The following is a 668,645-nucleotide window of genomic DNA, read 5'->3' as shown; positions in this document are numbered from 1 at the left end:
GTAGTAGCTACTGCGGTTGACTTCGAAAACACGACAACAATCTGTAATGCCGTACTGTTCGCCTAGCTCGCTGATCAGAGGGAATGATCTTTGGAGTCCAAAAGCAGGAGAACACTGGCCTTTTTTAAGATTTCGATATCCCGATCTTTCTGCCTGAGCAGGGCCTGGAGTTCCTGGATTTTCTTTTGGTCGGCAGTAATCGCCTTTGTACCAGCCATCGTTGATCCGGCGCGCTCTTTGCGCACCTGCTCGACCCAGCGACGCAAAGCCGTAGGGCCAATGTCCAAACTGGCGCAAATTTCGGGAACAGGCATATTTTGATCAAGCACCATGCTTGCGGCATTGAGCTTGAACTCGCTGGAATAGGACTTTCGCATCATCTGCACACCTCAGGTTTGGGCGCCATCATAGCGCCCTATTGATGTGTCCAAATTCATTAGGCCAGTTCAGCTTGCCTGCGATAGCGGTATACCAGCCAGCATTTTCGGTGACTGACACACCGCTATCGCGGGCAAGCCAGCTCCCACATTTAGACTGGGGGCCACCATTGGTCCGGGGGTGCTGCCGAGCAAAAACCCGCAGAAATTTCTGACAGCGTTTTAGGGTTGTCCCTCGGAAGATGGCTGCCTAATCTTCGGCGGTCGCTGCAAATTCAGCGACCGGGTTTCGCAGCCCGGTTAAACTCTAGACGCACAGCGTCCACCTCAGATAGCGGGCGCTTTTTTATGCCTGATGTTATGGCGGCTGTGCGCGGGATACCTTCGGGTATGCCGGGTGCCTAGAGTCCCGGTCTGCGAACCTGCGTACAGCTGCCACCCGATTGTCGTTTCGCAGCGATGGGTGGTGGCTCCAATACTCTAGGAGCTAAGTCATGATCAAAGACAGTCCGAATCCGCCGTTAGACTCAACCGCGTTTCACGCCTCTGCTCATCGAGCAATTTGCCATTATCTGAATCCATCTGAGAAACCAGAGCCATCTGCTGAGAACCATGACCTGTTTACCCTACGCGAGGGACTAGATATCGAGACGCTGCTGGTAAACGCGTCGGAGGATCTAGCGTCGGTTCATGCACTGGCAAGCCATTTGGCGTTTGAGATCGACGGCAATCCCCGCAGCGTGGCCCTCGGAATTTGTCGGATGCTAGAGGGGATTCAGTTGATGGTGGGCGGAGCATCAGCCCTAAATTGAACGGTATTCAAAAGTAGAAGTGATGAGGGGTGCCGCTATGTTGGTACAAGTAGACCCGCCCCTTTTACCGTCCGCTATTGAACACCCGCCAGCACGAACAACGTAAAGCACCGTGACAAATTTTCCAAAGAAACATCCTACTTCTTCGCCAGAAACCCTCGCTTCTTTGTAGTCAACGATTGACCCATAGTCTTCTCTTTGGTGCCCGACACTCTATTGAGCGTTTCTAGCGGGCACACCTTCCACTCAAACGCAAATCAAAGTCACGCACAGCCGCCACCCAAAGTTTTACCCTCTCCATATAAGTCAACTAATGGGCAATCAGGATGCAATTCGAATATAGGAAATTCTTAGCGACACTAGCACTCATCTCGAGTGCAACATGCGCTCAAGCCGAACAGACTCACCTATCGACAATCCTAAATATAAAAATGAATGCAACCTATCTCGACATAGATCCAGAAGCCACGGACTCCTTCAGCGTAAAGCTCATGGCGGCAGTTCGCCTGACGCTTTCGACAGAACACAGTTGTGGCACTTCACAACTGCATATCACACCAAACTCCATCGGGGTTCCTGTCGAAAGTTTCCTAGCAGAAGTTAATAAAATCAAAAAATACGCCGATGATGGAACCGCACTATTTATCACCCATCAGGATTGTGAACAAAAAATACCAATGGCGAACAAATTCGCTACCTGCACGGGTGAAATATGCAGGTCACTCACAGATGTGCTAATTCATGGAAAACTGTACTTAGACAAAAACTACCGACCCGCTCCAGCTGCGCGCAGTCTTTTTTTCATAGAGCAACCCCAAACTTATGACCAAAAACTAAAAGCTTGGAAAGTAAATATCTACGATAAAAAAAACAAGAAGATTGCGGCCGATGGATTCGTCGACAATGAAGACTATGCTGCGAGCAAATTCGTCCATAAATTCCGCACCTTCCATAGTAACGGCATGGTTTCGAGTTCTATTGAAATGAGCACGCAGGGCCAACGTGAAGGAAAAAGCATTATTCGCCACAAAAACGGAAAAATTGAAAAAACCATAAACTACAGTAACGGAATGATCACTGACGGCGAGTACATAACTTACGACCCGACAGGAAAAGTCAAGATCCGCGAGCATTATGTAAATGGAGTGCTAAATGGCCCAAGAGTCAAACTGTACGCTAACGGAAATCCTGAATCGATGGAAAAATACTTAGATGGCAGCCGCTCAGGAATATCAAACTATTACTATGAAGACGGCACACTAAAAACCACGCAAGATTATGATCGCGGGCAGCTGGATGGCTGGGATGTCAAATACTTTGCAAACGGCGAGATCGAATCACAAACATTATATGCAAAGCAGCGCATTAGAATGAGCCACGAATGGAACATTGACGGTATAAAAGTCAGCCAATGGGAACAAGACGAAAATCATAACCGCCAAGGCGACGACATAGAATGGTATGACAACGGGCAAAAAAGAAAGCACTCGATCTATAAAGATGGAAAGCTACATGGAAAGATGCAAGGTTGGTCAGAGGATGGAACTCAACTTTATTCTACCGAATACGCACACGGCGAGAGAAACGGACAATCACGGCAGTGGGGCCGAGACGGGACGTTGATACAAGACTGCCAATACCAAGCAGGAAAAATTTCAGAGCCGTGTTCGGTGAGACCTCCGATTTGACTATGCAGAAAATCTTGGACACGGATAGAGATTTGATTCGAAAAACTTAGCAATATGCAAAAAAACGCCCCGAACCCGTCGGGGCGTTTTTTATTCAGCGTTTACCGATCAAGCCTGATCAGCCAACCGCCACGTCGTCCCACCCTTGCCGTCTTCCAACACCACGCCCATGGCGGTGAGTTGGTCGCGGATGCGGTCGGATTCCGCCCAGTCCTTGTTGGCCCGTGCCGTCAGGCGCGCCTGGATCAGCGCGTCCACTTCAGCCGCGTCCACACGCCCTTCGGCGCCGGCTTGCAGGAAGTCATCGGCTTCCATCTGCAACACGCCCAGCACGCTGGCCAGTTCTTTCAAGCGGGCCGCCAGGCCAGCCGCTGCGTCGAGATCGCTCTCGCGCAGGCGGTTGATCTCGCGCACCATTTCGAACAGTACGGCGCAGGCTTCGGGGGTGCCGAAGTCGTCGTTCATCACTTGGGTGAAACGCTCGACGAACGCTTCGCCGCCGGCCGGGGCAACCACCGGCAAGCCTTTCAACGCGTGGTAGAAACGCTCCAGGGCGCCCTTGGCGTCCTTGAGGTTGTCTTCCGAGTAGTTGATGGCGCTGCGGTAGTGGCTGGACACCAGCAGGTAACGCACAACTTCAGGATGGTACTTTTCCAGCACGTCGCGAATGGTGAAGAAGTTGTTCAAGGACTTGGACATCTTCTCGCCATTGATGCGGATCATGCCGCAGTGCATCCAGGCGTTGGCGTAGGTCTTGCCGGTGGCGGCTTCGCTTTGGGCGATTTCGTTTTCGTGGTGCGGGAACTCCAGGTCGCTGCCGCCGCCATGAATGTCGAAGGTCTCGCCCAGGCAGCAGGTGGACATCACCGAGCATTCGATATGCCAGCCCGGACGCCCGGCGCCCCAAGGCGACTCCCAGCTCGGCTCGCCGGGCTTGGTGCCTTTCCACAGCACGAAGTCCAGCGGGTCTTGCTTGGCTTCGTCCACTTCGATGCGTGCGCCGATGCGCAGGTCTTCGATTTTCTTGCGCGACAGCTTGCCGTAGCCCATGAACTTGGCGACGCGGTAGTACACGTCGCCATTGCCCGGGGCGTAGGCGTAACCCTTGTCGATCAGGGTCTGGATCATCGCGTGCATGCCCGGGATGTGGTCCGTGGCGCGCGGTTCCATGTCCGGCTTGAGGATGTTGAGGCGCGCCTCGTCCTCGTGCATGGCGGCGATCATGCGCTCGGTCAGCGCGTCGAACGACTCGCCGTTCTCGTTGGCACGGTTGATGATCTTGTCGTCGATGTCGGTGATGTTGCGCACGTACGTCAAGTCATAGCCGCTGAAACGCAACCAGCGGGTCACCAGGTCGAAGGCCACCATGCTGCGGCCGTGGCCGATGTGGCAGTAGTCGTACACGGTCATGCCGCACACGTACATGCGCACCTTGTTGCCATCCAGCGGCTTGAAGACTTCTTTGGTCTTACTGAGTGTGTTGTAGATCGTTAGCACGACAATTCCCTTAAATCACTGGCCCCACGAATCACGCAAGGTCACGGTACGGTTGAATACCGGAGCACCAGGTTTCGAGTCCTTGATATCCGCGCAGAAGTAACCTTCGCGCTCGAACTGGAAACGGTCTTCCGGCTGTGCTTCGCCCAACGACGGCTCGGCACGACAACCAGTGAGCACTTGCAGGGAGTCAGGGTTGATGTTGTCGAGGAAACTGGCGCTGTCTTCGGCCTTCTCAGGATTCGGCGAGCGGAACAGGCGATCGTACAAACGCACTTCGCATTCGATGCTGGCGGCGGCCGGCACCCAGTGGATCACACCCTTGACCTTGCGACCTTCCGGGTTCTTGCCCAGGGTTTCCGGATCGTACGAGCAACGCAGTTCGACGATGTTGCCATCGGCGTCCTTGATCGCTTCGTCGGCACGGATCACGTAGCTGCCACGCAGGCGCACTTCGCCAGCAGGTTCCAGGCGCTTGTAGCCCTTTGGCGGCTCTTCCATGAAGTCATCGCGGTCGATGTAGATTTCACGGCTGAACGGCAGCTTGCGCACGCCCAGTTCTTCTTTCTGCGGATGACGCGGCAACTCGAGGTTGTCGACCTTGTCTTCCGGGTAGTTGGTGATCACGACTTTCAACGGACGCAGTACGCACATGGCGCGCGGGGCGCTGTGGTCGAGGTCGTTGCGGATGCTGAATTCGAGCATGCCGAAGTCCACCACGCCGTCGGAACGGTTGGTGCCGACCATGTCGCAGAAGTTGCGGATCGAGGCAGGCGTGTAGCCACGGCGACGGAAGCCCGACAGCGTGGACATACGCGGGTCGTCCCAGCCATGCACGTGCTTTTCATCTACCAGTTGCTTGAGTTTGCGCTTGCTGGTGATGGTGTAGTTCAGGTTCAGGCGGCTGAACTCGTACTGACGTGGGTGCGCCGGCACCGGCAGGTGTTCCAGGAACCACTCGTACAGCGGGCGATGGCTTTCGAACTCCAGGGTGCAGATCGAGTGGGTGATGCCTTCGATGGCGTCCGACTGACCGTGGGTGAAGTCGTAGTTCGGGTAGATGCACCACTTGTCACCGGTCTGGTGGTGGTGGGCATGGCGAATGCGGTACATGATCGGGTCGCGCAGGTTCATGTTCGGCGAGGCCATGTCGATCTTGGCACGCAGCACGCGGGCGCCGTCGGCGAACTCACCGGCGCGCATGCGGGCGAACCAGTCGAGGTTCTCTTCCACCGAACGGTCGCGGAACGGGCTGTTCTTGCCCGGCTCGGTCAGGGAACCACGGTATTCCTTGGCTTGCTCCGGGCTGAGGTCGTCGACGTAGGCCTTGCCGGCCTTGATCAGCTCGACGGCCCAGTCGTGCAACTGGTCGAAGTATTGCGAGGCATAGCGCACCTCACCGGACCATTCGAAGCCCAGCCACTTCACGTCGCTTTCGATGGCGTCGATGTATTCCTGGTCTTCCTTGGCCGGGTTGGTGTCGTCGAAACGCAGGTGCGTGACGCCACCGAACTCCTGGGCCAGGCCGAAGTTCACACAGATCGACTTGGCGTGACCGATGTGCAGGTAGCCGTTGGGCTCTGGCGGGAAGCGGGTGACGATCTGCGTGTGCTTGCCCGAATCCAGGTCCGCCTGGATGATCGGGCGCAGGAAATTGACCGGGACGGCAGGTCCGGCCTTGGAATTCGAGGTAGGGTCGACAGTGGGCTTGCTCATAGGATCCTTGAACAGACAGGTTCGTGGCCGGGTAAGGCCAGATAAAACAAAGCGCTCATAATAGCCGAAGCCGTCAAGACACTGACAGAGCGTGGTCAAAAACTGCTGCATTAATTGCATGGGCGGTAAAAAACCACCTCGAAATTCCTACAGGTCACGCTAAACTGCGCCCCTTGGCCGCTGCTTTGCCAAAAAGTGTCGCCAAATCGGTAAGGCGCTCAGGCGTCCACACCCACGAATTCCTTGAAAGAGAAACGACCATGACTCAAGTCAAACTGACCACCAACCACGGTGACATCGTCATCGAGCTGAACGCCGAGAAAGCGCCGATCACCGTCGCCAACTTCATCGAATACGTGAACGCCGGCCACTACGAAAACACCGTTTTCCACCGTGTCATCGGCAACTTCATGGTCCAGGGCGGCGGTTTCGAGCCAGGCATGAAAGAAAAGAAAGACAAGCGCCCAAGCATCCAGAACGAAGCGGACAACGGCCTTTCCAACGACAAGTACACCGTCGCCATGGCCCGTACCATGGAGCCGCATTCGGCCTCCGCGCAGTTCTTCATCAACGTGGCCGACAACGCCTTCCTGAACCACAGCGGCAAGAACGTGCAGGGTTGGGGTTACGCGGTATTCGGTAAAGTCACCGAAGGCCAGGACGTCGTGGACAAGATCAAAGGCGTGCAGACCACTGGCAAAGCCGGTCACCAGGACGTTCCGGTAGAAGACGTTATCGTCGAGAAAGCCGAGATCATCTAAGGGTGATCCTGCTTATTTCAGACTTGCATCTGGAAGAGGAGCGCCCGGACATTACCCGGGCGTTTCTGGATCTGCTCCACGGCCGCGCCCGTGGCGCCCAGGCGTTGTACATTCTGGGGGACTTCTTTGAAGCCTGGATTGGCGACGATGGCATGACCCCCTTCCAACGTTCGATTTGCGCAGCCCTGCGCGAACTGAGCGACAGCGGCACCCCGATTTTCATCATGCATGGCAACCGCGATTTCCTGATCGGCAAGGCGTTCTGCAAAGCAGCAGGCGCGACCTTGCTCAAGGACCCGAGCGTCGTGCAGCTATTTGGCGAGCCGGTGCTATTGATGCACGGCGACAGCCTGTGCACCCGCGACGTCGGCTATATGAAGCTGCGCCGCATCCTGCGCAACCCCATCGTGCTGTTCATCCTGCGCCACCTGCCGTTGCGCACCCGCCACAAACTGGCGCGCAAACTGCGCAGCGAAAGCCGTGCACAGACGCGCATGAAAGCCAACGACATTGTCGATGTGACCCCCGAGGAAGTGCCCCGGGTGATGCAGCAGTTTGGCGTGCGCACCCTGGTCCATGGCCATACCCACCGCCCCGCCATTCACAAGTTGCAGATTGGCGAGCAAGCGGCCAAGCGCATAGTGCTGGGGGATTGGGATAAGCAGGGCTGGGCGTTGCAGGTGGATGAGCAGGGGTTTCAGTTGGCGGCGTTTGATTTCGTCAATCCGCAACTGGCGCTGCCTGGCGCCTGAACATCAAACACCACTGATCCAATGTGAACACAGATCCAAATGTGGGAGCGGGCTTGCCCGCGAAGGCGGTGTATCAGTCAACTCATGTATCGACTGCACCACCGCTATCGCAGCGATGCGGCGACCCGACAAGCCAGCTCCCACAGGGGATTGCATTCCACACTCGCGTTTTGTGCATACGACTCGTCAGCCAGAAATATCTGTGACGGCAGCGTGAAACCGCGCAACTTGAGCAACGCCAACGGCCCGGCATCCAGTTCAGTGCGCAAACGCCAAGTCAGATCGATACCATCAGGCGCCTTGAGCACCATGCGATAGAGGCTGTCGCCATCGTCCAATGGCGTGACGCGGGCTTTTTCCAGCAGACGAATCAGACCCCAGGTGCCCTGGTAATCACCCAACAGGCGTTCGCCGGCATGCACACTGGTCCAGCTCAGGCTCACCCCGGGGTAATCGCTACGGCCTGGCCAGCTGAAGCGCTGCCAACGTTCTTTTTGGTTGAAGTAGTGGTGTTTTTCACCATTGAGAACAAAGGTGGTTTGCACCACGTCTCTGACCGCTTTGCCCTGGAGTTCGAAGCTCAGCCCCATGCCACCGTCGGTGTAGAGCACGTCCGCCAAGTTGCTGAGCTGGTTGATGGCTGACAGAAACTGCGGGTTGAAACGCAGGCCCTGGCTATGCAATGGATCGACCACCCAGCGATTGCCCTCCTTGCGCAACACGCCGCTTAGTTGATGCTGCAAAAACTGCTCGATCCGCCCCGAGTCGGCACGGATCATTTGTCCCAACATCGGCAACGAGGCGTCACTGCCTGTGGCGGCAAACGGGTAGCGGCTGGCAAACGCGCTGTGCCAGGGTGTCACGATGGCGCGTTGCCACTGGCGATTAAGACTCACCGCTGAAGGTTGCAGCACCCGCTGCCAGGCCTGGTCCATTGGACGCACGAACAGCGCCTCACCGAACCCGGCCCACTGCGCACCAAGGCTCGCAGCGATCAGCCTGCCGTAGGACTGGGTGTCGGTCAGATCGACGTTTTTACCCTGGAAGACTGTTTGCGCCAGGACCTGGCTCAAGGCCTGTGGGTCAGGGGCGTGACTGACTTGCTGCAGTTGCAGGCGAGCGCGGGTGGCTTGGATGAGAAAGTCCTGCAGGGTGAGCTTATTACCGCTGCCGTCGATGCTCATCAGTGAAAGCAGCGGGCCGAAAGTGGCATCCATCGGGCCGCTCGGTTCACGCGTCAATCTGTCGATCACTGGCGTCTCGTCCTGGCCGATCAACTTTTGTGCCGACTGGATCAGCGAGTCCCCCAGTGCCCGACCACGCTGACCTGCATGCGCGTGGTAGGCCACGGTATTCATCAGTGCAATCAATGGCGACTGGCGTACATCGCTTATCAACGTCAATTGGTCGATGACATCGGCCATCCGTTCGGATTGCTGCCAGCGCAGGCTGTTGAGGAAGTCCTGCCACGCTCGGGCATAATCCTGGAAGTAGCGTTCGGTAAGACGCTCGCGCAGCTTTTCTGGCGTCAGATGGGGATCAACATCGATGGGCTTGTCGCTGAGCACCCAGTCGATTTCCTCGCGGCGGGCGCTGGCAATATCGTCGATGGCCTGGCGCACATGGCCCTCCCAGGCTTGGCGGGTGAACACCCCCGCTACACTGGCGTCGGTGGAAAACAGTGCCAATGCATCGGTATCGGCGACCATCTGGTGCAGGCTCAAGTCCGGCGAATGGTTGGCGGCGGCATCGAGCACCTGTTGGTACAGGCTGGCCTCGGCATTGCGTCGACCCAACTGGCCGAGCAAGACCCGCCGGGTTTGAGCGACCCGCTTCCAGTCAGCCGCGATGCGCCACTCGGGATGTGCAGCCAACTGTACGCTGTAGAACTGCCAGAGCGTCGGCGACAGGCTCTGCCACATGCCGGGGGACAAACCGGCACGCAGCGGCTCAGCCTCGCCCAAGGCCTTGGCCAGGAAGACAGAATCGGTTTTCTCCGGGCGAGCCATCATCAGGTAAGCCTTGAGTTGATCGTAGGCAACATGGGTGTGACGGGCGCGGTCCGGGCTGTCCGGTGCAAGGTTGATCAGCGTGTCGAGTTGGCGTTGCAAATTCGCGACCGCCGGGTCGCGCATCAATCGGTTATTGGCTTCGACATAGCGCGGCCAAAGGGCTTCAAGCAAGGCGTGGTTCTGGTTCAAGCCGAAGCGTTGATACCACGGCGTGCCGTGCTTGGCGCGGTAGTCCAGCCGGGCGAGTGCGCGAGTTAGCTCGTTGAGGGCCTGAATTTGCTGGTCGCCTTGCGCAGATTGCTGCAGCACAGCGAGCGAAACGTGTGCCTGCGCAACCTGCGCGCGGTTACTGGGGAAGGACAGCAACAAGCCAACTCCCCACGCCAGCATCAGCATCATCGTCACGGCGTAACCCACGCGAGGGGCGTTCCAGCCCACTCGACGCCTTACAGGCTTGTCCTCCAGTACGCCGTTCCAGGCGGGGTCCGTCGGCCAAAAATGGCCCGCCTGCTCACGCTGCACCGGCAGGCTGAACCACACACCACGCAGAGGTACTCCACGGGCGGACTGGCCTAGCAACGGCGCGAGCGCCTGGCGCCAACGGGTAATGCCTTCGGCCTGCAAATCGCGAGACAGCCGGAGCAGGAAATCATGGGTAGTCTGATCATGCATCTGTGCCAGACCTGCGTGACGCAGGGGCTCGATCAAGCCTTGCAAGCACGCTTGCAGGGCGACGACGGTCAGCTTCGGCGGCAACACACTGCCAACCGGCTCGACCGTGCGCTGGGCCTGCGGCCATTGGCTGGCGCAGACTTGCCACAGGTGCAGTGGGATCTGCCAGCGCAGCTCACGGGACAGTTCGCAAAAATGCCGAACACCCTCACCCATCGCGACATCATCGCGGCTTTGCTCACTGCTCAGCGCCCAGACCACAGCATCCAGCGCACGCCAGCGGCTCAACTCGCGCCACGGTGCAAGGGCTGCCTCGTCCAGCCCGGAATGGACACTGCCACCCCATAACAAGACCGTGCCTTGCCCTTCCAGCCAGTTCTGTGGCGTCAAGCCAGGGGCGATAGCGCTGATGTGATCCGGTTCGCCAAACACTAAAAACAAGCGGACTTTGCGGCGCCAGAAGCACCCATGCTGCGTGCGAAGAGACTTGCGTAACGCCTCCAGCCAGGGGGTTTCTTCAGGTTCGACGGGGCTCGAAAAAGCCCCCCAGGGTTCGGCCACCGTCGCCACCAACCCCGTTGCCCAGCCAACCGCAACACGGTCCCAAGCCAATAAAATCAGCGGACAAAGCCAGCAAAGCGCGAGCCCAATGAACAGGCCCCGTAGCGCCAGATCCTTGAGCGACAGCGCCGGCCAAGCGAAATAGTTGCTGCACACTGCATAGAACAAGCAGCCGAGCGCGACCAGCAACCACGCGACCACCAGATAGCCCAACCCCATGCCGACCAAAGAGGCTTGAGGTCCCCCTTTAGTGATTGCCATGAGGTACCACCACTCCAATGGCCAGTCGTTCCTCGGCATCCTGACTCAACCAGCCGCAGGGCTGAGCTGCCACCTTCGCCTGCAACAGCGCCAGCGACATACCGATGAAAGGCGCCAGGTTCCCCAGCAGGCCCCATTGCGTACTCAGTTGGTGCTCTGCTGCGCACCAGCCTCCCTGCGCAAACGCTACCTGGCTGGTTTCATCCAATGCCAAACAGCTGGGTGGAGGCCCATCAAGGCCGGCATAACATTGCACCTGCGCGCACAGTTCAGCGGGCGACTCATGCGCCTCGCTCAATAGATACTCACCCCGATGCAACAGCTGCCTGGCTTGCCGATCCACTACCCACATAAAGCCTGCTTCGCCTGGCAGGTCGCCGTCTCCGGCGCGCTCCAAAGACACTACGCCGGCACACAAGAACCAATCAGCCGCTTCCTGGCAGAGCGGGTAAAAGCCTTCAATCAGCGCGTCGAGGTCAGCCAGATCGCCCAATGGCACGCGGGTATCGGGCAGCCTCACACCGGCCTTGGCCAACTGTTGAGTGAACGCAGTCTCGCTGCCCGTATCACCCGCCCAGGCAACGCCGCACAGCGTTGGCCAACGCGCAGATAATTCAGGAAGTGCAAGGGTCAACCGGGCAAGGTGGCGGGCCAAGGCAGGGCCGCGTTCGGTGACATTGCTCAGTGACAATCGACACCGTAGCGCAGGCTGCGTCGCCCCCGGTATCAGCGACGGTTTCGGGACTGGCGTGGCAGCCATCAGCCCGCGGTACTGCGCCTGCTCGTCGCCCGCCGGCCCGAGCAACAGCACCTGTTGCACCGGCAAACCCAAACCACGCCGCCGCCACCAGCGCTGCAGGTCTCCATCACGGATGCCTCGGTACACATCCGTCTGGAACTGAGCGATCTGCCAAACCAATACACGCAGCGCCAATACCATCGCCCAACTCAATGGCAGTACTGCACTCCATAACCACAGTTCAAGCTGAGGCTGCCCTGTGGGCCATAGCGCCAGCAGGACCACAGCCTGCACGCTACAGAGCATCAGCAACGCCAGCCACCAGCGTCGCCAATGGGGTGCTCGCGGCGCGCTGACCTGCGGATACAGCGGTGGCCGAGTCATGGCGACACCCCCATCGACGAGGTCGCAAGGGTGCTCACCAAACGGCAGCCGCACTCACACCGGTGCCCGTGCAGCACCACAGGTTTGCCGTCCATAGTGGAACCCGCAGTGCCTTCACTGATTTTGTTCAAGCCATGCTTTTTACAGCGGACTGGGTCGCCCATGCAGGCCACCGCTTTGCCGAAGGCCAGGAAATGGCCTTGCAAAACCTCGCCGCCAAAGGGCTGCAAACGATCACCGACACGCACTAAAGGCAACATCAGGCCACCTCCCCGTCGATCTCAAACAAGCTGCCCGCCGCGCGTAACATGGCAGTAGTGCGATCCAGGCGCTCGACCAGGTCCTCCTGGGCGATTTGAGTTTTCAGCTCGGCGGCCACCAAGCCGATATGCGCGGTTGGCTTGAGGATTTGCTCGGCCCCCGGCAAGAACGGCACCACCAAGCCTGTGGCCTTGTCGATGACCTGATAACCGATGGTCGCGCCGCCGATGCCGGCGGCGAGGCCACCCAGGGCGTTTTTTCGCTTGATGCCATACACCGTGGCCCCAACCACCATCGCCACACCCAGCATCCGCCCCGCCACCACCACCGGGGAAAGCTCGCGGCTGTTTTCATTGCCGAAATAGGTCATGCGGTAGAAAAAGTAACCGGCCCACAGCTCACGGGTTTTCAATGCGTCATGCATAAACCAGGCGCGGGAATCGTGGACTTGGTCGTCGAACAGCGCGACCAACAGGGCCATATCAGTTTGCGTACTGGGTGTACCTCGGTCATCCCGGAATAGCTGTTTGCAACGTCGCTCGCCCGCTGCCTTGAGTGCGGCATGGTCCCTGGCTTCGTCATCTTCATTGAGCAGGTAGATCGCGTCGCGCAGCACCACGTCCAGCATGTAACCCTTCAAGCTGGTTTGTTCACGTTTGCTGCCGGTGTAGTCGGCCTTGAACTCGGCAGCGGCCTGGCTGAGTTGGGTCTGGTCGATCTTCGGTTCGTAGATGGGCGGGCCGGGATAATTTTTGGCGGCCTCGGGGGCTTGTTGGCGGTCTTTTTTTAGACCGCGTTTCAGCGTTTCATAGTGTTCGCGTTGCTGGCCCTCATCGTAGGCCGTGGTCTCGTGGGCTTGAGTGAAAAAGGGTTGGTGTTTGTAGCTGTCGTTGGCAAAACGGCCGATGCGCCAGCCGGTGATCCAGCCCAGTTGGTCGGCCAGGGTGTCTTCGACGGCAGTGGTGAGCTGGATGGGTTGGTAGGACCAGGGGGGAGTGGCGGTGGGTGGGTCGGAAGGGATGCCTGGGAGGGTTTGGCGCCAGGCGTTGAAGCGTTCGATAACGAGGGGGCTGATATCGAACTCCTCTTTTGTGGCCGGCCCCAACCTCCGCCAAGACTCGTTGCGCTGCAAGCTTTCAGGCAATGCCTGTTCCGGAACCTGCAACGGTGCGCCCGCAGCGAAGGCTTCGGCATATAGGTCGTGCAGGACGATCTGTGAAACTAGTTCATTGGTACTACCGCGTGCCTTGCCCTGATCATTTTTTGGGTAGCCGCCCCCCACATCGGAATGAACACCGGGATAGACCACTTCGATGGTGTTGGCTGGGTACTTGCCATCCTCATTGCGTATCGAATCCAGCGGGAAACATGAGCGCTGTTCGAAGCCTGCGACAAAGTGTCGACAGCACTTGACCAGATCAGGGAACCGCTGGGCGTCGGGCAATAACTGAGTGTTATCAGCCCAATCCATGTGCCCTGCAAAAAACGGCGCGGCGTGAGCGATGCCGACCGACGCCACGGTATCCAGCAGGCCGAGAAATTCGACGCTGATGGGCAGGCCAATCAGGCTTTGTTCAGGGCGTTCGGCGCCTTCTGGGGTGTCGAATAGCTGGCTTAGCCAAGTGACAAAAGTACGGGCCTCTGCGGCGCCTCGGGAGAAGCCGTATACGAAGAGTTTGATTCCAAGGACTTTGGGCTGCGCTACCGGCACGCGGGCTTTCAAAGGGGCAAGCAGGTTGGTCATTACGGAGCGACGGTTGCTTGGGCCAAAGTTACTCATCAAGGGCGTAGGCCACGTGCTCATTTTGGTGACGGCTTTCGCACGATCATCCTGCGACAAAGGAACACCGGCCAACGCCGAATACATGGCGTCAGCGACAGATACTAAAGCCCAATTGATGCGATCCTCGCCTCCGGTGGCGTACTTCAACCCGGCCTCGCTGTAATCCAGCTCTCCCACCTCCGGAAACGGAGTACCGACACCGGGCATATAGTAAGAGTAATAGCCACTGCCTTTAGCTTCATCAGCTTGGATCGACGCATGATAGAGCTTGGCAATATTACTGGGATGATTCTTCGTAGTGTCGTTATTATCGTTGTTATTGGTCCCATCGAAAAACAGACTTATATGCATACTGTGGCAACATACAAAGCGCTGACTCTTCCCAGCAAAATCACGCTGCCGACAAAATAGGTTCTCTTCAGCAGCTTGCCTACGATAGTTAGCACCCACCACCGAGACCTCTGTAGGCAAGCGCCCGCCAAGAGGAAAAACAGGCGGCCCGAAAGCTTTTTCTTTGAGTTGGTTTTTTATTTTAGGCATACAGCTGGCTCCTTCGCGCGCCTAGGCTCTCTGATCGGATAATCTGGTCGACCATACATCGCACAAGCAGTAGTAACTGCAACGCGATTGCAAGTTAAAAAATGTACCTTTAGGTCGCAGGATTTTTTTTCAGGCCATTCCGGAACGTCAACCGTAGCACTGTAACGTCGATAGTTGGATTTATGCTTAACCATAAAGGCTTTGAACTCATCCGTCCCTAACGGAGGCGTAGCAGCATCGCTATTCGGATCAACCTCCCATTCAATATCCACTTCCAACCCCGGCCGCCACTTAACCGGCATAATAATGCAACACGAACTCCCCCCTCCGCCGTGCGCTCTATAGCCATTCACCGAAAACCAATTAATCGCAGTACCTTCAACATGATTAATCGCTGCTATATTCCCGGCCACCATCTTATTTTCAGCGAACGTACACCCCAACAATGTAAACCCCAACAACCCACACAAGCATTTCAACACCGCTCTAGCCTTTCCAATGAAACGCACCACCGGTCCCCGTAACGAAAAAAGCAAACTCGGCCCCCCAAACGAATCAGTCATGAAACGCGTCACTTCGCACATACAGCTGGCTCCTTTGCATGCCTAGGCTCTTTGACAGGATAATCAGGCTGGCCATATGTCGAGCACGAGGTCGTCACCTCCACTCGCTTACAAGTCAAGAAATGAACATTCAGGCTGCAAGATTTCGTTTCCGGCCATTCCGGAACGTCTACCGTAGCACTGTAATGCCGATATTTGGCTTTATGCTTAACTTGCTCAGCCATATAGCCATCACTCCCCAACGGCGGCCACTTTGAATACGCATAAGGATCCAAGTCGACTTCCCACTCAACATCCACCTTTAACCCCGGCCGCCACTTAACCGGCATAATAATGCAACACGAACTCCCCCCTCCCCCGTGCGCTCTATATCCATTCACCGAAAACCAATTAACCGCAGTACCTTCAACATGATTAATCGCTGCTATATTCCCGGCCACCATTTTATTTTCGTTAAACGCACACCCCAACAACATTAAAGTCGCCAGGCCGCACCCCACAAAACCAAAGCAAAGCAAGCAACTCTTCAACCTCATAACCTGCTCCTTACATACTCATTAAAATCACCAAAATAATTTTCCCGACTGGCCTTCAAGGCTAATGAGTAGAACAAAGAAAAGCGCTGCTCCAGGCCTCCAAGTATTTGATGAAACTCTCCGCTGCTCATTAATTCCTGCGCATCGCTGATACACCCCATCAACTCGAACTGTTCGTCGCTCAATTCCAGAAAAGGTGAAACGTCAACGCCGCTCTTTCCATCCAACGCATGTCCCTTGAGCCACTGCACTTGCTCATCTCGATCAAACCAGCCCCAAAAAAAGGTCAGTTGCCGAAACTCAGCGCGTTGTTCGTCGGTAAAAATCGAAGACATCAATAAGGGAAAGCTGCGCGGGTCGTAGTAACGCAACAGGCCGGCCTTACCACCCCAGCGGATTTGCGAAAGTGCTCGCAGCGCGTGGCTCAGGGTTTCAAAGGCCAGCGGCGAGATCACCACCAACACGCGCGCGTCGGCTGCGCCGTGAGTCAGCAGCTCCTCCAGCCAGGCTTTATGCTGCCAATGGGTCAAGTCCAGGCGCATCAATAGGGGCGCCTGGTCCAGCATGTGTTCCTCGGGGGTTCCCGTGAACAGTGAAAACCAAGGGATCGCTGGCTTTATTTGCTCCAGCGCCCCGATAAGGTCGGTGTGCCAGGCGGCCTGATCAAACAACAGATCTACGTAGTGCACACCGGCGGTCGCACATACGTGTTCGATCTGGTCTTGCCATGGAATAGGTGCTGCCATTTCACTCTCTCCTGATCAACCTTCACGCATCAAAAGGGTGATGGCCTTTGCGCGTGCTCTCTTAAGGCAGTCCTCACACACCGACTGCGGCAACTCCCGCAACGCAAACTCCTGGCCCGCAGGCCCCTCCCACACATGCTGCCCCTTGAGGAGCAACTTGCCGGGGCTGTGGATGTCGATTGCGCCACTCGGGTGGATGCGCAGGTAACCGCCGCCACATCCCAGGGTGATGCCGTTCCTGGCGGTCAGGTGCACTTGCCCCTGTACCGACTGCACGCTGATGTCCTGCTGTGCGATCAGGTTGAGCAAGTCGGCGTGGGACTCGATTTCCAGCGGCCCCTTGCCCGAGACCAGGCGCATGCCGTGCTGCTGAGCGAGCAGGGAAATGCCTTGGTTGGCATGGACCGAGAGTTGCTGGGCGGCGGCTAAATGGATGTCGTCGTGGCTTTGCAGGTACAGCGCTTCGCCGCTTTTGAGCAGCAGGCTGGACGGCGTAACCGCGCCAATTCCTTGGGGGGCGCTGAGCAGGATGACGGGGGCTGCCAGGTCTTTTGCGTCGGCCTGCAACTGCTGCAAACCGTTGAGGGACGGTTGAGGGCTTCGGTGGGCCTGGGCGATTGCCTGCCAGTCGGCAATTTGCTGCGCAGCACCCTGAATCAGCTGCGTGGCCGGGTCCATCACCAAGACCGCACCGGAGGCTTTGCTCTGTTGATCCGCACTGATCAGCAGGCCTTTTGCGGCCCGCACCGCGCCCCAGCCGTCGGTGCGCAGCTCAAACCCCTCGCCGCGTTTTTTCTTTGCGGCATCCACGATATGACCGAGGTTTAGCTGGCTTTTGCCGCTGTATTCGGTGCTGAGCTTGATGTGTTCCTCACCCCGGGTGTCATCCATGCGCAATTTGTTGTTGGCCGGCGAGCGCAGCACATTGCGCTTGTAGTTGCGCAAGGTGACGTGATCAGGGTGTTCGCTGTCGTGCAGGGCGTGGGCGATGTAGGGGCGGTCCGGGTCACCCTGTTCGAACGCCACGGCCACTTCGGTGCCCGCGATCAGTGGCAGGTGCAAACCGTGCGTATCCCCCGCGTAAGGCCGGGCCAGACGCAGCCACAGGCTTTCCTCGCCGCGCTTCCAAGTGTCGCGATCAAACAGGAAATTGACCTTGTAGCGCCCCTCCAGATCGATGTGCGCGTAAGGGTCGCTCACCCCCGGGTTGGAGACACGGGCCGGGACGGTACCGGCGATGCTTGGCTTGGGTAGCAACGGTGGTCGGAAACACACGGTCTCCGAATAGGGGATGGCGCCGAAGCTGACCTCGAGGCTGCGATCACGGGCAGCGCGGGCGCTCAGCTCGATGATCACCACCCTCGGCATAAACGCCTGGGGCGCACCGTCGGTAATGGTCAGTACCTGGCCTGGCGCGAGCGTTGCGCTGGTGCTAAGCCCGCTGAGCCGGGTCTGGTTATTGAGGTAGCGTTCATGGCGCAGGCGCGCGTAGCTGTAGCCGCTTTCGGTGGGCAGGTCCTCGTCAGTGTCCAGCCTGTTCCCGAGCACGCTGTAGGGTTCGGCGTAGTGGTAAGCCTCGCCATAAGTGGTGGTGGCACCACGGGTCTGGTCGATGTCGCCGTCGAGCCAGGCATTGGCATCCCGGTATTGATAGGCGCGAACGTTGACATGTTGCTCTACAACCTGATGGTGGGTTTGCAGTTCCCACACGCAGTCCTGATCGCGGCTTAGCCCGGAGGGCGGGCGATAGGGCAACTCGACGTCGAACTGGTAGTAACGCTGGTGATCGTGAAACTCCACGACATCAAAATTCAATCGCTCATCGCGAACGAAGCGATACCAGATGCCAACGTCGGCCAGCAGCCGCGAAATGAAGGCCAGGTCACTTTCGTCGTACTGCATGACCTGCTCGCGCCTGGGATAGTCGCGCAGTAGCTGGAAGTAAAAATCATGCCCCTCAAAACCGTGACGATTACGCAGGATGTGTTCGACGATCTGCGGCACGGATTGCTGCTGGTAAATGCGAAATTGCTTGCCCTGCGCCAGCAGCGCCAAGCGCGGTTCCAGGGTGATTTCGTAGCGGCCTTCATCACTGGAGCCAGACAGGCGCTTGAAGCCGGTGACAACCCCGGCCAGGGTGCGAAGTGGTTGGTTTTTTGGCGGTGGCTGCCAAACCAGCACAGGCTTGGGCGGCACGTGAAACAGACTGAATGTCGCGGGTTTGCCCAAGATTTGGTCGACGGCAAGGTCACGATCGGTGCAAGTGAATTCGATGTGGTACTTGAAAGGCTGACTCAGCCGCTCCCCGCCGTGAAAGGCCAGCACGTCGAGCACGGGGTCGACACCGTAGACCCTCAGTCTGTGGCGGCTGTGATCAAAGAAAGCGCTCGGCAATACGCTGCTAGTCATACCTTGTCATCCCTGGACGGTGCGAAAGTCCAGAGAGTAAAGATTTGCTATCGGTGAATAATGTCGGAAAGGTCCTCTTTAAAAGCAGGGTACTTCCCAACCTACAGCGTCAGTTGCTGATGTGAATACAGATCCAACTGTGGGAGGGGGCTTGCCAGCTCCCACAGGGGATTGCATTCCAATCTTGGTTGATCAGTGCCCTGAAGCCGCTGGCCCCGCCTTCGCTGTAAACGGCGGCTTCGCCAACCACACCAGCAACATCAAGCCCATGAACATCCACCCCAGCAACGTGAAGTAATCCACGGTGGACATCATGTACGCCTGGCTGGTGAGAATCTGGTCCAGCTGCGTGTAGGCCTTCTGCCCTGCCCCACCCAGCGCGTCCAGCGCATTGCGCGTGGCCGAGTCGTAGGTGGTCATGTTTTCGCTCATGTACGCATGGTGCTGGTCCGCCCGGCGAATCCAGATCCAGGTGGTCAGCGATGCCGCAAAGCTGCCGCCCAAGGTGCGCAGGAACGTCGCCAGGCCGGCGCCGTCGGCGATCTGGTGCGGTGGCAAATCGGACATCAGGATGGTCAAGGTCGGCATAAAGAACAACGCCACGCCGATACCCATGAACAGCTGCACCAGGGCGATGTGCTGGAAGTCCACCTGGTTGGTGAAGCCTGCGCGCATAAAGCAGCTCAAGCCAATCGCCAGGAATGCCAGGCCCGCCAGCAAGCGCAGATCGAACTTGTGCGCGTACTTGCCCACGAACGGTGACATCAGCACCGGCAGAATGCCAATCGGCGCCACGGCCAGGCCGGCCCAGGTCGCGGTGTAGCCCATCTGGGTTTGCAGCCATTGCGGCAGGATCAGGTTGATGCCAAAGAAGCCCGCGTAACCCAGGATCAACACGATGGTGCCGATGCGGAAGTTGCGGTAGGCAAACAGCCGCAGGTTGACCACCGGGTGTTTGTCGGTGAGTTCCCAGATGATGAACACCGCCAGGGCAATCACCGAAATCGCCGCACCGATGATGATGAAGTTGGATTCGAACCAGTCCAGGTCATTGCCCTTGTCGAGGATGATCTGCAAGGCACCCACGCCGACGATCAAGCTCAGCAGCCCGACGTAATCCATCGGCTGGTGGCTGGTGACCACCGGGCGTTTCTTCAGCTGCGAACGCACCACCATCACCGCAAAGATGCCGATGGGCACGTTGATAAAGAAGATCCACGGCCAGCTGTAGCTGTCGGTGATCCAACCGCCGAGGATCGGCCCGGCAATCGGCGCCACCACCGTGACCATCGCCAGCAACGCCAAGGCCATGCCGCGCCTCGCCGGTGGATAGACCGCGATCAGCAACGTCTGGGTCATCGGGTACAACGGCCCGGCGACCAAGCCTTGCAGCACCCGGAAGCCGATCAGCTCGGGCATCGAGGTGGAAATACCGCAGAGGAACGAGGCCAGCACAAACAGGATGGTCGCCCACAGGAACAGCTTCACCTCGCCAAACCGGCGGCTGAGCCAACCGGTGAGCGGCAAGGCGATGGCGTTGCTCACCGCAAACGAGGTGATGACCCAGGTGCCCTGCTCCGAACTCACGCCGAGGTTGCCGGAAATCGTCGGCAGCGCCACGTTGGCAATGGTGGTGTCGAGCACCTGCATAAAGGTCGCCAGCGACAGGCCAATAGTGGCCATCAACAGGCTGGGTGGCGTGAAGGAGGCGTTATTGCTCATTAGCGTTGCACAGCCTTGGGCGCGGCGAGGCTGTTGTCATGGATCAACTGGGTGATCATGGCATCGGCTTCGGCGAGTTGGCGGTCATACACGTTGGTGCTGAACGAGGCTTTTTGCGGCGCCTGTTGCGCCAGCACCGGGCCGCTCTGGTCGTGCAGGTCCACATTGACCACGGTGGACAGGCCCACGCGCAGCGGATGCTTGGCCAGTTCCTCGGCATTGATGTGGATGCGCACCGGCACCCGCTGCACGATCTTGATCCAGTTACCGGTGGCGTTCTGCGCCGGCAGCAGGGCAAACGCACTGCCGGTGCCCGCGCCGAGGCTGTCGATGGTGCCGCTGAACTTCACGTCGCTGCCGTAGATATCCGACTCGATGTCCACCGGCTGGCCGATACGCATATCGCGCAGTTGGGTTTCCTTGAAGTTGGCGTCGATCCACAGCTGGTTCAGCGGGATCACCGCCATCAACGCCGTGCCCGGCTGCACGCGCTGACCCAGTTGCACGGTGCGCTTGGCCACGTAGCCCGTCACCGGTGCGATCAGGGTGCTGCGCGCATCCGTGAGATACGCCTGACGCAGCTGGGCGGCGGCGGCTTGCACGTCCGGGTGGGACGAAATCACCGTGTCATCCACCAGCGCGCTGCTGGTCTTGAACTGTTGCTGCACGTTGGCCAGGGCGTTTTGCGCCGAGGTCAGGTCATCGCGGGCATGGGACAGTTCCTCCTGGGAAATCGCCCCGCCGGCGGCCAGGTTCTTACGCCGGCTGTAGTTGTCCTGGGCCTTCTGCACGTTGGCTTGTTGCGCCAACACTTGGGCCTTCATCCCATCGACGTTGCTGTACAAGCCGCGCACCTGGCGCACCGTGCGGGCGAGGTTGGCCTCGGCACTTTGCAGGCCGACGGCAGCGTCGTTCGGGTCGAAGTTGACCAGCACCTGGCCTTCGTGGACCAGGTCGCCATCGTCGGCGCCGATGCTGACCACGGTGCCGGTGACCAGCGGGGTGATTTCCACCACGTTGCCGTTCACGTAGGCGTCGTCGGTGCTTTCGCTGAAGCGCCCGTAAAGCTCATGCCAGGCCCATACGCCGGCGACGCTGAGGATGACGATCAGCGCCAGTCCGATCAGCATGACCTTGCGTTTGCGTGGGTTGTTGTCTTGCGCTGTTGCGGTGTTGCTGTCGGCAGTGGCCATGACGATTACCTCAAATTATTCCGTACGCGTTGCTGGGGTGGCCGCTGCCACGTTTGCGGCGTTGAACCCGCCACCCAGGGCCTGCATCAATTGAATCGACAGATCGATCTGCGCCGCGTTGAGTGTTGCCAGTTGGCGCTGGGCCTGCAGCAATTGCTGCTCGATGCTCAGCACATCCAGGTAGTTGCCGATGCCGGAGCTGTAACGCTGCACGCCGGTGTCGTAGGACTGCTGGGCGATGTCGGCGGCGTGTTGCTGGGCCTGGATCTGCCGGCCGGTGTCGCGCAGTTGGGCGATGTTGTTGCCAATATCACCGAGGGCTTGCACCAGGGTTTTGTTGTACTGGGCCACGGCCAGGTCGTAGTCGGCGTCGCGGGCATCGAGGTCCGCACGCAGGCGGCCACCGTCGAAGATCGGCAAGGAGATGGTCGGCGCAATGCTGAAGAAACGGCTGGCCGAACCAAACATCGCATCCCCCAGCAACGACTCGGCCCCGGCGCTCGCGCTCAGGTTGAGGTTGGGGTAGAAGCGGGTTTTGCTCGCGGCGATGTTCTTGCCCGCGGCCTCGACACGCCAGCGCGCAGCGATCAGGTCGGGGCGACGGCCGAGCAGCTCGGCGGGCAGTACCGACGGTACGGCGACGGCGCTGGGCTTCAACACGTTGGGCCGGCTCAACTCGGCGCCACGGTCCGGGCCTTTGCCGAGCAACACCGCCAGGGCAATCTTGGCGCTGGCCAGTTGTTTTTCCGCGTCGATCAATTGCGACTGTGAGCTGGCTTCCAGGCTTTCGGTCTGCTGGTACTGGTACTGGCTGTCGATGCCTGAACTCAGGCGACGCTTGCCCAGGTCAAGCATCTGCCGGGTGCGCTTGAGGTCGTCGTTGGCCAGGTCACGCACGATATGCGCCTGGCCCAGATCGCTGTAGGCCTTGGCCACGTTGGCGGCCAGGGTCAGGCGTGCGGCCTGCTGATCGACTTCGGCGGCGCGGGCCTGGCCCAGCGCGGCTTCCCAGGCGGCGCGCTGGCCACCCCACAGGTCGAAGTTGTAACTGAAGCTGGCGCCGATATTACGCACGGTGGCGTAGGCATCGCCCTGCCCCAGCGGGTCTTTGTCCTTGGCCAGGCGCGAGCGGCTCACGCCGGCGCTGGCGTCCAGGGTCGGCATGCGTTCGGCGTCGGCGGCAAACGCCGCGGCTTCGGCCTGATGGGCGCGGGCGCTGGCGACTTGCATGTCGGGACTGTTTTGCAGGGCTTCCTGGATCAGGCCGTCGAGTTGTGGGTCGCCAAGGCTTTTCCACCAATCGGCAGTCGGCCAAGCGGCGGGCGACAGCGTCACGCCGCTCAGGGATTTACCGGTTTGCAGGGTGTTGGCGTCGAGGCGCTGGCCCTGGGTGTCGAGGCCGCTGAAGTTGGCGCAACCGGCCATGCTCATGGCCACCAGCACCAGGCAAAGGGCACGTGTGTTCATTCTTTACCTACCCGCAGCAGGGTGATGGAGTCACCTGCGGCTATCAGAATTTTCTTGAGGATGCGTTCCAGGTCTGCCAGTTCGCCGGGCTCCAGAGAGCCGGCCAACTGGTTCAGGGCTTCGGTGCCAACGTGGGGCAAGGTGTCCGCAAGTTTCTGGCCTTCGGCCGTCAGCACCAGCTGCACCTGGCGGCGGTCCTGGGCCGAGCGTTGGCGTTCGAGCAAGCCCTTCTGCTCCAGGCGGTCGAGCATGCGGGTCATCGAGCCGCTGTCCAGCGACAGGTGCCGACACAGCTCGGCCGGGGTATCGATGCCATAGAGCGCCATGATCACCAACACCTTGAACTGCGCGGCGGTGATGCCGTACGGCTCCATATGGGTGTCGATAATCCGGTCTTTGAGCAGTGCGGCGCGGCCCAGCAACAGGCCGAGGTGGCAGTTGTGGAAGTTGTCGGGGGTGAAGTGTTTCATTGGGAAGTCACCTTATTACTGCCTAAGCAGTGAATGTGTGACTAGATGTTACTGCTTAGGCAGCGAATGTCAAATGGAATAATTAGCTTGCTTGGTAATTCGGCGGAACGGTTCTAAGGATCGTCTGATTTCTCCTACACTCCCCCGTCCCTACAGTGCCGGGATGCGATTAAAGAACGTCCTCCATCAAATCAGCCCGGTCCTTTCCACGCCCTATGCAGCACGCCGCCTCTTGCGCGTGTTTGCCCTGGTGTTGCTGGTGGGCATTCTCGGCGGCGTGTACAGCTTTTTGCTGTTCACCTTCAACAATGAAGTCTCCCAGCGGCGCAGCTACATGAGCAGCGCCATCGCCGAGGCGCATACGTTTTTCACCACCCGCGAGGCGTTGCTGGAGAGCCTCAGCCTGTCGGCCACACGCAAGGCCGAATTGAGCCTGCCGGTCTCCGATGAAGAAATTCGCCTGCTGCTGGGGCAAACGCCGGGCCGGCAATGGAGCATCTGGCTGACCCAGCGCATGCGCGATTATTTGCGGGCCAAGCAGCTCAACCTGCTCTATGTCAGCAGCGCCGCCCAGGTGTCGCGGCTGTACGACACCACCCCGGCGGCCGCCGACTTTCCCCCGGCGATGCTCGGTCAACTGCAAGCCCTCAAGCATCAGGACGCCTTGCGCGAACTGTGGCTGACCCACGCCAGCGACGGGCACTCACAGTTGTACATCTTCATTCGCCTGGACGAGCGCGACCCGGAGTCCGGCTGGCTCGGCCTGGAAATGGACGACCGCGAAGTTTCCAATGCCCTGAACGACCACAGCGCCGGTGAGTTCACCATGTTCAACGCCCAGGGCATGCCGCTGTTCACCAACAGCCACAAGCCCCCACCCGGGCAAAACCTGCCGCTGCTGCGTCAACAGGACTTCTTTGGCTTTGTCGGCAACGGCTGGCTGCCCGAGCAATTGGTGTTGCGCAAACAGCTGAAATCCTCGGACTGGCAGCTCACCTACTCCATCGACCTGCGCGCAGTGCTGTGGGCCTTGTGGCCGCAAATCAGCGGTGCGCTACTGTTCTGCCTGCTGAGCATCAGCCTGGTGTGCCTGCTGACCCGGCGCCTGGAGCACCGCTTTATCAAACCCGCGATCCACCGCATCCAGGCGCTGGTGGAAAGCGAGCTGTTCAGCCGCGACGTGATCCAGACTGCCCCCGTGGCCCTTTGCGTGCTGCGCCGCACCGACGGCCAGATCGTGCTGGAAAACACCCTGGCCCAACACTGGCTCGGCCACAGCAGCGAGCAACTGGGCGCCGGCTGGATCAATGGCGCCTTCGACCCCACCGCGCCGCGCCTCACGGACTACTTCGAGACCGCCGATGGCCGCCATCTGTACCTGAGTTGCGCGCCCACGCGCTACAAAGGGGAAGACGTGTTGCTCTGCGCCTTCAGCGACATCAGCGCGCGCACCCAGATCGAAGCCGCGCTGGAACAGGCGCGCCAGGCCGCCGATACCGCCAACGAAGCCAAGACCCTGTTCCTCGCAACCATGAGCCATGAAATCCGCACACCGCTCTACGGTGTGCTCGGCACCCTGGAACTGCTGGCCCGCACGCGCCTCGATGCGCAACAAAAGAGCTACCTACGCGCCATCGAAGGGTCCTCCGCGACCTTGCTGCAATTGATTTGCGATGTGCTGGACGTGTCCAAGATCGAAGCCGGGCAACTGGCCCTGGAATTGAGCGAATTCTCCGTACCTGCGTTGGTACTGGAAGCGGTGCAAGGCTACGCCGCCGCCGCGCACAGCAAGGATTTGCAACTGTACGCCTGCCTCGACCCGCACTTGCCGGAACGGCTGATCGGCGACGTCAGCCGCGTGCGGCAGATCCTCAACAACCTGCTGAGCAACGCGGTCAAGTTCACCGACTCCGGGCGCGTGGTGCTGCGGGTCAAGCTGCTCAGCCGCGAAGGCGAGCGGGTGTGCCTGCAATGGCAAGTCTCGGACACCGGCAAAGGCATTGCGCCGGCCGACCAGGCGCTGATTTTCGAGCCGTTCTACCAGACCGAGGGCAACACCAACGTGGTCGCGGGCACCGGCCTCGGCCTGCCGATCTGCCTGCGCCTGACCCACTTGATGAACGGCACCCTGCGCACGGTCAGCGAGCCCGGCCTGGGCAGCAGTTTTTCCCTGACCCTGCCGTTGGAGCAACCCTGCGCCAGCGCAACACCGGCGCACCTGGCCGCGTTGGCGACAGAAATCGTCTACGTGATCTCGCCGGTGCGCGAACTGGCCGAGAGCGCCTGTGGCTGGTTGCGCCGCTGGGGCGCACGCCCGCAGATCGGCGTGCCGTCCTGCCTGGCGTTGGCCGACAACGGCGTGCTCCTGGAACTGCATCCCGGCCCCATCGACGCATCCTTCAGCGCGCCCTGGCACGGGCCCCGCGTGATCGCCAGCGGCGAGGGTGCGTTTGCACCGCAGTTCACGGGCGGCGGCTGGAAGGTCAACCTCAATGACCTGCAAGCCATCCAACAAGCGGTTCACCAAGCCCAGGGTGGCCAGGTGGCCCTGCCGTCGGCGCCAGGCGATCTGCGCGACCTGCGTCCGTTACATCTGCACATCCTGGTGGCCGAAGACAACGTGATCAACCAACTGATCCTGCGTGACCAACTCGAAGAGCTGGGCTGCACCGTGGTCTTGACCAGCGATGGCGAAGAAGCCCTGGCGCGCTGGCACGACGGCGCCTTCGATATCGTGCTCACCGACGTCAACATGCCCAGGCTCAACGGCTACGAACTGGCCGAAGCCCTGCGCAACCTGGGCTGCACCACCCCAATTATCGGCGCCACTGCCAATGCCCTGCGCGGAGAAGACGCCCTGTGCCTGGCGGCAGGCATGAACCACTGCCTGGTCAAACCTTTTACGCTGCGAGCCCTGTTCAGTGCCTTGGCTCCCTACGAACGAGTCGTTTATGAAGCCCTGTAGCATCCTGATTGTTGAAGACCACCCCTTCCAACACCTGTATTTGCAGAACCTGTTCAACGAGCTGGGGGATTTTCACCTGGAGTGCGCCAAGGATGGCGAAGAAGCCTTGGCCTGCCTGAAAAAGCGCGACTATGACCTGGTGCTCACCGACCTGCTGATGCCGGGCATGGACGGCGTGCAATTTATCCAGGGCCTGGCCGCGCAACCCTCGCGACCGGCACTGGCTATCATGAGCGCCGCCTCCCGGCGCATGCTCATGGGCGCCAGCCTGGTGGCAAGCAACCTGCAAGTGAAGGTCATCGGGCTGATTTCAAAACCGGTGAATGCCGCCGCCCTGCGCTGCCTGATCGACCAATTGCAAGCGCTGCGCCAGACCACGCCGGCCGAAACCCAGCCCGGTATTGATCGCCAAAGCCTGCTGAATGCGCTGGAAAATGGTGAGCTGCAAGCCTGGTTCCAACCGAAGAAAGCCCTGAACAATGGCCGCATCGTCGCCGCCGAAGCGCTGGTGCGCTGGATTCACCCCGAGCATGGCACGCTGCTGCCCGGGGTGTTCTTGCCCGCGCTGATCGCCTTTAACCTCGAAGAACGCTTGCTCTGGCGGATACTGGAACAAGCCATCGCCGCCCAAGCCCTGTGGCGCCAAGAGGGCTATGACATCCCGGTCTCGGTCAACCTGCCCACCCACCTGCTCAACAGCCATGACCTGCCGGACCGCATCCTCGCCTTCGTCCACGCGCATCAAGGCCTGCCCGCACGGATCTGCTTCGAACTGATGGAATGCTCGGTGCCCGATGACATCAGTAACTTCTACGCCGGCGCCTGCCGGTTGCGCATCAAGGGTTTTGGCCTGTCCCAGGACGATTTTGGCAAGGGCTACAGTTCGTACATGAACCTGGTGTCGGCGCCGTTTACCGAATTGAAGATCGACCGCGCGCTGGTGCAGGGCTGTAATACCAACGAAGAACTGGCCCAGGCCCTGACCAGTATTGTCAGCCTGGGGCGCCAGCTAGGCCTGACCGTGGTGGCCGAAGGTGTGGAAACTGCGCAAGAACTTGCGCTGTTGCGTAAGATCGACTGCACTCAGGTCCAGGGTTTCCTGATCTCCCACGCCGTGTCTTCGGATCAGTTCCAGCAATTGCTGACCCATGACGGGCCGGCGAACGCGTATTGACCCGCAGCAGGCTGTTGACGTACGTCGCTTGCCACCGAGGTCATTGTGTCCAAAGGCTGTCCCTTCTAATGCCGCATCCCAACGCCTTCCTGGAAAAACTGGCGCGCAGTTCGTTGCGCCTGAACAAAGGCCTGATGGTGCTCGGCGCCATGGTGCTGCTGTTGCTGGGCATCAGTTACCTGGGGGTGCAGCGCGTGATCGAGGAACAGCGCGACACCTTCCAGTTTCACTTCGCGCGGCTGATGGAAAATATCCAGGAACAGGAAGTCTTCCTGCAAGACATCTCGCGGGAGAGCGTCAAGGACACACTCAACCCCTCGGCCATGCTGCCGCCCTATACCCAGAAGCCGCTGCCCGAGGCAGGGCCGAATATCTTTGAAGGACGCGGGCTGCCGTTCTCCCTGCCCTACAGCCTGAAGATCAACCCAGACAAGATCGCCGCCGACCAATACCCCAAGGTCTTCGCCCTCGGCACCTACCTTTCCGCCTACTACAGCGCGTTCTGGGCGGCGTCACACTACCAGTCACCCCAGGTGATCGTGCTCAATGGCCCGGACAACTACGACGTGACCGTGCCCGCCACCGGGCGCTTGCGCGGCGCGGCGCAGATCGCGATCGGCGCGCTGGTGGAGGCGATGGCTCCGCTGCACACGCGCCCGGACGGGCAAACCACGCCAGCGCACCAGGTCCGGTGGCAACCCTACGCGGATGACAGCGGCGCGCCGACCCTGCTGGCCTACGTCGATATCAACCTGGCTGCGACCGCGCTGGACATCGAGGGTGCCAATTCGCGGGTGGTCGTGGCTTCGCTGCTGAAACTGGCGCACGTCAACAATATCGAGCGGTTGATGCAGTGGACGACCTACGATGAGCTCACCTTGGTCACGCCCTCCGGCGCGGTCCTGACGGGCAGCCTCAAGCCTGGCCAGGTGCTGCATGATGGCGTCAATTTCACCCGTGACGGCCTGGTGTTCAAACTGATCGGCGCCGGCGCGCAGCACTGGACGGCGATCTATGTCATCAGTATGGCAAGCCTCCTCGACTACGCGCTGTGGCCCTTGCTGTGCCTGGTGGCCCTGGTGCTGGCGGCGCTGGGTTGCAGTCGCGTGCTCAATCGCTGGTACACCACCGAAGTGGTGCTACCCGCCCAGCACGCACACGCCAGCATCGCCGAGAGCGAAGCGTTCAGCCGCGCGGTCATCGACACCGCGCCCACCGGCCTATGCGTGATCCGCCGCGACGATCACCGCGTACTCCTGGCGAACCAACGCGCCCAACAGTGGCATGACACCCGCCAACTGATCGACTTGCTCCAGCAACAGCCGACCACCCAACCCGGCCAGGCGCACCTGGAGCTCGACGGCCGCCACCTGCACGTGGCCTTCGTGCCCACCCGTTACCAGGGCCAGGATGCCTGGCTGTGCGCGTTGCACGATGTGACCCGACATGTCGAAGACGCCGCCGCCCTGGAAGACGCACGCCACGCCGCCGACTCGGCGAACCAGGCCAAGAGCCGCTTCCTGGCGACCATGAGCCACGAAATCCGCACCCCGTTGTACGGCGTGCTGGGCACCCTGGAATTGCTCGGCCTCACCCCGCTCGCCCCGCGCCAGCAGGATTACCTGCACACCATCCAGCGCTCCTCGGCCACCCTGTTTCAACTGATCAGCGATGTGTTGGATGTGTCGAAAATCGAGGCCGGGCAGATGACCCTTGAACACCAAGACTTCTGCCCGCTGGCGCTGATCGAAGACAGCGTGCATACCTACAGCGCCTTTGCCCAAGCCAAGGGCCTGCAACTGTATGCCTGCATCGACCCGACGCTGCCCAACCGCCTGCGCGGCGATCCGCTGCGCATTCGCCAGATCCTCAACAACCTGCTGAGCAATGCGATCAAGTTCACCGATTACGGCCGCGTGGTGCTGCGCGTACGGGTGGTGGAACAGGTGGACGGCCAGGTGAACCTGCAGTGGCAAGTGAGTGACTCGGGCGTCGGTATTTCCCAGGAACAACAGCAACAACTGTTCGACCCGTTCTATCAGGTCCACGATGCCACCAGCCAGGCCGGCGCCGGGTTGGGCCTGGCGATCTGCAAATGGTTGTGCGACATGATGCACGGCCAGTTGAACCTGGTCAGCGAACCCGGGCTGGGCAGCAGCTTCACCCTGCAACTGGCGTTGGCAGTGGTCCCGGGCGATTTGGCTGACTGTCCCGTGTTCAGCGCGGGAGCACCTGCCGTCTACGTACGCGCCCCGATCGCCGAACTGGCGCAGCACGTCACGGGCTGGCTCAACCGCCTCGGCCTCGACAGCCGCCTCGTGACGGCGGAACCCGCGCCCGACGCGGCGTTGCTGGTGGACCTGCTGCCCGCCGCCAACAGCCCCGCCTGGCCCGGACCACGGCTCATCGCCGAACCCGGCGGGCCGAACCCCGCGCAACGCACGGGGGCAGATTGGGCCGTCGACGCCCATGACATCCGTGCAATGGCCTGGGCGATTGACCTGGCGCAGCAAGGCGCCAACCCCAGCCGCCCCGCGCCGTCGGCCAAGCGCCACGACCTGAACCTGCACGTGCTGGTGGCCGAAGACAACGCGATCAACGCGGCGATCATCCAGGAGCAACTGGAAGCCCTGGGCTGCGCGGTGACGCTGACCGCCAACGGTGAAGAGGCCCTGGCCCAATGGCTGCCGGAGCGGTTCGACCTGGTCCTCACCGACGTCAACATGCCCGTGATGAACGGCTACCAATTGACCGAAGCCCTGCGCCAGCAAGACACCACGCTGCCGATTATCGGCATCACCGCCAACGCCCTGCGCGAAGAAGGCGAGCGCTGCGCGGCCGTCGGCATGAACGCTTGGCTGGTCAAGCCACTGAACCTGGCCACCTTGCGTGCGCAGCTGGAGCAACATTGCCAGATCGAACTACCGGCGCCCGTCGAACTGCCGCAGCTGTCGCCAAATATGCGTGCGTTGTTTGTCAGCACGCTGCGCCAGGACGTCCACGCGACCCTGGCGGCAATGAACCTGAACGATGCCAACGCCGTGGCCCAGCACCTGCACAGCATGGCCGGCGCCCTCGGTGCGGTGCAAATGGGCGCCATGGCCACGGCGTTTGTCGCGTTGGAGTGCCGCTTGACCGGCATGGCCATCACCCCTGCCCTGGCCTTGGAAGTGCGGCAGAACCTCGCTCAGCTGAATGCTTTGCTGGATGCCCTCGAATAATTTCACTCTGGATAAACACCCATGGAAATCCTCAACGTTGTCATCGCAGACGATCACCCCATCGTGCTGGTCGGGGTCAGGGAGCTGGTCGAGCGCAACGAGCGCTTTCGCGTGGTCGGCGAGGCCGTGTGCTCCAGCGCCTTGATCAGCCTGCTGGAATCCACCCGCGTGGACCTGGTGATCACCGACTTCAATATGCCCGGCGACTCGCCCTACGGTGACGGCCTGAAACTGGTGGAGTACCTGACGCGGCACTTCCCCGACGTGCGGGTGCTGGTGCTGACCATGATCTCGAACCCGTTGATCCTCACGCGCCTGCAAGAACTCGGGGTGTTGGCAGTGATCCAGAAGCACCAGTTGCACGACGAGATCCAGGCGGCGCTCAAGGCGATTGCCCGGGGCAACCCGATTCGCAACAGCGGGCCGGCGCCCACGTCAGTGATCGAGTCTGGCGCGGACTTGAATGAACGCTTTACCCGCTTGTCGCCCAAGGAACATGAAATCCTGCGGTTATTCGTGGCCGGGCAAAGTGTCAACGAGATCGCCCGTAACTTGAACCGAAGTGCCAAGACCATCAGCACCCAGAAAGTGGCGGCGATGCGCAAGTTGGAAGTTAGCAGTGACCGGGATTTATTGGCTTATTGTATCGAGCGCAACTTGTTCAACTAGTTACTGTTTGGACCTTTTGACTTCTAAGGATCGTCTTATGTCCAACTAAGCAGTCGCGCTATATCGTGTTGTTTCAACTCCCTGTATGGAAAAACAACATGAAACAGCTCTCCCGGACCCTTATCGCCTTGTCGATCTTTGCCGCTGGCCACGCGTTCGCCGTCGAAGGTACACCGACCAAAGCCGGTAGCGGCACCATCAACTTCACCGGTTCCATCAACAACGATGCCTGCTCCGTGGAAGGCGTCGGCTTGAACAAAACCATCTCGGTCAACATGGGCGAAGTGTCGATCAAGAACATGGGCACCGCCACCGCACCGCAAGGCAGCGGCACCCTGAGCGCTGAGAACTTCGACATGAAGATCAGCTGCAACGCCGGCACCAAAGTGGCCATGCTCTTCGAACCGACCAAAGGCGCAGGCTCGGGCGTCGTTACTGGCACCAAGGTCTTGAAACTGATCGACGGCCTGGGCGCCGCCAAGAACGTCGGTATTGCCCTGCTCGACGCCAATGGCGTACTCATCGACCTGAGCACACCTGCCACCGCGAAGATCGAAAACACCCTGCAAGACAGCAACACCACGCTGAAATTCTCGGCTGCCTACGTCACCACCGCCGAAGCCAGCACCGCTGTCGCCGGCCGTGGCGACGCGACCCTGCCGTTCACCCTGCAATACGAATAAACCGCGCGAACCCCAGGCGCAGTGCAGGGCCTTGCGGCCCTGCACTTTCATCAAACAGCGCGGTAGTCATCATGTTTAAACGTCACTCACTGTCCCTTTGCATGGGCCTGTTGGGCTTGCTCGCGGCCAGCCAGGCCACGGCTGGCATTTCATTGAGCAGCACACGCCTCATCTTTGACGGCAGCCACAAGGAAGCCGGTATCACCGTGCGCAACAACGGCGAAGCGGTGCTGATCCAGTCATGGGTCGATACCGACAACACCCCGAACGCACCGTTTGCCGTCACCCCGCCCCTGGCGCGGGTCAATGGCCTGGAGCAACAACTGTTGCGGGTCATCTACGAAGGCGCTGGCATGCCCGCCGACCGCGAATCGGTGGTGTGGCTCAACGTGCAGGAAATCCCCCAGGCGTCGAAACTGCAGAACACCTTGCAGCTTGCCGTGCGCCAGCGCATCAAAGTGTTCTTCCGCCCTGCGGGCATGAAGAACGAGGCCTACCTGGCGCCGACCGAGCTGACGTGGAGCTTGGCCGAACGGGCTGGCAAGCCGGTGCTGGTGGTGACCAACCCGGGCCTGTATCACGTATCGATTGCTGAAATCACCCTGCAAGCCGGCGGCGTCAAAGAACATCCTTTTGATTCGCTGATGATCGCCCCCGGCGAACAAAAAGAGTTCAACCTCAAACAACTTAGTCGAGACACTGCGCCACACTTAGTGTTCAGCAGTATCAATGACTACGGCGCACAAGACCGTTATGCCGCACAACTTTCAAACAGCACCGATATCCGCGCCAGTTTGAGTAAAGAATCACCATAATACGTTTGCCGTTCTGGCAAACGCACTTTCACTGTATTTCTCTTCGCTCCGTTAGTTCGTATCGGAGGTGATATAGGGTTCCTGCATGTTTTTAATCAAGCGCAATGGATGGTCGCCGCTGCTGGTTGCCCTGGGTTTCAGTACAGCGTGCCAGGCCGAAGGCGATGAACAGTTCAATACTTCCTTTCTGCAAGGCGCGGCCTCCTCGGTCGATCTGCAATCCTTGCTCGCCACCAGCAACGTACTACCCGGTAATTACCGGGTGGACTTGTATGGCAACGAAACCCTGGTGGGCCGCCGCGACATCGACTTCCGCCGCAACCCCGGCAACGGCAGGATCGAGGCCTGCCTGACCCTGGACATGGTGCAACAGCTAGGCGTCGATATCGCCAAGCTACAGGCCAGCGGCAAACCCGTCGGTGATGACCCAAACGCCTGTCTCGACCTGCCCACGCTGATCCCTGGCGCCAGCGTGCGCTACGACGTGCCGCGCCTGCGCCTGTTGGTGAGTGTGCCGCAGAGCGCCATGGAGCGCGGCCGCCGTGGTTACGTGGACCCGGCGCTGTGGGATGAGGGCGTGTCGGCGGCGTTCATCAACTACCAGTTGAGCAGCAACCGCAACAGCACCGAGGGGCAAAACACCCTGTCCAACAACCTCGGCCTGCGCAACGGCATCAACCTGGGCGGCTGGCGCTTGCGCAACGAGTCGAACTTCAACAGCAGCACCGACCGCCCGAGCACGTTCAAGAGCAACCGCAGCTACGTGCAACACGACGTGACCGCGTTGAAGGGCCAGTTCAGCGCCGGGGATATTTTCTCCGATGCCGACCTGTTCGACAGCGTGCGTTATCGCGGCGTCAAGCTGGGCTCCGACGATGGCATGCGCGCCGACAGCGAACGCGGCTATGCGCCGATCATCCGCGGGATCGCGCAAACCAGCGCCACCGTGGAGATCCGCCAGAACCACTACATCCTCTACACCGCCAACGTGCCGCCCGGCCCGTTCGAGATCAGCGACATCTACCCCAGCGGTTCCAACGGCGACCTGGAAATCACCGTGATCGAAGCCGATGGCAGCCGCCGGGTCACGGTGCAGGCGTTTTCCAGCCTGCCGATCATGGTGCGCGAAGGCCAACTCAACTACAGCCTGTCGGCGGGCCAATACAACAGCAACAGCGACGGGCAACAGTCGCCGCAGTTTGTCAGCGGCACCCTGGGCTATGGCATCAGCAGCAACTTGTCCGGCATCGTCGGCGTGCAAGCCAGCGAGGACTTCCAGGCGATGTCCGTGGGTGTCGGGCGCAACACGCCGATCGGCGCCGTGTCGCTGGACATGACCCACTCCGCCAGCCGCACCTTCGGCCAGGCGGTCACGGGCAACAGCCTGCGCGCGTTGTATGCGAAGACCTTTACCGGTACCGATACCAGCTTCACCCTCGCGGCTTATCGTTACTCCACCGAGGGCTATCGCACCCTCACCGAGCACGTCGAGGAACTGAGCAGCGACGGCCAACGGCGCACCGGCAACTCGAAAACCCGCACCGACCTCACCGTCAACCAGAGCCTTGGCCGCAACCAGCAATTGGGCAGCGTCTATGTGAATGCCAGCGACCAGCGCTACTGGAGCCGTGGCGGTTCGCAAAGCCTGTCGGCGGGCTACAGCAACTATTGGGGCCAGGTGAGCTACAACGTTGGCGCCACCTACACCAAGGATGTGGGCAACGCCGGGCCGTCGAACAATGACACCCTGGTCAACCTGTCGCTGTCGTTCCCGCTCGGCTCGACCCCGCGCGCACCGAGGGCGTTTGTCTCCTCCAGCACACAGAAAAACAATGACACCACCCAAGTGGGCGTCAACGGCTACATGACCGATGACAGCGACACCTATTACTCGCTGCAAGGCGGCAACAGCAGCACCGGTGGCAGCAACGGCTCGGCCAACCTCAGCACGCGCACTTCGGTGATGGATGTCAGTGCCAGTTACAGCCAGGGCCGTGGCTACAACTCGCAGAGCCTGAATGTCGCCGGCTCGGTAGTCGGCCACGCTGGTGGGATCAACCTCGGGCAAACCGTGGGCGAGACCTTTGCGCTGGCGCAAGTCGAAGGCGTGAGCGGGGTGAAGATCGGCAGTTTTTCCGGGGCCGAGACCGGCAGCAATGGCTATGCCGTGGTGGCCAATGCGCAACCCTATCGGGTCAACTGGATCAGCCTCGACACCCGCGACCTGGGCGCCGACATCGAGATCGACAACGCCACCCAACAAGTGGTGCCGCGACGCGGTGCCGTGGTGTTGGCGCGTTATGTCAGCAAAACCGGGCGCCGTGTGCAGTTCGCACTGTTTGATGCGCAGCACAAGCCGATTCCGTTTGGCGCTTCGCTGGAAGACAGTGCCGGCAAGCAGCTGGCGATTTCCGATCCCAATGGCAAGGCGCTGGCCTTGGTTGAGCAGGATGCAGGTACGTTGGTGATCAAGTGGGGTGAGCAGCAGTGCCAGGCATCGTATGCGTTGGGGGAACGCAACAAGAAGTTGAACTATGAGCGGGTGGACTTGCGGTGCGCCCCGCAACCCTGAACACACCACTGAACAAACTGTGGGAGCTGGCAAGCCAGCTCCCACATTTTTTCTTACTGCATAAGGCTTAGAAGTCGCGTTTGTAGAAGATATCCAGGGAGCTGGCCACGCCACTCGCCACTTCCAGATACACCTTCTTGCTCAACAAATACCGCAGCGCAATCGTGCTCGCCGGTTCAAACACCCCCACCCCGTAACGCAGGCTGAGCTTCTCGGTGATCTTGCCGCTGGCCACTACCGCTGTGGTCGTGCCGCTGCCTTGGGTGTCGAGCTCAAAGTCCTGGATACCCAGGTTCTTCGCCAGGTCCGAGGTGACCCCGGCGCTGCCCATCAAGCCCAGGCCCAGTGCGGCTTGGGCGAGCATATTGTTGTCTTCGCCGGTGGTAGTCAGCGGACGCCCCAGCACCAGGTAGGACAGCGCCTGCTCCTGGCTCATGGCCGGTTCGGAGAAGATTTGCGTGGTGGGTTGCTCGGCGCTGCCGCTCAGTCGGATACCGGCGATGATGTCGTCGGTCTTGCGGATCGCTTCGATGTCCAGGTACGGCTGGTCCAGGGGCCCGGCGAACAACAGGCGCGCGCGGCGCACGTCGAGCTTCTGGCCGTAGGCACGGTAGCGGCCGTCGTTGAGCCATAGCTCGCCACGGGTGTCGAGGTTGTCGCCGATATGCACATGGCCCTGCACCTTGGCGGTGAGGCCAAAGCCCGAGAAGTTGAGCTTGTCCTCGCCCACCACCACATCGATGTCCATCGCCATGGCCATCGCCGGTTTGCCTTCTTCGGTCTGGCTGCCGACGATCACCGTGTCATCGGAAACCTTCACGGTGGACGGCGGCAGCTCACGCACGGTGATGTCGCCACGCGGGATCTGCACCTTGCCGGCGATGGCCAGTTTGTCGTCCTTGAGGCTGATCTTCAGATCGGGCGCCACTTCCAGCACCGCATAGGGTTCCACCGTGACCGGCAGTTGCGCGCCTTGCAGGCTGAGGTCCACCGCCAGGGCGCGGCCCCAGTCGATCTGGCCCTTGAGGCTGCCCTGCCCGGCCTTGCCGCTGCGCCAACCACCATTGAGCTGCACGCTCTCGCCGGCAATCAGCGCCTGCACATTGAGGCCTTCCAGGCTGATGGGCAGTTCAGGCCCGGAGACCTCGCCGCCCACCAGGTTGATGTTGCCGTTGACCTGAGGCGCCAGCAGGCCACCGGTGATACGCCCGTTGCCGTTGAGCTTGCCGCTGAGGGTTTCCACCATCGGCACAAACGGCCGCGCCACGGCGAGGTCAAGGCCGACCAGGCTGAAATTGCCAGTCATCGGTTTGTTCTTCGGCAGCGGATTGATCTGCGCCTGCACCATCAGCTCGCCGAGTTTGCCGCCACGGAAGTTCAACTGGGTATCGATGCGCTTGGGGTTGAGGGTGGTTTCCAGCTTCAAGGTGTCGTAGGGGAAGTCCAGCCACTGGTCCTTGTCCTTGACGCGCAAGGTGCCACCGCTGGCGTCCACCGCGACCACGCCTTTGGGGCCGCTGTTGGGCAGGTCCAGTTGCAGGTCGGCGTTGAGCTTGCCTTGCCACGCGAAGTCCTTGGGCAGAAACGCCGCCAGGCTGTCGATGGGGAATTGCTTGAGGTGATAACGCAGCTTCGGCTCAGGCATCAGGCGCTGGTCTTCACCGCATAGGCTGGCAGGGCCGGACACCCAGCAGTGCGCGGAGAAGGTCAGCTTGCCGTCGGCCATGTAGTCGATTTTCGCCGGGGCTTGCAGCTTCCAGTCCTGGCCACCGGCTTGCACATCACCGCTGGCGAGGCGCCCGCGCCAGTTGCCTTTGTCGAGGTTGCCGTCCAATGCCAAGGCCAGCTTGACCAGCGGGCCGGCCAGGTCCAGTTGCACCTTCTGGTTCTTGATGTCGCCCTGGGCGCTGGCGGTCAGGGTGCCGACCTGGGTGTCACCGGCTTGAATGCCGCTGCCCTTGAGGTCGATCTTTGCGCGCTGGGCGCTGTCCAGCGTGGCATCGAGGTTCAGGCTTTGCAGGCGATTGTCGGCAAACGCCAGTTGCTGGCCCTTGAGGCCGAGCTTGCCTTGCGGCGCCTTGAGGCTGCCGGCGACGTCGAGGCGGCCGTTGATTTGCCCGCGCAGCTGCGGCCACAACTGGGCCAGGCGCGCTAGCTTGATGTCGATCTGCCCGGCCAGGCGTTGCTGCAGGCTGCCACTACCGTTGATGCGGTTGTCGCCGAGGCGGATGTCGAGGTTGGCCAGGGTCCATTGTTCGCCGGCACCTTCGGCCTTGGCCGCGAGCACGGCGGGTTGCCCACGCAGGCGGCCCTTGAGGTCGAGGTCGGCGTTCAGCTTGAGTTGCTCGTTCTTGAATTCGCCCTTGCTGCGCAGCGGCCCGGCGAGGGTGCCGGGCAGTTCCGCGACCCAGTACGCCGGGTTCAGCGCCGACAGGTCCAGCGCGGTGTCCCAGGCGATACCATCGGCGAACTGCACGTTCAGGTGACCTTCGGCCTTGCCTTGGCCGGCGGTGAGCTTCAGCTCGGGCAGGAAGATTTGCTTGAGGTCGCCACTGAACGGCGTGACCACATTGAACTTGCCGGCCGGGCCGTCAAGGTCGGCCTTGAGGTTGCCCAGGTAGTTGCCGTCTTTGTATGAAATCTCACCATTGAAGGTACGCAGCGTGACTTGCGGCTCGTCGATCAGCGGGTACAGACGGTGCCAGGGAAAGTCCAGCCAATCGATCTTGGCGTCGGCACTGAAACCTTGCTGCCAATCCAGTTGGGCGCTGAGCTTGAGGCTTTGCTTATCGCCGGCCGTGAGGTCCAGGCCAGCGATCTGCGCGCCCTTGGCGTCGACCCGGCCTTGCAGCAGCAGGTCCACCGGGCCTTTTTCCGCAGGCAGCACGGCCTTGCCCAGCAGTTGGTAGCCGCTTTTCAGGTCGCCTTTGGCCGTGAGGTCCAGTTGATTGAGTTGCAGGGTGTCGGGCAGGTCGGCGCTGGCTTTGAAGCCATCGGCGGTGATGTGCACCTGGGCCGGAAGGTTGTCCGCCAAGGGTTGCAGCTCGCCGCTGAGCTTGGCCGGCAGGTAGCCGCTGCTGTCGGCGTCGAGCTTGAGGGTCTTGAGCAGGTCGCCATCGATCTTCAACGCGACCGTCCACGGCGCGCCGCCTGGCGCGTAAGGCAGGCTCAGGTTACCGGTGGCGCTCAGTGGCCAGTCGCCAGTGGGTTGCAGCAGGCCCGCCAGGTCCAGGACCAGATCGTCGCGTTGCAGGTGCACTGAGTCGATCTGCATGCCGGCGGCTGTCCAGTGCGCGGCGAGTTGCAGGCCCTTGAGTTCTTCGCTGCCGTTGAACAAGAGGCTACCGACGCGAACGTCGCCCAGCTGGATCGCCACGGGCAGTTTCAACTCGGGCAATTGGATCGGCCCGCTGCTTTCCTCGGTGCTGGGTGGAAATTGCAGGCTGACTTGCTCTACATCCAGTTGATTGACGCACAAGGTCATGCGCAACAGGCACGCGGGCGACCAATCCAATGTCGGCGCCTTGAGCTCGACGCGGCTGCTGTCCTGTTGCCACAGAAGGTGATCGGCACTCCAGCGTCCACCCAAATGCCCCTGGAAATTCTCCACGCTCAAGCTCGGCACACGGCCCAAGGCCCAGCGGCTGCCCGCCTGGGTGCCGAGTACTGCCCACAGTGCCAGCAACAGCACGGCGAGGATCGCCACCACGGCCAGCCCCGCTATTTTCACACCACGCATCACAACTCAGGCCCCATGGAAAAGTGCAATCGAACGCCGCCCGGATCTTCGAGGGCATGCGCCAGGTCGAGGCGGATCGGCCCCACCGGCGAAACCCAGCGGATACCGACACCCACGCCGGTCTTCAAGCTGGGCATTTCCAGGGTGTTGAACGAGTTGCCCTGGTCGATAAACGTTGCGATCCGCCATTTCTCGGCGATGGAATATTGATACTCGGCACTGACGGCCACCATGTAGCGGCCACCAATGCGGTCGCCCCGGTCGTTCTCCGGCGACAGGGTCTGGTACTCGTAGCCACGCACGCTCTGGTCGCCACCGGCAAAGAAGCGCAGCGACGGCGGCACCGATTTGTAGCCATTGGTGGCGCTGCCGCCCACTTGGGCGCGGGCGAGGAAGCGATGGTTGTCCCACAAAGTGGTCAGGCCTTTGACCATGGCCGTGCCGTAAAGCAGGTTGGTGTCGGAGCCCAGGCCCTCTTTGGCCACCTTGGAATCAAATTGCAGGCGGTAGCCGTTATGCGGGTCGATGCGGTTGTCGCTGCGCAGGTAGGAATAACTGATCCCCGGCATCACCAGGTTACTCAAGCCGGAGTCATTGCCCAGGCGATATTCTTCGCGCTGGTATTTGAGCGAGATCACCCGGGTCCAGCCGCTGGGCAACTTGCTGTGCCATTCGGGGCCGAGGGTGAGCAATTTACTCAGGGTGTCGGTGTTGGCCAGTTCTTCGTTCTGGTAACCGCCGGCGAAGCGCAATTTGTCGGTGAGCGGTGGGTCCAGTGGTACGTCGTACCACAGGCCGACGTTCTGGCGCGGCGCCGACAGTTCGGCTTCCCAGCCATAACTGTGGCCCTGGGGGTTGACCCAGTGCCGGGTCCAGTTGGCCTTGCCGCGCGGGCCGACGTCGGTCGAGTACCCCAGGCCCAGGCCCATGGTGCGCGGCTTGCGGGTTTGCAGTTGCACGGCGACCGGGATCACATCGTTGGTGGAGGCAGCGGGCGCGGCGTCCACGCGCACGCCTTCGAAAAAGCCGCTGGCTTGCAGGTTCTGGTTGAGTTCGGCGATCAGTTCGGAGTCGTAGGGCGCGCCACTTTTGAACGGCACCATGCGTTGCAGCAGTTCGTCATCAAATGGCGTATCGCCCTTGAAGTTGACTTGGCCCAAGGTGTAGCGCGGGCCGCTGTCGTAGATCAGTTCGATATCGGCCACGCCCGCCTGCGGGTCCACCGCGAGTTTCTGGCTGGTAAAGCGCCCGCTGAAAAAGCCGTAGCGCGAGGCCTGGTTCTGGATCAGACGCTTGGCGTCTTCGTAATGGCCGTGGTTGAGCACGGCGCCGGATTTGAGGTCGTCGCTGGTGGGCACGCGAAACGCCTTGAGGTTGGCGGCCTGGCCGTCCACCCGAATGGTCACGTTGCGCAAATGCACCGGCTCGCCGGGGTCGATGGTGAGGATCAGGCGCGGGTTCTTGCCGCCCTTTACGTCACTGTCGATCTGTGGCTGATAGAAGCCCAGAGCCTGGGCCGCTTTACGCGCCTGCTCCTCGGCGCCACGGCTGAACCGCAGCAACGCTTCTTCATCACGATCGCCCACCCCGCCGATATAGCCTTCGATGTTGGCTTTCAACGCGTCGTTTGAGGGTTTGATCCGCACGTCCAATTCGCTTTGCGCCAAGGCGCCGCAGCTTGTGAACAGCAGAATCAAGCCGCTGGTAAATCTTCCTGGATACTTCATAGGCGGGGATGCTACACGAGCCGGGGAGCTTCTTTGAACTCGGATTTATCTGAATAATTCTGGATTAAGGCGTTGCAGCATGTAACCGCTGCGGATTGGCGTGGAAAAACACATGCTCCAGGATCGGTCCTACGGCGACTTCACCGATCTCCTCGTAGCCCTGGCGTTTATAGAATTCCAGATAGCGAGAATTCCCCGTGTCCAACACCACGCCGGACGAATGCGGGTCTTCGGCACACCAGTTGTGCACCGCCTCCAACAGTTGCTCGCCGTAGTGCTTGCCCTGGAACTGCGGGTGAATACCCAGCAGCGGCAGCATGTGCACCGCCTCACCGGGCAGGCACGCCAGCACCGCGTGATGGTAGTCCAGATAACGCCGGGTACCGCGTACGCCGGTGCTCAGCCACATGCGCAGTTGCCAGGCCCAGCTCTCGGTAATCCCCAGGCGGCGTTGCGGCGGCGCAATCAGGGCGATGCCGATCAAGCGGTCGTTGACGAACAGGCCGATGGCGGGAAGCTTCTGGAAGAAATGCTGCTTGACCAGTTCACGCACAGTGGCGCGCACACGCTGTTCATAACCTGAGCGTTCGGCCTCGAAGATGTAGGCGAACGTCGGCTCATGCCGATAGGCCTGGTACAACAGGGAGCGGGCCTCGCGGGAATAGCCGCTGTTGAGCAGGCGGATTTCGGCGGGGGCAGTGGACGTGTCCGGCATACAGTTGATCTCCCTGGGCGCCACTGAAAAGGATGGCGTTCTTATGGGTACGAACCTACGCGACTCCAGTCGTTCCCAGACATTAGCAGTGCAAGTGCCCTACCGCCACGCTGGCCCCCGTCCGACTTGTCGGCTAGCATCGCCCTTTTGCCAAGACTGGACTGCCGACCATGAAAATCGTCTCCTTCAATATCAACGGGCTGCGCGCCCGCCCTCATCAGCTGGCGGCACTGATCGAGAAGCACCAACCGGACGTGATCGGCCTGCAAGAAACCAAGGTCCACGACGACCAGTTCCCCCTGGCCGAAGTGCAGGCCCTTGGCTATCACGTTTATTACCACGGCCAAAAAGGCCACTACGGTGTCGCCCTGCTCTCGCGCCAACCGGCGTTGAGCCTGCACAAAGGCTTCGCCAGCGATGAAGAAGACGCCCAGCGTCGCTTTATCTGGGGCACGTTCGCCGACGAAAACGGCAACCCGATCACCATCATGAACGGCTATTTCCCACAAGGTGAAAGCCGCGACCATCCGACCAAGTTCCCGGCGAAGAAGCGCTTCTACGAAGACCTGCAGCACTTGCTGGAAAGCCAGTTCAGCAATGACCAGCCGTTGGTGGTGATGGGCGACATCAACATCTCCCCGGAAGACATCGACATCGGCATCGGCCCCGATAACGCCAAGCGCTGGTTGAAAACCGGCAAGTGCAGCTTCCTGCCGGAAGAGCGCGAGTGGATGGCACGCCTGAAGAACTGGGGCCTGGTGGACAGCTTCCGCCATCTGAACCCGGACGTGGCCGACCGTTTCAGCTGGTTTGATTACCGCAGCCGGGGTTTTGAAGATGAGCCCAAGCGTGGGCTGCGGATTGACGTGATCCTGGCGTCCAATGGCTTGCTGCCACGGGTCAAGGATGCGGGGGTGGACTACGAGTTGCGTGGGTTGGAAAAACCTTCGGACCATGCGCCGATCTGGCTTGAGCTGAGCTGATCTCAGGTTGTACTCAATCAAAAATGTGGGAGCGGGCTTGCCCGCGATTGCGGTGGGCCAGTCACTGGATACTTGGCTGACACACCGCTATCGCAGGCAAGCCAGCTCCCACATTTTGCTCTGTTGTGTGCCAGTCATATTGTTGAAACCTTACTGACTTATTCTCGCGGCACTCCCTTTGGCTTAAGAAGGTGCCGGCATGAGGCTGCGCGTTCTGTTCCTGCTGGTCCTGTTTCCACTGTCCGCCTTTGCTGCCTCCCTGCCCGTTCCCGATCAAGGCCCCGCCCTGCGCATCCAGGGTTCCAACACCATTGGCGCGGCGCTCGGGCCTGCGCTGGTCAAGGGGCTGCTGGAGCATCAAGGTTTGCAGGCGGTGCACAGCGAACCGGCGCAAGGCGCCAACGAACAGCGCGTGGTCGGCAAGACGCGCCAGGGCAAGATCGTCACCGTCGAAGTCGCCGCCCATGGCTCCAGCACCGGCTTTACCGCGCTGAAAAAGTCCTCTGCCGATCTGGCAGCGTCCTCCCGCCCGATCAAAGACAGCGAACTGGTAGACCTCGAACCCCTCGGTGACTTGAAAAGCCCCGAGGCCGAGCAAGTGATCGCCATCGACGGCTTGGCCATCATCCTCAACCCGCAAAACCCGTTGACCACCCTGAATACCGAGCAACTGGCGCAGATCTTCAATGGCGAGATCAGCACCTGGGAAGCCTTGGGCGGTATCGGCGGGGACATTCATTTATATGCGCGCGATGACCAGTCCGGCACCTACGACACCTTCAAGGAACTGGTGCTGCGCCTGCGCGGCAAACCGCTTGCGGCCACGGCCAAGCGCTTTGAATCCAGTGAGCAATTGTCGGACGCGGTCAGCCAGGACCCGCAAGGCATTGGTTTTATCGGCCTGCCCTATGTGCGCCAAGCCAAGGCGGTGGGGATTGTCGACGGTGATTCGCAGCCGATGTTGCCGTTGAACAGCTTGATTGCCACCGAGGACTATCCGCTGTCGCGGCGTTTGTTTTTCTACCTGCCGCCGTCCGCCCACAATCCGTGGGCCAAGGCGCTGGTGGACTTTACCCAGAGCAGCAAGGGCCAGGCGATTGTCGCGGCCAGCGGGTTTATCGCGCAGCAGGTGCAGGCGATCGCCGTGGAGCCACGTTCGTCGATGCCCGAGGACTATCAAGCCATCGCTCGTGAGGCTCAGCGCTTGACCGTAAATTTTCGCTTCGAAGAAGGCAGCGCCAGCCTCGACAACAAGGCTCGTCAGGATCTGCAACGGGTGGTGGCGTATCTGAAAGGCCACGACAAGCTCGACCGGCAGGTCACGCTGGTGGGATTTGGCGATGCCAAGGATGACCCGCAGCGGGCGGCGTTGTTGTCGAAGTTGCGTGGGATGGCGGTGCGGCGCGAGTTGGTCAAAAGCGGTGTGGTGCTGAGGGATATTCGCGGGTTTGGCGCGCAGATGCCGGTGGCGGCGAATACGGCGGATGAGGGTAGGATCAAGAATCGGCGGGTGGAGGTTTGGGTGTACTGAACCCTGGTTTTGTGTTGTTAACACTGGCCTCATCGCGGGCAAGCCCGCTCCCACATTTTGACCGCATTCTCATGTTGAAAATCGGTCAAGTGTGGGAGCGGGCTTGCTCGCGAATGCAGGCGACTCGGTCCTACTACTTACTGCCCGCTACGCATCAACTCCCGCGGCACATACTTGCCAATCTCAAACTTGCCAATCGCCGCCCGGTGCACTTCATCCGGGCCATCGGCCAGGCGCAGGGTGCGTTGCATGGCGTACATGTAGGCCAGCGGGAAGTCGTTGGACACCCCGGCGCCGCCGTGGATCTGGATCGCACGGTCGATCACCTTCAACGCCACGTTCGGCGCCACGACCTTGATCTGGGCGATTTCGCTTTTCGCCACTTTGTTGCCCACGGTGTCCATCATGTACGCCGCTTTCAGGGTCAGCAGGCGCGCCATGTCGATCTCCATGCGCGAGTCGGCGATCTTGTCGATATTGCCGCCCAGGCGCGCCAGCGGCTTGCCGAACGCGGTACGGCTGACAGACCGTTTGCACATCAGCTCCAGCGCACGCTCGGCCATGCCGATGGAGCGCATGCAGTGGTGGATGCGGCCTGGGCCAAGGCGGCCTTGGGCGATTTCGAAGCCGCGGCCTTCGCCGAGCAGGACGTTTTCGTACGGCACACGTACGTTGTCGAAGAACACTTCGGCGTGGCCGTGGGGCGCGTCGTCGTAGCCGAATACCGGTAGCGGACGCACGATTTTCACACCCGGGGTATCCACCGGCACCAGGATCATCGAGTGCTGCTGGTGGCGCGGTGCGTCAGGATTACTCAGGCCCATGAAGATCAGGATCTTGCAGCGCGGGTCGCAGGCGCCGGAGGTCCACCATTTTTTACCGTTGATCACCCATTCGTCGCCCTGACGCTCGGCGCGGGCGGCCATGTTGGTGGCGTCGGAGGACGCAACGTCCGGTTCGGTCATGGCGAACGCGGAGCGGATCTCACCGCGCAGCAGCGGCTCAAGCCAGCGCTGTTTTTGCTCTTCGTTGGCGTAGCGCACCAGCACTTCCATATTGCCGGTGTCGGGGGCGGAGCAGTTGAACGGCTCCGGGCCGAGCAACGAGCGGCCCATGATTTCGGCCAATGGCGCGTATTCGAGGTTGGTCAGGCCGGCACCCAGCTCGGATTCCGGCAGGAACAGGTTCCACAGGCCTTCGGCTTTAGCCTTGGCCTTCAGCTCTTCCATGATCGCGGTGGGCTGCCAGCGGTCACCTTCGTTGACCTGGCGTTCGAACACCGGCTCGGCCGGGTAGACGTATGTGTCCATAAACGCGGTGACGCGTTCACGCAGTTCCTGAACCTTGGGCGAATAGGCGAAATCCATGAGCAGCTCCCTTCTCTGAGAGGTTGTTTAGGTCATGCAATCGATGCTAGAACAGCGTTGATAATTTACCTAGCCTATTCTCGGCGTGTATTAACATTCATCACCGATATATGATCGGCCTATCGGCATCTAACAATAAGAGCGCAATGCACATGAATCTGAGCAAGGTCGACCTCAACCTGTTTATCGTCTTCGACGCCATCTACACCGAAGCCAACCTGACCCGCGCCGGGCAGATTGTCGGCATCACCCAGCCGGCGGTGTCCAACGCACTGGCGCGGCTGCGCGAAACCTTCAACGACCCGCTGTTCGTGCGCACCGCCCAAGGCATGGTGCCCACGCCGATGGCGCAGAACATCATCGGCCCGGTGCGCAATGCGCTGTCGTTGCTGCGGGTGTCGGTGCAGGAAAGCCGCATCTTCAACCCACAGCAGGCGGCGAAGACCTACCGCATCAGCATGACCGACCTCACTGAAGCGGTGATATTGCCGGCGTTGTTCCAGCGCCTGCGCCGCCTGGCGCCGACGGTGGTGATCGAGAGTTTCCTGTCCAAGCGCCGTGAAACCACCAAGGAACTCGCCGCCGGGCGCCTGGACTTTGCCGTGGATGCGCCGCTCAACACCGACCCGCAGGTGCGCCACGTCAAGCTGATGGAAGACCGCTACGTGTGCGCCATGCGCAAGGGCCATCCGCTGGCGGGCAAGGACAAACTGACGCTGGACGATTACCTCGGGCTGACCCACATTCATATCTCCAGCCGCCGCAACGGCTTGGGCCATGTGGACCTGGCCCTGGGCAAGATGGGCCTGCAACGCAAGATCGCCCTGCGCTCGCAGCACTACCTGATGGCCTCGCAAGTGTTGCAGCAGACCGACATGGTGATGACCGTGCCCGAACGCTTTGCCCGCCGCCATGAACTGCACTGGTTCAACCTGCCGGTCAACGACGTGCCGCCGGTGGAAACCCACTTGTACTGGCACGAAAGCACCGACCAGGACCCGGCGAATCGGTGGATGCGTGAGCAGATGATCGAGTTGTGCCAGCAGGTCACGGCGCATGAGAAGAAACTGGATGGCAAGCAAGCTTGACGTTAACGTCAACCAGCCATTAGCTTAGCGCCCAAGACATCTTCTCGGGCACTAGCATGAGCACCACCTACAGCATCTCCGACCTCGCCCGCGAGCTCGACATCACCACCCGCGCCATTCGCTTCTACGAAGAACAAGGCCTGCTGGCCCCGGAACGCCGGGGCCAGGAGCGCATCTATTCGGCGCGGGACAAGGTCAGCCTCAAGCTGATCCTGCGGGGCAAGCGCATCGGTTTTTCCCTGGCCGAATGCCGCGAGCTGATCGAACTCTACGACCCCACCAGCGGCAACCACATCCAGCTCAACAGCATGCTCAGCAAAATCGCCGAGCGCCGTGAGCAGCTGGAACAGCAACTGCTGGACATCGAACAGATGAAACTCGAACTGGACACCGCCGAAGAGCGCTGCACCCAGGCCCTGGCCCACACCATGAGCCAGGTTGGCCATTGATCAGAAGGTAGCTGCCATGTCCCTCCCCTCCCATGTGCGCCTGGTGGAAGTCGGCCCGCGCGACGGTTTGCAGAATGAAGCCCAGCCCATCAGCGTGGCCGACAAAGTCCAGTTGGTGGACGCCCTCAGTGCGGCCGGCTTGAGCTACATCGAAGTCGGCAGTTTTGTCTCGCCCAAATGGGTGCCGCAGATGGCCGGGTCGGCCGAGGTGTTCGCGCAGATCCAGCGCAAGCCGGGAGTGACCTATGGCGCACTGGCGCCGAACCTGCGCGGTTTCGAGGATGCGTTGGCCGCCGGGGTCAAGGAGGTGGCGGTGTTTGCCGCTGCGTCCGAGGCGTTTTCCCAGCGCAATATCAACTGCTCCATCAGCGAAAGCCTGGAACGCTTTGCGCCGATCATGGCGGCGGCCAAGCAACAGGGGATCAGTGTGCGCGGGTATGTGTCCTGTGTGCTGGGTTGCCCGTACGAAGGCCCGGTCGCCCCGGAGCAGGTGGCGGCAGTGGCGCGGGAGCTGTATGCCATGGGCTGCTATGAGGTGTCCCTGGGTGACACCATCGGCACTGGCACGGCGGGCGCTACACGGCGGCTGTTCGAGGTGGTCGGTGCACAGGTGCCACGGGATAAGCTCGCGGGGCACTTCCACGACACCTACGGCCAGGCCGTGGCGAATATCTACGCCAGCCTGCTGGAGGGCATCAACGTGTTCGACAGCTCTATCGCGGGCCTCGGCGGCTGCCCTTACGCCAAAGGCGCCAGCGGTAACGTGGCGACCGAGGATGTTCTGTACCTGCTCAATGGCCTGGGTATCGAGACCGGTATCGACTTGGAGGCCTTGATCCGCGCGGGCGAACAAATCAGCCGCGTGCTCGGTCGGCCGACAGGCTCGCGTGTGGCCAAGGCGCGTAACGCCGGTTGAGTAGCGTAGCCGTGACAATGTGTTACCGCTTGCCTACACATCGAGTAACACGGGAACATATTTTGTCTCATTTGCCGTAGGCAATGACCTACACAAAAATCAAACCATTGATTTTAAAGGACTTTTAAAAGTTGGCACGGCTTCTGCTATCTCTATGGCATAACAAGAATAAAAAGCGCCAAACCTAATAAAAATAAGACGAAACGACTCTGACATAACAAAAACAACACGGCAGAGACGCAGCTAACAGATTTTTTTGGAGAAGATGTGCTTCGCAGGGAACGGCAATGCCGAAACCCGCGACCAGTAGAGAAAAATAAAACTACCTCAGGTAGCTACCCACTGGTTGGATCGCGTGCGAAGAAGCAGATCAGCGTTCAAAAAAATACGTTTGCTCTTGACCCCGGATGGGGGTCGCCAAAAACAGCGGTAAAGGGTAACGGTTGCCAAAAACAACAATAGACCGCCCCTCAATAATAAAAAAAGAGCACGCAACGACAAATTAAAGGGGACCCTCGGGTCCCCTTTGTGCTTTCTGTGATTCAGCAACTCATCTGACACAGCACTATTCAAAATGTGGGAGCTGCTTGTGTGGGAGCTGGCTTGCCTGCGATAGCAGTGTGTCAGTCACTGCATGTGTGGCGGATGTACCGCTATCGCAGGCAAGCCAGCTCCCACATAAACCTGAGGTGTTATTGAGAGTGGGTTTGCAACTCCTCCATCGAAATCTCGCGCATGCGGAATTTCTGGATCTTGCCCGTCACCGTCATCGGGAACTCCTCCACAAATTTGAAATGCCTGGGCGTCTTGAAGTGTGCAATGCGCCCCTTGCACCAGGTTTGCAGCTCCAGGGCATTGGCCACATGCCCCGGGTGAAACTTGATCCAGGCCACGATCTCTTCGCCATAACGCTCATCGGGAATGCCGATGACCTGCACATCCGCCACCGCCGGGTGGGTGAAGAAAAACTCTTCCAACTCACGCGGATAAACGTTCTCGCCGCCGCGAATGATCATGTCCTTGTTACGCCCGGCAATGCACACGTAGCCGTGCGCGTCCATGCTCGCCAGGTCGCCGGTGTGCATCCAGCCGGCGTCGTCGATGGCTTCGCGGGTGCCCTCGGGGTTGTTCCAGTAGCCGAGCATCACGCTGTAGCCACGGGTACACAGCTCGCCGATCTCGCCGCGCGCGACCGTGTTGCCGTCGACGTCGATGATCTTGTTTTCCAGCTGTGGCTGGGTGCGCCCGACCGTGGTAACGCGGCGCTCCAAGTCGTCATTGGCGCCGGTCTGCAACGACACCGGGCTGGTTTCGGTCATGCCGTAGGCAATCTGCACTTCGCCCATGTGCAACTCGCTGATCACCCGGCGCATCACTTCGATGGGGCACGTGGCGCCGGCCATGATGCCGGTGCGCAGGCTGGCCAGGTCGAACTCGCCGCGACGCGGGTGATCGAGCACGGCGATGAACATGGTGGGCACGCCGTAGAGGCCGGTGGCGCGCTCTTCAGCGACGGTGGTGAGGGTCAGCAGCGGGTCGAAGCCATCGTTGGGATAGATCATTGTGGTGCCGTGGGTGATGCAACCGAGGTTGCCCATCACCATGCCGAAGCAGTGATACAGCGGCACCGGGATCACCAGGCGATCCTGCGCAGTCAGGCCAAGGCTTTCGCCGACCATGTAACCGTTATTAAGAATATTGTGGTGACTGAGGGTGGCACCCTTGGGGAATCCGGTGGTGCCGGAGGTGTACTGGATGTTGACGGGCTGATCGAAATGCAGGCTGGCTTGGCGGCTGTGCAGTTGCTCGGGCGGGACACCCGCGCCAAGGGTCGCCAGTTGCGACCAGGGCATGAAACCTTGCGGTGGACTGGGGTCGATGCTGATGAGCCCGCGCAGGTCGGGCTTCAGCTCCTGCACCATCGCGTGATAATCGGACGTCTTGAACGCCCCGGCGCACACCAGCCACTGGCAACCGGACTGCTTGAGCACGTAGTCCAATTCGCTGCTGCGATAGGCCGGATTGATGTTGACCAGAATCACGCCCAGCTTGGCGCTGGCGATCTGGCTGATGCACCACTCGGCACAGTTGGGGGCCCAGATGCCCAGGCGATCACCGGTCTGCATGCCCAGCGCAAGGAAGGCGCGGGCGTGCAGGTCAACGGTCTCGGCCAGTTGCCGCCAGGTGTAGCGGCGCTGTTGATGGCGCACCACCAAGGCTTCGCCCTCCGGGTATTGCGCAGCGGTGTGATCGAACGCCTGGCCAATCGTCATGGCCAGCAAGGTCTTGTCCTGAGCGCCACGGCTGTAGCTCTGATTCGGTTGTTCCATAACGACCCCTATTGTCTTTTTTGTAGGTTGACGTAAACGTAAACTACGATTGACAGCGCCGTAACGCAAGCTTACGTTAACGTAAAGGTGAGCGCCCTCCCCCGACGTTCAGCCCACACAAAAACAAAGCTCACATTAAGGTGCCTGTCCATGAGTTACCCGTCCCTGAACTTCGCCCTCGGCGAAACCATCGACATGCTGCGCGATCAGGTGCAGTCCTTTGTAGCCAAGGAAATCGCACCCCGCGCCGCGCAAATCGACAGCGACAACCTGTTCCCCGCCGACCTGTGGCGCAAGTTCGGCGACATGGGCCTGCTCGGCATTACCGTGCCGGAAGAATACGGCGGCGCGGGCCTGGGTTACCTGGCGCACGTGGTGGCGATGGAAGAGATCAGCCGAGGCTCAGCGTCGGTGGCGTTGTCCTACGGCGCCCATTCCAACCTGTGTGTGAACCAGATCAACCGCAACGGCAACCACGCGCAAAAACTCAAGTACCTGCCCCAACTTCTCAGCGGCGAACACGTCGGCGCCCTCGCCATGAGCGAGCCGAATGCCGGCTCCGACGTGGTCTCGATGAAACTGCGCGCGGATAAACGCGGCGACCACTACGTGCTCAACGGCAGCAAGACCTGGATCACCAACGGCCCCGACGCCAACACCTACGTGATCTACGCCAAGACCGACCTGGAAAAGGGCGCCCACGGCATCACCGCATTTATCGTCGAACGGGACTGGAAAGGTTTCAGCCGCAGCAGCAAATTCGACAAGCTGGGCATGCGCGGCTCGAACACCTGCGAGCTGTTTTTCGATGACGTGGAAGTGCCGGAAGAAAACATCCTCGGCGTGCTCAACGGCGGCGTGAAAGTGCTGATGAGCGGCCTGGACTACGAACGCGTGGTCCTTTCCGGCGGCCCCACCGGGATCATGCAAGCCTGCATGGACCTGATCGTGCCCTACATCCACGACCGCAAGCAGTTCGGCCAAAGCATCGGCGAGTTCCAGCTGATCCAGGGCAAGGTCGCCGATATGTACACCCAACTCAACGCCAGCCGCGCCTACCTCTACGCGGTGGCCCAGGCGTGCGAGCGCGGCGAGACCACGCGCAAGGACGCCGCCGGCGTGATCCTCTACAGCGCCGAGCGTGCCACGCAAATGGCCCTCGACGCGATCCAGATCCTCGGCGGCAACGGCTACATCAATGAATTCCCCGCCGGCCGCCTGCTGCGCGACGCCAAGCTGTATGAAATCGGCGCCGGCACCAGTGAGATTCGCCGGATGCTGATCGGTCGCGAACTCTTCAACGAAACTCGCTGAGGGAGCGCACCATGGCCACCTTGCATACCCAACTCAACCCGCGCTCGGCGGAGTTTGCCGCCAACAGCGCGGCAATGCGCCAACAGGTCGATGCCCTACACACCTTACTCGCCCACGTGAGCCAAGGCGGCGGCGCGAAAGCCCAGGAGCGGCACACCTCACGCGGCAAACTGCTGCCCCGCGAGCGCATCAACCGCCTGCTCGACCCGGGCTCGCCGTTCCTTGAACTGAGCCAGCTCGCCGCCCATCAGGTGTATGGCGAAGACGTGCCCGCCGCCGGGGTGATTGCCGGGATCGGCTGCGTGGAAGGTGTCGAGTGCATGATCGTCGCCAACGACGCGACGGTGAAAGGCGGCTCCTACTACCCGCTCACGGTGAAAAAACACCTGCGCGCCCAGACCATCGCCGAGCAGAACCGCCTGCCGTGCATCTACCTGGTGGATTCCGGTGGTGCCAACCTGCCGCGCCAGGACGAGGTGTTCCCCGACCGCGAGCACTTCGGGCGGATCTTCTTCAACCAGGCCAACATGAGCGCCCAGGGCATCCCGCAAATCGCCGTGGTAATGGGCTCGTGCACTGCCGGCGGTGCGTATGTACCGGCCATGGCGGACGAAGCGATCATGGTGCGCCAGCAAGCCACGATCTTTCTCGCCGGTCCGCCGCTGGTGAAGGCCGCCACCGGCGAAGTGGTCAGCGCCGAAGACCTCGGCGGCGCCGACGTGCACTGCAAGATCTCCGGCGTGGCCGACCACTATGCCGACAGCGATGAACACGCCTTGGCCTTGGCGCGGCGCAGCGTGGCCAACCTCAACTGGCGCAAGCAGGGCCAGTTGCTGCAACGCACGCCCGTGGCACCGTTGTACAGTGGCGAAGAGTTGTACGGCGTGATCCCGGCCGATGCCAAGCAGCCGTTCGATGTGCGCGAAGTGATCGCGCGGCTGGTGGATGGCTCGGTGTTCGATGAGTTCAAGGCGCTGTTCGGCACCACGCTGGTGTGCGGTTTTGCGCACCTGCACGGCTACCCGATTGCGATCCTCGCCAACAACGGCATCCTGTTCGCCGAAGCCGCGCAAAAAGGCGCGCACTTTATCGAGCTGGCGTGTCAGCGCGGCATTCCCCTGCTGTTTTTGCAGAACATCACCGGCTTTATGGTCGGCCAGAAATACGAAGCCGGCGGCATCGCCAAGCACGGCGCCAAACTGGTCACAGCCGTGGCGTGCGCCAAGGTGCCGAAGTTCACGGTGATCATCGGCGGCAGCTTTGGTGCCGGTAACTATGGCATGTGCGGCCGCGCCTATGACCCAAGGTTCTTGTGGATGTGGCCGAATGCGCGCATCGGCGTGATGGGGGCCGAACAGGCCGCTGGCGTGCTGGTGCAGGTCAAGCGCGAGCAGGCCGAACGCGCAGGCGTGGGCTTCAGTGCCGAGGAAGAAGCCGCGATCAAGCAGCCGATCCTTGACCAATACGAAACCCAGGGCCACCCCTACTACTCCAGCGCGCGGCTGTGGGACGACGGTGTCATCGACCCGTTGCAAACCCGCGACGTACTGGCCCTGGCCCTCTCTGCCGCGTTGAATGCCCCCATCGAGCCGAGCCGCTTCGGCGTGTTCCGCATGTAAATGGAGCTGTACCCCATGAGCGATTTCAACACCCTCGAACTGATCACCGACAGCCGTGGCTTTGCCACGCTGTGGCTCAGTCGTGAAGCCAAGAACAACGCGTTCAATGCCGAAATGATCCGCGAACTGATCATCGCCCTCGACCATGTGCAAGGCGATCCCTCCCTGCGCTTTTTGCTGTTGCGTGGGCGCGGCAAGCATTTCAGCGCCGGCGCCGACCTGGCCTGGATGCAGCAATCGGCCGAGCTGGATTACCACACCAACCTGGACGACGCCCGCGAACTGGCGGAGCTGATGTACAACCTGGCCAAGCTGAAAATCCCCACCCTGGCAGTAGTGCAAGGCGCGGCCTACGGTGGCGCGCTGGGCTTGATCAGTTGCTGCGACATGGCGATCGGCGCCGATGATGCGCAGTTCTGCCTGTCGGAAGTGCGCATTGGTCTGGCCCCGGCGGTGATCAGCCCGTTCGTGGTGCAGGCCATCGGCGAACGCGCCGCGCGCCGCTATACCTTGACCGCCGAGCGTTTCGGCGGCCAGCGGGCGCGGGAGATCGGCTTGCTGGCAGAGAGTTATCCAATCAGCGAGTTGGATCTGCACGTTGAGTTGTGGGTCGCCAACCTGTTGCAGAACAGCCCGGCAGCGATGCGTTCCAGCAAGGACCTGCTACGTGAAGTCGGTAACGGCGCCCTCACGCCAGCGTTGCGCCGCTATTGCGAAAATGCCATCGCCCGGATTCGCGTCAGCGCCGAAGGCCAGGAAGGCTTGCGCGCGTTCCTGCAAAAACGTGCGCCGAGCTGGCAGTCCCAGGAGCCGCGTTCATGAGCACACTGACCACCGTACTGGTGGCCAATCGCGGTGAAATTGCCTGCCGCGTGATGCGCACCGCCAAGGCCATGGGCCTGACCACCGTGGCCGTGCACAGCGCCACCGACCGCGACGCGCGCCATAGCCGCGAAGCCGATATCCGCGTTGACCTGGGCGGCAGCAAGGCCACCGAGAGTTACCTGAAAATCGACAAATTGATCGCCGCCGCTCACGCCAGCGGCGCCCAGGCGATTCATCCAGGCTACGGTTTTCTGTCGGAAAACGCCGGGTTCGCCCGTGCGATTGAAGCGGCCGGCTTGATCTTCCTCGGCCCGCCCGCCTCGGCCATCGACGCGATGGGCAGCAAATCGGCGGCCAAGGCGCTGATGGAAACCGCCGGCGTGCCGTTGGTACCGGGTTATCACGGTGAAGCCCAGGACCTGGAGACGTTCCGCGACGCCTGCGAGCGCATCGGTTATCCGGTGTTGCTCAAGGCCACGGCGGGCGGCGGCGGCAAGGGCATGAAGGTGGTCGAGGAGGTCAGCCAGCTTGCCGAAGCCCTAGCCTCGGCCCAGCGTGAGGCGCTGTCCTCATTCGGCAATGGGCAGATGCTGGTGGAGAAGTACCTGCTCAAGCCGCGCCATGTGGAAATCCAGGTGTTCGCCGACAGACACGGCCACTGCCTGTACCTCAATGAGCGCGACTGCTCGATTCAGCGTCGCCATCAAAAGGTCGTGGAAGAAGCACCGGCGCCGGGCTTGAGCGTTGAACAACGCAAGGCCATGGGCGAAGCCGCCGTGCGCGCGGCCCAGGCCATCGGTTATGTCGGCGCTGGCACCGTGGAATTCTTGCTGGACGCGCGCGGTGAATTCTTCTTTATGGAGATGAACACCCGCCTGCAAGTGGAGCATCCGGTGACCGAGGCGATTACCGGCCTCGACCTGGTGGCGTGGCAAATTCGCGTGGCCCAGGGCGAAGCGTTGCCCATCACGCAAGCGCAGGTGCCGCTGATCGGTCATGCGATTGAAGTGCGGTTGTATGCCGAAGACCCGGCCAATGATTTCTTGCCGGCGACCGGGCATCTGGCGCTGTACCGCGAATCGGCAGAGGGGCCTGGGCGTCGGGTGGACAGCGGCGTCGCCCAAGGCGATAGCGTGTCGCCCTTCTACGACCCGATGCTCGGCAAGCTGATTGCCTGGGGTGAAGACCGCGAACAGGCCCGCCTGCGTTTGCTGAGCATGCTTGATGAGTTCGCCGTTGGCGGGCTCAAGACCAACCTGGGCTTTTTACGGCGCATCATCGGCCATCCGGCGTTTGCGGCGGCTGAATTGGATACGGGGTTTATCCCGCGTTATCAGGATGAACTGCTGCCAAAGCCGGGCGCGTTGAGCGATGGGTTCTGGCAGGCGGCCGCTGCGGCCTTCATGCAGAGCTTGCCGGTGGGCGATGGGCCTTGGGCTGACACCCGTGGCTTTCGCGCCGGGCTGCCTGCCGAGGTGTCCCTGCATTTGAGCTGCAATGGCCAGGACCGGCTCGTGACGCTGGCGGCAGACACGGCGACGTTGCGCGACGAACAATTGTGGATCGAGCGCGAAGGCGTGCGTCGCGCGCATCTGGCGGTGCGCAGCGGCGATACCCTGTACCTGCGCTGGGACGGCGAAATGCACGCGGTCAGCCTGTTCGACCCGATTGCGGCGGTCGAGGCCAACCAGTCGCATCAGGGCGGCCTCACGGCGCCGATGAACGGCAGCATCGTGCGGGTGCTGGTGGAGGTCGGCCAAACCGTGGAAGCCGGCACCCAACTGGTGGTGCTGGAGGCCATGAAGATGGAGCACAGCATTCGTGCGCCCCAGGCTGGCGTGGTCAAGGCCCTGTTCTGCCAGGAAGGCGAAATGGTTGCCGAAGGTTGCGCGCTGGTGGAACTCGACACGGCGGGCTAGAACTTCGCCGTGGCCTGCACCACCACGCCGAGGATGCGGCAATCGTCGGTGAGCAGCAGCTTCGGGTACGTCGGATTGAGCGGTACCAGGTACAGCTGGCCGCTTTCTTTCAGCAACTGGCGGAAGGTTGCCTGTGGGCTGTCAGCCCATTGGGCAACCACCAATTTGCCCGGTTCGGCGGTGATGGCCGGGTCCACCAGGATCAGCATGCCCGCGCTGATGCTCAGGCCGCTGGGTGCGGTCATGGCATCGCCCGTGACCGGCAGCCAGAAGGCGTCGCCCCGGGCGTGGTAATCCGTCAGCTCGAAGCGTGGTGCGCCATAGGTGGCACGTTCTTCACGGGCTTCGCACAGGCCGTTCCAATCGCTGACCGGGTAGCGGAAATACGGGTTGTAGTGGCTTGTCGCGCCGGGTTCCTCGGCGGACCGTTCGCGAATCTGCAACGAGACCTCCAGATAGCCCAGGCCCAGCTCCGCCAGCACCCTGTTCATGTCTGCCACGCTCGGCACACGACGTTTTGCCAGCCAGTGGCCGACGCCGCCCTGGGTCATGCCCAAGCGCTCGGCCAACTCGGCTTGCGTGACCTTGGGGTGTTTCATGTTGGCTTTGACCAACGCTATCCATTTATCCATGGGGCCTGACAATACGTGAGGTATTTTCCCGGGCAATAAACAGTTTGTAGTAATCCATAAAACGACATAAATACGATACGTACTATGATCGGACATAAGGTTTTCGACACCCAACCGGAGTACCGCCCCTTATGACCACAAGCCTACATCCCCTGCCCGACGACCCCGAAACCGCAGATATCCTCGACATGCGCAGCAGTGGCGCCGCCCAGCGCGCGCTGGACTATTACTTGAAAGAAGAGGTGTCGATACCCGGCGCGGACGACAGCTTCTTCAGCATCAAACCCGGCATCAGCCACGAGGAAGCGCTGATCCACGCCTCGGACCTGTTGCGTAGCGCCGCAGCCACCGCCTATGAATCGGCGAGCAGCCACCAAGGCAACAACCGCGACCTGGCGTTTTCAGTGGTGTATTTGATTGATATGGCGAAGGCGATGGTGGAGCGATCGTTGTGTGCGCCACCGGCTCAGGCAAACGCTTAACAGACGCATAGGAAAAATATTTCTATCTCGTTGATAAAAACATTTGACTTGCAAATGATAATGATTATTATTGGACCCAGCTGATCGCGAGATCAGTCGATAGACCAAGGGACCTTAGGTCGGACTCTTGGAATATCTCCTCATCAGGCTAATCACGGTTTTTGACCCGGCTCTTTGGCCGGGTCTTTTTTTTGCCAGTTTCCCTGGCATGGCTTCAGGCTAATGAAGACTGTGTGTTGCTTGATGGCGCGCATGGTAGCAAAAGACCATCGCCAAAAGAAAGCCGAACGAACGCTCTACGTCGGATCTTTGCGAATTAGCGCTTGAGAATCAATCTCATAGATTCTAAGCTGCTGCGGCGTCAAGGACGACGCCCCCCTCCCCTCTGCAACAATTTTGCATCAAGATCTTGCCTGGCTCCTGTGTAAGATAACCGCCACAACACTCATATTCAGGCAACCAGACTATGACCGTGGCCTTGACCTCCATCAGGATCAGTACCGACTTCGACAGTGGCAATATCCAGGTGCTTGACGCCAGTGATGCCTATCAGTTGCTGCTCGCCATCAAACCCGACACCCGCAGCGCACACTTCCAGTGGTTCCACTTCAAAGCCGAAGGCATGCATGTGGGCCACACCCACACCTTCCGCCTGAGCAACGCGAGCCAGTCGTCCTACAAACACGCCTGGAGTGGTTACAACGCCGTCGCCTCCTACGACCATATCAACTGGTTCCGCGTCCCCACGCGTTTTGACGGCGAGTTCCTGCACATCAGCCTTGAAACCCGCGAAAAGCACGCGTGGATTGCCTATTTCGAGCCCTATAGCCGAGAGCGCCACGACTGGCTGATCGGCCAGGCCCTAAATCGCGCGGGCACCCAATTGCTGGCCACCGGTAAAAGCGTCGAGGGCCGCGACATTCAGTTGTTGCGCCGTGGCAAAGGCGGCGAAGGCCGACGCAAAGTCTGGATCATCGCCCAGCAGCATCCCGGCGAGCACATGGCCGAATGGTTTATGGAAGGCATCATCGAACGCCTGCAACAGGACGGTGACAGCGAACTGAAAAAACTGCTGAAAGTCGCCGACCTGTACCTGGTACCCAACATGAACCCCGATGGGGCCTTCCACGGCCACCTGCGCACCAACGCCATGGGCCAGGACCTCAACCGTGCCTGGCAGAGCGCCAGCCAGGAGATCAGCCCGGAAGTGCTGTTCGTCCAGCAACAGATGGAGAAGTACGGCGTCGACCTGTTCCTCGACATCCATGGCGACGAAGAAATCCCCTACGTCTTCACCGCCGGCTGCGAAGGCAACCCAGGCTATACGCCACGTATCGAAGCGTTGGAAAAACACTTCCGCCGCCACCTGAGTGCCCTCACCCGCGATTTCCAGACCACCCACGGCTACACCCGCGACCTGCCGGGCGAGGCCAACATGACCCTGGCCTGCAATGCCGTTGGTGAAAAATACGACTGCCTGTCGCTGACCCTGGAAATGCCCTTCAAGGACAACGACGACGCGCCCAACCCCCGCACCGGCTGGTCGGGCAAACGCTCGATGCAATTGGGCAAGGACGTGTTGAGCACCGTCGCCGATATCGTCGGCGTGTTGCGCTGACCTCGCTGTACCTGTGGCGAGGGAGCTTGCTCCCTCGCCACAGGTGACTGTTTGCTCTTTCTGGTTTTTGACTGGCTGCTCACCCCAGGTCAGTCCTCTGTACCCGTCATGCTTTGCAACACACCATCACGGCGAATCAACCCATGGAACAACGCCGCCGCCAGGTGCAACAGCACCGTCAGGAACAACAGGTAGGCAAGAAACCCATGGGCCTTGCGCAACACTGCGAACAACGGCGCATTCGCCGCCACCAGCGCGGGCAGCTGCACTGAACGGCTGAGCATCACCGGATCGCCCGCAGCTGAAATCATCGCCCAGCCCAACAGCGGCAACACCAGCATCAACGCGTACAACACCAGGTGGGAGGCCTTGGCCGCCAGCACTTGCCACAGCGGCAGGTCCACCGGCAACGGTGGCTGGCGCGTAGCAAAGCGCACCACCAAGCGCACAATCACTAACGCCAGAATCGCAATCCCCAGCGGCTTGTGCAGATGGATCAACCACTCATGCCGCTCCGACACCGAAGCCGCCATCCCAGCCCCGATAAACAGCATGGCGATGATCATCAACGCCATCAGCCAGTGCAGCAGACGCGCCAAGGGTGCAAAAAAGCGAGGTTGGGCATTCATGGCTTCGACTCCTGAGGGGCGCTGTGCAGCGCGCTGACTTCACCGGCACGGCGCAGGTACGAACTGGCGTACGCCGCTGAACGTGCTGCCAGCAACGGGTCATTGGACGCTTCGATGCCGCTGGGCAGAATCAGCGGATCAAAGTTGATATCGCGGCAATCGCCCTCCGCCTGCGGCTGGCTGCTCTGCAACACCAACGTCCCGGCATTCAGCACCTTATGCTCGCCAGACCAGGTCTTGCTCGCGTCGTCCAGCGGGTCGCCGGGGTTCGCCAGGGTCATGTTCAACTGCCAACGCAGCGGCCCTGCAGCCAGGCGTTGCACCAGGTCTTTTTCGAGAAAATCGGCACCGGCCGGCGCCGTGTCACCCACGGCATCCTGACTCTGCGGCACCACCCCCCATCGCACAGCCTGGCGCTTGCCATCGGCGCCCACCAGGTAGAACGCGTTGATCCCGTTATAGGTTTCGGTGGCATAACTGGCCGACGGCTTGGCGGTCTTGATCCATGCCAGGAACGCCGCCGTCTCCGGGTGCGCAGCAAAAAACGCCGGCATGCCCGCAGGGTTCGGCTTGCCGGTGGCCGGGTCCGGCGCGCCCGCCTTGAGCATCGCGTAAAACGCCTCAGGCGTACCCACCGGGAACACCGGCATGCTGTTCATCCCGGTGCGCCATTGCTGGCCGTTGGCCTGGCTGAACTGCACGGCAAAGCTGCGGATCGGCACGCTGCTGTCCGGCGCATAGGGGTTGCCGCTGGGCAAGGCAAAACGGCCGATCACTGGGGTCTTGGCCGCGCTGAACACCTGGGCGCTGGAGTACGCACGGGCTTGCGCACTGCTCTCGAAATACCCGGCGACACACACGCCCTTGGCATGGTTACGGCGGAAACCCGGGTGCACGCCGTTATTGGTTTCCAAGGCATTCACCAAGGTTTTCGGGCGCAAGCGCTGTGGGTCGAGCGTGCCGTTGACGTAGGCAAATGCCCCGGCCACCAGCGCAACCACGGCACCGATACCTGCCAAGCGTGCGATCAGGCTCGCGGTGCTCAGCGGAGGACGGGGCGGTGAAGAGTGATCTACCATGAAGGAACTCCAGGGCCAGAGGCCTTAGGGGGGAAACATAAGGTCGGAGCATTAAGACGAACGCCGACCCGCTCTATTCCCCCGCCAATGATTTATTTCCCCGGACCTGGAATAACCCCCAACGCCAGACGTCTCTCTAGTCCCAGCGCAGTGACCAGCCCGATTGCCATGCATGAACTCGACGAAGCGTTACGTGAACTCATCCCCAGGCTGCGGCGCTTTGCCGTGTCCCTGACCCGTAACGCCAGCAGCGCCGACGACCTGGTGCAATCGACCCTGGAACGGGCCATCACCCGCTGGGCCGACAAGCGCAGCGAAGGCGATTTGCGGGCCTGGCTGTTTTCGATCCTCTACCGCCAGTTCCTCGACGCCCACCGCCGCAGCCGCCGCTACGCGCGCATGCTTGAGTTTTTCAGCGGTCGCGACGACGCACAGCCGTCGGTGGAGCGCACGGTCATCGCCCAATCGACCCTGCAAGCCTTCGACCGCCTCAACACCGAACAGCGCGCCCTGTTGCTGTGGGTGTCGGTCGAAGGCTTGAGCTACAAGGAAGTCGCCGACATCCTTGAGGTGCCCATCGGCACCGTGATGTCGCGCCTGTCCCGCGCGCGCCAAGCCTTGCGTCAACTCAGTGACGGCGAAATTGCCAGCCCTTCCCTGCGGATACTCAAATGATCAGCCTGCCCCCCAGCGAACGCGATTTGCATGCCTACGTCGATCACCAGCTTCTGGACAGCGATCGCCGTATACTCGACACCTATCTGGCCGCCCACCCCGACGTTGCCGCCCAGGTCCATGCCTGGCAGCAGGATGCGCAGTTGCTGCGCGCCGCACTCGGCGGTGCCCTGCAACAGCCGGCCAACCCAGCGTTGGACCCGGCGCAGATTCGCCAACGCCTCAAGCACCAATCGCGCCGCCACCTCGCCTCGGCGGCGGTGCTGTTGATCGCCGTCAGCCTCGGCGGCATCGGCGGCTGGCAGGCGCGCGAAGCCACGCAACCGGCCCTGGTGCCGATGGCCGACGCCATGCAGGCTTTTCGCCTGTTTGCCCAGGACGGCGTGCTGCCTGCCGACTATCACGTGCAAGACGGCGGCAGCATGCAAGCCTGGCTGGATCGCTATTTCAGCCAGGCCAGCCGCCTGCCGGACTTGAGTTCAGCGGGCTACGCGCCGGTCAGCGGGCGCTTGCTGAGCACCGACCAGGGCGCGGCGGCAATGGTGTTGTATGAGGATCAACAAGGGCGTCGGGTCAGTTTCTACATTCGCCCACCGGGCCCGGACAACGGTTTCCTGCCCCGTGGCAGCCGCAGTGCCGATGGCTTGCAGGCCGATTACTGGTCCGGCGGCGGCTACAACTATGCGATGGTCAGCCCGGTGGATCAGCCGACGCCCGCGCTGCAAAAGCTCTAGAAGCCGACATCCAGCACCACGTTATCCAGGTAGGTGCCCCCGGGCGGCGTGGCCTGGTCGGTGTAGATCCTGGCGTTGTAGTTGAACACCTGGCTGCCGGTGCCCAGGCCGTTGCCGGGGTTGATATCCGCCGTGGCACTGGCCCGCCGCGCCGCGCCGACGCTGCCCCAACGGGTGGTGCCGGCGCTGACAAAAATGTCGTAGGCCAAATAGTTGCTGCCGGAAATCATCTGGCGGCGCCCGCCCACGCTGACCGGGTGCTGCCCGTCGCTCATACCGACGGTGTAGGCGCTGCCCTTGGTGCAATTGACGCTGGCCTGGCCGTTGACGGTGGCAAACCCACTGACCACCGGGGCACTGCCGAAGGCGATAGCCGGCGTGGTGATCAGGCAGTCGTTGGTCACCAGCATGCTGACGGTCAGCGCCTGCGTGCCGGTGCCACTGTCGCGGCCCAGGCACACGCCGAGCAGGTTGATGCTTGAGCAGTAGTTCCAGGTCCAGAGAATGCTCAGGGTTTCGCTGTACAGGCCCGCGGCCACGTTGCTTCCGGCGACACTGCGCAGATACAGCGGCAAGGTCTTGGTGCCTGGGCCGAACACCAACCCGTAGCTCTGGGCGATACCGCTGCTGCCGCCAAAGTCGAACGTGGTGCCGCGCGTAATGGGATACGTCGTGGAGTTGTTGCCATAGATCGTATAGGGGATCACATCACCGGTCGGCCCCAGCAGGCCGCCCTGGGTCGACCCCGTGATCTTTGCGGTGAATTGGTCGCCACTGCCGAGTATCGACAGCAACAGCGGGGTGCAGCTCAGGCCAGCGTTGGTGGTGGAACTGGGCTGCGCCGTGGCGAGCACCGACATCGAACTCACCGGGCCAAAGCTGGCCGGCGAGGTAGCGACCGCGCTGCACGCCGCGTGCACCTGCGTCGACACACCCAGGCTTGCCACCACCCACAGACTCCACAGCCATTCCTTGACCCGCACACGCACGCTCCTTAATTCATTGACACACCAGCGGCCCGATCAGGGGCACCTGCACCTGGGTAATGTCCAGGTCGAAGGTGGCCTGGCAGCTCTGCCCGCCGCTGAGGGTGACTTGCAACGTGTTATGCGCCGCGAGGTTCTCCAGATAGACCAGACCGTCCCAGCCAACCACCGCCAACCCCGCGCTTTGCTCATGCCGCACCTGGCTGCCGAGGGGCAAGTCCTGATGCTGGCCATCCACTAACGTAATGCTCGCCGCCACCACCCGGCGCACCGGAAACTCCAGCAGGTAACCACTGCCCCGGCGCACCGCCACCCGCTGTTCAACGTTGGCCACTTGCACGTTGGTGGGGAAGTTCAGCGGGTCGATCTCATATTTGGCGCGGTAGTAAGCGCTGCTCCACGGCACCAGCAAGTGCCCGTTGCGATCGGTCTCGCCGACCACCTGGTTCTCGTAGCGCACGGGCACCCCGGCAAATCCGCCGGTGCTCACCACCACAAAGGCATCGTTGACCTGGTTGGCGACAAAGAACTCCTTATCCATCCACACCAGCGAACCGGCCGCGTCGGCCCAGCGCGTTTGTGCGTCACGCGTGCCATACACGCCGGCCTGCAACTGCACGGACTGCAAGCGCCAGGTCAGGTCCGCCTGGCGATAGGTCGGCGCATCACCGCTGGCATAGCCGAGGTTGAACCCCACCCCGCCACCGGCCGGCACGGCGCGGCTGTAATTCACGCGCTGTTGCACCTGCCCGCTGTTACTGCGCTCGCTGCCCAGGCTGAGGCTGCCGTAGACGTCGAACGGAATGATCAGTTGCCCTTGCACGGCCCAGTTGCTGTCACCGATCTCGCGGTTGGCCGACAGGTAAAAGCTGGTGTTGCGCCACAGCGATTTGCTCCACGTCAGGTTCAGCAGGCGGGTGCGCGAATCGTCCGCCGCCTGCACGTCGAAATAGCCCACGCCGAGGCTGCCAAAATCATTCAGGTTCAGGCTCAGCGTGACCTGCTCGCTGCGCTTGCTGAGGCTGGCGTAAGGAGTGTCGATCAAGGTCAGGTCGGCGTATTGATCACGGCGCTCGACCCGCTGGTAGGAGAGGCTGTAATGCTGGCTGCTGTATTGATAGCCCAGGCTCAGTTGCTGGCCCGAACCGCCGTCGAACTGGCTTTGGCTAATGGCGGTGTTGAGCACGCCAAAGTTGCCCAGGCGCAGGTTGCCACCCACGCCGCCAAGTGTCAGGTCATTGGACGCTTCGGCATGGCTTTCCACGGTCAACGCATCCGACAGCCCGTAGCGGAACGTGCCGCTGGCCACGCCGGGGCCGTAGCCGAAGTCGCGCACGGTGTAGTCGCGGCGCAGATTACCGGCCGACAGAGAAAAATCCGCCAGGCCTTTTTGCAGCAACGAGCTGGTGACGTAGAACGGCACCGTCGTGGAAACCTGCCGCCCGAGGGCATCGGTGGTGACCACCACGGCTTCGCCGGCACCGTTGATAAACGGCACGTTGGTCAAGGTGTAAGGCCCGGGCTGCAAATCGGCGCTGCTGGATTTGTAGCCGTTGATAAACAGGTCGACCGACGACGGCACCGCCGCTTCCCCGGCGAACTGCGGCAACGGGTAGGTCACCAGGTCCGGGCGCACGCCGAAGTCGCGGGACACTTGCACCCCGCCCAGGCGCACCGAGCTGCTCCAGGGCAAGGCCCCGCTGATCACGTCGCCCGCCTCGTAGGTCAGCAGGCGCTCATCGTCGGAGAAACGCCAGGTGGTGTCATAGCGCCGATAGCCGTTGTTGAACGTGCTGTCTTGAGTCTCGCGGCCGATGGTCGTGCGGTACTGGCCGGTGTTGGACAGCGTGCCCCAGGTATCGAACAGGCGCACTTCGTTGAAAATGCCCAGGTACGTGCTGCTGTCGTCAGTGTCATTGAGGTAGGCATCGTAATTGAGCAACGCGCCAAAGCTGGTCAGTGCCTGGGTGCGCGGGTAGTTGTTGCGATTGCCGATGAACTGCGCCGGCAACCAGCTCGCCGGCACGTTGAGCAGCAGACGCTGAGCCTGGCTGTCGTAGTCGCTGTGCAGGCCTGGCACCTTATCCAGGTCGACCTCCACCGGCACGTCGCCCGGCAGTTTCATGCCGATTTCCTGCAACACGCTCGCCGGTAGAAACAGCCCACCCGCACGCTGGCTGACGGCAACCACACGGCCGGTGTCCTGCTGGTTGACCACCAGTTCCAGGAACAACTGTGCATCGGCGACAGCCTCCATACTGCTCGGCGGCGGCGGCAACGGCGCAGCCAGGCCCAGCGGTGCAAACACCAGGCCAGACACGCTGCCCACCACCCACACCGACCGCCATAGACAACGAGCCCAAACCTGGCTCACCAAGGCTTTGTGTCCATCAATGGACATCTCCATCCGTTAAAACCCGGGGCTATTCCCTGCCCTGTCGCGCCTGTTCTACCGACCCGGCGCCAGGCTCTCCACTTGGGTGGCGCCGTTGACCCGCAGCTGTAATGGCTGGTCGGCCGGTAGGCCGTCCGGCACCTGCCAGCGCATGGTCGCCCCCGGCAACACGTAGCCCATCAGGCCCTCCACCAGAGGGCGCGACTGGCCACCCTGCTTGAAGCTGGCATCCGTCAGGCGCGCATGCACCGCGCCCTGGTTATGCATCTCTACGTAGTTACGCCCGCCAGCCGAGACTTTCTTCCAGCTCAGATCCGGTTTGCCGGCCGTCTTGGGGTCGCGGTCGCGGGTGCCGTCAACCTTGCTCCAAAGGCCCGCGCCGTAAGCGAACAACGGCACCGAATAGCGCATCTGGAAACGCACAGCCGCCGCGGTCTTGCCGTCCGCTGCGGTAACGACAGGTTCGGCAGAGGGGATCTCATCGATAATGATGCGATACGCCAGCTCCTGGCCTGGCGGCACTTCCTTGGTGCGGGTCAAGCGCACCAACTGCTTTTGCCCCGGCGCGATCTTCGCCACCGGCGGGCTGCCGATCACATCGCGCTGGTTCTGGTATTGCTCGTCGAACCCGCTCTGCGTCCAGGCAAATACGCGAATCTGCAGGTTGGCCGTCTCCGTACCGCGATTTTCCAACCACAACGCACTGGCCTGTTGATCAGCCTCCAGCACCGGGTCAATCGGCCAGATCAGCACCGAACTGGCCGCCTGCACCTGCCCCGCCACCCCTAACACACCGAACAAACCCGCTACCCACCACCGCCGGGAAGCTGCATACATAGATCCCACTCCTTATGCCATTCGCCTTACCACGTCAGCTGCACCTGCAGCGTGTCGCTGTACGTCCCCCCAGGCGTATTGCCCGGTAGCTGCACCCGGCCGTAAATCGGCAAGGTGATGTTATTCGCGTTGGCGTAGGCCACGCTGACGCTCTGGCTGATGCCCAGGCTCTGGCTCAGCGCCGCATCGCGAAACAGCTGATACGCCACCTTCGCCGTGCCGCTGTTGAGCTGCATGCGCCGCCCGCCGCTGTTATACAAACCGCCATCGACCGTCATGCTCAACGCCACCCCTGGCGTGCATTGCAAGACGACCGAGTTGGCCAGCGCTACCGACGCGGTGCTGGTCGCCAGCGCCGAATAGCTGCCGAACGCCAGGCTGCCGTAATTGCTGCCACCGCTGGCCACCAGGCATCCCGGCGTGATCGTCGCACTGACCTGGAACGATTGGCTGGTCACGGCCAACAACGACACCGGCATCCCCCAGCCGATGCACAGCGCCACCCATCCCACCCATTTCATGGCCGTTAAAACGTCAGGGTCACATTGATCGTGTCGGTATACGTGCCCGCCGGCAGCCCCGCCTTGCCGGTGGCTTTACCGTAGATATTCACGGCTTGGGCCACACCCGTACTGGCAGCAAGAGGGATGACGCCGCCGATGGCCACCAAGTTCGAGTGGCCGCTGTCGGTATAGAGGTCGTAGGGCACGTAGTTGGCGACGCCGTCGAACAACGCGCGAGTGCCGCCGGGGGATTTGCCGTCATTGGCGCCACCGGCCACGGTCAGCGTCGGCGAGGTGCCGGCCGAACACAGAATCGACAACGCGCCACCGCCGCCGCCCAGGACCTGGCCCGAGGACTCGGTAAACAAGCTGTTGGAAGCGCCGAAGGTCAATGCGCCGAAGCTCATCCCCCCGGTGGCCGCCGCGCCGTTGACCTGGCAGCTACTGGTCAGCACCAGTGTCGCGCCAATCGTCCCGGCCACCGTGGCCGCCTGTGACCCCGACACCCACGCCAGTGCCAGTAATGGAAAAACTGCCTTGGATACAAGTGCATGCATGATGTTCATCCTCATGGTTTACCAATCCAGAGTCACCGTCAGGGTGTCTGTATAAATGCCGGCCGGTAGGGCCCTGGTATTCGCCACCACTGAGCCGAATACCGGAATCGGTACTTGTGTGCCCCGGGTCACGACGAAATTGCGTTGCTGACCGATGCTGTAGGCGCTACGCCCCAGGGCATCCGCCGACAAACGATAGGGAATGGTCTGGCGTCCGTTGCTCAGGCGCCTTGTGGTGCCATCACCGTTGACACCGCCGTCGATGGTCACCGTGAAGCTGCTGACCAGCGAAGGGTTGCAGGACACGGCGAGCGGCGCCTTCTCGCCGTCGGTGACACCGCTGGTCAAGCGGTTGTCCCAGGTCGGCCCATGGCTGCCGAAGTCGAGCACGGCCGAGCCACTGTCCGGGGTCACCGGGGTGGTGTCGGCGCCTTTGCTCACTTCGCAACTGGCGGTAATCACCAGGCGCGCGTGGATCTGCCCGGTGACCGCCGCCTGCGCGTCATCCGCCAGCAGCAACAAGCCGCCCATTGCCACAAGGGCCAAGCCGCGGCTCACCATGTGACCGTGACCTTGAGCAGGTCGGAATAACGTCCAACGACGGGAATCGCCTTGAGCGGTTCAATGCGACCGTAGAGGGGCAGATCGACGCTGCCGGAATCCGGCACCCGACCGCTGAGCGGCACGTCCACCGGCAACGGAATGCGCCGCGCGGCGTCGGCATAAATGCGATAGGGAATGGGTTGGCTCGAAGGGGCGACGGCGCTTAGGTAGCGCACTTCGCCGGTACCGCCATGCAGGCCGCCGTCAACGCGCATCTGGTAGGGCGTGTCGGGGTTGCACTCCAGGCGCGGCTGGCGTTGGCTGATCAAGGCCGCACTCAAGGGCCCGGCCGGGTCATCCAGACGCGGGCCGCTGCCAAAATCCAAAATGCCAAGCTGCTCGATGCCAGCCTCGCGGGTGATGCCCACCAGTTGGCAACCCCGCTGCACGTCGATGCGCACTTCAACTTGAAGCTGTGCACCGTGAAGCGTGTTGCAGAGCATCGCGCTCATGACTGCCAATACTACTCGTCCCTTCACTGCCCCAAATCCTTGTACAGGGGTGACTGCTGTGTATGAGCCTAGTCAGTCAGGGGGAAACTGCCAGCTCACAGGGCAACGCAGGCGTGTCATGCTTTTTCGAGATAGCGCGAGGGGCCCTTCTGTATTGGTCAAAACGCGGTGGCCGCCCTAAAGTAGGCGACCACCGGTAGACAGAGTGACTCCCATTGGCCGCGCTTTCACTGATCCGTCGCCTGCTCGGTAAAAAAACCGTGCCCCACGACGCCTCGCCTATCACCATGTTTTTTGCGCAAAAAGCCGCACAACAGGGCTATACCCTCAGCGCCGGGCAAACCCGCGCCATCAGCGCCCTGGCCCGCGAATCGCGGCACCTGCTGGCACGCCAGCCGACCCGCAGCCTGTACCTGCACGGGCCGGTGGGGCGCGGTAAAAGCTGGCTGCTGGATGGGTTTTTCCAGGCGCTGCCGATTGCCGAAAAGCAGCGTGTGCACTTCCACGATTTCTTTGCCCGTTTGCACCGGGGCATGTTCAAGCACCGCGCACAGGACGATGCCCTGGCGGTGACCCTGGATGAGCTACTGGCCGGTTGCCAGGTGCTGTGTTTCGACGAGTTTCACGTGCATGACATCGGCGATGCCATGCTGATCAGCCGGCTGTTCAAGGCGCTGTTTCAACGCGGTGTGTGGGTGCTGGTCACGTCCAACTACCCGCCCGCCGGCTTGTTACCCAATCCGCTGTACCACCAACGCTTCAAGCCGGTGATCGACCTGATCGCCGCGCGCATGGACGTGTTGGAAGTCAGCTCGTCCAAGGACTTTCGCAGCCTGCCCCAAGCCCACAGCACGCAGCGTTTCACCACCGGCCACTACCTGTGGCCAGGCACTGCAAGCCAACGTGAAGCGCTCGACCTGCCTGCCGCGGATTGCCCTGCGCAGCCCCTGGCCGTCGGCAACCGCCAATTACGCTGCCGCTACCATCAAGGGCGCACCATCGCCTTCACCTTCAACGACCTGTGCGAACAGCTCACGGCGGTGATGGACTACCTGCTGCTGTGCCATGACTTCGACCACTGGATCATCGACGGCCTGCCCGTGCTGGCGGATTGCCCGATTGCCGTGCAACAGCGCTTTATCAACCTAGTGGACGTGCTCTACGACAGGGACAAGCACCTGACTCTCATCGGCGAGCAGCCCCTTGAACAGGCGTTGCACGGCCAGGCCATCGACCTTGCGCGCACCGCAAGTCGCCTCGGGCAATTGCAACAGAGCGGCGCACAACCGCTATCATGAGCGCCATTTATGCCCCTTTGCCCAGAGATCGCGCCGTTCATGCATACCCTCGCCCAACTCAAGGCCGGCCAACTGGCCGGTATCACGCGCCTGGACCTGTCCTGCGGGCTGACCGAATTCCCCCGGGAAATCTTCGAGCTGGCCGACTCCCTGGAAATCCTCAACCTCAGCGGCAATGCCCTGAGCCAACTGCCCGACGACCTGCACCGCCTGCCGCACCTGCGCGTGCTGTTCTGCTCCGACAACGCCTTCACCGAACTGCCCGAGTGCCTGGGCCAGTGCGCCACGCTGAGCATGGTTGGCTTCAAGGCCAACCAGATCACCCACGTACCCGCCGCTGCGCTGCCGCCCCTGTTGCGCTGGCTGATCCTCACCGACAACCAGATCAGCCAGTTGCCCGATGAGCTGGGCGAGCGGCCATTGCTGCAAAAACTGATGCTCGCCGGCAATCATCTGGCGCAACTGCCGGAAAGCCTGGCCAACTGCCATAACCTCGAACTGCTGCGCATCGCTTCCAACCGCTTTGCCCGCCTGCCCGAGTGGCTGCTGGCACTGCCGAGCCTGACCTGGCTGGCGTATGCGGGGAACCCGGTGGAAATGGCGGTGCAGGCGGCTGACGATGACAGCACGCCGGACATTCCCTGGTCCGAGCTGGAATTGGCTGAAGTCCTCGGAGAAGGTGCCTCGGGTGTGATTCACAAGGCACTGTGGAAACCCTCCGGGCAATCCGTCGCGGTAAAACTCTACAAAGGCACCATCACCAGCGACGGCTCGCCGCTGCACGAAATGCAAGCCTGCATCGCCGCCGGGCTGCACCCCAACCTGATCAAGGTGGAAGGCCGCGTCGTCGGCCACCCCGATGATCAGGCCGCGCTGGTGATGGACCTGATCGCCCCCAGCTACCGCAACCTCGCCGCCCTGCCGAGCCTGGCGTCGTGTACCCGCGACGTCTACGCGCCGGGCACGGTGTTCAGCCTGGACGTGGCCTTGCGCATGGCGCGGGGCATTGCCTCGGTGGCCGCGCACCTGCACCGGCACGGCATCACCCACGGTGACCTGTACGGCCACAACATCCTGTGGAATGAAGCCGGCGATTGCCTGCTCGGGGACTTTGGCGCGGCGTCGTTCCATGCCACGGCGGACACCTTGGAAACCAAAGCGTTGCAGCGGATTGAAGTGCGTGCGTTTGGGGTGTTGCTGGGGGAATTGCTGGAGCGGGTTGACGCGGGGGTGAGTGAGGAACTGATGGCACTGCGCGAGCGTTGCTGCCAGCCGGATGTGCTGGCGCGTCCGGATTTCGAGGAAATCGAAGCACTGCTCAAATCGGCCTGACGAAACTCAATACAACTGTGGGAGCTGGCTTGCCTGCGATAGCGGTCTACCAGTTGCTGATGTGCAAACTGACCCACCGCTATCGCAGGCAAGCCAGCTCCCACATTTTGAACTGCATTTAGCCTGCTGGAAATCAGCCAGCCAGGCCGACGAACATGTCCTGCACGTCATCGTGGTTGTCCAGGCCTTCCAGGAACGCCTCGACTTCAGCCATCTGCTCATCGGTCAAACCGCTCACCGGGTTCTTCGCGATGTAGCCCAGCTTGGCCGACAGCACGGTGAAGCCCTGCTCCGGCAGTGCTTTCTGCACGGCATCCAGGTCGGTGGTCTCGGTGATGAACAGGGTGGTGCCTTCTTCTTCGCCGTCTTCGAAATCCTGGGCGCCGGCTTCAATGGCGGCCATCTCGGGATCCGCGTCCGGGGTGTCCGGCGAGGCTTCGATCAGGCCGACGTGGTTGAAGTCCCAGGCCACGGAACCGGAAGCTCCCAGTTGGCCCTTGCGGAACGCGACGCGGATTTCCGCCACGGTGCGGTTGATGTTGTCGGTGACGCACTCGACGATCAACGGCACCTGGTGCGGCGCGAAACCTTCGTAGGTCACGCGGTGGTACTGCACGGTTTCACCCAACAGGCCGGCGCCTTTCTTGATGGCGCGGTCCAGGGTTTCCTTGGGCATCGAGGCCTTTTTGGCCTGTTCCACCACCAGTCGCAGGTGGGCGTTGGTGGCGGTGTCGGCGCCGTTGCGGGCGGCGATGGTGATTTCTTTCACCAGCTTGCCAAAGATCTTGCCCTTGGCATTGGATGCCGCTTCTTTATGTTTGACTTTCCACTGTGCGCCCATGACTCACTCTCTAATATCCATGGCGCCGAGACGTCTACTGGCCGGCGCTTTGGGGGCAGAGTTTATAGGGCAAAAACGCAACGTTCCACCAAAAAACCGTCAGGGCGCCAACTCGAAAAACGCCTGGATCAGGCGCAACGAGCGCCGCCGTTCCATGCAGCCGAGCATGTGCCGGTTGACCAACCCAGCGCCTTGCAAGGCAATCGCCTTGACGCGCGGGTCCGGGCTGACCTCCATGGACGACACCACGCCCACCCCCAATTCAGCGGCGACGGCTTCGCTCACCGCCTCGCGGCTGTCCAGTTCCAGCAACACCTTGGGCGCCACCGCCGCCGCCTGGCAGGCGTCGTCAAAGGTGCGCCGGGTGATGGAGCTGGGCTCGCGCAGCACCATGATCTGCTCGTGCAGTTGCTCCAGGCGAATGCCCGCCGCCTGCGTGGCCCAGGCATGGTTGGCGGGCACCAGCGCGCAAATGCGTGACTCGCCCAGCGCTTGCAGATGCAGGCCGTTGCGCGGCTCCACCTCGGTCAGCACCGCCACATCCGCATGCTCCGACAGCAACGCCGCCAACGTTTCCTGGGCATTGCCCAGGCGCAGGTTGACGGTGATGCCAGGGTAACGCGCACGCAGGCTGGCGATCATCGGCATCACCAGGTGCGGGCCGTCGGCCGCGACCTCCAGGCGCCCGGTGAGCAATTGGCGGTTGGCTTCCAGCATCGTTTGCGCTTCATCCACCAAGCCGAAGATCGCCCGGGTGATGGCCGCCAGCCGCGCGCCTTCCTCGGTCAACTCCACCCGTCGCGCGGTGCGCCGCAGCAAGGGGATCTGGTAGTGCTCCTCCAGCGCCTTGATATGCCCGGTCACCGCCGGCTGGCTGATAAACAGCCGCGCCGCCGCCCGGGTAAAACTGCCCTCGCGGGCCACGGCATCGAATGCTCGCAGTTGGAATAGATTCATAGCTATCGGCCTCACTGATAGCTCGCATAACAACAAACAATTTGATTGATAACAAGCCAAACTGCAATTTAGGCGCCGTAGCTTGAACCGAACGCTTGACGAGGACCTGCAATGACCGCGCCTATCCTGCTCACCCCAGGCCCCCTGACCACCTCCGCCCGCACCCGCCAGGCGATGATGGTGGATTGGGGCTCGTGGGATGAACGCTTCAATCAACTGACCGCCAGCGTCTGCGAGCAACTCCTGGCGATCATCGACGGCGCCGCCAGCCATCATTGCGTGCCGTTGCAAGGCAGCGGCACCTTCGCCGTCGAAGCCGCCATCGGCACCTTGGTGCCGCGCCATGGCAAGGTGCTGGTGCTGATCAACGGCGCCTACGGCCAGCGCCTGGCGAAGATCTGCGAAGTGCTCGGCCGCGATTTCAGCACCTTTGAAACCGCCGAAGACCACCCCACCACCGCCGCCGATGTAGACCGCCTACTGCGCGCCGACCCGGCGATCACCCATGTCGCGTTGATCCACTGCGAAACCAGCACCGGCATCCTCAACCCGCTGGCCGCGATCGCTCAGGTCGTTAAAACACACGGCAAGCGCCTGATCATCGACGCCATGAGTTCTTTCGGCGCCCTGCCGATCGATGCCCGCGCAGTGCCCTTCGACGCACTGATCGCCGCGTCCGGCAAATGCCTGGAAGGCGTGCCCGGCATGGGCTTTGTCTTCGCCGACAAACAGGCATTGGCCGCCGCCCAAGGCAACTGCCATTCCCTGGCGATGGACCTGTTCGACCAGCACGCCTATATGGCCAAGACCGGCCAATGGCGCTTCACCCCGCCGACCCATGTGGTCGCCGCCCTGCACGAAGCGCTGCTGCAATATGCAGAAGAAGGCGGCCTGCCCGCGCGGCAGCAACGCTACGCACGCAACTGCCAGGTGCTGCTGGAAGGCATGGCTGAACTGGGCTTGCGCAGTTTCCTGCCGGCGGCGATCCAGGCCCCGATCATCGTCACCTTCCACGCGCCGCAGGACCCGCGCTACCAGTTCAAGGACTTCTATGAGCGGGTCAAGGCCAAGGGCTTCATCCTCTACCCGGGCAAATTGACCCAGGTGGACACCTTCCGCGTCGGCTGCATCGGCCACGTTGACGCCGCCGAAATGCACGCCGCCGTCGCTGCCATCGGCGAAGCGCTGCACGCCATGGGCATCACTCTTTCTTCTATCGGATCGCCAGCATGAACTATCAAAACCCCAACACCCTGCAAGCCGTGATCCTCGATTGGGCCGGCACCGTGGTCGATTTCGGCTCGTTCGCGCCCACGCAGATTTTTGTCGAGGCGTTTGCCGAGTTCGACGTGCAAGTGTCCATCGAAGAAGCCCGTGGCCCGATGGGCATGGGCAAGTGGGACCACATCCGCACCCTGTGCAACCAGCCGCAGGTCGCCGAACGCTATCGCCAGGTGTTTGGCCGTACGCCGACGGACGACGACGTGACCGCGATCTACCTGCGCTTCATGCCGTTGCAGATCGAGAAGATCGCCGAGCACTCGGCGCTGATCCCCGGCGCCCTCGACACCATCGCCGCCCTGCGTGGCCTGGGCCTGAAGATCGGTTCCTGCTCCGGCTACCCCAAGCAAGTGATGGACAAGGTCGTCGCCCTGGCCGCGACCAACGGCTACGTCGCCGACCACGTGGTCGCCACCGACGAGGTGCCCAACGGCCGTCCTTGGCCCGCCCAAGCCTTGGCCAACGTGATCGCCCTGGGCATTGACGATGTAGCCGCGTGCGTGAAGGTGGACGACACCGTGCCGGGCATCCTCGAAGGCCGCCGCGCGGGCATGTGGACCGTGGCGCTGACCTGCTCCGGCAACGCGCTGGGCCTGACCTACGCGCAATTTCGTGCCCTTGACGGCGCCACCTTGGCCACCGAGCGCGCGCGCATCGAAAGGATGTTCAAAGGCTCGCGCCCGCACTACCTGATCGACACGATCAACGACCTGCCGGGGGTGATCGCTGATATCAACGCGCGGTTGGCCCGTGGGGAAATGCCACAAAGCGACTGATGGAGGTCAACACAAAGGCATTTGTGCCAGGCGCGCCGCTCAAAACCGGCATACAGTTAAGTCACTGCGTCACTCAAGAACGCACTGCTATTCCGTGATGAAACTGTTTGCCCTGATGAGTGAGGAAACCAGCAATGCCGTGGAAAAACTCCGATACGCGTTACAGCACCATGTCGATTGCGTTGCATTGGTTGATGGTGGTGCTGCTGGCGGTGGTCTACGCCTGCATTGAATTGCGCGGCCAGTTTCCCAAAGGCAGCGGCGCACGCACATTGATTGTCGAGATGCACTTCATGCTCGGCCTCACCGTGTTTGTGCTGGTGTGGCTACGCCTGTTTGCCCGCAGCCTGGGCGTGGCGCCAAAGATCGTCCCGGCGCCGCCGCAATGGCAAAGCCTGTTGGCGACGCTGATGCACTTCGCGCTATATGCGTTGATGATCGGCATGCCGATTGCCGGCTGGCTGATCGTCAGTGCCGAGGGCCATTCGGTGATGTTCTATGGCATGGAATTGCCGCCGCTGATCGCCGAGAACAAGGCGCTGGCCAAGGAGATTGAAGGCTGGCACGTGTGGTTCGGCAAGGTCGGGTATTGGTTGATTGGCCTGCATGCGTTGGCAGGAATTGGCCATCACTACATCCTGCGCGACAACACCGCGTTGCGCATGATGCCGGGCAAGCGCGCTAACCCTTGAAACCTCGACGGCCTTGCAGGCCGCCGGTGTGGATGAAGATCAGGCGAGTGCCGGGAGCGAAACGCCCGGCCTCGATCTGTTGCTTCAGGGCCAACAGCGCTTTGCCGGTGTAAAGCGGTTCCAGTGGCAGGCCGCAGGTTTTTTCGGTGTGCTCGATAAACGCCAAGAGCTCTGGATCGACTTTGGCGAAACCGTCCAGGCTGGCGTCCAGCAGCTCATAACCGCCCTGCACGAGCGCCTCAACGTTCTGCGCCACACCGTGGTCGTCCGGCACCGCCATGGCGCCGTGCACCGTGTGGGCGCCCGCCTCCGCCAGCACCAGCCCGGCCAGGGTGGTGCCGGTGCCCGCCGCCAACCACCAGCCGTCGTAATCGGCCCAGCCCAGCGTAGGCAGTTGGGCCCTCGCCTGTTCGACCAGCACACCGCAACCCGATGCGCCGGCGAGCCCACCGCCGCCTTCGGGCACAGGATGCAAATCGGGATACTGCTCAAGCCACGGCAACCAGAAACCCGGCTCATGCCGCGCACGATAACCGCCATAACCCAACCAATGCAGTTGCATGCCGAGCGCTTTCAGGTCGAGAACCGTGGGTGTGTCTTGGGGATGACCACGCAACAGGCCGACGGTGGCGAAACCAAAGCGTTTCCCCGCCGCCGCCAACGCGTGCAGATGGTTGGACCAGGCACCGCCGAGGCTGATGAGGCCCTTGGCGTCCTGCGCTTGCGCCAGGTGCCCACTGAGCTTGAACCACTTGTTGCCGCTGATCAGCGGGTCGATGCGATCCAGGCGCAGCACGGCCAACTCGACGCCTTGCAGCCAGTCCGGGTGCAAGGGTTCGAGGGGGGCGTGGGGAAGCCAGTCGTACGGGCCCATCGGAATGCATCTGCATGAAAAAAGGGGCGGCTAGTCTAACACCGCCCACTCGGCGCCAATGCAGTGGAGTCATGGACCTGTGGCGAGGGAGCTTGCTCCCGCTGGGCTGCGTAGCGGCCCCAAAAGCGTGGGAGCGCTGCGCACTCCTGCGGGAGCAAGCTCCCTCGCCACAAAAGCTCCCTCGCCACAGGGTGTGTTGCTCCGCCTGGCGGCCTTACAGCTCGGCGGCCAGTCGCGAACCCTGGTTGATGGCGCGCTTGGCGTCCAGCTCGGCCGCCACGTCGGCGCCGCCGATCAGGTGCACGTTCTGGCCGGCGGCGACCAAGCCGTCGTGCAACTCACGCAACGGGTCCTGGCCGGCGCAGATGACGATGTTGTCCACCGCCAGCAGCTGAGGCTCACCCTCGGCGCCGATGCGGATATGCAGGCCTTCGTCGTCGATTTTCAGGTACTCGACACTGTTGAGCATCTGCACCTGTTTGTTCTTCAAGCCGGTGCGATGAATCCAGCCGGTGGTCTTGCCCAGGCCGTCGCCGACCTTGGAAGCCTTGCGTTGCAGCAGGAACACTTCACGCGCCGGCGCATGCACCTGCGGCTTGATCCCGGCCACACCGCCACGGGCTTGCAGTTGGGTGTCGATGCCCCACTCCTCCCAGAACGCTTCGCGGTCGAGGCTGGTGGACACGCCTTGATGGACGAGGAACTCCGAAACGTCAAAGCCGATACCACCGGCACCGATCACCGCCACGCGTTTGCCCACCGGTTTGCGCTCCAGGATCACGTCCAGATAGCTCAGCACCTTGGCGTTTTCAACGCCCGGGATCGCCGGGGTGCGCGGCGCAATGCCGGTGGCGAGGATGATCTCGTCGTAACTGCCCGCCTTGAGTTGCTCGACATCCACGCGGGTGTTGAGGCACAGCTCGACATGGGTGGTCTGCAATTTGCGTTTGAAGTAGCGCAGGGTTTCGAAAAACTCTTCCTTGCCCGGCACACGCTTGGCGATATTGAACTGCCCGCCGATTTCGCTGGCGGAATCGAACAGCGTCACTTGATGGCCGCGTTCGGCGGCCACCGTCGCCGCCGCCAGCCCGGCGGGGCCGGCGCCGACCACGGCGATTTTCTTGATCTGCTTGACCGGCAGGTAGTTCAGCTCGGTCTCGTAGCACGCCCGTGGGTTGACCAAACAGGTGGTCAGCTTGCCGCCAAAGGTGTGATCCAGGCAGGCCTGGTTGCAGCCGATGCAGGTGTTGATCTCATCGGCACGCCCGGCTGCGGCCTTGTTGACAAACTCCGGGTCAGCGAGGAACGGCCGCGCCATGGAAACCATATCCGCATCGCCTTCGGCGAGGATCTGCTCGGCGATTTCCGGGGTGTTGATGCGGTTAGTGGTGATCAGCGGGATCTGCACCGCACCGCGCAACTTGGCCGTGACCTTGCTGAACGCGCCACGCGGCACCTTGGTGGCGATGGTCGGGATGCGCGCTTCGTGCCAGCCGATACCGGTGTTGATAATCGTCGCGCCGGCCTGCTCGATGGCCTTGGCCAACTGCACGATTTCTTCCCAGGTGCTGCCGCCTTCCACCAGGTCGAGCATCGACAGGCGGAAAATGATGATGAAATTCGGGCCGACGGCCTCACGCACACGGCGCACGATTTCCACCGCGAGGCGCATGCGGTTTTCGTAGCTGCCACCCCAACGGTCGGTACGGTGGTTGGTGTGGGCGGCGAGGAACTGGTTAATGAAGTAGCCTTCGGAACCCATGATTTCCACGCCGTCGTACTCGGCGACCTGGGCCAGCAGCGAGCAGGTGACGAAATCCTGGATCTGCTTCTCGATGCCCTCTTCGTCCAGCTCCTTGGGCTTGAACGGGTTGATTGGTGCCTGGATCGCACTTGGCGCGACTTGCTTGGGGCTGTAGGCATACCGGCCGGCGTGGAGGATCTGCATGCAGATCTTGCCGCCCGCGTCGTGCACGGCCTGGGTCACGATCTTGTGCTTTTGTGCTTCTTCGTCGGTGGTCAGCTTGGCCGCGCCGGCATACACGCCGCCTTCATCGTTGGGGCCAATCCCGCCGGTGACCATCAGGCCCACGCCGCCATGGGCGCGCTCGGCAAAGTAGGCCGCCATGCGCTCAAAACCGCCGGGCTTTTCTTCCAGGCCGGTGTGCATCGAGCCCATCAGGGTGCGGTTGCGCAAGGTGGTAAAACCCAGGTCCAACGGGGCCAGCAAGTGCGGGTAGGCAGCAGCGGTCATGGTACAGCTCCACAACGGATCATCACGGGACGTGGCAGGGCTCGAATGGCCCGCCATCGGTTTATGTCCCACAGACTAAAAGTCGATGGACGACGGCTCAATGACCGAAACTGACAAGTTATTGATCCAAATGCGCAGCGCCCCTTGGCAAGCCGTGCCATGGGCCCTAACCTAGTCGGCGAACCCTGCACACGGTCTGTTGTCTGTTGCCCCATGCGTAAACTTCTAGCGTTCACCGTCACCCTGGCCCTGGTTGCCGCCGTCGCCGCGTATCTGGTCTGGACCCAGGAGCGCCCTGTGGCGCATTACCTGTCAGACCTGCGCATCACTTTGGCTGTCAACGAGGGCGAGCCAGCTGATCGAGGCAACTTGCTGGGCATCCAGCCGGAGCTGTTCCCCGCCGACTATCAAAGCCTGGAACGCCTGCACCTGAAACTCGCGGCGTACCTGCAAAAGGCCCGGGAACAGGGGCTTATCAACCAGAAAACCATCGTCGTGCTGCCGGAACATATCGGCACCTGGCTGATGCTCACCGGCGAAAAAAACGAGGTGTACCAGGCCCTGCACGCCAAGGACGCGATGAACTGGCTGTCGGCCAGCAACCCGTTTCTGTTTGCCCGTGCGTGGCTCAGCGCCACCGGCGACAACCGCATGGACGATGCTTACCTGCGCATGAAAGCCACCGGCATGGCGCGTGACTATCAGCTGCTGTTCGGCGGCCTGGCCAAAGAATTTGGCGTCACCCTGGTGGCCGGCTCCATCGCCCTGCCCAACCCCAGCGTGAGCCAGGGGCAATTGCAGGTCGGCCATGGCGCGCTGTACAACGCCAGCCTGGTGTTCAACGCCGACGGTTTGCCGCTGGGCCAGCCGCAACGCCAGCTCTACCCGATCTACGATGAACGCGGCTTTATCACGCCCGGCGATGAGAATGTCGTCAGCGTGGTCGATACCCCGGCCGGGCGCCTCGGCGTGCTGGTGGGCAGTGACAGCTGGTACCCAGACAACTACCGCAAACTCAACGAACACGGCGCGCAACTGATCGCGGTGCCGGCCTTTGTGCTCGGTCGCGATACCTGGGACCGCCCGTGGCGCGGCTTTAAAAGCGTGTCCACCCCGCCGGAGATCAGCCTCAAGCCCGAAGAGCTCAGTGAAGGCGAGGCCTGGCGCCGCCTCACGCTGATCAGTCAGCAGCCCATCAGCCAAGCGACCGCTGGCATGAGCGTGTTCCTGCGCGGGCAGTTCTGGGACTTGGGCACTGCCGGCCACAGTTTTCTCAGCAACAACGGGCAGATCAGCGCCGACGGTGAAGCCCGTGGCGCACGTTTGTTGAATGTCTGGCTGTGAAGCCGGTACGCCTGGGGGATCTGTCGGTGGGCTTTGTGCACACCTTGGCCGATGCCATTCAAAGCCACGGCCTGGACCCACAACCGCTGCTGCTGCAATACGGCCTGGACCCGGCGCGCCTCGCCGAAGCCGGCGCACGCTTATCCATCCCGCGTTATATGCGCCTGGGCCATGCAGCCATCCAGCTCACGGGCGAGCCGGGCCTGGGCCTGCGCATGGGCCAGCTCAGCCGCCTGAGCCAGGCCGGGCTCGCCGGGGTCACCGCCGCCCAGGCGCCCAATGTGCGGGAAGCCGCGCGCACGCTGACGCGCTTCGAAGCGCTGTACGGCTCCAACTACCGTGGGCAATCGAGCTTTCATGAGGATGCCGAGGGCGCCTGGCTGCGGTTCTATTCCATCAGCCCCTACAACGCCTACAACCGCTTTGTGGTGGATTCGATCATCGCCGGTTGGCTGCACCAATTGTCAGGCCTGGCCCAGCAGCCCGTACAGGCACAACGCATCGAAATCGAGTTTGCCGCACCGGACTACGCCGACGCCTACAGCGTGCTGGGCGAGGGTCCGATCCAGTTTGGCGCCGAATCCAACCAACTGCGTCTGAACCAACAGACCCTGGCCCTGCGCAATCCACAGCATTGCCCCAGTACCTGGCACTTGCTGTTGCAACTGTGTGAACGGGAATTGGAGCAGTTGACCCGCACCCGCAGCCTGCGCGAGCGCATTACCCGGTTGCTCGGGCCGATGCTCAATGGCGGCCGGGAACCCGACCTGGAAGAAGTGGCGGCACGCTTGAAGCTACCGACCTGGACGCTGCGCCGCAAACTGGCCGAAGAAGGCACTCAGTTCCGCGCGATTCTCAATGACACCCGCCGCGACCTGGCCATGACCTACATTCGCGACACGGAGTTGGCGTTTGGCGAAATCGCCTACTTGCTCGGTTTTGCCTCGGCCCAGGCGTTTCAACGGGCGTTCAGGCGGTGGAACAACCAGACCCCAGGGGAATTTCGCCGCAGTCAGCGGCATTCCGCCTGAAGTCGGGGTTACAGCTCGGTGGCATCGTCTGCGGGTTCCAGCGGGTCCAACTCGATCGCGCTGAACTCAAGCAGTTCTTCCTGGTAGTCGTCCATAGTGGGCTCCTTGTCTGATTGAAAGCGGTTGCAGGTAAATGACCTGCATCACCAGCCTAAAGTGCCGTTGTGACGGAAAAAAGTCGGCGTCATGACGTTCCTGCACTTCAGGATTAAACGTAGCAGCGTTATGTCGATTTAGCACTTGGGTTTTTAGTTGCAATTGCAATCAAATGCAAAACTCCATTAGGGTACGGGTATCCGTCTTCAGGAAACCCACCCATGCCCGCCTCTACTGCCCACGCCGCACAACTTTGCATCGCTGCGCTGAATAGCGCCGCGCATTCGCACAATTCGCCGCTCTACACGGTGATGACCATGGCGAACACCCTGGAATCAAGCAGGCAGGCCTGGGTGATTCGCGCTCAGTCCCGCTCGCGGCGGGTAGGCAGCTGGCCCAGCTGGTTCGCGCGCAATACCGCAGAAAAACCGCTGCTGTACCTGCACAGCGCCGCGTCGTCGGCGCAATTGTGTGCGCTGTCCGGGGAGACGGCGCAGCGCGGCATTCTGTGCAATGACATCGAGAACCATCCTTCCGTCTGGCCCAAGGGCGCACAACCGTCCTTGCCGTTGTGGCTCGCCACCAACCCGCACTGCCTGCCATACGATCCGGCTTCGGGCGCCGAAACTCGGGCGATTGTGCTGGCGGGGCTGCACGCGCTGTATGTAGACGGCAAACCTGGGTTCTATTACCTGGCGTTACATGATCGAGACAGTGCGCGGACCTTGAGCGAGCAAGACCGTGAGGACGCGCTCAAGGGCATGTATCCGCTACAGCGCGGCCATACCGGGGATGTGCGCTTGCTCGGTGCCGGTCGGGCGCTTGAAGAAGTCGTCCATGCCGCGCGCGTGCTCAAGCAAGATTGGAATATCCGCGCACAACTGTGGAGTTGCCCCAGCTACACGCGCCTGGCCCGTGAAGCGGCGGCCGCTGAGCGCTGGAACCGCCTGCATCCGACAGTGCCCCGGCGCAGTAGTCACTTGCGCAGTTGCCTGCCGGGGAGTGAAGCGCCGGTGATCGCTGTCACCGGTTATCCGCAGCCGATCGTTGATCAGTTGGCGGGGTATGTGGATGCCAGGTTTATACCGCTGGGGGCGGGAACGGTGCAGGCTTCGGCGCCGAGCCGCTATTGGATTGTGGTGGCGGCGCTCAGGGCGTTGGCCGATGAGGGGCGTATCGATTCACAGCAGGTAAAAACGGCGATGGCCCGGTATCCACTGGCATGAAGTGGACTTCAAGGTTCTTCAGATCTTGCTGCGGCCGCGAACTGCCAACGTGGCTGTGCGCTCCAGGGTATCGGCAAACATCTGGCGCTGCTCCGGTTCTATTTGCGACAGGAACAACTCATCCACCGTGCTTTCGTAAATCTTCCACATTTTCTTGCGCAACACCTTGCCCGCCTCCGTGATGGTGGCGAATGACCCACGGCCATCGCCGTCAGAGCGCGAACGCACCACCAGCCCATCTTTTTCCAGACGGTCCACCAGCCGCGTGAGGTTGTAGCGCTCGATGGCCAGCACATCCGCCAGCTCGTGCATGCGGCGGGTGCCCTCGGGGCCGCTTTCCAGGCCCCACAAGGCGTCGTACCAGGCATAGGCCGGCAATCCGGCAACGGCCAGGCGCCGTTCGATTTCACGGATGACGGTCCTGTGGGCCCTGACAAAACGGAACCATACATCCGGCTCTTTCGACGACATGCAACACCATCCGGGGAATTTCAAGAAGGTTGCAATAGTAGCTCATCCCGCGCTAGATTCGGCCATGTAGTTGCAATTGCAATCACATTGGCGACACTCCCACAAGGAGCCCGCCACCTGAAATCCGCCCACCTTGGAGCCTCACATGTCCCCGAACAACGCAGTCAGACACGACGACGACCCACAGGAAACCCGTGAGTGGCTGGAGTCCATCGAATCGGTGTTGTCCACCGAAGGCCGCCCGCGCGCCCATTACCTGATCGATCAGATGCTGGACTTCGACGTTGCGCGCCATGGTGATTTCTACGGGCGAGTCACCACCCCCTACGTCAACACCATTGCGGTGGACCGCCAACTGCCCTACCCCGGCAACCTGACGATCGAGCGTCGCACCAATGCCTACATCCGTTGGAACGCCATGGCCATGGTTTTGCGGGCGGGCAAACACTCCGGTGTCGGTGGGCATATCGCTACCTATGCGTCAGCCGCCGTGCTGTATGACGTAGGTTTCGACCACTTCTTCCGTGGCCGAACCGACACTTTTGACGGCGACCTGGTGTACATCCAGGGCCACTCCTCACCAGGCATCTATGGCCGTGCCTATCTCGAAGGCCGCATCAGCGAGGCGCAACTGGACAACTTCCGTCGCGAGGCCGGTGGCGAGGGTATTTCCTCCTATCCGCATCCACGACTGATGCCGGATTTCTGGCAATTTCCTACGGTGTCCATGGGCCTCGGGCCGATCACCGCAGCGTACCAGGCGCGCTTCATGCGTTACCTGGAGTTGCGCGGCCTCAAGCAGCACCAGGGCCGTAAAGTCTGGGCGTTCCTAGGCGATGGCGAGATGGACCAACCGGAATCCCTGGCGGCCATTTCCATGGCCGGGCGAGAGAAACTCGACAACCTGATCTTTGTCGTCAACTGCAACCTGCAACGCCTGGACGGCCCGGTACGCGGCAACGCCAAAGTGATCCAGGAATTCGAAAGCCTGTACCGCGCCGCCGGCTGGAACGTGATCAAAGTCATCTGGGGTGGCGGCTGGGATGCCCTGCTGGAGCAAGACCAGAGCGGCCTGCTGCGCCAACGTATGATGGAATGCGTGGACGGCGACTATCAAAACTATAAGTCCCAGAACGGCGCCTATGTGCGCGAGCATTTCTTCGGCAAATACCCCGAGCTGCTGGCACTGGTTGCAGATATGTCCGACGACGACATCTGGAAACTCTCACGAGGCGGGCATGACCCGGACAAGGTCTACAACGCCTACGCCGCCGCCATGCGTCACAGCGGCCAGCCCACGGTGATCCTGGCGAAAACCGTCAAGGGCTTTGGCATGGGTGAGGCCGGTGAAGGGCAGAACATCAATCATCAATTGAAGAAGATGGGCGCGGATGCGGTAAGAGCCTTCCGCGATCGCTTTGGCTTGGAAGTCGCTGACGAGCAACTCGCCGATATTCCCTACCTCAAGCCCGCCGCCGACAGCGAAGAAGCCCGCTACTTTGCGGCGCGCCGCCAGGCGCTGGGAGGCTACGTGCCGGCGCGTCACAGCGCCGTCGCCCCCCTGCAGATTCCCGAACTGGCCGCCTTCGCCACCCAACTCCAGGACACGGGCGCGCGCGCGATCTCCACCACCATGGCCTTCGTGCGTATCCTCGGCACCCTGCTCAAGGACCCGCACCTGGGCAAACTGATCGTGCCCATCGTGCCGGATGAGTCACGTACCTTCGGCATGGAAAGCCTGTTTCGTCAGATCGGCATCCATTCCGCCGTAGGCCAGCTCTATACCCCACAGGACGCAGGGCAACTGAGCTACTACAAGGAGAGCAAGGACGGACAGATCATGCAGGAAGGCCTGAACGAATCCGGTGCCATTTCCTCCTGGATTGCCGCCAGTACGTCCTACAGCAACCACGGTTTGATGACGGTTCCGTTCTATATCTTCTATTCGATGTTCGGCTTCCAGCGGGTCGGCGACCTGGCCTGGGCAGCCGGCGATGCGCGGGCGCGGGGTTTCCTGCTGGGGGCCACCGCCGGGCGCACTACGCTGATGGGCGAAGGCTTGCAGCATGACGATGGCCATAGCCATATCCTGTCGTCGGTGATTCCGTGCTGCGTGTCCTACGACCCAACCTTTGCCTACGAGCTCGCGGTAATTATTCGCGAGGGTATGCGGCGCATGTATGTCGAGCAGGAGGACGTTTACTACTACATCACCCTACTCAATGAAAACTACCCGCACCCGGCGATGCCGGACGGTGTGGAGGAAGGCATTCTCAAGGGCATTTACCCGCTCACCCAACACGCGCAGGCACAAGTACAACTGATGGGCAGCGGCTCGATCCTGCGGGAAGTGATTGCAGCGGCTGAGTTACTCGAGAAGGACTTCTGCGTGCACAGCACTGTGTGGAGCGCGCCAAGCCTCACCGAACTGCGCCGCAACGGGCATGAAGTGGAACGCTGGAACCTGTTACACCCGCAAAGCGCGCCCCGGGTGAGCTATGTCGAACAATGCCTGGCCGGCCAAACCGGGCCGGTGGTGGTGGCGACCGACTACATGAAGTTGTTTGCCGATCAGATTCGCCCGTTCGTCCCCAGCCGCCGCTTTGTTGCCTTGGGCACCGATGGCTTTGGGCAATCGGATACGCGGGAAACCTTGCGTGCGTTCTTCGAGGTGGACCGCCACTTCATCGCACTGGCGGCGCTCAAGGCGCTGGCGGATGACGGCGTGATCGGTCGCGATAACGTCAGTGAGGCGATCAGGCGCTACGGGATCAACGTCGACAAGGCCAACCCCGTAACGGTCTGATTTACTGCGCCGGCGTCGGCAGGGGCGAAATCGCTTCTGTCGGTGCCGGTAGCGTCGGATTGCTGGTCGCCGGTGCGGCGGCAGGCTCTTGCTGCGGCGCAAGCGGCGCAGGTTCGACAGGCGGCGCAAGCGGCTCTGATACCGCAGGCTCTTCCTTCGGCGCCTCGACCTTCTCGGCAGTCGGTGCGGCCTTCGGCTCAGGCACACCCAGGTCAGCTTTTGGCTGCTCGGGAATATGCTCGGCCTTTTTCACTTCTTGCGGCAGGAACACGTCCACCAGCGCAAAGTAACGCTCGTAGAACTTCGGTGCCGAAACGGTCTCGCTTGCGACTTTGACCATCGAGTCATCGGTAGAGCCAATCGGCATCGACACCGAACCCAGCACGCCCACCCCCAGACTCGCAGAGTTGTTGACCTTCTTCAGGGCGTAGCGGTCCTGCAACGCGTTGGCAAACATCGTCGAGTGGTTGGTGCCCTTGCCATCATCGGCACACACCACGTTGAAGCTGATCTGCAGATGGGTCTCGCCGGTCTGCTGGAAACTCTTGTTACCCACCACCAGCTTCGGGTCGCTGCTGGTGATGATGTAGCCCTGGCTCAGCAACGCACGTCGCGCGGCTTCGCACGCGGCCACATCCGTCACTGGGTAATCACGGGAAAACGTACCGGAGTCGTCGAAATTCTCATGTTCATAGATAGCGGTCTTGGGTGACGAGCAGCCCGCGGCGCCCGCCAGCACCAGCGCCAGCCCAAGGCTGCGCAAGTGAAATGATGTCAACATTGAAAATCCTGAGAAAAACGGTCCGGGCGGTATTGTGCAACAGAAAGAGGCCTTGGCGCGCGGATTCCTGTCGGTAAAACGTCACAGGCCTACACGCCGGGGGCTGCAGGAAAAAGCCCTGCGCACATATGATCAATAAACACGCGCAATTTGGCCGAGGCATGGCGGCTGGAGGGCCACAGCATCCAGAAACTGCCACGGTGCTCCAGGTAGTCATCCAGCACCCGCTGCAAGCGCCCTGCCCCCACGGCCTGGTTGACCATGTAATCCGGCAGGCAGGCAATGCCCAGCCCTTCGTGCACCACGTGGTTGAGTGATTCGATGGTGGTGCTGACCAATGGCGTGCGCAAGGCTGGCTCTGACTCGCCGGGTTCGAGGCGCAGCGGCCAAGCCTCCAGTTTGCCGGTGGCGCAGAATTTGTGCCGCAGGCAGGCGTGGCCACTCAAGTCCTGGGGCCGCTGCGGGGTGCCCTGTTGCTGGAAATACGTCGGCGTACCTACCAACACCAACTGATAATGCCCCAGATGTCGCGCCATCAAGCGCGAATCTTCCGGCTTGCCGGTGCGAATCACCGCATCGAACCCTTCTTCGATCACGTCCACCATGCGGTCGGAAAAATCCACATCCAACTCGATCTCCGGGTAAGCGCGCATAAAGTCGCTGAGCACCGGCATCAACAGGCCGCGCACTTGCGGCACGCTGATGCGCAGTTTGCCTCGAGGTGTGGCACTGGCCTCGGTGAGCTCGCGCTCGGCGGCCTCGACCTCGGCCAGGATGCGCCGCGAACGCTCAAGGAACAGCGCGCCCTCGGCGGTCAAGGTGATGCTGCGTGTGCTGCGGTGGAACAGGCGCACGCCAAGACGCTCCTCCATGCGTGCGATGCTTTTGCCTACCGCCGAGGAGGAAATGCCCAGCACGCGCCCGGCAACGGTGAAGCTGCGGGCCTCCGCCACCTGCACGAATACCGAAAGACTGCCCAGACTGTCCATGATGTGCCCCTTCATTGCGGACACCGCTGTCCGATAAGTTCGGAACCTTAGCCTGTTTTTCCACCGCCCACAGCCCCCTACTCTGCCTCCTTGGCCTATTGCAGGGATACAGCGTTATGACAGCTCTTACCGAGTCCGCAACAACCGCCCAGGGCGATACGCTACCGCTGGGTGGCTTATTGGCACTGGCGTTCGCCGGGTTTATCACCATCCTCACCGAAGCCATGCCCGCCGGGCTTCTGCCACAAATGGGCGAAGGCCTGGGTGTGTCACCCGCCCTCGTCGGCCAATTGGTCACGCTGTACGCCCTGGGCTCATTGCTCGCTGCCATCCCGCTGACGTTATGGACCCGCGGCTGGCGCCGGCGCCCGTTGCTGCTGGTGGCGATCGGTGGCTTTGCCTTGGTCAACAGCGTCACCGCGTTCTCCAGCCATTACGGGCTGACCCTGGTAGCGCGCTTTTTCGCCGGGGTCTTCGCCGGACTGCTCTGGGCGCTGCTGGCGGGTTATGCGAGTCGGATGGTCGCACCCCACCTGCAAGGCCGAGCGATTGCTGTGGCGATGCTGGGGGCACCGCTGGCGTTATCCCTCGGCGTCCCGGCGGGCACCCTGCTCGGCACCGTCGTCGGCTGGCGCTTGAGCTTTGCGATCATGACCGGACTGACGCTGGTGCTGCTGATCTGGGCACGCTGGCAGCTGCCGGATTTTGCCGGGCAAGCCACCGGCAAGCGCCTGGGGTTGCGTCAGGTACTGACCTTGCCCGGGATTCGTCCGGTGCTGTGGGTGACATTTACCTACGTGCTGGCCCACAACATTCTCTATACCTATATCGCCCCACTGTTGGTTCCCGCCGGACTTGCGGGCGATATTGACCGCGTGCTGCTGGTCTTTGGTCTAGCCGCGCTGTTGAGCATCTGGCTGACGGGCGTGTTGATCGATCGCTGGTTACGCAAGCTGGTGCTGATCAGTTGCGCGCTGTTTGGCCTGATCGCCCTGGCGCTGGCGTTCTGGATCACCTCCCCAAGCGTGATCTACCTCGCCGTGGCCTTATGGGGACTGGCCTTCGGTGGCCTGCCGGCCTTGCTGCAAACGGCACTGGCCAAGGCCGCTGGCGACTCGGCGGATGCCGCGCAGTCGATGCTGGTCACCGTCTGGAACCTGGGCATCGCGGGCGGTGGACTGGTCGGTGGCGTGCTGCTGCAGGGTTGGGGGGTGATTGCATTTCCGTGGGCGGTGGTGGCATTGATGGTCCTGGCCCTTTTTAAACGCCCATGAAAAAGCCCCCGGTCTTTTCAGGCCGGGGGCTTTTTGTTCAAGCGACTATCAGAACCTCTTGATATCCGCCTGGCTTTCCAACTGCTTGCGGTACGCAGCAAAGTCTTGCTGGCCCACACGGGAAGCGAGGAAGCGGCGGATCTGCGCCTTTTCTTCGTCCGTTGGGGCAACCGCTTCATTGACACCGTTCAAGCGCACGATCACCAGGCTACCGTCAGCCAGGGTCACGGTGGTGAAGGTCGGCTTGTCCTTGGCCGCAGGCTTAGGCATGCGGAACAGGGCTTGCAGCACGGCAGGGTCGATCGCTTCCTGATTGCGGCTGGCCGCTTCAGTCACTTTCCACGCCTGGCCATCGACCGGTTGGGTCAATGGCGTCTTGCCTTCACGCAGGCTGGCGATCAACTCGTCAGCGTGAGCCTTGGCCGCTGCGCTGGCACGTTCCTTGGTCATCTGTGCGCGAATCGCGGCTGCTACGCTTTCCAGCGGCAGTTGCGTAGGCTTCAGGTGCTCTTTGGCACGCAGCACGATGATGGTTTCCGGGTCCAGTTCGATGGCGGTGCTGTTGGCACCCTCATCCAACACTTCCGGGCTGAACGCTGCGGTGAGCACGGCACGGTTGGCCGCAACACCTTCGCCACCTTCACGGCCAAACGGCGCGGAGGTGTGCACGGTCAGCTTCAGGTCGGACGCCGGCTGAGCCAGGTCGGAGGCCTCGAACGCCGCATCTTCCAATTGCTTGGTCGCTTCGACAAAACGCTGCTCGACCTGTTGAGTCTTGAGCTCGCGGGTCAGCTTGTCTTTCAGGCTGGCAAACGATGGCACTTGAGGTGCTTCAACGCCCAACAGCTTGATCAAGTGCCAACCGAAGGACGAGCGAACCGGTGCCGAGACCTGATCCTGGTTCAACGCGTACAGGGCGGTTTCGAAGTCCGGGTCGTAGACGCCAGGGCCGGCAAAGCCGAGGTCGCCGCCGTTGTTGGCAGAACCTGGATCCTGGGAGAACTCCTTGGCCAGGGCTTCGAATTTCTCACCCTTGGCCAGGCGCGCCTGGATCTCTTCGATCTTGGCCTTGGCTTGCGCCTCGGTGACCTTGTCGTTGACTTCAATCAGAATGTGCGCGGCACGACGCTGTTCAGCGAGGTTGGCGGTTTCTTTCTGATAGGCAGCCTGCAGTTCTTCGTCCTTGACGGTGACCTGGTCGAAGAAGGACGACTTCTTCAATTCCAGATAGTCGATGACCACCTGGTCCGGGGTCATGAACTCTTTGGCGTGCTGGTCGTAATAAGCCTTGACCTCGTCGTCGGTGAGCTTCACCGCAGCCGGGTTGGCCTTGATGTTGACGGTGGCGAAATCACGGGTCTGCTTTTCCAGGCGGGCGAATGCCAGCACTTCAGCATCGGTGACAAAACCGCTGCCGGCGATACCTGCGCGCACCTGGCCGATGAGCATTTCCTGAGTCAGCATCTGACGGAATTGCATACGGCTGTAGCCCAGCTGACGGATCACCTGATCAAAGCGCTCAGGACTGAACTTGCCGTCCACCTGGAACTCAGGCGTCAGCAAGATCGTCTGGTCCAGTGCTGCTTCGGAGAAGCCGAACTTGGAATCCGCAGCACCTTGCAGCAACAGCTTACGATCGATCAAACCCTTGAGGGCCGCTTCGCGCAGCAGTTTTTCGTCCAGCAGCGAAGCGTCGAAATCCTTGCCCAGCTGTTGCATCAGCTGACGGCGTTGCATGTCGACGGCCTGGCTCAATTCGGTTTGAGTGATCTCTTCACCGTTGACCTTGGCCACGTCCTGCTTGTTGTTACCGGAAGCCTGGAAAATGGCTTCGATACCGGTGAACGCCATCAACGCGACGATGATCCCGATAATGGTCTTGGCAATCCAGCCTTGTGAATTGTCCCTGATATTTTGCAGCATGCGTCCCCCAGAAACGGTTGAACTTCAAAAATTGGCAACCGTGGAGCGTGGGTAGAGTACGGATATAAGAAAGGCGCATCCAAGGATGCGCCTTCTCGCAACTGGCGGAGCGGACGGGGGTTTGAATCTACCCCCCGGCTTGGCGACCCGATGGATACGTGGGTCTGCTGCCGCTCCGCTGCCAGGTCGAACCTGCGTTCGACCCGGGTAGGTAAAGGCTGGATCGAAGCTTAGTTAACAGCTTCTTTCAGGGCTTTACCGGCTTTGAAACCTGGTTTCTTGGCAGCAGCGATTTGCAGTGCTTTGCCAGTCTGTGGGTTACGGCCAGTGCGAGCTGGGCGGTCAGTCACAGAGAAAGTACCGAAGCCTACCAGTACTACGGAGTCGCCGGCCTTCAGAGCGCCAGTGACGGATTCGATTACTGCATCCAGCGCACGGCCAGCAGCAGCTTTCGGGATATCAGCGGATGCAGCGATAGCATCAATCAGTTCCGACTTGTTCACTCTAAGTCCCCTTATATATCTATTGAGTATGATTCTAAGTTTTTTGGTGAAAGCAAAAACCAGTGCTGAATGGCCTACAGACACTTATAAGAGCCGCTTTATAACAAGGGCTCTAAAAAGCTGTCAAGGAAGCCCCCAGGCTTATTCGCATTAATGCGTGCTAATTCTTTCCTTGGAATCAGACTCGCGTTTTTCGTCCTTTGCGACTATCTCGGGAGCCACATCCGGCAAGGGCTCCGGCGCGTATTGCAGCGCAATTTGCAGGACCTCGTCAATCCATTTAACCGGTTTAATCTGTAGATCCTGCTTGATGTTGTCAGGAATTTCCTTCAAGTCGCGAACATTCTCTTCGGGAATGATCACGGTCTTGATACCGCCACGGTGAGCCGCGAGCAGTTTCTCTTTCAGGCCACCGATCGCCAATACCTGGCCGCGCAGGGTAATTTCGCCGGTCATGGCGACATCCGCACGCACAGGAATACCCGTCAATGCCGACACCAAGGCCGTGCACATGCCTACACCCGCGCTAGGGCCATCCTTCGGGGTAGCCCCTTCCGGCATGTGGATGTGGGTGTCGTGCTTCTCGTGGAAGTCCAGGGGAATCCCCAGGCTCTTGGCGCGGCTGCGCACCACGGTCTGCGCGGCAGTGATGGATTCGACCATCACATCACCCAACGAACCGGTCTTGATCAGTTGGCCCTTGCCTGGGATCACCGCAGCTTCGATGGTCAGCAACTCGCCGCCCACCTGGGTCCACGCCAGGCCAGTGACCTGACCGACTTGATCCTGCTGCTCGGCCAGGCCGTAGCTGAATTTACGCACGCCGAGGAAGTGCTCCAGGGAGTCGGCCGTGACCTTCACCGAGAAGCGTTTTTCCAGCGCATGCTCCTTGACCGCCTTGCGGCAGATCTTCGCGATCTGGCGCTCCAGGCCACGCACACCGGCTTCGCGGGTGTAGTAACGGACGATGTCGCGGATCGTGCCGACTTCAAATTCGATCTCGCCCTTCTTCAGGCCGTTGGCCGAAATCTGCTTGGGCGCGAGGTACTTGACGGCGATGTTGATCTTTTCGTCTTCGGTGTAACCCGGCAGACGAATCACTTCCATCCGGTCCAGCAGGGCTGGCGGAATGTTCATGGAGTTGGAGGTGCACAGGAACATTACGTCGGACAGGTCGTAGTCGACTTCCAGGTAATGGTCGTTGAAATTGTGGTTCTGCTCGGGGTCGAGCACTTCCAGCAACGCCGACGCTGGGTCGCCACGCATGTCGCTGCCCATTTTGTCGATTTCATCGAGCAGGAACAGCGGGTTGCGTACACCCACCTTTGTCATCTTTTGAATCAATCTTCCTGGCATCGAACCGATGTAAGTACGGCGATGGCCACGGATTTCCGCTTCATCACGCACGCCGCCGAGGGCCATGCGTACGAATTTGCGGTTAGTGGCGTTGGCGATGGACTCGGCCAGGGAGGTTTTACCCACACCCGGTGGACCGACCAGGCACAATACCGGACCACGAATTTTCTTCACGCGCTTTTGCACGGCAAGGTATTCGAGGATGCGTTCTTTGACTTCTTCGAGGCCATAGTGGTCGGCATCGAGAATGTCTTCGGCGCGGGCCAGGTCCAGGCGCACTTTGGTCTGCGCCTTCCACGGCACTTGCACCAGCCAGTCGATGTAGGAGCGCACCACAGTGGCCTCAGCCGACATCGGCGACATCTGCTTGAGCTTGTTCAGCTCGGCAGTGGCTTTGGTCAGTGCGTCCTTGGGCAGGCCTGCGGCATCGATGCGCTTTTTCAGCTCTTCGATTTCGTTGTGGCCGTCCTCGCTGTCGCCGAGTTCTTTCTGAATGGCCTTCATCTGCTCATTCAGGTAGTACTCGCGCTGGCTGCGCTCCATTTGTTTCTTCACACGACCACGAATGCGCTTTTCAACCTGCAACAGGTCGATTTCGGCATCCAGCAACGCCAACACGTGTTCGACACGGGTGGACAGGTCGATGATTTCGAGGATGTCCTGCTTCTGCTCGATTTTCAGCGCCATGTGCGCAGCCATGGTGTCGACCAGGCGGCTTGGCTCATCAATGCTGTTGAGGGAGGACAGGACTTCAGCCGGGACTTTCTTGCCCAACTGCACATACTGCTCGAACTGCGAGAGCAGGCTGCGTACAAAGACTTCGGACTCGCGCTCCGGGGCTTCGACTTCGTCGATCAGCGCGACTTCGGCACGCAGGTGGCCGTCCACTTCCATGAAGCGCTCGACCGCACCGCGCTGCTCGCCTTCTACCAGCACCTTGACGGTGCCATCAGGCAGCTTGAGCAATTGCAGGACAGTGGCAATGGTGCCGACACGATACAGGGCGTCTTCGCCTGGATCATCATCAGCAGGATTCTTCTGGGCCAACAGCAGGATTTGCTTGTCGCCCGTCATCGCTGCCTCAAGGGCTTCGATAGACTTCTCGCGCCCCACGAACAGCGGGATAACCATGTGCGGATAGACGACGACATCACGCAACGGCAGGAGAGGCAATTCAATGGTGGTCTTCATGATTTCGCCTCTATGACAGATGAAAAATAAGCTTGAAGCCAAGATGGGGGCTGCTTGCGAAAAAAACAAGCTCAATGCCAGCAGTTAAACGCAGGAAAAGTCCTACAGCTAAAACCGATACAAAAAACAAAGGAGCCCCTAGAGGCCCCTTGTTTGTAAAGCAACCGCCAAACGCTTACGCGTCAGGCGCAGCCTTGGCAGCCGGCTCACTGTTTTCGTAGATATACAGTGGCTTGGACTTACCTTCTATGACGCTTTCGTCGATCACCACTTTACTCACCTCGGATTGCGAGGGGATTTCGTACATGGTGTCGAGCAATACGCCTTCGAGGATCGAACGCAGGCCACGTGCACCGGTCTTGCGCTCCAGTGCCCGCTTGGCCACCGATTTGAGCGCGTCGGTACGGAACTCGAGGTCCACGCCTTCCATTTCGAACAGCTTCGCGTATTGCTTGGTCAGGGCGTTCTTCGGCTCGGTGAGGATCTGAATCAGCGCAGCCTCATCCAGCTCGTCCAGCGTTGCCAAGACCGGCAGACGGCCAACGAATTCCGGGATCAGACCGAACTTGACCAGATCGTCAGGCTCGACTTCACGCAGGGACTCGCCCACCTTCTTGCCTTCTTCCTTGCTGCGTACTTCCGCGCCGAAACCAATGCCGCCACGGGTAGAACGCTGCTGGATAACCTTTTCGAGGCCAGAGAACGCGCCACCACAGATAAACAGGATGTTACGCGTATCAACCTGCAGGAATTCCTGCTGCGGGTGCTTGCGGCCGCCTTGTGGCGGTACGGAAGCGACCGTGCCTTCGATCAGTTTCAACAGGGCTTGCTGCACGCCTTCACCGGAAACGTCCCGGGTGATCGACGGGTTGTCGGACTTGCGCGAGATCTTGTCGATTTCGTCGATGTAGACAATACCCATCTGGGCTTTCTCTACGTCGTAGTCGCACTTCTGCAGCAGTTTCTGAATGATGTTCTCGACGTCTTCACCCACGTAGCCAGCCTCGGTGAGGGTGGTGGCGTCGGCGATGGTGAACGGAACGTTCAGCAGGCGAGCGAGGGTTTCTGCAAGCAGGGTTTTACCCGAACCTGTAGGACCGATCAGCAAGATGTTGCTCTTGCCGAGTTCAACTTCGTCGCCTTTCTTGTCACGCTGGTTCAAGCGCTTGTAGTGGTTGTACACCGCTACGGCCAGAACCTTCTTTGCACGCTCTTGACCAATCACATACTGATCAAGGATGCCGCTGATTTCTTTAGGCGAAGGCAATTTATGCGCACTGCTCTCGGCCTGGGCTTCCTGCACCTCCTCGCGGATGATGTCGTTGCACAGGTCGACGCACTCGTCGCAAATAAACACCGAGGGGCCGGCAATCAACTTGCGCACTTCATGCTGGCTTTTGCCGCAGAAGGAGCAATAGAGCAGCTTGCCGTTGTCCTCGCCGTTGCGGGTGTCAGTCATTCGTTCGATCCAAATCCGATAGGCTTGCAACACAAGATGAAGGCTTATGCGGGCTTTTTCAAGCCCGCAAGTGGTCGGACATGCCGACCAGCCCTATTTTGAGCGGCTTATATTAAGCGGGGCGCTTGTCGATCACAGCGTCGATCAACCCGTAATCACGTGCGGCTGGGGCGCTCATGAAGTTGTCGCGATTGGTGTCGCGCTCGATTTCTTCCAAGGTGCGACCGCTGTGCTTGGCCATCAGCGTGTTGAGACGCTCACGAATAAAGAGGATTTCCTTGGCGTGAATCTCGATGTCCGATGCCTGGCCCTGGAAACCGCCCAGTGGCTGGTGAATCATCACACGCGAGTTAGGCAGGCAGAAACGCTTGCCTTCGGCACCTGCGGTCAGCAGGAATGCGCCCATGCTGCAGGCTTGGCCGATACAGGTGGTCGACACATTTGGCTTGATGAACTGCATGGTGTCGTAGATCGACATGCCCGCCGTTACCGAACCGCCTGGGGAGTTGATGTAGAGATGGATGTCCTTGTCCGGGTTTTCCGCTTCAAGGAACAGCAGTTGCGCACAGATCAGGTTGGCCATGTAGTCCTCTACAGGGCCGACCAGGAAAATCACTCGCTCCTTGAGAAGACGCGAGTAGATGTCATAGGCGCGCTCGCCACGAGCAGACTGCTCGACAACCATCGGGACCAGGCCGCCAGCGGCCTGGATATCAGAGTTCTGCTGAATATAGGAATTACGGAACATGCTCTGCAGTTACTCCCAAATAGTCATGTCTTGAAAACGCATAAGCCAGCGCGAGGCTGGCTTATGGTTGTATTTCCAACGAGTTGGACAATCAGTCGGCTTGTGCTGCTTCCGCCGGTTTGACTGCTTCTTCGTAAGAGACCGCTTTATCGGTCACCTTAGCCTTCTGCAGAACAGTATCCACAACTTGTTCTTCAAGCACAACCGAACGTACTTCGTTCAGCTGCTGGTCGTTCTTGTAGTACCAAGCCACGACCTGCTCAGGCTCCTGGTAGGCCGAAGCCATTTCCTGGATCATTTCGCGAACGCGGTCTTCGTCAGGCTTGAGGTCGAACTGCTCGACCACTTTGGCCACTACCAGGCCCAGCACAACGCGGCGCTTGGCTTGTTCTTCGAACAGCTCGGCCGGCAGTTGGTCAGGCTTGATGTTGCCACCGAACTGCTGAACGGCTTGAACGCGCAGGCGATCCACTTCGTTGGACAGCAGGGCCTTAGGCACCTCGATCGGGTTGGCAGCCAACAGGCCGTCCATCACCTGGTTCTTCACCTTGGATTTGATCGCCTGACGCAGCTCGCGCTCCATGTTCTTGCGAACTTCGGTGCGGAAACCTTCCAGGGTCGCTTCCTTGATACCGAATTGAGCGAAGAACTCTTCGTTCAGCTCTGGCAGCTTAGGCTCGGAAACGCTGTTGACGGTCACGGTGAACTCGGCAGCTTTGCCAGCCAGGTCCAGGTTCTGGTAGTCAGCAGGGAAAGTCAGGTTCAGAACACGTTCTTCGCCGGCTTTGGCGCCAACCAGGCCGTCTTCGAAGCCAGGGATCATGCGGTTGGAACCCAGCACCAGCTGAGTACCCTTGGCGGAGCCGCCAGCGAATACTTCGCCGTCAACCTTGCCTACGAAATCGATGTTCAGTTGGTCTTCGTTCTGAGCGGCGCGATCGGTCACTTCAAAACGGGTGTTCTGCTTGCGCAGGATTTCCAGCATGTTGTCCAGGTCGGCATCAGCCACGTCAGCGCTCAGGCGCTCTACGGCGATACCTTCGAAACCGGCAACTTCGAACTCTGGGAAGACTTCGAATACGGCTACGTATTCCAGGTCCTTGCCAGCTTCCAGGGACTTAGGCTCGATGGAAGGCGAGCCAGCTGGCTTCAGGTTCTGCGCTTCTACGGCTTCGTAGAAGGAAGCCTGGATCACATCACCCACAGCGTCCTGGCGCGCATCGGCACCAAAACGACGCTTGATTTCGCTCATCGGCACTTTGCCTGGACGGAAACCAGCGATCTTGGCCTTCTGGGCAGTCTGCTGCAGACGCTTGTTGACCGCAGTCTCAACACGCTCTGCCGGCACGGAAATGCTCAGGCGGCGCTCGATAGCAGTAGTATTTTCAACAGAAACTTGCATGGATATTCCTCGTTGCACAGACGTTAGCCGGCCATTTCCGACCCCAATCAAGGGCATGCATTCTAGAGGGTCAAACTCAAGAAGTCACCCTGCTGGAAATATGCCCGAAAACAGCCGGCAATTTATCGGTACGAAGGCACGGATGCACCTCGCCCCGGTGACAAATACATCCCATCACGCCAGGGCTCTGCGCCGCCCCTTCTATATATAGAAGAGATCGTCATTCGCACCCTGACGACCCACCCTGCAAGCAGGGCTGGCAGGCAGTGCAGCATCATCGAGACACATAAATACGATGAAGCGCCCTAGCCGTGCGACCCAGAACCTGCAGCCGCCGAAAATCTGCACCGCTAAAACCAAAAAAGGCGCCAGACTGTTAAATCTGGCGCCTTTCGAATATGGGGTGGACGAAGGGGATCGAACCCTCGACAACGGGAGTCACAATCCCGTGCTCTACCAACTGAGCTACGCCCACCATATTGCATTAACAAAGAACTCAAACATCTTCTTTGTTGAACCTCACCTCACCTTGCGGCAGGGCGACGCCTTGAAATTGGTGCGGATGAAGAGACTCGAACTCTTACGCCTCGCGGCGCTGGAACCTAAATCCAGTGTGTCTACCAATTCCACCACATCCGCGCTTGAAGCTCTTAAAGCAAAGGCGCCAGACGTTTAATCTGGCGCCTTTTCAAAATATGGGGTGGACGAAGGGGATCGAACCCTCGACAACGGGAGTCACAATCCCGTGCTCTACCAACTGAGCTACGCCCACCATCTAACGCTACTTGTGCCAAAGCTGCCTAATGGCGCACCCGGCAGGACTCGAACCTGCGACCATCCGCTTAGAAGGCGGATGCTCTATCCAGCTGAGCTACGGGCGCCTGATTAATCTGTACTCTATTAGGACTACAAACTAAGTGCTTCCAGCCTTACAGAATAACCATCTATTCTGCTTGACCTTCTTAACCAGTGCTAGGCTGTGCCCGACAAGTGCGACGAATAGTATAGAGGGCCTTGAAACCCGTCAAATCTTTTTTGAAAAAAATTCATTTTATTTAAGGGGTTAGGGCAATTTGCAGACCAAGCGCCTTTGCCCTCACGCCGTGGCATGCGAGAATGCGCGCACATTTCTTCCCCCTCTCGATGGTTAATCACGCGTAATGACTGCACAACTTATCGACGGCAAATCAATCGCCGCCAGCCTGCGCCAGCAGATCGCCAAACGAGTCACCGAGCGTAGCCAGCAAGGCCTGCGCACGCCTGGCCTCGCGGTGATCCTGGTCGGCAGCGATCCTGCCTCTCAGGTTTATGTCTCGCACAAGCGTAAAGACTGTGAAGAGGTCGGCTTTATTTCCAAGGCCTACGACTTGCCTTCCGACACCACCCAACAGGCCCTGACCGACCTGATCGACAGCCTGAATGACGACCCGGCCATCGACGGCATCCTGTTGCAATTGCCGCTGCCCGAGCACCTGGATGCGTCCAAGCTGCTGGAGCGTATCCGCCCGGACAAGGACGTTGACGGTTTCCACCCTTATAACGTCGGCCGCCTCGCCCAGCGCATCCCGCTGCTGCGCCCGTGCACACCTAAAGGCATCATGACCTTGCTGGAAAGCACCGGTGTGGACCTGTACGGCCTCGACGCCGTGGTGGTTGGCGCATCCAACATCGTCGGGCGCCCGATGGCCATGGAACTGCTGCTGGCCGGTTGCACTGTCACCGTGACCCACCGCTTTACCAAAGACCTCGCCGGCCACGTCGGCCGCGCCGACCTGGTGGTGGTTGCCGCCGGCAAGCCGGGCCTGGTGAAGGGTGAGTGGATCAAGGAAGGGGCCATCGTCATCGACGTCGGCATCAACCGCCAGGAAGACGGCAAGCTGGTTGGCGACGTGGTGTACGACACCGCCCTGCCCCGTGCCGGCTGGATCACACCGGTCCCAGGCGGCGTAGGCCCGATGACCCGTGCCTGCCTGCTGGAAAACACGCTGTATGCGGCAGAAACGCTGCACGGCTGATAACCAGCGGTGCTAAAAAAGCCCTGCCTTAGCGCGGGGCTTTTTATTGCCCGCAATAAATCCGGTTTTTTCTTAGTTTTTAAGCACTTTCGTCTGGTTCTCGAAGAACATTCGACAGTTTCTGATCCATACTCCTAAAATGTAACGGCATTTGTCACAAAACCCGTTTGCCAACGGTATTTCCTTACTTTTAGCGAGTTCATCCGCGTGAAAATTCGTCTCTCTATCGCCAGCCTATTTTTTGCACTTACAGGCACCTTCGCCCACGCCGCCGAAACCACCCAGGCCCCGCGTGACACGTCCAAACTGCAAATCGCCTCCGGCAGCGCCATGCTCGTGGATTTGCAGACCAACAAGGTCATCTACTCCAGCAACCCCGACGTAGTGGTGCCCATCGCGTCGGTGAGCAAACTGATGACCGGTCTGATTGTTCTCGAAGCCAAGCAGAACATGGACGAATACATCGACATCAACATCAAGGACACGCCAGAAATGAAAGGCGTGTTCTCCCGCGTGAAGATCGGCAGCGAAATGCCGCGTAAAGAAATGCTGCTGATCGCCCTGATGTCCTCGGAAAACCGCGCCGCCGCCAGCCTGGCCCACCACTATCCGGGTGGCTACCCGGCGTTTATCGCGGCGATGAACGCCAAGGCCAAGGCGCTGGGCATGACCAGCACCCACTACGTAGAGCCCACCGGCTTGTCGATCCACAACGTGTCCACCGCTCGCGACCTCAGCAAGCTGCTGGCTGCCGCGCGTCATTACCCGCTGCTCAGCCAACTGAGCACCACCAAAGAAAAGACCGTTTCATTCCGCAAACCCAACTACACCTTGGGTTTCTCCAACACCGACCACCTGATCAACCGCGCCAACTGGGACATCAAGCTGACCAAGACCGGTTTCACCAACCAGGCCGGCCACTGCCTGGTGCTGGTGACCAGCATGGGTAATCGTCCGGTGTCGCTGGTGATCCTCGATGCTTTCGGCAAATTCACCCACTTCGCCGATGCCGGGCGGATTCGCAATTGGGTCGAGACGGGCAAGAGTGGTTCGGTGCCGGATGTGGCGTTGCGCTACAAGGCTGACAAGAACCTGAAGAATCGTCCGAATGCGGCAGAAGTGCGCCGCTAAAAGATTCTGAGAGCTGCTTTGTGTGGGAGCGGGCTTGCCCGCTCCCACATTGGATCTCAGTTGTTGTCTCTTACTTGGTTTCCGCCAACACCTTCAGCGCCTGCGCCGCCGCCCGCTCCTGCCCGGCCTGGGCCGTGGCGTTCGCCGCCTCACGCCAGCGCTGCGCATCGACCTTGGCCGGTAACTGGCTTGGCCGCTGGGTGAGGATCGCCCAACTCCCGGCGCTCTCCCACTTCGATTCAAACTCGCTGAAGCTCATCAACAGGCGTCGGTCCATCCCGGAGCGCAGCAACACTGTGCTTTTCTGCTGATTGAAGCCCACCACGACCACATACCGCGCGTCCGACCACAGGCTTCCGCCAATCCGCGCCATCACCGGATAACCGGCCGCCACCTGGGCCAGCACCGCCGTCAGTTGGCTATCCAGCGGATACACCATCAGCCCGTACTCACGCGCCAGCACCTGCATGTTGCGCTCAAGGTCCGCCTCACCACCGGGCAAGCGCAGCGGCTTATCCAACAAGCCCGGTGTCATGACAATGCCTTGTTGCGACAGCATGCTGGCCAATGCCGCAGGGCCGCTTTGATAAGCCTCGCTGCGAAAGGTCGGCACGCCATTGAGCTCGACCCGCTCCGGCAGGCCCGGCAGTTTCGAGGGGCTGCCGGAACAGGCCGCAAGCCCGAGGGCGCAGGCCAGCAACACGGATGTTTTCACGTTCGACCGTAACCGCAATTTTTTACTCTCTTGATCAACTGCCGGTAAGGGTCCTGATCATAGGGCGCTGCGCCACGCGGGTATAGCCTCAAGCGTCAGTAAAGGGCCCGGGATAGAGCAAAGAAGTTGGACAGACTCGACCATTGGTCAATAGCAGGCAACCGTCAGGTAGCTAGACTGTCCATTGAGAAGACTGTGTATGCCCCATCGGGGCGAAAGGAGGCCCGTATGAGCCTTGCAACAACGATTTTCCTGTTGGTCTGCGGTTGGCTGGCAGTAGCCGGCGCCATGTTGTGGGGGGTGTTGCGCATCACGCGCCGCCACCATCACCCCCACGTCGTCAAACCGGCCAAGCCCCTCAAGGCCGCCGTGCATCACGCCTAGCCAGGCATGCAGTTGAAGTCCTGGGTCGCCGCGACTTCCTTGCCGTGCGCATCCATCAGGGATGCCCGCACGGTGGTGCCCAGGCTAGACTCCACCAGGGTGTAATGCTCACCCGCCTTGAAATCCTTGTACTCGACCCGGCCCTGGCAGTCCTGCTGGTTGTCGTCGCCGGGTTCCTCTTCGTACAGCGTCACATCCAACCGATGGGCACCCGGCGGCACTTCGAAAAAGCGCCCGTCATCCACGCGCTTGCCATCCAGGCGCTCGGCCATCAGGTCATTCGGCGCTTCCTCCTTCAAACCAATCCACGCCTCGCTCGGGTCCGCCTTCGGGATCGGGCCGGCGCACGCCGACAACAACAGCACGGCGCCGAGGGCGGGAATCAACAACAAGGGTTTAAGTGACATGGCAGGGCTCCAAAAAAAGGACGATGCGTCCGATGGGGCACAAGCTTGGAGAGCGACCCTTTGTAGAACAAATGAATACAGATGAAACGATCTTCAGGCCCTACCTAAATGTTCCTTCACCTGGCTGAAAGGTGCGTGTTAGGTGGGTCGGGCAAGACTGCCGGGGTTTGCAATCCTGCTCCAATGGAGGTTCACGCATGCTCGGGCTGGTAAAGACCGCACTGCACAAGCCGTACACGTTTATCGTGTTGGCTATATTCATCTGCATCATCGGGCCGATGGCGGCCCTGCGAACCCCCACGGATGTCTTCCCCGATATCGGCATCCCCGTGGTTGCCGTGGTCTGGCAGTACAACGGCTTGTCGCCGGATGCCATGGCCGGTCGGGTGATCTACACCTACGAACGCTCCCTGAGCACCACCGTCAACGACATCGAACATATCGAATCGCAATCGCTGCCCGGCATGGGCATCGTCAAGATCTTCTTCCAGCCCGGCGTCGACATCCGCACCGCCAACGCCCAAGTGACGGCCGTGTCACAAACCGTGCTCAAGCAAATGCCGCCGGGCATCACGCCGCCGCTGATCCTCAACTACAGCGCATCCACGGTGCCGATCCTGCAACTGGCGTTCTCCAGCCCGAGCCTGTCGGAAGCGAAGATCCGCGACCTGGTGCAGAACAATATCCGCCTGCCGTTAAGCGCCCTGCCCGGCCTGGCCATGCCCACGCCCATGGGCGGCAAGCAACGCCAGATCACCCTCGACCTCGACCCACAGGCGCTCGCCGCCAAAGGCTTGTCGGCCCAGGACGTGGGCAACGCCCTGGCCTTGCAAAACCAGATCATCCCGGTGGGCACCGCCAAGCTCGGCCCCAACGAATACACGATCCTGCTCAACAACAGCCCCAAGGCGATCGACGAGCTCAACGACCTGCCGATCAAGACCGTGGACGGCGCGCTGATCACCATCGGCCAAGTGGCCCACGTGCGCGACGGCTCGCCGCCGCAAACCAACATCGTGCGCGTCGACGGCCACCGCGCCGTGCTGATGCCGGCGCTGAAAAACGGCAGCATTTCCACCCTGTCGATCATCGACGGTATCCGCCAGATGCTGCCGCGCATCGACGAAACCCTGCCGCCGTCACTGAAGACCTCGCTGCTGGGCGATGCCTCGGTGTTCGTCAAGCAATCGGTGGGCAGCGTGGCCCAGGAAGGCATCATCGCCGCCCTGCTGACCAGTGCGATGATCCTGCTGTTCCTGGGCAGCTGGCGCTCGACGCTGATCATCGCCGCGTCGATTCCCCTGGCTGTACTGTCGGCCATCGCACTGCTCGCCGTCAGCGGGCAAACCCTCAACGTCATGACCCTCGGCGGGCTGGCGTTGGCGGTGGGAATTCTGGTGGACGACGCCACCGTGACCATCGAGAACATCAACTGGCACCTGGAACAAGGCAAGTCGGTAAAAACCGCGATCCTCGACGGCGCCGCGCAAATTGTCGGCCCCGCGTTCGTCTCGCTGCTGTGCATCTGCATCGTGTTCGTGCCGATGTTCATGCTGCAAGGCATCGCCGGTTACCTGTTCCGCCCCATGGCGCTGGCGGTGATCTTTGCCATGGCCAGTTCGTTCATCCTCTCGCGTACGCTGGTACCGACGCTGGCGATGTTCCTGCTCAAGCCGCACACGCCGGAGCAAGGCGCGGGGCATCACCCGGAAGATGAATTCATCAACCATCACGAGGGTGAGCAACACGCCAAACCACGGCATGCCGCGCTGCAAGCGGTGCTGAACTTCCAGCAGGGTTTCGAGCGTCACTTCTCGAATATCCGCGACACCTACCACGGCCTGCTGCTGTTGGCGCTGGGCAACCGCAAGCGCTTTATCGTCGGTTTCCTCGCCTGCGTGCTCGCGTCGTTCCTGCTGCTGCCGAGCCTGGGCCAGGACTTCTTCCCCACCACCGACGCCGGCGCCCTGGCCCTTCACGTGCGCTTGCCCTTGGGCACGCGGATCGAAGAAAGCGCCGCCGCCTTCGACCGCATCGAAGCGCGTATCCGTGAGGTGATCCCCAGCGCTGAACTCGACACCATCGTCGATAACATCGGCATTCCCCTCAGCGGCATCGACATGGCCTATAGCAGCAGCGGCACCATCGGCCCGCAGGACGGCGACATCCAGGTCACCCTGAAGCAGGACCACGCGCCCACCGCCGACTACGTGAAAAAACTGCGTGAAGCGCTGCCGCAAAGCTTCCCCGGCAGCCACTTCGCGTTCCTGCCCGCCGACATCAGCAGCCAGATCCTCAACTTCGGCGCCCCGGCCCCGCTGGACGTGAAAATTTCCGGGCGCAACGATGCCGAAAACCGCGCCTATGCAGTGGAACTGGAACGCCGCCTGCAACACGTCCCTGGCATCGCCGACCTGCGTATCCAGCAGTCCACCGGCTACCCGTCGCTGCAAGTCAATGTCGACCGCCTGCGGGCCAACGGCCTGGGCATCACCGAGCGCGACGTGACCAACAGCATGGTCGCGTCCCTGGCCGGCAGCTCGCAGACCGCGCCGACCTTCTGGCTCAACCCGGCCAACGGCGTGTCGTACTCCATCGTCGCGGCGACGCCGCAATACCGCCTCGACAGCCTGCCGTCGCTGGAAGCCTTGCCGGTGACCGGCGCCGACGGCCAGTCGCAGATCCTCGGTGGCGTGGCGAGTATTTCCCGCGTGCAAAGCCCGGCGGTGGTGACCCACTACAACATCGAGCCGACCCTGGACCTGTACGCCAACGTGCAAGGCCGCGACCTCGGCGGCGTAGCGCGCGACGTGCAAAAAGTGCTGGATGACACCGCCTCCATGCGCCCCAAAGGCGCGACCATCAGCCTGCATGGGCAGATCGACGCCTTGCATGAAGCCTTCAGTGGTTTGAGTCTGGGCCTGCTCGGCGCCGTGGTGCTGATCTACCTGCTGATCGTGGTCAACTTCCAGTCGTGGGCCGACCCGTTCGTGATCATCACCGCACTGCCGGCCGCACTCGCGGGCATTGTGTGGATGCTGTTCCTCAGCGGCACCTCACTGTCGGTGCCCGCCCTTACCGGCGCCATCCTCTGCATGGGCGTGGCCACCGCCAACTCGATCCTGGTAGTGAGCTTCTGCCGTGAACGCCTGGCCGAACATGGCGATGCACTCAAGGCGGCGATGGAGGCCGGTTACACACGCTTCCGCCCGGTGTGCATGACCGCCCTGGCGATGATCATCGGTATGTTGCCACTGGCCCTTTCCGAAGAACAAAACGCCCCCCTCGGCCGGGCGGTGATCGGTGGCTTGATCTTCGCCACCATCGCCACCCTGTTGTTTGTCCCCGTGGTGTTCAGCCTGGTCCACGGCCGTCACCCTACTCGCGCAGTTGCCGGAGAAACTCCCCATGTCGTCTGATCACAAACCCTCGCGCAAGCGTCTGATGCTCCTGGGTGTCGGCGGCCTGACCCTGGCCGCCCTGCTGGTCGCCAACGGCCTGCATGCCCGCACCTTGCATGAACAATCCGTTACCGCCTGGACAGAGACCGCCGCCATCCCACAAGTGCTGGTGTTCCAACCGCAACAGAACGCCGCCGGCGATACCCTGCGCTTGCCCGCTCACCTGGAAGCCTGGAGCAAGGCGCCGATCCATGCGCGGGTCAGTGGCTACTTGAAAGACTGGAAAGCCGACATCGGCACCCAGGTCAAGGCCGGGCAAATCCTCGCGGAAATCGACAGCCCGGACCTCGACCAGCAACTGGCGCAAACCCACGCCCGGCTGAGTCAGGAACAGGCCAATGCACGCCTGGCCGAGACCACCGCCACGCGTTGGCAAAACCTGCTGGCCAGCCACTCGGTGTCACGCCAGGAGGCCGATGAAAAAACCTCCAACGCCGCCGCCGCGAAGGCCAACGCCGAAGCCGCCGCTGCCGACTATGCGCGGTTGTCGGCGCTGGCCGGCTACAAGACCATCCGCGCACCGTTCGCCGGCACCATCACCGCACGCAACACCGATATCGGCCAGTTGATCAAAGCAGACACCGACAGCGACCCAGAGCTGTTCAACCTCGCCGATACCCACCAGTTGCGCCTGTACGTGCCGGTGCCGCAAAACTACGCGGCGGTCATCCACCCCGGCCTGGAAGCCGAACTGACCGTGCCCGAACATCCTGGCGAACACTTCAAGGCCCGCCTGATCGGCGACTCCACCGCCATCGACCGGCGCTCCGGCACCCTGCTCGCGCAGTTCGTCGCCGACAACCCCAACGGCGAGTTGCTGCCCGGTGACTACGCCGAAGCGACCTTGCCGATCCCCGCCGACACCCATGGCGTGAGCATCCCCGCCAGCGCCTTGATCTTCCGCGCCGAGGGCACGCAAGTCGCCGTGCTCGACGGGCACAATCACGTGCACCTGCAAACTATCCATATCGGCCTCGACCTCGGCGAACGCCTGGTGATCGACCAGGGCCTCAAGCCCGCCGACCGCGTGATCGACAACCCGCCCGACGCCCTGCGCGAAGGTGACCCGGTGCAATTGGCCGATGCCTCGGGAGGTGCCCATGCGCCCAAGGCTTAAACCCCTCGCGGCCCTGCTGTTGCTGGCGCTGCACGGCTGCTCCATGGCGCCCACCTACAAGGTGCCAAGCGTTGACCTGCCCGCCGGCTATCGCGAACAGACCAGCGACGGCCCGTGGCACAGCGCGCAGCCGGCCGATCAATTGGCCCCCGAATGGTGGACGCTCTACCACGACCCGCGCTTGAGCGCACTGCAACAGCAACTGCTCAAGGCCAATCCGGATCTGGCGGCGGCGCTGGCGCACTTCGATGCCTCCCAGGCCTACGCCAGCCAACTGCATGCCGGGTTGTTCCCGCAAATCAACGCCAGTGCGCAGCCGCTGCGCCAACGCCAATCGGACTCGCGCCCCCTACGTGGCACCACCCAGCCATCGGTCTACAACAGCAACACCGCAGGGTTTTCCCTGAGCTACGACCTGGACCTGTGGGGCAAAATCCGCAACCAGGTCGCGGCCGGTGATGCCCAGGCGCAAGCGGCCGGCGACGACTTGGCAGTGGCGCGCTTGAGCCTGCAACAGCAGTTGGCGAGCTTGTATGTGCAGCTCAACGGGCTGGATGCACAAGCGCGGATTCTCGACCATTCACTGGAGGATTTTCGCCAGGCGCTGCAACTGACGCGCAGTCGCTACGAGGGCCAGATCGCCTCGGAACTGGACCTGACCCGTGCGCAAAACCAACTGGCCGAAGCCAAGGCGCAATGGGATGACGTGCGCGGGCAACGCAACCTGACCGAACATGCGATTGGCGAACTGGTGGGCGTGGCGGCCAGCACCTTCAGCCTCGCGCCGAGTGCGCAGCTGCTCGCGCTACCGGGCATTCCGGCACAGCTGCCGAGCCACCTGTTGCAACGTCGCCCGGACATTGCGGCGGCGGAGCGGCGCGTGTTTGCCGCCAACGCCAACATCGGCGTAGCCAAGGCGGCGTGGTACCCGGACTTCAGCTTGACCGGGGTGCTTGGCGGGCAGACACAAGGCGTCGGCAACCTGCTGTCGGCAAGTAATCGCTATTGGGCGCTGGGGCCGCTGGTCAACCTGCCGATCTTCGATGGCGGGCGCTTGAGCGCCAATGAACGCCAGGCCAAGGCCGAATTCGAAGAAGCCTCGGCGCAGTACCGCAGCCATGTACTGAAAGCCGTGCGCGAAGTAGAAGACAACCTCGCCCAACTGCGCGACCTGCAGCAGCAAGCCGACGACGAACAAGCGGCGGCGGATGCGGCGCAGCACACCCAGTCCTTGGCGATGAACAGCTATCAGGCGGGCGCCGTGAGCTACCTGGACGTGGTGACGGCGCAGACCGCCGCCTTGCAGGCGCAACGGACCTTGCGGGCGGTACAGACGCGACAGTTGCAGGCGAGTGTGGGGTTGCTGACTGCGCTGGGCGGCGGTTGGCAGCCTGGCGCCTGATCCCCGACTACCTGTGGCGGGCTTGCTTGCAATCGCCGTGGTTCAGCCGGATATCTGGCGACAGACCACCGCGCACAAGCAAGCTTGCGCCGCACTCTTTACATCTTGACGCCGTATAAAGCAGGGGTATCCACGGGGTCCACTTGGTTGCCCGCTAATACAATTCTCTTGAGGTGCGGCTGAAGGGCAAGATGAAAAAATGAACCACGTCCCAAGTGCCCGCGCCCCTCATGGGCAAATTTTTGGTCAAACTGCCCATTCTGCAGAAGACGCGCATAAATTTGCTCGCCACGCGGCGACAGCACACTGCCTGCTACTACCACGCTCCGATCTTGTTGCACTTTGATTGCAAACCAGGAAGTAAACGGGTTTTCGTCAACATGAGGACGCCCGTCATTGAAGGACTGCAACGGCTGGCCCGCTGAATCGTATACAGCGACCATTGCTCGGCTGCTGTCGCCCTTACCGGCTAGATATACAATCTCGTCGAAAACATCCAGGTCATAAAGGCCGGAATTGAGTACCTCCACAACGGCGTACCCGTTGTGCCCGAAGGCTGTCACAAGCGAACCACTCGCTGTATAACGGGCCAACGCAGCATGCGACTCAACCTGCTGTCCGTGGGACACTGACTGCGTACCGCCTACCACGCACCCCCCATCATTCAGGGCAACGACTCGAGACAACGTCGTATCCTTGCCTTCAAAGTGCACAGGGACAATCCCAGTGCCTCCACCAAACTGCAGATTCAACTCACCCGTTGCCAACAAGTTAATCAGCAACCCAAATTCACGAGCCGGGTTCACACCATCAGATATTGAATAACCGGCAGAAATCAAGATGTTGCCATTTGGCTGCAAACAACCAAATGGTTGCTGACTGTGAGTCGCCTGCGCAGGAATCGCCTGAATAATGCGAGTCCCGAATTCACTGTCCGGTTTTCCATCCGACTTGAAGCTGATGACCGCTATTTCACCCTTCTGAGGGTCGTTCATCACTTCCCCTATGAGCAAAATATCTCCGTTGCTCTTCACCAACACATCACAAGGGCGCGAGGCCACACCTTCAACAAAACTGCCCTTGACCACGCCACCTTCTCCGAATCCGACGTCCGGCGTTCCATCTTTACGGTGGCGATACAACCAAAACTGACCCTGCACCCAAAGGACAAATACCTGCCGCTCCTGCGAGTCCACGACGAGTGCCCGAACAAACCCGGAGGTACTCGGGTCGGGTGTCACCACACCCGCGTTGCCGTAGGAGGGGTCAGGTTGGCCAGGTGCGACAGGCCGCTTTTTGCCGATTTGTCCCATGTCATTTCTCCATTGTGCTGAAGATCAACCCACCGCAACTCGGGCTCCGTTAAGGAGAAACCAATCGGCGTATGCCCACAACTGTGAGAAATGACAGTTCTTCCATCCGTTGGTCGGCGTTCCTGTGTGCAATGCCAATCAAACGCCCTCACCGCCGCCGCCCTTGCCACCCACCGGGGCGGTGGAGGACTATGCCACTACGCACAGGACAGGTTAGCGGTGAGGGATCAGTGGCAAAGTATTCAGAGTTGGCCCGTTTACTGCGCAGCAGAATTGAAATGGGCATGTACCAGGCGGGGCAACGCCTTCCCTCTGTTCGCGTGTTGAGCGCAGAACACGGCGTCAGCCTGGGCACCGTCCAGCAGGCCTATCGCCTGCTGGAGGAAGAAGGCCTGGCATCACCCGCGCCCAAGTCCGGCCACTTCGTCACCCGCCGGCAAAACCTGCACCTCTTGCCCACCATGCGCGCCATCGAAAAAAACCCCCTCGATATCCTGGAGTGGGATGAAATCTACAAGGTGACCACCAGCACCCCGGACGAACGCGTGCTGCAACTGGGCAGAGGCATGCCCCACGTTGACACGCCGACCTTGAAGCCCTTGATGAAAAGCCTGAGCCACGAAGCCAAACGCTGGCAAAAGGATGGGCTCAACTATGAAAACATCAAGGGCAACCTGGAACTAAGGACGCAAGTCAGTCGCTTGATTATCGATTCCGGCTGCCTGGTCGACCCGGAAGAAATCATCATCACTACCGGCTGCCAAGAGGCCCTGATGTGCTCCATACGGGCCATTTGCAGCCAGGGCGATATCGTGGTCGTCGAGTCGCCGAGCTTTCACGGGGCGATACAAACCCTCAAGGTCTGCGGCATAAAAGTCATTGAAGTGCCTACCCATCCGCTGACGGGCATCTGCCTGGAATCACTGGAGCTTATTGCTGAGCGCTGGCCGATCCGCGCGGTGCTGGTCAACCCGAACTGCAACAACCCGCTGGGTTATGTCATGCCGGATGAGCGCAAGGAAACCCTGGTGGAACTGTCCAGGACCTTCGGCTTTTTTATCATCGAAGATGACACCTATGGCGACCTCACGTACCCGTACCCGCGCCCCAAAACCATCAAGTCCCTCGACGCCGAGGGCAAGATCATCCTCTGCGGCTCTTTCTCAAAAACACTCGCGCCGGGGCTGCGGGTGGGCTGGGTCGTGCCCGGGAAAATCTACGACAAAGTGCTGCATATCAAATACACCAGCTCCGGCGCCACGGCCACCGCCAACCAACGCGCGATTGCCGAGTTCATGGGCAAGGGCTTGTACCAGATCCATCTGCGGCGCATGCGCGCCAACTACAAGGCCAACCGCGAGTTGATGACCAGTTGGATCTCCAAATACTTCAACCCGAGCATTCGGATCAGCCGGCCCCAAGGCGGGTATTTCTTGTGGATGGAGCTGCCGGACGGCGTGTCGGCCTACGAGCTCAGCGACTACTTGATGCTGCACAACATCCAAATTGCCACCGGGAAAATATTCTCCTCTTCCGGCAAGTATGAAAACTGCATCCGCATCAACTATGGCGGTGTGCTCGATGACCGGGTGGAGGAAGCGATCAAGATGATCGGCAAACGCGTAATGGACCTCAGCGTATCCAACATGCTGCGCTAGTGCCTCAATAACAAACAGGCCGGTGACGGCCTGCCTGCCTCAGCGCATAGATCTCGGTGTTAAGAAAACCGTATGGAGTAGACCCGTTCCGGGCCAGGGCCTGGCTGGTCCGCGCCCCTCACCCAACCGGTTGACTCGTACAATTGGACGGCCTCTTTGTAGCGTGCCCGGGTTTTCAGGAAAATCTCCTTGAAGCCCAACTGCTGTGCCGTCGACACCGCCGTCTGGAGCATCGCCACCCCGGCACCAAAACCGCGATAGTCCTTGTCCAGGTAGTACTTGGTGAGTTTCACCCGGCCATCGTCGCCGCCCGTGAGAATCGCAGAGCCCACCGGCACATCGCCAAACACCGTGACCAACTCCACGACATTCGTCTTGGGTACACCAAAGCACATGATGTCGCGATCATCATCGTCGGGGTCAGCGGCGATGCCGTACTCCACAAAGGTCTTGAACACCATTTTGCGGATGGCGATCGCGTCGTCGAGCCTGGCGCTGCGAATCCGAAAGTGTTCGTTTTCTACGTAAATCGTCTCGCTCATGGGTACCAAGCCTCAACTTCAATGTCCGAGAGCGGAACCAGCACACAGGGCAAGATTGCGTTGTGCCCTCTTTCCTTTTCCGTGAGCGCAAGCATGGGTGCCCACTCGCTGTACTCACCGGAGACGAACCTCACCTGGCAGGCGCCGCACCGCCCCTGCCGGCAACGGGTGCGGACCAGGCCGAGTTTTTCACAGGCATTGACCAGCGAGAACACATCGCCGGCCATGGGCTCACGCTGCCCTGCGCAGGCGAGGGTAAAATTATTGGCGGTCATCGTTGGTCCATTCCCATTCCAGGCTGTCATAGAGCTTCATCAAGCCGCGATTGTTATTCGTAAACTCGACGCCGCGTTGCAGCTCTACTGCGTTGTCGACCACTGCCGCGCGCACGCCATCGAGTGAGGGCCGCGCGAGCTGATCAATCACGGTGATCCAGGCATTGAGATCAGCGCGGAAGAAATTCTTCGCGACCAGCTCGACGGTTTCCTTGAACACCTGTTTTCCGTCTTTGGAGAGCTGCCAATAGACATCGCGCGCCAACACCGCAAACTGCGAGCCGTGGCTCCACTCGTCCTTGGCATGGGCATTGACCGCCGCGAGAAACATCGGCTGGATCGACGTCGCATTCGCCAGCAGGTCCAGGTAATCGGTGATGTGGTTCTCTGTGCAGCAGGCCGTGGCGATACGCGCAATGCGCCGCTTCCATTCGCTGTCCAGCCCATGGATATAGGCATTCATGACGTTTACGAGGTGGAAGTCCGCAGGAAACAACGCCAGTTGCCGGTTGGCCCGCACTTCATCACAGGTGAGCACTGCCAGCAGCGTGTGATAACCCTCGTCCGTCATCGCCTCCGCCATTGAGCGCGCCATCTCGGGGCCGACACTGTTGTCTTGCCGCGAACGAATGACTTCGATACAGGCCGGCGTGACCAAGTCGGTTTCAATAAAGATGGTGTTGCTCTGATAGATAATCCACCCGGCCGAGAGCAAGTCGTTTTTATCTTGAGGCTCCAGGGTGCGCCACGCGTCGAACGACGAGAAAGGTACCATCGCCTCCAGAAAGTCTGGCGCATGCATATCAAACGCAAGGCTGGTAATCCCTTTAAAGCGCATGACCTCGGCGTCAAACGACCAACTTTGGCTGATACGTTCAATCACTTCCCGTGAATAATCGCGGGTTTCAATATCCATTCCACTATGACGCGACATGCTCAGCCCCTTGCGCCGTGAATTCCAGAAACAACATATCCCGCGACGCGACGCCATCGTCTGACGTGTTCATTTGACTGACGCTGTGATACACCTTGGAATCATCAAAAATCACCAGATCGCCATAACGTTTGAGGGTAAAACTTTCGAGCAAAGCCTTGTCGTTGTCATAGATTGAATTTTCTGCGCCGGTGCAATTGTCCGTGCGGTTGACGCAAAACAAACTGGAAAACGTAACACCGTCCTTATGTATGCCTTCCGGCGTCGGGAAACCGGCAACACCGCGCGACGATGTAATTCGCACTTGGTGCAAATACACCTGCCAAACCGCCACATCTTTATAACGGGTAAAGATCGCCACATAATCGCGAATCATGCGTTTTATAAAAGGGTGCGTCGCAATATAGGGTGTAATCGGCTCAAAGTATCGATCCACGCCGCCATTCAAGGTGTTCGTGTACTTATCCTGGAAGAACGGACGATGCGGAAGAATGCCGATTTCATCGTTGAGCACACTGTAGCGAAGTTCGGTAAACCGCCGCCGACGGTATTTGCCGCCGTCCGCCATAAACTCATCCGGTGGCAAGCTATCCCAAGTCTGGAGGAATGCTCTCCAGTCTTCGGAACGATGGGCCAACGTCACAAAATAGTTGAAATAGTTACCCACCCAATAACCACTGCGCCTGAGTTGCTGCTCAATCAGATCAGAGGTGCTTTGCACAGTTGACAATGAACGGGCTGCAGAGCCTTCATACTTCATAGATAGATATCCTTCAATGGATGGTAGAGAACCCTAATGCCGCACCAAAAAATACGAAGAATACAGCGACTACTTTGGAACCGATTCTACTGGCGGAGGGCGACGTCAACTTCGAGGCAATCCTGGTTGCCACCACGGCATAACAGGAAAGAATCGAAAACTTTATCAGCGCACTGATAATCACAAGAAACGCAAAGAACTTAAGATCGGGGGTGCCACTTTTTTCGAACTGCGGCAACAGCGCGGTAAAGTACACCAGCGCCTTTGGATTACTGATACCGATCAAGAAGGACTGGGCCCACTGGCGCGTTAAAGCAGGCGCCCTGACAACAGCTGCATCAGGACTTGCAGCACTCATCATCGAGCGGCTTTTCTTGAACGCACCAATACCGAGGTAAACAAGATAGGCCGCACCGGCCAGTTTCAATGCATTGAACATCGACGGATGTTCTGCAAAAAAAGTGGCAATACCCAATGATGAGATCAAGCCCATGATCAAGATGGCAAATACATCGCCGGTCAATACGCCAATCGCTTTGAACGGCCCATACTTGATGGAGTTATTTACCAGGAACACGGTTGATGGCCCTGGCGAACCGGCTTGCACCATCGTAATCAGAATGAACGACAGCCACGCATAGATAGTCATGATTAAACCCCGGACAAAGACAACTGGACGAATAGACTTCCGGCACTTGCATTAAGACTGGCCCAACGCAACTCAACGAATAAGCTATTGTTATCGCTACTCGGCACTTAATTAAGATCCAGAAAAACCACTTCTTTGATGCACAGTTGAACGCCCGGCCATCTGTATGGTGGTTTTTTCCAAAATCTGTACCAGAGCAGGCACGCGGTATTTTTCAGAAGGGGAAAGACGCAAAAACCGGCGCTAGGCGCCGGTCTATGTGTGTGCGGACGCGCCGGGTGGCGCATCCGTGAGTGATGAAAAACCGCGTCAGGCGGCCATCTGGCGCCCCGCTATCGCGGCGGAGGCGGCGACCATCGCCCGCAACAACACCGCACAGCCCGCCGCCAGATCATCCGGTGCGGCGTTTTCGATTTCGTTATGGCTGATGCCCCCTTCACAGGGCACAAAGATCATGCCTGCCGGACCCAACTCGGCGACGAAGATCGCGTCATGCCCTGCCCCGCTGACAATGTCCATGTTCGACAGGCCCAAGCCATTGGCCGCATCGCGTACGGCGTCCACACAACCCTTGTCGAAATACAACGGCGGGAAGTCCGCCGTCGGCGCCATTTCAAAGCTCAAGTCATGTTTGGCGCAGGTCTCATCGATCACCGTGCGCACCTGGGCAATCATCGAATTCAACCGCGCCGGCTCCAGGTGACGGAAATCCAGGGTCATGCGCACCTCGCCGGGAATCACATTGCGCGAGCCCGGATAGGCTTGCAGGCAGCCCACCGTGCCACACGCGTGGGGCTGATGCCCGAGCGCCGCCGCATTCACCGCTGCCACCACCGCCGCTGCACCCACCAGGGCATCCTTGCGCAGGTGCATCGGCGTCGGCCCCGCGTGGGCTTCGACGCCACGCAGTTTCAGGTCGAACCACTTCTGCCCCAGCGCGCCCAAGACCACGCCGATGGTTTTTTTCTCATCCTCAAGAATCGGCCCCTGTTCGATATGCGCTTCGAAATACGCGCCGACCTTGTGCCCGCTCTCCGGCCGTGTACCGGCGTAGCCAATGGCGTTCAACGCATCGCCCACCGAGACGCCATCGGCATCGACCTTCGCCAGGGTGTCCGCCAGGCTGAATTTCTCGGCAAACACCCCCGAACCCATCATGCACGGCGGGAAGCGCGAGCCTTCTTCGTTGGTCCACACCACCACTTCCAGCGGTGCCTCGGTTTCCACGTTGAGGTCATTGAGGGTACGCAGCACTTCCACACCGGCGAGCACACCGAAGCAGCCGTCGAACTTGCCGCCTGTGGGTTGGGTGTCGATATGGCTGCCGGTCATCACCGGTGGCAGGTCGGGGTTGCGCCCGGGGCGGCGGGCGAAGATGTTGCCGATGCCGTCGATGGTCACGGTGCAACCGGCGGCTTCGCACCACTGCACGAAGAGGTCGCGGGCCTGGCGGTCGAGGTCGGTGAGGGCCAGGCGGCACACGCCACCCTTGGCGGTGGCGCCGAGCTGGGCGAGGTCCATCAGGGACTGCCACAAACGGTCGCGATTGATGTGCTGATGGGTGGATTGCAGAACGTCGAGGGCAGCGTTCATGGGGATCTCCTCAGGCTACATTTCTTATGGATTGAACCCGGTGCAACAGGTGAAAACTGGCTTGTGTGGGAGCTGGCTTTTTGTGGGAGCTGGCTTGCCTGCGATGCAGGCACCTCGGTACATCAGTTGCACTGAGGAGATGCTATCGCAGGCAAGCCAGCTCCCACACAAGCCAGCTCCCACATTTGGATTGCATTTCAACTTTTGACGGCGACCGGGCTAGCGCCGCGTTTGGCATTCAGGGCGTAATACAACACCCCACCCAACGCCGAACCGGTAAACCAGCCATAGCTGTAGAACCAACTGAACGCATCACTGCCCAGCGACAGCAACGTCAGCACCACCGGCACGCCAAAGGCAATGAACCCGCTCCAGTTCCACGCCGGGTACACGTCATCGCGGTACAAACCGGCCAAGTCCAGTTGTTGTTTGCGGGTGATGAAATAGTCCACCACCATGATCCCGGCAATCGGCCCCAGCAGGCTGGAATAGCCGAGCAGCCAGTTGGAATAGACGGTCTCCAGGCTCACATCGGAAACGATCAAGCCGAGCTTTTTCAGCAACTCATGCCCCATCAACACCAGCCCCACCAACCCGGTGAGGATCACCGCCGTAGTGCGGTTGATCAGCTTCGGCGCGATGTTCTGGAAGTCATTGGTCGGCGAAACAATGTTCGCCGCCGTGTTGGTGGACAAAGTGGCGATGATGATCAACAGCATCGCAATGGCCACCCACACCGGGCTCTGGATATGGCCGATCAAGGTCACCGGGTCGGACACGCTCACCCCCACCAGTTTCACCGACGCAGCCGTCATGATCACGCCCAGTGCAGCGAACAGGAACATGGTCAGCGGCAGGCCGAAGATCTGCCCGAGGATCTGGTCCTTCTGGCTTTTCGCGTAGCGGCTGAAGTCAGGAATATTCAGCGACAAGGTGGCCCAGAACCCCACCATCGCGGTCAGGCCGGCCATGAAGTAGCCGGTGAGGCTCGCGCCTTCCGGGCGCTTTGGCGGGATCGCCATCAACTCGCTGAGGGACACGTTCGGCATCGCCCACACCAACAGGCCGATCCCCACCGCCACCAGCAGCGGCGCCGAGAGGGTTTCCAGGCGCTTGATCGACTCGGCGCCACGCAGCACCACCCACAAGTTCAGGCACCAGAAAATCATGAAGCCAATCACTTCACCGGTGCCGCCGAGGGACTTCCAGCCCTCGAAAATCGAACCAAGAAATAAGTGAATCGCCAGCCCGCCAAACATCGTCTGGATACCAAACCAGCCGCACGCCACCAACGCACGAATCAGACACGGCACGTTGGAGCCGAGAATGCCGAACGACGAACGCAACAGCACCGGAAACGGAATGCCGTACTTGGTCCCGGGAAACGCGTTGAGGGTCAGCGGGATCAACACCACGATATTGGCCAGCAAGATCGCCATCAGCGCCTCGCCCACCGACAAGCCGAAGTACGCGGTGAGCACCCCGCCCAGCGTATAGGTGGGCACGCAGATCGACATGCCGACCCACAGCGCGGTGATGTGCCACTTGTTCCAGGTTCGTTCATGCACCTTGGTCGGTGCCATGTCGTGGTTGTAGCGCGGGCTGTCGAGGACGTCGGGGCCGGCGTCGAGTTCGTACAGGCCGTTGCGCTCAATGACTTGCGATCTGTTCTGTTGCATGGCCGCTCCACGGTTTTTTCGAATTATTGTTGCTCACCCAACGCTGGGCACTGGGTGGCCGGAGTACCTCGTAAACAACATGACATCACGGGTCCGGCCAGCCGCCACTGCACTCAATAATCGTGCCGACAACCGTTGCCATACCCCTACCGCTTATATAACTGGCTGATGTTAATCAGCTTTCCGATTGATCCATCGGTACTTGCCACGTTACTCAGGCTAAATAACGTGGAAGTTGCCCGAACTGTCAGGACTCAATCTGGTGCAACACAATTATTTTTATTTCCCATCGCCGTCAAGCGGCATATCTCAAGCGTCTGATTTGCAATAAGAAATGTTGCTCAATTTAAGAACCTGTCAAGTGCGTCAAAACGGTGAACGTGCGCTTCATTTTGGTGATTTGTATTTTTAATCATTAAAAATCAATATGTTAATAACAATATAAGCTTATAAAAAATCTTCTTGCCCAATCGAAAAACTCGGGCTAGTTTCTATTCCTGTCACCGATGACAGGAATTAACCGACCCATCGGCAAGCAGCATTACAACACTTAGAACTGGCACAAGCCGGTCAAGCCTGTGAGGAACTCGACATGTCACTGTTGATCCGTGGCGCCACCGTTATTACCCATGATGAAAGTTACCGCGCCGATGTTTTATGCGCAGGCGGTCTAATCCGCGCCATTGGCACGGACCTGGATATTCCCGCCGGCACTGAAATACTCGACGGCAGCGGCCAATATTTGATGCCCGGCGGCATCGATCCCCACACCCATATGCAACTGCCCTTCATGGGCACCGTGGCCAGTGAAGACTTTTTCAGTGGTACGGCGGCGGGTCTGGCGGGCGGTACCACGTCGATCATCGACTTCGTGATTCCCAACCCGCAGCAGTCCTTGCTGGAAGCTTTTCACCAGTGGCGCGGTTGGGCGGAAAAGTCGGCATCCGACTACGGCTTCCACGTCGCGATCACCTGGTGGAGCGAGCAGGTGCGCGAGGAAATGGCCGAGCTGGTCAGCCATCACGGCATCAACAGCTTCAAGCATTTCATGGCCTACAAGAACGCGATCATGGCAGCCGACGACACCCTGGTCGCCAGCTTCGAGCGCTGCCTGGAACTGGGCGCAGTGCCTACCGTGCACGCGGAAAACGGCGAGCTGGTGTACCACCTGCAACGCAAGCTCATGGCCCAAGGCATCACCGGGCCGGAAGCGCATCCGCTGTCGCGGCCATCCCAGGTGGAAGGCGAAGCGGCGAGCCGCGCGATTCGCATCGCCGAAACCATCGGCACCCCGCTGTACCTGGTGCACGTCTCCACCAAGGAAGCGCTGGATGAAATCACCTACGCCCGCAGCAAGGGCCAGCCGGTGTATGGCGAAGTCCTCGCCGGCCACCTGCTGCTGGACGACAGCGTCTACCGCCACCCCGACTGGCAGACCGCCGCCGGCTACGTGATGAGCCCGCCGTTCCGCCCACGCGGGCATCAAGAGGCGCTGTGGCATGGCCTGCAATCGGGCAACCTGCACACCACCGCCACCGACCACTGCTGCTTCTGCGCCGAGCAAAAAGCCGCCGGCCGTGACGACTTCAGCAAGATCCCCAACGGCACCGCCGGCATCGAAGACCGCATGGCCGTGTTGTGGGATGAAGGCGTCAACACCGGGCGCTTGTCGATGCAGGAATTCGTCGCGCTGACCTCCACCAACACCGCGAAGATCTTCAACCTCTACCCACGCAAAGGCGCGATCCGCGTGGGCGCCGATGCCGACCTGGTGCTGTGGGACCCCGAGGGTACGCGGACGATTTCCGCCAAGACCCACCATCAGAATGTCGACTTCAACATCTTCGAAGGCAAGACCGTACGCGGCGTGCCAAGCCACACCGTGAGCCAGGGCAAGTTGGTCTGGGCCGATGGCGACCTGCGCGCCGAACGCGGTGCCGGGCGCTATGTGGAGCGGCCGGCGTATCCGCCGGTGTTTGAGCAGTTGAGCAAGCGGGCTGAGCATTCCAGGCCCACGGCTGTGAAACGCTGAGACCGCCAATCGCGGGCAAGCCCGCTCCCACTTTTTGATTTGTGAACACATTCAAATGTGGGAGCGGGCTTGCCTGCGATGAGGCCAGTGCAGACAACAAAAATGCCCGCCAGAGGCAATCCAGAAAAGTGAGGCCAAACCCGTGATCCAGACCCTGACCCACCTCCCCCATCCCTTCGAGGATGGACCCACCCTCGCCAGCCACTTCACCGACCTGGCCCCGCCCCTCAACGCCCGCCAGGCGCAACTGGAGGCCTCACGCTGCCTGTATTGCTACGACGCGCCGTGCGTGAACGCATGCCCCAGCGAGATCGACATCCCGTCCTTCATCCGCAATATCCACACCGACAACGTGCAAGGTGCCGCGCAGAAGATCCTATCGGCCAACATCCTCGGCGGCAGCTGCGCCCGCGTCTGCCCCACCGAGATCCTCTGCCAGCAAGCCTGCGTGCGCAACAACGCCGAAGAATGCGCGCCGGTGCTGATCGGCCTGCTGCAACGTTATGCCGTGGATAACGCGCACTTCAGCGAACACCCGTTCCACCGCGCCGCCGCCACCGGCAAACGCATCGCGGTCGTGGGCGCCGGGCCGGCAGGTTTGGCCTGCGCCCATCGCAGTGCCCTGCACGGCCATGACGTGGTGATCTTCGAAGCGCGGGAAAAAGCCGGGGGCCTGAATGAATACGGAATCGCCAAGTACAAGCTGGTGGATGATTTTGCGCAGAAGGAACTGGATTTCCTCCTGCAGATCGGCGGCATCGAGATCCGCCACGGCCAGCGCCTGGGCGACAACCTCACGTTGAGCGAACTGCACCAGCAATTCGACGCGGTGTTCCTTGGCCTCGGCCTGGCCGCGAGCAAGCAGCTCGGCCTGCCCCATGAAGACGCCCCCGGCCTGCTCGCCGCCACCGACTACATCCGCGAACTGCGCCAAACCGACGACCTCACCCAACTGCCCCTGGCCGACCGCTGCATCGTGCTCGGCGCCGGCAACACTGCCATCGACATGGCCGTGCAGATGGCCCGCCTCGGCGCCCGCGATGTCAACCTCGTGTACCGCCGTGGCGTGGCGGACATGGGCGCCACCCACCATGAGCAGGACATCGCCAAGGCCAACCAGGTCCGCCTGCTGACCTGGGCCCAACCCGAAGAAATCCTGCTGGATGACCAGGGCCACGTACGCGGCATGCGTTTCCTGCGCACACGCATGGAAAACGGCCGCCTGCACCCCACCGGCGAGACCTTCGAGCTGGCCGCCGATGCGATCTTCAAGGCCATCGGCCAAGGTTTTGACAGCGAGGCATTGCATGACCCGCTGGCCCAGCAACTGCAGCGCGTCGGCGAGCGAATTTTTGTCGATGAGCACCTGCGCACCAGCATTCCCGGGGTGTATGCCGGTGGCGATTGCGTCAGCCTCGGCCAGGACCTCACCGTGCAGGCGGTGCAACACGGCAAGCTGGCCGCCGAGGCCATGCACGCCCAACTCATGCTGACTGTGGAGGCTGCGTAATGGCCGATCTCTCGATTGTATTTGCCGGTATCAAAGCCCCCAACCCGTTCTGGCTGGCCTCCGCGCCACCCACCGACAAGGCCTACAACGTGGTCCGCGCCTTCGAAGCCGGCTGGGGCGGCGTGGTGTGGAAAACCCTCGGCGAAGACCCGGCAGCGGTCAACGTGTCCTCGCGCTACTCGGCGCACTACGGTGCCAACCGTGAAGTGCTGGGCATCAACAATATCGAGTTGATTACCGACCGCTCGCTGGAGATCAATCTGCGGGAAATCACCCAGGTGAAAAAGGACTGGCCCGACCGCGCGCTGATCGTCTCGCTGATGGTGCCGTGCGTGGAAGAATCCTGGAAAAACATCCTGCCGCTGGTGGAAGCCACTGGCTGCGACGGCATCGAGCTGAACTTCGGCTGCCCCCACGGCATGCCCGAACGCGGCATGGGCGCGGCGGTGGGCCAGGTGCCCGAATATGTGGAACAGGTGACACGCTGGTGCAAGACGTATTGCTCGCTGCCGGTGATCGTCAAGCTCACGCCGAACATCACCGACATCCGCGTCGCCGCGCGGGCGGCGTATCGTGGTGGTGCGGATGCGGTGTCGCTGATCAACACCATCAATTCCATCACCAGCGTCGACCTGGAACGCATGGTCGCCCTGCCGATGGTCGGCACCCAGAGCACCCACGGCGGCTACTGCGGGTCGGCGGTCAAGCCCATCGCGTTGAACATGGTCGCCGAGATTGCCCGCGACCCGCAGACCCAAGGCCTGCCGATCTGCGGCATCGGCGGCATCGGAAACTGGCGCGACGCAGCGGAGTTCATTGCCCTCGGCTGCGGCGCGGTGCAGGTGTGCACGGCGGCGATGCTGCATGGGTTTCGTATTGTCGACGAGATGAAGGACGGGTTGTCGCGCTGGATGGACAGTCAAGGCTACAAGAGCTTGCAGGAATTCTCCGGGCGAGCGGTGGGCAATACCACGGACTGGAAGTACCTGGATATCAACTATCAGGTGATTGCGAAGATCGACCAGGCGGCGTGCATTGGGTGTGGGCGTTGCCATATTGCCTGTGAGGACACGTCGCACCAGGCCATTGCCAGTTTGAAACAGGCGGATGGGACCCATGTCTACGAGGTGATTGATGAGGAGTGCGTGGGTTGCAACCTGTGCCAGATCACCTGCCCGGTGGCGGATTGTATCGAGATGGTGGCGGTGGATACGGGCAAGCCGTTTCTGAATTGGACGCAGGACCCGCGTAATCCGTATCGGGAGGCTGTGTAGCCTTTTAGATTGCTATCGCAGGCAAGCCAGCTCCCACATTCGACTGCATTCCTTCAGACGAAACGCGGTCAACTGTGGGAGCTGGCTTGCCTGCGATGAGGCCATCAGCATCACCACAAGACTCAGGGCTCCAACCCAATCCCCCGCAAAATCACCCCCGTCACCGTCTGGATCGCCTTCTCAAACTGCCTGTCCGACAACGGCTGGTGATCATTCAAAATCTTCACTTGGTGATCAAAGTCGGCATAGTGCTGGGTCGACGCCCAGATCATATACAGCAGGCTCGACGGCTCCACCGGCAGGATGCGTTTGTCTTCCACCCACTGGCGAATCTTCGCCTCCTTCATCTTGGCCCAGTCGTACAGGCTCGCATCCAACGCCTCACCGAGGGTCGGCGCACCGTGGATGATTTCATTGGCCCAGACCTTGGAGCCATACGGCCGCGTGCGCGAGCGCTGCATCTTGGCGCGGATGTAGCTGCTGAGGACCACGCGCGGATCATCGAAGGTTTCAAAGCTCAAGGCGTCCTGCTTCCACAGGTCCAGCAGGTCGAACAGCACCGCGCTGTACAGCTCGCTCTTGGTGGTGAAGTAGTAATGCAGGTTGGAGCGCGGCAGTTGCACTTCTTCGGCGATGTCGGCCATGGCGGTGCTGCCATAGCCCTTCTCGGCGAAGACCTTCTCCGCCGCCAGCAGGATTTTTTCGACGTTGACCCGACGAATGCCACTCTTGTGATTGCCCATAAGGGCTCCCCGACAACAACATGGGTTAGAGACTACCACCGGCTCTAGATCGCGGCGACAGGCCATACTGAAACTTCGTACACTGCGCCCTTCTCCCCATTGATTGGTATTGCACAATGTTGATCAAAAAGACCCTGACCACCGTCGCCCTGCTCGCCTCGCTGCTGGGCGCTTCGACGGCCTTTGCCCACGCCCATTTGAAAAGCACCACGCCGGCCGCCGACAGCACCGTCGCCGCACCGGCCGATCTGCGCCTGACCTTCAGCGAAGGCGTAGAAGCCACCTTCACCAAAGTCTCCCTGAGCAAGGACGGCACCGAAATCGCCATCAAAGGCCTGGAAACCCCAGACGCCGACAAGAAAACCCTGGTGGTCACGCCGGCCGCGCCGCTGGCCGCCGGCAACTACAAGGTGGTGTGGAACGCGGTGTCGGTCGACACCCACAAGAGCAACGGCGAATACAGCTTCAAGGTCGGCCAATAACCCATGGCAACCCTGTTGGTGCTGTGCCGCTTTGTGCATTTCATCGTCGTGCTGCTGATGTTCGGGGCTTGCGTGTTCAGGCCCCTGCTACTCGGTGCCGGGCCGCAACCGGCGCTGGACCGGCAGCTGCTGCGCATCACCCGGGGGCTGGCCTGGATCGGTTTGTTATCGGGGGTGACGTGGTTGCTGCTGATTACCGCCAGCATGGCCGGCAGTTGGGACGCGGCGCTGCAACCGGCCACCGTGCAGCTGGTGCTGGGCAAGACCTTTTTTGGCCAGGTGTGGACCTGGCACCTGCTGTTCAACCTGATGCTGGTGATTGCACTGGCCAAGCCCTGGCCGGCGTTGCGCCTGCCGTTGCTTGCGCTGCTGCTGGTGACCCTGGCGCCCGTGGGCCACGGCGCCATGCTCGATGGGCTCAGCGGGCGCTTGCTGATCCTCAACCAGGTGGTTCATCTGGCGTGCGTCGGCGCATGGCTCGGTGGGTTGTTGGTGCTGGTGTTGATCCTGCGCCAACCTGAGGGCCATGCGCTGGAGCCAATCCTGCGGAGGTTCAGCGGGGTAGGTTATGGCCTGGTTGCGGGCTTGTTGGTGACCGGGTTGATCAACGTGCGCGTGCTGACCGGGCAACTGTGGCCGACGCCCTTGTTCAGCGGCTTTGCCTTGATTCTGCTGATCAAGGTCATGCTGGTGCTGGGCATGCTGGCCCTGGCGCTGTTGAACCGGTTGCGGATCGAACGCTGTGACGAACGCCTCGCGAGCTTGAAGGCCAGTGTGTTGCTGGAGTGGCTGTTGGGGATTGCGGCGGTTGCCGCCGTCTCCCTATTGGGAACCTTGCCGCCGATGGTCATGGCGAACTAAAGATCACCCACTCTTACATTGGAGCCCGCATTTGTGGGGGCTGGCTTGCCTGCGATGGCATCAACTGGGTGTGCCCGATGTACCGAGGTGCCTGCATCGCAGGCAAGCCAGCTCCCACAGTGATCGCGTTCACTTTTGAGTAGTGGCAACCTAGTCATCGTATAACTTATTGTTGACAAGCCCCGTAAACCCCGCAAATATCGCCCCTAATGTTGTACGACGACGTACGACAAATAATAAAAACAACAAAAGAAAGGGAGCTCCACTGTGAGTCAATTCGCCCGCCATTCCTGCGCACGCCTGGGCCTTATCGGTCTTGGCAGCCTAAGCGCCGCCCTACCCCTCTGCGCCCAGGCCGACGGTTTTCTTGACGATGCCAAGGCCACGCTTAACCTGCGCAACGCCTACTTCAACCGCAACTTCACCAACCCGAGCAATCCGCAAGCCAAGGCCGAGGAGTGGACGCAGAACTTCATTCTCGACGCCAAGTCCGGCTTCACCCAAGGCACCGTGGGCTTCGGCATCGATGTGCTGGGCCTGTACTCGCAAAAGCTCGACGGCGGCAAAGGCACCGGCGGCACCCAGTTGCTGCCGATCCATAGCGACGGCCGCCCGGCCGACAACTTCGGGCGCCTGGGGGTGGCGCTGAAGACCCGGCTGTCGAAGACGGAATTGAAGGTGGGCGAATGGATGCCCGTGTTGCCGATCCTGCGCTCCGACGACGGCCGCTCCCTGCCGCAGACCTTCCGTGGCGGCCAGGTCACCTCCAACGAAATCGCCGGCCTGACCCTCTACGGCGGCCAGTTCCGTGGCAACAGCCCACGCAACGACGCGAGCATGGAAGACATGTTCATGAACGGCAAAGCCGCCTTCACCTCGGACCGTTTCAACTTCGGCGGCGGCGAATACACCTTCAACGACAAACGCACCCAGGTCGGCCTGTGGTACGCCGAACTCACCGACATCTACCAGCAGCAATACCTCAACCTCACCCACAGCCAACCCGTGGGCGACTGGACCCTGGGCGCCAACCTCGGCTTCTTCAACGGCAAGGAAGACGGCAGCGCCCTGGCCGGCGACCTCGACAACAAGACCACCTTCGCCCTGCTCTCGGCGCGCTACGGCGGCAACACCTTCTACGTGGGCCTGCAGAAACTCACCGGCAACAGCGTGTGGATGAAGGTCAACGGCACCAGCGGCGGCACCCTGGCCAACGACAGCTACAACGCCAGCTATGACAACGCCAGGGAAAAATCCTGGCAGTTGCGGCATGACTTCAACTTCGTCGTGCTGGGCGTGCCGGGGCTGACGATGATGAATCGCTATATCAGCGGCAGTAATGTGCACACCGGGGCGATCACCGACGGCAAGGAATGGGGCCGTGAATCGGAACTGGCTTACACCGTGCAAAGTGGCGCGCTGAAAAACCTGAATGTGAAGTGGCGCAACTCGACCATGCGCCGGGATTTCAGCAACAATGAGTTCGATGAGAACCGGATTTTCATCAGTTACCCGATTTCATTGTTGTAAGGCCTCAAGTCTACCGCCCCCTGCCAAACACCACTGTGCCCCTGTGGGAGCGGGCTTGCCCGCGATAGCGGTGGGTCAGCCACATAGCGGGTTCTGATCCACCGCTATCGCAGGCAAGCCAGCTCCCACAGAGGACCTCGTTCATCCAAGGGGACATTGACAACCCCGGGAATCAATACCGATACTCCATCACAGTCATACGACAACCTACAACAACAATGGACCCGCCCATGACCACCACCCCTGCCGTTCCCTTCAACCGCCTGTTGCTCACCGGTGCCGCTGGCGGCCTCGGCAAAGTCCTGCGTGAACGCCTGCGCCCTTACGCCCACGTACTGCGCCTGTCGGACATCGCCGAGATGGCCCCAGCCACCGATGACAGCGAAGAAGTGCAACCCTGCGACCTCGCCGACAAACAGGCCGTGCACCACCTGGTGGAAGGCGTGGACGCGATCCTGCACTTCGGCGGCGTCTCGGTTGAGCGCTCCTTCGAAGAAGTGCTCGGCGCCAATATCAGCGGCATATTCCACATCTACGAAGCCGCGCGCCGGCATGGTGTGAAGCGCGTGATCTTCGCCAGTTCCAACCATGTGATCGGCTTCCACAAACAGGGCGAAATCCTTGACGCCCACTCGCCGCGTCGCCCGGACAGTTACTACGGCCTGTCCAAGTCCTACGGCGAAGACATGGCCAGCTTCTACTTCGATCGCTACGGCATCCAGACCGTGAGCATCCGCATCGGCTCCTCGTTCCCCGAGCCGCAGAACCGCCGGATGATGCACACCTGGCTGAGCTTCGACGACCTGACCCAATTGCTGGAACGCTCCCTGTACACGCCAGACGTCGGCCATACCGTGGTCTACGGCATGTCCGACAACCTCGACACCTGGTGGGACAACCGCTACGCCGCGCACCTGGGCTACGCGCCCAAGGACAATTCCGAAGTGTTCCGCGCCCAGGTCGAGACGCAGCCCCCGGTGGCCGCCGATGATCCGGCCAAGGTCTACCAGGGCGGCGCGTTCTGCGCAGCCGGGCCTTTTGGGGACTGACCGATGACGGCTGAATTGATTGTCGATGCACGCAACGCCGTGGGCGAATGCCCGGTGTGGGTGCCGGAAGAAAACGCGCTGTACTGGGTGGACATCCCCAACGGCGGCCTGCAACGCTGGAGCGCCGCCAGCGGCCACGTCGCCGCCTGGAAAGCCCCTGAGATGCTCGCCTGCATTGCCCGCACCACCACGGGCAACTGGATCGCGGGAATGGAGAGCGGCTTCTTCCAACTGACTGCGCACAACGATGGCAGCCTCGACGCCACGCGCCTGGCCAAGGTCGAACACCCTCGCGCCGACATGCGCCTGAACGATGGTCGCTGTGATCGCCAGGGTCGCTTCTGGGCCGGCAGCATGGTGCTGAACATGGGCTTGAATGCCGCCGAGGGCGTCCTCTATCGCTACGCGGCGGGCCAGGCGCCCCATGCCGCGCTGGATGGTTTCATCACCCTCAACGGCCTGGCCTTCAGCCCCGATGGGCGCACGATGTACGCCTCCGACTCGCACCCGCTGGTGCAGCACATCTGGGCGTTCGACTACGACATCGACAGCGGCACGCCGTCCAACCGCCGCGTGTTCGTGGACATGCACCCACACCCCGGCCGCCCCGACGGCGCTGCGGTGGACGCCGACGGTTGCTACTGGATCTGCGCCAACGACGCCGGGCTGATCCATCGCTTCACCCCCGACGGGCGCCTCGACCGCTCCCTCAGCGTGCCGGTGAAAAAACCCACCATGTGCGCGTTTGGTGGCAGCCGGCTGGACACCTTGTTCGTCACCTCGATCCGTGATGATCAGAGCGAACAGTCGCTGTCCGGCGGCGTGTTTGCCCTCAATCCTGGCGTGCAGGGCTTGGCCGAGCCGACTTTCACTCTCTGATGGGATAGCCCTGATGATCGAACTCCAAGACGCCCTCACCCGCCTCACCCTGGCCCCGACCACTGGCGGCAGCATCGTCAACTGGCACGTCATCGCCAGCGGCCAACCGTTGCTGCGCCATAGCGACGAACAGGCGGTGAGCACGGGCCTTCCGGGCAAGCTGGGGTGTTATCCGTTGGCGCCCTGGTCCAACCGGATTGCCGAGGGCGGTTTCGACAACCCCGACGGCTGGCTGGCCCTGTCGGCCAACAGCCTGACTGACCCGTTGCCGATCCATGGCTCGGCGTGGCAACAGGCGTGGCAAGTGGTCAGCCAGTCGGTGGATGAAGTGATGCTGGAGGTGATGTGCGATACGCCGTTTGCCTATCGTGCCGAGCAACGGTTTCGACTGGTGAACGGTGAGCTGAGCATTGCGTTGACGGTCACGCACCTCGCCGAAAAACCCGCATGGCATGGCTTGGGGTTGCACCCGTATCTGCCGCGCCAACCGGGCACGCGGTTACAGGCCAAGGCTTCGCAGGTGTGGCTGAGCGATGCGTCCAAACTGCCTACCGGGCTGGCGCCGGTCCCGGCGGAGTGGGATTTCCAGCAGCTCAAGGCCTTGCCTGAAGGTCTGGTGGATAACGGTTTTTGCCAGTGGGATGGGCATTGCCAGATCGAGCAACCGGAGCTGGGTTATGCCTTGGAATGCCAGGCCAGCGGTGCGGATTATTTCCTGCTGTATTGCCCGCCGGGGTTGGGGTTCTTTTGCATCGAGCCGGTGAGTCATCCGGTGAATGCGCATCACCTGCCCGGAAAACCGGGGTTGAAGCTGCTGGAGCATGGCCAGTCGGCACACCTACAGTTCAACCTGAAATACATTCCGACTGTGGGAGCTGGCTTGCCTGCGATAGCGGTACATCAGTAAAAGGTGCATCAACTGACAGATAGCTATCGCAGCGATGCGGCGACCCGACAAGCCAGCTCCCACAGTTTTTGATCGCTGTTGTGTCAGTGTCAGGGTGGGCTGTTCTTGAGGCGCCCTGCGGTGTCGATACTGACCACCACCGACAACCCCGGCCTTAGCCGCTCGCTCTGCTCCTGATCAGGATCCACCGTAATCCGCACCGGCACGCGCTGGGCGATCTTCACAAAGTTGCCGGTGGCATTGTCCGCCTGCAACAGGCTGAACTCGGACCCCGTGGCCGGCGAAATATGCTGCACCGTGCCGTGAAACTTGCGGTGGTTCAACGCATCCACGGTGAACGTCACCGGCTGGCCGACCTGCACATTGTCCATCTGGGTTTCTTTCATATTGGCGATCACCCACAACTGCGGCGGCACCAGCGCCATCAGCTGCGCGCCAGAGTTGACGTAGGCGCCGAGGCGCACGCCAATCTGCCCCAACTGGCCGTCACGCGGCGCGGTGATGCGCGTGTTGGACAGATCGATGCGCGCCAGTTCCACCGCCGCATCGGCACTGGCCACCGCCGCTTCCAGGGAGCCGCGATTGACGATCACCGTCTGCAAATCCTGCCGCGCGATTTCCAGGCTGGCCTGGGCTTGCGCGACGGCCGCGATGGTCTGCGCATTCGCCGCACGGGTCACGTCTAGCTCGCGCCGGGACACCGAACCATCGCTGATCAGCTCTTCGTTGCGGCGCAAGTCGGCGGTGCTTTTACGCGCCTGCGCCTCGCTGTCCGCCAACGCTGCCTGGCGCAGCTTGATGGTGGCCTCGGCGCTGTTGCGCTGTTGCACCACATTGGCCAGCGCGGCCTTCTGCACCGCCAGTTGGGCCAGCGCCTGGTCCAGGCGCTGCTTGTAGATCCGATCATCCAGGCGCACCAGCAGGTCGCCGGCCTTCACGTACTGGAAATCCTGCACCGGCACTTCAAACACATAACCAGCGAGCTGCGGCCCGATGATCGTCACTTGCCCGCGCACCAGGGCATTTTCGGTGGTTTCCACCGCGCTGCTGAACGGCGGCAATTGCCAGGCATAGAGCACGATCAGCACGCCGACCACGGCGATGGCGGCAAAGCCCAGGGACGAGAGGATGCGCACCCGCAACGGTCGCAATTCGGTGGGCACCGCACCAGGCGGTGTGCTGCCTTCCGGCGTCGCCGCGATGGCGGTGGTGGTGGTCGTTGAAGGTTCGGTCATTGAGGTGCGCCGCTGGGTTGAACGGGAGTGGCTGCTTTCGTGGTGCTCATCAGCCACAGACTGCGGATAAAAATCCAGATCATGGTCAGTATCGCGATGATCGCGATCAGCATGAAGACATCGTTGTAGGCCATTACGTTCGCTTCACGGGTGGCTGCGGTTGCCAGGCTGCGGATGCCCATGAGGTTGCGCAATTCCGGGTCGGCAATCACCCCGCCATAGGCCGAGCCGCCGCTCGACACCCGCGCGGCCACACGCGGGTCGAGCAGGCTCAGGTGTTCGACGATCATGCTCGAATGAAACTTCTCGCGCACGATCTGGAACGTGCCCAACAGCGCCGCGCCCATCAGGCCGCCAAGGTTCTGGCAAATGCCGAACATCACCGAAAAACTCACCAGGTTGCGCGGGTTGGTCAGCACGTTCTTGGTGCCCAGCACCATGGTCGGCCCGAGGAAGAACGTCCCGCCGAAGCCTAGCAGGAACTGGCTGATATACAGGTTCTGCGGGCGAGTCAGGTTGCTGGAGAAGCTGTCCATCACCGACCCCGTCGCCATCAACGCCAGGGAGATCACCAGCGGCATCAACAAGTGCGCCGGGTTGATCGTCAACGCGCTGACCGCAAGCCCCGCGATCGCCCCGGCCAGCATCACCACGTACAGCGTGTGCATCTGCTGGTAGCTCATGTTGAGCATTTGCATGAACCCCACCGCGCCGGTGGACTGCTCGGACAGCACCATGCGGATCAGGATCACCGCCAACGCCAGGCGGATCATCACCCCACTGCCCAGCCAACGGGTCATCAGCATCGGGTTGGCGCGGTTATGCTCGATGGCCAGGCCGGCCATGATCAGCACCAGGGAACAGGCCGAGGCCACGCCGATCCACGGGGCTTCCAGCCACCAGTCGATCCGCCCCAGGGACAACACCGCACACAGCAAGGCGACGCCGGTGGCGAGGATCGCGAAGGTGAGGAAGTCGAGTTTCTCAAAGGTCTTGAAGCGGTCGCCGGGCGGCAACTTGAGCAGGAACACACAGCCCAGGCAGATCAGCGCCATGCCCAGCTCAAACAGGTACAAGCCGCGCCACTCGGCGATTTGCAGCAAATCCTCGGAGAACAACCGCGCCAGCGGCAAGGCCAGCTGCGCCGTGCCCAAGCCCAGTACCAGCGCCTTCAAGCGCCACTTGGCCGGGAATGCCTGGATCATGTAGTACAAGCCCAGCGAACTCAGCGCCGCGCCGACCATGCCGTGGGCCGCGCGCACCGCAATGGCCGAGCTGAGGTCGTTGACGAACAAATGGCCGAAGGTCACCAGTGCGTACAACACCAGGAACACTTCGGTAAACGCGCGCAGGCCGAACTGTTGGCGGAACTTCACCAGCAGCAGGTTCATGCATACGTTGGTCATGACATAGGCGGCGGGCAGCCAGGCCATTTCGGCGGTGGTCGCACCGAGGGCGCCTTGCAGGTATTGCAGGTTGGCGATGACCAGCGCGTTGCCCAGGCCGCCGGTGATTGCCACCAGCACGCCGACCAGCGCGAACAGCCATCGCTTGTGCGTGGGGTGCAACGGCGTCGACGGCGAACCGGGCAGGCTCGGGCGCTCGTGGGGCTGCCAGGTGCGGGGGGTGTAGTTGTTCATTCGATGGCCTAGATGACCCGACGTGGGATGTCGGTAAAACCCTACTCAGAGCGTAGTAAACCTGAGGGGCGGTTATCTTGCCATCTTGGGTGTGCTTTTCTGTGGGGGCTTACCTGGGATAGTGGTTTTTCAGGGTACATATCCTTTTCTTCGGTAACGGCGGCTTATGGTTCCGCCCTTACGGCGGGTCACTTTTGGAAAAGAGCCCCAAAAGTAACCAAAAGGGCTCTTGCCCCAACACTCGGCACCTCGCCTAGGCTCGGTGTGCCCGTAATCCGACATGGATTTGGGGGGCGCCTAAGATCAAAATCAAAAACAAAGCGAGGCGGCCTGACAGCCGGCCTGATCTATGAAGCATGCGCGCTCCCCTGTGGGAGCTGGCTTGCCTGCGATGGCATCGACTGGGTGTGCCTGATGTACCGAGTTGTCTGCATCGCAGGCAAGCCAGCTCCCACAGTTACCGGTTCCCACAGTTGAATGGTGAACGCCAGGACAAATACCGGTCGGCTACTAGGCCGCCGCGCTCTTGCTTTTGATCTTACTTGCCCCGTCAAACACGCTGGCCGAACGCAGGCTTGAATCCGTGGGCAACCCGGCAGGACGCCGGGTTAGCCGCCCCGCGCCATGGATGGCCCATGACGGCGGCCCACGGATTCAAGCCTTCGTTCGGGCACACCGAGCCTAGGCGAGGTGCCGAGTGTTGGGGCAAGAGCCCTTTGCTTACTTTGGGGCTTTTCCAAAGTGACCCGCCGTAAGGGCGGAACCATAAGCCGCCGTTACCGAAGAAACGGATATGTACACCAGCGATCTCAAATCCACCCCAACCAACTCCAATAAGTCGCCGCAAACACCAACATCAACCCATACCCAATCAGCGTCACCAAAATCCCCACCTTGGCAAACTGCCGCGCCGTAAACGTCCCAGTCCCCAAACACACCATATTCTGCGGCGCATTGATCGGCAGGATAAACCCATAGCTCATCACAAACCCCAGCAACATCGTCATGCCCAACCGACTGAAATCCCCCGGCAAGGTCTGCAACACCGCAATCAGAATCGGCAGCAACGCCGAGGTCAACGCCGTAGCACTGGCAAACCCCAAGTGGATCAGAATCAAGAACGCCCCCAGGATCGCAAACACCCCCAACGGCCCCACCTGATCCAACCCGGTGTGCGCCACCACCGTAGCGCCCAGCCACTGCCCGGCCTGGGTCGTCAGCAGCGCCGTGCCAAGGCTGATGCCCACGCCAAACACAATCACCGTGCCCCACGGAATCCGCGACTGCACATCCTTCCAAGTCATGACGCCAAGCCCCGGCAACAGCAGGAACACCAACCCGGCATAGGTGGTCGAGGTGGTGTCGAAGTTATGCAGGCGCCCTTCCGTGGCCCACGCCAGCAACAACAATACCGACACACTCAGCAGGCGCTTCTGCGGCCCGGTCATAGGGCCGATGTCCACCAGCGACTGGGCCACGGCCTCCTTGCCACCGGGAATGCTGTCGGTCTCCGGCGGCAGCAGCTTGAGCACCAGAAACAGCAACACCGCCGACATAATCAACGCCCACGGCGCGCCCGCGATCAGCCAGTCGATCCACGACACGCGCTGGCCGAGCATCTTGTCCATAAAGCCGACGGTCAGCAGGTTCTGCGCGGCGGCAGTCTGGATGCCGACGTTCCAGATGCTGGTGCCCTGGGCCACCACGATCATGATGCCGGCGGCGATGTTCGAGCGCCTGTCGACGCCAAACGCCGCGATCACGCCCATCATGATCGGCACCACACAGGCACTGCGCGCCGTGGCGCTGGGCACGACAAGGCTGAGCAGGATGGTGACGGCAATCGCCCCCAGCAGGATGCGCCGCGTGCTGGTGCCGACCCGGCTCAAGGTCACCAGCGCAATGCGCCGGTCCAGGCCCGTATGGGTCATGGCCGCCGCGATAAACAACGCACCCGCCACCAGCGCCAGCGCCGGGTTGGAAAACCCGGTCAACGCCATGCTGATAGCCGGGCTGGTGCCGATCAGATGCGTGGGGTCTTGCAGCGACGGCGCCGTGCCCAGCAGGAACGCCATCAGCGAGGTGATCATGATCGCGCTGGCTTCATAGGACACTGCCTCGGTGATCCACACCACCACGGCAAACGCGAGGATCGCCAGCATGCGATGCCCCGCCACCGGCAAATCGGCGGGCAGCGGCAACAGCAGCACCCCGGCCATCACCAGTACGGCGACGACCAGGCCCAGGGGCAGTTTGAAGGATGCAGCGGTTGTGGCGAGGGCGTTCATGGCGGGCTCCGTCAGCCTTTAAATCAGGCGGCAAGCATGGCTCAAATTGCCGCACTCCGTGTTGACAGGTATCAATCGCTGCCATTCTGAACCTGACACACATCCAACTGTGGGAGCTGGCTTGCCCGCGATGGCGGCGGTTCAGTCAATGAAAGGGTGACTGATACACCGCCATCGCAGGCAAGCCAGCTCCCACAGGGATTGGGTTTGCACAGCAAGATCTGCGGGTTCAGTTGAGCAATTGGCTCAGTACAGCCCGCAGCTTCCCGGGCTTGACCGGTTTGTTCAGCAACGGCGCTTCCAGCCGGCGCAAGGCCCGTCGGCATTGGTCAGTACGGTCGGCAGTGATGATCACAGCGGGGATTTTGCAGGCGAAGTGCTCGCGCAGATGCTTGACCACCTCACAGCCCACTACCCCATGGTCGAGGTGATAGTCGGCGAGGATCAGCTCCGGCGCCCTGCCCTGCAACGCCGCCAGCGCGCCCGCCTGGTCGGTGGCGGTGAGCACCTCGCAGCCCCACTGTCCGAGCAGCGCGCTCATGCTTTCGAGGATGCTGACTTCGTTGTCGATCACCAGCAAACGCCGGCCCGGCAGCGGGTTGCCGGTGCTCGGTTGCACCGGCAGTTGGCTGATCGCCACGGGCATTTCGGCGCTCAGCGGCACTTCGATGCTGAACATCGAGCCACGCCCCGGCCAGGAGCGCACGGCAATCGGATAACCGAGGATCTCGGCGATCCGCTCGACAATCGCCAAACCCAGCCCCACGCCCTTGCGATCCGCCGCGCGGCCGACGTCGAGCTGGTTGAATTCGAGGAAGATCGCCTCCAGCCGGTCTGCCGCAATCCCGCGCCCGGTGTCCCACACTTCCAGGCGCAGGCAATCATCGCGACGCCGCGCCCCCAGCAGGATGCAGCCCTCATCGGTGTAGCGGCAGGCATTGCTGAGAAAGTTGCGCAGGATGCGCGTCAACAGCCGCAGGTCCGTGCGCACCGCGTAATGCCCGGTGTGCACCCGCAGATTCAGCCCGGCCGCCTGGGCCACCGATTGGAACTCCGAGACCAGCGGCGCAAACACTTCATCCAGGCGGTACAGGGCCACATCCGGTTTGACCGCTGCCTGGTCCAGCCGCGAGATATCCAGCAAATCGGTGAGCAAGTCCTCGGCGCCTTCCAGCGCCTGGTGCGTGCGCTCCACCAGCACCTGTTCGACGCTGGGCAATTGGCGTTCACGCAAAGTGGCGATCAACAAGCGTGCGGCGTTCAGCGGTTGCAAAAGGTCGTGACTGGCAGCGGCGAGGTATTTGTCCTTGCTGCGGTTGGCGGCCTGGGCGGCGTCACGGGCGTCGCGCAGGTCCTGTTCGATCTGCTCACGCTGGGCGATCTGCTGTTGCAGGTTGTGGTTGGCCTCCAACAGCTCATCGGTGCGCGCGGCGACGCGCTGCTCCAGTTCGTCGTTGAGGCGGATATAACGCTTGCGCTCGGCCTCCAGCTCATCCAACCGTGCGGTCAGCTCCGGGTAGTGGCTCTTGCGCGCCGACTGGTCGCCCAGCCCCAGCAGCGCCGACAGTGCGCGCTGCGGGTCGTCAGAGTGCTTCGCCATAGACGACCTCGACGTCACGCTGGCTCGACGCGCGCGGGTTGGTGAGGATGCACGGGTCATCCATCGCATGCTCGGACAGGAACGGAATATCCGCCACGCGCACCCCATGCAGGCCAAGGGTTTCGTGAAAGCCAATCGCATGCTTCAACGCGATCAGATGGTCCACCAAACGCCCGCAGATCTGCCGGTGATTGAGGCCACGACAGTCGATGCCAAACGTCTCGGCAATCACCTGGAACCGCTCCGGCGCCGAACTGTAGTTGAACGCCACCACATGCTCCACCAACACCGCGTTGCACAGCCCGTGGGGCAAGTCGAGGAACCCGCCAAGGCTGTGGGACATCGCATGCACCGCCCCCAGGATCGCATTGGAAAACGCCAGGCCCGCTTGCATGCTGCCGAGCATGATCTTCTCGCGCAGGGCAATGTCCGTGGGGTTGGCGATCATCTGCACCAGGTTGCCGTTGATCAGGCGCATCGCTTCCAGCGCATGGGGATCGGTCAGCGGACCATGGCCAGTGGAAACAAACGCCTCGATGGCATGCACCAGCGCGTCGATGCCGGTGCAGGCGGACAGGAACGGGTCCATGCTCGCCGTGGTTTCCGGGTCGATCAGCGACACATCCGGCACCACCGCCTTGCTGACGATGGAGAACTTCATGCGCTCCTGCTGGTTGGAAATGATCACGAACTGCGAGACATCCGCCGAAGTACCGGCCGTGGTGGGGATCAAGATCAGCGGCGGGCTGGGCACACGAATGGTGTCCACGCCCTCGAACTCAAGAATGCTGCGCCCGTGGGCAACCACAATACCGATGGCCTTGCCGCAGTCCATCGGGCTGCCGCCGCCGATGGCGACGATCACATCACAGTGGTTTTCACGGTAGACCTCGGCGCCGGTCATCACTTCCTCAACCCGGGGGTTGGGTGATACAGCGCTGTACAGGCAGTAGTCGATGCCGATGGCTTGCAGGCTGGCTTCCACATCGGCGACCCAACCGGCGGCGATCACCCCGGGGTCGCTGACCACCAGCACCTTGCGCGCGCCGAAGGTCTTCGCGTAATTGCCGACGTTGTGCCGGCAGCCGGCGCCAAAGATGATTTCAGGAGAGACGAATTTACGCAGGAGGCTCAGGTTTGGGCTCATTGGAAAGCCTGTTCTTATTATTTTGGAAGAATGCGCTCCACACTAACTGATCCTTGGGCGATTGCAATCAGACCAAAGAGTCATCTTCCAAGCAGCACCGGCCAGCACGAGGCTGGCCGGAGGGTCGATCAACGGCTGGCGAAGTACATGGTCACTTCAAAGCCGATACGCAGGTCGGTAAACGCGGGTTTTTTCCACATGGAGCGTTCCTCTTGTTGTGCCGGAAGATTCCGGTTGGGTCATTAATGCATGAGGGGTGTGGGAGGCGAATGCTACTTTCGAAGGAGTTGCCTGCATGCCTTGGTATCGAGTGTACAGAGATCAAAATGTGGGAGCTGGCTTGCCTGCGATGGCGGTCTTCCTGTGTACATATCCATTCCTGCGGTAACGGCGGCTATTGGTTCCGCCCTTACGGCGGGTCACTTTGGAAAAGCCCCAAAGTAACCAAAGGGCTCTTGCCCCAACACTCGGTGCCTCGCCTAGGCTCGGCATGCCCGTAATCCGACATGGATTTGGGGGGGCGCCTAAGATCAAAAACAAAGCGCGGCGGCCTAGTAGCCGACCGAGTCTCTGGAGCTGGCGCGGTCCCCTGTGGGAGCTGGCTTGCCTGCGATGGCATCAACTGGGTTTGCCTGATGTACCGAGGTGTCTGCATCGCAGGCAAGCCAGCTCCCACATTTTGAACCGAGATCGACAGGACAAATACCGGTCGGCTCTAAGGCCGCCGCGCTCTGGCTTTTGATCTTAGGCGCCCCGTCAAACACGCTGGCCGAACGCAGGCTTGAATCCGTGGACAACCCGGCAGGACGCCGGGTTACCCGCCGTAAGGGCGGAACCCTAAGCCGCCGTGACCTAACCAACGGATATGTACACCACCCGACTAAAAGAACCCCAACGGATTAACGTCATAACTCACCAACAAATTCTTCGTCTGCTGATAATGATCCAACATCATCTTGTGATTCTCACGCCCCACCCCCGACTTCTTATACCCCCCAAACGCCGCATGCGCCGGATACAAGTGATAGCAGTTGGTCCAAACACGCCCCGCCTTGATCGCCCGCCCCATGCGATAAGCACGGTTGATATCACGGGTCCACAACCCAGCACCCAGGCCAAACTCGCTGTCGTTGGCAATCGCCAACGCTTCAGCCTCGTCCTTGAACGTAGTCACCCCCACCACCGGCCCGAAGATCTCCTCCTGGAACACACGCATCTTGTTGTGCCCCTTGAGCAACGTCGGCTGGATGTAATAACCACTGGAAAGGTCACCCTCCAGACGCTCAGCCGCGCCGCCGGTGAGCAACACAGCGCCTTCCTCCTGGGCGATTTTCAGATACGAGAGAATCTTGTCGAACTGCTGCTCGGACGCCTGCGCCCCAACCATGGTTTCCGTGTCCAGCGGATTGCCGCGCTTGATCTTGACGATCTTCTTCATCACCTCGGCCATGAACGCGTCGTAGATCGACTCCTGCACCAGCGCCCGCGACGGGCAGGTGCACACTTCGCCCTGGTTGAAGAACGCCAATACCAAACCTTCGGCAGCCTTTTCGATAAACGCAGGCTCGGCCTGCATGATGTCTTCGAAGAAGATGTTCGGCGACTTGCCGCCCAGTTCCACGGTGGACGGAATGATGTTCTCAGCCGCCGCATGCATGATGTGCGCGCCCACCGGGGTGGAGCCGGTGAAGGCGATCTTGGCGATGCGCTTGCTGGTGGCCAACGCCTCCCCCGCTTCGCGGCCAAAGCCTTGCACGATGTTCAGCACGCCCGGTGGCAGCAGGTCATTGATCAGCTCGGCAAACACCATGATCGACAGCGGCGTCTGCTCGGCCGGCTTGAGCACGATGCAGTTACCGGCGGCCAGCGCCGGGGCGAGTTTCCACGCGGCCATCAGCAGCGGGAAGTTCCACGGGATGATCTGCCCGACCACACCCAGCGGTTCGTGGAAGTGATAAGCGGCAGTCAGTTCGTTGATCTCGGCCGCACCGCCTTCCTGGGCGCGGATGCAGCCGGCGAAGTAGCGGAAGTGGTCAGCGGCCAGGGGCACGTCGGCGTTGAGGGTTTCGCGCACGGCCTTGCCGTTGTCCCAGGTTTCGGCGACGGCCAGCACTTCCAGGTTTTGTTCGATGCGGTCGGCGATTTTCAGCAGCACCAGGGAGCGATCCTGGGCGCTGGTCTTGCCCCAGGCATCGGCGGCGGCGTGGGCGGCGTCGAGGGCTTTTTCGATGTCGGCGGCGCTGGAGCGCGGGAACTCGGCGATGACTTCGCCGGTGACCGGCGAGGTGTTGGTGAAATAGTTGCCATCGATCGGTGCGACAAATTCACCGCCGATGTAGTTGCCGTAGCGCGCCTTGAAGCTGACGATGGCGCCAGGGGTGCCGGGTTGTGCGTAGATCATGGTGAGGCCTCTGTCGGGGTCCGGGCCTGTCGGTCAACAGGCGATGAGCCGATAGTAAAGAGCCCCCGCTGCCGGGCGTATGCGCCGTTGGCAGGGGGGCTATGGTCATTTGGTCGTAGAACTAGTGCTTGGCCACCAGCTCCTTGGGCAACTTGAAGGTCCAGAGCATGCCGCCCTGGTTGAAGTCCTTCACGCGCTTGGCCACTTCACCGCCCCACAGCGGCACCGCGCCGCCCCAGCCGGAGACCACCGAGACGTACTGCTCGCCGTCCATGTCCCAGGTCACGGGCGAACCGAGCACGCCGGAGCCGGTCTGGAATTCCCAGACTTTCTCGCCGGTCTTGGCGTTGAACGCCTGCAGGAAGCCTTCCGGCGTGCCGGTAAACACCAGGTTGCCCTTGGTGGTCAGCACCCCGCCCCACAGCGGCGCGAAGTTCTTGTGGCGCCATACTTCCTTGCCGGTCTTCGGGTCGATGGCGCGCAGCACGCCGATGTAGTCCTCGTTCAACGGCTTGATGGTGAAGCCCGCACCGAGGAACGCCGCACCTTTCTTGTAGGCGATGCCTTCGTTCCAGATGTCCATGCCCCACTCGTTGGACGGCACGTAAAACAGCCCGGTGTCGCGGTTGTAGGCCATCGGCATCCAGTTTTTTGCGCCGAGGAACGCCGGCGCGACGAACACCGAAGTGCCCTTGGTTTCACTGCCCGGCGCGCCAGGACGGCTGGCGTCGTTGTAGATCGGCCGACCGTTCTTATCCAGGCCGGTGGCCCAGGTGATCTTGTCCACGAACGGGAAGCCACGGATGAACTTGCCGTTGGTGCGGTCCAGCACGTAGAAGAAACCGTTGCGATCGGCAGTGGCGGCGGCTTTGATTTCCTTGCCGCCCTCGGTGTAGTTGAACGAGATCAGTTCGTTCACGCCGTCAAAGTCCCAGCCGTCGTGGGGCGTGCTCTGGAAGTGCCACTTGATGGTGCCGTCGTCCGGGTTCAGCGCCAGGCGCGAGGACGAATAGAGGTTGTCGCCCGGGCGCAGGTGCGAGTTCCACGGCGCCGGGTTGCCGGTGCCGAACAGCAGCAGGTTGGTTTCCGGGTCGTAGTAGCCGCCCAGCCACGGCGCGGCGCCGCCGGTCTTCCACAGGTCGCCGGGCCAGGTCTTGCCCGCCTCGCCGCCGGAGATACCGTTCTCCACCGCCTTGCCGTCCTTGTACACGTAGCCCATATGGCCTTCGACGGTCGGGCGGCTCCACAGCAAGTCGCCGTTTTTCGGGTCGTAGGCTTCGATCTTGCCGACCACGCCGAACTCGCCACCGGCCACGCCGGTAATCAGCTTGCCGTTGATCACCAGGGGCGCGGCGCTGATGGAGTAGCCTTCCTTGTGGTCGGCGACTTTCTTGCTCCACACCACTTTGCCGGTGTCCTTATTCAGGGCCACCAGCTTGGCGTCGAGTGTGCCGAAGAACACCAGGTCGCCGTACAGCGCCACGCCCCGGTTGATCACGTCGCAGCACGGGCGGATGTCATCGGGCAGGCGCGCGTCGTATTGCCAGAGCTTCTTGCCGGTGCGCGCATCCACCGCAAACACCCGCGAATAGGAACCGGTGAGGTACATCACCCCGTCCTTGACCATCGGCTGCGCCTGCTGGCCGCGCTGTTTCTCGCCGCCAAAGGAAAACGCCCAGACCGGGCGCAGTTCCTTGACGTTGTCGACGTTCAGCGTGTCCAGCGGGCTGTAGCGCTGGCCCTGCACGCCGAGGCCGTTGGTGACGATCTGCTCGGGGTTTTTCGGGTCCTGGAGAATGTCTTGGTCGGTGACAGCGGCCAGGGCCTGGCCGGATAACAGGATGGCACCGAGCAACACACTCAAGGCGAAGGGTTGGCGACGTGCGGGTTGGGTCATGACGGCTACCTCTGCGGTTTTTTGTTATACCCGGGAAATTTTCCCGGTCTGGTGCAGATTCTTGGGCGCAGGGGCAGTTGTCACAATTGACCGCAGTATCGAGTTTGCTAGTTCCTTAGTAGCGGGTGCATCTGCTCGCGCTCGTAGCGCGGGTACAAGTGGCTGACGCTGCGGATCAGTTCGTAGCGGCTCAGGCTGATCGCGGCAAAGCGCTCGGGGATGGGGCTGCGGATCATCTCGGTCATGTCGCTGCCGTTGGCGGCGCCGTCGCGCAGCAGTTGATCGAGCCACGTCAGGTAGTCGCGCATCTGTTCGAAGGGCTGCGCATCCGTGGCAATCGGGCCGTGACCGGGCACCACCAGGGTCCAGGGCAACCCTTGCAGGGTGGTGATGTCGGCCAGCCACGCGGCGAGGCCGGGGCTATTGGGCGTGGTCAGGGCGCGCTGGTAAAACACCAGGTCGCCGGCGAACAGCACGCCGGTGCTCTGGTCGAGAATCGCCAGGTCAGCGCCGGTGTGGCCGGTCAGCGCCAGCAGGCGCAAATCGTGGTTGCCGAAGCTGCGCACGCCGGGTTCGAGCACCTCGGTGGGCAACACCACTTCGGTGCCGCGCATCCAGTCGCCGACCATGCGGTAGAGGTTTTCCGCCATGCTGTCGCCCTGCTCGTGCAGCAGCTTCGTGGTGTCGGCCAGGGCGCCGATGGGCACGTCCTTGAATGCTTGATTACCCAAGGCATGGTCGGGGTGATGATGGGTGAGCAACACCTGGATCACCGGCTTGCTGGTAACGCTGGCGATGGCCTGGCGCAGGGCTTCGCCGTAACGTCTGGACGGCCCGGTGTCGATCACCACCACGCCCGCGTCGGTGACGATAAACGCCACATTGACGATATTGCCGCCATTGGCCTTGGCGAAATTGTCGGTGCTGCCTTCCAGCAGCCAGGTGCCTTCGGCGATCTGCCGGGGCTTGAGTGCGTAGTCCATGTCGGCCATGGCAGGCAGGCTCAGGGCCAGGCAGAACAACAGTATCCAGCGCATGCCGCGCTCCTTCTGGTCAGGGGATGGCCGCGTCGAACTCGTTGCCGCTGTTGTCACGCAAGACCAGGCGCGTCTGCCCGGCGCCTTCGATGTCGAAGGCCAGGTTGGGGTTCTCGCTGACCGCCGGGAACAGCTCCAGCTCGGCCATGACCTGGCCTTTGTCGCCGAGCAATTGCGCGTGGTTGAGGTAGAACTCGGGGATGCCGCTGACCATGCCGTTGTCCATCGGGTGCGCCACCTGCACGCGCACACGGCTGTACTCGCCACGGGGATAGCGCCCGCCGAGCACCTCGCCGATATGCTCTTCCCAACCCGGCTGGGTGCGCACCACGCTTGGCGCGGTGCAGCCACCGCCGGCGGCGTCGATCAACGTCGAGCCGACATGCCACACGCCGTCATCGGTGAGCACGGCGGCACGCAACGGCGTGGCCTGCTCGATGCGAATGCGCAGCGCCAGCCAGGGCAACACCCCGGCCTTGGGCTGGAAGTCGACGATCTTCGGCAACGGGTTCAGTTCGGCCCAGGCGAAGATGCGCACCACCCTCCCCTTGAACGCCCGTGCATCAATCTCCAGCGGCACCTGGCGCGCATCCTCGGCGAACGGCGGCGCCAGCAGCTTGACCCGCTCGTCGAACACAAACGGCGCGTTGTCGAGAAATTGCTTGTGATAGAACGCCCACATCACCGACGGCACCGGGTCCACCTCGGTGGCTTGCGCCGCCCATGGCAACAGGCACGCCAGCAGGCAGATCAGGCGCCGGTTCATTGGTACATCTCGGGCACTTCGTAGCGCAGGCCGTAATGGCTGTAGATGGCTTGCAGGCTGCCGTCGCGGATCAGGCCTTCCAGCGCCTCTTCCACGGCATACGCCAGTTGCCGGTTGCTTTCATGCACCGCCATGCCGATCTCCCAACGTTGTCGGCCCATGTTTGGGTAAGCGTTTTCCGCCAGGGCCAGTTGCGGATCGTTGGCCTGGTGTACCTGCCAGTCGATCTCGCCACGCATCGCCATCACCGCATCGACCTCCCCGGCTTTCATCGCCGCAAAGGCCTGGGGCACGTTGGCATAGTGGCGGGTCTTGCCTGCCAGCATGCCGTTGAACACCGAGGTGAGATAAAACGAGGGCACGCTGTCCACTTCCACGCCAATGGGGTGTTCCTGGAACACTGCCACACTGGCCACGCTGTCCAGGCGGCGGCGGTCATAGGCCACCTGCCATTGTTCGTTCTGGTACGGCCCGAACATCACCACATGGCCGTTTTCCAGCTCGCCCTGGTCGTTGCGCTTTTGCGTGTACTCATGGTCGTAGGGCGCGCGCATCATCAGGTCGGCCAGTTGCTGGTTATGCAACTGGCTGCCGCGCCAGATGTAGTCGCGCAGGTCGTCGTCGAGTTTCTCGCCGGCCGGCGCCCAGATCAGGCTCAGCTGCACGCCCAAGGCCTTGGCCAGGGCCTGGGCGAGTTCCACGTCGACGCCGCGCGGGGTGCCGCCGTCATCGAAGCTGTAGGGCGCGAAATCCTTGTACACCGCCACCTTCAACTCGCCGGCGGCGATCATCTGGTCATAGCTGCGCACCTGCGCCTGTGCCGCCTGGCAGCACAGCAAGGCCAGGCTCAACACCAGGCTGATCAGGCGCATGGCTTACTCCTCGACGCGCACGGAATCCAGGTAAGTACGCACCGCCCACAAGGCTTCCTGGCTCAGGTAGTCGGCCATTTTCGGCATGTACACGCGGCCGTCACGCACGGCGCCGTGGCGCACCCGTTCGACAAACCACTCATCCCCGGCGTCGCCTTCGTCAAGCATGCGCAAGTCCGGCGCGATACCGCCGGACTTGGCTTCCAGCCCGTGGCATGCCGCGCAGTTCTGGTTGTAGGCGGAGGAGCCGATTTCGACCGCCTTGTCGTGCTCCGGGGACTTGCGATACGGGTTGTTGGCCGCCCAGCCATCGCCGTCGAGCGGCACGCCGGCGTCCTTGATTGGCGTCAGGCCTTTGGTTTCCACCGCCTGCGGCACCACGTTGCCATGGGCCCACACGGCGCCCACGTTGATTACACCCACCAGCAGGCCGGCCACGAGCAAGGCGTTGCGTTTTGTTGTCATTATTTTTGTCCTCTCAGATTGCACGCAAACCCCATTGCAGAGGCTATGGCAACCATCTTAGGAACCCGCCGTCCTGCACCGTATGCTGCTTTGGTGGCCGCGCTCTAATCCCTTGGTAGTAGGGCTTGTGGGGCACACCCAAATCAGCGGCGGTTCGGGAAGTCTTCCCGGCAACAGCGGGAATTTTTCCGTATCCAGCCACCGCCCCGGCGCACCACCCTGTGCAGGCCAAAACCTCCACTGGGAACTGCAACCATGACAATAAGATCGCTACCCGCCCGTTCACCTTTGAGCCTTGCCGTGCAAGCCTTTTTGCTGGTGGGCAGCCTGTCCTTCAGTGCGGCAAGTTTTGCCGCCGCCGAACCTGCCAAGACGACGCGCAACGTCACCTGGGAAGACATCGCCAACGACCACCTGACCACCAAGGACGTGCTGCAATACGGCATGGGCACCAACGCCCAGCGCTGGAGCCCGCTGGCCCAGGTCAATGACAAGAACGTGTTCAAGCTCACGCCCGCCTGGTCGTATTCCTTTGGCGATGAGAAACAACGCGGCCAGGAATCCCAGGCCATCGTCAGCGACGGCGTGGTCTACGTCACCGGCTCCTATTCGCGCGTGTTCGCCCTCGACGCGAAGACCGGCAAACGCCTGTGGACCTACAACCATCGCCTGCCCGACAACATTCGCCCGTGCTGTGACGTGGTCAACCGTGGCGCGGCGATCTTCGGCGACAAGATCTACTTCGGCACCCTCGATGCGCGCCTGATCGCCCTCGACAAAAACACCGGCAAAGTGGTGTGGAACAAAAAATTCGGCGACCACGCCGCCGGCTACACCATGACCGGCGCACCGGTGCTGATCAAAGACAAGGTCACCGGCAAAGTGCTGCTGATCCACGGCAGCTCCGGCGATGAATTCGGCGTGGTCGGCCAGCTGTATGCCCGCGACCCGGACACCGGCGAAGAAGTGTGGATGCGCCCCTTCGTCGAAGGCCACATGGGCCGCCTCAATGGCAAGGACAGCACCACCACTGGCGACGTCAAGGCGCCGTCGTGGCCAGATGATCCGACCACCGAAACCGGCAAGGTCGAGGCCTGGAGCCACGGCGGCGGCGCCCCTTGGCAGAGCGCGAGCTTCGATGCCGAGACCAACACCATCATCGTCGGCGCCGGCAACCCCGGCCCGTGGAACACCTGGGCGCGCACCTCCAAGGACGGCAACCCCCACGACTTCGACAGCCTCTACACCTCGGGCCAGGTCGGCGTCGACCCAAGCACCGGCGAAGTGAAGTGGTTCTACCAGCACACGCCCAACGATGCCTGGGACTTCTCCGGCAACAACGAACTGGTGCTGTTCGACTACAAGGACAAGGACGGCAAGGTCACCAAGGCCACCGGTCACGCCGACCGCAACGGCTTCTTCTATGTGGTGGACCGCAACAACGGCAAGCTGCAAAACGCCTTCCCGTTCGTCGACAACATCACCTGGGCCAGCCACATCGACCTGAAGACCGGCCGTCCCGTGGAAAACGAAGGCCAGCGTCCGGCCAAACCGCTGCCGGGTGAAACCAAGGGCAAGCCGGTGGAAGTGTCGCCGCCGTTCCTCGGTGGCAAGAACTGGAACCCCATGGCCTACAGCCAGGACACGGGCCTGTTCTACATCCCCGGCAACCAATGGAAAGAGGAATACTGGACCGAAGAGGTCAACTACAAGAAAGGCTCGGCGTACCTGGGCATGGGCTTCCGCATCAAGCGCATGTACGACGACCACGTCGGCACCCTGCGCGCGATGAACCCGACCACCGGCAAGGTGGTGTGGGAACACAAGGAACACCTCCCATTGTGGGCCGGCGTACTGGCGACCAAGGGCAACCTGGTGTTCACCGGCACCGGCGATGGCTTCTTCAAGGCGTTCGATGCAAAAACCGGCAAGGAGCTGTGGAAGTTCCAGACCGGCAGCGGCATCGTCTCCCCGCCGATCACCTGGGAACAGGATGGCGAGCAGTACATCGGCGTCACCGTCGGCTACGGCGGCGCGGTACCGCTGTGGGGTGGCGACATGGCTGAGCTGACCAAGCCGGTGGCACAGGGTGGCTCATTCTGGGTGTTCAAGATCCCGAGCTGGGATCAGAAGACCGCGCAAAAATAACCTTTAGCTAATGCGGGGCCCGCTTTTGTGGCGAGGGAGCTTGCTCCCGCTGGGCTGCGAAGCGGCCCCGCTTTTCCTCCAGCAACACTGTGCAGTCAGGCTTTGCGACTGCTGCGCAGTCGAGCGGGAGCAAGCTCCCTCGCCACAGAGGTATTGCGATGAGATATCTACCGTTACTCGTGCTGCTGTCCCTGCCCTTGGCCCACGCCCACGCGGACGACGGCGACGACGCCCCCCTGATCATCAACGGCTGCACCCTCACCGAACACAGCCAATGCCCCGGCGCCAACCTCAAAGGCGCCAACCTGCGCAACCAGAATCTCAGCGGCATGAACCTGGCCGGCGCCGACCTGCGCGATGCAGACCTGCGCCACGCCAACCTCGACCTGGCCAACCTGGAGAAAGCCCAACTGCAAGGCGCCAACCTCACCCGCGCCAGCCTGCAACAAGCCAACCTGCGCCTGGCCGACTTTACCGGCGCCACGCTGATGGCCGTACAAGGCTGGGGAATGTTTGCCCAGGGCGCGCAATTTGAAAACGCCAACCTCAGCGGCGCCTACCTGCAATTCGCACGACTGTCGGGGGCGAAGATGCACAAGGCCAACCTGCGCGCGGCGGACCTGGAAATGACCTGGTTGAGCAAGGCCGACCTGCAAGGGGCGGACCTCAGCGATGCGAATCTGCAAGAAGCCAAGTTTGGCGAAAGTAACCTGGAGAAGGCCACCTTGAGTGGCAGCCGCCAGCACTACGCGAATTTCCAGGACGCCAATATGGAAGGCTGCAAGGACTGCCCGACCACCTGGGACCGCTAGAGCAGCCCATTTTAATCTGTGAACCCGGTCCACTGTGGGAGCTGGCTTGCCTGCGATGCAGGCAACTCGGTCTGTCAGTCAGACCGCAGTGATGCCATCGCAGGCAAGCCAGCTCCCACAGGGTTCGGTGTACATCAGGCAAAATTAGCCGGCGACTCTCACTACCCCCATATCAATCCCCACATGCACCAACTCCGCATGGGAACTCACCTGCAACTTGCTCTTGAGCAGGGTCAAGTGATTCGACACGGTCTTGCTGCTGATACTCAACTGCTCGGCAATCTGCCTTGCCGGGGTGCCTTTGGCGAGCATCAGGAAGATCTCCATTTCACGCGGGGTCATGCTGTGCAAACGCGGATCGGCGGGTTGGCAGGCCAGTTGGGTCGCCAGGGGCTGTTCGATGTAGGCGTGGCCGTCGAGGATGCGCCGCACCGCTTCGATCAGCACTTGGGGCGCCGAGCTTTTGGTCAGGTAACCCGCCGCGCCGGCGTCCAGCGCCTGACGCACCAAGGGCAGTTCATCGTGCATGCTGAAAAACAGCACACGCAGTTGCGGCAAGCGCTGGCGCAAGCGCCGGGTGGTTTCCAGGCCGCTGATGCCGGGCAGGCCGAAGTCCATGATCACCAGGTTCGGCACCGCCTCGTGCACCCGTGCCAGGGCTTCTTCGCCACTGGCCGCCTCGCGCACTTCAATCGCCGGCAGCAACGCGCGTAGCAGGCTGGCGTAGCCCTGGCGGACCACGGCGTGGTCATCCACCAACAGAATATTCATAGCGCCTCCGCAGGCATGTCCAGCGCCAGCGCCCAGCCTTTGCCGGGGTGGCTGACGATCTTCAATTCACCGCCCAGGCAACGGGCGCGTTCGTACATCGAGTGCAGGCCAACGCCGGGGCGCTGGGGTTGCTGCGCGCCCTGGCCGTTGTCGCGCACCCACAGGCGCAGGCGCGTGCCGCGATGTTGCAGGCGCACGCGCACCTGGCTGGCGTCGGCGTGGCGCACGATGTTGGTCAAGGCTTCCTGGAGCAAACGGTAGAGGTGGGTCTTGTTGGCCGGGGACAACGGCGGCAGCGCGTCACTGACTTGCAACTGGCACTCGATGCCATGGCTGGCGCGCCATTGCGTGACCAGCATGGCGAACGCCTCAGCCATCGGCAGGTGTTGCAGGGCCACCGGATAGAGGTCGTGGACCAGTTCGCGAAAGCCCTGCTGCAAGTGTTCGCAGTGTTCTTCCAGCAGGTGAACGGTGCGCGCCAGCGTTTCTGGCTGATGGGCGATCAGCGGCAACAGGCACACTTGGGCGCGAATCCCCGCCAGGTACTGGCCGAGGTCATCGTGCAGGGTCTGGGCCAGGCGCGTGCGCTCCTGTTCCTGCACCGCCAGCAGGGTTTGGGTGAGGCGCGTGTTGTCGGTGCGCGCCTGTTCGAGGGCGTCGGTCATGCGGTTGAAGTGCTGCGCCAGTTGTTGCGCTTCGGGCACTCCGGTGCTGCGCAGGCGCACATTGAGACGGCCACTGCACACGTGTTGCAGGGCCAGCAGCAGTTCATCCAGCACGCGCATGCCACGGCGCACGGCCCAGCGGATGGTCAGCAGGCTCAGGGCCAATGCCAGCGCACACAGGCCCAGCAGTTGCTGCAAGGAGTCCCAGACTTCGTCGATTTCATCACGCGGGTCGACGGCGATGGCCACGCGCCGGCCATCGGCCAAATCCAGCACCTGGGCGCTGTGGCGCGCCTGGGCGAACAGCAGGCGGCCGAGCCAGGCGTCCAACCCGTCTTGCTCCGGCGCGGGCAGGGTTTCGTCGGGGCCCAGCCAGTGCACGCGCACATGGCGTAGGCTGGCGGTAAGTCGCGGTTGCAGGCTGGCGGGGTCGCGCGCGGCGGTTTCGCTCAGGTAATGCACCACGGCTTCAGCCGATTGCAGTTCGCGCTCCACATCCGCCAAGGCCTGATGCATCAGCAGCGCGGTGCAGGCGCAGGTGACCAGGGCGAAGAAGCCGCACACCCACAGGTTGATCCGCCAGAGCGCCGACATGCCTAGCGCGCCAGCGCCGTCGGCACAGGCGTGGCCGAACGGGGGGCGTGGGGGCGATCGACGCCGATCAGGCTGACGATCAGCAGGAACGGCAGGAGCAACGCCTTGAAAATTCGCATGATCGTTCAACCCCCGCAGCGCACACTGGAGCCCCATGCTAAGACTCCACCGCGCGCGGCGAGCTACTACCTTGGTACTGCCCCAGCGCTACTTTCTGCATATTTGCAGGGGTAACGGGGCTTTATATGCTGGCGCTACCTGTCATGGAGTGCCTTATGCGCCAGCTCGCCCCTTTCGCCGTGATCTGCCTGCTGGCGCTCACCTGGGCCACCGCCGGCCGGGCCGCCGAGGCGCCGTTGCAGGTGCAGATTGGCTACCTGGGCTATCGACCGGACCCGGGGCCGCTGCTGTCCAACGTAATTCCCGAACCGGCCGATGCCGGCTTGCGCGGCGCTGCACTGGCGATCATCGACAGCAACAGCACCGGCGCCTTTCTCAACCAGCGCTACAGCTTGACCGACGCCACGGTGGACAGCCCCGAGGCGCTGCTCGCCGCCGCGCAACACCAACACGAGCAGGGCCTGCGCCTGTTCGTGGTCAACGCCCCCGCCGCCAGCCTGCGCCAACTCAGCGCCGCCCTGCCGGACAGCCTGCTGTTCAACGCCGGCAGCCCCGACGACAGCCTGCGCAGCACCGCCTGCCTGGGCAACGTGCTGCACACCCTGCCCAGCCGCGCCATGCTCGCCGACGCGCTGGCGCAGTTTTTGGTAGTGCGCAAATGGCAGAAGGCGCTGCTGATCATCGGCCCCACCGAGGACGATCAAGCCTACGCCGCCGCCCTGCGCCGCGCCGCCAAGCGCTTCGGCGTGCAGCTGGTGGCGGAGAAGGAATGGCAATTCGACAATGACCAACGCCGCAGCGCCCAGGCCGATATGCCCCTCTTCACCCAGACCGCCGAATACGACGTGGTGCTGGTGGCCGACGAGCGCGGCGACTTTGGCGAGTACGTGCCCTACCAGACCTGGTACCCACGCCCCGTCGCCGGCACCCAGGGCCTGACGCCCACTGGCTGGCACAAGACCGTGGAAACCTACGGCGCCGCCCAACTGCAAAAACGCTTCGAAGCCCTCGCCGGGCGCTGGATGAACGACCGCGACTTCGCCGCCTGGATGGCCGTGCGCAGCGTGGCCAGCGCGGTGAGCAAGCTGCGCCAGGTTGACCCGATGAGCATCCGCCAGCTGCAAATCAGCGAGCAACTGCCGCTGGATGGTTTCAAGGGCCGCAAGCTCAGCTACCGCCCGTGGAATGGCCAGCTGCGCCAGCCGATCCCCATCGTGCAACCGCGCGCGCTGGTCAGCACTTCGCCCCAGGACGGTTTCCTGCACCCCTTCAACGAAATGGACAGCCTGGGCTACGACAAACCCGAGGTGACCTGCCGCTTTCCCTGATCGCTCACCACAACAATAAGGAATACGCCATGCGCCGCACCCTGCTCTCCTGCGCCCTGCTGCTTGCCGCCGGACACGCCGTGGCCGCCACGGCCTGGGTCTCCAACGAGAAAGACAACAGCCTGAGCCTGATCGACATGCAGACCCTGCAAGTCACCGACACGATCAAGGTGGGCCAGCGCCCGCGCGGCCTGCTGCTGTCCCATGACAACAAGCTGTTGTACATCTGCGCCAGCGACTCGGACCGCGTGCAGGTGATGGACGTGGCCACGCGCAAGATCATCAAGGAACTGCCCTCCGGCAAAGACCCCGAGCAATTTGCCCTGCACCCCAATAACCGCTGGCTGTACGTCTCCAACGAAGACGATGCGCTGGTCACGGTGATCGACACCGAAACCTCCAAGGTGCTCGCCCAGGTCAACGTCGGCGTGGAACCCGAAGGCATGGCCGTAAGCCCGGACGGCAAGTGGGCGGTGAACACCAGCGAAACCACGAACATGCTGCACTGGATCGACACCAGCACCCAGACCCTGGCCGACAGCACCCTGGTGGACCAGCGCCCGCGTTTTGTCGAGTTCAACCACGACGGCTCGCAACTGTGGGCCTCGGCGGAAATCGGCGGCACCGTGACCATCCTCGATGTCGCCAGCCGCGCGATCCTCAAGACCCTGACCTTCAAGATCAAGGGCGTGCACCCGGACAAGGTGCAGCCGGTGGGCATCAAGCTGAGCGCCGATGGCAAGTACGGCTTTGTCGCCCTCGGCCCGGCCAACCATGTGGCGGTGATCGACGCCAAGACCTACGAGATCCTCGACTACCTGCTGGTGGGTCGCCGCGTGTGGCAGCTGGCGTTCACCCCGGATGAGAAACAGTTGCTGGCCACCAATGGCGTGAGCGGCGACGTGTCGGTGATCGACGTGGACAGCCGCAAGGTGCTCAAGTCGGTCAAGGTCGGGCGTTACCCGTGGGGCGTGGTGGTCACGCCTTGAACGCGCTGGACGCCCGCGCCATCAGCTTTGCCTATGGCGCACGGCAGGCCCTGCGTGACGTGAGTTTCAGCCTGGCGCCCGGACGGTTTGCCGCGTTGCTGGGGCCCAATGGCGCGGGCAAATCGACGTTGATTGCGTTGCTCACGCGGTTGTATGACTTGCAGGGCGGCGACATCCACGTCGGCGGCCACTCCTTGCGCGAGGCGCCCCGCGCAGCACTGCGCCAACTCGGCGTGGTGTTCCAGCAAAGCACCCTGGACCTGGACCTCAGCGTCGAGCAGAACCTGCGTTATCACGCCGCGCTGCATGGGCTGTCACGCCGTGAAACCGGGCTGCGGGTCGAGGCCGAACTGGAGCGCCAGACGCTGGGCGAGCGGCGCCGGGAAAAGGTCCGCGAACTCAATGGCGGCCACCGTCGCCGCGTGGAAATCGCCCGCGCCCTGCTGCATCAACCGCGCCTGCTGTTGCTTGATGAAGCCAGCGTCGGCCTCGACCCGGCCAGTCGCCTGGCGCTGAACCAACACGTGCGCACGCTGTGTCGGGAACAGGGCCTCAGCGTGCTGTGGACCACTCACCTGCTTGATGAAGTGCAGGCCGACGATGCCTTGATGATCCTGCACCAAGGCCGTTTGGTAGCCAGTGGGCAACTCGACACACTGCTGCACGAACACGACGGCGACCTGGGCGGTTTGTTTGCGCGATTGACCCGTGCAGAGGTGGCGACATGAACGCCTACTGGCAGTGTTTCAGCGGCATCGTCCTGCGCGAATGGCTGCGCTTTGTGTTGCAGCGCACGCGGTTTCTCAGTGCCCTGGTGCGGCCGCTGCTGTGGCTGCTGGTGTTCGCTGCCGGTTTTCGCGCAGCACTGGGCATCTCGGTGATCGAACCCTACGACACCTACATCCCCTACGAGGTCTACATCATCCCGGGGCTGGCCTGCATGATCCTGCTGTTCAACGGCATGCAAGGCTCGTTGTCGATAGTCTACGACCGCGAGATGGGCAGCATGCGCGTGCTGCTCACCAGCCCGCTGCCGCGCACGTTCCTGCTGTGCAGCAAGCTGCTGGCCACCGCGTTGATTTCGCTGTTGCAGGTGTATGGGTTCCTGGCGATTGCCTGGGTGTATGGCGTGCAACCGCCGGCCATGGGGTTACTGGTCGCGTTGCCGGCGCTGTTGCTGGTGGCGTTGATGCTCAGCGCGCTGGGCTTGCTGCTGTCGAATGCGATCCGCCAACTGGAGAACTTTGCCGGGGTGATGAATTTCGTGATCTTCCCGCTGTTCTTCCTGTCGTCGGCGCTCTACCCGCTGTGGAAGATGCGCGATTCGAGTGAGTGGCTGTACTGGCTGTGCGCGGTCAACCCCTTCACCCACGCGGTGGAGCTGGTGCGCTTTGCCCTGTACGAACGCTTCGCCGGCCTGGCCCTGCTGGTGTGCCTGGGGCTGACCGGGGTGTTCACGCTGTTGGCGGTGCTGACCTTCAATCCACAGCACGCGGCCCTGCGCAAAAAAGGCTGATCTACTACTTTGGTACTGGTTTTCCTGTCTATCGTCGCATTCCCAAGGCAGTGGGACTGGCGTGTAATGGCGGCATAACGATAAGGATTGACCCGCCATGCTGCCCGCTCGACTGCCCCTGTTGGCGTTGCTCTGCTTGCTCGTGACCAACGCCCAGGCCGACACCCCACTGTTTTCCGCCGATGGCTACCGTACCAGCCTGTACCGCAGCCCCACGCCCGACCAGGCGCCCGGTGCGACCATCGTCGACACCCCGGCCCTGCAAACCCTGCTCAACCAGACGCCCGCGCCGGTGCTGATCGACGTGTATCGCCGCCAATGGCTGCAAGGCCGTTTCATCGAAGACCAACCCCACGCCAACCTGCCCGGCAGCCACTGGCTGGCGAATACCGGCGACGGCGACCTCACGCCGGAATGGCAAGGCTACTTCGTGCGCCACCTGTACAAGTTCACCGGTGGCAACCTCGCACGCCCGTTGGTCTTCTACTGCCGCTCCGATTGCTGGTTGAGTTGGAACGCGGTAAAACGAGCCGCCAATCTGGGCTATACCTCGGTGTATTGGTACCGTGATGGCCTGGATGCATGGGAAGCGGCAAAACTGCCAGTGATGGCTGCGACACCCGAGCCCTTTCAATAAAAAACCACAACAAGAAGGTGAACGGCCATGTACAAAATCCTGATCGCCGACGATCACCCGCTGTTTCGCGAAGCGATCCACAACGTGATCAGCGACGGTTTCCCCGGCAGTGACGTGATGGAAACCGCCGACCTCGACAGCGCCCTCGCCCTGACCCAGGAACACGACGACCTCGACCTGATCCTGCTGGACTTGAACATGCCCGGCATGCACGGCCTCAATGGCCTGATCAACCTGCGCAACGAGTCGCCGACCATCCCGGTGGTGATCGTCTCGGCCGAGCAGGACAAGCAGATCGTGCTGCAAGCCATCACCTACGGTGCCGTGGGTTTTATCACCAAGTCGTCGCCGCGCCTGCAAATGACCGAAGCGATCCAGCAGATCCTCAACGGCAACGTGTACCTGCCGCCCGACATTATCCGCACGCAGAAAAACCCCAACCAACGGCGCATGAACGACGCACCAGGCTTTGCCCCGGAACTGTTGCAGGCCCTGACGCGCAAGCAGTTGCTGGTGCTGGAGCGGATGACCAAGGGCGAGTCGAACAAGCAAATTGCCTACACGCTGGAGATTGCCGAGACCACGGTGAAGGCCCATGTGTCGGCGATATTGCGCAAGTTGAATGTGCATAACCGGGTGCAGGCGATCCTGAGTGCTGGCGACATCGACTTCGGCTCGTACCTGCGCCGCTGACCTCCCGGCCCTATGGAGATCAAACTGTGGGAGCTGGCTTGCCTGCGATAGCGGTGTATCAGTGACAGATGTGCAAGCTGACCCACCGCTATCGCAGGCAAGCCAGCTCCCACAGTGGGTCTCTGTTGGATGATGGTTTGGGGTTCACTTTCCGAGCAGGTGGCTCATGGCGGTCTTGAGTTTCATTGGCCGCACCGGCTTGTGCATTAACGTATGCCCCAACTCGCGAATCTGCGCCTTCAACTCATTGCTGTAGTTGGCGGTAATCATCAACGCCGGGATCGCACTGCCGCGTCGGGCGTTGATGCGGGCCACGGCGTCGACGCCGTTCTGGTCGTCATCGAGGTGGTAGTCGGCAATCAACAGGTCTGCCTCGGCATGATAGTTGTCCACCTGCCGCGCCAGGTCCTGTTCCGACAATGCCGTCGTGACCCGGCAACCCCAGCCTTCCAGCAACGTGCGCATGCCCGCGCAGATCGCCGCGTCGTTATCCAGCACCCACACCCGTGCGCCCTGCAAACGCTCCAGCAGCGCCTCGCTCATGGATGGCAGCGGCAGGGACTTCGGCGCGGTAGCGCTCAGAGGTACTTCCACGGAAAACATCGAGCCCCTGCCCGGCCAGGATTTGACGCTGATGCGATGACCGAGAATCCCGGCGATTTTCTCGACGATGGCCAGGCCCAACCCCAGCCCGCGATCCTGGTCCGGGCGTTGCACGTCGCCGCGCTTGAACTCCTGGAAAATCTCCTCCAGGCGCTCCTCGGCAATGCCCATGCCGCTGTCCCATACCTGGATCAGCAGGCGCTGCTGCTGGCGCCGGCAGCCCAGTACCACGCGGCCCTTGTAGGTGTAGCGCAACGCGTTGCTCAGCAGGTTGCGCAGAATGCGCGCCAATAGCTGGATGTCACTGCGCACCAGCGCCGAGCAGGCGACGAAATGCAATTCCAGGCCTTCGGCGCGGGCGAGTTCGGTGTATTCGGCGGCGAGGTTTTCCAGCAGTTCGCTGAGGGCGAACGGGGCGATATCGGCCTTGATCACGCCAGCGTCGAGCTTGGAAATATCCACCAGGGTGCCCAGCAGGTTTTCCACGTCGTCGAGGGAATTGCTCACGTTGCGCACCAGGGTTTCGTTGGGGCGTTCCAACAGGGCACTGGTGAACAAACGCGCGGCGTTCAGCGGTTGCAGCAGGTCGTGGCTGACGGCGGCGAGGAATTTGGTTTTCGACAGGTTGGCTTTTTCCGCCTCCTGCTTGGCTTCGCGCAAGCGGGTTTCCATGCGTCGGCGTTCGTCGATTTCCTGCAACAGCTGATCGTTGAGCGAGGTCAGTTCCGAGGTGCGCTGGGCCACGCGCTGCTCCAGGTGCTGGTAGGCCTGGTGCAGGGCTTCGGCGGTGCGGCGGCGTTCGGTGATGTCGCGGATCAGCACAAAGATGCCCACCACTTCGCCGCTGGCGAGCATGTTCGGCACATAGGAACGCAGCATGTAGCGCTCCTGGTTGTTGATATTGGTTTCGGCGAATTCGAAGGTCACGCTCTCCCCGGCCAGGGCGCGGGCGACGTAGGCGTCGAGGCGCTGGCAGTGCTGCTCGCTGTGCACTTCGCGCAGGCTCTGGCCGAGCATCATGCCGCGCGGCCAGCAGTACCATTCTTCGTAGACTTTATTGGTGAATTCGTAGACCAGTTCGGCATTCAGGTAGCCGATCAGCGCCGGCACGTTGTCGGTGATCAGGCGGATCCAGCGTTCGCTTTCCTGAGCTTTTTGCGCGGCCGCCTGTTCGCCGCGCAGGGTTTCGGCGCGCAGGCGCGCGTTGATCAACAGGTGGTTGCTGGCCTTGAGTTCGGCCATCGCCTGGTTTAGCGCGTCGGTGCGTTCGCGCACTTGCTCGGCCAGCACCACCGAATGCTGGAAGGTGGTGTACGGGTTGTTGCCCTGGGTCATGCCGGACTCGATGCGCTCGATCAGCGCCGCATTGATCCGTGCCAGCTTGTGGTTGGCCTGTTGCAACTGGGCAACCTGGGCACGCAGTTCAGCGTCGGCCACGGGCAATGGCGACCCCGGTGAAGGTCTGGTTGATGTGCATGCCATTGAACTGTTCTCCGTAGGTGTTGAAGCCCAGCACCCGTTGGCCTTGCAGGTAGTTGCCGATCTGTTCCAGGTTGCCGTTGTCTTCTAGCTCCATGCGCCGCAGGAAGCAGTCGCAGCCGATGGTCAGCAACAGGTCGCCGAGGCGCGATTGCAGGCCGTCGAACAAGTCTTGCAGGTTCGGCAGGATCGGACCCGGTTGCATCAGGGTCAGCACAATGCCGTTCTCCACCGCGCAGTAGAAACTCAAGCTGAGATCGTCATGCACCTGCTGGATTGCGCGCACGTAGTACTGGTCGTGGATGCGCACCGCCAGCGGGTGGGCGGCGAAGGTGCGATGGTCAAGGTCGGCCACGGCCACGCCGATGTGCCGCGCGTACTCTTCGGCGGCGGGTTCGGCGTTGAGTTCAAAGACCCGGCGGGACGGGCTGTCGGCGCCGGTCACCACCAGTTTTTCCGTGCGCGGCAGGATGTGGTGGGTGGTGAACACCTCGAAGTCCAGCCAGGTATTGACCAGCACCACCACCGCCGCGCCGCTGTGGAACACACCGTTGAAGTACACGTGGGTGTGGGTGAGGAAGTTGTCATCGCCGGCTGAGCCGCCAAAGTGCGGGATATCGCCGAGGGCGGCGCTGAGGGCGGCGAGCACCATTTCTTCACGGCTGGACAGGCCGTCAAGCAGGGTCAGGGCAAAGGTGTTGCCCTTGATCGGCGCCAGGGTGTTGCTGCGACAGCCGCCGACCAGGCGCTCGACCATGTCCTGGGCGCCGATCAGGCTGAAGTGCTCGACCTCGTCGATCAGCTCGGTGGCGATGGAAAAGTGCGCGTGGTTGAAGCCCATCGCGGTGATGCAATTGCGTCCGTAGCCTTGGGGCGTGATCTCGCCGGCGCTGGTGCAGCCGACCACGCGCACGTTGCCGAAGCACTGTTGCAAGGCCTGGCCGAGGGCCTGCAAGTCGTAGCCGGCGGAACAGAAAAACAGCACAAAGCCCAGGTACGGATGCAGCAGTTGGCGGGCCAACTCTTCAGCGGCCTGCCCTGGATCGGTGGCCTGGGACATGGCACTGACTACGCCTTCACTGTTGTGCATCGTTGGTTCCCCCTCTAAGGCGTCAGTGTACGAAGGCCGGGGGGTGGGCCCTATGCTACTTGGGTACTGGGTGGGGGGATGCGTTGGGAGGAGGCTCTCAAGACTGATGGAGACCAAATTGTGGGAGCTGGCTTGCCTGCGATAGCGGTGTGTCAGGTAGACCGCTATCGCAGGCAAGCCAGCTCCCACAGGGGTAAGCATTCCAAGTCTTACCAAGTGAGGACGGCACCTACGGCGAAGGTATCGGTGTCTTCATTCTGGGCGTTGGTGTCATGCCCCTTGATCTGGAACTGGTTGTACTCCGCCACCAGCTTCAGGTTGTCGTTCACGTCATGGAACAGCGCAATCCCACGGGTTTCATAATCCGCGCCGCTGCCGACCACGCCGTTGCCGTCGTCCTTGGTCTTGCCGTAGGACAGCGCCAGGCGGTTCTTGCCGAGTTTGTACGAGCCTTGCACCAGGTAGCCGTTGCTGTCGACATTGCGCAGGGTGGCTTCGCCGGCGTTGTTGGTGAAAAACGGGTTGATGCCCTTGGCCTGGAAACCCGAACCGGTCAGCGACAGGCCGCCCATCTTCGCCTGCACGCCATAGCCCAGGCCCTTGGAGGTGACGCTGGCGACGTTGGAATCGGTGTTGTCCGAGGTCTGGTAGCTGCCGTTGAGCCAGCTGTAGATCTTCGCCCCGCCCACCTCGAACTGGTAGGTGATCTCGCTCTCGGTGCGCGGGTTCTTCTGGTAAGCCTTGCCCAGGGGGCTGCTGTCGTTGGTGTCCACCGGGTCCATGATGCCGACGGCCACGCGCAGGCCGTCCATCACCGGGGTGCGGTAGGTGATCTGCGAGGTGGGGAACGGGTACGGGTAGCCGCTGCCGATATTGCCGAACGACACCCCGCCGCCGTCCACCAGGCCGAGGCTGTCGCTGACCTGGCCGTAGCCGGCGAGCAGTTCGTCGAGCAGGATGTTGGAGCGGGCGAACAGGCCGAAGTCCTTGCCGATCAGCACTTCGCCCCATTCCTTGTTGGCCACGGTGCCGTAGAACTGGCGCACGTCGATGGCGGTGTCGGTGCCGTTGGTTTCGCTGTCGTTGATGGTCACCCAGAACGAGGCGCGGGCGCCGAGCTTGAGGTCGTCGACCTGCTTGGTCATGTTGAAGCCCAGGTAGTTGGGCAAAAAGCCCATCTTTACGCGGGATTGGCGGCGGTCGTATTGCTCGCCGGCGCGGTCTACGTCGCTGTTGACGTAGAAGGCGTTGATGTAGCCGTCGGTGGAAAAGGTGGTTTCGTCCTTGTCGTACAGCATGATTTCGGCGTCGGCGAATGGGCTCAGGCCGAGGCCGACGATAAAGGCAGGCAACAGACGCAGGGGGACATTCTTATTCTTATGCATGGCGCGCTCCGCAACGGGGACTTGATGTCGGAGGCGATTATCAAAAGGCGCCAGGCCACGGCATACGCTGCCTTGGCCGTGGTTTCGAGGTGCTTTGGGCGGGCCGCGGGTGCCCGCCAAGTTCGGTGTAAGCCAGGCCCGGCACTTAGTGCGTAAGACCGGCCTTGGCCAACATGCCGACAGCCACCAGTACACACAGGCTGGCAAAACCGACCTGCAAGTACCGGGCGGGGATCACTGAACTCAAGCGCCGGCCGGCGAGCATGCCGACGATGCTTGCGCCGACAAACACCCAACCCACCGGTTCGATGGTGACCCCGGCGTGGAACGCACCGGCCACGCCGATCAACGAGAGCAAACTGACCACCATCAGCGAGGTGGCGACGATGCCGCGCATCTGCACGTCGGTGAGTTGCTTGAACGCCGGCACGATGAGGAAGCCGCCGCCCACGCCGAGCAGGCCGGACACGGCGCCGGTGACCGCGCCGAGGGCGGCCAGGGTGGCGCTGCATTTGGCGGTCCAGGTCAGGCGCCCGGTCTGCTGGTCGAGCATGCAGTTCTTCTGGCCCCAGGACGCGGTGCCATGGTCACTCGGCCCGGCCTGGAGTTTTTCGCGCTGCAACATGCGCCAGGCCACCAGCACCATCAGCGCGCTGAACAGGCCCATCAGCACGGTCTCTGGCAATTGGTGGGCGAAGAACACCCCCACCGGCGAAAACAACGCGCCCAACAAGGCGATCAACAGCGCGGCGCGGTAACGCACCAGGCCGTGGCGCAAGCCGTCGAGCGCACCCACCGCGGCCGCCGCACCGACGGCCAGCAGCGAGACCGGCGCGGCCTGGGTCATGCTCAGGCCCAACCCCAATACCAGCGCGGGCACCCCAAGGATGCCGCCGCCCGCGCCGGTCAGGCCCATGACCAACCCCATCAATAACCCCAAGCAACTTGCCAACAACATTCAATCCACCTTAGGCCGGATGCTGCCGTGTGGCGTCACATCCCGCATTGCGATCCTTTGCCTCGGACCGTTTTTTTCACTTAAGCTCGCAAGCCTATGTGGAAATCACGTCTATACCAAGGACCACCGTCATGTCAGCGTTGATCAAAGCCTTTCTGGACGAGGCGTCGTCGACCTACACCTATGTGCTGCACGAGGCCGATGATGGCCCCTGCGCCATCGTCGATTCGGTGCTCAACTACGACCCGGCCTCCGGGCGCACCGACACACGCCAGGCCGACCAGGTGATCGCCTACGTGCGCGAACACCGCCTGCAGGTGCAATGGCTGCTGGAAACCCATGCCCACGCCGACCACTTGTCCGCCGCGCCGTATCTGCGGCGGACCCTGGGCGGCAAGATCGCGATTGGCCAGTCCATCAGCACCGTGCAGGACGTGTTCAAGAACCTGTTCAACCTGGAGCCGGAATTTCGTGTGGATGGCTCGCAGTTCGATCATCTGTTTGCGCCGGATGAAGTGTTCTACATCGGCAACATCAAGGCCCAGGCCCTGCATGTGCCGGGGCATACGCCGGCGGACATGGCCTATCTGGTGGATGACCGGCTGATCCTGGTGGGTGACACCCTGTTCATGCCGGATGTGGGCACGGCGCGCTGTGATTTTCCCGGTGGGGATGCGCGACAGTTGTATGCGTCGATGCGCAAGTTGCTGAATTTTCCGCCGGAGACGGAGTTGTATGTATGCCATGACTACCCGCCCGAGGGGCGTGAGGCGAAATGCCTGACGACTGTGGCCGAGCAGCGGGCGGGGAATATTCATGTGCATGACGGGATTGACGAAGCGGCGTTTGTCGAGATGCGCACCACCCGGGATGCGGGGCTCGGAATGCCGACATTGTTGCTACCGGCGATCCAGGTGAATGTACGGGCAGGGAATCTGCCGCCGCCGGAAGACAACGGCGTGGTGTACCTGAAGATCCCCCTCAACCAACTTTGAAATGCCGACCCTGTGGGAGCTGGCTTGCCTGCGATAGCGGTCTATCAGTCACTGATGTGCAAGCTGACCCACAGCCATCGCAGGCAAGCCAGCTCCCACAGGGGCCAGCATTTCACAGTGGAGGGTGTGTTGGGTCAGGCACCCAGGTTTATGCCGTTGGCGGGTAACGGCAACGCGGTTTTATAGCGCACCTGCTTCAAAGCAAAACTCGACCGAATATTCGCCACCCCCGGCACTTTGGTCAAAAAGTCCATCATGAAGCGCTCCAGCGACTGGATCGTCGGCACCAGCACCCGGATCAGGTAGTCCGGGTCGCCGGCCATCAGGTAGCACTCCATCACTTCCGGGCGGTCGGAAATCGCGCTTTCGAACTGCTGCAACGCCAGCTCATTCTGCTTCTCCAGGCTGACGTGAATGAATACGTTGACGTGCAGCCCCAGTAAATCCGCATCCAGCAGGGTGACTTGCTCGCGAATCAAGCCCAACTCTTCCATCGCCTTCACCCGGTTGAAACACGGCGTGGGCGACAGGTTCACCGAACGCGCCAGGTCGGCGTTGGTGATGCGGGCGTTCTCCTGCAAGGCGTTGAGAATGCCGATATCGGTACGGTCCAGTTTGCGCATGAGACAAAATCACCTGTTTATTATGTTTATGCAGTTTTTTTATCCGCAAATGGTCGTGAGTGCAACGAAACACAGATAAATATTCTTCTACGCCCCGCCTATGATTGTTGTAGGACAAGATTTCCCCTACCCGGGGACTGACTGTCAGCTAGCGCGCCCACTACAAGAAATTCACAAGATAGAGCGTAGAAAGCCATGACCCAGCAGTATGAACCACTGCGCCTGCACGTCCCTGAACCCTCGGGACGCCCAGGCTGCAAGACCGACTTTACCTACCTGCGCCTGACCGACGCCGGCCTGGTGCGCAAACCCGCCATCGATGTAGAACCCGCCGACACCGCCGACCTGGCCAAGGGCCTGATCCGCGTGCTCGACGACCAGGGCCAGGCCCTCGGCCCATGGGCCGAAGGCGTGCCAGTGGAGATCCTGCGCAAAGGCATGCGCGCGATGCTCAAGACGCGCATCTTCGACAACCGCATGGTGGTCGCCCAGCGTCAGAAAAAAATGTCGTTCTACATGCAAAGCCTCGGCGAAGAAGCCATCGGCAGCGCCCAGGCCCTGGCCTTGAACATCGACGACATGTGCTTCCCCACCTACCGCCAGCAAAGCATCCTGATGGCCCGCGAAGTGCCGCTGGTGGACCTGATCTGCCAGTTGCTGTCCAACGAGCGTGATCCGCTCAAGGGCCGCCAGCTGCCGATTATGTATTCGGTCAAGGAATCCGGTTTCTTCACCATTTCCGGCAACCTTGCCACCCAGTTCGTACAGGGCGTGGGCTGGGGCATGGCCTCGGCGATCAAGGGCGACACCAAGATCGCGTCCGCCTGGATCGGCGACGGCGCCACCGCCGAATCGGACTTCCACACCGCCCTGACCTTCGCCCACGTGTACCGCGCACCGGTGATCCTCAACGTGGTCAACAATCAGTGGGCCATCTCCACCTTCCAGGCCATCGCTGGCGGTGAAGCCACGACCTTCGCCGGACGCGGCGTGGGTTGCGGCATCGCCTCCCTGCGCGTGGACGGCAACGACTTTATCGCCGTGTACGCCGCCTCCGCCTGGGCCGCCGAACGGGCGCGCCGCAACCTGGGGCCAACGCTGATCGAGTGGGTTACCTACCGCGCCGGCCCGCACTCCACCTCCGATGACCCTTCGAAATACCGCCCCGCCGACGACTGGAGCCACTTCCCCCTCGGCGACCCGATCACCCGTCTCAAGCAGCACCTGATCAAGATTGGCCAGTGGTCCGAAGAGGAACACGCGGCGGTCAGCGCCGAACTTGAAGCCGAAGTGATTGCGGCGCAAAAAGAAGCCGAACAGTACGGCACCCTTGCCGGCGGCCAGATTCCAAGCGCCGCGACCATGTTCGAAGACGTCTACAAAGAGATGCCGGAGCACTTGAAGCGCCAGCGTCAAGAGTTGGGGATCTGACATGAACGATCACAACAACAGCATTGAAGTGGAAACCGCCATGACCACCACCACCATGACCATGATCCAGGCCCTGCGCTCGGCCATGGATGTGATGCTCGAACGTGACGACAACGTGGTGGTGTTCGGCCAGGACGTCGGTTATTTCGGCGGCGTGTTCCGTTGCACCGAAGGCTTGCAGACCAAGTACGGCAGCTCGCGGGTGTTTGACGCACCGATTTCCGAAAGCGGCATTATCGGCGTCGCCGTGGGCATGGGTGCCTATGGCCTGCGCCCGGTGGCCGAGATCCAGTTCGCCGACTACGTCTACCCCGCCACCGACCAGATCATCTCCGAAGCCGCGCGCCTGCGTTATCGCTCGGCCGGCCAGTTCACCGCGCCACTGACCATGCGCATGCCTTGCGGCGGCGGCATTTACGGCGGCCAGACCCACAGCCAGAGCATCGAAGCGGTGTTCACCCAGGTCTGCGGCCTGCGCACGGTGATGCCGTCCAACCCGTATGACGCCAAAGGTTTGCTGATCGCCTCCATTGAAAACGATGACCCGGTGATCTTCCTGGAGCCCAAGCGCCTGTACAACGGCCCGTTCGACGGCCACCACGACCGCCCGGTAACCCCGTGGTCGAAGCACCCGCAAGCGCAAGTGCCGGACGGTTACTACACCGTGCCGCTGGACGTGGCCGCCATCGTGCGTCCGGGCTCGGCCGTCACCGTGCTGACCTACGGCACCACCGTGTATGTGTCGCAAGTCGCCGCGGAAGAAACCGGCATCGACGCCGAAGTCATCGACCTGCGCAGCCTGTGGCCGCTGGACCTGGAAACCATCGTCAAGTCAGTGAAAAAGACCGGCCGTTGCGTGGTGGTGCACGAAGCCACGCGCACCTGCGGCTTTGGCGCCGAGCTGGTGGCGCTGGTGCAAGAGCATTGCTTCCACCACCTGGAAGCGCCGATCGAACGCGTCACCGGTTGGGACACCCCCTACCCGCACGCGCAAGAGTGGGCGTATTTCCCAGGGCCGTCCCGTGTGGGCGCGGCGTTGAAACGGGTCATGGAGGTCTGAATGGGCACGCACGTTATCAAGATGCCGGACATTGGCGAAGGCATCGCAGAAGTTGAACTGTCGGTCTGGCATGTCAAGGTCGGCGACCTGGTGGTTGAAGACCAGGTGCTGGCGGATGTGATGACCGACAAGGCGATGGTGGACATTCCCTCGCCGGTGCACGGCAAGGTGATTTCCCTCGGCGGCGCGCCGGGTGAAGTCATGGCCGTGGGTAGTATTTTGATCAGCATCGAAGTGGAAGGCGCCGGCAACGCGAAGGAAGCGCCGGTGGTGAAGGAAGCGACCAAGGCAGCACCGGTCGTGGAAGCCAAGCCTGCACCGGTGGTTGAAAGCAAACCGGTGGTTGTAAAAGCCGCAGCGGCACCCGTTGCCCGCGAAGCCGACGAGCGCCCGCTGGCCTCCCCTGCCGTGCGCAAGCATGCGCTGGATGCCGGGATTCAGCTGCGTCTGGTCCAGGGCACAGGCCCGGCGGGCCGAATCCTCCACGAAGACCTCGACGCCTACCTGCAACAAGGCACGGCCAAGGCTTCATCCACCGTCAACCCGTACGCCGAGCGCAACAGCGAAGAACAGATCCCGGTGATCGGCATGCGCCGCAAAATCGCCCAGCGCATGCAGGACGCCACCCGCCGCGCCGCGCATTTCAGCTATGTGGAAGAGATCGACGTGACCGCCCTCGACGAGCTGCGCGTGCACCTCAACGAGAAACACGGCGCCACACGCGGCAAGCTGACCCTGCTGCCGTTCATCGTGCGTGCCATGGTGGTGGCGCTGAAGGACTTCCCGCAGATCAACGCCCGTTACGACGACGAAGCCCAGGTCATCACCCGCCTCGGCGCCGTGCATGTAGGCGTCGCCACCCAAAGCGACGTCGGCCTGATGGTGCCGGTGGTGCGTCACGCCGAAGCCCGCAGCCTGTGGGGCAATGCCGAGGAAATCGCGCGCTTGGCCACGGCCGCACGCAATGGCAAGGCCAGCCGCGACGAGCTGTCGGGCTCGACCATTACCCTGACCAGCCTGGGCGCCTTGGGCGGTATCGTCAGCACGCCGGTGCTGAACCTGCCGGAAGTGGCCATCGTCGGCGTCAACCGCATCGTCGAACGGCCGATGGTGATCAAGGGCCAGATCGTAGTGCGCAAGATGATGAACCTCTCCAGCTCCTTCGATCACCGCGTGGTCGATGGCATGGACGCGGCGCAATTCATCCAGGCCATTCGCGGCCTGCTCGAACAACCCGCCAGCCTGTTCCTGGAGTAAGGCATGTCACAGACTTTGAATACCACGCTGCTGATCATCGGCGGCGGCCCTGGCGGTTATGTGGCGGCGATCCGTGCCGGCCAACTGGGCATCCCGACCATGCTGGTTGAAGGCCAGGCGCTGGGCGGCACCTGCCTGAATATCGGCTGCATCCCGTCCAAGGCCTTGATCCATGTGGCCGAGCAGTTCCAGCAAACCATCCACCACAGCCAGGGCTCGCAACTGGGCATCGAGGTGGATGTGCCAACCCTGGACATCCGCAAAAGCGTGGAATGGAAAGACGGCATTGTTGACCGCCTGACCACCGGCGTCGCCGCGCTGCTGAAAAAGCACAAGGTGCAGGTAATCCACGGTTGGGCCAAGGTCGTAGACGGCAAGACCGTCGATGTCGGCGACCAGCGCATCCACTGCGAACACCTGCTGCTGGCCACCGGTTCGAAAAGCGTCAACCTGCCGATGCTGCCGATTGGCGGGCCGATCATCTCGTCCACCGAAGCCCTGGCGCCGACCCGCGTGCCAAAACGGCTGATCGTGGTGGGCGGCGGTTATATCGGCCTGGAGCTGGGCATCGCCTACCGCAAGCTCGGCGCCGAAGTCAGTGTGGTCGAGGCGCAGGACCGTATCCTGCCCGCCTACGACGCCGAGCTGACGCAACCGGTGAACGAATCCCTCAAGCAACTGGGCGTGAAGCTGTACCTCAAGCACAGCGTCACCGGCTTTGCCGATGGCAAGTTGCAAGTACGCGATCCGAATGGCGACACCTTGTCACTGGCCACCGACCAAGTGCTGGTAGCCGTGGGCCGCAAGCCCAACACCCAGGGCTGGAACCTTGAAGCCCTGAACCTGGACATGAACGGCGCGGCGATCAAGATCGACAACCGCTGCCAGACCAGCATGCGCAACGTCTGGGCCATCGGCGACCTGAGCGGCGAGCCGATGTTGGCGCACCGGGCCATGGCCCAGGGTGAAATGGTTGCCGAACTGATCAGCGGTCAACACCGCGAATTCAACCCGGCGGCGATCCCGGCGGTGTGCTTTACCGACCCGGAACTGGTGGTGGTGGGCAAGACGCCGGATGAAGCCAAGGCCGCTGGTCTGGACTGCATCGTGTCGAGTTTCCCGTTTGCGGCCAATGGCCGGGCGATGACGCTGGAGTCGAAAACCGGCTTCGTGCGGGTGGTGGCGCGGCGCGACAATCACCTGATCGTCGGCTGGCAGGCCGTGGGTGTGGGGGTTTCCGAGCTGTCCACTGCCTTTGGTGTGAGCCTGGAAATGGGTGCGCGCCTGGAGGATGTGGCGGGGACGATCCATGCCCATCCGACTCTGGGCGAGGCCGTGCAGGAAGCGGCGTTAAGAGCCTTGGGCCACGCGTTGCACCTGTAAGACCAAGGTGGGGCCATCGCAGGCAAGCCAGCTCCCACAGGGGAATGCATTCCAAAATGTGGGAGCTGGCTTGCCTGCGATAGCGGTGGATCAGCCAATACACAGGCTGAAGGTGTCCACCCAGTGGCTCCCACACAAGCCAAGAATGAAGTATTGTTGCGCCCATTCAGAAAAAAACCGACTTGACCAAAGATAGAGGGTGTCATGGGTAACGAAAGCATCAATTGGGACAAGCTGGGTTTTGACTACATCAAGACCGACAAACGGTTTCTCCAGGTCTGGAAAAACGGCGAGTGGCAAGACGGCACCCTGACCGACGACAACGTGCTGCACATCAGCGAGGGCTCCACCGCCCTGCACTATGGCCAGCAGTGCTTCGAAGGCCTCAAGGCCTACCGTTGCAAGGACGGTTCGATCAACCTGTTCCGCCCGGACCAGAACGCCGCCCGCATGCAACGCAGCTGCGCGCGCCTGCTGATGCCCCATGTACCGACCGACGTGTTCATCGACGCCTGCAAGCAAGTGGTCAAGGCCAACGAGCGGTTCATCCCGCCGTACGGCAGCGGCGGCGCGCTGTACCTGCGCCCGTTCGTGATCGGCACCGGTGACAACATCGGCGTACGCACCGCACCGGAGTTCATCTTCTCGGTGTTCGCGATCCCGGTTGGCGCCTACTTCAAGGGCGGCCTGGTGCCGCACAACTTCCAGATCTCCACCTTCGACCGCGCCGCGCCACAAGGCACCGGTGCGGCCAAGGTCGGTGGCAACTACGCCGCCAGCCTGATGCCCGGTTCGGAAGCGAAGAAAGCCGGTTTTGCCGATGCGATCTACCTGGACCCGATGACCCACTCGAAAATCGAAGAAGTCGGTTCGGCCAACTTCTTCGGTATCACCCACAACAACCAGTTCATCACGCCGAAGTCGCCTTCGGTACTGCCAGGCATCACCCGCCTGTCGCTGATCGAACTGGCCAAGTCCCGCCTGGGCCTGGACGTGGTTGAAGGCGAAGTGTTCATCGACAAGCTTGACCAATTCAAGGAAGCCGGCGCCTGCGGTACCGCAGCGGTGATCTCGCCGATTGGCGGCATCCAGTACAACGGCAAGCTGCATGTGTTCCACAGCGAAACCGAAGTGGGTCCGATCACCCAGCAGCTGTACAAAGAGCTGACCGGCGTGCAGACCGGTGATGTTGAAGCGCCAGAGGGTTGGATCGTCAAGGTCTAAGCCCAAAAGCCAGCAACACCACAAAACCCTGTGGGAGCTGGCTTGCCTGCGATGGCGGTGGGTCAGTCAACATTTACTGTGACTGATACACCGCCATCGCAGGCAAGCCAGCTCCCACATTTGTTTTTCGGTGTGCTTAAGATTGGGTGGGGATGTTCTCGACAATCTTCTTGCCCATGCTGATCCGTGGCTCCACGCCATACCCCAGCGCCTCGTAAAACCCCGTCACGGCATCATTGCCACTGGTGATCTGCAGGTTGATCTTCATGCAACCCAGCGCAGTCAACGCCTGTTCCGCATGGCGCACCAGCGAAGAACCCAAGCCATGCCGCCGATAGTCCGCATGCACCGCCACCGAATACAACCAGCCACGATGGCCGTCATAGCCCGCGAGAATCGTCCCGATCACCGTCTTTTTATCCGTCGCGACAAAAAACAGCCCGTCGTTGACCGCCAGCTTTTTATCAATCGCCAGGGCCGGCGAGTTATGCGCCGTGTCATAACCAAAGGCCTGTTGCCACAACCCCACCACTTGCGCCCGGTGCTGACGGTCACGGTACGGCCCGATGGGATGGCGGGACAGCAGCGTCTTTTCCATGACTAGCGTGCGTTCATTACCGTGGTAGACGTCGCGCACCGTGTGAAACCCCAGCGCGGTATAGAACGGCTCCGCCGTCAGTGAAGACGGCACGCTCAACACCGTCACGCCGGCCTGGCGGGCACGCAGTTCAACCTCGCTCATCAGCAACCGGCCAATGCCCTGCCCTTGCAGCGCCGGGTTGACGAACACCGAGCGCACCACGTTGGCCTCCAGCGCGGCCGTGGCGACGATGACGTCGTCCTGCACCGCCACAAGCACAACCCGTCGCGTGAGCAAGGCGATTACCGCGTCGGGGGTGAAGTTGCTCGCGACCCGGGCGATCACGTCTGCTGGGTAATCCTTCGCGTTGCTGCTGTGCAGGGCCGCCAGGATGACCTGGCTGATGCCCTCGGCATCGGCGGGTTGGGCGAGACGAACGGCGATAGGCATGCAGGGCTCCTTGCTGAGAACAGAAATCAAAAACCACCCCCATACTAATGTGGGAGCTGGCTTGCCTGCGATAGCGGTCTGTCAGTCAACACCGCTATCGCAGCGATGCGGCGACCCGACAAGCCAGCTCCCACAGTTTGACCGCATTTCAAAGCCGGCAGCGGATTCGGCTGGCTCACTGCCCTTTTCAGCTTTCCCGGCTGAGCCGCCCGCTTGTTTCAGCCGGGATTCACCCAGCACAAGCCACAAAATAGCCGCACTGCTCAACCTCATGGATTCGTGCACCCATGCAAACCACCAACACCGTCTTGATGATTCGCCCGGCGCGCTTTGCCTTCAACCCGGACACTGCCATCAACAACCGCTTCCAACGCCAGCCCCTCGACCCACTCAGCGCACAGCAGAAAGCGCTGGAAGAGTTCGACGGCTATGTCGACACCCTGCGCCAGCACGGCGTGGAAGTGCTGGTGGTGCAGGACACCCCGGCGCCTCACACTCCCGATTCGATCTTCCCCAACAACTGGTGGAGCAGCCACGCCGACGGCAGCCTGGTGCTCTACCCGATGGAAGGCCAGAACCGCCGCCTGGAGCGCAACAAAGGCGTGCTGCAAGTGCTGGAGCAACGCTTCGCGATCCACAGCACCATCGACCTCAGCCACCTGGAACAACAGAACATCTTCCTCGAAGGCACCGGCAGCATGGTGCTCGACCGCCAGCACCGCATCAGCTACGCCTGCCACTCCGGGCGCACCCACCACGACGCCTTGCGCCAGTTCGCCGAACGCCTCGACTACCAGCTCTGCGTGTTCCACGCCGTGGACCGCCATCACGCGCCGATCTACCACAGCAACGTGATGATGAGCGTTGGCCGCGACCTCTCGGTGGTGTGCCTGCAAGCCCTGCCCGACGAGGGCGAGCGCCTGACCCTGGAACGCTCCTTGCGCGACACCGGCAAAGACATCCTCGCCCTCGATTTCGATCAGTTGGAAGCCTTCGCCGGCAACATGCTCGAAGTCCACGACCGCGACGGCCAGCCGCTGCTGGTGATGTCGGCCAGCGCCTGGGGCGCCTTGCAACCGGCACAACGCGCCCATGTGGAGCGCCACACGCGGCCGGTGGTGGTGAACATCGACAACATCGAACGCATCGGCGGCGGCAGTGCCCGCTGCATGCTGGCAGAAGTGCATCTGCCAACCCGCCCCTCATTTCAATAAGGAGTCTTGCCATGACCCGTTACATCGACGTCAACGACCTCAGCTACCTGGTCTCGCAAAAAGGCCTGCAAACCTGCATCAGCGAGATGGCCGAGTACATCCGCGCCGACTACCTGCGCTGGCAGGACTTCGAGAAATGCGCGCGCCTGGCCAACCACTCGCCGGACGGTGTGATCGAACTGATGCCGGTGTCCGACGCCGCGCTGTACGCCTTCAAGTACGTCAACGGCCACCCGAAAAACACCCAGGCCGGCATGCTCACCGTGATGGCCTTTGGTGCGCTGGGCGACGTCGACACCGGCAAACCGGTGCTGCTGGCCGAAATGACCCTGACCACCGCGATCCGCACCGCCGCCACCTCGGCGCTGGTGGCACGCTACCTGGCCCGCGATAACAGCCGCAGCATGGCGCTGATCGGCAATGGCTCGCAGAGTGAGTTCCAGGCCCTGGCCTTCCACGCCATGCTCGGCATCAATGAGATCCGCCTGTTCGACATCGACGCCAAGGCCACCGCCAAGCTGGCGGCCAACCTCAAGGCGTTCCCGGCGATCAAGGTGATCCTGGCCAGCAGCGTGGCCGAAGCGGTAAAAGGCGCGGACATCGTCACCACCGTCACCGCCGACAAGGCCTACGCGACCATCCTCACCGACGAGATGATCGAGCCGGGCATGCACCTCAACGCCGTCGGCGGCGACTGCCCCGGCAAGACCGAGCTGGACCGCCGTATCGTCGAGCGCGCCCGCGTGATCGTCGAGTACGAGCCGCAAAGCCGTATCGAAGGTGAAATCCAGCACATGCCGGAAGATTCGCCGGTGACCGAGTTGTGGCAAGTGATCAACGGCCAGCAGCCCGGCCGCGAAAACCCGCGCCAGATCACGCTGTTCGACTCGGTGGGTTTTGCCATCGAAGACTACTCGGCCCTGCGTTACGTGCTGGATGTGGCCAAGGCCCTCGACGTGGGCAGCACGCTGGAACTGGTGCCGGACCTGGCCGACCCGAAAGATCTGTTTGCGCGCCTCGCCCAGCCCGTCGCACAGCAGAAAAAGCGCGCCTGAGACCGCTCTGGCCTGCCGCTTTGCGTCAGCGGCGGGCCGGGTTTTCAGGGATGAAAAGCCGATTCAGCGGGTCTTGCAGCCGATTCCGCTGCATTGCCCGATTTAACAGCGCAATTCGCGCTTTGTGCGAGGGGTAAACGACACAAAAAACGCACCACCTTGAAGCATTCTCTGCGCCAACAAGAACGATTTGTTTCAACTCATTTACTGCCCTGACATCAATTACAAAATATAGGGACTACACCATGACTCCACTGCGATCACTCTTCGCTGCGTTGCTGTTGCCACTGTGCGCCACCGCCGCCCACGCCCAGGAGTGGAAAGAAATCCGCTTCGGCGTCTTCCCCGAATACCCGCCCTTCGAATCCGTGGCCGCCGACGGCAGCCTGCAAGGTTTCGACATTGAACTGGGCAACGCCATCTGCGCCAAGCTCGACGTCAAATGCACCTGGGTGCACAACGAATTCGACGGCATGATCCCGGCCCTGCGCGCGCGCAAGTTCGACGCCATCATGTCGTCCATGGCCGTGACCCCGGCCCGCGAAAAAATCATCGACTTCACCGACCGCCTGTTCCTCAGCCCGACGTCGGTAATCACCCGCAAGAGCGCCGACTTCGGCGACACCCCGGAATCGTTGAAAGGCAAGCAAGTCGGCGTGCTGCAAGGCTCGCTGCAGGAAGCCTACGCCCGTGCACACCTGGCCAAGCTCGGCGCGCAGATCAAGGCGTACCAGTCCCAGGACCAGAACTACGCCGACCTGCAAAACGGCCGCCTCGACGCGACCCTGACCGACAAGCTCGAAGCCCAGCTCAACTTCCTGTCCAAGCCTGAAGGCGCCGACTTCAAGACTGGCCCGGCGTTCAAGGACCCAACTTTGCCATTGGACATCGCCATGGGCCTGCGCAAGAACGACCAGGAACTGCGCGCGCTGATCAACAAGGGCATCGCGGCTGTGCAGGCGGATGGCACGTATGCCGAGATCCAGAAGAAATACTTCGGCGATCAGGACATCTACAACGAATAGCGGCCTCATCCTCATGTGGGAGCTGGCTTGCCTGCGATAGCGATTTAACAGTCACTGATGTGCCGACTGACCCACCGCTATCGCAGGCAAGCCAGCTCCCACAATAAATCTCTGCGCTCCAATGAGATTCTTCCCATGAATGACCTCCTAAACTTGCAGGGCTACGGCCCCATGCTCGCCCAAGGCGCGTGGATGACGCTCAAGCTGTCGTTCCTCGCCCTGGCCCTGAGCCTCGTCCTGGGCCTGATCGCCGCCGGCGCCAAGCTCTCACGCGCGAAATGGCTGCGGGTGCCGGCCACGCTGTACACCACGCTGATCCGCAGCGTGCCGGACCTGGTGCTGATCCTGCTGATCTTCTACAGCCTGCAACTGTGGCTCAATGACCTCAGCGAAATGGCCGGCTGGGACTACTTTGAAATCGACCCATTCACCGCTGGCGTAGTGACCCTGGGCTTTATCTACGGCGCGTATTTCACCGAGAACTTCCGTGGCGCGATCCTCAGCGTGCCTGCCGGCCAATTGGAGGCAGCCACCGCCTACGGCCTGAGCCGCTGGCAGCGTTTCCACCTGGTGCTGTTCCCGCAACTGATGCGTTTTGCCTTGCCGGGCCTGGGCAATAACTGGCTGGTGCTGCTCAAGTCCACCGCGCTGGTGTCGATCATCGGCCTGTCGGACCTGGTCAAGGCCGCGCAGAACGCCGGCAAGACCACCAACGAGCCGCTGTATTTCCTGATCCTCGCGGGCCTGGTGTACCTGGTGATCACCACCCTCTCCAACCGCATCTTCAAGCGCCTCGAACGGCGCTACAACCTCGGCATCAAGGGGATGGCGCGATGATCGAACTGTTCCAGCAATACGGCCTGGCCTACCTGTTCAGCGATGGCGCGGGTTTGTCCGGCGTGGCCATGACGTTGTGGCTGTTCATCATCTCGGTAGTGCTTGGGTTTTGCCTGTCGATCCCGTTGGCGCTGGCGCGGGTGTCCGAGCACTTCTGGTTGCGCTGGCCGGTGGAGGTCTACACCTACCTGTTCCGCGGCACGCCGCTGTATATCCAGCTACTGATTTGCTACACCGGGCTGTACAGCCTGGAGGTGGTGCAGGACAACGCCCTGCTCAACCAGTTTTTCCGCAATGCGCTGAACTGCACCCTGCTGGCCTTTGTGCTGAACACCTGCGCCTACACCGTGGAAATCTTCGCCGGGGCGATCCGCAATATCCCCCACGGCGAAATCGAAGCGGCCCGCGCGTACGGCCTGCACGGCTGGCGGCTGAACCTGTTCGTCGTGGTGCCCGCCGCTCTGCGCCGCGCATTGCCGGCCTACAGCAATGAAATGATCCTGATGTTGCACGCCACCTCCCTGGCGTTTACCGCCACCGTCGCCGACATCCTCAAGGTGGCCCGCGACGCGAATGCCGAGACGTTCCTCACGTTCCAGGCATTTGGCATCGCCGCCCTGCTGTACATGCTGCTGTCCTTTGCACTGGTGGGCCTGTTCCGACTGGCCGAACGTCGCTGGATGCGTTTTCTTGTTCCTACCCGAGGCTAACCCATGAATCAGTCCGCGCAGGCCCTGGCCGCATACCCCATTGATACACCTGCTGCCAAAACCAGCACCGCCGCCGTCAAGCTGCAAGTCGAAGGCATCCACAAACGCTACGGCGACCACGAAGTGCTCAAGGGCGTGTCCGTGAATGCGCGCAACGGCGATGTGATCAGCCTGATCGGCGCCAGCGGCTCGGGCAAAAGCACGATGCTGCGCTGCATCAACTTTCTCGAACAACCGGACGCCGGGGTCATCACCCTCGACGGCATCAGCATCGAAATGCAGCCCGGCCGCGCCGGCACCCGCGCGCCGCACCAGGCCCAACTGCAAAACCTGCGGACCCGCCTGGCCATGGTGTTCCAGCACTTCAACCTGTGGAGCCACATGACCGTGCTGGAAAACATCACCATGGCCCCGCGCCGGGTGTTGGGCGTGAGCGCCGCCGAGGCGGAAAAACGCGCGCGTATGTACCTGGACAAGGTCGGCCTGCCGGGCCGCGTGGCCGATCAGTACCCGGCGTTCCTGTCCGGTGGCCAACAACAGCGCGTGGCCATTGCCCGCGCCCTGGCCATGGAGCCGGAGATCATCCTGTTCGATGAACCGACCTCCGCCCTCGACCCGGAACTTGTAGGAGAAGTCCTCAAAGTCATACAGACGTTGGCCGAGGAAGGTCGTACCATGCTGATGGTCACCCACGAGATGGGCTTTGCCCGCCAGGTGTCCAGCCAAGTGCTGTTCTTGCATCAGGGCCGGGTCGAGGAACAAGGCGGTGCCGAGATCCTCGACCATCCCAACAGCGAGCGCTTGCAGCAATTTCTTTCCAATCGTCTGAAGTGAAACCCATGGATACCAAGGCCAACGGACCCCATTCCTCCCCTGCGCTGGATCGCATCGATGAAGCCATCATCGAAGTGCTGCGCCACCAGGGGCGTATCACCTACGAAAAGCTCTCGTCGCTGGTGCACCTCACCCCCAGGCCCTGCCTGGAGCGCGTGCGCAAGCTGGAGCGACGCGGGGTGATTCGCGGGTACGGGGCGATCATCGATGTGCAGATGGTCTCGCCGGGGTTGTCGTTGCTGGTGCTGGTGGCCTTGTCCAACCAAAGCGGGCGCTCGGCGCAAAAGGCCTTTGAAGCCTGCGTCAAAGCCTGCCCCCAGGTGTTCGAATGCCAGCTGATCAGCGGGCCGTTCGACTACAGCCTGCGCATGCGCTGCCGGGACATGGAACATTACCGGGTGCTGACGGAGACCTGGTTGAACAATGACGAGTTGCATATTGATAAGTTGGTGGCGCACCCGGAGCTGGCGGTCGTCAAAAACACCGCGACCGAGCTGGCCTGAAACCCTATCTCCAAAACAATGAAGCTCCAATGTGGGAGCTGGCTTGCCTGCGATAGCGGTATATCAGTCACACCTGATTTAACTGGCCCACCGCCATCGCAGGCAAGCCAGCTCCCACATTGATCGGGTTCGCAATTCTTTTACCCGGTTTGGCGCCAATCAGCCTGGCCTGCCCATCCTTCTGCTTCCCCGTCCGCGCCTCGCTGATCAACCCCGGGATCAACTTGCCCTCCGGCAGGTTCTTCCAGAACCGGCTCGGCAAGTGCCCTTCCATCACCTTGGGATTCAACCGCGCCGGGTTGAAGATATGGCTGTAGTAGGTCAACCACATCTCGCTGTGGGGGTCCTCGACATTCTGCGCCAGCTGCCGCCACGCCTCGGGGCATTCGCGCTGATGAAGGAGCTGCTCACCGTCGTAATACACCCCATCCAACGGCGTGGCGATCATCCAGCGATGGCGCCCCATGCGCCCGACAAAATGCTCGCTCGCCGACTGCAAAATATCGTGGGCCGGCTCATGCCAGGCCACATACTCCGGCAGCTCAGGGCCCGCCTCAGTCGGTAGCGCAACAAAACGCACAAATGCATGCAGGTGGTGCGCCTCACGATGTACCTGCTTGATTCGCCGCTGCAACTCGCTGCCCAACTTGTCCCCCGCCAACATCGCCGTACGGTCGCCATGACTCACGCGCCACAGCACTTCATACAACAGGCTCCAACGCTGCTCGCCGTGATAACACGCCGCCGACTCCAGCAATTCCAGCAACGCCTTGGGCACCCGCGTCTGGAACGGCCCGAGCCCTTCCGGGATCGACACATCGGTGGCAAACAGGTCCGCCACCTCGGCCTCGCCCCAGCTCACCTGGCTGGGGTCGACCTGATGGCTGAGCAACCAGCGCGCCTGTTCGCGCCAGGTGCTGAAGAGGTTGTCGCATTCCAGGCTGATCATCCCCACAACCCCATTTGCTGCGGTTGCGGGCGGTCGCGCAGTTGCTCGCGCAACAGCACGCTGGTGCTCTCTGCCTGCTGCGGATGGTAGTCGCTGGTGATGAAAAACGGCTTGGCCTTGGCCAGTACGCAGCGCATGCGTGCCAGGTCTTCGAAACGGATCTTGCGTTCGCGGCGCAGGTCCACCAGGCGCTGGGTGGTACGCAGGCCAATGCCCGGGATACGCGCGATCAGGGTCGGTTCGGCGCGGTTGAGGTCCAGGGGGAACACCTCGCGGTGTTCCAGCGCCCAGGCCAGCTTGGGGTCGATGTCCAGCGCCAGGTGGCCGGGGCCTGCGAACAGTTCATTGGCGCTGAAGCCGTAGCTGCGCAACAGGAAGTCGGCTTGGTACAAGCGGTGCTCACGCATCAGCGGCGGCGCGGCGAGCGGCACGCTTTTCGGGCTGTTGGGGATGGGGCTGAACGCCGAGTAGTACACGCGGCGCAGCTTGAAACTGCCATACAACGCCTCGGCGCCGTGGAGGATGGTGCTGTCATCGGTGTCGTCGGCACCAATGATCAATTGGGTGCTTTGCCCAGCCGGGGCGAAACGCGGCGCGCGTGGCTCATTGAGCACCGTCTGTTCGCCGGTGTAGATGGTCTGCATGGCCTGCTTGATCGAGATGACGGTTTTTTCCGGCCCCAAGGTTTGCAGGCTGGCCTCGGTGGGCAATTCAAGATTCACACTTAATCGGTCGGCATAACGCCCCGCTTCGGCAATCAGCGCCGGATCGGCATCGGGAATGGTCTTGAGGTGGATATAGCCACGAAAGTCATGTTCTTCACGCAGCAGCTTGGCCACGCGCACCAACTGTTCCATGGTGTAGTCGGACGAGCGAATGATGCCGGAGCTGAGAAACAGCCCGCTGACGCAATTGCGCCGGTAGAAATCCAGGGTCAGGCTGACCACCTCCTCCGGGCTGAAGCGTGCACGGGGCACGTCGCTGGAGCGGCGGTTGACGCAGTATTGGCAGTCGTAGAGACAGAAGTTGGTGAGCAACACCTTGAGCAACGACACGCAGCGCCCATCGGGTGTGTAGCTGTGGCAAATGCCCATGCCATCGGTGGAGCCCAGCCCGGCCTTGCCCTCGGAGCTACGCTTGGGCGCGCCGCTGCTGGCGCAGGACGCGTCGTACTTGGCGGCGTCGGCAAGGATGCTGAGTTTTTCGATCAACTGCATGGAGGGCTACCGATACTGGTTTTTTGTACAGTACCAGTAGCCCAGCCTTCACGCCAGTGCCGCCCGTAAGACCGTGGCGAGGGAGCTTGCTCCCGCTCGGGTGCGCAGCGCCCGCAAGCTTTTGGGGCCGCTTCGCAGCCCAGCGGGAGCGAGCTCCCTCGCCACAACAGCAAGCGCGCTCTGAGCTGGATTAATCAGCTGGCAGTGGCGAGTAGCAGATCCTGCACCGAACGCCCCTTGCCGCGGCTGCGGTCATGCTCATACAGCGACGCCGCAATCTCATCCGCACGAATCGGCAGCACCGACAACAACGTGTCGCTCAAACCATGGCTGGCCTGGCTGAACCCCTGGATGTAGATGCCGGCCTTGCACCGCTCGTCGGTGACAATGCGGTAGTCGCGGGCCACTTCGAAGTCGGCCATATAGGCTTCCAGCGGCGCCAGCAGGGCGCGGTGGGTCTGGCGCTCGTAGCCGGTGGCGAGGATCACCGCGTCGTAATGGCTGACACTGGTTTCGCCGTTGGCGTTGTTGCGCAGGACGAGCTCGATGCCCAGCGGGCCCGGCGTGGCTTTCTCCACCACGGTCATGGTGCGGAACGCCTGGCGTGCGATGCCGGAGACTTTCTGGCGATAGAAGATGCCATAGATGCGCTCGATCAGGTCCAGGTCCACCACCGAGTAGTTGGTGTTCTGGTATTCGGCCACCAGGCGCTCACGCTCGGCGCCGACTTGCTGGAACACCAGGTCAGTGAAGGCCGGCGAGAACACTTCGTTGACGAACGGGCTGTCATCCGCCGGCTTGAGCGCCGAACCACGCAGGATCATGTCGACTTGCACCGACGGGAAGCTGTCGTTGAGGTCGATAAACGCCTCGGCCGCGCTTTGCCCCCCGCCGATGATCGCGATGCGCATCGCCTTGCCCTCGACGCACGGCTGCTGGGCCATGCGTTCTAGGTATTGGGAATGGTGGAATACGCGGCTGTCGCCCTTGAGCGCCTTGAACGCCTCGGGAATGCGCGGCGTACCACCGGCGCTGACCACCACCGAACGGGTGGTGCGCACATGCTGCTCGCCCAGCGCATCGCGGGAAATCACGCGCAGCGCTTCAACCTGTTGTTGATGCAGGATCGGCTCGATGGCCAGCACTTCCTCACCGTAATGCGCCTGGGCCTGGAACTGCCCGGCGACCCAGCGCAAGTAGTCGTTGTACTCCATGCGGCACGGATAAAAGGTGCCCAGGTTGATGAAATCCACCAGGCGGTCGTGGGCTTTCAGGTAATTGACGAAGGAATACGGGCTGGTGGGGTTGCGCAGGGTTACCAGGTCCTTGAGGAAGGAAATCTGCAGTTCACTCTGGGTCACCAGGGTATTGCCGTGCCAGCGGTAATCGGCTTGCTTGTCGAGAAACAGCACGTCCAGTTTGCCCTGGGCTTTTTCGCGCTCCTGGAGGGCGATGGCCAGCGCCAGGTTCGAAGGGCCGAAACCGATACCGATCAGGTCGTGAACCGCGGGCGAAGCAATTGCCTGTGTCATTCCAGTGTCCTCTGGATAAGCCCCTTGGCGGTGGGGCGGGAATACCTTTCAAGACCTGCACAACAGGTCGTGTGTTGATAGGAAACGAGGACAGTGAAATAAAATTTAACGGATTGCCGATCAGTGCCCTTCCCACTCGCGCATCCGCACCCGACAGTGCTTCATCGCGTTGACGATGTGTTTTTCCACGAGGCTGCGGGAAATACCCAGGCGATCCGCGATTTGCGGGTGGGACAGGCCATCGAGCTTGCGCAGCAGGAAACAGTCGCGGCAGGCCGTCGGCAATTCCGCCAGGGCGCGCTCGACCATGGCCAGGCGCTGGCTGTGGTCATGGCTGGCGTGGGGCGAATAGTTGGAGAAGCGCTCTTCGGCGTCCAGCACTTCCAGCGGTTCGTTCTGGCGCGCCGCGTTGCGCCGGTGCCCGTCGATCACCAGGTTCAGCGCGGTGCGGTACAGAAATGCGCGGGGTTGGTCGATCGGCGTGTCGCTGGAGCGCTCCAGCACCCGCACATAAGCGTCATGCACCACATCTTCGGCCACCTGACGGTTGCCCAGCTTGGCGTTGAGGAAACACACCAGCTCGCGATAGTAGTTTTCCAACATGACTCCCGACCGCCTGGAGAGGCAGGATCCGATCCTTGTGCGCTGTAAGAAAGATTCCCAAACGATGATGGCAGTTTGAGTGCGTGCAATTTATAGTAATTCTCATCTACTTTTAAAGCAGTCTTGTAGCAATGGACGATTTTTTTACGCAATGGAGGCGTAACCGTTTGTGTAACCGCCTAAATCCCCGTGCAATTTCCTCGTTTAACTGTCAGCTCTGCGCAACTGCGCTCCGATATTCCCCGGCTGGAACCCAAGCATGAAACGCTCTCGACCTGCCCGACGCGCGCTGCTGGTGATCGCGTGCCTGATTCCCGTACTCGGCGTTGCCGCCTGGCAGGTGTTGCCGCCGGGCCGCGACACCCTGGCCACCGTCACCGTGACCCGCGGCAACATTGAAAACAGCGTCACCGCCCTGGGCACCCTGCAACCGCGCCGCTATGTGGACGTGGGCGCCCAGGCGTCCGGGCAGATCCAGAAGATCCACGTCGAGGCCGGCGACCGCGTCAAGGAAGGCCAGTTGTTGGTGGAGATCGACCCGTCCACGCAAAAAGCCAAGCTCGACGCCAGCCGCTACGCCATCGAAAACCTCAAGGCGCAGTTGCAGGAACAAAAAGCCCTGCACGAACTGGCACGCCAGAAACACCAGCGCCAGCAACGCCTGGAAGCCGGCAACGCGACCCGCGAAGAAGACGTGCAAACCGCCAAGGCCGAACTGAGCGCCACCCAGGCGCGGGTCGCGATGTTCCAGGCGCAGATCCTCGAAGCCCAGGCCCGCCTGCGCAGCGACGAGGCCGAGTTGGGCTACACGCGCATCTATGCGCCCATGGACGGCACCGTGGTCGCGGTGGACGCCCGTGTCGGCCAGACCCTCAACAACCAGCAGCAGACCCCGCTGATCCTGCGCATCGCCAAGCTGTCGCCGATGACCGTGTGGGCCGAGGTCTCGGAAGCCGATATCGGCCACGTCAAACCGGGCATGACCGCGTATTTCACCACCCTCAGCGGCGGCAACCGGCGCTGGACCAGCACCGTGCGGCAGATCCTGCCGATCCCGCCCAAGCCCTTGAACGAAACCCAAGGCAGCGGCAGCCCGAGCAGCGCCGGCAAGACCGGCACCGGCCGCGTGGTGCTGTACACCGTGCTGCTGGACGTGGACAACACCGACAACACGCTGATGGCCGAGATGACTGCCCAGGTGTTTTTTGTCGCCAGCCAGGTCAAGGACGCCCTCACCGCCCCCGTTGCTGCACTGCAAGGCAGCCACAACGCCGACACGCAGATCGCCCGCGTGGTCGCCAAGAACGGTCGTATCGAAGAACGTGAAGTGCGCCTGGGCATCAGCGACCGCCTGCGCGTCGAGGTGCTGCAAGGCTTGAACGAAGGCGATCACCTGCTGATCGGCCCGGCTGACGGCAACGGGGGTTGAGTTGACCACGCCCCTGATCGAACTCAAGAACATCCGCAAATCCTACGGCGGCGGCGACAGCCCGCAGGTCGATGTGTTGCGCGGCATCGACCTGTCGATCCACGCCGGGGAGTTTGTCGCGATTGTCGGCGCGTCCGGCTCCGGCAAGTCCACGCTGATGAATATCCTCGGCTGCCTCGACCGCCCCACTGCGGGCGACTACTTGTTCGCCGGGGAAAACGTCGCCCACCTGGACGGCGACGCGCTGGCCTGGCTGCGCCGGGAAGCGTTCGGCTTTGTGTTCCAGGGCTACCACCTGATCCCGTCGGGTTCGGCCCAGGAAAACGTCGAAATGCCGGCTATCTATGCCGGCATCAGCGCCACTGAGCGCCACGCCCGCGCCAAGGCCCTGCTCACGCGCCTGGGCCTGGCCGACCGCACGGCCAATCGCCCGCACCAGCTTTCCGGCGGCCAGCAGCAACGGGTGTCGATTGCCCGGGCGCTGATGAACGGCGGCCATATCATCCTCGCCGACGAACCCACCGGCGCCCTCGACAGCCACAGCGGCGCCGAGGTGATGATCCTGCTCGACGAACTGGCAAGCCAGGGCCACGTGGTCATCCTGATCACCCACGACCGCGAAGTGGCGGCGCGGGCCAACCGCATCATCGAGATCCGCGACGGCTTGATCATCAGCGATTCGGCCACCGATCCAAGCTATGTGCCGGCTATCGCCAACAGCGACGCCCTGCAAGCCGTCGACCTGCGCCAGCGCCTGGCCGACGGCGCCGAGCACAACGGCGCCTGGAAAGCCGAGCTGGTGGACGCGGTGCAGGCCGCGTGGCGGGTGATGTGGATCAACAAGTTCCGCACCGCCCTGACCTTGCTGGGGATCATCATCGGCGTGGCGTCGGTGGTGGTGATGCTGGCGGTGGGCGAAGGCAGCAAGCGCCAGGTCATGGCGCAGATGGGCGCGTTTGGCTCCAACATCATTTACCTCAGCGGGTCCTCGCCCAACCCACGCACGCCGCTGGGCATCGTCACCCTCAACGATGTGGCGGCGCTGGCGGCGTTGCCCCAGGTCAAGCGCATCATGCCGGTCAACGGCAGCGACGCCGGGATTCGCTTCGGCAACCTCGACTACCTCGCGTATGTGGGCGGCAACGACATCAACTTCCCGGACATCTTCAACTGGCCGGTGGTCGAGGGCAGCTACTTCACCGAGGCGGATGAACGTGCCGGTGCCACCGTTGCGGTGATCGGTCATCGTATCCGCGAGAAACTGTTCAAGGATGTGCCGACGCCCATCGGCCAATACATCCTCATCGAAAACGTGCCGTTCCAGGTGATCGGCGTGCTCGCGGAAAAGGGCTCCAGCTCCGGCAACAAAGACAGCGACGACCGCGTCGCCATCCCCTACACCGCCGCCAGCGTGCGCCTGTTCGGCACCTACAACCCGGAATACGTGGCGATCGCCGCCGCCGATGCGCGCAAGGTCCACGAGGCCGAACAGGCCATCGACCAGTTGATGCTCAAGCTGCACAACGGCAAGCGCGACTACCAGTTGACCAACAACGCGGCGATGATCCAGGCCGAGGCGCGCACGCAGAACACGCTGTCGCTGATGCTCGGCTCGATTGCCGCGATCTCGCTGCTGGTGGGCGGCATTGGCGTGATGAACATCATGCTGATGACCGTGCGCGAACGCACCCGCGAAATCGGCATCCGCATGGCTACCGGGGCGCGCCAGCGCGACATCCTGCGCCAGTTTCTCACCGAGGCAGTGATGCTCTCGGTGGTCGGCGGCCTGTTCGGCATCGCCCTCGCCTTGCTGGTGGGTGGCGTGCTGGTGCTGGCCGAAGTGGCGGTGCAGTTTTCCCTGGTGGCGGTGCTCGGCGCATTTGGCTGTGCGCTGGTCACCGGTGTCATCTTCGGCTTTATGCCGGCCCGTAAAGCTGCCCGGCTCGATCCGGTTAAGGCGTTGACCAGTGAATAAATCCTCCCTTTACCTGCCCGGCCTGTGCCTGTTGCTCAGCGCCTGCGCCGGCCAACCGCCGGCCACCGACAGCGGTATCGCCGCGCCCGCCGCCTGGCAATACGCCGAACGGGATGCGGCGCAGGTCACCAACGGCCGTTGGTGGACGCAATTCGCCAGCCCGCAGCTCAACCGCCTGATCGACCAGGCACGGCGCGACAGTTTCGACGTGGCCGCCGCCATGGCCCGCGTGCGCCAAGCCCAGGCCAGTGCGGTCATCGCGGGCGCGCCGATGCTGCCCGAGGTAAATTTCAACCTCACCGCCAGCCGTGAACGGCTGCTGCGCGGCAGCGGCAATTCGGACCTCAATGCCACCGAAAGCAACAACACCGTCAACAGCTTCGACGCCAACCTCACCGCCAGCTATGAACTGGACTTCTGGGGCGGCCGCGCCGCCGCCCGTGACAGCGCCGTGCACACCCTGCGCGCCAGCGAGTTCGACCGCGCCACGGTGGAGCTGACCCTGCTCAGCAACGTCGCCGACCGCTACGCGCAAACCCTCGCCGCGCGCCAGCGCCAACAGATTGCCGAGCTCAACCTGGCCAATGCGCGCAACGTGCTCGACCTGGTGCAGACGCGCTACAACGCCGGTTCCGCCACCGCCCTGGAACTGGCCCAGCAGAAAAGCCTGGTGGCCAGCCAGCAGCGGCAATTGCCGCTGATCCAGCAATTGGCCGAAGAGTCGCAGATCACCCTCGCCGCCCTGCTCGGCCAGCCGGTGCAAGCCGTCGACCTGGGCAGCGAAACCTTCCACACGCTGAGCTGGCCGAGCATCGGCCCCGGTGTGCCGAGCCAGTTGCTCAGCCGTCGCCCCGACCTGGCCCAGGCCGAGGCGCAACTCGCTGCGGCAAGCGCCGACGTGACCGTCGCCCGCGCCGCCATGCTGCCCACCGTGACCTTGGGCGCCACCCTCGGCAGCGGCGCCTACAAGGCCAACGAAATCCTGCGCAGCCCGTTCTACACCCTGACCTCCGGGCTGGTGGCGCCGATCTTCAACAACGGCCGTTTAAGCGCCGAGCGTGACAAGGCCCGCGCACGCCAGGATGAGCTGCTGCAAACCTATCGCGGCGCGATCATCAATGGCTTTGCCGATGTGGAAAAGGCCCTCAGCAGCATCACTCGCCTCGACCAGCAACGGCAATGGCAAACCGAGGAGCTGCAACAGGCGCAGACCGCCTTCGGCATCGCTGAAAGCCGCTACCAGGCGGGCGCCGAAGACTTGCTGACGGTCCTCGAAACCCAGCGCACCCTGTACGCGGCCCAGGACTTGAACGTACAACTGCGGCTGTCTCGGCTACAAGCCAGCATCGCTTTGTACAAGGCATTGGGTGGCGGTTGGAAAACCGATATCTGATAAACAAAAGTCCGCTTTCGTACACTAGGCGTCTGCTCAACCTACATTCATCAACCCCGGGGCCTTGGTAAAAAAGCCGCTATCTCACGGCTGCCCGGGACCTCTTGATGACTGTTGTAAAAACCCTGATGTGCGCCGGTCTCTGGCTGGTCACAAGCCTCGCCCATGGCATGCCGCTGATCGCACCCACCGCCATCGACTGGCAACTGGACTGCCAACTCCCCCCGCTTAAACGCCTGGAACCCGACGTACTGGAACGCACCCAGTGCGCCATCGTCACCGTACCGCGCAACTACGCGTCGCCCCGCCAAGGCAGCCTGCGCCTGTACCTGACCCGCGTCGGCGCCCGCGACCCGCTGAGCCGTGAAGGCGTGGTCTTCGCCCAGCCCGGCAACAGCCCCCACGCCAATCACAGCGGTATCTTCGCCATCCTGCTGGCCGGCAGTTGGGGCGCCTATTCCACCCAGGCCTATCGCACCTTGCTCAATCGCTACGACGTCATCGAACTCACGCCCCGCGACCTCAACCAGGAGAACGGCGTCGAACACGCGGCACGGGATATGGAGTTTGTCCGCGCCCAACTCAACGAGCCCCACCTGCATTACCTGGGCAGCGCCGACGCCACCCGTCTGGGCAATCGCTACGCCACGCTGTTTCCCGAGCGTGTCGCGCGCATGGTGTTGGTCAACACAGCCCCCGGTGAAACAGCCGCGCCGCTGGTTGACCAACTGCACCTGCGGGAACCGGCCACCCAGCGCGCCAACGGCTGCGTCAACCAATGGGTCGGCGACTTCCTGATCTATGGCAAACAACCGCCACCGTCCACACGCTGCCTCGACCCGGGCGATTGGGAGTAACCACCCGTTTGCGACCTGTTCCCGCCGAAAACGACACCCTGCGTTGACGCTCCAGCCCAATCGTTATTAAGTGCTATTAATCCGCATTAATACGATAAATCGAACTTATGCTAAGCCGCCCGCTGAAACGCAAACGCCAGAAGCTGTCCGACGTGATTGTCGAGTCGGTCAAGCGCTCCATCGTCACCGACGCCTTGAAGCCCGGCGACCGTTTGCCCACCGAGCGCGAGCTGATGGAAAGCTTCCAGTGCTCCAAGGGCTCGGCCCGCGAAGCGCTCAAGGCCCTGGAAGTCGAGGGTTTGGTGAGCACGCGCACCGGGCCGAGTGGCGGTGCATATCTGAACCAGGCCGGCACCGAGCCGGCCAGCCGTGCATTGCGCAACTACCTGCACTTCCAGCATCTGGACGGTGAACAGGTCTACCAGTTGCGCAAGGTGATCGAAGTGGAATTGGCCGTCTCGGTGCTCGGCCGCCTCAGCGAAGCCGACTACCAGGCCTTGCAGGACAACGTGGAATTCTGCAGCGCCCCGGAAGACAGCGAGGCCGGCCAACGCGAGCAGCGCCTGGCGGAACTGGAGTTCCACAACCTGCTGGCCAAGGCCTGCCCCAACCCGTTGCTGAGCTTTATGGCGCAGTTTCTCAACGACCTGCTGCGGGATCTGGTGGTGCTGAAAAAAGCCTACAAGCCCAAGCGCAAGCAGTTCGACGCGGCCAACCTCGACTATCACAAGCAACTGCTGATTGCCTTTCGCGCCGGCGATGAAAGCGCGGTGCGCAGTTTGATGCATGAACATATGTGCGATGCCGAACACCATATGACGGCGCTGGAAGGTGAAGTCAGCCCGCACTTTCTACTGGAGTTCGATCACCGCCCCTGAAAACCCCACAACTCCAATGTGCAAACCCGATCAATGTGGGAGCTGGCTTGTGTGGGAGCTGGCTTGCCTGCGATGGCATCACTGCGGTCTCGCTGACAAACCGAGGTGTCTGCATCGCAGGCAAGCCAGCTCCCACAGAAGACCGAGTTGACCTGATAAACCGAGTTATCCAATAACAAGCCTGCCCACAGGCCCAAGCTCCACCGTATCGCCCTTGCCGCTCCTGCCAATAACTAAACCAGGGAGTCACCCCATGCAGCGTCGTACGTTATTGAAAGCCAGTCTCACCGCCGCCGCCGCCCTCAGCCTCCCGCTGAGCGTGCGCCACGCATTCGCCGCCGAGCCCTTTACCTTTTACGGCCTCAAGTCCATGTCTGGCGCCTTTGCCAGCTATGGCAAATTTGCCGACATGGGTTCGCGCCTGGCGGTGCAGCAGCACGCCGAGATACTCGGCCGGCCACTGAACTACAAGGTCATCGACACCGAAGGCAACGCCGGCAAGGCGGTGCGCAAGGTGCAGGAAGCCATCCAGCAGGACGGCGCGCGGTTCTTCCAGGGTTGCACGCTGTCGTCGTCGGCACTGGCGGTGGCCAAGGAAGTGGATAAGGTCGGCGGCGTGTTCATGACCCCGGTCGGCGCCGATGAAGTCACCGGCAAGGACTGCAACCATGCGACGTTCCGCTGGTCGGTGCCTACCTACGGCGCGATCCGCGAGACCATGTTGCCGCTGATCAAGCTGCTGCCGGACGCCAAGCGCTGGTACACCATCACCCCGCAATACGTGTTCGGCGAAGCGCTGCTGGAAGGCGCGAAAAACGTGCTCAAGGACAGCGGCCTGGAGCACATCGGCAACAGCTATCACTCGTTGCAGGAACAGGAATTCTCCGGCTACCTGACCAACGCCATCGCCGCCAAGCCCGATGTACTGGTGCTGCTCAACTTTGGCAGCCAATCGTCCAACACCCTGCGCCAGGCGGTGAACTTCGGCATCAAGGAGCGCATGAAGGTGCTGCTGGTGTGGTCCGCCGGCCTCGATCAGTTCCAGGAGCTGGGCAGCGACATCCTCGAAGGCGTGTACCTCGGCGCGCAGTATTGGCACCAGGTCGACACCCCGCTCAACCGCGAGCTGGTCAAGCTGACCCAGGCCAAATACGGCATCAACCCCACCTACCCGCTGGCCGCCGACTACATCAGCACCAAGGTCATGCTCGACACCATCATCGCCACCGGCAGCTTCGACGGGCCGACCGTGGCCAAGGCCATGCAGGGCCTGAGTTTCGATGGCCCGACCGGCAAGGAATCGATCCGCGCCGGCGACCACCAGGTGATCAAGGATTACTACCTGCTGATCGGCAAAGCCGCCAGCGAGATGGCCGACAAGGACGACCTGGCCAAGGTGCTCAGCGCCGGTCAGTCCTTCCCGCCCGTGGAAGCCACAGGCTGCACGCTCGCCTGACCCCCTGAACATTGCCGAGCAGGGCCGCGCAAGCGGCGTCCTGCCGAGGGTTCCTGCATGCTTAATCTTTACCTGTTCCAGATACTCAACGGCCTTGGATTGGGGATGATCTACTTCCTGATCGCCGTCGGGCTGACGATCATTTTCGGCCTGCTCAACTTCGTCAACTTTGCCCACGGCGCGTTCTTCCTGCTGGGCGCCTACATCTGCTACACCGCCGTGAGCCTCACCGGCAACTTCTGGCTGGCGCTGCTGATCGCGCCGTTGGTGGTGGCCGCGCTGGCGTGGGTGATCGAGCGCCTGTTGATCCAGCGGATCTATCACTTGCCGCACATGTTCCAGATCCTCGTGACGCTGGGCATCGCGCTGATCATCCAGGAAGCCAGCGTGATGATCTGGGGCCCGGTGGGTAAAAGCGTCGCCGTGCCGGAACTGCTGCGCGGGGTGTTGGTGGTCGGCGACTTTGTGTACCCGCATTACCGCCTGTTCCTGATCGGCTTTTCCGCGCTAATCGGCCTGGGGCTATGGCTGCTGCTGGAACGCACGCGCTTCGGCGCCCTGGTGCGCGCCGGCAGTGAAAGCACCGAGACCGTGTCGCTGCTGGGCACCAATATCTTCCGTTTGTTCTCCATGACCTTCGCCCTCGGCGTGGCCCTGGCCGGCGTTGCCGGTGTGCTGTTCGCGCCGTTGCGCGGCGCGCAGCCCTTTGTCGGCCCGGAGATTCTCGGCGTGGCCTTCGTGGTGGTGGTGATCGGCGGCATGGGTTCGTTCAGCGGTGCGCTGGTCGGCGGTTTATTGGTGGGCGTGGTGCAAAGCCTGATGACCACACTCTGGCCCCAGGGTGCGAGCCTGATGATCTACGGCGCGATGGCCGTGGTGATTCTGGTACGCCCTTACGGCCTGTTCGGGAGAGCCTGACATGAGCGAGAAAAATCCCCTGCCGTTTGCCAAGACCCAATCGCGCGCGATGTTGCTGTGGGTGTTGGCGGTGCTGATCGGCCTGCCGTTGATCTTGCCCTCGGCGACCCTGGCCACCGAGATCCTGATCTTTGCCATGGCGGCGCTGGCCTGCAACCTGCTGCTGGGCTACACCGGGCTGTTGTCGTTCGGCCAAGGCATCTTCTTTGGTGCCGGAGCCTATTGCGCGGCGCTGCTGATGTTGCACCTGCAAATGGGTCTGTTCACGGCGCTGCTTGGCGCTGCCATCGCCGGTGGTTTCCTCGCGCTGCTGGTGGGCGCCCTGGCGATCCGCCGCACCGGTATCTACTTCGTGATGCTGACCCTGGCGTTCAGCCAGATGGCCTACTTTGTCGCCTACACCCTCAGCGACTGGACCGGCGGCGACAACGGCCTGCTCAGCGTGCCGCGCCCGGAAATCCGCCTCGGCGACACGGTGCTGCTATCCCTGGCTGACGCCCGGGCGTTCTACGGCTTCGTCGCGGTGCTGTTCCTGCTGATCTTTATCGGCGCGCGCCGGGTGATCGCTTCGCCGTTCGGCAGCACGCTGATGGCGATCCGTGAAAACGAAACCCGCGCCTCGGCCATCGGCTACGACACGCGCCACTTCAAGATCCTCGTGTTTGTGCTGTCCGGCGCCGTCACCGGGATTGCCGGGGCGCTGTACGCCATGCTGCTGCACTTTGTGCCGCTGTCGAATATCGACCTGGCGATGTCCGAGAACATCCTGATCATGACCATCGTCGGTGGCACCGGCTCGTTGTTCGGTTCGTTGCTGGGCGCAGGGTCCATCGTGCTGCTGGGGGATTTCCTCTCGGACCTGTGGCCACGTTGGCTGATGCTGCTGGGGGTGATCCTGATCCTGGTGGTGATCTTTATGCGCGGTGGTTTGTGGGGCGGCCTGGCGTCGCTGTTTGAAAAACTGCGCGGCGCTCGCAAGCCGGCTGTCGTGACCAAGGAGGAAGTGCTATGAGCATCCTGCTGGAAACCAAGGACCTGGAACTGGCCTACGGCGCCTTCCATGCGGTGAACGGCGTCAACCTCAAGGTCGAAGCCGGCACCATCCACACCATCATCGGCCCCAACGGTGCGGGCAAGACCAGCCTATTCCATTGCCTCACCGGCGAACGCCAGGCCACCGCCGGGGCGATCCACTTCGACGGCAAGAACCTGATGCGCAAACCGGCCCACGGCCGCGTCGGCCTGGGCATGGCGCGCTCGTTCCAGCTCACCAGCCTGTTCCAGAACCTCAGCGTGCGCGAAAACCTGCGCCTGGCCGCCCAAGGCCGCGACGGTGCGCGGGCGCTGAACTTCTGGCGCCGTGTCGACAGCAAACGCGAACACCTGGAGATGGCCGACCAAGTCCTGGAACGCCTGCAACTCACGGCCCGCGCCGACACCCTGGCCGGCGAGTTGTCCCACGGCCAGCAACGGGTACTGGAGGTGGGCATGTCGATCTGCTCCAAGCCAAAACTGTTGATGCTCGACGAGCCCACCTCGGGCATGGGCATCGATGACATCCCGATCATGACCCAACTGATCAGCGACCTCGGCCGCGACCACACGGTGCTGCTGATCGAACACAACATGAGCATCGTCATGTCCATCAGCCAACGCATCACGGTGATGAGCCACGGGCAGATCCTGGTGGAAGGCACGCCGGAATTCGTGCGCGCCGATGAACGTGTACGCACCGCATATCTTGGGGAGGCTGCCTGATGCTGATCGTCGAGAATATCCATTCCTACTACGACAAGAGCCACGTGCTCGAAGGCGTGTCGCTGACCGTCAACCCCGGTGAACTGGTGACGCTGCTGGGCCGTAACGGCGCGGGCAAGACCACCACGCTGCGCAGCATCCTCGGGATCATCTGCCCGCGCCAGGGCCAGATCCACTTCAACGGCCAGGCGCTGGTGGGGCAGAAGATCTTTGAAATTGCCCGCCAGGGCTTGGCGCTGGTCCCGGAAAACCGGGGGATTTTCCGTTTGCTCACGGTTGAGGAAAACCTGCGCATCGCCGCGCGCAAGACCAGTCGCTGGCAGTTGGAAGACGTCTACGGCATGTTCCCGCGCCTCAAGGAGCGGCGCAAAAACGCCGGGCATGCGTTGTCCGGTGGCGAACAACAGATGCTCGCCATCGCCCGCGCCCTGCTCAACGATCCCAAGCTGCTGATCCTCGATGAACCCACCGAAGGCCTGGCGCCGGTGATCGTCGATGAGCTGGTGAAGATCCTGCGCAAGATCAAGGACGACGGCCTGCCGGTGCTGCTGGTGGAACAGAACCTGATGGTCTGCGACAAGCTCGCCGACCGCCATTACGTGCTCGAACAAGGCCGCGTGGTCTACGAAGGCAGCGCCGCCGCCTTCCGCGCCGACCCGACGATCAAGAACCGCTATTTGGCCCTGAGTGCCTGACCGGAGACTGCAGATGAATAGTTTTGCGCAACCGCTCCAGAGCAATGCCCCGCTGATCAACCGCGACCGCCTGTGGCAATCGCTGATGGACCTGGCCCAACTCGGCGCCACCGTCAAAGGCGGCGTGTGCCGCCTGGCCCTCACCGACCTCGACCGCCAGGCCCGCGACCTGTTCGTGCAGTGGTGCGAAGCGGCCGGGTGCAGCGTCAGTGTGGACGCCATCGGCAATATCTTCGCGCGCCGCGCCGGGCGCAATCCGGCCCTGCCGCCGGTGATGACCGGCAGCCATATCGACACCCAACCCACCGGCGGCAAGTTCGATGGCTGCTATGGCGTGATGGCCGGGTTGGAAGTGATCCGCACCCTGAACGATTTGCAGATTGAAACCGAGGCGCCCATCGAAGTGGTGGTGTGGACCAACGAAGAAGGCTCGCGCTTTCCGCCGTGCATGATGGGTTCCGGGGTGTTTGCCGGGAAGTTCGACTTGCAGGAGACCCTCGATAAAGTCGATGACCAGGGCCTGTCGGTGGGCGCCGAGTTGCAGCGCATCGGCTATGCCGGTTCCCGCGCGGTGCTGGGCCACCCGGTGGGTGCGTATTTCGAAGCGCATATCGAACAGGGCCCGGTGCTGGAAGACCGCGCCACCACCATCGGCGTGGTCATGGGCTGCCTGGGCCAGAAGTGGTTCGATCTGACCTTCACCGGCGTCGAAGCCCACGCCGGACCGACGCCGATGCACTTGCGCAAAGACGCCCTGGTGGGCGCCGCCGAGGTGGTCAGCGCGGTCAACCGTATCGCCCATCAACAACAACCCCACGCCTGCGGCACCGTGGGTTGCCTGAGCCTGCACCCGGGTTCGCGCAATGTGATTCCCGGCCAGGTGCACATGACCCTCGACCTGCGCCACCTGCATGCCGACAAACTACAAGCCATGGTCGATGAAGTGCGCGGCGTGATCGAAGCCACGGCCCAGCGACACGGCCTGAGTTTCGAGCTGACACCCACGGCGGACTTCCCGCCGCTGGACTTCGCCCCAGCCTGCGTCAACGCCGTGCGCGACGGTGCCATTGCCTTGGGCTTGAGCCATATGGACATTGTCAGCGGCGCCGGGCATGACGCGATTTTTGTCGCCGAACTGGGCCCGGCCGGGATGATCTTCGTGCCGTGCGAAGGCGGCATCAGCCACAACGAAATCGAAAACGCCGCGCCGGATGACCTGGCGGCAGGCTGCGCGGTGTTGCTGCGCGCCATGGTGAATGCGGCGCAAGGGGACCTGGCATGAGTGAGATCGGGCAACTGACGGCGGTGCAATTGCTGGCGCATTTTCGCGACAAGACCCTGTCACCGGTGGAGGTCACCGAAGACGCCTTGCTGCGCATCGAACGCTACAACCCGGCGGTGAATGCCTACTGCCATGTCGATCCACAAGGGGCGCTGGACGCGGCGCGAGCCTCGGAACTGCGCTGGCTCAAAGGCCAGCCCTGCGGCGCCCTGGACGGCGTGCCGGCCTCGATCAAAGACCTTACGCTGACCATCGGCATGCCCACCCGCAAGGGCTCGCGCACCTCATCCGCCGACGGGCCGTGGGATGTGGACGCGCCCTTCCCCGCTTTTATGCGCAAGGCCGGCGCGGTGCTGCTGGGCAAGACCACCACCCCGGAATTCGGCTGGAAAGGCGTCACCGACAACCTGCTGTACGGCATCACGCGCAACCCGTGGGACACCCGCACCACGGCAGGCGGTTCGTCCGGCGGCGCCGGGGCGGCGGCGGCGTTGAACCTGGGGGTGTTGCACCAGGGCAGTGACGCCGGTGGTTCGATCCGTATCCCCTGTGCGTTTACCGGTACGTTCGGGATAAAGCCGACCTTTGGTTATGTGCCGCAATGGCCGGCGAGTTCCATGACGATCCTGTCGCACCTGGGGCCGATGACCCGCACCGTCGAAGACAGCGTGTTGATGCTGCAAACCATTGCCCAACCGGATGCGCGCGATGGCCTGAGCGGCGCACCGCGAACCACGCCATGGTTGACGCCGGGTACGGACTTGAAGGGTTTACGCGTGGCCTACAGCCCCACGTTCGGGTATGTGGACGTGGACCCGCAGGTGGCCAAGGTGGTTGCCCAGGCGGTGGAAGGATTGGTGCAATTGGGCGCCCATGTCGAGCAGATCGACCCCGGTTTCAGCGACCCGCTGGAGGTGTTCAGCACGCTCTGGGCGGCCGGTGCCGCACGTTTGACCGGGTCGATGAGCGACGCGCAAAAACAGCTGCTGGACCCTGGCCTGCTGCGCATCGCGCAACGTGGCGAGCGCTTGAGTCTGGATGATTTCAGCGCGGCCCTTGAGGCACGGGCTGCGTTAGTCGCGCGGATGGCGGCGTTCCATGAGCATTACGATGTGCTGGTGTCGCCGATGATGCCGATTACCGCGTTCGACGCCGGGCATGATGTGCCGCCGGGCTCTGCTTTCCAGGAATGGACGGAGTGGACGCCGTTCACCTATCCCTTCAACCTGACCCAACAGCCAGCGGCCTCGGTGCCGTGCGGGCTGGCGGCGAATGGTTTGCCGGTGGGCTTGCATGTGGTGGGTGCGCGGTTTGCCGATGACACGGTTTTGCGAGTTTGCCAGGTGTATGCCAGCGCATTCCCTACCACACACCTGCAAGCGCCAAAAACTCCGAGTTGAAATGCGATTGAATGTGGGAGCTGAGGCTTTTGGGCCGGTGTACATATCCGTTATTTAGGTAACGGCCACTTAGGGTTCCGCTCTTACAGCGGCTCACTTTGGAAAAGCCCCAAAGTAAGCAAAGGGCTCTTGCCCCAACACTCGGCACCTCGCCTAGGCTCGGTGTGCCCGAACGAAGGCTTGAATCCGTGGGCCGCCGCCCTGCCGGGTTACCCACGGATTCAAGCCTGCGTTCGGCCAGCGTGTTTGACGGGGCAAGTGAGATCAAAAGCAAAAGCGCGGCGGCCTGAAAGCCGACCGATTTTTTGTGTCGATCTCGGTTCAAAATGTGGGAGCTGGCTTGCCTGCGATGCAGACAACTCGGTACATCAGGCACACCCAGTTGATGCCATCGCAGGCAAGCCAGCTCCCACAGGGGAATGCGCCAGCTTCATCGACAAGGCCGGCTGTCAGGCCGCCTCGCTTTGTTTTTGATTTTGATCTTGGGCGCCCCGTTAAACACGCTGGCCGGAATTCGGCAGGGATTTGGGGGGTAAACCGGCAGGGATGCCGGTTTAGCCGCCCCGCGCCATGGATGGCGCGTGGCGGCGGCCCCCCAAATTCATGTCGGATTACGGGCACACCGAGCCTAGGCGAGGTGCCGAGTGTTGGGGCAAGAGCCCTTTGCTTACTTTGGGGCTTTTCCAAAGTAAGCCGCCGTAAGGGCGGAACCAATATCAGCCGTTACCCAAATAACGGATATGTACACCGACAAACCGCCATCGCAGGCAAGCCAGCTCCCACACAAGCCAGCTCCCACAGTTCCAACCGCATTCCACTACAATGCCCCCCATTCATACCCGGGGGCTTCATGGACATCGAACTGGCACGCACCTTCCTCGAAATCACCCGCTGCGGCAGCCTCGCCGCAGCGGCCGAGAAACTGCACGTCACCCAGACCGCCATCACCGCGCGGGTCAAAAGCCTGGAGAGCCAGCTCGGCAGCACCCTCTTCATCCGCAACCGCGCCGGCGCCCGCCTGACCGCCGACGGCGAAGCCTTCGTGGTCTACGCCAACCAGTTGCTGCAAACCTGGGAAGCCGCGCGCCGCGACCTGCCGCTGCCCGAGGGCTATCGCAACGTGCTGCATATCGGCGGTGAGGTCAGCCTGTGCAACCCCTTGATGCTCGGCTGGGCCCAGGCCCTGCGCGAGCATATCCCCGGGCATGCGCTCCGTACCGAGGTGCGCGAGGGCGAGTATCTGCTGCGCCAACTGGAACTGGGGGTGCTCGACGCCGCGCTGGTGTTCCAGCCGCAATACTGGCCGGGGTTGCAGGTGGAGCAGGTGCTGGAAGAGAAACTGATCCTGGTGCAGTTGGTCAGTAACCCGGCGCCCTACGTGTATATCGACTGGGGTCCGGGTTTTCGCCAACAACATGACGCCGCCCTGCCCGACAAGGCGCGGGCGGCGCTGAGTTTCAATCTCGGGCCGCTGGCCTTGCAGTACATCCTCGAAAACGGCGGTGCCGGGTACTTCCGCACGCGGGTGGTGCAGAGCTACCTGGACAGCGGCGTGATGCGCCGCGTGCCAAAGGCGCCGGAGTTCAGTTTCCCCACCTACCTGGTGTATTCGCGGGCACGGGATTCGGCGGTGTTGCAGCAGGCGCTGGAACTGCTGCGTGACGTGGTCAAGGCCGAGAGTGACTGGTCGCAACGCTGGGACCCAGTACTTTGAAACACAAACGCGACTAGCAGATTTTTCCAGCCGGACTACGCTCAAGCCCCATCAAAAAAGCCAGGAGTTGGCATGCGTACCCGCTCACGAAAACTGCGTCATCTGCTGTTTGTCTTGCTGCTGGCGGTGGTGGCCTTCCTCTTGCTGATGCCCACCAAAGTGCAACCGGTGAACTGGGCACCGCCCAAGGCGCCGTCGATGACCCACGGGCCCTACGCTGAAAACCAGCGCCTCAAGGGCGTAGAAAAAACCGGCGCCCAGGGCATCGCCGGGCCCGAAGCGCTGGTGCTGGATGCCGAAGGTTTCCTGCTCAGCGGCCTGCATGACGGGCGCATCATCCGCACCGCGCCGGGTAGCGACACCCTGGAAGTGCTGGCCAACACCGGCGGGCGCCCCCTGGGCCTGGCACTGCACCCGGATGGGCGCTTGATCATTGCCGACGGCATCAAGGGCCTGCTCGCGCTGGACAGCAACCGCCAACTCACCACCCTGAGCACCACGGCCAACGGCGTGCCCTTTGGTTTTACCGATGACGTGATCGTCGACGCCAGCGGGCGCTACGCGTACTTCAGCGATGCATCGAGCCGCTGGGGTTACGGCCAGGATGGCGAAGCCGTGATCGAACACGGCGGCGACGGCCGCCTGCTGCGCTATGACTTCAGCAACGCCAGCACCGAGGTGTTGCTGGAGCATCTGCAATTCGCCAACGGCGTGGCCCTGGGCCCGGATGAAGACTATGTGCTGGTGAATGAAACCGGTGCTTATCGCATCAGCCGCTACTGGCTCAAGGGCGAACGCGCTGGCAGCCATGACCTGTTTATCGACAACCTGCCGGGGCTGCCGGACAACCTCAGTTTCAATGGGCGGGATCGTTTCTGGGTGGCCCTGTATTCGCCGCGCAATCCCCTGCTGGATAGCTTTGCCGGGTACCCGATGCTGCGCAAGGTGATGGTGCGGGCGTTGATGGTGGTGCCCAAGCCGATCGAGCGCAGGGCGTTTGTGTTGGGGCTGGATGTCGAGGGCAAGGTGATTGCGAACTTGCAGGATGGCAGCGCGGGGAATTACTCGCCGATCACCACGGCGCGCGAATATGGGCAGTGGTTGTACCTGGGATCGTTGAAGGGCACGGGGATGGCGCGGGTGGCGTTGGGGGTGGCGATTGCGGGGGAGTGAGTCACCATCGGTACCAGATCGCCCAGATGATGGATGCGACGATCCACACATAACCCATTCGATAGGGCCACAGTGCCCATCGTCTCAGCGCCATAGGAACAGATGCCAGTTCGGCCTCAGTTACGAGACCGGCCTTGATGTGAGTCTTTGGCATTGAAAGGAAGTCGACCATCAGGCCCATACGGTGAAACTTGTCTATCGGCTGGTTTCTTCCCCAGAAGCGCTTATGTCTGCGGACTTTTTCGTTTTCACTGAAATAGCTTTCCAGCTCGTCGAGTTTTCTATACTCCGCAAAAAGCAACAGCCCCCAGAGCACGAACGCCCCAGCCATCCAGACGATGGTATAAACAAGAAAAAAAGACATGGTTATGCCCCTTCTGGTTGGAATATAAAAACACCATCGCTTTCTATAATTTTCCCACCCAAAAACGCACCGCCTTCTCCAAAAACATTACCGCCCAAATACCCTCCCGCAGCGCCGCCGATAATTCCACAGGCCAGCCCGCCACGTTCTTTCAAACGAACGGCAAACACGATCTTGCATGCACTACGGGCAATCTCCGCACCATACTTCCCAACAATCGCAGCCCCCGTAACACCCCCCACCAACCGCCCACTCTCCACATACTTCGCCCGCCTACACTGCGCATCCCGCCCCTCCACACACGCCTCCTTGATCTTCAACCCCGCAACCCCCACATCCATCGCCAACCCCACATAAGTCCCCTTCCCCAACCACTTCGACGCCCGCGCAATCGCCGCCATGCGCTTGGCATACCCATCGATCTCGCCCTTGTGCAGATAGCTCTTGGTGGAAATCCCCAACACGTTCTTCAACGACTGATTCCCGCGCAACCCCGTGCCAAACCGCGCCGCACCACGCACCTGGGTATCCAGCAATTCAAACAACACCTGACGCTGGCGGATAAACGCCTGGCGCTCCAACCCGCCCGCCTTCAAGCGCTGATGCAACTGCTCGATCTCCTCCAGCGTACGCAGCACCTCATCCAGATGCCGCGCCCAGGCCGAGGTCGTGCTACCGACGCCAATCGAGCCGTAGGTCAGCAAGCTCTGTAGCAGGTCATAGTCGTTGATCACTGCTGCGCCAGCCGCAGCATCCTGTTCCAGGTTGCGCCGCACTTCTTCCGCACGGCGCATCAACCACGCCTCCTCCCAGGAACAGGTGACGCTGTAGGTATCGGGAATCACCACCAGTTGTCCCGGCGTCACCAAGCCGTGGCGCAAGTGGTGATTCAATACATCAAAATGGTCCGAGCGCTCGCGGCTCAAGCCGTGGCCCATCAAGCGGGTTTTCAGACTGGTGAGATCAATCACCTCATTATTGATATAGCCCTGCGCCATGCCCCACATCCCGAATCCAATAGAGATGGCGTCGAAATATAAGCAAGCACTCCCGCCCCGGACACAAGCCCAGGCGGGTTGAAAATCAGTTTGGGAAGTTGCCTACATAGTCGAAGAAACACTGCTTACAGATACCACCCGAAACCCGTAACACCACTGCACCTGTGGCGAGGGAGCTTGCTCCCGCTGGAGTGCGAAGCGCTCCCAAGATTTTGGGGCCGCTGCGCAGCCCAGCGGGAGCAAGCTCCCTCGCCACAGGTAATTGCCAGCGCGGGCCCTGTCTTGGCGGAGTGGCATTCGCCTAATACCCGGTCATTTCCAGGTAACCCACCCCACCGTCGAACCGCACCGGCCCTTCCCAGTAGGGAATGCTCAGGTTCATCCAGGCATTCGGGTTGACCGCCTCGGTCGTGATATCCAGCTGCTTGCCAGGGATTTTCAGCGACCAGCGCGTGGGAATCCTGCGTCCATCGATGTCGGTGGTGGCCAAGGGCGTCAGTTGGATATCGGCGTTGCGCAAGGTCTGGGTGTGGCCCTGCCGGTCGATCCAGGTGCCGGTGAGGTAACCCGGGCCGTCCTGCTGGCGCACGCGGAACAACATCAATTGCTCGCCGCGATCCAGGTGCAGGGAAAACCAGTCCCAACCGCTCTGATTGGCGGCGAGGGGTTGGCTGCTCCATTCGCGATCCAGCCACGCCGGGCCGCTGACTTGGTAGGTGGTGCCGTCGATACGCACGCTGCCCGTGGCGCTGAAAAACGGCTGGCTGTAGTAGTACGACGCCTGGCCCTGGTCGGACTTGCGGCTGTAACCCTGCTCACCTTGCAGCACCAACGGGCGGCTGGAGGTCAGGTGCAGGTCATAGGCGAACTGTGCGCCGCTGGCCGTGAGTTGCATATCCGCCAACGGGCTGGCGGCGCCGGGGCGGGAGGCGAAGTTCCAGTCGTCGATCCAGGCGTTGAACGGCACCGCCTGTGCGCCCGCCTGGCCGATGCCGCCACGGGCGTAGCGTTCGGCGGCGTAGTGGCGCGTGGCGGAGGTGACGGCGGCGTGGCCCAACCAGACCGTCGAGTCGCGCCAGCCAGGTTGCGTCGGCCCGGCCTGGAGGGCGTTGCGAAACAGTGTCCATTGCACGCCAAACAGGTTGCCCTCGGCGTCCTTGAGGTTGGCGGTGACGTACCACCATTCAATGCGAAAACCATCATGGGGGCCGTGGTCCTCAGGAAAACTGAACACCTTGCCCGGCACCACCTGGGCAAAGTCCGCCGCCGCGCTGCCCAGGCCGGCGAAGCTTTCCTCGGGCGCCGGGGCTTTATCGCACCCACTCAACAGCAACAGCAGCGCCCCCATCAGCGGCTTAATCTTCATGGGCAAAGGTCCTCAACAAATCCGCCGGACGGCTGCGGTACAGCTGCCACAACGGCCAGGCCGACGCCAGCAACGTCGCCAGCAGCGCCAGGCCCAACAGTTGCGCAAGCTGCCACGGGAACACCTGCAACGGCAGGCGCCAACCGAATGCCTGCACATTGATCACCGCATCCAGGCACCACGCCAACAGCAGGCCCAGGGGCAGCGCGAGGATCAGCGTGAGCACCGCCAGCAGCCAGGTCTGCCCCAGGTTCAGCAGCATCAATTGCCGGCGCGTCACCCCCAGCGCCCACAGCGGTGCGAGTTGGCCGAGGCGGCTCTGGCTTTGGGTCAGCAGGCTGATAAACAACGCCACGCCGGCGACGCCGAGGGTCAGGCTGTTGAGCGCGGCGGTGGCGGCGAAGGTGCGTTCGAAGACTTGGCTGGACCAACCCTTGAGCTGCTGTTGATCGACGATGCGGCTGTCTTCCAGGGCAAACACCCGCTGCACTTCAGCCACCAACGCAGGCACATCGCGCGGCTGCACGCGCAAGTTGAAGCGCGCCGGTGACAGCGTCGGCCAGTGCGCCAACAGGTGGCGGGCATTGACCAGCAAGTGGCCCTTGGGGTTGCCGTAGTCGGCGTAGATCCCCACCACCTGCGGCGTCCACGCACCCTGCGGCGTGGGGATGGCCAGCGTAGCGCCCAACTGCACGTTCAGGCGTCGCGCCAGTTGCTCGCTGAGCATCACCGTGTCGCCTTCGAGCAATTGGTCCCAGGGATCACTCGCCGCCTCCAGCAACGGCCAGTGCTGGCGATAGGTGGGGTCATCGACCACGCCAAACAGATCCGCCGGCCAGCCTTGCAGTTGTACCGCGACCTGCCAGGTGGGCAGTACGGTCTGCACCAGCGGTTGCGCCTCCAGCCAGGTCTGCAAGTGTGCCGACTGCTGGGGATTTTGCGGATTGAGGTACAGCTCGGCCGTCAGGCGCTGCTCCAGCCAATGGGTGAAGGTCTGGCGAAAACCCGACGTCATGGAGCCCGCGCCGATATTCGCCGCCAGCGCCAACAGCAACGCCATCAGCGCCAGGCTCAAGGCCGGCAGTTGTTGGCGGCAATCGGCAAGAAACCATTGGCCGAGCACCGAGCGGCTGCGCCCCAGCACCGCCTTGAGCAGCCCGTTGAGCATCACCGGCAAGCCCAGTGCGGCGCCCAGCAACAAGGTCGCCATCAATACGAACCCGGCGGCCAGGCTATCGCCCAGCAGCAAGGACAGCAGTGCGATCACCAGCGCGGTCGTGGCCACCCAGCCCTGGCGCCGCAACCAGCGCCCATGGGCCTCATGCCAGGCCTGGGCGTTGGCCAGCGCCAGCAAGGGCAAGCGCGCCGCCCGCCACAGGCTGTTGGCGCCAGCAAGCAACGCCCCGAGCAGGCTCAACCCCAACCCGGCAGCCCACCAGCCTGGGCGCAGGCTCAGTTGGCCGGGAACCTCGGCGCCATACAGACCGCGCAGGCTGGCGGCCACATCCGGCAGCAACAGGCTGGCCAGCAGGTAGCCGCTGGCAACCCCAAGCACACCGCCGAGCAAGGCCAGCACGCCCAATTCCACCCCCAGGCTGAGGATCAACAACCGCGCGCTGACCCCGCAGGCGCGCAACGTGCGCAGCAGGCCGCGACGTTGTTCCAGGGCCAGGCCGATGGCGGCGTGCACGATAAACAGCCCCACCACAAAGGACAGGAAGCCCAGGGCATCAAGGTTCAGGTGGAAGCTTTCGGTCAGGCGCGACAGGTTGTTGTCCTCGCCCTGTTTCAACTGCAAACCCTCCGGTGGCCTGGGATGGCTTGCCGCATAGGTCTTGTCCACCAGCAAGCGCGACAAGCGACCGGGCATGTCCAGCAGCGGCTGGGCAAAGCCGATATCGGTCAGCAACACGCCGGGCGCCATGTCCTGCTGGGCTTGCAAGGGTGGCAACACGTGGCCGCTCAGCGTCATCGGTTGCTGCCCCTCACGCAGCCCCAGGGCCTGCAAGGTTTGCGGAGCAATCCAGGTACGCCCCGGCGGCGCAAAAAAGGCGAGCATCTGCGCCTGGCTCAAGCGCTGCCCCGCCACCGCACCGCTGCCCGGCAGCGACACCGGTTCGATCCCCATCAACTGCAAGCGCGTGTCGGCATGCCCCTGCAGTTGCACCCGCCCCTGCACCACCGGTGACACCGGCCACCCAGCCCGGCGCAACTGGGCAAACAGCGCCTGGGGGAAACTGGCCCCGTCCGGCGCACTGAGGCTGGCCTGGGGTTCACCGCCGATCAATTGGCTGGCGCGCGCGTAACTGTCCCGCGCCTGACTGTTCAGGGCCTGCACCCCGGTGAGCAACGCCGTGGCCAGCCACAAGCCGGTGAGCACACTGAAAAACTGCACGGGATGGCGCCGCCAATGGCTCAGCAGCGCGCGCAACGCCCAAGAAAATACGGCCATCTCACACGGCGCCCGCAGGCACGACACGCCCGCGATGCAGCACCACCTGGCGGTCCAGACGTGCGGCAAGGCGCGGGCTGTGGGTGACCATCAACAGGCTGGTGGGGCTGTCGCGCAACAGTTCCAGGAGCAATTGCAGGACATCATCGCTGGTGGCTTCGTCGAGGTTGCCGGTGGGTTCGTCGGCCAACAGCAATGCCGGGCGCGAGGCCAGCGCCCGGCCTACCGCGACCCGCTGCTGCTGGCCACCGGAAAGCTGTTCGGGATAGCGCTTGAGCAAATCCCCCAGGCCCAGGCGCTCCACCAGTTGCGCCTGCCAATGCGCATCGAAGCGCCCCGCCAGCCGCGCCTGGAAGGCCAGGTTGTCATCCACGCGCAAACTGCCGATCAGGTTGAACTGCTGGAACACCAAGCCAATTTGCGTGCGTCGCCAATGGGCGAGTTGGGCTTCATTGAGTTGATCCAGGCGCTGCTCGCCCACCGTGATGCTGCCGCCATCCAGCCGATCCAGGCCGGCCACCAAGTGCAGCAAAGTGCTCTTGCCACTGCCGGACTCGCCCATCAGCGCCAGACTGCTGCGCGCTGCCAGATGCAGATCCACACCCGCCAGCACCGCCAACGGGCCTTGCGGAGTTGCATAGCTTTTAAGGACACCTTGCACCTGCAACATGGGAGCACTCACCAATGGACTGCAACCGAGGATAACGGCTGGCTGGCGCGCCCACGCAAATTTTTCACATGGATTTCACCGGTTGCCCACCAGCCGTTCTCTACATTACCGGCCATGCGTCACCGGTGGGCAACTTGTTAGTTGCTCCACCGGGCAACTTTATAACCGCAACGCGTTCAGCGAAAAGACAGCAGCCCTGTGACAGCCTCCTGTTTCACTAAGGGCACTCGCCAAGCCATTGCGCCTAACTAGTACAACATTGCCGACGGTGCCCATGGTGAATGAAGTGGTTGACCTTACCCTGACCAAGCCGCGCTTGCCCCGGGCCTTTTTCAAGCGCCTGCGCAGGCTCTGGCTGGGGATTGGCGTAGTGGGTTTGCTGCTCGGTTGCAGCTTGCTGTGGCCCGCGTCACCACGGGACCTGGGCGTCGGCAATCGCCTGCTGACCTCGCAAGTGATGCCGCTGTGGCGTGACGGTGACGTGATCGTGCTGGTGCGCCATGAAGAGCGCTGCGACCGTTCGTCCAACCCGTGCCTGGGCCCCGTCGAAGGGCTGACGGTGAACGGCAGCCAGCAGGCCGAAAAGCTCGGCAAAGCCTTTGCTGCATTGGGTATGGCAGGCAGCGACGTGTTGGCCAGCCCGGCCATCCGCACCGCCCAGACCGTGCGTTTCATGTTTGGCAAAAGCGACTTTACGTCCGGCGAGCGCGCCGTTTGCGGCACGGCCATGGGTGAAGAATTGCTCAGCCACAAGGCCCCGGGACGCAACCTGGTATTCGTCACCCACAGCGGTTGCATCGCCGACTTCGAGAAGAGCCTGGGTTTCCCCCACGCCACCTTCCCGCAATACGGCAGTTCGTTGTTCGTGCAAGTGCTGCCAAACGCCAAGTTCAAAGTATTGGGCATCGTCAACAATCAAAACTGGCCCAACGCGCTCAAGCAGTTCTAACACTTCTCCATGTTCAGCCAAACGACAGCCATCTTCTGGCATGTTTAGTTGTGCCTGTTAGTTAAGGATGTCATGAACATTTTCAACAACTTAGTGGAAACTTCGAAGGTTTGCGCTATGACTTCTATGTCCCAACTTCCATCCATCGAACGTCAAGGAGCGACGTTTTCATGATTCGCTTTAAACCCCTGCATCTGCTGCTGTTGGCTTTCGCCGCGTTTTATCTGTTGCCCCTGGGCCTGCACGGCCTGTGGATCCCGGATGAAACCCGCTACGCCCAGATCAGCCAGGAAATGTTGCTGAGCGGCAACTGGGTCACCCCGCACTTCATGGGTGTGCGCTACTTCGAAAAACCGGCCGCCGGCTATTGGCTGATCGCCCTTGGTCAAGCGGTGTTTGGCCAGAACCTGTTCGGCGTGCGCATCGCCTCGGCCTTGACCACTGCGCTCAGCGTCTGGCTGGCCTACCTGGTCGCGCGCCGCATGTGGCACGACCCACGCAAAAGCTTCGCGAGCGCCCTGCTCTACCTGAGCTTTGGCCTGGTTGCCGGGCAAGCGGGTTATTCCAACCTCGATCCGCAATTCACCTTCTGGGTCAACCTCAGCCTCGTCGCGCTGTGGTTTGCCCTCGACAGCCCCACCACCCGTGGCCGCCTGATCTCGTGGACGGTGTTGGGCGTGGCCTGTGCCATGGGTTTCATGACCAAGGGTTTCCTCGCCTTGGCCCTGCCGGTGCTGATTGCCCTGCCGTATATGCTCTGGCAGCGCCGCCTGGGTGAGTTGCTGCGTTATGGCCCGCTGGCCGTGGCGGTGGCGTTGCTGCTGTGCCTGCCGTGGGTGTGGGCGATCCATGTGCAAGAGCCGGACTACTGGCGGTTCTTCTTCTGGAACGAACACGTGCGCCGCTTCACCTCCGCCACCGCGCAACACGCACGGCCATGGTGGTTCTTCCTGCCGATCATGGTGGTGGCGTGCCTGCCGTGGGCGGGGATGCTGCCGGCCACGCTGACCAAGATGTGGCAACAACGGCGCCAACCGGCAATCGCCTTCCTGGCCTTGTGGATGCTGCTGCCGCTGTTCTTTTTCAGCCTGAGCAACGGCAAGCTGCCGACCTACATCATGCCGTGCCTGCTGCCCCTGGCGCTGTTGATGGGCCACGCGTTGACCGAGCTGCTGCAACAAGGCAAATCCCGCGCGATCTGCCTCAACGGCCTGCTCAACTTTGCCATCGGCATGGTTGCGATGGTGACGCTGATCTACCTGCAAATCAGCAAGCCGCCGTACGGCAACAGCCATGCGGAGATGTTCAGCCTGTCGCTGATCTTTATCGTGCTGCTGGGCTGGATCCTCGCCAACCTGCTGCAAGCGTTCCGCCCGCTGACGCTGTGGGCGACGCCGGTGTTGGGCATTGGTTTGCTGGTGATCCTGTTGCCGGCGAGCATGCCGGCCCAGGTGACCGACAACGAGATGCCCGACCAGTTTGTGCTTGAACACCTCGACGAGCTCAAGCAAACCAGCGCCTTGCTCAGCAACGAACTGGAAAGCGCCAGCGCCCTGGCCTGGCGCCTGCAACGGCCAGAAGTGGGCTTGTACGAAACCGAAGGTGAGCTGCGCTACGGCCTGCAATACTCAGACAGCGTGCAGCGCAAAATCAGCCTGGACCAAGTGCAAGGCTGGCTCAAAGACGCGCGCCAGAAAGGCTCGGTTGGCGTGCTGGTACGCGCCGGCAGCAGCAGCGAGATGCGCCAAGTCGGGCAACTGCCCCCCGGCGGCACCCGCTATGACAAGGGTTACCTGCAACTAATCATCTACCCGAAACTGCCATGAACCGGCTTATTCCAAGCCAACACCGCGCCCTGCTGCTATTGCTCGCCGTCACGGCGCTGATGCTCTTGCCGGGGCTCGGCGGCCGTGACCTGTGGGGCCCGGAAACGCGCTGGGCCGACATCGCCTTGCACATGCTGCAAACCGGCGACTACTTCGACCCCTACCTCAAGGGCCAGCCCTACTACGACAAACCCCTGCCCTCCTACTGGCTGATCACTGGCCTGGCGCACGTGCTGGGCGGCCTCGGCCCGTGGTCACTGCGCCTGCCTTCGGTAATCGCCGCGTGGCTGAGCGTGTGGCTGGTCTACCTGATCGGCGAACGCCTGCTGCACAAGGGCACCGGCCTGATTGCCGGCTGGATGCTCGCCACCACCTTCTACTTCATGTTCTGGGCACGGGTCGCCACGGCGGATGTGCTCACGGTGTGCGGCGTGCTCGCAGCGGTGTGGTGGTATTGGCGCGGCCCGGAGGACACACGGCTGGGGCGCTACACGGTATTTTTCCTGCTGCTGGCGCTGACGTCGCTGTTCAAGGGCTTGATCGGCTTCGTGCTGCCGGGCCTGGTGTTGCTGCCGCATGTGCTCAGCGAGCAGCGCTACAAACGCCACCTCAACCTGCGCCTGTTGCTGGCGCTGCTGATTGCCGCAGCGGTCTATGCAGTGCCCTTCGTGTTGTCGCATTTCTACGGCACACCGACCTACGGCCAAAGCGGCCTGGCCCTGGTGTTCCGGGAAAACGTGGTGCGTTTCTTCGACCCTTTCGACCATATGGGGCCGATCTACACCTACCTGATCTACCTGCCCGCCTACACCCTGCCATGGGCGCCGTGCTGGTTGCTCGGCCTGTGGCTGGCCGTGCGCCACTGGCGCACTACGCCGCCCAATGTGCGCTGGCTGGTGTGGGGCCTGGGCCTGCTGTTTGTGTTCTTCACCGCCAGTGGCAGCCGACGCAGCTACTACGTGCTGCCCCTAGTGCCCTTTGCCCAACTGCTCGGCGCCTGGTGGCTGCACGAATACCTGCTGAAAAAACCCACCGCACGCCCGCGCTGGCGCATAGGCTTCGCCATCGCCGCCAGCCTGTTGCTGCTGATCCTCGGCGTGGCCTACCCCTGGACCAACGGCAACGGCGGCGTGACCCGCTTCGCCGACGACCTGCGCGCCGAAGCGGTCAAAAGCGCGCCCTGGAAGCAATGGCAAATCGTGCTGGTGGAAGCCGACAACAAACTGCCGATGTATCTGCAAAACGGCGGCAAGCCCTTCTACTACATCGGCGAAAACCAGGACTTCCCACGCCAGGGCGACAGCGCCGCCTTCATGGCCTGGCTGGAGAAAACCAGCGGCCAGCACTTCGATCCCCAGCACACGATCATCGTCGCCCAATACACCCAGGAGGACCCGACGCCGTTGGCGTATCTGGGGGTGGATCATCAGGTGATAGTGACGCAACCGGACAATGGGGAGCGGTTGTTCAAGGTGCGTAAGGAAGGCAGTGTGGCGTACGTGCCGGCACGTCAATAGAGCCGAACGCTCTACCCCTTGGGCAGGCTGGCCGCATGAATAAAGGCTTCATCCAGACTGCTGGCGCCATACGCGGCCATAAAACCTTGTGCATCGGTAAAGCGATTGAAACGCTGCTGGCTAAGCATGTAGAAGTCATCGCAGTGAGTGATGACTTCATCAACGTTATGGGATGAAACCAGCACCGCGACACCCTCCGCCGCCGCGCCCTCCAGGCATTTCCAAATGTGGTAGCGAAATTCGGGGTCCACCCCTGCCGTGGGTTCATCCAGCACCACAAGATCCGCATTCGCGCAGAGCAGCGACAACGTGAAAAACCAACGTTTTTCCCCATAGCTGCAAAGGGACGATTTCTTGTTCCAGATTTCACAATAACGGTCTGCGATGCCCGGACTCCACTTGTCGATTTTCTCGAGCGCGTGCCGTTGCGTCATACGTGTGTCAGCACAAAAAATCATCGCCATTTTGAAAATATCAAACATGCGAAACACCGCCGGCGTACTGATGATTTGCGACAGGTAGAGCAGCTTCGAAAACGAACTGCTTATGACGCCGCCCTGCGCCTTCTTCAGACCACAGAGCACATCAAAAAAAGTGGTCTTGCCCGAGCCATTAGGGCCCAACAGACCAGAGATAGCGCCCGCATCGACCTGCAACGAAGCACCGCGAAACAACACGTGACGCGTATAACTGACATCGAGGGAATTCACGATCAACTGTTTCATCAGTAGCGACTCCATACCGGATTCACACTTAAAAAGCGCAAGGTTATGCAAAATGAACACATAAACAAAACAACGATGACCACGACTATGGGCAAGGACTCAACTACGCCAAACTGCATAATCTGGTTGGCCCACCACATGGGGTTTAAATGTGCGAACATCCCAAGCAAGGGGTTTTGCCCCAGGCTGATAATTCCCAGTGCAAGCATCATGAAGGACAATATTGAAAATACGGTATTGGTGTTTTGAAAGCCCATTGGGATCAGCGTCAATAAAAGCGCAGGCGTGGAAAACAACAAAAAACAAATATAAAACCGCCCCACAACCACAACCAGCTCAGCAAAACTCATCACACCAAAATAGGCACGAGTAAATACATAAAACGCCGAACAATAAAGAACCGACATCGCGGAATAGGCTAAAAACTGCCCAACGATAAAAACTGTCTTGGTCTGGCGCGTGTACACAAATGACCGAAGAAACCCGCTCTCCCTTCGCCCGACAATGTAAAACGCCAGACCAAACAGGGCCACACTCGAAGAAACGAAAGAATAAAACCAGGAAGTACTTGAAAGATAACCGTCGGGCACCTCGCCCAGTGGGGCTCTCGTGTAACTAATCAAGTAGAAGGTCACCACAGGAGAGATGAAAACCCAAAACAGCGCAATGGGTTCCTTCAATTGTTCCTTAATAAAAAGGGCGGCCAACAAAAACGGTTTAGATAATGGGTAATAGCTCATCACTCACCTCATGGTGAACGGCACCTTGCCCGAACAAGATAGTTTTTCTAGAAAAACTTTCAAGCGTCACTGAAAAAAACCAAACAGTATCTTTAGGAAGTTTCATTCAAGCCAACAGGAAAACCAACTATTGCATATAGCAGCACCGTCAAAACCATTTTTTCCGACAGTACTAAGTCATTATAATTTTTGGCTTTTGCAACTCACGCTTTTACACGGAAGAATGGCTGCCCATTTAAAAAACGTGTGACGGCCTCAAGAGTGCACTGACAATTCGCAAAGCCATCCGACAAACGGCGTCAGAGGTCTGGCTTTCCTGCAAGCTGCTGTGCCTTGACCTCCACCCCCACCACCTGCTCCCGCACCACCCGCCCCTCCGCCCGATTGCGGATAAACCCCGTGCGGGTAAACCGCTCAAGAAACGGCACCGACAGGTTCTGCTCCGGTAGCGCGCTTTGCGTCGCATCCCCGAACAAGCTGTACGTCGCCGTCGGCAAATGCCGTGTGTTCACTTCACGGCTAATCCGCCCGTTCTCCAGGACGATTGCGCGGTTGGTCACCCGTTGCAGGTCGGACATACGCTGGGAGATATAAAGGATGGCCACCCCTCGGCTGCGCTGGGAATCGACCAGTTCCAGCAGGCGCTCGGCGTCGGGGTCGGACAGGGCGGCGGTGGGTTCGTCGAGGATCAGCAAGCGCGGTTGCAGGGCAAAGGCGCGGGCCAGTACCAGCAGTTGGCGGTCGGCCTGGCCGAGGCGTTCAACCGGCAGTTGCAGCGGCAGGTCCAGGCCCAAGCCGGCGGCGATGGTTTCGGCGCGTTGGAGGAGGTTTTTGCGGTTGAGCAGGAAATCCGCGCCGGGCAGGCACAGTTCGTCGAGCAGCAGGTTTTCGGCGACGCTCAGGCCCGGGGCGATGCCTTCGTCGGGGCGCTGGTGCACCGCGACAATCCCCACCCGGCGTGCCGACAACGGTGAAATAAACCGTTGCCGCACCCCATCGACCCACAACTCACCGGCATCCGGCGCCAAGGTGCCGCCGAGGATGTTGACCAAGGTGGACTTGCCCGCCCCCTCCACACCCAACAAACCCACGCCTTCGCCCGGGTATAGCTCCAGGCTGACCTGATCCAGCGCCCGTTGGGTGCCAAAGGACTTGCACAGGTCACGCGCGCGGACCAGGGGCTGGGGTGCAACGGCAACGGGGTTGCTCATGGCTAATCTCTAATGCGCTACGGTGACTCATTCCAGCGCGACGAGGCGCTGATTTACTCCGTGTAACAATGAGTTAGGTGGCGAATTAAAGGCAAAGCCTTATGAACAATCCAATAGCTGGATCGCATATGGATTGGTTTTTCGGTTATATGCGATGGGCGGCCAAAGTGTTGAATCCATTCAGCACCAGACCGGTGTGGGAGCTGGCTTGCCTGCGATGCAGACACCTCGGTACATCAGGCACACCCAGTTGATGCCATCGCAGGCAAGCCAGCTCCCACAGGAGAATGCGCCAGCTCCAGAGACTCGGTCGGCTACTAGGCCGCCGCGCTTTGCTTTTGATCTTGATCTTAGGCGCCCCGTTAAACACGCTGGCCGGAATTCGACAGGGATTTGGGGGGTAAACCGGCAGGGATGCCGGTTTAGCCGCCCCGCGCCATGGATGGCGCGTGGCGGCGGCCCCCCAAATCCATGTCGGATTACGGGCACACCGAGCCTAAGCGAGGTGCCGAGTGTTGGGGCAAGAGCCCTTTTGGTTACTTTTGGGGCTCTTTTCCAAAAGTGACCCGCCGTAAGGGCGGAACCATAAGCAGCCGTAACCCAAATAATGGATATGTACACCGACAGACCGCTATCGCAGGCAAGCCAGCTCCCACACAAACCTGCTCACACATCCAATCGCTGTCAGGCTTCAGATCCGACGACGGCGATTCAGTGCAGGGATAGCGGTTTCAGCAACAGCCACTTGCTCAACCTGCGCCACGGTACACGCCGCCAACTGCACCAACGTCGGCTGACTGAACAACGTCCGCGCATCCACCTCCAGCCCAGCCTTGCGCATCCGCGCCACCACATTCACCGCCAGCAACGAATGCCCCCCCAGTTCAAAAAAGTGGTCATACCGCCCCACCCTTTCCAACTTCAACACCTCGGCCCAGATCCCGGCCATCACCGTCTCAACCTCCCCAACAGGCGCCACATACGCGCGGCTGAGCACCGACGCCAAACCAGGCTCCGGCAACGCCTTGCGATCCAGCTTACCGGCCGGATTCAGCGGCAAGGCGTCAAGTTGCACAAACGCCGCCGGCACCATGTACTCCGGCAGTTGCTCCAGCACATGGGCACGCAACACCTCCGGGCTCGGCGCCTCGGCACGCAGGGTGAAATACGCCACCAACCGCTCATCACGAATCAGCACCGCCACTTCACGCAACGCCGGATGCCCCGCCAGGCACGCTTCGATTTCCCCCAGCTCCAGGCGCACACCACGCAGCTTGACCTGGAAGTCGTTGCGCCCAAGAAACTGCAGGTCACCATCCGGCAAATACCGCACCAGATCGCCGGTGCGATACAGGCGATCACCCGCCACAAACGGACTGTCGATAAACCGCTCGGCGGTCATCTGCGCCAGCCCCAGATAGCCGCGCGCCACGCCGACGCCGCCGATATGCAAGTGGCCGCTGACGCCCATCGGTACCGGCGCATCGTGTTCGTCCAGCACATACAGGCGGGTATTGCTGATCGGCCGGCCAATCGGCAATTGCAGCGCGGGCACGCAGGCACCCGGTTCAAGGGTCCAGGCGCTGCTGTCCACCGTCGCTTCCGTGGGGCCATAGACGTTGTGCAAGCGCACCTGCGGCAAGCGCGCCTGCACGCCACGGGCCAGGGCCTCGGTGAGTTCGCCGCCGCCACACAGCACATCGGTCAGGCTGCTGCACAACGCCGACTCTTCCAGTTCAAGGAACTGCTGCAACATCGCCGGCACGAACTTGATCACGCTGATTTGTTCATCACGAATCACTTGCGCTAGGTACGCCGGTTCGCGATGCCCATCGGGCCGCGCCAGCACCAGGCGCATGCCATTGGCCAGCGGCCAGAACAGCTCCCACACCGAGCCATCAAAGCTGAACGGCGCACGTTGCAACAGCGCGCCACCTTCGGCGTTCGGGCACAGCTGCGAGCCCCAGTGCAGCAGGTTGGTCAGGCCGCGGTGTTCGACCATCACGCCCTTGGGCGTGCCGGTGGAGCCCGAGGTGTACATCACGTAGGCCAGGCTGGCGGGGGTCAAGCCCGGCACCCGTGGGTTGCCGGCGGGGGCCTGCTGCCAGGTGCAGCGGTCGAAGTCGAACACCGGGATCGCCACGTCACCGGGCAAGTCGCGGGTGGCGCCCTGCACCAGCAACGCCACCGGCTGGCTGTCGTGGAGCATGTAGGCCAGGCGCTCGCGGGGATAGCTTGGATCCAGCGGCACATAGGCGCCGCCCGCCTTGAGAATGGCCAGCAACCCCACCACCAGGTCGAGCCCGCGCTCGACGCACAGCGCCACCCGCGAATCCGGCTGCACCCCGCGTTCACGCAGGCAATACGCGAGCTGGTTGGCGCGCTCGTTGAGTTCACGGTAGGTCAGTTGCAACGTGCCGGCCTGCACCGCCACCGCATGAGGGATATGCCGCGCGTGGGCCTCAAACAGCGCTTGCACGGTCTGGGTTTCGTCGTGGTCGATGGCGGTGGAGTTGAAGTCCACCAGCAGCCTGTGTAGTTCGCTGGCGGGCAGCACAGGCACGTCGCGCAATGGGCTTTGCGGGGCATGCTCAAGGGCGTCCGCCAGACCGTTGAGCACCGTATCGAGGTAGCCCAGCAGACGCACGGCACCAACCTGGCGCGGCGCCTTGGCCTTGAGGCGAAAGCCGCTGGCAACGTCGTCCACGGTGAGCATCAGCGGGTAACTGAGGATGTCTTCGCTGCTGAGCAAGGCGATGCCCGGCCCCAGCTCCGACGCAGTGTCTGCAGCGGTATGCCGATAGTTGAGCAGGCTGTTGAACAGCGGCGCCACCTGGCTGCAACGCTGGGCCAGGGCGAGTGAGGCTTGTTCATGGACGAGCAGCGCGCTCAGTTGGCGGTGGGTGTCGCGCACCGCCTCGACCACACTTTGCCCGGCCAGGCACAAGCGCAGCGGCAAGGTGTTGATGAACATGCCGAGGGCCCGATCCGCGCCCTCGCCTGCCTGCAAGCGGCCGAGCAATACACTGCCGAACACTACATCATCACGGCCAGCCACACGGCTGAGCACCTGGGCCCAGGCCAGGTGGAACAGGCTTGCGGCGCTCACGCCCAACGCCCGTGCCTGCGCGCGCAAGCGCTGGTTGAGGGGTTCGCCCAGCGCCTGCTCGGCGGCTTCGGTGTCGGCTGGCTGTGCCCGATGTTCCTGTAGGCCGAAGGCCAGGGTCGGCTCGTCGACATCGGCCAAACGCTCACGAAAGAAGGCTTCGTGCGCCGCCTGACGCGCGGGTAGGCGGGCCTGCGCGACCACATTGCGATACGGCACCGGCGCGGGCAATCGCGCCTGTTCACCGCGCAGATGAGCACGTATTTCATCCAGCAGAATGGTGGTGGACGTGGCGTCATTCACCAGGTGATGGAAGCGCAACCGGGCGACCCAACGCTGCTGCTCCGGCTCCTCGCGATAGTCCAGGGCCAGTAACGGCGCCTGGCGCAAATCCAGCGGTGCACAGGCTTCGCGCAGCGGCTCGACCCGCAGCGTCGCCTCGCGCCACACCACTTGCATCGGCTGCTCAAGGGCGTCCCATACCAGGCTGGTGCGCAGGATGTCGTGGCGGTTGATCACCTGTTGCAGCGCCTGGGCAAATGCATCCAACTGCGCGCGGTCGGCAAAGCTGAACAGCGCTTGCTGCTGATAGGGATCGTGCTCATCGGTGAGGTGGTGGTAGAGCAACCCTTCCTGCAACGGAGCCAGCGGATAGATCTCCTGCACATTCGCCGCACCACCGGGGATGCCGGCGACGATGCGATCCAGGCTGGCCTGATCCAGCGTGGCCAGGGCCAACAGATCGGGGGTGAGGACGGCGCAATCGGCCGGCACGCGGTTGGCCGGCACGTCGCTGTCGCGGCCCTCGCTCACCGCCGCCAGGGCCGCCAGTGTCGGCTGGCCGAACAACACCTGCACATCGGCACGCAGGCCGGCCTGGCGCATGCGTTGCACCAGTTGCACCGCCAGCAGCGAGTGCCCGCCCAGTTCGAAAAAATGATCGTGGCGCCCCACTGGCCCGACCTGCAACAGATCGGCCCACAGCTGCGCCAGAGTGGTTTCCACCCCCTCGTGCGGGGCCTCGAACACACGTGTGACGAAGGCGTCCGCGGTCGGTGCCGGTAATGCTTTGCGGTCGAGTTTGCCGTTGGTGGTCAGCGGCAACGCCGCCAGCCGGGTGTAGGCCACGGGCAGCATATAGTCGGGCAACGAAGCTTGCAGATGGCTGCGCAACGCTTCAATTGCCAGCGGCTCACGCTCGATAAACCAGGCCAGCAGTTGCCCTTCGCGACACAGCACCACCGCGTCCGCAACCTGCGGATGCGCGGCCAGCGCCGCTTCGATCTCGCCCAGTTCGATGCGTACGCCACGGATCTTCACCTGGTCATCGTTGCGGCCGAGGTATTCCAGGTTACCGTCGGGCAGCCAGCGCGCCAGGTCGCCGGTGCGGTACATCCGCCCGCCTGTGTTGGGGTCATCGACGAAGCGCTGCGCCGTCAGGTCCGGCCGGTTGAAGTAACCACGGGCCACGCCTTTGCCGCCGACGTACAACTCCCCCGCGACGCCAATGGGCACCGGGCGCTGCTGCGCATCCAGCAGGTAGACGCAGGCATTCGCCACCGGCGCGCCAATATGCAACGGCTGCCCCACCTCGACGCGGCCGGAGGTGGCAACCACCGTGGCTTCGGTCGGCCCGTAGTTGTTGATCACGGCAAAACGCTGCGCCTGGGGGAATGCACGCAGTCGGTCGCCGCCGATGAGCAAGGTGCGCAAGGTCGGGTGGCCCAGGCCCTGGCTGAAGGCGTATTCGGCCACCGGCGTTGGCAAGAAACACACGTCCAGCGGTTGCTCGCGCCACCAGTGCAGCAGCGCGTCGATGTCCTCCGCGCCGTCATGGGCCGGCGGCAGGTGCAAGGTGGCGCCCACACACAGCGCCGGCCAAACCTCCCAAGCCATCGCATCAAAACCAAACCCGGCGACACTCGCTGTGTGGCTGCCGGCCTGCAAGTCGAACGCCCGGCAATGCCAGTCCACCAGGTTGCAGACGCTGTGGTGCTCGACCATCACGCCCTTGGGCAAACCGGTGGAGCCGGAGGTGTAAATCACATAGGCCAGGTTCGTCGGGCTGACCGCAACACGCGGCGTCTGGTGTGACGGTTCCGATACCTGGCCCAGCGTAATCACGGGCACCGCCAGCGTGGGCAGGCGATGCAACAGCTCGGGCTGGGCCAGTACCAGCGCCGGCGCGCTGTCGTGAAGCAAGTAATGCAAGCGCTCGGCGGGATGGGCCGGGTCGACCGGCACGTAGCAGGCGCCGGCTTTGAGAATCGCCAACAACCCCACCAACGTATCGAGGCCGCGCCGGGCGAGGATCACCACCCGATCATCCGGCTGCACGCCGTGGGTCAGCAGTTGATGGGCCAAGCCATTGGCCTGTTGGTCGAGCGCGGCGTAGGTCAGCGCTTGCCCCTGATACCGTGCCGCAATCGCCTGCGGCGTACGCTCGACCTGCGCTTCGATACGCCCGTGCAAGGTGCGCGGCTCAACCACCGGCCGCGCCGTGGCATTCCACTGCTGCAACCGGGCCTGCTCAGCCGGGGTCACCATCGCCAGTTCGGCGACCGGCAACGCGCGGTCGTCCAGCCCCTGCTCCAGCAGCCAGGTCAAACGCTGCGCCAACGCCTGCACCTCGTCGTGCTGGAAATACCCCTCGTTGTACACGCAATGCAGGCTCGCACTGCCCTGCTGGCGGTTGCTGCGCAGGTGGATGGCCAACGGCAGCGGCTCATGCAGATTGGACACCTTGACCGCCCGGGCCTGGACGTCGCCGTAGCGCAGGTCATGGTCGTCCTGTTCGAACGACAGCGACACCTCGAACAACTGCTCGCGCCCGCTGCGGCGCAAGCCCAGCTCGCGGTTCATCTCGCTCAAGGGAAAGCGCTGGTGGCGGAAATCCTGCTGGAGTTGGTCACGCACGCCACGTACCAATTCACCAAAGGGCAGTTGCGCGTCGAACTGCAAACGCACCGCACTGACCTGGGCAAACAGCCCGACCGTCGCGCGAAAGCGGGCGTTGGCGCGGTTGAGAATCGGCACGCCCACCACCCATTCCTCACGCTGGCTGGTGCGGGTGAAATACACATGCATCGCCGCCAGCAGCACATGAAACGCCGACGCCTGGTAACCCTTGGCAAGCTGCTCCATGCGTTCGAGCAAGGCCAGCGGAAACGCCTGCACCCAGGTGTTGCTCGGCGCCTTGGCGGTGTGGCGCGGGGTGAGCAGCGGCTCTGGCAAGGTCTGGTACTTGTCCAGCCAATAGGCGCGGTCACGGGCATAACGGGGAGACTGTCGATAACTCAGGTCGGCATCGATAAAGTCGCGATAGGACGGCGCCAATCGCTCCACCGCTAGCCCCTGCTCCAGGGCGCTGTACAGGCCGGCGAGGGATTGCAGCATCTGGCCAAAGCCCCAGCCGTCGAGGATCAAGTGGTGGGCCTGAGTGCCGAGGCGGTAGTGCTGGCTGCCAAGCTTGACCAGGAAAAATCGGAACAGCGGCTCGCCTGCCAGGGCATAGGGCCGGGCCATCTGCGCCTGCATCAAGGCCTGGAACGCAGCGAGGGGATCAGGCTGCGCCGACACGTCATGCAGTGCCACCTCGGCCGCCATCTCGGCCACGAAGGTTTGCTCGGGCAAACCCTCGGCGTCGCCATGCACTTGGCTGCGCAGCGCATCGTGGGTCGCCACCAGCTGCGCGACAGCTCGCTCGATCAGCGCCGGCACCACGGCGCCGGCAAAGTCCACGTAGCCACCGATGTTGTACAGCGGCGAGTCGCCTTGGCGCAGTTGGTCGAGCCAGATGTCCTGTTGGGCGGCGGTGAGGGGCAAGCGGGTCGGCAGGCAGGGTAAGGGCTGCATAAGATCCTTCTCATGGGTATCAGGCACTGGCCGCGCAGGAAGGCCCACTACGGCGAAATTGCCGGATTTGAGCATGGGGTCCGGGGCCTGTCTGTCACCCTAAACCCGGACATCCAAATGGATGGAACCGGGCTTGGCTGAAGGCCCACCGCTGAAACGATTAAATGGATGTAGGACATTCGCTATGACTGGCCGATGTCGATTGGCTGGACGTCGCCAAAATGAAAATAAATTATCTTTTATTTCAATAACTTAACTAACATTTAAAATTATCTTTCAGTTTTCTCAGGCGGAAAACACTGTCAGAAACGTCGAATTAATGACGTTGTTTTTATGGCAGCTTGTGTCACGTATTTCTGCTACATACGTAGGACAAATCACCTGGCTGAATAGGATTTCACGGGTTGATTGCTGATGATTTTGAACATCAAGGATGAGATGGCTATGAGCTTGACGCAGAGTATTGGCACCACGGACAACCCGCATTTCTACGCCGATATGGGTGAGTTGATTGCAAACAGTGGCCATGAGGCGTTCGCCGCCAACCTGTTGCAACTGGTCGACAAGTGGGTACCGATCCACCTGGTAGACCTCAGTGAATGGACCCTTGATGACACCCGCGACAGCGTGCTCGACATCACCTTGCTCGGCAGCGCGGGGCTCAAGCAGGCGTTGGCGGCCCCCCAGACCCTGCACCCGCTCAACACCCATCCGCTGCTGCGGGACATGCTGCATATGCAAGACCCGCTGCTGATCCAGATGAAAGCCAAGGCCGGCAGTTCACACCAGTGCAACCTGGTGTCGCGCCAGGCCAACCGGCGGTGTGTGATTTCGTTGTACCGCCCGCCCGCCCAGCGCGGTTTTTCCCTGGCCGAGTTGTCGTTTCTCAAGTGCCTCTCGCAGACCCTGTTGCCGCTGATGGAGCGGCATGCACACAGCCTGCGCCAAGCGCCACACAGCGAGGTCGAAGCGCCGCATAACGTGCTGGAGCAGTCGCAATTGCAGCGTGAGTTCTACAAGCGCCTGGCACTGAGCGATATCACCTTATCGGCACGGGAGCAGGAGGTGTGCCTGGGCCTGTTGACCGGCGGCACCGTGCCGCAGATGGCGGAAAAACTCAGTGTGAAAAACAGCTCGGTGGAGACCTACCTCAAGCGCGCCGCCGCCAAGCTGGGCGTAAGCGGCCGGCACGGGCTGGCGAAATGGATGGTGGGCGCCTGATGCGCACACTCACGCTCACCCTCGCCTGCCTGCTCGGCGGCTGCTCGCTGATCCCGCACTACCAGCGGCCCGCCGCGCCGGTCCCGGCGCAGTATCCCCAAGGCGGGGTGTACACCTCGGCCGTCACCACGGACTGGCAACCGCTGTTCCATGAACCGGCGCTGCAACAGCTGATTGCCGATGCATTGCAGAACAACCGCGACCTGCGGGTGGCGGCGTTGAATGTCGAAGCGTTCCAGGCGCAGTACCGCATCCAGCGTGCGGACCTGTTCCCGGCGGTGTCCGCCAGCGCGGCGGGCAAGCGGCAAAAGCTGCCCGGGGACGTGACCGGCACCGGCCAATCGGCGATCACGTCAAGCTATTCGGCCACCTTGGGCCTTAGCGCCTACGAGCTGGATTTGTTCGGCCGCGTGCGCAGCCTCAGCGAACAGGCGATGCTCACATACCTGGGCACCGAACAGGCGCGGCGCAGCACGCAATTGAGCCTGGTGGCCAACGTCGCCAATGCCTACCTGACCTGGCGGGCCGACCAGGAGCTGCTGGCATTGGCCCAGCAAACCCTGGCCGCCGACGATCACAGCCTGCGCCTGACCCAGCGCAGCAAGAGCGCCGGCAAAGCCTCGGCACTGGAAGTGGTGCAGGCGCGCACCAGCGTCGAAAGCACCCGCGCCAGCGTCGCCCGCTATCAACGCCAGGTGGCCCAGGACCTCAACAACCTGGCCCTGCTGGTGGGCACGACGGTGGATGCCAACCTGCCCGCCCGCCCGCTGACCGCCGACCTGGTGGCGTCGGTGCCGGCAGGGCTGCCTTCGGACCTGTTGCAACGGCGCCCCGACATCCTCCAGGCCGAATACCAACTGCAAGCCGCCAACGCGAATATCGGCGCCGCCCGTGCCGCTTTTTTCCCCTCCGTAACCCTGACTGCCAACACCGGCAGCGCCAGCACCGAGCTGTCGGGGCTGTTCAAGGGCGGCTCTGGCACCTGGACCTTCCAGCCGCAGATCAACCTGCCGATCTTCAACGCCGGCAGCCTGCGCGCCAGCCTCGACTACGCCAAACTGCAAAAAGACATCAGCGTGGCCCAGTACGAAAAAGCCATCCAGACCGCCTTCCAGGAAGTCGCAGACGGCCTCGCCGCACGCCAGACCTACACCGACCAACTCGCCGCACAACGGGATTTTGTCGCGGCCAACCAGGCGTATTACGACTTGGCGCAACACCGCTACCGCAGCGGCGTGGACAGCAACCTCACGTTCCTCGATGCACAGCGTTCGCTGTTCAGCTCGCAGCAGGCGTTGATTGTCGATCAGCTTGCGCAACTGGTGGCGCAAGTGCGCTTGTACACGGCGTTGGGCGGTGCGTGGGGGGTCGATCAACAACTGGGGCAAGGCCCGGCACCGGTTGAAAATGTGGGCAACCCGGCAGGACGCCGGGTTAGCCGTCCTGGACCAGGGATGGCCCATGACGGCGGCCCACGGATTCAAGCCTGCGTTCGGGCACACCGAGCCTAGGCGAGGTGCCGAGTGTTGGGGCAAGAGCGCTTTGGTTACTTTGCCGCTTTTGCAAAGTGACCCGCTGTAAGAGCGGAACCCTAAGTGGCCGTTGCCGCAGCAAAGGATATGTACTCCGACCCAAAAGCTCCAAAACCAGACACACCGCCATCGCGGGCAAGCCCGCTCCCACAGTGTGAATTGCGAATACCTTCAAATGTGGGAGCTGGCTTGCCTGCGATAGCGTCACCACAGACAACACCTACCAACGCCCCGTCGCCAGGCTAAACGGCGAAAACTGCGCAAACTGCCAGCGCAGCGCCAACGCCGCCGGGCGCCGCACCACCTGCTCCACCGTCACCGTCCACAGCCGCTGCGCGCCCTCGAACTCGGCCACCTGCGGGCCGCTGAGGATCAACTCCGTACGCCCGGCCACCTGCAACACATCCCCCGACTCAAAATCGATAAACAACAACCCCGCCAGCGGATTGAGCTGCAAATTGCCCAGGGTGTTAAAAAACAGGTTGCCGGCAAAGTCGGGAATGGTCAGCACATTGCCTTCGACCCGCACAAAACCTTGGTCGCCGCCGCGATGGGAGACATCCACCGAACGTTCGCCGTCGGTGTCCACATAGCTGGCGACGAAGAACGTATCGGCACTGCGGATCAAGTTTTGCGCCGCTTCATCCAAGCTGCCTGAGCGCTCGACCTGCGTACCGGGTTTACGCGCAATCCCGTCCACCGGCCGCAGTTGGATGTACTTGGGGCAGTTGCCAAACGTGTGCTCCACCTGCACCGAGAACCCCTCATGATCAAGGGCAGCAACCCGGCCGTTCATGCGGTTGCGCCGCCGGGTGTTGAGGTCGATCCCCAGCACGCCCACCGCAGCGCCATCACGCAAGCCGGCGCGGGCGGGGTCGTTCAGGGAGGGCTGGCTGTCGACCTGCAAGGTCTGCGGGTCAGGCGAGTGGGCAAACCCCGGCGCACCTTCCACCAGCGTGGCCCAGGGAATGCCCTGCTCGTCCACCACGCCGAGCAGCAGGTAGGGCAACAGCGGATAAAAATCGCGATGCTGCTCCGGCAAGTGATCGCGGATCACTTTCGGCCCGACCACCGCCATACGCTCGGCCACGCCCACGGCGGCTTGCAGTTGCCGCTCGCCGGCATGCCAGGGAGATTGTTCGATCAGGTTCATGGCGACCACCTCAGGTTGTAGAACCCCATGCTGCGCCCTGCCCCGCAGCGAGAGAATCACCACGCCCGGCAATCCACTATTACGCCAGCTGAAATGCCGGATGGGCGCGCAGTGCCGCCACACAGTGCTCGACAAAGCTGCGCACGCGCATCGGGGCGTTGCGGCCTTCGCGGTACACCACATGGATTGGCATGGGTGGCTGTTCATACGCCGGCAATACGCGGCGCAGTTGCCCATTGAGCAGATGCTCATGCACCGGGTAACTCAGGCAACGCACCAGCCCTGCGCCGTGCACCGCCGCGTTGATCGCGCCTTGCACGGTGGTACAGCCCAAACGGGCCTTGAATTCATGGCCCTGAAAAGCCCAATCCACCTGGGCGATCAGGCGATGGTGCTGGAGGTCCTGCGGATGCTGGGGCTCGCCGTGGGCCGCTAGGTAGCCGGGGCTCGCGCAGAGCATCTGCCGCACCTGCCCCACGGGCCGTGCGATCAGTGACGAGCTGGGCAGTTCACCGACGAGAATCGCCACGTCCAGGCCCTCTTCGTGCAGGTTCGGGTAGTAGTCGTGGTAGTGCGCGGCGAGACGCACCTCGGGATAGCGGTCCAGGTAGTTGGCCAACACCGGCGCCATTACATAACTGCTGAACAGCAACGGCAAGAACACTCGCAGATTGCCCTGGGCCTGCACATGCAAGCCCTTGGCCGAGGCTTCGGCGGCGTCCACCGCCGCCAGCAGGCGCAGGCAGTCGGCCAGGTAGGCGCGGCCCACTGCGGTGAGGCTCACGCCCCGCGTACTGCGTGCCAGCAATGGCACCCGCAGGCGCGCCTCCAGGCGGGCGACCGCGCGTATCAGGGTCGGGCCAGAGACCTGGGCCGCACGCGCCGCCGCAGCCAGGCTCGGCTGCCCGGCCAATGCGGCAAAGCGTTGCATATCGCGAAAGTGCTCCATCAGCCGCGCCGGTTCAGGGCGGCATCCTGGCCCAGGCGAGCGCTGAGGAAATCGACAAAACTGTGGACCTTCGCCGGCACGCGCGCGCTCTTCTGGAACACCACCTGGATCGGCAGCGGCGGCGGTTCAAAGCCTGCGAGGACGATCTCCAACTCCCCCGTCGCCACCGCTGCCGCCACTTGATACGACAGCACCCGCGTCACGCCCCAGCCCTGGCGCGCGAGGTTGATCGCGGCGTTATTGGCCGTGACCACCAGGCGCGGTTCGATGGGCACGTTCAGCGGCTGGCCGTGCTCGACAAAGGCCCATTCATTCACACGTTGGCTGGCGGAGGTGGTGGCGATCTTCGCTTCACGCAATTGCGACGGGTGTTCAGGGCGCCCGTGCTGGTCGAGATAACCGGGGGACGCACACACCACCCGCCGCACTTCACCGACCTTGATCGCCTGCTGCCCCGGCTCGTGCAGATGGCCGATACGCACGGCCACATCGACCCCTTCGTCATGCAGGTTGACCACACGATCCACCAGCAAGGCATTGATCGTCACCAACGGAAAACGGTCGAGGAACGCCCCCAGCGCTGGCGCCACATACAGCTCGCCAAACAGCACCGGCGCGGTCACCGTCAAATGCCCGCAGGGGATCGAATAGCTGCCCGCCGCCGCTTCTTCGGCTTCATCCAGCTCGGCGAGGATGCGCCGGCAGTCTTCCAGATAACCCTGGCCGGCCTCGGTCAGGTGCAGGCTGCGGGTGGTGCGCGCCAACAGTTGGGTGCCGATGCGTTGCTCCATGGCGGCGATGGCCCGCGTCACACTGGGCGGCGAGGTGTTCAAGCGGCGAGCAGCGGCGGCAAAACCGGCCTCCTCGGCCACCGCGAGGAACACCTGCATTTCGTGGAATCGGTCCATCGTCACTCCTTCTGTTGTTTACACACCTGTGGCGAGGGAGCTTGCTCCCGCTGGGCTGCGCAGCGGCCCCAAAAATCTTGGGAGCGCTGCGCACTCCAGCGGGAGCAAGCTCCCTCGCCACAGGGGGTTACTTCACTTCAGTGCGCGGCATGCCGACAAACCCCGGCAACGCCTCAATGCTGGCCAGCCAGGCACGCACTTGAGGGTAGTCGGCCAGCGACACATTGCCTTCCGGCGCGTGGGCGATGTAGGTGTAGAACGCAATATCGGCGATGCTCGGCTGCTCACTGGCGAGGAAGCGGCTTTGGCTGAGTTGCTGTTCCACCAACTGCAGCAACCCATGGGCGCGGCTGATAGCGTTGACGGTATCGACCTCGGCACCAAACACCACCGCCAGGCGCGCAGACGCCGGCCCCACATGCAACTGCCCCGCCGCCGCCGACAGCCAGCGCTGCACGCGGGCCTGCCCCACCGGGTCGCTGGGCAGCCATTGGCCTTTGCCGTATTTGCTCGCCAGGTAAACCAGGATCGCATTGGAATCGGCCAACACGGTGCCGTTATCGTCAATCGCCGGAACCTGGCCAAAGCTGTTGATCGTGGCGAGAAAATCCGCCGATTTGTGCGCGCCTTGCGCGAGGTCCACCAGGATAAATTCCGTGGGCAAGCCCAGCAGGGACAGCATCAGCTCCACGCGATGGGAATGGCCGGACAGCGGAAAACCGTACAGTTTGATCGCAGCTTGGGACATGACAGGCTCCAAAATAAGGTTATCGACGCCGGCCATGGTCCACCGCTGCGGTGACCGTTGGAATCACCAGGATTTACAATCCAGCATTTCATCAGGTGAAACAATCACGATAAAGGCCCCGACAAAACCCGAAGCTTTGGCTCTGGCTCTGGCTCTGGCATTTGACCTTGATTTTGATCTTGGGCGCCCCGTTAAACACGCTGGCCGGAATTCGACATGGATTTGGGGGGTAAACCGGCAGGGATGCCGGTTTAGCCGCCCCGCGCCATGGATGGCGCGTGGCGGCGGCCCCCCAAATCCATGTCGGATTACGGGCATGCCGAGCCTAGGCGAGGCACCGAGTGTTGGGGCAAGAGCCCTTTTGGTTACTTTTGGGGCTCTTTTCCAAAAGTGACCCGCCGTAAGGGCGGAACCATAAGCAGCCGTTACCTAAATAACGGATATGTACTCCGGTCAAAAAATCTCAGCGCCCAACACATAGCTATCGCAGGCAAGCCAGCTCCCACATTTGGCCGGTGTACATCCGATAAGACTTGGCCGCCTGCCACATAGCCTTCGCGAGCAAGCCCGCTCCCACACAAAGCCATCACCCACAGGGATGTCAGCGCTCTTCGAGGCGCTCGCGCAAAAACCGGTGCCCCACCGAAAACAACCGCCGATACGTCAACAACACCGCCCCCACCGTGCCCAATGCCGACGACGCGGCTATCAAGAACATGATCACGATCTGATAGCGCACCGCATCCACCGGGCTTTCCCCCGCCAGTACCTGGCCGGTCATCATGCCGGGCAGGCTGACGATGCCGACCACGGTCATCTGGTTCAGCGTCGGGATCATCCCCGCGCGCACCGCCTGGCGAATGGCGTCCTGCGCCGCTTCCCAGCGTGAGCCACCGAGGGCGAGGATCATTTCGATGGTGTTGCGCCCCGACGTCAGCTCCTGGGTCATGCGTTCGATGCCCAGCGACACGCCGGTCAGGGTGTTGCCGAGGATCATCCCGAGGATCGGAATCGCATACTGCGGCTCGTACCACGGATGGATGCGGATCACCGCAAACAGCCCCACCGCCGTCACCAGCCACGAGCTGCCCCACACCGACAAGATGCTGTCGACCCGCTGCCCCTTGTACGTGCGCCGCCCGCGCCCGGCGGCGGAGATGCCAGCGATCAGGGTCATGGCGCACATCAACGGCAGCACCACGTACCAGTAGGCAAACTCGAACACCCAACCCAGCAGGTAACCGATGGCCAGCAGTTGCACCACGGTGCGCACCGCCGCCCACAGCAATTGGCGGCCCAGGCCCAGACGCAGGAGCAGCGACAGCGCGCCATTGACCAGGATCAGCGAGGCGGCGATGCCCAGGTCGAGGGCGGTGAGGTTCTGGTAATTCATGGCTGGGAGACTCCATCCAACACGCCGGCACTCATGTGCAAGTGGATGTCGCTCATGCGCCGGGCCTGGTCGAGGTCGTGGGACACCCAGATGCACGCACGGGATTGATCGCCGGCGAACCAGGCGTCGATCAGCGCTTCCACTTCGCGGGAAGACGTGGGGTCGAGGGCGGCGGTGGGTTCGTCCAGCAGCAGTACTTCGGGATTCAGTTGCAAGGTGCGGATCAGCGAGACCACCTGGGACTCACCGCCGGATAAATCCGCCGCATTTTTTGCGAGGAAGTCCGGCGCCTTGCCTGCGTGGCCCAGCAGTGTGGTGACGGCTGCAAGGTCGAAGCTGCGTTTATGCGAAGTCTTAAGGCTGAACGGAAAACGCAGATTGTCTTCCACCGTGCCTTCGAGCAACGCCGGGCGCTGGGACAGGTAGCTGATATGGCAGCGGTAATGGGGAATCTCGGCGTTGCTGATCGGCTGGCCATTCCACAGGATTTGCCCGGAGGTAGGCGCGTCCAGCAGAGCCAGGGCGCGCAAAAAGACACTTTTGCCAGAGCCGGAAGAGCCGGTGATGGACACGCGGTCGCCGGCGTTCAAGGTGAAATCGGTGGGCTGGAGCAAGGGCACCTGGCGGCGCTCGTCCATGCGCGTGAGGGCGCGGGTTTCAATCAGCGGGGTGTCTGTCATGAACTCGTTACTCGGTGAGCGGCTTGCAATCATCTATCTGGCTGCCTATATTCCCCGCCTGGCGCCTTCTACGCCACCTTCCGCGGAAAGGGCTGCGCCCAAGACACAGCAACACCCTCTTTTTTCTACGACTCCCAACCTTAAAGCGGACAAGGTTCAGACAAGGAGTTCGTATGTCCCAGCACTTCAACACCGACGGCTGCCTCAACCTTGAGCAGCAGCGCAAGCGCGCCAAGGAACTGTTGCCACACCTTAAAGCCCAAGACCCTAGCGCCACCCTGTCCCAGGCGCAATGGGCGATCGCCAAGCAACTCGGTTTCAGCAGTTGGCCCAAGCTCAAGGCCCATGTGGATGCCATCGACTTCGCCGCGCGCCACCCCGACTTCGAGGCCTGCGATGAAGCCCGCACCACCCATTGGCGCTGCGGCAATGACATCGCCCACAGCCTGCAACTGGCCGGGTTCAAGGGCCGCTTCCAGATGCTCAGCGACCCGTTGTGCATGGGCCCGGTGCGTGACCTGCCCAGCGCGGATTACCAGGCCCTGCGCGCCACCTTTATCAGCCAGGCGTTTGCCCTAAATGAGGGCGATGCCGCCCACAGGCTGGCCGACGAATACACCCAACTGGCAAGCCTGGCCAACGCCGAACACAGCGTACTGTGGTGCGAAGCGGACGCCTATGACCAGTTGTTCCTGATCCGTGCCTTGGCCGGTTTGGAACGGGCGCCGCAGCGACTGGAGCTGATCGAGGTAGACCACATCCCCGGCGTGCAGCGTTTTATCGGCATCGGCCAGTTGGCCCCAGATGTGCTCGCGTGGTTATGGCCGCAGCGGCGCGTGATCGATGACGAGGCGGTGCAACTGGCCAAGCAAGCGTGGGCGGCGTATTGCGCCAGCTCGCCGGTCGAATGGGCGGCACTGGCCCACGGCACACAGCCTGCCCTGCCCTTTATGGCGCCCGCGTTGTTGCGCCAGTTGCAGGAATTGCCCGGCGCCCGCGATGGCTTGTCGCTGACCGAGCGCCTGACCTTGGGCTATCTCGCCGAAGCCGGACCCAAACCTGCGGGCCGGGTGTTTGCCGAGTTGATGGCCAAGCGCGAGCCGCTACCGTTTCTGGGGGACATGATGTTTTATGCGCTGTTGCGGCCGTTGATCGATGGCGTGGCGCCGTTGCTGGCAGAGACGGAGGCGGGGTTGGTACTGACTGAATTGGGCCGGGCGGTGCTTGATGGGCAGGCGTATTGGTTGGAGCATGCGAGCCATGAGCGGTGGGTGGGTGGTGTGTGCTTGCGGCCTGGAGAGGCGCATTGGGCGTTGGATGAGCATCTTCAGCCCACGCTTAGGCGCTGATGATCGTTCCCACGCTCCGCGTGGGAATGCTGCCCCGGACGCTCCGCGTCCAGTGTATGGGTGACGCGGAGCGTCACGGGAGGCATTCCCACGCGGAGCGTGGGAACGATCTAACGCTTTACGGCAGCGGGTCGAATTTCAGTGCACTCAAGCTCTGCACCTTGTCCTCACGCACCATCTTGTATTCGGTGTTCGGGCCGATCCAGCGGTCCCAGATGGCATCGATCTCGCCGGCCTTTTCCATCGCCATCAACGACTCATTGACCTTGGCCAGGAACGCCGGCTCATCACGGCGCATGCCCGCGCCAATCGGTTCCAGGGCCATCGGTTCCTTGGCAATCGCCAGTTCCACGCCACCGGCCTTGGCCTGGTTGACCAGTTTCAGCGCGGTCATGGTGTTGGTCACCAAGCCCACTACCTTGTTCTGTTGCAGGGCCATGTAGGCCGAGCCGGTGTCCTGGAAGGTCACCGGGGTGGCGCCGGCGATGCGGATCGATTGCTCCGAGGTGGAGCCCTTGGTGGAGCTGATGCGCTTGTCCTTGAAGAAGCTTTTCGGCTGGTCGGCGTTGGCCGCGCGCACCACCAGGGTTTCCTTGGCGATGTAGTACGGGTCGCTGAACTGGATCTGTTCGGCACGGGTCTTGGTGTACGCCAGGTTGGCGAAGATCACATCGACGCGGCCCATCTTCACTTCGGGAATGCGCGCTTCAACCGACAGCGGCTTGAGTTCCAGGGCCACGCCCATGGTCTTGGCCAGGGCCTTGCACAGGTCCACGTCCATGCCCACCAGCTCGCGGGTCTTTGGGTCCGGCGCGGAGAATGGCGGCACGTCGGCGTACACGCCGCAGCTCAGGGATTGCTTGGCCAGGATGTCGCTCAATTGGTCAGCCTGGGCGCAGGCCATAGCCAATGGACCCAATGCCAGCGCAGTAAACAGATGCTTCATACCCATGGGAAATCTCCAGAAAGTTGGACAAGCAAAATGGCAGAAGGAATCAAGCCGCCGCAGCTCAGTGGGCCCGCAGGTCGGCGATGAAGCGTTGCGCTCGCGGGTGCGAAGGCTGGGTGAAGAAGGCGTCGGGGCTGCTCTTTTCCAGAATCTGCCCCGCGTCCATAAACCAGATGGTGTCCGCCACTTCACGGGCGAAGTTCATCTCGTGGGTCACGCACATCATGGTCATGCCGTCCTTGGCCAAGCCCTTCATCACACTCAGCACTTCACCGACCATTTCCGGGTCGAGGGCGCTGGTGGGCTCGTCGAACAGCATCACCGGCGGTTCCATCGCCAATGCACGGGCAATCGCTACGCGCTGTTGCTGGCCGCCGGACAGTTGTGCCGGGTAGGCCCCGGCCTTGTGCGCCAGGCCGACACGGTCGAGCAGTTCCATGGCCTTTTGCTTGGCCGCCGCGCCCTTGAGGTTGCGCAGCTTGTTCGGCGCCAAGGTGATGTTTTCCAGCACCGACAGGTGCGGGAACAGGTTGAAGCTCTGAAACACAAACCCCACGCGGCTGCGCAGGCGATTGATCTGGGCGTCGGTGCCGTGCACGTCCTGGCCGTCGAACAGGATCTGGCCGTTCTGGATATCTTCCAGGCGGTTGACCGTGCGGATCAGCGTGGACTTGCCCGAGCCCGACGGCCCGCACAGCACCACCACTTCACCGGGGTTCACTTCGGCGGTGATGTCGGTCAGCGCCTGGTACTCGCCGTACCATTTATTGATTTTCGAAAACATGATCATTGGATGCATGAGCGCAGCCCTCTTCAATTATCGGTGGCCAGCAACGGCTTGCCGGGCACGGTCTGCCCGCCGTCACCGAGGCGCTTGCGCGCAATGCGTTGTTCTACCCAGCCAGCCAGGCGGGTCAGGCCGAAACACAGCAGGTAGTAGATGATCGCCAGGATGAAAAACACCTGGAACGGCTTGGTCAGCAACTGGTTGTTGACCTGGTTGGCGGCGAAGGTCACTTCCTGCACGTTGATCACGTAGCCCAGGGAGGTTTCCTTGATGATCGAGATGAACTGGCTGATCAGGCTGGGCAGCGCGTTGTACAACGCCTGGGGCAGGATCACCCACACCGTGGTGCGCACGTAGCCCAGGCCCAAGGCGCGGGACGCTTCATATTGCCCGCTCGGCAACGCCTGGATACCGCCGCGAATGATTTCGCACAGGTAGGCGCTCTGGTAGATCACCAGCGTGCAAAGCATGGTCATGAAGCCGGTGATGTTATGGCCGATCAACAACGGCACCAGGAAGTAGGTCCAGAAGATCACCATCAGCAGCGGAATGCCGCGCAGCACGTAGACCCACACCGTGGCCACCCAGTACAACCCCTTCCACGGCGACACCCGCGCCAGCGCCAGCAACAGGCCGAACGGGAACGCCAGCAGCAGCGCCAGCGCAGCCAGGATCAAGGTGCTGGCCAGGCCGCCCAAAGGACCGTGGGGATACTGGCCGATCAGGAACAGCGTCCAGTTGTTCTGCAGGATTTCAACGATATCGAACATCGCCATCTACCTCGCCAGGGCTTTGCTGAAGTGCCGGGCGAGCAACGCCCCGGCGCCCATCAGCAGCAGTGAAAACACCAGGTAGAACACCGTGGCCACCAGGTACGACTCGAACGTGCGGAACGTGTAGTTCTCCACTTCGCGGCTGGCGTAGGTCAGTTCCATCACGCCGATCGCCATGGCCAGGCTGGTGTTCTTGAACAGCAGCACGGTGTGGTTGATCAGCGACGGCAGGCAGTTGCGCACGCCCTGGGGCAGGATCACGTAGCGCATCGAACGCACGTAGCCCAGGCCCAGGGCGCGAGACGCTTCGGTCTGCCCGGCGGGAATCGCGCGCAGGCCGCTGCGCATGTCTTCACAGAAATACGCGGCCTGGCACAAGCCCAGGGCGATCACCGAAAACAGGTATTCGGTGTTGTGGCTGGCCAGCCACAGCTGCGCGTTTTCGCTGAGCAGGGTCGGCACGCCGAAGTACCACAGCATCAGTTGCACCAGGGTCGGCACGTTGCGGTGGTAGGACACGTATCCCGCCACCAGGCGGTCGGCCAGCTTGTTGCCGGTCAGACGCACCGTGACCAGCGTCAGCGCCAGAATCATCGCCAGCAGCCAGGCGAACAACGCCAGCTGCAAGGTCATTTCGATGCCCTTGACGATCAGCTCGGCGTACTCGCCTTGCAGAATCGCGGCCAAATCGAAGTCTTGCTTCATGGTCAATCCCTATCGGCATTGGGCTAGGGCAGGAATCAAAATCACCCGGCATGGCCGTGGCGGGATGCAGCGCTGACGGATCGATCCGTTCTGTTTTAGGGGGCTGTGGTTCAGCCCTGGTAATCCTGCGGACGCGCGGTGGAGAGCCCGCCCGGCACCTGCAAGGTCGGGGTGATTTCCATATGCCCGACGTTCACTGCAATCGGCGCGGCAATCGCAAAGGCGATGGCGTTGGCGATGTCTTCGGCCTGAGGCAGTTCGAAGCCTTCGACGAAGCGCTTGTAGGTCTCTTCGGAATCGCCGTGCACGTGGGCAAAAATGTCCGTGGCCACACGCCCCGGGCAGATCTCGGTGACCCGCACGCGCTTGCCGAACGCATCGATGCGCAGCTGCCGCGAGAGCATGCTCACCGCCGCCTTGGTCGCGTGGTAGGTGGAGTTGCCGCCAAAGTTATAGGCTGCGGCAATCGAGCTGATGTTGATGATGTGCCCGCAATCGCGCTCGACCATCCCCGGCAAGGCCAGGCGCGCCAGGTGCAGCACGGCGCGCAGGTTGACGTCGATCAGCAGGTCGATGCCGTCGGCGTCGGCCTTGAGCAGCGAGCCCGGTTTATCGACACCGGCGTTGTTGACCAGGATGTCGAAGGTGTTTTCCGCGAACAGCTGGGTCAAACCGGCGATATCGGTGACGTCGATGGCGTGGGCAATGCAGCCGGTCTTGGCCGCCAGTGCCTGCAACTTGTCGGCGCTGCGGGCCAGGGCATGCACTTGTACGCCTTCCTGGCACAGGCGCTCGACAACGGCGGCGCCGATGCCCGAGGAAGCCCCGGTGACCAGCGCGGTTTTGTAGTCGGAAAATGGCATGGGATGGTCCTTGTGCTACGGGTTATGGTTCGACTCTATCCAGCCTTCAGGCACTGGACCAAGACGCAATGGTTGTGTGGCGATAAGGCCTGCTTATGACGCGGCCAGCAGCTGGGAAATCGGCGTAATGTGCCCGCCCAGTTGCTCGATTTCCTCGCGAATGGTGCGCGCCAATTCGACCGCGCCGGGGGTGTCGCCGTGCAGCAGGATCGAATGGGCCGGCACCCGCAGCACCTTGCCGCTGAGGGCAGTGACGGTGCCCTCCTCCAGCAATTGGCGCACGCGCTTTAGTACCGCTGCCGGTTCCTTGATCACCGAGCCTTCGACCTTGCGCGGCACCAGCAGGCAATCGTCGTCATAGGCGCGGTCGGCCAGGAACGTGGTGGCGACGCGCAGGCCGCATTTCTCGGCGGCGCCTTCGATGGCGCGGCTGCTGGACGAGCTGATGATCAGCGTCGGGTCAAACGCCGCCACCGCCCGCACCAGCGGCTCGGCCAGCGCGGCATCAGCGGCGGCCATATTGCCGAGGGCGCCGTGGAAGCTCATATGGGTCATGCGATGGCCATTCACGGCGGCCAATCCGGCCAGGGCGCCGAGCTGGTAGATCACGTAGGTGGCCAGCTCCTTGATCTCGATATTCATCTGGCGCCGACCAAAGCCCATCAGGTCGGGGAAGCCCACATGGGCGCCAAGGTCGATGCCACCGGCCTTCGCCAGGCGCACGGTGGTGTCCATGATCAGCGGGTCGCCGGCGTGGTAGCCGCAGGCGACGTTGGCCGAGGAAATCAGGCTCATCAGTGCCTCGTCCTCACCCATGCGCCACGGGCCGAAGCCTTCGCCGAGGTCGGCGTTCAAATCGATCTTCATGCTTGCTGCTCCAGGCCCAAGAACGCTTCGCCGTAGCCGACGGTGGTGCCGCAGGGCACACGCACATCAATCACCCGTGCGGCCTCACGGCTGCGCTGCGGCAGCAGCAGGTCGCCGACTTGCAGCACCGCCACCAGTTGCCCGGCGCTGAGCGGATCGCCCACGGCCACGAAGGGTTCGCTGAGTTGCGGATGGGTCAGCAGCAAGCGACCCAGGCCGGTGGTGCGCAGCACCTTGTCCTCCACCGTCGCCACGGCAACGGGCGCCGCAACGCTGACCGCAGGCGCACCGCGCTTGAGCGTCAGGTGCGCCCCCGGGCGACTCAGTTCGGCGCCTGCCAGGTGGTGTTCCTTGAGCCACAGCGCCAGTTGGCGAATCTCCTCGATTGTCATGCTTTAACTCCCTCTCGGTGCAGGTCCACCAGGCGGCTGACTTCGCGCAGGTAACGGCGATTGGTTTCCAGGGCCTCGACCGCTTCCTCATAGCTGCACTCGACAAAGCGCACCTTGCTGCCAATGGGCGCCTGGCCGAGGCGCCACAGGTCGGCCTCGATCACGCTGCCAAACTTGGGGTAGCCGCCGCTGGGCTGGGCGTCGCGCATCTGGATGATCGGCTGGCCGCCATGGGGCACCTGGATCACGCCGGGCACGATGCCGTGGGAGCGGATTTCCATGGGTGCGATGGGCAGCAGCGGTTCGCCTTCCATGCGGTAGCCGTAGCGATTGCTCTGGGTGGTGATCTTCCACTCGCCGGCCCAGAACGCGGCGCGGGAGCCTTCCTGGAAACGCTCATATTCGGCGGCGGGCAACACACGCATGGCGGGCACACCGTCGATCTGCAACGGCAGCGCCAGGCTCGGCGCCAACACGCCGAAGTCCAACGGCAGCGGGCTGATGCCGGGGCGCAAGGCGGCGAGGCGATCCGCCTGCTGCAACGCCCGGCCGTCGAAACCACCAAACTCGCCGCGCAGTTGGGTACTGCGTGAGCCGAGCACCGACGGCACGTCCACACCGCCAGCGAGGCACAGGTAGGCGCGGCTGCCGGAGGTCGGGTAACCCAGGTGCAGTACCTGCCCTTCGCGGCCCTGGTACACCCAGTTCGGTGGCAATGGCTGGCCGTCCAGGGTTGCATCACAAGCGGCGCCGGTCACGGCAAAGGCGCAGTCGTGCAGCAGCCGCACTTCGAACGGGAACAACGGGATTTCAATCGCCGCAGCGTCTTCGGGATTGCCCAGCAACAGGTTGCCCAACGCCAGGGCCAGGTGGTCCATGGCGCCCGACGTGCCGACGCCTTGACCGAGGCTGCCGAAGCGGCCGAAGTCCTGCACGGTGGCCAGGGCGGTGGCCGATAGAATCTCGATCATCGAATGATCCTCTCGATGCGCAAGCGCAGGAAATCACCCGGCCGCAAGATCGCCGGCGGGGTTTGGGCGGGGTCGAAAAATGACATTTCGGTGCGGCCGATGGTGTTCCAGCCACTGGGGCCGGCCGACGCGGACACGCCGGTCTGCACGCCGCCGATGGACACTGACCCGGCGCCGATATTCAGCACCGGCACTTGCCGACGTGGCGTGGCCAGGCGCTGATCCATGCCGCCGAGGTAGCAGTAACCCGGGTGACTGCCCAAGGCGTACACCGGGTACAGCGGCTCGCAATGCAGGTTGGCGATGGTCTCGATGTCCAGCCCGGTGTGGGCGATCACATCAGCCATATGCGGGCCGAATTCGCCGCCGTAGACCACCGGCAACTCAACGATGCGCCCTTCCAGGGGCAGCGGCTCGCTGTGCTCCCAGGCGTGCAGCAGGCGCTCGCACAGCCCGTTCAATTCACGCGGCGGCTTGAGGAAGGTGAGCATCAGGTTGTTCATGCCGGGCACGGCTTCGTGGATTTCCGGCCACTCGCCGGCTTGCAGGGCCAGGTTCCAGATGCGCTGTTGCGGGGCCAGGTCCAGCTCGCCCGGCGCTTCAAACAACAGGGCGCTGGAGCCCAACAGGCTGATGGTCGGTGCGGTGCTCATGTCGGGCTCCTTTGCTGCAACCAGCGCTCCAGGTGATGAATATCGACACCGCCTACTTGAAAGGCCGGGTCTTCAAGAATGTCGCGGTGCAGCGGGATATTGGTGCTGATGCCCTCCACGATCATCTCGCTGAGTGCCAGGCGCATGCGCGCCATCGCTTCTTCGCGGGTGGCGCCGTGGGTGATGACCTTGGCCACCATCGAGTCGTAATACGGCGGCACGCGGTAGCCGGTGGTGACGTGGGAATCCACGCGCACGCCAAAGCCACCGGGTACTTCCCAGCGCTGGATCAAGCCAGGGGTGGGCATGAAGGTGCTCGGGTCTTCGGCGTTGATCCGGCATTCCAGGGAGTGGCCGTTGAGCTGCACATCCTCCTGGCGCAGGCTCAGCACTTCGCCGCGGGCCATGCGCAGTTGCTGCTGGACGATGTCGATGCCGGTGGTCATTTCGGTGACCGGGTGTTCCACCTGCAAGCGCGTGTTCATCTCGATGAAGAAGAACTCGCCGTCTTCGTAGAGGAATTCAAAAGTGCCGACGCCGCGATAACCGATCTGGCGGCACGCCTCGGCGCAGCGTTCGCCGACCTTGGCGATCAGCGCGGGATCGATCCCCGGGGCCGGGGCTTCTTCCAGCACCTTCTGGTGCCGGCGTTGCAGCGAGCAGTCACGGCAGCCGAGCCAGATCGCGTGGCCGTGGGCGTCGCACAGCACCTGGATTTCCACGTGGCGCGGGTGGCCGAGGAATTTCTCGATATACAGTTCCGGGTTGCCGAAGGCCAGCCGTGCTTCTTCACGGGTCAGGGCAATGGCGGCGAGCAATTCGGCTTGCTCCTGCACCACGCGCATACCGCGCCCGCCACCGCCACCGGCGGCCTTGACGATCACCGGGTAGCCAATCTCGGCGGCGATGGCGAGGATGCTCGCGTCGTCGCTGGGCATCGTCGAGTCCGGCCCCGGTACGCAGGGCACGCCGGCTTCACGCATGGCGCGCTTGGCGGCGACCTTGTCGCCCATGGTGCGGATGCACGCGGCGCTGGGGCCGATAAAGGTCAAACCCGCCGCCTCGATGCGTTCCGCGAAGCCGGCGTTTTCCGAAAGAAAGCCGTAGCCGGGATGGATCGCCTGGGCACCTGTGACCTTGGCCGCAAACAACAGCGCCGTCTGGTTGAGGTAGCTCAAGCCCGGCGCGGCCGGGCCGATGCATAGCGCTTCGTCGGCGTTTTGGACGTACTGCGCGTGACGGTCCGCTTCGGAGTACACCGCCACGGTCTTGATGCCCAGGCCATGACAGGCACGCTGAATGCGCAGGGCAATTTCGCCACGGTTGGCGATCAGCACTTTGTCGAACATTGAATTCACCTGCATAACAAATAAGGGTCAATCGAGGCGGAACAGCGCCTGGCCGGCGGCAACTTCAGCCCCGGCCTGGGCCAGGATCTCAGCCAGCTTGCCGGCCACCTTGGCCTTGACCGGGTGGAACATCTTCATCGCCTCGATCACCGCCACGGTCTGGCCGGCTTCGATGGCTTGCCCCACGGCTACAAACGCTGGCTCACCGACGGCGGGCGTCAGGTGCAGCACGCCGTAGAGACTGGCCTTGATCTCGATTGCCGCCGTTGGTTTTGCCGCAACCGGCGCTGCAACCACGCTGGGCGCAACACTGATCGCCGCCTGCCCCGCCTGCTTGAACAGCCGCAACGTGCTGTCGCCTTCGGTGAGGCTCAGTTCCAGCAGATCGGATTCGGCCAGCAAATCCATCAACCCCTTGATACGTGCTGAATCCATAGTTGGCCCCTGCCTGTCGAACGTGTCTTGAGTGGATGGGGCCAATCTACCGAGCCCCTCGAAAAGCGGCCAAGACGCTTTGGCTTTGGGGTGATAAGCCGCCCTTATGACCACTCAAACAGCGCTGCCACGCATCTGCGCCACCAGCTCCAGCAGGATCGCCTTGACCGCCTGGGCCGGCACCGACAGCGGCAAATGCCCGGACAGACACAACGCCAACGGCGCCTCCACTTCGGGCTCGACGATGCGGCACATGTGCACTGCCGGGTTGGCCGCCAGCACCCGCGCCGACGACTCCGGCAAGATGGTCGAGCCGAAGTGATCGGCCACAGCGGCGGTGAGCGTGGTGGACGACTCGATCTCGGCCACCACCCGTGCGCCGAGGCCGATGCGCAGGAAGGCTTCGTCCACCATGCGGCGCATCACGTTGTAGGGACGGGGCAGCAGCATGTCCATGTCGGCCAGTTCGGCCAGGGGAATGTCTGCGCGACCGGCAACCTCCGGATCGGCGCTGACCAGGTACAGTGGCTCGCGCAGCAGCGAGACAAAGCTCAAGCCGTGCACTTCGCGCCCGCCGTAGAGCACGGCCATGTCCATGCGGCCGTTCATGATCAGCTCGCTGAGGGTGGTGCCGAAGTTTTCGTTGAGGTACAGCAGGATGCCCGGGTGGCGCTCGCGCACGGTGCGCAGCAGCGGCAGCGACAAGGTTGACGCGGCGGTGCCCGGTGCGAGCCCTACCGAGACCTGCCCGGACAAGGCATGGCCGGTGGCGTTGATATCGCTCTGGGCCTGTTCGCATTGGCGCAGGATGATCTGCGCATGGCCGTACAGCACCTTGCCGGCTTCGGTCGGGGTGACGCCGCGCTTGGTGCGGATCAGCAGTTGTTGCTGCAACTCGGCTTCCAGGGTGGCCAGTTGTTGGCTGAGGGCGGGCTGGGCGACATGCAGCACGTCGGCGGCTTGGGTCATGCTGCCGATGTCCACCAGTTTCACGAAGTACTTCAATCGGCGCAGGTTCAAGTGGGCGGTGCTCTTGCTTGGGGTTGATGTTGCCTGTTCCGCCGCTATCGCAGGCAAGCCAGCTCCCCCATTTGGAATGTGTGGACACAGGGAGGTGTGAACACATTCAAGTGTGGGAGCTGGCTTGCCTGCGATAGCGATCGACCAGGCAGCGATACACCCAGCGGTTTTGCAAAAGCCACGCCATCGCGCCTCTTAGCCATAAGGCTTTGCTATGGCTACTCCAAAATAACCATTCCAAGCACCTGCGCGGCGCACGCCCCGCTGCACGCACCCTTTCAGTGCACCCCCAGCCATAAGCACTGCCTATCAACCCAGAACGATCTCATCTTATGAGCCCCTCCCCGCCGCCTCGTACTGTGGCCCCTGTCAACGCCATCAACGAGGAACGCCCCGTGACTGCCTCCCGCATCGCCGCCCGTGTGCAACGCATCAAACCATCGCCCAGCAGCGCCGCGTCCGACCGCGCCAACGAGTTGCGTCGCCAAGGCCAGTCCATCATCAACCTGGTGGTGGGCGAGCCGGATTTCGATACGCCGACCAATATCCGCCAGGCCGCCAGCGCCGCGATTGAACGTGGCGAAACTCGCTACACGCAAAACGCTGGCACCCCGGAACTGCGCCAGGCCATCGTCGCCAAGCTGGCCCGCGAAAACGGCCTGAGCTACAGCGCCAGCCAAGTGCTGGTCACCAGCGGCGCCAAAAGCGCGATCTTCAATGCGTTCGCCGCCACCCTGGGCGCGGGTGATGAAGTGCTGATCCCGGCGCCGTATTGGGTGTCGTACCCGGACATGGTGCTGGCCTGCGAAGGCGAGCCCGTGACCCTGGCCTGCCCGGAGCACGAAGGCTTCAAGCTGACCCCGGCACAACTGCGCAACGCAATCACCCCGCGCACCCGCTGGCTGCTGCTCAACTCGCCGAGCAACCCCACCGGCGCCAGCTACAGCGCCGCCGAATTACGTGCCCTGGCCGATGTGCTGCTGGACTTCCCCCACGTGCTGCTGATGACCGATGACATCTACGAGCACATCCGCTACGAAGGCCTGGACAACCCGCATATCCTCGCCATCGAGCCGGCCTTGAGCGAGCGCAGCCTGGTGGTCAACGGCGTGTCCAAGACCTATGCCATGACCGGCTGGCGCATCGGCTACGCCGCCGGCCCCGCCGACCTGATCGGGGCCATGGCGACGTTGCAATCGCAGTCCACCAGCAACGCCTGCTCGGTCAGCCAAGCGGCCGCCGTCGAAGCGCTGAATGGCGACCAAAGCTTCGTCAAACACAGCGTCGAGGTCTACCAGCAACGTCGCGACCGCTGCCTGGATCTGCTCAACGCCATCCCCGGCCTGAGCTGCCGCAAGCCCGACGGCGCGTTCTATTTGTATGTGAACTGCGGCGGCCTGCTGGGCAAAACCACCGCCGAGGGCCAGGTGCTCAACAGCGACAGCGAAGTGGTGATGTACCTGCTGGAAAGCCAGGGCGTGGCGGTAGTAGCCGGCACGGCCTATGGTTTGGCGCCGTTCTTCCGCATGTCGATTGCCACCGACATCGACACCCTCGACCAAGGCTGCGCGCGCATTGCCGCCGCCGTCGCCGCGTTGCGCTGAGGCCCTTGCGATGACCGTGGCGGCCCACCCTCCCCTGAGTTTCAAGCAAGCCTTGCTGGCGATGATCGGCATCTCGTTGGTGCTGATGCTCTCGGCGCTGGACCAGACCGTGATCGGCAACGCGTTGCCGAGCATCGTCGCCGAGTTGGACGGCTTTGAACTCTATGCGTGGGTCGCCACCGGTTATCTGCTGGCGTCCATCGTCACCATCCCGATTTTCGGGCGACTGGGGGATTACTACGGGCGCAAGCCGTTTGTGCTCGCCGCCACATTGATTTTCACCCTGGCCTCCCTGGCCTGCGCGCTGGCCAATGACATGCTGGTGTTGGTGATCGGCCGCGCGTTGCAAGGCGTTGGCGGCGGCATGCTGATCGGCACCGCCTTCGCCTGCATCCCGGAACTGTTTCCCGATACCCGCCAACGCCTGCGCTGGCAGATGCTGTTGAGCGCGCTGTTCAGCGTGGTCAATGCCATCGGCCCGGGGCTCGGCGGTTATCTCACCGGCGCCTTTGGCTGGCGCGCGGTGTTTTATATCAACCTGCCGCTGGGCTGTGTGGCGTTGTTGATTGCCTGGCGCTTCTTGCCTTGGTATCGACCGCAGCAACGGGTGGGCATCCGCCTCGATTGGCCCGGCGCGCTGTTGATCGCCCTGGCGTTGGGCAGCCTGCAATTGTTTGTGGAGTGGCTGGGGCATGCGAGCCTGGCGCTGAGTGCGGCGCTGGGCCTGGGTTGTATCGCGGCGGTGGTTGCGTTGTGGCATTGGGAGCGGCGTTGCCCCCACGCACTGTTGCCTGCTGCATTGTTCGGCCTGCCTAGCCTGCGCCTGTTGTTTATCTTGTCGGTGGCCGCCGGGGCGATCATGTTTTCGCTGCTGTTCTACCTGCCGCTGCTGCTGCAAGGCGCCTACGGTTATTCGCCCCAGGACGCCGGTTTGCTGATCACGCCGCTGGCGCTGAGCATCACCCTCGGGGCCATCGTCAACAGCCGCATCGTTACCCGTTTGCGCAACCCGAACTGGCTGCCGCTGGCGGGGTTTGTCGCGCTGTTGTTGGCGTGCCTCGGTTTGGCGGTGGTCGGGCGTGGGGCCTCGTTCAATGGGTTGCTCGGCCTGATTCTGCTGGCGGGGTTGGGCCTGGGGTTCATCCTGCTCAACCTCACGGTGTTCACCCAGACCTTGGCCGAGCGCCAGTTCCTCGGCATTGCCACGGCGCTGACCCAATCCCTGCGCCTGGTCGGCGGATTGCTCGGCACTGCCGGCATGGGCGTGCTGGTCAACCTGCTCTACAGCGCCAATGTGCAGCGGGTGTTTCTCGCGGCCGATCACGCCGAAGGGATCGCCCTCTACGCCGACCCGCAAACCCTGTTGCATGCCCGCCTCGAAGCCTCGCCCTGGCTGGACCTGGCCCGAGATGCGCTGGCCCAGTCCGTCGGCGTGGGCCTGTTGCTGTGCGCCGGCATCGGCGTGCTCGCCCTGTTCATCCTGTACCGCTTGCCGCCGGTGCGACTGCATGTCGTGCCCGCCACCGTTGCTCCTGAAAAATAAGAAAAATTTTACTGCCGCCTTTGACTGCCCTCAAAAAACCTAACACGCATGGGGATGACACCGATGGAGCTTTTCAATCGCGCACCAACCGTACTCGCCGGCCTTTGCGGCCTGATGATCGCCCAGCAGGGCTACGCCGCCGGCCTGGTGGAAGACAGCAAGCTCAACGTGCTGGCCCGCAACTTCTTCAGTAACGCCGACAACCGCAGCGGCGCGGCCGACCCCAACTACACCCAGGAATGGGGCCAGGGTTTTATCGCCAACTTCGAGTCGGGTTTCACCCAGGGCACCGTGGGCTTCGGCGTGGACGCCATCGGCATGTTCGGCGTGCGCCTGGACTCGGGCAAAGGCCGTCACTACAACCCGCAAAGCACTGCGTTCAACGGCAATATCTTCCCCACTGACCATGACGGCCGCGCCGTGGACGAATTCGGCAGCCTGGGCCTCACCGCCAAGGCCCGCTTCGCCAAGACCGAACTGAAATACGGCACCCTGGTACCGATGCTGCCGGTGGTGATGTCCACCGACCGCATGCTGCAACAGACCTTCAACGGCGGCCAGGTGCAGTCCAAGGACCTCGACCACTTCACCTTCACCCTCGGCCAGCTGGAACACGTGAAAGGCCGTGGGTCGAGCGACCAGATGGGCATGTCGATCCCCGGCGCCAACAACGCGGTAACCGGCACCTTCGTCAACAAGTTCTACTACGGTGGCGTCGACTACAAACCGACCAAAGACCTGACGTTGCAGTACTACTACGGCAACCTGCAGGACTTCTACAAACAGCACTTCCTGGGCCTCAAATACGACTGGCAGATCGGCCCCGGCACCCTGCGCACCGACCTGCGCCACTTCGACAACCGCTCCGACGGCGCCAACAGCAACGACCCGGCCTACTACACCCTCGGCTACTACGGCGACGGCGTGACCAAGGGCAAAGTCGACAGCCGCCTGAGCAGCGCGCAATTCACCTACCTGGTCAACGGCCACACGATTGCCGCCGGCCTGCAACAAGTCAGCGGCGACAGCGACGCGGTGTGGTTGAACCAGGGCGACGGTTCCACGGCGTACTTCATGACCGAGTCGATGGTCGGCAAATTCCAGCGCGCCGGCGAGACCACCTGGCAGGTGAAATACGGCTATGACTTCGCCTCGGTCGGCGTACCGGGTTTGAGCTTCATGGGCATGTACGAAAGCGGCTCGAACATCCGCACCCCGACGGGGGATAAAAGCGAATGGGAGCGTAACTTGACGGTGAGTTATGTGGTGCAACAAGGGCCGTTGAAGAACCTGAGCATTGCGTTGCGCCATGCGTCGTTGCGTACTGAGGTGACGACGCAGCGGGACAGTGATGAGCATCGGGTGATCGTTAGCTATCCGATCAGCATTCTGTAAGGCCAGGTACAGTTCTCAAGCTTGATGAAAATCAAATGTGGGAGCTGGCTTGCCTGCGATGGCGGTGGGTCAGGCAGCACATGAGTCGCCTGTGCCGCCGTCATCGCAGGCAAGCCAGCTCCCACATTTTGAACTGCGCTACGGCTGGCTTAGGTGTTCCAAGGTATAGCGCAGCGACGCGGGCAGCATCGGCCCATGCCCCAACCCGGGGAATGCCTGATACCGCACCGTCAACCCCTCCACCCGCTGCAAATCCGCCAGCAATTTCTTCGCCGCCCCATCCCCTTTCGGCCCGACCTGCCGGGACGGGCTCGCCGGTTCCTCGTCCCCGCGCATCATCAGCAGCGTCGGATGCTTGCCCTTCAAGCGTTGCGCCAACCCTTCGGCGTGTATCACCCCGCCGTTCCACCACAACGACGGGCTGGCCGCCGCGAATTCGTCAAACGCATCCGGCCGGGTCATCAGGGTGTACAGCACCAATAACCCGCCATAGGAATGCCCCCACAACAGCTGCCGTTTGGGTTTCTCTTCCAGGCGCTGGTTGATCAGCGGGCGGATCTGTTGCGTGAGCAGGTCGAGGAACTGCTCTGCGCCGCCGCTGGCCACGTCGGTCAGTGGGTCGCGCTGGGCACCCTCGCCCACGCGCGGTGTGTAGTCGAAGGTGCGCGCGTTGCGTTCGATGCGCAGCGGTGTGGCGTATCCCACTGCCACCAGCACCGGCGGCGTGGGGCTGTGGGACAGGCGGTTGAGCAGCGCGGTGTCCAGCGCCGCCATGGCGGCGTTGCCGTCCAGCAGGTAGGCGACCGGGTTGGCCGCGCTGACCTTGAGCGGGCGCCCCAGCCAGATGCGGTAGTGCCGCGCGCCGTCGGCGGAGTCCAGCGCCAGGGTGCTGAAGCTGTAGTCGCTGGCTTCACGCAACACCGGGGCGTCCATCAACTGATCCGGCGCAGGCTTGGCGTAGACGAACGAGGTAAAAAGCAGCGCCAGAAAAATCCCCCGGCGCATCAGAACGACGCCGTCAGGCTGGTGAACAAGGTCCGCCCGGACTGGTTGTAGGTGGCCGCGCCCGCACCGTCGATGTTGTTCACGCCCTGGGCATTGCCTTCGCGCCACAGGCGTTTGTCGAAGACGTTATCCACGCCCGCCGTGAGGCTCAGGTTCTTGGTGATCGCATAGGTGCCGCTGACACCGGCAATCGCATACGGCGACAGCTGGTTGTTCGACGAGCCGGTCACGCGGTAGCCGTGGTAGTCGTATTTTTTCGGCGTCTGCTTGCCGTACCAGGCCACGTTCGCTTGCAAGGACAGGTCTTGCGTGGCCTGCCAGTCGAGCATCGAATTGAGGGTGTACTTGGGCGTGACCGAGAGCACATCGCCGGTCTGTTTGTTTTTCGATTGCAGCATGTAGGTGAAGTTGTTGGTCCAGGTCAGCGAATCGGCCAACGGCAATGTGAGGTTGCCTTCGAGCCCTTCGACCAGCGCCTTGGGCACGTTTTCCCACTGGAACACGTTGGCCCCGGCCGTGGTGCCCGTGCCGCCGGTGGCGGTGCCGACCGGGGTCAGGCCTGACTCGATCTTGTTCTTGTAGTCGTTGCGGAAATACGTCAGCCCCGCGACCACGCCGGCGTTGCGGTACTCGATCCCCAGCTCTTTGTTGACGCTGGTTTCTGCTTCAAGGTCGGCGTTGCCTTGCAGGTAGCAGCTCTTGGTCGAGCCGTAGCAACCCTGGCCGTTGCTGTACAGCAGGTAGTTGGGGTTGAGCTGATAGAGGTTCGGCGCCTTGTACGAGCGGGCGATGCCGGCCTTCAAGGTCAGGGTGTCGGTGAGCACCTGGGACAGGTTCAGCGACGGGCTCCAGTTGTCGCCGACGATATCGTGGTGGTCCAGGCGCAGGCCGGGCGTCAGGCGCGTGCCGGGGCGCAGTTCGATGTTGTCTTCGGCAAACACCGAGAAGATCCGCGACGACGAGGTGCTGCTGCGGTTGGTACTGGTCAGCCCGGCCACGCTGCCGCCGGCGGTGGTGGTCTGGGTGTTGGCGCTCGGGTCATCGAGCTTGGACTCGACCCACTCGGTGCCCAGGGTCAGCACCTGTTCAAAACCGGCGTGCAGCGGCAGGCTGACTTCGCCGTGGGCGGTCAGGTCGCGCAGGGTGGTGGTGTAGAAATCGGTGTTGGCGAAGATGCCTTCGGTGCCGCCCGCGAGGCCCTCGTTGATGCGGCTGTTGCGGGTCTTTTCGTATTGCAGGTAGGCCAGGCTGCTGCCGAAATCCCATTCGCCACGGTGGGTCAGCGCGTAGTGTTCGCGGTAGAGGATGTTGGTCTCATGGCCGAGCATGCTTTTCACGCTGGCGTTGCTGTTGGTGTTCTGCGTGTCGCCGGTGTAGATGTTGCCCTGGCGGCTGAAACCGGCCTCCAGATCGAGGGTTTGCTCGGGGGTCATTTTCCAGCTGAGCAAGCCGTTGACGTCCTTGTTGCGCACGCCTTCGCGCCCCGCTGGCAGCGTGCCGATCTGGTTGCCGTAGCGCGTCGATTCGTGGCCGCTGTTGATGTCGGCGTCGTCAGCATTCGTCTTGGCGATGTTGCCGTACACGCGGTAGCTGAGGTTATCGGTGAGGGGGCCGTTGAGGCCGAAGTTCATGCGCTCGGTCTCGCCCTCTTCCTTGTGCTGGGCGAAGTTGTGGTAGATCGTCGCCGAGCCGTGGGTTTCGGTGCCGGGTTGCTTGGTGATGATGTTGACCACGCCACCTGCCGCGCCATTGCCGTAACGCGCGGCGGCCGGGCCACGGATGACTTCGATGCGCTCCACTTGATCGGCCGGCACCCAGTTGGTGTCGCCCCGGCTGTCCCGCTCGCCGCGCCAGCCGTAGCGCACCGAATTGCGGCTGCTTACCGGCTTGCCGTCCACCAGGATCAGGGTGTTTTCCGGGCCCATGCCACGGATGTCGATCTGCCGGTTGTTGCCACGCTGGCCGCTGCTGGAGTTGCCGGTGAGGTTGACGCCGGGCATGGTGCGGATGATTTCCGAGAGGTCATTGGCCGGCGGGCGCTTCTTGATGTCGTCGGCGGTGATGATCGACACGCCGGGCATCTGCTTGATCTCTTCCTGCGCGGTGCCCAACACGGTCTGGGTCGGCAGTTCCATCTGCGCGGGCGCCTCGGCCTCGGCGGCGAAACCGGCGACGGGCAACAGGCTGCAAATACTCACGGCAAGCAGGGACAAGCGGAACATGGGGCGATCTCCAAACGTCAACCCGACCGATAGCGGCGGGCCATCAAAGATCGCAGATGATAATCAGATGCAATAACGAGTAAAGAAACTTAACTTTCTAAACATTTGCCGCCGGCAGGCGCAGGTTCATGCGCAGGCCCTGGCTGCCACAGGTGGCCCACAGCGCCCCGCCCTGCAATTCGATGGCACGGCGGGCGATGCTCAAGCCCAGGCCAAAGCCGCTGCCGACGGTGCCGTCCAGGCGCAAGTAGGCTTCGAAGATGCGCTCTAGGTCGGCCTCGGCAACGCCGGGGCCCTGGTCTTCGATCACCAGGCACCAGTTTTCGCCTTCACGCTGGCCGCTCAAACGGATCACGCCGTTGTGCGGCGAATGGCGGATGGCATTGCGCAGGATATTTTCCAGGGCCTGGGCGAAGCTGTTGAGGTGCACGTGCAGCAGGCAGGTGCTGTCCAATTCACACACCAACGCTTCCAGCGGCCAGCCGGTTTCGAAATGCGCGTCTTGCACCAGGGCTTCCCACACCGAGGCCACCACCACCTCTTCGGCTTCAAGGCGCGGTTTTTCGGTGTCGAGCCAGGCCAGGTTGAGGGAGTCGTCCACCAGCCGGCGCATTTCCTCCACCTCGCGGGACAGGCGCTGCTGCAACTGCTCGGGCGGCAGGCCGCTGTCGCTGGCGATCTTCAAGCGCGCCAGCGGCGTGCGGATTTCATGGGACAAGGTGCGCAGCAACTGGCGCTGCTGGTTGAGGCTCTGGCGCAAGCGCTCGGCCATGTGTTCGTAGGCGCGGGCCAACTCGCCCAATTCATCCGGGCGCCGGGTCACGCTGCTGCTGGCCAGCGGCGCCAGGTCGCCCGCACTCAGCGCATTGGCGCGCTCGCGCAGTTCATTCAGCGGCTGCACCAGGTGCCGGTACAGCAGCAAGCCCAGGCCCAGCGCCAACAGCACCGGCACCACGCCGTGGGTGAACACGTGGGTCCACGGCGTCAGCCCCGGCGGCAGCAGGCGTTCGGGCAATTGCATCACCAGCTGGCCGCGTTCCGGGTGCTGGGGAAAGGCGATGCTGACGTAGGGCAGTTCATCGTCGAGGCGCTTGCTCATCGGCCAACTGAGCTTGCGCATGAAGGTCAGGTGGCTGACCTGCTCGGCATTCAGCGGCGTGGTGCCGAGGCTATGCAGATAGTCATCCAGCACAGCGACCCAGGTGTGTTCGCGCTGCTGCAAGGCCAGGCGCCAGCGCTCTACGGCGTCGGCATCGCCAGTGGCGGCTACCTGCTCAGCCTCGGCGGCATACGCGGCCAACGCGATGCGGTCCGGCGCTTCCAGAAAGTAGGTGTTGCGCTCCACCTGCAAGCCCCAGCTCCACACCAGCCACACCAGCAGCACGCAGAAGCCCACTTGCAGCAGTGCCATTTTCCACAGCAAGGGGTGGCGACGCTGCATCAAGCGCCTGCGCACATCAGCACGTAGCCTTGGTGACGCACGGCGTCGATACGCAGGCCCTGCACGTCGATGGCCGCGAGTTTGCGCCGCAGGTTGCACACATGCACATCCAGGCCACGGTCCAGGCGGGTGTAGGGCCGATGCAGCACGTGTTGATAGAGGAAGGCCTTGGTCAGTGCTTCACCCGCGTGTTCGTGGAGGGTGCACAGCAGGCGGAATTCCGAGGAGGTGAGCCCGGCCGCTACGCCGTTGAAGCTGACGTCACGCCCATAGCTGTCGAACGCCAATGCCGACGGGCGCGCCAGCAACTGCGGCGCACGTGTCCCGCAATCGATCGCCACGCGGCGCAGCAACGCGTCGATGCGCACGTCGAGTTCGGCCAGGCTGAACGGCTTGGGCAGGTAATCATCCGCGCCCTGGCTGAAGCCGGTGATACGGTCCTGCTCGGCGCCCAGGGCCGACATGAGGATCACCGGCGTACCGCGCTCATGGCGCAGGCGCGCGAGGATATTCAGCCCGCTTTCGTTGGGCAGCATGATGTCCAGCAGGATCAGCTCCACTGGCGAATGCAGGGCCATGTCCAGGCCTTGATCGCCGCGATGGGCGCTGTTCAAGGCAAAGCCACGGCGGCTCAGGTGGTTGCTGAGATGGGTGCACAGTTCGACGTCATCCTCGATGATGAGGATGCGCGGGGTGGGCGGCGGCGAGGCTAGATGATAAGTATTCACAATTACGTCAGTTTCGCATTCGACGAAACATTTCGCAATGTTCACTGACACAGCACATTCCAACTGTGGGAGCTGGCTTGTGTGGGAGCTGGCTTGCCTGCGATGCGGGCACCTCGGTATGGCAGTGACACCGCGGCGCTGCTATCGCGGGCAAGCCCGCTCCCACACTTAATCAGGCCACACCGGTTCTCCCAGGTTGAGCATCAGGCGATTCGCCCAGGCGAAAATCGCAATCGCATGGATCAAATCCAGAATCTCGCCATCCCCCAACCCTTGCTCACGCAGCGGCACCAACGACGCGGCATCGATCTCTCCAGGAACCAGCGTCAGGTCAATCGCAAACTGCACAATCGCCCGCTCCCGTGGCGTCGTACCGGCCGTGTATGGATCAGCGAACACCTGGGCAATCACCTCATTGCGCTTGGCCAACTGCTCAAACCGCTGGGCATGCACCGAGGCGCAGAACACGCATTCGTTGATGCGCGACACCACCGCACTGGCCAACTCGCGCTCGGCCCGCGACAGCCCGCCCGGCGCGTACATGATCGCGTTGAACGCCAATGAGCGTTGGCGCAGCACTTCGGGTTGGTGGATCAGCGTCAGGTAGTACTGCGAGACCTTGGCCTGGGGATGGCTCTCTTCCAGCACGGCGATCTGCGCAGGGTTGGCCTGGGCCAGGTCGAGGGTCGGCAGCCAGGCTTTCCAGCCCAGGCTGCGGTTGGTGAAGCCTTGGATATCCAGGGGTGCGCTCATCGCAGTTGCTCCAGGGCCTTGAGCCCGCTGGCCAGGCGTACCTGGTAGGAAATAAAGGCGATCAACTGGCCGAGGGTGACCACGTCGATGGTTTCCAGACCAGCGTCGAGCAACGCCGTCAGGGCCTGGCGATCACCTTCCACGGGCTTCAGCACCAGGGTGCGGGTGAAGTCGAGGATAGCTTTGAGACGCGGCGAATCCTCGCTCGCGGGCAACGCTTGCAGGCGTTCCAGATAGTGCGCGGCCAGCTCCGGCTGCGGGGTCAGTTGGCTGGCGTATTCGGCCACCAGCAGGCGTTCCTGCAAGCTCAGGCTGCCGGGCAAATCCTCGGCAAACAGCGCCTGGTAACTGCCTTCGGTGGCGTCGGTGACTTTCGCCCGCGCCTGGCGCAAGCCTTGCACCGGGCTGTCGGCGCCGAGCAGCAGGTGGGTCAGCAGGTCGGGTAACGCAGGATTGTTCATTGCAACTCCTTGGATTGCGCGCGGCGCTCGGCCACGGCGTTTTGCAGAAACTCCAGCACCGCGTGCCATGACTGCTCATTGGCCTGGGCGTTGGCCTCAGGCTGGCCGTCATCGGCGTAGGTGGTGGGTATGTAGGGCAGCAAAATGCTGTGGCCGGCCAGCGGAAAATCCCGTTGCAGCACCGGCCAGGGGTGATTGAACTGTTGGAGCCGCGCGCCGACCATCTGCCCGAAACGGCTGGACGGCCACGCCGCGTCATCGCCAGCGGTCAAGGTCAGCACCGGCCCGCGAATACGCTCGACGGGGATGCGCGCACGCTCCACCGCATCGGCATCCTCCAGGGCGCTGTTCATCGACACGGCATTGCGCAACCCCGCATCGCGGGCGGCCCAGTTTGCATGGCGATTGTGGTTCCACACATGCACCAGGGGCTCGCCGCGATACAACCACGCGGGGCCATCGCGCCCTACCCTCGGGTCGGCGGCGGCCTGCCCGCCATGCACCAACGCGCTCGGGACGTAGCCAACCACTGCCGCGACGGAGTCAGGAAACAGGCTGGCCAGCAACAACACCAACTCGCCGCCACGGGACTGGCCACTCAGCGCGATAAAGTCATCGGCCGGCGCCAGCTCGCGGCGCATCCACGCCAGCCCAGTCTCGAAGTACTCCAGCGGCGTGTTGGAGATGTAATCCGACAGCCCCGGCGCCTTGAAATAGCCCAACGCCAACGCGCTGTAACCCCGCGAGGCATACAGCGCCGCGCGGGCTTCGTTGATGCCGCCGCCGGAGCCATTGAGCACCATCACCGCCGGATGCGGCCCCGCGCCGGGCGGTTGGAACAAGGTGCCCACCAGGCCGTCTTCGCGCACTTCACGCCGGGTTACGCCAGCAGCGGCCAGGCGTTGCACCAACACCAGCGCCTGGTCCTGAACCTCGATACGGGTGTGCAACGGCTCCAGCACCGCATCGGGAAACACCGCCGCGCTGTGGCCCTGTTCAAGATGCTGGCTCCACAACAAGCCCATGCCCGAGACACCGTGATAATCCCCGGCCACCGGCGCATCCCGGTCAAGATCCACCCGCCCCTGCGCGTCGGCCACAAACGTTGCCGCACTGCGCCACGCGCGCCCGCCGCCACGCAAGGTGCGGCTGGTCAACGTCACGTGCGCGCCCGGCGCGAGCCCTTCGACGACGATGTGGCGCGGCTCATCCAACAGGCCGTCGAGAGGCGTAATTGCCAAACGCGCCATTACTTTTCCTCCGTCACCATCGCGGCGGTGGTGCGGTCGCTGACCAGCGGATCAACGCGCAGGCCTTTGCGAGCCGCCCAGATATTCTGGTAGTGGAACAGCGGCAGGATGCCCACGTCGTCGCTCACCCGTTGCACCGAATCGCGCAGGATCGCTTCGCGCTTGGCGTCATCGAACTCGGCCGACGACAGCTCCAGATCCTTGTCCACCTGCGGGTTGCTGTAGCGGCCCCAGTTCGACGAACCCTGGCCCTTGCTCGGGTCGGCGCTGGCCAACACATTGAGCAGGCCATAACCCGCCTCGCCGGTGCCATTGCCCCAGGCGATCACCGTGACGGCGTATTCGTTTTTATTGGCGCGGGCGGCGTAGACCGACCAGGGCACCACCTGCAAATCCACCTTGATGCCGATCCGGGCCCAGAACTGCGCCACGGCTTGCATGCTTTCCGGGGCCAGCGGGTAACGGTCGCCGGGCACGTGTACGGTCAACTGGAAACCGTCCGGGAAGCCCGCGTCGGCCAGCAGCTTTTTCGCCTGGGCCGGGTCGTTGGGGATGTTCTTGACGTCGGTGTTGTAGCCGATGGTATCGGCGGGCATCCATTGGTTGGCTTCGGTCACGGTGTTTTGCAGGATGCGTTCGACAATCGCCTTGCGGTTGATCGCCAGCGACAGCGCCTGGCGCACCCGCACATCACGCAGCGGGTTTTCGGCCAGCGGCTTGCCGGCGTTGTCACGCACAAACTCATTCGGCCCGGCACGGAAGCTTGGCTGGATCAGCAGCGCGCGCAACCCCGGGTAGGCAAACACCTTGACGCTCGGCGTGGCCTGCAACTTCTTCACGTCCTGCGGCGAAACCTTGTCGATCACATCCACATCGCCCGCGAGCAACGCGGCGGTGCGGCCGGCCGGGTTGGCAATGAAACGATAATCCACCGTGTCCCACAGCGGCTGCGTGCCCCAGTAATCCTTGTTGCGCTCGAACAGCGTGCGGTCGCCCTGGGCGTAGGACACCAAGCGATAAGGCCCGGTGCCGATCACCGCCTTGCCGCTGTTGTAATCCTCGGTGCCGGACGTGGCGCCGATATGCCGGCTGACGATGTACACCGAGTCGATGTTCTGCACCAGCAACGGGTTCGGCACCGAGGTCTTGACTCGCAACGTGTAAGGGTCCGGCGCGCTCACCGATTCCACCGTGCGCAGGCTGCTGGAATACGGCGCGACGCTGCCGGGCACGTTGCGCGCACGCTCCAGGGAGAACACCAAATCGTCGGCGGTGAACGGCTGGCCATCCTGCCACTTCACGCCCTGGCGGATCTTGAATTCCCAGGTGTTGGCGTCGATGGCTTTCCAGCTCTCGGCCAGGCCCGGCAGGTTCTTGTCATCGCGACGGTCCAGCAGGGATTCCCACACGTGCAGCGCCAGCGAGCGGTCGCCGGCGTGGTTGTTCAGTTGCGGGTCCAACGACGACACCGGGTCGGCATAGGCAATGCGCAAGGACTGGGCGGATGCCCCGGTGGCGCCGCTCATCAGCGCGGCAGTCAGTAACGTCAGCAGCAAGGGCTTCATGGCAAGTTCCTAAGAGGCAAGGTTGAGGTGGCAAGCGCTCAGGTGGTCGGGCGACACTTCTCTGAGCAGCGGGATTTCTTCACGGCAACGCGCCGTGGCATGGGGGCAACGCGGATGGAAATGGCAGCCTGACGGCGGGTTCAAGGGGCTGGGGATTTCGCCGCGAATCGCCTGGTACTGGCTGCGCCGCAGTTCAAATCGCGGGATCTGCGCCAGCAGCGCCTGGGTGTAGGGGTGATTGGCGCGGGCGAACAACTCATCCACCGTGGCCGACTCCACCACCCGGCCGAGGTACATCACCACCACGCGGTCGCACAGGTGTTCGACCACACCGAGGTCATGGCTGATAAACAGGTAGGTCAGGCCCAGTTGCTCGCGCAGGTCCATGAACAGGTTGAGGATCTGCGCCTGGATCGACACGTCCAGCGCCGCCACCGACTCATCGCACACCAGCAATTGCGGCTGCACCGCCAAGGCACGGGCGATGCCGATGCGCTGGCGCTGGCCGCCGCTGAATTGGTGCGGGTAGCGCTGGCGTAACTCGGGGCTCAAGCCAGCGCGGCGCAGTTGCGCGCTGACGTAATCGTCAAACCCGGCGCGGTCGGTGAGGCCCTGGCGCAACGCGCCTTCGCCGACGATGCGGTCCACCCGCAGCCGTGGGTTGAGGCTGGCGTAAGGGTCCTGGAAGATCATCTGCACCTTGAGCTTTTGCGCCGCGCTCAAGCCTTGCATCGGTTGGCCGTCGACGCTCACGCGGCCACTGGACGTCGGCAACAAACCGGCGACCATGCGCCCCAAGGTGGATTTGCCGCAGCCGGACTCACCCACCAGCCCCACCACTTCGCCCCGAGCGATGCGCAGGTCAACGCTGTCCACGGCGCGCGTCTGCGGGCGTGGGCGGCTTAGCCCGAGGCGTTGCAGCATGCCGCCCGGCGCCGGGCCAAACTGCTTGCTGACCTGTTGCAACTCGATCAACGGCACGGATTCATTGGCCATGGGCAACTCCAGGATGGAAGCAACGCACGCTGCGACCGGGTTCTATTTCAAGGGGCTGGGGTTGTTCGCTGCACGCGCTGCTGACGCGGCTGCAACGCTCGGCAAACGCACAACCGACGGGCATCGACAGCAGGTCCGGGGCCATCCCCGGGATCTGCCGCAGGCGCTGGCCGCGCCTGTTGCGGCTCGGCAGGCTGTCGATCAGGCCTTGGGTGTAGGGGTGCAGCGGCTGGTCGAGCACCGCATCCACACTGCCCTGCTCGACAATGCGCCCGGCGTACATCACCGCCACGTCATCGGCGAGGCCGGCGACCACCGACAGGTCGTGGGTGATCCAGATCAGCGCGGTGCCCTGCTCGCGCACCAGTTTTTGCACTTCACCGAGGATCTGCGCCTGGATGGTCACGTCCAGCGCCGTCGTCGGTTCATCCGCGATGATCAGGTCCGGGCGGTGCAGCAACGCGATAGCAATCGCCACCCGTTGGCGCATGCCGCCGGAGAGTTGATGGGGGTAGGCACGCAGGCGTTCTTCGGGGCTGGCGATGCCCATCGAGGCCAAGGTCTCGCAGGCATGTTGCCGTGCCTCGCGTGTGCTCATCGGGTTGTGGGCGCGCACCGCTTCGATCATCTGCGTGTCGATGCGCAGCACCGGGTTGAGGGTCATCATCGGGTCCTGGAAGATCATCGCGATGCGATTGCCTTGCAGGTGGCGAAGCTGCGAGGGGCGCAGCTGCACCAGGTCCTGGCCCTGGAACAGAATCTCGCCGCCGCTGATACGCCCCGGCGCATCCACCAGCCCGAGGATGGAGAAACCGGTGACCGATTTACCCGAGCCCGACTCCCCCACCAGCCCGAGGATGCGCCCCGGTTGCAGGCGCAGGGACACGTCGCGCACCGCCGGCAGAATGCCGTCGCGGGTGTGGAACGAGGTGCACAGGTTGCGCACTTCAAGGGTCGCCGGCAGTACCGCGTTATCCAAAGCCTTCATCGCTGCAACCTCGGGTTGAGTACATCGCGCAGGCGATCGCCCACCAGGTTGATCGCGACAATCGTCAGCAACAACGCCAAGCCGGGGAACACGCTGATCCAGTACTCATCGCCCAACATGAACTGGAAACCGTTGGCGATCAGCAGGCCCAGGGACGGCTCGGTAATCGGCACGCCCAGGCCAAGGAACGACAAGGTCGCTTCCAGGGTAATCGCCCGGGCGATCTGCAACGCGCCAATCACAATCAGCGGCGGCAGGCAGTTGGGCAGGATGTGCCCGACCAGGATGCGCCAACGGCTGATGCCCTGGCCGCGTGCGGCCTCGACGTACTCGCGGCGGCTTTCCACCAACGCCTGGCCACGGGCGGTGCGCGCGTAATAGGCCCATTCGAGCACCACCAGCGTCAGCACCACATTGCCCACGCCCTTGCCCAGCCACGCAAGAATCATCAGCGCCATGAGGATGCCGGGGAACGACAGCAGCAGGTCCACCAGGCGCATCAACAGCGCATCGACCCAACCGCCGGCATAGGCCGAGACCAGCCCGATCAAGGTGCCGATCACCGCCGCGATCAGCGCCGAACCGACGCCCACCAACAGGCTGATGCGCAGGCCGTAGACAATCGCCGAATACAGGTCGCGGCCCTGGCCGTCGGTGCCCAGCCAATAGGTGTAATGCCCTTCGCTGCTGGTGGCGCCGGGCGCCAGGCGCGCGTCGAGCACATCCAGTTGCATCAGGTCATAAGGGTTTTGCGGGGTGATCCACGGCGCGAACAACGCCGCCAGCACCACCAGCGCCAGGATCAGCAGGCCGACAATGGCCATCGGCGCCCGCAGGAAATCCAGCGCGCCACGTTGCCACAACGATTGCACACGGATCATTGCGCACCTTCCAGGCGTACGCGCGGGTCGAGCAGGCGGTACAGCACGTCCACCAGCAGGTTGAGGCTGACGAAAATCACCACGACCACCATCAGGTACGCCACCACCACGGGGCGGTCGAGGGTGTTGATGCTGTCGAGGATCAGCTTGCCGGCGCCGGGCCAGGCAAAGATGCTTTCGGTGACCACCGCATAGGCGATGGTCGAACCCAGCTCCAGGCCGAGCACGGTCACCAGCGGGATCAGGGTGTTGCGCAACACATGCATAAGGGTCACTCGCAGCGGAGACAGGCCCTTGGCCCGGGCGAACTTGACGAAGTCCTGGGGCAGGATTTCGCGCACGCCGGCGCGGGTCAGGCGCAGCACCAGGGAGATTTTGAACAGCGCCAGGTTCAGCGCCGGCAGCAGCAAATGCTGCCAACCGTCGAGGGTCAGCCACGACCATTGAATGCCCAGCCACTCACGGGTGGCGCCACGGCCACTGGCGGGCAGCCAGCCGAGGTGCACCGAGAACAGCATGATCAGCATCAGCGCGACCCAGAACGACGGCAGGGAAAAACCGACAATGCTGCCGGTCATCATCAGCCGCGAGGCGAAGTGGTCCGGGTACAGGCCGGCGAACAGGCCCAGCGGCACGCCGATCACAATCGCCATGAGCAAGGCGCTGAACGCCAGTTCAAAGGTCGCCGGCAAGCGCTGCAAAATCAGCTGCAAGGCGTCTTCGTGGTGCACGAAGCTTTTGCCCAGGTGCCCGTGCAGTGCGCCGTCGAGGAAGCTCAGGTATTGCTGCCACAGCGGCTGGTCCAGGCCCAGGCGCGCAATGGCTTGCAGGCGCTCGGCCTGGTTGAGGTCTTCGCCGATGAGGATGTCCACCGGGTTGCCGATGGCATTGAGGCCGACGAACACGATCAGCGTCATCAGCAGCATCACCAGCACGGCCTGGCCCACGCGCCGCAGCAACCATAAGGTCATGTACGCAGCTCCTCGGCGCGCAGGCTGCCGGCGTGCCATTCATCGCCTTGCAGCTCCGGCTCGGCGTAGCGTTGCATCGCGTCGAAATGCAGCGCGACGTCGTCATTGAACAGCTGCCCGGCCAGGCCTTGGGCCATGCGCTTGGCGCCTTCGCTGATGGCCGGGATGTCGCCGGAAACGCCGCCGTAGGTCAGCGCCGCCGGGTAGCTGAAGCAATGCACACGCTCCAGGCCCGGGCAGGCATCGGGCGTGCGCGGCTGGAATTCGAACAGCGGGCCGAGGTCCGGCAGTTGCGCCAGCTCCTGATCTTCCTGGCCGACGGGGGCTGTGAAGCGGTCGCGCCAGAGTTTGATATGGGGGGCAAAGGGCGAAAACTCCGGGCGCAAATCGAAGTTGCTGCGAAAGCCGGTGGCGAACACCAGGAAGTCGTAGCGCAACTGCGCCTTCGGGGTGTGCAGTAACAGGCTGCCATCGGCCTGCACCGCCACCGATTCGATCGGGCTGTCGAGCAGGAACCGCGCATTGGCGTGGCGCGAAACGCGCAAAGTGCTGCCGTGGGGCGGCGGCACTTGTTGCCGGTTCAGGTAGTGACGGATGCTCCATTTCCAGTCGTCCGGCAGGCGCCAGTAGCCGTGGGTCATGCCCGGGCTGCCAGCGCCCTTGCCCTTGTTGATGCGCGGCAAGTCCTTGCGCCGCACCAGCAAATCGACATTCAGCGCGCCAGCTTCCAGCGCGGTGCCCGCCGCGTCCATCGCCGACGCACCGCCGCCGATCACCGCGACGCGTTTGCCGACAAACCACTCATCCTGCAAACCATCGGCCGAATGCGCCCAGTACTCGCCGGGCAACTGCCGCGCCAATTCCGGCACCCACGGGCCGCCCAAACCGTCACGTCCGGTGGCGAGGACCACATGGCGCGCCGAGAACACCTGCGCCTGGCCGTTGGCGTCGATGTGCAGCTCAACGCGCCCATCGGCCTGGGGTTGCACGCGGGTCACACGGTGTTGGTTGCGCACATCCAGGCGCAGCACCTGGCGATACCAGCGCAGGTAGTCGGCCCATTGCAGGCGCGGGATCTTGTCCAGCGCATCCCACGCCTCCAGGCCGAACTGCGCCTGGAACCACGCGCGAAACGTCAGCGCCGGCAGGCCCAGTGCCGGCCCGCTTAATTGCTTGGGCGAACGCAGCGTTTCCATGCGCGCCGTGGTTGCCCATGGTCCTTCGAAACCCTGGGGCGCCTGGTCGAACACCACTGCCCGTACCCCCAGGTGGCCGAGTTCGGCGGCCACCGCCATGCCCGCCATGCCGCCGCCGATCACCGCTACTTCAAGCAGCGGCTGGCCGTCCAGTTGGCGCGGTTTGACCCAGTGCTGGGCGGGCAGATCGAGCCACGCCAGGTCCTCGCGCAGGCGCGCTTCGAGGGCGGGTAGACCGATGGGTGCGGTGGTGTGCGGCATCGTTGGGTACTCGATCAAGTGAGCGGGCACGCGGCCCGCAAGGGTTAAAAGTCGATGTTCAGGCGGCTGTAGTAGAACGCCCCGTAGGAACCGAACGGCGAGATCGACGAGTAGTAGGAACCGCCGGAAACGTCGGTCACGGTGTGCTTGTCGGGGTAGACGTTGAACAGGTTGTCGGCGCCCAGGGAGACCCGCACGTTGTCGGTCAGGGCATAGGTCACGTCGACATCGGTGATCCACTTGGCGCTGAAGGTTTCATCCACGCCGGTGGTGCCGCTGCCCAGGCGCTTGACCTTGCCGTAGCGGGTGGCGCGCACGCCCACATCCCAATCGTTGACCTGCCAGTTGAGGCCGACGATGTACTTGCTCTTGGGCGTGAGGTCGGTGATACCGCCCAGTTCGGTGCGTTCGAAACGTTGCAGGCCGAGGCTTTGCAACTGCGACGGGTTGGCCTTGAGGTCGGTGATCGTGGCCTTGTTCCAGTTGGCGCCGACGTTCCAGCGCAGGCGGCCGAAGCGGTCCAGGTGCTGGGTGTAGTCGGCCACCAGGTCGAGGCCCTTGGTGCGAGTGTCGAACGCGTTGGCGTAGTACTGCACTTGCTGCACGTGGGAGAAGCCATTGGCGGCAAGGATCTGGTCGACTGCCGCGCCGGACAGCGGGCTGATCAGCGCGATGCGGTCTTGCAGGTCAATCAGGTAGGCGTCCAGCGCCACGTTCAAGTCCTTGACCGGCGTCCAGGTCAGCCCGGCGGACACGCTCTGCGACTTCACCGGTTCCAGGTCTTCGGCGCCCAGGGCGCGGCCAATCGCGGAGTTGGTCTGCACGCGTTTGATCATGATGTCCTGGGTGGTGTTGCCCACCGTGCGGCGGCCCAGGCCGGTCTTGGCGTAGCCCTGCTGCACCATCGACGGCGCGACGAAACCTGTGCTCAAAGCACCGCGCGCGGCGATTTCCGGGGTGAAGGCATAACGCGTCGAGAGCTTGCCGGTCCAGGTGTTGCCCGAGCTGTCGGTGTAATGCTCGAAGCGGCCAGCGGCGCCGACAAACCACTTATCCGTGACGTCCAGGCCCAGGTCCACATACGCCGCCGAGTCGCTGCGGCGCAGATTGACTTCGTCTTCCGGCAGCAGCAGGTAATTGCCCAGGGCGCCAATGGCCGCGAGTTGCCCGGCGCGCGGGTGGCCGGCCGGGTAGCGATAGTTGCCGTTGCGGTAGGAATCCACATCGCCGGATTCGGTGCGGTACTGCTCGAAGCGGTACTCCAGGCCTGTGGCGAAGTTCAGCGGGTTGCGCGTGCCGATATCCAACTTGCGGTTGAGGTCGAAGTTGGTGGTCCACTGGGTGAAGGTGTTGGTCTGCAAGGTAAAATCGGTGGGGCTCGTCGTGCCGAGGGACGGGTTGAGGTTGTTGTCGGTGGATTGCTTTTGGCGGTTGGCGCCATAGGAGGTGCTGAGGTCCCAGCCCCAGCCGGCCAGGTCATCGCCACGGGCACCGAATGTGCTCTGGTAGTCGAGGCTGTCAAAGGTGAAATCCGGGGCGATGCCGTCCGGGTACAGCTCGTTGATGATGGTGTTGGAATTGGGCCGGCGGAAGCCGATGGAGACCAGCGCGTCCTGCTTGCCCAAGGTGCTGAAGGAGTACAGCGAGGTCGAGTCGTTGAGCGGCAACTCGGCGTTGTACGACACATTGATCTGCTCGATCTCCGGCAGGCCGCCGCCGAAGCTGCGCTTTTCCACGGTGTTTTCCCGTGGGTCGGGTTGACCGTTGACCGGGTAGTAGAACGCACCGGTGGCCACGCCGGAGCGCTTGGTGCTGTCTTGTTTCTTGGCGTCGAGGGCGAAGTTGAAGAAGCCGTCGTTGGGCAGTGGCAGGCCGTAGTTGAAGGTCTGCTGATAGGTCTCGCCATTCGAGCCGACGCCGCTGGCGTAATGGGAACGGCGCCCGGCCATGGTGCTGGAACTGCCGCCGCTGCTGTCGGACTTGAGGATGATATTGATCACCCCGGCAATGGCATCCGAACCGTACTGGGCGGCGGCGCCGTCACGCAGGACTTCGACGCGGTCGATGGCGCTGATGGGGATCAGATCGAGGTCAGCCGGGTTCCAGCCTTCCACCAGCACCGAGTTTTCCGAGGCCACCGAACCGCCGTGACGGCGCTTGCCGTTGACCAGCACCAACACGTAGCCACCGCCGAGGCCACGCAAACCGGCAGCGCGCGCCACGTTGCTGTAGGCGCCGCCGGTGACCTTGGCCACGTTGAATGACGGCAGCAGATGCTCCAACGCATCACGCAGCGCGGTGCTGCCGCCTTGCTTTTGCAGGTCTTCGCCACCGATCACATCGATCGGCACGGCGCTTTGCGCCACGGTGCGCTGGTTGCCACGGTTGCCCACCGAGACCACGGTTTGCATCACCGGCTCGGCTTTCTTGCGTTCGCTGTCCTGGTCTTCCTCTGCCATCAGCGGCGCGGACGCCAGGCACAGGCCGGTCAGCGCGAGGGCTGCCGGTGAAAAAAATGCAGTCGATGAAAAGCTGGGTTGCATCTGGGAACTCCCCGAGAAATCGCCATTAAGGGTGTGACTGGTCGTGCGGCGATTTGCCGAGGTCGGCTGGATGTCCGCGAAGAGAGATGAGCTGGGTGAACAGCCATCTATTCGTTTTCGTTATTCATTAGCGCACTGAATGCGGTAAATGAATACTAAAGGGCGTCACTTATTCCATCTACTAATTAATAGAGCTATGCATATTCCAAATTACATATAAGCGTCAGCTGGCGTAGATGCGTTGCATCAAGGCGTCATGGCGATTGGCCGGGTGGATGATCATGCCGGGCAGCAACTCCTGGGATGAGGCTTGCAGGCTTTCGACCAAGGCCTGGGCCACGTCAGACAGCGGGCTGGCGAAGGCCGAAATCAAGCCGAAGAAGAACGGAATGGTGCTTTCAATCGGCCGCACCACCACGCCATTGAGCGGCACGCCGAACGCGGTGAACGGGTCCACCAGGGCTACGCCCAAACCGGCGCGGGCCATTTGCATGGCGGTCAGCGAGGTGTTGGTTTCGAGGATGTGCTGGGGCTCGCTGCCCAGGTCTTCGAAGGCCTTGTTGATGCGACGGCGGAAGCGGAAGGGGTTGGAGATGCTGATCAGCGTGTGCTGCGCCAGGGTCTGCATGCTCAGCACGGATTCGCTGGCCAGTGGCGAGTCTTCGGCGAGCACCGCGACGCAAGACGCTTCGCCGATCCAGTGCACCTCCAGGCCGCGATGTTCCAGGGGCAGGCTGACCACGCCGAGATCGACGGTTTTGGCCAGCACGGCTTGCACCACGCCTTCGGGGGTGAGGCTCTGGATCTGCAATTGCTGCGGGCGCAGGTCTGCCGGCAAACGCGCGATTGCCGGGGGGAGCAAACCGGCGGCCAGGGCTGGGGTGGCGACCACGCGCAGGCTGAGGTTTTCATCACGGGCGATGTTCAGGGCGCGTTGTTGTACATGGCGAACGCCTTGCAGGGCGCTGTCGACTTCGGCCGAGAGTTGGAAGGCTTTTTGCGTGGGGGTGACTTTGGGGCCGCTGCGTTCGAACAGGGCGAAGCCCAGTTCTTGTTCGAGCTCCTGGATCAGGCGCGTCACGGTGGGCTGTGAGCGGCCGAGCATCTGGCCGGCACCGGTGACGCTGCCGGCGGACATGACGGCGGCGAAGGCTTCCAACTGGCGTAGGTCCACCGGGGGTTCCTTTGATTTGGGGGATGGGGGTGGAGTGTACACATTGGGTGATGAGGTGTCGGTTTGTCGGTGTACATATCCGTTGCTGCGGTAACGGCTGCTATTGGTTCCGCCCTTACGGCGGGTCACTTTTGGAAAAGAGCCCCAAAAGTAACCAAAAGGGCTCTTGCCCCAACACTCGGCACCTCGCCTAGGCTCGGTGCGCCCAAGATCAAAATCAAAAACAAAGCGAGGCGGCCTGACAGCCGGCCTGGTCGAGGAAGCGTTCGCGTTCCCCTGTGGGAGCTGGCTTGCCTGCGATGGCATCGACTGGGTGTGCCTGATGTACCGAGTTGTCTGCATCGCAGGCAAGCCAGCTCACACAGTTACCGGTTCCCACAGTTGAAGAGTGAACACAATGAGAAATACCGGTCGGCTACTAGGCCGCCGCGCTCTGGCTTTTGATCTTACTTGCCCCGTCAAACACGCTGGCCGAACGCAGGCTTGAATCCGTGGGTAACCCGGCAGGACGCCGGGTTAGCCGCACTGGGCCATGGATGGCCCATTGCGGCGGCCCACGGATTCAGGCCTGCGTTCGGGCACACCGAGCCTAGGCGAGGTGCCGAGTGTTGGGGCAAGAGCCCTTTGGTTACTTTGGGGCTTTTCCAAAGTGACCCGCTGTAAGAGCGGAACCCTAAGTGGCCGTTACCGAAGAAACGGATATGTACACCACCACCACCAACAACAACTACCCAGTTATATCCATATCCAAAAACGATATTGGTATATACCAGATCACTCCCCTATAAATCCCCGACCAAAACAAGCTGTGCTGGAGTAACACGCAATGGTGTCGGTAAAGGTAATGCTCGAATACTTCCACCCCTGGCCAAACTCGGCCGGCCTGTACCTGGCCCGCGAACGCGGCTGGTATGAGGAACTGGGCCTGGACGTGGAACTGGTCGTACACGACCCCCACCGCGGCGACACCCTGCAACACCTGCTCACCGGCGCCGCCGATTTCGGCCTGTTCCCCAGCAACCGCCTGCTGGTGCGCCGCAGCCTCGGCCAGCCGCTACAAGGCATCGCCGCGATCAACCACGCCGGCCTGGAATCGATCCAGACCCTCACCGACTCCGGCATCCGCCGCCCCCGCGACCTCGTAGGCAAGCGCCTGGCCCTCAACCCGACGCCACGCGGCCTGGCCATGGTGCGCCACCTGGTCAGCCGCGACGGCGGCGACCCAGACGGCGTGATCCTCGTAGACAGCGGCGTGCGCGAACTGCGTCCCGAGCAACTCGCCGAAGGCATTGCCGATGCCAGTTTCGGCGGCTACTGGGCCTGGGAAGCCTTGATGCACAGCCCCATCGCCGCCGAACGCCGCGTGGTGTTGCCAGTGGACGAGATCGGCGCACCGGCCTATCACAGCTACCTGCTCGGCACCCATGAACGCACCCTGGCGGACAAGCCCGAAGTAGTACGCGACTTCCTTGCCGCCACCGCGCGCGGGTATCTGGCCGTGGCACAAGCCCCGTCGATCGCCCTCGCCGCCTACGAACACACCACGCCGTATTTCCCGGCTGAATTGTTGAGCGCCTCACTGCATAAAATCGCCCCGACCTGGCTGCACCAAGGCCGCTGGGGCGAACAACGCCAGGCGCTGCTGCAACCCTACGCCGAGTGGCTGCACAGCCACGCAGTGCTGGGCGACCCGCAGGCCTGGCAAGGCGCAACCAGCAACGCCTTCCTGCCCGAGGTGGTGGCATGAACCCACAACGCACTTCCCATGGCCTGGGCGTGGAGCCGGTAGCGGCCGATTGGCCGGCACTGCACGAAAGCGACATCGAACAGCTGCTGCGCAACTACCCGCAACTGGGCGCGCTGCACAGCCTGCATTGGCACAGCCCACGACCGTTTTCCGCCGCAGGCTTGATCACCACCAGCACAGGCACGCTGTTCGTCAAACGTCATCACCAGCACGTACGCCAAGCCGCGTGGCTGGAAGAAGAGCACCGCCTGATCGCCCACCTGCATCGCCAAGGCGCGCCGGTGGCCGAGGTGGTGTCGAACCAACAAGGCGCCACCGCCACCGCGCAAGGTGAGTGGACCTATGAAGTGCACCACGTCGCCGAAGGCCTGGACCTGTATCGCGATGCGCTGTCGTGGTCGCCGTTTCAACAGCATCAACACGCCGTCGCTGCCGGCCAGGCCTTGGCGCGCTTGCATCAAGCGGCTGAACACTACACCGCACCGCCACGCCAGACCCCGGTGCTGTTGGCCAACGCGCGATTGATCCAGCACGCGGCACCGCTGGAAAACATCAGCAGCGCCTACCTCGCCGACAAAGACTGGCATGTCCAACTCAGCGAACTGCTGCTGCCCTGGCACCGCGCGTTGCATCCGTTGTTGGCCGAGCAACCACCGCTGTGGACCCACAACGACTGGCACGCCTCCAACCTGTTGTGGAGCGCCGACGGCAGCGTCTCCAGCGTGCTGGACTTCGGCCTGGCCGACCGCACCTTCGCCCTCTTCGACCTGGCCACCGCCATCGAACGCAACGCCGTGCCCTGGCTCGACCTGGACACCGCTGGTGTGGCCCGCGCCGATCTCGACAGCGTCGATGCGCTGCTCGCCGGCTACCACCAGGTCCGCCCTTTGCGCGCCAGAGACCTGCTCACCCTCAGCGCCCTGTTGCCCTTGGTGCACGTGGATTTCGCGCTGTCCGAGGTGGCGTATTTCCACGACATCGTCGGCTCCAGCGCCAGCGCCGATGTGGTGTATTACGCCTACCTGCTCGGCCATCTACGCTGGTTTTCCGGGGCCGAAGGGCAGCGTCTGCTTGGCCATATCCGGCGTAAAAACGTATGAGTATTCTGGTCGACAGCCACTGGCTGCACGCGCATCTCGCCGACCCGACACTGGTGGTGCTGGATGCCACGGTGCTGCTGCCGTCGCCCGAATTCGACGGTGACTACCGCGTCCACAACGGCTATGAAGGCTGGTTGCAGGCGCATATTCCCGGCGCGCGACATGCCGATTTATTGACTGAACTGGCCGACACCCAGGCCAGCTTCAGCTTCGCCCTGCCGACGCCTGAAACCCTGGTAAGCGTGTTGGCCCGCCTCGGCGCCGGCCAAGGCAAAACGCTGGTCATCTACGACCGCGCCGATGGCTTCTGGGCTGCGCGGTTGTGGTGGATGCTGCGCAGTGTGGGCATCGACGCCAGCGTACTCGACGGCGGTTTCAACGCCTGGCGCGCGGCCGGCCTATCCGAACGCAGCGGCCCCGCCGAACCGATAACCCCCGTACAACCCTGGGCCATCCACCCGCGCCAAAACCTGTGGATCGACCGCCACGGTGTCGAAGCCATCGCCTCTGGCCACGCGCCAGGCGTGCTGATCTGCGCCCTCGGTGCCGCGCTGTTTGAAGGCTCGGCCGCCACCCGCTACGCCCGACGCGGGCATATCCCCGGCAGCCAAAACCTGCCGGCCCGCCAGCTGTTCGACGCCCACGGCCGCTACCTGTCCAAGGATGCCCTGGCCGTGGCGATTGGCCCCACGCTGCTGCACAGCGACGGCCCACTGGTGGTGTATTGCGGCGGCGGCATTTCCGCTGCCGCCAACGCGCTGGCCCTGACCCTGTTGGGTCGCCAGGACATCGCGATCTACGACGGTTCCCTACAGGAATGGGCCGCCGACGCACGCTTGCCAATGACCACCGGAGCAGCTCCGGCCTGACGCCATCCCTGGCGAACTCGGCTTTTTCATCACGAACTGGCAACCCGTCCGTTGCGCAGCGCCGGGCGCCTTTGCGCCCGATAAAAGCGTACGGCAGCGACGGTCAGACCTTTGGAGCGCTCTCTACATGGCTACACCTTACCGCCACACCCTGCTCGCCCTGAGCATCGCCTTCGCCGCCACGGCCGTGCAGGCCCAGGACGCGACACTGGACACCGTCACCGTCCTCGGCCAGGAAACCACCGACTACCAGGCGAAAAACGCCGCCGTGGCCGGTTTCGATAACGCGCCGCTGCTGGACACGCCGGCGTCCGTCGCGGTGATCACCGAAGCCCGCTTGAAGGACCAGCAGGCGCGCTTGCTCAGCGAAGTGTTGAAAAACGACGCCTCGGTCGGTGACAGCTACGCCCCGGTCGGCTACTACGAAAACTTCGTGATTCGCGGCTTCGCCCTCAACCCGGCGAGCAGCTACAAGATCAACGGCCGCACCATCACCGGCGAACAGAACGTCGCCCTGGAAAACAAGCAGCAAGTCGAAGTGCTCAAGGGCCTGGCCGGCTTGCAGAGCGGCGTCTCCGAGCCCGGCGGGCTGGTCAATTACGTGAGCAAGCGCCCGGAAAACGTGCGCTCGGTCACGGTGTCCACCAACGAACAGGGCGAACGCTACCTGGCCACCGATATCGGCGGCTGGCTCGGTGCCGAACAGCAAGTGGGCGTGCGCATCAACCTGGCCCACGAAGACATCCGCTCCTATGTCGAGCATGCCGACGGCAAGCGTGATTTCGCCTCGCTGGCGCTGGACTGGAACATCAGCCCCAACGCCCTGCTGCAACTCAACGCCGAGTACCAGGACCGCGAACAACACTCGGTACCGGGCTATCAACTGCTCGGCGGCACCAGCGTGCCGCGCCACGTCTCGCCCAAGGATATGCTCGCGTACCAGAACTGGTCGAACCCGGTGGGCATCCGCTCGTTGAACCTCGACGGGCTGTTCGAATACCGCTTCAACGACGCCTGGAAAGCCAGCTTCAGCGCATCCCGCAGCCGCGTGGTGATCGACGACTACAGCACCTTCGCCTGGGGCTGCTACGGCGCCGCCAGCTGCGCGAATACCGCCGTGCCCAACCACTTCAGCGCCGAGGGTGACTACGATATCTCCGACTACCGCAGCCCCGACGACACCCGCAGCAACGAGGAGGCCCAGGCCGCGCTCAACGGGCAGTTCGACACGGGTTTTCTCACGCACGACCTGACCTTCGGCACCACTGCGTTCCGCCGTCTGGTGGACCGGCGCAAGTCGGTCAACGAATACATCGGCGAGGGCAATATCTATCAGCCGTCGCCGGCACTGGAACCCTACGACGGCCCGCTCGGCCACACGTACCGCCGTCTCGACAGCCGCCAATATGGCCTGTTCGCCAGCGACCGCATCAGCTTCAACGAGCAATGGCAAACCGTCCTCGGCGGGCGCCACGTGCGTCTCGACGAAGAAACCTACAACCAGTCCGGCGCCACCACGCGCCACACCCAGCGCAGCGTGTTCCTGCCCCAAGCGGCGTTGATCTACAAACCGCGCCCCGATACGTCGTTGTACGCCAGCTACAGCAAAGGCTTGTCCCTCGGTGGTGAAGCCGCGTGGTTCAGCAGCAACGCCGACGAGGTGCTGCCACCGACCACTTCGCGCCAACTGGAAGTGGGGATCAAGCGTGACTTCCAGCGCCTGAGCCTGACCGCCGCACTGTTCCAGATCAGCCAGGACCTGCAATACAACCGCCCGAATGCCGACGGCACGACCACCTTCGTGCAGCAAGGCAAACAGAAAAATGTCGGCATCGAGCTGTCCGCCAACGGCCGCGTGACCTCCGACCTGCAAGTCTCGGCCAGCGTCGCGGCGATCCGTGCGCGGGTCAGCGACAGCGGCACCGACAGCTACGACGGCCACCAAGCGATCAACGTGCCCAAGCTGCGCGCCAGCCTGCACGGCGACTACAGCATCCCCGGCATCCCGGGCCTGGCCTTGCTCGGTGGCGTGCAATACAGCGCGAGTAAATACGCCAACCGCGAAGCCACGGTGAAGGTGGATGACTACGCGGTGTTCGATGCGGGCGCGCGCTACACCACCCGGGTCGGCGATTACGCTACTGTGCTGCGCCTGACCGTCGACAACCTGTTCGACAAACGCTACTGGCGCGATGTGGGTGAATCGGCGGGCGACGGCTACCTGTTCCTGGGTGCGCCGCGCACCGCGCGGTTATCCGCCACCGTCAATTTTTGAGGCTGATCGTTCATGCGTAATCTGATGTTTTCCAGTGTGTGCCTGCTCTCCACCGCCCTGCTCGGCTGCCAGCAGCAACCGCCCGCCAACGACCAACTGGACGCGGTGCTGTGGACCCAGACCTCCATCGAGCACGAGCTGATTTACCGCCAGGTCTTCGCCAGCGCCACCCGCCAGTTGGACGCGGCCCTGGCCGACCCGACGTGGGACGCCCTGCCCCTGCCACCGCGCAATCTCAACGGCTTGCCCCCGGCCGTGGTGGTGGATATCGACGAAACCGTGCTAGACAACGTGCCGCTCAACGCGCGGGACATCCTCACCAACCAAGTCTATTCCTATGATCGCTGGAACACCTGGGTCGATCAGGCCAAGGCCCAGGCACTGCCGGGAGCTGTGGAATTCCTACAAGCAGCGGACAAGAAAGGCATCACCGTCTACTACATCACCAACCGCGAGCACAGCCAGGTCCAGGCCACGGTCAACAACCTGCGCTTGCGCGGTTTCCCGGTGGCGCACAACGAACAGGTGCTGGCCGCCAGCACCCCGACCGGCCACTGCGAACAAGCGGGCTACGGCAAGAACTGCCGGCGCCAATGGGTCGCCAGCCACGCCCGCGTACTGATGCTGGCCGGTGATTCCTTCGGCGACTTCGTGCAGGCCGAACACAACACCCTGGCCGAGCAACGCAAGGCGGCCGCGCCGTACCTGGCGTGGCTTGGCCAGCGCTGGTTCCTGCTGCCCAACCCGACCTACGGCAACTGGTACAGCGCGCCCTATGGCGATCAGGAAAAACTGCCCTTCGAACGCAAGCGCCAACTCAAGCAACAGGCGCTGCACCTGGAAAATTAGTTGTTGAGAGAGCCCTATGTCGCCACTGGAAATCGTCGCCGTCTGCTTCAACATCGCCGGGGTCTGGCTCACCGCACAACGGGTGCGCTGGTGCTGGCCGGTCAGCGTCGTCGCGGTGTTGTTGTATGCCTGGATCTTCTTCGAGGTGAAGCTGTATTCAGACATGCTCCTGCAACTGGTCTTCGCCGTGCTGCAAGGCTATGGCTGGTGGCGCTGGAGCACCGGGCGCGTGGACGCCGGCAAGGTGCGCGTAGAACGCCTGCCAATGCAGGAGGCCTGGCGGCACTTGCTGGCGGGCTTGATCGGCGCCGTGGCTCTGGGCGCAGTGATGCACCACTTCACCGACGCCGCCCTGCCCTGGCTGGACTCGCTGCTCACCGCCTTCAGCCTGGTGGCCAGCCTGTGGGCGGCACGCAAATACGTGGTCAGCTGGTGGTTGTGGATCGTGCTGGATGCGGCCTATGTCGGGCTGTTCCTCTACAAGGACCTGCTACCGACCGCCGCCCTGTACGCCGGTTTTGTGCTGCTGGCGGCCTATGGTTTGCGGGCCTGGCAACGTGACCTGCGCCGGCAGGAAGGGTAGAGTCACGCCCACGTCATGCCTGCCTACGGAACCCCAGGATGCCTTTCGACCCCATTTCCCCGCACTACCAGCGCATCCGCGAACAGATCGCCAACGACATTGCGTCCGGTAGTCCCCAGGCCGACGAGAAATTCCCCTCCGAACGGGACATGATCGAACGCTTCGGCTGCACCCGCGTGACCTTGCGCCAGGCCTTGCAACAACTGGAGGCCGAAGGCCTGGTCTACCGCGAAAACCGCCGGGGCTGGTTCGTCAGCCCGCAGCGCATCCGCTACGACCCGACGCGCATCAGCGGCTTTATGGACTACGTCAGCGCCCAGGGCCGCACGCCCCGCACCGAATGCCTGCACGCCGAACTGCGCCCCGCCGGCCCCTGGCTGGCCAAGCGCATGGGCCTGGCCTCGGCGGACGAACCGGTGTTCTTCCTGCAACGCCGCCGCTGGATCGACCGCCGCCCGGTGCTGCTGGAATTCAACGCCCTGCTCGCCAGCTGGTGCCCCGGCCTGCTCGACGCCGACCTCAACACCTCACTGACCCAACTGCTGCGCGAACGCTTCGCCCGGGTGCAATCACGCTGCGAGTTGGAGATGCATATCGGCACGGTCAACGAGGAACAGGCGGAGTTGCTGCAACTGTCGCCCGGTTCCACCAGCGTGTACCTGGAGCGCTTGAACTTCGGCGAAGACAACCAGGCCGTGGAGTTCGACCAGGAATTCTGGCGCCCGGATGCGTTGTCGATTGTGATGGAGACGCGGTATCCGGGCACGGATTAAGGGCGGACGCTGTACCTGTGGCGAGGGAGCTTGCTCCCGCTGGAGTGCGCAGCGCTCCCAAGCTTTTTGGGGCCGCTGCGCAGCCCAGCGGGAGCAAGCTCCCTCGCCACAGGTTATTTTTTGGTGTTAGGCCTTTACGTTCTGCCGGATATTCCACCCAAACTTCACCGGCCCACCGTCCTTGGCGCCGTCGGCTTTCTGCGGCTGGTAGCTGACATCGACGGTGGCGAAGTTCAGGGCGATGCGGTCGTAGAGCAGATCATCCTTGCTCTCTGCACTGGTGCTGTTAGACACCACCATGACTTCCTTCAACGTAATCACCAGGTACTCCACCGGGCTGGAACCGCCAGCCTTGCGCACCACCAACCGCGCTTCGGGGTAATGCGTGCCGCTGGCGCAGGCCATCATCAGGTTAGGGCTGGATTTATCCAGCGGTTTTGTCAGGTTCAGATTGCTGATTTCGACCTTGCCCGCACCACCGCCCGTACCGGAATGCATCGAACCCGTCTGCGACAACCCCCACGCCCACTCGGTGATGTCGATCTCGTCGCGGTGCGCCTGGTCCCGTGACTCACCCTTGATATCGCCCAGTTTCAAAAACATATCGACGGCCATGTTGGCTCCCTGTCCTTAGTCAGCGCCGGAAATGGCGCGGGGCGAACTTTTCCTGATCCGACACGAGGGCCACAAGCGGCCACAGCTGGATCGGGAAGCGCCTGTCGGCAAGCACCGAAACTTCCGACATTCATTTGCGCCAGTGCGTCTTTAACCTCTCAACTCCCGAAAAACCCAGGAGTTAAGGAATGACGACCGCCCTGTTCAAAGATGGATTCCCCTCGGCCCACCGCAACACGCGCCAACGAATTGAAAGCCGCATTGACCTGCGGCGACTGTTCTCCGCCATCGACGCTGACCCCGCGCTGATTGGTGCAGGGGTGGTGTATATCGATGAGGATTCTAATGTGCTGACACTGCGCGAGTTCCAGGCGGTGTGCAGTGTACAGGTGAAAAAGGTGGTGTTGCGTGAGGCGCCAAGGGCAGTGGGGCCGGTGGAGTTCAAGCGGATGCTGGAGCATGAGCCGCGGGAGTCGAGATGGGTGGCGGAGGCGACGAAGACGGCGGTGACCTGCGCTGGGGCGTTGTTGAGTTGGCATGTCATTTACAGTGGGATCGCGCTGATGCCTTTTACCGCGGGTGCCAGTGTTGTCGTCTCATTCGTAGGCACGGCCGCCGTCGTCGCAGGCTTGTTTCAATGCGCCGTCGGCGCCAATCGAACCCTGAACGAAGTGTGGGACCCACGCAGAAATGACTACTTGGACAGTAACGCTTGGTACGAAGGGATAATGCTAGCGCTGGACGGTATTTCCTTGCTGGCCGTGGGTACTTCTGCAGTGACCACAATGAAGGTCATCAACTTGTCCAAGAAGGCGACCGGCAAGCCACTGCTGGAAGTGCTCCGGGGATTAAGTCGGCAAGAGCGCGCCAAACTGACGGATGAACTGCTCCGAATCCAGGACCCGCGATTAACGCCAAAACTACTCAAGCTCAAGCAGGCCGCGGGCGATCTATCCAAGCGATTTCCAGCGACACAGATAAAACCCATCACTCACATGCACTTCAAAGATATTGCTGCGGCAGGGTTGAGCCTTACTAGCAGCACAACATCCGGGAATACGCGGATATTGGCCATCGGTATCTATGAAGAGTTCGCCGAATGAAAAACCGACGTTCGCCCTCTTTCTTCGTAGATCCCCGCTCAATTTGGGCTCGTCACCGGCTGGCGCTTTTTGGAGGAATTTTAGCCCTGTGCTTTTCAGTCGGCACGGCCAGCACTCTGATGAACCTCACCTACTTCGCCGACTCATCTGATGAGTTTGCGACGGGCGCGTTTTTCATTGGCAGCGCAACAACCTGCACACTATTTGGCATCGCACAGAGCGCGGTGCTCCATGGTTATCCGCAGTGGGTTTGGCTACAGGCTGGCGTGTTCATACTCTATTTCCTGGCTGTTTTGCCAACAGCCATTTATAGCCCCGACCGCATCCTATTTACCCTGGCCGTTCTGAGCCCATTGGTCGGACTGTTGTTTATAAACAGCAAGCGCCAAAGGGAAATGCGCGGAACGATGCTCGAACTCCGCCACAAGCGCGAACACATCATCGCCACCCTGAAAAAACAGGGCAAATGGAAAGGGTGGTGAACCAATACTGTTACGGCTGCGCCACAAGCCGCCACAGCAGGATCGGGAAGTGCCTGTCGGCAAACACCGAAACTTCCGACATTCATTTGCGCCAGTGCATCTTTAACCTCTCAACGCCCGAAAAACCCAGGAGTTAAGGAATGACGACCGCCCGTTTCAAAGATGGATTCCCCTCGGCCCACCGCAACACGCGCCAACGAATTGAAAGCCGCATTGACCTGCGGCGACTGTTCTCCGCCATCGACGCCGACCCTGCGCTGATTGGCGCGGGGGTGGTGTATATCGATGAAGATTTCAATGTGCTGACACTGCGCGAATTCAGGCGGTGTGCAGTGTGCAGGTGAAGAAGGTGGTGTTGCGTGAGGCGCCAAGGGCAGTGGGGCCGGTGGAGTGCAAGCGGATGTTGGAGCATGAGCCGCGGGAGTCGAGGTTGGTGGCGCAGGCTTTGAAAACGGGAGTGACCTGTGCAGGGGCGATATTGAGTTGGATCGTAGTGTCAAGTGGAGTGGCATTCATGCCCTTTACAGCGGGCGCGAGTGTGGTGATTACATTTATCGGCCAGGCCGCCCTGGCCGCCAGCATCACCCAATGCGTCGCCGGGTTGGGTCGAACCGGCGTTGAAGCGTTTGCTCCGCAATACCTTGATCAATTGGACAACGACGCCTGGTATCAGGCCGTTGAGGCAGCGCTGGATACCATCGCATTACTGGGCGTCGCCACCTCAGTATTGACCACTATTCGAACGGTAAACACAGCAACCAAAGCCACCGGAAAGCCGCTCAGAAAAGTCCTGAAAGGCCTGAACCGCCAAGAACGCGCAAAACTGAATGATGAATTGCTCAGGCTTCAGGACCCTCGATTAACCCCAAAAATCCTCAAGGTGAAACAGGCCAACAGAGCACTGCCGAAACGAATCAGTGCCACAGAAATGCAATTAGCTACTGCCCATCACACAAGAGAAGCCTTGGCGGCCGCTGTGGGTTTCGCTAGCAGCTCAATGCCGGGAAACATCAAGGCGTTGGCAATCGGCATCTACGAGGAGGCCAGCCAATGAGCAAGCATAAAGCGGCAAGAGAACTTGGCGAATTCAACATGGATGAAGCATGGACAGATTGGAAAACGATGACGCCTGAGGAGCGCGCTTGCACCTACCTCTACCTTGAAAACCCACTAAAATTCAGAAGGCGTTATGCGCTGGTGATCGGGGCCGATGTACTTGCCGGCTGTTTCACGATAGCGATGACTGCCGTCTTACTGTTAGTGACGTTTCTCTCGGTACTTCCAGAAGACCGTGCAATCAAAACTTCTTTCTTCGGCAGCCTCGTAGCAGGTCTTGTCCTGTTTGTTTCAAAGATTCAAGTGACCTATGGTCGAATCCACTTGGTATGGATGAGTGTCGTCATCTACGTAATCTGCTTACTGATATCCCTACCCGCAATAGCGTACCGTCCGCCGCTTTCTCTCTACTTCATGGCCCTGCTCAGTCCCCTGATCGGCCTAGTCATCCTCAACAGCAACCGCTGTCGCGAACTGCGACAAAAGTCGCTCGAACTCCGCCACAAGCGCGAGCACATCATCGCCACCCTGAAAAAACAGGGCAAATGGAAATGGTGGTAAACGCCGCGCTCAGGCGGTTGGGAATACTTATGCACCGACCGCCTGCAAAGGCTCAACCACCCGCGCCGCCGTATGCCGATTAACCGGCACCGGCAACCCCAAATGCCCGCGCAACGTGCTGTGGCTGTACTCACTGCGGAACAACCCGCGCTCGCGCAGTAGCGGCAGCACTTGATCGGTAAAGCGCGCAAAGTCATCCGGCGCACCGACATGGATGTTGAACCCATCCACCGCCCCTTCGACAAACCAACGCTCGATCTCATCGGCCACGGTCTGCGGCGAGCCGACAAAGCTGGAGAACGGCTTGGCAAAGCGCAACGCCGCCTGGCGCAAGGTCAGGCCCTGGTCGCGGGCGACTTGCTTGATGTTTTCCGCATGGCCGCGATAGCCATTGCTGCCCAGATCGCCGAGCTCCGGGAACGGTTCGTCCAGCGGGTATTGGCTGAAGTCGTGGTAGTTGAACGGCCGCCCCAGCTGCACCAGCGCCTTGTCCAGGTCCAGCTCGCCATTGCGTTCACGGTCGATGGCCTGGGCCTGTTCGTCGGTGTCGGCAATGATCGGTGAAATGCCCGGCAGGATGGTCACGTGGTCGGGATTGCGCCCGGCCGCAGCCGTGCGTTGCTTGATGTCGCGGTAGTACGCCTGGGCGTCTTCGAAGTTGCCCACGCCGGCAAAAATCCCCTCGGCATAGTTCGCCGCCAGGCTGCGCCCGGATTCGGAAATCCCGGCCTGAAAAATCACCGGTTGGCCTTGCGCAGAACGGGCGATATTCAGCGGCCCGGTCACGGCGAAAAACTCGCCCTGGTGGTCGAGGCGATGCTGACGCTGCGGGTCGAGGAACACCTTGCTGGCCTTATCGCGCACAAAGGCATCGTCTTCATAGGAGTCCCATAAGCCCTGCACCACGTCCAGGTGCTCGGCGGCGCGGCGATAGCGCTCGGTGTGGTCGATATGCTGCTCGCGACCAAAGTTGCCGGCGGCACCTTCCAGGCCGGTGGTGACCACGTTCCAACCGGCACGACCGCCGCTGATATGGTCCAGGGAGGCGAACTGGCGGGCGACGTTGAAGGGTTCGGTATAGGAGGTGGTGAGGGTCGCCACCAGGCCGATTTTCGAGGTGGCGCCGGCGATGGCGGAGAGCAGGGTCAACGGCTCCAGGCGGTTGAGAAAATGCGGCGCCGAATCCGGGGTGATGTAGGGGCTATCGACAATGAACACCAAGTCGAACTTGGCCGCTTCCGCCTGCCGTGCCTGGGCGCGGTACCAATCGATATCCACGCTGGCATCGCCGGGGATCTGCGGGTGCAACCATTCGTTTTGCGCGGTGCCGACGCCGGTGAGAATGGCGCCGAATTTGAGTTGCCGGGGTGCTGTAGACATGCAAATGCTCCTGAAATATAGATGAACCCTGTGGGAGCGGGCTTGCCCGCGATTGCGGTGCATCAGTCGAGATATCAGTTACTGACCCACCGCAATCGCGGGCAAGCCCGCTCCCACATTGTTGATTGTGTGAATCAGGCGGTTCTGGCGGCGATGGCCTCGACTTCCACCAGCGCACCCGGCAGTGGCAGCGCCACCACTTGCAACGCGGTGCGCGCGGGTTTGTTCGGCTGCTCTGGCGTGCCGAAGAATTGCGTGTAGCCGGCCTGCAAACCGGCGAAATCGAGCTTGCCGGCGGTCTCTTCGGCGCCCACCAGGAACACCCGCAGTTGCACGATATCGCCGAGGTCGAGGTCGTGTTGCTGGAGGATCTGGCGGATCTTGTTGAACACCGACACCGTCTGCACTTCGGTGTTGCCATAGGCCGCTGGCGTGCCCGCTGGGGCGTTGGCGTCGTGCAGGTCGGGCAAGGTGCCGCTGACGAAAATCAGGCTGGCGGAGGCCGGCACGGTGACGGTTTGCGAGATCGGGAAGTTGCCGACGCTGGTGCGTTGAATACTGTCGCTCATGATGATGCTCCTTAGGACGCGGCCACTGCCGCAATCTGACGTTGTTGGGTCACCCGTTCGGCCAGTTGCGCGACCACATGGCGCGCGGAGTTGGCCGCCGATTCCTGCCAGATGCCCACGCCGCTCTGCACCAGGCCGTCACCGGCGAAGTACACGCGGCCAACGCCGGCTTCGAGCAAGGCGCTGGCATCGGCCGGGAAGTGTTCGCGTTGCAGCCACGGGCCTTCGCTGTAGGGGATCTGTTCCCAGGACACCGCCAGCGGGTGGCGCAGGTGTTTGGCATAACCGGGATGCAGCAACTCCACGGCTTCTTTCGAGGTGGCGTACTGCTGGTCCAACGGTTGCGCGCCAAAGCGGTCAGCGCCCTCGCCGGTCACGTAACCGGCCACCAGCAAACCGTCGCGGGTGTTGAGGCCGTTGCTCGGGTACCACAGCAGGCGCGCCGGGTGTTCGATCCACGACAGGCCGCCGTAGGTGCGGTAGTCGGTCTCCCAGAAGCGCGGCGACTGCCACGCCACTTTGGTTGCCTGGTCGCTGCGGGTGCTGCGCAAGGCGGCTTTGATCGGGTCGCTGAAATCCGTATCGAGCTTGGCCAGCAGCGGCAGCGGCAGGGTCGAGACCAGGTAGTCGGCGCGCACCACCTGTTCACGGCCGCTGTGTTGGTCGTGATACGTCACCGCGACGCCGTCTTCCAACTGGCGGATCTGCCGCACCTGTGCGCCCAGTTGCACCTGGTCGCGGACCCGGGCGTAGAAGGCGTCGGTGATGCGGTCCATGCCGCCCACCGGCTGGAACATGGTCGCCGAGAATTCCGGGAACTCGGTGTGCAGCAGCGCGCCCCACAGCTCCGGGTGCAGCAGTTGATCCAGTGCCAGCGGGCTACGCGCAGCCGGCAACGCGCCGGGATGGGCGGGCGATTCCAGGTGCCCCGAACGGATCGTGCCTTCGAACGCCAGCTCTTGCGAGAGATCGCCATACACCTGCAAAAACGCCAGCAGGCGTGTGCGTTCTTCGCTGCTCAACACGTCGTCGAGGGCATCGCGCTGCACGGCCTTGGCCAGCAGGCCGGACAAGTGCCCGCGCGCATCGTTGATCGCCTGGCCGACGCTGAACGCCGGCTTGTCGATATCCGGGCGCACCTGGGCGCCATGGCTGCTGTTGACCAGCACTTCCAGCGGCACCCCCAGTTCGCTGCAATAGTCGAGGATCGTGCGGTGCTGGCTGGGGATGCGCGCAGGGCCCGCGTTGAAGTAATGCCCCTGATCAAACGCCGCAGTTTGTGTGCGGCCATCCTTGTACTCCACGCGGTCGCCATGGCGGATCGTCCAGGTACGGCCGCCCACACGCTGGCGGGCCTCCAGCACTTGCACCTCGAAGCCGGCGCGGGTCAGTTCCAGGGCCGTGACCAACCCAGCAATCCCGGCGCCCAGCACCAGCACGCGGGTGCCCTGCCCCAGGCCGTCCTTGAGTTTCAGCGGTTGCGGGCGGCGGTGCGATGAAGGCCCCAGGCCCAGCACCGCCAGGGCATCCTTGACCGCCTTCTCGCCGCCTACCGCCGCGATGCTCGACAGCGCTTCACGTCGTGTCAGTCCCATGTTCGCTACTCCTTAATCCGGCAGGCCCGGTGGGTTGATCAGCGACTTGTCGACGCGCTCCACGTCCAGGCCCCAGCGTTGCAGCACCTGCTCGTATTGGCCGCCGGCAATCGCGCTTTCCAGCGCGGTGTGGATCGGCTTGACCAGGCCGTTGTCCTTGCGCGTGGTCACCGCGATGTCGGCCTGCAACGGCCAGCCGCCATTGACGGTGCCGACGCGCTTGATGCCGCCGGTGATCGCGGCGGAATAGGCGTACACCGAGTTCGGCCCGAACAACGCATCACTGCGCCCGGACTGCACCGCCAGTTGCGCGGCAGCCTGGTCATCGAAGTACTGCAACAGCGCGGGTTTGATCCCGGCCTTTTCATTCGCCTCGTTCCACGCCAGCAGGACTTTTTCCTGGTTGGTGCCGGAGCCGACGATGATCTTAAGCCCGGCAATGTCCGGCGCCTGTTTGATCTCGTTGATCTTGCTGGTGCTCTTCACATAAAAGCCGAGCACGTCCTGGCGATACGTCGCGAAGTCGAAGCGTTTCTTGCGCGCTTCGGTCACGGTGACGTTGCTGATCACCGCGTCGTATTTGCCCGAGCTGACGCCCAGCGGCCAGTCTTCCCAACTGGTCTGCACCACGTTGAGTTGCAGGCCGAGGCTGTCAGCGACCAATTGCGCGGTGTCGGCTTCGCTGCCGATGGTGGTCTTGTCGTCATTGGCCAGCAGCGCCAGGGGTGGCCCGGCCACGCCGGACACGGCCACGGTGAACTTGCCCGGCTGGGCGAACTTGAAGCCCGGCGGGATCTGTGCGATGGCGGCTTCGTTGCGCGGCACATGGATGCGCACGCGGTCGGGGCTGAGGTCCACCTGTTGCACGGCGAACGCACTTTGCGCAGCACTGACGGCCAGCGCCAGCAGGGCCACACGGGCAGTAGAAATAAACATGGGCAGTCACTCCTTGAACTAAAGCACCTTGCCGAGAAAGGCCACGGTGCGGGGATGTCGGGGTTGGCGGAAAATCTGTTCAGGCGGGCCTTCTTCGATGAGCTGGCCGTCGCAGAGGAACACCACGTGGTCGGCGACTTCACGGGCAAAGCCGATTTCGTGGGTGACGATCACCAGGGTCACGCCCAGTTGGGTCAGGCCCTTGATCACATCCAGCACTTCGCCCACCAGCTCCGGGTCGAGGGCCGAGGTGGGTTCATCGAACAGCAGCACTTTCGGGTCCAGCGCCAGGGCGCGGGCGATGGCCACGCGTTGTTGTTGGCCGCCGGAGAGCTGGCGTGGATAGGCGTCGGCTTTGTCTGAAAGGCCAACCTTGGCCAGCAACTCGGACGCTTTGGTCTGGGCTTCGGCCTTGCTCCAGCGCTTGTGGGCCAGGGGCGCCTCGGCGATGTTTTCCCAGGCAGTGAGGTGCGGGAACAGGTTGAAGTTCTGGAACACGAAGCCGACGTCGATCCGGCGCTTGAGGATTTCCCGCTCTTTGAGTTCATAGAGCAGGTCACCCTTGCGTCGATAGCCGACGTATTCACCGTCGATGGTGATGTGGCCGCTGTCGATCTTTTCCAGGTGGTTGATGGTGCGCAGCAAGGTGGATTTGCCCGAGCCCGACGGCCCGAGAATCACCGTGACCTTGCCCGGGTCAATGGTCAGGTGGATGTCTTGCAACACCTGCTGGTTGCCAAAGCGCTTGCCCACGCCCTGGATTTGAATGCGACCGGCGCGGGCTTCACTCATGGGATTTCTCCTTGAGCCAGCGGCTGATGCGCTGCAAAGGCGTCGGTGGCAGCACGCGAGCGGTGCCACGGGCAAAGTAGCGTTCGACGTAATACTGCGCGCTGGTCAGCACGGTGGTGATGATCAGGTACCACACGGTCGCCACGATCAGCAGCGGGATCACCGCCTGGGTGCGGTTGTAGATGACCTGCACGGTGTAGAACAGCTCGGGCAGGGCCAGCACGTAGACAATGGAGGTGCCTTTGACCAGGCCGATGATTTCGTTGAAACCCGACGGCAGGATCGACCGTAGCGCCTGGGGCAAGATGATGCGGAACACCCGACGCGAAGCCGGCAAACCCAACGCCGCCGCCGCTTCGTGCTGGCCGGCATCCACGCCGATCAGGCCGCCGCGAATGATCTCTGCCGCGTACGCCGCCTGCATCAGGCTCAAGCCCAGCACGGCCACGGTGAACTGGCTGAGCACGTCCACGGTGGACCACTCGGCGAACACCAAGTCGGTGAACGGCACGCCGAGCACGATGTGGTCATACAGATAAGCGAAGTTGTACAGAATGATCAGCACCAGCAGCGCCGGCATCGAGCGGAAAAACCAGATATAGCCCCAGGCCAACGCCGCCAGCAGCGGCGAGCCCGACAGCCGTGCCAACGCCAGCGCCGTGCCGAGGATCATGCTGAACACCGTGCTCAGCAGGGTCAGCAACAGCGTCTGGCCGAGGCCGCGCAGCACCGACGGCGAAAAGAACCACTGGCCGAACACGCCCCACTCCCAGCGTGGGTTGGTGGCCAGGGAATGCACGATGCCCAGCAGCACCAGCGCGGCAAAGATCGACCCGGCCCAGCGCCAGGGGTGCCGTGCGGGGACGACTTGCAAGGTCTTGATCGGGGTGGCGACACGGGCCTGGCGAACCGGGCGTGCCTGTTCAATCAGGTCATAGGGTTTGGCGACGATGGGCATGTTCTCTTCCTCGCGGGGGGTGGCCTTAGAAGGCGTAAGTCAGCCGGGTGTAGTAGTAACCGCCGGTAAAACCGAAGGGCGAATAGGTGCCGTAGCTGCTGACCATGGTGCTGCTCGGTACACCTTGTTTTTTCGGGTAGACGTCGAACAGATTCTTCGCGCCGATGGCGACGTTGAGGTCTTTGGTGAGGTTGTAGCCAAGGTCCAGGTCGGTGATCCATTTGGCCGCGTAGACCCGGTCGAGGCTGCGGTCGGCGGAGACGTTGACCTCCTTGTAGGAGCCGTAGCGGGTCAGGGCCAGGTTGAGGTTGAAGCGATCGATGCTCCAGTCACCGCCGAGGATCAGCTTGGTGCTCGGCTGCACGCCGGTGATCAGGTTGCGCGCCTGGCGATCCATCAGGTCATAGGAGGTGCCGAGGATCGTCGTGGATTCCTTGTAGTTGAGGATCTTGGTTTGGTTCCAGTTGAACGCGGCGGTCCACTTCAGCGCGCCGTATTCGCCGAGGTCCTGGCTGTAGTTGCTGACCAGGTCCAGGCCCTTGGTGCGGGTGTCGGCGCCGTTGATGAAGTACTGGCCGCCGGACGTCGAAGTGATGCCATTGCCTTGCAGCACCTGGGTGATTTCCGGGCCGAGCAAGGTGCCGGTGAGGGTGATGCGGTCACGCAGGTTGATCACGTAGGCGTCGGCGGTGAAGCTCAGGCGATCGGTGGGTGTGAGGGTGAAACCAAGGCTGAAGTTGGTCGAGCGCTCGGGTTTCAATTCCTGGGCGCCGAGGGCCTGGGCGGCGCCCGAACCCACCGGCAGCACGCCGTAGTTGATCGACTGGTACACACCGTCCACCACGCCATAGGTGGTGGAACGCGCACTGAACAGGCTGTTGGCCAGGGACGGCGCGCGGAAGCCGTTGCTCACTGTGGCGCGCACGGCGAATTGCGGAGTGAAGTCGTAACGGGTGGTCAGCTTGCCGCTGCGCGTGGCACCGACGCCTTGGTTGTAGTGCTCGTAACGGAAGGCGGTGCCGACGTACCAGTCCGGTACCGGGTTGAAGCCCACATCCACGTAACTGGCCAGGCTGTTGCGCGAGGCGGTGGCCTCTTCATCCGGGGAAATGCCGTTGGTGACCTGCGCCCCGCTTGATGCGCAATTGCCCGGCGCCTTGCAGTAGCCGCCGTTGGCGTAGGACTCATAATCACCGGCCTGCACCTCATAGGTATCGCGCCGGTGTTCGAAACCGTAGCTCAGGTCCAGCGGTTTTTGCAGGCCGATATCAAAGCCGCGCTTGAAGTCGAGGTTGGTGGTCAGCTCGGTGGAAATCCACGTGCCCGAGGTGAAGTGGTTCGGCGTGGCTTCGCCCAGGGACGGGTTCTGGTTGTGGGTGGTGCCCTGCTCCGCGTCGTTGCGCCCGTAGGTGGTGGACAAATCCCAGTCCCACTCGCCAACGGTGCCTTTGCCACCGAAGGCGGCCTGGAAGTCGTCTTCGTCGATAAACCAGGTGGGCGTGTAGCCGCCGGGGTAGCCGTTGGGGCCGGTGGTGATGGTGTTGGTGATGGTCGGCAGGCGGAAGTTCTGGCCCTGCTCGGCCTTGCGTCGCGAATAGGTGGTGAAGGAATACAGGCTGAAGTTGTCGTCCACCGGCAGCTCGGCGTTGTAGCCCAGGGTCAGCAGATTGGTCTTCGGTGTGCCGTAGCCGCCGTAGGTGGAACGGCCGGCCTGCTCGTAGGCCTGGGCGTAGGTGTAGCCGTTGGCGCTGGCCTTGTTGTCATCGTTCTGGCTGCGCGCGTCGAGCGCCAGTTGCACGATGCCGCCGTTGCCGTTGCCGATTTCGAAGCCTTTGTTGAGGCTTTGTTGCACGGTCTGTTTCTTGCCGTCGTAGCCAAGGCCGGCGTTGGTCACCGAGGTGCCGCTGGTGTCGGCCTTGAGGATCACGTTGATCACCCCGGCGATGGCGTCGGAACCGTATTGGGCGGCAGCGCCATCGCGCAGTACTTCCACATGGTCGATGGCGCTGATGGGGATCAGGTCCAGGTCAGCCGGCGCCGCGCCGGTGTTGATACCGTTGATGTTCAAGGTGGCACTGGTGTGGCGGCGCTTGCCGTTGACCAGCACCAGCACTTCGGCGGCGCTCAGGCCCCGCAGGTTGGGGGCACGGGCGATGCCGCTGGCGTCCCAACCGGTTTTTTCCGGCAGGGTCAGCGATGGGATCACCGCGCTGAGGGCTTCCATCAAACCGGGCTTGCCGGTGCTCTGCAATTGCTTGGCGCTGACCACATCGATCGGCACCGGGCTGCTGGTAACGGTGCGCTGCTCGGCGCCACGGTTGCCGGTGACGACGACGGTAGAGAGGGTGCTGTCGTCCTGGGCCTGGGCGCTGTTGGCAAAAATTGCCAGGGCCAAAACGGCGGTGGGTGTTAACGCTTGCTTCATAGCCATGCCTGCTTATCCAAATCGCGAAGTCGGGCAATCACGCGGTCGTGCGCGGTGCTCGTTTTTTAGGGGATGTGGCGGCGATTTGCGGCTAAGGCGCGTGCGGGGGTTGTATCGGCAACATACGTTGAGTTCCCTTCCAACGATTCTGCTGCGGGCATGATTACCCGGTTATGGGAGCAGAATCTGAATCACGATGGGTACCATCCATGGTCAGGGGTAGGCTGTTGCGATCAAACATAACGGAATGGGTTTTGAAAATATAATGCTGTTTTGGTCTAAGCTAATATTCTTGGATTTCATTATTTTCTTATGATTTTATTCATATAAATAATGTCTTTTTGAGCACCTTCAAACTCAAGAGCCAGAACAGGCAACTGTCTGGCTGATGTATGAAGATCCAAATGTGGGAGCGGGCTTGCCCGCGATTGCGGTCTGCCTGTGACGAATACATCGCCTGACACTCCGTAATCGCGGGCAAGCCCGCTCCCACATTGATTGCTCCCGCATTTCAGGCCCTCAAGCACTTTCCCGCGAAATCAGGCGGCACTCCAACAAATTCAAGCGCTGTACCTCCTCTTCCACCGGCAACACCCCCAAACTTTCCAATACCCGCGTGGCCGCCAATACACCGATTTGCAACGCCGGTGGCTTGATGGTGCTGAGGCTCGGCAGCAGCATGTGCGCGAAGGGGTAATCACCAAAACCGAGTACCGCGCAGTCTTGCGGAATGTTCAAGCCGGCGCGTTGCCCCGCCAGCAAGCCGCCGGCGGCGAGGTTGTCATTGGCGAAGAAGATTGCATCGGGCGGCGTGGGGTGGCTCATCAGTGCGTCCATCGCCTGCTTGCCGGCTTCGAAGGGCGCACAACCGGCTTCCGGCGCGAAGGTCCAGGGTTGTACGCCCAACTCGCTCAAGGTCGCGGCGAACCCGTCCCCCCGCTCCATCGCACTGAAATCCCCCGCCGCACTGTTCTGCACAAAAGCGATGCGCCGATAGCCCTGGCCATGCAGGTAACGCGCAGCCGTGACGCCCACTTCGTAGTGGGAAAAGCCGATCTGCAACGGCTCGCGTTCGGGCACGTAGTCCCAGGTTTCCACCACCGGGATATCGACGTCGGCGATCATCTTTTCGGTGGCCGCGCTGTGGAAGCGGCTGGTCAGCACCAACGCCGCCGGCGACCAGCCGAGAAAGGCGCGCACCGCGCTTTCTTCCTGCTCGGCACTGAAATAACTCGATGCCAACAAAAGCTGATACCCGTGCTGGCTGAGGGTGTCGCTGAAGCCCTGGATGGTGTCGGCAAAGATCGGCCCGGAGATGTTTGGGATCACCATCGCCACGATCCGCCCGCGCGCCGAGGCTAAGCCGCCGGCCACCAGGTTGGGCACGTAGCCCAGCTCGGCCACCACTTGGGCTATGCGCTCGCGACGCTCGGGCGAGACCTGCTCCGGCTGGTTGAAGTAACGCGACACGGTAATCGCCGACACCCCGGCCTGGCGCGCCACGGTGTTGAGGGTGACGCGCCCGGCGCCACGGCGTTTGCGCGGTTTGTCTTCGCTCACGGGAAAATCCTGTTAGAAACCAAAAGGCATATAGGACTAATTTTTCAGTATTTGACGTTCTAAACCGGTCCCACCAATAATGCCGATGTTAGCGCTAACAAAGCGCTTTGTCTGCTACTCGCTCGAGCGAATGCCAGAGGCGAATTCACAGGCGTTGCCGTCGCAGAACGGCAACGGTTCAGGGCATTTTTTTCGAGCGGGCACAGCATGCACAACTTCCAACGCACTACATTATTGATCCTGGCCGGGCTGACCGCCCTGCCCGCCTTTGCGGCGGATGAGCAGGAACCGACGCTCAAATCCGTGACCGTCACCGCCACCCGCCGTGAAGAATCCCTGCAAAAAGTCCCGGTGGCGGTCTCGGTGCTCGACGGCGAGCAACTGGAGCGCGACAACCGCAACGGCGTGGCGAGCATCGCGCAACAAGTGCCGTCGCTGAACTTCCGCACCGGTGCCTCCAACAAGGACACCTCGCTGTTCGTGCGCGGCGTCGGCACCATCTCCACCTCCCCCGGCGTTGAGCCGACGGTGGCCACGGTGATCGACGGCGTGGTCTACGCCCGCCCCGGCCAGGCCACCCTCGACCTGCTCGACCTGGAGCGCATCGAAGTACTGCGCGGCCCGCAAGGCACGCTGTTCGGCAAGAACGCTTCGGCCGGTGTGCTCAATATCACCAGCAAGGCGCCGACCGCCGAGACCCACGGCTATATCGACCAGTCCTACTACAGCGGCAACGAAAGCCGCACCCGCTTCGGCATCGGCGGCAGCCTGGTGCCGGACGTGCTCAAGGGTTCGATCAGCACGCTGTTCGGCAGCTATGACGGCAACGTCGATAACCAACACAACGGCCAAGAGGTCAACGGCTACAACCACAAGGGCATTCGCGGCAAGTTGGAGTTCACCCCCAATGACGACGTGAAGCTGACCCTGATCGCCGACTACATGCAGTCCCACGACGACGCGCCCAACGGCGTGGTCAGCAAGTCCCTGACCCCAGCGTTCACCAACGCCCTGAGCCCGGTGCGCGCCTCCAGCGACAACCGCGACATCAACACCGACACCCGCAGCCATGTGGAAGACACCAACAAAGGCCTGTCGGCCCAGCTGGACTGGAACCTCGGCGACTACACCCTGACCTCGATCACCGCCTGGCGCGGCTGGGATAACACTCAGTACCAGGACGGCGACCGCCTGGGCACCGTGACCGCCGCATTCCCCGGCACCGCCGACAAGGGCCAACTGGAATTCAACCAATACTCCCAGGAACTGCGCCTGGCCTCGCCCAAAGGTGAGTTCCTGGAATACGTCGGCGGCCTGTTCTACATGCACGGCAAGGACGAAGAAACCTACCAGCGCACCCTCACCACCACCACGCGCACCGACCGTGGCATCGCCGACTACAGCACCACCAACGACAGCTACGCGGTGTTCGGCGAGAGCACGCTGAACTTCACTTCGCGCTTTCGCGGCATTGCCGGTTTGCGCTACACCCACGACGACCTGAAATACGATCACCGCCGCGTCTCCACCTCGGCCACCACGGTCAGCGGGATTCAACCGGCCACGTCAAGTTCCGGCTCGGTGGACGAAGACGGCTGGTCCGGCCGCCTCGGCGTGCAGTACGACATCAGCGACAACGTCACCAGCTACCTGACCTACTCGCGCGGCTACAAAGGCCCGGCCTACAACGTGTTCTTCAACATGCAGCCGCGCGACACCGACGCCCTCAAGCCGGAAACCTCCAACACCTGGGAAGCCGGGATCAAGGCCACCGCCTGGAACAACCGCCTGACCACCAACCTCGCGGTGTTCCACAGCGATTACGACAACTACCAGGCCAACTTTTTCGACACCGTTGCCGGCCAGGTCGTGACCCGTTTGATCAACGCCGGCAGCGTCAGCACCGAAGGCGTCGAGCTGGATTACGCCTTGCAGGCCACCCAGCAACTCAAGCTCTCCGGCGCCCTGGCCTACACCCGCGCACGCATCGACGAATTCGCCTGCCCCGCCGGCGCAGCAGCAACGTGCAACGTAAATGGCAAGCCGCTGCCGTACAGCCCGGACTGGAAAAGCTACGTACGCGCCGACTACAGCATCCCCCTGGATAACGGCCTGGATATCGAACTGGGCACCGACTACAGCTGGCAGAGCGAAGTGCAGTACGACATCAGCCAGAACCTCGACACCAAGCAAGGCGCCTACGGCATCTGGAACGCCAGCGTGGCCCTGGCCGACTACAGCAACGGCTGGCGTGTAGCGCTGCTGGCGAAGAACCTTGCCGACAAGTCCTACTCGCCGATGCTGGCCAGCGGCGGCAACTACATCTACCGCGCCGTGCCCCGTGACGATGAACGTTACTTCGGCGTGCAACTGCGCAAGGATTTCTAATATGAGCCGTCAACTGAAACTCGGCGCTTTCCTCATGGCCACCGGGCACCACGTCGCCGCCTGGCGCCATCCCGATGTACCGGCGAATGCCGGGCTGGATTTCGCCCAGTACAAGCACCTGGCGCGGGTCGCCGAAGCGGCCAGGTTCGATGCGCTGTTCGTGGCGGACAGCGTGGCGGCGGCCACTGGCGAGATCGCCAGCCATATGGCGCGTTCGGATCACTTCGAGCCACTGACCTTGCTCTCGGCGTTGAGTGCCGTGACGGAGCACATCGGCTTGATCGCCACGGCGACCACCAGCTACAACGAGCCCTACCATGTGGCGCGCAAATTCGCCTCGCTGGATCACCTGTCCGGCGGGCGCGCAGGCTGGAACCTGGTGACCTCGGACGCCGCCGCCGAAGCGCAGAATTTCGGCCGTGATGAGCACCTCGGCCACGGCGAACGCTACAGCCGCGCCCGCGAGTTTCATCAGGTGGTGACCGGCTTGTGGGACAGCTGGGAAGACGACGCCTTTGTGCGCGACAAGGCCAGCGGCAATTACTACGACCCGGCGAAGGTGCATGTGCTCGATCACGTGGGTGAGCACTTTCGCGTCAAGGGCCCGCTGAACGTCGCGCGCTCGCCCCAGGGCCAGCCGGTGATCGTGCAGGCGGGCTCGTCCGAAGCCGGTCGCGATCTCGCGGCGCAAACCGCCGAGGTGGTGTTTACCGCGCAGACGTCACTGGAGAATGCCCAGGGGTTTTATGCCGACCTCAAGGGCCGTCTTGCGCAGTACGGACGGGAGGCGGATTCGCTGAAAATCATGCCGGGCGTGTTTGTGGTGGTCGGGCAGACCGAGGCTGAGGCGCAGGCGAAGTTCGAGGCGTTCCAGGATTTGGTCGAGCCCGAAGTCGGCGTCGCGCTGCTTGGGCGCATGCTCGGTAACTTCGACCTGTCCGGCTACCCGCTGGATGGGCCGTTGCCAGAGTTGCCACTGACCGACAGCGGCCAGCGCAGCCGCCAGCAGTTGCTCAGTGATTTGGCGTTGCGCGAGAACCTGACACTGGCCCAGTTGGGGCGACGGATTGCCGGTGGCCGCGGGCATTACAGCCTGATCGGCACACCGGAGCAGATCGCCGACGAGCTGCAACGCTGGTTCGAAAACGGCGCCGCCGATGGCTTCAATATCCTGGTACCGCACCTGCCCGGTGGGCTGGAGGATTTCGCCCAGTGGGTGGTGCCCGAGCTGCAACGGCGCGGCCTGTTCCGCACTGAATACAGCGGCGCCACCTTGCGTGACAACCTCGGTTTGGCGCGCCCCGAAAACCGCTTTAAAAAGGACCGCCTATGAAGATTCGCGCACTGGTATTGGCCCTGTTGGCCGTGACCCAAACCGCCCTCGCCGCCGACCCCGCGACCCTGCGCATCGGCTACCAGAAAGGCTCCATTGCCCTGGTGCTGGCCAAGGAACACGGCTTGCTGGAAAAACGCTTCCCGCAGACTGACGTGAAGTGGATCGAATTCCCCGCCGGCCCGCAGATGCTCGAAGCCCTCAATGTCGGCGCGCTGGATGTGGGCTCCACCGGCGATATCCCGCCCCTCTTCGCCCAAGCGGCAGGCGCAGACCTCGTCTACATCGGCGCCGAACCGCCCAAGCCCAGCGCCGAAACCATCCTGGTGCGCAACGACAGCCCGCTGCACTCAGTGGCAGACCTCAAGGGCAAGAAAGTCGCCTTCCAAAAAGGCTCCAGCTCCCACAACCTGATCCTGCGCGCACTGAACAAGGCCGGGCTGAGCTACAAGGACATCCAGCCGGTGTACCTGCCACCGGCCGACGCGCGCGCGGCGTTTGAACGCGGCAGCGTGGATGCCTGGGCGATCTGGGAACCCTATTCGTCGTTGGCGCTGAGCCAGAGCCCGAGCCACGTGCTGGCCAACGGTGAAGGGTTGGGGTTGTCCGGGCCGGTGTACACCGCGCGGCGCGAATACGCCAAGGCCAACGGCGCCTTTGTCCACGACCTGCTCGGTGAACTCAGCAGCGCCGAAGCGCTGACCCGTAGCCAGCGGGAAGACAGCTTGAAGGTGCTGACCAGTTTTATGGGCCTACCTGCGGATGTGATTGCGCGGTACATGGACAATCGTCCGCCTTCGCCGATCTTGCCGATTGACGAGAAGATCATCGCGGCGCAGCAGGCGACGGCGGATCTGTTCTTTCAGAACAACCTGCTACCCAAAGCCATCGACGTGAAAAAAGCCCTACCAAGCAACTGAGATCTAATGTGGGAGCTGGCTTGCCTGCGATAGCGGTGGGTCAGCTTGCTCATTTGGCACTGATACACAGCTATCGCAGGCAAGCCAGCTCCCACATTTTTTTGACCGAGTCAGGCTTGAGGGCGGGTGCTTTTTTCAATCAGGCACATCGGGGTGCCTGCCACCGGCTCCTGCATGATCTGCACCTGCACATCAAACACCTGCCGCATCAACTCGGCACTGATCACCGCCGCCGGCGCCCCATCCGCCACCAACTTGCCGCCATGCATCACCGCCAAATGGTCGGCATACCGACACGCCTGGTTGATGTCATGTAGCACGGTAATCACCGTCTTACCTTCCGCCGCCAACTCCCCCATCAGATCCAACAGTTCAACCTGATGACTGATATCGAGATAAGTGGTCGGCTCATCCAGCAACACCACCGGTGCGTTCTGCGCCAACACCATCGCCAGCCACGCGCGCTGGCGCTGCCCGCCGGACAAATCCGCCAGCGCGCGATCTGCCAAAACGTCGAGTTCCAGGCGCTGCATAGCCTGGGTCACATGGGACTGATCGTTGCCGCTCAAACGCCCCCACAGCGAGTTATGCGGGCTGCGGCCATAGGCAACCAACTGGCGCACGCTGACCCCTTCCGGCACCGGCAAGACTTGCGGCAAAAACGCGATCTGCCGCGCCAGTTGGCGCGCGGAAAGGCTGGCGTAGGCCTGGCCATCCAGGGTCAGTTCGCCCTGGGTCGGCTTGAGAATGCGCGCAAACGCCTTGAGCAACGTGGACTTGCCGCAGCCATTGGGGCCGATCAACGCCGTGACCTTTCCCGCCGGCGGCGTAAACGACAGCCCTTGCACGATGCGCGTCGCGCCGTAACCGATATCGAGCTGGTGTGCCTGCAGAATACTCATGTCATCAGCCTTTGAACCGTGCCAGCAACCAAAGAAAATACGGCGCGCCAATCACCGCCGTGAGCACCCCGGCGGGGATTTCACTGGGGGCGATCAAGGTGCGCCCCAGCGTGTCGGCCAGCACCAGCAACAGCGCACCGATCAGCATCGCCGCCGGCAGCAAGCATTGGTGATGCCCGCCCACCAGCCTGCGCGCCATATGCGGCGCGACCAGGCCAATAAAACCAATCGGCCCGATCACGCCGACGCCGAGGCTGGTCAGCAGTACCGCGCAGGCCATCGCCAGCCAGCGCGTGCGGTTCAGCGCGGTGCCCAGGCTGTGGGCCGCTTCGTCGCCAAGGGCGATCAGGTTCAGCGGCTTGGCCAAACACAGGCCCAGCGGGATCAACACGAGGAACGGCAACACCAGCACCACATGGTGCCAGTTGCGGCTCCACAGGCTGCCGGTGAGGGCCAGCAGCGCGGTGTTGATATCCAGCGGGTGGGACAAGATCAGGAACTCGGTGACGCTGGACAAGGTCACCGCAATCGCCACCCCGGACAGTGCAAAACGCACCCCGGAAAAACTCACCCCGGTGTTGTACAGCGCCAGCAGCAACGCGCCGCCCGCTCCGCCCAGGCATGCCACCAACGGCAGCCAGGCAATCGGCAACTGCGGCCAGCTGATGATCGCCACGGTCAGCGCCAGCCCGGCGCCCTGGGTCACGCCGAGGATTTCCGGCGAGGCCAGCGGGTTGCGGATCACGCCCTGCACAATCGCCCCGGCCAGGCCGAAAGCAGCACCGGCAAGGATCGCGATCAGGCTGCGCGGCAGGCGGTGGTTCCACACTTCAAAGTCGAGGGCGTCGTGGGCCAGCAAGCGCTCCAGCACGACGCCGGGCTTGAGCCACAAGGTGCCAGCGCTGAGGCTGATAAACGTCGCCAGCAGCAACAGGCCGAGCAACAGCCACAGGCGCAAGGTCGGGCGGATCATAGGGCGCGCCTTGCAAGAAAGAGGAAGAACGGCGCGCCGATCAACGCGGTGACCACGCCCGCCGGGGTTTCCACCGGGAAGGCCACGGCGCGGCTGAGCAGGTCGGCGCCGAGCACAATCACCGCGCCCAAGGCGGCGCTCAGCGGGATCAGCCAGCGGTAATCATTGCCGAGGAACTGGCGCAGGATATTCGGCGCAATCAGCCCGACAAAACCAATCGGCCCCACCGCGCAGACACTCGCCCCCACCAGCAACAGGCTGGCGACAAACACCTGCAAACGCAGGCTGGCGATGCCCACGCCCAACGAGCGCGCGGCGTCTTCGCCGAGGTTGATCAGGTTCAGGCGTGGCGCACACCACAGCGCCCACAGGCCGCCGATCAAGGTGCAGGGCCAGAGCAATTGCACTTGCGCGGCGCCGACGTTGGCCAGCGAACCGGCCAGCCAGTTGAGTACGCTTTGCGCCTGGGCCTCGACCAGGATCACCGTGAGCCGGGTCAAGGCCGCGCACAACGCCGCGACGGCCACGCCGGCCAATACCAGGCGACCCTGGGCGGTGGTCGGCGACCAGGCGCCGCCAAGGCTGAATACGGTGACCCAGGCCAACGCGCCGCCCACGCACGTCATCAATAACGCGCCACCGACAAACGGCGGTGCAACCAGACCCGTCGAGAACAGCGCCAAACCCAACGCCGCGCCGGCCGTCACGCCAAACAAGGAAGGCGAGGCCAGGCGATTGCGCGTGATGCCCTGCATCAGCGCCCCGGCCAAGCCCAGGCAGGCGCCGACCAACGCCGCACACACCGCACGTGGCACCCGCAGTTGGGCGACGATGTAGGCCATATTGCCGCCGACGCTGCCCTGATGGACCAGGCCATTCCACGCGTCCGTCGCCGTAATCGTGAACGGCGACCAGCTGTACAGCGAGCACCAGAACAACACGGCGCCCAGCAGCACGATGCCCGCCGCCGCGAAACTGCGCTGCACGCTTATTGACTCAATACGGCTTTGCCGCCTTTGAGAATCGCCAAGGCGTCTTCGGCGATCTGCTCCGACGCCAGCACCCCACGATTGCGCGCCCAGCTGTCGCCGTCCACTTCGGCGACGTGCTGATTGCGCACAGCGCCGAGCACTTGCCACAACGGCTGTTTGCTCCAGCTATCGACGATGCTCGGGCGACGGTAATGACCGACCAGCAACCAGCCGGGGTCGAGGGCCAGCAGTTGTTCCAGGCTGACGAACTCCGTGGGCGCCGCGTTGGCGCGAACCGACGGCACTTTCAGGCCGATGGCTTGCAGCACGCTACCGGCGTAGGAGTCGGGGCCGTGCACAGAAAAGCTGTCTTCACGGGCGACGCCAAACAGCACGCTGGCGCCGGCGGGGATTTGTTGCGCAATGGCCTTGAGGTTTTCGCGGTTCTTTTGGATACGCGCGTCCATCTCTGCGCTCTTGCCCAGCGCCTTGCCGATCAGCTCGGCGGATTTCAGGCTGCCTTGGTAATCCTCACCGCGCGACGGCAACAGCAGCGTCGGCGCGATGCTCGACAGGTCGCTGTACAAGGCCTGGTGGCGGTTGAGGTCGGCGACGATCAGGTCCGGCTTGAGCCGGGCGATTTCCTCGATGCTCGGCTGCGAGCGCAGGCCCACGGACTTCCACTGGCCGATGGCCTGGCGCACACGGGGCAAGACGCGGTTGGCGTCGCCATCATCGGCGGCGCCGACCGGCGTTACGGCCACGGCGGCGAGGCTGTCGAGAAAGGAAAATTCCAGCACCACCACGCGCTTGGGCGCATCCGGCAGATGCACGGCGTGTTGGCCGTCGTTAAGGTCGATGGGTGCAGCGCTGAGCACGCTTGAAGAAAACGCCAGGAGGCAGGCGGCCAGGGTGGGGATGGAGCGCAGCATTCGCATGAAGAGGACCTCGGCGTTGAAACACCCAGGCTAGACAGGCCTGGGAAAACGGCGGGTACTATTCCATATTGGGGCGGTGTGATCAAAAAACATTCTCATTAGCCCCGCAAATGTGGGAGTTGGCTTGTGTGGGAGCTGGCTTGCCTGCGATGCAGACACCTCGGTCTATCAGATGCACCGAGGTGATGCTATCGCAGGCAAGCCAGCTCCCACATGTTGATCCGTGTTTAGAAATCGACGGTGGCCGACAGCAGATAGGTACGCGGTGTCGCCAAGGTCAGCCCCGGCTCGCTGTCATCCGACGCACCGGCCGAGCTCCAGTAGCGCTTATCCGCGACGTTCTCCACGTTCGCGCGCAAGGTCACGTGCTTGTCATCCACCTTGAAGGCATACCGCGCGCCGACGTCGATGCGGTTCCAGGCGTCGATTTCCTTGACGTTGGACTGGTCCAGGTACTGCGAGCTGGAATGGATGCCACGGCTGGTCAGGGTCACGCCTTCAAGGCCCGGCACGTCCCATTCGGCGCCGAGGTTGACGTTGTATTTGGGTGTGGCCGGGGCGCGGTTGCCGTCCCAGGTGCCGTTGGTGGTGTCCTTCAGTTTGCTGTCGATGTACATCACGCCGCCGAGCAAACGCACACCCTTGAACGGTTCGCCGAACACACTCAGTTCCGCGCCGGAGTTTTCGCGCTTGCCGTTGGGCCCGAACAGATTCGTGGTGGCGTTGGTTTCGTAGGCGGGCTGCTTGATGCGGAACACCGCCGCCGTCACGGCGAAGGCGCCAGCGTCGTATTTGGCACCGACTTCGACCTGGCGGCTGATGAACGGCGGGAAGATTTCGTCGCTGTTTTTCGACGCCGTCGGCGCGATCTTGCCCTGGCTCAGGCCTTCCATGTAGTTGGCGTACAGCGACAGCCGGTCGGTGGCCTTGAACAGCAGGCCGCCGGAGGGCGAGAGTTTTTCTTCATCGTAGGCGGTCTTGCCTTTGATGCCGTTGCTCCAGTCATCCACCTTGACCCGCTGCCAGCGAGCGCCGAGGGTCAGCAGCAGGCGGTCGTCGAAGAAGCCGAGGGTGTCGGACAAGGCCACGCCGCTGAATTTGTTTTCGGTGTAGACCTTGGCGTCCTGGCGCGTAGCCGTGGACGGTGTCGGGGTTTGCACCGGGTTGTAGAGGTTGCTCGACGACTCGCCATAACGCGCGCCGCCGTTGGTGAAGTCCATGTAGAAATAGCTGGCCGCCAGGTTGACCTCATGGCTCACCGGCCCGGTGTGGAACCAGTTGCGCACGCCGGCCGTGTAGGTGCGCACGTTTTCATCGCGGGTGAAATCGCGGGGCTGCACCTTGAAATCGCCGGCGGCGTTGCTGACGGAAACGGCGTGACGCAGGAAGTCGTGGTTGCTTTTACGCGCGCCGACGCCGCCGTAGAGCATCACGTTGTCACTGAGGTCGTACTCGCCGTTGAAGGTGCCGAAGGTGTCGTTGGTGCGTGCCTTGCTCCAGCCTTGCGCATAGTTGCGGCGCACGTCGCTGGCCTTCGGCACGGGTGCGGCGGCAGCCACTTGGACACGCTCCTGGGGGGCGTCGGTGTCGCGTTCGGTGTGGCCGATGTCGGTGGAAAGGCGCAGGCGTTCGCCGCGAAAGTCCAGGCCGAGCACGGCCATTTCGCGGTCGACGCTCTGGTGATCCCAGGCAGTATTGCCGGCTTGCTTCACGCCGTTGAAGCGGATGCCGAACTTGTTGTCTTCGCCAAAACGTCGGCCCACATCCACTGCGCCGCCCGCTTGGCTTTCCGAGGCCCAGGTGCCGGTGAACGAGGTGATGTCCTTGTCGGTGGCGCGCTTGGGCACCACGTTGATCCCGCCGCCCACGCTGCCCCGGGGCGAGATGCCGTTGATCAACTGGGTCGGGCCTTTGAAGATGTCGACGCGATCGGCCATTTCCATATCGATGGTGTAGGTCGGTAGCACGCCGTAGAGGCCGTTATAGGACACATCACTGTTGAACAGGCTGAACCCGCGAATGGTGAACTGCTCGTAACGCCCACCGGCCGGGTTGGTGGCGCGGACCGAGGGGTCGCTGGCGATCAGCTCGCCGAGGGTCCGCGCCTGCTGGTTTTTCACCGCGTCGGCGGTGTAGGTGGTGATGCTGAACGGGGTTTCCATAAAGTCCCGCGTGCCCAGCATGCCCTGGGCGCCCCGCCGGGCCACTTGGCCGCCGGCGTAGGTGTCGCCGTCGTACAGGCCGGTGGTGCCGAGGATCGACGTTGGCGCCAGCTCCAATGTACTGCCGTCTGGCACCGGCACCAGCATATAGGCGTGTTCGCCCATGGCTTGCAGTTGCAGGCCGGAGCCTTGCAACAGCCGCGCGAAGCCCTCCTCCACGCCATATTCACCGACCAGGCCGCTGCTGCTGCGGCCGCTGACCAGCGCCGGGTCCACCGACAGGTTGACCCCCGCCAACCCGGCAAACCGGGTCAGCGCCGCACTCAGGCTGCCGGCGGGCACCTGGTAACTGCGGCGGGCGTCGTCGGCGTAGCTGACGGTGGCGAATAACGGGCTGGCGCTGAGGCTCAGCAGCAGGCTCAGTTTCAGCAAGGGGCGGACTACGGGCATTGGTGCAAGCTCTCGATAATGTGTGCTTACCTGGAATGACCGCCGACGCGAAAAAAAGGGACAGGTGATGTGCATTATTTTTCAGCGCCCGCCAAACACCTCGCGGTGTTGCTCGGCCATGGCCAGCAGCGCGTCCACCACCACCCGCACTTTGGGCTGCACGTAACGGGTGTGTGGCCAGATCACGTGAATCGGCATGGTCGCTCCCGCGCAGTCGTCGAGCACCGTGACCAACGCGCCGCTGCGCAGGTGCTCGGCCACCAGCCAGGTGGGCAATTGGCACAGGCCCGCGCCATCGAGGGTCGCCCGCAGCATCACTTCGCCGTCGCCGAACTCATGGCGCACCCGCACTTCCTGTTCTTCCACCGAGCCCTTGGCGTTCGTCAGCAGCCAGGTCTTACGCAGCCCGCTGCGCCAGCCGATGATGCAGTCGTGCGCCAGCAGGTCGGCCTTGCTCTGCAATGGCGCGGCCGCTTGTAGATACTGCGGCGCGGCGCAAATCACCAAGCGTTGCTCGCCCAGGCGCCGCGCGACCAGCTCCGGGTCGTCGCGCAGGTCACCGATGCGTACCGCCAGGTCGATGCCTTCGTTGACCATGTCCACTTTGCGCTCGCCGAAGGTGAGGGTCAGGTCCAGTTGGGCATAACGCCGGGCCAGTGTGATCAACATCGGCGCGATATGCCGGCGGCCGAACGCTGCAGGCAGGTCGATGCGCAAACGCCCCTTGGGCTCGGCGACGCCGCTGAGAAAGCTGCCTTCGACCCCGCGCAATTCCTCCATGATCCGCAGGCAGCTGGCCAGGTACACCTCACCTTCATGGGTCAGGTTCAACTTGCGCGTGGTGCGGTGCAGCAGCTTGATGCCCAGGCGTTTCTCCAGGCGGGTCACGCTTTTGCCCACGGCCGAGCTGGTCACGCCCAACTGCAAGGCCGCGGCGGTGAAGCTGCCCAGTTGCGCCGCGAGGATAAATTCGGGGATGCCGTCGAATTGCAGGGTGTCCATGTTCGCCTCCACCTGGGAAAGCCTCGATTCTATCCCTCCAGGATCAACTGAGCGTATTTATCCGGTATTAATCCAACTGCCACGCTGGAATAAGCTGGTCATCATTGTTTACTGACCACCCCAGCGAGGTCCCATGCACGCCGATCTGAACCGTCTCGTCACCCTGGAAGCCATTCGCAACCTGCGCCTGCGCTACTGCCATCACCTCGATACCCACGATATGGACGCGCTGGCGCAGTTGTTTACCGCAGACGCGGTATGCCACGTCGCCCAAGCCGGCTGGACCGGCCGCGACGCGATCAAGGCCGGGCTGTCCCAGGCCTTTCGCGACTTTGATACACAGCAGCGCGGCCGTTATCCGTTCCTGCATGCCGTGTCCAACCACTGGATCGAGATCCTCGACGAGGACCGCGCCGAAGGCAGCTGCTACCTGACCGACTTCGTCACCCAGCGCCCGACCGGGGACAGCCCATTGCTGCTGCTCGGCGTGTACGTCGATGAATACCGCCGCGTGCAGGGCGAGTGGTTGATCAGCAGCACACGCCTGGACGTGGTGTGGCCACTGGCGTCCTGAACCTTCATCACTTACGGAGACTTCCCATGAGCAACCTGTTCCAACCCTACAACCTGGCCGGCACCGTGCTGGCCAACCGCGTGGTGATGGCGCCAATGACCCGCGCCCGCGCGCTGGACGACATCCCGGATCAACACACGGTGCTGTACTACGCGCAACGCGCCAGCGCCGGGTTGATCATCAGCGAAGGCGCGCCGATTTCCCGCGAGGGCTGCGGTTACCTGTTCAATCCTGGGCTGTACAACGATGCGCAAGTCCAAGGCTGGCGCCGGGTCACCGATGCGGTGCATGCCAAGGGCGGCAAGATGTTCGCGCAGTTGTGGCATGTGGGGCGCGTGTCCCATGTGTCGATTCAGCCTGATGGCGGTGCGCCGGTGTCATCGGTGGCGGTGACTGCCGCCCGGTCGAATGCTTATGCGTGGGTCGCTGAAGGCCAGCCGGGGCCGGTGCAGGCCAGTCTGCCGCGCGCCCTTGAGGCCGATGAAGTAAGGCGCGTGACGGCAGACTTTGTCAGCGCTGCACGCCGCGCGATGGACGCAGGTTTCGACGGCGTCGAATTGCACGGTGCCAATGGCTATCTGTTCGAACAGTTCCACAACGGCGCGCTGAATACCCGCACCGACGAATACGGTGGTTCCATCGCCAATCGCCAGCGCTTTCTGCTGGAAACCCTCGATGCGTTGGCGGCCGAGATTGGCAGCGCGCAGGTTGGCGTGCGCCTTTCGCCGTTCGGTCGGCTGTTCGATATGCAGCCGTACGCGCAAGAGGCCGAGGCTTGGCTTAGCCTTGCCGAGGCGCTGAATGCGCGCAGCCTGGCCTATGTGCATTTGAGCGATCAACTGACGATTGGCGCAGAAGCGATTCCCGCCGGGTTTGCCACGCAATGGCGCCAGGCCTACCAGGGCACGCTGATCGCGGCGGGCGGTTTCACGCGCGTCTTGGCCGAAGCGGTATTGGCAAAAGGCGACCTGGACCTGGTGGCATTCGGTCGGCCGTTCATTGCCAACCCGGACCTGGTGGAACGCATGAGGCACGACTGGCCGCTGGCCGAAGGTGATCGCGCCACGTTCTACGGCATCGACGGCAGCCCGACGCAAGGTTACACCGACTACCCAACGGCCAGTGTCACACCGGTACGTGCAGCCCAACCTTGACCCGGTCCAGCGCAACCAGGGTCTTGAACCACTTTACATTGGGGTTCTCGGCAAACAGCTGCCCGGCGAGGTCCTGGTATTCCTGCATGCTCGCCACGTTGAGCACCAGCACGAAATCCGCCTCGCCGGTGACGTAGTAACACTGCTGCACCTGGGGCACGCTGAAGCTGGTCTTGGTCGCCGCCAGTGCTTCGGCGCTGGTGCGCTCCACGGAGACCTCGGCAATGATGGTAATCGGCTTGCCGGCTTTGACCGGGTCGACCACTGCGACATTCGCGATGATCACCCCGCCCTCTTCCAGGCGCTTGATCCGCCGCTGCACGGCGGCGGTGGAGAGGTTGACCTTTTCGGCCAGGGTACGCAGGGGCACGGCGTTGTCATGCTGGACCAGGGCCAGGATCGACCAGTCGAAGCCGTCCAGGTCCAGCGTGGAAGAAGCGGGTTTGGCCATCGGGGGGCGTGCTCGACAGGGTGAGGGGGTTGTCGAACACAGCCTCGATTTGGAGAGCGGTGACGACTTGGGCGCCAATACTAGCCCAAGTGCCCTGTTGTACGGGTGCAAGGCTGGGTGTGATGTTGCCTGGGCTAGCGCTATTGCAGCGATGCGGCGACCCGACAAGCCAGCTCCCACATTTTGAACGGTGCACACCTGACGCAGCCTGTAAACCCAATCCCCTGTGGGAGTTGTCGAGCGTTAGCGAGGCTGCGATGGCGGTGGGTTTCGCCTGTACCGCCGCTTTCGCAGGCAAGCCAGCTCCCACAGTTGACTGGGTTCACAAGGCGAGATCGCCGTTACCACACGGCGATGTGGGAGTCCGCTCGCGGCTCGGTGCCGCCGCACAGCACACCGCTGACCGGGTCGCGCAGGATGATTTGCCCGCGGCCGTAGTCGGTGAGGTCGTTGGCGATTTGCACCTGGTGCCCGCGTCGCACCAGGGCGTTGGCCAGGTCGCGCGAGGCGCCTTGCTCGATGCCGACCTTCATTTCGCCCAGCCATTGCCAGCGCGGCGCGTCCAGGGCGGCTTGCGGGTTGAGGCCGAAATCCACCAGGTTCATCACCATCTGCACATGGCCCTGGGGCTGCATGTAGCCGCCCATCACGCCGAACGGGCCAAGGGCCTGGCCGTCTTGGGTAAGGAAGCCGGGGATGATGGTGTGGAAGGTTTTCTTGCCGGGCGCCAGGCAGTTGGCGTGGGCGGGGTCGAGGCTGAATTCCTGCCCACGGTTCTGCAGGGCGATGCCGCTGTCAGGCAGCACCACGCCGGAGCCGAAGCCGTGGTAGTTGCTCTGGATGAACGAGACCATGTTGCCTTCGGCGTCCGCCGTGGCCAGGTACACCGTGCCACTGGCGTGGGGGTCGCCGGGTTTGGGTGGCTGGGCCTGTTCGCCGATTTGCGCGCGGCGGCGGCGGCTGTAGTCGTCACTCAACAAATCCGCAACGGCCACGCGCATGTGCAGCGGGTCGGTGATGTAGTGCAGGCCGTCGCTGTAGGCGAGCTTCATGGCTTCCAGTTGGCGGTGCCAGGTCTGTTGGCTGTCGCGATGATCGAAATCGAAGCCTTCGAGAATTTTCAGCGCCATCAGGGCGACGAGGCCCTGGCCGCTGGGGGGGATTTCCCAGACGTCGACGCCACGGTAGTTGACGTGGATCGGCTCCACCCACTGCGCGCGGTAATCCTTGAGGTCGCTGGCACGCAGGTAGCCGCCGCTGGCCCGGGAGTGGGTATCCAGGCGTTCGGCGAGGGCGCCGCGATACAGGCTTTCACAGCGGGTTTCAGCAAGCTCTTCGAGGGTGCGAGCCTGGGCCGGATTGCGGAACAGCTCCCCGGCCCGAGGCGCACGGCCGTCGATGAGGAAAGTGTCGAACCAGGCGGCCAGCACCGGGTCGCGGTGGGGGCTGAACTCGTCCAGCGCGGTCTGCCATTGGTGAGCGACCACCGGCGACAACGGAAAGCCGTCCCGTGCCAGGCGGATCGCCGGTTGCAGCAACTGCTCAAACGGCAATTTGCCAAAGCGCTTCGACAGTTCGGCCCAAGCCGATGGGCAACCGGGCACGGTAACCGGGGTCCAGCCATAGAGCGGCATCTGGTCGTGCCCCGCCGCCTTGACCGCCTCGATACTCAACGCCGCCGGCGCATGGCCGTTGCCGTTCAGGCCGTGCAACTTACCCTGGCACCAAACCAGCGCGAACGCGTCACCGCCCAGGCCGCAGCCGGTGGGCTCCACGACCGTCAACGCGGCGGCCGTGGCGATGGCAGCGTCAATCGCGTTGCCGCCCTTTTGCATCACTTCGATACCGGCCTGGGCGGCCAGGGGCTGGGACGCGGCGACCATGCCGCGCTGGGCAAACACGCTCTGGCGCTGGGACGGATAAGGGTACTCGTGAGCAGAAAATTTCATCATGGCAAAGACGCTTCCACACAAGGTTTCGGGTCATAACACGCGGCTGAGAAACGCGCGGGTACGCGGGTGGCTGGGGTTGCTGAAAATCTGTTCCGGCGGCCCCTGCTCGATGAGTTCGCCCTGGTCGAGCACCACCACGCGGTCGGCCACTTCGCGGGCGAAGCCCATTTCGTGGGTGACCACCACCATGGTCATGCCCTCCTCGGCCAGCTCCTTCATCACTTGCAGCACTTCACCGACGGTCTCCGGGTCGAGGGCGCTGGTGGGTTCGTCGAACAGCATGGCCTGGGGTTTCATTGCCAGCGCACGGGCAATCGCCACCCGTTGTTGCTGCCCGCCGGAGAGCATCGACGGATAGTGACTGGCCTTGTCCGCCAGGCCGACCCGCGCGAGCAAGCCACGGGCCTGCTCCAGGGCTTCGGCACGTGGGGTGCCGAGCACGTGGATCGGCGCTTCGATGATGTTTTCCAGGGCCGTCATGTGCGGGAACAGGTTGAAGCGCTGGAACACCATGCCGATGTCGCGGCGTTGGCGGGCGATGTTGCGCTCCGAGTCACGCACCAGGCTACCGTCGCTGCGTTCGCGGTAGCCCATGGCGCGGCCGTTGACGCGGATGCGTCCGCCCTGGATGTCTTCCAGCAGGTTGATGCAGCGGATGAAGGTGGTCTTGCCCGAGCCCGAGGCGCCGATCAGCACCACCACTTCGCCGCGTCGCACTTGCAGGGAAATGCCCTTGAGGATCTGCAAGTCGCCGAACGACTTGTGCAGGTCCTGGGCGTCGATGATCAGCTCGTCACTTTTGTGCGCCATGGTTAGCGTCCCCTCAGCAGTTTCAAGGTGCTGCGCCCGAACATGCGGCTGGACGCCGGTGGCGGTGCCGAAGGCCGGTCGGACTGGCCGAAACGCGCTTCCAGCCAACGCTGGAAAAAGCCCCATAGCGTTGTGAGCATCAGGAAGTAGATCGCCACCACCAAGTACAACTCGAACACGCGGAACGTCGCCGAGGTGACCATCTGCGTGCTGAGCAACAACTCCTGCACGCCGATCACGCTGACCAGGGTGGTGTTCTTGAGCATCACGTTGAACTCATTGCCCAGCGGCGGCACGATCACGCGGAACGCCTGGGGCAGCACAATGCGCCGCATCAGCTTGGCAAAGCCCATGCCCAGGGAACGCCCGGCTTCGTATTGGCCCTTGTCCACCGCACCGATGCCGGCGCGGATGATCTCGGCCATGTACGCGCCTTCGTTGAGGCCCAGGGCGATGATGGCCGCCTGGATATTGCCGGGCACGATCAGGCCGAACAGCTCGATGTCCTCGAAACGAAACAGCCCGCCCGCCGCCAGCGCCGTGTACAGAAACACGATCTGCACCAGCAGCGGCGTGCCACGCATCAGCCATACATAAAACCGCACCGGCAGGTGCAACAGCGGGTTCTTCGACAGGCGCAACAGCGCCGCCGCCAGCCCCAGCGCGCAGCCCAACAGCATGGCCAACACGCTGATCAGGCACGTCAACCAGAGCCCGTTGAGGTACACCCCGCTGGGCTGCAACAGGTACTGCCAAAACACATCCCAATTGAAATTCATCGCCGCCCAGCCTCAGTCGAGTGTGTCGCTGCTGACATGCCATTTGTTCAACAGCTGCACGTAGCTGCCGTCGCTGCGCATATCGCTGATCACCTGCTGCACGGCGGCGGTCAGTTGTGGATCGTCCTTGCGCATGCCCAGCCCGGTAAGGATGCGACTGAACGCCGGCACGCCTTCTTCGAACAGGTCCGGGGCCATTGCCGCGTAATAACCGGCGGTTTCCACGGTGGTGCCGTAGGCGTCCACCTGGCTGATGCGCAGGGCCTGGAAGGCGTCGGTGTCGGTGTTGTACACCACCAGTTTCATCGGTGGCTTGCCGGCGTTGATCAGACTTTCGTTCTGGGTGTCGAGCAGGGTCTTGATGGTGGAGCCGTTCAGCACCGCGACCTTGTACGCGGACAAGTCATCCAGGGTCTTGATGCCCTTGGGGTTGCCCTTGGGCACCACCACCGACTGGCTGGAATACATGTAGTTGACGATGTCGATCACCTGGCGCCGTTCGGGCTTGTCAAACAGTTGGTCGACGATCATGTCGCACTGCTGGGCGAGCAACGCCGGCACCAGGCCAGAGAACGGGATCACCCGCCACTGCACCTGTTTGTCGCCCAGGCGCTTGGCGATTTCCAGGCCCAGGTCGACGGTCAACCCGCGCGGTTTCTGTGCTTCATCGAAGGACACCAGGGGCGGCGAGTCCATCCCCGAGCAGTAGGTGAGTTTGTCGACTTTCTGCAAGCGCTCCGGCACTTGGAGCGCCGCAACGGCCCCTTGTGCGCAGAGCCCGAGGGAGACAGCCACCAGCAAGGCGCGGCGTTTATGCATGACCAGACACTCCAGTTCGTTGAATAACGGGGCAGGACTCAAAGTCAAAACATGGGCGGGCTTGGGCCCACCTCTGATTATTTTTCCGATTGCAAAAACTGGATCAGCGCCGGCACGGTGCCTTCGATGTGCTCACGCACCACAGCTTCGGCGCGGGCAGCGTCACCGGCGCGAATGGCATCGAGGATCACCGCATGTTCCTGGCGAGCGCTGAGGGGTTTGTCGCCGTGCTGCAACCACAGGCGCATGGGCGCTTCCACCAGCGAGTACAACGCCGAAATCTGCTTCATCAAGCGCGGCCGGCCGCTGAGGCTGCACAGGTATTCGTGGAACGCGCGGTGACGGCTGACCCACGCGGCGCTTTCATCGCGGTAGTCATCCATTTCGTCGAGCATGCGTTCCAGGGCGGCCAGTTGGCGCTCGCCGATACGGCCGACCGCCACGCGTACCGCCAGGCCTTCGAGGGCACTACGCATTTCGAACACCTCGTGCAACTCATCGATATCCAGGCCGCTGACAATGGCGCCGCGATTGGGCCGCAACGTCACCAGGCCCTGGGCATCCAGGCGGCGAAACGCTTCGCGCACCGGCATGCGGCTCATGCCGATTTCGCTGGCGATGTCTTCGGCGATCAGCCGGTCACCCTTGCGGTAGCGACCGTTGCAAATGGCGTCGAGCAGGAAATTGTAGGCTTCCTCCTCGGCGGTGAGGGGCTGGCGGTCAACGTAAGCGGGGGCAAATTGCATCGGCAGCACCTTTTGAATTTTTGTATCCAATTATCCACGAATGCAAAAAAGCAGGATGCGTGCCAAGTGTTTTGTGGGTGGTTTAAGTCACTGATTTAAGAAAGTAATCGAGAGGAATGGAACGGAGGGGGGTGCGCCGAGATTGCGAGGAGTGCTACCAAATAGCCCAGCGACTGCCCCAATACTGTGCCGAACGGTAGCGTTGCGACCGTACATCCAAATGTGGGAGCGGGCTTGCCCGCGATGAGGGAGTGTCAGTCGCTACAGGTGTTGGCTGATAGACCGCTATCGCGGGCAAACCCGCTCCCACACTGACCGAGGCAGGCTCAAGTTGAGCTAGATGGCCACCATCGGTTCAGCTGAGTAAATGATGGTTTGTGCGCTTTTTGCAGCCACCGTTTGCCGGGTGAAGTAGGTGTCGCCCTCGTCGGTGCGGATTTCGTAGTCGACCTTTCCAGGGCTGCTGGCATGCTTGATGATTTGTAGCACGCGCTGGAATTTCACGCTGTGCGTGCCGTTCTGGCTCGGCCCGGTCAATACGCTGACACTTTGGAACCAGCCGGTATGTTTCTTTTGGCCGACCAGCGCGCCGCTCATCGCTTCGAAGCGCTCCAGGCGGGTGAAGCCCCAAAGCGTCTGTTCTTCTACAGTGGCGTGCGGCGTGGCTGCTCCGGTAAACACGAAGAGGTTGATCGCCGGGTTGTCTTCACAAAAGAAGTCGTAAGGGACCAGGCCATCGACCATTTTTTTACCGGGCACGAAGCCTTTTTTGTGCACCTGAAACATCACTACCTCCTCTCCATCAATGGCAACAAGTCTAAAGAGGCGCGACGTACAGGGCGGTCAAGCCAATGTAATGTCGTGTAAAGATCGCGCACTGTGCAGGTTGATCTCCACGCTCAGCCCGCCGCCCTCCTGGTTGCGCGCGACGATGCTACCGCCGTGCATTTGCACGGCACGGGCGGCGATGGCCAGGCCGAGGCCAAAGCCTACGCTGGCATCGCCCGCACCGCGCTCGAAGGGGTTGAAGATGCTTTGCAGGCGCTCGTATTCCACCCCCGGCCCCTGGTCGGTGATACGTACCGTCAGGCGCTTGCCGTCAGGGCTGACCTGGGCGGATACGAGCACGGTGGTCTCGGGTCGGGTGTAGCGAACGGCATTGCGGATTACATTCTCGAAGCAGCGATACAACAACTCTCCGCTGGCACAGGCGAAAAACGGCGGGCACGCTTGCAACTGGACCTGAGCGCCTTTGATCCCCGCTTCGAACTGCGCGTTTTCAACAATCAGCGCCAGCAACTCGATGATTTCCAGCGGCTCACGCTCGATGCTTTCGGGCCGGCCTTGCAAGCGCGCCAGGGTCAGCAGTGCTTCGATCAAGGTATCCATGCGTTCGGATTCGCGCTCAATGCGTTCGAGCATTTGCCCCCTGGTGGCGTCCTGACGCAACAAGCCGATGGCGGCTTGAATACGGGTCAGCGGTGAGCGCAGTTCGTGGGAAATATCGTGCAGCAGGCGTTGCTGGGCATCCACCAACACTTTCAACTGGTTGGCCATGCGGTCGCAGTCTTCAGCAAGATCGACGATTTCATCGCGACGCTTGCCCATGGCGGGCTTGACCCGGGTTTCGAAGCGCCCATGCGCGGCGTCGCTCATTGCCCGCTTCAGGTGGGCCAAAGGCCAGGCCAGGTAATAAGCCATGTAGCCGCTGAAAATCGCACTCATCAGCGTACCGATGATCAACGGGATCTGCCGCCAGGGCCGGCCGTGGTCGTCAGGGGCGTGGGTGGAACGGATCGTCAGTGCCAGCCCTTCCTTGCTGACTAGCGTCTGCTCATAGGCCGGCTGCGCAACGGGCAACCCCACCAGCAATTGGCCAGCATCGTCATAGACACCAATGGCCTCATCCGGTGGATGCTCCCATACCGTCAGGAGTTGACCGGCGGCTTCGACACCGAATTGCTGCAGCAGTCGCTCTTCGCTGGCCAGAATGGCCTCTACATGCGGGTCGCCGGGCCGGAAACTGCCCAACTCAAGCACCCCGACCCCTGCGAGAAACGTCAGGCTGGTGGCCAGCCAGAAGGCCAGGAACAGTTTCCAGAACAGCAGGCTGGGCTTGGTCATTCGGCGATCAACAGGTAACCGAGGCCGCGCACGCTTTGAATCCAGGCCTTGGCGTCCGGGCGAGGCCCGAGTTTTTGTCGGATGCTGCTGATATGCACATCAATGCGTCGGTCGTAACGGGTCAGCGGGCAGCCCAGGGCGTTGAGCGACAGGTCTTTTTTGCTCACCACCTGGCCGGCACTGCGCGCCAGTTCTTCCAGCAGGCTGAACTCGGTGCTGGTCACGCCCAACTCGACGCCATGCCACAGGGCTTGTCGCTTGCCTGGCCACAACACCAGCGCGCCGGTCTTGATGACTTCGCCCGTCGGCTGGCCGGCCGGCTGCACGCGACGCATGATCGCCCGCAGCCGCGCCACCAGTTCACCGGGGGAACTGGGCTTGGGCACGTAGTCGTCGGCACCGAGCTCCAGGCCGGTGATGCGATCAATGTTGTCGCCACGGGCGGTGAGCAATACCACCGGTACCTGGCTGACCGCACGGATGCGCCGCAGCACCTCGATCCCCGAGCGCTTGGGCAGCATGACGTCCAGCACCACAATGCTGTAGCGCCCCGACAGCGCCTCGACCTCGCCCTCCTCGCCGGTGTGCACCGCCGTGGCCGCAAAGCCTTCGCTTGCCAGGTATTGGCTCAGCATTCCAGTCAGTTCCTGGTCATCGTCAACCAACAGTACGCAGATCATTTCGGGCTCGTCAGTGGGGGTTGCGCATTATCCACTTGGGCGGAGGGATTAAGGCCAACCTTTACCTAACTTGACACTCGGTTAACCGCACCAAACGCGAGGCGCTCTTAAGCTGGATGCTCACCAGTCCGGCCGCGCCGGCGCTGCTTGTCGATGTGTTCTGGAAAAGATCTTGATGAATTTTTCGCGCCTGCTCTGCTCGGTTGCGCTGCTGCTCAATACTTCACTGGCACTCGCCCAGGGTTTCAAAATCTCGGATATTCGAATCAACGGTCTGCAACGGGTGTCGGCAGGCAGCGTGTTTGGCGCTCTGCCGCTGAACGTCGGCGACGACGCGGACGACCGGCGCCTGGCGGACTCCACCCGCGCGCTGTTCAAGACCGGGTTCTTCCAGGATATCCAACTGAGCCGCGAAGACGATGTGCTGGTTATCAATGTAGTCGAGCGCCCTTCGGTTGCCAGTATCGAGTTCGAGGGCAACAAGGCGATCTCCACCGAAGACCTGATGAAGGGCATGAAGCAATCCGGGCTGGCCGAAGGGGAAATTTTCCAACGCGCTACCCTGGAAGGCGTGCGCAACGAATTGCAGCGCCAGTACGTGGCCCAGGGGCGGTATTCGGCGTCGGTGGAGACCCAGGTCGTGGCCCAGCCACGCAACCGGGTGGGTGTGAAGATCAAGATCAATGAAGGCGAAGTGGCGTCGATCCAGCACATCAATGTGGTCGGCAACACCGTGTTCCCTGATGACGCCTTGACCGACCAGTTCACCCTCAAGACCAGCAACTGGCTGTCGTTCTTCAAGAATGACGATAAATATGCGCGGGAGAAGTTGTCTGGCGACCTGGAGCGGCTGCGCTCGTATTACCTGGATCGCGGCTATATCAACATGGATATCAGCTCGACCCAGGTGTCCATGACCCCGGACAAAAAGCACGTGTACATCACCGTGAATATCCAGGAAGGCCAGAAATACACGGTACGTGAGGTCAAGCTGAGCGGCGAGTTGAAGGTACCCGAAGATCAGGTCCAGGCCCTGCTGCTGGTGCAGAAGGGCCAGGTGTTTTCGCGCAAGTTGATGACCAGCACGTCGGAGTTGATCACCCGCCGCCTGGGGAACGAGGGCTATACGTTCGCCAACGTCAATGGCGTACCACAGACCGATGAGAAAGATCACACCGTGGATATCACCTTCGCCGTCGACCCGGGAAAGCGGGCCTACGTCAATCGGATCAATTTCCGTGGCAACACCAAGACCGACGACAAGGTCCTACGCCGCGAGATGCGCCAGATGGAGGGCGGCTGGGCCTCGACCTACCTGATCGACCAGTCCAAGGTGCGCCTTGAGCGCCTGGGGTTCTTCAAGGACGTCAACGTCGAAACCCCGGCGGTTGCGGGCGTGGACGATCAGTTGGACGTGAACTACGCCGTCGAAGAGCAGGCATCCGGCTCAATCACCGCCAGCGTGGGTTTTGCCCAGAGCGCGGGGTTGATCCTCGGCGGCTCGATCACCCAGAACAACTTCCTGGGCACCGGCAACTACGCGAGCCTGGGGCTGACCCGCTCGTCTTACCAGAGCAAATACAACATCGGCTTTACCGACCCCTACTTCACCACCGACGGCGTGAGCCTGGGTTACAACGCGTTCTACAGCAAGACCGATTACAACAAGTACTACGACGACGGCGTGTCGTACTACGCCATCAACAGCTTTGGCCTGGGCGCGACCCTTGGCTACCCGATCAATGAAACCTCACGCCTGAACTTTGGCCTGACCGCACAACACGACAGCATCGAGCCGGGCACCTACAGCGCCGACGAGATCTACGATTTTGTCGAGCGCGAGGGCAAGCAGTTCACTAACTTCAAGGCCAACCTGGGCTGGTCCGAGTCCACGCTGAACAAAGGCGTGCTGGCTACGCGCGGGCACTCGCAGAACCTCAACCTGATGGTGACGACGCCAGGTAGTTCGCTGAGTTTCTACAAGATCGATTACTCCGGGCAGACGTATGTGCCGGTCAGCAACAGTACGACGTTGCGCTTTCATACCAAGCTTGGCTACGGCAGCGGCTATGGCTCGACGGATGGCCTGCCGTTCTATGAAACCTATTCGGCAGGCGGTGAAGGCTCGGTGCGCGGCTTTGAAAGCGGCACCCTCGGCCCACGCAATACGCCAGCGACCGGTGCCTATGCGAGCGCTGGCCAAGCGTATTACTCGGACCGCGACACAGAGGCGCTGGGCGGCAACATCCTCATCACCGGCGGCGTGGAATACCTGTTCCCGGTGCCGTTCATCAAGGACAACAAGTCCGTGCGCACTTCAGTGTTCTGGGACGTGGGCACGGTGTATTCCGACAAGTGCTACCTCAGCACGACCCAAGGTTGCGGCAGCGTGGACTTGAATCAGATGGCCAGCTCGGTAGGGGTTGGGGTGACGTGGTACAGCCCGCTGGGACCGTTGAGTGTGAACCTGGCATACCCGATCAAAACGCCCGAGAACGCGGATAAGCAGGTGTTTCAGTTTTCCATGGGGCAGACTTTTTAAGGCGGCGTTTGTGTAATTTTCTTCATCAACCCAACCCTGCAACTTACCTAAGATCAACCGATGTACGTTGACTGCACGGTTGGGTCCGATGAAACCTATGCCCCTCGCCAATGCCAAGCCGGCTTCATATGCGCCTGCGTCAGGAGCATGGCGATCAACCAGATCCCACCTGAGCCTGCATGACTTTGACGCCTGCCGGAACACCGAAACAGGGGCCGTTTTCATCATTGCGTCAGGCATGTCGGGAGCAGCGTTTCCAATCGAAAAGTTTGCCCATGTGCCGATGATCACGATGAATGGCGCTATTTCGATGTTTATGGGCACAGACGTTAAACCTTGCTTTTACGCCTGCACCGATAAAAGCTTTTCCGAACAACAGCCGGGTCTGTTCGAGTACGCGATGGCCGTCAGCCAAAACGTCGCGCTTTGGGAAGACCACGCACGCGCGTCGGGCATTCATCCTGCTGGGCGGTTGTACACGTTGTCCAAGGCCAAAAAACCGTCCTGGTTCGATACAGTGCGGGGCAAACACGTGGCGCTGGTCACCAATCACCCGTTGCCCGGCGCTCACCAACGCCCCATTGGGTTCAGTAAGGACATGAGCGAGGGCTTCTTCGACGCGCGAACCGTGGCTTACCTGACCCTGCAACTGGCCTACCACCTCGGGTTCTCCAAGGTGTTTTTGGTGGGCGTTGATCTGCACGAGAAATCGGGCAGGTTTTACGAAAACCGCGAATCCATCAGTTCTCCTTGCGGGCTTGATCAGCACTATTACACCCGTATATTGCCATCGTTCGAGTTGATGGCCAGGAAAGTCGTGGGGGACAGTTTCAGGGTTTATAATCTTTCTGATTGCTCAAGAATCCCGGAGAGTGTGGTCCCGCGGGTGACGTTGGCGGACGTTGAGGGGTTGATTGGGTAACTGATCTTTAGCAAGAAGTAGGTGTCATTTCTTGAATACAGTCCTCAATCTACACTCGTGCGAATGAGAGGACGCTGATGACTGTTCCAACCACCAAGGCTGAATTGCTTGCGGCCATTACCAAAACGTTCAGCAAGCTGATGGACGATCTCAACGAGGTTCCGCCAGACTGCGTTCGTGAAACCACTATGAGTGGTCATGTGCGCGGAGCCCACATGAGTCCATCCGACCTGGTGGCCTACCTGATTGGATGGAACGAGCTCGTACTGAAATGGCTGGATCATGACGACCGGAATGAACCGGTTGAATATCCCGAAGTCGGCTTCAAATGGAACCAGCTCGGACTGCTGGCGCAGAAGTTCTATGCAGATTACAACGCACTCGATTGGCACGAACTGCTCGCCCGCCTGGCAGACGTAGAAACAAGGCTCACCGCTTCGATCACAGCAAGATCAGACGATGAACTGTACGGCAGCGCTTGGTACGGAAAATGGACCAAGGGCCGTATGATCCAGTTCAACAGCTCGTCTCCCTATGCCAATGCCCGAACCCGCGTTCGCACATGGCTAAAGGCACAACGCTGAAACGCAGCTTGCAGTCAGCAAACCCTTAGCATGCATCGTATACCGGCACTTTTTCAAGCACATGAAAAAGGCCAATGCTGTTAAGCATTGGCCTGAATCTTTGAAAATATGGTCGGGACGGAGTGATTCGAACACTCGACCCCTAGCACCCCATGCTAGTGCGCTACCGGACTGCGCTACGCCCCGACTAGGCGTGTTACTGGGTTTGCTTCGCAACGAAGCGACACGAAATATACCGCAAGCTTTTGAAATGTGGAAGTATTTTAAAAGCTTGAATCACTTCTTCAAAACCACCAGTACATCTTCCAGTTCGGCGATCATCTGGCGGATCATTTGCTTGTATTGGGTGGTGTCGTCTTTGGCTTCATCACCGGACATACGCTGGCGCGCGCCGCTGATGGTGAACCCTTGGTCATACAGCAACGCGCGGATCTGTCGGATCATCAGCACGTCCTGGCGCTGATAATACCGACGGTTCCCGGTGCGTTTGACGGGGTTGAGTTGAGGAAACTCCTGCTCCCAATAGCGCAGCACGTGCGGTTTGACCGCACAGAGCTCGCTGACTTCACCAATGGTGAAGTAGCGTTTGCCTGGGATGACGGGTAGCTCGTCGTTATGACTTGGTTCCAGCATAAGCCTCAACTCGGGCCTTCAACTTCTGCCCTGGACGAAAGGTGACCACACGGCGAGCCGTGATCGGGATTTCTTCTCCCGTTTTTGGATTGCGGCCAGGCCGCTGGCGTTTGTCCCGCAGGTCGAAATTGCCGAAACCGGACAATTTGACCTGCTCGTTGTCTTCCAGAGCATGTCTGATTTCTTCAAAAAACAGCTCGACCAATTCCTTGGCCTCGCGCTTGTTCAGACCCAGCTCTTCGTACAGACGTTCCGCCATCTCAGCTTTCGTCAAAGCCCCCATACGTCACTTCCTTAACGTGGCGTTCAACCTTTGTTCGAGCGAGGTGAGGATATTTTGTGTCGTGGCATTCACCTCATCGTCATTAAGAGTGCGCGATGGATGCTGCCAGGTCAAGCCAACTGCAAGGCTTTTTCTATGCGGATCAATACCTTTACCCTGATAGACGTCAAATAGCCTGAGGTCTGTCAGCCATTCCCCTGCATTTTCACGGATTACATCCAGAACAGCAGTGGCGGCCACTTCACGGTCGGCGATCAGGGCCAGGTCGCGGCGCACTTCAGGGAAGCGCGACAGTTCGCTGAACTTCGGCATCTTGCCCGAGGCAACTTCAGCCAGGACCAGCTCGAACACGAACACCGGACGATCAAGACCGAGGGTTTTCGACAGTTCCGGGTGGATGGCACCAACGAAACCAACCAAACGCCCCTCACGCTCGATACGCGCAGTCTGGCCCGGGTGCAACGCCGGGTGGCTGCCTGGCAGGAAGGTGAATGCATCCAGTGCACCGGCGAAACCCAGTACCGCTTCCACATCAGCCTTGACGTCGAAGAAGTCCACAGCATCGCGGCCCTGCGCCCAGCCTTCCGGCAGACGGCTACCGCACACCACGCCAGCCAGCATCGGCTCTTGCTTCAGGCCATCCAACTGACCGACGAAACGCAGGCCGCTTTCGAACATGCGCACGCGGTCTTGCTGACGGTTCAGGTTGTGGGAAAGTGCTTTCACCAGGCCTGGCCACAGGGACGAACGCATGGCCGCCATGTCGTTGGAAATCGGGTTGGCCAGCAACAGCGGCTCGACGCCCGGGTTGAACAGTTCGAACTGCTTCGGATCGATGAAGCTGTAGGTCACGGCTTCCTGATAACCACGGGCAACCAGCAGGCGACGCAGCTCAGGCAGGTGTGCACGCGCCTCAGCCTTCGGTTGTGGCGCCAGACGCGCTTGCGGGTAACGAACCGGCAGGCGGTTGTAGCCGTACAGGCGAGCCAGTTCTTCGATCAGGTCAACTTCGAGGCTGATGTCGAAACGATGGCTTGGCACTTCAACGTGCCACTGCCCTTCTCCACTCACGGAGATAGCCAGGCCCAGGGCCGACAACAGTTGCTCGATTTCAGCCGGTTCGATCACCAGGCCCAGCATCTGCTCAACGCTTTTGGCACGCAGGGTAATCGGCGCAACGGACGGCAAGAACTGCTCGTTGACGGTTTCGGTGATCGGGCCGGCTTCGCCGCCGGTGATTTCCAGCAGCAGGCCGGTGGCGCGCTCCATGGCTTCACGGGCCAGCTTCCAATCCACGCCACGCTCGTAGCGGTGCGAAGCATCGGTGTGCAGGCCATAGGAACGGGCCTTGCCAGCGATAGCGATCTGGTCGAAGAACGCGCTTTCAAGGAAAACGTCGCGAGTGGTCGCGGATACACCGCTGTGCTCGCCACCCATCACGCCGGCAATAGCAAGGGCGCGGGAGTGGTCGGCGATGACCAGGGTGTCGGCACGCAGGCTGACTTCCTGGCCGTCGAGCAGCACAAGCTTCTCGCCTTCTTCGGCCATGCGCACGCGGATGCCACCGTTGATCTCGGCAAGATCGAAAGCGTGCAGCGGTTGACCCAGCTCCAGCATCACGTAGTTGGTGATGTCGACGGCAGCGTCGATGCTGCGTACGTCTGCGCGACGCAGACGCTCAACCATCCACAGCGGCGTTGGCTTGGACAGGTCAACGTTACGGATTACACGACCCAGGTAACGCGGGCAGGCGCTTGGCGCCAGCACTTCAATTGGACGGACTTCGTCGTGTACAGCCGGCACGCTGGCAACCACTGGACGGGTGACCGGCGCGTTGTACAGCGCGCCCACTTCACGGGCCAGACCGGCCAGGGACAGGCAGTCGCCGCGGTTCGGAGTCAGGTCGACCTCGATGCTCGCGTCTTCCAGCTCCAGGTAAACGCGGATGTCCTGGCCTACTGGTGCATCAGCCGGCAGTTCCATCAGGCCATCATTGCCCTCGCCTACTTGCAGTTCGGCTTGGGAGCACAGCATGCCGTTGGACTCGACGCCACGCAGCTTGGCCTTCTTGATCTTGAAGTCGCCCGGCAGTTCAGCGCCGATCATCGCGAACGGGATCTTCAGGCCCGGGCGCACATTGGGCGCTCCGCACACGACCTGAAAGGTTTCCGCGCCGTTGCTGACCTGGCACACACGCAATTTGTCGGCATCCGGGTGCTGCTCGGTGCTCAGCACCTCGCCCACGACCACACCGCTGAAAACACCGGCGGCCGGCGTAACGCTATCGACCTCAAGACCGGCCATCGACAGACGGGCAACCAGCTCGTCGCGACCTACCTGCGGGCTTACCCAGCCACGCAGCCATTGTTCACTGAATTTCATCCTGCTCTCCTAAAGATTCGTTACGACTAGCGAAATTGCGCGAGGAACCGCAAGTCGTTGTCGAAGAACAGACGCAAGTCGTTCACGCCGTAACGCAGCATGGCCAGACGCTCAACGCCCATGCCGAAGGCAAAGCCCGAGAACTCTTCCGGGTCGATCCCGGACATGCGCAGCACATTGGGGTGAACCATGCCGCAGCCCATCACTTCCAGCCAGCCGGTCTGCTTGCACACGCGGCAGCCTTTACCACTGCACATCACGCATTCCATATCGACTTCAGCGGACGGCTCGGTGAACGGGAAGAACGATGGGCGGAAACGTACCGCCAGCTCTTTCTCGAAGAACACACGAAGGAACTCTTCGATGGTGCCCTTGAGGTCGGCGAAGTTGATATCGCGATCAACCAGCAGGCCTTCGACCTGGTGGAACATCGGCGAGTGGGTGATATCGGAGTCGCTACGGTACACACGGCCTGGGCAGACAATGCGGATCGGCGGCTTGTTCGCTTCCATGGTGCGGACCTGTACCGGCGAGGTATGGGTGCGCAACAGCATGTTCGCGTTGAAATAGAAGGTGTCGTGCATCGACCGGGCCGGGTGGTGGCCTGGGATGTTGAGCGCCTCGAAGTTGTGATAGTCGTCTTCGACCTCAGGGCCTTCGGCAATGCCGTAGCCGATATGGGTGAAGAACTGCTCGATACGTTCCAGAGTCCGGGTGATCGGATGCAGGCCGCCCGAGGCCTGGCCACGTCCAGGCAAGGTGACGTCAATGGACTCGGCGGCGAGTTTGGCCGCAAGATCGGCCTCCTCCATCGTCGCCTTGCGCGCATTGAGCACCTCTGTAACACGCTCCTTGGCGACGTTGATCAGCGCGCCGACTTGCGGGCGCTCTTCAGCCGGCAAATTCCCCAGGGTCTTCATCACCTGAGTCAATTCACCCTTTTTGCCAAGGTAGTGAACCCGGATTTGCTCCAGGGCATTGATATCTTCAGCGCTTTGCACAGCCTCAAGAGCTTGAGCGACGAGCGCGTCCAGGTTTTCCATGTACAGACTCCAGATACAAAATAGGGGAAGAGCTTGAAGGCTCTTCCCCTATTTAAGACGTTTACCACCTTGGGCTACAGGAGCAGCCCAGGGTGATTGTCGGGGGTACTTAAGCCAGAGTGGCTTTAGCTTTCTCGACAATCGCAGCAAACACCGCTTTTTCGTTCACTGCCAGTTCGGCCAGAACCTTACGGTCGATCTCGATGGAAGCTTTTTTCAGGCCAGCGATGAAACGGCTGTAGGACAGACCGTTAACACGTGCACCAGCGTTGATACGAGCGATCCACAGAGCGCGGAACTGACGTTTTTTCTGACGACGGTCGCGGTAGGCGTATTGGCCTGCCTTGATTACCGCTTGCTTGGCAACACGGAATACGCGTGAACGCGCGCCGTAGTAGCCTTTAGCAAGTTTCAGAATTTTTTTGTGACGTTTACGGGCAATGACGCCACGCTTTACACGAGCCATGAGTTACTTCCTCTATTCTTGATCCAAAAATTAACGAAGGCGCAGCATGCGCTCGACTTTTGCCACGTCAGACGGATGCAGCAAGCTGCTACCGCGCAGTTGACGCTTACGCTTGGTCGACATTTTGGTCAGGATGTGGCTCTTGAAAGCGTGCTTGTGCTTGATACCGTTAGCAGTTTTCAGAAACCGCTTAGCAGCACCACTTTTAGTCTTCATCTTTGGCATGTTCGGATACTCCGCATTCAGTTGATAAACATAATCAGAAGGCCTGCCGTGCCCTGTTGATTACTTCTTCTTTTTCGGGGCGATGACCATGATCAGTTGGCGTCCTTCCATCTTAGGATGCTGTTCGACCGAACCGTACTCGAGCAGGTCAGCTTCAACCCGCTTGAGGAGTTCCATCCCCAGCTCCTGGTGGGCCATCTCACGGCCGCGGAATCGCAAGGATACCTTGGCCCTGTCCCCATCACTCAGGAAACGTACCAGGTTGCGCAGTTTTACCTGGTAATCCCCTTCCTCCGTCCCTGGACGAAACTTGATTTCTTTTACTTGAATCTGCTTTTGGTTCTTCTTCGCCGCAGCAATCTGCTTCTTCTTTTCGAAGATCGATTTGCCGTAGTCCATCACCCGGCAAACAGGCGGGACTGCGTCGGCGGAGATTTCCACCAGGTCCAATTTGGACTCTTCAGCGATACGAAGCGCTTCATCAATCGAGACGATGCCAATCTGCTCGCCGTCAGCGCCAATTAACCGAACCTCGCGTGCCGAGATATTCTCGTTGATCGGGGCTTTCGGTGCAGCTCGTTTATCTTGTCTCATTTCACGCTTAATAATAATTACTCCGAATCTGGGCGACCACGCCGGGAAACCGCTTGCGCGAGGAACTCAGCGAACTGGGCGACGGGCATCGAGCCCAGGTCAGCACCTTCACGAGTACGCACAGCGACAGTCTGCATCTCGACTTCCCGATCTCCGATAACCAAAAGATAGGGAACCTTGAGCAAAGTATGCTCGCGGATTTTAAAGCCGATCTTTTCATTTCTCAAGTCGGACTTGGCACGAAAGCCGCTTTCGTTGAGAGTTTTTTCAACTTCAGCCGCAAAATCTGCCTGTTTATCAGTGATATTCATGATCACTGCCTGGGTCGGAGCCAGCCACGCAGGGAATGCACCCTCGTAGTGCTCGATCAGGATCCCGACGAACCGTTCGAACGAGCCGAGGATCGCCCGGTGCAGCATAACCGGGTGTTTACGGCTGTTGTCTTCGGAGACGTATTCGGCTCCCAGACGGATCGGCAGGTTAAAATCGAGCTGCAGGGTACCACACTGCCAGACGCGACCAAGGCAATCTTTCAGCGAGAACTCGATCTTCGGACCGTAGAAGGCACCCTCGCCCGGCTGCAGGTCGTACGCAAGGCCCGCACTGTCCAGCGCTGCGGCCAATGCCGCTTCGGCGCGATCCCACAGTTCGTCGGAACCGACGCGTTTTTCCGGACGAGTGGACAGTTTCATCTCGACGTCGGTGAAACCGAAATCGCGATAGACATCCATGGTCAGCTTGATGAACGCGGCGGATTCAGCCTGCATCTGCTCTTCGGTGCAGAAGATGTGGGCGTCGTCCTGGGTAAAGCCACGTACACGCATGATGCCGTGCAACGCACCCGATGGCTCGTTACGGTGGCAGGCACCGAACTCGGCCAGGCGCATCGGCAACTCGCGGTAGCTCTTCAGGCCCTGGTTGAACACCTGCACGTGGCATGGACAGTTCATTGGCTTGATGGCGTAGTCGCGGTTTTCCGACTGGGTGGTGAACATGTTGTCGGCGTAGTTGGCCCAGTGCCCGGATTTCTCCCACAGGCTGCGGTCAACGACCTGCGGAGTCTTGATCTCCAGGTAGCCGTTGTCGCGCTGCACCTTGCGCATGTATTGCTCAAGTACCTGGTACAGGGTCCAGCCGTTCGGGTGCCAGAACACCATGCCCGGCGCTTCTTCCTGGAGATGGAAGAGGTTCAGGCGCTTGCCGATCTTGCGATGGTCGCGCTTTTCGGCTTCTTCGATGCGCTGGATATAGGCAGCCAGCTGCTTCTTGTCAGCCCAGGCAGTACCGTAGATCCGCTGCAGTTGCTCGTTCTTTGCATCGCCGCGCCAGTAGGCACCGGACAGCTTGGTCAGCTTGAACGACTTCAGGAAGCGCGTGTTCGGCACGTGCGGGCCACGGCACATGTCGACATATTCTTCGTGGTAGTACAGGCCCATGGCCTGCTCGTCCGGCATGTCTTCCACCAGGCGCAGCTTGTAGTCTTCGCCACGGGCGGTGAACACGTCGATCACTTCGGCGCGCGGCGTGACCTTCTTGATCACGTCGTAATCTTTTTCGATCAGGGCGTGCATGCGCTGTTCGATGGCGGCCAGGTCGTCCGGGGTAAAAGGACGCTCGTAGGCGATATCGTAATAGAAGCCTTCATCGATGACCGGGCCGATCACCATTTTCGCCGTCGGGTACAGCTGCTTGACCGCGTGGCCAATCAGGTGCGCACAAGAGTGGCGAATGATCTCCAGCCCTTCTTGATCCTTGGGGGTGATGATTTGCAGGCTGGCATCGGAAGTGATCAGGTCACTGGCATCAACCAGTTTGCCGTCGACCTTGCCGGCCACGGTGGCCTTGGCCAGGCCAGCACCAATGGATGCGGCGACCTCGGCTACGGAAACCGGGTGATCGAATGAGCGTTGACTGCCGTCGGGAAGAGTAATAGTTGGCATGGCGCCTCCTCTCCTAGTGGTGACCCCTACCAAAGGTCACGTGGGTTGGGATGAGCCAGTACAAGATCCAACACCAGGCCGTTCAATGATGAACGCCTGCCTTACAGCGGCAGGAGCCTTTCGGCCAACCGATAATCGAACCAGAGTGACTGGAGTGAGCTAAAAAGAACATGGCAAGGCGGCAAATGGCGCGCCTGGAAATAGCCAGGGCACCGATGCTAGCACAGATGAACGGTCATCGCGCCGACGCCATGCCAGGTAATGACAAATTCCAGGCTTTGTAGCTGCAAAACGGAACTTGAGCTGTACGCAACGCCTCAAACCCACTGAGAATCGCCGTTCGTCCCCGACCCAAAGGAGCATCCCATGATGCGTTTCACCTCGACCCTCGCTCTCGCTGCCTCCCTGACCCTCCTGTCCCTCGGTGCACAGGCAGCGGCCCCGTCGAACTGGCCGGCCGGCGCCCGCGACAGCTTCGTCAAAGACTGCAGCGCCGCCGCCAGCCAGAACGTAGACGCCAAAACTGCCAAAGACCATTGCGAATGTGGCGCTGACAAGATCAACGCCGAATTGAGCACTGCCGAGATCAAAGAACTCATGGCCAACCCGAACGCCAGCCCGGAGCTTAAAAACAAAGCGGTCGCGGCTATTTCATCCTGCAAAGTCGTGAAGAAAAAGTAAGAATTACCACTGATCACACGGCTTTTTTACGGTTAAAACAGCGCGAAAACTGCCATTTCACACAAATTACGCAGCTTTTACGGCTTTTTTTACCAGCTGATATTTCGCACCAAAGCCCCGTAGACCGGGGCTTTCAGCGAAGCCAGGCACTAAACGCAACGCTATTGATTAGCAAACAATGCCTTGGGGGGGCTCCCAAGCCGAACATTTCGACTATGATAGCCCGGTGTGCCCAGTTGGCCTGAGCAGCACAGCACTACTGAAAATATATGTTTCTTGGAGATACACCATGTCTAATCGCCAAACCGGCACCGTTAAATGGTTCAACGATGAAAAAGGCTTCGGCTTCATCACTCCTCAAGGTGGCGGTGACGACCTGTTCGTACACTTCAAAGCTATCGAAAGCGACGGTTTCAAAAGCCTGAAAGAAGGCCAAACCGTTTCCTTCGTGGCTGAGAAAGGCCAAAAGGGTATGCAAGCTGCACAGGTTCGCGGCGAGTAATTCTCCGCTGAGCTAAAAAAACCCCGTCCATGTGACGGGGTTTTTTATGGGCGCTGCAAAAGCTCGATACGATCAGCCGCAGTTGACGCGCGTAATCACCAGGTTGTCATCAGTGTTCAGGTTCAGACGGTCGGAGCGGTACTCCAGGGTGATCATGTCGTTGGGCTTGAGAATCCGCGCGTTCTGCGCACCGGCCCGGGCACGGGCCTGCTCCAGCAACTGAGGCGAGGCTTTCTGGCCGATCGTGAACTCAGCGGCTTTTGATTCACAGCGGCTATGACCAGCATCGGCCACGGCGGCGTCTTTAGCTGGCTCAGAGGCACCCGGGGTGCTGCAACCCGCCAACGCGAGTGCTGCCAACAAAGTACCGAATGATGCGAGCTTCCAAGGCATGAAGCCTCCTATGATTAAAAATGGACAGAGATCGTGCGACAGCTGTGGGACGGATTGGTTTCAAGACGTAAACCGCCGGTGGGCAAGTCTGCCTGACTCTCGATCGGCATTCGCCCGATCAATCGTCACCAGATATGAACGTACTCAGTAGATGTCGATGTAGTCAAACGGCGGCTTCGGCCAGTTCTGCTTCAGCGCATTGAAAATCTGCGTGACCCAGACTTCATCGCTCGCCGCCACATTACCGACATAACCCGATCCCTTGGCCCAGGTTTCAAGGCGAAACAACAGACCGTCGATGTCCACGCCGCCCACCGCTTTCCCAGATGAGATATAGGCAATACCGGCCTTGGTGACCCGCAACTGGGTATGTTCATCGTCGCTGGCACTGGCGATCAGTTGGCGCACGGCGGCCAATGTCAGGTTCTCGGGGTTGTTCAAATCGATCTGCACGCGGTGTTCCCCGGCAATTAAACAGGCCGACAGTGTCGCACAGCACTTGTCCCATCCCGAAGCGCCTTATGCCTAAGTATCAGTGCCAAAGGCGATACAAAATGGTTAACTGCGCGCGTAAAAACTGCGTTCCAGCGCACTGCCCAGTATTTCAGCCCCGTGAGACCTTCATGACCACCGTAACGCTGCAAGCCGACATCAAAGCCAAGTGGCCCCAAGGGCAGAGTTCCTATAGCCCTGGAAGCACAGAGGAGTTGGCGATCATTGGCATCGACCTGCTGGTCAAGGAACTGGGCACCCAGGCGGCACAAGCGTTCATCGCCCAGGTATTTGCAAAATACCCGGCCGATCACATGGGCGCACACGACCCCGAGCGCGAATAAGAACCGGCCGGCGAACGCCGACCGGCAAGGGTTTTACTTAAGACGCGCGAGACGCTCGGTCAGCAGATCGAAGAAGCCCTGGGCGTCGCCGTTCTCAACCCAGAACACATTCTTTTCCTGCTTGAGGCCATCGTACCAATCGACGATGGTCTGGCCGAAAGTCGGGCCTTCGCGGCTGTCCACCACCATATTGGCCTGACGACCGCTGAATAGTGAAGGCTTGAGCAAGTAGGCAATGACGGTGGCGTCATGCACCGGGCCACCCGGGATGCCATAGTGCTCCATGTCGCCCTTGACGTATTCGTTGAGAATATTGCTCACCACCTTGCTGGCGTTGCTGTTCAGGTCGGCAATCTTCTTCAGCCGTGCGTCACTGGTCAGCACCTTGTGGGTCACGTCCAGCGGCAGGTAAGTCAACTTCACGCCGCTCTTGAGCACGATCTCCGCTGCAGCCGGATCGGCAAACAGGTTGAACTCCGCCACCGGCGTGATATTGCCGCCATTGAAGTGCGCGCCGCCCATCACCACCACTTCCTTGATGCCCTGGGTAATTTCCGGGGCCTGGGTCAATGCCAGCGCCAGGTTGGTCTGCGGGCCCAGCATGGCAATGGTGATGCTGTGGGGTTTGGCGGTACTCAAGGTCTTGATCAGATAATCAACGGCATTGCCGGCGGCCAGGCCTTTTTTCGGCTCGTGCACGGTAACGCCGGAGATACCTTCCTTGCCATGGATGTTCTCGGCATAGATCGGTGTGCGCAGCAGCGGCTTGGGCGCACCAGCGTACACCGGAATATCCTCGCGCCCTGCCCACTCACGGGCCAGGCGTGCGTTGCGCGAAGTCTTGTCCAGACGCACGTTGCCGGCAACGGTCGTCAGCGCACGAATATTCAACTCCTCCGGGGACGCCATGGCGAACAGCAACGCCACCACATCGTCGGCACCGGGATCGGTATCAATGATCAGGTCGATTTTTTCCGCCGCGTGGGCGCTTGCTGCAGTGAGTGCGGACAAAAGTAGAACACTCCGAAACAGATTTCTCAGGGTTGGAAGACCACGGTGCATAAAACACTCCTTGTTGTTGGGACACTCTAGAAGGTTACGCCGGACACCAGCGCGATATTGCAATAGGGCTGGCACTCACCCGTACGCACCACGGCACGCGCCTTGCGGCTGAGCTGCTTGAACTCTTCGTGACTGAGCAGACGCCGCTCACCAAGCGCCGCCTGCTCGGCAAGCGTGTTCAGATCGGCTAGCGCCGGCGGCTGCTTGTGCAGGATTTCTTGCGCTAACACGTGGCTTTCCACCTGCATTTCACTGAGCACAATGCGCAAGGTGCTGATGAAATCAGGAATGCCCTGGGTGAGTGCCAGGTCGATCAACTCGACACCCGGCGGCACGGGTAAACCGGCATCGCCGATGACCAGGATGTCACCGTGACCCAGTGAGGCGATCACGCGCGACAGGGCGATGTTGAGCAATGGGGTCTTTTTCATGAGGGCACAAAACCTTGTACGTCGTGCAGCGTAGGAATGGAGGGCTGCGCACCGGCGCGGGTCACCGACAGTGCGGCCGCGACCTGGCCGAAACGGATGGCCTCGGCTTCGCTTTTGCCGTTGGCCAGTGCGGCGGCAAAACCACCGACAAAGGTGTCGCCCGCCGCCGTGGTATCTACCGCCTTGACCTTGGGCGCCAGAAGATGCTCAAAAGTCTGGCCGTCGGCAAACAGCGCGCCCTGGGAACCCAAGGTGATGATGACTTTGCCGGCACCCGCCTTGATCAGTTGCGTCGCGGCAAGCTTGGCGCTGTCGAGGGAGTCGACGGTCACACCGCTCAGCGCCGTGGCTTCACTTTCATTGGGGATCAGGTAATCGATCGAGGCATACCACTCAGCGGGCAATGGACCACTGGCTGGCGCTGGATTGAGGATCACGGTCTTGCCCAGCTCACGACCACGCTTGAGCGCATAACCCACGGTCGCCATCGGCACTTCGAGCTGGCAGATGATCACGTCGGCCTCCTGCAACACCGCGTCAGCCACGTGCAACGAGGCGGGTGTCAACTCGCCGTTGCTGCCGGCGACGATCACAATCGCATTCTGGCTGCTGTCATCCACCACGATCAGCGCCACACCACTGGAGCCATCCACACGGCTGACGGCCTGACAGTCGATGCCCTCTACCAACAGCGCATCACGCAACTGGACGCCATAAGCATCGCTGCCTACGCAGCCAACCATCGCCACCTCAGCACCCAGCCGCGCCGACGCCACCGCCTGGTTGGCACCCTTGCCGCCAGGCACGGTGGAGAACGTCTGGCCAATCAGGGTTTCTCCGGCACGCGGCAACCGGCTGGCGCGCGTGACCAGGTCCATGTTCAAGCTGCCTACTACCACTACGTTTGCGCACATACATCAATACTCATCAATTCGGTTCAGCGGTATTGGGCAAACACACCGGCGACGGGCGCCGTGGACTCGCGCAACACAATGCTCGGCGTCACGATGCGTTGATCGATCGGCAGTTGGGGTGTCGCAATTCGTCGCAATAAAAGCTCCGCCGCCGTCTCGCCCAGTTGCACGATCGACTGCCCGACCGTGGTCAGCGCCGGGTACACGTAGCGGCCCATTTGAATATCATCGAAACCAATTACCGACAGCTCGCCAGGCACGCGGATATTGCGCTCGGCAGCTGCACGCAACACGCCGAAACCAATCATGTCGTTGCTGGCGAAAATCGCGCTGGGCGGATTTTGCATCAGTAATTGCACAGCGGCAGCATAACCGCCGGTACTGGTGAAATCGCTCTCCTGGGTGCGAGTGGCCACTACGTTCACGCCGGCCTCACGCAGCGCACGGTGATAGCCCGCCAGGCGCATCTGCGCGACGCGGGTGTGAGCCGGCCCCCCGATGCAGGCGATGTCGCGGTGGCCCAACTCCAGCAAGTGCCGGGTCGCCAAGTACCCGCCCTCCTCGTGATCGATACGCACCAGATCGACATCAATGCCGTCCAGCGCCCGGTCGACAATGACCATCGGCGTGCGCACGGCGCTCAAGCCAGCAGCGAGACCGCTGTCGTCGCCCCCTACCGAGGTGACGATCAAGCCGTCGATGCGTTTTTCCAGCAGTACCCGCAAATAGTTACGCTGTTTTTCCGCATTGTCGTCGGAGTTGCACAGGATCACGCAGTAGCCGTTACGCTCGCAATAATCCTCGATACCCCTGGCCAGTTCCGCAAAGTACGGGTTGAGGCTGTTGGGCACCAGCAGGCCAATGGTGGCCGTGGTCTTGGCCTTGAGCGAACGCGCGACCGCACTGGGCACGTAGTCGAGCTGCTTGATCGCCGCTTCGACCTTGATGCGTACGGGCTCACTCACCGGGCGCGTCTTGTTCACCACATGGGACACCGTGGTGTAGGAAATACCTGCAAGCGCTGCCACATCCTTGATCGTCGCCATGGTTCAGCCCCGCCGACTGGCGCGCTGACTGCGGTAGGTATCGAGGACCACCGCGATCACAATCACCGCACCGGTGATGATGCGTTTGGTCGGCTCTGTTGCACCGATCTGCGCCAAGCCAGCGGCCAACACCGAAATAATCAGCACGCCAAAAAAGGTGCTGATCACCGAACCGCGCCCGCCCATCAAGCTGGTCCCACCGATCACCACCGCCGCGATCACTTGCAGCTCCAGGCCGGAACCCGCGTTCGGGTCTGCCGCTTCCAATCGCGAAATCTGGAACAGCGCCGCCACACCCGCCAGCAGCCCCATCAGGCTGAACACCAGGATCTTGTAGGGTTTTGGATTGATACCTGCCAGACGCACCGCTTCCTCATTGGTACCGATGCCGATCAGGTAGCGACCGAATACCGTGCGGGTCAACACCAATTGCGCCGCGATGATGACCAGCAACGCAATGATGAACGACGGCGAAATGCCAAAGGCCACCGGGTTGGACAGCCAGGCAAAAGAGTCGCCAATGTAGGCCGTGCGCGAACCGGTCATCTGGTATGCCACGCCACGGGCCATCTCGAGCACGCCGAGGGACACGATGAAAGACGGAATGCGCCAAGCCACGGTGATCGAGCCGGTGATGGTGCCCGCGAGCGCAGCACACGCCATGCCGAGTATGGCGGCAGGCACGACGCTCCAGCCCCACCCCAGGATCGCCACGCTGACCGCCGACGCCGCCAATGCCAGCACCGAGCCCACCGACAAGTCGATGCCGCCGATGATCAGGATAAAGGTCATGCCGACCGCGAGCACCATCAGGTCCGGGATCTGGTTGGCCAGGGTGCTGAAGGTGTCGTAGGACAGAAAGTGATCGCTGAGCACCGAGAACAGCGCGATCATCGCCAACAAGGCGCCCGCCAGGCCCAGATAGGTGCCAAGCCCGTAGAAGTTGCCGCCCGCTTTACCGGGGGTAGTTGTGGTTTTCATGGGGTATCCCTAAGCACTGCGTCATTGAGCAGCGCATCACGTTTCTGATAGCCGGCAAAGGCGGCGGCAAGCAATTCATCCTGGGTCCAGCTGTCACGCTCGAAGGTCTCGATCAGGCGCCCGGCGGACAACACACCGATGCGATCGCAGATCAGCATCAGCTCACGCAGGTCGCTGGACACTACAACCAGCGCCTTGCCCTGGCGGGTCAATTCGCCCAGCAAGGCATAAATGTCGAACTTGGCCCCCACGTCGATGCCGCGGGTCGGCTCATCGAACAGCATCACCGCGCAGTCGCGCTCCAGCCAGCGGCCAATCACCACTTTCTGCTGGTTGCCGCCGGATAACTCGGACACCAACTGCGCGGGGCTGGAACTGCGGATGCGCATGGCATCGATCTGACGCTTGGCCAATGCGGTTTCATCACGGCCGTTGACTACGCCACCGCCGGAAATTTCCGGCATGTTGCCCAGGGCAATATTGGCGCTGATGGATTGCGTCAGCAGCAGCCCCTCTCCCTTGCGGTCCTCAGTGATCAGGGCAATGCCATGGCCTACCGCGTCAACCGGCGAGCGGATGCTCACCACCTGGGCCGGCGAGCCGAGTGCCACGGTGCCGCTGTCGGCGAGGTCAGCGCCGAAGATCAGGCGCAGCAGTTCTGTACGGCCGGCGCCGATCAGGCCGGAGATGCCGTAGATCTCACCGGCACGCACTTCAAAAGACACATCGCGCACCTTGTCCGAGCGCGTCAGACCTGTGACCGTCAGCGCAGGCGCGCCCAGGGTACGTGGGCCCAGGTCGATCTGTTCACCCAGCTCGCGGCCGACCATCAAGGTAACCAGTTGCTCGCTGTTGTAGTTGGCCATCGGCTCGACGCACACCAGCTTGCCGTCACGCAGTACCGCGATGCGCTGGGCAACCCGGGCCAGTTCTTCCAGCCGGTGCGAAATATAAATGATCGCCACGCCCCGGGCCTGCAGGCGGGTGATTTGTTCAAAGAGCATCTCGACTTCACGGGCAGTCAACATCGCCGTCGGTTCGTCGAGGATCAGTACATGGCAGTCGCCGATCAGGTTGCGCGCGATCTCGACCATTTGCTGATGGCCAATGCCCAGGCTGCCAACCAGCGTGTCCGGGTCGATGGCATCCAGGCCGACTTGGGCCATGGCTTCGATAGCGGCCTTGCGCAGTTGCTTGCGACTGATCCAGCCACAGTGGCTGGGCAGGTTATCGAGGAACAGGTTTTCGGCCACGGTGAGCGTCGGCAGCAGGTTGAGCTCCTGCATGACCATGCGCACGCCCATCTCTTCGGCTTGGGTGCGACTACCCGGGCGATAGTCTTGCCCGTTGAATTGCATGTGCCCGGTGGTCGGCGTAACCAGCCCGCCGATGATCTTCGACAAGGTACTTTTACCTGCGCCGTTCTCACCGGTCAGCGCCAACACTTCACCGCGATTAAGCGTCAGGGTGATGTCGGACAGAACCGGTTGGGCATAGGTCTTGCCGATACCGCTGACCGAGAGGACAGCGTTCGGGGCGGAAGATGACATAGGAAAATCTCCAGGCGCCCGCTCACGATGAGCGGACGCTGTTGGGTGCTGCCAGGATTACTTCTTGAGGACGAGTTCGACCGGGGTTTCGATCACGCCATCTTTGGCATCGACTTTCTCACCCTTGACCAGCTTTAGCGCGTTCTGGATACCGAACACAGCTTGCTGGGCCGCGGCCTGGTCGGCGGTCGCCAGGACACGGCCATCTTGCAGCATCGGCTTGATGGCTTCGATGTTGTCATAGCCAACGACCAGCACTTTGCCGGCCTTGCCCGCCGCGCGGACAGCGGAGACTGCGCCCAGGGCCATGTTGTCGTTACCGGCCAGCAGGGCCTTGATGTCCGGCGTCTCGCTCAGCATCGCCGCCGCAATCTTGTTGCCCTGGTCGATTTCCCAGTTACCGGACTGTGTGGAAACGATCTTCATACCGCCCGCGTCCATCGCATCCTTGAAGCCTGCGGTGCGCTGTTGGGCGTTGGTGGTAGTCGGTACACCTTCAATGATGCCGACCTTGTCGCCCGCAGCCAGTTGCTTGGCCAGGTAGTCACCCACCAGCTTGGAACCTTTGCGGTTGTCGGGCCCGACGAAGGGGATATCGAGGTTTTTGCTTTTCAGTACATCCGGGTCGAGGCGGTTGTCGATGTTCACGACCTTGATACCGGCGTCGGAGGCTTTCTTCAGCACAGTGACCAGCGCCTTGGAATCGGCGGGTGCAATGACGATCGCGTTAACTTTGGCGAGGATCATCTGATTGACGATGTCGATCTGCGCGGCGGTATCGGTTTCGTTCTTGATGCCGTTGGTGATCATGTCGAAATCGGCGGCGTGGGACTTCTGATAGTCCTTTGCACCGTCTTGCATGGTGACGAAAAATTCGTTGGCGAGCGACTTCATCACCAGGCCAACCTTCGGCTTGGCGGCGTCATCGGCAAATGCAGAGGAGAGAGGTAGAGCAGCGGATGCGGCAGCAAGCACAGCGACAGCAAGAAGACGTCCAGCGAATGGCAGCTTCATGGGTTCACTCCGATCTTATGATTATTGTAAGCAACGCCTGCAACGAAACATCTCGCAAACGTTTGCGTTATTGAAACTATGAGAACCTTGCCGAGATTTGTCAACGGTCTCCAGCACGCTTTCATGCGAGCCCTCTAGCCTCCGCCTTCACGCGGCGGCGAAGCGTTCTTAAACATCGCCAGTGCCTGGTCGTTCTCTAAAACGACAGGCTGAGAGGCTGATGTCGCACACCCCCGGGGAAGATTCGATCATTTTTTCGGACAACCGAACGCGCTACCGCTCAATTGTTCGGAAAGCCGGACAACGTATCGCTTACGAAACCCGGAAAATGATTTTATTCCTTATAAATCAATACTTTATTTTATGACTAAAAACTTGGTCAGGCTGGTACAGATCCTGCTCTTTCCCTGCACCTCGCGGCGTTCAGAACCGCCCGGGCGCTCTAGATGAACCTGCACCAGCACTCATCAAAAACCAGAGAGAAAAATAATGAAATCTGCATTGAAGAACATTGTCCCGGGCGCGCTGGCCCTCCTGCTGCTGTTCCCCGTTGCCGCCCAGGCAAAGGAAGTTGAAACCAGGACCAAACTCTCCAACGTGGTGATCCTCGCCACCGGCGGCACCATCGCCGGCGCTGGCGCCAGCTCGGCCAACAGCGCCACCTACCAGGCAGCCAAGGTCGGTATCGAGCAACTGATCGCCGGTATTCCTGAGCTTAGCCAGATCGCCAACGTTCGCGGCGAGCAAGTGATGCAAATTGCATCCGAGAGCATCAACAACGACAACCTGCTGCAACTGGGCCGTCGCGTCGCCGAACTGGCCGACAGCAAGGACGTGGACGGCATCGTGATCACCCACGGCACCGACACCCTGGAAGAGACCGCCTACTTCCTGAACCTGGTGGAAAAAACCGACAAGCCAATCATCGTGGTCGGCTCCATGCGCCCAGGCACCGCGATGTCGGCAGACGGCATGCTCAACCTGTACAACGCCGTGGCCGTGGCCGGCAGCAAAGATGCTCGCGGCAAGGGCGTGCTGGTGACCATGAACGACGAAATCCAATCGGGTCGCGACGTGAGCAAGATGGTCAACATCAAGACCGAAGCGTTCAAGAGCCCATGGGGCCCGCTGGGCATGGTGGTTGAAGGCAAATCCTACTGGTTCCGCCTGCCAGCCAAGCGCCACACCATGGATTCGGAATTCGACATCAAGAACATCAAGAGCCTGCCCGACGTTGAAATCGCCTACGGTTACGGCAACGTGAGCGACACGGCCTACAAGGCCCTGGCCCAGGCTGGCGCCAAAGCCATCATCCATGCCGGCACCGGCAATGGCTCGGTGTCGTCCAAGGTTGTCCCTGCCCTGCAAGAGCTGCGTAAACAAGGCGTGCAGATCATTCGTTCTTCCCACGTAAATGCTGGCGGTTTCGTTCTGCGCAACGCCGAACAACCTGACGACAAATACGACTGGGTGGTTGCTCATGACCTGAACCCGCAAAAAGCCCGCATCCTCGCGATGGTCGCCCTGACCAAGACCCAAGACAGCAAAGAGCTGCAACGGATGTTCTGGGAATACTGATTCCTGGTGACACCCCGGCAGGGGCGGCCTACCCGCCCCTGCCTCCCCTCGCAAATGCCCACCATTAGCACCGCCCCTTCCTACACCAAACCGCCCAAGTCGGTATCAGACGAACTTCCTGAAGTTTAAGCAGTTGCGAAATTGCTCGCAGTTAAATACTGTATGCACGTACAGCTTATCTAAGGAGTTCCCCGTGGCAAAGTCCTCTTCCGCAGCACAAACACCACCTGGCGCTTACGAACGCCTGGCCATTCGTGTGCAAAAGATCATCAATTCGACCAATGCCCAGAAAGCCAAGGCAGCCTTGATCTTCCGCCTGCCGGATGAACCCGAGGATGAGTGGCAGCGCCTGCTGGAGGAAATCGCAGAGAACGACAACGTCACCCTCGCATACCGGGATGATGGCGGCGTGCAGATTTTCTGGGTTGTGCCGAAGGAAGATTGATTCAATGAGTGCCCGCTTTATTGCTATGTGTTGCTTGTTTTTTTCCATCACCGCCCACGCGCAAGCGCCTCGCACGTTCAGCGAAGCCAAGAAAGTCGCCTGGACGCTCTACGCGCCACAATCCACCGAGTTTTATTGCGGTTGCAAATACACGGGCAACCGCGTGGACCTGAAAGCCTGCGGCTACATCCCACGCAAAAATGCCAGCCGCGCTGCACGTATCGAGTGGGAGCATATTGTCCCAGCCTGGCAGATCGGGCATCAGCGCCAATGCTGGCAACAAGGTGGGCGCAAAAACTGCACGCGCCATGACGATGCATTCAAGCGCGCCGAAGCCGACCTGCACAATCTGGTGCCCAGCATCGGCGAGGTCAACGGGGACCGTAACAACTTCAGTTTTGGTTGGCTGCCCGTGCAACGCGGGCAGTACGGATCATGCCTGACCCAGGTGGACTTCAAGGCCAAGAAAGTCATGCCGCGCCCGTCCGTTCGCGGGATGATTGCGCGCACTTATTTCTACATGAGCAAGCAATACGGTTTGCGCCTGTCGAAACAGGATCGTCAGTTGTACGAAGCCTGGAACAAGACCTACCCGGTGCAAACCTGGGAGCGCCAGCGCAATCAGACCGTAGCCTGCGTGATGGGGCGCGGCAATGAATTTGTCGGCCCGGTAAACCTCAAGGCCTGCGGTTGAACGTGGGCGGGACTCCCGCCCAACCAGCCCTTATTGCGCAGCCTGGTGCTCGACAACCTGTGACTCTGTATCGGTTTTCTTGGCGCGGGCCATCTTCTCGTTAAGCAATGTCTGTTTGGCCTCAGCCTCGGCCTTGCTTGCGAAAGGCCCTAGAAACACCTCGTCCTTACCGTCGACCTTCGCGATGTAAAAATTGAAACCATGTTCCAGCAACCACGCTGTCAGGTCGGTAATGGCCTGCAACTTGTGGTCCGGCGGGCCTACGCGCACATCCCACTCCTGGGCGGCAATCGTACCGGTTTGTGGCTGGCTTTCGGTCACGGCAGGCTTGGCCTTGGGGGCATCGACACGCTTGCCTTCACCGCAACCGGCCAATGCCAACACCGCAATTGCCATCGCTACTTTACGCACTGCCCTGCTCCTTTAAAGGATAAAGAGGCAACTTTATCATTCACTGTCTATTCTGGCCGTCATAAACGTTGGCTTAAACAATGCGAATCATGTATCGCAGACCTGTATGATGCCGCCATGGGAATTAATGTCGCCTCTATGCGTCCTAAAAGAGGCAGTCACAGGGAAGCGCTTAGCAGTAAGCTACACACATCCGACACCTGCCCTGTCTGAAACATGTGTCCTTAAAAGTAATCAAGGAGAAGTCCATGCTTATACTCACCCGCAAAGTCGGTGAAAGCATAAACATCGGTGATGACATCACGATCACCATCCTGGGCGTTAGCGGCCAGCAAGTACGAATCGGCATCAACGCACCAAAGGACGTTGCCGTGCATCGCGAGGAGATTTACCAACGCATCCAGGCTGGGCTGACTGCTCCAGACAAAAACCAGACGCCTTGAAGCACACCCAGTAGCCAGCCTTTTCGTTCACTGTAACGGCTGGCGAAAACCCCGAGCCCTGCTTAGGTTTTCCGTGAGTTCGAATGCCTCGGCCGTTCATCCCCGCAAAGATGAAACTATATCGGTGCCTGGAACTTGTGGGCCAACTCATAGCCGAATCTCCTGACCCTTTCCCGCCATCAGAGTGCAGTCAGGAGCACGTCGATGAGGCGCACAGCAACACAACCCTTCGCCATTCGTGCCTGGATAATCGCCCTGCTGATCGGGCTTGCCTTCGCAGGGCTGGAATTTGGCCTGAGCCTGGGAGCCGAACACGCCGCCAGCCCTGAAACCCGTTCGTGGCTGGAGCTTGGCTTATTCCTGTGCGCCTATCTGTTTGCGTTCTGCCTCAAGCCCATCCAGGCGGCCGTCCGGCGTAGGTTGTGCCGCAGCGCGACTCAACAGCTGCGACGCAAAGCGGCAAGTTGATGCCCTTCGCATCATTCGTCCCTTCCCTCCACATACAGCAAGCCGTCGGCACTACGCCGGGCCTGTAGTTTTTCGTATCCGTTTATCGACGGATGCTTCGTCACCATGGGCTCGAGGTGCGTCGAGGTCACGACCATCACATCCGCACCCGCAGCCTCGCCCGCCCGAATGCCCACTGTCGCATCCTCGAACACCAGGCACTCCTCAACCGGCACGCCCAGTCGCTGCGCCCCCAAAAGGTAACAAGCGGGGTCAGGTTTGCCGGTGGCGACATCTTCGGCTGTCACCAACACAGCAGGCGGAGTAATTCCCGCAGCCTGCAGACGACGCAACGCCAGTGCCCGAGGGGCAGAGGTAACCAACGCCCATTGATCGCCCGGCAAGTCGTTCAGGAATGCCGCGGCGCCAGGTATCGCGATAACACCTTCGACATCATTGATCTCGGCTTCGGTGATCCACTGCGCCTCGGCCTCTGGATCGACACCGGGCAATGCCTGGCGCGTGATCGTATCAATCGCGCGTGCGCCGTGGATGGTGGCCAGGAACGCCGCTACGTCCAGGTCATGGCGTTGCGCCCAAATGCTCCACACCCGCTCGGCAGCGGCGATGGAATTGAGCAGGGTCCCGTCCATATCGAACAGAAAGGCGCGGTAATGTTGAGCAGCTGGGATGGACACTGCGTGGCTTCCTCATGGGCGGTAACAAATAATCGGCCCGACGCAATCTACGGATGCCATCGATGCTTGTAAACGCTGGCTGCTCACCGAGCAGGGGGACTGGAAACCACAGGCCAGAGCCACGGTGTTATTTTGCAAAAATTTGCCGCCCCCTACTGGCCCGCACTCCTACTATTCTTTGCTCCGAGGCACTCACTCACATTGTTTGAAACGGACGTCACGCAGTGGAAAAAAGACAACATCAACTCAGTGCCGCGAATACTCTGAATACCCCAGCCCAAGGCAGAACTGCTGGAGGTAGCGACGGAGGTTCCGGCCTGGAAAAACGCTTGGGCTTACTGGAAAAGGGGTTAACAGAAATGAAAGAGAAGCTATTAACCGTTTCGAGCAAGGCAGACTCCATTGAAAAACACTTCGCCACCCGGGCAGACCTGGCGACGACGGAGATGAACATCATCAAATGCTTCGTCGCCACCACGCTCGCAATGGCCGGCCTTGCATGCGCTATCGCCTTCGGAGTGATCCGATTGCACTCCAGCTAAGGCGAATCGGACGGGTCAACTGACCTGTCCGCCGCCCTCCACAACATCCATGGGCGTACGCCACGCCGTCCGTACTGCAACCTGCAAGCCTTCAACAAGCATCGCCAAAGCCATCGAAGGTTGACCCGATCCAACGACCTGCTCCGGCAAGGCGGGCACATGAATAAACCCACTGCGCACAGCTGTCCCCGCCAGCAGGTGCTGCAACCGATAAAACACCTGGTTACATACAAACGTACCTGCGGTCTGCGAAACCGAGGCCGCGACCCCTGCCTCGCGCACGGCCTTGACCATCGCCTTGATCGGCAGCGTGGTGAAGTACGCTGCGGGACCACCCACAACCACCGCAGTGTCGATCGGTTGCGCGCCCAAGTTATCGGGGATGCGCGCATCGTTAACGTTGATCGCCACCCGCTCGATGGAAATATCACTGCGCCCCGGGCCGAGGCCAGTGGCAATGACCATCACCGGGGACAGTTCAGCGATAAATTGGGTCAGGTACTCACCCGCCGTGGCAAACGCGCAAGGCAACCGGCGCGCAACAATCTGCACATCGTCGCCCAGTTGCATGCCGTCCAGTTGGCGTACCGCCTCCCAGGACGGATTCACCAGGTCTTGATCGAAAGGCTCAAACCCCGTCAGCAGTATCGTTTGCATCTTGATCTCACATCAGCAGGTAAAGCAGGACGATATTGACCACCAACATCATCAGCGCCGTGGGTAACTGCGCCTTGATCACAGCGTTCTTGTCCGGCAGTTCCAGCAGCGCTGCCGGCACGATATTGAAGTTCGCCGCCATAGGTGTCATCAATGTGCCGCAGTAGCCAGAGAACATGCCAATGGCCGCCATCACCGCCGGGTTGCCACCGTAGATCCCCACCAATACCGGCACGCCGACACCGCCGGTCATCACCGGGAAGGCCGCAAAACCGTTACCCATGATCACCGTAAACAACGCCATGCCCAGTACGTAGACCATCACCGCCACCAACTTGTAATCCAGGTTGATATAGGTGGTGGTGACGTGAGCGACGGCCGTACCGACCCCCGCCTCATTAAACAACAACCCGAGCATCGCCAACATTTGCGGGAGCACCATGGCCCAGCCCAGGGCTTCTGTGAGGCGCCGGGATTCGCGCAGGGCCTGCACCGGTGTATCGCGAGTCAGCCAACAGGCCAGGCCGAGGGCGATCAGGCAACCGATGCCGAGGGACACAAAGGTGGTGTTTTTAGGGTCCAGCAGCGGCACGCCGGCAATCTCGGTGTGCTTGAGCAGTACCGAACCAATCACCGTGGTCAGGGGAATGGCTAGCGCTGGGATAAACAGCTTGTGCCCCAAGCGACCGGCGCTGGCGCGGGAAGCCTTGTCATGCAGTTCGGCATGCTGGCCACGGCCAACGCCGCCCATGCCGGCGATCAATGCCATCACCACCACACCTGCACCGATGACCACCGACGGCAAGCGCTCCCCAACGAGGAACGGAATGGCAAACAGCAGCCAGAACAGCGCGCTGGACCACCGTTTAGGATGGCTGCGGTCCAACACGATCATGCCTGCGGTGATCAGCAGTAGCACACCGGCCAACCAGTACAGATATTGAATGGAGATAATCATTGCACGGCCCCCACAGACATCACGGTCGGCGTCAGCTCGCGGGTGAGCCTGCGGTCAAACCGATGCAAGCGGATTGCGTGAACGATAAAGGCACAGATCGCCGTGGGAATGCCCCACACCGCAATGTGCAGCGGCTCCACATCAATGCCCGAGCCGAGCAGGAAGGTGTGCATCAGTGCAATCGCGCCAAAGGCGACAAAAATGTCTTCACCGAAAAACAACCCAACGTTGTCCGTCGCCGCACACATCGCCAGCACCTTGTGCCGCACCTTATCCGGCAACTTGCCGTAGCGCTTTTCCGCCGCACCTTCGGCCATCGGCGCCAACAGCGGACGCACCATCTGCGGATGCCCGCCCAGGCTGGTCAAGCCCATGGCCGCCGTGGATTCACGCACAAACAGGTAGATGATCAACAGACGCCCAACCGTCGCACGCTCAAACCGTGCGATCCAGTTCTGCGCATGCAGGCGCAAACCATGGCGCTCCAGCAAACCGATGACGGCCAGGGGTAACAGAAGGATCAATTGCAAGGCGCGAGTCTGAAGGAAACCATCACCCATGGTGGCGAGGATCTTTTCCAACGGGAAGTGGGCAGCAAGCCCGGTGGCGATGGCGGCAGCGGTGACCACCAACAGCGGATTGAAGCGCAAGACAAAGCCAACCACGATGACAAGTACGCCGATCAGCGGCCATAGGTTCACAACAGTTTGCATGACGATGAAGTCCTTAAATGCGCGCTGCGGCGCCATTACAGCAGGATGTGAACAAAGGGTTCACAGCAAGAAGTGGCGTGCAGTCGGCTCGGTTTTTTATTGTTGACCCGGAAGGTCGAGCGTCAGTGGCGGCAACTTTGCTGCCTGGGGCGGGAGGTGTCCAACAAGAAAAATTGTTGCTGCAAATCAATAAATTTTGTGAGTGTTTGGAGCGCGCGCTGAAGCCGGTTGGCGGTCATCAGCGCCTAGGGTTCTACGCGAAACGCTTCTGAAAAAAGAAGCGCTGATGACCCGGCGGGTAGTCGGCAACGTGACCGAACTCGCTGAAACCCAGTTTTCGGTAAAACCCGGGCGCCTGAAAGCTGAAGGTATCCAGCCATATCCCAACGCAACCTCTTTGGCGCGCCAAATCCTCAGCCGTACGCATCAGCCGCGTGCCCGTACCCTGGGTGCGCATCTGATCCGGGACACTCAACAACTCAACGAACAGCCAGCCGTAGGAAATCTTCCCGTAGAGCCCGCCAACAACTTCTTGGCTGTCGGGATCACGCAGTAAAATCCCGACGGTTTCGAAAGGAATTTCCCCGGTAATGCTGAGGTTGTAAGCGCGCAGCGGCTTGAGGATTGCCTCGCGCTCCTGTTCGGATACGTTGAACGACACTTCCATTGCGACCTCCTGCATGAGACGAAAACGTCGCTCAGTATGGCTTCATCAATGAAAAAAGGGCCAACCACTTGGTTGACCCAGAGACAGCTCGTCGCGCCTGGTCGGCTTAACAATGAAGAATCTCACACAGCACCTATACTCATTTGTGCGATAGCGCATCTCTGTGCATCGCTTCGCTGACGAAGAGGAAGTCCACTATGTACGCCGGACAAATGGGTATGGCGACAACAAATGGTGAGATCCGCTGCCAGATGGTTGTACAAATCATCTGCCTGCTATCGGTGGCTCAGCTTTTCTGCTGATTGATCAATACGCCCTGGCTAGATAGATTCCCCGCAGGAGTCGTTGCGACTCTACCCCCGTTTGCCCAGGATATTCCCAACGCCGACGCCCAAAAAAGGATTTTGTGGATGCCGTTTTCACCGGAAGAAAGGGCTCTGCTGCTTGCGCTCAAGGGCGTAGGGCCGACCGTGATTGCTCGACTTGAACAAATGGGCATCGAATCCCTGGCCGCGCTCGGAGCATCGAATGTCAGTGACATTCTGGCGCAAGCCTCGGCCGCTGTAGGTTCGACCTGCTGGAAAAACAGCCCACAGGCCCGGGCGGCCATTACCGCGGCGGTCAGCCTTGCGAGAAGCACTGTCGCGCGCGATCCAGCCTGACAGACGGCCTCGCTCACACGCCCCGGCCCGAACCCATCGCAGAGTAGGAAAGAGAGATTGATCACTATCAGGCAGGCGACCATCGAAGACCTGCACACGCTTCGCGAGATAGGCATACGCACTTACAAAGAACACTTTTCGCAGATCTGGACCACCGCCGGAATCCAGAACTTCCTCGACGAGGACTTCTCAGTCCACGCGCTGGAAAAATCAATCGAATCCCCCGCCCAACACTGTTGGCTAATCGCATTCGATGAGCAAAACCGCGCAGTAGGCTACTCAAAAGTAAACTGGGCGAAACGGATCCCGCTATCAACTCAGGTGGGTGCGGAGTTGCAGAAAATTTACTTCCTCAAGTCTCAGGCTGGTAAAGGCTGCGGCAAGCAGCTTCTCCAGTTCATTCATGACGCCGCACAAGATCGCAATCAAGGCTCCATTTGGCTGGACGTGCTGAAGAGCAATTCTGATGCACAGCGCTTCTACGAGCACTTTGGATTCAGAACACTCGGAGAAGTACCGTTCAGCACTGACATGGCCGAAATCGGGATGACTGTGATGCGCCTTGATCTGTCGCAATAGGCGCGCTCAATGCTTCGTACCTGGTTGCAGGCAAAGCACCTGCAGCCATTTGCAAATTCCAGACAACAAAAAAAGGCCCACCTTTCGGTGAGCCTTTCTAGACCGCCCAGCAGAGCGGATTTTGTTTGGTAGGCGCGATTGGACTCGAACCAACGACCCCCACCATGTCAAGGTGGTGCTCTAACCAACTGAGCTACGTGCCTGCTGTGAGGCGGCATTCTACGGAATTCCGAAGGGGTGTCAACATCTTTTTTGCAGCTAACCCTATGAATATGCGAATTATTTATTTGCACCGGGCATACCCACGGTTTTCGGGTGGCTGGCAGGCAATTTTCAACTCAGGTAGGATCGGGGCACTCGTAAAAAATATAAAACAGAGGTTCCAGGATGGCGAACACCCCCTACCCCCAGTCGTATTACGCCGCGTCCGCGAATGCGGTCCCGCCCCGCCCAGTGCTGCAAGGTGATGTCGAAACCGATGTGTGCGTGATTGGCGCTGGCTATACCGGCCTCTCAAGCGCGCTGTTCCTGCTGGAGAACGGTTTTCGCGTGACGGTGCTGGAAGCTGCCAAGGTAGGGTTCGGCGCGTCGGGCCGTAATGGCGGGCAGATCGTCAACAGCTACAGCCGTGATATTGATGTGATCGAACGCAGCGTCGGCCCCCAGCAGGCACAACTGCTCGGACAGATGGCCTTCGAGGGTGGCCGGATCATTCGCGAACGGGTTGCCAAATATCAGATCCAGTGCGACCTGAAGGACGGCGGCGTGTTCGCCGCACTCAACAGCAAGCACATGGGCCACCTGGAGTCGCAGAAGCGCCTATGGGAGCGATACGGCCACACGCAGCTGGAACTGCTGGACGAGCGCCGCATCCGCGAAGTCGTGGCGTGTGACAACTATGTGGGCGGCCTGCTGGACATGAGCGGCGGCCACATTCACCCACTCAACCTGGCATTGGGCGAAGCGGCGGCGGTGGAGTCCCTGGGCGGCACGATCTACGAGCAATCGGCGGCGCTGCGTATCGAGCGTGGCGCCAATCCGGTGGTGCACACCGCCGAGGGCAAGGTCAGGGCCAAGTTCATCATCGTTGCCGGCAACGCCTACCTGGGGAACCTGGTACCGGAGCTGGCGGCCAAGTCGATGCCCTGCGGCACACAAGTGATCACCACCGCCCCCTTGGGCGACGATCTGGCAAAGACGCTGCTTCCGCAGGACTACTGCGTCGAAGACTGCAACTACCTGCTCGACTACTACCGCCTCACCAGCGACAAGCGCCTGATCTTCGGCGGTGGCGTGGTGTATGGCGCGCGCGACCCGGCGAACATCGAAGCAATCATCCGCCCGAAAATGCTCAAGGCATTCCCACAGCTTAAGGACGTGAAGATCGACTACGCCTGGACCGGCAATTTCCTGCTGACTCTGTCGCGCTTGCCACAGGTAGGCCGCCTGGGCGACAACATCTACTACTCCCAGGGCTGTAGCGGCCATGGCGTGACGTACACGCACTTGGCGGGCAAGGTACTGGCGGAGGCGCTGCGAGGCCAGGCAGAGCGTTTTGACGCGTTTGCCGACCTGCCGCACTACCCGTTCCCGGGCGGGCAATTGTTGCGTACGCCGTTTGCGGCATTGGGGGCTTGGTATTACGGGCTGCGAGATAAGTTGGGGTTCTGACCCAATCCAACTATTGGAGCGCGCTTGTGTGGGAGCGGGCTTGCTCGCGAAAGCGGTGGATCGGTCAATAAATCTGGCGACTGACACACCGCATTCGCGGGCAAGCCCACTCCCACATTCTTGACCAGGGTGGTCACTGGACCAAATCGCAGACACAAAAAACCCCGGTCTTTCGACCAGGGTCTTTGCTATCGGATCAAAGCAGCCAAAGGCTTTCTTTGTGCTTCAAGGCGTTCAGTGGGCCTTGGAGCAGATATGGCGCAGCGGACGGGACTCGAACCCGCGACCCCCGGCGTGACAGGCCGGTATTCTAACCGACTGAACTACCGCTGCGTATCGCTTGACCGGCTGAGCGTAAACCCTCAACCGTCTTTTTAACGTCTGATCGATCAGCCTTGGCTGTTCAATCTCAGGCCTGACAAGTCAGACCTGGAAAATATGGCGCAGCGGACGGGACTCGAACCCGCGACCCCCGGCGTGACAGGCCGGTATTCTAACCGACTGAACTACCGCTGCGCGTCGGTGCAACCTTTAACGTTGCGTCTTGCCCTAAGGCAAAACTCTCAAGAAGTGGTGGGTGATGACGGGATCGAACCGCCGACCCTCTGCTTGTAAGGCAGATGCTCTCCCAGCTGAGCTAATCACCCTTTGCTTCGTTGAGGCCGCGAAATTTACGCAGGTAACGGACCTAAGTCAATAGCCCGCTTGAAGTTTTTCTGAAAAAGACAAAATTACTTCAAGACAGCCACCTGCCCTACTCGCTGTAAATCATCTTCTTGCTCATGCCACCGTCCACGACAAACTCTTGCCCGGTGACAAACCCGGCCTGACGCGACAGCAACCACGCCACCATTGCCGCCACATCCTCCACCGTGCCGACCCTGCCCGCAGGATGCTGGGCGTGATCCACGTCGGTCAACGGCTCGGCACGCCGCGCAGCAGGATCGCGCGCGTCGATCCAACCAGGGCTTACAGCGTTGACCCGCACTTCCGGGCCAAGGCTCATGGCCAGCGCGTGAGTGAGCGCCAGCAGGCCACCCTTGCTCGCCGCATAGGCCTCGGTGTCCGGCTCGGACTGACGAGCGCGGGTCGATGCGAGGTTAACGATGGCGCCGCCATGGGCGCGCAGGTACGGCGCACAATGCTTGGCCAACAACATCGGCCCACTGAGGTTCACCGCAAGCACACGATTCCAGTAGGCCAGGTCGAGGCTTTCCAGAGTGATATTGCGCGGATCTGCCACCGCCGCATTGCACACCAAGGCATCCAGGCGACCAAATTGCCCAAGCACCTCGGCAACGCCCTGGGCGACCTGCTTCTCATCGGCAACATCCATGGTGATAAACCAGGCATTTTCCCCCAGCACCTTGGACACCTTGGAACCGCGATCACGGTCCAGGTCAGCCAACACCACCTGCCAGCCTTCACTGATCAACCAGGCAGCGATCCCAAGCCCAATACCACGGGCAGCCCCCGTCACCAACGCAACGCGCCCGTTAGTGGCCGCCGCGCCCTCCTGGGACCACTCGATCACAAGGCCGCCAGCCCGCGAGCCAGGTCAGCCTGCAAGTCAGCCACATCTTCCAGACCTACCGCGATGCGGATCAGGCTGTCACGAATGCCCGCCGCTTCACGCTCTTGCGGCGCCAGGCGCCCGTGAGACGTGGTGCTCGGGTGGGTGATGGTGGTCTTGCTGTCGCCCAGGTTGGCAGTGATGGAGATCAGGCGCGTAGCATCGATAAAGCGCCAGGCGCCGTCTTTGCCACCCTTCACTTCAAAGCTCACCACCGCACCGAAACCACGCTGCTGGCGCTGGGCCAACTCGTGTTGCGGGTGGCTCTTGAGGCCGGCGTAGTGCACCTTCTCGATACCGTCCTGCTGCTCCAGCCACTCGGCCAGTGCCTGCGCATTGGCGCAATGGGCTTTCATGCGCAGGCTGAGGGTTTCCAGGCCTTTGAGGAAGATCCAGGCGTTGAACGGGCTCAAAGTCGGGCCCGCGGTGCGCAGGAAGCCGACGATTTCCTTCATCTGCTCGCCGCGACCCGCCACCACGCCCCCCATGCAACGGCCCTGGCCGTCGATGAACTTGGTGGCCGAGTGCACGACAATATCCGCACCCAACTTCAGCGGCTGCTGCAACGCCGGCGTGCAGAAGCAGTTATCCACCACCAGCATCGCGCCCTTGGCGTGAGCCACTTCGGACAACGCCGCGATATCCACCAACTCCGCCAACGGGTTGGACGGCGACTCGACGAACAACAGCTTGGTATTGGCCTTGATTGCTGCGTCCCAGCCGGAAAGATCCGCAAGCGGCACGTAGTCCACTTCGATACCGAAGCGCTTGAAATACTTCTCGAACAGGCTGATGGTCGAGCCGAACACACTGCGCGACACCAACACGTGGTCGCCTGCACTGCAAAGGCTCATCACCACCGCCAGGATCGCCGCCATGCCGGTCGCCGTCGCTACCGCCTGCTCAGCGCCTTCCAGGGCCGCGATGCGCTCTTCGAACGCGCGCACGGTCGGATTGGTGTAGCGCGAATAAACGTTGCCCGGCACTTCGCCCGCAAAGCGTGCAGCGGCATCACCGGCGGTGCGGAATACATAACTGGAAGTGAAGAACATCGGATCACCGTGCTCACCTTCCGGCGTGCGGTGCTGACCGGCGCGCACAGCCAGGGTATCGAAAGCTACGCCATCGAGGTCGCTATCCAACCGACCGGCATCCCATTCCTGACTCATGCTGCCACTCCTTACTCAATTCTTTATTTAAGATACAAAACCGGCCCCTCAGGGCCGGTGTCTACTCAGTTGTTGTACAGATCGATGATCGCGCTGACCGCCTGGGTCTTGATCTTCGACGAGTCGTTACGCGCCTGCTCGATCTTGTTCAGGTAGGCCTCATCGACATCACCGGTCACGTACTTGCCGTCGAACACGGCGCAGTCGAACTGCTCGATCTTGATCTTGCCACCACCGACTGCTTCGATCAGGTCTGGCAGATCCTGATAGATCAGCCAATCGGCGCCGATCAGGTCGGCAACGTCCTGGGTCGTGCGATTGTGGGCGATCAGCTCATGGGCGCTCGGCATGTCGATGCCGTACACGTTCGGGTAACGCACAGCTGGGGCTGCGGAACAGAAGTACACGTTCTTCGCACCGGCTTCGCGGGCCATCTGGATGATCTGCTTGCACGTGGTGCCGCGCACGATGGAGTCGTCTACCAGCATCACGTTCTTGCCGCGGAATTCCAACTCGATGGCGTTGAGCTTCTGGCGCACCGACTTCTTGCGCGCTGCCTGGCCCGGCATGATGAAGGTACGGCCGATGTAGCGGTTCTTCACGAAGCCTTCGCGGAACTTCACGCCCAGGTGGTTGGCCAGTTCCAGCGCAGCGGTACGGCTGGTGTCCGGGATCGGGATCACCACGTCGATGTCGTGCTCAGGACGCTCGCGCAGGATCTTCTCGGCCAGCTTCTCGCCCATGCGCAGGCGCGCCTTGTACACCGAAACGCCGTCGATGATCGAATCCGGGCGCGCCAGGTAGACGTGTTCGAAAATGCACGGGGTGAGTTTCGGCGCTACAGCGCACTGACGGGTATGCAGCTTGCCGTCTTCGGTGATGTACACCGCTTCGCCCGGCGCGAGGTCGCGGATCAGGGTGAAGCCCAGCACGTCCAGCGAGACGCTCTCGGAAGCGATCATGTACTCGACGCCTTCGTCGGTGTGACGCTGGCCGAACACGATCGGGCGAATGCCGTGCGGGTCACGGAAACCGACGATGCCGTAGCCGGTCACCATGGCTACGACGGCATAGCCACCGACACAACGGTTGTGCACGTCAGTAACGGCAGCGAACACGTCTTCTTCGGTCGGCTGCAGCTTGCCGCGCTGGGCCAGCTCGTGAGCGAACACGTTGAGCAGCACTTCCGAGTCGGAGCTGGTGTTGACGTGGCGCAGGTCAGATTCGTAAATCTCCTTGGCCAGCTGTTCAACGTTGGTCAGGTTGCCGTTATGCGCCAGGGTGATGCCGTAAGGCGAGTTGACGTAAAACGGTTGAGCTTCGGCCGAAGTCGAGCTACCGGCAGTCGGGTAACGCACATGGCCAATGCCCATGTGCCCGACGAGGCGCTGCATGTGACGCTGATGGAACACGTCACGTACCAGGCCATTGTCCTTGCGCAGGAATAACCGGCCGTCGTGGCTGGTCACAATACCGGCAGCGTCCTGGCCGCGGTGCTGGAGGACGGTTAGCGCGTCATACAGCGCCTGATTGACGTTCGACTTACCGACGATACCGACGATGCCACACATGCGACGCAACCCCTACTTAATGAATCTTGACTGAACACAGCTTACTGCGGCGTTTTGGCCGGCAAGAGGTGTTCCTTGAACGGAAGATCAGCGGGTACGCTGATTCCGCTGGCCAGCCACTGACTGCTCCACCCCAAAATGAGGTTCTTGGACCAATCGGCAACTAATAGAAATTTTGGCACGAGTACCGACTCCTGCCACCACGAATCCTGCTGTACTGGCCCCAGGCTCAATAGCCCGACCGCCACAACCACCAGCAACGCGCCGCGCGCGGCGCCAAAGGCCATGCCGAGAAATCGATCGGTCCCGGAGAGGCCGGTGACACGTATCAACTCGCCAATAAGATAATTGACCATTGCTCCCACCAGCAGCGTGGCGATGAACATGATGGCGCAGCCCGCGATGACGCGAGCCGAAGGTGTCTCGATATATCCGGCCAGGTAAACCGCCAGTGAGCCACCGAACATCCAGGCTACGACTCCTGCGATGATCCAGGTCAGCAACGATAGAGCTTCTTTTACGAAGCCGCGGCTTAGACTGATCAAAGCGGAGATGGCGACGATTGCAACGATCGCCCAATCAACCCAGGTAAATGGCACAGTGCAGCCTACAGACAGATAAGGCGGCGCATTTTAGCAGAGCGCTGGGCTATCGGTAAGCGGTGATTACGGCTGCTTTGCAAATCAGTAGTTTGTGATGGATTGATGCCATTTCAACCCCACCCCAAAAACAATGTGGGAGCTGGCTTGCCTGCGATGAGGCCGGTACATTCAACATCACTGTTGACTGCCCTACCGCTATCGCAGGCAAGCCAGCTCCCACACTTGGCCTGCATTTCACCCAATAACTGGCGCTGATCAACCGCGCTCAGGCTGGAAACGCACCACAAAACCATTGAGGTTCTGCTGGCGCCCCAGCAAATCACGCAGGCGATCCGCCTCGGCGCGCTCGATCAGCGGCCCGATAAACACTCGGTTCTTGCCGTCGGCACTGCGGATGTAGGCGTTGTAGCCCTGAGCACGCAGCTTTTTCTGCAAGGCGTCGGCGCTCTCGCGATTGGCCAGGCTGGCGAGCTGGATCGACCAACTGATCGGCAGGCCATTCGGATCGATACGGCTCTGCCCCACATCCGGCTTGCCCGGCGCGGCGGGTTGCGGCACTACAGGCTTGGGCGCAGGTGCCGGAGCGGCAGGTTTGGCCGCCACGACAGGCGCCGGCGCTGGCTTGACCACCGGCACGCTTGGCTGCACCGGCATCGACGGTGCGGTTTGCGCGGCGACTTCAGCATCGGTCGGCACCGGTTCTTCCTCAGGCAAGGCCTGCGGCTCTGGCACCACCACCGGTTCTACCTGCACCTGAGGCACCACAGGCACCTGCGGCGCAGCGGGCGCTTCAACCACGACTTGGCGTTGCTCATCCTGGCGGGAAAACAGCATCGGCAGGAAAATCACCGCTAACGCCACCAGAACCAGGGCTCCAACCATTCGCTGCTTGTATGCGCTATCCAGTAATGCCATGTGCAGCTTCCTCCGTGGAGCGCCGGGCCAACCACTCAAGCGCCTCGGCAACACAATAAAATGACCCGAACAACAGAATTTCGTCGTCAGGCGTGGCAACGGCGCACTGCGCCTCAAGGGCGGCGGTGACGCTTGCATACGACGCCACGGACGCACCAAGGTTCTGCAACGCCGCCGCCAGTTCAACAGCCGGACGGCTACGCGGCGAATCCAGCGGCGCGACCGCCCAAGCCTGGACACTGCCCAGCAACGGCGCAACCACGCCCTCCAGATCCTTATCGGCCAGCAAGCCGAATACCGCAAGGCGACGACCGACCGGCGGCGTACGCGACAGGCGCCGCGCCAGGTATTCAGCCGCATGCGGGTTATGCCCCACATCCAGCAGCAGGTTCAGGCGCTTGCCTTCCCACTCGAACGCACGGCGATCCAGGCGCCCTACCACCCGAGTGGCCTGCAAGGTCGCCGCAATCTGCCCGGCATCCCACGGCAGATCCAGCAACAGGTAGGCCTGCAAAGCGAGTGCGGCGTTTTCCATCGGCAGGTTCAGCAACGACAGGTCGCGCAACTCCACAATCTGGCCACGCGCATCACGCCCGCGCCATTGCCAGTGTTGCTCACCGACTTCAAGATTGAATTCACGGCCCCGCAAGTAGAACGGGCAGTCCAGCTCGCGCACCTTGTCCAGCAAAGTATGCGGTGGATCAATATCACCACACAGCGCAGGCTTGCCCTGACGGAAGATCCCAGCCTTTTCGTAGGCTACGGACTCACGGGTATCGCCCAGGTAATCAGCATGGTCCACGCCAATGCTGGTCACCAACGCCAGGTCGGCATCCACCACGTTGACCGTGTCCAGGCGACCGCCCAGGCCGACTTCCAGCACGACCACGTCCAGTTGCGCACGCTCGAACAGCCAGAACGCCGCCAGGGTGCCCATCTCGAAGTAAGTCAGGGAAATCTCGCCACGCCCGGCATCCAGTGCCGCGAAGGCTTCGCAGAGCTGCTCATCAGTGGCTTCGACGCCATTGAGTTGCACCCGCTCGTTGTAACGCAGCAGGTGCGGAGAATTGTACACGCCGACTTTCAGGCCTTGGGCCTGCAGCAGCGCGGCGACAAAGGCACAGGTAGAGCCTTTGCCGTTGGTACCGGTCACCGTGATCACGCGCGGCGCCGGCCGGCCCAACCCGAGGCGGGCCGCTACCTGTTGCGAGCGCTCCAGGCCCATGTCGATGGCGGACGGATGCAACTGCTCAAGGTAGGCGAGCCATTCGCCCAGGGTACGTTGGGTCATAGGTTTGCAGGCACCGGCGGCACGACAATCGGTTCAACTTTGGGCGCGACGTACACAGGCGTCGGCAGGCCCATCATTTGTGCCAGCAGGTTGCCCAGGCGTGGACGCAGTTCACCGCGCGGGATGATCAGGTCGATTGCGCCGTGCTCCAGCAGGAACTCGCTGCGCTGGAAGCCTTCCGGCAGTTTTTCACGCACGGTCTGCTCGATCACACGCGGGCCGGCAAAGCCGATCAAGGCCTTTGGCTCGCCGACGATTACGTCACCCAACATGGCCAGGCTGGCGGAAACGCCGCCGTAGACTGGGTCGGTCAGTACGGAGATGAACGGGATGCCTTCTTCACGCAGACGCGCCAGCACCGCAGAGGTCTTGGCCATTTGCATCAGGGAGATCAGCGCTTCCTGCATGCGCGCACCACCGGAGGCGGCGAAGCAGATCATCGGGCAACGGTTTTCCAGGGCGTAGTTGGCAGCGCGCACAAAACGCTCACCGACGATGGCACCCATGGAGCCGCCCATGAAGGAGAACTCGAACGCCGAGACCACAACGGGCATGCCCAGCAGCTTGCCGCTGACGGAGATCAGCGCGTCTTTCTCGCCGGTCTGCTTCTGCGCGCCGGTCAGGCGGTCCTTGTACTTCTTGCTGTCGCGGAACTTGAGACGGTCAACCGGCTCCAGGTCAGCGCCCAATTCGGCACGGCCGTCGGCATCCAGGAAGATGTCGATACGGGCGCGGGCGCCGATACGCATGTGGTGGTTGCACTTGGGGCAAACGTCCAGGGTCTTTTCCAGCTCCGGGCGGTACAGCACCGCGTCACAGGATGGGCACTTGTGCCACAGACCTTCAGGAACCGAGCTTTTCTTCACCTCGGAACGCATGATCGAAGGGATCAGTTTGTCTACTAACCAGTTGCTCATGCTTTCTTTCTCCAGTACCGGTGGCTTGAACACAGCCCCGCGTATGCCCTTGAGCTAAATTCATATGTGGCGATGACACATACTGGACGGGGTCAGACGTTCGACCAGCCATTTCCCGCATGCATCCTCAGCCTTCCAGACAACCTGCCAGTGCAGGGTTGCCACTTCATTTCCGGGCCACCCGCAAGCGGCACCGGGCTGTTTTACACAGTGGTAGTTATGGACGGCGGCAGACTGCCAGCCGTCACATCCCGCGCACAGCCTGCATGAATGCGCGAATCTTGCTGTGATCCTTGATGCCCTTGCCCTGCTCCACCCCACCGCTGACATCCACGGCATATGGGCGCACCTGCTCAATGGCCGCCGCGACGTTCACGGGGTTGAGCCCCCCAGCCAGGATAATCGGCTTGCTCAGCCCTTCGGGAATCAGCGTCCAGTCAAACGCCTCGCCCGTACCACCGGGGACGCCTTCGACATAAGTGTCCAGCAAGATCCCGCGAGCGCCCGTATAGGCAGCGCACGCGGCGGCAATATCGTCCCCGGCCTTGACCCGCACCGCCTTGATATACGGACGTTGGTAGCTTTCGCATTCGTCAGGGCTTTCGTCGCCATGGAATTGCAGCATGTCCAGCGGTACGGCATCCAGGGTTTCGTTGAGTTCGCAGCGGCTGGCGTTGACGAACAACCCCACAGTGGTGACGAACGGCGGCAACGCGGCGATGATCGCCCGCGCCTGCAGTACATTCACCGCGCGCGGGCTCTTGGCATAAAACACGAAACCGATGGCATCCGCCCCCGCCTCGACTGCCGCCAGCGCGTCTTCTATGCGGGTAATCCCGCAAATCTTGCTGCGAACGGCTGGCATGTCGTGGAAACCTCAGGGTTGGGCCGAGAAAGTCCCGGATGGTAACAAAAGCTATTCCGGGCGTCAGCCGCCAAGTTCGCTGAAACCTGTGAGGAAGTGTGGCCCGATGAAACGTTCCGGCAGCTCGAACTCGTCGCGATACTCCACGTCCACCAGATACAGGCCAAATGGATGAGCTGTTACACCGCCTGTACGGCGAACACGGCTTTCCAGCACTTCCTTGGCCCACTCCACCGGCCGCTCGCCAGTACCAATGGTCATCAGCACGCCCGCAATGTTGCGCACCATATGGTGCAGGAACGCACCAGCGCGGATATCCAGCACGATCATCTTGCCGTGGCGCGTCACCCGAAGGTGATGGACTTCCTTGATCGGCGACTTGGCCTGGCACTGGCCAGCGCGAAACGCACTGAAGTCATGCACGCCGACCAGATGCTGCGCGGCCTCAGCCATGCGCTCGGCGTCCAGTGGGCGGTGGTTCCAGGTGATTTCTTCGTTGAGGTGCGCCGGGCGGATCTGATCGTTGTAGATCACATAACGGTAACGCCGGGCGATGGCCTTGAAGCGCGCATGAAAGTGCGCCGGCATGACCTTGGCCCAACTGACACTGACGTCATGGGGCAAGTTGATATTTGCGCCCATCACCCACGCCTTCATCGTGCGCTCGGCCTGGGTGTCGAAGTGCACCACCTGGCCGCAGGCATGCACGCCGGCATCGGTGCGCCCGGCGCACATCAGCGACACCGGTGAGTCAGCAACTTTCGACAGCGCCTTCTCCAGGGTTTCCTGCACCGTCAGCACGCCAGATGCCTGGCGCTGCCAGCCGCGATAGCGCGAACCTTTGTATTCCACGCCCAGGGCGATGCGGTAAAAGCCTGCGGCCGCCATTTCGGCGGCCGCGTTATCTATATTTGCCAAGAACTGAGAGCCTGATGAGTTGCGCAAAGGCGGCCATTATAGAGGTGGCTGCCCAAATGTGGGAGCGGGCTTGCCTGCGATAGCGGTGGGCCAGCTGCATTTGTGCCGACTGACAGGCCGCCTTCGCGGGCAAGCCCGCTCCCACAGGGGATTGGGTTTGCAGGCCAGTTCAGGTTTGCACCCATCAAACTGTGGGAGCTGGCTTGCCTGCGATGGCGGAGGTTCAGCTGCATCTGTGATAACTGGCGGGCGAGCCCAACCAGTTGACTATCGCTGCCCTTTAAATGCGGCCGAGCATTTCCTTGGCCTCACCACGCTGGGATTCGTCACCTTCGGTCAGCACCTCGGACAAGATATCCCGCGCGCCATCCGCATCGCCCATGTCGATATAGGCCTGGGCCAGATCCAGCTTGGTCGCCACCTCATCGGTGCCCGACAGGAAGTCGAATTCCGGCTCATCGCCCCCCAACGCCGCGTCTTCTGCGGTAAAGGACGGCTCGATGGATGGATGCTCCAGGCTCTGGGACAAACGGTCCAACTCGGCATTGACGTCGTCCAGCTCGGACGCGAAGGCGTCCGGCTTGGCGGCTGTTTCTGGCTCATCGGCCAGGGATAGATCGAAGTCTTCCGGCAGCTCGAAATCATCCAGTGCGGCAGGCGCCAGGGTTGGTGGTTCGACTCCAGGTACGCCCTGCATCTGTTCTTCAAAACCGGACAGGAAATCGTCATCGGACTGCGCAGACGCCGGAGCATCCAATTGCAGGTCGAGGTCGAAGTCCGACAGGTCGTCCGGGCTGGCTTTCGCTTCAGCTTGTTGCTGCAGCACGGATTCGAAACTCAGTACATCTTCAGGATTGACCTCGGCAGGCGATGCCGCTTCCAGGTCATCCAGGCTCAGGTCGAAATCAGTGTCGAAGGCTTCCGGCTCTGGCGTCGGCGCGGCGGGTTTGTCTTCCAGCAGGTCCTTGACGTATTGCGCATCCAGGGCCGCGGCGGCCACTGCGGCGCTCACGCCCGCTGCCAGCACGGCCATCGCCGGGAAACGCGACTTGAGCTGTTCGACCTGGGCATGGTTGTCACCATTGGCCACCAGTTGGCGCTCCTGGGTGACGAAGCCGTCCTTATCATTCTGCAGACCGTAGACTTCCATCAGCTTCAAGCGCAGGTCACTGCGCTTGGGCTCCTGCTTGATCGCTTGCTCCAACACATCGGCGGCCTGGTTCAGGTGGCCACGATCGAGCAGGGATTGCGCCTGGGCCAACGCATCATTGGCGTTGGCCGGGGCCACAGCTACCGCCAACGGCGCGAGCACCGAGGCAACGGTCGGCACCACGACGGCCGGCTCAACCACTGGAGCCGGCGCTGGAGCTGCCGCCAGCTTGACGCTCGGCGCAGGCACTTCCAGGCCTTCGAAGCTGTCCGGTGGCAGGTCCTGGTCGAGGTTCGAGGTGAACTCCGGCTCTTCGGCCAGGGCACGGGCCATGCGCAGGTGCTTTTCTTCTTCACGACGGGCGTTGCGATGACGCAACACCAGCAGCAACAACAGCAATGCCACCAGGGCGGCCGCGCCACCCACCACGCCCAGGACCACTGGATTGGTCAGCAGGTCATTGAACTGGCCTTCGTTGCTGGCAGGGGCGGCTTCAGGCTTGATTGACTCCGGGGCCGGCGCTGGGGCCGCCGGTGTAGGCGTGGCAGCCGGTGCAGATGGAGCTGCCGGAGCGGCTGCGGCCGGGGCAGCGGCCAATTGAGCGGGAATTACCGCAGGCACTGCTGCGGGATCACCCTTCTCGGCTTGCAGGCGCGCCAGTTGATCGTTCTTCAGTTGAATCAGTTTTTGCAGCTTGTCCAGCTGGCTTTGCAGGTCCGCCGCACGGCTTTTCAGCTCGGCGTTGTCACGACGGGTGGTGTCCAGTTCTTCCTGGGTCATCGCCAGTTTGTCGCTCAGGGCACGGCCGTCAGCGGCCTTGCCTTTTGCGCCCTTCTTGGCGGACTCGGCCGAGACCAGGCTCAGATTGTCCTTGGCGTTGGTGCTCGACGGTGCATTGCCCGCCTGGGTGCGCTTGGTGGCATCCAGTTGCTGCTTGCCGGCGACCTGGTTGGTCGCCGCGCGACGGCCCTGGCGCCACGCTGCGTTTTGCGCCGTTACTTCGGCAATCGCCTGGGGTTGCGCTAGCGCAGTACTTTGTACGGTGTCCGGCAGGCGCAGGACCTGGCCGGTTTTCAGGCGGTTGATATTGCCGTCGATAAAGGCGTCGGGGTTAAGCGCCTGGATCGCCAGCATGGTCTGCTGGATCGAACCGCCGTTGCGGTTCTTCGCGGCAATTTCCCACAAGGTGTCGCGGGAAGTGGTGGTGTGCTGCGCCGCTTTGCTCGCAACCGGCGCGGGGCTGGCCGGCGCCGACACACGTGGCGCCGGGGCTGTTGCGGCCGGCTGTTCAAACTTGGCCGGGTCCAGCAGCACGCTGTAGTCGCGCATCAAGCGGCCGTTGGGCCACTGCACCTGCAACAGGAAACGTACGTAGGATTCAGGCAACGGCTTGCTGGAGGTAACGCGCACCACACTGCGGCCGCTGGGATTGATCACCGGTGTAAACACCAGGTCATTCAGAAACGCTTGGCGGTCGACGCCCGCATCCACAAACGCCTGGGACGAAGCCAGGCTCGGCGTGATCTCGGAAGCCGTGAGGCCGCCGACATCGAGCAATTCGATTTCCACCGACAACGGCTGGTTCAACTGCGACTTGAGGGTCATTTCCCCCAGTTGCAGCGCCTGCGCCATACCGGAGGACAGCGCCGAGGCGGCCGCTATTGCTAACACCAGTTTGCGAACTTGAACCATAGCCTCATCCTTTGTTTGAACACTCCCCGGCCTGCGAGAAGGTTGGTAACCGCTGCCATAAGGCATGGCGAGCCGATAGGTCACCGACGCGCTTCTGTTCCTGCTTGGGGCCAAGCATAGCGCCTGGTTAGAATCAATCTACAAATTGCCGCCAAGTATCTTTTACACAAGGTCTTTTATCAACAACTGCGCCAGCTGCACGGCATTCAGTGCCGCACCTTTGCGTACGTTATCTGACGTCAGCCACAGATTTAGTTCCGCCGCATCGTCCACTCCAGCGCGAACCCGTCCTACATACACAACGTCTTGTCCTACCGCATCGCCAACGGCGGTTGGGTAATCGCCCTCCTCCACCAGCTCTACACCCGGCGCTGCGTCGAGTGCGCGGTTAACGGCGGCGAGATCGACCGGCGCGGCCAGTTGCAAAGACACAGTCAGGCTATCGCCAAAAAACACCGGGGCTTGAACGCAAGTTGCGGAAATCTTTAGTAAAGGAGATTCCAGCACGGCACGCAGTTCGTGTACGAGACGTTTCTCCAATGCTGTATGACCTTTGGCATCTGGCGTACCGACTTGTGCCAACAGGTTGAAGGCCATCTGCCGATCAAAGAACTTCGGCTCCAACGGACGCACATTCAACAGCTCGGCGGTTTGTCGCGCCAACTCGCTCACGGCTTCACGCCCCTGGGCCGACACCGCCAGGTTGGCGGTAACGCTTACACGCTGGATATCCAGCAAGCCACGCAACGGTGCCAGGACTACCGCCAGGTTGGTGGCAGACGGGCTTGGGCTGGCGAGCTGGAAAGGCTTTTTCAGGCCGCTCAATACGTGCGCGTTCGCTTCCGGTACCACCGGCGGCGCCTGCTCAGCCGGCAACGCGCCGGACAGGTCGATCACCGCACAACCAGCCGCCGTGGCGCGCGGGGCGAAACTCAAGGTCACTGCCGGCCCCGCCGCAAAAAACGCCAGCTGCACCTTTTTGAAATCGAACTCGTCGACTTCCTTGACCCGCAGGTTCTTGCCGCGAAACGGCACCGAGGCACCGGCCGAGTTGTTGCCGGCCAGCAGATACAGGGTGCCCACCGGGAAATCCAGCTCTTCGAGGATCTGCACCAGGGTTTCACCGACGGTGCCGGTGGCGCCGATCACGGCGATTTCAAAGGTCTGGGTCATGGGGGCTGCCTCGGGCATTGCGGGGGGAGCGGCACTTTACCGGGTGGTGGGGTAATTGGGCCAGTTTTTGTGGTGGGGCTGATGGCCCCATCGCAGGCAAGCCAGCTCCCACATTTTGGATATGTGAATACATTCAAGTGTGGGAGCTGGCTTGCCTGCGATAGCGCCCGAAAGCACAACAAAAAACCCGCGCCTGTCACCAGAACGCGGGTTTCTTGGTTGCCTCAAGCGATCAACGCTCCAGCAAGATCCGCAGCATGCGACGCAGCGGTTCAGCCGCGCCCCACAGCAGTTGGTCGCCAACCGTGAACGCGCCGAGGAACTGGCTGCCCATGTTCAGCTTGCGCAGACGGCCCACCGGTACATTCAGGGTGCCGGTGACCTTCGTCGGGCTCAGCTCCTGCATGCTGATCTCACGGTTGTTCGGCACCAGCTTGACCCAAGGGTTGTGCGAGCTGATCAGCGATTCGATATCGGCGATCGGCACGTCCTTGTTCAGCTTGATGGTCAGCGCCTGGCTGTGGCAGCGCATGGCGCCGATGCGCACGCAGATGCCGTCCACCGGGATCGGGCTCTTGAAGCGACCGAGGATCTTGTTGGTCTCGGCCTGCGCTTTCCACTCTTCGCGGCTCTGGCCGTTCGGCAGCTCTTTGTCGATCCACGGGATCAGGCTACCGGCCAATGGCACGCCGAAGTTTTCGGTCGGGTACGCATCGCTGCGCATGGCTTCGGCCACACGACGGTCGATGTCGAGGATCGCGCTGGCCGGGTCGGCCAGTTGATCGGCGACAGCGGCGTGGGTCGCGCCCATCTGCTTGATCAGCTCACGCATGTTCTGCGCGCCGGCACCGGAGGCCGCCTGGTAAGTCATGGCGCTCATCCACTCCACCAGGCCGGCTTCGAACAAGCCACCCAGGCCCATCAGCATCAGGCTGACAGTGCAGTTGCCGCCGACGTAGTTCTTGGTGCCGGCATCCAGCTGCTGGTCGATGACCTTGCGGTTCACCGGGTCGAGGATGATCACGGCGTCGTCCTGCATGCGCAGGCTCGATGCAGCGTCGATCCAGTAACCCTGCCAGCCTGCTTCGCGCAGTTTAGGGAAGACTTCACTGGTGTAGTCGCCACCCTGACAGGTCACGATCACGTCGAGGGTCTTCAACTCTTCAATGCTGTAGGCGTCCTTGAGCGGGGCAATATCTTTGCCCACGGACGGCCCTTGGCCACCAACGTTCGAAGTGGTGAAAAACACCGGCTCAATAAGATCGAAATCCTGCTCTTCCAGCATCCGCTGCATGAGCACGGAACCGACCATACCGCGCCAACCGATCAGACCTACACGTTTCATCGCAACTACACCTTGTTAAAAAGTGGGCCGCCTTGCAGCAACAACTGCAAGCGGGCCCGAGAGATTACAGATTCCGCAGCGCGGCGACTACTGCGTCGCCCATTTCTTGCGTACCGACTTTGGTGCAACCCTGCGACCAGATGTCGCCGGTGCGCAAACCCTGGTCCAGCACCAGGCTCACGGCTTGCTCGATGGCATCGGCCGCGTCGCTGAGGTTGAAGCTGTAACGCAGCATCATCGACACCGACAGAATCGTCGCCAGCGGGTTGGCAATGCCCTGGCCCGCGATGTCCGGCGCCGAACCGTGGCAAGGCTCGTACATGCCCTTGTTGTTGGTGTCCAGGGACGCCGACGGCAGCATGCCGATAGAACCAGTGAGCATCGACGCCTGGTCGGACAGGATGTCGCCGAACAGGTTGTCGGTGACGATCACGTCAAACTGCTTCGGCGCACGCACCAACTGCATCGCGGCGTTATCGACGTACATGTGGCTCAGCTCGACGTCCGGGTAGTCCTTGGCCACTTCTTCGACGATTTCGCGCCACAGTTGGCTGGAGGCCAGCACGTTGGCTTTATCCACCGAGCAGACCTTCTTGCCACGCACACGGGCCATGTCGAAACCGACACGGGCGATACGGCGAATTTCACTCTCGCTGTACGGCAGGGTGTCGTAGGCCTGGCGCTCGCCGTTTTCCAGTTCGCGCACACCGCGTGGTGAGCCGAAGTAGATACCGCCGGTCAGCTCACGCACGATCAGGATGTCGAGGCCCGCGACCACTTCCGGCTTGAGGCTGGATGCGTCGGCCAGTTGCGGGTATAGGATCGCCGGGCGCAGGTTGCCGAACAGGCCCAGTTGGGCGCGGATTTTCAGCAGGCCGCGCTCAGGGCGGATGTCACGCTCGATCTTGTCCCACTTCGGGCCACCCACGGCGCCGAGCAGTACGGCGTCGGCCGCGCGGGCGCGGTCCAGGGTTTCGTCGGCCAGGGGCACGCCGTGTTTGTCGATGGCCGCGCCGCCGATCACGTCGTGGCTCAGTTCGAAGCCCAGGCTGTACTTGCTGTTGGCGAGTTCCAGGACCTTGACCGCTTCGGCCATGATTTCCGGACCAATACCGTCGCCAGGGAGAATCAGAATCTGCTTGCTCATGCGTTCCTCATTTCATCAAGCGACCCGCCCGTGGGCAGGTCGGGAAAAATCAATCAGCGTTCGGCGAAGACCACCAGCACGTCGGTGCTGAAGGTGCCGTCGGCTTGAATCTCGTAGTAGTCGCGTACTTCCTGGCCCATCGCCTGTTGCAGCGCAAGGATTGCAGCACGCAACACCTCTGGCGTGCGCATGCGCTCGACCCACGAAGTGTATTCCAGGCGCAAGCGTTGGCGGCTGCTGTTGCGCACATGCAAACCGGACTCGCTGAGCTGCTGCATCCATTCGGCGGCGGAATAATCACGTACGTGGCTGGTGTCGCGCAGCACTTCGACGGTTTGCAGGTAAGTGTCCAACAACGGGCTGCCCGGTGACAAGACATCCACAAAGGCTGCCACGCCGCCCGGCTTGAGCACGCGGCGCACTTCACGCAGGGCCAGGCCGAGGTCGCTCCAGTGGTGCGCCGAGTAGCGGCTGAACACGAAGTCGAACTCGCCGTCGGCGAACGGCAGGCGTTCGGCAGCGCCGTGGACGGTGCGGATGTTGCCCAGGCCACGGTCGCTGGCAGCGGTTGCGACGACATCGAGCATCTGTTGGGACAGGTCGTAGGCGACCACTTCTTTCGCCAGTGGCGCGACGTGGAAACTGACATGACCGGCGCCGCAGCCCAAATCCAGCAGTCGTGCACTGCCCTGCCCGGCCAGTTCGGCCTGTAGCAGCGCGAATTCGGTGCCCTGGGCGTGCACGGCACTGCTCAGGTAGGCCGAGGCTTGCTCGCCGAATTGTTTTTGCACGACTTGGGTGTGGGCGGTGCTGGTCATGGTGGTTTTCCTTGGGTTTTGGGGTGCTTGTACGGGCGCTATCGCAGGCAAGCCAGCTCCCACATTCGACTGTATTCACAGGTCAAAATGTGGGAGCGGGCTTGCCCGCGATGGGGCCCGCACGGTTACCGCAAATCAGGCATCGCGAAACAACCAAGGCTGGCTAGCCCGGTGCTTGGCTTCAAACGCTGCAATCGCATCGCCGTCCTGCAAGGTCAGGCCGATATCGTCCAAACCATTGATCAGGCAGTGCTTACGGAACGCATCCACTTCAAAGTGATACACCTTGCCATCCGGGCGGGTCACGGTTTGCGCCGCCAGATCGACGGTCAACTGGTAGCCCACGTCGGCTTCGACCTGCTTGAACAACTCGTCCACTTCGGCATCGCTCAAGATGATCGGCAACAAGCCGTTCTTGAAGCTGTTGTTGAAGAAGATGTCGGCATAGCTCGGCGCGATGATGCTGCGAAAGCCATATTCTTCCAGGGCCCACGGCGCGTGTTCACGGCTGGAACCGCAACCGAAGTTCTCGCGGGCGAGCAATACGCTGGCGCCCTGGTAACGCTCGGCGTTGAGCACGAAGTCCTTGTTCAGCGGGCGCTTGGAGTTGTCCTGGTAGGCGTAGCCCACGTCCAGGTAACGCCACTCATCGAACAGGTTCGGGCCGAAACCGGTGCGCTTGATCGACTTCAAGAACTGCTTGGGTATGATCTGGTCGGTGTCCACGTTGGCACGGTCCAACGGCGCGACTAAACCTGTGTGTTGTGTAAAAGCACGCATCGGGTATTCCTCAGATCAATTCGCGAACGTCGATGAAACGACCGTTGACGGCAGCCGCAGCGGCCATGGCCGGGCTGACCAGGTGGGTACGCCCACCGGCGCCCTGGCGCCCTTCGAAGTTACGGTTGGAGGTGGACGCGCAATGCTCGCCCGACTCCAGGCGGTCCGGGTTCATCGCCAGGCACATCGAGCAGCCCGGCTCACGCCATTCAAAACCGGCTTCGAGGAAGATCTTGTCCAGGCCTTCGGCCTCGGCTTGCGCCTTGACCAGGCCCGAACCCGGCACCACGATGGCTTGCTTGATGGTCGAGGCCACCTTGCGGCCTTTGGCGATGACCGCCGCAGCGCGCAGGTCTTCGATCCGCGAGTTGGTGCAGGAACCGATGAACACGCGATCCAACTGGATATCGGTGATCGCCTGGTTGGCCTGCAAGCCCATGTACTTCAAGGCGCGCTCGATGGAACCGCGCTTGACCAGGTCGGCTTCCTTGGCCGGGTCCGGCACGTTCTGGTCAACGGCCAACACCATTTCCGGCGAAGTACCCCAGCTGACTTGCGGCTTGATCTGGGCAGCGTCGAGTTCAACCACGGTGTCGAACACCGCGTCGGCGTCGGAAACCAAGTCTTTCCAGGCTTCGACCGCGGCATCCCAATCGGCACCGGCCGGTGCAAATGGGCGACCCTTGACGTATTCGACGGTCTTTTCGTCCGCTGCCACCATGCCCACGCGGGCACCAGCTTCGATGGACATGTTGCAGATGGTCATGCGGCCTTCGATGGACAGGTCGCGAATCGCGCTGCCGGCGAACTCGATTGCATGGCCGTTACCGCCGGCGGTGCCGATCTTGCCGATTACGGCGAGCACGATGTCCTTGGCGGTCACGCCGAACGGCAATTGGCCTTCGACTTTAACCAACATGTTCTTCATCTTCTTCGCGACCAGGCACTGGGTGGCGAACACATGCTCCACCTCGGACGTGCCGATGCCGTGGGCCAAGGCGCCGAAGGCACCGTGGGTCGAGGTGTGGGAGTCGCCGCAGACCACGGTCATGCCCGGCAAGGTTGCACCCTGCTCCGGGCCGATCACGTGGACGATCCCTTGACGCACGTCATTCATCTTGAATTCGGTGATGCCATATTCGTCGCAGTAGTCGTCGAGGGTCTGCACTTGCAAGCGCGACACGGTATCAACGATGGCGTCGATGCCGCCCTTGCGCTCAGGGGTGGTCGGGACGTTGTGGTCCGGGGTGGCGATGATGGAATCGACGCGCCAAGGCTTGCGCCCGGCCAGTCGCAGGCCTTCGAACGCTTGGGGCGAGGTCACTTCATGGATGATGTGACGGTCGATATAGATCAGCGACGAGCCATCGTCGCGCCGTTTCACTTCATGGGAATCCCAAAGCTTGTCGTAAAGCGTTTTGCCGGCCATCAGTCGGTCCTCATCATCGGTCTTTCTATGCCCTGGGCATTTCAATAACCCTTTGGCTTGTGAGGCTGATGGTATGGCGCTACATTAAATAACTCAAATTCATATTTTTCATGCTTTGGATTACCAACTGGAATACCACAATGGACCTGGCCAACCTCAATGCCTTTATTGCCATCGCCGAGACCGGCAGCTTCTCCGGCGCCGGCGAGCGCCTGCACCTGACACAACCGGCCATCAGCAAACGCATCGCCGGGCTGGAACAACAATTGAAGGTGCGCCTGTTTGACCGCCTGGGCCGCGAAGTGGGCTTGACCGAAGCCGGACGGGCCCTGCTGCCACGGGCTTATCAGATCCTCAACGTGCTCGACGACACGCGCCGCGCCCTGACCAACCTCACCGGCGAAGTCAGCGGGCGCCTGACCCTGGCCACCAGCCACCATATCGGCCTGCACCGCCTGCCGCCGATATTGCGCACCTTCACCCGGGAATACCCGAACGTGGCGCTGGATATTCAGTTCTTGGACTCGGAAGTGGCCTACGAAGAAATCCTCCACGGCCGCGCCGAAGTGGCGGTGATCACCTTGGCGCCCGATCCCCACCACCTGGTGCGCGCCACCCCGGTGTGGGATGACCCGCTGGATTTTGTCGTGGCCCCCGAACACAGCCTGATCAACAACGGCCGCGTCAGCCTGGCTGATATTGCCGGCCACCCGGCGGTTTTTCCCGGTGGCAACACCTTTACACATCATATTGTCAGCCGATTGTTCGAAGCCCAGGGCCTGACGCCGAATATCGCGATGAGCACTAACTACCTGGAAACTATCAAGATGATGGTGTCCATCGGCCTGGCCTGGAGCGTTTTGCCGCGCACCATGCTCGATGACCAGGTGGCAAGTATCGCTTTGCCAGGCATACAGCTCAGTCGCCAGCTAGGCTATATCGTGCACACCGAAAGGACGCTGTCGAACGCTGCGCGGGCTTTCATGAGCCTATTGGATGCACAGGTCGATCTGCCAGGGATACCGGCATGAAGCTGTGCGGCCTCAAGGTTTAAGTAGAACCGCGCCTTACGCCCATCGAGCCAAGGCCCTTTGATAATGCGCAACCCTGTCGATTCCGTGCCACCGTTGCCCCGCATTTACGCCCTTGACCCCCAAGAGGCGGAGCAGAGTTGGGACAGTGCGCCGCAACTGCTGGCAGCCTTGAATGCTGCCCGGCTGGGCGCATGGTGCTGGGAAATCGACACGGGAAAAATCAGTTGGTCGCGGGGTACCCAGGCGCTGTTCGGCTTCGACCCCCGTACGCCCTTGCCCAAAGACCTGGACTACCTCGACCTGCTCGCCCCGGCTGACCGCGCCAAAGTCGTCCGTGCTTTTCACGCGGTGCTGGCCGGCGAACCTTTCGAACAGGCGATGCGCCATCGCATCCAGTGGCCCGATGGCACCTTCCACTGGCTGGAAATCAACGGCAGCCTGGCGCCAGACAAGAGCGGACGCCGCCGAATGATCGGGGTGATCCGTGAGATCACCCACCAGCGCGAGCGGGAAAACGCCCTCGGCCACTCCGAAAAACGCTTCGCCACGCTGTTTCACCTGTGCCCGAACATGGTGCTGCTGACCCGCCAGGCCGACGGCCTGATCAGCGAGGCCAACCAGTATTTCGAGATTCACTTCGGCTGGCCGGTCGCCGACGCCATCGGCCGCACCACCCTGGACCTCGGCCTGTGGCGCCACCCCGAGCAACGTGCGCAACTGGTCATGGCCACCCAGCGCAAGGGCGAACCCATCACCATGGACGTGCAGTTCTGCGCCAGCAACGGCCAGATCCACGACGGCACCCTCAGTGCGCAGAAGGTCGAGTTGGATGGCGAGGCGTACCTGATCAGCACCTTTCTCGACACCACCGAACGCAAGAACGCCGAACAAGCCCTCAAGGACAGCCAGGAACGCCTCGACCTGGCCCTGGATTCCGCGCAACTGGGCACCTGGGACTGGCACATCCCCACCGGCATGCTCTACGGCTCGGCCCGCGCCGCCCAACTGCACGGCCTGCCAGCCGAGCCTTTTCATGAATCCTTCGATGCGTTTTTCGAGGGCATGTCCGACGAAGACCGCGAAGGCATGCGCAACGCCTACCGCAGTCTGCGCGAAGGCCCCGACGGCAACTACCAGCTGACCTACCGCGTGCAGGTCGAAGACGGCAGCCCGCGCTACCTGGAAAGCCGCGCGCGCCTCTATCGCGATGAGGCCGGCAAGCCGCTGCGCATGGCCGGCACCTTGCTGGACATCACCGACCAGGTCGAGCGCGAACAACGCCTGAGCGCCTCCGAAGAGAAATTCGCCAGCCTGTTCCAGGCCAGCCCCGACCCCATCTGTGTCACCGCTTTGGACAGCGGTATGTTTGTCGAGATCAACCCGGCCTTCACCCAGACCTTTGGCTGGACCGCCGCCGAGGTCATCGACAAAAGCGCCGAGCAGATCGGCTTGTGGGATGACTCCAGCAAGCGCCTGCAACGTATCGAACGGGTGATTCGCGAACAGTCATTGAGCAATGTCGCCATCGTGGTCCATCACAAGAACGGTCAGAGCCTGACCTGCGTGATCTCCAGCCGCTTGATCAAGGTCGGCGACCAGCCGTGTATCGTCACCACCCTGCGCGACATTACCCAGCAGCAACGCTCGGAAGCAGCGCTCAAGGCCAGCGAAGAGAAATTCGCCAAGGCATTCCATTCCAGCCCCGACGCCATCTCCATCACCGAGCGCGACACCGGCCGTTATGTCGAAGTCAACGACGGTTTTTGCCGTTTGACCGGTTATCGCGCCGAAGAGGCCATCGGGCTCACGCTGTACCAGATCGGCATCTGGGCCGACGAAAACCAGCGCGCCGCGCTGCTGGCCGAGTTGCAGATCAAGGGCCGTATCCATCACCTGGAAATGCTCTGGCACAACAAACGCGGCGACGTGTTGGCGGTGGAAGTCTCGGTCGAACCGATCACCCTCAATGAAATGCCGTGCCTGCTGTTGACGGCCCGGGATGTGAGCCTGCTGAAAAACGCCCAGGCGCAGATCCGTCACCTGGCGTACCACGACCCCCTGACCAACCTGCCCAACCGCGCCCTGCTGATGGACCGCCTGAGCCAGCAGATCGCCCTGCTCAAGCGCCATAACCTGCGCGGTGCGTTGCTGTTCCTCGACCTCGATCACTTCAAGCACATCAACGATTCCCTCGGCCACCCGGTGGGCGACACCGTGCTGAAAATCGTCACCGCCCGCCTGGAGGCCAGCGTGCGCATGGAGGACACCGTAGCGCGCCTGGGCGGTGATGAATTTGTGGTGCTGCTCAGCGGCCTGGATGGCACGCGCAGCGAAGTCAGCGGCCAGGTGCAGGAGCTGGCCGATACCCTGCGTGAATTGCTCTCGGAGCCGATGTTCCTTGATGGCCATCGCTTGCAGGTCACGCCGAGTATCGGTGTGGCGCTGATCCCCGACCACGGCTCTACCCCGGCCGACCTGCTCAAGCGCGCCGACATCGCCCTATACCGTGCCAAGGACTCCGGGCGCAACACCACGCAGATGTTCCACAACAGCATGCAAAAAACCGCCAGCGAACGGCTGCGCATGGAGACCGACCTGCGCCTGGCCTTGTCCCGTGGCGAGTTCAGCGTGCATTACCAACCCCAGGTGGATGCGCGCGGCAACCAGATCATCGGCGCCGAAGCCTTGGTGCGCTGGCAGCACCCGCAGTTGGGGGCGCAATCGCCCACGGAATTTATCAAGGTGCTGGAAGACAGCGGGTTGATCCTTGAGGTAGGCACCTGGATCCTCGACGAAGCCTGCGCGGCGTTCCAGCAATTGATTGCGGACGGCCTGATCGACCCGCTCAAGTTCAGCCTGTGCGTCAACATCAGCCCCCGGCAGTTTCGCCAGAACGACTTCGTCGAGCGGGTGGAGCGCAGCCTCAATCACCACGACCTGCCCTACAGCCTGCTCAAACTGGAGATTACCGAAGGCATCGTGATCCAGAACCTGGACGACACCGTGGCCAAGATGCGCCGCCTGAAAAAACTCGGCATCAGCTTTGCGATGGATGATTTTGGTACCGGCTATTCGTCGCTGACCTACCTCAAGCGCCTGCCGGTGGATGCACTGAAGATCGACCAGTCGTTTGTACGTGATGCGACCCACGACCCCAACGACGCAGAAATCATCCGCGCCATTGTGGCCATGGCCCGCAGCTTAAACCTGGAAGTGATTGCCGAAGGTGTGGAGACCCCGGAGCAACTGGCGTTCCTGCAAATGCTGGGGTGCCATGTGTTTCAGGGCTATTTGCATAGCCGGCCGTTGCCGATCGAGGCGTTCAGGCGGTTGCTGGAGTAAGTGTCACACCAGCTTCAACGCCCGCAGGCTTGTGTCCATCCATCGTGATGTACGCAGTTGCTGTTTTTCGCCGTAATAGTCGAGCGTACCGTCAATCACCGCCACTGAATGCGTACCGTCAGCCAGGGTGCCGATGGCCCCCTGCGCCAACTCATGCACATTGCTTTCCCGCATGTAGCCGCTCAGCCCCAGCCGACGCAATGCCTCGCCTGGAACTTCGGTATCGTTAAGCGTCTCCAAGGCCACCTTGAAGCTTTCGTGAGCGCGAAAGTCGTTATCCTCCAACTGCGCACGCTTAGCGCTGACGGCGTACAGGAAGTTGGCATCCTCCAGAAGAGCCGAATCAGTCCCGGCAAAGCTCGAAGCACCTTTGGCTTGACGCAACTCTTCATGAGTAAGCGTAAGCCTGAACGAATCGCGCATGACCACTTCGTAACCACCGGCAGTTTCAGCGACCTGCTGATAAATATCCCGAGGGCTTTGCCCGAACCGCATCATGGCTGCCTTGATCGCCGAGACCGTTACGCAATTACCTTCCTGCCCCTGGTAAAAGCCCCCCCATATATCGTTGGGTTTATCGCTCGCAGGCGGTTGATCCACGGGTGCCCTGGACCGCGACGGGCTGGGGAACATCCTGTAACCGTAGTTGCTACCCACCTGGCATGGATACCCCTGGTCGTGCCCAACGCCGCCCACGACCAAGGTACTGCCAAAATTGCGTGTGCCCATCACCGCCACTACGCCCTCGCCGACCATTTCGCTCGGCGGCACATACAGGCAAAGCCCATACACCCCCATGCCCTGCAAACACCGCAGGGTGGTTTCGCCCTGAAGTGTCTTGACCAAGGCGGCCTCAAAACTGGCGTAGCCGCCGACTTGCTGCTTGCGCTTCACAAAGACTGCCAACGCGAAGTTTGCGGACTTTACCGCCTCAGCGTCCCCACCACTGAAGCGCGACGCCTGCGCCACTTGCTCCAATTCATCCTGCGAGACATGCACTTTGAACTCATCCTTCATCGTCACGTCGTAACCGCTACCAGAAGGCGTTACTTGATCGAACATGTCGGCCGGCGTGGGGCCCAGTGTCGCCATCATCATTTTGATCACGGCGGCATGGGTCGTGCCGTCAAAGTTCTCACCAAAACGTCGCTCGGCGACATTAAAAGCGGTAGCCCAGTTTTTGGTTTTCTCTACCTCCGGCGCTGAAGGCCGCTCGGCTGGGACCAAGTGATGGGGAGGGGATACTGAGACAGGGGAGCTTAAGATCGGAGCATTCATGGGCCATGATTCCTTAGGTATTGACCCTGAGGTTCGTGGGAACCAGCGCTGTTCGGTTCCGACCATCCCATTTCACAATAAGAAAAGGGCGCCAATGGCGCCCTTGCTGGTGGTATCTATGCGTTACGCGGCGACCGCGGGATGGGGCATGCCCAACAAGCGACTGACCTGCTCCAGGTCTGTCTCGCGACGCATCGCCGTGAACAACTCGACCGCTTCCGGGTAGTTGCGCGTCAACATTGCCAGCCATTGTTTCAAGCGGCCAGGCGCCTGGCGTTCAGTGAGCTGGGCGACTGATTGAGTCCAGAATTCCTGGAGCATGGGCTGCATCTGTGCCCAGGTCATCTCAACCACTTCTTCGCCTGCACGCGCGGCTGCAATTTGCCGCGCCAAGTCAGGACGCGCCACCAGGCCGCGACCGAGCATGATGTCTTCGGCACCGCTGACTTCGCGGCAGCGCTTCCAATCTTCGACGCTCCAGATATCGCCATTGGCAAAGACGGGCACCTTGACCACATCCTGCACCCGCGGAATCCACTCCCAATGGGCTGGCGGCTTGTAACCGTCGGTCTTGGTCCGCGCATGCACCACGATATGCGCCGCGCCACCTTCCGCCAGCGCCGTGGCGCAGACCAGCGCGCCGTCCGGGCTGTCGAAACCCAGGCGCATCTTGGCGGTGACCGGGATATGTGCCGGCACCGCACGGCGCACATGCTCGACGATCTGGTTGAGCAACTCCGGTTCCTTGAGCAGCACCGCGCCGCCCCGGGACTTGTTCACCGTCTTCGCCGGGCAGCCGAAGTTCAGGTCGATCACCTCGGAGCCCAGTTCGGCGGCCAGCGCGGCGTTTTCCGCCAGGCACACCGGATCGGAGCCCAGCAATTGCACGCGCAACGGCACGCCCGCAGCGGTGTGGGCACCGTGCAGCAGTTCCGGGGCGAGCTTGTGAAAATACGCCGGGGTGAGCAGGCGGTCGTTGACGCGAATGAACTCGGTCACGCACCAATCGATCCCGCCCACGCGGGTCAACACGTCCCGCAGGATGTTGTCGACCAACCCCTCCATGGGCGCCAAAGCAATTTGCATGGGAAACACTCAACAAAAATCGTGGCGCAGTTTACTGGGTTTCCTACGGCAACCGTTAACCCCCTGTCAGCGCAGGGCCGTAACCGTCAAGAAACTCGGCGGGCATGCGCTTGGGCTTGCCGCTGGACAGCTCGATGCAGACAAAGGTGGTTTGCGCCCGCAGCAAGGTCGCGCCGTCGTGGGGGCGGACCAGCTGGAAGCGCCGGATCATTTTCAGGCGCTGGTCCCAGTCGACGATCCAGGTGGCCAGTTGCAGCTCGTCACCTTCGTAGCCGGCGGCGAGGTAGTCGATCTCGTGACGCACCACCGCCATGGCGCGGTCCAGGCGGCGGTACTCGGTGAGGTCCAGGCCCAGGCGCTGGGAATGGCGCCAGGCACAACGCTCCAGCCAGGATACGTAGACGGCGTTGTTGGCGTGGCCCAGGCCGTCGATGTCCTCGGCGCCGACCTGCAGGTCGATGATAAACGGCGTTGCCAAATCCCAGCCCATGCCTTGCTCCAGTCGATTGATCTCGGCCGGGCAGTGTATCAGGCGCTTTGCCGCGCCTGTAGACGACGGCCGGCGAGCAGCGCCAGCACGCCCTCGATCACCCGGGGATCGGCCAGCACTTTCTGGTGACCGCCCTGCTCCAGGCGCAGCAGGCGGCTGTCAAACCAGGCTTCGTGGATGGCTTGGGAGGCTTTGACCGGGACGAAGGTGTCGTCTTCGGCGTGCACGATCAGGCCGGGCATATTCATCTGATAGTGGGCAACGTCCAGATGCTTCAGCGGCATGCCGAAGGTCTGTTCAACCTCGTGGATAAACGCCGAGCGGGCCCGCGCGGGCAAGCCGACCATTTGGGTGAACCCGCGCAGCACATCGAGAAAACGCGACGGCGCAGCAATACTCACCAAGGCTTCGGTGCGCAGCCCCAGTTGCACGGCCAGCATCGCACTGGCACCGCCCATGGAGTGCCCGACCACTGCATGCAGCGGCGGCAATTCGGCGGCGGCTTCAAGCATCGCCCGCGCGAACAACAGCACATGCGCCTCACGCCCCGGCGAACGACCGTGGGCCGGGCCCTCCAGGGCGATCACCGAATAACCGTCATTGACCAGAGCAGTGATCAGGCTGGCGAACTGGGTGGGGCGTCCTTCCCAACCGTGCATCAGCAAGACCGTCGGCCCTTGGCCCCAGCGCAGGGCCGACAGGCCGAAACGCAAGGTGATGCGCTCTGACTGCGCCAGCAGCGGCAGCTCCCAGTCGCGCGGCGGAAGATCTCGCGGAGTCATGAAGGCACGCCGCATCTTGCTGGCCACGGTGTGCGGCGCCAGATGCCCCAGGGTGCCGTTGAAGCGACGAATCCAGGTTAACGTACCCATCCTTAGAGCCCTCTTCTAGCGCACGGCCGACTTGGCGGCGCGCAACACACGGTCAGACAATTCACCTGGGCCTAGCGCACGCGCCAGGGCCAGGCCGCCGATCATCAGCGCCATGTCGGCCAGGGCCTTGTCGGTGTCTTCGGGGCTGGCGGCCAGTTGGGCGGCCATCAGCTCGCAGTGTTCGTTCAGCGCGTGGCGGAACTCGTCCGGCAAGCGGCTCATCTCGCCGACGGTCGCAGGGATCGGGCAGGCCTGAACGGTCGAATCGCGATGCTTGCGCGACAAATAGAACGCAGCCACAAGGCCTCGGCGCTCTTCTCCCGTCAACAGTGCATCCATGTCATCAATGGCCGCACGACGCTTGGCCAGCAGTTCGGTGAACGCCTCCAGCATCAGCGCGTCCTTGCTTTCAAAATGTGCGTAGAAACCACCGACGGTCAGTCCCGCCGCGCCCATGACTTCGCCGACACTCGGCTCGGCCGGGCCACGCTGGATCAACGCCGCGCTGGCAGCCTGCAAAATGCGTTCGCGGGTTTGTGCTTTTTTATCGCTCATCAAAGCCTCCGGTTCTCATGGGTGAATATTATTACCATAATAATATTTGGCAAGCGACTGAAACGACCATTGGTCTGAAGAGAATGTTAGGAAGGGAAGAATTGGCCAAACGCCAGACAAACAAAAGGGCCATTCAATAATTGAATGACCCTTAAAAATCCCGCAGAGCGGGTAATCGTGGCGTCCCCTAGGGGACTCGAACCCCTGTTACCGCCGTGAAAGGGCGGTGTCCTAGGCCACTAGACGAAGGGGACACAAACCTTCTGTACAACCGATCAGTGCTGAGAACTGATCTGATTCAAGGACGGTGTGGCCGGAACCTTGAACCTGTAAATTGGTGGAGCTAAACGGGATCGAACCGTTGACCTCTTGCATGCCATGCAAGCGCTCTCCCAGCTGAGCTATAGCCCCGGATTTTTCGCCTCGCGGCGCAGCAGACCTTTCGAACTGCTTGTTGAAACTGGCGTCCCCTAGGGGACTCGAACCCCTGTTACCGCCGTGAAAGGGCGGTGTCCTAGGCCACTAGACGAAGGGGACAAAACCTTCTGTACAACTGATCAGCGCTGAGAACTGATCGATTCAAGGACGGTGTGGCCAGACCTTGAACCTGTAAATTGGTGGAGCTAAACGGGATCGAACCGTTGACCTCTTGCATGCCATGCAAGCGCTCTCCCAGCTGAGCTATAGCCCCTCATCGGTGAGGACGGGGCGAATCTTAATGGCGCTTTGGAAGTGTGTCAAATTTATTTTCAACATTTTCCAAAGTTTTTTGCCGGGATAACAATCACTTACCGGCGAAACCCCGGAAAACCGGGGTTTCGCCGTTGCAGCAGGCTGATTAAGCGATAGCGCCCAACAGCTTTTCCCACTCTTTGTTTTCTTTCTTCGAGACACCACCAAGCAAATCAAGGGCTTGGCGCAGACGGAAACGGGTGAGGTCCGGGCCGAGAATTTCCATCGCATCAAGCACCGATACCGAACTGGCCTGCCCGGTGATCGAGGCAAACATCAGCGGCATGGCATCGCGCAATTTCAATTCCAAGGACTCCACCACCGCCTGGATCGTCGCGGTGATCGCATCCTTCTCCCACTGGCGCAGGCTTTCCAGCTTCCACAGGATCAACTGCATCAGCTGGCGCACCTGGTCGCCCGAGAGCTTCTTGGACTCGAACAGCTTGGCATCCGGGTTCACGCCCCCGGCAAAGAAGAAGCTGGCCAACGGCGCGACCTGGCTGAATGTCTCCACCCTGCCCTGCACCAGCGGCGCGATCTTCATCATGTACTCAGGGTTCAACGCCCACTGCTGCACACGGCTGGCGAACTCTTCCACCGGCAGGTCACGCAGCCATTGGCCGTTGAGCCACGACAGCTTCTCGATATCGAAAATCGGTCCGCCCAGGGAGACACGGGACAGATCGAAGTTATCGACCATTTCCTGCAACGAGAACTTCTCGCGCTCGTCCGGCATCGACCAGCCCATGCGGCCCAGGTAGTTGAGCATCGCTTCCGGCATAAAGCCCATGCGCTCGTAGAACGTCACCGAGGTCGGGTTCTTGCGCTTGGACAGCTTGCTCTTGTCCGGGTTACGCAGCAGCGGCATGTAGCACAGCTGCGGTTGTTCCCAGCCGAAGTACTCGTAGAGCAGGATCAGCTTCGGCGCCGATGGCAGCCATTCTTCGCCGCGCAATACGTGGGTGATGCCCATCAGGTGGTCGTCGACCACGTTGGCCAGGAAGTACGTCGGCAGGCCGTCGGTCTTCATCAGCACTTGCATGTCCATGCGATCCCACGGGATCTCGACGTCACCGCGCAGCATGTCCGGCACCACGCACACGCCTTCGCTCGGCACTTTCATGCGGATCACGTGAGGCTCGCCCGCCGCCAGGCGCTGCGCCACTTCTTCCTTGGACAGCAGCAGTGCACGGCCATCGTAACGCGGGGTTTCGCCCCGGGCCTGCTGCTCGGCGCGCATCTGGTCGAGTTCTTCAGCGGTGCAGAAGCACGGGAACGCATGGCCCATATCGACCAGTTGCTGGGTGTACTGCTTGTAGATGTCGCTGCGCTCGCTCTGGCGATACGGGCCGTGCGGGCCGCCGACGTCCGGGCCCTCGGCCCAGGTAATGCCCAACCAACGCAGGGCATCGAAAATCTGCTGTTCCGACTCACGGGTCGAGCGCACCTGGTCGGTGTCTTCGATCCGCAAGATGAATTCACCACCGTGCTGCTTGGCAAAGCAGTAGTTGAACAAGGCGATGTAGGCAGTGCCGACGTGGGGATCCCCAGTAGGCGATGGCGCGATGCGCGTGCGGACGGTGGTCATGGCGGGTCTCGAATGGGCGATAAAACTAGAATTGAAACAAGGGGCGAATGGTAACAGCCCTCGGCACTTGGGCTCCAGCACCCGCCTTATCGAGCATGGCATTTAGGCCAAGCTTCGGTCTCAACGCCAGTCATGGCTATTGGACAGATGCTTAGCTGGCTATATTCCATTACCTCTTGTTACAGACACTGCCCCCATGCCAGCCCCACTCAAGCGCCGCCTGTTTATCTTCGTGTTTATCGTGATCCTGATCGGCCTGGGCTTCTTCGCCCACTGGTTCTTCAAGGGCCGCTTCTATGAAAGCACCGACAACGCCTACGTGCAGGGCGAAATCACCCGCGTCTCCAGCCAGCTCGGCGCGCGCATCGTCGAGGTCAAGGTCGGTGACAACGAGCACGTGCAAAAAGGCCAGCTCCTGGTGCAGCTCGAAGGCGACGACTTCCACCTCGCCGTCGACCGCGCCAACGCCGCCCTGGCCATGCGCGAGGCCGAGCGCACCCAGGCCCAGAGCAAGCTCACCCAACAAGCCAGCCTGATCGCCGCCGGCGCGGCCAAGGTGGCATCGAGCCAGGCCAGCCTAGGGCGCTCGCAGATCGACTTGTCCCGCGCGCAAACCCTGCGCAAACCCGGTTATGTCTCGGAAGAACGCGTGACCACCCTGTCCGCCGACAACCACATCGCCCGCTCCCAAGTGACCATGGCCGAGGCCGATTTGCAGGGCCAGCGCCAGCAGGTCAACGCCCTCAACGCCGAAATCAAGCGCCTCGACGCCCTGATCGCCAACGCCAGGACCGACCTGGCCCAGGCCGAACTCAACCTCACCCGCAGCGAGATCCACGCGCCCATCAGCGGCCTCGTCGGCCAGCGCGCCGCGCGTAACGGCCAGTACGTGCAGGCCGGCGCCTACCTGCTGTCCATCGTTCCCGACCAGGACATCTGGATCCAGGCCAACTTCAAGGAAACCCAGATCGGCCACATGCAACCCGGGCAAAAGGCCCAACTGACCTTCGACGCCTACGCCGACACCCCCATCGACGCCCGGGTAGATAGCCTGTTCGCCGCCTCAGGCGCACAGTTCAGCCTGCTGCCACCGGACAACGCCACGGGCAACTTCACCAAAGTCGTACAACGGATTCCGGTAAAACTCACTTTCGCCGCGGACAACCCATTGCAGGGCAAGATCCGCCCCGGCATGTCCGTCACCGTCAAAGTGAATATCAAAGACCGACCCGATGGCCGGTGATCAACTGCTGCGCCCAGTCGGCGAACCGACCCGGCGCGACTGGATCGCGGTGATGAGCGTGATGCTCGGCGCCTTTATGGCGGTGCTCGACATCCAGATCACCAACTCGTCGCTCAAGGACATCCAAGGCGCGCTGTCAGCCACCCTGGAAGAAGGCTCGTGGATTTCCACCTCCTACCTTGTCGCCGAAATCATCATGATCCCCCTCACCGCCTGGCTGGTGCAGCTGCTCTCAGCGCGGCGGCTGGCGGTGTGGGTGTCGGTGGGGTTCCTGATCGCCTCGCTGATGTGCTCCATGGCCTGGAGCCTGGAAAGCATGATCGTGTTCCGAGCCCTGCAAGGCTTCACCGGCGGCGCGCTGATCCCGCTGGCGTTCACCCTCACCCTGATCAAGCTGCCCGAACACCACCGCGCCAAAGGCATGGCGATGTTCGCCATGACGGCCACCTTCGCCCCGTCCATCGGCCCGACCATCGGCGGTTGGCTCACCGAGAACTGGGGCTGGGAGTACATCTTCTACATCAACGTGCCGCCGGGCCTGTTGATGATCGCCGGGCTGCTCTACGGCCTGGAGAAAAAGGCGTCGAACTGGGACCTGCTGAAAAGCACCGACTACCTGGGCATCGTCACCCTGGCGGTGGGCCTTGGCTGCTTGCAGGTGTTCCTCGAAGAAGGCCACCGCAAGGACTGGCTCGAATCCAGCCTGATCGTCAGCCTCGGCAGCATCGCCCTGCTCAGCCTGATCACCTTTGTCATCGTGCAGCTCTCCAAGCCCAACCCGCTGATCAACCTGGGCATCCTGGCCAACCGCAATTTCGGCCTGTCGAGCATCGCCAGCCTGGGCATGGGCGTGGGCCTGTATGGCTCGATCTACCTGTTGCCGCTGTACCTGGCGCAGATCCAGAACTACAACGCGCTACAGATCGGCGAAGTGATCATGTGGATGGGCGTGCCCCAGCTGTTTCTGATCCCGCTGGTGCCCAAGCTGATGAAGTACGTGTCGCCGAAATGGCTCTGCACCGTGGGATTCGGCCTGTTCGGCCTGGCGAGTTTTTCCTCGGGGGTGCTCAACCCGGACTTCGCCGGTAGCCAGTTCAACCAGATCCAGATCATCCGCGCCCTTGGCCAGCCGCTGATCATGGTCACCATCTCGTTGATCGCCACCGCGTACATCCTGCCGCAAGATGCGGGTTCGGCGTCGAGCCTGTTCAATATCCTGCGCAACCTCGGCGGCGCCATCGGCATTGCGCTGCTGGCGACCTTGCTGGATGCGCGCACCAAGACCTACTTTGATTATTTACGTGAGGCGCTGGTGCCGACCAATCCGCAGGTGGCGGAACGCTTGGCGACGCTGGCGCAGACGTTCGGCAGCGACACGGCGGCGCTGGGCAAGCTCAGTGAGATCACGCACCAGCAGGCGCAGATCATGGCCTACAACGATGCGTTTCACTTTGTCGGGTTGGCGCTGGGGATCAGCATGGTTGCGGTGTTGTTGACCAAGGCGTTGCCGGCGGGGCTGAAGGCTGGGGAGAGTCATTGAGACCGTGGTGCCGCCATCGCAGGCAAGCCAGCTCCCACATTTGATTTGCGAACACCATCAAAATGTGGGAGCGGGCTTGCCCGCGAAGAGGCCCGCCCAGTCACTACAAATCAAACAGCCAGTAGTCGCTCGCGCAACTTGCCAATCTCATCCCGCGTCTGCGCCGCCGCCTCAAACTCCAGATCCCGCGCCAACTGGTACATCTTCTCTTCCAACTGGCGAATCCGCTTGGTGATCTCACTCGGCGAGCGCAGTTCGTTCTCGTACTTGGCGCTTTCCTCGGCGGCCTTGGCCATGCCCTTGCGCTTCTTGCTGCGCGAGCCCGGCACGACGGCGCCTTCCATGATGTCGGCGACATCCTTGAACACGCCCTTGGGCGTAATGCCATTGGCCAGGTTAAAGGCAATCTGCTTGTCGCGACGGCGTTCGGTCTCGCCAATCGCGCGCTCCATGGAGCCGGTGATGCGGTCGGCGTAGAGAATCGCCCGGCCATTGAGGTTACGCGCCGCGCGGCCGATGGTCTGGATCAGCGAGCGCTCGGAGCGCAGGAAGCCTTCCTTGTCGGCATCGAGAATCGCCACCAGCGACACTTCCGGCATATCCAAGCCTTCACGCAGCAGGTTGATCCCCACCAGCACATCAAAGGTGCCCAAGCGCAGGTCGCGGATGATCTCCACGCGCTCCACGGTATCGATGTCCGAGTGCAGGTAGCGCACGCGCACGCCGTGGTCGGCCAGGTAGTCGGTCAAGTCTTCGGACATGCGCTTGGTCAGGGTGGTGACCAGCACCCGCTCTTCCAGGGCCACGCGCTTGTTGATTTCGGAGAGCAAATCGTCGACCTGGGTCAGTGCCGGGCGGATTTCGATCTGCGGGTCCACCAGGCCGGTCGGGCGCACCAACTGCTCGATCACCCGGCCGGCATGCTCGGCCTCGTAGTTGCCCGGCGTCGCGGACACGAAGATGGTCTGCGGGCTGATGCTTTCCCACTCGTCAAAACGCATCGGCCGGTTGTCCAGCGCCGACGGCAGGCGGAAACCGTATTCCACCAGCGTCTCTTTACGTGAACGGTCGCCCTTATACATCGCGCCGACCTGCGGCACGCTGACGTGGGACTCGTCGATCACCAGTAACGCGTCGGCCGGTAGGTAGTCATACAAAGTCGGCGGCGGCGCACCCGATTCGCGGCCCGAGAGGTAGCGCGAGTAGTTTTCGATGCCGTTGCAGTAACCCAGCTCCAGGATCATCTCCAGGTCGAAGCGCGTGCGTTGCTCCAGGCGCTGGGCTTCCACCAGCTTGTTATTGGAGCGCAGGTATTCGAGACGTTCGGCCAGCTCGACCTTGATGTGCTCGATGGCATCCAACAGGGTTTCACGCGGGGTGACGTAGTGGCTTTTCGGATAGAAGGTGAAGCGCGGCAGCTTGCGGATCACCTCACCGGTCAACGGGTCGAAGGCCGACAGGCTCTCGACTTCATCGTCGAACAGCTCGATGCGGATCGCTTCCAGGTCGGATTCGGCCGGGTACACGTCGATCACATCGCCGCGCACGCGGAAGGTGGCGCGGGCAAAGTCCATGTCATTGCGGGTGTATTGCAAATCCGCCAGGCGACGCAGCACTTCGCGCTGGTCGAGTTTGTCGCCGCGATCGACGTGCAGCACCATCTTCAGATAGCTTTCCGGGCTGCCCAGGCCGTAGATGCACGACACCGTGGTGACGATGATCGCGTCCTTGCGCTCCAGCAGCGCCTTGGTCGCCGACAGCCGCATCTGCTCGATATGGTCGTTGATCGACGCATCCTTCTCGATAAAGGTATCGGAGGACGGCACGTAGGCTTCGGGCTGGTAGTAGTCGTAGTAGGAAACGAAGTACTCGACGGCGTTGTTCGGGAAGAACGACTTGAACTCGCCGTACAACTGCGCGGCCAGGGTCTTGTTCGGCGCCAACACCAAGGTCGGGCGGTTGACCTGGGCGATCACGTTGGCAATGCTGAAGGTCTTGCCCGAACCGGTCACCCCGAGCAGCGTCTGGTGGGCCAGGCCGGCCTCGATGCCTTCGACCATCAGGCGAATCGCCTCGGGTTGGTCGCCGGCGGGTTCAAAGCGGGTGACGAGTTGGAAATCCGACATAACGTACCTCTTGAAGTCACCCCAGACTGTAAACCCGTCGGGAACGAAAAAGACCGCCACCCGCGAAGATTCAGAGCGGGCAGCAGGAAAAAACCATGATAGCCGTAGAAGTGGTGGCGAATGTGACGGGTTTCAAGGCAATCGTCCTACGCGCCTTGCCCGGCCAATGTTGCAATAAGACTAACGGTCAGCAAATAAACCGAAAAACTTGGCCGAAAAGCCGTTTCGGTTGTCGCCTCAGGCGGTGATGGCCTCTATACTAGCTCCCCGTTTGTGCACCGCTCTAGTGCATTCGGCTGGAGCGCGACACGTCCCTCCTTTCCCCCATAGAGCTGCCGCAAAAATGAGCCTGTTCTCCGCTGTCGAAATGGCACCACGCGATCCTATCCTGGGCCTCAACGAAGCATTCAACGCCGATACACGAACCACCAAGGTCAACCTTGGCGTAGGCGTTTACTGCAACGAGGAGGGGAAGATTCCACTCTTGCGTGCCGTTGCCGAAGCGGAAGCCATTCGCGTGGCGCAACACGCCGCCCGTGGCTACTTGCCAATCGACGGCATCGCGGCCTACGACAAGGCCGTGCAAACCCTGCTGTTTGGCGCTGAGTCGCCACTGCTGACCGCTGGCCGCGTCACCACCGTGCAAGCGGTTGGCGGCACCGGCGCGCTGAAAATCGGCGCTGACTTCCTCAAGCAACTGCTGCCAGACGCCGTCGTCGCCATCAGCGACCCAAGCTGGGAAAACCACCGCGCGCTGTTCGAAACCGCCGGCTTCCCAGTGCAGAACTACCGCTACTACGACGCCGCCACCCACGACGTCAACCGTGCCGGCCTGCTCGAAGACCTCAACGCCCTGCCGCCACAGTCCATCGTGGTGCTGCACGCCTGCTGCCACAACCCGACCGGCGTCGACCTGAGCCCGGCCGACTGGCAGAACGTGCTGGACGTGGTCAAAGCCAAGAATCTCGTGCCGTTCCTCGACATGGCCTACCAGGGCTTTGGCGACGGCATCCACGAAGACGCCGCCGCTGTGCGCCTGTTTGCTGAATCGGGCCTGACCTTCTTTGTATCCAGCTCGTTCTCCAAGTCGTTCTCGCTGTACGGCGAACGCGTCGGCGCGCTGTCCATCGTTGGCGAGTCCAAGGAAGAAAGCGCGCGCATCCTGTCCCAGGTCAAACGCGTGATCCGCACCAACTACTCCAACCCGCCGACTCACGGCGCGGCGATTGTTGCAGCGGTGCTGAACAGCCCTGACCTGCGCGCCCAGTGGGAAGCGGAACTGGCTGAAATGCGCCTGCGCATCCGTGGCATGCGTGAGCAGATGGTCGCTGAACTGGCCAAGGCCGCTCCGGGCCACGATTTCAGCTTTGTCGGTCGCCAGCGTGGGATGTTCTCCTACTCCGGCCTGAGCGTTGAGCAAGTCACCCGCCTGCGCAACGAGTTCGGCATCTACGCCCTCGACACTGGCCGTATCTGTGTCGCGGCGTTGAACCAGTCGAACATCGACGCGGTCACAAAGGCAATCGTTCAGGTGCTGTAAGCCGGTAACCGTTGCACAGAAGGGGAAGCCAATGGCTTCCCCTTTTTCGTGGCCAGCCCCTAGACTGAACCTTGCCCGCCCCTTTGCAGTGAGAGCCTTATGAGAAACGACGACCTGGACCTGCGTGCCGACCGCGATGAGTTGCATGATTACGCCCCACGTGCGCCGCAAGCCAAGCGGCAGAAGAGCCTGGTGTTGCAGGTGGCGCTGGGTGTGTTCCTCGGTGGACTGGCGTTGTGGCTGGTGCAACTGGGTGCGACAACGCTGATGACCAAGCTGGCGATGGGCACCCTGCAATTCGGCGGCTAGCACCGATCAAATTGTGGGAGCTGGCTTGTGTGGGAGCTGGCTTGTGTGGGAGCTGGCTTGTGTGGGAGCTGGCTTGCCTGCGATGCAGGCGACTCGGTACATCAGGTCCACCCAGTTGATGCCATCGCAGGCAAGCCAGCTCCCACACTTGATCTATGTTGGCTCTAGAACGCGTTCTTCCAGCAGTTTTACGAAGCTGTTCAGACTCTGCGACACCGTGCCCCGCCGCCAGATCAGCCAGGTGTGCAACACCCGAAAGCTGTCCATCAACGGCCACACGCTCACCGCCGCAAACCCCGGCATGCTTTCCAGCATGCTGCGCGGCATCAGGGCCAAGCCGGCGCCGGCGCTGACGCAGGCGAGCATGCCGTGGTACGACTCGATCTCGAAGATCTTGCCCGGCACCGCGCCATCCTGGGAGAACCAGCGTTCAAAGTGGTGCCGGTAGGAGCAATTCGAGCGAAAGGTGTAGATATTCTCGCCATTCACATCCTGCCCCCGGGTGATCGGCGCGTGATGCAACGGCGCGATCACCACCATCTCTTCTTCAAACACCGCCACGCCTTCCAGCGTTGCGTGCAACACCGGCCCATCGACAAACGCCGCCGCCAGGCGCCCCGACAGCACGCCTTCGATCATCGTGCCCGACGGCCCGGTGCTCAGGTCCAGTTCGACTTTGGTGTGTTTCTGGTTATACGCCGCCAGCAGCGCCGGGATGCGCACCGCTGCCGTGCTTTCCAGTGAGCCGAGGGCAAACGCGCCCTGGGGCTCCTCCCCCGCCACCGTCGCGCGGGCTTCCTGCACCAGGTCGAGGATGCGCCGCGCATAGCCGAGGAAGTTCCAGCCCGCCGGCGACAGACGCAGGCGGCTCTTCTCGCGGATAAACAACTCCACGCCCAGGTCCTGCTCCAGTTGCTTGATGCGGGTAGTCAGGTTCGACGGCACCCGATGAATCAACTGCGCGGCGGCGCTTATGCTGCCTTGCTCGGCAACGGCCTTGAAGATTTCCAGCTGCACCAGGTCCAAGTCATTCTCCATGATCGTTCCCACGCTCTGCGTGGGAATGCAGCCCGGGGCGCTCTGCGTCCCACAGCGTGACGCGGAGCGTCACAGGAGGCGTTTCCACGCGGAGCGTGGGAACGATCGCATAGTCATCATTCTCTTTTTGAGAATGTATTGCTTAATATTATTCAGTTTCCAGAAAAGATCTAGCCCCGTAGGCTGAACCCCACTTACTCATTCAGCAGGACGGCGCCATGAACGCGACCACCCACGCCCTCTCGATCAACCCGGCCAACGGCGAAACAGTCGGCAGCTACCCGTACGAGTCCGAAGCGCAACTGGACGCCGCCCTCGACCGTGCCACCGCCGCCTTCCGCACCTGGCGCCGCCAGCCGGTCAGCCAGCGCGCCGAGCTGTTGCTGGCCCTGGCCGCCGCTCTGCGTGAACAAGCCGAAGACATGGCGCAGATGATCACCCTGGAAATGGGCAAACCCATCGCCCAAGCCCGTGCCGAAATCGAAAAATGCGCCCAGCTCAGCGAATGGTACGCGGCCCAAGGCCCGGCCATGCTCGCACCGGAACCGACCCTGGTGGACAACGGCAGCGCCCAGATCGAATACCGCCCGTTGGGCCCGATCCTCGCCGTGATGCCGTGGAACTTCCCGGTCTGGCAAGTGCTGCGCGGCGCCGTGCCGACGATGCTCGCCGGCAACACCTACGTGCTCAAACACGCACCGAACGTGATGGGCAGCGCCTACCTTATCCAGCAGGCGTTCAAAAAGGCCGGCTTCACTGACGGCCTGTTCGAAGTGCTCAACGTGACCCCGGACGGCGTATCCAAAGCCATTGCCGACCCACGCATCGCCGCCGTCACCCTCACCGGCAGTGTGCGCGCCGGTATCGCCATCGGCTCCCAGGCCGGCGCGGCGCTGAAAAAATGCGTGCTGGAACTGGGCGGCTCCGACCCGTTCATCGTGCTCAACGACGCCGACCTCGACGCCGCTGTACAAGCCGCGTTGATCGGCCGCTTCCAAAACAGCGGCCAAGTCTGCGCCGCCGCCAAGCGCCTGATTATCGAGGACGGAGTGGTGGACGCGTTCACCACCAAGTTCTTGGAAGCCAGCCGTGCCTTGGTCATGGGCGACCCGACGTCGACCGCTACCTACATCGGCCCGATGGCCCGCTTCGACCTGCGCGACGAGCTGCACGGCCAGGTCCAGGCCACCCTGGAAGAAGGCGCGACCCTGCTGCTGGGCGGCAACAAAGTCGCAGGCGCAGGCAACTACTATGAGCCCACCGTACTGGCCAACGTCACCGACCAGATGACCTCGTTCAAACAGGAACTGTTCGGCCCCGTCGCCTCGATCATCACCGCCCGCGACGCCGACCACGCCGTGGAACTGGCGAATGACAGCGAGTTCGGCCTGACCGCAAGCATCTTCACCACCGATGCGGCGAAAGCCCGCGATATCGCCAACAGGCTGGAAACCGGTGGGATCTTCGTCAATTCGTTCAGCGTCTCTGATCCACGGGTCGCGTTTGGCGGGATCAAGAAGAGTGGCTTTGGCCGCGAGCTGTCGCACTTCGGCGTGCGCGAGTTCTGCAATGCGCAGACCGTGTGGCTGGATCGCAAATAACCCAGGCGACCTTGCTCAAATCTGGAAACTGGCTTGTGTGGGAGCTCCCACATAAGCCAGCTCCCACAGGCATCGCATTTGTTCTGTGATTTACCCATCGCAACTCCCCCTTCGCAGCCCGATCGACTACCATGGCGCGCCGGTTCCCGAAGGGGACTAACAGGGAATCCCAAGCGCGACCCATCGCGCCAATCGGAACTGCCCCCGCAACTGTAGGTGCCGAGCCTGCTCCCCACTGCCACTGGACACTGTCCGGGAAGGCCGGAGCGAGGCGACGACGCACAAGTCAGGAGACCTGCCGGCCCAGCGTTATCACCAACCGGCGGGGTGTCCGGGAAGGACATCCTTGCGCGGCCCGGCGGCCGTGTTCGTGGGTGTATTTCCACTACCGTACCTCCCCAGTCCACTGTACGGTCCCAACGGAGATTGCCCCATGCTGCCACGCGTTACCGCCCTGCTCACCGGCCTGGGTTTCTGTGCCCTGGCCCACGGCGCGCCGACCCACTACCCGCTGACGCTGGAAAACTGCGGCAGCACCCTCACCTTCCAACAAGCCCCCGCGCGCAGCGTGACCATCGGCCAGGCCGCCACCGAGATGCTCTACGCCTTGGGCGTGGGCGAGAAAGTAGTCGGCACGTCGCTGTGGTTCAACAATGTACTGCCGCAGTTCAAGACGCTGAACGACGGCATCGAGCGCCTGGCCAATAACGAGCCGAGCTTCGAAGCAGTGATCGCCAAGCGCCCGCAACTGGTGGCCGCCGAACTGGAATGGGTGGTCGGTGCGCAAGGCGTGGTGGGCACCCGCGAGCAATTCCATGAGCTGAAAATCCCCACCTACCTGCTGCCTTCCGACTGCGAAGGCAAAGACAACCTGGTGGGCGCCGACGGTACGCGGCTGGAGCCGTTCCGTATCGACACTATTTATAAAAGCATCAGCCAGTTGGCGGCGATTTTCGACGTACAGGATCGCGGCCAACAGCTGAACGACGAGCTGAAGACACGCCTGGCCAAGTCCGTTGCCACCGTGCAGAGCAAAGGCCTCAAGCAGGCCAGCGCGCTGGTGTGGTTCTCCAGCGCCGAGATGGCCAGCGACCCCTACGTGGCCGGCCACAAGGGCATCCCCGAATTCATGCTGCAAACCCTCGGTTTGCACAACGTGGTGCAGTCCGACGAAGAATGGCCCGCCGTCGGCTGGGAAACCATCGCCAAGGCCAACCCGACCTTCCTCGTCATCGCCCGCATGGACCGCCGCCGCTACCCCGCCGACGACCATGAAAAGAAACTCGCCTTCCTGCGCAGCGACCCGGTCACGCGCAATATGGACGCGGTGAAAAACAACCGGATCATCATCCTCGACGCCCTGGCGTTGCAGGCCAGCATCCGCATGTTCGATGGCCTTGAACAACTGGCCACGGCCATCGACGGCTACGACTTGCCGCAATGATCCGTCCTCTGATCGCCCTGGCCCTGCTGTTGCTCGCCGTGCTCGCCGGCGTGGCCATCGGCGAAACCGCCATCTCGCCGCAGGTCGTGCTGCAGGTGCTGGCCAATAAACTGTGGGGCGCCGGCTACGTGCTGGACCCCATCGATGAAGGCGTGGTGTGGAACTACCGCCTGACCCGCGCCCTCGTCGCCGCCGCGTGCGGTGCCGGGCTGGCGACCTGCGGGGTGATCTTGCAGTCGCTGCTGCGCAACCCCTTGGCCGACCCGTACCTGCTGGGCATTAGCGCCGGCGCCTCGACCGGTGCGGTATTGGTCGCATTGATCGGCGTGGGCGGTGGCTTGATTTCGTTGTCGGCCGGCGCATTTGTCGGTGCCATGGCCGCGTTTGCCTTGGTGATTCTGCTCGCGCGGGCCAGCGGTTCGTCCAGCGGCACCGGGCAGATCATCCTCGCCGGCATTGCCGGTTCGCAGCTGTTCAACGCGCTGACTGCGTTCCTTATCACCAAATCCGCCAGCTCCGAACAGGCGCGCGGCATCATGTTCTGGTTGCTGGGCAACCTCAGCGGCGTGCGCTGGCCGTCGGTATGGCTGGCGGTGCCGGTGGCGCTCGTGGGTTTGGCGGTGTGCCTGTGGCACCGTCGTGCGCTGGATGCGTTCACCTTTGGCAGCGACTCGGCGGCGTCCCTCGGCATCCCGGTGCGGCGCGTGCAGTTTGTGCTGGTGGGCTGCGCGGCGCTGGTGACGGCGGTGATGGTGTCGATTGTCGGCTCCATCGGCTTTGTCGGGCTGGTGATTCCCCACGCCGTGCGCCTGTTGCTGGGCACCGGGCATTCGCGCTTGCTGCCGGCCAGTGCGCTGGGCGGTGCGCTGTTTTTGATCGCGGCGGATGTGCTGTCGCGCAGCTTGATCAAGGGCCAGGTGATTCCGGTCGGTGTGGTCACCGCGTTGGTCGGTGCGCCGGTGTTTGCGCTGATTTTGATCGGGCGGAGGAACGCACGATGAGCGTGCTCAGCTGCAATGGCTTGGGCTTCAAGGTGCGTGACGCCGAGTTGCTGCGCGATATTCATCTGGACGTCGCGCAGGGGGAAACCCTCGGCATTGTCGGGCCGAATGGCTCCGGTAAATCCACCTTGCTCAAGCTGCTGGCCGGGTTGCGTGCACCGGCGTCTGGTGAAGTGTGGTTGGGCGACCAGCGCCTGGGGCAGTTATCCCGCCGTGTGATTGCGCAGCAACTGGCGGTGGTGGAGCAACAAGCCGACACCGACGACACCATCCGCGTATTCGACGCCGTGGCCTTGGGCCGCACGCCCTGGCTGTCGGCGCTGAGCCCGTGGTCCGTCGACGACGACAGCATCGTGCGCCAGGCCCTGCACGACGTGGACGCCACCCACCTGAGCCAACGCGCGTGGCGCAGCCTTTCCGGCGGCGAACGCCAACGCGTCCACATCGCCCGCGCCTTGGCGCAGCGGCCGCAGATTCTGTTGCTGGATGAACCGACCAATCACCTGGATATCCAGCATCAGCTGGCGATCTTAAAAGGCGTGCAAGCGTTGCCGGTGACGACGTTGATTGCGCTGCATGACCTGAACCAGGCACTGACTTGCGATCGCTTGGCGGTGCTGGATCGCGGGCGGTTGGTGGCGCTGGGCAAGCCGCTGGACGTGCTGACGCCGCAGCGGTTGCAGGAGACGTTTGGGGTGCAGGCGCATTACCTGACGGACCCGTTTGATGGGGCGCAGATCTTGCGACTGCGCTCGAACTAGAGACTTCACACCGTCCGAATGTGGGAGCTGGCTTGCCTGCTCCCACATGATCATTTCCACATTAGATCTGCGGCGTTCGCTGCATATGGGTCGTCTGCCACACGGGGTCGTCTTCCACATCCACCACTTCAAACCCCTGCCGAAGCCAAAAATCAATCGCCCCCGGCAAAAACGGATGGGTATGCAGGTACATCACCTCCACCCCCTCCGCCTGCGCCATCACCTCCAGTGCGCTATACAACGCCGCCGCCAAGCCAAAGCGCCGAAACGCCGGCAACACAAACAAGCGCACCACTTCCACCGTCTTGCGGCCCAGGTAATCGAGCTGGGGGAAGCGGTTGTCATACGGCAGGTAGCCGATGGCCGCGACGATCTGACCGTCATGACAGGCAATCAGAAATCGCCCGTCCCCCTGAAGGTAGGTCGCCTCAAATTGCGCCAGATCATTCGGCACACCGGCATCGCTGAGCTTGGGAAACATCTCGGCGCGGGCCTGTTGTACAAAAGCCAGTGCCTGAGGAATATCACCAACAGTCACAGGCCGGATGATTAAAGGCGCGCTGTAACTCATCAGCGGTTATTGCGCAAAATCGAGAAATTCAACGCTGCCGCCACACACAGCCACGCCAGATACGGGAACAGGATCAACCCGGTGATCAAGTCCAGGCGCACCGCCAACACCACCATCGTCGCCACGGTCAGCCACAGCACCGCCAGAATCACCATCCCCGCGAGGATGCGATGGGCGCCGAAGAACACCGGCGTCCACAACGTGTTCAAGGCAATCTGCGCCGCCCACAGCGCCAGCACCACTTGGCTGTCCGGGATCAGGCTGAGGCGGTAACCGGCCCAGGCCAGCAGCAGGTAAATCAGCGTCCACGCCACCGGGAACAGCCAGTTGGGCGGGGTGAAGCTGGGTTTGACGAGGGATTCGTACCAGGCGCCGGGTTTGAACAGCATGCCGGTGCTGGCGGCGGCGGCGCAGGCGAGCAGGAATATGAAGAAGGTCATGGTCGGTCCTTGGCTGGGCGTTTCAACTTGGACGGGTGGTGGGCGGGTAAAAGTTCATTGCCGATTGGGTCTGGGGCGGGTTGTGATGTTGCCTGGGCTGACGCCATCGCAGGCAAGCCAGCTCCCACACCTAATGGTGTTCACCAGTCAAAATGTGGGCGTTGTCGAGCTTTAGCGAGGCTACGAAGGGATCGCCGCGCACTACCTGCCGCCCCGCCCTACCCGCATCGCCCTCGGTGCTAAGTGGCCCCCACAATCTGGAGCCAAGGCCACCGCTCCTGATAACTCCTGGCCTTACGCGCAAACAATTCCGGCTCCGGGTGCAACGGGTTGATCCGCAGCACACCCTGCTCCACATCCGCCAAACCATACGGCGCATACACCTCGCCCGTCGCCACTTCCAGGCCGATACAGGTGCCCGCCACCAGATAGCGGTCAATCCCCTGCCGGGCCGTGTGCAATTGCGGATACGGCCGGCCAAAGCGCTGGCCATACCAAAGGTGCACCCGCGCTTGGTTCTTCACTTCAACGTTGACGCCCAGGCCCTCGAACAATCCCTCAGCCGCGCGAATCACGGCGTCCTCGGCTTCGTAGGACAGGTCTGTGTCGAAGTAAAAAACGTCGTAGTCCTTTACGCCCTGGGCAGCAGGCAGGTTCGACTGGTGATTCCACACCGCCTGGAACAGGCAGCCTGCGGTGAGAAAGCACTGGTCCAGGCCGAGGGTCGGCAGGCGTGCAGTGATCTCGGCGTTGATCGGGTTGGCCATTGCCAGGTCGAGCAGGGTTTTGACGGTCAATGTCATGTGCACTCCTTGGACACTTTATGTGTTGGAGCCTGCGACGTTACACCACCGCGTGGTGGTTTTCGTTACGGTAGAACGCCGCAGCTTCCCCTGTGGCGAGGGAGCTTGCTCCCGCTGGGGTGCGAAGCGCCCCCATCGGCCACTGAGTTTTACCTGATTCTGCGCGCTGGCAGGTTTTGGGGCTGCTGCGCAGCCCAGCGGGAGCAAGCTCCCTCGCCACAAAGGTGGGTGGACTAGCCCTTCAATTCACTGGCCCGATGCGCCGCCGCATCGTCATACACCACATACAACGCCTCGGCGATCTGGCTTTTGATGGCCTTGGTCGCTTCCAGGCCGAGCACAAACCCTTCGGCCTTGCCGCCAGCGCGGTTGAGTTCTTCGTGGGTGGAAGCGCCGGTGATGGCGTCCAGCAGCTTGCTGGCGTGGGGGCCGACACCTTTGGGCAGGCTGATTTGGTCGATGGACATGGGCAGTACCTATAAAAGAAGGATCGGTAGCGCGTGGAACCACTGCCGGGGGTCGCATGGTAGACCGATATAGGCCTCAAGGGGCTGTTTTCATGAGATCCCGGCCAAACGCGCCTTTCACAAAATCGACAAAACTGCGCACCTTCGGCGTCACCCGTCGATCCGCCGCATACAGCAGGTTCATCGGCGAGGCCGGCACGGTGTAGTCCGGCAGCAACGCCAGCAGCGTGCCTTTGCGCAGCGCGTCATGCACCAATTCCTGGGGCAACAACACCACGCCCAACCCCGCCACGGCCGCCGACAGCAGCGGATCACCCTGATTAATCGTCAAACGGCTTGTAATCGGCACCTCCACCCGCCCTTGCGGGCCTTCGAAGTGCAGGTGTGAGCGCCCGTCCGAATAGGCAAACGCCAAGCATTCATGCTCCTGCAAATCCCATGGGCTGCTGATCACTGGGCGACGGGCCAAATAGGCCGGCGCCGCGCAGAGCACCATCTGATAGGGCTTGAGGGGCAAGGCCTTCAAGCCGCTGTCAGCCAATTCGCCGATGCGGAACACCACGTCGTAGCCATCCTCCACCAGGTCGACCAGCTCATTGGACAAGGTCAGGTCCACCGCCACCTGGGGAAACTTGACCATGTACTCCAGCAAACGCGGGGCCAACGAACTCACGCCAAATGTCACCGGCGCGTTGATGCGCAAGCGCCCGCTGGGCACGCCACGGGTTACGGCGGCCATTTCTTCGGCGGCGTCCATGTCCGCCAGGATCAGCTTGGCGCGTTGGTAGAAGGTGCGGCCAAAGTCGGTCAGGCTCTGCTTGCGCGTGGTGCGGTGCAGCAGCGACACCCCCAAGTGCTGCTCCAGCATCTTCACCTGCTTGCCGATCAGTTGCGGCGACAGGTTCAACTCATCCGCCACCGCACTGAACGAGCCCAGCTCCACGGCTTTGACGAACGTGGCCATCAAGGTAAGACGATCCATTGGAAACCCATTGTTTCTAGTGTTGCGCCATCCTAGGCCTTTATCCCGCGCCGTCCCACGCCTAAATTGAACGCCACATTGATAAACACCGAGGATCAACCCCATGGCCCGCATTGTCAGGATTCACGCCTACGGCGACGCAAGCGTCTTGCAACTGGAAAACATCGACGTCCCGGCGCCGGCGGCCGATGAAGTGCAAATCCAGGTCAAGGCCTTCGGCCTCAACCGCGCTGAAGTGATGTTCCGCAACCACGCCTACCTGCAAGAAGCCGAATTCCCCAGCCGCCTCGGCTATGAAGCGGCTGGCGTGGTGAGCGCAATCGGCACCGACGTGCGCGACTTGCAGGTGGGCGATGCCGTCAGCGTCATCCCGCCGCTCGACATTGCCCGCTGGGGCACCTACGGCGAAGTGGCCAACGTGCCCGCCCACCTCACCGTCAAACACCCGCAAAACCTCAGCTTCGTCCAAGCCGCCGCGTCGTGGATGCAATACGTCACCGCCTGGGGCGCCCTGGTGGAACAGGCCAAGCTGACCCAAGGCGACGTCGTGCTGGTCACCGCCGCCTCCAGCAGCGTCGGCCTCGCCGCCTTCCAGATCGCCCGCAGCGTCGGCGCCACCGCCATCGCCGTGACCCGCACCCGTGCGAAAAAACAGGCATTGCTGGAAGCCGGCGCCGCGCACGTGATCGTCAGCGATGAAGAAGACCTGGTGGAACGCGTGATGGCGCTCACCAACGGCCAAGGTGCCCGCGTGGTGTTCGATCCGATTGGCGGGCCGGGCTTTGAATCGCTCACCCAGAGCATGGCCCAGGGCGGGATTTTGCTGGAGTACGGCGCGCTGAGCGCGGAGCCGACGCCGTTTCCTTTGTTTACCGTGCTGGGCAAATGTTTGACGCTGAAGGGGTATTTGTACGCGGAGATTGTGGCTGACCCGGCTGCGTTGGCGCGGGCTAAGGCGTTTATTGTGGATGGGCTGGCTTCGGGGGCGTTGGCGCCGGTGATTGCCAAGACGTTTGGGTTGGACGAGGTGCAGGACGCACATCGGTTTTTGGAGGCGAATCAGCAGATCGGCAAGATTGTGGTGACGGTTTAGGTTTTTGCGGTTAGCTGGGTTATCAGCCGTGCCACTGTGAGTGGCACGGTTGCAACAGTTGTTTTTACAGCTCGTATAGAACGTAACGAATACCCACCCACGCAAATGCCTGGATCACAAAGTAATCCGGCCAAGTCGCCCAACGCTTTAGAGATAGCGGAACGGAGGCGATCTCTTCTGCGCTGACATCGCCTAACCGGATATAACTTTTTGGAAAAGTCAGGAACAGCGAAATGGGCCCCATCCGCATCGCCCTATCCATGGGCCGATTGCCCGACCAAATACGATTATTGTGTTGAACCACTTCATTGTTCTCGAAATACTTTTGCAGTTTTTCAAGCTTGAAGTAATGCGAATACAGCAGCAGTGCACAACCGATGATGATCTCGATACAGGCGAGGATGGTGATGAATCGGTAGCCGGCTATATCCATAAATCATCACCCACATGATGGTGGCTGTGCGCAGGGCGCCCTCGGGCGCACCGGCTTTAGGCTCCACCGGTCTTCACAGCTTGTACAAGACGTAATGAAGCCCCATACACATAAACACCTGGTACAAAAAGTAATACGGCCACGTCGCCCAACGCTTGAGGGAGAGCGGAACGGAGGCAACCTCCGCTTCGGTGACATCCCCTAAGCGGATATAGCGTTTGGAAAGCGACAGAAAGTTAGAAATCTGCCCCATACGGAACGCTCTATGCATCGGCAATTTGCTTGGCCAACGTACTTTGTTGAGCTGGACGATTTCGTTGCCTTCAAAGTACTTTTCCAGCTCTGGAAGCTTCACGTAATCCGCGTACAGCACCAGCGGTATCGCAATCAGAAACTCAACACCAATGAGCAATGTGATGAGTTTTTCGCCTGTCAGATCCATAAGTCGACACCCATTTACAGCACTTCACCTCCAGCCCCGCCACCGTCATATCCAACGCCAACCCGACATAAGCCCCGAGTGGCACGGTTGTTTTTACAACGCGTATAGAACGTAACGAATCCCCATCCACATAAATATTTGAAGCCAAAAAAGCTCCGGCCATATCACCCAGCGCTTGAGAGAGAGCGGAACTGACGCAACCTCCTTTTCGCTCACATCGCCTAGCCGGATATAACTTTTTGGAAACGTCAAAAAGCAGGAAATCTGCCCCATGCGCAGTGCTTTATCCATCGGCCGATTGCCCGGCCAACGTTGCTTGTTCAGTTGAACAATTTCATTGTTCTCAAAATACTTCTCCAGCATTTCAAGCTTGAAATAGTGCGTGTACAGCAGCAACGCCACACCAACGAGTGACTCAACGCCCACGAGCCAGGTGATGAACCTGTAGCCGGCTATATCCATAGATCAACACCTAAATACAGTTCTTCACCCAGTTCTGCGCCAACAACACCCAAACCTTTTCCGGCCGAATAACCGCCGGCAGCGCCGCCTAAGACACTGCAATACAGTCCCCCTGCCCCCTTTGTCGCGATGCCCAGAAACAAACGACACAACGCTGGCCCAATCTTCGCTCCGGCCATTCCCCCGCCGTATGCCCCTGCGACGCCGCCCACCAACTTCCCGCTTTCCACGAATTGCGCCTTGCGACACTGCTCCTCCCGCCCCAACGTACACGCCTCCTTCACCTCCAACCCCGCCACCGTCACATCCAACGCCAACCCGATATAAGTCCCCTTGCGCAAATGCCGCGCTAATCCCGCCATACGCTCAAGACGCTCCGCATAACCCCTGATCTCCCCTTTACTCATAAAACGCTTGGTAGAGATCCCCAGAATCCACCTCAACGAACTACCACCGCGCAACCCCGTGCCCAACCGCGCCGCGCCCTGCAGTTGGTTATTCAACTGTTTCAACAACACCTCGCGTTGCCGAAAAAACGTCTCCCGGTCCACCCCGCCACTTTTGTACCGCGCATAAGCCTGCTGAATCTGCTCGATGGTGTGGCGCACGTCCTTCAGATGCGTACTCCAGGCAGACGCCGCACTGCCGATGCCCAACGAGGTGTAACCCAATACGCTTTGCAGCAAATCGTATTCACCGGCGGTGATCTCCGCCACATACGGGTCAAGCTCCAGCGAACGGCTGATCCTTTGCGCCTCCCGCATCATCCAAGCCTCTTCGGCGGTGCTTTCCAGAGTCGTGTTGCTCGGCACGATGATCATGTGGCCAGCATCGACAAAAAGCCGGGGCAAGTGCGCGTTCAGCGCATCGAACTTCTGCACGGCCATCGGCGATGCCCCGCTGAGGTACCTGGCCTTGAGGCTCGCGTGGTCGCTGAGTCGCGGGTTGATATGGGTCTTTAACATGGCGCAATTCCAACCTCGAAATAACGAAGAGGTCGGAATATAAAAGCGGCGATTTCTGATTCGGCGGGGATTGGAAGGCGGGATTGAAATTCAGAAAGGGGCTACAGGAAACCCGATCAATACCTACAGCAATGGCGCAAAAACTCAGCCTCCGCGTCTAGCATTTGCGCAGTTGAAACAGGGATAAGTCCCAAAGCCATCCGGCACCTTGCTCCGTTGCCTACGCCTGCGTCAGAATCCGCCGGCTTGTGTGCTGGGGTGGTCGAATCTAAGGTTGCGCGGTCGCTGAATTTCTCGGTGATCGGGTTTAGTAGCCCACGGTTTAACCTAACAAGTGCATGAGCTTCGTCTGTCAGACCTTACCGTCTGTGCTTGATGGTGGCTGTGCGCAGGGCGCCCTAGGGCGCGCCGGTTTTGTTAGGTTCCACCGGTCTACTAACCTGCGTACAGCTACCGCCCTTTTGATTAGTAGCGAAGGGGTAGTGGCATCAGGTAAGGAACTTAACGATGGTTAACGATTCGAGTTTTCTATTTAGCGTTGCTCCAGATGCAAGCAATGAAGCGCTCATCACCAACAGCTATGAGACCTTCACCTCAGTCAGCTCTCTGCTACTGGACCTATCTGAGGATTTGAGCGGTAAACATCGTGACATTGCACTGGCGATTCACCAATTGAGTGAGTTAGGTGTGCTCATGACAGCAAAACTGCTCGACCGCAAAGCGCCCTGCACTGCCCGATGACTAGCCCTTCAATTCAGTAGCCTCATAGACCGCTGAGTCGAATGCATATATCGACTCGGCGATTAGGCACCCGCTACGAAACTTTCAGTGCCTCCGTGACTAAACGTTGCCGACTAACCCTACCTCCCCAACAACTCCCTAACCCTCCCCCCCAACACCTCCACCGCAAACGGCTTCGTCAACACCCCCATCCCCGCCCCCAACTGCCCATACCCCATCACCGCATTCTCCGCATACCCGGTAATAAACAACGTCTTCAACCCCGGCCGCAGCTCCATCCCTGCCTCCGCCATCTGCCGCCCATTCATCCCGCCCGGCAAGCCTACGTCCGTCACCAGCAGGTCAATGTGCACATCCGAGCGCAGCAGTTTCAGCCCCGCCGCGCTGTCCGCCGCTTCGATAACGGTGTAGCCCAATTCCCCGAGCACATCCGCGAGGAGCATGCGCACGGTGGATTCGTCGTCCACCAACAACACGGTTTCGCCATGTTGGGCGACTTCGATCGTGGTTTGCCCCGGCGTCAGTTCATCCCCCGGCGCCGCGCCGTGGTGGCGTGGGAGGTAGAGGGACACGCAGGTGCCCTCACCTACTGCGGACTGGATGTGCACCTGCCCGCCCGACTGTTGGGCAAATCCGTAGATCATGGACAGGCCCAAGCCGGTGCCTTGGCCGATGGGTTTGGTGGTGAAGAAGGGTTCAAACACGTGGGCCATGACGTCTGGCGACATGCCGGTGCCGGTGTCGCTGACGCTCAGGCGCAGGTAGGGGCCTTCGGCAAGGTCGTGGGCGCGGGCGGTGTTGGCGTCGAGCCAGTGGTTGCTGGTTTGCAGTTGGATGCGCCCGCCTTCGGGCATGGCGTCGCGGGCGTTGATGCACAGGTTGAGCAGGGCATTTTCCAGTTGGCTGACGTCGACGAAAGCGGTCCAGGCGTCAACGGCGCCGAGGGTTTCGATCTGGATGCCGGGGCCGGCGGTGCGCTGGATGAGTTCGGCCATGCCGTACATCAGGGTGTTGACGTTGGTGGCGCGCGGTTCCAGGGTTTGCCGGCGGGAGAAGGCCAGCAGGCGTTGGGTGAGGACGGCGGCGCGTTTGGCCGAGCCTTGGGCGGCGACCATGTATTTGTCGACGTCGCTGAGACGGCCTTGGCTGATGCGCCGGTTCATCAGTTCGAGGGCGCCGGAGATGCCGGCGAGCAGGTTGTTGAAGTCGTGGGCCAGGCCGCCGGTGAGTTGGCCGACGGCTTCCATTTTTTGCGATTGGCGCAGTTTTTCTTCGGCCTGCATGAGCATGGCGGTGCGTTCGGCCACGCGCTGTTCAAGGGTTTCGTTGAGGGCGCGCAGTTGGGCTTCGGCGTCGCGCAGGGCTTCGTCGGCGATGGTGCGTTCCAGCAGGTCGGAGGCTTGGCGTGCGAGGATGTCGAGCAGGCGCAGGTCGCGTTCGGACGGTTGGTGCGGCGTGCTCCAGTGGGTGGAGATCATGCCAAGCAGGCGCCCGTCGCGCGAGCGCAAGGGGGTGGTCTGGGCCGAGCGGATGCCCGCGCGGCGGAAGGCGATCAGGTCTTCGGTGCCGGCAATGTCGGCCCATTCTTCGAAGTCGGGGATGATGGCGCGCTGGCCCAGTTGCAGGGCCATGGTGCAGCTGCTGTAGGCCATTGGGCTCACCCATTGCCAGAATCCTACGGCCTCGGGCGGCAAGCCCCGCGAGCACAGCAGTTGCAGTTCGCCGCCATGGCCGGAGGGATGGCCTTGGGGGCAGAGCAGCTGCATGGTGCCGAATTGCGAGCCGGTGATGGACACGGCGGCATCGACGATCTTGCCGTAGAGGGCTTCGAGGTCTTGCTCGCCGATCAGGTCCAGGCTGATGCGGTGCAGGAACTCGATGTCCGACAGAGCGGTTTCCGAGTCGCGGGAAGATCCACGGGGGAAGGCGGCCGGGAAGGCGGTGCGTAGGGTTTTCATGGGTGGGCTCCGGGGAGCTGGCGTTGAGCTATTAGCAGGTTATCAGCAAAGCTGTGACCACGCGAAACAGGGAGACGTTCGGCGGTGACCGCTTTCTTCTGCCCTTGCTCAACTGTGGATCGGCAACGCCAACCCAAACACCACAAAAAACCCACCACAGACTTTATTGAACCGCCGCCCAGTCCGCGCCAACCAAGGCCGCACCCGATGCGCAGCGCTGGCCACCATGTACTCAACGCAAAACTCCACCACGGCGTAGGTCAGCGCAATCGCCGCCGTCTGCGCGATAAGGTTCCTGTGGGGATCGAGAAAGGGCGGAATAAACGCCGTGAACAACAGCAATGCCTTGGGATTCGAAAGCGCCGACACCAACCCTTGGCGGAACAGCGACCAGCGCCGCAGGCTTGGCACGCCAGCCATCTCCAGGCTGACGGGCGCGGATCGCCACAGCCCGAAGCCCAACCACACCAGATACAGCCCGCCGCCAATCTTCAAGGCCGTGAACCAGCCGGCCGACGCCTGGATCAGCGCGCCAAGGCCCAACGCGCACAGCGACAGCACCAGGGCAAAGCCGAGCACGCCGCCGCTGATGGTGAACAGCGTCCGGCGCCGCCCGTGAATCGCGCCGTGGGTCAGCGCCAGCAAAGCATTGGGCCCCGGCACGACCGCGATGCCAATGCAGGTGATGAGGTACAGCAGCCAGGTGTCGAAGGGCATGATCAGGTCCGGTAGAGGTTGATTGATGCCTGCATCTTGCGAGGGAACAACCACCCTGAAAAGCGCATAATTCACGCCACTGTCATTCGATTAACGAATAGAGGTCCGTGCGATGCCTTCCAGCGATTTGCAGATTGATTGGCTCAAGTGTTTTGTCGCGGTGGTGGACGCCGGTTCGCTGTCGGGCGCGGCCCATGAGGTCAACCGGTCACAGTCGGCCGTGAGCATGCAGATGAAAAAACTCGAAACCGCGCTGGGCCGGCCCTTGTTGAACCGAGGCCCACGCCACCTGCAACTGACCGATGACGGCCAGACGTTGCTGGGCTACGCGCGGCGCATGCTGGCGCTGCACGCCGAAACCCAGGCGGCGTTTCACGGGGAAGCGTTGACGGGGCGCATCCGCCTGGGCGTCGCCGAGGACTACGCCGCCAAGTACCTCACGCCGCTGCTCAAACGCTATGCGCCTCGCCACGCGGGAGTGGACATCGAACTGACCTGCGAACAATCGACCACGCTCATCCCACAGTTGCGCGGTGGCGATCTTGATCTGGCACTGGTGTCCCGAGACTCGCCGCAAAGCGGCACGTTTCTGTTCCACGAGCCGATGGTCTGGGTGGGTTCGCCGCAGTTCGAACTGTGGCGGCGCGACCCGTTGCCAATTGCCGTGTACGAAAGCGCCAGCCTGGCGCGGCGTTATGCGGTGAACTCGCTGGCCCAGCAGGGCCGCCAGTTCAAGGTGGTGTACAACAGCTCCAGCCTGGCAGGCCAGGTGGCGGCCGTTGAAGGCGGGCTGGCGATTGCCGCGATCACGCAGTGCACCGTGCAGGCATCGCTTCAGGTCTTGGGCAGTGAGCAGGGTTTGGGAAGCATCGAGCCTATGGAGGTGTCGATTCTACGCAGCCGAGCCTCGCGAGGGTCCAAGGCGGTTAACAGCCTGCATGCATTCATCATCAGTGCGCTAAGGCATCAGGCGTGATGCTCAGGCAAATGCGTCAACGCCGCGATGGTTATTCCAAATCCATCTGTAGAACTGTCAGACATGACAGTACCCGCCTTGACCACTGGCGTTCAGAGTGAATACACGCCAACCGAGGACCTCATCATGCCCAACTCCCGCTCAAATACGCTGGCGCTTTGCACAGCCCTCATGACGGTACTGACCAGCCTTGTAGCCTGCACGCCAAGCGTTATTGCGCCAACTGCCCCCAACATGTGCCCAGCCGTTGGGAGTATTGAGCAGACCAAGGAGGCACAAGGTTATAGCTATTTCGCCATTGCACCGGGCAGCGGGTGGAAAGGTGAAAATCCCCTTGCAGAAGAACACTACCTCAAGGGTATGAAGTTCGAGTCAGCCGCAATCCGAACAGGTCAGGCAGGCCCAGGTGAGCGCGAGTATTACTTCGTGGCCTGTGATTATGAGGGGCCGGAGCAATTTGCTTTTTTGAGAATGTCTCAGCGCTTTCCTGTGCGCCCTAAAGCACAAGGTTCGAACTGGACCCCGGAAGGCGTCTGCCGGGCAAGCTCGGTGGGGGACTGCCCGTTCACGGTGTTCGGCGCGACGCGGTGACTATCGGCCCACACCCCCAAAGCGGGTTCTTCGCCACGGCTGAAACTGCCCCCATACCCTGCTAACCTGCGGCCCTTGCTTTCTAATGGAGCTTTCCGTGGCCCTATCAAAACGTGACAGCGCCCGCATCGAACGCAGCCTGGTCGCCGCGCTCACCGAAGCGTGCGAAACCGCCAAGGCGGAAATCCCGGGCTTCGATTGGCTGACCCACACCGTCAACTACGCCGACTTCCCCCAGAGCCTGATCATCACCTGGGTCTTCGACACCCGCGCCAACAAGGATCAGGCCCTGGCGACAGGTGTGGATGCACGCATCCGCGAACTCACCGCGATCGCCCTGCACGCCGCCGACATCCCGCCGGTGCCGCTGAAGCGTTGTGTGCACCTTGACTCAGAAGAAGCCTGCCACGCCCAGCACGGCGGCAATTGGCGCTTGCGCCTGACCCGCGCGGCCAACTAGAGCCTGCCGCCCAACTGCTGGATAATGCCTCGCCCTGTCTCTCGCCTTTTTGATACGGAAATCCCGCCCCATGAAGTTGCCGTTTTCCGCCGCAGCCCTGACCACCGCCCTGCTGCTACCCACCTTCGCCCACGCCGCCGATGCCGCGCTGACCGACACGCTCAAGGCCTTCACCCGCTGCGATGCCAGTTTCTTCAGCAGCCTGAACACCCACCGTGACGCCTGGCAGGCCTACGCGCCGCTCAAGCAGGAAAAAAACTTCACCTGGATCGCGGTCAGAAACCGTGCCGACCATAACGCCAACCAGGTGCCGGTCAGCGCGCCGCCTATCGCCGGTTTGAAGCTGTTGTCCTACAGCGACGAAGTCACCGACCTCGGGCCGCTGGGGCTGTTTTATTACTGGGGCTTTATTGTCGACGGCGGTGTGGACGACGTCGCCCAGCGTCTCGCGCCGCTGCTGGAACAACCCGGGGCGCTGCAAAAAGGCGACAGGGAATACACCCGCAGCGAGCTCAAGGTGGGCGAAGGCTGGCAACGCATCAAACCCCAACCGGGCAAGGCGCCGGGCATGCGCCAGGTGGAGCGCGTGCTGATCGTCGAGCCGGAGGGCAAGCAAGGCACGCAGTCGCGGGTGAGTTGTTCGGTACAGGGCGGCGTCAACGCCGGGCTGCTGGCGCGGTTGCGGCCAGACATCGCGCCGGTGGACTACCCGCGCACGCAGGCCGAGGTGAATATCAGCGATGTCGAGGTGCCGGCCAACGTGCTCCAGCACCTTGGCGCACCGCTGCTGCAGCCGAAATTCAAGACGCTGAGCTACACCTACCTGTCGAAGAAAGGCGACGGTAGCAAAGACCTGCCGACGTCGGTCACGTTCAAGGCCGAAGGTGGTTTGCTGGTGAAGAACGAGGTCTACGGCCAGACCTTCAACGTGGATCGCCTGACCCAAGCGGACCTGATCCAGTTGAAATCGAAAATGAACGGCGTCGGCGATGGCCGGGTGCTGCAAACCCGTGAAGCCGAGCTGAAGGTGCCGGCCAGTTGGACGCCGGGCCAGACGCTGACAGCGCAATTGCGCATGGTCAACCTGCCCGCCCGCCCCACCGACAAGCCCATCGAGACGTCGTTGACCTGCACGATTGGCGCGCGCATTCCGGCACGCCAGGTGTTTGCCGCGCTGACGGGCGACGCGATCAAACTGGCCTGCGACCAGGGTGACTACAAAACCTCACGCGTATTTATCGAAGACCTGGGCGTTGCCCTGACCCTGGAATCGACGTCGAGCCAGACGCATTACGTGAACGAATACACGGCGTTTGACGTGGTGCGTTAAGCAGCCGTTTTCTCAACCCAGCCTCTGAAGCGAGTATCAACCTTGGAACGATATGAAGCGCTGGTCATCGGCCTTGGCGCCATGGGTGCCGCCACGGTGTACCAACTGGCCAAAGCCGGGGTAAAGGCCGCGGGCATCGACCGTCATCACCCGCCGCACACGCTGGGCTCAAGCCATGGCGACACGCGCATCACCCGCCTGTCGGTGGGCGAAGGCGCGCAGTACGTGCCGATCGTGCGCAACTCACATCGCATCTGGCGCGAGCTGGAGGCGTTGTCGGGGGAGGCCTTGTTCGAGCAGTCGGGGCTGTTGGTGCTGACGTCCCACGCGGGTTTCGACCCCAGCGATGCCAGCGACTTCACTCTGCGCACCCTTGGCCTGGCGCAAACCTATGGGATCGCCCATGAGGTGCTGGACGCCGAGCAGATCCGCCAACGCTTCCCGCAATTTGCCCAGGTCGCGGACAACGCCATCGGCTACTACGAGCCCGAAGGCGGTTTTGTACGGCCGGAGCGCTGTATCGAGGTGCAACTGCGGCTGGCCGAGCAACACGGCGCGACGCTGTACAAGGGCGAGACCGTGACCGATATCCGCTCGGATGCCCACGGCGTTACGGTGACCACCGACCAGCGCACCTTGCAGGCCGACAAGCTGGTGGTGAGTGCCGGCAACTGGGCCGGCGGTTTGCTCGGTGCGCCGTTTGACCGGCTGCTCAGCGTGTATCGCCAGCAGCTGTTCTGGTTCGCGACCGAGCCCGACGTGCAACTGGTGGGGGCATCGCCGACGTTTATCCTCACCCATGGCCAGGACCAGACCAACTACGGTTTCCCGGCCTTGCCTGGCGAGGGCAGCTTGAAGGTGGCTACGGCGCAGTACCACACCGTCTCCACACCCGAGACACTGGACCGCAGCGTCTCGCCCGCGCAGGAGCGGGAGATGTATGAGCAACAGGTGCAAGGGCGGATTGCCGGGCTGACGGCCGAGGTGGTCAAGTCGGCGGTGTGTGCCTACACGGTGACGCCGGACCATCATTTCATCATCGACACGCACCCGACCTTGCAGCACACGCTGGTGGTGTCGCCCTGCTCGGGGCATGGCTTCAAGCATTCGGCGGCGCTGGGCGAGGCATTTGCGCAGTGGTGCATGCGCGGCGAGAGTGACCTGGATTTATCGTCGTTTTCGTTGCGGCGTTTCGACGTTCAATAAGTGCGGGGAATGGGGGCATATTTGCCCCCTGAACGGCGTTACTTGGCGAACGCGTACTCGCCGCCCTGCTCCACCGCTTTGCGATAAGCCGGTCGCGCCTGGAACTTCTGCACCCACGCCGCCAGATTCGGATACGCCTGCAACTTGCCCTGGGCCCCGGCGACTTCGCCGATAAAGCTCATCTGGATATCCGCACCGCTCAATTCATCCCCCACCAGGTAGGGCGACTCGCCTAGCACGTCGTTCAAGTAACCCAGGTAATTGGCCACTTCCGATTCGATCCGCGGATGCAACGGCGCGCCCGCCTCGCCCAAGCGGCCGACGTAGAGGTTGAGCATCAACGGCAGCATGGCCGAGCCTTCGGCGAAGTGCAGCCATTGCACGTACTTGTCGTAAGTGGCAGTGGCCGGATCGGGTTGCAGGCGACCTGCGCCATGGCGGCGGATCAGGTAATCGATGATCGCCGCGGACTCGATCAACACCTGGCCGCCGTCTTCAATCACCGGGGACTTGCCCAGCGGGTGGATGGCCTTGAGTTCAGGCGGGGCAAGGTTGGTTTTCGGGTCGCGCTGGTAACGCTTGATCTGGTACGGCAGGCCGAGTTCTTCGAGCAGCCAGAGGATGCGTTGCGAGCGGGAATTGTTGAGGTGGTGGACGGTGATCATGGCAAGGCTCCGCAGGGCGAATGAAAGGGAGTGCAGCAGGAGACTACGCTATCTACCGGCTGATGAAGATCAAAAATGTGGGAGCGGACTTGTGTGGGAGCTGGCTTGCTCGCGAAGGCGGTGGTTCAGACACCTGATGTGTTGACTGACACACCGAATTCGCGAGCAAGCCCGCTCCCACAGTAGATCTCAGCCCAGCCGGAATCGTGCAGTGCTATCACTTGGGGCCTGGCGGCCCTTGCACAAGGTATCTGAACAACGAAGATCAAAATGTGGGAGCTGGCTTGCCTGCGATAGCGTCGGGTCAGGCGACATCTTTGTCAGCAGTGCTGCCGCCATCGCAGGCAAGCCAGCTCCCACAGGGAATCATTCCAGCCGGAATCTCGCGGTGTTGTCACTTAAAGCTTGGCTGCCCTTGCTCAGGGTGTCCGCCGCGCGGTTCACCGCTCGTGCACCATCGAGAAGGCGCCCCGCCGCCTGGTCCACTTGCTGGATATTGCCGCTCACCTCATCCGCTGTCGCCGCCTGCTCTTCGACCGCCGTGGCGATCTGCGCCAGGGTGTCGGTGACGTTCTGCACCGCGCCGGCGATCTCGCCCAGGCGGGTGCCGAGGCCGGTGACCGACGCCGCGTCCGTCAGCGCTTGTTCGCACGCGGCGCCCATCAGGTTGACCGCCTGGCTCACCGTCGCACGCAGGCTGTCCACCGTGCCGGCGATCTGTGCGGTGGAGGCCTGGGTGCGTTGCGACAGGCTGCGCACTTCATCCGCCACCACGGCGAAGCCGCGCCCCTGCTTGCCGGCGCGGGCGGCTTCGATGGCCGCGTTGAGCGCCAGCAGGTTGGTCTGCTCGGCGATGCCACGAATGGTGTCTACCACCGATTGAATCTGCTGCCCCTGCTGGCTGACTTGCTCCAGGGCGTTGGCAGTGTCCGTCAGGCGTTGGTTGAGTTGCTGAATGCTGGCCGTGGTGCGCTGGCTATCACGGCTGCTGTCTTCGGCGATGCGCCGGGTCTGCTGGGCGCTGCCCGACGCTTGTTCGCAGCTGCGGGCGACGCCCAGGGAAGTCGCGGCCAGTTGGGTGGCGGCGGCGGCAATCTGGCTGATTTGTTGTTGCTGGTCTTCGACTTCGTTGAGGGTGCTGCCCGATTGCGAATTGAGAGTAAGCACCGCCGAGCCCAACTGCTGCGTCTCGTGATTGACCCCCAGCAAGCTGGTGCGCAACTGCACCACCGCGACGTTCAGCGCGGTGCTGATGGCCGCCAGTTCGTCACGCCCTTGCACGGCCACTTCCACACAGAGGTTGCCGTCGCGCAGCGACTCCGCCAGCGTGGTGATGCCACTGGCGCTGCGGCGGATCGAGGCTTGCAGGCACATGAACAGGTACAGCGCCGCCAACGCCAGCAGGCTGAACGTCGCCGCCACGGGCACGATCTGCTGGAGGGAGCGATCGTGGTAGTGGCCGAGGCGCGCATCCAGGGACGTCAGCGACTGGTTACGCAGCGCGCCCAGGCTGCCGAGCATGGCATCGACACTGCCTTCGAAGGCGGCCGTGTCGAGTTTGATGGTGCCGCCGAACACGCCGTCGTCGAGGACTTTAAGCTGGTTATCGAGGGTTTGCAGGCTGTTGTCATACTGCGCGGTCCACGCTTCCATGCCCGCGTACTGCTTGGCCTTGAGCGACGCGGCGGCCTTGACCAATTGGTCGCGCGCATCGCCGATGCGGCCGCGCAGGTCGCGCATCTGCAAGCGGCTTTGCAAGGTGAACTGCCCGGACGCGATGGACGATTGCCCCACACTGGCCATGCGCCCGACACGCTCGATCAGGTCGGGGGTGTGCTGGGTGGAGATCTGCATGAGCAGATAGGTTTCCAGCCAGGGATCGAGGATAAGGCCAGTGTCCAGGGTCACCTGCTCACGCAGGGTTTGCATGGCCGTCAGGGCCACGGTGAAGCGGTCATAACCGTCCGGCCACCAGCCCACGGTGCGCAGGGATTGGGAATCCATGCCCTTGATCGCGGCCTGCAATGCCTCGAAGCGGGCGAGGATGTCGGCGCTGGCGTGCTGGGCTTTCAGTGATTCACCCAGGGTTTGCAGGCTCTGCAAAAGCAGCGGGTAGTTGGCATCGACCTTGTCCATCGCCGCCTTCGCCGCCGGCGTTGGCGCGTGCAGGATGTCGGCGGCTTTCCAGCGTGCGGCCAGGTTGCGCTGGGCGGTCAATTGGCCGTCCAGTGCATCCAGGGCCAACAGCTGGCGCACGCCGGACTGCTCGCTGGAGATCACCGCCAATTTGGCGCGATAGTCCTGCCCGATCAACCACAGGCTGCCGGCCAGGGGCAGCATGAACAGAAGGAACAGGATCTGGAACTTGCGCGCAAAACCAAAACGGCCGAGCAGGCGGATACCGGGTGATAAAAGGCTGTGCATGTCCGACCACTCCCCAAAAACGACCCAGGCGGTGCACCGCTGGGCAAAGCCTTGAAATGACTAACGGCAAAACGCCATGTCATTGATTAGCTTGGCTCTAGCAAGATACGGGCCGTGGGTAGAACGCAGGAAACAGGCGGGGTGGCACGCTGAAAGTGCACACGCAGCGCCCTGAAATGGGGCAAAAGCACTCAACGCCATGCCCCTATCTGTAACCATTGGCGCAGATCGAACAAGCACCCCCCATCAAATGCGGGAGCTGGCTTGCCTGCGATGCAGGCACCTCGGTCTTTCAGTCATACCGAGGTGATGCTATCGCAGGCAAGCCAGCTCCCACACAAGCCTGGTCCCACACTTAGTCCGGCGCCTGAACGAGCATGTACCGGTCAAAATTGTTGATGTGATCATCCAGATTATCCTCAAGCATCATCCGGTACTGATCGCAGAAATACTTCAACATCGCCTCCCGCGCCTCGGCCATTTCCACGCCGGACTTGAAGTTGCGCGCACTGGCCCAGGCATTGAAGCGGGTGGTGCCGAACATCATCGAGGCGCTGACCTGGCCGAGGTTTTCCTCTGCCTTGAGCTGCGCGTTGGACAGTTCGATATGCGCGTCTGCGCGGTCGTAAAAAGCTTGGTCGGTGGCGTCTGCCATAGCGGGAATCCTTAGTGAATAACGGTGTGTCAGGCCAGCAGCGCGGTAATCCAGCGGGCCTGTTGGGCGATCTCTTGCAGCGTCGCCTCGGGTACTGCCTGGCGGGCCTGTTCAAGGCTGGCCAGGGTCTTCTGTTTCTGGCGCAGCATGCGTTGCCATTTGGCCAGGAATTGCGGGCTGCGCGCCTGCATTTGCAGCGGGCCAAAGTACAGTTGTTCGGCACTGTACTGCACCGGCTCGCCGCGTTCGGCGACGATGATTTCGTAGTAGAAGCGGTTTTCGTGCAGCAACTCTTCGACGAGGATGGCGTAGCCGTTGTCCATCAGCCATTGGCGCAGCGGTTGCTCGCCGCCGTTGGGTTGCAGGATCAGGCGCTCGTGGCCACTGAGGTGCGCCTTGCCGCTGTCGAGGATGTCGCGGATGGTCTCGCCGCCCATGCCGCACATGCTGATCGCGCTGATGCAGTCTTGCGCTTCGATGGCCGCCAAGCCGTTGGCCAGGCGCACCGTGATGTGCTGCTCCAGGCCGTTGTCACGCACCGTGCGTTGGGCGGCATGAAACGGCGTAGTCGCCACTTCGCCGGCCACCGCCGCGCTGATCGCACCACGACGCAGCAAGGCCACCGGCAAGTAGCCGTGGTCGGAGCCGATATCGGCCAGGCGCGCGCCCAAGGGCACGTTTGCCGCCACGCGCTCCAGGCGCGCGGATAAAGTGTGTTCGTTCAACTGCCCTACTCTCCCGAAAAACGATCGCGGCTATTGGTCAAGTGCAGCACCATCGCGGCGCGTGCAGCGTCCGGGTCCTGGCGCTTGATCGCGTTGAAGATCGCCTCATGCTCCAGGTGCGCCAGTTGCCCCAATTGGGCGAAGTCCGCGCCACCGCGTTCAGCGGCTTTGACTTGGGTGCGCGGAATCATCGCAGTGCCCAGGTGCAGCATGATTTCGCTGAAGAAGGTATTGCCGGTGGCTTCGGCGATCAATTGATGGAAGCGTTTGTCTGCTTCCACGCAGCTGTCGTTGTTGGCCAGGGAGGCCTGGTAGTCGCTCAGCACTTCGCGCATACGCGCCAGCTGTTCGTCGCTGCGGCGCTGGGCGGCCAGCGCCACGGCCTGCACCTCCAGGCCCAGGCGCAACTCCAGCATGCTGCGCACGCTGGCCAGCGTGTCCACATGCAGGCGCAACCCGGACTGCGCTTGCGGCGCCAAGACAAAAGTGCCGATGCCGTGGCGCGTCTCCACCAACCCCGACGCCTGCAACTTGGACAGCGCCTCGCGCACCACCGTGCGGCTGACGCCATGCTCGGCCACGATGGTGGATTCGGACGGCAGTTTTTCACCGGGCTGCAACTGCCCGAGCAGGATGCGCTGGGTCAGCGCTTCAACCACACCCTGGGCGAGGTTGCTGGAGCGTCTGCGCACAGGAGGCGCGCTTTCTATGGGCATCGTTACGGGTCCACGGGGTTGGCTGGGAGGGAGCTTAACACCCTGCCCGGCGGGGACGCTGTGTTGATTGAAAATGGCCAAACTTGTATGACAACCAATCTTTAAATCATCCACATCGGTTTTCGCGCCTAGGGCTCACCGACGGTGCGACCGCTTTGCGAAAAACCATAAAACCCCAGCAAAAACAGGATAAATAACCAAAACAAGCATTCCAGATCAGGCCTTAGACGAACAAAATCACCCACCACCGCATTGCAGATCGCAGAAAACAACTTGTATGATGTCTATCAACAAAACACGCAAACCCGCATAAAAATAATCAGGGGGAGTTTTGAATTGTGAACAATTCAAACCATGCATCTGCCGCACCAGACACTGATTCCACCCTCACGCGCGCCGTGAGCAAAGTGAAGAGCCATGTGCTCCCACTGTTCGTGGTCATGTTCATCCTCAACTACATCGACCGGGTCAATATCGGCTTTGTGCGCACGCACATGGAGCACGACCTGGGCATCGGCGCGGCCGCGTACGGCTTTGGTGCCGGGTTGTTCTTCATTGGCTACGCGCTCTTCGAAGTCCCCTCCAACATGCTCCTGCAAAAGGTCGGCGCACGGATCTGGCTGACCCGCATCATGTTCACCTGGGGCATCGTCGCCACGCTGATGGCGTTCATCCAGAACGAAACCCACTTCTATATCCTGCGCTTCCTGCTGGGCGTGGCCGAGGCGGGTTTCTTCCCCGGCGTGATCTACTACTTCACCCGCTGGCTGCCCGCTGCCGAACGCGGCAAGGCCATCGCGATTTTCCTCAGTGGCTCGGCGGTTGCGTCGCTGATTTCCGGGCCGTTGTCGGGCGCGCTGTTGCAGATCGAGGGCTTCGGCTTGCACGGCTGGCAGTGGATGTTTGCCATCGAAGGCCTGGCGTCAGTGGCGCTGGGTTTTTTTGTGTGGTTCTGGCTGGACTCCAAACCCCACGACGCCCAATGGATGACCCGCGAGGAACAGGACGCGCTGGTCAACGCCATCGACCGCGAACAGCGCGAGCGTGAAGCGCTGACCACGGTCAAACCGACCCTAGGCAAGTTGCTCAAGGATCGCCAGATCCTGCTGTTCTGCGCCCTGTATTTCTGCATCCAACTGACGATCTACGCCGCCACCTTCTGGCTGCCGAGCATCATCAAGAAGATGGGCGACCTGAGTGATGTGCAGGTGGGTTTCTTCAACTCGATCCCCTGGCTGATCTCGATCATCGCCATGTACGCCTTCGCATCGCTGTCGGGCAAGTTCAAGTTCCAGCAGGCCTGGGTCGCAGCGGCGTTGTTGATTGCGGCGGCAGGCATGTTCATGTCCACCACCGGCGGGCCGGTGTTTGCCTTTGTGGCGATCTGCTTTGCGGCCATCGGTTTCAAGTCGGCGTCTTCGCTGTTCTGGCCGATCCCCCAGGGCTACCTGGATGTGCGCATCGCTGCGGCGGTGATCGCGCTGATCAACTCCATCGGCAACCTCGGCGGCTTTGTCGCGCCGACCACCTTTGGCTTCCTGGAACAAACCACCGGCTCGATCCAGGGCGGCCTCTACGGCCTGGCCGGCACTTCGGTGCTCGCCGCGATCCTGGTGTTTTTTGCCAAGACTTCGCCCTCTGCCGTGCTGGCGGCGCCAAGCGCCGCGCCCACTGGCGCTGCCATCAGCAAACCTCTCTGAGCCCTATTAGGAACCTGCCATGAACACGCCCGTAATTACCCATTTTCAAGTCATTCCTGTCGCCGGCCATGACAGCATGCTGCTCAATCTCAGCGGCGCCCACGGCCCGTATTTCACGCGCAATATCGTCATCCTCAAGGACAGTAGCGGCCGCACCGGCGTGGGCGAAGTGCCCGGTGGCGAGCGCATCCGCGAGACCCTGGAAGACGCGCGCAGCCTGGTGATCGGCCAGCCCATCGGCCAGTACCAGCGCATTCTCAACCAGATGCGCAGCACCTTTGCCTCGCGGGACTCGGCCGGGCGCGGCCTGCAGACCTTTGACCTGCGCATCACCATTCATGCCGTCACCGCCATGGAGGCGGCGTTGCTTGACCTGCTCGGCCAGTTCCTCGAAGTGCCCGTGGCCGCCTTGCTCGGCGAAGGGCAGCAGCGCGATGCAGTCAAAATGCTCGGCTACCTGTTCTACGTCGGCGACCGCAACGCCACCGACCTGGCTTACCGCAACGAGGCTGACGCCGATGATGAATGGTTTCGCCTGCGCCACGAGAAGGCACTCACCGCCGACGCCGTGGTGCGCCTGGCCGAAGCCGCCAAGGCCAAGTACGGCTTCAACGACTTCAAACTCAAAGGCGGCGTGTTAAGCGGCGACGCCGAAATCGAAGCTGTCACCGCCCTGGCCGAGCGCTTCCCCGACGCGCGCATCACCCTCGACCCGAACGGTGCCTGGTCATTGAAAGAAGCCATCCGCCTGTGCCGCGACCAGCACCATGTGCTCGCCTACGCCGAAGACCCATGCGGCGCGGAAAATGGCTACTCCGGCCGCGAAGTCATGGCCGAATTCCGCCGCGCCACCGGCTTGAAAACCGCCACCAACATGATCGCCACCGACTGGCGCGAAATGGGCCACGCGATCCAGTTGCAATCGGTGGACATCCCACTGGCCGACCCGCACTTCTGGACCATGCAAGGCTCGGTACGCGTCGCCCAGATGTGCCATGAGTGGGGCCTGACCTGGGGCTCGCACTCCAACAACCACTTCGATATTTCCCTGGCGATGTTCACCCAGGTCGCCGCTGCCGCACCGGGCGACATCACCGCCATCGACACCCACTGGATCTGGCAGGACGGCCAGCGCCTGACCCGAGAACCACTGAAAATCGAAGGCGGCTATGTGAAAGTGCCGAGCAAGCCCGGGCTGGGAGTGGACATCGACATGGACGCCGTGGCCAAGGCCCACGAGCTGTACAAAGGCATGGGCCTGGGTGCGCGGGATGACAGCGTGGCGATGCAGTTTTTGATTCCGGGGTGGACGTTCAACAACAAGCAGCCGTGCCTGGTGCGATGAGCTAGAACACAGCAATCAAAAAATGTGGGAGCGGGCTTGTGTGGGAGCGGGCTTGCTCGCTCCCACATTTCGATCGCGTCGCTCTGAATTCAGGGCTTGTGGGTGACGACCGGTGCTTTCTTGATCGCAATCGGCTGCACCGTAAGCTCCACGCCCAACGCCAACATCAGCTTCTGGATCGTCTCATAGCGCGTTTTCGAACCGCCTTTTAGCGTCTTGTACAGGCTCTCCCGATTTACCCCCGCCGCCTCGGCCACCTTGTTCACCCCCTGCGCCTTGGCGACTTCGGCGAGTGCCTTCATCAGTATCTGCGGGTCCTGGGATTTCATGCTTTGCGCCAGATAAGCGCTGATCACTTCCGGGCTGTCGAGGAAGCGTGAGGCTTCGTAGACACTGGTGCCGGACGTATCCAGATCGAGGATCGGCATGTCCTCGGGCTTGAATTTCGATTCGCTCATTTCATTGACCTCTCAGGGCATCGAGGATCTCTTTTGCCCGCTTGATTCCTCGTTTCTGGTCGGTTTTATCGCTGCCCCACAACATCAGGTAGGCCGTGATTCCCGTGCGCACAAAGTAGATTCTGTAGCCGGGCCCGACAAACACACGCATCTCACTCAGGCCTTCGCCTGCCGGCTCGCAATCGCCGAAGTTGTTTTCTTCGGCGCGGTCCAGCCGGGTGAGCACCGCCGTTTTTCCGCAAATATCCCGCATGCCGTCGAGCCATGTATCAAACTCCGGCGTCCTGCCGATCAGGTTAGTCAAACGATCACCTGTAGCCTACTGGCTACTCCTTGCCAATGCTAGTGGATTTTCAAGCCTGGTGCGCTCCAGATAAAAAACCCTAGCCCAGCGCCCGCAGAAGCAAGCTGGCGATACTGTTAGTGCTTGTGTCTTACACCCTCGCTTTGCGTAGAATGCTGCGCCTCAACATCAGGACCGTCTCATCCCAGGAGGGGTAACGCATGCAACCCGACACCACGATCAAAAAACTTAAGCTCAAGGACCAACTGCGCAGCGAGCCTTCCAAGGCCTGGGCGCCGGTAGAGCAAGCGCTCGCTTATCTTGCGCTGATGACGCCCATATTGTTGGTTGCCGAGTACTTTGGCATCACCGACACGTTCAAGATGAACCTGCTCGTTGGCGGCGCCCTAGGTGCAGTCATAGGCTCGACTTTCAACTTCTTCAACAGCATGGCACTGTCCCAATGGACCGTGCCCGGCCAACTCGATCCAGAGGCCGTGCGCAGCGCCATGCTCACCCTGAAATACGTCGAAAGACAGCCGGGTGTGTACCAGCCGAAAAGGCCGCTGTTCAGCCTGTTTCATCGCTACAGGTCCGAGCGCATCACCCTGCAAGTCATTGGCGGCGACACGTTCATCAGCGGCCCTTACAAGCAGTTGAAACAGCTCTCGGCCTTCATTCTCACCGACGCACAAACCCCAGCATCCGATCACACGCCGCCTACTGTGCAAGGCTGACAGGCTGTCGAAGATCAACGGCGCTCAGGACATGAAATTTCGCATCAACTTGAACAGATTGCCGGGCTTGAGCCAGCGTGTGCCTGGCGGGTCGCGGCGGTCCGTGCTGAAGTCCATGACGGTATGCTTGGGCGACTCACGGCCAAGGGTCGGAGGCGCCTGATCGTCGGGGCGAGCGGCTGGCTCGATCAGCCGGCCGGTCGTTTTGTCCAGCATATAGCCAGCGGCTTTGCCTTTGTCGGTGAGTGTCCAAACGCCGTCGACGTTTGTGACATGGGCTTCGAAAGGGGGGAGTTTCACGTTCTTGTGGGTGGTAACCACAACATTGTCGTTGATGCTGATTGACTTGTAGGACGCGAATTTTCTGTCGAGTGAGATCTGTGCAACGCCTTCGGCGGAAAACTTGATCACCATCTGCTCAAGAAAAGCCAGGTCACTGGTGTTTTTCAACGCGCCGTAACCAGGATCAAGAAAGTGCCGCAGAAAGCCCCGGTCAATAAGCGTGCTGCTGATCGCCGAACCGTTCAAGATGCGTGAAGCGGTGGCGGCATCCTCTGCCTGGAAGTCTACCGTAACCATGTACCCCTCCAGATCGTAGCCCTTGCCGTTGTTGGCATTCAGGACCTGGCGGCCATCATTGTGATGGCGATAGTCCCCCAGAAGACCGGCCACGTTATCGACATTACGCAAATCTGCACCTTGTGCCTGCGCATACGCGTACATCTGCGACAGTAAGTCACGATCATCGCGAGTGAGAAAATCATAAACACTTTGACTCATGTTGAGCATGGTCATTGGAGCTTTGGCAACCGGAGGCTCGATGCCGAGAAACAAGCGGGAGACCATGATCTCCCGTCCACTGGCAGATACATTGGCAGTATTTGCAGTGCCAGGCGCGGCTGAAGCTTGCAGCTCTTTCCACGCGGCGCGCCGCTCGTTGATGGTAAAGGAGCCCCCCTCATCGTGGGCAATCAGACTCAGTTGGTCGCGCGCGAGGCCTTTAAACGGATTGCTATCAGTGCCGTCGATAAAGCCGGTAGCTTGCCGAGCCCGAGCTAGAAGCTCCGCCCCCTCGGAATCAGATTGTGCTTTGGTGGCGAGATAGGCTTTTGCGGCAAGAGTGTCGCGCGAGACCTTACGAGTGTCGCGGGCTTCAGCCCGTTCTGCCGCCTCGCTAAGTTGACGGGCCAGCGTTGACAACGTGCTGATCGCACCAGTGCCTCCCTCGGTGTGTGAGGCATTGCTTTCACCGTCCACAGGCAAAACCAATGGCGAGTAAGCAGCGCTAGAGGGAACGCTTGCCAAGCGACTGTCCGCTAAAGAAAACCGCGTCACAATAGTATTCATGAATATCCTCCATGCCCCACACATACACACGAGAATTCAAAACAACTAACTAATAGCTATAGTGATAAGTCACCGAGTCAGTACCGGCTGGATAAGCAAGGCGTGCACCACCATCCTTTACATGATGTTTTATTGTGACCGATGCGCCCCTGCCGAATGGCAGATCATCGAAATCATGCAACGTGCCCGACATACTCGGCCAGATTGGCCTGCAATTGTTTTCCAGCCCCTGAAAGGGCCGGAAATAGCAAAGCTCTACTTTTTCGTCGAGCGTTTGTGGGTAGGACGTTGTCCGCCACTCAATACCCCGCAACTTCATCGATCGTCCGGCCGTTGCATCCGGAAAATCCGTATTGCGCAGACCAAAAAAAGACAAGCCCGTACCACCAATTGATATCACGGTAATAACATCCGGCGCAGCGGTCTTAGTGATCGTCGCGTCCACCGCATAAACTGCACCATTGAAGGACAACAACGCAGCCACTAGAAAACCGAACCGATACTTACAAGGACAAATCATTTTCCTCTTCATAATTATCACCCTAGCGTCAGAAGTTAATACACAAGAATCCAACCAATCTATCTGTAAGAACTACACCACCACTCTTGCACGAATTAACAACCACCAAAACCCACCCACTTCCTAAAATAACGAACGACAACTCCGTCATACTTAAAAGTAGGATCACGCCAGAAACGTCCTAGTCCCCTGCCCCCTCTACCAAAACCGCCGATTTCCAGTCATCATCCGCGCCTCACTTTCAAGGACGATAACAACAGTGAAAAACGCCCTTTGCGCCTTGCTCTTGATTGGCCTCGCTACACCCGCATTCGCCGACAACGCCCCCATCGGCTTCCAGAACATCACCCTCCCCGACGCGCAGAACAACCGCCCGTTGCAGATGGTCGTCTGGTACCCCGCCAACACCACTGCCACACCGGAACTGATCCGCGACGATGCCGTGTTCTACGGCGCCCTCGCCGTACCCGACGCGCCGCCGGCCAGTGGCAAACATCCGCTGGTGGTGATGTCCCATGGCAACGGCGGCAATTGGGGCAACCAGGTGTGGCTGGCCAGTGCCCTGGCCCACAAGGGCTACATCGTCGCGGCGGTCAACCACCCCGGCACCACCAGCAAAGACCGCAGCCCTGAAGCCGCCGCGCAATTGTGGCAACGGCCCAAGGACCTGAGCCGGGCCATCGATGCGGTGCTCGCGCAGCCGCAGCAGTTTGGCGCAGTCGCCCCGCAGCGGATCGCCGCCATCGGGCATTCCCTCGGCGGCTGGACCGTGCTGGAGATCGCCGGCGCACGCTTCGACCCCGCGCTGTTCGCCAAGGATTGCGCGGCCCACGTGCAACTGTCCGGCTGCATCGCCTATCAGAAGATGAACCCCGACAGCACCCAGATGGCCGCCGACTTGAGTGACAAGCGCGTCACCGCCGTGGTGTCCCTGGACCTGGGCCTGTCACGCGGCATGACCGACGCCAGCCTCGCCGCACTGCCGGTGCCGGTACTGGTGCTGGCGGCAGCGGCGAACGGGCCGGACCTGCCCGCTGAATTGGAGTCTGCGGACCTGGCCAAGCGCCTGCCCAAGGCATCGACGCAGTACTTGAAGATCGACGACGCCACACACTTCAGCTTTATGGCGATCTGCAAGCCCACGGGCGAGGCGCTGATCGAAGAGAGCTCGCCCGGTGACGGGATGATTTGTCACGATGCCAAGGGCGCGCGGCCACGGGAGGTAATCCAGCAGCAGGTTGTTGGGTTGATTACCGACTTTCTGGCACAGCCTGCTGGCAAGTAGCAACGGATCGGCTTGACCGGCGCGAGGCCCCATGGACAAGACCAACAAAGCGCCCTTCGCCTACCAAGCCGTCTACCGCTACCTTGTCGAGTTGATCGAGACCGCCCCGGCGCATGGCGTGCAAAAGCTGCCATCCCTGCGCCAACTCGCCCAGCGCCTGGGGGTGTCGGTCTCGACCACCAAGTACGCCTATGCGTTGCTCGAAGATGAGGGACGCATTTTCGCCAAGCCCAAGCAGGGTTACTTCACGCGATTGCTGCCAGCGGTTGCCGCGAATCAAGGCTTGCCCAACCTGCTCGACCAAGTGTTCGCCAGCGCCCGCCAGCCGGGCATGCTGGCCCTGAGCAGTGACGCGCCGGCCATGTTGCTGTCGCTGGAAAACCCATTGCTGATGATCGAGCGCGAACTGGCTCGCCACTACCCGCGCTCACTGACCCCTTTGTTCCTGCCGTTCGGTGAACCCGAATTACGCGCTGCGTTGGCCCAACGCTACACCCGTTCCACTGACGACTATTGGCAGGCGGATCAGGTGTACATCGGCGCAGACCTGCACAGTGTGCTGGAGTTGTCGCTGCGCGCGCTGAGCCTGGAGGGCAGCGTGGCACTGGTGGAATCACCCTGTTCGTGGGCGATCCTGCGCCAGTTGCAGGCGGCCCGGATCCGCGTGATCGAAATGCCGCTCGACGCCGACGGGCGCTTTGACCTCGGCGCACTGGAGGACTTGCTCAGCCAGGAACCCATCCGCCTGGCCGTGCTGTCCTCGACGGTGAACACGCCCCACGGCAGCGTGATGCCAGCCGAGGACAAACAACAGATCTGTCACTGGCTGGCGCAACGGGAGATCTGGCTGTTCGAAAACGACACGTACGGCGAGCTGTACTTCGCCGCGCAACCGGCCCGCTACCGCGACTTTGCCGACCCACAGAAACTGCTGGTGTTCTCCACCTTCGACAAGGTCATCGGCGCGGAAGCACCGTACGGTTATGTGCTGTGTCGCGGGCACGCGGCGCAGTTGCAGGGGCAGTTCCTGGAACGGGCATTCCGCCTCTCGCCGAGCCGCCAGAAAGCCATCGCCAAACTGTTCACCACCCGGCGTTTCGACCTGCATCTACAGGCCCTGCGCGCCCTGCTGACGGAGCGCATGACGCGCCTGCGCAGCCTGCTGGATGAACACAGCGCTGGCCAGTTCCACGTGATCCCGCCGCAAGGTAGCGCATGTTTCTGGCTGGAGGCCACGCATCCGGTCGACATGCGCCACGTGTTCGAACGACTGCTGGCCCAGCGCATTGTCATCGCCCCGGGGCAACTGTTCAGCCTGCAGGGCACTTGGAAACATCACCTGCGCCTGAGCTTCACCCTAGACTGGAGCAAGGATATTGCCCGCGCCGTGCAGCAACTGGCCCAAGCCCTCCGTCACAGCCCGTAGCAATGCCGCGCCTCAGGGAAACGGCCATGGCGCACGTCGTCGGCATATCGCGCGCAGGCATCGCGGATCACCGCGCCCACATCGGCGTACTGTTTGACGAAGCGCGGCAGATGTTCACCGCCCAGGCCCAACACATCTTCGGTAACCAGCACCTGGCCGTCGCAAGCCGGTGAAGCACCAATGCCGATAGTGGGCATTTTCGAGTCGAGGGTGATCTGCCGCGCCACGCCTTCGGCGACCCCTTCCAGCAGCAGGCTGAAGGCCCCGGCCTGCAGATTCGCGCGCGCATCCTCGGCAATCACCGCGCCGGTCTCGGCCGTGAGACCCTGGGCCTTGAACCCGCCCATCACGTTGACGAACTGCGGCATCAACCCCACATGCGCCATCACCGGAATGCCGCGTGCCACCAGAAACTCCACGGTGCCCGCCAACGCCTGGTTGGCTTCCAGCTTGACCGCATCGCAACCCGTGCGCGCCAGCACCTGGGCGCAATTGCGAAAGGCTTGCTCGTTGGATTCCTGGTAACTGCCAAACGGCATGTCGGCGATGACACAGGCCAGATGCGTGCTATCGACCACCGCACGGGTGTGGCCGATGATTTCTTCGAGCTGCATGCTCAGTGTCGATGGCCGGCCGTAACCGACCATGGCCGTGGAGTCGCCGATCAGGATGAAGTCCACCAGCGGGTCGATCAGCGTGGCGATGGCGCTGGAATAGGCGGTCAGGGAGACGATTTTCTGCTGGCCCTTCATCGCCACCAGTTGCGGGACGGTCATGCGTTTGGTGCGGGTGTGGATGCTCATCGGTGTCTTCCGTTAGCGCTGGAGATTCAGGCATTACGGGGCCCGATTATTGGCGAAACGTGAGGCGATTCAATGCACAGATCAGCGCGAAAAACCGACCCAGGGAAACGGCCACGGTTTTTTAAGCTGGTATCATTCGCGCCTTCACCCGCCGGATAAAACCCCATGAATCGTCAGAAAAAACTGCAACAACTGTTCAAGGCCAAAGCCAAGAAAGCCAGCGCCAAACTGGCGCCCAAATCCAAAGACAAATACATCAGCAAAGCCGACCGCCTGAAGCTGGCTGAAGAAGCCGCCCCGGCTGCGGAACAGGAGTGACCCAAGCCGCTTGGAACCGCGCCTTGTTATAGGGGGGTGGGGTATGCAATGATCGCCCCCATCATAGGTAGGGGGGGTATAGACATGGGCCATGTATCGGCAAACAAAGACAGCCTGATCAAACGGGTAAAACGTATCGCCGGGCAGATCCAGGCCCTTGAACGCGAGCTGGAAGCAGACGCCGACTGCGCCAAGACCCTGCATCTAGTCGCCGCCACCCGTGGCGCAATCAATGGCCTGATGGAAGAAATCATCGAAGACCACGCCAGGGCCCACGTGGCCGACCCGGCGCTCTCCGAGGAAGCACGCAGCAGGGGCGTCGAAGAGCTGCTTGAAGCCATTCGGCGGTATTCCAAATGAGCCTCGCCAATAGCCATACCCACGAACATGTGTTCCTCGGCTCATCCCACGATGAAAATGCCCGGCGCACCCTGTCGGTGGTGATGTTGACGGTCGCCATGATGGTCGTGGAAATCGCTGCCGGCGCCATCACCGGTTCCATGGCCCTGCTCGCCGACGGTTTTCATATGGCCACCCATGCCGGCGCCTTGGGCATCGCCGCTGCCGCCTACGCCTATGCCAAACGCCACGCGAACAGCCCACGCTACAGCTTCGGTACCGGCAAGGTCGGCGACCTCGGCGGCTTTGCCTCGGCGCTGATCCTGGCGCTGGTGTCGCTGGGGATTGGCGTGGAGTCGGTGATGCGCCTGCTTGATCCTGCCGAGGTGCAATTCGGCACCGCCACCCTGATCGCGGTGGTCGGCCTGGTGGTCAATATCGTCAGTGCGCTGCTCTTGGGCCACGGTCATAGCCACGATCATGAGCACGACCATCACCACAGCCACGACAACAACCTGCGCTCTGCCTACCTACACGTCATCGCCGACGCACTGACCTCGGTGCTCGCCATTGCCGCGTTGCTGGCCGGGCGTTATCTGGGTTGGGTGTGGCTGGACCCGGTGATGGGCATTGTCGGTGCGATCGTCATTGCGCGCTGGGCCTGGAGCTTGATGGGCGTGACCGCTGGCGTGCTGCTGGACCGCACCGATGAGCACGTCGCCGCCGAGATCCGCGAGTTGGTTGAGCAGCCTGGCGATGTGCGGATCACCGACTTGCACGTCTGGCGTGTGGGGCCAGACGCCCATGCAGCGATTGTCAGCGTGGTGGGCGATGCGACGACGGATGCCGAGGGCATTCGCAAACGCCTCAAGCCGGTTCACGAAGTGAGCCACCTCACCGTCGAGTTTCGCGCCGTGTGACAACGGCTACTTATTCCAACCCCAGGTGAAACCTTGGCTAAAGATATCGAGAACCCCTGCATCTCCACCTGTCAGCTCAGCGGCGACCTTTGCGTCAGCTGCGGGCGCAGCAAGGACGACATCCGCAAATGGAAAAAGATGAAACGCCCGGAGAAAATGGCCGCCGTGCAACGGGCGACCCAACGCTTGAAGGCGCTGAAAAAGGCCAAGTAGCCGTCAGCTACGGCCTACCGAACCCGACACCGGAAGGTTGCCGAGCAACTTGAGCCCGGTACTTTTCACAAAGGTGTCGTAGTCCATCGGCTTCTGGATGCGGGTTTCGGCGTTGGGCAGCACGTAGGCCCAGGCGCGCTGGGACGAGGCGTCGTACACCAGCTTGAACAACCGCGTCGGCACCCACACCTGATTATCGCCGATGGTGCTGTAGCCGGCATCGAACAGCGGGCCGGTGAACACATACACATCGCCACCGGCACGCACGGCAAACTTGCGCACATCCGCCTCGACCTTGCTCCAGATCTTGCGGTTGTTGGTGGGGTCTTGCGGCACCATGTTCGACAACGCAAACGACTGGGCCATGGCATTGGCGTTGGGCGCATCGGCGGCTGGGGATTGGTGGCCACGGTCCACGGCCGGGTGCTGGCTGCGGTAGTCGCTCAACTCGGCGCGGCCACTTTTGGGAATGCGCGGGTCGGCGTAGAACTGGTTGGTGCGCTCCTCGCCCTTGGCGTCTTTCAACTGCGCGGCATTCAGGCGTTCGACCACCACCAGCGGGGTCTTGCTGGCTTGCGAATAGAGCACTGCAAAATGATCGGAGCACAGCGCCAGGGGTTTCATGGCGGCGGGCACCGTGGCGGTGTTGATCGGTTTTGCGGCGGGAAACAGCTCGGTGCAACTGTCGAATGACAGCTGTTTTTGTTGCTGGGTATAGAGGTCTGACTGACTGCGGGCATTGGCCCCGGCGGAAAGCAAAACAAGGGCTGACAGCCCAACGGCAATTTTGCGTAGGTACATGCGTTAAATCTTCAAAAGAGAGTCAAGCGGCAGGCTCCGACGAGCGGAGCCAAGTGGATGATATTGCAGGGATTACTGACTACAAGATGTCAGATTAGTGCCCGACCGCTGTAGGTTTTCCCGCACCCCGCGCGCCCGGCTTGAAACCATGGCTGCGAGCGCCCCAGGCCAATGCAAATGCCAGCGCGATCAGTAGCAACATCGCCCACGGAAACGAGGTCACGCCCCAGGTCTCCAGCAACACCCCGCCTGCCACACCGCTGGCAGCAATCGCGCTATTCCACGCCACCACATTCAGCGACAGCGCGACGTCAGCGCCCTCTCCCGCCGCATCGGCCAGAGCGGTTTGCAACAGTGTCGCGGCGCCGCCAAAGCTCAGGCCCCACACAGCGACACCGAGGTAAATCACCTGGGGCAGGTTTCCGAGCAGACCCAACGCCACGCTGACCGCTGCAAACGTCGCCAGGCTGGCCAGCACCGTGTTGCGCAACAACGGCTCGACCAGCCTGGCCGTCAGCCAAATCCCCGCCAACGCGGCCACGCCAAACACCAGCAGCACCCCATCCACCCGCTCCGCCAGGCCCGCTTGCGCCACGAACGGGGCGATGTAGGTGTACAGAATGTTGTGCGCCAGCATCCAACTGATCACCACCGCCAGCACCGGGCGCACGCCCGGCGTGATCAACACCTGGCCCAGGGACACACGCTGATGCGCGGCCTGCGGTGGATAGTCCGGAACCTTCACCAGCACCCAGACGATCAGCCCCAACGTCAGCGCCGACATCAGCCCGAACGTGGTGCGCCAGCCCATCAACCCGCCCAGCCACGTGCCCAGCGGCACGCCCAGCGACAGCGCAATCGGCGTGCCGACCATCGCCAGCGCCAGCGCCCTGCCCTGCTGGTGCGGCGCCACCATGCGCCGGGCGTAACCGGCCAACAGGCTCCAGGCCAACCCTGCCGCGACACCGGCAAAGAAGCGCGCGACCAGGGTCACGCCATAGTGGGACGACAGCGCCGTAATGGAGTTGAACAGCAGGAAGCCAACGATGGTCAGCAGCAGCACATTGCGCCGACGCCAGCCACGGGTCGCAATGGTCATGGGGATCACCGCGAGCACCGAACCCAAGGCATATGCGGTGACCATCTGCCCAGCCATCGACGGCGAGATCGCCAGGCCCTCGCTGATCAAGGGCAGCAGGCCTGCGGGCAAGGTTTCGGTGACGATGCAGATGAAACCGGTCATCGCCAGGGCGAGCAAGGCACCGATGGGCAGGCGTTCGGATGACGCGGATAGACTGAGTGAGGGGGTCACGGGCAACTCCTTTGAGGGACTTAAATACTGATCGATACAAATGTTGCGGGCGCTGACCGCACGTTGTCAACGACTTATGTATCGACTAGTATTTATCTCGCTTCCCCACCGGAGACCGCAAATGGCACAAATGGGCCGCCCCCGTAATTTCGATCGCGACCACGCCGTCGAACAGGCCATGCACCTGTTCTGGCAACACGGTTACGACGCCACTTCCCTCGCCCAGCTCAAGGCCGGACTAGGTGGCGGCATCTCCGCGCCGAGTTTTTACGCCGCGTTCGGTTCCAAGGAAGCCTTGTTCGACGAATGTGTGCAGCGCTACCTGGCGACCTACGCCCAAGTCACCGAATGCCTGTGGGACGAAACCCTGCTGCCGCGCCAAGCCATAGAGACTGCCCTACGCCAGTCAGCGCGCATGCAGTGTGAAGACGGGCATCCCAAGGGCTGCATGGTGGCGCTTGGCGTCATGAGCGCACCGAGTCCCGAGAATGCGCGGGTGGCGGATGCACTGACGCAATCCCGGGTGCGCACGCGGGCGGGAATAGTGGCCTGTGTTGAGCGTGCGATCCGTACCGGGCAATTGCCCGATATGCCGAGCGGCGCAGCGATGGCGGCGGTGTTCGACAGTTTTTTGCAGGGCGTTTCGATCCTGGCACGCGATAACGTGCCCCATGCCGTGATCGACGCGGCGATTACCCAACTGCTGCTGACTTGGGATGTTGCCGCCTCGGTTGTAGCGCCACGTATCAAGCAGTCCTGAAGGGCTGAAAATCCGTAAAAAATCAGCAGGCCCTTTGCCATCTCTATATAGTAACGCTTCGCATTAAGCGGATTACCCAAGGAGCGTGCACCCTCTTGAAGACGGTGCGCGTCATCGTTCAGAAGGATCTTTATGCAAGGCTTTACTCTCTTCCAGGCACGCCTGTTCGGCGCGCTGGCCGTGGTCGTTTGCGGGCTGTTCACTGCACAGGTGCAGGCCGACGACACCGACCACTCGCTCACCATTGAAAAAAACACCCAGTCTTATGTGGTCAACGCCGACGGCAGCTTTGTGCTCGACGTGGAAATCATCGCCAAGGTCAATGAAGAGCGCGCAATCAAATTGCACGCCCAGCGCCCATTGGCCTTCAACCGCACACTGGAAACCCTGAAGATCGTCGAGGCCTACACCCAGAAAGCCAGCGGCCGCAAAATCCGCGTGCAACCCAAGCAAATCAAGGAGCAGCAGGAGCGGGCTTCGACGGATGCGCCGATGTTCCAGGATTCGCGGGTCAAAGTGGTCATCTTCCCGGATGTGGCCGTGGGCGACCGCCTGGTCTTGCGTTATCAGCGCCAGCGCAACAAGCCGTTGTTTCCCCAGCAGTTCGAAGACATGAACGCGCCGGACTTCTACCACACCGAGCAGACCAGCTTTTCCTACGACATGCCGGCGAACATGCCGCTGTACGCTGACGCCAAAGGCTACAAGGCGTCCACGCCTGCAGCGGCACCCGGACGCAAGATCTATCGCTGGGACCTGCAGCCCACCGAGAAATCCCGCATAGAAAACGGCGCTGTCGCCTACACCGACTACGGGCAATTCATTGCCGTATCGACATTCGCCGACTACACGCAATTTGCCCAAGCCTACGCCGCCCGGGCCCAGGTTGAATTGACACCCGCTATCACACAACTGGCCAAGGAACTCACCGCCCAACTCGACACGCCCCGCAGCAAAGCCCTGGCGCTGAGTGACTGGGTGCGCAAGAACATTCGCTACGTCGCCGTGTACGTCGGCGCCGGCGGCGTGGTGCCACACCCGGCGCAGGCCGTGCTGGACAACCGTTACGGCGACTGCAAAGACCATGTCGCCCTGCTCGAAGCCCTGCTCAAGGCCGTAGCCATCGAAAGCTCGCCCGCGCTGATCAACTTCGGCAACGCCTACGCCCTGCCAACCGTGCCGACACTCGGGCTGCTCAACCATGCCATTACCTACGTGCCAAGCCTGGACCTGTACCTGGACTCCACCGCCACACCGCTTGCGGCCGGCTACCTGCCGATCCCGGAACTGGGCAAACCAGTGCTGCTGACCCAGACCGGCGTACTGGAGCGCACGCCGATCAGCCAACTGAGCAAGGTCGACAACACGCTGACATTCAACGTCGCGGACAGCGGTGCCGCCGACTTCAACAACACCTCCACCGTGGAAGGCTGGGGCGCGGAGTTCAATCGCTTCGTGTTCAAATCGATGCCCCCCGCCGACATGAAACAACTGACGCAGCAAATCCTCAGCATGTACGGCCAGTCCGGTGGTGGCGAGGTAGAAAGCGACACACTGGAAGGCAACGCACCGACCTTCAAGTCTGTGATCAAGGGCCACACCGAAAACCTGGTCAACCTGCCAGGCCCCACCGGCGTGCCGACCTTCTCCAGCCTCGCGGGCGGCATTTCCCAGAACGTGTTTGCGTTTATGGCCGAGAAAGAACGCACCCAGAACTTCACCTGCCTCTCTGGCGAAATCTCGGAGCAGGCACGCTTCGACTTCCCCAAGACGGTAAACATTCTGGCAGTGCCCAAGGCGGTAGCCCTCAAGCAAGGCGGCTTCGATTACCAAGCCACCTACGCCCAGGATGGCAACGGCGTCGTGATCACCCGCCGCTACCAGTTCAACCACACCGACGCGCAGTGCAGCCCGCAGGACTTCATCGCAATGAAGCCGGCGATCGAGGGGATGGTCAATGATCTGAAAAGTCAGGTGATTGTGCAGACGTTGTAAGGGCAAGGTTCACGCGCGATGGATGTCGCGCGTGAACGGCCGAGCCAAATCCAAGGCAAAAAAAGCCTGCATCGCTGCAGGCTTTTCTCTATCTGGCTCCACGACCTGTTCAACAGAGGAGGATCGCTATGGCCGGAGGCTGATATCAACATCGTCGATCTCGCCACCTACGCGCGTAAGGGTTACAAATCCCAGCTTTCGATTGCGTACATCTCGTTGATCAACACCGTGAACAATATTATTGCTGAGAGGGACCAAATGCTTGGCAGGCCGATCATCAATGTGACGGATGAGGGGCACATCATCATCAAGAATCCGCGGCTTTCCCCTTGGAGGCTCAAGATCACCAAAATGTGGCGGAAACTGGGGGCTTGGTTTTGGTTGGCTACGCAGAACATTGATGACCTGCCAAAAGCGGCCGAGCCGATGCTGAAAATGATTGAGTGGTGGATCTGCTTGAATATGCCGCCGGATGAGGTGAACAAAATTGCGAGATTCCGGGAGCTCAATGATGCTCAGAAAAAGCTGATGCTTTCGGCGCATAAGGAGTCAGGGAAATTTACCGAAGGGGTCATCTTGTCAAAGTCCACGGAGGTGCTTTTCAGGGCCGTACCGCCAAGCTTGTACTTGGCGATGGCCATGACTGAACCAGAGGAAAAAGCCGAGCGGTTCAGGTTGATGAATGACCTCGGCATCAATGATGCTGGACGCCGCAATGGCCATGGCGAAAGTCATTGATCAAAACCGAGTATTAGTTGCCCTTCAGGTGTTACTCAGCGCTTGATCTAATATAGGAACGGCGCTAGCTCTATCTTGGCCTTCGACAACACGCCGACACACAACACCATATACAATTTCCGCGATTTTTTTGGCTAACAAAGGCGGTACCGCATTACCAACTTGGTGATATTGCTGGGTGCGATTCCCTTCGAAATAATAATTATCAGGGAACGTCTGAAGCCGCGCGGCTTCGCGAACAGTCAAACTGCGACATTGCGCAGGGTCGTAATGAATAAAATAGTGCCCATCCTTCGAGATGTGGCTAGTAATAGTAGTGGCAGGAAGCTCTGCAAGCTGAACTCTGAAGCGGTCGCTAAACTTACCGCTTTCCCAGTTTTTGTGAGCTGGAGCAAGACCTGGAAGAGAAAACTGCTGATGCCCCTTGGGAGAAAACTTGTTGTGTTCAGCAAAAGTACTAGCAAACACGTATCGCCGAAGGTCCGACCGCATATGGCTACGGGCATCGTGACCCATCCAATACTTGATGTTGGTGTCCTGATACCAAGTATCCAGAGATGGAATACCGGTCCCCCCCTGACCCAGTTCCTTTGGTACTCGTTCACCACCTGAACTCAGGGGTGCGTTGATAAGAGCTTGGCGAGTTTTTTGCAGTGGATCAATCAGTTTTCCATTTTCAAGCACCGCATGGTGTACCAAATCCTCCACTTCGTCAGCAACAGTCTTATACCAAGCTTCAAAGGAATCCAAACCTCTCGAGAGCTTACTTCTAAGCTTGGGTAGGCCGCCAATGGCTTCTTTCACCGATACTGGGCCGGCGGTTTCTAAAAGTTCATGAAACGGGACATTACCGTTCTCATCGAGTGCTATTCCCAAGAGAATGACACGATGACGAGCTTGTGGAATTCCGTATTTTTCCGCTTCAATTATGAAAGATTTTGGGTTCACTTTGTCTATGCAGTCTGAAGAACTATATGACTCCTCGGAAACCAGAGAGCAAATCTTGTATTTTTGCCCTCCCTCAGCGTTATCCAACGCTCTGGTGGGATCTGCCAGATCCTTCAAGATCTGCGAAAAGATCCTTTTGCCGCCAATCTTTGAGGATAAGATACCCTTGACATTTTCCATGACGAAAACGGTAGGACAATAGTCTTTGATGATGCGCAAATAGTCCTTATAAAGAAAATGCCTATGGTCATCCTCAGGAATATAACCCTGCTTGGCTTGATTTCGTGCTCGACCAACAATCGAATACGCTTGGCATGGAGGGCCACCAATGAGGACCCACGGACGCCCGTCGTTATTCAATCGGGCATTGATGAGTTTATTTAACTCTCTGTCGCCCTCTTCCGAACCCAAGGTGATTTGACGCGCCTCCTGCTCAGCCCGGTTCCAATATTTCTCTGTTTCAGGGGAACTGGGTTCAGTCGTCTCCCCATTGCAGTACCGGTAGTAATCCTGAAGCCCATCAGGGTACTCGCGCTTGAGCAAGCGATAATAAGCTCGCAGCCTGAGCGTCTTCCTAGCAACAGAATCCATTTCGGCAGAAACGATAATATCGAAGTGCTTCCCACCTCCAGACGATGAAAAACCTTCACCCAACCCTCCTGGGCCAGCAAAAAGGTCGACGATCTGAATAGCGTCTTTGACTGCAGCCGTTGACTCGACGATCGCTTTCGGAGGGAAGAGGGTGTTCTGGTATTGAATCATGGGCTTCATTGTTCAAAAAATCATGAATGGCGACAGCTTAGGCAGCCGAGCTGCGATACTGTACTAGGATTGGGACAGGAGCGCAGCTACAGTGGCGTTGACTGCGACAACGCCCCATCGACGCTTCTCCCTTGACGTAGCCTGCAGCGCCAGTCAAAGGCGCTTCCGCGAATAATCGGACCCAGGCCACTGCCTGCCGCTGATAAGAAAACGTCATTATCAAGCCCCTCATTTGAAGCCAAAACCTGCTATTTATATTGGCTTAGGGCCGGCTATCACGGCTTCTAAGACCGAATTCTTGAGCAGGTGCAGACACATCTCGGGAGTGATTAATGGACGTAGTCAGTAAAGATGTCAGGTCTAAAATGATGGCCAACATCCACGGCACCAATACAGTCCCTGAGATGAAGGTCCGTAAGCTGCTGCACAAAAATGGATTCAGGTATCGACTTCATCCACGGGAGCTTCCCGGTCGCCCCGACATTGTGCTACCTCGCTACCATCTCTGCATACTCATTCATGGCTGTTTCTGGCACAGGCACCCTGGCTGCAGATATGCAACCACCCCAAGCTCTCGTGAAGATTTCTGGCGCTCAAAATTTGAGCAAAATGTGAATCGAGATACGAGAAACAGGCACGAACTGCTCCAACAAGGTTGGCGCGTGTTCGAGCTTTGGGAGTGCGGAATCCGCAAGCCAGAGGTAACGATGAATTGGCTTCTGGAGGCCGTGCCTGATAGTAAAAAACAATATATTTCCTGGCCGGAGTTTCCTCAGCTGACTGCGACACTCACCTAAAATAAAATTATGTTCCTAGTCTTGGTCAAACAAGAAAACCAACGTTTTACTCCCCACAAATATCCGACTTACTGAGAAATATAAAATAGGTGGAGCGCGCCATCTTTATATGGGTTGTTGAGCACAATCATTACCCCCTATTATATGCGCTACGCTTATTAGCACTTAGGATCGACATGCGGAAAAATGCATATACACGCCGCAATTAAAATTCTGCGGATATGGAGCACTAAAGCTCAAACAAGCACGAACCCAACATTAACCCCTAGAACTGCTGTGATTTAAATCCAGACAGATCAACACTATATTCAAATTTAACTACGCCTACCGGCATCACCCCACCAATGAAACTTGCAGGTGTTATCCGCGGAAAATCATCATCGACCGCATATGAATTAACCTCTAGTAAGTCGTATGCCTCTTTCCGGGTAGAGCACCCCGCTTCCATCCCAAGGCGCTGCAACGCGCCTTCCAGCATCGCCGCATCGACGCCAAGCGTAATGAGACGATCACAAACGAGGTCGATCGACAGACCATCATCGACGGCCTCGAACCTGTAGTGAACCAGTTGCAATGGTTTACCAGATGAGGCAGCTAGTTGAAACTGCCCTGATATATTGACTATGGCTCCGTAGCGGCTGATCGTTGACTTGACCTCGTAATCAGTCACTGGAGTCTTGATATCAACCACGCCGCCGAAAGGCCCAGACCATTCGAAGCCGACTCCTCGGATAACCAGAGTGTGTAAGGCCAGCAGTTCAGCCAACACGTCATAGCCATGTCTATCGACCAAAGCATTGCCCAGCAGATGCCTCCAGCGCTCCCACCAAACCAAAGGGGCAGTCAGCAACGCTTTGCGAACAGCAGTGCCGGACTCGACGCTCACCATATGCTCGCAGATCACTCCAAACTCGTTTCGAAGCCATTCGATGGACGACTCCAGCCGAAGGAAGCACCGATGTTGACCCGCGACAACTCGCTCCACGGTCCGAAGCTTGGCGCCAGCAAACCCTTCTGAAATTTCCAAGTGCTCAGAACATTCAACGGCAACGCCGAATATGTCACCTTCTCGAAAGACCCACGCAGGACACTCAACCGGCATAGCCTTGATAGGCAGCATTCGGCCGCTCTCATCGAGGTTGGCGAAGCCCTCCTGGATCTCTTTAAGCAGATCAGTCATGACCACTCTCCGAATCGATAGGCATGCATCCCACATCAACAAACAACGCGTCAACGTACCCCAACAAACCGCCTTCGCAAAACAGGGGTTCTTTCAACACGATCTGCGCCGTATTGAGTTTCATGATTGCTCTGAACTGATCCTGAGAGGGCTTGAGCAACTGACGCCTCTTGAAAATCAACCGTGTCAGCTCAATCCTAAAACCTCCTTTGCCTGGGCGCTCAACCAATTGCACAACCGTATCAGTGGTCACATTCTCCAGTACTTTTCGAGTCTTTTCCTCGGAGCCCTGCCACGTAAGATGAACGGTCCACCACATTGCCCGTAGCCAGATGCGGCTTCGTCCTTTCCAATACCGCACAGGTGGCGCGCTGTCCCAGCGCCCCTTTACCAGATCCGGCAGCACTCGCAGGGAGAGAAAGCGCCACCATCCATCATCTGCGGCGGTACGAGTATCCATGCCGGCCTCTGCCAATATTCGATACAAGGCAAGGCCGAGTTTCATGTCATAGGCGCCAGGGCCTGAGACGTTGCTTCTCGCAGTAGGCTCATACAGAGACACGACGGCGAATAACTGGCGACGTATTTCCTCTAATTCCGGATTCAACCTATCGTGGCGAAAATCATCGTTTTTGACCATCTCGTCAAAGTGGCGCTGCGATAACTTGAGGTTCAACCTCGGAAAGCTCATGCCTCTTTCTCCAGTTCCCGCACTCGTTGATCCAGCCAACATTGTGTAGATACGAACAACTCCGGAAGCGAGCCTGTACTCAAATCACCAAGTCGAATGAATGAGCGAACCGCATCCGCAATACTTGCGATGCCTTCATCGGCGTCTGGAGCTCCAAGATAGGTATCAAACTCTACGCCCATGTCGTCCTTGACATGAGCAATGACCAGTGCAAGCCAACTCGCGAAAACCTGACGCATCAACGGCGATTGCTCGGGATTCTGAGCCCTACGATCGCGCAATTGCTCGAAATTCGGGTGGGCGTTGTTTAGAACCAGAGCGACATAGTCGCTGGTAAAGGGCTCATCCTGCGGATCACTCCAGCAAGCCTTCAACGCCCACAGCGGCCCATCTACGCCCAAGGACTCTTCCAGCACAGGGAAAAGGGAGCCATCACCATCTATGACGATTTCGATTGGGTGTGCTAAAAGACCTAATCGAGCTCCAGGGTGATGTGCAAATCCGGGAGTAAACTCTGTCGCACACTTGCCTAGAAATGCTTGAACCGATAAAAAACCGCTACCTCTGACCGTACCAGCGGCCAATTCGATGTCGAGTACCACGTTGTCGCTCTCCGCATCGTGGCGCACGGTATGAACAGACCCAAGTGTGCGCCAGCAGGAGTCTGCAGAAGCCCACTCCAGCGCAAGCAATACTTCAGCCTCCGTGCTCACCACCCCGTCGGAACCGAAAATGGCCTCCAGAAGCGGAGCCTTATCGATCCAACATTGAACCTCCAAGGGATGCTCATCCGGACTCCAGTCACTTTCCTTTCCCAGAGCATATTGACTACCACTGATCGCAGTCGCGCCTGGGTCAATGCCGTCATCTGACCGAAAGATATACTTCACTTCGGACTCGCTTGCACCGCCGAGTGGTGCATACAGCGTTCGGTATAGCGGCAGCCGCGTACTCATTCCACAACTCCATTTGTACCCGAAGCCCGGACACTGATCACCGGACGCAGCAACTTGCCGCCGGACTCAACCACTCTGACGTTAAGCTCCCCCTCCAGAATCAGTCCTGGTTGAACAGACGCAGTAACAACCATGAGCCTGACAGCGCTTCCATCGGCAACTTCAGTGCTGTGCACAGAAATAGCCGAGCTAGCTAATTGGATTGCCTCAAATCGAAAGGGGAATGCGCCGAGCCCGCTTTCAATCCACTGATCAAAGGTGATAGGCCCAGCTTCTGAATCCACCGATACAACGATCTCCCTTGGTAGATTTGGCTGCACCATCCCCCACCTCAGACACCACTTCATGACGATGAAGGAGGCTTCATACCTGATGTCAGTTATCTCCAGTTCGGGCGAAAGCACCGTGCCCCCTCTGGGATCTTGTCGAATGGAAATGGCCGTACGTGGCGTCGCTTTGCCAAACCGCCCATCCCCACCAAACCCTCGACTGGGAAGTACGAGCTCGGCAAACTTGCGGGAGATCCGCATCAAAGGCTTTACGGTCACACTGGGCTGGGGCGGCACGCCGAAATCTTTCAAAGCCCGGCCACACTGAGAACGAATCTTTCCGACGATTCCCCCTCCGCTGACATCTATCCAAGCGGCATGATCTGCACGCTCGCAACTCCTCAAATACCCTTCGAGATTTTGTATGGTCGAGCGCAACCCTCTGGCTTGGGAGGGCAGGAGCTCTTGTTCGGAATCTGGCAGGAAGAGCGCCATAACGTATCGGCCATCCGCAAAACCAGTGAACCCGCCAGCCCAGCCTCGCGAATCGATACTGTCATCCCAACAGATATTCATTCCAGGGGAACGCATGAACGTCACTATCGGGCGATGGGGCGCGCCGCTGTCTGCTTTGGAGAAGATGCAGGTTTCAGGGCTAGCCACGTTGTCTGGCGCGTCCATCTGTAACTGACGTGGGCTTAAAGCCACAGCAACCAGCCACCCCGCAGGAGCACTAGCCACGAACTCACCCCGCAATTGAATAGCTCTGCAGAGTACATCTTCATTCTTGACGCCTATGTCCGTTAGATAATCTCCCTTTTCTGGCACATCTCGGACCGCACGATCGTACAAGCACTGACTCACCCGAAATGTCGGTAACATCTCCCCACTAGTGATCTCATTACCATTAACCGACGCGCTCAGATATCGACCGCTGGCGAAAAAAGGGTTATCCAGCCGAGCACTGAACCATCGCTGGATCGCAACACTTACGTAGTTTTCAGCACTGCTGTACCACCATGGCGCTGGCCTGCCCTCCTCGCAGAACACCGGTAGCAGATTTTCCTTGAGCAATGGAATGATGATTGCCGTTCCGGTCGTTTTACCAGTGAACGGTCTAGATCCAAATGCATCTAACACTTCGTGGATCTGGTCCTGGGCCGTTATTGCACTTAAGGTGTCATCTGCCACCCACCAGGCAATGCCGGTTTTCGTCTCGGACTGAAGGCGGTCAGCGTGATCTTCATCTTCGACCAATGAAGCTACCAATCGCTCTTCATAACCATCGGGAGTCTGGATCCGACTGTAGTAGATGACTAGGCCAGCCCCCATTCGGAAATAACAGGTCTTACCTAAACCCCACGAACCTCCTGCACTGTCATCAGCGCGAGTTCGACCTATTTCGAACACGAGCTTCAGGAAGTTACCGTGCTGACCACTCGCGTCCACGTCGTCAAAGCTAATCGGCCCCGTCAGCCCCTCAGTGTCTGAATCGCGAATTTCCAGCAGTTTTGGAGTACGCGGATAGCGTTTACCAAGCATTTCCAGGTCCAACCCCTCACTAAACGTGGAGGCGATAGCACCCAGCGAATGCTCGCGAAAATGGAAGTTCACTGAAACCGGTAGTGCCTGATTACCACTGCGCCCCGCGTCGAGAGAATTCTGAACAGACTCGCGTACCAACAGGTCAAGCAGCGGAGTTTCTTCGTTCTGCAGCGCACGAAGCAGAAATGCGCCGGATTCCTGCATGGGCTGCAATTGGAGACTGTAGTACTTCATGGGTCAGATCACGCCTATCGTTTCTTCGAGGTCGTTTTCCAACGGCACGAAGGTATCAGGAATCCCTACCGTCACATGAGTGACGTAATGTTTCTTCTTACCTTGCGAGCCCGGCAGATAAAGACTGATACCTACAATGTCTGCCTTGGCATTGAGCGAGCCCCTCGCTCTACGCGGCGAATTTATAGAAGGAGTGCGATAGCTGACTTTGTCGATGAGATAGATCAGCAATTGAGGTGTGGCTCCAACACCACCTTTGTCGCGAAGCCCAGCCACTACAGAACTACTGAAACCCGTCTTTGGCAAGACACCATCTTCAAGGCCGACAGCGTCCGCCAGTAAATCCCTGGGATCTCGCAGCGCACCAATAGACACGCCGTTATCCGAACGTCTATCCAAGAAGCGGCTACGGTTTACCCGACCTACAGACCGCCCAGAAATATCCCAGCTGTTTTCTTGCGTCGGAGAGCTCCCCGCTACCACCACGTTCCAATTTTTGTAGCCGGCGTTTTCAGCGTGCTCACTGAGCCATGTCAAAAACGCTTTTATGTCGGAGAAGAACTGATTCCCGGGATGAAACGACAGATCAGCTAAATAGTCGGCTACCAGACTTACACCAACTTCGCGCCAGACAAGACTGTTAGCACCTCTCATTTTAGACTGCTCAAGCTTAGTACCTGCCGAACTCAGAAATTTCTCAGTCGCTGACAAATTGGCTTCAAGTATTGCCGCAGCATCATCGCCATCATGGAAAACAGTTGTTTGCCGATTGATCCCCGAAAAGTCGAATTCTGCCTCGATTGAGCGTTGCATTTTGTTCGCACTTGTCGGACGAATCCAAGCGAGACTCGCATGTACGCGGACGCGAGGACCAAACTCTTCAGGTTTGGCGCCTCCACTCATGAACCGTTGTAGATCATCACGGAGCTCCTCCTCCGCGACAGTCATGAACTCGTACTTGGCTCTCGTATCATCGGACATCCAGATGCGCGGCAACAACTCATAGCCTTTACGGTAACCAAACCATCGCCCCATCTGCATGAGGGAGTCCGCTTGCGCCGAGCCCCGAAGGAAAAAGGTGCTGACCAGGTTCTCAATCGTCAGCCCTCGGGAAAGCGTAGCACCGCCGATAACGATAAATGCCGAACAAAAATCCAGCCCTTGCGATGCGTCAGGATAAAAGAGGCGTCGGACTTCGTTCTCGTCGGTCACCCCATTGTTGGCGCCGTTATCGACACACACGTGAATACCACGGTGGTACGTGCGCTTTGAGTTCGCATCCAGCTGAATGGCCGTCACCTTTCCGAGGAGTGTCCGGATCTCTGCAAAAAAATCATCAAAACTAGGCAGCTCACTAATTTCAGAGAGCCGTCCGTAGTCGTGAAAACGCTCAGCAAACTTCGCAACATCCAGATCTGATGAAACCCTGTCCCATACGCGCCTAAAAATATCGTCCAGTTTATCATCATCAAATGACGACCAAGCGTTGAGCGCTGCTTGCACCGCTTCACTCATGAAATCATGATGAAGTTGTCTCGCACTCGTATGTATCAACATGCTCACTGGCCTTGCGGCGCCGGACAACCTCATCACTGCTACGCAGCACAGGTACCAGATCAGACTTTCTTCCAGTGCATGAGGCAGGGCCAGATCTTCCCCTTTATGAAGACTGGCCACCTGCTCCAGGTCCTTGCCAGTAACTTCTCGAACGACCCCAAGCGGCTCCTTCTCATTTTCGGTGTTACCGAAAATCTGAACAGGCCCAAAATGTTCGTCAGCTTGCGGTAGCACCGCTATGAAATCTTTTGGGTACAGGGTTTCGCCGGGACCTTCATTGAGAAAGTTGGCAGCGGGCGTTGCAGTAAATGCAACGTAATTCACGCATTGCAGCGGCAGACTGACTAACTGCAGAATCAGCCCATTAATGACCGTACGCTCAGCCTTCGAAAAATCATTTGAATTGATTCCAGCCTGATCCGCCTCGTCATCAATAACTACAAGCCGCATCTGCGACATCCCCAGCGGGTGCGCCTTGATCCAATCAATAAGGTGCTTCAATCGTGCTGGGTTTTTCAGGCACACAACAAGATGGCGGTCTCTTCGGCCCGGATCGAACTGCATGTCTTGGGCGCGAGCGCCATATGGGCTATTTCTCGACGGGTGTTCAATCGACTTCCAACTGACATTACCATCATGCTGGAACAGGTCTCCGACCAGACGCTTGCTAGTTTGTACCCGGAGGTTCTCGAGCGTCCCTGTCAGCACGACGAACAGGTTCCACCGATAGTCGGCCGCCATGGAAATCAAACCAGCCATGTTGGCTGTCTTGCCAGACTGAACATGACCGACCACCAGCCCTTTTACAGCCATACGATCTTTCGTGCTCAGACGAAGACGCTGGAGGACTCGAACCGCAGATTTCTGAATATTATCGACGGAGGTTTTCTTCCAGCCTTGCGCGATGAGGTATGCTTGGTAGAGCTGCCATGCACTTCGCGCATCTTGCGGAACCGCCATGCCGGGCTCAGCCTCTTCCGCACCGACAAAGATCAAGGGTCTTGTCGCGGCAACAGATTGCTGTTCTGCCTGCTCCTTGCGACGAACAATTTCCTTCCAACATTCAAATCGCGCTTCTGGACTGTTGCCCAGCGAAGGCCAGTCCTCCATTTCCTCCTGCGTGAGAAACCAGCCATTGACCTTATCAAGCGACTCTCCCATCCGACCGAGCCTGGCGATATCGTCCCAGCCCCTGCCTTTCGAGCGCCAAGCATCAATGAAAGCCCGGCATTTATCGTACGCTGGGTCGATACTGTAATCAGGCATTAGCATCCCTACTTTAATCTGAAGGCAACTCGAATCAGGAATATCGCCTGCATCCAAGCCAAGTGGTGGGATAGTGGCACAGAGCCGGCCGCCTTACAAAACCCTGGAACCAAGCGGCCGTAAATCACGAGTCCGCTCCTGCTCACAGGTTTTCGTCGCCATCAAAAAGCGATACCTGCGCAGTTACGTCAAAGAACGATTGAATCATCTGCCAACACATTTCTACCAAGCGCCGGCTTGCAAGGTGTCTAGAGAATCCGGGGCGATTCAATGATCTGATCAGGCCGCGTCTCATTGCTCGTGATCAACTGATAGGTACCACCAGGCGCCTCATGCGACAGGTTGTAAAACCAGGACAACGATGGCTGATTATCAAGATCGATGAGCAGGGTTCGAACACCTGCATCGGCGCAGAACGCGCCCAGATTGGCACCAACCGTGGTTTTACCCGGCCCGCCTTTGGTTGAAACGACTGCTGCGACTTTCATGGGGCTTACCTCTGAATCGCAGGCTTTAGAGACGGCTTCATGCTGATCACGCTGTGCGCGTCAATCACCCCGGCCAAATCCAAGGCAAAAAAAAGCCTGCATCTCTGCAGGCTTTTCTCTATCTGGCTCCACGACCTGGACTCGAACCAGGGACCCAATGATTAACAGTCATTTGCTCTACCAACTGAGCTATCGCGGAATTCGCCGTATGTTACTGATTAAAAAGAAGAAGTCAAGCATCGCAAAGCATTAGAGCGAATGAGCGGTCAGAAGGGCCTGCTCTTTGGCCAGATCCAGCCAGGCCCGTGCTGCCGGCGGCAGGTGGGCGCTGGCACGCCAGGCCAGGGCGATGTGCCAGTCGGTGTGGGGTTCGTCCAGGGGGATCAGGGCAATGCCGTCGTGTTGGTGCTTGTGCGCCAGCATGCGCGGTAGGAAGGCGACGCCAAGGCCGGCGGAGACCAGATCGACGATAAAGTCGATCTGCCCGCTACGGGCGGCGACGCGCGGGGTCACGCCTTTGCGTTCGCAGGCGGCGAGGATCTTGGCGTTCAGGGCGAAGCCGGCTTCGAACAGGATGAACGGCGAGTCGGCAAGGTCGGTGAAGTCGATGCGTGTGCGTCGCGCCAGCGGGTGGCCCACGGGCAGCACGGCCATCAGGGGTTCGTTGCGCACCGGCTGGTAGTCAAAGCCTTCATCCACCGGCAGCAGCAGGGCCGCGAGGTCGACCTCACCCGCTTCCAGGCATTCACGCAGTTTTTTGCTGCCGTATTCGGTCAGTTCTATTTCGATCTCGGGGTAGCGGCGGCGGTAGGTCGCAAACATCGCGGCGAACAGCACGCCGCACCCTACCGGCGGCAAGCCGATGCGCAGTACGCCACGCTTGAGGCCGCGCAAGTCGTTGATCTCGGCCACCAGGTCGTTGTGCTCGGCGAGCAACACCAGGGCGCGGCGGTAGGTCATTTCACCGGCGGCGGTCAGTTCGTTGCGGTGCCCGAGACGATTGAGCAGCGGCATGCCCAGTTCGTCTTCCAGCGTCTTGACCGCCTTGCTGACCGTGGATTGCGTCAGGGACACCACCTCAGCCGCCTGGGAAAACCCGCCCTGGCGCACCACTTCGACAAAGGTACGCAGCGTTCTGAGGTTCATCGGTATTCCTTTAGCGACTGAGTACTAGTTGAAAAAGTTGTTTTTATCATGCCAGAGCTTTGCTTATCGTGAACCCCCTTTTACCTGTGGAGTTTACGCTGATGATCATTTCGTCCGCTTCCGATTACCGTGAAGCCGCCCGACGCAAGCTGCCGCGCTTTCTGTTCGATTACATCGACGGTGGCGCCAACGCTGAGCACACGATGCGCGCCAACGGTTCGGACCTGGCGAATATCAGCCTGCGTCAACGCATCCTGCGCAATGTCGATAACCTGAGCCTCAAGACCACGCTGTTTGGCCAGGAGCTGGCGCTGCCGGTGATCCTCAGCCCCGTGGGCCTGACGGGCATGTATGCGCGTCGCGGCGAAGTGCAAGCGGCCAAGGCGGCGGCGAACAAGGGTATTCCCTTCTGCCTGTCCACCGTGTCGGTGTGCCCGATTGAAGAAGTGGCCGCGCAAAGCCCGCAGGCGATCTGGTTCCAACTCTATGTGCTCAAGGACCGCGGCTTCATGCGCAACGCCCTGGAGCGTGCGCAAGCCGCCGGGGTCACTACGCTGGTGTTCACCGTCGACATGCCGACGCCAGGGTCGCGTTATCGGGATGCGCATTCGGGCATGTCCGGCCCCTTCGCCGCGTCGCGGCGCATGTTGCAGGCGGTCACCAAGCCGCAATGGGCGCTGGATGTCGGGTTGCTGGGCCGCCCCCATGATCTGGGCAACATCTCCAAATATCTGGGCAAACCCACCCACCTGGAAGACTACATCGGCTGGCTGGCCAACAATTTCGACCCGTCGATCAGCTGGAACGACTTGGAGTGGATCCGCGATTTCTGGAAGGGCCCGATGATCATCAAGGGCATCCTCGACCCACAGGACGCCAAGGACGCCGTGAGTTTCGGCGCCGATGGCATCGTGGTCTCCAACCATGGCGGCCGGCAGCTGGACGGCGTGCTGTCCACCGCCAAGGCGTTGCCGCCGATTGCCGAAGCCGTCGGTGATGACCTGACCGTATTGGTGGACTCGGGGGTACGCTCCGGGCTCGACGTGGTGCGCATGCTCGCCCTCGGGGCCAAGGCGTGCCTGCTCGGGCGCTCTACCGTCTACGCACTGGCCGCCGACGGCCAGCACGGCGTGGAAAACCTGCTGGATATCTTCGCCAAGGAAATGCGCGTGGCCATGACGCTGACCGGCGTGACCTCGATCGATCAGATCGACCACACGACGTTGGTGGGTCAATAGCCAAATAACCGGCGCCACTATTTAAATCTGCACTCAAGTACCAAATACAGATGATTGATTTAAAAGGACTTTTATAAAAATAAAACATTTGGCATGAATCTCGCTCTAACTCTTTTCAAGCAGGTTAGGCGATGACAAGACGTGTGGCAGTGCCCAGGGGTTATAACCCTCTGCAAAGCGGTTTAAACTGTTTCCAATGTTTTACAGAACTGAGGGAACAGTACAACGCATGGCACTCGCCACTCTTATCGAGCCTGTAAGACAGTTAAGTGCTTAGAGGCTGATAGTTTATGAAAACACCGACCCAGACCCACGCCATCGACTTCGACAGTGCCAAGTTGCAACGCCTGGGTTTCGGTCAACCGTCCGTTCTGGCACGCCGCCCCACCACGGTCGCCCAACTGCGCCAGCAATTGAGCATGCACTTGCAGACCAGCCTGGAACCGGAACGCATCCTCGGCCTGTTCTTTCGCGAGATCCAGCGCCTGGTCCCCCTCGACGCTCTCCAATACCGCCACGAAGCCAGCGACCTTCGCCTGGAGTTCGGCCATCGCGGCCATCATTCGGTGAGCTACGCGTTGAGCCATGAAGGTGAGCACCTGGGTGAGCTGGTGTTCCGCCGCAACCAGCGCTTGCAGGAAGAAGAACTGAGCCAGCTCGAATCCCTGCTGGCCACCCTGCTCTACCCGATGCGCAACGCCTTGCTCTATCGCGCTGCCACCCGCAGCGCCCTGCTCGATCCCCTGACGGAAACCGGTAACCGCATTGCCATGGACCAGACCCTGCAACGGGAAATCGACATGGCCCGCCGGCACCTGACCCCGCTGTCACTGCTGATGCTGGACATTGATCACTTCAAAGTCATCAACGATACCCACGGCCATACCGCCGGCGACAGCGTGCTACGCGCCGTGGCGCAGGCCATCAAGAACCAGCTGCGCAACGTCGATATGGTGTTCAGGTTTGGCGGGGAAGAGTTTCTGATCCTGCTGTCCAACACCGGCCGGGATGCGGCGGCGATGGTCGGCGAGCGCCTGCGCCAGGCGACACAAGCCCAGGACTATTGGGCAGACGGTGAAAGAATCGAATTGACCGTGAGCCTTGGCTGCTCGACCCTGCTCGCAGCAGAATCGGCCGAAAGCCTGTTGCGCCGGGCCGACAGCGCCTTGTACGTGGCCAAACGCGAAGGTCGCAACCGCTTGGCAATGGCGGGGTAAACCCCGCCATCACGGGTCACATCACGCTTCGCTGGCGACGCGCACCTGGCGCTCACGCACCACTGCTGGCGCTTTCTCTTTCTCCAGACGCATGCAGCTTTCCAGGAACAGGTACATGTAGTCGTAGCTCTTGCACACGGCCTGGCGCAGCTCTGCCTGCAGGGCCTTGGTCGGGTTCATCCCGGCCAGGGTGCAGATGATCTCCAGCGCTTCCCACGGGTGAGCGTCATCGTACTGGGCATGCATCTTCAGCCACTTCATGGCGCGCTTACGGTCTTCCTCGGGGAAGGCGGCCGCGTAGACACCGGTCGAACACACCACGGCAGACCACTCCCCCGTCGCCCCTTCGATGGCGTAGTTGGTCGCGGCCACGGCCACGATCAACGAGTCGGCGGAGCTGGTGTGCCAGCACCAGTGGCTCAAGGCGTGCAATTCAGGCGGGACGTTCTGCGCCTGCAACTCCTCGAGGCTGACGCCATGGGCGCGCGCCCAATGCACCCAATAATCGGCGTGGTTCAACTCCACGCGTATATTGCGCATCAGCCAACGCCGCGCCATATCCTCCCCAGGATGACGGGCAAACTTGGTCTTGGTGAGGTTCTGTGCCATGTACAAGGCAAACTGTTCAACCACGGGCCAGCCACCGATCAGGTAGTGACGCATGGTCTTGGCGCTGAGCGTGTTATCGCGCATGCGCTGGTACAGTTCGTGTTCGACAACGCGACGCTTGCTCTCACTACAGTCCTGGATCAATTGCTGCGCCCAGGCGGGGTAACTCGAGGCTTCCATTAGCGGGCCGGTTCTGTTGAATGTGTCGATCACTATAAGGCTCCTTTTTAAGTGTGATAGTACAGACCAGCAGATGTTTCAGCGGAATGTGCCGGGCGCCTTGAACAACAGAGGCTGCGGCCGCACAGGTCGACACTGCAAGCTGTCAAAGGTAAACAATTGCGGGCGCTCAATCAGATAGCCCTGAGCGTAGTCCACACCTATCTCAAGTAGAGCCTGTTCGATATGGGGTGTTTCAACAAATTCGGCAATTGTGCGCTTACCCATGACGTGGCCGATGTGGTTGATCACTTCGACCATGGCGCGGTTAATCGGGTCGTCCAGCATATCCTTTACGAAACTTCCATCGATCTTCAGGAAGTCTACAGGTAAATGTTTGAGATATGCGAATGAGGACATCCCGGCACAAAAGTCGTCGAGGGAGAAGTGGCAACCTAACGCTTTGAGTTCATTAATAAAGCGAATAGCGCTGCCCAGATTGGCAATAGCGCTGGTTTCGGTTATTTCAAAACAGATCATCGCCGGCGGAATACTGTAAGCCGCGAATTTCTCACGTAAAAAGCCGAGAAAGTCGTCATCGCCAATCGTAATACCTGACAGATTGATCGCACACATCGCCATCGGCCGCCCCGGACGCTCGCGCATGCAGTTGGCGATGATCTTGAACACGTTCTCCACCACCCAACGGTCCAGCGACGTCATCAGGCCGTAACGCTCGGCGGCCGGAATAAAGCTGTCGGGCAGAATGATGCGGCCCGCCTCATCATGCAGGCGCAGCAGGATCTCAATATGGCCAGTGCCGCCATCGGTATGCCCCAAGGGTGAGATTTCCTGGGCGTACAGGCAGAAGCGGTTTTCTTCCAGGGCCATGTGCAAGCGCTGCACCCAAGCCATCTCGCCAAAACGCAGGGACAGCTCCGAGTCATCGGCATGGTAGACCTGCACGCGGTTGCGGCCCTTTTCCTTGGCCATGTAGCAGGCCATGTCCGCCGCCCGCAGCGAGGTCTCCAGGGTGGTCGGCACGTGGGAGATATGCACCAGGCCAATGCTCACGGTGGTCATGAACGGCCGGCCCTTCCACACAAAATGCAGGCTTTGCACGGTGTGGCGCAGGCTCTCGGCGATTTTCTCCGCCACCGGCGCCGGGCAGTTTTCCAGCAGGATGCCGAATTCATCGCCCCCCAGCCGGGCCAAGGTGTCGCCTTCGCGCAGGTCCGATTGCAGCAGCGCACAGATATGCCGCAGCAACTCATCACCGGCCGCATGCCCGCAGGTGTCGTTGACCAGCTTGAACTGGTCCAGGTCGAGGAACATCAACGCGTGCCGTGGGTTCTGCTGGCGCCCGACGTGATGCAACACCTGCTCCAGGCGGAACTCGAACTCGCGCCGGTTGGCCAGGCCGGTCAAGGCGTCGTGGGTGGCCTGCCAGGACAGGTTGGCGATGTATTGGCGTTCCTGCGTCATGTCGTGCAGCACCAACACCGCACCGCTGACCTTGCCGGCGCTGCGGATCGGCGCACCGACCAGCGTCACCGAGACCGTGCTGCCGTCCAGGCGCTGGATCAGCTTGGAATGCTCGCTGCCGCCACTGAGCTGGCCCTTGATGATGTGTTCGATCAGGGTAAAACCATCGGGCTCGGCGTTTTCATCGAGCAGATTGAACAGCGCAGCCAGGGGCAGGCCTTGGGCCTGGGCCGACTTCCAGTGGGTCAACGCCTCAGCGGCCGGGTTCATGTAGGCGATGGCGCCATCGACGTCGGTGGTGATCACGCCATCGCCAATCGACTCCAGCGTAATCTGCGCCCGCTCCTTTTCCGCCTGCAACGCGTCGGCGAACGCATGGCGCTGGGTCAGCAGTTTGCGCGTGCGCAACAGCGCCAGCGCGATCAGGCCCAGGGCGGTGGCCAGGTTGGTGGTCAACAGCAGCCGCAGGATCATCCGCGAGCCTTCGCCCAGGGCATCGCTGAAGGCCTTGGCGGCCGGGGTCACGCCGTCGTTGATTGCAATGATGCGCGCCTTCCATTGCCGCACGTCATTGGCGCTGACGTGATCAGAGAGGATCGAGCGGTGCATCTCCTGGGCCAGGTCATCCAGTTGCACCAGGTAGCCGTCGCCCACGGTCCACAGTTCGATGGCTTTTTCCAGGTAGCTGAAATGACGGAAGTTGAGGTACAGCCAGATCAGGCTGGAGACATCATCGGGGTGGTTGCCGCCCTTGAGGATGCCCTGGCGGGCCGCGGCGATATCGGGGGTGGAATGGTCGAGGGCGATGCGCAGCTCATGCCCGCCCTGGGGCACGGCGATAGCTTGCTGGTATTTGAGGAACGTGGCTTCGTCGCGGTTATCGGCGTAGAGGGTCAGGTAGTAGATGGCGTCTTTCTGGCCCTTGGACCACAAGCTTTCGCCTGCTACGTAGCCGCGCACTGCTGAAAGCACGTAGAGACTGACGCAGCCCAACAATGCCTGGAACAGCACAACGGCGATAAAGGGCCACACAATGCCCAACAGCCGAGGCGTTCCGAGAGTCCGCTTTTGCTTCATGAAGTCCCTTGCACATGCACTGCTTGATACGCACGCGAACATCCGCTTCCGTTAGCACAGCCCAGTTCAAATCAACGTACTTGTTGCAAATGCCCATAGAGCTTGGCGTACAACCCACCCTCGGCAATCAGCTGCTGATGGTCGCCATCCTCGGCAATGTGACCGCCGTCAAACACTAACACTCGATCTGCCTGCTTAACCGCCGACAAGCGGTGGGCGATGATCAGTGTAGTACGCCCACTGAGAAACCGCGCCAGCGCCTGGTGCAGGTTGTACTCGGTGGCCGCGTCGAGGGCTGAGGTCGCCTCATCGAGGATCACCACTTTCGGCTCCGCCAGCACCATGCGCGCAATCGCCAGGCGTTGCCGCTGCCCACCGGAAAAACGCACCCCGGAACGCCCCACTACACTGTCCAAGCCCATTGGCAGCGCCTTGACGGTAGCATCCAGCTGGGCAATTTCCAGTGCCTGCCAACAGGCTTGATCACTGCGGGTGCGGCCCATGGTCAGGTTGGCGCGCACGGTGTCATTGAACAAGGCCGGATGTTGCAGCACCACGGCGACGTTCTCGCGAATGGTCTCCAGGCCGATTTCCTGCTGGGTTGCACCGCCAAAACGGATGCTGCCGGCCTGCGGCGTGTACAGCCCTAACAACAGTTGCACCAGGGTACTTTTGCCGCCACCGCTGGCACCGACAATCGCGACCTTCTCCCCCGGCGCAATGGCCAGGTTCAACTGGTCGAGCACCAAGTCTTCGCCGTAGCCGAAATCCAGGCCGCGCACTTCGATACCAACGGTTTCATGCCCAGTGAACGGGTCTTCACCCCCGGCGTATTGCGGCTCATCAGCCCGCGCCAACAGCTCGTTGATCCGCGTCAGCGCACCGCCCGCCGCGTAGTAGGCGTATTGCAGGTTGAGCAGTTGCTCCACCGGGCCAATCATGAACCACAGGTAGCTGAATACCGCGAGCATCTGGCCGATGGACAGGTCGGAAAACAACACCGTGAGCATCGCCGCCGCACGGAAGATGTCGATGCCGAACTGGAACAGCAGGCCGCTGGCACGGCTGGAGGCGTCGGTTTTCCACTGCGAGTGGATCGCGTAGTCACGCACTTCCTGGGCACGCTGGCCCAGGCGTCCGAGGAAAAAGCCCTGGCGGTTGCCCGCGCGCACTTCCTGGATGGCATCGAGGGTTTCGGTCAGCGCCTGGGTAAACCGCGAGGTGCTGTCGTTCTCCAGTTTCTTCAGGTGTTTGACGCGCTTGCCCAACTGCACCGTGGCGTAGATCACCAACGGGTTGAACAACAGGATCAGCAACGCCAACTGCCAATGCATCCACACCAGGATCGCCGAAGTGCCGACCAGGGTGAGCATGGCCACCAGGAAGCGGCTGAGGGTTTCGCCGACAAACTTGTCGAGGGTGTCCAGGTCGGTGACCAGGTGCGTGGTGACCGTGCCGCTGCCCAGGCTTTCGTATTCACCCAGGGAAATGCGCTTGAGCCGTTCGATCAGGCGCACGCGGATTCGATACACGATGTCCTTGGCCAGCCGCGCAAACAGCCGCGCCTGCACCACGTTGAACACCAGCGCGCCGCAGCGCAGGCACAAGGTCACCAGGAGCATCAAGCCGATGTAACCGGCGGCTTTCTGCCAACCCAGCGGCAACGCGTGGTTCATCACCTTCAGCGCGGCATCGCCGTGGCCCAGCAGCACTTCGTCCACCAACAAGGGCAATAACAGCGGGATGGGCACGCTGCACAGCGTCGCCAGTACGGCAACGCCATTGGCGATCCACAGGGATTTCTTGTGACGCAGGGCCAGGCGGCGAATTTCCGCCCAGGTCAGCCGATCAGTACGTTGAGCGGGTTCATGCACAGGTTGCTCGCTCCAGCCATCGGCCCAACAGCGGCGAAAGCTCGGACAGCGGCTGATAACCGTTGGTCAGCAAGGCCAGTTGACCATTGCGCTCGGCCAGCAGCGTCGGGAAACCGGCGATGCCCAAGTCCTGCACCCAGGTGAAATCGGCAGCGGTCGCGGCGTGCTGCTCGGCACGGTCGAACGCGCCGGCAAACTCGATACGCGGGATGCCCGCCTGCTCGGCCAGCTCCACCAGCACGCTGGCGAGGGTCACGTCGCGGCCCTCGACATAAAACGCGCGCTGGATCAGCCCGAGCAAGGTCCACGCACAATCCGGCGCCAGGCTGCGCGCGGTGACGATGGCGCGGCACGCAGGCTCGGTGTCGTAGACAAAACCGTCGGGCAATGCGCCTTCGCGCTTGAACGGCTGGCCGGTGGCGTCGGTGACGGCCTGCCAGTGTTCAAGGATGTAGCGCCGGGTCGTCGGTTCCAGTGCCGCGCCGCTGCCGGTGCGCAAACCGCCCACCACCAGGTGCACTTCCACACCGGCGGCGCGGGCCTGCTCCACCAGCGCTTCGGCCACCGGGGCGAACCCCCAGCACCAGGAACACATCGGGTCCATTACATAGAGCAGGCGCGCGGACATGGCTCAGGCCTCGGAAGGTGATTGCTTATAGTTGAAGCCAATCGGGTGCGGCATATTGCGGGCCTTGGCCAGTTCAATCTGCTTCTGCCGGTCGATTGCGCTACGGCGGGTCTTCTCCGGCAGCTTATCCCAGCAATGTGGACAGCTGATGCCCGCCGCGTAGTGTTCAGATGCACGGTCTTCGGCGCTGATCGGTGTGCGGCAGGCATGACATTGATCGTAGTCGCCTTCGCTCAAGTCGTGGCGCACGGTCACGCGATTGTCGAAAACAAAGCAGTCACCCTGCCACTTGGTTTCTTCCTGCGGCACCTCTTCGAGGTACTTCAGGATGCCGCCCTTGAGGTGGTAGACCTCATCGAAGCCTTCGCTGAGCATGTAGCTCGACGCTTTCTCGCAACGAATGCCGCCGGTGCAGAACATGGCGACTTTCTTGTGCTTGGCCGGGTCGAAGTTGGCTTTGATATAGTCAGGAAATTCGCGAAAACTGGTGGTTTTCGGGTCGATTGCGCCTTCAAAGGTGCCGATCGACACTTCGTAGTCGTTGCGGGTGTCGATCAACAGCACTTCCGGGTCGCTGATCAACGCGTTCCAATCCTGCGGATCAACGTAGGTGCCGACTTTTTTGTTCGGGTCGACGCCTTCGACGCCCAGGGTCACGATCTCTTTCTTGAGCTTGACCTTGGTGCGGTAGAACGGCTGGTCGTCGCAGTACGACTCTTTGTGGTCGATATCGACCATGCGTGGGTCGTTCTTCAGCCAGGCCATCAGGCCATCGATGCCTTCGCGGCTGCCGGAAACGGTGCCGTTGATGCCTTCTTCGGCGATCAGCAAGGTGCCTTTGATGCCGTTGTCGACCATCGCCTGCAGCAGTGGCTCGCGCAGGGCGACGTAATCTTCGAGGGTGACGAACTTATACAGTGCCGCCACGACAATCGGTTGAGTCATGGGTGTTCTCTCCAGGTGGCTACCCTCGTAAAGGGTGAACCGGATGCAAAAAAAACGCGCCGGCTAAGCGGCGCGTTGCGGATTCTATCAGGGATAACCCGTCAATGTCCGCCAGCGCAGGTCGGCGAGGCCGGGGCTGCGTCGATTTTCGCCCATTCTTCAGGCGTGTAGGTATGCAGCGCCAGCGCATGAAACTCGCTCATCAGGTCACCCAGGGTGGCGTAGACCTTCTGGTGGCGCTTGACGCGATTAAGCCCCTCGAACTGCGGGCTGACCAGCACGGCCTTGAAGTGGGTCTGCAACCCACGGCTGTGCATGTGGCTTTCGTCCAGCACGCTCAAATGCTGCGGGCTCAAGGCGGCGAGCGCCGTTTCGATACGCTGTTGCATGGTCATTCCTGCTTACTTCTTCTTGGCCGGTGCGGCGGCTTTAGGTGCCAGCTCGTTGGTCATGTCGTCCAACAGCTTGTTCACCACCGGCACGGCGCTTTCCAGTTTTTGCTGGGTCATCTGGGCCGATTGCTGGGTCAGTTGCGGCATTTTTTCCAGGACTTTCTTGCCCAGTGGCGACTGGTAGAAGGCAACCAGGTCCTTGAGTTCGGATTCGCTGAAGTTGGTGGTGTAGAGCTTGACCATGTCCGGCTTCAGCTTCGGCCAGCCGATCGCCTGATCCAGGGCAGCGTTGGCCTTGGCCTGGTAGCTGTCCAGCACGGATTGCTTGGCGGCTGGCGCCTTGGTCTGTTCGAAACGCTGGGCGAACATTTGCTGCACTTGCATGTACACCGGGGTACCCAGCTTGTCGGCATGGGCCAGGGTAAGGAAGGCTTCGGCACTGGCGTTGTGGCTGGCGGTATCGGCAAGAACCTGGCCGCTGGCGCAAACCAGAGCAACCGCGGTACAGATGGCACGAAGACGAGTCATCGAGTTTCCTTTTCTAGCAGGCGAGGTAAGACCCCAAGGGCGCCCATTCTGCGCCTAAAAAACCTCGCGGCTCAACCCCGGGCCTTGTCGGGCAAGGATTGACCGATGAAAAGTCTTTCTAGGGAACCCAACAGGCCAATCACGACCTAAACTGCGCAAACCGCTATCAAGGAGAGTGCCCGATGAGCCGTATCGAAACCGACAGCCTGGGAGAAGTCCAAGTCCCGGATGACGCTTACTGGGGCGCACAGACCCAACGCTCGCTGGTGAATTTTGCCATCGGCGAGCAACGCATGCCCCTGGCGGTATTGCACGCCCTGGCCCTGATCAAAAAAGCCGCCGCCCGGGTCAACAGCCGCAACGGCGACTTGCCCGCCGATATCGCCCGCCTGATCGAACAGGCCGCCAACGAAGTGCTTGCAGGCCAGCACGACGACCAGTTCCCCCTGGTGGTGTGGCAAACCGGCAGCGGCACCCAGAGCAACATGAACGCCAACGAAGTGATCGCCGGCCGCGCCAACGAACTGTCGGGCAAACCCCGGGGCGGCAAGAGCCCGGTGCATCCCAACGATCATGTGAACCGCTCCCAAAGCTCCAACGACTGCTTCCCCACCGCCATGAGCATTGCCGCCGTGCAGGCGGTGCACCAACGCCTGTTGCCGGCGATTGCCACGCTGTCCGGCGGCCTCGCCGAACAGGCAGCGCAGCACATGAAGCTGGTGAAGACCGGCCGCACCCACATGATGGACGCCACGCCGATCACCTTCGGCCAGGAGCTCTCGGCGTTTATCGCCCAGCTCGACTACGCCGAACGCGCCGTGCGCAGCGCCCTGCCCGCCGTGTGCGAACTGGCCCAGGGCGGCACGGCGGTGGGCACCGGCCTGAATGCGCCCCATGGCTTTGGCGAAGCGATTGCCTCCGAGCTGGCGGCGTTGTCCGGTTTTCCTTTCGTCACCGCGCCAAACAAGTTCGCCGCCCTCTCCGGCCATGAGCCGCTGGTGACCCTGCACGGCGCGCTGAAAACCCTGGCGGTGGCGCTGATGAAAATCGCCAACGACTTGCGCCTGCTGGGCTCCGGCCCGCGTGCCGGGTTCGCCGAGGTCAAGTTGCCGGCCAACGAGCCGGGCAGTTCGATCATGCCGGGCAAGGTCAACCCGACCCAATGCGAAGCGCTGTCGATGCTGGCCTGCCAGGTGCTGGGCAATGACGTGACCATCGGCATTGCCGCCAGCCAGGGGCATTTGCAGTTGAACGTGTACAAGCCGGTGATCATCCACAACCTGCTGGAGTCGATCCGCCTGTTGGCCGACGGCTGCAACAACTTCCAGGAACACTGCGTGGCCGGGCTTGAGCCCGACGCCGTACAGATGGCCGAGCATTTGGAGCGCGGGCTGATGCTGGTGACGGCACTCAACCCGCATATCGGCTACGACAAATCCGCCGAGATCGCCAAGAAGGCCTACGCCGAAGGGTTGACGCTGCGGGAAGCAGCCTTGGCGCTGGGCTACCTCACCGATGCCGAGTTCGACCAGTGGGTACGCCCGGAAGACATGCTGGGCGCTTAAGACGCCATGCGTAACCGCCGGGCCTTGAGCCCGGCAATCAACGACGGCGCCAGCGCCACGGTCGCCGACCCCAGCACCACCACCAATGCCCCGGCATAGCCCAGGGCGTTGATGTCTTCGGCCTGCACAAAGTCCGGCCACCACCACGCTGCCAACGCCACCGCGACAAAGGTCACCAACGGCGTCAGCGCCAGGGTCGCACTGACCCGCGAAGCTTCCCAATGCGCCAGCGCCTCGGCAAACGCGCCGTAGGCCACCAGGGTGTTCATGCAGCACGCCAGCAACAGCCAGCCTTGCAACGGGCTCAGGTCCAGGGCTTCCAGCGGATGCGCCCACGGCGTGAGCAACACCGCGCAACACAGGTAGATCACCATCATCACTTGCAGCGAATTCCACACCGTCAGCAACTGCTTCTGGCCCAGGGCGTAGAACACCCAAATGGTGGTGGCTAGCAGGATGGTCAGCACGCCAGCGGTGTAAGCGCCCAGGGACGTCAGCAACTCCTCCAACCGTTGATTGAAGAACAAGCCAAAGCCACAGATCAGCACGACCAGGCCGACTACCTGCCCCAGGCTGAAACGCTCCTTGAACACAAACACGCTGGCGATCATCAGAAAGATCGGGCCCATCTGCACTACCAGTTGCGCGGTGCCGGGGCTGAGCATTTTCAGGCCCACCAGGTACAGCACATAGTTGCCCACCAGGCCGCACACGGCCATGCCCACCAGCCAGCCGCCCTTGGGGCCCAGAACACTGAGACGGGGCAAGCGTTTGCTCAGCGCCAGGTAGATGAACAGGCAACCGCCGGCGACGGTCAGGCGAAACCAGGTGACGGTGATCGGGTCCATCACCTGCAGCACCTGCTTGAGTTTGATCGGCAGAATGCCCCAGAGCAGCGCGGTCAACAGGGTCAGGAGAAAACCATAGACCCAGCGGCCGGAAGAGATGTGCATGAGTGCCCCAGAAGCCAGAGGAAGTGGAGCGGGCATTCTAGGGGCAAGCATACGATTCGCGATACGCCACAAATCAAATGTGGGAGCTGGCTTGCCTGCGATGCAGACACCTCGGTGACTCAGATGTACCGAGGTGATGCTATCGCAGGCAAGCCAGCTCCCACAAAAGCCAGCTCCCACACTGACCTCATTTTTCCCAGTGGGGTTTAGCGCACGGCTTCGAACAGGCCCGTAGCCCCCATCCCACCACCGACACACATGGTGACAATGCCGTAACGCAAGTTGCGCCGCTGCAGCTCCCGCACCAAATGCCCCACCTGCCGCGAGCCGGTCATGCCGAACGGATGCCCGATGGAAATCGAGCCGCCATTGACGTTGTACTTCGCGTTATCGATCTCCAACCGATTACGCGCATACAGGCACTGCGACGCAAACGCTTCGTTCAGTTCCCACAGATCAATGTCCGCCACCTGCAAGGCCTTGGCCTTGAGCAACTTGGGCACCGAGAACACCGGGCCGATGCCCATCTCGTCCGGCTCGCAACCGGCCACGGTGAAACCACGGAAAAACGCCTTCGGCTTGAGCCCCAATTCCAGGGCTTTTTCCAGGCTCATCACCAGGGTCATCGAGGCGCCGTCAGACAGTTGCGACGAGTTGCCCGCCGTCACCGAGCCGTCTTCGGCAAACACCGGTTTCAAGCCTTGCAGGCTGGCCAAGGTGGTGTCCGGGCGGTTGCAGTCGTCGCGATCCACCACACCGTCGAGTATCTGCACCGCGCCGGTATTCTTGTCCTCGACCTTGTACTTGACCGTCATCGGCACGATTTCATCGTTAAACAAGCCATCAGCCTGGGCCTGCGCGGTGCGCTGCTGGCTTTGCAGGGCGTACAGGTCCTGTTCTTCGCGGCTGACGTGGTAGCGCCGTGCGACGATCTCGGCGGTCTGGCCCATGGGAAAATAGATACCCGGTACCTGCTCTTTAAGCAGCGGGTTGATCAGGTTGTCAGTGTTGACGCTTTTCATGGTCAGGCTGATGGACTCGACACCGCCAGCCACGATGATGTCGCTGCACCCCGAGGCAATCTGGTTGGCCGCAATCGCAATCGCCTGCAAGCCCGACGAACAGAAACGGTTAAGCGTCATGCCCGCCGTGCCGGTGCCCAATTGCGACAACACCGCCACATTGCGCCCGATGTTGTAGCCCTGGGCGCCCTCGTTGGAGCCGGCGCCGACGATGCAATCCTCCACCGTCGCCGGGTCGATGCCGTTGCGGCTGAGCAGCGCGTTGACGCAATGGGCCGCCATGTCATCCGGTCGGGTCTGGTTGAACTTGCCGCGAAAGGATTTGGCCAGGCCGGTTCGCACGCTGTCGACGATCACTACTTCACGCATGGGCTACCTCGATCTTGTCGTTGTTGAGAGATGGATCGAGCATAGATCCAGCTGATTCCAACCGCGACGATCATTCACCCGGCGTATGCAAAAGCATGGGCACCTTGGAGCTTGTTGTGGCGAGCGAGCTTGCTCGCGCTGGGCTGCGAAGCGGCCCCAAAACAGGCGCGGCGTGTGGATCTGATACACCGCGGCGGCTCAATTGGGGCTGCTGCGCAGCCCAGCGGGAGCAAGCTCCCTCGCCACAGGGACCGGGTTATTTCTTTTTCTTTTTGTCGTGTTTGTCGGATTTGGCGAACGCCTCCTCCAGCGCCAGGTTGATGGTGCGCAGCACCTTGACCCGTGCCCAGCGCTTGTCGTTGGCCTCCACCAATGTCCAGGGCGAGACTTCCGTGCTGGTGCGGTCAACCATATCGCCGACGGCCGTGCGGTAGTCGTCCCACTTGTCGCGGTTGCGCCAGTCGTCTTCGGTGATCTTGAAGCGCTTGAACGGGATTTCCTCACGGGCCTGGAAGCGTTCCAGCTGGGTCTGCTTGTCGATGGCCAGCCAGAACTTGACCACAATCACGCCGGCGTCGCGCAACTGCTCTTCAAAGTCATTGATCTCACCATAAGCGCGCATCCAATCGGCCGGGGTGCAGAAGCCTTCGATGCGTTCCACCAGCACGCGGCCGTACCAGGAGCGGTCGAACACGGTGAACATGCCGCGCGCCGGGATCTTCTGCCAGAAGCGCCACAGGTACGGCTGGGCGCGCTCGTCTTCACTGGGCGCGGCAATCGGCACGATGTGGTACTGACGCGGGTCCAGCGCCGCCGCCACCCGGCGGATGGCACCGCCCTTGCCCGCCGCATCGTTGCCTTCAAACACCGTGACCAGCGCGTGTTTGCGCATGCGTTTGTCGCGCATCAGGCCGGACAGCCGCGCCTGCTCGGTGATCAGTTGTTCTTCGTAATCGTCCTTCTCAAGGCGCTGGCTCAAGTCGAGGCTGTCGAGCAGGCTTTTCTTGTCCACCGAGGCGATCAACGGCGCCGGGTTCATGCCGCTGGCCTTGCCCTTAGGCAGCTTCAGGGCATTTTGGATGCCTTCCAACAACAGCTTGCCCACGGTGAGGCTGCGGTAATGCGCATCCACGCCTTCGATCACATGCCACGGTGCATAGTCGCGGCTGGTGCGACGCAGGATGCGCTCACCGAAGTGCACGAACTTGTCGTAGGTTTCGGACTGCTGCCAGTCCAGCGGGCTGATGCGCCAGCTGTGCAACGGGTCATCGGCCAGGGCCTTGAGCCGCGCCTTCATTTGCTTCTTGGACAGGTGGAACCAGAACTTGAAGATCAGCGCGCCTTCATCGCAGAGCATCTTTTCCAGGCGCTCGGCACCGGCGATGGCCTGGTCCAGGCGGGCGTCCTTGATCTGCCCGTGCACACGGCTTTGCAGCATCTGGCTGTACCAATTGCCGAAGAACACCCCCATGCGGCCCTTGGCCGGCAACTGGCGCCAGTAACGCCAGGCCGGTGGCCGGGCCAGTTCTTCGTCGGTCTGCTGGTCGAAGGTGCGCACTTCGATCAGGCGCGGGTCCATCCACTCATTGAGCAGCTTGACGGTCTCGCCCTTGCCGGCGCCTTCAATGCCATTGATCAGGATGATCACCGGGAAGCGCTTCTGCTGTTGCAGCTCGTACTGCACTTCCAGCAGGGCCTCGCGCAGGGCCGGCACTTCGGCGTCGTAGGTGTCTTTGTCGATGGCGTGACCGATTTCGGCGGATTCGAACATGGGCAACTCCGTTTCAAGATGGCTCAAGACTAGCGGATTGGGCAGCAACACGCGGGAGGAAATTCACCCCGCGCTTGCCGTGGGTCAATTCATTCCCCATTGATCGGCTAGAATGGCCGCCTTGCCTTTACCGAGCCGCCCATGAACCCCGTATCCCACGCCCAGCTCGACTGGGACGACCAAGGCCGCCCGCACTCGCGGGTGTTCGACGATGTGTACTTCTCCGATAAGTCGGGCCTTGAAGAAACCCGCTACGTGTTCCTCGAACAGAACCGTTTGCAGGAGCGTTTCGCCGCGCTGCCGGCGGGTGGGCGCCTGGTGATTGGTGAAACGGGGTTTGGCACGGGCTTGAATTTTCTCTGCACCTGGCAACTGTTCGAACAACACGCGGTGGCCGGTGCGCGCCTGCATTTTGTCAGCGTGGAAAAGTATCCGCTGAGCCCCACAGACCTGCAACGCGCCCTCGCCCTCTGGCCCGAGTTGCAACCGTTCGCCGAGCAGCTACTCAAGCAGTACATCGCCATCCACCAGGGCTTCCAACGCCTGGTGCTGGATAACGGCCGCGTGACCCTGACCCTGCTGATCGGCGATGCCCTGGAACAGTTGCCGCAACTGGATGCGCAAATCGATGCGTGGTTCCTCGACGGTTTCGCCCCGGCGAAGAACCCGGACATGTGGACCGCCGAGCTGTTCGCCGAACTGGCGCGCCTGGCGGCCCCGGGCTCGACCATCAGCACCTTTACCAGCACCGGCTGGGTACGCCGCCTTATCAACGCGGCGGGCTTCAAGATGAAGCGCACGCCGGGCATCGGCCACAAGTGGGAGATCCTGCGCGGGGAGTTCCTCGGCTGGCCCACGGAAACACCTGCACCGCCCGCTGCCAAACCGTGGTTCGCCAGGCCTGCGGCCATACAAGGCGAACGCCACGCCATGGTCATCGGCGGTGGCCTGGCCGGTTGTGCCACCGCCGCCAGCCTTGCCGCCCGTGGCTGGCGCGTCAGCCTGCTGGAGCGCCACGCTGCGCTGGCCGAGGAAGCCTCGGGCAACCCCCAAGGCGTGCTGTATTTAAAACTGTCGGCCCATGGCACGGCGCTTTCGCAGTTGATCCTCAGCGGTTTCGGCCACACCCGGCGCCTGTTGGAACACCTGCATCGCGGTATCGATTGGGATGGCTGCGGCGTGTTGCAACTGGCCTTCGATGCCAAGGAAGCCGAGCGCCAGGCGCAGTTGGCCGAGGCCTTTGCGCCGGAGTTGCTGCACCTGCTGGACCGCGACCAGGCCCAGCAGCAAGCCGGTATCCAGCTGGAACACGGCGGGTTGTTTTTCCCCGAGGGCGGTTGGGTCCACCCGCCGGCCCTGTGCCAATGGCAAGCGACACACCCGTCGATCAATGTGCTCACACACCACAATGCCGTTGAGCTGCACTGGGTCGATCAGCAGTGGCAAGCCCGTGACGGCGATACCCTGCTGGCCAGCGCCAGCGTGGTGGTGCTGGCCGGTGCCGCCGATATCAAGCACTTCCCGGCGAGCAGCGAGTTGCCCCTCAAGCGCATTCGCGGGCAGATCACCCGGCTGGCGCAAACCCCGGCGAGCACAGCGCTCGCCACCGTGGTCTGCGCCGAAGGCTACGTCGCCCCGGCGCGCCTGGGTGAGCACACCCTCGGTGCCAGCTTCGACTTCAAAAGCGATGACCTCACGCCCACCGCTGCCGAGCACGCGGGCAACCTGGAGATGCTGCGGGAAATTTCCGAGGATTTGCGCCTGCGCCTGGGGGCCGACACGCTGGCAGCCGAGCAGTTGCAAGGCCGCGCCGCCTTCCGCTGCACCAGCCCCGACTACCTGCCCATCGTCGGGCCGCTGGCCGATCTGACGGCGTTCAACCACGCCTATGCCGTACTGAGCAAGGACGCCCGACAGATCCCGGACACGCCCTGCCCCTGGCTGCCTGGCCTCTACGTCAACAGCGGTCACGGCTCACGCGGGCTGATAACCGCGCCCTTGTGCGGCGAGCTGCTGGCGGCGTGGCTGAACGATGAGCCGCTGCCGCTGCCGGCCAGCGTGGCCGAAGCCTGCCACCCGAACCGGTTTGCCCTGCGCGCCCTGATCCGAGCCAAGGCGGCGCCTCGCTGATCATCCCGCCGGGCCTTCGCACACGTGCTGGTCGTCTTCGCGCAAGGCGTCTGCGGTAAGCCGTTTGATCTCTGAGGCCTCGGCTTGCCTCTGCTCGCGCAGAATCAGGTTCATCTGGTCGCGATAATCGCCGTTGTGCAGCTCCTGATATCGATCGAACACGTCTTCGATGCGACGACTGAAAGGCTCGGTCAGCGTCTCGAAACGGCGGGCATGGATGCGTTTCAAGTAGTCCTTCCAGAACGGCAGCTCGACGATGTACTCCAGCAGGTCCGGCGACAACTCGGCGATCTTCAGGTCGGTTTCCGCCTGGTTCAGCTCCGTTTGCGTGACCCCGGCCAGCGTCTTGTAAATCATGCCCCGGGGCTGCCCCGGCAAGTAGAGGTTGCTGGTCAACCCGGTGCGAAATGCCAGGCTGACTTCCAGCGGGTCGGCCGTCGGGTTATCGGCGCTATGGCGACGGGCAATGCGCTCCAGCCGTTCGAGGCGAAACAAGCCTTTGGCCAGTTTCAACAGTGGCCGCGCCCTCAAACCTGCGTCTTCGATCTGCCGTGACGCGTCGTTGATTTCCACCAGCACCTCAAGGTTGCTGAAGTTCACCGCCACCGCATCGTCGCAATTGATGGGGGTGGCGGCCCGCTGAAAGACGTTTTCGCGCAGTTCGGCATCCGCCGCCGTCGCATTCAGTACGCGCCACACTCGCCGGTCCAGGTCTTCACGCACACGCAGGGCGTCGGCGGTATTGCCCAGCTCGGCCAACAGTTTGAACAGGCCGTCGCTGTCCGACTCGTTGCGCAAGCCGCTCCACACCCGATCCTTGTCGACGTAGTTCGCCACCCGGTTATTCAACAACCAGTTTTCGCGAGCCTTCTGCTCATTCAAGCGGGCGATGTCATCTTCCAGAAAGCCCATGCCGAGCCCGAAACGCCTGCGATAGTTGGCCAACTGCACCCGACTGGTGACCGCCAGGGGGTTGAGGCGCAGGTTGAACGCCCGGGCCGCATCACTGGGCAGCTCCAGCAACCAGGGAGGCAAGTCGACGATCTGGTTTTCGCGTAAATCAACCTGTTCCAGATAGGGCAACCGACGGACCCCCGCAGGGAACTCCGTAAGCCCGCAATCACGCAGGATCAACTCGCGCAGGTCCAATTGGTGGCTGACATCCGGCACATTGATCAAGGGGTTGCCGGACAGATCGAGGGTAGTCAGTTGGCGCACGTCGGCCAGTTTCCCCCGTGTGTACTCGGTCAGCTGCAAGCGGTTCCTGGCCAGGCGCAGCGACTCCAGGTCAGGCATCAATGACACGGCTTCGGGCAATCGCGTCAGTTGGTTGTCCGAAAGCTCAAGGGTGCGCAGGTTTTCGAAATGCTTGAGGAAATACGCCACGTCATCGCCCAACCCCATCTTGCGCAAGGACAACTGTTTTACCTGCGCGAAACGCACCTGGGGCGGCAAGGTCGGCAGAATTCCCACGGCCATCGCGTCCAGTTCCAAGCCCGGCACATCGCGTTGTTGTGCGTCTTTGAGCATTGTCAGCCCGCGCCAGCTGCGCTCGATGGCGTGCCGCACCTGAGAACGGCCGAGACGGTAGTCCCAAAATGGCATAGCCTCGGGGACGTGCGTTCGACGATCTCCAGACCAGATTTTCAACGCCTGATGCAGCGCCTTGAACTCCTGCTCCAGCGCCTCGACTGCCTTGGCCCGGCTCAGATGGTCGACGCCCGCGTCCTGTAGAAATTGCAGGGTTTGCGCAGCGCTCATCGCCGGATAGAGCTTTTTGACTTTGCGCACCAGTGCCGGTGAAAACTCGGCAAGTACCGACGGGTCCTGCATCAGGGATTGCGCGCAGGGAGGCAATTCGTCGTCCGTCCCCCCTGGCTCGGGCTGCAAGTAACGATGGAGGCGTGGGCGCTCGTCCTGACTCTTGAAGCGCAACTGGCTGCGCAGGCGGTCCACTGGCTGCCCGCCCACCAACCCCATCGCCCGTCTCTCGGCGGGCGACAGGCAATCTATCACCGCCTGCAACAGGCCGTCCGGCCCATCGACCAGCGCATCCAGTTCCTCGCCCTGCTCGTTGAACGCCTGGAAGTCCGGGTAAGTGCTGACGATCGTCCGCCGTACTGCGGCCGTCGGCGAACCCACCTGCTCCAGCACAGGCCCCGTCAAACTGCCTTCGCGCACTTGCAACAACAGGTCCCGGGGCCAGTACGCCAAACGCCGGAGCAGGCCAAAGGTCAATCGCCGCGTCGCCACACCGGCCAACGGCGGAAAGTACAATCCCATCAACGCCTGGTCCTCATCCATCCGCTCAAGCAGTTCGCGCGCGCTCTGCTCCAGGGTCAGCGGTACTCGACCGGTCTTGCGCATATACAGACGATCGTTCGGCCGCGCATCCGACAGCAGCTCCCACGCCACTCGACGTGGCATGCCTGGAAAGCGTGCGCACAACGGCGCCAACTCCCCCACGGCGGTGCCGTTGTATTCGTCATACAGTTTGAGATACAGGGCCCGATGCTGATCTTTCACCGTCTCCAACAAACGGCGCTTGAGCACGGGCAAGGCGTCTTTGAGTTCGATGACTTCACCGAGCAATGTGGCGCGCTCCTGCTCGCTCAAGGCGGGGAGCAAGGTCTCCAATACCTGGCCGTCCTTGAGCTGCTGCTCGGTGATATGAATACTCAGGTCTTCATAGTCGAAAGGCGACAGGTCCGGGTGACTCTCCAGCAGGTCACCCTGGGCATCCAGCAGCTCGAAGAAGCGCCCCTCGGGCCATCCCGGCATCAGCGGCAGGGCCAGCATCTGACTGCGAGCGGTGGCGGCGTCAGGAGGCTGGCCGTTCTCCAGCGAACGGGCCAGGTCAAACACTTTCTGATGCTGGCGATACCTTGCCACCGTGTCCTGAAAGCGCTCCGGCAGGGCTTTGTGCTCCTGCATCAAACGCCGCAACACCGGCAGATCCGTCTGGTTGATCGCCGCAAGGCTTTGCAGCGCCTCGGACGGCACCGTAGCCAGGTTCGGATCAATTCGATACAGGGTGTACAACGGCTCCGTCCACTCCTGTGGCCGCTCGAATTCATGTTGCCATCCCCCCTGGAAATTGTGCTTGAGCGGCGGGCGGTACGCGGCCCTGCGACTGGGGTGGCTGATCCGCCATTGACCAAGGTTGGTATCGAAAGCGATAGCGTAATGATCCGCCCCGACCTGGATATAGGTACTCCCGTTGGCCTTATGCACGCCCCGGATATTGCGGGCCCACGGATCAGGCGTCTCGGCCGACTGACGATAGGTCGTCAACCGCGGCCGCCAAAGCCGTGGGCGGTAATCGGGCAGGCTGACCGCCTCGACCTTGTCGAAGAACTCCCCCGACGACGTCAGATTGCGCTTGAGCGTCCCCACCACGCGCCCACCGGCAGCAAACAAGATCATGGCCGCGAGGTTTTCCGCCACACTGATCAGGTGCTTGAGCGCTTCGGCGTGGTCGCCATGGTTCCAATCCTCGACACCGTCGAACACCTCCCCGAGCAATTGGCCAATGGCAAAACCCATCATCAATTGCCCCAGTACCGGCACGACAAATGCCGCGACATTCAGAATATCCAGGCCGAAGTTGAGGTAATCCAACAGGCGCTTTTGACGCGCGTCTTCATCCACCTGGGCCTTGGGCACGGCCAATACACGCGCGTCCAACTGCAGCTTGCCGACATAGGCACGAAAGAAAAAATCGCTGAAGTTGCCCACGACCGGGATCACCTGGAGCGGCCCCAACGTACGATTGGCATTGAAGTGATTGAAAACGTCCAGGCGCTCGGACTCATCCAGGTAACGCGCGAACGCCTGTCGATAGGAGGGCACCTGCAACTTCAGCGTGAGGTACAGCTTGAAATCCTCCAGCGTCGAGTACTCATACCAAGGCCGCACCGGCTCATTGGGCATGTAGATAATCAGGCCCTGAGTATCCAACTGCCCCGGCTCCGCCTCCGAGAACACCAGCACACTCCACAGGCATGCCTCATTTATATTCAGGCCCTGCCAGACCAGGCGTTTCTGGGTGAACACCGATTCGGCATGTTGTGCGGCGGGCAAGTCGGCCTTGATCAGCTTGAGCAAGCGGGCATGGGTGGCTGGGCTGATATCTTGCCTGGCCAGGGCAATTTGCAGGTCAATCAGCATGTCCGCGCGCTTGGCCCAACCCACATCGAGCGCGGCCTGGTTGTAGCTCAGTGGCAGCGTTGACTCCCCCGGGGCCGGCAGATCGAAGACCTCGCGGATATGCTCTTGGTAGGCATGGCCCAGGTCCAAGTCGCGGCAGTAGCCCACGAACTGCGCCGCCGTGATGTCGGACGCGACGCTATTGTCTGCTCCTCGACGAATCACGGCGCCCTCGGGCAGGCCGTCGGGCTCGGCCTCGGCGGCAGAGAAATTCTGCATGGCAGCCTGCAGCAGGCTGTGTTTTTCCAGGCTCGTCGAATAGACCGGGAGACCACTGACGTTCGGCGTGATCTCAAACGCCTCGCGCCGAAGCCGTTCGAAGTAGTCGCGGCGCACATTCACATTGAGGTGCCCGTGACTGGTGAGGTATTCGTGCAACTTTACGTTGCAGAAGTCGTCCAGCGATTGCAGGCGGCTCATGCGCTGTTCAAGCCGTCGGCGTGACGGCGCACTGTCGAGGTACGCCTGCTCAACGGCCGCCAACGTATCCTGCGGCGCTTCAACCATCCAGTGCGGCAGCGTCTGGTGCAACACGCGGGCCTTGTCCAGGTCACCCGTCATATCAAGTAGCGCGGCGTCCAGTTCGTCGTCGGTCACCGGTGCGGTCAGTGCGTATAAATCACGTGTTTCAGTCATCCCGGCCATCTCTCATGCAAACAATGATGGCCGAATACGATAAGCCCGCCGCCGGAAAAGAATGATTCAAATACCGGAGCGTTCAACGCTGGAAAACCCGCAGATTTTGCGCTGAAACCAGGGACTTTTACCGCCATCGGCGTGCAACCCGCAGCCCGCCATTTCGCACGCCACAGCAGTTACGGCAATTTGCCTTATAACTTATCGATCTAAAACTCCCGCTATAGCCGTGTGTCAGTTTCTGGGTACGCGCCCTTTGGGCGTATTGAGTGTTACCCCTCCCCAACGGAAAAACCGGTAAGGAATTTATGTGCGGATTAGCTGGAGAATTACGTTTCGATGCCCAACCTGCCGACCTGGCTGCGATTGAGCGCATCACCCATCACCTGGCCCCCCGTGGCCCCGACGCTTGGGGTTTCCATGCCCAAGGACCGATTGCCCTGGGCCACCGGCGCCTGAAAATCATGGACCTGTCGGACGGCTCGGCCCAGCCCATGGTGGACGCCCACCTGGGCCTGTCCCTGGCCTTCAACGGCGCCATCTACAACTTCCCGGAATTGAGAGAAGAGCTGGAAGCCCTGGGCTACGCCTTCTATTCTGGCGGCGACACCGAAGTGCTGCTCAAGGGCTATCACGCCTGGGGCGAAGCACTGCTGCCCAAGCTCAACGGCATGTTTGCGTTTGCGATCTGGGAGCGTGATGCCCAGCGCCTGTTCATCGCCCGTGACCGTCTCGGCGTGAAGCCTTTGTACCTGTCGCGCACCGGCCAGTGTTTGCGCTTTGCTTCCGCATTGCCGGCGCTGCTCAAGGGCGGTGATATCAACCCGATCCTCGATCCGGTCGCCCTCAACCATTACCTGAACTTCCACGCCGTGGTGCCCGCACCGCGCACCTTGCTGGCGGGCGTTGAAAAACTGCCGCCGGCGAGCTGGATGCGCATCGACGCCAACGGCAAGACCGAGCAGAAAACCTGGTGGGCCCTGCCCTACGGCCCGCGTGAGGATGAGCAAAACCTAACGCTGGAAGACTGGACCGACCGCGTCCTCGACAGCACCCGCGAAGCCGTGGCCATCCGCCAACGTGCGGCGGTGGATGTGGGCGTGCTGCTCTCCGGCGGCGTCGATTCAAGCATGCTCGTCGGCCTGCTGCGGGAAGTGGGCGTGCAAGACCTGTCGACCTTCTCCATCGGTTTTGAAGATGCCGGCGGCGAGGCCGGCAACGAGTTCCAGTATTCCGACCTGATCGCCAAGCACTACGGCACCCGTCACCACCAGTTGCGCATTGCCGAAAGCGAGATCATCGAACAACTGCCGGCTGCGTTCCGCGCCATGAGCGAGCCGATGGTCAGCCATGACTGCATCGCCTTCTACCTGCTGTCGCGGGAAGTGGCCAAGCATTGCAAGGTGGTGCAGAGCGGCCAGGGCGCCGATGAACTGTTCGCCGGTTACCACTGGTACCCGCAGGTGGACGGTGCCAGTGATCCGTACGCGGCTTATCGCGAGGCGTTTTTCGACCGCAGCTACGACGACTATGCCGCCACAGTCGCACCGAAATGGCTGACGACCAACGACGCTGCCGGTGACTTCGTTCGCGAGCATTTCGCCATGCCCGGCGCCGATGCGGCAGTGGACAAGGCCCTGCGCCTGGACAGCACGGTGATGCTGGTGGATGACCCGGTCAAACGGGTGGACAACATGACCATGGCCTGGGGCCTGGAAGCGCGTACGCCGTTCCTCGACTATCGCCTGGTAGAACTGTCGGCCCGCGTGCCGGGTAAATTCAAGCTGCCCGACGGCGGCAAGCAAGTCCTCAAAGAAGCCGCGCGCCGCGTGATTCCAAGTGAAGTCATCGACCGCAAGAAAGGTTACTTCCCGGTGCCGGGCCTCAAGCACTTGCAGGGCGACACCTTGAACTGGGTACGCGACCTGCTGCTGGACCCGAGCCAGGATCGCGGCCTGTTCAACCCCGCCACGCTCGACCGTCTGCTCACCGACCCGCAAGGCCAACTGACCCCGTTGCGCGGCTCCAAGCTGTGGCAACTGGCGGCGCTGAACCTGTGGCTCAGTGAACAAGGAATCTGATTGATGAAACCTCTCGCAGCGGCCTACAGCCAACGCTTACTGAAGGGCCAGGCGCCGTCCTACGAACGCCTGCAAGCCCGCCTGGCCGAGGATGGCAGCCCGTTGAGCGCAGACCCCATTGCCGTGCATTGCGGCTGGGGCCGGTTATTGATCGGTCACACATTTCCCGACCCGGCGAGCCTGGCCCAGGAACTGCTCAATGAGCAATCCGGCGAACGGGATATCGCGCTGTATGTGGCGGCGCCCCAGCAGATTCTGGGGATCGACCCGCAGCAACTGTTTCTCGACCCTTCCGACACCCTGCGCCTGTGGTTCACCGACTACCGCCCGGCGACCCGTGTGTTTCGCGGTTTTCGTATCCGTCGGGTGCAAAGCGAGGCCGATTGGCTGGCCGTGAACCAGCTTTATCAAGGCCGGGGCATGTTGCCTGTGGATGCCGAACGCCTGACACCGCGCCATCAAGGTGGCCCGGTGTATTGGCTGGCGGAAGACGAAGACAGCGGCGCAGTGATCGGCAGCGTGATGGGCCTCAATCACCAGAAAGCCTTTCACGACCCAGAAAACGGTTGCAGCCTGTGGTGCCTGGCGGTCGATCCGCAATGCTCGCGCCCTGGCGTGGGCGAAGTGCTGGTGCGCCACTTGGTGGAACACTTCATGAGCCGAGGCTTGAGCTACCTGGACCTGTCGGTGTTGCACGACAACCGCCAGGCCAAGAACCTTTACGCCAAGCTTGGCTTTCGTGCGCTGACCACCTTTGCGATCAAGCGCAAGAACGGCATCAACCAACCGCTGTTCCTCGGCCCCGGCCCGCAGGCGGGGTTCAACCCCTATGCGCGGATTATTGTCGAGGAAGCCCATCGGCGTGGCATTGATGTGCAAGTGGATGACGCCGACGCAGGCTTGTTCACCTTGAGCTACGGCGGGCGCCGAGTACGCTGTCGCGAGTCGTTGAGCGACTTGACCAGCGCCATCAGCATGACCTTGTGCCAGGACAAGAGCCTGACCCACAAAACGCTGAAGGCGGCCGGCTTGAAACTGCCGTCACAGCAATTGGCGGGCAGCGCCGATGACAACCTGGAGTTTCTCGACGAGCACCAGCGCATCGTCGTCAAGCCGCTGGATGGCGAGCAAGGCCAGGGCGTCGCGGTGGATTTGCAGAGTATCGAAGAGGTACAGCAGGCGATTGAAGCAGCGCGCCAGTTCGACAGCCGCGTGCTGCTGGAGAGCTTTCACGAAGGCTTGGACCTGCGCATCCTGGTGATCGGTTTTGAAGTGGTCGCCGCTGCGATTCGCCGCCCCGCCGAAGTGACCGGTGACGGCCATCATTCCATTGGCGCACTGATCGAAGCCCAAAGCCGTCGCCGCCAGGCCGCGACCGACGGTGAAAGCAAAATCCCCCTGGATGGCGAAACCGAACGCACGCTGCACGCTGCAGGCTACGACTACAGCAGCATCCTGCCCCGCGGCCAGACCCTGGCCGTGCGCCGCACCGCCAACCTGCACACCGGCGGCTGCCTGGAAGACGTCACCGCGATCCTGCACCCCACGCTGGTGGACGCCGCCGTGCGCGCTGCCCGCGCCCTGGACATCCCCATGGTGGGCCTGGACCTGATGGTGCCCGCCGCCGACAAACCCGAGTATGTGTTTATCGAAGCCAACGAACGGGCCGGACTGGCCAATCATGAACCGCAGCCGACGGCTGAGCGGTTTGTGGATTTGTTGTTTCCTCACAGTTAAGCCACTGCTTGAGAGGTGGGTTGCCTGATCTGGCCTCATCGCGGGCAAGCCCGCTCCCACAGGTTGATCGCATTCCCATGTGGGAGCGGGCTTGCCCGCGATGAGGCCGTTGAAGACACCACCCCCTTAAAGCCAACAGGAGTCTTTATGAGCCAAACCATCCCCGAACCGGATCTGAACTACCTGCAAAAAGTCCTCCTGGAAATGCTCGCCATTCCCAGCCCCACCGGGTTTACCGACACCATCGTGCGCTACGTCGCCGAGCGTCTGGAAGAACTCGGCATCCCCTTTGAGATGACCCGGCGCGGCACCATTCGCGCCACCCTCAAGGGCCAGAAAAACAGCCCTGACCGCGCCGTGTCCGCCCACCTCGACACCATCGGCGCCGCCGTGCGGGCGATCAAGGACAACGGCCGCCTGACCCTGGCGCCGGTGGGCTGCTGGTCGAGCCGTTTTGCCGAAGGCAGCCGAGTCAGCCTGTTTACCGACAACGGCGTGATCCGAGGCAGCGTGCTGCCGCTGATGGCCTCCGGGCATGCGTTCAACACCGCCGTGGATGAAATGCCGGTGAGTTGGGACCACGTGGAACTGCGCCTCGACGCCTACTGCGCGACCCGCGCCGATTGCGATTCCCTGGGCATCAGCGTCGGCGACTATGTGGCGTTCGACCCGCTGCCCGAGTTCACCGAAAGCGGGCACATCAGCGCCCGTCACCTCGACGACAAGGCCGGCGTAGCCGCCCTGCTCGCCGCGCTCAAGGCCATCGTCGACAGCGGCGCACCGTTGTTGATCGACTGCCACCCGCTGTTCACCATCACCGAAGAAACCGGCAGCGGCGCAGCGGCCGCCCTGCCCTGGGATGTCAGCGAATTTGTCGGTATCGATATCGCTCCGGTCGCCCCCGGCCAGCATTCCAGCGAGCACGCGGTGAGCGTGGCGATGCAGGACTCCGGCGGGCCGTATGACTATCACCTGTCCCGGCACCTGCTGCGCCTGGCGGCGGACAACGAACTGCCAGTGCGCCGCGACCTGTTCCGTTACTACTTCAGTGACGCCCACTCGGCCGTGACCGCCGGCCACGATATCCGCACCGCTCTGCTGGCGTTTGGTTGTGATGCAACCCACGGCTACGAGCGCACCCATATCGACAGCCTGGCCGCCTTGAGCCGCCTGTTGGGCGCGTACATCCTCAGCCCGCCGGTGTTCGCCAGCGATGCGCAACCGGCCCAAGGCTCACTGGACCGCTTCAGTCATCAGCTGGAACACGAAACGCAGATGGAAAGCGACACGCGGGTACCGTCCGTGGACAGCCTGGTCGGTCAAAAAACCTGAGGCTGGCAACCTGGCTCCCGGCGCAGTAGCATCGCCGGGATTCCCCAACCGAGGCTTGTATGCTGATTCCCTACGACGCACTTGAAGTCGACACCCTGACCCGCCTCATTGAAGATTTCGTCACCCGCGACGGCACCGACAATGGCGACGACACGCCCCTGGAAACCCGCGTGCTGCGCGTCCGCCAGGCGCTGACCAAAGGCCAGGCCCTGATCGTCTTCGACCCCGAAAGCGAGCAATGCCAGTTGATGCTCAAGCACGACGTGCCCAAGCATCTGTTCGACTGACGGTTTAGGGGTTCGCGGCGGCGGGGGTTTCTGCGGCTTGGCGTTCGAGGATTTTCTGATACACCTCGGCACGGTGCACATTGACCCCCACCGGCGCCTCGACGCCGAATTTCACCTGGGAGCCGTTCAGCTCGATGATGTGCAAGGCGATGTCATCGCCGATGGAAATGGTTTCGCCTACAGCACGGCTAAGTACCAGCATGGCGGTAGTCCTTTAAGAGTGACAGGACCTTGACCATGCGCGATTGCGCGGGAGTACAGCAATGGCTTGCGGCAAAATCAGGTAAGACCTACATCCACCGGTAATTTCCCTGACAGACCACACCCCAAACTATGGGCGCGGTCAATGTGGGAGCTGGCTTGTGTGGGAGCTGGCTTGCCTGCGATGCAGGCACCTCGGTTTACCTGTTTGACCGAGGTGATGCTATCGCAGCGGTGCGGCGATCCGACAAGCCAGCTCCCACATTTGTACCGGTGTATAACCTGAAATTGCGCTCAGGCCTTGGTCGCCTGCGCCTTGGCACGCATCTTATCGGCCATGGTGGTCATTTCGTCGTACAGCAGCTGCGGATTCTTCTGTTTCAGCGCCCACGCCATCCGCCCCTGTTCGTGGGGCAAAATCATGAATTCGCCTGCAGCCACACGCTGGTAGATGTAATCGGCAATATCCGCCGCCGAAATCGGCGAGCTTTCCAGCAATTTTCCGACCTGCGCTTTCATCGCGGGTGTCGGCCCACGGAACGAATCCAGCAGGTTGGTCTGGAAAAACGACGGGCACACCACGTGTACGCCGACTTCCTGTTGCTTGAGTTCCACCAACAGGCTTTCCGACAAGGCCACCACGCCGGCCTTGGCCACGTTGTAGTTGCTCATGGCCGGCCCTTGCATCAGCGCGGCCATCGAGGCGATGTTGATGATGCGGCCCTTGCTCTTTTCCAGCAGCGGCAAGAACGCCTTGCAACCCTTGACCACGCCCATCAGGTTGATCGCGATCTGCCAGTCCCAATCCTCCAGGGACAGTTCGGCGAAGAAACCACCCGAAGCCACTCCGGCATTGTTGACGATCACATCGATGCCACCGAGCTTCACTTCGCAGGCCTGGGCAAACGCCGTGAGCTGGCTGTAGTCGCGCACGTCGCAACGCTGGACGAAGCCATCGCCACCCGCCTCGCGCACGAGCTTGAGGGTTTCTTGCAGGCCCGGCTCGCTGACGTCCGACAAGGCCAACTGCCAACCCTCGCGGGCCCAGCGCAGAGCGATTTCGCGACCCAGGCCGGACCCGGCGCCAGTGATCATCATGCGATTTTGCATAGGAGGTTGCCTTGTGGTTCACGGAAGAAGTGACCGGCAGTGTAGCGAAGGTTTTTCCCACACCCACGCCCCATAAAGTTGCTGAATGCCCCAGGCAAACCCGCGGCCGGGTCGCGAGCTTGGCGCCATGCGTAAGTTCAATACTTCCCAACTAAGCCTGCGTATTAAACGAAATAAGCCTGTTTGCAAAAAGCTTTAAAAAAACTTGGAATTTTCTACGAAGCGCACCAGTCGGAGTTATTAAGCCGTCTGTGGTTAAACCTGCAGACTTATTGCTCAATAACCACAAGGTACAAAACCATGAGCCTGATTCTGATCATTATCCTGATCCTCCTGCTGGTCGGTGGCCTGCCCGTCTTCCCACACTCACGCAATTGGGGTTATGGCCCGTCGGGTATCCTGGGTGTGGTTCTGGTGGTGTTGCTGGTGCTGTTGTTGCTCGGCCGGATATAAACGGCAGGCAAAAAAAGAGGCCCTCTAGAGGGCCTCTTTTTTATTGCCAGTTAGTTAGTCCGGCTTACCATCTACCACGCCAGCGGTGTTATCCAGCAGGCTCTTGGTAGCGGTCTGCAGGAACGACTCAAGCTTCTGCTTCAGTGCGGCCTCGTCCGGTGATTCCGGAATGACTTTACCGCTAGGGTTGGCACCCAGTTCAAATTCCCACAACTTCGGTGGCATTTCCTTAGGCAATACCAGCACACGGTCTGCGGTGACCAAGGCCACGGTCTGGTCGCTGCCCGACGGTTTGATCACGCCAAAGCCCTTATCGCCTTCCGGCAGGTTCAGCAGGTCACGACCCCAGCACTGGTGCAGGGTGTCGCCACCGAGGCGGCCCATGATGGTCGGCACGATGTCGATCTGGGTGCCCACGGTGTGGTCACGCTCGCCGAACTTCTCCTGCACGCCCGGTGCGATCATCAGCATCGGTACGTTGAAGCGGCCCAGGTCCATCTCGGTGATCTGCTGCTCGTTGCCGAAGCCGTGGTCGCCCACGATGACGAACAGGGTTTCCTTGAAGTACGGCTCCTTGCGGGCCTTTTCAAAGAACTGGCCCAGGGCCCAGTCGGAGTAGCGCATGGCCGTCAAATGCTCGTTGAGGCTGCCACGGTCGGTGACTTTCTCCACCGGCAATGGCGTTGGCAAGGCGTACGGCGTGTGGTTGGACAGGGTTTGCAGCAGCGCGTAGAACGGCTTGCCGCCTTCGCGGGCCTTCAACTCTTCCAGGCCACGGTTGAACATGTCCTGGTCGGACACGCCCCACGTCGGGTCGGAGAACACCGGGTTGACGAAGTCGTTGCGCCCGATGAAGTTGGTCATGCCCTGGTTGCTGAAGAAGCCCGACTGGTTGTCCCAGGCGAAGTCGCCGTTGTAGACATACACGTCGTCAAACTTGCGCGCGCTGAGCAGCTGCGGCAGGCCAGACAGCTTGTGGCTGCCTTCCGGGGTCTGCATCAGGTATTCAAAGCCCGGCAGGTTCGGGAAGCACGCCATGGTGGCAAACATACCCTGGTGGGTGTGGGTGCCGTTGGAGAAGAAGCGGTCAAACAGCAGGCCTTCCTTGGACAGTTTGTCGAAGTACGGCGTGATGTTGCCCGGGCGATCCAGGGCGCCCACCGAGTGACCGGCGAAGCTTTCCATCAGGATCACGACCACGTTCTTGATCGGCAGGGTCTTCTCGGCCGGTGGCATGTAGTCGCGGCGCACGGCGGCGGTGTCAGGATCCACCAGTTTTTCTTGCGGCAGGACCAGCATGTCGCGCACGGTCTGGGTGGCGAGCTTCTGGTCCAGGGTGGCTTTCCAGATGTTCGAACGGTCTTCGGAGAAGCGCGACTTGGCCGCCGCGATCAGCGACAACGTGCCGTTGAGGCCCAGTTGGTTGGCGAAATTGGAGTCGGTGGTGTACACGTCCCCCCAACGCAGCGGCGGGCCCTGGCGCAGGGTGCCACGGGCGGCGACCACGGCGATCAACAGGCAGACCACAAACACGGCGATGCGCGAGTACCACGGCGCCACCTGGCGGGTGCTGATGGTGCCACCGCTGAATGGGCCACGCGGGCGCGTCGCACGGTCGGCGCCTTTGAACGCGATGCTCAGGATCAGCGTGCCCACGGCCCAGGCCAGCAGGTAGCGCACCACCGGAAAACCGTACCAGAGCATGCTCATTACGGTTTTCGGGTCTTCCTTCACATACTGGAAGACCAGGCCATTGAGGCGCTGGTGGAACTCGCGGTAGAAGTCCATCTCCATCAGGCCGAGGAACAGCGCAATGCTGGACGCAACGGTCAGCCAGACACGGAAAAACCCGCGCGCCGCCATGGCCCGTACGCTGAACAATGCCAGCAGCAACGGGATCAGCAGGTAGACCACCAAGCGGATGTCCAGGCGCAGGCCATTGCCGAACGCTTCCAGGAAGGTCGAGGCTGGCGTGTCGAGGATCATTTCACGGTTGTAGACCAGCAGCGCCAGGCGCAGCAGGGAGAACATCACCATCATGACCAGTGCGCAAAGCAGTGTGTACGCCAGATGGGATTTGACGGTCGGTTGCAGCAGGCGATTTGAAGCTCGCTGCTGATTCAGGGCGTCCGGGTTTGCCATGTCGTTTTAGGACCCATTGGAAGTTTAAGTTGCGAAATATTGCAGCGGCATCCTGCCCACGCCCAAGCGTGTGGGAACAGGGGGTCAGCGCGTTGGCGCAAATGGTGCCCGAGGAATGCCATCAGCGCTATTGATTACTGAGGAAAAAACCTTCTTTGTGGTGGTTTTCCCGGCCCGAGACAGAGCCTTCTTACACTGAGATGAAGCGGGGGAATTGTCGGAGATGGTGTGTGAAAATTCCGTGTAGCGAATATTTCGACACACAAATCTTATGAGTGGACACAAAAAAATGTGGGAGCAAGCTTGTGTGGGAGCCGGGCTTGCCCGCGATAGCATCACCTCGGTGTCACTCATAGACCGAGGTGTCCGCATCGCAGGCAAGCCAGCTCCCACACAAGCCCGCTCCCACATTGACTGTGCTTACATCAGGTGCGGCAAACGGTTCAGATCCGCACGTTGCCCCGCGGCCCGGCAATCGCCCAGATGATCAGGCCCAGCACCGGCAGCAACAGGATCAGCAGAATCCACAGCACTTTGGCGCCCGTGCTCGCGCCGCTTTTGAACACGTTGATGATCGCCCAGATATCCAGCGCCAGGATGATCAGCCCGATCAAGCCATTAAAAGTGGAACCCATGGTGTCGCTCCTAAGTGAGGGCATGCACTTGTAGGATAGTCAGCCCTGACGGGGGTTCCGTTTTATTTCACACGTGTAGGGCGATTCGTAGCGCTTCCAGCGAAGGCTCGGCGTTGATGCCCACTTCGGCGCACAACTCCAGTACCCGTGGCAGGTCTTTGCCGTAGACCAGCACCGCCTGAATCTCGTCATCCAGCAACTGGCTGAAGTTGAGCAACGTGTAGCCGCCGTCTTCAGGGCTCAGGGCGCTCATCTGGATCTGGATACGGTTCAACGCCGTGAGGTCTTCGGTCTTGGCCAGTTGCTTGGGCTTGAGGTTGAACGCCACGCCTGGGCCAAACGACGCGACGATCTGCGCAAACAGGTCGCCGTAGGTGTCGGCCTGGAACAGCGCGGTGTCCGGCAGGCTACCGACGACGATCCATTCACCCAGCGGGATCGGGAACGTTTCGTCGTAGTTGATATCCGGGTTGGCCGCCAGAAACGCCGCCGGATCTGCGTAGGCCTGGGCCGCTTCGTCGGCGATGCGCGCCACTTCGTCCTCGCCCATGACGCCGGCGCTGATTTTGCTAATGAGTTCGACGAGGGCGGTTTTCATGGAGGTTGGTCCTGTGGCGGGCGGGTTTTTAAGGGCGCGTAGCCTACACCAGTTTCTGCAACTGCGCCGTCGTATCCGCCGCGCCCATGGTCAATGCCGCCGCCAGTGCGGTGGCGCCCTGGGCATCGGTGGCCTTGGGGTTGGCGCCCTGGCCGAGCAGGTAGTCGACCATCTCGACACGGTTGAACATCGCCGCCAGCATCAAGGCGGAACGCCCGTCAGAGGATGCTGCATCCACCGGAGTGCCGCCTTCGATCAGGGCCTTGACCACGTCCAGGGTGCCTTTGAACGCAGCGCCGGCGATCGGCAGTTGGTTCTTGTCATTGGCGATCAGCGGGTCGGCCTTGAATTCCAGCAGTACTTTTACCGCTTCGGCATGGCCGTGGTAGGCGGCGAGCATCAGCAAGGTGTCGCCATTGTGGTTGCGCAGGTTGACCGGCAAGCCTTTGGCCAGCAGTGCGGCGAGCATAGCGGCGTCGCCCCGACGCGCAACGTCAAAGACCTGCTCGGCAAATTCGGCGGCTTCGTCTTCGGTCATTTGTTTGGCTTGTTCTGACATGTGGGGGCTCCCTGGCGATGGCTATATAGGCGCCTAGTGTCGCGATGGAGTTCCCCACTGTCATGGCTTTTTTGCCAAAAGCGCCCATAGGCAGAATCAATAAGGCGATTAATAACGGAACTGGCCGCCCTGGATCTGCGCCAATAACTGCCCCGTCACGGGTACATAGGCGTCGGTGCCCGGCAGCCAGGCGTAGACGGGGTCGTTACCCGCCTTCTCTGGATCGAACGCCTCTTCCTTGAGCTTGACCTTCTGGTATTTGAAGGTGCCTGTCGTCTCCATTTTCACCTTGATCCGCAGGAACAAAGGCACCGCATAGTGTGGCAACTGGCCGTGGGCGAATTGCAGCAGCTCGCGCATGTCCAGCGAGGCCAGGGACTCACTCGGGGTGATCGCGACCATGCCCGCACGGCCGTTGGTGTTTTCGATTTCCACCCCGTAGGCCACCACTTCGGCGATCTGCGGGTGTTGCAACAGGATGTTCTCTACCTCAGTGGTGGAGACGTTCTCACCCTTCCAGCGATAGGTGTCCCCTAGGCGATCGACGAATTGCGCGTGGCCAAAGCCGATACTGCGCAACAAATCGCCGGTATTGAAGTAACGATCACCCTTTTCGAACACGTCGGTAAGGATCACCTTGCGGTTCTTTTCCGGGTCGGTGTACCCGTCAAACGGAGACTTCTCATCGATTCGCGCCAACAACAGGCCCTGCCCGCCCGTCTGCACCTTGCGCATGAAGCCATCACTGCCACGGATCGGCTCGCCGTTGTCGTGGGCGTAGTCCACCAGCGCCCAGTGTTGCAGGCAAAAGCCGATGGTGTTGTCGAAATTCAGTACGTTGGTGAACCCGATATTGCCGTCGCTGGCGGCATACAACTCGCAGATATGGTCAACCCCATAGCGTTGCTTGAACTGCGCCCATACACCGGGGCGCAGGCCATTGCCGACCATCTTGGTCACGCGGTTGTCGCGGTCGCTGGCGCTGGGTGGCTGGTCGAGCAGGTAACGGCACAATTCGCCGACATAGCCCAAGGTGGTCGCGTTGAACTTGCGCGCATCGTCCCAGAACTGGCTGGCACTGAACTTGCGCCGGATGGCAAACCCCGACGCGCCGACAATCGCCGAGCCCCAGCACACACACAGGCCGGTGGCGTGATACAGCGGCAACGTGCAATACAGGACATCGTCCGGGCCCATGTCCAGGGCGATGCTGCCGAAGCTGACGGCGGTCTTGGTCCAGCGGCCGTGCTTCATGATGCCGGCCTTGGGCAGGCCCGTGGTGCCGGAGGTGTAGATATAGAAGCACGGGTCATTGAAGAAGATCTGCGCGGTGCTGGCCGGGTTGTCTGCCGGGCACTCGGCGCTGGCGGCCATCAGGTCGACGTAACCTGCGGGCACCTCGCTGGCCTGCTGATCGGCGACAAACCACGTGCGTTCCGACGGGATCGCCACCTGATCGCGCACGGCCTCGTAGGACGCCACCAATTCCGAGCCCACCACAATCGCCACCGGATTCACCAGGTTCAGGCTGTGCACCAGCGTGCCCTGGGTCTGCGACGTGTTGACCATGGCGCAGATGCCACCCAGCTTGGCCACGGCCAATACATTCAGCAGCAGTTCAGGGCGGTTTTCGATAAACATCGCCACCACGTCACCTTTGCGCACGCCCTGGGCCTGCAGGTAATGGGCGATGCGGTTCGCGCTGGCGTTGGCTTCGCGGTAGCTGAGCACGCGGTCGGCGTATAACAGCGCGGTGCCATCAGGGTTGCGCAAAGTAGCCTGCTCGAAGTGCCAGCCCAGCCCGCAAGGCTGGGCCGGGTCGGTGACGTTGGCAGCGCGCATGCCGCGCACCACCCGTGGCAGGGCGCGAACAATGGCGGGCACCTTACGCAGCAGCATGCTCCAGGTGATCATGTCGTTTTGCGGATGGCTCATGGAGGAACGTCCTTTTTCTTATTCTTCGTTATGCCTTGCAGGAAATTACGTCAGCCCTTGTTCACCTGTACACGCGGGATTTGAAAAGTTTTGTATCCCGATGAGCAACCGCAGAAAAAGCGAATTTCGCCGCTCAAGGGCAGTCTGTATGAGTATCGGCGCGCCAAGCTGCCCGCTTGAACAGCGCAAAATGCAGGATGCATGATGGCCATTCATGCAATTTGCACGAAAACGAAAATCACCGAAAAATACAAGTCATTGATTTATAACGTTATTTTTAGAATTGGCTAGATGGCACAATCACTGCACCTATCACTCCATGCTTGCCAACTTGAGCCAACGGAGCTGATAGACATGAGCCTGATCCAAGATAAATTCGCTTCAGTATTCTCCAACTACGATGTCACCACCCAGCCTCGCCCAGACGGCGGCATCCTGTTGACCCTGCGCAACAGTGAAGGCAAACAGGTCAAGCGCTCGATCTCTTACCAACAACTGCACACCGCTGACCAACTGACCTGGGTGATCAGCGCCATTCGCCGCGACCTGGCGGAACAAGCCAGCGACCTGCCGCAAATTTCGATGCTGCAAAGCCAGAACCGCTTTGCGTTGCCGACCTATCACTCGGCTTAAACACCCGATACAAAAAGGGCCGCAACGCCAATAAGCGTTGCGGCCCTTTTTCATGGGATGGTCACCAGAGCCCCTGGCGTGCTGCTTCATTCATCGCCTGCACGCGGTTGGTCACTTCCAACTTGCCATAGATGTTGCGCAGGTGGAATTTCACCGTAGCTTCGGACGTCGCGCGAATCTGGCTGATCTCCCAGACGGTCTTGCCATTCGACGCCCAACGCAGGATTTCCAGCTCTGTCGCCGTCAGGGCCTTGCCCGCCAAGCTCAGGCGTCTCCTTATAGCGTTGGGCACGGTGTACGGCGGCGGGTACAACTCCTCAGCGCCTCTCATTACATCTCTCCTTCTATCGGCGGATGCCCAACCACCCTTCGGATTTCTCCGATTGACAGGCGGTATAAACATTGGTGCCGGAAAGAGTTGCATAACGAATGGTATTAAGGAGTAAGGCCCGCAATAAACAGCTGAGACCTACAATCAAATAAGTTTCTTCCCACAACAAGTTCCAACTCGCCAGGGTTGAACATTCAGGAACTTGTGCTTAGTCATCCAAGCCTGGAAAACGACGGGCCATCTCGTCGCCTGTGAGAGTCGCCTCCCCATCAGCCGTATTAAACAGATGCAGCGTAACGAAGTGCGGGTTCTCACCGATATCGATCCAGTGCGGCAAGCCCGCTGGGATCAGCAACACATCGTTTTTTTCACAGCGTACGGCGTACACATAGTCCCCCACGTGCAACGCAACCAGCCCCTGCCCGGCGATGAAGAATCGCGCATGGTCCTCGCTGGAGCGGCGCTCGTTGAGAAACTGCGCACGCACGTGGTCTTTTTGCGGATAAGCACCCGTGACGCTGAACACAGCCACCTTGTCGTAACCCAGGGTATCGATCTGCGCCTGGTACGCGGCGATCATCTCAGCATCGCTGGCGCCTTTCTCGATCGGGCTCGGCTGCCAGCGCTCGAAGCGCACGCCATGCTCAGCCAGGGTTGCGGCGATGTCGTCGAGATGAGTCAGGACCTTGTTTGGGGTGTCCGGTGTGGCGACGTGGTAGACAGCGACATAACTCATTGCACGGTTCCTTTGTTGGGCTCTTGCAATCGAAGGCCAATGATAATGGCGGCGGCCAATGCCGCGATGCTGGCGATACTGAAGGTCAGGGTCGGCCCCAACAGGTTCCAACTGTAGCCGGCATACAGCGCGCCCAACGCGCCACCGGTGCCGGCCAGCGCGGCATACAAGGCCTGGCCCTGGCCCTGTTGTTTATCGCCGAAACTGCGTTGCACAAAGGCAATTGCCGCCGCATGGAAACTGCCAAAGGTGGCGGCGTGCATCACCTGCGCCAACAGCAGCACCCAGAAAAATTCGGCAAACGACCCCAGCAACAACCAACGCACGGCTGCCAGCAGGAAGCTGGTCAGCAGCACCCGGCGTATCGAAAAGCGCGTGAGGATGCGGCTCATGCCCAGGAACATCAGCACTTCCGCAACCACCCCCAGCGCCCACAACAGGCCGATCAGGCCACGACTGTAGCCCAGGTGTTCAAGGTGCAGGGTCAGGAAGGTGTAATACGGGCCATGGCTCATTTGCATCAGCGCCACGCAGGCATAAAACGCCAGCACGCCGGGGCTGCGCAGTTGCTTGAGAAAGCCGTCACCCGCCAGGCGGTTGCCGTGGGTGGCGGGTTGTGCATTCGGCACCCAGAGGCTGGCACCGATGATGCCGGCCATGATCACCACGACCACCACCGGGTAAATATCCAGGCTCAGCCAGTCGAACAGTCGCCCCATGATCACCACGGTGAGGATAAAACCGATGGAGCCCCACAGGCGGATCTGGCTGTAGCGCGAGGTCTGCTTTTGCAGATGCGCCAGGGTGATCACCTCAAATTGCGGCAGCACCGCGTGCCAGAAGAACGCGTGCAGCGCCATCACCAGGGCCAGCCAGGCGTAGGTCTGGCTGACGAAGATCAGCGAGAAACTCGCAAGGGTACACACCGCGCCAAAGCGCACGATGGCCAGGCGCCGCCCGGTGTAGTCGCCGAGCCAGCCCCACAGGTTGGGCGCCACGCAGCGCATCAGCATGGGGATGGCCACCAGTTCGCCAATGCGCGCACTGGAGAACCCCAGGTGGTCGAAGTACAGCGCCAGGAACGGCGCGGTGGCGCCGAGCAGGGCGAAGTAGAAGAGGTAGAAGCTGGAGAGGCGCCAGTAGGGGAGCGTCATGTGGGTTGGGGCTGCTGCGCAGCCCAGCGGGAGAAAGCTCCCTCGCCACAGGTCACAGCTGGCCCAGCACCGGGGTGGTGACGCGAACGTCGGCGTTTTGGCCGCGGTTACGCAGCAGGTGGTCCATCAGCACGATGGCCATCATCGCCTCGGCAATCGGCGTGGCACGGATGCCCACGCACGGGTCATGGCGGCCTTTGGTGATCACGTCCACCGGGTTGCCGTGCACATCGATCGAGCGGCCCGGCGTGGTGATGCTCGACGTGGCCTTGAGCGCCAGGTGCGCCACAATCGGCTGGCCGGAGGAAATGCCGCCAAGGATGCCGCCCGCGTTGTTGCTGAGGAAACCTTCTGGCGTGAGTTCATCGCGATGCTCGGTGCCGCGCTGGGCGACACAGGCGAAACCGGCGCCGATTTCCACGCCTTTCACCGCGTTGATGCTCATCAGCGCATGGGCCAGGTCGGCGTCCAGGCGGTCGAAGATCGGCTCGCCCAGGCCCGGTTTCACGCCCTCGGCCACCACGGTGATCTTGGCGCCGACGGAATCCTGGTCGCGACGCAACTGGTCCATATAGGCTTCCAGTTCCGGCACCTTGTCCGGGTCGGGGCTGAAGAAAGCGTTGTCTTCCACGCTGTCCCAGGTCTTGAACGGGATCTCGATCGGCCCCAACTGGCTCATGTAGCCACGGATCACGATGCCCTGGGTAGCCAGGTATTTCTTCGCGATGGCACCGGCAGCCACGCGCATCGCGGTTTCGCGGGCCGAGCTGCGGCCACCGCCACGGTAGTCGCGCTCGCCGTATTTGTGGTGGTAGGTGTAGTCGGCGTGGGCCGGGCGGAACAGGTCCTTGATCGCCGAGTAGTCCTTGGACTTCTGGTCGGTATTACGGATCAACAGGCCAATGGCGCAACCCGTGGTGCGGCCTTCGAACACGCCGGAAAGGATCTCGACTTCGTCGGGCTCCTGGCGCTGGGTGGTGTGGCGGCTGGTGCCGGGCTTGCGGCGGTCGAGGTCACGCTGCAGGTCTTCCAGGGACAGCTCAAGGCCGGGCGGGCAGCCGTCGACAATGGCGACCAACGCCGGGCCATGGCTTTCGCCTGCGGTGGTGACAGTGAACAGCTTGCCGAAGGTATTGCCGGACATGCAGGGCGCTCCGTGAAATCAGTTGTAATCACTCAGGGGTGATAACCAAGCGCGCCAGTATACGCGGGCCAACCGACTAGTTCATCCTCGAAACCTTCCGGGTAGACATTGGTCGAACCGGCACCTCCCTGATGATGGCGCGATGATGTTTCGAGTTTTACTGCTGGCCCTCACCCTGTTTACCGCCGTGGCCCATGCCGCCTCCCCCGTGGTGCTGCAACGGCCCATCAGCCTGGATACCGGCAGCGGCGAGCTGTTTGGCTCACTGCTGCTGCCCCAATCCGACAAACCGGTGCCGGTGGTGCTGATCATCGCCGGCTCCGGGCCCACCGACCGTAACGGCAATAGCGCCGACGGCGCCCGCAACGACAGCCTCAAGCGCCTGGCCTGGGTGCTGGCCCGGCACAACATCGCCAGCGTGCGCTACGACAAGCGTGGCGTGGCCGCCAGCCTTGCGGCCACCCCGGACGAGCGCAACCTGACACTCGACGCCTACGTTTCCGACGCCGTGGCCTGGGGCAAACTGCTCAAGGCCGACAAGCGCCTGGGCCCGCTGGTGGTGCTCGGCCACAGCGAAGGCGCACTGGTGGCGGCCCTCGCCGCGCCACAACTGGAACCGGCGGGTGTGATTTCCCTGTCCGGCAGTGCACGACCGGTGGATCAAGTGATCCGCCAGCAACTGGCGGATCACCTGCCCCCTGCCCTGTTGCTGCGCAGCAATCAGATCCTTGATCACCTCAAGGCCGGCCAGGTGGACGCGGATGTACCTGGCCCGCTGCTGGGTATTTTCCGACCGAGCGTGCAGCCGTATCTGATCAGCCTGTTCCGTGCCGATCCCTCGGCGGCCTTTGCCAAACTGGAGATGCCGGCGCTGATTATCCAAGGCACTAACGATATCCAAGTGGGCGTAGGCGATGCGCAGCGACTGAAGCAGGCCAAGCCCGATGCACAATTGGCGCTGATCGAAGGCATGAACCACGTGATGCGCATCGTGCCCAAGGATGTGCAGCAGCAATTGGCGTCCTACAACGACCCGCAATTGCCCCTCGCTGCCGAGTTGGGCAGCCGCGTGGTGCGCTTTATCGACGGACTTCAGCCCCGTTAAGCGACAATTTGTCTCTAGTCCTACGCAAAGCGGCCGATAAGCCCAGTGTCGCAGCAAAAAAGCTGTCGGCTTGCTGGGCTTGGACAGGATCGCGCCGCATGACAACCACAGAAGCAACACCGGAACCCACCGCCGACACCTCGGCTGAAAAAACCGAGGCCGCCGACGCGGCGCCCCTGCCGTGGGCGGATGTCCAGCCGGAGCATTTCAAGATGCTGCGCCTGGCGCCCCTGGCCACCGACCGCGCCACCGGTGTGCGACCGCTGCGGTTCGTGCAATTCGGCTATGCCGAGCGCAATGACAGCCACCACAGCCTGCTGCGCATGGTCATCCAATTGCCAGGGCAACGGGTGCGGCGCGAGCAGAACCACCTGGACGTGTGGGTCGATCACGATAAACACCGTGTGCATTTCGGTCCGGGCAGCAGCCTGGAAATCGAACCGGCCAACCGCGGTATCGGGCGTTTCCTCGTGGCCCAAGGGGCGGCGTGGGCGAAGAAAAAGTGGGCCAGCTACCGCATCGACGGCGTGGACCTGTCCAACAAAGACGCACTGAACGAAGCCACGCGCCTGCGCCGCGATCACTTCTTGCGTGTCCACGGCTTTGATGTGGCCTACGCCGATGTGCAGCACCTCAAGGGTAACGTGCAGCCGGGCAAGGTCGGGGATGTGCTGGAAAGCTGGAACACCGAGAAGGTGCAGTTTGTCGAGATCCTGGAAGCCGCGCAGATGCTGCAACAGGCCGAGCAGAACCTGGCGGAACAGGAAGTGAAGCTGCGCAAGGAAGAGGAAAAGGTCACCAAGTTCAAGCGTGAGGACAGCGGGCTGCGATTTACCATTACTTGCTTGGTAGCGTTTACGGTGTTTCAGGCGGGGTTGTTGATCTGGATTGCCACACACCGCTGAATAGGTTGAAACTCAATCAAATGTGGGAGCTGGCTTGTGTGGGAGCTGGCTTGCCTGCGATGCAGCCGCCTCGGTCCGTCAGTCAAACCGCGGTGATGCCATCGCAGGCAAGCCAGCTCCCACACTGACCGTGTTAGACCCGGGCGGCGAAAACGGCTTGATGCTGGCGACACTGCTCCGCCGTCAACATGAACACCCCGTGCCCACCGCGCTGGAAGTCCAGCCAGGCAAAGTCCACCTCCGGGTACAACGCCTCGACATGCACCTGGCTGTTGCCCACTTCCACAATCAGCAAGCCCTTCTCGGTCAGATGGTCCGCCGCCTCGGCCAGCATGCGCCGTACCAGGTTCAAGCCATCATCGCCGCAGGCCAGGCCCAGCTCGGGTTCGTGCTGGTACTCGTCCGGCATGTCGGCAAAATCTTCGGCATCCACATACGGCGGGTTGGACACGATCAAGTCGAAGCGCTGCCCCGGCAGGCCGTCGAAGCCATCGCCCTGCACGGTGTAGACACGCTCATCGACACCATGGCGTTCGATGTTCTGGTTGGCCACTTCCAACGCTTCAAAGGACAAGTCCCCCAGCACCACTTCGGCGTCCGGGAACTCGTAGGCGCAGGCAATGCCGATGCAACCGGAGCCGGTGCACAGGTCGAGAATGCGCGCCGGCGGCTGAGCCAACCAAGGCTCGAAGCGGTTTTCGATCAGTTCGCCAATCGGTGACCGCGGGATCAGCACGCGCTCATCAACGATAAACGACATGCCGCAGAACCACGCTTCATTCAACAAGTAGGCAGTAGGTACGCGCTCGTGGATGCGCCGGTGCAATAAACGCTGCACGTGGGAGATTTCCTCTTCTTCCAGGTTGCAGTCCAGGTAGCTATCAGCGATTTCCCACGGCAGGTGCAAGGCACCGAGCACCAATTGGCGGGCTTCATCCCAGGCATTGTCGGTGCCATGGCCAAAAAACAGGTCTTCCCCATGGAAACGGCTGACAGCCCAACGGATGTGGTCGCGCAAGGTGCGCAGGCGGGAAGTGATCACGGGGCAGACTCCTGAAAAAACGACCGGCGATTCTAACAGCCTTAGCCTGTACCGACGATGTACGAAACAACGCAGCCATCCGTCGGATTTCATCCAAATTGCCAGCATTCGGTTAAACGCGCGCCCCACTTGACAAGGCTGCACGCCAACAACGGCGTACCTTACGATAGTAGCGATTCACAGAACCGCTCAGCCAGTGGACAATGTCGCAAAAGCCCCCCTCACAGGAGCCCCAGAATGTCCGTTCCAAAGACGATGTTTCAACTCAGCGGTCGCGGTTACGCAGCAGCCAACCTCAGCCATGCGACCCTCGTGATCATCGACGCCCAGAAGGAATACCTCAGCGGTCCACTCGCCCTCTCGGGTATGGACGCGGCGGTAGACAACATCAAGCAGTTGGTTGCAGCGGCCCGCAACGCTGGGCGCCCGATTGTCCACGTGCGCCACCTGGGCACCGTCGGTGGCCTGTTCGATCCGCAAGGCGAGCGCGGTGAGTTCATTTCCGGCCTTGAGCCAAGCGGTGACGAAACCATCATCGGCAAGCTGTTGCCCAGTGCCTTCCACGGCACCGGCCTGGAAAAACACCTGCAAGACCTTGGCTCCCTGGACCTGATCGTGGCCGGCTTCATGAGCCACTCCAGCGTCAGCACCACCGTGCGTGCGGCCAAGAACCTGGGCTTTCGCTGCACCTTGGTAGAAGACGCCTGCGCCACGCGCGACCTGCCTTACAAAGGCGGCATCCTCAGCGCCGAGCACGTGCAACAGACCGAAATGGCCATCATGGCCGACAACTTCGCCACCCTCGCCTTGACCAAAGATCTGATCTGATCGTACCGAGGATGAGCGGCGTGTTTACGGCCCCGCTCATCCGCATTGCCTTCTCATTTGGCGCATTTACCCCTCCCCCCGGAACAACCCGTGTATCTTCCGGTCGAAGGGCCGATACCCTGGAGGAAAGGTCGGGATGAAGATATCCGATGGTTTTGATGCTCGTCGCTTGCGCCCCAAGGGCCCGAGCAATTGGCGTCTGCGCCTGGTAGCCGGCTTTGCCGCGTTGCTGGCGCTAGTAGGTCTGCTGCTGGCGGGTGCTGGTGGCGCTGGTTTGTCGGGTCATTCACCGGCCCTTGGCGAGCTGAATGCCAGCCCTGGCGGTTCGGCAATCCTGCTGGTGAGCGGGTTACTGGTGCTGTGGCTGGGCGTGTGGTTATGGCGTCGAAGCCGTAGGAAGATGCGCCAGCCGTTGTCACTCAATATCGCTTCCCACCTGATGAAAAAGCACGACTGATGGCGCATGAATAGCGTTTCCTGCGCCCCGGCCGCCGCGATTTAGGTAAACTGCCCGCCCTTCGCGGAGGCTGATATGCAAGACGACGATTTTTCCCTGTTCAAAAACGAGCTGCGCGGCGTCAAGCCGATCAAGCACGACCGCGCCGACACCGGCAAACCCAAGGCCGACCGCGCGCAGATCGCCAAGCTGCGCCAAGCCGCAACCGTGCGCACCGATGCCACTACCGTGGATGGCCTGTCGGACCAGTTCGTCATCGACGTCGGCCCCGAAGACGAGCTGATGTGGGCCCGCGACGGCGTGCAGGAAAGCCAGATGCGCAAGCTCAAGGTCGGCCAGATCCCCTTCGAAGGTAGCCTCGACCTGCACGGCATGACCGTGGAAAAAGCCCGCGAAACCCTGTGGGCCTTCCTTGCCGAAGCAACCAAATTCGAAATCCGCTGCGTGCGCGTCACCCACGGCAAGGCCGTGCGGCTGGACGGCAAGCGCCCGATGATCAAAAGCCACGTCAACACCTGGCTGCGCCAGCATGCACAAGTGCTCGGCTTTACCTCATGCCAGGCCCGACACGGCGGCGCGGGAGCGGTGTATGTGATGCTCAAGCGCACCATGATGGAAGGGCGTGACGAGTAACAAGTCGCCTCTTCAGGCTTGCAGCGATGTGTCCGCCACCGTAACCTTGCGCTTTGCGAAAATCCCACAGGTAGTTTCATGTCCCTGGAACAGAATTACACCGCGATCCTCGGCCAACTCGGCGAGGACGTTTCCCGCGAGGGTCTGCTGGACACGCCAAAGCGTGCCGCCAAGGCGATGCAGTACCTCTGCCGCGGTTATGAGCAGACCCTGGAAGAAGTCACCAACGGTGCCTTGTTCAGCTCTGACAACAGCGAAATGGTGCTGGTCAAGGACATCGAGTTGTACTCGTTGTGCGAACACCACCTGCTGCCGTTTATCGGCAAGGCCCATGTCGCGTATATCCCAAGCGGCAAAGTGCTGGGCCTGTCGAAGGTCGCGCGGATTGTCGATATGTACGCGCGCCGCCTGCAGATCCAGGAAAACCTCAGCCGCCAGATCGCCGATGCCGTGATGCAGGTGACCGGCGCCCTGGGCGTGGCCGTGGTGATCGAGGCCAAGCACATGTGCATGATGATGCGCGGTGTGGAGAAACAGAATTCGTCGATGATCACTTCGGTGATGCTGGGTGAGTTCCGCGAAAACGCGGCAACCCGCAGCGAATTCCTCAGCCTGATCAAGTAACAGGCTGCGTAAGAAAAACCGGCGTTCATCGCCGGTTTTTTTTCGCCTGCAGAAATCAGGTAAGCTGCGGCCCCTTCTTCATGGGCAAGAGGTTTCAGCCATGTTTGTCAAAGCACTTCGAGTGGGCCTCGGCCACGTCATCATCGCGGGCGACTTCCTGACGCGCCCACGCAAAAAGCAGCGTTCCGCCGAGCAGCAGGCTCAGGTCAACGCAGCGGCCAAGGAGCTGACGCTGTATCAGTTCCACGCTTGCCCGTTCTGCGTGAAGACACGTCGCACCCTGCACCGCCTGAATGTGCCGGTGGCGTTGAAGGATGCGAAGAACAACGAGCAGGACCGCCAGACCCTGCTGGAGCAAGGCGGCAAGATCAAGGTGCCGTGCCTGCGGATTGAAGAGAATGGGCAGACCACGTGGATGTATGACTCCAAGGTGATCATTGATTACCTGGACAAGCGGTTTGCCGCGATCTGACAGGCGCGGATAACCCCCTGTGGGAGCTGGCTTGCCCGCTCCCACAGTTAGTTTTGTATTCACACATCGAGATCGAGTAGTGCCGACCCCAGGCATTTTCCGTGGGCATCCAGCGCCAGCGAACGCGTAACGCCGCCGCGCAAGATCCCCGGCAACACAAAGTTCAGCGCCTGCACATTGGGCAATTCGTAGCGCCGCACCGGCGCCGCACCTGGCTCCAGCAACCCAACAAAGAATTCGGCCACGCGCTCGGCCGTCAGTTGCTCACACAGCAACGGGTAATCTTCCGCGCGATAGGCAATGATCGAAATGTTCGACGTATCGCCCTTGTCCCCAGTGCGGGAATGGGCCAGCGTGTGCAACTTCATGCTTGAATCCTCGGGTTGACCGCATCACGCGGCAGCAGCAACGACGCCACCGCCACCACCTGCCGCACACTTTTGCTGGCCCCGCCGCCGCCGGACGGGCCGTTGGTGTAGAGGGTTTCCACTTCATTGCCGACCCGCACCGCCTCAAGGCGATCCGCACAGCGGGCCGCCACGCGCAAGCGCACTTCCCAGGGCTCGACGCTGCTGCGCGGGCCGTGGAGCGCGTCCATGCCGATCAGTTCGGCGCGCACGTCCTGCATCTTCACACCCATCAATTCCAGGCGCTTGAGGACGACAGCCCGCGCCAACTCTGCACGTGCGACAGCCCCCGGCCCGCCGTAGGACATTTGCCCTTCGCCAATCCAACCGTCCAGATAACCGACGCTGACTTTTAACTGCTCGGGCCGCGCGCGGCCGCCAGCCCCTTGGGCGCGCACGCGATCAACGGCCTCCTCGACAAACCCCACCTGGGAAAAGTCCGCCGTCACGTCCGGCGTGAGGTATGCCGCCGGATCATGCACCTCGTAGATCAATTGCTCAGTGCAGGTGGCGCGGCTGACCCGCCCGCCCGAGCCCGCGACTTTGGTGATCAAGGCTTCACCGTCGGCATCGATTTCGGCCAAGGGGAAGCCAAGGCGCGCGAGGTCATCCACGTCCTTGAAGCCTGGATCGGCGAAATAGCCGCCGCTGACTTGCCCGGCGCATTCGAGCAAATGCCCGACCAACGTACCGCGCCCGAGGCGCTGCCAATCGTCCGCCGCCCAGCCGAATTCAAACATCTGCGGCGCGAGGAACAACGAAGGGTCGGCCACCCGCCCGGTGATGACCACATCGGCGTCGGCGTGCAGCGCCTCCAGGATGCCCTCGACACCCAGGTAGGCATTCGCCGAGATCAGGCGTTCGCCCAGGGACCCGACGGTCTGACCGTTATCCAGCAGAAAATCCCCTTGCAACACGTCCAGCACATCGTCGCCAACCACGGCGACCACCTTGAGCTCCAGGCCCAGTTCGCTGGCAATCCGCCGCACTTCAACCGCCGCCGACACGGGGTTGGCCGCGCCCATATTGGTGATCACCCGCAGGCGACGCCCAGTCTCTGCGCCCACAAACGGCAGCACACGGCGCATGCGCTCACTCAACAGCGGGTCGTAACCGCCCGCGGGATCAGTGATCCGCGCCTGTTGCGCGAGGGCGATGGTGCGTTCAGCCAGGCATTCGAACACCAGGTAATCCAGCTCGCCACGCTCGGCCAATTCGACGGCAGGTTCGATACGGTCGCCGGAATAGCCGGCGCCAGAACCGATGCGCAAGGTTTTCATCTCAAATCACTCCCAGGAGCAACGCGGTCAGGGTCATCAACACCGACGCGGCAAACAGAAAAGGGATGGTGAAGCGCTGGTGATCGGCCAATTCGATCTTGCACAGGCCCACCAACAGGAAGGTCGCGGGGGTCAGCGGGCTGACCGGGAAGCCGGTGGTATGCACGCCCAGCAGGGAGGCCTGGGCCACTTGCAGCGGGTCCACGCCCAGGGCCTTGCCGACTTCGGCGATCACCGGCATCACGCCGAAATAGTAGGAATCGGGATCAAACAGCATGCTCAGCGGCATGGAAATAAAGCCCACCACCGCCGGGATCAACTTGCCGTGGCCGGCCGGGATCTGCGCCACCGCCACTTCGGCAATCGCCTTGAGCATGCCGGTGCCTTGCATGATGCCAGTGAACACCCCGGCGGCGAGCAGGATGCTGGCCATGGTCAAGGCAGTCTTGGCATGCGCATCGATACGCGCGCGCTGGGCGTCGACGTTGGGGTAGTTGATGCACAGCGCCACCACGGTACCGAGCATGAACATCACCACCGGGTCGACCCAGCCGGCAATCATCACCACCATCACCAGCACGGTCAGCACCAGGTTGACCCAGAACAGGCGTGGGCGACGCAGCTTGATGTCGTCGTCACTGAGCACCCGTTGCGGCATGGCATCCACCGTGGAACCGGCGCCCAGGCCCAGGCGTTTTTCTTCGCGGCGGCCGAGCCACCAGGCACAGGCGAACACAAAGATCAGGCCGACGATCTGCACCGGGATCAGCGGCTGGAACAGGTCAGCCACCGGCACATGCAGGGCAGCGGACGAGCGCAGCACGGGGCCGGTCCACGGCAGGAAGTTGACCCCGGCCGCCATCGCACATACGCAGGCGAGGATGCGTTTATCAATGCCCAGCCGCGTATACAGCGGCAGCATCGCCGGCACCGTCACCAGGAAGGTCACGGCACCGGAGCCGTCCAGATGCACCAGCAACGCCAGGGTCGCGGTCCCCACGACGATCCGTGTAGGACGCGTGCCGACGGTGCGCAGGATGCGGTCGATGATCGGGTCGAGCATGCCGGCATCGGTCATGATCCCGAAAAACAGGATCGCGAACACAAACATGCCCACCACGGGGGCGACGTTCTTGATACCGGTAATGATGAAGGCACTGGTTTGCAGGCCAAAACCGCCGAGCAGCGCGGCGATGATCGGCAAGGCGATCAGGGCCACCAGTGGCGACAGGCGTTTGCTCATGACGGCAGCGAGCAGGCACAGGATGGTGATGACACCCAGGGTAGCGAGCATGGGTTACTCCAGAGCGGCCTTGTTGGCCGGTTATTGTTTTCCCTGGAGTATTGGAAGCGGGTTAGTCTTTGTAAATTGGAATATTCAGCCGCTAGTGTTCGGAAAAACAAAATGAAGCTGCTCTTATGAAAAATAGCATCCAGCACATCCAAGCCTTTCTTGCCGTCGCCCGCACCGGCAGTTTCACCAAAGCCGCCAACGAGTTGCATCTGTCGCCCTCGGCGCTGACTGTGCAGGTGCAACAGCTGGAAGACTGGCTCGGCGTCGCCCTGCTCGACCGCAGCCCGCGTCACGTCAGCATCACCGCTGCCGGCCAGGACGCACGCGGGCCGATGGAAAAACTGCTGCTGGACCTGGACAACATCGTCACCGGCTCCCGCGACCTCGCCGCCCTGCGCCGTGGCGTGGTGACCATCGCCGCCCTGCCCTCGGTCTGCGCCGGCGCCCTGCCCCCAGCCTTGCGCCTGTTTCGCGAACGTTTTGCCGGGATCGAAGTGCGCCTGCATGACCTCGTGGCACACCGCATTCACGCCCAGGTGCGTTCCGGCGAAGTGGATTTCGGCATTGGCGTGCGCGCGCGGCTCAGCCATGGCCTGGCGTTTGTCCCGGTGCTCAATGACCGGCTGTGTGCGTTTGTGCCGCTGGATCATCCCCTCACCCGTCATCGACAGTTGACCCTGGAACAGTTGGCGGATCAGCCGATCATCCTCACCGGGCGTGACAGCAGCGTGCGTGAGCAGGTGGATGCGTTGTTCGATGAAACACGGTTGACGCTGAACGCCGGGATGGAGGCCAATTACATGTCGACGGTACTGGCGCTGGTGCGCCAGGGGTTGGGGATCAGTGTGTTGCCGGAGTCGGCGGCGGACAGCTTGGAGGGGTTGCAGAGGATCACTATCGATCACCCCGGCGTAAACCGGGAGATCGGCTTGATCAGTCGCAGCGGGATGGGGCTGAGCCCGGCAGCGCAGCGTTGTTTCGATCTGCTCACGGAAGAGTTATCTGGCACAACACCGAGCTAAAATGTGAGAGCGGGCTTGCCCGCGATAGCAGTGTGTCAGGCTATGCATCTGGCACAGACAGACCGCTATCGCAGGCAAGCCAGCTCCCACATTTTGAACCGAGTTATCAGTCCAGCATCGCTACATGCTTGGGATGGCTGGCCACTCGCTGGAGCCACGCCTGCACGGCCGGATACGGCGCCAGATCAAACCCACCTTCATGCGCCACATGCGTGTAGGCATACAACGCAATATCCGCAATCGAATACTGCTCACCCACCAGGTACGGCGTGGCCTGCAACTGGCGCTCCATGACTTTCAGCGCCTTGTGGCCGCGCTTGTGGCAGGTCTTGTATTCCTCCAGGCGATCCTCCGGCATGTTCAGGTAGAACTGGATAAACCGCGCCACCGCGATGTACGGCTCATGGCTGTATTGCTCGAAGAACTGCCATTGCAGCACCTGGGTGCGCAAACGCGGTTCAGCGGGCAAAAACTCGCTGCCATCGGCGAGGAAGTTGAGGATCGCGTTGGATTCCCACAGGCAAGTGCCGTCTTCCAGTTCCAGTACCGGGATCTTGCCGTTGGGGTTCTTGGCCAGGAACTCGGCGGTCTGGGTGTCACCGTTAAGGATGTCCACATCGATCCACTGGTATGGGATGCCCAGCAGATTGAGCATCAATTTGACCTTGTAGCAGTTGCCCGACTTGTAATCGCCATAAACCTTGTACATGGGGCTCCCCTTATGCCGCTTGCGCGTGCTGTGCTTGACGGACCACCGCGGCCAGGCGCTTGAGACCTTCGTCCAGGCGGGCCGGGTCGATATGACTGAAATTGAGGCGCAACGAGCCCAAGTGTTGGTCCGGCTCGGCAAAGAACGGTTCACCGGGCATGAACGCGACATCCTGATCCAGCGCTTGCGCCAATAAAGTGCGGGTGTCGAGCGGCTGTTTCAAGGTCAGCCAGAAGAATAATCCGCCTTGGGGCACTTGCCAGTCGGCCAGGTCGGCGAAGTGACGCTCCAGTGCCGCCTGGAACGCGTCGCGGCGTTCGCGGTAGAAGCTGCGCAATTGCACCAGGTGGTGCTGGTATTTTTCCGTGCCGATCCACTGCATCGCCTGCCATTGGCCGACGCGGTTGGTGTGCAGATCCGCCGACTGCTTGAGCTTGAGCAGATGCGGAAACAGGTCCGGGCTGGCGATCAGGTAACCGACGCGCAGGCCCGGCAACAGGGTTTTGGACACGGTGCCGGTGTAGATCCAGCTGGCTTTCTTCAGGCGCCCGACAATGGGTTTGGCGCTGCCGCCGTCGAAGGTCAGCTCGCGGTAGGGTTCGTCTTCGATCAGGGTCACGCCGAACTCGTCGAGCAACGCGGCGACGGCTTCGCGCTTGGCCTCGCTGTAGCGCACGGCCGAGGGGTTCTGGAAGGTCGGGATCAGGTAGATGAACGCCGGGCGATGGCGTTGCAGGTTGGCACGCAGTGCGGCCAGGTCGGGGCCATCGGCTTCCAGCGGCACGGTCAGGCAGTCGGCGCCGAACAGCTGGAAGATCTGCAACGCGGCCAGGTAGGTCGGGCCTTCCAGCAGGATCTGCGTGCCTTTGTCGATGTACAGCTTGGCCGCCAGGTCCAGGGTTTGCTGCGAGCCGCTGACCACCAGCACCTGGCTGGCCTGGCACGGGATGCCCAGCGCGCGGGCCTCGGCGGCGAGCAATTCGCGCAACTGCGGTTCGCCTTCGCTCATGCCGTACTGGCCGATGTTGAGAGGCATATCGTCCCAGTTCAACGCCGGCAGCATGGCTTCGGCCGGCAGGCCACCGGCGAACGACATCACTTCCGGGCGCTGGGCCGCCGCGAGGATTTCACGGATCAGGGAGCTTTTGAGGCGCGTAACACGTTCAGAGAAGGCCATGGGTTCACCGCTAGCGAAGACTGTGGGAAATACGTCAAACTGGTTGACCGAAATTACGACGACTCTGGTGGATACGTCAATATGCTTGACCTTAAAAACCCAACCGCCCAGCAAGAAGCCATGGAAGCGTTCTTCTTCGGCTACCAGGCCTTTACCGCCAAAGCCGACGAAATGCTCGAACGCCGTGGCTTAAGCCGGGTGCACCAGCGCATCGTGTTTTTTATCGCGCGTTATCCGGCGTTGAGCGTTAAGGAGTTGCTGGAGCTGCTTGGCGTGAGCAAGCAGGCACTGAATATGCCGCTGCGCCAATTGCAGGAAATGCACCTGGTCAACAGCGTCGCGTCCGAGACCGACAAGCGTAAACGCCTGCTGGAACTGAGCGAGGAAGGCCAGCGTTTCGAACAATCGCTGCGACGTGAGCAGGTCAAACTGTTGCAGCGCGCATTCAGTGATGCCGGCGAACAAGCCGTCGCCGGATGGCTGGCGGTGAATCAGGCACTGAGTGCGGTGAATTAGCCTTCTATCACCTTTCGCCAGACCATTCGAAAACATTATTTGCTTTCTTTGTATACAAAAGCATAATTCGCCTCGTGCGAGTTCCTGACCCATTGGTCAACAAAACCCGCCAGTACCTCAAAGCGCTGTTGCCCACATTTGTGACCGGCGCTGGAAATAACAATAAAACTCTTGAGGAGTACTTGCTGTGGATAGCCGCAAATCTGAAGCCCCGACGCTGGACCTCTCCCCGCCCAGCAACAGCTGGCTGGAACGCCTGTTCAAACTGCGCTTGCATGGCACCACAGTGAGGACCGAATTGATCGCCGGCCTCACCACCTTTATCACCATGGCGTACATTATCTTCGTCAACCCCAACATCATGGCCGACGCCGGCATTGACCACGGCGCGGCGTTCGTCGCCACCTGCATCGCCGCCGCCCTGGGCTGCCTGTTGATGGGCCTGTACGCCAACTGGCCGGTGGGCCTGGCGCCGGGCATGGGCCTCAATGCTTTTTTCACCTACACCGTGGTCGGCACCATGGGCTACACCTGGGAAACCGCGCTGGGTGCGGTGTTTATCTCGGGCGTACTGTTCATGGGCCTGACGCTGTCGCGGGTGCGTGAGTGGTTGCTCAACAGCATCCCCGTGAGTCTGCGCCACGCCATGGGCGCGGGTGTCGGTTTGTTCCTCGGGGTGATCGGCTTGAAAACCGCCGGGATCATCGTTGATAGCCCGGCCACGCTGATCAAGCTCGGTTCCCTGCATGAGCCGGCGCCGCTGCTGGCCGCGGTGTGCTTTTTGCTGATCGCCATCCTCAGCTACCACCGCGTCTTCGGCGCAATCCTCATCAGCATTATCGCCGTGACCCTCGCCGGTTGGAGCCTGGACTTGGTGCATTACAACGGGATTATGTCGACCCCGCCCAGCCTGGCGCCGACCTGGATGGCGATGGACATTAAAGGTGTATTCAATGTCAGCATGATTAGCGTTGTTTTCGCGTTTCTTTTTGTACACATGTTTGACACCGCAGGTACACTGATGGGCGTCGCGCAACGGGCCGGGCTGGTGAATGCCGATGGCAAGATCGATAACCTGTCCCGCGCGTTGAAAGCTGACAGCGCTTCGAGCGTGTTTGGCGCCATGGTCGGTGTACCGCCGGTGACCAGCTACGTGGAAAGCGCCGCCGGTGTGGCTGCTGGCGGGCGCACCGGGCTGACGGCGGTGACCGTGGGCGTGCTGTTTGTGGCGGCGATGTTTTTTGCACCGCTGGCCGGCATGATCCCCGCGTACGCCACCGCCGGTGCGTTGATCTACGTCGCGATGCTGATGATGGCAAGCATGGCCCATATCAATTGGGACGAAGCCACCGACAGCATTCCGGCCATCGTGACCGCAATCATGATGCCACTGACGTTTTCGGTCGCCGACGGTATCGCGCTGGGCTTTATCACGTACGTGGCGCTCAAGGCGGGTACCGGCAAGTACCGCGAGATTTCCGTGAGCCTGTGGGTGCTGTGCGCGATCTTTATCGCCAAATTTGTATTTCTATGAAATAGCGGCAAGTTTTCAGCGGCAAGCGACAAGCTTGAACTTGCCGCTTGAAGCTTGCCGCTGACAACTGGAGGAATGAAATGACGATTGAAACCTGGCTACTGTTCAGCGGCGCAGCATTGGTAGTGATCCTGATCCCGGGGCCGCTGTCATTGCTGATGATCAGCAACAGCCTCAACTACGGCCTGCGCCGCTCGTATCCAGCGTTTCTCGGCGGGGTGTTTGCCTCGATCTGCCTGTTGAGCGCCTCGGCCCTGGGCCTGGGCGCCCTGCTGTTGGCGTCTGAGCAACTGTTCAGCGCCTTGAAGATCGTCGGCGCGGCGTACCTGTTCTACCTCGCCTGGCAGAGCTGGCAACAATCGCGGCAACCGGCCAAGGCCGCAGAGGTGCCGTACAGCGCCCCCGTGCCGCGCTTTCGTGCGCTGTTTGGCCGGGCGTTTGTCCTGGGCGCCAGCAACCCCAAGGACATCCTGTTCTTTGCCGCCTTCCTGCCACAATTCCTGAACAGCCAGCAGGCGTTCTTGCCGCAATTGCTGATCATGATTGCGACGTGGACGGTACTCGACCTGCTGTGCAAGTTGTTCTATGGCCTCAGTGCCCACGGCGCGGCGCGTTACCTGCGCAGCGGCAAGGGCCAAAGTTGGTTTAATCGCGTCAGTGCAGCCTTGTTCAGCGGTGCGGGCATCCTCTCGCTGATCAACCTCAAGGCGTCATTTTGAGGAAATAAACACTGGGGGAAACATCCCCCGCGCCAGGCCACTGGATGCCCGCCAGGATCCGGACCAAGCGTTGCTCCTGAAACGCACTATTGATCTCGGCCGAAAATGCCAGCGGCATGTTGCGCACTTTGGCCGTGGCTAACCAGTTATCCGTCAGCCGTCGGCCTAAATGCAAATGCCCCATTTCAAACCACACGTATGAAAGGTAGTACAGCTGGCCAGGAGAACCGGGATGCGTCGCGACCCCCTCTTGAGAGGGCACTGTACGGCGTATGACCTTGAACTCCCGTACGGTGAACCCTTGGTCCTCCAGCACTTTTTTAACAGCTGCACGCTGGGCAATATCTCTCTGGACCGCCATAGCCTTGCCACCTCGATGAAGCTCTCGGTCCAGCGCAAAAGGTGGAATGAAGTCAACCCGATACATGCCCGGCGATGCGCCCTGGTAACTGATAAATGTGGTGTATTCCCCCCGCACTGTGGGCCGCAACAGTTTCAGCAAGTCATCCGTCTGCCCAGGCCTCGCGGGGAACGGGGGTAACCAATCGTCCAGCGTCGCACGGATATTGAGCAAATGCGTCGCCGTAGCAGGGCGTTGCGGGCCTGCCAACTCAACAATCCTTGCTACAACGAACTCTCGGGTTTTGTGTGTCATGGTTGGAAAGGCCTGACCCACGTACCGCGTCAGCGGTCGGTCAAACAGAGGCGCATGCAACTGCCATTCGCCCGCTGCCGTACGTGATGCAGGGAGCGGCTGATCCGCCAGCGCTGAGCGAGTCCAACGCTCTATGTCCATAGAGGCCAAAGAAACCAGCGGCTCATTCTTCGTGATAAACACGATGCGGTTCAAAGGTGCTTGAGGCCCTTGGGGTACCAGCCTGTAATAAGAACTCATCGGCCCGCTCAAGCTGGTGTTCGGCGGCGCGATGCGCAGGACATGGAAGTCAAACCCGTGGCCATTGAGCGGAACACGAAATACACCAGGCGCCGGGGAGCTCAATTGAGGCGTAATCTGAATTTGCATACGCCAATCCGGCCATTGGGAAGCCACCACGCCTGACTGGAGGATCTTGTTTTCCGTCGCTGTGCGCACGATAGGTGGCCACCAGTCAGGCGGATGTGCCACCAGCTCACGCCAAGGGTTGAGCGCACCCGAACTCGGCCCGGCCACCGGCGCAGGCGCGTCGGCGCCCAACGACCACTCACGGTCCTCCCGGATGTGGAGCACCAGCTCACCCTCGGCCTCTCCGCCGGGGCTTTTGATCCGTAGCGCGGGCTCATCACCACGTCGATACACCGGGTAGCGATGGTCACCATCGACCAAAAACTGTTCACCGTTTTTCACGTAGACCCCCTTTTCTCCGGGGCCTTGCAGGGGGATCGCGTCGTCAGTGGCAAACGGTTTCCTGAAGCGCTCCAATAACGTGGCAGGGCGAGGTGCCGACGGCAACCGTGACAACCTTGCGCCCCGGCGGTGCAATTGATTCAAGCCTCTGCCCACGGCACCGACTCTGACACTCCTGCCAGCGGGTATAAGCGACGTCAACACATCGACAAACGCCATCAGCGTCAAAAACGCTACATCCACGGCATCTTCAGGCCTGCCGCCAAGGTGGTAACGCCTGGCGGCCAGCAGCATTTCATACAGGCTGATGCCCACGCCAATCACCGGCACAAAGGATAAAAGGCCGCGCACCGTGGCATCCCATTGCTCGCCCAGGCGCTGTTCGCGGTACTGCACCAGCGCCGTGCCGGAGGTGGCTCGGGCGTGCGCACGTTGTTGCACTTCCAGCATGCGCCCATGGGCCAGCAAGGCCTGCGCATCGCTGTGGGCGGTGGGCACAATATCCAGCCAGGCGTTGGGTTCAGCGTCGATTTGCTCTTTGATCTGCTCCTCAATGGTCGGCAACTCAGCGGCGGGCAGCGTGTGCTTGATCTTGAAACCCCGCACAAACCGGCTGATGGCTTCGTACACCTTGAACACGGCATAACCAACGACTTGCTCGGGCACGATGCGGGACAATCGCACTGCGGTTCTCTTGGCCTGCCCCCCTGGCCCCGGGTAACTGGCCAGTGCATCCTCCTCCCAACCCGGCGCTACCCGTTGCGCCAACGCCTTGATGCAGTCGGCCGAAACGCTGGCACGATTCAGCGCTGCCTTGGCCAATGCAAGGCTGGCGTATTCGGCCAGAACAGGGTGGCCCATGGCGGAGGGCCAGTACACCAGGCAGCGCCGAGAGGTTCGATCAATGATCGCCAACATGCCGGCCAGGTGCCGATCGTGCGCCATCGTGTGCCCGCGCAGGCGTACAAAACCCAGGCCGAGCTGATGGCCGTTGATGCTCATCTCGGCCTGGGAACGGGCGGCCATGGCCGTATTGAACAGGCTTTGGCCGTGGCTGGAGAGCCCTTGCCGGGCAGCCGAATACGCCTGTACCTGCGCCAGTTGCTGCGTGGCCCGGTCGATCAGCGGCCGTGGCAACTCACGGGAAGCCGGCTGAAACACCCGCACGATCAACGCGTTGTACTGGCCACCGATGTCCAGCGCAGACAACGTCTTGATCAGATAACGCGGACTCAAACGTTCCTTCCAGGCCGCAGCCAAGTAATGCGCCCGGTTAAACCGCCACTCAGTCCAAGGGGCCATGGGGTCAAGATTATGCAGAGCCAACTCCAGCAGGCTAAACGTCGTGCGTTCAGGGCTGGCGTGCATTTTGACGTGGCGATCACCCGGCGGGCACTGGCTCGACCACCCACAAAACTGCGAACCCACATCATCGGGCATGTGCAGCAGCGGCATGTCGATATCCAACTCAGGGTAGAAACCATCCCGAGTGAGTTGGGCAATCAGCAGCCTGCGTGCAAAGGCATACAGCGGCGGCAGGACATGCCACAAGCGGTTCTCCAAAGCCATTGCGCTGGACAGGTAGCGACGTTGCAGGCGTTTATGGCGTTGACGTTGGCCCTGCGTGGCCGTCGCTAGCCACGTCGGCTGGGTGTTTGCCTGCCCGGCGGCGAAGCGCAAAAAGTCCAGGTTGGCCAGCGCCGCCGTACGAACCTCATTGACCGGTACTTGCAGGTGCTCACGCAACTCTTCAGCCAGCAGCAAACGGCCCACGGTGGGGTCACTCACTTCGCTGAATAGGCGCACGGGGGCGTCCAGAAGCGTACTCAGCCGAGCGTGATGTTCGATCAGCGCCTTAAGGTCTTCGTACACGACATCGTGCCCCACAACGCGGTAGTCCACCTGCACCGACTGGGCCATTTCAGCGCGAGCAACGGCGCGCACATCTCGGCCAATGCAACGCCAAAATAGGCACTCATCTCGGCCGCCGAGGCTGGCCCCCAGCCCTTGGGACAAATTATCTAGATGCTCGAACACCGCCAATCCGCCAAAACTGCCGCCCACCACCAGGACGACGGGCTGCGGCTGGCTCGGCTCAAGCAATGCACGCGCGGTGGTAACCACAAACACCCCCATCAGGCGGTAACGGGCTTGCGAGTCACCGCCCACGGCTACCTGCAACACACGGGTGTCGCTGCTCACACGCTGCGCTGCCAAAGGCGTGTTGAGCACCTCCAGCAGCCGGTCCAGGTGTGTCTGCTTGATCAATTTGAGCTGGTACTCAAGCTGCGCTTCTTGACGCAAAGCTCGGCGCAGAGCGTTCAGCACCAGCATTGCGCGCTTGCGGGTGCCGTCGGGGCGCTCCTGCCAGAACGCGGTCTGCAATAGTCGCACCGTGTCATCCTGAGTCCACCGACTGACGATTTTCCCCTGCGCCTGGCGCTCGCCTTCAAGTGCCGAAAAAACCCGGTAATCTTCGCTTTCCCTGGCCGGCTCGTGGGCATTCAACAGCGCTTGCAGGGCGCTTTCATAACGGCGCACTTGCCGTGTGCAGTGGTTACGCGGCAGCTCGGAGGACAGGCTGGCCAGTAGAATCTGCGGCTGACGACGCTGCTGGTCCCAGGCCAGCAATGCATCCAGGCTGGACGCGAGTGGCAGGCCATTGCTCAAGCGTTTACGGCCCTTCTCGATAAACCGTAACAATTGTGCAACACGCCGACTGGGTAATGGCACAGGCGAAACGAGCGGGGCGGCGTAGTTGAGCGACAGCACACTCCCCCACTCATTACTCCACTGGCCGTCCAGCAAGGCGTGCGCGCTCTGGGCCAGGGCGTCTTGCGAGAGCACTGCGCCGGGGGTCAATGGGGGGATCACCCCATGCTTAAACGGCAGGTATTGCCATAACCCGCTCAACAACGAGGTCTGCACCAACGCGGGCAAATCCGTCTGCACCTGGTGCCAAGAACAGAACTCATGAAACGCGCATTGCAACCCCGGCAAATAAATGACCTGGGGCCCATCCACCGCACCCGCTCGGTAAAGGTGCAGCGCCCCCGGAATCGCCAGCACCCCGACGCCCACATGGGGCCAAGCCACAGCGCCCACCTGCAGCGTGGCCCACGCCCCACCGGCACGCTGGCGTGCCTCGGCGCTGGGCGCATCCATCAGTTGCCTGGCCATCGCGTAACCCGCATTCGACAGCTGGAACAGTTGGTGCGCCAGGTACGCCTGGTCGGCAAACATGGCTTTGCGCAGTTGCACCCAACGCTCCCGGCGCGACAGCCAGGAGCCACGGGCCAGTTGCTGCCAATAGCCGGTCATGGCCTGGTTGATCCGCACCGCCAAACCTAACTGGCTGACACGGGCCAGGGCCTGTGTGGCATTGAACGCCAGCGCACGGCCCGGCTCATCGCGCAGGCTCAAGGCGGTAAAATGATGGAGGTTGACGGGCACGCCCGGGTCGCTGAACAACGCCAGGGTTCGGTCGGTCAGGCTGTTGACGTGATGGGCCGGCTGGGGCGGTGGCGGCTCGCTGAACAGCAGGGTATCCGGGTCTAGGGCAAACGCCTCGCGCAGGGCGTGACGGATCACCGCCAGGATGCGAGGCGCCCGGCTGGCCAGGTCCGCCAGCTCTTTGGAGGCCTGGTGGCAACGCACGTGAGCGGCATGGAGCTGATTGATGGCGCGGCTGGGATGACGCGCGCGCTCAACGCGCCGCGTCAGCAATGCGCGAATCGCCGCCAAGCGTTCATCCTGGGTGACGCCGGGGTCGTCGAAATCAAAGACAGACAGAATGGGGGCGGACGTATCTGGACTCATGGCGGCGTCTTCAAGACTGAAAAAGCCGAGCCTAGGCACTCACCTCTTAATCAGTGCGCTACATAGTTGGCAGGCGAAAAAAAGCCCGCAGTGTGGGCGGGCAAAAAACCAACGAAGAGCTTTGGGGGTGTGAAGCGAGGTGACGCTAGCTACCGCGATAGGTGGAGTAGCTGTAGGGCGAAATCAGTAGGGGCACATGGTAGTGATCCTGCTCGGCACTGATGCCGAAGCGCAATACCACCACATCGAGGAAAGCCGGCTCCGGCAATTGCACGCCACGGGCGCGGTAGTAGTCGCCGGCGCTGAACTGCAGTTGGTAGACACCACTGCGGTAGTCGTCGCCTTGCAACAATGGCGCATCGCAGCGGCCGTCGCTGTTGGTCAGGGCGGTGGCAACCAGTTCCAGTTGCGCGCCTTCGACGCGGTACAGCTCAACCTTGATCGCGCTGCCGGGGCAGCCGTGTGCGGCGTCCAAAACGTGTGTGGTCAAACGTCCCATGGCGTCTACGCGCCTCCCGAAGTCAGTAGAAGAGAGATCCGCACTTTTTCAGGGCAGTGAAAAAGCCGGCGATGGCTGATTAAGACACTTTTTAAAAAAATTGTACACAATAAAAATCACAAACCTTTTGATCACCCCGCCTGCATTGCCTTAACAGGTAATCGACAGGTAATCCTTGCTTTTAAACGACCTTTTGTCCATTAGCTGACCAACTGGGCAAGTTTCTTGCTACACCCTTTACACAGAGCCCTGCGGAAAAAATGCAGAAATGTAGGCTTACAAAGTGGACGATAAGTTGTATACAATCACTCATCGCTGTGACGCCACCCAGTCATTCCACTGCCCGGCCGCCACATGAATGATCACGAACAAGAAGGAAGACTGCAGTGAGCGCTGACTACCCACGCGACCTGATCGGTTACGGCAGTAACCCTCCTCACCCCCACTGGCCGGGCAAGGCACGCATTGCGTTGTCTTTTGTACTCAACTACGAAGAAGGCGGCGAGCGCAACATCTTGCACGGTGACAAAGAGTCCGAAGCCTTCCTCTCGGAAATGGTCTCGGCCCAACCGCTGCAAGGCGCACGCAACATGAGCATGGAGTCGCTGTATGAATACGGCAGCCGTGCCGGCGTGTGGCGCATCCTCAAGTTATTCAAAGAATTCGATATCCCGCTGACCATCTTCGCCGTGGCCATGGCCGCCCAGCGCCATCCGGATGTGATCCGCGCGATGGTCGAGGCCGGTCACGAGATCTGTAGCCACGGCTACCGCTGGATCGACTACCAGTACATGGACGAGGCCCAGGAACGCGAGCATATGCTCGAAGCGATCCGCATCCTCACCGAACTCACCGGCGAACGCCCACTGGGCTGGTACACCGGGCGCACCGGCCCCAACACGCGGCGGCTGGTGATGGAGGAAGGCGGCTTTCTCTACGACTGCGACACCTACGACGACGACCTGCCCTACTGGGAACCCAACAACCCCACCGGCAAGCCGCACCTGGTGATTCCCTACACCCTGGACACCAACGACATGCGCTTTACCCAGGTGCAGGGTTTCAACAAGGGCGATGACTTCTTCGACTACTTGAAAGATGCGTTCGACGTGCTCTACGCCGAAGGCGCCGAAGCACCGAAAATGCTCTCCATCGGCCTGCATTGCCGCCTGATTGGCCGCCCAGCACGCCTGGCCTCATTGAAGCGTTTTGTCGAATACGCCAAAGGCCACGAACAGGTGTGGTTCACTCGCCGTGTCGACATTGCCCGTCACTGGCACGACACCCACCCGTTCCAGGGAGCCGCCAAATGACCGCCTTCAAGACCCTCAAACCCTCGACGCTGAGCCGCGACGAATTCGTCCAGGCTTTCGCCGACATCTACGAACATTCGCCATGGGTGGCCGAAAAGGCCTACGACCTGGGCCAGGACCCTTCGATCGACGAGATCGAAACCCTGCACCAGCGCATGAGCGACATCCTGTTGAGCGCCGATCATGCCAGCCAGCTGGCCCTGATCAACGCTCACCCGGACCTGGCCGGTAAAGCTGCCGTCCAGGGCCAACTGACCCAAGCCAGCACTGATGAACAGGCTGGCGCGGGGATTCACCAATGCACGGCCGAAGAGTTTTCTCGCTTCACCGAGCTGAACGATGCCTACAAGGCCAAGTTCAAGTTTCCCTTCATCATGGCGGTAAAAGGCAGCAACCGGCATCAGATCCTGGCCGCGTTCGAAACGCGCATCCACAACTCGGTGGACACCGAGTTCAAATGCGCACTGGCCGAGATCAACAAGATCGCGTTGTTCCGTTTACTGACCCTCTAAACGACCATCCCCAGCCACTCTATCTAAGGCAGACAAGAAGAATGAAAGCTTACGCCGTACCTTTCGAGAAGTTCGTCAACCTGGCCGACGCCCGCCTGGGCACCAAGATTCTTTCGGTGACCGATGACTGGTTCGCCGACGCCAACCGCCTGTTCCAGCCGACCCCGGCCGTATGGAAGGAGGGCGTTTTCGATGACAACGGCAAGTGGATGGACGGCTGGGAATCACGCCGCAAGCGCTTCGAAGGCTACGACAGCGCGGTGATCCGCCTGGGCGTACCGGGTTCGATCAAAGGCGTGGACATCGACACTTCATTCTTCACCGGCAACTTCCCGCCGTCGGCCTCGCTGGAAGCCTGCTTCCTGGCCTCGGGCGACCCTGATGAGAACACCCAGTGGGTAGAAGTGCTGTCGGCCGTCGAGCTGCAAGGCAACAGCCACCACTACCACGAGATCAACAACGACAAGGCGTTCAGCCACCTGCGTTTCAACATCTACCCGGATGGTGGCGTGGCGCGTCTGCGTGTGTACGGCATTCCGTTCCGCGACTGGTCGTCGATCGGCGACAACGAACAAGTCGACCTGGCCTCGGCCCTCAACGGCGGCCGTGCGCTGGCCTGCTCCGATGAACACTTCGGGCGCATGAGCAACATCCTCAACCCGGGCCGTGGCATCAACATGGGCGACGGCTGGGAAACCGCACGTCGCCGCACGCCGGGCAATGACTGGGTAATCGTCGCACTGGGCCACCCGGGCGAGATCGAGAAGATCATCGTCGACACCCTGCACTTCAAGGGCAACTACCCGGACACCTGCTCGATCCAGGGCGCCTTCGTGAAAGGCGGCACCGACAGCCAGATCGAAACCCAATCGCTGTTCTGGCGCGAACTGCTGCCAGCGCAGAAGCTGGAAATGCACGCTGAACACAGCTTCGCCGAGCAGATCAAGGCGCTGGGCCCGATTACCCACATCCGCCTGAATGTGTTCCCGGATGGTGGTGTGAGCCGCCTGCGTGTCCTCGGCAAAGTAGCCAAGTAACCCCTTGTGGCGAGGGAGCTTGCTCCCGCTGGAGTGCGAAGCGCTCCCAAGATTTTGGGGCCGCTACGCAGCCCAGCGGGAGCAAGCTCCCTCTCCACAAAAAGCAAAACCAACAAAATTCGGATAAGAAGACAGCCATGCGCACACTAGTGATCGAACCCCTGACCAAAGAAGCCTTCGCCCCTTTCGGAGACGTTATCGAAACCGACGGCAGCGATCACTTCATGATCAACAACGGGTCGACCATGCGCTTTCACAAATTGGCCACGGTCGAAACCGCTGCGCCTGAAGACCACGCCATCATCAGCATCTTCCGCGCCGACGCGCAGGACATGCCGCTGACCGTGTGCATGCTGGAGAGACACCCGCTGGGCAGCCAGGCGTTCATACCGCTGCTCGGCAACCCTTTTCTGATCGTGGTCGCGCCACTTGGCGATGAACCTGTATCAGGCTTGGTCCGCGCCTTCGTCACCAACGGCAGGCAGGGCATTAATTACCATCGCGGCGTCTGGCACCACCCGGTGCTGACGATCGAAAAGCGGGATGACTTCCTGGTGGTTGATCGCAGTGGCACAGGCAATAACTGCGATGAGCATTTTTTCAAAGAGGATGAGCGGTTGATCCTCGCCCCCCACCAATAAGAGAAGGCTTGATCACCCGACAACAAGGGTGACAGGCGAGAGGTAAAGACTGTGGAAGCACATCTGTTGGAATGGCTGAACCTTAGCGTGCGCTGGGTTCACATGATCACTGGCGTCGCGTGGATCGGCGCTTCTTTCTACTTTGTCTGGCTGGAAAACAACCTCAATCGCGTCAACCCCAAGAACGGCCTGGCCGGTGACTTGTGGGCGATCCACGGTGGCGGTATCTACCACCTGGAAAAATACAAACTGGCCCCACCGACCATGCCGGACAACCTGCACTGGTTCAAATGGGAAGCCTATTTCACCTGGATGTCGGGCGTCGCGCTGCTGTGCGTGGTGTTCTACCTCAACCCGACGCTGTACCTGCTCGCCCCCGGCAGCAGCCTCAGCGGCACCGAAGGCGTGTTGCTGGGCATCGGCTCACTCTTCGCCGGCTGGTTCATCTACTCCTTCCTCTGCGACTCGGCCCTGGGCAAACGCCCTGCCCTGCTCGGGTTCATCCTGTTCGTGCTGTTGATTGCCGCCGCGTACGGCTTCAGCAAAGTGTTCAGCGGCCGTGGCGCCTACCTGCACGTGGGTGCGGTAATCGGCACCATCATGGTCGGCAACGTGTTCCGCATCATCATGCCGGCGCAGCGTGCACTGGTCGCGGCGATTGCCGAGAACCGCACGCCAGACCCGGCGCTGCCGGCCAAGGGCTTGCTGCGTTCGCGTCATAACAACTACTTCACCTTGCCGGTGCTGTTCATCATGATCAGCAACCACTTCCCGAGCACCTACGGCAGCCAATACAACTGGCTGATCCTGGCGGGTATCGCGGTGGCTGCGGTATTGGTCCGTCACTACTTCAACACCCGGCATAACAGCCAGAAGTACGCGTGGACCCTGCCCGTGGGCGCCTTGGCGATGATCAGCCTGGCCTACGTAACCGGTCCCAAGCCGGTGGCCGAAGTGGCCAAGGCCCCTGCGGCCATCGAGTACCAACCGTTGCCGGAAACGGCATTGGGCGGTGGCTTGAAACCGGCTGCACCCGCCGCTGCTCCTGCTGCCGAACCTGCACCTGCACCTGCGCAGGCGTCGATTGATTTCGACAAAGTGCATGGGGTGATCCAGGAACGCTGCGCCGTGTGCCACTCGGCCAAGCCCACCAGCCCGCTGTTCAGCGCCGCCCCGGCCGGGGTGATGTTTGATACCCCGGCGCAGATCCAGCAGCAGGCGGCGCGTATTCAAGCGCAGGCTGTAGCGACCCAGATCATGCCGTTGGGCAACATCACGCAGATGACCCAGCAGGAGCGCGATTTGATTGGCACCTGGATCAACCAGGGAGCCCGTACCAACTAACTGATCCACACAAATCCAACTGTGGGAGAGGACTTGTGTGGGAGCTGGCTTGCCTGCGATGGCATCACCTCGGTCGACCTGATACACCGAGGTGCCTGCATCGCAGGCAAGCCAGCTCCCACATAAACCAGCTCCCACAGTTGGCACCGTGCAAGTTTGTAGATTGAGTTCCACCCGGCAATTGAATGCCAAACAACACAACAATAAAAAAGATCCGAGGTGTTGCATGACCGAGTTAGCCGAACCGCAGATTCCTGCCGCACCCGCCATGGTGCGGCTGCCCCTCTTGCAACTGATTCTGGTAGGCCTGCAACACGTCTTGCTGATGTACGGCGGCGCCGTCGCCGTGCCCCTGATCATTGGCCAGGCCGCGGGCTTGAGCCGTGAAGAAATCGCTTTTCTGATCAACGCCGACCTGCTGGTGGCCGGTATCGCCACCATGGTGCAGTCCTTCGGCATCGGCCCAGTGGGCATTCGCATGCCGGTGATGATGGGCGCCAGTTTCGCCGCCGTGGGCAGCATGGTGGCCATGGCCGGCATGCCCGGTATCGGCTTGCAGGGGATCTTCGGCGCGACCATCGCCGCCGGGTTCTTTGGCATGATCATCGCGCCGTTCATGTCCAAGGTCGTGCGCTTCTTCCCCCCCCTCGTCACCGGCACTGTGATTACGGCCATTGGCCTGTCGTTGTTTCCAGTCGCGGTGAACTGGGCTGGCGGCGGCAGCGCAGCGGCCACCTTCGGCTCGCCGATCTACCTGGCGATTGCCGCGCTGGTATTGGGCACCATCTTGCTGATCAACCGTTTCATGCGCGGTTTCTGGGTGAACATCTCGGTGTTGATCGGCATGGGCCTGGGCTACGTGCTGTGCGGCCTGCTCGGCATGGTCGACCTCAGCGGCCTGGCCCAGGCGCCGTGGGTGCAGGTGGTAACACCGTTGCACTTCGGTATGCCCAAGTTCGAGTTGGCGCCGATCCTGTCGATGTGCCTGGTGGTGGTGATCATCTTTGTCGAGTCCACCGGGATGTTTCTCGCGCTGGGCAAAATCACCGGCCAGGACGTCACCCCGAAAATGCTCCGCCGTGGCTTGTTGTGTGATGCCGGCGCATCGTTTGTGGCCGGGTTCTTCAACACCTTTACCCACTCGTCCTTTGCGCAAAATATCGGCCTGGTGCAGATGACCGGCGTGCGTTGCCGCTCGGTGACGATCATGGCTGGCGCCTTCCTCATCGTCCTCAGCCTGCTGCCCAAGGCCGCGTACCTCGTGGCGTCGATTCCGCCGGCGGTGCTCGGCGGTGCGGCAATTGCCATGTTCGGCATGGTCGCGGCGACGGGGATCAAGATCCTCCAGGAAGCCGACATCGCCGACCGCCGCAACCAGTTGCTGGTGGCGGTGAGTATCGGCATGGGCCTGATCCCGGTGGTGCGCCCGGAATTCTTCGCGCAACTGCCGCTATGGATGAGCCCGATTACACACAGTGGCATTGCCATGGCCACCCTCAGCGCGTTGTCGCTGAATGTGCTGTTCAACATCCTCGGCGGCGCGGAACGCCCGGAAGTCGCCCACTCGCATTGATTCCTTCGTTAATTACAAAAACAAAAACGAACAGGGAACACCCACATGCACGCCATTCACCCGGGGCCGGCCACAAGCCGTGCCCCATTCTCGCCCCACGCGCTCTTTAACAGCGCACTTGAGCCAAGGCTTTGGAGCCAGTATTCTCCGCGCCCGCTCGAATCGACTCAAAAAAAAACAGCGAATGTAAAAGCTGACTGCAAGGCCAACTTATCCCGGCCTAATGTCTGCTGCCAAAGTGCGCAAACGTCCTCTGAATTCGACTGCATTTCATGCAGCCGACGGGGATTTTTTGGCTTTTTAAACACCTTGGCGCAGGTCTTGCTAAAAGCATTAAAGCTGACCGAACAGACGATTTTTGCAGCGAACCAAAAGGCGCCACACCAGAGCGCCTGCGTAGAAGAAAAACCACAAAACTTTAACTCGGGAGCAACCGAATGAAACCTATGTTCAAAGGCCTGATGCTGGCGGGATCCCTGCTGGCCGGTGGCCAAGCCGTGGCCGGTGACCTGCTGCAATGGCAAAACAACAGCCTGACTTACTTGTGGGGCAAGAACTTCACCGTCAACCCACAGATCCAGCAAACCGTCACGTTCGAACATGCTGATGCCTGGAAGTACGGCGACAACTTCCTGTTTGTCGACCGCATCTTTTACAACGGCAAGGAAGACGGCAACGTCGGCCCAAGTACTTACTACGGCGAAATCAGCCCACGCCTGTCGTTCGGCAAGATCTTCAACCAAGACCTGTCCTTCGGCCCAATCAAAGACGTATTGCTGGCCTTCACTTACGAGTTCGGCGAAGGCGACAACGAGTCGTACCTGTTCGGCCCTGGCTTTGACCTGAACGTGCCGGGCTTCGACTACTTCCAGCTGAACTTCTACCAGCGCCAGACCGAAGGCAACCGCCCGGGCGACGGCGTTTGGCAGATCACCCCGGTGTGGGCCTACACCCTGCCAGTGGGCAACTCCGACATCCTGATCGATGGCTTTATGGATTGGGTGGTGGACAACGACAAGAACGCCCGTGGCACCTACCACGCCAACTTGCACTTCAACCCGCAGGTCAAATACGACCTGGGCAAGGCGATGAACTGGGGCGCGAAGCAGTTGTATGTCGGTTTTGAATACGACTACTGGAAGAACAAGTACGGGATCGAAGATTCCGGTGCGTTCAAGACCAACCAGGACACGGCGAGCTTCCTGGTCAAGTACCACTTCTAACTAGCGCTGCTAGTCTCCTGTGGGAGCTGGCTTGCCTGCGATAGCGGTCTGTCTGTGCCAAATATATTGGCTGGCACACCGCTATCGCAGGCAAGCCAGCTCCCACATTCAGATCTGCTCGAGGCCGAGGAACCGGGTGATTTCATCGCGCTTGGCCAACGCATCCCGCCGCCCCAACTCGATCAACTCGCTGCAATACCCCGCCTCGAACAGCAAGTAACTCAACACCCCCGCGCCGCTCGTCTTGGTCGCTCCCGGCCCACGCAAGAACAAGCGCAATGCCGCCGGCAATTCCTGACGATGCCGTGCCGCAATCTCGTCGATAGGCTGGCTCGGCGCAATCACCAGCACTTCCACCGGTGCCAGGCCACGGGCCGCGCTGTCGGTCGGTTGGAAATGGCTGAACTGGTTGAGGCGCTCCAGCAGTTCGATATCGCTTTCCAGGCTGTCAATGAACGTGCTGTTGAGCATATGCCCGCCGATCTGCGCCAGGGTCGGCTCCTGGCCGGTGAACGTGCGCTGCACGGCCGGCTCATTGCCACGTGGGTTGCCGCTGACGCCGACCACCAGCACCCGACTGGCGCCCAGGTGCAGGGCCGGGCTGATGGGCGCGGATTGGCGCACAGCACCATCGCCGAAGTATTCCTGGCCGAGTTTGACCGGGGCAAACAGCAACGGGATGGCCGAGCTGGCCAGCAGGTGCTCAACCGACAATTGCGTGGGTACGCCAATACGCCGATGGCGCAACCAGGCGTCGATGGTGCCGCCGCCCTGATAGAAGGTCACCGCCTGACCGGATTCATAGCCAAAGGCCGTCACCGCAACCGCATGCAGGTGCTTGTTGCGGATGGCTTCGTCGATGCCCGCCAGGTGCAGCTTGTCCTTGAGCAACGCCTTCAGCGGTGTGCTGTTGAGCAGCGCCACCGGCATTTGCGCGCCCAGCCCGAGCAAACTGTGAATAAAGAAGCGACTCGCCTGGCGGATCACCCCCGGCCAATCACTGCGTAGCACCAAGTGGCTGCGAAAGCCCTGCCAGAAGGCCGTAAGGCGCTGGATCGCCGCAGTGAAATCCGTGGCACCGCTGGCCAGGCTGACGGCATTGATCGCGCCGGCCGAGGTGCCGACAATCACCGGAAACGGATTGGGAGCCCCTGGCGGCAACAGCTCGGCAATCGCCGCCAACACCCCCACCTGATACGCCGCTCGCGCCCCACCGCCGGAAAGAATCAAGCCTGTAACCGGTTCAGCTGGGCGCATCGCGTCACTCCATGTGGGGAAAGGTCGGTCTTATTGTGGCGAGGGAGCTTGCTCCCGCTGGGCTGCGTAGCGGCCCCAAAAGCTTGGGAGCGCTGCGCACTCCAGCGGGAGCAAGCTCCCTCGCCACAAGTGCTCGTCTGTTTTATCGGCGGCGTTTTTCGTACAGCTTGGGCTCGCCCGGTGGCCGGCTCTTGAAGCGGCGATGGGTCCACAGGTACTGCTCGGGGCATTGGCGCACCGACGCTTCAACCCACTGGTTGATGCGCAGGCAGTCGGCTTCATCGCTTTCGCCCGGGAAGTCGGTCAGCGGCGGATGGATCACCAGCCGGTAACCACTGCCGTCCGCCAGACGTTCCTGGGTGAACGGCACCACCAGTGCCTTGCCTAGCTTGGCGAACTTGCTGGTGGCCGGCACGGTGGCGGCCTGGATGCCGAACAGCGGCACGAAAATGCTCTGCTTGGCGCCATAGTCCTGGTCCGGCGCGTACCAGATCGCCCGGCCGGCGCGCAGCAACTTGAGCATGCCACGCACGTCTTCGCGCTCGATGGCCAGGGAGTCGAGGTTGTGGCGCTCACGGCCACGGCGCTGGATGAAGTCGAACAACGGGTTGCCGTGTTCGCGGTACATGCCATCGATGGTGTGCTTTTGCCCAAGCAACGCCGCGCCGATTTCCAGGGTGGTGAAATGCAGGGCCATCAGGATCACGCCCTTGCCATCCAGCTGCGCCTGCTTGAGGTGTTCCAGCCCCTCGACATGGGCCAGGCGCGCCAGACGCTGGCGCGACCACCACCAGCTCATGGCCATCTCAAAGAAAGCAATGCCGGTGGAGGCAAAGTTTTCTTTAAGCAAATGCTTACGCTCTTTGGCGGATTTTTCCGGGAAGCACAGTTCCAGGTTTCGCGCGGCGATGCGGCGGCGTTCGCCGGCCACACGGTACATCCCCGCACCCAGCAGGCGACCAATGGTCAGCAGTGCACGGTACGGCAGCTGGGTGACCAGCCACAGCAGGCCGAGCCCCAGCCATAAAAGCCAGAAACGCGGGTGAAAAAATACAGCTCGAAAACGCGGGCGATCCATTACAGATTCCGGTAAAGACAGGGCCGCGCATTCTACAACGGTTCGACTCGGCTTGCGGCCAGTGGATGTTCTCGTTATAAGTCTCGACACTTTTCGTGACAAGCCGCTTTATGCCGACCATGAGCCAAACCGAACCGCTAGACCAAGATCCCGTGTTCCAGCTGAAAGGCAGCATGCTCGCCATCACCGTGCTGGAACTGGCCCGCAACGACCTCGACGCCCTGGACCGCCAGCTCGCCGCCAAGGTCGCCCTGGCGCCGAACTTTTTCAACAATGCCCCGCTGGTACTGGCCCTGGACAAACTCCCCGCTGGCCAGGGCCTTATCGACCTGCCCGGCCTGATGCGCGTATGCCGCTCCCATGGCCTGCGCACCCTGGCGATTCGCGCCAGCCGTATCGAAGACATTGCCGCCGCCATCGCCATTGAACTGCCAGTACTGCCGCCGTCCGGCGCGCGGGAGCGTCCAATCGAACCATTGGTCGCTGAAGAGAAGAAAAAACCGGAAAAACCGCCGGCTCCGATGATCAAGCCTACAAAGATCATCACCTCGCCCGTACGCGGCGGGCAGCAAATTTACGCCGAAGGCAGCGACCTGGTGGTGATCTCCTCGGTCAGTCCCGGGGCGGAACTTCTCGCTGATGGCAACATCCATGTATACGGCCCAATGCGTGGCCGTGCCCTGGCCGGCATCAAGGGTGATACCAAGGCGCGGATTTTTTGCCAGCAATTGACCGCTGAGCTAGTGTCCATCGCAGGCCGTTACAAGGTTTCCGAAGATTTGCGCCGTGATCCGCTGTGGGGGGCCGGGGTACAAGTCAGCCTGTCGGGCGATGTGTTGAACATCATCCGTCTTTAACGGATACTGCCGCATTTTCCAAGCATCTCTAGACTCTGATAGCACAGCGAAACTGGCATTACTTGTGTAGGAACATTTAAAGGTTGGCGCTTTTCCCGCGCGAACCCGTCTTTTCCCTACAAAGGCTGTCCGCCTGCGGCGAGTTCCAAGAGATGTTTTTCAGGGACTGAAATGTCCTTTTTCCTTAGGGGTGAAACACCTTGGCCAAGATTCTCGTGGTTACATCCGGCAAGGGTGGTGTGGGTAAGACCACCACCAGCGCCGCTATCGGTACCGGCCTCGCTCTGCGCGGCCACAAGACAGTCATCGTCGACTTCGACGTCGGTTTGCGCAACCTCGACCTGATCATGGGCTGCGAACGCCGCGTGGTGTACGACTTCGTCAACGTGGTCAACGGCGAAGCCAACCTGCAACAGGCCCTGATCAAGGACAAGCGCCTTGAGAACCTGTACGTACTGGCCGCCAGCCAGACCCGCGACAAAGATGCGTTGACCAAGGAAGGCGTAGGCAAAGTCCTCGCTGAACTGAAGGAAACCTTCGAATACGTGGTGTGCGACTCCCCGGCCGGCATCGAGACCGGTGCTCACCTGGCGATGTACTTCGCCGATGAAGCCATCGTCGTGACCAACCCGGAAGTGTCCTCGGTACGTGACTCGGACCGCATGCTCGGCCTGCTGGCCAGCAAGTCCCAGCGCGCCGAAAAAGGTGAAGACCCGATCAAGGAACACCTGCTCCTGACCCGTTACAACCCTGAGCGCGTCAGCAACGGCGAAATGCTCGGTGTTGAAGACGTGAAGGACATCCTCGCAGTGACCCTGCTGGGCGTGATCCCGGAATCCCAGGCCGTGCTGAAGGCATCCAACCAGGGCGTGCCGGTGATTCTCGATGACCAGAGCGACGCCGGCCAGGCGTACAGCGATGCAGTTGATCGCTTGCTCGGCAAGACCGTGGAACATCGCTTCCTCGATGTAAAGAAGAAGGGATTCTTCGAGCGTATCTTTGGAGGCAACTAAACAATGAAATTTCTCGACTTCTTTCGCGCCAACAAAAAGCCAAGTACCGCGTCGGTAGCGAAAGAGCGTCTACAGATCATCGTGGCGCACGAACGCGGCCAACGCAGTACGCCGGACTACCTGCCAGCCTTGCAAAAGGAACTGGTCGAGGTGATCCGCAAGTACGTCAATATCGGCAACGATGACGTGCATGTCGCCCTGGAAAACGACGGCAGCTGCTCGATTCTGGAACTCAATATCACCCTGCCTGATCGTTAAGCGAACAGGCGGTCGCCACGGCGGCTCGCGCACCTTGATCCCTTTTGGGGAACCGGGTGAGCGAGCCGCCGTTGGCGTTTGTTACGAGGCTGTTTAATGCCGCTGTCCAATATCCACATCATTCATCAGGACGACGCTGTCCTGGTAGTGAACAAGCCGACCCTGCTGCTCTCGGTGCCTGGCCGCGCCGATGACAACAAGGACTGCCTGATCACCCGCCTGCAGGAAAACGGCTACCCCGAAGCCCGCATCGTCCATCGCCTGGACTGGGAAACCTCAGGGATCATCCTGCTGGCCCGCGATGCCGACACGCACCGCGAACTGTCCCGCCAGTTTCACGACCGTGAAACCGAAAAAGCCTACACCGCCCTGGCCTGGGGCCAACCGGAACTGGACAGCGGCAGCATCGACCTGCCCCTGCGCTACGACCCGCCCACCAAACCGCGCCATGTGGTGGACCACGAGTTCGGCAAACACGCGCTGACCTTCTGGAAAGTGCTGGAACGCTGTGGCGACTGGTGCCGTGTGGAGCTGACGCCGATTACCGGGCGTTCGCACCAATTGCGCGTGCACATGCTTTCCATCGGCCACCCGCTGCTGGGCGACGGCCTGTACGCCCACGAACAAGCCCTGGCCGCCTGGCCGCGCCTGTGCCTGCACGCAAGCATGCTGAGCTTCACCCACCCGCAAAGCGGCGAGCGTTTGCGCTTCGAGTGCCCGGCACCTTTTTGACATGCAAACCCGATCAAATGTGGGAGCTGGCTTGCCTGCGATAGCGGTGTATCAGCCCCACATTTCTACCTGACACACCGCTATCGCAGGCAAGCCAGCTCCCACAATGGTTCTGTGTTTTGCTCAAGAAAGTAGCTTCGCGCCAAATTCCGAGCCAATACGGTAAACTCCGCGCATTGCTGTCTGGAGCTATTTATGCGCGAAGCGTTGAATCAAGGCCTGATCGACTTCCTCAAGGCCTCCCCTACTCCTTTTCATGCCACTGCTGCCCTGGCCCAGCGCCTGGAAGCCGCCGGTTACCAGCGTCTCGACGAGCGCGAAACCTGGGCCACCGAGGCCAACGGGCGCTACTACGTGACCCGCAACGACTCATCGATCATCGCCTTCAAGCTCGGCCGTCACTCGCCGTTGCAGGGCGGTATCCGCCTGGTCGGCGCCCACACCGACAGCCCATGCCTGCGGGTCAAGCCCCAGCCCGAGCTGCAACGCCAGGGCTTCTGGCAGTTGGGCGTCGAAGTCTACGGCGGCGCGCTGCTGGCACCATGGTTTGACCGCGACCTGTCCCTGGCCGGCCGCGTGACCTTCCGCCGCGACGGCAAGGTCGAAAGCCAACTGATCGACTTCAAGCTGCCCATCGCCATCATCCCCAACCTGGCCATCCACCTGAACCGTGAAGCCAACCAGGGTTGGGCGATCAACGCGCAGACCGAGCTGCCGCCGATCCTCGCGCAATTTGCCGGCGACGAGCGCGTGGACTTCCGCGCCGTGCTCACCGAGCAACTCGCCCGCGAACACGGCCTTAACGCCGACGTGGTGCTCGACTACGAGCTGAGCTTCTACGACACGCAAAGCGCAGCCGTGATCGGCCTGAATGGCGACTTCATCGCCGGTGCGCGCCTCGACAACCTGTTGTCGTGCTACGCCGGCCTGCAAGCCTTGCTCACCAGCGAAACCGATGAAACCTGCGTGCTGGTGTGCAACGACCACGAAGAAGTTGGCTCCTGCTCGGCCTGCGGCGCCGATGGCCCGATGCTGGAACAAACCCTGCGTCGCCTGCTGCCGGAAGGCGATGAGTTCGTACGCACCATTCAGAAATCCCTGCTGGTCTCTGCGGATAACGCCCACGGCGTGCACCCGAACTACGCCGAGAAGCACGACGCCAACCACGGTCCCAAGCTCAACGCCGGGCCTGTGATCAAGGTCAACAGCAACCAGCGCTACGCCACCAACAGCGAAACCGCCGGTTTCTTCCGCCACCTGTGCATGGCCGAGGAAGTGCCGGTGCAGAGCTTCGTGGTGCGCAGCGACATGGGCTGCGGCTCGACCATCGGCCCGATCACCGCCAGCCACCTGGGCGTGCGCACCGTGGATATCGGCTTGCCGACGTTTGCCATGCACTCCATTCGCGAGTTGTGCGGCAGCCATGACCTGGCGCATCTGGTGAAGGTGTTGGGGGCGTTTTACGCCAGTCGCGACTTGCCCTGATCTCCGAGCTGAATGCGGTCAAAAATGTGGGAGCGGGCTTGCTCGCGAATGCGGTGTGTCAGTCACTGAATAAGTTGACTGAACCACCGCATTCGCGAGCAAGCCCGCTCCCACATTTGGTTCTGCATTAACCTGACCCATATCACTCCCACTTCCAAAAATCCCGCCTAGACTTGTCACTATTCCCACTCCGACAAGGCCGTCGCACCATGATCTCCATGTCCTCCTTCCACGCCATGCTTATCCCGATCCTGATCGGCATGATCATGCTGGCCGTGGGCTTCAATTTTCGCGACAAACCCCTTGGCGTGTTTGGCATGTGGATCGGCATGCTGCTGATCCTCGGCACTGTGGTGTACAAAATCCTCGCCAAACTGGCCGAATGACCCCTGCCCTCGTACACTCGGTCAACCCGTCGTGTTCAAGGTTGACCGCCTAGTGTTCTCCCGCCTGCTTGCCCTGCCCTGCTACCTGCTGATCGCCCTGCTCACCTTGCTGCCGCTCGCGCCTGCCCACGCCGTGGGCCTGCCCGGCTTGCTTGGCAGCGGCAACAAGAGCCAGCCCCAGGCCGAAGTGCCGCTGGGGCAGTCGCTGGACGAGGTGATCAAGACCCTGGAAAACGACCAGCAGCGCACCCAACTGCTGAGCGACCTGAAAAAACTGCGCGCCGCCACGCAAAAAGCCCAACCCGCCGCCGAAGAAGGCGTGCTGGGGTTGATCGGTGGCACGCTGGCCAACCTGGAAGCGCAGTTTTCCGGGGCCGACAGCCCGCTGGGGCGCTGGTCCGATGAATTCGATCAAGCCAAGGATGAATTCAGCGCCCTGCTGCTGCCAGCCAACGAATGGCTGCCGATCATTTTTGGCTTTGCCTTGATCCTGGCGGTGTGGAGCCTGCTGGCCTACGCGCTGATCTGGCTCAGCCACCGCGTACGGGAGCGTTTCGGCCTGCCCGAAGAGCTGCCGCAACACCCGCGCACCTGGGACATGGTGCGCTTCGCCCTGCGCAAACTGGGGCCGTGGCTGATTGCGTTGGTGATCACGGTGTACCTGAGCTACGTGCTGCCATCGTCCCTGGGCAAATCCCTGGCGATGGTGCTGGCCTATGCGCTGGTGGTCGGCACCTGTTTCTCGGCGATCTGCGTGATTGCCTTTTCGGTACTCGACGGCCCGCACCGCCATCGCGCCCTGTATATCCTGCGTCACCAGGCTTTCCGCCCGTTGTGGTGGATCGGCAGCTTCGCAGCGTTCGGCGAAGCCTTGAGCGACCCACGGCTGGTCCAGGCCCTGGGCCAGCACCTGTCCCACACGGCGGCCACCGTCGCCAATGTGATGGCCGCGTTGTCCACCGGCGTATTCATCCTGCGTTTCCGCCGGCCGATTGCCCACCTGATCCGCAACCAGCCGCTGTCGCGCCGCCTCACACGCCGCGCCCTGAGCGACACCATCGAGATCATCGGTTCCTTCTGGTACATCCCGGCCTTGCTGCTGGTGGGCATCTCGCTGTTCGCCACATTTGTCTCCGCCGGCGACACCAGTACCGCGTTGCGCCAATCTCTGTTGTGCACGGTGTTGCTGGTGTTGTGCATGGTGATCAACGGCCTGGTGCGTCGCCACGCCCTGCGGCCGCATCGTGGGCACAAGCGCCATGCGTTGTACTCCGAGCGGCTGAAAAGCTTTTTCTACACCCTGGCCCACTTGGTGGTGTGGCTGGTGTTTATCGAATTGGGCCTGCGGGTGTGGGGCCTGTCGCTGATTCGCTTTACCGAAGGCGACGGCCATGAAATCAGCGTCAAGCTGTTCGGCCTGGCCGGCACGTTGCTATTCGCGTGGCTGATCTGGATCCTCAGCGACACCGCCATCCACCACGCCCTCACCCGCTCACGCAAAGGCCTGGCGAATGCGCGTGCGCAGACCATGATGCCGCTGATCCGCAACGTGCTGTTCGTGACCATCTTCATCATCGCCGCCATCGTCGCCCTGGCGAACATGGGCATGAACGTCACGCCGCTGCTGGCCGGTGCCGGTGTGATCGGCTTGGCCATCGGCTTTGGTGCTCAGTCGCTGGTGGCGGATTTGATCACCGGCCTGTTCATCATCATCGAAGACTCCCTGGCCATCGATGACTACGTGGACGTCGGCGGCCACCTCGGCACCGTCGAGGGCCTGACCATCCGTACCGTGCGCCTGCGCGATATCGACGGCATCGTGCACACCATCCCGTTCAGCGAGATCAAGAGCATCAAGAACTACTCGCGGGAGTTCGGCTACGCGATCTTCCGGGTGGCGATCCCGTACAACATGGAGATCGACGATGCCATCAAGCTGATGCGCGATGTCGGCCAGAAGATGCGCAACGACCCGCTGCAACGGCGCAATATCTGGTCGCCATTGGAGATTCAGGGGGTGGAGAGTTTTGAGTCGGGCAGCGCGATCCTGCGCGCACGGTTCAAGACGGCGCCGATCAAGCAGTGGGAAGTGTCGCGGGCGTTCAACTTGTCGCTGAAGCGGCATCTGGATGAGGCGGGGTTGGATCTGGCTACGCCGCGTTTGAGTGTGCAGGTGGTGACGGGGGCGTCGGGCGGTTTGGAGAAAGAGAAAAACACTTAAAAGGCAACGCAACCTTACTGTGGGAGCTGGCTTGCCTGCTCCCACATTTGATCTGCGGCGTTACTCAGCCTGCGAGCGCAGCACCATCCATCTTCTGGCGCAAGCTCAGCGGGCGCATATCGGTCCAAGTCTCTTCGATATAGGCCAGGCACTCTTTCTTCAGGCCGCTCTTGCCCACGGTGCGCCAGCCTTCCGGCACAACTTTGTAGTCGGGCCAGATGGAATACTGCTCTTCATGGTTGACCACTACCTGAAACAGGATGTCGTCGCGGTCAAATACTGAGGTCATTGCTGTTCTCCATCGCTAAAAGGCTGGCTGCGCACCACGCGCAGCGCTGATATCTGTAGAAACGTATCAAGCCGCGGAAAAATTAGAGGCTGGCGACCGCTGCGGCCAAGGCGCGGCCGAAGATTTCGGCCACCTGGTCCACTTCAGCGGCAGTAATCACCAGTGGCGGCAGGAAGCGCACCACACTGCCATGGCGCCCGCCCAGTTCCAGGATCAGGCCGCGCTTGAGGCATTCACGCTGCACCAGCGGCGCCAGTTGGCGATGCACGGGTGGGTGGCCCTGAACATCGACGGCGCCTTGGGGATCGACCAACTCCACACCCAGCATCAACCCGCGACCGCGAATATCGCCCAGTTGCGGAAAATCCCGTTGCAGGATGCGCAGGTGTTCACCCAGGCGTTCGCCCATGGCGGCGGCATGGCCGGCCAGGTCGTGCTCCTTGAGGTAGCGCATCACCGCCGAACCCGCAGCCATGGCCATCTGATTGCCACGGAACGTCCCGGCATGCGCCCCCGGCAGCCAGGTGTCGAGCCAGTCGCGGTACACCACCACCGCCAGCGGCAGGCTGCCGCCGATGGCCTTGGACATCACCACCACATCCGGGATGATGCCGGCGTGTTCAAAGGCAAACATCTTGCCGGTGCGACCGAAACCGCTCTGGATCTCATCGACGATCAACGCCACGCCGGCTTGCTCGGTGATACGGCGCAGGCCGCGCAACCAGTCGAGATCGGCCGGGATCACGCCGCCCTCGCCCTGCACCACTTCGACAATCACCGCCGCCGGCAGCAATACCCCGGCTTCCGGGTCGTTCAGCAGGTTTTCCAGGTAGTGCAGGTTGACCCGCACCCCCTCCGCGCCGCCCAGGCCGAACGGGCAACGGTAGTCGTACGGGTACGGCAGGAATTGCACGCCATTACTGAGCAACGCGCCCAAGGGCTTTTTCGGCCCCAGGCTGCCCATCAGGCTCAAGGCGCCTTGGCTCATGCCGTGGTAACCGCCCTGGAACGACAGCACCGTGCTGCGTCCGGTGGCCGTGCGCACCAGTTTCAATGCGGCCTCCACCGCATCCGTACCGGTGGGCCCGCAGAACTGGATTTTCGCTTGCCGCGCCAGTTCTGCCGGCAGCAGGCCGAACAGGTCCTGCACGAACTGATCCTTGACCGGCGTGGTCAGGTCCAGAGTGTGCAACGGCAGCTCATCGCTCAACACTTGTTGGATCGCCGCAATCACCACCGGGTGGTTATGCCCCAGCGCCAGTGTGCCGGCGCCGGCCAGGCAGTCGATGAAACTGCGGCCTTCCACGTCTTCCACATAAATGCCCTTGGCCCGTTTGAGCGCCAGGGGAATGCGCCGGGGGTAACTGCGGGCATTGGATTCCTGCTGACGCTGGCGGGCCAGCAGCGGGGTTTCGTCGAACTGGTAGAGCGTTTCGTGAAGCGGGGTGTCTTCGATATGGCTGATAGCGACGGACATTACTCGATCCCTCATCTGATTCCTGTTCTGGAAACGCACCAGCGAAGGGAGGATTTAGGCCTGTGGTCGTTCTTCTGTGGGAGCTGGCTTGCCTGCGATAGCATCAACCGGATTCACTAGATACACCGAGTTGCCCGCATCGCAGGCAAGCCAGCTCCCACAGAAGTGCGGTCAGGCCTTACAGGCTGCGGTACTTTTCATTTAGGGCATACAAGATCGCGCAGGTCTGCGCATCGAGAAACCCGCCATAATCCCGCGCCCGAAAGTGCATCTGGAACGCCCGCGTGCGCTGTTCAAACGCCCGCCGGTTCTGCGCGGGTTTATAGCCGTAACGCTGAAACGCCCGCTCCACCTCGACCTCCGGCGGCAAGCCGAGGCAAAAACGGCGCTGGTACATCGCCCGTGTCGACTCATCGAACCAGGCGCCGATCCCCGCCTCATGCAAGCGCTGCCACGGCAGGCGTGGGCCGGGATCACTTTTGCGCCAATACGCCACGTCCGAATGCCCGAGGATGTCGCTCGGGCCGATCTGCGGATAACGGCCGAGAATGTCACGCAGCAGCGCGATCAACACCTCGATCTGTGCCTCGGCGTACGCAGGAAAGGAAAGCACGCCGCCGTCATCCCGTGCCAGGTTGACGATTTCGATGCCAATCGCGCGGCTGTTGAGGTTGTCCCGACCGCCCCACTGGCTGGCCCCGGCATGCCAGGCGCGCTGGTCTTCGTCCACCAGGCGAAACACGCGCAGTTCCTCATAACCGGCGGCGCGGTAGCTGGGCTCATCCGGGTCGGGCAACAGGTAGTGCGCGCTGACGCCATCGCGCGTCAGGGTGCGCAGGGATGAGCCGAAGGGCGCGGCGGTGTAATGCAGGATCAGTTGGCGCACGGCCTCGCCGTTGCGTTCATTGAAATCCTGGGAGGGGAAACTGGTATCGATCACCAACATAAAAGCTGTCCTTTTCAGTCCAGGCCGAATCATTCAGCCCGTTCAAGCGCAAAAAAATTACCGCCATCCTGAAGGGATAAACTCCAGGTGGGCGGTAACTATGTGGGGCTTGAAAGAAAAGGATCAGCGCCGCAACGGCATGCCCAATTCGACACGCAGGCCATCGGCCTGGCTGTTGAACTTCAACGAGCACGAGCAGCGCTGCACAATCGCCTGCACGATCGCCAGGCCCAGGCCGCAGCCTTCGCTGTTGCCATTGCGCCAGAAACGCTGGGTGAGGTATTGCAGGTCCTCGCTGGAGATCTGCTTGCCATGGTCACGCACGCGGAACACTACATGCTCGGCGTCGGCGGACACATTCAGTTCCACCCGTGTATCGGCGGGGGTGTGGCGCAAGGCGTTGTCCAGCAAGTTGCGCAGCGCCGCGACCGCCAGGCCCACGGGCATTTCCACCGGGGTGTCGACGAGGTTGTCCGCCAGGATCAGGTCGATGCGCCCGTTGTCGCCGGCGTTGGCATCCTGGATGGCCAGCCGCGCGACTTGCTCGGCACTGGATTGCAAACCGTCGTCGAAGGACAGGCTGCCTTCCACGCGCGCCAGCAACAGCAGTTGCTCCAGGGTCCGGTGCAGGCGGTCGGCACCCTCCTCGGCATGGGCCAGGGACTGGTCGCGGGCCGCGCCGTCGGTCATGCGCGCCACCTGCAGGTGGGTCTTGATGGCCGTGAGCGGGCTGCGCAGTTCATGGGCCGCGTCGCCGGTGAGACGGCGCTCGCGTTCGATGGCTTTGGCGATGCGCTGGAACAGTTGGTTCTGGGTGTCGAGCAACGGCTTGAGTTCGCTGGGCAACGGGTGGATCTGCAGCGGTTCCAGGGAGTCGGCACTGCGTCGCATCAGCGCGTCACGCATGCGGTTGAGCGGCACCAGGCTCTGGCCGATACCCAGCCACAACAGGCACAGGCAACCGAGCATCGCCACGCCCACCGGCACCGAAGCGGCGAGCAGGATCGACAGGTTCAACGCCTCGCGCTCCACCTGGCGGTCAGCGGTGGTGATCAGCAAATCGCCACGGGACAAGGTAAAACTGCGCCACGCCGCACCGTCGATGACCTGGTCACGAAAGCCGCTGCGCATGGACTCCAGGCCCTCGTCCGGGGTGGTGTGACTGCGGGCCAGGACTTCGCCGCGCAACGAACTGACCTGGCAGGCCATGCCGCCCGGCACATTCAGTGGCTTGGCGCCGAAATGCTTGCCCACGCTGGAACTGGCCAGGCCCGGCATCTCTTCCATCAACCCGGCGACCATGCGCGCCGAAGCCACCAGGCGTTGGTCGAGGGAGAACATCATCTGGTTGCGCAGATCGTTGAGCATCCAGGCCGCCGCCAGGGCCCAGATCAACACAAAGGCGGCGCCCAGCTTGAACGTCAGGCGCAGGCGCAGGCTTTTCACGACGCGTCCTCTCCACCGTCCGCCGGGCCCAGGCGATAGCCGAGGCCACGCACGGTCTCGACGATGCCGTTGCCCAACTTGCGGCGCAGGTGGTGGATATGCACGTTCAACGCGTTGCTTTCCAGCTCGTCATTGAAGCCATAGACGCTGTCCTTGAGCTGCTCGCTGGAGAGCACGCGGCCCTTGTTGTGCAGCAGGGCTTGCAACAACGCCTGCTCGCGGCGGGACAGGTCCACCGGCTCGCCGCCCAGAAAGGTCTCGCGACTGCTCGGGTCGTAGGCCAGGCGGCCGTGTTCGATCAGGTTGACGCTGCGTCCGGCCATGCGCCGCAACAGGGTTTGCAGGCGTGCGGCCAGTTCGCGCAGGTCGAAGGGCTTGAGCAGGTAATCGTCGGCACCGGCTTGCAGGCCGTCGACGCGGTTGGTCACTGAATCGCGTGCGGTGAGGATCAGCACCGGGATTTCCAGGCCCTGGCTGCGCTGTTGTTGCAGCAGCTTGAGGCCGTCTTCGTCCGGCAAGCCGAGGTCGAGCACCATGATGTCGAACGTGGCCGCCTTGAGCATGGCCCGTGCAGCCGCCGCCGTGCCAACGCGCTCCACGGTAAAACCCTGGGCGGTGAGGCCGGCCACGATGCCGCTGGCGATCAGATCGTCGTCTTCGCAGACCAGTACGTGCATGGTGAACCCTTCATGAAAGATGGCGTGATTAAAAGTGCAGCCGATTAAGTGCAGATTATGCCGCTAAAAGATCCATGCTCAGAGATTCCCTACACTCTAGAATAGCGCCAGTTAATCATCGGTTAATCAACGCCACACATTGTGTGCCTCACTTGCATCGAACTAAGGCTTGACCATGCGGCATCTGTTTATCTTTCTGCTGGTGTTGTTCGCGGGGTTCGCCCAGGCAGCGCCGGGCAGCAATCCCTTCGAAACCAAAACCGATTTCCTTCCGGTGGGCAAGGCCTTCACCTTTACCTCCGAGCGCCTGGAAAGTGGCGAGACCCAGCTGTATTGGCAGATTGCCGACGGTTACTACCTGTACCAGCAGCGCATGAAGTTCGACGGCCTGGCCGAGAAGCCGGTGCTGCCGCAAGGCGAAGCCCATAGCGATGAGTTCTTCGGCGAACAGCAAGTGTATCGCCAGGGCCTGGAAGTGAAAATTCCTGCCGGTGTTACCGGTAAGGTCAAGCTGGGCTGGCAAGGCTGCGCCGATGCGGGCCTGTGCTACCCGCCGCAATCGATGACGGTGGACCTCGGTGGTCCAGCCAAGCCAGCAGTGGCTGGCGGTACGGCCGACGACCAGAAAATCGCCAGTTTCCTCAGTGAACGGAGCCTGTTCTGGAGCTTGCTGGCGATTTTCGCGCTCGGCCTGGGCCTGGCGTTCATGCCCTGCTCATTGCCCATGTTGCCGATTCTCGCGGGCCTGGTGGTAGGCAGTGGCGCCAGCCCGCGACGCGGCTTTGCCCTCGCTGGCAGCTACGTGGTGTGCATGGCCCTGGTGTATGCCGCACTGGGCGTGGTGGCGGCCCTGCTCGGCGCCAACTTGCAGGCGTGGCTGCAGCAACCCTGGGTGCTCGGCTCCATCGCGACGCTGTTTGTGTTGCTGGCGCTGCCCATGTTCGGCTTCTTCGAGCTGCAACTGCCGGCCTTCCTGCGTGATCGCCTGGACAACCTCAGCCGCCAGCAAAGCGGCGGCAGCATGGTCGGGGCGGGCATTCTCGGCGCCCTCTCCGCCCTGGTGGTGGGCCCCTGCATGACGGCCCCCCTGGCGGGCCTGCTGCTGTATATCGGCCAGACCGGCGACGTGGTGTTCGGTGGCCTCGCGCTGTTCACCCTCGGCATCGGCATTGGTGTGCCGCTGCTGTTGCTCGTCACCCTGGGCAACGGTGTGCTGCCCAAGTCCGGCAGCTGGATGAACCTGGTCAAGGGCATCTTCGGCTTCCTGTTCCTCGGCAGCGCCGTGCTGATGATCCGCCCGGTGGTCGATGCCAGCCTGTGGCTCGGCCTGTGGGGCGCGTTGGCGCTGGTCATGGCCTATTGCGGCTGGACCCTGGCCCGCGAATACGGCTTGGCCGCCAAGGTGTTTGGCGCCGGTTCCCTGGTCTTGGGCCTGTGGGGCGCCGTGCTGGTGGTGGGCGCGGCCGGTGGCAGCGATGACCTGTGGCAACCGCTGAAGGTCTATGGCGGCTCGCCGGTGGCGGCTGCACCCAGCGCCCACGATGCCTTCATGACCATCAGCGACCCCGCCGTGCTGCAAACCCAACTCGACAGCGCCAAGGCCCAGGGCCAGTGGGTGCTGGTGGACTACTACGCCGACTGGTGCGTGTCCTGCAAGATCATGGAAAAACAGGTGTTCGGCAAACCCGAAGTGATGGGCGCCCTCAAGGACGTGCGCCTGCTGCGCCTGGACGTCACCGCCGACAACGCCGCCAGCCGCGAACTGCTCGGCCGCTACAAAGTCCCCGGCCCGCCGAGCTTTGTGTGGATCGGCCCCGACGGTGAAGAACGCCGCGCCCAACGCATCACTGGCGAAGTGGATGCCGCCGCCTTCCTGCAACGCTGGACGCAAACCCGAGACGCCCTCTGATGTTGACCCTGACCATCGGCACCTTCGCCATCGCCCTGAATCACCTCCTGCTGATCAGCGCGCTGATTCTCGCCACCCTGGTGGGGTGGCGCGTGGCCAAGCGTGGCGGTGAGAACCCGGAATCGGTGCTGTTCAGCCTGTTCCTGCTGGGCATGCTGGTGGCGCGGCTCAGTTTTGTGCTGGTGTACTGGAGCGACTACAGCCACGACCCGCTGTTGATGGTCGATCTGCGTGACGGTGGTTTCCTCGCCTGGCCCGGCGTCATCGCCCTGGTCCTCGGCGCGCTGGCGTACGGCTGGCGTCGCCCGGCCCTGCGCACGCCGCTGGGTGCCGGGGTGGTCACCGGCCTGGTGTTCTGGGGGCTGACCAGTTTGTCCCTGAGCCTGTACGACAAGGGCGCACAACTGCCGGACATCACCCTGCGCAATGCCAGCGGTGAAACGGTGCAACTGGCCGACTACAAGGGCGGCCCGCTGGTGATCAACCTGTGGGCCACCTGGTGCCCGCCGTGCCGCCGGGAAATGCCGGTGCTGGAACGCGCCCAGCGCCAACACCCCGACGTGACCTTCCTGTTCGTCAACCAGGCCGAAAGCATGCAAAGCGTCAGCACCTACCTCGCCACCCAAGGCCTGACCCTCGACAACGTGCTGTTCGACGCCAGCGGCCGCCTCGGCCAGGCCGTGGGCTCGATGGCCCTGCCGACGACGCTGTTCTACAGCGCCGATGGACGCCTGCTCAACAGCCACCTCGGTGAACTGTCCCAAGCCAGCCTGGCCCGCGCCATGGAACCCTTCGACAACGCCCCTGCAAGGAAACCCACATGCCAAGCCTCCGCCACCTGCTGACCCTGCTACCGCTTACGCTGGCGGCCACCCTGGCCCAGGCCGAAGACTGGCCGGCGCCGATCAAACAGATCGAAGCCAAGGGCGCCAAGATCCTCGGCAAGTTCGACGCCCCCAGCGGCCTCACCGGCTACGCCGCGCAATACCAGAACCGCGGCATGGCGCTGTACCTGACCGCCGACGGCAAGAACGTAATCGCTGGCAACCTCTACGACGCCCAAGGCAACGACCTGAGCAGCGCGCCCCTGGAAAAGCTGGTGTACGCGCCGATGGCAAAGGAAGTCTGGGCCAAGATGGAAAAAAGCAGCTGGATCCAGGACGGCGACGTCAACGCGCCCCGCATCGTCTACCTGTTCAGCGACCCCAACTGCCCGTACTGCAACATGTTCTGGGAACAGGCGCGGCCGTGGGTGAAGGCCGGCAAGGTGCAGTTGCGCCACATCATGGTCGGCATCATCCGCGAAGACAGCGCAGCCAAATCCGCCGCGCTGTTTGCCGCTAAAGACCCGCAAAAAGCCCTGGAAGAACACGAAGCCGCCGGTAAGGGCAGCAAGTTGCAGGCACTGGCGAAGATCCCGGCGAATATCGAGGCCAAGCTGGATGGGAATATGAAGTTGATGGATGAACTAGAGTTGTCCGCGACGCCGGCGATTTTTTATCTGGATGACAAGGGTGGGTTGCAGCAACAGCAGGGGGCGCCGTCGCCGGAGAAATTAGGGAAGATACTCGGGCCGAAATAAGCGGCGCCGGCTCGAACGCCATCGCAGACAAGCCAGCTCCCACAGTGGATGGGGTTCACACAGTTCCATAAGTGAACACAGTCCAGTGTGGGAGCGGGCTTGCCCGCGAAGAGGCCCTGTCAGGCGATGAAGATCAAAGCCCCTCCAACTCCGCCATCAAGTCACTCAACCGATCCACCTTCTCCGCACTGATCTCATTCGCCGCCAACCCATCGATATACCCGGCCAGCTCCGCCACCGTGCTGCACTCGAACATCGCCCGCAGCGGCACATCGCGCTGCAAGGTCTTCTGCACTCGCGAGGCAATCTGCGTGGCCAGCAACGAGTGCCCGCCCAGTTCAAAGAAGTTGTCCTGCACGCCGACCCGCTCAACCTTCAGCACCTCGGCCCAGATCGCGGCCAGCGTGCCTTCCAGTTCATTGCGCGGCGCCAGGTAATCCTGGCTCTGCAGCTGGCCGATTTCGAGCGAAAGCAACGCCTTGCGGTCGAGTTTGCCGTTGGCGTTCAGCGGCAGCCGGTCGAGCCACAGCCAGTGCAGCGGCACCATGTATTCCGGCAGTTCGGCGCGTAGGCGTTGCTTGATGCGGTCCAGGCGTTCGCTCGGGTTCAGCGCTTCATCCGCCGCCACCAAATAGCCGACCAGATGCTTGCCGTTGACGCCTTCCTGTACGCCCACCGCCGCATCGCGCACTTCCGGTTGCTCATGCAGACGCGCTTCGATTTCCCCCAGTTCGATGCGGTAGCCGCGAATCTTCACCTGATGGTCGATCCGCCCGACGTATTCCAGCACGCCATCACTGCGCCGACGCGCGAGGTCGCCGGTGCGATAGAGACGCTCGCCCGGTGCGCCGAACGGGTTCGGCACAAACACCGGCGCGGTGCGCAGCGGGTCGCTGACATAACCCCGCCCGACGCCCGTACCGGCCACGCACAACTCACCGACCGCGCCTTGCGGCACCAGCTCCAAGGCGCCGTCCAGCAGGTACAAGCGGTTGTTGTCGGTTGGCGTACCAATCGGCAGGTAAGTGCCACGGGTCGATGCCGCATCGACACGGAAGAACGCCACGTCATCGGAGCATTCCGCCGGGCCGTAGGCGTTTACCAGGCCAATCTGCGGGTAGCGTAGCAACCACTGGTGCGCCAACTCCGGTGGCATGGCTTCGCCGGTCGGTAGCATCCAGCGCAGGCCGTCGAGGCCGATGCGGTCTTGGGCCAACATGCCCTGGATCAGCGACGGCACGCTTTCCAATACCGTGATGCCTTGCGCCTGGACATGTTCAAGTAAACCTTGCGGATCGTGGGCCAGCGCCTTCGGCACAATATCCACCCGCGCACCAAACAGCGGCGCGGCAAGGAACTGCCACACGGAAATATCAAAGCTCTGCGAAGCGGTCTGCGCGATCACATCCGCTTCGCTCAAATCCAGATACGGCACCTTGCTCAACTGGTTATTGAGCATGCCGCGCTGCTCGACCATCACGCCCTTGGGCAGGCCGGTGGAGCCCGAGGTGTAGATCACGTAGGCGAGGTTGTCCGGGCCGCTGTAGACCTCGGGATTCGCCCCACGGGCCGGCACTTCTTCCCACACCAGCAACTGGCAGTCGAAGCCTTCGAGCAACGCGATGGCCTGCTCGCGGCACGCTTCGGTACACACCAGCAACGGCGTGCAGCTCAAGTCGATGATGCTGCGCAGACGTTGGCCTGGCAGGCCCGGGTCCAGCGGCAGGTAACCGGCACCGGCCTTGAAGCTGCCGATGATCATGCCCAGCAGGTCGAGGTTGCGCTCGCCCAGCAACGCCACCGGTTGATCCGGACCCACGCCCGCCTCGATCAACGCGTGGCCCAGGCCGTTACTGCGGCGGTTCAGCTCGTCATAGGTCCACTGCTGGTCCAGGCAACTCGCGGCGATACGTTGTGGATGTGCGGCGACCTGGCTTTCGAACAGCGCGATATAGCTGCTTTCCAGTGGATAGTCATGCTCACTCTGATTGCAGCCCTCTACGAGGAATTCACGCTCCTGCGCGCCAATCAGCGGCAGCTCAGCCATGTCGCCATGGAAACCCTGCACCAGCGCCAGCAGCAGGCGCTTGAACTCGCCGAGCATCCCTTGCACGGTGCTTTCGTCGAAGTAGCGCTGGTCGTAAGAGAGGTGCAAACCCAGGTCATCACCCGGATAGCACACGGCGGTCAGCGGGAAGTTGGTGTGGGTGCGCCCGGAATCCGAGGTGGCATTCAGGCTTTGCGCACGGTCCAGCACCGAGACTTCCACCGGCGCGTTTTCGAACACAAACAGGCTGTCGAACAGCGGTTGGCCCTTGGGCAATTCGCTGTGTTCCTGGATCGTCACCAGCGGCAGGTATTCGTACTCGCGCAGCTGCATGTTGCTGTCGAGCAGGCCGCTCAGCCATTGGCGCACGCTGCACGGTTGATCGTCCTCGGGCAGTTTCACCCGCAGCGCGATGCTGTTGATAAACAGGCCGACGGTACGCTGCATCTCCGGCATTTCCACCGGGCGACCGGCCACGGTGACACCAAACAGCACGTCGCGATCGCCGCTCAAACGCCGCAGTACCAAGGCCCACGCCGCTTGGGCGAAGGTGTTGATGGTCAATTGATGCGCCTGGGCCAGCTCGCGCAATTGCGCACCGTCGCGGACATCGAGACGGGTGTAGCAGTCGCCCACTACCATGCCGCCGTGGCCCGCGTGGTCGCGCATGAAGGGTCGGTCGCTCGGGATCGGGGTAGTGCGCTCGAAGCCTTGCAGGTTCTGCTGCCACCACTGCCGCGCCTCGTCCAGGTTCTGGCGTTGCAGCCAGGCGATGTAGTCGCGGTAGCGCGGCGGCGTGGCCAGTTGCGCGTCGCGGCCTTCGCCGAGGGCCATGTAGATATCGAAGAAGTCATTCATCAGCAACGAACGGCACCACGCATCGATAAGAATGTGGTGGTTGCTCATCATGAACCAGTAGCGCTCTGCGCCGACACGGATCAGGCGCAGGTGGAACGGCGCCTGGTTGAGCAGATCGAAACCGGCTTCGCGCTCTTGCTTGAGCAAGGCTTGCAGGCGCGGTTCCTGTTCATCTTCCGCGTCGGCGCTCCAGTCCAGGTACTCAATCGGCGTGCTGCCGGGTTTGTGGATCACTTGCAGCATGTCGGCGCCGACGCTCCAGCAGAACGACGCACGCAAGGCTTCATGACGGGCGATCACCGCCTGCCAGGCCTGGGCGAAACGCTCGGGGTCCAGAGCGCTGTTGATGCGGTAGCGGTCCTGCATGTAGTAGAGGCCGGTGCCCGGTTCCAGCAGGGTGTGCAGCAGCAGGCCTTCTTGCATCGGCGTCAGCGGGTACACGTCTTCGATGGCGCTGGTCGGCACCGGCAACGCATCCAGTTGCGCTTGGGTCAGGTGCGCCAGCGGGAAGTCCGACGGCGTGAGGCCACCGGCATCGTCCCGCAGGCAGTGGGCGATCAGGCTGTGCAGCTCGGCAAGGTAGGCGTCGGCCAGCTCGCGGATGGTTTGCAGATCGTGGCGTTCGCGGCTGAAGGTCCAGCGCAGCACCAGTTCGCCGCCGTACACCTGGCTGTCGACGCTCAAGGCGTTGGGCAGCGGCGCGTCGGGGTCATGGGCGAGGCCGGCGGATTCGTCCAGCGGGTGGAACAGCGCCGCGCCGCCGAAGCTCTGGTCGAACTGGCCGAGGTAGTTGAAGGTGATCTCGGCGCTCGGCAGTGCGGTCATGGTCTGCTGGATCGCATCGTCGGCGAGATAGCGCAACACGCCATAACCCAGGCCTTTGTGCGGCACGCCGCGCAGTTGCTCCTTGATCGCCTTGATCGAAGCGCCCTGCTCCAACTGCGGCGTCAGGCGCAGCGGGTAAGCACTGGTGAACCAGCCGACGCTGCGGGTCAGGTCGATGTCATCGAACAGGGTTTCGCGGCCATGGCCTTCCAGTTGGATCAGCGCCGAAGGCTGCCCGCTCCAGCGGCACAGCACACGGGCCAGTGCGGTCAGCAGCAAGTCATTGACCTGGGTGCGATAGGCGCTCGGCGCCTGTTGCAGCAACTGGCGCGTGTGCTCGGCATCCAGGCGCACGCTGACGGTGTCGGCATCGCGATTGCGCAGGCTGCCGTGTGGACGGTCTGCCGGCAACTCGAGCGCAGGCCCGGCCAACTGCGCCTGCCACACGCCGAGTTCCTCACGCAGGGATTCGCTGCCGGCATACGCCTGCAAACGCGCGGCCCAGTCACGCAGCGCGCTGGTCTTGGCCGGCAGGCTGACGGACTGGCCGTCGCTCAGTTGGCGATAGACGTTTTGCAGATCTTCGAGCAACACGCGCCACGACACGCCGTCCACCACCAGGTGATGGATCGCGATCAACAGGCGTTGCTGGCCCTCGGGACCGTCCACCAGCAAGGCGCGCAGCAGCGGGCCGTGTTCGAGGTCGAGGCTGCGTTGGGTGTCGGTGAACAACGCGGTGCACTGCGCCATGTCACGCACTTGCGCCTGCATCAGCACGCCGCCTTGAGGCACAGCCAAGTGCTCGGCGTGCCACTGCGCATCGCGCGGGGTGAAGCTCAGGCGCAGGGCGTCGTGGTGTTCCAGTACCGCCAGCAGCGCTTGCTCCAGGCGATGGGGATCGAGCAGTTGCAGCGGCTTGAGCAGCAGCGCCTGGTTCCAGTGCTGGCGCTGGGCAATCTCGGTGTCGAAGAACCAGTGCTGGATCGGCGTAAGGCCCGAGCTGCCGGTCAACACACCCTGCTCCGCCGTGACCTGCTCGGAGCGCGTGGCCACGGCGGCCAGGGTTTGTACGGTCTGGTGCTGGAACAAGTCGCGCGGGCTGAAATGGATCCCGGCCTGGCGCGCACGGCTGACCACCTGGATCGACAGGATCGAGTCGCCGCCCAGTTCAAAGAAGTTATCGTCGAGGCCGACTTGCTGCACGTTCAACACCGCGCACCAGATCGCCGCCAAGGTGCTTTCCAGCTCATTGCGCGGCGCCACGTAGTGTTGGCGATTGGCTTCGGGGTCTGGCTGCGGCAAAGCGCGGCGGTCGAGTTTGCCGTTGGCGGTCAGCGGCATGCTGTCCAGCACGATCAGGTGCGCGGGCACCATGTAGTCCGGCAGTTGCGCTTTCAGATGGGCCTTGAGCGCTTCGCGCAATGTGGCGTGGTCGGCATCGCTGACCAGGTACGCCACCAGCTGCTTACCGCTTGGCGAATCCAGCGCCAGCACCACCGCTTCGCGCACGGCTTCGTGTTCCAGCAGGCGGGTTTCAATCTCGCCCAGCTCAATACGAAAACCACGGATTTTCACTTGGTGGTCAATCCGCCCCAGGTACTCCACCAAGCCGTCGGCGCGCTGGCGCACCAGGTCGCCGGTGCGATACAAGCGCCCGCCATTGCGGGCAAACGGGTCGGCGACAAACCGCTCCGCCGTCATCCCCGGACGCTGGTGATAGCCCTGCGCCAGACCCGCGCCGCCGACGTACAACTCGCCGGTCGCGCCTTGCGGCACCAAGGCCAGGTCGGCGTCGAAAATGTACGCCACGCGGTCGCCAATGATGCTGCCGATCGGCACGCTGCCAGCGCCTTCTTCCAGTTGCTCGGGCGCAAGGCTGGCGAGCGGCATCACCACGGTTTCGGTCGGGCCATAGGCGTTGAAGAACACCTCGGGCTGGAACGCTGCGCGGATACGCTGCAAGTGTTCACCGGTCAGCGCCTCGCCGCCGGTGATGCACATGCGCACCGGCAAGGTCTGCTGCTGGGTCGCCAGCCACTGCGCCAATTGGCTGCCGTAGCTCGGCGTGAAGCCGAGAATGTTGATGCCGTGGTTGCGAATCAGCGCGCAGATCTCCTCCGCGTCCCACTGCCCCTGGGCACGCAAGACCACCTGCGCGCCGCTGAGCAACGGCACCAGCAGACGCTCGGTGGCGGCGTCGAAGTTGATCGAATAGAAATGCAGCTCGCAATCGTCCGGGCGCATGCCGAAACGTTCGATCACTGCCTGGCAATGCATGGCGATTTCACCGTGGGCCACCACCACGCCTTTCGGCTTGCCGGTGGAGCCGGAGGTGTAGATCAGGTACGCCTGATGCTGCGGCAGATTGATAAACGGCAACTCATCCGCCGGGTAGTTGGCGAGCACCGGCAAGTCATCTTCCAGGCACCAGCACGCCACGGTCGCCGGCAGTTCGCCGAGGGCTTCGAACATTGCCGCATCACTGAGCAGCAGGCCGATGTCGCTGTCTTCGATCATGTAGTGCAGGCGGTCCAGCGGGTATTCCGGGTCGAGCGGCACGTAGGCGCCACCGGCCTTGAGGATCGCCAGTAGGCCGATGACCATCTCCAGGGAACGCGGCAGCGCCAGGCCGACGCGCACCTGCGGGCCGACGCCGCGCTCACGCAGCATCCAGGCCAGGCGGTTGGCGCGTTCGTTCAGTTCGCGGTAGCTGAGGGTCACGCCGGCAAAGGTCAGCGCCGGCGCATCGCCACGGGCCAGCGCCTGTTGGCGGAACAGTTGATGGATGCACTGGTCGAGGCGGTGCTCGCCGTGCTCGACGCCCAGGCTGTCCTGCAACGCGCGTTGCTCGGCGGCGCTGAGCAATGGCAGTTCGCTGAGGCGCTGCTGTGGGTCGGCAATCAATGCTTCCAGCAAGTTGCGCCAATGTTCGGCCATGCGCTCAATGCGCGGCTCATCGAACAAATCGGTGCTGTAGGTCAGGCAGCAACCCAGGCGATGGTCGAGGTCGGTGACTTCCAGGTTGAGATCGAACTTGGTTGCGCGGGCATCGTTGGCCAAGTACTCGACGGTCATACCGGCCAGTTCGCGGCTCTGCTGGAATTCCCAGCGCTGCACGTTGCACATCACCTGGAACAGCGGGTTGTACGCCGCACTGCGCGGGGGTTGCAGGGCTTCGACCAAGTGGTCGAACGGCAGGTCCTGGTGGGACTGGCCTTCGATCACCGTGTGGCGCACCTGCTCAAACAATTCGCCGACATTCATCTGCCCGCTGAGCTGGCAGCGCAGCACCTGGGTGTTGAGGAACGCGCCGATCAGCCCTTCGCTTTCCGGGCGGATGCGGTTGGCCACCGGCGCGCCGATGCGCAGGTCGGTCTGGCCGCTGTAGCGGTAGAGCAACACGGCCAGGGTCGCGGTCATGGTCATGAACAGGGTCAGGCCGCGCTCGGCGTTGAAGGCACGCACGCGGGCGGCCAGCTCGTCGCTCAAATCGAAGCGGTACAACTCGCCCCGGTGGCTTTGCACCGGCGGGCGTGGGCGATCGCCGGGCAGCTCCAGCAACGGATGTTCGTGGCCCAGTTGCGCGGTCCAGTAGTCCAGTTGGCGCTGGCGTTCGCCGGATTCCAGCCACTGGCGCTGCCACACGCTGTAGTCGAGGTATTGCACCGGCAACGGCGCCAGTGGCGAGGCGCGCTCGTCGATGAAGGCTTCGTAGAGCGCGCTGAGTTCACGGGCAAATATGTCCATGGCCCAGCCTTCGGTGACGATGTGGTGCAGGGTCAGCACCAGGTAGTGCTCGCGTTCGCCGGCCTTGACCACGCAGGCGCGCAGCAACGGGCCGGTTTCCAGGTTGAACGGGGTGTGGGCCTCATGGTCGGCCAGCTGTTGCAGGCGTTGTTGGCGCGTGGTTTCGTCCAGCGCCGAGAAATCCTGCCAGTCCATGCGCAGGCCGGTTTGCGCCGCGACCTTTTGATAGGCCACGCCATCGACACTGGGGAAGGTGGTGCGCAGGGTTTCGTGGCGCATGATCAAGGCCTGCAACGCCGCCTCGAAACGCCCCACATCCAGCACACCGCGCAGGCGCGCCATGCCGCCGACGTTGTACGCCGGGCTGTCCGGTTCCATCTGCCAGAGGAACCACATGCGCTGCTGGGAATAGGACAGCGGCACCGGTTGGCTACGGTCGACCTTGGCGATGGCGGTCTGTTGGTTGCGCTGGCCCGAGGCCTGGATCAGCCCGACCTGCTCGGCAAACGCGCCCAGCTCGCTGGCTTCGAACAAGGTGCGCAGCGGCAGCTCGACGTCGCAGGCCTGGCGGGTACGGGAGATGATTTGCGTGGCCAGCAGCGAGTGCCCGCCGAGGGCGAAGAAGTCATCGCGCAGGCCGATGCGTGGCAGGCCGAGGACTTCGCGCCAGATCGCGGCGATCTGCTGTTGCAGCGGCGTTTCGGGTTCGACGTGTTCGCGGGTTTGCCACACCGGCTCCGGCAGCGCACGGCGATCCAGTTTACCGCTGGGGCTCAGGGGCATGGCGTCCAGACGCATCAGCAGCGCGGGCACCATGTACTCCGGCAGCTCGGCGGCCAGGGCGGTTTTCACGTCCTCTTCGTTCAAATCGCTGTGGGCAGTGTAGTAGCCGATCAACTGCGCATCCCGCACCAGCACCACGGCTTGGGCGATGCCATCGAGGGCCAGCAGGCGCGCTTCGATTTCTTCCGGTTCGACTCGGAAGCCGCGCAGCTTGACCTGCTGATCGAGGCGGCCGAGGTATTCGAGCACGCCGTCGGCATTCCAGCGCACACGGTCGCCAGTGCGATACAGGCGTGCGCCCTCCTCGCCCAGCGGGTCAGCGATAAAACGTTCGGCGGTCAAACCGGCACGACCCAGATAACCCCGCGCCAGGCCGATGCCACCGATGCACAGCTCACCCGGCACGCCGAGGGGCAGCAGGTTGAGGTGTTCATCCAGCACGCGGCAGATCACATTGCCCAGCGGCCGGCCAATCGGCGAACGCTCGCCGTCCTCGGCGCGGCAGTGCCAGTGGGTGACGTTGATCGCGGTTTCCGTCGGACCGTAGCGGTTGTGCAACTGCACCGCCGGCAACTGCGCCAACACGCGGTTGCGCAACTCGGCGGGCAAGGCTTCGCCACCGGAGAACAGGCGGCGCAGGCTGGTGCATTCGGCCGCCAGCGGCTCGTCGATAAACAGCTGCAACAATGGCGGCACGAAGTGCAGCGTGGTCACGCCGTGTTGCTGCACCAACTGCGCGATACGGTGCGGGTCGCGATGCTCGCCGGGGCCGGCCAACACCAGGCGGCAGCCCGTGATCAGCGGCCAGAAGCACTCCCACACCGACACGTCGAAACTGATCGGTGCCTTTTGCATCAGCACGTCGGTTTCGTTGAGTTGATAAGTGGCCTGCATCCACTGCAAGCGCTCGGCCAGGGCCGCATGGGTGTTGCCCACGCCCTTGGGCTGGCCAGTGGAGCCGGAGGTGTAGATCACGTAGGCGAGGTTGTCACCGTGCAGGTGCAGGCCCGGTGGCTGGGTGGGCCAGCTGTCGAGGTGCAGGCTGTCCATGGCGATCACGCACACGCCTTCGGCGGCGGGCAGTTGCTCCAGCAGCGAGGTCTGGGTCAGCAGCAGTTCGACGCCGCTGTCGTTGAGCATGTAGGCCAGGCGTTCGGCGGGGTAATCCGGGTCCAGCGGCACGTAGGCGCCGCCGGCCTTGATGATGGCGAGCAGGCCGATCAGCAGTTGCGGCGAACGCTCGGCGGCGATGGCCACGCACACGTCCGGGCCGACGCCTTTGTCGCGCAGATAATGGGCCAGGCGATTGGCCTGGGTGTGCAGTTGGGCGAAGCTCAGGCTGCCGTCTTGCCAGACCAGCGCGGAGTGGTCCGAGGCCTGGGCGTTGAGCAAATCGGGCAGCCATTGCTGGGCTGGCGCACACGGCGCTTCGCCCCACGGTTGCGGTTGTTGTTGCATCAGCGGGAGGTCACCGATGGCCTGTTGCGGTTGTTCGCACACGGCGTGCAGCAGGTTGACGAAGTGTTCGGCCAGACGCTCGATAGTCGCGCTATCAAACAGTTCATCGGCGTAGTCGAACGACAGGCTCAGGCGCCCGTTGCGGTCTTCTTCGCTGTGCAGTTGCAGGTCGAACTTGGCTTCGCGGCTGTGCCACGCCAGCTCGTCGGCGAGCATCCCCGGCAGGCGGCGCAAGGCGCTGAGGTCGCGTTGCTGGTGGTTGAACATGACCTGGAACAGGCCTTGTTCACGAGCCTGGGGGAAGGCTTCCAGCAGTTGTTCGAACGGCAGGTCCTGATGGGCTTGGGCGCCCAATGTGGTCTCGCGGGTGGCAGCCAATAATTGGTTGAACGCCAGCCGTCCATCCAGCTCGGCGCGCAGTACCTGGGTGTTGATAAAAAAGCCGATCAGGCCCTGGGTTTCCTGGCGCGGGCGGTTGGCGTTGGGCACGCCGATGCGGATGTCACGCTGGCCGCTGTAGCGGTAGAGCAGGGTCTGGAACGCCGCGAGCAACAGCATGAACGGCGTAGCCTCGTTGGCCTGGGCGGTCTGGCGGATCGCGGCGCTGAGGCGCGCGTCCAGGCGCACGCTGTGGCGCGAGGCGCTGTGAATATGCTGCGACGTGCGCGGGTGGTCGGTCGCCAAACTGAGCGTTGGATGCTCTTCACCCAACTGGTTTTTCCAGTACGCCAATTGGCGCTGGCCTTCACCTTCGGCCAGCCATTGGCGCTGCCAGCTGCCGTAGTCGGCGTATTGCAGCGCCAGTGACGGCAGTTCCAGGGTTTGGCCTTGGGACGCGGCGGCGTATAGGCGCGAGAACTCGTCGATCAGAATATTCAGCGACCAGCCATCGGCGATGATGTGGTGCAGGGTCACCAGCAACTGGTGATCTTCATCGTCGAGGCGCACCAGCGTTACCCACAGCAGCGGGCCTTTCTCCAGGTCGAACTGGGTGCGTGCTTCGTCCTCGCGGATCTGTTGCGCACGGGCTTCGCGCTCGGCGCTGGGCAGGTCGCTGAGGTCGATGAGTTGCAGGTCGAAATCGGTGCGGGGGTCGACGCGCTGGAAGGCTTGGCCGTCGCGTTCGTAGAAACGCGTGCGCAGCGCTTCGTGGCGTTGGATCAGGTGCTGGAAGCTTTGGCGCACCGCGTCTTCGTCCAGCTCACCGCGCAGGCGCAGGGCGCCGGGGATGGTGTAGGCGCTGCCGTGGGGGTCGAGTTGCCAGGTGATCCACAGGCGGTTTTGCGCCAGGGATTGCGGCAGCTCTTCCTGGCGCGACAGGCGCTGGATAGCGCCTTGGGCGACGCCGCCGTCGTGCTGCAATTGCGCGACGCTGGCAGCAAAGGTCGCGAGCGTCGGCGCTTCGAACAACAGACGCAGGTTCAGCTCCAGGCCGAGGGTTTCACGCAGGCGGGCAATCACCTGGGTGGCGGTGATGGAGTTGCCGCCGAGCAGGAAGAAGTGATCGTCGGCGGCCACCGTTGCCAGGTGCAGCTGTTCACACCAGATCGCGGCGATCTGGTTTTGCAGCGCGGATTCCAGCGCCGCGCCAGTGACGCACGCTTGCAGGTCGGGGAACTGCGCGTAGCTGTCGAGGCTACCGTCCGCATGGCGCAGGCCACACGCCGCGCGCTGCACCTTGCCGCTGGAAGTCTTCGGCAGCGCGCCGGGGTTGAGCAACACCACCACGCAAGGCGCTTCTTGATAAGCCTCGGCGACGGCTTGGCGGATCGCCTTGATCAGCGCCTCGGGCGTGAGGATTTTCTGCACGCTGCGGCTGATCTCCGCCGCGATGCCGATGCCTTCCAGGCCGCCGTCATTCACCGCGAACGCCGCGACCCGGCCTTTGCGCACCACCTCCACTTCGCGCTCGATGGTCTGCTCAATGTCCTGCGGATACAGGTTGTGGCCGCGCACGATCAACAGGTCTTTCAGGCGCCCGGTGATGTACACCTCGCCAAAGCGGATAAACCCGAGGTCGCCGGTGCGCAGCCAGGTGCGGCCGGCGTGTTGCACAAAGGTTTTGGCCGTGGCTTCGGGGTTGCGCCAGTAGCCGTGGGCGATGCTGGGGCCGGTGGCCCAGAGTTCACCGACGCAGTTGTCCGGCAGTTCTGCGAGGGTGTGCGGATCGGCAATCAGCACCGCGTGATCCGGTTGGCTGGTGCCGCAACTCATGATCGCACTGCCCTGCCCCGGCTCGGCGCGGTTGGCCGCCAGCGCTTGCTCATCCACGCGCAGCGCGGGGATGCCATGGCCACGTTTGCCGCCGGCGACAAACAACGTTGCCTCGGCCAGCCCGTAGGAGGCGAAGAAGTTGTCCGAGGTAAAACCACACACGGCGAACTTCTCGGCGAAGCGCTCCAGGGTGTCGAGGCGGATCGGTTCGGAGCCGGAGTAGGCCACGCGCCATTTGCTCAAGTCCAAGCGTTCGAGGGCCGATTCGCTGACCCGCTCGCTGCACAGGCGGTAGGCGAAATCCGGGCCGCCGCTGATGGTGCCGCCGTACTCGCTGATCGCTTCGAGCCAGCGCAACGGCCGGCCAAGGAAGTACGCCGGCGACATCAGCACGCAGGGCACGCCGCTGAAAATCGGTTGCAGCAGGCCGCCGATCAGGCCCATGTCGTGGTACAGCGGCAGCCAGCTGACGATCACGTCGTCGGGGTTGAGGTCGATGCCAAAGCCGCGGCGGATCAGCACTTCGTTGGCCACCAGGTTGCCGTGGCTGACTTGCACGCCTTTGGGCAAGGCGGTGGAGCCGGAGGTGTATTGCAGGAAGGCGATGTCGTCGGGTTGCAGGTCGGGGGCGATCCAGTCGCCCACCGTTTCGAGGCTGTCGACGCTTAACACCGGCGGTGCGTTTTCAATCTGCGACAAGCCTTCGGCGAGGCTGGCGATGGTCAGCAACAGGCGCGGCTCGGCATCGCTGATGATCGACAGCAGGCGCTCCTGGTGATGGCGACGGGTGGACTCCGGCGGATAGGCCGGCACCGCGATCACCCCGGCGTACAGGCAACCGAAAAACGCCACGACATAGTCCGGACCGCTGGGAAACAACAGCACCGCGCGGTCGCCCAGCTCGGCGTTGGCCTGCAAGGCGGCGGCGATGCTGCGGGCACGCTGGTCGAGGTCACGGTAACTGAGCACGACGCTGTGCTCGGCGGACTCGGCGAGGAAGCGCAGAGCCACCTGGTCCGGAGTCTGCGCGGCGCGACGTTGAAGGGACTGGACCAGGGTACGGGGAAGTTCGAAGGCGTCCATCATGGGGTTCCTGCCTGAAATCGGCTTACGGGAAATTCGGGAAGTCGGGTGCGTTCAGCCGGCGATCAATTGCCGCGCCGCGTCATTGCGCCAGCGGGCCAGGTGCTCGTCGGCATAACGACGGATGCAGCGCAGCACGGCGCTTTCGTGCTGCACGAGGAAGAAGTGGTGGCCGTCGAACATGTCCAGGGAGAAGCCGCTGGCGGCGTCGTCCTGCCAGTCGAGCAACTGATCGGCGCGCACGCTGTCTTGCTTGCCGCCGAACACGTGGATCGGCAGGCGCAACGGCGCGCGCTCGCCGTAGGTGAAGCTGCCGCAGAGCAGAAAATCCGCACGCAGGATCGGCAGCATCAGCGCCATCAGTTCGGGGTTGGCCAGGGCCTCTTCAGCGGTGCCTTGCAGTTCGCGCAGGCGGGCGAGCAGTTGGGCGTCGGTCTTTTCGATGGCGTATTCACTGACATCGCGCCGCGCCGGGCCCGCCGTGCCGGAGGCAAACAACGCAAGGGGCGCCGGCAGGTTGCGGGCGCGCAGGGCGTGGGCCAGTTCGAAGGCCAGCAGGCCGCCGAGGCTGTGGCCAAACAAGGCGTAAGGGCCGTTGAGCTCGCGGCCGATCTCGTCGGCGAGCTGCGCCGCCAGGGCCTTGATATCGCGCTGCAACGGCTCGTCCATACGCATGCCACGCCCGGGCAATTCCAGCGGGCACACCTGCAACCACGCCGGCATCGCCCGGCGCCAGCGGGCATAGACCATGGCGCTGGCGCCCGAATAGGGCAGGCAAAACAAGCGCAGGGACGTCGGCGTACTCATCCGGCGAGTACTCCACACTGAAACACGCTGTATGCACGATAGAAACCCATTTCGCCCTCCTGCGGGTGCTGATCCATGGCCGTTTTACGAACGGACCTGTCACCCAAGAGAACGGACGGAGCGGGCAAATAATTAGTCGCAGGCTTTGCGCGAGAGGTGGTTCACAGCGAACCAGAAAGCATAAGATTAGTTCGTCTTCTCATTTGACAATCATTATCATTAAGCATAATTTGTTGCCCGATGTGTAGGAGGCCTCAGCAAGGACGCCCTCCCCCAACCTCTTTGCGACAAGGTGATTTTCCATGACGGAACAAGTATCCACAGGCAGGTGCGACTCACCTCTTCTCCAGGCTTTTGTCGACAATCGACTGATCCTGGTGAAGATCGCGGCACGTATTACCGGGTGCCGCTCCCGCGCCGAAGACGTAGTGCAGGACGCCTACTTCCGACTGCAATCGGCGCCGACGATCACCTCATCGTTCAAGGCCCAATTGAGCTATCTGTTTCAGATCGTGCGCAACCTGGCGATCGATCACTATCGCAAGCAGGCCCTGGAGCTCAAATACTCCGGCACGGAAGAGGAAGGCTTGAATGTGGTTATTCACGGCGCTTCACCGGAAACCTCGCACATCAATTTCAGCACCCTGGAAAACATCGCCGACGCCCTGACGGAGCTGCCCCAGCGCACCCGCTACGCGTTCGAGATGTACCGCCTGCACGGCGTGCCGCAAAAGGACATCGCCAAGGAATTGGGCGTGTCGCCGACCCTGGTCAACTTCATGATCCGCGATGCGCTGGTGCATTGCCGCAAGGTGTCGGGCAGCCATAGCGATACGTTTGCGCGGCGGGTCTGAACACACCACGGCACCCAATGCAGGGGAACCCAATGTGGGAGCGGGCTTGCCCGCGATAGCAGTCTGTCAGCCACCGATGTGTTGACTGAACCACCGCTATCGCGGGCAAGCCCGCTCCCACATTTGGATTTGTGATAACCCGGTCAGGGCGTTGGCATGACGTCAATGCGATACGGCTCGAAAATCTTCAACATCTCGCCGTTTTCCCGCAACCGCTTGAGCAACCCGGCAAACGCCTCGGCGGTGATCGGCGCCTTGGGCCGCAGCAACGCGTAGTGGTGATACACCTGGTCGATACGCTCCGACACCAAAAACTGCCCCGCCATGTCCGCATTGCGCACCATGAAATCACTCAGGTACGAACGCGTCACCAGCGCAATGTCGGCGCGCCCGCGCGCGACCATCAGCAAGTTGCTGTCATGGGAATAGGTCAACGTGGCGTTGAAGTGTTCGGCCATGTACTTGGGGTCGGGGTTGAAGTTGGCGAAGGCGTAGTGATAACCGCTGAACACCGCCAGGCGTTTGCCTGCCAGGTCGGCGAAATAGCCCTGCTCGCGCCCGGGCTCACGCTGGGCGACGAACACTTCCGCATCCTCCAGGCCCATGTCGACGCTGGTGTGGGCAATTTTCTGCCAGCCCCATTCGGGATTTTCGAAGATAGCCATATCGACCCGGCCCTGCTCGAAATCACGGAAGCGGCGCGGAATGGAGGTGGGCACCAGCACAAACTGGTAGTCGCTCTGCGAGGTATTCAGGGCCTCCACCAGTTGCGGCAGCAAGCCGGTGTCAGCGCCTTGCTCTGGGCGCACGGTGTAGGGCGGGAAGTGCGCCGCGCCGATCCTCACCAATTGCGCAGCCGAAGCCGGCACCCACCACGCGCTGCCCAGTGCCAAAAAGGTAACTCCTGCAGCCAGCCGCCATGGCGAAAACATTGAGGCACACACCGTTGAATACTCTGATGGCGATAAGCTAGGCGTTTTTGTCGGGAGAGACAACTTTCCACCGTCAAATTAATAGCTTGCTCATCAATCGGCTTTAAGCACCATCAGCAGCGCTTCTTCGGCCAACTGCTCCAGGGTCAGGCTGCCTTCGGCACGAAACCACGTCGTGGTCCAGGACAATGCCCCGGTGAGAAAGCGCCGGGTGATAAACACGTCGCCCCGGATATAGCCGGCCGCCTTGGCCTCGCCCAGCACCTGCAACCAGATATCTTCGTACACATCACGCAGCGCCAGCACCTGCGCCTGGCCTTCGGCAGACAACGAGCGCCACTCGTACACCAGCACCGCCATGGCCTCGCCGCTGCCGCCCATGATCGATTGCAATTCGCAGCGGATCAGCGCCAGCACGCGCTCGCGCACGTCGCGCGCTTCTTCGAGGGAGGCGCGCATCATCGCAGTGTTGTAGTGGATGGTTTCTTCCATCACTGCCCGCAGGATCTCGTCCTTGCTCTTGAAGTGATGAAAAATGCTCCCGGACTGAATGCCCACGGCACTCGCCAGATCACGCACGGTGGTGCGCTCGAAGCCTTTGTTGCGGAACAGGTGCGCCGCCGTTTGCAGCAACTTGCCCCGGGCACTGTCGGGGTCGGTCAACTGGCCGCCATCGACCATGGTGCGCATCACCCGCAGGGCTTTGTGCTCATCCATGCCACTCTCCTCTACTTCTACTGACATCTTGGCCGGCAATTTAGGCCGTGGCCGCCACCCAAGCAAGCGCTTGGGCAAAATCTGTTTCTGGAGTTTACAGACCAAGCGCTTGCTTGGTAGTCTCGGCAACAGCCATCAGAGGAAGGATTTCTCATGCGTGACACGGTTCGTATCGGCTGCGCCAGCGCCTTTTGGGGCGACACCTGCACCGCCGCCGCCCAGTTGGTGCACGGCGGCGCGCTGGACTACCTGGTATTCGACTACCTGGCGGAGGTGACGATGTCGATCCTCGCCGGCGCGCGGATGAAAGACCCGCAGGCCGGCTATGCCACGGATTTCGTCGAGGTGCTCACGCCGCTGCTGGCCGACATCCAGCGCCAAGGCATTCGTGTGATCAGCAACGCAGGCGGCATCCATCCCCAAGCCTGTGCCGCCGCCCTGCAAGCGGCCTGTGACAAGGCCGGCATCGCGCTGAAAATCGCCGTACTGCTGGGCGATGACCTGCAACCCGAACTCAAAAAACTCCACGGCATCACCGACATGTTCAACGGCGCGCCCCTGCCGCCCGTGTGCGTGTCCGCCAATGCCTACCTCGGCGCGCCGGGCATTGCCGCTGCGCTGGAGCTGGGCGCCGACATCGTCATCACCGGCCGCGTGGTGGACAGCGCCGTGGTCAGCGGCGCCCTGGTGCATGCCTTCGCTTGGTCCTGGCACGACTACGACCGCCTCGCCCAAGCCGCCCTGGCCGGGCATATCATCGAATGCGGCGCGCAGTGCACCGGCGGCAACTTCACCGATTGGCGCGACGTGCCGGACTACGCACACATCGGCTTCCCCATCGTCGAAGTCAGTGCCGACGGCGCGTTCACCGTGAGCAAAGTCGCGGGCACAGGCGGGCTGATCAGCGAGCTGAGCGTGGCCGAACAGCTGTTGTATGAGATTGGCGACCCGCGCGCCTATCTGCTGCCGGATGTGATCTGCGACTTCAGCCAGGTCACCTTGCAACAGCAGGGCGAAAACCGCGTGCACCTGCACGGCGCCAAGGGCCTGCCACCGACCGACCAGTACAAGGTCAGCGCCACCTACCCGGACGGTTTTCGTTGCACCGCCAGTTGCCTGATCTCCGGGATCGACGCCGTGGCCAAGGCCGAGCGGGTCAGCCAGGCGATCATCGACAAGACCGCCGAACTGTTCAGCCAGCGCGGCTGGGCGCCCTACACCGAAGTCAATATCGAACTGCTCGGCAGCGAAGCGACCTATGGCGCCCATGCACGGCGCCACGATTGCCGCGAAGTGGTGGTGAAGCTCGCGGTACGCCACCCCAACAAACAGGCACTGGTGTTGTTTGCCCGCGAGATCGCCCAGGCTGCCACGGGCATGGCGCCGGGGCTGACCGGGATTGTCGGTGGGCGGCCCACCGTGTATCCGTTGATTCGCCTGTTTTCATTCCTGGTGGATAAAACCTTCTGTGCGCCAGTGATCGATTTCCAGGGCGAGCGCCACATCGTTGCGCTGCCCATCGCCCACCAACTGAATACACCCACCGCCGCCATCGATCCGCCCCAACCCCAAGGCCTTGCCGACGCCAGCGTGCCCCTGGTCAAACTCGCCGTGGCGCGCTCCGGCGACAAGGGCAACCACAGCAATATCGGGGTGATCGCCCGCGCGCCCGAATACTTGCCGTGGATCGCCGAAGCGCTGACGCCCGCAGTGATCGTCGACTGGATGAACCACGTGCTCGACCCGCTGCACGGCCGCGTCGAACGCTGGTACCTGCCCGGCAGCCACAGCCTCAACTTTCTCTTGGAAAACGCCCTGGGTGGCGGCGGTATCGCCAGCCTGCGCATCGACCCGCAAGGCAAGGCGTTCGCCCAGCAGTTGCTGGAAATCCCCATCGCCGTGCCGCAACACCTCGCCGATCAACTCAACTGACAGGAGCCTTGCCGTGGCCTTCGACTCGATCTTCAAAGCCGACCTGTTCCAGGGGCACACCGTGATTGTCACCGGTGGCGGCAGCGGCATTGGCCGTTGCACCGCCCATGAACTGGCGGCCCTCGGCGCCCAGGTGATTCTGGTGGGGCGCAAGCCCGAGAAACTGCAAACCGTCGCCGCCGAAATTGCCGAAGATGGCGGCAACGCCCATTGGCAGGCCTGCGATATTCGCGACGAAGAAGCGGTGAAGGCGCTGGTCACGCAAATCCTCAACGACCACGGGCCGATCCACGGCCTGGTGAACAACGCCGGCGGTCAATACCCGTCACCGCTGGCGTCGATCAATCAAAAAGGCTTTGAAACCGTGCTGCGCACCAACCTCGTCGGTGGTTTCCTGATGGCGCGGGAAGTGTTCAACCAGTCGATGAGCAAACACGGCGGCGCCATCGTCAACATGCTCGCCGACATGTGGGGCGGCATGCCCGGCATGGGCCACTCGGGGGCGGCGCGCTCGGGCATGGACAACTTCACCAAGACCGCCGCGTTTGAGTGGGGCTACGCCGGTGTGCGGGTCAACGCCGTGGCGCCAGGCTGGATTGCCTCCAGCGGCATGGACACCTACGAAGGCGCCTTCAAGGCCGTGATCCCCACCCTGCGCGAGCATGTGCCGCTCAAGCGCATCGGCACCGAATCAGAAGTCAGCGCCGCCATCGTTTTCCTGCTCAGCCCCGCCGCCGCCTTCATCAGCGGCAGCACCCTGCGCATCGACGGCGCCGCCAGCCTCGGCAGCCGCGCCTGGCCATTGCACAAGGCACAGCCGCCGAGCGAGCCGTTCAATGGCTTTCACCGCGCGTACTTGCCAGACGTGCTCAAGGCGGAGCAATAAACCATGCCGCTGATTGAATCCCTGATCGACCCCCACAGCGCCCAGTTCGCGCAGAACCGCGAGGCCATGCTGATCGGCATCCAGCACCTGCACCAGCTGGAGCAGAACCTGCTGGACAAGGCCGAAGAAGCCCGCGCCAAGTTCGACCAGCGCGGCCAATTGCTGCCTCGTGACCGCCTCAACCTGCTGCTGGACCCCGGCGCGCCGTTCCTCGAACTGGCCAGCCTGGCCGGCTACAAGCTGCACGACGACAAGGACGGCAGCGCCGCCGGCGGTGGCTTGATCGCCGGCATCGGTTACGTCAGCGGCGTGCGCATGCTGGTGGTGGCCAACAACAGCGCAATCAAGGGCGGCACGATTTCCCCCAGCGGCCTGAAAAAGTCCCTGCGCCTGCAACAGATTGCCCTGGAAAACAAACTGCCGGTGGTGACCCTGGCCGAAAGCGGCGGCGCCAACCTCAACTACGCCGCCGAGATTTTCGTCGAAGGCGCACGCAGCTTTGCCAACCAGGCACGCCTGTCGGCCATGGGCTTGCCGCAAATCACCGTGGTGCACGGCTCGGCCACGGCGGGCGGGGCGTATCAGCCGGGGCTGTCGGATTACGTGGTGGTGGTGCGGGGCAAGGCCAAGCTGTTCCTCGCCGGGCCGCCGTTGCTCAAAGCCGCGACCGGCGAAGTGGCGACGGATGAAGCACTGGGCGGCGCCGAGATGCACGCACAGGTCGCCGGCACCGCTGAGTACCTCGCGGAAAACGACGCGGACGGCGTGCGCATCGCGCGTGAAATCGTCAGCGCCTTGCCGTGGAACGACCGCCTTCCAGCACCGGTAAAGCGCACCTACCGCGAACCGCTATACCCCATCGAAGACCTGCTGGGCCTGATCCCCGACGACCCGAAAAAGCCCTATGACGTGCGTGAAATCCTCGCGCGCCTGGCGGACGCGTCGAACTTCCTCGACTTCAAAAGCGAGTTCGACGCCCACACCGTCTGCGGCCATCTGCACATCCACGGCCACGCCGTCGGCGTGATCGGCAACAACGGCCCGATCACGCCCAAGGGCGCGAGCAAGGCCGCACAATTTATCCAACTGTGCGACCAGAGCCGCACGCCGCTGCTGTTCCTGCACAACACCACCGGCTTCATGGTCGGCACCGAGTCGGAGCAACAAGGCGTGATCAAGCACGGCGCGAAGATGATCCAGGCGGTGGCGAATGCGCGGGTGCCTAAACTGACGATTGTGGTCGGCGGCTCCTATGGCGCCGGCAACTATGCGATGTGCGGCCGTGGCCTGGACCCGCGCTTTATCTTCGCCTGGCCCAACAGCCGCACGGCCGTGATGGGCGGCGCGCAGGCGGGCAAGGTGCTGCGGATTGTCACCGAGGCCAAGCAGTTGAAAAACGGGCTGGTGCCCGACCCCAAGGTGCTGGACATGCTGGAGCAGGTCACCGCGCAGAAGCTCGACAGCCAGTCCACCGCGCTGTACGGCAGTGCCAACCTGTGGGACGACGGGCTGATTGATCCACGAGACACCCGCACCCTGCTCGGCTTGTTGCTGGATATCTGCCACGAGGCCGACGTGCGCGAGTTGCAACCCAACAGTTTTGGTGTGGCGCGTTTCTAACCGGAGAACAATAAAAATGCTCTTTACCCAAGAACACCAGGAACTGCGCCGCACCGTGCGCGCCTTCGTCGATCGCGAGATCAACCCCTACGTGGACGAATGGGAAAAAGCCGGGCGCTTCCCCATCCACGAGATCTTCCGCAAGGCCGGCGACCTCGGCCTGCTGGGCATCTCCAAGCCGGAACAATTCGGCGGCATGGGCCTGGACTACAGCTACTCCATCGTCGTCGCCGAAGAGTTCGGCAGCATCCGCTGCGGCGGCATCCCCATGGCCATCGGCGTGCAGACCGATATGTGCACCCCCGCCCTCGCCCGCTTCGGCAGCGATGAACTGCGCGACGAATTCCTGCGCCCGGCCATCAGCGGCGAGCAGGTCGGCTGCATTGGCGTCTCGGAAGTCGGCGCCGGTTCCGATGTGGCCGGGCTCAAGACCCATGCGCGTAAGGACGGCGGCGATTACGTGATCAACGGCAGCAAGATGTGGATCACCAACTCCCCCAGCGCCGACTTTATCTGCCTGCTGGCCAACACCTCCGACGACAAGCCCCATATCAATAAGTCGCTGATCATGGTGCCGATGAACACACCCGGCATCAGCGTCAGCCCGCCCCTGGAAAAACTCGGCATGCACAGCTCCGAGACCGCCCAGGTGTTTTTCGACGACGTGCGCGTGCCGCAACGCAACCGCATCGGCCACGAAGGCGCGGGCTTCATGATGCAGATGCTGCAATTCCAGGAAGAACGCCTGTTTGGCGCGGCCAATATGATCAAGGGCCTGGAGTACTGCATCGACAGCACCATCGCGTACTGCAAGGAACGCCAGACCTTCGGCAAGGCGCTGATCGACAACCAGGTCATCCACTTCCGCCTGGCTGAACTGTCCACCGAAATCGAATGCCTGCGCGCGCTGGTGTACCAGGCCACCGAGCAGTACATCAAGGGCCAGGACGTGACCCGCCTGGCCTCCATGGCCAAGCTCAAGGCCGGGCGCCTGGGCCGTGAAGTCAGCGACAGTTGCCTGCAATACTGGGGCGGCATGGGCTTTATGTGGGACAACCCGGTGGCGCGCGCCTACCGCGATGTGCGGCTGGTGTCGATTGGCGGCGGTGCCGACGAAATCATGCTGGGCATCATCTGCAAACTGATGGGCACTCTGCCGGGGAAAAAGCCATGAACACCTTGCTGCTGGAACCGCACAACGGCGTGCTGCACATCACCCTCAACCGGCCCGGATGCCGCAATGCGATGAGCCTGGAAATGGTCAACGAACTGCACGAGGTATTGGCGCAGTTGGATGGCCGCACGCGCGCCGTGGTCATCAGCGGCGCCGGCGGGCACTTCTGCGCCGGGGCGGATGTGAAGGACCTGGTCAACGCCGGCGACCAATTGCAGGCGCTGAACCGCGCGTTCGGCACCTTGCTGCAAGCCGTCGAAGCGGTGCCCCAGGTGGTGATCGTGCTGCTGCAAGGCGCAGTGCTCGGCGGCGGGTTTGGCTTGGCCTGCGTGAGTGATATTGCGATTGCCGATCACCAGGCGCAGTTCGGCTTGCCGGAAACAGGCCTGGGCTTGTTGCCGGCGCAGATTGCGCCGTTTGTGGTCAAGCGCATCGGGCTGACCCAGGCCCGCCGACTGGCGCTGACGGCGGCGCGGTTTGATGGCGTGGAGGCGCAGCGGTTGGGCGTGGTGCACTTTACCGAGCGTGATCCGCAGGCGTTGGCCGAGCGGTTGGATGAGGTGCTGGGGCAGGTCCTGCGGTGTGCGCCGGGGGCGAATGGGCGGACCAAGGCGTTGTTGCTGGCCAGTGTGGATGAGCCGCTTGGGGACGTGTTGGATCGCGGTGCGCAGTGGTTTGCCGAGGCGGTGCGCGGTGAAGAAGGGATTGAGGGGACGCAGGCGTTTGTGCAGAAGCGTAAGCCGGGGTGGTGCAAATGACGTCATCGCAGGCAAGCCAGCTCCCACATTGGATTGGGTTCACAGATTTCTATTTGTGAATACAGTCAAGTGTGGGAGCTGGCTTGCCTGCGATGAGGCCCGAACAAACACCCCATCACCTGAGGAATAACCCCATGCCCGCATTCAGCAAAATCCTCATCGCCAACCGCGGCGAAATCGCCTGCCGCATCCAGCGCACCGCCCAGGCCCTGGGCTACCGCACCGTGGCCGTGTACAGCGACGCCGACGCCCAGGCCCTGCATGTGCAGATGGCCGACGAAGCCGTGCCCATCGGCCCCGCGCCCGTGCAACAGTCTTATCTGAATAGCGCGGCGATTCTCGAAGCGGCGCGCATAACCGGCGCCGACGCGATCCACCCCGGCTACGGCTTCCTCTCGGAAAACCCCGACTTCGCCCGCGCCTGCTTGGCCGCCGGCCTGACCTTCATCGGCCCCAGCGTCGCGGCCATCGAGCTGATGGGCAGCAAGCGCCTGTCCAAGCTCGCCATGCTCGACGCCGGCGTGCCATGCATCGCCGGCTACCAAGGCGGCGCCCAGGACGACGCCACCCTGCAACACGAAGCCGAACGCATCGGCTACCCGCTGATGATCAAGGCCAGCGCTGGCGGCGGCGGACGGGGCATGCGCCTGGTGCACACGGCCGACGCCTTGCTAGAGAACCTGCACACGGCGCGCTCCGAAGCGAAAAACGCGTTTGGCAGCGACGAACTGATCCTCGAGCAAGCGCTGATCGACCCGCGCCACGTCGAAATCCAGCTGTTCGGCGACAGCCAAGGCCAACTGATCTACCTCGGCGAGCGCGACTGTTCAATCCAGCGCCGTCACCAAAAAATCATCGAAGAAGCGCCCTGCCCGGTGATGACGCCCGAGCTGCGCCACGCCATGGGCGAAGCCGCCTTGAAAGCCGGGCGCGCAGTGCAGTACGTCGGCGCGGGCACCGTGGAATTTCTGCTCGACCGCAACGGCCAGTTCTACTTCCTGGAAATGAACACCCGCCTGCAAGTGGAACACCCGGTCACCGAGCTGATCACCGGCCTTGACCTGGTGGACTGGCAATTGCAGATCGCCGCCGGCCAGCCCCTGCCGCTGACGCAAGCGGACGTGACCCTGAGCGGCCATGCCATGGAAGTGCGCCTGTACGCCGAAGACCCGGCCCAGGGCTTCCTGCCGCAAACCGGTGATGTGCTGCGCTGGCAACCGGCGGCGGGCGTGCGCATTGACCATGGCGTGTGCGCAGGCCAGCGCATCAGCCCGTTCTATGACCCGATGCTCGGCAAGCTCATCGCCCACGGCGCCACCCGTGAGGAAGCACGGCGCAAACTGCTGCGTGCGGTGGAAGACACGCTGTTGCTGGGCGTGACCACCAACCAACGATTCCTGGCGGACTTGCTCAAGCACGAGGATTTTATCCGCGGTGACTTCAGCACCGGGTTTATCGCCGAACACTTCGACCACATCCAGCGCCAGCCGGTGTCCGTCGAGCAGCTCAGCCTGGCCGCCGCACTGTTCTATCAACACAGCGCCGACCACCATCCCCAAAGCCTGGCCGGCTGGCGCAACAACGCCAACGTCGCGGGCACTTACCGCCTGGAGGTCAACGACGAAATCCACAACGTGCCTCTCGCCCCGCTGGCACTCACCACCGACGGCCACTACGCCACCGTGGTGCTCAACGGCATTCGGCGTCGCGTCGCCTACCACCTCGACGGCGACCAACTGTGGCTGCCGGGCTTGCACGTAACCAACCGCACTCATCAGGCCGCCAGCCGTCAGGCCGACGTGCAAAGCAGCACGGTCAAGGCGCCGATGGACGGGGCCATCGTTGCTGTGCGCGTGAGCACAGGTGAGCACGTGCGCAAAGGCCAACTGCTGCTGGTACTTGAAGCGATGAAAATGGAGCATTCGCTGACCGCCGGCATCGACGGAGTGATCAAAGGCGTGCAGGTGATTGCCGGCGATCAGGTGCGCAATCGCCAGGTTTTGCTGGAGATCGAATAACGCCTAGGCGGAACTACGCGGCCGGGCTACGCTCTATCCCCATCAAGAAGGGAAGAGACGGGAACCTGCACGATGCCTCATTGGCTGATTATTGACCTTGAAGCCACGACGGACGACGGCGGCTGGCCCGTGACGGAGATGGAAGTCATCGAGATCGGCGCGAGCCTGGTGAACCGCCAGGGCCGCGAGCTGGATCACTTCCAGCGCTTTGTCCGGCCGTTGCGCCGGCCCTTGCTGACGCCCTTTTGCCGGCAACTGACCCACATCACCCAGGCGAATATCGACGCTGCCGCGCCGATCACCGAGGTGTGGCCGCTGTTCGAGCGTTGGCTGGGCCAGCACCACGCGCGCCTGGAGGGCTGGGCCAGTTGGGGCGACTACGACCGCAAGCAGCTGGAACTGGAGTGGCAGCGCCATGGCCTGGCCAGCGCGCTGGCGCAAACACCCCATGTGAACCTCAAGCAACGCTTCGCCAAGGCGCGCCGCCTGGACAAGCCGCTGGGGCTCAATGGCGCGCTGCAATTGGCGGGGATGCAGTTCAGCGGCCAGCAACATCGGGCGCTGGAGGATGCGCGCAACACCGCACGCCTGTTGCCGCTGATTTTGCCGGTCTAGGCAGCTCCCCTGCCCTTGGGCATACTGGCCGACCTTTCCAGACCCTTTTCCGAGGATTCACCCATGTTTAAAGTCAACGAGTACTTCGACGGCACCGTCAAGTCGATCGCTTTCGGCACCGCAGAAGGTCCGGCGACCATCGGCGTGATGGCCCCGGGTGAATACGAATTCGGCACCGCCCAGCGTGAAATCATGCACGTGGTGTCGGGCGCGCTGACCGTCAAGCTGCCAGAAGCCGCCGAATGGGAAACCTTTGCCGCCGGTAGCCAGTTCCACGTTCCGGCCAACAGCAAGTTCCAGCTGAAAGTCGCCGTCGACACCGCTTACCTGTGCGAATACCGCGGCTGAGTTTGACCCGGTAAAAAAAAGCCCGTCTCGCAGGAGACGGGCTTTTTTCATTCCAGGATCGTCACTGGCATCCCTACCGCCAACTGGCCGACGCCATCGTTGACCAGGTTCTGGCCAAAAATCGCCCCGCCTTCGGTCTTGCGATACGCCTCCAGCGTCACGAAGGGTTCGCGGTCGGCGCTGCGCTCGCCGGTCTGCGGGTCGATGGTGGTGAGGATGCAACGCGAGCACGGCTTGACCGCGCGAAACTCCACATCGCCGATGCGCAGGCGTTTCCAGCCATCTTCGGCAAACGCCTCACTGCCTTCGATCACTAGATTCGGGCGAAAGCGCAGCATTTCCATGGGCCGGCCGACGCGTTGCGACAAGTCGTCCAGGGAGGCCTGGCCGATCACCAGCAACGGATAACCGTCGGCGAACGCGACCTGGTCATCGTCCTTGCCGTAACCCGCTTCGGTGGTGCGCGCACGCTCCAGGGGGATTTGCACCAGCCGTGTGGGCTTGCCGATAAAGTCGCTGACCCAGGCGGCGGCGGCATCGCCGGCATCCGGCACGCGCAAGGTGTCGCGCCAGATGGTCACGCCGCGCAACTCGGCTTCGCTGCCGGGCAGCGCCACGTCCAGGGTGGGGTAGCCGGCTGAGCTGAGGGTCAGGCCACCGGCGCTGTTCCACAAAGCCGAGAGCTGGCTCATCTTCGCCACGGCGCGCTGGGTGAGGAAACGCCCACTGGCCTCGTCCACCAGCATCCAGCGTCGATCGCCGTCCAACCCGAGCTTATCCAGGCCGATCTGCTGCAAGACCTCGGCCTTGCCGGACTTCAAGGGGTAACGGTACAACGCGCTGAGACGGAGCATGGGCCTGCAATCCTTGGGGGTAAAGACGCTACCCTATCCGAATCAAAGCCCCTTGGCACCATAGAGTGAGCGGCGAACGCTGTACCTGTGGCGAGGGAGCTTGCTCCCGCTGGGGCGCGAAGCGGCCCCAAAATCCTGGGAGCGCTGCGCACTCCAGCGGGAGCAAGCTCCCTCGCCACAGGGTGCTTCTTGTCCTTGTGGCTTTTTGACTAATTGCTCAAGCGGGCACTTCGTCCAGCATCAGGCGTTCGCGCACCACGTCCACCAGTTTGTCCGGCTGGAACTTGGAGAGGAAGTTGTCGCAACCGACCTTCTTCACCATCGAGTCGTTGAAGCTGCCCGACAGCGAGGTGTGCAGCACCACATACAAGCCACGCAGGCGCGGGTCGTTGCGGATCTCGGTGGTCAGGCGGTAGCCGTCCATCTCGGGCATTTCGGCATCGGTGAAGACCATCAGCAGCTTGTCGGTCATCACCACGCCGCTGTCGGCCCAGGCCTTGAGCATGTTCAGCGCCTTGAGGCCGTCGCTGGCGATGTGCATCTTCAGCCCCAACTGGCCAAGGGTGCCGCGCAGTTGCGACAAGGCCACGTTGGAGTCGTCCACCAGCAGCACTTCGCGGCCACGGGCGCGCTCCAGCACCGGGTCTTCGAGTTTTTCCCGGGAGACTTTGGCGTTGTACGGCACGATTTCGGCGAGGACTTTTTCCACGTCGATGATTTCCACCAACTGGTCATCGACCTTGCTGATGGCCGTGAGGTAATGCTGGCGCCCGGCGCTGGTCGGCGGTGGCAGGATCGCTTCCCAGTTCATGTTGACGATGCGGTCCACGCCGCCCACCAGAAACGCCTGCACCGAACGGTTGTACTCGGTGACGATAATCGTGCTGTTCGGCCCCGGCACCAGCGGGCGCATGCCGATGGCCTGGGACAGGTCGATCACCGGCAGCGTCTGGCCGCGCAGGTTGACCACGCCGCAGACAAAGGGATGGCGCTGGGGCATCAGGGTCAGCTTGGGCAGTTGCAGGACTTCCTGCACCTTGAACACGTTGATCGCGAACAGCTGCCGCCCGGCCAGGCGGAACATGAGGATCTCCAGGCGATTCTCACCGACCAGTTGCGTACGTTGATCTACCGTGTCGAGAATGCCGGCCATTAAAAGCTCCTGATGCGCGAAAGGATTGTGCAGCTCATTAAGGTCTATTATCGGCGGCGAGCGCCAGATCTTGACCCCGGTAAAATGCCACGTAAATCCATTGATGTCACACTGACATCATGCTTTACTGCCCTGCCTCTCCATATGGCACTACAGCGACGTTGCGCGACATTCAAAGCGACGCAAGGTTCCGCTGTCTAAGGGATTCCCCTAGTAACAATCAGGCCCAACCTGATATTCGCAAAATCTAATAGCCATTAATGTGACGCCATTCTCATTGCATGAATGGAGTCAGGCTTTTGTTTGCGATGCCCAGCCCACGACCCACGGGTCTTCCAGCGCTTCATATGTGCGCCCACACGCTGTGGATCACGCACGGCTATCGCGATCATTACAATAAACTTCCTACTAAAAGTTCAGACGCGAACTACAGATCTCCGTCATATTTCAGCGGTAGTTTTACGCCATTCACCCGACGCGGCATCTCATCACCCGACCTGACGTTGTGGAGACTTGCATGATGAATAGCGCAAACGAATGGCAAACCGCACTTCCCGAATTCCTGCTGGAAGCTGAAACCCTGTTGGCGAAGTCGGAAGAGTGCCTGAGCCACCTGCACCTGATTCGCAATGACAGCGATGCCATTGAATGCATGACCGTCAGCCTCACCCGGCTCGCCGAAAAGGCCGACAACCTGGCCCTGCAGGCGATCAGCGAATTTTCCCGGCACATCCAGTACCTGATCGCCAATGCGGTCGACCCGCTGCAATTGCATGACCAGGCCCTGGATGCCCTGCACGCGTGCCTGACGTTGCTGGCCTGGCAGCTGGAACTGATCGACACGCGCACCGGCGAACTGGGCCTGGATGAAAGTGAGCAAACCACCTTGATCGCCACGGTGACTTTGCAGATCCCACAAAAGAACTTCAGCTATAAACCCGAGCAGCGCCTGCATCGAGCGTCATGAATGCCGCGTGTGTGGTGGTCGCTTTTAATCCGCTACTTGTCCATAAACGACAAGAGCAACTTGCGCGCGCGCGTCAGTTATATGCAGATAAAGTACGCGCCGTTATAAGTTCCCCGAACAGGGAAACTGTGTGATTGACGTCTGGCGACCAGCGGTAATCAAAGTGTTACCATGCCGCCCTCGAAGTGACTCAACTTCATGATGCATACAACGTGAAAAGCATCCGCTATGTACGCCAGCCTCAGGTCACTCCTCGTCACATCCATCTCCCGCAGCCATGCACGCCGAATCATTCTCGCGCTGTGCCTGTGTTCGCTGCTGGTCAGCCTGTGGGCTTACATCTATAGCGCGCCGGTGCCACTGGTGCTGCTGCTCCTCAACCTGGGCACCTTGGCCGTCGTTGCGCTGCAACAATGGGTTTCACGCAAATCCATCAAGTTCCAACCCCAGGAACTGGCTGACCGCCTGCTGCAAGTCCAGGAAAACGAACGCCACCGCCTGAGTCGGGAACTGCACGACGATATCGGCCAATTGCTCACCGCCGCCAAGTTGCAAAGCGAATGGTTGCAGCGCCGCCTGCCCCAGGAGCTGCAAGGCCAATGCTCGGTGCTGGGCAACACCCTGAGTGAAACCCTGGCCAAGGTGCGCGATGTCTCCGCCATCCTTAACCCGCGCCAGCTGACCAGCCTGGGCCTGGAAGCGAGCCTGCGCGCGCACCTGCTCAAGACCCTGGAAAACAGCCCCACGCACTGGAGCCTGGAATGCCAGCAACGGCTGACCGGCATCCCCGAGGAAATGGCCGTGGCCGCATTCCGCATCACCCAGGAAGCGGTGACCAACATGCAACGCCACGCCCAGGCCCGCAACCTGGTGGTGCGCCTGCAACGCCTACCCGAAGGGCTGTCGCTGACGATCTACGACGATGGCCAAGGCTTTTCACCCGCCCTCGACCCGGGCCGCGAAGGCCAACGGGGCATGGCCGGCATGTCCGAGCGCATCGATCAACTGGGCGGTTCCCTGTCCGTTGTCAGCCATCCGGGCAAAGGCACGCGGATCGACGCGCTATTCCCCTGGGCGCCGCGCGCCCTCGAACGGGCCAGCGCGCCTAAGGTGCTTGAGTGACCTGTAATTTATTGCTGGTGGATGATCACGCGCTGATCAGGGCCGGCGTGCGCGCGCTGATCCTCGATATTCCCGGCTACGCGGTGGTTGGCGAAGCCAGCGACGGCGCGCAGTTGCTCGCGCAGTTCAACGCCTTGCAACCGGATATCGTGCTGCTCGACCTGTCGATGAAACACACCGGTGGCCTCGACGCCTTGCAGCAACTCAAAAGCGCGCACCCCAAGAGCAAGGTGCTGATCCTGTCGATGCACACCGACCCGGAACTGATCATGCGCGCCCTGGAGTGCGGCGCCCACGGCTACCTGCTCAAGGACACCAGCGCCAGCGAGCTGGAACACGCCCTGTTGGCGCTGCGCAACAACGAACGCTACCTGAGCCCGGCGATTGCCCACACGGTGATCAACCAGGCGCTGGTGCGTAATCAGAGCCCAGTGTCCCCGGTGGTCCACAGCCACAACCTCACGGCGCGCCAGCTGGAGATCCTGCGCTTGATCGTGCGCGGCAAGTCCACCCGGGAAATCGCCCACGGCCTCGGCTTGAGCATCAAGACCGTTGAAGCCCACCGCTCGCAGATCATGAAGCGCCTGCAGATTTTCGACGTGGCGGGCCTGGTGTTATTCGCGGTGCGCGAGCAGATCATCAGCCTCGACGACTAGCGGCGAACCCACCGGCAGGTGCACGCGCAGAGCCTTGGGCAAGGCGACAAAACGCAGGTCATCACCTTTCAGTGGCTCGCCATCCAGATTGATGTACAGCCCGTCGGCGACCTTGATCTCGACCCACGGCAAGCGCGCGCGCACAAAGATATTGTCCAGCCCACCGTCGCTCATCAGCGTCAGCAAGGTGCCGACCACTTCTTGCGGCGCCGGCAGGATGCTGATGTCGAGCAAACCATCATCGACCACCGCGCCCGGGCACAGCACATGCCCGCCGCCCGCCTGGCGCCCGTTGCCGATGCCCAGCGCGAGCAGGTCGCCTTTCCAGTGGAATCCCGGCCCTTCCAGCTCACCGTAAGCCGCCTTCAATTCACTGAAGCGGGTCAGGCCGGTGAACAAGTAAGCCGCGCCACCGAGGACCTTCTTCAAGTCTTCGGAGGTGTTGGCCGTGACCTGGCTGCCGAAGCCGCCGGTGGCCATGTTGAGGAAGATCTGCCCGCCGGCCTGGCCGAGGTCGATGGCCCTGGGCGGCACATCCAGCAGCGCCAGCGCCTGGGCCGGCTCCAGCGGCACGCCAGCAGCGCGGGCGAAGTCATTGGCGGTGCCCAGGGGCATCAGCACCAGGCTGGCGTCGGTCTTGGCGTGGGCCATGGCTTCGGCAACATCGCGCAAGGTGCCGTCGCCGCCGCCCGCGATCAGGTGGGTGTAGCCCGCGTCCAACGCCTCATGGACCAGGCGTTCGGCGTCGCCGCCCTCCCACGTGACCCGTACCGCCAGCTCCCAGCCCTGCTCACGCCGGGCCTGCACGGCCGCGCGCACGTCCTCGTTGAGGGCTTGCTTGCCGTGGAGGATCAACAGTGCCTTGGGGCTGGTCATAGCGGGCTTACTCCTGGTTGCAAAGGTGCATGAAGGATGTGGACCTTTGCTGGCGGAAAAAAAGCCATGGTGACGCAAATTAATTGCGCCGGTCAGAAATTATCCATCGCATTGCACATCGGGACTTTGCTCACCGGCGTCGGTTCGATGCGCTGCCATTGCTTGCCGTCCACCGGCAACTCGTCGAGCAGGAACGAACAATCCGCCGACATCGACGCCTGCACCATGTAATCGCGCCCGGGCTTGGGCACAAAAGTCATGGTCTTGGCGCACTGGCGGGAATATTGCAACCGCCCCAGGTAATGGAACGCGATGGGCTTGTTGGCCGGCACCACCAGCTCCGACGTGACCGCGCCCGCCCACGAGTAGATCGGCCCGGGCATACCGAGGCTGGCGCCGTTGTGGTCCGGGAAGCCGGCTTTGGCCGACGCCATCACCCCCGCGCCGGGCACGCTCCAGTCCAGGCAATCACGCCCCGGCACGGCACGCACCAGGCCATCGGTGACCAGGCGCACGCGGGCGGTTTCACCGCTTTGCGGCGGCACGTAGCCGGTGGACAGCGAACGGATATTCGCCACCTGGCCGCAACCGCCGAGCGCCAACAGCAGCACGGCGGGGATAACAGGCAACAGTCTCATCTGCATAAGTACTCCATGAAAACGCTGAACCTGTGGCGAGGGAGCTTGCTCCCGCTGGGCTGCGCAGCAGACCCAAAAAGCATGGGAGCGCTTCGCACTCCAGCGGGAGCAAGCTCCCTCGCCACAGGTTTAGTGTTCATCCTTAACGGACAGGCGTCAGGGCTGGCGGCAGTTCTGGTTGACCGACAAGTTCGGCGCCGGCTCATAGCTCACGCGCTGCAAGCCATCGGCGCCCTGGAACAGGAAGTACTTGGCGCGGCAGTCCTTGAACATCGGCGAATACCCTTCGGCCCGGAAGCCCTGGCCATCCACCTGTTTGGTCACGGTGTTGTTGCGGCTGACCACCGCGAGGACCTTCTGATAACTGTCACCCATGTTCACCCCGGGCTCGCCGGTGATGGCCGCCGACGAGGCGCAACCGCCCAGGGTGGTTGCCGCCAGCACCAGTGCGGCGCCGTACAGTCCATTGCGTAACGTGTTCATTGCGTGTGTCCTTTGGGTGATGGATTAGCGGCGGCCTTCGCACACCGGTGATTCGCCGATGCGGCCTTCCTTGCACAGGTCCAGATTATCCTTGCGGGTAAAACCTGCATCCTTCATGCAGTAGAAGCGCGTCAGTACCACATCGATCGGCGATTTATCGCCCACACCATCCAGGTTGGTATACCCGCAAGCACGCATTGCGTCGTCGACGCCTTGCTGGGAGACGCCCTTCTTTTTCCATTGGGTGTAGTCCCCAGGTGGCGGTTGGAAGGGTGTACACGCGCCGAGTGCCAAAAGGCAGAGGCTCAACATAACGGTAACCTTGAACATATTCGCACTCCTCATGATTGCGGGACCTTGACGAACTCTGGCTTGCCCGTAGGGGTGTGGTTCCAGTATTTCCGGCACGCTTCTCCGCCATTGCCGTAGCAGTTATGCACCGTGTTCTCAGCACCAAAGACCTTCAACCACTCCCACAAGCGATTGCTGCCATCGGGAATGTTGCCGCCAGTCCCCGGGTTGAAGCCAACACCCGGTGTGCGGGCAACGGGGTCGAAGTCATGGTTCTGATACTGCAATATCAACTTGTCGCGCTGCTCTGCGGAGGTGATGTTTGTACGGTCCTGCAATATCCCCAATAGCGTATCGGCCTTTTTCACCCCATACGCTGCCCCGAAGAAGTTCATCGATGTATCACCCAACAGCCCAACGTTTGCCGGGTCACGTGCCAACGAGTCCATAGCATTGCCCGTAGTCATGGTGCCACGGCTATGCCCATCGATATGCAACCCGCTCTGACCGAACTGGACCATGTATTCCTTGGTCTGCACTGTCGCGTTGGACAGGCCCCAGAAATCGTTTTCCAGGTTCTTCTGATACGCCGCGATCATCAACTCCGACGTGAAGTTGTTGGCCTTCTCGAAATGGATCAGATACTGCGGCCCAGTGTCGGCCGAACTGTGTTGCTCGGCATATTTGGCGGCACCGTCGGCGTCGTTGAAAATGCCGTTGTTGGCAATATGTACCTTGCCGTCCGGGCCGGGCTTGAGGTGCTGCTTTTCTTCGTCGCTCAACTCGCGGTACTGAACCTTCTTGCCATCGAGCAGCAGCGCCTTGCCATTCTCATCCTTCAACACCTCATACACCCGCGCCTTCTCAAGGAAGATCTTGCGATACGCCTCATCCGCCAGCATCGACACCTGGTTGTAGAACTCACGCTTGATCTCTTGCTCAGCCTCGACCTTGCGCCCCATCTCCGCCACATCCAGGCGCTCCACGGCGACATGGGCAGCCTCGGTATTGCGGTTGAGGTTGGCAATGGTCTGGTCAACCGTCATCCCGGCGACCACGCGCTGGCGCTCGGCATTGGTGATCACCAGGGTACCGGCGCTGATGGCGCTGCGGGTGTCGCTGGCGGCGGAGTCGGAGTCCGAACCGTTGGCGAGGCTGTTGGCGAGCAGCGCCTTGGCCGTGCCGAGCTTGCCGTCGAGCATGTCCGAACTGAGCTCCACCCCGGAAGTCTTGACGCTGGCTTCGGAGGTGTTGTGGATGTCGGCCACGGTCAGCGTGCCAGTGGTCAGGCTGTTCTTGCCGTCGGCGATGGCCTTGTCGGTGCTGGAAATCACGCCGCCCTTGAGGTCGGTGTTGCCGCGCACGTTGAGGTCGAAACCGCCGTCGCCGGCACGAATGCCGGATTGCTCGATGACACTGGCAAAGTTGGACTTCTGCTTGGTGTTGCTGGAGCTGAAGCTGGCGGTCGCGGCACCGGCGCAGACCGGCGGAATGCAGATGCTGATGCCGGCGCTCATGCTCTTCTGCTCGGAAGCAAATTTGCTGGTGTCTTGCAGGCTCTCGATGTTCAAGTCGCCGCCAACGTCAGCCTTGACCTTGTCGGCCGAGACCACCGCGCCACGCAGGGTGGTGTCCTTGCCGGAGACCAGCGTGGCCTGGTTGCCCGCCGTCACATGGGTATTGCTCCAGACCAGGTCGTTGCCATCCGCATTGCCGCGGCTTTGTGACGCCGAAGCGTTGAAGCTCAAGCCGTTTTTCTCGCTGCCAAAGGAGATACCGATCCCCAGGCTGCCGTTCACGCTTTTATTGGTGCTGTGCTGCTCGATGGTGTTCTGCGCACCCGCCAGCAGGATATTGCCATCGGCTTTCAACAGCGCATCGTTACCCGCAGTGATCTGGCTGCCCTGCACCGTCAGGTCGTTATTGCGCTTGCCGCCCGTGGCCACAATCGACACATCGTGCCCCGCCGCCACCGTTGAGCCGGCGGCGGTGTTGGAGGTCTGCTCGCTTTTGTTCTCGCTCTTGTTCATGCCCAGGGCGATGCTCAAGTTGATCCCGCCCGCCGCTGCCGGGTCGGCCATCACTTGGGTATGTGCTTCGGTGCCGGCCCAAAAGGTGTTCAGCGCGGCCAGGGTTTTCATGCGTTTGTCGTCGGTGCGTTCGGCGGCCTTGTTCATGCGCTGGCCGGTCTGCACCGCGTTGACGATCGGGTTGGTCAGGGTCAGGCTCACGCCGGTCTGCTTGAAGCGCTGCTCCTGCTGCTGCGCGGCGAGGTTGCGCGCTTCGAGGATATTGACCTCGGACGCCTCGATCGACACATCGCCCTTGGGCGCGCTGACATTGCTGCCAACCTGGCGATACTCACCGCCTGAGCTGATCAATACGTTGCCGTCGGTGGAACCCACACTGCTGGCGGCGGCCGTGGTCTGCTGGCTGCTGTCCTTGTTGGTCTGTTGCTGCGAGCCGATGGTGACGGCAATCGCACCGCCGCTGAACATGCCGCTGGTCTTCACGTCCTTGGTGTGTTTTTCGTCGAGGGTCTCGGTGGCCGCCAAGACCTTGATGTCATTGCCCGCCACCAGCGCCGTGCCCGAGGTCGAGACCACGTTGCTGCCGGTAATGGTGATGTTGTTGCCGGCTTGCATCACCGCCTGCTCGCCGCTGAAGGTCGAACCTTGCGCAGTGGTCTGGGCCACCGTGTCGCGGGTGGTGGTGGTCTTGCTGGAGAACATGCCGTTGCTGCCCTTGACCTTGTGCGCCTCGTCCGCCGTGCTGAAGCGCTCGCTGGCTTCGACGTTGATATCGCGGTTGGCGCTGACAGCCACGGCACCGGCGTCACTGTTGACCAGCGCGCCGCGTGCCTGCACATCACGCCCGGCACCGAGGCGGATATCGCCCGTGGCCTGCACTGAACTGCCGACTTCGCTGCGCCCGGCTTCCTTGCGCCAGTTGTCGCCATCCCATTGGTTGGACTGGGTGAAGGACTCGTTCACCGTGCTCAAGGTGATGTCGTTGCCCGCCACCAGCGCCGTCTTGCCGCCGACGCCGGTGTTGCTGACCTGGGCCGCTTGCAGGTTGATGTTGTTGCCAGCGGTGGCAATCAGGTTGGCCGCCGGTGCCGACACATACAGCCCCGCCACCCGCGACAAGGCCGTGCGGGTGCCCTGCGCGCTCTCGCTGTCGGTGGTGATCGAGCGCACGTTGATGTCGTTGCCGGCACTCAGGGCCAGGCGACTGTTGGCGCTGATCAGGCCGCCGATGTTGTTCAGGTCCTGGCTGGCATTCAACGACACGTCGTTGCCCTGGATGCGCCCGCCAAGGTTGTTGAGGTTCTGCACGCTGACGTTCACGCCATCGCGCCCGGAGAGGCTGCCGCTGTTGACCAGGTCACCGCGCACGTCGAGGTTCAGGGTACGCCCGGCCATCAATGCGCCGGAACCGTCGATATCACCTTCACGCACCCGCACGTACACCTGCGGCACCAGCACCTTGCGCACTTCGCCGCTGGCCAGGGTCACGTCCTTGGATACCAGCCACACGATATCGCTGGTCAACTGCGCCATTTGCGCGGCGGTCAGCGCCACGCCCGGGATCAGCTTCCACTGATCGGCCAGGGTCACGGCGCTGTCGATCATGCCGCGGTACTGCGCTTCGTCACTCGCATAGCCATCGACAAAGCGGCGCCCGGTGAGTTGGGCGACTTGTTCGCGGATCAGCTTCTGTTCGTAGAAACCGTCGCCGAGGCGCTGTTGAGTGCCGGCCGGGTCGAGGTTCAGGCGTTCGAGCATGTAGTCCGACGACAGCCACTTGCCGTAGTTGGCGAAGCGCGGGTCGGTCTCCACCAGGTAACCGGCGGTGCTGTTGGGGTTGATCTGGTACAGGCTGCTGTTGGGCAGGTCCGGGTTGAAGCCACCGGTGCGGATCTGCTCCACCGCGCCGCCGGCATTCTGCTGGGTCAGCGCTTGCACTTCGCTGATCGGGCTCACCGCATAGGTGCGCCCGGCACCGGCCAGGTCACCCGTGCCGGCCGCGCTGTCGGTGACCTTGGCCAAGACCAGCGCGCCCACCTGGGTGCCCGTGCCGTTGATGGCCGCGTACTCGGTAAACACCGTCGGTTTCAGCGAGATCTGCTCGATCAAGGGCGCCGGGGTGTACGCCGTGACGCCCATGCCCTGGCGGTCACGGCCCTTGCGCTGGATGCGGTAGTAGTTGGTCAGGGTGCCGCTGTCGGTGGTGACCTTCTGCCCGGTCAGCTCAGTGTTGATCACCGTGCCCACGCTCGCATTCAGCGCCTGGCCGGCGATGATCCGGCTCTTGTCGTTGAACACCTGGTCGGCAATCAGGTTGATGTTGCCACCGGCGAGTATCTGCGCCGGGTCCGAGGCGACGATCTGCGTCTCGGTGACGGTGCGGTTGTAGTCATAGCGGTTCCAGCGCGTGCCGTAGCCTTCCGGCGTCACCAGATGCAGGACCTCATCGTTGTACAACGAGATCTGCCCCGGCAGGTAACGGTTGGTCGAGCCCGACAGCAGGTACTCCTGCAAGGCCTGGGTGGACACCTGCACTTGCTGGGTGGCGAAGTGTTCGTTGGTGTTGTTGATCTGCTTGGCGTTGATGCTCAGGCTGCCCAGCGCTTCGACAGTGGCACTGGCGTTGTTCAGCACCTGCGCCTGGCCCGTGGCCTGGTCATTGGCATCCAGGGCGCCGCCAATCAGCAGGTTGCCGGTGCTGAAGATCAAACCGTGTTCACGGTTGTTGATGACCTGCGCGCCGATGTCCAGGCGGTTGCGTGCGGCAATGGTCGCGGCCGAGGCGCCTTCAACGGTGTTGTTCAGGGTGCCGGCGGAGATGCCGAGTAGATCGCCATAGATGCGCCCGGTGCCGAGGTTGTTCAGGGTCGCGGTGGTCAGGCGCGTGGTCTCGCCGTCGATCAGGCCACGGTTGTCCAGTTGCGTGGCCGCGTTGACCTGCACTTTGGGTGCGCTGATCACGCCGCTGGCGGTGTTGTCGACAACGTTGGCGTCCAAGCGCAGCAGGTTGCCGGCCTGGAGCGCGCCCTGGTTGGTCAGGCGTCCGCTGGTGGCCAGCGATACGTTGCCGTTGGCCTGGAACAGGCCACTGTTGACGAAGTCCTGGGTCAGGCGGAAGGTCAGGTCACCCAGGCTGAGGACCTTGCCGTTGCCGCTGTAGTTGGCGCTGTCGAGCAGCAGCGATTGCCCGGCAATCAGGGTGCCCGCGCCGTTATTGATGGCCTGGCGTTTTTGCGCGAGGTCGCGGTCCGTCACGTTCAACACGGTGCCAGCGGAGATGATCCCTTGTTCGTTGTCCAGGGTGCCGCTGCCGGTGACGCTCAGCGTCGTGTCGGAGACGATCGAACCGCTGCGGTTGCTGACGCTGTCCACGTCCATCGCGACGGACTGGCCCTTGATGCCCTGGTTGGCGCCTTGGGTGCTGCTGTTATCCACACTGGCGGCGGTCAACAGCAAATGCCCGTCGGCGCGCAACAGGCCGGCCTGGTTGCTCAACTGCTGGGCGTTGACGTCCAGGGTGCTGGCGCTGCCGATAAAACCCTGGTCGTTGAGCAACTGGCCCGCACGCACGGTAACGTCGCGCTGGCCGAGGATGCCGCCGGTGCTGCCGGAATTGCGGTTGCTCAGTTGCTGGCCGTGGGTGTCGATCTTCAGGCTCGACTTGGCCTGCACGATGCCGCCGTCGTTGTTCAATACGCCGCTGTCGACGCTCAGGGTATCGCTGGCATTCAGGTTGCCCTGGGCGTTGTTCAGTTGCTGGCCCTGAGTATTGAGCAGCAACTGCGCGCCGGTGACTACCCCGCTGCTGTTGTTCAAGCCTTGTGCGTTGAGGGTCAATGCCTTCGCGGCTTCCAGGCGGCCGCCGGTGTTGTCGAGCGCCGTTGCGTCGCTGTTGAGCAGCAAGTCGCCCGCCACCGAGCCGAGGGTGCCGCCTTGGTTCAATACGCTGCCTGCCTTGACCGTCAGCGTCTGCGTGGCCGCGACGGTGCCCTTGGCATTGTTCAATTGCGCGGCGGTGACTCCCAGCGCGCCGCCGGCAGTGATCTGCCCGTTGCTGTTATCCAGGGAGCCGCCGTTGAGGGTCAACTGCGCGGCGCTCACCAGCTTGCCGTTCCCGTTGGCCAGGTGCTGGCGTGCGGTGACGGACAAATCGCCTAGGGCACCGGACTGCACCAGGCCGCTGCCGTTGTTCAGGCTGTCGGCACTGACGTCGAGGCCGCCGCCACTGGCGAGGATACCGCTGCTGTTGTCGAGGTTGCGCGTAACGGTCACGCGCATGCCCGCATTGCCCGTCTGCACCCATTTGCCGCCGACGTTGGACAGGTCCAGTGCCGTGACGCCGATCTGCGCCGCGCCGACCTGCGCGGCATCGCTGAGCAGGGCCTGATTGGCGTTGGCGGTCAGCGCCTGGCTGGCGGTGACGCGGCTGCGGCGCAGGTCCAGGTTGCCAGCGGTGCTGGTCAAGTCGACGGTCTGGGCCGAGGTCTGGCTGTCACTCAGGTCAACCTGCGCGGCGCTGGCGGTGAGCTTTTGCGCCGCGAGGTTCTGCCCCTTGGCCGTGATCGTGCCGGCCGAGGTGAGGGTCAACGAGCCGCTGTCACCCAGCTTGCCGGCGCTGTCGACGCCCGCCGCGAGTGCCGAGCCGGCCTGGCTGCGAATCGCGCCCTTGGCGGTCAGGCGCGCATCGCCCTGGGCGGACGCAATGCCCTTGTTGTCGATATCGGCGGCGGTATTCAGGTCCAGATTGCCTTGGGCGTACAGCGTGCCGCTGTTGTCGATGCCCTTGTCAGCCGTGGCTGTCAGCTGGGTCGCGCTGCTGATCTGGCCACGGTTTTCGATGCGCCCGTCACTGCCAATCACCACTTCACCGGCGCTGGAGCCGATCTGCCCGGCGTTGCGCACGCCGACGCCGGCGCCGTTGCCCACCAGGGTGATCTTGCCGGCATACATGCCGCCCAGTTGCGCCACGTCGATGGCCACGGCAGGCGTGTCAGCTGGCGCGGTACCGGTGGTGCCGGCCTTGATGGTCAGGTCCTTGGACCAGATGCCCGCGTTCACTTCGACCGTGCGCGCAATGATCTCGGTGTAGTCGGCGCGGCTGGTGTCCATGCCTTCGCCGCCGATGCTGATCTTGCCGCCCGAGACCTGGTAGCCGCTGATCAGGCCGTTCTCGAACTGCGCCCGCCCGGTGGTCAGCGTGGCGCGGTCGGCGTTGATAAAGCCGCAACCTTCGCACGCGATGCCCGATGGGTTGGCAATCACCACCTGGGCCTTGGAACCGGCCACTTCGACAAACCCGCGCAACTGGCTCGGGTTGCTCGAATTGACTTCGTTGAGAATCACCCGCGCGCTGCCGTTGGCCAGCGCACGGTTGCCTTCGATCCAGCCGGCCAGTTGGGTCTGGCTGTTGGTCGCGGCGTTGTTGAGGATCACCCCGCGCTTGTCCACGTCGAACTGCGAATAGGTGTTGCGCGACACGCCTGCGTCGCTCGGGCGGGTGATGTCCACCACCGGCGCGCCATTGCCAGCAGCACCGATGGTCGGGCGTTGGCCCGCCGGTGCCGAGCCATCGGCCACGATCTGCGCCTGCACCGGCGCCACCAGGGTGACCCAGCCCATGCCCACCATCAGCGCAAAGCGCAGCGGCGTGAGGGTCGCCGTCACCGGGCTCACCGGGGACACGCCGCGCGTGGTGCCGGGGGCCTTGCAGGCGCTCTTGACGTTCTCGGCCACCACCATCAGCAGGCCGCGGGCCTTGTTGAATACAACTCGAAACAGATGCTTATTCATGCAGATCCTTTGCGCGGTGGCTGATCAGAGCGCGTCGCTGGGTAACGGGTGAGTGGCAAACCAGGCTTGCGCCTCCAGGTCCAGGACGGCGATGCCCTGGAAGTTCAAGACGCGCAAGCCGCGCTCTTCGCCTTTGTGGTGCAGTGCGCGGAACACCTTGCCGGGCCACAAACGGCTGCGCAGCAAACGGCTGACGCGCCGGGTGTGGCCAAACGGCGCGACCCAGTCGTTGATCCACAACCGGTCGCCGCTGTCCCAATCCTCTGCTGGCAAGCACACCGCCGGCGTGCGCAAATAGCGCGCCTCGGCGTCGGCACTGAGGTTGAGCCACGAGAGGAAAAACACCGGCCGCCCGCCTTCGCTGATCAAGATGAACTGGCGCCGCTTGATCGCCGGCAGCAACAGCGTGGACAGGCTGTGCAACGGCGCATCGCGATGAGCCGCGGAGTGCATCCACAGCCACACCGCCGAGCCCAGCACCTGGGCTTCGTCGATGGGGCTGTCGGCCCGCTCGGGGGCGAGCACCTCCAGGGTGTCGTGGTGCATGCTGGCCTCCTTCAAAATGACCAGTTGGCGCTGAAGCCACTGGTCACGTCGGCGGTCTGGAAACCCTTGGGTTTTTCCAGGGGCTTGCCGGTATAGATGTCATAGGAAAACTGCTTGTAGCCGCCGCGCAGGCCCACCACCGCACCGGCCAGGCGTCGGCCCGAGAGGTACTGGGTGGAATGCCCGCCGACTTCGCCATAGTCCACGCCCAGGTAGAGTTCCTGGCCGGTGTTGGCCAGGCTCAGGCCGAGGTCGTTGCTGAAGGTCCAGCCGCGTTCGGCCGAAAGAATCTGCTCGCCGTCGAAACCGCGCACGGTGTAGCGCCCGCCAATCGAAAAGCGGTCCTGGGGAATCAGCGGCGTACGGTTCCACTGCCCCCGCCAGCCGGCGATGTAGCGCAGGCGCTGGTCGGCCAAGGTGAACGGCAGTTGCAATTGGGCGTTGGCGGTGATGATCTGCGAGCGCGAGGTGCCTTCGCCGTTTTCCTCTTCGGGCGCGCGCAATGCATCACGGGCGCCGGTGCCACGGCGATAGCCGACACCGAGGTCGAGGGTGCTGGCGCCGATGAATTCACGGTGGTTGATCCCGGCCTGCCAGCCAGCCATGCGCCGGCGTTGCAGCTCGATTTCGGTGTCTTCGATGTAGTTGCTGGAGGTACGGCTCCATCCGCCTACCGACACGGTGGTCTTGCGCACCGCATCGCGGTAGATCACCCGCGACAGCTGCACCTCATTGGTCCGGCTGCGGCCACTGTAGGAATACGCCTGGTTCACCCCGGCAATCGTCTGGTGGTAGTCGTACTCGCTGGACGTCAGGCTCAGTTGCCAATAGTCGTAGGGCACCGAGTAATGCACGGTGTGGCCCTTGGAGCCACGGTCGCCACTCTGGCCACCGCCCAAATCGTGGTTGAAGCTGATGTAGAACAGATCGTTGAGGCTCGCCAGGTTGTCCAGCGACAGCGCGACGTTGCCTTGATACTTGCCGGTCTGCTTGCTGCCGGAATCGTCCACCGACAGGCTGACGCGCACTGGAATTGCCTGCTTCCAGGCAATCACCACATCGCTTTCACCGGGCTGCGCATCCGCGCCTTCGGCCGGGGTGATCTGCACGTCGGCTTCGGCGGTGGGCACGCGCTTGAAGTTCTCCAGCGCCTGCTCGATGTCGCGCAGGTTGAGCACATCGCCAGGCGATGCGGGCATGGCATTCCAATAGTTGGCGCGAGCGGAAGTGCCTTCGGCAAAGCGGATGTGCTTGATCCGCCCTGGCACCAGCACCAGCGACAGCGTGCCCTGGTTCAAATCCTGGGCCTCGGCGAGGACGCGGGTGGTGATAAAGCCTTTGGCGATGATCGCGTTTTGAATGCGCTTCATCGTCAGGTTGATACCGGCGGAACCGACACAACGGCCTTGCACCGGATCATCCGACGGGTTGGCGGCACGCAGGGCCCACTGGAAATCTTCGGCCTGGTCGCCACTGAGCACCACGCGGTCGATCTTGAAGCACGGCGTTTCATTGCGCGGCAGGCGCAGGTTGCCGGCGCTGTCCAGCGGCGCTTCCAGACGCACGTCAGGGGATTGCTCCAACTGCTCGCGCTGGGCGCGCTCACGTTGTTGCTGCAGGAGTAATTGTTGGGCAGGTGCTTGCGGCTCAGCCGCCAAAGCCGCTGCGCTGGTCAGGAAACCGACAAGGGAACAGGTGGCGACGCAAGACTGCAGCAAAACAGACGGTTTTGTTCTAGGTAAAGCGTCGAAAGACATTTCGCATCCTTGTGAGTGAAACTTCCTACATTCGCAGGCTTGGTCACCACAAAGACATAAAAGTGCCATGGGGATGTATGGCCCTGTGACACATTTCGCAAAAACGGGGGGTTGGGGAAGGCTTGGATTTTTTGGTGGAAGGCTCTATTTCAAGGCCTGGAGCTGATTTAGGCGAATTCGACAATAATTCAACTTTTGTACAGGTTTGCTGATCGTTCCCACGCTCTGCGTGGGAACGATCAAGTTGGCGGCAGCCAGACAGACCGAGGTGCCTGCATCGCAGGCAAGCCAGCTCCCACAGGGGAAAGGAGAACGACAGGGCAAATACCGGTCGGCTCTAAGGCCGCCGCGCTCTGGCTTTTGATCTGGGGTCGCCCCGTCAAACACGCTGGCCGAGCGCAGGCTTTGGAGCGTGGGTAACCCGGCAGGACGCCGGGTTAGCCGCACTGGGCCAGGGATGGCCCATTGCGGCGGCCCACGCTCCAAAGCCGGAGAGAGGGCATGCCGAGCCTAGGCGAGGCACCGAGTGTTGGGGCGAGGACCTTTTGGTTACTTTTGGGTCCCTCCAAAAGTGACCCGCTGTAAGAGCGGAACCCTAAGTGGCCGTTACCGCAGCAATGGATATGTACTCTGGCCAAAAAGCTCCAGCTCCCACATTTTTGAATCAGGGCACATACAACCATGGGTCAGCTTTTGTGCAGCTTGCTCATCAGTTGCGCCTCAGCCTGGGTCAGCCCGCAGGACTGGGTCAACTCATCCACCGTCGCCCCCATCCCCACCAACTTCGCCGCCTGGGCAAACGACAGGCTCGACGGATCACGCTGCTCGATCTGCGCCAACTTGTCCGGCAACGGCGCCAGGATCGCGCGCAATTCATGCACCTCGTCGCCCACCCGCACCGCCGTCTGCTGGTAATGATCAACCCGCTTGACCAACTCCAGCACACGCCGATCACGCACGGCGTCGCGCTCGGCCTGTTGCAAGGCCACTTCCCGTTGCTGGCGCAGATAGCGCAGCAGGAAGGCCAACGTCCCGGCCCACAACAGGGCCAGGACGATCACCGCCGCTTCAAGAAACAATCAGATGTTCTCCAGATCCGACCATTCTTCTTCGCTCATCATCTTGTCCAGCTCAACCAGAATCAGCAGTTCGCCGTTCTTGTTGCACACGCCCTGGATAAACTTGGCGGATTCTTCGTTGCCCACGTTCGGCGCGGTTTCCACTTCCGATTGGCGCAGGTAGACCACTTCGGCCACGCTATCGACCATGATGCCTACCACTTGCTTGTCGGCTTCGATGATCACGATACGGGTGTTGTCGTTGACTTCGGTCGGCACCAGGCCAAAACGCTGGCGGGTGTCGATCACGGTCACCACGTTGCCGCGCAGGTTGATGATGCCCAGCACGTAGCTTGGCGCACCCGGCACCGGCGCGATCTCGGTGTAGCGCAGCACTTCCTGCACGCGCATCACGTTGATGCCGTAGGACTCGTTGTCCAGCTTGAAGGTTACCCATTGCAGGATCGGATCATCCAAACCTTGTGCGGACGCTGACTTGTTGTTCATACCCCTGACCCCTTCAAATGCCGCTTTACACGGCGTGTGTGCTTCATTGGCCCCGAAACATCGCGGCCCTTATTGTTCAATCAACTGCGTGTAGTCACCGGCATCGACTTGACGGCACCGCTGGCGATCAACTCGGCCAGTTCGGATACGTCGAGCAATGCGCACATGTGTTCGATCACGGTGCCCGCCAGCCAAGGCCGCTGGCCCCGGTGGCTGCGCCATTTGATTTCGTTCGGGTCCAGGCGCAACGAGCGGCTGACTTGATGCACCGCCAGCCCCCACTCGTAGCCCTGCACCGAGATCACGTATTGCAAGCCCTGGCGGAAGTCGTCGCGGTAGCGGTCGGGCATCACCCAGCGCGCGGTGTCGAGGACTTTGAGGTTGCCGGCCTGGCTGGGCAGGATGCCGAGGAACCACTCCGGTTGCCCGAACAGCGGGGTCAACTCCTGACCCTCCAGGGAATAGATCGAGCCCAGGCACACCAGCGGCACCGCCAGGGTCAAGCCGGCGACGTCGAACAGCAGGCATTCGAACGGCTCGGCGGCCCAGCTCGGGCGACCATCGGTGGTGACCGGCGGCGGGGTGATGCTCGGCGGCAGATGAACTTCCACCACCGGCGCGACCACCACGGGGGCCACGGGAGCCACGGGAGCCAACACGACGGGCGTGATCGGCACCACCACTTGCGCATCGCGGGCTTGTTCTTCGAGCACCGCCAACTGGAATTCATCCAGCGTGGCGGGCGGCTCGACGACCGGCTCCAGCACCAGCAGCGGTTCAGGCAGTTCTTCGGCGGTCGCGTCCTGCAGCAAGGCATCCAAGTAGGATTCCAATGCCAGTTGCGGCCGGGTCTTGAATTCGACGGGACGGTTCATCAAGCCACCTGCGCCACAAGCTGCTGGGACAGCAGGTGCTTGAGCAGCGCGCGGTAGGCCATCACACCACGGCTCTTGCCGTCGAACTGCGACGGCGTGAGGCCGGCGCGGCTGGCGTCACGCAGGCGCGTGTCCACCGGGATGTAGCCGTTCCAGATGGTTTCCGGGTAGGCATCGCGCAGTACGCGCAGGGTGCCGAGGGACGCTTGGGTGCGGCGGTCGAACAGGGTCGGCACGATGCTGAACGGCAGCGCCTGTTTGCGCGAGCGGTTGATCATCGCCAGGGTGCTGACCATGCGTTCCAGGCCTTTGACCGCGAGGTGCTCGGTCTGCACCGGGATCACCAATTGCTGGCTGGCCGCCAACGCGTTGACCATCAGCACGCCAAGCAACGGCGGGCTGTCGATGATGGCGTAGTCGAAGTCCTGCCACAGTTGCGCCAGGGTCTTGGCGATCACCAGGCCCAGGCCGCTCTGCCCCGGGGACTGGCGCTCAAGGGTGGCCAGCGCGGTGCTGGACGGTAGCAGGGAAATACTGTCGTTGCTGGTGGGCAACAGCAGTTGCCCCGGCAGGTCGGCCGGCACGCTGCCCTTGTGCAGGAACAGGTCGTAGCAGCTGTGTTCCAGCGCATCCGGGTCGTAGCCGAAATAGCTGGTCATCGAGCCGTGGGGGTCGAGGTCGACCACGACCACACGCTTGCCCGCCTCGGCCAGCAAGCCAGCGAGGGCGATGGAGGTGGTGGTCTTGCCGACCCCACCTTTTTGATTGGCAACTGCCCAGACTCTCATTCAGTTGGTTCCTCCCGGTGGGCACAGGCGCGACCGAGACATTGCATAGGTTATTGAGCCGGTGACGGAGAATTGACGGAGCTCTGCCGAACCGGCGGCGTTACCACTGCCGGTGCAGTTTGTGTGCCAGCGCGCTTCAAGGCCGCGTCCGGTGTTGCATTGGCCGTGCCGGTGCCGGTCAGGCTGCGGCGCACATCGAGGTTGCGCGACACCACCAGCACCACCCTGCGGTTCTTCGCGCGGCCTTCTACCGTGGCGTTGTTCGCCACCGGCTGGAATTCGCCATAACCCACCGACGCCAGGCGCCCGGGGTTCACGCCCTGCATCGCGAGCATGCGCACGATGCTCGATGCGCGCGCCGAAGACAGCTCCCAGTTGGTCGGGTACTGCGCGGTGCTGATGGGAAAATTGTCGGTGAAACCCTCGACGTGGATCGGGTTCTCGAACGGCTTGAGGATGCCCGCGACCTTGTCGATGATGGTGAACGCCTGGTCGCTGGGCAGCGCATCGGCACTGGCGAACAGCAGGCTGGAATTGAGTTCGATCTCGACCCACAACTCATTGCCGCGCACGGTCATCTGGTTGGAGCTGATCAAGTCGCCAAAGGCCGCGCTGATGTCGTCGGCGATGCTTTTCAGCGGGTCGCTGGTGCCACCGACGCCAGCGGCGGTTTCGTCGCTGTCGTTGACCAGCGGCTTGGCCGGGGTCACGGTCTTGGGCCGCTCTTCACCGATGGGGATCGGCTTGAGCGAGCGGTCGGCGTCGTTGAACACGCCGATCAGCGCTTGGGAAATGACTTTGTACTTGCCTTCGTTGATCGACGAGATGGAGTACATCACCACGAAAAACGCGAACAGCAAGGTGATGAAGTCCGCGTAGGACACCAGCCAGCGTTCATGGTTGACGTGCTCTTCAGGCTCGCGACGGCGACGGCTCACAATCATGACCTCCCATCAGTCCATGAAGCCCTGGAGCTTCAATTCGATGGAGCGCGGGTTCTCGCCCTCGGCAATCGACAGGATGCCTTCCAGCAACATTTCGCGGTAACGCGACTGGCGCTGGGCAATCGACTTGAGTTTGCTGGCCACCGGCAACAACACCAGGTTGGCACTGGCCACGCCGTAGATGGTGGCGACGAACGCCACGGCAATGCCGCTGCCCAGTTGCGAAGGGTCGGCGAGGTTGCCCATCACGTGGATCAGGCCCATCACCGCACCGATAATGCCGATGGTCGGCGCGTAGCCGCCCATGCTTTCAAAGACTTTGGCGGCGTTGATGTCGCGGCTTTCCTGGGTGTAGAAATCCACCTCCAGGATGCTGCGGATCGCTTCCGGCTCGGCGCCGTCCACCAGCAATTGCAGGCCTTTGCGCGCGTAGCTGTCGGGCTCGGCATCGGCCACGCCTTCGAGGCCCAGCAGGCCTTCCTTGCGGGCGGTAAGGCTCCAGTTGACCACGCGATCAATGCCACCGGCCAGGTCGACACGTGGCGGGAAGATGATCCACACCACGATCTGCATGGCGCGCTTGAACGAGCTCAACGGCGACTGCAACAACGCCGCGCCGACGGTGCCGCCGATCACGATCAACGCGGCCGGGCCGTTGGCCAGCGCACCGAGGTGGCCGCCTTCGAGGTAGTTGCCGCCGATGATCGCGACAAACGCCATGATGATGCCGATCAGGCTCAACACATCCATTAGAGGCAGGCCTCCACCAGATGCTTGCCGATGTCGTCCAGGCTGTAGATGGCGTCGGCCAGTTCAGCCTTGACGATGGCCATGGGCATGCCATAGATCACGCAGCTGGCTTCGTCCTGGGCCCAGATTGCGCTGCCGCCCTGCTTGAGCAGGCGCGCGCCTTCACGGCCGTCGGCGCCCATGCCGGTGAGGACCACCGCCAGAACTTTGTCGCCGTAGGACTTGGCTGCCGAACCGAAGGTGATGTCCACGCACGGCTTGTAGTTCAGGCGTTCATCGCCCGGCAGGATTTTGATCGCGCCACGGCCATCCACCATCATCTGCTTGCCACCCGGGGCCAGCAGCGCCAGGCCAGGGCGCAGGATGTCGCCATCCTCGGCTTCCTTGACGCTGATGCGGCACAGCTTGTCCAGGCGTTCGGCGAAGGCCTTGGTGAACGCGGCGGGCATATGCTGGATCAGCACGATCGGCGCCGGGAAGTTCGCCGGCAACTGCGTCAGCACGCGTTGCAGGGCCACCGGGCCACCGGTGGATGTACCAATGGCGACCAGCTTGTAGGCTTTGCGCTTGGGCGCCGGCGAGTGCGCGCTTGGCGCTGCGGCGCGAACCGGCGCGGCGGCTGGCGCAGGCCGGGCCACCGGCGCAGGGGCCGGGCGACCGAACGATGAGGTCGGCGCAGGCGGAGCCGCAACCGGTGCGGGCGCAGGGGCGCTGAACAGGCTGCGACGGTTACTGCGGGAAATGCTGTGGACTTTCTCGCACAGCAGTTGCTTGACCTTCTCGGGGTTGCGCGAGATGTCTTCGAAATTCTTCGGCAGGAAATCCACCGCGCCAGCGTCCAGCGCATCCAGGGTTACCCGGGCGCCTTCATGGGTCAGCGAGGAGAACATCAACACCGGGGTGGGGCAGCGTTGCATGATGTGGCGGACTGCGGTGATGCCATCCATCATCGGCATCTCGTAGTCCATGGTGATGACGTCAGGCTTCAACGCAATGGCTTGATCAATCGCCTCTTTGCCGTTGGTGGCCGTGCCGACCACCTGGATGCTGGGATCGGCGGAAAGAATTTCCGAGACGCGGCGGCGGAAGAAACCCGAATCGTCCACCACCAGGACCTTGACTGCCATAAACACTCCGTTAGGCGGGGCGGGCAAACCGCCCTGCCCCACCAGAATCAAATACGCCGAGCGGCGTAACGCTTGAGCATGCTCGGAACATCGAGAATCAGCGCGATCCGACCGTCACCGGTGATGGTCGCGCCCGACATGCCCGGGGTTCCCTGCAGCATTTTGCCCAAAGGCTTGATCACCACTTCTTCCTGGCCAACCAGTTGATCGACGACAAAGCCGATCCGCTGGGTGCCCACGGAGAGGATCACCACATGGCCTTCGCGCTGCTCTTCATGCTTGGCCGATGCCACCAGCCAGCGCTTGAGGTAGAACAGTGGCAACGCCTTGTCGCGCACGATCACCACTTCCTGGCCGTCCACCACGTTGGTGCGCGACAGGTCGAGATGGAAGATTTCGTTGACGTTGACCAGCGGGAAGGCGAACGCCTGGTTGCCCAGCATCACCATCAGGGTCGGCATGATCGCCAAGGTCAACGGCACCTTGATCACGATCTTCGAGCCCTGGCCCTTGGTCGAGTAGATATTGATCGAGCCGTTGAGCTGGCTGATCTTGGTCTTCACCACGTCCATGCCCACGCCACGGCCGGACACGTCGGAGATCTCGGTCTTGGTCGAGAAGCCCGGGGCGAAGATCAGGTTGTAGCACTCGGTGTCGGTCAGGCGGTCGGCGGCGTCCTTGTCCATCACGCCACGCTTGACCGCGATATTGCGCAGGATCGCCGGGTCCATGCCTTTGCCGTCATCGGTGATCGACAGCAGGATATGGTCGCCTTCCTGTTCCGCCGCCAGAATCACCTTGCCGTTGCGGGACTTGCCCGAGGCTTCGCGCTCTTCCGGGGTTTCCACGCCGTGGTCGACGGCGTTGCGCACCAAGTGGACCAGTGGGTCGGCCAGGGCCTCGACAAGGTTTTTGTCGAGGTCGGTTTCTTCACCCACCAGTTCCAGGTTGATCTCTTTCTTCAGCTGGCGCGCAAGGTCGCGAACCAGGCGCGGGAAACGGCCGAAGACTTTCTTGATCGGCTGCATCCGCGTTTTCATCACGGCGGTTTGCAGGTCGGCGGTCACCACGTCGAGGTTCGACACGGCCTTTTGCATGGCTTCATCGCCGCTGCTCAGGCCCAGGCGCACCAGGCGGTTACGCACCAGGACCAGTTCGCCGACCATGTTCATGATGTCGTCCAGGCGTGCGGTATCAACCCGCACGGTGGTTTCGGCTTCACTGGCAGGCTTTTCCGCGGCGGCCGGTGCCGGTGCCGCAGCCCGTGCAGGCGCTGCTGCTGCGGCAGCAGGCGCCGGAGCGGGTTTGGCCGCCACCGGAGCCGGTGCCTTGGCGGCCACTGGCGCTGGGGTTGCGACCGCAGCCGAGGCCGAGGCCCCCACTTCGGTGAACTTGCCCTTGCCGTGCAACTCGTCCAGCAGGGACTCGAATTCGTGATCGGAAATCAGGCCGTCAGCGGCCGGTGCTGCTGCGGCTGCCGTTGGCGCCGCTGCGGCGACTGCCGGCAAGGCGTCGGCCACAAACGTGCCCTTGCCGTGCAGTTGGTCGAGCAACGCTTCGAATTCATCGTCGGTGATGTCGGTGCTGGCGGAAGCGGCAGGCGCCTCGACAGCAGCGGCAGGCGCAACGGCGTCGGCGGCGAATTGGCCTTTGCCGTGCAACTGGTCGAGCAACGATTCGAATTCGGCGTCGGTGATGTCTTCGCCCGTCGGCGCTGCAACAGCAGCCACCGGCGCTTCGGCTTCAGCCTTGACCGCGTTGAGGGAGTTGAGCAGTTGTTCGAACTCGCTGTCCGTGACATCCGCCTCGGCCTCGACCACAGGCTCGGGCGCCGCTTCTGCGACAGGCGCCGCCGAGGTGTCGGCAGGTTCTGCCAGGCGCGCCAGGGCGGCCAGCAGTTCCGGGGTGGCCGCAGTGATCGGCGCACGTTCGCGCACCTCGCTGAACATGCCGTTGACCGCATCCAGTGCTTCGAGAATCACGTCCATCAATTCCGAATCAACGTGACGCTCACCCTTGCGCAGGATGTCGAACACGTTCTCGGCGATGTGGCAGCACTCCACCAGCTCATGGAGCTGGAGGAAGCCGGCGCCCCCTTTTACAGTGTGAAAACCGCGAAAAATTGCATTGAGCAGGTTCGCATCATCCGGTCGGCTTTCCAGCTCGACCAGTTGCTCGGACAACTGCTCTAAAATTTCGCCGGCCTCTACAAGGAAATCCTGAAGGATTTCTTCATCGGCGCCGAAGCTCATGTGGGTGCTCCTTAGAAGCCTAAACTGGATAACAGGTCATCAACATCATCTTGACCCGATACAACGTCTTCACGTTTATCGGCATGAATCTGCGGACCTTCACCCTTGGCGAGATGTTTTTGTGGATCTTTTTCCGAGAGGATCGCTTCGCGGTCATGTTCGATGCCGGCAAAACGGTCAACCTGGCCTGCCATGAGCACCAATTTGAGCAAATTGCTTTCCACTTCGGTGACCAGTTGGGTCACACGCTTGATCACCTGACCGGTGAGGTCCTGGTAATCCTGGGCCAGCAGAATGTCATTGAGGTTGCTGGAAACCGTGCGGTTTTCCTGCTCGCTGCGTGACAGGAAACCTTCGACCCGACGCGCCAATTCACGAAACTCTTCAGCCCCGACTTCGCGGCGCATGAAGCGGCCCCAGTCGTGGCTCAAGGCTTGGGCTTCGTTGGCCATGCCATTGACCAGGGGCGTGGCGTTTTCCACCAGGTCCATGGTCCGGTTGGCCGCCGCCTCAGTCAGCCTGACCACATAGGACAGGCGTTCGGTGGCATCGGTGATTTGCGAGATTTCTTCGGCCTGGGGCATGTGCGGGTCAATCTGGAAATTGACGATCGCACTGTGCAGCTCGCGTGTGAGCTTGCCCACTTCCTGGTACAGGCCGCGGTCACGGGTCTGGTTGAGCTCATGGATCAACTGCACCGCGTCGCCGAACTGGCCTTTTTCAAGGCTGTCGACCAACTGGTGAGCATGCTTTTTCAGGGTCGACTCGAAGTCTCCCTGTGATGTTTCTTTATGCTCCATAGCTCCCCCGCGATGGCATTAGCCGTGGATGCGTTCGAAGATTTTCTCGATCTTCTCTTTCAGCGCCAATGCCGTGAAAGGCTTGACCACGTAACCGTTGACCCCGGCTTGGGCGGCTTCGATGATCTGTTCACGCTTGGCTTCGGCCGTCACCATCAACACCGGCAAGCTGCGCAATTTTTCGTCTGCACGCACGTGGCGCAGCAGGTCGATACCGGTCATGCCCGGCATGTTCCAGTCAGTTACCAGAAAGTCGATGCTCCCGCTGTTGAGGATCGGAATCGCCGTAATGCCGTCATCCGCCTCGACCGTGTTTGTGAACCCAAGGTCACGCAACAGGTTTTTAATGATCCGCCGCATCGTTGAGAAGTCATCAACGATGAGGATTTTCATGTTCTTGTCCAATTCGACCTCCAAGCAGTCTTAAACGCGCCCAGCACCTGGACGCGCCATTTCAATCAACAGGCGTTACACAAAAAGGACTGCCCAGGGCACCACGGTTCAAATCCGCAAAAGCCTGAGGCTTTCACGGATGTGTCTGCAGTGTCCCCACACCGCCTGTCAGCGCGCGCGCCACTCTCCCAATCGCCCCCGCAAGCGGGCAGCGCACTGGCTATGCAGCTGGCTGACACGCGACTCGCTGACCCCCAGGACCTCACCGATTTCCTTGAGGTTCAGCTCTTCGTCGTAGTACAGCGCCAACACCAGTCGCTCACGCTCCGGCAAATTGGCAATCGCGTCCGCCAACGCGCCCTGGAAACGCTCGTCTTCCAAGTCACGCGACGGCTCAAGATGTGCACTTGCGCCGTCCTCATGCAGCCCCTCGTGTTCGCCGTCCTGTAGCAGGTCGTCGAAACTGAACAGGCGGCTGCCCAAGGTATCGTTCAAAATCCCGTAGTAATCGTCGAGACTCAATTGGAGTTCGGCCGCAACTTCGTGATCTTTAGCGTCGCGACCGGTTTTTGCTTCAATTGCACGAATTGCGTCACTGACCATGCGTGTATTGCGGTGTACCGAACGCGGCGCCCAATCCCCTTTACGCACTTCATCGAGCATCGCACCCCGGATGCGGATACCCGCATACGTCTCGAAACTCGCACCCTTGCTCGCATCGTATTTGGTCGAGACTTCGAGCAGGCCGATCATGCCGGCCTGGATCAAATCTTCAACCTGCACACTCGCGGGCAAACGCGCCAACAGGTGATAGGCGATACGCTTGACCAGGGGCGCATAGCGCTCGATCAATTCGCCTTGGCTGTCACGTGCCGACTTCTTGTAAAGGTTGTAGCCGCTGGCTGTCATAGCACCGGTCCTGCGCTCGTCTGATGCACCAATCGCTCGACGAAAAACTCCAGATGCCCCCGCGGGTTGGCGGGCAACGGCCAGGTATCGACCTTCTGGGCAATAGCCTTGAACGCCAGTGCGCACTTCGAACGAGGGAACGCTTCATAGACCGCACGCTGCTTTTGCACGGCCTTGCGCACACACTCGTCATAGGGAACTGCGCCGACGTATTGTAAGGCGACATCGAGGAAGCGATCCGTGACCTTGGTCAACTTGGCGAACAGGTTGCGGCCCTCTTGCGGGCTCTGGGCCATGTTGGCCAGGACACGGAAGCGATTCATGCCGTAGTCACGGTTGAGCAGTTTGATCAGGGCGTAGGCGTCGGTGATCGAGGTGGGTTCATCGCAGACCACCAGCAAGACTTCCTGCGCGGCGCGCACAAAGCTGACCACGGACTCGCCGATCCCGGCGGCGGTGTCGATCACCAGTACGTCGAGGTTGTCGCCGATATCGCTGAACGCCTGGATCAGGCCGGCATGTTGCGCCGGGCTCAGGTGCACCATGCTCTGGGTGCCCGAGGCCGCCGGCACGATGCGGATCCCGCCAGGCCCCTGCAGCAGCACGTCGCGCAGCTCACAGCGGCCCTCGATCACATCGGCAAGGGTATGTTTGGGCGTCAGCCCCAGCAGAACGTCGACGTTCGCCAGCCCCAGGTCAGCATCCAGCAGCATGACGCGACGGCCAAGCTCTGCCAGGGCCAGGGACAAATTCACTGACACGTTAGTTTTCCCGACGCCACCTTTGCCGCCGGTCACCGCGATCACCTGTACGGGATGCATGCTGCCCATTTTATTTCTTTACCTTGTCTTGCTTAGACGCAGGCTACATGGCTTGGCCGCGTGAATCGCTTGCAGACCATCGATGTAGGTACATTTCACGGTGTTCGTACTGCCTCAACCCACCCGCTTTGCCGGGTTGTGATAGAGGTCAGCGAACATATCGGCCATCGCTTCCTCGCTAGGCTCTTCTTGCATTTGTACGCTGACTGCCCGGCTGACCAACTGATGACGGCGCGGCAGATGCAAATCATCTGGAATCCGCGGCCCGTCGGTCAGGTAGGCGACCGGCAGTTCATGGCTGATAGCCAGGCTCAACACTTCGCCCAGGCTTGCCGTCTCATCCAGTTTAGTCAGGATGCAACCGGCCAGCCCGCAACGCTTGTAGCTGTGATACGCAGCGGTAAGAACCTGTTTCTGGCTGGTGGTTGCAAGCACCAGGTAATTTTTCGATTTGATGCCACGCCCGGCCAGGCTTTCCAGTTGCATGCGCAATGCCGGGTCGCTGGCTTGCAGGCCGGCGGTGTCGATCAGCACCACGCGCTTGCGCAGCAGCGGATCGAGGGCGTTGGCCAGGGACTGGCCCGGATCGACGTGGGTCACCGACACATTGAGGATGCGGCCCAGGGTCTTGAGCTGTTCCTGGGCACCGATGCGGTAGCTGTCCATGCTCACCAGCGCGATATTCTGCGCGCCGTACTTGAGCACATAACGCGCCGCCAGCTTGGCCAGGGTGGTGGTCTTGCCCATGCCGGCAGGGCCGACCATGGCGATCACGCCGCCTTCTTCCAGGGGTTCGATTTCCGGGGTGACGATCATCCGCGCCAGGTGCGCCAGCAACATGCGCCAGGCCTGGCGAGGTTCTTCGATTTCGGTGGTCAGCGCCAGCAGGTCGCGGGACAACGGGCCGGACAGGCCGATGCGTTGCAGGCGACGCCAGAGGTTGGCCTGGGCCGGCTTGCTGCCTTGCAGCTGCGTCCAGGCGAGCGAGCCAAGCTGCACTTCCAGCAGCTCACGCAGGCCGTTGAGTTCAAAGCGCATCGAGTCGAACACACGCTGGTCAACCGCGGCGGCCGGGGCTGGCGCTGCGGGACGTGGCGGTTCGGTCAACGTCGGCTCGACCAACGGCTCGGCAGCGGTCAACGGCAGGCCGGCGAACAGCTGGCGATTGGTGGTGGCGTCGCTGTCGCCACGCATGCTTAGTTCGGCCTGGGCCGACACAATGCGCGAGGCGGTCTTGCGCAGCTCGTCTTCGAGTTCCATGTTCGGCACGCGCGGGGCCAGCGCCGAGGGCGTGTAGTCCAGGGCAGCCGTCAGCTCGACACCGCCGGCAATACGACGGTTACCGATAATCGCGGCGTCGGCGCCCAACTCATCACGCACCAGTTTCATGGCCTGACGCATATCGGCGGCGAAAAAACGCTTCACTTGCATAACCCACTACCTCAGCCGTTGGGCCCTACTGTCGCGACGATAGTCACTTGCTTGTTGTCAGGAATTTCCTGATAAGCCAAAACGTGCAAATTCGGAACTGCCAGGCGTCCAAACCGCGACAGCATCGCCCGGACGGGGCCTGCCACCAGCAGAATCACTGGATGGCCCTGCATTTCCTGGCGCTGTGCGGCGTCGATCAACGAACGCTGCAGTTTTTCAGCCATGCTTGGCTCCAGCAGAACGCCCTCTTCCTGGCCTTGCCCTGCCTTCTGGATACTATTGAGCAATATTTGTTCCAACCTTGGCTCCAAGGTGATCACAGGCAGCTCAGACTCAGTGCCTACAATGCTTTGCACGATTGCGCGGGACAATCCGACCCGCACCGCCGCCACCAATGCGGCAGTATCTTGACTCTTGGCGGCATTGTTGGCGATGGCCTCGGCAATGCTGCGGATGTCGCGTACCGGCACTTGCTCGGACAACAGCGCCTGCAACACCTTGAGCAATTGCGACAGCGACAGCACACCCGGCACCAGCTCTTCGGCGAGTTTTGGCGAGGCTTTGGCCAGCAAGCCCATCAATTGCTGGACTTCCTCGTGGCCGATCAGCTCGTGGGAGTGCTTGTAGAGGATCTGGTTAAGGTGCGTGGCAACCACGGTGCTGGCGTCTACCACGGTATAACCGAGGGACTGCGCCTGGCTGCGCTGGCTGATTTCGATCCACACCGCTTCCAGGCCAAAAGCCGGATCTTTGGCGGTTATGCCGTTGAGCGTGCCGAAGACCTGGCCGGGGTTGATCGCCAGTTCGCGGTCCGGGTAGATCTCGGCTTCGGCGAGGATCACGCCCATCAGGGTCAGGCGGTAGGCGCTTGGGGCCAGGTCGAGGTTGTCGCGGATATGCACGGTGGGCATGAGGAAGCCCAGGTCCTGGGACAGCTTCTTGCGCACGCCCTTGATCCGCGCGAGCAGTTGGCCGCCCTGGTTGCGGTCCACCAGCGGAATCAAGCGGTAGCCGACTTCCAGGCCGATCATGTCGATCGGGGTTACGTCGTCCCAGCCAAGCTCCTTGGTTTCCGTGGCGCGGGCCGGGGACGGCAGCAGCTCCTGCTGGCGAGCGATTTCTTGCAGAGCCTGGACCTTGACTGCGTTTTGCTTCTTCCAGAACAGGTAAGCTGCGCCGCCAGCCAGGGCCGCCATGCTCAGGAACGACACATGGGGCATGCCCGGCACAATACCCATGATCGCCATGATGCCCGCCGCCACGGCCAGGGCCTTGGGCGAGGCAAACATCTGCCGGCTGATCTGCTTGCCCATGTCTTCGGAGCCCGAAGCACGGGTCACCATGATCGCTGCTGCTGTAGATAACAACAGTGATGGCAATTGCGCCACTAAACCGTCACCGATGGTCAGCAAGGCATACACGCGACCGGCATCGCCGAAGGTCATGCCGTGCTGGAAGATACCGACCGCCATGCCGCCGATCAGGTTGATGAACAGGATCAGCAGGCCGGCGATGGCGTCACCGCGCACGAACTTGCTGGCACCGTCCATGGAACCGTAGAACTCGGCTTCCTGGGCCACTTCAGCGCGGCGGGACTTGGCTTGGTTCTGGTCGATCAGGCCGGCGTTGAGGTCGGCGTCGATAGCCATCTGCTTGCCGGGCATGGCGTCGAGGGTAAAGCGCGCGCTCACCTCGGAAATCCGCCCGGCACCCTTGGTCACCACGACGAAGTTGATGATCATCAGGATCGCGAACACCACGATACCGACCACGTAGTTACCGCCGATCACCACCTCGCCGAAGGCCTGGATCACCTTACCGGCGGCGGCGTGGCCGTCCTGACCGTGGAGCATCACCACCCGGGTCGACGCCACGTTGAGCGCCAGCCGCAGCAGGGTCGCCACCAGCAGGATGGTCGGGAACACCGCGAAGTCCAACGGCCGCAGGGCGTACACGCAGACCAGCAGGACCACGACGGACAGGGCAATGTTGAAAGTGAAGAACACGTCCAAAAGGAACGGCGGCATCGGCAACATCATCATTGCCAGCATCACCAGCAACAACAACGGCACACCCAGATTGCCCCGCGACAGGTCAGTCAGGGTGCCACGGGCCGTGCTGAACATTTGAGAGCGATCTACCACCGGTATTCCTCGTATCCCTTGAAGCAAAGTTTTGACGCCAGGCTGCGTCTTGGAGGCGGTATTGCAAGAAGCCTTCCAACTTTTGTTTCAGTGGGCAGATCGCGGTGAAACGCCATGCACAGAGAGGATCAGCTCAGCCTTGGCGACCCTACTTACCCAGAATACGCACGTTACTGGCCTGAGGGCCTTTCGGCCCAGTTCCAATGTCGAACTCGACTTTTTGATGCTCTTCGAGCGACTTGAAACCCTCGGTCTGGATTTCCGAATAGTGGACAAACACATCCTTGCCACCGTCCTCGGTGATAAACCCAAACCCCTTCTCCGCGTTAAACCACTTCACCGTGCCTGTTGCCATTGCCGTTCTCCCGACTTCTCATTTAACAACCCGAGATAAGTGTGATGTAGGCCGCGAATACGCCGTGGGGCCGGTGGATCCTCGTAAACCGCACCCGCAGACCTTCGTAGAGCAGAATCCCGTCCGAGCTGATGAGGTCCACCTGCACCTGCTCGCCCCCGCCATCCATTGCGATCACGCCCTCGCCCGTCTCGTGGTTGTAAGATCTGACCGTTCCTGTGACCCACTTCATTCTTATCTCTCTGCTTCCTGCACGGCGTGTCTAGCGCCATGGAACCGCGAGAAGGGCCAGTTGACTACTGTCAACATTGACAGGTCGACAAGGGTTTTCGACGAATGGTATGAGGATGGCTTTAGGGCCTCATCGCGGGCAAGCCCGCCCCCACAGGTGGGTGCGTTGTCAGGTCGAACAGAGATTAATGTGAGAGCTGGCTTGCCTGCGATGAGGCCCTTACAGGCACTGAAGTGCTCAGGAATCGCGGCGCAACTAAGGCGGAATCGGCAGATCCTTCAACGGTTCCGCTCGTTTGCCCTTACCCGCGCCGCTCGTCGGCGCTGTCATTTCTCACAGCTAGTCGCCAGACCAACCGGGCGTTACATCTCTTTGCAGCTACCGCCCTATCTATACCAAGGGCGTAGAGATCGTATCTCTTACTATCGGCAAAGGTCTTCGATCATGAAAAACAGCAATGAGCACCTAGCGCCCAAATCACTGCAGACCAACGCACTCGCCCCCGAAACCGCCGTACCCGTGACCTTGAATCCCCGCTTTATGGTCCCACGACAAAAAGGAAACCGACCCAGAACGCCCGACGACTTCAACTCGGTCCCTTTCGCCGATTTACCGCTCTACATCCCAAACATCAGGACGCCCTACGTCGGCTTCGATGGCGCAATCAATAAGGCAGCCGTAGAGGTCCACAAGGAGAAAGGCCTGCTGCTGCTGTTGCTGCCTTATCTGGACAGGGCTGAATTCGACGTGCTGAAATTGTTTTTCAAGGACACTGTCAACCCCGTCGCCACTTACACCGTTTCTCAAGACGACATCGACAACGACCGCCTACTTCCGATGTATGTACCACCCAACCGACTCGTTGATGGACCTGCCAACCCAGTGTTCATAGAAGTCACCCGGGCGGGAGGTGGTACTGCAGAGACTCAGCGGCTGAACCTGATAATTGACACGGCACGTCCCGCCGGCATTAATCCAGTCGCCAGTACCTTGCAGAATGAAAACCTGCACAAGCCAATACTCCCCCAACATCTCATCGATTTTGGCGTAGGCCAGGGCGACATCGTTACGCCCGTACCCTTCACGATCAAATACTACCCCGTCAACACTTCGCAGCCTGCCACCACCTACCGTAAGGTCCGTGACCGAATTCGCCTGAGCATCGGTGGCAAGATTGTTGAGCACAGGGTCACGGAAGGAGAAGCGGCTGGCACCGCAGATATCGTCATCATGGTCAATACAAGCGTATGGACAGCCATCGGCAGCGGCTCCCATGTGTGTGAATACGAGGTGGTCGATGAAGCGGGCAACCATTCCGATGGTTGGTCACCCGCGCAAATCATTGACGTGCAATTGGACGACGGTTCCGAACCCCTGCTGCCAATCGCTTTTATCCAGGAAGCGCCGGACAACGTCCTGAACCATGACACTTTGAATGGCGACGCACATGCGTTCATTTTCATCAACGGCAACGGCTATCAGCCAGGCGACATCATCAGGGTCATCGTCAATGGCCGTACAGCCGGTGGCGAACCCCTTGTCACGACCTACGACTCCCCTCCCCTGACCTCCGCCACAGCGTTTTACATCACCGTTGCGGTGCCCAATGCAGATGTCAAAGCGTTGATCGGCGGGCGCTTTCAACTGCGCTACAAACGAATCCGCAGCAGTGTGCCGGATCGCAACTCGCGCAGCAATATAATCGACGTGATCGGCACAGAACTGCCTGTAGGCTTGCAGCCGCCGTACTTTAGCGAGGCCATCGACAAGGTTCTCAACCCTCAGGAGCTGTTTTTCAACGTGGTATTCCCGGGGTACGTCGGCCAGAATTACTACGACCTGGTGACACTTATCCTCGTCGGCACCTATGCCAATGGAGACCCCTTCTACCGTGAATATGACAATATTGCCGGAGATGGAGACGTGCCTTTTTTCATCACCAACGGCCCCAATGGCGACATCGCCAAACTCGAAGGTGGCACGCTGGAGATCTATTGCCTGGTCGAAAACGAGCATGGGCTGCGTCCGTCCCAGAGCACGCTGTACAACGTCGGGCAACCGGAAGCCTCCCTGGCAGAACCGCTCGTGTTGGAGGCGCCTAAGCCGCTCTATCAATTCGATCCTGCCGTTTCACTGGGCAATGCCAACGTACGCGTTCTGCCAGATGGAGACATCAAGGACGGGGATACTGTCAAGCTCTACGCTCTGGGCAATGCACCGGGCGGCACGCCAATAGTACCGCCCTTACCGGTAACGGATTTTTGGGAGGGCCGTACGCTGCCGTTTACGTTGCCGCGCGCCAACGTGATTGCCAATACAGCGATGCGCATTTACTACGCACGGGAACGGGAAAATGCACCAACACGCTTTTCCCATGAGGTGCGCATGGGTGTGGGTGCCAAACTGAATTATCCGGTGCCACTGGTACTGGAAGCCACAGTGACAGGCCACAACCAAGCCATGCTCAATCCTCGACATGTATTGACCCCTCCGATTGTGACCATCCGGGTGGTTTCCGACAAGTTCCCAGCGTCTGCCGATATCAAGGTATTCATTACGGGCAAGTCTGGCATCGGCATGCCCGACATACCGGCAAAATCCGCACGCCCCGAACCCGGGACCAACTATGTCAGTTTTAATGCACCAAACAGTTTTGTCCCGGCGTACCTTGGCGAACAGTGCACGGTGTATTACAACGTGATCGAGGTGGGAAAAACTACCAAGTCGGAGGATTTGGAATTGAGTGTCGGGGAGTTTACTCAGGATGAGCTGGACTTGGTCAATATCCCGCAGGCGCCAGGCAATGTAATTATCAAAAACGAAGGCAACGACGTTGAAATAAATGCCTGGCCATATTTTGCCAGAACCCAGGAGGTTTTTATTGATTTGGAGAGCGCCACAAACCATGAACTGCGCGCAGGCATCAAAGTAAGCGCCAATGAATTCACGGCCAGGCGCACCACAAACTTGATTCCCGCCAGTTATCTGCAACATCTGTCCAGTGACGACAAACTTAAAATCAAAGCCCGCGTATCCATGGATGGATCTGGCAATAAATCGACGGCCAAGGCACTTAAGCCAGTAACTTTCAGCTTCGAGCGTCACCCAAGTGTTATTAGGGAGATATCACTACCGATGGGGGGCGGCAGAATGGAAATTTCCCCTGACAGCCGGACGCTATACATAATGGGAACAGCAGGAATCTCGGTAATTGACACCTCAAGTTTCGCTATTATCCGATCACTCGTTGTTTCCTCCCCTAAAGGCATGACCCTCAGCGCAGATGGAGCAAACCTGTATGTAACACAGACTGCAAACACAGCGACCGCTTATATACACACCTACAACACTGCCAGCTTCGCCCGAACAACTATATCTCTTCCAAGCTGGAGTGGAAATATTGGCGCCTGTACAACCAACGCGACCAATACAAAACTTTATGTCACAAGGAAATTCTTAAAATCGCCTGCTTGGTCCACTGAACTCTTGATATTCAACCTACCCAGCGGCTCAATAAGAAAACAGTTTGAACTTTACAGCAACGAGATTCTGTCTCTTACAACCGATCGCGGCAAAAGCGTAGCCTACGGAATTACATACACATCGAATTTTGACAAGAGAATAGACCTTATTAATGACACATTATTACCCAACACGCCCCTCCTGCCATCACAATCCCGAAACATCGGATTCCACCAACAACGTTCGCTAGCCTACTTCACGTGCCTTACTGACATTGCAATTTACAACTTAACTTCCAACACCATCACTGGGCTTTTCCCTGGATTTAATGAGTGCTACGACATCGCATGCCACCCAAGCCAAGAAATAGCCTGCGTAACTGACTATGACCTCAACACCGTCACCATTCTTGATACTACCGGTCAGTCACTGCAACTAAAACACACTTTGACAGGCTTCCATCGCCCGTCATATGTTTTAGCTTCACCAGATGGTGCATATATGTATGTCATAAACTCCTCTCCCTCTACCCTCTCTGTCATTTCTATTTAGCGTTACCTGACAGTGAAAGAGCCCTGCCACCTACCGGTGACAGGGCTTTTTCAATGCAATCGCTTACTACGCGCTTGTCGCCTTACAAGGCTCCCCGTGCTTGCCCCCCTTCCCCCAATCAATACACCACCGTCAAGAATCGCGGCGCAACTCAGGCGGAATCGGCAGATCCTTCAACGGATCCGGCCGCTTGCCCTTGCCCGCGCGGTATTGGCGGATCTGATAGACGTACGCCAGCACCTGCGCCACCGCCAGGTACAGCCCGGCGGGGATTTCCTGGTCGAGGTCGGTGGAGTAGAAGATCGACCGCGCCAACGCCGGCGACTCCAGCAGCAGGATGTCATTGGCCACGGCGATTTCGCGGATCTTCAACGCCGTAAAGTCGCTGCCCTTGGCCAGCAACATAGGCGCGCCGCCCTTCTCCGGGTCGTACTTGAGCGCCACGGCGTAGTGCGTCGGGTTGGTGATGATCACGTCGGCGTCGGGCACCGAGGCCATCATCTTGCGCTGGGACATATCCCGCTGCAGTTGGCGAATGCGTTGCTTGACCTCGGGGCGGCCCTCTTGGTCCTTGTGCTCGTCGCGCACTTCCTGCTTGGTCATCAGCAGTTTCTTGTGGCTTTCCCACAACTGGATCGGCGCATCCACGGCGGCAATGATGATCAGCCCGGCGGCCATCCACAGCGCGCTCCAGCCCACCACCTGCACGCTGTGGATGATCGCCGACTCCAGCGGTTCATGGGCGATGCGCAGCAGGTCGTCGATGTCGGACGACAACACCATCAGCGCCACAAACAGAATCACGATGAACTTGGCCAAGGCCTTGAGCAGCTCCACCAACGCCTTGGCGGAGAACATGCGCTTGAGCCCGGCGCCAGGGTTCATGCGGCTGAACTTGGGCGCCATGCTACCGGCGGCAAACAACCAGCCGCCGAGGGCGACCGGGCCGATCAGCGCGGCCAGCAGCAAGGTGATCAACACCGGCTGCACCGCGAGGATGGCGATCTTGCCCGAGTGCAACAGGTATTCGCCCATGGCGCCGGGGCTGAGCAACACCTCGCGGGGCAAGGTGAAGTTGTGTTTCATCAACTCCATCAGGTCCAGCGCCAGGCCACCGCCGTAGATCAGCAAGGCACCCGCACCGGCCATCATGGTCGCAACGGTATTCAGCTCTTTGGAGCGGGCGATCTCGCCCTTTTCCCTGGAGTCCTTTTTGCGTTTCTCCGTGGGGTCTTCTGTTTTGTCCTGACCACTCTCGCTCTCGGCCATGGCTCAGCGCGCCCGTGCCAGATCACGTAAGAACTGCAAGGCGTCAGACGCCAGCGGTTGATACTGATTGAGAATGTCGGCCATGCCGATCCAGAAAATCCCCATGCCCAACACCAGGGTCAACGGGAAACCGATGGAGAAGATGTTCAATTGCGGCGCCGCCCGGGTCATCACGCCAAACGCGATGTTGACCACCAGCAACGCCGTGATCGCCGGCAACACCAGCAACAGCGATGCGCCCAGCACCCAACTGAGGCGCCCGACCAGTTCCCAGAAATGATTGACTATCAGGCCCGAGCCCACGGGCAAGGTGGTGAAACTCTCGGTCATCACTTCGAACGCCACCAGGTGGCCGTTCATGGCCAGGAACAGCAAGGTCACCAGCATGGTCAGGAACTGCCCGATCACCGCCACCGACACGCCGTTGGTAGGGTCGACCATGGACGCAAAGCCCATGCCCATCTGGATCGAAATGATTTGCCCGGCAATCACAAAGGCCTGGAAGAACAGCGTCAGCGAAAAGCCGAGGATTGCGCCAATCAGGATCTGCTCGGCAATCAGCAACAACGCACTAAGATCCAGCGCATTCACCGGCGGCATTGGCGGCAGCCCGGGCACGATCACTACGGTGATGGCAAACGCGAAATACAGGCGGATGCGCTTGGGCACCAGGGTCGTGCCAAACACCGGCATGGTCATCAGCACCGCCATGACCCGGAACATCGGCAGGATGAAGGACGCCACCCAGGTGCTGATCTGGGTGTCGGTCAAGGCCAGTACGGACTGCATCCGGTCAGCCGATCAACTGCGGAATACTGCCGTACAACTGCAGGATGTATTCCATGAACGTCTGCACCAGCCACGGGCCGGCGACGATCAGGGTGATCAGCATCACCAGCAGGCGCGGCAGGAAGCTCAAGGTCTGTTCGTTGATCTGCGTCGCGGCCTGGAACATCGCCACCAGCAGGCCCACCAACAGGCTCGGCACCACCAGCACGGCGACCATCATGGTGGTCAGCCACAGCGCTTCACGGAACAGGTCGACGGCTACTTCTGGAGTCATTGCGCTATACCCCGCCGAAACTGCCGGCCAGGGTGCCGATAATCAGCGCCCAACCGTCCACCAGCACAAACAGCATAATCTTGAACGGCAACGAGATGATCAGCGGCGACAGCATCATCATACCCATGGCCATCAGCACGCTCGCCACCACCAGGTCGATGATGAGGAACGGGATAAAGATCATGAAGCCGATCTGGAACGCCGTCTTCAATTCCGAGGTGACAAACGCCGGTACGAGGATGGTCAGCGGCGCCTGGTCAGGAGTGGCGATGTCGGTGCGCTTGGACAGGCGCATGAACAGCTCAAGGTCGCTGGAGCGGGTCTGCGACAGCATGAAATCCTTGATCGGCCCCTGGGCTTTGTCGATGGCGACCTGGGCCGTGATGGTTTCCGCCAGGTAAGGTTGCAAGGCTTGCTGGTTCACCTTGTCGAACACCGGCGCCATGATGAACAGCGTCAGGAACAAGGCCATGCCGGTGAGGATCTGGTTCGACGGCGTCTGCTGCAAGCCCAGGGCCTGGCGCAGAATCGAGAACACAATGATGATCCGCGTAAAGCTGGTCATCAGCATGACAAACGCCGGGATAAAACTCAGCGCCGTCATGATCAGCAGGATCTGCAGGCTGACCGAATACTCCTGCGCACCCGCCGCGTTGGTGCCCAGGGTAATCGCCGGGATCGACAACGGGTCGGCGGCAAACGCCAATGGCGCCGCCAGCAACAGCATGAGCGTCAATAAAACGCGCATTACTTCTTATCCTTCTGATCCTTGCCCAGCAACTCCATCAGGCGCTGGGCGAATTCTGGCGTGGCGGACTCGGTCTGATCCACGTTCACGGGCGTCTTGAGCACATGCAGCGGGGTGATGCGGCCGGGGGTGAGGCCCAGCAGGATCTGTTCCTCGCCGACTTGCACCAGCACCAGCCGATCACGCGGGCCAAGGGCGCGCGAGCCGATCAGCTCGATGACCTGGCCATTGCCGGGGCCGACGTTCTGCACCCGGCGCATCAGCCACGCCAGCACGAAAATCAGGCCCACCACCAACAGCAGGCCCAGCACCAATTGCGTCAACTGGCCGCCGAGGCCGCTGCCGACCGGTGCCGCCGTGGCGGCCTGGGCAATCGGCTCGGCGGCCATGGCGCCCAATGGCAGCGCGAGTAACAGTCCCACCATCAAGCGGTTCATATCAGCGCAGCTTCTTGATGCGTTCACTCGGGCTGATCACGTCGGTCAGGCGGATGCCGAACTTTTCGTTGACCACCACCACTTCACCGTGGGCAATCAGGGTGCCGTTGACCAGCACGTCCAATGGCTCACCGGCCAGGCGATCGAGCTCGATCACCGAACCCTGGTTGAGTTGCAGCAGGTTGCGGATATTGATTTCGGTGCTGCCCACTTCCATGGAGATCGATACCGGGATGTCGAGGATCACATCCAGGTTCGGCCCGTCGAGGGTCACCGGGTCGTTGTTCTTCGGCACGCTGCCGAATTCTTCCATCGGCAGGCGGTTGCCGGCCGGCGCGGTGGCGGCGTCGGCGGCCAGCAGCGCGTCGATGTCGTCCTGGCCAACATCGCCGGTCTCTTCCAGGGCAGCCGCCCATTCGTCAGCCAGGGCCTGGTCTTCGGCGGAAGTGTTTTCGTGTTCGGTAGCCATTACATGTCCTCGGCGCAGCAAAAATTAAAGTTGATCAGCGGCGGTTGATCGGTTCGATCACTTGCAACGCCAGGTTGCCCTTGTGGGAACCGAGCTTGACCTTGAACGACGGCACGCCGTTGGCGCGCATGATCATTTCTTCCGGCAATTCCACGGGGATCACGTCGCCCGGCTGCATGTGCAGAATGTCGCGCAGGCGCAGTTGCCGGCGGGCCACGGTGGCGCTCAGCGGCACGTCTACATCCAGCAAGTCTTCGCGCAGGGCTTTCACCCAGCGTTCGTCCTGGTCGTCGAGGTCGGACTGGAAACCGGCGTCGAGCATTTCGCGTACCGGCTCGATCATCGAGTACGGCATGGTCACGTGCAGGTCGCCGCCACCGCCATCGAGTTCGATGTGGAAGGTGGAGACCACAATGGCTTCGCTGGGGCCGACGATGTTGGCCATGGCCGGGTTCACTTCCGAGTTGATGTACTCGAAATTGACTTCCATGATCGCCTGCCAGGCTTCCTTCAAGTCGATGAAGGCCTGCTCCAGCACCATGCGCACTACGCGCAGCTCGGTGGGGGTGAATTCACGGCCTTCGATCTTGGCGTGACGGCCGTCGCCGCCGAAGAAGTTGTCCACCAGCTTGAAGACCAGCTTGGCGTCGAGGATGAACAGCGCGGTGCCGCGCAACGGTTTGATCTTGACCAGATTGAGGCTGGTGGGCACGTACAGCGAGTGCACGTATTCACCGAACTTCATCACCTGCACGCCGCCCACCGCCACGTCCGCCGAGCGGCGCAGCATGTTGAACATGCTGATCCGCGTGTAGCGGGCGAAACGTTCGTTGATCATCTCCAGGGTCGGCATGCGCCCACGGACGATGCGGTCCTGGCTGGTCAGGTCGTAACTTTTGACGCTGCCGGGTTCGGCAGCCATTTCGGTCTGCACCAGACCATCGTCGACACCGTGGAGCAGCGCGTCGATTTCATCCTGGGACAGCAGGTCTTGCACGGCCATGTCGTGATCCTACTGCAGTACGTAATTGGTAAAGAGCACTTGCTCGATTGCGACTTTGCCGAGCTCTTTCTGGGACACTTCCTGCACGCTGGCCGTAACTTTCTGGCGCAGCATTTCCTGGCCGACCGGGGTGGCCAGGGCGTCGAAGCTTTGTGCGGAGAACAGCATCACCAGGTTGTTGCGGATCACCGGCATATGCACTTTGAGGGCATCCAGGTCCGCCTGGTTGCGCGCCAGCAAGGTCATGCTGACTTGCAGGTAGCGCTGACGGCCGTTCTGATTGAAGTTGGCGACAAAGGCCGGCAGCATCGGCTCGAAGATTGCCGGTTGCTTGACGTTACTGGCGGTTTCGGCAGCGGGTGCCGGTTTGCTTGCACTGCTGTGCATGATGTACCAGGTGCCACCCACGGAAGCGCCGATCGCCAGGATCAGGCCCACGACAATCATCAGGATAAGCTTGAGCTTGCCTTTGCCTGCGGGTGCTTTTGCTGCGTCGTCGCTCTTCGCCATGCCAATAATCCGTCACTATTCGGGGATTCATAGATCTACGGAAAGGCAAGAGCAAGTGTTATGCCAGAGTTGTCTGGTAATGCGAGGAAGCAGCCACACCACAAATCAACTGTGGGAGCTGGCTTGCCTGCGATAGCTATCTATCAGTTGATACATCTGTGACTGATAGACCGCTATCGCAGGCAAGCCAGCTCCCACATGGACCGCGTTCCTGCTGGGATCAGGCGTAGTAGTCGACGGCGCTGGAGCCGATCACCGTTGACGTCACCGGCGCAACCGCCTCAGCCACTTCAGCATGGGCGCCGCTATCGCTATCGCCACCCCGCCCACCGACACCACTCACCCCACGCGCCTGGCCCTGCTGCTGTTGCTGCTCCTGGCCACGGGACTGGTCCGACACGTTCACGTCCACCTGCCCCATGCCCTGCTGGGCAAACATCTCACGCAGGCGCCCGGACTGGCTTTCCAGTGCCTCACGCACCACGGCATGGCCGCTCATGAAGCTGACCTGGGCTTGCTGGTCCGCCGTCATATTGACTTTGATATCCAGGCGCCCCAATTCCGCTGGTTGCAACTGGATCTCTGCGGACTTGAGGTTGGCGCTGGACAGGTACATCACGCGGTTGACCACTTCTTCGGTCCAGCCGCTCTGATGCATGGCCAGCGGCGCGTTGGTCACCGGCGGCAAGGCATTCGCGGTTTTTGGCGTGGCGGCCTGGGTCAATGCAGCCAGGCGGTTGGCGAAGTCGTCGACACGGGTGTCGCTGCTGGCGCCCTTCAAGTCCTTGAGACCGTCTTCGATCAGGCTGCCGAAGGCCTTGTCGCCGCCCTGGTCAGTGCTGTCCTTGGCGGCTTGCTGGTCGACCATATTGGCCAGGCCAGCCGTGAAGTTCTGCGCAGCGGTGGGTTGATCAAGGTTCGGCGCAGGTTTCTGCGGCGCCTGGCTGCTGGCGGAGACGTGGCCGCCCTGCTCCATCGCCAGGCGCACGGCCGGCATGGAATCCAGGGGATCTGCCTCGGGGTCGAAGGCGGGTGGCTTGACCTCATCGGTCACTGCCAGCGGCGCGGCGACCACGGGGGCAGGCTTGCTGTCATCAGCAACCGCCGGAGCTTGCACCGGCACCGCAACCGCCGGCGTAACCGCCGCGACCAAGGCCGGGTCGACTACCGGATCAACCGGGGGCTGCTGCGCCAGGGCCGGGTCGACAGGTTTGTCGTCATCCGTGCTGGTGCTGTCGTCGGACTTGGTGGGCGGCTTGGCAGGCAAAGGATTGCCGCTATCGGCAACCGCTGGCTTGCTGGCGGCAGGCTTGTCACTGTTGTCCGCTGGCTTGGCGCTAGCGTCAGCAGGCTTGTCGCGTGTGGTTTTTGACGGCGCGTCGTCGGCCTTTACCACCGGTTTTGACCCCTGGCTGGCGAACACCTGGGCGAAGCCGGCGCCCTTGTCACGTGGCTCCACGGCCGCTCCCGGGGGGTTGGCAGCGGGCGCTTGCGGCTTGGCCGCCGGGGTAGCCTGGAGAAGTGAATTCGGGGCGACTGGCATAGATAAAGGTCTCCACTGCATGGGGTCGGGGATGCAGTATCGGGAGATAGAGCAAGAGTCGGGCCAGGTTGCCGAGCGCGGCTAGAAATGTAGGAGCTGGCTTTTCTGTGGGAGCTGGCTTGCCTGCGATGCAGACACCTCGGTGTACCAGCAATACTGAGGTGATGCTATCGCAGGCAAGCCAGCTCCCACAGAAGAGCACCGATGCGCGGTCAGAATTGGAAACGCTGGCGCTCCGATTCGTACAGCGGCCGCACCAGCGCGAACTCATGATCGATCTGATCCACCAGCTCACCCAGATCAGCGCCAGGCGCTTGCGCCGACTCCGCCTCCAACCGCTGGCACAACTGCGCCAACCGCACCGCGCCCAGGTTGCCGCTGCTGCCCTTGAAGCTGTGGGCGATGCGCCCGAGCGCCTTGGCGTCATCCCGGGCCTTGCGCAGCGCTTCGACGCGCTTTTGCGAATCGTCGAGGAAGGTATCCAGCAACCTTGGATATTCACCTTCCATCACTTCCTGCAAACCCGATAACACGTCGGGGTCCAGATGAATCTCAGCCACTTGTTCGCTCCTTGATCAAGAATCGGCGGATTATGCCTGAGCCGGCCACGAAAACTCCACGCAGACGCTCCGCCCGCCATCGGACCAGTGCACATCGCCGCTCAATTGACGCACCAGGTTCAGCCCCCGGCCCGACAAGCGATCAACCTCCAGCGGCCGTGCCAGCACCTGCTCTACGTCAAAGCCGGCGCCGCTGTCTTCGATGCGCAAGGACATCTGCCCGCCCGTCGCCGTCGGCACCACTTGCACATGCACGCGCACATAACCGCTGCTCAACTGCGCCAAGCGCTCGTTGCGCTGGCGATAGTAGTCGGCAAAGCCGTGCACATCGCGCTTGAGCCGCGAGTCCAGGCCCAGCACGCCGTGCTCCAGGGCATTGGAATACAGCTCGGCCATCACGCTGTACAACGCCCCGCTGCACTCGCGCAGGCCGTGGATTTCCAGCAGCAGTTGCAGCAAGTACGGCAACGGGTTGTAGCGCTTGAGGGTCTCGGCACGGAACTCGAAACTCACCGACCAATCCAGCGGGCACGACTGGCTGCTGTCGGTATACAGCGGCCCGGTCGCGCGCAGGGATTGCCCGGCTTGCAGGGTGATTTCCACCATGCTCACGTCATCGCGCGCTTCACCGCGAAACCCGGCCAGGGCTTGCTCGATCTCGGCAAACAAAAGGTCGGGCTCGCGGTTGGCGGCAAATACCTGATGCAGGCGCTCGACGCCAAACAGCTGATCATTGCTGTCCGCCGTGTCGAGCACGCCATCGGAGAGTAAAAACACCCGGTCACCGAGGGCCATCGGCCACACCTCGGTGCAGTCATCGAAGGCTTCGGCCGACAGCACGCCCAACGGCAAATGCCGCGGCACCAGTGCCGTGCGCTTGCCGCTGGCGACTTCATGCACATAGCCTTCGGGCATGCCGCCGTTCCACACTTCCACCACGCGGCGCTGGGTGCTCAGGCACAACAGGGTGGCGCAGCAGAACATGTCCACCGGCAGGATGCGTTTGAGCTTGATGTTCATCTCCCGCAGGATCTGGGCCAGGCCGTAACCCTTGGCGGTCATGCCGTAGAACACTTCCGCCAGGGGCATGGCGCCCACCGCCGCCGGCAAGCCGTGGCCGGTGAAGTCGCCCAGCAGCACATGCATATCGCCCGACGGCGTATAGGCCGCCAGCAACAGGTCACCGTTGAACAGCGCATAGGGCGATTGCAGGTAGCGGATATTCGGCGCGGCGTTGATACAGCCCGAATGCGCCACCTTGTCGAATACCGCCTTGGCCACCCGTTGCTCATGCAGCAGGTAGTCGTGGTGCCGGGCGATCAGGTTGCGCTGTTGCAACACCGTGGCCTGCAAGCGCCGCAGGCGATCCATGGCGTTGATCTTCGCCGCCAGGATCAGCGGGTTGTAGGGCTTGGCCATGAAGTCATCGCCGCCGGCATCCAGGCACTGGGCCAGGGCCGAGCTCTCGCGCAGTGACGTGAGGAAAATCACCGGCACCAACGTTTCGCCCGCCAACTGCTTGATCTGGCGCGCCGCCTCAAAGCCGTCCATCACCGGCATCAGCGCGTCCATCAACACCAACTGCGGGCGCTCACGGGCAAACACTTGCACCGCGTCCAAGCCGTTGCTGGCGGTGAGCACCTGATGGCCTTGGCGCCGCACGATGGTGGACAACAGCAGCAGGTCGGTGGCGCTGTCTTCGGCGATCAGCACCGTCAGCGGCTCAAGCACGGGGGCCAGGCCGCTCAACTGATGTCGAACAGTTTGTCGAAATTGGAGATGGCGAGGATCTTGCGCACATCGGAATTGCTGTTGACCACCTGCACGTCCGCATCGTCACCGCCGGCGTGATCCCGCAACAGCAGGAGCATGCCCAGGGCCGAGCTGTCCATGTAGGTGGTGTCTTTCAGGTCAACCACGTACAACTCGGGCACCTTGTAGAAACGCTCGTAGGATTCGCGAAACGTCTGGTGGCTGCCGAAATCGAACCGGCCCTTGATGGCGATCGTCAACTTCTTCCCGTCCAGGGATACTTCTGACTCGACTGACATGTGACTGCTTCCTTGTCATTGGCGGTAGACAAAGGTTTAGCAGCTGAACGCCACAGCAGCAACACAGAGGATCAAATGTGGGAGCTGGCTTGCCTGCTCCCACAGTAGAACGGTGGTGGTCGCTAGTATTGCGATTGGCGGGGAAGGCGCTGGGAGAGTTCATCCAGCAGCTTCTGCTCGCGCTTGTCTTCCAGCGCCCGCGCTTCGTCGATATAGCGCTGCACCAGCTTGCGCAGCCCCTCGACCCGGGCGTACGCCTGTTGCCAGCTGTCGCGGGCCTTTTCGAAGTTGTTCTGGTGCCAGAGCAGGCTTTGGCGCTGTTGGTCGACGGCCGTTTCCAGTTGGTTGAGAAAGCCCTGGTAGCCCATCAACCATTGGCCCGATACGCCCTTGGTGCCGCGCTCGATCCACTGTTGCTGGTATTCGCCGCGAAAGCGCTCCAGGTCGCCGAGCTTGCTTTCCGCCAGGCGCACCTGGCCCTGGAAATACCCCAGGCGCTGCACTGCGGTTTTTTCGGCCTTTTCGGCCATGTCCACCACTGGGGCCAGGCGTGAAGAACGGGAGCTGGCCATGGCTTAGCCGCCCGGTGCCGGGGCGAAGATCGAGTTCAGGTGCGACTCACTCTCGGCCATGCTGATCTTGTCGTTGAGGCCCTGGCGCAGGTAGGTCACCAGTTGCGGCTGCAAGGCAATCGCCAGGTCGGTGTCGCGGTCGCCACCGGCGACGTAGGCGCCGACGCTGATCAAGTCGCGGCTCTGCTGGTAGCGCGACCACAGCTGCTTGAACTGCTGCGCCCGCGCCATGTGCGTCGGCGTGACCACCGACGGCATGACCCGGCTGATGGACGCTTCGATGTCGATGGCCGGGTAGTGCCCCTCCTCCGCCAAACGCCGCGACAGCACGATGTGGCCGTCGAGCACGCCCCGCGCCGAGTCGGCAATCGGGTCTTGCTGGTCATCGCCTTCGGACAATACGGTGTAGAACGCGGTGATCGAGCCACCCCCCGCCTCGGCGTTACCCGCGCGCTCTACCAGCTTGGGCAGCTTGGCGAACACCGACGGCGGATAACCTTTGGTGGCGGGCGGCTCGCCGATGGCCAGGGCGATTTCCCGCTGGGCCTGGGCGAAACGCGTGAGCGAGTCCATCAGCAACAGGACGTTCTTGCCCTTGTCGCGAAAATATTCGGCGATGCGCGTGCAATACATGGCGGCGCGCAGGCGCATCAGCGGCGCATCATCCGCCGGCGAGGCGACCACGACTGAACGCTTGAGGCCTTCTTCACCGAGGCTGTGCTCGATGAATTCCTTCACCTCGCGGCCCCGTTCGCCGATCAGGCCGACCACGATGATGTCGGCCTCGGTAAACCGCGTCATCATGCCCAGCAACACGGATTTACCCACGCCGGTACCGGCGAACAGGCCCAGACGCTGGCCACGCCCGACCGTCAACAAACCGTTGATGCTGCGAATGCCCACGTCCAGCGGCTGGCTGATGGGGTTACGCTTGAGCGGGTTGATGGTGGGGCCGTCCATCGGCACCCAGTCTTCGGCTTTCATCCCGCCCTTGCCGTCCAGCGCGCGGCCGGCGCCATCGAGCACGCGGCCGAGCATGCTCATGCCCATGGGCAGGCGGCCGGTGTCGGCCAAGGGCACCACGCGGGCGCCGGGGGCGATGCCCGCCAGGCTGCCGACGGGCATCAGGAAAATCTTGCTGCCGGAAAAGCCCATCACTTCGGCTTCGACCTGCACCGGGTGGTAGCTGTCGTCGTTGATCACCAGGCAGCGGCTGCCCATGGCGGCGCGCAGGCCTTCGGCTTCGAGGGTCAGGCCGACCATGCGCAACAGGCGCCCTTCGAGGATCGGCTGGCCGGGCAACTCCGTGGCCTCGGCGTAACCGCTCAGGCGCTTGGCGAAGCTGGTACGGTCAAGGCGCATCGGGGGCGTCCAGGTCCACGCTCAAGTCCGGTTCGGCCGGGTTCAGCACCTGCTCGTGGGCCTGGTCCAGCAGCTTGGCCATGATCTGGCTGATGCGGGTTTCCACCGTGGCATCGATGCGGCTGTGTTCGGTTTCGACGCGGCAACCACCGGGCTGCAACGACGCGTCTTCGACGATGCGCCAGGTTTCTTCATGGCGCTCGCGCAGGGCTTTGACCTGTTCGAAATCCTGCGGGTTGATGTACAAGCGCACATTGCCGACGCCCAGGGGCAGCAGCTTGAGGGCTTCGCGCATGACGCTTTCGATATGGCTGGAATCGAGCACCAGTTCGCGCTGGATCACCTGGCGCGCGATGTGTTCCACCAGGCCGACCATGGATTTTTCCAGCTGCGCGTCCTGCTCGGCAATCGGGTCGAACAGGCTGCGCATCAAGCGTTCCAGGCTGCCCAGCTTGGTGCCGAGCGCGGCCTCGGCTTCCTGACGGACCTTGAGGGTGGAGCTGCGAAAACCGTCTTTTTCACCGGCGGCGAAGCCTTCGTTGTAGGCCTCCTGGCGGATGCTTTCCAACTCTTCGAGGGTCAGTGGCTGGACTTCGTCCAGCGGCACTTCTTCCATTTCCACCGGCAGTTCGGGTTCCGGCTCAGGCTCGGGCTCCGGCACATGCGGGTCGAAGCTGGGCAACGACCAGATGTCGAACCCGCCGACATCCCGCGCGCGAATCAGATCGCTGGGCGTCTCATCTTTGTTCGACATGGGGCGCGCCTTAGATCATTTCTTCGCCGCCCTTCCCGCCGAGAACGATTTCTCCGGCTTCGGCCATACGGCGGGCAATGGTGAGGATTTCTTTCTGCGCCGTTTCCACGTCGCTGACGCGCACCGGGCCCTTGGCTTCGAGGTCGTCGCGCAGCAGTTCGGAAGCACGCTTGGACATGTTCTTGAAGATCTTCTCCTTGACGCCTTCGTCCGAGCCCTTGAGAGCCAGCACCAGCACGTCGGAGGACACTTCGCGCAGCAACGCCTGGATGCCACGGTCGTCGACATCGGAGAGGTTGTTGAACACGAACATGAGGTCTTCGATCTGGCCGGACAGGGTGTCGTCGATCTCGCGGATCGAGTCCATCAACTGGCCTTCGACCGAGCTGTCGAGGAAGTTCATGATGTCGGCGGCACGCTTGATACCACCCAAGGTGGTCCGCGCGGCATTCGAGTTGCCGGAGAACTGCTTCTCCAGGATCGTGTTGAGTTCTTTCAGCGCCGCCGGCTGCACGGTGTTCAGCGACGACACGCGCAGGATGATATCCAGGCGCACTTTATGGTCGAAGTGGCCGAGCACTTCACCGGCCTGGTCGGGGTCGAGGTACGCGACGACGATGGCCTGGATCTGCGGGTGCTCGAAGCGGATCACGTCGGCAACCGCGCGCGGCTCCATCCACTTCAGGCTGTCGAGGCCGCTGGTGTTGCCGCCCAGCAGGATGCGGTCGATCAGGCCGTTGGCCTTGTCTTCGCCCAGGGCCGAGGTGAGCATCTTGCGGATGTAGCTGTCGGAGCCGACGCCCAGACTGGTCTGGTCGCCGACGATCTCGACGAACTCGCTCATCACCTGTTCGACTTGCTCGCGGTGCACATTGCGCATTTGCGCCATGGCCACGCCGACGCGCTGAACCTCTTTGGGGCCCATGTGACGCAGCACTTGGGCGGCGTCGGTCTCACCGAGGGACAGCAGCAAAACCGCCGCTTTGTCGACCTTGGTGAGCTTGGCAACAGCGGCTCGATTATCACTCATCTGCGTTGATCCACTCTTTCACGACCTGGGCCACACGGCCCGGGTCTTCTGCCACCAGACTTTTGATTGCATTCAACTGCGCGTCGTAACCTTCGCTCGGGCTTGGCAACAGGATGCTTTGCGGGCCGCCGAGGCTGACGCGGTCGTTGGCCAGTTCGCCATCCAGGCCGCCCATGCCACCCAACTCGACGTCGCTGCCACCAAAGGCTGCCAGTTGTTTCTTGCTGCCGTTGCCGGTGATGTTGTTGAGCACCGGGCGCAGCACGCCGAACACCAGCACCAGGATGAACAACACACCCAGCACTTGTTTGACGATGTCCCAGAACCACGGCTGCGTGTAGAACGCCGCTTCGGCAATCACTTCGCCACGCTCGGCGGAGAACGGCATGTTGATCACGCTGACGCTGTCGCCACGGCTCGCGTCGAAACCGACCGCGTCCTGCACCAGGCGGGTGAAGCGCGCCAATTCATCGGCGCCCCATGGCGCACGGGTAATGGTGCCGTCTGCCGCGTTGACCTTGACCTGATCATCGACCACCACCGACACCGACAGGCGATTGACGCGGCCCTGTTGTTGCTTGGTATGGCTGATGGAACGGTCGAGTTCGAAGTTCTTGGTGGACTGGTTACGTTTGTCCGCCGGGTACGGGGCGAGCATCGGCTGGCCGGTGGCCGGGTCCATGATCTGCTGGCCGTTGGCGTCCAGCAGCGGTTGGCCCGGAGCAATCGCGCCAGCAGTGGCTGCGGCGCCGCCGGTGGTTTGCGGGGCCGAGGCTGGCGCTGGCGGCTGGTTGCTCAGGGCACCCGGCACACCTTGCGGGCCACTGCTGGCGGTGCGTTGTTCGCTGGTGGACTGCTCGCTGCGCAGCGCGGGCTGGTCCGGGTTGAATTGTTCGGAGGTCGATTCGACGGCGCTGAAGTCCACATCGGCGGACACTTCAGCCTTGTAGCGGTCGTTGCCGAGCACCGGTTGCAGGATGTTGTGCACGCGCTGGGTGAGCATGCTTTCCATGCGGCGGCTGTAGTCGAACTGCTTGCCGGCCTGGGTCAGCGCGGAGTTCTCGGCCATGTCCGACAGCAGGTTGCCCTTCTGGTCCACCACGGTGATCTGCGACTTGCTCAGCTCAGGAACGCTGGTGGCCACCAGGTTGATGATCGCCAGCACCTGGCCAGGCTCCAGGGAGCGGCCGGAGAACAGCTCCACCAATACCGAGGCGCTTGGCTTGCGCTCATCGCGCACAAACACCGAGCTTTTCGGGATGGCCAAGTGCACGCGAGCGCCCTTGACGTTGTTCAGGCTGGAGATGGTGCGGGCCAACTCGCCTTCCAGGCCACGACGATAGCGGGTGGCTTCCATGAACTGGGAAGTCCCCAGGCCCTGGTCTTTGTCGAGGATTTCAAACCCGATATTGGCGTCGGACGGCGTGACGCCGGCGGCGGCGAGCTTCATCCGTGCACGGGCTACGTCGTCGGCCTTGACCAGCAAGGCGCCGGAGTTGGGCTCGACGGTGTAGGCGATGTCGGCGGCGGCGAGGGTTTCCATGATCTGCTTGGAATCCATGCCCGCCAGGCTGCCGTACAACGGGCGGTAATCAGGTTGTTGCGACCACAACACCACGGCAAAACCAATCGCCACGCTGGCAGCCAGGCCGACCATCAGGCCCACCTGACGCAGCATGGTCATTTCCGAGAGGTTTTCCAGGAACGACAGGCCAAACAGCGGCGGCTTGCCGTCTGCCTTGGCGGGTGCGTTGTCCACGACTGCTTCTGCCATGACTTAAATCTCGTCCTTAAACCGGCATCTGCATGATGTCTTGATAGGCTTGAACCAGCTTGTTACGCACCTGGGTCAACGCCTGGAACGACACACTGGCTTTTTGCGAAGCGACCATCACATCGGTGAGGTCCACGCCGCTTTTGCCGATTTCGAATGCGGTGGCCAACTGGCTGGAGGCTTGCTGGGTGTCACTGACTTTATTGATCGCCTGGCCGAGCATGTCGGCGAAGCTGCTTTGGCCCAATTCCGGCGCTTGCGCGACGGATTTCGGTTGAGCCATGGCATCCATTTGCATGGAGCGCATATCCAACATCAACCGATTGAACTCAATACCCTGGCTCATGACCTTCTCTCTCCGACAACCCGCAAATTTTTGACACTACGCCGCAATTACTAGGGGAAGTAGCAACAAGGGTGCCAGCTCTGTATCGATTCGTAAGAAAAGGCGACAAACCTTGTCGGCCTTGGTACGAGCTAGGTAGCAAACAGATACGCTTCCACATCCATCCCGGCATCGCGCATCTGCGCCAGCTTGTAGCGCAGGGTGCGCGGGCTGATGCCCAGGCGTTCGGCGGCCTCTTTGCGGCGGCCGCGCTCGGCGCGCAGGGTGTCGATGATCATCTGGAATTCGCGGCGACGCAGGTCGTCGCCCAGGGCACCGGCGGACTCGGTTTCAGCCACCACCGGCGCGGGCGCCAGAGTGGGTAATGGCGCAACACCACTCCCCATGGCCAGGCAGAAATCCTGGGGCTGGATCAGGCCGCCCTGTTGCAAAATCAGCGCGCGCTGGATCGCGTTGTCCAATTCACGCACGTTGCCGGGCCATGGATAGGCAATCAAGCAAGCCTGGGCCTCGGCCGACAGGCGCGCCTGGGCGTGCTTCATTTTTTTGACGTGGTTGTTCAGCAGGCGCTCGGCCAGCGGGATGATGTCGGCCGGGCGCTCACGCAACGGGCGCCAGGCCAGGGGGAACACCGAGAGCCGGTAGAACAGATCCTCACGGAAGCGCCCCGCCGCCACTTCGCCGGCGAGGTCGCGGTTGGTGGTGGCGACCACACGGATATCCAACTGGATCGGCTTGCGCGCGCCGACCCGCTCCACTTCACGTTCCTGCAACACGCGCAGCAACTTGGCTTGCAGGCCCAGGGGCATTTCGGAAATTTCGTCGAGCAGGATGGTGCCGCCGTCGGCTTGTTCGAACTTGCCCGCCTGGGCCGCGATGGCGCCGGTGAACGAGCCCTTTTCATGGCCGAACAGGGTGGCTTCGAGCATGTTGTCGGGAATCGCCGCGCAGTTGATCGCGACAAACGGCTGGCTGGCGCGGCTGGATTGCTGGTGGATATAGCGCGCCAGCACCTCCTTGCCGGTGCCGGACTCGCCGGAGATCAATACCGTGGAGTCGCTGCGCGCGACGCGGGCGGCCAGTTCCAGCAATTGCGCACTGGCCGGCTCGAAGGCAATCGGCCCCTCGCCGTCGCTGGCCGGCAGTACGCCGAGAGCATGGCGGGCCACCAGTTCGATCAAGGCTTTCGGTTCGAACGGCTTGACCAGGTAATCCGCCGCGCCTTGGCGCATGGCATCTACCGCACGCTCCACGGCGCCATGGGCGGTCATCAGCAGCACCGGCAATTGCGGTTGGCGAGCGCGCAGCAGGCCGAGCAACTGGTGGCCGTCCATGCCGGGCATGTTGACGTCGCTGACCACCAGGCTGAAGGGCTCCTGCTCCACCGCATCCAAGGCTTCCTCGGCTGAACCGACCGCCCGATAGTCATGGCCCGCCAACAGCAGCGTGTCAGCCAATGCCTCACGCAGGGCGCGATCGTCTTCTACCAATAAAACCTTGATTGCCATGTTCGTTTACTCCGCGCTTGCCGCGCCTGAAAACAGCGGCAAGGTCATCAATGCACAGGTGCCACGCCCCAACCGGGAACGCAGCTGCAATTCTCCCTGATGCGCACGTGCCACGGCCTTGACCACGGTCAGGCCAAGGCCCGTTCCGTTGGTCTTGGTGGTGAAAAAGGGTTCGCCGAGGCGCTGCAACACCATCGGGTCGATGCCGCTGCCGCTGTCACTGATGCACAGGTGCAGGGTTTGCGCGCGGCTGTACAAGTGGATCTTCAGGCGCGCGCCGGGGGCGCTGGCCTGGGTGGCGTTTTCGATCAGGTTGAGCAAGGCGCCGACCAGGGTGTCGCGATTGCACAGCAACTCGCCGAGGTGGCTGTCGCATTGCCAGCGCACTTCGGCCTCCTGGATATGGGTGGACGCGGCGGCTTGCAGGGCGCGCATCAGGTCGGCCGGGGTGACGCGGTCGGTCAGCGGCAATTCGCCACGGGCGAACACCAGCATATCCCGCACCTGATGCTCCAGCTCGTGCAGACGCTCCTTGAGCCTGCCAGCAAAACGTTGCTGGGTTTCTGGCGGCAGTTGCTCATCAGTCAAATGACTGGCGTAGATCAGCGCGGCCGACAGCGGCGTACGGATCTGATGCGCCAAAGAAGCGACCATCCTGCCCAGCGACGACAAACGCTCATGGCGCGCCAACTGGTCTTGCAGGTGACGGGTTTCGGTGAGGTCGTTGAGCAACACCAACTGGCCGGGCTCGGCATCAAGCGAACGCGTCGCGATGGACAGGCGGCGCCCGTCTTTCAGGGAGATTTCATGGCCGTCGTCTTCACGGGGCGCGAAGCAGCGGGTGATGACATGGCGCCACAGCTCGCCTTCCAGCGGCAGGCCGAGCATGTCGCAGGCTGCCGGGTTAGCCTCGCGCACGCGGCCGTCTTCGTCGATGACGATTACGCCACCGGGCAACAGCGACAACAGGTTTTGCAGACGGTTGGCCAGGCGCTCTTTCTCAGCCAGCTCTTCCATGCGCTGCGCACTGACCACGGCCAGCTCGCCTTTAAGCTCAGAAACCCGGGCTTCCAGCAGGCTGTAGGAGTCTGTCAGTTGGCTGGACATCTGGTTGAACAGCGAAAAGGCCTGTTCCAGGCCATTGCGGCTGAGCTGCTCGGCATCAGGTGTCGAAGATAGTTGGGCGGCGTGGGGCATCATGCTCTCTCGCTTGGCTGACCGTCAGTTAAACGGAACGTTGCGAGAGCTGTAGCAATACTTGTGCCGAAAAAAAACCGCTAGTGCCCGACCTCACCCATACAGTTCCGTTTTGACGAGTGACTGTTGCTGTCAGACAAGGCGCCGCGACGACTCATAGCTCGCTATGGGGAGGAGCGGCAACGCAGTATGACGGCAACAGGCGCCGTCATAACGGGACAGTATGGGTGAGGTCGGGCACCGCAATCAGCGGTTTGTATTTTAGGCGTCAATCATCCGCCTGTTCATCACCTTCTCGACGGCTCATGCCGTACTTGCGCATCTTCTCCACCAGGGTGGTGCGGCGGATACGCAAGCGCTCGGCGGCGCGGGCGACGATGCCGTTGGCGTCGTCCAGGGCCTGTTGGATCAGGCCTTGTTCCAGGTTGCCGAGGTAGTCCTTCAGGTCGAGGCCTTCGGGCGGCAGCATGGCGCTGGAACCGAAGTCCGGGGTGTGGCCGTTGATCGCTACACGCTCTTCCATGTCGCTGCGAATGTCATTGAGCTGCTCGTCTTCGTCATCGACGTAGCGGAATTTCTTCGGCAGCTCGACCACGCCGATCACACCGTAGGGATGCATGATCGCCATGCGCTCCACCAGGTTGGCCAGCTCGCGGACGTTGCCCGGCCAGCCGTGGCGGCACAGGGACATGATCGCAGCGGAATTGAAACGGATCGAACCGCGCTTTTCGTGCTCCATGCGCGAGATCAGTTCGTTCATCAGCAGCGGGATGTCCTCCACGCGCTCACGCAGCGGGGCCATCTCGATTGGGAAGACGTTGAGGCGGTAGTACAGATCTTCGCGGAAGCTGCCTACCTCAATCATGCTTTCGAGGTTCTTGTGGGTGGCCGCGATGATGCGCACATCGACGCTCTGGGTCTTGTTGCTGCCCACGCGCTCGAAGGTACGTTCCTGCAACACACGCAGCAGCTTGACCTGCATCGGCAGCGGCATGTCGCCGATTTCGTCAAGGAACAGGGTGCCGCCGTTGGCCAGCTCGAAACGCCCGGCACGGCTGGTGATCGCCCCGGTAAAGGCGCCCTTCTCGTGGCCAAACAGTTCGCTTTCGAGCAGCTCTGCCGGGATCGCCCCGCAGTTGACCGGCACAAAGGGCCCGTCGCGGCGCTTGGAGTGATAGTGCAGGTTGCGCGCGACCACTTCCTTGCCGGTGCCCGACTCGCCGAGGATCAACACACTGGCGTCGGTATCGGCGACTTGCTGCATCATCTGGCGCACGTGCTGGATCGCACGGCTGGTGCCGACGAGGCTGCGGAACAGGTTGGGTTCGCGGTGGCGGCCGCGCTCGCGGGCCTGGTCGTACATCTCGCGATAGACCTGGGCGCGGTGCAGGGAGTCGAGCAATTTGCTGTAGCTGGGCGGCATTTCCAGGGTGGAGAGCACGCGGCGGCGTTGGTCTTCGGGCAGCTCGACGGAAGAAATATCGCCCATCAGCAACACGGGAAGGAACTCATCCCAGGTAGACAGTGTCTTTAACAAGCCCAAAACAGCGCCAGGAGCGTTTACCGTCCCGATCAGCACACAAATGACTTCACGGCTCGATGACAATGAGCTGACCGCCTGCTGCCAATCATGGCTGCCGCAGGGCAGATTTTCTTCGCCAAGAAAATTCAAAATCACCGCTAAATCGCGGCGGCGGACGCTATCGTCATCAATCAGCAGAATTTTGGTTTCACGCCACATGCAATAGCAACTTCCCTAGTTAACTCAAGTGCCCTGAAGTCTGGGCAATCTAGATGGCTGTAAGCATTTTCTGCTTTACACCCCTCTGAAATCTGAAAACAGCACTAGTTAAGTCAAAAAATCACGCGCAGTCAAATTTATGACGCGCATTCGGTTTAACTGAGCCCGTTCAGCCGAACAGATGGTAAACCTTTGACGCATTTTTAGCTTGGTTGATCTGCGACATCTCTTCAAAAATCGCCTGTCTTTCGCCAGTGGTCACTTCCAGCAACTGCTGATACACCGCCAGCAGACTCTCCAGCTTCTCGCGCAGCGCATCCTCGTCCACCGGCGCCTCGCTGAGCACCTCATCGATCACCGCACGGCAGCCCATATCCAGCTCACCGACAGCATCCCAATTGCGCTCGGCCAACGCGCTTATCAGGGCGTCGCGGGCTTCATCGATGCGTTGCAGTGCTTGGCTCATGATGTGTTCCTCAAGGCGGTTGGCCTTATTGTGGAGCGATGGCATCCCAGCCGGACTTGACGGTAATCAGCAAGCGCGCGACTTCGTCGATCATGTCGGCATCGTTCACTTGGTTGGCTTCAACCAGACGGTTGCTCATGTAGTCATACAGCGCATCCAGCTGCTGTACCGAGGCCGGATCTTCAGCTTTTTCCGGCTCAAGGCCATCACGCAGGCCAGAGATGATTTCAATCGCCTTGCCCAGCATCAAACCTTTTTGAGCGATATCGCCACGGCTCAATGCACCCTTGGCCTGCGCCATGCGATCAAGACCGCCTTCCATCAGCATCTGCACCAGGCGGTGCGGGCTGGCTTCGGAGACTTGGGCGTGGGAATTGACCTTCTGGTACTGGCGAAGGGCTCTCATCGGGTTCATGTTGCTACCTCGTTACTGGCCATGTCGAATAGGGTTGCTTAACCAGTTTTTCGACCAGGTCACAAAATTCTTTAATCCAGGCGTCATACGCCAGACCACCGGTAAGCCCTGCTGAGGGGCGCCGAAGCGCCCCCATCCATCAGGACGACGACTTCGCGTTGTTCAGCGAGTTGAGGGTGGTCATGATGCTGGAGCTGCTGGCGTTGATCTGCGCGATCATCGTGTCCATCGCGGTGTACTTGGCGCTCAGGGACTTCTTCAAGGCCTCCATGCGCACGTCCAGGGCGGTGGATTCGGTGGTCAACGAGGTCAACTTGTTGTTGAGATCGGTTGCGCGCGTCGCCAGGGTGCCGGTAGTGCCGACGTAGCTGGCGGTGGCTTTGTTCATGCGAGTGATCAAGCCGGTGTCGCCGGTGAAGAACTTGGCCACATCGCCAGCGCCCTTGACCACCGCCTTGTCCCACGCCTTGTCGTCCAGGCTCAACAGACCGGTTTTCTGGTCTGTGGTGACGCCCATCTGTGCCAGGCTGGTAATGCTGCCCGCACCGGAGCCGCTGGTCAGCTCGGTACGCATGCTGTTAACCAGCTGACGCATCGACGCATCACCCGTCAGGGCGCCAGCAACCGTCGTCGACGCATCGCCCGTGGCGGTCACCTTGGTCTGGGTGTTGATCGCCGTGGTCAACGCGTTGTACGCGGTAATGAAGGACTGCACCGAGGTCTTCAAGGTATCGGTATTGGTGGCCACGGTGATGGTGGTGGTCGGCTTGGTCAAGTCAATGGCCAGCAAGTCGAGGGTCACACCACTGATGGCGGAATCGATCTTGTTGGTGGCGGACGACATATCGACGCCGTCGATGTTGTACTTGGCGTTGGTCGGGGCCGTGCCTTTGTCGTAACCGACGGCAAGCTCCGAGTCACCGCTGAGGGTGATGTCGGTGCCTTCGCCGGTGTTGGTCGACGTCAGGACCAGGCGTGCGCCGTTGGAGTCGCTCAGCACGTTGGCACTGATGCCCTGGGCCGAGAGCTGGGTGTTGATGGCTTCCCGCACTTCCTTGAGGGTCGCGCCGCCGGCAATCACCACATCGTAGCTTTTGCCCGACTGGTTGATGGTCAACGTCTGCGCTTCGTCAGTGCTGTTGGCCTTGCCCGTGGCACCGTCCGTATTCACCTTGGTGGTGACTTTGGCGGCGGTGGCCAGGCTATCGACCTTCACCGCGTACTTGCCGCTGGAGGCACCGTCGCCCAAGGTGACCTTGATGTTCTTCTCTTCGGAGGAACTGGCAGAAAGCCCGTTGAACGCAGTGACGTTGTTCAACTTGGTGATTGCCGCCTGGTAGGCTTCCAACGCCGTCTTGATCGAGCCGACCGCCGACAATTTGATCGTCGCGTCTTTTTGCTGACTAGAGATCTGAGCTGCCTTGGGTGCTTTTTCAGCCCCAACCAGTGCCTCGACGATCGCTTGCGTGTTGTAGCCCGAACCTGGGCCGGAAATCGTTGAACTAGCCATCTGCTTATTCTCCTTGCCCTGAAGCGGCCGTTTTTTGGCGCTCAAGCGCCGATGCCGCAATCAGAAACATGTTTCGTGCCAACTCAAGCCTTGCTATCAAACAGCAGGCTGCTGGCATCGCTCAAATTCTGCGCCAATTTCAGCGCGGTCTCCGATGGAAGCTGTCGAATCACTTCACCACTGTCGGTGGCGATCACCTTGACGACCACTATGCCCGTGGAGTCATCGATGGAAAAATCCAGGTTGCGCTGTGAAGCCTGCACAAACTCACGCATATCGGTAACTGCTTTTTCCAGCGCAACGCGCTGCGGCTCTTCGCTCGCCGGCACTTTCGCGTCACTGTTCGCCGCAGGCTGGGCCTGGGCGACAGGTGCAGTGCTGGGCTGGGTTGCGGCAGCCGGGTACGGCGTGTTCAGCTTGATGCTCATGTCCATGTCATCACCTCCAAACTGAAAAAACGGAAGGGCACGTTATTCACGCACCCTCCCGTTATTTAACCGCTACCGCTATTACTGAAGCAGCTTCAGAACAGAGGATGGCAGTTGGTTGGCCTGGGACAGGATCGCAGTGGAAGCCTGTTGCAGGGTTTGTTGCTTGGTCAGTTCAGCAGCTTCAGAAGCGAAGTCAGCGTCTTCTACGCGGCCTTTGGCAGCGGAGGAGTTCTGCGAAATGCTCTGCAGGTTGGCCACGGTGCTGGCGAAGCGGTTTTGTACGGCACCCAGCTGCGAACGCTGGCTGTCGATCTGCTGCATGGCGTCGTCCAGAGCCTGGATAGCCTGCTGCGAAGAAGCGGCGGACAGGATGTTCAGGTCGGAAACGCTGGTTTCCAGAGTCACGGCGGTGGTGGTGCTGGCTTTCAGACCCAGTTTTTCGAGGCCGGTGCCCGCGCTACCGTCGGCGATGACGATATTTTTGTCTGCGAACAGAGACAGAGTACCGTCAGCAGCTTTGCTAGCCTGGACGCCGGTGCTGGCGCTGTTGATCGAAGCTACGATAGCGTCTGTGGTATCGCCCTTCTTGAATTTGACTTCAACGCCATTCAGGTTGATCGAAGTATCTTCGGTCAGCTTAGCCTGAGTAGTACCTGCCGACAGGCCCAGTTGCGACAGTGCGCCACTGGTGGTGTTGGTCAGTTTGACGTCATTGCCGTCTTCCGAAGTGACCTTGATCCGACCATCGGTGCCGATTGCAGCAGAGGCAATACCGGCTACACCTTTGATGTCATCCAGAACATCTTGGATCGTGCTAGTTGCAGTCCAGGCTACATCAGTGCCATTAACGGAGAAACCACCAACGGTACCCATAACCGAAGTGCCAGTTTTAGGCACAGGATTAGAAATCGGAGTGGTTCCTGCACTCAGACCAATTTTCCCGGCATCAGCACCACCAACGGTGATTGGACCAGCCGAAGTCAGAGTCAGCTCGCCAGTAGTATCGTTGAAGGTTGCGGTTACAGTTGGGTCTGCAGTTTGGATTGCAGTAGCAACTGCTGCACCTTTAGCGCCCGCTGTAAGCGTAAGTGCATTACCGTTGATGGTGATGGCGTCAGCGACAGCAATAGTGGAAGCAGCACCACCGGTAGTCAGGGTCGAAACAGCACCCCCTTTGAGCGTTGCAGTGCCAGCAGCCAGTACCGAACCAGTAGAAGTTGCGCTCAGGCCTTTCATTGCGGTGCCCGCAACAGTGGCTTCGCTGTAGTTGCCTTTCAATGCAGTGGAGCTGATGTCGGTCATGCCGAACGAGATAGTTTCGTTGGCGTTGGCGCCGATCTGGAACGCTACGTTGTTGAACGAGCCGTCCAGCAGGTTACGACCACCGAAGGTAGTGGTGCTGGCGATACGGTTCAGCTCGCCCACTTTAGCGGTGAATTCTTGCTGCAGGGAAACACGGTCAGCGTCGCTTTTATCACCGTTCGCCGCTTGCAGGGCGAGTTCACGCAGACGCTGCAGGGTGTTGGTGGATTCTTGCATTGCGCCTTCAGCAGTCTGGGCAATCGACACGCCGTTGTTGGCGTTGGCGATGGCAACGTTCAGGCCTTTGACCTGGTTGTTCAGACGGTTGGCGATCTGCATGCCAGCAGCGTCGTCTTTGGCGCTGTTGATTTTCAGGCCGGAGGACAGACGGTTCATCGACTGGCTCAGAGCGTCGGAAGCTTTGTTCAGGTTCTTCTGGACACCCAGGGAAGTGATGTTGGTGTTAACTGATAATGCCATGACGAAATCCTCGTTGGATGGGATACTGCGGCTTCCGGCCCTGGCAACCGCCGGGTGTGGCCTAGAGAACCTTCGTAATAGTTATCGTCGTGTGTGCCGGTTGCTTGAGTCTTTTTTTTGATTTTTTTGCTGGCTTGGTGCCACCCCTTGCAATTCAAGGGCTTACACAGGGGTAAAACCCCGCATTCATTGGCTTTTCTGGCGCCAAATAAAAAACGCCGATGATCTCTCGATCATCGGCGTTTTTTTGTATTGCCGGTTAAAGCGTCACGGACGATAGAGAATCGCCGAGCCCCACGACAGGCCCACACCAAAACCACTGATCGCCACACGCTTCCAGGTGGCGTCCATCACGTGCTTTTCCAGCAGCAGCGGAATGCTCGACGACACGGTGTTGCCGGTCTCGACCATGTCCTTGATGAACTTCTCCACCGGCGCCTCTTCAAAGCGGCGCGCCACGGCATCGACAATCGCCGCACTGCCCTGGTGAATGCAGAACGCATCGATGTCGTCGGCCTTGAGGTCCGACTCATTGAGCAGCTCGTGCAAATGCGCTGGCACTTTGAGCAGCGCGAAGTTGAACACCTGGCGGCCGTTCATGAAGAACACGCCGTCGCTGACCTTCAGGTGTGGCGCACCGGAACCGTCGGTGCCGAACTTCGACTTGCCCAGCAGCCAAGGGGCGTCTTCACCCATCCACGTGGCCGTGGCGGCGTCGCCGAACAGCATGGTGGTGTTGCGGTCTTCCGGGTCGACGATCTTCGAATACGGGTCGGCGGTGATCAGCAGGCCGTTTTTCAGGCCGGCGGCTTCCATGAAGCCCTTCATCGCGTAGATGCCGTAGACGTAGCCGGAGCAGCCCAGAGAGATATCGAACGCGGCCACGTGGGTCGGCAGGCCCAGTTTGTCCTGGACGATGGCGGCGGTGTGGGGCAAACCCTCTTCGTCACCGTTCTGGGTGACGACGATCAGCGCGTCAATGGACTCGCGCTTCAACTCTGGGTTGTTGGCAAACAAAGCGTTGACTGCCTCGACACACAGATCGGAAGTTTCCTGGGCAGCTTCCTTGCGCGGCAGGAACGCCGAACCGATCTTGCCAATGATGAACTCTTCATCCTTGGCGAATTTGGCACCCTGGGCGTAGTTATCAATGCCGTCGGCCGGCACGTAACTGGCGATGCTTTTTATGCCAATCATTGTGGCTTCCCAATACTAAATAGCTGGAGAACACCCCGCGAACTGCCTCGCGAAGTGGTGACAATTAAAGGGGATAACCCCGTAGAGAACTCGCTGAAAGCCGCTGCGCCAGGCGCCTGAGACGACTTATCCTTTTCACACGATACAGTGAAGATGCGCTTTATGACTCACAGGTCACCTAATTGTGTGTGCTTTCTGCAAAACCTTCAAACAATTAAGTCCCGGAAACGACAACGGCCCAACCTGTTGCCAGGCTGGGCCGTTGCTGTGCAGCGGGCCGATTACATCTTGTTGAACAGGCTCAGCTGGGAGATTTTCACGAATGCCAGCTGCGAGGCTTGCAGCATGGTTTGTTGCAGGCTGAGATTGATGGCGGCTTCGGCGAAGTCAACGTTACCCAGCGAACTCATGGTGGTGGCATTCGCCAGGCTCAGGCTGGTGTTTTCGTCACTCTGGATTTGCAGGGTGCCCAAGCGTGCGCCGATGTCACCGCGAACCTGATCGATCTGGCTGTAGGCGTTGGTCAGGTTGCCGATGGACCGGGCGACCACATCCTTGAGCTCCTTCTGTGCCGCCGGGTTGCCATCCGACGGGGTCTCCAGCGTGCGGCGCAGGCGGCTGAGGGTATCGAGCACGTTTTCATTCTTGTTGCTGGTGGCGCCCACCAGGAACTGGTCGCCATCTGCCGGTGCCGGCGCGGTGGTCACGCCCAGCGTCACGCCCGCCACGGTGATCGAGGTCGCGCCCGCAGCCAGCGTGTCATTGGCGATGGACTTGCTGTCCGCCGTGTAAGGCTGCGCGTAGACGTTATAGCTACCCCCCGCACCGAACTTGACCACCAGGCCGGCGTTGGGAAAGGTGCTGGCGTAAGCCGCCGGGTCACTCACCGAACCACCGGTCAACTGCGCCGCACTCGGGTTGCTCGCAGTGCGCGAAACACTGAACGAGTCAGGCTTGAGCGCCAGGGTGAACTCGCGGTCTTTCACCAGCGCATCCGACGGCGCGCCCGGCAATACGTCTTTGCCCAGGTTCAAGCCGATGTCGAACTTGACGCCGCGCAGGCTGATGGTCGAACCACCTTCCTTGGTGGAGTCGAAGGTGCCGTTGCCCGCGATCTCGGACGTGATGTCTTTGCCGGTGCTGTCACTGACGGTGTACTGGGTGCTGCTGAGGAACTTCAGCGTGTAAGGCTGGCCGTCAGCAAACTTCACATCGACACCCGACGCGATCAGGCCCGCCGAGATCGTGACCTTGCCGTCATCCACCGCCGGAGGAACCAGCACCGGTGTGGCTTGGGTGCGACCGGTATTGGCCGAGGTCTCGAGCATTTTCTTCGCGGTATCACCCATCGGGACCGACAGGTTCTCCGCCACCCGCAGGTTCAGCGCGGTGTCATCGCCCTGATAGGTGTAGGTGCCATCATTGTTGCGCGAGTAGGGCGGCGTGTCGGTCTTGCTGCCGGAGAACAGGTAGTTGCCGCTGGCATCCTTGGTATTGAGCAGACCCATGATCTGGTCTTCCAGGGCACCGATTTCAGCGGCGGTCGATTTGCGGTCAGCATCGCTGATCCCGACGTTACCGGCCTTCAACGCCAGCTCACTGGCGCGCTGGATCGCCGTGTTGATGTTCTCCAGCACACTGTCTTCGGTCTGCAGCGAGTTTTTCAGCGTATCGATGTTGGTGTTGTACTGCCCCAGCATGTCTTTCTGCTGTTGCAGCATCAGCAACCGCGCGGCCGCGACCGGATCATCCGCGGCGGTTTGCACACGCACGCCAGAGCTGGCCTGGTCCTGCGCCTTCACCACACTGGAATAGTTTTCCTGGTACTTGGTGGAGCTGGTTTCGAAATACTGCTGTGTAGAAATACGCATCGTCCCAGACTCCCTTAAAGGCTATTGATCAATGTGGTGAAGGTTTCTTGCGCGGCCTTGATGATCTGCGACGACGCGGTGTAGTACTGCTGGAACTTGATCATGTCGCCCGCCTCGTCATCCAGGTTGACCCCGGACACCGAGTTGCGCGCGCTTTTGTTGGCGGCCAGCAAGGCGCCAGTCGCGGCCACATCGACACCCGACTGGCTGGCCTTTGCGCCCACCTGGGACACCAGGCGGCTGTTGGCGCCCACCAGGCTCACGCCGACGTTGCCGTCGCCCATGCCCACCGTGGCCTTGGTTTGCAGGTCAAGCAACTGCTGCGCGTTGCGGCCGTCGGACTTGCCGGCGCTGTTGAACGAGAACGTGGTGCTGTCACCGTCAGCCGGCGAGCCGTTGACGGTGGTGTCGAATTTGAAGCCGGAACCCGGGATCGGCGTACCGGTGGCATCCAGCTCAGGCACATTGACGGTGATCTTGTTGCCCTGCCCCGGCACGATGGTGCCGGTGCCAATCGCCTTGCCCTGGGCATTGCTGATCGTATACGACTGGGTGCCGTCGGCGGCCGGTTTGCCAAACACCATTTTCACCGGCATCAGGCCTTCGATGTTCGTGCGCAGCTTCGCCGTGTCCGCGCCGCCATGGATATCCAGTGGTGCCGTCAGCGTTGGCTGGGTAAAGGTGCCCGTGCCGCTGTTGGTCTTGCCGCCTTCGCCAATGAGCGGGCCGGCAAAGGCGAGCTTATTGGCATCCGCCATGTCCACGCCGATAGCACTGGCGCCGTTGGCCGTCGGGCTGACCTTGAAGCTGTCGCCATAACTCATCGTGCCTTTGCCATCGAGCGTCACGGTCACGCCATCAAACGACACCGGCACGGTGGTGGAGCTGATGTCGAAGTTGCCCATGGACTTACCGTCCGAGCGCTCCACGGTGATCATGTTCGGGTTGGTCTTGTCGCTGAACGTGATCTTGTAGTCATAGGTCGTCAGCTTGCTGCTGTCGTTGATCGTCACATTCAGGTTGCTGGACGCGGCACTGTTGCCCGCTGCCGCCTGGCTGCGCGAAGCAATGGCGGTGGCGCTGTTGATGTCCTTGAACAGCGACGTGCCGAAGTCACCGTTCAGATCCAGGCCCTGGCCCAGCTGATTGTTGATCGTGTCGGCAGTCGCAATGGCCAGGCGCCCCAGCTCATTGATCGCCGGCATCAGCGCATCGCTGCGATAGCGCATCAAGCCGCCAATGCTGCCACCACTGATCACCGAGCCGATGTCCAGGGTGGTGCCGCTGACATTCAGCTGGATGGTGTACTGGCTGTTGTCGTCTTTACTCGGCACCGCCGAAATAGGGTTGGAAATCCCACCTTCCACCAGCGACTGGCCGGTGCCGGTGTTGATACTGAACTGGCCGTTCTTCTCTGTCGCAGTAACGCCGATCAGTTCGTTGAGCGCACGCACGGCCTCGTTGCGCGAGTCCAGCAGGTTCGCCGGCGCACTGCTCGCCGAGCCTTGGGCCTGGGAGATCTGTTTGTTCAGCGAAGCAATCGACGAGGTCAGTTGGTTGACCTGGTCACTCATGGTGCTCAGCTGGCTATTGATGGTTTCTTTTTGCTGGGTCAACTGCGTCGAGATCGAGTTGAAGCGGTTGCTCAGGGTCTTGGCGTTGGACACCAACAGTTGGCGCGCGGACAGGTCATTCGGGTTGGACGACGCGGTCTGCAAGGTGGCAAAGAACGAGCTCAGCGCCGAAGACATGCCGGTGGTCTTGTCCGACAGCACCTTATCGATGGCACTGACTTGCCCCAGGTAGGCATTGGCATCGCTGCTCAGCGCAGTGCTGTTCTGATACGCCGCATCCAGATACTCGTTATACACCCGACGCACATCCGCCAAGGTCGTGCCGCTGCCGATGAACACGCCGCCGAACTGGTTCGACGCGTTGGCGTTCTGGGTGGCCTGCTGACGTGAGTAGCCCGCGGTGTTGACGTTGGCAATGTTATTACTCAAGACCGACAACGATCCTTGAGCGGCATTGAGCCCTGACATCCCGATACTGAGCAAACTCATGATTCAGACCTTATAAATGTGTGGTTGCGCCAGCGGCAGCGTAGTTCTGGTAGCTGTTCATCGTTTTGGCGATCTGCGAAATCTTGCTGGCATAGTCTGGGTCGGTTGCGTAACCGGCCTTTTGCAACTCGCGTACAAACTGTTCCGGGTTGTCGGCCGACTTCACAACTTCTTTATAGCGATCATTGCTTTGCAGCAATGTCACGAGGTCGTGGAAGCTGTCCTGGTACGAGTCATAGGAACGGAACTGCGCCGTTTCCTTGACCATCGCCCCATCGCGGAACTCGCTGGTGATTGCACGGGCCTGGCCGCCCTGCCAGCTCTGGCCGGCCTTGATGCCGAACAGGTTGTGGCTGCTGCTGCCGTCTTCGGCGCGCATCACCGACTTGCCCCAACCGGTTTCCAGTGCGGCCTGGGCCACCAGGTACTTCGGATCGACGCCAATGCGCGCGGCGGCCGCCTTGGCCATCGGCAGCATGGTGGCGACAAATTCGTCCTGGGAGCCGAAGGCTTTTTTCGCCGGTGCCAGCGGTGGCTGGGCAATGGCGCGGCCATAGACCTGCATGCGCCCGCTCGGTACGGCAAAGCTGCGCGCGGTGCTGTTGATCACGTTGTCTTCGGCGGCGCTGTTACGCAGTGGCGCGGCCTTGGCGACGCTGGTGTCGGTGCTTGGCACGATGCCGGCCAGCAGGCGATCCGTCAGCTTGCTCGGCAAGGCGATGCGGCGCTGGTTCATCAGCTCCATGTCATTGCTGTGGGACGCCGCGGCGCCGGCCTGCGGCTCCGCCACGCGATACGCCCACAGTGGGCGCTGACCATTGGAACGGCCCAGCGGGCCCTCGGCCTGGGTACCGGCGCCGATTTCCGTCGGCACATCGACCTTCTTCGCCGGTTCAGCCGCCGCCGGGCCTTGCAAGGTGGCCGCCTGGGCTTCCACCGGTTTGTTCTTCTGCATCTGGCGCATCAGCACGTCGGCCAAGCCGATACCGCCGCCCTCGCGGGACATCGATACCGCCAGTTGCTGGTCGTACATTTCCTGGTACTGCTTGGCGGCGGGCGTGTTCATCGGGTTGTCTTTGCCCAATGCCTCAGTCGCCGAACGCATCGACTTGAGCATCTCGCTCAGGAACAGCGACTCAAACTCCTGCGCCACCTTGCGCATGTTGCCTTCGCTGTTCTTGTCGGCACCGACCTTGAGCTGGTTAAGCCGGTTCAAGTCGGAATAAGACCCCGAGTCCGCCGTGCTGCTGATCCCGCTCTTGCGCATATCCATGGCCATGGCCTCAGATCACGATCAGGTCGGCTTGCAAGGCGCCGGCCTGTTTCAGGGCTTCAAGGATCGCCATCAAGTCGCCGGGCGCTGCGCCCACCTGGTTCACCGCGCGGACAATCTCATCCAGGGTGGTGCCGGGGCCGAACTTGAACATTGGCTTGGCTTCTTGCTGGGCATTCACCCGCGAACGTGGCACCACGGCCGTCTGGCCATTGGACAACGGCCCAGGCTGGCTGACGATCGGGTCTTCGGTGATGGTCACGGTCAGGCTGCCGTGGGTCACCGCGGCCGGCGACACCTTGACGTTCTGGCCGATCACGATGGTGCCGGTGCGCGAGTTGATGATGACTTTGGCCACCGCCTGGCCTGGATCGACTTCGAGGTTTTCCAGGATCGACAGGTAGTCCACGCGCTGGCTTGGGTCCAGCGGCGCAGTTACGCGGATCGAGCCGCCGTCGATGGCCTGAGCCACGCCAGGGCCGAGCATGTCGTTGATCTTGTCCACCACGCGCTTGGCCGTGGTGAAGTCGGAACGGTTGAGGTTCAGCGTCAGGCTGTTGCCCTGGTTGAAGCCGCTCGGCACGGTGCGTTCCACCGTGGCGCCGCCGGGAATGCGCCCGGCGGACGGCACGTTGACGGTGATCTTCGAACCGTCGCGGCCTTCGGCGTCAAACCCGCCCACCACCAGGTTGCCCTGGGCGATGGCGTACACGTTGCCGTCGATACCTTTGAGCGGGGTCATCAGCAAGGTGCCGCCGCGCAGGCTTTTCGAGTTACCGATGGAGGACACGGTAATGTCCACCACCTGGCCCGGCTTGGAGAACGCTGGCAAATCGGCACTGATGGACACGGCCGCGACGTTTTTCAGCTGTACGTTGCCCGAGCCGGCCGGCACTTTGATGCCGAACTGCGAGAGCATGTTATTGAAGGTCTGCAGGGTGAACGGGGTCTGGGTGGTCTGGTCACCCGTGCCGTTGAGTCCCACCACCAGGCCGTAGCCGATCAACTGGTTGGAGCGCACGCCGGAGATGCTGGCGATGTCTTTCAGGCGCTCGGCCTGGGCGACGGCGCTCAGGGACAGCAACAAGGCCGCCACCATCAGCTGTTTGAGTTTCAAAATGGCCACCTAGAAAGGGAACAGCGGGCTAAGGAAGAAACGGTCGAACCAGCCCGGCTGGCTCGCATCGGCAAACGAACCCGTACCCGAATAGGTAATGCGCGCATCGGCAATCCGCGTGGACGGCACGGTGTTGTCGGTGGAGATGTCATCGGCACGCACCATGCCGGCAATCCGCACCAGCTCGTCGCCGGTGTTGAGGGTCATCCACTTTTCACCGCGTACGGCGATTATGCCGTTGGGCAACACATCGGCCACGGTCACGGTGATCGAACCGGTCAGGCTGTTGCCCTGCCCCGCCGCGCTCTTGCCGTTGGTGGCACGGTCGCCGCTGTAGCCGGCTTCCAGGCTCAGGTCGCCACTGCCCAGCGGGTTATTGGTGTTCGGGATACCGCCAAACAGCGAGGTCAGGCCGATGCCGGTCTTGCTGGTCTTGCCGATCTGCGAGTTGGCGTTTTTGCTGGCCTGGGTCTTCTCGTTCAGGGTGATGGTGATGATGTCACCGACCCGGAACGCCTTGCGGTCGCTGTACAGGTTCTGTTCGAAACCGGCCTGGTAGATCGAGCCATTGTTGGCCGCCGCCGGCAACGGCGTGCGTGGCAACACCGGCGCGTAGTACGGGTCATTGGGTTTCGGCGTCGGGGCGACACAGCCCGCGAGCACGGTAATCCCACTCAATGCCAGAACAGAAACGTAGCGATTCATGACCCTTACCTCACGGTGTTGCAGGCGCCATCAATGGCGCCCCATAGACTTGATTACAGATTCTGCGTGACGAACGAGAGCATCTGGTCGGCAGTGGAGATCACCTTGGAATTCATCTCGTAGGCGCGCTGGGTGGTGATCATGTTGACCATCTCCTCAACGGTGCTCACGTTGGAGGTTTCCAGGGTGCTTTGCAGCGTTGTACCGAAACCGTTCAAGCCAGGGGTGCCGATTTGCGGCGCGCCGCTGGAGGCGGTTTCGAGGAACAGGTTGTTACCCATGGCTTGCAGGCCGGCCGGGTTGATGAAGTCGGCGGTTTGCAGGTTGCCGATCACTTGCGACGCCGGGTTGCCGGCCACGGTGATGGACACGGTGCCGTCGTTGCCGACGGTGAAGGTCTTGGCATCGGCCGGGACGATCACGGCAGGTTCCAGGGCGAAACCGTTGGCGGTGACCATCTGACCATTGGAGTCCAGGTGGAAAGTACCGTCACGGGTGTAGGACGTAGTGCCATCCGGTTGCAGGATCTGGAAGAAACCACGGCCGTTGATGGCCATGTCCAACGGTTGGCCGGTCTGTTGCAGGTTACCGGCGCTGAAGTTCTTCTGGGTGCCGACAATCGCCACACCCGTACCCAGTTGCAGGCCCGACGGCAGTTCGCTGTCCTGGGTCGATTGGGCGCCCGGCTGCTTCTTGATCTGATAGAGCAGGTCCTGGAATTCGGCACGGTCACGTTTGAAACCCGTGGTCGACACGTTGGCCAGGTTGTTGGAGATGGTGGTCAGGTTGGTGTCCTGGGCGGACAAACCCGTTTTGGCAACCCATAGAGCCGGAAGCATGCTGTTCTCCTTTGTGCGCCTGTTTGTTGGCGCCGCATCACAAATTAGTTAGTGGGTTGCAATCAGGTCATTGCCATGACGCGCGTCATGGCCTGATCGTCTTCCTTGGCGCTGTTCATCATCTTGATGTGCAGCTCGAATTGCTTGGAAAGCGCCAGCACTGCGGTCATTTCTTCCACCGCATTCACGTTGCTCGCCTGCAGGAAACCCGAGGTCAGCTTGACGCCCGCATCGGCCTGGGCCGGCTGGCCGTCCTTGGTGTGGATGCTGCCATCCAGACCTTTGGTCATGTTCTTCAGATCGGGCTGCACCAGCTTGATCCGGTCCACTTCAGCCATCACGCGCGGGCCTTCACCCATGGCGCGGATGCTGATGGTGCCGTCGGCGCCCACTTCGATTTTCTGCTGGGGCGGCACCGCAATCGGGCCACCGTTGCCCATGATCGGCATGCCGTTGCCGGCGCGCAGCACACCCAATGCATCGACGTTCATGCTCGCGCTGCGCACGTAGGCTTCGCCGCCATCCGGGGTCTGCACGGCCATCCAGCCGTCGCCGCTGACAGCCACGTCCAGGTCACGGCCGGTTTCAATCATTGCGCCGGGGCTGAAGTCGGTGGCTGGGCGCTCGGTGAGGGCAAACGCCCGCGCCGGAAAGCTGTCACCAAATACCGGCATCGAACGCGCCTGCTCCAGGTCACGTTGGAAACCGTTGGTGGAAATGTTCGCCAGGTTGTTGGCATGGGCCTTCTGCGCCAGAGCATTCTGGCTGGCGCCGGTCATTGCCACATAAAGGTACTTGTCCACGCTCTTTCCTCTTTCTGACGGACGTTTGCCGCCCACCGCTGTGCTGATGAGGCTTAAGCAATTTGCGAACCAACTTTTTAAAAGCGGGTGATATGCAAGCGGGGCAAGGGTTTGCGGGAAGGTGGCGGGAAATGGCCGTGGGGTGAGAGTCGAAAAAACGGCGGACTACTGCCGTCAGCGGCAAGCCCTGGTCTTCCCAACGGCAGAGATCAAATGTGGGAGCTGGCTTGCCTGCGATAGCGGTGAATCAGTCAGCATCTACTTCACTGATACACCGCTATCGCAGGCAAGCCAGCTCCCACACTTTTAACAGCGCTCTACTTTTCTACCTTGATCACTTCGTAATCGCGCAACTTATTAGCAATGGTGGTATGGGAAACCCCCAAGCGCTTACCCAACTGCCGGCTGCTCGGATGCTCGGCGTACAAACTTTCCAGCACTGCCTTTTCGAACCGCCCGACAATATCCTCCAACCCGCCCTCCAGGGAAAAATCGCCAAGGGGTTGACGCACCCCATAGTCCGGCAGGCGAATGTGTTCAACCTTCACCGTCCCGCCGTCGCACAACGACACCGCCTGGAACAGCACGTTTTCCAATTGCCGCACATTACCCGGCCAGTGGTAGTGGCTGAGCTTATCCATGGCTGCGGGTGCGAGCCTGGGCAGCGGGCAACCTATTTGCCGGCTGGCCTGGTCGAGGAAGTGCTCAACCAAAGGCGCCAGACCATCGAGGCATTCGCGCAGCGGCGGGATATGCAGCGACAACACGTTGAGGCGGTGATAAAGATCCTGGCGAAACTCGCCACGGGCGCAGAGTTCCGACAAGTCCACCTGGGTTGCGCAGATCACCCGCACATCCAGGTAGACCTCTTCATCACTGCCCACACGCCGGAAGCAGCCGTCCTGCAGAAAGCGCAGCAACTTCACCTGCAAACGCGCGCTCATTTCCCCAACACCATCCAGAAACAACGTCCCGCCCGCCGTCAGCTCCAGCAGCCCCAACTTGCCCTCGGCCCGTGCGCCTTCAAACGCACCGGGGCCGTAGCCGAACAGTTCGGTCTCGGCCATCGACTCCGGCAAACCGGCACAGTTGAGTGCCATCAGCGGCGACTGCCCACGCGGACTGGCCAGGTGGCAGGCACGCGCGAGCAATTCCTTGCCGGTGCCGGTTTCGCCTTCTATTAATAGCGGCGCATCCAGCGGCGCCATGCGCCGGGCCTCGCGGACCACGGCGGCCATGACCCTGGAGCTTTGGAAGATGCTGTCAAAGCCGCGCAGCTCTTGCTTGCGCACATTGTAGATACGCTCACCGACGCGGTCGGCACGGTGCAAGGTCAGCACGGCGCCGGCCATGGCTTCGCTGTCATCGTGTTCGGAAGATTGCAGCGGCGCGATGTCCGCCAGGAACACGTCGCCCTTGACCTTGACCCGCAGGCCGTTGATCCGCGATTTGCTCGCGCGCACCAGTTCCGGCAAGTCGAAGTCCTCGGCGTAGCGCGACAGCGGGATACCCGGCACTTCGTCCACCCGCACCCCGAGCAACTGCGCCGCCGCACGGTTGGCAGCGACGATGGAGCCGCCCATATCAATCGACAACACCGGAAACTCCAGGGCACCCAGCAACGCATTAAGCTCCATATGCCGACGCTCACTGGGCATCAGGCCTACACGCTTTACACCAAATACACCGGCAATCGCTTCAAACTGCGGGCGCAGCGCCTGGAACTGCATGTTCACCAGGTTCGGGCAAAACAGATAAATGGCGTTGCCATGCTCACCGCCGACCTCGCCCTTGGCGACGTTGACGCCGTACTCCACCAGCAGGTTGAGAATGTCCCGCAGGATGCCGATGCGGTTCTGGCAGTGCACTTTGATACGCATGAAAAGGCTCGAAAAGTGGGTAGGCGCCGCGTCTTTTTGTCGCTGGGCGCAGATAGTCGTCAAGATTATGTGACAGCTTGTGACCTTTTCCCAGCCCAGCACAACGACTGGCGACCCAATCGTAACGAATACTTTACAAAAATCGGTAATTTTTCCCACATTCCGGCCCAGGACACGGATGGCGCCTGGCCGCGTAAGGGTTATCAATAGGGCATCCCAGGACATAACAAGAACGAATGCCTAGCAGGAGAGCCGTATGAAGCAGACGCACTACGTGGCCCGCGAGCCCGATGCGCAAGGTTTTATCCACTACCCGCCGGAAGAACACGCGGTGTGGAACACCCTGATCACGCGCCAGTTGAAAGTGATCGAAGGCCGCGCCTGCCAGGAATACCTGGACGGCATCGACAAGCTCGGCCTGCCTCATGACCGGATCCCGCAACTGGGCGAGATCAATAAAGTGCTGGCCGCGACCACCGGCTGGCAAGTGGCCCGCGTTCCCGCGCTGATCCCCTTCCAGACCTTCTTCGAACTGCTCGCCAACAAGCAGTTTCCGGTCGCGACCTTTATTCGCACCCGTGAAGAACTGGACTACCTGCAAGAGCCGGATATTTTCCACGAGATCTTTGGCCACTGCCCGCTGCTGACCAACCCCTGGTTCGCCGAATTCACCCACACCTACGGCAAGCTCGGCCTCGCCGCCAGCAAAGAGCAACGGGTTTACCTGGCCAGGTTGTATTGGATGACCATCGAGTTCGGCCTGGTGGACACGCCCCAAGGCCTGCGCATCTACGGCGGTGGCATTTTGTCGTCGCCCAAGGAGACGGTGTACAGCCTGTCCGCCGAGCCCGAGCACCAGGCTTTCGACCCGCTGGAAGCGATGCGCACGCCGTATCGCATCGACATCCTGCAACCGCTGTACTTCGTGCTGCCGGAGCTCAAGCGCCTGTTCGAAGTGGCGCAGGAAGACATCATGGGCATGGTCGAGCGCGGCATGCAGCTCGGCTTGCATGCACCGAAATTTCCGCCCAAACCCAAAGCCGCTTAAACCTCAGTTTTTAGGGCCAGGTGAGTCTGTTCCCCGACCCTGCGTTGCTTTAGGGTGACGCCACTGACCTTCATCATTCGAATTCAGGACACTTTCCCATGACCACCTTGAACCAAGCCCACTGCGAAGCCTGCCGCGCCGACGCCCCGCAAGTCAGCGATGAAGAACTGCCAGTGCTGATCAAGCAGATCCCCGACTGGAACATCGAAGTGCGCGACGGCGTGATGCAGCTGGAAAAGGTTTTCCTGTTCAAGAACTTCAAGTTCGCCCTGGCCTTTACCAATGCCATGGGTGACATCTCCGAAGCCGAAGGCCATCACCCTGGCCTGCTCACCGAATGGGGCAAGGTCACCGTGACCTGGTGGAGCCACTCCATCAAAGGCCTGCACCGCAACGATTTCATCATGGCCGCCCGCACCGACGAAGTGGCCAAGGACGCCGAGGGCCGCAAGTAATGCACTTTGATGCGATTGGCCGCGTACCCGGCGACCCGATCCTCGGGCTCATGGACCTGTATGCCCAGGACAGCAACCCGAACAAATTCGACCTCGGCGTCGGCGTCTATAAGGACGACCAGGGCCTGACGCCGATTCCCCACTCAGTGAAGCTGGCCGAGCAGCGCCTGGTGGACACGCAAACCACCAAGACCTACATCGGCGGCCACGGCAACGCCGCCTTCGGCACACTGATCAGCCAACTGGTGCTCGGCGCCGACTCGGCACTGATCCACGCCCGCCGTGCCGGCGCCACCCAGACCCCAGGCGGCACCGGCGCCCTGCGCCTGAGCGCCGACTTCATCGCCCACAGCCTGCCGGGCCGTGGCGTGTGGCTGAGCAACCCGACCTGGCCGATCCACGAAAGCATCTTTGCCAAAGCCGGCCTCAAGGTCAGCCACTACCCCTACGTGGGCGCAGACAACCGCCTGGATGTGACGGCCATGCTCGCCACCCTGGCCACCGTGCCCAAGGGCGATGTGGTGCTGCTGCACGCCTGCTGCCACAACCCGACCGGTTTCGACCTGTCCCAGGACGACTGGCGCCAAGTGCTGCAGATCGTGCGCGAGCGCCAGTTGCTGCCCCTGATCGACTTTGCCTACCAGGGCTTTGGCGACGGCCTGGAACAAGATGCCTGGGCCGTACGGCTGTTTGCGGCCGAGCTGCCGGAAGTAGTGGTCACCAGCTCCTGCTCGAAGAACTTTGGCCTGTACAGCGACCGTGTCGGCGCGTTGATCGTGTGCGCGGCGGATGCCGAGAAGCTGATCGACGTGCGCAGCCAACTGGCGAATATCGCGCGTAACCTGTGGTCAACGCCGCCGGATCATGGTGCGGCGGTGGTGGCGACGATCCTCGGTGATGCCGAGCTGAAAGCGCTGTGGAGTGGTGAAGTGGAAGCCATGCGTTCGCGGATTGCGCACTTGCGCTCCGGGCTGGTGGAAGCCTTGGCGCCGCACGGTTTGGCCGAGCGGTTTGCGCATATCGGGGCACAGCGTGGGATGTTTTCCTACACCGGTTTGAGTGCCGAACAGGTCAAGCAACTGCGCGAGAAGCACAGTGTGTATATGGTCAATTCGGGGCGGGCGAACGTTGCCGGGGTTGATGCGACACGCCTGGCACTGCTGGCTGAAGCGATCGCCGACGTATCCAACTGAAGAAACCGGGAGCTGGCTTGTGTGGGAGCTGGCTTGCCTGCGATAGCGGTCTATCAGTGCAAACTGTGGGGCTGATACACCGCTATCGCAGGCAAGCCAGCTCCCACATTATTCGACCGAGTGAATCCATTTAACCTGTGACCATCTCAGCCTTGAGCTGCGCCTCTTTCGCCTGCGCATCCGCCAACCGATACAACTCGATCTGCCCATCCCAGTGCTCGATCAACGCCGTGCACGACTCCACCCAATCCCCGCAATTGAGGTAATCCACCTCGCCCACCTTGCGAATTTCCGCATGGTGAATGTGCCCGCACACCACGCCGTGCAACTCGCGCTTGGTCACTTCGTGGGCGATGGCTTCTTCGAAATCACTGATAAAGCTCACCGCCGTCTTCACCTTGTGCTTCAGATACGCCGACAGCGACCAGTACCCGTAGCCATACCGCGCGCGCCAGTGGTTGAGCCAGCGGTTCAATGTGAGGGTAAATTCGTAGGCCGAATCGCCAAGGAACGCCAGCCAGCGGTGATAGCGGGTGATCACATCGAATTGGTCGCCATGAATCACCAGCAGATGCCGACCGTCCGCCGTCACGTGCACCGCTTCGTCGACCAACTGGATATTGCCGAGGATCAGCTTGGAATAGCGGCGCAGAAATTCGTCGTGGTTACCGGTGACATAGATCACCTCGGTGCCGCGCTTGGCCATGGTCAGCAGGCGGCGGATCACGTTGGTGTGGGCCTGGGGCCAATACATGCCGCCGCGCAGTTTCCAGCCATCGATGATGTCACCCACCAGGTAGATCTTGTCGGCGTGGTAGCCCTTGAGGAATTGCGACAAATGTTCGGCCTGGCAATCCCGGGTGCCCAGGTGCACATCGGAAATCCACAGGGTACGCACCCGTTGCTTGCGGCTGGGCTTGGTCAACTCGGCACTGGTCATGGGCATCCCTCGACGCTGTTTTTGCGAGCTTGCGCCAAGGCGATTAATAGCCCATGACAACTGTGCGTCAGTCTGATGACAGCGCCCAGCGGGCACGAAGCGTTGTAGACTGCGACAGCCTGCCCCAGGAGACCGCGATGAGACCGATCCTCACGCTACGCCATTACACCCAAGCGCCCATCGACCACAGCCATGACCATGCGCAGCTGGTGTTCGGCCTGTCCGGGCACCTGGACTTCGAGGTCGAGGGCCGTGGCAGCCAGGTGCGCGAAAGCAGCGTGATGGTGCTGCCCTACTCCGCCCACCACGTCTGCGACAGCCGCGATGGCAGCCGCTGCCTGGTGCTGGACGTGCCCACCGAACACTGGGTGCTGCAATCGTTGGGTGAGCATGCGGATGCCAGCCGCCGCTTGCTCGATCAACCGTCGCGCCTGGCCCTGGACGCCCGGCAACACCAGTTGGTGCAGTGGCTGGCGCACAGCCCGGTGAATGACCCGCTGATCGTGCAGCAAGGCGCGGTGCTGCTGCTCGCCAGCCTCAACCCGCCGCAAGCGGCCATGCCCCTGCCGGGCAAACGCCTGCCGTATGCCGCGTTCAATGCGCACATCAAGCGACACGTCGCCCACCCGTTGCAGGTCGCCGACCTTGCACGCATCGCCGACCTATCGCCCGCGCGCCTGCATGCGCGGTTTATTGCCGAATGCGGGCAGACGCCCATGGACTACATCCGCAGCCGTCGCCTGCATATGGCCCTCGACATGCTGCGCGGCACACCGCTGCCCATCGGCGAAATCGCCGAGCGCGTCGGCTATAGCTCGCAAAGCGCCTTCGCCGCCGCGATGCTGCGGGAATTCGGCGCCTCCCCCGGTCAGTTGCGTCGCGCACCGTAGCAAGAGTCCCGCGACAAACAACGCGAGCCCGACGACAGACACCCAGGCCTGCCACCCTCTAGACTGGGTTTTTCGTCACCCCGTACGTTCAAGGATCGCAATGACTCCCCGTTCAGCCCTCGGCGCCCTGCATATCGGCGCATTGATGTTTGGCCTCACCGGCGTATTCGGCAAGCTGGCGGCCGCCTCGCCGGCCATCATCGTGTTTGGTCGCGCTGCATTTGCCGTGCTCGCCCTGGCAGTGTTCGCGCGCTTTGCCAGCAATGCCCCGTGGAAAAAACTGGAAAGCCGTGACTGGCGCCGGCTGCTGGTCAGCGGTGTATTGCTGGCGGCGCATTGGGTGACCTTCTTTCTCGCGGTCAAGGTGGGCGGTGTGGCGGTCGCGACCCTGGGCTTTACCGCGTTCCCGGCGTTTACCGTGATCCTCGAAGGGTTGATTTTCCGCGAGCGCATCCGCGCCAACGAAGTGCTGCTGGTGGTTTTGGTCAGCATCGGCCTGGTGCTGGTCACCCCGGACTTCAATCTGGCCAGCGAAGCCACCGGCGGCCTGCTGTGGGGCATCGCCTCGGGGCTGTTGTTTTCCCTGTTGTCGCTGAACAATCGCGCCAGCTCCGGGAGAATTCCTGCCGTGCAGGCAGCGCTGTGCCAGAACGTGGTGGTCGCGGCGTTACTGTTGCCGGTTGCGGCCCCGGGGCTGGCAGATGTGCGTGGCATTGACTGGCTGTGGATCGGCTTGCTGGGGGTGTTCTGCACCGGCCTGGCCCACAGCCTGTTTGTCGCCAGCCTGGCGGTGATCAAGGCGCGTACCGCGTCGGTGGTGTTTGCCATGGAGCCGGTCTACGGCATTACCGTGGCCTGGCTGCTATTCGCCGAAACCCCGACGCTGCGCATGCTGCTGGGCGGCGCGCTGATCATCGTCGCCATCGTGCTGTCGGGGCTGATGGGCAGCGCCAGCCAGGCCAAACAGCCGGCGGCAACGGCCTGATCTATACTCTGCCCATCCGCAACAGTCTGTCGTCGTTCAACGGATAAGACTTCTCGACGACAGCCCTGACGTTTGAAGTTGCTGCAAGCGAGTGGTCACTCCATTAACGCTATGCAGGGGTTTCATCATGGAAACACTTATCAGCTTGTTGGTGCAGATCATCAGCGGCGCCGTCGGCGGCAACCTGGCCGGCATGACCAAGCAGAGCCTGGGCACCGGGCTCAACACCTTTCTCGGCGGTGTGGGCGGCCTGGTCCTGGGCCAGGTTATTGCGCAGTTCACCGGCACAGCCGACGGCGCGGCACTGGACGTCGCGGCGGTGGGCACCAACATTGCCGGTGGTGGCCTCGGCGGCCTGGTGCTGACGTGGGTTGTCGGGTTCATCAAGCAGAAGATGGCGGCCAAGTAGCAGCGTTCCGGTCACCGTTCCCCTGGAGCGGTGACCTTTACTGCGTGCGGTCGTTGTGCCCGAGGTCGCGCTGCGGGTCGATCCTGTCACGTACCCGTTGCTTGAGCACCTTGGCTTCCGGGAAGCCACCGTCCTGTTTGCGCTCCCAGATCTGCACGCCATCGCAGGTGATGCGGAACGCACCGCCGGTGGCCGGTTCCAGCGACACTTTACCCAGGTCATCCGCAAACGTGCTGAGCAGCTCCTGGGCCAGCCACGCCGCGCGCAGTAGCCACTGACACTGGGTGCAATAGGTGATGACGATCTCGGGCTTGCTCATGGACATAACTTGATAGGCTCCTGGGGTAACGGGCTCGGCGCATCGGGTGGCTATAATAGCGGCCTTTAACGCCGAGCCTTGAGATTCATGATGCGCCGCCTGTTGCCCTGCCTGTTGCTGTGCCTGCTGCCCCTCCTCGCCCAAGCCGTCGAAACCCCACGCCCAAAAATCGGCCTGGTGCTCTCCGGTGGTGCCGCCCGTGGCCTGTCGCATATCGGTGTGCTCAAGGCGCTGGAGGAGCAAGGCATTCATATCGATGCGATTGCCGGCACCAGCATGGGTGCAGTGATTGGCGGGCTGTATGCATCGGGCTACAAGATCGACGAGCTGGAAAAACTCGCACTGAGCATCGACTGGCAACAGGCCCTGTCTGACGCGCCGCCACGGGAAGATGTGCCGTTTCGGCGCAAACAGGACGACCGCGACTTCCTGGTCAAACAAAAACTCAGCTTTCGCGACGACGGCAGCCTGGGCTTGCCACTGGGCGTGATCCAGGGCCAGAACCTCGCGCTGCTGCTGGAAAGCATGTTCGCCCACAGCAGTAACACGCGTAATTTCGACAAGCTGCCGATCCCGTTCCGCGCGGTGGCCACCGACATCACCACCGGCGAAAAGGTGGTGTTCAGCAAGGGCCACCTGCCTCAGGTGATCCGCGCCAGCATGTCGATCCCGGCGGTGTTTGCCCCGGTGGAGCTGGACGGCCGCCTGCTGGTGGACGGCGGCATGACCGACAATATCCCGCTGGACGTGGCGCGGGAGATGGGCGTGGATATCGCCATTGTGGTGGACATCGGCACCCCACTGCGTTCGCGCAAACAACTGGCGACGGTAGTGGATGTGCTCAACCAATCCATCACCTTGATGACGCGCAGCAACTCCGAGGAACAACTCAAGGCCCTGCACCCCAAGGACGTGCTGATCCAACCGCCCCTGGCGGCCTTTGGCGTGACCGACTTTGGCCGCGCCAAAGAGATGATCGACGCCGGCTACCGCGCCACCCGCGCCCTCGACCTGCGCCTGGCCCACCTGCGTCCCGCAGAGCCGGTCGACCCACAACTGGTTGCCGCGCGCACACCAGGCGAGCGCACGCCGGTGATCACCGCCATCAACATCGAGAACGACTCGAAAGTCAGCGAAGACGTGATCCGCTATTACATCCGCCAGCCCCTGGGCGAACCGCTGAACCTGGGGCGCCTGCAAACCGATATGGGCACCTTGTATGGCCTGGATTACTTTGAGCAGGTGCAATACCGCGTGATCAAGAAAGGCCAGGACAACACGCTGGTCATCAGCGCACGGGGCAAACGCAGCGGCACCGACTACCTGCGCCTGGGCCTGAACCTGTCCGACGACATGCGCGGCGACAGCGCCTTCAACCTCGGCGCCAGCTACCGCATGAATGGCATCAACCGCCTGGGTGCCGAATGGCTGACGCGGGTACAGATCGGTGACCGCCAAGAGCTGTACAGCGAGTTCTACCAACCGATGGACACGGGCTCGCGGTACTTCGTCGCGCCTTATATCAGTGCGCAGGCGCAGAACGTCGAGCTGATCCTGGACAACGACCCCATCTCCGAATACCGCCTGGAACGCTACGGTTTCGGCTTGAACGTGGGCCGGCAGATCGGCAACAGCGGCGAAATCCGCTTCGGTGTCGGTGAAGCCTGGGGCAAGGCGGATGTGCGCATCGGTGATCGCGACCTGCCAAGTGTGAGCTTCAGTGAAGGCTTCTACGAGTTGAAGTACTCCTTCGACTCCCTCGACAACGTGTACTTCCCCCACAGCGGTGAAGACATCGGCCTGGCCTACCGCGAGTTCGAACCGGGGCTGGGTTCTGACCAGCGCTACCGGCAGTGGGAATTCAAACTGGACAAGGCCATGAGCAATGGCCCGGACACACTGGTGCTGGGCGGGCGTTACGGGCGTACGCTGGATAAGTCTGACGTGGTGATTTCCAGCTTCCTGCTGGGTGGTGCGCGGCAGCTGTCAGGCTTTCGTGAAGATGCGATTTCCGGGCAGAACGTCAGCCTGATGCGGGCGGTGTACTACCGCCGGCTGACGCCGCGCTCGTACTTGCCGCTGGATTTCCCGCTGTACCTGGGGGCTTCCCTGGAACGCGGCAGGGCGTGGAACAACGATAATGAGTTCGACAGCGGCTATATCAACGCTGCGAGTATTTTCCTGGGGTTTGATACACCGTTGGGGCCGCTGAATTTCAGTTATGGGTTTAACGATGACAATCAGAAGGCGGTGTATTTGAACCTGGGCCAGACGTTCTGACACTGTTGGAGCTGGCTTTTGTGGGAGCTGGCTTGCCTGCGATGGCTATGTTCTAGGCGCTGAGGCTTTTTGATCGGAGTACATATCCGTTATTTAGGTAACGGCTGAATAGGGTTCCGCCCTTACGGCGGGTCACTTTGGAAAAGCCCCAAAGTAACCAAAGGGCTCTTGCCCCACCACTCGGCACCTCGCTAATGCTCGGTGTGCCTAAGATCAAAAGCTGAAAAGCCAGAGCCAGAGCCAGAGCTTCGGGTTTTGTCAGGTCCAGTCGTTGTGTAGATACCGATGGCCATCGCAGAGGGCCAGCTCCCACATAAGCCAGCCCCACATTTCTTCTAGGATCAGGACTTTTCCAGATTCGCCAGGATGTGCCCATGCACACGCATGCACACCTTCATATCCTCTTCATCCACACCCACAAACAGCTCATGCCGCAACGCCGTCGCGATGGTTTCGATCTGATCAATCAGCGGGCGGGCCGTGTCGCACAGCAAGATGCGCTTGGCGCGGCGGTCTTCCACCACGGCCTGACGTTGCACCAGGCCCTGGCTTTCGAGGCTGTCGAGCAAACGCGCCAGCGTTGGCCCTTCAACGCCAACACTTTGTGCCAGCTCACGTTGGGTAGGCGCTTCTTCAAAACGCGCCAGGTGCAACAGCACCAACCAGCGCGCCTGGGACAAGCCCAGCCCCGCCAGGCGGCGATCCAGCTCGGCGCGCCAACCTCGGGACATTTGCGCCAACTGCATGCCAAAACGGTGTTGATCGGTTAACGGCATAAAAAACTCATGATTTAGACTGAAAACAAAGTGTGGCTAATTATTAGTCAGCTAAGCATGAGCCCTGCCAGTAGGCAAGAGGTGCTATGTACTGATTCGTTACATTGTCGTAATTGACGCACTAAATTTCGAATTCCGACTGCAAAGCGGCACGAACGCAGTACAAAACGCCCTCAGGCACCCGCCCGGTGAACAATGGCGCGATCTCCGCAACCGGCGGCAATTCGCCCTCGCCGTCGAGGAACGCATCCTGGATTTCACCCAGCAAGTCTTCCGGCAAATCGAGAGCCTGCTCCAGCGACAGCTGTTGTGCGCCGATGGACTCGGCCAGCAAGGTATAGACGTTCTTCTCCGAGCATTGCAGTTGACCGGCGATCTGGATCGGCGTCATGCCCGCACGCGCCAGGCTGATCAGCTCGTGGCGGATATCGGCGACTTCCTTCGGCGCTTCGGCCTGACCGCCAAGGACTTCGAGAAAGGCCTGGCCATAACGCTCCAGCTTGCGTGCACCCACGCCACTGACCCGGGCCATTTCCGACATCGTCGTCGGCTGCTCGCGCAGCATCTCCAACAAGGTGGAGTCGGGGAAGATGACGTACGGTGGCACGCTGTGTTCCTGGGCCAGTTTGCGTCGCAGGGTGCGCAAGGCTTCCCATTGTTCGCGCTCTTCGCCACGTACCAGTTGGCTGGCCTGGCTGGTGCTAGTCTTGCCGGTGGTTTGTGGCTTGAGGTCGCGGCGCAGCTCCAGGCTGACCTCGCCCTTGAGCAACGGCCGACAGCTGTCGTTCAGGCGCAAGCCGCCATAACCCTCGATGTCGATGTCCACCAGGCCACGCGCAACCATCTGCCGGAACAGCGAGCGCCATTCGCCCTCAGCGCGGGCCTTGCCGACGCCGTAGACCGAGAGTTTCTCGTGGCCAAAGCTGCGCACTTTCTCGTTGTCCTTGCCCAGCAACACGTCCACCAAATGGCCCACGCCGTAGCGCTGGCCAGTGCGGTAGATCGCCGAAAGGCCCTGGCGCGCCGGTTCGGTGGCATCCCAGGTCTGCACGCCGTCGGTGCAGTTGTCACAGTGGCCGCAGGGCTCGGGCATGTCTTCGTCAAAATACGCGAGCAAGGTCTGGCGGCGGCAGCGGGTCTCTTCGCACAACGAAAGCATGGCATCCAGCTTGTGCTGTTCCAGGCGCTTGTGGCGCTCGTCGCCTTCGGAGTTTTGCAGCATCTGCTTGAGCATCACCACGTCTTGCAGGCCGTAGACCATCCACGCATCCGCCGGCAGGCCATCACGGCCGGCGCGACCGGTTTCCTGGTAATACGCCTCAAGGGACTTGGGCAGATCCATGTGCGCTACAAAGCGCACGTTGGATTTGTCGATGCCCATGCCAAACGCAATGGTCGCCACCATGATCAGGCCTTCCTCGTTGAGGAAGCGCTTCTGGTGCGCAGAGCGCGTTTCATTGGGCAAGCCCGCGTGGTACGGCAGCGCCGGGTAGCCTTGCTCGCAGAGGAACGCGGCCACTTCATCGACCTTCTTGCGCGACAGGCAATAGACGATTCCGGCATCGCTGCGGCGTTCGGACAGGAACGCGAGCAACTGCTTGCGCGGCTGCTCCTTGGGCACGATGCGGTAGAAGATATTCGGTCGGTCAAAGCTCGATAGGAACCGCTCGGCGTTCTGCAAATGCAGGCGTTCGACGATTTCTTCGCGGGTACGCTTGTCGGCAGTGGCGGTCAGGGCGATGCGCGGTACGTCGGGGAACAGCTCGGCCAATTGCCCCAGTTGCAGGTATTCGCGGCGGAAATCGTGACCCCATTGCGACACGCAGTGGGCCTCGTCGATGGCGAACAGGGCGATTTCCAGGCTCTGCAGGAAAGCCAGCATACGCGGCTGCACCAGGCGCTCGGGCGCCAGGTACAGCATCTTCACTTCGCCGCGTTTGATCCGCGCGGCCAGGTCGCGCTGCTGCTCGGCGCTGAGGGTGGAGTTCAGCGAGGCAGCAGCAACACCGAGTTCTTCGAGGGTCGCGACCTGATCGTCCATCAATGCGATCAGCGGCGACACCACCACCGCCAGGCCATTGCGCAACAGCGCCGGCACCTGGAAGCACAACGACTTGCCGCCGCCGGTAGGCATCAAGACCAGTGCATCGCCGCCACTGGCCACGCGCTCAATGATCGCACCCTGGCGGCCACGAAAACTGTCGTAGCCGAAGATGTCCTTGAGGACGCGTTGAGCCTGATCGAGCATGTAAAACTCCAAAATATCGCCGAAATCCCTCTGTACAGGCTGGCCGAAAAAACCCGGCCTCACGGAAAATAATCCGTAAGCGAAGTTTTCGCGGGTTGGCGCTTGGCCTGCAGGGGCATCACAAAACGCGGCAGTATACCCGAGCAGCACCCGGCAAAGGGCGCGGCTGACGAATAGCGAAAATTCGGTAATCCCCCAGAAACGCTGAGAAATCTGTTCCGTCAGCCACACCAAATCGCGCCCTTCGCGAGCAAGCCCGCTCCCACACTGGCCTGGGCGCTCAAGAAAGCCTAGAATTCAGCATCGTTTATTCCCAAGGTAGTCCTTCAATGTCCTTCGCTGAGCAACTAACCCGCCTGCAAGCCTTCCTCGACGCCGATGAGCTGCATGACGAGGCGCTGGACTACGTGGCCGCCCACGGCTACCTGACCGCCCTGTCCATCTGCGCCGAGCCTGTCCCTGATCGTGAGTGGATCGACGCGCTGTTCGCCGAAGAGCCGCACTACGCCGACGCCGCCCAGCGTGAAGAAATCGAATCCACCCTGGTGGCCCTGAAAGCCCACATCGGTCGCCAACTGGCCTCCGACGAGGAATTCGAGCTGCCATGCGACCTGGACCTCGGCGAAGAGCCGGATGACTCCGACCTGCGCGGCTGGTGCATCGGCTTCATGGAAGGCGTGTTCCTGCGCGAAGCCGCCTGGTTCGAAACCGCAGAGGAAGAAGTCAGCGAAATGCTGCTGCCGATCATGGTCGGTTCGGGCCTGTTCGACGACCAGCCAGAGTTCGCCGACATCGCCTCCGACGCCAATCTGATGGACGACATGATCGTCCAGATCCCGGAAGCCCTGACCGCCCTGTACCTGCTGTGCAACGCCCCTGACGAAAAACCGGCGATCCTCAAGCCACGTCACCACTGAGTCGCGTGCCCGTGACACCCATGGGCAACCGCTCGCTGCTCCTGCGTTACGCACTGCTGGCCATCGGCTGGCTGAGCGTAGCGCTGGGGGTGATCGGCATTTTCCTACCGGTATTGCCGACAACCCCCTTCCTGCTCCTCGCCGCCGCCTGCTTCGCCCGCAGCTCCCCGCGTTTCTACCACTGGCTGGTGGAACACCCGCGCCTGGGCCCGTGGATTCGCGACTACCTGGACGGCAATGGCATTCCCTTCAAAGGCAAGGTCTACGCCATCGGCTTGATGTGGCTGAGCATCGGCCTGTCCTGCTACCTGGTGCCGCTGCCGTGGGCGCGCGGCTTCATGCTGACCAGCGCAGTACTGGTGACTATCTATATCCTGCGCCAGAAGACCCTACCGCCGCGCTAAACGCGAGCCTGCGACATTCCCCCTCACGCGACCTTGGTCGACACTGACTAACCCCCTGCATCATGCGAAACTGCCCCACCGGGCCTGGAATGCCTGGGTGTTCTTCTGCTCGGAGTTACCATGACGCTGTCCAGCGGGCTGATCGCCGCCGTTGCCCTGGCCTATATGGCCATTATGTTTGCCATCGCCTTCTACGGTGACCGCCGCCGCGCGCCGCTGCCGCCACGCGTGCGCGCTTGGGTATACAGCCTGTCACTGGCGGTCTACTGCACCAGCTGGACCTTCTTCGGCGCTGTCGGTCAAGCCGCCGAACAACTGTGGGCGTTTTTACCGATCTACCTGGGACCGGTGCTACTGCTGGTGTTGGCACCCTGGGTATTGCAAAAGATGATCCTGATCAGCAAGCAGGAAAACATCACCTCCATTGCCGACTTTATCGCCGCGCGCTACGGCAAATCCCAGTCCCTGGCGGTGGTGGTCGCGCTGATCTGCCTGGTCGGCGTGCTGCCCTACATCGCCCTGCAACTCAAAGGCATCGTGCTCGGCGTGAACCTGCTGATCGGCGCCGGCGCAGACACCACCGGCACCCGCGCCCAGGACACGGCATTGATCGTGTCGCTGGTGCTGGCGCTGTTCACCATTGTCTTCGGTACCCGCAATCTCGACGCCACCGAACACCACCGTGGCATGGTGCTGGCGATTGCGTTTGAATCGCTGGTCAAACTGTTCGCCTTTCTCGCCGTCGGCGCGTTTGTGACCTACGGCCTGTACGACGGTTTCGGCGACCTGTTCAACCAGGCGATGCTTGCGCCGCGCCTGGAGGAATACTGGAAAGAAACCGTCAACTGGCCGTCGATGGTGGTGCAGACCGGCGTGGCCATGATGGCGATCATCTGCCTGCCGCGACAGTTCCACGTAACGGTGGTGGAGAACATCGACCCCCAGGACCTGCGCCTGGCCAAATGGGTGTTCCCCGCCTACCTGATCCTCGCCGCACTGTTCGTCATCCCTATCGCTTTGGGCGGTAAGATGCTGCTGCCCGGCTCGGTGCTGCCGGATTCCTACGTGATCAGCCTGCCGATGGCCGAAGCCCACCCGGCCCTCGCCGTGCTGGCGTTTATCGGCGGCGCGTCGGCCGCCACCGGCATGGTGATCGTGGCGAGCATCGCCCTGTCCACCATGGTTTCCAACGACATGCTGCTGCCGTGGCTGTTGCGGCGCTCCAGCGCCGAGCGGCCGTTCGAAGTGTTCCGCCACTGGATGCTGTCGGTGCGCCGGGTCAGCATTGTGATCATTCTGTTGCTGGCCTACGTGAGCTACCGCTTGCTGGGCTCCACCGCGAGCTTGGCGACCATCGGCCAGATCGCCTTCGCCGCCGTGACGCAACTGGCGCCGGCCATGCTCGGCGCACTGTATTGGAAACAAGCCAACCGCCGTGGCGTATTTGCCGGCTTGGCTGCGGGCACTTTCCTGTGGTTCTACACACTGGTCCTACCGGTGACGGCGAAAAGTCTCGGCTGGTCCTTAAGCCTTTTCCCCGGCCTGACGTGGATGCATTCCCACCCGTTCGGCTTGTCGGTGACCTCGTTGACCCTGGGTACGGTGTTCTCCCTGGCGGGCAACTTCACCCTGTTCGTCTGGGTGTCGATGTTGTCCCGCACACGGGTGTCCGAGCATTGGCAGGCGGGACGCTTTATTGGCCAGGAAATCAGCCAGCGGGCCAGTGCGCGGTCGATGCTGTCGGTGCAGATCAGCGACCTGCTGAGCCTGGCGGCGCGTTTTGTCGGTGAAGAACGCGCCCAGCAGAGCTTTATCCGTTTCGCCTACCGCCAGGGCAAAGGCTTCAACCCCAACCAGAATGCCGATAACGATTGGATCGCCCACACCGAACGCCTGCTGGCCGGTGTGCTCGGCGCTTCGTCCACACGGGCCGTGGTAAAAGCCGCGATTGAAGGTAGGGAGATGCAGCTGGAGGACGTGGTACGGATCGCCGACGAAGCCTCCGAGGTCCTGCAATTCAACCGCGCCCTGCTACAAGGCGCGATTGAAAACATCACCCAGGGCATCAGCGTGGTGGACCAGTCCCTCAAGCTGGTGGCGTGGAACCGCCGTTACCTGGAACTGTTCAACTACCCGGAAGGCTTGATCAGCGTCGGCCGACCGATTGCCGACATCATTCGCTACAACGCCGAGCGTGGCCTGTGCGGGCCGGGCGAGGCGGAAGTGCATGTGGCGCGCCGCCTGCACTGGATGCGCCAAGGCCGCGCGCACACCTCCGAGCGCTTGTTCCCCAACGGGCGGGTGATCGAGTTGATCGGCAACCCGATGCCGGGCGGCGGTTTTGTCATGAGTTTCACCGACATCACCGCCTTCCGCGAAGCCGAGCAAGCGCTGACCGAGGCCAACGAAGGCCTGGAACAACGGGTGACCGAGCGCACCCATGAACTGTCGCAGCTGAATGTGGCACTCACCGACGCCAAAGGCGTGGCCGAGTCCGCCAGCCAATCGAAGACACGTTTCCTCGCGGCGGTCAGCCATGACCTGATGCAACCGCTGAACGCCGCACGCCTGTTCTCCGCCGCCCTGTCCCACCAGAACGACGGCCTGTCCGGCGAAGCCCGGCAATTGGTGCAGCACCTGGACAGCTCGCTGCGCTCCGCCGAAGACCTGATCAGCGACCTGCTGGACATCTCGCGCCTGGAAAACGGCAAGATCAACCCACAGCGCCAGCCCTTCGCCCTCAATGAACTGTTCGACACACTTGGCGCCGAATTCAAGGCCCTGGCCCAGGAACAAGGCTTGCGCTTCCGCCTGCGCGGCAGCCGCCTGCGGGTAGACAGTGACATCAAGTTGCTGCGGCGGATCTTGCAGAATTTTCTCACCAACGCCTTCCGCTATGCCGACGGCCCAGTGCTGCTTGGCGTACGCCGGCGCAAGGGCGAGTTGTGCCTGGAGGTGTGGGACCGTGGCCCCGGCATTCCCGTGGATAAACAGAAGGTGATCTTCGAAGAGTTCAAACGCCTGGACAGCCACCAGACCCGCGCCGAAAAAGGCCTGGGCCTGGGCCTGGCGATTGCCGACGGCCTGTGCCGCGTCTTGGGCCACCGCTTGAGCGTGCGCTCATGGCCCGGCAAGGGCAGCGTGTTCAGCGTGCGCGTGCCATTGGCGCGCAACCAGGCGAGCCCGCAGGTGAAGAGCGCGCAAGAAAGCGGCTTGCCATTGAGCGGTGCGCAAGTGCTGTGCGTGGATAACGAAGAAAGCATCCTGATCGGCATGCGCAGCCTGTTGAGCCGCTGGGGTTGCGAAGTGTGGACCGCCACCGACCAGGCGCAATGTGCGGCGCTGTTGGCTGACGGCGTGCGCCCGCAACTGGCCTTGGTGGATTACCACCTGGACCATGGCGAGACCGGTACCGAGTTGATGGGCTGGCTGCGGGCACAATTGGCGGAGCCGATTCCCGGCGTGGTGATCAGCGCCGACGGCCGGCCGGAGATGGTGGCCGAGGTGCATGCGGCGGGGCTGGATTACCTGGCCAAGCCGGTGAAGCCGGCGGCGTTGCGGGCGTTGCTGAGTCGGCATTTGCCGCTGTAGGCAGGCCTTACTCGATCCGAAATGTGGGAATGGGCTTGTGTGGGAGCTGGCTTGCCTGCGATAGCGGCGGGTCAGCAGCACATATGCAAGCTGATTCACCGCTATCGCAGGCAAGCCAGCTCCCACATTTTGATCGGCGTTTACTCAGGGAGGTGTGCAACACCATCGGCATCGGTCATTGCCCGCTCCAGCAGATCTGCGGGCAGGCTTTTGCTGGCGCGAGCACCCAGCAACCTTAATTGCTCGGTACGACTGACCAGATTTCCGCGTCCATCTGTCAGCTTGTTCCGCGCCGAGCTGTAAGCCTTATCCAACTGCTGCAGACGATTGCCCACTTCATCCAGATCCTGGATAAACAACACGAATTTGTCGTACAGCCACCCGGCACGCTCGGCGATTTCCCGCGCGTTCTGGCTTTGCCGCTCCTGCTTCCACAGGCTGTCGATCACCCGCAGAGTGGCGAGCAATGTGGTCGGGCTGACGATCACGATATGGCGGTCGAACGCCTCCTGGAACAGGTTGGGCTCGGCCTGCAACGCCGCGGAAAACGCCGCTTCGATCGGCACGAACAGCAACACGAAATCCAGGCTGTGCAAGCCTTCCAGGCGCTTGTAATCCTTGCCGGCCAGGCCTTTGACGTGATTACGCAGGGATAACACGTGCTGCTTCAACGCCGCCTGGCCGATCACCTCGTCATCCGCGCCAACATACTGTTGATAGGCGGTCAGGCTGACCTTGGAATCGACCACCACCTGCTTGTCACCGGGCAGCATGATCAACACGTCCGGCTGGAAGCGCTCGCCGTCCGGGCCTTTGAGGCTGACCTGGGTCTGATACTCGCGGCCCTTCTCCAGACCGGCGTGTTCCAGCACGCGCTCAAGGATCAGCTCGCCCCAGTTGCCCTGGGTTTTCTGGCCCTTGAGGGCGCGGGTCAGGTTGGTGGCTTCGTCGGACAGACGCAGATTCAGTTGCTGTAGGCGTTCGAGTTCCTTGGCCAGGGAAAAGCGCTCACGGGCCTCATTCTGGTAACTCTCTTCCACGCGCTTTTCAAAGGACTGGATGCGCTCTTTCAGCGGGTCGAGCAACTGCCCCAGGCGCTCCTGGCTGGTTTCGGCAAAACGTTGTTCGCGCTCATCAAAGATCTTGCCGGCCAGCTCGGCGAACTGCGCCCGCAGCTCGTCACGCGAGCCCTGCAGGTCGGTGAGGCGTTGTTGATGGCTGTCCTGTTGCTCACGCAGTTCAGCGCGCAGGGCGGCGGAGAGCGCGTCGAGGCGGCGCAGTTCGGTGTCCTTGGCGTTGCGGTCGAGGTTCCAGGCATGAGCGGCGTCGCGGGCGTTGTCGCGGTCGATCTGCAGCAGTTCAACTTCGCGGCGCACGGCAGCCAGGTCGGCTTGCTTGGCAGCATTGGCCTGGCTCAGGTCGCTGATTTCATCGCGGCTCGCATCCAACTGGGCGGCCAGGCCTTCCTGGGCCATCAGTGCCGTGGCCAGGCGCTCTTCGAGCAATTCCCAGCCGGTGGTACGCGCGGTCAACCGCCGTTGCAACTGCCAGCACAGAGCCAGTAGCGGCAATCCAGCGCCAGCGAGGCCCAGGGCAATACCTGTCCAGTCAAAAGCCATAGCCATTTCTGCCATCAGCGAAAAAGAGAGAGGTTAACGGAGCACAGGGCCTGGCGACAGCTCAGTCTTCGACCTGGCCCAGTTCACGCTGAGCGCGGCGGTCACCGGCACGGGCGGCCAGCCGCAAGAGGTCGTGACCGATACGGCGGTCGCGAGCGTTGCCGCATTCACGACACATCAGTTGGCCCAGACGGCTCTGGGCTGCGACCACACCATCACGGGCAGGCTGCTTGAGCAAGCGCCCGGCAAAGTGTTTGACGTTGGTGCTGTGCCCCAGGCGCGGACTGTCGAGCAACCACAAAGCGACTTTCAAAGAGAAACGCTTGGGTGCGGTAACAGTTTTGGGAGCGTCGGTAACAGAAGGTGATACTGAGCGAAACTTCATAAAGCACTGTGGGACAGATCGGAAGGCGCGCCACTCTACTCTTTTTTTCGTACAGGTAAAGCTGAAAAAACGCGGCACGCCCGTTCTAGAGCAAGCGCTCGGGACAATCCACAGAAGCTGTGGATAAGTCAGTGGACAACCCCGCTTAAACTCACGCAAAGGCCCATGGAGCGGGGGCCGCAGTCAAACTGACGATTTTTTCACCAATTAAAAAAAGCGAGATTTTTCATTGACTTAAATTTCCTTCGCAGGCTAAAGGCATCCCTGCGAAGCAGTTGACAGGTTGGTTACACACACCGCAACTAATGTGCACAAGTACCCATCCGCCGGTTATATCGGCGGTTTTTTTAAAGCGCGTAGTCGCAAAAATGTTACCGCAGGCGCGAATCGGCCACTTTTCAAATCCTGGCCGGCTCGCCACACTGCCCCACCGAAAGCGCTACGGTGAGTAAGCCGATGAAAGGGATATTGTTGTTCGCCGTGTTGCTACTGGCCATCTGTGCAACATCGTTGGGGATCAATGCGGCGCTGCCCTCCCCCGACGGTGCGTTGTTTGCCATCGCCATTCTGTTGTCAGCCGCCTTTACCGCCGTGAGCCTGTGCATCGAGTTGGGCGACGGCCGGATCAACGACATGCGCGACGTGATGAAGGTGATTGAGGCCGGCCAATCATTGCGCCTGACACTGGCGGCCTACGCCTTGGGATGCTCGCTGGCCGCAGCCGCCACGGTACTGGTCTATCGCGGCTTGCTGGGAGGCTGATTGAAGTTTTTTGGCTAGCACACTTTCTTTCCTTGTTTCAATCCGTTACTATCCGCGGCGTTAGTACCAAGCTGAAAGTCAATTCTGGTCGAACACCTCCCCCGAACAACGCGGGATCGACCACCTCGATGGTTTCCAGGTATCACTTGCGACGACACTGCCTTTGCACAAGCGAAGGGTGACGCGAAGTCTTGATACTCTGACCGAACCAACCTGCAAATTGATCAGGATCTTCACCCCGGGCCCAGAACCTTTGCCCCTGTTGTGTTGCCTGCCCTCCTAAGTACCTACCTGCCAGCCCAAGCGCGCCTAACTTATCAGCGCTTCAAACTGGCTGCTTTGTTCCAGTCGGTTTCTTCGTTCGATCAATCGTGATCAACGTCGCTGGAACGTTTTAATACGGCACGGTTCTTATCCGTGTCATTTGTAGGAACACCAATAATATGAACGCTCAAATCCATACTCAGGATGCCATTCGCACCCTCACCAACGCTTTTGCACCAATGAACTGCCTGATCATGGCCGCTCGCAAAGGCTGCTTCAGCTTCACCCTGGTCAACGAACACGGCATCGCTCGTCACAGCGAACGCCTGTACCCCGATCAATACTCCAGCGCAGAACCGCTGCAGGCCGTGATCGAGCGTACCCGTCAGGCACTGACGGCCTGATCGACCCGAGTCGCTGAAACACCAAAAACCCTGTTTAAAACACAGGGTTTTTTATTGCCTGAAGTTTCTGTGATGCGCTTTTTTACTCATTACGAATAGATATAAACGATATAACTAAATGAATAAGATGTTTTAAAAACAGTCCTTTACATCATAAATATGACACTACACTTCAACTCAAGCGGCATGATCCGCTTCCGGCAAGCCTGAGATCCGATCCATAGCTGCCAAGCCCCCTCTCTCAGGCTTCGCCGACCCTTTTCGTCACGGATTGAGGCTTGTATGGGTATCGCTGCCAGCGAATTATGTCGTTATGTGATCCGGCCGACGTTGATCTACCTGGGCCGCCATAACCCGACTGCTGAAGCCCTGCTGCTGGGCATCGCGGCCAGCCAGTCAGAATTGGGCTCGGCCCTGCACGACCGGCGCGGCCATGGCCTCTACAGCATCACCGAGCCACGCCATCGCGCCCTGTGGGACAACTACCTGGCGCCGGACCCGGAACGTGCCAGCCTTGTACGCGGGCTGGCCAGCCAACACGCCTTCCTCAGCGCGCCACAGCTTGAACTCACCGTAAACCTGCGTTACGCCACCGCCATCGCCTGGCTGCTGGTCGAACAACACCACCCCGCACTGCCACCCCCTGGCGATGTCTTGGCCATGGCGCGTATCTGGAAAGAAATATTTCACCCTCAAGGGCGACTGCGCGATTTCACCCAAACCTGGCAAAGCTGTGTTTCACCCATGAATCACGTGGCTTGTTGACCGGGCAATTTGCAAGATTCGTCAAAAAACCGCAATTTTGGTCGGATTGTCCTACAAAACCGCTCTATCTCCAGCATTTCAGCCTATAGCGCGAACTTAAATTTATTGTTACTTTCCGCAGCGGTGATCACCACGGAGTTCTAATAATGAAAAAAGTAATGCTCAAGACCACACTTAGCCTCGCCGTTGCCATGGCCTCTTCCCAACTGTTCGCAAGCGGTTTTGCCCTCAACGAACAGAGCGTCAGCGGGATGGGTACCGGTTTCGCAGGTCGCTCTTCTTCTGCCGATGATGCAAGCACTGTTTACGGTAACCCTGCCGGTATGTCGCGCCTGAATGGCCAACAAGTCACCGGCGGCGTCGCGGCCATCGATGCCTCGACCAATATCAAGGATACGGGTGGCGCTTCCAGCGGCACCAACAAAGGTGACATGGTTCCATTCACCGCCGTACCTTTCGGTTTCTACACCAACAAACTCAACGATCAGTGGGCTATCGGCTTCGGTGTCTACGCACCGTTCGGCCTGGTGACCGACTATGAAAACGGCTTCCAGGGCCGTGGCTTCGGCAGCAAGAGCGAAGTGAAGGTCATGACCTTCCAGCCAACTGTCAGCTATGCATTCAACGACCGCGTGTCCATCGGTTTCGGTCCGACCATCAACCGGATTTCCGGCGTGCTGGAATCGGAAAAAACCCTGGACCCGAGATTCTCTGACACCAACGTCAAGATCAAGGGTGACGATACCGCCCTGGGCTTCAACATCGGCGTGCTGGTCCAGGCAACCGACACCACGCGCGTCGGCCTGACCTACCACTCCAAGGTCAACTACAAGCTGGAAGGTCATACCACCGTCAGCGGCCCAGCGCAGACCCAAGGTTTCCTGCGTAACAACCGTTACGATGCCTCGCTGAAGATCGAGACGCCGGAATCCTACGACCTGTCGGTGACTCAAGACCTGACTGACGCCTGGAAACTCTACGGCGGTGCAACCTGGACCCGCTGGAGCCGTCTGAAAGAGATCACCGTCAACAACGAAGGTGTGACCGGAGCCAACGGCGGCCTACTCGGCCCGAGCCGAATCGGCACCATCACCGAGAAACAAGACTGGCACGACACCTGGGCTTACGCCGTGGGCACTTCGTACCAACTGACCAAGCAGGTTGTGCTGCGTACCGGCCTGACCTTCGACCAGTCGCCAACCAACAACCAGGACCGCTCGCCACGTATTCCTACCGGCGACCGGACGATTTTCAGTGTTGGCCTGGGCTACGCAGTGATGGACAACATGACCATCGACCTCGCGTACTCCTACCTGAAGGAAGAGGACGTGAAGGTGAACAACACTTCCGCGCCATCCAGCTACCGCGCCAAGTATGAAAACAGTGCCAACGGTTTCGGCCTGGGCATGACCTACAAGTTCTGATTCAGAACCCTGTAAAAAAGCCCCGCTCTCCTGCAAAGGAGGCGGGGCTTTTTAGTGGCTAGCGATCAGGGTTTGGAAGCCAACGCCTTCTCCACGGCCTCGATCAGGTCCGGGCTGTCCGGCTTGGTCAAGCTGGAGAAGTCGGCAATCACCTTGCCCTGGCGATCTACGACGTACTTGTAGAAATTCCACTTCGGCGCGTTGCTCTGCTGCGCCAATACCTTGAACAGATGCACCGCATCCGGCCCCTTGACCTTCTGCGGTTCGGTCATGGTAAAGGTCACGCCGTAGTTCACGTAGCAGACCTTGGCGGTCTCCTCGCCGGTCTTGGCTTCCTGCTTGAAGTCATCGGACGGTACGCCGATCACCTCCAGCCCTTGATCCTTGTAACGCTGATACAGGGCCTCAAGCCCTTTGAATTGCGGGGCGAACCCGCAAAAGCTCGCGGTATTGACGATCACCAGGGGCTTGCCGGCAAAGCGCTGGCACAAGTCGATGGATTCCTTGGCCCGCAGCTTGGGCAATTGGCCCTCCAGCAACGGCGGGCAACTGGCGGCCATCGCAGCACTGCCAATGGCCATCAGCACGGGTACAGCGAGCCAGCGCATCTGCATGTCCTGTGTCCTTGAATAGATTCAGGCAACGAACTTAACAGATCGCCATGCCCAGTTGCATCAATGCCAGGCCACCGTGCTGCCAGCCCATCCAGGCCAGCACCATCAGGATCAACCCCGCCGCGATCAACAATCCCCGTACCGCTATGCTCATGCCGCCTCCATCTGCGCCTGCAAACGTGCCACCGGCCGCTCGCGCACCGGCCAGTTCAGGGCCGCAGCCATCAGACTCAATAGAATCGCGCCCTGCCAGATCAAATCGTAGTTACCGGTTCGATCATAGACCACCCCGCCCAGCCAGCCGCCCAGGAAGGAGCCGATCTGGTGGAACAGGAACACAATCCCACCGAGCATCGACAGGTTTCGTACGCCAAATAACGTCGCTACCGTGCCGTTGGTCAGCGGCACGGTGGACAGCCACAACAAGCCCATCGCCATGCCGAACAGGTACGCACTGACCTGGGTCACCGGCGCCCACAGGAACAACACGATGACCACCGCACGCAACAGGTACAACGCCGTCAACAAGCGCGGCTTGGACATGCGCCCACCGAGCCAGCCGGCGGTGTAGGTGCCGATGATATTGAACAGGCCAATCAACGCCAGCACGGTGGTGCCGGTGGTCGCCGGCAAGTGTTGGTCCACCAGGTAGGCCGGTAGATGCACGCCGATAAACACCACTTGGAAACCGCAGACAAAAAAGCCGAACGCCAACAGCCAGAAACCGGAGTGGGAGCAGGCTTCTTTCAATGCTTCACGCAGGGTTTGCTGGCCAGCCATCACTGGCAGCGGCTTGTCTTTGAGCATGCCGACCAGCGGCAGAATCAGCGCGACCATCAGGCCCAACGCCAGCAATGCGGCGGACCAGCCCAACCAACTGATCAAACCCAAGGTGCCCGGCACCATGGCGAACTGGCCAAACGAACCGGCAGCACTCGCGATGCCCATGGCCATGCTGCGTTTTTCCGGCGCTACGGCACGGCCTACCACGCCGAGAATCACCGAGAACGAGGTCCCGGACAGGCCGATACCGATCAACAACCCCGCGCTGAGGGACAATGACCACGCCGAGTCAGACAAGCCCATCAACACCAGGCCCACGGCGTAGAGCACCCCGCCGACAAACACCACTTTGGTCGCACCAAAACGGTCGGCCAACGCGCCAGCAAACGGCTGGGCCAGGCCCCACACCAGATTCTGCAAGGCGATAGCCAGGGCAAACGTGCCACGGCCCCAGCCGAATTCGGCGCTCATCGGCGCCAGGAACAGGCCGAAGCCGTGCCGCACGCCCAACGACAGCGCCAGGATCAGCGCACTCCCTAAAAGGATCCAACCACTGGTGCGCCACATCGAGGTCATTTCTTATTCTCCGCTCGCGGGTATATACCCGCTTGTATTCGAACAAACCCGCCGTCAGGCGAGTTCGTCCAGCAAGGCCAACAAGGTTTCGCGTTTTTCCGCGCCGAGTTGATCGATCAATTTCTGCTGCGCTGCTTCCCACGCCGGTAACGCGGCGGCCAAGCGCTCCTCGCCTGCTTCGGTCAACAACACCAAGCGGTTGCGCAGGTCATCGCCTTCCACCAACTGCACCAGGCCTTCGCCTTCCAACACCCGCAGGTTGCGCCCAAGGGTGCTGCGATCCAGGCCCATGGCTTCGGCCAGGCTGGAAATGCTCGGTTGGTCGAGACGTTGCAGGTTGCACAGCAAAGAATACTGCGCAACGTTGATCCCGAAGCCATCGAGAGCGCCGTCGTAGTGCCTGCTGACGCCACGAGCGGCGCGACGCAGGTTAGTGCATAAACATTGGGAGGCAAGCATGGAACGTGTATATACCCGCGATTAAGAGAATGCAAGAAAGTGTTACAGCGCCAAGCCGACCAAAACCGCGACTTCCAGCAGCTCCAGCAAGGCACCGGCGGTATCGCCCGTGGTGCCGCCCAGGCGTTTGACCATCAGGTGGCGCAGGCCGACAAAGCACAGCGCCGCGAGTAGCACGGCAATCCCGCCGCTGAAACCACCGATCAGCAGGCACGCCAGGCCGCTGAGGATCAGCACCTGTTGGCCGACAACTCTGGGCAAATGATCCGACAACGCCTGGCCCAATCCACCTGCGCGCACGTAGCGCGTGGTCAGAAACAGCGCAAGCATCGACGCCCGGCCGATCAACGGCGCGAGGATCAGCGCCGCGCCGTTGTGCTGCTCGATCAACGCCACCAGCGCGGTGAACTTGAGCAGCAACACCAAGCCCAGGGTGACCACGGCAATCGGTCCGCTGCGCGGGTCCTTCATGATGGTGAGGGTGCGCTCGCGGTCGCCAAAGCCGCCGAGCCAGGCATCGGCGCTGTCGGCCAGGCCGTCCAGGTGCAGGCCACCACTGAGCAGCACCCAAGCCGTCAACAGCAGCGCGGCATGCAGCAGCAAGGGCGCGCCCATCAACACCGCGTTCAACCCCCACAGCAACCCGCCGAACAGCAAGCCGACCAGCGGATAAAACAGCAACGAGCGCCCCAATTCCTGCGGCTGCGGCATACCCGGCAGGCGAATCGGCAAGCTGCTGAGAAATTGCAGGGCGATCCAGAACGGCAGCATCGTCAGACTCCTTCCTTCAACACGCCATCAGCCGCGACATGCAGGCTGAACAGCGCGCCGTGGCCGATTTCGACATTCAGCAGCTGCTCCCGGGGCAACCCGCGCGCGCGCGCCAGCAGCAGGCGCATCACGCCGCCATGGCTGACCAACAACACGCGCTCACCGGCATAGGCCTGATGCAAGCGTGCGACGGCGCCGAGCACACGCTCGGAAAAGTCGCTGACCGCTTCGCCCTGCGGCGGGGTGAAACTGTAAGGATCGGCCCAGAACAAGCCGAGCGCTTCGGCGTCGGTCTCCATCAGCGCCGCCGCGCTCTGCCCTTCCCAAGCGCCAAAATGCAGCTCTTGCAGATCCTTCTCCAGGCTCACCGGCACCTCAAGCTGCGCACCCAACTCATCGGCAAACCGCGCGCAACGCTGCAACGGCGAACTGACCACCCGATCCCACGGCCCCTGCGTCACCACGGCGGCGCGCATCTGCGCCCAGCCCTTGGCGGTGAGCGCGTCGTCCAGGCTGCCGCGCAGGCCACCGCCCAGTTCGGTTTCGCCGTGGCGCAGCAGGTCCAGGTGCAAGGTCATGCCGGGCGGTCTGCCACGGCGGCTTCGGCGAATGTCGCCATCTGGCCGTGCAGGGCACAGGCCAGGCGCAACAGCGGCACCGCCAGCGCCGCGCCACTGCCTTCGCCCAGGCGCAGGCCAAGTTCCAGCAGCGGTTGCGCGTCGAGGCTTTGCAGCACATGCCGATGACCCGGCTCGGCGCCCCGATGGCCAAACACCAGCCATTCGCGGCTCGCCGGGTTCAGGCGCGTGGCCACCAACGCGGCGACGGTGCAGATAAACCCATCCACCAACACCACGATGCCTTCTTGGGCGCAGGCCAGATAAGCGCCAACCAGCGCGGCAATTTCAAAGCCCCCCAGGTTGAACAGGGTTTGCAGCGCATCACCACGCTGCCCGGCATGCAGCGCCAGTGCGCGTTCGATCACGGCCACCTTGTGGCTGACGCCCTCGGCATTCAGACCGGTGCCCGGACCTGTCAGGTCGCTGACCTGGCAATCGAGCAACGCACACGCCAGCGCACTGGCGGCGGTGGTGTTGCCGATGCCCATCTCGCCGCCGATAAACAATTGCGCCCCGCCTTGCAACGCACGCAAGGCACTGTCGCGACCGGCTTGCAGGGCCAGGCGCCCCTGAGCTTCAGTCATCGCCGGGCCGTTGACGAAGTTAGCGGTGCCCGCGCCGATATTCAGGTGACGCACCCCAGGCAAGTCCAGCGTCGGCGTCACGGTGCCCAGATCGACCACTTCCAATTGCGCGTTCAACTGCCGCGCCAACACGCTGATCGCCGCGCCCCCGCTGACAAAGTTGTGCAGCATCTGCCCGGTCACTTCCTGAGGGAAGGCCGACACACCCTCCGCCACCACACCGTGGTCGCCGGCAAAGATCGCAATCCACAGTTGCTCCACCGAGGGTTTGACCTGGCCTTGCAAACCCGCCAACTGCACCGCCAACGCCTCCAGCTGGCCGAGGGAACCGGCGGGCTTGGTCAGTTGCTGCTGGCGTGCCAGGGCCTGTTCGTACGCGTTCGCGTCGATAGCCTTACAAGGGTTGAGCCACCAGGTGTCAGTCATAACGCAGTACCTTTCAAAGTCAGGGGCAGGCCGGCAACTGTCAGGACAACACGCTGACAACGCTCGGCCAAGGCTTGATGCAGCCAACCGGCTTCATCCACATAGCGGCGAGTCAATTCGCCCAGCGGCACGACACCCATTCCGGTCTCGTTGCTGACAAAAATGATTTCACCCGGCAGCGCGGCCAGGGTTTCCAGCAATTGATCTCGCTCGCAGGCCAGGCGCTGCGGGTCTTCGAGCATCAGCAGGTTGGTCAGCCACAGGGTCAGGCAGTCCACCAACAGGCAGACGTCGGCGGCGGCGTTTTCCCGCAGCACGCGGGCGAGTTCGATGGGTTCTTCGATCAGGCCCCAATGGTCAGGGCGGCGCTGGCGATGCAGGGCGACGCGCTCGTTCATCTCGCCGTCCAGGGGTTGGCTGGTGGCGATATAGATGACCGGCAGCGCGCTATCGCTGGCGAGTTTTTCAGCGAGGCGGCTCTTGCCGGAACGGGCGCCGCCGAGGATCAGTTGCAGCATAGGGTCATACCTCTAAGTCAAACTCGGTCAACTGTGGGAGCTGGCTTGCCTGCGATGCAGGCACTGCGGTGTATCAGGTGAGCCCGGTCAATGCCATCGCAGGCAAGCCAGCTCCCACAGTTAAATCCCGCATAGCTTGCGCAGCAATTCGGTATCCAGATGGTTTTCCACCAGATCCGCCAAGCGCTCGATATCACGCTCACGCAGCGCGTGGTAATCCACCTCCTGCACATCCTGCAACCCCGCCCAGCGCAGCATCGCGCTGCACGCTGCCGGCGTCTCGAACAAGCCATGCAGGTAAGTGCCGAGGATTTGCCCGTCTGCACTTTGCGCACCGTCGCTGCGACCGTCATCCAGCAACACGGCGGCGTTCACCAGCGCGCTGCCAGACGTCACGCCCGCGTGGATCTCATACCCACTGACCTCAGCGTCTTCCAGCAGCAACCGCCCACGCACATTGCGCAGTTGCTTCTCCTCCTCCAGCGTCGTGCTGAACGCCAACAACCCCAGGCCATCACTGGAGCCGGCCGGCCCTTCCAGGCCGAGCGGGTCATGCACCTGCTCGCCAAGCATCTGCAAGCCGCCACAAATCCCCAGCACCTTGCCGCCGTAGCGCAAGTGCCGCGCCACGGCGCTGTCCCAGCCATTGGCACGCAGATAGGCCAGGTCGCTGCGCACGCTTTTCGAGCCGGGCAGGATGATCAGGTCGGCCGGCGGAATCGGTTGGCCGGGGCCGACGAACTGCAAATCCACCTGGGGATGCAGGCGCAGCGGGTCGAAATCCGTGTGATTGCTGATGCGCGGCAACACCGGCACCACCACTTTGAGCACCTGGGCGGCTTTGTCGATCTGGCGTCGGTCGATGCCGTCTTCGGCCTCCAGGTGCAAATCCATCACGTAGGGCAACACGCCCACCACCGGTTTGCCGGTGCGCGCCTCCAGCCAATCCAGGCCGGGTTGCAACAGCGCAATATCGCCACGAAAACGGTTGATGATGAAGCCTTTGACCCGCGCCTGTTCAGTCGGCGAAAGCAATTCCAGGGTGCCGACCAGATGGGCAAACACGCCGCCGCGATTGATATCGGCGATCAGCAGCACCGGGCAATCCACCGCTTCGGCGAAGCCCATGTTGGCGATGTCATTGGCGCGCAGGTTGATCTCCGCCGGGGAGCCCGCGCCTTCTACCATCACCACCGGATAGGCTTGGCTCAAGCGTGCGTGAGACGCCAGTACCGCTTGCATGGCGATGGCTTTGTAGTCGTGATAGGCCACGGCGTTCATGCTGGTCACAGCGCGACCGTGGATGATCACCTGGGAGCCGGTGTCGCTGTTGGGTTTGAGCAGCACCGGGTTCATGTCGGTGTGCGGCGCCAGGTTGGCGGCCTGGGCCTGCACGGCCTGGGCACGGCCGATCTCGCCGCCTTCGGCGGTCACGGCGCTGTTCAGGGCCATGTTCTGCGGTTTGAACGGCGCCACCGCTACGCCCTGGCGGATCAGCCAGCGGCACAGTGCCGTCACCAGCGTGCTTTTGCCGGCATCGGAGGTGGTGCCTTGCACCATCAGCGTACTCATGAAGCGTCCTTATAGGCGGTCAGTGCCGCGTCGAGGCGCTGCCAGTCGGCCTCGGTGTCGGGCAGGCCGAAGCGCAGGCTGCTGTCATGCACAAACAGGCGCAGCAGGATGCCGCGCTGGGCCATGAATTCGTGCAGGCGCTCGGCGTGCGGGGTGATCAGCCATTGGAACAAGGCGCAGCCACCCTGGGGTTGAAAACCGTGGCGATCAAGCATGCCAAACAAACGCTCGGCGGCGTCGGCGCAGCGCTTGCGCTGGCGCGTATGCCCGGCCACGTCGAGCAGGCACTCCTGGCCGAGCACGCGGGTCGGCCCACTGACCGCCCACGGCCCGACCTGTTCGGCGAGCAACTTGAGCAACTTGCGCTCGGCCAGCACAAACCCCAGGCGCACGCCGGCGAGGCCGAAGAATTTGCCGAACGAGCGCAGCACGATCAGCCCGACCTGGTGAGCCTGGCTGGCCAGGCTCAGGTGCGGGGTGATGTCCATGAAGGCTTCATCCACCACCAGCCAGCCACCGCGCTGCGCCAGGCGCGCGTGCCAATCCAGCAGGCGCTCCGGGGTCAGGCTGAGGCCGGTGGGGTTATTCGGGTTGACCACCACCAGCACGTCGAGGCCGTCGAGAAAGAAATCGACTTCCTGTTCCAGCACTTCACGCACCACGTAACCGGCGCGGCGCCAGGCTTCGGCGTGTTCGGCATAACAAGGCGACAGCACGCCGACCTTGCCCGCCCGGCGCAGGCGCGGCAGCAACTGGATCGCGGCCTGGGAACCGGGCACCGGCAACACATGGGCGGCGCCGTAGTACTCGCTGGCGGCGCGCTCAAGGCCGTCGTCGGTCTCGGGCAAGCGCGCCCAGGCACGCAGCGGGATCTCCGGGATCGGCCAGGGCCACGGCGCAAGGCCGCTGGACAGGTCGAGCCAGTCGGCCTCGGCAATCCCGTACTGAATCGCCGCCTTGCGCAGCCGGCCACCGTGTTCAAGCATAGAATTGCGCCCCCGCGCAGAGAATCAGCAGCCACAACCATACGCCGCGCTGCACCAGCTGCCAGCCTCGGTCGATGGAATCCGCATCCGCCGCCGAGCCTTCGCCCAGTTGCGGACGCTGATGGACTTCGCCGTGATAAATCGCCGCGCCGCCCAGCTCGACACCCAGGGCGCCCGCCCCTGCAGCCATCACCGGGCCAGCGTTGGGGCTGTCCCAGGTCGGGCCTTGGGTGCGCCAGCATTTCAGCGCCAGGCGGGTTTTGCCCAGCAGCGCGTAGGTCAGCGCCACCAGGCGCGCAGGAATATAGTTGAGCACGTCGTCGATCTTGGCCGCCGCCCAGCCGAAACGCTCGAAGCGTTCGTTGCGATAGCCCCACATGGCATCCAGGGTGTTGCTCAGGCGATAAAGCACCACGCCCGGCACGCCGGCCACCACAAACCAGAACAGCGCGGCGAACACTGCATCGCTGCCGTTCTCCAGCACCGATTCAGTGGCGGCGCGGGCGACTTCGGTGCGGTCCAGCTCGCTGGTCTGGCGGCTCACCAGGTAACTCACGCGCTGGCGCGCTTCGTCCAGGTCGTCGCTACGCAGGGCCTGGGCCACCGGGATTACGTGTTCGCCAAGGCTGCGCATGCCGAGGGCGCAGTACAGCGCCAGGATCTCCAGGACCCAGCCGATGTAAGGCGCCCACGACAACGCGGTGGCGAGCAAGGTCAGCGGCACCACGGCGATAAACCACGCGGTCACGCCATGGCTGCGCCAGCCACGGCCACCGGTGTTGAAACGTTGCTCGATGCGCCCGGCGAAATTGCCAAACGCCACCAGCGGATGCCAGCGCTTGGGCTCACCCACCAGCGCATCCAGCGCAACGGCGGCGACACACAGCAAGGCCACACTCATTGACTCACTCCCCACATATTTTCATACAACATGTCACTCAGCGGCCGGGGTTCGGTCCAGCCTTCGAGTTGCAACATCGGTGCCGGATAGAACTCGGCCACCGGCCCCAGGCACAGCACGGCCAAGGGTTTCGCGCCGGAGGGCAAGCCCAGCAGATCGGCCAGGGCCTGGGGCTCGAACAGCGAGACCCAGCCCATGCCCAGGCCTTCGACGCGGGCGGCCAGCCACAGGTTCTGGATCGCGCAGGACAACGAGGCCATGTCCATCTCCGGCAAGGTGCGGCGGCCGAAGATGTGGCGTTCGCGATCATCCATCAAGGCCGCCACCAGTACCTCGGCGCAGTCGTGAATGCCTTCGACCTTGAGCTTCATGAAGTCGTCGGAGCGTTCGCCCAAGGCTTCGGCGGTGCGGATCCGTTCTTCTTCCACCAGTTGCTGAATTTGCCCACGCAGTTGACGGTCGCTGATGCGGATGAAGCGCCAAGGTTGCATCAGGCCGACACTCGGCGCCTGGTGGGCGGCCTGGAGCAGGCGGTGGAGCAATTCGGGGGCCACGGTGCCGCCGGTGAAGTGGCGCATGTCGCGGCGTTCGGCGATGGCGCGGTAGACGGCGTCGCGGTCGGCTTGGGGGAAGGCGTTGTCGGTCATGGCCCTATCGCGGGCAAGCCCGCTCCCACATTTGGATCGGTGAACACTGTCGAGATGGGAGCTGGCTTGCCTCTCTCATTTGGATCGGTGGACGCGGTCGATGTGGGAGCTGGCTTGCCTGCGATGGCGGTCTCCCGCTCTGGCGCAAACAGTGCCGCCACCGCCGCCGGATTCGACGGAAAGTAAAAGTGCACGTAGGAAGCCGTCATCCGCCCCTGTCGGTAAACCGCCTCGGCCCCACGCCCGCCATTGGGGCTCACGCCACGGGCAATCGGCGTGCAGTCTGTGCTGGTCAGGGAGTGATGATAGGTATGCCCACGCAGCACGCCTTCCGGTAACTCGACATTTTGCAGGGCCAGCGCGGCCAGCTTCTTCTGCATCACGGCGTCGCCCGGCAGCAGGCCGAGCAACTCGGCACGCTGGCCGGCGACATCGGTGAGCGAGTCCAGCAGGTACAACATGCCGCCGCACTCGGCGAGCAACGGTTTGCCGGCGGCGTGATGGGCCCGGATCGCGTCGAGCATCGCGGTGTTTTCCGACAACGCCTGGTGATGCAATTCCGGGTAGCCGCCGGGCAGATAGAGACTGTCGGCGTCAGGCAATTCACGATCATGGATCGGCGAGAAGAAGTGCAACTCGGCGCCCATCGCCCGCAACAGGTCGAGGCTGGCGCCGTAGGTAAAGGCGAAGGCTTCGTCGCGGGCCACGGCGATGCGCACACCGTCGAGCAACGGCTCGGCGGCGATGACTGCGGGCGCGGCGAAGGTCACCGGCGGCGGCAAGGCGACTTCGCAACTGCTGCCCAAGGCTTGGGCGGCGGCGTCGAGGCGCACGTCGAGGTCGTTCAGTTCGCTGGCTTGCACCAGGCCCAGGTGACGGCTCGGTAATTCGATGCCCGTCTCACGGGACAAGGCGCCGTACCAGCGCAGGCCTTCGGTGAGGCTGCCTTCGAGCAGTTGCGCATGGCGCAGGGTGCCGACGCGGTTGGCCAGCACGCCGGCGAACGGCAGGTCCGGCTGATAGCGCGCCAAGCCCAGGGCCAACGCGCCAAACGTCTGGGCCATGGCGGTGCCGTCGATCACGCCGAGGACCGGCACGCCGAAGTGGCGCGCCAGGTCAGCGCTGGACGGGGTGCCGTCGAACAGGCCCATGACGCCTTCGATAAGGATCAGGTCGGCCTCGCCGGCGGCTTCCCACAACAGGCGGCGACTTTCCTGCTCGCCCACCATCCACATGTCCAATTGATACACCGGCGCACCGCTGGCGCGCTCGTGGATCATCGGGTCAAGAAAGTCCGGCCCGCATTTGAACACGCGCACCTTGCGCCCCAGGTTGCGGTGCAAACGAGCGAGCGCAGCGGTGACGGTGGTTTTGCCCTGGCCGGACGCCGGTGCGGCGATCAATACGGCCGGGCAATGACGGGGCTGATTCAAAGTTCGACGCCCTTCTGTGCCTTGATGCCGGCCTGGAATGCGTGCTTGAGCATGCCCATTTCGGTGACGGTGTCGCCCATTTCGATCAATTCAGGCTTGGCGCCACGGCCGGTGACCACCACGTGCTGCATCGGCGGGCGCGCTTGCAGGTCGCTGAGCACTTGGTCGAGGTCGAGGTAGCCGTGCTTGAGGGCGATGTTCAGTTCGTCGAGGACGACAAGGCCGATGGACGGGTCTTGCAGCAGTTCGCGGGAAACTTCCCACGCGGCTTCGGCAGCGGCGATGTCGCGCTGGCGGTCCTGGGTTTCCCAGGTAAAGCCTTCACCCATGACGTGGAAACGCACTTGCTCGGGGAAACGGCGGAAGAACAGCTCTTCGCCCGTGCTGTTACGCCCCTTGATGAACTGCACCACGCCGCACTGCATACCGTGGCCCATGGCCCGGGCCAGCATGCCGAATGCGGAGCTGCTTTTGCCTTTGCCGTTGCCGGTCAGCACCAGCAGCAGGCCGCACTCGTTGGGGGAATTGGCGATGCGCTCGTCGATCACGGCTTTTTTGCGCAGCATGCGCGCCAGGTGGCGTTCGTCGCGGTCGGGGGAATCGGTCATGGCAGCTCTCCGTTGGGGCTGGACAAAAACGGCGGGCAGGAAAAAGAAAAAACAGACAGCCAAGCATCGCCCACCGTGATGCTGTTGGATGTTTCAGGCCGGTCTCCGGGCTCATGAATGGCGCGCTCTTTTGAGAGGCAGGCCAACGCTGCGCCTTCCCATATCGCCGGGCGATACAGTGGCAAAAGCAGCGTCTTGACTCATTTACCGTTGCGGGGGCAGCGCCGGAATTGCGGCAGCACTGTGTACAAGTGCGCTCGCTCACCGGCTTCCCTGTTTCACTCGGTCGACCCGTGGGTCACAGAGCACCTGGAACAAGTCGCGAAGGGTAGAGGGTTGGGGGTGGAGCGTCAATTAAAGCCGGCTGCGCACTTGAACCATCGGACCGCCGCGCGCCTCTACCCTTACAGGTATCCAGGAGAAAACCATGCACAAGACCCGACTTGCCCTACTGATCATGTGCGCAGGCGCCCTCGTCGCCTGCGGAGAAAGTTCGACCCTGCAAGTGTCTGACGGCACCGGCCCCTCCCCCAAGCTCCCGGAGCCGAACAAGACCCTGATCCCCACGGTCAACATCGCGCCCGCCATCGGCTGGCCTGAGGGCGCGAAACCAACTGCCGCTGCGGGCACCCAGGTGGCGGCGTTTGCCGAGGGCCTGGACCACCCGCGCTGGCTGTACGTACTGCCCAATGGCGACGTGCTGGTGGCAGAAACCAATGCGCCGCCCAAGCCAGATGATTCATCGGGTATTCGTGGCTGGGTAATGGAAAAGGTTATGGGGCGAGCAGGTGCTGGCGTGCCTAGCCCGAACCGCATCACCCTGCTGCGCGATGACGACCACGACGGCATCGCCGAGACTCGCACGGTATTTCTGGCCAACCTCAACTCGCCGTTCGGCATGGCGCTGGTGGGCAATGACCTGTATGTGGCGGACTCGGACAAGCTGCTGCGCTTCCCTTACCAACCGGGTGAAACCACGATCAAGGAAGCCGGCACCAAGGTCGTCGACCTACCCGGTGGCAGTATCAACCACCATTGGACCAAAAACGTGGTGGCGAGCAAGGACGGCAGCAAGCTGTACGTGAGCGTTGGCTCCAACAGCAACGTCGGTGAAAACGGCCTGCAGGCAGAAGAAGGTCGGGCGGCGATCTGGGAAGTGGACCGCGCCAGCGGCCAGCACCGCATCTTCGCCTCAGGCCTGCGCAACCCCAACGGCATGGCCTGGGAACCACAGAGCGGCAAGCTGTGGACGGCGGTGAACGAACGCGATGAAATCGGCAGCGACCTGGTGCCGGACTACATCACCTCGGTGCAGGATGGCGCCTTCTATGGCTGGCCGTTCAGCTACTACGGGCAGCATGTGGATGTGCGGGTCAATCCGCAAAACCTCGACCTGGTGGCCAAGGCGATTGCGCCAGACTACGCCGTGGGCCCGCATACCGCTTCACTGGGACTGACGTTTGCCGAGGGCAGCAAATTGCCTGCGCCTTTCACCAGTGGCGCATTCATCGGCCAGCATGGCTCGTGGAACCGCAAGCCTCACAGTGGCTACAAGGTGATCTTCGTACCGTTCGAGGCTGGCCAGCCCAAGGGGCAGCCGGTGGATGTGCTGACCGGGTTCCTCGATAAGGACGAGAAAGCCATGGGCCGGCCGGTGGGCGTGGTGGTTGATCAGCAGGGGGATTTGTTGGTGGCTGATGATGTGGGGAATAAGGTGTGGCGGGTGTCGGCGGCCAAGTAAGTAGGCTTCAGACCACCACAAAACCCATGTGGGAGCGGGCTTGCCCGCGATGAGGGAGTGTCAGTCAGCTGATGTATGACTGACACTCCGCAATCGCGGGCAAGCCCGCTCCCACAGTTGGATCGTTGTTCGAAACTAAGGATTGCGTGCCAGATTCCCTGGCAACACGCGCTTCGCACTCAGGTAAGCATTCTGCCAATACGCCTTGGACAAGGTGTCCAGCTTCACCGTACCGCCGGTTTGCGGCGCGTGTACGAAGCGGCCCTCGCCCACATAGATGCCCGCATGGCTAACCTGCGAACCACCGCCCGTGGCGAAGAACAACAGATCACCGGTTTGCAGGTTCTGCTCACTGACATCCTGCGCACGCATCACGATCAGCTCACGGGTGGTACGCGGCAAGGAGATGCCGGCGGCGTCACGAAACACAAAGCCGATCAGGCCGCTGCAATCAAAGCCCGAATCCGGCGTGTTGCCGCCCCAACGATAAGGCGTGCCGACCAGGCCCAGCGCGCGAAAGAGCACGTCTTCGGCTGCTGGCGAGAAATTCTGGGTGGCGTAGTTGAACACCGGCTTGGGCTTCACCGCTACGGGTGCAGGCGGTGGACGGCTGGCGCAGGCGCTGAGCAGCGCGGCGCAGACAATAAGGATCAGGCGGGCCGAGGTCGACATGTGCAGAACAATCCTGGTCTGGATGCGGCTTTCGCTGCCGAACGCTGAAAACCAGAACGCGCAAGCAAAGCTCGCGCGTACGGTTTACAACAATGTCCAGGGATTCTAGCGCTTACACGTCAAACTTCAAGTATCACTTTAAGTTTACTTGCTAGCGGTAACCGTGGTCGGGGCCATGGCGAGTGCGCGCTTGGCTTCGATGAAGGTTTTGCTCCAGTAGCTGTCGCCCAGGTTATCGACTCGAACACCACCACTGCGACGGCTGCTGGAGTGGATAAACTGGTTATCGCCCAAGTAGATACCGGCATGGCTTACGCGACCACGGCCAGCTGTACTGAAGAAAAGCAGATCACCGGGCTTGAGGTTGTTGCGCGCGACCAACGGTGCATTCACGTTGATCATCTCGCGAGTGGAGCGTGGCAGGTTCATGCCAGCTTCTTCGCGGAACAAGTAGCCGATGAAACCGCTGCAGTCGAAACCGGCTTCAGAGGTACCGCCGAAACGGTAACGGGTACCGATCAGGGACATGCCGCGTTCGAGGATGCTGTCGGCCAGGACTGGAAGCTGGTAAGGCTTGTTGCCGGCGAAGGCACCCAGTTCCTTTTCAGTCGCCAGCTCTTCTTCATAAACAGAAGCAGACTGTGCAGCGACGAATTTTGCCTGATTTTGAACCTGAGGTTTTTGCTGCTCAACCACCTGTTGAGGGTGGGAGGCGCAACCAAACAACAGGGTAACGAGTGCGAGAGGCACGAGGGGTGCGAAGCGATTTAGCATGGGCACGACCGTGGCTGATGTGTAAAGAAGCCGAGACTATGCCCTCTATCACATCGATTTGCAAATTCAATCGTGATCTATGTGACTTCTTGTTTGGACTATGACATCTAAGCCCTTAACACCCTATACGCGCCTTTTGCGTGGCCAAAACGGCCCAAACGCAGGTTTTCTGGCGCCTGGAATTTGCCAAAAGCCGCGGAAACAAAGGGCTGGCTACCAGCCGAGGGTTTCCTTGAGGAAGGGAATGGTCAGCTTGCGCTGGGCCTGCAAAGAGGCCTGATCGAGCTGTTCGAGCAAATCGAACAATGCGCTCATGCTGCGGGTACCACGAGTAAGGATAAAGTGCCCGACTTCATCAGTGAGGTGCAGGCCGCGACGGGATGCACGCAATTGCAGGGCGCGCAGCTTGTCTTCGTCGGAGAGCGGGCGCATCTGGAAGATCAGGGCCAGGGTCAGGCGCGACTTGAGGTCAGCCAGCTTCACCGGTAGCTCGCGCGGCGAGGTCGATGCGGCGATCAGCAAGCGCCGGCCGCTGTCACGCAGGCGGTTGAACAGATGGAACAACGCTTCTTCCCACTCCGCCTTGCCGGCAATCGCCTGCAGGTCATCCAGGCAGACCAGTTCGTATTGCTCAAGGTGATCGAAGATGCCGATGCCACGGTCCATCAATTCAGCCAACGGCAGGTAAACCGCCGCTTCACCCATCTGCTCAAAGCGCAGGCACGCGGCCTGCAGCAGGTGAGTACGCCCTACGCCGTGTTTGCCCCACAGATAGATCAGGCTTTCGGTCCACCCGGCGTCGGCTTCGCAGAGCCGCTCGACATAGCCGAGTGCAGCGGCATTGGCGCCTGGGTAGTAGTTGATAAAGGTGGCGTCGTCACGCAGACGCACACCCAAGGGCAGCTGAATCGGTTTCATGCTGACTGAACGGCTCCAAACGAACCGCTAGTGGCCTCTGTGTAAAGTTTGCAAAGTTTATACCCGTGAAGCCGGGCGCACAATGCAGCAGACCACAAGCAAAATCAAAGGTTTGCGTTAACTTGCCGGTTTTGCGCAAATTGTTTGACACCAGAAACAACAAACCCGGCCAGGCCGGGTTTGTGACACAAGGTTTACAGATCGGGGTCTTCGACGCCCGTGTACACATCCGAATCCTTGTACAGATCGTGCACATGGCGCACCAGCACCATGATCACCGCTGCCACCGGCAGTGCCAGTAAGATGCCAGTAAAGCCGAACAACTCACCGCCCGCCAGGATCGCAAAGATCACCGCCACCGGGTGCAGGCCGATCCGGTCGCCCACCAACAGCGGTGTCAGCACCATGCCTTCCAAGGCCTGGCCGACCATAAACACCGCGACAATCCCCAGCATCGGGTACAGGTCGCCGCCGAACTGGAACAGCCCCGCCACCAGCGCCGCGCCGATACCGATCACAAAGCCCATATACGGCACGATGGCCGCCAGCCCCGCGATCAGGCCAATCAACAGGCCCAGCTCCAGGCCGATCGCCATCAGGCCCGCCGCGTAGATGATCCCCAAGGCCAGCATCACCAGCAACTGGCCCCGCACAAACGCACCGAGCACCTCGTGGCACTCCTCCGCCAGGGAAACAATGCGCTCCTCGCGATTGCGCGGCAGCAGGCTGCGGATCTTGGCCATCATGATGTCCCAGTCACGCAGCAGGTAGAACGCCACCACCGGGATCAGCACCAGGTTGGTCAACCAGCCGATCAGCGCCAGGCTGGACGCCGTGGCCTGGCTGAGCACCATGCCGACAATGTCGGTGGTCTGGCCCATATGCTCGCTGATCGCGGCCTTGACCTTATCGAACTTCCAGAAGCCATCCGACAACCCCAACTTGGCCTGGGCCCACGGCATCGCCGTGTGCTGCAACCAGTCGAGCATCTGCGGCGCCAGCTCATACAGACGGAACAGCTGCTTGGCCAGCATCGGCACCAGCACCAGCACCAGGGCCGTGATGATCAAGGTAAACAGGGCGAACACCGCCACCACGCCCCAGGTACGTGACAAGCCGACTTTCTCCAGGCGATCCACGATCGGATCAAACAGATAAGCCAACAGCAACGCAACCAGGAACGGCGTCAGGATCGAATGCAGCAAGAAAACAAAAGCGCACAGCAGGACAATCCCGCCAATCCACACCCAACGACGCGTATCCGCCATAAACCACTCCATCGCTTCTATATAAGGAAGAACTTTTTACCAATGAAAGCGCAGTTGCGCCTGAGGCTCTGGAGCACCACCCGCCGCGACCGGCACTTCACCCGGCGCAACCTCCTGCAACTTGGCCAGGCCCAACTGGCTGCGCAACTGCTCGGCACTGCCATGGACCCGGTAAACAATGCGATTGCCATCCACCAGCAGCGGCTGGCCGCCAAACGGTTCGAGCAGATGCCCCAGGGCGGCGTAGCGCTCCAGCGTCATGCCCTGCACTTCCAGCAGTTGCTCGGTACTCACGCCGGGCTTGACCGCAAAGCGCGGCGCCAGCTTCTGGCTGACGGCCAGCATCACCGCATCGGCCACGGCAGCGGTATCGCCACCTTGGACGCTGCCCTGCTCGCTCTTGTCGCCCAACCATAAACGCCACTTGGCCTGCCATTGATTGCCTTCCTGGCGCGCATGCACCGCCAGCAAGGCATCCGCGCCGTAGCGCTCGGAGGCGGCGCGCAGTGGCGTGGCGTCGGCGCTTTCCAGGTTCGGCGCGGTGGCGACCACCTGTTCGTCCAGATCACCCAGCGGCAAGCGCAACGGCAAACCACGGTGCTGAGCCGCGCGGCGCAAGGCCTGGGCGACGCTTTGACCATCGCCCACCAAGCTACTGCCTTCGGTGGAGTCGTTCAGCCACCAGCCGAGGATCGACGGCCGGTTGCTGCCCCAGATCGACAGGCCGGCGTCACGCAAAGCACGGTCGGTCGTCACCGGGTCGAAATCCACTTGCAGGCTCTCGGGCGGGCCGGCGTCGTAGCCGTATTGGCTGATGATTTGCTGCGGGTCCTTGCGAATCGCCGCCAGGCCCGGGCCGTCGGCCGCCTTGGCGTCACCGGTGAGGCGGATCACCAGGGTCTGCACGGCGCGCTGGGTCGCTTGGTCGCGCTCTTGTGGCGACTGGCTGCTGACCGGTTCAAGTACTTGATAGAGGCCATTGAGGGTTTCGGCATGACTCGCCAGGCTGACCAACGACAAGCAGCCTACAAAGAAGAATTTACACAGACGCATGAAAGATTCCCGAACGACAAATTTAGCGGCTGGAACAGACCGCGTGAACTCGGTTGCGCAAGGCTGTGACCACAGCGACCGGTAAAACATTCACAAGGTCTTGGTAAGTTTTCGTACTGTCATAACGATAGCGGGTTCAAGGCTATACCTTAATACGCACCAAGGCAGAGCCGATTAGCATTTTTTTAATCGGCTTTTTTAACCTATATCGCCCTGCCCGTCGGCCCGAGGATGGCCGCTGCCCCTCAAGCCTGATAAAATCGCGCGCCTTCGCAGACCGTCAACGGCTGGGCCTTTTACCAAAAGCGCCTGCCCGCTCGGTCGTTACCCCTGAATCCCCCCTAAAGGCCTGGATCATGAGCAAGCAACCCTCCCTGAGCTACAAGGACGCCGGTGTAGACATCGACGCCGGTGAAGCATTGGTCGAACGCATCAAGAGCGTCGCCAAGCGCACTGCGCGCCCCGAAGTCATGGGCGGCCTGGGCGGTTTTGGCGCCCTCTGCGAGATCCCGGCTGGCTACAAACAGCCTGTGCTGGTCTCCGGCACCGACGGCGTGGGCACCAAGCTGCGCCTGGCACTGAACCTGAACAAGCACGACAGCATCGGCATCGACCTGGTGGCCATGTGCGTCAATGACCTGGTGGTATGCGGCGCCGAGCCGTTGTTCTTCCTGGACTACTACGCCACCGGCAAGCTCAACGTCGAGACCGCTACCCAGGTAGTCACCGGCATTGGCGCTGGCTGCGAACTGTCGGGTTGCTCCCTGGTCGGCGGCGAAACCGCTGAAATGCCAGGCATGTACGAAGGCGAAGACTACGACCTGGCCGGCTTCTGCGTCGGCGTTGTAGAAAAAGCCGAAATCATCGACGGCTCCAAGGTTGCCGCCGGTGACGCCCTGCTCGCCCTGCCATCGTCCGGCCCGCATTCCAACGGCTACTCGCTGATCCGCAAGATCATCGAAGTGTCCGGCGCCGACATCGAAAACATCCAGCTCGACGGCAAGCCACTGACCGACCTGCTGATGGCCCCGACCCGCATCTACGTCAAGCCCCTGCTCAAGCTGATCAAGGACACTGGCGCGGTTAAAGCCATGGCCCACATCACCGGTGGCGGCCTGCTGGACAACATCCCGCGCGTCCTGCCAAAAGGCGCCCAGGCCATCGTCGACGTGGCCAGCTGGCAGCGTCCTGCGGTTTTCGACTGGCTGCAAGAGAAAGGCAACGTCAACGAAACCGAGATGCACCGCGTGCTGAACTGCGGCGTGGGCATGGTCATCTGCGTGGCACAAGAGCACGTTGAAACCGCGCTGAACGTCCTGCGTGAAGCCGGCGAGCAGCCTTGGGTCATCGGCCAGATCGCCACCGCTCCAGAAGGCGCGGCCCAGGTCGAACTGAAGAACCTCAAGGCTCATTGATGTCCCAGACCTGTGATGTCGTGGTGCTGCTCTCCGGCACCGGCAGTAACTTGCAGGCCCTGATCGACAGCACGCGCACCGGCGACAGCCCGGTGCGCATCGCTGCGGTGATCTCCAACCGCAGCGACGCCTACGGCATGCAACGCGCCAGGGACGCGGGTATCGATACCCGCTCCCTGGATCACAAGGCTTTCGAGGGCCGCGAGGCCTTCGATGCCGCCTTGATCGAACTGATCGACGCCTTCAATCCCAAACTCGTGGTCCTGGCCGGCTTCATGCGCATTCTCAGCGCTGATTTCGTGCGCCATTACGACGGGCGCCTGCTCAATATCCACCCCTCCCTGCTGCCCAAGTACAAAGGCATGCACACGCACCAGCGGGCGCTCGACGCCGGCGACAGCGAGCATGGCTGCAGCGTGCACTTCGTCACCGAGGAACTCGATGGCGGGCCTCTGGTCGTACAGGCAGTGGTTCCGGTAGAGTCTGACGACTCGGCGCAGACCCTTGCGCAACGGGTTCACACCCAGGAACACAGGATTTACCCGTTGGCTGTACGCTGGTTTGCCGAGGGGCGGTTGATTCTTGGTGACCAGGGTGCATTATTGGACGGTCAGTTACTCGCGGCCAGCGGCCACTTGATTCGAACCTAGGAGATTTTATGCGTCGCGCCTTGCTCTTCGCTTTTGCTCTGTTTGCCTTGCCTGCCGTGCAAGCGGCAGACCTTCACCCTTTCTCCGTCAGCTATACCGCCGACTGGAAACAGTTGCCCATGAGTGGCTCGGCTGAGCGCAGCCTGGCCAAGAATGGTGATGGCACCTGGACCTTGAACTTCAAGGCTTCGATGATGATCGCCAGCCTTACCGAAACTAGCGTGATCGTGTTTGACAAGGACACCCTGCAACCGAAGAGCTACACCTTCGAACGCGGTGGCCTGGGCAAGGCGAAGAAGATCAACCTGGACTTCGACCAAACCGCGAAGAAAGTCACCGGCTTTGAAAACAAAGACCCGGTCAACGTAGCGCTGCAAAGCGGCATGCTCGACAAGTCGACCTACCAACTAGCCCTGCAACGTGACGTGGCAGCCGGCAAGAAAAGCATGAGCTACAACGTGGTGGAAGGTACCGACGTCGACACCTACGACTTCCGCGTGATCGGCCCGGAAAAGGTCCAGACCAAGGTCGGCTCCATTGACGCGATCAAGGTTGAGCGCGTGCGTGACCCGACGCAAAGCAAGCGCATTACCCAGATGTGGTTCGCCAAGGACCAGGGCGGCATCCTGGTTGCACTGCGTCAGGTAGAAACTGACGGCAAGGAATACAACATCATGCTGCAAGACGGCACCGTTGACGGCAAGGCTGTCAAAGGTAGCTGATGGACTGATGAACGAAAGAGCCTCGCTGAATGCGGGGCTTTTTTTTGCCTGTCGGTTTTGCTTTGAATCGTACGCCGCCATTGCAGGCAAGCCAGCTCCCACATTTGGAATGCATTCCCCTGTGGGAGCTGGCTTGCCTGCGATGGCGACGGCACGGCCAATACAGGCCTAGAGCCTGACCAGAACATGAAACTTCTGTCATAAAACTCCAGCCCCCACAACACAAACCCCCAATTCTCAAGGCCTGCAGCACTGTTGCAATTCCTGCAATGAATAGTTGCGCGAAAAGTCGGTTTACTTAGCAAGCTAACAAAACATATAAAAGAGGCCTGCGACGACTTGCCGCAGACCCACCAGAGATTGGAGCAAGCAGATGACTGTAAAAGTAACTGAACGCGACGATGCACATATGTCCCACGAAGCGCTGGGCCATGGGATTCACATCTGGGATGTACACCAACAAGACCTGCTGGTCGGCATGTTTCACAACGAGAGCGACGCTCATAACTATAAGAACGAGCTTGAGTCGCTTGAGATGAAACGTCAGGCAGAAAGCTCCTGAGTATTCGCAAGGCTCAGGTTCAAGGCCCACGCAGCCTGGATACCTGAAAACACAAAACCCGCCTCTTGAGCGGGTTTTGCATTGATAGGGCCGCTTCGCAGCCCAGCGCGAGCAAGCTCGCTCGCCACAATGTTGTTTCTATAGCCTTACCACATCAGATCGTCAGGGATCTGGTAGGCGGCGTACGGATCATCCTCATCCGGCACTTGGCTTTCGGTGAGGATGTTGAGCTGCACGATACGCTCTGGCGCGCGCTCCTGGATCTTCAGCGCCGCTTCACGCGGGATCACCTCGTAACTGCCACCGTGGTGCACGATCGCCAGGGAGCCGTTGCTCAGCTTGTTGCGCATCAAGGTGTTGACCGACAGGCGCTTGACCTTCTTGTCGTCGACAAAGTTGTAGTAGTCCTCGGTGGTCAGCTTGGGCAGGCGCGAGGTCTCGATCAGTTGCTTGACCTGGGCCGTGCGGGCCTTGGCCTCGGCTTTTTCCTGCTGCTGGCGGTTCAGCTCCTGATCGCGCTTGACCTTCTCGGCCTGTGCTTCCTGGGCCAAACGGGCCTGGGTGTCATCGGCCTCGATCTGGCCTTTGTGGACCAGACGCTGCTGCTTCTGCTTCTCTTTGCCGACCTGCTTGGCCTGCTTTTGGTTGACCAGACCTGCTTTGAGCAACTGATCGCGAAGGGAAATGCTCATGGTGCTTACTCACTTAGGCAGCCGCTCATCCGCAGCTGGACATGTTCTTTTCCTGGCGTTTGGCTTCGCCCCACAGGGCGTCCAACGTTTCGAGGGTGCAATCTTCTATGGGTTGATGCGTGTCGCGCAATGCCTGTTCGATAAATCGGAAACGTCGCTCGAACTTGGCATTGGCGCCACGCAGCGCAGTTTCCGGGTCGACCTTGAGGTGGCGGGCCAGGTTGACTGCGGCAAACAACAAGTCGCCGACTTCATCGGCGATAGCCGCCGGGTCGTTATCGGCCATGGCTTCAAGCACTTCATCAAGCTCTTCGCGCACGTTGTCCACCACCGGCAACGCCGACGGCCAGTCAAAGCCGACCTGGCTGGCGCGCTTTTGCAGTTTGGCCGCGCGGGACAGGGACGGTAGCGCCATAGGCACATCATCCAGCAGGGACAGTTGCTGTGGCGCGTCGGACTTTTCCGCACGCTCCTCGGCCTTGATCTGCTCCCAACGTTCCTTGACCTGCTCTTCGCTCAGTTGCGGGATATCCAGCGGCGCATACAGGTCACCGGTGGGAAACACGTGGGGATGACGACGGATCAGCTTGCGCGTGATGCTGTCGATCACGCCGGCGAATTCGAAACGCCCTTCCTCCCGCGCCAGCTGGCTGTAATACACCACCTGGAACAACAGGTCGCCCAACTCGCCTTGCAGGTGATCGAAATCGCCGCGCTCGATGGCGTCGGCGACTTCATAGGCTTCTTCCAGGGTATGCGGGACGATGGTGGCGTAGGTTTGCTTGATGTCCCACGGACAGCCGTATTGCGGGTCGCGCAGGCGGTTCATCAGGTGCAGCAGGTCTTCAAGGGAATACATCAGTCAATCTCTGCCCGTTTTTCCGTAACACTGAAAATCAAATGTGGGAGCTGGCTTGTCGGATCGCCGCACCGCTGCGATGCAGACACCTCGGTGTATCAGCAATACTGAGGTGATGCTATCGCAGGCAAGCCAGCTCCCACAGAAGCCCGAGCCCCACACTTCAAGGAGTGCGGTTACGCCGCGTCTCAATGATGTTCGGCAACTGGGAAATCCGCCCCAACAACCGCCCCAACGCGTCCAACCCCGGAATCTCGATGGTCAGGGACATCAACGCGGTGTTGTCCTCTTTGTTCGAGCGGGTGTTGACCGCCAGCACGTTAATCCGCTCATTGAGCAGCACTTGCGACACATCCCGCAGCAAGCCGGAACGGTCGTAGGCACGAATCACAATGTCCACCGGATAGGTGAGCACCGGCACCGGCCCCCAGCTGACCTGGATGATCCGCTCCGGCTCACGCCCGCCCAGTTGCAGCACCGAGGCGCAATCCTGGCGGTGAATGCTCACGCCACGGCCCTGGGTGATGTAGCCGACGATGGCGTCGCCCGGCAACGGCTGGCAGCAGCCGGCCATTTGCGTCATCAGGTTGCCCACGCCCTGGATCTGGATATCGCCGCGCTTGCCGGGCTTGTAGCCGGTGGCTTTGCGTGGGATCAGCTCCAGTTGCTCGCTGCCGCGTTCCGGCTCGACCAACTGTTGCGCCAGGTTGACCAGTTGCGCCAGGCGCAGGTCACCGGCACCGAGGGCGGCGAACATGTCTTCGGCGATCTTCATGTTGGCCTTTTCGGCCAGCTTGTCGAAGTCCACCTGTGGCAAGCCCAGGCGTGCCAGTTCGCGTTCGAGCAGGGTCTTGCCGGCGGCGACGTTCTGGTCGCGCGCCTGCAACTTGAACCAGTGCACGATCTTCGCCCGCGCCCGCGACGTGGTGATGTAGCCCAGGTTCGGGTTCAGCCAGTCACGGCTCGGCGTGCCGTGCTTGCTCGTGATGATCTCGACCTGTTCACCGGTTTGCAGGCTGTAGTTGAGCGGCACGATGCGCCCGTTGATCTTGGCGCCCCGGCAGTTGTGGCCGATCTCGGTGTGTACGCGGTAAGCAAAATCCAGCGGCGTCGCGCCCTTGGGCAAGTCGATGGCGTGGCCGTCGGGGGTGAAGATGTAGACCCGGTCCGGCTCGATATCCACCCGCAGCTGTTCGGCCAGGCCGCCGATGTCGCCGAGTTCTTCGTGCCATTCCAGCACTTGGCGCAGCCAGGAGATTTTCTCTTCGTACTGGTTGGACCCGGCCTTGACGTCGGTGCCCTTGTAACGCCAGTGCGCACACACGCCCAGCTCCGCCTCTTCGTGCATAGCGTGGGTGCGGATCTGCACTTCCAGCACCTTGCCTTCGGGGCCGATCACGGCGGTGTGCAGCGAGCGGTAGCCGTTCTCCTTGGGGTTGGCGATGTAGTCGTCAAACTCCTTGGGAATGTGCCGCCACAAGGTGTGGACGATGCCCAGCGCGGTGTAGCAGTCGCGCATTTCCGGCACCAGCACACGCACGGCGCGCACGTCGTAGATCTGGCTGAAGGCCAGGCCCTTGCGCTGCATTTTGCGCCAGATGGAATAGATGTGTTTGGCGCGGCCGCTGATGTCGGCATCGACGCCGGTAGCTTGCAACTCGGCGCGCAACTGGCCCATCACGTCGCTGATAAAGCGCTCGCGGTCGAGCCGCCGCTCATGCAGCAGCGTGGCGATCTGTTTGTATTGGTCGGGTTCGAGATAGCGGAAGGACAAGTCCTCCAGCTCCCACTTGATATGGCCGATACCCAGGCGATGCGCCAGCGGCGCGTAGATGTCGAAGACTTCGCGGGCGACGCGGTTGCGCTTTTCGTCGTCGGCGGTCTTCACCGCACGGATCGCGCAGGTGCGTTCGGCCAGCTTGATCAGGGCGACGCGCACGTCGTCGACCATCGCCACCAGCATCTTGCGCAGGTTCTCGACCTGGCCCTGGGTGCCCAGCACCATCGATTGGCGCGGGCTGAGGCTGGCGCTGATGGCGGCCATGCGCAGAACGCCGTCGATCAGCTTGGCCACCACGGCGCCGAAACGCTGGCTGACCAGCGGCAACGCGATATGCCCTTCACGCACGCCGCGATAAAGCACGGCGGCGATCAGCGAATCCTGGTCCAACTTGAGATCGGCCAGGATCTCGGCGATCTCGAGCCCGGTGCGAAAGCTGGAAGTGCCTTCGGCCCACAGGTTCTTCGCCGCATTGTCTTGCTGCTCAGACTCACGCGCGAACTCGCACGCTGCCTTCAAGGCTTCACGGTCCAGTGCCGGATCGACACTGATGGCATGGTCCAGCCATGCCTCCAGGTTGATACTGCCGTCGGTGTTGATCGGCTGGTGTGCTCTCACCTGTACCATCTTGCTTACCTTCCCTACGACGCACCTTCGATGCGCCAAAAATCATCGCTGACCTGCTTTACCTATTAAAGCTTACACACGCTCCCTGGCAGGTCACGGCCACGGAGAATGCAGGCCAGTCGGATTAAACGGGCATCCTAGCCCGCTTCAAATAACGCCATGGCCTCGACATGCGCGGTTTGCGGAAACATGTCGAGGATCCCGGCACGTTTTAGCCGGTAGCCTTGCTTGACCAACTCAACCGTGTCCCGCGCCAGCGTCGCCGGGTTGCAGGACACATACACCAGGCGCTTGGCCTTGAGGGTCGCGAGCTTGCGCACAACCTCCAGGGCACCATCGCGGGGTGGGTCCAAGAGTACCGCAGAAAAGCCCTGTTTGGCCCATTCTGCGTCGGTCAAAGGCTGGGACAAATCGGCCTGAAAAAACTGCGCATTATGCAAATTGTTGCTGACGGCATTGAGGGCCGCCCGATCCACCATGGTCTGCACACCTTCCACCGCCACCACTTCGCGCACTTGCTTGGCGAGTGGCAAGGCAAAGTTGCCCAGGCCACAAAACAGGTCCAGCACGCGCTCATCGGCCTGTGGCGCCAGCCATTCAAGGGCCTGGGCAACCATCGCCGCATTGACCCCGGCGTTGACTTGCACAAAGTCCCCTGGACGGTAGGCCAGTTCCAGATCCCACTGCTCCAAACGGAAACCCAGGACCGCATCAGCGTCCACCGGCTCCGGCTGGCCCTCGCCATGCAGCCACAACTGGGCTTCATGGAAAGCGCAAAACTCTTGCAACACTTGCAGGTCCGCTTCCGACAACGGCGCCATATGCCGCAGCAATACGGCGATGGACGTACCGCTGAACAGCTCCACATGCCCCAGCGCCTTCGGATTGCTCAGGCGGCGCAGCATGTTTGGCAGGCGCTGCATGATCGGTTGCAAGGCCTGTACCAGCACCGGGCAATCATCGATGGCAACGATGTCCTGGCTGGCGACCGCACGAAAACCGACTTCCAGGTGTTTCGCCTTGGCGTCCCAGCGCACCGCCACACGGGCGCGGCGGCGGTAGCCGAATTCTGGCCCGCTCAACGGCGCAGCCCATTCTTGCGGTTCGACACCGGCCACGCGCGACAGTTGCTCGGCGAGCATGCGCTGTTTCAGGGCAAGCTGTTCGCTATGGGGCAAGTGCTGCACGCTGCAACCGCCACAGCGGCCAACATGCGCGCACGGCGCCGGACGGCGCAGTTCGCTGGCCTTGAACACGCGCTCGGTGCGCGCCTCGACCACTTTGCCATGGGCGCCCAACACCCGCGCTTCGACTTCTTCGCCGGCCAGCGCGCCACTCACAAACCAGGTGCGGCCTTCGAAAAACACGATGCCACGGCCGTCATTGGCCAGGCGTTCGATGGTCAGGCGTTGTTTCTTGCCCACGGGGATCTGCGGGGCGCGGCTGCCGCCCGTCGGCTGGAAGCGCAGGCCTCTCTCGTGCTTGGCCATCAGTTGGGTTCATCGAAAATGCCGGTCGACAAGTAACGGTCGCCTCGGTCACAGATGACCGCGACGATCACCGCGTTTTCCACTTCCTTGGACAAGCGCAACATACCGGCAACAGCACCACCGGAGGACACGCCGCAGAAGATGCCTTCTTCACGGGCCAGGCGGCGCGTGGTGTCTTCAGCTTCACGCTGGGCCATGTCGATGATGCGGTCCACACGCGTGGCGTTGTAGATCTTCGGCAGATACTCCTCGGGCCAGCGGCGGATACCGGGGATGGCCGCGCCTTCCATCGGTTGCAGGCCGACGATCTGGATCGCCGGGTTCTGCTCCTTGAGGTAGCGCGAGTTGCCCATGATGGTGCCGGTGGTGCCCATGGAGCTGACGAAATGGGTGATGGTGCCCCCGGTCTGGCGCCAGATTTCCGGGCCGGTGGAGGTGTAGTGCGCCTCGGGATTGTCACCGTTGGCGAACTGGTCCAGCACCTGGCCACGGCCTTCGGCGGCCATGCGCTCGGCGAGGTCGCGGGCGCCCTCCATGCCCTCTTCCTGGGTCACCAGCACCAGTTCGGCGCCATAGGCGGTCATCGCCGCCTTGCGCTCGGCGCTGCCGTTGTCGGGCATGATCAAAACCATCTTGTAACCCTTGATCGCCGCGGCCATGGCCAGGGCGATCCCGGTGTTGCCCGAGGTGGCTTCGATCAGGGTGTCGCCAGGCTTGATCTGCCCGCGCAGTTCGGCGCGGGTGATCATCGACAGCGCCGGGCGGTCTTTGACCGAACCGGCCGGGTTGTTCCCTTCAAGCTTGAGCAACAGGGTATTGCTGGTTTCACCCGCCATGCGTTGCAAGCGGACCAGGGGCGTGTTGCCGACGCAATCGGCGATTGTTGGGTACTGCAAGGTCATGGCGTATTCGCAATCCAGACTGCGGGGGCGAACATCATACCGGCAAACGTCGGCGGGCCATATCACGCAAAGTAAGGTGCTTATGACTCAACGTCATAAGCCAGGATTTCAACCGATGACGAAGTCGCTCCACTCCTTGAGCGTCAGTTGCTGAACCAACTCGTTTTTGGCCTTTTGTCTGGTTGCTTGCAACACCGAGATATAGTCCAGGTACTCCCGTTCCGTCATCTCTCCTCGGCCCACTCGGTCGGTCGCAAGCTCCAAGGCGCGGTCATACCCCTTTAGGGCTGCGAGAAATCCATCCACGTATTTACGTTCCAGAAACGCCAACCAACCGCCCTCTTTCTCCACGCGCGCAGGCCAGTTCAGCCCAAGCTCTGCATGCAAAATACGCCTGCGGAGCTCATTCACCGAACGGGCATCCACCCCGACAACGGGTACCTCAAAACGCCCCGGCAGCGTCAGCGGCAGGTGCAGAGTCTGCGCCAGCGCGATGCGAAAGCTCAGGATCAAAAAACAAGCCCGCTCCCACGTTTGAGGGGCGAAATCCGCGAAGACATAGTGGTCCAACACATCGAGCCGGTGCATTGCCCGGTAGTAATGCAGAAAGCCCGATCCGGCAGTCTGTAGTGCCCCGTCAAGCATGCGCTGCGGCAGCATTCGCAATTCAAGTTCATGCAGGCATAACAACTGGCCATCAAGGCCACCTCTCCTGTAGCGATAAGCCCGCCAGTACGCAATCCTCTCCACGCCGTCCGGAAATTGAGCTTCGTCGATCAACGTCCAGATACGCCGCGTCACATTTTCCCGCAACGCACGATAGTGAGGGTCTACAAACCGATGGTCCTGTGCGATATCTGCCAGCAGCAGAAAAAAGTCATCGGCCATCGGTTGCTCTCGCAGCCCATCCCAACGAGCCTCACGTATTTGCACCTCGCCAGGCGCCAGCAGCGCCAGCCACCGGTCGGCGCGTAGCTCAATCGCAGCCGTTGGCTCCCACAGGCCGAAATCGACATCCGGCAGCCCTCGTCGCTCACCGATCCGGCGCAGCAATTGCCGCGCCTGGGCAGAAAGTGGGTTCCCACGAAAATTCATCGCACGATGCACCTCGGGATAGATGAACAGATCAGTCTGGGCCAACTCACTGATTTGATTGTCACGCAGGTCCAGGCTGCGCAACGCCGAAAGGGTCACGACGCCCCGGGGTAAACGGCTCAACCCAGTTGCTCGCAGGTTCAGCTCCCGCAGGTTCGTCAAGCCATAGAACGACAGGTGCTCATACGGGCCCCGGTTCAGGGGATTGAAGGATAAATCCAGGTATCTCACCGACTTCAACGCAGCCAACTGATAACCGCCCTGCAGACTGAACGTCAGCCGGTTGTGCGACAGATTGAGCACCGCCAAGCGGCTGAGCCCTTCCAGGTCCGGCAGACGCGTTAAGTGATTGCCCGTGAAATAAATGATGCGAAGGCCTGGAAAACTGCGCAGGAAGCCCGCCGGCAATTCGCTCAAGCGGTTGTTGCGCAGGCTCAGCTGCGTCACATGGCCGAAGTGCGCGCCCAGTGTTGGCAGGCTGGGGAGATCGAAATCGTCCAGATTGAGTTCTTCAGCGACTCCCCGCGTAAGCCCCTCCTTGGCCCAGCAGCGTTGAATCCGTGCCACCGCCAGGGCCCGCAAGCGCGCGGATGCGCTATCGGGGTCAGTGCTTGAAAGTGCATCACGCCACTGCTGCAATGCCACATCCAACGCGTGCCTCTCGTGTTCCAGGTAGGCAATCATTGCATTGCGCTCGCGCACTGAGTCACCCGCATCGAGCAGCATGTCCCACACCTCCCCGTCCGTCTTGCTCGGAAACAACTCACGCATCCTGACGATCTGCTCACGCTCAGCCGGGAGCCGATCATCCCCACCGCTCAAGGGGTAGCCAATACGCCCATCGGCAATACGTCGGGGCGGGTTGTAACGAGCCGGCTGGCGTATGCCCAACAGGCGGTCCATCTGTTCCACATGGCGAGCCAAATGGCTGGCAATGTCCTTGGCGATTTCGTTGGTGTCCGCCGCCACGGTGTACCCCAACGTCAGGGCCTCGGCGGGCGGCAAGCTGCTGAGCAGTGCCGCCAGGAACCCGTCGGGCTTTCCCGACGCTTGCAACCCACCGTTCACTCCCGGCACAAACACCTGGTAGCCAACGCCGACAGGTTTGAGCACGCGCTTGAGCGGTGCGTCGTCGGCACCAAGAACGTCAACCAACCGCTCACCGTTACGCACCTCGACGCGCAGGTGCGCAGGCCACGGTTTGATCAGCGCAAGCCCATGCAGCGCCAGCCTGGTGCTGTCCTCACTCGCGGCACCGAGCCGATAAATCCCCTCCAGGGCTCGGGCTTCGCGCACGTAGTGCGCCCAGGTATTTCCCAGTTCCGCCAAGCGTAATGGCACACGTCCCGCCTCAAGCGTTTGCCGCTCGGCCGCAGAAATGTACTGCACGCAATCTTCTGCAATACGGGCAGGCAACGTCGGAAACTGACGCTGCAGCGTACGGGCCAGCGGGTTGCCGGACTGCTCGCCAGATGGGCTCAAGGCCTTGAAAAACAGCTGCTCCATTTGCGGCGCGTCGATTTGCACCTTGGATTCGAGCACTGTGATTTGATCAGTGCGCGACACACCCGCACGCCCGACGAGATCGTCAGCGCGCTCAGGGCCTATCTCGTCGAGCACTTGGTCAAAAAAGCCTCGGCCCGTGCTTAGCCCTGCTGCGATGCGCTGATGGGTGTTGGCCCGTTCCACGGCGTCCATCAGCATCGCGGGAGGCGCCTCGTTGCGCACATGAACACGGCGCAGGATGTCCGAGGTGATCCCGCTGATCTGCTGGGTCCGTTCAATGCCATCCGGCGAAAACCCGCGCACCAGCGGCCCCAGCCGGTAAAACGGCCGCTGCCCCTCCCAGGTCAGCGGGTTTTCCCACTCATGGCGCCAGGCGCCGGCGCCGTTGTGAGTCAACGCAGGCGCATATGCATCGCTCAACGACGGATGCTGAATCCGCCAAGGCTGTGTTGGATCGGCCTGGGATACCTGGAAATACTCGCCTTCGATAAACAGGTAATGAGCCGAGCCCAAGCGGTACAAGCCCAGCGCGTCGGGCGCGTCGGTGATACCCGAGGTATCGGCCACCCATGCGTACGGCGCGATCTCACGCCGATACGGGTAAAACGAGCCATCGAGCGCACGATTGCGCAGCACCGCGCGGGCAATCCGTTCGCGCAGGTCGGCAATCGCCCGCCGCGCAGAGAGGCTTAGCTGGACGCGCTCAGGCCCGGACAACTGACGCACGATGGCGTCATAGAAGCTATCCACACCCGTCAGCATTTCACCGGTGCGCAGTGTGTGAGGGTCATACGGAGAAAACCGCCCCTGACGATGATCAATCACGACCAGCGCTCGATCCTTGCTGCCCTTGGCTACATAGGGCACGCCCCGCTCGGCCGGACTGACGACCACCCCTCGCCCGGTGAAATCACTCACCAGCCCCTGGGCGAACGCAGTTGCCCAATTCTGGGTTTGCCGGTCAAAGCGCCGCCCGTGGAAAAGCCCATCCACAATGGCCTCTCGACGCGCCACCCGGCGTGCGGCACGCAAGGCCAGGTACAACGCCTCAGGTTGCAACTGCGATTCCAGCAATTGTGTTTGCTGATGCTCGGACAATGGATGCTCACGCAGCACCTCAAGCAACCGCGCCCGGCTCAAGTGCGGGTGCAGCGCCTGCAATTGTGCAACCACCGCGGGGACACTGACCGCGCCCTCCACGCGATCTGGCAACAAACGACGCACCGACGCACTGGCGCCCTGCGCCGCCTGCCGACTGGTTTGGGCAAAGCGCGTGAGTGCGTCAAACAGATCGACACCCAGCGCCTTGGCCTGAGCCGCCAGGTGTTGGCGAATCAATGGCTCCCCCCCTGGAAACTGGCCGGGCAGCAATGCCACGATGGCGCTCGGCAAATGCGCAGTGAGGCGACGCGGCGTCGCGTAGGCGAATTGGTAGTTTTCCTGCACGATCAGGCTGACGGTAGCCGTCACCGGCTGCCTGGCATCCTTGGTGTAGCGGCGCACTTCCAGGCCTTGCTGGTTGGCAATGCTCAGGGCCGTACCCGCAGGCCAGTGCTCCAGCTGGGTCAGCAGCGGAGCCATGACGTCCACCGCGCCGACGGGTGTCGGGTGCCCGGGCGCAGCACCATCGGCGACCCACTGAATCAATCGGTCGGTCTCGAATCGGTGCGTCGCCTCCACCAACGAGGCCGACGGTGCGGCGCCCTCCCACACTTGGTTCAAGGTCTCGTGGCGGGTGCCACTGATATCGAGCAGGTTGGCCAAGGCCTCGGCGGGAGCGCCCTGGGTGCCGAGCATTCTTTCGAGCAACGGCGCGCCGGTCGGCTGCGGGGGGTCGGAAACGGTACTGCGCTTCTGCGACAGTTGCTGATACAAACGCCGATGGCGACGTTGGACGCTCTTGGCCACGCGAGTATGCAAACGGCCACTGACCAGCAAGTCCGCCAGGTCCATCAGCCCTTGCACCAGATCGCCAGGCTCACCCTGAATCGCCTGGAAACCGCCCTCCACCAGCGACTGTGACAGTGCAACGAACATCCCGAAGGCACGTGCCCGCCCCAAGCCTTTCAAGGCACCAGGCACTGGGATCAGCAGCAGGGCCAGGACCTCGTTGAGCACGGTCTGAGCCAGCTCGATCAGCGTCGACATGAAACCCGGCGTCGCGTTGGCGAGTTCCTGCAGATTGGCTTGGCAGCGCTCAATATAGAGATCGTGCAAGGCGACAATCGGCACTTTTTCCACGGAAGCCAGTACATAGCCGATCTGCCTGGGGTGATCGACTTTGGGAATCGACTGCGCCAGCGCATAGATCAGGCTGGCAAAAAACTCGAGATTATCCGGGCGCGCCGTAACCTTGGCGATCTGACTGAGGCGGGCACAGTCGCGCAACGACATCATCTGGTAAAGCCAATCGACCTTGCCCCTGAGGTAGAACCCATGAAAGGCGACGTGGAATTCTTCGCAGGCGATTCGGGCGCTGTCATGGTGACGCAAAGAGCCGCCGGGCCGGTTCGGGAAAAAACTGAATGCCCCCTTGCAACCAGTGACCGAAAAAACCAGGTGGGGAATGCTGAGGCAATCACCCGGCGGTGACGCTACGTATTGCCCGGTCAACCCCAGGGTTTGCGGCCGCCAGCTGATATTGTCCAATCCGTGAGGGACAAACACCCGCATCACTTCGGTATCGTTCCAGCGCACTGCGCCTGCCAACGCCTGTTTCACCTGGTGATATTTGGCCCGATCAACGTGACTGAGCCTGGTGTTTTTCAACGCCTCGATCAAGGCGAATTCAAACTCGGCACTGGCCAGGCCCATGAAGCTGCTACCCAGCGCAGCATTGCCGCGCAGCGCGTCACTCAATTGCTGTTTGAGTTGCCCTCCGAGGTCGAGCCGACGCACCAGCGCGATGAACTCGCCGGCGGTGGTGTCGATGCCGCTGTCGAGATAACTGGCCTGCGCCAAGCCGGTATGGCCCGGGTAGCTCCAACCGGTCAACCCGTCATAGTTGCGACAAGCGGCGTCCCACAGCGTGAGGCTTGCCACTTTTACCACCTCGTCCTCACGCGCTGCACGCCGGACACGTTGGGAGGACTGGAGATAGCGGGTATGTATTTTCGCAACCGTGGGATCGATGTCCTGCCCCGTCAACGTCTGGAGTTCGGCACGCAACGTCCCTATTGCCTGACGCTCAAACGCTTGGGTGAATTGGGCAGTTGCCCGCTCCACCGCCTGCTGGGCCTGGATCAAGGCCTTTTGCTGGCACACGTACTCAAGTTTTTCCTCTTCATTGAGGTTGGCGAGAAACCCGTCGAAGTTGCCCCGTATCGAGTCCAGGGCCTGCAAGGCGGTCCATTCTGGAGCCGCCATCAGCGGAGATTGTTGCTCTGCGATGAATTCGGACAGCGGATCAAGTGATGCTGCAGGGGTTATCGGCTCGGTCATTTTTCTGCTCCCAGAAAAAAGATCAGCCTAATCGGTCGCTGTTAGCCGCTCCGGTAGCTATGTAGCGCCAGGGCTCAGCCGTGGTTTTTTTCGAAGACGGCCGGCCCCATTGCGGCAATCTGCCCTTCGATCAACGCGTCAAATGGCTTGAGCAACGCCTCGAAACACGTCGGCGCCTCCAGCGTCTGCAAGGCCTGCACAATCGCTTCTACCGTCGACAATGCGCCCGGCGCCGGCGCCTTGCGCAGCCGGTAGCGCGAGACCGCGCCCTCGGCCAACGTCACCCGAGGCAACGCCGCCAGCAACGGATTGAGGTGCAACATCTTGCGTGCCTTGCGCCAAGTGCCATCGGGCACCACCAGCAACAGTGGCTGATCGTGCGGCGCATAGGGATGTATCGGCTGGGCGTCGTCCGCCGGAAACAACAACCGTGCCTGGTAGCCGGGCACGTTCAACAAAGTCGGCAAGTCATCAAACACCTCACCCACCACCAACTGCGCATTGTTCAACCCCAACGCCGCCAGCCGCGCGGTGTTGAGTGCATGGTTGACCTCGCTCGGATGCTGCAACAGCAACACGCGGGTGCGGCTGTCGAGGCTGGGAATCAGCGGGCACAGGCAGTGGGTGGTAGGCCGCAGGCACTGGGAGCATTGGGGTCTGGACATGATTTTTTCAGGCCTGGTTGAGCTGGGTTTTGAGCAGGTCGCGGAACGTCTGGATCAACGGTTCGCGGCTACGCCCCCGACGCATGATCATCGAGAACGGCGCCTGGTAGCCAAAAGTCGCCGGCAGCAAGACGCGCAGGTCACCCTTGTCGGCCCAGGCCTGGGCGTAGTGTTCGGGCAAATAGCCGATGTAGGCGCCGGACAGTACCAGGATCAGTTGCGCCTCCATACTTTCCACCGTAGCGGCGCTGTGCTTGAAGCCGTGGCGCGCAAGCTCCGCCTGGCTCCAATAGCCGCGACCGACCATGCGTTGCTGGGTGATGACTGGCTCAGGAATACGCCGCTCGTTGAACAACGGGTGGCGGGTGCTGCAATACAGCCAATGCTGCTCGCGGTACAGCGGCATGTAGATCAGCCCGCTCATGCGGTTGGAGAATGCGCCGATGGCCAGGTCGAGGCGGTTGTCCTGCACGCCGAGTTGCAGCTCGTAAGGGCTCATCACCGATAGGTGCAGGTGCACTGCCGGATGTTCCAGGCTGTAGGCACCGATGACCTCGGCGAACGGCAAGGCTTTGTCGCTGACGGTGGAGTCGAGCACGCCGAGCTTGAGGGTGCCGCGCAACTCGCCTTTCAACGCGGCGGCGTATTGCTCGAAGCCTTCCAGTTCGCCCAGCAGGCGCAAGGTTTCCTGATGGAACAACTCACCCTTGCTGGTCAGGCTGAACCCGCCGCGCCCGCGATGGCACAGCACCAGGCCCAACGCCGACTCCAACTGGCTCATGTAGGTGCTGATGGCCGAGGTAGACAGGTTGAGTTCGT

Annotated in this window: 580 protein-coding genes, 14 tRNA genes, 2 pseudogenes and 2 riboswitches (1 of these 598 only partly in view); of the genes and pseudogenes, 227 read left to right on the top strand and 369 right to left on the bottom strand. The window is 61.6% G+C overall.

Annotated features, from left to right (window positions below; genetic code table 11):
* Positions 1 to 74 precede the first annotated feature (74 nt).
* Positions 75 to 380, bottom strand: coding sequence for a transposase (locus tag ACU688_RS05920; protein ID WP_448184007.1), 306 nt, complete (start codon positions 378 to 380; stop codon positions 75 to 77).
* Between the two features lie 491 nt (positions 381 to 871).
* Here ACU688_RS05920 and ACU688_RS05915 point away from each other — a divergent pair, with 491 nt between their 5' ends.
* Complete coding sequence (locus tag ACU688_RS05915; RefSeq protein WP_448184006.1) at positions 872 to 1,189, top strand: DUF6124 family protein; 318 nt, start codon at positions 872 to 874, stop codon at positions 1,187 to 1,189.
* 431 nt (positions 1,190 to 1,620) lie between these two features.
* Positions 1,621 to 2,877, top strand: coding sequence for a toxin-antitoxin system YwqK family antitoxin (locus tag ACU688_RS05910; protein WP_448184005.1), 1,257 nt, complete (start codon positions 1,621 to 1,623; stop codon positions 2,875 to 2,877).
* 108 nt (positions 2,878 to 2,985) lie between these two features.
* Here ACU688_RS05910 and cysS read toward each other — a convergent pair whose 3' ends face one another.
* Both cysS and ACU688_RS05900 read right to left on the bottom strand, forming a co-directional pair.
* Positions 2,986 to 4,374 carry a cysteine--tRNA ligase gene (cysS, locus tag ACU688_RS05905; RefSeq protein WP_257783798.1) on the bottom strand — a complete coding sequence of 463 codons (1,389 nt, stop codon included), beginning with the start codon at positions 4,372 to 4,374 and terminating at the stop codon, positions 2,986 to 2,988.
* A 15-nt stretch (positions 4,375 to 4,389) separates the two neighbouring features.
* Positions 4,390 to 6,090 (bottom strand): glutamine--tRNA ligase/YqeY domain fusion protein, encoded by a 1,701-nt coding sequence (locus ACU688_RS05900; RefSeq protein ID WP_448184004.1) that lies wholly within the window; start codon positions 6,088 to 6,090, stop codon positions 4,390 to 4,392.
* A 260-nt stretch (positions 6,091 to 6,350) separates the two neighbouring features.
* On the opposite strand from ACU688_RS05900, the gene ACU688_RS05895 reads away from it, so the two are divergent.
* Entirely contained in the window at positions 6,351 to 6,851 is a 501-nt protein-coding gene (locus ACU688_RS05895) for a peptidylprolyl isomerase (protein WP_017734190.1), read from the top strand.
* A 2-nt stretch (positions 6,852 to 6,853) separates the two neighbouring features.
* Positions 6,854 to 7,603 carry a UDP-2,3-diacylglucosamine diphosphatase gene (lpxH, locus tag ACU688_RS05890; RefSeq protein ID WP_448184003.1) on the top strand — a complete coding sequence of 250 codons (750 nt, stop codon included), beginning with the start codon at positions 6,854 to 6,856 and terminating at the stop codon, positions 7,601 to 7,603.
* A 104-nt stretch (positions 7,604 to 7,707) separates the two neighbouring features.
* Here the strand turns inward: lpxH and ACU688_RS05885 are convergent, their stop codons facing one another.
* From ACU688_RS05885 to ACU688_RS05830, 12 genes are all read right to left on the bottom strand, one after another.
* A complete protein-coding gene (locus ACU688_RS05885; protein WP_448184002.1) occupies positions 7,708 to 11,109 on the bottom strand; it encodes an ImcF-related family protein in 3,402 nt (1,133 codons plus the stop codon).
* A complete protein-coding gene (locus ACU688_RS05880; protein ID WP_448184038.1) occupies positions 11,096 to 12,088 on the bottom strand; it encodes a hypothetical protein in 993 nt (330 codons plus the stop codon). Before ACU688_RS05880 ends, ACU688_RS05885 begins: the two co-directional genes overlap by 14 nt.
* Before the next feature lie 140 nt (positions 12,089 to 12,228).
* Positions 12,229 to 12,492 (bottom strand): PAAR domain-containing protein, encoded by a 264-nt coding sequence (locus tag ACU688_RS05875; protein WP_448184001.1) that lies wholly within the window; start codon positions 12,490 to 12,492, stop codon positions 12,229 to 12,231.
* On the bottom strand, positions 12,492 to 14,816 hold the full coding sequence (locus ACU688_RS05870; protein ID WP_448184000.1) for a T6SS phospholipase effector Tle1-like catalytic domain-containing protein: 2,325 nt from the start codon (positions 14,814 to 14,816) through the stop codon (positions 12,492 to 12,494). Before ACU688_RS05870 ends, ACU688_RS05875 begins: the two co-directional genes overlap by 1 nt.
* On the bottom strand, positions 14,804 to 15,325 hold the full coding sequence (gene tli1a / locus ACU688_RS05865) for a Tli1a family immunity protein (RefSeq protein ID WP_448184037.1): 522 nt from the start codon (positions 15,323 to 15,325) through the stop codon (positions 14,804 to 14,806). Before tli1a (ACU688_RS05865) ends, ACU688_RS05870 begins: the two co-directional genes overlap by 13 nt.
* A gap of 62 nt (positions 15,326 to 15,387) precedes the next feature.
* Positions 15,388 to 15,855 (bottom strand): Tli1a family immunity protein, encoded by a 468-nt coding sequence (tli1a, locus tag ACU688_RS05860; protein ID WP_448184036.1) that lies wholly within the window; start codon positions 15,853 to 15,855, stop codon positions 15,388 to 15,390.
* Between the two features lie 56 nt (positions 15,856 to 15,911).
* Entirely contained in the window at positions 15,912 to 16,661 is a 750-nt protein-coding gene (gene tla1 / locus ACU688_RS05855) for a toxin Tle1 chaperone Tla1 (RefSeq protein WP_448183999.1), read from the bottom strand.
* Positions 16,662 to 16,676: 15 nt separating this feature from the next.
* Positions 16,677 to 19,070 (bottom strand): type VI secretion system Vgr family protein, encoded by a 2,394-nt coding sequence (locus ACU688_RS05850; protein ID WP_448183998.1) that lies wholly within the window; start codon positions 19,068 to 19,070, stop codon positions 16,677 to 16,679.
* A 192-nt stretch (positions 19,071 to 19,262) separates the two neighbouring features.
* Positions 19,263 to 20,792: a DHA2 family efflux MFS transporter permease subunit gene (locus ACU688_RS05845; RefSeq protein ID WP_124528957.1), complete on the bottom strand. Its 1,530-nt coding sequence runs from the start codon at positions 20,790 to 20,792 to the stop codon at positions 19,263 to 19,265.
* A complete protein-coding gene (locus tag ACU688_RS05840; RefSeq protein ID WP_448183997.1) occupies positions 20,792 to 21,985 on the bottom strand; it encodes an HlyD family secretion protein in 1,194 nt (397 codons plus the stop codon). Before ACU688_RS05840 ends, ACU688_RS05845 begins: the two co-directional genes overlap by 1 nt.
* A gap of 15 nt (positions 21,986 to 22,000) precedes the next feature.
* The gene (locus ACU688_RS05835; protein WP_448183996.1) at positions 22,001 to 23,452 is read right to left on the bottom strand and encodes an efflux transporter outer membrane subunit; all 1,452 of its coding nucleotides are present in this window, start codon (positions 23,450 to 23,452) and stop codon (positions 22,001 to 22,003) included.
* The gene (locus tag ACU688_RS05830) at positions 23,449 to 23,922 is read right to left on the bottom strand and encodes a MarR family winged helix-turn-helix transcriptional regulator (protein WP_017734195.1); all 474 of its coding nucleotides are present in this window, start codon (positions 23,920 to 23,922) and stop codon (positions 23,449 to 23,451) included. The genes ACU688_RS05835 and ACU688_RS05830 overlap by 4 nt, the downstream gene beginning before the upstream one ends.
* Before the next feature lie 163 nt (positions 23,923 to 24,085).
* On the opposite strand from ACU688_RS05830, the gene ACU688_RS05825 reads away from it, so the two are divergent.
* The 7 genes from ACU688_RS05825 to ACU688_RS05795 all read left to right on the top strand — a co-directional run bounded on the left by ACU688_RS05825 (position 24,086) and on the right by ACU688_RS05795 (position 36,021).
* On the top strand, positions 24,086 to 26,887 hold the full coding sequence (locus ACU688_RS05825; RefSeq protein ID WP_448183995.1) for an ATP-binding protein: 2,802 nt from the start codon (positions 24,086 to 24,088) through the stop codon (positions 26,885 to 26,887).
* Positions 26,874 to 28,061, top strand: a complete 1,188-nt coding sequence (pvrR, locus tag ACU688_RS05820; protein ID WP_448183994.1) for a response regulator cyclic di-GMP phosphodiesterase PvrR — start codon at positions 26,874 to 26,876, stop codon at positions 28,059 to 28,061. The genes ACU688_RS05825 and pvrR overlap by 14 nt, the downstream gene beginning before the upstream one ends.
* A 68-nt stretch (positions 28,062 to 28,129) precedes the next feature.
* Positions 28,130 to 31,282, top strand: a complete 3,153-nt coding sequence (locus ACU688_RS05815) for a hybrid sensor histidine kinase/response regulator (protein ID WP_448183993.1) — start codon at positions 28,130 to 28,132, stop codon at positions 31,280 to 31,282.
* A 21-nt stretch (positions 31,283 to 31,303) separates the two neighbouring features.
* The gene (locus ACU688_RS05810; RefSeq protein WP_448183992.1) at positions 31,304 to 31,951 is read left to right on the top strand and encodes a response regulator; all 648 of its coding nucleotides are present in this window, start codon (positions 31,304 to 31,306) and stop codon (positions 31,949 to 31,951) included.
* Between the two features lie 98 nt (positions 31,952 to 32,049).
* A complete protein-coding gene (locus tag ACU688_RS05805; RefSeq protein ID WP_448183991.1) occupies positions 32,050 to 32,634 on the top strand; it encodes a fimbrial protein in 585 nt (194 codons plus the stop codon).
* Between the two features lie 71 nt (positions 32,635 to 32,705).
* Positions 32,706 to 33,449 (top strand): fimbrial biogenesis chaperone, encoded by a 744-nt coding sequence (locus ACU688_RS05800; protein WP_448183990.1) that lies wholly within the window; start codon positions 32,706 to 32,708, stop codon positions 33,447 to 33,449.
* 85 nt (positions 33,450 to 33,534) lie between these two features.
* Positions 33,535 to 36,021, top strand: a complete 2,487-nt coding sequence (locus ACU688_RS05795; protein ID WP_448183989.1) for a fimbria/pilus outer membrane usher protein — start codon at positions 33,535 to 33,537, stop codon at positions 36,019 to 36,021.
* 67 nt (positions 36,022 to 36,088) lie between these two features.
* Here the strand turns inward: ACU688_RS05795 and ACU688_RS05790 are convergent, their stop codons facing one another.
* The 3 genes from ACU688_RS05790 to ACU688_RS05780 all read right to left on the bottom strand — a co-directional run bounded on the left by ACU688_RS05790 (position 36,089) and on the right by ACU688_RS05780 (position 42,202).
* A complete protein-coding gene (locus ACU688_RS05790) occupies positions 36,089 to 39,760 on the bottom strand; it encodes a translocation/assembly module TamB domain-containing protein (protein ID WP_448183988.1) in 3,672 nt (1,223 codons plus the stop codon).
* Positions 39,760 to 41,487: an autotransporter assembly complex protein TamA gene (locus ACU688_RS05785; RefSeq protein ID WP_448183987.1), complete on the bottom strand. Its 1,728-nt coding sequence runs from the start codon at positions 41,485 to 41,487 to the stop codon at positions 39,760 to 39,762. Before ACU688_RS05785 ends, ACU688_RS05790 begins: the two co-directional genes overlap by 1 nt.
* Before the next feature lie 64 nt (positions 41,488 to 41,551).
* Positions 41,552 to 42,202, bottom strand: a complete 651-nt coding sequence (locus tag ACU688_RS05780) for a GNAT family N-acetyltransferase (RefSeq protein WP_448183986.1) — start codon at positions 42,200 to 42,202, stop codon at positions 41,552 to 41,554.
* Positions 42,203 to 42,372: 170 nt separating this feature from the next.
* Here ACU688_RS05780 and xthA point away from each other — a divergent pair, with 170 nt between their 5' ends.
* Positions 42,373 to 43,185: an exodeoxyribonuclease III gene (xthA, locus tag ACU688_RS05775; protein ID WP_448183985.1), complete on the top strand. Its 813-nt coding sequence runs from the start codon at positions 42,373 to 42,375 to the stop codon at positions 43,183 to 43,185.
* Between the two features lie 199 nt (positions 43,186 to 43,384).
* Entirely contained in the window at positions 43,385 to 44,716 is a 1,332-nt protein-coding gene (locus tag ACU688_RS05770) for a substrate-binding domain-containing protein (protein WP_448183984.1), read from the top strand.
* Between the two features lie 137 nt (positions 44,717 to 44,853).
* Here the strand turns inward: ACU688_RS05770 and ACU688_RS05765 are convergent, their stop codons facing one another.
* The gene (locus tag ACU688_RS05765) at positions 44,854 to 46,083 is read right to left on the bottom strand and encodes an acyl-CoA dehydrogenase (RefSeq protein WP_448183983.1); all 1,230 of its coding nucleotides are present in this window, start codon (positions 46,081 to 46,083) and stop codon (positions 44,854 to 44,856) included.
* A gap of 152 nt (positions 46,084 to 46,235) precedes the next feature.
* Here ACU688_RS05765 and ACU688_RS05760 point away from each other — a divergent pair, with 152 nt between their 5' ends.
* The 3 genes from ACU688_RS05760 to ACU688_RS05750 are packed head-to-tail and all read left to right on the top strand — an operon-like array spanning position 46,236 to position 48,536.
* The gene (locus tag ACU688_RS05760) at positions 46,236 to 47,171 is read left to right on the top strand and encodes a LysR family transcriptional regulator (protein ID WP_017737717.1); all 936 of its coding nucleotides are present in this window, start codon (positions 46,236 to 46,238) and stop codon (positions 47,169 to 47,171) included.
* A 56-nt stretch (positions 47,172 to 47,227) separates the two neighbouring features.
* Positions 47,228 to 47,620, top strand: a complete 393-nt coding sequence (locus ACU688_RS05755) for a MerR family transcriptional regulator (protein ID WP_017737716.1) — start codon at positions 47,228 to 47,230, stop codon at positions 47,618 to 47,620.
* A 16-nt stretch (positions 47,621 to 47,636) separates the two neighbouring features.
* Positions 47,637 to 48,536, top strand: coding sequence for a hydroxymethylglutaryl-CoA lyase (locus tag ACU688_RS05750; RefSeq protein ID WP_448183982.1), 900 nt, complete (start codon positions 47,637 to 47,639; stop codon positions 48,534 to 48,536).
* A gap of 692 nt (positions 48,537 to 49,228) precedes the next feature.
* Here the strand turns inward: ACU688_RS05750 and ACU688_RS05745 are convergent.
* A complete protein-coding gene (locus ACU688_RS05745; protein WP_448183981.1) occupies positions 49,229 to 50,866 on the bottom strand; it encodes an AMP-binding protein in 1,638 nt (545 codons plus the stop codon).
* Between the two features lie 150 nt (positions 50,867 to 51,016).
* Between ACU688_RS05745 and ACU688_RS05740 the strand changes: the two genes are divergently transcribed.
* Genes ACU688_RS05740 through ACU688_RS05725 form a run of 4 tightly spaced genes read left to right on the top strand, consistent with a single transcriptional unit; the run spans position 51,017 to position 56,543 of the window.
* Positions 51,017 to 52,180, top strand: a complete 1,164-nt coding sequence (locus ACU688_RS05740; protein WP_448183980.1) for an isovaleryl-CoA dehydrogenase — start codon at positions 51,017 to 51,019, stop codon at positions 52,178 to 52,180.
* A gap of 11 nt (positions 52,181 to 52,191) precedes the next feature.
* On the top strand, positions 52,192 to 53,799 hold the full coding sequence (locus tag ACU688_RS05735) for a carboxyl transferase domain-containing protein (RefSeq protein ID WP_448183979.1): 1,608 nt from the start codon (positions 52,192 to 52,194) through the stop codon (positions 53,797 to 53,799).
* 15 nt (positions 53,800 to 53,814) lie between these two features.
* A complete protein-coding gene (locus ACU688_RS05730) occupies positions 53,815 to 54,621 on the top strand; it encodes a gamma-carboxygeranoyl-CoA hydratase (protein ID WP_448183978.1) in 807 nt (268 codons plus the stop codon).
* Positions 54,618 to 56,543, top strand: a complete 1,926-nt coding sequence (locus tag ACU688_RS05725; protein WP_448183977.1) for an acetyl/propionyl/methylcrotonyl-CoA carboxylase subunit alpha — start codon at positions 54,618 to 54,620, stop codon at positions 56,541 to 56,543. Before ACU688_RS05730 ends, ACU688_RS05725 begins: the two co-directional genes overlap by 4 nt.
* Here ACU688_RS05725 and ACU688_RS05720 read toward each other — a convergent pair.
* Positions 56,540 to 57,175 carry a LexA family protein gene (locus tag ACU688_RS05720; protein WP_448183976.1) on the bottom strand — a complete coding sequence of 212 codons (636 nt, stop codon included), beginning with the start codon at positions 57,173 to 57,175 and terminating at the stop codon, positions 56,540 to 56,542. The two genes, ACU688_RS05725 and ACU688_RS05720, sit on opposite strands and share 4 nt — an antisense overlap.
* Before the next feature lie 131 nt (positions 57,176 to 57,306).
* Between ACU688_RS05720 and ACU688_RS05715 the strand changes: the two genes are divergently transcribed.
* Together ACU688_RS05715 and ACU688_RS05710 are read left to right on the top strand one after the other, a co-directional pair.
* Positions 57,307 to 57,657 (top strand): DUF6124 family protein, encoded by a 351-nt coding sequence (locus ACU688_RS05715; protein ID WP_448183975.1) that lies wholly within the window; start codon positions 57,307 to 57,309, stop codon positions 57,655 to 57,657.
* A gap of 466 nt (positions 57,658 to 58,123) precedes the next feature.
* Entirely contained in the window at positions 58,124 to 59,275 is a 1,152-nt protein-coding gene (locus tag ACU688_RS05710) for a M14 family metallopeptidase (protein WP_448183974.1), read from the top strand.
* Positions 59,276 to 59,364: 89 nt separating this feature from the next.
* On the opposite strand, the gene ACU688_RS05705 is transcribed toward ACU688_RS05710, so the two are convergent.
* Both ACU688_RS05705 and ACU688_RS05700 read right to left on the bottom strand, forming a co-directional pair.
* A complete protein-coding gene (locus ACU688_RS05705; RefSeq protein WP_448183973.1) occupies positions 59,365 to 59,904 on the bottom strand; it encodes a cytochrome b in 540 nt (179 codons plus the stop codon).
* A complete protein-coding gene (locus ACU688_RS05700) occupies positions 59,901 to 60,983 on the bottom strand; it encodes a catalase family peroxidase (protein ID WP_448183972.1) in 1,083 nt (360 codons plus the stop codon). Before ACU688_RS05700 ends, ACU688_RS05705 begins: the two co-directional genes overlap by 4 nt.
* A 168-nt stretch (positions 60,984 to 61,151) precedes the next feature.
* On the opposite strand from ACU688_RS05700, the gene ACU688_RS05695 reads away from it, so the two are divergent.
* Both ACU688_RS05695 and ACU688_RS05690 read left to right on the top strand, forming a co-directional pair.
* Positions 61,152 to 61,658 (top strand): sigma-70 family RNA polymerase sigma factor, encoded by a 507-nt coding sequence (locus ACU688_RS05695; RefSeq protein WP_448184035.1) that lies wholly within the window; start codon positions 61,152 to 61,154, stop codon positions 61,656 to 61,658.
* Positions 61,655 to 62,392: an anti-sigma factor family protein gene (locus ACU688_RS05690; protein WP_448183971.1), complete on the top strand. Its 738-nt coding sequence runs from the start codon at positions 61,655 to 61,657 to the stop codon at positions 62,390 to 62,392. The genes ACU688_RS05695 and ACU688_RS05690 overlap by 4 nt, the downstream gene beginning before the upstream one ends.
* Here ACU688_RS05690 and ACU688_RS05685 read toward each other — a convergent pair.
* The 7 genes from ACU688_RS05685 to ACU688_RS05655 are packed head-to-tail and all read right to left on the bottom strand — an operon-like array spanning position 62,389 to position 68,752.
* Positions 62,389 to 63,375 (bottom strand): Csu type fimbrial protein, encoded by a 987-nt coding sequence (locus ACU688_RS05685; protein WP_448183970.1) that lies wholly within the window; start codon positions 63,373 to 63,375, stop codon positions 62,389 to 62,391. The two genes, ACU688_RS05690 and ACU688_RS05685, sit on opposite strands and share 4 nt — an antisense overlap.
* A gap of 16 nt (positions 63,376 to 63,391) precedes the next feature.
* Entirely contained in the window at positions 63,392 to 65,785 is a 2,394-nt protein-coding gene (locus ACU688_RS05680) for a fimbria/pilus outer membrane usher protein (protein ID WP_448183969.1), read from the bottom strand.
* 42 nt (positions 65,786 to 65,827) lie between these two features.
* Complete coding sequence (locus ACU688_RS05675) at positions 65,828 to 66,610, bottom strand: fimbrial biogenesis chaperone (RefSeq protein WP_448183968.1); 783 nt, start codon at positions 66,608 to 66,610, stop codon at positions 65,828 to 65,830.
* 26 nt (positions 66,611 to 66,636) lie between these two features.
* Positions 66,637 to 67,131 (bottom strand): Csu type fimbrial protein, encoded by a 495-nt coding sequence (locus ACU688_RS05670; RefSeq protein ID WP_032864985.1) that lies wholly within the window; start codon positions 67,129 to 67,131, stop codon positions 66,637 to 66,639.
* Between the two features lie 5 nt (positions 67,132 to 67,136).
* Positions 67,137 to 67,670 carry a Csu type fimbrial protein gene (locus ACU688_RS05665; protein ID WP_448183967.1) on the bottom strand — a complete coding sequence of 178 codons (534 nt, stop codon included), beginning with the start codon at positions 67,668 to 67,670 and terminating at the stop codon, positions 67,137 to 67,139.
* Between the two features lie 18 nt (positions 67,671 to 67,688).
* Positions 67,689 to 68,231: a Csu type fimbrial protein gene (locus ACU688_RS05660; RefSeq protein WP_207043428.1), complete on the bottom strand. Its 543-nt coding sequence runs from the start codon at positions 68,229 to 68,231 to the stop codon at positions 67,689 to 67,691.
* Entirely contained in the window at positions 68,225 to 68,752 is a 528-nt protein-coding gene (locus ACU688_RS05655) for a Csu type fimbrial protein (RefSeq protein ID WP_448183966.1), read from the bottom strand. The genes ACU688_RS05660 and ACU688_RS05655 overlap by 7 nt, the downstream gene beginning before the upstream one ends.
* A 188-nt stretch (positions 68,753 to 68,940) precedes the next feature.
* On the opposite strand from ACU688_RS05655, the gene zapE reads away from it, so the two are divergent.
* Positions 68,941 to 70,023: a cell division protein ZapE gene (gene zapE / locus ACU688_RS05650; RefSeq protein WP_448183965.1), complete on the top strand. Its 1,083-nt coding sequence runs from the start codon at positions 68,941 to 68,943 to the stop codon at positions 70,021 to 70,023.
* Between the two features lie 39 nt (positions 70,024 to 70,062).
* On the top strand, positions 70,063 to 71,355 hold the full coding sequence (locus ACU688_RS05645; protein WP_448184034.1) for a protein kinase: 1,293 nt from the start codon (positions 70,063 to 70,065) through the stop codon (positions 71,353 to 71,355).
* A gap of 133 nt (positions 71,356 to 71,488) precedes the next feature.
* Here the strand turns inward: ACU688_RS05645 and ACU688_RS05640 are convergent, their stop codons facing one another.
* Together ACU688_RS05640 and ACU688_RS05635 are read right to left on the bottom strand one after the other, a co-directional pair.
* The gene (locus ACU688_RS05640; protein ID WP_122306558.1) at positions 71,489 to 72,196 is read right to left on the bottom strand and encodes a YebC/PmpR family DNA-binding transcriptional regulator; all 708 of its coding nucleotides are present in this window, start codon (positions 72,194 to 72,196) and stop codon (positions 71,489 to 71,491) included.
* A 99-nt stretch (positions 72,197 to 72,295) separates the two neighbouring features.
* Complete coding sequence (locus tag ACU688_RS05635) at positions 72,296 to 73,153, bottom strand: LysR substrate-binding domain-containing protein (protein WP_448183964.1); 858 nt, start codon at positions 73,151 to 73,153, stop codon at positions 72,296 to 72,298.
* 111 nt (positions 73,154 to 73,264) lie between these two features.
* Between ACU688_RS05635 and ACU688_RS05630 the strand changes: the two genes are divergently transcribed.
* The 3 genes from ACU688_RS05630 (at position 73,265) to ACU688_RS05620 (ending at position 75,902) form a co-directional block, all read left to right on the top strand.
* Positions 73,265 to 74,386 (top strand): 2-aminoethylphosphonate--pyruvate transaminase, encoded by a 1,122-nt coding sequence (locus tag ACU688_RS05630; protein ID WP_448183963.1) that lies wholly within the window; start codon positions 73,265 to 73,267, stop codon positions 74,384 to 74,386.
* On the top strand, positions 74,383 to 75,210 hold the full coding sequence (gene phnX / locus ACU688_RS05625; RefSeq protein WP_448183962.1) for a phosphonoacetaldehyde hydrolase: 828 nt from the start codon (positions 74,383 to 74,385) through the stop codon (positions 75,208 to 75,210). The genes ACU688_RS05630 and phnX overlap by 4 nt, the downstream gene beginning before the upstream one ends.
* A 134-nt stretch (positions 75,211 to 75,344) precedes the next feature.
* Positions 75,345 to 75,902 carry a cytochrome b gene (locus tag ACU688_RS05620; protein ID WP_448183961.1) on the top strand — a complete coding sequence of 186 codons (558 nt, stop codon included), beginning with the start codon at positions 75,345 to 75,347 and terminating at the stop codon, positions 75,900 to 75,902.
* Here ACU688_RS05620 and ACU688_RS05615 read toward each other — a convergent pair.
* Complete coding sequence (locus ACU688_RS05615; protein WP_448183960.1) at positions 75,892 to 76,776, bottom strand: 1-aminocyclopropane-1-carboxylate deaminase/D-cysteine desulfhydrase; 885 nt, start codon at positions 76,774 to 76,776, stop codon at positions 75,892 to 75,894. The two genes, ACU688_RS05620 and ACU688_RS05615, sit on opposite strands and share 11 nt — an antisense overlap.
* A 214-nt stretch (positions 76,777 to 76,990) precedes the next feature.
* Positions 76,991 to 79,030 carry an oxidoreductase gene (locus tag ACU688_RS05610; protein WP_448183959.1) on the bottom strand — a complete coding sequence of 680 codons (2,040 nt, stop codon included), beginning with the start codon at positions 79,028 to 79,030 and terminating at the stop codon, positions 76,991 to 76,993.
* Positions 79,031 to 79,243: 213 nt separating this feature from the next.
* Here ACU688_RS05610 and ACU688_RS05605 point away from each other — a divergent pair, with 213 nt between their 5' ends.
* The 3 genes from ACU688_RS05605 to ACU688_RS05595 all read left to right on the top strand — a co-directional run bounded on the left by ACU688_RS05605 (position 79,244) and on the right by ACU688_RS05595 (position 82,727).
* The gene (locus ACU688_RS05605) at positions 79,244 to 80,374 is read left to right on the top strand and encodes a carbon-nitrogen hydrolase family protein (protein ID WP_448183958.1); all 1,131 of its coding nucleotides are present in this window, start codon (positions 79,244 to 79,246) and stop codon (positions 80,372 to 80,374) included.
* Positions 80,371 to 81,405, top strand: coding sequence for an AraC family transcriptional regulator ligand-binding domain-containing protein (locus ACU688_RS05600; protein ID WP_207043405.1), 1,035 nt, complete (start codon positions 80,371 to 80,373; stop codon positions 81,403 to 81,405). Before ACU688_RS05605 ends, ACU688_RS05600 begins: the two co-directional genes overlap by 4 nt.
* Before the next feature lie 317 nt (positions 81,406 to 81,722).
* Positions 81,723 to 82,727, top strand: a complete 1,005-nt coding sequence (locus ACU688_RS05595; RefSeq protein ID WP_448183957.1) for a transketolase-like TK C-terminal-containing protein — start codon at positions 81,723 to 81,725, stop codon at positions 82,725 to 82,727.
* A gap of 18 nt (positions 82,728 to 82,745) precedes the next feature.
* Here ACU688_RS05595 and ACU688_RS05590 read toward each other — a convergent pair whose 3' ends face one another.
* Positions 82,746 to 83,198, bottom strand: a complete 453-nt coding sequence (locus tag ACU688_RS05590) for a MarR family winged helix-turn-helix transcriptional regulator (protein WP_448183956.1) — start codon at positions 83,196 to 83,198, stop codon at positions 82,746 to 82,748.
* Positions 83,199 to 83,343: 145 nt separating this feature from the next.
* Between ACU688_RS05590 and aceE the strand changes: the two genes are divergently transcribed.
* On the top strand, positions 83,344 to 86,004 hold the full coding sequence (aceE, locus tag ACU688_RS05585) for a pyruvate dehydrogenase (acetyl-transferring), homodimeric type (protein ID WP_448183955.1): 2,661 nt from the start codon (positions 83,344 to 83,346) through the stop codon (positions 86,002 to 86,004).
* 1 nt (position 86,005) lies between these two features.
* On the opposite strand, the gene ACU688_RS05580 is transcribed toward aceE, so the two are convergent.
* Positions 86,006 to 86,785, bottom strand: coding sequence for a DUF2242 domain-containing protein (locus ACU688_RS05580; protein WP_448183954.1), 780 nt, complete (start codon positions 86,783 to 86,785; stop codon positions 86,006 to 86,008).
* An 89-nt stretch (positions 86,786 to 86,874) separates the two neighbouring features.
* Positions 86,875 to 87,774, bottom strand: coding sequence for a LysR family transcriptional regulator (locus tag ACU688_RS05575; protein WP_448183953.1), 900 nt, complete (start codon positions 87,772 to 87,774; stop codon positions 86,875 to 86,877).
* A gap of 116 nt (positions 87,775 to 87,890) precedes the next feature.
* Between ACU688_RS05575 and ACU688_RS05570 the strand changes: the two genes are divergently transcribed.
* A complete protein-coding gene (locus ACU688_RS05570) occupies positions 87,891 to 89,048 on the top strand; it encodes an MFS transporter (protein WP_448183952.1) in 1,158 nt (385 codons plus the stop codon).
* 48 nt (positions 89,049 to 89,096) lie between these two features.
* Here ACU688_RS05570 and ACU688_RS05565 read toward each other — a convergent pair whose 3' ends face one another.
* The 10 genes from ACU688_RS05565 to ACU688_RS05520 form a co-directional block, all read right to left on the bottom strand.
* Complete coding sequence (locus ACU688_RS05565; protein ID WP_448183951.1) at positions 89,097 to 90,971, bottom strand: SurA N-terminal domain-containing protein; 1,875 nt, start codon at positions 90,969 to 90,971, stop codon at positions 89,097 to 89,099.
* A 230-nt stretch (positions 90,972 to 91,201) separates the two neighbouring features.
* Positions 91,202 to 91,489 (bottom strand): HU family DNA-binding protein, encoded by a 288-nt coding sequence (locus tag ACU688_RS05560; RefSeq protein ID WP_221034285.1) that lies wholly within the window; start codon positions 91,487 to 91,489, stop codon positions 91,202 to 91,204.
* Positions 91,490 to 91,624: 135 nt separating this feature from the next.
* Entirely contained in the window at positions 91,625 to 94,021 is a 2,397-nt protein-coding gene (lon, locus tag ACU688_RS05555; protein ID WP_124528857.1) for an endopeptidase La, read from the bottom strand.
* Between the two features lie 175 nt (positions 94,022 to 94,196).
* Positions 94,197 to 95,480 (bottom strand): ATP-dependent Clp protease ATP-binding subunit ClpX, encoded by a 1,284-nt coding sequence (gene clpX / locus ACU688_RS05550; protein WP_017136464.1) that lies wholly within the window; start codon positions 95,478 to 95,480, stop codon positions 94,197 to 94,199.
* A 112-nt stretch (positions 95,481 to 95,592) separates the two neighbouring features.
* Positions 95,593 to 96,228: an ATP-dependent Clp endopeptidase proteolytic subunit ClpP gene (clpP, locus tag ACU688_RS05545; protein ID WP_448183950.1), complete on the bottom strand. Its 636-nt coding sequence runs from the start codon at positions 96,226 to 96,228 to the stop codon at positions 95,593 to 95,595.
* Positions 96,229 to 96,319: 91 nt separating this feature from the next.
* On the bottom strand, positions 96,320 to 97,630 hold the full coding sequence (tig, locus tag ACU688_RS05540) for a trigger factor (protein WP_257782771.1): 1,311 nt from the start codon (positions 97,628 to 97,630) through the stop codon (positions 96,320 to 96,322).
* 399 nt (positions 97,631 to 98,029) lie between these two features.
* A tRNA-His gene (locus ACU688_RS05535) sits at positions 98,030 to 98,105 on the bottom strand.
* Between the two features lie 79 nt (positions 98,106 to 98,184).
* A tRNA-Leu gene (locus ACU688_RS05530) sits at positions 98,185 to 98,269 on the bottom strand.
* Positions 98,270 to 98,326: 57 nt separating this feature from the next.
* Positions 98,327 to 98,402: transfer RNA gene (locus ACU688_RS05525), tRNA-His, on the bottom strand.
* Between the two features lie 32 nt (positions 98,403 to 98,434).
* Positions 98,435 to 98,511, bottom strand: a tRNA-Arg gene (locus ACU688_RS05520).
* Positions 98,512 to 98,790: 279 nt separating this feature from the next.
* Between ACU688_RS05520 and folD the strand changes: the two genes are divergently transcribed.
* Both folD and pbpG read left to right on the top strand, forming a co-directional pair.
* Positions 98,791 to 99,645: a bifunctional methylenetetrahydrofolate dehydrogenase/methenyltetrahydrofolate cyclohydrolase FolD gene (gene folD / locus ACU688_RS05515; protein WP_207043375.1), complete on the top strand. Its 855-nt coding sequence runs from the start codon at positions 98,791 to 98,793 to the stop codon at positions 99,643 to 99,645.
* A 207-nt stretch (positions 99,646 to 99,852) separates the two neighbouring features.
* Entirely contained in the window at positions 99,853 to 100,776 is a 924-nt protein-coding gene (gene pbpG / locus ACU688_RS05510) for a D-alanyl-D-alanine endopeptidase (protein ID WP_017736930.1), read from the top strand.
* 70 nt (positions 100,777 to 100,846) lie between these two features.
* Here the strand turns inward: pbpG and ACU688_RS05505 are convergent, their stop codons facing one another.
* Entirely contained in the window at positions 100,847 to 101,509 is a 663-nt protein-coding gene (locus ACU688_RS05505; RefSeq protein WP_448183949.1) for a peptidase C39 family protein, read from the bottom strand.
* A 210-nt stretch (positions 101,510 to 101,719) separates the two neighbouring features.
* Between ACU688_RS05505 and ACU688_RS05500 the strand changes: the two genes are divergently transcribed.
* The gene (locus ACU688_RS05500) at positions 101,720 to 101,875 is read left to right on the top strand and encodes a hypothetical protein (protein ID WP_017736932.1); all 156 of its coding nucleotides are present in this window, start codon (positions 101,720 to 101,722) and stop codon (positions 101,873 to 101,875) included.
* On the opposite strand, the gene ACU688_RS05495 is transcribed toward ACU688_RS05500, so the two are convergent.
* A complete protein-coding gene (locus ACU688_RS05495) occupies positions 101,872 to 102,282 on the bottom strand; it encodes a PA0061/PA0062 family lipoprotein (RefSeq protein ID WP_448183948.1) in 411 nt (136 codons plus the stop codon). The two genes, ACU688_RS05500 and ACU688_RS05495, sit on opposite strands and share 4 nt — an antisense overlap.
* 197 nt (positions 102,283 to 102,479) lie before the next feature.
* On the opposite strand from ACU688_RS05495, the gene ACU688_RS05490 reads away from it, so the two are divergent.
* The 3 genes from ACU688_RS05490 to ACU688_RS05480 are packed head-to-tail and all read left to right on the top strand — an operon-like array spanning position 102,480 to position 108,262.
* On the top strand, positions 102,480 to 105,701 hold the full coding sequence (locus tag ACU688_RS05490; protein WP_448183947.1) for an efflux RND transporter permease subunit: 3,222 nt from the start codon (positions 102,480 to 102,482) through the stop codon (positions 105,699 to 105,701).
* The gene (locus ACU688_RS05485) at positions 105,691 to 106,860 is read left to right on the top strand and encodes an efflux RND transporter periplasmic adaptor subunit (RefSeq protein ID WP_448183946.1); all 1,170 of its coding nucleotides are present in this window, start codon (positions 105,691 to 105,693) and stop codon (positions 106,858 to 106,860) included. Before ACU688_RS05490 ends, ACU688_RS05485 begins: the two co-directional genes overlap by 11 nt.
* Positions 106,844 to 108,262 (top strand): efflux transporter outer membrane subunit, encoded by a 1,419-nt coding sequence (locus ACU688_RS05480; protein WP_448183945.1) that lies wholly within the window; start codon positions 106,844 to 106,846, stop codon positions 108,260 to 108,262. Before ACU688_RS05485 ends, ACU688_RS05480 begins: the two co-directional genes overlap by 17 nt.
* Before the next feature lie 98 nt (positions 108,263 to 108,360).
* On the opposite strand, the gene ACU688_RS05475 is transcribed toward ACU688_RS05480, so the two are convergent.
* A complete protein-coding gene (locus tag ACU688_RS05475) occupies positions 108,361 to 109,575 on the bottom strand; it encodes an NHL repeat-containing protein (protein ID WP_448183944.1) in 1,215 nt (404 codons plus the stop codon).
* A 230-nt stretch (positions 109,576 to 109,805) separates the two neighbouring features.
* Here ACU688_RS05475 and ACU688_RS05470 point away from each other — a divergent pair, with 230 nt between their 5' ends.
* Positions 109,806 to 111,233 carry an aminotransferase-like domain-containing protein gene (locus ACU688_RS05470; RefSeq protein WP_448183943.1) on the top strand — a complete coding sequence of 476 codons (1,428 nt, stop codon included), beginning with the start codon at positions 109,806 to 109,808 and terminating at the stop codon, positions 111,231 to 111,233.
* Positions 111,234 to 111,292: 59 nt separating this feature from the next.
* Here the strand turns inward: ACU688_RS05470 and ACU688_RS05465 are convergent, their stop codons facing one another.
* The 7 genes from ACU688_RS05465 to ACU688_RS05435 all read right to left on the bottom strand — a co-directional run bounded on the left by ACU688_RS05465 (position 111,293) and on the right by ACU688_RS05435 (position 117,665).
* On the bottom strand, positions 111,293 to 111,775 hold the full coding sequence (locus ACU688_RS05465; RefSeq protein WP_448183942.1) for a GNAT family N-acetyltransferase: 483 nt from the start codon (positions 111,773 to 111,775) through the stop codon (positions 111,293 to 111,295).
* Positions 111,772 to 112,050 (bottom strand): 2Fe-2S iron-sulfur cluster-binding protein, encoded by a 279-nt coding sequence (locus ACU688_RS05460; protein WP_448183941.1) that lies wholly within the window; start codon positions 112,048 to 112,050, stop codon positions 111,772 to 111,774. Before ACU688_RS05460 ends, ACU688_RS05465 begins: the two co-directional genes overlap by 4 nt.
* The gene (locus ACU688_RS05455; protein ID WP_448183940.1) at positions 112,037 to 112,984 is read right to left on the bottom strand and encodes a diiron oxygenase; all 948 of its coding nucleotides are present in this window, start codon (positions 112,982 to 112,984) and stop codon (positions 112,037 to 112,039) included. The genes ACU688_RS05460 and ACU688_RS05455 overlap by 14 nt, the downstream gene beginning before the upstream one ends.
* On the bottom strand, positions 112,971 to 113,744 hold the full coding sequence (locus ACU688_RS05450) for a 2OG-Fe dioxygenase family protein (protein ID WP_448183939.1): 774 nt from the start codon (positions 113,742 to 113,744) through the stop codon (positions 112,971 to 112,973). The genes ACU688_RS05455 and ACU688_RS05450 overlap by 14 nt, the downstream gene beginning before the upstream one ends.
* A 13-nt stretch (positions 113,745 to 113,757) precedes the next feature.
* Positions 113,758 to 114,393: a LysE family translocator gene (locus ACU688_RS05445; protein WP_448183938.1), complete on the bottom strand. Its 636-nt coding sequence runs from the start codon at positions 114,391 to 114,393 to the stop codon at positions 113,758 to 113,760.
* 309 nt (positions 114,394 to 114,702) lie between these two features.
* Positions 114,703 to 115,986, bottom strand: a complete 1,284-nt coding sequence (locus ACU688_RS05440) for a Zn-dependent hydrolase (RefSeq protein ID WP_448183937.1) — start codon at positions 115,984 to 115,986, stop codon at positions 114,703 to 114,705.
* Between the two features lie 197 nt (positions 115,987 to 116,183).
* Positions 116,184 to 117,665, bottom strand: a complete 1,482-nt coding sequence (locus ACU688_RS05435; RefSeq protein WP_448183936.1) for an NCS1 family nucleobase:cation symporter-1 — start codon at positions 117,663 to 117,665, stop codon at positions 116,184 to 116,186.
* A gap of 592 nt (positions 117,666 to 118,257) precedes the next feature.
* Between ACU688_RS05435 and hydA the strand changes: the two genes are divergently transcribed.
* The 3 genes from hydA (at position 118,258) to preA (ending at position 122,481) form a co-directional block, all read left to right on the top strand.
* Positions 118,258 to 119,697 (top strand): dihydropyrimidinase, encoded by a 1,440-nt coding sequence (gene hydA, locus ACU688_RS05430; protein WP_448183935.1) that lies wholly within the window; start codon positions 118,258 to 118,260, stop codon positions 119,695 to 119,697.
* A gap of 142 nt (positions 119,698 to 119,839) precedes the next feature.
* Positions 119,840 to 121,207, top strand: coding sequence for an NAD(P)-dependent oxidoreductase (locus ACU688_RS05425; protein WP_448183934.1), 1,368 nt, complete (start codon positions 119,840 to 119,842; stop codon positions 121,205 to 121,207).
* A complete protein-coding gene (preA, locus tag ACU688_RS05420; protein ID WP_448183933.1) occupies positions 121,207 to 122,481 on the top strand; it encodes an NAD-dependent dihydropyrimidine dehydrogenase subunit PreA in 1,275 nt (424 codons plus the stop codon). The genes ACU688_RS05425 and preA overlap by 1 nt, the downstream gene beginning before the upstream one ends.
* Positions 122,482 to 122,603: 122 nt before the next feature.
* Here the strand turns inward: preA and ACU688_RS05415 are convergent, their stop codons facing one another.
* A complete protein-coding gene (locus tag ACU688_RS05415; RefSeq protein ID WP_017737434.1) occupies positions 122,604 to 123,224 on the bottom strand; it encodes a TetR/AcrR family transcriptional regulator in 621 nt (206 codons plus the stop codon).
* Between the two features lie 116 nt (positions 123,225 to 123,340).
* Here ACU688_RS05415 and copC point away from each other — a divergent pair, with 116 nt between their 5' ends.
* From copC to ACU688_RS05385, 6 genes are all read left to right on the top strand, one after another.
* On the top strand, positions 123,341 to 123,706 hold the full coding sequence (copC, locus tag ACU688_RS05410; protein ID WP_448183932.1) for a copper homeostasis periplasmic binding protein CopC: 366 nt from the start codon (positions 123,341 to 123,343) through the stop codon (positions 123,704 to 123,706).
* 3 nt (positions 123,707 to 123,709) lie between these two features.
* On the top strand, positions 123,710 to 124,567 hold the full coding sequence (gene copD / locus ACU688_RS05405) for a copper homeostasis membrane protein CopD (protein ID WP_448183931.1): 858 nt from the start codon (positions 123,710 to 123,712) through the stop codon (positions 124,565 to 124,567).
* Positions 124,568 to 124,834: 267 nt separating this feature from the next.
* Positions 124,835 to 126,097 carry an OprD family porin gene (locus ACU688_RS05400; RefSeq protein ID WP_448183930.1) on the top strand — a complete coding sequence of 421 codons (1,263 nt, stop codon included), beginning with the start codon at positions 124,835 to 124,837 and terminating at the stop codon, positions 126,095 to 126,097.
* Positions 126,098 to 126,327: 230 nt separating this feature from the next.
* Entirely contained in the window at positions 126,328 to 127,146 is an 819-nt protein-coding gene (locus ACU688_RS05395; RefSeq protein WP_448183929.1) for an NAD-dependent epimerase/dehydratase family protein, read from the top strand.
* 3 nt (positions 127,147 to 127,149) lie between these two features.
* The gene (locus tag ACU688_RS05390; protein WP_448183928.1) at positions 127,150 to 128,025 is read left to right on the top strand and encodes an SMP-30/gluconolactonase/LRE family protein; all 876 of its coding nucleotides are present in this window, start codon (positions 127,150 to 127,152) and stop codon (positions 128,023 to 128,025) included.
* Positions 128,026 to 128,038: 13 nt separating this feature from the next.
* Positions 128,039 to 128,932 carry an aldose 1-epimerase gene (locus tag ACU688_RS05385; protein WP_448183927.1) on the top strand — a complete coding sequence of 298 codons (894 nt, stop codon included), beginning with the start codon at positions 128,039 to 128,041 and terminating at the stop codon, positions 128,930 to 128,932.
* A gap of 89 nt (positions 128,933 to 129,021) precedes the next feature.
* On the opposite strand, the gene ACU688_RS05380 is transcribed toward ACU688_RS05385, so the two are convergent.
* The 12 genes from ACU688_RS05380 to pedF all read right to left on the bottom strand — a co-directional run bounded on the left by ACU688_RS05380 (position 129,022) and on the right by pedF (position 144,280).
* Positions 129,022 to 130,167 (bottom strand): HlyD family secretion protein, encoded by a 1,146-nt coding sequence (locus tag ACU688_RS05380; RefSeq protein ID WP_448183926.1) that lies wholly within the window; start codon positions 130,165 to 130,167, stop codon positions 129,022 to 129,024.
* A complete protein-coding gene (locus tag ACU688_RS05375) occupies positions 130,164 to 131,807 on the bottom strand; it encodes an MFS transporter (RefSeq protein ID WP_124528793.1) in 1,644 nt (547 codons plus the stop codon). The genes ACU688_RS05380 and ACU688_RS05375 overlap by 4 nt, the downstream gene beginning before the upstream one ends.
* Before the next feature lie 809 nt (positions 131,808 to 132,616).
* The gene (locus ACU688_RS05370) at positions 132,617 to 134,095 is read right to left on the bottom strand and encodes a DASS family sodium-coupled anion symporter (RefSeq protein ID WP_448183925.1); all 1,479 of its coding nucleotides are present in this window, start codon (positions 134,093 to 134,095) and stop codon (positions 132,617 to 132,619) included.
* 229 nt (positions 134,096 to 134,324) lie between these two features.
* Positions 134,325 to 135,695: an ATP-binding response regulator gene (locus ACU688_RS05365; RefSeq protein WP_448183924.1), complete on the bottom strand. Its 1,371-nt coding sequence runs from the start codon at positions 135,693 to 135,695 to the stop codon at positions 134,325 to 134,327.
* Entirely contained in the window at positions 135,679 to 136,842 is a 1,164-nt protein-coding gene (ercA, locus tag ACU688_RS05360; RefSeq protein ID WP_448183923.1) for an alcohol dehydrogenase-like regulatory protein ErcA, read from the bottom strand. Before ercA ends, ACU688_RS05365 begins: the two co-directional genes overlap by 17 nt.
* A 128-nt stretch (positions 136,843 to 136,970) precedes the next feature.
* Complete coding sequence (gene pqqA, locus ACU688_RS05355; RefSeq protein ID WP_020289857.1) at positions 136,971 to 137,042, bottom strand: pyrroloquinoline quinone precursor peptide PqqA; 72 nt, start codon at positions 137,040 to 137,042, stop codon at positions 136,971 to 136,973.
* A 680-nt stretch (positions 137,043 to 137,722) separates the two neighbouring features.
* The gene (exaC, locus tag ACU688_RS05350; protein ID WP_124529024.1) at positions 137,723 to 139,243 is read right to left on the bottom strand and encodes an acetaldehyde dehydrogenase ExaC; all 1,521 of its coding nucleotides are present in this window, start codon (positions 139,241 to 139,243) and stop codon (positions 137,723 to 137,725) included.
* A gap of 121 nt (positions 139,244 to 139,364) precedes the next feature.
* On the bottom strand, positions 139,365 to 141,140 hold the full coding sequence (locus ACU688_RS05345; protein ID WP_448183922.1) for a PQQ-dependent methanol/ethanol family dehydrogenase: 1,776 nt from the start codon (positions 141,138 to 141,140) through the stop codon (positions 139,365 to 139,367).
* Between the two features lie 107 nt (positions 141,141 to 141,247).
* A complete protein-coding gene (locus ACU688_RS05340) occupies positions 141,248 to 142,177 on the bottom strand; it encodes a quinoprotein relay system zinc metallohydrolase 1 (RefSeq protein ID WP_448183921.1) in 930 nt (309 codons plus the stop codon).
* Positions 142,178 to 142,193: 16 nt separating this feature from the next.
* On the bottom strand, positions 142,194 to 142,943 hold the full coding sequence (locus tag ACU688_RS05335; RefSeq protein WP_448183920.1) for a quinoprotein dehydrogenase-associated SoxYZ-like carrier: 750 nt from the start codon (positions 142,941 to 142,943) through the stop codon (positions 142,194 to 142,196).
* Positions 142,940 to 143,815 carry a substrate-binding periplasmic protein gene (locus ACU688_RS05330; protein ID WP_448183919.1) on the bottom strand — a complete coding sequence of 292 codons (876 nt, stop codon included), beginning with the start codon at positions 143,813 to 143,815 and terminating at the stop codon, positions 142,940 to 142,942. The genes ACU688_RS05335 and ACU688_RS05330 overlap by 4 nt, the downstream gene beginning before the upstream one ends.
* 3 nt (positions 143,816 to 143,818) lie before the next feature.
* Positions 143,819 to 144,280, bottom strand: coding sequence for a cytochrome c-550 PedF (gene pedF, locus ACU688_RS05325; protein WP_017735450.1), 462 nt, complete (start codon positions 144,278 to 144,280; stop codon positions 143,819 to 143,821).
* A gap of 255 nt (positions 144,281 to 144,535) precedes the next feature.
* On the opposite strand from pedF, the gene exaA reads away from it, so the two are divergent.
* A complete protein-coding gene (gene exaA, locus ACU688_RS05320) occupies positions 144,536 to 146,428 on the top strand; it encodes a quinoprotein ethanol dehydrogenase (protein ID WP_448183918.1) in 1,893 nt (630 codons plus the stop codon).
* 158 nt (positions 146,429 to 146,586) lie between these two features.
* On the top strand, positions 146,587 to 147,240 hold the full coding sequence (locus ACU688_RS05315; protein ID WP_448183917.1) for a pentapeptide repeat-containing protein: 654 nt from the start codon (positions 146,587 to 146,589) through the stop codon (positions 147,238 to 147,240).
* A 144-nt stretch (positions 147,241 to 147,384) separates the two neighbouring features.
* On the opposite strand, the gene ACU688_RS05310 is transcribed toward ACU688_RS05315, so the two are convergent.
* Both ACU688_RS05310 and ACU688_RS05305 read right to left on the bottom strand, forming a co-directional pair.
* Positions 147,385 to 148,011, bottom strand: coding sequence for a response regulator transcription factor (locus tag ACU688_RS05310; RefSeq protein WP_448183916.1), 627 nt, complete (start codon positions 148,009 to 148,011; stop codon positions 147,385 to 147,387).
* Positions 148,008 to 149,270: a HAMP domain-containing sensor histidine kinase gene (locus tag ACU688_RS05305; RefSeq protein ID WP_448183915.1), complete on the bottom strand. Its 1,263-nt coding sequence runs from the start codon at positions 149,268 to 149,270 to the stop codon at positions 148,008 to 148,010. The genes ACU688_RS05310 and ACU688_RS05305 overlap by 4 nt, the downstream gene beginning before the upstream one ends.
* Positions 149,271 to 149,545: 275 nt before the next feature.
* Between ACU688_RS05305 and ACU688_RS05300 the strand changes: the two genes are divergently transcribed.
* From ACU688_RS05300 to ACU688_RS05275, 6 genes are all read left to right on the top strand, one after another.
* Positions 149,546 to 150,718, top strand: coding sequence for an ABC transporter substrate-binding protein (locus ACU688_RS05300; protein ID WP_448183914.1), 1,173 nt, complete (start codon positions 149,546 to 149,548; stop codon positions 150,716 to 150,718).
* A gap of 29 nt (positions 150,719 to 150,747) precedes the next feature.
* On the top strand, positions 150,748 to 151,707 hold the full coding sequence (locus ACU688_RS05295) for a YVTN family beta-propeller repeat protein (protein WP_448183913.1): 960 nt from the start codon (positions 150,748 to 150,750) through the stop codon (positions 151,705 to 151,707).
* Entirely contained in the window at positions 151,704 to 152,435 is a 732-nt protein-coding gene (locus tag ACU688_RS05290; RefSeq protein ID WP_448183912.1) for an ABC transporter ATP-binding protein, read from the top strand. Before ACU688_RS05295 ends, ACU688_RS05290 begins: the two co-directional genes overlap by 4 nt.
* Complete coding sequence (locus ACU688_RS05285) at positions 152,432 to 153,223, top strand: ABC transporter permease (protein WP_448183911.1); 792 nt, start codon at positions 152,432 to 152,434, stop codon at positions 153,221 to 153,223. The genes ACU688_RS05290 and ACU688_RS05285 overlap by 4 nt, the downstream gene beginning before the upstream one ends.
* 97 nt (positions 153,224 to 153,320) lie before the next feature.
* Positions 153,321 to 153,860, top strand: a complete 540-nt coding sequence (locus tag ACU688_RS05280; protein WP_124529056.1) for a PQQ-dependent catabolism-associated CXXCW motif protein — start codon at positions 153,321 to 153,323, stop codon at positions 153,858 to 153,860.
* 27 nt (positions 153,861 to 153,887) lie between these two features.
* Entirely contained in the window at positions 153,888 to 154,553 is a 666-nt protein-coding gene (locus ACU688_RS05275; protein WP_207042744.1) for a response regulator transcription factor, read from the top strand.
* Between the two features lie 144 nt (positions 154,554 to 154,697).
* Here ACU688_RS05275 and ACU688_RS05270 read toward each other — a convergent pair whose 3' ends face one another.
* The 4 genes from ACU688_RS05270 to ACU688_RS05255 all read right to left on the bottom strand — a co-directional run bounded on the left by ACU688_RS05270 (position 154,698) and on the right by ACU688_RS05255 (position 160,068).
* Complete coding sequence (locus tag ACU688_RS05270) at positions 154,698 to 156,638, bottom strand: PAS domain-containing hybrid sensor histidine kinase/response regulator (RefSeq protein ID WP_448183910.1); 1,941 nt, start codon at positions 156,636 to 156,638, stop codon at positions 154,698 to 154,700.
* Positions 156,580 to 157,725, bottom strand: a complete 1,146-nt coding sequence (gene nosP / locus ACU688_RS05265; protein ID WP_448183909.1) for a nitric oxide-sensing protein NosP — start codon at positions 157,723 to 157,725, stop codon at positions 156,580 to 156,582. Before nosP ends, ACU688_RS05270 begins: the two co-directional genes overlap by 59 nt.
* A gap of 209 nt (positions 157,726 to 157,934) precedes the next feature.
* A complete protein-coding gene (locus tag ACU688_RS05260) occupies positions 157,935 to 159,110 on the bottom strand; it encodes a porin (RefSeq protein WP_448183908.1) in 1,176 nt (391 codons plus the stop codon).
* 145 nt (positions 159,111 to 159,255) lie between these two features.
* A complete protein-coding gene (locus ACU688_RS05255) occupies positions 159,256 to 160,068 on the bottom strand; it encodes a sulfite exporter TauE/SafE family protein (RefSeq protein WP_448183907.1) in 813 nt (270 codons plus the stop codon).
* 131 nt (positions 160,069 to 160,199) lie between these two features.
* Between ACU688_RS05255 and ACU688_RS05250 the strand changes: the two genes are divergently transcribed.
* Entirely contained in the window at positions 160,200 to 161,063 is an 864-nt protein-coding gene (locus ACU688_RS05250; RefSeq protein ID WP_448183906.1) for an MBL fold metallo-hydrolase, read from the top strand.
* A 134-nt stretch (positions 161,064 to 161,197) separates the two neighbouring features.
* Here the strand turns inward: ACU688_RS05250 and bkdR are convergent, their stop codons facing one another.
* Positions 161,198 to 161,686, bottom strand: a complete 489-nt coding sequence (gene bkdR, locus ACU688_RS05245) for a Bkd operon transcriptional regulator BkdR (protein ID WP_448183905.1) — start codon at positions 161,684 to 161,686, stop codon at positions 161,198 to 161,200.
* A 195-nt stretch (positions 161,687 to 161,881) separates the two neighbouring features.
* On the opposite strand from bkdR, the gene ACU688_RS05240 reads away from it, so the two are divergent.
* From ACU688_RS05240 to ACU688_RS05220, 5 genes are all read left to right on the top strand, one after another.
* Positions 161,882 to 163,117 (top strand): 3-methyl-2-oxobutanoate dehydrogenase (2-methylpropanoyl-transferring) subunit alpha, encoded by a 1,236-nt coding sequence (locus tag ACU688_RS05240; RefSeq protein ID WP_207042734.1) that lies wholly within the window; start codon positions 161,882 to 161,884, stop codon positions 163,115 to 163,117.
* A 1-nt stretch (position 163,118) separates the two neighbouring features.
* Entirely contained in the window at positions 163,119 to 164,177 is a 1,059-nt protein-coding gene (locus ACU688_RS05235; protein WP_207042733.1) for an alpha-ketoacid dehydrogenase subunit beta, read from the top strand.
* Positions 164,178 to 165,434 (top strand): dihydrolipoamide acetyltransferase family protein, encoded by a 1,257-nt coding sequence (locus ACU688_RS05230; protein ID WP_448183904.1) that lies wholly within the window; start codon positions 164,178 to 164,180, stop codon positions 165,432 to 165,434.
* A 3-nt stretch (positions 165,435 to 165,437) separates the two neighbouring features.
* Positions 165,438 to 166,817 carry a dihydrolipoyl dehydrogenase gene (gene lpdA, locus ACU688_RS05225; RefSeq protein ID WP_448183903.1) on the top strand — a complete coding sequence of 460 codons (1,380 nt, stop codon included), beginning with the start codon at positions 165,438 to 165,440 and terminating at the stop codon, positions 166,815 to 166,817.
* Positions 166,818 to 167,021: 204 nt separating this feature from the next.
* Entirely contained in the window at positions 167,022 to 168,041 is a 1,020-nt protein-coding gene (locus ACU688_RS05220; RefSeq protein WP_448183902.1) for a branched-chain amino acid aminotransferase, read from the top strand.
* 136 nt (positions 168,042 to 168,177) lie between these two features.
* Here the strand turns inward: ACU688_RS05220 and ACU688_RS05215 are convergent, their stop codons facing one another.
* Positions 168,178 to 169,071, bottom strand: a complete 894-nt coding sequence (locus tag ACU688_RS05215; protein WP_448183901.1) for a GNAT family acetyltransferase — start codon at positions 169,069 to 169,071, stop codon at positions 168,178 to 168,180.
* A 287-nt stretch (positions 169,072 to 169,358) separates the two neighbouring features.
* Here ACU688_RS05215 and ctlX point away from each other — a divergent pair, with 287 nt between their 5' ends.
* From ctlX to ACU688_RS05180, 7 genes are all read left to right on the top strand, one after another.
* Positions 169,359 to 170,285, top strand: coding sequence for a citrulline utilization hydrolase CtlX (gene ctlX / locus ACU688_RS05210; protein WP_448183900.1), 927 nt, complete (start codon positions 169,359 to 169,361; stop codon positions 170,283 to 170,285).
* An 11-nt stretch (positions 170,286 to 170,296) separates the two neighbouring features.
* The gene (ocd, locus tag ACU688_RS05205; protein ID WP_448183899.1) at positions 170,297 to 171,340 is read left to right on the top strand and encodes an ornithine cyclodeaminase; all 1,044 of its coding nucleotides are present in this window, start codon (positions 170,297 to 170,299) and stop codon (positions 171,338 to 171,340) included.
* 245 nt (positions 171,341 to 171,585) lie between these two features.
* Positions 171,586 to 172,365 carry an ABC transporter substrate-binding protein gene (locus ACU688_RS05200; protein ID WP_448183898.1) on the top strand — a complete coding sequence of 260 codons (780 nt, stop codon included), beginning with the start codon at positions 171,586 to 171,588 and terminating at the stop codon, positions 172,363 to 172,365.
* A 135-nt stretch (positions 172,366 to 172,500) separates the two neighbouring features.
* On the top strand, positions 172,501 to 173,202 hold the full coding sequence (locus tag ACU688_RS05195; RefSeq protein WP_207042725.1) for an ABC transporter permease: 702 nt from the start codon (positions 172,501 to 172,503) through the stop codon (positions 173,200 to 173,202).
* Entirely contained in the window at positions 173,199 to 173,912 is a 714-nt protein-coding gene (locus ACU688_RS05190; RefSeq protein ID WP_124529641.1) for an ABC transporter permease, read from the top strand. The genes ACU688_RS05195 and ACU688_RS05190 overlap by 4 nt, the downstream gene beginning before the upstream one ends.
* Positions 173,913 to 173,915: 3 nt before the next feature.
* The gene (locus tag ACU688_RS05185) at positions 173,916 to 174,746 is read left to right on the top strand and encodes an ABC transporter ATP-binding protein (RefSeq protein WP_448183897.1); all 831 of its coding nucleotides are present in this window, start codon (positions 173,916 to 173,918) and stop codon (positions 174,744 to 174,746) included.
* Positions 174,747 to 174,751: 5 nt separating this feature from the next.
* Positions 174,752 to 175,249, top strand: a complete 498-nt coding sequence (locus ACU688_RS05180; RefSeq protein WP_016974875.1) for an Lrp/AsnC family transcriptional regulator — start codon at positions 174,752 to 174,754, stop codon at positions 175,247 to 175,249.
* Between the two features lie 67 nt (positions 175,250 to 175,316).
* On the opposite strand, the gene ACU688_RS05175 is transcribed toward ACU688_RS05180, so the two are convergent.
* From ACU688_RS05175 to ACU688_RS05160, 4 genes are all read right to left on the bottom strand, one after another.
* Positions 175,317 to 176,198 (bottom strand): TIGR03915 family putative DNA repair protein, encoded by an 882-nt coding sequence (locus tag ACU688_RS05175; protein WP_448183896.1) that lies wholly within the window; start codon positions 176,196 to 176,198, stop codon positions 175,317 to 175,319.
* On the bottom strand, positions 176,195 to 177,415 hold the full coding sequence (locus tag ACU688_RS05170; protein WP_448183895.1) for a putative DNA modification/repair radical SAM protein: 1,221 nt from the start codon (positions 177,413 to 177,415) through the stop codon (positions 176,195 to 176,197). The genes ACU688_RS05175 and ACU688_RS05170 overlap by 4 nt, the downstream gene beginning before the upstream one ends.
* Before the next feature lie 194 nt (positions 177,416 to 177,609).
* Positions 177,610 to 178,947 (bottom strand): lysine N(6)-hydroxylase/L-ornithine N(5)-oxygenase family protein, encoded by a 1,338-nt coding sequence (locus ACU688_RS05165; RefSeq protein ID WP_448183894.1) that lies wholly within the window; start codon positions 178,945 to 178,947, stop codon positions 177,610 to 177,612.
* Between the two features lie 120 nt (positions 178,948 to 179,067).
* A complete protein-coding gene (locus ACU688_RS05160; RefSeq protein ID WP_448184033.1) occupies positions 179,068 to 179,583 on the bottom strand; it encodes a sigma-70 family RNA polymerase sigma factor in 516 nt (171 codons plus the stop codon).
* Positions 179,584 to 179,809: 226 nt separating this feature from the next.
* On the opposite strand from ACU688_RS05160, the gene ACU688_RS05155 reads away from it, so the two are divergent.
* From ACU688_RS05155 to ACU688_RS05090, 14 genes are all read left to right on the top strand, one after another.
* Positions 179,810 to 180,979 (top strand): efflux RND transporter periplasmic adaptor subunit, encoded by a 1,170-nt coding sequence (locus ACU688_RS05155; protein ID WP_448183893.1) that lies wholly within the window; start codon positions 179,810 to 179,812, stop codon positions 180,977 to 180,979.
* Position 180,980: 1 nt separating this feature from the next.
* Positions 180,981 to 182,954, top strand: a complete 1,974-nt coding sequence (locus tag ACU688_RS05150; RefSeq protein WP_448183892.1) for a MacB family efflux pump subunit — start codon at positions 180,981 to 180,983, stop codon at positions 182,952 to 182,954.
* Positions 182,947 to 184,347 (top strand): efflux transporter outer membrane subunit, encoded by a 1,401-nt coding sequence (locus ACU688_RS05145; RefSeq protein WP_448183891.1) that lies wholly within the window; start codon positions 182,947 to 182,949, stop codon positions 184,345 to 184,347. Before ACU688_RS05150 ends, ACU688_RS05145 begins: the two co-directional genes overlap by 8 nt.
* Positions 184,348 to 184,454: 107 nt before the next feature.
* On the top strand, positions 184,455 to 185,204 hold the full coding sequence (locus ACU688_RS05140; protein ID WP_448183890.1) for an alpha/beta hydrolase family protein: 750 nt from the start codon (positions 184,455 to 184,457) through the stop codon (positions 185,202 to 185,204).
* A 107-nt stretch (positions 185,205 to 185,311) separates the two neighbouring features.
* Entirely contained in the window at positions 185,312 to 186,082 is a 771-nt protein-coding gene (locus ACU688_RS05135; protein WP_448183889.1) for a FadR/GntR family transcriptional regulator, read from the top strand.
* Positions 186,083 to 186,335: 253 nt separating this feature from the next.
* Positions 186,336 to 187,538: an ABC transporter substrate-binding protein gene (locus tag ACU688_RS05130; RefSeq protein ID WP_448183888.1), complete on the top strand. Its 1,203-nt coding sequence runs from the start codon at positions 186,336 to 186,338 to the stop codon at positions 187,536 to 187,538.
* Between the two features lie 57 nt (positions 187,539 to 187,595).
* Positions 187,596 to 188,456: a branched-chain amino acid ABC transporter permease gene (locus ACU688_RS05125; RefSeq protein ID WP_124529663.1), complete on the top strand. Its 861-nt coding sequence runs from the start codon at positions 187,596 to 187,598 to the stop codon at positions 188,454 to 188,456.
* Position 188,457: 1 nt separating this feature from the next.
* The gene (locus ACU688_RS05120; RefSeq protein ID WP_448183887.1) at positions 188,458 to 189,468 is read left to right on the top strand and encodes a branched-chain amino acid ABC transporter permease; all 1,011 of its coding nucleotides are present in this window, start codon (positions 188,458 to 188,460) and stop codon (positions 189,466 to 189,468) included.
* Complete coding sequence (locus ACU688_RS05115) at positions 189,465 to 190,214, top strand: ABC transporter ATP-binding protein (RefSeq protein WP_010209301.1); 750 nt, start codon at positions 189,465 to 189,467, stop codon at positions 190,212 to 190,214. The genes ACU688_RS05120 and ACU688_RS05115 overlap by 4 nt, the downstream gene beginning before the upstream one ends.
* A complete protein-coding gene (locus ACU688_RS05110) occupies positions 190,214 to 190,909 on the top strand; it encodes an ABC transporter ATP-binding protein (RefSeq protein ID WP_448183886.1) in 696 nt (231 codons plus the stop codon). The genes ACU688_RS05115 and ACU688_RS05110 overlap by 1 nt, the downstream gene beginning before the upstream one ends.
* A 13-nt stretch (positions 190,910 to 190,922) precedes the next feature.
* Positions 190,923 to 192,191 (top strand): Zn-dependent hydrolase, encoded by a 1,269-nt coding sequence (locus ACU688_RS05105; RefSeq protein ID WP_448183885.1) that lies wholly within the window; start codon positions 190,923 to 190,925, stop codon positions 192,189 to 192,191.
* Positions 192,188 to 193,591 (top strand): amidase, encoded by a 1,404-nt coding sequence (locus ACU688_RS05100; protein WP_448183884.1) that lies wholly within the window; start codon positions 192,188 to 192,190, stop codon positions 193,589 to 193,591. Before ACU688_RS05105 ends, ACU688_RS05100 begins: the two co-directional genes overlap by 4 nt.
* Positions 193,592 to 194,441: 850 nt before the next feature.
* Positions 194,442 to 195,305: a LysR family transcriptional regulator gene (locus ACU688_RS05095; RefSeq protein WP_448183883.1), complete on the top strand. Its 864-nt coding sequence runs from the start codon at positions 194,442 to 194,444 to the stop codon at positions 195,303 to 195,305.
* A gap of 72 nt (positions 195,306 to 195,377) precedes the next feature.
* Positions 195,378 to 196,478, top strand: a complete 1,101-nt coding sequence (locus ACU688_RS05090; RefSeq protein WP_448183882.1) for an SMP-30/gluconolactonase/LRE family protein — start codon at positions 195,378 to 195,380, stop codon at positions 196,476 to 196,478.
* A 1-nt stretch (position 196,479) separates the two neighbouring features.
* Here ACU688_RS05090 and ACU688_RS05085 read toward each other — a convergent pair whose 3' ends face one another.
* The 5 genes from ACU688_RS05085 to ACU688_RS05065 form a co-directional block, all read right to left on the bottom strand.
* Positions 196,480 to 196,842, bottom strand: a complete 363-nt coding sequence (locus ACU688_RS05085) for a hypothetical protein (RefSeq protein WP_448183881.1) — start codon at positions 196,840 to 196,842, stop codon at positions 196,480 to 196,482.
* A 2-nt stretch (positions 196,843 to 196,844) separates the two neighbouring features.
* On the bottom strand, positions 196,845 to 197,840 hold the full coding sequence (locus ACU688_RS05080) for a hypothetical protein (RefSeq protein ID WP_448183880.1): 996 nt from the start codon (positions 197,838 to 197,840) through the stop codon (positions 196,845 to 196,847).
* Positions 197,841 to 198,141: 301 nt separating this feature from the next.
* Complete coding sequence (locus tag ACU688_RS05075) at positions 198,142 to 199,206, bottom strand: lipocalin-like domain-containing protein (RefSeq protein WP_448183879.1); 1,065 nt, start codon at positions 199,204 to 199,206, stop codon at positions 198,142 to 198,144.
* Positions 199,196 to 201,658, bottom strand: coding sequence for an ABC transporter permease (locus tag ACU688_RS05070; RefSeq protein WP_448183878.1), 2,463 nt, complete (start codon positions 201,656 to 201,658; stop codon positions 199,196 to 199,198). The genes ACU688_RS05075 and ACU688_RS05070 overlap by 11 nt, the downstream gene beginning before the upstream one ends.
* A gap of 1 nt (position 201,659) precedes the next feature.
* Positions 201,660 to 202,328: an ABC transporter ATP-binding protein gene (locus ACU688_RS05065; RefSeq protein ID WP_448183877.1), complete on the bottom strand. Its 669-nt coding sequence runs from the start codon at positions 202,326 to 202,328 to the stop codon at positions 201,660 to 201,662.
* Positions 202,329 to 202,602: 274 nt separating this feature from the next.
* Between ACU688_RS05065 and pmrG the strand changes: the two genes are divergently transcribed.
* The 3 genes from pmrG to ACU688_RS05050 all read left to right on the top strand — a co-directional run bounded on the left by pmrG (position 202,603) and on the right by ACU688_RS05050 (position 206,620).
* Positions 202,603 to 203,277, top strand: coding sequence for a lipopolysaccharide core heptose(II)-phosphate phosphatase PmrG (gene pmrG, locus ACU688_RS05060; protein ID WP_448183876.1), 675 nt, complete (start codon positions 202,603 to 202,605; stop codon positions 203,275 to 203,277).
* Between the two features lie 170 nt (positions 203,278 to 203,447).
* A complete protein-coding gene (arnT, locus tag ACU688_RS05055; protein WP_448183875.1) occupies positions 203,448 to 205,103 on the top strand; it encodes a lipid IV(A) 4-amino-4-deoxy-L-arabinosyltransferase in 1,656 nt (551 codons plus the stop codon).
* Positions 205,100 to 206,620: an ArnT family glycosyltransferase gene (locus ACU688_RS05050; protein WP_448183874.1), complete on the top strand. Its 1,521-nt coding sequence runs from the start codon at positions 205,100 to 205,102 to the stop codon at positions 206,618 to 206,620. Before arnT ends, ACU688_RS05050 begins: the two co-directional genes overlap by 4 nt.
* Positions 206,621 to 206,631: 11 nt before the next feature.
* Here ACU688_RS05050 and ACU688_RS05045 read toward each other — a convergent pair whose 3' ends face one another.
* The 4 genes from ACU688_RS05045 to ACU688_RS05030 all read right to left on the bottom strand — a co-directional run bounded on the left by ACU688_RS05045 (position 206,632) and on the right by ACU688_RS05030 (position 216,257).
* Positions 206,632 to 207,345 (bottom strand): AAA family ATPase, encoded by a 714-nt coding sequence (locus ACU688_RS05045; protein ID WP_448183873.1) that lies wholly within the window; start codon positions 207,343 to 207,345, stop codon positions 206,632 to 206,634.
* Entirely contained in the window at positions 207,345 to 208,085 is a 741-nt protein-coding gene (locus tag ACU688_RS05040) for an ABC transporter permease (protein WP_448183872.1), read from the bottom strand. Before ACU688_RS05040 ends, ACU688_RS05045 begins: the two co-directional genes overlap by 1 nt.
* A gap of 299 nt (positions 208,086 to 208,384) precedes the next feature.
* Positions 208,385 to 209,296, bottom strand: coding sequence for an ATP-binding cassette domain-containing protein (locus ACU688_RS05035; RefSeq protein ID WP_448183871.1), 912 nt, complete (start codon positions 209,294 to 209,296; stop codon positions 208,385 to 208,387).
* A 691-nt stretch (positions 209,297 to 209,987) separates the two neighbouring features.
* Positions 209,988 to 216,257, bottom strand: a complete 6,270-nt coding sequence (locus ACU688_RS05030; protein ID WP_448183870.1) for an amino acid adenylation domain-containing protein — start codon at positions 216,255 to 216,257, stop codon at positions 209,988 to 209,990.
* A gap of 444 nt (positions 216,258 to 216,701) precedes the next feature.
* Between ACU688_RS05030 and ACU688_RS05025 the strand changes: the two genes are divergently transcribed.
* Both ACU688_RS05025 and ACU688_RS05020 read left to right on the top strand, forming a co-directional pair.
* Positions 216,702 to 217,478, top strand: coding sequence for a helix-turn-helix transcriptional regulator (locus tag ACU688_RS05025; protein ID WP_448183869.1), 777 nt, complete (start codon positions 216,702 to 216,704; stop codon positions 217,476 to 217,478).
* Complete coding sequence (locus tag ACU688_RS05020; protein ID WP_448183868.1) at positions 217,478 to 218,989, top strand: efflux transporter outer membrane subunit; 1,512 nt, start codon at positions 217,478 to 217,480, stop codon at positions 218,987 to 218,989. The genes ACU688_RS05025 and ACU688_RS05020 overlap by 1 nt, the downstream gene beginning before the upstream one ends.
* A gap of 241 nt (positions 218,990 to 219,230) precedes the next feature.
* Here the strand turns inward: ACU688_RS05020 and ACU688_RS05015 are convergent, their stop codons facing one another.
* The 6 genes from ACU688_RS05015 to ACU688_RS04990 all read right to left on the bottom strand — a co-directional run bounded on the left by ACU688_RS05015 (position 219,231) and on the right by ACU688_RS04990 (position 224,841).
* Positions 219,231 to 220,163: a flavin-nucleotide-binding protein gene (locus ACU688_RS05015; RefSeq protein WP_448183867.1), complete on the bottom strand. Its 933-nt coding sequence runs from the start codon at positions 220,161 to 220,163 to the stop codon at positions 219,231 to 219,233.
* Positions 220,164 to 220,242: 79 nt separating this feature from the next.
* Positions 220,243 to 221,112, bottom strand: coding sequence for a LysR family transcriptional regulator (locus ACU688_RS05010; protein WP_448183866.1), 870 nt, complete (start codon positions 221,110 to 221,112; stop codon positions 220,243 to 220,245).
* Positions 221,112 to 222,020 (bottom strand): LysR family transcriptional regulator, encoded by a 909-nt coding sequence (locus ACU688_RS05005; protein WP_448183865.1) that lies wholly within the window; start codon positions 222,018 to 222,020, stop codon positions 221,112 to 221,114. The genes ACU688_RS05010 and ACU688_RS05005 overlap by 1 nt, the downstream gene beginning before the upstream one ends.
* Before the next feature lie 127 nt (positions 222,021 to 222,147).
* Entirely contained in the window at positions 222,148 to 222,768 is a 621-nt protein-coding gene (locus ACU688_RS05000; protein ID WP_448183864.1) for a glutathione S-transferase family protein, read from the bottom strand.
* Positions 222,769 to 223,369: 601 nt separating this feature from the next.
* Positions 223,370 to 224,161 carry an ABC transporter permease gene (locus ACU688_RS04995; RefSeq protein ID WP_017737204.1) on the bottom strand — a complete coding sequence of 264 codons (792 nt, stop codon included), beginning with the start codon at positions 224,159 to 224,161 and terminating at the stop codon, positions 223,370 to 223,372.
* Positions 224,158 to 224,841, bottom strand: a complete 684-nt coding sequence (locus ACU688_RS04990) for an ABC transporter ATP-binding protein (RefSeq protein ID WP_448183863.1) — start codon at positions 224,839 to 224,841, stop codon at positions 224,158 to 224,160. Before ACU688_RS04990 ends, ACU688_RS04995 begins: the two co-directional genes overlap by 4 nt.
* A 173-nt stretch (positions 224,842 to 225,014) precedes the next feature.
* Between ACU688_RS04990 and ACU688_RS04985 the strand changes: the two genes are divergently transcribed.
* A complete protein-coding gene (locus ACU688_RS04985; RefSeq protein ID WP_448183862.1) occupies positions 225,015 to 226,190 on the top strand; it encodes a DUF1835 domain-containing protein in 1,176 nt (391 codons plus the stop codon).
* Positions 226,191 to 226,308: 118 nt separating this feature from the next.
* Here ACU688_RS04985 and ACU688_RS04980 read toward each other — a convergent pair whose 3' ends face one another.
* The 12 genes from ACU688_RS04980 to nac all read right to left on the bottom strand — a co-directional run bounded on the left by ACU688_RS04980 (position 226,309) and on the right by nac (position 235,954).
* Entirely contained in the window at positions 226,309 to 227,142 is an 834-nt protein-coding gene (locus ACU688_RS04980; protein WP_448183861.1) for an ABC transporter substrate-binding protein, read from the bottom strand.
* Positions 227,143 to 227,200: 58 nt separating this feature from the next.
* Positions 227,201 to 227,929, bottom strand: a complete 729-nt coding sequence (locus ACU688_RS04975) for an amino acid ABC transporter ATP-binding protein (RefSeq protein ID WP_177414126.1) — start codon at positions 227,927 to 227,929, stop codon at positions 227,201 to 227,203.
* 23 nt (positions 227,930 to 227,952) lie between these two features.
* A complete protein-coding gene (locus ACU688_RS04970; protein WP_257783295.1) occupies positions 227,953 to 228,696 on the bottom strand; it encodes an amino acid ABC transporter permease in 744 nt (247 codons plus the stop codon).
* Between the two features lie 6 nt (positions 228,697 to 228,702).
* Positions 228,703 to 229,404: an amino acid ABC transporter permease gene (locus ACU688_RS04965; protein ID WP_017737198.1), complete on the bottom strand. Its 702-nt coding sequence runs from the start codon at positions 229,402 to 229,404 to the stop codon at positions 228,703 to 228,705.
* Positions 229,405 to 229,514: 110 nt separating this feature from the next.
* Positions 229,515 to 230,267: an SDR family oxidoreductase gene (locus ACU688_RS04960; protein ID WP_124528601.1), complete on the bottom strand. Its 753-nt coding sequence runs from the start codon at positions 230,265 to 230,267 to the stop codon at positions 229,515 to 229,517.
* 93 nt (positions 230,268 to 230,360) lie between these two features.
* Positions 230,361 to 231,134 (bottom strand): LamB/YcsF family protein, encoded by a 774-nt coding sequence (locus tag ACU688_RS04955; RefSeq protein ID WP_448183860.1) that lies wholly within the window; start codon positions 231,132 to 231,134, stop codon positions 230,361 to 230,363.
* Positions 231,131 to 231,526, bottom strand: a complete 396-nt coding sequence (locus ACU688_RS04950; protein WP_448183859.1) for a biotin/lipoyl attachment domain-containing protein — start codon at positions 231,524 to 231,526, stop codon at positions 231,131 to 231,133. The genes ACU688_RS04955 and ACU688_RS04950 overlap by 4 nt, the downstream gene beginning before the upstream one ends.
* The gene (locus ACU688_RS04945) at positions 231,523 to 232,497 is read right to left on the bottom strand and encodes a 5-oxoprolinase subunit C family protein (RefSeq protein ID WP_448183858.1); all 975 of its coding nucleotides are present in this window, start codon (positions 232,495 to 232,497) and stop codon (positions 231,523 to 231,525) included. The genes ACU688_RS04950 and ACU688_RS04945 overlap by 4 nt, the downstream gene beginning before the upstream one ends.
* On the bottom strand, positions 232,494 to 233,150 hold the full coding sequence (gene pxpB / locus ACU688_RS04940; RefSeq protein ID WP_448183857.1) for a 5-oxoprolinase subunit PxpB: 657 nt from the start codon (positions 233,148 to 233,150) through the stop codon (positions 232,494 to 232,496). The genes ACU688_RS04945 and pxpB overlap by 4 nt, the downstream gene beginning before the upstream one ends.
* On the bottom strand, positions 233,147 to 234,499 hold the full coding sequence (accC, locus tag ACU688_RS04935; protein ID WP_448183856.1) for an acetyl-CoA carboxylase biotin carboxylase subunit: 1,353 nt from the start codon (positions 234,497 to 234,499) through the stop codon (positions 233,147 to 233,149). Before accC ends, pxpB begins: the two co-directional genes overlap by 4 nt.
* 27 nt (positions 234,500 to 234,526) lie before the next feature.
* A complete protein-coding gene (locus ACU688_RS04930) occupies positions 234,527 to 234,934 on the bottom strand; it encodes an acetyl-CoA carboxylase biotin carboxyl carrier protein (protein WP_448183855.1) in 408 nt (135 codons plus the stop codon).
* 114 nt (positions 234,935 to 235,048) lie between these two features.
* The gene (gene nac / locus ACU688_RS04925; protein WP_017737190.1) at positions 235,049 to 235,954 is read right to left on the bottom strand and encodes a nitrogen assimilation transcriptional regulator NAC; all 906 of its coding nucleotides are present in this window, start codon (positions 235,952 to 235,954) and stop codon (positions 235,049 to 235,051) included.
* A 395-nt stretch (positions 235,955 to 236,349) separates the two neighbouring features.
* Between nac and ACU688_RS04920 the strand changes: the two genes are divergently transcribed.
* The 3 genes from ACU688_RS04920 (at position 236,350) to ACU688_RS04910 (ending at position 240,496) form a co-directional block, all read left to right on the top strand.
* On the top strand, positions 236,350 to 237,558 hold the full coding sequence (locus tag ACU688_RS04920) for an aspartate transaminase (RefSeq protein WP_448183854.1): 1,209 nt from the start codon (positions 236,350 to 236,352) through the stop codon (positions 237,556 to 237,558).
* Between the two features lie 10 nt (positions 237,559 to 237,568).
* Positions 237,569 to 239,101 (top strand): MFS transporter, encoded by a 1,533-nt coding sequence (locus ACU688_RS04915; RefSeq protein WP_448183853.1) that lies wholly within the window; start codon positions 237,569 to 237,571, stop codon positions 239,099 to 239,101.
* Positions 239,102 to 239,164: 63 nt separating this feature from the next.
* Entirely contained in the window at positions 239,165 to 240,496 is a 1,332-nt protein-coding gene (locus tag ACU688_RS04910; RefSeq protein WP_448183852.1) for an OprD family porin, read from the top strand.
* A gap of 138 nt (positions 240,497 to 240,634) precedes the next feature.
* Here the strand turns inward: ACU688_RS04910 and ACU688_RS04905 are convergent, their stop codons facing one another.
* The 15 genes from ACU688_RS04905 to ACU688_RS04835 all read right to left on the bottom strand — a co-directional run bounded on the left by ACU688_RS04905 (position 240,635) and on the right by ACU688_RS04835 (position 258,931).
* On the bottom strand, positions 240,635 to 241,501 hold the full coding sequence (locus ACU688_RS04905) for an alpha/beta hydrolase (RefSeq protein ID WP_448183851.1): 867 nt from the start codon (positions 241,499 to 241,501) through the stop codon (positions 240,635 to 240,637).
* The gene (locus tag ACU688_RS04900) at positions 241,501 to 243,723 is read right to left on the bottom strand and encodes a TonB-dependent siderophore receptor (RefSeq protein WP_448183850.1); all 2,223 of its coding nucleotides are present in this window, start codon (positions 243,721 to 243,723) and stop codon (positions 241,501 to 241,503) included. The genes ACU688_RS04905 and ACU688_RS04900 overlap by 1 nt, the downstream gene beginning before the upstream one ends.
* Before the next feature lie 97 nt (positions 243,724 to 243,820).
* A complete protein-coding gene (locus tag ACU688_RS04895) occupies positions 243,821 to 245,164 on the bottom strand; it encodes a HAMP domain-containing sensor histidine kinase (RefSeq protein WP_448183849.1) in 1,344 nt (447 codons plus the stop codon).
* Entirely contained in the window at positions 245,164 to 245,892 is a 729-nt protein-coding gene (locus tag ACU688_RS04890; RefSeq protein ID WP_448183848.1) for a response regulator transcription factor, read from the bottom strand. Before ACU688_RS04890 ends, ACU688_RS04895 begins: the two co-directional genes overlap by 1 nt.
* Positions 245,893 to 246,060: 168 nt before the next feature.
* Complete coding sequence (locus ACU688_RS04885) at positions 246,061 to 246,645, bottom strand: peroxidase-related enzyme (RefSeq protein WP_448183847.1); 585 nt, start codon at positions 246,643 to 246,645, stop codon at positions 246,061 to 246,063.
* Positions 246,642 to 247,106 carry a CMD domain-containing protein gene (locus ACU688_RS04880; protein WP_448183846.1) on the bottom strand — a complete coding sequence of 155 codons (465 nt, stop codon included), beginning with the start codon at positions 247,104 to 247,106 and terminating at the stop codon, positions 246,642 to 246,644. The genes ACU688_RS04885 and ACU688_RS04880 overlap by 4 nt, the downstream gene beginning before the upstream one ends.
* On the bottom strand, positions 247,103 to 248,356 hold the full coding sequence (locus ACU688_RS04875) for an acyl-CoA thioesterase/bile acid-CoA:amino acid N-acyltransferase family protein (protein WP_448183845.1): 1,254 nt from the start codon (positions 248,354 to 248,356) through the stop codon (positions 247,103 to 247,105). Before ACU688_RS04875 ends, ACU688_RS04880 begins: the two co-directional genes overlap by 4 nt.
* Positions 248,356 to 249,921, bottom strand: a complete 1,566-nt coding sequence (locus tag ACU688_RS04870; protein WP_448183844.1) for an ABC transporter substrate-binding protein — start codon at positions 249,919 to 249,921, stop codon at positions 248,356 to 248,358. The genes ACU688_RS04875 and ACU688_RS04870 overlap by 1 nt, the downstream gene beginning before the upstream one ends.
* Before the next feature lie 9 nt (positions 249,922 to 249,930).
* A complete protein-coding gene (locus ACU688_RS04865; protein ID WP_448183843.1) occupies positions 249,931 to 250,917 on the bottom strand; it encodes an ABC transporter ATP-binding protein in 987 nt (328 codons plus the stop codon).
* Positions 250,907 to 251,905, bottom strand: a complete 999-nt coding sequence (locus tag ACU688_RS04860; protein WP_448183842.1) for an ABC transporter ATP-binding protein — start codon at positions 251,903 to 251,905, stop codon at positions 250,907 to 250,909. The genes ACU688_RS04865 and ACU688_RS04860 overlap by 11 nt, the downstream gene beginning before the upstream one ends.
* The gene (locus ACU688_RS04855) at positions 251,902 to 252,786 is read right to left on the bottom strand and encodes an ABC transporter permease (RefSeq protein ID WP_448183841.1); all 885 of its coding nucleotides are present in this window, start codon (positions 252,784 to 252,786) and stop codon (positions 251,902 to 251,904) included. Before ACU688_RS04855 ends, ACU688_RS04860 begins: the two co-directional genes overlap by 4 nt.
* Positions 252,783 to 253,757 (bottom strand): ABC transporter permease, encoded by a 975-nt coding sequence (locus ACU688_RS04850; RefSeq protein ID WP_124529993.1) that lies wholly within the window; start codon positions 253,755 to 253,757, stop codon positions 252,783 to 252,785. Before ACU688_RS04850 ends, ACU688_RS04855 begins: the two co-directional genes overlap by 4 nt.
* Positions 253,754 to 255,214: an FAD-dependent oxidoreductase gene (locus tag ACU688_RS04845; RefSeq protein WP_448183840.1), complete on the bottom strand. Its 1,461-nt coding sequence runs from the start codon at positions 255,212 to 255,214 to the stop codon at positions 253,754 to 253,756. Before ACU688_RS04845 ends, ACU688_RS04850 begins: the two co-directional genes overlap by 4 nt.
* 44 nt (positions 255,215 to 255,258) lie before the next feature.
* Positions 255,259 to 257,757, bottom strand: a complete 2,499-nt coding sequence (locus ACU688_RS04840) for a TonB-dependent receptor plug domain-containing protein (RefSeq protein ID WP_448183839.1) — start codon at positions 257,755 to 257,757, stop codon at positions 255,259 to 255,261.
* Positions 257,758 to 257,980: 223 nt separating this feature from the next.
* A complete protein-coding gene (locus ACU688_RS04835; RefSeq protein WP_448183838.1) occupies positions 257,981 to 258,931 on the bottom strand; it encodes a LysR family transcriptional regulator in 951 nt (316 codons plus the stop codon).
* Between the two features lie 826 nt (positions 258,932 to 259,757).
* Here ACU688_RS04835 and ACU688_RS04830 point away from each other — a divergent pair.
* The 7 genes from ACU688_RS04830 (at position 259,758) to ACU688_RS04800 (ending at position 267,127) form a co-directional block, all read left to right on the top strand.
* Positions 259,758 to 260,678 (top strand): ABC transporter substrate-binding protein, encoded by a 921-nt coding sequence (locus ACU688_RS04830; RefSeq protein WP_448183837.1) that lies wholly within the window; start codon positions 259,758 to 259,760, stop codon positions 260,676 to 260,678.
* Complete coding sequence (locus ACU688_RS04825) at positions 260,675 to 261,778, top strand: phosphotransferase enzyme family protein (protein WP_448183836.1); 1,104 nt, start codon at positions 260,675 to 260,677, stop codon at positions 261,776 to 261,778. The genes ACU688_RS04830 and ACU688_RS04825 overlap by 4 nt, the downstream gene beginning before the upstream one ends.
* Entirely contained in the window at positions 261,775 to 262,647 is an 873-nt protein-coding gene (locus ACU688_RS04820) for a sulfurtransferase (protein WP_448183835.1), read from the top strand. The genes ACU688_RS04825 and ACU688_RS04820 overlap by 4 nt, the downstream gene beginning before the upstream one ends.
* Before the next feature lie 127 nt (positions 262,648 to 262,774).
* Positions 262,775 to 264,922, top strand: coding sequence for a TonB-dependent siderophore receptor (locus ACU688_RS04815; protein WP_448183834.1), 2,148 nt, complete (start codon positions 262,775 to 262,777; stop codon positions 264,920 to 264,922).
* A gap of 12 nt (positions 264,923 to 264,934) precedes the next feature.
* The gene (locus tag ACU688_RS04810; RefSeq protein ID WP_448183833.1) at positions 264,935 to 265,771 is read left to right on the top strand and encodes a 5'-nucleotidase, lipoprotein e(P4) family; all 837 of its coding nucleotides are present in this window, start codon (positions 264,935 to 264,937) and stop codon (positions 265,769 to 265,771) included.
* Positions 265,772 to 265,787: 16 nt separating this feature from the next.
* Positions 265,788 to 266,354, top strand: coding sequence for a nicotinamide riboside transporter PnuC (gene pnuC / locus ACU688_RS04805; protein WP_305430521.1), 567 nt, complete (start codon positions 265,788 to 265,790; stop codon positions 266,352 to 266,354).
* Between the two features lie 38 nt (positions 266,355 to 266,392).
* Positions 266,393 to 267,127: a UTRA domain-containing protein gene (locus ACU688_RS04800; protein ID WP_448183832.1), complete on the top strand. Its 735-nt coding sequence runs from the start codon at positions 266,393 to 266,395 to the stop codon at positions 267,125 to 267,127.
* Positions 267,128 to 267,253: 126 nt separating this feature from the next.
* Here the strand turns inward: ACU688_RS04800 and ACU688_RS04795 are convergent, their stop codons facing one another.
* Positions 267,254 to 267,742, bottom strand: a complete 489-nt coding sequence (locus ACU688_RS04795) for an Hcp family type VI secretion system effector (protein ID WP_448183831.1) — start codon at positions 267,740 to 267,742, stop codon at positions 267,254 to 267,256.
* A 188-nt stretch (positions 267,743 to 267,930) separates the two neighbouring features.
* On the opposite strand from ACU688_RS04795, the gene ssp4 (ACU688_RS04790) reads away from it, so the two are divergent.
* The 4 genes and pseudogenes from ssp4 (ACU688_RS04790) to ACU688_RS04775 all read left to right on the top strand — a co-directional run bounded on the left by ssp4 (ACU688_RS04790) (position 267,931) and on the right by ACU688_RS04775 (position 270,944).
* Positions 267,931 to 268,845, top strand: coding sequence for an Ssp4 family T6SS effector (ssp4, locus tag ACU688_RS04790; protein WP_448183830.1), 915 nt, complete (start codon positions 267,931 to 267,933; stop codon positions 268,843 to 268,845).
* Positions 268,842 to 269,327 carry a hypothetical protein gene (locus tag ACU688_RS04785; RefSeq protein ID WP_448183829.1) on the top strand — a complete coding sequence of 162 codons (486 nt, stop codon included), beginning with the start codon at positions 268,842 to 268,844 and terminating at the stop codon, positions 269,325 to 269,327. The genes ssp4 (ACU688_RS04790) and ACU688_RS04785 overlap by 4 nt, the downstream gene beginning before the upstream one ends.
* 140 nt (positions 269,328 to 269,467) lie before the next feature.
* Positions 269,468 to 270,381: pseudogene (gene ssp4 / locus ACU688_RS04780) on the top strand (Ssp4 family T6SS effector).
* A complete protein-coding gene (locus tag ACU688_RS04775; protein ID WP_448183828.1) occupies positions 270,378 to 270,944 on the top strand; it encodes a hypothetical protein in 567 nt (188 codons plus the stop codon). The pseudogene ssp4 (ACU688_RS04780) and the gene ACU688_RS04775 overlap by 4 nt, the downstream one beginning before the upstream one ends.
* A 27-nt stretch (positions 270,945 to 270,971) precedes the next feature.
* Here the strand turns inward: ACU688_RS04775 and ACU688_RS04770 are convergent, their stop codons facing one another.
* The 8 genes from ACU688_RS04770 to ACU688_RS04735 form a co-directional block, all read right to left on the bottom strand.
* Positions 270,972 to 272,324, bottom strand: coding sequence for an LLM class flavin-dependent oxidoreductase (locus ACU688_RS04770; protein WP_448183827.1), 1,353 nt, complete (start codon positions 272,322 to 272,324; stop codon positions 270,972 to 270,974).
* Between the two features lie 134 nt (positions 272,325 to 272,458).
* Positions 272,459 to 272,893 (bottom strand): RidA family protein, encoded by a 435-nt coding sequence (locus tag ACU688_RS04765; RefSeq protein ID WP_448183826.1) that lies wholly within the window; start codon positions 272,891 to 272,893, stop codon positions 272,459 to 272,461.
* An 11-nt stretch (positions 272,894 to 272,904) separates the two neighbouring features.
* The gene (locus tag ACU688_RS04760) at positions 272,905 to 274,488 is read right to left on the bottom strand and encodes a flavin monoamine oxidase family protein (protein ID WP_448183825.1); all 1,584 of its coding nucleotides are present in this window, start codon (positions 274,486 to 274,488) and stop codon (positions 272,905 to 272,907) included.
* 12 nt (positions 274,489 to 274,500) lie between these two features.
* A complete protein-coding gene (locus ACU688_RS04755) occupies positions 274,501 to 275,424 on the bottom strand; it encodes an ABC transporter substrate-binding protein (RefSeq protein WP_207042577.1) in 924 nt (307 codons plus the stop codon).
* 18 nt (positions 275,425 to 275,442) lie between these two features.
* Positions 275,443 to 276,216 (bottom strand): amino acid ABC transporter ATP-binding protein, encoded by a 774-nt coding sequence (locus tag ACU688_RS04750; RefSeq protein ID WP_448183824.1) that lies wholly within the window; start codon positions 276,214 to 276,216, stop codon positions 275,443 to 275,445.
* Positions 276,209 to 277,174 (bottom strand): amino acid ABC transporter permease, encoded by a 966-nt coding sequence (locus ACU688_RS04745; protein WP_448183823.1) that lies wholly within the window; start codon positions 277,172 to 277,174, stop codon positions 276,209 to 276,211. Before ACU688_RS04745 ends, ACU688_RS04750 begins: the two co-directional genes overlap by 8 nt.
* 25 nt (positions 277,175 to 277,199) lie before the next feature.
* Positions 277,200 to 279,599 carry a TonB-dependent receptor plug domain-containing protein gene (locus ACU688_RS04740; RefSeq protein WP_448184032.1) on the bottom strand — a complete coding sequence of 800 codons (2,400 nt, stop codon included), beginning with the start codon at positions 279,597 to 279,599 and terminating at the stop codon, positions 277,200 to 277,202.
* A gap of 519 nt (positions 279,600 to 280,118) precedes the next feature.
* On the bottom strand, positions 280,119 to 281,159 hold the full coding sequence (locus tag ACU688_RS04735) for a LacI family DNA-binding transcriptional regulator (RefSeq protein ID WP_448183822.1): 1,041 nt from the start codon (positions 281,157 to 281,159) through the stop codon (positions 280,119 to 280,121).
* Positions 281,160 to 281,366: 207 nt separating this feature from the next.
* On the opposite strand from ACU688_RS04735, the gene ACU688_RS04730 reads away from it, so the two are divergent.
* From ACU688_RS04730 to ACU688_RS04720, 3 genes are read left to right on the top strand one after another with little or no spacing between them, the layout of a single operon-like run.
* Positions 281,367 to 283,547 (top strand): TonB-dependent receptor, encoded by a 2,181-nt coding sequence (locus tag ACU688_RS04730; protein ID WP_448183821.1) that lies wholly within the window; start codon positions 281,367 to 281,369, stop codon positions 283,545 to 283,547.
* Between the two features lies 1 nt (position 283,548).
* Positions 283,549 to 284,880 (top strand): LLM class flavin-dependent oxidoreductase, encoded by a 1,332-nt coding sequence (locus tag ACU688_RS04725; RefSeq protein WP_448183820.1) that lies wholly within the window; start codon positions 283,549 to 283,551, stop codon positions 284,878 to 284,880.
* Complete coding sequence (locus ACU688_RS04720) at positions 284,877 to 285,800, top strand: sulfonate ABC transporter substrate-binding protein (protein WP_448183819.1); 924 nt, start codon at positions 284,877 to 284,879, stop codon at positions 285,798 to 285,800. Before ACU688_RS04725 ends, ACU688_RS04720 begins: the two co-directional genes overlap by 4 nt.
* Before the next feature lie 110 nt (positions 285,801 to 285,910).
* On the opposite strand, the gene fecE is transcribed toward ACU688_RS04720, so the two are convergent.
* The 6 genes from fecE to ACU688_RS04690 form a co-directional block, all read right to left on the bottom strand.
* Entirely contained in the window at positions 285,911 to 286,702 is a 792-nt protein-coding gene (gene fecE / locus ACU688_RS04715) for a Fe(3+) dicitrate ABC transporter ATP-binding protein FecE (RefSeq protein ID WP_448183818.1), read from the bottom strand.
* A gap of 4 nt (positions 286,703 to 286,706) precedes the next feature.
* On the bottom strand, positions 286,707 to 287,675 hold the full coding sequence (locus ACU688_RS04710) for an iron chelate uptake ABC transporter family permease subunit (protein WP_448183817.1): 969 nt from the start codon (positions 287,673 to 287,675) through the stop codon (positions 286,707 to 286,709).
* Positions 287,672 to 288,661 (bottom strand): iron-dicitrate ABC transporter permease FecC, encoded by a 990-nt coding sequence (fecC, locus tag ACU688_RS04705; RefSeq protein ID WP_448183816.1) that lies wholly within the window; start codon positions 288,659 to 288,661, stop codon positions 287,672 to 287,674. Before fecC ends, ACU688_RS04710 begins: the two co-directional genes overlap by 4 nt.
* A gap of 2 nt (positions 288,662 to 288,663) precedes the next feature.
* Complete coding sequence (locus ACU688_RS04700) at positions 288,664 to 289,578, bottom strand: Fe(3+) dicitrate ABC transporter substrate-binding protein FecB (protein ID WP_448184031.1); 915 nt, start codon at positions 289,576 to 289,578, stop codon at positions 288,664 to 288,666.
* 233 nt (positions 289,579 to 289,811) lie between these two features.
* Positions 289,812 to 292,196, bottom strand: coding sequence for a TonB-dependent siderophore receptor (locus tag ACU688_RS04695; RefSeq protein ID WP_448183815.1), 2,385 nt, complete (start codon positions 292,194 to 292,196; stop codon positions 289,812 to 289,814).
* An 81-nt stretch (positions 292,197 to 292,277) separates the two neighbouring features.
* The gene (locus ACU688_RS04690; RefSeq protein WP_448183814.1) at positions 292,278 to 293,198 is read right to left on the bottom strand and encodes a LysR family transcriptional regulator; all 921 of its coding nucleotides are present in this window, start codon (positions 293,196 to 293,198) and stop codon (positions 292,278 to 292,280) included.
* A gap of 133 nt (positions 293,199 to 293,331) precedes the next feature.
* Between ACU688_RS04690 and ACU688_RS04685 the strand changes: the two genes are divergently transcribed.
* Both ACU688_RS04685 and ACU688_RS04680 read left to right on the top strand, forming a co-directional pair.
* Complete coding sequence (locus ACU688_RS04685) at positions 293,332 to 293,772, top strand: nuclear transport factor 2 family protein (protein WP_448183813.1); 441 nt, start codon at positions 293,332 to 293,334, stop codon at positions 293,770 to 293,772.
* 26 nt (positions 293,773 to 293,798) lie between these two features.
* A complete protein-coding gene (locus ACU688_RS04680) occupies positions 293,799 to 294,926 on the top strand; it encodes an alkene reductase (protein ID WP_448183812.1) in 1,128 nt (375 codons plus the stop codon).
* On the opposite strand, the gene ACU688_RS04675 is transcribed toward ACU688_RS04680, so the two are convergent.
* From ACU688_RS04675 to ACU688_RS04635, 9 genes are all read right to left on the bottom strand, one after another.
* The gene (locus tag ACU688_RS04675) at positions 294,898 to 295,377 is read right to left on the bottom strand and encodes an Lrp/AsnC family transcriptional regulator (protein ID WP_448183811.1); all 480 of its coding nucleotides are present in this window, start codon (positions 295,375 to 295,377) and stop codon (positions 294,898 to 294,900) included. The genes ACU688_RS04680 and ACU688_RS04675 overlap by 29 nt on opposite strands.
* 341 nt (positions 295,378 to 295,718) lie before the next feature.
* Complete coding sequence (locus ACU688_RS04670) at positions 295,719 to 297,329, bottom strand: gamma-glutamyltransferase family protein (RefSeq protein ID WP_448183810.1); 1,611 nt, start codon at positions 297,327 to 297,329, stop codon at positions 295,719 to 295,721.
* A 30-nt stretch (positions 297,330 to 297,359) separates the two neighbouring features.
* Positions 297,360 to 298,139 (bottom strand): amino acid ABC transporter ATP-binding protein, encoded by a 780-nt coding sequence (locus tag ACU688_RS04665; RefSeq protein ID WP_448183809.1) that lies wholly within the window; start codon positions 298,137 to 298,139, stop codon positions 297,360 to 297,362.
* Positions 298,140 to 298,141: 2 nt separating this feature from the next.
* Complete coding sequence (locus ACU688_RS04660) at positions 298,142 to 298,918, bottom strand: amino acid ABC transporter permease (RefSeq protein ID WP_017737070.1); 777 nt, start codon at positions 298,916 to 298,918, stop codon at positions 298,142 to 298,144.
* A gap of 12 nt (positions 298,919 to 298,930) precedes the next feature.
* Positions 298,931 to 299,737, bottom strand: a complete 807-nt coding sequence (locus ACU688_RS04655; protein ID WP_448183808.1) for an ABC transporter substrate-binding protein — start codon at positions 299,735 to 299,737, stop codon at positions 298,931 to 298,933.
* Between the two features lie 77 nt (positions 299,738 to 299,814).
* Positions 299,815 to 300,483, bottom strand: coding sequence for a GntR family transcriptional regulator (locus ACU688_RS04650; RefSeq protein WP_124525705.1), 669 nt, complete (start codon positions 300,481 to 300,483; stop codon positions 299,815 to 299,817).
* 336 nt (positions 300,484 to 300,819) lie between these two features.
* Complete coding sequence (locus ACU688_RS04645; RefSeq protein ID WP_448183807.1) at positions 300,820 to 301,269, bottom strand: hypothetical protein; 450 nt, start codon at positions 301,267 to 301,269, stop codon at positions 300,820 to 300,822.
* A 57-nt stretch (positions 301,270 to 301,326) separates the two neighbouring features.
* Entirely contained in the window at positions 301,327 to 302,607 is a 1,281-nt protein-coding gene (locus tag ACU688_RS04640) for a HAMP domain-containing sensor histidine kinase (RefSeq protein ID WP_448183806.1), read from the bottom strand.
* The gene (locus ACU688_RS04635; RefSeq protein ID WP_448183805.1) at positions 302,604 to 303,287 is read right to left on the bottom strand and encodes a response regulator; all 684 of its coding nucleotides are present in this window, start codon (positions 303,285 to 303,287) and stop codon (positions 302,604 to 302,606) included. Before ACU688_RS04635 ends, ACU688_RS04640 begins: the two co-directional genes overlap by 4 nt.
* 175 nt (positions 303,288 to 303,462) lie before the next feature.
* Here ACU688_RS04635 and bamA point away from each other — a divergent pair, with 175 nt between their 5' ends.
* The 3 genes from bamA to ACU688_RS04620 all read left to right on the top strand — a co-directional run bounded on the left by bamA (position 303,463) and on the right by ACU688_RS04620 (position 307,335).
* The gene (bamA, locus tag ACU688_RS04630) at positions 303,463 to 305,829 is read left to right on the top strand and encodes an outer membrane protein assembly factor BamA (RefSeq protein WP_448183804.1); all 2,367 of its coding nucleotides are present in this window, start codon (positions 303,463 to 303,465) and stop codon (positions 305,827 to 305,829) included.
* Positions 305,830 to 305,917: 88 nt separating this feature from the next.
* The gene (locus ACU688_RS04625; RefSeq protein ID WP_448183803.1) at positions 305,918 to 306,751 is read left to right on the top strand and encodes a WaaZ-like lipopolysaccharide core biosynthesis protein; all 834 of its coding nucleotides are present in this window, start codon (positions 305,918 to 305,920) and stop codon (positions 306,749 to 306,751) included.
* Between the two features lie 77 nt (positions 306,752 to 306,828).
* Positions 306,829 to 307,335 carry a ClbS/DfsB family four-helix bundle protein gene (locus tag ACU688_RS04620; protein ID WP_448183802.1) on the top strand — a complete coding sequence of 169 codons (507 nt, stop codon included), beginning with the start codon at positions 306,829 to 306,831 and terminating at the stop codon, positions 307,333 to 307,335.
* Positions 307,336 to 307,444: 109 nt separating this feature from the next.
* On the opposite strand, the gene ACU688_RS04615 is transcribed toward ACU688_RS04620, so the two are convergent.
* The 9 genes from ACU688_RS04615 to thrS all read right to left on the bottom strand — a co-directional run bounded on the left by ACU688_RS04615 (position 307,445) and on the right by thrS (position 314,901).
* Positions 307,445 to 307,521, bottom strand: a tRNA-Pro gene (locus tag ACU688_RS04615).
* 90 nt (positions 307,522 to 307,611) lie between these two features.
* Positions 307,612 to 307,968 (bottom strand): MerR family transcriptional regulator, encoded by a 357-nt coding sequence (locus ACU688_RS04610; RefSeq protein WP_010209127.1) that lies wholly within the window; start codon positions 307,966 to 307,968, stop codon positions 307,612 to 307,614.
* The gene (ihfA, locus tag ACU688_RS04605; protein WP_002553164.1) at positions 307,949 to 308,251 is read right to left on the bottom strand and encodes an integration host factor subunit alpha; all 303 of its coding nucleotides are present in this window, start codon (positions 308,249 to 308,251) and stop codon (positions 307,949 to 307,951) included. The genes ACU688_RS04610 and ihfA overlap by 20 nt, the downstream gene beginning before the upstream one ends.
* Before the next feature lie 3 nt (positions 308,252 to 308,254).
* Positions 308,255 to 310,633: a phenylalanine--tRNA ligase subunit beta gene (pheT, locus tag ACU688_RS04600; RefSeq protein ID WP_448183801.1), complete on the bottom strand. Its 2,379-nt coding sequence runs from the start codon at positions 310,631 to 310,633 to the stop codon at positions 308,255 to 308,257.
* Between the two features lie 26 nt (positions 310,634 to 310,659).
* Complete coding sequence (gene pheS / locus ACU688_RS04595) at positions 310,660 to 311,676, bottom strand: phenylalanine--tRNA ligase subunit alpha (RefSeq protein ID WP_017737822.1); 1,017 nt, start codon at positions 311,674 to 311,676, stop codon at positions 310,660 to 310,662.
* A 109-nt stretch (positions 311,677 to 311,785) separates the two neighbouring features.
* Positions 311,786 to 312,142 (bottom strand): 50S ribosomal protein L20, encoded by a 357-nt coding sequence (gene rplT / locus ACU688_RS04590; RefSeq protein WP_003174975.1) that lies wholly within the window; start codon positions 312,140 to 312,142, stop codon positions 311,786 to 311,788.
* Positions 312,143 to 312,172: 30 nt separating this feature from the next.
* Entirely contained in the window at positions 312,173 to 312,367 is a 195-nt protein-coding gene (rpmI, locus tag ACU688_RS04585; RefSeq protein ID WP_002553160.1) for a 50S ribosomal protein L35, read from the bottom strand.
* A gap of 60 nt (positions 312,368 to 312,427) precedes the next feature.
* Positions 312,428 to 312,979, bottom strand: coding sequence for a translation initiation factor IF-3 (gene infC / locus ACU688_RS04580; RefSeq protein WP_169850653.1), 552 nt, complete (start codon positions 312,977 to 312,979; stop codon positions 312,428 to 312,430).
* Positions 312,979 to 314,901, bottom strand: coding sequence for a threonine--tRNA ligase (thrS, locus tag ACU688_RS04575; RefSeq protein ID WP_122773355.1), 1,923 nt, complete (start codon positions 314,899 to 314,901; stop codon positions 312,979 to 312,981). The genes infC and thrS overlap by 1 nt, the downstream gene beginning before the upstream one ends.
* Positions 314,902 to 315,267: 366 nt before the next feature.
* On the opposite strand from thrS, the gene ACU688_RS04570 reads away from it, so the two are divergent.
* Together ACU688_RS04570 and ACU688_RS04565 are read left to right on the top strand one after the other, a co-directional pair.
* On the top strand, positions 315,268 to 315,582 hold the full coding sequence (locus ACU688_RS04570) for a hypothetical protein (RefSeq protein WP_448183800.1): 315 nt from the start codon (positions 315,268 to 315,270) through the stop codon (positions 315,580 to 315,582).
* Positions 315,583 to 315,871: 289 nt separating this feature from the next.
* Positions 315,872 to 316,084, top strand: a complete 213-nt coding sequence (locus ACU688_RS04565; protein ID WP_003234260.1) for a cold-shock protein — start codon at positions 315,872 to 315,874, stop codon at positions 316,082 to 316,084.
* 72 nt (positions 316,085 to 316,156) lie between these two features.
* Here ACU688_RS04565 and ACU688_RS04560 read toward each other — a convergent pair whose 3' ends face one another.
* Together ACU688_RS04560 and ACU688_RS04555 are read right to left on the bottom strand one after the other, a co-directional pair.
* Positions 316,157 to 316,477: an I78 family peptidase inhibitor gene (locus ACU688_RS04560; RefSeq protein WP_448183799.1), complete on the bottom strand. Its 321-nt coding sequence runs from the start codon at positions 316,475 to 316,477 to the stop codon at positions 316,157 to 316,159.
* A 144-nt stretch (positions 316,478 to 316,621) separates the two neighbouring features.
* Positions 316,622 to 316,930: a hypothetical protein gene (locus ACU688_RS04555; RefSeq protein WP_448183798.1), complete on the bottom strand. Its 309-nt coding sequence runs from the start codon at positions 316,928 to 316,930 to the stop codon at positions 316,622 to 316,624.
* Positions 316,931 to 317,100: 170 nt separating this feature from the next.
* Here ACU688_RS04555 and ACU688_RS04550 point away from each other — a divergent pair, with 170 nt between their 5' ends.
* Positions 317,101 to 317,313, top strand: a complete 213-nt coding sequence (locus ACU688_RS04550; protein WP_124525710.1) for a hypothetical protein — start codon at positions 317,101 to 317,103, stop codon at positions 317,311 to 317,313.
* Positions 317,314 to 317,346: 33 nt separating this feature from the next.
* On the opposite strand, the gene ACU688_RS04545 is transcribed toward ACU688_RS04550, so the two are convergent.
* From ACU688_RS04545 to ACU688_RS04515, 7 genes are read right to left on the bottom strand one after another with little or no spacing between them, the layout of a single operon-like run.
* Complete coding sequence (locus ACU688_RS04545; protein ID WP_448183797.1) at positions 317,347 to 318,375, bottom strand: nucleoside hydrolase; 1,029 nt, start codon at positions 318,373 to 318,375, stop codon at positions 317,347 to 317,349.
* A 26-nt stretch (positions 318,376 to 318,401) separates the two neighbouring features.
* Positions 318,402 to 318,806: a D-ribose pyranase gene (rbsD, locus tag ACU688_RS04540; protein WP_448183796.1), complete on the bottom strand. Its 405-nt coding sequence runs from the start codon at positions 318,804 to 318,806 to the stop codon at positions 318,402 to 318,404.
* Positions 318,803 to 319,720: a ribokinase gene (rbsK, locus tag ACU688_RS04535; protein WP_448183795.1), complete on the bottom strand. Its 918-nt coding sequence runs from the start codon at positions 319,718 to 319,720 to the stop codon at positions 318,803 to 318,805. Before rbsK ends, rbsD begins: the two co-directional genes overlap by 4 nt.
* 23 nt (positions 319,721 to 319,743) lie before the next feature.
* On the bottom strand, positions 319,744 to 320,766 hold the full coding sequence (locus ACU688_RS04530; protein WP_448183794.1) for a LacI family DNA-binding transcriptional regulator: 1,023 nt from the start codon (positions 320,764 to 320,766) through the stop codon (positions 319,744 to 319,746).
* Between the two features lie 3 nt (positions 320,767 to 320,769).
* Positions 320,770 to 321,747 carry an ABC transporter permease gene (locus ACU688_RS04525; RefSeq protein ID WP_017737833.1) on the bottom strand — a complete coding sequence of 326 codons (978 nt, stop codon included), beginning with the start codon at positions 321,745 to 321,747 and terminating at the stop codon, positions 320,770 to 320,772.
* Complete coding sequence (locus ACU688_RS04520) at positions 321,744 to 323,297, bottom strand: sugar ABC transporter ATP-binding protein (RefSeq protein ID WP_448183793.1); 1,554 nt, start codon at positions 323,295 to 323,297, stop codon at positions 321,744 to 321,746. The genes ACU688_RS04525 and ACU688_RS04520 overlap by 4 nt, the downstream gene beginning before the upstream one ends.
* A 57-nt stretch (positions 323,298 to 323,354) precedes the next feature.
* A complete protein-coding gene (locus ACU688_RS04515) occupies positions 323,355 to 324,311 on the bottom strand; it encodes a sugar ABC transporter substrate-binding protein (RefSeq protein WP_448183792.1) in 957 nt (318 codons plus the stop codon).
* 489 nt (positions 324,312 to 324,800) lie between these two features.
* Here ACU688_RS04515 and ACU688_RS04510 point away from each other — a divergent pair, with 489 nt between their 5' ends.
* From ACU688_RS04510 to ACU688_RS04500, 3 genes are all read left to right on the top strand, one after another.
* The gene (locus tag ACU688_RS04510) at positions 324,801 to 325,889 is read left to right on the top strand and encodes an asparaginase (RefSeq protein WP_448183791.1); all 1,089 of its coding nucleotides are present in this window, start codon (positions 324,801 to 324,803) and stop codon (positions 325,887 to 325,889) included.
* Between the two features lie 193 nt (positions 325,890 to 326,082).
* Entirely contained in the window at positions 326,083 to 326,334 is a 252-nt protein-coding gene (locus ACU688_RS04505) for a DUF1654 domain-containing protein (RefSeq protein ID WP_017737837.1), read from the top strand.
* A 4-nt stretch (positions 326,335 to 326,338) separates the two neighbouring features.
* Positions 326,339 to 327,028: an endonuclease gene (locus ACU688_RS04500; RefSeq protein ID WP_448183790.1), complete on the top strand. Its 690-nt coding sequence runs from the start codon at positions 326,339 to 326,341 to the stop codon at positions 327,026 to 327,028.
* A gap of 30 nt (positions 327,029 to 327,058) precedes the next feature.
* Here the strand turns inward: ACU688_RS04500 and ACU688_RS04495 are convergent, their stop codons facing one another.
* The gene (locus ACU688_RS04495; protein WP_448184030.1) at positions 327,059 to 327,424 is read right to left on the bottom strand and encodes an SPOR domain-containing protein; all 366 of its coding nucleotides are present in this window, start codon (positions 327,422 to 327,424) and stop codon (positions 327,059 to 327,061) included.
* 263 nt (positions 327,425 to 327,687) lie between these two features.
* Here ACU688_RS04495 and csrA (ACU688_RS04490) point away from each other — a divergent pair, with 263 nt between their 5' ends.
* The gene (gene csrA, locus ACU688_RS04490) at positions 327,688 to 327,882 is read left to right on the top strand and encodes a carbon storage regulator CsrA (RefSeq protein ID WP_003192511.1); all 195 of its coding nucleotides are present in this window, start codon (positions 327,688 to 327,690) and stop codon (positions 327,880 to 327,882) included.
* 204 nt (positions 327,883 to 328,086) lie between these two features.
* A complete protein-coding gene (locus tag ACU688_RS04485) occupies positions 328,087 to 328,350 on the top strand; it encodes a hypothetical protein (RefSeq protein ID WP_448183789.1) in 264 nt (87 codons plus the stop codon).
* 11 nt (positions 328,351 to 328,361) lie between these two features.
* Here ACU688_RS04485 and ACU688_RS04480 read toward each other — a convergent pair whose 3' ends face one another.
* Entirely contained in the window at positions 328,362 to 329,027 is a 666-nt protein-coding gene (locus ACU688_RS04480; RefSeq protein ID WP_448183788.1) for an HAD-IA family hydrolase, read from the bottom strand.
* Positions 329,028 to 329,251: 224 nt separating this feature from the next.
* Here ACU688_RS04480 and ACU688_RS04475 point away from each other — a divergent pair, with 224 nt between their 5' ends.
* Positions 329,252 to 329,569 carry a hypothetical protein gene (locus ACU688_RS04475; protein WP_448183787.1) on the top strand — a complete coding sequence of 106 codons (318 nt, stop codon included), beginning with the start codon at positions 329,252 to 329,254 and terminating at the stop codon, positions 329,567 to 329,569.
* Positions 329,570 to 329,584: 15 nt separating this feature from the next.
* On the opposite strand, the gene pcp is transcribed toward ACU688_RS04475, so the two are convergent.
* Genes pcp through ACU688_RS04460 form a run of 3 tightly spaced genes read right to left on the bottom strand, consistent with a single transcriptional unit; the run spans position 329,585 to position 331,897 of the window.
* Positions 329,585 to 330,226: a pyroglutamyl-peptidase I gene (pcp, locus tag ACU688_RS04470; protein ID WP_448183786.1), complete on the bottom strand. Its 642-nt coding sequence runs from the start codon at positions 330,224 to 330,226 to the stop codon at positions 329,585 to 329,587.
* A gap of 7 nt (positions 330,227 to 330,233) precedes the next feature.
* On the bottom strand, positions 330,234 to 331,184 hold the full coding sequence (locus ACU688_RS04465) for a DUF979 domain-containing protein (RefSeq protein ID WP_448183785.1): 951 nt from the start codon (positions 331,182 to 331,184) through the stop codon (positions 330,234 to 330,236).
* Positions 331,181 to 331,897, bottom strand: a complete 717-nt coding sequence (locus ACU688_RS04460; protein ID WP_448183784.1) for a DUF969 domain-containing protein — start codon at positions 331,895 to 331,897, stop codon at positions 331,181 to 331,183. The genes ACU688_RS04465 and ACU688_RS04460 overlap by 4 nt, the downstream gene beginning before the upstream one ends.
* Before the next feature lie 17 nt (positions 331,898 to 331,914).
* Between ACU688_RS04460 and ACU688_RS04455 the strand changes: the two genes are divergently transcribed.
* Positions 331,915 to 332,169, top strand: a complete 255-nt coding sequence (locus ACU688_RS04455) for a hypothetical protein (RefSeq protein WP_448183783.1) — start codon at positions 331,915 to 331,917, stop codon at positions 332,167 to 332,169.
* Here ACU688_RS04455 and ACU688_RS04450 read toward each other — a convergent pair.
* On the bottom strand, positions 332,151 to 332,564 hold the full coding sequence (locus tag ACU688_RS04450) for a GNAT family N-acetyltransferase (protein WP_448183782.1): 414 nt from the start codon (positions 332,562 to 332,564) through the stop codon (positions 332,151 to 332,153). The two genes, ACU688_RS04455 and ACU688_RS04450, sit on opposite strands and share 19 nt — an antisense overlap.
* 410 nt (positions 332,565 to 332,974) lie before the next feature.
* On the opposite strand from ACU688_RS04450, the gene ACU688_RS04445 reads away from it, so the two are divergent.
* Together ACU688_RS04445 and ACU688_RS04440 are read left to right on the top strand one after the other, a co-directional pair.
* Positions 332,975 to 333,226: a helix-hairpin-helix domain-containing protein gene (locus tag ACU688_RS04445; RefSeq protein WP_448183781.1), complete on the top strand. Its 252-nt coding sequence runs from the start codon at positions 332,975 to 332,977 to the stop codon at positions 333,224 to 333,226.
* A gap of 57 nt (positions 333,227 to 333,283) precedes the next feature.
* Positions 333,284 to 333,805, top strand: a complete 522-nt coding sequence (locus ACU688_RS04440; protein WP_448183780.1) for a GNAT family N-acetyltransferase — start codon at positions 333,284 to 333,286, stop codon at positions 333,803 to 333,805.
* Positions 333,806 to 333,931: 126 nt separating this feature from the next.
* On the opposite strand, the gene ACU688_RS04435 is transcribed toward ACU688_RS04440, so the two are convergent.
* Positions 333,932 to 334,008, bottom strand: a tRNA-Val gene (locus ACU688_RS04435).
* 184 nt (positions 334,009 to 334,192) lie between these two features.
* Here ACU688_RS04435 and ACU688_RS04430 point away from each other — a divergent pair.
* Positions 334,193 to 335,476: an NAD(P)/FAD-dependent oxidoreductase gene (locus ACU688_RS04430; protein WP_448183779.1), complete on the top strand. Its 1,284-nt coding sequence runs from the start codon at positions 334,193 to 334,195 to the stop codon at positions 335,474 to 335,476.
* A gap of 256 nt (positions 335,477 to 335,732) precedes the next feature.
* On the opposite strand, the gene ACU688_RS04425 is transcribed toward ACU688_RS04430, so the two are convergent.
* From ACU688_RS04425 to leuC, 19 genes are all read right to left on the bottom strand, one after another.
* Positions 335,733 to 335,809 (bottom strand) — tRNA-Asp (locus tag ACU688_RS04425).
* A 106-nt stretch (positions 335,810 to 335,915) separates the two neighbouring features.
* A tRNA-Asp gene (locus ACU688_RS04420) sits at positions 335,916 to 335,992 on the bottom strand.
* A 55-nt stretch (positions 335,993 to 336,047) separates the two neighbouring features.
* A tRNA-Val gene (locus ACU688_RS04415) sits at positions 336,048 to 336,123 on the bottom strand.
* A gap of 107 nt (positions 336,124 to 336,230) precedes the next feature.
* Positions 336,231 to 337,010: an SDR family oxidoreductase gene (locus ACU688_RS04410; RefSeq protein ID WP_448183778.1), complete on the bottom strand. Its 780-nt coding sequence runs from the start codon at positions 337,008 to 337,010 to the stop codon at positions 336,231 to 336,233.
* Positions 337,007 to 338,218 carry an O-succinylhomoserine sulfhydrylase gene (locus tag ACU688_RS04405; RefSeq protein WP_017737849.1) on the bottom strand — a complete coding sequence of 404 codons (1,212 nt, stop codon included), beginning with the start codon at positions 338,216 to 338,218 and terminating at the stop codon, positions 337,007 to 337,009. The genes ACU688_RS04410 and ACU688_RS04405 overlap by 4 nt, the downstream gene beginning before the upstream one ends.
* Positions 338,219 to 338,283: 65 nt before the next feature.
* Positions 338,284 to 339,789, bottom strand: coding sequence for an amidophosphoribosyltransferase (gene purF / locus ACU688_RS04400; protein WP_017737850.1), 1,506 nt, complete (start codon positions 339,787 to 339,789; stop codon positions 338,284 to 338,286).
* Positions 339,790 to 339,830: 41 nt separating this feature from the next.
* On the bottom strand, positions 339,831 to 340,388 hold the full coding sequence (locus ACU688_RS04395; protein WP_448183777.1) for a CvpA family protein: 558 nt from the start codon (positions 340,386 to 340,388) through the stop codon (positions 339,831 to 339,833).
* Between the two features lie 258 nt (positions 340,389 to 340,646).
* Positions 340,647 to 341,306 (bottom strand): SPOR domain-containing protein, encoded by a 660-nt coding sequence (locus tag ACU688_RS04390; RefSeq protein WP_448183776.1) that lies wholly within the window; start codon positions 341,304 to 341,306, stop codon positions 340,647 to 340,649.
* The gene (gene folC, locus ACU688_RS04385) at positions 341,290 to 342,597 is read right to left on the bottom strand and encodes a bifunctional tetrahydrofolate synthase/dihydrofolate synthase (protein WP_448183775.1); all 1,308 of its coding nucleotides are present in this window, start codon (positions 342,595 to 342,597) and stop codon (positions 341,290 to 341,292) included. Before folC ends, ACU688_RS04390 begins: the two co-directional genes overlap by 17 nt.
* A complete protein-coding gene (accD, locus tag ACU688_RS04380; RefSeq protein WP_017737853.1) occupies positions 342,594 to 343,514 on the bottom strand; it encodes an acetyl-CoA carboxylase, carboxyltransferase subunit beta in 921 nt (306 codons plus the stop codon). Before accD ends, folC begins: the two co-directional genes overlap by 4 nt.
* A gap of 244 nt (positions 343,515 to 343,758) precedes the next feature.
* Positions 343,759 to 344,379, bottom strand: coding sequence for a phosphoribosylanthranilate isomerase (locus ACU688_RS04375; protein ID WP_448183774.1), 621 nt, complete (start codon positions 344,377 to 344,379; stop codon positions 343,759 to 343,761).
* Between the two features lie 63 nt (positions 344,380 to 344,442).
* Entirely contained in the window at positions 344,443 to 345,267 is an 825-nt protein-coding gene (gene truA / locus ACU688_RS04370; protein ID WP_017737855.1) for a tRNA pseudouridine(38-40) synthase TruA, read from the bottom strand.
* 310 nt (positions 345,268 to 345,577) lie between these two features.
* Positions 345,578 to 348,139: a FimV/HubP family polar landmark protein gene (locus ACU688_RS04365; RefSeq protein ID WP_448183773.1), complete on the bottom strand. Its 2,562-nt coding sequence runs from the start codon at positions 348,137 to 348,139 to the stop codon at positions 345,578 to 345,580.
* A gap of 162 nt (positions 348,140 to 348,301) precedes the next feature.
* The gene (locus tag ACU688_RS04360) at positions 348,302 to 349,312 is read right to left on the bottom strand and encodes an aspartate-semialdehyde dehydrogenase (RefSeq protein ID WP_448183772.1); all 1,011 of its coding nucleotides are present in this window, start codon (positions 349,310 to 349,312) and stop codon (positions 348,302 to 348,304) included.
* Positions 349,313 to 349,544: 232 nt separating this feature from the next.
* Positions 349,545 to 350,657 carry an aspartate-semialdehyde dehydrogenase gene (asd, locus tag ACU688_RS04355; RefSeq protein ID WP_017737858.1) on the bottom strand — a complete coding sequence of 371 codons (1,113 nt, stop codon included), beginning with the start codon at positions 350,655 to 350,657 and terminating at the stop codon, positions 349,545 to 349,547.
* 64 nt (positions 350,658 to 350,721) lie between these two features.
* The gene (leuB, locus tag ACU688_RS04350) at positions 350,722 to 351,804 is read right to left on the bottom strand and encodes a 3-isopropylmalate dehydrogenase (RefSeq protein WP_017737859.1); all 1,083 of its coding nucleotides are present in this window, start codon (positions 351,802 to 351,804) and stop codon (positions 350,722 to 350,724) included.
* Between the two features lie 53 nt (positions 351,805 to 351,857).
* Positions 351,858 to 352,622, bottom strand: a complete 765-nt coding sequence (locus ACU688_RS04345; RefSeq protein WP_448183771.1) for a class I SAM-dependent methyltransferase — start codon at positions 352,620 to 352,622, stop codon at positions 351,858 to 351,860.
* A gap of 135 nt (positions 352,623 to 352,757) precedes the next feature.
* Positions 352,758 to 353,402 (bottom strand): 3-isopropylmalate dehydratase small subunit, encoded by a 645-nt coding sequence (leuD, locus tag ACU688_RS04340; protein WP_003234333.1) that lies wholly within the window; start codon positions 353,400 to 353,402, stop codon positions 352,758 to 352,760.
* Positions 353,403 to 353,412: 10 nt separating this feature from the next.
* Positions 353,413 to 354,831 (bottom strand): 3-isopropylmalate dehydratase large subunit, encoded by a 1,419-nt coding sequence (gene leuC, locus ACU688_RS04335; RefSeq protein ID WP_124525733.1) that lies wholly within the window; start codon positions 354,829 to 354,831, stop codon positions 353,413 to 353,415.
* 140 nt (positions 354,832 to 354,971) lie between these two features.
* Here leuC and ACU688_RS04330 point away from each other — a divergent pair, with 140 nt between their 5' ends.
* A complete protein-coding gene (locus ACU688_RS04330; RefSeq protein WP_448183770.1) occupies positions 354,972 to 355,862 on the top strand; it encodes a LysR family transcriptional regulator in 891 nt (296 codons plus the stop codon).
* Between the two features lie 66 nt (positions 355,863 to 355,928).
* A complete protein-coding gene (locus tag ACU688_RS04325; protein ID WP_448183769.1) occupies positions 355,929 to 359,207 on the top strand; it encodes a sensor domain-containing protein in 3,279 nt (1,092 codons plus the stop codon).
* 3 nt (positions 359,208 to 359,210) lie between these two features.
* Here the strand turns inward: ACU688_RS04325 and ACU688_RS04320 are convergent, their stop codons facing one another.
* The 10 genes from ACU688_RS04320 to gltX form a co-directional block, all read right to left on the bottom strand.
* Positions 359,211 to 360,485 (bottom strand): hypothetical protein, encoded by a 1,275-nt coding sequence (locus tag ACU688_RS04320; RefSeq protein ID WP_448183768.1) that lies wholly within the window; start codon positions 360,483 to 360,485, stop codon positions 359,211 to 359,213.
* A 123-nt stretch (positions 360,486 to 360,608) separates the two neighbouring features.
* A complete protein-coding gene (locus tag ACU688_RS04315) occupies positions 360,609 to 361,571 on the bottom strand; it encodes a tRNA dihydrouridine synthase (protein ID WP_448183767.1) in 963 nt (320 codons plus the stop codon).
* A gap of 55 nt (positions 361,572 to 361,626) precedes the next feature.
* On the bottom strand, positions 361,627 to 362,061 hold the full coding sequence (locus tag ACU688_RS04310; protein ID WP_448183766.1) for an acyl-CoA thioesterase: 435 nt from the start codon (positions 362,059 to 362,061) through the stop codon (positions 361,627 to 361,629).
* A gap of 38 nt (positions 362,062 to 362,099) precedes the next feature.
* Positions 362,100 to 362,933 carry an alpha/beta fold hydrolase gene (locus ACU688_RS04305; RefSeq protein ID WP_448183765.1) on the bottom strand — a complete coding sequence of 278 codons (834 nt, stop codon included), beginning with the start codon at positions 362,931 to 362,933 and terminating at the stop codon, positions 362,100 to 362,102.
* A 15-nt stretch (positions 362,934 to 362,948) separates the two neighbouring features.
* Positions 362,949 to 363,488: a TetR/AcrR family transcriptional regulator gene (locus ACU688_RS04300; RefSeq protein ID WP_124525740.1), complete on the bottom strand. Its 540-nt coding sequence runs from the start codon at positions 363,486 to 363,488 to the stop codon at positions 362,949 to 362,951.
* Between the two features lie 178 nt (positions 363,489 to 363,666).
* Positions 363,667 to 363,742, bottom strand: a tRNA-Glu gene (locus tag ACU688_RS04295).
* 81 nt (positions 363,743 to 363,823) lie between these two features.
* Positions 363,824 to 363,899, bottom strand: a tRNA-Ala gene (locus ACU688_RS04290).
* A 50-nt stretch (positions 363,900 to 363,949) separates the two neighbouring features.
* Positions 363,950 to 364,025: transfer RNA gene (locus ACU688_RS04285), tRNA-Glu, on the bottom strand.
* Positions 364,026 to 364,103: 78 nt separating this feature from the next.
* Positions 364,104 to 364,179 (bottom strand) — tRNA-Ala (locus ACU688_RS04280).
* 147 nt (positions 364,180 to 364,326) lie between these two features.
* Positions 364,327 to 365,808 carry a glutamate--tRNA ligase gene (gene gltX / locus ACU688_RS04275; RefSeq protein WP_448183764.1) on the bottom strand — a complete coding sequence of 494 codons (1,482 nt, stop codon included), beginning with the start codon at positions 365,806 to 365,808 and terminating at the stop codon, positions 364,327 to 364,329.
* Between the two features lie 196 nt (positions 365,809 to 366,004).
* On the opposite strand from gltX, the gene ACU688_RS04270 reads away from it, so the two are divergent.
* Together ACU688_RS04270 and ACU688_RS04265 are read left to right on the top strand one after the other, a co-directional pair.
* A complete protein-coding gene (locus tag ACU688_RS04270; protein ID WP_448183763.1) occupies positions 366,005 to 367,051 on the top strand; it encodes an HlyD family secretion protein in 1,047 nt (348 codons plus the stop codon).
* Positions 367,041 to 368,591: an MDR family MFS transporter gene (locus ACU688_RS04265; protein ID WP_124525742.1), complete on the top strand. Its 1,551-nt coding sequence runs from the start codon at positions 367,041 to 367,043 to the stop codon at positions 368,589 to 368,591. Before ACU688_RS04270 ends, ACU688_RS04265 begins: the two co-directional genes overlap by 11 nt.
* A gap of 110 nt (positions 368,592 to 368,701) precedes the next feature.
* Here ACU688_RS04265 and uvrB read toward each other — a convergent pair whose 3' ends face one another.
* Positions 368,702 to 370,717: an excinuclease ABC subunit UvrB gene (uvrB, locus tag ACU688_RS04260; RefSeq protein ID WP_448183762.1), complete on the bottom strand. Its 2,016-nt coding sequence runs from the start codon at positions 370,715 to 370,717 to the stop codon at positions 368,702 to 368,704.
* A 343-nt stretch (positions 370,718 to 371,060) separates the two neighbouring features.
* Between uvrB and ACU688_RS04255 the strand changes: the two genes are divergently transcribed.
* Together ACU688_RS04255 and ACU688_RS04250 are read left to right on the top strand one after the other, a co-directional pair.
* Complete coding sequence (locus ACU688_RS04255; RefSeq protein ID WP_448183761.1) at positions 371,061 to 372,257, top strand: amino acid aminotransferase; 1,197 nt, start codon at positions 371,061 to 371,063, stop codon at positions 372,255 to 372,257.
* A 99-nt stretch (positions 372,258 to 372,356) separates the two neighbouring features.
* Entirely contained in the window at positions 372,357 to 372,566 is a 210-nt protein-coding gene (locus tag ACU688_RS04250) for a hypothetical protein (RefSeq protein WP_448183760.1), read from the top strand.
* A gap of 153 nt (positions 372,567 to 372,719) precedes the next feature.
* Here ACU688_RS04250 and ptrR read toward each other — a convergent pair whose 3' ends face one another.
* On the bottom strand, positions 372,720 to 373,592 hold the full coding sequence (gene ptrR, locus ACU688_RS04245; protein ID WP_305430641.1) for a putrescine utilization regulator PtrR: 873 nt from the start codon (positions 373,590 to 373,592) through the stop codon (positions 372,720 to 372,722).
* Positions 373,593 to 373,822: 230 nt separating this feature from the next.
* On the opposite strand from ptrR, the gene ACU688_RS04240 reads away from it, so the two are divergent.
* The 4 genes from ACU688_RS04240 (at position 373,823) to ACU688_RS04225 (ending at position 378,411) form a co-directional block, all read left to right on the top strand.
* Positions 373,823 to 375,205 carry an aldehyde dehydrogenase family protein gene (locus ACU688_RS04240; RefSeq protein WP_448183759.1) on the top strand — a complete coding sequence of 461 codons (1,383 nt, stop codon included), beginning with the start codon at positions 373,823 to 373,825 and terminating at the stop codon, positions 375,203 to 375,205.
* Between the two features lie 123 nt (positions 375,206 to 375,328).
* Positions 375,329 to 375,522: riboswitch (cobalamin riboswitch) on the top strand.
* Between the two features lie 116 nt (positions 375,523 to 375,638).
* Entirely contained in the window at positions 375,639 to 376,649 is a 1,011-nt protein-coding gene (locus tag ACU688_RS04235; protein WP_448183758.1) for an ABC transporter substrate-binding protein, read from the top strand.
* Complete coding sequence (locus ACU688_RS04230) at positions 376,646 to 377,650, top strand: FecCD family ABC transporter permease (RefSeq protein ID WP_448183757.1); 1,005 nt, start codon at positions 376,646 to 376,648, stop codon at positions 377,648 to 377,650. Before ACU688_RS04235 ends, ACU688_RS04230 begins: the two co-directional genes overlap by 4 nt.
* Positions 377,647 to 378,411 carry an ABC transporter ATP-binding protein gene (locus tag ACU688_RS04225; RefSeq protein WP_448183756.1) on the top strand — a complete coding sequence of 255 codons (765 nt, stop codon included), beginning with the start codon at positions 377,647 to 377,649 and terminating at the stop codon, positions 378,409 to 378,411. The genes ACU688_RS04230 and ACU688_RS04225 overlap by 4 nt, the downstream gene beginning before the upstream one ends.
* Positions 378,412 to 378,472: 61 nt before the next feature.
* On the opposite strand, the gene ACU688_RS04220 is transcribed toward ACU688_RS04225, so the two are convergent.
* The 5 genes from ACU688_RS04220 to ACU688_RS04200 all read right to left on the bottom strand — a co-directional run bounded on the left by ACU688_RS04220 (position 378,473) and on the right by ACU688_RS04200 (position 381,674).
* Complete coding sequence (locus ACU688_RS04220; protein ID WP_448183755.1) at positions 378,473 to 378,982, bottom strand: GNAT family N-acetyltransferase; 510 nt, start codon at positions 378,980 to 378,982, stop codon at positions 378,473 to 378,475.
* Positions 378,982 to 379,422, bottom strand: coding sequence for a tryptophan-rich sensory protein TspO (gene tspO, locus ACU688_RS04215; protein ID WP_305430649.1), 441 nt, complete (start codon positions 379,420 to 379,422; stop codon positions 378,982 to 378,984). The genes ACU688_RS04220 and tspO overlap by 1 nt, the downstream gene beginning before the upstream one ends.
* 239 nt (positions 379,423 to 379,661) lie before the next feature.
* Positions 379,662 to 380,225 carry a nucleotidyltransferase family protein gene (locus ACU688_RS04210; protein ID WP_448183754.1) on the bottom strand — a complete coding sequence of 188 codons (564 nt, stop codon included), beginning with the start codon at positions 380,223 to 380,225 and terminating at the stop codon, positions 379,662 to 379,664.
* A gap of 233 nt (positions 380,226 to 380,458) precedes the next feature.
* Positions 380,459 to 380,692 (bottom strand): hypothetical protein, encoded by a 234-nt coding sequence (locus tag ACU688_RS04205; RefSeq protein ID WP_448183753.1) that lies wholly within the window; start codon positions 380,690 to 380,692, stop codon positions 380,459 to 380,461.
* Between the two features lie 76 nt (positions 380,693 to 380,768).
* Entirely contained in the window at positions 380,769 to 381,674 is a 906-nt protein-coding gene (locus ACU688_RS04200; RefSeq protein ID WP_448183752.1) for a LysR family transcriptional regulator, read from the bottom strand.
* A gap of 103 nt (positions 381,675 to 381,777) precedes the next feature.
* Between ACU688_RS04200 and ACU688_RS04195 the strand changes: the two genes are divergently transcribed.
* Positions 381,778 to 382,767, top strand: coding sequence for a zinc-dependent alcohol dehydrogenase family protein (locus ACU688_RS04195; RefSeq protein ID WP_448183751.1), 990 nt, complete (start codon positions 381,778 to 381,780; stop codon positions 382,765 to 382,767).
* Positions 382,768 to 382,831: 64 nt separating this feature from the next.
* On the opposite strand, the gene ACU688_RS04190 is transcribed toward ACU688_RS04195, so the two are convergent.
* From ACU688_RS04190 to ACU688_RS04175, 4 genes are all read right to left on the bottom strand, one after another.
* On the bottom strand, positions 382,832 to 383,200 hold the full coding sequence (locus ACU688_RS04190) for a hypothetical protein (RefSeq protein ID WP_448183750.1): 369 nt from the start codon (positions 383,198 to 383,200) through the stop codon (positions 382,832 to 382,834).
* Between the two features lie 73 nt (positions 383,201 to 383,273).
* Positions 383,274 to 383,642, bottom strand: coding sequence for a hypothetical protein (locus ACU688_RS04185; protein ID WP_448183749.1), 369 nt, complete (start codon positions 383,640 to 383,642; stop codon positions 383,274 to 383,276).
* 93 nt (positions 383,643 to 383,735) lie between these two features.
* Positions 383,736 to 384,104, bottom strand: a complete 369-nt coding sequence (locus ACU688_RS04180) for a hypothetical protein (RefSeq protein ID WP_257781844.1) — start codon at positions 384,102 to 384,104, stop codon at positions 383,736 to 383,738.
* Positions 384,095 to 385,069, bottom strand: a complete 975-nt coding sequence (locus tag ACU688_RS04175) for a hypothetical protein (RefSeq protein WP_448183748.1) — start codon at positions 385,067 to 385,069, stop codon at positions 384,095 to 384,097. The genes ACU688_RS04180 and ACU688_RS04175 overlap by 10 nt, the downstream gene beginning before the upstream one ends.
* 507 nt (positions 385,070 to 385,576) lie before the next feature.
* Between ACU688_RS04175 and ACU688_RS04170 the strand changes: the two genes are divergently transcribed.
* Complete coding sequence (locus tag ACU688_RS04170) at positions 385,577 to 385,810, top strand: DUF6124 family protein (RefSeq protein ID WP_305430660.1); 234 nt, start codon at positions 385,577 to 385,579, stop codon at positions 385,808 to 385,810.
* A 119-nt stretch (positions 385,811 to 385,929) separates the two neighbouring features.
* Here ACU688_RS04170 and ACU688_RS04165 read toward each other — a convergent pair whose 3' ends face one another.
* On the bottom strand, positions 385,930 to 387,768 hold the full coding sequence (locus ACU688_RS04165) for an ATP-binding protein (RefSeq protein ID WP_448183747.1): 1,839 nt from the start codon (positions 387,766 to 387,768) through the stop codon (positions 385,930 to 385,932).
* A gap of 108 nt (positions 387,769 to 387,876) precedes the next feature.
* Complete coding sequence (locus ACU688_RS04160) at positions 387,877 to 388,485, bottom strand: LysE family translocator (protein ID WP_448183746.1); 609 nt, start codon at positions 388,483 to 388,485, stop codon at positions 387,877 to 387,879.
* A gap of 112 nt (positions 388,486 to 388,597) precedes the next feature.
* Here ACU688_RS04160 and ACU688_RS04155 point away from each other — a divergent pair, with 112 nt between their 5' ends.
* From ACU688_RS04155 to solA, 5 genes are all read left to right on the top strand, one after another.
* On the top strand, positions 388,598 to 389,461 hold the full coding sequence (locus tag ACU688_RS04155) for a LysR family transcriptional regulator (RefSeq protein ID WP_448183745.1): 864 nt from the start codon (positions 388,598 to 388,600) through the stop codon (positions 389,459 to 389,461).
* Positions 389,462 to 389,524: 63 nt separating this feature from the next.
* Positions 389,525 to 390,052, top strand: coding sequence for a hypothetical protein (locus tag ACU688_RS04150; RefSeq protein WP_448183744.1), 528 nt, complete (start codon positions 389,525 to 389,527; stop codon positions 390,050 to 390,052).
* Between the two features lie 97 nt (positions 390,053 to 390,149).
* Positions 390,150 to 390,512, top strand: a complete 363-nt coding sequence (locus tag ACU688_RS04145) for a hypothetical protein (protein ID WP_448183743.1) — start codon at positions 390,150 to 390,152, stop codon at positions 390,510 to 390,512.
* A gap of 70 nt (positions 390,513 to 390,582) precedes the next feature.
* Complete coding sequence (locus ACU688_RS04140; protein ID WP_448183742.1) at positions 390,583 to 391,842, top strand: hypothetical protein; 1,260 nt, start codon at positions 390,583 to 390,585, stop codon at positions 391,840 to 391,842.
* A gap of 42 nt (positions 391,843 to 391,884) precedes the next feature.
* A complete protein-coding gene (solA, locus tag ACU688_RS04135; RefSeq protein ID WP_448183741.1) occupies positions 391,885 to 393,048 on the top strand; it encodes an N-methyl-L-tryptophan oxidase in 1,164 nt (387 codons plus the stop codon).
* Between the two features lie 38 nt (positions 393,049 to 393,086).
* Here solA and ACU688_RS04130 read toward each other — a convergent pair whose 3' ends face one another.
* The 5 genes from ACU688_RS04130 to ACU688_RS04110 all read right to left on the bottom strand — a co-directional run bounded on the left by ACU688_RS04130 (position 393,087) and on the right by ACU688_RS04110 (position 398,233).
* A complete protein-coding gene (locus ACU688_RS04130; protein ID WP_448183740.1) occupies positions 393,087 to 393,713 on the bottom strand; it encodes a glutathione S-transferase family protein in 627 nt (208 codons plus the stop codon).
* Between the two features lie 366 nt (positions 393,714 to 394,079).
* On the bottom strand, positions 394,080 to 395,087 hold the full coding sequence (locus ACU688_RS04125; RefSeq protein WP_448184029.1) for a methyl-accepting chemotaxis protein: 1,008 nt from the start codon (positions 395,085 to 395,087) through the stop codon (positions 394,080 to 394,082).
* A 1,405-nt stretch (positions 395,088 to 396,492) separates the two neighbouring features.
* Positions 396,493 to 396,792, bottom strand: a complete 300-nt coding sequence (locus ACU688_RS04120) for a DUF3144 domain-containing protein (RefSeq protein WP_448183739.1) — start codon at positions 396,790 to 396,792, stop codon at positions 396,493 to 396,495.
* Positions 396,793 to 396,821: 29 nt separating this feature from the next.
* A complete protein-coding gene (locus tag ACU688_RS04115; RefSeq protein ID WP_448183738.1) occupies positions 396,822 to 397,517 on the bottom strand; it encodes a tRNA (adenine(22)-N(1))-methyltransferase in 696 nt (231 codons plus the stop codon).
* Between the two features lie 5 nt (positions 397,518 to 397,522).
* The gene (locus ACU688_RS04110) at positions 397,523 to 398,233 is read right to left on the bottom strand and encodes a FadR/GntR family transcriptional regulator (RefSeq protein WP_448183737.1); all 711 of its coding nucleotides are present in this window, start codon (positions 398,231 to 398,233) and stop codon (positions 397,523 to 397,525) included.
* A gap of 338 nt (positions 398,234 to 398,571) precedes the next feature.
* Between ACU688_RS04110 and ACU688_RS04105 the strand changes: the two genes are divergently transcribed.
* Both ACU688_RS04105 and gudD read left to right on the top strand, forming a co-directional pair.
* Positions 398,572 to 399,933: an MFS transporter gene (locus tag ACU688_RS04105; RefSeq protein ID WP_448183736.1), complete on the top strand. Its 1,362-nt coding sequence runs from the start codon at positions 398,572 to 398,574 to the stop codon at positions 399,931 to 399,933.
* 19 nt (positions 399,934 to 399,952) lie between these two features.
* Positions 399,953 to 401,278: a glucarate dehydratase gene (gudD, locus tag ACU688_RS04100; protein WP_448183735.1), complete on the top strand. Its 1,326-nt coding sequence runs from the start codon at positions 399,953 to 399,955 to the stop codon at positions 401,276 to 401,278.
* 89 nt (positions 401,279 to 401,367) lie between these two features.
* Here gudD and ACU688_RS04095 read toward each other — a convergent pair whose 3' ends face one another.
* Complete coding sequence (locus ACU688_RS04095) at positions 401,368 to 401,736, bottom strand: addiction module antidote protein (protein ID WP_448183734.1); 369 nt, start codon at positions 401,734 to 401,736, stop codon at positions 401,368 to 401,370.
* A gap of 1 nt (position 401,737) precedes the next feature.
* Positions 401,738 to 402,040 (bottom strand): type II toxin-antitoxin system RelE/ParE family toxin, encoded by a 303-nt coding sequence (locus ACU688_RS04090; RefSeq protein WP_448183733.1) that lies wholly within the window; start codon positions 402,038 to 402,040, stop codon positions 401,738 to 401,740.
* 200 nt (positions 402,041 to 402,240) lie between these two features.
* Here ACU688_RS04090 and ACU688_RS04085 point away from each other — a divergent pair, with 200 nt between their 5' ends.
* Positions 402,241 to 402,756, top strand: a complete 516-nt coding sequence (locus ACU688_RS04085; protein ID WP_448183732.1) for a hypothetical protein — start codon at positions 402,241 to 402,243, stop codon at positions 402,754 to 402,756.
* 24 nt (positions 402,757 to 402,780) lie between these two features.
* Here ACU688_RS04085 and ACU688_RS04080 read toward each other — a convergent pair whose 3' ends face one another.
* On the bottom strand, positions 402,781 to 404,103 hold the full coding sequence (locus ACU688_RS04080; RefSeq protein ID WP_448183731.1) for a hypothetical protein: 1,323 nt from the start codon (positions 404,101 to 404,103) through the stop codon (positions 402,781 to 402,783).
* A gap of 49 nt (positions 404,104 to 404,152) precedes the next feature.
* Positions 404,153 to 404,635, bottom strand: coding sequence for a hypothetical protein (locus tag ACU688_RS04075; RefSeq protein ID WP_448183730.1), 483 nt, complete (start codon positions 404,633 to 404,635; stop codon positions 404,153 to 404,155).
* A gap of 247 nt (positions 404,636 to 404,882) precedes the next feature.
* On the opposite strand from ACU688_RS04075, the gene ACU688_RS04070 reads away from it, so the two are divergent.
* Positions 404,883 to 405,908 carry an alpha/beta hydrolase family protein gene (locus tag ACU688_RS04070; RefSeq protein ID WP_448183729.1) on the top strand — a complete coding sequence of 342 codons (1,026 nt, stop codon included), beginning with the start codon at positions 404,883 to 404,885 and terminating at the stop codon, positions 405,906 to 405,908.
* Positions 405,909 to 405,939: 31 nt separating this feature from the next.
* On the top strand, positions 405,940 to 407,334 hold the full coding sequence (locus ACU688_RS04065; RefSeq protein WP_448183728.1) for an aminotransferase-like domain-containing protein: 1,395 nt from the start codon (positions 405,940 to 405,942) through the stop codon (positions 407,332 to 407,334).
* Here the strand turns inward: ACU688_RS04065 and panB are convergent.
* On the bottom strand, positions 407,322 to 408,137 hold the full coding sequence (gene panB / locus ACU688_RS04060; RefSeq protein ID WP_448183727.1) for a 3-methyl-2-oxobutanoate hydroxymethyltransferase: 816 nt from the start codon (positions 408,135 to 408,137) through the stop codon (positions 407,322 to 407,324). The two genes, ACU688_RS04065 and panB, sit on opposite strands and share 13 nt — an antisense overlap.
* Positions 408,138 to 408,302: 165 nt before the next feature.
* Between panB and ACU688_RS04055 the strand changes: the two genes are divergently transcribed.
* The 4 genes from ACU688_RS04055 to ACU688_RS04040 all read left to right on the top strand — a co-directional run bounded on the left by ACU688_RS04055 (position 408,303) and on the right by ACU688_RS04040 (position 409,927).
* Positions 408,303 to 408,455, top strand: a complete 153-nt coding sequence (locus ACU688_RS04055) for a DUF2986 domain-containing protein (RefSeq protein ID WP_017735389.1) — start codon at positions 408,303 to 408,305, stop codon at positions 408,453 to 408,455.
* 84 nt (positions 408,456 to 408,539) lie between these two features.
* Positions 408,540 to 408,815 carry a metal/formaldehyde-sensitive transcriptional repressor gene (locus ACU688_RS04050; RefSeq protein ID WP_448183726.1) on the top strand — a complete coding sequence of 92 codons (276 nt, stop codon included), beginning with the start codon at positions 408,540 to 408,542 and terminating at the stop codon, positions 408,813 to 408,815.
* Positions 408,812 to 409,714, top strand: coding sequence for a CDF family Co(II)/Ni(II) efflux transporter DmeF (gene dmeF, locus ACU688_RS04045; RefSeq protein WP_448183725.1), 903 nt, complete (start codon positions 408,812 to 408,814; stop codon positions 409,712 to 409,714). Before ACU688_RS04050 ends, dmeF begins: the two co-directional genes overlap by 4 nt.
* 33 nt (positions 409,715 to 409,747) lie before the next feature.
* Positions 409,748 to 409,927, top strand: a complete 180-nt coding sequence (locus ACU688_RS04040; protein WP_017735392.1) for a DUF1289 domain-containing protein — start codon at positions 409,748 to 409,750, stop codon at positions 409,925 to 409,927.
* A gap of 3 nt (positions 409,928 to 409,930) precedes the next feature.
* Here ACU688_RS04040 and ACU688_RS04035 read toward each other — a convergent pair whose 3' ends face one another.
* On the bottom strand, positions 409,931 to 410,728 hold the full coding sequence (locus ACU688_RS04035; protein WP_448183724.1) for a DNA/RNA non-specific endonuclease: 798 nt from the start codon (positions 410,726 to 410,728) through the stop codon (positions 409,931 to 409,933).
* A gap of 94 nt (positions 410,729 to 410,822) precedes the next feature.
* Positions 410,823 to 412,040: an MFS transporter gene (locus ACU688_RS04030; protein ID WP_448183723.1), complete on the bottom strand. Its 1,218-nt coding sequence runs from the start codon at positions 412,038 to 412,040 to the stop codon at positions 410,823 to 410,825.
* Positions 412,041 to 412,161: 121 nt separating this feature from the next.
* Between ACU688_RS04030 and ACU688_RS04025 the strand changes: the two genes are divergently transcribed.
* The 3 genes and pseudogenes from ACU688_RS04025 to ACU688_RS04015 form a co-directional block, all read left to right on the top strand.
* A complete protein-coding gene (locus tag ACU688_RS04025; RefSeq protein WP_448183722.1) occupies positions 412,162 to 412,800 on the top strand; it encodes a TetR/AcrR family transcriptional regulator in 639 nt (212 codons plus the stop codon).
* Positions 412,801 to 412,932: 132 nt separating this feature from the next.
* Positions 412,933 to 414,795, top strand: a complete 1,863-nt coding sequence (locus ACU688_RS04020) for a DUF3857 domain-containing transglutaminase family protein (RefSeq protein ID WP_448183721.1) — start codon at positions 412,933 to 412,935, stop codon at positions 414,793 to 414,795.
* A 102-nt stretch (positions 414,796 to 414,897) separates the two neighbouring features.
* Positions 414,898 to 415,579 (top strand): annotated as a pseudogene (locus ACU688_RS04015) (conjugative transfer ATPase); the annotation flags it as partial.
* Here ACU688_RS04015 and ACU688_RS04010 read toward each other — a convergent pair.
* Positions 415,558 to 417,243 carry a DNA cytosine methyltransferase gene (locus tag ACU688_RS04010; protein WP_448183720.1) on the bottom strand — a complete coding sequence of 562 codons (1,686 nt, stop codon included), beginning with the start codon at positions 417,241 to 417,243 and terminating at the stop codon, positions 415,558 to 415,560. The pseudogene ACU688_RS04015 and the gene ACU688_RS04010 overlap by 22 nt on opposite strands.
* Positions 417,244 to 417,575: 332 nt before the next feature.
* Here ACU688_RS04010 and ACU688_RS04005 point away from each other — a divergent pair, with 332 nt between their 5' ends.
* Positions 417,576 to 418,040, top strand: coding sequence for a very short patch repair endonuclease (locus ACU688_RS04005; RefSeq protein ID WP_448183719.1), 465 nt, complete (start codon positions 417,576 to 417,578; stop codon positions 418,038 to 418,040).
* 265 nt (positions 418,041 to 418,305) lie between these two features.
* Here ACU688_RS04005 and ACU688_RS04000 read toward each other — a convergent pair whose 3' ends face one another.
* From ACU688_RS04000 to ACU688_RS03965, 8 genes are all read right to left on the bottom strand, one after another.
* The gene (locus ACU688_RS04000; protein WP_448183718.1) at positions 418,306 to 419,220 is read right to left on the bottom strand and encodes a PD-(D/E)XK motif protein; all 915 of its coding nucleotides are present in this window, start codon (positions 419,218 to 419,220) and stop codon (positions 418,306 to 418,308) included.
* Positions 419,213 to 419,911, bottom strand: a complete 699-nt coding sequence (locus ACU688_RS03995; RefSeq protein WP_448183717.1) for a DUF6339 family protein — start codon at positions 419,909 to 419,911, stop codon at positions 419,213 to 419,215. The genes ACU688_RS04000 and ACU688_RS03995 overlap by 8 nt, the downstream gene beginning before the upstream one ends.
* A complete protein-coding gene (locus tag ACU688_RS03990; RefSeq protein WP_448183716.1) occupies positions 419,908 to 420,867 on the bottom strand; it encodes a hypothetical protein in 960 nt (319 codons plus the stop codon). The genes ACU688_RS03995 and ACU688_RS03990 overlap by 4 nt, the downstream gene beginning before the upstream one ends.
* Positions 420,864 to 422,915 carry a hypothetical protein gene (locus tag ACU688_RS03985; RefSeq protein ID WP_448183715.1) on the bottom strand — a complete coding sequence of 684 codons (2,052 nt, stop codon included), beginning with the start codon at positions 422,913 to 422,915 and terminating at the stop codon, positions 420,864 to 420,866. The genes ACU688_RS03990 and ACU688_RS03985 overlap by 4 nt, the downstream gene beginning before the upstream one ends.
* A gap of 3 nt (positions 422,916 to 422,918) precedes the next feature.
* Positions 422,919 to 425,738, bottom strand: a complete 2,820-nt coding sequence (locus ACU688_RS03980) for a Z1 domain-containing protein (protein ID WP_448183714.1) — start codon at positions 425,736 to 425,738, stop codon at positions 422,919 to 422,921.
* Positions 425,739 to 425,986: 248 nt separating this feature from the next.
* Complete coding sequence (locus ACU688_RS03975) at positions 425,987 to 426,226, bottom strand: ParA family protein (RefSeq protein ID WP_448183713.1); 240 nt, start codon at positions 426,224 to 426,226, stop codon at positions 425,987 to 425,989.
* A gap of 123 nt (positions 426,227 to 426,349) precedes the next feature.
* A tRNA-Asn gene (locus ACU688_RS03970) sits at positions 426,350 to 426,425 on the bottom strand.
* 50 nt (positions 426,426 to 426,475) lie between these two features.
* On the bottom strand, positions 426,476 to 427,372 hold the full coding sequence (locus ACU688_RS03965) for a LysR family transcriptional regulator (RefSeq protein WP_448183712.1): 897 nt from the start codon (positions 427,370 to 427,372) through the stop codon (positions 426,476 to 426,478).
* Between the two features lie 101 nt (positions 427,373 to 427,473).
* On the opposite strand from ACU688_RS03965, the gene lldD reads away from it, so the two are divergent.
* Positions 427,474 to 428,610, top strand: coding sequence for an FMN-dependent L-lactate dehydrogenase LldD (gene lldD / locus ACU688_RS03960; protein WP_448183711.1), 1,137 nt, complete (start codon positions 427,474 to 427,476; stop codon positions 428,608 to 428,610).
* A gap of 290 nt (positions 428,611 to 428,900) precedes the next feature.
* On the top strand, positions 428,901 to 429,827 hold the full coding sequence (locus ACU688_RS03955) for a GGDEF domain-containing protein (protein WP_124525796.1): 927 nt from the start codon (positions 428,901 to 428,903) through the stop codon (positions 429,825 to 429,827).
* Between the two features lie 21 nt (positions 429,828 to 429,848).
* Here ACU688_RS03955 and ACU688_RS03950 read toward each other — a convergent pair whose 3' ends face one another.
* The 7 genes from ACU688_RS03950 to ACU688_RS03920 form a co-directional block, all read right to left on the bottom strand.
* Positions 429,849 to 430,649 carry an iron-containing redox enzyme family protein gene (locus tag ACU688_RS03950; RefSeq protein ID WP_026136616.1) on the bottom strand — a complete coding sequence of 267 codons (801 nt, stop codon included), beginning with the start codon at positions 430,647 to 430,649 and terminating at the stop codon, positions 429,849 to 429,851.
* A gap of 45 nt (positions 430,650 to 430,694) precedes the next feature.
* A complete protein-coding gene (locus ACU688_RS03945) occupies positions 430,695 to 433,157 on the bottom strand; it encodes an EAL domain-containing protein (RefSeq protein ID WP_448183710.1) in 2,463 nt (820 codons plus the stop codon).
* Positions 433,158 to 433,228: 71 nt separating this feature from the next.
* Positions 433,229 to 435,031 (bottom strand): ATP-binding cassette domain-containing protein, encoded by a 1,803-nt coding sequence (locus tag ACU688_RS03940; RefSeq protein ID WP_207044920.1) that lies wholly within the window; start codon positions 435,029 to 435,031, stop codon positions 433,229 to 433,231.
* Positions 435,024 to 435,626, bottom strand: a complete 603-nt coding sequence (locus ACU688_RS03935) for a DsbA family protein (RefSeq protein ID WP_448184028.1) — start codon at positions 435,624 to 435,626, stop codon at positions 435,024 to 435,026. The genes ACU688_RS03940 and ACU688_RS03935 overlap by 8 nt, the downstream gene beginning before the upstream one ends.
* A gap of 36 nt (positions 435,627 to 435,662) precedes the next feature.
* The gene (gene trhO, locus ACU688_RS03930) at positions 435,663 to 436,604 is read right to left on the bottom strand and encodes an oxygen-dependent tRNA uridine(34) hydroxylase TrhO (RefSeq protein ID WP_124525801.1); all 942 of its coding nucleotides are present in this window, start codon (positions 436,602 to 436,604) and stop codon (positions 435,663 to 435,665) included.
* Between the two features lie 101 nt (positions 436,605 to 436,705).
* Entirely contained in the window at positions 436,706 to 436,999 is a 294-nt protein-coding gene (locus ACU688_RS03925) for a BolA family protein (RefSeq protein ID WP_448183709.1), read from the bottom strand.
* 6 nt (positions 437,000 to 437,005) lie between these two features.
* The gene (locus tag ACU688_RS03920) at positions 437,006 to 437,524 is read right to left on the bottom strand and encodes a DUF2059 domain-containing protein (protein ID WP_124525803.1); all 519 of its coding nucleotides are present in this window, start codon (positions 437,522 to 437,524) and stop codon (positions 437,006 to 437,008) included.
* Between the two features lie 182 nt (positions 437,525 to 437,706).
* Here ACU688_RS03920 and ACU688_RS03915 point away from each other — a divergent pair, with 182 nt between their 5' ends.
* Positions 437,707 to 439,089, top strand: coding sequence for a class II fumarate hydratase (locus tag ACU688_RS03915; protein WP_448183708.1), 1,383 nt, complete (start codon positions 437,707 to 437,709; stop codon positions 439,087 to 439,089).
* On the opposite strand, the gene ACU688_RS03910 is transcribed toward ACU688_RS03915, so the two are convergent.
* The 3 genes from ACU688_RS03910 to pap form a co-directional block, all read right to left on the bottom strand.
* Positions 439,086 to 440,042, bottom strand: coding sequence for a DMT family transporter (locus tag ACU688_RS03910; RefSeq protein ID WP_448183707.1), 957 nt, complete (start codon positions 440,040 to 440,042; stop codon positions 439,086 to 439,088). The genes ACU688_RS03915 and ACU688_RS03910 overlap by 4 nt on opposite strands.
* Positions 440,043 to 440,248: 206 nt before the next feature.
* Complete coding sequence (locus ACU688_RS03905; RefSeq protein ID WP_448183706.1) at positions 440,249 to 441,433, bottom strand: thiolase family protein; 1,185 nt, start codon at positions 441,431 to 441,433, stop codon at positions 440,249 to 440,251.
* Between the two features lie 256 nt (positions 441,434 to 441,689).
* Positions 441,690 to 443,204: a polyphosphate:AMP phosphotransferase gene (pap, locus tag ACU688_RS03900; RefSeq protein ID WP_448183705.1), complete on the bottom strand. Its 1,515-nt coding sequence runs from the start codon at positions 443,202 to 443,204 to the stop codon at positions 441,690 to 441,692.
* A gap of 141 nt (positions 443,205 to 443,345) precedes the next feature.
* Here pap and mnmC point away from each other — a divergent pair, with 141 nt between their 5' ends.
* Entirely contained in the window at positions 443,346 to 445,334 is a 1,989-nt protein-coding gene (gene mnmC, locus ACU688_RS03895) for a bifunctional tRNA (5-methylaminomethyl-2-thiouridine)(34)-methyltransferase MnmC2/FAD-dependent 5-carboxymethylaminomethyl-2-thiouridine(34) oxidoreductase MnmC1 (protein ID WP_448183704.1), read from the top strand.
* On the opposite strand, the gene ACU688_RS03890 is transcribed toward mnmC, so the two are convergent.
* The gene (locus tag ACU688_RS03890; protein WP_448183703.1) at positions 445,335 to 450,179 is read right to left on the bottom strand and encodes an NEL-type E3 ubiquitin ligase domain-containing protein; all 4,845 of its coding nucleotides are present in this window, start codon (positions 450,177 to 450,179) and stop codon (positions 445,335 to 445,337) included. It abuts the gene before it with no gap.
* Between the two features lie 308 nt (positions 450,180 to 450,487).
* Here ACU688_RS03890 and ACU688_RS03885 point away from each other — a divergent pair, with 308 nt between their 5' ends.
* The 4 genes from ACU688_RS03885 (at position 450,488) to ACU688_RS03870 (ending at position 455,616) form a co-directional block, all read left to right on the top strand.
* Positions 450,488 to 452,260 (top strand): N-acetylglutaminylglutamine amidotransferase, encoded by a 1,773-nt coding sequence (locus ACU688_RS03885; RefSeq protein ID WP_448183702.1) that lies wholly within the window; start codon positions 450,488 to 450,490, stop codon positions 452,258 to 452,260.
* A gap of 3 nt (positions 452,261 to 452,263) precedes the next feature.
* Positions 452,264 to 453,997 carry an N-acetylglutaminylglutamine synthetase gene (gene ngg, locus ACU688_RS03880; protein ID WP_448183701.1) on the top strand — a complete coding sequence of 578 codons (1,734 nt, stop codon included), beginning with the start codon at positions 452,264 to 452,266 and terminating at the stop codon, positions 453,995 to 453,997.
* 147 nt (positions 453,998 to 454,144) lie between these two features.
* Complete coding sequence (locus ACU688_RS03875) at positions 454,145 to 455,329, top strand: osmoprotectant NAGGN system M42 family peptidase (RefSeq protein ID WP_124525812.1); 1,185 nt, start codon at positions 454,145 to 454,147, stop codon at positions 455,327 to 455,329.
* Positions 455,330 to 455,388: 59 nt separating this feature from the next.
* A complete protein-coding gene (locus ACU688_RS03870) occupies positions 455,389 to 455,616 on the top strand; it encodes a YheU family protein (protein ID WP_003192759.1) in 228 nt (75 codons plus the stop codon).
* A gap of 4 nt (positions 455,617 to 455,620) precedes the next feature.
* Here ACU688_RS03870 and csrA (ACU688_RS03865) read toward each other — a convergent pair whose 3' ends face one another.
* Together csrA (ACU688_RS03865) and ACU688_RS03860 are read right to left on the bottom strand one after the other, a co-directional pair.
* Positions 455,621 to 455,818 (bottom strand): carbon storage regulator CsrA, encoded by a 198-nt coding sequence (csrA, locus tag ACU688_RS03865; RefSeq protein ID WP_448183700.1) that lies wholly within the window; start codon positions 455,816 to 455,818, stop codon positions 455,621 to 455,623.
* 293 nt (positions 455,819 to 456,111) lie between these two features.
* A complete protein-coding gene (locus tag ACU688_RS03860) occupies positions 456,112 to 456,927 on the bottom strand; it encodes an SDR family oxidoreductase (protein WP_448183699.1) in 816 nt (271 codons plus the stop codon).
* Positions 456,928 to 457,227: 300 nt separating this feature from the next.
* Here ACU688_RS03860 and ACU688_RS03855 point away from each other — a divergent pair, with 300 nt between their 5' ends.
* Positions 457,228 to 457,380, top strand: coding sequence for a DUF3309 family protein (locus ACU688_RS03855; protein WP_015885095.1), 153 nt, complete (start codon positions 457,228 to 457,230; stop codon positions 457,378 to 457,380).
* A 54-nt stretch (positions 457,381 to 457,434) separates the two neighbouring features.
* Here the strand turns inward: ACU688_RS03855 and ACU688_RS03850 are convergent, their stop codons facing one another.
* The 5 genes from ACU688_RS03850 to ACU688_RS03830 all read right to left on the bottom strand — a co-directional run bounded on the left by ACU688_RS03850 (position 457,435) and on the right by ACU688_RS03830 (position 463,249).
* Positions 457,435 to 459,522, bottom strand: a complete 2,088-nt coding sequence (locus ACU688_RS03850) for an LTA synthase family protein (RefSeq protein ID WP_448183698.1) — start codon at positions 459,520 to 459,522, stop codon at positions 457,435 to 457,437.
* 443 nt (positions 459,523 to 459,965) lie between these two features.
* A complete protein-coding gene (locus ACU688_RS03845) occupies positions 459,966 to 460,157 on the bottom strand; it encodes a PLDc N-terminal domain-containing protein (RefSeq protein WP_003172956.1) in 192 nt (63 codons plus the stop codon).
* 67 nt (positions 460,158 to 460,224) lie between these two features.
* A complete protein-coding gene (locus ACU688_RS03840; protein ID WP_448183697.1) occupies positions 460,225 to 460,755 on the bottom strand; it encodes a hypothetical protein in 531 nt (176 codons plus the stop codon).
* A gap of 43 nt (positions 460,756 to 460,798) precedes the next feature.
* Complete coding sequence (locus ACU688_RS03835; RefSeq protein ID WP_448183696.1) at positions 460,799 to 461,314, bottom strand: ankyrin repeat domain-containing protein; 516 nt, start codon at positions 461,312 to 461,314, stop codon at positions 460,799 to 460,801.
* A 108-nt stretch (positions 461,315 to 461,422) separates the two neighbouring features.
* Positions 461,423 to 463,249, bottom strand: a complete 1,827-nt coding sequence (locus ACU688_RS03830; RefSeq protein ID WP_448183695.1) for a long-chain-acyl-CoA synthetase — start codon at positions 463,247 to 463,249, stop codon at positions 461,423 to 461,425.
* A gap of 354 nt (positions 463,250 to 463,603) precedes the next feature.
* Between ACU688_RS03830 and ACU688_RS03825 the strand changes: the two genes are divergently transcribed.
* Positions 463,604 to 463,882 carry a DUF3509 domain-containing protein gene (locus ACU688_RS03825; protein ID WP_010208870.1) on the top strand — a complete coding sequence of 93 codons (279 nt, stop codon included), beginning with the start codon at positions 463,604 to 463,606 and terminating at the stop codon, positions 463,880 to 463,882.
* A gap of 61 nt (positions 463,883 to 463,943) precedes the next feature.
* On the opposite strand, the gene ACU688_RS03820 is transcribed toward ACU688_RS03825, so the two are convergent.
* The 4 genes from ACU688_RS03820 to aroC all read right to left on the bottom strand — a co-directional run bounded on the left by ACU688_RS03820 (position 463,944) and on the right by aroC (position 467,247).
* Positions 463,944 to 464,213 (bottom strand): response regulator transcription factor, encoded by a 270-nt coding sequence (locus ACU688_RS03820; RefSeq protein WP_448183694.1) that lies wholly within the window; start codon positions 464,211 to 464,213, stop codon positions 463,944 to 463,946.
* A 208-nt stretch (positions 464,214 to 464,421) separates the two neighbouring features.
* A complete protein-coding gene (locus ACU688_RS03815) occupies positions 464,422 to 464,949 on the bottom strand; it encodes an acireductone dioxygenase (protein ID WP_448183693.1) in 528 nt (175 codons plus the stop codon).
* Positions 464,946 to 466,103, bottom strand: coding sequence for an MFS transporter (locus ACU688_RS03810; RefSeq protein WP_448183692.1), 1,158 nt, complete (start codon positions 466,101 to 466,103; stop codon positions 464,946 to 464,948). Before ACU688_RS03810 ends, ACU688_RS03815 begins: the two co-directional genes overlap by 4 nt.
* 52 nt (positions 466,104 to 466,155) lie before the next feature.
* Positions 466,156 to 467,247, bottom strand: a complete 1,092-nt coding sequence (aroC, locus tag ACU688_RS03805; RefSeq protein WP_448183691.1) for a chorismate synthase — start codon at positions 467,245 to 467,247, stop codon at positions 466,156 to 466,158.
* Positions 467,248 to 467,389: 142 nt separating this feature from the next.
* Between aroC and ACU688_RS03800 the strand changes: the two genes are divergently transcribed.
* A complete protein-coding gene (locus tag ACU688_RS03800) occupies positions 467,390 to 468,352 on the top strand; it encodes an alpha/beta hydrolase (RefSeq protein ID WP_448183690.1) in 963 nt (320 codons plus the stop codon).
* 98 nt (positions 468,353 to 468,450) lie between these two features.
* Positions 468,451 to 469,257, top strand: a complete 807-nt coding sequence (locus ACU688_RS03795; protein WP_448183689.1) for a hypothetical protein — start codon at positions 468,451 to 468,453, stop codon at positions 469,255 to 469,257.
* 133 nt (positions 469,258 to 469,390) lie between these two features.
* On the opposite strand, the gene prmB is transcribed toward ACU688_RS03795, so the two are convergent.
* Entirely contained in the window at positions 469,391 to 470,299 is a 909-nt protein-coding gene (gene prmB / locus ACU688_RS03790; protein ID WP_448183688.1) for a 50S ribosomal protein L3 N(5)-glutamine methyltransferase, read from the bottom strand.
* A 237-nt stretch (positions 470,300 to 470,536) separates the two neighbouring features.
* On the opposite strand from prmB, the gene ACU688_RS03785 reads away from it, so the two are divergent.
* The 5 genes from ACU688_RS03785 (at position 470,537) to ACU688_RS03765 (ending at position 473,313) form a co-directional block, all read left to right on the top strand.
* The gene (locus tag ACU688_RS03785; protein WP_026136688.1) at positions 470,537 to 471,127 is read left to right on the top strand and encodes a cysteine hydrolase family protein; all 591 of its coding nucleotides are present in this window, start codon (positions 470,537 to 470,539) and stop codon (positions 471,125 to 471,127) included.
* Positions 471,128 to 471,263: 136 nt separating this feature from the next.
* Positions 471,264 to 471,584 (top strand): hypothetical protein, encoded by a 321-nt coding sequence (locus ACU688_RS03780; RefSeq protein ID WP_448183687.1) that lies wholly within the window; start codon positions 471,264 to 471,266, stop codon positions 471,582 to 471,584.
* Positions 471,585 to 471,659: 75 nt separating this feature from the next.
* Positions 471,660 to 472,217 carry a Smr/MutS family protein gene (locus ACU688_RS03775; protein ID WP_032888029.1) on the top strand — a complete coding sequence of 186 codons (558 nt, stop codon included), beginning with the start codon at positions 471,660 to 471,662 and terminating at the stop codon, positions 472,215 to 472,217.
* 78 nt (positions 472,218 to 472,295) lie between these two features.
* Positions 472,296 to 472,841 carry a GTP cyclohydrolase I FolE gene (gene folE, locus ACU688_RS03770; protein WP_003442011.1) on the top strand — a complete coding sequence of 182 codons (546 nt, stop codon included), beginning with the start codon at positions 472,296 to 472,298 and terminating at the stop codon, positions 472,839 to 472,841.
* Positions 472,842 to 472,941: 100 nt separating this feature from the next.
* Positions 472,942 to 473,313 (top strand): glutathione S-transferase N-terminal domain-containing protein, encoded by a 372-nt coding sequence (locus ACU688_RS03765; RefSeq protein WP_448183686.1) that lies wholly within the window; start codon positions 472,942 to 472,944, stop codon positions 473,311 to 473,313.
* Positions 473,314 to 473,372: 59 nt separating this feature from the next.
* Here ACU688_RS03765 and ACU688_RS03760 read toward each other — a convergent pair whose 3' ends face one another.
* Genes ACU688_RS03760 through ACU688_RS03750 form a run of 3 tightly spaced genes read right to left on the bottom strand, consistent with a single transcriptional unit; the run spans position 473,373 to position 476,294 of the window.
* On the bottom strand, positions 473,373 to 473,681 hold the full coding sequence (locus ACU688_RS03760) for an AtuA-related protein (protein ID WP_448183685.1): 309 nt from the start codon (positions 473,679 to 473,681) through the stop codon (positions 473,373 to 473,375).
* A complete protein-coding gene (locus ACU688_RS03755) occupies positions 473,678 to 475,000 on the bottom strand; it encodes an acyclic terpene utilization AtuA family protein (RefSeq protein WP_448183684.1) in 1,323 nt (440 codons plus the stop codon). The genes ACU688_RS03760 and ACU688_RS03755 overlap by 4 nt, the downstream gene beginning before the upstream one ends.
* 1 nt (position 475,001) lies before the next feature.
* A complete protein-coding gene (locus ACU688_RS03750; RefSeq protein ID WP_017735887.1) occupies positions 475,002 to 476,294 on the bottom strand; it encodes a CitMHS family transporter in 1,293 nt (430 codons plus the stop codon).
* A gap of 125 nt (positions 476,295 to 476,419) precedes the next feature.
* Here ACU688_RS03750 and ACU688_RS03745 point away from each other — a divergent pair, with 125 nt between their 5' ends.
* Positions 476,420 to 477,316, top strand: coding sequence for a LysR family transcriptional regulator (locus ACU688_RS03745; RefSeq protein ID WP_448183683.1), 897 nt, complete (start codon positions 476,420 to 476,422; stop codon positions 477,314 to 477,316).
* A gap of 106 nt (positions 477,317 to 477,422) precedes the next feature.
* Here the strand turns inward: ACU688_RS03745 and ACU688_RS03740 are convergent, their stop codons facing one another.
* Together ACU688_RS03740 and ACU688_RS03735 are read right to left on the bottom strand one after the other, a co-directional pair.
* The gene (locus ACU688_RS03740; RefSeq protein ID WP_448183682.1) at positions 477,423 to 478,025 is read right to left on the bottom strand and encodes a glutathione S-transferase family protein; all 603 of its coding nucleotides are present in this window, start codon (positions 478,023 to 478,025) and stop codon (positions 477,423 to 477,425) included.
* 10 nt (positions 478,026 to 478,035) lie between these two features.
* Complete coding sequence (locus ACU688_RS03735; protein ID WP_448183681.1) at positions 478,036 to 479,202, bottom strand: aminotransferase-like domain-containing protein; 1,167 nt, start codon at positions 479,200 to 479,202, stop codon at positions 478,036 to 478,038.
* A gap of 81 nt (positions 479,203 to 479,283) precedes the next feature.
* Here ACU688_RS03735 and ACU688_RS03730 point away from each other — a divergent pair, with 81 nt between their 5' ends.
* From ACU688_RS03730 to ACU688_RS03720, 3 genes are all read left to right on the top strand, one after another.
* A complete protein-coding gene (locus ACU688_RS03730) occupies positions 479,284 to 479,718 on the top strand; it encodes a MarR family winged helix-turn-helix transcriptional regulator (RefSeq protein ID WP_124529498.1) in 435 nt (144 codons plus the stop codon).
* A 187-nt stretch (positions 479,719 to 479,905) separates the two neighbouring features.
* Positions 479,906 to 481,252 (top strand): NCS2 family permease, encoded by a 1,347-nt coding sequence (locus ACU688_RS03725; protein WP_448183680.1) that lies wholly within the window; start codon positions 479,906 to 479,908, stop codon positions 481,250 to 481,252.
* An 80-nt stretch (positions 481,253 to 481,332) separates the two neighbouring features.
* The gene (locus ACU688_RS03720; RefSeq protein WP_448183679.1) at positions 481,333 to 481,971 is read left to right on the top strand and encodes a LysE family translocator; all 639 of its coding nucleotides are present in this window, start codon (positions 481,333 to 481,335) and stop codon (positions 481,969 to 481,971) included.
* On the opposite strand, the gene ACU688_RS03715 is transcribed toward ACU688_RS03720, so the two are convergent.
* Together ACU688_RS03715 and uraH are read right to left on the bottom strand one after the other, a co-directional pair.
* A complete protein-coding gene (locus tag ACU688_RS03715) occupies positions 481,955 to 487,135 on the bottom strand; it encodes a dermonecrotic toxin domain-containing protein (protein WP_448183678.1) in 5,181 nt (1,726 codons plus the stop codon). The two genes, ACU688_RS03720 and ACU688_RS03715, sit on opposite strands and share 17 nt — an antisense overlap.
* Before the next feature lie 145 nt (positions 487,136 to 487,280).
* Positions 487,281 to 487,634 (bottom strand): hydroxyisourate hydrolase, encoded by a 354-nt coding sequence (gene uraH, locus ACU688_RS03710; protein WP_025854995.1) that lies wholly within the window; start codon positions 487,632 to 487,634, stop codon positions 487,281 to 487,283.
* Positions 487,635 to 488,020: 386 nt separating this feature from the next.
* On the opposite strand from uraH, the gene puuE reads away from it, so the two are divergent.
* The 8 genes from puuE to ACU688_RS03670 all read left to right on the top strand — a co-directional run bounded on the left by puuE (position 488,021) and on the right by ACU688_RS03670 (position 495,277).
* Positions 488,021 to 488,947 (top strand): allantoinase PuuE, encoded by a 927-nt coding sequence (gene puuE / locus ACU688_RS03705; RefSeq protein ID WP_448183677.1) that lies wholly within the window; start codon positions 488,021 to 488,023, stop codon positions 488,945 to 488,947.
* Positions 488,944 to 489,459, top strand: a complete 516-nt coding sequence (uraD, locus tag ACU688_RS03700) for a 2-oxo-4-hydroxy-4-carboxy-5-ureidoimidazoline decarboxylase (RefSeq protein ID WP_448183676.1) — start codon at positions 488,944 to 488,946, stop codon at positions 489,457 to 489,459. Before puuE ends, uraD begins: the two co-directional genes overlap by 4 nt.
* A gap of 41 nt (positions 489,460 to 489,500) precedes the next feature.
* On the top strand, positions 489,501 to 490,496 hold the full coding sequence (alc, locus tag ACU688_RS03695; RefSeq protein ID WP_207045003.1) for an allantoicase: 996 nt from the start codon (positions 489,501 to 489,503) through the stop codon (positions 490,494 to 490,496).
* A gap of 137 nt (positions 490,497 to 490,633) precedes the next feature.
* Positions 490,634 to 491,137, top strand: a complete 504-nt coding sequence (locus ACU688_RS03690) for an ureidoglycolate lyase (protein ID WP_448183675.1) — start codon at positions 490,634 to 490,636, stop codon at positions 491,135 to 491,137.
* Positions 491,138 to 491,188: 51 nt separating this feature from the next.
* Positions 491,189 to 492,481, top strand: a complete 1,293-nt coding sequence (locus ACU688_RS03685) for a urate hydroxylase PuuD (protein WP_448183674.1) — start codon at positions 491,189 to 491,191, stop codon at positions 492,479 to 492,481.
* Positions 492,482 to 492,707: 226 nt separating this feature from the next.
* Positions 492,708 to 494,054, top strand: a complete 1,347-nt coding sequence (locus ACU688_RS03680; protein WP_017737540.1) for a nucleobase:cation symporter-2 family protein — start codon at positions 492,708 to 492,710, stop codon at positions 494,052 to 494,054.
* A 45-nt stretch (positions 494,055 to 494,099) separates the two neighbouring features.
* A complete protein-coding gene (locus tag ACU688_RS03675) occupies positions 494,100 to 494,495 on the top strand; it encodes a hypothetical protein (RefSeq protein WP_124529480.1) in 396 nt (131 codons plus the stop codon).
* Positions 494,492 to 495,277, top strand: coding sequence for an outer membrane protein OmpK (locus ACU688_RS03670; protein ID WP_124529478.1), 786 nt, complete (start codon positions 494,492 to 494,494; stop codon positions 495,275 to 495,277). Before ACU688_RS03675 ends, ACU688_RS03670 begins: the two co-directional genes overlap by 4 nt.
* Positions 495,278 to 495,385: 108 nt before the next feature.
* On the opposite strand, the gene ACU688_RS03665 is transcribed toward ACU688_RS03670, so the two are convergent.
* Together ACU688_RS03665 and ACU688_RS03660 are read right to left on the bottom strand one after the other, a co-directional pair.
* The gene (locus ACU688_RS03665) at positions 495,386 to 496,534 is read right to left on the bottom strand and encodes a patatin-like phospholipase family protein (RefSeq protein ID WP_448183673.1); all 1,149 of its coding nucleotides are present in this window, start codon (positions 496,532 to 496,534) and stop codon (positions 495,386 to 495,388) included.
* A gap of 142 nt (positions 496,535 to 496,676) precedes the next feature.
* Positions 496,677 to 497,612, bottom strand: coding sequence for a lipid A biosynthesis lauroyl acyltransferase (locus ACU688_RS03660; RefSeq protein WP_124526466.1), 936 nt, complete (start codon positions 497,610 to 497,612; stop codon positions 496,677 to 496,679).
* A 119-nt stretch (positions 497,613 to 497,731) separates the two neighbouring features.
* On the opposite strand from ACU688_RS03660, the gene minC reads away from it, so the two are divergent.
* From minC to ACU688_RS03625, 7 genes are all read left to right on the top strand, one after another.
* Complete coding sequence (gene minC, locus ACU688_RS03655; RefSeq protein ID WP_448183672.1) at positions 497,732 to 498,469, top strand: septum site-determining protein MinC; 738 nt, start codon at positions 497,732 to 497,734, stop codon at positions 498,467 to 498,469.
* Positions 498,470 to 498,669: 200 nt separating this feature from the next.
* Positions 498,670 to 499,482 (top strand): septum site-determining protein MinD, encoded by an 813-nt coding sequence (minD, locus tag ACU688_RS03650; protein ID WP_017737535.1) that lies wholly within the window; start codon positions 498,670 to 498,672, stop codon positions 499,480 to 499,482.
* 3 nt (positions 499,483 to 499,485) lie between these two features.
* Complete coding sequence (gene minE / locus ACU688_RS03645) at positions 499,486 to 499,740, top strand: cell division topological specificity factor MinE (RefSeq protein WP_003175252.1); 255 nt, start codon at positions 499,486 to 499,488, stop codon at positions 499,738 to 499,740.
* A 96-nt stretch (positions 499,741 to 499,836) separates the two neighbouring features.
* Positions 499,837 to 500,472 (top strand): RluA family pseudouridine synthase, encoded by a 636-nt coding sequence (locus ACU688_RS03640; RefSeq protein ID WP_017737534.1) that lies wholly within the window; start codon positions 499,837 to 499,839, stop codon positions 500,470 to 500,472.
* A 195-nt stretch (positions 500,473 to 500,667) separates the two neighbouring features.
* Complete coding sequence (locus tag ACU688_RS03635) at positions 500,668 to 501,957, top strand: M18 family aminopeptidase (protein WP_017737533.1); 1,290 nt, start codon at positions 500,668 to 500,670, stop codon at positions 501,955 to 501,957.
* Between the two features lie 209 nt (positions 501,958 to 502,166).
* Complete coding sequence (locus tag ACU688_RS03630) at positions 502,167 to 502,343, top strand: hypothetical protein (RefSeq protein WP_010208820.1); 177 nt, start codon at positions 502,167 to 502,169, stop codon at positions 502,341 to 502,343.
* A 52-nt stretch (positions 502,344 to 502,395) separates the two neighbouring features.
* Positions 502,396 to 504,564 (top strand): mechanosensitive ion channel family protein, encoded by a 2,169-nt coding sequence (locus ACU688_RS03625; protein WP_448184027.1) that lies wholly within the window; start codon positions 502,396 to 502,398, stop codon positions 504,562 to 504,564.
* 64 nt (positions 504,565 to 504,628) lie between these two features.
* On the opposite strand, the gene ACU688_RS03620 is transcribed toward ACU688_RS03625, so the two are convergent.
* From ACU688_RS03620 to ACU688_RS03600, 5 genes are all read right to left on the bottom strand, one after another.
* A complete protein-coding gene (locus ACU688_RS03620) occupies positions 504,629 to 504,853 on the bottom strand; it encodes an MbtH family protein (RefSeq protein WP_448183671.1) in 225 nt (74 codons plus the stop codon).
* Between the two features lie 82 nt (positions 504,854 to 504,935).
* Positions 504,936 to 506,330 carry an aspartate aminotransferase family protein gene (locus ACU688_RS03615; protein WP_448183670.1) on the bottom strand — a complete coding sequence of 465 codons (1,395 nt, stop codon included), beginning with the start codon at positions 506,328 to 506,330 and terminating at the stop codon, positions 504,936 to 504,938.
* 178 nt (positions 506,331 to 506,508) lie between these two features.
* Positions 506,509 to 507,276, bottom strand: coding sequence for an N-acetylmuramoyl-L-alanine amidase (locus ACU688_RS03610; protein ID WP_448183669.1), 768 nt, complete (start codon positions 507,274 to 507,276; stop codon positions 506,509 to 506,511).
* A gap of 123 nt (positions 507,277 to 507,399) precedes the next feature.
* Complete coding sequence (locus ACU688_RS03605) at positions 507,400 to 508,722, bottom strand: ATP-binding protein (RefSeq protein WP_448183668.1); 1,323 nt, start codon at positions 508,720 to 508,722, stop codon at positions 507,400 to 507,402.
* Entirely contained in the window at positions 508,719 to 509,399 is a 681-nt protein-coding gene (locus ACU688_RS03600; RefSeq protein WP_124526470.1) for a response regulator, read from the bottom strand. Before ACU688_RS03600 ends, ACU688_RS03605 begins: the two co-directional genes overlap by 4 nt.
* A gap of 175 nt (positions 509,400 to 509,574) precedes the next feature.
* Here ACU688_RS03600 and dsbD point away from each other — a divergent pair, with 175 nt between their 5' ends.
* The 3 genes from dsbD to dsbG are packed head-to-tail and all read left to right on the top strand — an operon-like array spanning position 509,575 to position 512,890.
* Positions 509,575 to 511,308 (top strand): protein-disulfide reductase DsbD, encoded by a 1,734-nt coding sequence (gene dsbD, locus ACU688_RS03595; protein WP_448183667.1) that lies wholly within the window; start codon positions 509,575 to 509,577, stop codon positions 511,306 to 511,308.
* Positions 511,308 to 512,153 carry a TlpA family protein disulfide reductase gene (locus ACU688_RS03590; RefSeq protein ID WP_448183666.1) on the top strand — a complete coding sequence of 282 codons (846 nt, stop codon included), beginning with the start codon at positions 511,308 to 511,310 and terminating at the stop codon, positions 512,151 to 512,153. The genes dsbD and ACU688_RS03590 overlap by 1 nt, the downstream gene beginning before the upstream one ends.
* On the top strand, positions 512,129 to 512,890 hold the full coding sequence (gene dsbG / locus ACU688_RS03585; protein ID WP_448183665.1) for a thiol:disulfide interchange protein DsbG: 762 nt from the start codon (positions 512,129 to 512,131) through the stop codon (positions 512,888 to 512,890). The genes ACU688_RS03590 and dsbG overlap by 25 nt, the downstream gene beginning before the upstream one ends.
* Positions 512,891 to 513,023: 133 nt before the next feature.
* Here dsbG and ACU688_RS03580 read toward each other — a convergent pair whose 3' ends face one another.
* Together ACU688_RS03580 and ACU688_RS03575 are read right to left on the bottom strand one after the other, a co-directional pair.
* Positions 513,024 to 525,908 carry a non-ribosomal peptide synthetase gene (locus tag ACU688_RS03580; protein WP_448183664.1) on the bottom strand — a complete coding sequence of 4,295 codons (12,885 nt, stop codon included), beginning with the start codon at positions 525,906 to 525,908 and terminating at the stop codon, positions 513,024 to 513,026.
* Between the two features lie 51 nt (positions 525,909 to 525,959).
* A complete protein-coding gene (locus ACU688_RS03575; RefSeq protein WP_448183663.1) occupies positions 525,960 to 526,712 on the bottom strand; it encodes a thioesterase II family protein in 753 nt (250 codons plus the stop codon).
* 302 nt (positions 526,713 to 527,014) lie between these two features.
* Here ACU688_RS03575 and ACU688_RS03570 point away from each other — a divergent pair, with 302 nt between their 5' ends.
* Positions 527,015 to 527,566: an RNA polymerase factor sigma-70 gene (locus tag ACU688_RS03570; RefSeq protein ID WP_026136875.1), complete on the top strand. Its 552-nt coding sequence runs from the start codon at positions 527,015 to 527,017 to the stop codon at positions 527,564 to 527,566.
* Between the two features lie 143 nt (positions 527,567 to 527,709).
* Here ACU688_RS03570 and ACU688_RS03565 read toward each other — a convergent pair whose 3' ends face one another.
* Positions 527,710 to 528,498 (bottom strand): substrate-binding periplasmic protein, encoded by a 789-nt coding sequence (locus ACU688_RS03565; protein WP_448183662.1) that lies wholly within the window; start codon positions 528,496 to 528,498, stop codon positions 527,710 to 527,712.
* Between the two features lie 93 nt (positions 528,499 to 528,591).
* The gene (locus ACU688_RS03560) at positions 528,592 to 529,215 is read right to left on the bottom strand and encodes a TetR/AcrR family transcriptional regulator (RefSeq protein WP_448183661.1); all 624 of its coding nucleotides are present in this window, start codon (positions 529,213 to 529,215) and stop codon (positions 528,592 to 528,594) included.
* A gap of 153 nt (positions 529,216 to 529,368) precedes the next feature.
* On the opposite strand from ACU688_RS03560, the gene ACU688_RS03555 reads away from it, so the two are divergent.
* The 8 genes from ACU688_RS03555 to ppnP all read left to right on the top strand — a co-directional run bounded on the left by ACU688_RS03555 (position 529,369) and on the right by ppnP (position 538,566).
* On the top strand, positions 529,369 to 531,147 hold the full coding sequence (locus ACU688_RS03555; RefSeq protein ID WP_448183660.1) for an acyclic terpene utilization AtuA family protein: 1,779 nt from the start codon (positions 529,369 to 529,371) through the stop codon (positions 531,145 to 531,147).
* Positions 531,148 to 531,160: 13 nt separating this feature from the next.
* Entirely contained in the window at positions 531,161 to 532,033 is an 873-nt protein-coding gene (locus tag ACU688_RS03550) for an SDR family oxidoreductase (protein ID WP_448183659.1), read from the top strand.
* 3 nt (positions 532,034 to 532,036) lie between these two features.
* Entirely contained in the window at positions 532,037 to 533,653 is a 1,617-nt protein-coding gene (gene atuC / locus ACU688_RS03545) for a geranyl-CoA carboxylase subunit beta (RefSeq protein WP_448183658.1), read from the top strand.
* A 16-nt stretch (positions 533,654 to 533,669) separates the two neighbouring features.
* On the top strand, positions 533,670 to 534,827 hold the full coding sequence (gene atuD / locus ACU688_RS03540) for a citronellyl-CoA dehydrogenase (RefSeq protein WP_448183657.1): 1,158 nt from the start codon (positions 533,670 to 533,672) through the stop codon (positions 534,825 to 534,827).
* Entirely contained in the window at positions 534,824 to 535,585 is a 762-nt protein-coding gene (locus ACU688_RS03535; protein WP_448183656.1) for an enoyl-CoA hydratase/isomerase family protein, read from the top strand. Before atuD ends, ACU688_RS03535 begins: the two co-directional genes overlap by 4 nt.
* A gap of 134 nt (positions 535,586 to 535,719) precedes the next feature.
* Complete coding sequence (locus tag ACU688_RS03530; RefSeq protein WP_448183655.1) at positions 535,720 to 537,603, top strand: acetyl/propionyl/methylcrotonyl-CoA carboxylase subunit alpha; 1,884 nt, start codon at positions 535,720 to 535,722, stop codon at positions 537,601 to 537,603.
* A 72-nt stretch (positions 537,604 to 537,675) separates the two neighbouring features.
* The gene (locus ACU688_RS03525; protein WP_448183654.1) at positions 537,676 to 538,218 is read left to right on the top strand and encodes a 3'-5' exonuclease; all 543 of its coding nucleotides are present in this window, start codon (positions 537,676 to 537,678) and stop codon (positions 538,216 to 538,218) included.
* A 63-nt stretch (positions 538,219 to 538,281) separates the two neighbouring features.
* Complete coding sequence (ppnP, locus tag ACU688_RS03520) at positions 538,282 to 538,566, top strand: pyrimidine/purine nucleoside phosphorylase (protein ID WP_448183653.1); 285 nt, start codon at positions 538,282 to 538,284, stop codon at positions 538,564 to 538,566.
* A 47-nt stretch (positions 538,567 to 538,613) separates the two neighbouring features.
* On the opposite strand, the gene ACU688_RS03515 is transcribed toward ppnP, so the two are convergent.
* Together ACU688_RS03515 and ACU688_RS03510 are read right to left on the bottom strand one after the other, a co-directional pair.
* Positions 538,614 to 539,420 (bottom strand): MOSC domain-containing protein, encoded by an 807-nt coding sequence (locus ACU688_RS03515; protein WP_448183652.1) that lies wholly within the window; start codon positions 539,418 to 539,420, stop codon positions 538,614 to 538,616.
* 217 nt (positions 539,421 to 539,637) lie between these two features.
* On the bottom strand, positions 539,638 to 540,573 hold the full coding sequence (locus ACU688_RS03510) for a chemotaxis protein CheV (RefSeq protein WP_017735246.1): 936 nt from the start codon (positions 540,571 to 540,573) through the stop codon (positions 539,638 to 539,640).
* A gap of 517 nt (positions 540,574 to 541,090) precedes the next feature.
* Here ACU688_RS03510 and ACU688_RS03505 point away from each other — a divergent pair.
* From ACU688_RS03505 to ACU688_RS03495, 3 genes are all read left to right on the top strand, one after another.
* Complete coding sequence (locus ACU688_RS03505) at positions 541,091 to 541,540, top strand: hypothetical protein (protein WP_448183651.1); 450 nt, start codon at positions 541,091 to 541,093, stop codon at positions 541,538 to 541,540.
* A 228-nt stretch (positions 541,541 to 541,768) separates the two neighbouring features.
* Complete coding sequence (locus tag ACU688_RS03500) at positions 541,769 to 542,662, top strand: sensor histidine kinase (RefSeq protein ID WP_448183650.1); 894 nt, start codon at positions 541,769 to 541,771, stop codon at positions 542,660 to 542,662.
* Entirely contained in the window at positions 542,659 to 543,318 is a 660-nt protein-coding gene (locus ACU688_RS03495) for a response regulator (RefSeq protein ID WP_448183649.1), read from the top strand. The genes ACU688_RS03500 and ACU688_RS03495 overlap by 4 nt, the downstream gene beginning before the upstream one ends.
* Here the strand turns inward: ACU688_RS03495 and yegS are convergent.
* From yegS to ACU688_RS03380, 23 genes are all read right to left on the bottom strand, one after another.
* Positions 543,277 to 544,194 carry a lipid kinase YegS gene (gene yegS / locus ACU688_RS03490; RefSeq protein WP_448183648.1) on the bottom strand — a complete coding sequence of 306 codons (918 nt, stop codon included), beginning with the start codon at positions 544,192 to 544,194 and terminating at the stop codon, positions 543,277 to 543,279. The two genes, ACU688_RS03495 and yegS, sit on opposite strands and share 42 nt — an antisense overlap.
* Before the next feature lie 92 nt (positions 544,195 to 544,286).
* The gene (locus tag ACU688_RS03485) at positions 544,287 to 544,832 is read right to left on the bottom strand and encodes a hypothetical protein (protein ID WP_448184026.1); all 546 of its coding nucleotides are present in this window, start codon (positions 544,830 to 544,832) and stop codon (positions 544,287 to 544,289) included.
* Positions 544,833 to 544,988: 156 nt separating this feature from the next.
* Positions 544,989 to 545,315: a hypothetical protein gene (locus tag ACU688_RS03480; RefSeq protein ID WP_448183647.1), complete on the bottom strand. Its 327-nt coding sequence runs from the start codon at positions 545,313 to 545,315 to the stop codon at positions 544,989 to 544,991.
* Between the two features lie 24 nt (positions 545,316 to 545,339).
* Positions 545,340 to 545,645, bottom strand: coding sequence for a hypothetical protein (locus tag ACU688_RS03475; RefSeq protein WP_448183646.1), 306 nt, complete (start codon positions 545,643 to 545,645; stop codon positions 545,340 to 545,342).
* Between the two features lie 11 nt (positions 545,646 to 545,656).
* The gene (locus tag ACU688_RS03470; RefSeq protein WP_448183645.1) at positions 545,657 to 553,426 is read right to left on the bottom strand and encodes a hemagglutinin repeat-containing protein; all 7,770 of its coding nucleotides are present in this window, start codon (positions 553,424 to 553,426) and stop codon (positions 545,657 to 545,659) included.
* A gap of 24 nt (positions 553,427 to 553,450) precedes the next feature.
* Positions 553,451 to 553,972, bottom strand: a complete 522-nt coding sequence (locus tag ACU688_RS03465; protein WP_448183644.1) for a toxin-activating lysine-acyltransferase — start codon at positions 553,970 to 553,972, stop codon at positions 553,451 to 553,453.
* An 11-nt stretch (positions 553,973 to 553,983) separates the two neighbouring features.
* The gene (locus tag ACU688_RS03460) at positions 553,984 to 555,690 is read right to left on the bottom strand and encodes a ShlB/FhaC/HecB family hemolysin secretion/activation protein (protein WP_448183643.1); all 1,707 of its coding nucleotides are present in this window, start codon (positions 555,688 to 555,690) and stop codon (positions 553,984 to 553,986) included.
* Positions 555,691 to 556,415: 725 nt separating this feature from the next.
* Entirely contained in the window at positions 556,416 to 556,808 is a 393-nt protein-coding gene (locus tag ACU688_RS03455) for a DUF2802 domain-containing protein (RefSeq protein ID WP_017735235.1), read from the bottom strand.
* Entirely contained in the window at positions 556,809 to 557,294 is a 486-nt protein-coding gene (locus ACU688_RS03450) for a chemotaxis protein CheW (RefSeq protein WP_017735234.1), read from the bottom strand.
* 80 nt (positions 557,295 to 557,374) lie between these two features.
* Entirely contained in the window at positions 557,375 to 558,169 is a 795-nt protein-coding gene (locus ACU688_RS03445; protein ID WP_448183642.1) for a CheW domain-containing protein, read from the bottom strand.
* A complete protein-coding gene (locus ACU688_RS03440; protein ID WP_448183641.1) occupies positions 558,169 to 558,957 on the bottom strand; it encodes a ParA family protein in 789 nt (262 codons plus the stop codon). Before ACU688_RS03440 ends, ACU688_RS03445 begins: the two co-directional genes overlap by 1 nt.
* A 50-nt stretch (positions 558,958 to 559,007) precedes the next feature.
* Complete coding sequence (motD, locus tag ACU688_RS03435; RefSeq protein ID WP_207045181.1) at positions 559,008 to 559,901, bottom strand: flagellar motor protein MotD; 894 nt, start codon at positions 559,899 to 559,901, stop codon at positions 559,008 to 559,010.
* Between the two features lie 9 nt (positions 559,902 to 559,910).
* Positions 559,911 to 560,651 (bottom strand): flagellar motor protein, encoded by a 741-nt coding sequence (locus tag ACU688_RS03430; RefSeq protein WP_124526496.1) that lies wholly within the window; start codon positions 560,649 to 560,651, stop codon positions 559,911 to 559,913.
* On the bottom strand, positions 560,651 to 561,778 hold the full coding sequence (locus tag ACU688_RS03425; RefSeq protein ID WP_448183640.1) for a protein-glutamate methylesterase/protein-glutamine glutaminase: 1,128 nt from the start codon (positions 561,776 to 561,778) through the stop codon (positions 560,651 to 560,653). The genes ACU688_RS03430 and ACU688_RS03425 overlap by 1 nt, the downstream gene beginning before the upstream one ends.
* Before the next feature lie 47 nt (positions 561,779 to 561,825).
* On the bottom strand, positions 561,826 to 564,030 hold the full coding sequence (locus tag ACU688_RS03420; protein WP_448183639.1) for a chemotaxis protein CheA: 2,205 nt from the start codon (positions 564,028 to 564,030) through the stop codon (positions 561,826 to 561,828).
* A gap of 11 nt (positions 564,031 to 564,041) precedes the next feature.
* Entirely contained in the window at positions 564,042 to 564,830 is a 789-nt protein-coding gene (locus ACU688_RS03415; protein ID WP_124526499.1) for a protein phosphatase CheZ, read from the bottom strand.
* Between the two features lie 18 nt (positions 564,831 to 564,848).
* A complete protein-coding gene (locus tag ACU688_RS03410; RefSeq protein WP_015885173.1) occupies positions 564,849 to 565,223 on the bottom strand; it encodes a chemotaxis response regulator CheY in 375 nt (124 codons plus the stop codon).
* 168 nt (positions 565,224 to 565,391) lie between these two features.
* Positions 565,392 to 566,132: an RNA polymerase sigma factor FliA gene (fliA, locus tag ACU688_RS03405; protein WP_017735226.1), complete on the bottom strand. Its 741-nt coding sequence runs from the start codon at positions 566,130 to 566,132 to the stop codon at positions 565,392 to 565,394.
* Complete coding sequence (fleN, locus tag ACU688_RS03400) at positions 566,129 to 566,962, bottom strand: flagellar synthesis regulator FleN (protein ID WP_003192912.1); 834 nt, start codon at positions 566,960 to 566,962, stop codon at positions 566,129 to 566,131. Before fleN ends, fliA begins: the two co-directional genes overlap by 4 nt.
* A gap of 105 nt (positions 566,963 to 567,067) precedes the next feature.
* Positions 567,068 to 568,384 (bottom strand): flagellar biosynthesis GTPase FlhF, encoded by a 1,317-nt coding sequence (gene flhF, locus ACU688_RS03395; RefSeq protein ID WP_448183638.1) that lies wholly within the window; start codon positions 568,382 to 568,384, stop codon positions 567,068 to 567,070.
* An 11-nt stretch (positions 568,385 to 568,395) separates the two neighbouring features.
* Positions 568,396 to 570,510 carry a flagellar biosynthesis protein FlhA gene (gene flhA / locus ACU688_RS03390; protein ID WP_124526500.1) on the bottom strand — a complete coding sequence of 705 codons (2,115 nt, stop codon included), beginning with the start codon at positions 570,508 to 570,510 and terminating at the stop codon, positions 568,396 to 568,398.
* Positions 570,511 to 570,676: 166 nt separating this feature from the next.
* Positions 570,677 to 570,883: a cold-shock protein gene (locus tag ACU688_RS03385; RefSeq protein WP_448183637.1), complete on the bottom strand. Its 207-nt coding sequence runs from the start codon at positions 570,881 to 570,883 to the stop codon at positions 570,677 to 570,679.
* A 22-nt stretch (positions 570,884 to 570,905) separates the two neighbouring features.
* A complete protein-coding gene (locus ACU688_RS03380; protein ID WP_448183636.1) occupies positions 570,906 to 571,115 on the bottom strand; it encodes a S1 domain-containing protein in 210 nt (69 codons plus the stop codon).
* 444 nt (positions 571,116 to 571,559) lie between these two features.
* On the opposite strand from ACU688_RS03380, the gene ACU688_RS03375 reads away from it, so the two are divergent.
* Complete coding sequence (locus ACU688_RS03375; RefSeq protein WP_448183635.1) at positions 571,560 to 575,129, top strand: YncE family protein; 3,570 nt, start codon at positions 571,560 to 571,562, stop codon at positions 575,127 to 575,129.
* 132 nt (positions 575,130 to 575,261) lie between these two features.
* Here the strand turns inward: ACU688_RS03375 and flhB are convergent, their stop codons facing one another.
* From flhB to ACU688_RS03200, 35 genes are all read right to left on the bottom strand, one after another.
* Positions 575,262 to 576,398: a flagellar biosynthesis protein FlhB gene (gene flhB / locus ACU688_RS03370; protein ID WP_448183634.1), complete on the bottom strand. Its 1,137-nt coding sequence runs from the start codon at positions 576,396 to 576,398 to the stop codon at positions 575,262 to 575,264.
* Positions 576,399 to 576,401: 3 nt separating this feature from the next.
* Positions 576,402 to 577,187, bottom strand: coding sequence for a flagellar biosynthetic protein FliR (fliR, locus tag ACU688_RS03365; protein WP_448183633.1), 786 nt, complete (start codon positions 577,185 to 577,187; stop codon positions 576,402 to 576,404).
* A 4-nt stretch (positions 577,188 to 577,191) separates the two neighbouring features.
* Positions 577,192 to 577,461, bottom strand: coding sequence for a flagellar biosynthesis protein FliQ (fliQ, locus tag ACU688_RS03360; protein WP_003214552.1), 270 nt, complete (start codon positions 577,459 to 577,461; stop codon positions 577,192 to 577,194).
* A gap of 4 nt (positions 577,462 to 577,465) precedes the next feature.
* Complete coding sequence (gene fliP, locus ACU688_RS03355) at positions 577,466 to 578,209, bottom strand: flagellar type III secretion system pore protein FliP (protein ID WP_017735219.1); 744 nt, start codon at positions 578,207 to 578,209, stop codon at positions 577,466 to 577,468.
* Positions 578,209 to 578,646 (bottom strand): flagellar biosynthetic protein FliO, encoded by a 438-nt coding sequence (fliO, locus tag ACU688_RS03350; RefSeq protein ID WP_448183632.1) that lies wholly within the window; start codon positions 578,644 to 578,646, stop codon positions 578,209 to 578,211. Before fliO ends, fliP begins: the two co-directional genes overlap by 1 nt.
* 1 nt (position 578,647) lies before the next feature.
* Positions 578,648 to 579,115, bottom strand: coding sequence for a flagellar motor switch protein FliN (fliN, locus tag ACU688_RS03345; protein WP_033900765.1), 468 nt, complete (start codon positions 579,113 to 579,115; stop codon positions 578,648 to 578,650).
* A 34-nt stretch (positions 579,116 to 579,149) separates the two neighbouring features.
* The gene (fliM, locus tag ACU688_RS03340) at positions 579,150 to 580,118 is read right to left on the bottom strand and encodes a flagellar motor switch protein FliM (RefSeq protein ID WP_017735217.1); all 969 of its coding nucleotides are present in this window, start codon (positions 580,116 to 580,118) and stop codon (positions 579,150 to 579,152) included.
* A 9-nt stretch (positions 580,119 to 580,127) separates the two neighbouring features.
* Positions 580,128 to 580,628 (bottom strand): flagellar basal body-associated protein FliL, encoded by a 501-nt coding sequence (gene fliL / locus ACU688_RS03335; RefSeq protein ID WP_017735216.1) that lies wholly within the window; start codon positions 580,626 to 580,628, stop codon positions 580,128 to 580,130.
* Between the two features lie 220 nt (positions 580,629 to 580,848).
* The gene (locus ACU688_RS03330; protein ID WP_448183631.1) at positions 580,849 to 582,171 is read right to left on the bottom strand and encodes a flagellar hook-length control protein FliK; all 1,323 of its coding nucleotides are present in this window, start codon (positions 582,169 to 582,171) and stop codon (positions 580,849 to 580,851) included.
* Between the two features lie 212 nt (positions 582,172 to 582,383).
* A complete protein-coding gene (locus ACU688_RS03325; RefSeq protein ID WP_448183630.1) occupies positions 582,384 to 582,731 on the bottom strand; it encodes an Hpt domain-containing protein in 348 nt (115 codons plus the stop codon).
* Between the two features lie 30 nt (positions 582,732 to 582,761).
* Complete coding sequence (locus ACU688_RS03320) at positions 582,762 to 584,480, bottom strand: ATP-binding SpoIIE family protein phosphatase (RefSeq protein ID WP_448183629.1); 1,719 nt, start codon at positions 584,478 to 584,480, stop codon at positions 582,762 to 582,764.
* Positions 584,477 to 584,782, bottom strand: a complete 306-nt coding sequence (locus ACU688_RS03315) for an STAS domain-containing protein (protein ID WP_124526515.1) — start codon at positions 584,780 to 584,782, stop codon at positions 584,477 to 584,479. The genes ACU688_RS03320 and ACU688_RS03315 overlap by 4 nt, the downstream gene beginning before the upstream one ends.
* A gap of 122 nt (positions 584,783 to 584,904) precedes the next feature.
* On the bottom strand, positions 584,905 to 585,354 hold the full coding sequence (gene fliJ / locus ACU688_RS03310; RefSeq protein ID WP_124526516.1) for a flagellar export protein FliJ: 450 nt from the start codon (positions 585,352 to 585,354) through the stop codon (positions 584,905 to 584,907).
* Between the two features lie 3 nt (positions 585,355 to 585,357).
* Positions 585,358 to 586,716, bottom strand: a complete 1,359-nt coding sequence (gene fliI, locus ACU688_RS03305; RefSeq protein ID WP_448183628.1) for a flagellar protein export ATPase FliI — start codon at positions 586,714 to 586,716, stop codon at positions 585,358 to 585,360.
* Entirely contained in the window at positions 586,706 to 587,470 is a 765-nt protein-coding gene (gene fliH, locus ACU688_RS03300; RefSeq protein ID WP_448183627.1) for a flagellar assembly protein FliH, read from the bottom strand. Before fliH ends, fliI begins: the two co-directional genes overlap by 11 nt.
* A 10-nt stretch (positions 587,471 to 587,480) precedes the next feature.
* Positions 587,481 to 588,500 (bottom strand): flagellar motor switch protein FliG, encoded by a 1,020-nt coding sequence (fliG, locus tag ACU688_RS03295; protein WP_017735208.1) that lies wholly within the window; start codon positions 588,498 to 588,500, stop codon positions 587,481 to 587,483.
* Positions 588,493 to 590,274, bottom strand: a complete 1,782-nt coding sequence (gene fliF, locus ACU688_RS03290) for a flagellar basal-body MS-ring/collar protein FliF (protein WP_017735207.1) — start codon at positions 590,272 to 590,274, stop codon at positions 588,493 to 588,495. Before fliF ends, fliG begins: the two co-directional genes overlap by 8 nt.
* Positions 590,275 to 590,290: 16 nt before the next feature.
* The gene (gene fliE, locus ACU688_RS03285; protein WP_017735206.1) at positions 590,291 to 590,620 is read right to left on the bottom strand and encodes a flagellar hook-basal body complex protein FliE; all 330 of its coding nucleotides are present in this window, start codon (positions 590,618 to 590,620) and stop codon (positions 590,291 to 590,293) included.
* Between the two features lie 131 nt (positions 590,621 to 590,751).
* Positions 590,752 to 592,128 (bottom strand): sigma-54-dependent transcriptional regulator, encoded by a 1,377-nt coding sequence (locus tag ACU688_RS03280; RefSeq protein WP_448183626.1) that lies wholly within the window; start codon positions 592,126 to 592,128, stop codon positions 590,752 to 590,754.
* Positions 592,129 to 592,134: 6 nt separating this feature from the next.
* Positions 592,135 to 593,325, bottom strand: a complete 1,191-nt coding sequence (locus ACU688_RS03275) for a sensor histidine kinase (RefSeq protein ID WP_448184025.1) — start codon at positions 593,323 to 593,325, stop codon at positions 592,135 to 592,137.
* 268 nt (positions 593,326 to 593,593) lie between these two features.
* Complete coding sequence (locus ACU688_RS03270) at positions 593,594 to 595,066, bottom strand: sigma-54 dependent transcriptional regulator (RefSeq protein ID WP_448183625.1); 1,473 nt, start codon at positions 595,064 to 595,066, stop codon at positions 593,594 to 593,596.
* 169 nt (positions 595,067 to 595,235) lie between these two features.
* Complete coding sequence (fliT, locus tag ACU688_RS03265) at positions 595,236 to 595,532, bottom strand: flagellar protein FliT (protein ID WP_017735202.1); 297 nt, start codon at positions 595,530 to 595,532, stop codon at positions 595,236 to 595,238.
* Positions 595,533 to 595,557: 25 nt separating this feature from the next.
* Complete coding sequence (fliS, locus tag ACU688_RS03260) at positions 595,558 to 595,947, bottom strand: flagellar export chaperone FliS (RefSeq protein ID WP_026136596.1); 390 nt, start codon at positions 595,945 to 595,947, stop codon at positions 595,558 to 595,560.
* A gap of 139 nt (positions 595,948 to 596,086) precedes the next feature.
* Positions 596,087 to 597,457, bottom strand: coding sequence for a flagellar filament capping protein FliD (fliD, locus tag ACU688_RS03255; RefSeq protein ID WP_448183624.1), 1,371 nt, complete (start codon positions 597,455 to 597,457; stop codon positions 596,087 to 596,089).
* A gap of 83 nt (positions 597,458 to 597,540) precedes the next feature.
* Positions 597,541 to 597,891 (bottom strand): flagellar protein FlaG, encoded by a 351-nt coding sequence (locus tag ACU688_RS03250; protein ID WP_448183623.1) that lies wholly within the window; start codon positions 597,889 to 597,891, stop codon positions 597,541 to 597,543.
* 75 nt (positions 597,892 to 597,966) lie between these two features.
* Entirely contained in the window at positions 597,967 to 599,670 is a 1,704-nt protein-coding gene (locus ACU688_RS03245; RefSeq protein ID WP_448183622.1) for a flagellin N-terminal helical domain-containing protein, read from the bottom strand.
* A gap of 267 nt (positions 599,671 to 599,937) precedes the next feature.
* Entirely contained in the window at positions 599,938 to 600,867 is a 930-nt protein-coding gene (locus ACU688_RS03240; RefSeq protein ID WP_448183621.1) for a ketoacyl-ACP synthase III, read from the bottom strand.
* A gap of 281 nt (positions 600,868 to 601,148) precedes the next feature.
* The gene (locus ACU688_RS03235) at positions 601,149 to 602,738 is read right to left on the bottom strand and encodes a flagellar hook-associated protein 3 (protein ID WP_448183620.1); all 1,590 of its coding nucleotides are present in this window, start codon (positions 602,736 to 602,738) and stop codon (positions 601,149 to 601,151) included.
* A gap of 14 nt (positions 602,739 to 602,752) precedes the next feature.
* The gene (gene flgK, locus ACU688_RS03230) at positions 602,753 to 604,801 is read right to left on the bottom strand and encodes a flagellar hook-associated protein FlgK (protein ID WP_448183619.1); all 2,049 of its coding nucleotides are present in this window, start codon (positions 604,799 to 604,801) and stop codon (positions 602,753 to 602,755) included.
* 10 nt (positions 604,802 to 604,811) lie between these two features.
* Positions 604,812 to 606,080 (bottom strand): flagellar assembly peptidoglycan hydrolase FlgJ, encoded by a 1,269-nt coding sequence (gene flgJ, locus ACU688_RS03225; RefSeq protein ID WP_448183618.1) that lies wholly within the window; start codon positions 606,078 to 606,080, stop codon positions 604,812 to 604,814.
* Positions 606,081 to 606,084: 4 nt separating this feature from the next.
* Positions 606,085 to 607,173, bottom strand: coding sequence for a flagellar basal body P-ring protein FlgI (locus ACU688_RS03220; RefSeq protein WP_177325314.1), 1,089 nt, complete (start codon positions 607,171 to 607,173; stop codon positions 606,085 to 606,087).
* A gap of 27 nt (positions 607,174 to 607,200) precedes the next feature.
* Positions 607,201 to 607,896, bottom strand: a complete 696-nt coding sequence (flgH, locus tag ACU688_RS03215) for a flagellar basal body L-ring protein FlgH (RefSeq protein WP_257780424.1) — start codon at positions 607,894 to 607,896, stop codon at positions 607,201 to 607,203.
* A gap of 53 nt (positions 607,897 to 607,949) precedes the next feature.
* Positions 607,950 to 608,735 (bottom strand): flagellar basal-body rod protein FlgG, encoded by a 786-nt coding sequence (gene flgG, locus ACU688_RS03210; RefSeq protein ID WP_017735191.1) that lies wholly within the window; start codon positions 608,733 to 608,735, stop codon positions 607,950 to 607,952.
* Between the two features lie 62 nt (positions 608,736 to 608,797).
* The gene (locus ACU688_RS03205) at positions 608,798 to 609,538 is read right to left on the bottom strand and encodes a flagellar basal body rod protein FlgF (RefSeq protein WP_124526531.1); all 741 of its coding nucleotides are present in this window, start codon (positions 609,536 to 609,538) and stop codon (positions 608,798 to 608,800) included.
* A 317-nt stretch (positions 609,539 to 609,855) separates the two neighbouring features.
* Positions 609,856 to 611,418 carry a sigma-54-dependent transcriptional regulator gene (locus tag ACU688_RS03200; protein ID WP_448183617.1) on the bottom strand — a complete coding sequence of 521 codons (1,563 nt, stop codon included), beginning with the start codon at positions 611,416 to 611,418 and terminating at the stop codon, positions 609,856 to 609,858.
* 256 nt (positions 611,419 to 611,674) lie between these two features.
* On the opposite strand from ACU688_RS03200, the gene phhA reads away from it, so the two are divergent.
* From phhA to ACU688_RS03185, 3 genes are all read left to right on the top strand, one after another.
* Positions 611,675 to 612,466 (top strand): phenylalanine 4-monooxygenase, encoded by a 792-nt coding sequence (phhA, locus tag ACU688_RS03195; protein ID WP_448183616.1) that lies wholly within the window; start codon positions 611,675 to 611,677, stop codon positions 612,464 to 612,466.
* A 98-nt stretch (positions 612,467 to 612,564) separates the two neighbouring features.
* On the top strand, positions 612,565 to 612,921 hold the full coding sequence (locus tag ACU688_RS03190; RefSeq protein ID WP_017735186.1) for a 4a-hydroxytetrahydrobiopterin dehydratase: 357 nt from the start codon (positions 612,565 to 612,567) through the stop codon (positions 612,919 to 612,921).
* A complete protein-coding gene (locus ACU688_RS03185) occupies positions 612,921 to 614,114 on the top strand; it encodes an amino acid aminotransferase (RefSeq protein ID WP_448183615.1) in 1,194 nt (397 codons plus the stop codon). The genes ACU688_RS03190 and ACU688_RS03185 overlap by 1 nt, the downstream gene beginning before the upstream one ends.
* A gap of 130 nt (positions 614,115 to 614,244) precedes the next feature.
* On the opposite strand, the gene ACU688_RS03180 is transcribed toward ACU688_RS03185, so the two are convergent.
* Entirely contained in the window at positions 614,245 to 615,054 is an 810-nt protein-coding gene (locus ACU688_RS03180) for a UDP-2,3-diacylglucosamine diphosphatase (protein WP_448183614.1), read from the bottom strand.
* A gap of 137 nt (positions 615,055 to 615,191) precedes the next feature.
* On the opposite strand from ACU688_RS03180, the gene ACU688_RS03175 reads away from it, so the two are divergent.
* The 3 genes from ACU688_RS03175 to ACU688_RS03165 all read left to right on the top strand — a co-directional run bounded on the left by ACU688_RS03175 (position 615,192) and on the right by ACU688_RS03165 (position 617,338).
* Positions 615,192 to 615,944 carry a helix-turn-helix transcriptional regulator gene (locus ACU688_RS03175; protein ID WP_448183613.1) on the top strand — a complete coding sequence of 251 codons (753 nt, stop codon included), beginning with the start codon at positions 615,192 to 615,194 and terminating at the stop codon, positions 615,942 to 615,944.
* Between the two features lie 100 nt (positions 615,945 to 616,044).
* Positions 616,045 to 616,929 carry a DMT family transporter gene (locus ACU688_RS03170; RefSeq protein ID WP_448183612.1) on the top strand — a complete coding sequence of 295 codons (885 nt, stop codon included), beginning with the start codon at positions 616,045 to 616,047 and terminating at the stop codon, positions 616,927 to 616,929.
* A gap of 127 nt (positions 616,930 to 617,056) precedes the next feature.
* Entirely contained in the window at positions 617,057 to 617,338 is a 282-nt protein-coding gene (locus ACU688_RS03165; RefSeq protein ID WP_017734661.1) for a hypothetical protein, read from the top strand.
* A 37-nt stretch (positions 617,339 to 617,375) separates the two neighbouring features.
* Here ACU688_RS03165 and ACU688_RS03160 read toward each other — a convergent pair whose 3' ends face one another.
* Positions 617,376 to 617,663 (bottom strand): Rdx family protein, encoded by a 288-nt coding sequence (locus ACU688_RS03160; RefSeq protein ID WP_448183611.1) that lies wholly within the window; start codon positions 617,661 to 617,663, stop codon positions 617,376 to 617,378.
* An 84-nt stretch (positions 617,664 to 617,747) separates the two neighbouring features.
* Between ACU688_RS03160 and ACU688_RS03155 the strand changes: the two genes are divergently transcribed.
* Positions 617,748 to 619,937, top strand: a complete 2,190-nt coding sequence (locus tag ACU688_RS03155) for a patatin-like phospholipase family protein (protein WP_448183610.1) — start codon at positions 617,748 to 617,750, stop codon at positions 619,935 to 619,937.
* Positions 619,938 to 620,278: 341 nt separating this feature from the next.
* On the opposite strand, the gene ACU688_RS03150 is transcribed toward ACU688_RS03155, so the two are convergent.
* Both ACU688_RS03150 and recQ read right to left on the bottom strand, forming a co-directional pair.
* A complete protein-coding gene (locus ACU688_RS03150) occupies positions 620,279 to 620,713 on the bottom strand; it encodes a MarR family transcriptional regulator (protein ID WP_017734658.1) in 435 nt (144 codons plus the stop codon).
* A gap of 121 nt (positions 620,714 to 620,834) precedes the next feature.
* Positions 620,835 to 622,961, bottom strand: a complete 2,127-nt coding sequence (gene recQ / locus ACU688_RS03145; protein WP_448183609.1) for a DNA helicase RecQ — start codon at positions 622,959 to 622,961, stop codon at positions 620,835 to 620,837.
* 329 nt (positions 622,962 to 623,290) lie between these two features.
* Between recQ and ACU688_RS03140 the strand changes: the two genes are divergently transcribed.
* From ACU688_RS03140 to ACU688_RS03130, 3 genes are all read left to right on the top strand, one after another.
* Positions 623,291 to 623,878: a UPF0149 family protein gene (locus tag ACU688_RS03140; protein ID WP_448183608.1), complete on the top strand. Its 588-nt coding sequence runs from the start codon at positions 623,291 to 623,293 to the stop codon at positions 623,876 to 623,878.
* 20 nt (positions 623,879 to 623,898) lie between these two features.
* Positions 623,899 to 624,282, top strand: a complete 384-nt coding sequence (locus ACU688_RS03135) for a YbaN family protein (RefSeq protein WP_448184024.1) — start codon at positions 623,899 to 623,901, stop codon at positions 624,280 to 624,282.
* Positions 624,283 to 624,402: 120 nt separating this feature from the next.
* Complete coding sequence (locus ACU688_RS03130) at positions 624,403 to 627,873, top strand: hybrid sensor histidine kinase/response regulator (protein WP_448183607.1); 3,471 nt, start codon at positions 624,403 to 624,405, stop codon at positions 627,871 to 627,873.
* A gap of 140 nt (positions 627,874 to 628,013) precedes the next feature.
* On the opposite strand, the gene ACU688_RS03125 is transcribed toward ACU688_RS03130, so the two are convergent.
* The gene (locus ACU688_RS03125; protein WP_448184023.1) at positions 628,014 to 629,492 is read right to left on the bottom strand and encodes a DNA recombination protein RmuC; all 1,479 of its coding nucleotides are present in this window, start codon (positions 629,490 to 629,492) and stop codon (positions 628,014 to 628,016) included.
* Positions 629,493 to 629,553: 61 nt separating this feature from the next.
* Positions 629,554 to 629,877, bottom strand: coding sequence for an SEL1-like repeat protein (locus tag ACU688_RS03120; RefSeq protein ID WP_448183606.1), 324 nt, complete (start codon positions 629,875 to 629,877; stop codon positions 629,554 to 629,556).
* Positions 629,878 to 630,333: 456 nt separating this feature from the next.
* Here ACU688_RS03120 and ACU688_RS03115 point away from each other — a divergent pair, with 456 nt between their 5' ends.
* The 4 genes from ACU688_RS03115 to ACU688_RS03100 all read left to right on the top strand — a co-directional run bounded on the left by ACU688_RS03115 (position 630,334) and on the right by ACU688_RS03100 (position 633,496).
* Positions 630,334 to 630,639, top strand: coding sequence for a hypothetical protein (locus tag ACU688_RS03115; RefSeq protein WP_448183605.1), 306 nt, complete (start codon positions 630,334 to 630,336; stop codon positions 630,637 to 630,639).
* Positions 630,640 to 631,082: 443 nt separating this feature from the next.
* A complete protein-coding gene (locus ACU688_RS03110; RefSeq protein WP_005790139.1) occupies positions 631,083 to 631,307 on the top strand; it encodes a hypothetical protein in 225 nt (74 codons plus the stop codon).
* 282 nt (positions 631,308 to 631,589) lie between these two features.
* Positions 631,590 to 632,072, top strand: coding sequence for a hypothetical protein (locus ACU688_RS03105; protein ID WP_448183604.1), 483 nt, complete (start codon positions 631,590 to 631,592; stop codon positions 632,070 to 632,072).
* Positions 632,073 to 632,218: 146 nt separating this feature from the next.
* A complete protein-coding gene (locus ACU688_RS03100) occupies positions 632,219 to 633,496 on the top strand; it encodes an OmpP1/FadL family transporter (protein WP_448183603.1) in 1,278 nt (425 codons plus the stop codon).
* Between the two features lie 65 nt (positions 633,497 to 633,561).
* On the opposite strand, the gene ACU688_RS03095 is transcribed toward ACU688_RS03100, so the two are convergent.
* From ACU688_RS03095 to cobO, 13 genes are all read right to left on the bottom strand, one after another.
* Complete coding sequence (locus tag ACU688_RS03095; protein WP_124526547.1) at positions 633,562 to 634,110, bottom strand: glutathione peroxidase; 549 nt, start codon at positions 634,108 to 634,110, stop codon at positions 633,562 to 633,564.
* Positions 634,111 to 634,260: 150 nt separating this feature from the next.
* On the bottom strand, positions 634,261 to 635,460 hold the full coding sequence (locus tag ACU688_RS03090; RefSeq protein WP_448184022.1) for an MFS transporter: 1,200 nt from the start codon (positions 635,458 to 635,460) through the stop codon (positions 634,261 to 634,263).
* A 63-nt stretch (positions 635,461 to 635,523) separates the two neighbouring features.
* A complete protein-coding gene (locus tag ACU688_RS03085; RefSeq protein WP_124526548.1) occupies positions 635,524 to 635,928 on the bottom strand; it encodes a MarR family winged helix-turn-helix transcriptional regulator in 405 nt (134 codons plus the stop codon).
* 42 nt (positions 635,929 to 635,970) lie between these two features.
* Positions 635,971 to 636,699 carry an adenosylcobinamide-GDP ribazoletransferase gene (locus ACU688_RS03080; protein ID WP_124526549.1) on the bottom strand — a complete coding sequence of 243 codons (729 nt, stop codon included), beginning with the start codon at positions 636,697 to 636,699 and terminating at the stop codon, positions 635,971 to 635,973.
* A 2-nt stretch (positions 636,700 to 636,701) separates the two neighbouring features.
* Complete coding sequence (cobC, locus tag ACU688_RS03075; RefSeq protein ID WP_448183602.1) at positions 636,702 to 637,277, bottom strand: alpha-ribazole phosphatase family protein; 576 nt, start codon at positions 637,275 to 637,277, stop codon at positions 636,702 to 636,704.
* On the bottom strand, positions 637,274 to 638,329 hold the full coding sequence (gene cobT / locus ACU688_RS03070; RefSeq protein ID WP_448183601.1) for a nicotinate-nucleotide--dimethylbenzimidazole phosphoribosyltransferase: 1,056 nt from the start codon (positions 638,327 to 638,329) through the stop codon (positions 637,274 to 637,276). The genes cobC and cobT overlap by 4 nt, the downstream gene beginning before the upstream one ends.
* Positions 638,326 to 638,847, bottom strand: coding sequence for a bifunctional adenosylcobinamide kinase/adenosylcobinamide-phosphate guanylyltransferase (gene cobU, locus ACU688_RS03065; RefSeq protein WP_448183600.1), 522 nt, complete (start codon positions 638,845 to 638,847; stop codon positions 638,326 to 638,328). The genes cobT and cobU overlap by 4 nt, the downstream gene beginning before the upstream one ends.
* A 120-nt stretch (positions 638,848 to 638,967) precedes the next feature.
* The gene (locus ACU688_RS03060) at positions 638,968 to 640,419 is read right to left on the bottom strand and encodes a cobyric acid synthase (RefSeq protein ID WP_448183599.1); all 1,452 of its coding nucleotides are present in this window, start codon (positions 640,417 to 640,419) and stop codon (positions 638,968 to 638,970) included.
* Positions 640,416 to 641,405 (bottom strand): threonine-phosphate decarboxylase CobD, encoded by a 990-nt coding sequence (gene cobD / locus ACU688_RS03055; protein WP_448183598.1) that lies wholly within the window; start codon positions 641,403 to 641,405, stop codon positions 640,416 to 640,418. Before cobD ends, ACU688_RS03060 begins: the two co-directional genes overlap by 4 nt.
* The gene (gene cbiB / locus ACU688_RS03050) at positions 641,398 to 642,306 is read right to left on the bottom strand and encodes an adenosylcobinamide-phosphate synthase CbiB (protein WP_448183597.1); all 909 of its coding nucleotides are present in this window, start codon (positions 642,304 to 642,306) and stop codon (positions 641,398 to 641,400) included. The genes cobD and cbiB overlap by 8 nt, the downstream gene beginning before the upstream one ends.
* On the bottom strand, positions 642,303 to 642,953 hold the full coding sequence (gene bluB, locus ACU688_RS03045) for a 5,6-dimethylbenzimidazole synthase (RefSeq protein WP_448183596.1): 651 nt from the start codon (positions 642,951 to 642,953) through the stop codon (positions 642,303 to 642,305). Before bluB ends, cbiB begins: the two co-directional genes overlap by 4 nt.
* Positions 642,950 to 644,386: a cobyrinic acid a,c-diamide synthase CobB gene (locus ACU688_RS03040; protein ID WP_448183595.1), complete on the bottom strand. Its 1,437-nt coding sequence runs from the start codon at positions 644,384 to 644,386 to the stop codon at positions 642,950 to 642,952. Before ACU688_RS03040 ends, bluB begins: the two co-directional genes overlap by 4 nt.
* Positions 644,383 to 644,994: a cob(I)yrinic acid a,c-diamide adenosyltransferase gene (cobO, locus tag ACU688_RS03035; RefSeq protein ID WP_017734635.1), complete on the bottom strand. Its 612-nt coding sequence runs from the start codon at positions 644,992 to 644,994 to the stop codon at positions 644,383 to 644,385. Before cobO ends, ACU688_RS03040 begins: the two co-directional genes overlap by 4 nt.
* A gap of 79 nt (positions 644,995 to 645,073) precedes the next feature.
* A riboswitch (cobalamin riboswitch) is annotated at positions 645,074 to 645,322 on the bottom strand.
* A gap of 99 nt (positions 645,323 to 645,421) precedes the next feature.
* Here cobO and ACU688_RS03030 point away from each other — a divergent pair.
* Positions 645,422 to 646,735, top strand: coding sequence for a PQQ-dependent sugar dehydrogenase (locus ACU688_RS03030; RefSeq protein WP_448183594.1), 1,314 nt, complete (start codon positions 645,422 to 645,424; stop codon positions 646,733 to 646,735).
* 135 nt (positions 646,736 to 646,870) lie between these two features.
* On the opposite strand, the gene ACU688_RS03025 is transcribed toward ACU688_RS03030, so the two are convergent.
* From ACU688_RS03025 to ACU688_RS03005, 5 genes are all read right to left on the bottom strand, one after another.
* The gene (locus tag ACU688_RS03025; protein ID WP_017734633.1) at positions 646,871 to 647,407 is read right to left on the bottom strand and encodes a C40 family peptidase; all 537 of its coding nucleotides are present in this window, start codon (positions 647,405 to 647,407) and stop codon (positions 646,871 to 646,873) included.
* A 144-nt stretch (positions 647,408 to 647,551) separates the two neighbouring features.
* Positions 647,552 to 648,181: a C40 family peptidase gene (locus ACU688_RS03020; RefSeq protein ID WP_026136507.1), complete on the bottom strand. Its 630-nt coding sequence runs from the start codon at positions 648,179 to 648,181 to the stop codon at positions 647,552 to 647,554.
* 213 nt (positions 648,182 to 648,394) lie between these two features.
* Positions 648,395 to 649,099 (bottom strand): DnaA regulatory inactivator Hda, encoded by a 705-nt coding sequence (hda, locus tag ACU688_RS03015; protein ID WP_017734631.1) that lies wholly within the window; start codon positions 649,097 to 649,099, stop codon positions 648,395 to 648,397.
* Positions 649,100 to 649,293: 194 nt separating this feature from the next.
* Positions 649,294 to 650,367: an AI-2E family transporter gene (locus tag ACU688_RS03010; RefSeq protein ID WP_448183593.1), complete on the bottom strand. Its 1,074-nt coding sequence runs from the start codon at positions 650,365 to 650,367 to the stop codon at positions 649,294 to 649,296.
* A 36-nt stretch (positions 650,368 to 650,403) separates the two neighbouring features.
* Positions 650,404 to 651,420 (bottom strand): DUF2066 domain-containing protein, encoded by a 1,017-nt coding sequence (locus tag ACU688_RS03005; protein ID WP_448183592.1) that lies wholly within the window; start codon positions 651,418 to 651,420, stop codon positions 650,404 to 650,406.
* A gap of 356 nt (positions 651,421 to 651,776) precedes the next feature.
* On the opposite strand from ACU688_RS03005, the gene purM reads away from it, so the two are divergent.
* From purM to ACU688_RS02985, 4 genes are all read left to right on the top strand, one after another.
* Positions 651,777 to 652,835: a phosphoribosylformylglycinamidine cyclo-ligase gene (gene purM, locus ACU688_RS03000; protein WP_005790182.1), complete on the top strand. Its 1,059-nt coding sequence runs from the start codon at positions 651,777 to 651,779 to the stop codon at positions 652,833 to 652,835.
* A complete protein-coding gene (gene purN, locus ACU688_RS02995) occupies positions 652,835 to 653,485 on the top strand; it encodes a phosphoribosylglycinamide formyltransferase (protein ID WP_448183591.1) in 651 nt (216 codons plus the stop codon). Before purM ends, purN begins: the two co-directional genes overlap by 1 nt.
* 8 nt (positions 653,486 to 653,493) lie before the next feature.
* A complete protein-coding gene (locus tag ACU688_RS02990; protein WP_207045296.1) occupies positions 653,494 to 654,207 on the top strand; it encodes a DUF3108 domain-containing protein in 714 nt (237 codons plus the stop codon).
* 373 nt (positions 654,208 to 654,580) lie between these two features.
* Complete coding sequence (locus ACU688_RS02985) at positions 654,581 to 654,769, top strand: hypothetical protein (protein ID WP_017734626.1); 189 nt, start codon at positions 654,581 to 654,583, stop codon at positions 654,767 to 654,769.
* A gap of 146 nt (positions 654,770 to 654,915) precedes the next feature.
* Here the strand turns inward: ACU688_RS02985 and ACU688_RS02980 are convergent, their stop codons facing one another.
* The 8 genes from ACU688_RS02980 to ACU688_RS02945 all read right to left on the bottom strand — a co-directional run.
* Positions 654,916 to 655,461 carry a DUF2058 domain-containing protein gene (locus tag ACU688_RS02980; protein ID WP_017734625.1) on the bottom strand — a complete coding sequence of 182 codons (546 nt, stop codon included), beginning with the start codon at positions 655,459 to 655,461 and terminating at the stop codon, positions 654,916 to 654,918.
* A 25-nt stretch (positions 655,462 to 655,486) separates the two neighbouring features.
* Positions 655,487 to 656,320, bottom strand: coding sequence for a nucleoside triphosphate pyrophosphohydrolase (gene mazG, locus ACU688_RS02975; RefSeq protein WP_448183590.1), 834 nt, complete (start codon positions 656,318 to 656,320; stop codon positions 655,487 to 655,489).
* Between the two features lie 163 nt (positions 656,321 to 656,483).
* Complete coding sequence (gene relA, locus ACU688_RS02970) at positions 656,484 to 658,727, bottom strand: GTP diphosphokinase (RefSeq protein WP_017735424.1); 2,244 nt, start codon at positions 658,725 to 658,727, stop codon at positions 656,484 to 656,486.
* 137 nt (positions 658,728 to 658,864) lie between these two features.
* Positions 658,865 to 660,217, bottom strand: coding sequence for a 23S rRNA (uracil(1939)-C(5))-methyltransferase RlmD (rlmD, locus tag ACU688_RS02965; RefSeq protein ID WP_448183589.1), 1,353 nt, complete (start codon positions 660,215 to 660,217; stop codon positions 658,865 to 658,867).
* Positions 660,217 to 661,119 (bottom strand): cysteine synthase CysM, encoded by a 903-nt coding sequence (gene cysM, locus ACU688_RS02960; protein ID WP_448183588.1) that lies wholly within the window; start codon positions 661,117 to 661,119, stop codon positions 660,217 to 660,219. Before cysM ends, rlmD begins: the two co-directional genes overlap by 1 nt.
* A gap of 108 nt (positions 661,120 to 661,227) precedes the next feature.
* On the bottom strand, positions 661,228 to 667,161 hold the full coding sequence (locus tag ACU688_RS02955) for an NEL-type E3 ubiquitin ligase domain-containing protein (RefSeq protein WP_448183587.1): 5,934 nt from the start codon (positions 667,159 to 667,161) through the stop codon (positions 661,228 to 661,230).
* Positions 667,162 to 667,235: 74 nt separating this feature from the next.
* On the bottom strand, positions 667,236 to 667,826 hold the full coding sequence (locus ACU688_RS02950; protein WP_448183586.1) for a tRNA-uridine aminocarboxypropyltransferase: 591 nt from the start codon (positions 667,824 to 667,826) through the stop codon (positions 667,236 to 667,238).
* A gap of 7 nt (positions 667,827 to 667,833) precedes the next feature.
* Positions 667,834 to 668,645: the 3' portion of a LysR family transcriptional regulator gene (locus ACU688_RS02945; protein WP_448183585.1), read on the bottom strand. The gene runs 82 nt beyond the window's last position; 812 of the gene's 894 nt are visible here — the last part of the coding sequence; its start codon lies beyond the right edge, outside the window — the gene reads right to left on this strand; it ends in the stop codon at positions 667,834 to 667,836.

This window comes from Pseudomonas acericola (SeqCode), assembly GCF_053456465.1.
Note: the sequence above shows the minus strand (reverse complement) of the source record. Positions and strands in the feature narration are given on the sequence as shown.

Excerpts from the sequence above, each read along its gene's own strand:
- ACU688_RS05920 (WP_448184007.1), bottom strand. The coding sequence starts at position 380 with ATGATGCGAAAGTCCTATTCCAGCGAGTTCAAGCTCAATGCCGCAAGC.
- ACU688_RS05915 (WP_448184006.1), top strand. The coding sequence starts at position 872 with ATGATCAAAGACAGTCCGAATCCGCCGTTAGACTCAACCGCGTTTCAC.
- ACU688_RS05910 (WP_448184005.1), top strand. The coding sequence starts at position 1,621 with ATGAATGCAACCTATCTCGACATAGATCCAGAAGCCACGGACTCCTTC.
- ACU688_RS05900 (WP_448184004.1), bottom strand. The coding sequence starts at position 6,090 with ATGAGCAAGCCCACTGTCGACCCTACCTCGAATTCCAAGGCCGGACCT.
- ACU688_RS05895 (WP_017734190.1), top strand. The coding sequence starts at position 6,351 with ATGACTCAAGTCAAACTGACCACCAACCACGGTGACATCGTCATCGAG.
- ACU688_RS05885 (WP_448184002.1), bottom strand. The coding sequence starts at position 11,109 with ATGGCAATCACTAAAGGGGGACCTCAAGCCTCTTTGGTCGGCATGGGG.
- ACU688_RS05875 (WP_448184001.1), bottom strand. The coding sequence starts at position 12,492 with ATGTTGCCTTTAGTGCGTGTCGGTGATCGTTTGCAGCCCTTTGGCGGC.
- ACU688_RS05870 (WP_448184000.1), bottom strand. The coding sequence starts at position 14,816 with ATGCCTAAAATAAAAAACCAACTCAAAGAAAAAGCTTTCGGGCCGCCT.
- tli1a (WP_448184036.1), bottom strand. The coding sequence starts at position 15,855 with ATGTTGTTGGGGTGTGCGTTTAACGAAAATAAAATGGTGGCCGGGAAT.
- tla1 (WP_448183999.1), bottom strand. The coding sequence starts at position 16,661 with ATGGCAGCACCTATTCCATGGCAAGACCAGATCGAACACGTATGTGCG.
- ACU688_RS05850 (WP_448183998.1), bottom strand. The coding sequence starts at position 19,070 with ATGACTAGCAGCGTATTGCCGAGCGCTTTCTTTGATCACAGCCGCCAC.
- ACU688_RS05845 (WP_124528957.1), bottom strand. The coding sequence starts at position 20,792 with ATGAGCAATAACGCCTCCTTCACGCCACCCAGCCTGTTGATGGCCACT.
- ACU688_RS05840 (WP_448183997.1), bottom strand. The coding sequence starts at position 21,985 with ATGGCCACTGCCGACAGCAACACCGCAACAGCGCAAGACAACAACCCA.
- ACU688_RS05835 (WP_448183996.1), bottom strand. The coding sequence starts at position 23,452 with ATGAACACACGTGCCCTTTGCCTGGTGCTGGTGGCCATGAGCATGGCC.
- ACU688_RS05830 (WP_017734195.1), bottom strand. The coding sequence starts at position 23,922 with ATGAAACACTTCACCCCCGACAACTTCCACAACTGCCACCTCGGCCTG.
- ACU688_RS05825 (WP_448183995.1), top strand. The coding sequence starts at position 24,086 with ATGCGATTAAAGAACGTCCTCCATCAAATCAGCCCGGTCCTTTCCACG.
- pvrR (WP_448183994.1), top strand. The coding sequence starts at position 26,874 with ATGAAGCCCTGTAGCATCCTGATTGTTGAAGACCACCCCTTCCAACAC.
- ACU688_RS05815 (WP_448183993.1), top strand. The coding sequence starts at position 28,130 with ATGCCGCATCCCAACGCCTTCCTGGAAAAACTGGCGCGCAGTTCGTTG.
- ACU688_RS05810 (WP_448183992.1), top strand. The coding sequence starts at position 31,304 with ATGGAAATCCTCAACGTTGTCATCGCAGACGATCACCCCATCGTGCTG.
- ACU688_RS05805 (WP_448183991.1), top strand. The coding sequence starts at position 32,050 with ATGAAACAGCTCTCCCGGACCCTTATCGCCTTGTCGATCTTTGCCGCT.
- ACU688_RS05800 (WP_448183990.1), top strand. The coding sequence starts at position 32,706 with ATGTTTAAACGTCACTCACTGTCCCTTTGCATGGGCCTGTTGGGCTTG.
- ACU688_RS05795 (WP_448183989.1), top strand. The coding sequence starts at position 33,535 with ATGTTTTTAATCAAGCGCAATGGATGGTCGCCGCTGCTGGTTGCCCTG.
- ACU688_RS05790 (WP_448183988.1), bottom strand. The coding sequence starts at position 39,760 with ATGCGTGGTGTGAAAATAGCGGGGCTGGCCGTGGTGGCGATCCTCGCC.
- ACU688_RS05785 (WP_448183987.1), bottom strand. The coding sequence starts at position 41,487 with ATGAAGTATCCAGGAAGATTTACCAGCGGCTTGATTCTGCTGTTCACA.
- ACU688_RS05780 (WP_448183986.1), bottom strand. The coding sequence starts at position 42,202 with ATGCCGGACACGTCCACTGCCCCCGCCGAAATCCGCCTGCTCAACAGC.
- xthA (WP_448183985.1), top strand. The coding sequence starts at position 42,373 with ATGAAAATCGTCTCCTTCAATATCAACGGGCTGCGCGCCCGCCCTCAT.
- ACU688_RS05770 (WP_448183984.1), top strand. The coding sequence starts at position 43,385 with ATGAGGCTGCGCGTTCTGTTCCTGCTGGTCCTGTTTCCACTGTCCGCC.
- ACU688_RS05765 (WP_448183983.1), bottom strand. The coding sequence starts at position 46,083 with ATGGATTTCGCCTATTCGCCCAAGGTTCAGGAACTGCGTGAACGCGTC.
- ACU688_RS05760 (WP_017737717.1), top strand. The coding sequence starts at position 46,236 with ATGAATCTGAGCAAGGTCGACCTCAACCTGTTTATCGTCTTCGACGCC.
- ACU688_RS05755 (WP_017737716.1), top strand. The coding sequence starts at position 47,228 with ATGAGCACCACCTACAGCATCTCCGACCTCGCCCGCGAGCTCGACATC.
- ACU688_RS05750 (WP_448183982.1), top strand. The coding sequence starts at position 47,637 with ATGTCCCTCCCCTCCCATGTGCGCCTGGTGGAAGTCGGCCCGCGCGAC.
- ACU688_RS05745 (WP_448183981.1), bottom strand. The coding sequence starts at position 50,866 with ATGGAACAACCGAATCAGAGCTACAGCCGTGGCGCTCAGGACAAGACC.
- ACU688_RS05740 (WP_448183980.1), top strand. The coding sequence starts at position 51,017 with ATGAGTTACCCGTCCCTGAACTTCGCCCTCGGCGAAACCATCGACATG.
- ACU688_RS05735 (WP_448183979.1), top strand. The coding sequence starts at position 52,192 with ATGGCCACCTTGCATACCCAACTCAACCCGCGCTCGGCGGAGTTTGCC.
- ACU688_RS05730 (WP_448183978.1), top strand. The coding sequence starts at position 53,815 with ATGAGCGATTTCAACACCCTCGAACTGATCACCGACAGCCGTGGCTTT.
- ACU688_RS05725 (WP_448183977.1), top strand. The coding sequence starts at position 54,618 with ATGAGCACACTGACCACCGTACTGGTGGCCAATCGCGGTGAAATTGCC.
- ACU688_RS05720 (WP_448183976.1), bottom strand. The coding sequence starts at position 57,175 with ATGGATAAATGGATAGCGTTGGTCAAAGCCAACATGAAACACCCCAAG.
- ACU688_RS05715 (WP_448183975.1), top strand. The coding sequence starts at position 57,307 with ATGACCACAAGCCTACATCCCCTGCCCGACGACCCCGAAACCGCAGAT.
- ACU688_RS05710 (WP_448183974.1), top strand. The coding sequence starts at position 58,124 with ATGACCGTGGCCTTGACCTCCATCAGGATCAGTACCGACTTCGACAGT.
- ACU688_RS05705 (WP_448183973.1), bottom strand. The coding sequence starts at position 59,904 with ATGAATGCCCAACCTCGCTTTTTTGCACCCTTGGCGCGTCTGCTGCAC.
- ACU688_RS05700 (WP_448183972.1), bottom strand. The coding sequence starts at position 60,983 with ATGGTAGATCACTCTTCACCGCCCCGTCCTCCGCTGAGCACCGCGAGC.
- ACU688_RS05695 (WP_448184035.1), top strand. The coding sequence starts at position 61,152 with ATGCATGAACTCGACGAAGCGTTACGTGAACTCATCCCCAGGCTGCGG.
- ACU688_RS05690 (WP_448183971.1), top strand. The coding sequence starts at position 61,655 with ATGATCAGCCTGCCCCCCAGCGAACGCGATTTGCATGCCTACGTCGAT.
- ACU688_RS05680 (WP_448183969.1), bottom strand. The coding sequence starts at position 65,785 with ATGGAGATGTCCATTGATGGACACAAAGCCTTGGTGAGCCAGGTTTGG.
- ACU688_RS05675 (WP_448183968.1), bottom strand. The coding sequence starts at position 66,610 with ATGTATGCAGCTTCCCGGCGGTGGTGGGTAGCGGGTTTGTTCGGTGTG.
- ACU688_RS05670 (WP_032864985.1), bottom strand. The coding sequence starts at position 67,131 with ATGAAATGGGTGGGATGGGTGGCGCTGTGCATCGGCTGGGGGATGCCG.
- ACU688_RS05665 (WP_448183967.1), bottom strand. The coding sequence starts at position 67,670 with ATGCATGCACTTGTATCCAAGGCAGTTTTTCCATTACTGGCACTGGCG.
- ACU688_RS05660 (WP_207043428.1), bottom strand. The coding sequence starts at position 68,231 with ATGGTGAGCCGCGGCTTGGCCCTTGTGGCAATGGGCGGCTTGTTGCTG.
- ACU688_RS05645 (WP_448184034.1), top strand. The coding sequence starts at position 70,063 with ATGCATACCCTCGCCCAACTCAAGGCCGGCCAACTGGCCGGTATCACG.
- ACU688_RS05640 (WP_122306558.1), bottom strand. The coding sequence starts at position 72,196 with ATGGGCGCACAGTGGAAAGTCAAACATAAAGAAGCGGCATCCAATGCC.
- ACU688_RS05635 (WP_448183964.1), bottom strand. The coding sequence starts at position 73,153 with ATGAATCTATTCCAACTGCGAGCATTCGATGCCGTGGCCCGCGAGGGC.
- ACU688_RS05630 (WP_448183963.1), top strand. The coding sequence starts at position 73,265 with ATGACCGCGCCTATCCTGCTCACCCCAGGCCCCCTGACCACCTCCGCC.
- phnX (WP_448183962.1), top strand. The coding sequence starts at position 74,383 with ATGAACTATCAAAACCCCAACACCCTGCAAGCCGTGATCCTCGATTGG.
- ACU688_RS05620 (WP_448183961.1), top strand. The coding sequence starts at position 75,345 with ATGCCGTGGAAAAACTCCGATACGCGTTACAGCACCATGTCGATTGCG.
- ACU688_RS05615 (WP_448183960.1), bottom strand. The coding sequence starts at position 76,776 with ATGGGCCCGTACGACTGGCTTCCCCACGCCCCCCTCGAACCCTTGCAC.
- ACU688_RS05610 (WP_448183959.1), bottom strand. The coding sequence starts at position 79,030 with ATGACCGCTGCTGCCTACCCGCACTTGCTGGCCCCGTTGGACCTGGGT.
- ACU688_RS05605 (WP_448183958.1), top strand. The coding sequence starts at position 79,244 with ATGCGTAAACTTCTAGCGTTCACCGTCACCCTGGCCCTGGTTGCCGCC.
- ACU688_RS05595 (WP_448183957.1), top strand. The coding sequence starts at position 81,723 with ATGCCCGCCTCTACTGCCCACGCCGCACAACTTTGCATCGCTGCGCTG.
- ACU688_RS05590 (WP_448183956.1), bottom strand. The coding sequence starts at position 83,198 with ATGTCGTCGAAAGAGCCGGATGTATGGTTCCGTTTTGTCAGGGCCCAC.
- aceE (WP_448183955.1), top strand. The coding sequence starts at position 83,344 with ATGTCCCCGAACAACGCAGTCAGACACGACGACGACCCACAGGAAACC.
- ACU688_RS05580 (WP_448183954.1), bottom strand. The coding sequence starts at position 86,785 with ATGTTGACATCATTTCACTTGCGCAGCCTTGGGCTGGCGCTGGTGCTG.
- ACU688_RS05575 (WP_448183953.1), bottom strand. The coding sequence starts at position 87,774 with ATGGACAGTCTGGGCAGTCTTTCGGTATTCGTGCAGGTGGCGGAGGCC.
- ACU688_RS05570 (WP_448183952.1), top strand. The coding sequence starts at position 87,891 with ATGACAGCTCTTACCGAGTCCGCAACAACCGCCCAGGGCGATACGCTA.
- ACU688_RS05565 (WP_448183951.1), bottom strand. The coding sequence starts at position 90,971 with ATGCTGCAAAATATCAGGGACAATTCACAAGGCTGGATTGCCAAGACC.
- lon (WP_124528857.1), bottom strand. The coding sequence starts at position 94,021 with ATGAAGACCACCATTGAATTGCCTCTCCTGCCGTTGCGTGATGTCGTC.
- clpX (WP_017136464.1), bottom strand. The coding sequence starts at position 95,480 with ATGACTGACACCCGCAACGGCGAGGACAACGGCAAGCTGCTCTATTGC.
- clpP (WP_448183950.1), bottom strand. The coding sequence starts at position 96,228 with ATGTTCCGTAATTCCTATATTCAGCAGAACTCTGATATCCAGGCCGCT.
- tig (WP_257782771.1), bottom strand. The coding sequence starts at position 97,630 with ATGCAAGTTTCTGTTGAAAATACTACTGCTATCGAGCGCCGCCTGAGC.
- folD (WP_207043375.1), top strand. The coding sequence starts at position 98,791 with ATGACTGCACAACTTATCGACGGCAAATCAATCGCCGCCAGCCTGCGC.
- ACU688_RS05500 (WP_017736932.1), top strand. The coding sequence starts at position 101,720 with ATGAGCCTTGCAACAACGATTTTCCTGTTGGTCTGCGGTTGGCTGGCA.
- ACU688_RS05495 (WP_448183948.1), bottom strand. The coding sequence starts at position 102,282 with ATGTCACTTAAACCCTTGTTGTTGATTCCCGCCCTCGGCGCCGTGCTG.
- ACU688_RS05490 (WP_448183947.1), top strand. The coding sequence starts at position 102,480 with ATGCTCGGGCTGGTAAAGACCGCACTGCACAAGCCGTACACGTTTATC.
- ACU688_RS05485 (WP_448183946.1), top strand. The coding sequence starts at position 105,691 with ATGTCGTCTGATCACAAACCCTCGCGCAAGCGTCTGATGCTCCTGGGT.
- ACU688_RS05480 (WP_448183945.1), top strand. The coding sequence starts at position 106,844 with ATGCGCCCAAGGCTTAAACCCCTCGCGGCCCTGCTGTTGCTGGCGCTG.
- ACU688_RS05475 (WP_448183944.1), bottom strand. The coding sequence starts at position 109,575 with ATGGGACAAATCGGCAAAAAGCGGCCTGTCGCACCTGGCCAACCTGAC.
- ACU688_RS05465 (WP_448183942.1), bottom strand. The coding sequence starts at position 111,775 with ATGAGCGAGACGATTTACGTAGAAAACGAACACTTTCGGATTCGCAGC.
- ACU688_RS05460 (WP_448183941.1), bottom strand. The coding sequence starts at position 112,050 with ATGACCGCCAATAATTTTACCCTCGCCTGCGCAGGGCAGCGTGAGCCC.
- ACU688_RS05455 (WP_448183940.1), bottom strand. The coding sequence starts at position 112,984 with ATGTCGCGTCATAGTGGAATGGATATTGAAACCCGCGATTATTCACGG.
- ACU688_RS05450 (WP_448183939.1), bottom strand. The coding sequence starts at position 113,744 with ATGAAGTATGAAGGCTCTGCAGCCCGTTCATTGTCAACTGTGCAAAGC.
- ACU688_RS05445 (WP_448183938.1), bottom strand. The coding sequence starts at position 114,393 with ATGACTATCTATGCGTGGCTGTCGTTCATTCTGATTACGATGGTGCAA.
- ACU688_RS05440 (WP_448183937.1), bottom strand. The coding sequence starts at position 115,986 with ATGAACGCTGCCCTCGACGTTCTGCAATCCACCCATCAGCACATCAAT.
- ACU688_RS05435 (WP_448183936.1), bottom strand. The coding sequence starts at position 117,665 with ATGCAACAGAACAGATCGCAAGTCATTGAGCGCAACGGCCTGTACGAA.
- hydA (WP_448183935.1), top strand. The coding sequence starts at position 118,258 with ATGTCACTGTTGATCCGTGGCGCCACCGTTATTACCCATGATGAAAGT.
- preA (WP_448183933.1), top strand. The coding sequence starts at position 121,207 with ATGGCCGATCTCTCGATTGTATTTGCCGGTATCAAAGCCCCCAACCCG.
- ACU688_RS05415 (WP_017737434.1), bottom strand. The coding sequence starts at position 123,224 with ATGGGCAATCACAAGAGTGGCATTCGTCGGGTCAACGTCGAAAAAATC.
- copC (WP_448183932.1), top strand. The coding sequence starts at position 123,341 with ATGTTGATCAAAAAGACCCTGACCACCGTCGCCCTGCTCGCCTCGCTG.
- copD (WP_448183931.1), top strand. The coding sequence starts at position 123,710 with ATGGCAACCCTGTTGGTGCTGTGCCGCTTTGTGCATTTCATCGTCGTG.
- ACU688_RS05395 (WP_448183929.1), top strand. The coding sequence starts at position 126,328 with ATGACCACCACCCCTGCCGTTCCCTTCAACCGCCTGTTGCTCACCGGT.
- ACU688_RS05390 (WP_448183928.1), top strand. The coding sequence starts at position 127,150 with ATGACGGCTGAATTGATTGTCGATGCACGCAACGCCGTGGGCGAATGC.
- ACU688_RS05385 (WP_448183927.1), top strand. The coding sequence starts at position 128,039 with ATGATCGAACTCCAAGACGCCCTCACCCGCCTCACCCTGGCCCCGACC.
- ACU688_RS05380 (WP_448183926.1), bottom strand. The coding sequence starts at position 130,167 with ATGACCGAACCTTCAACGACCACCACCACCGCCATCGCGGCGACGCCG.
- ACU688_RS05375 (WP_124528793.1), bottom strand. The coding sequence starts at position 131,807 with ATGAACAACTACACCCCCCGCACCTGGCAGCCCCACGAGCGCCCGAGC.
- ACU688_RS05370 (WP_448183925.1), bottom strand. The coding sequence starts at position 134,095 with ATGAACGCCCTCGCCACAACCGCTGCATCCTTCAAACTGCCCCTGGGC.
- ACU688_RS05365 (WP_448183924.1), bottom strand. The coding sequence starts at position 135,695 with ATGGCGAAGCACTCTGACGACCCGCAGCGCGCACTGTCGGCGCTGCTG.
- ercA (WP_448183923.1), bottom strand. The coding sequence starts at position 136,842 with ATGAGCCCAAACCTGAGCCTCCTGCGTAAATTCGTCTCTCCTGAAATC.
- exaC (WP_124529024.1), bottom strand. The coding sequence starts at position 139,243 with ATGATCTACGCACAACCCGGCACCCCTGGCGCCATCGTCAGCTTCAAG.
- ACU688_RS05345 (WP_448183922.1), bottom strand. The coding sequence starts at position 141,140 with ATGACCCAACCCGCACGTCGCCAACCCTTCGCCTTGAGTGTGTTGCTC.
- ACU688_RS05340 (WP_448183921.1), bottom strand. The coding sequence starts at position 142,177 with ATGCGCTGGATACTGTTGTTCTGCCTGGCCCTGAGCCTGCCTGCCATG.
- ACU688_RS05335 (WP_448183920.1), bottom strand. The coding sequence starts at position 142,943 with ATGAACCGGCGCCTGATCTGCCTGCTGGCGTGCCTGTTGCCATGGGCG.
- ACU688_RS05330 (WP_448183919.1), bottom strand. The coding sequence starts at position 143,815 with ATGCGCCTGATCAGCCTGGTGTTGAGCCTGGCCTTGCTGTGCTGCCAG.
- pedF (WP_017735450.1), bottom strand. The coding sequence starts at position 144,280 with ATGACAACAAAACGCAACGCCTTGCTCGTGGCCGGCCTGCTGGTGGGT.
- exaA (WP_448183918.1), top strand. The coding sequence starts at position 144,536 with ATGACAATAAGATCGCTACCCGCCCGTTCACCTTTGAGCCTTGCCGTG.
- ACU688_RS05315 (WP_448183917.1), top strand. The coding sequence starts at position 146,587 with ATGAGATATCTACCGTTACTCGTGCTGCTGTCCCTGCCCTTGGCCCAC.
- ACU688_RS05310 (WP_448183916.1), bottom strand. The coding sequence starts at position 148,011 with ATGAATATTCTGTTGGTGGATGACCACGCCGTGGTCCGCCAGGGCTAC.
- ACU688_RS05305 (WP_448183915.1), bottom strand. The coding sequence starts at position 149,270 with ATGTCGGCGCTCTGGCGGATCAACCTGTGGGTGTGCGGCTTCTTCGCC.
- ACU688_RS05300 (WP_448183914.1), top strand. The coding sequence starts at position 149,546 with ATGCGCCAGCTCGCCCCTTTCGCCGTGATCTGCCTGCTGGCGCTCACC.
- ACU688_RS05295 (WP_448183913.1), top strand. The coding sequence starts at position 150,748 with ATGCGCCGCACCCTGCTCTCCTGCGCCCTGCTGCTTGCCGCCGGACAC.
- ACU688_RS05285 (WP_448183911.1), top strand. The coding sequence starts at position 152,432 with ATGAACGCCTACTGGCAGTGTTTCAGCGGCATCGTCCTGCGCGAATGG.
- ACU688_RS05280 (WP_124529056.1), top strand. The coding sequence starts at position 153,321 with ATGCTGCCCGCTCGACTGCCCCTGTTGGCGTTGCTCTGCTTGCTCGTG.
- ACU688_RS05275 (WP_207042744.1), top strand. The coding sequence starts at position 153,888 with ATGTACAAAATCCTGATCGCCGACGATCACCCGCTGTTTCGCGAAGCG.
- ACU688_RS05270 (WP_448183910.1), bottom strand. The coding sequence starts at position 156,638 with ATGGCATGCACATCAACCAGACCTTCACCGGGGTCGCCATTGCCCGTG.
- nosP (WP_448183909.1), bottom strand. The coding sequence starts at position 157,725 with ATGCACAACAGTGAAGGCGTAGTCAGTGCCATGTCCCAGGCCACCGAT.
- ACU688_RS05260 (WP_448183908.1), bottom strand. The coding sequence starts at position 159,110 with ATGCATAAGAATAAGAATGTCCCCCTGCGTCTGTTGCCTGCCTTTATC.
- ACU688_RS05255 (WP_448183907.1), bottom strand. The coding sequence starts at position 160,068 with ATGTTGTTGGCAAGTTGCTTGGGGTTATTGATGGGGTTGGTCATGGGC.
- ACU688_RS05250 (WP_448183906.1), top strand. The coding sequence starts at position 160,200 with ATGTCAGCGTTGATCAAAGCCTTTCTGGACGAGGCGTCGTCGACCTAC.
- bkdR (WP_448183905.1), bottom strand. The coding sequence starts at position 161,686 with ATGCGCAAACTGGACCGTACCGATATCGGCATTCTCAACGCCTTGCAG.
- ACU688_RS05240 (WP_207042734.1), top strand. The coding sequence starts at position 161,882 with ATGACCCAGCAGTATGAACCACTGCGCCTGCACGTCCCTGAACCCTCG.
- ACU688_RS05235 (WP_207042733.1), top strand. The coding sequence starts at position 163,119 with ATGAACGATCACAACAACAGCATTGAAGTGGAAACCGCCATGACCACC.
- ACU688_RS05230 (WP_448183904.1), top strand. The coding sequence starts at position 164,178 with ATGGGCACGCACGTTATCAAGATGCCGGACATTGGCGAAGGCATCGCA.
- lpdA (WP_448183903.1), top strand. The coding sequence starts at position 165,438 with ATGTCACAGACTTTGAATACCACGCTGCTGATCATCGGCGGCGGCCCT.
- ACU688_RS05220 (WP_448183902.1), top strand. The coding sequence starts at position 167,022 with ATGGGTAACGAAAGCATCAATTGGGACAAGCTGGGTTTTGACTACATC.
- ACU688_RS05215 (WP_448183901.1), bottom strand. The coding sequence starts at position 169,071 with ATGCCTATCGCCGTTCGTCTCGCCCAACCCGCCGATGCCGAGGGCATC.
- ctlX (WP_448183900.1), top strand. The coding sequence starts at position 169,359 with ATGCAAACCACCAACACCGTCTTGATGATTCGCCCGGCGCGCTTTGCC.
- ocd (WP_448183899.1), top strand. The coding sequence starts at position 170,297 with ATGACCCGTTACATCGACGTCAACGACCTCAGCTACCTGGTCTCGCAA.
- ACU688_RS05200 (WP_448183898.1), top strand. The coding sequence starts at position 171,586 with ATGACTCCACTGCGATCACTCTTCGCTGCGTTGCTGTTGCCACTGTGC.
- ACU688_RS05195 (WP_207042725.1), top strand. The coding sequence starts at position 172,501 with ATGAATGACCTCCTAAACTTGCAGGGCTACGGCCCCATGCTCGCCCAA.
- ACU688_RS05190 (WP_124529641.1), top strand. The coding sequence starts at position 173,199 with ATGATCGAACTGTTCCAGCAATACGGCCTGGCCTACCTGTTCAGCGAT.
- ACU688_RS05185 (WP_448183897.1), top strand. The coding sequence starts at position 173,916 with ATGAATCAGTCCGCGCAGGCCCTGGCCGCATACCCCATTGATACACCT.
- ACU688_RS05180 (WP_016974875.1), top strand. The coding sequence starts at position 174,752 with ATGGATACCAAGGCCAACGGACCCCATTCCTCCCCTGCGCTGGATCGC.
- ACU688_RS05175 (WP_448183896.1), bottom strand. The coding sequence starts at position 176,198 with ATGATCAGCCTGGAATGCGACAACCTCTTCAGCACCTGGCGCGAACAG.
- ACU688_RS05170 (WP_448183895.1), bottom strand. The coding sequence starts at position 177,415 with ATGCAGTTGATCGAAAAACTCAGCATCCTTGCCGACGCCGCCAAGTAC.
- ACU688_RS05165 (WP_448183894.1), bottom strand. The coding sequence starts at position 178,947 with ATGACACAGGCAATTGCTTCGCCCGCGGTTCACGACCTGATCGGTATC.
- ACU688_RS05155 (WP_448183893.1), top strand. The coding sequence starts at position 179,810 with ATGAAACGCTCTCGACCTGCCCGACGCGCGCTGCTGGTGATCGCGTGC.
- ACU688_RS05140 (WP_448183890.1), top strand. The coding sequence starts at position 184,455 with ATGACTGTTGTAAAAACCCTGATGTGCGCCGGTCTCTGGCTGGTCACA.
- ACU688_RS05135 (WP_448183889.1), top strand. The coding sequence starts at position 185,312 with ATGCTAAGCCGCCCGCTGAAACGCAAACGCCAGAAGCTGTCCGACGTG.
- ACU688_RS05130 (WP_448183888.1), top strand. The coding sequence starts at position 186,336 with ATGCAGCGTCGTACGTTATTGAAAGCCAGTCTCACCGCCGCCGCCGCC.
- ACU688_RS05125 (WP_124529663.1), top strand. The coding sequence starts at position 187,596 with ATGCTTAATCTTTACCTGTTCCAGATACTCAACGGCCTTGGATTGGGG.
- ACU688_RS05120 (WP_448183887.1), top strand. The coding sequence starts at position 188,458 with ATGAGCGAGAAAAATCCCCTGCCGTTTGCCAAGACCCAATCGCGCGCG.
- ACU688_RS05115 (WP_010209301.1), top strand. The coding sequence starts at position 189,465 with ATGAGCATCCTGCTGGAAACCAAGGACCTGGAACTGGCCTACGGCGCC.
- ACU688_RS05110 (WP_448183886.1), top strand. The coding sequence starts at position 190,214 with ATGCTGATCGTCGAGAATATCCATTCCTACTACGACAAGAGCCACGTG.
- ACU688_RS05105 (WP_448183885.1), top strand. The coding sequence starts at position 190,923 with ATGAATAGTTTTGCGCAACCGCTCCAGAGCAATGCCCCGCTGATCAAC.
- ACU688_RS05100 (WP_448183884.1), top strand. The coding sequence starts at position 192,188 with ATGAGTGAGATCGGGCAACTGACGGCGGTGCAATTGCTGGCGCATTTT.
- ACU688_RS05095 (WP_448183883.1), top strand. The coding sequence starts at position 194,442 with ATGGACATCGAACTGGCACGCACCTTCCTCGAAATCACCCGCTGCGGC.
- ACU688_RS05090 (WP_448183882.1), top strand. The coding sequence starts at position 195,378 with ATGCGTACCCGCTCACGAAAACTGCGTCATCTGCTGTTTGTCTTGCTG.
- ACU688_RS05085 (WP_448183881.1), bottom strand. The coding sequence starts at position 196,842 with ATGTCTTTTTTTCTTGTTTATACCATCGTCTGGATGGCTGGGGCGTTC.
- ACU688_RS05080 (WP_448183880.1), bottom strand. The coding sequence starts at position 197,840 with ATGGCGCAGGGCTATATCAATAATGAGGTGATTGATCTCACCAGTCTG.
- ACU688_RS05075 (WP_448183879.1), bottom strand. The coding sequence starts at position 199,206 with ATGAAGATTAAGCCGCTGATGGGGGCGCTGCTGTTGCTGTTGAGTGGG.
- ACU688_RS05070 (WP_448183878.1), bottom strand. The coding sequence starts at position 201,658 with ATGGCCGTATTTTCTTGGGCGTTGCGCGCGCTGCTGAGCCATTGGCGG.
- ACU688_RS05065 (WP_448183877.1), bottom strand. The coding sequence starts at position 202,328 with ATGTTGCAGGTGCAAGGTGTCCTTAAAAGCTATGCAACTCCGCAAGGC.
- pmrG (WP_448183876.1), top strand. The coding sequence starts at position 202,603 with ATGGTGAATGAAGTGGTTGACCTTACCCTGACCAAGCCGCGCTTGCCC.
- arnT (WP_448183875.1), top strand. The coding sequence starts at position 203,448 with ATGATTCGCTTTAAACCCCTGCATCTGCTGCTGTTGGCTTTCGCCGCG.
- ACU688_RS05050 (WP_448183874.1), top strand. The coding sequence starts at position 205,100 with ATGAACCGGCTTATTCCAAGCCAACACCGCGCCCTGCTGCTATTGCTC.
- ACU688_RS05045 (WP_448183873.1), bottom strand. The coding sequence starts at position 207,345 with ATGAAACAGTTGATCGTGAATTCCCTCGATGTCAGTTATACGCGTCAC.
- ACU688_RS05040 (WP_448183872.1), bottom strand. The coding sequence starts at position 208,085 with ATGAGCTATTACCCATTATCTAAACCGTTTTTGTTGGCCGCCCTTTTT.
- ACU688_RS05035 (WP_448183871.1), bottom strand. The coding sequence starts at position 209,296 with ATGAGCAACCCCGTTGCCGTTGCACCCCAGCCCCTGGTCCGCGCGCGT.
- ACU688_RS05030 (WP_448183870.1), bottom strand. The coding sequence starts at position 216,257 with ATGCAGCCCTTACCCTGCCTGCCGACCCGCTTGCCCCTCACCGCCGCC.
- ACU688_RS05025 (WP_448183869.1), top strand. The coding sequence starts at position 216,702 with ATGAGCTTGACGCAGAGTATTGGCACCACGGACAACCCGCATTTCTAC.
- ACU688_RS05020 (WP_448183868.1), top strand. The coding sequence starts at position 217,478 with ATGCGCACACTCACGCTCACCCTCGCCTGCCTGCTCGGCGGCTGCTCG.
- ACU688_RS05015 (WP_448183867.1), bottom strand. The coding sequence starts at position 220,163 with ATGAACCTGATCGAACAATCTCCCTGGCATGCCGGCGAGCGGCAACTG.
- ACU688_RS05010 (WP_448183866.1), bottom strand. The coding sequence starts at position 221,112 with ATGGAGCACTTTCGCGATATGCAACGCTTTGCCGCATTGGCCGGGCAG.
- ACU688_RS05005 (WP_448183865.1), bottom strand. The coding sequence starts at position 222,020 with ATGGACCGATTCCACGAAATGCAGGTGTTCCTCGCGGTGGCCGAGGAG.
- ACU688_RS05000 (WP_448183864.1), bottom strand. The coding sequence starts at position 222,768 with ATGTCCCAAGCTGCGATCAAACTGTACGGTTTTCCGCTGTCCGGCCAT.
- ACU688_RS04995 (WP_017737204.1), bottom strand. The coding sequence starts at position 224,161 with ATGAATTACCAGAACCTCACCGCCCTCGACCTGGGCATCGCCGCCTCG.
- ACU688_RS04990 (WP_448183863.1), bottom strand. The coding sequence starts at position 224,841 with ATGACAGACACCCCGCTGATTGAAACCCGCGCCCTCACGCGCATGGAC.
- ACU688_RS04985 (WP_448183862.1), top strand. The coding sequence starts at position 225,015 with ATGTCCCAGCACTTCAACACCGACGGCTGCCTCAACCTTGAGCAGCAG.
- ACU688_RS04980 (WP_448183861.1), bottom strand. The coding sequence starts at position 227,142 with ATGGGTATGAAGCATCTGTTTACTGCGCTGGCATTGGGTCCATTGGCT.
- ACU688_RS04975 (WP_177414126.1), bottom strand. The coding sequence starts at position 227,929 with ATGATCATGTTTTCGAAAATCAATAAATGGTACGGCGAGTACCAGGCG.
- ACU688_RS04970 (WP_257783295.1), bottom strand. The coding sequence starts at position 228,696 with ATGTTCGATATCGTTGAAATCCTGCAGAACAACTGGACGCTGTTCCTG.
- ACU688_RS04965 (WP_017737198.1), bottom strand. The coding sequence starts at position 229,404 with ATGAAGCAAGACTTCGATTTGGCCGCGATTCTGCAAGGCGAGTACGCC.
- ACU688_RS04960 (WP_124528601.1), bottom strand. The coding sequence starts at position 230,267 with ATGCCATTTTCCGACTACAAAACCGCGCTGGTCACCGGGGCTTCCTCG.
- ACU688_RS04955 (WP_448183860.1), bottom strand. The coding sequence starts at position 231,134 with ATGAAGATCGATTTGAACGCCGACCTCGGCGAAGGCTTCGGCCCGTGG.
- ACU688_RS04950 (WP_448183859.1), bottom strand. The coding sequence starts at position 231,526 with ATGACAATCGAGGAGATTCGCCAACTGGCGCTGTGGCTCAAGGAACAC.
- ACU688_RS04945 (WP_448183858.1), bottom strand. The coding sequence starts at position 232,497 with ATGATCGAGATTCTATCGGCCACCGCCCTGGCCACCGTGCAGGACTTC.
- pxpB (WP_448183857.1), bottom strand. The coding sequence starts at position 233,150 with ATGAGCACCGCACCGACCATCAGCCTGTTGGGCTCCAGCGCCCTGTTG.
- accC (WP_448183856.1), bottom strand. The coding sequence starts at position 234,499 with ATGTTCGACAAAGTGCTGATCGCCAACCGTGGCGAAATTGCCCTGCGC.
- ACU688_RS04930 (WP_448183855.1), bottom strand. The coding sequence starts at position 234,934 with ATGGATTCAGCACGTATCAAGGGGTTGATGGATTTGCTGGCCGAATCC.
- ACU688_RS04915 (WP_448183853.1), top strand. The coding sequence starts at position 237,569 with ATGACCGTGGCGGCCCACCCTCCCCTGAGTTTCAAGCAAGCCTTGCTG.
- ACU688_RS04910 (WP_448183852.1), top strand. The coding sequence starts at position 239,165 with ATGGAGCTTTTCAATCGCGCACCAACCGTACTCGCCGGCCTTTGCGGC.
- ACU688_RS04905 (WP_448183851.1), bottom strand. The coding sequence starts at position 241,501 with ATGCGCCGGGGGATTTTTCTGGCGCTGCTTTTTACCTCGTTCGTCTAC.
- ACU688_RS04900 (WP_448183850.1), bottom strand. The coding sequence starts at position 243,723 with ATGTTCCGCTTGTCCCTGCTTGCCGTGAGTATTTGCAGCCTGTTGCCC.
- ACU688_RS04895 (WP_448183849.1), bottom strand. The coding sequence starts at position 245,164 with ATGCAGCGTCGCCACCCCTTGCTGTGGAAAATGGCACTGCTGCAAGTG.
- ACU688_RS04885 (WP_448183847.1), bottom strand. The coding sequence starts at position 246,645 with ATGAGCGCACCCCTGGATATCCAAGGCTTCACCAACCGCAGCCTGGGC.
- ACU688_RS04880 (WP_448183846.1), bottom strand. The coding sequence starts at position 247,106 with ATGAACAATCCTGCGTTACCCGACCTGCTGACCCACCTGCTGCTCGGC.
- ACU688_RS04875 (WP_448183845.1), bottom strand. The coding sequence starts at position 248,356 with ATGGCGCGTTTGGCAATTACGCCTCTCGACGGCCTGTTGGATGAGCCG.
- ACU688_RS04870 (WP_448183844.1), bottom strand. The coding sequence starts at position 249,921 with ATGAAGCCCTTGCTGCTGACGTTACTGACTGCCGCGCTGATGAGCGGC.
- ACU688_RS04865 (WP_448183843.1), bottom strand. The coding sequence starts at position 250,917 with ATGGCCAATGAATCCGTGCCGTTGATCGAGTTGCAACAGGTCAGCAAG.
- ACU688_RS04860 (WP_448183842.1), bottom strand. The coding sequence starts at position 251,905 with ATGAAGGCTTTGGATAACGCGGTACTGCCGGCGACCCTTGAAGTGCGC.
- ACU688_RS04855 (WP_448183841.1), bottom strand. The coding sequence starts at position 252,786 with ATGATCCGTGTGCAATCGTTGTGGCAACGTGGCGCGCTGGATTTCCTG.
- ACU688_RS04850 (WP_124529993.1), bottom strand. The coding sequence starts at position 253,757 with ATGACCTTATGGTTGCTGCGGCGCGTGGGCCAGGCCGTGCTGGTGATG.
- ACU688_RS04845 (WP_448183840.1), bottom strand. The coding sequence starts at position 255,214 with ATGCCGCACACCACCGCACCCATCGGTCTACCCGCCCTCGAAGCGCGC.
- ACU688_RS04840 (WP_448183839.1), bottom strand. The coding sequence starts at position 257,757 with ATGCAACCCAGCTTTTCATCGACTGCATTTTTTTCACCGGCAGCCCTC.
- ACU688_RS04830 (WP_448183837.1), top strand. The coding sequence starts at position 259,758 with ATGGTGTCGGTAAAGGTAATGCTCGAATACTTCCACCCCTGGCCAAAC.
- ACU688_RS04825 (WP_448183836.1), top strand. The coding sequence starts at position 260,675 with ATGAACCCACAACGCACTTCCCATGGCCTGGGCGTGGAGCCGGTAGCG.
- ACU688_RS04820 (WP_448183835.1), top strand. The coding sequence starts at position 261,775 with ATGAGTATTCTGGTCGACAGCCACTGGCTGCACGCGCATCTCGCCGAC.
- ACU688_RS04815 (WP_448183834.1), top strand. The coding sequence starts at position 262,775 with ATGGCTACACCTTACCGCCACACCCTGCTCGCCCTGAGCATCGCCTTC.
- ACU688_RS04810 (WP_448183833.1), top strand. The coding sequence starts at position 264,935 with ATGCGTAATCTGATGTTTTCCAGTGTGTGCCTGCTCTCCACCGCCCTG.
- pnuC (WP_305430521.1), top strand. The coding sequence starts at position 265,788 with ATGTCGCCACTGGAAATCGTCGCCGTCTGCTTCAACATCGCCGGGGTC.
- ACU688_RS04800 (WP_448183832.1), top strand. The coding sequence starts at position 266,393 with ATGCCTTTCGACCCCATTTCCCCGCACTACCAGCGCATCCGCGAACAG.
- ACU688_RS04795 (WP_448183831.1), bottom strand. The coding sequence starts at position 267,742 with ATGGCCGTCGATATGTTTTTGAAACTGGGCGATATCAAGGGTGAGTCA.
- ssp4 (WP_448183830.1), top strand. The coding sequence starts at position 267,931 with ATGACGACCGCCCTGTTCAAAGATGGATTCCCCTCGGCCCACCGCAAC.
- ACU688_RS04785 (WP_448183829.1), top strand. The coding sequence starts at position 268,842 with ATGAAAAACCGACGTTCGCCCTCTTTCTTCGTAGATCCCCGCTCAATT.
- ACU688_RS04775 (WP_448183828.1), top strand. The coding sequence starts at position 270,378 with ATGAGCAAGCATAAAGCGGCAAGAGAACTTGGCGAATTCAACATGGAT.
- ACU688_RS04770 (WP_448183827.1), bottom strand. The coding sequence starts at position 272,324 with ATGTCTACAGCACCCCGGCAACTCAAATTCGGCGCCATTCTCACCGGC.
- ACU688_RS04765 (WP_448183826.1), bottom strand. The coding sequence starts at position 272,893 with ATGAGCGACAGTATTCAACGCACCAGCGTCGGCAACTTCCCGATCTCG.
- ACU688_RS04760 (WP_448183825.1), bottom strand. The coding sequence starts at position 274,488 with ATGGGACTGACACGACGTGAAGCGCTGTCGAGCATCGCGGCGGTAGGC.
- ACU688_RS04755 (WP_207042577.1), bottom strand. The coding sequence starts at position 275,424 with ATGTTTATTTCTACTGCCCGTGTGGCCCTGCTGGCGCTGGCCGTCAGT.
- ACU688_RS04750 (WP_448183824.1), bottom strand. The coding sequence starts at position 276,216 with ATGAGTGAAGCCCGCGCCGGTCGCATTCAAATCCAGGGCGTGGGCAAG.
- ACU688_RS04745 (WP_448183823.1), bottom strand. The coding sequence starts at position 277,174 with ATGCCCATCGTCGCCAAACCCTATGACCTGATTGAACAGGCACGCCCG.
- ACU688_RS04740 (WP_448184032.1), bottom strand. The coding sequence starts at position 279,599 with ATGAAGCAAGCGTTAACACCCACCGCCGTTTTGGCCCTGGCAATTTTT.
- ACU688_RS04730 (WP_448183821.1), top strand. The coding sequence starts at position 281,367 with ATGCACAACTTCCAACGCACTACATTATTGATCCTGGCCGGGCTGACC.
- ACU688_RS04725 (WP_448183820.1), top strand. The coding sequence starts at position 283,549 with ATGAGCCGTCAACTGAAACTCGGCGCTTTCCTCATGGCCACCGGGCAC.
- ACU688_RS04720 (WP_448183819.1), top strand. The coding sequence starts at position 284,877 with ATGAAGATTCGCGCACTGGTATTGGCCCTGTTGGCCGTGACCCAAACC.
- fecE (WP_448183818.1), bottom strand. The coding sequence starts at position 286,702 with ATGAGTATTCTGCAGGCACACCAGCTCGATATCGGTTACGGCGCGACG.
- ACU688_RS04710 (WP_448183817.1), bottom strand. The coding sequence starts at position 287,675 with ATGATCCGCCCGACCTTGCGCCTGTGGCTGTTGCTCGGCCTGTTGCTG.
- ACU688_RS04700 (WP_448184031.1), bottom strand. The coding sequence starts at position 289,578 with ATGCTGCGCTCCATCCCCACCCTGGCCGCCTGCCTCCTGGCGTTTTCT.
- ACU688_RS04695 (WP_448183815.1), bottom strand. The coding sequence starts at position 292,196 with ATGCCCGTAGTCCGCCCCTTGCTGAAACTGAGCCTGCTGCTGAGCCTC.
- ACU688_RS04690 (WP_448183814.1), bottom strand. The coding sequence starts at position 293,198 with ATGGACACCCTGCAATTCGACGGCATCCCCGAATTTATCCTCGCGGCG.
- ACU688_RS04685 (WP_448183813.1), top strand. The coding sequence starts at position 293,332 with ATGCACGCCGATCTGAACCGTCTCGTCACCCTGGAAGCCATTCGCAAC.
- ACU688_RS04680 (WP_448183812.1), top strand. The coding sequence starts at position 293,799 with ATGAGCAACCTGTTCCAACCCTACAACCTGGCCGGCACCGTGCTGGCC.
- ACU688_RS04675 (WP_448183811.1), bottom strand. The coding sequence starts at position 295,377 with ATGGCCAAACCCGCTTCTTCCACGCTGGACCTGGACGGCTTCGACTGG.
- ACU688_RS04670 (WP_448183810.1), bottom strand. The coding sequence starts at position 297,329 with ATGATGAAATTTTCTGCTCACGAGTACCCTTATCCGTCCCAGCGCCAG.
- ACU688_RS04665 (WP_448183809.1), bottom strand. The coding sequence starts at position 298,139 with ATGGCGCACAAAAGTGACGAGCTGATCATCGACGCCCAGGACCTGCAC.
- ACU688_RS04660 (WP_017737070.1), bottom strand. The coding sequence starts at position 298,918 with ATGAATTTCAATTGGGATGTGTTTTGGCAGTACCTGTTGCAGCCCAGC.
- ACU688_RS04655 (WP_448183808.1), bottom strand. The coding sequence starts at position 299,737 with ATGCATAAACGCCGCGCCTTGCTGGTGGCTGTCTCCCTCGGGCTCTGC.
- ACU688_RS04650 (WP_124525705.1), bottom strand. The coding sequence starts at position 300,483 with ATGCAATTTGCCCCCGCTTACGTTGACCGCCAGCCCCTCACCGCCGAG.
- ACU688_RS04645 (WP_448183807.1), bottom strand. The coding sequence starts at position 301,269 with ATGTTTCAGGTGCACAAAAAAGGCTTCGTGCCCGGTAAAAAAATGGTC.
- ACU688_RS04640 (WP_448183806.1), bottom strand. The coding sequence starts at position 302,607 with ATGACCAAGCCCAGCCTGCTGTTCTGGAAACTGTTCCTGGCCTTCTGG.
- ACU688_RS04635 (WP_448183805.1), bottom strand. The coding sequence starts at position 303,287 with ATGATCTGCGTACTGTTGGTTGACGATGACCAGGAACTGACTGGAATG.
- bamA (WP_448183804.1), top strand. The coding sequence starts at position 303,463 with ATGAATTTTTCGCGCCTGCTCTGCTCGGTTGCGCTGCTGCTCAATACT.
- ACU688_RS04625 (WP_448183803.1), top strand. The coding sequence starts at position 305,918 with ATGAAACCTATGCCCCTCGCCAATGCCAAGCCGGCTTCATATGCGCCT.
- ACU688_RS04620 (WP_448183802.1), top strand. The coding sequence starts at position 306,829 with ATGACTGTTCCAACCACCAAGGCTGAATTGCTTGCGGCCATTACCAAA.
- ACU688_RS04610 (WP_010209127.1), bottom strand. The coding sequence starts at position 307,968 with ATGCTGGAACCAAGTCATAACGACGAGCTACCCGTCATCCCAGGCAAA.
- ihfA (WP_002553164.1), bottom strand. The coding sequence starts at position 308,251 with ATGGGGGCTTTGACGAAAGCTGAGATGGCGGAACGTCTGTACGAAGAG.
- pheT (WP_448183801.1), bottom strand. The coding sequence starts at position 310,633 with ATGAAATTCAGTGAACAATGGCTGCGTGGCTGGGTAAGCCCGCAGGTA.
- pheS (WP_017737822.1), bottom strand. The coding sequence starts at position 311,676 with ATGGAAAACCTGGACGCGCTCGTCGCTCAAGCTCTTGAGGCTGTGCAA.
- rplT (WP_003174975.1), bottom strand. The coding sequence starts at position 312,142 with ATGGCTCGTGTAAAGCGTGGCGTCATTGCCCGTAAACGTCACAAAAAA.
- rpmI (WP_002553160.1), bottom strand. The coding sequence starts at position 312,367 with ATGCCAAAGATGAAGACTAAAAGTGGTGCTGCTAAGCGGTTTCTGAAA.
- thrS (WP_122773355.1), bottom strand. The coding sequence starts at position 314,901 with ATGCCAACTATTACTCTTCCCGACGGCAGTCAACGCTCATTCGATCAC.
- ACU688_RS04570 (WP_448183800.1), top strand. The coding sequence starts at position 315,268 with ATGATGCGTTTCACCTCGACCCTCGCTCTCGCTGCCTCCCTGACCCTC.
- ACU688_RS04565 (WP_003234260.1), top strand. The coding sequence starts at position 315,872 with ATGTCTAATCGCCAAACCGGCACCGTTAAATGGTTCAACGATGAAAAA.
- ACU688_RS04560 (WP_448183799.1), bottom strand. The coding sequence starts at position 316,477 with ATGCCTTGGAAGCTCGCATCATTCGGTACTTTGTTGGCAGCACTCGCG.
- ACU688_RS04550 (WP_124525710.1), top strand. The coding sequence starts at position 317,101 with ATGACCACCGTAACGCTGCAAGCCGACATCAAAGCCAAGTGGCCCCAA.
- ACU688_RS04545 (WP_448183797.1), bottom strand. The coding sequence starts at position 318,375 with ATGCACCGTGGTCTTCCAACCCTGAGAAATCTGTTTCGGAGTGTTCTA.
- rbsD (WP_448183796.1), bottom strand. The coding sequence starts at position 318,806 with ATGAAAAAGACCCCATTGCTCAACATCGCCCTGTCGCGCGTGATCGCC.
- rbsK (WP_448183795.1), bottom strand. The coding sequence starts at position 319,720 with ATGTGCGCAAACGTAGTGGTAGTAGGCAGCTTGAACATGGACCTGGTC.
- ACU688_RS04530 (WP_448183794.1), bottom strand. The coding sequence starts at position 320,766 with ATGGCGACGATCAAGGATGTGGCAGCGCTTGCAGGTATTTCCTACACC.
- ACU688_RS04525 (WP_017737833.1), bottom strand. The coding sequence starts at position 321,747 with ATGAAAACCACAACTACCCCCGGTAAAGCGGGCGGCAACTTCTACGGG.
- ACU688_RS04520 (WP_448183793.1), bottom strand. The coding sequence starts at position 323,297 with ATGTCATCTTCCGCCCCGAACGCTGTCCTCTCGGTCAGCGGTATCGGC.
- ACU688_RS04515 (WP_448183792.1), bottom strand. The coding sequence starts at position 324,311 with ATGAAGCTGCCATTCGCTGGACGTCTTCTTGCTGTCGCTGTGCTTGCT.
- ACU688_RS04510 (WP_448183791.1), top strand. The coding sequence starts at position 324,801 with ATGAAATCTGCATTGAAGAACATTGTCCCGGGCGCGCTGGCCCTCCTG.
- ACU688_RS04500 (WP_448183790.1), top strand. The coding sequence starts at position 326,339 with ATGAGTGCCCGCTTTATTGCTATGTGTTGCTTGTTTTTTTCCATCACC.
- ACU688_RS04495 (WP_448184030.1), bottom strand. The coding sequence starts at position 327,424 with ATGGCAATTGCGGTGTTGGCATTGGCCGGTTGCGGTGAAGGCAAGCGT.
- csrA (WP_003192511.1), top strand. The coding sequence starts at position 327,688 with ATGCTTATACTCACCCGCAAAGTCGGTGAAAGCATAAACATCGGTGAT.
- ACU688_RS04485 (WP_448183789.1), top strand. The coding sequence starts at position 328,087 with ATGAGGCGCACAGCAACACAACCCTTCGCCATTCGTGCCTGGATAATC.
- pcp (WP_448183786.1), bottom strand. The coding sequence starts at position 330,226 with ATGCAAACGATACTGCTGACGGGGTTTGAGCCTTTCGATCAAGACCTG.
- ACU688_RS04465 (WP_448183785.1), bottom strand. The coding sequence starts at position 331,184 with ATGATTATCTCCATTCAATATCTGTACTGGTTGGCCGGTGTGCTACTG.
- ACU688_RS04460 (WP_448183784.1), bottom strand. The coding sequence starts at position 331,897 with ATGCAAACTGTTGTGAACCTATGGCCGCTGATCGGCGTACTTGTCATC.
- ACU688_RS04455 (WP_448183783.1), top strand. The coding sequence starts at position 331,915 with ATGCGCGCTGCGGCGCCATTACAGCAGGATGTGAACAAAGGGTTCACA.
- ACU688_RS04450 (WP_448183782.1), bottom strand. The coding sequence starts at position 332,564 with ATGGAAGTGTCGTTCAACGTATCCGAACAGGAGCGCGAGGCAATCCTC.
- ACU688_RS04445 (WP_448183781.1), top strand. The coding sequence starts at position 332,975 with ATGCCGTTTTCACCGGAAGAAAGGGCTCTGCTGCTTGCGCTCAAGGGC.
- ACU688_RS04430 (WP_448183779.1), top strand. The coding sequence starts at position 334,193 with ATGGCGAACACCCCCTACCCCCAGTCGTATTACGCCGCGTCCGCGAAT.
- ACU688_RS04405 (WP_017737849.1), bottom strand. The coding sequence starts at position 338,218 with ATGAGTCAGGAATGGGATGCCGGTCGGTTGGATAGCGACCTCGATGGC.
- purF (WP_017737850.1), bottom strand. The coding sequence starts at position 339,789 with ATGTGTGGCATCGTCGGTATCGTCGGTAAGTCGAACGTCAATCAGGCG.
- ACU688_RS04390 (WP_448183776.1), bottom strand. The coding sequence starts at position 341,306 with ATGGCATTACTGGATAGCGCATACAAGCAGCGAATGGTTGGAGCCCTG.
- folC (WP_448183775.1), bottom strand. The coding sequence starts at position 342,597 with ATGACCCAACGTACCCTGGGCGAATGGCTCGCCTACCTTGAGCAGTTG.
- accD (WP_017737853.1), bottom strand. The coding sequence starts at position 343,514 with ATGAGCAACTGGTTAGTAGACAAACTGATCCCTTCGATCATGCGTTCC.
- ACU688_RS04375 (WP_448183774.1), bottom strand. The coding sequence starts at position 344,379 with ATGCCAGCCGTTCGCAGCAAGATTTGCGGGATTACCCGCATAGAAGAC.
- truA (WP_017737855.1), bottom strand. The coding sequence starts at position 345,267 with ATGGCGGCCGCAGGCTTTTACCGCATCGCCCTGGGCGTGGAATACAAA.
- ACU688_RS04365 (WP_448183773.1), bottom strand. The coding sequence starts at position 348,139 with ATGGTTCAAGTTCGCAAACTGGTGTTAGCAATAGCGGCCGCCTCGGCG.
- ACU688_RS04360 (WP_448183772.1), bottom strand. The coding sequence starts at position 349,312 with ATGACCCAGACCTTTGAAATCGCCGTGATCGGCGCCACCGGCACCGTC.
- asd (WP_017737858.1), bottom strand. The coding sequence starts at position 350,657 with ATGAAACGTGTAGGTCTGATCGGTTGGCGCGGTATGGTCGGTTCCGTG.
- leuB (WP_017737859.1), bottom strand. The coding sequence starts at position 351,804 with ATGAGCAAGCAGATTCTGATTCTCCCTGGCGACGGTATTGGTCCGGAA.
- ACU688_RS04345 (WP_448183771.1), bottom strand. The coding sequence starts at position 352,622 with ATGACCAGCACCGCCCACACCCAAGTCGTGCAAAAACAATTCGGCGAG.
- leuD (WP_003234333.1), bottom strand. The coding sequence starts at position 353,402 with ATGCGTGCTTTTACACAACACACAGGTTTAGTCGCGCCGTTGGACCGT.
- leuC (WP_124525733.1), bottom strand. The coding sequence starts at position 354,831 with ATGGCCGGCAAAACGCTTTACGACAAGCTTTGGGATTCCCATGAAGTG.
- ACU688_RS04330 (WP_448183770.1), top strand. The coding sequence starts at position 354,972 with ATGGACCTGGCCAACCTCAATGCCTTTATTGCCATCGCCGAGACCGGC.
- ACU688_RS04325 (WP_448183769.1), top strand. The coding sequence starts at position 355,929 with ATGCGCAACCCTGTCGATTCCGTGCCACCGTTGCCCCGCATTTACGCC.
- ACU688_RS04320 (WP_448183768.1), bottom strand. The coding sequence starts at position 360,485 with ATGAATGCTCCGATCTTAAGCTCCCCTGTCTCAGTATCCCCTCCCCAT.
- ACU688_RS04315 (WP_448183767.1), bottom strand. The coding sequence starts at position 361,571 with ATGCAAATTGCTTTGGCGCCCATGGAGGGGTTGGTCGACAACATCCTG.
- ACU688_RS04310 (WP_448183766.1), bottom strand. The coding sequence starts at position 362,061 with ATGGGCTGGGATTTGGCAACGCCGTTTATCATCGACCTGCAGGTCGGC.
- ACU688_RS04305 (WP_448183765.1), bottom strand. The coding sequence starts at position 362,933 with ATGGGTACGTTAACCTGGATTCGTCGCTTCAACGGCACCCTGGGGCAT.
- ACU688_RS04300 (WP_124525740.1), bottom strand. The coding sequence starts at position 363,488 with ATGAGCGATAAAAAAGCACAAACCCGCGAACGCATTTTGCAGGCTGCC.
- gltX (WP_448183764.1), bottom strand. The coding sequence starts at position 365,808 with ATGACCACCGTCCGCACGCGCATCGCGCCATCGCCTACTGGGGATCCC.
- ACU688_RS04270 (WP_448183763.1), top strand. The coding sequence starts at position 366,005 with ATGCCAGCCCCACTCAAGCGCCGCCTGTTTATCTTCGTGTTTATCGTG.
- ACU688_RS04265 (WP_124525742.1), top strand. The coding sequence starts at position 367,041 with ATGGCCGGTGATCAACTGCTGCGCCCAGTCGGCGAACCGACCCGGCGC.
- uvrB (WP_448183762.1), bottom strand. The coding sequence starts at position 370,717 with ATGTCGGATTTCCAACTCGTCACCCGCTTTGAACCCGCCGGCGACCAA.
- ACU688_RS04255 (WP_448183761.1), top strand. The coding sequence starts at position 371,061 with ATGAGCCTGTTCTCCGCTGTCGAAATGGCACCACGCGATCCTATCCTG.
- ACU688_RS04250 (WP_448183760.1), top strand. The coding sequence starts at position 372,357 with ATGAGAAACGACGACCTGGACCTGCGTGCCGACCGCGATGAGTTGCAT.
- ACU688_RS04240 (WP_448183759.1), top strand. The coding sequence starts at position 373,823 with ATGAACGCGACCACCCACGCCCTCTCGATCAACCCGGCCAACGGCGAA.
- ACU688_RS04235 (WP_448183758.1), top strand. The coding sequence starts at position 375,639 with ATGCTGCCACGCGTTACCGCCCTGCTCACCGGCCTGGGTTTCTGTGCC.
- ACU688_RS04230 (WP_448183757.1), top strand. The coding sequence starts at position 376,646 with ATGATCCGTCCTCTGATCGCCCTGGCCCTGCTGTTGCTCGCCGTGCTC.
- ACU688_RS04225 (WP_448183756.1), top strand. The coding sequence starts at position 377,647 with ATGAGCGTGCTCAGCTGCAATGGCTTGGGCTTCAAGGTGCGTGACGCC.
- ACU688_RS04220 (WP_448183755.1), bottom strand. The coding sequence starts at position 378,982 with ATGAGTTACAGCGCGCCTTTAATCATCCGGCCTGTGACTGTTGGTGAT.
- tspO (WP_305430649.1), bottom strand. The coding sequence starts at position 379,422 with ATGACCTTCTTCATATTCCTGCTCGCCTGCGCCGCCGCCGCCAGCACC.
- ACU688_RS04210 (WP_448183754.1), bottom strand. The coding sequence starts at position 380,225 with ATGACATTGACCGTCAAAACCCTGCTCGACCTGGCAATGGCCAACCCG.
- ACU688_RS04205 (WP_448183753.1), bottom strand. The coding sequence starts at position 380,692 with ATGTCCATCGACCAAATCAGCCTGCCCAAAGGTGTCGGCCCCCACGCC.
- ACU688_RS04200 (WP_448183752.1), bottom strand. The coding sequence starts at position 381,674 with ATGGATCGTCTTACCTTGATGGCCACGTTCGTCAAAGCCGTGGAGCTG.
- ACU688_RS04195 (WP_448183751.1), top strand. The coding sequence starts at position 381,778 with ATGGCCCGCATTGTCAGGATTCACGCCTACGGCGACGCAAGCGTCTTG.
- ACU688_RS04190 (WP_448183750.1), bottom strand. The coding sequence starts at position 383,200 with ATGGATATAGCCGGCTACCGATTCATCACCATCCTCGCCTGTATCGAG.
- ACU688_RS04185 (WP_448183749.1), bottom strand. The coding sequence starts at position 383,642 with ATGGATCTGACAGGCGAAAAACTCATCACATTGCTCATTGGTGTTGAG.
- ACU688_RS04180 (WP_257781844.1), bottom strand. The coding sequence starts at position 384,104 with ATGGATATAGCCGGCTACAGGTTCATCACCTGGCTCGTGGGCGTTGAG.
- ACU688_RS04175 (WP_448183748.1), bottom strand. The coding sequence starts at position 385,069 with ATGTTAAAGACCCATATCAACCCGCGACTCAGCGACCACGCGAGCCTC.
- ACU688_RS04170 (WP_305430660.1), top strand. The coding sequence starts at position 385,577 with ATGGTTAACGATTCGAGTTTTCTATTTAGCGTTGCTCCAGATGCAAGC.
- ACU688_RS04165 (WP_448183747.1), bottom strand. The coding sequence starts at position 387,768 with ATGAAAACCCTACGCACCGCCTTCCCGGCCGCCTTCCCCCGTGGATCT.
- ACU688_RS04160 (WP_448183746.1), bottom strand. The coding sequence starts at position 388,485 with ATGCCCTTCGACACCTGGCTGCTGTACCTCATCACCTGCATTGGCATC.
- ACU688_RS04155 (WP_448183745.1), top strand. The coding sequence starts at position 388,598 with ATGCCTTCCAGCGATTTGCAGATTGATTGGCTCAAGTGTTTTGTCGCG.
- ACU688_RS04150 (WP_448183744.1), top strand. The coding sequence starts at position 389,525 with ATGACAGTACCCGCCTTGACCACTGGCGTTCAGAGTGAATACACGCCA.
- ACU688_RS04140 (WP_448183742.1), top strand. The coding sequence starts at position 390,583 with ATGAAGTTGCCGTTTTCCGCCGCAGCCCTGACCACCGCCCTGCTGCTA.
- ACU688_RS04130 (WP_448183740.1), bottom strand. The coding sequence starts at position 393,713 with ATGATCACCGTCCACCACCTCAACAATTCCCGCTCGCAACGCATCCTC.
- ACU688_RS04125 (WP_448184029.1), bottom strand. The coding sequence starts at position 395,087 with ATGTGCCTGCAAGCCTCGATCCGCCGCAGCGCCAGTGGCATCACCACG.
- ACU688_RS04120 (WP_448183739.1), bottom strand. The coding sequence starts at position 396,792 with ATGGCAGACGCCACCGACCAAGCTTTTTACGACCGCGCAGACGCGCAT.
- ACU688_RS04110 (WP_448183737.1), bottom strand. The coding sequence starts at position 398,233 with ATGCCCATAGAAAGCGCGCCTCCTGTGCGCAGACGCTCCAGCAACCTC.
- gudD (WP_448183735.1), top strand. The coding sequence starts at position 399,953 with ATGAACACGCCCGTAATTACCCATTTTCAAGTCATTCCTGTCGCCGGC.
- ACU688_RS04095 (WP_448183734.1), bottom strand. The coding sequence starts at position 401,736 with ATGAGCGAATCGAAATTCAAGCCCGAGGACATGCCGATCCTCGATCTG.
- ACU688_RS04085 (WP_448183732.1), top strand. The coding sequence starts at position 402,241 with ATGCAACCCGACACCACGATCAAAAAACTTAAGCTCAAGGACCAACTG.
- ACU688_RS04080 (WP_448183731.1), bottom strand. The coding sequence starts at position 404,103 with ATGAATACTATTGTGACGCGGTTTTCTTTAGCGGACAGTCGCTTGGCA.
- ACU688_RS04075 (WP_448183730.1), bottom strand. The coding sequence starts at position 404,635 with ATGAAGAGGAAAATGATTTGTCCTTGTAAGTATCGGTTCGGTTTTCTA.
- ACU688_RS04065 (WP_448183728.1), top strand. The coding sequence starts at position 405,940 with ATGGACAAGACCAACAAAGCGCCCTTCGCCTACCAAGCCGTCTACCGC.
- panB (WP_448183727.1), bottom strand. The coding sequence starts at position 408,137 with ATGAGCATCCACACCCGCACCAAACGCATGACCGTCCCGCAACTGGTG.
- ACU688_RS04055 (WP_017735389.1), top strand. The coding sequence starts at position 408,303 with ATGAATCGTCAGAAAAAACTGCAACAACTGTTCAAGGCCAAAGCCAAG.
- ACU688_RS04050 (WP_448183726.1), top strand. The coding sequence starts at position 408,540 with ATGGGCCATGTATCGGCAAACAAAGACAGCCTGATCAAACGGGTAAAA.
- dmeF (WP_448183725.1), top strand. The coding sequence starts at position 408,812 with ATGAGCCTCGCCAATAGCCATACCCACGAACATGTGTTCCTCGGCTCA.
- ACU688_RS04035 (WP_448183724.1), bottom strand. The coding sequence starts at position 410,728 with ATGTACCTACGCAAAATTGCCGTTGGGCTGTCAGCCCTTGTTTTGCTT.
- ACU688_RS04025 (WP_448183722.1), top strand. The coding sequence starts at position 412,162 with ATGGCACAAATGGGCCGCCCCCGTAATTTCGATCGCGACCACGCCGTC.
- ACU688_RS04020 (WP_448183721.1), top strand. The coding sequence starts at position 412,933 with ATGCAAGGCTTTACTCTCTTCCAGGCACGCCTGTTCGGCGCGCTGGCC.
- ACU688_RS04010 (WP_448183720.1), bottom strand. The coding sequence starts at position 417,243 with ATGATTCAATACCAGAACACCCTCTTCCCTCCGAAAGCGATCGTCGAG.
- ACU688_RS04005 (WP_448183719.1), top strand. The coding sequence starts at position 417,576 with ATGGACGTAGTCAGTAAAGATGTCAGGTCTAAAATGATGGCCAACATC.
- ACU688_RS04000 (WP_448183718.1), bottom strand. The coding sequence starts at position 419,220 with ATGACTGATCTGCTTAAAGAGATCCAGGAGGGCTTCGCCAACCTCGAT.
- ACU688_RS03995 (WP_448183717.1), bottom strand. The coding sequence starts at position 419,911 with ATGAGCTTTCCGAGGTTGAACCTCAAGTTATCGCAGCGCCACTTTGAC.
- ACU688_RS03990 (WP_448183716.1), bottom strand. The coding sequence starts at position 420,867 with ATGAGTACGCGGCTGCCGCTATACCGAACGCTGTATGCACCACTCGGC.
- ACU688_RS03985 (WP_448183715.1), bottom strand. The coding sequence starts at position 422,915 with ATGAAGTACTACAGTCTCCAATTGCAGCCCATGCAGGAATCCGGCGCA.
- ACU688_RS03980 (WP_448183714.1), bottom strand. The coding sequence starts at position 425,738 with ATGCCTGATTACAGTATCGACCCAGCGTACGATAAATGCCGGGCTTTC.
- ACU688_RS03975 (WP_448183713.1), bottom strand. The coding sequence starts at position 426,226 with ATGAAAGTCGCAGCAGTCGTTTCAACCAAAGGCGGGCCGGGTAAAACC.
- ACU688_RS03965 (WP_448183712.1), bottom strand. The coding sequence starts at position 427,372 with ATGAACCTCAGAACGCTGCGTACCTTTGTCGAAGTGGTGCGCCAGGGC.
- lldD (WP_448183711.1), top strand. The coding sequence starts at position 427,474 with ATGATCATTTCGTCCGCTTCCGATTACCGTGAAGCCGCCCGACGCAAG.
- ACU688_RS03955 (WP_124525796.1), top strand. The coding sequence starts at position 428,901 with ATGAAAACACCGACCCAGACCCACGCCATCGACTTCGACAGTGCCAAG.
- ACU688_RS03945 (WP_448183710.1), bottom strand. The coding sequence starts at position 433,157 with ATGAAGCAAAAGCGGACTCTCGGAACGCCTCGGCTGTTGGGCATTGTG.
- ACU688_RS03935 (WP_448184028.1), bottom strand. The coding sequence starts at position 435,626 with ATGTGTTCCTGGTGCTGGGGGTTCGCCCCGGTGGCCGAAGCGCTGGTG.
- trhO (WP_124525801.1), bottom strand. The coding sequence starts at position 436,604 with ATGACTCAACCGATTGTCGTGGCGGCACTGTATAAGTTCGTCACCCTC.
- ACU688_RS03925 (WP_448183709.1), bottom strand. The coding sequence starts at position 436,999 with ATGACCATGCAACAGCGTATCGAAACGGCGCTCGCCGCCTTGAGCCCG.
- ACU688_RS03920 (WP_124525803.1), bottom strand. The coding sequence starts at position 437,524 with ATGACTCGTCTTCGTGCCATCTGTACCGCGGTTGCTCTGGTTTGCGCC.
- ACU688_RS03915 (WP_448183708.1), top strand. The coding sequence starts at position 437,707 with ATGAGCCGTATCGAAACCGACAGCCTGGGAGAAGTCCAAGTCCCGGAT.
- ACU688_RS03910 (WP_448183707.1), bottom strand. The coding sequence starts at position 440,042 with ATGCACATCTCTTCCGGCCGCTGGGTCTATGGTTTTCTCCTGACCCTG.
- ACU688_RS03905 (WP_448183706.1), bottom strand. The coding sequence starts at position 441,433 with ATGCGTGAAGTAGTGATCGTCGACAGCGTGCGAACCGGCCTGGCCAAA.
- pap (WP_448183705.1), bottom strand. The coding sequence starts at position 443,204 with ATGTTCGAATCCGCCGAAATCGGTCACGCCATCGACAAAGACACCTAC.
- mnmC (WP_448183704.1), top strand. The coding sequence starts at position 443,346 with ATGAACCCCGTATCCCACGCCCAGCTCGACTGGGACGACCAAGGCCGC.
- ACU688_RS03890 (WP_448183703.1), bottom strand. The coding sequence starts at position 450,179 with ATGACTGAAACACGTGATTTATACGCACTGACCGCACCGGTGACCGAC.
- ACU688_RS03885 (WP_448183702.1), top strand. The coding sequence starts at position 450,488 with ATGTGCGGATTAGCTGGAGAATTACGTTTCGATGCCCAACCTGCCGAC.
- ngg (WP_448183701.1), top strand. The coding sequence starts at position 452,264 with ATGAAACCTCTCGCAGCGGCCTACAGCCAACGCTTACTGAAGGGCCAG.
- ACU688_RS03875 (WP_124525812.1), top strand. The coding sequence starts at position 454,145 with ATGAGCCAAACCATCCCCGAACCGGATCTGAACTACCTGCAAAAAGTC.
- ACU688_RS03870 (WP_003192759.1), top strand. The coding sequence starts at position 455,389 with ATGCTGATTCCCTACGACGCACTTGAAGTCGACACCCTGACCCGCCTC.
- csrA (WP_448183700.1), bottom strand. The coding sequence starts at position 455,818 with ATGCTGGTACTTAGCCGTGCTGTAGGCGAAACCATTTCCATCGGCGAT.
- ACU688_RS03860 (WP_448183699.1), bottom strand. The coding sequence starts at position 456,927 with ATGCAAAATCGCATGATGATCACTGGCGCCGGGTCCGGCCTGGGTCGC.
- ACU688_RS03855 (WP_015885095.1), top strand. The coding sequence starts at position 457,228 with ATGAGCCTGATTCTGATCATTATCCTGATCCTCCTGCTGGTCGGTGGC.
- ACU688_RS03850 (WP_448183698.1), bottom strand. The coding sequence starts at position 459,522 with ATGGCAAACCCGGACGCCCTGAATCAGCAGCGAGCTTCAAATCGCCTG.
- ACU688_RS03845 (WP_003172956.1), bottom strand. The coding sequence starts at position 460,157 with ATGGGTTCCACTTTTAATGGCTTGATCGGGCTGATCATCCTGGCGCTG.
- ACU688_RS03840 (WP_448183697.1), bottom strand. The coding sequence starts at position 460,755 with ATGAAAACCGCCCTCGTCGAACTCATTAGCAAAATCAGCGCCGGCGTC.
- ACU688_RS03835 (WP_448183696.1), bottom strand. The coding sequence starts at position 461,314 with ATGTCAGAACAAGCCAAACAAATGACCGAAGACGAAGCCGCCGAATTT.
- ACU688_RS03830 (WP_448183695.1), bottom strand. The coding sequence starts at position 463,249 with ATGAGCCATCCGCAAAACGACATGATCACCTGGAGCATGCTGCTGCGT.
- ACU688_RS03825 (WP_010208870.1), top strand. The coding sequence starts at position 463,604 with ATGAGCCTGATCCAAGATAAATTCGCTTCAGTATTCTCCAACTACGAT.
- ACU688_RS03820 (WP_448183694.1), bottom strand. The coding sequence starts at position 464,213 with ATGAGAGGCGCTGAGGAGTTGTACCCGCCGCCGTACACCGTGCCCAAC.
- ACU688_RS03815 (WP_448183693.1), bottom strand. The coding sequence starts at position 464,949 with ATGAGTTATGTCGCTGTCTACCACGTCGCCACACCGGACACCCCAAAC.
- ACU688_RS03810 (WP_448183692.1), bottom strand. The coding sequence starts at position 466,103 with ATGACGCTCCCCTACTGGCGCCTCTCCAGCTTCTACCTCTTCTACTTC.
- aroC (WP_448183691.1), bottom strand. The coding sequence starts at position 467,247 with ATGTCCGGCAATACCTTCGGCAAGCTGTTCACTGTCACCACCGCAGGC.
- ACU688_RS03800 (WP_448183690.1), top strand. The coding sequence starts at position 467,390 with ATGATGTTTCGAGTTTTACTGCTGGCCCTCACCCTGTTTACCGCCGTG.
- ACU688_RS03795 (WP_448183689.1), top strand. The coding sequence starts at position 468,451 with ATGACAACCACAGAAGCAACACCGGAACCCACCGCCGACACCTCGGCT.
- ACU688_RS03785 (WP_026136688.1), top strand. The coding sequence starts at position 470,537 with ATGTCCGTTCCAAAGACGATGTTTCAACTCAGCGGTCGCGGTTACGCA.
- ACU688_RS03780 (WP_448183687.1), top strand. The coding sequence starts at position 471,264 with ATGAAGATATCCGATGGTTTTGATGCTCGTCGCTTGCGCCCCAAGGGC.
- ACU688_RS03775 (WP_032888029.1), top strand. The coding sequence starts at position 471,660 with ATGCAAGACGACGATTTTTCCCTGTTCAAAAACGAGCTGCGCGGCGTC.
- folE (WP_003442011.1), top strand. The coding sequence starts at position 472,296 with ATGTCCCTGGAACAGAATTACACCGCGATCCTCGGCCAACTCGGCGAG.
- ACU688_RS03765 (WP_448183686.1), top strand. The coding sequence starts at position 472,942 with ATGTTTGTCAAAGCACTTCGAGTGGGCCTCGGCCACGTCATCATCGCG.
- ACU688_RS03760 (WP_448183685.1), bottom strand. The coding sequence starts at position 473,681 with ATGAAGTTGCACACGCTGGCCCATTCCCGCACTGGGGACAAGGGCGAT.
- ACU688_RS03755 (WP_448183684.1), bottom strand. The coding sequence starts at position 475,000 with ATGAAAACCTTGCGCATCGGTTCTGGCGCCGGCTATTCCGGCGACCGT.
- ACU688_RS03750 (WP_017735887.1), bottom strand. The coding sequence starts at position 476,294 with ATGCTCGCTACCCTGGGTGTCATCACCATCCTGTGCCTGCTCGCTGCC.
- ACU688_RS03745 (WP_448183683.1), top strand. The coding sequence starts at position 476,420 with ATGAAAAATAGCATCCAGCACATCCAAGCCTTTCTTGCCGTCGCCCGC.
- ACU688_RS03740 (WP_448183682.1), bottom strand. The coding sequence starts at position 478,025 with ATGTACAAGGTTTATGGCGATTACAAGTCGGGCAACTGCTACAAGGTC.
- ACU688_RS03735 (WP_448183681.1), bottom strand. The coding sequence starts at position 479,202 with ATGGCCTTCTCTGAACGTGTTACGCGCCTCAAAAGCTCCCTGATCCGT.
- ACU688_RS03730 (WP_124529498.1), top strand. The coding sequence starts at position 479,284 with ATGCTTGACCTTAAAAACCCAACCGCCCAGCAAGAAGCCATGGAAGCG.
- ACU688_RS03720 (WP_448183679.1), top strand. The coding sequence starts at position 481,333 with ATGACGATTGAAACCTGGCTACTGTTCAGCGGCGCAGCATTGGTAGTG.
- ACU688_RS03715 (WP_448183678.1), bottom strand. The coding sequence starts at position 487,135 with ATGAGTCCAGATACGTCCGCCCCCATTCTGTCTGTCTTTGATTTCGAC.
- uraH (WP_025854995.1), bottom strand. The coding sequence starts at position 487,634 with ATGGGACGTTTGACCACACACGTTTTGGACGCCGCACACGGCTGCCCC.
- uraD (WP_448183676.1), top strand. The coding sequence starts at position 488,944 with ATGACCGCCTTCAAGACCCTCAAACCCTCGACGCTGAGCCGCGACGAA.
- alc (WP_207045003.1), top strand. The coding sequence starts at position 489,501 with ATGAAAGCTTACGCCGTACCTTTCGAGAAGTTCGTCAACCTGGCCGAC.
- ACU688_RS03690 (WP_448183675.1), top strand. The coding sequence starts at position 490,634 with ATGCGCACACTAGTGATCGAACCCCTGACCAAAGAAGCCTTCGCCCCT.
- ACU688_RS03680 (WP_017737540.1), top strand. The coding sequence starts at position 492,708 with ATGACCGAGTTAGCCGAACCGCAGATTCCTGCCGCACCCGCCATGGTG.
- ACU688_RS03675 (WP_124529480.1), top strand. The coding sequence starts at position 494,100 with ATGCACGCCATTCACCCGGGGCCGGCCACAAGCCGTGCCCCATTCTCG.
- ACU688_RS03670 (WP_124529478.1), top strand. The coding sequence starts at position 494,492 with ATGAAACCTATGTTCAAAGGCCTGATGCTGGCGGGATCCCTGCTGGCC.
- ACU688_RS03665 (WP_448183673.1), bottom strand. The coding sequence starts at position 496,534 with ATGCGCCCAGCTGAACCGGTTACAGGCTTGATTCTTTCCGGCGGTGGG.
- ACU688_RS03660 (WP_124526466.1), bottom strand. The coding sequence starts at position 497,612 with ATGGATCGCCCGCGTTTTCGAGCTGTATTTTTTCACCCGCGTTTCTGG.
- minC (WP_448183672.1), top strand. The coding sequence starts at position 497,732 with ATGAGCCAAACCGAACCGCTAGACCAAGATCCCGTGTTCCAGCTGAAA.
- minE (WP_003175252.1), top strand. The coding sequence starts at position 499,486 with ATGAAATTTCTCGACTTCTTTCGCGCCAACAAAAAGCCAAGTACCGCG.
- ACU688_RS03640 (WP_017737534.1), top strand. The coding sequence starts at position 499,837 with ATGCCGCTGTCCAATATCCACATCATTCATCAGGACGACGCTGTCCTG.
- ACU688_RS03635 (WP_017737533.1), top strand. The coding sequence starts at position 500,668 with ATGCGCGAAGCGTTGAATCAAGGCCTGATCGACTTCCTCAAGGCCTCC.
- ACU688_RS03630 (WP_010208820.1), top strand. The coding sequence starts at position 502,167 with ATGATCTCCATGTCCTCCTTCCACGCCATGCTTATCCCGATCCTGATC.
- ACU688_RS03620 (WP_448183671.1), bottom strand. The coding sequence starts at position 504,853 with ATGACCTCAGTATTTGACCGCGACGACATCCTGTTTCAGGTAGTGGTC.
- ACU688_RS03615 (WP_448183670.1), bottom strand. The coding sequence starts at position 506,330 with ATGTCCGTCGCTATCAGCCATATCGAAGACACCCCGCTTCACGAAACG.
- ACU688_RS03610 (WP_448183669.1), bottom strand. The coding sequence starts at position 507,276 with ATGTTGGTGATCGATACCAGTTTCCCCTCCCAGGATTTCAATGAACGC.
- ACU688_RS03600 (WP_124526470.1), bottom strand. The coding sequence starts at position 509,399 with ATGCACGTACTGGTCTGCGAAGACGACGATCTGATCGCCAGCGGCATC.
- dsbD (WP_448183667.1), top strand. The coding sequence starts at position 509,575 with ATGCGGCATCTGTTTATCTTTCTGCTGGTGTTGTTCGCGGGGTTCGCC.
- ACU688_RS03590 (WP_448183666.1), top strand. The coding sequence starts at position 511,308 with ATGTTGACCCTGACCATCGGCACCTTCGCCATCGCCCTGAATCACCTC.
- dsbG (WP_448183665.1), top strand. The coding sequence starts at position 512,129 with ATGCCAAGCCTCCGCCACCTGCTGACCCTGCTACCGCTTACGCTGGCG.
- ACU688_RS03580 (WP_448183664.1), bottom strand. The coding sequence starts at position 525,908 with ATGATGGACGCCTTCGAACTTCCCCGTACCCTGGTCCAGTCCCTTCAA.
- ACU688_RS03575 (WP_448183663.1), bottom strand. The coding sequence starts at position 526,712 with ATGAGTACGCCGACGTCCCTGCGCTTGTTTTGCCTGCCCTATTCGGGC.
- ACU688_RS03570 (WP_026136875.1), top strand. The coding sequence starts at position 527,015 with ATGACGGAACAAGTATCCACAGGCAGGTGCGACTCACCTCTTCTCCAG.
- ACU688_RS03565 (WP_448183662.1), bottom strand. The coding sequence starts at position 528,498 with ATGTTTTCGCCATGGCGGCTGGCTGCAGGAGTTACCTTTTTGGCACTG.
- ACU688_RS03560 (WP_448183661.1), bottom strand. The coding sequence starts at position 529,215 with ATGGATGAGCACAAAGCCCTGCGGGTGATGCGCACCATGGTCGATGGC.
- ACU688_RS03555 (WP_448183660.1), top strand. The coding sequence starts at position 529,369 with ATGCGTGACACGGTTCGTATCGGCTGCGCCAGCGCCTTTTGGGGCGAC.
- atuC (WP_448183658.1), top strand. The coding sequence starts at position 532,037 with ATGCCGCTGATTGAATCCCTGATCGACCCCCACAGCGCCCAGTTCGCG.
- atuD (WP_448183657.1), top strand. The coding sequence starts at position 533,670 with ATGCTCTTTACCCAAGAACACCAGGAACTGCGCCGCACCGTGCGCGCC.
- ACU688_RS03535 (WP_448183656.1), top strand. The coding sequence starts at position 534,824 with ATGAACACCTTGCTGCTGGAACCGCACAACGGCGTGCTGCACATCACC.
- ACU688_RS03530 (WP_448183655.1), top strand. The coding sequence starts at position 535,720 with ATGCCCGCATTCAGCAAAATCCTCATCGCCAACCGCGGCGAAATCGCC.
- ACU688_RS03525 (WP_448183654.1), top strand. The coding sequence starts at position 537,676 with ATGCCTCATTGGCTGATTATTGACCTTGAAGCCACGACGGACGACGGC.
- ppnP (WP_448183653.1), top strand. The coding sequence starts at position 538,282 with ATGTTTAAAGTCAACGAGTACTTCGACGGCACCGTCAAGTCGATCGCT.
- ACU688_RS03515 (WP_448183652.1), bottom strand. The coding sequence starts at position 539,420 with ATGCTCCGTCTCAGCGCGTTGTACCGTTACCCCTTGAAGTCCGGCAAG.
- ACU688_RS03510 (WP_017735246.1), bottom strand. The coding sequence starts at position 540,573 with ATGGCCGGCATTCTCGACACGGTAGATCAACGTACGCAACTGGTCGGT.
- ACU688_RS03505 (WP_448183651.1), top strand. The coding sequence starts at position 541,091 with ATGATGAATAGCGCAAACGAATGGCAAACCGCACTTCCCGAATTCCTG.
- ACU688_RS03500 (WP_448183650.1), top strand. The coding sequence starts at position 541,769 with ATGTACGCCAGCCTCAGGTCACTCCTCGTCACATCCATCTCCCGCAGC.
- yegS (WP_448183648.1), bottom strand. The coding sequence starts at position 544,194 with ATGACCAGCCCCAAGGCACTGTTGATCCTCCACGGCAAGCAAGCCCTC.
- ACU688_RS03485 (WP_448184026.1), bottom strand. The coding sequence starts at position 544,832 with ATGAGACTGTTGCCTGTTATCCCCGCCGTGCTGCTGTTGGCGCTCGGC.
- ACU688_RS03480 (WP_448183647.1), bottom strand. The coding sequence starts at position 545,315 with ATGAACACGTTACGCAATGGACTGTACGGCGCCGCACTGGTGCTGGCG.
- ACU688_RS03475 (WP_448183646.1), bottom strand. The coding sequence starts at position 545,645 with ATGTTCAAGGTTACCGTTATGTTGAGCCTCTGCCTTTTGGCACTCGGC.
- ACU688_RS03470 (WP_448183645.1), bottom strand. The coding sequence starts at position 553,426 with ATGAATAAGCATCTGTTTCGAGTTGTATTCAACAAGGCCCGCGGCCTG.
- ACU688_RS03465 (WP_448183644.1), bottom strand. The coding sequence starts at position 553,972 with ATGCACCACGACACCCTGGAGGTGCTCGCCCCCGAGCGGGCCGACAGC.
- ACU688_RS03450 (WP_017735234.1), bottom strand. The coding sequence starts at position 557,294 with ATGAACAACAAGTCAGCGTCCGCACAAGGTTTGGATGATCCGATCCTG.
- ACU688_RS03445 (WP_448183642.1), bottom strand. The coding sequence starts at position 558,169 with ATGAACCGTCCCGTCGAATTCAAGACCCGGCCGCAACTGGCATTGGAA.
- ACU688_RS03440 (WP_448183641.1), bottom strand. The coding sequence starts at position 558,957 with ATGAGAGTCTGGGCAGTTGCCAATCAAAAAGGTGGGGTCGGCAAGACC.
- motD (WP_207045181.1), bottom strand. The coding sequence starts at position 559,901 with ATGATTGTGAGCCGTCGCCGTCGCGAGCCTGAAGAGCACGTCAACCAT.
- ACU688_RS03430 (WP_124526496.1), bottom strand. The coding sequence starts at position 560,651 with ATGGATGTGTTGAGCCTGATCGGCATCATCATGGCGTTTGTCGCGATC.
- ACU688_RS03425 (WP_448183640.1), bottom strand. The coding sequence starts at position 561,778 with ATGGCAGTCAAGGTCCTGGTGGTGGACGATTCGGGTTTCTTCCGCCGC.
- ACU688_RS03420 (WP_448183639.1), bottom strand. The coding sequence starts at position 564,030 with ATGAGCTTCGGCGCCGATGAAGAAATCCTTCAGGATTTCCTTGTAGAG.
- ACU688_RS03415 (WP_124526499.1), bottom strand. The coding sequence starts at position 564,830 with ATGGAGCATAAAGAAACATCACAGGGAGACTTCGAGTCGACCCTGAAA.
- ACU688_RS03410 (WP_015885173.1), bottom strand. The coding sequence starts at position 565,223 with ATGAAAATCCTCATCGTTGATGACTTCTCAACGATGCGGCGGATCATT.
- fliA (WP_017735226.1), bottom strand. The coding sequence starts at position 566,132 with ATGACAGCCAGCGGCTACAACCTTTACAAGAAGTCGGCACGTGACAGC.
- fleN (WP_003192912.1), bottom strand. The coding sequence starts at position 566,962 with ATGGGCAGCATGCATCCCGTACAGGTGATCGCGGTGACCGGCGGCAAA.
- flhF (WP_448183638.1), bottom strand. The coding sequence starts at position 568,384 with ATGCAAGTGAAGCGTTTTTTCGCCGCCGATATGCGTCAGGCCATGAAA.
- flhA (WP_124526500.1), bottom strand. The coding sequence starts at position 570,510 with ATGTTCAGCACGGCCCGTGGCACCCTGACTGACCTGTCGCGGGGCAAT.
- ACU688_RS03385 (WP_448183637.1), bottom strand. The coding sequence starts at position 570,883 with ATGGCAACAGGCACGGTGAAGTGGTTTAACGCGGAGAAGGGGTTTGGG.
- ACU688_RS03380 (WP_448183636.1), bottom strand. The coding sequence starts at position 571,115 with ATGAAGTGGGTCACAGGAACGGTCAGATCTTACAACCACGAGACGGGC.
- ACU688_RS03375 (WP_448183635.1), top strand. The coding sequence starts at position 571,560 with ATGAAAAACAGCAATGAGCACCTAGCGCCCAAATCACTGCAGACCAAC.
- flhB (WP_448183634.1), bottom strand. The coding sequence starts at position 576,398 with ATGGCCGAGAGCGAGAGTGGTCAGGACAAAACAGAAGACCCCACGGAG.
- fliR (WP_448183633.1), bottom strand. The coding sequence starts at position 577,187 with ATGCAGTCCGTACTGGCCTTGACCGACACCCAGATCAGCACCTGGGTG.
- fliQ (WP_003214552.1), bottom strand. The coding sequence starts at position 577,461 with ATGACTCCAGAAGTAGCCGTCGACCTGTTCCGTGAAGCGCTGTGGCTG.
- fliP (WP_017735219.1), bottom strand. The coding sequence starts at position 578,209 with ATGCGCGTTTTATTGACGCTCATGCTGTTGCTGGCGGCGCCATTGGCG.
- fliO (WP_448183632.1), bottom strand. The coding sequence starts at position 578,646 with ATGAACCGCTTGATGGTGGGACTGTTACTCGCGCTGCCATTGGGCGCC.
- fliN (WP_033900765.1), bottom strand. The coding sequence starts at position 579,115 with ATGGCTACCGAACACGAAAACACTTCCGCCGAAGACCAGGCCCTGGCT.
- fliM (WP_017735217.1), bottom strand. The coding sequence starts at position 580,118 with ATGGCCGTGCAAGACCTGCTGTCCCAGGATGAAATCGACGCGCTGCTC.
- fliL (WP_017735216.1), bottom strand. The coding sequence starts at position 580,628 with ATGGCGAAGAGCGACGACGCAGCAAAAGCACCCGCAGGCAAAGGCAAG.
- ACU688_RS03330 (WP_448183631.1), bottom strand. The coding sequence starts at position 582,171 with ATGCCAGTCGCCCCGAATTCACTTCTCCAGGCTACCCCGGCGGCCAAG.
- ACU688_RS03315 (WP_124526515.1), bottom strand. The coding sequence starts at position 584,782 with ATGTCAGTCGAGTCAGAAGTATCCCTGGACGGGAAGAAGTTGACGATC.
- fliJ (WP_124526516.1), bottom strand. The coding sequence starts at position 585,354 with ATGGCCAGCTCCCGTTCTTCACGCCTGGCCCCAGTGGTGGACATGGCC.
- fliI (WP_448183628.1), bottom strand. The coding sequence starts at position 586,716 with ATGCGCCTTGACCGTACCAGCTTCGCCAAGCGCCTGAGCGGTTACGCC.
- fliH (WP_448183627.1), bottom strand. The coding sequence starts at position 587,470 with ATGTCGAACAAAGATGAGACGCCCAGCGATCTGATTCGCGCGCGGGAT.
- fliG (WP_017735208.1), bottom strand. The coding sequence starts at position 588,500 with ATGAGTGATAATCGAGCCGCTGTTGCCAAGCTCACCAAGGTCGACAAA.
- fliF (WP_017735207.1), bottom strand. The coding sequence starts at position 590,274 with ATGGCAGAAGCAGTCGTGGACAACGCACCCGCCAAGGCAGACGGCAAG.
- fliE (WP_017735206.1), bottom strand. The coding sequence starts at position 590,620 with ATGAGCCAGGGTATTGAGTTCAATCGGTTGATGTTGGATATGCGCTCC.
- ACU688_RS03280 (WP_448183626.1), bottom strand. The coding sequence starts at position 592,128 with ATGGCAATCAAGGTTTTATTGGTAGAAGACGATCGCGCCCTGCGTGAG.
- ACU688_RS03275 (WP_448184025.1), bottom strand. The coding sequence starts at position 593,325 with ATGCCCCACGCCGCCCAACTATCTTCGACACCTGATGCCGAGCAGCTC.
- ACU688_RS03270 (WP_448183625.1), bottom strand. The coding sequence starts at position 595,066 with ATGTGGCGTGAAACCAAAATTCTGCTGATTGATGACGATAGCGTCCGC.
- fliT (WP_017735202.1), bottom strand. The coding sequence starts at position 595,532 with ATGAGCCAAGCACTGCAACGCATCGATGAAGCCCGCGACGCCCTGATA.
- fliS (WP_026136596.1), bottom strand. The coding sequence starts at position 595,947 with ATGAACCCGATGAGAGCCCTTCGCCAGTACCAGAAGGTCAATTCCCAC.
- fliD (WP_448183624.1), bottom strand. The coding sequence starts at position 597,457 with ATGGCTAGTTCAACGATTTCCGGCCCAGGTTCGGGCTACAACACGCAA.
- ACU688_RS03250 (WP_448183623.1), bottom strand. The coding sequence starts at position 597,891 with ATGGACATGAGCATCAAGCTGAACACGCCGTACCCGGCTGCCGCAACC.
- ACU688_RS03245 (WP_448183622.1), bottom strand. The coding sequence starts at position 599,670 with ATGGCATTATCAGTTAACACCAACATCACTTCCCTGGGTGTCCAGAAG.
- ACU688_RS03240 (WP_448183621.1), bottom strand. The coding sequence starts at position 600,867 with ATGATTGGCATAAAAAGCATCGCCAGTTACGTGCCGGCCGACGGCATT.
- ACU688_RS03235 (WP_448183620.1), bottom strand. The coding sequence starts at position 602,738 with ATGCGTATTTCTACACAGCAGTATTTCGAAACCAGCTCCACCAAGTAC.
- flgK (WP_448183619.1), bottom strand. The coding sequence starts at position 604,801 with ATGAGTTTGCTCAGTATCGGGATGTCAGGGCTCAATGCCGCTCAAGGA.
- flgJ (WP_448183618.1), bottom strand. The coding sequence starts at position 606,080 with ATGGCCATGGATATGCGCAAGAGCGGGATCAGCAGCACGGCGGACTCG.
- ACU688_RS03220 (WP_177325314.1), bottom strand. The coding sequence starts at position 607,173 with ATGGTGGCGGCCTTGTTGCTGTCCCTGAGCGCCGTCGCCCAGGCCGAG.
- flgH (WP_257780424.1), bottom strand. The coding sequence starts at position 607,896 with ATGAATCGCTACGTTTCTGTTCTGGCATTGAGTGGGATTACCGTGCTC.
- flgG (WP_017735191.1), bottom strand. The coding sequence starts at position 608,735 with ATGCTTCCGGCTCTATGGGTTGCCAAAACGGGTTTGTCCGCCCAGGAC.
- ACU688_RS03200 (WP_448183617.1), bottom strand. The coding sequence starts at position 611,418 with ATGCGTATCAAAGTGCACTGCCAGAACCGCATCGGCATCCTGCGGGAC.
- phhA (WP_448183616.1), top strand. The coding sequence starts at position 611,675 with ATGAAGCAGACGCACTACGTGGCCCGCGAGCCCGATGCGCAAGGTTTT.
- ACU688_RS03190 (WP_017735186.1), top strand. The coding sequence starts at position 612,565 with ATGACCACCTTGAACCAAGCCCACTGCGAAGCCTGCCGCGCCGACGCC.
- ACU688_RS03185 (WP_448183615.1), top strand. The coding sequence starts at position 612,921 with ATGCACTTTGATGCGATTGGCCGCGTACCCGGCGACCCGATCCTCGGG.
- ACU688_RS03180 (WP_448183614.1), bottom strand. The coding sequence starts at position 615,054 with ATGACCAGTGCCGAGTTGACCAAGCCCAGCCGCAAGCAACGGGTGCGT.
- ACU688_RS03175 (WP_448183613.1), top strand. The coding sequence starts at position 615,192 with ATGAGACCGATCCTCACGCTACGCCATTACACCCAAGCGCCCATCGAC.
- ACU688_RS03170 (WP_448183612.1), top strand. The coding sequence starts at position 616,045 with ATGACTCCCCGTTCAGCCCTCGGCGCCCTGCATATCGGCGCATTGATG.
- ACU688_RS03165 (WP_017734661.1), top strand. The coding sequence starts at position 617,057 with ATGGAAACACTTATCAGCTTGTTGGTGCAGATCATCAGCGGCGCCGTC.
- ACU688_RS03160 (WP_448183611.1), bottom strand. The coding sequence starts at position 617,663 with ATGTCCATGAGCAAGCCCGAGATCGTCATCACCTATTGCACCCAGTGT.
- ACU688_RS03155 (WP_448183610.1), top strand. The coding sequence starts at position 617,748 with ATGCGCCGCCTGTTGCCCTGCCTGTTGCTGTGCCTGCTGCCCCTCCTC.
- ACU688_RS03150 (WP_017734658.1), bottom strand. The coding sequence starts at position 620,713 with ATGCCGTTAACCGATCAACACCGTTTTGGCATGCAGTTGGCGCAAATG.
- recQ (WP_448183609.1), bottom strand. The coding sequence starts at position 622,961 with ATGCTCGATCAGGCTCAACGCGTCCTCAAGGACATCTTCGGCTACGAC.
- ACU688_RS03140 (WP_448183608.1), top strand. The coding sequence starts at position 623,291 with ATGTCCTTCGCTGAGCAACTAACCCGCCTGCAAGCCTTCCTCGACGCC.
- ACU688_RS03135 (WP_448184024.1), top strand. The coding sequence starts at position 623,899 with ATGGGCAACCGCTCGCTGCTCCTGCGTTACGCACTGCTGGCCATCGGC.
- ACU688_RS03130 (WP_448183607.1), top strand. The coding sequence starts at position 624,403 with ATGACGCTGTCCAGCGGGCTGATCGCCGCCGTTGCCCTGGCCTATATG.
- ACU688_RS03125 (WP_448184023.1), bottom strand. The coding sequence starts at position 629,492 with ATGGCTTTTGACTGGACAGGTATTGCCCTGGGCCTCGCTGGCGCTGGA.
- ACU688_RS03120 (WP_448183606.1), bottom strand. The coding sequence starts at position 629,877 with ATGAAGTTTCGCTCAGTATCACCTTCTGTTACCGACGCTCCCAAAACT.
- ACU688_RS03115 (WP_448183605.1), top strand. The coding sequence starts at position 630,334 with ATGAAAGGGATATTGTTGTTCGCCGTGTTGCTACTGGCCATCTGTGCA.
- ACU688_RS03110 (WP_005790139.1), top strand. The coding sequence starts at position 631,083 with ATGAACGCTCAAATCCATACTCAGGATGCCATTCGCACCCTCACCAAC.
- ACU688_RS03105 (WP_448183604.1), top strand. The coding sequence starts at position 631,590 with ATGGGTATCGCTGCCAGCGAATTATGTCGTTATGTGATCCGGCCGACG.
- ACU688_RS03100 (WP_448183603.1), top strand. The coding sequence starts at position 632,219 with ATGAAAAAAGTAATGCTCAAGACCACACTTAGCCTCGCCGTTGCCATG.
- ACU688_RS03095 (WP_124526547.1), bottom strand. The coding sequence starts at position 634,110 with ATGCAGATGCGCTGGCTCGCTGTACCCGTGCTGATGGCCATTGGCAGT.
- ACU688_RS03090 (WP_448184022.1), bottom strand. The coding sequence starts at position 635,460 with ATGTGGCGCACCAGTGGTTGGATCCTTTTAGGGAGTGCGCTGATCCTG.
- ACU688_RS03085 (WP_124526548.1), bottom strand. The coding sequence starts at position 635,928 with ATGCTTGCCTCCCAATGTTTATGCACTAACCTGCGTCGCGCCGCTCGT.
- ACU688_RS03080 (WP_124526549.1), bottom strand. The coding sequence starts at position 636,699 with ATGCTGCCGTTCTGGATCGCCCTGCAATTTCTCAGCAGCTTGCCGATT.
- cobC (WP_448183602.1), bottom strand. The coding sequence starts at position 637,277 with ATGACCTTGCACCTGGACCTGCTGCGCCACGGCGAAACCGAACTGGGC.
- cobT (WP_448183601.1), bottom strand. The coding sequence starts at position 638,329 with ATGACTGACACCTGGTGGCTCAACCCTTGTAAGGCTATCGACGCGAAC.
- cobU (WP_448183600.1), bottom strand. The coding sequence starts at position 638,847 with ATGCTGCAACTGATCCTCGGCGGCGCCCGTTCCGGCAAGAGCCGCCTC.
- ACU688_RS03060 (WP_448183599.1), bottom strand. The coding sequence starts at position 640,419 with ATGAGTACGCTGATGGTGCAAGGCACCACCTCCGATGCCGGCAAAAGC.
- cobD (WP_448183598.1), bottom strand. The coding sequence starts at position 641,405 with ATGCTTGAACACGGTGGCCGGCTGCGCAAGGCGGCGATTCAGTACGGG.
- cbiB (WP_448183597.1), bottom strand. The coding sequence starts at position 642,306 with ATGAGTGTGGCCTTGCTGTGTGTCGCCGCCGTTGCGCTGGATGCGCTG.
- bluB (WP_448183596.1), bottom strand. The coding sequence starts at position 642,953 with ATGACCGACAACGCCTTCCCCCAAGCCGACCGCGACGCCGTCTACCGC.
- cobO (WP_017734635.1), bottom strand. The coding sequence starts at position 644,994 with ATGACCGATTCCCCCGACCGCGACGAACGCCACCTGGCGCGCATGCTG.
- ACU688_RS03030 (WP_448183594.1), top strand. The coding sequence starts at position 645,422 with ATGCACAAGACCCGACTTGCCCTACTGATCATGTGCGCAGGCGCCCTC.
- ACU688_RS03025 (WP_017734633.1), bottom strand. The coding sequence starts at position 647,407 with ATGTCGACCTCGGCCCGCCTGATCCTTATTGTCTGCGCCGCGCTGCTC.
- ACU688_RS03020 (WP_026136507.1), bottom strand. The coding sequence starts at position 648,181 with ATGCTAAATCGCTTCGCACCCCTCGTGCCTCTCGCACTCGTTACCCTG.
- hda (WP_017734631.1), bottom strand. The coding sequence starts at position 649,099 with ATGAAACCGATTCAGCTGCCCTTGGGTGTGCGTCTGCGTGACGACGCC.
- ACU688_RS03010 (WP_448183593.1), bottom strand. The coding sequence starts at position 650,367 with ATGGCGGATACGCGTCGTTGGGTGTGGATTGGCGGGATTGTCCTGCTG.
- ACU688_RS03005 (WP_448183592.1), bottom strand. The coding sequence starts at position 651,420 with ATGCGTCTGTGTAAATTCTTCTTTGTAGGCTGCTTGTCGTTGGTCAGC.
- purM (WP_005790182.1), top strand. The coding sequence starts at position 651,777 with ATGAGCAAGCAACCCTCCCTGAGCTACAAGGACGCCGGTGTAGACATC.
- purN (WP_448183591.1), top strand. The coding sequence starts at position 652,835 with ATGTCCCAGACCTGTGATGTCGTGGTGCTGCTCTCCGGCACCGGCAGT.
- ACU688_RS02990 (WP_207045296.1), top strand. The coding sequence starts at position 653,494 with ATGCGTCGCGCCTTGCTCTTCGCTTTTGCTCTGTTTGCCTTGCCTGCC.
- ACU688_RS02985 (WP_017734626.1), top strand. The coding sequence starts at position 654,581 with ATGACTGTAAAAGTAACTGAACGCGACGATGCACATATGTCCCACGAA.
- ACU688_RS02980 (WP_017734625.1), bottom strand. The coding sequence starts at position 655,461 with ATGAGCATTTCCCTTCGCGATCAGTTGCTCAAAGCAGGTCTGGTCAAC.
- mazG (WP_448183590.1), bottom strand. The coding sequence starts at position 656,320 with ATGTATTCCCTTGAAGACCTGCTGCACCTGATGAACCGCCTGCGCGAC.
- relA (WP_017735424.1), bottom strand. The coding sequence starts at position 658,727 with ATGGTACAGGTGAGAGCACACCAGCCGATCAACACCGACGGCAGTATC.
- rlmD (WP_448183589.1), bottom strand. The coding sequence starts at position 660,217 with ATGGCCAAGCACGAGAGAGGCCTGCGCTTCCAGCCGACGGGCGGCAGC.
- cysM (WP_448183588.1), bottom strand. The coding sequence starts at position 661,119 with ATGACCTTGCAGTACCCAACAATCGCCGATTGCGTCGGCAACACGCCC.
- ACU688_RS02955 (WP_448183587.1), bottom strand. The coding sequence starts at position 667,161 with ATGACCGAGCCGATAACCCCTGCAGCATCACTTGATCCGCTGTCCGAA.
- ACU688_RS02950 (WP_448183586.1), bottom strand. The coding sequence starts at position 667,826 with ATGTCCAGACCCCAATGCTCCCAGTGCCTGCGGCCTACCACCCACTGC.